This window comes from Janthinobacterium sp. LM6 (assembly GCF_002002885.1).
Taxonomy (GTDB): domain Bacteria; phylum Pseudomonadota; class Gammaproteobacteria; order Burkholderiales; family Burkholderiaceae_D; genus Janthinobacterium; species Janthinobacterium kumbetense.
This window is the reverse complement of sequence record NZ_CP019510.1, coordinates 287,164-1,196,759: the sequence shown is the minus strand read 5'-3', so window position 1 is coordinate 1,196,759 and position 909,596 is coordinate 287,164. Positions and strand designations below refer to the sequence as shown.

Sequence of the window (909,596 nt, the reverse complement as noted above, 5' to 3'; positions counted from 1 at the left end):
CTCTGCCATGGTGATTCCTTCGATGATGCGTGCAACGGCGTGTTCTTAGCGGCGGCTGGAAGTAAAGGTCAACAAGAGTGCAACGAGGCCCACCAGCACCAGCGGTCCCATGAACAGTGGCGCAAGGAATTTATGCGCATTCACGGCGGCCAGCACGACGCCCGTCGCCAGGCTGGCCAGGAAGATGAACAGCCACCAGCCCGAGGCATTGGCCTTGTTCGGCGGCACGCGCTTGGCCACCAGGCCATTCGCATAGGCATTCTTGGCAAAGAAAAAGGCGATGAACAGCAGCAACAGCACGACGCCGCCGACCAGGGTGTCGCGCGACGAAGTATCGGTCGTGCTGACAGGATCGAGCGCGGGCGCAGCTTCGGTCGTGGCCGTGGTGGCTGCACTGGCCGCCGGTGCGTCTGCGGCCGGTGGCGCGGATGCGGGGGCCGGCAGGGTAAAACCGCTGTTGTCTTTGGGAGTCTCTTGCGCCATGGTATGCCTCTGGTGGATTTGAATAGTTTAAAAGGAAATCGTTATCAGGCCAGGCTCAGGGTATGGCCTTCGGCCACGCGCACGACGACAGGCTTGCCCAGGCCGCGCTTGAGTTCGCCAATGTCGCGGCCGTCATCATCGCGGATCTGCACGCTTTTGAACGGTTTTAACAACACTTGCCGCTGCACGCCGTCGGCCATCACCTTGTAGCGCGTGGCGCGCGTGCCCAGCAAGCCCAGCGCCAGCAAACCCGTCACGAGCGCCAGCACGCCGCCGAGGATCACCAGCACGGGCAGCAGCGGATACTGGATGCGCACCAGCAGTGGGATCGTCGCCTGCGACGCGCGCACGCTGTCGGGCGGCGTAAACATGCCGGAAATCGGGTCGCCGGGGAACAGTTCCTGCAAATCCTTGCCGAAACTGGACGCCAGCGCCAGCCGCTGTTCCGACAGGCCGACTTGCGCCTGCATCGGCAGCATCACCTGCTTGCCCATGGCGGCGATCGCCTGCGCCGACCACGGCGACGGAATCTGCGCCATCGGCAACGCGAACTGTACCTGCACGGACTGGCTGGCGCCCGGCTGCAGCTGGCGGATTTGATCTGGCGCAACGTGCAGCGGCGCGTTCTGGCCCGCCAGGCTGGCGTGCACCTTGGCGCTGTCGATCACGTACGGGAAAAACATGTTTTGCAAGGACGCCTGCAGCACCACTTGCGGCACCAGGTTCGCCGCATCGACGTCGAGCACGATGGTGCGCCCGTCGCGGCCCAGGCTGGCGTGCACGTTGGCGCTGTTCTTGACGGATTGCGGCACGATGCGCACGGCATCCTGGTCCACCGGTTTCAATCGCGCGGGCGGACGCGTCAGCACTTGCGACAGCCGCCCTTCGGCCAGGATACGGTTCAAGGCCTCGGATGCGGGCTGGCCATACGCGAGCGCATACACCATCAAGCCCTTGGCGCTGTACAGCTTGCCCTGTACGGGCATGCGCAGCGGAAACACCACCGTCTTGGTGATCGACGGTTCCAGGTGCAGCAGGCGGTAAAAGTCGCGGTTGCGCTCGGCCGTCTGGCTGTCGTTGTTCGGGCTGTTCTTGTTATTCGTAAAAATCCACACGATGCCGGACGCGGACTGGAACGGGCCCGTGATGGTTTTTGTCACGGCTTCCTGGAAATCCGTGTCGGCCAGCGCGCCGCCGGCGCCCTTGCGCGCCAGGCCGAGACTGGCCAGCTGGCCCGCCACGCCGGCGCCGCCCTGCCCTTGCCCCAGCAGCGACGGCGACACGTGCGCGCCGCTGCTCTGGCTGAAGGCCAGGGTGTACACTTTATCGGACGGGTTTGTAGCGGCCTGCGCCACCGCGCCCACCAGGGCTTTCAGCTGGGAATGCTCATCCGTGTAAAACGGCTCCATCCAGCCCGAATTTTGCACGAGGAACGCTTGCTGGATGCCGGCCGCGTGCGCAGCGGCAGCGCTGAAAAACGCGGCGCAAGCCACGGTCAGTAAGCGCGCCTTCATGCCTGCAAGGCCCAGCCATCGATACGCGACAGCAGCGGGTGGTAAGCCCACAGCGTACCTTCATGCACAAACAGGCGCACGCGCCACGGTTCGCTGACGGCAAAGGTATGGAACACGTTTTCGCGCAATTCGTCGTCCTGCACCAGCTGTGCCGCCAGGCGATCGCTCGAGCGCAGCACGCTCGACAGGCCGGCGCTGGTGGCAAACTTCACGCCGAAGACGCTGTTGCCGGCATTCGATTCCAGCAGCGGCATCACGGCCTGGTTCTTGCCGCCATCGTCGCCGTGTTCCGGCTCTTCCCACGGCGCCGTTTTCAACTTGGCGGCGAAGCGGTAATTGAAGCTGCCCGAGCACAGGCGCGGCGCCAGCGCGTCGGCCCGTTCGGACTGCGCGCCCAGTTTCACGTAGACATAGGTGCCGCGGCTGCGCTCGAAGCACAACTGCCACAGGCCGCCGTCGCGCGACACGTACGGGCTGCCGAACTCGAAATGCGGCACCAGCCCTTCTGGCCAGGGGGTGAACGAGGCGGCAACGTTGCCGTCCGGCTGCAGTTGCAGCCGGAGCTGGCCGTTGGCGCAGGGCCACACGGCCATGCGGTTGTAGGCGACGGGCGCGCTGACGGCGCCCAGGTCAAACAGGCCGTCGAGCAGCACGTCGCTGCCCGGCTTTTGTTGCGCATCAAGGTTGACGAAGCGGATGCGGCCATCGTCGTCGCGCAGCGGCGCCCACAAACGGCTCTGGAACCAGACGGGCGCGGCCGCGCACGGCGCGCCGCCCACGTGCTCGACCACATAGGTCAGCGACGGCACGTCGGGACGGATGCAGGCCAGGCCATGGCTGGTCGGCAAGACCAGCACGCTATTGAACTCCGGCACCAGCTCGGCGCGCCAGGCGCCGTGGGCCAGGTCCGATTCGGCCAGCAAGCTGCCATAGTCGGGGTCCAGCGCCAGCCAGCGCTTCGAGGCGGGCAGCCAGGCGTGCAAGACGGCCTTGCGCGGGTCGAGCGCCAGCAGCGCGGGCGCGCTGGTGCCGAACTGGGCGGAAAAGAATTCGTATTCGCCGGGCGGCGGCATGGGCAGCGAGACGTCGGCCTGCGCATGCTCTTCGCGCGCGCGCTGGTCCGCCAGTTTCAGGGGCGCGCTGGCCTGGCGCAAGCCGGCCGGGCCGGTTGGCGGCACGTCGCTGACGGGAGATGCGCCGTAGGGCGGCACCCAGGGCGGCGTAGCGGACGTAGCGGGCGGCACTTGCAAGGCCGCGCCCGAGGCGGGGTCGAACGCAAATTCGGGCGGAAACTGCCGCACGGGCGCACCGGCCGCTGCGGGCAGGCGCCGCGCATGCATCAGCTTGCCGATATCGGCATGGCTCACCAAGGGCGAGACATTCTGGCCGTCCGCGCTGCGCTGCATGGTCCACGCGCCCTCGTCATCCACGTGCCAGGCGCCGGAGGGCAGTGGCCAATCCCCAGAAGTTTTATGATCCATTTATTTTCTATGACTAGCAATGCATTTCAGACGGTGTAACGTGCTGGGGCTGACGCAACGAGGTCGCAGCCCTGGCAGTTCTCATAGTAACGTCTTTTTATCTGTATGGAAACATTGACGAGCTTCCTCAGCCTTGCTGCGTCCGCACTTTCGTCAACAGCTTGGTGGTCGAACGGTCATGCTCGAAATCGATGGCCACGGCCTGGCCGCCGTACGCCAGCACGGCCTTGCCTTCGGGAATGGCCGCCATGTCGTAGTCGCCGCCCTTGGCATAGATTTCCGGTGCGATCTCCTGCACCACTTCCAGGGCGCTGTCTTCCGAGAACGGCACGACCAGGCTCACCGCTTCCAGCGCGGCCAGCACGGCCATGCGGTCTTCGCAGCTGTTCAGGGGACGGTCGTCGCCCTTGCCCAGGCGTTTCACCGAGGCATCGGTATTCACGGCAACGATCAGCGAGGCGCCCAGCGCGCGCGCCTGCGCCAGGTACGTCACGTGGCCGCGGTGCAAAATGTCGAACACGCCGTTCGTCACCACCACCGGTTTCGGCAGGGCCGCGGCGCGGGCGCGCAGTTCGTCACGGCCGCACAGTTTGTTTTCAAAATCAGGCATGGATATCTCTGGTTGGGTTAAATGGGGTCACGCTATGGTCGTACTCAGGCGTGGCTATCGCCTTGGATGCCGCCGGCATCCCGGCGCCAGGCATCGATCAGGGCCACGACGGCCGGTTCCAGGGTCTCTTCGGCGATGCGATCTTGCCGGTAGTAAATCATCAGCGCATACACGCCGGCCAGGCGGCTGACGGGCGGCGACAGCGCATATTCATTGCCGCGCGCCGGTTGCCTGGCACGCCAGTAATTAATCGCCGCTTCCAGCGCCTGCATCCGCAGTTCCATCGCCGTCTCCTTCCGCCGCCCGGTCCCGCATTATAGGGGGCGATCCGCTACAATACGCCATCGGCGCCACAGTTTCATGTTTGCGCCACCTTTCATTCATTGCAAGTAAGTACTTCCTGTGTTTCAATCAACCTATGACACTGACTGAACTGAAATATATCGTTGCAGTCGCGCGAGCGAAGCACTTCGGCCACGCCGCCGAAGCCTGCTTCGTTGCCCAGCCCACCCTGTCAGTGGCCATCAAGAAACTCGAAGACGAATTGGGCGTGGTCCTGTTCGAACGGGGCGGCGCGGAAATCTCCGTCACGCCCCTGGGCGCGCAAATCATTGCGCAAGCCGAGCGCGTGCTGGAACAGACGGCCGCCATCAAGGAACTCGCCAAGCAAAACAAGGACCCGCTGGCCGGCCCCCTGCGTCTGGGCGTGATCTACACGATCGGCCCCTACCTGCTGCCGCCCCTGGTCAAGGCCATGATAGACCAGGTACCGCAGATGCCTTTGATCTTGCAGGAAAACTTCACGGTTCGCCTGCTCGAATTGCTGCGCCAGGGCGAGCTGGACGTGGCCATCATGGCCCTGCCCCTGCCCGAGCACGGCATGGCCATGCAGGAACTGTATGACGAACCGTTCGTCGTCGCCATGCCGCGCCAGCATCCATGGACGGCGCGCGACAAAATCGCCGCGCAAGACCTGAAATCGGAAACCATGCTGCTGCTGGGCAATGGCCACTGTTTCCGCGACCAGGTGCTGGAAGTGTGCCCCGAAATGGCGCGTTTTTCCTCGCCCGGCAACGGCATGCAGCGCACGTTTGAGGGTTCCTCGCTGGAAACCATCCGCCACATGGTGGCCAGCGGCATCGGCCTGACCGTCTTGCCGCGCGCCTCCGTCGCCAATATGCACGCCACCGACGGCATGCTCGAATACCGGCCCTTCGCCGCCCCCGTGCCATCGCGCCGCGTGGTCATGCTGTGGCGCAAGAGTTTTACGCGCAAGGCCGCCATCGACGCCCTGTGCGCGGCCATTGCCAGCTGCAACTTGCCTGGCATTACGCCGCTGTGCGAGGACGAAGACTAGCGCCCCAGGCGCAAAATAGTACATTTACATACTATTTGCGATAATCGACCTTTCTCTTCAACAAGATCGAGTCTTCCATGAACAAGCTGGCGCTGTATTTCCGCCTGATACGGCTGGACAAGCCTATCGGTACCGTATTGCTGCTGTGGCCTACCCTGTGCGCGCTGTGGCTGGCGCAGCAGGGCGTGCCGGACTGGCGGCTGCTGCTCATCTTTACCCTCGGCACTTTCCTGATGCGCTCGGCAGGCTGCGCCATCAACGACTACGCCGACCAGGATATCGACAAATTCGTCAAGCGCACGGCCGAGCGTCCCATCACCAGCGGACGCATCAGCGGCAAGGAAGCGCTGGCCGTGGCCGGCGTGCTGACCGTGCTGGCCTTTTGCCTGATCCTGCCCCTCAACGCGCTGACCAAGCAATTGTCGGTGGCCGCCGTCATCATCGCCGGCACCTATCCCTATTTCAAGCGTTTCTTTGCGATTCCGCAAGCGTATCTCGGTATCGCCTTCGGCTTCGGCATTCCCATGGGCTTTGCCGCCATCACGGATGCCGTGCCCGCCGTCGCCTGGCTGCTGCTGCTGGGCAATGTCTTCTGGGCCGTGGCCTACGATACGGAATACGCGATGGTCGACCGCGATGACGACTTGAAGATCGGCATCAAGACCTCGGCCATCACCTTTGGCCGCTACGACGTGGCCATCGTCATGGCCTGCTATGCCGTTTTCCTGCTGCTGTGGCTGGCATGCGGCTGGTATCTGGGCTTGCGTTACTGGTTCGTCGCGGGCCTGCTGGTGGCGGCCGGCTGCGCCGTTTATCACTACACCTTGATCCGCGCACGCGAGCGTATGCCGTGTTTTGCGGCATTCCGGCATAATAACTGGCTAGGAGCGGCGGTATTTGCGGGCGTGGTACTGGACTTTGCTTTCCGTTAAGCAATGACCTTTGCGCCGCGGTAGCCCTTGAGGCGGCGCAAGACAAGCCTGGCCGCAGCTGCCTACACTGGTATTTCACTGTGCAGTTTCACTTCCATGAGGTAATACATGAGCTCGATACATACCGGAAAATCCAGCAGCGACAGCATCCTCGCCGACGCCGACAAGGCCCGCGACAAACTGGTCGGCGACTTGAAGACCGTCATCGATGAAGCGGAAGGCTGGCTCGATGGCGCCAAGGATCAGACGGGCGAGAGTGTCAAAGCCGTCAAGGACAAGTTCATCGCCACCCTGGAAACGGCCAAGAAAGACTTGATCAAGCTGGAAGAAGACTTGCTCGAACGTACCAAGAAGGCGGCCAAGGCCACCGACGAATACGTGCAGGACAATCCATGGAAAGCCGTGGGTGCGGGCGCCGTCGTGGGCGTGCTGTTCGGTCTGCTGCTTTCCTCGTCACGCCGCTAGTAGTAGGAGTACCGACGGCATTCGCCGTCTCCTGACGCGAAAGGCAGCATATGGCTATCGTGCACCATGTCGCCCAAGTCGCAGCGACCCTCGCCGCCATCGTCCAGACCCGTCTGGCCCTGGCGGCCGTGGAAATGGAAGAAGAGTCGCTGCGCTTCCTGTCCTATCTGGCGCTGGCCATGCTGGCACTGTTGTGCCTGTTTGTCGGCCTGGTCTTGATCGTGTTCCTCGTCATCGTGCTGTTCTGGGATACGCACCGCATCGCCGCCATCGCCATCACGGCCGCCGTCTTCATCGTCGCCGCCATCGCCACCCTGCTGGGCGTGCGCGCCAGTTTCCGCAGCAAGCCGAAACTGCTTTCTTTTACACTTTCCGAACTGAACAAAGACCTGGACGAGCTGCAATTGCTGGCGCGCCGGGGATCGGAGCGGCCATGACCACGCACCCCACCAAATTGTCCAGCGTCCACACGGCCGCCAGCCTGGCGCAGCGGCGCGACGCGCTGCTGGCCGAATGCGCGCTGCAGCGCCTGGCCCTGGGCGTGCAGACGCGCCAGTTGCTGGAACCGCTGACGGGCGGCAATCTGCGCCACACCCTGGCCACGCGTTTCAAAATTCCCCTGATGGTGGGCGGCGCCGTGCTGGGCCTGGCATTGGTGCGTCCGCGCCGCATCCTGCCGCTGCTGCGGGCCAGCGGCGCGCTGCTCAAGCACGCCACCACCGCCATGCCCGTCTTGCTGGCGCTGGCGCAACGTTTCAGCAAGAAAGAAACGCCGTCATAAAATATTTTGACCTGGCTGCATCCAAATGGCAGACCCATGCGTAGTAATGGTATCAACCAGCCGGTTGAGCCAACTACCAGGAGTTCGCCATGCTTGCCTTCACCACCCCACGCCACGCCGTTCCCGCCCTCGCTGTGCTGGGCGCCGCCCTGCTGCTGAGCGCTTGCGCCCCCATGAGCGCGCGCTATTCGCAAGAACAATTACCGAACGCCGTCAAGGTGCCCGATGGCCACCAGGTGGCCATGCAAACGGTGGGCGTGGGCAAGATCGCCTACGAATGCAAGACCAAGAAAGACATGACGGGGCATGAATGGGTTTTCGTGGGACCGGACGCGGCCTTGAACGACCGCGGCGGCATGCAAGTGGGCACGTATGTCGGTCCACCGGCCACCTGGGCCAGCCTGGACGGTTCGAAAGTGACGGCGACGCAAGTGGCCGTGGCACCGGCCGGCGCGGGCAATATCCCGTACCAGCTGGTAAAGGCCAATCCGGCCACGGGCAGCGGCGCCATGCAGGGTGTCAGCTACATCCAGCGCGTGGCCACCAGCGGCGGCGTGGCGCCAAGCAGCCCCTGCGGCATGGAATCCATCGGCGCCAAACAATGGGTGCCCTACCAGGCCGACTACATTTTCTGGAAGGCCGCATAACTACACCTATCAAAACCTGCTGCGCGTCGGGATAGGCGGCATGCGATGCTCACCGTACCTTCGTACGGTTGCGCTTCTTAGCCACCTCTCCCTTCCGCTCGCTACGGTTTTGTTAGGTGTTGTAAAACATGGAGGCAACGGTTGGCAAGCAGGTTTCTGGCCTATACTCGGTATTGAAAACTTGCCAACCGTTTATTCCTGACAATTGCGTTCTGACGATTGCGCCGACCTTGCCAACGCTAGCCACTCCGTTCGATTACGATGCCGCCCTGCGCGCCTGCGCCAGGGGCGAGCAGCAGGCATTGCACGGCCTGTACCAGCAGGAAAGCCGCTACCTGCTGGGCGTGGCCTTGCGCATCGTGCGCCAGCGGGCCTTGGCCGAAGACGTGCTGCACGACGCCTTCCTGAATATCTGGCGCCGCGCCGGCAGTTTCGATGCCACGCGCGGCAGCGGCAAGGGCTGGATCTATGTGGTGGTGCGGCACCAGGCGCTGGACGTGGCGCGCGCCCGCGCCCATGAAGTAGCGGCCGACGAGGATACCGTGGAAAACCTGCTGCACGAACGCCACAGCCACGATGCGGGCGAGGCCTATGCCGACCAGGCGAACCTGGGCAAGCTGCACGATTGCCTCGGCCACCTGGACGAATCCAAACGCAACAGCATTCTGTACGCTTACGTCGATGGCTGTTCCCACAGCGAAATCGCGCAGCGCCTGCAAGCGCCGCTGGGGACCGTCAAGGCCTGGGTCAAGCGGGGCCTGGCCGCCTTGCGGGAGTGCATGGGATGATCAACGGCGACGAGGAATTGCACAGGCTGGCCAGCGAATACGTGCTGGGCACCCTGGAGCTGGCCGAACGCGCGGAAGTGGAACAGCGCTTGCCGCGCGACGAAGCCTTGCGCGACGCCGTCGATGCCTGGGAACGGCGCTTGCTGCCCTTGACGACCCTGGCGCCAGCCGAAACGCCCTCGGCGCAACTGTGGCCGCGCATCAGCGCCAGCCTGTTTACGCCTGCAGCCGTGCGGCAGGCGGGCGGCTGGCAGGCGTGGTGGAACAGTCTGGCGTTCTGGCGAATGCTGGCGGGTGGCGGCTTGGCGGCCACGGCCGCGCTGGCCGTGCTGGTCAGCGTGCAACTGCAAACACCCAGCGGACCCGGCTACCTGGTGGTGCTGGTGGCGCCGCAAGACAAATCGCCGGGCTGGATCGTGCAGGCGGGCGGACGCGGCGGCAAGAACCGCGACCTGAGCCTGATCCCGCTGGGACCGACCAGCGTGCCGCAGCAAAAGGCCCTGCAATTCTGGACCAAGGGCAAGGACTGGGGCGCGCCCGTCTCGCTGGGCCTGGTCAAGCCGGGGCAAAGCCTCAAGTTGACATTGGACAAGCTACCGCCGCTGCAGCCGGAGCAACTGTTTGAAATCACGCTGGAACCGGCAACGGGCTCGCCCACGGGCCGGCCGACGGGACCGGTTTTATACATCGGCCGCGCCGTCAAGGTCATGTAATTATTTGACCACTTATTTTCCCAGCTCGTCTCCCATCTCGCGCCCCCGCTGCGCGGCCGCCTTGATGCCCTTGACGATGGCCGCCTTCACGCCGCTCTCTTCCATGCTGGTCAATGCTGCATAGGTCGTGCCGCCCTTCGACGTGACCCGCTCGCGCAGCAAGGACACGGGTTCGCTGGAATTGGCCGCCAGCTGCGCCGCGCCCGTAAACGTGGCAATCGCCAGCTGCGTGCCCTGCTCCGGCGTCAGACCCAGCTCAGCGGCCGCCTGCTGCATCGCTTCGATAAAGTAAAACACATAGGCGGGACCGCTGCCGGACACGGCCGTCACAGGGTCGATCTTCGCTTCGTCATCGAGCCAGACGGTCTGGCCGACGGCGCGCAGGATGGCGTCCGCCGTTTTTTTCTGTTCTGCGCTGACGCCGCCGCTGGCCACCATGCCCGTGATGCCCATGCCGATCAGGGCCGGCGTGTTCGGCATGCAGCGCACGATGGCAGGGTAATCGCCGAGCCAGCGCGACAGGTCGGCCGCGCGGATGCCGGCCGCGATCGACAGGATCAATGGCGCACTGTCGCCGTCGAGGAAAGGCAGCAGCTGCGCCGCCACGTCGCGCATGCTTTGCGGTTTCACGGCCAGCACGATCACGTCCACGCCGCGCAGCGCGTCGCCGGCGGCGGAAGCCGTCGTCACGCCGAATTGCGCCTGCAGTTTTTCCAGCGCGGGCGCATGCGGGTCAATCACGTGGATGTTGCCGCCCAGGGTCAATTTACCCGCCAGGCCGGCGATCAGGGCCGCGGCCATGTTGCCGCCGCCTACAAAGGCGATATTCAATTCTGTCGTCATGGCTATGCTTTCTATCAATCAGTTAAGAGTAAGTGCGGGAACCGAAGATGGCGCTGCCCACGCGCACGATGGTGGCGCCTTCCAGCACGGCGGCGCGCAAGTCGGCCGACATGCCCATCGACAAGGTATCGAGCGCCAGGCCGTCCGCCTGCAATTGGTCGTACAACGCGCGCACTTGCGCAAACGCAAAGCGCTGGCGCTTGACATCCGTTTCCGGCTCGGGAATGGCCATCAAGCCGCGCAAGCGCAAACGGGGCAGTTGCGCCACGGCATGCGCCAGCGCCGGCAATTCAGCCGGCGTCACGCCGCTCTTGCTGGCTTCGCCGCTGATATTGACTTGCAGGCAGATATTCAGGTCCGGCAAGCCGGCCGGGCGCTGCTCGGACAGGCGGGCGGCGATCTTTTCCCGTTCCACCGTGTGCACCCAGTCGAAGTGTTCGGCGATGGGGCGCGTCTTGTTGCTCTGGATGGGGCCGATGAAGTGCCAGGCGGGTGCGCCTTGCGGCAGCGCAAGCTTGACGGCGGCGATCTTGTCGAGTGCTTCCTGCAGGTAATTTTCGCCAAACGCCGCCTGGCCCGCGCGCATGGCTGCCAGCACGGCATCCGCGCCGAAGGTTTTTGACACGGCCAGCAGGGTCACGTCGGCCGGCGCGCGCTGCGCGTCAGCGGCGGCCTGCGCAATACTGTCGCGCACGGCTTGCAAGTTCTGTTCGATTGTGGACATAATCATTTTCTAGTGTATAGGGGCGGCGGCACGGTGCGCCAGCCCATCAATGCAGGCACAGGGATTATAAATGGACATCTCCGAACTTCTCGCTTTCTCCGTCAGCAACAAGGCTTCCGACCTGCACCTGTCTTCCGGCCTGCCGCCGATGATACGGGTCAATGGCGACGTGCGCCGCCTCAACGTGGCCCCGCTCGAGCACAAGGAAGTGCACAGCATGATCTACGACATCATGAACGACAGCCAGCGCAAGGCGTATGAAGAAGCGCTGGAATGCGATTTCTCGTTCGAGATTCCCGGCCTGGCGCGCTTCCGCGTGAACGCCTACAACCAGGAACGCGGCGCCTCGGCCGTGCTGCGCACGATTCCCTCGAAGGTGCTGACCCTGGAAGAGCTGAACGCGCCGCGCATCTTCGGCGAACTGGCCATGCGCCCGCGGGGACTCGTGCTGGTGACGGGCCCGACGGGTTCCGGCAAGTCGACCACCCTGGCGGCGATGGTCAACCACGTCAATGAACGGCTGAACCACCATATATTGACCATCGAAGACCCGATCGAATTCGTGCATGAACCGAAAAAATGCCTGATCAACCAGCGCGAAGTGGGCTCGCACACGCACTCGTTCAGCAACGCGCTGCGCTCGGCCCTGCGCGAAGACCCGGATGTGATTCTGGTGGGCGAATTGCGCGACCTGGAAACCATCCGCCTGGCCTTGACGGCGGCCGAGACGGGCCACCTGGTGTTCGGCACCCTGCACACCTCGTCGGCGGCGAAATCGATCGACCGCATCATCGACGTCTTCCCCGCCGAGGAAAAGGAAATGGTGCGCGCCATGCTGTCCGAATCCTTGCAAGCCGTCATTTCGCAAAACTTGCTCAAAACCAAGGACGGCGCGGGCCGCGTGGCCGCCCATGAAATCATGCTGGCCACGCCGGCCGTACGCAACCTGATCCGCGAAGCGAAAGTGGCGCAAATGTATTCGGCCATCCAGACGGGCAGCAACGTGGGCATGCAGACCCTGGACCAGTGCCTCACCGACCTGGTGCGGCGCGGCACGATCTCGGCGGAAACGGCCCGCTCGGCCGCCAAGGCGCCTGAAAACTTCCCAGGATAAGCCATGCAGACGACGCACGAACACTATGGCGCCATGCACGCGCTGCTGGCGCAGATGCACGCACGGGGCGGCTCCGACCTGTTCATCACGGCCGGCTTTCCCGCCGCCATCAAGCTCGACGGCAAGCTGACGCCGCTGGTAGAAGCCCCGCTCGATGCGGCCCAGGCGGCCGGCTACGTGCGCGCCGTCATGAACGAGCGCCAGGCGGCCGAGTTCGAGTCCAGCCGCGAAGCCAATTTCGCCATCAGCCCGGAGGGGCTCGGGCGTTTCCGCGTATCCGCCTTCATGCAGATGGGCCAGGCAGGCATGGTCTTGCGGTTGATCAATACCGCCATCCCCAGCCTCGCTGGGCTCGGTTTACCCGCCATCCTGCAAGACGTGGTGATGAGCAAGCGCGGCCTCGTCATCATGGTGGGCGCCACGGGCTGCGGCAAGTCGACCACCCTGGCGGCCATGGTGGGCCACCGCAACGCCCACAGCCACGGCCACATCATCACCATCGAAGACCCCGTGGAATTCATCCATCCGCACGGCAACTGCATCGTCACCCAGCGCGAAGTGGGCGTCGATACGGACGACTGGGCCACGGCCCTGAAAAACACCCTGCGCCAGGCGCCCGACGTGATCCAGATCGGAGAGATACGCGACCGCGACACCATGGACCACGCCATCGCGTTTGCCGAAACGGGCCATCTGTGCCTGGCGACCTTGCACGCGAACAACGCCAACCAGGCGCTGGACCGCATCATCAATTTCTTCCCCGAAGAGCGGCGCCAGCAGTTGCTGATGGATCTGTCGCTGAATCTGAAGGGCATGATTTCGCAACGCTTGATTCCCAACAAGGATGGCGGCGGACGCCAGGCGGCGCTGGAAATCCTGCTCAATTCGCCGCTGATGAGCGACCTGATCTTCAAGGGCCAGGTGCACGAGATCAAGGAATTGATGAAAAAATCGCGCGAGCATGGCATGCAGACTTTCGACCAGGCCCTGTTCGACCTGCACGAGGCGGGCGCCATCAGCTATGAAGACGCGCTGCGCAATGCGGACTCCGTCAACGACCTGCGCCTGACGATCAAGCTCAAGGGCGCAGCGGCGCCGGAAGCGGCACCACCCTCAAATGCCACCAGACTGGGACTCCTCTGACATGACCAGCATCCACGATTTCCAGGCCGAGGCGCTGGACGGCACGCCGATCGACCTGGCGCGCTACAAGGGCAAGGTACTGCTGATCGTCAATACGGCCAGCGCCTGCGGCTTCACGCCGCAATACCAGGGGCTGGAAACGCTGTACCGCGAATTCCACGACCAGGGCCTGGTCGTGCTGGGTTTTCCCTGTAATCAATTCCGCCAGCAGGAGCCGGGTTCGAACGAGGAAATCGGCGCCTTTTGCGAAAAAAACTTCGGCGTCACCTTTCCCCTGTTTGCCAAGGTCGACGTAAATGGCCCGCATACCCATCCCGTCTTTGCCCAATTAAAACAGGCGGCGCCCGGCATATTGGGCACGCAATCGATCAAATGGAATTTCACCAAGTTTCTGGTGCGCAAGGATGGCAGCGTATTTCGCCGCTATGCGACGGCCAGCAAGCCGGCCAGCCTGGCGGCCGACATACGGCAATTGCTACAAGAGTAGAAGCACGATACTTTGATTTAAGACAACAATCATGCGAAATCAATAAAACTGTATTTATTTCATGCTTGATATCAATATTGTGTTTCAAATAGCAAATATCGGTGATAATGTTTACATAATTATTCGCAGATATCGATCATAAAACGATGCCAGTCTTTGGGAAAATATTATCTTCATGGATGCGGATGGGCAGTTATTCCCGCCTCTTCATCCCTATTACCTTCCTGATACTCGCCGTTTCCGCCTTTCGCTATCACGCCCTGCTCGGGACGGAAACGGCGCTGGCCAATGCCCGCTACCAGAGCGAAGCCCGGCAACTCGACCTGTTCCTTGCCAATAGCGTGCTGCCGCTGGCCGTGCATACGGACCGGCATGCGATGCACGACAGCGTGCGGCAAGTGCTGCGCAGCGCCCTGCCGCTGAACCGCAGCCTCGCCGCCATGCGCTGGGATACGGCTGGCGCGCATGTTGAAGTGCTGGCCGACAACAAGCTGAGCGACACGCTGGCCGACGGCGTGCCGGCGTGGTTTGCACGCCTGGCGGGCATGGCGGCCATCCGCAGCCGCCTGACGGTGGCGCTGCCGGATGGCGGCGACGGCATCCTCGACGTGCATTACACGCCCGGCCTGCCGCTGGCGCAGGTATGGCAAAGGGTGCGCGGGCAGGCCGTCCTCAGCACCATCAATATCGTCCTCGTCTTCCTCCTGCTGGGCTTGATCCTGGCGTCGCACCGCAAGCTGCTGGCGCGGCTCGTGCAGGCGACCGACCGCTTCCGCGATGGCAACTTCGCCGTGCGCCTGGCGGCCGGCGCCACGCCCGAAGCGCAAGCCGTGTCGCAGTCGTTCAACGGCATGGCCGGCGATATCGAAGAACTGCTGACCTCGCTCAAGACCAGCCAGCGCCAGCTGGGCGAGCAGTTGAACGAAACCGTGCACATGCAGCAGGCGCTGCAAAAGCTGTCATGGCAAAACTACAATGACGTGCTGACGGGTTTGCCCAACCGCGCCGCGCTGGCCGCCCGCTTCGAACAGGAGCTGTTCCTGGCGCGCGAACGCCAGCGCCTGCTGGCCGTCTGCCTGTTCGACCTCGACCATTTCCAGGCCATCAACGACCGCTACGGCGCCGAAGCGGGCGATGAAATCCTCAAGCAGGTGGCTGGCCGCCTGCACGGCTTTACGGGCCAGATCCACTACGCGGCGCGCCTGGGCGGCGATGAATTCGTCCTGCTGCTGTGCGGCCAGGCCAGCATCGCCAGCATCGAACAGAACATCACGCAATTGCTGCAGGAACTGAGCCGCCCCTACCAGGGCGACCAGCAGACGCTGCACGTGACGGCCAGCGTCGGCATCGCCGTCTACGCGGGCAAGGACTTGAATACGGAAAGCCTGCTGCGCCACGCCGACCACGCCGTCTACCAGGCGAAATTGACGGGGCGCAACCAGTACCACTTCTTCGACACCAACCTCGATGAAGAAGTACGCACCCACCACAATCAGCGCACGGAAGTGCGCCAGGCCCTGATCAATGGCGAACTGCGGCTGTACTACCAGCCCAAGGTGAACATGCGCGCCGGCACGGTGGTGGGCATGGAGGCGCTGCTGCGCTGGCAGCACCCGCGCCGCGGCGTGCTGGCGCCCGCGCAATTCCTGCCGCTGGTGGAACAGACGGATTTGATCATCGACATCGGCGAATGGGTGCTGCGCCAGGCCCTGTGGCAGATGCAGCGCTGGGTGGCTTGCGGCAAGCACTGGGTCGTCAGCGTAAATATCGCGGCGCGCCACTTCCAGCAACCGGATTTCGTTTCGCGTCTGGAAACCATCCTCGGCGAATTTCCCGGCGTGCGCGCCAGCATGCTGGAACTGGAAATCCTCGAATCGTCGGCCCTGCACGACATCGAAGACGTGCGCCGCATCATCCGCGCCTGCCAGGCGCTGGGCATCACCTTCGCGCTCGACGATTTCGGCACCGGCTACTCGTCGATGTCATATTTAAAACGCCTGCCGGCGAACATCGTCAAGATCGACCAGAGCTTCGTGCGCAACATGCTCAACGACCGCGACGACCTGCACCTGGTGCGCGCCGTCATCGGCCTGGCCCGCTCCTTCAGCCTGACGGTGATCGCCGAAGGCGTGGAAAGCGTCGAGCATGGCGCGCGATTGATCCAGCTGGGCTGCGATCTGGCGCAAGGCTACGGCATCGCCCGCCCCATGCCGGCCGACGCCGTGCTGGAATGGGCCGACAATTTCATCCCGGCGCCGCAATGGCGCATCGCGCAGTACAGCGAAAGCCCCGTGTAAACACCTGACCAAACCTACTGCGCGTCGGTATAGGCGGCCTGCGATGCTCACCGTACTCCAGTACGGTTGCGCTTCTCGACCACCTCTCCCTTCCGCTCGCTACGGTTTTGTCAGGTGTTGATTCGTCCAAAAACGAATCAAAGCTGTGAATCGATCAGTTCGATCCAGTGCCGCACGGGCGTCTGCGTGCCCGACTGCAGATGGCTCAGGCAGCCGATATTCGCCGACACGATCATCTCCGGCTCGCACGCTTCCAGGTTCGCCACCTTGTTGTCGCGCAGCTGCTGCGACAGTGCCGGCTGCAGGATCGAATACGTGCCCGCCGAACCGCAGCACAGATGGCTGTCCGCGCACAGGCGCACGTCGACGCCGACGGCGCGCAGCACCTGCTCCACCTTGCCGCGCACCTGCTGGCCGTGCTGCAGGGTGCACGGCGGGTGGTACGCCACTCTTTTGCCGATGCGCCCTTTCAGCAGCGCCACCAGTTCCGCCTCAAATGCGGGCATGATCTCGGACAAGTCGCGCGTCAATTCTGCGATGCGCCGCGCCTTGTCCGCATAGCGGGCGTCGTGCGCCAGCAGATGGCCGTATTCCTTCACCGTGGCGCCGCAGCCGGACGCCGTCATGACGATGGCTTCCGCGCTGTCCACGCAGTCTACGTAGGGCCACCAGGCGTCGATATTGCGGCGCATGTCGTCCAGCGCCGCTTCCTGGTCGTTCAAGTGATGGCGCAGCGCACCGCAGCAGCTGGCCTTCGGCGCGACGATCAACTGCACGCCGAGCGCATCGAGCACGCGCGCCGTGGCCGCGTTGATGTTCGGCGACATGGCCGGCTGCACGCAGCCGTCAAGCAGCAGCATGCTGCGCGCATGCCGGCGCGCGGGCCATGTCCCGGCCTTTTCTCCGGGACGTAGCTTGTCCTGCAAGCCTTTCGACAGCAAGGGCCGCAGCGCCTGGCCCGCCTTGTACGCGGGCGTAAACAGCCAGCGGCGCGGCAGCGCTTCCTTCAGGGCGAAGCGCAGCGCCCGTTCGCGCAAGGGGCGCTGCACGCGCTGCTCGACGACGTTGCGGCCGATGTCGACCAGGCGCCCGTACTGCACGCCCGAGGGACAGGTCGACTCGCAGTTGCGGCAGGTCAGACAGCGGTCCAGGTGCATCTGCGTCTTGGCCGTGACGGGTGCGCCCTCCAATACCTGCTTGATCAGGTAGATGCGTCCGCGCGGGCCATCGAGTTCATCGCCCAGCAGCTGGTAGGTGGGACAGGTGGCCGTGCAAAAGCCGCAATGCACGCAGGCGCGCAGGATGGCTTCGGCTTCGTCGCCTGCCGGCGTGTTCTTGATGAAATCGGCGAGATTGGTTTGCATGCGCTCAAGTCATTCTGTGCGGGTTGAAGATGCCGGCCGGGTCGAAAGCGTGCCGCAGGCGCTGGTGGATTTTATCGATGGCCGGTGCCAGCGGATGGAACACGCCCACGGCCTTGTCGCCGCCGCGGAACAGGGTAGCGTGGCCCCCAAGCGCGGCCACGGCCTGGCGGATGTGCCGCGCACCTTGCGCATCGGCGTCGCCGTCGAGCTTGAGCCAGCGCTGCGCCCCGCCCCACTCGATCAGCTGGCGCCCCTTTAAAATCACGGCGCTGGCGTGCGGCGGCAGCGACAGGCGCCACAGGCTGCCCGCACCCGCGAAGAAATCGTGCGTCTGTTCGCGCACGGACAGCCAGAAGGCGGCCGCGTCTTCGGCTGCCAGCAGCTCGCCTTTCAAGGATTGCAGGGCCGCCGACACGGCCGCCTCGGCGCCGGACAGACGCACGCTCAAGACGCCGTCATGCCAGCAACTGGCGGAAATGGGCAGCGGCTTGCCCGCCCATTCATTGAGCATGCGCAAGGCGGCAATTTCCGCGCATTCCAGGCGCAAGGTCGCTTCGCGCAGCGGCAAGGGCAACACCTTCAGCGACACTTCCAGGATCAGGCCCAGGGTGCCCAGCGAGCCCGCCAGCAGGCGCGAGACATCGTAGCCGGCCACGTTCTTCATGACTTGCCCGCCGAAGGCCAGACGCTGGCCGTGGCCATCCATCAGCACGGCGCCCAGCACAAAGTCGCGCAAGGCTCCTGCGCTGGCGCGGCGCGGGCCGGACAGGGCGCTGGCGACGACGCCGCCCAGCGTGGCGCCCGGCCCGAAATGGGGCGGTTCGAAGGCCAGCATCTGGTTGCGCGCGGCCAGCGCCGCCTCGATTTCCGCCAGCGGCGTGCCGCAGCGGGCCGTGATCACCAGTTCCGTCGGTTCATAGTCGATAATGCCCGCATACGCGCGCGTATCGAGCACCTCGCCATCGAGCTGCTGGCCATACCAGTCTTTCGTGCCGCCGCCGCGCAGGCGCAAGGGAAGGCCTGCCGCGCTGGCCGCCAGGATCTGCTGCCTGAATTGTTCCGCTATCGCTTGCAAAAGAGTCTCCGGAAAATTAAAAACGGGGCAGGTTGGCGAACGGCAGGCGTCCCGCCGTCACATGCATCTTGCCGAATTCGGCGCAGCGGTTCAAGGTGGGAATCGCCTTGTCCGGATTCAGCAAGGCGTGGGGATCGAAGGCGCGCTTGACGGCAAAGAAGGCATCGAGTTCGGCGCGCGTAAACTGCACGCACATGGAATTGATCTTTTCCATGCCCACGCCATGCTCGCCCGTAATCGTGCCGCCGACGGCCACGCACAGGGCCAGGATGTCCGCGCCAAACGCTTCGGCGCGCTCGAATTCGCCGGGCATGTTGGCGTCGAACAGGATCAGCGGGTGCAAATTGCCGTCGCCCGCGTGGAACACGTTGGCGCAGCGCAAGCCATGCGTCGTTTCCATGGCGGCGATGCCCGTCAGGACTTCGGCCAGGCGCTTGCGCGGGATGGTGCCGTCCATGCAGTAGTAGTCGGGCGAGATGCGCCCCGCGGCGGGAAAGGCGTTCTTGCGGCCGGACCAGAATTTCATGCGCTCCGCTTCCGACTGCGACACGGCGATGGCGCTGGCGCCCGCCCCTTCCAGCACGGCCGTCATGCGGGCGATTTCCTCTTCCACTTCCTCGTGCGTGCCATCGGCTTCGCACAGCAAGATGGCCGCCGCGTCGATGTCGTAGCCGGCCTTGACGAACGGTTCGACCATGCGCGACGACGTCCGGTCCATCATTTCCAGGCCGGCCGGGATGATGCCGGCCGCGATCACGTTGGCCACGGCATTGCCGCCCGTGACGACGTCGTCAAAGGACGCCATGATGACCCTCGCCGTGGCCGGCTTCGGGATCAGCTTGACCGTCACTTCCGTGACGATGCCCAGCATGCCTTCGGAGCCGATAAAAACGGCCAGCAAATCGAGGCCGGGCGAGTCCAGGCATTCGCCGCCCAGTTCCAGCACGTCACCATCAATAGTAACAACGCGCACGCGCAGCACATTGTGCACGGTCAAGCCGTATTTCAGGCAATGCACGCCGCCCGAGTTTTCCGCCACGTTGCCGCCGATGCTGCAGGCGATCTGCGAGGAAGGGTCGGGCGCGTAGTACAAGGCATATTGCGCCGCCGCTTCGGAAATGGCCAGGTTGCGCACGCCCGGCTGCACCACGGCCGTGCGCGCATACGCGTCAAGACGCACGATGCGGTTCAAACGCGCCGTCGACAGCACCACGCCGTCGGCGATGGGCAAGGCGCCGCCCGACAGGCCCGTGCCCGCGCCGCGCGGCACGATCGGCACCTGCAACTCGCGGCAGACGCCGAGGATGGCGATGACCTGTTCCTCCGTGTCCGGCAGGGTCACCACCATCGGCAGCTGGCGGTAGGCAGCCAGGCCATCGCATTCGTACGGGCGCGTATCTTCCGCGTCGGACAGCACGCAGCGGGCCGGCAGCACGGCCAGCAGGGCCGCGACGACGGCTTGCTGGCGCGCGGCGGTCGATCCGGATTCAGGGGCGGCATTGAGCATAGGATGTGAGCAAAAGTGCATGGGTGTGCAACGATTGTAAGCACAAAAGTGGCGCGCAGCGCATTTTTTGTCCTATTTGCGGGCAAATCCGGGGCCAGGCGGCGCGCGGTGTCGTATGCTGCCCCCATTCTTCTTGACAGGATCGACATCATGGGCAACCGACTTTCGAAAATCGCCACGCGCACGGGCGACAATGGCAGCACCGGCCTGGGCGACGGCAGCCGCACCAGCAAGGACAGTGTCCGCATCCACGCCATGGGCGACGTGGACGAACTGAACTCCAATATCGGCTTGCTGCTGTGCGAAGCCATGCCCGACGCCTTGCGCGACGAGCTGGTGGCCATCCAGCACGATTTGTTCGACCTGGGCGGCGAAATCTGCATCCCCGGCTACCAGTTGATCAAGGAAGAGCACGTGCTGCGCCTCGACGACCTGCTGGCGAAATACAATGCGGACTTGCCCGCCTTGAGTGAATTCATCCTGCCGGCCGGCTCGCGCGCCGCCTCGCTGGCGCACGTGTGCCGCACCGTGTGCCGCCGCGCCGAGCGCAGCATCGTCGCGCTGGCCAATGCGGAACCGCTGCACGAACATCCGCGCCAGTACGTGAACCGCCTGTCGGACCTGCTGTTCGTGCTGTCGCGCGTGCTGAACCGCTTCGCCGGCGGCAGCGACGTGCTGTGGCGGCATGACCGCACGCGGGGATAAAATAAAAAACGGCGATGCCTGTCAACAGCATCGCCGTGCTTTATCCCGCTGACAAGCGCATGCTAGCCGCAGCGCTGCAGACACGCTTTATTGGCACGGACGCATGAAGGGACACTGAACTCCATGACACAGGCATCGAGCGCCATATAGCACTCGGATTGGCATTCCGAAATATCGGCGCTACTGCTGGCCATGGCGTACGAGGCGCTGACGCCCATGGCAAACAAAAAGAAACCCAGTTTTTTGAACATAAGTACTCCTTTGTGGAAAGACTGCAGGACGGATGAGGTGACTCAGCCGGCCTGGTCAGCGTACTGGCCAGCCGGTGAATTTGATTTGATGCTAGTCTTGAGCGCAGCGGTTATAGCAGAGCTGATGAACCTTGGTGCAGGCGCCTGCCGACCCTGGACGGGCGATCACGCACTGGTCCAGAGCGTCGTCACACTGCATATAGCATTCCGGTTCGCCGCCGGCGATCGCGTACGAGGCGCTGACGCCCATGGCAAACAAAAAGAAACCCAGTTTCTTGAACATAAGCACTCCTGTTGAATTGACAGACGATGACGTACATCCATGGCGCGCCGTCTCTTACGCGCCATCCGGCAATCAGATTTTCTTCAGCGCCGCTTCCAGCGCGCCCGTATTGAAACCCTGGATCTTGCGGTTGCCGATCAACACCACGGGCACGCCGCCGCCGCCCAGTGCTTCATGGGCTTGTTTCGCTGCTGGCGATTTCTCGATATCGAGATCGACGAATTCGATCTTGTTTTCCTTGAAATACGCGCGCGTCTTGGCGCAATAAGCGCACCAGTCCGTGCCGTACAGCACCACCTTGGCCTGTGCATTCGGGAAATACGCGGCGTAATTGCCTTCCGTGTAATCCGCTTTGAGCAAGCCAGGCAGCAAGGACAGGCCGTAACCGCTGCCCAGGCCGGCCGCCAGGATCAAGCCATACATGGCGATGGTTTTAATTTTTTTCTGCATCATAGGTGTTATCGGAGGCGTGGATGATCGAGGGGCGGCCAGTGAAAAATACGGCTACCGGCCGCCTTGCAATACAAAAAAACGGATATCAGGCGCCGATCTCGCAGACTTTCAGACAGTTTTTGTAGCTGCCGATGCAAAATGGGGACCTGTCGCCATTTTGCATCGTGCATTCCCGCCATTCTTCCTCGCAGACAGAGCAGCCGATATCCGAAGCGAAGGCATAGGAAGCACTCAATCCCAGGGTAAAAATAAATGCTGCGATCTTTTTCATTTACTACTCTCCATGTTGGCAATTGCCTCAGGCAATCGCGTCAGACCAGTCGTAAGAAATTTCATCTTTGCTTGCTACAAAATCGAATATAGACCGCACTTATTTTAGAGTCAACGTTTCCTTCCGATAAATTTCCAATTTGGAAAATATATCGGGGAAGCCCCTGAAATGTGGAATTTGGAGAGATTGGGCGGCGCCAAACGTCTATACAATATCGGCGCCGCAAGCAGATAAAGGCCGGCTGCGGGCGCAGCCGGCCGAGCGGCTACAGCACTTCCAGAAAACTCTTCAACGCGATGATTTCATCGGACGTCAGCTGCAAGCGCTGCAGCAGGGGCGACGTGACGGGAAACTTCGGATCGGCCGCCTGCTGCGCATTCTGCGGCACGGGGCGCGACATGCCCGCGTTGTACATGTTCAGCAAACCCACCATCTGCGGGAACAAGCCGTTGTGCATCCACGGCCCCGATTGCGCCACGCCCCGCAAACCGGGCGTGCGGAACTTGCCCACGTCCTCATCCTTGCCCGTCACCAGGTAGCGTCCCAGGTCTTCATATTTCTTGCGCCCGTAATACGTCAATCCCAGGTTGTGGAATTGCTGGTCCGTCAGCAAGGCGCCGCTGTGGCAGGTCATGCAGCGCGCCTTGGTGCGGAACAGGTGCAGGCCCAGCAGCTCGCGGTCGTTCAAGTCCGCGCGCCGGCCTTCCAGGAAGGTATCGAAGCGGGTGACAGGCGGCAACAAAGTGCGCTGGTAATCGGCCAGCGCCGTCAGGATGCGCGGCAGGGTCACGCCGGCGCCCCGGCCGAAGGCGGCGTCGAACTGCGCCGGATAGTCATCGAGCGCGGACAGCTTGGCCGCCAGGGCCGGCACGTCCATGGCCATCTCGTCCGGATGCTGCAAGGGGCCCAGCGCCTGCTCTTCCAGGGTAGCGGCGCGGCCATCCCAGAACAGCGGCTTGAGCTGGCCCACGCCCAGCAGGCCCGGCGCATTGCGCTGGCCCAGGCGGCCTTCGTGGCCGACGGAGGTGCGCTTGCTGTCGGCAAAGCTGTGGGCGGGACTGTGGCAGCTGATGCAGGCCACCGCGTTCGCGCGCGACAAGCGCGGGTCGTTGAACAGGCGCTGTCCCAGCGCCGCCACTTGCGGCGGCACCTGCGCCGGCGGCATGGCCGAGACGGGCGCCATTTCCTGCGGCGTAACGCCGTCGGCCACCTGGGGACGGGGCCAGCTGGCGATGGGCTGCGCGTACCTCTGGCGCAAGCAGGCCATGTCCCAGCCCTTGTCCGCCGCGCAAGCCACGCTGGGGGGAACGGCATCGCTGGCGCGGCCATCCATGCTCGTCATCAGGCCCGCGCCGCCCGCCAGCAGGGCGGCCACGGCGAAGGTGGTTTTTTTCAGGTGGGTTGCGATATTCATGCGCCTGCCGTCATGGTCGTTGTCATTAGAAACGGTAACCGAGTTCCAGCGTGAACTGGCGGCCTTTTTCAAAGACCACCCCGTTGCTGGAATCAAACAGGGGATTGCTGCGGTTGGCGACGTTTTCGATGCCCAGGTTCACGAAACCTTCGCCCGGCCCCGTCTTCGGCAGCGCATACTGCACGCGCATGTCCCAGGTGAAAGACTTGCTGGTCGAAACGTCCTGGTAGACCTTCGCCACGTCGCCGTCGAATGACAGCGCATCGCCCGTGGCGACCATATTCGTTTCCGGCCCCCGCATGCGGAAGAAATTGTCCACCTTCAGGCGATACGCTGGGATATCGGTCGACAGCAGCAGGCGCGCCGTCCAGGGGCGATTGTAATTGTCGGCCGGACGGTCAGCCCAGCGCACGAACTTGCCCTGGTAATAGATGAATTTATCCAGCTCGTTCGTCAGGTCGCTCAGGGAATCGTCGTAGGTGGCATGCGTGCTGGTGGTGCGCGTGCGGTCGTAGCCGAACTGCACCTGCGTGGCGCTGCCGCCCCAGCGCAGCGGGCGCATGGTCTCGGCGGACAGGATCCACACCTTGCTGTCGCTGCGGCCCACGTTATCCCAATAAAAATTGGCGGCCGACACCACGTGGTACACCATCTCGTCGCGGCCTTCGCGCAGCACGCGCTTGGCGCTCCACTTCACGCCGCCCCACTGCTGGCTGATGCCCAGCAGTTTTTCATCCGTGTACGGCACCTTCATGTCACCGAGCTTGAGCCAGCTCCAGTTGCTGGCCATCACGGGCGCGGCCCAATCCTTCAGCAAGCCGCCCGACAAGGTACGCGTTTGCGGCGAGGTCTGCAGTGCCAGGCGTTTCGACTGGGCATAGAAATTGAAGAAATTGCGGCCATAGTAGCGGTTGGCGCCCAGCTCGACTTGCGTCGTGCCCTTGCCCGCCACGTCCCAGAACGCCGACAGGCGCGGCGCGATGCTGGACTTCGGCGACAGGTCGTCGCTGTCGTAGCGCGCGCCCACGCGCACGCGCACATCGCCCAGCCTGACGTCATCTTGCAGGAAAGCACCGCGCGTCTTGTTGCTCAGCTCATAGCCGCCCGCGTAGTAAATCATGCGCGAGGCCAGGTATTGGCCGCGCACGTTCGAGGCCGCATTCCATGGCGTCGCCAGCGAACAGTACTGGCTATCGACGCCGCCGCCCACCCTATTGCAGGTATTGGTGTTGACGGATGCCGTGTATTGCTCATAGGTAGTGTTGCGCTGGTAACGCGAATGCTGCGTGCCCAGTTCCAGGCCGGCCTGGAAAGTATGCGACATGCCCAGCAAGTCGAGCGGCTCCCACTTCAGCTTGCCCTGGTACTGGGCGCTTTCCTGTTCCTGGTCAATGTCGCCGTAGCCGCCTTCATTGCTGGCCCAGCCCGTCGCGCCCGTGCCCGTCTTGACGCCCCAGTTCTTGTCGCTCGAATAGCGCCACGCTTTCCAGACGGTGGCATCGGCGTCGCGCGAACTGTCCATCTTGCTCCAGCTCAAGCGGTGTTCCGCCGTGGCATTGCCCAGCCACCCCACGGGGTGCGTCAGGCCCAGGTTGATGCCATTGCCGCCGCTCTTCAGGTGATAGCTGCTGTTCCTGGTGTTGGCGATAAAATAATCGCCTTCGGATGGCGCATGCATGAGGGAAAAGTCGGCCAGCACGCCGGGCGTGATGGTCCAGAAGCCACGCACGAAGGCGTTGTCGCTGCCGCGCCGCTGCACCTTGCGGTTCGCGTCGCTTGCGCTCTGCAAGCCATTGCCGTAGCCGTTCAGGGGAATCTCCGACGTCTTGCGGATGAAGCTGCCGATCAGGCTGAAATTCTCCGTCACCTTGCCCTGCAGCGCGGCGCGGTACGTCCATTTCTCGAACGCTGGCTGCAAATCGGCCGTGGCCGAATTGGCGGCGCTTTCCCGCTGGCTGTCGCTGAGTTTGTATTGCATCCACGCCGAGCGCGTGCTTTCCACGGACACCTGGCCGGCCAGCTTGCGCGTGGGCACGCAGGTATCGGCTTTGACGACACCGCCCTTGAAGCGGCCATATTCGGCGCCGATGTTCGAATCGAGCACCGTCACGTCGCACAGCAGGCTGGTGTCGACGGCAAAGCCCTGGCTGGCCGATGGCGGCGTGGCATTGCTGGCGGGGTTGCTGCTGTTCGGGCCAATGTCGTTGTTGAGCGACATGCCGTCCATCTGGTACAGATTGTCGTAGAACTTGGCGCCGTTGATGCTGATGTCGGCCGGCGCCAGCTCGCCCTGGGTGGCGGAGGCTTGCTGCTTGTTATCGAATTGCACGCTGGGATTGATGCGCAACAAACTGGTGATATTGCCGTCGATGCCATTCATGGCCTCGATCTGGCGCTTGTCCAGGCGCTGTTCGCCCACGGACTCGCGCTCGGCCTGCAGACGTACCTCGGGCAGCACTTGCGGTGCGGCTTCTTCGGTGTCGGCTTCGGCGGCGAAGACAACTGGGGTGGCGGCGCTGGCGCCAAAGGCCAGGCCGATGGCCAGTACGGACTGGCGCAGGGTAAGAATGGAAGACATGAAAACCTTGCAACTGCAGATGGGAAAGGGGCAGTCTCATGATGCCGCCCTTCACCTGATTATCCAGTGTCGTCTTCTCATGCCGCCAATTGCAAATGATAACTATTACTATTTGCAGTTGCAATGTTTGAAAATCAAGTCCTTACTGTTTTTTTGACGTGCGTAAAAATTTTGCGGCGAGCTGTTGCATCTGCGCCACGCTGCCGCCTTACGCCGGCGCCGCCAACTTGTCCGCTTGCGTCTGCACATGTTCGCGCAGCAAGCCGCGCAGCAACTGCACCTGCGCCACGGCGTCGGCCTGCAGCGGCGTCAGGCTGTCGGCAACGCACGGACCAGGCGCGCTGGCGTCGGCGGCGCCGCGCAGCAAGGCATCGATCTCCCCGCTGACGCCGGCGATCCACTGCTGCAGTTCGGGCGGCGCCGGCTCGGCCTGGGGACTCAGGCTGATGCGCGCCGTGCTGCCCGCCACGCGGCGCAGCAGCGGCAAGGTACGCAGCGCCGCCAGGCCCACGCCGCTGCTGCGGTCCAGGCGGCGCTCGATGCGCAGGCGCTGCAAGACCTGTTCCGCGTTATTGCTGGCCAGCCCCGCCTCGCGGCGCAGGCGCGCGATGGCGCTGTCCCACCGCCCGCCGGCCGCCAGCACGGCCAGCAGGTATTTCAGGTTGGCCGACACGGCCTTCGCCAGGCGCTGGTCCAGGTCGTCCGCCTCGCGGTCGGGCCACAGGAAAAACGTGGCCAGCAAGGCCAGCATGCAACCGAGCACATTGTTGCCCAGGCGACTCATCGCATACACCATCTCGCTGGCCGGCGCCGCATAGTCGGCCACCAGCACGAAGGCGGGCGTCATGAACAACACGTGCAGGCTGTAGCTGACGCGGCGCAAGGCCATGGTGGCGACGATCAGGGGAAACACCACAAGCGAAATGCCCAGCGGCGTGTAAATGACCAGGCCGATCAGCACGGCCAGCACGGCGCCCAGCACGCTGCCCGCCACGCGTTCGATGCCGCGCGGCCAGGTGGTCGACACGGACGGCTGCAGTATCAATAAGGTGGCCATGGTGGCCCAGTAGCCGAACGGAATATGCAAGGCCTCGACCAGCAGGAAGCCGGCCGTCGTCGCCAGCGACACGCGCGCCGCATGGCGCCAGCTCAGCGACTGCGGCGTGGCGTTGACTTTCGCCGTCTGCCACGCCTGCCCCAGCGCCAGGAAGGCCGCTTCGCGCCACGGCAGCTGCGCCGCGCGCGGCAAGCCCAGCTCCATGAAGTCGACGTTCAGGCGCAGCGGCAGCAAGGCGCCCAGCGCCGCTTCCAGGCGCCGTCCGCAGCCAGCCAGGCGGCGCTGCAATTCCAGTGGCGGCGTTTCCGGCTGGCGCTGCACGGCTTGCCCCAGGCGGCGCAGCAGCACGGCCATCACTTCCAGGCTGCGCCGCGCGCGCGGGTCCTGGCGCAGCCGGTGCTGCTCGCGCTCGCACGTATGCGTGACGGCGATCAGGTAGGCGAAGATGCGCTCGGCGTCGCTGAGCGCCAGCAGCAGGTTGTCGTACAGGGCGCTGCGGCCGGCGCGCGCGGGCGGCACGGCGGCCAGCGCCACGCGCGCCGCTTCCAGCGCGGCGCGCGCCTGCGAACGGTAGCTGGCGCCATGCGCGGCAACGTCCGCCTGCGCCGCATCATGTGCGAGGAAGCGCGCATTGTCGCGCGCGATGCCGGCCAGGCGCGAATACGCGGCGCGGATGGCGCGCCGGCTGGGGCCGAACGGGTGGATGCGCCAGACGGTAAAACTGAGCACGGTGGCAAACAGGCAGCCGAACATGTACAGGCCCAGGAAAGGCGCCGTCTGCGTCATCGATGCCAGCGGATGCGTGACCATCACCACGCAGGCCGTGGCGGCCAGGATGGCCACCTGCGCCGTGGCCGCGCCCCAGATGCGCGCCAGCGCGCCGGCCCAGGAAAACAGCAGCACGGCGACGGCGGCCGTCGCCAGGCCATGGCCGGCCGCCAGCGCCGTCAGGCCGCCGGCCACCGTCGACAGCAGGCCGAAGCCCACCATCGACACGAAGCGCATGCGCCGCGTGCCGGCCGCGTCGGCCAGGCAGGTCCAGAAGGCGCCGATGGCGGCCCAGGAAAAATCGGGGTGGTCGAACAGCAGGCCCAGCAGCAGCATGGCGCTCGAGGCGCAGGCGGCGCGCAAGCCTTCGGACAGGTTCGTTTCGTCGATGGCCAGGCTGACCATCCACAGGGGACGGCGCTGCGCCAGGGTATCGGTGTAGGCGTGCACGCCCGTCAGCCAGCGGCCGGCCAGTGCGCGTGTACGGCGGTGAAGTTTCCTGAGATACAAGTTGGACTTTGAAAGGGTATCAAAGCGTCATCGTAGCATTCCCCGACGAAAAATGTTGCAGTGCAGCGTAAAATCCCTGCGGACGAAAAAAAACGGCACCGCAGTGCCGCTTTTCATGCGTACAAGCAATCTTAGCTGACCATCGCCAGGCGCGGTCCGGCTGCCGGGAAACGCTGCTCGATCGAGGCGGCGATACCGACCGCATCGAGGCCCACGCTTTTCAGCAGCTGCACGGGGTCACCATGGTCGATGAAGACGTCGGGCAAGCCCAGCATCAAAATCGGCTTGACGATGCCCTCCGCCGCCAGCGCCTCGGCCACGGCCGAGCCGGCGCCGCCCATGATGCAGCCCTCTTCCACCGTCACCAGGTAATCGTGGTCAAGAGCCAGCTGTTTCACCAGCGCCACGTCGAGCGGCTTGACGAAGCGCATGTTGGCCACCGTCGCGTCGAGCTTCTCGCCCGCCGCCACGCTCGGCGCCACCATAGCCCCGAAGGCCAGGATGGCGATGCGCTTGCCCTGGCGCTTGAGTTCGCCCTTGCCGATCTCGATGCTGGTCAGTTCCGGCACGATGGCCACGCCGGCGCCGGCGCCGCGCGGATAGCGGATCGCGGCCGGGCCCGGGTAGTGGTAGCCCGTGGTCAGCATCTGGCGGCACTCGTTTTCGTCCGACGCGGCCATGATGACCATGTTCGGGATGCAGCGCAGGAACGCCATGTCGTAGTTGCCCGCGTGCGTGGCGCCGTCCGCGCCCACCAGGCCGGCGCGGTCCAGCGCGAACGTCACGTCCAGGTTTTGCAGGGCTACGTCGTGGATCAGCTGGTCGTAGGCGCGCTGCAGGAAGGTGGAATAGATGGCGACGACGGGTTTCAAGCCTTCGCAGGCCAGACCGGCGCCAAAGGTCACGGAATGCTGCTCGGCAATGCCGACGTCGAAGTAGCGGGTCGGGAATTGCTGTTCGAATTTCACCATACCCGAGCCTTCGCGCATGGCCGGCGTGATGCCCACCAGGCGCTTGTCGTGCGCGGCCATGTCGCACAGCCAGTTGCCGAACACTTCCGTGTACGTCATCTTGGCGGGCGCCGTGGCCGGCTTGATGCCCTCGGCCGGGTTGAACTTGCCCGTGCCGTGGTACAAAATCGGTTCCGCTTCGGCCAGCTTGTAGCCTTGCCCCTTCTTGGTCACCACGTGCAGGAATTGCGGACCCTTCAATTGCTTGATATTTTGCAAGGTCGGGATCAGCGAATCGAGGTCGTGGCCATCGATGGGGCCGATGTAGTTGAAACCGAATTCCTCGAACATGGTAGCGGGCACGACCATGCCTTTGGCATGCTCTTCAAAGCGCTTCGCCAGTTCCAGCACGGGGCCGGGCAAGACGGACTTGCCGACGTTTTTCGCGGCCGCATAGAACTGGCCCGACATCAATCGCGCCAGGTGGCGGTTCAGCGCGCCGACGGGCGGCGAGATCGACATGTCGTTGTCGTTCAGGATCACCAGCAAATTGACGTCTTCCTGCACGCCCGCATTGTTCATCGCCTCGAAGGCCATGCCGGCCGTCATCGAGCCGTCGCCGATCACGGCGATCGCGTGCAGCGGGTCGCCCTTGATCTTGGCGGCCTGCGCCATGCCCAGCGCGGCGGAAATGGACGTCGACGAGTGCGCCGTGCCGAAGGTGTCGTATTCGCTCTCGTCGCGCTTCGGGAAGCCGGAAATGCCGTCTTTCTGGCGCAAGGTGTGCATGCGCTCGCGCCGGCCCGTCAAAATCTTGTGTGTATAGGTCTGGTGGCCCACGTCCCAGACGATGCGGTCGTGCGGCGTGTTGAACACGTAATGCAGCGCGACGGTCAGCTCGACCGTGCCAAGGTTGGACGACAGATGGCCGCCCGTCTTGGAAACGGAATCGAGCAGGAAGCTGCGCAATTCCTGGGCCAGCGGCACCAGTTGCGAGCGGGCCAGCTTGCGCACTTGCGCTGGTTCATTGATGGTTTCTAACAGTTTCATTTATGCCTTCCGCTGCACGACCAGGTCCGCCAGCTCGCGCAAACGGCGTGCCTTGTCCCCGAATGGCGCCAGCGCCGCATGGGCGTCGCACCGCAATTGTTCTGCCAGGGCCCGCGATGGTTCCAGCCCCAGTATCGATACGTAAGTGGGCTTGTTGGCGGCCGCATCCTTGCCTGCCGTCTTGCCCAGGGTGGCCGAGTCGGCCGTCGCGTCGAGCACGTCGTCGACCACCTGGAACGCCAGGCCCACGGCGCGCGCATACGCGTTCAGCGCCGTCATATCGTCCGCCGTCAAGTCCTTGCCGGCCAGCGCGCCGAGAATCACGGCCGCGCGCAGCAAGGCGCCCGTTTTGAGTTGATGCATCTGTTCCAGCTGCGGCAAGGTCAAGGCCAGGCCGACACTGTCGAGGTCGATCGCCTGGCCGCCGCACATGCCGCTTGAGCCGGAGGCGTGCGCCAGCAGCTTGATCATGGCCATTTGCCGCGCGGGAGGAATCGCCGCGCCGTCGGCCAGCAGCATGAAGGCCTGCGATTGCAGCGCGTCGCCGACCAGCAGGGCCGTCGCCTCGTCGTAGGCGATGTGCACGGTGGGCTTGCCACGGCGCAAGGCATCGTCATCCATGCAGGGCATGTCGTCATGCACGAGCGAATACACGTGAATCATTTCCAGCGCGCAAGCAGCGCGCGCGAGGGTATCTTGATCGGCATCAAACAATTCGCCAGCCGCCATCACCAGCAGCGGGCGCACGCGCTTGCCGCCACCCAGCAGCGCATAGCGCATGGCAGCGTGCAGCTTGTGCGGCACGGTATCGGCCGCCGGCAGGAACTGGTCGAGCCGGCCTTCCACGCCGGACTGGGTCGTTTGCATCCAGTCGCCGAAGGTCACGCTGTCTTGTTGCATGCTGGCCATCATTGGGCGGCCTCGCCGACATCCACGAACGGTTTCAACATGTCTCCTTCGAGTACTTTCACCTGCGCTTCGACACTGTCGAGCTGGGTCGCGCAATACTTGACCAGTTCCGAGCCGCGCTGATACGCCGCGACCGATGCTTCCAGCGGCAACTGGCCCGCTTCCATTTGCGTTACCAGCTGCGCCAGTTCCGCCATTGCCTCTTCAAACGAGGCCGGCACTGCGGCAGCGGCAGTTAATTTCTTCGACATAGACTCAGATCTCTTCGTGGCACGAGGGGCTTGTAGGGAGACGCCGGGGATTCCCGGCCAGCATAGAAGCGTTATTTTAGAACAAACCACACTATTAAGTGAAAACTAAAGCGCAATCGACGCGCTCAAAGTCAATAGCGTTGCCAGCTTGTCAGTAGATTTTAGCCGAATCGCCCCTCTCCGCCGGAAATTGCGCGCCAAATGACAATGTTTCTCATTAAAAGCCTATTTGCCCGGTGGTTTTGATAATGCCGAGGCCGATCCGCGCTATAATCGCCGGTTCTGTCCGAAATACCGTTTCAACAAATTTGAATTCAGGTCTTTGCGGATTCTTTCTCTCTGTAGCGGTTGCCCAGGGAATGGCCTGGGGCACTGCTGACCGTTGTACATTTATGGGGGGTTGGGATGTCCGATCTGGCTACTCACGCCAAGCTGGCGCGCTCAAACGCGCAACTTCCGGTCCACGTCTATTTTGACGAAACGCTGTTGCAGCGTGAAATGCAGCAATTGTTCCAAGCCGGCCCGCGCTATGTCGGGCACGAGCTGATGGTGCCGGAAACCGGCGATTTTGCGACCCTGGCGTCTGAGAACGAAGGGCGCATGCTCGTGCGCAACGCCAACGGCATCGAAGTGCTGTCCAACGTGTGCCGCCACCGGCAGGCGCTGATGTTCAATGGCCGCGGCAATGCCAATAACATCGTTTGCCCGCTGCACCGCTGGACCTACGACCTCAAGGGTGAACTGATCGGCGCGCCGCATTTCCCCGAGACGCCGTGCCTGAACCTGTCGAAAACGCCGCTGCAAAGCTGGAATGGCTTGCTGTTCGAGCAAAATGGCTACAACGTGATGGAAAAATTGAAAGATTTGTCCGTCTCGAAAGAACTCGATTTTTCCGGCTATATGTTCGACCACGTGGAAATCCACGAGTGCGACTACAACTGGAAGACCTTCATCGAAGTCTATCTGGAAGACTATCACGTCGAACCGTTCCACCCGGGCCTGGGCAGCTTCGTCAGCTGCGACGATCTGCGCTGGGAATTCGGCAAGGATTACAGCGTGCAAACGGTGGGCGTGCACCGCGGCCTGCAGCAGGCCGGCTCGCCCGCCTACAAGAAATGGCAAGAGCAGGTACTGCAATTCCGCGGCGGCGAAGCGCCGCCGTACGGCGCCATCTGGCTGACCCTGTATCCGAACATCATGGTCGAATGGTATCCGCACGTGCTGATCGTCTCGACCCTGTGGCCCGACGGCCCGCAAAAGACGCGCAACGTGGTGGAGTTCTATTACCCAGAAGAAATTGTGCTGTTCGAGCGCGACTTCGTCGAAGCGGAACGGGCTGCCTACATGGAAACCTGCGTCGAGGACGATGAAATCGCCCTGCGCATGGATGCGGGCCGCAAGGCCCTGATGGCGCGCGGCGTGAGCGAAGTGGGCCCTTACCAGTCGCCGATGGAAGACGGCATGCAGCATTTCCACGAATGGTACCGCAACAATATCGAACTGTAGTCCCTCAAGGGTCGCCTCGTGCGGCCTTTTTTTATCCCCGCATTTTTCAGGAATCAGATGCAATCTCTTTGGATGCTGTTTGCAAGTTTTATGTTCGCCATCATGGGCGTGTGCGTGAAACTGGCGTCGGATCTGTATTCGACGTCCGAAATCGTCATGTACCGCGGCATCATCGGCATGATCGTCATGAGCTGCACGATTCTGTACCAGGGCGGCAGCTTTAAGACCACGATGCCGGGCCAGCATCTGTGGCGCGGCGTGGTGGGCGTGATCGCCCTGTGGCTGTGGTTTTATGCGATCGCCATCCTGCCGCTGGCCACGGCCATGACGCTCAATTACATGGCGCCCATCTGGATCGCCGTGATTTTGCTGGCCGGCGGCTGGTGGAAGGCGACGAAGCAGGTCGAGTGGCCGCTGGTGGCGGCGATTGCCATGAGCTTTGTCGGCGTGACCCTGCTGCTGCAACCCGTGTTCGAAACGGACCAGGCGGCTGGCGCCATCACGGCCTTGATTTCCGGCATGCTGTCAGCCCTCGCCTACCTGCAAGTGCGCAAGCTGGGCTTGCTGGGCGAACCCGAATACCGGGTCGTCTTCTATTTCTCGGTCGTCAACTTCCTCGCCGGCGTGATCGGCCACGTGGCCAGCGCCGGCGGCGGCCCCGTCGTCTGGCACGCGCACACGAGCGCCTACGGCATCGGCTTGCTGGCCGCCATCGGCCTGTGCGCCACCATGGCGCAGATGGCCATGACGCGCGCCTACCGCCTGGGCAAGACCCTCGTTGTTGCTAATTTGCAATACACAGGCATCGTCTTTTCCAGCTTCTGGGGCGTGGTGATCTTTGGCGACCTGTTCGACTGGCATGGCTGGGCCGGCATCGGCATCATTCTCGCTTCCGGCATCGCGGCAACCTATTACAATACCCGCAACACGGCCCGTGGCGCGGCGATCGCGCGCACGGATCCCATCGCCAGCGAAGTGTAAGGAGTCATGACCTTGTATACGACCTTGATCAACAGCAATGATTTGTCCAGCCACCTGAATGACAGCAACTGGGTCATCCTCGATTGCCGCCACGACTTGCTCAACCCGACGGCCGGCAGCGACGCGTTTGCCGCCGGGCACATCCAGAACGCCCAGTTCGCCGATATCGACACGACCCTGTCCGGCCCCAAGACGGCGCGCGGCGCGGCCTTCACGGGCCGGCATCCCTTGCCTGACCGCAACGCCCTGCTGGCCACCCTGCGCGGCTGGGGCATCAATGACGACACGCAAGTGGTCGCCTATGACGGGCAAGGCGGCATGTTCGCCGCCCGTTTGTGGTGGCTGCTGCGCTGGGTCGGCCACCCGGCCGTGGCCGTGCTCGACGGCGGCCTGGCCGCCTGGCAAGCGCAAGGTTTACCATTGGTCACGCCCGTGGCGCCGCGCCCTGTCGGCAATCTGACGGAAAAAGCCAGCCTGGTGCGCACGGTCAGCGTGCAGGACGTCGTTACCAACCTGCAAAGCCGGGCCTTGACGGTCATCGACGCGCGCGCGCCCGACCGTTACCGGGGCGAGAATGAAACCATCGACCCCGTGGGCGGCCACATCCCCGGCGCGAAAAACCGTTTCTTCAAAGATAATTTACAAGCGGACGGCCATTTCAAAGGCGCCGAGGAATTACGGCGCGATTTCAGCGCATTATTTGATGCACCGCAAGCGGCCATCCTGCAATGCGGCTCCGGCGTGACGGCTTGCCACAACCTGCTGGCACTGGAAGTGGCCGGTTTGACCGGTGCGGCCCTGTATCCGGGCTCGTGGAGCGAATGGTGCGCCGATCCGGCGCGGCCCGTGGCGACGGGTAACTAAAAAAAAGCGGACCTCGGTCCGCTTTTTTATGCACTGTGGGTAACTATCAACTTATCCCCAGCGATTGATTCAGCTGCGCCAGTTCCGCCTGCCACGCCTGCTGGCTGGCCGGCTTCTGGTGGCGCGGTTTTCTCGCCATATCCTCCGCCAGCAATTGTTCCAGTTCGCACAAGCGTTCCAGCTGCACGTCGACGTCGGTTTGCGTTGGCGCAAGCGCAGCCGTTTCCACGCGCGGCGCGGACGCCGGCGCTTGCCCATCCTCAAGACTCAGCCGCGCATACGCGCTGGCTGCATCGGGCCACTCTTCCAGTCCGCCATCGGCCACCACCCAGTAACGGTTGCAGGCCGTCTCGATCAGGTCGCGGTCGTGCGACACCAGCAGGCAGCCGCCGGCAAATCCCTGCAGCGCTTGCCCCAGTTCCGCCTTGCCCTGCATGTCCAGGTGATTGCTCGGCTCATCCAGCAGCAATAAATGATAGCTGGCCAGTGACAGTCCCAGGAACAGCAACCGCGCCCGCTCGCCGCCGCTCAGCGTGGCCACCGTCTGGCCATGGCGCGCATACGGGAAACCGGCCGCAATCAAGGCTTGCTTGCGCGCCACCTGGCTGCGCGCAGCTTCGTTTTGCACGGCAAACGGGTACAGCGCGTCGGACAGGTCGGCCGTATCGGCCAGTTGCTTGAGCGACTGGTCGTAATAGCCGATATTGGCCGCCTTGTGGTAGCGCAAGTCGCTGCGCTCCTCCTGCGCCTGGATCGCCTGCCAGCACAGGCGCAGCAAGGACGACTTGCCGCTGCCGTTGGCGCCCAGCAAGGCGACCCGGTCGCCCGGCTTCAGCCATAGCTGGCCGGCCTGGAACAGCACGGGAGACGCGGGCACGGCGCGCACGTCCAGCCCGTCGAGCGCCAGCAACTGGTCGGCCGCCAGCGCCTTGCCGCGCAGGCTCAGGCGCCACGGTGCGCCATCGCTGACGAACGATTGCTCATCCTTTAATTTGTCGATGCGCCGCTGCATGGTCTTGGCCTTGCGCGCCAGGTCTTCATTGTCATAGGTGCGGCCCCACAGGGCCAGGCGGGCGCTGCTGGCGGACAGGCGGTCGATTTCCTTCTGTTCCGCCGCATGCCTGGCGGCAGCGGCCACATCGGCTTCGGCCAGCGCCGCCAGCGCGGGGCCGCACGGCAAGTCGAAGTCGTAGAGGCGGCTATCGCGCAAGATCCAGCTGCGCGTGGCCACGTTGTCGAGCAGGCGCTGGTCGTGCGAGACGAGGAGGAAGGCGCCGCGCCAGGCCAGCAGGAATTGCTCCAGCCACAGCAGCGACGGCAAGTCCAGGTGATTGCTTGGCTCATCGAGCAGCAGCACGTTCGGCTCCTGCAGCAGGGCACGCCCCAGCAGCAATCGCGTGTGCTGGCCGCCGGACAGGGAATGCACGGGCACTTGCGCCGTCTCGTGCTCGAAGCCTAACTCGGCCAGCAGGCTGTCGACCCGCCAATGCAGTTCCGGCTGCTCCAGCACGGGCGCCAACAAGGCGTCGTACAGGCTCAGGTTGGCAAGTTCCGGCGGCAAGTGCTGCTCCACGTGCTGCAAGCGGCAGGCACGAGAATAGTGGATGGTGCCGGACGTGGCTGCACGCGTGCCGCTGAGCAAGCCCAGCAAGGTGGATTTTCCGCAGCCATTGTGGCCGATCAGGCCGATGCGGTCGCCCTGGCGCAAGGTAAAGGCGAGTTCATTGAAGAGGAAACCGTCGTGGGTATCCAGTTGTAAAGCTTGTGTCGAGATCAGGGTAGTCATGGCTCTTGTCTTTGTTCGGGATGCAAACATCCGCGTTAACAGGAGCGCTAACGACAACGAAGTACCAGGAAAGGACTCGTCCAGGAGGGTAACTTTGCTCTGGCCAGGTTATCGCAGCGCGATAGAACGTGGGCAAGAGCTGGCAAATGCGCTTGAAGAGCGTGCGCGCCACAAGGCGAGCAACAAGTTTTCTTCCATGATATTTTCCTCCTTTCTGTGCAAATTGATCAGAAAGGCAATATAGCACAAGTAACACTGCGGCACCGCCGCGCGTCAACCTCCGTGGCGTTTATGCGTCAGGAACAGCACGATGCACACGCCCAGCGCGATCAGCAGCACTTGCGGGATGGTTTCGCGCAAGGTGGCGCGGCGCTGCATCTGCGGCATCAGGTCGCTCAAGGCGATATAGATGAAGCCGGACGAGGCGAACACGAGCACGTAAGGAATCAGATTGCTGGCGCGGTCCAGGGTGAAATAGCCGAGCAAGCCGCCCGCCACCGCCATCAGGCTGCACAGCAGATTGAAGATGTAGGCGCGCAGGCGCGAGAAACCCGCGTTGAGCAGCACGATGAAGTCGCCGATTTCCTGCGGAATTTCATGCGCGATGATGGCCAGGCCCGTCACCAGGCCCAGCTTCGGGTCGGCCAGGAAGGCGGCCGCGATCAAAATGCCGTCCGTAAAGTTGTGCATGCCGTCGCCCACTAAAATCATCCAGCCGGCCTTGCCCGCTTCGTGCTTGTCGTGGCCGTGCGCATGGTGGTGGCCGTCGCCTTCGTGGTGGTGCGAATGGCGCAGGATGGCGAATTTTTCCAGCATGAAAAAGGCCAGCAAGCCCGCCAGCAGGGTGGCGAACAGGCTGCGCGGGTCCGCCTGCGATTCGAACGCTTCGGGCAAGGCGTGCAGCAGGGATGTCGACAACATGATGCCGACGGACAAGCTGACCATGCGCTCGACCACTTTGGAGAGGAATGCAAACGAAAAGATCGCCGCCGCGGTAATGCTGAACACGCCCGCGATCGTGGTCGCGAGCAAAATGGATATAAGGACGGGATCGATGATTTTCTTACCTCAAAATGGCGCCGGGTCACTGGCGCCCGCGATGCTGGCGTCTGGCCTGATGAATGCGTTGTTATCTATTATTTAATTTTTTGCGCGTCTGGCGGCAGCGTCGCGCGATGAAGATGCAATTGTACTGCATTGGCGCGCACCGGGCATTTTACAGCCCGGTGCGGCTTTCGGTTCAATTTCTGGAAAATTTAACTATTCTCATGCTTTCGACGTCGGATAAAACCGTCGCGAGCGGCAGCGAATTGTGGCCGAGAAGCGGAACCGTACTGAAGTACGGTGAGCATCGCAGGCCGCAAGTCGCAACGCGCAGCAGGTTTAATCGGACGTCGTCACGCCACGCCGTGCTTTTTGAACCAGGCCAGGCAACGCGCATAACCGTCTTTCGCATCGGCCGCCACATAGCTGGGGCGGTAATCGGCATTGAAGGCGTGGCCCGCATCGGGATACACGACAAACTCGGATTGGTTGCCGCCCTTGGCCAGCGCATCCTTCATCTTGCCGATCGATTCCTGGCTGATGCCCGTATCCTTGCCGCCATACAAGCCCAGCACGGGCACTTTCAAGGTGGCGGCGATATCGATGGGGTTGCTTGGCTGCAAGGCAGTCGGTTCGCCGACGAGGCGGCCATACCAGGCCACGCCCGCCTTGACGGCCGGATTGTGCGCCGCGTACAGCCACGTGATGCGCCCGCCCCAGCAAAAGCCCGTGATGCCCAGGCGGCTCGTGTCGCCGCCATTCTGTTTCGCCCACGCCACAACAGCGTCGAGGTCCGCCATCACTTGCGCATCCGGCGTCTTGGCGATGATGCCTTTCATTAAATCGGCAATGCTGGCCACCTTGGTGGCATCGCCCTGGCGCACGAACAGATCGGGCGCCAGCGCCAGATAGCCCTGCTTGGCGAAACGGCGCGCCATGTCGGCGATATGTTCATGCACGCCAAAGATTTCCGAAATCACCAATACCACGGGCAAACCCGTCTTGCCTTCCGGCTGGGCCGCATACACGGGCACGGCCTGGCCATCGACCATCACCGACATGCTGCCCGTGACGAGTCCGGCGGAATCCGTCTTGACGACGTTTTGCGCCGCCACGGGCAGCACGGCCACGGCAAAGCCCGCGCCCAGCGCCACCTTCAGGAAACCGCGCCGGCCGTCCGGCCCGGACACGCTGCTCTGGCCCAGCAAACTTTCACAATCGGTGATCATGTCGCTCATGCGCTTCTCCTGAAAATGTTGCGTTTATAAATTAGTGCGCTTCGTCCCAGTTTTTACCGATACCTACCTCGGCCGTCAACGGCACCTTCAGCGCGGCCACGCCGGCCATCAGTTCCGGCAGCTTGCGCTTGACCAGTTCCAGCTCGGCGTCCGGCACTTCCAGCACCAGTTCATCGTGCACCTGCATGATCATCTTCGTTTGCAAGCCATCCGTTTCCAGCCAGCCTTGCACGGCGATCATGGCCAGCTTGATCAGGTCGGCGGCCGTGCCCTGCATCGGCGCGTTGATCGCCGCCCGTTCGGCGCCCTGGCGGCGCGGGCCGTTCGGGGAATTGATTTCCGGCAACCACAAACGGCGGCCGAACACGGTTTCCACGTAGCCGCGCGCCTTCGCTTGCTGGCGCGTGTCTTCCATATACTGTTTCACGCCGGAAAAACGGGCAAAGTAGCGGTCGATATAGCTTTGCGCGGCCGTGCGGTCCACGCCCAGGTTACCGGCCAGGCCGAATGCGCTCATGCCGTAGATCAAACCAAAGTTGATGACCTTGGCATAGCGGCGCTGCTCGCTCTGCACTTCCGCGGCCGGCACGCCGAAGATTTCGGCGGCCGTGGCGCGGTGAATGTCGATGCCGTCGGCAAACGCGCGCAGCATGGCTTCGTCGCCCGAGATATGCGCCATGATGCGCAATTCGATCTGCGAATAGTCGGCCGAGACGATGTGGCTGCCCGGCGGCGCAATGAAGGCTTCGCGGATGCGCCGGCCTTCCGCGCTGCGGATGGGAATATTCTGCAAGTTCGGGTCGTTCGACGCCAGGCGCCCCGTCACGGCCACGGCTTGCGCATAGTTCGTGTGCACCCTGCCCGTCGTGACGTTGATCATCTTCGGCAATTTATCGGTATACGTCGACTTCAGCTTGGCCATGCCGCGGTACTCGAGCAGCACTTTGGGCAGCGGATAATCCTCGGCCAGCTTTTGCAGCACTTCTTCATCCGTCGACGGCGCGCCCGTCGGGGTTTTCTTGACCACCGGCAACTTCAACTTTTCAAAGAAGATTTCGCCGATCTGCTTGGGCGAGCCTAAATTAAACGGCTGCTCGGCCAGTTCATACGCCTTCTTTTCCAGTTCGAGAATCTTGACGGCGAGCTCGGCCGACTGGATGTTGAGCAATTCGTCGTCGATCAGCACGCCGTTGCGCTCGATCTTTTGCAAGACCACGGCCGTCGGCATCTCGATCTTTTCATAGATGAAGGTCAGCTTCTCATCATTCGCCACATTGCCCCACATGGCATTGTGCAAGCGCAAGGTCACGTCGGCATCCTCGGCCGCGTATTTCGCCGCCTGCTCCACCTCGACCTGATTGAAAGTGATCTGCTTGGCGCCCTTGCCGCACACGTCCTCGAACGGGATCGTCGTGTAGTTCAGGTGGCGCAGGGCCAGGCTGTCCATGTCATGCTTCTTGTGCGATTCGAACACATACGATTCGAGCAAGGTATCGTGGGCGATGCCGCGCAACGTCACGCCGTGGTTGGCGAAGATGTGGCTGTCATACTTGAGGTTCTGCCCCAGCTTGGGCTTGTTCGCGTCTTCCAGCCATGGGCGCAGCTTCGCCAGCACGTGTTCGCGCGTCAACTGCTCGGGCGCGCCCGCGTAGTCGTGCGCCAGCGGGATGTAGCAGGCGCTGTGTTCGGCGACCGAAAGGGAAATACCGACCATTTGCGCCGTCATCGGTTCCAGCGACGTGGTTTCCGTATCGACGGCCGTCAGGGCAGCGGCATCGATCAGGGCGATCCATTTGTCCAGTTGCTCGTCCGTCAGCACGGTTTCATACACGGCCTCGACTGCTGGGGCCGCGTCGGCGAACATGTCGCCCGTGGAGTTCGCAGTCGATGCGCCAGCCGTTGCAGGCGCGCCGACGGGCGACATCGGCGGCGGCGTGGCGCCCAGTTCGCGCAGCAGGGCCTTGAAGCCGTAGCGCTGGAAAAAGGCCAGCAGCGCTTCCTTGTCTTCGTGTTTCGCCACCAGCGAGTCGGCGATGGTCGTCATGTGTTCGGACAAATCGCAATCGGTCTTGACGGTGATCAAGGCGCGCGCCTGCGGCAGCCATGGCAGGGCCGTGCGCAGGTTTTCCCCCACGGCGCCGCCCACCTTGGCCGCGTTTTCCATCACGCCTTCCAGGCTGTCGTACAAGGTCAGCCATTTGACGGCCGTCTTTGGGCCGCATTTCGACACGCCGGGCACGTTGTCGACCGTATCGCCGATCAGCGACAGATAATCGATGATGCGGTTCGGCGGCACGCCGAACTTGACCAGCACGGCCGCTTCATCGAGCTTTTCATTGCTCATGGTATTGATCAGGGTCACCTGGCTGTTGACCAGCTGCGCCAGGTCCTTGTCGCCCGTCGACACCACCACGTCCATGCCGGCGGCGGCAGCCTGCACGGCCAGGGTGCCGATCACGTCGTCCGCTTCCACGCCGTCGACCATCAATATCGGCCAGCCCATGGCGCGCACGGCTTCATGGATCGGTTCGATCTGCAGGCGCAGGTCGTCCGGCATCGAGGCGCGCGTGGCCTTGTATTCCGGATACATGTCATCACGGAAAGTTTTGCCTTTGGCATCGAAAACGCAGGCGATATAGGCGGCCGGGTAGTCGGCGCGCAGGCGGCGCAGCATGTTGACCATGCCGTGCATGGCGCCCGTGGGATAACCGTCCGGGCTGCGCAGGTCGGGCAGCGCATGGAAGGCACGATAGAGGTAACTGGAACCGTCGACTAACAGCAGGGTGTTTTGCATAATGCCAATAAAATAAGGTGAGCCGCGCCAGCCGGGAAGAAACAGCGGCAGGCGGGCGGAATATCGCCCAATTATCGCAGAGTTTAGGGCCGCGCCACCGGCCGCAACGCCTGCCGTTTCCGGCGTTTTTGCCACCCCGGCGGCCCCGTGCGGGCGCGCGGGCCGCCGCTGCCAGCCATTTCCGCGCATTTAATCAGCCGTATTAAGCAGCATTGCCTACCAGTTTGTTACAATGCCTTATAGATAAATTGACGGCATTACACCACTGCACGCGCTGCAGTCCCTCACATGGAAGCGAACCCATCATGATGCGTACATCGACACTCTGGACATTCCTCGCCCTGCCCCTGCTGGCATGTTCGGCCATCGCCAGCGCCCAGACGCCGGCCAAACCGAGCGACGCGCCGCCACAACTGGAACGCATCGAGGAAATGGGCGAAGCGCCCATCACCGTGGCGCCGGCCGCAGCCAAACAGCAGATTACCGAAAAACGCGAAGCGGGCGTGACGTCCGAGGTGAAAGTGACGAGCGGCGGCAGCACCTATTACATGAAGCCGGCCGCCGGCGGCGACCAGGCCCACAGCGGCGCCCTGCGCGGCCCGCAATGGAAAGTGCTGGAATTCGACCTGGGCAAGAAGAAACAGAAGCAACGCGACGAAGAGGCCGCGGACGCGCCAGCGCCGCCCGCACCAGCGAAGTAAGCAGCCACTCTCTTCTGCCCTGCCCCGGCCACCTGCGGGGCAGCCGGCTTTTTTTGACCTTTTAGACCATTCCCTTCTTTCCCATGGCAGTTTTTACCGCGCTACACCTGGACGATATCGGCCAGTGGATCACGCAATTTCCACTCGGCAAACCTCTGGCGCTCAAGGGCATCGCTTCCGGCATCGAAAACAGCAATTTCTTCCTGAGCACGGAGCGCGGCGAGTATGTGCTGACGATCTTTGAAAACCTCAGCTTCGAGCAATTGCCGTTCTATCTGCAACTGATGCGCCATTTGGCGGACCGGGGCGTGCTGGTGCCGGCGCCGATCGCCAATGCGGACGGCGAACTGGTGACGGCCTTGCAAGGCAAGCCGGCCGCCATCGTCAGCAAACTCGACGGCAGCTCGCAGATGGCGCCGCAAGCCGTGCATTGCGCGGCCGTGGGGGCCATGCTGGCGAAGATGCACCTGGCGGCGCAGGACTTCCCCCTGCAACAGCCGAATCTGCGGGGACTGGACTGGTGGAACACCACCACGCCGCTGGTCCTGCACCACCTCGACGATGCCAAAGCCCATCTGCTGCGCGCGGAAATCCACTTCCAGGACGCCTTTGCTGCCTGCGATACGTATAAAGCCATCCCGCGCGGTCCCGTGCATGCCGACTTGTTCCGCAACAACGTCATGTTTGACGGCGAACAACTGACGGGCTTTTTCGACTTTTACTTTGCCGGCTGCGACACCTGGCTGTTCGACGTGGCCGTCACCGTCAACGACTGGTGCGTGGACCTGGCCACGGGCGTGCTCGACAAGGAAAGAGTGCGCGCCCTGCTCGACGCCTACCAGGCCGTGCGTCCGTTTACGCATGAAGAACAGACGGCATGGCAACCGATGCTGCGCGCCGCTGCGCTGCGCTTCTGGCTGTCGCGCCTGTACGATTATTACCAGCCGCGCGAAGCGGAAATGCTGACCCCGCACGATCCCACGCATTTCGAACGCATTCTGCGCGAACGTATCGCCACACCTGCCCCGGAACTGTTTTAAACATGGAAAAATTACCTGCAAGTACAGGTTGGCAATGGGTGAAACAGGGATTTTCCCTGTTTCGCCAACAACCTGGCGGCATGTCGATGCTGTTTCTCGGCTATATGTTCTGCATGCTGGCCGTCAGCATCGTGCCCGTGCTCGGCCAGATGCTGCCCGTCATCCTGGTCCCCGTGTTTTCCGTCGCCTTCGTGCAAGGCTGCCTGCATATCGACCAGGGCAAGCGCGTCTTGCCCAGCCTGTTGATCTCGGGCTTCCGCAAACCGGCCTTTCCTTCCCTGTTCGGCCTGGGCGTGCTGTACATCCTGATGGCCATCGTTGCCATCGGCGCCTCGACTTTGGTGGACGACGGCTTGCTGTGGCAACTGGTCACGGGGCAATTGACGGAAGAAGCGGCGCGCACCGCCATCCCCGAATCGCGCCTGGGCCTCGGCATCCTGCTGGCCATCGTGCTGTACGTGCCGGCCGCCATGGCCTTCTGCTTTGCCGCACCGCTGATCTACTGGAAACAAACCGGGCTGGGCAAGGCGCTGTTCTTCAGCTTTTTCGCCGTCTGGCGTTCGCTGTCGGCCTTCATCGTCTTCGCCGCCACCTGGTTCGCCATCAGCATCGTCACCAGCCAGTTGCTGGCCGTCATCTTTGGCCGCACGCCGCTGATGATGCAACTGATGATGCCGCTGTCGATGATCTTGACCATCATCATGCATTGCTCGTTCTACGCCGCCTACCGCCAGATCTTCGGCGTGCCCGTCGATGAGAGCAAGACGGTGTCGCTGGACAAGCCGAACGACTGATTTTCACGCCGCATGAAAAAAGGGCAGCCTGCGCAGGCTGCCCTTTTTTATGGCCGCTCGGGTATCAACGCCCCAATCTCTCCAGCTTGGCGATACCCAGATCGAGCACCTTCATGCCGTGCTGGCCGAAGTTGATTTGCGCGCGCGCATTGCCGCCGCCGCCTTCGATATTGACGATCACGCCCTCGCCGAACTTGGCGTGCGCCACGGATTCGCCGATGCGCCAGCCGCCGCCCGTGGCTTTTTGCGCGATCTTTTGCGCAATCGCATTGTCCGAACCCAGGCTGACCAGCTTCGGCGCCTCGTCCCAGGCCGACTTGCGGTTGCCGAACCAGTTCGCCTGCACCTTCGGCGACAGCCATTTCAGCGATTCTTCCGGCAATTCGTCGAAGAAGCGCGACTTCATGTTGTAGCGCGTCTGGCCGTGCAGCATGCGCGTCTGCGAAAAGCTCATATATAAGCGCTTGCGCGCGCGCGTGATGGCCACGTACATCAGCCGGCGTTCCTCTTCCACGCCGTTGTCTTCCTTCGAGCTGCTTTCGTGCGGGAACAGGCCCTCTTCCAGGCCGGTAATGAACACGTTGTCGAATTCCAGGCCCTTGGCCGAGTGCACCGTCATCATCTGCAGCGCATCCTGGCCCGCCTGCGCCTGGTTGTCCCCGGCTTCCAGCGACGCGTGCGACAGGAAGGCGGAGAGCGGCGACATCACGGCCGGCAGCGGCGCGTCGGCATCCAGGATTTCGATGCCATCCTGATTCACGACGGGCGCACCCGACTGCGCCTGGGCAGCAGGGCCCAGGTGGGCCGGTGCGCCCTGGCCAAAACCTTCCTCGGAAATGAACTGGCTGGCCGCGCTGACCATCTGCTCCAGATTCTCGATGCGGTCGGCACCTTCCTTTTCATTCTGATAATGTTGCAGCAAGGTACTCGCTTCCAGCACCACGCGCACCATTTCCGGCAGAGATAATTGCTGCGTTTCGAAGCGCACGCCTTCGATCAGTTTCACGAAACCGGCCAGCACGCTGCCCGCCTTGCCCGCCACATACGGCACAGACGCGTACAGCGAAATGCCGTACTGTTCCGACGCGGCCTGCAATTGCTCGATCGAGCGCATGCCGATGCCGCGCGTGGGGAAATTGACAACGCGCAAGAACGCGGAATCGTTGTGCGGATTATCCATCAATTGCAAATAGGCAATTGCATGCTTGACCTCGGCGCGCTGGAAGTAGCGCTGGCCGCCATACACGTGGTACGGAATGCTGGCTGAAAACAGCGCGTGCTCGATCACGCGCGACTGCGCGTTCGAGCGGTACAGAATCGCGATTTCGCTGCGCGAGGCGCCATCGGCGATCAGGCTCTTCGCCTCTTCGATGATCCATTGCGCTTCCTGCAAGTCGGAACTGGCTTCGTACACGCGCACCTGCTCGCCATGGCCCGCGTCCGTGCGCAAATTCTTGCCCAGGCGCTTGCTATTGTTCGCGATCAACACGTTGGCGCTGTCGAGGATGTGACCGTGCGAACGGTAGTTCTGCTCCAGCTTGATCAAGTTCTTGACCTGGAACTCGTGCTCGAAGGCGCTCATGTTGCCCACATTGGCGCCGCGGAACGCATAGATGCTCTGGTCATCGTCGCCGACGGCAAACAGGGCGCCGCCATCGCGGCTGCCGTGGCCAGCCAGCAATTTGAGCCAGTTGTATTGCAGGTTGTTCGTATCCTGGAACTCGTCCACCAAAATATGGCGGAAGCGCGCCTGGTAGTGTTCACGCAAAGGTTGGTTGCGGCTGAGCAACTCATACGTGCGCAGCAGCAGTTCCGCAAAATCGACGACGCCTTCGCGCTGGCACTGGTCGTCGTACAGCTGGTACAGCTCGACCATCTTGCGCTCGTGCGCGTCGTACGCTTCCACGTCCGTGGCGCGCAAGCCCTGGTCCTTGGCGTTGTTGATGAAATACATCACCGTCTTCGGCGGGAATTTCTCATCATCGATATTGTTCGCCTTCAACAAACGCTTGATCACGGACAATTGATCCTGAGAATCGAGGATCTGGAACGTCTGCGGCAGGGCCGCGTCGCGGTAGTGCGTGCGCAGCAGGCGGTTGCACAGGCCGTGGAAGGTGCCGATCCACATGCCGCGCGTGTTGATCGGCAGCATGGCCGACAGGCGCGTGAGCATTTCCTTGGCGGCTTTATTGGTAAACGTCACGGCCAGGATGCCGGGCGGCGATACCTGCTGGGTCTGGATCAGCCACGCGATGCGGGTGGTCAGCACGCGGGTCTTGCCCGAACCGGCGCCGGCCAGGATCAGCGCATGCTGCGCCGGCAAGGTGACGGCAGCCAATTGTTCGGGATTGAGGTTGTGAAGAAGATTTTGCATCCCGTGATTATACCGGCATGGCTAAAAATACTGTGCATTTGTCCAGCGGTCGCGCCGGATTCGCCGCGTGCGCGCTACAATCGGCATCACTGCACAGCCGATGGAAACAACGCCCATGACACCTCCCAGCCACCTCGACGGCGCCCGCGTACTGGCTTGGGCCTGGTCCGACTTGCCTTTCGGCCATGTCGCCGCTGAAGATGGCGCCGCCCCCATCGCCATCCACGGCCTGGCCGTGTGCCGCTACGGGGACGAAGCGCAAGTCTACCGTTTCAGCTGCGACGCGCGCTGGGACACGGTGCAGGATGACGCCTATGCCAGCGAGGACGACGCCAGGCAGTTGCCGGCGCAATACCGCGCCGTGGCTGCCGCGTGGCATCGGTTCTAGCGCACCAGCTTGGCCTTGCCCTCGCTGAGCGCTTGGGCGATCACCTGGCGCGTGGTCTTGTCCGCGATCTTGACGACTTTTTCCTGCTGACGGCCCAGGTCGCCCATTTGCTTGCCCAGCGCTTCCATCGGCTTGCCGCGCTGCTCCATCTGGCGCGACATCTGCTCCATTTTCTCGGCCTCGCGCTCGTCTACGTCGGCGATGCGGTCGTTGATCTCTTCCATTTTGTCCTGCGCATCTTCCATCTGCTGCTGCAGGCGTTCCACGTCGCGCTCGGCCGCGCGGCGCGCCGTGTCGCTCGTCGCCAGCGCCTGGCGGCGCGAGGCGTCGCCGAGCTTGCGGCCCAGCTCCTGCTGCTGGCGGCCCAGCGCGCGCAGCTGTTCCGACTCGCGCACGCTGCCTTTTTCCAGGCTGCGGGCACCCATCTTGCGGCCCATTTCACCCATGGCCTTGCCATGCGCGCCCATTTGATCGCCAAGCGCGCCCATCTGCTTGCCCAGCTGTTTCGAGGGTTCCCATGCCGTGCGCACCTTGCCCAGCAAGGCAGCATCCTGCAGCACGTATGCCTGCCCCTGGTCGCGGAACCACAGGAACGGCCCCTTGATCGAGCGCTTGAGTTTTTCCACCTGCTGCGAGTGAATATCGCTGTCGACGACGATGACGCCCTCGCCATCCCTGGTACCATCGACCAGCGCATAGCTTTCGCCCTTGTCGAGCGAACGGCTGACCTGCACGCTGGGCGCGGCAGGCGGGGCCGGGGGTGCGGGCGGTTGCGGCGGCTGCACGGCCAGCGCGCTGCCGCCAAGCAGGATACCGGCCAGGCTGAGGATCAAACGATGGGAAGTGGTCATGGCTGCCTCGTCGCAAAAGTGGTGGAACGTTGACTGTAGCGGCAAGCGGACCTGGCCTCCAGCGCCGTGCGACAGGCTGCAAAAAGACCTGCCTGGATGGCAAGCACGGACGATGGATGGCACGCCGGGCAAAAAAAACGGAGGCCTCAGCCTCCGCAAAAACGCCGTGGTACGGCGTATGTCAATTAATTAATACAGGACGACGGAACGGATCGATTCACCGCTCTTCATCAAATCGAAACCTTGATTGATATCATCGAGCTTCAGCCTGTGTGTGATCAAATCATCGATATTGAGCTTGCCTTCCATGTACCAGTCGACGATCTTCGGCACGTCCGTGCGGCCGCGCGCGCCGCCGAAAGCGGAACCTTTCCATACGCGCCCCGTCACCAGCTGGAAGGGACGCGTGGAAATTTCCTGGCCCGCCGCCGCCACGCCGATGATGATGGACTGGCCCCAGCCCTTGTGGCAGCACTCGAGCGACTGGCGCATGGTGGTGGTATTGCCGATGCACTCGAAACTGTAATCGGCGCCGCCGTCCGTCAGCTGCACGATGGTGTCGACAACGTTTTCCACCTCGTTGGCGTTGACAAAATGCGTCATGCCGAACTTGCGCGCGATCGCCTGGCGCGCCGGGTTGATGTCGACGCCGATGATCTTGTCGGCGCCGACCATCTTGGCCGCCTGGATCACGTTCAAGCCGATGCCGCCCAGGCCGAACACGACCACATTGGCGCCCGCCTCGACCTTGGCCGTAAACAGCACGGCGCCCACGCCCGTCGTCACGCCGCAGCCGATGTAGCAGACCTTGTCGAAGGGCGCGTCTTCGCGGATCTTCGCCAGGGCGATTTCCGGCACGACGATGTAATTGGAAAAGGTGGACGTGCCCATGTAGTGGAAGATGGGCTTGCCGTCGATGGAAAAGCGCGACGTCGCGTCCGGCATCAGGCCGCGGCCCTGGGTCGAGCGGATCGACTGGCACAGGTTCGTCTTTTGCGACAGGCAGAATTTGCACTGGCGGCATTCCGGCGTGTACAGGGGAATGACGTGGTCATCCTTTTTCAGGCTTTTCACGCCCGGCCCCACGTCGACGACGATGCCCGCGCCTTCATGGCCGAGGATGGATGGGAAGATGCCTTCCGGATCGGCGCCCGACAGGGTGTAGTAATCGGTGTGGCAAATGCCGGTGGCCTTGATCTCGACCAGTACCTCGCCCTCGCGCGGGCCGGCCAGGTCGACTTCCTCGATGGTCAAAGGCGCGCCCGCCTTCCATGCAATCGCTGCTTTGGTTTTCATGTGTGTCCTGTGTATGGTTGAACCAGGCGCGCCAGCGCGCCGTATCGTCACATCATAACAAGGCAGGCGCCGACGTGCCACGCCGGCGCCGGTGCAACGCTTACTTGAAACACTTACTTGGTTTTCGCCCGATTCAAAAACGCGCCGTGCAGGCCGTTCAGGGTTTCCTCGGCCAGCAGCAGCTGGCTGGCGATTTCATTGATCTTGCGGCGGCTGGAACGGGCGTGGTCGCGCAACACTTCGAACGCCGTGTTGCGGTCCGTCTGGAACTTGCCCATCAGCAAACCGACGGCCAGGCTCGTTTCGCGGCCGGCGGCCAGGGCCGCGTTCAGGTTCAGCTCGGTGCGCCGCAGCTGGCGGATCTCATCGGCGCGCGCCAGGCCCGCTTCGAATGCCGGCATCAAGCGGCCTTCGTCGACGGGTTTGACGACATAGCCGACGGCGCCGTAGGCGGCCGCCTGCTTGCCCGATTCGCTGTCGCCGCTGCCGGACAGGAACATGAACGGCACGGCCGTTTCGCCGTGCAGGCGCTTGGCCAGTTCCAGGCCGGACATGCCCGGCATGTGGATATCGAGCAAGGCCAGGTCAGGCTCGCGCTGGGCGATCAGCTGCAACGCCACTTCGGCCGAATGGGCCAGGGCCGTTTCGTAGCCCGCATGGCGCAGGACTTCGCCGAGGAATTCCAACAGGAGCTGGTCATCGTCAACGATCAGGATAAGGCGTTTCGCGGCGGCTGGCTGACTCATGGGTAAAGGGACCTCGGTAATGAATGATGCTCATATTATATGCCGATTATTCGCCAAATCCGCCCCCTCACGCCTCCCCTGCATGCGCAAATAGCAGATTGAATTGCTGCATCGCAATATCCACATCGTCCGCCTGATAGACGCTAGTGATCGCCGCCACCATGTCGGCGCCGCGCGCCACCAGCGGCGCCGCGTTCTCCGGCGTCATGCCGCCGATCACCACGCAGGGCAAGGCGATCTCGCGTTTCGCCTGCAGCACGATATCCAGGGGCGTCGTCACCGGATACTTTTTCACCAGCGACGGGTAAAAGCCGCCGAAGGCCACGTAGCTGGCGCCACCCTCTGCTGCCGTGCGTGCCAGGGCCATGTCGCCATAGCAGGAGGCGCCGACGATCTTGTCCTTGCCCAGCCGGGCGCGCACCTGCGCCACGGACGCGTCCGTGCCGCCCACGTGCACGCCATCCGCGTCGAGCTCTTCGCACAGCTCAAGAAAATCGTTGATGATGAAGGGCACGCCATACTTGCGGGCCAGGGCCAGCAAGGCACCCGCCTGTTCGCGCCGCTGCTCCGCCTCGGCGCTCTTGTGACGGTATTGCAGCAGGGCCACGCCGCCGTGCAAAGCCTGTTCCGTGATATCGAGCAGGCGGTCGGTGTCGTCCCAGTTCGGGGTGACCAGATACAGTCCACGCATGATGTTTTCCTTATGTAAAGAATCGTTGCGGCATGAGTTGACCTGGCGCAATCGCATACGCGCCGGCCAGGGCCGCATGGCAATAGGCTTGCGCCCGGTCAAGCGCTTCCGGCAGCGCCTGCCCCAGCGCCAGCTGCGCCGCGATGGCGGAGGCCAGGGTGCAGCCGCTGCCGTGAAATTCGCCGGGAAGACGGGGCCAGCGCCATTCGCGCCCGCCGCCAGCGGCGTCAAACCAGCGGTTGACGACCGTCGCGCCTTCGCCATGCCCGCCCGTCACCAGCACATTGGCGCAACCTTGCGCGCGCAGGTTTTCTTCGCCCCCGAGGGCCAGCGCTTCCGGCCCGTTCGGTACGATGACGGTAGTCACCGGCAGCAAGGACGCCAGCGCCAGCACGGCATCGTCCCGGCTGAGCACGTCGCCATGGCCGCTGGCCAGCACGGGATCGAGCACGACAGGCAAGCTTGGGCGCAGCAGCCGCATTTGCGCGATCAGTTGCGCGATGACGGCCGCATTCGCGGCGCTGCCGGGAATGCCGATCTTGACGGCATGAATCGCCATCTTGTCGATCAGCGCCTGCGCCTGCCGGCGCAGCAGTTCCGGCGCCACCGGCTCCACGCCAAAGACCCTGTCGTTGTCCTGCACCGTCAAGGCCGTCACGACGGGCAAGGCATGCGCGCCCTGCGCCGCAATGGCGACAATATCGGCGGCGATGCCGGCGCCGCCCGACGGGTCGGCGCCGGCAAACACCAGCACCGTCGGCAACGTTAGCACCATCACGCCAGCCTGCCCGCCATCGGCGACGATGGGGAAGCGGCAAATTTGCGCGGCATGCGGCCCGCCAAAAACGCTTCGCGCCCGGCCCGCACGGCCAGCTTCATCGCACGCGCCATGCGCACGGGGTCGCGCGCGCCGGCAATCGCCGTATTCATCAGCACGCCATCGCAACCGAGTTCCATGGCAATCGCCGCATCCGACGCCGTGCCCACGCCCGCGTCCACCAGCACGGGCACTTTCGCCTGGTCGATGATCAAGGACAAGTTCCACGGATTCAAGATGCCCATGCCCGAGCCGATCAGCGAGGCGAGCGGCATGACGGCCACGCAGCCGATGTCTTCCAGTATCTTCGCCTGGATGGGATCGTCGCTGCAATAGACCATCACGTCAAAGCCATCCTTGACCAGCGCCTCGGCCGCAATCAACGTTTCCGGCATGTGCGGAAACAGGGTTTTTTCATCGCCCAGCACTTCCAGTTTCACCAGATTGCGCCCGCCCAGCAGTTCGCGCGCCAGCTGCAGCGTGTAGACGGCGTCCTTCGCGTTGTAGCAGCCGGCCGTGTTCGGCAAGATCGTGTACTGGTCCGGCGGCACGAAGTCCAGCAAGCTGGGCGCGTTCGGGTCCTGGCCAATGTTGACCCTGCGGATCGCCACCGTGATGATTTGCGCCTCAGCCGCGTCCGTCGCCTCGCGCGTCTGCGGCAAATCCTTGTACTTGCCGCTGCCCACCAGCAGGCGCGACTGGTACTGTTTGCCTGCGATGGTCAGCAGGTCGTTATTTGTTGCGGTATTCATGTGCGTTTCCTTGTCTATTCTCAACTCAACCGCCGCCAATCGCGCGTACGATTTCAACCTGGTCTTGCACCTGCAAGACCTGTCCCGGCCACGCCTTGCGCGGCACGACGTTGCGGTTGACGGCCAGCGCCAGCGCCTGGTTTTCCAGCGACAGCGCGGCGATCAATTGATCGAGTGTCTGCCCGGGCGGCACCTGGTGCGGTGCGCCGTTGAGCGTGATGGATATCAATGCAGGCATCACGCTCTCCTTCAGACTTTGCGGTACAGCTCGGCACCGTTCTTGACGAATTCGATGGCCTTGATTTCCATGCCCTGCTGGAGCGCCTTGTCTTCCGCGATGCCCATGCCGGCCGCGTATTCGCGCACTTCCTGCGTGATCTTCATCGAGCAGAAATGGGGGCCGCACATGGAGCAGAAATGCGCCACCTTGGCCGAATCCTTGGGCAAGGTTTCATCGTGGAATTCGCGCGCCTTGTCCGGGTCCAGGCCGATGTTGAACTGGTCGTCCCAGCGGAATTCGAAGCGGGCTTTCGACAGCGCGTTGTCGCGGATCTGCGCGCCCGGATGGCCTTTCGCCAGGTCGGCCGCATGCGCCGCGATCTTGTAGGTGATGATGCCGTCCTTGACGTCCGCCTTGTTCGGCAAGCCCAGGTGTTCCTTCGGCGTCACGTAGCACAGCATGGCCGTGCCATACCAGCCGATCATGGCCGCGCCGATGCCGGACGTGATGTGGTCGTAGCCGGGCGCGATATCCGTCGTCAATGGTCCCAGGGTGTAGAACGGCGCTTCGCCGCACTGCTCCAGCTGCAAGTCCATGTTTTCCTTGATCAATTGCATGGGCACGTGGCCGGGGCCTTCGATCATCACCTGTACATCGTGCTTCCAGGCAACCTGCGTCAGCTCGCCCAGTGTCTTCAGTTCGCCCAGTTGCGCTTCGTCATTGGCGTCGTAGATGGAGCCGGGGCGCAAGCCGTCGCCCAGCGAGAACGACACGTCGTAGGCCTTCATGATTTCGCAAATCTCTTCGAAATGCGTGTAGAGGAACGATTCCTGGTGGTGCGCCAGACACCATTTCGCCATGATGGAGCCGCCGCGCGAAACGATGCCCGTCAGGCGCTTGGCCGTCATCGGCACATAGCGCAGCAGCACGCCCGCGTGGATGGTGAAGTAATCGACGCCCTGTTCGGCCTGCTCGATCAAAGTGTCGCGGAAGATTTCCCAAGTCAGATCTTCTGCCTTGCCGTTGACCTTTTCCAGCGCCTGGTAGATGGGCACGGTGCCGATCGGCACGGGGCTGTTGCGCACGATCCATTCGCGCGTTTCGTGGATATGCTTGCCGGTCGACAAGTCCATCACGTTATCGCCGCCCCAGCGGATGGCCCAGGTCATCTTTTCCACTTCTTCGCCGATGGAGGACGTCACGGCGGAATTGCCGATATTCGCATTGATTTTCACCAGGAAATTGCGGCCGATAATCATCGGTTCGACTTCCGGGTGGTTGATATTGGCGGGGATGATGGCGCGGCCGCGGGCGATTTCCTCGCGCACGAATTCCGGCGTGATTTCGGCCGGGATGCTGGCGCCGAAGGACTGGCCCGGATGCTGGCGACCCATCAGGTCGGCCAGGCGTTCGCCCATGGGGCCGGAAGCCTTGAGTTCGCGCAAATACTCCTGGCGGCGCATGTTTTCGCGGATGGCAACGAATTCCATTTCCGGCGTGATGATGCCTTGGCGCGCGTAATGCATTTGCGTCACGTTCTTGCCGGCAATGGCGCGGCGCGGCTTGCGGTGCAAATTAAAGCGCAGCTCGGCCAGCTTCGGGTCCGCCAGGCGGGCGATGCCGTAGTCGGAAGTGGGACCGGGCAATTCTTCCGTGTCGGCACGCTCCATGATCCATGGCAGGCGCGGCGTATCGAGGCCCGAGCGGATGTCGATGTTCACGTCCGGGTCCGTGTACGGGCCGGATGTGTCGTAGACGTAGATCGGCGGATTCTTTTCGCCGCCGAACGACGCTTCCGTGTCGGACTGGCTGATTTCGCGCATGGGCACGCGGATGTCGGGACGGCTGCCTTCGACGTAGATCTTGCGCGAATTAGGCAGCGGCGCGATGGCGGCTTCGTCGACCGTGGCGGTGGCGGAGAGGAATTTCGGGTTGGCGTTCATTTTGGCTCCTTGGCTAGACTATTTTTAAGCCTGGAGCCAGCTAAGGAGGTTCGGAATTGCGCACGCGGAAAAGCGGGGTGCAGTCATCCTAAAGCTTCCCTTCGCTGGCATTATCCAGATCAGGTTCGGAGGGTATTTCTCACCCGCGCTTGCACCGTGTTTCCACAGCGAAAGGCAGGACCCCTAGCGTTTGCCGCCTTGCGGCAGCGAGCCAATTATACGCGGTTCACGCCGCGTGGCCAGATGATTTCTTGCAGGTGTCGTCTTTGCGCATCTGCTGCAATGCAACAGACGCCATCGCGCTTATTTCTTCTTGCCCCAGCGCCAGCTGGTCGGTTCGCCCTTCAACTGGCAGATGAAAATGAGCACGGCCACGATGGCCACTTCATACACGATGTAGCCGACCAGCATGGTTTGCGGGGGGAACAAAAAGGCGCCGCAGGCGAACAGCGCCAGCGCGGCCAGGAACACCAGCCAGCCCTGCCAGGTGATGGGCAAGCCCCAGCCCCAGCCATAGGTCTTGGCGGGGAACCAGTAGGAGGGAGATTTGTCAGTCATGATTTTTCCTGGTCTGTATCGATGGCACCAAGTATAAATCAACGGTCGGCAATCAAACAGTGCGATGGCGCTCCGTGACATCGAGGCCGATGCCGCGGTAGCCGATGAAGCGGCTGCCCGTGTCGAACATCGGTTCGCCGCTGACCTGCAGGTATTGCGTGCTGCCGTCGAGGTTGGCGCGGCTGTAGATAAAGTCGAGAAACGGTTCCCGTGCGGCAATCTTGGCGTCGAGCAAGGCACGCTCGGCCGCGTTCCAGCGTTGCGGCTCTTCCTCGCTGCCGATGCCCAGCATTTCAGCCACGGGGCCGGAAAAGCGCGTCAAATTGCCCTGCGCATCCTGCTCCCAGTACCAGTCGGACGACAGTTCCGTGAAGCGCTGGAAGCGCGCTTCGCTTTCGCGCAGCTCCGCCGTGCGCACTTCCACCATCTGTTCCAGCGACTTGTTGTATTCGGCCAGCTTCTGGTACAGCAGCCGCACTTCCAGCATGTTGTGGATGCGCGTCTTGACTTCCACCAGGTCGAAAGGCTTGCTGACGAAATCCTTGGCGCCCGCCTGCAGGGCGCGCAGCTTGTGGCCGGGCTGGGCCGTAATCACCAGCACGGGCAGATAGCTGCCCGCCTCGATGTCGCGCAAGCCTTCCATGACTTCGAAACCATCCATTTCCGGCATCTGCAAGTCGAGCAGGATCAGGTCGTAGCGGTGCTGCTGGTGCAGCGCGCGCACGGCTTGCGGGTCCATGGTGGACGTGATGCGCGTATAGCCGGCATTGCGCAGCACCTGTTCCAGCAGCATGACGTTGGCCTCCTGGTCATCGACGATGAGGATGCTGGCGTTCAGGATCTCGGTGGCTTGAAGCATAGCGGTATTCCTAAAAATAAATGCTGAATTAGCGTATTACGTGAGTGTCGTCGGCCAGGCCGTGCGCGGCTGCATGGTGCAGGGCCACGTCGAGCGCGTCCATGAATTCGACGACCTTGATCGGCTTGGTCAGATAGCGGAAGAAGCCCGCTTGCAAGCCTTTTTCGATGTCGCGCGGCACGGCGTTGGCCGACAGCGCCATGACGGGAATATGGCTGGTGAGGGGATCATCATGCAGGATGTGCAGGGCGCCATAGCCGCTGATGCCGGGCAGGTTGATATCCATCAAGATCACGTCCGGCTGGTAGGTGCGCGCCAGGTCGATGCCCAGGTGCGCATCGATGGCCGTCAGCAATTTCAAGTCGCTGCGGCGGGCGATCAATTGCTCGACCAGCGCCAGGTTGGCGGGATTGTCTTCCACGTACAGCAAGGTGCGCTGGCTTTCCTGCGGCTCCTGCACCTGCGGCAGCGCATCGCCGTCGCCCAGCACCAGTTCCGGCGCGCTGCTGGCGGCCAGTTCGAACCAGAAGGTGGTGCCCACGCCGACGGCGCTGTCGACGCCGATGGTGCCGCCCATCAATTCGACCAATTGCTTGGTGACGACGAGGCCGATGCCCGTGCCCTCTTCCGTGCTGTTTTCCTGTCCCAGGCGGTTGAAGGGCTGGAACAGCTGCGCCACCTGGGCCGCGTCGAGGCCGGCGCCACTGTCACGCACGCTCACGCGCACCTTGTCGCCATGCCGGCTGCACTCGACGGTGACGGCGCCGCCGCCCTGGTTGTACTTGATGGCGTTCGACAGCAGGTTGATCATCACCTGTTTCACGCGCGTGCGGTCCGCATGCACATAAAAGGCCTTGCCGCAGCGGGGGAAATGCATGCGGATGCCGCGCTTTTCCGCCTGCGGCGCGATCATCGCCTGGCAATCCTGCAGCACGTCGAGCAGCGACATCGCTTCCTGCGACAGGGTGACCTTGCCCGATTCGATCATGGCCAGGTCGAGGATTTCATTGATCAAACGCAACAGGTACCAGCCGCCCTTGAGGATTTGCTCGATCGAGCGCTGCTGCGGCGGGCTCGGCGGTGGCACGTCGGATGCCATCAGCTGGGCGAAACCCAGCACGGCATTCAGCGGCGTGCGCAATTCATGGCTCATGCTCGAGAGGAATTCGGACTTGGCGCGGTTGGCCTTTTCCGCCACCAGACGCGCCTTCTTCAGCTCGGCATTGTTGGTCTCGACCAGCGAGCGCGTATACGCCTGCTGTTCGCGCAGGCGCTGATCCAGCAGTGCCTGTTCCGCCTCGACCTGCTTGCGCACCGTGTTGTCGGTGCCGATCAGCAGATAACCGATGACCTTGCTCTGCGCGTCGCGCAGGGCCGTCACGGAGACGATGGCGGGGAAACGGCTGCCATCGTTGCGGATGTAGGTCAGCTCATAGATGTCTTCGATGCCGCGCGTGGCCTTGAACACGAGCGCTTCCACGCCCGGCGTGATGACGGTGTCGAGCTCGGCGCTGAGGGCGGCGGCACGGGCGACGATTTCTTGCGCGTCGGAAATACCGGCCGGCGTCAGCTTGTCGACCACGTCGCTGGCCGCATAGCCGAGCATGCGTTCGGCGCCGACGTTAAAAATCTGGATCACGCCCTGCGCATCGGTGGCGATGCACGAGAAATTGGCGCTGTTGAAAATCGCATCCTGCAAGGCGCCCGCCTTGAGCAGCTGGCGCGGCAGGCTGGCCGCCACGGTGCGCCGGTACAGCGCCACCAGCAGCATCAGCAGCAGGAAGACCAGTGCGTCGATGACGCAAGCCGTCTCAAACGGCGCGCGCCAGGCCAGCGCGCCGACGGCCAGCAGGGCGATCGCGCTGAATGAAAACGCCAATGCCATGGGCCAGCGCGAGGGGGCGCGGTTAGGGTTATTTTCAACTGAGTGCATGGGTAGCCTGGGCTATGACAACAATAAAGGGGAGGGAAATGCGGCGCCTAGCGGCCTTGGCGCTGGCGCACGTCCGACAGCAGGCGCGCAAATTCTTTCTTGACGACGCCATAGCATTCGCACACCTGGCCTTCGAGGCCGGCGCGGTCCTGCACCGTGATATGGCCGCGTCGATAGCTGATGAGGCCGCGCTGCTGCAGGCGCCCCGCCGCTTCCGTCACGCCTTCGCGGCGCACGCCCAGCATATTGGCGATCAGTTCCTGCGTCATGGTCAGCTCGCGGTTCGGCAGGCGGTCCATGGTCAGCAGCAGCCAGCGGCACAATTGCTGCTCCACAGTATGGTGGCGGTTGCACACGGCCGTTTGCGACATTTGCGTGATCAAGGCTTGCGTATAGCGCAGCAGCAAGCGCATGACGGGGCCGGCGCGGTCGAACTCTTCCATCAGCAGGTGGGCCTTGAGCCGGTAGCCGACGCCGCCCGTCTGCACGACGGCGCGGCTCGGTGTCGAGTTGCCGCCCATGAACAGCGACACGCCCACCACGCCTTCATTGCCGACGCCGGCGATTTCCGACGAGCCGCCGTTTTCCAGCAGGTAGTGGATGGAAACGATGGCCGTGGTGGGGAAGTACACATGCTGCAGCTTGTCGCCCGAGTCGTAGATCACGTCGCCCAGCAGCATGGAGACTTGCTCCAGGTGGGGTGCCAGGCGCGCGAAATCGGCGTCGAGCATGGCGGCGAGCAAATGGTTTTGATTCGGGTTGTGCAGCTGGGCATGCGGACTCGACATGGGCAGGTTTCCTGGTTTCCAGTCGTCAGCTAGGGGGTAGATGAAAGGCGTCCGAACGAGGGTCGCCATGGTGTGCAGCGTAACACACTGCTTGCACGGTGGCCCGACTATATTTCTTACTGGCATGAATGTCCGTTCGGTAGCGAACGGACGCTGAATCGCTGCGCGCCCTACAGTCAATCACTGCCAGGGCTGCCCGATCACGGATCGGTAGCGGTGCTGCTTACCGGACGCCATCATGCAATCATTCTTCAAGCGCATCTCCATTTCCGTCTCCACCTCGGCCCTGATCACCCTGGCGGTCGGCCTGTGCCTGACGGCGCTGTGCTATGTCTCGGCGCGGCAGATCGAAGCGGAAAGCGCCAGGGCGCTGCTGCAATACCACACCAGCGGCCATGCGCTGAGTGCGGCCATGCTGCCCGCGCATGGGCTGACCCTGGATGCGAACCGCCGCGGCTCGCTGTACGTGTTGCTGGGTGGAATATTATCGAGCCTGCTGGCCACGGCCTATGTGTACCAGCTGGTGTCGCGCAATTCCGTGATTGCCCGCATCACGGGCGAACGCACGGCGGCGCTGCAGTTTGCCAATCTGCGCCTGTCCGAGGATATCGCCGCGCGCATGCACAATGAAAAGTCGTTGCGCTTGCGCGAACGCATCATCGAAGTGTCGGCCAATGCCATCATCCTGTGCAGCGCCGACGCGCCCGGCTACCTGATCGAATACGTCAATCCCGCCTTCGAGCGCATCACCGGCTATGCGGCCGGCGAAGTCATCGGCCAGCGCCTGGAAGACTTGCAGGGTCCCGAGCAGGGGCGGCAAGACATGCACCCCATTACGGCGGCCCTGCGCGAACAACGCGAAGGCAAGGCCATCGTGCGCAATTTCCGCAAGGATGGCAGCACTTACTGGAGCGAGCTGTTCGTCGCGCCCGTGCGCGACGATGGCGATGGCGCGCTCAGCCACTTTGTCGTGGCGCAATACGACATCAGCACCGTCATGCGTTTCGAACAGGAAATGGAATTCCAGGCCAGGCACGATATCCTGACGGGCCTGGCCAACCGGGCACTGCTGCGCGAACGGCTGGAGCAGGCGATGGCCGTGACGCGGCGCAGCGGCCTGCCCCTGTGGGTGGTTTTCATCGACCTCGACCGCTTTAAATTCGTCAACGATACCCTGGGCCATGATGCGGGCGACCTGGTGCTGAAAAGCGTGGCCGAGCGCCTGCGCGACGCCACGCGCGAAGTCGACACGGTGGCACGCCTGGGCGGCGACGAATTCGTGCTGCTGCTGCCCCAGCATGGCAATGGCGAACCGGGCGCGGCCATCCTGCAGCGCATCCAGGACGCCGTGGCGCAGCCGCTGCAACTGGGCGAATATGAATTCTTTCTCAGCTGTTGCATGGGCGTGGCCGTGTATCCCGACGATGGACAGAATGCCGACACCCTGATCAAGCACGCCGACATCGCCATGTACCGCGCCAAGGAACAGGGACGGGGCAACTGGCAATTCTATGCCTCGGGCATGAATGCGGGCACCCTGGAACGGCTGGGACTGGAGAGCGAGTTGCGCCATGCCCTGGAGCGGGGGCAATTCCACCTCGAATACCAGCCCCAGCTGGACCTGGCCAGCGGCGCGGTGGTGGGCATGGAAGCGCTGCTGCGCTGGACCCACCCGCAGCTGGGGCGGATTGCGCCGGCCAGCTTCATCGGCCTGGCCGAGGAAATGGGCTTGATCACGCCCATCGGCGACTGGGTGCTGCGCACGGCATGCGCCCAGGCGCGCGCCTGGCAGCTGGCCGGCCATGGCCTGCTGCGCCTGGCCGTCAACCTGTCGGCGAGGCAATTCAAACAAAAGAACCTGTTGCACGCGGTGGCGCAGACGCTGGCGGACACGGGACTCGATGCGGCCCATCTGGAACTGGAATTGACGGAAAGCATGGTCATGCATGACGTGGAACAAGCCACGGCCATCATGGCCAAGCTGAAGGGACTGGGCGTGCAACTGTCCATCGATGACTTCGGCACCGGCTACTCCAGCCTGGCCTACCTGCGCCACTTCCCCATTGACGTATTGAAAATCGACAAAACCTTCGTCAGCGACATCACGCACAGCGACGACGACGCGGCCATCGTGCGCGCCATTATTTCGCTGGCGCACAGCCTGCGCCTGAAAGTGATCGCCGAAGGCGTGGAAACGGCGCAGCAGCTGGACTTCCTGCGCCAGCACGGCTGCGACCAGATGCAAGGCTATTTGTTCAGCCGCCCCCTGGCCGCCGCCGCTTTCGAAACATTGCTGCTCGAAGGCAACATGCTGCCCGCTTAAAAAGAGTGGCGCAGGCCGATGTTGAAGGCGCGGTTGCCGCTGCCCACTTCCGTTGCATTGCCCACCATGTAGGCAGCGTCGTTGCGGTTGCGGATATGCGCGTAGGCAACATACACCTTGCTGCGCTTGGACAAGGCATACGTGGCGCCGATGGCCAGCTGCTGCGCATCGCGGTTGGCCGCATCGCGGTCATCCTTGCGCACATACGAGGCCAGCAGGGTCGTCGCGCCGAGCGGCACGGACACGCCGACAATGGCATCGCGGCTGTCGTTCGACGCGGTGGGCGCCTGCGCCGCGCCATATGGGTTTTCCGCGAAGAACATCGAGCTGCCCTCGCCCGTGTTGCGGCCATAGCCGGCAAACGCCGTGGCCACGCCGAAGTTGTAGTTACCCGCCAGAATGGTGTTGTTCGCGTCGGCCTTGCCCGGCTCGCCGGCACGGCTCTGGCGCGCCAGGCGCAGGGTCAAAGGACCGTTGACATAGCCCAGGGACAGGCCCAGCGAACGTTGATCTGCCGCAATCCCCGTATGCTCGCCGGCACCATACATGACGGTGCCCGTCACGCCGCGCCATTCCGGCGAGGTGTAGCGCACGGTATTGTCGATGCGCGTGGCCGAGTAGCCGGCCAGGTTGGTCGCCGCGCCGGCAAAGCCGCCCTCGAACGGGTCGGCCACGTCCGTCAGCGCCTGGCTTTGCAGGTTGTACTGGCGGCCCACGGTCAGCATGCCCAGCGGGCTATTGAGGCCGACAAAGGCCTGGCGGCCGAACAATTGGCCCGCCTGGTCCGAGCGGCCCGTGTCGCTCAGGACGCCCGCTTCCAGGGTGAACACGGCTTGCAAGCCATTGCCCAGCGCTTCCGTGCCGCGCAAGCCCAGGCGCGAACCGGCCGAGATGCCGCTGGTGAGCTTGCTGACGCCGCCTTCCTGCACCAGGCCCGCATCCATCAGGCCGTACACTTCAACAGACGACTGGGCGTGGGCGGCAGGCAAGGCGCCCAGGGTGGTGGCAAGGCCGGCAACGATGGCGATTTTTTTCATGATGATTTCCTTGTAAAAGCGACACCAGGAAAGCGGCGGCCACGGCAAGGCCACAGGCGGCAAGGCGCCATGCGGGGGATGCCGTATCAAAAGACGACGCGCCGGACAACAGATCCTGGCTAAGCTGTGGCGGCAGCGGCGTGCAATGACGAGCCGCTTTGATTCCGCCGTGAATGGTGCACCGCTGGCGGTGCGCGTGGCTCAGGCGCCCGGCCCGAAGGGGACGCGCTGAAGGTGGCTGGCATCGCGGATGCGCTGGCCTTGAGACGCGGACGAGTGTTGGATATGAAACGTTGATACAACCGCGTCTGCTGGCGCCGTCCGCAAGGATGAGGCAGGAGGCGCCGAGGCCGGCATTATAGCATCGGCAGCGCCTTGAGCCCCGTTCTGTTGCAGTAAAACGACTCGCCAGGCCGCCAAAACACAGCGCTGTCGCCGCGCAAGGTGGCGCATGCCGGCCAGGCTAACGCTATGGCAGCGGCAGGCTGGCGGCCGTGTCCTTGCCCTTGCGCAGCGGTGCGGCTGCCGGATGCTAGCGCGCCGCGGCAGCCGCCCGCAGCGCGGCCAGCACGGCTTTGTTTTCCGACGTCGGCGCCCGTTGCTGCGCCATCTTCAACACGGAAATTCCCCCGCCCTGCGGATCGGCGCCCAGGCCCAGCAGCAGCTTGACCATCGCCGCGTCGCCATTTTCGACGGCCGCCAGCAAGGGCGGAAGATAGCCGTCGCTGACGACGGGTGCGCCCATCGCGGCCAGGCGGGTGACCCAGTCTGGCCGCTGGCTGCGCACGGCATGCCACAGCAGCGTCTCCTTTTCCAGGCGCCGCGAATCGAGCGCCGCCTGCTGTCCCTGGTAAGACACTTCGGCGGCGGGGCCGACTTGCTGCCATGGCATGCCAGGCATCACGAGTTGGCGCAGCACGTCTTCGGACGCCGGTTGATGGTTGTACATGGCGCGCATCGCGGCGTCGAGCCAGCGGTCCTCGCCCTTCGCGCCATGCCGGGGCACGCGCTGCTTGAGCCAATCGAGCACGCCGGCGTTGCCCGCTTCGGCGGCATAGGCGTACAGCGACTTGTCCTGCTCATCAACATTCGGCGTGGTGCCGGTGGCCAGCATTTTGTCGAGCACTTCAGTGCCGCGCGTCAGGCGCAGCAAGCGCCCCCATATCAACGAATCGGCCAGCGGCCGTTCGGCTGGCTGCGCAGCTCCGCCTTTCTTGGCTTTTTTCTCTGCCAGATACTGATCTACCAGCAAATATGGCCGGCCCGCGCCTGCGTCGAGCAAGGCGATCATGCTGGCCGTCCGTTCATTCGCGTCGATCAATTCCGGCAAGATGCCCGCATCCTCTTGCTGCAAGGCGTATTCCAGCGGCGCCATCGTTTGGTTTTCGCCGCCGTATTGCCGCACATCGGCGCCATGGGCCAGCAACAGGCGCACCATCGCGGCATTGCCATACAGGGCAGCCAGATGCAGGGGCGCGGCGTGGTACAGCGTATCGCCTTCGCCGAGCGGCACGCCGCGTTGCAACAGCAGCGTCATCATGCGCAGCTTGGTGGGCAACAGCGCGGCGTGCTGCTCACGCAGCGCCTGGCGGCGGGCCGGCTGCGACGCCTGCGCCAGTCGCTCCTGATCGTCGTCCCGCCACGTTTGCGCCTTCAGCCATGCCGCTTCGGCTTTGAACATGCTGGATGGGGGCAAGATCAAATAGTTCAGCAAGGGAAGCCTGTCGAGCGCATAGTTGCCCGGCTCGGCAACGCCGGCAAGCAGCTTGCCGAAGGCCGCTTCATCGCCCTCTCTGGCAGCCTTGAACAGCGCCGTCACCTCTGGCGTCGGCGGCAGCTTGTTGCGTGCCTCGCGCACATAATTGATCAAGCGTTCCATGCCGTGCACGGAGACCTGCGGCAACGGCATGCCCAGCTTCCATGCCCGCGCCAGCTGATCCGCCTCGGCGTGTTGCGCCGCATTCAATTTCTTTGCCCAGCGGGCCACGGCGTCGCCGGCTTCCGCAACGCCGCCCGCCGCCGCCAACTGGCTCAGCATGGAAGCGAGCACATAGTCCTGCGGCACGCCCGCCTCCTCGCCATACAGCACGGCCAGCTGCAGCTGGGCCTTGGCACTGCCGCTTTCGGCGGCCTTGCGCAGCCAGCGGGCGGCCTGCTTTTCATCCAGGCCGCCCGTGCCTCTCCAGCACAGCAAGCCCAACTGGTAGGCGGCTTCCATATCGCCGGCCTCGGCGGCGCGGCGGTACCAGTCCTGCGGCGAACGCTGTCCCGTCAGCGACGTCGCCGGCAAGGGCGCGCCCCGCTTCCAGGCCGCAGCCAGGCGCACGGCTTCATCGACCTGGTCCGGCGACATCCTGCCACGCTGCGCCGGCAGGGACTTCTCCATCGCGGCCGCGCCGCTCCACTCCTTGTCTTGCTGCGCCAGCAGGTTGAGCGCGTACGACAGCACCCTGTCGGCCGGCCCGCCTTCGCCCCGCTCATGCATTTGCGCCAGTTCCTGCAGCGGCTTGCCTTCACCCTGCGCCGCCATGACGCCCAACCAGGGCCGCGCGCGCGATGGATTGCGCATGCGGCCCGGCGCGTATGCATACATGAAAACCAGCGCCTCCTGCGCGGCGCGATCGCCGCCCTTGGCCGCCAGCAGATACCAGCGCTCCGCTTCGGCCTCGCTGCGCGCCACGTCCCGGCATTCGCTCCGGTCCCCGTAGATATCGGCGAGGACTTTCTGCGCCTCCACATTGCCACCCTGCGCCGGTCCGCGCAATTGCGCCACGGCCTCGCTGCAGCGCCCGGCCTGGAAAGCCGCCATCCCTTCCGGAACGCCGGCGCATGCGCCGCCGGCAGCCAATCCGACGCCGAACACGGCCAATTGCCACAATTTCTTCATGATCTTCTGGACTTTCAAATAATGTTGCAAAGATGATAGCTTAGAAAAAATACAATGAAGCAATATTGCTCAATCGTGCGCGGCTTTTCGGCCCATCCAGGGCCGCTATTTGCTGCGCATGCTTTATGCACCCCTTATAATGGTTCCTTTTGCCAATCACACGCCAAATCATGGAATTAGCCAAGTCTTTCGAGCCCGCCGACATTGAACAATTCTGGCGCACCGAGTGGGAACAGCGCGGTTACTTCACCGCCACCCTCGATGCCGGAAAACCTTCCTTCAGCATCCAGTTGCCGCCGCCGAACGTCACCGGCACCCTGCACATGGGCCATGCGTTCAACCAGACCATCATGGATGGCCTGACCCGCTACCACCGCATGCTGGGCCACAACACGGCCTGGATACCGGGCACCGACCATGCGGGCATCGCCACGCAAATCGTCGTGCAACGCCAGCTGGACGCGCAAAAGATTTCGCGCCATGACCTGGGCCGCGAGAAATTCGTGGAAAAAGTGTGGGAATGGAAAGAAAAATCCGGTTCCATCATCACCGGGCAAATGCGCCGCCTGGGCGCCTCGGCCGACTGGCAGCGCGAATACTTCACGATGGACGAGCCGCGCTCGAAAGTCGTCACCGACGTCTTCGTGCGCCTGTTCGAGCAAGGCCTGATCTACCGCGGCAAGCGCCTGGTGAACTGGGACCCCGTGCTGGGCACGGCCGTGTCCGACCTGGAAGTGGTGTCCGAGGAAGAAGACGGTTCCATGTGGTACATCAAGTACCCGCTGGCCGACGGCAGCGGCTTCCTGACGGTGGCCACCACGCGTCCTGAAACCATGCTGGGCGACGTGGCTGTGGCCGTCGATCCGACGGACGAGCGCTACACGGCGCTGGTGGGCAAGATGCTCAAGCTCCCCCTGACCGACCGCGAAATCCCGATCATCGCCGACGAATACGTCGACAAGGAATTCGGCACGGGTTGCGTGAAGATTACCCCCGCGCACGACATGAACGATTACGCCGTCGGCCAGCGCCACAAACTGGCGCAGATCGTCATCCTGACCCTGGACGCGAAGATCACCGACGACGCACCCGAAGCGTATCGCGGCATGGACCGCTTCGCCGCGCGCAAGCAGATCGTCGCCGACCTGGACGCGCAAGGCTTGCTGGAGCAAGTCAAGCCACACAAACTGATGGTGCCGCGCGGCGACCGCACGGGCGTCGTCATCGAGCCGATGCTGACGGACCAGTGGTTTGTCGCCATGAGCAAGCCGGCCCCGGAAGGCACTTTCTTCCCAGGCAAGTCGATCGCGGAAACGGCGCTGGACAAGGTCGCCAATGGCGAAATCAAGTTCGTGCCGGAAAACTGGAGCACCACCTACAACCAGTGGCTCAACAACATCCAGGACTGGTGCATCTCGCGCCAACTGTGGTGGGGCCATCAAATCCCGGCGTGGTACGACGACGCCGGCAATATCTTTGTTGCGAAAACGCAAGCCGAAGCGGAAGCCAAGGCCCTGGCCGCCGGCAGCACGGGTCCCTTGAAGCGCGACGACGACGTGCTCGACACGTGGTTCTCGTCGGCGCTGGTACCGTTCTCGACCATGGGTTGGCCTGAAGAAACTCCGGACATGAAGGCCTTCCTGCCGTCGTCCGTGCTGGTGACGGGTTTCGACATCATCTTCTTCTGGGTCGCGCGCATGGTCATGATGACGACGCACTTCACGGGCAAGGTACCGTTTGAAACCGTCTACGTGCACGGCCTCGTGCGCGATTCGACAGGCCAAAAAATGTCCAAGTCGAAGGGCAATACCCTGGACCCGATCGACTTGATCGACGGCATCGACCTGGAAGGCTTGATCGTCAAGCGCACCACGGGCCTGATGAACCCGCGCGACGCGGAAAAGATCACCAAGGCGACGCGCAAGGAATTCCCGGAAGGCATTTCGGCCTACGGCACGGACGCCGTGCGCTTCACCATGGCCAGCTATGCGTCCTTGGGCCGCAACATCAATTTCGACCTGGGCCGCTGCGAAGGCTACCGCAACTTCTGCAACAAGATGTGGAACGCCACGCGTTTCGTCATGATGAACACGGAAGGCAAGGATTGCACGGCGAACGATGTTGATCTGTCGCAAGCGGACAAGTGGATTATTTCCCTGCTGCAAAAAGCGGAACTGGACGTGGCCAAGGGCTTTGAAGACTTCCGTTTCGACAATATCGCCGCATCGATCTACAAATTCGTGTGGGACGAGTATTGCGACTGGTACCTGGAAGTAGCCAAGGTGCAAGTACAGCAAGGTACGGAAGGCCAGCAGCGCGCCACCCGCCACACCCTGCTGCGCGTGCTGGAAGTGGTGCTGCGCCTGGCCCATCCGATCATCCCCTTCGTCACGGAAGCGCTGTGGCAAAGCGTTGCGCCGCTGGCCGGCAAGCTGCCGAAGGCCGACGGTGAGCCCAAGGGCGTGTCGATCATGATGCAGCCGTATCCGATCGCCAACACCGACAAGATCGACGAGTCGGCCGAAGCGTGGATGCAGCAGCTGAAAGCCTTGACGGATGCGACGCGCAACCTGCGCGGCGAAATGCAGATCTCGCCATCCGTGCGCGTGCCGCTGATCGTCGAAGCGGGCAATGCCAGCGAGAAAGAAGCGCTGGCGTCGTACGCACCGTACATCCAGTCGCTGGGCAAGCTGGCCGACGTGCAGATCGTCGATGCGTTGCCGGACTCGCCTGCGGCCGTCGCCATCGTCGGCACCACCAAGCTGATGCTGAAAGTGGAAATCGACGTGGCCGCCGAACGCGAGCGCCTGGGCAAGGAAATCGCCCGCATCGAAGCGGAAATTGCCAAGGTCAACAGCAAGTTGGGCAATGAAAGTTTCGTCGCGCGCGCCCCTGCCGCCATCGTTGCGCAAGAAAACGAGCGTTTGCTCAGTTTTTCGGCGACAATTGAAAAACTGCGCGAACAGTTTGCTAAACTAGCCAGCGCATAAGGCAAGTTTGGAAGGATTGCGCGGCGTCATCCGTGACGCCGCGCAGGATGGCTGGTCTTGCCTTGGTATATACACTGTTCGTGACCCGATCAAAAAAACCATTGGAGACTAGCAATGCATAAAAATTTCAAAGCAAGCGTCACAGCAAGCATCATGATGGCCGCCCTGGCCATCGCCGGCAGCGCCGCCGCGCGCGACGGCAACTACACCCCCGTCGGCACGTGGAAAACCATCGACGACGCCAGCGGCAAGCCGAAATCCCTCGTTGTCATCACGGAAAACAACGGCGTCTTGCAAGGCAAGATCGAAAAGCTGTTCCGTGGCCCGAATGAAGAGCAAAATCCCAAGTGCGACAAGTGCACGGGCGCCAACAAGGACCAGCCCATCATCGGCCTGGTGATCCTGTCCGGCCTGAAATATGACGGCAAGGAATGGACAGGCGGCGAAATCACGGACCCGGCCACCGGCAAGGTCTACAAGAGCAAGGCCGAACTGATTGAAGGCGGCACCAAGCTGCAAGTGCGCGGCTATGTCGGCGTGCCGATGTTTGGCCGCTCGCAGACGTGGGTGCGCGAAGAATAAACGGCGCACGCCCTGCCCTGATGAAGCCGGCCATGCGCCGGCTTTTTTGCGTCACGCGCCCGACAAACCTGTTGTTTTCCAGGCCGAATCATTCCCTTTTAAACATATCTGCAAGCGCCAGCAGCCTATGCGCGCCACCGAACATACTTGAAGTTTCCTAAATGAAATAGTGCATGCCTGTGACGCCATCGCCCGTAGCGAAAGGCGGCATGGCTCTGCCGGATGACCTCATCAGCGGATGCCCGGCAATGATTGCCATGCACAAAGGAACTATATGAATCTCTTCAAGCGATATCTGAACCCGCTGCTCGTCTCGGCAGGTTTATTGGCCATGACCGCCCTTGCCGGTTGCGGCGGTGGCGGCGACCAGGGACGCGATCCCATCCTCGGCTTGCCGGGCGCTACGCTGTCCAGCCTGGCCGTCACGCCCGCCACGGCCACGGTCGCCATCGGCGCCGGCCAGCAATTCACGGCGATCGCCACGTATAGCGATGGTTCCTCGCAAGACGTCAGCGCCAAGTCGGCCTGGACATCGGCCACGCCGGCCAATGCCACGGTCAATGCCAGCAGCGGCGTTGCCGCTGGCGTGGCTGCCGGCAGCAGCAGCATCAGCGCCGCGTTTGGCGGCAAGAGCGCGGCGGCCCAGTTGACCGTCTCGCCCGCCACCTTGACGGCGATCGCCATCACGCCGCTCGCGCCATCGATCGCCATCGCGGCAACGCAGCAATTTATGGTGACCGGCAGCTTCAGCGACGGCGCCACGCGCGACGTCACGGCCGTGTCGGCCTTTGCCTCGGCCAGTCCCGCCACCGCCAGCATCGCCACTGGCGGCCTGGCCCTGGGCAAAGTTGCCGGCACGACGCAGATCACGGCCACCACGGGCACGCTCACGGCCAGCACCGTGCTGACCGTCACGCCAGCGACCTTGCTGTCGATCGCCGTCACGCCGCAAAACCCGATCATCCCCGTCGCCGCAACGCGCCAGCTGGCAGTCATTGCCACCTACTCGGATAACAGCACCGCTGACGTCACGGCCGGCAGCAGCTTCGTTGCCGCCACGCCCGCTTTCGCCAGCGTCGCCAGCAATGGCCTCGTCACCGGCGTTGCCTTTGGTACCAGCGTCATGAATGCCAGCTTCAACGGCAAGACGGCCAGTACTACCGTCACTGTGCCTGCCAGCACCATCGTCAGCATCGCCGTCACGCCGGCCACCGCCAGCGTCGCGGTCGGCACCCAGCAACAATTCATTGCCACCGCAACGTATTCGGACAGCTCGAACGCCATCATCACCGGCAGCGCCGCCTGGACCTCAGGCACCGTCGCCAATGCCACGGTATTGAACACGGGCGTCGCCACCGGCATCGCCGTCGGCACCAGCAGCATCACGGCCACGGCCGGCGGCCAGTCGGGCAGCGCGCTGCTGACCGTCACGGCCGTCGCCATCCCGCCCGTCCTGAACCCGATCGTCCTGGGCCGCGCGGCACCATTCGGCGTACTGGCCGGCACCTCGATCACGAACAACTCGGGCGGCACCACCCTGATCACGGGCGACGTCGGCGCGCCTTCGCAAACGGTCGACCCGACCCAGGCGGCAGGTTTTACCAACTACAAGTCGGGCGCCATCCTGGCCGGCGCCATGACGGATTTGCAAGCGGCGATCACGGACGGCAATAGCCGGACTTGCGACGTCAGCTTTGCCGGCGGCATCGACCTGGGCGGCCAGACCTTCGGCCCCGGCGTGTATTGCTACGCGGGCGCCATCAGCATCACGGGCACCCTGACCTTGAACGGTCCCGGCGTGTATATCTTCCGCACGGCGCTGACCTTGAACTCGACCGTCAACTCGGTGGTCGCCCTGAACAACGGCGCCACGGCCGACAACGTCAGCTGGTTGCCCGTCGGCCCCACCACCCTGGCCGCGAACAGCGTCTTCAAGGGCAATATCCTGGGCCAGTCGGCCGCCATCACGGTGGGCGACAACACGACCCTGCTCAATGGCCGCGTGCTGACGGCTGCTGCCGTTACCCTGCGCAACAACCAGATCACCAAATAAACGGGACATGACCATGACTATCGCACACACACTGGGCGCGCTGAGCGTGATGGCCGGCGCCTTGCTGGCGGCACAATCGGCACAGGCCCAGGACAACACCTTCATCAACCCGGACTGGGCCAACAGCGCCTGGTACCTCGGCGCGGGCGTGGGCCAGTCGCGCGCCACCATCGACGAGCCGCGCCTGCGCGCCAGCCTGGCCGCCAACGGAGAGACGGTCACCGGTTTCACCAAGGACCAGCGCGATACCGGCTACAAATTGTTTGTCGGCCGGCAACTGAACCAGTATGTCGCCGTGGAAGCGGGCTACTTTGACCTGGGCAAGTTCGATTTCCAGTCGACCACCAGCGGCAATGGCGTGCTGAACGGGCAAGCGGGCTTTCGCGGCGTGAACCTGGACTTGCTGGGTCAGCTGCCGCTGTCGCAGCGCCTGTCCTTGCTGGGCCGGGTCGGCATGCACTACACCAAGACGAATACGGAGTTCAGCGGCAACCGTCTGCTGGGCTCGACCAATACGCATGCCAGCGAGCGCAAACTCAATGCCAAGCTGGGTCTGGGCCTCGAATACAAGTTCAGCGAAGCGCTGGCCTTGCGCGGCGAAGTCGAGCGTTATCGTCTGAACGACGCCGTCGGCAACCGCGGCGATGCGGACCTGTATTCCGTCAGCCTCGTGTATAAGCTGGGCCGCCCGGCCAGCGCCACGCCCGCCTACCAGCCGGCGCCCGAAGTCGCCCCCGTCGTCGCCATGCCGGCACCGGTGATCGAGGCCAAGCCGGCGCCAGCCCCCGTGTCGGAAAAAGTGTCATTTGCTTCCGAAGCGCTGTTTGATTTCGATCAATCGACGCTCAAGCCGCAAGGCAAGGCCGCGCTGGACCAGTTGCTCGGTCAATTGACGGGCATGGACCTGGAAGTGATCGTCACGGTCGGCCATACGGATGCCGTCGGCCCCGATGCCTACAACCAGAAACTGTCGCAACACCGCGCCGAAGCCGTCAAGGCTTACCTGGTAGCGCAAGGCGTGGAGACGAACCGCGTCTATACGGAAGGCAAGGGAGAAACGCAGCCCGTGGCCGACAACACGAGTGCCGCCGGGCGCGCCAAGAACCGCCGCGTGACGGTCGAAGTGGTGGGCACGAGAAAAGTCATGCGCTAGATCAAACTGCCATGTAAAAAACCGGCTTGCGCCGGTTTTTTTTACGTCTGCGGCGCTGCCGGCTTACGGTGGTGCTTGCTCAAATGCCGGTCCAGGCTGTTGGCAAACTGTTGCCGGTCGGACTGGCTGAAGGCGGCCGGGCCGCCCGTATCGACGCCGCCGCTGCGCAATTCTTCCATGAAGGCGCGCATCGTCAGTTGCTGGGCGATATTGTCTTTCGTATAAAATTCGCCACGCGGATTCAGCGCAAAACCGCCCTTGGTGAGCACGTCAGCGGCCAGCGGGATGTCGCCCGTGATGACGAGGTCGCCAGGATTCAACAGGCGCACGATTTCCTGGTCGGCCACGTCGGCGCCGGACGGTACTTGCACGGTGCGGATGAAACGCGACGGCGGCACGCGCAAGCCCTGGTTGGCTACCAGGGTGAGCGGCAATTCCAGCCGGTCGGCGACTCTGTACAAAATTTCCTTGATGACAACGGGACAGGCATCGGCATCAATCCATATCTGCATGCCCGGCGCGGTCGGTTGACTACCTTCCGCCATCACAGTTCCCACGCTTCGCCGCCAGGACCCATGCGCGGCGCGCTGACGCCGAAGTGCAGGTAGGCGGCCGGCGTGGCGACACGGCCACGCGGCGTGCGCTGCAAAAAGCCTTGCTGTATCAGGTAAGGTTCCAGCACGTCTTCGATGGTATCGGCCGCTTCGCCGATGGCGGCGGCCAGGTTGCCGATGCCGACGGGGCCGCCGCCGAACTTGAACAGCACGGCTTCGAGCAATTTACGGTCCATCACGTCGAAGCCGGCGGAATCGACGTCGAGCATGGCCAGCGCACGGTCGGCCACCACCTTGGTGATCTCGCCATTGCTTTTGACTTCCGCGAAATCGCGCACGCGGCGCAGCAGGCGGTTGGCGATGCGCGGCGTGCCGCGCGCGCGCTGGGCGATTTCATGCGCGCCTTCCGGGTCGATCGGCGCTTTCAGCAAGGCCGCGCTGCGCGTGACGATCTTCGTCAGCTCGCCCGTATTGTAGAACTCCAGCCGGGCGACGATGCCGAAGCGGTCGCGCAGCGGATTGGTCAGCATGCCGGCGCGCGTGGTGGCGCCCACTAATGTAAACGGCTGCAGATCGAGTTTCACGGAACGGGCGGCCGGGCCTTCGCCGATCATGATATCGATTTGATAATCCTCAAGCGCCGGATACAAAATCTCTTCCACGACAGGCGACAGCCGGTGGATTTCATCGATGAACAGGACGTCGTTCGCTTCCAGGTTCGTCAAAATCGCCGCCAGGTCGCCCGGACGTTCCAGCACGGGGCCGGACGTCTGGCGCAGATTGACGCCCATTTCGCGCGCGATGATGTGCGCCAGGGTCGTCTTGCCCAGGCCCGGCGGGCCGAACAATAAAGTGTGGTCGAGCGCTTCCTTGCGCTGGCGCGCGGCCGTAATAAAAATTTCCAGCTGGTCGCGGATCTTTTCCTGCCCCACGTACTCATCGAGTTGCTTCGGGCGCAAGGCCCGTTCGATGGCCTCTTCGTTGTGCGAAATGGGCGCCGCGTCGATGATGCGCTGTTCCGTGAAGCTGTCGGTCTGGATGCTCATGCCCTATCAGCCTTTCGACAGCGCTTTCAGCGCCAGTTTGATGCCGTCCGACACACCGCTGCCTGCCGGCACGTTTTTCACGGCCGCCAGCGCTTCCTTGTCCGAATAGCCGAGCGCGACCAGCGCATTGAGGATGTCCGATTGGGCGTCCGGCGCCGCATGCGCGCCGCCGGCGCCGATATCGGCTCCCAGTTTGCCCTTCAATTCCAGTAATAAACGTTCCGCCGTCTTCTTGCCGATGCCCGGCACTTTCACGAGGCGGCCGGAATCCTGCAGGGTGATCGCTTGCGCCAGGTCGGCAATCGTCATGCCGGAAAGAATCGACAAGGCCATGCGCGCGCCCACGCCCGTGATCTTGATCAACTGGCGGAACACGGCACGCTCGGCCGCATTGCCAAAGCCAAACAGCAGATGCGCATCTTCGCGGATGGCCTGGTGCGTGAACAGCACGACTTTTTCGCCCACGTGGGGCAGGTTGTAAAAGGTGCTCATCGGCACGTCGACTTCATAGCCGACGCCCTGGCAATCGACCAGCAATTGTGGCGGATTCTTTTCAAGCAAAATACCGGAGAGACGGCCTATCATCGCGTGTTCCTAATGTTGTGTATATATATGAGGGGCATATGGCGCGCCTAGCCTACCAGGCGGCCGCGCTTCATGCGCAAGCCCTGCAGCTGGGGCGCCAGCGCGCCGAGCATGGCCAGCGCATCAATGCTGTTGGCGTGGCAAATGGCCACGCCCAGGGCATCGGCCGCATCCGTGCCGGGCAAGCCGGGCAAGGACAGCAGGCGCGACACCATTTCCTGCACCTGCTCCTTGGCCGCCTTGCCGTGGCCCGTGACGGCCTGCTTCACTTGCAGGGCCGTGTATTCGGCCACCGACAGGTCGGCATGGACGAGCGCGCAAATGGCCGCGCCACGCGCCTGGCCCAGCAGCAAGGTCGATTGGGGATTGACGTTGACGAACACTTTTTCGATGGCCGCGCAATCGGGCTGGTAGGTGCCGACGATTTCGCCCACGCCCTGCAGGATGACCTTCAGGCGCGGCGGCAATTCCCCTTCGGAACCCGTCTTGACGGTACCCGACGCGATATAGCGCAGCTTGTTGCCGTGTTTTTCAATGACCCCAAAGCCGGTCGTGCGCAGGCCAGGATCGATGCCAAGAATAATCATCGCCAGATTCTATAATGAATACGGCAGGCACCGGTGAATAACCGGTGCCTGCCGTATTGTGTCGCAGCAACCCAAAACAACATCTGGGGTCGGACCCTCAGGATCCGACCCCGGTCATTGCCGTTGGGTTCAATTATCAATGACGGAAGTGACGCGTGCCCGTGTACAGCATCACGACGCCGCGCTCGTCCGCCGCATCGATCACTTCCTGGTCGCGCATGGAGCCGCCCGGGTGGATGACGCAGGTCGCGCCCGCGTCGACGACGACGTCGAGGCCGTCGCGGAACGGGAAGAAGGCGTCCGACGCCACCACGGAGCCCGTCAGTGACAGGCCGGCGTTTTGCGCCTTGATGGACGCGATGCGGGCCGAGTCGATACGGCTCATCTGGCCTGCGCCCACGCCCAGGGTCATGTTATTGCCGCAGAAGACGATGGCGTTCGACTTGACGAATTTTGCCACTTTCCAGGCGAACATCAGGTCGGCCAGTTGCTGCGGCGTTGGCTGCAGCTTGCTGACCACGCGCAAGTCGCCGATACCGACGTTTTTCGCGTCCGGCGATTGCACCAGCAAGCCGCCACCGACGCGCTTGAAGTCCATGGCGTGCACGCCGCCGCCCAGCGGGATTTCCAGCATGCGCACGTTTTGCTTGCTCGACAGAATCTGTTTCGCTTCGGCGGAGAACGATGGGGCGATCAGCACTTCGACGAACAGCTTGGCGATTTCGCCGGCAGTGGCGCCGTCCAGTTCGGTATTAAACGCGATGATGCCGCCGAATGCCGAGGTCGGGTCCGTCTGCAGGGCGCGCGCATACGCTTCCGCTGCATTCTTGCCCAGCGCTACGCCGCATGGGTTCGCGTGCTTGACGATCACGCAAGCGGCGCTTTGCTCGAAGCCGCCCATGCTCTTCACGCATTCCCAGGCCGCGTCGGCATCGGCGATGTTGTTGTACGACAATTCCTTGCCTTGCAGCTGGCGGTAGTTGGCCAACGCGCCATCGGTGGTGACCAGGTCGCGGTAGAAGGCGGCGCTCTGGTGCGGGTTTTCACCGTAGCGCATGTCTTGCACTTTCTCAAATGCAACATTGAGGATTTGCGGATAGGCGCCGCGCTCGGCGTGCACCTTCGTCGGGCCCAGGCTGGTCAGGTAATTGGTGATGGCGCCATCGTATTGCGCCGTGTGCGCAAAGACTTTTTTTGCCAGCATGAATTTGGTGTCGTAGCTGACGTCGCCGGCCTTGCCGTCGGCCGAGCGCATTTCCGCCAGCACGGCGTCGTAGTCGCTCGGGTCGCAGATGACGACCACGTCCTTGTGGTTCTTGGCCGCCGAACGCAGCATGGTCGGGCCGCCGATATCGATGTTCTCGATCGCGTCTTCCAGCGTGCAATCGGCCTTGGCGACCGTGCCCTGGAACGGGTACAGGTTGACCACCACCATGTCGATGGTCGGCATGTCGTGCTCGACCAGTTTCGACATGTGCTCAGGGAAATCGCGGCGCGCCAGGATACCGCCGTGCACTTTCGGGTGCAGCGTCTTCACACGGCCATCGAGCATCTCCGGGAAACCCGTGTAATCGGCAACTTCCGTGACGGGAACACCGTTGTCTGCCAGCAATTTTGCGGTGCCGCCCGTGGACAGGAGGTTGACGCCGAGGGCGGACAGGGCGCGGGCGAATTCGAGAACGCCGGTCTTGTCGGAAACGGAGAGGAGAGCTTGTTTGATCATGGCTGTGGCTAGGTGGTTAAGTGTTCTTGGCGAATGGCGCCGCTCAGTCGTCTGGCTGAGGCGGCGGCGGATTCAAATCTTGGCGTCACTTGCATGCCGGCATTACAGCAAACCGTGCTCCTGCAATTTCTTGCGCAGGGTATTGCGGTTGATGCCCAGCATCTGCGCGGCGTGCGACTGGTTGCCATCGGCGCGTGTCATCACGACTTCCAGGATGGGCTTTTCCACGGTCAGCACGACCATGTCGTAGATATTCGATGCTTGCTGTTCGCCCAGGTCATTGAAGTAATCTTCTAGACTTTTCTGTACGACTTCCTGAATGCTTTCTTTGCTCATTTTTATGCTTCAACCGGCTGAACACCTGGCCATCCGGCGCCGCGTCGCTCATGCGGTCCGCGTGCTGCCCTCTTGCCTCGGTGTTGTAATTAATATTGCATGACGCTCTGTATATAGGCGCTCGCCCTTGTACTGCTGGTAACTGATTTACCCTGCTTGCTGCTATCTGCTCATGCTGCCGTGGCCATAGGTTTGATCACATCGATCAGGCCACTTTCACTCGATTCGGAGAGGCGGTATTGTAACCGTTCGCCAAATTTCCATTGCGACTCAAAAAATTGATCGACGGCCAGCAACTGCGCTTCCGTCGACTCCAGCAAGTTCATTTGCTGTCGGAACGCTTCGCCGCCTTCCAGATCCTTGACATACCAGCCGATGTGCTTGCGCGCCGTGCGCACGCCGAGGAATTCTCCGTAAAACGCGTAATGGGCGCGCAAATGCTCATCCATCAGGGTGCGCACTTCATCCACGTAGGGCGCCGGCAACAAGGTGCCGGTGCGCAAGAAATGATCAATTTCACGGCAAATCCACGGCCGGCCCTGCGCCGCGCGGCCGATCATGACGGCATCGGCGCCCGTTTGATCCAGCACAAAGCGGGCCTTCTCAGGACTGGTAATGTCGCCGTTGGCCACCACGGGAATGCCCACCGATGCTTTCACTGCGGCAATGGTTTCATATTCGGCATCGCCCTTGTAGCCATCGGCGCGCGTGCGGCCGTGCAGGGTCAGCATCTGGATGCCGGCTTGCTCGGCGATGCGGGCGATTTTCAGGGCATTCTTGTTTTCGCGGTTCCAGCCCGTGCGAAATTTCAGGGTGACGGGCACGTCGACGGCGTTGACGACGGCGTGCAAGATTCTTTCGACCAGGCTTTCGTTTTGCAGCAAGGCCGAACCGCACCAGCTGTTGCACACCTTTTTGACGGGGCAACCCATGTTGATGTCGATGATCTGCGCGCCCCGGTCCACGTTGAACTTGGCGCAGTCGGCCAGGTCTTGCGGATCGGCGCCGGCGATCTGCACGGCCTTTGGCTCCATTTCGCCCGCATGGTCCGTGCGGCGCGAGCTTTTTTCCGTCGCCCACAGGCGCGGATTCGACGCCGCCATCTCCGACACGGCGTAACCGGCGCCCAACTGCTTGCACAACTGGCGGAAAGGCCGATCCGTCACGCCCGCCATGGGAGCGACAAAAACGTTGTTGCGCAGAATGTGAGGGCCGATTTGCACTGAAGAACCTGGAATGGACGGAGGAACCTGCTATTTTAACCGATTCCCTGCCTAATTAATAAGCACTATTTTTTTGCTCAGTGCGTCAGAGTGAGGAGGCGCCGCTTAGCCCAGCTCGTCCATCGCGGGCGCGCTCAAGTGTTCGATATTTCCCCAGTGCACCAAATGCAGCTTGCCGTCGGCGTAAGAAAAACGGTTGACGCTGGCATTTTTGACCTGGAAGTCGCGCGGACTGTCGAGCGTCATGCCGACCGCCTCGCGGTAAGCGCACTCGAGCACGCCGCCGTGGGCCACGATGGCGATCGTCTGGCCGTCATAGCGTTCGGCCCAGCGGGCGATGGCGCCATTCGCGCGCGCATAGAACTGGCGGAAACTTTCGGCCTGGCGCTCGCCCGACGGCATCACGGCGTCGATCTGGCGCGATTGCCACTGCGCATATTCATGCGGATAGCGCGCGGCGATGTCGGCATACAGCAAGCCTTCGAAAGCGCCGTAGCAGCGCTCGCGCAGCAAGGGGTCCGTTTGCACGGGTAAATCTTTCACGTCGGCCACGGCTAGCGCCGTCTGCTGCGCGCGTTGCAGATCGCTGGCGATGATGGCGGCCAGCGGTTCGTCCGCCAGCGCCTGTCCCAACGCCCCCGCTTGCGCCAGGCCCGCCTCGTTCAGGGCGATGTCGATATGGCCCTGCAGGCGGCGGCCCGCATTCCAGGCCGTTTCGCCATGGCGTATCAGTAAAATCGTGGTGCTCATGCGTTATTTCTTCAGGGTAAGTGCCAACTCGGGGTTAAGCGAATAGGCGACGACGAGCTGGGCTTCGTCAAGGATGTGGCCATAGATGGCGGCGTAGGCTTGCTGCCCCGTAAACCGTTCGGGCACGGCCAGCTGCGGCACGTCTAGCGCATACAGGCGGAAAATGTAGTGGTGGATGCGCTCGTCGTTCCACGGCGGGCATGGGCCATCGTAGCCGTAATAGTCGCCGGCCATGTCCGGGTCGGCGGCAAACCAGCCCGTGTAGTCGTTGAGACCCTGGCGCAGCCCATTGCCAGTAGCGGCAGCCTTGCCGCGCGGCGTAATGCCGCTGGAAAATTCTCCGGCGGCAATCACCCGCATGGCAGGCGGCAAGTCGAGCAAGCTCCAGTGATAAAAGTCGCCGCGCAACGCCGTCAGCGGCAGGGCCTGGCCTTCAACATTGACCAGGCTGGCGTCTTGCGGCGCATCGGGGTCGATGCAGAACAGGGCCAGCGACTCGGTGCCGTTCGGCACCTCGTCCCAGGCCAGATGGGGATTGCGGTTGCCAGCGAGGCGCACGCGGCTGGCCGGATCGATCTCGGCAAAGGCATAATCGGCCGGCATCAGGCCGCCATCACGAAACGTCTCGCTCCACAATTTCATCGCTTGCTCCTGTTTTAGTTATTGTTTTGCGTTCACTTGCAGCCAGAAGGTCACCGGGCCGTCATTGGTGAGCGACACCTGCATGTCGGCACCAAACTGCCCCGTTTGCACGGTCGCATGGCGGCTGCGCGCCTGGTCCACGAAATGCGTGAACAGGCGCAAGCCGTCCTGTGGCGCGGCGGCCGGCGTAAACGACGGGCGCGTGCCGGACTTGGTGTCGGCCGCCAGGGTGAACTGCGGCACCAGCAGCAAGCCGCCGGCCACGTCCGTCACGCTGCGGTTCATCTTGCCCGCGTCGTCGGCAAACACGCGGTAGCCGAGCAGCTTGGTCAGCAGGGCGTCCGCTTCCTTCTCCGTATCGCCCCGCTCCGCGCACACGAGCACCATCAGGCCGGCATCGATGGCGCCGATGGTGGCGCCGGCAACGTCGACCTTTGCCTGCGTAACGCGCTGCAGCAGCGCGATCATGCCGTCAAGGTGACGCGCGCAAAGCTGCGCTTGCCAACTTGCAACACGAACTGACCGGCTTCCACTTGCAAGCCCTTGTCGCTGATGACGGTGCCGTCGATGCGCACGCCGCCCTGGTCGATCTTGCGCATGGCTTCCGACGTCGACGGGCACAGGCCCGCCTGTTTCAGCAGTTGCGGAATGCCCAGCGGTGCGCCGGCCAAGGTCACTTCCGGGATATCGTCGGGGATGCCGCCCTTCGAGCGGTTGACGAAATCGGCCAGCGCATCTTCCGCCGCCTGCTGCGAGTGGAAGCGCGCGACGATCTCTTGCGCCAGCGCAACCTTGGCATCGCGCGGATTGCGGCCTTCCTCGACTTCGCGCTTCAGCTGCGCCAGTTCGGCGATCGAGCGCCACGACAGCAGCTCGTAGTAGCGCCACATCATGACGTCGGAAATGCTCATCAGCTTGGCGAACATGGTGTTGCCCGGTTCCGTGATGCCGATGTAGTTATTCTTCGACTTGGACATTTTTTCCACGCCGTCCAAACCTTCCAGCAGAGGCATGGTCAAAATACACTGCTGCTCCTGTCCGTACTGCTTTTGCAGTTCGCGGCCCACCAGCAGGTTGAATTTCTGGTCCGTGCCGCCCAGTTCCAGGTCCGATTTCAGGGCCACCGAGTCGTAGCCTTGCATCAGCGGGTACAGGAATTCGTGTACGGAAATAGGAATGCCGCCCTGGAAGCGCTTGGTGAAGTCGTCGCGCTCGATCATGCGCGCCACCGTGTAGTGGGAAGCGAGCTGGATGATGCCGCGCGCGCCCAGCGGATCGCACCACTCGGAGTTATAGCGGATTTCGGTCTTGCTGGCGTCCAACACTAAAGATGCTTGCGCGAAATACGTCATCGCGTTAATCTCGATCTGTTCCTTGGTCAGCGGCGGGCGCGTGACGTTGCGGCCCGAAGGGTCGCCGATCATGGAAGTAAAATCGCCGATGAGGAAAATGACTTGATGGCCGAGGTTTTGCAGCTGGCGCATCTTGTTCAGCACAACAGTGTGGCCCAGATGCAAGTCGGGTGCAGTCGGGTCCAGGCCCAGTTTGATGCGCAGCGGAACACCGGTTTTCTCGGAACGCGCTAATTTTTGCGCAAATTCGCTTTCGATCAAGAGTTCGTCGACGCCACGCTTGGTAATCGCGAGGGCTTCTTGTACTCTGTCCGACAGCACAAGCGCGGTCTGAGCGGCGTTAGCCTTTGTAGGCGATGCGGTGGTGTTGATTTCCATAAAATTTGACTGTAGATCTCAAAATGGTAGTAGGTTTGCGGAGTTTGCTATAATGCTCGATCCCATCAATCTTGCCGTATGAAAACGAACCAAAATAACAATAACAAAGAGCACTAGTTCACGAATCGTTCAAGGGCAAATTTTAACTGATTGCATGAACCCTATACATAAAATCACAGGCTCACGCTTGTACACACAGCTGGCGACGACACGCAAGGCACGCATTATCAGCGTGTCCGCAGTGCTGCTCGCCGTGGCCGCCTTCGGCGCGGTCGCTGTGTCGCCCATGGCGCCCGACGCATCCGACTTGCCGGTCACGTCCATCGCCCAGAACCTGGAAATGCCTGATCTCGCCTCGCAGATTTCCGCGATGGAACAGGTAGACCAGAATTTCACCCACGAAGAAAAAGTCCGCGCCGGCGATACCCTCGCCACCCTGCTGACCCGTCTCGGCGTGGATGATCCGGTGGCCGCCAATTTCATCAAAACCGACAAGATCGCGCGCGGCGTGATGTTGCTGAAATCGGGCAAGCGCGTGCAAGCGCAAACGTCCGAAAACGGCGACCTCAACTGGATGCGCGCCACCCTCGTCGACGGCACGGACAAATCGGTCAAGAACATCCTGATCACCCGCAAGGGCGACAAGTTCGTGGCCACGGAAGTGGCAGCCCAGCTGGAACGCCGCGTTGAAATGCACGCGCGCAAGATTACCTCCACCCTGTTCGCCGCCACCGACTCCAGCCTGGACGGCACCCGCCTGCCAGACTCGATTTCCGCGCAAATCGTGGAAATGTTCTCGACCAATATCGACTTCCGCTCCGACCTGAAACGCGGCGACTCGTTCAATGTTGTCTACGAAACATTCTGGCAAGATGGCGAATTTGTCCGAGCGGGCCGCATCCTGGCCGGTGAATTCACCAACCGCGGCACGACTTACCAGTCCGTTTGGTTCGAAGACCCAGCCAGCAAGCAAGGCGGCGGTTACTACAGCTTCGACGGCAAGTCCCTCAAAAAAGCCTTCCTGAAATCCCCCCTCGAATTTTCCCGCATCTCGTCCGGCTTCTCCATGCGCGTGCACCCGATTTCCGGCAACTGGAAAGCGCACAAGGGCATCGATTTCGCCGCGGCAACGGGCACGCCTATCCGCGCTTCCGGCGACGGCGTGGTCGATTCCGTCGGCAGCCAGAACGGCTACGGTAATGTTGTTGTCCTGAAACACTGGGCCAACTACACGACCGCCTATGCGCACATGAGCCGCTTCGCTTCGGGCCTGAAAAAAGGTCAAAAAGTGAGCCAGGGCGATGTAATCGGCTACGTCGGCACCACCGGCTGGTCCACGGGCGCCCATTTGCACTATGAATTCCGCGTCGGCGGCGTAGCGCAAGACCCAAGCAAGCTGAATGTGCAAGCCCAGGCGCCATTGACGGCCGCCGAACTGAGCCGCTTCCGCATGGTGTCGGCTGACATGATGCACCGCTTCACCCTGCTGCGTCCGAACGACACGGCACTGGCGTCGCGCTAAGCAACACTGCCTTCGGGCAACATATAAAGGCACCGCCCATGTAAATGGCCGGTGCCTTTGTTTTATGTGTGCAGGAAAATACGGCACAATGCATCCATCACTTACGCACGCGAGGAAACACCCCATGCTGTATATCGGTTTGATGTCGGGCACCAGCCTGGACGGCGTCGACGGCGCGCTGGTCGACTTTTCCGACGAAGGCACGCGCAGCTTGGGCGACGCCTACATTCCCTTCCCCGCCAGCCTGCGCGACGACCTGATGGCCTTGCAAAGTGCGGGCCAGAATGAAATCGAACGCGAAGCGCTGGCGGCCAATCAACTCGTGCGCCATTACGCCGATTGCGTCGCCATGCTTTTAGGCAACGCGGGCATCGTCGCAGACGCCGTCGCCGCCATCGGCGCGCATGGCCAGACCATCCGCCACCGCCCCGAGCTGGGATTTACGCGCCAGCTGAACAACCCGGCCCTGCTGGCGGAACTGACGGGCATCGACGTCATCGCGGACTTGCGCAGCCGCGACGTGGCGGCCGGCGGCCAGGGCGCGCCGCTGGTGCCGGCCTTTCACCAGGCCATTTTCAATCTGCCCGGCCACACGCGCGTGCTGGCCAATATCGGCGGCATCAGCAACATCAGCGTGCTGCATGCGGATGGCACGGTGACGGGCTACGACACGGGTCCCGGCAATGCGCTGATGGATGGCTGGGTCTTGCGGCACCTGGGCCAGCCCTACGACGCCAACGGCGCCTGGGCCGCCACGGGCCAGGTCATCCCTGCCCTGCTGGCGGATTTGCTCGACGATCCCTATTTTGACTTGCCTGCGCCGAAAAGCACGGGCCGCGACCTGTTCCATGCCGACTGGCTGAGCGCCAAGCTGGCCAATTACCCCACCGCCCTGCCCGCCGACGTGCAGGCGACGTTGACCCAGCTGACGGCCGCCAGCCTGGCGCGCGCCATCGCGCGCGACGGGGCGCAGGCGGAAACCGTGTATGTATGCGGCGGCGGGGCGCAGAACGCCAGCCTGATGGCGGCGCTGGCCCGGCAATTGCCGGGCATGGCGGTGGAGTCCACGCAAGCATTGGGCGTGGCGCCCAGCCAGGTCGAGGCGCTGGCCTTTGCGTGGCTGGCCTGGCGCTTTACGCAGCGCAAGCCTGGCAACTTGCCGGCCGTGACAGGCGCGCGGGGCTTGCGGGTACTGGGCGCGCTGTATCCACGTTGATATGGGACAATTGCTCCAGAAACACAAATAGCGGATCGATGATCCGCTATTTTTACGCTGCGCCTGTAAACCGGCGCGCCTGAAAAACGTTCAGGGCAAGGCGCATTGCCGAAGACAGTACGAATAGTACGGCGAGGCAATGCAACGCCGCCATGGGCGTTTTCTCGGGTGTGCTTATACCGAGAAAGACGAACCGCAACCGCACGTCGACGTCGCGGTAGGGTTTTTAATCACGAACTGCGCGCCTTCCAGGTCATCCTTGTAGTCGATTTCCGCGCCGACCAGGTACTGGTAGCTCATGGAATCGATCAACAGCTGGACGCCGTTCTTGACCATGGTGGTGTCATCTTCGTTGACGATTTCGTCGAAGGTGAAGCCATACTGGAAGCCGGAACAGCCGCCACCCTGCACGAACACGCGCAATTTCAGGTCGGGATTGCCTTCTTCCTCGATCAGCTGCGCGACTTTTTCGGCGGCGCTATCGGTAAAGATGATAGGCGAAGGGATCACATCTTGCATTTCAGCGACTGCATTCATTTCAGACTCCTCAGAAAACATAGCCTCATTATAGACTGTTGGCGCAAGTCACGCTGCGGCCGCCGCTGGCGCGGCTGGCGGGTGTTGTTCCTGCTCACATTTCCGACACGGCCAGGTGCAGCACGGGGTCGGCGCTGTCGTGGCGGCTGAGCTTGCCCTGGACTTGCGCGCCGCTGTGCATTTCCAGCACCTTGTAATAGACCTCTCCTACAATGCGGGCTTTTGGCTGGATTTCAAGCATTTCGGACACATACACGGGGCCGTTGATCTCGCCGCTGACGACCAGGCTCGAGCAGCGCACCTCACCATCGATGCGCCCTGCCTCGCCCAGCACCACATAGGTGGGGTCGCCCGGCTCGCCCGTGACGTTGCCGCGCACATGGCCGTCGATGCGCAAACCGCCGCAAAACAGCAAGTCGCCCTCGATCCGCGTGGAAGCGCCGATCAGGGTATCGATGGGGTTTTTCGCGTTGCGCTCGAACATGAACGTCATCCTGTCGGGGTACGTGGCAGTCCAATTTATCACAGGTCCGGCAAAAAGGCGCCGGACCTGCGCAAACGCCTGTGCCTATATTTAAGGCATCACGGCGATGTGTTGCAAACCGGCCGTTTCTTTCAGGCCAAACATCAAGTTCATGCATTGCACGGCCTGGCCCGCTGCACCCTTGACCAGGTTGTCCTGCACCACCAGCACGACGACGGTATTGCCGCCTTCGGGACGGTGCAAGGCCAGGCGCAGCATGTTCGAGCCGCGCGTGGAGCGGGTTTCCGGGTGCGAGCCGAACGGCATCACGTCGACGAAAGGCTCATCCTTGTATTGCTCTTCGAACAAGTGTTGCAATTCTTCATTGCTGACATCCTTGTTCAACTGCGCATACAGGGTCGAATGCATGCCGCGGATCATCGGCACCAGGTGCGGCGTGAAGGTCAGCGCCACTTTCTCATCCGTGAAACGCTGCAGTTGCGCCGTCGTTTCCGGCAAGTGGCGGTGGCCGGCCACGCCGTAGGCCTTGAAGCTGTCGCTTGCCTCCGAGAACAGGATGCCGATTTCCGCCTTGCGGCCGGCGCCGGACACGCCCGACTTGCAGTCGGCGATCAAGCCGCCCACATTGACCAGGCCCGCCTTCAGCAGCGGGTAAAAGCCCAGCTGCATGGTGGTCGGGTAGCAACCGGGGTTGGCGATCAGCTTTGCTTGCTTGATGTCTTCGCGGTTCAGTTCCGGCAAGCCGTACACGGCCTGCTCGATCAGCTCGGGTGCCGTGTGGGGAATCTTGTACCACTGCTCGAACTTGGCCTGGTCTTTCAGGCGGAAGTCGGCGGCCAGGTCGATGACTTTCACGCCGGCAGCCAGCAGGGCTGGGGCTTGCGCCATCGCAACACCGTGCGGAGTGGCAAAGAAGACCACGTCGCATTGCTCCAGATTGGCTTTATCGGGCGAGGAAAACGCCAGTTTCACGTGGCCACGCAGGGAAGGATACATGTCAGCAACGGGCAAGCCATCTTCCTTGCGCGAAGTAATCGCCGTCAACTCGACATCTGGATGGGTAGCGAGCAAGCGCAGCAACTCCACGCCCGTGTATCCAGTGCCGCCGACGATGCCAACTTTGATCATGTTCTTTCCTTGTGTATAGATTGCATAAAGATGAAGGGAAACGCTCCCCCTGCGGGTTTTCCGCGTATTTTACAGCGCAACGGCGTATCCCGCTGAAATGCAAAAAGCCGCGGGACCGAAGTCCAGCGGCTTTTCGACCAGCACCCCGGAAGGTGCTGTAGCGTAGAAATTAACGCTTCGAGAATTGCTTTGCGCGACGTGCTTTGCGCAGACCAACTTTTTTACGCTCGACTTCACGTGCATCGCGGGTCACGAAGCCGGCTTTCGCCAGTTCCGGTTTCAACGCTGCATCGTAGTCGATCAGAGCGCGGGTGATGCCGTGACGAACTGCACCAGCCTGGCCCGACTCACCGCCGCCATGGACGTTGACTTTGATGTCGAAACGCTCGACATTGCCGGTCAGTTCCAGAGGTTGACGGATGACCATCAGACCCGTTTCGCGCGAAAAGTATTCGTTTGCTGGTTTGCCGTTAACAACGATCAAGCCTGTGCCAACTTTGATAAAAACCCGAGCCACTGCACTTTTGCGACGGCCGGTTCCATAATTGTAATTACCGATCATGTCAGTTCCTTAGAGAACAAGTGCTTTAGGTTGCTGAGCAGCGTGCGGATGGGAACCTTCCGCGTACACTTTCAGCTTCTTGATCATTGCGTAACCGAGTGGGCCTTTAGGCAGCATGCCTTTGACCGCTTTCTCAAGCGCGCGACCTGGAAAACGCTGTTGCATTTTCTGGAAGTTGGTTTCGTAGATGCCGCCTGGATAGCCAGAGTGACGGTAGTAAATTTTCTCAGTAGCTTTGGTACCGGTCACACGCAGTTTGCCTGCGTTGATGACGACGATGAAGTCGCCGGTATCGACGTGAGGAGTAAATTCTGGTTTGTGTTTGCCGCGCAGTCGGAGTGCCACTTCGCTGGCAACACGTCCGAGGACTTTGTCCGTCGCGTCAACCACGAACCAATCGCGCTGGACTTCATGTCCTTTAGCGGAAAATGTTTTCATGTTGACTTCCTAATAGATTACACGCTCAAATGGTGGTTCCGCCGATGCTGCTATGCGGACTCTGCCTTATTTACTTTTCCTGAGCGAACGGAAAGCCGACAAGTATAAGCGGCTTTGCCTTGCCGCGTCAAGCCGCAATGCAGGCCGGCTGCGGCCCGGCGGGCGGTACATGAATGGGCATTCCTCTATTACAATACAAAACGCTTACAATTTTCGGAGAGTACGATGGAATGCAAAGTCAGCTGGAATGGCCCGTCGGGCATGAGTTTTCGGGCAGAAACGGGTTCCGGCCACCTGGTGACCATGGATGGCGCGCCCGACGGCGGCGGCCACAACCTGGCGCCGCGCCCCATGGAAATGGTCTTGCTGGGCACGGGCGGCTGCACCGCCTATGACGTGGTGCTGATCCTGAAACGCGGGCGCGAAGCCGTCAGTGGCTGCGAAGTGACCCTGAAGGCCGAGCGCGCCGACACCGATCCGAAAGTATTTACCAAGATCCACTTCCACTTCACCGTGCGCGGCAAGGCCCTGAAACCCACCGCAGTCGAACGGGCCGTGGCCTTGTCGCATGACAAATATTGCTCGGCGTCGATCATGCTGGCGAAGACCGCGGAAATTACGCACTCGTTCGAGATTATTGAAGAATAATCGGCACAATTTGCCTGGATGCAGCAGAAAACTGGGGTCAGACCCGTCGGGTCTGACCCCGGCTCTTTTCTGCGTCTAAATATAGTAAGCGGTTTTCGTCATCACTTTCCCCATCAAGCCCATCAGCGCCTTGACTGGCGCCGGGGTATCGATGGCGCCCAGTCGCTGAGCTGCGGCGCCATGTTCCACTTCGTCGATCGCCATCTGTTTCACAATGGCGCGCGACTTGGCGTCCTGCGGCGGCAATTCCTGCAAGTGGCTGGCCAGGTGCGCTTCCACCTGGCGTTCCGTTTCCACCACGAAACCCAGGCTGCGGCCGTCGCCCATGCGCGCGGCGATGGTGCCCAGCGCAAACGAACCGGCATACCACAGGGGATTGAGCAGGCTCAGACGCGAGCCCAGCTCCGTCAGGCGCTGCGCCGTCCAGGCCAGATGGTCTTCCTCTTCGCGCCCCGCTTCGTCGAACTGGGCGCGGATGGCCGGGCTGTGCGCATAGCGCGCCTGCGAGTTGTACAGGGCTTGCGCGCACACTTCGCCCACATGGTTGACGCGCATCAAGCCGGCGCTGTGGCGCTGTTCGGCCGGGCTCAGTTCCGCATCGGGCGCATGCGCGGCCGGCGTGGGGCGCGAGGCCGAGGCCACGCCCGCCATGACGCGCAAGGCCTTGTCGGCGCCGACAATCAAACGATCCAGGGGGTCAAAGTGGCGGTTCGCGGTCATCGTGGCTATTCATGTAAGGGAAAACATGGATTATAGGACGATCAGGGCCAGCCGTCCCCACGCCGCGCGCAGGGTGAACGGGGCTTTATTGACTTGTGCGCGCTTTTTCCCGCTCGATCCAGTCCACCACGGGGCCGACGGCGTCCAGGCCGGACAGGCTTTTCGCCACCCCCAGGTTCAGTGAAATCAGGAAAGAAATGCTGTCGACGGGGATGTCCGGGCAATGTTCGGCAAACGCGGCGCGAAAACGCTCCGCTTGCAGCACGCGCAAGACTTTCTCGCCGCTCATGAATTGCAGCACGCTGGCGATGCTGTGCCCGCCGCCTATCGAGTGGTAGATAAAACGGTTGTACTTCGCATCGATCTGCTTGAAATCGAGGGTTTCCTCCGTCATCAGGCCCGCCAGGTAGTACAACCCCAGGCTGACGCGGAAGAAACCGATGGCTTCGGCACTGGTCATGCCGGCGCGCGCCACGGCCAGTACCTTGTCCTGCATCGCCTGATCGATCGTTTGCATTGCGCTCTCCCGCGCCGTCCGCCGGCGCCCACCGGGCCAGCTTGCATGAAGATGCTGTTTTTTTCAATAGACCAAACGATATTTCCACCTTGCAAGTTACATTTTTTGCATGCTACTCTCGTTCTTCACCGTTAAATGGATGAAGCACATGATTGAGGTCAAGCACCTGGCAAAACGTTTCCGCATGCCGCCCCACAAGGGCAAGGCCGTGCATGTCAGCGATCCGCGCGAACACGAGGGCTGGTTTCACGCCGTGCGCGACGTGAGTTTCAGCTGCGCCCCCGGCGAAGTGCTGGGCTTGCTGGGCCCGAATGGCGCCGGCAAGACCACCACCCTGCGCCTGCTGTCGACGGCCTTGCAGGCGGACGCGGGCAGCGCCCTTGTCAACGGTGTCGACGTGCTGCAGCAACCGCTGGTGGCGCGCCAAAGCATCGGTTTCCTGTCCGGCTCGACAGGCTTGTATGGCCGCCTGACGGCGCGCGAGAACGTGGAATATTTCGGCCGCCTGCATGGCATGCCGGCCGACAAGCTGAAACGCCGCTGCGACGAACTGTTTTCCCTGCTGCAAATGGAAGAATACGGCGGCAAGCGGGCCGATCAATTGTCGACGGGCATGAAACAGAAGTGCGCGATCGCCCGCACCGTCGTGCACGAGCCGCAGGTGGTGATCCTCGACGAGCCGACGACGGGCCTGGACGTGATGTCGGCCAAGATCCTGCTCGACTTCATCGCCAGCTACAAGGCGCTGCGCGTGCCGCTGATCTTTTCCACGCACCACCTGCACGAGGTGGAAAAGCTGTGCGACCGCGTCTGCATCATCAACCGCGGCACCACCGCCTTCAATGGCACGGTCAGCGAACTGCGCCACCTGGGCGGCAGTGCCGATCTGTACGACGCCTTTGTCAGCGTCGTCAACCAGGGAGCCTGAGCCATGTGGACCATTTATGTGAAAGAGTTGCTGGAACTCACGCGCGACCGCAAGACGCTGATCTTCACCATCCTCATCCCCATCTTTGCCATGCCGCTGATCTTTGGCGGCTTCGCTTATGTTTCAAGCAATATGTTCAAGAACGCGAAAACGGCGGAAATGCGCTACGCCCTGTTCGGCAAGGACCATTCGCCGGGCTTGAGCGGGCGTTTTGCCCAGCAGCACAACCTGCGCGAAGTGCCGCTGGCCAGCGAGGGCGACATCCGCCGCGCCATCGGCGACGACACCATCAAGTTTGCCGTCGTCATTCCGCCGCATTTTGAAGCATCGCTGCAACAACAGCAGCAAACGAAGGTAGTGCTGCACTACAACAGCGCCAGCACGGTCGACGTGACCCAGCAGCGGGTGCGCGAAATCGTCGAGGCGTACAACGCCAGCCTGCGCGAAAGCGCGCTATCGGCCCTGAACCTGAGCCCGGCCCAGCTGGCCTTTGCCCTGCACCCCATCGTGCTCGACAAACAGTCGACGGCCAACGAACGCGAGCAGATGGGAGCCATCGTCGGCGGCATGCTGCCCTATCTGCTGCTGATGGTGTGCCTGACGGCGGCCATGTATCCGGCCATCGACCTGGGCGCCGGCGAAAAGGAGCGTGGCACGCTGGAAACCCTGCTGCTGGCGCCCGTGCCGCGCAGCGCCATCGTGCTGGCCAAGTTCCTCGTGCTGTTTACCGTCGGCATGACCTCGGCCGTGCTGATGGTGGGCAGCATGGGCGCCCTGCTGGCCATCTTCGGCAGTTCGCTGGAAGGCAATATGGCCGTCATGGTGCGCAGCATCGGCTTGCCCGACCTGGCCATGGTGACCCTGATGCTGGTGCCGACGGCCGCCATCTTCGCCTCGCTGCTGCTGTCGATCTCGATCTACGCGAAAAGCTACAAGGAAGCGGCCGGCATGATCACGCCTTTGATGCTGTTCGTCATCCTGCCCACGGTGGCGGCCATGCTGCCCGGCGTCGAGCTGAACTGGATGTGGGCCATGGTGCCGCTGACCAACGTGTCGCTGGCCATGAAGGAATTGGTCAAGGGCACCATGGATTACCGCATGTTCGGCGTGATCCTGGCCTCGACCACGGTGATCGCGGGCGCCCTGCTGATGCTGTGCCGCTGGTGGTTTAACCGTGAATCGGTGCTATTCCGTAATTAATAGTCACGCGGCGCGCCAGCGGGGCGAAACAGCCCCCACGGAAGCCCCATACGGGCGCGCCGTCCACCCCGCCCAATTGCACTCTGGTCACGCGAAAATGCCGTGTATCGCATGCAACTGCCCAGTACGTCTTAAATTCAATACAATGCCAGCATACAGAAGCCCTGCACCATCGGGCTGCAACGCATGAGTTAGGAGTTGTATGGAATTGCAGATTCGCAAATTGTCGAAGACCTACGCGAATGGCGTGGTGGCGCTGGATAACGTGTCGCTGACGATACCGCCCGGGATGTTCGGCTTGCTGGGCCCGAATGGCGCCGGCAAGTCGACCCTGATGCGCACCCTGGCCACCCTGCAGGAATGCGATTCCGGCTCCGTTTTCTTCGGCGACTACGACGTGCTCGACGACAAGGACGAGATCCGCCGCATGCTCGGCTACCTGCCGCAAGACTTCGGCCTGTACCCGAAAGTGACGGCCTACGAGCTGCTCGACCACTTCGCCACCTTGAAAGGCTTGTCGCAGCGGGCGCGCCGGCGCGAGGTCGTCGATGGCCTGTTGCAGCAAACCAATTTGTTCGACGTGCGCCACCAGCGCCTGGGCAGCTTTTCCGGCGGCATGCGCCAGCGCTTCGGCATCGCGCAAGCCCTGCTGGGCGACCCGAAACTGATCATCGTCGACGAACCGACGGCCGGCCTCGATCCGCAGGAAAGAGTCCGCTTCCACAACCTGCTGTCCGACATCGGCGAAGACAAGACGGTGATCCTGTCGACCCACATCGTGTCCGACGTGGCCGACCTGTGCGCCAACATGGCCATCATCAACAAGGGCCATTTGCTGCTGTGCGGCAAGACCCAGGAACTGATCGACGAAGTCAGCTGCAAGATCTGGGCGCGCTTCGTCGAGAAGAAGGAACTGGCCAGCTTCCAGCAGCGCCACGCCGTCATTTCCACGCGCTTGCTGTCGGGCCGTACCTTGATCCACGTCTACAGCGACGACGACCCGGGCGACGGCTTCGAGGAAGCCATCGGCGACCTGGAAGACCTGTATTTCGCCACCATTGCCGGGCGCCACCGCGTCGCCCCGCAGTGCGACTGAGGGGCGCGCCATGTTTGCCATCGCCCGCTTTGAAGCGCGACAGCGGCTCAAGCTGCTGTCCACCTGGGTGTATTTCGCCATGTTTTTGGCGCTGGCCATGCTGTGGATGGCCGCCGCCGGCGGCGTCTTCAAGGAAGCGAGCATCAGTTTCGGCGGCAAGTTCCTGATCAACGCGCCCCGCTCGCTGGCGTTTACGTGCAGCCTGCTGGGCTGCTTCGGCGCCGTCGTGGTGGCCGCCATGATGGGCCGCTCAGTGCAGCAGGATTTCGAATACGGCATGCAGCATTTCTTCTTCAGCGCGCCGATCCGGAAATACCAGTACGTGTTCGGCCGCTTCCTCGGCGCCTACCTGGTGCTGGCCGTCGTGTTTTCCAGCATCGTCATCGGTGCCTGGCTGGGCGCCTGGCTGCCCGGCATCGACCCGGAACGGCTGGGGCCGCAACGGGCGCTGGCCTACCTGATGCCGTATGTATTTACCCTGCTGCCGAACCTGTTCATCTTCGGCGCCATCTTCTTCGTCATCGCGGCCCTGACGCGGCGCATGCTGCCCGTCTACATCAGCTCGGTGGTAATGCTGATCGGCTACCTGGTGGCCCCGTCATTGGCGCGCGACCTCGACTACAAGACCCTGGCTGCCCTGATCGATCCCTTCGGCACCACGGCGCTGATACGCCTGACGGAATACTGGCCGAACGCGGAGCGCAACACGCGCCTGGTGACCCTGGAAGGCGTGTATTTGCTGAACCGCGCCATCTGGTCCGGCTTCGCCCTCGTGGCATTGCTGCTCGGCTACTGGCGCTTCCAGTTCCACGCCACGACGGACGCGGGCGCCGGCAAGCGCCGCAGCGAGGGCGACGTCCCGCTGCGCCTGTCGAACGCTTCGCTGTCGACGCAGGAAACACCTGACTTCGCGCAGCGCAACCTGGCCGCCCTGCTCCTCAAGATGAGCTGGCTGAACTTGCGCGAAACCATCAAGAACATCTATTTTGTCGTCATCGTGCTGGCCGGCGTGCTGACCATGTATGGCGGCGCGCTCGACATGGGCTCCCTGTATGGCACGAATACGTATCCCGTGACCGAAAGGGTGCTGGACATGGTCAGCGCCTCGTTCGCCCTGTTCATGCTGATCATTACCACCTTCTATGCAGGCGAACTGGTGTGGCGCGAACGCGAGGCGGGCACGCACTTGATGCTCGACGCCCTGCCCGTGCCGAACTGGCTGCCCCTGCTGTCGAAACTGTTTGCGCTGATCGGCCTGCAGGCCTTGCTGAGCCTCGTAATCATGCTGTGCGGCATGTCGATCCAGGTTTTCAAGGGTTATTACCGCCTCGACCCCGGCCTGTACCTGGAATCGCTGTTCCTGTCGCACCTGCCGTCCTACGCGCTGATCGCCGTGCTGGCCATCTTTTTGCAGGTATTGATCAATCACAAGTATTTGGCGTATTTCGCCATGATCCTGTACCACATGGCCAGCATCAGCTTTTCCTCGCTGGGCCTGGGCGATCCGCTGCTGCTGTACGGCAACACGCCGGACTTCGTGTATTCGGCCATGAACGGCGCCGGCCACTATCTGTTGCGCGAGCGCTGGTACTTGCTGTACTGGAGCGGCGCGGCCGTCATGCTGACGGTGCTGTCGCTGCTGTTCTGGCCCCGCGGCGCGCAGGACAGCTGGCGCATCCGCCTGCGCCTAGCGCGCCACGGCCTGACGCAGGGCGTGCTGGCCAGCTTTGCCGGCGGCGCCCTGATCTTCGTCGGCGCCGGCGCGGTCCTGTTCTACGTCTTCCACGTGGCCAACGATTACAAGTCCGAATTCGCCCGCGATGCGGACCGCGCCACAGTCGAGCGCCAGTACCGCAAGTTTGCCGCCACACCACAGCCGCGCATCACCGACGTGAAACTCGACGTGGCCATCTACCCGGCGCAGCGCACCCTGGCCGTCACGGGCCGCTATGTGCTGCAAAACAAGACCACCTTGCCGATCAGCCACATTTTTGTGCAGCAAGACCCGAGCTCCACCATGCGCCTGCGTTTTGACGCGCGCGTGCATCCCGGCCTCGATGACGGCAAGCTGGGCTTTTACAGCTACCGCCTGGCCGCGCCGCTGGCGCCGGGCGCCACCCTGGGCCTCGATTTCGACGTCCGCTTTGCGCCGCGCGGCATCTTCGGCCTGGGCCAGGACACGCCCGTGGTAGCCAACGGCACCTTCTTCACGAATGCCGTGCTGCCCCACATCGGCTACCAGCCGCAGCAGGAATTGACGGACCCGCGCGACCGCAAGAAACACGGCTTGCCGGCGCGCGAACGGGCCTTGCCGCGCGACGATGCACGGGGGCTGGCCGACAATTACATCAGCAACGACGCCGACCGCATCCGTTTTGATGCCACCGTCAGTACCGTCGACGGCCAGACGGCCATCGCGCCGGGCATGCTGGACAACGACTGGATCGCCAAAGGCCGCCATTACTTCCATTACACGATGGAACAGCCGATCCTGAATTTTTACGCATTCCAGTCGGCCCGCTACGCCGTCAGGCACGAGCGCTGGCAAGACGTGGCCATCGACGTGTATTACCACCCGGGCCATGAATACAACCTCGATCGCTTCGTGCGCGGCAGCAAGGAAGCGCTCGAGTACTACACGAAGAATTTCGGCCCCTACCAGCACAAGGTCCTGCGCATCGTCGAATTCCCCCGCTACGCCACGTTTGCGCAATCGTTCCCGAACACGATACCGTACTCGGAAGGGCTGGGCTTCATCGCCAGGGTCGATGACAAGAATCCCAAGGATATCGATTATCCGTTCTATGTAACGGCGCATGAAGTGGCGCACCAGTGGTGGGCGCATCAATTGGTGGGCGGCAATACACGGGGCGCTACCGTACTCAGCGAAACCCTGGCCGAATATTCGGCCCTGATGGTGATGAAGAAAACCGTGGGGCCGGCCAAGATGCGCCGCTTCCTGCGCTATGACCTGAATCAATACCTGATGGGGCGCAGCGAAGAGCGCAAGAAGGAATTGCCGCTGGCCGAGAATGAAAACCAGGCCTACATCCATTACAACAAGGGCAGTCTGGCCATGTACTTGCTGCAAGACATCATCGGCGAAGACAAGGTCAACGGCGTGCTGCGCGAGCTGCTCAAGACCTACGGCCAGAAAGGCCCGCCGTATGCGAGCGTGACGGCGCTGATAGCCGGCTTGCGCCAGGTCACGCCGCCCGAGCAGGCTTACCTGATCGACGATCTGTTCGAGAAAATCGTGCTGTTCGACAACCGCGCCCTGTCGGCCACGGCCACCAAACGCAGCGACGGCAAGTACGCCGTCACCGTGAAAGTGCAGGCGAGCAAATTGACGGCCGGCGAACAGGGCGAGGAGCACGACGCGCCCCTGCACGACTGGATCGAGATCGGCGTCGACGACGCGAACGGCCATCCGCTGCTGCGCGAACGCCTGCGCATGACGGCGCGCGAAGCGAGCTATACCGTCATCGTCGGCAGCCGTCCCGGCAAGGCGGGCATCGATCCCGACAACAAGCTGATCGACCGCAAGCCCGACGACAATATGATCACCGTCGAACTCGACGAACCATGACGAAAAATGGCCACCCTGGAAAGGTGGCCATTTTTTATTGTCAGGCGCTCCTCAAGCCTCGGCGCAACGCGTCACCAGGCTCAGGCTGATGCCCATTTCCGTCAGGTGCTGCATGTCGGGCAGAGTCAGATCCATCGGAGAGTCGACCGTGTCGTCGCCATTCAGCTCCAATTGCAGTTCAGCAACGATACGCGGCATGGTGAAGCTGACGCCGCGCGAGCGGCATTCGGCCAGATAGCTGCGTATGCGCGAGGGCAACACTTGCGATTTGGATGCCTGCGCGATCAGCACCTCGAAGCCGGAATCGAGATGCACGCGGCCCGCGCCCTTCGCCTCGCCCTTGCGCCATTGCCGTTCGGGATCCGTGGGCAAGACTTCGAGGATGGATTTGAGCGTGGGGTCGTCCCCATGCACCGACAACTTCGCCATATTCATATTGCAAGACTTTCTAGTCAGGACGCTGCCAGGAAGGCCGCGCGATCATCAGACCGACAAGTCTACGCATGGGCGGCAAATATGTCCATACGGCAATATTTGGTATCACCCTCTAATTTGTGCTGTATCAACAACAGGCGGAACAAGATTGTTCCGCCTGCAACACACAGTTACAGCACCACGCCACGCGCCTGCAAAGCGGCCCGCACGCCGGCGCCATACGCGGCATCGGCCCGGTCGAAGTGGCCCAGCTGACGCTGCAGGGTTTCCGGCCGCACCTGGCTCAACGGTCCGGCAAGGTTGTCGAACAGGTTTTGCTTCGCCTGTACCGACATCAGGCGGAACAGATTGCCGGCTTGCGTGTAATCATCTTCCACGCCGCGGCCATCGTAGCGCGCCGCGCCGCCGGCCAGGTCCAACGCCGGCTCGCCGTGGCCCAGCCCTTGCGGCTGCGTGCCTGCCGCCGCCACGTTCGCGTAGTTGCGCGCCGCGCCGCCATTGTGGATCGCCATGCCGCCATCGCGCTGCTGGTTGTGGAAGGGGCAGCGGGCCGCATTCACGGGCAGATGCTGGTGGTTCGTGCCGACCCGGTACAGCTGGGCATCGTGGTAGGCGAACAGCCGGCCTTGCAGCATCTTGTCCGGTGAATATCCCATGCCGGGCACGGCGTTGGCCGGCGAAAAGGCGGCTTGCTCGACTTCCGCGTGATAATTGTCCGGGTTACGGTTCAGCTCGAAAATACCCACGGGCAGCAGCGGGAAGTCCGCATGCGGCCACACTTTCGTCAAATCGAACGGGTTCCAGCCCGTGCGTTGCTCCCATGCATCGAGTTGCTCCTGCGTCGCCACCTGCAGCTTGACTTCCCACTGGGGGAAATCGCCGCGCTCGATGGCGCCGAACAGGTCGCGCTGGGCGTAGTCGGGATCGGCTCCGGCCAGGCGGCCCGCTTCCGCCGCAGGCAGGTTCTTGATGCCCTGGCGCGTCTTGAAGTGCCATTTTACGTACACGCGCTGGCCGTCCGCATCGATCAGGCTATACGTGTGGCTGCCGAAGCCATCCATGTGGCGGTAACCGTCCGGCGTGCCGCGGTCCGAGAACAGCATGGTGACCTGATGCAAGCTTTCCGGCGCATGGCTCCAGAAGTCGAACATCATTTCGGCCGATTTCAGATTGCTTTGCGGATCGCGCTTTTGCGTGTGGACAAAATCGGGGAACTTGATCGGGTCCTTGATGAAGAACATCGGCGTGTTGTTGCCAACGAGATCCCAGTTGCCCTCTTCCGTATAGAAGCGCACGGCGAAGCCGCGCGGGTCGCGTTCCGTGTCGGCACTGCCGCGTTCGCCGCCGACGGTGGAAAAGCGCGCGAAGGTGGCCGTCTGCTTGCCCACTTCACTGAACAGCTTGGCCTTGGTGTAGCGCGAGATGTCGTGCGTGACGGTGAAGGTGCCGTAGGCGCCCGAGCCTTTCGCGTGCACCACGCGCTCGGGGATGCGCTCGCGGTTGAAATGCTGGAGTTTTTCGATCAGGTGGAAGTCTTGCAGCAGCAGCGGGCCGCGGGGGCCGGCGCTGATGGAATTCTGGTTGTCGGCGACGGGGATGCCCGAGGCGGTACTGAATGGCGGCTGTTGACTCATGGCTGCTTTTCCTTCGTTGTTGACTAATGAAACCAGTGTAACGAGGTCAACAACAAAGGAAAAGTTAATTGATTTTATCGATTCGATAGCTATTTACAATGCACAACCGTGGGCGTCGCACACGCCACCCAGTTGTGCCTGCAGTTTCGCCGGCTGGCCCAGGAAGCCGCCGATATCGATCACGGACAGCTTGCCGCTGCCATCGTCGAGCACGAAGGTGGGAAAGCCCTGGCCGCCCACCTGCGCCAGCAAGGCTCGGCTGGCCTCGATGTGCCGCTGCGTGGCGGCGCCCGCCTGCCGCGCATATTCCCCCCCGAATGCGGCGCCGTCCATGCCCAGTTCTTGCGCCAGCGCCGCCAGCACGGGCAGGTCAGCGATGCGCAAGCCGTCCACGTAATGGGCGCGCTGCACGCGCTGCAGCATGTCCAGGCCCTTGCCGGCCAGCATTTCCGCCGCCAGGATGGCCGTGATCGGCGGCTCGGAATCCATCATGGCCGTGGTGTCGTTCAGCAAGCCGTTGACATAGGCATCGCCAAACGACTGGCCAGACAATTGCTCGATGCGCCGGTCATGCGGCAGCACATAGCCGCGCCAGGCGGGCGTGATCTGGCGGCGATTGCTGCCCGTCATCATGCCGCCGCCGTGGAAGGCCAGCGTCAGGCCCGGCACGGCGCGTGCCGCCTCGACCAGCGGCGCGGCGCCGTAGCACCAGCCGCACAGGGGATCGAAAATGTAGTGCAGTGTGGGCATGCTTGACTCCTTGTTGCCGCTTACCATTTCATTTCGCCCTTGGCGACCTTCGCGCTGGTCTCCAGCGCGCCATCCAGGCCCAGCTTCGGATAATGCTGTTTCATCGCCTCGATCAGGGCGGCCGAATTGGCGGCCTTGGCCGTTTCCGCCTCAAACGTCACCAGGTAGTCGCGCGTAAAACCGATGCTGTCCGGCGTCAGGGGCGAACCGACCTTGAAGTGGCCGGGCACGACGGTGACGGGTTTCAGGGCCGCGATGCCGTCCAGGGTCTTGAGCCAGTCCTGGCGCGATTGCAGGCTTTGCGTATCGGCCGTCCACACGTGCAAGTTGCCAAACAGCACCACGCCACCGACGACGGCCTTGATCGATGGAATCCACACATAGGTGCGCGCTGGCGTCGGGCCGGCGATGTCCAGCGACTGGCCTTCCAGGCTGATGCGCTTGCCCTTCAGCGCATCGGGAATGACGATGCCGTGCGGCGCATTGTCCTTCAAAATCGGGCCCCAGTAGGCGACCTTGGCGTCAGCCTTGCGGCGGATCTCGGCCACGGTTTCCGGCGTGGCAACGATTTTCGCCTGCGGGAACGCTGCCTTGATCACGTCGAGGCCAAAGTAGAAATCGGGATCGCTGTGGCTGATGTACACGGTCGTCAGCTTCTTGCCGCTGGCGCGGATCTTTTCCACCAGTTTTTGCGCTTCGGCGCGCGAGAATTGCGCATCGATCAGCACGGCGTCATGCTTGCCCGCGACCAGCACGGAAGCGACGGGAAAGATGGCCGCTTCGCCCGGATTGAAGACTTCCAGGGTCAGAGGTGCGCTGGCGGCGGCCGAGGCGGCGCCGGCGGCAAACAGGGTGGAGACAAGAACGCTGCTGATGGATTTGGAGAACATGATGCGCCTTCACAAGATGATTGGGATGACTGCATCTTACGTTGCTCAAAGCGGTAGAAAAACCAGGTAAAGCGCAATAGTTTATTGCTTATATCGATGCAATCAAGCGATGACGAACACGCTACGGCGTATTTTTCCAACGTCGACGCGCGCAAAAGCCACGCCACTGCGGCGGCGTAGTGCCGTCGCAAATGTGTCATAGCGTCATGAGGGTGTCACATTGGATTGTTATCTTGCCAGCTCTTTCAAACCTAGCCGGATGAACCACATGACACGCAGAAAAATTTCCGTCGCTGGCTGCAGCGTCGCCATCACCCTGATGCTGGCCGCCTGCGGCAGCGACGCAAAAAAAGAAGAGGCAGTGGCTGAAGCGCCGCCGAAAAACGTCATCTTCTTCCTTGGCGATGGCATGGGCCTGACCACCATGACGGCCGCGCGCATCTATTCCGTGGGCGAAGAGGGTGCGCTGACCATGGACACCCTGCCGGAAACGGCCTTCGTGAAAACGTACTCGAACGACGCGCAAGTGACGGACAGCGCGCCATCGATGGCCGCCTACATGACCGGCGTCAAGATGAACAATGAAGTCATTTCCATGTCGGCCAACACGGTCGCCATCGATCCGGGCACGGATGCGAATAACAACAAGCTGGTCAACAAATGCGGCACCGGCAACGGCACGCCCGCCACCACCCTGCTGGAACTGGCCAAAGCCAAGGGCTTCGCCGCCGGCGTCGTCAGCACGGCGCGCGTGACGCACGCCACGCCGGCCGCGACCTACTCGCACATCTGCCACCGCGACCTGGAAAACGATATCGCCGCGGCCCTGGTGCCGGGCGGCACGGGCTACAACAGCGCCCTGGGCACCACCGGCCTGGAAGTGGTCCTCGGTGGCGGCGCGCAATTCTTCAAGCAATTCAAGGATGGCGGCAAGCGTTCCGACGGCCGCGACCTGATCGCCGAATTGAAAGCCAAAAGCTACACGATCGCCAACAACGCCACCGACTTCAAGGCCGTCGATGCGGCCAAGACGGACCGTTTGTTCGGCGTGTTCACGTCCAGCCACATGAGCTACGACCTGGACCGCGACGCAGCGAAGGAACCTAGCCTGGCGGAAATGACCACCAAGGCCATGGACGTGCTGGCGAAGAACAAGAAGGGTTATTTCCTGATGGTCGAAGGCGGCCGCATCGACCATGCGCTGCACGAAACGACGGCCAAGAAAGCGCTGCAAGACACCGTCGCGTTCGACAACGCCATCAAGGCCGCCATCGAAAAAGCCAAGCTGACCGATCCGACCCTGGCCAATACCCTGATCGTCGTCACGGCCGACCATGACCACACGCTGGTGCTGAACGGCTACGCCAAGCGCACGGGCAAGACGGCTGCCGGCAACCCTGGCGTGCTGGGCGTGGTGAAGAACTACGTGACCGGTGCCGTCGAGAAAGATCTGGACGGCGCACCGTATTCGATCATCGGCTTCGGCAATGGCGAAAACCGCACCCAGTCGAGCCGCACCGCCATGGCCAGCCTCGATGAAACCGTCACCAGCGCCAACAATTACCACCAGGAAGCAGTGATCCGCACGGCGGTCGGCAATGAAACCCACGGCGGCACCGACGTCTTCCTGGGCGCCATCGGCAAGGGTTCGGAAACCTTCCTGGGCACCATCGACAACACCAAAGTATTCGGCCTGGTCAAGACCGCCGGCGGTCTGTAATCCCCAAGAGACAAGAATTGGACAAGCATATGAAACTTGCATCGACACCCGCCGCACTGAAATCGGCCCTGAAACTCTCCTTGCTGACCACGCTCGTGGCCGCCAGCGTCGCCAGCGCCTACGCCGCCGACGCCAAGAACGTCATCTTCTTCCTCGGCGACGGCATGGGCCCGTCCGTCGTGACGGCGGCGCGCATCTACCAGTACAAGGAAGAAGGCAGCCTGACGATGGATACGCTGGAACGCACGGCGCGCATCAAGACGTACTCGAACGATGCGCAAACGACGGACAGCGCGCCATCGATGGCCGCCTACATGACCGGCGTCAAGATGAACAATGAAGTCATCTCGATGGCGCAGGACACCATCGCCAAGGAACCGAGCCGCGACGCCAACGGCAACCTGGGCGTGGACAACTGCCCGGCCGGCGGCAAGAGCGCGCCGACCATCCTGGAACTGGCGAAAGCCAAGGGCAAGGCCGTGGGCGCCATCACCACCACGGAACTGACGCACGCCACGCCGGCGACGACTTTCTCGCACATCTGCAACCGCAATGCGCAATACGCGATCGCTGCACAAACGGTGCCGGGCGGCACGGGCTACAACGCGGCCCTGGGCGATGGCGTCGACGTGCTGATGGGTGGCGGCCGCAACCACTTTACGCCTTGGTCGGCCAGCAACAAGTATGGCCGCGCCGATGGCCGCAACCTGTTGACGGAATTTGCCGCCAAGGGCTACACCGTGGCCGCCAACAAGGCGGAAATGGCGGCGGCGCAGAGCGGCAAGAAATTCATCGGCCTGTACAGCACCCGCAGCCACCTGGAATATGAACTGGACCGCACCGCCACGCCGCCGCTGGGCGAAGGCGCGACCCAGCCTAGCCTGTCGGAAATGACGCTGAAAGCCATCGACTTGCTGTCGAAAAACGCGAACGGCTACTTCCTGATGGTCGAAGGCGGCCGCATCGACCACGCCTTGCATGGCATCAACGCCAAGCGCGCGCTGACGGACACCATCGCCTTCGACGACGCCATCAAGGCGGCCATCGCCAAGATCAAGGAAACCGATCCGACGCTGGCCAACACCCTGATCGTCGTCACGGCCGACCATGACCATACCCTGGCCTTCAACGGCTACGGCAAGCGCGGCAACCATATCCTCGACATCAACCGCGGCTACAAGGATAACCAGCCGAGCAAGGATGCCGATGGCAATACCTACACCACCCTGGTGTTCGGCAACGGCCCGAACCGCCCTGCCCTGCGCAGCAACGTCGACAGCGCCACGGCCCTGAAAGACAACTACCTGCAAGAAACAGGCGTGCGCCTGGCCAGCGAAACCCACGGCGGCGGCGACGTCAAGCTGCTCGCCACGGGCGCCGGCGCGAAGGCCTTCAAGGGCACCCTGGACAACACCAAGGTGTTTGACCTGCTGAAGGCGGCCTTCGGCTTCTGATCCACATCAACACGGTAACCCCACCGGGGCGGATGGCGTATGCCCTCCGCCCCTCTGCACGTAAAGGCAAGACCATGAAATCGTCCCTGATCGCCGTCCTCCTGGCCGCCGGCTTTGCCGCCAGCGCCCAAGCCGCTCCTGCCACTCCTGCCGACCTGGACCTGGGCATCACCTATTACAGCCGCGTCCTGACGCCGGAAGGCGTGACGCGCGAGAGCCGCTACGAAGAAAAGATGCTGCGCCGCCCCGGCCACGTGTGGGTCGAGCGCGTGCTGGCGCCGTCGACCGACGCGCATGCGGGCCACAAGCATGGCGAAAACACCAAGGTCGCGCTGAAAGCCACGCAGCATGAGCACAAGCACTTCAATCCCGTGCTGATACCGCGTCACGTGATGCTGGAAAAGAACACCGTACGCGTGGAATACATCGATGCGCATGACAAGATCGTCGTCGCCATCCCCAAGGCCGAGTACGAAAACGTCAATTTCGACGGTTCCTGGGAAAACAGTTTTTATCTGCTGGACCCGAAACTGGTGGCCGCCATGCCTCTGTCGAAACAGGCATCGAACGTGACGGGCGCGCGCTGGCGCGAAGTGGAAAAGAATGGCGTGTTCCAGCGCATACTGTGGGACGAGCAAAAACAGATTCCGCTGATCATCGAGAGCGGCGACCGCGCGAATACCTTCTATCGCCGGGTCGACGTCAAGCTGCAGCCGACCGTCAGCAAGGCGCAGCCGTGGGCCAACTTGCAGAATTACGCGCAGCGCGAATACTCGGACTACCTGGACTAAGCCAGCCTCGGGACGTAAAAAAAGCCAGGGAAATCCCTGGCTTTTGTTTGCCTGACCGGCGGGCGCCGGATTACTCCGCCGCTGCCGCCTTCTTCGCCGGCGCCTTCTTGGCGGCCGGCTTTTTCACGGCCGCAGCTTTCTTGGCTGGCGCTTTTTTGACGGCTGCCGCTTTCTTGACGGCCGTTTTCTTCGCTGGCGCCGCGCCTTCCTCGCCTTCGGCCTCGGCCGCTGCCGCCTTCGTCTTGGCGCCCGGCTTGGCCTTGCGCTCTTCAAACTCGAAGCTCACCTTGCCATCCTTGCCGCGCACGAGGAATGCCTTGAACGGGCGGCGGGTACGCTGCGAAACAAAGCCCGGCAGCAAGTCCGTCTTGCCATCGTTGAGCAGTTTTGCCATTTGTTCCGGCAAGATTTCCTGCTGCAAGATGATGCGGCCGCTGCGGAAGTCGCACGTCTTCGGCTTGGCCACGCTGTGTTCGCACACATAGGCCAGGCCCATTTCGTACACGCCGGCGTTGCACTTCGGGCACGGTCCCACGGGCGTCTGGCCCGTGAAATCGACGCCTTCGCCATCTTCGCTCTCGTCGTTCTGGCCGAAATCAAATTCCAGCTTGAAATTCTTGATCTCTTCATCGCGCACGATGCGCAGGATGGCGGCGAACGGACGGCCCATCTTCGAGCGGAAACCTTGCAGCGGGCCGATGGTGCGGTCCTTCAGCAATTGTTCCACTTCGGCAATTTCGAACTGGCGCGAACCTGGCGTCTTGCTCATCGAGAATTCGCACTTGGTGCAGGCGAAACGACGGTAGTTTTCCTTCACCACGCCGCTGCAATTCGGGCAAGGCGTTTCCAGGGTCGCGTAGTCGCCTGGAATCGTGTCGTTATCGTATTCCTTGGCGCGCTTGACGATGATTTGCGTCATCTGCGCGATTTCGCGCATGAATTCTTCGCGCGAAATCTTGCCTTTTTCCATCTGAGACAGCTTGTATTCCCACTCGCCCGTCAGCTCCGGCGCCGTCAATTCATTGACGCCCAGGCCTTTGAGCAAAGTCATCAGCTGCGATGCCTTGGCCGTCGGAATCAGTTCGCGGCCTTCGCGGATCAGGTAGCGTTCCGTCAGCAAACCCTCGATGGTGGCCGCGCGCGTCGCCGGGGTGCCAAGACCCTTGCCGGCCATCGCATCGCGCAACTCGTCGTCGTCGATCAGCTTGCCGGCGCCTTCCATGGCCGACAGCAAGGTCGCTTCCGTGAAGCGCGCAGGCGGCTTCGTCACCAGGCCGTTGGCGTTGACGCTTTCCGTCTGTACTTTCTCGCCCTTGGCGACGGGCACCAGGTTGCCGTTGCCATTGCTTTCCTTGTCGGCGTCCGTCGACGCTTCCTTGCCGTAGATGGCCAGCCAGCCCGGATTGGTCATGACCTTGCCTTCAGTCTTGAACTGATGGCCGGACACTTCCGTGTAGCGCGTGGTGACCTGGAATTCCGCAGGCGGGAAGAACACGGCCATGAAGCGGCGCGTGACGAGGTCATACAGCTTCTGTTCCGGCTCGGACAGGTTTTTCGGCGCGATCGTCGTCGGGATGATCGCGAAGTGATCCGAGATCTTGGTGTTGTCGAAAATGCGCTTGTTCGGCTTGACCCAGCCCTTGTCGATGATCTGCTTGGCGAACTGGTGGTAGTTGCTGTTGTCCTTGACCGTTTCCAGCGCCTGCAGCACGGTCGGCATGTAGTCTTCCGGCAAGTGACGCGAATCGGTACGCGGATACGTCAGTACCTTGTGCTTTTCATACAGCGCCTGGGCCAGGCCCAGCGTATTCTTGGCCGAGAAGCCGAAACGCGAGTTCGCTTCGCGCTGCAGGCTGGTCAGGTCGAACAGGCCCGGCGCCATCGAGGTGGTCGGTTTCGATTCTTCCGTGACATTGCCTTGGCGGCCGCGGCAGGCGGTGGCGATCGAGTCGGCAGCCGTCTTGCTCCACAGGCGCTCGGCGCGCTTCTCGGGATCGTTCTCGTCCTTCTTGAACTTCGTGTCGAGCCAGCGGCCTTCATAGATGCCGGCCGCGCAAACGAATTCGGCGCGCACTTCCCAGAAGTCGCGCGGCACGAATTTTTTAATTTTGTCTTCGCGTTCGACCACGATGGACAAGGTCGGCGTTTGCACGCGGCCCACGGTGGTCAGATAAAAACCGCCTTCTTTCGAATTAAACGCCGTCATGGCGCGTGTGCCATTGATACCGATCAACCAATCGGCTTCCGAACGGCAGCGGGCCGCATCGGCCAGCGGCAGCATTTCTTCGTCGCTGCGCAGGTGCGAGAAACCGTCACGGATGGCGCCCGGCGTCATCGACTGCAGCCACAGGCGCTTGACCGGTTGCTTGGCTTTCGCGTTTTGCGCGATCAGGCGGAAAATCAGCTCGCCTTCGCGCCCCGCATCGCATGCGTTGATGAGGGTGGTGACGTCTTTGCGTTTGATCAGCTTGTTTAATACTTTGAGGCGCGCTTCCGTCTTGGCGATCGGGTTCAGCGCGAAATACGGTGGAATCATCGGCAAGTGCGCGAAACTCCATTTGCCGCGCTTCACGTCGAATTCTTCCGGCACGGCGATCTCCAGCAAGTGGCCGACCGCCGACGACAGGACGTATTCATCCGATTCAAAGTACTCATCGTGCTTGGTAAAGCCGCCAAGCGTCTTCGCGATATCGTTCGCGACAGAAGGCTTCTCGGCGATGATGAGGGTTTTTGTCATATTTTTTAGTCTCGAAAAATGCTCTAGGATAGTTTCAGCATGCGCATCATACAGTGCATTGCCAGGCGCCGACGCTTTTGTCTGCGCAAGGCCTTGTGACTTGTGGTCTTGTCAAGCGGCCAATGATAAGCGCCTATTGAAGAATTCGGCAAGTTATCTGCAAGCAAGAATGCGCAAGCGCAAACACAACAGGCTGGCGGGCGCGCTGGTGCAGCACATGGTAAAGGGGATGGCGCGGCAGCGGCGCCAGGGTCGGGCAGGCAGCGAAGAATACGGCTATATATTAGTGCAATAAGCGCGGCGGGAGGTCTTCGTCGTCGACAAACAGGTCGTCGAACATCAGGGCGTCCGGTTCCTTGCCCTGGCTCCACAGCAGCATCAGCACGATGACTTTCAGCTTGCCCAACGAAACGGGGGCCTCGTCGAGCGCCAGCGCCCGTTCGATGACGATTTCGCGCTGCAGCGGCGACAGCACCTTGGCGCTTTCCAGGAACTGGATGAAGCCGATAGCGGCCGTGCCCAGCACGTCGCTTTCCTGCTGCACATAGAAGCGCGTGCCCGTGGAGCTGGCCGTCAGGGTTTGTTCGACGCCGGCCATGGCGTTCAAGTCCGTCAGCCACACGAGCGCTTCGGAAATCTCCACGTCGTCGAAACCGACGGCCGACAGTTTGCGCGCCAGGACTGCCGGCTCGGGGCAGGCATCGGGGCGATAGTAAGTCTCGTAGAGGTACACCAGGATATCGAACATGGCTCTACTCTATCAGCTAAGTTCGCTGCGACACAAGGGTGCGCGCCGACAAAGCGCCCCCGTGCGGCAAGGCCGCCACACAAGTGACAAGCTGTCATTTGCAGCGTTGAAACAGTCCTCCCGGCAAGCGTTCCACCCGGCCCGCCAGCTCCAGCGCCAGCAATTCCCCCATCAGCGCGCCCATGGCCAGGCCGCTGCGCGCGGCCAGCGTGTCGGCGTCGAGGGGATCGTGGCCCAGCGCGGCCAGCAGCGGCGGCTCGTCTTCCACCGCTGGGGGCACCTGGGGCACGCCGCCCAGCCATTGCAGCTCCTGCAGCACGTCATCGGCCGATTCGACCAGCTTGGCGCCCTGCTTGATGAGCGCATGGCAGCCCTTGGCCAGGGTCGCATGGATGGAACCGGGCAAGGCATACACATCGCGCCCCTGCTCGCCGGCCAGGCGCGCCGTGATCAATGAACCCGATTGCGCGGCCGCCTCGATCACCAGCACGCCGCGCGCCAGGCCGCTGATCAGGCGGTTGCGGCGCGGAAAGTTAGCCGGCATGGCGGGCAAGCCCAGCGCGTACTCGCTGACGATGCATCCCTGTTCGGCAATTCTTTGCGCCAGATCAAGGTTACGTCGCGGATACACGAGATCGGCGCCCGTGCCGATCACGGCCACCGTGCCGCCCGCGCCGCGCAGGCCGCCCTCGTGCGCGTGCGTATCGATGCCCAGCGCCAGCCCGGAAATGATGGTCAGGCCCGCCATGCTCAGCGCTTGCGCGAAAGCGGCCGCATTCTGCATGCCTTGCGCGCTGGCATTGCGGCTGCCGATGATGGCCACGCCGGGACGCGACAGCAGTTCCGCCCGCCCCCGTACATATAACAACAGCGGCGGATCGGCGATTTCCAGCAGCAGGGGCGGATAGGCGGCATCGGCCAGGGTCAGCACGGCGTTGCCGGGCCGCTGCAGCCACTGCAGGGTCAGTTCCAGCTGGCTGTTGGCCACGGGCTTGGGCGGCTGCACGATGGCGCGCGCCACGCTGGCCGGCACCGCTTCGCGCAAGGCCTCGAAAGGCGTGGCGAAGATCTCCGGCGGCAAGCCGAAGCGGGCCAGCAAGGCGCGCGCCGCCACCGGCCCCACGCCGGGCAGATGCTGCAGGCGCAGCCAGCCCGCCAGTTCCGTGGCCGTGTCTGCCGTCGTTGCAAGTGCATGCATGACCACCTCGCTGTGTACTGTGCCCTCCCATGCTAGCGCCATGGCAGGCGCGCGATACCGACGCGCGCAAGGATGCGTGCAATGGCCGTGCAAAACAGCCCCTGCTCCACAGGAGCATGGGCGTCTGTGATAAAATTTCCCTTTGCAGCAAACGATTAGCGCACTGGCGAACGCAACTGCCGCGCCGTTGCGCCATACGCGCCCGACCATAGCGTACTCAAAAATAAAATAGCCCTGCCATCGTCCGCATGGCCCAGGCATGAATAATCCGGCGCACCGGCGCCCACCTTAACCAGTCGAATCCGTATGTCCATATTAAATATCCTGCGTTACCCCGATCCTCGCCTGCACACGGTCGCCAAGCCCGTCACCGAATTTGACGCGCGCCTGCAAACCCTGATCGACGACATGGCTGAAACCATGTACGACGCCCCAGGCGTCGGCCTGGCCGCGTCGCAAGTGGACGAGCATATCCAGATGATGGTGATCGACATCACCGAAGAAAAAAACCAGCTGCAAGTGTTCATCAACCCGGAAATCACCTGGGCCAGCGAAGAAAAGCAGGTCTACGACGAGGGTTGCCTGTCCGTGCCTGGCGTCTACGATGGCGTCGAACGCCCGGCCCGCATCAAGGTGCGCGCCCTGGACCGCCACGGCAAGCAGTTCGAACTGGAAGCCGACGGCTTGCTGGCCGTCTGCATCCAGCATGAGATGGATCACTTGCTGGGCAAGGTATTCGTCGAATATTTGTCGCCGCTCAAGCGCAACCGCATCAAGACCAAGATGATCAAGGAAATCCGTGGTCTCGAACGCGAAGCGAGCCTGCGCGCGCAGAACCGCCGTTTCTGATAACACCTGACCAAACCTACTGCGCGTCGCGACTTGCGGCTTGCGGCTTGCGATGCTCACTGCCTCGGCGGCCCCGTGCCCAGCACAGTTCCGCTTCTCAGCCACAATTCGCTTCCGCTCGCTACGGTTTTGTAAGGTGTTAAAGGAGTTTTTGCAGCACTGCTGATAGACTGACCGTAATACCACGCCAGCCTGGCGCCTCCGGCGCGGGCCTGCGCACCTCACGTCAAGGAACCATATGAAAGTGATCTTCGCAGGCACGCCTGAATTTGCCGCCACGGCCCTGAAAGACTTGCACGAAGCGGGATTCGAGATTCCGCTGGTGCTGACCCAGCCCGACCGCCCTGCCGGACGCGGCATGCAATTGCACGCCTCGGCCGTCAAGCAATATGCACTGCAGCACGGCATCGAGGTGCTGCAGCCCTTGTCGCTGCGCATGGACAGCAAGGACCCGCAGCGCGCCGCCGAAGCAAAGGCAGCCCACGAACGCCTGCTGGCCACCGACTACGACGTGATGGTGGTGGCGGCTTACGGCTTGATCTTGCCGCGCAGCACGCTCGACATCAAACCCTGCATCAATATCCACGGTTCATTGCTGCCGCGCTGGCGCGGCGCCGCGCCCATCCACCGCGCCATCGAAGCCGGCGACGATGAAACGGGCGTGACCATCATGCAGATGGAAGAAGGCCTCGATACGGGCCCGATGCTGGCCATCGAGCGCACGCCCATCGAAGCGGGCGACTCCACCGCCAGCCTGCACGACAAGCTGGCCACCCTGGGCGGCAAGATGATCGTCGAGACCCTGCGCAAGATGCAACTGCAAGCGCTGGAAGCCGTGCCACAGCCGGAAGCGGGCGTCACCTATGCCGCAAAAATCGCCAAGGAAGAAGCGGCGCTCGATTTCAGCCTGCCGGCGCTGGAACTGGGCCTCAAAATCCGCGCCTTCAATCCGTTTCCCGGCGCCTGCGGCCAGGTCGATGGCACCACCATCAAGATCTGGGCCGCCGACGTGCTCGAAGCGGACAGCAAGGAAGCGCCGGGACAGGTGCTGGCGGCCGACCCCCAGCACGGCATCGTCGTGGCCTGCGGCAACGGTTCCCTGCGCCTGACGGAACTGCAAAAACCGGGCGGCAAGCGCCTGCCCGCGGCCGAATTCATCAAGGGTTTTCCGCTGGAAGGCAAGCGTTTCGCATAGTTTCGCTTGATCGCACCGTGCCGTCATGTTGACGGCCATAAAAAAAAGGGCTTGCCGCGGCAAGCCCTTGTTGCATCCAGCCCGCTGGCTTAGCGGCGCTGCACCTTCATCAGCCGTGCGCCCAAGGACGACGACAGGCTGACCTCGAAGCGGCCACCGGCCGGCAAGGCGCTCACGTCGACATTGGCTTTGCCACCCGTCAAGTCACTGGCGACCACCGTCTTGCGGCCATCGGCAGCCACGTGCATGACGGCGGCATACGGTTCCGCCTCGGCATTCCAGACCAGCGCCAACTGGCCGCCGCTTTGCGTCGCATCAAACGTGGCATCGTTAGCGGCGGCCTTGCTGCGGCGCGCCGGGCGTTCCAGCTTGGCTAAAGCCTTGCCATTTGCCAGCACTTGCACATCGCTGATGTCGCCCGGATTGGCGAAGCTGACGCGGAAGTGGCTCATGGCGTTGCCGCCATGGTCGGCCACGGAGACGCCATCGAAGGGCAAGTCGATAGTCTGTCCGGACGCCGTCAACACGCGCAAGGTGTAAGCATGGCCACTGCCGCTGGCAGCGGCGCCGATGCGCGCCGACGAGGCAACGGCCGGGCGCAAGGCCACCCCGGCTGGCGTGATGCGGCCGGAAATGGTCAGGTAGCCGTTCTCGGCCACGGACATGCTGGCGGCCAGCACATTGCTGCCCGTAATCTGCGTGCTGCGTTTTTCCAGGAATTGCTGCACCCGCGCATAGCTGTAGTCGGAGAACCAGGCGCCGCTGCAATAGCTCATCACGTCCTTCATCGGCGTGTTGCCATAGACTGCCTTGCTCAGCTGGCCGATGCTGCCTGCATAGCTGCTGTTGTACAGCGGTTGCGGGCCCAGATTGCCATTCGCATACGGGTAGTCGACAGCAGCGCCAGCCGGACCGCCGCAGGCGACGTGCTGCAGCGAGTGGTTGTGGCCCAGCTCATGCACGAGCGTAGTCAGCCATAGAGGCCATTGATTGCCGAAGGGATCGACCGCCGCGATGCTCTTGGACTGGGCATCGAGGCCGATGGCCGACGTGAAGTCGCTGCCGCTGCTGCGCTGGTTGATGTAGGCCAGGCCGGCTGCATTGGTGACGGACATCTTCGGCACGAAACCATAATAATAGGCACCGCTGTCTTCCAGCGCGCGCCGGTTTTCCAGCTTGCCCAGGGCATCGCTCCACCAACTGTCGGCCGTGCTGCTGCCCGGCATGCTCAGTGCGGCGCGCGTCGTGATGCTGATATTTTCCGTCGCATACGGATACACGCGCAGCAGCGCGGCGCGGATCACCTCGGCGTCAGGCAGTTGCGCCACACCATCATCGGTGCTCAAGGGCACGAGCACCAGACGGATTTTGGCCAGGCTGGCCACCACGGGCGCCGCTTCCTGGCTCACTTGCACGCCGTCATTGCCGACTGCCGTCACGCGCACGCGCACGCCGGGCAATATCCAGCCTGCAGGCAGGACGGCACTGAAATTGCCGTTGAAACTGTCATCGTTCTTCGTCGTCGGCAAGAGCGCCGGCCCCGTCATCGCGATGCTGCCCAGGTTGCTGCCATTGGCGGCGGTCGCATTCAAGGTGACTGCCGGGCTGGACTGGCCCGCCTGCGCGGCCAGCACGGACACGCGCACGGCGGCCGGCTTGCCGCGCGTCAAGCGCAAGGCCGTATTGCTGGCATTCAAATTCAGTACTTGCGCGAAATCAATACTGCCCAGGGTAAAGGCCGACACCGTGCCCGCATTCACGGCGACGCGCGACGCGGCCGAGAGCATCACGTTGCCCGTTGCCGAGTCCGGTGCAGACAATACCAGCTGGCTGGCACTGGCGCTGACGATGACGGCCGGCGTATTGCCCACCGACGCCGAAGTGACCTGGTCGAGATTGCTGCCCTGCACCGTCACGGACAAGCTCCCGCTGCTGACGGCCGAGGTGATCGACGTCACCGTCACGCTGGCCAGCACCGTGTACGTGTCGCCGCTGAGCACATCGTTGTAGGGACCGCGCACCGTCAGCGCGCCTGTCGCCGCGCCCGCAGGCACCAACACCGTCACGCTGCCGGCCGTCTGGCTTTGCGGGGTTGCCGCCGCACCATTGCCAAACTGCACCGCCGTCACGGCGCCCATGCCGCCGCCCGTGATCGTCACGCTGGAGCCGACGCCGCCCGTCGCCGGTGCGACGCTGCCCACGCTCAGGGGCAGGTACACATTGACGTTATAGCTGGTGGCCGCCGTGCCGCTGGCGCTGACGAGGCTCAAGACGCCCGATACGGGCACGCCCGGCATGGCCAGGGTAATGCTGGTGTCGCTGGCGGCGCTGGTGGCAACGGTCACGCCGCCCACCTGGAAAGCCGTCACGCGGCTCAGATTCGTGCCTGTAAGCACCAGACTGCCACCGACGGCGACATTCGCCGCCGAAACGGCCGTCACGGCAGGCAGCAGCACGGGCGTACCCGACGTGGTCGCCACCACCGTGTCGCCCCCCCCACCGCCACCACCGCCGCAGGCGGACAGGCCCAGCATGACAAACAATGCGACAAGCAGATGGTTTTTCATGGCTGGCAACCATGTTGATGCAGCGCGATGCCGGGGAGGACACGAGATAAATGTGACATATTGGTGACTTTTGGTGAGAATTTAATTTCGAAGAATCAATATTATGGTTTAGTTCGATTCCCAAAGACAACTATTAATGCTTTTGATTCAATTGGTTTTGATAATAATTAAAATATCTGCTTGGCAAATTTTATTCTGGGCATTATTTCCCTCACTCTGTATTGGCTAAAATCAAAATTACTTTCCTTTGCAGCTATTGCCATTCGACTCATTAAAAATATGCTGATGCGGCGCAAATAATGTGGAAATTTTTCCACAGCCCAGACGCAATACCTTCCTGCCAACTTTGCTGGAAGAATTAACATTTTGAGTAAGATTTTCAGGAATGTCATTTTCAGAAGCAGGCGTGGCGGAAGGCGATGTGTTGCAAGAAGGCCTGCCGTGGGGCGAACGGCCGCTTTTGCTTAAAACCAAAGCAGCCTGATGCCGTATAATTTTAGACCCGGTGAAATCAGGCGATTACCACCTTCTGCCTGCCCTACCCGGCCGGCACTCTCCGTCAGCTGATCCTGCTGACCCGCATCCGCCTCGTAACGTCTTGTCGCCGCGCCGCCGCCCGTTTGCCTATTGAAAGCATGAAATGAACGATACCGTGATCCCCGCCATGTCCCCGACCGAAGCCACCTTGCGCGCCATTCTGGCGCAGCGGATCATGATCCTCGACGGCGCCATGGGCACGATCATCCAGCAATACAAGCTCGACGAAGAAGCGTATCGCGGCGGCCCCACCGGCCGCTTCATCGATTTCGCCGCGCCGGCCGACAGTGGCGCGCGCGAACTGTTCGTCAAGGGCAATAATGAGTTGCTGACCCTGACGCAGCCGCACATCATCCAGGAAATCCACGAGCGCTACCTGGCGGCCGGCGCCGACCTGATCGAAACGAATACCTTCGGCGCCACGACGATCGCGCAAGACGATTACCACATGGCCCACCTGGCCTATGAAATGAACGTCCAGGCCGCCAAGCTGGCGCGGGCCGCCTGCGATAAATATTCCACGCCGGACAAGCCGCGCTTCGTCGCCGGCGCCCTCGGGCCCACGCCGAAGACGGCGTCGATCTCGCCGGACGTGAACGACCCGGCCGCGCGCAACGTGACCTTCGACCAGCTGGTGGCCGCCTACCTGCAGCAGACGCAGGGCCTGGTGGAAGGCGGCGCCGATGTGTTGCTGGTGGAAACCATCTTCGATACCCTGAACTGCAAGGCGGCCCTGTTCGCCATCGACCTGTTCTACGAGCAAAACCCGGATGTCGTGCGCCTGCCGCTGATGATTTCGGGCACCGTCACGGACGCGTCGGGCCGCATCTTGTCGGGCCAGACCGTGCCCGCCTTCTGGAATTCCGTGCGCCACGCGAAACCGCTGACGATCGGCCTGAACTGCGCGCTGGGTGCCGCCCTGATGCGCCCGTACGCGGAAGAACTGGCCAAGATCGCCGACACCTTCGTGTGCATCTACCCGAACGCGGGCTTGCCCAACCCCATGAGCGACACGGGTTTCGACGAGTTGCCGGCCGACACGTCAGCCCTGCTGCGCGAATTTGCCGACGCGGGCTTCTTGAACATGGCGGGCGGCTGCTGCGGCACCACGCCCGAGCACATCGCCGCCATTGGCGAATTGCTGTCGAAAAACACCCCGCGCACCGTGCCGGCCCCATCGCACGACTTGCGCCTGGCGGGCCTGGAGCCGTTCGTCGTCAACGACGAATCGCTGTTCGTCAACGTGGGCGAGCGCACCAACGTCACGGGCTCGAAGGCGTTCGCGCGCATGATCCTGAACGAGCAATACGACGAAGCCTTGTCCGTGGCCCGCCAGCAAGTGGAAAACGGCGCGCAAGTGATCGATATCAATATGGATGAAGCGATGCTCGATTCGCTGGCGGCCATGACGCGTTTCCTGAACCTGATCGCCTCGGAACCCGATATTTCGCGCGTGCCCATCATGGTCGACTCGTCGAAATGGTCGGTCATCGAAGCGGGCCTGAAATGCGTGCAGGGCAAGGCCATCGTCAACTCGATTTCCATGAAGGAAGGCGAGGAAGAATTCCTGCGCCAGGCGAAACTGTGCCGCCGCTACGGCGCGGCCGTCATCGTCATGGCTTTCGATGAGAAGGGCCAGGCCGACACCTTCGAGCGCAAGATCGAAATTTGCGCGCGCGCATATCATTTATTGATCGATGCGCTGGACTTCCCGCCGGAAGACATCATTTTCGATCCGAACATCTTTGCTGTCGCCACCGGTATCGAAGAGCACAATAATTACGCCGTCGACTTCATCAACGCCACGCGCTGGATCAAGGAAAACTTGCCGTACGCGAAGATCTCGGGCGGCGTGTCGAACGTGTCGTTCAGTTTCCGCGGCAACGATCCCGCCCGCGAAGCCATCCATACCGTCTTCCTGTACCACGCCATCAAGGCCGGCATGACCATGGGCATCGTCAACGCCGGCATGGTGGGCGTGTACGACAACCTGGACCCGGAATTGCGCGAGCGCGTGGAAGACGTGGTGCTGAACCGCCGCGAAGACTCGACCGAGCGCATGATCGAATTTGCCGGCACCCTGAAGGCGGGCGGCAAGGCCGAGGCGCAAACCCTGGCCTGGCGCGAAGGGACCGTACAGGAGCGCCTGTCGCACGCGCTGGTGCACGGCATCACGCAATTCATCGTGGAAGACACGGAAGAAGCGCGCCAGGAGTTGCTGCACAATGGCGGACGCCCCATCCACGTGATCGAGGGCCCGCTGATGGCCGGCATGGACGTGGTCGGCGACCTGTTTGGCCAAGGTAAAATGTTCCTGCCGCAAGTGGTGAAATCGGCGCGCGTCATGAAACAGGCCGTGGCCCATCTGATTCCATTCATCGAGGAAGAAAAGCTGCTGGAAGAAAAGCGCACGGGCATCGTCGCCAAGCCGAAAGGCAAGATCATCATGGCGACCGTGAAAGGCGACGTGCATGACATCGGCAAGAACATCGTCACCGTCGTTCTGCAATGCAATAACTTCGAAGTGGTGAACATGGGCGTGATGGTGCCGTGCTCGGAAATCCTCGCCCGCGCCAAGGTGGAAAACGCCGACATCATCGGCCTGTCGGGCCTGATCACGCCGTCGCTGGAAGAAATGGCGTATGTCGCCAAGGAAATGCAGCGCGACGAACACTTCCGCATGCTGAAGATTCCCCTCTTGATCGGCGGCGCCACCACCAGCCGCGCCCACACGGCCGTGAAAATCGCCCACAACTACGAAGGCCCCGTGATCTACGTGCCGGACGCCTCGCGTTCCGTGTCCGTGGCGCAATCGCTGCTGACGCCGGAACAGCGCGACAAGTACGTGGAAGACATCGAACTCGACTACGCGCGCATCCGCGAACAGCACGCCAACAAGAAAGCGCTGCCGATTTTGCCGCTGGCGCAGGCGCGCGCCAACAAGATGCTCGTGCCCTTCGACGGCGCGTGCAAGCCCGTGAAACCGAAGTTCATCGGCCGCCGCGTGTTTAAAAATGTCGACCTGGCCACCCTGGCCAACTATATCGACTGGGGTCCGTTCTTCCAGACCTGGGACCTGGCGGGCCCCTTCCCCGCCATCCTGACGGATGAAGTGGTGGGCGACGCGGCCACCAAGGTGTACGCGGAAGGCCAGGCCTTGCTGAAAAAACTCATCGACGGACGCTGGCTGACGGCCAATGGCGTCGTCTCCCTGCTGCCGGCGAACAGCGTCAATGACGACGATATCGAGGTGTACACGGACGATACGCGCAGTAGCGTGGCGTTCACGTATTACGGCATGCGCCAGCAGGGCGTGAAACCCGTGGTCGATGGCGTGCAGCGGCCGAACCAGTGCCTGGCCGATTTCATTGCCCCGAAGGAATCTGGCGTGAAGGATTACATCGGCATGTTTGCCGTGACGTCCGGCCTGGGCATCGAAAAGTATGAAAAGCGCTTCGAAGACGCGCACGACGATTACTCGTCCATCATGCTCAAATCCCTGGCCGACCGCCTGGCCGAAGCGTTCGCCGAATACCTGCACGAGCGCGTGCGCAAGGATTTGTGGGGCTATGTGCCGGACGAGCACTTGAGCAACGACGACATGATCGCCGAGAAATATGTCGGTATCCGTCCCGCGCCCGGCTACCCGGCCTGCCCCGAGCATACCGTCAAGAAAGAGATGTTCGAGGTCATGCAGGCCGAGGAAATCGGCATGCAGCTGACGGAATCGTATGCCATGTTCCCCGGCGCGGCCGTGTCCGGCTTCTATTTTGCCCACCCGGAGTCGAAATACTTCGTCGTCGGCAAGATCGGCATGGACCAGGTGGAAGACATGGCCAAGCGCCGTGGCGCCAGCATCGAGGACGTGGAACGCTGGCTGGCGCCGAACCTGTCGTAATGCCATAATATAAGCACAAGGCGCGCGGAACTTATCGCGCGCCGAAGCGCACTAACGCAGTATGCCGGCCGGCATGCTGCATGCCCGCTCCGGCCCGTTCCCAACTGGCAAGGAGGATATATGGCAACCAATTTCAAACTGAAACGCTGGCAGGATCAGGTGATCCTGTTGCTGGGCCTGTGGCTCGTTGTCTCGCCCTGGGCATTTTCCTATCCCGAAGGCTCGCCGCAGATGATCAACGCCTTTGTCTCGGGCCTCGTGATCGCCATCCTGGCCGCCTTCGACCTGTACAAGACGTATTTCTGGGCCGTCGTCGTCAATCTGCTGGTGGGCGTCTGGGTCGCCGCCTCGCCGTGGATACTGCGGCTGGCCGAACAGCGCGTCGTCCTGTGGAACGAGCTCATCGTCGGTATCGCCGTCGTCGTCCTGGCCCTGTGGGAACTGCGCACCGACCCCGAGCTGCACAAGCACTGGCCCGGCGCCGCGGCGTAGCGGCGTAAAAAAGCCCTGTCACGGCTAAGCCGTGCAGGGCTTTTTAAAATACGAACAGCACCGCAGATACGCGACGTCTCAGCGCCTGGCAAAACCGTAGCGAGCGGAAGGAAGAGGTGGCCGAGAAGCGGAGCCGTACTCAGTACGGGGGCGCCGAGCCGGTGAGCATCGCAGGCCTCCTATACCGACGCGCAGTAGCTCAGGTCAGGCGCCACTACAAAGCGTAGCGGACTACGTTGTCGCTCCATTCGTAGGCGGCCATTTCCAGCTCCACCAGGTCGTCCGGCGACATGGCCAGGTCGCGCAAGGTCGGCACGATCTCGCCTTCCATGTCTTCGATGCGCTCGATGCACTCGGCCAGGCGCAGCAGGTCGCCATAGAAGCCTTCGCGCGACAGCAGCGCTTCGGCCACTTCGTCGATCACTTCGATCTGGCCGAGGATTTCCGACATCGGCACGCCGAACAGGGTATCCATCAGCGACATGATGCCGACCGTAAAGGCGATATCGGCCGAATGGGCGTGGTTCGGGCGCAGTTTATGCGCGAGCAATTCCAGCAGGCGGCCGCGCGTGGTGGCCAGCATCAGCAGCGGCGTCATGCTATGGCCGCGCTTGCTTGGTTCCGCATACAGCATGATTTGCAGCCAGCGCTGCAATTGGCGGCGGCCCAGCACGGTCACGGCCTGGCTCAGCGAATCGATGCGCTGGCGCGCGCCCACGGCCGGTGTATTGACCAGGCGCAGCAGGTTCAAGGCCAGCGACACGTCGCGCTTGATGGCGCGCTCGATGTCCATGTTATCGGCGTCCGACGTCACCAGGGTCATCAGTTCCATGACGGCCAGTTGCGACGGCGACAGTTTCTTGCCCGTCATGATGGCGGGCTTGGCAAAGTAATACCCCTGGAAGTAATCGAAGCCCAGGTCCAGGCCCGACTTGAATTCTTCGCGCGTCTCGACCTTTTCCGCCACCAGTTTCTTGTTTTCCTGCTTGAAACGGGGCGCCAGCGCTGCCAGCACTTTCGGGTCGACCGTGCTCATGTCCATCTTGACGTATTGCACCAGCGGCAACAGCTCCTGCACTTGCGCCGTGTCGGACACGACGTTTTCCAGCGCGAAGGTGAAGCCATGGCCCACCAGCTCGCTGATGCGCGCGCGCACTTCCGGCGTGACGGGCATCGATTCGACGATTTCCAGCACGACTTTTTCACGCGGCAGAAACACGAAGATGTCGCTCATGATCACGTCGGCATCGACGTTGACGAAACCGAGCGCGTCGCCGATGACCTTTTCCATGCCCAGCTGGGAAGCGTGGGCGATGACGGAGGCAGTGGCGGACAGATCGCTGGTAATGTTGGCGGGACCGACCGGAGCGTTGCGGAATAGCAACTCATAGCCAAACAGGGCTTGATTACGGTCAAGGATAGGTTGTCGCCCCAGATAGAACTCGCGCACGCGCAAGGGTTTCGGGGTGATGTCGTTGCTGGAAATATCGATCATTAACTCTTCATCAATCACGTCGAGTGACACCGGCCGCGCCGCGCCCGCATCAAGGTTCACTATTGACAATACTTTAGCTGAATTCCGCCCGCGCTGTGGGTATTTTGGCAGCAATCCAGTTTATTGTCGTCAACAAATTAGGCGACTGGCGTGTCTTGCACCATCCCGTCGACAAATAATTTCAATTCGCCCGGCGCAAACGCCGTCCATTGCTCATTTGTCGTCAGCGGCTGGGTAACAATCACGGCCACGCGGTCCTGGGGTGTCGTCACCTGGGAAAAGTCCACGCTCAGGTCTTCATCGGAGAGTTTAGCAGTTGGAAACGGATGTTGTCGCACCAGATAGTGCAAGCTGGTCGAGCAATGGGCAAACAGCGCCTCGCCACTCGACAGCATCATGTTGAAAGTGCCGTGGGCGGCGATGCTGGGCAGCAACTCCGCCAGGGCGGCATGCAGTTGCGGCAAGGCCGGCGGGGCATCGCCAAAGCGCGCATGCAGCTCCTGCAGCAGGTAGCAGAAAGCCCGTTCGCTGTCGGTGCAGCCGACGGGGCGATAGCTGCCCGTCAGCACGGGGTTGAACTCCTTCAAATCGCCATTGTGGGCAAAGACCCAGTAACGGCCCCACAGTTCGCGCACGAACGGGTGGCAATTTTCCAGCGCCACCTGGCCTTGCGTGGCCTTGCGGATATGCGCGATGACATTGCGCGACTTGATGGGGTAGCGTTTGATCAGTTCGGCCACGGGCGAGGCGATGGCCGCCTGGTGGTCGACGAAATGGCGTACGCCGGCCCCCTCGAAAAAGGCAATACCCCAGCCGTCATGGTGGGTATCGGTATGGCCGCCGCGCATGGCGAAGCCGGTAAAACTAAAGACAATGTCCGTGGGGACATTGCAATTCATTCCGAGAAGTTGGCACATGGTCTGTTTGCAGCGAAGTAACCCGGCCACCATACCATGCCGTCAGACGGATTGGTATGGTGGCGATAGCCATCCGGTCAGTGCAACAGGACAGGCTGGCTCATGAGGGAATCGTAGCTGCCCAGGAATTCATCGATCTCTTCCATGCTGGGTTCGCTGGCGATCAGCTCCGTGACGTCGCGGCGGAAGTGTTGTGCAAGGATGCCGGCGATAAACGTTTCCCGCTTGCCCCCCTTGTCGACGATTTCATAGCCGCCAAAGCGCAGTGCTTCGAGGTCGCCGTCGACGCCGAATTCCACGACGCTGTATTGTTCGCTGTTATAGATCAGGTTCATTTTGCATCCTTCGCTCAAGCAGGAGAAGCTCCTGCGGTGTCAGAACAGAGGTGGGGTTCACACGGCGCCATTTCAAGCGGCCATGCCACCCTGCGGGCTACAGAGTTGTAACGAGATGCAAACTACGACTGCGGTAAGGCGATCGAAAAGTCGTCAGGAAACGACCATGTCTGCTTGCAGCGCCAGCAGGGCATCGTAGGGACTGGCGGTGAGCCAGGTGCGCAATTGTTCGATGTGCGTGGCGTCGGCCAGGCTGATGAACAAGTGTGCGGGTGGATGGCGCAGCAGACGATTCAATGTTACACGCAATACGAGATTGCCGCTGCAGCACAGGCAACCTGGTGCGATGCGCAACAGTTGCAATGGAAATGATGGAGAAGGAGAAACTTGCCCGGCCAGGTCGGCCAGGATGGCGTTGCCGTCAGCAAGGCCCTCGAGGATCACGGCGGCCGGCTGGCCAGGCGGCAAGGCTTGCGCGATGGCCGCTTCGCGCCCGGCGGCGCGTCCACCGCTGACCAGAGTCAGCGGCGTCGGACGCCGCACGGCTGCCGTCACAGGCTTTTCTTGGCCAGCTTGCCCGGTTCGACGCCCAGCTGTTTCAGCTTGCGGTACAAATGGGTGCGCTCGAGGCCCGTTTTTTCCGCCACGCGGGTCATGCTGCCGCCTTCGCGTCCCAGGTGATGTTCGAAATACATGCGCTCGAACGCGTCGCGTGCCTCGCGCAGCGGCAAGTCGAACGACAGGTTGTAGCCATGGCCTTCGGCCACCGCAGGTACAGCGATGCCTGGGCGCACCATCAGCTGTTGCGGCGCGCTGCCGCCAAAGTTGGGCACGGGATGGCTGCTTTCCTCGGCCACCACGGGTGCCACGGGACGCGGCGCCACGCTCGGCGCGCGCACGGTTTCCTGTGCCCGCGTCAAGCCTTGCTGGACTGCCTTCAGCAGTTTTTGCAGAGCAATTGGTTTTTCCAGGAAGTTCATGGCGCCGATGCGCGTCGCCTCGACCGCCGTATCGATGGTGGCGTGGCCCGACATCATGATCACCGGCATGGTCAGCAAGCCGTCGCGCTGCCACTCCTTGAGCAGGGTGACGCCATCGGTGTCGGGCATCCAGATATCCAGCAATACCAGATCCGGCGCACCGGCGGCACGCGCTTCGCGCGCCTGCTGCGCATTTTCGGCCAGCTGGATAGCATGTCCTTCGTCGCCCAAAATTTCCGAGAGCAACTCACGGATACCCATTTCATCATCCACTACGAGTATGTTTGCCATTCGTGTCTTGCCTTCCTCATTTCGCCGGCCGTCGCGCACAAGATGCACACGGCGGACAACTATGATTTTATTAGTGTTTTAAATACTAAACCAGACCCTCACGCCAGGAATTCCTGGGCAGGAGTGTCGGGAGCTAACTTTAACAGCAAAATGACCACCGAAGCGCCATTGCCGTCGACCCGGTTCTCGATATCGATGCGTCCGCCGTGTTCATCGATAATTTTCTTGACCATCGCCAGGCCCAATCCCGTGCCGCGCGCCTTCGAAGTCACATAGGGCTCGAAGGCCCGCGCCAGGATTTTTGGCGCGAAACCAGGGCCATTGTCGCTGATGGCCAGCCGCACGGCGATATTCACGCCGCCGTCCGCACTGCGATAATGAATTGCTTCCGTCCTTACGTCAATCTGCGGATGCGGCGAGTCCGGCGGCAGGTCGGCCATGGCGTCCTGCGCGTTCTGCAGCAAGTTGTGGATCACCTGGCGCAACTGGGTCGGATCGCCCATCACCATCGGCAAATTCGGCGCCAGCAGCGGATGGATGATGTCGCCATCGTCGCCGCGCAGGTACAGGTTCAGTATCTCTTCGATCAGCTCGTTCAAGCGCAGCGGCGTGAGCACGGCCGGCGGCGTGCGCGCATAGTCGCGGAAGTCGTCGACCATGCGCTTCATCGCATCGACCTGCTTGACGATGGTGGTGGTGGCGCGGCTGAGCAGGTCGGCATCAGGCTGCTCCAGCTTGCCTTCGAGCTTCATCTGCAGGCGCTCGGCCGACAGCTGGATAGGCGTGAGCGGATTCTTGATTTCATGCGCCAGGCGGCGCGCCACCTCGCCCCAGGCGATCGAGCGCTGCGCGGAAATCACGTCGGAAATATCATCGAAGACGACGATGTAGCCGCTGCCGGACTCCAGCGGCAGCCTCGAACCGCGCGCCAGCAAGGTGATGTCATGCTCGTCGGCACTACTGCCCAGGCGGCGCGGAATCTCGATCTGGCGCTGCCAGTGCAGGCGCTGCTGGTTGCGGCCCGAGGCCGATTGCGCGCTTTGCGCCGTAAAGGCGCTGATGATGGCGCCGCCAAACTCTTCCATTCCAGCAATATTCGCCAGCGGCTGGCCCACCATGCTCATGCCCGAATGCTGCAGGATGCGTTCGACCGACTCATTGCAGGTCACCAGCTTGAAGTCGCCGTCGAGCACCATCACGCCGGCCGACATGTTCGCCAGCACCGATTCCAGGTGGGCCTTGGCGTTTTGCAAGGCGGCGCGGTTGCTTTCCACGGCCGTGCGCGCATCGAGCAACTGGCGCGTCATGATGTTGAACGACTGCGTCAGGGTGCCCAGTTCATCCTTGGTCGCGACGATGGGGCGCGGCGACAGGTCGCCCTCGGCCACGGCGCGCGTGCCTTCGGCCAGCAGCAGCAGGGGCTGGGCCAAATTGCCGGCGATCAGGAAAGCGCTGCCGATGGCGCCGAAAATAGCCAGCAGCAAGGTCAAAGTGAGGATTTCCATGTACATCTTGCGCAGTCCCACGCGCGCGACGAAACGTTCCTTGTATTCGCTGTAGGCGGCGCGCAGCACTTCGCCATTCGTCGCCAGCTTGGGCGGCACCGATTGCAGCAGTTGCAAATAGCGGGGCGAAACGGACGGTCCCGGCACGGCCACCAGCACGCGCAGGCGCAGGCTGGCCGCCGTTTCCAGCGATGCTGGCAGGCCCGAGCGGAAACCGCCGCCGCCCGACTCCGTGCCATCGTCGTGCAACTCCAGTCCGCCCTCGGCGGAGGCATAGCCGGCCGGCAAGGCCGCCTGCACCAGCATGGGCGGCGTTGGCAAGTCGGCCGCGCTGTGCGGCCCGGCGCTGGCCAGCAGCACGCCGTCGCCGCTGACAAGCATGACGTTTTGCATGCCCTCTTCGCGCAGCAGGCTGGTCAGCACGGCCGGACCGGCCACCGGGTCGGCGCCCAGTTCTTCGACGGCCTTGTGGCCCCGGTGGTCGAGCTCGACCAGGGCCGCATCGAGGCCGGCACGGCCCAGTTCAATTCCCGATTCCAGCGCCGCTTCGATCTTGACGTTGAACCAGGATTCGATGGAGTGGGAGACGAATTGCACTGAGACAAGGAAAATCACCAGGCCCGGCAGGATGCCGACGGCGGCGAACAGCATCACCAGGCGCGTCATCAGCTTGGAGCCGAACTTGCCGCTCTTGTAGCGCGCGTACAGGCGCGCCAGGGAAATGCCCACCAGCGCCAGCAGGGACACGGCCACGGCCGCGTTCAGGCCCAGCAGCCAGGTGTAGTAACGGTCGAAAAAGCCGGAATTGTCGGAAGCCGACGCCAGCAGGAACAGCAGAATACTGACAATGCCGCCGCCCACCACCAGCAAATAGCGCAATGCTTGACTCACTACTCCGCCGTATACAAGAAGGTTTTTTTATTCGAAGCCAGGCGCCAGTCGCTGTTATTGAAGGCATTGACCTGTATCGGCTTGGGCAGGTAGTCGCGGTCCATGCCCATGCGCAAGGTGACGTTGTACGTCTGCCCCACTTTCAGCTCGCCGCGCCGCGCCACCAACCAGCGGCTGGGACGGCGGATCAGGAACAGCGCATCGTCGAGGGTGGGAAAGCTCTGCTGCAAGCCGCCGCCCGACACGTGATACTGGCGCGTCAGCACGTTATACGACAGCTTGCTGGTCTGGCGCGCCACGATGGCTTTTTCATCGAACCAGTACCAGCGGGGCCGGGTCAGTTCGATTTCTGTCGTGAAATACAGCGGCACGCCATGCTGTACCGCATCATCGAGGTCGTGATTGAGCTCGAAGGAATACGTGGCGGCCAGCTTGTAGCCCTCTTCGCCCGACTCGATATAGGCACGGGTGATCTCGACCATGTCGGCGGCATGCGCGCGTGGCATGGTACATGCCAGCATCAGCAGCAGGGCCAGGAGTCGGAAGAGTCGTGTTGTCACAAGTGTGCCGGTAGTGTCCGTAAGATAAGGTTCGACGAATCGCTCAAGCCGCATTTTTTTGGAATAGCGCATAGAACAAACCGTCGTGGTCCTGCTCCGCGCTGCCAGTCGGCAACAGCTGGCCAGGCGCTGTCAATCGGGTCGCATTATTGCGTACCGCAAATGCCGCCGCCTGTGCCTCGGACTCTTGCGGCCACAACGAACATGTCACGAACAGCAATTTACCATCGGGCCGCAGCATCTGCCACAGGTTGTCCAGAATTTTGGATGAAAGTGTTGCAAGTTGGAACGCGTCGCCCTTGCGGCGCAACCAGCGAATGTCGGGATGGCGGCGCACGATGCCCGAGGCCGTGCACGGCACGTCGGCCAGGATGCGGTCGTACTGCTGGCCGTCCCACCACGCGCTCGATTGCGCATCCTGCGCCTTCAGTGTCGCTTCCAGGCCCAGGCGCTCGAGGTTTTCCGCGATGCGCGGCAGGCGCTTGGCGTCCGCGTCGATGGCCGTCACTTGCACGTCGGCCAGTTCCAGGATGTGGCACGTCTTGCCGCCGGGCGCCGCGCAGGCGTCCAGCACGCGCATGCCATCCTGCAAGTCCAGCAGCGGCGCGGCCAATTGCGCGCCAGCATCTTGCACGGAAACGACGCCCTGCTCGAAGCCGGGGATCAGCGCCACGCCGATCGGCTTGTCCAGGCGCACGGCGAACGGTCCCACCTGGCGCGCGGCAATGCCGGCCTCGGTCAGCACGGCCAGATACGCTTCGACCGTGCTCTTGCGGCGATTCACGCGCAAGGTCAGTGGCGGCACGGCGTTGCCGGCCGTCAGAATGGCTTGCCAGTCGCGTGGGTAAGCCAGGCGCAGCGAGTCGATCCACCACTGCGGATAATTCCATTGCGCCAGAGGTTGCTGCAGGGCCGCTTCCAGCAAGGATTTGCGTTCGCGCAAGAAACGGCGCAAAACGGCGTTCACCATGCCCTTGGCATGCGCCAGGTCAGGGTGCGAGGTGGCCACCGTGACAGCCTGGTCGACAACGGTAAACTCTTCGTACGGTTGCTCGCCCGGCTCAGCCGACATCAGCGACAGCGCGCAGCACAGCAGGGCGGCCAGCATCGGCGGCTCGGGCGCCTTCGACGTCATCAGGCCGACCAGGGTTTCGCTGCGGCCCAGCTGGCGCATGGTACGGTAGGAAATATCCTGGATGGCGCCGCGCGCCTGCGGGCTGGCGTTCGATTGCGTAAACACCTTGGCCAGCGCCTGCGGCAGGGCGGTGCCCGTGCGCACTTGCGCCACGGCATTGGCCGCGCCCAGCAGGCAAAACGCCAGCGAGTCGGCGCGCAAATCGGGTTGGAAGCCTGGCTGCAAGACCGGTTTCAGGTCGGGATGGTAGCTGGGACGCAATTTCGGTGCGGCAGGAGCCTGGCCTGGCGCCGGCTTGGTTTTCAATTTCAGCGTGGGGCGCTTGTTCATAGTTATCCGGTGTGGCTGCGCGCGGCGGGCTGCATGGTGGCAAAGTCGCGGCCGCGCGTCATCAATAAAGGGTCGATTGTAGCGTTTGTGGCGCCCTCTGGCCCAAGCGATTGCAGCGATACCTGTAAATTGCGGCAAAAAACTGCATATATACAAGCAGAATGCGCCATGCTGATGTTTTCATGCACCAACATAGGCATGCTGTCCTGATAATATCGTGAAAAGCGCCGGCACGGGCACACTGCCGGCTGGCGTATTGTTCCCGGCAGCAAACCAGTATAATTAACGCAGTCTGGGCGGCTTGGGTACTGGCCGTCCGTTTTGCTTTTTGATTCATTCTATTCATTCTTAACGCGGTTCCACCGCCATCCTGCTCATGCTCGCCCAACAGAAACAAGAAATCATCGCCCTGTTCCAGGCCGCCCTCGCTCCCGTCCTGGCCGGCACCTCGCTTGCGCCTAGCGTAGTGCTCGAGCGACCACGCGATGCATCGCATGGCGACGTCGCCTGCAATATCGCCATGCAACTGGCCAAGCAGCTGAAACAGAATCCCCGCGAACTGGCGCAAACCATCGTGACGGCCGTGCTGGCCAATCCGGCCGGCAAGGGCCTGGTCGAAGCAGTGGAAATCGCCGGCCCCGGCTTCATCAACGTGCGCGTCTCCGCCGCCGCCAAACAGGCCGTCGTGAAAACCATCCTGAGCGAGGCCGACAGCTATGGCCGCAGCACGGCAGGCGCCGGGAAGCAAGTCATCCTGGAATTCGTCTCGGCCAATCCGACCGGTCCGCTGCACGTGGGCCACGGCCGCCAGGCGGCCCTGGGCGACGCCCTGTCCTCGCTGTTCGACGCGCAAGGCTACCAGGTGACGCGCGAGTTCTACTACAACGACGCCGGCGTGCAGATCCAGACCCTGGCCAACTCCGTGCAGGCGCGCGCGCGCGGCTTCAAGCCGGGCGACGCCGAATGGCCGGAATCCGCCTACAACGGCGACTACATCGCCGACATCGCCAACGACTTCAAGGCCGGCAAGACCGTCTCGGCCAGCGACGGCCAGCCAGCGACGGCCAACGGCAACGTGGAAGACATCGATTCCATCCGTCCATTCGCCGTCACCTACCTGCGCAACGAGCAGGACATCGACTTGCAGGCGTTTGGCGTGAAGTTCGACAATTACTACCTGGAATCGTCGCTGTACGCGGACGGCAAGGTCAACAGCGCCGTGGAAACCTTGATCAAGGCGGGCCACACGTATGAGCAGGATGGCGCGCTGTGGCTGCGCACCACCGACTTCGGCGACGACAAGGACCGCGTCATGCGCAAGACGGACGGCACCTATACGTATTTCGTGCCGGACGTCGCGTATCACCTGGTGAAATGGCAGCGCGGCTTCGTGCAGGCCATCAATATCCAGGGCAGCGACCACCACGGCACCATCGCGCGCGTGCGCGCCGGCCTGCAAGCCGTCGACATGGGCATCCCGCAAGGCTACCCCGACTACGTGCTGCACAAGATGGTCACCGTCATGAAGGATGGCGAAGAAGTCAAGATTTCGAAGCGCGCCGGCTCCTACGTGACCGTGCGCGACCTGATCGAATGGTCGGGCGGCGGCGACATCGCCAAGGGCCGCGACGCCGTGCGCTTCTTCCTGATCTCGCGCAAGGCCGACACGGAATTCGTCTTCGACGTCGACGTGGCGCTGAAAACCACCGATGAAAACCCGGTCTATTACGTGCAGTACGCGCATGCGCGCATCTGCCGCATCCTGGAAAACTGGGGCGGCGATGCAAGCACGGTCGCCGGCGTCGACCTTTCCCCACTGACGGCGCCGACCGAAGCGACCCTGTTGGCGACCCTGGCCGCCTATCCTGAAATGCTGGCGCGCGCGCAGGCCGAACTGGGACCGCACCAAGTCGCCTTCTACCTGCGCGACCTGGCCGCCAACCTGCACAGTTTCTACTTCGCCGAAAAAGTGCTGGTCGAGGACGAAGCCGTCAAGATGGCCCGCCTGGCCCTCGTCATCGCCGCGCGCCAGGTATTGCGCAACGGACTGGCACTGATCGGCGTGTCCGCGCCAAACAAAATGTAATCGCGAAGGTCTAATCGTCAATGAATCATGCTTCCCGCTTCTCTTCGTCCCGGCGCCAGCAGGGCAATACCCTGGTCGGCATCATCATCGGCCTGGTCATCGGCCTGGGCATCGCCGTGGTGGTCGCCCTGGTGATCACCAAGGGCGCCTCGCCCTTCACCGACAAGTCGGGCAAGGCCGGCAAATCGGCCGAGCCGACGGCCGGCCAGATCGCCGACCCGAACAAGCCGATGTACGGCAACAAGGAAGCGGCCAAGGAAGCGGCGCGCGACTTCTCCAAGGAGCCGCGCGAGATCACCACGCCGACGCAGCCTGCCGCGCCCGCGCCCGCCACCGCGCAGCAGCCGAAGGCGCCGCCGCCGGACGCGCTGCAGGAATTGATCGGTACATTGAAGGACAAGCCGGCGCCGAAAACGCCGGCAGCAACAGCGCCCGCGCCGCAAGCCAAGGCCGACGTGAAAGAGGCCAAGGCCGATGCAGCCAGCGACAAATGGATTTATTATCTGCAGGCCGGCGCCTTCCATGACATGTCGGACGCCGAAAGCACGCGCGGCAAACTGGCGCTACTCGGCTTCGAAGCGGCCATCAGCGACCGCAGCACCGATGCCGGCGTGCTGCACCGCGTACGGGTCGGGCCGTTCAACCAGCTCGAAGCGATGAACCGCGCACGCACCAAACTGTCTGAAAACGGCATCGATGTCGCCGTCGTCCGCAACCAAAAATAAGGAACCAGCATGCGTTTTCTGAAGAAGATCCTGATCGCCGCCGCCCTGTGCACCGCCGCCATGGGCGCATCGGCCTCGCCTGCCGAGCCGAAAAACGGCGTCGAGTACGAAACCCTGCCCACGCCGCAGGCGACGGAATCGGGCAAGAAAATCGAAGTGACGGAATTCTTCGCCTATTACTGCCCGCATTGCAACGTGCTCGAACCGCAGCTGGCGGCCTGGGTCAAGAAACAGGGTGACAACATCGTCTTCAAGCGCGTGCACGTGTCGCGCGATGACAGCGTGGCGCCGCAGCAGCGCTTGTTCTTCACCCTGCAAGCCATGGGCCTGGTCGACAAGCTGCACACCGGCGTCTTCCACGCCATGCACGTGGAGCGCAACCGCCTGAACACCGACGACGCCGTCTTCGACTTCGTCGCCAAGCAGGGCGTGGACCGCCAGAAGTTCATCGACACTTACCGTTCGATGGGCGTCTCGGCCCGCGTGCGCCGCGCGGACGCCATGATGCAGGGTTATAACGTGACGTTCTGGCCCATGATCGCCATCGATGGCCGCTACATCACCTCCCCTTCGCAGGCCGACCAGGGCAGCAAGTCGGCCAAGAACGAAGAGCAGCTGAACGCCCAGGCGCTCAGCGTGATGGACGTGCTGGTCGCGAAAGCCAAAGCGGAAAAGAAATAAGCATGGCCACTTCCCTGGCGCGCCCGGGCATCGCCTGATGCATCGCGTTTTCATCACGGGCGCGTCGAGCGGACTGGGCGCCGCCCTGGCGCTGCAGTACGCGCGCCAGGGCGCCCATCTGGGCTTGCTGGCCCGCCGCAGCGACACCCTGCAGCAACTGATCGCCTCCCTGCCCCACCCTGAACGCCACCGCGCCTACGCCGTCGATGTGTGCGACCACGCCGCCCTGAAAGGCGCAGCCGGCGACTTCATCGCCCATGCCGGCGGTATCGACGTCGTCATCGCCAGCGCCGGCGTGTCGTACGGTACCTTGAGCGAACATGCGGAAGACCTCGACGCCTTCGCCCGTTTGATGGCCATCAACGTCACGGCCACCGTCGCCACCTTCGCCCCCTTCATCGCCACCATGAAAAGCCAGGGCAGCGGACGCCTGGTGGGTATCGGCAGCGTGGCCGGCATCCGCGGCCTGCCCGGCGCCGAAGCCTACAGCGCCTCGAAGGCGGCCGTCATCAGCTACTGCGAATCGCTGCGCCTGGAATTGAAACCGGCGGGCATCAAGGTCGTCACCATCACGCCCGGCTACATCGACACGCCGATGACGCGCCATAACGCCTACCGCATGCCCTTCCTGATGCCGGCCGAAAAATTCGCCGTGCGCGCCGCGCGCGCCATCGCCGACGGCGACAGCTACCGCGTGATCCCGTGGCAGATGGGCGTCGTCGCCAAGCTGCTGCGCGCGCTGCCCAATGCCATCTACGACCGGGCCTTCGCGAATGCGCCGCACAAGGCGCGCAACTGAACTGACCACCATGACGAAGCACTCAGACCTGAACAGCGCGGCCATCGCCGCCCATTGCGCCACAGGCGCCTCCCACGTGGCCATTGAAGTGGTCGACGAAACGGGATCGACCAACGCCGACCTGCTGGCGCGCTGCGCCACCCTGGCCGGCCCTACCCTGCGCATCGCCGGCCAGCAGACGGCCGGACGGGGGCGCGCCGGGCGACCGTGGGTGTCGCAACCGGACGCCAGCCTGATGTTCTCGCTGGCCTGGCGCTTCAAGGGACCGCTGCACCGGCTGGTCGGCCTGCCGCTGGCCGTCGGCGTGGCGCTGGCCGAAAGCATGACGGCGCTGGGCGTGCCGGTGCAATTGAAGTGGCCGAACGACCTGCTCAAGGACGGGCATAAACTGGCCGGCATCCTCGTCGAGACGCAGCAGACGCCAGATGGTGGCGTGTGGGCCGTCATCGGCTGCGGCATCAACCTGCTGATGCCCGATGCACTGGAACGGCAGATCGGCCGCAGCGTCTCGGCCGTGCCCTGGCTGGCGCAGATGGAGCGCAACACCCTGGTGGCGGCCCTGCTCAGCCGCCTGGCCGGCGTGCTGGCCGAATTCGACGACACGGGCTTTGCACCCTTCACGGAACGCTGGAACCTGCTGCATGCCTGGCAAGGCCAGCACGTGAAAATCCTCGACAATGGCCAACTGCTGCAGCAAGGCGTGGCGGCCGGCGTGGATGAACTGGGCCGGCTGCTGCTGCGCGGCGAGGACGGCTTGCAGCACATCATGTCCGGCGACGTGTCCCTGCGCCTGACGGGGGAGTAAGCGCATGCTGCTGCTGATCGACGCGGGCAATACGCGCATCAAATGGGCACTCGTGGCCGCCGACAGCCCCGCCGGCGGCTGGCTGGCCAGCGGCGCCGTCACGCATGCGCAGATCGACACCCTGGCCGCACAGTGGGCGACACTCGCCATCGGCGAAGCACTGCTGTCGAACGTGGCAGGCGCCGTCATCGGCACGCGCCTGCGCGCCATGCTGCCGGTCGTTGCCCGCGACTTTGTCTCGCTGCCGCAGCTGGCGGGACTGACGAACGGCTATCGCGTGCCGTCGCAGCTGGGCTGCGACCGTTTTGCCGCTGCCATCGGCGCGCACGCGCTGGCGCCTGGCCAGGCCGTCATCGTCGCCAATTGCGGCACCGCCACCACCATCGACGCCATCACGGCCGATGGCGTTTTCCTCGGTGGGATGATCTTGCCGGGACTGGGACTGATGGCCAGCTCGTTGGCGCGCAACACGGCGCAGCTGCCGCAAATCGCCAGCGACGCCATGCTGCCGGCCGGCTTTGCCGACAACACGGATGACGCCATCCTCTCCGGCTGCCTGGCGGCCCAGGCGGGCGCCATCGAACGGGCCGTGCGCATGCACGGCGCCGGCGCCTGCCTGCTGTCGGGCGGCGCCGCAGCGCGCATCGCACCGGCCCTGGCGCTGGCGGTGCCGCTGCACCTGGTCGACAATATCGTCATGCTCGGCCTGCAGGCGGCCGCGCGCGCCGAGGCCTCAGGAACACAAGGAAACCACCCATGCTGAAATTCGTCTTCTGGCTGCTGGCCGGCGTCAACCTGCTGGTGCTGGCCATCGGCCAGGGTTATCTGGGCAGTTTTCGCACGGAGACGCGCGAACCGGCGCGCCTGAAAAACCAGCTGCAAGCGACCAAGCTCACCTTGCTGACGCAGGAGCAGGCCATGATGCCCGCCGCGCCGCCTGCCGCCGAAGAGGTAGTGACGCCGGCGACGGCAGCACCGGCGCCGCCGACATCGTATGCGTGCACGGAAGTGGGCAATTTCCTGCTGGCTGACGGGCGCCGCTTCGAAGCGCAAGTGGCGTCGCTGGACCTGGGCGACCGCCAGTCGCGCCGCAACGTGGCAGGCCAGGAGATTTCCAGCTACATGGTGTACATCCCGCCGCAGGGCAGCAAGGAAGGCGCCGACCGCAAGGCCGGCGAATTGAAGCAGCTGGGCGTGACAAATTACTTCATCATGAATGAAAGCAGCCCGCTGCGCTGGGGCATTTCACTGGGCGTGTTCAAGTCGGAAACCAGCGCACAAAGCCAGCTGGCATCGCTCAACAAACAGGGCGTGCACAGCGCCCGCGTCGCACCGCGCTACAGCGCCAGCAAGCAGATGGCTTACCAGTTCCGCGACCTCGACGCCGCCACGCGCGCGCGTCTGGAGAAGATCAAGGCGCAGTTCCCGGAACAAGACCTGCGCAATTGTAAATAACTACCTTTGGATCACGATGGGCTTGATGCCTGTCGATTCCGGCAAATTCGCCGCCGCGCGGGCCGCCTCGGCGCGGCTGGAGAACGGTCCGCCGTACAGGCGGAACAGGTTACCGGCCTGCACCACGCCCAGGGTCCCCAGGGCTGCCGCGTATGGCGCCAGGCGCGAACGTCCTGATTCCGCATTGTCGGCGCGCGAATAAGCACCCAGCTGCAAATAGAAGCCGCTGGCCAGCGCCGCCGGCGCCGGCATGGCCACCGTCGCATCGACGGGCAGCATCTGCGTCGACACTTCCGGCTGCACCACGGCGCCCGTTTCCACCGGCGTATCGATGGAGATAGCCACCACGGACGGCACCGGCTTGGGCGCCGCTCTGGCAGCCAGGATGGCGTCGATATCGGCCGGCAGCAAGCGTTCGACGACCACCTGGTGGCTGCCCTTCCCGAGAAAGCCCAGTTTCAGCGCCGCCGTGTAAGACACGTCGATGACGCGCGTGGCATGGAACGGACCGCGGTCGTTGATGCGCACGATCACCTGCTCGCCGCTGTCGATGCTCGTCACGCGCGCATACGATGGAATCGGCAAGGTGGGATGGGCCGCCGTCATCTTGTACATATCGTAGATTTCACCGGACGAGGTGCGCTGGCCATGGAATTTCTTGCCATACCAGGTACCCGTGCCTTTCTGGGTAAAAGGCTCGTTGTTGGTGATCGGCGTGTAGGTCTTGCCGAAGACAACATAAGGACGGTTCGAGCGCGTGGAATACGGCTCGTTGCGCACTTCCGCATCGGGCACGTCGCGCAGGTTGGCCGGCGGATTGTCGCCCGGGCCATCATCCTTGTAGTAGCCGCCACGCCCGGAACCGGCCGCCGGCAGCGCAGGCAAGGTGGGATCCTGGCGCACAGGGGACTTGACCTTGCCGCCCGGCGGCATCGGCACGTTGGCCGGCGGCTTTTGCGGCGTGGTGCCGCACGCGGCCAGGGTCAGCAAGACCGTCAGGCTCAGCCCGCGCATGGCGAAGGTATCGAATGGCGCGCGCATCAGGTCTGCACCAGCTTGCGGTGGCGCTGAATGCTCATCAGGATACCGGTGGCCACGCCCAGGGTCAGCAGCGCGGTGCCGCCATAGCTGAGGAATGGCAAGGGGACGCCGACCACCGGCACGATGCCGCTGACCATGCCCATGTTGACGAAGGCGTAAGTAAAGAAAATCATAGTGATCGCTCCTGCCAGCAGGCGAGTGAAAAAACTGGGGGCGTTGGCGGCGATCATCAGCCCCCGTCCCACCAGCAGCAAATACATCAGCATCAGGATCAAGTTACCGACCAGGCCGAATTCCTCGGAATATACGGCAAAAATAAAATCGGTCGTGCGTTCCGGAACAAACTCCAGGTGGGCTTGCGTGCCGTGCGTCCAGCCCTTGCCCGTCATGCCGCCGGAACCGATGGCGATGATGGACTGGATGATATGGAAACCCTTGCCCAGCGGGTCCTTGGTCGGGTCGATCAGCATCATCACACGGTCGCGCTGGTAATCATGCAGGTGAGACCAGGCGATCGGCAGGCAGGAAACAAAGGTGATCAGCAAGCCGGCCAACACCTTCCACGACAGGCCAGCCAGGAAGATGACGGTAAAGCCGGCCGCCACCACCAGCAGCGCCGTGCCCAGGTCGGGCTGGCGCGCGATCAAATAGACGGGCGCCAGCAACAGCACGGCCGCCATCACAAATGATTTCCAGCGCAGAGCCCCCGCATTGTGCTGGAAGAACCAGGCCAGCATCAGCGGCGTGGCGATCTTCAGGAATTCCGACGGCTGGATGTCGATCACGCCGATATGCAGCCAGCGCCGCGCACCGAGCTTGATGGTGCCGAACAGCGCCACGGCCACCAGCAAGATCACCGACACCGTATAGGCGGGCACCGCGATGCGCATCATCATCTGCGGCGTGACGTTGGCCGCGACCCACATGACGAAAAAGCACAGCAATATGTTGCGCAAATGGTCCTCGATCTTGCCGGGGATACCGATGCTGGCCGAATACAAGGTCAGCAGACTGGTGCTGAGCAGCATCAGGATGATGATCATCAGCGGCGGATCGAACACCGCCAGATAGGGTTTGGCGCGCCGCCACAGCGAGCGCCTCTCGTTAATGGGCATGTGCTTCCTTATTGTCTGGCAGGTGCCGTCGGGGCTGCTTGCTCGTCCGTGATTTCTTCCAGGGTGCGCACTTCGTCGACATCTTCCTTGGGCACCTTGGTGGTGTCCTTTTCCTTGTCGCTCGGGCGCTTGCCCAGCAGATAGTAGTCGAGCGCCTTGCGCGCGATCGGCGCGGCCACGCCGGCGCCGAAGCCCGCGTTTTCCACCACGATGGCAATCGCGATGCGCGGCTTGTCGGCCGGCGCGAAGGCCGTAAACAAAGCGTTGTCGCGCAGGCGTTCGGCCAGCAGCTTGGCATTGTACTTCTCGTTTTTCTTGATGCCCACCACCTGCGCCGTACCCGTCTTGCCGCCCACCGTGTACTGCACACCGGTGAAGATGCGCGCGGCCGTGCCGCCTTGCTCGCTGGTCACGCCCACCATGGCGCGCTTGATGATGTCGATGTTTTCCTGCTTGAGCGCGATGCGGTAGCTTTCCTTGGGCACCGTCAGAGTACGCGCGCGCGTGGCGGCGTCTTCGATGATCTTCACCAGATGCGGTTTCATCACCACGCCGTTATTGGCCAGGTTGGCTGTCGCGTGGGCGATCTGCAGCGGCGTATACGAATTGTAGCCAGAGCCGTTACTCACCGAAATCGTGTCGCCGCCCACCCATTTTTTCTGCTGCGGCGTCTTGAAGCGGTTGCGCTTCCATTCCGTCGACGGCAGCACGCCCGTCTTTTCATTATTCAGGTCGATGCCCGTCAGCTGGCCGAAACCGAACGGCTTCATGAAGTCGTGGATGGCGTCGATGCCCATGTCGCGCCCCAGCTGGTAATAATAGGTGTTGCACGAGACGACGATGGACTTGTGCATGTCCACCGTGCCATGGCCGCCCACCTTGTCGTCGCGGAAGGTGTGGCCGCCGAGGATGAAGAAGCCGGGGTCGGAAATTGACTGGCTTGGCGTGCGCTTGCCCAATTCGAGCGCGGCCAACGCCATGAAGGGCTTGAAGGTCGAGCCGGGCGCGTAGGTGCCGGACAAGGGACGGTTGACCATAGGCCGGTCCAGCGAAGTATTGAGTTCGTTCCAGCTTTGCTGGTCGATGCCGTCGACGAACAGGTTGGGGTCGTAGCCTGGCTTGGAGACGTAGGCGAGGATGTCGCCCGTGGCCGGGTCGATGGCCACGGCCGCGCCGCGCCATTCGCCGAACGCTTCCTCGACCACTTTTTGCAATTCGATGTCGATCGACAGGATCAGGTTATTGCCAGGGGTGGCCGCCGTGCGCGACAGGGTGCGCATGGCGCGCCCGCCGGCCGACACTTCCACCTCTTCGTAGCCGGTGGTGCCATGCAGCTGCTTCTCGTAGCTTTTTTCCAGGCCTTCCTTGCCGATATGGTCGGTGCCGTTGTAGTTGGCCGCGTCCTCGCCCTCTTCCAACGCCTTGGCTTCGTTGCGGTTGATGCGGCCGATGAAGCCCACCACGTGCGAGGCGATTTCGCCCATCGGATACTGGCGGAACAGGCGCGCCTGCACCTCGACGCCAGGGAAGCGGAAGCGCTGCGCCGTGAAGCGCGCCACTTCCTCGTCCGTCAGGCGCGTGCGCAGCGGCACGCTGACGAAGTTCTTCGATTCTTCCAGCAGCTTCTTGAAGCGGCGGCGGTCCTTGATGTCGATCTGCACCAGGGTCGACAGCTCGTCGATCACGGAATCAAGGCTGGCGCTCAATTTCGATGGCGTGATTTCCAGCGTGTAGGCCGAGTAATTGCGCGCCAATACCACGCCGTTGCGGTCGAGGATCAGGCCGCGCGTTGGCACGATGGGCACCACGGCGATGCGGTTGTCTTCGGCCTTGGTCGCATAGTCCTCGTGCTTGATCACCTGCAGCCAGATGAAACGCGCCAGCAGCAGCGAAAAGCAGACGAAGACGAGCGCGCCCAGGATGGTCAGGCGCATGCGGAAAAAATGCAGTTCGCGCTCGGTGTTCTTCAGTTCAGTCATGGCAGGCGCCCGTCAAATCGGCCGGTTGTGGTCACGGTCCACGGCGCGGCGCTGCGGCGCCAGCAGGATCCACGTGACGAGGGGCCACAGGGCCACGGCGACGAAGCTCTCGATGAAATTGAGCCAGCCGGGGAAGCGGCCCGAGACGATCAGCCGCGTCAGCAATTGCAGCGCCTGCGTCAGCAGCAGCAGCGGCAGCACGTGCAGCGCCTGCGTCAGGATGGGAAACCACAGCACGCGGCGGTGCATCATGATGGCGAAATACGAGAGCAAGGTGTAGGCCAGCGCATTCTCGCCCAACAGGGTCGAATCGTGCACGTCCATCATCAGGCCCATGAAGAACGCCACGCCGATGCCGACCTTGCGCGGCTGGTGGATGCCCCAGAAGACCAGCACCAGGGCGACGAAATCGGGCACGCCGACGAACTGTCCCCACGGCAGCAGGTTCAGCAAAAAAGCGCACAGCAGGGAAAAACCGATGAACAGGGGGCTGACCGGCAGCAGGATGTAATGCGGGCGGTTCATCGTGTCGCTTCCTTCGGTGGCACGGCAGCAGGTGTTGGTACAGGCGTTGCGGCAGGCGCCGCCGGTTTCGGCGCGGGGCCGGCAGGCGGTTTCGCGGCCGGCACTGCGGCCGCATTGACGGCCGGCGGTGTCGCAGCGGCAGCCGCAGGCTCCTTGGCAGGGTCCTTGATCGGTGCCATCTTGCCGGCGATCTTGCGGCCCGTCTTGACATCTTCAGCGGGCGGGCGCGGTGGAATCTCGGGCGACGTCATCAAGATGAGCAGCTGTGTGTTGCGTTCGATGCCGGCCAGCGGCTGGCACACGACACGGCCAAACGGGCCATGCGCATTGCGCTCGACCAGGGTCACGCGTGCCACGGCCAGGCCGGCCGGGTACAGGCCGTCGAGGCCCGAGGTAATGACGATGTCGCCGATCTGGATGTCGGCGCTGGGGGCCGTGAAGCGCAGCTCCATGGTGCCGGACTTGCCGCGGCCGATGGCCACGCTGCGCACGCCGTTGCGCAGCAGCTGCACGGGAATGGCTTGCTCTTCATCCGTCAGCAGGGTCACTTCGGAGGTGAACGGGAACACGCGCGTGACTTGTCCCACCACGCCGAGGTTGTCGATCACGGGACGGCCCAGTTCCACGCCATGCTGGATACCGCGATCGAGCACGATCTTGCGCGTGGCCGAATCGCGCGTGTCATACAGGACTTCGGCCATCATGGTCTTGACGGGAACGCGCTCGCGCGCTTCCATCAATTTGCGCAAGTGGTTGTTTTCAACGATGTTGAGCTGCGCCTGCTGCAGTATCTGCGCCGAGGCGATTTGCTCGTGTTTCAGGTCGCGCACCTGTTTTTCCAGAGCGGACAGCGAAGAAAAGTAATTGCCGACGCCAAGCGCCACATCGCGCGGCACCAGAGCTGCCATCTGCACCGGATACAGCACGGTGCCGACGGCCTGGCGCACGGCAGTCAGCGCGTGCATGCGCGAATCGACCAGCAGCAGGGCGATTGAAATGCCGGCGAACACCATCATCTTGACGCGGGCGGAGGCGCCTTGTTTGAAAAGTGGCGGAGGACTGTATTCCATGACTTCCAATAATCAGGCCAGGCGCAGTGCGCCAACGTGCAGGCCCCGGTCAGACGCCGGCGCCAAAACCAAAAAAAGGCCGGAATGGTTTCCGGCCCTTCTGTCAGATTATTCGTAGGAGAAGATCGAGCCGAGCTTGTCCATACGTTCCAGAGCCATCCCGGAACCGCGCACCACGCAGGTGAGCGGGTCCTCGGCCACCAGCACCGGCAGGCCGGTTTCCTCCATCAGCAGGCGGTCCAGGTCGCGCAGCAGTGCGCCGCCGCCCGTCAGCATCATGCCTTTTTCGGCGATGTCGGCGCCCAGTTCCGGCGGCGTCTGTTCCAGCGCGTTCTTCACGGCCGAGACGATGTTGTTCAGCGGGTCGGTCAGCGCTTCGAGGATCTCGTTGCTGGAGATGGTGAACGAGCGCGGGATGCCTTCGGACAGGTTGCGGCCCTTGACTTCCATTTCCTTCACTTCCGAACCAGGGAAGGCCGAACCGATGGCCTTCTTGATGGCTTCAGCCGTCTGTTCGCCGATCAGCATGCCGTAGTTGCGGCGGATGTAGTTGACGATGGCTTCATCGAACTTGTCGCCGCCCACGCGCACGGAACCCTTGTAGACCATGCCGCCCAGCGAGATGATGCCCACTTCGGTGGTGCCGCCACCGATGTCGACCACCATCGAGCCTGTCGCTTCGGACACGGGCAGGCCCGCACCGATGGCCGCTGCCATCGGTTCTTCAATCAGGTACACCTGCGAGGCGCCGGCGCCCAGCGCAGATTCACGGATGGCGCGGCGTTCGACCTGGGTCGAACCGCACGGCACGCAAATGATGATGCGCGGCGATGGGCGGAAGAATTTCGAGTCGTGCACCATGCGGATGAATTGCTTGAGCATCTGTTCGGTGACGGTGAAGTCGGCGATCACGCCATCTTTCATCGGGCGAATCGCTTCGATATTGCCCGGCACCTTGCCCAGCATCTGCTTGGCTTCCTTGCCGACTGCCTGAATGGTCTTCTTGCCATTCGGACCGCCTTCCTGGCGGATGGCGACGACGGATGGCTCGTCCAGGACGATACCGAGGCCGCGTACATAAATAAGGGTGTTGGCCGTGCCCAAGTCAATGGCCAGATCGGTGGAGATATACCTGCGTAAAAAACCAAACATGAGTGTCCTGTAGCGCATCGAGCTGCGCAAAAGCTGTTTATAGGGAGTTTCAAAGCGGGCGCTTTCAGGCCCCCTGAAAATCCAAAAGGCGATTTTTCCGGGTTTCGCTTGGCGCTTGCGCAATCTTTTCTATGCTGCGGCAGCGGTCCATCAGCGCCGGCAACGCATTAACCCGCCATTCTACCTTATAATTTGAATGCGATTTGCTCAAAAACCATGGAAAAGTGCGACTCTTGCAGCCGCGAGTTACGCGGCATTCCTCGATTTTTGTGAACAAAATAGCAGTAAATACCCGCGTTTTATCAAAACGCCAACTTAATACTAATGCGCGGCACTCCGCGCCATTCGCCATGTCCCTGACACTCTCCGACGTAAAACGCATCGCCCACCTGGCCCAACTTGAAATGGCCGACGACCAGGCCGTCACGTCTTTGGCCCAATTGAACAAGATTTTTGCACTCGCGGAACAAATGCAAGCCGTCAATACCGATGGCGTGGCACCCCTGAGCCACCCGCTGGCTGCCCACATGGACAATATCGCCCTGCGCCTGCGCGACGATATCGCCACGGAACAGAACCGCCGCGATGCCTACCAGGCCGTGGCGCCGAAAGTCCAGGATGGACTCTATCTCGTGCCCAAGGTTATCGAATAAACACGCCGTTGCGCCGCTCCCGCCTTCTTGCCGAATATCAAAATAGAAACGCCATGCATACAAAATCCATCAAACAGCTGTCCACGCTTTTGCAGAACAAGGAAATTTCCGCCGTTGCACTGGCGACGCATTTCCTCGACCGCATCGAAGCGGACAGCTCGAACGCCTTCCTGCACGTCGACCGTGCCCTGACCCTGGCGCAAGCTGCCGAAGCGGATGCGCGCATTGCCGCCGGCACGGCCACGCCCTTGACGGGCGTGCCGATCGCCCACAAGGACCTGTTCGTCACGAAGGGCTGGCGCACGACGGCCGGCTCGAAAATGCTGGCCGACTACGCCAGCCCGTTTGACGCCACTGTGGTGGAGAAATTCCAGGCCGCCGGCATGGTCACCCTTGGCAAGGTCAATTGCGATGAATTCGCCATGGGTTCCGGCAATGAAAACTCGGCCTTCGGCGCCGTGCAGAATCCGTGGGACAAGACGGCAGTGCCGGGCGGCTCGTCCGGCGGCTCGGCCGCCGCCGTGGCGGCTGGGCTGACGCCTGCCGCCACCGGCACCGACACGGGCGGCTCGATCCGCCAGCCGGCCGCGTTTTGCGGCATCACCGGCATCAAGCCGACGTACGGCCGCGTCTCGCGCTTCGGCATGATCGCCTTCGCCTCGTCGCTGGACCAGGGCGGCCCGATGGCCCGCTCGGCCGAAGACTGCGCCCTGCTGCTCACCGCCATGGCCGGCTTCGACGAACGCGACTCGACCAGCCTGTCGCCGGAACAGGGCGGCGTGGCCGAAGATTTTTCGCGTGAACTGGGCCAGCCATTGACAGGCTTGCGCATCGGCGTGCCGCGCGAGTACTTCGGCGAGGGCCTGGCCAAGGACGTGGAAGCAGCGGTGCGCGGCGCACTGGCGCAATATGAAAAACTGGGCGCCACCCTGGTCGACATCTCGCTGCCGAACACCGCCCTGTCGATTCCCGCCTACTACATGATCGCGCCGGCCGAAGCGTCGTCGAACCTGTCGCGCTACGACGGCGTGCGCTACGGCCACCGCGCTACCGAGTACAAGGACTTGCAGGACATGTACAAAAAGTCGCGCGCCCAGGGCTTCGGCCCGGAGGTGCAGCGCCGCATCATGGTTGGCACCTACGTGCTGTGCCACGGCTACTACGACGCCTACTACCTGAAGGCGCAAAAGATCCGCCGCCTGATCGCACAGGATTTCGATGCCGTATTAAATGGCCCGAACGCCGTCTGCGACGTCATCATGGGCCCCGTTGCGCCGACTGTCGCCTGGGACCTGGGCGACAAGACGGACGACCCGGTGGCGAACTACCTGGCCGACATCTACACCCTGTCGACCAGCCTGGCCGGCCTGCCCGGCATGTCGATACCGTGTGGTTTCGGCGAGGGCGAGAAGAACGCCAAGCGCCCCGTCGGCCTGCAAATCATCGGCAATTATTTTGGCGAAGCCAAGCTGCTCAATATCGCCCACCAGTTCCAGCAAGTGACGGACTGGCATACGCGCAGCCCTGCCGGCATTTAAGAAAAAATTTGCGCCGCCCGGGCGGCGCCACCAAAAAATAAGCGAGAACACTATGCAATGGGAAGTCGTCATCGGTCTTGAGAACCACGTGCAGCTCACGACCGAATCCAAAATTTTCAGCGGTTCGCCGATCAAGTACGGCGCCGAAGCCAATACGCAAGCGAGCCCCGTCGACCTGGCACTGCCAGGCGTGCTGCCAGTCATGAACAAGCAGGCTGTCGACCGCGCCATCCGCTTCGGCCTGGCCGTCGGCGCCACCGTCGCGCCGCACTCGGTCTTCGCGCGCAAAAACTATTTTTATCCGGATTCACCGAAGGGTTACCAGATCAGCCAGTTCGAAGACCCCGTCGTCATCGGCGGCGCCCTGACCTTCGGCTATGAAAAGGATGGCGAATTCGTCACCAAGACGGTGAACCTGACGCGCGCCCACCTGGAAGAAGACGCGGGCAAATCGCTGCATGAAGACTATGCTGGCATGAGCGGCATCGACTTGAACCGCGCCGGCACGCCGCTGCTGGAAATCGTCTCGGAACCGGAAATCCGCAGCGCCGCCGAAGCCGTGGCCTACGCCAAGGCCCTGCACTCGCTGGTCATGTGGCTGGGCGTTTGCGACGGCAACATGCAGGAAGGCTCGTTCCGCTGCGACGTCAACGTCTCCGTGCGCCCCGTCGGCCAGAAAGAATTCGGCACCCGCTGCGAAATCAAGAACCTGAATTCCTTCCGCTTCATCGAAGAAGCCGTGCACGTCGAAGTGCGCCGCCAGATCGAACTGATCGAAGACGGCGGCAAGGTCGTGCAAGCGACGCGCCTGTACGATCCGGACCGCAAGGAAACGCGCGAAATGCGCAGCAAGGAAGACGCACAGGATTACCGCTACTTCCCGGACCCGGACCTGCCGCCGCTGGTCATCTCGCAAGCGTGGATCGACACGGTCAAGGCCTCGATGCCGGAACTACCGGCCGCCATGCGCGCCCGGTTCATCAGCGAGTACGCGCTGCCGGAATACGACGCGCTGGTGCTGACGCAATCGAAAGCCATGGCCACCTATTTTGTCGCCGTGGTCGACAAGGCCGGCAAGGAAAACGCCAAGGCCGCCGCCAACTGGCTGATGGGCGACGTATCGTCGACCCTGAACCGCGAAGGCGTGGACCTGGACGACGCCCCCGTCTCCGCCGCGCAGCTGGCCGCCATGCTCAAGCGCATCGCCGACGGCACGATCTCGAACAAGGCGGCCAAGGAAGTCTTCGCCGGCATGTGGGAAGCGAAGTCAGACGACGAAAATCTGGTCGACACCATCATCGACGCCAAAGGCCTGAAGCAGATCTCGGACTCGGGCGCCCTGGAAGCCATCGTCGATGAAGTACTGGCGGCGAACGCCAAGTCGGTAGAGCAGTACCGCGCCGGCAAAGAAGCGGCAATTAACGCGCTGATCGGCCAGGCCATGAAAGCGTCCAAGGGCAAGGCCAACCCGGCCCAGCTGACGGAACTGCTGAAGGCCAAGCTGGCGGGGTAACTCTCCCCCATCCCAAAAAAAGACGCTGCGGCGTCTTTTTTTTTGCCTGTCGGATCTCCTTATAAACAAGCTTGTCTACGTTTTATGTCACGTCTGAAAGGCGTTTATACGCCACTGAAAATTAAAGTATACATTTTTGTCTACAAGGTTTAATCTAGCCATATTGAATTTCAGGCAAGAGGAAAACCGCATGGCCAAGACGCACGACATCCCGAAACCGACGGCAGCCGAACTCGATCTGCTGCAGGCACTGTGGCCGCTGGGCGCCGCCACGGCCAAGCAGGTGCACGAGGCGATGGCGCTGGCCAAGCCGGCCATCACGTATGGCACCGTGTTGCGCCTGATGCAGATCATGCACACCAAGGGCTTGCTGATCCGCGACGAAAGCCAACGCTCGCACGTGTATGCGCCGGCCCAGGCGCAGGACAGCCTGCAGACGAATTTGCTCAAGGAATTGATGCAGAAAGCCTTTGCCGGTTCGGCCAAGGCGCTGGTGCTGGCGGCGCTGCGCACGGGCGTGTCGCGCGCCGAACGCGAAGAAATCGAAAAAATGCTCAAGGACGATCAGTCATGAGCGGCTTCGTGCCGGCGCTAGGCTGGACCCTGCTGCACTTCCTGTGGCAAGGCCTGCTGATCGGCTGCGCCACGGCGCTGGCGTGGGCGGCCCTGCGCAATGCGCGTCCGGAGGCGCGCTACGCCGTCGGTTGCGGCGCCCTGCTGGCCTGCCTGGCATGGCCGGCGGCGGGCTTGTGTCTGCGCCTGGCCGGCGGCGATGCCACGGGTGCCCGGTACTCCAGCGCCTTGCTGCCGACCGCCCTGCTGGCGCCAGACAGCCTGCCCGACCTGGACTTGCTGCTGCGCGCCATCGTCGGCGTGTGGGCGCTGTGCGCCGCCGTGCTGGCCGTGCGCATGGCGCTGGGCATGCTGTGGATAGAGCGCAGCGCCAGGAACACCGGCGCCACGCCTGGACAACTGCAGACAAGGCTGTCGCGCATGGCCCAGGATGCCGGCGTGACGCGGCCCGTGCGGCTGCGCGTGCTCGACGGCATCGCCAGCCCGCTCACGGCCGGCATCTGGCGACCCATGGTGCTGGTGCCCGCCTCGCTAGTCACCGGCATGCCGCCGCACCTGCTCGACGCGCTACTGGTACACGAACTGGCGCATATCCGGCGCCACGACTATCTGATCAACCTGCTGCAAAACGCCATCGAGGCGCTGCTGTTCTTCCACCCGGCCGTCTGGTGGATTTCACGCGGCGTGCGCCTCGAACGCGAACACATTGCAGATGATTTCGCAGCAAGACAACTGGGCGAACCGCGGCGTCTGGCTCTTGCACTCTCGGAACTGGAGCGTCTCCAGTTCTCAACCCACCACCTGGCCCAGGCGGCCAACGGAGGAGATCTTATGTCACGTATCACACGATTGCTGCGCCCCGCACCACAAACCCTGAACTGGAAAGCGGCCATACCGCTGCTGGCCCTGGCCGGCGCCTGCCTCGGCATCTACGGCCAGGCCGTGGCCGCCGACAGCGCGCCCGTACTGGAACGCCGCCCCGTCATCGACTTTGGCGTCTGCGGCAAGCCGGTCTGGCCAGCCGCATCGCTGCAGGCAAAGGAAGAGGGCACAGTCAACATGTCCTTCGACGTGAATGCCACCGGCAAGGTAACGGGTTCGAGCGTGGTCAAAAGCAGCGGCCATCCGGCCCTCGACGAGGCGGCGCGCAGCGGCATCGCCAAGTGCACATTCAAGCCGGCCCTCGCTGGCGGCAAGCCGGTCAGCGCCAGCGTCAAGGTGCAATACGTCTGGAGCCTGAACTAAAGCAGCGGCGGCGGCGTTGTAACATCGCAGCAGCGCTGCCGCCGCCCGCTTCCGGGTATGATCATGGATTCTTCCACGCACCTGTGAACACGCCATGAACAAGATCAAAACCGGCCTGGTCGGCTACGGCTTCGCCGGCTCCACCTTCCATGCTCCCGTCCTGTCCGCCATCGAGGCCCTGGAACTGACGGCCGTCGCTTCCAGCAAGCCGGAGCTCGTGCACAAAGATTGGCCGCACGCGACCGTGTATGCCGAGCCCGCGCAGCTGTTTGCCGATCCGTCCATCGAACTGGTCGTCATCGCCGCGCCCAATGAAGCGCATTTCGGCCTGGCGCAAGCGGCCCTGCAGGCGGGCAAGCACGTGGTGGTCGACAAGCCCTTTACCATTTCCAGCGTTGAAGCACAGAGCCTGATCGCGCTGGCCAAAGAGCGCAAGCTGGTGCTCAGCGTGTATCACAACCGGCGCTGGGATGGCGACTTCCTGACCCTCAAAACGCTGCTGGCGCAGGGTACCCTGGGGCGCATCACCAGCGTCGAATCGCATTTCGACCGTTTCCGTCCCGAGATCCGCCAGCGCTGGCGCGAGTCTGGCGCACCGGGCGGCGGTTTGCTGTACGACCTGGGTCCGCACATGCTGGACCAGGCCATGCAGCTGTTCGGCCAGCCGGAAAAGCTGTATGCCGATATCGTCCTGCAGCGCGACGGCGCACAGGCTGTAGATTATATGCACCTTGTGCTGTACTACGACCGGCTGCGCGTGGTGCTGCAAGCGGGTTGCCTGGTGAAGGCGCCGACAGCGCGCTTCGCCGTGCATGGCGACAAAGGCAGTTTCGTGAAGTTTGGCCTCGACCCGCAGGAAGACGCCCTGAAGGCAGGCGGCAGGCCGGGCCAACCCGGCTGGGGCGTGGATCCCGTGCGCGGCGCCCTGCACCTGGGCACGCAGCCGGACGGCCATTTCGAACACCTCGAGATGCAAGCGGGTCGCTACCAGGACTTTTACCAGGGCATGGCCGACGCCATCCGCCACGGCGCACCGGCGCCCGTGGCGGCGGAAGACGCGGCGGCGACGATACGCCTGATCGAACTGGCGCTGCAAAGCGCCACCGAAGGGCGCGTACTCAAGGTCAGCTGATCAAGGTTAATTAATGACGAAGGCCAGCACCACGGCCCCCAGCGCCAGCAGGGCCAGGCCGCAAATGAACAGCAGTTCGCCCCACCATTCGTAGCGCAAGCGCGGCTGGCCAGGGCGCAGCGACATGAACGAAAGCACGGCGCTGACGAGAAAGACGATGGCATCGACGGCCAGCAGCTTGTCGATGGCCACCCGCACCTCGCCGCGCGGCGCCAGGTGGCCGATCGACAGTACCGTCATGCATACGCCGACCATCGTCGCCGACGTGGGCAGGATATGGGCAGACAAACCGCGCGCCGGCACGCCCCGCTCGGGTGCCTTGCCGTCGCCCGGCATCAAGGCCGGCCCTGGTTCGTTCCCGCCGGCCAGACCAGCTCCACGCGCGCGGAGCTGCCCGCCTTGACCTGCACCTTGCGTTCCAGCGTCTTGCCGGCCAGGGTGGCGCGCAAGCTGTAGCTGCCCGGCGGCAGTTTTGCCAGCAGGAACGGTCCGCTGGCCGTCGTTTCCAGCACCTGCGTGCCCTTGCCATCGCTTATCTGCAGCTTCACGTCGGAGGCAAATTCCGCCTTGCCTGCCGCCTGCACGGAAAACGCCAGGCTCAGGGGCCAATGCCGGCTGGCGCTCTTGATGGCCGTCGACTCGTCGAGGCCGATGCCGCCGCTCAGGTATTCCACCGCCCCGCTCTTCTGCACGGGCGGCAGCGCGTTATCCGTTTGCGCCTGCGCCGCACTTCCCAGCAACAGCCCGGCGGCCAGCATTGCCGCCGCCAAGCCCAGGGTACCGCGTCTGTTTGATGCCATCTCACTCTCCTCGTGTCGGTTGAATCAAGATAGGAAGCGCAGCTTAGGCAGGACTTAGGAAACCATCAACGCCGGCGCATGGCCTCGGCAATCTTCTGGTCCGTCTTGAACTGGCTCAGTGCATACACGGCCCAGATCGTCGCTGGCAGCCAGCCGATCAAGGTGATTTGCAGGATCAGGCAAATGATGCCGGCGATCGGACGGCCGATCGTGAAAAAGGTCAGCCACGGGAATATCAGGGCAATCAGCAAGCGCATCGTTCGTTCCTTCAGTATTCCCCTGCGCCGCGGGGACCGGGCCGGCATGCGGCGGTAAAATCCATTGACCTGATTATAACGATACCTGCGCCTCACGCGGCGCGGGTGCCAGTTGTTTTTCCATCCACGCCAGGATGGCGGCGAAGATCACGTCGCGGTTCACTTCATTGAAATTCTCGTGATAATTGGCCGGATAGTAGTGATAGTCGAGCAAGCCATCGGGCACGCTGCGCAGCATGCTTTCCGTGGCGCGGCTGTCGGCCAGCTTGTCGTCGCCCGCCACCACGGCGAACAAGGGGAAGGCCCAGCCCGCCAAGCCGCCCGCCAATTCCTTTTGCGCCGACGTCAAGGCATGGGCGAAGCGTACCGATGCAGCACTGGCGCGGATGCCGTCGCGTTCATCCTGGAAATGGCGGGCAGTGATAGTCTGGTCGTGCGTGAGCAGCATGGTCAGATTTCCCAGCGGTACCTTCATCGTGGGGAAGCGCTGCGCCAGCCAGCCGGACAGCATTTGCAGCACCTTCGGCACGGGAATCGCATTCACGTAATACGGCGATGAGATGACAAAACCCTTGATGGCCGGGTCGTCCGCAAAGCGCCGCAGGCCCAGATGCGTGGCGATCAGGCCACCCATGGAGTGGCCCATGACGAAAACCGGCACGCCTGGATACGCCTGCTTGACCCAGGCGAGGAACAGCTCTTCGTCGTCGAGGAAAGCCTCGAACGACGGAATATCGACCTTGCCCTGACCATCGTGGCCCACCATGTCGAAGCTGACGGTGGCGATGCCGTGCTGGCGGAAGTACAGCGCCGGTGTGACGTAATCGCCCGCATGCGCCATGCCGCCGTGGATCGCCAGGATCACGGCACGTGGCTGTTGTGGCCCTGGCGGCTGCCAGATGTGGATGGGCCGCTCGACCTGGTCGCTGCACCGCAGGCTGGCCATCTTGTCTTCTGAAAAACGCATCGCTGCTCCTGTCATGCCCTGTCACGCCTTCAGGTGATCGATCAACTGGCGCGCATACAGGGGTAATTCACTGAACTGGCGCACGCAAATCGTCAGATTGCGTACCGACCAGGGATCGGATAATTCCAGGCAGCGCAGCGCCATCGTCTGCTGGCAGCGGCTGGCCGCCGCCAACGGCACCACACTGATGCCCACGCCGCTGGCCACCATGCGGCAGACGGCATCAAAACTGCGCAGGCGCACGCGCACCCTCAACGGGCGCCCCAGGCGCGCCGCATGCATGCCCAGGTACTGCTGCATCGCGCTGTCGTCGGCCAGGCCGATGAAATCGTGATCCAGCAGCGTGGAGAACGCGACGACACCATCCCGGCCCAGCGCGCGGTGGTGCACGCCGTCGGCCGCCGCGATGACCACCAGGCGGTCGGGGCGAAACAAAAACGTCTGCAAGCCGCGCATGTCGACCGAATCGGACACGATGCCCATGTCGGCCAGCCCTTCCGAGACGGCCTTGACGATATCGTAACTGAGGCGCTCTTCCAGGTCGATGGTCAGGTTCGGATGACGGTCGAGAAAAGCGCCCAGCGCTTCGGGCAAAAATTCGCTGAGCGCCGCCGTATTGCACAGCAGCCGCAACTGCCCTTTCAAGCCCCGCGCAAATTCACCGAGCTCGCCGCGCATTTTCTCCATTTGCAGCAGCACCAGGCGCGCGTGATGCAACAAGGTCTGGCCCACGGGGGTCGGCTCCACGCCGCGCCGCCCGCGCAGCAGCAAGGGCATGCCCAGCATCTCTTCCATGCCGCGCACGCGCGCACTGCTCGAGGCCAGCGCCAGATGGCTGCGCGCGGCGCCCGCCGTCAGGCTGCCCGCTTCCACCACGTTGACGAACAGCTGCAAATCGACCAGATCAAAGCGCATGGCGGCTCTCCTTTTCACCATCTTATCAGCCTTCGTATTTTACTAAGGCTGACTCAAAATAATCCACCTTGGCGAAACCGCCCAGCGCGCGCAGAATCCACGCAAAATCACTGTGGGATGAAAAAATGGAGACGTCATACCTGCTGGCCGTCGGTGCCAGCTTCCTCGTCGCTGGCTTCGTCAAAGGCGTAGTCGGATTGGGCTTGCCGACGGTGGCCATGGGCACGCTCAGCCTCGTCATGCCGCCCGTGCAGGCGGCAGCCCTGCTGATCGTGCCGTCGATGGTGACGAATGTCTGGCAGCTGGCGGCCGGCCCGGGCCTGCGCGCCCTGCTGCGCCGCTTATGGCCCATGCTGACGGCCGTCATGGCCGGCACCGTGGCGGGCGGCGCCCTGCTGCCGAAGGATGGCGGCGCCTGGGCCGTCGTCGCGCTGGGCGTGGCGCTGATGCTGTATGCGCTGGCCGGCCTGTTCTCGCTGCAGCTACGCGTGCCGACGCGGCACGAAGCGTGGCTGGGGCCCATGGCGGGAGCGGCGACAGGGCTGGTGACGGCCGCCACGGGCGTGTTCGTGATTCCCGCCGTGCCGTATCTGCAGGGACTGGGACTGGCGCGCGATGCGCTGGTGCAGGCGCTTGGCCTGGCGTTTACGGCATCGACCGTGGCGCTGGCGGCCAGCCTGGCCCTGCACGGCGACTTCAGCCTCGGTGCGGCCGGCGCATCGGCGTATGCGCTGCTGCCGGCGCTGGCCGGCATGCTGGCCGGTCAATGGCTGCGCGGACGCATCGCGCAGCAGGTATTCAAACGGTGTTTTTTTGCCGGGCTGTTTGCCCTGGGCCTGCATGCGGCGCTCAAGCCATGGCTGGCGTGATGCAGATAGACTGGCAAGGGGACAGCGCGCTGTGCGCGTGGATCGACGGCCAGCAGGTGGCCATGCTCGACATCAGCAAGTGCGCAGACGGGGTGACGGTGAACATGCTGTTCGTGAAACCGCCATTCCGGCGGCGCGGCATCGGCGGCGCGCTGCTGCGCCATCTGCTGCAATGCCATCCGCAGGCTGGCGCCGCCTGCAGCGACCCGCGGCTGCGGGCGCTGCTGGAAAAGACGACTTAAATACCGTAGCGCGTGCGGTACGCGGAAACGGCATCCTTATATTGGAGCAGTTCCGGATCGGCGCCAGCGCCATTCAGATAGCCGAACAAGTCGTCCAGGTTGCCGATCGAGATGACGGGGATGCCATACTGTTTCGACACTTCCTGCACGGCCGAACTTGGCGACAGCTGGCCATCCGGGCCCGAACGCTCCATGCGGTCCAGGGCGATCAGCACGGCGCATGGCTCGGCGCCGGCGGCGCGGATCATGTCCACCGATTCACGCACCGAGGTACCGGCCGAGATCACATCGTCAATGATGACGACTTTGCCATGCAATTTGGCGCCGACGATGGTGCCGCCTTCGCCATGGTCCTTGGCTTCCTTGCGGTTGAAGGCGAACGAGGTGTTGCGGCCCTTGCCGGCCAGCGCCACGGCGGTGGCCGACGCCAGGGTGATGCCCTTGTAGGCGGGGCCGAACAGCATGTCGAATTCCACGCCCGAATCGAGCAGAGTCTGCGCGTAGAACTGCGCCAGTTCGGCCAGGGTGGCGCCGTCATGGAACAGGCCCGCATTGAAGAAGTACGGCGACTGGCGCCCGGCCTTGGTGGTGAACTCGCCAAACCGCAAGACTCCCTTGGATACTGAAAACGCGATAAACTGCTGGCGTAAATTATTCACATTAGCCTCATTTTTTAAAAGTGCCTGTATTTTAATCCGCGCGCAGCGGCGAGACAATCGCCATGCCGCGCCCGCCGGCCCCGTCCAGCGCCCTTTCACTCTAGACCTATGCCAAAAATTATCTCCGCCAACCTGAACGGCATCCGTTCCGCCGCCAAAAAAGGCTTTTTCAACTGGATGGGCACGCAGACGGCCGATTTCATCTGCGTGCAGGAATTGAAGGCGCAACTGCCCGACATGACGCCGGAATTCCTCAACCCGCACGGCTACCATGGCCATTTCCACTACGCCGAGAAAAAAGGCTATTCCGGTACGGGCGTGTACAGCAAGGTCGAACCGGACGCCGTGCATATCGGCTTCGGCAGCCCCGAATTCGACGCCGAAGGCCGCTATGTGCGCTGTGATTTTGGCAACCTGTCCGTCATTTCCGTGTATTGCCCGTCCGGTTCGTCCGGCCCGGAACGCCAGGAAGCCAAGTTCCGCTTCATGGAACTGTTCCTGCCGCATTTACTGGAATTGAAGGCGCTGGGCCGCGAAGTGGTTATCTGCGGCGACTGGAACATCGCCCACCATGAAATCGACCTGAAAAACTGGAAGGGCAACAAGAAGAATTCCGGCTTCCTGCCGGAAGAACGCGCATGGCTGACGCGCGTCTTCGACGAAGTGGGCTTTGTCGACGTGCACCGCGGCCTGGACAAGCGCGAAGACCAGTACACGTGGTGGAGCAACCGCGGACAAGCCTACGCGAAAAACGTGGGCTGGCGCATCGACTACCACGTCGCCACGCCCGGCATCGCGGCCCAGGCGCATACGGTCAGCGTCTACAAGGACGAGCGCTTCTCCGACCACGCGCCGCTGATCATCGACTACACGCTCAAGGCGTAAGCACCGCTACAGGCTGCGCCGGCTTTCAAAATGGCGCGGCGCGCCGCTCAAAGGGTCCGTAAAATCGATCGCGCGCGCCAGCAGCTGCAAGGGCTGCGACATGTCGTCCTCCTTGCACGGCAGGGCCACCGGATAAAACGCGTCGTTGACGATGGGGATACCCAGCGATGCAAGGTGCACGCGCAATTGATGCTTGCGGCCCGTGTGCGGCTGCAGCCGGTACAGGCTCACGTCGCCGCGCTCCTCGATCACGTCGATGACGGTTTCCGAGTTCGGCGCGCCCGCTTCCTCGCGCATGAGGAAAAACTGCTCGCCCTCGACCATGCGGCTGCGGTAGGTAAATGGAAAATCGCGGCCATCCAGACGCGGCGCCAGCGCCTCGTAGGTCTTGCGCACTTCGCGGCGCTGGAACAGCGATTGATAGGCGCCGCGACTGGCGATCTGGCGCGAAAAAATCACCACGCCAGCCGTCTCGCGGTCGAGGCGGTGGATCGGCGTCAGGTCGGCCCAGTCCAGGGTTTTCTTCAGGCGCGTCAGCAGGGTCTCTTGCACGAAGCGCCCGGCCGGCGTCATGGGTAAAAAGTGCGGCTTGTCGACGACCACCAGGTGGTCGTCCTGGAACAGGATCTCTTCCTGGAACGGGATCGGCGTTTCGCGTTCCAGCTCGCGGTAGTAAAAAATGCGCATGCCGCGCCGGTATGCGCTGTCGGGCGCCAGCACGGCGCCATCGCCGTTCACCACTTCGCCACGCGCCATGCGGTCCCGCCATTGCGCGGCGCTGATCTGCGGATAGCGCTCGAGCAGAAACGACAGCATGTCGGGCCACTGCCCTTCCGGCAGCCACAGGTAGCTGGGCGCCACGCCGTCGCGCATGGGCAGGGGTGCGGCAAGGTGACGGCTGGACATCCTAGCGCTGCGCGATGGCGTTGCTGCGGTATGGCGGCAACGCATCCACGCTGACGCCCTTGCTGCGCGCATACAACGGCAGCACTTGCGCCATGTGGCTGTTCATCTGCGAGATGCGGTCCTTGCCCGACGGGTGAGTCGAGAGGAATTCCGGCGGCGCACCCGCGCTCACGGCCGCCATCTTCTGCCACAGCACGACGCCGGCGCGCGGGTCGAAACCGGCGCGCGCGGCCAGGTCCATGCCGATCAGGTCCGCTTCGCGTTCATCGTCGCGCGAGAACTTCAGCATCACGCCCTTGGCAGCCATGTTCGTGGCGGTGCTGGTCAGATTCGGGTCGACGCCGAGCCAGGCCGACAGGCCGGCGCCCACCAGCTTCGAGCCGACGGCGGCCAGGTTGCCCTTGCCAGCCTGCGCTTGCGAGTGTTCGCGCAAGGCGTGCGAAATTTCATGGCCCATGACGACGGCCACTTCATCGTCGGTCAGGTTCAGCTTGGTGATGATGCCGCTGTAAAAAGCGATCTGCCCGCCCGGCATGCAAAAGGCGTTGACCTCGTCCGAGTTGAGCAGGTTGATCTGCCAGTTCCAGTTGGCCGCCGCGTCGTTCCAGCGCGTGGCGAACGGGATGATGCGCTGGGCGATGGCGCGCAGGCGTTTCACTTGCGGATCGCTGTCCGGCACCAGTGCATTTTTTTCCTTCGCTTCGTTGACCAGCTGCGTATATTGCTGCTTCGATTCCGCATTGAAATCGGTGCCGCCGGCAAAGATGCGCGACGTCGACAAGGGACGCACCTTGATGCCATCCTGTACCGTCGCCTGCTGGGCGTAGACGGACAGGGGTGCCAGTGCCGTGACCGCGCACAGGCTGGCCAGGACGGTGTAACGTTTAAGGGATATTGGTGCCATTGGCAGACCTCCATGGAGCGATTTTAGGCAGCATCATCATGGCCGGGAAGGCCAGGAAGAAGCACACGATGAAAAACGAGAACCAGCCCAATTCCGCGACCAGAAAGCCCACCGAGGCATTGATCAGGGTGCGCGGCACGGCACTCAGGCTGGAAAACAAGGCATATTGCGTGGCCGTATAGCGCGGATCCGTGGTGCGCGACAGGAACGCGACAAAGGCGGCCGCACCCAGGCCCAGGCTGGCGAAAGCTTCAAAACCGATCACGGCGCTCAATAGCATGGTGTTCGGCCCCACCTGCGCCAGCCAGGCAAATCCCAGAATCGCGATCGCCTGCAGCGCGCCGAATACCCACAGGCCCCGGTTGATGCCCAGCTTGAGCATCCACACGCCGCCCACCACGCCGCCGGCCAGGCTGGCCCAGAAACCTGTGGTATTGGCGGCCAGGCCGATCTGCGTCATGGAAAACCCCAGGTCGAGATAAAACTTCGTCGCCAGCGCCGTGGCCATGCTGTCGCCGATTTTATAGAGTAATACGAAAGCGAGTATCCACATTGCGTTACGCCAACCATCGCGCGCGATGAACTCCTGGAATGGCAAGATGATCGCTTCGCGCATGGTCTTCGGCGGCGAGCCGTACACGGTGGGTTCCTTGATCAGCAAAGTGCACACGAGACCCGGCAGCATGAAGGCGGCCGTGATCCAGAAGACGGGCTGCCACGGCATGCGGTCGGCCAGGATCAGCGACAGCGCGCCCGGCACCATGCCCGCCACTTTATACGCGTTGACGATGACGGCGGCGCCCAGGCCCTGCTCGTTATCGCTGAGGATTTCGCGCCGGTAGGCGTCGATGACGATGTCCTGGCTGGCCGACAAAAAGGCCACGCCGCCGGCAGCGGCGGCGATCAAGCCGATCTGCGTGAGCGGATCGAGCATGCCCATGCCGCCGATGGAAAAGAACAGCGCCACTTGCGTGAGCGCCATCCAGCCGCGCCGGCGGCCCAGTCCCAGGATGCGGTAGCGGTCCATCAGGGGCGCCCACAGGAATTTCCAGATATACGGGAACTGCACCAGGGCGAACAGCCCCAGCGCCTTGACGTTCAGGCCCGACTTGGCCAGCCATGCCTGCAGCAGGTACAGCAGGATGAACAGGGGCAGGCCGGAACTGAAGCCCAGCACCAGCACGGCCAGCATGCGGCCATTGGCATAGGAACGCCAGCCTGGCGCCGGGCTTGTGCTCATCAATGCATCGCTTTTTTACGCAGGCGGAAAACAGCCAGGTCGCCGCGCAGGTTCGGCAGCACGGAGACCATCTTGCCTTCGGCCAGGGCCACGCATTCGATCACTTCCAGGCCGCATTCCTCGGCCAGTTCGCGGAAGTCATTGATCGTAGCGCAGCGCACGTTGGGCGTGTCGTACCACTGGTAGGGCAGCGATTTCGACACGGGCATCCGGCCTTTCAGCAATGCCACGCGGTGCGGCCAGTAGGCGAAGTTGGGAAACGAGACGATGGCCTCGGCGCCCACGCGCACGATGTCGCGCAGCAGCGGCTCGACCTGCTTCATCATCTGCAGCGACGACAGGCACAACACCGTATCGAAACTGTTGTCGCCAAAGACGGCCAGGCCCTTTTCCATGTCCTGCTGGATCACATTGACGCCGCGCAAGGTACTGGCCAATACCTTGTCGTCGGCGATCTCGATGCCATAGCCGCTGCACTCCTTGTCGCTTTGCAGGTACTGCAGCATCACGCCTTCGCCGCAGCCCACGTCCAGCACATGCGCGTTCTTCGGCACCCAGTGGGCGATGAAGGCCAGGTCGGGGCGCAGCGCGCTCAATTCATCAAAAGTCATGCGGTCTCCTTGGCGCCCTGGCGGACGGCGGTGTTCTTTACTGCGGCGGGCGCACCCGCGCCGATATCGTTCCATACCTGGCCATAATAGGCGCGCACCATGTTCATGTAGCGCGCATCTTCCAGCAGGAAGGCGTCGTGGCCGTGCGGCGCATCGATTTCCGCATACGTGACCTGGCGGCGGTTGCAGACGAGCGCTTCGACGATTTCCCGGCTGCGCTCGGGCGAGAAGCGCCAGTCGGTGGAAAACGAGGCGAGGAAGAACTTGGCCTTGGTGCCCGACAGGGCCTTGGCCAGGTCGCCGCCATGCGCGCGCGCCGGGTCGAAGTAGTCGAGCGCCTTGGTAATGAGCAGATAGGTGTTCGCGTCGAAGTACTCGGAGAACTTATCACCCTGATAACGCAGATACGATTCGATCTCGAAATCGATGCCGAAGCCGAACTTGTAGTCGCCCGTCTGCGCCGCATCGCGCAGCTTGCGGCCGAATTTCTCGGCCATGTCGTCATTCGACAGATAGGTGATATGGCCCACCATGCGCGCCACGCGCAAGCCGTTCTTCGGCACCACGCCGTGGGCATAGAAGTCGCCGCCATGATAATCGGGGTCGGACAGGATGGCCTGGCGCGCCACGTCATTGAAGGCGATGTTTTGCGCCGACAGCTTGGCCGTCGAGGCGATCACCACGCAGTGGCGCAGCCGCTCGGGGAACATGATGCTCCACGCCAGCGCCTGCATGCCGCCCAGCGAACCGCCCATCACGGCGGCGAACTGCGTGATGCCCAGTTCATCGGCCAGGCGCGCCTGCGCGCTGACCCAGTCTTCCACCGTGACGACGGGGAAAGAGGCGCCGTACGGCTTGCCGGTGGCGGGATTGGTGTGCATGGGGCCGGTCGAACCGAAGCAGGAACCCAGGTTGTTGACGCCGATGACGAAGAATTTGTCGGTGTCGAGCGGCTTGCCCGGTCCCACCATATTGTCCCACCAACCCGTGCTTTTCGGCTCGTCCGCATACACGCCGGCCACGTGGTGCGAGGCGTTCAGGGCGTGGCAGACCAGCACCGCGTTCGATTTGTCGGCGTTCAGGGTGCCGTAGGTTTCATACATCAGCATATAGTCTTGCAGCGATGCTCCGCTTTGCAGCTGCAAGGGTTGCGCAAAATACATGGTTTGCGGCGAAACAATTCCAATGGATGACATGTGTGTCGGTTTATAAAAGGAGGGCGGCCCCACGGGCCATGGTCGATGCAGCACCGCGATGATAGGTGCTGCAACTTTAGCATCAGGGCACCTCTTGCCGCGCGCGAGGTGTCCTGATGCTTAAGGTGACAGTTTACATGAGCTGCAACTGTTGTACGGCTTCCGCGATCACATTTGGTTCCATGGAACGCATAATTTTGCGCATTTGTGGCGCAATCAGGCCAAGATCGCTGTTGAGTATCTCTTGCTTGACCGCCAACAGTTGCGCCGGATGCATGGAAAATTCGCGCAGTCCCATGCCCAGCAGCAAGCGCGTGAGCTTCACGTCGCCCGCCATCTCGCCGCAGACTGCCACGTCGATGCCCGCCTTGTGGCCGGCGGCGATCGTCATGGAGATCAGTTGCAGCACGGCCGGGTGCAGCGGATTGTACAAATGCGCCACTTCATAGTCGACGCGGTCGATGGCCAGGGTGTACTGGATCAGGTCATTCGTGCCGATCGACAGGAAGTCCATGCGCTTGACGAACATGGGCAGGGCCAGCGCGGCGGCAGGAATCTCGATCATGGCGCCCACTTCGACCTCGTCGTCGAACTTGACGCCGTCCTCGCGCAGGCTGGCCTTCGCTTGCGCGATCATGGCCAGCGACTGGTCGATCTCGAACGCATGCGCCAGCATGGGAATCAGGATGCGCACCTTGCCGAAGGCGGAGGCGCGCAGGATCGCGCGCAGCTGCGTCAGGAACAGCTGCGGCTCGGCCAGGCAGTAGCGGATGGCGCGCAAGCCCAGGGCGGGATTCAAGGCCGTATGGTCGGACTGGTCGAGCGGCTTGTCGGCGCCGATGTCGAGCGTGCGGATGGTCACCACGCGCCCTTTCATCGATTGCACCGTGTTGCGGTAAGCCTCGAACTGCTCGTCCTCGGTGGGGATCTTGTGCGCCCGGCCCATGAACAGGAATTCGGAGCGGAACAGGCCCACGCCGCTGGCGCCCGATTCCAGCGCGAACGGGCAATCCTCGGGCAGTTCGATATTCGCCAGCAGGGTAATCGGAGTGCCGCACCTGGTGACGGCCGGCGTCTTTTTCAGCTTGCCCAGCTTTTTGCGCGCGCGCTGCATGGCCACCTGGCGCTCGCGGTACTGCTCCAGCACCAGGGGACTGGGGTTGGCGATCACCACGCCCGCGTCGCCGTCGATGATCAGCCAGTCGTCCTGCTCGATCAGCATCGACGCCTGCGACATGCCGACGGCGGCCGGGATATCCAGGCTGCGCGCGACGATGGCCGTGTGCGAGTTCTGGCCGCCCACGTCGGTGATGAAGCCGATGAAGGAGCGGTCGCGGAACTGCAGCATGTCGGCCGGAGAGATGTCGTGGGCGACGACGATCATCTGCGCCAGCAATTCATCGTCGGCGGCCGCTTTCGGCAGCAGCTGTTCCGTGCCCAGCAAGACCTTCAGCACGCGTTCGGCCACTTGCTGGATGTCGGCCTTGCGTTCGCGCAAATACGGGTCTTCGATTTCGTCGAACTGCGCCGACAATTCATCAATTTGCGTCAACAGCGCCCATTCGGCGTTGTAGTGGCGCGAACGGATGATGTCGAGCGGCGCTTCGGCGATCATCGGGTCCGACAGGATCAGCGCATGCACGTCGATGAACGCGCCCAGTTCCGTGGGGGCGTCCTTCGGCAGCTCGTTCCACAGGGTTTGCAGTTCCTTGTGGACGGCAGCGATGGCGTTTTGCAAACGCTGGACTTCCGCTTCGATCTGTTCCTGGGCGACCAGGTAGTGTTTGACGTCAAGGGCGGCCGGCGCCAGCAGATGCGCGCGGCCAATGGCGATGCCGCGGGAGACCGGGATGCCGTGGAGCGTGAAAGATGCCATGGGGTGACCTGTCGGAATGCGGCTGCGGCTGCGTTCGGCGGGCATTACTCGCCTTCGCCAAACCTGTCATTAATCAGGGCGGTGAGCGCATCGACACATGCCTGCTCATCATCGCCCTCGGCTTCCAGGGTCACTTTCGCGCCCTTGCCGGCGGCCAGCATCATCACGCCCATGATGGACTTGGCGTTGATGCGGCGCGCGTTGCGGGTCAGCCAGACGTCGCTCTTGAACTTGGCGGCGAGCTGGGTAAATTTGGCGGAGGCGCGTGCGTGCAGTCCCAGCTTGTTGATGATTTCGAGTTCTCTTTGAATCATTTTTGTATGGTCTCTATCCCTGAATGCACTACGCTGATGATAATCTTGGCCTATAAAAACCGCCGCCTTCAGGGCGGCGGCCATGTACTTCCTTATTCTCCCACGCGGATGCGGTTATCCACGCGCACGGCACCGCTTTGCGCACCGGCCAGCGCCATTTCCACCACCACGTCGAGCGTGTCGCGGCGATACGTGATCGCGCGCAGCAGCATCGGCAGGCTGATGCCGGCGATGACTTCCACCCGCCCCGCATCGGCCAGCTTGTTGCAGCAGTTCGACGGCGTGCCGCCCTTCACGTCGGTAATCACCAGCACGCCGGAGCCGTCGTCGAGGCGGCAGATGGCGTCCGACGCCAGCTTTTGCACTTCCGCCAGGTCCTGGTCGGCGACGACGTCGATGGCTTCAAACCGTTCCGTTGGCCCCCGAAACACATGCGCGCAAGCGGCGATGAAAGCCTGTCCCAGCGGTGCATGTGTCATGAGCAAAATCCCTACCATAGTCATTTCACCTTCTAGCGCTGCTGCGCTTGCGCAACGCCATGCTCGACGGCGTCGACAAACATGGCCGCCACGTCAAAGCCCGTCTGCTGCATGATTTCCTGGAAGCAAGTCGGGCTGGTGACATTGACTTCCGTCAGATAGTCGCCGATCACGTCCAATCCTACCAGCATCAGGCCACGCGCGGCCAGGATCGGGCCCAGCTTTTCTGCGATTTCCAGGTCACGCGCCGTCAAGGGTTGCGCCACGCCCGTGCCGCCGGCGGCCAGGTTGCCGCGGACTTCGCCCGCCTGCGGGATGCGCGCCAGCGAAAACGGCACCGGCTTGCCGCCGATGACGAGGATGCGCTTGTCGCCCTTGACGATGTCGGGAATAAACCGCTGCGCCATGATGGTCTGCGCGCCGTTCTCGCTCAGGGTCTCGATGATGGCGCCCAGGTTCAGGCCGTCGGCCTTGACGCGGAAGATGCCCGTGCCGCCCATGCCGTCGAGCGGCTTGAAGATGACGTCCTGGTGCTTGGCGTGGAAGGCGCGCAGGCGCGCTTCGTTCGACGTCACCAGGGTCGGCGAAGTGAATTCGGAAAACTGGGCAATGGCCAGCTTTTCATTGTTGTCTCGGATGGCGGACGGCTTGTTGAAGACGTGCGCGCCCTGCTTTTCCGCCAGTTCCAGCAGATACGTGCCGTACACGTACTCCATGTCGAACGGCGGGTCCTTGCGCTCGATGATGGCGTCCAGGGCCGACAGGCGCACTTCTTCGGTGGAAACGACCTTGTACCAGTCGTGTTCGTCGCCCGTCAGCTCGATATGCTGTACCCGTGCCGTGACGATGCCCTCTTCCAGCGCCATGTCCTTCTGTTCGAAGGCGTACACGGCGTGGCCGCGTTTGGCCGCCTCGCGCATCATGGCGAAGGTGGAATCTTTGTAAGTCTTGAAGCCTGCCAGCGGGTCGGCAAGGAATGCAATTTTCATGGTGCGTCCAATCGGGGAGCCTGGATAAGGAATGCTTGATTCTAGCCGAGATCGCCAGGCGCGGTAGTCACCGCGCCCGGCAAGCCGCAGGGATGGATCAATACACCTCGGGATTCGGGTCCGTGCGCTCCATTTCCAGCGACGCGGCCAGCAAGGCCAGGCGCGCCACCACGCCATACACATAGAAGCGGTTCGGCGCGGCCGTGCCCGGTTTGGCCTTCAAGTCCGGCACGGCATGCTGCTGGGCAAATGCCAGCGGCACGTACTGCGAGCCGGGCGCATTCAGGTTCTGATCCACGCCCTTTTCCGCGTGCACGCGGTAGAAGCCGCCCACCACGTAGCGGTCGATCATGTAGACGACCGGCTCGGCCACGGCATCCTTGATGCTTTCAAACGTGGGCACGCCTTCCTGGATGATGACGTCGGTGACAACCTTGCCGTCCTTGACGATGGACATCTTGTCGCGCTGCTTGCGCGACAGGTCGCGCACTTCGCTGGCGTCGCGCACCGTCATGATGCCCGTGCCATACGTGCCCGCATCGGGCTTGACGATGACGAACGGCTTTTCCTTGATGCCGTATTCCTTGTACTTCTTGCGGATCTTGGCCAGCAGCACGTCGACGCTCGCGGCCAGCGCATCTTCGCCCTCGCCTTCCTGGAAGTTGACGTCGCTGCACTTGGCGTGGAAGGGGTTGAGCATCCACGGGTCGACATCGATCATCTTGCCGAATTTTTTCACCACTTCATCGTAAGCCGTGTAGTGGTTGCTCTTGCGGCGCAAGGCCCAGCCCGCATGCAAGGGCGGCAGCAAGCTTTGTTCATGGATGTTTTGCAAGATATCGGGGATGCCGTCCGACAAGTCGTTATTCAGCAAGATCGTGCACGGGTCGAAATCCTTCAAGCCCAGGCGGCGGCCATTGTTCAGGCGCACGAGCGGCTCGATGACGAGCATGTTGCCATCTGGCAACGCCAAGGGTGTCGGCTGGGTGATGTCGGGCGACCAGGAGCCGAAGCGCACGTGCAGCCCCGTCTGGCGGAAGATCTGCATCAGGCGCGCCACGTTCTGCAGGTATTGCGGCGTCGTATTGTGCAATTCCGGCACGATCAGCAGGTTGCGGGCATCCGGGCAATACTTGTCGATAGCGGCCATGGCCGCCTGCACGGACAAGGGCAGCATTTCCGTCGCCAGATTGTGGAAACCGCCTGGGAACAGATTGGTATCGACGGGCGCCAGCTTGTAGCCCGCGTTACGCAAGTCTACCGAGCAATAGAAGGGCGGCGTGTGCTCTTGCCACTCCATGCGAAACCAGCGCTCAATGGCCGGCGTCGCGGCCAGAATCTTTTTTTCGAGGTCGAGCAGCGGTCCGGTCAGGGCCGTGACGAGATGGGGAACCATAGTTACATCCTTAAATTATGTGCAGTATTCAAAAAAGCACACAGAACTGCCGACTATATTACCGTGTAAGTACCCCAAATCGGGGCAAAAGCCTTGTTTTAAAGACCTTTTCCATTCCCACAACGAAAAAAAGGCACCTCAATGAGGCGCCTTTTCCAGCAGGACATGCCGCGCCGGGGCGCTGGCATGCCAGATAATTGCTATTTAACCATGATATGCTTGCTCGCCGTGGCTGGTGATATCGAGGCCTTCGCGCTCTTCTTCTTCCGGTACGCGCAAGCCGATGACGATGTCGACCAGTTTATAGGCGATGACGGAGACGATGGCGGACCAGACGATGGTGGTGCCGACCGCTTGCGCCTGCACCCAGACCTGGTGGCCGATCGAGTATGGATCCGCCGACATCTTGTTGGTGACATAGTCGAAGATGCCCTGGCCGCCCAATTGTGGTGCAGCAAACACACCCGTCAGCAAGGCGCCCAGGATGCCGCCCACGCCATGCACGCCGAACACGTCGAGCGAATCGTCGGCGCCGATCAGGCGTTTCAGGCCATTCACGCCCCACAGACAGACGACACCGGCCAGCAAGCCGATGACGAGGCCGCCCATCGGTCCGACAAAACCGGCCGCCGGGGTGATCGCCACCAGGCCGGCCACGGCGCCGGACGCGCCACCGAGCATCGAAGGTTTGCCCTTGGAAATCCATTCGCCAAACACCCACGACAGGGTGGCGGCAGCCGTTGCCAGCAAGGTATTGACGAACGCCAGGGCCGCCACGTCGCCCGCTTCCAGCGAGGAACCGGCATTGAAACCGAACCAGCCCACCCACAGCAGCGACGCGCCGATCATGGTCATCGTCAGCGAGTGCGGTGCCATCGATTCGCGGCCGTAGCCGACGCGCTTGCCGATCATGATGGCGCCCACCAGGCCGGCGACAGCGGCGTTGATGTGCACCACGGTGCCGCCGGCGAAGTCCAGCGCGCCTTTTTGCCATATCCAGCCAGCCTTCAGGGCTTCGCTGGCCGAGGTGGCGGCGTTGGTGATCAGGTCAGGACCGGTCCAGAACCACACCATGTGGGCGGCCGGCAGGTAGGCGAACGTGAACCACAGCACGACGAAGGCCAGCACGGCGGCAAACTTGGCGCGCTCGGCAAAGGCGCCGACGATCAGCGCACAGGTGATGGCGGCAAATGTGCCCTGGAAAGCGACGAAGACGAACTCGGGAATGACGACGCCCTTGCTGAAGGTGGCGGCGGCGGCAAACGTGCCCTTCGCCGGATCCCAGATGCCGTTCAGGAACAGACGATCGAAGCCACCGAAGAAGGCGGTTTTTTCCGTGAAAGCGATCGAGTAACCGTAGATGCACCACAGCACGATGACCAGCGCGAACACCATGAACACCTGCATCAGCACCGACAGCATGTTTTTCGAGCGCACCAGGCCGCCGTAGAACAGGGCCAGACCGGGGATCGTCATCAAGATCACCAGCAAGGTGCTGATCATCATGAAACTGGTGTCGCCCTTGTTGGCAACGGGCGCGGCGGCGGCCGGGGCCGGAGCGGCGGCAGCCGGTGCTGCTGCGTCAGGCACGGGCGTCACGGCCGGGGCGGCGACAGCCGACGTCGTGGCCGCCTCCGTCTTGACGGGAGCATCGGCAAAGCTCGGCGTGGCGACGCCAAACGCACACAGACAGGCTATCCCGGCTAGCAATTTTGTTATATTTTTATGCATCAATATTCCCCTTAGAGCGCTTCGTTGCCGGTTTCACCGGTACGGATGCGGATGACCTGTTCCAGGTTGTAGACGAAAATCTTGCCATCACCGATTTTACCGGTACGCGCGGCGCCTTCGATCGCTTCGATGGCCTGGTCGACAATGGCGTCATCGACGGCCGCTTCAATTTTGGTTTTTGGCAAGAAATCAACGACATACTCGGCGCCACGGTAGAGTTCCGTGTGACCTTTCTGGCGGCCGAAACCCTTGACTTCCGTGACCGTAATGCCTTGCACATTGATAGCCGACAAAGCTTCGCGTACTTCGTCCAGTTTGAACGGTTTAATGATTGCAGTAATCATTTTCATGGCTATCTCGCTTAAAAGGTTTTGGACACGGTCAGCACGAGACCGGATTTCGCCAGATTCTTGCCATTCGGTGCCAGCGATACGATATTGGCCTTGACGACAGCCAGGGCAACGGTCGCCATGCCAAAGTCCTTGGTCACGCCGATCTTGTAATCGCTGTAGCTGAGGGAGTCGTTGTGCTCGACCTTCTGGCGCCCGGCGTGCAGATTCAAGATGTAACCGTCGCGCACCTCGACGTTGGCGCCCACGTCGAGGTAGCCGCTGTTCTTGCTGTCGGCCACGCCGAACAGATTGGTGGTCGAATGCGAGTACTTGATGTACGCGGGGCCATAGCCCAGCTGGCCGTACAGCTCGAAGGTGTTGGCATTGGTGCTCAGTCCATTCGACGGGTAGAAGTAGTACAGGCCGCCCACGTCATAGGTAAAATCCTTGCTGATCTCGCCCCGCTTGCCGCCGTAGATATCCCATTCCAGGTTGGTATCGCCGCCGCCGTCCTTGATCCATTTGATGCTCGACAGCCAGGTGCCCACATACAGGCCCGTCGGGTTATGGGTATAGTCGGCACCGCCGCTGATAGCCGGGTTCAAGCGGCTTTGCGAGATGCCGCGGTAACGGTAATCGCTGGTCAGCGCCACATTGTAGCTCACCACGTTATCAGGTACGGCTTCGGCCGCAGCAGGCGCCGCCACTGCATCCTGGGCCATGGCGCTACCGCACAAGGCGGTCATGGCCAGCGTCAACGCTGCAGCTAAAGTCATGTTCTTGGACAGATTCTTCATGGCGATTCCCTTTTATTGAACTTTTAAAGCGGTTGAGGTTTAAAATCTTGGCTGGAGATCACAAAGCGTTCATACCTTCTTTAGCAGAATACGTGCCAGCTCTCTTGCCACCTTGACAGGTGCATTTCCGTCCATACATACCCTGCACACGGCCAGGAATGCGGCAACGGACTGCTGAAGCACAATGAAGCGCCCAGTTTCGCACCAGATTAACGCCGCTGTGCACCGCAATGGTGCGATGCACAGGCCGCACCATAAAAGGACTGACCATGGACATGAATACCTTCTTTAACGACTTGCAAGGCAAGATCCATCAAGCCATCGAAAACTCGCCGGCCAAGGATATCGAGAAAAATGTGAAATCGATGATGACCCAGGGCTTCGCCCGCCTCGATCTCGTCACGCGCGAGGAATTCGATATCCAGGCGCAAGTGCTGGCCAAGACGCGCGCAAAACTGGATGCACTGGAATTGCGCCTGATCGAACTGGAAACGCGCCTGAACGATCCAAAAGCCTAGGTCGCCGCTGCACGCAGGGCGCCGTAATCGGCGACCTTGCTGGCATACCTCAAGCCTCACACCTTTTCAAGCGCTAGACTGATCCTGCCCGCATCCGCGCTACAGGGGAGTCTGATGAGCCTGGCCGTCCTGAAAAGCCGCGCCCTGGCCGGCATGGAGGCGCCCGAGGTAAGTGTCGAAGTCCACCTTGCCAATGGCTTGCCCTCGTTTACGATTGTCGGCCTGCCGGATACGGAAGTGAAGGAGTCGCGCGACCGCGTGCGTGCCGCGTTGCAAAACTGCGGCTTCGAGATGCCGGCGCGGCGCATCACGGCCAATCTGGCGCCGGCAGACTTGCCCAAGGAATCGGGCCGCTTCGACTTGCCCATCGCACTGGGCATCCTGGCCGCCTCCGGCCAGTTGCCGGGCGACCAATTACACCACTATGAATTCGCGGGCGAACTATCGCTGTCTGGCCAGTTACGTCCCATCCGCGGCGCCCTGGCCATGACCTTTGCCATGCAGCGCAGCCAGTCGGGCGCGCCACGCGCCTTCATCCTGCCGCAGGCAAACGCGGACGAGGCGGCTCTCGTCCGCGATGCCTGCATCTATCCCGCCCACAGCCTGCTCGAGGTCTGCGCGCATTTTGCCAGGCACGCCAGCCAGACTGCCCTGCAACGCCACCAGCCCGTGCTGACACCGCACGCTTTTCCCTATCCCGACTTTGCCGACGTGCAAGGGCAGCAGCAGGCGCGACGCGCACTGGAAGTGGCGGCAGCGGGCGGTCACAACGTCCTGATGGTGGGACCACCGGGCGCAGGCAAGACCATGCTGGCCAGCCGCTTCCCCGGCGTGCTGCCGCCCATGAGCGATGAAGAGGCGCTGGAATCGGCTGCGGTGCATTCGCTGGGCAGCCACTTCAAGGTGGAACATTGGAAACGGCGGCCCTATCGCGCCCCGCACCAGACGGCATCCGGCGTAGCCCTGGTGGGCGGCGGCAACGTGCCGCGGCCAGGTGAAATCTCGCTGGCCCACTGCGGCGTGCTGTTTCTCGATGAAATTGCCGAATTCCACCGCCGGGTGCTCGATGTGCTGCGCCAGCCCATGGAATCGGGCGTGATCAGCATTTCACGCGCGGCCCGCCAGGCCGAGTTCCCTGCCCGTTTTCAATTGATCGCCGCCATGAATCCCTGCCCGTGCGGCTATCTGGGCCACGCTTCCGGCCGTTGCCGCTGTACGCCAGACGCCGTGTTGCGTTATCACAATCGTCTGTCGGGCCCGCTGCTCGACCGTATCGACCTGCAGATTGAGGTGGCCGCCATGCCGCCCGCGGCGCTGGGGCGACGTGCAGGCGCCGGCGAAAGTACGCAAGCGATCGCCACGCGGGTAGCGGCAGCCTATGCCTTGCAGCTGGCACGCCAGGGAAAAGCGAACCAGCAGCTGAGCAACACGGAAATCGAACAACATTGTCGCCTGGAACCACATGGCGAACAGTTGTTGCACGGCGCCATGACGCGCCTGCACTGGTCGGCGCGCACCTACCACCGGGTGCTGCGCGTGTCGCGCAGCATCGCGGACCTGGCGGGCAGCCCCGCCATCACGCAGCCGCATGTTGCCGAAGCGATCCAGTACCGGCGCGTACTGCGCGAGATGTAAGGCAAGCGCTGAACCCCACACGTGCGCGATTGCGCGTGATTGGCAGCACTGCTACCATCTGTTGATGAAAAAAACATCACTTGCCCTCTTTCTGGCTACGCTCGCGGCCGCCAGCGTCCTGTCCGCCTGCAGTCCGAAATTCGACTGGCGCGACTATCGCAGCCCCGACGCCCAGTTTACGGCCCTGTTTCCGGGCAAGCCGGCCGTGCTGACGCGCGAGATCGATCTCGACGGCAAGAAAGTCAGCCTGACCATGACGGCCAGCGAGGTCGATGGCAATACCTTCGCCATCGGCAGCGCCATGCTCGACAGCGCGGAACAGGCACAAACGGCCCTGCCCGCGATGCAGACAGCCCTGTTGAAAAATATCAATGGTGTCGTGCGCAGCGAGAAATCCGCGTCGACGGCCAGCAGCACGGCGGCCGGCAGCCATCAACGCAGCGCGCTGAGCGTCGAAGCGACGGGGACGCAGCAAGGCAAGCCCGTCCTGCTGGTCGGCCGTTTTGTGGCGCAGGACAAGCGCATCTTCCAGATCATCATACTCGGTGAAGAAAGCAAGCTGTCGCGTGACACCATCGACACGTTCATGGACTCGGTGAAACTGGATTGAGACTTAACGATCGCTTAAACGGATGTTTTCACGGTAAGCACGCTCTTGTAAATACGTGCGTTGTCCAACAGATGGCCCTATCCGGCTTGCAAATGTGCAATCCGGGCAATCGGACGGCCTGTGCGACATTTCAAGTCGTGATATTGTTTCGACACTAACAACAAGTTTCAGAAAGCGCTTATGTTGATCTCATTCAAATCCAAATCCTCCCCAGAAGTGCTGATGTACCAGGAACATGCCCAGCGCATCCTCGACATCCTGCACAAGAACCCCACGCGCGGCGTCATCACGCCAGCGGAAGCGGGCGATGCCCTGGCCCTGCTGGAAAAAGAAGTCGCGGAAAGCAAACTGCATCCGGAAAATGACGTCGAACACGATGCGCATACGCCGGAAACGCTGGAAGATGGTGAAACAGGCGCCCATGCGCGCGCGCAAAAAGTGCATTTTTCGCAGCGCGCCTATCCTTTGATGGAAATGCTGCGCTCGGCCAAGGCGGAAAATGAAAGCATCACCTGGGGCATCTGATCCGATGAACGCTGCAGACGAAAAAAAACCCCGCACCTAGCGGGGTTTTTTTATATAACAAGCCTGACGATAACCTACTTTCACACTGGTTGCAGCACTATCATCGGCGCAAAGTTGTTTCACGGTCCTGTTCGGGATGGGAAGGGGTGGGACCAACTTGCTATGGTCATCAGGCATAACTTTTTCAACAGCCTGCTCCCAACGGGGCAGCAAACCATCTGATCTGAGGAGGCGAATTATATAGTAATTTGCCTGAAGATGGGACTAAAAGTGGGATTTTATCGCGACAAAAGCACCGGACGAAAAAAAACCCGACCATTGCTGATCGGGTTTTTCTCTACTGCGAATAACAAGCCTGACGATAACCTACTTTCACACTGGTTGCAGCACTATCATCGGCGCAAAGTTGTTTCACGGTCCTGTTCGGGATGGGAAGGGGTGGGACCAACTTGCTATGGTCATCAGGCATAACTTGTACTGGCGTTTGTCTCCTGTAGGACGACAAAGCCTGAATCGGGAAGAAGCAAAGATTGGGGTAATGAATTGGTGTATCAACACACACGCAACATGTACTTTCTCATCCTCTGTACCTGCTAAGGTTATAGGGACAAGCCGTACGGGCAATTAGTACTGGTTAGCTTAATGCATTACTGCACTTCCACACCCAGCCTATCAACGTCCTGGTCTCGAACGACCCTTCAAAGAGCTCAAGGCTCTGGGAAATCTCATCTCAAGGCAAGTTTCCCGCTTAGATGCTTTCAGCGGTTATCTCTTCCGAACTTAGCTACCCGGCAATGCCACTGGCGTGACAACCGGTACACCAGAGGTTCGTCCACTCCGGTCCTCTCGTACTAGGAGCAGCCCCCTTCAAATTTCCAACGCCCACGGCAGATAGGGACCAAACTGTCTCACGACGTTTTAAACCCAGCTCACGTACCACTTTAAATGGCGAACAGCCATACCCTTGGGACCGGCTACAGCCCCAGGATGTGATGAGCCGACATCGAGGTGCCAAACTCCCCCGTCGATATGAACTCTTGGGAGGAATCAGCCTGTTATCCCCAGAGTACCTTTTATCCGTTGAGCGATGGCCCTTCCATACAGAACCACCGGATCACTATGTCCTACTTTCGTACCTGCTCGACTTGTCAGTCTCGCAGTTAAGCACGCTTATGCCATTGCACTATCAACACGATGTCCGACCGTATCTAGCGTACCTTCGAACTCCTCCGTTACACTTTAGGAGGAGACCGCCCCAGTCAAACTGCCTACCATGCACTGTCCCCGATCCGGATAACGGACCAAGGTTAGAACCTCAAACAAACCAGGGTGGTATTTCAAGGTTGGCTCCACGAGAACTAGCGTCCCCGCTTCAAAGCCTCCCACCTATCCTACACAGATTGGTTCAAAGTCCAATGCAAAGCTACAGTAAAGGTTCATGGGGTCTTTCCGTCTAGCCGCGGGTAGATTGCATCATCACAAACATTTCAACTTCGCTGAGTCTCGGGAGGAGACAGTGTGGCCATCGTTACGCCATTCGTGCAGGTCGGAACTTACCCGACAAGGAATTTCGCTACCTTAGGACCGTTATAGTTACGGCCGCCGTTTACTGGGACTTCAATCAAGAGCTTGCACCCCATCATTTAATCTTCCAGCACCGGGCAGGCGTCACACCCTATACGTCCACTTTCGTGTTTGCAGAGTGCTGTGTTTTTATTAAACAGTCGCAGCCACCAGTTTATTGCAACCCTTTCACCCTCATGGAGTAAACCAATCAAGCTACCGGGGCGTACCTTTTCCCGAAGTTACGGTACCAATTTGCCGAGTTCCTTCTCCCGAGTTCTCTCAAGCGCCTTAGAATACTCATCTCGCCCACCTGTGTCGGTTTGCGGTACGGTCTCGTATGACTGAAGCTTAGAGGCTTTTCTTGGAACCACTTCCGATTGCTTCGTGAACAAGTTCACTCGTCTCAACCCCTTGAATTCCGTACCCGGATTTGCCTAAGTACCTTCTATGAGCCAAAAACCAACTATTCCAACAGTTGGACAACCTTCCGCGATCCGTCCCCCCATCGCATCATACGACGGTGCAGGAATATTAACCTGCTTCCCATCAGCTACGCATCTCTGCCTCGCCTTAGGGGCCGACTCACCCTGCTCCGATGAACGTTGAACAGGAAACCTTGGGCTTACGGCGTGGAGGCTTTTCACCCCCATTATCGCTACTCATGTCAGCATTCGCACTTCTGATACCTCCAGCATCCTTTACAAGACACCTTCGCAGGCTTACAGAACGCTCTCCTACCATATCCAATAAAGGATATCCGCAGCTTCGGTGACTGGCTTAGCCCCGTTACATCTTCCGCGCAGGACGACTCGATCAGTGAGCTATTACGCTTTCTTTAAATGATGGCTGCTTCTAAGCCAACATCCTGACTGTTTTAGCCTTCCCACTTCGTTTTCCACTTAGCCAATCTTTGGGACCTTAGCTGGCGGTCTGGGTTGTTTCCCTCTTGACGCCGGACGTTAGCACCCGACGTCTGTCTCCCAAGCTCGCACTCATCGGTATTCGGAGTTTGCAATGGTTTGGTAAGTCGCAATGACCCCCTAGCCATAACAGTGCTCTACCCCCGATGGTGATACTTGAGGCACTACCTAAATAGTTTTCGGAGAGAACCAGCTATTTCCAAGTTTGTTTAGCCTTTCACCCCTACCCACAGCTCATCCCCTAATTTTTCAACATTAGTGGGTTCGGACCTCCAGGGCGTGTTACCGCACCTTCATCCTGGCCATGAGTAGATCACTTGGTTTCGGGTCTACACCCAGCGACTGATCGCCCTATTCGGACTCGATTTCTCTACGGCTTCCCTATTCGGTTAACCTTGCCACTGAATGTAAGTCGCTGACCCATTATACAAAAGGTACGCAGTCACGGAACAAGTCCGCTCCTACTGTTTGTATGCACACGGTTTCAGGATCTATTTCACTCCCCTTCCGGGGTTCTTTTCGCCTTTCCCTCACGGTACTGGTTCACTATCGGTCGATTACGAGTATTTAGCCTTGGAGGATGGTCCCCCCATATTCAGACAGGATGTCACGTGTCCCGCCCTACTTGTCGTACGCTTAGTACCACCGGTCCGATTTCACATACGGGGCTATCACCCGCTATGGCTCCTATTTCCAGAGGATTCTGTTATCGGTCCGACTATCACGTACAGGCTCTTCCCATTTCGCTCGCCGCTACTTTGGGAATCTCGGTTGATTTCTTTTCCTGCAGCTACTTAGATGTTTCAGTTCGCCGCGTTCGCCTTGCATACCTATGTATTCAGTATGCAATACCCTAAAAGGGTGGGTTGCCCCATTCGGAAATCTGCGGATCAAAGTGTGTTTGCTCACTCCCCGCAGCTTATCGCAAGCTACTACGTCCTTCATCGCCTGTAATCGCCAAGGCATCCACCATGTGCACTTATTCGCTTGTCCCTATAACGTTAGCCTCTGATTACTAGGTAATCAAAGAGCGCTACAGGGATAAGAAAGTACAACGTTGTTGCTTGTTTGTTGATACATACAATCATTACCCATCAAGTCGCCTCATGCATTGCTGCACGCATAGACTTGATCAATAAATAATCTTTACTTCTTCCAGATTGTTAAAGAACGAAACAGCTTTGATCGCTAAAAGATCAAACCTAAACCTGACGGCTTACGTTTGCACTTTCGGGTAAAACGTGGTGGAGGATGACGGGATCGAACCGACGACCCCCTGCTTGCAAAGCAGGTGCTCTCCCAGCTGAGCTAATCCCCCTGAGATTTTACTAATTAGCTGGTAGGGCTGGTTGGACTCGAACCAACGACCCCCGCGTTATCAACACGGTGCTCTAACCAGCTGAGCTACAGCCCCAACGCGGTGCTACTACGACTACTGTTTCTTCTTCATTTAACAGCCGATAAGTGTGAACATTTGATGCGTGAATCATTTACATGATTCGTGCAAACTCTAGAAAGGAGGTGATCCAGCCGCACCTTCCGATACGGCTACCTTGTTACGACTTCACCCCAGTCACGAATCCTACCGTGGTAAGCGCCCTCCTTACGGTTAAGCTACCTACTTCTGGTAAAACCCGCTCCCATGGTGTGACGGGCGGTGTGTACAAGACCCGGGAACGTATTCACCGCGACATGCTGATCCGCGATTACTAGCGATTCCAACTTCATGCAGTCGAGTTGCAGACTACAATCCGGACTACGATACACTTTCTGCGATTAGCTCCCCCTCGCGGGTTGGCGGCGCTCTGTATGTACCATTGTATGACGTGTGAAGCCCTACCCATAAGGGCCATGAGGACTTGACGTCATCCCCACCTTCCTCCGGTTTGTCACCGGCAGTCTCATTAGAGTGCCCTTTCGTAGCAACTAATGACAAGGGTTGCGCTCGTTGCGGGACTTAACCCAACATCTCACGACACGAGCTGACGACAGCCATGCAGCACCTGTGTACTGGTTCTCTTTCGAGCACTCCTCAATCTCTCGAGGATTCCAGCCATGTCAAGGGTAGGTAAGGTTTTTCGCGTTGCATCGAATTAATCCACATCATCCACCGCTTGTGCGGGTCCCCGTCAATTCCTTTGAGTTTTAATCTTGCGACCGTACTCCCCAGGCGGTCTACTTCACGCGTTAGCTGCGTTACCAAGTCAATTAAGACCCGACAACTAGTAGACATCGTTTAGGGCGTGGACTACCAGGGTATCTAATCCTGTTTGCTCCCCACGCTTTCGTGCATGAGCGTCAATCTTGACCCAGGGGGCTGCCTTCGCCATCGGTGTTCCTCCACATATCTACGCATTTCACTGCTACACGTGGAATTCTACCCCCCTCTGCCAGATTCTAGCCTTGCAGTCTCCAATGCAATTCCCAGGTTGAGCCCGGGGATTTCACATCAGACTTACAAAACCGCCTGCGCACGCTTTACGCCCAGTAATTCCGATTAACGCTTGCACCCTACGTATTACCGCGGCTGCTGGCACGTAGTTAGCCGGTGCTTATTCTTCAGGTACCGTCATTAGCAAAGGATATTAGCCTTCACCGTTTCTTCCCTGACAAAAGAGCTTTACAACCCGAAGGCCTTCTTCACTCACGCGGCATTGCTGGATCAGGCTTTCGCCCATTGTCCAAAATTCCCCACTGCTGCCTCCCGTAGGAGTCTGGACCGTGTCTCAGTTCCAGTGTGGCTGGTCGTCCTCTCAGACCAGCTACTGATCGATGCCTTGGTAGGCTTTTACCCTACCAACTAGCTAATCAGATATCGGCCGCTCCACGAGCATGAGGTCTTGCGATCCCCCACTTTCATCCTTAGATCGTATGCGGTATTAGCGTAACTTTCGCTACGTTATCCCCCACTCTAGGGTACGTTCCGATATATTACTCACCCGTTCGCCACTCGCCACCAGAGCAAGCTCCGTGCTGCCGTTCGACTTGCATGTGTAAGGCATGCCGCCAGCGTTCAATCTGAGCCAGGATCAAACTCTTCAGTTTAATCTCTGTTACTTTGCCGTTTTACCGGCACCGTCTTGCGACGGGTCGCTCACTCAAAAAACTGACAGGCCACTACTTTCGTAGCGCCTATTTCATTATTTCTTGTGAACATTTGATATATTTTAAGTATTACAGCAATCCGAAGATCGCTGCTGCACTTACATCAAATGTCCACACTTATCGACTGTTAATTGTTAAAGAACTGTATTCGGTACTGCTTATTTACCACTCTCGCGCTATCGACAAAGCGTTGTGTTTGTCAGCTGCGAAGAAGGAAGAGTATGAAGCATTTCGCTAAATCCGTCAACCTTCTTTTTTACTACCCAGCCCCGGAAGGCTGTCCCTTTTGTGCCGCAAACTAGTGCGTCTCATCGGGGAGGCGAATCATATCAAAGACCGTCGAAGTTTGGCAAGCGCTTTTCCAGGAAAGCGTGCATGCCTTCTTTTTGTGCAGGCGTCCCGAAGGCAGCCTGGAAGAGACGGCGCTCGTAGGCGACACCATCGGTCAAGGTCGTTTCAAAGGCGCGGTTGACGCAATCCTTGATCATCATGGCTACCGAGGTCGGCATGGCGGCGATGGTCTTGGCGGCAGCCAGGGCTTCTTCCAGCAGCTTATCGGCCGGCACGACGCGCGACACCAGGCCGATGCGTTCAGCCTCGGCGGCGTCGATGGTGCGCGCCGTCAGCAGCAAATCCATGGCCTTGGCCTTGCCGATGGCGCGCGGCAAACGCTGCGTGCCGCCCGCGCCCGGCGTGACGCCGACCTTGATTTCCGGCTGGCCGAATTTGGCGCTGTCGGCGGCAATCAGGAAATCGCACATCATGGCCAGTTCGCAACCGCCGCCGAGCGCATAGCCAGCCACCGCGCCCACCACCGGTTTGCGCACGCGCAAGATATGCTCCCAATTGCGGCTGATGTAACCCTGGGTAAAGGTATCGGGATACGTGTAATCGGCCATAGCGGCGATATCGGCGCCGGCGGCAAACGCTTTTTCGCTGCCCGTGAGCACGATGCAGCCGATATTCTCGTCCGCGTCGAATTTGAGCAGGGCGTCGCCCAGCTCATTCATCATGTTGTCGTTCAAGGCGTTGAGCGCCTTCGGACGGTTCAGGCGGATGAGCGCCACTTTGTCCAGGATGTCGATGATCAGGTCTTCGTATTGCATAGTGTCTCCTCTCGATGAACGGTGTGACGATTGTAGCGGCTAACGGCGGCGGCGCGACAGGCGCGCTGCTATTATTGTGAGCCTGATCATTTTCATATCGAGCAAGATATTTTCTCCTCCATCTTCCAGTACTGCGCCGATTACCTGCGCGGCGACGGCAGCGCCGCCAGCGTCGATTTCCGCCGCCTGTGGTTCAGCAACGGCCTCAATTGCTTCGGCGCCCAGATCACGTCGCTGGCCCTGCCCCTGTGCGCGGTACTGTTATTGCATGCGACGCCAGAACAGATGGGCGTGCTGGTTGCCTTGCAGGCGCTGCCGTTCGCCCTGTTCGGTTTACCCGTCGGCGTGCTGCTGGACCGGCGCAGCAAGCACCCGATCATGCTGTTCAGCGAAAGCATGTCCGGCCTGGCCCTGGCCAGCGTGGCCGTGGCTTACTGGTGCGGCGTGCTGTCGATGCCGTGGTTATATATAGTGGGGTTCATCATCGGCACGGGCTTCGTCGTGGGCGGCGGCGCCGAGCAGGTGTTTCTGACTTTCCTGGTGGGCCGCGATGGCTTGATCGATGCGCAGTCGAAATTTGCCGCCACCGAATCGGCTTCGCGCCTGATCGGTCCCGGCCTGGCCGGCGTGCTGGTGCAAGTGCTGTCCGCGCCCGTCGCCATCCTGTGCACGGCGTGCGGCTATCTGATTTCCGTCTTCAATTTGCGCGCCATGAGCGTGCGCGACCCACGGCCGGCGCCGTCAAGCAAACACGCCCTGCGCGACATCGCCGACGGCTTGCTGTTCGTCTGGCGCGAACCGCTGCTGCGCGCGCTGGCCTGGGGTGCCGGTATCTGGCACTTCCTGTTTTACGCCAGCATGGCCTTGACGGTGCTGTTCGCCACGCGCGACCTGGGCATGAGCCCTGGCGTGCTGGGCATGACGCAGATGCTGGGCGGCGCCGGCGTCTTGCTCAGCGCCTTCATCGTCAAGCCGCTGACGAAGCGCTACGGCGCCGGCCGCACCATCCTGATCGGCCTGGCATCCACCTCGGTGTGCTTTGCCCTGACGCCAACGATTCCGGCAGCGCTGTTCGGCAGCGCGGCCGCCAGCGCCGTAGCGTATGCCATATTGATGTTCTTTTTCGATTGCGGCGTGATGCTGTTCTTTATTCCCTACCTGGGCCTGCGCCAGAAAGTCACGCCCGACCCCATGCTGGGCCGCATGACGTCGACCATGCGCTTCCTGACGGTGGCGACGGCGCCGCTGGGTGCGCTGGCCGCCGGCTGGATCGCGGAACACTTTGGCGTGCGCAATGGTCTCGCTTGCATCGCGGCCGGCAGCATCCTGTTGACGGTGGCCATGGTGTGGGGCACGCCGCTGCGTAGCGTGCGCACCTGAAGCGATGAACGGGCATACACTGCTAAAAGATTGCCTTGGCGACACTATTCTCGCCAAAGCTTGTGAGGTTTGATTTATATCAAGGTTTTAATTGATGTAAATCCATAAGCTGTCTTACATCACTTGAGGAGCACGCTATGTTTAACACCATCTTATTTCCCACCGACGGCTCGCCGTTGTCCGACAAAGCCGCCGAGACCGCCCTCGCCTTCGCCCAACTGAACAAGGCCAAGCTGGTCGCCATCAGCGTGGTGCAGCCTTTCCCGTTCTCGCCGATGGCCGACGGCGGCATCGTGCTCGACGCCAGCCTGTATGAACAACAGATGCAGGAAGCGTCGCAACGCGCCATCGACAAGATCGGCGCAGCGGCGCGTGACGCAGGCGTGCCTTTCGAAGGCGTGGTGGCCGTGTCGCCGAGCCCGCATGATGAAATCGTCAATGCAGCGCAAACCTACCATTGCGACATCATCCTGATGGCATCGCATGGCCGCAAGGGCTTGAACAAGCTGTTCGTGGGCAGCGAAACGCAAAAAGTGCTGGCCCACACCCATCTACCCGTCATGGTCCTGCGCTAACCTTGCGCTAGCGCAATCCCAACCCGGCGCCCCGAAAAATTCAGCGCGCCGGCGCCTGCTTCGGCAACAACACCCACACGGCGCCGCTCTGTTTCATGCGGCCCGCATTCTCGGCTGCTTCCGCGCCAAAGCCAAAGAAATAATCGACACGGATGGGCCCGCGAATGGCGCCGCCCGTATCCTGCGCCATCACCAGGCGCTGCATGGGAATCTCGCTATTGGCTTGCGTGGTGGACAGGAACACGGGCGCGCCCAGCGGCAGGAAGCGCGAATCGATGGCCACCGAGCGCTGCGGCGTCAGCGGCACGCCCAGTGCGCCCTTCGGCCCCACTTTCGGATCGGGCAGGCGCTCTTCCTTGAAGAAGACATAGCTCGGGTTGGCGTTGAACAATTCATCCTTGCGCGTGGGATGGCCGGCGATCCACGCCTTGATGCCTTGCGCGGACGCCTGGCTCAGGGTCAGCTCGCCCTTGTCGACCAGATAGCGGCCGATCGATTTGTACGGATGGCCGTTTTGATCCGCATACGCCACGCGCACGGTTTCCTGCGTATCGGTCAGCTGCACGCGCCCGGAACCCTGCACTTGCAGGAAGAACGCCTCGACTTCGTCATCCACCCACAGCAATTCCTTGCCCGTGACGGATGTGGCGCGCTCTATGTCGGCGCGGGTTGCGTACGGTATCACCTTCTTGCCGACCAGCTTGCCCCGCAAGCGCATGTTTTTCAGTTCCGGATACACGCCGGACAAATCCACCGAGACCAAGTCGTCAGGCACCTTGTACAGCGGTGTCTGGTATGGGCCACCGCGCTTGCGCGCGCCGTGCAGCAGCGGCTCATAGTAGCCGGTCACCAGTCCAGTATTGGCGCCATCGGCGGTGACGACTTGATTTGGCACAAAGAAGGTCTCGAAAAACAGGCGGATGGCTTTGTCGCTGTCGGCATTGACCTGGCGCGCAATCGTGCACGATTCCTTCCAGTCCGGACGTTTCACCAGCACGCCGCACGAAGCCATGAAGGCGGGCCAGGCGGCGCGCATGTCGTCGCGGGCCCAGCCTGGCAAGGCGGCAAACTTGGCGGGCACGAAGGTGGGCGCCGCCACATCCGTGGCATCCTTGGCATCGGCGGGCTTGGCCGGCACCGGCTTGACGACGGTCGGCGCAATGGCGGGCGCCTTGCTGCTGGAAGCAGCGGGCGGCGCGACGGGCGGCGTGGTGCAGGCGGACAAGGCAAGCGCGACGGCGCCGATGGAAACGGGTAGACTACCGCGTGTCAACAGACGGCGGGTAAATACTAAGCTGCGGGTAAATAACATAGGGATGCGTATGTGGATCTTGATGATAGAGGCGCTGGTGGCGTTCTTCTTGCTGGCATTTATAGTCTGGTGGACCATGTATTCGGGCAAAAAGCCCGCACCGCCGGCACGCAAGCAGCTCAGTGAAGAACAGGACGCCACCGAAAAACTGAAATAAGGGGGCAAGCCCCCGGCGTTTCCTTAATGCAGGGTGCGCGGCACCGACAGCACGAACTCGGGAATCAAAGCTTCGAACTGATGGCCGTCTTCGGCCACGCAGAAGTATTCGCCGTGCATCGAGCCTTGCGGCGTGCCCAGCATGGTGCCGCTCGTGTATTCGAACTGTTCGCCCGGCTGCAGCAGCGGCTGGTGGCCGACGGCGCCCAGGCCGCGCACCTCTTCCACCTTGTTGTTCGCATCCGTGATGACCCAGTGGCGCGAAATCAGTTGCGCGCCAGCCGTGCCCGTGTTGACGACGCGGATCGTGTAGCTGAACACGTGCCGCCCCTGGTCCGGGGCCGATTGATCGGGCAGATATTGCGTCTTGACCGTTACCGTAAATTCATAAGTCGCCATCGTCATTCCTCTTCAGACATTGCCAGTCATATTGTGTGTCGCGCGCGACGCATTGGCCATCGCGCGATGCGTATTCTGTGTTTCACCTTACTTCAATGAGGCATGGTAACGGCGTCAGGCGTAAAATAGCGCAAATCGCATTTTCTATCCTTTGGCTACTTCACCATGACAACATTCCGTATCGCTCCCAGCATCCTGTCCGCCGACTTTGCCCGCCTGGGCGAGGAAGTGCGCAACGTCGTTACCGCCGGCGCCGACATCATCCACTTCGACGTAATGGATAACCATTATGTGCCGAACCTGACCATCGGCCCGCTGGTGTGCGAAGCGATTCGCCCGCACGTGCAAGTACCCATCGATGTGCATCTGATGGTCAAGCCTGTCGATCGCATTATCCCGGATTTCGCCAAGGCTGGCGCGAACATCATCACCTTTCACCCGGAAGCGTCGGATCACGTCGACCGTTCGCTGCAGTTGATCCGCGACAATGGCTGCAAATCGGGCCTGGTATTCAACCCGGGCACGCCTCTGCACTACCTGGAACACGTGATGGACAAGATCGACATCATCCTGATCATGTCCGTCAACCCGGGCTTCGGTGGCCAGTCCTTCATTCCGCAAGCGCTGAAGAAAATCGCCGAAGCGCGCCGCATGATCGATGAATCGGGCCGTGACATCATGCTGGAAGTCGATGGCGGCATCAAGATCGACAACATCGCCGCCGCCGCCGCCGCCGGCGCCGACACCTTTGTCGCCGGCTCGGCCATCTTCGGCAAGCCGGACTACAAGGCCGTCATCGACGCCATGCGCGCCGAGCTGGCCAAAACGGTGGGCAACTGATGCAAGCGGACACGGTGAAAGACCACGTACTGGCTGGCGTGCGCGCCGCCATCATCGACCTCGATGGCACGATGCTCGACACCGTGCCCGATTTTCATGTCGCCATCAATGGCATGCGCGCCGAACTGGACCTGGCGCCCATCAGCGCCGAGGCCATCAAGTTGATGGTGGGCAAGGGCTCGGAAAACCTGATCCGCACCGTGCTGGCACTCGACTTCGATGGCGCCGGCGTGGAACAGCGTTTCGAGCAGGCGATGGAGGGCTACCAGCGTCACTACCTGGCCATCAACGGCCAGTTCAGCACCCTGTATCCGGAAGTCGAGGCGGGGCTGGCGGCGATGAAGGCGGCGGGCCTGCGCCTGGCCTGCGTCACCAACAAGCCGATCGCCTTCGCCCTGCCCCTGCTGAAACTGAAAAACCTGGACCAGTATTTCGAGATCGTCTATGGCGGCGATTCGCTGCCGCAGAAAAAACCGCACCCCATGCCGCTGCTGCAAGTGTGCGCGGACTTCGACCTGCCGCCATCCAAAGTGGTGGCCATCGGCGACTCATCGAATGACGCGCAAGCGGCCAGGGCTGCGGCTTGCCCCGTACTGACGGTACCGTATGGCTACAATCACGGACACTCTATACACGATACCGATTCCGATGGTATAGTAAAGACACTGCTCGAAGCAGCCCGTTTTATTGGCATGCAAAACTAACCGGCATACTGACCAAACCCAACACCATATCGTGAACACGTTTCTCATCAAAAAACACAATGTCACCCAAACCGGCTCGATTGAGGCCTGGCTTTGGCGACGCTGGCAATCCTGGCAGGCTTAAGGGCCGAGCCGTTACGATTGCTGCCGGTTGTACACACGTCGTTTGCGCATATTGCGCACGTTGCGTGTCCCGGCAAGTTTTTTGATAACCCACCGCAGGGTTTGTGCACTATGCACACTCATACCCTGACGGCATGGAGAGAAACATGACCGAACTCGAATTCAAATCGCTGGGCCAGCAAGGCTACAACCGCATCCCCCTGATCGCGGAAGCGTTCGCCGACCTGGAAACCCCGCTCACCCTGTACCTGAAACTGGCACAGGCCCAACAAGGTGGCAAGAACACCTTCCTGCTCGAATCCGTCGTCGGCGGCGAACGCTTCGGCCGCTATTCCTTCATCGGCTTGCCCGCCACGACCGTGTTGCGCAGCTATGGCAAACGCACCGAAATCGTCAAGAACGGCAGCGTGATCGAAGAGCACGAAGGCAATCCGCTCGACTTCATCGAACAATTCCAGTCGCGCTTCAAGGTGGCCCTGCGCCCCGGCATGCCGCGCTTCTGCGGCGGCCTGGCCGGCTACTTCGGCTACGACACCGTGCGCCACATCGAGAAAAAACTCGCCGGCGGCGCGCCGAAAGATGACTTGAAGCTGCCCGACATCCAATTGATGGTGACGGAAGAACTGGCCGTCATCGACAACCTGTCCGGCAAGCTCTACCTGATCGTCTACGCCGACACGACGCAGCCCGAATCGTTTTCGAAAGCGCAGCAGCGCCTGAAGGACTTGCGCATGATGCTGCGCCGCGGTGTCGATGCACCCGTCACCAGCGCTTCCGTGCGCACGGAAACCATCCGCGACTTTTCCAAGGAAGATTACCTGAAGGCCGTCGCCAAGGCGCATGAATACGTGATGGCGGGCGACCTGATGCAGGTGCAGATAGGCCAGCGCATCCGCAAACCTTATGTCGATTCGCCGCTGACCCTGTACCGCGCCTTGCGTTCGCTCAACCCGTCGCCGTATATGTACTTCTATAATTTCGGTGACATGCAGATCATCGGCGCCTCGCCGGAAATTCTGGTGCGCAACGAAAAGACGGCGGACGGCGGCAAGAAAGTCACCTTGCGCCCCATCGCCGGCACCCGTCCGCGCGGCGCCACGCCAGAGCGCGATGCCGAGCTGTCGGCCGAACTGCTGGCCGACCCGAAAGAGATCGCCGAGCACGTGATGCTGATCGACCTGGCGCGCAACGACATCGGCCGCATCGCCGAGACGGGCAGCGTGCAAGTCACCGACCGCATGGTCATCGAAAAATACTCGCACGTGCAGCACATCGTCTCGAACGTGGAAGGCACCCTCAAGGAGGGCCTGTCGAACCTGGACGTGCTGCGCGCGACCTTCCCCGCCGGCACCCTGACGGGCGCGCCGAAAGTGCGCGCCATGGAAGTGATCGACGAACTGGAAATCACCAAGCGCGGCATCTACGGCGGCGCCTGCGGCTACCTGTCGTTTGGCGGCGAAATGGATGTGGCGATCGCCATCCGCACGGGCGTGGTCAAGGACGGCATGCTGTACGTGCAGGCCGCGGCCGGCATCGTGGCCGACTCCATCCCCGAAATGGAATGGCAGGAAACGGAAAACAAGGCGCGCGCCGTACTGCGCGCCGCCGAACAAGTGCAAGATGGCCTGGATGGAGGGTTTTAAGATGCTGCTGATGATCGACAACTACGACTCCTTCACCTACAACATCGTGCAGTATTTCGGCGAGTTGGGCGAAGACGTGCGGGTCTACCGCAACGATGAAATCACGATCGCACAGATCGAGGCGCTGAACCCGGACCGCATCTGCATCTCGCCCGGTCCGAAAGCGCCGGCACAGGCCGGCATTTCCGTGGAAGTGCTCAAGCACTTCGCCGGCAAGAAACCGATACTGGGCGTGTGCCTGGGCCACCAGGCCATCGGCGAAGCGTTTGGCGGCAACGTCATCCGCGCCAAGCAAGTCATGCATGGCAAGACTTCCTTCATCGCGCATACGGGCGTGGGCGTTTTCAAAGACTTGCCCAGCCCCTTCACAGTGATCCGCTACCACTCTTTGGCGATCGAACGCGCCTCGCTGCCTTCCTGCCTGGAAGTGACGGCGTGGACGGACGACGGCGAAATCATGGGCGTGCGCCACCGGGAATACGACATCGAGGGCGTGCAGTTCCACCCCGAGTCGATCCTCTCGGAGCACGGCCACGCCCTGCTGAAGAACTTTCTCGAGCGCTGATTTTCCGCGCACGCCACGGCGTGCCATCAGTGTCCTCCTGCGCCATCATTGAAGAAGGAAGCATCATGCCGATCACACCACAAGAAGCCCTGCTGCGCTGCATCGAACACCGCGAAATTTTTCACGACGAAATGCTGTACCTGTTCCGCCAGATCATGTCCGGCGAAATGTCGCCCACCATGATCGCGGCGCTGACCATGGGTTTGCGCGTGAAAAAGGAAACCATCGGCGAAATCGCCGCCGCCGCGCAAGTGATGCGCGAGTTTTCCACCAAGGTGCCCATGGCCGACACCACCAACCTGCTCGACATCGTCGGCACGGGCGGCGACGGCGCGCACACCTTCAATATTTCCACCGCCTCGATGTTCGTGGCGGCGGCAGCCGGCGCGCGCGTGGCCAAGCATGGCGGGCGCAGCGTCTCTTCCTCGTCCGGCAGCGCCGACGTGCTCGATTCCCTGGGCGTCAACATCAACCTGCAGCCCGAGCAGATCGCCCAGTCGATCGCGCAAACGGGCATCGGCTTCATGTATGCGCCCAACCACCACGCGGCCATGAAGCATGCGGCGCCCGTACGCAAGGAGCTGGGCGTGCGCACCATCTTCAATATCCTGGGCCCCTTGACGAATCCGGCCGGCGCGCCGAACATTCTGATGGGCGTGTTCCACGCTGACCTGGTCGGCATCCAGGTGCGCGTGCTGCAGCGCCTGGGCGCCCAGCACGCCATCGTCGTGTATGGCCGCGACAACATGGATGAAGTGTCGCTGGGCGCGGCCACCATGGTCGGTGAACTGGTCAACGGCGAAATCCGCGAATATGAAATCCATCCGGAAGACTTCGGCATGTCGATGATCGCCAGCCGCAACCTGAAGGTGGCCGATTCCATCGAATCGAAAGCGAAGATGATGGAAGCGCTGCGCGGCGAGCCCGGTGCCGCCGCCGACATCGTCGCCCTGAACGCGGGCACGGCGCTGTACGCGGCTGGCGTGGCCAGTTCGATCGAAGACGGCCTGGCGCGCGCGCGCACCGCCGTCAGCTCGGGCGCGGCCCTGGCGAAACTCGCTCAATTCGTGCAGGTCACGCAACAGCTGGGCACCCCGGCACAAGCGTAAGCTGCCGCCCTCCTTTATAGAATAGCGACCATCATGTCCGACATACTCGATAAAATCCTGGCCGTGAAAGCCGATGAAGTGGCCAAGGCCAAGGCCCGCCGCAGCCTGGCCAGCCTGCGCGGCGACGTGGAAAGCGACAGCGCCCTGCGCGCCGGCCTGCGCGGCTTTGAAGCGAGCCTGCGCCAGCACATCGCCGCCGGCAAGCCCGGCATCATCGCCGAAGTAAAAAAAGCGTCGCCGTCGAAAGGGGTCATTCGCGCCGACTTCCGCCCGTCTGATATCGCCGCCAGCTATGCGGCGCATGGCGCGGCCTGCCTGTCCGTGCTGACGGATGAACAGTTCTTCCAGGGATCCGTGGAGTACCTGCAGCAGGCGCGCGCCGCCTGCGCCATCCCCGTGCTGCGCAAGGATTTCATGGTCGACATGTACCAGATCTATGAAGCGCGCGCCATGGGCGCCGACTGCATCCTCCTGATCGTCGCGGCGCTCGACCATGGCCTGATGGCGGAAATGGAAGCGTGCGCCCACGAACTGGGCATGGGCGTGCTGATCGAAAGCCACGACGGCGACGAACTGACGGCGGCCCTGAAACTCAAGAGCGCGTTGATCGGCATCAACAACCGCAACCTGCGCACCTTCGAAACGTCGCTCGACACGACCATCAAGCTGTTACCGCGCATCCCGCAAGACAAATTGATCATCACGGAATCGGGCATCCACGGCACGGCCGACGTGCAACGCATGCGCGATGCGCACATCCACAGCTTCCTCGTGGGCGAAGCGTTCATGCGCGCGCCCGACCCCGGCGTGGAGCTGGAACGCCTGTTCAGTTAAACCATGGTAGGCTGGCGGTCATGAGACACGGAATTATCGTCCTTGCCGCCGCCAGCCTGCTGTCGGCCTGCCAGACTGCGGCCCCGCCGGCGGTACGCACGCCCGCAACCATGCCCACGCCTGCCGCGATACAGCTCGCGGCCAGCATCGACGCCTACAAGGCGCTGGTAGCGCAGCAGATCATGGCGGCCAACACAGAATACACGTTCAGCGGGCGCCTGCCGCCCATGCTGCCGGCCATCGTCGTGCTCGACCTGAGCGTGGGCCCGGACGGCGAGCTGAAAAGCGTGCACGTGCACCGTTCACGCGACAGCGAAGCATCGGCCGCGGCGCTGGCCGCCGTGCGTCGCGTGCCAGCGTTCTTTCCGCCAGCGGCGCACCTGATGCGCCGCCACGCCCGGACCTTCGATTTCTCCGAAACCTTCCTGTTCAACGACCAGTACCGCTTCCAGCTGCGGAGCTTATCCGGTCCACAGTAAACGCGGCGGTATCGAGTTCGATGCGGTCGCGCCCCCGTTCCTTGGCCAGGTACAGGGCCGCATCGGCGCGCGACAACAGCTGTTCCAGCCCTTCCACCACAGACGCCTGGCAAGCGACGCCAATGCTGACCGTACACGGTGGCAGCCCCGCATGACTGGGCTCGCGCAGCAAGGCGCGGATGCGTTCGGCCACGCCCAACGCATCATGCGCCGGCATGTCCGGCATCAGCACGACGAACTCCTCGCCGCCGAAACGCGCCACGCAATCCGACTCGCGCAGGGCGTCTTTGACAACGGTGGCAACATGCGCCAGCACCTGGTCGCCCACCGCGTGACCGTAGCGGTCATTGATCGATTTGAAGTAATCGAGGTCGATGCTGAGCAATGTCAACGGCAAGCGGCGGCGGCGCAGATTGTCTATCTCGCGCGCATAGGCGTCGCCAAAACCGCGCCGGTTCAGCACCTGGGTCAGCGGATCGTGGGTCGAGCGGCGCTCCAGTATCTGCTGCAGGCGGCGCGTCGCCACCGTCATGAAGCCCACCGTCAGCAGCAGCGCCATGAAATTGGCGACCGCCAGATAGATGCCGGCCGGCGTGCCGGCCACCGCCAGGTTCACGCTGGCGCCGCCATGCAGCAAGGCAGACACGCCGCGCGCCAGCACCACGACAGCTTGCATCAGCATCAGCGCGGCAAAGAAAAAACTCGAGAAATGGCGCTCGCCATGGCGCCACACCAGTTGCACCTGGCGCGCATAAAACAGAAAGACCAGCAGGGAAAAGACCGCCACGCGCGCCGAGAAATCGGGGTGCACCAGCAACCACCAGCTATTGCCGGCGATGGCCAGGGCAAGTATCAGCAGATAGGCGCGGCGGCTGGGCGCCAGGCCAAAGAATTTCTCCGTGCCCAGCATCGACAGGCCGATGCCGGCCACCAGCGCCGCATTGGCCGCGATCATGGACAATGCCGGCGGCAGCACTTCGCGCGTGCCGAACAGCAGCGACGCGCATACCAGCAACAGCAAGCCGGCCGCCCAATGCCCCAGACCATGCACCTCGCGCCGGAAACTGCGATACACCGAAAACATGACGATGCTCATAGCCCCGCACATCAGGGTCGTCATCAGCATAATCGTTCGGGGATCGAGGGTTTGCACGTTGGGTGCGATCTAAAAGAAGCGGTTCGGCAATTTTAGTTTAGTTAAAGAAAAATTAGTTCATTTGCAGTAAATATGATGGCAAGCCGCCAGTTTCGTCGGATAAATTGCATTTGAGAAATTGTTGCTTGAAATAAAAAACCGGCCAGTGATGGCCGGTTTTCTGTCTTACTGCATGAGCATCATGCCGCGCTAGGACGCTTCGGCCCCGTGGCTTTCTTTGGCGCCGGCAGCAGCGCCAGGCTGACGCCGGGCACGCGGTCGCCCTGCAATACGGCGACAAACGTCATCAGCTCGTCGCGGCGGAAGGCGTGGATGGCCACCCTGGCGCCGACGGCGTAACGGCCCAGCAAGGTGTCCAGGTTCGCCGGGTTGCCCGTCACGCGCAAGCCGTCGACGGCCACCAGCACGTCGCCCGCCGACAGGCCGGCCACGTGGGCGGCGCCGCCCTGGTGCACCTGCGCCAGCTTGGCGTCGTTACCGTCGCGGCCCAGGTTGACGTCCAGGCTGGCTTTTTCCGCCTTGCGCGCATCGCTGTATTTCACGCCGAACGGCGCCAGCAGGCGCGCCAGCGGCACGTCGTCCGTGCCGCGGATGTAGCGCTCGAAGAACGGTTTCATGCGCGTGCCGGAGACCTCATCGAACAGGGCTTCGACTTCGGCCGGCGTCACGCCGCGCGCTTTACCCTTGTAGAAATCGCGGCCATAACGCTGCCACAGCGCCTGCATCACGTCGTCCAGCGATTTTTCGCCATTCGTCTTGCTGCGTAAAGTCAAATCGAAAGCCAGCGCGATCAGCGAACCCTTGGTGTAGTAGCTGACGATGGCGTTCGGCGCGTTTTCATCCTGGCGGTAGTACTTGCCCCAGGCGTCGAAGCTGGAATCGGCCACGCTTTGCTTGGTGCGGCCGCTGCCGCGCAAGACGCTGTTGACGGTCTTCCCCAGCAGCTTGAAATAGGCCGCTTCATCGATCAGGCCCGCGCGCACCAGCATCAGGTCGTCGTAATAGCTGGTGAAGCCTTCGAACAGCCACAGCAGCGGCGAATAACTTTCCGCCTGCAGGTTGTATGGCGCGAAGGCGGCCGGCTTGATGCGCTTGACGTTCCAGGTGTGGAAGTACTCATGGCTGCACAGGCCCAGGAATTTCAGGTAGCCGTCGCCGATCTCGGTGCTGGTCGACGCCGTCGTCGGCAGGTCGGCGCGGGCGCAGATCAGCGCCGTCGAGGCACGGTGTTCGAGGCCGCCGTAACCGTCGCCGACGGCCATGGTCATGAACACATAGCGGTCCATCGGCGCTTTCTTTGTCTTCGGCTCGAAGAAGGCGATCTGCGTTTCGCAGATGGCCTTCAGGTCGCGGCACAAGCGGGCCAGGTCCAGGTTCGGCACCTTGCCCGTGACGACGATATCGTGCGGCACGCCATGCGCGGTGAAGGTGGCCAGCGCGAAGTCGCCCATCTCCACCGGGTGGTCGATCAGCTCATCGTAGTTGGCCGCCTGGTAGCTGCCGAAGCCATAGCGTTTCGCTTTCAGTTCCGGCAGGGTGGTGGCCACCTTCCACGTCTTGCAGGCCGCATCCTTCGGCTGCACGATGTGCACTTCGTGCGGCTCGGCCTCCTGGCCCAGCACGCGCAGGAACACGCTGGTGCCGTTGAAGAAGCCGTGGTTCTGGTCCAGGTGGGCGGCGCGCACGGACAAATCCCAGGCATACACGTCATATTCGACGGTCAACGGGCCCTTGCACGGGGCGGCTTGCCACGAATGCTTGTCCAGCTTGGTCAGCGCCACGGCCTTGCCATCGGACTCGGCGCGGATGCTGACGATATTGCGCGAAAATTCGCGGATCATGTAGCTGCCCGGGATCCAGGCCGGCAAGGCAAATACCTGGCCGATGGCGGCCGGCGCCTTGACGGTCAACGTCACCTTGAACATGTGGCCGGCCAGGTCGGCTGCGGCGATGCTGTAGATGATGCCGGCGGCCGGTGTGGTTTTCACTGCGGTTTTCGCTACGGCTTTGCTTGTGGCTTTGCCGCTTGCCTTGGCTCCCGCCTTGGCGGTGATTTTTTGAATCGGTGCTTTCTTCATGTTTTCCTCGTGTCTGGCTTATCTTCCCGGGAGCGCCACTGCCCCGCGTTACAAATCGTCAGGTGTATCAATATCGCGCAAGATGCCGCCGTCGTCCACTGTCACTTCGCACACGGTATGGCTGTTGACGATGCTGCGCGCCCCCTGGTCGCCATCGAGCGCCAGCAGCAGCGGCAAGTGAAAGGTACTGAACGCGACAGGATTGCCGCGTCGGCCCTGGAACACGGGCACGGCGATGCGCGCGCCATCGCCGATGGCTTGCGACAAGGCGGCGATTGTAGCCGCTTCCACAAAAGGCATGTCGCCCAGCGCGATCAGCCAGCCCGGCGCGCCGCGCACGTAATCGATGGCGCAGGTGAGCGAGGCGGCCATGCCCGTGTCGGCATCATGGCAGACGCGCACTTCGCAGCCCAGCGCCCCAAGCACGCGCGCCACCTGAGTGTCGTCGGCGCGCACCACGGCCAGCACGCGCGGCAGGGCGGCCAGCATGTTCGTGGCCGCCGCCGCCACCACGGGCAAGCCCGCGTGCGGGCCTTCCGCCAACGGCTGCAATAATTTGTTTTGCACGCCGGAAGGGTCGAACCTGCGTCCCCTTCCGGCTGCCAGCAAGATGCCGACCGTACTCAAGAAACCGCTGCCGTCATGCGGCCGCCAGGTCGAACGGCAGCTTGCGCAGGCGCTTGCCCGTCAGGGCGAACAGCGCGTTGGCAAACGCGGGCGCCAGCGGCGGCACGCCCGGTTCGCCCATGCCCGTCGGCGCATCGCCCGAGGGCACCAGGTGTACCTCGATCACCGGCATGTCGGGCATGCGCGGCACCGGGTAGTCGCCGAAGTTCTGCTGCTCCACCACGCCATCCTTGAGCGTGATGGCCGCGCCGGGTATCGTCATGCCCAGCGCCATCAGCGCGGCGCCCTGCACCTGTGCCTCGATCGTCAGCGGATTGACGGCCAGGTTGCAATGCACGCCCGCCCATACCTGGTGCAGCTTGGGCGCGCCTTCGACCACGGAGGCCGTCACTACGTAGGCGACCACGGAGTTGAACGACTCGTGCATGGCCACGCCCCAGGCTTGCCCCTTCGGCAGCTTCTTCTTGCCGTAGCCGGACTTGGCCACGGCCAGGTCCAGCGCGGCAACGTGGCGCGTGTGCTTGGCGTCGATCAGCTGCTTGCGGTAGGCGACGGGGTCCATCTTCGCCACGTGCGCCGCCTCGTCGATCAGGGTTTCCATGACGAAGGCCGTGTGCGTCGAGCCGACGGAGCGCCACCACAGCACGGGCACGTTGGCCTTGGCCGTATGCACGGACAGCTTCATCGGCAGGGTGTAGGGCTCGCCCATGCCTTCGACCATGGTGCCGTCGACGCCATTTTTCACCATGAAGGCTTCGAACGGCGTGCCGGCCATGATGGACTGGCCCACGATGGTATGGTCCCAGGCGAGGATTTTCCCTTTGGCGTCGAGGCCGATCTGCGCGCGGTGCACGTGCGACGGCCGGTAGTAGCCGCCCTTGATGTCATCCTCGCGGCTCCACATCAGCTTTAACGGGCCGCTCTTGCCCGCCGCCCGATAAGCCTTGGCGACGTTGACGGCTTCGACCACGTAGTCGGACGAGGGCACGGCGCGCCGGCCGAAGCCGCCGCCCGCCATCATCGTGTGCAGCGTCACCTGCTCCGGTTTCAGGCCGGAGGTGGCGGCAATCGCCGCCTGGTCGCCCGTCTGGAATTGCGAACCGACCCACATCGTGCATTTGTCGGCCTGCAGGTCGACGACGCAGTTGAGCGGCTCCATCGGCGCGTGCGCCAGGTAGGGAAATTCGTAGACGGCTTCGATCTTTTTCGGCGCCGAGGCCAGCTTGGCCATGTCTGCAGGCCTGGCGACCGTGCCCGGCGTTTTCGCCAGCGCCTTGAAGGCCGCCAGCTGCTTGTCGCTGCTGACCTTTTCCACGGCGCTCGTGTCCCATTCGATCACCAGCGCATCGCGCCCCTGTTTGGCCGGCCAGTAGCCGTCGGCGATGACGGCCACGCCGCTGCCGCCACGGTCGGTTTTGACTTCCAGCACGTCCAGCACGCCCTTGACGGCCTTGGCCTTGCTGGCGTCGAATTTCGCCACTTTCGCACCAAACACGGGCGGGCGCGCCACCATGGCCACTTTCGCGCCGGGCGGCTTGAAGTCGATGCCGAACTGCTGCTTGCCCGTGGATTTGGCGGCCGCGTCCAGGCGTTTCACGGGTTTGCCGATGATGGCAAAGTCGCGCGGGTCCTTCAGCTTGACGCTGGCGGGCACGCTCTGGCGCATGGCCGCGTCGGCAAGTTCGCCATACGTCGCCTTTTGTCCGCCGGGGCCGTACAGCACACCCTTGGCGGCGCGCACCTGGTCAGGGTTCACTTTCCACTGTGCGGCGGCGGCGCCCACCAGCATGGCGCGCGCCTTGGCGCCGATTTCGCGGTACTGCGTAAACGAATGGGCGATGCTGCCCGAACCGCCCGTCATCTGCATGCCGTAGGCGGCATCCTTGTACTGCTCGCCGGCCGGCGCCAGTGCGCCATGCACCAGGCTCCAATCGGCGTCGAGTTCCTCGGCGATCAGCATGGGCAAGCTCGTTTGCACGCCCTGGCCAAATTCCAGCCGGTTCACCTGCACCGTCACCGTGTTATCGGGGGCGATGTGCAAGAAGGCGTTCGGTGCGTACACGGGCTTGGCGGGTGCGGCATCGGCCGCCTGCGCCAGCTTTCCTGCGCCGGGCAGGAAAAAGCCCAGCATCAAGCCGCCGCCGGCCACCGCGCCGGCCTTCATGAAACCGCGCCGCGACACGCCATCCGCCACGGCAACAGGCGCCGATACCAGAGCCGCGCCCAGGGTCACCCCGCCATGCTGCAATGCTTCCTGATTCAACCATTCGATACGCATGTCGCTCTCCTCATGCCAGGGTCTTGGCCGCGTCCTTGATGGCGGCGCGGATCCGTTGATAGGTGCCGCAGCGGCAGATATTGCCGCTCATGGCGCCGTCGATGTCGGCATCGCTGGGCGCCTTGTTGGTGCGCAACAGCGCCGTGGCGCTCATCACCTGGCCGCTTTGACAGTAGCCGCATTGCGGCACGTCGTGCTGCACCCACGCCGCCTGCACGGCCTTGCCCACCTGATCGTTTTCCATCGCTTCGATGGTGGTGATCTTTTGCGCGCCGACGGAGGAAATCGGTGTGATGCATGAGCGGATGGCCTGGCCGTCGAGGTGCACCGTGCAGGCGCCGCACAGCGCCATGCCGCAGCCGAATTTGGTGCCCGTCATGTTCAGGTTATCGCGCAGCGCCCACAGGATGGGCGTGGAAGGATCGGCATCGACCTGCGTGTCGCGTCCGTTGATATTCAAGGTAATCATCTGCTGCTTCTCCTTTTTGAATTGTTATGGCGTCTACAAACAACACTTGATGATACGACAGCGGAAAAAAGTGCAAAAAAAAGCGCGCCTTGCGAGGGCGCGCCGTCCAGCCTTCCTGGCGACAGCCCGGATTACTTAATGGTCGAGAATTTCTGTTCCAGCGTTTTCGCATCGACTGCGCCCGGAATGCGGCTGCCGTCGGCAAAGAAGATGGCAGGCGTGCCCGAGACGCGCAATTGCTGGCCCAGGGCCAGGATTTTTTCATGCGGATTGGCGCAGGTGGCGGCCACCGTGGCTGGCGCCTTGCCGTTCAACATCCAGTCATCCCATGCCTTGTTGCGGTCCGGCGCGCACCAGACATTGCGCGACTTGACGATGGAGTCCGGCGACAGGATGTTGTACATGAAGGTGTAGACGGTGACGTTGTCGATTTCCTTCAGCGCGTTCTGGCGGAAACGCTTGCAATAGCCGCAGTTCGGATCTTCGAACACGGCGATCACGCGCTTGCCATTGCCCTTGACGGTCTTCATGGCGGAATCGAGCGGCAAGTCGGAGAACTTGATGCGGTTGACTTCATCCAGGCGCACCTTGGTCAGGTCCTGCGACGTCTTGGCGTCGAAGACGTGGCCGACGAACAGGTATTGCGCGGCCTTGTCCGTGTACAGGATGTCGCCGCCCGTGCGCACTTCGTACAGGCCGCCGTACGGGGTTTCCTTGACCGAATCGACCTTGGCGCCTTCGCCCAGGCGCGGCTCGATCAGCTTTTTGATGTTCGCTTCCGTTGGCGTTTCCGCGCCGGCGCACGACATCATCAGGCCCGAGGCCATCAGCAAGGCGATTTTGCTCATGCTTCTGTTCATTGTTATCACTATCACTTCTCCACTTGAAACGCCTGGCGGGACTGGCCTCTGGCCCGGCATCGTTATCTCTTTGACAAAACGATCGCCGCAGACCAGCTGCGGCGACCTTGAATTTTCACATCTGCCATTATCCGGCGATATCTTAAGATTCGCTGATATTTACTGATGTCCCAATGCGTGCGCAATCATTTTCCGCTTCAGGGCCGGTAATTTATCCAGCAAGTTTAATCCCAAATTGCGAACCACGCGCAACGGCTCCAGGTCGGCGCCGAATAATCGCGCCAGGCCATCGGTGGCCAGCTGCATCAACAGCACGTCTTCCTTGCGCGCGCGCGCATAGCGGGCCAGCACGCGCTCGTCGCCGATGCCGCGGTGCGCTTCGCGTTCGCTGATCGTCTTGACCAGCTGCGCCACGTCGGCAAAGCCCAGGTTCATGCCGTGGCCGGCCATCGGGTGGACCACGTGGGCGGCGTCGCCCACCAGGGCCACGCGCGGCGCCACCATGGCGTGCGGGCGCATCAGGGTCAGGGGAAATGCGCGCACCAGCTCCGGCTGCAGCGGCGTGAGCTTGCCCAGTTTGTCGTGGCAGTAGGCGGCCAGGCGCGCGGCCAGGGCATCGGCCGATTCGGCCATCAAGGTGTCGGCCAGCGCATCGGGCGCCGACCAGACCAGCGAGACGCGGTCGCCCGGCAGCGGCAGCAGCGCGACGATGCCTTCGCTGCCCGTGAACCACTGGTGGGCCGCGCCATGGTGCGGCTTTTCGCAGGCGAAGTTGCTGACCACCCCGCGCTGGCCGTAGGAGCGGTAATCGAGGCCGATATCGCACTGGCCCCGCACCCACGACTGGGCGCCATCCGCGCCCACTACCAATGCGCAAGTGATGGTGTCGCCGCCATCGAGATGCACGATGGCCGAGTCGTTCGTCCATTCCAGGCGGCTGGCGCGGCCCTGCACCACGCTGACGTTCGGCGCGAATTTCAGGGCGGCGTCCAGCGCCTGGCCCAGGTTGCGGTCTTCGACGATCCACGCCAGCGTGCCCACATGGGCGCCGTAGGCGTCGAAACCGAGTCCGCCCGCCTGCGCGCCGTCGCCGTTGACCAGCATGGCGTCGACCGGCGCCACCCTGTCGGCCTCCAGGGCGCCCCATACCTTCAGCGACGACAGCAGCTGGTGCGCCGTGTGATTGAGCGCATACACGCGCACATCCCAGCTGGCCTCGACCGGCTTGGCGGCCGAAGGGGATGTGGGCGCGGGCGGGCTCACCGGGGATAACAGGGTGACGCTTTGTCCTGCCTGGGCAAACGCCAGCGCCGTGGTTTTCGCGATGGCGCCATTGCCGACGATGCAAACGTCGCTGTGGCTATGCATGAAGCGCCGCATGGTGGGGGGAGTGGGACTGTTCATGGGATCATTATAGCGTTTGCCCCACCCTTTTCAGATAGTCCGGAAGTACAGGACGCATGCCCCAGATCAAGCGATGCCATGAAAGACGGGCAGCACGTGGTCCGCGATCTCCTGCATCGTCTCGGCCAGCGGGCGGCGGTTCTGCCGCAGCTGCAAGCCGATATGCCGCACGCCGGCCGCGCGCATGGCGTGCAGCTCGGCGATCAGGCCAGCGCGCCCCGTGCGCCCGCCAAAACGGAAGCGCTGCAGCGGCAAATTCGGGTCTTCGTCCAGGTCCAGGTGGATGAAGCTGACGTAGGGTTTATCTTCCCCGGCGACGGCGCGCCATTGCGCCGCACGCCGCGCATGGTCTTCCGGCGTGCCCGGATAGGCGAGCCAGCCATCCATCTGCGCCCCGATCCAGGCGGGCGACTGCTGCGCCAGGCCCGCCACCAGCAGCGGCAACGGTGCGGACGGTTTGGGCAGCAGCCGGATGCCGGGCGGCAGGCGCCTCTCTCCCCAGTCGCGCAGCATGGCCACCTGTTCGCGGAAGGCGGCGCCGCGCTGCTCGAAATCGCGCCCAAACACGGGGTACTCGACGGGCCGGTCGCCGCTGGCCACGCCCAGCAGCAAACGTCCGCCGCTCAACTGGTCGACGCTGGCCGCCGCCTTCAGGGTCAAGACGGGCTCGCGCAGGGGCAGCACCACGGCGGCCGTGCCCAGCAAGATGTTCTCCGTGATGCCGGCCAGGTAGCCAAGATAGGTAAACACCTCGAAGACCTGGGCCGCGTCGCCGAACGACGGGTCATATAAAGGCACGTCGCGCAGCCACAAGGCCCTGAAACCGAGGCGGTCGGCCAGCTTTGCCAGCGCCGCATGCTGTTGCAGGTCCGGTTCGCCCGGCACGCGGCCGGACGCCGCATTCGCCTGGCGTCCCGCGGACGACCAGTCATTATCGAGCGGCAGTTCCAGCCCGATGCTGAAACCGCCCTGCCCCAGCTTCGTCATGGCGCCCATCTCAATCCCACTGCGGCGCCAGGCCGTCCGGGTTGGCCAGGCGCTCGCCCCGCTCCAGGGTCGCCATCTGTGCCATCTCGTCCGGCGACAGGGTGATGCGCCGGAAATGCAGGTTCGCTTCCAGGTTGGCCCGTTTGGTGGACGAGGGAATCACGGCAAAGCCCTGCTGCAGCGACCAGCTCAGGGCCACCTGCGCCGGCGTCACGTCGTGCTTCGCGGCGATGGCGGCGATCACGGGGTCGGCAACCACCTTGCCGTACGCGAGCGGCATGTAGGCCGTGATGTGGATGCCCTGGCTGCGCGCGAAATCGATGACGGTGGGGTTTTGCAAAAACGGGTGGATCTCGACCTGCTGCGTGGCGATTTCTGCCGCGCCCACCGCAGCGATGGCTTGCCGCAGCTGCCCATTCGTGAAATTCGATACGCCGATGGCCTTGGTCAGCCCCTGCGCCTTGGCGTCCGCCAGCGCCGCCATGTATTCGGCCACGGGAATGGCGTCCTGCGGCGACGGCCAGTGGATCAGGGTCAGGTCCAGTTGCTCCAGCTGCAACTTGTGCAGGCTGTCTTTCAGGCTGGGAATCAGTTTGTCGCGCTGCAGGTTCTCGATCCATATCTTGGTGGTGACGAACAGCTCGTCGCGCGGGACGGGGCTGGCGGCGATCGCCTGGCCCACTTCGGCTTCGTTGCCGTAGATTTGCGCCGTGTCGATATGGCGGTAGCCGACCTCGAGACCCGTGGTGACGGAATCGATGACGACCTGGCCCTGCAGGCGGAAGGTGCCCAGGCCGATTTCTGGGATGGCAGTGTGTCGGGTAGTCGTGTTCATGCGGTAATCCTCTCAAGTCAGTGTCGATGGCCACACTATGCGCCCATCCTTTGTTGAGAAAAATACCGCTGATATCAAATCATATTTGACTCACAAGCAAGTAAAGCCATGCCCTGGCAGGAAATCGGGGAAAAGTCGCAGCCGGCTCTTGCATTCCCATTTTGGTCTGCTATAATTCGCCACCTTGGCCTGGTAGCTCAGTCGGTAGAGCAGAGGATTGAAAATCCTTGTGTCGGTGGTTCGATTCCGCCCCGGGCCACCAAGAATTCGTTTTACGTTCAAAAACGCCACCTTCGGGTGGCGTTTTTGTTTCTGCAGCATTTGTATTCCACGCAGGCCGTTTCCGGCCCGCAACCACTCCCCCGGCGCCGTCAGCGCCGGGCAATCCCCCTCTTACCACATCAAATCATCGGGAATCTGGAACGCCGCGTACGGATCGTCCTCATCCACTTCCGTGCTGGCCTGTTTCACGCGCACGACGATGGCGGGGTCGCGTTCGGCGATCTTGTCGGCGATGATGCGCGGCACCAGTTCCACTGCGCCGTTCAGGCAGATGATGACCAGGCGGCCCGCCACCAGGTGGGCTTGCACGGCGGCCGTCACGTAGATGCGCTCGATCTTGTTATTAAATGTAAAGTTGTACGGCACGTCGCCGTTGTTGCCCTTGCTCTGGCGGTTCTTTTGCACCATTTGCGCGATCTGCGCCACGATGGCTTTCTGGTTGGCGGCCGCGTCGCGCTGGGCATTCAGTTCGCGCGCGCGCTCGGCGTTCTTGCGCTGGGTCTCGAGCGCGGCCAGGCGCACCTCGTCGACGCTTTGCGTGCCGCTCTTGCGCTCGTCCTTTTTCTGCTTGCTCTTGTCCTGGTTGGCCAGCTTGACCTTCTTCTTGTCGACCAGGCCGGCCTTTAAAAACTGCTCTTGCAACGAGACCATAACTACTCCGTATTGAGGGTGCGCCGGCCAAGGCAGCGGCATCGGCCGGTGGAAAGACGCTAGCATAGCAAAAAACAGCGGCGCTGCCGCCGTAACATGGCTGCCCGGGCCAGCCGGCGAGCGCCTTCTGCCTGCCAGTAACAAAAAGACACACTCGAGTGGAAATTTTGTTGATAAATGTCATATAGTTAGTTACGTTTTGCATATCGGCAGTTGTCTGCCGGTTGCACGTCCCCTTCCACTGACTGCGTCTACAAGGATTTGCCATGAAACAATTAATCGCCCTCTGCATCGCCGCCGCGTTTGCCAGCACCGCCTTTGCCGCCGCACCGGAAGCGGCGCCCGTCGCCAAGACGGCCCAACAATCGAAGATGACGACCTGCAATGCGGATGCCGCCGGCAAGAAAGGCGATGAACGCAAGACCTTCATGAAGGAATGCCTGAGCGCCAAGCCGGCACCGGCCATGACGCAGCAAAACAAGATGAAAGCGTGCAATGTCGACGCCAAGGACATGAAGGGCGATGCCCGCAAAGCCTTCATGAAGGAATGCCTGAGCGCGCCGAAGAAATAAGCGCCTCGCCTGTTTGCCCCCCCCCAACGCCAGCGTCGACGCTGGCGTTTTTTTTTACGGCGATGCGTACGCCTGCATGAGCCGGTCAAGGAAACCGAACAGCTGGCCGTTCATGGCGTGCCAGTCGTGGCTGCGCAAGACCGCTGGCGGCTGCACGAAGCGGTGCGGCTCCAGCATGGCCAGTTCGGCTGCCGACGCGGCGATCAGCAGTTCGACCACCTCCGGCGTGAACTCCATATGGCACTGGAAGCCGTACACCAGCTTGCCGTATTCGATGATCTGGCGAGGGCAGCCTTCGCTATAGGCGATGACCTTCGCGCCGTCAGTCAGGCCCGGCATGTCGCTATGCCAATGCCCGGTTTCCAGCACATCGCCGAAATGGGCGAACTTGTCGTTCGCCCGCCCTTCCGCCGTCAACATGACGGGGAACTTGCCGATCTCCTTTTCAGGGCTGTGCGCCTGGCGCGCTCCCAGGGCCGCGCCGATCAGCTGCGCCCCCAGGCAGACGCCGACGACGGCCTTGCCCGCCGCGGCACAGGCGGCAATCAAGGCCTGTTCGGCTGCGGCGTCGAAATGCGGGCATTCCTCACGCGTCGTCGACGGCGACTGCGGCCCGCCCATGACGACCAGCAGGTCGATGTCCGCGATGGACGAGGGCAGCGGCTCATGGGCATGGACGCGGGAATACGTGGCCGCGTAGCCGCGCTCGCGCACCCATGTCTCGTAGGCGCCCGGCGCCTCGAACGCTTCATGCACGATGAAATGGACTTTCATGATGTTCCCTTTCTGTGGCGAGGAATTAAAAAACTATGGCTGGCCCAGCACCTGGGCCAGCACGCCGGCGAACGCCTGCGCGCCCGCTTCATCCATGGTCGACACGGTGATCCGCAATCCCTGCGCCGGCGCCTGCACGCCGAACGCTTCACCGCCGCGCACCAGCCAGCCATGCCTGGCCAGCGCCAGCACGGCTGCCTGGCTGCTGCCCGGCAGCGGCAGCCACAGGTTCAGGCCATCGGCAGGAGTGGCGCAAACCAGGCCTTGCGCCGCCAGCGCATCGGCCAGGATGCCGCGGCGGCGCGCATAGTCTGCGCGGGCCAGGGCCACCTGCGCCAGCACGTCCGGCGACGACAGGCAGGCGCTCACGGCGTCCTGCAAGAGATGGCTGACCCAGTTCGTGCCGGGCGCCAGGCGCAGGCGCAGGCGCCGGGCGGTCTGCCCGTCGCTGGCGACGACGGCCAGGCGCAGGTCGGGGCCGAAGATCTTCGACACAGAACGAATCAGCGCCCAGCGCCGGGCGGCAGGGGGAATCACGTCCTGGTAGCCGGCGACGGACAGCAGCGAAAAATGGTCGTCGATGATGACCAGCACGTTAGGGTAGGCGGCCAGCACCGCGCGCAGCTGAGCCGCGCGCACCGCGCTCAGGCTGCAGCCTGTCGGGTTGTGCGCGCGCGGCGTCACGATGACGGCTTGCGCACCTTGCGCCAGTGCCCGTTCCAGCGCCCCGGCCTGCATCCCCTCGGCATCGACCGCCACGCCAACGGCGTGCAGCCCGGCGATGCGCAGCGTGTTGATGCTGCTGACGAAGCAGGGGTCTTCCACGGCCACCTTGTCGCCCGCGACCAGATACGCGCCCAGCAGGCGCTCCACCGCATCGACCGCCCCATTCGTCACGGTGATGTCGTGCCCTTCCGGGCAATCGCCGGCCAGCCAGCGCCGCGCCAGGGCTTCCAGCACCGGGTCCAGCGTGGCCTCGCCATACAGTCGCGGACGGTAGGGCTTGCTCGCCAGAGCCGCGCCGATATCGGGCAGCCAGGCCAGGTTCGGATTGCCGCCGCCCAGGTCGGCCAGCGGCGAGCCTGGCAACAGGCCTTCCTGCTCGCCGGGAACGCGCTGCGCGCGGATGGCCGTGCCCAGGCGCCCTTGCGTGACCGCGATCCCGGCCGTCACCAGGCGTTTGTACGCCAGCGACACGGTATTGCGGTTGACGCCCAAGGTCGCTGCCAGCTCGCGCACGGTCGGCAGCGCCTGGCCCGGCGGCAGTTCGCCCGCCTGCGTCAGCGCGCGGATGCTGTCGAACAGCTGCGCCGCGGTTTTCCCTGTCATCTTCATGATGGTCTCAGACATGATATATTTTGGCATAGGACAATCATACATCACTGCGGCCACTCCTGCCGCTCATAAGGCTGACATAAGGCTGACAAATGAACAATGACACTCCCCTGCTCACTCCCACCATGCATGAGCAGCATGGGCGCTGGCCGCAGGCCGTGACGGTGGACGACTTCCGCCGCAACCTGGCGGCGGTGCATGCGCGCATGGCGGCCGCATGCCTGCGGGTCGGGCGCGATCCGGCCGGCGTGCGCCTGTTGCCCGTCAGCAAGACCAAGCCCGAGGCGAGCCTGCGCCTGGCCTATGCCGCGGGTTGCCGCCTGCTGGGGGAAAACAAGCCGCAGGAAGCGGGCCGCAAGTGGGAAGCGATGGCGGACCTGGCCGACCTGCAATGGTCGGTGATCGGCCATTTGCAGACCAACAAGGCCAAGCTGGTGGCGCGCTTTGCCAGCGAGTTCCAGGCCCTCGACAGCCTGCGCGTGGCCGAGGCGCTGGAACGGCGCCTGCAAGCGGAAGGGCGCGGGCTCGACGTGTTCGTGCAAGTGAACACCTCGGGAGAAGCCAGCAAGTACGGCTTGCCGCCGGACGAGGTGGCCGCTTTCCTGCGCCAGCTGCCCGCCTTTCCGGCGCTGCGGGTGCGCGGATTCATGACATTGGCCCTGTTGTCGGCGGAAGCGGTGCGCGTGCGCCGCTGCTTCGTGCTGCTGCGCCAACTGCGCGACCGGCTGCGCCAGGACGCCCCGCCTGGCATCGGCCTCGACGAGCTGTCGATGGGCATGTCCGGCGATTATGAAATCGCCATCGAAGAAGGCGCCACCGTCGTGCGGGTCGGCCAGGCCATCTTCGGCGCGCGGGACACGCCGGACAGCCACTACTGGCCCACGGCGCAGACGGAGTAGGCGGCCCGACGCGCCCCGCAGGTAGCCGCGCAGTCAACCATGCCGAATGATCAAGATGACATGCAGAAAGATAGCGCGTAATATTTTTATCATACTGCTCAGCTCGGCAGCACAGCTCCTGGGGAAAGGACGGCAGCGTGGCCGCGTCAAACGATCTCGCGCACTGGCGCGGACAGATTTTTTCGCGCCTGCTGCAGGTAGTGTTGCTGCTTGGCATCATCACCGCCATCCCCAGCGCCTTGCTGGCGGCGCGCGAAGCTATCTGGTCCATAGTCGCCCTCGACGTGCTGGCCATCGGCTGGATCGGTCTCATCTGGCATCTGCGCGCCATGCCCTACCGCTGGCGCGTGTGGCAATTTCTCATCGTCGCCTACCTGGTGGGCGTGGGCCTGCTGTTGAAAATCGGCCCCGTCAGCCAGATCTACATGATGCTCATGCCCGTGCTGGCGGCCCTGCTGCTGGGGATGCAGCCAGCCTTGTCGACCCTGGCCCTGACTTCGCTGACCATCTTTTTCCTCGGCTTGCATCCCGACGTCGCCCTGCACGTGCAGGGCGTGCCCGACTCCCCCGTGCTGCGCGCGCTGATCGTGGCCCTGAACTTCCTGTTCATCGCCGCCGTGCTGACCCTGTCCTGCGCCTTCCTGCTGCGCCACCTGGAACGCAGCAGCCAGGCCCTGTCGCAGCTGAACGCCGATCTGCGCTTGACGGCCACGGCGCTGGCCCGCCTGAACGACATGGTGATGCTCGCCGAAGTGACCGATGCGCCCGGCGGCGCGGCGCCAGCCACCCGCATCATCTTCGTCAACGACGCCTTCGAGCGCAGCAGCGGCTATGCGCGCGCCGAAGTGCTGGGCCGCAGCCTGCTGTTCCAGCAGGGCCCCGCCACCGATGCGGGCGAGCTGGCGCGCGTCGCCGCCGCCATGGCCAACGCCCAGCCGGCCAGGGCGGAATTGCTCAATTACAACAAGGCCGGCAAGGCGTACTGGGTCGAAGCGGAACTGGCGCCGTTCACGGATGCGGACGGCAAGCAGACGCACTGGGTGGCCGTCGAGCGCGAAATCGACGAGCGCAAGAAATCGGAAGCGGACATCCACCGCCTGGCCTTCTACGACGTGCTGACAGGCCTGCCCAACCGGCGCCTGCTGATGGACCGCATCGGCCACCTGCTGGCCGCCGCGCCGCGAGGGAATACAATCAGCGCGCTGATGTTCATCGACCTCGACCACTTCAAGCACATCAACGATGCGCGCGGCCACGCCACCGGCGACGCGTTGCTGCGCCTGGCCGGCGAACGGCTGGCGCAGCTGATGCGCAAGGCCGACACAGTGGCGCGCATCGGCGGCGATGAATTCGTCGTGCTGCTGGCGCACCTGGCCGGAGACCTCGACAGCGCCGCCCGCGCGGCGGCCCAGGTGGCCGAGAAAATCCGCGCCGCCATCGCGCGCGACTTCGATATCGACGGGCAATCCTATCATTGCAGCGCCAGCATCGGCGTGACCCTGCTGCCGAAAGCGGGCCAGCAGGCGCACGACCTGCTGCGCGAAGCGGACATCGCCATGTACCGCGCCAAGGCGGAAGGACGCAACGGCATCGCCTTCTTTGAAGCGGCCATGCAGGCGGGCGTGGAACGCCGCCTGACCCTGGAACGGGCGCTGGCGCGCGCCCTCGATGCCCATGCACTGTGCATGCACGTGCAGCCGCAGGTCGACCGCCATGGCCGGGTGACGGGCGCCGAATTGCTGATGCGCTGGCCGCAGGCGGACGGCGCGTACATCGCGCCCGGCATCTTCATTCCCATCGCCGAGGAATCGGGGCTGATCGTCAGGCTCGGGCACTGGGCCCTGCGCGAGGCGTGCCGCGCCGCCGCCATGCTGGCACGGGCCGGGCAGCCCGTCGCCCTGTCCGTGAATGTCAGTCCGGCCCAGTTTCGCCAGCCCGATTTCGCCGCCCGCGTGCAGGCGGCGCTGGCCGAACACGGCACGCCGGCCGGCGCCCTGATCCTGGAACTGACGGAAGGCCTGCTGATCGACCAGCGCGACGCCTCGCTGGCGCGCATGCGCGAACTGGCGGCCCTGGGCATCCGCTTTTCCATCGACGATTTCGGCACCGGCTATTCCAGCCTCGCCTACCTGACCTCGATGCCGCTGTACGAACTCAAAATCGACAAGCGCTTCATCGACGACACGCCGCACGATGCGCGCGACACGGCCATCGTGCAAGCGATACTGGCCATGGCGCGCCACCTGGGCTTGCGCGTCGTGGCCGAGGGCGTGGAAACGCAGGAGCAGGCCGACTTCCTGGTCGCCCACGATTGCGACGGCTTGCAGGGCTACCTGTATGCGCGGCCCATGCCGCTGGACGACTTTCCCGGCTGGCTGGCACGGTACCAGGCTTAGCTTTCCGACATTTCCTGTACGAAACTCCTCCGCTAGAATACCGGCCTCATAGCCTGTACCTTCACCATCCCCTTTGATTAAAGTGATCCCCGATGCGTCTGGTTCTTCCCCTGCTGCCGCTCCTGCTGCTATCGCTGCTCCCCGCCGCCCATGCGGCCCCATCCACCGCCGCTGCCCCCACGCCCATCACCCTGGACCAGGCCATGGCCGATCCCGACTGGATAGGCACGCCCGTCGAAGCGGCATGGTGGGGCTGGAATGGCCAGCTCTACTACAAGCAGAAGCGCCTCGGCTCGCCCCTGCGCGACACTTTTCAAGTATCCGGCGCGCATGCCAAATTAAACAGCGGCAAGAAGGTTGATGATGCGCAACTGGCGAACCTCGACGGCCAGCAGATGATCGTCAACCGGGCCGGCACGCGCGCCATCCTGCTGCGCAACGGCGACTTGTTCGAGCGCGACCTGAAAAGCGGCGCCTTGATCCAGATCACGCGGGGCGTCTCGGCCATCAGCGACCCGCAATACTCCGCCGACGGTGGCGCCGTGCAATACCGCAGCGGCACAGACTGGTTCAGCTGGAGCCGCGCTGACCGCCTGAGTGCCCCCGTGGCCCTGCTGCGCGCGGCCAAGGACCCGGACGCCAAGCCGGAAGCGGACACCCTGCGCGAACTGCAGCTGCGCCTGATCGTCAACCTGGCGCGCCAGAAGGAAGACCGCGACGCCAGCCGCGAACGCCGCCATGAAGAGCGCCGCCTGGACGCCACGCGCGCGCCCGAACCGATCTACCTGGGCGACAAAGTCACCATTTCCGGCAGCGCCCTGTCGCCGGACGGCCGCTGGCTGCTGTTCGTCACGCAAGATAAAGCCGCCGAAAAGGGCAAGCTGGGCAAACTGGCCCGCTACGTGACGGAAACGGGCTACCCGGAAGCGGACGACGAGCGCACGCGCGTGGGCCGCAACATGCCGATCGCGCAAAGCCTGAAACTGGCCGACCTGCGCACGGGCCAGGTGCGCGACATCGCTTTCGACAGCCTGCCCGGCATCGCCACCGACCCGCTGGCCTCGCTGCGCGCCGAACAGAAGCTGCCGCCGTTGAAAGGCAACCGTGCCGTGCGCGTCGACGCCCAGCGCGACGGCATCGCCTGGACCGATGACGGCGGCAAGGCAGCCGTGCGCATCCGCGCCGTCGACAACAAGGATGGCTGGCTCGCCAACGTCGACCTGGCCAACGCCGCCCTCGTGCCCGTGCACCGCATCAGCGACACGGCCTGGGTCAACCGCCGCGCCGAGGAATTCGGCTGGCTGCCCGACAACGCCACCCTGTGGTATCTGTCCGAGGAAAGCGGCTACGCCCACCTGTACACGAAAACGGGGGCGGCCCCGGCGCGCGCATTGACGCAAGGCCAGTGGGAAGTGAGCGCCGTCGAATGGAGCCGCGACGGCAAGACTGCCTATTTTATGTGCAACCGGCAGGCGCCGGGCACCTATGAAGTGTGCGCCAGCACGGCCAAAGAGGGCGGCGCGCGCGAAGTGACGAATCTGAAAGGCGTGGAAAACTTCGGCCTGTCGCCCGATGGCGGCAAGCTGCTGCTGCGCTATTCGACCAGCTATATGCCGGCCCAGCTGGCGACGATTCCCGTGACGGGCGGCAAGGCCAATATCCTGACGGATACACGCAGCGACGCCTTCAAGGCGCGCAGCTGGGTCATGCCGGAACTGGTGCAAGTGCCGTCCACGCATGGCGCGGCGCCGATCTGGGCCAAGCTGTACCGCCCGTCCCAGCTGGAAGCGGGCAAGAAATATCCCATCGTCATGTTCGCGCACGGCGCCGGCTACCTGCAGAACGTGACCGAGCGCTACCCTGTCTACTTCCGCGAACAGATGTTCCACAACCTGCTGGTGGAGCAAGGCTACATCGTGCTCGATATCGACTACCGCGCCTCGCTCGGCTACGGCAGCGCCTGGCGCACGGCCATCTACCGCCAGATGGGCCACCCGGAACTGGAAGATTTCATCGACGGCGCCCACTGGCTGGCAGCGCAGCACCAGGGCGACATCCAGAACGTGGGCATCTACGGCGGCAGCTATGGCGGCTTCATGAGCCTGATGGCCCTGATGCGCGCGCCGGACACCTTCAAGTCCGGCGCCGCCTTGCGTCCCGTGACGGACTGGACCACGTACAACCACGAGTACACGGCGAACATCCTGAACACGCCGGACGTCGATCCGCAAGCGTATAAAATCTCGTCGCCGATCGAATACGCCGATAAACTGACGGGCAATCTCCTGATCGCCCATGGCATGATCGACGACAACGTGTTTTACCAGGATTCCGTGCGCCTGTCGCAGCGCTTGATCGAGCTCAAAAAGGATAACTGGGAAATGGCCAGCTACCCGATGGAGCGCCACGGCTTCGTGCAGCCGGAAGCGTGGTATGACGAGTACCGCCGCATCTATCAGTTGTTCCAGAGAACATTGAAATAAACCCCGATGCCCGCTTGATGCGGGCATTTTTCATAGACTCATTCAGTCAAACGGCACGGGCCGCGGCGTCGTGTCCGACGATGGCGGCAGGATCGGCAGCACGATGTGCGGCTGCTTGCCCGTCAGGGTTTTCAGGAAGGCCACCAGCTTGCCATTTTCATCGGGCGTGAAGGTGCGGCCCAGCTGCAGGCGGCCCATCACGTCGACGGCTTGCGTCAACGTCGCCGCCTCGCCATCGTGGAAGTAGGGATACGTCAATTCCACGTTGCGCAGGGTCGGCACCTTGAAGTTGAAACGGTCCGCATCCTTGCCCGTCACGGCCGAGCGTCCCTCTGCCGTCATCGCCGTCTTGTACGGTTCCACGACGCCCATCTTCTGGAAGGTGTTGCCGCCCACGGCGGGGCCGTTATGACAGGCGATGCAGCCGCTCGATTTGAACAGCTGATAGCCGGCCAGCTCGTCTTTCGTCAGCGCGCTCTTCTTGCCCGACAGCCATTGATCGAAGCGGGAACCGGGTGTCACCAGCACCTCTTCAAAGGCGGCGATGGCGCGCGTGACTTGCTCGATGGTCAATTTATCCTGGCCAAACACTTGCCGGAATTCCGCGCGGTAGGCGGGAATCGAGGCCAGCACGTCGATGGCAAGCTCGTGCGTAAAAGCCATCTCGCCAGGATTGGCGATGGGACCGCCCGCCTGCTCCTGCAAATCCTTGGCGCGGCCATCCCAGAATTGCGCCACGTTCATGCTGGAATTGAGCACGGTAGGCGAATTGATGGGGCCGCGCTGCCAGTTGTGGCCGATTGACGTCTTGATATTGTCCGTGCCGCCCATGCTCAGGTTATGGCAGCTATTGCAGGAAATAAAGCCCGAACGCGACAGGCGCGGATCGAAAAACAGTTTCTTGCCCAGCTCAACCATGGCCGGATCGGCCACCTTGGCGGCGGTGATCGGCTGGATCGGCTCCTTGTCGGCGGCGTGCAGCACGTTGCCGAAAGTCAGGCTGGCGATGAAGAGGAAGGGGGATAAGGTGCGGCGCATAGTCTAACTCCTGGAAACATTCCCGAATCGGCGGCGCGCGCCGGCGCGGGAATGCAGCGCACCGGCTCGGTTGCCACCCGTACATCGCTGGTTGGATGTTGATTTATATTAACTTTGACTAGTTAATAAGGAAAATGACCGGGATCAAGGTTCTGCCCAAGTGCGAATCGCGCTTGCCATTTACGCAAGCCTGGCACATGATAAGGACATGCAAACGCCAACCTACTCCGCCCTGCTGCGCGCCGCGTGCGCCAGCTTCCTGCTGCTGGCCGCCAGCGCCTGCGGCAGCGCCCCCACGCAAGATGATGCGCCGCCCGCCCCCGGCAATGCCGGCTTGCTGGCGCAGATCCAGGCGGAAGTGGGCGCCGCCGCTTGCGATTCCACCCAGCAATGCCAGACCATCGCCATCGGCGCCAAGGCTTGCGGCGGCCCCGAGCGCTATCTGGCATGGTCCAACAAAAGCAATGACGGCAAGAAACTCAAGGCACTGGCCCAGGCGCAAGCCGAGGCGAGCCGCAAACAGCAGCAGGCGGACGGCATGATGTCGACCTGCTCCATCATCACGGACCCGGGCGCCACTTGCCAGGCAGGGCGCTGCGTGCTGCAAAAGAGCGGCCTGGGCGGCAGCTCGGCCATGTAAAAAAGCCGCTGATTCAGCGGCTTATGAGGTTCGGCAACGCGTCAAGACTGCAATTGCAAGGTCTTGACGACCTTGCTTTCCACCTTCTCGCCCGCGCCCGACATGGCATTCTTGCTTTCCTTGCGCAGGAGCAATAAATGGTCGCCGCTGACGCCATACTGGCGCGTCTCGTCCGTCTTTTGCGTAAAGCTGATGACGACAAAGGCGCGCCCGCTCACATCCACGTGGAAATGGCTGGCCAGCGGCGTGCCGTCCGCGGCGATCCACACCTCGAGGCCGCCTTCAAACTTCTTCACATACTTGCGGTCTTTCTCAGGTACCTTGTCGAGCGACAAGGTAAAGCTGAGCAGGCGCGCCGGCTTGCCCTTGTAACTATCCATTTTTTCGCCGCTGAACACGGCTTCCTCGATTTCGCGCGACAGGGTGTCCGCCGCCGACACCATCGAGCGCAACTCCGTCGCCTTCATTTCCCCCAGCGCAAAGCCGATCGGCGCCTTGGCCTTCGTATCCTTCACCTTGGCGCGCTGCTCGGCCTCCACTTTCGCCAGCACCTCCTTGCTGTAGAGCACCTGCAAGCCCGCCGGCCCGCCCTCGACCGCCACCGTGGCCTGGCCGCTATCCTCTTCCGCCGCCTTGCCCTCGCCTTCGCGGCGCCAGGTTTTCGATTCGACCTGCGCCTTGATCGGCATCTGCCCCTGCAAGCGCGCCAGCGCCGCGTTCAGCTCGGCCAACCCGTCGGCCCGCGCCGCGCCGCACAACAAACCGAACAAACCCGCCACCGCCAGGCCTTGCACTCCAATACGTCGCTGCATCGCCACATCCCTTTCGGTCATACAAGGATGCCAAAACACTATGTTTTGGCCATCTGTTGCATTTGAACACAGCCAGCTCTGGTCAGGTGGAAAGTCTTTCTGCTATAATTCGCCGCCTTGGCCTGGTAGCTCAGTCGGTAGAGCAGAGGATTGAAAATCCTTGTGTCGGTGGTTCGATTCCGCCCCGGGCCACCAAGAATAAAAAGAACGCCACCTTCGGGTGGCGTTTTCTTTTGTCCGGCACCGCCGTTCCCCCTCTGGCAAAACCATACGCGTGACTTTTTTCTGTCGCCGCCGGACCCATTGTGCGAGAATGCCCCTCCCCACTGGATGGTGCGCATGATGATCAGACTCGCCGCAATCACAACTGGAATGACACTGCTGCTGGCAGCTTGCAAGCCCGCGGCCACGGCGCCCGCGCATGACATTCCTGCGGCAATGCGCGAGACCGCGACCACCCTGCTGCAGTCGACATTGCTGCACGCGGCCTCGATAGCCGTGGTTTATCGCGGCAAGGAATTCATCCTGCATCAAGGCGAGCTGGAAACCGGCAAGGCCAATCCGCCGAACGATACAACGCTGTATGAAATCGGTTCAGTCAGCAAAACCTTTGCCGGCCTGCTGCTGGCGAACGCCGTGCTCGATGGGAAGGCGGCGCTCGACGATCCCATACAAAAATACCTGCCGGCCGCCTACCCGAACCTGCAATCGCAGGGGCAGCCCGTGCGCTTGCGCCATCTGATCACGCACACCAGCAATATGCCGGGCATGCTGCCATTGCAGGTGAACACCGTATTGCAGGATTTCACGGCGCATGCCACGCCGGCAAAGCTCAACGCAGCCTACGCCAACTACGGACAACGGCAATTCTGGCAGGACTTGCATACAGTCAACATCAACGGTCCGCTTGGCAAGGACTACGCCTATTCCAGCGCCGGCACCGAACTCGTTGCGCACGCGCTCGAAACCATCTACGGCATGCCATATGAAGTGCTGCTCACGCAATTCGTCGCGCGCGAAGCCGGCATGCACGATACCAGGCTGAGCATCGCAGCCAGGGATAGCGACAGGCTGGCGCCCGGCTACCACAGCGACAATCCCGTCATCACGACACCGATGCCACAACTGCCCTGGGGGGCCGCCGGCAACCTGAAGTCGACCATGCCGGATATGGCGAAATACCTGCGCCTGCAATTGAGCGCCCATCGCGCCGTCGTCGAATCGCACAAGCCGCTGCTACGCTTTCAGGACGATTTCAGCATAGGCTATTTCTGGAACATCGGCACGAATCGCCAGTTGGGCACGCATTATGTCCACCATGGCGGCGTGCCGCGTGCGCAAGGCTACGCCTACATCGTTCCCAAATATCAGCTCGGGGTCTACATCATCACCAACCAGAGCGGCGACGCCACCGCCGGCGCCATGGAAAGCGCGCTGGCGCATATCTTCGACACCGTGGCATCCATGGAGAGCGCAAAGTAGGCCGGGCCTTGTTTGGCAAACCCTCGTGCCGCTGCTTCGATTCCGCCCCGGGCCAACGAGAATGCAGCAGTACTGATCAAAACGCCACCTTCAGGTGGCGTTTTTGTTTGCTGACGCCGAAAACAATAATGCCGCGTGACAATATGACTTAAGTTACAATCATGTTATTTTATAAATTTTCATTTCATGGCCCATTTGCGTATTATTTCAGCGACAAGCTTAATGCTCGCCTTGAGCGCCTGTGGCGGCGGCAGTACATCACCAACATCGCCTCCCGCTCCTCCCCCAACACCGCCAACGCTGCCAACGCCCCTGCCGCCCGAGGTCAGCGCCGTTTCGCCGGCCAAGGCCAATATCGGCATGGCCACCACCTTTACGGTTACCGGCAGCAATCTGACGGACAAGATGCAGTTTGCGTTGACGGACTGCGCCGGTATCGCCGAGCTCAGCGGGGGTAGCAGCACGCAGCGTCAATTCAGCTGCACGCCGACCGGGCAATCGGGAACGCGCCAGGGCGCTGTGTCCGCGAGCGCCGGCGCCGCATCGCCATTGCACCGGCTCTCCGTCGAGTATCAAGCGATTGCCGCATTCGTCACCAGCCTGAGCTGGCGCTACGCCGCCCTCAAATCTGATGGCACACTCTGGGGCTGGAACCCTCTCCAGCCCGTGCCGGTCAAGATCGGCGACGGCTACGCCGATGTTGCAGTCAGCATCGCTGCAACCCTGGCCATCAAGAAAGACGGCTCGCTTTGGAGCTGGGGCAACAGCAATGACGCAGGCATCCAGGGCAATGGCACGAGCGGCTCAAACGCCACTCCTGCGCAGATCGGCGGCGATTTCGTCAAGGTCGTCGTCAAAGGCGAGAGAAGCGTCGCCGGCGAAAACGCCGAAGCCCTGAAAAAAGACGGCAGCCTGTGGGTCTGGGGCGCGCGTAGCCTGCAGCAACCCAATGCCATCGAACCGGAGCTGACGCCGCGCATGATAGACACGGGCTACGTGGATATCGCCCGTGGCAGTGGCGGGGCGTCGCTGGGCCTCAAGCGCGACGGCTCGGTGTGGACATGGACCCAGAATCTGGCCAACCAGCCATTTACACCGGTCAAGATCGCGGATGGCTATGTTGCGATTGCCACCAGCTACGATGCGGTCTATGGCTTGAAGGCGGACCATTCGCTGTGGAACTGGGGCGGCAACGCGCCCAACCAGGCGCCTGCCGCCACGCCCACTGCCGCCACGCCGGTCAAGGTGGGAGATGGCTTCATCAGCATCTCGGCAGGCACTTATTATGCGCTTGCCGTCAAGTCCGACGGCACCTTGTGGGCAGGCGGCGATGGCAACAACGGCCAGTTCGGCGATGGCCAATTCAATCGCGGCGCCTTCCGGCAAGTCGGTACCGGGATTGCCGCCGCATGGGCTGGCAGCGCATGCTCCTTCATCCAGAAGACCGATGGCAGCTTGTGGGCGGCAGGCTTCTGCGACTTGGGGGATGGCAAATATGCGCGCTACATTCTCACGCCGGAACCCGTCAGGCTGTAATGTCCCATACGGCCCATCCGGTCACCGTCCTGGATTTAAGTTACATCAAAGACCCGGCTCTGGCACAGCCATGGCCGTTTCAAGGTGACGCCAGCACAGGCGTCACTTAACAATTGAGAATGGATAAGTTCGATGAAGACTCTGGCAATTGTATTTAGCGCGTGTATGCTCGTTGCCTGCGGTGGCGGTGGTGGCGACTCGTCGCCGGCCCCTGCCGCCCAGGCAGATTTGACCGTCAACGGCACTGCCGCAACGGGGAAAGCCATTGCTGGCGCCATGATTGCCGCCAAATGCCAGACGGGCACAGGCAATGCCACGACGCTGGCCGACGGCAGCTACAGCCTTGCCGCCGCCGGCGGCAAACTGCCGTGTCTGCTCCAGATCACCGACCCGGCAGATGGCTCAAAATTACACACGCTCGTGCTGGGCAGCGGCAGCGCCGCCACTGCCAACATCACGCCACTGAGCGAAATGCTGACGGCGCGGCTATTGGGGAGCGAACCCGCAGTCTTCTTTGCCGCTTTTGACTCCGCTATTGCAGGCAACAAAATCACTGCCGCTGCGGTGAAGGCAGCGCAGGCAGACGTGGGGGCGGTACTGGGCGGTGTCGTCGACACGACCCCGCTCGCCGATTTTCTTTCCACGCCCTTGAAAGCGGCGACGCAAGGCAATCCGGCCGGCGGCGATGCACAGGACAGGCTGTTGGATGCGCTCAGAGTGAAAATCAATGCCGCCCAGCTCACCCAGGTCGTGGCCGCGCTGGCCAAGATCGCCAATACAGATGCCATCAAGCAAGTCATCGCCGATATTGCGGCCATCCCCCCTGTCGCCCAGGCCGGTCCGGCACAAAGCGTGATGACGGGCACTGTCGTCACGCTCGATGGCAGCGCCAGTTCGGCCGATGCCGGCCGTACGCTCAGCTATGCATGGACCCTGCAATCCAGACCGGCAGGCAGTACGGCAAGCTTGTCGTCGCCGACCTCCGCCAGGCCCACTTTTACGGCGGATGTGGCTGGCACCTATGTTGCCAGCGTCATCGTCAACGACGGCAAGGTCAGCAGCAACGCGGCAGCGGTCAGCATTACGGCCAGTGCAGCCAATGCGGCGCCGGTGGCGAACGCAGGCTACGCGCAAAACGTCTTGTCCGGCAGCGTGGTCGAACTCGATGGCAGCGCCAGCTCGGATGCCAATGGCGATGTCTTGACGTTTGCCTGGAAGCTGACGGAAAAACCGGCGAACAGTACGGCCACCTTGTCCTCTGTCAACTCGGCCAGGCCCACCTTTACCGCCGATGCCTCCGGCTTGTATGTCGTCAAACTCAGCGTCAACGATGGCAAGGCGAGCAGTGCGGATGCGACGGTCACTGTCAGCGCCAGCGCCATCGACACGTCGGGCCCCGTCGTGTCAGCCATCACCGTCAATCCCACCACCGTTGATGTCTCGCAGGCAAGCCAACTCGTGACGGCCACGGTGACCGTAACAGATGCCACCGGGATCAATCTCAACGCCCTGCCCAATCCCTATTGGCACAGCATCGCCGATATCGGCGGCACCCGCATCGACAGCAATTGGGTGCTGGCATCCGGCGACGCGAAGCATGCTACTTTCAGTTCAACGGTGACGATACCCGCAGGCGCCAAAGCCGGCTCCTGGACGGTTGGCTGGACAGCGTTCCGTGACACATTAGGCTATACGAGTACGAATGGCGGCTACGACAAGAGCTTCACCGTGCAAAGTAATGGACTCAACGACACGTCGGGGCCCGTCGTGTCAGCCATCACCGTCAATCCCACCACCGTTGATGTCTCGCAGGCAAGCCAACTCGTGACGGCCACGGTGACCGTGACAGATGCCACCGGGATCAATCTCAACGCCCTGCCCAATCCCTATTGGCACAGCATCGCCGATATTGGCGGCACAAGCATCAACAGCAATTGGGTGCTGACATCCGGCGACGCGAAGCATGCTACTTTCAGTTCGACGGTGACGATACCCGCAGGCGCCAAAGCCGGCTCCTGGACGGTTGGCTGGACAGCGTTCCGTGACACATTAGGCTATACGAGTACGAATGGCGGCTACGACAAGAGCTTCACCGTGCAAAGTAATGGACTCAACGACACGTCGGGGCCCGTCGTGTCAGCCATCACCGTCAATCCCACCACCGTTGATGTCTCGCAGGCAAGCCAACTCGTGACAGCCACGGTGACCGTGACAGATGCCACCGGGATCAATCTCAACGCCCTGCCCAATCCCTATTGGCACAGCATCGCCGATATCGGCGGCACAAGCATCAACAGCAACTGGGTGCTGGTATCAGGAGATGCGAAGCATGCTACCTTCAGTTCAACGGTGACGATCCCCGCAGGCGCCAAAGCCGGCTCCTGGACGGTTGGCTGGACAGCGTTCCGTGACACATTAGGATATACAAGTACGAATGGTGGCTACGACAAGAGTTTCACCGTTAAATAACCGCGCCAGGCAGCGCCAGACGGTCAATCAGGGAGCTGCCAGCCCGATCTGAACATCCACAGCCAACCTTCGGGTTGGCTTTTTTGTTGGCTATGTCACCGTCAAGTGTGGGAATGCTCCCAGCGTTGCTTTCAATAACGTTTCTGGTGAGCGGATGCGCCTGGCGTCGAGTATCCAGCGCCAGCCCAGGTAATTCGGCAAGTAGCGCGTCGCCACGCCGCGAAAGGGGCGCAGCCATGCGCGCAAGCGGCTGTGATACGCATTGACGTTCTGCACATGCGCGGCGCCCTGCACACGGATGCCGGCGCGCAAGTTGACGGCCTGGTGGCTGATGCCCGCTTCCCTGGCAAACGCCCGGTAGGCGGCATGGCCATCCGTTACCAGCAGGACATCCTTATCGATGACGGGCAACAAGCAGCGCTGCAGCTGTGCCTTCGTCAACGCCCCTTTGCCCGTGACGAAATCGAGGGTCTGGCCTGTACGGTCGCGCGCCACCAGGATACAGACTTGCTCATCGGAAATGCCGCGCTGGCGGGCATGGCCGCCCCGGCGGCGGGCCGGACGCGTCATCTGCCTGGATCCTTTTTCCGATTCCAGCACATATAACTCGTCCGCCTCGGCAATGCCATGCAGGCCATGCGGCCGATCCGTCCTGGAGACGCTGAGAAAACGGTGGCGCCAGCGAAACGTGGTGTTGCGGTGCAGTCCCAGCTGCTGAGCGGCCTGGCGTACCGACCTGGAATCGAGCAGGCAAGCGGCATAGGCGATCCACAACGATTTATGGCGCAAACGGGACAGCGGCGTGCCCGTCAAGGCATTGAAAGTGCGCCCGCACGGCACGCAGCGGTAGCGCTGCAAGCCATGCGCATGGCCATGCCGGTGCAGCTGATGCGAGTGGCAGGCGGGACAGGCCAAGCGCGGCTGCGCCACGCTTTCCAGCAGCGCAACGGTCGCGTCGTGTGGCGCGTTGCCACGCAGCAAGGCCATGCCTGCCTGCCGCTGGCGCCGGTTCAGGTAAGCAAACTGTGCGATAAAGCTGATCCAGTCGGCTGGCTGCATGATCTGCTCCCTGTACGGTGAAGATGCAGAGTCAGACAGCGCAGCCGACGGAAGATTCCGGCATTTCCCCTATTTGCCGATGACAGAGCCTTTTTGTTTGTCTTTGCACAAAACCTCCCCACCCCGCCGCTATGTACGCAAACGTACGGACTGCGGCTGTCCAAGAGCACATGCTGCAGGCAGACCACATCCCTTCCCGCCGCCAGCGCCCTGCGCGACACGGCGCAACGGCTACCTGATCCGATTCTCTCCGTCATACCGCCATGCGAAACTCGCGCCCGACGCCGTCGAGCCGTTCCGTACATCACGGCACACTGCCAAAGGATGCATCATGAAAACTACCCTGATATTGCTCGCGCTCGCCTCTACCCTCGCCCTGACCGCTTGCCAGCGCGAAGCGCCACCCGCGCCTACCGTCGTGCAAGTCGTTCCCGGCCCTGCCGGCGCGCCTGGTCCTGCCGGCGCTACCGGTGCCAAGGGCGCTGAAGCCCCTGCCGGCGCGACGGGTGCCACCGGCGCCACGGGCCAGACCGGCGACAGCGGCATGCAAGGCAACGATGGCGCCAAGGGCGACGCTGGTGTTGCCGGCGATGAAGGCGCCAAAGGCGACACGGGCGCCAAGGGCAAGACGGGCGACACGGTAATTGTCGTTCCGCAACGCTAATACGCCTCACGCCAGACACCACAACGCCAACCCCTGCGGTTGGCGTTGTGCGTATGCGCAGTACCGCACAGTAACATCGGCCGCATCGGCCTACTCTGTTGTCATTACACAGGGAGATATCGCATGCTGACGATCATACTGATGCTGGCCCTGCTGGGCTTGGCTTTACTGTTTGCGCCCGGCCCCGTGCGCCGCGCCTTGCTTGCGCCGCACCTGCTCGCGCTGTTCAAGCGCATCTTGCCGACCATGTCCGAGACGGAACGCGACGCGCTGGAGGCGGGCACCACCTGGTGGGATGCGGAACTGTTTTCCGGCCGGCCCGACTGGACAAAATTGCTGGCGTATGGCCGCGCCACGCTCACGGCCGAAGAACGCCACTTTCTCGACCACGACGTCGAGCATTTGTGCGCACTGGTCAACGACTGGGAAACGCAGCAGGCGCAAGACTTGCCGCAGCAAGCCTGGGACTACATGAAAAGCCAGGGTTTCCTCGGCATGATCATCCCGAAACAATACGGCGGCAAGCAATTCTCCGCCTACATGCATTCGCAAGTGGTGATGAAGCTGTCGAGCCGCTGCTCGGCGCTGGCCGTGACCGTGATGGTGCCCAATTCGCTGGGGCCGGCCGAGTTGCTGTTGCACTACGGCACCGAAGAACAGAAAAACCATTATCTGCCGCGATTGGCTGCCGGCACCGAAATCCCCTGCTTTGCCCTGACCAGCCCGTATGCGGGTTCCGACGCGGCCGCCATCCCCGACCTGGGCGTCGTGTGCATGGGCATGCATGAAGGGCGCGCCACTGTCGGTTTCCGCCTCACGTGGAACAAGCGCTACATCACCCTGGCGCCCGTGGCGACCTTGCTGGGCCTGGCATTCCAGACCAGCGATCCAGAACACTTGCTCTCCGACAACGATGCGCCCGGCATCACTTGCGCCCTGATCCCCGCCAGCCACGACGGCGTCGTGATCGGCCGCCGCCACCATCCCTTGAACGCCGCGTTCCAGAACGGCCCCACGTCCGGCAACGATGTCTTCATCCCCATCGACTGGGTCATCGGCGGCCAGGCGCAAGTGGGGAAAGGATGGCGCATGCTGATGGAATGCCTGGCGGCGGGACGCGCAATCTCTCTGCCCTCGTCCAGCGTGGGCATGGGCAAGATGGCCGTGCGCGGCACCGGCGCGTATGCGGCCGTGCGGCGCCAGTTCAACATGCCGATAGGCAAGTTTGAGGGGGTGCAGGAAGCGCTGGCCCGCATGGGCGCCAACCTGTACCTGATGGATGCGGCGCGCACCCTGGCCGCGCACGCCGTCGACCTGGGCGAAAAGCCGGCCGTCATTTCCGCCATCGTCAAATACCACGTCACGGAACGGGGACGCGCGCTCGTCAATGACGGCATGGACATTCTCGGAGGCAAGGGCATCTGCGTGGGACCGAACAATTTCCTCGCCAGTGCCTACCAGCAAATCCCCATCGCCATCACCGTCGAAGGCGCCAACATCCTCACGCGCAGCCTGATCATCTTTGGCCAGGGCGCCATCCGCGCGCATCCGTATGTACTCAGGGAAATGGCCGCCGTCAGCGAAAGCGACGGCCGCAAAGCCGTGCGCGATTTCGATGCGGCCTTCTTTGGCCACGTGGGCTTTGTCCTGGGCAACCTGGCACGGGGGCTGTGGTACGGCCTGGGCGGCGCGCGCCTGGCGGCCGTGCCCGACGCCGGCGTACCCGCACTGGCGCCCTACTACCGCGCCCTGACGCGGCTGTCGACGGCGTTTGCCGTCATGACGGATATGTCGATGTTCGTGCTCGGTGGCGAGCTCAAGCGCCGCGAACGGCTGTCCGCCCGCCTGGGCGACGTGCTGGCGCAACTGTACCTGGCTTCATCCGTGCTGAAGCGCTACGAAGACGATGGCCGTTTCGCCGCCGACCTGCCCTACGTGCACTGGTCGCTGCAAGATGCGCTGGTCAAGGCCCAGCAAGGCTTGACGGGCGTGCTCGACAATTTCCCCGCGCGCGGGCTGGCCGTGCTGCTGCGCACCTTGCTGTTCCCGTTTGGCCTGCCCCACCGCCCGCCGTCCGACGAGCTGGGCAGCGAGGTGGCGCTGGCCCTGCAGACGCCGGGCGCCGACCGCGAACGGCTGCTGGCCGACGGCCATGTCGCCAGCGACGCGGCAGATCCCGTCGCCTGCGCCGAGCGGGCACTGGCCTTGCTGCCCGACGTGCTGCACATCGAAAAACGCCTGAAAGACACGCCCGCAGGCGCAACCCTGCGGCACTTGCCGCAAAACCTGTCCGCCATGCAACAGTGGCTGGCCGCAGCCAAGGCGGCAGGCGCCGTCAGCTGCCAGGAGCACAATACCTTGCTGGAATATGCGCGCCTGGCCGATGGCTTGATCCAGGTCAACGATTTTCCGGCCGAGGCGGCGCAGCCAGCACACTTGCCCGTGCACAAGGCCGATACCGGCAGCCGCGCCGCCTAGGCGAATTTGCGACCTATACTGAATGGAGCGGGCGCGGTGCCCGCTCTTTGCAGAAAGGAGTCGATCATGACGCGCAAATTCATCGATTGCCGGGAATTTCCAAGCGACACACATTGCTCGGTGGCCATCTCGGCCGACAGCGAGGAAGAGCTATTGGGCATTGCCGTGGAACATGCGGTCTCGGTACACCACCACCACGACACGCCGGAGCTGCGCCAGCAGCTGCGTCAACTGTTCAAGGACGGCACGCCGCCCGAACACCTGCCCATGACGGAACAGGCCGGCAGCAGCGGGTCCTCGCACGCGCACTAGTCTGCCAGGGCTTGCGCCGGTTTCTGCAAGCGCAAGCCCAGCACGAGCGGCACCAGCGCCGCGTACACGACGATCACGGACAGCCAGACGGCGCCGGGCCAGTACGCCCTGACGCCAAAGTAAATGCTGGAAAACACCAGCGGACACAGCACGGACGCCAGGCTCACGGCCGAAGCCAGCACGCCCTGGAACTGGCCTTGCCGGTCCTCGGCAACTTGCCGCGTCGCCAGCGACTGCAAGGCCGGCGCGCCGATGCCGCCCAGGGCGAACACGGGCATGATGGCGAAGATCATCCAGCTGCGCGTGGCAAACGCCATGACGAGCAGCGCGACGCAGGCGCAGGCCACGCCTGCCAGGATGGTGGCGCGTTCACCCAGCAGTTTCACGGCCGGGCCGGGCAAGAAGGCCTGGGCCAGCGCCTGGCACACGCCAAAGGCGCCCAGCGACAGGCCGATCCACAGTCCGTTCCACGCGAACGCATCGTGCCCCCACAAGGCCCAGCACACGCCATACACTTCGCCGGCCGCGCTGAAGGTAAAGAAGATGACGGTGATCGGCAGCAAGCTTTTCTGCGAAAAAACCCAGCGCAAGGGACGCAAGGGATGCAATGCCGCCAGGTCGATTTTCGCACGCGCGGGCTGACGAGATTCGGGCAAGGTCAACCACGCCAGCAGCAGATTGCCCGCATTCAAGATGGCCGCCGCCATGAACGGCAGGCGCAGCCCGTAATCGCCCAGCGCGCCACCGAGCACGGGACCGATGATGAAGCCTGCGCCGAACATCGCGTTGAGCAAGCCGAAGCGGCGCGCCCGTTGGTTCTCGGCCGAAATATCGGTGATGTAGGCGGTGGCCACGGAAACGTTAGCACTCGTCAACCCCGCGATGGCGCGCCCCAGCAGCAACATCCACAGGCTGGGCGCGAAGGCGAGGAACAGGTAATTGACCGCCGCGCCCGCCAACGACAGCAGCAGCACGGGACGCCGGCCCAGGCGGTCGCTCAACGCGCCCAATACCGGCGCAAAGATGAACTGCATCAACGCGTACAGGGCCGTCATGATGCCGATATACGGCGCCACGTTATCGGCATGCGTGACGTCCCGCAGCAACGCCGGCAGGATGGGGAAGACCAGGCCGATGCCGACGGCGTCCAGCACGACAGTGGCGAAAATGACGGGCAGCGCCGCCACGGGAATGGATTTATTCATATACTCAATCTAAATATGTACTCAGTACATAAATGGTATTCCCCATCTTGCCGCGCCATCAAGCGTTATCTGTACTCAGTACACTTCGTGTATGATCGGGGCAACATGACGACTCCTGCCGACCTCCGCTCCCGCAAACGCCTTGCCACCCGGCAAGCCATCTCGAACGCCGCCACGCGATTGTTCTTCGTGCACGGCTTCGAGCAGGTGACGGTGGACGAGATCGCGGCTGCGGCCAGCGTGGGGCGCATGACGGTGTTCAACCATTTCCCGCGCAAGGAAGACATGTTCTTCGACCGCGAGGAAGAGGGGCGCGAACTGCTGCGCGCCGCCCTGCGCCAGCGCGATCCCGCCATCGCTCCCATCGAAACCCTGCGCCTGCTGGCGCACCGCCTGGTGGCCGAGGACAGTCCCTATCTCACGTTTTCCGCCGCCGGCCAGGGCTTCATTGCCACCATCGAGGCCAGCGCTACCTTGAAAGCGCGGGCGCGGGCGATCCGCGACGAGCTGGCGCACGTGGTGGCGCTGGCGCTGACCGACGCCACGGGGCGCGATGCGAGCGATCCCCTCGCCCGGCTGGCGGCCAGCCTGCTGCTGGCCACCTGGAGCAGCGCCCTCGTCGAGGCGCACCGTGCCTTCGCGCAGCATGGCGATGCGCAACTGGCCAAGGCCGGCTTCCTGTCCCTGGTGGAGCGGGGACACACGGGCTTGAATGCCGCCATGGCGGGCACGCCCTACGCCTGAAGCGGCAGCCCCCCTTCGTGGAGGGCCTGTCGCAGCGCAAGCCCTCGCACTTCCTTGTTTCATTTGCCAGCACCTGGGCTTGCGTACCGTCTGGCGCCTTCCTATCATGAAACCACGCGCTGGCAAACGGTGCATGCAGGCCGGCACGCGGGAACAGTCCTCCTGTTTCCCGTCTCCATACCCATAACCGCATGCAGCCGCTGGGAGGTACACGATGAATACCTTGACGAACGGCCAGCTCAATGAGTTGCAAGCCTCATTGAGAGGGCAACTGGTACAAACGAACGACGCCGGCTACGACAGCGCGCGCGCCGTCTGGAATGCGATGATCGACCGGCATCCGGCCCTCATCGCGCGCTGCGCGGGCACGGCCGACGTGCGCACGGCGCTGGCGTATGCGCGCGATCGCGGCCTGCCCCTGGCCGTGCGGGGCGGCGGCCACAATATCGCCGGCAGCGCCCTGTGCAACGATGGCCTGGTGATCGACCTGTCGGGCATGCGCTCGGTGCATATCGATCCGCAACAGCGCCGCGCCCACGTCGAAGGCGGGGCCACCTTGCACGACTTCGACCACGAGGCGCAGGCGTTCGGCCTGGCCACGCCGCTGGGCATCAATTCCACCACGGGCGTGGCAGGACTGGCCCTGGGCGGCGGCTTTGGCTGGCTCAGCCGCACGCTGGGCCTGGCGGCCGACAACCTGCTGGCGGCCGACGTCGTCACGGCCGACGGCCAGTTCCTGCATGCCAGCGCGACGGAGCATCCCGACCTGTTCTGGGCCTTGCGCGGCGGAGGCGGCAACTTCGGCGTGGTCACGCGCTTCGAATTCCAGCTGCATCCGGTGGGGCCGCAAGTCACGGCGGGACTCATCGTTTTCCCCTACGCGCAGGCGAAGGAGGTGCTGACGAAATACCGCGATTTCGTCGACGGCATGCCCGATGAACTGACCGTCTGGGCCGTCTTGCGCAAGGCGCCGCCGCTGCCCTTCCTGCCGCCGGAAGTGCACGGCCAGGACGTGCTGGTCCTGCCCGTCTTTTCGCCCGTGCAATCAGCCGCCATGCAGGAAGCGATCGAGCGCATCGGCAGCTTCGGCCAGCCGCTGGGCATGCACCTGGGCAGCATGCCGTACACGGCCTGGCAGCAGGCGTTCGATGCGCTGCTCACGCCGGGCGCGCGCAATTACTGGAAATCGCACAACTTCACGCAGCTCAGTGACGCGGCCATCGATACCGTCATCCGCCATGCCGGCAAGCTGCCGACGCCGCAATGCGAAATCTTCCTCGGCCTGCTGGGCGCGCAGGCGAGCCGGCCGGCGCCCCAGGATACGGCCTATCCGCACCGCGACGCCCTGTACGTGATGAACGTGCACACGCGCTGGGACGAGCCGGCCGATGACGCGCGCTGCATCGCCTGGGCACGCGAGTTTTTCAACGACGCCGCACCGTATGCGACGGGCAGCGTGTACGTCAATTTCCTGACCGAAGATGAAAGCGGGCGCACGGCCGACGCGTATGGCGTGAACTATCCGCGCCTGGCGCGCATCAAGAAGCAATACGATCCCGCCAACCTGTTCCGCGCCAACCAGAACATCTGTCCGGCCGCCTAGCCTGCCACGGCGCAGCGCCTTGCAATCCCTTGATCCAGGGCAATGCAATGCGCTCGCCGACCGCTTACAATCGCCGGCTTTGCCCCTCCTCCATGCGCCACGCTCCCGAACTCCTCCTGCCTGCCGGCTCCCTGGCCAAGATGCATGCCGCCTTCGACTATGGCGCAGATGCCGTCTACGCGGGCCAGCCCCGCTACAGTTTGCGCGTGCGCAATAACGATTTTTCGACCTTGCAAGCCTTGCAGGAGGGCATTGACGGCGCGCATGCGCGCGGCAAGCAATTCTTTGTCGCCAGCAATATCTTCGCCCATAACGCCAAGCTGAAAACGTATTTGCGCGACATGGAGCCGGTGATCGCCATGCGCCCGGACGCCCTGATCATGGCCGATCCGGGCCTGATCATGATGGTGCGCGACAAGTGGCCGGAGATTCCCGTGCACTTATCGGTGCAGGCGAATGCCGTGAACTGGGCCGACGTGAAATTCTGGCACCGCATGGGCTTGACGCGCGTGATCCTGTCGCGCGAACTGTCGCTCGACGAGATCGAGGAAATCCGCCAGCGCTGCCCGGAAATGGAACTGGAAGTGTTCGTCCACGGCGCCCTGTGCATCGCCTATTCGGGCCGCTGCCTGCTGTCCGGCTACTTCAATCACCGCGACCCGAACCAGGGCACGTGCACGAATTCCTGCCGCTGGGACTACAAGGTGAAAAATGCCACCGAAGATGCCAGCGGCGACCTGGGCGGCATGCAAGTAGTGCCGCTGGAATTCCACCAGGCGCTGGCCGAGGCCGACAACAACGCGTTTTCCGCCCTGCACCAGCAGCCGCGCCACCCGCTGGCCGACCAGCCCTATCTGATTGAAGAAGCCCAGCGCCCGGGCCAGCTGATGCCGATCCTCGAAGACGAGCACGGCACCTACATCATGAACTCGAAGGACTTGCGCGCCGTCGAACACATCGAGCGCCTGGTGAAGATCGGCGTCGACTCGCTGAAGGTCGAGGGCCGCACCAAGTCGCTGTACTACGCGGCGCGCACGGCGCAAGTCTACCGCCAGGCCATCGATGACGCCGTCGTGGGCCGGCCTTTCGACATCAGCCTGCTGGGCCAGCTGCAAGGCCTGGCCAACCGCGGCTATACGGATGGTTTCTACCAGCGCCACCATACGCAGGCGCACCAGAACTACATGCGCGGCGCGTCCGAGGCGGACCGCAGCCAGTACGTGGGCGACGTGCTGGGCGTGACGGACGGCTGGGCCAGGGTGGACGTGAAAAACCGCTTTGCCGTGGGCGACCGCATCGAGGCCGTGCATCCGGGCGGCAACCGCGACTTCACGATTACCCGCATGCTGGCCGACGACGGCAGCGAGATCCAGGTGGCGCCGGGCAGCGGCCACTTCGTGCGCATCGAACTCGACGCGGCGCTGAATAAAGCCTTGCTGGCGCGCTATTTGTAACCGCCAGTCTGGAGCGCGGGGTGGCGAACCAGTATGTAAGTGTTTGATTTGACAAGAAAAATTCCCGCTGGCACGGCCTGAATAATTTGTTTAGGCTTCAACATTGCTATACGATACGGCCACCCTGCGCCCGGGGGCCTGATCGGCATCCGGTGCGTCCCTGACACGTTCACCGGAATCCCCGATGCCACCTGCCACCTCTGCCCTGATCACCAATGACGCCGTCGTCCTCGGCCTGCTCGCCATGACCCTGGGGGGCGTCTTCTGGACCGCCTCCCGCACGAACGGCTTCTGGAAAAAGTTCTATACGTATATCCCGTCGCTGCTGATGTGCTATCTGATCCCGGCGTTGCTCAACACCTTCGGCATCATCGACGGCAACGCTTCCGGCCTGTACGCCGTGGCGCGCGATTACCTGCTGCCCAGCGCACTCGTGCTGCTGTGCGTAGCCATCGATTTCGGCGGCATCATCCGGCTGGGCCCCAAGGCCATCATCATGTTTCTCACAGGAACGCTCGGCGTGATGCTGGGCGCCCTCGTCTCGTTCGAAGCGCTGCGCCTGATCCACCCTGAAACGGTGGCGGGCGACACCTGGCGCGGCATGACGACTGTCGCCGGCTCGTGGATAGGCGGCGGCGCCAACCAGGCGGCCATGAAGGAAGTGTTCGAAGTGGACGCCACCCTGTTCGGCCAGTTCGTCGCCGTCGACGTGCTGGTGGCCAACGTCTGGACGGCGGTGCTGCTGTTCCTGGCGGGCCGCGCGGGCGCCTTCGACCGCTGGACCGGTGCCGATTTGACGGCCATCAATGCGCTCAAGGACAGCATCGAAAGCTACCGCGCCCAGCACGCGCGCGTCGCCACCCTGACCGACATCATGATCATCCTCGGCGTGGGCCTGGGCGTGACGGGGCTGTCGCACTTCCTGGCCGGCCCCATCATCGGCTGGATCGCCACCCTGCCCGCTGCATGGCGCCTGCAGGATTACAGCCTGACGTCGAACTTCTTCTGGATCGTCGTGCTGGCCACCACCTTCGGCCTGCTGCTCAGCTTTACCCGGGCGCGCAGCCTGGAAGGCGCGGGGGCATCGACCATCGGCTCGGCCATGCTGTACGTGCTGGTGGCCACCATCGGCATGCACATGGACTTGAAAGCCCTGCTCGACAAGCCGTTTTTGTTCCTGCTGGGCATGATCTGGATCGCCGTGCACGGCGGCCTGATGCTGCTCGTCGCCAAGCTGATCCGCGCCCCACTGTTCTTCATGGCAGTGGGATCGCAGGCGAACATCGGCGGCGCCGCCTCGGCCCCCGTCATCGCCAGCGCCTTCCACCCGGCCCTGGCGCCCGTCGGCGTGCTGCTGGCCGTGCTCGGCTACGCGCTGGGCACCTACGGCGCCTACATCACGGGCTTGATCTTGCGCAGCATGGCGGGGTGATGCTCCTGGCAGCACGGTAACGACAACGCCAGCCTTCGGGCTGGCGTTGTCGTTGGTTCTCGAATCAGCTTGCTACCGGCCATTAATAGTTGCTAGAGAGAGACATAAAACATAAATAAATAATAACTTTATGCTATATATGGCATGAATTGAGATAATATTTTAAAGCAACATATTTTCAAGAAGTAAATTCCTTAATTGCTTTAAAAGCATCATCGTACGCAACAGGGCGTAGCCAGCCTCTCCCCCACTCATGAATGAACGTTTCCCCACTCCGTTGACTAATATCAAGTCAGTATGGACCGGCAGCATGCGTCCAACGCCCGCAGAAATGCGTGAGTTTCCTTACGATACTACGTCGTCGCCACTCCCCCATAAAAAGCTATTGGTATGCGCAGCGCCACGCGCATCGAGCAAACGACTGGCCCGCCTGTTACTCGGCGCAGGGATAGGCGTACCGCTGGAGTATTTCAACGACAATAGCGTGCAGGCGCTGACGGAGCGCTGGCAAATCAAAAAACAGGATTACCTCGCGCATATTTTTGCCAGGCGTTCTGCGAATGGCCTGTTCGCATCGAATATCCAGTTTCCCCAGATACAAAAGTGGCCGTATCCGCACGACTTTACCGCCTTGTTCGAAGGAGCGACGGTCATTCATTTGATCCGCGACAACAAGCTCGCCCAGGCGGCATCCCTGGCGACCTGCATGATCACCGGGCGCTGGGGTTTCGAAGTCGCCCCGGTAACAAAAAATTACTCGACCTGGCGCCTCAAACTGGCGGCGCGTAAGGCCATGCAGCTGATTGCCGTGGATGAGCAACTCTGGCAGGACTGGTTCAAGCAACGGGGTATCGAACCGCTCGTCATCAGTACCGAACGTGTCAACCGGCACGATCTGACGCTGATCGATGACATCGCCGCCTTGCTCGGCGTCAACGCCGATGCGGCAAGCGCCCAGCGCATGCTGGACGTGGATCGGGGCGCCTACCCAGGGGACCAGGAACTGAAATCGCGCATGCGCACGCTCGTCGAAGAACTTGCGGCACGCGGCTAGTCAACGCCCGGGCTTCCCCGTTTTCATTGAACACACACAACAAGACAGGACGAACATTGAATATCTTTATGGTGCGCCCCACCACCCGCAATATCGGCAACGATCTCATCGGCTACGCTACGGCAGAGCTCCTCTATGAGGTGTTCGGAGCGGCCACCAATGTCGTCAGCATTCCTGCCTTGAAGGGACCGCAATTTGGCGGCCTGGTGCCACGCCAGATTTACGATATGAACCGCCTCGCCGACGCCGTCATCGTGGGCGGCGGGAATCTGTTTGAAAACGGCCAGCTGTCCTATGATGTCCAGGCCGTCAATGCCTTGCGCCGGCCGATGATGCTGATGGGGCTATCCCACGGCCGCATCACGGGCCGCGACGGGCAAATGGAAGACCGCACCGATGCGCTCAGCCCGACTGCGATACGGCACCTGGTCGAGCATGCCAAAGTGGCCATGGTGCGCGACACGGGTTCGCAGGAAATCCTCGCCGACCTTGGCGCCAAGGTGACGGTCGGTGGCTGCCCCACGCTGTACCTGCCGCCGAATGCCGAGGGCGAAGCCGCCAAGGGCGGCGTGATCATTTCCGTCCGTCACCCCATGCGCATGAGCGTTCCGGCCACCTTGCAGTGGCGCATCGCCGAAGACTTGCGCCGCCTGATTGCCGCCCTGCGTGCCGAATATGCGCAACCTGTCTACTTGGCTTGCCACGACTACATCGATCTCGAATTCGCGGCCGGCTTCCCGGAAGCGGCGCCCCTGTACTTTGACGAAGTCAGCCGCTACATCGAAGCGCTGCGCACCTGCAAGCTGCACGTCAGCTACCGCCTGCATGGTTTCCTGCCCTGCCTGGCCATGGGCTCGCACAGCATCAACCTGTCGTATGACGAACGGGGCCGCTCGATGCTGTCGACCATCGGCATGGCATCGTGGGATGTTGATCTGATGCAAAGTGGCGACTGCGTGAGCGCCATCATGGACCGCGCGCGCTCGGTCGCGCAGTATCGCCGCGCGCGCCAGGATGCCCTGCCGCTGATACAGGAGTTGCGCCAGATCACGGTGCGCGGCTTGCAAACCTTGCGCACCCTGGCATCGGAGCAATGAAGATGAGCGCTCCATCCTCGACACAGGGCGTGTGGCTCAAGTGTCACGTCCGTGAACTGGCCCCGTGGGCAACGATGACCGAGCGCGTGCTCAACGAAATTATTTCCACGGTCGAACAGATGAAGGGCGCCGCGGCAGCCCAGGTGCTGCGCCAGCATGGCATCGAGCGGCTGCACGAAGTGATCGACACCGACGATGTGACGTCCTTGCGCAACCAGGTGCTGGAACGCTTGCGCCAGCCCTTGCTGGCCATGGCGACGGCCGTCGGCCGCCAGATCCTGGGCTGGGACGGCGATTTCTATGTGGATGACTATTTGATCCTGCGCATCAACTTCCCCTACGAAGTGGCGCGCAAGACCAATCCGGCGAGCGAAAATCCCGGCATTGGCCGCCTCAGCGCGACCGTGCGCGAGCAATTTCAGGCCCGTAAGGTCATTGACCCCGTGTACGCGCCGAAAGACTATCACCGGGGCCATCCGCCCGCCGCCTGGGCGCATGGTCCGCACATCGATAGCTGGGCCGGCCATTCGCGGGACGGACGCAATATCTGGTGGGCCATTGGCGAAGTGCCGGCGGAAGCGGGCATGGTGCTGTATCCGGAACTGGCCAACGCCTCGCTGCCCTGCGAGCGCCGCACGCTGTACCTGCAAGCGGGCTACCGCCTGCCGGTGCCGACTTATCTGCCGCTGGCGGCAGGCGAGATGCTGGTCTTCGATCCAGAAGTGCTGCACGGCACGCACCTCAATACGACGGACGCGACGCGCGTGGCCATCTCCATGCGCCTCAATGCTTCCCGCCCGACCTTCGATCCCGCCTGCTTTTACTCGCGCGAATTCTGGCGGCGGGCCGCCGATATCGAGCAGGGCCACGATGAAGTGCTGCACCTGCGACGCGAAGACAATTTCGGCGCGCCCGTCGCCGCCGCCCCCGTGCAGACGCCGGCAGCCGTTCCCGTCATTGCCGGCCAGCTCGACCAGGCGAGCGGCTTCATACACGGCCAGCTTCCTGCTGCCGGGCCGGACACGCAGCGCATCATCGTCGATGCCGCGCCGTATCGCATCATGCTGGTGCGCACCAGCGACGGCACCCGCGCCTACGATGCGGCCTGCCCGCATTACGGCGTGGACCTGGCCGATGGCGGATGCGACAGCGGCAAAGTGTATTGCCCGGCCTGTGCAATCTCGTTCGACTTGCAAACAGGAAAATCGTCCTGCCCGTCATTGACACTGCAACCGTATGACATCCGGCAAGACGGCGCAGCCATCCGCATCCGTGTTGCGCCGCCAGAAGCCGTGGCGACATGAGCGTCGCCCCCGTCAGCGTAATCATTTGCACCAGAAACGGCTGGTCCAGGGGCTTTCTCGACGACACCTTGCAATCGCTGCTGGCCCAGTCCCGGCCCGCGCAGGAAATCTTGCTGATCGACGATGCCAGCAGCGACGGCACTGCCGCTTACGTCCACGCTGCCTACCCGCACGTGACCATCGTGCAGAATACGGGCACCGGCCTGGCGGCCGCCAGGAACACGGGAGTGGCCGCCGCCCGTTGTCCATGGGTGGCCTTCATCGACGACGATGACATCTGGCTCCCTGAAAAACTGGCCGAACAACTGGCACAGGCAGACGCATCCGACACGCCAGATGCGATTGTGTATGCATCGCAAGTTGCCACGCTTAACAGCCATGGCGGCAAACCCGTGGCCTGGGCAACGCCACGGCAATTTGCCGCCTGGCCTGCCTGCCTGCTGGGTTCTCCCATCCAGCCATCCGGCGTGCTGCTCAGCAAACGGCTGCTCTCCCGTATCGGGCCATTCAGCGAACAGCTGAAGGAAGGCGCCGCTTATGACTACTGGATACGCTGCCTGAGTGCCGGCATGTCCATACACTACAGTAGCAACGTTCTGCTGCACTATCGGCAACATCATCCGCAAATGACAGCAATGTCGCGCAAGCTCGATCATTTCCTGCATATCGACGCCATGCTCACGCCGCACCTTGCGCGACTGGCGCCAGCACTGGCCAACAGGATCCGCTCAGCGCGCAAGCTGAACAATCTGCGTTCCCTGCTGAACCATACCGGTATCCCGGCAGCAACACGTTACTGGCGCGCCAGCACCCCTTGCCCGGCGCCCGGCCTGCGCACTCTTTCCTATTTCTTGCTAGATACTGTTGCATGCCGGGCTCCGCACCGGATTCGCCATACGCTGCGGCAGCGCGCCATGCGGCTGCTCATCGGCAAGGAAACGCCCTTGCCCGGGCTGCGCCCGAAACGATCCGGGCATCCGACGTAAAGGTCTGCAACGCCAGCACTCACGCTGGCGTTTTTTGTTTTCCGGTCATTTTTTCCACCAGACCACTATCTGCCTGGCCTCGCCGCTTGATGGGAGAGTGCGCCCCACAATGTAGCAGAAACCCCTCAAAACCAAATTTCCGCACCATTTTCGTGCGAAATCTGCGATGATAGTTGCCCAAATAACCGATTACCTCCATGGAATTCTGATGAAATACGCATCTGCTCACGAGTATGTCCAGCATGTCGCCGCACGCAATCCAGGTCAGCCCGAGTTTCTGCAAGCCGTCACCGAAGTCATGGAGAGCTTGTGGCCGTTCCTGGAACAGCACCCGAAATACGCGGAACAAGGCTTGCTGGAACGCTTGATCGAGCCGGAGCGCGTGGTGATGTTCCGCGTGTCGTGGGTCGATGACCATGGGCAAGTGCAAGTCAACCGCGGCTACCGCATCCAGCACAGCATGGCCATCGGGCCGTACAAGGGCGGCATCCGCTTCCACCCGTCCGTCACCCTGTCCGTGCTGAAATTCCTTGCATTCGAGCAAACGTTCAAGAATGCGCTGACCACGTTACCGATGGGCGGCGGCAAGGGCGGCGCCGATTTCGATCCGAAGGGCAAGAGCCCGGGTGAAGTGATGCGTTTCTGCCAGGCGTTTGTGAGCGAACTGTTCCGCCATGTGGGTTCGGACACGGACGTGCCGGCCGGCGACATCGGCGTGGGCGGGCGCGAAGTCGGCTATATGGCCGGCATGATGAAAAAGCTCAGCAACCGCGCCGACTGCGTGTTCACGGGCAAGGGCGCCAGTTTCGGCGGCTCGCTGATGCGTCCGGAAGCGACGGGCTACGGCACCGTGTATTTCGCCGAAGAAATGCTGAAAACGCGGGGCCGCTCGTTCGAAGGCATGCGCGTTTCCGTGTCCGGCTCGGGCAACGTGGCGCAATACGCGGTGGAAAAAGCCATGGCCATGGGCGCGAAAGTCATCACCGTCTCCGATTCGAGCGGCACCGTCATCGACGAAGAAGGTTTCACGCCGGAAAAGCTGGCCATCTTGATGGAGATCAAGAACCATTTGTATGGCCGGGTCAGCGATTACGCCGCGCGCACGGGCGTGCGCTTCGAAGCGGGCGTGTCGCCATGGCATGTGCCGGTCGACATCGCCCTGCCCTGCGCCACGCAAAATGAACTCGATATCGCCGATGCGCGCCTTCTCATCGCCAATGGCGTGCAATGCGTGGCCGAAGGCGCCAACATGCCCACCACCATCGAGGCAGCCAAGGCCTTCGAAGCGGCCGGCGTGCTGTACGCGCCGGGCAAGGCCAGCAATGCGGGCGGCGTGGCGACTTCCGGCCTGGAAATGAGCCAGAACGCGGCCCGCATATCGTGGCCGCGCGAGGAAGTCGACGCGCGTTTGCTGCAGATCATGCAAGGCATCCATGCCGCATGCAAGCAGTACGGCACGCGCGCCGATGGTTCTGTCAGCTATGTGGATGGCGCGAATATCGCCGGCTTTGTAAAGGTCGCCGATGCGATGCTGGCGCAAGGGGTAATTTAACCGTAGGTCGGATTAGGCGCAAGGCGCCGTAATCCGACAACATTGTTGGCGCGGCCGGTGGTGGCGTCGGATTACGCGCGGCGTTGCCGCGCTAATCCGACCTACGACATTTCAGGTTTCATTAAACTCTTGCGGCTGATGGTCCGGCCCGATACCATGAACTCGCCATTGCCCCGGTAGTGCAGGGTTTCAGGCAGCTTGGGCGAGGTGGCCACGTGGGCTTTCACGCACTCGAAGATGAAGAAGCCGCCCTTCGGATTGCCCGCCACCTGGGCCAGCTTGCATTCGAAGTTGGCGTAGCACTCGGCGATCAGCGGCGCGCCCACCTGCTCGGCCGGCTGCGGCGTCAGGCCGAAGGCCGTGAACTTGTCCGTGTCTGCGCCGCTGCAATTGCCGATGGCGACCACCTGGTCGACCATGTCGGCCGTGGGCAGGTTGATCACGCATTCCATGCTGCGCTTGATCATTTCATAGCTGTGGTTGGCGTCGGAAATGAAGCAGCCCAGCAAGGATGGCGTGAATTCCATCAGCATGTGCCAGGCCATGGTCATGACGTCGCTTTCGCCCTGCCACGTTGAACTGACCAGCACCACCGGCCCCGGTTCGAGGAAGCGGCGGATGTCGGCGACGGGATAATCTTCTTTGTGGTAATTTTTCATGCAGTCTCCAGGACGCGGTACGCCACAGCATAGCCCAACGGCGCCTTGCCGGGCGCGCGGCTGGCCGATGGCGGCGCTCATCCGCGCCGCGATTTGTGCCGTTCATCGCAAAATTCTCCCCAATGGAGATGTTGCACAATAGAATACACTGATCAACTACTCAAGGAAACCGCCATGCGTCCTCTGTTCCTGTTGTCAGCCCTGTCCCTTGCCTGCCTCTCCACCCTCGCGCATGCCGACGAGCAAACCCGCACGGTAGCCGCCTTCAACGCCATCGATATCCGCGGCCCCATCAGCATCGAAGTCGAATCGGGCAAGGAGCAGAGCCTGCTGCTGCGCGGCGACCAGAAATTCCTCAGCGGCGTCATCACGGAAGTGGTCGACGGCGAACTGAAAATTTCCATGAAGGATAAAGATATCAAGAAAACCGAGGGCGACCCGCGCATCATCATCACCATGCCTACCTTGCGCAAGCTGATCGCGGAAGGCGCGGGCGAAAAGATATTGACCAAGCTCAATGGCCCACGGGTCGACATCAGCTACAAGGGCGCGGGCCGCCTGGCTGCCGATGGCCAGGTCGACTGGCTGCGCCTGAAGGCGCAAGGCGTGGGCGAAGTCGATACGAAAGCCTTGCTGGCGAAAAACGTCGACGTGAATTTCGAAGGCATCGGCTCCGTCAAGGTGTACTCCTCGGGCGAACTGAACGCCGTGGTGCGCGGCATGGGCGAACTGACGTATTACGGCAAGCCGAAGATCGTGCACAAGTCGATCGCCGGCATCGGCAGCGTGAATGCCGCCAAGTAAGCTTTTCCATAAAAACAGGCCATCAGGCCGCTGGAGACCGCATGACTGTTTTACAAGACACCGACGCACCGCTGGTGCTGCGCGAAGACGAGGGTGGCCTGGTCACCCTGCGCCTGAACCGTCCCCTGCAATTCAATGCCCTGTCGGAAGCCATGCTGGCGGCGCTGCAGGCTGAACTCGACCTCCTCGCCGGGCAGCCGCACGTGCGCTGCGTGGTGCTGGCCGCCGAAGGCAAGGCTTTTTGCGCGGGCCACGATTTGCGCCAGATGCAAGCCACGCGCCAGCTTGCGTATTATCAAACCCTGTTCGCGCAATGCTCGCGCGTGATGCAAGCCATTCAAACCTTGCCCGTGCCCGTGATTGCCCGCGTGCACGGCATCGCCACGGCGGCCGGTTGCCAGCTGGTCGCCAGCTGCGACCTGGCCGTGGCGGGCGCGTCCGCGCGCTTTGCCGTCTCCGGCATCAATGTGGGCCTGTTCTGCGCCACGCCATCGGTGGCCCTGTCGCGCAATGTGTCGCCCAAGCGGGCCTTCGACATGCTGGTGACGGGCCGCTTCATCGATGCCGACACGGCCGCCGACTGGGGCCTGATCAACGAAACGGTGGCCGACGCGGCGCTCGACGAAGCCGTGGCGCGCCTGGCGCAGCAAATCATGGCGAAAAACCCGACGGCCATCCGCTACGGCAAGCAAATGTTTTACAAACAGCGCCAGCTGCCGCTGGACGAGGCGTATGCGTATGCGGGCGACGTGATGGCGCGCAACATGATGGAAGAGGATGCGGAGGAAGGCGTCACCGCCTTTTTGGAAAAACGGCCGCCCGGCTGGGCGCGGCCTTGAGTACCTGACCAAACCTACTGCGCGTCGCTATAGGCAGCCTGCGATGCTCACCGTACTTCAGTACGGTTGCGCTTCTCGGCTACCTCTCCCTTCCGCTCGCTACGGTTCTGTCAGGTACTCTTGGACTTCCTGGTCTTAACGACTGTCCTTCATCTGCTGCTGCACGGAAAGACTCAAGGTACCGAGGTCTTCCTTGCCCAGCAGCGGCAGTTGCGCCAGCAGCTGGGCAAGGGCGGAACTGCCCGTCACGTCCAGCTCGGACGACTGCACCAGCACCGTGCCGGCGCCCGTGAAGTCGATCTGCTTTTCCTCGCCCGACAAACTGAAACCGGTGAGCGCGCCGGCGGCCGAGGCCCAGCCCTGCACGTGGGCGTAATCGTAGTGATACGACGGGCTCGGACAGTCGGCCCAGCCCAGCACGGCCTGCTCATCCACGCGGCACGGCAGCTCGAGGAAATGCACGGGGCCGTTCGACGAGGCGATGACCTTGCCCGTGCCTATCATGGTCAGATAACCGGGCAAGGTCGATTCCTGGCAAATCACATCCTTCGTAAAACCCAGCAGGTTTTTCGCGCGGATGGTCATGTTGGCGTTGTCCAGGTCGTAGCACGCCAGGTCGTTGCCGTTGTCGCCCAAAATCAATTGACCCTGCCCTTGCGCCACGACAAAGTGGTGTACGTATTTCGGTGCATTGAAGGCATTGCGCACGATCAAGTCGAGCACGCTGCTGCCCATGGCTTCGAAGCGCAGTTCGCCATAGAAGGCGATCATCTTGCCCTTGCGAATGAAGATCTGTTCCTTGACGTCGATGACATACGAAAAACGGTTCAGGTTATCGTTCTTCGGCAAGGTATCGGGATTGTAAATCGTCATGGCTTACCTTTCGCTCGCTTGGATGTAGACCGTGCCCTGGCCCGTGAATTTCACCTGGTAGGATTCGCCGGACGCCTGGCCGACGAAGGTTTTCCAGTTCAAGTCCGTGACGATGGTCGAGCTCAGCTGCCCCGTGTGACCGATATACGCTTGCGGGTCGACAAACACGGGCACGTCCGGCGTGACGGGCAAGCCGATGGCATTGCCGTCCGACAAAATTGCCACTTCGCCCGTGCCTTGCAGGGTGGTAGTAAACAAGCCCTGGCCGGAAGCCATGCCGCGCACCACGCCCTGCACGCCGCCCTGGTTGCCGAGGAACATGGTGCCAGCCGTCAGGCGCGCATCGAAGGCCAGCAGGGAATCGCTTTCCACATAAAACGTTTCGCCGCGCACGGGGACGATGGTGACGAACAGGCCGCCCTGCGCGTAAAACACGCTGCCCGTGCCGCGCGCCGACATCAGGGCATAGCCCTCGTTCGTGACGGCGCGCATGGCCAGGCTTTGCACGCCCTGGCCGGCCAGGAAAGAACGGCTGAACGCCACGTCGCCCTGGTAGGACACCATGGCGCCCTTGCGCGCGAACACTTCTTCATTGCCGAGTTTAACCTCAAGCATCTTTTCATTGATTTGCTGATAGACAGGCATCGCGGGTCCTCGCTGACTTAACGTTCGGCGGGCTGGATGAACACCACGCCCTGGCCTGTGAATTTGTGCTGGTACGATTCGCCCGAGCTCTGGCCGATCATCGTGCGCCAGTTGACGTCAAAAACGAATTCCTGGCGGATATCGCCCTTGAAGCCGACGAAGGCGTCCGGATCCACGCGCAGCGGGTGCGCGGGCGTCACTTCCAGCATGATCAGGTTGCCGCGCGAAATGACGGCCAGGTTGCCGTGCCCCTCGACGGTGGTGGAAAACAGGCCCTGGCCCGAACTGGCGCCGCGCAGCCCAGCAAAGCTGGTGCCCGTCTTCAGGCTGGTGTCGTAGGCCAGCAAGCTGCTGCTTTCGATGGTCAGCTTTTCACCCGTCAACGGAATAACGGTGATCTCGGCCGCATTCTGCGCGAAAAACACCGTGCCCGTGCCGGCGGCCTGCATCACTTGCATGCCTTCGTTCGTCACCTTGCGCTTGAGCGCGCCGAACAGGCCCTCGCCGCCGAGCAGGGATTTTTCAAATTTGATGCTGCCCGTATAGGCGACCATGGCGCCGGCAATGGCCAGCACTTTTTCATCCTGCAGGCGCACTTCCAGCAGGCGGTCGGTATTGGTGCGGAAACTGGTCACGCGCGACTCCCCAAGAATGCCAGGGCACAAAGCCATGGCTATCCGACAAGATACCGTTGGCCTTACCGCCATGCAAGTGCTATTCCTCCCGAACGGGGGTGGGTGAATAAAAAAAAGCGTGCCCGGAGGCACGCCTTGCGTTCACGCAAAGAACGGTTTACTCAGCCAGCACCGGCCTGGCGCCGCGCGCGTTCTGGAACAGCGGCACGGGATCATTGGTATTGACCTCGACCACCGTCACGCCCTGCACCACGCCAGCCACCTGGTAGCCGACGGCGCCCAGGTGGCGCTTGCCTTCGGCCAGGTTGGACCAGCTCAGCGAGACAGTCGCCGTGCCGCCCGTGTAGGCCGTGCCCGGCATCAGCGCCTTGAAGCCGCCATTCGACAAGCCCGGCGCCAGTACCCACGACGACAAGGTGTAGTCGGCCTGGCCGTTTTGCGGCGCAAAACCGATCACGCACACCTTGTAGGTGCCGGCGGCGGGCAGGCGCAGTTCCACTTGCTCATTGGAACTTTCATTGCCGCTGCTGCCGACCAGCACATTGGCGGCGTTGTAGACCTCCATGTCCATGTCGGTATTCGCGCCGCCCGTCGTTTCCGCATCGTAGGTGGCAAAGCGCGCCGCCAGGGTGCCGGCCGGGATCACCACATTGTGCACGTTCACGCCCGTGGCGCCGCCCGCCTTGCAGGCAGCCGATGCGGCGGCGCCCGTCGTCGCCTGGCCGATCGTGCGCGCCTGGCGCACGGCTTCGACGAGACCCGACTTGACGCCCACCAGCGCGCCCGAGAAGCCCGTGCCCAGGGTCAGCACCTTGCTGCCCGTGGCCGCTTCGCTGCTGACCAGCGGAATGGCGGCCAGCGCCGTGCCGCGCGCCGTCAGCGGGCTGCGCACCGTGTGCGTGCCATCCGTCCAGCTCAGGGCGCCGTAGGTCCAGGTATTGGCCGGCGCCGTGGTGCGCGTCAGCTTCACCTGGAACTGGCCCTTGGCGCCCGGCGCCAGGCTCAGACTCGTTGGCGTCACTGCCACCGTATAGCCGGGCAAGCTGGCCGAGACGTTGTAGACGGCGCTGCCGGCGCCCACGTTGGTCACCGTGCGCGTCAGCGTTTGCGTGCCCAGCACGTTGGCCGCCGTCAGCGACGCCAGGTTCAGGTTATAGGCCGCGATGGTACCGATGGCCTGGCACGTGGCGGCGCTGTAGACCTTCAGGTTCAGGCCGCACAGGAAACGCGCATAGTCGATTTCCGACATGTCGTACACGAGGCCGGGATCGGCCGCGCTGTTCGGCGCGATGTGGCCGGCGCCCTGGCCCCACGGCAGCTGGCCCGAGTTCTTCGCCGTGGCATCCCACGACACGGAACCGTTCAAGCCGTCCGAGTACGTGCTGAAGGCCGTCGTCATCAGCGCCGACTTGATGGCCGCGGGCGACCAGTCCGGATGCTGCTGCTTGAGCAATGCCGCCACGCCGGCCACGTGCGGGCTGGCCATCGAGGTGCCGGAATAGAAATCCCATTCGGCCGCCGGCGCCACGCCGCCGGCCGCCACGGCATCGCGCTGCGCCTGCGTCAGGTCGGCCGTCACGCCGGCCAGCACGTTGGTGCCGGGCGCCGAGAGATCCGGTTTCAGGATGTTCGCGTTGGCCACGTTCGGTCCGCGCGAGGAACGGTCGCTGACGATCGGCGCCAGCACCGTCGTGTCGGGGATCGTATGCACCTCGCCCAGCGCCGCCGTGCCGTCGGGCGTCGCCGCCATGAAGGTTTTCAGCGCGTCGCCCTGCGCCTGCGCCAGGTGCACGGTCGACAGCGCGTGCGCCTGGTTGATGACGGTGTTGGCGCCGCCGGCCACGTTGGCGATGATCACGCCCGCCGCGCCCGCCGTCTTCGCGTTCGCGCTCTTGTTGACCAGCACGTTGCCGCCACGGTCGCACACGAGTATCTTGCCCGCCACTTTCGCCGGGTCCAGATACGCCGACGCGGCATCGGCCGCGCCGAAGCAGCGCAGCAAGTTGAGGTCCGTCGGCAGCACGCCGGCCAGGCCCGCGTCGCGCGACTGGATCAGCGGCAGCGCCGGCGTATTCGCATTGCTCGATGCGCCTTCCAGTTTCGTGCCATTGCTGAGAGTGACGTTGGCCGCGTACAGGCGGTTGTGGGTGGAATTGGCGACCGTTGCCAGCCACGGGCTGATGTGCGACACGGGTGCCGGCACGTCGGGCGCGGGCGTGGCCGGGCCGGAATTGCCGCCCGACGTGGCAACGAAGACGCCGGCCGCCGCCGCGCCGAGGAAGGCCACTTCCGTCGGTTCGTCGAAGGCGCCGCCGCCCGCGTTCGGGCCGATGGAGAAGTTGATGACGTTCACGCCATCCTTGACCGCCTGGTCGATGGCGGCCACGCTGTCGGCCGTGGCGCAGCCGTTGCGGCCCGTCGAGGCGGCCGTCCAGCACACTTTATAGGCGGCGATGCGGGCGCGCGGCGCCATGCCGGACGCCTTGCCCAGCGACACGCCGTTCGAGGTGGCCAGGGCGCCATTGTTGCCGCCGGCCGTGGACGCCGTATGCGTGCCGTGGCCGCCGTGCCCCGTCAGGCCGGCGACGGAATCGCGCGGCGACATGAATTCCGTCCAGTGCAGCGCCGAGGTGGCGGCGCGGTAGTAGCGCGCGCCGATCAGCTTATTGTTGCAATTCTCGGCGGAGAAACCTTCGCCCGTCTGGCAAGTGCCCTGCCAGCTGGCCGGCGGCGCGCCATACACGACGTTGTTGCCGCTGTGGCTCGGTACGCCGTTCTCGTCGAGGCGGTCGGCAAAGGCCGTGTTCTCGGGCCAGATGCCGCTGTCGACGATGCCGATGATAATGTCTTCGCCCGCGTGCGCCTTGCCGCCCAGCTGCTCCCAGATGCCGCCCGGCTTGTCCAGGCCCAGGAAGCTGGGCGTGTAGCTGGTGTCGAGCTGCAGGATGGAGTCGGCGCTGATGCTGGCCACGCCGCTGTTTTTCTTCAGGGCGCGCACTTCATCGTCCGTCAGCAAGGCGGAAAAGCCGTTGAAGACGACGCTGTACTGGTGCGTGATTTCCGCCGCGCTGACAGTGCCGGCCACGGCGGCCTGTTTGGTGTCGAGATAGCTCAAATAGGCCTGCACGTCGGCGGCGCCCACGTCGATGCGCGCGCCCGGGGCCGGCTTGGTGGCGGCCAGGCCGTCGACCTGGCCCGTGTAGGTGGCGGCCGGCTTGTCGACCAGTTGCACGATGTAGGAGCGGCGTTCCTGCGCCTGCGCCGCTTGCGCCAGGCTGGCGGCCAGCAAGAGGATGCCGAGTGAAACGGGACGTAATTTCATCTCACGCTCCTTGCACGGTGGAGGCGGCGAACTTGCCGCTGCGGCGGCGCGACAGCATGCCGATGGCGCCCAGTCCGGCCAGCATCAGCATGTAGGTCGACGGTTCCGGCACGGCGCTGATATTGATATTGTCGAGCGCAAACTGGCCCTGGTTAAAGGCGGGGAAATCGAGGGAATTGCTGCACGCGCCCGTGTCATTGAAAATGCACGCGTTGAAGCTCAGGCCCGTAAACGCATAATTGCTGAAACCGCCCAGCAGGGAGGCGCTCTGGAAATGGTAATTGCCATCGCTGCCCTGGCCGGGAAACGCCAGCGAGGTGCTGATCACCTGGCCGTCGCTGAGGGTGCCGCTCAGCTGCAGCTGGCCCCAATTCTGGTTCGGCAAACCAGACACGGGGGCGATAAAGGAATAATCGAAACCGGCCAGGGTGAATGCCTGGTGGTCGGCGCGCGTGAAATTCACGCCGCCATCGTTGAGGATCGCCAGGTAATTGCCGGTGGCGCCCTGCGGGCAGGCGGCGATATCGCACGACGAACCCACGCGGCCATCGAGGATGGCGCCCACGCCGCTGACGCCGCCGCCGGCCGCCGTCGTCGGGTCGGCCAGGAACAGCAGGTTGTAGCTCGACGTATTGAGCGTCTGGCCGCTTTCATACACGTCGGGACGCAAGTTGTCGAAAGTCAGGACACCAGCCAGGGCCGGCGCCGAGCCCAGCACGGACAAGGCGGCCAGCGCGGCAAGGACGGCGACGCGACCGCGGGTAGCGGGCGGATTGGCGATGGCGGGCGATACCCGCGCATGTGATAAACGATTCATTCTATTCCCTTGATTGTTGTGGATAGATAGGTCGGCAGGTCTGGCGCCCGCTTTCAGCTTTTTCACAAAAGTGTCAACAAATATAGCAAATCGCATAAAACAAATATCATATTTTTAATATCATTTATTTATTTTTTATCTAACTCCGCGAAACTTTGTTTTGTTTTATCTATGAAAGTTTGAGGAATCTCAACGTTACATTTGAACAACAATAGCGCACACTGCAGACGCGTTCGCCAGCGGGCCGGCCCGACTTCGGATAAGCTCGAAAACCGCGCCTGCCGCGTCGCCCTCCCCGTCACATCGCGGTACACCTGTTCCATCCTGGAACACTTGCCTGTCCCCCTCAGCCCCGCATGAGCGGTCCCTCGCGCCCTTGCGCCGATGGCATGAAGCTTGCACAACAAGAAGATCGACCGTGCTCAGGGAGCAGCATCATGGAACACCATCAATTTGGCGCCCAGGCAAGCGCGCACGCCCGGCCGCGCCGGACCGGCCTGCTGTGCTGCGCGCTGGCGCTGGCTTTTTTCCTGCTGGCCGCCAGGCTGGACCTGGCCGAACGGCTGACGCAGTCACTCTGGCGCCAGGAACATTGGCAGCTCGATGAACTGGCCCTGAGCCTGCTGGTGCTGGTGCTGGCGCTGGCCGGCTTTGCCGTGCGGCGCGGCCGCCGGATGGCGCTGCTGCTGGCGCAAAACCGCGCCCTCACGCAGCGCCTGCTGCGCGCGCAGGAAGAAGAGCGCTGCGCGCTGGCGCGCGAGCTGCACGACGAGGTGGGACAGGACTGCACGGCCATCCGCGCCGCCGCCAGCTACATCCTGCGCGCGCGCGATGGCGACCAGGCGAACGTGCAGGCGTGCGCCGCCAGCATCGCCCGCTCGTCGGAAGCGCTGCATGCGATGGTGCGCACGATGCTGCGCCGGCTGCGCCCGCCCGTGCTCGACAGCCTGGGATTGGCGCCAGCGCTGCAGGCGCTGTGCGACAGCTGGGCCCAGCAGCACGGCATCGCCTGCCATTTCGCGCATTTCGCGCCGCAGGCCATCCCCGCCGGCCTCGACGACAGCACCGCCACCGCCATCTACCGCCTGGTGCAGGAAGGCTTGACGAACGTGGCGCGCCACGCGGGCGCCGACCGGGCCACTGTGGAATTGCGCGCCGATGCGCACGGCGTGCTGCACCTGGCCATCGAAGACAATGGCCGGGGTTTGCGCCAGGACAAGACGGAAGAAGGCGGTTTCGGCATGCTGGGCATGCGCGAGCGCGTGGCCGGTTTGCGCGGCCACATCCGCTGGATCAGCGCGCTGGGCAACGGCTTGCGCATCGAAGTGGCGATGCCGCTGGCGGCCGGTGCGGCATGAACGCGGCGCTGACCCCGATCCGCGTGATGCTGGTGGACGACCATCCGGTGGTGCGCTCCGGTTACCGCCGCCTGCTGGAACAGGGCGGCGACATCGCCGTCGTGGCCGAGGCGGGCAATGGCGAAACGGCGTATGGCTTGTACCAGGAGCACGCGCCCGACGTCTGCGTGACGGATCTGTCCATGCCCGGCATCGGCGGCCTGGAATTACTGCGCAAGCTGCTCGCGCGCGACGCGGGCGCCCGCGTGCTCGTGTTTACCATGCACGACACGCCCCAGCTGATCGCGCGCGCGTTTGACGGCGGCGCCTGCGGCTTCGTCAGCAAGCAGGCCGACCCGGAACACCTGGTCGACGCCGTGCGCGCCGCCCACGCGGGCCGGCGCTACCTGGACCCGCATAGCGCGCCCGGCGTGCTGCAGGGCACGGCCAACATGGAAGCAGACCGCTTGAGCAGCCTGAGCCAGCGCGAATTCGAAATCTTCCGCCTGCTGGCCGAAGGCCGCAGCGCCGCCGACTGCGCCCGCCTGCTGCACGTGAGCAGCAAGACGGTGGCCAACCACCAGACTTGCATCAAGGAAAAACTGGACGTGCCCGGCCCCGCCGCCCTCGTCCACCTGGCCCTGCGCAACGGCATCATCGAGCAGGTCCATCCTTAAAACGCGTAGCGCAAGCCCGCATTCACGCTGCGCGACGCGCCGGCCGCATAGAAGGTCGCATTGACCATCGGATACTCGCCGTTCACGGCAGGCAGCGGACGGGCGGCGAAATTGCCGTTGGCGTCGAAACCCGTCGCACCCAGCTGGGCCGCCGTCGCATATTTTCGGTCGAACAGGTTGTTTACCTGGGCAAATACGCTGAGCCGGGGCGTCAGCTGGTACTTGCCGTTCAGCTCGACCACGGCATAGCCGCCGCTCTTGCCCGAACCCAAGTAGGCTGGCCCGCCAGCCTGGTGCGCATTGTTTTCATTGCCGCGCGCATAGGCGCTGGAAACGGCCGTCATGGCCAGGCCCACCGTCCAGTCGCGTCCGCCTTGATAATCCACGTGCGCCTTCAGGATATGGCTCGGCGTCAAGGGAATGCGCTTGCCGGGCGTGATGACGATATTGCCTTCCAGGCCAGGCGCCTGCGCGTCGCTGCTGCTGTTGGCGCTGCCGTTGACGGTTTCCCCGCTTTGATACGTCGCCTGCAGCCACGTGTAGTTGACGCCGAAATCCAGCATGCCCGCCTTGCCGTCGGCCGCCAGTTCCACGCCCTGGTGGCGCGTCTTGCCGAAATTCTTGAAATAACCGAAACCGGCCTGATTGTCGGCCACGAACAGGATATCGTCGTGATTTTCCGCGCGGAACACGCCCGCACTCCAGCGCGCCACGTCGGCGAACTTGCCGCGCAGGCCCGCTTCCCACGTCTTCGTGACCACCTGTTTCAACGGCGGGTCGCCGGCCATGGCGTTGGGCAGGCGGCACGGGTTTTCCGGGTCGGCGCAACCGAGTTCGATGGCCGTCGGCGTGCGGCTGCCTTCGTTGTAGCCGAGATAGGCGCTCATGCCCGCGGCCGGCGCATACGCCAGGCCGATGGCGGGATTGAAGCGGCTGAAACGATGGTCGCCATCGAGCGAGCCGCTGCCGCCGCCGGGCGTGATGGCGTCGCGGTTGCGCACGGTGCTGCGGTTGTAGCGGCCGGAGATGGTAAGCGTCAATGCTTGATTGAACGCCATGCTGTCGCTCGCATACACGCTCCACGTGCGCATGCGCCCGCTCAAGTCGACCCGGTTGTCGACGGGCGTGCCATCGTCATCGATTTCCGTGCCGTCGGCAAAGAACGCGACGGGCGTGATGCTGCGGTCCGGGTTCAGGTAGCCGAACTGGCTGGTCTGGCGGAAAGTGGCGTGGCTGGCATCGAAGGCGGCACCGGCCGTGATGCTGTGGCGCATGGCAGCCACGTCGGCCAGCGCGGTGAGCTGGCCCGACAAGCCATAGTTTTCCTGCTCGGTATGGCTGCGGTTGAGCATGCCGTTGCATTTTTCGGCCGGCTCGTCGTTCAGCAGCACGTTGGCGATGCAGCGCCACTTCGGAAATGGCGTATTCGACGCGTTCGCCCCGCTGGCGGGAAAGCCCGCGTAGCCGGCCGCCGCCAGGGCCGCCCGCTCGGCCGCGCCGGGCTGGTAGACGGACTGGTCGAGCGACTCGTCGTTCAAGTCGCCGTTAAACGTGTGCGTGTCGATCTTGCGGTAGTACACATTGCCGGACAACAGCAAGGCCGCGCCGGCCTGGTGCTTGCCCGTCAGGTTCAGCAGGGTCGATTTGTTCTGCGTCAAATCGGGCTTGGTGTAGACGCTGCGGTAATCGCGCGCCAGCAGGCGCTGTTCCTGCAAGCCGTTGCCCGTCAGCGCATTGTCCGCATGGGCCACGGTGACGGCGATATCGGTGCGCGCATCGCTCCAGCCCAGCTTGCCAAACAGCTGGCGCACGTCGGACGGGGAATCGTCGCGCCAGCCGTCTTCCTTGTAGCGGTTGCCCGTCACATACCAGTGCCAGCCCTGCGCATTGCTGCCGCCATGCTCGACCTCGACGCCGCGCCGTTTGTCGGACCCCAGGCGCGCTTCGACGGCGGTGCCGGGGCTGCTGCGGCCATCCTTGGTTTGCAGCGCCAGCGCGCCGCCCAGGGTATTCAAGCCGAACAGCGGGTTCGAGCCGGGCATCAAGGTCAGCGATGCTATCGCCATGCGCGGGATCAAGTCCCAGCTGACGACATCGCCAAACGGCTGGTTCAGGCGCATGCCGTCCAGGTAGACGGACAGGCCTTGCGGCGTGCCCAGCAGCGGCGACGCCGTATAGCCGCGGTAGCTGACGTCGGGCTGGAACGGGTTGTTCTGCACCTCGTTCACGACAACGCTGCCCAGGTTGCGGCGCAGGAAGGCGGAGAGATCGAGCGCGCCGCTGCGGGCGATCTGCTGCGCGCTGGCCGTCTGCACGGGCGCGGCCAGCGCATCGCGCGGCTGCTCGACGGTGGGCAGCGGCATGCTGCCCGTGATGATGACGGTGGGCAAGTCGCCCGAGGTGGCCAGGCTGGCGGCCATCGCCGGTTCGGCGGCCTGCGCCTGGCACAGCGCCATGGCGGCGGCGGCGAATAAAGTCAGTTTCATGCGTATCCCCGTTTTTATAGTGGTTTTTATTGCGTCCAGTATCGGACAGCCACCATCGGGGAACTAGGGAAAAACTCCCGCCGTGCGGGGAAGGGGTAACAAAGTCAGCGCTGCAAGGGAAGATAGCTTTGCTTGAGCTGGCGCAACACGAAACTCGATTTGCTGTGGCGGATGCCGGGAATTTTATATAAACGCTCGCGCAGCAGGCGTTCATAGTCGCGCGTGTCGCTCACCGCAATGCGCAGGTAGTAATCGTAATCGCCGGAGACAAGAAACGCTTCCAGCACTTCCGGAATCATGGCCAGCGCGTGGCCGAACTCGAACAGGGCCTGGTCGGAATGGTCGTCCAGGGTCACTTGCACGATGACGGTATCGGCCAACCCCACCTTGGCCGCATTGACGTTCACCGTATAACCCTCGATGACGCCATCGTCTTCCATGCGCTTGATGCGCGCCCAGCACGGCGACGAGGTCAGGCCCACCTTGGCGCTCAGGTCGTGCAGGCTGATACGGGCATCCTGCTGCAGGGCCGTCAGGATGGCGAGGTCGAATTTATCCAGCTTCATTCTGCTTTTCCTTATTTTCACAGCAAATTTTGCTGAATAGTGCATTCTATACGAGAAAACCAGCAGCCTTTTCTGCCGCATCAGGCAGAAAATAAGGCCATGAAACCCGATCCCGCTCCCCTCCTCGCTCCCGCCGCCGATCTTGCGCCGCGCAACGGCGCCAGCACCCTGATCGACACCCTGCTGGCCCTGGGCGTCGACACCGTCTTCGGCTACCCGGGCGGCGCCGTGCTGCCCCTGTACGACGCGCTGCACGCGCAGCCCCGCTTGCGCCACGTGCTGGTGCGCCACGAACAGGCGGCCGTGCACGCGGCCGAAGGCTATGCGCGCAGCACGGGCCGGCCCGGCGTCGTCTTCGTCACGTCCGGCCCCGGCATGAGCAACACCACCACGGGCTTGCTCGACGCCCTGTGCGATTCGGTTCCCGTCATCTGCATCAGCGGCCAGGTGGCCAGCACCAGCATCGGCACCAACGCCTTCCAGGAATGCGACGCGCTGGGCATTTCGCGTCCCGTCACCAAGTGGAACCGGCAAATCCGCGCGGCCGAGGAAACGGCCGCCGTCGTGCACGAAGCATTTATTCAAGCCACGCAAGGGCGGCCCGGCCCCGTGCTGGTCGATTTTCCCAAGGATCTGCAGCTGGCGCCCGTCACGCAGCACGCGCCGCTGCCGCCCGCCGCCGCATCTGCCGCCGCGGCCCTGCCGGAACCCGCCGACCTGGAACGGGCCGCCAGCCTGATCGCCGGCGCGCGCCAGCCCGTGTTCTATGGCGGCGGCGGCCTCGTCAATTCCGGCCCCGATGCCTGCGCCGCGTTTCAACAACTGGTGAAACTGGCCGCCGCGCCCTGTACATTAACCTTGCTGGGCCTGGGCGCCTTTCCCGCGTCGCACCCGGCCTTCCTCGGCATGCTGGGCATGCACGGCACGCTGGAAGCGAACCTGGCCATGCACCACGCGGACCTGATCGTCTGCGTCGGCGCCCGCTTCGACGACCGCGTCACGGGCCGCCTGGACGCGTTTTGTCCTGGCGCAAAGGTCATCCACGTCGACATCGACCCGGCATCGATCGGCAAGGTGGTGCGCGCCGAGGTGGCCCTGCGCGGCGACTGCGCCCCCGTATTGGCCGCCTTGCTGGCGCAGCTGCGCGGGCGATTGCTGGCGGACCGCCAGCCGTGGTGGCAGCGCATCGACGGCTGGCGCGCCCAGGACAGCCTGGCGTTCGACGACACGCCCGGCGTCATCGCGCCGCAGGCGCTGATGCGGCGGCTGCAGGCGGCGCTGGACAGCATAGATGGCGGGGACGCCATCGTCTCCACCGACGTGGGCCAGCACCAGATGTGGGCGGCGCAGCACTTGCGCTTCGAGCAGCCCCGGCGCTGGCTCACCTCGGGCGGCGCCGGCACCATGGGCTATGGCTTGCCGGCGGCCATCGGCGCGCAGATCGCCCATCCGGGCAAGTGCGTCGTGTGCGTCAGCGGCGACGCGTCGATTTTGATGAATATCCAGGAACTGGCCACGGCCGTGCAGCACCGGCTGCCCGTGAAAGTAGTGTTGTCGAACAATGGCTACATGGGCATGGTGCGCCAGTGGCAGGAACTCATCCATGGCGGACGCTACAGCCACAGCTACACGGAAGCGCTGCCCGACTTCGTCGCCCTGGCGCGCGCGTTCGGCTGGCAGGCGCACACGGTGAGCCGGCGCGAGGAGCTCGACGCGGCGCTGGCGGCCTGCCTGGCCTCCGAGGGCCCGTACTTCCTCGACGTGCGCGTGCACGGCGCGGAAAACTGCTTCCCCATGATGGCGCCCGGCGCGGGGCACCATGAAGTGACCTTGCGCAAAGGCGTCGTCTACACCGGGTAACAAATCCGGTTCAACTCCACACTCTGTATATCCAGTAGCTTTCATCGTCGCGCATGGCGCGCGCCAGCTCGGTGGGGCTCAGCCCCGTGATTTCGCGCGTCTCGCGGCAAAAATGGGCCTGGTCGGCGTAACCGCCGCTGGCGGCGACGTCGGACCAGGACGCCGTGCCCTGCAGGATGGCGCCGCGCTCGTCGAGAAACAGCTGTTCCGCGCGGCGCATGCGGCGCAAGGTGCGCATGGGCTGGCCGGCCCAGGCCTTGATGCGGCGCTCGATATTGCGCGCGCTGCTGGCCAGTCCCGTCGATGCCGCCTGCACGCCCAGGCGGCGCACCCAGTCCTGCACGGCGCCGGCCGGATGGTCGCCGCTCTTGCGCGCCAGCGCCCAGCGCGGCGCGAGAAAATCCTCCACCAGCCTGACGCGGACCGCGTCGTCGGGCGCCGCCAGCACGGCGTCCGACAGGGCCAGCCAGTCCGCATCGAACAGCGCGTCGAGCGGGCGGAACTGGTCCAGCAAACCATCCATCGATACGCCCGTCAACGCATGCAGGGCGGCCGGATACAGCATCACGACAAAGGAATGCACGGGACCGGGGTTGTAGCTGACCAGCGGATACGAGCGGGGGCCGCCGAACAGCGCGGGCGGCATGCGCACGTCCCGCAGCGACAGGCCCGGCGCTGCCGCTTCCACGTCGCCCGCGACGGTCCAGACGATGCTGCACATGGGCGCGGCGGGAAAGCGGTTCAGGCGCTGCGCCGGCGGCAGCGGCGCGCAGCCCGTGGTGTCGCGCACGAGGAAGGCGCGCACGCAGGAAGCGAGCGCGGTGCGCGGCGCGATCAGGCGGGTCAGGGGCGTAGGGGCGGCAGGCATGGCGACGATTGTACCGGCAATTTCCGGCCGCGCGCGATGTCGTATTCGTTCAAGACGCGGACGCGCAAGCGCGCTACAGTGAAGTCATTGTCGCCATCCACCAGGAGTACGCCATGCCCCCGCTCGACCACGCCGCCGCGCCCGCCACCACGGCCCTGCGCCAGATTCGCCGCCTGCCGGGACCATTCGCCCTGCCCATCGTCGGCAACAGCCTGCAGATCAAGCTCACGCGCATCCACCGCGACGTGGAAGAGTGGGTGCGGCGCTACGGCCCCTACCTGCGCGCCTGGTTCGGCCGCACCCTGGTGCTGGTGGTGGCCGACAGCGAGGCTGTCGGCGCCGTGCTGCGCGACCGGCCCGACGGCTTTCGCCGCCCCCTGAGCAGCTCCCTCGTTTCCGAGGAAATGGGCGGCATCCCCGGCCTGTTCCTGGCCGAGGGCACGGAATGGCGCAACCAGCGCCGCATGGTCATGGCCGGCATGGCGCCCGGCGCCGTCAAGGCCTACTTCCCGGCGCTGGCGACGGTGGCGCAGCGCCTGCGGCGGCGCTGGCATCTTGCCGCCACGCAAGGCCAGGCGATCGACCTCGATGGCGACCTGAAACGCTACACGGTCGACATCATCGCCGGCCTCGCCTTCGGCACCGAGGTCAACACGCTGGAAGCGGGCGAAGACGTGATCCAGCGCCACATGGACGACATCCTGCCCGCCGTGGCGCGGCGCAGTCTGTCCATGTTCCCGTACTGGCGCTACGTCAAGCTGCCCGTCGACCGCCGCCTGGACCGCGACGTGGCGGCGCTGTCCGCCGCCGTGGCCGACCTGGTGCAGCAGGCGCGCACGCGCATGGCGCGCGACCCGGCGCGCCGCGAGCGTCCGCCCAATCTGCTCGAAGCGATGATCGCCGCCGCCGACCTGGAAGGCAGCGGCGTGACCGACCGCAACGTGGCCGGCAATGTGCTGACCATGCTGCTGGCGGGCGAGGATACGACGGCCAATACGCTGTCCTGGATGATTTACCTGTTGCAACGCCATCCGCACACCCTGGCGCGGGCGCGCGAAGAAGTGCGGCGCCTGGCGCCCGACGCGGCCCGCTTCACGATCGAACAGATGGACAGCCTCGACTACCTGGGCGCCTGCGCCAGCGAAGCCATGCGCCTGAAGCCGGTGGCCCCCTTCCTGCCCGTCGAAGCCCTGCGCGACACGGTCATCGCCGATATTGCCGTGCCGGCCGGCACCCTCGTGTGGTGCGTGATGCGCCACGACACGGTGTCCGATGCGCACTTTCCCGACGCGCAAGCCTTCCAGCCCGAGCGCTGGCTGGCCGAAGGCGGCGAGGCGAACAACAAGCGCGCCGCCATGCCCTTCGGCGCCGGCTTGCGCACGTGTCCGGGCCGCTACCTGGCCTTGTTGGAAATCAAGATCGCCATGGCCATGCTGCTGGGCAGCTTCGACATCGCCGGCGTCGACACGCCCGATGGCGGCGAGGCGCAGGAACTGATGGGTTTTGTGATGTCGCCCATCGGCCTGACCATGCGCCTGGCGCGGCCGCAGTGATACCATGGGGGAAGTCCCATTCATTCGACCTCCCCATGACCATCCGCCTGGAATCCCCGCAGCAAGCCGACGTGCAAACCCTGATCGCCGAGCTTGATGCATATCAACAAACGCTGTATCCGGCCGAGTGCGTCTACTCGCTGGATCTGGCGTCCGTGCCGCTAGAAAACCTGCTGTTTGCCGTCGCCCGCGATGCGGCCGGCACGGCACAGGCCTGCGGCGCCATCGTCGTCACGCCCGCATTCGGCGAGCTCAAGCGCATGTATGTGCACCCGGACAGCCGCGGCCTGGGCTTGGCGAAACGTTTGCTGGCCTTGCTGGAAGAGCAGGCGCTGGCGCGCGGCTGCCGCTTGCTGACCCTGGAGACGGGCATCCACCAGCCCGAGGCCATCGCCCTGTACGCGCGCCACGGCTACCAGCGGCGCGGACCGTACGGCGACTATCGCGACGATCCATTCAGTGTCTTCATGGAAAAACCGCTGCAGGCGGCCGCATGAGCGCGCCCGCCGACAGCCTGCTCGATATCCGCGCGCGCCTGCGCGCCTTTGCCGACGAGCGCGACTGGGACCAGTTCCACACGCCGAAAAACCTGGCCATGGCCCTGTCCGTGGAAGTGGCGGAACTGGCGGAACATTACCAGTGGCTGGCCACGGGCGCGGATTGCGAACTGGACGAGGCGAAGCGCGCTGGCATCCGCCACGAACTGGCCGACGTGCTGATGTACCTGGTACGCCTGGCCGACAAGAGCGGCGTCGACCTGCACGCGGCCGTGCTGGAAAAGATGGCACTGAACGCGCAGAAATACCCGGCGCAGCAGGTGCGCGGCGACGCGCGCAAATACAGCGAATACTGAGACGCCCACCCGTGCGTGGCGGATGCGCAAAAAGGCGTAGCATCAAGCCATGCGTATTTATCTATTACTGCTGATCATAGGCTTGCTCCATGGACCTATTGCGCTGGCGCAAACCACGCCCGTGCCGCAGGTGAAGGTGGATGCCACGCGCGACCCCGTCGACAAGTCCTACCGCAAGATGCTGCAGGGCGTGGAGCGCTTCGAGCGCGACCATGCGCTGGCGCCGCAGGCGAGCCTGCGCTTCCGTTTGCTGCCGCGCCAGCCCGGCGTGGACATGCAGGGCGTGCAGCTGCGCATCGCCGGCGACACCGTCAGCATCCCGTTACCATTGGCAGAGGACAACAGCTTTGCCCCCGTGCGCCATGCGCAAGCGGCACGCGAGGATGCCGTGCTGATCGCCAACCGCAAGGCGTCCACCATGAGCTGGCGCGCGCAGGTGATCACACCCGGCTTGCCGCCCGGCACGCGGCGCCTGGGCGACCTGCGCCTGGAATGCCGCGCCGGCATGGATTCCGGTCTGATCTCGAACGACCCGCAAATCATCGCCTGGCTGTCCAGCATGCTCTACAGCACTGATAAAGTGTGTTCCGAGCCGGACGGCAATTATCTGTTCTTCACGGACCGTCCCCTGTTCGGCGTGACCCTCGTGCACGGCGAACGCAGGGTTTCGTTACCGTTCACCATGCTGTACGCGGGCGGCGAGCAAACGCCCGCCTCGCTGCCCTATTGCGATTGCCAGGTCTTGCTTGACCGCACGTATTACGCGCCCTTGTGGGATAGCAACTGGCCCGACGACACCCTGCTGGAATTTGACTATATGGACGAGGTGGCGCCATGAAGTGGCTTTCGCTGATCGTGCTGATGCTGCTGGCCGCCTGCTCCGGCACGCGCGCCTTGCAAGCCAGCAAGAATGTGCCCTACGCCACCCTGGAGCAGGCCGTGCAGCCGGGCAACAGCACGCGCGAACAGGTGCGCGCCGCGCTGGGCGACAGCACGTCCATCCGTTTCGACAGCGGCAAGGAAGTGTGGATGTACAGCTACCCTGCCGCCTCGGGCGCGCAGGGCGAATATGTGATTCTGTTTGGCGGGGATGGGGTGGTGCGCAAGGTACGCAGCGGGGACGTGTACCGGGTGAAGAAGTAAGAGTAAGCCCACAGACAAAACCCGGGGGGAATGCTCCCGATGGGAAGCATTCCGGTCACGCAGTGACTGACCCCAGCCTTTCGCCGTTGGGGTAATTATCTTGCCTTCAGCAAGGCGCGTGCCGCCACGCCCGCGCCCACGCTGCGGCCCACGCCGGCAACCTTGCGCTTGGGCGATGCCTTCAGCTTGAAAATGCCGATCGACTGGGCCACGCTCTCGGTGCGCTGCGCCAGGCTGGTGGCGGCGGCGGCCGCCTGCTCCACCAGCGCCGCATTCTGCTGCGTGATGCCATCCATGTGGATGACGGCCTGGTTGACTTGCCCGATGCCCTGGTTCTGCTCGCGCGTGGTCGAGGAAATTTCGTCCATCACTTCCGTCACGCGGGCTACCGAGGCGATCACTTCCGCCATGGTGGCGCCCGCATTGCTGGTCAGCACGCTGCCCGCATTCACGGTGGCGATCGAATGGTCGATCAGATTCTTGACCTCTTTGGCGGCCGTGGCCGAGCGCTGCGCCAGGCTCCGTACTTCGCCGGCCACGACGGCGAAGCCGCGGCCATGCTCGCCGGCGCGGGCCGCTTCCACGGCCGCGTTCAAGGCGAGGATATTAGTCTGGAAGGCGATGCCGTCGATCAGGCCGATAATGTCGAGAATCTTGCGCGACGAGCTGCTGATCTCGTCCATCGTGGTGACCACTTCGCTGACGATGGTGCCGCCCTTGGCCGCGACGGTCGACGCCTGCGCCGCCAGGTCGTTGGCCGTGGCCACGTGGTCGGCGCTGTTCTGCACGGTCGACGTCAGTTCTTCCATGCTGGCCGCCGTCTGCTCCAGGCTGGACGCCTGCGATTCCGTGCGGCTGGACAAGTCCATATTGCCCGTGGCAATTTCCGCCGTGGTGATGCGGATATCCTCGAAGTTGGCGCGCACGTCGCCGATGATGCTGTGCAGGTTGATGTTGGTCTGGCGCAAGGCCGCCATCAATTGACCCATATCATCGTCGCGCACCTTGTCGATCACGCCCGTCAAGTCGCCGCCTGCCATCTTGCGCGCCACCGTGATGGCGTCGCCCAGCGGGGCGACGAGGGAATTGTGCAGATGGGCCCAGAAATACAGCATCAGCGCCACGGCGGCAGCGGCGGCACCGCTGAGCCAGCTGCGCGTGGCCGTGCTCGTGTCGCCGTCGATATTCCACACGGCGCAGCCGAGAATGGCCAGCACCACGCCGAAGATGATGCAATGCAGGGCCAGGTCTTGCGACAGGGTCAATTTGCGCCACTCGGCCAGCTTGGCGGCCCAGCCCTGGCGCACGACGCGGCCATTGCGGATCGCCAGGTTGGCACTATTGCCGTCTTTGAAACTTTTATACAGGGCTGCCGCTTCGTTGATCTGCTCGCGCGTGGGCTTGGTGCGCACGGACATATAGCCGATCGGGCGGCCGCTTTCGATGACGGGCGTGATATTGGCGAAGACCCAATAGAAATCGCCATTCTTGCAGCGGTTCTTGACCATGCCGGTCCAGGGCATGCCCGTCTTGATGGTGTCCCACAGGTCGGCAAACGCTTCGGCCGGCATATCGGGATGGCGCAGGATATTCTGTGGCGCACCCAGCAGTTCCATTTCTGAAAAACCGCTGACTTCAATGAAATACTGATTGGCGTAATTGATGTTTCCCTGTAAATCCGTGGTGGAAACAATCGTCATGCCTTCATTTAATACGTATTCATTTTGCGTGATAGGCGTATTGACCCGCATCGTCGCTCCTCTATTTTTTTTCAACTAGCATAACAAAAACATAAAAACAATATACCACATCAAGCACCCATGATATATCGCCTCGGCGACAGTGACGCCAGTCAAACAATTTAATAAAAGTCAATTCATTTATGTTTTAGAATTTACTTTGATTCAACTTGATTGATTTTATTGAAATGCAAAATTTAAATTGCGTGCACATACAATAATTAATAAAAAATTATGTATCGATGCGGCAGGCAATAAAGATGGCGTTTACGCCGATAAAAAGATGCAAAGGAGCGGCGGCCATTGCCGGCAGATGGCGATACCTGCCGCCTACCATAAGGCGGCAACCATGTTTATTTCTTGAGGGAAAATAAAAACTGGCGCGAATGCGCCAGTGGGGGATGTGTCTCCAATCCGCGACACAGGCGCCGGAGAGGCACCTGTGCAGGGATGGCTTACTTGAACGTTTTGCGCGGCGGCGACTTCGGACGCGGCGGCGCAGGCTTGCGCTCCGTCGTGCCATCGTCCAGGCTGATGCGCAGTTTCTGACCCGAAACGACGACCGATTTCAGGTGGTCGAGGATTTCCGGCGGCATGCCTTCCGGCAAGTCCAGCACGCTGTAGTTGTCAAAGATATCGATGCGGCCGATATGCTTGGCTTCCAGGTTCGCTTCGTTGGCGATGGCGCCGACGATGTTGCTTGGCGTTACGGCGTGCTCACGGCCCACTTCGATGCGGTAGGCCGTCACTCCCGGGCGTGGACGTTCCTTCTTCGGCGCGCGCGGGGCAACTTCGCCCGCGTCCGCCGGCGCATCCTTGAACGCTGGCGCGGACTTGGCGGCGAACGGCTTGCGCGGCGCGGCTGGCGGCGCCAGGTCCGGTGCGTCGCCGTCGCGGCTGATGCGCAGCTGCTGGCCCGCTACCCACACGGTTTTCAGCTGGTCCAGCAATTCTTTCGGCATGCTGTCTGGCAAGTCCAGGACGCTGTAGTCGTCATAGATTTCGATGCGGCCGATGTTTTTCGAATCGATGCCCGCTTCGTTGGCGATGGCGCCCACGATATTGCCCGGTTTTACGCCATGTTGATGACCTACCTCAATACGGAAAGTCTGCATGCCGGCGTCGGCCGGGCGCTGGATGCGTTCCTTTTTCGGGAAGGCCGGGCGTTCGCTGCGCTCGTTGCGGTCGAAGCGGTCATTGCGTTCGAAACGGTCATTGCGTTCAGGGCGGTCAAAGCGGTCTTGGCGCGCAGGACGGTCGTCTTGCCACGTGGCTTGCTCGCGCGCCTTGTTTTTGTCCAGCAACAAAGGCACATTGCCACGCGCCATCTTCGCCAGGGCGGCGGCGATTTCGATGGCGGGAATGTTTTGCTCGCGTTCGAAATCTTCGATCAGCGACTGGAACTGTTCCAGTTCGCCCAGGGCCAGGGTTTCGCTGATCTGTTCCTTGAACTTGGCGATACGCACGTCGTTGACGGCCTGGATGGTCGGCAGTTCCAGCATGCCGATCGGCTGGCGGGTCGAGCGTTCGATGGCTTTGAGCAAGTTCTTTTCACGCGGGGTGATGAACAGGATCGCTTCGCCGCTGCGGCCGGCGCGGCCCGTGCGGCCGATGCGGTGGGTGTAGCTTTCCGGATCGTGCGGCACGTCGTAGTTGACGACGTGGCTGATGCGCTCGACGTCCAGGCCGCGGGCGGCCACGTCGGTTGCGACCAAAATGTCGATCTTGCCGTCTTTCAACTGCTGGATCGTGCGCTCGCGCTGGGCTTGCTGGATGTCGCCATTGATGGCGGCAGCCGAGAAGCCGCGCGCTTGCAGCTTGCCGGCCAGCTCTTCCGTGCCCAGCTTGGTGCGGGCAAAGATGATCATGCCGTCAAACGCTTCCGCTTCCAGGATGCGGGTCAGCGCGTCGAGCTTGTGCATGCCCGACACCAGCCAGTAGCGCTGGCGGATGTTGTCGGCCGTGCCCGTCTTGGCGGCGACCGTCACTTCGGCCGGGTTCACCAGGTACGTGGTGGCGATGCGCTTGATGACGGAAGGCATGGTGGCCGAGAACAGAGCCGTTTGATGGCCTTCCGGCGTTTCTTGCAAGATGCGTTCGACGTCGTCGATAAAGCCCATGCGCAGCATTTCATCGGCTTCGTCGAGCACCAGGGTTTTCAGCTTGGACAGGTCGAGCGAACCCTTGTCCAGGTGATCGATGACGCGGCCAGGGGTGCCGACGACGACGTGCACGCCGCGGCGCAGGGCCGACAGTTGCGGGCCATAGCTTTGGCCGCCGTAGATCGGCAGCACGTGGAAGCCGGGAATGTGGGCGGCATACACCTGGAATGCTTCGGCGACCTGGATGGCCAGTTCGCGCGTCGGTGCCAGGACCAGGGCTTGGGGTGAGCTTTGTTTCAGATCGATGCGCGACAGGATCGGCAAGGCGAAGGCGGCGGTCTTACCCGTGCCTGTTTGCGCCTGGCCCAGCACGTCGCGGTTCGCGAGCAATAATGGAATCGTCGCCGCCTGGATAGGCGACGGTGTTTCGTAACCGACATCCTTAAGCGCGCGAATCAGCGGCTCGCTCAGGTTAAGGTCGGAAAATAAGGAAATTGGTGTATCAGACATGAAATCACTCACAAGTTCGCTCGAATCGCCCAATGCGAAAGAGTGTATCTGCTAGTTTACTCTTTACTGGACCTTACCGGGTGGCTGCATGCCGCAGAACGCCGTTTTTTGCGCCATATCTACGTAAAAAAGCCAGAAAAATCGGCGATCCGCACGCAATTGGCGCGTGATTTTGCCAACATTAAACGATACACAACAATATGCCGGCTGCGCCTGTTCTGCGTGGCAACAGCTACGGCGGGCGCCGCGCCGCCACGGCGCCCGCCCCCGTTTCAGGTGCGCAAGAACTCCAGCAAGTCCTCGTTCAGCCTATCCTTGTGCGTCGTCGCCAGGCCGTGCGGCGCGCCCGCATACACGAGCAATTTGCTGCCGATGATGAGCTCGGCAGTGCGGCGCGCCGAGGCGGCGATCGGCACGATCTGGTCGTCGTCGCCATGGATCACCAGGGTCGGCACGTCGAATTTGGCCAGGTCGTCCGTAAAATCCGTCTCGGAAAACTGCTTGATGCACAGGTAGGCGGCCGGCATGCCCGCCTGCATGCCTTGCCGCCAGAAACTGTCGCGCACCCCCTGCGACGGCTTCGCGCCGGGCCGGTTGTAGCCATAGAAGGGCTCGCTCAAGTCGCGGAAGAACTGGCTGCGGTCGGCCTGCACGCCCGCGCGGATGGCGTCGAACGCGGACAGCGGCAAGCCCAGCGGATTGTCGGCCGTTTGCAGCATCAGCGGCGGCACGGCGCCCACCAGCACGGCGCCGGCCAGGCGCTGCGTGCCATGGCGTCCGATGTAGCGCGCCACTTCGCCGCCGCCCGTCGAGTGGCCCACGAGGGTGGCGCCCGCCAGGTCCAGCGCGTCGATCAGGGCGGCCAGGTCATCGGCATAGGTATCCATGTCGTTGCCGCCGAAGGGCTGGCTGGAACGGCCATGGCCGCGCCGGTCATGCGCGATGACGCGGTAGCCGCGCGCGGCCAGATAGAACATCTGGTCTTCCCAGGCGTCGGACGACAATGGCCAGCCGTGGCTGAAGACGACGGGCGGGCCGCTGCCCCAGTCCTTGTAGTAGATCAAGGTGCCGTCGGCGGTACGCAGGGTATTGTTTGAATGCAAGTCAGGGCTAGTCATGGAACGCTCCTTGTCGGTGGGCCAGCGGCCATTGTGGCCCCAATCGGCTGGCGCGCGCCGCGCGCTACGCCAGAGCATTGCGGTAGAGTAAGATTGCCGCTGCTTTGCTTTCCCGTATTCACTTTTGGAGTTGTCATGCGTTTTCCCTTTGTCCTCGCCGCCAGCCTGATCAGCACGGCTCCCCTCGCCCAACCGCTCGTTGCCGAGGCGCCCCTGCGCGCCCACCTGTCCTTCCTGGCCGACGACTTGCTCGAAGGACGCGGCACGGGCCAGCGCGGCGGCGACCTGGCCGTGCGCTACCTGGAAACGCAGGCGGCCGTGGCCGGCCTGCAACCGTTGCCGGACGGCACGTATCGCCAGGCGCTGACCATCGTCGGCAGCAAGGCCTTGCCATCGAGCAAAGTCACCTTCAGTGCGGGCGGCAAGACCTTGTCTCCCGCCTTCGGCAAGGACATCGTCTTTGGCGCGGCGAATGGCCAGCAAAAAGTAGCGTTCGATGCGCCCGTGGTGTTTGCCGGCTACGGCATCCGCGCGCCGGAAGAGCAGTGGGACGACTTCAAGGGTGCTGATTTAAAAGGAAAAATGGTCATCCTGATGGTCAACGACCCGCAGCCGACCGTTGCCGAACCGAACCGCTTTGCCGGCAAGTCGCTGACCTGGTACGGCCGCTGGGTCTACAAGTACGAGGAAGCGCTGCGCCAGGGCGCGGCCGGCGTCTTGCTGATCCACACGACCGAGTCCGCCTCGTACCCGTGGTCGGTGCCGGCCAACGGTTTCGGCCATGAACGCTTCAACCTGGCCGGCGCGGGCAATGCGATGGAAGGCTGGCTGCAGGAAGACATGGCGCGCGCCCTGTTCCAGGCGGGCGGGCAAGACCTCGATGCCTTGCGCGCGCAGGCGGAAACGCGCGAATTCCGTCCCGTGGCCCTGGACGCCACGGTCAAGGTGGTCTTGAACAGCCAGATCCGCAGCATCGAGCAATTCAACGTGGCCGGCATCGTGCCGGGCACGGATCCGAAACTCAAGGATGAAGCCGTGATTTACTCGGCCCACTGGGACCACCTGGGCAAGGATGACGAAGGCAACAGCCGCAGCGGCCAGAGCGACCACATCTACAACGGCGCCATCGACAACGCCTCGGGCGCGGCGGCCCTGCTGGCCATGGCGCAGGTTGCGGTAAAACAACCGGCACGGCGCACGCAGATCTTCCTGTGGCCGGCCGGCGAGGAAACGGGCATGCTGGGCAGCACGGCCTACACGCGCAAGCCCCTGTGGCCGCTGGCGAAAACGGCCGCCGACCTGAACCTCGACAGCATGAACTTCGTCGGCAAGACGCACGACATCGGCGTGGCCGGCGCCGAGCGCAGCAGCCTGTACGCGAGCGCCGCCAAGGTGGCCAAGCGCATGGGCCTGCGCCTGGCACCCACCATTCCCGACCTGTCCGGCGCGTTTTACCGGGCCGACCATTTTGCCTTCGCCAAGGCTGGCGTGCCCGCCTTCAACGTGGGCTCGGCCGTGTTTTCCGGCGACGGTTCGTTCGACTTCGTCCGGGAGCCGAAAGCGTCCGGCGAGCGCTTGGTGGCGTTCAAGAAGGATTACCACCAGGTAACCGATGAATACCACCCGTCGTGGGATTTATCGGGCATGGTGCAGCAGGCGCAATTCACCTTGAACCTCGGCTATGAAGTGGCAAACGACAAGAACTTGCCTACATGGAACAAGGACGAGGCGTTTGGCAAAGTCAAACGCTAAGAGGGTAACAATGTTTTAACCCGCAAAGCAGAAAGGCTGGGGTCGGCCCCTCAGGAACCGACCCCGGTATTTGCTATGGGGTTTGGCAATTCAAATCGCCATGATGCGTTTCAGGTCGATGAACGCCGTTTCGTACAGGTGCTGGAACGCGCCCACCATGACTTCTTCCACGCCTTCGGCCGCGTCGAACTCGCTCGACCATTCCGCCACGCAGGAAGCGCCGCCTGGTTCACCCGTGACGCGCAGGGTGGAACGGTAATTCTTGACGGGGATCGGGCCCGAGACGATGGTGTAGCTGTAGCTCTTGTCCGCTTCGCTGTAGCTTTGCAGGCGTTCGGCGATGATGGCGCCGTCCGTGGTTTTCAGGCGGCGCACGCGGCCGCCATGTTCGGACAGGCTGGTCTTGATCGAGCTCGACCATTCATTCAGCGACTGGAAGCCGCCGATAAAATCCCACACTCTTTCGGCGCTTGCCGCCAATGTTACAGAAACAATTACTTGGGCCATCTTTAATTCGGTTCCTCATCCAGGTTTGCCGGGCGCCGCGCCCGGCCGGCCGGAGTTGCCCGGCACAGCCGCTATTTTAGCGCCCATGCGGCTTTGCTGCTGGGCAAACCATGGCAACCGGCCAGCTTGGGCTGGCTCTCTTACAGATTTTCCGCCAAGAAAATCAGGGAATTGCCGTGCGCGTGGGCGGCGGCGCGCTGCTGGTAGCTGTCGCGGTGGGTGCAGTTGAAACCGTGCTCGGCACCCGGGTAGATATGGATTTCCACGTCTTGCCGGTCTTCGAAGCGCTCGGCGATCTTTTGCACGGCTTCCGGCGGAATATGGCTGTCCTGGCCGCCGAAATGCATGAGCAGCGGCACCTGGATGCGGTCGGCCAGGTCCAGCTTGTTCTGGATGCCGCCGCCGTAATAGGCGATGGCCGCGTCGACCAGGCCAGCCGCGGCCGCTTGGTACGACAGTCGGCCGCCGAAGCAGTAGCCGACGGACGCCAGCTTGCCCGTCACTTCCGGACGCGCGCGCAGGGCCGCGATGGTGGCCTTGATATCGCTCAAGGCATGCTCGTTATCGGTCGCCTGCATCAGTTCGACGGCGCGCTTCCAGCCGTCCGCGTCATAGCCCAGTTCGATGTGCGCGCCGGCGCGCCAGAACAGGTCGGGCACCAGCACCACGTAGCCGTCGGCCGCGTACTGGTCGGCCACGGCGCGGATGTGCTCGTTGACGCCGAAAATTTCCTGCAACAGGATGATGGCGGGGCCCTTGCCCACATGCGGCACGGCCAGGTAAGCCTGGAAGCTGCCGTCCGGGCCGGCGATATCGATCCACTGCGATGTTGTGCTCATAGAAACTCCAGTCTGAGGTTGGGGGGAATGCCACAGCCAGGCATGTTACTGGTTTTTCCCTCTTTCTGCGCCCACCCTTTGTCCTGGCTCAATACATCTCGCGCAGGTAAATCACCGGGCCCGACTTGAAGACGCCAAAGACGACGGTGCCCACGGTGCTGGGCAAGTACGCAATGCCGGACACGGACACATCGACGCTGCCGGTCTTGCCGGCGCCGGGCGCCGCCACAATCAGGCGCTTATTCGGCGGCAAGATGCCCTTGTCAAACGTATAAGTAATAATCGTGCCAGCGGGGAATGCAAAGTCCTTGCACGCCAGTGTTTTCTTGCAATTGGCAAACACCACCTGCGCGCTGCCGAAGGCGCTGATGCTGTCCAGCAGACTGGTGACCCAGGTCTTGCCGTCCCAGTACTGCGTCTGCACGGCCAGGCGCACAGGATAGCGCTCGGAACCGTAGTCATGCGGCACCATCAGGCGGCCCGTGAGCACGGTCAGCTGCGCTTCCTTGCCATCGGCCGGCGCCGAGCTCACATTGCCAGCCGCCGGATAGGCATACGTCGCGCGCAACAGCAGCCCCGTCGGCAATGCCAGCGCTGTCGGCTCCTTGGGCACGGCATAGGCGGCGGGGAAGCTGTAGGCGATGGGGCGCGTGGCGATGCCATTGCTGAAACTGGTGACGGGGACGCCCGTCACGGCCGCAGGTGCTGTTGCCCCATCCGTCAGCGTGCTGCCCGATGGCGCCGTGGGCGGATAGCTGTTCTTCCCCGTGGCCGCGTCATACGGAACCAGCGATACTTGCGTTTTGTTGATGTCGTCATTCCTGGCGTCGAAATTCTTGGTATCCACGCCGCCGGAATTCTGAGCGCGGATGGTCAGATCGAAGGGCTGGCGCGAGTACACGGCGCGGTTGCCGGCGCAGGCGAGCGGCGCGCTGCACGGGAAAGGAAACTCCGTCTTCGCCCCCCCCGGGAGGTCCACTTGCTTGATAACCAGTTCCGTCACGAAATGATGCGGATAAAAGAGCACAGCGTCGCTCGGTCCCGGCGACGTCAGGCTGCTGCCCAGATAACCGTTTTGCAGCGCAGCCGTGAAATTGATCTTGCCCACTTCGGGCCAGACCAGCGGCGGCGCCGTGATGACGCCCCCTTTCTTCACAAAATCGAGATCGCCGCCAACTTCCGGATTGGCTACGCCTGTATAGAGCGGCGCCTGCAGATTACGGCCGAGCACGACTTTTTGCACGGCGACACCGCTTTCGTTGCCGAAATTCTTCGTCACGGCATCGAGCGCGTTGACGGCCGACAGCATGATGGTCGCACCGGGCGTCAAGGGCGCCGCCGCCAGGCCCGCGCGCTGCGTCGGCGCCAGCTTCGTGAACAGAAATTTCGCTGGCGCCACGATGACCGTGCCGCTGCCGCTCATCTCCAAACCTTTGTCGCTGCCGCTGTCCGGCTTGTAGGAGGCTGTCAGCAGCAGCGCTCCCGCATCGGCATACAGCATGTTCGGCCTGGCCACGCCATCGGCGCCGAACGTCACATTCACCTTGGTGCTCGCCACGGCGCAGCTGCTCTGGTCGCTGGCCGCCAGGGCAACATAACTATTTTTGGCGCTGTCAAAGATGCGCGCAGGCAATGTCCCCTTGTCCGGATTGCTGTACGCACAAGTCAGGTTCAAGTCCTTGTTCTGGTTGGCGAACATGGTCACGCAAGCGGTCGGATCGTTGGGCGCTACTTGCAAGGCGCTGATTACCAAGGCTTCCGCCACTTCCGCGTAGCGCGGAATGCCGCTCACCTGGAAGCCGCTGGAGAGAAAGCTGATCTGGCAATTGCTCGTATTGCCGCCGCTCTTGCACACCAGCGCCCCCGTCGTGGCGGGTGTGCTGACCAGGCTCAGCGTGGCGATGCCCACCGTGGTCTGGCGCACCGCGACATTGGCGTTGACGCCGCTGGCATCGATCTGCGTCGGCACGCCGCCAGGGCTGACGGTGACGCTGGGGCTGGGACTACCCTTGTAGACCGCGCTGCAGCTGGCATCGGCGCAGGCCGTCACTTTCACCGTGGGTACCTGGCAAGTAAGCGCCGTCAGCGGGTGATCTATCTGGAAATGGTGCAGTCCGCTCGGCGTACTGGGGCCGCACTTTGGCCCCATCGGCTCATTGAAGGCCCAGCCGCTGTTGTTCGTCACGCAGCTGCACGGGTTCGACGGCGTATACGCCTTGCAAGTGATGGTTTGCTGCACCCTGCCCTGCCAGCCCAGGGTGATGTGGTCGACCTTGGCGTTGCCCGTGATGTAGGCGTTGGACGAGTCGAGCGTCACCTCGCCGGCGTCCACATTGCCCTTGATGCCATTGCCGGAAGCGATCGACAAGGAATTGCTGGCCTCCACGTCGCCCGTGACGAGCAGGCCCGATGCCTTCAAGTCGATGGTCGGCGATTTCAGGTTGCCCGTCACCTGGCTGCCGGAACCGATGGTCAGTGAAGTGGTCGCCGTGATATCGCCCTGGATGCGGGTACTGGCGGGCAGGATATTGACGACGGTACCGCTGATGGGCCCGTTAATGACGGAACCCGAGGCGATTTCCACCGGGCCCTTGGCGCTGATCTTGCCCGTCACCTTGACGTTGTTCGAGCCCATCTTGATGGTGGTGGCGGAAATATTGGCCGTGACGGTCTGTTCCTGCGCGCCCATGAGGAAAGTGCCGCCTTCGGCTGTCAGGTTGCCCCCCGTTACTTTCAGGTTCGGCGGATTGATATCCTTGATATCCAGGTTGCCCTTGACCGTCAGCGTGGCATCGCCGCTCATCGTCAAACCCTGGTTATAGCTCATCGCCAGGGAACTGTTGACCGTCACGGCATACGCGCTGCCGATGACGATGACGTCGGTAGAGCTCAGCGCCAGCGAGGCGCAAGTATATTGGGTGCTGGACGCCGGCAGGGTGCAGCCGCTGACGGCGCCGCCATTGAAGTTGAGCGTGGCCGCGTGGGCAAGGGATGAGCCCAGCAGCAATGTCAGGGCGGCAAAAATGTGGAGTAAGCGCACGATATCGAGGAATCCGGTGGGTGGGGAGCCAGCGGGCGCGCGGATTATTTCATGCTAACCTACGCCATCGCTGTTGTTGCATTATGGCAGTATTTATCTCCCTCGCGCATATCGCATGATCAAGCAAAGCCCCAAAGAATTCCCCCTGCGCACTGTCGACATCATCGTCTATCCCGGCTTCAAGGCGCTCGAAGCCATCGGCGCCATGAAAGTGTTTGACTACGCCAACACCCATTTGCGCCTGCGCAATCTGCCCGGCGGCTACGACGTGCGCATCGCCTCGACAGCCATCGGCCCGGTCGAGTCGGACACCCTGATGTCGCTGCACGCCAGCAAGGCGCTCGATGTGAACCGCCTGCCCGACCTGGCCGTCATCGTCGGCTGCCACCACGTCGAGCAAGTCTTGCAGGACATTCCCGCCCTCGCCGCCTGGGTGGCCGAGGCGGCGCCGCGCATCGATACCCTGGCAGCCCTGTGCACGGGCTGCTTCTTCCTGGCCGAGGCCGGCGTGCTTGACGGCAAGAGCGCTGCCACGCACTGGAGCGCCGTGGACAGCCTGCGCCAGCGCTATCCATTGATACAGGTCAATGCCGATGCGATTTTCGTGCGGGAAGGGAAATTCTGGACGTCGGCCGGCGTGACGGCCGGCATCGACCTGGCGCTGGCCCTGGTGGAAGACGATTTCAGCCGCGATATCGCGCTGGAAGTGGCGCGCGACCTGGTCGTGTATCTGAAGCGGCCCGGCGGCCAGTCGCAGTTTTCCGTGCACCTGTCGAGCCAGATGACGACGCACCCGACCATCCGCCAGTTGCAGGGCTGGATCATGGAACACCTGGCCGAAGAGCTTACCGTGCCGCTGCTGGCGGCCAGGCTGGCCATGAGCGAACGCAATTTTACGCGCGTGTTCCAGCGCGAAACGGGCACCAGTCCCACGGAATTCATCGACACGGCCCGCTTTGAAGTGGCGCGTCGCTTGCTGGAAGACAATGTGTCTTCCTTAAAACAGGTGGCCGTTCAGGCGGGCTTGCACAGCGAAGACAGGCTGCGCCGCCTGTTTCAAAAGAAACTCGCCATCACGCCGCGCGATTACCGCGAGCGCTTTTCCAGCACGGCGCGCTAGCTGGGCGAAAAATCAGCGCGGCTTGCCGTGACGCACGTGGCGCGTGGCCAGTTGGCGGCTCTGCCGGGCCAGCGGCGTAAACAGGAGTGCGCACAGCAGATACGTGGCCAGCAGCGCCAGCCAGATGGCGGGCGTGGCGAGGCTGGCGGCATTGCTCCACCACAAGGCCAGCAAGGAAGACAGGGCCGCTCCGAGGAAGACGGGCAGCATGCGGCGCAAGGTGGCGAGGTAGGCAGTGGCAAACATGGACAGCTCCCAAAGCAAGGCGGTGATATCTTCACACTAGCAGGGGCAGGCGGCGAAGTACAGCCTGCCGCCCTGCCCCGTCCGTCAAGTGTTGCGCAATGAGTACATCCGATAAGATTAGTACAACACGACGGAACGGATCGATTCGCCGCTCTTCATCAGGTCGAAGCCTTCGTTGATGCGTTCGAGCGGCAGGCGGTGCGTGATCAGGTCGTCAATGTTGAGCTTGCCTTCCATGTACCAGTCGACGATCTTCGGCACGTCCGTGCGGCCCCGCGCGCCGCCGAAGGCCGAACCGCGCCATTCGCGTCCCGTCACCAGCTGGAATGGACGCGTGGAAATTTCCTGGCCCGCCGCCGCCACGCCGATGATGAACGATTTGCCCCAGCCCTTGTGCGTGCACTCGAGCGCCTGTCGCATCAGGGTCGTATTGCCGACGCATTCGAACGAGTAATCGGCGCCGCCGTCCGTCAGTTGCACGATGGCGTCGACGACGTTGTCCACTTCGTTCGGATTGATAAAATGCGTCATGCCGAACTTGCGCGCGATGGCCTGGCGCGCCGGATTGATGTCGATGCCGATGATTTTATCGGCGCCGACCATCTTGGCGGCCTGGATCACGTTCAGGCCGATGCCGCCCAGGCCGAACACGGCCACGTTGGCGCCCGCCTCGACCTTGGCCGAGAACAGGACGGCGCCCACGCCCGTGGTGACGCCGCAGCCGATGTAGCAGACCTTGTCGAACGGCGCGTCGGAGCGGATTTTCGCCAGGGCGATTTCCGGCACGACGATGTAATTGGAAAAGGTGGACGTACCCATGTAGTGGAACAGCGGCTGGCCATTCAGCGAAAAGCGGCTGGTGGCGTCCGGCATCAGGCCGCGGCCCTGCGTGGAGCGGATGGCCTGGCACAGATTGGTCTTTTGCGACAGGCAAAATTTGCACTGGCGGCATTCCGGCGTGTACAGGGGAATGACGTGGTCATCCTTCTTCAGCGTCGTCACGCCCGGGCCCACGTCGACGACGACGCCGGCGCCTTCATGGCCGAGGATGGCGGGGAAGATGCCTTCCGGGTCGGCGCCGGACAGGGTGTAGTAATCGGTATGGCAGATGCCCGTGGCTTTCAGCTCGACCAGCACTTCGCCGGCGCGCGGGCCGGCCAGGTCGACTTCTTCGATGGTCAGCGGGGCGCCCGCCTTCCAGGCAATCGCGGCTTTGGTTTTCATGTGTGTCATTCCTGCTCGGTTTCAGATGCGCCATTATCGGGCGCCGGCGGGCGCGCTGGCGCAAGTGGCGGCGCGCTTGTCTGAAAACGCGGCGCATTTGTCCGATGCCGCCGTACGTTTGCGCCAGCTCAAACTTCCCGCCGCAAAGACGCGCATTCTTGGCACGAACCACAGCCCCATTGAGCAGCGATTGCCGCGTTCCCGCAGGAGACAGACATGCGCCATTTCCTTTCCCGCTTGCCGCTGCCCTGGCTGGCCCTGCTGCTGGCATGCTGCCTGGCGCTGTTGGCTGCCTGCGGCGGCGGCCATCACCACCCTGCGCCGGGCGCCGCCACGGGGAACCTGACGGTCACCATCGGCGGCTTGCCGGCCGGCGTGGCGGGCGCCGTCACGCTCACGGGGCCTGCGTCGTACAGCAGGACGCTGACGGCCAGCACCACGCTCACTGGCCTGGCGCCCGGCGCCTATGCGGTCAGCGCCGCCAGCGTGACGCAAGGCACGGGGACGCTGGCGCCCACGCCCGTCACGCAGCAGGTGCAAGTCACTGCGGGCGCGACGGCCAGCGCCAGCGTCACGTATGCGGCCGGCGCACCGCTGGCCCTGGTCCTGCAAGAGGTGGCCAGCGGCTTGAACGCGCCCATCTTCCTCACGGCGCCACCGGGCGACAGCCGTTTGTTCATCCTTGAGCGTCCCGGCCGCATCCGCGTGCTGCAGAACGGCAGCCTGCAGGCCACGCCCTTCCTCGACATCAGTACGCTCACCACCACCAGCGGCGAACAGGGCTTGCTGTCGCTGGCCTTCCATCCGCTGTACGCCAGCAATGGCTATTTCTTCATCTATTACACCAACCTGGCCGGCGACATTGTCATCGAGCGGCGGCAAGTGTCGGCGGGCAACGCCAACGTGGCCGATCCCCTGTCGGCGTTGACCATCCTCACGATTGCCCACCCCACCTTCAGCACCCACTATGGCGGCTTGCTCAGCTTTGGCCCGGACGGCTATCTGTATGCGGGCACGGGCGACGGCGGCAGCGCGGGCGATCCGCCCGGCAACGCGCAAAACACCAACGTCCTGTTGGGCAAGCTGCTGCGCCTGGACGTCAACGCCAGCAGCGTCGCCCAGCCGTACACCATTCCACCCGGCAATCCCTTTGCCGCGGCAGGCGGACGCCCTGAAATCTGGGCCTACGGCTTGCGCAATCCGTGGCGCTACGCCTTCGACGTGCCGGCCCAGCTGCTGTATATCGCCGACGTGGGCCAGGCCAGCTGGGAAGAGGTCGACGTGCGGCCCGTGGGCCAGGCGGGCAACAACTATGGCTGGAACGTCATGGAAGGCGCGCAGTGCTACAACAGCGCCGGCTGCAATCAGGCGGGGCTGGTCTTGCCCGTCATCACCTACGGCCACGATACGGCCGGCGGCTGCTCGATCACGGGCGGCTATGTGTACCGGGGCGTGGCCCTGCCGGAACTGGCGGGGCAATACCTGTATTCCGACTACTGCAGCGGCTGGCTGAGAAGTTTCAGCTACAGCAATGGCACGGCCTCCGCCGTGACGGACTGGGGCATCGCGAACGTGGGCAACATCCTGTCGTTCGGCCAGGATGGTCAAAACGAGCTGTACATGCTGAGCGGCACGGGGAAAGTCTACCGCATCGTGCGCAAATAGCGCCCCTGCGCGATGCCTGCAGCACACGGACGATGGGACGTTTTTCGACGGGGCGCGGGGAACCGGCTAGAATTGGTTTTTTCCGCCGCGCCCTGCGCCCCAGCCCAAGAGAACACCATGGCCCGTTTGAAACTCGAATTTCCCGAAGACCAGTACTGCTATTCCTCGCAACTGACGGTACGCACGACGGACATCAATGCCGGCAACCATCTCGGCAACGATTCCATGATTTCCATGATTTCCGAGGCGCGCGCCCGCTTCCTGTTCGAATATGGCGTGCGCGACATCGAAGCGGACGGCACCGGCATCATCGTCACCGACCTGGCCACCACCTACCGCGCCGAAGCCCATGCGCGCGACCAGTTGCTGTTCGAAGTGGGCGTCATGGATTTCAACAAGTATGGCGGCGACATCACCTTCCGCATCACGCGCCCGCGCGACAGCACCCTGATCGCGATGGCCAAGTCCGGTTTTGTGTTTTTCAACTATAAGCTCAGCCAGGTCGTGCCCATGCCGGAAGATTTCGGCAGCAAGTTCCCACAGGTGAACTGGATCGATTGAGGCGCGGTACATTCCGGCCGTCATCCTGTATGCTTGTCAGGATGATATGCAAAATTGACCTGCGCCGCGCCGGCGCCTGCCTGCTGGCTGCCGTCTGCGCGATGGCCGCACCCGGCATCGGCCATGCCGCGCCGCAAACCGTCATCCTGTATGGCGACGACGACTATGCACCGTACAGCTATGTGGAACACGGCGTCTTCAAGGGCATGTATGTCGATATCCTGCGCCAGGCGGCCAGCGCGATGCCCGGCTACCGGCTGGAACTGCAGCCGCGCCCCTGGAAGCGGGGCCTCGACGCGCTGGAAAAGGGCCAGGTTTTCGGCCTGTTTCCGCCCGGACGCAAGACGGAACGGCCCTACGTACAGCCGTATTCAGCCATGCTGTACCGTGAATCGGTGGTGCTGTTTTGCCATGACGCCGTCATGCGCACGCCGCGCACGCGGTTTCCCGCCGACTTTGCCGGCCTGACCATCGGCGTCAATACGGGGTTTTTACTCTCGGAAAAACTGATGGCGCCGGCCCGCGAGGGACTGCTGCGCCTGGAAGCGGCCAAGGGCAATGAAGCCAATCTGAAAAAACTGGCCTTGCGGCGCATCGATTGCTACGCCAGCGACCGCGGCGCGGCACGCCATACGGCGCGCCGGCTGGGCGGTGAACTGGCCAGTTACGGCTTTGCCTTGCATGAAGTGCTGGAATTGTCGTCCGAAGCCACGTATATCGCCTACAGCGCGCGCAACACGCCGGCCTACAAGGCCGATTTCGTCGCGCAGATGAATGCCGCCCTGCTGGCCCTGCGGCATAGCGGCCAGCTGGCGCGCATCGAACACGCTTATTTGCGTTAATCAGCCCGGCACTTCGCGCCGCGGCAAGGTCATTTGCGTACCGGACTCTTCACTTGCGTGGCGAACGTGCTGGCAAACCAGTCATCGATCATCTGCTTCTCGTAGCGCAGCTTGTCGCCGCTGGAATAACGATTGATGCGCGTCAGATAGGACATATCGGACAGGGCTGCATCGGCGCTGCCGATGACCTTGCCATCTTGCTCCAGCACATAGTGCAAGCGTATGCGCGGCCAATCGGCCTGGCCGGTCATCACGCGGAAATCCTGCGCAGAGCGCATGGCGGGATTTTCACGGCCAGCCATGTCCAGATCCGTCACATCGATCTTCAGGGTTAGCCCGGGCTTGAGCGCCTCTCCCCGTTGTGCGAAGTGCGCCGCCAAGTCCTTGAGGACTTTTTCACGCTCCGTCCGATCGAAAGACACATCCGAGAATTGTTCCGGCTTGGTGAAATGCACTTCCGTGCCCGCCCAGGCGGCAGTGCTCGCCAGCAAGGCAAGACCAGCAATGAAGGTACGCGTCGTTTTCGTTTTCATGATGAGTCCTTTCAAGAATGTGGATGGCCTCCGGCCATTTTTTACTTCTCAATATAGCGCGATGCGTTTCATTCTAAAGGGAAACTAATACATTGTTACTTTTCTTGCACCGCGTAACGAACCAAGCTTCGTCCCACCAATTTTTTTACAGATTCATTGGCAATATTAATTAAAACAAAGTATTGTCTTGAAAATATAGTTGCCTAAGCGATAAAGTATACATAGTGTCGACGGCGTGGATTTAAAGTGCTTTTTTGATATGCATGTTGCATGAGTTTAGTCAATTATTCTTGCTTGTTGTTAATACTTGGCTGTCAGTCTACAATCGATAAAATGCGCCCGAAAAACGCGCAACGCCAGTAGTGGCGCACAGGCAAGCCTGGCGCGGGCGTCTCAGTATTGCGTCAGTTATGCCTTTTAGCGGAACTCGCCCTTATGTCATTTTTGTCTTCAGCATCGCCCAAGTTACCCCCCTGGAAAGTCCTGCTCGTCGACGATGAACCCGACATCCATGACATCACCGAACTGACACTGAGCCGTTTTCGCCTCGAGGGCCGCGCCCTGAGTTTCGTGCACGCCTACAGCGGCGCCGAAGCCAAGCAGGTGCTGGCGCGCGAAGCAGGCATCGCGCTGGTGTTTCTCGACGTAGTGATGGAGCGCGAAGACAGCGGCCTGGAAGTGGCGCGCTGGATGCGCGAAGACCTGGGCAACCAGTTTACGCGCATCGTGCTGCGCACGGGCCAGCCGGGCCAGGCGCCGGAAGAACGCGTGATCGTCAACTACGACATCAACGACTACAAGGAAAAGACGGAACTGGACCGCACCAAGCTGTTCACCACCACCTTTGCCGCCCTGCGCGCCTACCGCGACATCATGAAGGTGGAAGAGGCGCGCCAGGCCCAGCTCCATTACCGCGAGGGACTCGAGCGCGTCATCGCCGCCTCGGCGCACATTTTCAAGCAGCGCAACCTGCGCGACTTCGCCAGCGGCCTGCTGCAGCAAGTCGTCGCCCTGCTGCGCCTGGAAACGAGCATGCTGCTGCGCCTGCGCGGCGCCAGCGCCATTTCCGGCGAGCAGGATTATGAAATCCTCGCGCAGATCGGCGACACGGACGACGGCATCCTCAGCCCGTCCCTGCTGTCGCAGCTGGACGACGCCAAGAGCAACAAGATCTCGCGCCTGCACGGCGACACCTATGTCGGCTATTTCCCGAACAGCAGCGGCAAGGCGTCCTTGCTGGTATTGAAGGGCGTGGAAGAGATTTCCGACCTCGATGCGCAATTGCTGGAAGTCTTCTGCTCGGGCGTGGCGATCGCCTTCGACAACATCCTGCTGACGCAGGAAATCACCGATACCCAGGCCGAACTGATCCTGCGCCTGGGCGACGTGGTCGAATCGCGCTCGCACGAAGGGGGCAACCACGTGCGCCGCATGGCCGAAGTGTGCCAGCTGCTGGCGCAGGCGTCCGGCATGTCGGAAGAGGAAACCATGGTGCTGCGCCACGCGGCACCCATGCATGACATCGGCAAGATTTCCACACCCGACGCGGTGCTGCTCAAACCCGGCAAGCTCGACGCGGCCGAATGGGAAATCATGAAGCAGCATCCGACGGTGGGCATGTCCATCCTCGACGGCTCGCAGCGCCCGCTGTTGAAGGCGGCCGCCGTGATTGCCCACCAGCATCATGAAAAATACGACGGCAGCGGCTACCCGCAGGGCCTGGTCGGCGAAAACATCCACAAATACGCGCGCATCGCCGCCGTCGCCGACGTCTTCGACGCCCTCATGCACAAGCGCTGCTACAAGGACGCCTGGCCCCTGGAGCGCGTGGTCAGCTACCTGCGCGAAGTGAGCGGCAGCCACCTCGACCCGCAGTATGTGGAATTGCTGATTGCGAATCTCGATGCAGCGCTTGCGTTAAATCAACGCTTCCCGGATTAGGCTCCAGATTGAACCCAAGTACAATACCGGAGTCAGACCCTGAGGATCTGACCCCTGAGCAATACGCACACCAGTAAACCACGCTGCGGCCCAAGATCCCAACTTGGGCGTTCCGGGCCAAGCGGACCTGAAAAATGTCGAGGGCAAGGCGCGGCGACGCAGACAGTACGCATGTACGGCAAGGAGCCGCAACGCCGCCATCGGCATTTTCTCAGGCCCGCGTCTCCGGCCCGCCGTTTTCAAGCTTCAAATTTCAAGCACTCTTCGGCTCCAGCGGAAAGCGTATCTTGTAATGCAAGCCCATCCCCGGCGCACTGACCACCTTCACCGTCCCGCCCAGCGGCCCCGTCACCAGGTTGTACAGGATATGCGCACCCAGGCCGCTGCCGCCGGAACCGCGCTTGGTCGTGAAGAAGGGGTCGAACAGCTGGCCCAGGGTGGCGCTGTCCATCCCCATGCCGTCGTCGCTGTAATCGAGTTCCAGCATCTCGCCGGCCGTGCGCACGCTGATCTTGATCTTGCCCGGCTCGCCTTCGACAAAACCATGCACGAGTGAATTGACCACCATGTTCGTGACGATCTGCGAGACGGCGCCCGGATAGCTGCGCAGCTGCACCTCGGGCGGGCAATCGATCTCCACCTTGACGGGCTTGCCCTTCAGCTTTGGTTGCAATGAAAGCAATATTTCATCGAGATATTTGCGCAAGTTAAAACTGCGCAATTCGTCCGAAGACTGGTCGACGGCCACCTGCTTGAAGCTGCGCACCAGCGCCGCGGCGCGCTGCGTGTTCGTCGTCATGATGCGCAGGGTCTGGTCGATGATGTCGAAAAATTGCCGCAAGCCATCTTCGTCGAGCTGGCCGCCTTCCAGGTCTTCGCGCGTGAGCTTCAATTCCTGCACCAGGTGGCTGGTGGCCGTCACGCATATGCCCAGCGGCGTATTGATTTCATGCGCCACGCCCGCCACCAGCCGGCCCAGCGAGGCCAGCTTTTCCTGGCGCACCAGTTCCGACTGCGCTTCCTGCAAGGCGTTCAGGGCGCTGTTCAGGGCCGCATTCTGCTCTTCCAGCGCTTCCTTGGCGCGGCGCATGGCGCTGTCGGCCTGGATGCGCGCCATCGCCACGGCCACGTGGCTGGCCATGAAGGCCAGCACGTCCAGTTCCGCCTGGCCATACACGACGGACGTGTCATAGCTTTGCACGATGATCACGCCATATTTGCGGTCGCCCAGCAGCATGGGCGCGCCCATCCAGCTGGCGATGCTGGTATTGCCCAGCGGCTCTTCCATTTCGCCGCTGGCCACCAGCGCCGCATAGCTGCCGGCATCGAGCAGGCAGGCTTGCCGGCGCGCCAGCACATAGGAACTCATGCCGATGCCGTAATGAAAGCGTTTCACGGGCGCCTGCGCATCCTTCTCGTCGACGAAATACGGGATCGTGATGTCCTTGTTGTCCGGGTGGTACAGGGCGATGAGGAAATTCTTCGCCGTCACCAGTTCGCTGATGATGGCGTGCAGGCGCGTATATAAGGTCGTCGCATCGGATGCCTGCGCCGACAGGTTGGCGATTTCATACAGCGCATGCTGCAGGTTTTCCGCCCGGCGGCGCTCGGCCACCTCGTGCGCCAGCAGGGCCGTGCGCTCCTGCACCGCCTTTTCCAGCCGGTCCATGCTTTGCATGCCCTGCAGGGCGCTCGACACGTGCGTGGCGATCAGCGCGAACAGGGCCTGGTCTTCCAGGCTGAAGCGGTGCTGGGCGTCGTAGCTCTGGATGACGATGGCACCCAGCACCTGGTGCTGCTGGTCCAGCAGCGGACAGCCGATCCAGTGCTCGGCCGCCGTGCCGCCGCCCCAGGCGCCGCCGCCGATGGCGCGCATGGCGTCGTCGTCGGCCGTCATCACCAGCTGCTTGCGGTTGACGATGACCCAGGCCGTGGGCGACTGTGCCGCGCTGGCCAGGCGCACGCCCTCGTCCGGATCGGGCGCGGCGTCGAATTCATCGACAAAATAGGGAAAGCGCACGAGGCCGTCGTCGCGGTCGCTGAGCGCCACGTAAAAGTTGGCCGCATACATGATGCGCCCCAGCGCCGCATGCACCGCCTGCAGGAATTCGCTGATATCGCTGCAGGTGCTCGAGCGCTGCCCGATTTCCAGCAACACGGTTTGAACGGCTTCCAGGCGGCTGAGGCGGCTTTCCATGGGTGACTATGTACCTTGTGCAAGTATATGTTCTGAAAATCAATATTATCAGTTCAGCCCAGCCTTGGCACGGCATAAAACGCAGAATCTTGCCTTGAGGCAGAGCAACACACGCCACGCGCGCATTTGCCACGCTGGCAATACAGTGGCAGACTAGGCCCCTTCCTACAGACCAGACCGTCCTCATGACTGCCACGCTACGCGCCTCGCTTCGCCCCTACACCCTCGCCGGCCTGCTGGCCTTTGCCGCGCTGGGCATGCCGCCGCTGTGCGCCGCGCCAGCCAAGGCGCCGGCGGCGGAAACGGCCGATGGCGGACGCTATTTCGGCCCCCTCGTCGCGGGCAAGATGCACGGCCAGGGGCGGCTCGAATACGCGAGCGGCGCGTTTTACGAAGGGGGCTTCGCGCGCGGCGTGTTTTCCGGCCAGGGCAAGCTGCGCCAGGCGTCCGGCGTCGAATACACGGGCGCCTTCCGCCAGGGCGCCTTCGACGGCCTCGGCCGCTACACCTCGCCCAAGGGCGAAATTTACACGGGCAGCTTCGTCAAGGGCAGCTTCGAGGGCGTGGGCCGCTTCCAGGGCGCCGACGGCGCCACCTTCGAAGGCCATTTCAAGCACTGGCGCCCGCATGGCGCCGGCAAGCTGACCGACACGGACGGCACCGTCTTCGAAGGCGAATTCGTCCAGGGCCAGGTGCAGGGCAAGGCCACCGTCACCACCAGCGACGGCATCCACTACGAAGGCGAGCTGAAGGACTGGAAATTCGAGGGCCAGGGCGTGCTGCGCACGGCCGACGGCGACGAATACCGGGGCGGCTTCAAGAATGGCCAGTTCGACGGCCAGGGCGTGCTGCGCTACGCCGTGGCGCAGGCGGACGGCCGGCGCGAAGACAGCGGCAACTGGACGGAAGGCCAGCTGGACGACCCGGCCGCAGACAAGCTCACGCGCGACAATATCGAGCTGGCCCTGTACAACCAGCCCACCCTGCTCGACGGCGCCCTGGCGCGCATCGCGCCGCGCGATCCGGCGAAAAAGATCAATCTGTATTTGCTGGGCGTGGCCGGCGACGGCGCGCAGGAAGTGTTTCACCGCGAAACGGCCTTCGTGCAACGCCAGTTCGACCGCGATTACGGCACCGTGGGCCGCTCCTTGATGCTCGTCAACAGCCGCAACACGGTGGCGCAGCAGCCGATGGCCACGCGCACCAGCATCGCCGCCAGCCTCGATGCGCTGGGCGCGAAGATGGACAAGGCCAACGACATCCTGTTCCTGTTTCTCACCAGCCACGGCTCGCCCGAGCACGAACTGGCGCTGGCGCAAAACGGCATGGACCTGCACAGCCTGCCCGCGCAAGAACTGGCGTCCATGCTCAAGCACAGCGGTATCCGCTGGAAAGTCATCGTGATCTCGGCCTGCTATGCGGGCGGATTCATTGCCCCCTTGAAAGATGACAACACCCTCATCATCACGGCTGCGCGCAGCGACCGCACCTCGTTCGGCTGCGACGACCAGAACGATTTTACGTATTTCAGCGAAGCGTATTTCAAGGAAGCCTTGCCGAAAAGCAGCAGCTTCACGGAAGCGTTCGACAAGGCCAAAGTGCTGGTGCAGGCGCGCGAGGCGGCCGATTTCCGCGAAGGCGGCATGGAAGCGGAAGAGCATTCCGAGCCGCAACTGTTCCAGGGCAAGGCCATCGCCGCGCAATTGAAGGCGTGGCGCGCCCAGCCACGCTAAGCGCTACTTTCTGTACAATAGCCGTCACCATGCGTAAATTCTTCCTCATTTTGCTGCTGTTCGTGCTTCCGCTCCAGATGTCCTGGGCCGCGGCGAGCGCGTATTGCCTGCACGAGGAAGGCAAGGCGGCGCAGCACCTGGGCCACCACAGCCACCAGCACAAGGCGGATGCGGACAAGAAACCCGTGGCCGACAAGGCTGACAAGCAATCCAAGGGCCAGCCGCACAGCGACTGCAACGTCTGCCATGGCATCGGCCATGCGTGGCTGCCGGCCGGTTCCAGCCTGCCCATCGGCGACATGGCGTCCGTGAACGCGGACACCGCCCCCTTCTTTTACGCTTCCCACATCCCGGACGCTCCCAAGCGCCCCGACTGGTCGTCGGCCATCTAGGCCGACGGGACGTCCCCTTTGTCATAACGCAATGCGCGCCCTGAAATAATCCGGGCGCAGGCCTGCGCGTCCCGTCGAATTCTTTTTCCATACCTTGGAGAATTCGATGCACCGATCCATTTATCTATTGCTACTCTCTGCTGGCCTGCTGGCTGGCAACTTTGCCCACGCACAATCTAGCGTGGAACCCGCCGCGCCCCTGACCCTGCCCGCCGCGCTGGCCCTGGCGGAGGGCGGCAACGCCACCCTGTCGGCCGCCCGCCATGAACTGGCGGCGCAAGGCGGCGCCCTGCAGCAGGCGCGCGCCTTGCCCAACCCGGAATTGCAAACCGTGCTGGAAGACACGCGGCGCGCCACGCGCAGCACCACCGTGCAGCTGAACCAGCTCATCGAGCTGGGCGGCAAGCGCGGTGCGCGCGCCGCCGTCGCCCAGCGCGGCGCAGACCTGGCGCAGGCGGGCCTTGCGCTACAGCAAGCCGACACGCGCGCGGCCGTCACTTCCGCCTTTGTCGATGTGCTGGCGGCGCAGGAAGGCTTGCGCCTGGCCGACAGCGCGCAGGCGCTGGCCGCGCGCGCCAGCGACATTACGGCGCGCCGGGTCACGGCCGGCAAGGCGTCCCCCGTCGAGGAAACCCGCGCCAGGGTCGCCGAAGCGAGCGTGCGGCTGGAACTGAACCTGGCTCGCAGCACCCTGGCCAGCGCCCGCCAGCGCCTGGCCGCCCTGTGGGGCAATGCCGCGCCCCGTTTCACGCTGGCAGAGGGACGCCTGGAAACCTTGCCGGAGCTGCCCCCGGCCAGCGAACTGGCAGCGCGCATGGAGCAAGCCCCTGCCGTGCGCCAGGCGCAAAGCGCACTGGCCCAGCGGCAAGCCATGCTGGACGTGGAACAGCGGCGTGCCACGCCCGACGTCACGGTCAGCATCGGCATGAAGCGCTCGGAAGAGCTGGGCCGCAACCAGGCCATCATCGGCCTGGCCCTGCCGCTGCCCCTGTTCGACCGCAACGCGGGCAACAAGCTCGACGCCCTGCGCCGCAGCGACAAGGCCAGCGACGAACTGGCTGCCGCCCGCATCGCCGTGCAAACGGCCGTGGCCGCCGCCAGCGAACGCCTGACCACGGCCCGGCTCGATGTGGAAAGCTTGCGCCAGGACATCTTGCCCGGCGCCCAGAGCGCCTACGACGCGGCCAGCAAGGGCTTCGAGTTCGGCAAGTTCGCCTTTCTCGACGTGCTCGACGCCCAGCGCACCTTGCTCCAAGCCAAAAACCAATACCTGCGCGCGCTGACGGAAGCGCAGCATGCCGCCGCCGAGATCGAGCGCCTGCTTGGCGCCTCTGCTCCCCTGTAAGGAATCCATGACAATGAATATCAAACTCGACAAGAAACAGGCGATCGCCATCGGCGCCATCGCGGCCGCCGGCATCGTGCTGGCCATCCTCATCCTCGGCACGGGCAATTCCAAGACCGCGCCGTCCACCGCCGCCAAGGTGGAAGCACATGCTGAAAAGAAAGACGAACACGGCCACGAAGAAGTGGAAGGCAAGCTGGAATTGACGGCGGCGCAAAGCCGCGCGGCCGGCGTCGTCATCGCCACGGCCGCGCCCGGCCGCATCAAGACCACCGTCGCCTTGCCCGGCGAAATCCGCTTCAATGAAGACCGTACGGCCCACGTCGTGCCCCGTCTGGCCGGCGTGGTGGAAGCCGTGCACGCCGACCTGGGCCAGCTGGTGAAAAAGGGGCAAGTACTGGCCGTCATCGCCAGCACGGAACTGTCGGAGCAGCGCAGCGAACTGCTGTCGGCGCAGCGGCGGCTATCGCTGGCCCGCTCCACGTATGAGCGCGAGGAAAAACTGTGGCGCGAGAAGATTTCGGCCGAGCAAGATTATCTGCAGGCGCAGCAAGCGTGGCGCGAAGCGGAAATCGCCGTGCAAAACGCCCAGCAAAAGCTCAGCGCGCTGGGCGCCAACTCCACCAGCAAGGGGCCGTTGAACCGCTACGACATCCGCGCGCCGTTCGACGGCATGGTGTTGGAAAAACACATCACCCTGGGCGAAGCCGTCAAGGAAGACGCGAACATCTTCGTCATTTCCGACCTGTCGACCGTGTGGGCGGAAATCGCCGTGCCGGCGAAAGATCTGGCCACCGTGCGCATGGGAGGCAAGGCGGAAGTCAAAGCCAGCGCGTTTGATGCCAGCGCGCAAGGCACGATCACCTATGTGGGCGCGCTGCTGGGCGAACAGACGCGCACGGCGAAAGCTCGCATCAGCTTGCAGAACCCGGACATGGCATGGCGCCCAGGGCTGTTCGTCACGGTGGAAGTGGTGTCCGGCGAAGCGGACGCGCCCGTCACCGTGCAGAGCACGGCCATCCAGACGGTGGAAGACAAGCCCGTCGTCTTCGTGCAAATAAAAGATGGCTACCAGGCCACGCCCGTGGTGCCGGGGCGCAGCGATGGCACCTTGACGCACATCAAGCAGGGCCTGGCCGCCGGCACGCCGTACGCGGCGCAAGGCAGTTTTGTCCTGAAATCCGAGCTGGGCAAGGATTCCGCCGGCCATGAACACTGATCACGTTAAACAAAGGAAACCATCATGTTTGAACGCTTGATCCGCTTTGCCATCGAGCAGCGCTGGCTGGTGATGCTGGCCGTGGCTGCCATGGCCGGCCTGGGCATCTACAGCTACCAGAAGCTGCCCATCGACGCCGTGCCCGACATCACCAACGTGCAGGTGCAAATCAATACCCAGTCCGCCGGCTATTCGCCGCTGGAAACCGAGCAAAGGGTCACTTTCCCCATCGAAACGGCCATGGCCGGCTTGCCGAACCTGGAACAGACGCGCTCGCTGTCGCGCTATGGCTTGTCGCAAGTGACCGTGATCTTCAAGGATGGCACGGACATCTATTTTGCGCGCCAGATGATCAACGAGCGCTTGCAGGAAGCGAAGGAAAGCTTGCCGGCCGGCATCACACCGAAGATGGGTCCCGTTTCCACGGGCCTCGGCGAAATCTACCTGTGGACGGTGGAAACGCAGGAGGGCGCGAAAAAGCCGGACGGCACGCCGTACACGCCGACGGACTTGCGCGAAATCCAGGACTGGATCATCAAGCCGCAGTTGCGCAATGTCACGGGCGTGACGGAAATCAATGCCATCGGCGGTTACGCCAAGCAATATCAGGTGGCGCCCTACCCGGAAAAGCTGGCCGCCTACGGCATCAGCCTGCAAGACGTGGTGACGGCGCTCGAGCGCAACAACAGCAACGTGGGCGCCGGCTACATCGAACGGCAGGGCGAGCAACTGCTGATACGCGCGCCGGGCCAGGTGGCGTCCAAGGACGATCTCGGCAACATCGTCGTCGCCAATGTGCAGGGCGTGGCCATCCGCATCCGCGACGTGGCCGACGTGGTGCTGGGGCGCGAGCTGCGCACGGGCGCGGCCACGGAAAACGGCCGTGAAGTGGTGCTGGGCACGGTGTTCATGCTGATCGGCCAGAACAGCCGCGCCGTCTCGCAAGCCGTCGACAAGAAGATGATCGAAATCAACCGCAGCTTGCCGAAAGGCGTGCACGCCGTCACCGTGTACGACCGCACGGTGCTCGTCGACAAGGCGATCAATACGGTGAAGAAAAACCTGCTGGAAGGCGCCGTCCTGGTGATCGCCATTTTGTTTTTGTTCCTCGGCAATATCCGAGCGGCCGTCATCACGGCCATGGTGATTCCGCTGGCCATGCTGTTCACGTTTACGGGCATGGTGCAATACCATGTGAGCGCCAACCTGATGAGCCTGGGGGCGCTGGATTTCGGCATCATCATCGATGGCGCCGTGGTGATCGTGGAAAACTGCGTGCGACGCCTGGCCCATGCGCAGCAAAAACTGGGACGACCGTTGACCTTGCAGGAACGTTTTCATGAAGTGTTTGCGGCATCGCAAGAGGCGCGCCGCCCCTTGCTGTATGGTCAGCTGATCATCATGGTCGTGTACCTGCCCATCTTCGCGCTGACGGGCGTGGAAGGCCGCATGTTTACGCCGATGGCCCTGACGGTAGTGATTGCATTGCTGGGTGCCATGCTGCTGTCGATCACCTTCATCCCGGCCGCCGTGGCGCTGTTTATCGGCGACAAGGTAGCGGAGAAGGAAAACGCCATCATGCGCGCCGCCAAGCGCTGGTACGCGCCGCTGCTGGACAAGGTGATGCGCAACACGCCCGTCGTGCTGACGGGCGCGGCGGTAGCCGTCGTGCTGTCCGGCTTGCTGGCCACGCGCATGGGCAGCGAGTTTGTGCCCAGCCTGAACGAGGGCGACATCGCCATCCAGGCCTTGCGCATCCCCGGCACCAGCCTGAGCCAGTCGCTGGCCATGCAGCAACAGCTGGAAAGCAAGCTCATGAAAAACCACAAGGAAATCGCGCGCGTCTTCGCCCGCACGGGAACGGCCGAGATCGCCTCTGACCCGATGCCGCCGAATATTTCCGACGGCTACATCATGCTCAAGCCCCGCAGCGAGTGGCCGGAACCGAAAAAAACGCGCGAGCAATTGCTGGCGGAAATCGAAGCGACGGCTACCAGCTTGCCGGGCAACAACTACGAGTTTTCGCAACCGATCCAGCTGCGCTTCAATGAACTGATTTCCGGCGTGCGCAGCGACGTGGCCGTGAAACTGTTCGGCGACGACATGCTTGTCCTCGACAGCACGGCGGCAAAGATCGCCGGCGTGCTGGGCAAGATACCGGGCGCGACAGAGGTAAAAGTCGAGCAGACCACGGGGCTGCCCATGCTGACGGTGCAGATCGACCGCGAGCAGACGGCGCGCTACGGCCTCAACATTGCCGACGTGCAAGCGGCGATCGCCACGGCCATCGGCGGGCAAGAGGCGGGCACCCTGTTCCAGGGCGACCGCCGCTTCGACATCGTCGTGCGCCTGCCCGACAGCCTGCGCAGCGACCTGGAGCAATTAAAGCGCCTGCCCATCGCCCTGCCCCTGGGCGCGGCGGCGGAAGGCCGCGCGCGCTTCATCCCGCTCGGTGAAGTGGCCAGCCTGCAAGTGGCGCCGGGACCGAACCAGATCAGCCGCGAAGACGGCAAGCGCCGCATCGTCATCAGCGCGAATGTGCGCGGACGCGATATCGGCTCGTTCGTAGCCGACGCCACGCAGCAGTTGCAATCGCAGGTGGCCATTCCGGCCGGCTACTGGACCAGCTGGGGCGGCCAGTTCGAGCAGCTGCAGTCGGCCACGAAACGCCTGGAACTGGTGGTGCCCGTGGCGCTGGCGCTGGTGTTTGTGTTGCTGTTCGCCATGTTCGGCAACGTGAAGGATGGCTTATTGGTCTTCAGCGGCATCCCGTTCGCCTTGACAGGCGGCATCGTCGCCCTGTGGCTGCGCGACATTCCCATGTCGATCTCGGCGGCCGTGGGCTTCATCGCCCTGTCCGGCGTGGCCGTGCTGAACGGCCTGGTGATGATCGCCTACATCCGCCAGCTGCGCGAACAGGGCATGCCCTTGCAGGAGGCGATACGCGAGGGGGCCATCACGCGCTTGCGGCCCGTCTTGATGACTGCGCTGGTGGCGTCGCTGGGTTTCGTGCCGATGGCCATTGCCACAGGCACGGGGGCCGAAGTGCAGCGTCCGCTGGCCACCGTGGTGATCGGCGGCATTTTATCGTCGACGGCCCTGACCCTGCTGGTGCTGCCGCTGCTGTACCGGCTGGCCTACCGCAAGGAAGACAAGGCGGAAATGCAAGCCGCGCCCGAAGGCGCGGCAGTACAGCTGAGTAAATAGAGACAGGAACGCGCGCTACCGCAATCGGCCTATCATGGCCGGCGGTAGCCGCCTTCGATCCAGTTCGCGGCGGATGTCGCATTGAACTTGAACGCGGCCGAGGTGCGTACCTTGGCGATCTGCTCGCCGTCGGCGTCGTAGGCGCTCAGTTCCGCGTACGGGTGGTCTTCATCGGGCACGATGTCGAACATCACCTTGATCTGCCCTTCGTCGGTGGCGACGAACAGGTTCTTGTGCAATTGCGCATGCAGCTGCTGCTCGTGGCGGCGCAGCACTTCCGACGCCGTCTTCACCAGGGTATTGAAGGCGTTGACGTCGAGCGGCTTCGGGTTTTTCTTGTCGCGGCCCATGGTCCACGGGCCCACCAGCGCTGGCTCCGGTTCGCCATCCTTGATCATGGCCACGGCCCAGCCTTCATCTTCCTCGTTCTTGATCACGCGCGCCGTCCAGCCATTGCCTACCCACAGGCGCGGCTCCTGGATCGGGGCGTCATTGTCCTGCTCGGCTGCTTCGTCGGAAAAATCGGGAAAATCGGTACTCATGGCGGTGCTCGTGATGGAAGGTCGGGGCTAGCATGATAGTCGAAAACGCCCGCCCGTGCCGCCTTGCCGACGGCATGGGTGAACGTTCAACGCTTCCGTCCGGCATCTGCCCAGACAACTGTCAGCACATGGACATGGCAGGCCGGTTGGGCCAGGTCAGCGGCGGACCTGGCGGTACCCAGCGCGGGTCGATGGCCGGCAGCGGCGCATGGTAATTGAAGGGGTTGATGATGATCGGCGGTATCGCCGATGGCGCACCGACGGGCTCGGCGCAGGATTGCGTGGCGCTACGCTGGCGCATGATGCGATGGTCAGGGGGGGATAGCGATTGATCCCCGGTATCTGCAAACAAAAGCATGTTGCCCTCCTTGCGAGACTGAGGTATTCAGTATAGGACGGCTTGCGCGCATTACAAGAAAAGAAATCTTGTTCCAGATCAGCGTTTTCTCGCCTCCAGCACCTTCCATACCGTGAAAATGACGGCCTGTCGCACGCCGCTGGCGGCCAGCCGGGCGCGCCCCTACAGTGTGAGCATGCAATACCCCATCACCCACACACCGAGGCTTATCATGAAAAAACTGCTCACCTTCGTCCTCATCGTCATGCTCGCCTGCCTGTTCCTCGACAAGATCAGCGGCAGTGGCAGCGACATGCACATGCAGTTCAACGGCGACGATGTCGACGGGCCGCTGGAGTGGCTGTTCGGCCTGGTGTTTGCCGGCGGCGGCTTGCTGATCGCCGCCATTGCGGTGGTGTGCGCCGCCGTCATCACCGGAGTCGTCCTGGCCGGCGTGGGCGTGGTGCTGATCGCGGTGGTGGCGCTCTGCGTGGTACTGGCGCTGGCATTGAGCACGCCCGTGCTGCTGCCGCTGCTGATTCCGGTTGCCATCGTCTGGCTGATCGTCAGCCGCAAGCACAAGCAGGCGCAAGCGCGTCAGCACAGCCTGTAATCACTGCGCCATGAACTTGCTGAGCACGCCGTCGCCGCCGCCGTCATTCTGTTCGATGCGGTTGCGCCCGCCCCGCTTGGCCCGGTACAGCGCCTCGTCGGCGCGCGCCAGCACGGCGTCGCAATCGGCATCCGTGCCGGCCATGGCGGCCATGCCGATGCTCACCGTGATGGTGATCACAATGCCGCCATCGATGGTCAGCGAACTTTCCGCCACGCGCCGGCGCAGCCGTTCGGCAAACACGGCGGCGGCGCTCAGATCCGTGCCAGGCAGCAAGATGGCGAATTCCTCGCCGCCCACGCGGCCCGGCACGTCGACCTTGCGCAGCGCCTGACACATCAGCGCTCCCAGGTGGCGCAGCACGGCATCGCCCACCGCGTGGCCATACTCGTCGTTGACGCGCTTGAAGTGATCGATGTCGAGCATCAGCACGCTGGCGCAGCTGGCCAGCTCGCGCTGCAGCCGCGCATGCTCGTTTTCCAGCGCCGCCATGAAGTGGCGCCGGTTCGGCAAGCCGGTCAAAAAATCCGTGGTGGCCAGTTGCAGCAGTTCCGCATTCATGCGCTTGCGCTCGGTGATATCGAGCGAGGACACCATGACGAAATCGAGGCTGTCCGCATGGCCGGGCATCACCAGCAAGCTCAATTCATTTTGCCGCGCCGCACCATCGAGACGCACGAAGCTGCTCTCGCACTCGTACAGGTGGGCGCCGCCAGCCAGCGCCAGCAGCGCATCGCCAAAGCGCGGCAAGGCGCTGTCGTCGAAATTCTGCGCCAGGCCCAGCGCGCCGCGGCGCTGGTCATCCTCGTTGGCGCGCACCTGCGCCAGCGCGGCGCCGTTCGCATCGATGATGCGCACCAGCCCCGCCAGACGCTGCAGCACATCCGGATGGGCCTGGAAGTGGGCGCCCAGGTCGCGCACGCCCGCTTGTTCAAGCGCATCGAGCGCGGCGCGCACGGCCGACCAGTCCTGTTCCCACAGGGCCACGGGCGCATGGTCGTACAGGCTGCGGAAACGCGCTTCGCCGGCGCGCAGGGCCAGCGCCACCTGCGCCTGCTCGATGGCCATGCCGGCCAGGTGCGCCGCCTCGCTCAGCCGCGCCAGGTGCGCCGCGCCCGGTAACGTCGGCTGGCGGTGATACGCCATCAGCACGCCCAGCAGCTTGCCCGAGCCGCCACGCACGGGCTCGGCCCAGCACGATTGCAGCTGGGCCCGCCACGCCAGTTCCATCGTCTCTTGCGCATCGGCAACGGCGTGCAAGTCGCCGACGATCACGCGCAGGTCGTCGCGCAGCGCTTGCGCGGCGATGCCATGCACGCCCTGCAGGGTGTCGAGGTCATGGCCATGGCTGGCCACGTTGAAAAACGCAGGCAAGCCCGGCGCGGCGCCCAGCACCAGGCGGTGGCGGCTTTCATCGAGCAGCAAGATGCTGCACAGCATGGCGGGATGGTCCGCTTGCACGCTGAGCACCACGCTTTCCAGCACCCGTTCCAGCGGCGCGCCCGTGGCCAGCATTTCCAGCACTTGCCGACGCGTATGCTCGCGCCGTTCCATCTGGCTGCGCTCGCTGATATCGCGGAAGGTCCACAAGCGCGCCTGCTCATTGCCCAGCTGCATGCTGCGCACATATTGCTCGACCACCCGTCCATCGCGCAGGTGCAGCACGTCGCGCCGCTCGCGGTGGCCGTGCGGCGCGTGGGCGCGTGCCCCGAGGAAAGGCGCCGCCTGCTCCAGCTGGCTTTCCACATGGCGCACCAGCGCCGCGCCATCGGCTTGCCAGTCGAGCGCGTCGGGCACTTGCCACAGGTCGCGGAAGCGCCGGTTCGACGTGAAGATGCGGCCATCGATGTTGTCGACCAGAATGCCGTCGATGGTCGAATCGAGGATGCTCCGCAGCATGGCCTGGCTGCGCTGAGCTGCCTCGGCCATCGCCAGCACGCTCGCCTGCCCCTGCTCCAGCTGGCCGGTCAGTTCGCTCGAACGCGCCAGCGCCGCCTGGGCACGGGCGCGGCCCGCCGCCAGCAGCCAGGCTGTCAGCGCCAGCACGATGCTGGCCAGCAAGCCGGTCAAGGCCACCAGGCGGGGCCGCGCCAGCAGTTCGCCATCGAAACCGGGCATGGCGCGCACGCGCAAGGTCCACGCATGGCCGGCGATGGTGATCGCTTCCTGCGCCACCAGGCTGTCCGACGCGGCAGACGACAAGGCGCCCGGCAAGCTGTCATACATCAGGGCCGCCTCGGCCAGTTGCGCGCCATCATAGATTTCCAGGTCCAGCTGGCGCGCGCTCTCGCCGCCCACGCCAGCCATCAGGTCGCCCATGCGAAATGGCGCAAAGACCCAGGCGCGCAAGGCGGCGCGCCGCTGCTCCACGCTGCCATGCAGCAAGCTATTCTCATACACGGGCAGCACGACGAGAAAACCATGCGACTGGGCGCTGCCGCCATCCTGCACCAGGTGGATCTTGCCCGTCATGGCGGCTTGCCCCGTGTCTCGCGCCTGTTCGAGCGCGGCGCGGCGCACGGGCTCGGAGCCGATGTCGTAGCCGAAGGCCAGCAGGTTGCTTTCGCTCAAAGGTTCCAGATAGGTGATCGGTGCATGCCAGGCGCGCTGGCCGTGCGGACGCACGGCATAGCCGGGATAGCCTTCCGCGCGCACGCTCGCTTCGTGCCGCGCCAGGGCGGCGCCGGACAAGAGCGGCAGGTAGCCGATGCCATGGATGCCGGGAAAGTGGCGGTCCACCTGCTGCACCGCCAGGTAGGCATGGAATTCGCGGCGCGTGACTTCCTGCGAACTGGCATACAGTCCCTGCACCCCGTGCAGCACCTGGATATAGGTCTGCATGCGGCTGGCGATGTTGTTGACCAGTTCGTGCACGCGGAAATCGAAATCGGCCCGCACCTGCTGTTCGCTGGCATCGTGGGCATTGCGCCAGGCGCCATACGTCAATCCCAGGCACAGCGCCAGCACCAGCGCGGCCAGCACGCGCGGTCCCACCCAGTGCGACACTGGCCCAGCAAACCACGACGTAGACGCGCGTGTAGGCATGACAGGATGACAAGCAGAACGGATATCAAACCGCTTCACGGCCAGCGACATGGCTGGCGGCGGGCTGCACGATTACCATCGGTAGTCGATGAGAATGATAGTACGTTACAGCGGGCGGCCTTGCAATGCTGAATATTGTATTAAAAAAATCACATATTTCGCCAATGCAATGATGTGTACTCCAGGAAAATTCGATGCCGTGAAAACAATCCACCACCCGCTGGTATGATCGCCCCGCAATCCATCACCCGGGAGTCGCGTTTGCAACAGGATAGCTGGCAGGGAACACTCTGGCTTGCGCCGGACTTCGCCATCTTGCATGGCGCGGCGGGCGCCACGGCCAGCCACGCCCACTATGCGCACCAGTTGATGCTGAGCACCGGGGCGCCTTTCACGGCCGAACTCGACGGCATCGTCCACACGACGCGGCACTTGCTGGTCGACAGCCTGCGTCCGCATGCCATCCTGAGCGCGCCGGCGCCCCTGCTGACCATCTATGCGGAACCGCAGCGCCTGAGCGGCGCGGCCTTGCTGGCGGCCGCCGGCGGCGCAGGCGTGCCCAGCCTGGACAAGCTGGCTGCCGCGCTGCAGGCGCAGCCGCGCGAAATCCTGGCCGACGCGCGCATGCAGCGTGCGCTGGACCAGGTCGACGTATTGTTGTCAGGCAAGGTCAGCGCGGCCGCCGTGGCCGAAGCCGCGCATTTGTCGCTGAGCCAGCTGGAACGCCTGTTCAGCGCCCAGCTGGGCTTGCCCGTGCGGCGGCTGGTGCTGTGGCGCCGCCTGCGCCTGGCCATCCGTTTCATCTTGCTCGGCAGCACCCTGACGGAAGCGGCCCACGGCGCCGGCTTTGCCGATGCCGCGCATTTTTCGCGCACCATGCGCAGCCTGTTCGGCGTGCGCGCCGACCGCAGCTTGCGCCAGCTCAAGGTCACGCTGCTCGATTGAGCGCATGCTTCAAGCCGGCCGGCAGCTCGGGCGCGCGCACGCCCTCTTCCGCGCGGAATGGTTCCAGCAGTTGCGCCCCGTACGCGGCCGGGTAATCGGGACGGCTGCCGATGCCCAGATCCTCGCCCCGCATGCGGTAGCCGGGCGCGTCGAAACGCGTGCCCAGCAAGCGGTCCCAGCAGGTAAAGAACAGGCCGAAATTCACGTCGCCGGCCGTGCCGTATTTCATGTGATGAAAACGGTGCAATGGCGCCCAGGCAAACACGTGGCGCAATGGCCCCATGCGCATGTCCACATTCGCGTGCTGCAGCAGCAGCTGGATCGCCACGGCAAACGCCAGCACGGCCATGACACGCTCCGGTATGCCCAGCAGCAACAAGGGCAGCATGCCGCCCGCCGCTTCCAGCAGCAGGTGCAGCGGGTGCTTCATCCAGCCATTGAAACCGTACAGGCGCGTCACGCTATGGTGCACGGCATGCAGTTTCCACAGAAAATAATAGCGGTGGCTCAGGTAATGCACGAGCGTGATGCCGCAGTCCGCGATGAGGATGGCCAGCAGCAGCTGCGCCCAGAACGGCAGCTGGACTGGCCAGAACGGCCCCAGCGCCAGGTGCCCGGCCAGCAGGGGGAAGATGGCCAGGCCCAGCAAGTACAGCGTTTCATTGACGAGCGCGTGCGCAATGTCGCGCCAGCCGTCGCCATGCTCGTGGTTCCACGCGCCGTCATACGGCAGGTAACGCTCGGCCAGAAAGGATGTGAGCAGGGCCAGCAGCAATAACGGCGGCAAGACCCAGAGGGAGAATTGACAAAGCGCCACCAGCACGGTGGCGGCGCCGATGAAGCCGGCCCAGAACGCGGGGCCGTACAGCGCGGCAAAGAGGGATTTCATGGCAAGGTACTCCTGTGGCAAAAACCACAGCATGGCTTGCACCCGTGCCGCGCCGCTTGAAGAAACGGCGCAAACTGCTTATTTGACAGCCGGCTTCGTCGCCTACTTTGCAGCCTTCCTCGCCGCGTACTGCTGGTAGCCGTTCGCGCGCAGGGCGCAGGCGGGGCAGGTGCCGCAGCCATAGCCCCAGTCGTGCAATTGCCCCCGCTCGCCCAGGTAGCACGTATGCGTGCCGCTGCGGATCAGGTCGACCAGCGGCTGGCCGCCCAAATCTTCCGCCAGGTCCCAGCTTTGCGCCTTGTCCAGCCACATCAGCGGCGTTTCCAGCTTCAATCGCGTGTCCATGCCCAGGTTCAGGGCCACTTGCAGGGCCTTCATCGTATCGTCGCGGCAATCCGGGTAGCCGGAAAAATCCGTTTCGCACATGCCGCCGACCAGCACCGTCAAGCCGCGGCGGTAGGCCACGGTGGCGGCCACCGTCATGAACAGCAAGTTGCGTCCAGGAACAAAAGTGTTCGGCAAGCCGTTTTCCTGCATGACGATCTCGACGTTCTGCGTCATGGCCGTATCGGAAATGGCGGAAATCAGGGACAGATCGATCATGTGATCCTGGCCCAGGCGGCTGTCCCACTCGGGCGACTGCCGGCGCATCTGTTCCAGCACGCCGGGACGCACGGTCAGCTCGATCGCATGGCGCTGTCCATAGTCAAAGCCGATGGTTTCCACGCGGCTATAGTGTTTCAAGGCCCAGGCCAGGCAGGTGGTGGAATCTTGTCCACCGCTAAAGAGCACCAGTGCGGAGTCCGTTGCTAGCATAATTTCTTTCTTTGAGTTTTATTCTGTCCAATAGTGCGCGGGGAAACATGATTCCCCATGCAAAAAATACTTATTCGTCCGCCATCAGTTTACCTATTCCGGTAACATGCAGTCAGCATTTACTCATCTGGAGCACCATGTTTTCTGCACGACCCATACGGCATACGGCTGCCGGCAAGGCGATACGACCACGAATTTTGGCACAAGTAGTGACAAAAGCAATGGGTCAACTGACACTGGCGGCCGCCGGCAGTGTCATCTCGCTGTTTCCCATCGCCCATGCCGGCGCGCAGGAGGGTACGCAACAGAGCCCGCAAGACGCGCCCGCCGACAGCGCCGCCACGGAGGCGGCGCCCGCCCCGCTGCAGTACGAGGTCAAGGTCAATGCACCGGGCGACCTCGATGAGTTGCTGGAAAAAAACCTGGACCTGGAACGCTTCCGCGGCAACCCGCGCATGGACCGCGAGCAATTGCAGCGCCTCGTCCGTGATACGCCCGAGCAAGCCAGAAACCTCATCGCCACGGCCGGCTACTATACGCCCGTCGTCACGGTGCGCGTCGATACGTCGGGCGCCAGGCCCGTCGTCATCGTCGACGTCGACCCGGGCCAGCCCGTGACCATCGACAAGGTCGAGCTGGAGTTGCGCGGCTTCGACCCCACGCCGCCGCTGGCCGCTTCCGAGCCCTACGATACGGAAGCCCTGAAGCGCAGCTGGTCCCTGAAGACGGGCAGCGTGTTCCGCCAGGCCGACTGGGAATCGGCCAAGCGCGCCCTGCTGCGCGAAGTGGTGCAGACGCGCTACCCGCGCGCCCAGCTGGTCGATACGCAAGCCGTGGTCGACCCGGAAACGCATAAAGTCTCGCTGCTGGTGGTGCTCGACAGCGGCCCCGAGCTGCGCTTCGGCGAGCTGCGCATCGAAGGCTTGAAACGCTACGATCCCAGCATCATCCGCAACCTCGACAAGATACGCCCGGGCGAGTACTACAGCGAATCGGCGCTGCAATCGTTGCAGGCGCGCCTGCAGGACACGGGCTACTTTGCCAGCGTGGAAGTGAGCGCCGACATGAGCAGCATCCTCAGCGAACAGATCGAGGCCGGCCAGGAAAGCCAGCAAGCCGAGGCCGAAGGTGCCAGCGCCGCCGCCGAAACCAAGCCCGCCAACCGCGGCCCCGCGCCGCTGCTGCCGCTGGTGGTGCGCGTGACGGAAAACAAGCAGCAGAACGTCAGCGCCGGTCTCGGTTTCAGTACGAACACGGGCAATCGCGCCCAGCTCAACTATGACAACCTGAACGTGTGGGGCACGCGCTTCAAGAGCGCGATCACCATGGAAACGAAGAAACAGGCGGCGCACGCCAATTTCTACTTTCCGACGACCGAGCGCGGCTACAACGACAGCGCGGGCGCCTCGTTCGAGCGCAGCGACATTTCCAACGAAATCACGGCCGTCACCACCATCTCGGCCAAGCGCAACTGGGGCGGCACCAACCTCGAGCGCAGCCTGACGTTCGAGTTCCTCAGCGAAGACAAGACCATCGTGGGCCTGGAGCAGACGCGCAGCAAGAGCTTGCCGCTGACCTATGCCATCACCAAGCGCAGCCTCGACAGCCTGCTGTTCCCCACCAGGGGCTACGTCATCAATGCCCAGGTGGGCGGCGCCCTGCTGCCCGTGCTGACGGACGAGCGCTTCGTGCGCGTGGCCGGCAAGGCCGTGTATTACCGTCCGCTCGGTGAAAAAGGCGAGCTGATCGTGCGCGGCGAAATGGGCGCGCTGGGCTCGAAGGAAAAACGCGGCGTGCCGGCCGTCTACCTGTTCCGCGCGGGCGGCGACCAGTCGGTGCGCGGCTATGGCTACCAGGAACTGGGTGTCAAGGAAGGCGACGCCACCATCGGCGGGCGCTACATGCTCACCGGCAGCGCCGAATACCAGTACTGGTTCAAGCCGAAGTGGGCCATTGCCGCCTTCTATGACGCCGGCAACGCGGCCGATACCGTCAAGGCTGCCATGACGCCGAAATCGGGCTATGGCCTGGGCGGGCGCTACAAGAGCCCCGTCGGCCCCATCAATGTCGACGTGGCGTATGGCCACGCCGTCCACGCTTACCGTTTGCACTTCTCTCTGGGATTCACTTTCTGATGTCCGATATTACTACCGAGTCCCCCAACGGCGCCGCGCCGCCACCGCCGGCGAAAAAACCGCGTCGCTGGGTACGCTACCTGCTGATCGCCGTCGCCAGCCTGGCCGTGCTGCTGGGCGCCGGCTTCTGGTTCCTGGGCCGCGAATCGACCTTGCAGATGCTGGTGCAAAAAGTGGCCAGCGCCAGCGGCGGCGAGATCGCCGTGTCGGGCGTGTCCGGTTCGCTGTACAACCGCATGCACCTGGGCCACGTCAGCTACCGCAGCAAGACGCAGCACATCACGGCCGAGAATATCGACATCAACTGGTCGCCGTTCCAGTTCTTCTCGGAAGGCATCGCCATCAGCGAACTGCACGTGGCCAGCCTGTCCGTGGAAAGCACGGCGCCGTCCGAGGAACCGTCGACGATGCCGGCCAGCCTGGCTTCGCCTTTTAAAATCGGCATCAGCGACGCGCGCCTGGACAAGGTCACCCTCGTCAGCGCGGGCGGCAACACGGTGTTTGAAAAGATCCGTTTCACCTTGTCGGGCGACAAGTCGCAATGGCAGCTGGAAGACGCCTCGGCCCTGACGCCGTTCGGCCAGGCCACGGCCAGCGCGACGATTGCCGCCACGCAGCCGTTCAAGCTGTCGGGCAAGGCCGGTTTGACGCAGCTCAATGCCGCCGCCGGCGAAAAACCGGCCGCCCTGGCGCTGCAGCTGGGCGGCGACTTGAACGTGCTGAACGTCACGGCCAAGGGCAGCGCAGGCGCGGCCACGGCCGACGCCCGGCTGGCGCTGGCGCCGTTCGACCCCGTCATCATCCTGCGCTCGGCCAGCATTCAGGGCCGCAACATCAATCCGGGCAAGTTCGACGCCACCCTGCCGCAGGCGGACCTGAGCCTGGAACTCGACGCCGCCATCGATACGCGGCCCAACGCGCAGACCGTGTCGGGCAAGCTGGCCATCCTCAACCACGCCACGCCTGGCCCCATCGACCAGCAAAAGCTGCCGCTGCGCCAGTTCGAGGCACGCCTGGGCGGCACCCTGACGGCCACGACTTTGGAATCGGCCCTCATCGATTTCGGCAATGCGGGCAAGTTCACGGGCGGCGGCAAGCTCAACCGCGACGCCGTCGATGGCCCCATCGGCAATGCGCAGCTGACCTTGCACACGGACAAGATCGACTTGCAGCACATCTACAGCAGCATCAACAGCACGAAGATCGTCGGCGATATCGTGCTCGACAGCGACGGCAAGACGCAAACCCTGCGCGCCAAACTGGGCGAAGCCAAGCTGCGCCTGGACGTGGAAGCGACGCTGGCCGATTCCCTCGTGCAACTGCGCAAGGCCACCTTGCAGGCAGGCAAGAGCAGCGTCAACGCGACGGGCCAGATCAGCCTGAAGGATGAACAACCGTTCAAGGCCGTGGCCAGCACCAGCCGCCTGAACCCGGCCGACTTCGGCGCCTTCCCCGTGGCCGACCTGAACCTCGACGTGCGCGCCAACGGCCACGTGGCTCCCCAGTGGCTGGCGAATGCGGACTTCACCGTGCGCCCCAGCAAGCTGCTCGACCAGCCCCTGTCCGGCAAGGGCAAGCTGACGGCCGATGCAGCCCATTTCAGCGGCATCGACGTGCAGTTGGCGCTGGGCAAGAATAATGTCACGGCCAAGGGCAACTTCGGCGGCGCCGGCGAAAAACTCAACTGGAACGTCGATGCGCGCCAGCTTTCCGCCCTGAAAAGCGACTTGCTGGGCGCCGTGCTGGCCAGCGGCGTGGTGCAAGGCACCCTGCAGCAGCCGCGCACGAGCTTCGTGGCCGACGCGAAGGGCCTTGGTTTGACGAGCGGCAAGCGCCCCGCGCCGGACAGCGCCATCCACGCCAGCGGCGACGTGGGCTTGACGGGACCGAAGCAGCAGGCGGAATTGAAAATGACGGGTTCCTTGCAAAAGATCAATCCGGCCGCGTTTGGCGCATCACTGCCCAACGGCAACGTCAATGCGGATTTCAACGGCAGCGGACGATTGACGAGCGACTGGCAAGTGGCCCTCAACCTGGCCTTGCGCGAATCGACCCTGCAAAACGCCCCGCTGGCCGGCTACGCCAAATTGTCCGCCAACGCGAAACGCATCGACAGCGTGGATACGGAACTGCGCCTGGGGCCGAACAGCTTGCTGGCCAAGGGCGCGCTGGGCGGCGCCACCGACAAGCTGACGTGGAAGCTTGATGCGCCGCAACTGTCGACCCTGGGTCCCCGCTTTGCCGGCGTGCTGCAGGCGGCCGGTTCCGTCAGCGGCAAGATGGACGCGCCCGCCGCGCAACTGACGCTCGATGGCAAGGACCTGACCTTCTTTGGCGACCAGCAATTGAAAGCAGTGAAAGGCAGCGCCAGCGTGGGTGCCGGCCAGGGCGCGCTCGACCCCATGGTCAGCAGCCTGGAGATCACGGGCTACGCCACGCCCACCTTCAAGCTGGCCAGCGCCCGCCTGGGAACGACGGGCACGCGCGGCAGCCATACGGTCAATTTGACGGCGCGCAATGACGATTTCGATGCCACCGTGCAAGTCAAGGGCAGCCAGAGCGGCGCCGCCTGGACGGGCAGCATCGACAGCCTGCAAAACAAGGGCCGCTATGCGCTGGTGCTGCAAGCGCCCGTGCCCGTGAAAGTGGCCGGTCCTGCCGGCAGCGGCGTGGCGGGCCTGGGCCAGCCCGAGCAGATCAGCGTGGGCAACACCGTCATCAAATTACCGGCAGGCAGCATCACCATGCAAAGCCTGGTCAAGAACGGCCCCCGCTGGACCAGTTCCGGCCAGGCGGCCGGCGTGGCGCTGACGTATCTGGCGCAAGTGATTCCCGCGCTGCAAGCCAATGCGCGCAGCGACCTGACCCTGGGCGCGCAATGGTCGCTCGACATGCAGGTGCCGACGGCCAAGCAGAAAGATCCCTCTTTGGCTGGCATGCTGCACGTCTATCGCGAAAAAGGCGACGTGACGGTGGGCGTGGAACAGCCGCTGGCGCTGGGCTTGCGCACCTTCGATGCCCGCGTGGATGTCGCCAACCAGCAACTGCGCCTGGCCGTGAAACTCGATGGCGCGCGCGCGGGCCAGAGCGATATCAATGCCACCGTGCAAATGTTGGGCGGGCGCATCAGCAACGACAGCGCCCTCTCCCTGACGGGCACGACCAGCATCGATACACTGGCATGGCTGGCGCCGCTGACGGGCCAGCCGGGCCTGGAACTGGGCGGCGCCTTGAAAGTGGCGCTGTCCGGCAGCGGCACCATCGGCGCGCCGCAATTGAATGGCGACATCAACGGCAGCAAGCTGCTGGTGAACTGGGCCGATCAGGGCTTGAAATTGCGCAATGGCGTGCTGCAAGCCAAGCTGGCCGGCGACCAATTGCAATTGCAGCGTTTGAGCTTTGACGGCGGCGACGGCAAGGTGCAGGCAGATGGCTGGGTACGCTTTGCAAATGGCGAAGCGAGCCTGGAACTGAAATTGATAGCCGACCGGCTGCAGGCGCTGTCGCGTCCCGACCGCACCTTGATCCTGTCGGGCAACAGCACCCTGGTGCGCAACAACAAGCGTTTCAGCTTCGAGGGCAAGTTCAAGGCCAACCGCGCGCTGATCGAACTGGCGCCGCAAGACACGCCCACGCAAAGCAGCGACGTGGTGGTGCTGGGCAAGGAAGTCAAGGGCAGCAAGGAAGCACCATCCTTGCCATTGAATATCGACCTGGAATTTGACCTGGGCAATGCCTTCCACCTGCGCGGCATGGGCATCGATGCGGACCTGGCGGGCAATGTGCGCGCCAGGGTCATCAACCGCGCCGCGCCGCGCGTGACGGGCAGCATCAAGGTTGTTACAGGTCAATACGCCGCCTACGGACAAAAGCTGTCGATCGAACGGGGCTTGATCGCCTTCACGGGCGCCTACGACAACCCGTCGCTGAACATCCTGGCCGTGCGCAAGCGTCCCGAAGGCGAAGCCTTGTCGGAAACGAATGTGGAAGCGGGCGTGGAAGTGCGCGGCACGGCGCAGGCGCCGACGGCCAAGCTGGTGTCTACCCCGAGCGTGTCGGACAGCGACAAGCTGGCCTGGCTGATCCTGGGCCACGGCGCGGAAACGGCGGCCGGCGATGAAATGGCCCTCTTGACGACGGCCGCAGGCGCCCTCTTCGGCGGCTCCGGCGGCGGCTTGCAGGGCAAGCTGGCCAATTCGCTGGGACTCGACGAAGTGGGCCTGTCGCAGGCGCAAGGGCTGGAAAGCACGGTCGTCACCGTCGGCAAGCGCCTGTCCTCGCGCGCCTACCTGACGTTCGAGCAAGGCACGAGCACGGCGACGAGCCTGGTCAAGCTGCGTTACAAGCTGAACCGCCGCATCACCCTGCAATTCCAGACCGGCACGAACAATGCCCTGGACGTGTTGTACACGTGGGCGTTCGACTAATCAGACGTTAAAATGCAGAAACAACAAAGGGCGCCTCGGCGCCCTTTTCCTTGATCTTCCGCAAAGGCAAACTTACTCGGCCACGTCGAGGCCCCGCTCGATCATGCCTTCGACATACGCGCGCAAATATTGTTCCAGCGCAGGGCCGGACAGCACGTTGGCCGTCAGCGCGCCATGGGGTGAGCCTTTCAGCACGCCGTCGTGATACACGCGCGCAATCCAGGCCACGTCCGTGCCCGGGGTGTAATCGAGTTCATAGTCGAACGATTCTCCGCTGACTTTGCGTGTGTAGACTTCCTTGACAATTGCCATCTAAAACAGCCTTTCTTGACGAGATTAACTGGGATGCGGGTGCGGCACGGGATCGTCCTGCGGCACCGGGTGCACGGGCCCCGGATGGTGCCCGGGCGCTTCTTGCGGCTCCGGCGCCGGCATGGGTTCATCGACGGGCGCCGGGTCGGGCGCGCGGTGGGCATGGATGACGGACATGGCTGGCCTCCCGGCGGACAAAAGAAGACCATACCACGAGATGCCCGCCGCCTGTCCATGTTTGCCTGCCGGCCTGACGTCCGCGGCCGGCGGCACGGCGTGACAAGGCATAGTGCTTGCATGCCATGTAAATGTCAACATGCAACTTTTACCGTTTGACAAGCATCGCCGCCCGTCCCCATCTGGCTTACAATCGCTGTTTTACCGTACCCGATTGCATACATGGAAACCACCACCCTCGCCCTGCTGTTACTGGTCCCGCTGCTGGTCTGGCGCATTTATTCGCGCCTGAAGAAACTGGTGGCGCGCCAGAAGTCGCAGCTGTGGCGGCACTGGACGGTGGCAATCGCGTTCCCCGCGCTGCTGCTGTTCCTGGCGACGACGACGAAGTTCGACGTCCTGCCCCTGTCCAGCCTGGGCGCGGCCGCGCTGGCCGGCGGCTGGCTGGGCGTGCTGGGCTTGAAGCTGACGCGCTTCGAACAGGTCGGCAAGGACTTTTTCTTTACCCAGCACCGCTACCTGGGCCTGGCCATCACGATGCTGTTCATCGCCCGATTGCTGTACCGCGGCATGGAAATCTATATGAACTCGCGCCAGGACGTGCCCGTGCCGCCGCCACCGTTCGGCCAGAGCGCGCTGACGATGGCCGCCTACGGCCTCGTCATCGGCTACTACGCCGTGTATGCGTGGGGCCTGGTGCGCTGGCGCCAGCGCAACAAGCCGCTGCAAGCGTCAGAGTAAATCAATAGTACTGGCACAGGCCAGTACACGTCGTCACCGACAGCGCCTGGCGTATCGTCGCCAGCGCCGGCGCCAGGGCGGGATCGAGGTCCTTGTCCGCACCAGCCAGGCTGCCCAGCAAACGCTCGCGCAACGGCGGCGCCATCAGCGCGACATTCGGCACCGCGTACTGCGCCGCCGCTTCCAGCATGCGCTTCTTTTGCGCCACGGTCCAGAACGGCACTTGCACGAACTGCACCACGCCGACATACAGGGTGGTCGAGCCCTTGCTGAAAGCGCGCGCCCGCATGCGCTCCGTACCGCTCACCGTCTGCAGCGGCTGGCTACTGAATTCCTGCTCCATCAAGCCAATCAAGTGCGCATGGCAATGCATGCCAAAGGCAAAAAAAGTACTCATCTCATCGCCATAATTGGCCAGGTTCTGCATTACCTGGTCATTGCGTGCCTGCTGCAATTCAGCGCCGGACAGCGGCAGCGGCCGCTCGCTGCCAAACGTGTAATACGCCTTGCCGATGTTGGTTGCCCGTTCGCACAGGGCCACGCTCGGGTTGATGTCCTGCAACGCCGCAACGGGCGCCCGGAACAGGCCCGGCGCATCGGTAATCTGGGCAATCAACGCTGCCACTTCAGGATCGCCGAGGCGCGGCAAGCCGCTTTGCAGCGTCGCCTTGGCCATCAGCGCTTCCAGGCGCGCGCTGGCTTGCTGGAAATCGGTATAGCTGTCGGCCCAGGCGGCGGGCGCCACGAGGGCGGAGGAAAGGCAGAACAGGCGGCCGAGACGGCGCAATGGCATGGAAATCGACAGGGACATGGGATCAGGAAAACACTATTGGAAAATTGGCAATTATAGGCAATCTGTATCCACAGTGCATTTAATTATGTTTTACACCACACTTTACCTAGGCGATGATGGTGACGCGCGGCCAGCGCGCCGCATAATCCTTGCTGGCCAGGCGCTGCGCATAGCCGTCCAGGCTGATGCGCGCCGGGTTGCGCCGCACCACCATATCGAACAGGTCATCGAGGCCATGCGGCGCGATGATGCCGATCCCGCCGTCAGGCTGCAGCGAGATGCCGACCGAGGTGGCAAACTCGGGCCAGGTAGCGATCGCGTCGTCGAGCGACAGCAGGGGCGGCACGGCATAGCCGAACGCGTCTTCGAACCACAGGTGCACCCGCGCCTGGTTGCAGACCTCCCACGGCACGCCGGGCAGCACAGTTTCCAGGCGCTGGCGCAATTCCACCTCACGCCGGGGTTGCAAATTGTGCACATCGAAATACGCCACGTCGACATCGCTCAAGGCCGACGCTTGCGCGTAACCATGCAAGGCATCCCACACGAGGTTGCGCACGGCGCCGGCGCCGATGCAGCAGTGGGGCAAGCCCAGCTGCGCCACTGCGTGCAAGGCTTGCATGCACCACGGCGTGGCGCGGGCGATGGCGCGCAGGCGCACCGCCAGCGCCTCCTGCGTACGCATGCAGCTAGGGCCGGATCTGCGGCGCCACGCCGTCGTGGCTAACCGTGCCTTCGACATTGCCGAAGTACACATCCAGGTCCTGCTTCGGATGGAAGTTGCGCAGCTTGACTTGCAAGGTGGTGGGGTTGATTTTAGTAAACGTGCCGGGGAAGCACAGGCTGATCAGCTCGTCCGACTTGCCCTTGATCAAGTTCAAGGTGAAATCCTCGATGCCATTCTTCCAAGTATTGCCGGTCGTCAAAATGTACGACACCCACACGGCATTGACGAAGCCGCTTTCGCCCTGCTGGGCCGCCAGGCGGTTCCACGTCTTGTAGAAAGCCTTGTCGCCGCAATATTTCTTTTCAAAGGTATTGCCATCGCCCAGGTAGGACGCGCCGGGGCCCGCCGCGACGAATGGCGCATATTGATGGCGCACGCGCACGACTTTGCCGGCAGGGAATTTCTGCTGCCACAGGTAGATGACTTTCACGGTCCAGGCCGGCACCCATTCCTCGTCATACAGCTGGGCCAGCAAGCCTTCGCGGATCATGATCTTGCTCTGCGCTGCCGTCAGCGGCGCCACTTTCTTGTCGAACGGCGTGTGCGAGGGGAAATACGCAATTTGCGCATCGGACAAGCCCAGCTGGCGCAAGCGGGCCGTCACGTCTTCGGCGTCGAGCTTGGCGACGAAGGTGGTTTTATAGTCCTTGCGCTTGCCATCCACGTCGACGGTAAACTGCTGCGGCTGGCCATAATACGTGGGCGAACCGTGGTAGCCGGAAGAGTATTCGGGCAGGGGGAAGAAGATCGTCTCTTCCACGTCCGTTTTCGACTCATTGAGGAACTCGTATTCGACCTTGATCAATTCCGCGCTCACGCTGAGCACTTCCTTTTTCATGGCCACGGCATCCGTCTTGCCGAACAGGATGCCGCCCGCGCTCACGGAGCCGATGCCGTCGTTGGCCACGGCCGGCGCCGAACACGCCAGCGCCAGCGCAGCAGATGCCAGCAAGGTGCGCACCAGCATCACGCCGCCTTGCCCGAGACGGGATCGACCCGGCGCTGCAGCACGAAAATCGGTTGCGCCCATTGGGTATCCTTTTTCTTCTTGCTCGTGATCAAAGTCAGTTCCGATGGATCGTAGACATCCGTGTTGTGCGTCAACGGCGTCGTCATCAGGTATTGCGCTTCCGTGTTCTTCAGGAACTCGCCGACCAATTGAATGTTGCGGATATCGAGGTGGGCAAACGGTTCGTCGATGAAGACGAAGCCGCCGGAACCGTCTTCCGATTTCAGCAAGCCGATCAGCAGCACCAGCGACTTCATCACTTGCTGGCCGCCCGACGCTTCGCCATCGTTCATGCCGATCACGCCCTTGCCGTCGAACTTGAAGCGCACGTGCAAGCCCGCCTGCGACAGCTGCACATCGTCGTTTTCCAGGCGCACGGGGTCTGCATGGACTTCGATGCCGGCCAGTTCGCCCAGCTCCTTGATGTTCTTGCTGTAGGTCTTGATGGTGTAGCGCAAGCGTTCCATGTAGGCGCCGCGGGCATTGCCCGTCGCTTCGATGGCGCGGTTGTTCTGGTAGCGGCGTTCGTCCGTTTCCGACTGGCGGCCGTGCAGCTGATCCGACAGGCGGTGGTGCTGGTCGATGACGGTGGCGTCGAGTTCCCAGTCGTCGCGCGCCAGGCTGTTTTGCAGGCTGGCCACGCGCAAGTCGACCTGGTGCGCATTCTGGTGCTCGGCCACAAGCGCCGCGCGTCGGCCCGGCCTGCGCCAGCTTTTCGGCAAGTGGCGCCACGCATGGCGCAGGGCCAGCAAGGCGCGCGCATGCTCGGCGCGCTGTTCGATCTGTTTCTTGTAGCCCAGGCGCGAGCCCGCTTCCGCCTCGGACAGGGCCAGGCGTGCGTTTTGCCACACGGTATCGGCGCGCGTGCGCGCCACGGTGGCGTTCTTCGTCAGATTCTGCAACTCGCCCAGGCGCCCGCCCACTTCCAGGCGCTCTTCCTTGAGCGGCTTCGAATTGCGCAGCGCTTCGGCGAATTCTTCCTGGCGCGCACTGAGTTCCTTGGCCGCGTCGACGCCGGCGATGCGCGCTTTCAAGGCGCCCACTTCGGCCGCCAGCTTCGAGATCGCCAGGGTAAGCGTGTCTTCCTGCCCTTCCAGGCCCGGCAGGGAGCGCAGCAGCGCTTCCAGGCGGCCGCTGCGGCCAGCCTGGCCGAAGCGGTAGCGCGACGCTTCCACGAACAGCGAGCGCCCGCCGCGGCGTTCGCGGTGGTACGCCTCGGGCGTGATCCATTCCTCATGGTTGCCCAGTTTAAAACCTGCTTCGACGGAATCGACGCGTGCAATGCGCGACAATTGCTCGATGAGCCAGCTTGGCACGGGCGCGGAAAATTTCACCACCGCCAGCAGGCTCTCGTCTTTCGCCACAGGCGCCGTGACCAGGTCGGGCACGATGAAGTGGCGATAGCGTTCTTTTTCCGCCAAACGGTAGGCGGCGGCCGCATCCTTGGCCTTGTCGAGCAGCACCACCGAAGCGTAGCCGCCCAGCACGCCTTCGACGGCGCCCTGCCAGCGGCTGTCCGTCACTTCGACGATATCCGACAGCATCGCGTGACTGATTCCAGCATCGCGCAGCGCGCGGCGCATGCCGCGCACATTGTCCGGCTCCGGCATGGCCGTCTTGCCTTGCAGCGCGGCAATCGTTGCCTGTTCGCCCGCGATGCGCGCCGACAGGGCGTCGCGCTGCTGGCGCTGCTGCAGCAATTGCGCTTCCTTCTGTTCCAGCTGGGCCGCCACTTCGGCGATGTCGCTGCCCGAGTCCGCCGCCAGCTTGTGCAAGCGGTCCTTCTGCTCCAGCAGGCTGTCCAGCGGTTTCAGTTTGCTATTGATCAAGGACAAACGGCTCTGCAAGCCGATCGATTCCTGTTCCAGCAGGGTTTCGTTCATCTGCGCGTCGGACAGGGCCTTCGCCTGCACGGCCAGCGCATTGCGTTTATCCGTCAGCTGCTGGTCCGCCTGCGCCATTGGTTTACGCGCATCGCGTAATTGTCGGCTGGCGATGGCCGCCTTTTCGCGCGCCTCGTGGTATTGCAGGCTGGGCAATACTTCTTCCAGCAGGTTGCGCCGTTCCTTATGTAAACCTTCCCACTGGTGGTAGTTGGCCACGCGCAGGCGCAAGCCTTCCAGGTTGGTCTTAGATGCCTCGAGTTCCGTTTCGAAGCGTTTCAGCTCCACTTCCGTATCGCGCTGGTGGCGCTTGGCTTCGTCGTAGGCGTCCAGCACTTCCTTGTCGCCAAACACCTGGAACACGAGGTCGAGCAGCTGGCGCGGCGCATATTCGCACAATTTGTCCGTCTCGCCCTGCTCCAGCGCCAGCACTTTCGACATGGCGGGCGACAGGCCTGCATTGGCCAGGCGCTTGCGGTAGTTTTCCACGCCGAGCCAGTCGTTGGCGTCCGTGATGTCCTCGATCTGTACATTGCCTGGACGCATCAGATACTGGCGCTTCCAGTCGCCGCCGTTCTTCTGAATCTGGCAGAACAGGGTCACTTCATCGTCGCTGAAGAAGCCGGAACTGCGGAACGGGCGGTTCGACAGCTGCTTGCCCACGTTCTTGTTGTCGACCACGGCGCGCAGCCAGGCCGTCTGCTGGCCCGAGTGGCGCGCATAGTGTTTATACGTGCGGCCCATCGAGCAGTCGAGGCCGAACAGGGTGCGCAAGGCGTCGAGCAAGGTCGTCTTGCCCGAACCGTTCTGCCCCGCGATGGTGATGATCTTCGCGTCGAGCGGAATATTCTTGATGCGCTGCCAGTAATCCCAGTGCACCAGTTCAAGTGATTTGATATGAAACATGGGCGCTTTCAGTGAGGGAGGTCGGACGCGGGCTCATCGCCGTCGTCAGGCAGGTCGCCGATGTCGGCGGACAGGTCGTCCGCCAGGTCGGCGTCGGGCAGTGTATCGCCGCTGACGGCCACCAGGCGCGCCGGCGCCCGCTTGAAGACGTCGGCCAGGGCGCCGTTGATGATGCGTTCCTTGAGCACGTCCGTGTCCATCATCAGGTCCAGCAGCGGGCCTTCCAGGATGAAATCGCCGCGCCGCTCGATAAAGCCCAGCTTGGCCAGGGTGCCCAGGTTCATGTCCATGCGCGTCTTCTTGCCCAGCTTGTCGCCGAAATCCGACAGCAGCGCCTTGTAGGAAATGCCGATCGACGCGTCTTCCGCGCGCGGCAAGGGCTTTTCCGTGCCAAACATGTCATTTTGATCATCATCGGCGTGCTGGTGCGTTTCCTGCCGTTCGCGCTTGGGCAGGATGATCTGCGCCCACAGCACCACCAGCAAGGCCACGCCATCGCGCGCCAGGCCGAAGTTGTTGTTTTGCCACACGTCGCGCGCGCCGAAGATCTTCGGTTCGATGGTGCGCGTCAGGGCCAAAGTCACATGGTCGGCGTACACGTTGTCGAGCAGTTTCAGGCCGCAGGCCAGCAGGCGCGCATCGATCTCGGCGCGGAACAGCTCGTCGGACAGCACGCGCTTGACGAGCTTGTCGTCGCGGCGCAGGGTTTGATGCGTGAGCAGGCGCGCAATCAGGATTTGGGAATCGTCATTCATCGGCTGTGCCGCTATCTAAATCAAGTGAAACATTCAGTGAAAGCGAGGCGATCGACATGGCCGCCACGTGGGGGTCGGTCAGTTGGACCATCTCGTCGGTCGGAGTAAAAGTGATCGGCAAACGGGCCAGTTCGGCCGTGGATCCCTGCAAGCTCGCTTCGGAGACGTCGCCGAGCAGCGGCAGCATGGAGGCGCGGTACGAGGCCACGGCAAAGCTGGCCGGCAACAGGGAATCCTGCACGGGCACCGATTTCGGCCCTTCCTCGCCGATGCTGGGGAAATTGCCCAGGCTGGCGAAGTTCGACAGGCGTTCGAGCAAATCGTCGAGTTCAAGCTGCATGGCGGGACCGTCGCTGATGGTGGTGGGCGCGTCCTCTCCGCTGGGCAGGCCCGTGTTGATGACACCCGCCGCCCGTTCGGACAGCAGTTCCGTTTCGGCCACGTCGATCATTTCGGCCGGCGTGGAGAACAGGGGCACGACGGGCTGGTCGATGGCGCCCTCGGCCAGGCTGGCCAGGTCGTCATGCAGCAAGAGCCAGCGCTTGATGTCCGTGGTCGACAAGCCCGACTGGCCCAGGTGCACCCGCTGGCGCTCGATCTGGTTCAGGGCGCGCGAAAACATGCCTTGCATGTTCAGCAATTTACTTTGCGCGCGGCCGATCGCCTGCGCCGCCTTGTGCGTGGCGCTGTCCGCATTTTCATCGGACGTGATCGCCACGAGGATCTCGGAACCCTTCTCGACCCAGTCGCAAGCCATGTTCCACTTCGCTTGCGCCGTGCGCAGGCGGAATTCGGAACCGGAGGCAATCGCGTCGGAAAATTCTTCCGTCAAGTCCACCAGGCGGCCCAGCAAATGTTGCAATTGCTCGACCGACACGCCACCGACGGCTTGCGCGCCCGCCACCTGCGACAGCAAAAAACCCATTTCCGCTTCATCTTCCGTCTGGCCCAGGCCCAGCAGGCTGTCGATGGCGGACAGCACATTGCGCGCCATCGGGGTCACGCGGTACACGCCCTGCTGCGCATCCCAGGCCAGCAACTGGTTCGAGCGCAGTCGCAGCAAGACCGTTTCCAGGCTTTCCGGCAACAGATACGCGAGTTTCGTATTGATATCGGCGCGCGTATAGGCGGACGTGGCCGCATCGGACGCGAGTTCGCGCAACACCAGCAGACGCACCAGCACGCCATCGAAACCGCCGTGGAACAGGGCCGTAAACACTTGCAGCAGGGGCTGCGCCCGCTTCAAGTGAAAAACTTGCTCAATTTCATCGGCCGAAATATTGGGCTGGAAATGCGCCTGCAAGGAATCGTGATGCTCCTGCTCTGTCTGATTTGCATCCGTAGCCACGGCTGCACTTGCCATTATATCAATCATTCTTTTCCGGATGAGTGTTCAGCGGGCGGCGCTGCGGGCTAACGCGGCGCTGCGGGGCGGGGGCGTCAGTATATCAGTTCTGACATGCAATTTAGCGCATGGGAGGGGGAGGTGCGGACACGGCGCAACACGGCCGGTGCGCCGTGCCGGGCCAGGATGATGAAATGGGGGGCCAAACACGGCATGCCTGGCCCGGAACCGTTAGTGAGCACCTACTTCTTGACGATCTTTTGCAAGGTTTGCTCGACGTAATCGCCGTCTTCATCGGCGAACGTCACCTTCACGGGATACCATTCCAGCGATGGCGCCAGCCACAGGTCCACTTGCTGGCCCTTCTTGTCCGGCGGCGGCGCCTTGACCAGGTGGATGGCGGCCACTTCGCCCAGGCCGGTGGCGACCTTGTCCTCCTTGACGACCTTGAAGGTCCACGGCTCGGCGTCGTGGCGGCCGGCAACGAAGAAGCTCCATTCCGAGCCAGGGACGAATTTATCGGGCGCGGCGCGCGCCACGCTGACCAGTTGCCAGACGGTACTGTTGCGGTCCTGCTCGCCGCCCTTCAGCGGATAGCTGTCATCGCCTTCGCTGAAGACGATGCTCTTGCTGTCGCGCTTGAAGGTGGTCGTGGCCGCTTCCTTGCGGAAACGTTTTTCCACGAACTGCGCCGGTGCCAGGCCGTAATCGTCGACCGTGCCTTCGCTGCGCTGCTCGAGGATCTTGCCGAACAGGGCAGCCTTGGTTTCGGCCAGCAGCGAATACTTGCCGTCGCCGGCGCGCCAGTTGCTGACCGATTCGCCGGACAGCGCAATGCCGCGCTGTTTCGCCTTGATCGAATAGACGAGGTCCGCCGACGGCGCCAGCTTGTACGGGCGCTTGACGACGGGGTGATCGACGGGCTCGTCCGCCGCCATGGCGGGCGTCAGGGTGGCCGCCAGCAGGCTGGCAGCCAGGACGCGTTTCAAGGTAGTCAAAGTAGTCATTTATTTTCCTGTTGATTCATTTACGGAGATCTTGGTCACGGTTTGCGTGGTCAGCGCCCCGTTCGCTTCGGTATTGCGTATTTGTACCGGATACCATTGCATGGACGGCGCCAGCCAGACATCGAGCTGCGACGAATACGTGCCCGGCTTGGGCGGGCGGCGCAGATGCCAGGTCACCAGGCGGCCCATTTTGGTGTCCAGTTCTTCCTCGCCCACCAGGTGGAAGCGGAATACGGTCGCTTCCTTTTCCTCGCCGACGAGAATGTCGATATTGCCCACCAGCTGGTTGACGTCGGCACGCCCGATGGCGGCCAGCTGGAACGGCACCGTGGCCTTGTCTTGCGCCCCTTCCTGCCATGGCGCCGTGGCTGTCGTGGCCGAAAACGTGATGGCCTTGGCGCCGCGGTTGAAATGCGTGGCCGTTTGCGCGCGGCCCTTGCGTTTCTCCGTGGCCGTGACGGGCACGATGCCGCTGCCATCGATTTGCCCCTCGCTGGTCAGCACCAGCAGGTTGATGCGCGTGATCAGCATGCTCAAGCCCACTTCCAGCTTCAGCTGATACGTGTCGCCCCGGTTTTCCCACGCCATCGCGGCCACGCCCTGCCATTTGGTGCCGTCCGCATCGCGCCGGTCCACGTGCAGGTCGAACTGGGCCGAGGCGGGCGCATTCGTCTTGTAGCGCCGTGCCTGCTCGACGGGCGGTGGCGGCGGCGCGCTGGCCGGCGCGGGTGCGGCGGCCACGGCGGGCGCCGGCGCCGTGATGGCCGGAGCAGCCACGGCGGCCGGCTCGCTCGTGGCCGGGCCTTCCGGCACGTCGCTGACGGGTGCCGTCAGCTGGGGCGTTTCGCTCGACGCCAGCTCCGTCGGCGGTGGCGGCGGTGGCGGCCGGGGCTTGGGCACGGGTCGCAGTTCAGGCGGCGACAGCGGCGCCACCGGCAGGGGTTTGGGCGGCTCGGCGATCAAGGCCATGCTGACCACCTGCGCATGATTCTGCCCCAGCGGCACCATGCTGGCGCGCGAGGTGAGCCATTCCAACGCCACGTAATGCAGTACGCCGATGACCGCGACAAAGATGACGGTGCGGCGGCGCGGCGGCGAAAAGAAGGAGTCAGGCATCATAGGCCGTAGTGTAACGCTTCCGCCCCGCTTCCCGCTTCTTGCCCGTGCTCAACTCTTAATGTTTTATGTAAGAAAATGTTGGCGGCATTGCGTCAGTTGCAAGCCGATATCTGCTACGCTAAGGCTATCCACCTACTAGGAGATTTCGCATGGCAAACCCGCAAATGCCCCAAATGCCGGGCGCAGCAGTTGTGACCGATACGCTCGACTTCGTCAAAAACCTGTGGGGCAGCATGAGCGTGCCCGGCATGGGCATGCCTGGCATCACGGCGCCCACCATGTCGGTGGAAGAGCTGGACAAGAAAATCAACGACTTGAAAGCCGTCGAAGCATGGCTGAACCTCAACACCAGCATGCTGCGCGGCAGTATCCAGGCGCTGGAAGTGCAGCGCGGCACCATCGCCACCCTGAAATCGATGGGCGCATCCCTGGCGGCAGCCATCACCCAGCCCGGCGCCAGCGAAAAATCCGTGTTTGAATCGGTGCCCTACGCTTCCGCGTTTTTCCAGCAAGCCACACCTGCGGCGCCTGAACCGAAACCGGCGCCGGCACCTGCACCTGCGCCCGCACCGCAACCCGCTGCGGCGGCGCCCGGCGATGCCGGCAGCCAGGCCGGAGCCCAGCTGGCCAATCCAAGTGCCTGGTGGAATTTGTTACAAGATCAGTTCACGCAGGCCGTCTCGACAGCGATGTCGCCCGACGCCGCCAGCGCGGCAGCGGCCAGCTTTGGCAGCGCAAGCAAAGCCAAGCCAGCGGCCAGCAAGCCGGCCAAACCTGCCGAAGCAGGCACGGCAGCCAAGGCCAAGGCCCCGCTGCGCAAGGCGCCCGCGAAACGCGCAGCGCCCAAGGCCAAAGCACCAGGCAAGGCCTGATGTTTCAAACCGGCAATATGATCAGGCGATACGATGAATGCGGATCGCCTCGATCATGTTGTCGGCCTGGCGTTTTACGTCACCGATCGTGATCAGGCCTTCGTCGGCCAGCGCCTTGGCGTGCTCGTACGAAGACTGGAATGTTTCCAGCGTGTCTCCCTTGGCGGCGACCGGGCGTACCCAGGCAACGGCGCCAACCTTCATTTTTTTGTATACTTCATTGACCACATCACGCATAGTTTCTTCCTTATTGTTGTAAAGCAACTCAAGCACGGGCGAACCCACGCTGGCCCCTAGTTTATCATCCGGCACGCTCACGCACGGCTTTTCCCCCTTTTTCCGCTGCCGGCGGCGCATTTTCCGGCGCCACGACGGCGTCTTCCGGCCCGGGCGGCGGTGTCAGCTGCACCAGTTGCTCCATCAATTGCGCGAAGCGCTGCTGCCCTGGTGCAATTTTGTCTACATACAACAACACTTCCATGGCTTCGGCCGCCAAATCGGCCTGAAACCCGCGCTGCTGCAGGAAGGAAACGATGATTTGCGCGGAATTGAACAGGATGCGCAAGTTGTTCGGCAGTTTTTCGCGCGCCGCGCGCATCCAGGCGACCGCTTCGTTGAGCTTGTCCGTCTTCCACAGCAGCACGCCCTTGTTCATCAAGTCCGACGCTTCCTTGCGCGAGGCGATGATCAGGCTCGTGCCTTCGTCGCCCATCTTCGCCTTGTCGAAAATCTTTTGCACTTCATCCTGCACCACCTGGTTGTCGTGGTTGTTCTTCACCACGTAGCACAGCAGGCCGGCCGGCGCATCCTTGACGCCGACGGCGAACAGCAGGGTGGCCAGTTCCATGCAGATGGCCTTCTCGGGCCGCGCCGGGTCTTCCAGCAGCATGGCTTCGAGCTCGTCGCCGCACTTGCGCGCGCGCCGGTAATCGCCCGTTTCGTGGTGCACCATGCCTTCCGTGATCTTCGCGCGCAGGCCGATCTGTTCGGGCGAGAATTCGCGCTGCGCCAGCAGCAGCCACTGCAGCGCCTCCTTCGCATCCTTCTTCAGGCCGCACACGCGCGCCAGGCCCAGGTAGGCGTCCGGCGTCTTCATGACGGAAAACTCGCCGATGGAAATACACTTGCGGAAAGCCTTTTCCGCCATGCTGACATTGCCTATTTTTAAGGCGGCGAGGCCCAGGTTGCGCTGGCGCGGCACGGAATTGGGCGACAGGCGCGCCGCCTTTTCCAGCACGCCGCACGCTTCCTCGTGCTGGCCCATCAGCTGGTAGGCGACGGCCATCTGGTCATAGGCGTCGATGTAGTACTTGTTTTCGACGATCACGCCCTGGAATATCTGCCGCGCCGCCTCGTGTTCGCCGTTGTTCATGCGGATCTTGCCCAGGCCCGCCCTGGCCCAGCTGTAATCGCGCTCGGCCAGCACTTTTTCGTACACGGCGCGGGCTTTTTCCGGCTCGCCGCTTTTCAGCAGCAAACTGGCCTTCATGCGCAGCAATTCCAGCTCGTGCAGCTTGTTGACCTCGATCTGCGCGTCGCACAGCTTGGCCGCGCGCAGATAATCCTTTTCCATGCAGGCCTGGTCGATTTCGCGGAACACCTGCTTCTTGTGCCACACGCGGTTCAGACGCGTCAGCAGCACGCCTTCCGTGATCGGCTTGATCAGGTAGGCGTCGGGCTGGTGCTCGGCCGCGCCCATCACCGATTCCACGCTTTTCTCGGCCGACACCATCAACCACACGCTGGACGGTGCCGTCAGGTTGCGCACGCGCGTCTCTTCCAGCACTTGCTGGCCATTCTTGCCTTCGCCCAGGTTGTAATCGCACAGCACCACGTCGTAACGCGTCTTGGCCAGCAGCTTCATGGCTTCGCCGCCGCTGGCCGCCTGGTCGATATGGCGCGCGCCCAGGTTGCGCAGCGATTCGCGCAACAGGATGCGGATACCGATGAAATCGTCGACCAGCAGATAATGTTTGTCGGCCCAGTCGGTGCTGCCCGCTTCGGCGGCGGTGGCGTGGCTGTCTGTCGTCATGGAGTCCTCGTTCAGGGCAGGCGCAGGATGAAACAGCCGCCGCCCAGCGCGCCGCCATTTTCCAGGGCGATGCTGCCGCTGCTGCCCCGGTGCTTGTGCATCTTTGCCACTTCGCTGGAAAAATACAGCCCCAGTCCCGTGCTGTTGGTGGAAAAATTCACGCCGGCCGCCATGCCATCCATGGCCGCGCTGCCCGCGTCCAGCAAGGCCTGGGTATAGCCGTCGCCATTGTCTTCCACGCGCAGCTCCAGCATGCCCTCGTGCTCCCGCACGGACAGGCGGATCGTGTCTTTCGTGTAGCGGATGGCGTTGTTGATCGCATGCGCGAGCACGCCGATGACCAGGTCTTCATCGAGGGTCCAGATCAGTTCCGGCGGACAGGCCGTCTCCAGCTGGATGCCTTTCGAGGCCAGCAGGATCTTTTCCTGGTCCACCACCTGGTCGATGACCTGGCTCACCAGTTGCGGCTGCACGTCGAAGGGGTAGCCGGGCTTGCCCACTTCCTTGTACAGGGCCAGCAGCTGGATCAGGTTATCGTTGAGGCGCTTGGTCTGGTACAGCATCTGCGCCATCTGCAGGTAGGCGGGGTCGGCCTGGGGGGCTTCTTTCGCCTGCTCGGCCGCCAGCAAGGATTCCAGCGTGCCGCTGACGACGCTGATCGAGTTTTTCATGTCGTGCACGGTCGACGCCAGGAACAGGAAAAGCTCGGGCGAGCTGTGTTGATCTTCCACCGGATATCTCCTTGGGGCCGCAGCTTGATTATTGCCAAGGATAAATTATACCGCCAGCCTGCGGGCGCCTGCCAGCCACGCGCAAAGTCCGTGACCTGACGCAACAATGCCGCCCCCGCTGGCGCCGGGGCGGCATTCGCTTGTCAAGCCAACAAGATCAGCGGCGCGCGCCCGCCAGGCGTTTCACCACGACAATCATGCGGTCGATTTCCTCATACGTGTTGTAGAAGGCGAACGACGGGCGCACGGTCGCCTCCACGCCGAAACGGCGCAGGATAGGCTGGGCGCAGTGGTGGCCCGAGCGCACGGCGATGCCCTCGTCGTTCAGGGCGCGCCCCACTTCCGCCGGCTCGTACCCAGCCAGCACGAACGAGGCCACGCTGGCCTTGTCCAGCGCCGTGCCGATCAGGCGCACGCCGGGAATGGCTTGCAGCTGGTGCGTCGCGTATTCCAGCAGCGCGTGCTCGTAGGCGGCGATGTTTTCCAGGCCGATACGCTGCACGTAGTCGATGGCCGCGCCCAGGCCCACGGCATCGGCGATATTGCCCGTGCCCGCCTCGAAACGGTTCGGCACGCCCTGGTAGACGGTGCGCTCGAACGTGACGTCGGCGATCATGTTGCCGCCGCCCTGCCACGGCGGCAATTGCTCGAGCAAATCCGCCTTGCCATACACGGCGCCGATGCCCGTCGGGCCGAACACTTTATGCCCCGAAAACACATAGAAATCGGCGCCCAGCGCCTGCACGTCCACGCGCAGGTGCGACACTGCCTGCGCGCCGTCGACCAGCACGCGCACGCCGGCCGCATGCGCGAGCGCGATGATCTGCGCCACGGGCGTGACGGTGCCCAGCGCGTTCGACACCTGCGTCACGGACACCAGTTTCGTGCGTCCGTTGAGCAGCTTGCGGAATTCATCAAGGATGATCTGCCCGCTGTCGTCGACGGGAATCACGCGCAATGTCGCGCCCTTTTCCGCCGCCAGCTGCTGCCACGGTACGATATTGGCGTGGTGTTCCAGCTGCGAGACGATGATCTCGTCGCCGCTGCCGATGTATTTGCGGCCAAAGGTATTGGCGACCAGGTTGATGCCTTCCGTGGCGCCACGCACGAAAATGATTTCATTGGGCGAAGCGGCGCCCAGAAAACTGGCCACCTTGGCGCGTGCCGCTTCATACGCATCGCTGGCGCGCGCCGCCAATGCGTGCGCCGCGCGGTGGATGTTCGAATTCTCGTGCGCATAGAAATACGACACGCGGTCGATCACCGACTGCGGCTTGTGCGTGGTGGCCGCATTGTCGAACCAGGCCAGCGGCTTGCCGTTGACGCGTTCGGCCAGCACGGGAAAATCGCGCCGCACGGCGTGCACGTCGAACGGCGCCGGTGTCCGGTGCTGGCCAGGCGTCGTCGCCGAGGGCAGCTCGGTCTGGAAATAGAACGCGGGCTGGCCACCGGCTGGCGAGACCGGCAGCTGACGCGCGGGCGCCTGCTGCGGCGTGCCAAACAGGCCCCGCACATCGTCGGGCGCCGCCTGCCCTTGCCCCTGCCGCGCCAGGCCATCGAGGCCATTGCCCGACGCGGGATAACCATGCGCGCCGCCGATAAAATAATACGGCGACGGCGCAGCTGGCGCATTGATCGCCGACAAGCGCGGCGTCGGCACGGACGCGGGCGCCGGCGCGATGGGCGCTTCCAGAGGCGCCGTCACGGGCGGCACCTGCGCCGTCGCCACGCCGGGGGCGATGGCGGCGAACGCAGGACCGGGTTGCGGCGGCGGACGGTTCGCATAGCGGGGCGCCGCATCGAGCACGCTGCCGGAACCGCCAAGGCTGGAGGATTTATCGAGACCAGGCAGGCGCGCGAAAAACTCGCCCGCCAGGCGGTTCAGGGTCGCTTCGTCGGGTAAAAACGGGACGGCAGGCACGCCCGCCGCGCCATCACTTGTAGGTGTCTGGGTAGTCATGGTATTTACCGATCTCCACGTCTTCCAGTACGGCCAGCGCATCGTCGGTCAGCACGGCCAGCGAGCAATACAGCGAAATCAGATAGGACGAAATCGCGTGGCGGTTGATGCCCATGAAGCGCACGGACAGGCCCGGGCTTTGCTCGCCCGCCAGGCCAGGCTGGAACAGGCCGATCACGCCCTGGCGCTGCTCGCCCGCGCGCAGCAGAATGATCTTGGTCTTGCCGTCTTCGATGGGCAGTTTGTCGGACGGCACCAGCGGCACGCCGCGCCACGTGAGGAACTGGGAGCCGAACAGGCTGACGGTCGGCGGCGGCACGCCGCGGCGCGTGCATTCGCGGCCAAAGGCAGCAATCGCCAGCGGGTGCGCGAGGAAGAAGCCCGGCTCCTTCCACACTTTCGTCAGCAGTTCGTCGAGGTCGTCCGGCGTGGGCGCGCCCGTCAGGGTAAAGATGCGCTGGTCGTCGTGCACGCTGGCCAGCAGGCCGTAGTCGGGATTGTTGATCAATTCACTTTCCTGGCGCTCCTTGATCGTTTCGATGGTCAGGCGCAGCTGCTCCTTGATCTGGTCGTGCGGGCTGCTGTACAGGTCCGACACGCGCGTGTGTACGTCGAGCACCGTGCTGACGGCATTGAGAAAATATTCGCGCGGCTGGTCGTCGTAGTCGACGAAGGTTTGCGGCAGTTCCGACTCGTCGCGCTGCGAGCAGGCGACGCGCACATCCTTCGGATTTTTCACGCGATTGAGGCGGTAGATGCCCGCTTCCACGGGCAGCCATTGCAGCAGGTGCACGAGCCAGCGCGGCGTGATCGTGGACAGCTGGGGGACGCTCTTGCTTGCATTGGCCAGCTGGCGCGCGGCGTTATCGCCCAGCGCGAACTGGCTCTCTGTTGCTTCTGCCATGACTACTCCTGATGAGAAAAGTGAATATGCTTATCTGAAAAACGAATAAAGTATCGGACGCCCCTCTCTTTTCCTCAACATGCTATCGCCATCAACGCGGCGTTTTAATCGACCAGCTCCGGCTCGCAGCGCGCCATCAAACCCGCCAGGCCGATACCCAGCGCGCCGGCCAGCTTTTCCACCGTCAGCAGCGACGGCGTGGCGGCGCCCCGTTCGATCTCGCCGATGAACGAGCGGTTCAAGTCGGCCGCTTCAGCCAGGCGTTCCTGCGACCAGCCATGCCCTTCGCGCAACTGGCGCACGGCCAGTCCAAACTGTTTGATCAACATGCTGTCCTCATGGGTGGTGGGAAAAAGCGGGGTGGGATGGCGCCGGCAACTCCGGCGCCTCCTGCTGGTTATGCGCTTGCGTGACATGGCTGCCGGGCGCCACGCTGCGGGTCAGCCAGACATTGCCGCCGATGACGGAACCCTGGCCGATGGTCACCCGTCCCAGGATCGTCGCGCCCGCGTAGATGACCACGTCGTCCTGCACGATCGGATGGCGCGCCAGTCCCTTTTTCAGCACGCCGTCGGCGCCGGCGGGAAAGCGCTTGGCGCCCAGGGTGACGGCTTGATAGATGCGTACCCGTTCGCCGATGATGGCCGTCTCGCCGATCACCACGCCAGTGCCATGGTCGATGAAAAAACTGCTGCCGATGATGGCGCCCGGGTGGATGTCGATGCCCGTCTGCGAATGGGCCACTTCGGCGATGATGCGCGCCACCAGCGGCGCGCCCAGCGCGTACAAGGTGTGCGCCAGGCGGTAATGGATGATGGCCAGGATGCCCGGATAGCACAGCAGCACTTCGTCGACGCTGTGCGCGGCCGGGTCGCCATGGAAGGCGGCCGCCACGTCCGTGTCGAGCTGGGCGCGGATGCGCGGCAGCGCGCGGGCGAAGCGCTGCACGATGGCCAGCGCCTGCTGTTCGATGGACACCGTCTGCTGCAAGCCATGCTGGCGCGCGTGGTAACTGAGTTCGCGCCGCACCTGTTCGTGCAAGCCCGTCAGGGTCGTGTCGAGCGTGTGGCCGACAAAGAAATCCTCGCTCTCCTGCTGCAGGTCGAGGGGGCCCAGGCGCATGGGGAACAGGGCCGCGCACAGGGCTTTGATGATGTCGTGCAGATGCTGGCGCGACGGGAATTCGCGCGCGCCGCATTCCTGGCTGCTGGCCAGCCCCTCGCGCCACTGCGCGCGCACGGCGCGCAATTCATCGACGATCTGGCGCAATTCCCATTGCGGCTGCGCGGCAAGGGAGGCGGGGGGTATGGCTCGCTGGTTCATGGTGGTTCCGGGAAGAGGTTTAATCTTGCAGCCAGGGCAGCGCATGCCAGCGCCAGCCGCCGCTGTGGCCGCGCTGCTGATGTGCATCAAGGTCGCCCTCGAAGCCTTGTGCGATATTGAAGACGTGCGTGAAACCGGCCTTGGCCGCCGCTTCGGCGGCTGCGGCCGAGCGCTTGCCGCTGCGGCACAGCAGCACCACGACGGCGTCCTTGCCGCCCACCTTCGCTTCCAGTTCGCGCACAAAGCGGGGGTTGCGGTTCATGGCCGTGCCGGTGGCCCACGCCACGTGCAGCGAGGCGGGCACGTAGCCGACGAACGTGCGTTCTTCATTCGTGCGCACGTCGACCAGCACGGCTTTGCCGGCCTGCACCAGCTGCCATGCATCCTGCGCGCTGACGGTGCCCGCATACGGCAAGCCTTGCGCCTGCGCCTGGGTGCGCGCGAGATTGAGCACTTCGTCAAACGCCGCCTCGCCGTGCGCGGCGCGGGGATCGAAAATCAGTTCTGCAGCAGCCATCTTTCCACCTCTTTATTCCGTCGTCAAAAACCAGCACGAGTCCACTGTAGCGAACTTATGTTGTTCGGAAAACAAATTAAAAAGAGTTTGGAAAGCTGAAAAACGTATATGGGGACTACGCGCGGAGCGTCCGCATATGGGGTCAGACCCTCACGCGCGTTGGCGCCAGGCTTTGCGTCAGCTGTGTTGGGGGTCTGCCCCCAGCCCTCGCCTGCTCTGCGCCAACGTTCAACCAGCGCGCCGGCGCTCGCGCAGCAGGAAACGCGCAGGATCGAGCGCCTCCGCCAGCTGACGCTCCAGCGGCAGCGGCTCGCCCTCCAGCTGGCAAGCCAGCAGCTCGGCCGCCAGCGGCGCCCAGATCAGGCCGCGCGAGGCATAAGCGAGCAAGCCGAACAGGCCAGGCCAGCGCGGCACATCGCGCAAGCGCTCGCAGCGATCGGGCACGCCGGGGTCGGGCAAGGCGCCCGCCAGCGGCAAACGGTCCGGCGCCACGCAGCGAAAGCCCGTGCGCCCGGCCAGCGGTGCCTCGAACGGGGTCACGCCAAGGATGTCGGCGATCTTCGCGATATTTTCTTCCTGGCTCGATAGGCGCAACGTGGCGTCCGCATCCGCATCGTAGCTGGCGCCCACGCACACGACACCCTGGTGCGCCGGCGTCATGTAGGCTTCGCGGCAGACGACGAACGGCAACGAAGGCAAGCTGCCTTCGGCCAGGTGCGTCACCTGCCCGCGCACGGCGTCCAGCGGCAGGCCGGCCGCCTGCTCGACATCCACGGCCCCCGTGCCCGCCGCCAGGATGACGGTGGGCGCGGCCGCGATCAGGGTGCCTTGCGCATCGCGCACCAGCCATTCCTGATCGCCGCGTTCCAGGCGCAGGGCGCTGCTGGAAAAGCGCCGCGTGAGCAAGGCGCCGCAGGCGTCGAGCATGGCGGCGCAGACGGAGGACGGGCGTGCCCAGCCGCCCTGTTCGAACCACCAGGCGCCATCGGGCGCCGGCGCGCCCAGCATGGCCGCCGCATCGGGCGCTTCCAGCCAGCGGGCGAATTCGCGCGGATACAGGCCGCTGGCGGCGATCTGCCGCTGCACCTGCGCATGCGCGTCATCGCGCGCCAACTGCAGCACGCCGCATTGCGCGCCATCGAAGGCGCTGCCGATGCCGCCCAGGTCTTGCCAGTAGCGCAGCGAGTACAGGTAGGCGGCGCGCACCAGGCGCGTGGCGATATTGTCGTCCTTCGACAGCTGCGGCATGAAGATGCCGGCCAGGTTGCCCGACGCCTCGCTGGCCGGCTGCGCGTGGCGTTCGATCAAGGTCACCTTCCAGCCGCGCGCGGCCAGGCGTTCGCAGGCGGCCGCACCGGCCACGCCCGCGCCGATGACGATGGCGCGCCGCTCGGGCACCACGGCAGCCACGTGCTCTCCGCGCCGCGCATAAAACATGGCGCGCAAGCGGCTCTCGTCGAAGACAAAACCGTACTTTTGCAGCGCCATGCGCTGCGCCTCGTCCAGGTGCACGGCTTGCAGGCGGGCGCCATCGACCATCAGGCGCGCCAGCACCGGCGTGGCTGCCGGCACCCAGGCCAGATGCACTTCGTCGACACGCGCCGACAATTGCGCCAGGCAGGCATCGGGCTCGCCGATCAGCACATCGAGCGTGACGAGGCCATCGTGCGAGACCATGCGGTGCAGGCCCGGCACGCAGGGCGGCCACTGCGCGCGCCACTGCTCGGGCAAGTGGTTGGCGTCGACGGGACGCGGCGCCAGCGCGATGTAATGCAGGCGGCGGCCGCCATGCGCCGCGCAGGCGGCACGCAGGCGGGCACCGTCAAAATCCGTGTCGAGCAGGACCAGCGCGCGGCGCATCAATGCCCCGCGCGGCAAAAGCAGGCGGGCGCATGGTCGTCGACCATGCCGATGCCCTGCATGTAGGCGTAGATGATGGTCGAGCCGACGAACTTGAAGCCCCGCTTGAGTAAATCTTTCGACAGTTTGTCGGACAAGGCCGTCTTGGCGGGACGCTCGCCGGTCTGCCAGCTGTTGACGATGGGCTGGCCATCGACATACGCCCACAGGAAGCCGTCCAGGGTCTGCCCTTGCGCGCGCAGACGCAGATAGGCTTGCGCATTCGTGATGGCCGCCGCCACCTTCAGGCGGTTGCGCACGATGCCGGGGTCCGCCAGCAGCTGCGCCACCTTGTCCGGGCCATACGCGGCGATCTTTTCCGCGTCCCAGTTATCGAAGGCGGCGCGGTAGGTGTCGCGCTTGTTGAGGATGGTTTCCCAGCTCAGGCCCGCCTGCGCGCCTTCCAGGTTCAGCATCTCGAACAGCCGGCGCTCGTCGTGGCAGGGCACGCCCCACTCCGTATCGTGGTAGTCGAGATAACGGGGATTGGCCGGATTGGCCCAGGAGCAGCGGATGATGGTCATGGTCGTTTTCTTCAGGTGCAGGCAAGTGCCAGTATAGTTTATCGGCCGCGCAGGAGGCGCCCCAGTTCCAGCAGACCGTACTCCATCTCGGCCGGGGGAATCGCCGCAAAGCCCAGCAGCAGCCCCGGCGGCGTGGCGCAGGCGGCGCCGGCGTCAGGGTCGGCATAGTGGCCCAGCGGACGCAATTCGATGCCCCGCGCCAGGCCCGCGCGCGACACCGCTTCCTCGTCATGGCTGCCGCGGAAATACGCGCACAGTTCCAGGCCGCTGTCGGCCGGGCCGCAGGCGAGCTGATCGTCGAGTTCGCGCGCCAGGCCACGCACCAGCAGGTCGCGCCGTTCCGCATTGCTGTCGCGCGTGCGGCGGATATGCCGGCCAAAGTGGCCTTCGGCGATGAAGTCGGCCAGCGCCATCTGCGGCACGATGGCCGTGTGGCGATCCATCACGGCCTTGGCCTGCACCAGCGCCTCTGCCAGCGCGGGCGGCGCCACCATGTAACCGAGGCGCAGGCCCGGGAACAGCACTTTCGACAAGGTGCCCACGTACACCACGCAACCGGCCCGGTCCAGGCTTTGCAGCGAGGCCAGCGGCGCGCCCGTGTAGCGGTATTCGCTGTCGTAATCGTCTTCCACCAGCCAGGCTTTGTTTTGCGCGGCCCAGGCCAGCAGGGCCAGGCGGCGGGGCAAGCTCATGTTCACTCCCAGCGGCATCTGGTGCGATGGCGTCACGTAGGCCAGCTTCGCCTGCGGGCAATGCGCCACGCCATACGCCACGTCCAGCCCCTGCGCATCGACGGGGACGGGAAAGACGCGCGCGCCGGCCGCGCGCAGCGGGCCGCTAGCGCCCCGGTAGCCGGGCGACTCCATCCAGGCAGAGTCGCCCGGCGCCAGCAGGATGGTCGACAGCAGGAACAGCGCCTGCTGCGAACCGGAGGTGATGACGATCTGCTGCGGCGTGCACTGGACGCCGCGCGACGCCTTCAGGTACACGCACAGCAGTTCGCGCAGCGGCAGATAGCCGGCCGGGTCGCTGTAGCCGAAATGGTGGTCGGGCCGGCGCCAGCGCCGCGCTTCCAGGCGGTTCCACACGTCGAACGGAAAATGGTCGATGCGCGGCATGCCGACGCGAAAGGCGCGCAGCGGCCCCCGGTGAAACGCCACCTGGCGCATGGCCGCCACCACGCCCTGCCCGCGCGCCGACAGGGGCCGCAGCAGGCCGGGCGCCGCTGCCGGAGCAGGTGCCGACAGCGGTACGTCAACGCTGACAAAAGTGCCGCGCCCCACGGCGCCATCGAGATAGCCTTCGGCCGCCAGCTGCGCATACGCATTGAGCACCGTCTGGCGCGACACGGCCAGCAGGCGGCAAAAGTCGCGCGTGGGCGGCAGCTGCATGCCGGGACTCATGCGGCCATCGAGAATGGCGGCCTTGATGGCCGCGTACAGCTGGCGAAACAGCGGCTCGCTGGCGCCGCGCCGCAGCGGCAAGGCGGCGATGACCTGGTGCAGGTGGGAAGCTGGCATGGTGGCATTCTTGAATTGGTAGCTTCAAGATAGCACTTATTGGCTGTTTTAAATAGCCAAGACTGGCGCTAAGATGACGCATCCCCTTCTACTCTTGCGGAGCACCCATGCATCAGTTTTTCGCCACCGTGGCCTGGCAGCGCGACGGCCAGGATTTCGCCGGCCAGCGCTACAGCCGCGGCCATGAATGGCAGTTCGACGGCGGCCTGACGGTACCCGCCTCGTCCTCTCCCCTGTCCGTGCCGCTGCCCATGTCGGTGGCGGCAAATGTCGATCCGGAAGAGGCGCTGGTGGCCGCCACATCGAGTTGCCACATGCTGTTCTTGCTGTCGCTGGCAGCGCAGCGCGGCTACGTCATCGACGACTACCGCGACGAGGCCGTCGGCGAGCTGGGCAAGAATGCCGCCGGCCGCCTGGCCATGACGCGCATCGTGCTGCGTCCGCGCATCGCCTTCGCGGGAACGCCGCCCTCGCCCGAGGCGCTGGCCGCCCTGCACCACGACGCGCACGAGCGCTGCTACATCGCCAATTCGCTGACGGCCGACGTCGTCGTGGAAGGAGCCCATTAAATGTACACGCCCGCCACCTTCCGCGAAGAGCGCCTCGACTTACTGCATGGCCTGATAGCCGCGCATCCGCTGGGCGCGCTGGTGCGCCACGGCGCCGATGGCTTGTGCGCCGACCATCTGCCGTTCGAGATCGCCACGCCCACGCTTGATGCGCCATTCGGCATCCTGCGCGCCCACGTAGCGCGCGCCAACCCGCTGTGGCGCGCGGCCGGCAGTGAGGATGAATGCATGGTGCTTTTCCAGGGGCCGCACGCCTACATCACGCCCGCCTGGTATGCGGAAAAGCAGCGCAGCGGCAAGGAAGTGCCCACCTTCAACTATGCGGTCGTGCACGCGCACGGCCCCCTGCGCGCCATCGACGACGCGGCGTGGCTGCTGGGATTGGTGAAGCGCCTGACGGCGCGCCATGAGGCCAATCAAGCCGCTCCGTGGAAGGTGAGCGATGCGCCGGCCGGCTACATCGAGAAACTCTTGAAAGCCATCGTCGGCATCGAGATTCCCCTCACGCGCCTCACGGGCAAATGGAAGCTGGGGCAGAACCGCAGCATGCAGGACCAGGCCAGCATGGCGCATGGCCTGGCGCTGGACACGCAAGCCGGCGCGGCGCAGGCCCTGGGCGCGCTGATCGCCGCCAACGTCAAGCCAGCCAGCTGACAGCCGCCGAAAACGTCAGGAACGACAGTGCCGTCGAGACCAAAATAATGCGGGCAATGCGCGCTGCGCTGTGCTCACGATGATGCGCAAGGCGCGGGGCGCGGCCCGGGACGTTGAGTGTCCCCTCACGTCAGCCAGCTGACAGCCGCCGAAAACGTCAGGAACGACAGCGCCGTCGAGACGAGGATGATGCGGGCAATGCGCGCCGTGTTCGCGCCGAAGCGTTCCGACAGCAGCGAGACGTTGCTGGCGCTGGGCAGGCAAGCCACCAGCACCATGCAGGTCAGCGCAAACGGATCGAGCGGCGCGCCCAGCGCGATGGCCGCGTGGCCGATGCCCCACACCAGCAGCGGATGCAGCAGCAGTTTTTTCAGCGCCACGGGCACATACTCTCCCAGTGGCGCCGGGTCGCTCGTGCTCATTTGCGAACGGGCCAGCACGGCGCCGATGGTAAACAGGGCGACGGGCGAGGCAGCGTCGGCCAGCAGGCCCACCGTCTGCATCAAAGGCTTGGGCAAGGCCAGTTCCAGCCACGACGACAAGGCACCCAGCACAATCGCCCACGGCATCGGGTTGCCCGCCATGCCTTTCAGGGCATTCATGACGGCGGCACGGCTGCCGTGCGCGCCGCCGCTGCCGATGCGCGACAGGGCGATGCACAGCGAGCTGGTAATGAGCATGTCGACGACGATGGTGACGATGACGGGGCCCGAGGAACGGGGACCGAGCAAGGTCAATAGCAGGGGCACGCCCATGAAGCCCGTATTCGGGAAGGCCGCCACCAGCGCACCGAAGGCGGCGTTGTTCCAGTCGATGCGGTGGCTCAGGGTCATGGCCATGGTGACGCCCACCATGCTCAGGGCGCACAGCAGGTAGACGCCGAACACGCTGGCGTCGAGCAGCTGCGCGATGGGCGTGGCGGCGCCGAAGCGGTACAGCATGCAGGGCAGCGCGAAGTACAGGACAAAACTGTTCAAGCCGCCGATGGCGGCCAGCGGCAGCAGCTTGCGCCGCACGGCCAGGTAACCGCACAGCACCAGCGCGAAGAAGGGAAAGGTGATGGCGAGGATGGTCAGCATGGAGCGCCATTGTAGCGCGCTGCACCGGCTGGCCGCCTGGCGCAAAAAAAGGCCGCTCGCGCGGCCCAAGGAGGTTTTCGGAAAAACGCAGGCGGCCCGCTATGGCTTGAGCTGGGCGCGGATCTCGCCGGCCGGGTAGGCGGCGCTGTGCACGTTCACATACAGGTTGCCGGCCTGGTAACTCGCATACTGGGGCGGCGTGAGCATGGTGCCGGCCGGCACGGCAAACATGCCTTCGGCGGTTTTCACCAGCGGCACGATGACGGGGCCGTTGGCGCCGACGGGCGCTTCATGGATGTGCGCGACGGTAGCCACCATGCCCGTGTAGCGCACGCCGCCGCTGACGCTGCGGTCGTGGGCGACGCGGATATTGCTGCTGCCGCTGGCCGTGCTGGTATTGGCCGGCACTTCCTGCGCGCCCGTCAAGGTGACGTCATGGCCGCCCGGGTGATGCGGACCGTGGGAACAGGCGCCCAGCAGGGCGGCCAGCGCCAGCACGCTGGCGGCGCGGCGTACGTGTTGTTGCAGTGTGCTCATCGCAGTACTCCCTCAACGGACATCGGATCACGGATGGCGCCCTGCCCTGCCCGTACAGCCGGGCCGGGCGTACGCCGCACTTGAGTTGCATAGTGCGACAGTAACGCCATGCCGCCGTGTCCGCTTTGCTGTACGCCAAACTTGCTGCTCGCCTGCCGGCGCGCGTTCAGGCCAGGTGGCCTTCCGCCACCCAGCCGCGGTTGGCGGCCGGCGCCTTCGGCTTGGGCGCGATGCCGCTGCTTTTTTCCGCATCGAGGATGATGCTGCGCATGCTGTCGCTGGCGGCAGGCCCTGGCGCGAATGCGTAGTACTCGTCATTGATGGGCAAGCCCGTCGTGGCGTCGACCAGTACCGGGTCGGCGGCCAGGCCCGTGTCGCGGCTGGCGATGACGAGGCTGGCGCCTTCGGGCGCGAAGTTCTCATTACCCCAGGCAATAAACGCCAGCAAGACGGGCTTGAAGGCGCGCCCGGACTTGGTCAGCACATAGTCGTAGCGGGGCGGCTTGGCGCAATACAGGCGGCGCGTCATCAAGCCCCCTTCCACCAGGTCGGCCAGGCGGCGCGTCAGGATGGTGGGCGCAATCTTGAGGCTTTTTTCAAATTCGTCGAAACGCGTCTTGCCGTAAAACGCTTCGCGCAGGATGAGGATGCTCCACCATTCGCCCACCTTGCCCAGGCTGCGTGCGATCGGGCAGGGCAAATTATTAAAGTTGGTATGTTTCATGACCATCTCCTCACGTTGATTCAACACAACAATCGAAAAAGTATTTCAGTTGCAATACGGAAACTTAGTTACTATCATCTTGAAAGCTACGCTCCCCCCATGATGGCGGCCTGAAAATACGCACAAACTCACACTTTTCTTGTTCCAGTACAATCATGGCTCGTTCTGTTCCCCTCAACCCGGTACGAAAAATGGTGTCAGCCTTGCCATGCGGCGTCGCTGACCACGCCCGTTTTTCGCCAGATGCATCCAAGATGACTCCTTTGAAGCTTGCCGTACTGCCAGCCCTGTTTGCCCTTGCCGTTTGCCAGACCACCACCGCCGGTACCGTCTCTTCCGCATCCTTCCAGGCCACCTTCGTCGTCCACGATGCGTGCACCATCGTCTCGCAGCCCGGCAGCGCCCAGGTGCGCTGCCAGCACAACACGCCCTATTTTCTGCACCAGCAGGCAACGCCATCGGGCGCCGGCCTCGTCACCGTCACGTTCTAAAAATAAATCGTTGCCGTCACCGTGTCCTTGTAATCGCCAGGGCGCGGCGACACCTGCGCCGGCACGCGGCCATAAATGGTCAACGGCACGCTGGCGCCCGTTCCCGTCCCCGTCACCATGCTGGTGCCTGCCGTGCCATCGCCCCATGGCGCGCCATCGAGGGTGGCGGACAGCAAATAACTGACCTTGTCCGTGGTCACCGTGTTCTTCATTTGCCGGTTGGCCACATTGGCCGCCACGCTGCCGCCGTTCAGGGCAATCTGGTAAGCATTGTTATTGACGCAGCGCACCGACAAGGTGCTGGTGCTGCGCAGGTTGCCCGTCAGGATGGAGGCGTTCGCAAACGCCATCGGCGTGGCCGTGATGGTGCAATCGTTGATGGCCGTGGCATTCACCGTGAAACCGAAGCTGCCGCTGCTGGCCGAGCAACCCTGCAGGTTGATGAGGCCATAGGTCGTGTAGGTGTACGTGCCCACGCCGGCAAAGCTCGACGTATACACGGTATTCGCGTTGCCCACCGTGGGCACGGCGGCCAGGGCGGTGCCGGCAGGGATCTTGGCGTACACGGTAAAGGTGGTGGAATACGTGCCGGGCGGGGCCAGCAAGCCGGCCGACAGAATCATGCCGAAGGTCGACGGCGCGCCCGCCACGCCGGCGCCGCCCCAGATCTTCGCCGTCGCATACGAATTGTCCACGTACACGTTGTACTCCATGCGGTTGCTGCCGTTGCCCAGCTTGCGCGGCAGGGCCGAGGTGGAATTCGTGCCCAGCCCCAGTGAGATGCACACTTGCGCGTTGGGCGTGAGCAACTGCCCCAGGTTCAGCGACGAAAACAGGCAGCTGAAGGTCCCCGTGGCCTGCGCCACGTAATCGGTGCCGGAAATCGGGCTGACGGCGCCGAAATCGATATTTGTCACGCTGACCGTGCAGGTATCGGCCGCCTGCGCCACGCTGCCCCAGGCGCAGCCCAGCAGCAGAGTCAGCGATAACAGCAGGCGGCGCATCAGCGGCCTGCCCCGGCGCCGGCAGCAGCGCTAACGCAGTGCAGCGGCCCGATCACGGGCAAGCCGCCCGACGCCGGACGCACATAGGCAAAGCGCACGGTGCATGCGCTGTCGCCCTCGCCAATATGCAATTGATTTTGCTCAAGCAGGTCGTCGACGAAAACGATGCCGTCGAATCCCACCACCGTCTGCTTGCCGCTTTGCACGTGCAACACGGGCAAGCCCGTGGACAGCGCTTTGCCCTGCGCATCCTGGACGATGACGGTGGCCGCGCTGTAGCGCTCGATGGGAAAGGCCGCCAGCACGCCCGCCAGGTATTGCGGCACGATATTGATATTGCTCACAGGCACCCGCGCATCAACATCGAGCTCATCCGTGGCGATGCTGATCTGGTTATTGCCATAGGGATTCAAATTCGGCACCAGCAGATAACCGCCCCTGCCCGTCACGCCGATCTGGCGGTTTTCATGCAGCACAGGAATATTACTCACGCCGCCCGTGGAAACCAGCGCAAAACCGTTGCCCACCTGGCGCGCCGCCTCGACATGGCTATCCATCAGCAGCAGCGCACCGGCCGCACCCAGCGAGGAGGCACTGCCCATGCTGCTGCTTTGCGTGCGCGCGCTCACGCGGCCGTCGTTGCCCAGGTATTCCACTTGCGCCTGCCGGTAGGCATTGCTGCCCGCCGTGCCAGCCTGCACGCTCCAGCCGAAGCCGCCGCCAAAGTCCGCCGCGCGCTGCGCGCTGACGCTGCGGCCGCTCTCGCCGTTTTGCCGGCTGCTGTTCACGCTGAGGGCCAGATTGTTGTCGAAGGCCATGCTCAAGCCAAAGTAAAAGCCCCGCTTCTCGCGTTGCCGCAAGTCCTGGAACAGGCTGGCGTTGAAGAACAGGCCGTGAAACAGGGTGGCCGAATAGCCCACGGTGGCCAGTTTCGATGGCGGCGCGCCAGGCGTGCGGTAGCTGATATAGCTGCTGCTGATGCTACTTCCTGCAGGCAATGGCAAACTGACGGTGAGGCGGTCGGCCGCGCGCACCACGGGACTGCCGTCGCGCGAGGCCAGGTCGCCAAAGCCGGCGCTGGCGCGCACGCTTTGCACATCGACGCTGAAGCGCGGCCCCATGTACTGATAGCCGGCACCCAGCTGCGCACCACGGCTGCGGCCGGCGCTGGCCGACAGCGAACCGCTCAGCACGCCAGCCTGGCCCAGCCGCACCAGCGCGCCCGCCCCCGCCTGATACAGGCCGGCGGCCAGTTCCGCATGGCCTTCGAGGGTGAAGCTGTCGCTGACGCCGTGGCGGCCGGAAGCGCTGGCAACCAGTTGCCGTTCATAGCCGAACAGGCGGCGGCCATAGTCGCGCCGCACGGCGCCCGCCTCGACCGAGTAATCGCTCAAGCCGCTGGCCAGCATGCGCGTATCGACATACAGGGGCAGCACGGTCGTCACGCTGCGCCCCAGCGCATCGTGGGTGATGATCGTGGCTTGCCCGGCGCCATTGATGCCGGCCACTTGATTCAGGACAAATGGACCGCTGGGCACGCTGGCAGAATATTGCTGCACGCCATTGACATACAGGCTCAGCGACGAAGGCACGAGCGCCGTGCCATCGACGGAGGCGACGGGAAAGGTCAGCAGGTCGGGGCGCAGCTGGAAATTCTTGCGCCACTGCACGCCGCCGACGCGCATGGCGCGGCTCCAGCTCAGCGATGAGGAAATCAGGTCGCCCACCTGCCACGTTTGCAGGGTGTCGGGGTCGGCGTGGCTCCAGAAGGTGTCAAAGCGCATGTACTTGCGCTGGTCCGCCCCCAGGTTCACGGTGCCGGTATTGCTGAAGACGCCGCTGTCATTGAAGTAGCGCAAGTCGTTGTAGATGGCGGCGCGCCGCGTCCGGCCCAGTTCCGCATAGGCTTCGTAATTGAGGACGGCGCCGGGCGTGACCGTCGATGGCGGCGTCTGCGCCGCCGTGCGCGCGCTGATGCGGTAAGGCGAGCGCAAATCGTCCGCCACCCGCAGCGACACGCTCTGGCGCGCCGCATCATATTCATAGCTGAGTCCGGGAATCGCCTCGAGCGCCACCTCGGTCTGACCGGGGGCGACCAGGCGCGCGGGGTCCAGCCCCAGCTGCTGCAAGTTCGCCACACTGCTGCGCAAGCCTTTGCCCACTTGGGTAAAGCGCAAGATCAGCCCGGTTGATTCAGCATTCACAGTAACCTCCAGATACAATTCATTCGGCGCCGCCGGATCGCTGGGCAAGCTGGCGGGTCCCGGATCGGCGCCCGTCAGGCCCGCCGCGCCATCGGCCCTGGCCAGCGGCGCCATGGCCAGCAACAGCCACGCTGCCAGTACACGTTTCATGGTGTGGCCGCTTGCGCCCATGCCCGGGGCGCGCAGCAGGCCGGCCCGTCATGGCAGCCATGTTCAAGGTGTCGAAGTCTTGGCAATGAGTGCCTTGGCATTCACATTTACCGCAATACTCAGCGGCCCATCCAGTTCGGCCTCCCTGGCAACGGGCAGGCGCCAGACGCGCATGCGTGCCGCCAGGACATAACCAAACAGCCCCTTGCTGATGACAAACTCCTTGCCCGTCGGGTTCGTCAACGTCATCGCACCGATCTGTGCATGGAAATTGCCGCTGTTCTTGACGCGCAACATCCACTCGCCCTGTTCGCGGAAAACTTGCCAGTCGAGCACTTCCTTGCCCGGCGCCCCGGTCGGCAGCACGAACACGGGCACCGAATAGCGCAGGCGGATATCGACGCCGCTGCGGCCCGCCTCATCTTCGCGGCTGACTTCATCGATGAGCACGCGATACGTCTTTTCCTGCGCGACAGGGCCAGCCTGGGCACGCACGAGACGGATGGTCTGCCGGCTGTTGGCGGCGATTTCGACGATCGGCGGACTGGCCACCAGCTCCTGCGTCGGCGCCAGCGTTTCCTCGCCATCGCGCTGATCCCAGGCGAATACCCGCACTTGCCCGTAGATGGGCTGGTCACCGAGGTTTTGCAGGGTGAGGCCGGCCGCATTCTGCGCCGCGCGCAAATTGAGCGTCACCGGCGAAATCTGCAGACTGGCGCCGTGCACGCTCGCGGCGCAGCAGGCCAGCAGCGCCAGCACGCCTTTCATCAGGAAAACAACACGGGCCTTCACGCGGCGCCTGGCTTAAAAGTAGACGGTGGCCGTGATGGTCGACTTGTAGGTGTCGGGCGCCGGTGTCGCCTGCGGCGGAATATTGCCGTACACCGTGATCGGCTGCGAGGAGCCGTTGCCCGTGCCGCCGACGGTATTCGTGCCCTGGGTATCGCCCCACAAGGTGCTGCCGGCCGTCTGGTACAGATTGAATTGCACCGTCCCCAGGTTGCCGCCCGTGCCGCTCAGGTAGCGCGTCGTGCCGGTCGAGCCGGTGCCCGTTCCCGCCGTCAGGCCCACGTTATACAGCGTGGTATTGGTGCAGGTGACATTCACGGTCGTATTGACGTTCACGGCAGTAGCCAGTACACCCTGACTTTGGCCAAAGTCGAGATTGGCCGCCGCGATGGTGCAATTGGCGATGATTTTCAGGGTGACGTCGAAGGTGGTATTGGCGCTGCCATTCAGATACACGGCTGCGTCGGCGCCGCGCGGCAGGAGCGCCGTGGCGGCAATAGCCACGCTGGCGGCGACGATAAGACGGGGGAAAATAACTCGCAACATGATACCTCCTGATGATGGAACATCATTAATGAGCCCGCCAATTTGAGGGGCATCGAGGATAGTCACGGTATTGCCGGCGTTTTCTTGGGCACGCAAACCAGGACGACAAAATACAGGTGCCGGGAGTCGGGAACCCGGGGACTCCGGCACTTTTTGCTGCATTGGCAAAACAGATTTTTTGGCAATCGACATTGCTTAAAATCAATGCACGAATGAATTATTGGCGATCTGGGAAATCCGCGCTTCTTCTGGCGGAGAAACATCTTTTGAAACACGAGAAAAGCAGAAAAAAAAGAAAAAGCGAGGCATAATAAGCCACAACTTGCTATTTGGTTAAGTCATCCATGCCATGCCATTGACCAGCGAAACCATCAAAAAGAACATCTTGATCGTGGACGATTCCGCGTTCGAGCAGCGCATGCTGATGGAGCTGCTCAGCGAGCAACCCTACCGTTTCAGCATCGCGTTCAACGGCTACCAGGGCTACCAGCTGGCACTGGCCACGCATCCCGACCTGATCCTGCTCGATGTGCGCATGCCCGAGATGGATGGCTACACGGCGTGCCGTTTGCTCAAGGCCAATCCCGAAACGGAACAGATACCCGTGATCTTCCTCAGCGGCGCCGATGCCGCCAAGGAACGCATCATGGGCTTGCAGGTGGGGGGCGTGGACTATATTTCGAAGCCGTTCACGCCGGAAGAACTGGCCGCGCGCATCCATATCCACCTGGGTTTGATGCGTAAAAGCAACAGTACCCTGCCGGCGACGGCACCGATCAGCGACAAGCTGCAGCATCCCGACCTGGTCTTCGTTAATGCCGTCAAGCAACTTATTCTCGACAACCTGGGCAGCCTGCCGAACCTGTCCGAAATCGCCCGCAGCGTCGGCACTTACCGCGAAAAGCTGACCCTGATGTTCCGCGAGCAGACGGGCATGACGGTCTTCGCCTTCATCCGCGAAGCACGCATTGCCCGCGGCGTGGAATTGCTGCAGCAGACGGACATCGACGTGCAGGATATCGCCCTGCTGATCGGCTTTCACAACGCGGGCAACTTCGCCACCGCCTTTCGCGAACGCATGGGCGTTCCCCCCAGCGCCTACCGCCAGCGCCTGCAGGAGCAGACGGGCCAGCGGCAGGCGGCGGGCGGCTAGAACTTGTAGTTCAGCTTGAGTGCCGCAACGCGTCCGCGCGGGTCGGCCTGGGTAAAGTCAAAGCCGGTGGAGGCATAGTCCCAGGGCGCGCGCTTGTTGGCCAGGTTTTGCACGATGAAGGTGACGTTCGCCTGTGGCGTCAACTGCCAGCTGCTGGTCGCGTCAAAGGTGCTGAAGGCGGCCACCGATTCATCGAGGTGCGTCTCCTGCGCATAGCTGCCCACATAGTTCCAGGTCAGGGTCGACGACCATTTCCCCTGTTCCCAGGTGGCCGACGTGACGCCGCGCCACTTCGGAATGGAACCGAAGTGATTGGTGCCGGCGCCATTGGTGAGCGGCGCGCCATCGGACAGCGGCTCGGCAAAGCGCAGCACGCGGCTCAGCTGGCCTGCCAGGGTCAGCTTGCCCCAGTCCTTGCCGACGAAGCGCTGGCGCAGGTCGATATCGATGCCCGACACTTCGCGCTGGCCCTGGTTGCGGAACTGGCGGTACAGGGTCGTGATGCGTCCATCGGCACCGCGCGTGATCTGTTGCGGCGCAGTATTTTCGTTCTCGAGGATGGTGGTGGCGCTGGCCGTGCCGATCACGCCATCCTGCTTGATGCGGTAGTAGTCGAGGCCGATGCTCGAGCTGCTGGTGGGCGACACCACCACGCCCAGGTTCAGGTTTTTCGAGCGCTCGGGGCGCAGGTTCGGATTGGCGATCGTCATCACCGTCACGCCGCGCGCCTGCGTCGGCGTCAGGGGATCGCGGGCATCGATCACGCTGGTATAGCTGACGGCCGTGCTGTCGGTGATTTCCGGCAGCGACGGCGCGCGGAAGGCGCGTGAAACGGTGCCGCGCAGCAACAACCATGGCGCCGCCTGGTAGCGCGCGCTGGCTTTCGGCGAAAATGCATTGCCGAAGTCGCTGTAATGGTCGGCGCGGCCGGCCACGTTGACGGACAGATCCTTCACGACGGGCACGTTGAATTCGGCGAACAGGGCCGACACATTGCGCGAGCCGTTGATGATATTGAGCGCGGGGCGCAGTTCCGTGCCCGACAGCACGGCCGTCGAAGTTTGCGAATCCATCTTTTCGCGGCGCCATTGAGCGCCGGCGGCAAAGCCCAGCGGGCCCGCGGGCAAGTCCCAGATATCCTTGGCCGCCGAGAAATCGAGCGTGTCGAGCGTCGATTCGGCCGGGCGCAGGGTCGACAGGCGCAGGCGGTTGCGCACCGCTTCGCTGTTTTGCGATTGATCAAAGAAATTGTAGCTGCCTTCGGCCAGCACTTTCTGGAATTCGTAGCGGTTGACGAAGTTCTGCACCGTTTCCTCCAGCTTGCTGCTGGAATGGGCCACGGCCGTATCCCAGTCCCAGCCCGCCCAGGTGCCCTTGGCGCCGGCCAGCGCGCGGTAGAAGGTGACGCGGTCCTGCTTCAGGCGCGGCCCCAGGTCGAACAGGGTGGCCGTGAAGGGCAAGGGCGTCGTGCCAGGATTGTTCGGATGGCCCACGGGCAGCACCACGGGGATGGTATCGAGCAGCTTGGTACTGTTGTTCCACACGCGCGTGGCGTTATTCACGCTCAACGGCGCGCTGAAAGTCTGGTCGGCGCGCGAATAGCTGTGCAGCAAGTCGACATAGGCTTCCGTGTCCGCGTTCAACTTGAGGGTGCCGCGCAGCGACGAGTGGACGCGCTGAATGCCCGGGATCAGCGTTTTATACGGCGCCGGATTGTAGGCCAGCACCTGGCCGCTGCGATCGGGATTGATAGCGTTGTACGGCACCAGTTGCAGCGGGCCGCGCACGCCGCCCAGGGTCTGCGTGGGATCGTTGCCCGCGTAATTCGTGACCGCCCAGCCCAGACTGCCGCGCTGCTGCTGGCGGTAATCGGCATCGCGCAGCCATGCCACGTCGCTTTGCTGCAGCTTGTCGCGCTGCTGCGCGTCGACCGAAAAGACCACGCTGTAGCCATCTTCCTCGAGCTTGCCGAAACCCGTTTGCAGCGCCGCGCTCTTTTCATGCTGGCCCGTGCCTTGCGTCGAGCCGCCCCATTGCGCCGTGATGTCCGTGCCCGTGAATTCCTTGTACAGGATGATGTTGACCACGCCGGCCACGGCGTCGGAGCCGTACACGGACGAGGCGCCATCCTTGAGCACCTCGATGCGCTGCACGGCCGCCATCGGCAGGCTGTTCAGGTCGACGAAGGTCTGCTGCAAGTCCTGCGCCGTGGCGTAGCTGGCCACGCGGCGGCCATTCACCAGGATCAGGGTGTTTTGCTGGCCGATGCCGCGCAGCGACAGGCCCGAGGTGCCGGCCGAGAAACTGCCCGTATATTGTTCGTTGTAGCTGTTGCCGCTGTTGGCGGAGATGGCGCGCAGCACGTCCGACACGCTGGTCTTGCCGCCGGCTTTCAATTCCTTGGCCGTGATGACCTGCACGGCGCTGGCGCCCTCCTTTTCGCTGACGCGGATATTCGATCCGGTGACATTCACGCGCAGCATGTCGTCCTCGGCATGGGCAAGGGTGGTGACAGCGGGAAAGGCGGCGGCGATGGCAAGACTGATGGCGAGTGGTTTGAACATGGTTTCCTCTTATTGGGATTGCAGCCTTTTTCCGATAAAAAAGGCCGAGCAGGGGCACGCGGACCGGGTGGGCCAGCGGGCAAACGACAACGAAATGGATGGAGTGACTTAGGGGATGCGTGGACGGGCACGCATCGGCATCCACTGCGCCATGCATTGCATGGTCAGCTGATGACAAGTAGCGTAAAAACTGGCAGAAGGGGTAGAACGCAACATAAAAGACACCGGTAAGCGGGGAAAGGCCACTATATCCCGGTGTCTTTATCGCGTGAACGAATTAAAAATTGATTGTATATACGATTTGAATCTAAGGACTTGTCGTTTGACAACATTCAGGCATCGGCATGCGCCACTGGCGCCTGCGCCGCGCGGCGCGCCTGCACACCCCACCAGTACCAGGAAATCACGGCATTGACCCAGTAAGCCGCATACAGCACGGCCGTCAGGTGCAGGCCGCGGCTGTAGTACAGCGGCACGGCCACGGTGTTGACCAGCAGCCAGAAAGCCCAGGTTTCGATGCGCCGGCTCATCAGCAGGAATTGCGCGATGATGCTAAATACCAACACTGCTGAATCGATGAACGGCGCGTAGGCATTCGTAAAGCGGTGCAGCAGCATGCCGTAGATCACCACGGAGGCGATGCCGGCCGGCACCACCCACGCCAGGCTGCGCCAGCCCGTGCGCGTGATCGGCAACGGCTTGCCGCCGGCGCCACGCCGCCATTGCAGCCAGCCGATGACGCAGGTGACGATGAAAAACAGTTGCAGCATCACGTCGGCGTACAGGTTGACCTGGAAAAACAGCACGGCAAACAGCACGCAGCCGACCATGCCGATCCACCAGGAATGAATATTATTGCGTCCGGCCAGGATGATGGAGGCAGTCATCAGTACATTGGCGGCGATCTCGAGCGGGGCAGTCAAGCGGTCTTCCTTTGCGGGGCAGTGGTGGCACCGCGCCACTATAGCCGATTACACTGCACGGTGTTCTCCGGGCCGGAGGCGATTTCCATGGGGGAAAGCGGCAAAAACCGCGCAAACATCGAGGAAATGCGAACCAGGCCCGCCTTCCGCAGCCTCAGCCCTTGACTTCCGCGGCCATTCTGGCAAATTGAATATCAAGTTGAAACTCCGGGAAACCTCCACATGCGCATGCGCCATCTCCTGTTTGCGGCAATGCTCGGCATAACTGCCCTGCCCGCCGTGGCTTGCCGCATGACGATGGCGCTGGAACAGTGGCCGCCATATATCTACCGCGATGCCCGGGGCCGCTTTACGGGCCTGGATCTGGAATTGCTGCAAGCCATTTTCAAGGAAGCCCGGTGCACCCTGGTTACCTTGCCGGAACTGCCCACCGCGCGGCGCCAGCTGCTGTTCCAGAAAGGGGGGCTGGACCTGATGCTGGCCGCGTCCGAGACGCCGGAACGCCATTCCTATGCGCGCTTTTCCCTCTCGTATCGCGACGAAGCCGTGGGTATCTTCAGCAAATCCGGCGCGCCCGCCAGCCACCGCCAGATCGCCAGTTTCGCGCAGCTCATGCGCGGCAACTCGACCTTGCTGGCGCCCAAGGTGGGCTGGTATGGCGCGCAGTACGCGGCGGCCCGGCCGGCGCTGGAAAAGGCCGGCCGCCTGAATGCGTTCGGCGGCTTCCAGCAAGGCGTGCGCATGCTCGATGCGGGCCGCGCCGACCTGCTGCTTGGCGACGTGCTGGCCGTGCGCCACGAAGCGCGCCTGCAGGGCGTTGCCTTGAACACCCTGCCCTTCCTCATCCTGCGCGCCCCCGTGCACCTGATGCTCAATGCGCGCACGACCAGCGCCGACGACCTGGCGCGCCTGAACGCCGCCATCACGCGCCTGGAACAGCGCGGCGTGCTGGCGGCGATACGCAGCAGCTACGAAGCGCCGTAGCCGCGGTCAGACCTGGCTGGCCGCTTCGAGGATTTCCAGCTTCGTTTCACGGCCATTCTTTTGCACGCCCTGCGCCTTGTCGTAGCTTTCGATCAGCGCGCGGTACGGCGGCACGATGTGGTCCGTCATGATGGCGGCAAATTCCATCGCGTCGGCGCGGTTCCAGGTGCTCATCACTTCAGCCAGCACGGCATACGTGTCGATCGGCACGGCGCCCGCCTGCGTCACGCGCGCCATGGTGATGTCGGTGGCCATCTTCGACCAGTTGCCCGAGGCGTCGATGATGGCAAACACCTTGTAGCCGGCCGCCAGCGCGCTGATGGTGGGGAAGGCCATGCACACGCTGGTGAGCGTGCCGGCGATCAGCAGGGTCTTGCGGCCAGTCTTTTCGATGGCTTCGACCCAGGCCGGATTGTCCCAGGCATTGATCTGGCCCGTGCGCGGGATGTAGACGGCTTCCGGGTTGAAATGGTGGATTTCCGGGATCAGGGGGCCGTTCGGACCGTCAGGCACGGAAGCGGTGGTAAACGTCGGCATGTTGGCCAGGCGCGACAGCTTGGCCAGCGCCGTGACGTGGCCGCGCAGCACGTGCTGCTCGATGTCGCGCACCAGCTGGAACAAGCCGCTCTGGTGGTCGATCAGCAGCATGACGGCGTCGTCGGGATCGATCATCGGTGGCAAACCTTGGAAGTTGGCGGGGGTGCTCATGGTGGTCTCCTCAAAAAACCATGCCGCGGGATGTGGCATGGGTACTGCACAAATTACTTCTCAATGCGGGCGAAGCGGCCGCTGTTGAAATCCTCGAACGCCTGCACGATTTCCGCTTCGCTGTTCATGACGAAGGGCCCGTGGCCGACGATGGGCTCGTCGATCGGCTCGCCGCTCAGCAGCAGCACCACGGCGTCGCTGTTCGCTTCGATGCTGATGCTGTCGCCATCGCGCCCGAACAGCGCCATCTGCGCTTCGCGCACCACGCTCTCGCCGTTGACCAGCAGCGTGCCGTGCAGGACGATCAGCGCCGTGCTCCAGCCTGGCGTGACGGGCAGCTCCGTCAGCTTGCCCTGGGCCAGGCGCAGGTCCCACACCTGCATCGGCGAAAACGTGCGGGCCGGGCCATGCTGACCATCGAAGTCGCCGGCGATCACGCGCACGGAACCGGCATCGTCCGGCAGCGCCACGACGGGAATCGTGTCGCTGGTGATGGCCTGGTAGCCGGGCGCCGTCATCTTGTTTTTCGCCGGCAGGTTCACCCACAGCTGCACCATTTCCAGGGTGCCGCCCGACTGCGTGAAGGCAGGCGAGTGAAATTCTTCATGCAGGATGCCGGCGCCGGCCGTCATCCATTGCACGTCACCGGGGCCGATCACGCCGCCCTGGCCCGTCGAATCGCGGTGCGCCACTTCGCCCTTGTAGACGATGGTCACCGTTTCAAAGCCGCGGTGCGGGTGCGAGCCGACGCCGGGCGGACGGGTGCCGGGCGCAAACTCGGCTGGACCGGCATAGTCGAGCAGCAGGAATGGGCTCAGCTGCTTGCCATGGCCGTTATATGAAAACATCGAGCGCACGGGGAAACCGTCGCCGACCCAGTGCTGGCGGGGTGCGCTGTAAATACCTGTGACTGTGTTCATCTCGATCTCCTGTTGGGGTTTGCATTACGATGGAGACAGAATACGCTTGCAACGATGAAGGCGGTAGACGGTAAAATAGGCCATCAGCGTTCTAAAAATAGAACGATCAAGGAGGCGGCATGCAGGACCTGAATGACTTGTATTACTTTGTGCAGGTGGTCGACCATGGCGGCTTCGCGCCGGCCGGACGCGCGCTGGGCCTGCCGAAATCCAAGCTGAGCCGGCGCATCGCGCTGCTCGAAGAGCGCCTCGGCGCGCGCCTGCTGCAGCGCACGACGCGGCATTTTTCCGTCACCGACGTGGGCCAGACGTTTTATGAACATTGCAAGGCCATGCTGGTGGAAGCGGAGGCGGCGCAGGAAGCGATCGAACTGACGCGGGCCGCGCCGCGCGGCACGGTGCGCCTGTCCTGCCCCATCGCCCTGCTGCATTCCCTGGTCGCGCCCATGCTGGCCGGCTTCATGCGCGAGCATCCGCAGGTCACGCTGCTGCTGGAAGCGAACAACCGCCGCGTCGACCTGGTGGCCGAAGGCATCGACGTGGCCATCCGCGTGCGCCCGCCGCCGCTGCCCGACAGCGACCTGGTGCTGCGCGTGCTGGCAGAGCGCAGCCAGTGCATGGTGGGCAGTCCGCTGCTGTTTGCCGGCGCCCCCGTGCCGCAGGCGCCAGCCGACCTGGCCGACTGGCCCAGCCTGGCCCTGGGCATGCCGCAACAGCACTACCAGTGGGATTTGCATGGCCCGGACGGCGCGCGCGCCCAGCTGCGCCACGTGCCGCGCTTCGTCACGGGCGACATGCTGACCCTGCGCGACGCGGCCGTGGCCGGCGTCGGCGTGGTGCAGCTGCCGACCATGATGATCACCGAGCAGGTCGCCGATGGCAGCCTGCTGCCGCTGATGGAGCAGTGGCGGCCGCAGCGCGAAATCATCCACGCCGTCTTCCCGTCGCGGCGCGGCCTGCTGCCGGCCGTGCGCGCGCTGCTCGACTACCTGGCGCACGGCTTCGCCGCACTGGAGGAAGAGTGAGGGTTTTCAGGTACGATGGCGTACCCTCCCATCGCCTGGATGCCGCATGCGTTTATTGATCCTGTCGGACCTGCACCATGAGCTGTGGCGCGACGAAGCGCCGCAGGGCGACCTTGCGCTCAGCTGCCCCGATGCCGTCATCCTGGCCGGCGACATCGACACGGGCGCCCGCGCCGTCGCCTGGGCCGCCAGCACATTCGCGGGCCTGCCGGTGCTGTACGTGCACGGCAACCACGAAGGCTATGGCCACCACCTCGACAAGGTGCGCCAGGAGCTGCGCAGCGCCTGCGCCGCCACGGATAACGTGCACTTCCTCGACTGCGGCACGCACGTCATCGCCGACCAGGCAGGCAACGCCGTGCGCTTCCTGGGCGCCACCCTGTGGACGGATTTCCGCCTGCTGGGCGACGATACGCGCCAGGCGGCCATGCGCGACGCGGAAGCCGTCATGAACGATTACAAGCGCATCCGCCTGGCCAGCATGGGCTTTCGCAAGCTGCGCGCGGCCGACACGGCCATGTTCCACGCGCAGCACAAAGCCTGGCTGGCGCGCGAACTGGCGCAGCCTTTCAACGGCAGCACCGTGGTCATCAGCCACATGGCGCCGTCGCTGCTCTCGGTCGACGATGCCTACGCCAGCGAAGGGTGCTCGCCCGCCTATGCCTCGCGCCTCGACGAGCTGGCCACGCAGGCGAACCTGTGGGTGCATGGCCACATCCACGCTTCGCGCGACTACCGCATCGGCCAGTGCCGCGTCGTAGCTAACCCCTGCGGCTACAAGACGCGCGGCGGCGCGCCGCAAAATCCCGCTTTTGATCCGAACTACGTCGTCGAGCTGCCGGCCCGCTAATCGTCAGCTTTGAGGCGGCCCGCCAGCCATTGCTGCAGGCGGTGCTTGCCGGCCCGGCGCGCCGCGCGCGGCGACGCTTCCGACTGGTGCGCGCCGGCCCCGCCGCGCAGCCTGGCGGCGGCCACCAGCGGATTGCGCGGCTTGGACGTGGCTTTCACTTTGATTTTCATGGTATTTCCTTTCAATCCGGTCGTCCAAAACAAAAAACCCCGGCGAGTTTCCTCACCGGGGTTTGAAGGACACCGGCTCGGGATCGGCAATGCTGCCGATGGCCCCGAGCGTCATGCGCGGGGCTAGTGGTCGTACAATTTGCTGCCAGCCTGCTCGAACATGGGTTTCCTTTCCTTTATCTGGTTAATCTGCACTGCGGACGCTGATTCTGCGCCGTATGCTGCAGTGCGTCAACCGCTTTTCATGGCGCAGGCACCAACGTTGTTATTTTGTCTCAGTCCCGCCAGCCATGGCTTTTTCCTTGGCGATGCGGGCGTCGAGCTTGGCTTCATTTTTGGCAGCGTAGTGGCTGCACGCCTGCGCATCGATGAAGGGATTCGGGGTGACGCCTTCCAGCAGTTGCGTCAGCTTGCGGTCGCCGTCCGAGTGGTCAGGGTGGGCCGAGATCAGGATGTCGCACGGCAGTTTGGCGAAGTCCTGCATGACGCGGCGGAAGGCCGGCGTCAGGTCCGCATGGCGTTCATCGGCCAGGTAGTGAAAATCGTCGGCCGCCACCGGCGTGAGGCTCGCGCCAAACACCACGTTCAGGCATTCCTGGCGCTCCGCATCCTCGCACGACACCCAGGTCCAGCTGGTGCTGCCCGGAGTATGGCCAGGCGTATGGCGCGCCGTGATGGTCACGTCGCCCAGTTGCAGGGTTTCGCCATCGGCGATCTCGCGCACGTTTTCCACGGCCGGCATGGGATCGATTTCGCCTGCTTGCGGATCTGCGGCGAGCACCGCTCCCGCGCGCAGCGCTTCCGCGCCCAGTGGGCTGGCGATCACTTGCGCGCCGCTGTCGCGGGCCAGGGCGGCGATGCCGCCCGAATGATCGAAATGCGCTTCCGTACTCAGGATGAACTTGATGTCTTGCAGGCGAAAGCCCAGTTCGAGGATATGTTCCTTGATGGCGGCCACCGATTGCGGCAATGCGCCATCGATCAGGATCAAGCCTTCGCGCGTGTCGACCAGCACCACGCTCAAGCCGCCCACGCCCACGTAATACGTGTCGCCGTGAATGCGTGCCGGCTGCTGCGGGCGGTTCCACTGCGCCGCATACGGCGAGGCGATCGGCTGCGTCAGGGGATCGATGGCGGGCGTGGCGGCATGCGCCGTCAACGGCAGCGCCATGGCGGCCAGCGCAATACTGAGCAAGGTCTTGGGAAGGAAGAAAGGCGGCATGCGGCTCCAGGAAGATAGGCGGTATGAATCAATGCCACAGGGTAACGTCGCTACCCTCGCGCGGTCAAGCAGACGGACGCAGCGACTTGCGCTACGATAGAGGCCCATAGACTGCCGCGCGCCTAGTCGCCTTATTGCCATGCGTTTGCTGATCCTGTCCGACCTGCACCTGGAAGTCTGGGGTGAAGACACGCCCGCCATCGACCTTGCCGCCAGCCGCCCCGACGCGGTGATCCTGGCCGGCGACATCGACACGGGCAGCAATGCCATCGCCTGGGCCGCGCGCACCTTCGGCGCCCTGCCCGTGCTGTACGTGCATGGCAATCACGAGGGGTATGGCCACCAGCTCGAACAGATGCAGGACGCCGTGCGCGACGCCTGCGCCAGCGCCAATGCGCACGGCGCCAACATCCGCCTGCTCGACGGCGACGCCGTGGAACTCGGCGGCGTACGCTTCCTCGGCGTCACGCTGTGGACGGATTTTTTACTCTTCGGCGCAGAGCGCCGGGAAGAAGCGCTCAACGCGGCGCAAGCCTACATGCCCGACTACAAACGCATCAGCACGGGCGGCAACACGCCCCGCCTGCTGTGCGCCAGCGACACGGCGCAGCTGCACGCGCAGCACCGCGCCTGGCTTGAGCGGCAGCTGGCGCAACCGTTCGATGGCAAGACGGTCGTCATCACGCACATGGCGCCGTCGATGCTGTCGGTGGAAGAGCAGTATGCAGACAACCTCGGTTCACCCGCCTTCGCCTCGCAGCTGGACGCGCTGGTGGCGCAAGCGGACCTGTGGGTGCATGGCCACATGCATGCTTCGCTCGACTATCGCATCCGGGCCTGCCGCGTGGTGTGCAACCCCTGCGGCTACAAGCGGCCGGATGGCACGCCCGAGAATGAACGCTACGATCCCGGCTTCATCGTCGACCTGGCCAGCGCGGTTTAATTTTTCCGATAGCGCAGCTGCACCACGCCGCTGGGCAGCTGGCGCGTGCCGTCCAGCCGCCAGTCGCTGCGCGGCAAGCCATCCTCGAACAGGCGCACACCCTTGCCCAGCACCACGGGCAGCACGGACAAGGTGACACTGTCGATGACGCCTTCGCGCAAACCAGCGCGGATGACGGCGCCGCCGTCCAGATACACGTGGCGGCACCCCTCCTCTGCCAGCTCCCGCAGCACTTCCCGCACGCTGCCTTCACGGCGCTGCTCGCCATGGCGCGGCGCGAAGTCGCGGTGGCTCAGGACCACCACGCGCTTGCCCGCATACGGCCACGGCGCAAAACCCAGCACGGCGTCATAGGTGGTGCGCCCGATCAGCAGGGTATCGACCTGCGCCATCAGGGCCGTGTAGCCGGTAGCCTCGGGCGTATCGGGCGCCAGCTCGGCCAGCCAGGACAGGTCGCCGTTTTCTCCCGCGATGCAGCCATCGAGGCTGATGCCGAGAAAAACGCTGACGAATGGTTTATGCATGAAATTCTCCGAATTTAATTCTACAGTGTAGAATTATGCCCATGAAAACCGTAAAACTTCAAGCCACTGAAAATCCGGCGCGCCGCGCGGGCCGTCCCCGCCGCGCCGCGCCCGCGCTGGACAGCGCCGGCATCCTGCAGGCGGCCCTGGCCCTGCTGGAAGAAAAAGGCGAAGCGTTTTCCATGCGCGCGCTGGCGCAGCGCCTGGGCGTGGACGCCATGGCCCTGTATCACTACTACGCAGGAAAAGAGGAATTGTTGCTGGCCTTGATGGTACAGCGTTTTGCCGCGCTCGACCCGCGCCAGCCGCCGTTTACGCGGCGCCAGTCACCACCACGGCGCCTGCTCGCGCTGTGCGCGCTGTACCTGGAACTGGTCAGCGCCACGCCGTATTTCGTCCGCCTGATGGCGCGCGGGCTGGTAGAGCAAGCCGATGTGGCCGAGCGCTTTACGGCGCTGTTCGAGCTGGCCCTGGACGGCCTTGATCTGCCACAAAAGATCCGCCTGCGCGGCCGCGACGCCATCGTCGATTTCCTGCACGGCTATGCGCTGGCGGGCAGGCCGGCCAGCGAGACCGGCTGGCATGCTTCGGTCAGCCTAATTTTAGCGGGTATGCACACACAAGCGCGAGTATCCACTCTCAAACTTTGACTAAACTATCACACGCATAATAAGTTGACAGGGCATGAATATGCTTCACCGTCGCACCTATTCATGCGCCCAAAATACATACTCACGTTCAGCAACAGCGGTGGCAAGGCTGGTACGAATTCGTAACTTTCCTAGGTATCCTCACCACAAACAACTCTCACTGATACAGAGCCATACGATCACCACGATAAAAACACTCATAAAAATAGAACACATTTCCGGATACATGTTGTAGAATTGTCGTGCGTCTACGATTACCACCCTGCTGCAAGGGAAAAATCGCCTGCAAAACTAATTGCACATACAATCTTAATTGCCGAAAATAGCAAGCAGCATGCTTACTGAAAATAATAATTTCAGCGGCTCCCCTATTAGGAGTATGTGATGTTTAGTATCGAATCTGTCCTCAAAGCATTTAAATACCTCGAAGATAAATCCAACTCTAGCTTGTCGCATTGCAAGATGCTAAATGTGCGGGCAATTGCACTAGGGTATCAAAGCTATCATCATTTCAGAGAAACCCTTAAAGGACTTCCAAAGGATGAGTTCGGCAAGGTTTCGTTAAGAGTAATGCGAAAGATATGTCAAAATCGCATGCCCCTACAAAGCTGCGCTTATTACGAATTCCACTCCCTTCCCAATCGGGCCACTGGATTTTATAGTCACTGGATCGGTTGGGATGAGGAAGGTGAAGAAGTTAGAGCACCTAGACCGTTAAATGGAACTTCGACAGCCAAAGGATTGCGCGAGGCAATGAGTGCACCTGTATATGTTATAGAGACACTTGCCGAATTAAATGTATGGCGTCACATATGGCACTCAACTGCACTGGTACCTGAAGCGCTAGCAAAAGAATCTTTTGTTAAAGCATTTGATAAAGAAAAATTTGTCTCACAAGATCCGCCAATTGAAATTATCCGAAACAAGATAAGCAAATACAATAATAATTTTGCAGCACTTGATTGAAATTTATAGAATAGCGTATTGATGAAATACAATTTCATCAATACGCGATATCGAAATTATGAAATACTAAAAAAATAGATCTTTATCGATATAATTCAAAATTATACGAACTGCTTGAAGTCGGGCTTGCGCTTTTCAAAAAAAGCCGTAAACGCTTCCTTCGCTTCGGCGCCGCCCAGCATGGCGCTGAACAACTTGTTTTCGTCGGCGATGGCGGCCTTCATCGGCTCCATGCGGCTTTGCTTCATCAGGCGCTTGGTGGCGCGGATGGAGGCGGCCGGCAGGGCCGCCAGCTTGGCGGCTTGGCCTTGCGCGAAGGTCATCAGCTCGTACAGGGGCACGACTTTCGACACCAGGCCCATTTCCAGCGCTTCGCTGGCCGGGAAGGACTCGCCCAGCATCAGCTTTTCCGCCGCGCGCGGATAGCCGGCCAGTTGCGTGAGCAGCAGGCTGGAGCCGAATTCCGGGCACAGGCCCAGCTGCGTGAACGGCATCGAGAAGCTGGCATTGTCGGCCGCGTAGACGAGGTCGCAGTGCATCAGCAAGGTGGTGCCGATGCCGATGGCGGGGCCGGACACAGCCGCCACCACGGGCTTGCTGCTGCCGTACAGCGCGCGCATGAACTGGAACACGGGACGGTCATGGTCGAGCGAGCCATCCTTCGGGCGCGCCGTCTTCATGAAGTCATCGAGGTCGTTGCCGGCCGTGAAAATCTCGCGCTTGCCGCAGATCAGGATGGCGCGTACGGCATCGTCCGTCTCCGCCGCCACCAGCGCATCGGCCAGGGTCTGGTACATGGCGCCCGTGATCGCATTCTTGCGTTCCAGGCGGTTGAATTCCAGGGTCAGAATGCCCTCGCTCTTGCTGCACAAAATATCCATGTCGTCTCCAGAATGATCAAGGGCGCCGGGGTAATCCCGCAGCGCCCTGTTGTATTACTTTAGCCCGTCGAACTTAGACGCGCTCGAAGATGCCTGCTGCGCCCATGCCGGCGCCCACGCACATCGTGACCATGCCGTACTTTTGCTTGGTGCGCTGCAGTGCGTGGATCACGGTGGCGGCGCGGATGGCACCGGTGGCGCCCAGCGGGTGGCCCAGGGCGATCGCGCCGCCCATCGGGTTGACCTTCGATGGATCCAGGCCCAGGTCGCCGATCACGGCCAAGGCTTGCGCTGCAAACGCTTCGTTCAGCTCGATCCAGTCCAGCTGGTCCTGCGTGATGCCGGCGGCGGCGCAGGCGGCGGGAATGGCGAATTTCGGACCGATGCCCATGATTTCCGGCGGCACGCCGCGCACGGCGAACGAGGAGAATTTCGCCAGCGGGGTCAGGTTGTGCTCGCGCAGGATTTTTTCGCTGACGATCAGCAGCGCGCCGGCGCCGTCGGACATCTGCGAGCTGTTGGCGGCGGTCACGCTGCCCTTGGCGGCGAAGACCGGTTTCAGCTTGGCCAACGACTCCATCGACGAATCGGCGCGTGCGCCTTCATCCGTGTCGACGGTGCGGCGCGATACGTCCACCTGGCCGGTGGCCAGGTTCGGCGTGCGCGTGATGATTTCCACTGGCGTCGTTTCCGCCTTGAAGAAACCGGCTTGCTGCGCGGCGATGGCGCGGCGGTGCGATTCGACGGAGAACGCGTCCTGCTGTTCGCGCGACACTTTCCATTGCTGCGCCACTTTTTCGGCCGTCAGGCCCATGCCGTAAGCCATGCCGATGTTCTCGTCGCTGAACATGTCCAGGTTCATCGATGGGTGGTGGCCCATCATCGGCACCATCGACATCGATTCGATACCGCCGGCGATCATCACGTCGGCTTCGCCCACGCGGATGCGGTCAGCCGCCATGGCGATGGCCGTGATGCCCGAGGCGCAGTAGCGGTTGACGGTAACGCCGCCGACGGTTTTCGGCAAGCCAGCCAGCAGCACCGAGTTACGCGCGATATTGAAGCCCTGCTCCGCTTCCGGGAACGAGCAGCCGATGATCGCGTCGGTGATCAGCGCCGGGTCCAGGCCAGGCGCTTGCGCCAGGGCCGATTGCAGGACGCGCACCAGCAGGTCGTCCGGGCGGGTGTTCTTGAACATGCCGCGCGGCGCCTTGCCGATCGGGGTGCGGGTTGCAGAGACGATGTAGGCGTCTTGAAGTTGTTTGCTCATTTTATGCTTTCAAAGATGTTGAACGAGGTTCGTGTTCTGTCGAATATCCGGGGTACTGGCTTATCGCTTCTGCGACAAATACCAGTCCACCGTCACCTGTGCCGCCAGCGTGCCTTCGGCATCGAAAATATCGACTTCCACGGGAAACGCCACCTTGCCATCCTGCGCCAGCTGCGCCTTCAAGGCAGCCAGGTCGCCCGGCACGCGGCCTTCGGCGCGCGTCGCCCCCCGGGCCACCTTCTGGTACCGAATGCGCGACTCCTTGGCCACCGGGCGCAAGCCCAGTATCAACTCGGCGAAGCCGCCCGCCATGGCCGCGCCGGAAGCCGTTTCGGCCAGGGTAAACAAGGCGCCCGCATGCTGCGTGCCCAGGTGGTTATGCAGTTTGGGATCGTCCGGCATCGACACCTTCGCGGTGCCGGCGCCGATCTCGTCGATGCTGATGCCCAGCAGCCGCACGAAGGGCAAGGTGTCCATCATCTGTTGTTTGATACGGTCATACACCATGCTTGGCCTCACGCGCAGCAGTACTTTAAATACGAGGGACAGGATCGTCATCGACGCTGTGCTTAGTTGCGTACCGGCTTACCGGTCTGCATCATGCCCATGATCCGTTCCTGGGTTTTCGGATGATTCAACAGCTCCAGGAATGCCTTGCGTTCCATATCCAGCAGCCACTGTTCGCTGACGAAGCTGCCCTGATCCACGTCGCCGCCCGATACGATCTCGGCGATCATCTCGCCCAGCTTGAAATCGTGCGCCGAAATGAAGCCGCCGTCGCGCATGTTGACCAGCTGCGCCTTGATGGTGCCCCAGCCGTAACGACCCGTCACCTGGATCAGCGACGGCAGTTGCGGACGGAAGCCCGCGTCGAACATGGCGCGTGCTTCGACCTTGGCCACATGCAGCAGCTCGTAGGCGTTGAACACGATTACGTCGTCTTCCTTCAGGTAGCCCATTTTTTTCGCTTCCAGCGCCGATTTCGACACGTTGGCGGTGGCTGCATTGGTGAAGCCCGTTTTCAGGAATTGCAGGATGTCGTTACCCTTGGCTTCCTTGTAGGCGCGCTGCGCCGCTTCCTTCAAGCCGCCGCCGGCAGGAATCAGGCCCACGCCCACTTCCACCAGGCCGATATACGACTCGATCGAGGCCACGCGCTTCGACGCATGCAGCGCCAGCTCGCAACCGCCGCCCAGTGCCAGGCCCGCCACCGCGGCGATCACCGGCACGTTCGCGTATTTCAGCGACATGAAGGTATTCTGCAGTTCGGCGATGATCGGATCGACGGCTTTCACGCCGCCTTGCATGAACGCCGGCAGGGCCGATTGCAGGTCGGCGCCGGCCGAGAAGGCGCCGCCTTCGGCTGCGTCGGCGTGCCAGATCACCAGGCCCTTGAAGTTCTTTTCCGCTTCGGCCAACGCCAGTTTCAGGCCGTTGATCACGCCTTCGCCGATCACGTGCATCTTGGTCTTGAACGAGATGATCAGGACGTCGTCGCCCGTATGCCAGACGCGCACGGATTCGTCTTCGAAGACGGTGGTGCCGGCGGTCTTGCCGTCGATGGCGCCGCTGCCCAGGACTGGCGCGCGGAACGGCTGGCGGTCGTACACGGCCAGGGTCGAACGGGGTACGAAGCTGTTCGACACGGCGGAGTAGGAACCTTCCGGCGTGTGCACGCCGCCTTGTTCAGCGACCGGGCCTTCGAAGACCCAGGCTGGCAGCGGTGCATTGCACAGCGCGTGGCCGGCGTCGATGTCTTCCTTGACCCAGTTGGCCACTTGCAGCCAGTTCGATGCCTGCCACGTTTCAAACGGACCGACGTTCCAGCCGAAGCCCCAGCGCATGGCGAAGTCGATGTCGCGCGCATTGTCGGCCACGGTGTCGAGGTGGATGGCGATGTAATGGAAAGCGTCGCGGAAGATCGCCCACAGGAACTGGCCTTGCGGGTTAGTCGATTCGCGCAGCGCCTTCATCTTCTTGACAGGATCCTTTTCCTTCAGGATGCGGGCGATGATGTCGGCAGCCTTGGCGCCGCCAGCCACGTATTCACCGGTGGCGAAATCGAGGCGTTGAATTTCCTTGCCGACCTTCTTGTAGAAGCCCGCGCCGCTCTTCTGGCCCAGCGCGCCTTTTTCCACCAGCTGCGCCAGCACGGCCGGCGTCTTGTAGACGGCGGCGAACGGGTCGTTCGGCAGGTAATCCTGCATGGTCTTGATCACATGGCCCATGGTGTCCAGGCCGACCACGTCCGCCGTGCGGAAGGTGCCCGACTTGGCGCGGCCCAGCTTGGCGCCAGTCAAATCATCGACGACGTCCACGGACAGGCCGAATTTTTCGGCTTCGTGCACGATGGCCAGGATGCCGAACACGCCCACGCGGTTGGCGATGAAGTTCGGCGTGTCCTTGGCGCGGACTACGCCCTTGCCCAGGGTGGTGGTCAGGAAGCCTTCCAGCTGGTCGGCGATTTCAGGCTTGGTGAACCCGGTCGGGATGATTTCGACCAGGTGCATATAGCGCGGCGGGTTGAAGAAATGCACGCCGCAGTAGCGCGATTTCAGGTCGGCGTCGAAGCCTTCGGCCAGCTTGGTGATCGACAGGCCCGAGGTGTTCGAGGCGAAAATCGCGTTCGGGCCGATGTGCGGGGCGACCTTTTGATACAGGTCGTGTTTCCAGTCCATGCGCTCGGCGATGGCTTCGATGATCAGGTCGCAACCGGCCAGCAGGTCCAGGTTGTCTTCGTAATTGGCCACCTGGATCAGCGCGGCGTCATCCTTGTTGCCCAGCGGTGCAGGCGACAGTTTTTTCAGGTTCTCGATGGCGCGCAGCACGATGCCATTCTTCGGACCTTCTTTTGCCGGCAAGTCGAACAGCACGACCGGCACTTTCGCGTTGATGCAGTGGGCGGCGATCTGCGCACCCATCACGCCGGCGCCGAGGACGGCTACTTTTTTAACGATGAAATTGGTCATATTTTCCTCAAGTCTTAGAACAGGTCTGCGTCGAGTGCCATCAGGTTGGCCGAACCGGAACGCGCCTGACGGATCAGGGTTGCCGTCTCAGGCTGCAAGCGGGCGAAGTAGAAACGTGCGGTAGCCAGTTTGGCGGTGTAGAACTTGTCGCCGCTGGACTCTTTTTCGAGGGCGATCTTGGCCATCTGCGCGAACAGGTAGCTGTAGATCATGTGGCCGACGACGCGCAGGTAAGGCACGCATGCCGCGCCCACTTCGTCAGGATTCTGGAAGGCCTTCATGCCGATTTCCATGGTCAGCTTGGTGACTTTGTCGCCCAGGTCGCCCAGTGGAGTAACGAATTCGCTCATCGCTTCATCGGTGCCATTGTCTTCGACGAAAGCCTTGATCTTCTCGCCGAACTTGCGCAGCTTGGCGCCATTGTCGCCGAGGATCTTGCGGCCCAACAGGTCCAGCGACTGGATCGTGTTCGTGCCTTCGTAGATCATGTTGATGCGCGCGTCGCGCACATACTGCTCCATGCCCCATTCCGAGATGTAGCCGTGGCCGCCGAACACTTGCATCGCGTCCGAGGTGGCGATCCAGGCGTTATCGGTAATGAAAGCCTTGATGACGGGCGTCAGCAGCGCCACTTCGTCGGCGGCTTCCTTGCGCACGTCGGCGTCCGGGTGGTGCAGTTCGCGGTCGATCTGCAGCGCCACGTACGAGGTAAAGGCGCGCGCGCCTTCGGCGTAGGCTTTACCCGTCAGCAGCATGCGGCGCACGTCAGGGTGCACGATGATGCGGTCAGCCGGCAGTTCCGGGTTCTTGATGCCGGACAGCGAACGCATTTGCGTGCGGTCCTTGGCGTAGATCAGCGCGTTCTGGTAGGCGATCTCCGTCAGGCCCAGCGACTGCATGCCCACGCCCAGGCGGGCCGCGTTCATGAAGACGAACATGGCGTTGAGGCCCTTGTTCGGCTGGCCGATGATCCAGCCTTTCGCACCGTCCAGGTTCATCTGGCAGGTCGAATTGCCGTGGATGCCCATTTTTTCTTCGATGGCGCCGCAGGTGATCGGGTTGCGCTCGCCGACCGTGCCATCCGCGTTCGGCAGGAATTTCGGCACCAGGAACAGCGAAATGCCTTTCGAGCCTTCCGGCGCGTCCGGCACGCGGGCCAGCACCAGGTGCAGGATGTTTTCCGCCATGTCGTGCTCGCCGGCCGAGATGAAGATCTTGTTGCCGGTGATGGTCCAGGAACCGTCTGCCTCAGGCAGCGCTTTCGAGCGCAGCAGGCCCAGGTCGGTGCCGCAATGCGGTTCGGTCAGGCACATGGTGCCCGTCCATTCGCCCGACACCAGCTTCGGCAGGTAGACTTCCTTCTGGTGGTCGGTGCCGTGTTCCTTCAGGCACTCGTAGGCGCCGTGCGACAGGCCCGGGTACATGGACCAGGCCTGGTTCGACGAGTTCAGCATTTCATAGAACGAGTTGTTCAGCACGACAGGCAAGCCCTGGCCGCCATATTCCGGATCGCAAGCCAAAGCCGCCCAGCCGCCTTCGACGTACTGCTTGTAGGCTTCTTTAAAACCTTTAGGCGTGGTCACGCTTTTCGTGACGGGGTCGTGGTGGCAGCCTTCGCGGTCGCCGGAGTGGTTCAGCGGGAACAATACTTCGGAAGTGAATTTGCCGCCCTCTTCCAGCACCTGGTTGATGATGTCGGCGTCGACGTCGGCGTACGACGGCATTTGCTTCAGTTCTTCTTCCACTTGCAGGAACTCGTGCAGGACGAATTGCATATCCCGGATTGGCGCGACGTATTGACCCATAATTTTCTCCTGAAGGCGATTAGCTAAAGTGTTGTACTTGTAAGTGCGTGTGCGTTTGTTGCGGATACTGCCTGACGGCTTATTTGCTTGTGACGGAATTCTGGTACGACGCCAACAGGCGAATAAAGCCCGCTTGCGCCCGTTCGATGCTGCCCGGCACGCGCAGGAAGCGCGCATCGTGATGCAGGGCCAGGATCAGGCCATACATCTCGTACACCAGCTGCTGCGCGTCCGTGTCCGCTTTCAGGTCGCCTGTGGCGATCGATTGCTCGACACAGCGCAGCAGCGCGCCCTGCCAGGCCCGCACCATGGCCACCAGGGCCTCGCGGATGGGACCGGGACGGTCGTCATACTCGACGGCGCCGCTGATATAGATGCAGCCGGAAGCGATTTCCACGCTGACCCGCTTGACCCAGCGCGCAAACATCGATTGCAGGCGCTGGATGCCGCGTGGTTCTTTCATGCTGGGGAAAAAGACTTCTTGCTCGAAACGATAGTGGTAAAGCTTCAGCACTTCCATCTGCAAGTCTTCGCGCGAGCCAAAGTGGGCAAACACGCCCGACTTGCTCATGTTCATTTTGTCCGCAAGCAGCCCAATGGTCAGGCCTTCCAGGCCGTCGCGGCTGGACAGGTCCAGCGCCACGTCGAGGATGGCTGCACGGGTCAGTTCGCCCTTGCGCATGAATTTGACTGAAGTATTCAAGAGGTCCGTTCTAAAAGTGATGTTGCCGATTTGGCGGACTGAAGCGAGGGTAAAAAAAAGCACGCCTCGAAAAAATCCGAACGCTCGTACTATTATCCACTACCACGTAAAAGTCAAACGGGAACTTTAGAGCCGACGTTCTATTGGTGCGGCGCAGCATTTTTAGGCCGCGTGTTTGTATCGATTTCAGGAGGCAAAAGCGTCGCACACCCTTGCCTTACAACAACAGACGAGCCTCAGGAAAGGTCGCCTGCCTTGCTCAATTGACGGCGGTCGCGCTTGGTCGGCCGCCCCTTGATGGTGGTGCCCGGCTCGCGGAACAGCTTGCGCTCCTCGGCCAGCTGCTCGCGGCGGGCGATGCTGGCCGGCGTTTCGCCATACAACAGGCGCGCCACAGGCGCCGCGCCGCGCTTGTCGGACAGGCCCAGCACGGCCACTTCCCACGTCTCCGCACCATTGTCGATGGCCAGCTCGTCGCCCACGCGCAGGCTGCGCGCCGGTTTCACGCGCTCGCCGCCGACTTTGACCTTGCCCGTGTCGACGGCCTCGCTGGCCAGCGAGCGCGTCTTGAAGAAGCGCGCCGCCCACAGCCATTTGTCCAGCCTTACCGTTGTCATCTCGTTCATGCGTACTTGCCTACTGAAAAAATACGCATCACCAGCCGGTATACGAGGAACGCGGCTTCATAGCCGATGCGCCGGAAACGGCCGATGTGCTTGAAATCATCCTGGTGAATCACGATGCCGTCGGCCACGCCCTGCTCGATATGCTGGCGCAAGCTTTGCGCGAACGCCACATCCTTGATGACCACGTTCGCTTCCTGGTTCAAAAACAGGCTCAGCGCATCGATATTGCTGGAACCGACCGTCGCCCAGTCATCGTCGACGACGGCCACCTTGGCGTGCAGCTGCGTCTTGCGGTATTCGACGATTTTCACGCCGGCGGCCAGCAGCTTCGGATAAAACGAATGCGCCACGGCGTCCTGCATGCGGAACTCGCCCACGCCGATCAGCAGCACCACGTCCACGCCCCGCTGGGCCGCCTGGGCCAGGGCGCGGCGCAGCTTGTGGCCGGGCGCGAAATACGGGTTGGCCAGCATTACGCTTTTGCGCGCCTGGCCCAGCGCCTGCAGGTAGGCGCGCTGGATGGTGCGGCGGTTGCGCAGGTTGTCGCGCACGACAAAGCCGGCCACGACCGGGTTCTTCGCCAGCTCCTTGCTGACCACGCGCATCTTGCGGTACAACTTGATACGCCGCACCAGGTTCATCTTGCCCAGGCGCGCCCACTGCGCCTGCACTTCCTCGTGGATGGCGTCCACCAGCGGGCCCTTCACCTGCACGGCGAAATCCCAGCGCGGCGCTTCCAGGCTGATGCTGTGGTCGTAGTCGCAAAACATGTCGTCATTGATATTGATGCCACCCACCAGGGCAATTTCTCCATCGGCCACGCAAATCTTGCGGTGCGTGCGCGTGATGCCGCGCCGGAACCACGGATTGAAGATGCGGTGGTGCACGCCAGCCGCTTCCAGCTGCGCATGCATGGCCTTGACGCGGCGGTTGCCCGTGCCGAACCAGTCCGTGATCATGCACACCAGCACGCCGCGCGCGGCGGCACGCTTGAGCGCATCGAGCACCAGGGCGCCCGTGGCGTCGTCGGCAAAGATATACGTTTCGAAATAGACTTCCGAGCGCGCGCCGTCGATGGCGGCGACCAAGGCAGGAAAGTAATCGGTGCCGCAATACAGCAGCTGGATGTCGTTGTGGGCGATGAAATTGACTGTGCGCATGCCGGCAGTCTACGCGAGTTTCAAAGCAGCAACTATCGGCGCGTGGTCCGACAATTTGGCCCACAGGGTGCCGTGCATCACTTGCGCGCCTTCCACGTGGAAACCGCGCACATAGATGCGGTCCAGGCGGAACCACGGCAAGGCGGCGGGAAAGGTGCGCGCTGGCACGGGGATCGGCGTTTTCGTCTGGCGCCGCGCCAGGGTGCGCACCAGGTCGCCCAGGGCCGAGTTCGACGCCCGCTGGTCAAATACCTCCACCACGCCAAGCGCATTGCGCAGCTTGTCGCTGAGCGTGTTGCGCCAATCGTTGAAGTCGCCCGCGATGATGACGGGCTCGCCATTCGGCGCCGACTCCATGACGGCGTCGATCAGCGCCTGCGTCTGGCGGCCCCGCCCCGATTCGAACAAGCCCAGGTGGACGACGTAGCAATGCACGTCGGCCTGCGGCGTCTTGAGCACGCAATGCAGGATGCCGCGTTGCTCATAGGCATGGTCGGACACGTCGTGGTTGGTTTGCGAGGCGATGGGGAATTTGCTCAGCAAGGCGTTGCCATGGTGGCCATGGTCATACACGGCATTCATGCCGTAGGCCGAATGGTGTTCGGCGCCGGCAAAGAACTCGTGCTGCGACGCTTCCGGCCAATGCTTGTGGCCGTTCTTCTCGGCGCCATAGCGGGCCGCATTGCGGTCGTGCTTGCCTTGCACCTCTTGCAAGAAGACAACATCGGCATGGAACAGGGCAATCGCCTGCTTTAAAGCATGCACGCGGGGCAAGCCCCGCACGGAAGAGACGCCCTTGTGTATATTATAAGTCGCTACGCGGATTTTCATGCATTGATTCTACTCCCAGACAGGCCCCGCGCGGCGCCGGCGTAGGTGCGCGTGCGCACCTAAATACCCACAATCAGGCCAGCATGCGTCCCACGCCCGCCGTCACGCTGACGATCAGCGCGGTAATGCCGGCCGCCCAGACGATCTTGACCAGCAAGGGCGCGCCGCGCCAGGCCACGGTGCGCTTGCCCTTGGCAAACGCGCCCGGATGCAGCAGCCAGCCGATGGCCATCAGCGGCATGCCGATCGGCGGCGTGCGGCCGGGCACGGTCGAGCTGAACAGCAGGAAGATAAAGCACAGGCAAAAAACGATGCCCAGGGTGCCCAGCAGTTTTTGCTGCGTCGTCAAATGTAACCAGTTCAACATGGAATGCTTTCTAGGGAAATCAGGTGGGGCGCGCCAGGCCCGTCATGGCCGGCAATTGCAAAATCGCTTCCGCGTTGGACGACGAGAAACAGCGGTCGGCCGCCGCCAGATAAGGCAGCCACACGTACTGCAAATGCTCGCGCGGGCTCAGGGTGATGGCGACGTCGCGCGGCACTTGCACGCTGAACACGTGTTCCGTGTTGCGCGTCACGCCCGGCGCATAGCGGTGGCGCCAGATCGGATAAATCTCGTACACATTCGACAAGTTCCAGTCGCGCAGCACGATATCGTGCCCATCGGCAACGATGCCCGTTTCCTCGCACAATTCGCGCGCGGCCGTCTGCAGCAGCGGTTCGTCGACGGCATCGACGGAACCCGTCACGGATTGCCAGAAACCGGGCTGGCCCGCACGCTCGATCAGCAAGACGTCAAGGTCAGCCGTATGGATGACGACCAGCACGGAAACGGGAATTTTATGGCTCATATCAAGAATGAAAAAGGCGCCACAACAGCGCCTTTTTTTGCATAGCGGATCAAACCGCGGCCGCCTGGGCAGCCGCATGCTTCATTACACTACTTTTGGCTCGGCGCTGCGCAAACGGATGTGCAGTTCGCGCAGTTGCTTCTCGTCAACTTCCGACGGCGCATGGGTCAGCAAATCTTGCGCGCGCTGGGTTTTCGGGAAGGCGATCACGTCGCGGATCGATTCGGAACCCGTCATCATGGTCACGATACGGTCCAGGCCAAATGCCAGGCCGCCATGCGGTGGCGCGCCGTATTGCAAGGCGTCGAGCAGGAAGCCGAATTTCAGCTGCGCTTCTTCGGCATCGATCTTCAACGCACGGAAGACCTTGCTTTGCACTTCTTCGCGGTGGATACGGATCGAACCGCCGCCCAGTTCCCAGCCGTTCAAGACCATGTCGTAGGCCTTGGCGATGCAGGCGCCCGGATCGCTTTCCAGCATGTCTTCATGGCCGTCTTTCGGCGCCGTGAACGGATGGTGGGTCGCCGTCCAGCGGTCCGCTTCTTCGTCGTGCTCAAACATCGGGAAGTCGACCACCCACAATGGCTTCCACACGTCTTCGAACAGGCCGGCTTTCTTGCCGAACTCGCTGTGACCGATTTTCACGCGCAGCGCGCCGATGGCGTCGTTGACGACCTTGGCCTTGTCGGCGCCGAAGAAGATCAGGTCGCCGTCTTGCGCGCCCGTCTGCTCGAGGATCGTGGCCAGTACGTCGGCAGGCAGGAACTTGACGATCGGCGACTGCAAGCCTTCAGGACCCTTGGCTTTCTCGTTGACCTTGATGTAAGCCAAGCCCTTGGCGCCGTAGATGGCAACAAATTGCGTGTAGGCATCGATTTCCGAACGGGGCATGCTGCCGCCTTGCGGTACGCGCAGGGCCACCACGCGGCCGCCCTTCATGTTGGCGGCGCCGTTGAAGACCTTGAATTCGACCGACTTCATGACTTCGGTCAAGTCCGTGAAGGCCAGCTTGACGCGCATGTCCGGCTTGTCGGAACCGTACAGGCCCATCGCTTCGGCAAAATCCATCACCGGGAACGGGTTCGGCAAGTCGATGTTCAGCGTGTTCTTGAAGACGACGCGGATCATGTCTTCGAACAGGTCGCGGATTTCCTGTTCCGTCAGGAACGAGGTTTCGCAATCGATCTGCGTGAATTCAGGCTGGCGGTCAGCGCGCAAGTCTTCGTCGCGGAAGCACTTGGTGATCTGGTAGTAACGGTCGAAGTTGGCCACCATCAACAGTTGCTTGAACAACTGTGGCGATTGCGGCAAGGCGAAGAAACTGCCAGCGTTCACGCGCGACGGCACCAGGTAATCGCGCGCGCCTTCTGGCGTGGACTTGGTCAGCATAGGCGTTTCGATATCGATGAAGCCCAGCGCGTCGAGGTACTTGCGCACTTCCATCGTCACCTTGTAGCGCAGGCGCAGGTTGTTTTGCATTTGCGGGCGGCGCAGGTCCAGCACGCGGTGCGTCAGGCGCGTCGTTTCCGACAGGTTGTCGTCGTCCAGCTGGAACGGCACGGGCACGGAAGGGTTCAGCACTTCCAGCTCCGAGCAGACTACTTCGATCTTGCCCGATTTCAAGTTGTTGTTGATCGTGCCTTCGATACGGTTGGTCACGACGCCCGTCACACGCAGGCAGAATTCGTTGCGCACGGCTTCGGCGACCTTGAACATCTCCGCTTGTTCCGGGTTGCAGACGATTTGCACCAGGCCTTCACGGTCGCGCAAGTCGATGAAAATCAGGCTGCCGTGGTCGCGGCGGCGATGTACCCAGCCGCACAGGCTGACGGTTTGTCCCAGCATGGCTTCGGTAACGAGGCCGCAGTATTCAGTACGCATAGACATAAAATTCTCAGTTCAGGTTAGTGAGTGTTCAATCCGGCCACGTCCCGCATGGGACGCCTGCCTTTATTCTTTGGCTGCCGGGGCCGGTACAGCAACAACTTCCGCAGGCGCCACCACGCCCATCGAGACGATATATTTGAGCGCCGCATCGACGCTCATGTCGAGTTCGACGACATCGCTGCGCTTCATCATCAGGAAAAAGCCCGATGTCGGATTCGGCGTCGTCGGCACGTACACGCTGACATAGTCGCCCACCAGGTGGTTTGCCGCATCGCCGCCCGGCACGCCGGTCAGGAAAGCGATGGTCCAGGAGTTCTGGTGCGGATACGGCACCAGCACGGCCTTGCGGAAGGCATTGCCCGACGGTGAAAACAGGGTATCCGACACTTGCTTGACGCTCGAATACAGGGAATTGACGATGGGTATGCGTTGCAGCAATTTTTCCCACAGTTTCACCACGTAATTGCCGACCAGGTTATTCGTCAGCAAGCCCGTGAAGAACACGATCAGTACCGTCAATACCGTGCCCAGGCCGGGAATGGTGCTCAGCGCCGGAATCTGGCGGCCGAACCAGACGCTGGGCTGCGTACTGCCGGGCACCAGCAACAGCGACTGGTCCATCGTACTGATGACCAGATTCAGGACCCAGGCCGTAATGGCCAGGGGTACCAAAATCAGTAATCCGGTAATAAAGTATTTACGCATCGGTTTCTCGGTAAGGGATCGTATCGGCGCGGCGCGCTTTTCAGTCCGCTTTCGGCGCAGCGGCAGCCGGGGCGGGCGCAGGGGCTGCGGCAGGCGCGCTCTCGGCGGCCGGGGCAGGTTTGGCGTTATCGGCCGGGCCCGTCGGGATGGCCGTGGTAGGCGCCGTGCCGCCGCGGAAATCGGTCGCGTACCAGCCGGTGCCCTTCAATTGGAAACCGGCGGCCGTCAATTGTTTCTTGAAACTGGGCTTGCCGCACGACAGGCACACCGTCAGTACTGGATCGGAGATCTTTTGCAAGACGTCCTTGGCAAAACCACACTCGTCACAACGGTAAGCGTAAATCGGCATCTCTACTCCGAGAAAATCATCAAAAACCCTGAATTATAAAGCTTTTCCGCCATTCCCAGCGGAAAATGCCCGGCCGCGACCGTTGCCGCCTCAGTCTGCCCGGCGGCGCCAGCTCATCCAGCGCTCCTTGCCGGCGAAGACGGCGATGGAATCGTCGACGGCGTCGTCGGCCAGACAGTCGAAATGCGGCGCCAGCAATTCCTGGAGTTTCTCACGCGACATGCCGAACGGCGGCCCCTTCGCATTGTCGTCAAAGAAAAAATAGCCGGCCAGCATGGCACCGGGCGCCAGCAGCTGCGCCCAGCGGGCCGCCACTTGCGGCCACATGGCGCGCGGCATGGCGCACAGGAATGCCCGTTCATAGATCAGGTCCAGCGGCGCTGCGGGTTCCCAGGCAAAGAAATCCGCTTCCACCACCCGCCCTGCCCGCTCACCCAGCTGGATGCGCGCGGCCGCCACGGCACCGGGCGAAAAGTCGATGGCCGTGGCATCCCAGCCGTGCTCCAGCATGAAGACCAGCTCATACGCCGAGCCGCAGCCGGGAATCAGGCAGCGCAGCGGCGCCGGGCTGCCGGCCACGAAGCTGCGCAGGCGCGCGGGCACGCCGCCATGGTCCCAGGGCGTGAATTGCTTCTCGAAACGCTCGTCCCAGAAGGCGGGCGAGAGCGGGTCGCGGGTATGGAAGTCAGCCATCACTTACGTCCTCAGCCAGTTAAAACGGCAATTGATGCCAGCGCATGAACACTTGCAAGCCCAGCGCGCCGAGCGCGAAAGCGCCCACGAAGTAGACGATAAAGCTCAGCAAGCGGTTCGTCTGACGTTGCTCCGCAAGTAAGGTTTTCATCAGTTCCACCTCGTTTTCGCGCGGTTCGCCATGCACCGTCAAGGCCTGATGCAGCAAGCGCGGCAGTTGCGGGAAGATGTGCGCATAACGGGGCGCTTCGGCGCGCAGGCGCTCCATGAAGCCTTGCGGCCCCACCTGGTTGCTCATCCATTTTTCCAGGTAAGGCTTGGCCGTTTGCCACAGATCCAGCTCCGGGTCCAGCTGGCGGCCCAGGCCCTCGATATTGAGCAGGGTCTTTTGCAGCAGCACCAGTTGCGGCTGCACTTCCACGTTGAAGCGGCGCGAAGTCTGGAACAGCCGGAGCAGAACTTGTCCAAAAGAAATATCTTTCAGCGGGCGGTCGAAGATCGGCTCGCAGCAGGCGCGCACGGCCGCTTCCAGCTCGTCGACGCGCGTGTCTTTCGGCGCCCAGCCCGATTCGATGTGCGCCTCGGCCACGCGCTTGTAGTCGCGGCGGAAGAAGGCGAGGAAGTTTTGCGACAGATAATCCTTGTCGTAGTCGTTCAGGGTGCCGACGATGCCGAAGTCGAGCGCGATGTAGCGGCCGAACGATTCGGGCGCGATCGATACGAGAATATTGCCCGGATGCATGTCCGCATGAAAAAAGCCGTCGCGGAACACTTGCGTGAAGAAAATCTCCACGCCATCGCTGGACAGCTTGCGCAAGTCCACGCCGGCCGCCACCAGGCGCTCGGTCTGCGACACGGGGATGCCAACCATGCGTTCCATGACGATGACGCTGCTGGAACAGTAATCCCAGTGCATTTCCGGCACCAGCAGCAAGTCCGAGTTGGCAAAGTTGCGGCGCAGCTGGCTGGCGTTGGCCGCCTCGCGCATCAGGTCCAGCTCGTCGTGCAGGTATTTGTCGAACTCGCCCACCACCTCTTTCGGTTTCAAACGCTTGCTGTCGGCCCACAGGCGGCTGGTCCAGTCAGCGGCGATGTGCATCAGGGCCACGTCTTCGTCGATCAGCTTTTTCATGCCGGGACGCAAGACTTTCACGGCCACTTCGCGGCCGTCTTTCAGGGTGGCGAAGTGCACCTGGGCAATCGAGGCGGACGCCACCGGCTCGCGCTCGAAGCGGGCAAACAACTGATCCGGGTGCGCGCCCAGCGACTTGGTGATCTGCGCGATGGCCAGGTCGGAATCGAACGGCGGCACCCGGTCTTGCAGGCGCGCCAGTTCTTCGGCGATGTCGAGCGGCATCAGGTCGCGCCGGGTCGACAGCACCTGGCCGAATTTGACGAAAATCGGGCCCAGCTCTTCCAGCGCCAGGCGCAGGCGCAAGCCCCGCGGCGACGACAGGTCGCGCCAGAAAATCAGGGTGTCGATCAATTTGGCGGTGCGGGGAACTTGCAGACCAGAAATCGCTATCTCATCCAGACCGTACTTGATGGAAACACGGATGATTTTAAACAGGCGCAGGAATTTCAATATCATGTAGACAAATCCGGTGAGGAGGGCTGCGGCTGGACGGCGGCGGCCGCCTTTTCCAGCCGGGCAAGGCGCTTGGCCAGGCGTTCGACGTCATCGCGCACGCGCGTCACGCCAGCGGAATACTCTTGCAGGGTAGAAGGACGGATCAGCATGGGCTGTTCGTCGAGAAAATATTCGGCCACGTTTTCCGCCAGCTTTTGCTGGCCCGTGCGCACAAAGGCGGCCGCATCCTTCACCCCGGAAACGAGGCGCGTGGCCAGCATGGGGCCGACGACCTTTTCCAGGTCGTGCTCGGCTTCCCAGCGCAAGCCCTTGCTCAATTGGGAAATCGCATTGGCAAACTCGGCATCGCCTTCGATCTTGACGTAGGAAAATGCCCGCTCGCGGTTTTGCAGGATCAGCGGCACATCGGACAATTTCACGCGGATGGTGACGTTGGCCGGCATCTCGGCCGGCGCCGTACCGGGAGCCGTTTCCAGCATGCCGGCGCTGTCGACGCGCAGGCGCAAGGCCACGGCGCCCGTGTCGATGCAGGCCAGCTTGCCGGCGTGCACGGCCAGCTGCTGGCGCGCCCACGGCTCCTGCGCCAGCAAGTGGTTGATAGTCGCGATGACGGGCGTCATCAAGGAGAGATCGGAAAGTGGTGCCATCTATATACTGCGCGCCGCGCGCGCCCCCAAAAAGAAAAAACCGCCCATCAAACAAGGTGGGCGGTTTCGATCTTACCAGTTCAGCAGGAAATATCTGTCAAGCATCATGCATTCCGCATGGACTTAAGCCATTATTCAGCAAGTTTTTACAATTAATTCAATTGCTGGATGCCTGCCAGAACCCAGCCGCTGTTGCCGCTGACGGGTTTCGACATATTCCACACTTCCGCGAACGGTTCCGCTGCCGCGCCCGGCGCCGAACGGATCAAGCCCGTAAACTTCACGCTGGCCAGGTAATCGTTGACGCTCGTCTCGATACCGAGCAATTCGGCATCGATGGTGACGACGTCCGTAAAGTCCGGCTGCGCGCCCCGTTCCTGGATTTGCATGCGCAGTTCCGCATACACTTCCGGCGACGTGAATTCGCGGATATCGTTGACGTCGGCCTTGTCCCAGGCCGCTTGCAGGCGAATGAAATTGCTTTTCGCGTGGCGCAGGAAGGCTTCCTTGTCGAAGTCGCTTGGCACACCCCATGGCGCGGCAGCCTCAGCCGGCTTGTCCAGGCCTACGCCGGACGAGACGGGTTGCAGCGGCGGCAGCGGCGGGATGCGCGAACCGATGTCGGGCACGTTACCGGCCGGTGCCGGCTGGTTGCCGCCAAAACCGGCGAACGGCGCATTGCCGCCGGCATTGTTGTCGCGTTTGCCACGTACCATGCGGTAGATGAAGAACGCTACGCCGGCGAGCAAAGCCACCATCAGCAGGGTGCTGATCATGCTGGCCAGGGCGCCGCCCAGGCCAAAGTGCGACAGCAAGGCGCCCAGACCCAGGCCCAGCAAGGCGCCGCCCAGCAAGCCCTTCCAGCGGCTCGGTGCCTTGGCGGCAGGGGCCGGCGCGGGGGCTGGCGCAGGTTGCGCCTGGCGTGGCGCGGCGGCCGGCGCCGGAGTTGGTGCAGGTGCGGGCGCCTGGCGGCCCACGTTTTGCGACTGGCGGCCAAACGAACGGCCACCACCCATGGGACGGGCCAGCGCCTCGCCCAGCATGGATACCGTGGTCGCGGCCAGCATCATGCCGACCATAAATTTCTTCAATTTCATTCCATCTCCTAAAATCACCAACGTTGATGCATTACATCTTGATACCGGTGTGCAAAGCGGCAATGCCTGCCGTCAAATTGTAGTACTGCACGCGCTCCAGGCCCGCCGTTTCCATCATGGTTTTGAGGGTTTCCTGGTCCGGATGCATGCGGATCGATTCGGCCAGGTAGCGATAGCTTTCCGCGTCGCCGGCGATTTTCTGTCCGAACCACGGCAAGACCGAAAAGGAATACAAGTCGTACGGCTTTTGCAGGGGCGCCGCCACCTTGGAAAACTCCAGCACCAGCAGCTTGCCGCCCGGTTTCAGCACGCGGCGCATTTCCGCCAGCGCCACGTCCTTGTGCGTCATGTTGCGCAGGCCAAAGGCCACGCTGACACGGTCAAAATAATTGTCGGGGAATGGCAGTTTTTCCGCGTCACACAACAAGGTGGGGGTGAGCAAGCCGCGATTCAAGAGGCGGTCGCGGCCCACGCGCAACATCGACTCATTGATATCGGTCAACCAGACTTCGCCGGTAGGACCCGCCTGCTTGGCAAACGCCTTCGACAGGTCGCCCGTGCCGCCGGCGATGTCGAGCACCTTGAAACCGGGGCGCACGCCCGCGTTGGCAATGGTAAACGTCTTCCACAGACGGTGCAGCCCGCCCGACATCAAGTCATTCATCACGTCGTATTTGGCAGCGACGGAATGGAACACCTTGGCGACTTCGCGCACTTTGTCGTCTTCTGCAACTGTTTTGTATCCGAAATGGGTCGTATTGGTCATGGTAGGCAGTCTGTTTGAACTTGGGAGCATTATACAAGCGGCAGGCGCATTTCCCCGTGACGCCGGAGAAGGTATTGCCTTTCCACTGCATTCACAGCCAGCATTGCCGCCCGGGCATACGCCGCCAGCGCCCCCCGCCGGTCGCCCTGGCGGCGCAGCAAGTCGGCCCGGGCCGCGTGCAGATAATGCGAATTGGCAAGGCTGGGCACGGCTTCCAGGCGTTCCAGCCACGCCAGGCCGTGCTCTGCGCCATGCGCCATGGCACAGGCGATCACGGCATTGAGCAAGATCAATGGCTCCGGCTTGTGCCGCAGCAAGGCGCCATACAGGACGTGGATCTGGCGCCAGTCCGTCTGGCTGGCCGTGACGGCCTTGGCGTGCAGGGCGGCAATCGCCGCCTGCAGCTGGTATGGCCCCGGCGCGCGCGCCGGCAGGGCCAGTTCCAGCATGGCCAGTCCCTCGGCAATCAAGTCCGCCTGCCACAGGCGGCGGTCCTGCTCTTCCAGGGTCAGCAACTGGCCAGCGGGCGAGAGGCGAGCCGGGCCGCGCGACGCCTGCAACAGCAGCAAGGCCAATAAGCCCTGCACTTCCGGCTGGCCGGGCTGCAGGCTGTCGAGCAGCCGTCCCAGGCGCAGCGCTTCCGCACACAGGTCGGCGCGCAGCAAGCTATCGCCGCCGCTGGCGCAATAGCCTTCGCTGAACACCAGATAGATGACATGCTGCACTTGCGCCAGCCGTTGCGGCCAATCCTGGGCCGGCGGCAACTCGAAAGGGATGCGCGCTTCGGCAATCTTGCGCCTGGCGCGCAAGAGCCGCTGCGACAGGGCCGCTTCCGCCACGCCGAAAGCGCGCGCGATCTCGCCCGTGGACAGCCCACACAGGGTGCGCAAGGCCAGCGCCACCTGCGCCTCGGGCACCAGCGCGGGATGGCAGCAGATGAACAGCAGGCGCAGGCGGTCGTCCTCGATGGCTTGCGTTTCATCAAGCATGGCGGCCGGCAGGCAGGACAGCACGGCCTCGGCCTCGCTGACGCTCTTGCCCGCCCGGCGCACATGGTCGAGGCCCGCATTGCGCGCCACCGAGCTGAGCCAGGCGGCGGGATTGGACGGGATGCCCGCCTGCGGCCACAGTTCCAGCGCCTTGCGGCACGCTTCCTGCAACACATCTTCCGCCAGGCCCAGGTCGCCGAAGCGCCGCATCAGGCCGGCCAGCACCCTGCCCTTTTCCTGGCGAAAAACGTGTTCGACGGCCGAGGTGGCGTCGCCGTCCATGCTCACGCCGTGACGGGCCGCACTTCGATGGTGCCCAGGGAAGCCACCGGGCAACGCCCGGCCCAGGCCAACGCCTCGTCCAGGTTGGCGCAGTCCAGCAGATAGTAGCCGCCCAGCTGCTCCTTGGTTTCCGCGAACGGCCCATCCGTGACGACAGGCTTGCCGTTTTGCACACGCACGCTGGCGGCGCTGCGCACGGGCGCCAGCTCGGCGCCGCCGCGCAGCACGCCGGCCGCGTCCAGTGCCTGCGTGTAACTTGCGAACTCGGCCATCAGGCTGGCCATCTGCCCTTCCTCCATCGCTTCAAAACGCGCCTCGTCGGCGTAAAGCAGGATCATGTATTCCATAGTCTGTTCTCCAAAAGAAAAATGCCCGCAAGCGCGGGCATCCATACGACGAACGGGGCAGCGGCAATCCGACAAGATTACCGCATTATTTTTTTGACTTAGTGTTTGTGCCCGCAGCTGGGGCCATGGACGTGGCCACCGGACGACTGCTTGACCGTCATGTCGGCCTTGGCATCGCGGCCGCTGTCGCCCGGGTAGCCGGCTGCCGCCAGTTGGTCCAGATAGGCTTGCCACAGGGTCGCTTGCTCCGCGCCCAGCTTGTACAGATAGGCCCAGGTGTACAGGCCGGAATTGTGGCCATCGCTGAAGGTCGGCTGCACGGCGTAGTTGCCGACCGGCTCCAGACCCGTGATGCCGACCAGTCGCTTGCCTAATTGCAAGGTTTCTTGGCCCTTGCCATGGCCCTGCACTTCGGCCGACGGCGAGTACACGCGCAGGTACTCGAACGGCAGGGCAAATTCGCTGCCATCGTCGAAAGCCACGTCGAGCACGCGCGACTGGTTGTGCACGGTCAAGCCGGTGGGTTGGGGTGTTGCTGCTTTTTCAGTCATGACAATACTTTATGCGGATAAACGTTGAAGGATGGCGTCGCGCAAGGCCGGCAACAGGGCGCGGCGCGCGGCCAGCACCTCGGGCGCCGTCTCGCGCTGCACGACAGCCCAGCTGGGGTTCGGGAAATGCGCGTCGTCGCGGTAGCGGGGAATCACGTGCCAGTGCACGTGCGGCGTCATGTTGCCGAAACTGGCGACATTCACCTTTTCCGGCTGCATCACTTCCCGCACGGCCAGTTCGACTTGCCACACGACTTCCATCACGTAATTGCGCTCGCCGGGCGTCAAATCCGTCATTTCCTTCACGTGTTTGCTCCAGATCACGCGGCAAAAGCCGGGATATGCAGGGTCGTTGACGGCCACCACGGACAGGCGCTCGCTGCGCCACAGCAAGGCTTCACAGCCCTGCTTGTTGGCAAAGCCATCGAGCAAGTTGCACAGATCACAGGTCACACGAGCACCCGTTCGATGCCGCCGTCATTGGCGCGTTTCACGTAATCCGGCATCCAGTTCTCTCCCAGCAAGTGTTTGGCGATCTCGACGACGATGTAGTCGGCCGTCGTGCCCGAATCGTCATTGTAGCGCGACAAGCCTTGCAGGCACGACGGGCAGCTGGTGAGGATTTTCACGTCGCCCGTGAACCCATCGCCGCGCAGCTTGTCGGCGCCCTTGACCATTTCTTCTTCCTTGCGGAAACGCACTTGCGTGGAAATGTCGGGGCGCGTGACGGCCAGTGAACCCGATTCGCCGCAGCAACGGTCATTCTTCTCGATCTTCACGTTATCTACCGTGCTGATCAGGGAATTGATGGTCTTGCCCGATTCCTGCAGCTTCATCGGATTGTGGCATGGCTCGTGGTACATATAGCGCGTGCCGTTGACGCCTTCCAGCTTGACGTTTTTCTCCAGCAAATACTCATGGATATCCATGATGCGGCAGCCGGGGAAAATCTTTTCAAACTGGTACGTTGCCAGCTGGTCGTAACAGGTGCCGCACGACACCAGCACCGTCTTGATGTCCAGGTAATTGAGCGTGTTGGCCATGCGGTGGAACAGGACGCGGTTATCCGTCATCATCTTCTCGGCCTTGTCGAACTCGCCCGCACCGCGCTGCGGATAACCGCAGCACAAATAGCCCGGCGGCAAGACCGTCTGCACGCCCACTTCCCACAGCATCGCTTGCGTGGCCAGGCCCACTTGCGAGAACAAACGTTCCGAACCGCAACCGGGGAAGTAGAACACGGCTTCCGTATCGGCCGTCGTCGTCTTCGGATTGCGGATGATCGGGATGACCTTGTCGTCTTCGATATCGAGCAGCGCGCGCGCCGATTTCTTCGGCAGGTTGCCCGGCATCTTTTTATTAATAAAATGAATCACCTGTGCCTTGACGGGCGGCTTGCCCGTCGATGGCGGCGGCGCCTTGGTTTGCTTCTTGGCAAATTTCTTCAGCAAGTCATGGCCCAGGCGTTGCGCCTTGTAACCCCAGCCGATCATGACCTTGCGCGTGGCGTTGATGGTCACGGGATCGGTGGCGTTGAGGAACATCATCGTGGCCTTGGTGCCCGGATTAAAGCTCTTCTTGTCCATCTTGCGCAGCAAATTGCGCATGTTCATGGACACATCGCCGAAGTCGATGTTCACCGGGCAAGGCGTGACGCATTTATGGCATACCGTGCAGTGGTCGGCCACGTCCTCGAACTCTTCCCAATGCTTGATGGAAATACCGCGACGCGTCTGTTCTTCGTACAGGAAGGCTTCGATCAGGGACGAGGTCGCCAAGATCTTGTCGCGCGGCGAGTACAGCAAGTTGGCGCGCGGCACGTGGGTCGAGCACACGGGCTTGCACTTGCCGCAACGCAAGCAATCCTTGACGCTGTCGGCGATGGCGCCGATATCGCTTTGCTGCATGATCAGCGATTCGTGGCCCATCAGGCCGAACGATGGCGTGTAGGCATTGCGCAAGTCGGCGCCCATGCCCGGCAGGTTCAGCAATTTACCCTTGTTGAAACGGCCTTCCGGATCGATGCGCTGCTTGTAGCTGCGGAATTCGCCGATCTCTTCTTCCGTCAAAAATTCCAGCTTGGTGATGCCGATACCGTGTTCGCCGGAAATCACGCCATTGAGCGAGCGGGCCAGAATCATGATGCGGCCCACGGCTTCGTGGGCGTCCTGCAGCATTTCGTAATTATCCGAGTTGACGGGCAAGTTCGTGTGCACGTTGCCGTCACCGGCATGCATGTGCAGCGCGACAAACACGCGCGAACGCAGGATGCGCGCGTGAATGGCCGTCGCCTCGTCGAGGATCAGCTTGAACGCGGCGCCGTTGAATATCTGGCGCAGCTGGGCGCGAATCTCTTGCTTCCAGGTAATGCGCACGGTGCGGTCCTGCACCACGTCGAACAGGGTGGCGTCCGGCTGCGTTTCCAGGCGCGCATCGAACACGGGCAGCAAGCGCTCCATGCCCAGTTCGGCCAATTCGCCCTTCACGTCCGCCAGCGGACGGTCCAGCTGGGCCAGCAGATAGGTCCAGCGTGCCGTCACTTGCGCCAGCAACTGCTGCGCCTGCTCGGCGCGGTCGCCCAGCATTTCCGCATCGTCGACCCGGTCGTCGGACGCATCGTCGCTCTTGCCTACTGGCAAATTACCCTTGCCAAAGAATTCGCTGAGGGCCTCGGCCAATTGCAGTTTATTCTTGATCGACAGCTCGATATTGATGCGTTCGATACCATCCGTGTATTCGCCCATGCGATTGAGCGGGATCACGACATCTTCATTGATCTTGAACGCATTCGTGTGCTTGGCGATCGCCGCCGTGCGAGCCCGGTCGAGCCAGAATTTCTTGCGCGCTTCGGGGCTGACGGCGACAAAGCCTTCGCCCACGCGGGTGTTGGCGATACGCACCACTTCCGACGCCGCTTGCGCGACGGCATTTTCATCGTCGCCGACGATGTCGCCGAACAGGGCCATCTTCGGCAGCACGCCGCGCTTCGATTTGGTGGCGTAGCCGACGGCGCGCAAATAGCGCTCATCCAGGTGCTCCAGGCCCGCCAGGCGGATGGTCGTGTATTGCTCGCCTTTCGCCGGCAAGCCGTCGAGGTAATCCTTGATTTCCACGATCGACGGGATCGCGTCGCGCGCCTGGCCGAAGAATTCCAGGCAGACGGTGCGGGCGAATTTCGGCATCTTGTGCAAAATCCAGCGCGCCGACGTGATCAGGCCGTCGCAACCTTCCTTCTGGATGCCCGGCAAGCCGGCGAGGAATTTATCGGTGACGTCCTTGCCCAAGCCTTCCTTGCGGAACTTGCGGCCAGGAATTTCCAGGATTTCCGTCTTGAACGGTGCGTTCGGTTTCGTGGCGTCGCGCGTGCTAGGGTGACGCCATTCCAGCTGGAAACGTGCCAGTGCGATATCGTGGATCTTGCCCAGGTTATGGTCGAGGCGCGTAACGTCGAGCCAGTCGCCGTTCGGGTCGACCATGCGCCACGAGGCCAGGTTGTCCAGCGCCGTGCCCCACAGCACGGCTTTCTTGCCGCCCGCATTCATGGCGACATTGCCGCCGATGCAAGAGGCGTGCGCCGACGTCGGGTCGACGGCAAACACGAAACCGGCCTTTTCCGCCGCTTCCGACACCTTGTTCGTGATCACGCCGGCGCCCGAATTGATGGTCGCGTATTCGTGCGTCAAACCCGGCAAGACCGTCATTTCCACGGCGCCCAGGGTGATGAGTTTTTCCGTGTTGATGACGGCCGACATCGGCGTCAATGGAATCGCGCCGCCCGTGTAGCCGGTGCCGCCGCCGCGCGGGATGATGGTCAGCCCCAGCTCGATGCAGCCCTTCACCAGGCCGGCCATTTCCTCTTCCGTGTCGGGAGTGAGCACGACGAACGGGTATTCCACGCGCCAGTCGGTGGCGTCCGTCACGTGCGACACGCGCGTCATGCCGTCGAAGCGCACATTATGCTTTTCCGTATAGCGTCCCAGCACCTTGACCGTGCGCTTGCGCAAGTCGTAGGTCTTGCGGAATTCGTCGCCGAAGTCGGCCACGGCCTTGCTCGCCGCTTTCAGCAGCAACTCCACGTTGGCGCTGCGCGCTTGCGCCACGTCCGGCGCTTCGCCACTGGCGGCAGCGTCGCCGCCGGCCGCGTCGATGGACAGGCGGCGCTTGTCGACTTCGGCCAGGCGGTGATGCAAGGCATCGATCAAGCCCTGGCGGCGCTTCGGATTGTCGAGCAAGTCATCCTGCAGATACGGATTGCGGCGCACGACCCAGATGTCGCCCAGCACCTCGTACAGCATGCGGGCCGAACGGCCCGTCTGGCGGGCGCCGCGCAGCTCGTCGAGCAGGCGCCAGGAGTCCTCCCCCAACAGGCGTATGACGATCTCGCGATCGGAAAACGACGTGTAGTTATACGGGATTTCGCGCAGGCGGCTTGCTGCGGGACCATTCGGCGTTTCTGCCAGTAAAGCTTGGATATGTGCGGGAGCGTTCATGGAGTGTGGTGACGATGTGGACTGGACCCTAAAGACCCATTTTATCTTATTGCGCCGCACCATGCGGGAACAGCCTTATGCCGCCCAAGGTTTAAGCACCGCATCCGCTACCATAGCAAATATGGAAAAGTCCTATTTTGCATGAATAAAAAACCAGAATGACTGTCTTTTTTAAGCAAAAATGCCAAGAATCAGAGTCTGCTGCAAACTATCGAACTGCCCAAAAATGGGGCAAAGCAGCGTTGCATTACGCCCCGTTTGCGCCCACTTTACGCCAGCATTTGTCCAATCCGGTGCCATACGCCATCGGGCACGTACAGCAGCAAGCCCGTCATGGTCAGGTAGCGCGCGCACTTGCCGACGGCCATGTAGGCCACGCTGGGCCAGAACGGCAGCTTGAGCCAGCCGGCCAGGGTGCACAGCGGGTCGCCCACGATGGGCAGCCAGGCCAGCAGCATGGTCTTGGCGCCATAGCGGGCCAGCCAGCGGAACCAGCGCGTGTCGCGCTCCTTGGCAAATGCCTGCTTGGCCCGGTAGCCCATCCAGTAGTCGACAACGCCGCCCAGGGTGTTGCCCAGGGTGGCGACGCCGATGGTGGCCCAGAACAGCGCGGGATTGGCCTTGATGACGGCAAAGACGGCAGGTTCCGAGCCGAGCGGCAAGAGGGTGGCGGAAATAAAGCTGATCAGAAAGACCGATGTCAGCCCGACTTCCGGTGCTGCGATCAGCTGCAGCAGCCAGGCGATTGCGGATTCGATCATGGAACACTTCGCGATGCAGTAAGGCTCTCCATTATAATGAAGAGCAGCTTGCGCGCCGCACAATCCGCGCCGGCCGGCAAAGGCCTACCCGCCCGCAGTTCCACAGAGCATTATTGTCGCCAGGCTATCCGCCGCGGCGCCGCCGCTATCGCCCGACACGCTCCAGACCCTTTCTGGCCCAGAATCACTTGCTTGCAGACTATGAACATCGACTACCTCAAGAAAATCCTGACCGCCCGCGTCTATGACGTTGCTACCGAAACGCCGCTGGAACTGGCCCCTGCCCTGTCGCAGCGCCTGAACAACCAGATTTACTTCAAGCGCGAAGACATGCAAAGCGTGTTCAGTTTCAAGATTCGTGGCGCCTACAACAAGATGTCCAAGCTGAGCGAAGCGGACCGCAAACGGGGCGTGATTTGCGCCTCGGCCGGCAACCACGCCCAGGGCGTGGCCCTGTCGGCCGCGCGCATGGGTTGCCGCGCCGTCATCGTCATGCCGACCACCACGCCGCTGGTGAAGGTCGAGGCGGTCAAGGGGCGCGGCGGCGTGCACGTGGAAGTGGTGCTGCACGGCGAGTCGTACACGGATGCCTACAACCATGCGCTGACGCTGGAAAAGGAACAGAAGCTGACCTTCGTGCATCCGTTCGACGACCCGGACGTGATCGCCGGCCAGGGTACGATCGGCATGGAAATCCTGCGCCAGCACGCCGGGCCCATCCACGCCATCTTCGCCCCCATCGGCGGCGGCGGCTTGATCGCCGGCATTGCTGCCTACGTAAAACAGATTCGCCCCGACATCAAGATCATCGGCGTGCAAAGCGTCGATTCGAACGCCATGGCCCGCTCGCTGAAAGCCGGTGAGCGCGTGACCCTGAACGACGTGGGCCTGTTTGCCGACGGCACGGCCGTGCGGCTGGCCGGCGAGGAAACCTTCCGCCTCGTGCAGGCGTATGTCGATGAAATCATCACCGTCGACACGGACGCCATCTGCGCCGCCATCAAGGATGTGTTTACGGATACGCGCAGCATTCTGGAGCCGTCGGGCGCGCTGGCCATCGCCGGCGCCAAGGCCTATGTGGAACGGGCCAGCCTGACCAAGCACCCCGTCAACAATGAAACCCTGGTCACCATCGCCAGCGGCGCGAACATGAATTTCGACCGTTTGCGCTTTGTCGCGGAACGGGCCGAACTGGGGGAATTCCGCGAAGCCGTATTTGCCGTCACCATGCGCGAACAGCGGGGCAGTTTCAAACGTTTCTGCTCGCTCATCGGCGCGCGCAACGTAACGGAATTTAACTACCGCATCAGCGATGAAAAGGCCGCGCACGTGTTCGTCGGCATCCAGATTGCCGACCGACATGAGTCGAGCGTGCTGGCGAAGACTTTCGAGGAACACGAATTCAAGACCCTGGACCTGACGCACGACGAGCTGGCCAAGTCGCACATCCGCCACCTGGTGGGCGGCAAGAGCCGGCTGGCGCAGGACGAGCTGCTGTACCGCTTCGAGTTCCCCGAACGCCCCGGTGCGCTGATGCGCTTTCTCGACAGCATGGCGCCGAACTGGAATATTTCCCTGTGTCACTACCGCAACCAGGGCGGCGACGTGGGCCGCATCCTGATCGGCCTGCAAGTGCCGCCCGATGAAATGGGAGAGTTTGCCCGCTTCCTCGATACCCTGGGCTACCGTTATTGGGATGAGAGCAGCAATCCTGTCTATAAGCTGTTCCTGGGTTAAATGGAGTACACCTAACCAAACCTACTGCGCGTCGGTATAGGTGGCTTGCGATGCTCACCGGCTCGGCGCCCCCGTACTAAAGTACGGTTGCGCTTCTCGGCCACCTCTCCCTTCCGCTCGCTACGGTTTTGTTAGGTGTTGAAATTGCTCGAACCAGACTGATTCCTTTGCGCCAGTGCTTACCGTCCTAGTAAATAGGCTACCATGCGTGCTTGACTGAATTCACGCCATCACCATGACCACCACCAACGACCTCGCCGAACTGTCTCCCCTGGGCAAAAGCTCCGCCTACCGCACCGATTACGCGCCGGAACTGCTGTTTCCGATCCCGCGCCAGGGCAAGCGCGACGAGCTGGAACTGCACGGCACATTACCGTTTTTCGGCCTCGATATCTGGAATGCGTATGAATTGTCGTGGCTGAACCAGCGCGGCAAGCCGCAGGTGGCCATCGCCAAGGTCAGCGCGCCGGCCGATTCGCCGAACATCATCGAATCGAAATCGTTCAAGCTGTACCTGAATTCCTTCAACCAGACCAAGCTGGACAGCCCGGAAGCCCTGTTGATCTTGCTCAAACAGGATTTATCGAAGGGTTTCGGCGCGCCCGTGCAAGTGGAACTGACCTTGCAGGAAGATTTCGGCAAGCTCAAAATGGGCGAATTCGACGGCGTGCTGCTGGACCGCCTGGACCTGGAAATCACGCAATACACACCCTCGCCGCAGCTCTTGAGGGCGGCGTTCGATGATGCGCCGGTGGAAGAAAAACTCGTCTCGCACTTGCTCAAATCGAATTGCCTGGTGACGGGCCAGCCCGACTGGGGCAGCGTGCAGATCGAATATGCGGGACCGCAAATCGACCAGGAAAGCCTGTTGCGATACCTGATCGGTTTCCGCGAGCACAACGAATTCCACGAGCAATGCGTGGAGCGCATCTTTGTCGATATCTTGCGTCAGTGCAAGCCGCAAAAACTGTCCGTGTATGCGCGCTACACGCGCCGCGGCGGACTCGACATCAATCCCTGGCGCAGCAACTTCAGCACGGGAGCGATGCCGGGCAATCTGCGCAATGCACGCCAGTAACGCCAAACAACACCCCGCAACCATGCCAACAGGAATGTTGGCTGTGTTTTAAAACAACGTTGCAGTAGTGCCGCAGAGCATGTCAAAGACGCTGAAAAATCGGAAAATCGGCATTCGGCGGCGGAAAAACCGGCGCGCCGCGTGTTTTTAATCAAGAAATAGCCGATACACGCCGGCGTTATTTTTTTGCTAAAATGATGGCCGCGTGGGCTGTAGCGCCCACTGCGCCCGCAGCGGGCGTATACTGTTGAGAATTGGCGTTACAGGCCGCCGAAACAGGCCTATAATTCGGCTCGCAAGCCCTCTGCGCATTGCACCATTTCATTGAGTGTCATGACTAATCTTAGCAAAATATTATCCCTCGAAAACGTCCTGCTGGACCTGGAAGTCTCCAGTAAAAAGCGCGCCTTCGAGCAAGCCGGCCTGATCTTCGAAAACAATTACGGCATCGCCCGCTCTACCGTCTCGGACAATCTGTTTGCCCGCGAACGCCTGGGCTCGACCGGTCTGGGTCATGGCGTGGCCGTGCCGCATGGCAGGGTCAAGGGCAGCAAAACCTTGAAAGCGCCGCTGGGCGCCTTCGTGCGCCTGGCCGAGCCGATTCCATTCGAATCGCCCGATGGCAAGCCCGTCAATCTGCTGTTTTTCCTGCTGATTCCAGATCATGTCACCCAGCAACATCTGGAAATCCTGTCGGAAATCGCCGAAATGTTTTCCGACGACGCCTTCCGCACGGCACTGGCCACGGATCCGGAACCGAAATCCGTGCATTCGCGCATCGTCAATTGGCAACCCAGTCTGCAAGCGGCGGGTTAAACTTCAGGTATTCCTCCACTCCTGAAGAAGACTGCCATGTTGCAAACGCCGCTGACGATACAACGCCTGTACGACGATAATCGTGAAAGTCTGCAACTGGGCTGGTTCGCCGGCTTCCCCGGCGGCGAACGCCTGATCTCGGGCGACGTCTCGTCGGCCGCCGACCAGGTGGGCCACTTGAACCTGATCCATCCGGGCCGCATCCAGGTCTTCGGCCACCAGGAAATCAATTACTATCAGCGCCTGAAGGTCAACACGCGCACCCACGTGATCGGCGAGCTGATCGCCGGCGGTCCGCCCGCGCTGATCATCGCGCAAGGGCTGGAAACGCCGCCCGACATCCTCGCCATCTGCGACGAGCAAAACATCCCCCTGTTCTCCACCCCGCTGCCGGCCGCGCAAGTGATCGACTTCCTGCGCGTCTACCTGTCGAAAAAATTGGCGCAGCGCATCATCATGCATGGCGTATTCATGGACGTGCTGGGCGTGGGCGTGCTGATCACAGGCGACTCGGGCCTGGGCAAGAGCGAGCTGGGACTGGAACTGATCTCGCGCAGCCATGGCCTGGTGGCCGACGACGCCGTCGAATTCTCGCGCATCGCGCCCAACATGATCGAAGGCCGCTGCCCGCCCCTGCTGCAAAACCTGCTGGAAGTGCGGGGACTGGGCTTGCTCGATATCAAGGCCATCTTTGGCGAAACGGCCGTGCGCCGCAAGATGCGTTTGAAGCTGATCGTGCACCTCGTGCGCCGCAACGCGCTGGAAGAAGAAGTCGAGCGCCTGCCTTTCCTGTTCCCCACGGAAGACGTGCTGGGCTTGCCCGTGCGCAAGGTCGTCATCCCCGTCGCCGCCGGCCGCAACATCGCCGTGCTGCTGGAAGCGGCCGTGCGCAATACGATTTTGCAACTGCGCGGCATCGATACCCTGCAGGAGTTCATGGAACGGCAACGTCTGGCAATGAGCGGCGACTAGTCTGCAGTGGAGTTCACCCTTGCAAGGGTGAACCGTTACGCAGGCGGAGAGCAATGCTCTCCGCAACCCTTGCTACATCAGAGATCGGCAATCAGCGGGGATTCATCTGCAAGAAGCTCGCCCTGTTTTGTTTAACCAATACTACAGTCCAAATTGCAATAATTTGTAAAGATAGTTGCCTTGGGAGCGGAGCGCCGGTCTTTATTGTATGATCGGGTTATGCATATCGTCCTTATCACCGGAATATCCGGCTCCGGTAAATCCGTCGCGCTCAATGTGCTGGAAGATACCGGTTACTATTGTGTCGACAACCTGCCACCGGCCTTGCTGCCCAGCCTGGTGCAGACCCTGCTCGACGAAGGTACACCGCAACTGGCCGTCGCCGTCGATGCGCGCAGCGCCGAGTCGCTGACCAGCCTGCCGCACAATGTGGCCCTGCTGCGCGACCAGGGGCACGACGTCAAGGTCATGTTCCTGACAGCCACCACGCATTCGCTGGTGGCGCGCTTCTCGGAAACGCGGCGCAGCCATCCGCTGTCGCACGAATTGCGTCCGAACCAGAATCCGGCCAGCCGCCGCACCCTGATCGAGTGCATTTCGGAAGAGCGCGAACGCCTGTCGGCCATCGAACAGCTGGGCCATGTGATCGACACGTCGGAACTGAGCGCCAACAAGCTGCGTGCCTGGATCAAGGATATCGTCGCCTCCGAGCGCGCGCCGCTGACCCTGTTCTTCGAATCGTTCGCCTTCAAGCTGGGCGTGCCGCTGGACGCCGATTTCGTCTTCGACGTGCGGGCCTTGCCGAATCCCTATTACGACCTGGCCTTGCGCCCCCTCGACGGACGCGACGCGCCCGTGATCGCCTTCCTCGACGCGCAGCCCAGCGCGCTGGAATTGCTGGCCGACATCCGCGCCTTCATCGAGAAATGGTTGCCGTCATTCAAGTCCGACAACCGCAGCTACCTGACGGTAGCCCTGGGTTGCACGGGCGGCCAGCACCGCTCCGTGTACATGGCGGAGCGGCTGGCGCAATACTTCGGCCCCAACGAGCGCGTCGTTCTGCGCCACCGCGAGCGCAGCTAATTAATTAATCGAGGTGGCGCAGCGGATGCGCCGCGGCCGGCCAGACGGGGGCGAAGAAGCGCGCCACCATGGCCGCGTCGACTTCGTCCAGGCTCGCGGGGTTCCAGCGGGGCGCATTGTCCTTGTCGACTACCAGCGCGCGCACGCCCTCGAGCACTTCGCCATGTTCGAAATTGTGGCGCACGACTGTGCGCTCCAGGCGCAGGCAATCGGCCACGCCCAGGTGGGCGCCGCGCAGCAGCAATTCCAGGGTCACCGACATCATCAAGGGCGAACGCAGGCGCATGGCCGCCAGCGCCTTGGCGGCGAACGCGCTGTCGTCCTGCGCCAGCGAGGCCATGATGGCCGCCACCGAGCCCGCACTGAAATGGCGGTCCAGCGCCGCGCGCGCCGTAGCCAGGGGAGAAACGCCCGCCTCGGCCTGAAATGGCGCCGCCAGCGCCTTGATGGCGACCGGCAAGGCCTCGCCCGGCGTCGACTCGAACAGGGCCAGCAGCGCCCCCATCTGCGCTTCGGGCAGGTAGACGTCGGCCAGGCCCGTGTACAGGGCGTCGGCCGCGTTGATCGTCAAGCCCGTCAAGCCCAGGTACAGGCCCAACTGGCCGGCCAGGCGGGACAGGAAATAACTGCCGCCCACGTCCGGGAACAGGCCAATATTGACTTCCGGCATGGCCATGCGCGTGCGGCCCGTGACGATACGCAAGCGGTTGCCTGGCCCGGCTTGCGCCACGCCCATGCCGCCGCCCATCACCACGCCATCCATCACGGCGATATACGGTTTCGGATAGAAATGAATCACATGATTTAAAGCATATTCTTCCGTAAAGAAATCTTCCAGCAGGGCGCTGCCGCCTTGCGGCGTGGCCAGACCCGCATCGTAAAAGAAACGGATGTCGCCGCCGGCGCACAGGGCTTTGTCGCTGCTGGAGCGGATCACGACGGCGTCCACCTGCGGATCGTCGCGCCAGGCCAGCAGGGCCGCGCTCAGGGCGCGCACCATCTCCAGCGACAGGGAATTCAAGGCTTTCGGACGGTCGAGCACGATGTGCCCGGTGCGGTTGCGGATGGAAGTCTGGACGAAGTCGCTCATGGCAGGCAGGAAAGAAGTGAAAGTGCGAATATTCTAATGCCTGCGCGGGGAACATTGCGTTCCGCTGGGCGCAAAAAAGGGCGCAATGTGCGCCCTTAGTTGATCACAACTGCTGGAAGCGGGTGGCCTTAGACGGCGACGACGGCTTCTTCCTCGGAGTTGTCTGGCAGATGCTTGATCGCCTCTTTACCGTGCCCTTGCACTTTGGTTTTGTATTTCATCACTTGCCTATCGAGCTTGTCGATCAGGGTATCGATCGCGGCGTACAGGTCGTGCGCCAAGCTTTCCACATAGACAGTCTTGCCGCTCAAACGCAGGTTGACTTCAGCCTTTTGACGTTTTTCTTTCTCTTTGAGGTTATCCACGGTCAGAATCACGGCGATATCGATGACTTGATCGAAATGACGTTTCACGCGCTCCAGCTTCGTTTGTACGTATTCACGGATGGCTGGTGTCACTTCGAGATGATGTCCGCTGATGGTGAGATTCATACACACTCCTAAAGATGATCGGGTTCGTGCGGTCCATCCTATCCGGCCCGCAGAGGAACCGAAAAAAACTTACAAACACTTACGCAGGCTCACTGGCGGAATTTTTAATGCTTCCCGGTATTTGGCAACAGTACGTCGCGCAATCACCATGCCTTGTTCCCCCAGCATGTCCGCAATCTTACTGTCGGATAAAGGATTTTTAGGGTCTTCTGCTCCTGTCAGTTGCACGATCAATGCCCGTATCGCCGTCGATGACGCTTCGCCCCCCGCTTCGGTGGCGACGTGGCTACCAAAGAAATATTTCAACTCAAACATGCCGTGCGGGGTCAGCATGTACTTTTGAGTTGTTACCCGCGAGATAGTACTCTCGTGTAAACCCAGTGTATCAGCTATTTCACGGAGCACAAGGGGGCGCATGGCAACGGCCCCATGCGAGAAAAAGTTCTTTTGTCTTTCTACTATCGCCTGCGCCACGCGCAGGATCGTGTCAAAGCGCTGGCGCATATTCTTGATCAGCCACTTGGCTTCCTGCAACTGTGCGCCCATGGCGCCCTCCCCCTTGCCCTGCTTGAGCAGGTTGGCGTACATGGCGTTGACGCGCAGGCGCGGCATGACGTCGTTGTTCAGGGTGACTTGCCAGCCATTGCGCGCGCGCTTGACGACGACGTCAGGCACCACGTAATCGGAGACGTCCGAGGCGAACACGGCGCCCGGATGCGGATTGCACTGGCGAATCACCGTCTGCGCTTCGCGCAAGTCTTCATCGTCGCAATCGAGGGCTTTTTTGAGCTTGTTGAAATCGCGCTGGGCAAACCAGGCCAGGTGCTTTTCCACGATGACGAGGGCCATGCGCCGCGTCACCATGGCGATGTGCGGCAAGCGCCTGATTTGCAGGGCCAGGCATTCGGACGCGTTGCGCGCGCCCACGCCCGGCGGATCGAAACTTTGCAGCAGCGACAAGGCCGTGCGCATCTCGTCGGCGTCGATTTCCAGCTCTTCCGGCAGGCGCGCCAGGATGTCGTCGAGCGACTCTTCCAGGTAGCCATTGTCGTCGAGCGCGTCGATGATCAGCTCGACCAGCGCGCGGTCGCGCAATTCGAGCACCGTCACGCGCATCTGCTCCATCAGGTGTTCGCGCAGGGTGCAGTGATGGGCCTCCAATTGCGGACGCGAATCTTCGTCGTCGGGCGCCTTGCCCCGGCTTGCCTCGCTCCAGTCGCTGTCGCCGCCATCCGCGGCGGCCGGGCTGTCGCCCCCCTCGCCGTCAAACGCTTCCCCTTCGGCCGGCGCCGCGGGCGCCTCCTGGCTTGGAGGCTGGGGCGGCGCTTCGGCTGGCGCGGCCGTGGAACTCAAGGCCCCGTCGGACAGCAGGCGCAGCGAACGGTCGAGCGGATCGTCTAGGCGTTCGAGCAAGGGATTGTCCGTCAGCAATTGCTCGAGTTCCTGGTGCAATTCCAGGGTAGACAATTGCAACAGGCGTATCGATTGCTGCAACTGCGGCGTCAGTGCCAGGTGCTGCGAAGTGCGCAGCTGCAATGATTGTTTCATTGGCTTACATGCGGAAGTGTTCGCCCAGATAGACCCGGCGTACCGACTCGTTCGCAATGATGTCGTCGGGGCGTCCCGACGCCAGCACCGAGCCCTGGTTGATGATGTAGGCGCGGTCGCAGATACCCAGCGTCTCACGCACATTATGATCGGTGATCAGCACGCCGATATTGCGCTCCTTCAAGAAACGCACGATGCGCTGGATCTCGATCACGGCGATCGGATCGACGCCGGCGAACGGCTCGTCGAGCAGCACGAAACGGGGATCGGTGGCCAGCGCGCGGGCGATTTCCACGCGGCGGCGTTCGCCGCCGGACAGGGACAGCGCCTGGTTCTCGCGCAGCTTTTCAATCTGCAAGTCGGCCAGCAATTTATCCAGCCGCTCCTCGATCTCGGCCTTCGTCAGCGGACGGCCCTCGACGGTCTGGATTTCCAGCACGGCGCGGATATTGTCTTCCACCGTCAGCTTGCGGAAAACGGACGCTTCCTGCGGCAGGTAGGACAGGCCCATCTGCGCGCGGCGGTGGATCGGCAGGCTGGAGATATCCACGCCGCTGATATCGATGCTGCCGCCATCGGACGGCACCAAGCCGACGATCATGTAGAACGAGGTGGTCTTGCCGGCGCCGTTCGGACCCAGCAAGCCCACCACTTCGCCGCATTCGACTTGCAGCGAGACATCATGCACGACTTGCCGCTTGCCATAGGTTTTTTGCAGCCCGCGAACGATCAGGGTGCTGCCGCAACGTGTATTTTCCATTATTTCTTTCCTGGCGCGGGCGTGGCCGGCGCTTTCTCCGCTGCCGGCGCCTTGGTCTTCGGCTGGATCACCATGCGCACGCTGCCGCCATCGGCGGTGCTGGTGCCGCTGTTGGAATTTTCCATCGCAAATTCTTCCTTGCGGCTGTCATACGAGATGAAAGCGCCATTGGCCACATCGGTGACTTTCGCGCCTTCCAGGCGCGTCAGCTTGGCTCTGGAAAACAGTTTCACCACTTCCGTCTTGTTGTCGTACTCCACGCGCTCCGCTTCGCCTTCGACCCACAGGTCGCCCGCGCCATCGCGCTTCTGGCGGAAGGTCGCAAGCTTGCCGGGATCGGCCCAGAAGGTGATGAACTGGTAGCCTTGCGGGTCTTCCGTGATCAGGGCCCGGCCCGCCTTCATGGTCAGGGTCCCCTTGACCAGCACGACGTCGCCCGTCAGGGTGCGCACCTGCTTGATGTCATCGACGTGGCCGCTGCGTGCCGTGATGACGGCTTCCTTCTCGGAATCGGCCTTCTCGGCATGCGCCACGCCCATGATGGCCAGCGAAAATACGGTCAACAGCAAGATGTTCTTCATAGTATGGTTTCCTTGTTTCATTCTGTCATTTTGCCGCCGCGGCCGGGCGCGGTTTCGGCGGGAGGACCATGCGCAGCGCATTCTGCACTTCCACCACGCCGGTGGCGTTATTCGCCTTCATGCCGACGCCATTGATGCGCGAGGCGCCCGTCAGGATATCGACAGGCACGTCCGTTTCCATTCTTTCCTCGTCCGGGAACACCGTCAGCGCTTCCGTCTTGACCGTCAGGTTCTGCGCCTTCGGACTGGCCACGCGGTCGATCACGACCTTGCGGTGCAGTTGCAGCCGGGTATTGTCCTGGTCGATATGCGCCAGCTCCGCATTCATGTTCATCGGCGGCATGCCTGGCGTGAGCTTGCGCACGAAGGGCTGGTCGATATCGGACGAATCGTCCAGCGGATAATGCGTGAGCTTGGTGCCCGACACGATATAGCTGGGCTTGCCCGTCAAGTCCATGCGCACCATGCTGAAATTGGTGATGAAATAGTCGGGCTCATCCAGATGCTTGCTGGCCGTGATGTCCTGGCCATTCTTGTTCATCACCTCGAGCAGCCAAAAGCTGCCCAGCGCGACGACAACCGCGCCCAGCACGGTAAAAATCATGCGCCAGCGATGGGCGCCTCCTGGCTTACGCATAGGGCTTCACTCTTTCAAAGGTCACTGGCGAGGCGGCGCGCCTCACTCCAGGAACGGCGCCATGACGCGCGCATAGTTGTCCTGGGCGCGCAGCAGGAATTCGCAGATTTCGCGCACCGCGCCGCGGCCGCCGCCGGCCTGCGTCACATGGTGCGCCAGGCCCTGCGCCTCCGGACGCCCGCCCGGCACGCTGACGGCAAAGCCGACGCGCTTCAGGATGGGCGCGTCGATGACGTCGTCGCCGATATAGCCGCATTGCTCTTCCGTCAAGCCCGTCAGCGCCAGCAATTCGCGAAACGGCGTCAGCTTGTCGTGGCCGCCCTGGTGCACATGGGTAATACCCAGGTCTTGCGCGCGGCGCGCCGTGATGGCCGAGCGGCGCGCGCTGATGATGGCCGTCTGCACGCCCGATTCCTGCAACAGCTTGATGCCCAGGCCATCATACACATTAAACGTCTTCATCATCTCGCCGTCCGGGCCGAAATGCAGGCTGCCGTCGGTGAGCACGCCATCGACGTCAAAGATCATCAGTTTGACCTTGGCCGCCCGCGCCAGATTGTCCGCCACGCTGTCCATCAGATCACCTTCGCTTGCGTCAGATCATGGATATGCAGCGCGCCCACCAGCTTGCCGTCGGCATCGACGACCAGCATCTGGTTGATGCGGAACTGCTCCATCACGGCCACGGCGTCGACGGCCAGGCGTTCGGGCGCGATGCTGCGCGGCTGCGCATGCATGACGTCGCGGATCGCCACTTGCGTGAAATCCTGCACGCGCTCGAACATGCGGCGCAAATCGCCATCCGTAAACACGCCCACGGGACGGTCGTCCGCATCGACGACGGCCGTCATGCCCATGCCCTTCTTCGTCATTTCTTCCAGCGCCTGCAGCAGCGAGGCGTCCACCGGCACCTTCGGCACCCGTTCGCCGCTGCGCATGACGTCATGCACGTGCGTGAGCAAACGGCGGCCCAGGGCGCCGCCCGGGTGCGAGCGGGCGAAATCTTCTTCCTTGAAGCCGCGCAAGTCGAGCAAGGCCACGGCGATCGCGTCGCCCAGGGCCAGGGTGACGGTGGTGCTGGCCGTCGGCGCCAGGTTCAGCGGACAGGCTTCTTTCTCAACAGAAATATCCAGGTGCACGTCGGCCAATTGCGCCAGGCTCGAGTTCGGCTTGCCCGTCATGGAAATGAGCACGCCGCCCATGCGCTTGACGACGGGCATGATGGCCATCAGTTCCGATGATTCGCCGGAGTACGATATGGCAATAAAAGCATCGTCCGAGGTGACCATGCCCAGGTCGCCATGGGCCGCTTCGGCCGGATGCACGAACAGGGCCGGCGTGCCGGTGGAAGCGAGGGTGGCGGCAATCTTGCGCGCGATATGGCCGGACTTGCCGATGCCGGAGACGACGACACGTCCCTTACATTGCAGCAACATCGCCACGGCGCGGCCCACGCTGTCGTCCGTGGCCAGGCGCGCGTGCAGCGCATCGATGGCGTCGGACTCGATCTGCAAGGTGGTGCGGGCCAGCGCGACAGCGCGCTCGATCGTCGCTTGCATGTCAATTCGATCAAAAGCTTTCAGCATTGTTTTTTCATGGGTTACACTCATGCCCAAAGTATAAACGAATTAGGAAAGCAAAAAACTTGCCAGTCACAACAAACAACGATTTCCATTGACCGTCCCGGGCAACCCATGTTTTCCTCGCTTGAACTGACCCTGATGTTACTCGGCAGCGCCGTGCTGGGCGTGGTCGCTTTCAGAATGTTGCATTTGCCGCCCATGCTGGGCTACCTGGCCGTCGGCATCGTCATCGGCCCCCACGCGCTGGGCCTGGCGGCGGAAAACGAGGCCAGCCACACCCTGGCCGAGTTCGGCGTCGTCTTCCTGATGTTTTCCATCGGGCTCGAATTTTCTCTACCCAAGTTCCTCGCCATGCGGCGCATCGTCTTCGGCCTCGGCATGGCGCAGGTGGTCACCACCATCATCGCCACCGTCGTCTTCGGCTGGTTTGTCGCCCGTTACCTGTCTGCCTACATCCACCTGAGCTGGCAAGCCGCGTTCGCCCTGGGCGGCGCGCTGGCCATGTCGTCGACGGCCATCGTCTCGAAAATGCTCACGGAGCGGCTGGAACTGGAAAGCGAACACGGCCGCAAGATCATCGGCATCCTGCTGTTCCAGGACCTGGCCGTCGTGCCCCTGCTGATCCTGATCCCCGCCCTCACCCGCGACTCGGACAACCTGGCCGAAACGCTGGCCTGGGCCGGCGGCAAGGCCCTGGTGGTGCTGATCTTGCTGCTGTTCATCGGCCAGAAGATGGTGCGCGGCTGGCTGACCATCGTCGCCAAGCGTCGCTCGCAAGAGTTGTTCATGCTCAACCTGCTGTTGATTACCCTGGGGGCGGCGTGGATCACGGAACGGGCAGGATTGTCGCTGGCCCTGGGGGCCTTTGTTGCCGGCATGCTTATTTCCGAGACGGAATTCAAGCACCAGGTGGAAGAGGATATCAAACCCTTCCGCGACGTGCTGCTGGGCCTATTCTTCATCACCGTCGGCATGCTGCTCAATATCCGCGTGGTGCTCGACAACTGGTGGCTCGTGCTGCTCTTGCTGTGCGGCCCCGTGCTGCTGAAATTCGCCCTGATCGCGGGCCTGGCCCGGCTGTTCGGCTCCAGCAACGGCGTGGCCTTGCGCACAGGGCTGGGCCTGGCGCAGGCGGGCGAATTCGGCTTCGTGCTGCTGAATCTGGCCGGCGGCATCAAACTGATGGACCCGTTCGTCGTGCAGGTGGTGCTGGCCTCGATGGTGCTGTCGATGCTGGTGGCGCCCTTCCTCATCGCCAAGTCCGACGCCATCGTCATGAAACTGGCGGCCAACGACTGGATGATGCAATCCTTGGCGTTGACGAAGATCGCCACGCGCACCATGGCGTCACAGAAACACGTGCTGATCGCCGGATTCGGACGCAGCGGGCAAAGCCTGGCCACCCTGCTGGCGGAAGAAAAGATCGAATACCACGCGCTGGACCTGGACCCGGAACGGGTGCAGGAAGCGCAGCTGGCCGGCGCCCACGTCTCGTATGGCGACGCGGGCCGGCGCGAAAGCCTGGTGGCAGCAGGCATCTACCGGGCCAGCGCCGTGGTGATCACGTATGCCAACACGCCCTCGGCACTGAGGTTATTGCATTTACTCAAAGAAATGGCGCCAACCTTGCCCGTCATCGTGCGCAGCCACGACGATACCGACCTCGACCAGCTGAAGAAGGCGGGCGCGGCCGAAGTGGTGCCGGAATTGATGGAAGGCAGTTTGATGCTCGCTTCGCATGCGCTGATCATGATGGGCGTGCCCCTGCGGCGCGTGGTGCACCGCGTGCAGGCGGCGCGCGAGGAACGCTATGCCTCGCTGCGCGGCTATTTCCACGGTTCCAGCGATGCGGGCGACGATGCGGAACTGGAACGCCTGCATACGGTCACCGTCAGCGAAGACGCGCACTGCGTGGACCTGCCCTTGAGTGCGATCGACGTGGCCGGCTGCGGCGCGTTTGTCACGGCCATCCGCCGCGGCCGCGGCAACCTCGATGTCACCCCCGAGACGCAGCTGGCCAGCGGCGACGTGGTGGTGCTGCGCGGCACGGCCGACGCCGTGGCCAAAGCGGAAACATTGCTATTAAAATAACTATTCGGACGGTGCCTGCCAGCTGATGACCTTGTTGCGGCCATCGGCCTTGGCCTGGTACAGGGCCTGGTCGGCGTGCGCCACCAGTTGCTGCGCCACCGTTTCGATCGGTAGCAGCGCCGCGTCCGCTTCCAGGCTGGCCACGCCGATCGAGACGCTGACCCACGCCTGCGCGCTGCCCGGCAAGTCGAACATGGTGCCGGCGATGCTGGCGCGGATGCGTTCGGCCACGAAAGTAGCGCTGTCGAGGTCGGCGTCGATCAGCAGGACGACGAATTCCTCGCCGCCGAAGCGGCCCAGCGCATCGGAACGGCGCAATTCCGTGCGGATGCGCGTGGCCACTTCGCGCAGCACTTCATCGCCGCCCTGGTGGCCATAGGTGTCATTGACCAGCTTGAAATGGTCAATATCGATATACATGCATGAAATGCAATAATTCTGGCGCCGCGCACGGGCGATTTCTTCCAGCAGCCGGCGGTCGATATAACGGCGGTTGTAGACGCCCGTCAAGGAATCGGTCAAGCCGATGTATTTCAGCATTTCATTGCTGATCACGTTTTCCAGGCAAATAGCGATGATGGAAGCCATGTGCTTGATGAAATCCGTGCCCAGCACGGGCGTAAAGCGCGTCACGTCGCTGCTGGCCAGATTCAGGCTGCCAATCAGGCGCTTGTTGCGCAGCAAGGGCACCAGCGCCACGCTGCGCAGGGGCGAGTCGATGCCCGGGAAACGCGGACCATGCACGGCGGCATCGAAAGCGCCCAGCAGCGGCAGCGGCGGCAAGGCCGCTTCGCCCTCGGCCACGGGCGCCGACGGGGCAAAACCCAGCTCTGCCACGGCATGCACGAACAGCAACTGCGGGAAGGCGCTGAAATCGACGCCCAGCTTTTCCATCACCAGCACGATATCGTCATCCTCGTCGAGCAGGCTCAAAGTGACGCCGTCGAGGTCGGAAATCACGGGCAAGGTGCGAAAAATGGTGCCGATCAGTTCGGGAAACGTGGACGCGCCGACGATTTCCAGGTCGAACGCCTGGTGGCGGCACATGATGTCGTGGTTGCGCTCGACCTGTTCCAACAGGAAAGCCATGCGCGCCCGCAAGGCCTGGTTTTCGGCTTCGAGGCTGGCAATGCGCGGATCCGGCGGTATTGCTTGATTCATAGAAACCTTAAACCCTTCTGTGCGGGCGCCATGCTTAAAATGCCAGTTCGAAACCGATGTCCTGCCCCACCACGATACGCTCATCGCCGCCTTCGGTGACGATGGCGTTCATGCCAAAGCAGATGGCGCCGTCAAGCTCGGGCTTGGCGCGGTAGCCGTGCATGACGTCGAGCGGGTCCGGTCCGGGCACGCCCGTGGCCTGGTCCACCGACGGAATCGGGCAGCGCGAGCACGGCTTGACGGGTTTTAAGACGGTCGCGCCGAATTGCAGGAAGTCGGCGTAGTCTTCCTCGAAGGCGCCGATATCGCCGATGACGAGGTTCGGGCGGAAACGGTTCATCGGCAAGGCCTCGCGGCCGGCGGCGCGCAGCTTGTCATTGACATCGGCTAGCGAAGCGCTGCCGGCGATCAGCACCGGGTAGCCGTCGGCAAACATGGTCGAGGCGGCCACGCCGTCCGTCCACTTCGTGCTGGTGGCGCGCACCACGTCCGGATGAAAGCGCGCCAGGCGGCACGGCACGCCGATGGCCTTGGAAAACCAGGTGGCCGTGACGTCGTCGCAATCGTAGGCGCGCACGGTATCGTCCCACACTTGCACGTCCAGCATGGGTGCCAGTTGCGGATGCGGCAAGCCCAGCTCGATTTCCAGCCGCAGCATGCCCGGCGCGCGCAATTCCAGGGAGGTGGCCTTGATGGATGGCACGATCAGCGCCATGCGCGGATGTTCGCGCTGCGTCAGGAAGCGGCCTTGCGCGTCCACCACCATCCATTCGCGGTCGAACACATGCTCGCTCATCAGCCCTGAGCGCGTCAGGACGGCCTCGCGCAAATGGATGCCGGCGCACGATTTGATCGGATACAGGATGATGTCGGACAGGATAGCCATGGACAGGGGAGAAGGAACAGTGTTGCTGCTTCAGCCAGGAAGTTATTCAAAAACGAAGTATGGCAGCAAAGCGGGCAAGCGTAAATCGGCCAGGCTCAAGCAATGTGGCTGGCCTGGCGCGACAATGCTCAATACGTGTAGAAAATACGCTGGATTTCTTGCGTGCTGTTGGTTTTGGTCAAGGCCAGCATCAGCAGGATGCGGGCTTTTTGCGGGTTCAGGGTGTCGGATACGACACTGTCGAGTTCATCGTCGTTGGCTTCGCCATTGCGCGCCACGATGCCCTGGCCGACGCGGCTCGAACGCACGATCAGCACGCCCTTCTGGCGCGCTTCCACCAGGGCCGGCTTCATTTGCGCGGCCACGCTGCCGTCGCCCACGCCCGCGTGGATGATGCCCTTGGCGCCGGCGGCAATGAAAGCGTCCATGCCGACGCGGTTCATGTTGGCGTAGCCGTAGACGATGTCCACTTGCGGCAAGGCATCGAGCTTGCTGATGTCAAATTCCGATTCCAAGGTGTGCTTGCGCGTCGACTGGCGGTAGAAGAAGGCCTTGCTGCCCTGGATGTAACCGAGCATGCCCAGTTCCGGCGACTTGAAGGTGTCGGTGGTCGAGGTGTTGGTTTTGGTCACTTCGCGCGCGGCGTTGATCTGGTCGTTCAAAGCCACCAAGACGCCCTTGCCCACGGCTTCCTTGCTGCCCGCCAGCATCACGGCGTTGTACAGGTTGATGGGGCCGTCCGCGGAGATGGCCGTCGAGGGACGCATGGCGCCCACTACCACGACCGGCTTGTGGCTTTTTACGGTCAGGTTCAGGAAATACGCCGTTTCCTCGATGGTGTCGGTGCCGTGCGTGACGACCACGCCATCGACATCGTTCGAGGCCAGCAGCACGTTGATGCGCTTGGCCAGGGCCAGCCAGTGGCTATTGCCCATGCTTTCGCTGGCGATCTGGAACACTTGCTCGCCTTTCACGTTCGCCACTTTCTTGAGTTCCGGCACGGCCGCGATCAGGCGCTCGACGCCCACGGTGGCCGAGGTGTAGCCGACGGTGGTGGTGCTGTCGGCGCCGCTGCCGGCAATGGTGCCGCCCGTGGCCAGGATCACCACGTTCGGCAATTTGACGGCGGCTTGCTGCGCGCGTGCGGGGGCAGCGGCGATAAAGCCCATCATCAAGGTAGCCAGCATCAGCTGTGCACAAGAATGGAATTTGCGTGAAAACATGGTGCTCCCGTGAAGTGTACTGTCAAAAATAACAACGTCGTGTGCAAATTATATGTCATCCATGCGCGGATAAATCCCCAATTCATGCGTATCGCGCAAACGTGCGCGCCCTTGTTTGCGCTACAGTGGCGCCATGTCCACACTACTCCCCTTCCGCTCCTGCCTCATCCTGCCGCTCGTCTTGATGGCGCTCAATGCCTGCTCCACGCAAAGCGAACTGCGCATGGCGGCGCAGCAGGAGCAGTTCGCGCGCGAGGCGGCCAGTCAGGGCGACTGGGCGCAGGCCATGCGCAGCTACGAGGCGGCCATCGACAATGTCGAACTGGGCCGGGGCGATTTCGCTTGGCAGGCGCGGCTGCATCACCAGGCGGGACGCGCCGCCAGCGGGGCTTGCCGCTACGATGCGGCCGAATTTCATTTCCGCCAGGCTATCGCGCTGGCAAAGAAGAGCGAATACTCGAGCGCCCTCAGCTACAAGGCGCTGATCGACCAATATGAGCGCCAGGGCAAGGCGACGGAAGCCCTCGCAGTGCGCAATGAACTGGGCAGGCCTCAATCGGGGGCGCTGGGCGCCTTTGCCGACCGGGAATCGCTACCGGTCGGCAAGCATTGCGGCACGCCGCCCTAGCACAAGGGGATGCCGATGCGGGTGACACGCACGCTGCTGGCCCTATCTCCCCTTTTCGCCGTGGCGCCCGCGTGCGCCGCAGAGCCAGCGCTACCCTTATGGGAAGCGGGCGTCTTCGGCGGCACGGCCGTCACGCCCGCCTATCCGGGCGCCAGCGAACGCTCGACGCGCAGCCTGGCCCTGCCCTATCTGATTTATCGCGGGAAAGTCTTGCGCGCCGACCGCTCCGGCGTGGGCGCGCGCCTGCTCGACACGGATCGCCTCGCCTTCGATATCGGTTTTGCCCTGTCCTTGCCGGCCAGGTCCAGCGACGTGCCCGCCCGGCGCGGCATGCCGGACCTGGGCACCCTGGTGGAATTTGGCCCGCGCCTGAAAATCAAGCTGGCCGAGCCGACGCCACACAGCCGCCTGGGCCTGGAACTGCCCTTGCGCGCCGTCATCGAAGCGCGCGGCGGCCTGCGCCGCCAGGGCGCCACGTTCGAGCCGCGCCTCGTGTATGGGCTGCAAGGCGGGCAGCAGGCATGGCATGTGGACGCCAGCCTGGGTGCCGTGCTGGGCAATACCGCCATCAACGATTACTTGTATGGCGTCAGTCCCGCGTTTGCCACCGGCCAGCGCCCGGCGTATGCGGCAAAAAGCGGGCTGATGCTCACGCGGCTGGGCCTGGGCGGTTCGTACCGGCTGCAGCGGGACTGGCGCGCCTTTGCCTTTGTACGCTACGACACTTACACAGGCGCCGCCAACCGCGCCAGTCCCCTGCTGCGCCAGAACAGCGGCACCTCGGCCGGCATCGGCCTGATGTGGACGTGGCAACGTTCAAGCAGCCTGGCGCGGGGCCCGGACGAGTAATAACGAGTAATAACGAGTAATAGCAAGACGGCTTAAAACTCCGTCGTGGCCGACAACATGACCGTGCGCGGCGCGCCCAGGCCCAGGCTGGTCCATTGCGGCAGCGCCCAGTACGCCCTGTTGCCGACGTTCGTCACGCTGGCGCGCACGGTCAGGGGCCGGCCCGCCGCCTTCGTCGCATAGCGGGCGCCCAGGTCAAACACGGTGCGGCCCGGCACGGACATCGAGTTGTCGGCATTGATGTATTGCTTCGATGCCGCCGTCGCGTTCGCCGTCAGGGTCACGCCGGGGATGGCGGGCGTATCCCACTCGACGCCCAGCTTGGCTTGCAGCTTGGGCACGCCCGTCGCCTGCTTGCCCTGGTTGGCGCCGCCCGGCGTCTTGCTCAAGACCGGATCGACATACGCCACGCCGCCCATCAGACGCACGTCGCGCAGGGGCGAGCCGAAGAAACCCCAGTCGATGCCGCGGTTACGCTGTTCGCCGCCAAAGGAAAAGAGATTGCTGACGGGATCGACATAGCTGCTGGGGCGCCTGATTTCATACACGCTGACCGTATGCGCAAACTCGCCCAGGTCGACCTTGACGCCAAGCTCCGCCTGCTTCGATTTGTATGGCGCAAAGACCTCACCCGAGTTGGCGGCCGTCAACGGCGCCGTGGCGCCCTGGCTCAAGCCTTCGACGTAGTTGCCGTACAGGGAGATGGTCTTGCTGGCCTGGACCAGCAGGGCGACGGCGGGCGTGGTGGCGCTTTCGTCATAACGGGACGTGCGCGCGCCCGTCTTGATGTTGAAGTTATCGCTGAGCACTTCCTGGCGGCGCAAGCCCACCGTCAGCTGCACGGTGTCTTGCGCAAAGGAAAGTGTATCGACCAGGCCAAAGCTGGCCAGGCGCAGTTCCGCCTTGGAAATTTGCGGCGCGTCGAAGCGCGTCGCAGGGCCCCAGACGGGATTGTAGATATTCGTGATCCAGTCTTTCGCCAGGGTATTCCTGCGGCCGTACTGCTTGTCCGTGTGGTGATAATACGTGGCGTTGACGGCCCATTGATGGCCGATATCGCCCGTGCGCAGCTTGCCCCGCAAGCCTGCTTCCGCCGACTGCTTCTCCACGTCGAAGCCCAGGTCGGCGACGTTGGTGCGGTAGTCGCCGGCCGTGTTGAATACCTGGATCAGGTAGGCGCCCGTCGACTGGTAGTCGGCCCGGCTGGCGCCCACGGCGGCATACGCCATCACCTGCTCGTTCAAGTCCAGTTCGCCGCGCAGCATGGCGCCCTTGTCCCTGGTGTCGTAAAACGCCCAGCTGGGATTGAGCAGGGTTTCCGCTTTCGGCGGACGCGGCACGGGCAAGCCGGGGGCCAGGTTGACGCCCCGGTTCAAGCCATCGGCGCGGTCCTCGCTGTGATACAGGTCGGCGGACAGGCGCGCGCCATTGCCACGCCAGTCCAGGCCGACCGAGACGAGCCGGGTCTTCTTTTGCTGGTGGTCGATGGCGCCGTCGCCATCGCGGTAGACGCCGTTGACTCTGATGCCGAATTGTTTATTCTCGCCAAAACGTTGGCCCAGATCAATATGCCCTCCCCATTGCGAGTCCGACATGTACGACGCCGTCACGCGCGCCAGCGGCGCATCGCCCGCGCGCTTGGGCACGAGATTGATGCTGCCACCCACGGAACCGCCCGGTGGCATGCCGTTGAGCAAGGCCGACGGCCCTTTCAGCACTTCGATGCGCTCGAACATTTCGGGCGACGTGCGGTAGTACGGCGAGATGCCGTACAGCCCGCCAAACGCGACGTCGCCGATATTCGAGCTGAAGCCCCGTATCGAATAATTCTCGCCGATGATGCCCGTCATGCCGCTGCTGAAGACGGTAGGGTCGGCGGCGGAAATCACGTCGGTGATGTCGCGCGCCTGCCGGTCTTCGATGAATTTATCCGTATAGCTGATGGTGTTGAACGGCGTTTCCATGAAATCCTTGTCGCCAAGAAATCCCACTCGGCCGCCGGCCGCCACTTGTCCGCCTGCATAGGCATCCGTCACGGTATTGCCCTTGCCCCACACCGTCACGGCCGGCATGGTGGCGGCAGCTTCGGCGGCGCTGTGCGCCGGTTCGCGGCGCAGCGTATAGCTGCCATTGCCCTCGCGTACGGCTTGCAAGCCATGGCCGCGCAGCAATTCGTAAAAGCCTTCGGGCACGCTGTAGCTGCCGGACAGGCCGGCGCTGTTCTTGCCTTGCAGCAAACTGGCCTCGACCGTCAATTCGACGCCCGCCGCCGCCGCGAAAGTGTTGAGCGCCAGGCCCAGCGTACCGGCCGGCACGCTGAACGCTTGCCGGGCCTGGCCCGCCCCCGCTTGTGCATAGGCCGGCGGGGCCGCCACGCCCAGCGCCCCCACGGTCAAGCCCGTGATGAGCGCCAGTTGCACGGCGGTGGCGATACGGCTCAGGTTCAAGGCGGGAAGATGGCGCGTTGCCATGCGTTGGGTCATAAAGTAAATCCTTTCAGAGGGGGTGATTGCTTGTTCTCACCCTATCTCCCGAACGAAAAGACAAAACCCTCAATGCAAATGCGACTCATTACAAAATATGCTGATTATTGATAGCCCTTCAGCACGTCGTCGATCACCCGTTTCAGCGACGTCACGCTGGCCGCCGTGATGTACCAGGCATCGGCATCGACGAAGACGACGCGGCCGTTCTTCCAGGCATTCGTCTGGCGCAACAGCGGATTGGCCATCTGTTCGGCCGTCATGACGGGACGGTGTTCCATTACGGCCGTGCGGTCCACCACATAGATGATGTCGGGATTAGCTTGCTGGATGAACTCGCTGGAAATGGGCTGGCCATGCAAGCCCGCCTCGATGGCCGAACTGGCAGGTTTCACGCCCAGCGCGTCGAAAACAAAACCGTAGCGCGACCGCACGCCGAAGGAGCTGAAGGCGCCGTTGTTGTGCAGGACGATCAGCGCCTTCTCGGGACGCTCCTGCGTCACCTTGCGCGCATCCGACACCTTCGCATCGAGCTCCGCGGCTTTCCGGCTGGCAATGTCTTCCTTGCCGAAGATGCGCCCCAGTGTCAGCAAGTGTTGCTTGACCACCTCGATGTGCTTGCTCTCGCTGTTCTGGTAATCCACGTCGAAATGCAAGGTGGGCGCGATCTGGCTCAGTTCCTTGTAGTGGTTGGCCTGGATCGACGTCATCAGTATCAGGTCGGGCCGAAGCGCATGGATATGCTCGAGATTCGGCTGCACGATGGCGCCCAGGTCGCGGATGGCCTGGTCATCCTTGTAGCGGGTAAGAAAGTGCGGCACGTAATCCTTCACCATGCCGGCCACGGGCACGCCCAGCTGGTCGAGGAAATCGACTTCATTCATGTCGAGCACGGCCACCCTCTGCGGACGATGTGTGAGCACCGTCGTGCCCAGCTTGTGCTCGATGGTGATGGGCGCAAACGCCTGCGGTGGCGCGGAGGCGGCAGGCGCTGGCGGCGTCGTGGCCGCCTTGTCGCTGCAGCCTTGCAGGATGGCCATGGCGGCGAACAGCACGGCCAGCGCGCAGCGGGGTTTGTTGCAGATCATGTCAAGCTCCTGTGGGGGTGAAGTAATTGCAGACGCAGCCGCGCTCGTCGCGCACGATGTGGAAATCGATGTCGTACAGGGCGCGCAAGCGTTCCTCGGTGACGACCTCATGGGCGGGGCCGGAAAAGCGCACGGTGCCGCCCTGCATGGCGACGATGTGGTCCGAATAATTGGCGGCGAAATTGATGTCGTGGATCACCAGGATCACCGTGCGGCCCTGCTCGTCGCACAGGCGGCGCAGCGCGCGCATGATTTGCACGGCGTGTTTCATGTCGAGGTTGTTGAGCGGCTCGTCGAGCAGCAGAATATCGGTCTGCTGGGCGATCGTCATGGCCAGGAAGGCCATCTGCCGCTGGCCGCCGCTCAGCTCATCGACGTAGGCGGCGCGCAAGTTTTCCAGCGACAAGAAGCCGATGGCGTCATCGATGGCTTGCCGGTCCTGCGGCGTCAAGTTACCTCGGCTATAGGGGAAGCGGCCGAAGGCGACCAGTTCCTCCACCCTCAGGCGCAAATGAAAATCGGGCGACTGGCGCAGGGTGGCCACGAGTCGCGCATAGTCCCGGATCTGGATGACTGCAATGCTGCGCCCGTCTATCGTGATCTCGCCGCCATGCGCTTCCTGCAAGCGCGCGATGAGCATCAGCAAGGTCGTCTTGCCGGCGCCGTTCGGGCCGATCAAGGACGTCACTTTTCCCCTGGGAAACTGCACGCTGACCTTGGCCAGCACGCGCTTTTCGCCGTAGCTTTTGTCAATCTGTTTGACGTGGATCATGCAGTGCCCCGGGTGCGGACCATGAACGCGAGGAAATACGCGCCACACACCAGGTTGACGAGGATGCCAACGGTGGTCCGGTAGTTGAAAACGTGCTCGACCAGCAGCTGGGCGGCGAGGAAGATGGCGATGGCGATGGCGCAGCCCAGCGGCAAGGTGACGCGATGGCGCGCCGTGCGGGCCAGGGCGTAAGTCGTGTTCGCTACAAAGATGCCCATGAAGGCCGTCGGTCCCAGCAAGCTCGTCGACACTGCCACCAGCACAGCGATCAGCGCCAGTTGCAGCCGCACCATGCGCCGGTAATCGATACCGAGCGAGATGGCCTGTTCGCGCCCCAGCGCCAGCACGTCGAGCGCCGGCAAGGTTTTCAGCACGGCCACGCAGGCGGCGCCCGCCAGCACGGCCGAGTACAGCAACTGCACGGGCTGCGCCTTGTTGAACGAGGCCTGGCTGAATCCTTGCAAGATGGCAAATTCACCGGGACTGATGCGCAGCTGGATGAACTGGGTAAATGTACCGAGCACCATCGTCAGCACAAAGCCCAGCAGCAACAGGAAATACACGTTGTTCTTGTCATCACGAAACAGCCAATAGTGGATGGCCCAGGAATACGCGAGCATCAGCGCGATCGACACGACAAAATTGCCGTTCTGCCCCAGCAGCAGCACGCTGTGCATGCCCATCGCAAGGATCAGCAGCGATTGCAGCAGCAAATACACGGCCTCGTAGCCCATGACGGCCGGCGTCAGGATGCGGTTGCCGGCGATGGTCTGGAACACAATCGACGACACGGCCACGCAGACGCCGCCGATGGCGATGGCGGCCAGCCGCGCCAGGCGCTTGGGGAGGATGTAATCGACGTCGAAGTTTGCGCCAACGCAAAGAAAAATCAGCGCCAGGATGGCGACGGCCAGCCACAGCGTCCGCAGATTAAATAGCCGCCTCATCGCCGCCCCCGGATGATCAACATGAGGAACAGCACGCCGCCCACGCCCCCTGCCGTCAGGCCGATGGGCACTTCGAATGGATAGATCAGCAAGCGCCCCGCGATGTCGCAAGCCAGCAGCAGCGACGCGCCGCCCAGCGCGACGATGGGCAGGGTGCGGTCCAGCTTGTCGCCGTAGCGCAAGGCCACCAGGTTGGGGATGGCCAGCCCGACAAACGGGATCGCCCCTACCGTGATCACCGTGGCAGCCACCGTGACGGCCACCAGCATCAGGCCCAGTGCCACCGTTGCTCCATAGTTCAGGCCCAGGCTGGTGGCCATGCCCTCGCCCATGCCCAGCACCGTAAAGCGCTGCGCGTACAGATACGCGAGGGCAACGATGGGCAGTACCAGGTAGATGATTTCATAGTTGCCCTGGACGATTTTCGAGAAATCGCCCAGCAGCCAGCCCTGCATGCTTTGCAGGATGTTGTGGCGGTAGGCATAGAACTCGGCCACGGCGCTGAGCACGCCGCCATACACGAGACCGATGACGGGAACCAGAATCGTGTTCTTGAAGCGGATGCGGCGGATCAGGGCCACGTATAACGCGCTGGCGGCAAGGCAGAAGGCCAGCGCGAACGCCATCTTGCCCGCCGTGCCCGCTGCGGGAACTACCGTCAGCGCCACGAGGATGCCCAGCTTGGCCGCATCGAGGCCCCCCGAAGTGGCCGGTTCGACGAATTTGTTGCGCACGATGTGCTGCAGGATGACGCCGCACATGGACAGGCCCACGCCCGTCAGCACCAGCGCCGCCAGGCGGGGCAGCCGGCTGGCCGTCAGGGTCAGCCAAGCGTCGGTGGACAGCGCGCCGGACGAGGACAACAACTGCGCCCACTCCATCTGCCGCGCACCGACCAGCAAGGACGCGCAGCACAGCAGGAAGAAGACAAAAAACAGACGCGCGCGTGTCAAATGCGGGACTCCGTTCCAGCCTGGCGGGCGGGCGCAGCGATGCGCCAGCCCTTGGCCGCCTGGCGCTGGGCCAGGAAGTGCGCGTACAGGCCCTCCTGTGCGCGCAAGGCGGCTGGCGCGCCCTGCTCGCGGATCGTGCCACCGTCCAGCACGACGATCTGGTCGGCCATGGCCACCGTCGACAACTGGTGGGCGATGACGATCACCGTGCGCTTGCCGCGCAGCCGCGCCAGCGCTTCGGCGATGGCCGCCTGGTTTTCCGCGTCGAGCGCGGCCGTCGCTTCATCGACCAGCAAAATCGGCGCATCCTTGACCAGCGCGCGGGCAATCGCGATGCGCTGGCGTTCGCCGCCGGACAGGCGCGCGCCGCCTTCGCCGACCAGGGTATCGAGTCCCTGCGGCAGGCGGGCGATGATCTCGGCCACGCCCGCCTGCCGTGCCGCTTCCAGCACCTCGGCATCGGTAGCGCCGGGCTTGCCGATGCGGATGTTGTCGCCGATGCTGCCCTGGAACAGATAACTGTCCTGGAATATCTGGCTGATCTGGCCAGCCAATTGCTCGCTGGACATATCGCGCACATCGACACCGCCCACCAGCACCGCGCCTGCACTGGCATCAAAGAAGCGCGCGATCAGGCGCACCAGGGTCGTCTTGCCGGAGCCGGACGCGCCGATCAGCGCCGTCATGCTGCCAGGCGCAATCTTCAGGTTGATATCCGTCAAGACGTCGGGCTGGTCCTGTGCATAGCGGAAGTGCACATTGCGCAATTCGACCGCGCCGTCGCGCGGCGCTTGCGGCTGGTGCGCTTCCGGTAGCGGCTGCACGGCGAAAATATCGCGCGCCGCGTCGAGCGGGCCGCGCGCGCCGCGCAGCACTTCGCCATAGCTGGCCACTTCCTGCAGCGGGTCGACAAAGCGCACCACCAGCAGCAAGGCCACGATGACGGCGATGGCGTCGTCCGCGCCGGCAGCACCGCCCGCCAGGCTGTCAAGCCACAGCGCGGCGGCGGCCAGCAAGGCGGCAAAGATGGCTTGCACGGTCCAGGCGTTGAGCACCGACGACAGCGCCGACAGGTAAATGAGCCGCGTACCCGCGTGGCGCTGCGCATCGATCGCTTGCTGCAGGAAACGCGTGCCGCCGTCAGCTGCACCACTGCCGTTGCCATTGAATGCGCGCAAGACGGATTGCGCTTGCGCAAACTCAACGAGGCGCTGGCTGGTCCGGGCAAAATGGAGGTGATAGGCATCGTCGGCGCGCTGGCCCAGATATGCGGTAAGCCGCAAGGCGCCGGCCAGCAGGGGCAATGCCAGCAACGCAATGAGACCCAGCTGCCAGTGCAGCGCGAACAGCGCGGCAAGCATCACGACGGGCGTGACGGCGCCGCAAATCACTGGCGTGAGCACGTGGGCGGGCAGCTGGGCTACATTCATCATGCCTTGCGTGATGACGTGGCCCAGTTTTGCCGTGTTGTCCGGCGTGAACCAGCCGACGGGCAGGCGCGCCACGTGGTCGCCCAGGCGCTGGCGCGCCCCTTGCAGCACCGTCACGCCCACGCGCACGCCGGCCTTTTCCACCTGGCGCCGCCAGGCCCAGCAAGCGACCAGCCCGGCCAGCAGCACCAGCAGCCACAGGGCCGCGCCGCCCACGTCGCCGCCCAGCAGGCGGCCCAGGGCCAGCACCAGCGCCGTGATCGTCAGGCCGCTGAGCACGCCATACGCGAGCGCCATGGCACAGTAGCGGCGGAACACGGGCGCGTCATCGCCCAGCAATTGAATAAATGTCTTCAGCATGGGAGCACCGCGTCTTCCTGGAAATCCGGATAGCCGCCCAGCGCCCACAGTTGCGCATAGCGGCCCTGGCGGGCGAGCAAGCCGGCATGGCTGCCCTGCTCGACGATGGCGCCGTTCTCGACGACGACGATGTTGTCGGCATGCATCACCGTGTCGAGCCGGTGCGCAATGATGAGCAAGGTGCGGCCCCGGGCAAAGCGCGACAGCGCATCCTGGATCGCCACCTCGTTTTCCGCGTCGGCCGCGGCCGTCGCTTCATCGAGCACCAGCACGGACGGGTCGAGCAGCACGGCGCGCGCGATGCTCACGCGCTGCAACTCGCCGCCGGACAATTGCGCATCTTCGCCGATGACGGAATCGTAGCCGCGCGGCAAGGCCAGGAGGCGCTCGTGGATGTTCGCCAGGCGCGCCGCCGCTTCGATCTCGTGCATGCTGGCCGATGGCCGGCCCAGCCCGATGTTTTCGCGCACGCTGGCGTGGATCAGGCGCACTTCCTGCAGCACGAAACCGATGCGCCGGTACAACTCGGGCGTGGCGATGTGCCGCAGGTCGACGCCGCCCAGGGTGATGCGTCCCGCGGTCGGGTCGAAAAAGCGCAGCAGCAGCCGCGCCAGGGTCGACTTGCCGGAACCGGAGGCGCCGACGATGGCCGTTACCGTGCCGGGTTGCAAGGTCAGCGTGATGTCCGACAACACCTTGTTGTGTCCATCGTAGGCATAACCGACGCCTTCCAGGCGGATCTCCGTGCCGTCGGGCAACTGCTGCTCATCCGGTGCCGGCTGCGCCAGCACGGGCGTATCGAGCAAGGCCAGTACGCGCTGGGCCGCTCCCGTGGCGTTGTTGAGGTCATGCGTCAGGTAGTGCAGCAGCAGCATCGGCGCCGAAATACCGGGCGCCACCAAGGCAAACGGCAGGATATCGACGGGCGCCATCCAGTCCAGGGCCACGAAGATGGTACCGGCAAGTACCACCACGCCCAGCACGGCGACGGGCGCGATCAGCGCATTGGCGTTGGCCATGGATCCGACCAGCGGACGGGTAAACGCGGCAAACGCCACGGCAAACGCATCGACGGCCGCGCGGTAGCTGCCGTGCGCGCGTCCCGTGGCGCCAAACGCCTTGACCACGGGAATGCCGTTGACGAATTCCACCACGGCATTGTTGATGCGCCCCATGCCGGCGACGAATTGCTCCATGTTGCCGCTGCTGGCTTTCATGGCGCGGCCGAAGAACAGGAAGAAGCCGGGAAACGGCAGGATGGCGATGAGGGCCAGGCGCCAGTCCATGGCGAACAGATAGATGACGGAAATGGCGATGGCGCCCACGGCGCGCCCCGTCGTCGTGTAGAAATGCGCCGTGAGGCTGTGCAGGGTGTTGATGTCGTCCTGCATCGCCTGCTTGACCTCGCCCGAGGCCCGGCTGGTGAACCAGCCCAGCGGCACCTGCCCCAGGCGCTGCATGGCTTGCAGGCGCAATCGATGCGTGAGGCGGTTGTCGGCCAGGTGCGCGGCCAGTTCGCCCAGCGACATCAGGGCCATGCCGAGGAACAGGCAGGCGACGCTGGCGACGATGATCCGCCACACAGCGCCTGGCGCCAGCGCGGGGGCCATGGCGATTTGCGCGATCTGCGCGATGCCGGCCAGCGGCACCAGGGTGAGCATGGACCCCGTGCCGGCCAGCACGGCGGCGGCGATCAGGCGTCCGCGGATGGGATGCAGTATCCGGCTGATCGGGCCGGGCTGGCGGCGTTGGCTACGCATAGAAAAAACGGGAAAAAACGTGCATAAGGTCAATGGATAAGGGTGGCTCTCACCCTATATCCCGAACGAGAATGCAAAACCCTCAATCGGGCCCGGAAAATTGTCAGGCAGCAGCCTGCGGTATGGCTTGCACAGTCACCCAGTAGCGCGTGCGCGCCAGGACTTGCACGGGCAAAGCCAGCGCCAGGTTGTTCAGCGCGCGATCCGTGTCGCGCAGGGAAAACACGCCGTTGACGCTCAAGCTGGCGACGGCCGGGTCGCAGCGCAGCAGGCCGGGGCGATAGCGGGCCAGTTCCGCCAGCAAGTCGTCCAGGCGCATGTTGTCGGCTACCAGCACGCCCTTCGTCCAGGCCGCCGCGCTGGCCGGCACGGGGGCGGCCGATTGCACGATGTCTGCCGAGAAGATGGCGCTGTAGCCCGTGGCGATGCCCACGGCGTGGCCCGGCGCATGCGCGAGGCGTATTTCGACGGCGCCCTCGAAGACGGCGACGCGCGACGTGTGTTCGTCTTGTCGCAAGGTAAAACGCGTGCCCAGCGCCTGTACCGTGCCGTGGCGGCCCTGCACGCGGAAAGGCCGCTGCGCCGGGTCGGGATCGTGCGCCGTGGTGACGAGGATTTCGCCGCTGCGCAGGATCAGCAAGCGTTCGCTGGCGTCGAAGCGCACGTCGATGGCGGAAGCAGAAGCGAGCATCACGCGCGTACCGTCAGGCAAGGTAATCTCGCGGATCTCGCCCGTGGCCGTGCCGTGGCCGGCCGTGGCCGCTTGCCAGGCATCCGTGCCGCGCAGCATGTACGCCATGCCGCCCACGGGCAGCAGCACGGCCAGCAGTTTCAGGGCGCGGCGGCGGTTCAGGTAGGCGGCCGGCGCCGGTTCGCGCAGCGCGTGCCGGGCAGCATCGCGCGGCACGCTGTGCAGCTTGCCCTCGAACGCTTGCAAACGCTGCCAGGCGATGGCGTGGTGCGGATGGGCCGCACACCAGCGGGCGCAGGCAGCCCGGTCTTCGTCGCTGGCGTCATCGGACCACAGGCGCGCCATCCACTGGGCAGCCTGCTGCACGACGGCGGGCGCAATCACCACCTCCATGGCTCAGGCGTCCGGCGCGTGCATGGCCTGGTAGCAGGCCAGCAAACCGGCGGCGATGTATTTTTCGACGGACGAGACGGACACCTGTAATTCGGCGGCGATATCGCGATAGCTGAGGCCGTCGAGTTTGCACAGCAACAAGGCCTTGCGCGCCTTGGCGGGCAGCTGGTGCAGCACCGCATCGATTTCCGTCAGCGCCTCGATCACCAGAGCGCGCTCTTCCTCGGACGGCGCCAGAGCCTCGGGCACCAGAGCCAGCACTTCCAGGTAGGCGGCCTCGATCTGGCGGCGGCGGTACAGGTCGATGACCAGGCCGTTGGCGATCTGCGTCAGGTGGCGGCGCGACTCCCCGGCCGGCGGCATGCGCCCCGTCTTCATCAGGTGCAGGTACACGTCGTGCGCCAGGTCGGCCGCATCGAAGGCATTGCCGAGTTTACGGCGCAGCAAGCCACGCAGCCAGTGATGGTGGTCGGTGTACAGACTGCTGACTTGCTGCTGAAGCGCTAACTCGGCGGTGCTCACGATACCCTTCCTGTCGCCAACGGCCGGCAAGAACAGGCGCATCGGATTATAAATGAGAATTATTCTCATTGTACGCGGAGTGGCGAGGAAAACGCAATACGGCGACGGGGTGCAAACGCCCTCAGCCCTGCTGCCGGACGGGCCTGAACAGTCTGAAAGCGGCCCACAGCGAAGGCCGGTAGACGTGCAGTGCCGCAGCGAGCAGCACGCCCCACGCCAGCGGAGCAAGCACCCCCAGGCGCTGGGCAAAAAACGCGTGGCCCGCCGCCAGCAGCGACAGCAGGACGGTGCTCAGGTACAGCGAACGGCGCGGCAGCGGACGCCAGACGCGCATGCCCAGCTCCGTCTTGACGACAAAATACAAGAAAAAGCCCAGCAGTTGAGACACGGCGGCGCCCGTGGCGCCATGGCGCGGCACCAGCACGGCGCCGGCCAGCAAGGTGCCCAGCAAGCCGGCCGCAAAGGCGGCGATGGAAAATGCCGGACGGCGAGCCAGATTGATGCCGACCCCGGTCACTTCCGCCAGGGCATACAGCAGCGGCTGGCCAACCGTGGCCACCGCCATGTAGGCGACATCATGATAGTTGGGAGGCAAGACCCAGCCGATCAGCCAGGCCAGGGCGCCCGCCAGGCAAAAGCCCACCACCACGATGGCCTGCGCATGGTGGCAAATGGCCGCAATATTCGACAGGCCGCCGCCGGCCGCGGCCCATTTGTGTACTTGCGGTATCCAGACAATCGTAAAAATCGATTGCACCAGCCAGGCGCCGGCGGCCACGCGCATGGCCAGCGCATAAATACCGAGCTCGTCAAAGCCGGCAAAGAGGCGCAGCAAGCCCATGCCGGCCGACAACATGGCCAGGTAGAAAATGCCGCTCACCAGCAGGGGCGCGGCCTCGGAAAGCAGGCGCCGCAGCAGCACCCGGTCCGTTGCGGCGTTCCAGGCTTGCGCCAGCGATGCGCGCGCATGCCACAGCAGCCATAGCGTGACGAGCCAGGTAGTGGCCACGACCAGGCTTGCCAGGTGCACGAAGTTGCGCTGCGGATCCCACCACAGTACAGGCAGCAGCAACAGCAGCGACATTTTCGGCAATACCTGCGCCAGGCTGAATACCCAGGCGCGCTCCTGCATGCGGAACAGCTGCGCGATCAGGCGATTGGCCAGGGCGCTCAGCATACCGGCAGCGAACAGGACAGCCAGTGCAGGTTGCGCCACATCAAATAACAGTTGCGCTACCGGCGCGGCAAACACGAGTATCACGGCCAGCGCCACGGGCGCGAGCAGCACGGCCGGCAGCAGGCACGCTTTCAGCAAGGCACCACGCGCGGTGCTGTAATGGTATTCATGCAGGAAAGCCTTATCCAGCCCCAGCGACAGCAGCAAACCGGCCACCGTGCATGCGGTCATGAAGAAATCCAGCTTGCCGATGTCGGCAGGCGGAAACAGCCAGGCCACGGCAGGCACGGTGGCCAGACCGCACAGCAGCGACAAGATGGGGCCGGCTGAAAAACCCGCGAGACGGTTCAGGCGCATCGTTCAGCCGGGCCGGGCATCTCAGCCATGCCTGTCGTTGGAGAAGCGATAGGGCACCGTGTCCGAATCGGCCGGCACGCGCCAGTGGTCCGGCGCATCATAGCGATACGCATGGTCCACCGCATTGACGAGGATGGCAGGAGTGCTGCAGTAATTTTGCACGCCATGCCAGACGCGCGGCGGCACGACGAGCAGGCCGGGACGCCTGGTGCCCAGCTTGAATTCGTTGAGCATGCCAAAGGTGGGCGAATCCTCGCGCGCATCGTACAGCACCACGCGCATCTGGCCCGCCGCCACGAACAGGCGATCCGTCGTAATGGCATGCGCATGCCAGGCGCTCAGTCCGCCGGGCTCCAGGGTCGAGGCGAATATCTGGCCAATCTGTGCTGTTGCATCGGGCACCCATTCAGTGCGGAAAATTTCAGTCAGGCTGCCGTACGCCGTCAAGACAGGCTTGATTTCCTGAAAGATCACGCCATCGATCAAGGCAGGCGCCGTCGGCTTCCACTCCTTGGTAATGCTGACGCCATCCTGCTTCGCGCCTGCCAACAACCAGTTATCTTTCTCAGCCACCAGATTTACCCTTAAAATTTTTATAAAAATGCTCTTATGTGTTGCAACCGTATTATCTATCGCCGCGGCATGTCCTTCAATCCCCGGCGATGGCGTAATTCACGTAAAAATGTGCCTTTGCGCCAATATTTGAGCCAGAAGCCGGGATGCGGCGGCCACAGCCCCAACATATAACAAAGACGACGTGACAACGCTTTCATGGCCGTTATCGCGGACTGCAGCGGTGCAATAAGGCGCTCACGACCTACCTTGCCATACAGCGTGGTGACAGCCTGCAGAATATTCAACGGATCCTGCATGTGCGCCCACCAGAACGCATGCTCGGCGTGTTGCCGGTCCAGGTAGGCATTGCTGCGGCTGCCAGACTGGATCAGGATGGCGCCGATGCGGGGATGGGCCAGCATCGGCCGTCCCGCGCGATACACGCGGTGCAGCCAGGCTTGCGACGGCCAGCAGCGCACTTCCCATGAAGGCTGCCATGGGCCGATCTGCAGGGCCAGCTCGCGCCGCATGACCCACAGGGTAGCGGGCACGTCCATCCACGGCCGGTACGGTTGCACGCCGTCCGCCAGCGCCCCCACCATGTGATATCCCACAGGTAAAACCACCAGTCCCTGGCCGAAGGCCAGGTCGGCCCCGGTGCGCTCGAGGACCTCAATCCTGCTTTGCAAATGATCGGGCAACCACAGGTCATCGTGGTTCAGGAATGCCAGATAGGTGCCGCGCGCCAGGCTGACGCCGACATTGTTGGGCCCCGTCTGTTCGCCGTAATTGGTTTCCAGATTCACAAAGCGGATACGCGCGTCGCCGAACGCGGCGACCACCTCGGCGGTATCATCGGTGCAGCAATCGCCGACAATAATCAGCTCCCAATCCTGCACGGTGCTGGCCAGTGCCGACTGAATAGCGTACCCGAGGATATTGCTCCTGTTGTACGTGGCCATGACAATGGAAACGAGCGGCGTTTTCTCCGGCTGCATGGCAGGCCTTTTCAAATAGACAAACAAAAAATGCCGCCCAAGTGCATTGAGCGGCATTTCGCAATGGACGAATGCAGTATGTTGCCGGCGCTCGCCAGCAAGCATCTGTCCTTAGACGTTGAACAGGAAGTTCAGCACGTCGCCATCCTTGACCACGTATTCCTTGCCTTCGGCGCGCATCTTGCCCGCTTCCTTGGCGCCCGCTTCACCCTTGTAGGCGATGAAGTCGTCATAGGCGATGGTTTGCGCGCGGATGAAGCCGCGTTCGAAGTCGGTGTGGATCACGCCGGCCGCTTGCGGTGCCGTGTCGCCCACATGGATGGTCCAGGCGCGCACTTCCTTCACGCCAGCCGTGAAGTAGGTTTGCAGGCCCAGCAGCTTGTAGGCGCCGCGGATCAGACGGTCCAGGCCTGGCTCTTCCATGCCCATGTCGGCCAGGAAAGCGCCCTTGTCGGCATCGTCCAGGTCGGCGATTTCCGCTTCCAGCGCCGCGCAGATGGCGACGATGGGGGCGTTTTGCGATTGCGCATACGCCGTCAGCTGGTCCAGCAGCGGGTTATTCGTGAAGCCCGTATCGGACACGTTGGCCACGAACATGGCCGGCTTGGCCGTGATCAGGCACAAAGGCTTGATCAGTTCCATTTCGTCGGCATCGAGGCCCATGGCGCGCACGGGTTTCGCATCGTTCAGGTACGGCATCATGCGTTCCATGATGGCCAGCAGCTTGGCCGCATCCTTGTCGCCCGAGCGGGCTTTCTTGTTTTCGCGGTGGATGGCTTTTTCCACGGTGCCCATGTCGGCCAGCGCCAGTTCGGTCTGGATGACTTCGATATCGTCGAGCGGATTGATCTTGCCGGCCACGTGGATGACGTTGTCATCTTCGAAGCAGCGCACGACGTTGACGATGGCGTCCGTTTCGCGGATGTGCGACAGGAACTGGTTGCCCAGGCCCTCGCCTTTCGACGCGCCCGCCACCAGGCCGGCGATGTCGACGAATTCCACGATGGCGTTGACCATGCGTTCCGGCTTGACAATGGCGGCCAGCGCATCCATGCGTGGGTCCGGCACTTCGACGACGCCGACGTTCGGCTCGATGGTGCAGAACGGATAGTTTTCAGCCGGGATGCCGGCTTTCGTCAGTGCATTGAACAGGGTGGACTTGCCGACGTTCGGCAAGCCGACGATACCGCATTGGAGACTCATGGAAAACCTTTAATAATCAAAGCACATGGCGCCGTCTATCGGCGTGCTTGCCGTGCTGTTAGGGAAAACGGGGTCGATGGTGCGCCCTTTTCCGGGGATAGTGCGTGTGCTGCATTTCAAGGGGTCAATTGTACCCGTGTCCCGCGCGCTTCAAAAGCCCGATGATGGGCAAATGACGCCAAAACGGCCGCATCATGACGCCATCAGGCCCTGTTCTCAGGCCGTATGCAGCTTCATGGTCGCGGCCTCGAACTTGCCTTCGACGATCTGCGGCATGACCTGCAAGGATTTGTCGATCGCTTGCTCGATCAGCTCCTGGTCTTCGCGGCGCGGGCGGTGCAGCACGAAATCGGCCACTTGCTGTTGCAGGCTCAGGGTGCGCGGATGGCCGATGCCCAGGCGCAAGCGCCAGTAATCCTGCGTGCCCAGCGCGGCCGTGATGTCCTTCAAGCCATTATGGCCGCCGGCCGAGCCGCCCTTCTTCAGGCGCGCGATGCCGGGCATCAGATCGAGTTCGTCGTGCACCACCAGCACTTCATCGGCTGCGATCTTGAAGAAACGCGCCAGCGCGCCCACGGACTGGCCCGAGCGGTTCATGAAGGTCAGCGGTTCGAGCAGCCAGACTTCGTTGCCGCCAATCGACGTTTTCGCCAGCATGGCGTTGTAGCGCGAATCGCGCTGCAAGCGCGTGCCGGGCAAGCTGTTGGCAAGGTTGTCCACCAGCCAGAAACCGGCATTGTGACGGGTTTGTTCGTACTCGGGTCCCGGGTTGCCGAGGCCGACGATCAGGCGTATGGGCATGGCTGTGTCTGCAGTGTAAAAACGTATTATCGGTGAAAACGGGCAGAAAAAAACCCGTCCGGAGCGAACCGGACGGGTTTTTCCTTGCGACTACCGCATTGCTGCGGCGGCAAAATTACTTCTTGTCAGCAACAACTTCAGCAGCAGCGGCTTCAGCAGCAACGTGGCCAGCCGGTACCGAAGCGGTAGCGATGGTCAGGTTGGCGCCGTGGGTGACAGCGGTCACGCCAGCTGGCAGGACCAGGTCGCCAACGTGCAGCGAGTGACCGACGTCGATGTTCGACAGGTCAACGTTGATGAATTCTGGCAGTTGGCCTGGCAGGCACGAAACTTCGATTTCGTTGGCTACGTGGCTGATGGTCGCGCCGTGCAGTTTGACTGCTGGGGAAACATCAGCGTTCGTGAAGTGCAGAGCAACTTTCACGTGGATAGCTTGCTTAGCGTCAACGCGCTGGAAGTCAGCGTGCAGAACCAGTTGTTTGTATGCGTGGACTTGGAAGTCGCGCAACAGAACTTGCTGGGAAACGCCGTCGATTTCCAGGTCCAGGATCGACGAGTGGAACACTTCTTTTTTCAGCGCGTGGTACAGGGCGTTGTGATCCAGCGAGATCAGCACTGGGGCTTCAGCGCCACCGTAGACGATACCAGGGGTTTGGCCGGAAATGCGCAGGCGGCGGCTCGCTCCGGAACCTTGCAATTCGCGTTTAAATGCGATAACTTTCATGTGAAACTCCAAGAAGAACAAGGCTTGCGCCTTGTGTTATGAAGACTCCCGCGACCAGGAATCTTCGAAAATGGGCGCATACGCGCCCCGAAAACTAAAATACTACGGCGCAACAGGCAAAAAGCCGGTCGCGCCGCAGGTGACGTCTGTTGCTGCTCTTGTCGAATTAATCGATAAAGAGGGAAATAACCGAATCGCCCTTGATGATGCGCTTGAACGTCTCGGCCAGCAGCGGCGCGCACGTCAATTGACGGATCTTGCCGCAGGCCAGGGCCGCTTCGGACAGGGGGATCGTGTCGGTCACGACCAGCTCATCGAGTGGCGAGGCCGAAATACGGTCAATCGCCGGGCCCGACAGCACCGCGTGCGTGCAATACGCCACGACTTTTTTCGCGCCGCGCTCTTTGAGCACTTCGGCAGCCTTCGTCAGGGTGCCTGCCGTGTCGACCATGTCATCCATGATCACGCAGTTGCGGCCTTCGACTTCACCGATGATGTTCATCACTTCGGACACGTTCGCTTTTGGACGACGCTTGTCGATGATGGCCAGGTCGCAGCCCAGGCGTTTTGCCAGGGCGCGCGCACGTACCACACCGCCGACGTCCGGCGACACCACCAGCAGATCCTGGTAGTTTTTCTTTTGCAGGTCGCCCAGCAAAATTGGCGAAGCGTAGATGTTGTCGACTGGGATATCGAAGAAACCTTGAATCTGGTCAGCGTGCAAGTCCATGATCAGGACGCGCTCGACACCGGCTTCTTCCAGCATGTTCGCCACCACCTTGGCCGAAATTGCCACACGCGCGGAGCGTGGACGACGGTCTTGGCGGGCGTAGCCGAAGTAAGGAATCGCGGCGGTGATGCGGCCAGCGGAAGCACGTTTCAAGGCATCAACCATCAGCATGATTTCCATCAAGCTGTCGTTGGTTGGAGCACAGGTGGATTGCAAAACAAAAACATCCTTGCCGCGCACGTTTTCGTTAATCTCGACCATTACTTCGCCGTCGGAGAATTTCGAAACGTTTGCTTTACCGAGAGGGATGCCGAGGTTTTTTGCGACCCCCTCTGCCAACGCTGGATTCGCGTTGCCGGTAAAAACCATCAGGTTTTCGTAAGCCATGGGAGTCCCAAGAGGTGATATAGAAGTCTTGAAAAGCACTAACCGGGCATAGGCCCGGTCAGTCATTGTTTAGAATATGCCGCGTGGCGACATATCTGCTTTTTCCCGTACTGGACGCCAACTTCGCATCGACAGACTACGGTGAAATTGTGGCAGGGGAAGAAGGATTCGAACCTTCGCATGCTGGAATCAAAATCCAGTGCCTTAACCAGCTTGGCGATTCCCCTACGTTACTGACTGCTTGCCGTCATGTTGGCCAGTATTATACCGACTTTTTGACGCTAAGCAAAATCTTTTTTTGCTCTTTACAACATGGTGAGCATCGGGTGGCGATTCAGCGCTTTTGCCTTCCAGGCGATCCAGACTGGTGGCACATTGCTGAGCACCGCATCCGCTTCTTCCTGACTGCCAAACGCACTAAACACACAAGCACCGGAGCCAGTCATCCTGGCCTCACCGTAAGCACCCAGCCATTCTACCGCATCTGCTACCGGCTTGAAAAGACTGCATGCCACTTGCTGTAAATCATTCTTACCAAACCCGCCCGCATCGTTTCCTTCTGCGAGGTACCTGGAAAAGTCCGCTATTGTGACGGGTTCGGTATTTCTCGTCAAGCCTTCCGCGCAAAAAATTGCGGCGGTAGGCACTTGCACGCCCGGCTCGATCACCACATACCAGCATTCGGGCGTGGCGACGGGCTGCAGGTCCTCGCCCACGCCTTCGGCAAAGGCGTTTTCGCCAAAGATGAAAAACGGGATATCGGCACCCAGCGGCAAGCCCAGCGCCATCAATTCCTCGCGGCTCAACCCCGCTTGCCACAGGCGGTTCAAGGCCATCAGGGCCGTGGCCGCGTCGGACGAACCGCCTCCCAGACCGCCGCCCATGGGCAGCACCTTGTCGATAGCGATATCGACGCCGCGCGGCAAGGCGCCCGTGCGGCGCAGCACTTCCGCCTGCAGCAGTTTCGCGGCGCGGATGATCAGGTCCTGCTCTTCCGGCACGCCGGCCAGCGCCGTCGCGCGGCGGATCAGCGTGTCGTCGCGCAGCGCGAAGTGCAAAGTGTCGCCATGGTCGAGCAACTGGAACACCGTCTGCAGCAGATGGTAGCCATCGGCGCGGCGGCCGTTAACGTGCAGAAATAAGTTCAGTTTGGCGGGAGCCGGGCAATGATTCAGGGTCGTCAGTGTCATGGTGCAGGTGCGGAAGGGGCGGGATCGAGCACGATGCGCAGCGAGACGGCATCGGCCTGCGCGCTGGTGGTGCGTTCGGCATCGATACGCCGCGGTTGGGGCAAGGCGCCCGGTGTATTCTCGGCAGCATCTTGCCACGACACATAGCGCAAACGCCAGCCGTCTTTGGTTGTCACGCTGTCGTTGGCCGGTGACGCGACGAAGCGCTTGCCATCGGCGCCTACGGCATAGCCTTGCAGCCAGTCGCGCAAGCCCGACACGGGCAGGGACCAGCCCAGCATCTGCGCGCTCAGGGTATCGACATCGGGCGCACTGCGCGGCGCCTTGCCGCTTTGCGTCAGCACGGCCTGTTGCGGCGTGACGGCGATCGTCGCCAGGGTGCTGCCGACGGGCGTATACAGGGTCACATCCGTGCGCGCGGCCGTCTGCAGCCAGCTGAAATTGACGGTGGCCGATTCGGGCTTGTCATCTTTCTGGTACACGACGTTCAACCGGCCCGTCAGCTCCACCTGTTCACGGTAGGGCGCGACGGCTTTGCCCGATGGCGCGGCGCCGGACGAAAAGGGAGAAGTCAGGGTCGAGCAGGCCGAGAGGGCCAGGCACAGTACCGTCAGGGGCAGGAAATGTTTGGACATGGGTTTGGACATGGGCACAAGGAAAAACCAGCGCCATGGCGCTGGTTTCTCATAGTTGAGTTAATCGATTCAATCACAAACTGACATTCAAGCGCGCCAGGGTGCTTTTCAGCGCGTCGTTTTTCGGATCCTTGCCTTGCGCCTCGCGCCACAGCTTTTGCGCTTCGGCCTTGTCGCCCTTCTGCCACAGCACTTCGCCCAGGTGGACGGCAATTTCCGGATCGCTGCGCACGGCATAGGCGCGGCGCAGCGCATTTTCCGCGGCAGCCAGGTTACCCATGCGGAACTGCACCCAGCCCATGCTGTCCATGATGAACGGGTCGCCCGGCGCCATCTGCAAGGCTTTTTCGATCAGCGCATGGGCTTCCGGCAGGCGGATGCCCCGTTCGGCCAGCGAGTAGCCCAGGGCGTTATACGCGTGCTGGTTGTCGGGCGCCAGCGCCATCACGCGGCGCAGGCTCGCTTCCATCAGTTCGAGTTTATCCAGGCGCTCGGCCAGCAAGGCATAGTCGTACAGCAGTTCCGGATTATCAGGAAAGCGCAGCAAGGCATTTTCCAGCACCGTATAGGCGCTTTGCACGTAGCCGGCATCGCGCAGGAATTGCGCGTCTACCAGCAGCACCTGTGCCTGGCTTGCCGGATCGTCCGTTTCGATTTCCGTCAGCGCCTTGCGCGCCGCATCGAGATTGCCGCCACGGGCGATCAGCTGGGCGCGGCGCAAACGCGCCTCGACATAACCGGCGGACGCGCTGTTGTCGACCTTGTCCAGCCAGGCGATGGCGCCGGCCGTGTCGCCGCGCGTCTCGGCGATCTGCGACAGTATCATCAGGGCCTTGAACGGATCGCGCGCGTCGCCAGGGGATTTGTCGAGCACGGCCAGGAAGCGCTTGAAGTACTGCTCCGCACCCTTGGTGTCTTCCAGCTGCAGCGCCACGATGCCGAGCGCATACAGGCCGCCCAGGTTGTCGGGCTGGCTTTTCAGCAGCAGCAGGAATTGGTCGCGCGCCGGCTCCAGCTGTTTTTGCTCGACCAGCAGGCGCGCATACGCGCCGCGCACTTCGATAGCGTCCGGATTCTTTTGCAGGAAAGCGGCCAGCACCTTGCCTGCCGCCTCGGGTTCGCCCGTCACCTGCGCCAGGGTCAGCGCGGCCAGCTCGGAGTTCGGCTTGATCGCCAGCGCCTTGTTCGCTTCGCCGATGGCGCGTTCACGCTCGCCGAGCGACAAGGCGCCCTGCGCCAGCACCAGATGGGCTTCGAACATGTCCAGGTAGGGCTGCACCAGGCGCGTGAGCATGGCATACGCAAACAGCTTGTCATTCGAGCGCGACAGGATTTGCTGCATCTGGAACAGGGCCACGCCGCGCGCGCCCGGAGGGGCATTGGCCAGGCGATCGGCAAAGATCGGTTCCGCTTCTTCGATCTTGTCCGTCAAGACGACGAAGCCGAGGAAGAATTGTGTTGCCTCGTCCGATTCGGGCGCCAGCTCGCGCCACAGGCGGATGGCCGCCAGCGCTTCGCCGCCCTGCTTGGCGGCCAGTGCCATTTCAGAGGCGCGGCGCGCCAGGCGCGGATCGCGCGTCTGCTGCGCCGCCACCATCATCGTCACGTACGGCCCTTGCCACTGGCCGCTCTTGAATTCCATTTCAGCCTTGGTCAGCTTGTACAGCAAATCGCTGCTCAACTCGACCTTGGGCAGCTTCTCGCCCTTGGCGTCATCGCCGGACTCGGTACCGGCCGCTTGCGGCGCAGCGGTCGCAGCGGGGCTGGCCGCCCCATCGACGGGGGCAACAGGCGTCTGTGCCATGGCATGCGTGGCCATCAGGGCGGACAAGGTTACAATGGCGAAAGGGTTTTTCAAAGGCTGATCCTGGCTAAACGGCAAAGTTTGATTCTACGCCCAACGCGGCTATCGCGTACTTCACGTATGTAACGAAATATATACGTCGTGGCGACGTAGCGTGCCCGGGCCAGCCATCGGCCGGCGACCCGCCTGTTTTTTACCCGGTTTTCCACCATTCGAGCCCTATGCCAGAATTGCCAGAAGTCGAAGTCACACGGCGCGGTGTCGCGCCCCACATCGAAGGGCGCGCCGTGCGTGCCGTCGTGCTGCGCCGCGACGGCCTGCGCTGGCCCTTCCCCCATGCCCTGGGCGAACAATTGTCGGGGCAAACCATCGGCCTGACGGGACGGCGCGGCAAATACCTGCTGATCCATTTCCGCCACGGCACCCTGATCATCCACCTGGGCATGTCGGGCCATTTGCGCGTGCTGCCGACGGGAACGGAGGCGCAAAAGCACGACCATTTCGACCTCGTCGTGGAAGACGCGGACGGCAGCAGCCAGGTGCTGCGCATGACGGATCCGCGCCGCTTCGGCGCCGTGCTGTGGCATGACGAGGCCGACGGCCCGCTGGACGGCCACGCGCTGCTGCGCGGCCTGGGCACGGAACCGCTGGAAGGCGGCTTCACGGGCCAGCTGCTGTTCGAGAAAACGCGCAACAAGGGCACCAACATCAAGCAGGTGCTGATGGCGGGCGACATCGTCGTCGGCGTGGGCAATATCTATTGTTCCGAAAGCCTGTTCCGCGCAGGGATCAACCCGAAGACGCCAGCCCGGCGCATCGGCCTGGCCCGCTATGAGAAACTGGCGCAATCGATCCGCGACGTGCTGGCCGAAGCCATCGTGCAGGGCGGCAGCACCCTGCGCGACTTCATCGGCGTCAATGGCCAGTCCGGCTACTTCCAGCAGACGTACTTCACGTACAACCGCGCGGGCAAGCCATGCCGCGTGTGCGGCGCACCGATCCGCCAGATCGTGCAGGGACAGCGTTCCACGTTTTACTGCGTGAATTGCCAAAAGTAGCCACACTCACAGAGGGAGCCAGATGGTCAGAGACTTGGAACAATACAGCGCATGGCGGCAGGACGTGCAGGCCGCCTTGCAGGCGTACCGGCAAGCCGCCAGCGCGGCGGGCCTGGTCGACGGCGCCTCCGCGCTGCGCCTGGCGCGCTGCGGGTCCCGCCTGACTGACGACCGCCTGTCCGTGGCCTTCGTGGCGGAATTCTCGCGCGGAAAATCCGAGCTGATCAACGCCATCTTCTTTGCCGGCTATGGCCAGCGCATCCTGCCCTCGGGCGCGGGCCGCACCACCATGTGCCCCACCGAGCTGCTGTACGACGCGGCCTGGCCGCCATCGATCCGGCTGCTGCCCATCGAGACGCGCGCGCAGAACCTGTCGACCAGCGACTACCGCGACCTGCCCGGCGCCTGGACTGTCCTGCCCCTGAATATCGAAGCGGGCGGCGACATGCAGGAAGCCATCCGCCAGGTCAGCCTGACGAAAAAAGTCAGCGTGGAAGAAGCGGCGCGCTACGGCCTGTACGACGCCGACGACGCGGACGCCCCTGCCATGCTCGACGAAGACGGCCAGGTGGAAATCTCCATGTGGCGCCACGCCATCATCAACTTCCCCCATCCGCTGCTGAAACAGGGCCTGGTCATTCTCGACACGCCTGGCCTGAACGCCATCGGCACGGAGCCGGAACTGACCCTGAACCTGATCCCGAATGCGCATGCGGTGCTGTTCATTCTGGCGGCCGACACGGGCGTCACGCGCAGCGATATCGAGGTATGGCGCAACCATATCGGCGCCGGCGCGGGGCGCCTGGTGGTGCTCAACAAGATCGACAGCATGTGGGATGAATTGCGCGGCGACCTAGAGGTGGCGCAAGCCATCGAGCGCCAGCAAGCCAGCGTGGCGCATCTCCTGATGCTGGACGCGGGCCAGGTCTTCCCCGTCTCGGCGCAAAAGGCCCTGGTGGGCAAGATCAACCACGACGCCGCGCTGTTGGAAAAGAGCCGTCTGCAGGCGCTGGAAACGGCCCTGTTCGAGGAGCTGATCCCCGCGCGCAAGGACATCATCCGGCGCCAGCTGGCGTTCGACCTGGACGCCATCGAGGCGGCGCAGCAGGTGCAGGCGGCGGCGCGCGCGCGTGGCATCGCCGAGCAGCTGCACGAGCTGCACAGCCTGCGCGGCAAGAACCAGAGCGTGATCGCGCACATGATGCGCCGCATCGATATCGAGAAGAAGGAGTTCGACAGCAGCCTGTTCAAGCTGCAGGCGACGCGCGCCGTGTTTACGCGCCTGTCGACAGAGCTGTACACGAGCCTGGGCATGGACATCGTGCGTGACGATATCGATGGCGTGCGCGCCGCCATGCAGCGCAGCCGCTTTTTCACGGGCCTGCGCGAAGCCGTGCGCCAGTATTTCGAGCGCATCACCCAGAACCTCGACCGTTCGGAAGGCAAGACGGCCGAGATCACGGAAATGATGAACGTGATGTACCGCAAATTCGCCACCGAACATGGCCTGGCGCTGGCCTTGCCGATGCCGTTTTCGCTGGCCCGCTACCGCCAGGAGATCGCCGATATCGAAGCCGTCTACCATAAACAATTCGGCACGGCGACCCTGCTCACCACCAGCCGGGTAGTGCTGATGGAAAAATTCTTCGACACCATCGCCTCGCGCGTGCGCCGCAGTTTCACCAACGCCAACGACGACGCCAGCGCCTGGCTGAAAGTCATCATGGCGCCGCTCGAAGCGCAGATCGTCGAGTACAAGGAACAGCTGAAACTGCGCTTTGCCTCGATCCAGCGCATCCATGACGCCACGGGCAGCCTGGAACAGAAAATCGCCGGCTTTGAAGCGAGCCTGGCGGCGCTCGAACGCGACAAGGCGCAGCTGGCGCAATTACTCGCTGCCTTGCGCACGGCCAGCGCCACATAAAACACGCAACAACCCGCCACAAGATACTGGAACCCTGCATGAAACGTCTGCTGCATCCGCTCTCGCCCGCCACGGGCGCGGCACCTTTGGAAAATTACGTCGACCCGACTTTTTCCGCCACCGTCATCGCCTGGCAAAAGCAGCATGGCCGCCATGCGCTGCCATGGCAAAACACGCGCGACGCCTACCTGATCTGGCTGTCCGAAATCATGCTGCAGCAAACGCAGGTCACCGCCGTGCTGGGCTACTACGCGCGCTTCCTCGAACGCTTCCCCACCCTGCGCGATTTGGCCAGCGCCCCGGTGGAAGACGTGATGGCACAGTGGAGCGGCCTCGGTTACTACACGCGGGCGCGCAACCTGCACAAGTGCGCGCAGCGCGTGGTGGCCGAATACGACGGCGTGTTCCCCAGCGACCCGGCCTTGCTGGCCGAGCTGCCCGGCATCGGCCGTTCGACGGCCGCCGCCATCTCCGCGTTTTCCAGCGGCACGCGCGCAGCCATCATGGACGGCAACGTCAAGCGCGTGTTCGCGCGCACCTTCGGCATCGACGCCTATCCCGGCGAAAAACGGGTCGAGGAAGCCATGTGGCGCCGCGCCGAAGCGCTGCTGCCGGAGACGGGCATTGAAGCCTACACGCAGGGACTGATGGACTTCGGCGCCACCCTGTGCACGCGCAGCAGCCCCGATTGCGGCCGCTGCCCGCTGCAGCCGCGCTGCGTGGCCTACGCCACCGGCCGCACCAAGGATCTGCCGGTACGCAAGCCGAAGAAAACCAGCCCGGAAAAGCACGCCGTCATGCTGGTCATCATCGACGATGGCCAGGTGCTGCTGGAACAGCGCCCCGGTTCCGGCATCTGGGGCGGCTTGCTGTCGCTGCCCGAACTCGATGGCCATATGCTGGCCGATGCAGACTCACCGCGAGAAATAGACCAGCAGGTACTGGCACGCGCCGTGGCGCCGTTCGGCGCCGTCGAAACGCAGGAACGGCTGCTGCCCATCGTGCACGTGTTTACCCACTACAAGCTGCACATCGTCCCCTGCCGCATCACCCTGGCACGCCGCCTGGCGCTGGCCGGGGAAGCGACGCACGTCTGGTACGACGGCGCGAAAATCGCGGACGCGCCGCTGCCCGCCCCCATCAAGAAACTGCTGCTGGACCTGTTCGGCGATGCGTGCGCGGCGCAACGCAGCATGTTCTAGTGCGCAGGCTTATTGCCCTGGCGCTGGCGGCGCTGTGCCTGCACGGCGCGCAAGCGGCTGACGCACTGCCGGAGGTACGCATCGGTGTGCTGGCCTACAAGGGCGGCGACGCTGTGCAGCAGGACTGGTCGTACGTGACGCGCCACCTGCAGGCCAGCATTCCCGGCATCCGTTTCATCCTGGCTGACTACGACCAGGCGGGTCTGACGCGCGCCGTGCAGTCGCAGGCCATCGCCTTTGCCATCACCAGCAGCGGCCATTACGTGGCGCTCGAGCACAGCGATGGCGCCAGCCGCATCGCCACCCTGGAATCGCCGTGGACGGATACGCCGCGCCAGGCCATCGGCTCGGCCATCGTCGTGCGCAGCGCGTCGCCGCTGCACGACCTGGCCGACCTGGCGGGCAAGAACGTGATGGCGGTGGCGCCCGACGCGTTTGGCGGCTACCAGATCGCCGCGCGCGAACTGCAGGAAGCGGGCATCGATCCCGCGCACGATTTTGCCAGCCTGCGCTACAGCGGCTTTCCTTCACAGCAGATCGTCGAGGCCGTGCGTGCGGGGCGCATGGATGCCGGTATCGTGCGCACCTGTTTGCTGGAACAGATGGTGGCAAGCGGCGAAGTACGGGCCGAGGAACTGCGCGTGATCACCACGCGCCCGATTCCCGGTTTTCGCTGCGCCAGCTCGTCGCGGCTGTATCCGGACTGGCCCTTCGTGGCCCTGCGCCAGACGCCGCCGGCGCTGGCGAAAAAAGTGGCGCAGGCCCTGCTGGCCATGCCGCGCACCGATGAAGGTTACAGCTGGACGGTGCCCAGCGATTACCAGATCGTCGATGAACTGTTCCGCGAATTGCGCATCGGCCCCTACGCCTACCTGGACAAGCTGACGTTCGAGACGGCCCTGCGCCGCTACTGGGGCTGGATGCTGCTGGTGCTGGCCTTGCTGGTGGCCTGGGCCGTGCATACGGTGCGCGTGGAATACCTGGTCAGCCGGCGCACGGAGCAATTGCGCGCCGCCCAGCACCAGCAGCGCGCGCTGGAAGAACAAGCACGCCAGCGCCAGGCCACGCTCGACCACACGGCGCGCCTGGCCATCCTGGGCGAGATGGCCAGCGCCATCGCGCACGAATTGAACCAGCCGCTGGCGGCCATCGGCAATTTCGCGCGCGGCATGGCGCGCCGCATCACGGCGGGCCGGCTCGATGCAGCGCCGCTGCTCGACGGCGCGCAGGAAATCGCCACGCAAAGCGAACGCGCGGGCGCCATCATCCGTCACATCCGCGCGATGGCGCAAAAACGTCCCGCGCACAGCACGGCCTTCGCCCTGGCCGACGCCGTGGAGCAAGCCGTATCGCTGTTCCGCGCGGCCCATCCGCAAGCCAATATCAGCTGGCGCCACGAGGCGCTCAGCGTGGCACCGCGCGTGCTGGCCGACCCGCAGCAAGTGCAGCAGGTGCTGCTCAATTTACTGAAAAATGCGCTTGATGCGCAGATGGAAAACGACAATCTGCAGCAAGCCATCGGCGTGCTGCTGCACCGCGAAAACGGCGCCTGCACGGTGGCCGTGCGCGACGCCGGCTGCGGCCTGCAGGCGACGCAGATGGCGCGTCTGTTCGAACCCTTCTTCACCACCAAGGCCGAAGGCCTGGGTCTGGGCATGTCGCTCAGCAAAAGCATCATAGAATCGTTCGGCGGCAGCCTGTCGGCGCACGCCAACGCCGATGCGCCGGGCTTGACGGTCTGGTTCCGCCTGCCCGAAGATAGCGGCATGGCAGCACATCAGGAAACACAAGAGGAAACACCATGAACGAAAGCGATGCCATCATCTTTGTCGTCGACGACGATGCCGCCATGCGCCGCTCGCTGGCCTATCTTTTCGATTCGGTCGGCTGGCAAGTGCAGACGTTTGAATCGGCGCGCGATTTCCTGCAACGCTATGCCGGCCATGCGCCCGGCTGTCTGCTGCTCGACGTGCGCATGCCCATGATGAGCGGGCTGGAACTGCAACAGGAGCTGTCGCGCCATGCGATCTCGCTGCCCGTGATTTTCCTCAGCGGCCACGGCGACCTGGCCATGGCCGTGCAGACGATGAAGGCGGGCGCCTGCGATTTTCTGGAAAAGCCGTGCAAGGACCAGGTATTGCTGGACGCCGTCAGCCGGGCCGTGGCCCGCAGCGTGGAAGAAAGCCGCAGCGCCGCCAGCGCGAATACGGCGCAATCGGCGCTGGCCAGGCTCACGGCGCGCGAGCGCGAAGTGGCCCTCCTGATGGCCGAAGGCAAAGCCTCGAAAGTCATCGCCCGCGAGCTGGGCATCAGCGACAAGACGGTGCAGGTACACCGCCATAACACGATGGAAAAACTGGGCCTTCACTCAGCAGCCGAGGTGGCCCGGCTGCTGATGGCGGGTGGAGAGATTTAAGCCCGCACGATGCGGGCAGGAAGCCCTTGCCGCACCGACGTGCCCGACACGGGATCGACAAACACGTTCTTGTCGCCGCGGCTCGGGTCCGTCAATCCCAGATCGTTCAGGTTGATGCCCGCGCCGATGGCCGGCTCGTCAGGCTGACGCGACTTGCCGATGCGGTGGGCGCGCGCGCCGTGCTCCTTGTGGCCAAAGCCATGTTCGACGGCGATCACGCCCCGCTGCACGCCATGGCGCAGCATCACCGTGGCCCTGGCCCTGCCGCCCGGCGTTTCCAGATAAATCTGGTCGCCATTTTCCAGTTTCAAGCGCGCCGCATCGTCGGGATGCACGGCGACGGGGTTGTCCGGATGGATGCCGCGCAAGCGCCGCGCGCCGATGCTGTAGGAGTTCTGCAGCGCTGATTTAAAACTGATCAACTCGAACGGCCACTCGCTGGCCGGATAGGTTTTGCGCACGGGCGTGCCGTCGGCAAACGCCGCCACTCGCCACGCTGGCGTGCCGGGGAAACGCTTGCCGCTCAAACTGTTCTTGCTCACGCCCAGGCCTTCGTTGTACAGCATCATCGGTTTCAGATAGCGGTGCGTGGACCAGTCCTGCGGATACGGCGTCTCATCAAGCACCGGCACGGGAGCTGCCGGCGCCTTGGCATTCGCGGGCGGCGGCAGGCGCAGGCCGAACATCTCGCCATAGCTCTGGTAGCGCCCTCCCCGCGCCAGCATGAAGGCCACCTTGCGCCACTCTTCCGGCTTCAGCGTGCGCTCCAGTTCGGGGCGGATGCGGTCCACGCCGGATAACGCAATGTCGTCGTCGCTCGCCTCCGGCACGGCCGTCTTGCCCTGCCAGGCGATGTTGGCGCCGCCGCGCAGATACCAGTCTTCCGCGCGCTGCAGGGGGAAGCGCTGGCCATCCATGTCTTGCAAGGCATCGGGGCCGAAGCCCGGCAAGGCCATGGTTTTGGCCAGCGCGATGAAGAACGATTCCATGCAGATGGTCTGGCCGTCAGGCGTTTTCTGCACGCGCGGCTCGACCACGGGCCAGCGCGCCGTGCTCATTTTGACGGGCATGCCGCCCCAGGCGCCGGCCCAGCCCCAGCTTTCGTACAGCAGGGTGTCGGGCAACAGGTAGTCGGCAAACGCCGAGCTTTCATTGATGAAGGGGTCGATGGCGACGATCAGGGGTATCTTCTTCGGATCGGCCAGCTCCTTGCCGATCTGCGCGCGCAAGCCCGTGATGCCGTAGACGGGATTGCAGCTCCACAGGATCAGCGCCTTCAGGGTGTAAGGATAGCCATTCATGGCGCTGGTCAGCCACTCGGTCGCCAGCGCTGGCGCGTTCGGATACCACGGCGCCTTCGCCGGATACGCCTTGCCCGCTTCCTTCTTCAGCTTGAATTCCGAGGTTTTTTCATACGGTACATTGCGCCCGATCGGCATGCCGGCCGCCTTGATCTCGCCGTCAAAACTCTCGAGGTTATAGCGCGGCCCAGGCCCCGCATCCTTGAAGCTGCCGCCGTTGACGAGGGTGCCGCCCTTGCGGTTCAAATTGCCGATCAGGGTATTGAGCATGACCAGCGCATACGCGTTATAGAAGCCCGCGCCAGACATCATGCCGCCGTGCGCATTGACGGCGGCGCGCTTGCCGTGGCTGGTGAGTTCCTGCGCCAGGCCCTCGATGATGTCGGGCCCGATGCCGCAGGCAGCCGAATACTCATCCATACTGTGGCGCTGCGCTTCTTCGTTCAGCATCGTCATGGCCGTCTTCAGGTGCAGCGGTGCGCCCGCCACGTCCAGCGGACCATCGAAGAACAGCCGCGCCTCGCCCTTAGCGGCATTGTGCGGCACGATCGCTTGCGTGGCGGCGTCGATCACGCAGAAGGCGTCGCCATCCTTGTAGCGCTCCTCTTCCGCCAGTTCCACCGCGCCGATGTCCGACGCGCGCAGGTAGCGGCCATCGCGCGGATGGCCCTTCTCGTTGATGATCAGATGCGTGGCGTTGCACCAGGCGGCTTCGCCTGCCGCTTCCGCCACCTTCAGGTTCGGCTGCACCAGGAAGTTGCGGTCATAGCGTTCGTGCTCGATGATCCAGCGTATCATCGCCATGGCCAGCGCACCATCCGTGCCCGGCTTGATCGGCACCCAGCGGCTGCGGTCGCCCGCGGCCAGGCTGTCTGCGTTCGTCAGCACGGGGTCGACGACGACGTAGCTGAATTCGCGCTTGCCCGAACGGGCCTTGGCGATCAGCGTGCCCTGGCGCTTGAACGGGTTGCCCGCATTGCCGGGCGCCGTGCCGACGAAAATGCAAAATTCCGTGTTTTCCAGGTCCACTTTCGCGTGCGGCATTTTCTTCATGTCGCCGAACATGGCGCCCGAGCCGCTGCGGTAAGCACCGCCGCAATACGAGCCGTGGTTGACCAGGTTCAAACTGCCGTACGACTGCTTGAAAAAGCGCGTGCCGAACGCCAGGCGGCCATCATCGGTACTGCACATCAGGCCCACCTGGTTGACTTGCGGACCCAGTTCCGGCTGCGCCGGATCGATCGGTTTTTCCAGCTCGCGCAAGGCGCGCAAGCCCTGCACGTGGCCTTCGCCAAACAGGTCGCCGCCTTCCGTCACCTCCTTGACCAGCTGGTCGAAGGCGATCGGCTCCCACTGGCCGCCGCCGCGCGGCCCCACGCGCTTCATGGGCGCCAGCACGCGGAACGGCGACTCCATCTGTTCCAACACGCCGTTGCCGCGGCCGCAAGCGGTGGAACGTCCCTTCAAGCCCTTTTCCTGGAAGCGCGACAGCGACACAAAGCTGTCGCGTATCGAGGTTTGATAGGGCAGCGCCGGGTCGGCCGACAGGGGGCTGTAGGGATTGCCCGCCACGCGCAAGACCTTGCCGCTTTTCTTGTCGAGGCGCACGCGCACGCCGCAAAACGTGGTGCAGCCCATGCACATGGTGTAGCTCACTTGCTGGTCGGAATTGACCGTCAGCTTGCCCGTGGCCGTGTCGACGGAAAACTCGGGCGGCAGGGAATTGCCATGCAGTTTCTGCACAGGTTTATCCTTGCCCAGCGCGTGGTCGACCATGCGGCCGGCCGTGGTGGAAAAGCTGGCCGCAAACGCGGCCAGCCCGCCGCCGATGGCGCCGTAGCGCAGCAGCTTGCGGCGTTTTTCGTTTTCGTCGTCAGGGACGTCGTTGTGTGCTTTGTCGTGTATTTTATCGTTCATCTTTGACTCCTCAGTGCGTGGCCATGGCAGGACGGTTGCGACCAGCGACGACGCGTCCGGCCCATGGCAAAAATTCCAGCATCAGCAACAGCAGCGCGATCCACAGGCCGGCCGTGCCGATAATCCCCATCAAGCCGTCGTTCCCCATCGGCAGGTGGTAGTCGTACAGGCCCGCGCCCGTCTTCGGGATGTTCTGGCCGCCGATGAAGATCGTCCAGCGCATCATCCAGGCGCTGTGCAGCGCGATCAGGCCGTTGACCAGGCCACTCGTGGCGGGACGCCAGATGGCCAGGGCCATCGGCACGATGGACGACAGCACGGCCCAGACGGCAGTGAACTGCCATTGCGGCATGCCCGCCACCTGGGTAAAGGCCATGCTGTGGCTGGCGCTCACACCGGAGAGACTGACGAACAGCCAGCCGCCGCCCAGGGCCAGCACCAGCGCCAGCGACAGGGCCAGCGCGCGGTTCAAGGACACTTCCAGCGCCATGTCGCGGCCCGGCAGGAAACGGTTGAACAGCAGCGCCAGGCCCACCGCCCCGACAAAGGCCGTGGCGGCAAATTGCGCCGGCAGGAAGGGCGTAAACCACAGGGGACGGGCACGCACCACCATCACTTCCATGCCCGTGTACAGGCCCACCACGAAGGCGGCGAGCAGGGTGAAGGCGGCGGCGGTGACGATGGCCTTGCGCGATGCGGCGCCGCCACGTCCCAGCAGGCGGTAGGCAAAGGCCAGGCGGTTCTGGCCCAGCCCCCGCGCGGCGAAGTCCACGCGCAGCGCCAGCCACGCGTACAGCATCAAGCAGCCCAGATACAGGGGAATGAAAAACGAGCCCCACGACATCCACGACTGCGGCTGGAAATAAATATAGAAGTGGTAGAAGCGGCCCGGCCCGTGCAAATCGGCCAGCAGCGCCACGGGCGCCGTCATGCCGCACACGAGGGATGCCAGCAGCGCGATGCGCCCCAGGCGTTCATACGCCTTGCGGCCGAAGACGAAGTACGGCAAGGTCAGCATGAAGCTGCCGTAACTGAGGCCGATGAGGAAAAAATACTGCACCGCCCACGGCAGCCATGCCGCTTCGCGCGTGACGTTGAGAATTTCGGTGATGTGGCTGTCCATGGTTTATTTCCCGTGTTTGCTCGGTTGCCAAAGAGTCGCTTCGCCCTCGACGTGGCCGGCGAAGCGCGTGTCCAGTCCCAGGTAGAACACGTGGGGCTGGGTGCCCTGCTCGGGTTTCAGCACCTTCACCTTGTTCTCGGTCAGCAGCTGGTGCACCACGCTGTCCGGGTCATTCAGGTCGCCAAAGATGCGCGCGCCGCCCACGCAGGTTTCCACGCAGGCCGGCAGCAAGCCTTCGTCGACGCGGTGCGCGCAGAACGTGCATTTGTCGGCCTTTCCCGTCTCGTGGTTGATGAAGCGCGCGTCGTACGGGCAGGCCTGCACGCAGTAGGCGCAGCCCACGCAGCGGTCGCCATCGACGACGACGACGCCATCCTTGCGCTGGAAGGTGGCGCCCACGGGACAGACGGGTATGCACGGGGGATTGGCGCAGTGGTTGCACAGGCGCGGCAGCATGTAGGTGCCGCAGCGGTTCTCTTCCTTGACTTCATAGGTCGAGACGACGGTGCGGAAGCTGTTTTCCGGCACGGCGTTTTCCATGATGCAGGAGACCGTGCAAGCCTGGCAGCCGATGCATTTCTGCACGTCGACCACCATCGCCCAGCGCTGGCCGCCTTCGCCCTTGGTGGCCGCCTTGCCTGGCAGCGGCGCGATGGCCGCCCCGATGGTTACGGCTGGCAAGGCGCGCAAGAAACTGCGGCGCGATTCAATCATGACACTCTCCTTGACTATGGGCGGCAAGCCCTTGTTGACTTGCTGCCATGATAGAAAAGAAGGCGCTACGGCGATATTGGGGTGATCTGGTGGGAACCTAGATGATCATGCCAATTGACAGAGGAGATGAATGGGGGTAATGCGCTTACAACTCGTCGAGCGAGTACAGCCGGCGATGCTCGCGAATCGCGTAGCGGTCCGTCATGCCTGCGATGTAGTCGGCGATCTTGCGCGCCTGCTGCGTGACCGTACCATCCCTGTCATGGCCAATAAGCTGATAGTCGGGCGGCAGCAGGGCAGGTTCGGCCATGAAGCTGTCGTACAGTTCGCGCACGATGCGGCTGGCCTTCACGCGCATGCGGTTGACCTGGTAGTGGCGGTACAGGTTCGCGCGCAGGAAGCGCTTCAGCTCCGTCGCGTCGCGGCGCATGGCGTCCGAAAAACGGATCAATGGCGGGCTGGCGCGCACTTCGCTGACGTCGCGCGGCGCCGCGTCGAGGATCAGCGCATTCGACGTGACGATCAGATCGTCGGCCAGGGCCGTGATCAGGCGGCGCAGGGTTTCGTAGATGGCGCGCCGACCCGACAGGCCGGGAAACGCCTGCTGCACGTCGCGCCACAGGCGGCCGAAGAACTCCACCTCTTCCAGCTGGGCGATGGTGATCAGGCCGGAGCGCAGGCCGTCGTCGATATCGTGGCTGTTGTAGGCGATTTCGTCGGCCAGGTTGGTCAGCTGCGCTTCCAGGGTCGGTTGCGTGCGGTCGATGAAGCGCTGGGCCACGGGGCCCAGTTCGCGCGCATGCGCCAGCGAGCAGTGTTTCAGGATGCCTTCGCGCGTCTCGAACATCAGGTTCAAACCGTCGAAGGCGCCGTAGTGCTCTTCCAGCGTGTCGACCACGCGCAGGCTTTGCAGATTGTGCTCGAAGCCGCCGTGCGCCTGCATGCATTCATTGAGCACGTCCTGGCCCACGTGGCCGAATGGCGTATGGCCCAGGTCATGCGCGAGCGCGATGGCTTCGACCAGGTCTTCGTTCAGACGCAGGTTGCGCGCAATCGAGCGGCCGACCTGCGCCACTTCCAGGCTGTGCGTCAAGCGCGTGCGGAACAGGTCTCCTTCGTGGTTGAGGAAAACCTGGGTCTTGTATTCGAGGCGGCGGAAGGCCGAGGAATGGATGATGCGGTCGCGGTCGCGCTGGAACTGGCTGCGCGAGGCGTGCGGCGCCTCGGCAAAGCGACGTCCCTGCCCCTGTGCCGAGTGAGCTGCGTAGGGAGCAAGGAAGTCTTCCGGCAGCATGTTATTGCACTCCGGCGGCCAGGGTAGCGAGCACCAGCTCGTGGGGGGCGGACGTGATGTTCGGGCTGCCCAGCGGTTTCAAGAGGATGAACTTGATGGCGCCGCCCTCGTTCTTCTTGTCCACTTCCATCAGTTCCAGCCAGCGCTCGACACCGAGGTCCGGCGCCTTCACCGGCAGGCCGGCGGCGGCGACCAGCGCGCGCACGCGCTCCACGGCTGCCTGGTCGATATAGCCCATGCGGCAAGACAGGTCGGCCGCCATCACCATGCCGCAGCCGACGGCTTCGCCGTGCAGCCAGTGGCCGTAACCGAGGCCCGCCTCGATGGCGTGGCCGAAGGTGTGGCCGAAGTTCAGGATGGCGCGCAAGCCGCCTTCGCGCTCGTCCTGGCGCACCACGTCGGCCTTGATCTCGCACGAGCGGGCGATCGCATACGCCAGGGCGCCCTTGTCGCGCGCCATCAGCTTGGCCATGTTCGCCTCGATCCAGTCGAAAAACGCCGCATCGATGATGGCGCCATGCTTGATCACTTCGGCCAGGCCGGCCGACAGCTCGCGCGCCGGCAGGGTTTCCAGGGTCGAGGTGTCGGCGATCACGGCGCGCGGCTGGTAGAAGGCGCCGATCATATTCTTGCCCAGCGGGTGGTTGATGCCCGTCTTGCCGCCAACGGAGGAATCGACCTGCGCCAGCAGGGTGGTGGGCACCTGCACGAAGCCGATGCCGCGCATGTAGCTGGCCGCCGCATAGCCGGTCAGGTCGCCGATCACGCCGCCGCCCAGCGCCACCAGGGTGGTCTTGCGGTCGCATTTATTGGCCAGCAGCGCATCGAAGATCTGCATCAGGCTGGCCCAGTTTTTATATTCTTCACCGTCCGGCAGGACGATGCTGATCACGTCGCGGCCGTCGCTGGCCAGCGCCGCCTGCAGGCGGCCCAGGTACAGCGGCGCGACGGTGGTATTGGTGACGATGGCCACCTTGTGGCCGCTGATATGGCGCAGCAGCGCGTCGGCGTCGGCCAGCAGGCCGGGACCGATGGCGATCGGATAACTGCGCTCGTCGAGGTCTACGCTCAACAACATTTTGGATTGCTCGTTCATCGAAGGCTCTGCATGAATGACGCAGTTGGGCGAGGCCTCGCATTCGAGGCTGGCCAGCTGCATCAGGATGGTCTGAACCATCGATTGTACGTTAGGACGGCCCGTGTCGATCACAATGTCGGCCACTTCCATGTAATGGGGCTCGCGCTGCGCCGTCAATTCCTCCAGCTTGCGGCGCGGGTCCGCCGTCTGCAGCAGGGGGCGGTTCTTGTCGTGGCTGGTGCGCGCCAGGATGTTGCTGACGCTGGCGCGCAGATACACGACCGTGCCCCGTTCCTTCAGGTAGGCGCGGCTGTCGGCGTTGAGGATGGCCCCGCCGCCGGTGGCCATGACGATGCCTTCCTGGGCGCTCAGGTCGCGGATGACCTCGGCCTCGCGCCGGCGAAAGCTGGCCTCGCCCTCGATTTCAAAGATCCACGGGATGGTCGCTCCCGTGCGTGCCTCGATTTCGTGGTCGGAATCGACAAAGCGCAAGCCCAGCTTGCGGGCCAGGATGCGCCCGATCGTGGTTTTGCCTGCGCCCATGAGGCCGACAAGAAAGATATTACTGTTGGAAATTTCGGACACTTTTTATATCAATCAGAAAATAAGCAGGCGCCGCCTCTACGGTGCCCGTTTCCCCTTACGTCAAGGACAGGAGAATGTCAGTCTAAACGGGTAACTGGTGGCGTTACCCAGCGGCGTCGTCACTGTTACATTAAACGTGCTGACCACATTCGCTACACAATTTGTCGGCGTCAGGCTGTTAATTGTAACGGCATGCCGGCCTCCCTGGTTACCTTGAATGTTGCCTCCGGTACGGTCATCCACGCCAAGCGTGTTGTGCGGATAGATATTTTGTATGCTGTCCGGAGTGATGGATCCAACGCCATTGATCATATTCGTGATCGCGACCGTGGTCCCGGAGGGCATGGGGTTTTGATGCAAATCGCTGAATCTCAAGCTGAATTGACGCACTGCAGCAGCTGAAACGCTTCCAAGATCATAGGTGCTGCGATCCAGGCTGACCTGGGCCGACTGATCGAACAGCGTGACATTTTCGGGACGGCTGCCGCTCAGGAAGATGGCGATCTTCGCGAACAACGTCTTGCTGCCGTCCGAAGTGCTGGCGCAGACGGTGGCAAGACCGGGCCACAGGCTGTCGGCCGTGCCGCCATTGCTGACATCATTGCAGGGCGTGACAGGTGGATTGGTCGCCACACGCGGGTTCTGGCTGCGGAAGTCGACCGAGCAGCCGCCGTTCATGGTGGTGCAGCCGCCCATGCTGGACGAGCCGATGGCGCCCAAATTGCTCTGAAATACCACCGGCGTGCCGTCAGGAACAGGGTTGCCCGCTTGGTCTGCCAGCAAGATAGTGACGGTCGTGGCAGGGGTGCCTAAGGGGCTGTCATACGACCAACCTTCCACGCTGGACTTGACGGAGCTGAGCGAAAACGCCGTTTGCACAGGCAAACCCGTCGTTACCAGGATGGAATCGGACAAGGTAGAAATGCCAGAGGCCAGGCTGGCCTTGACACGGAAGGTGGTCGGGGTGGTGCCGGAATTGACGGTGGTGATGACGTCACCATTGGCATCCGTGGTGTCTTTCACTTTATTGAGCGTCATGCCAGGGCCGTTCAACAACGAAAACGTCACTTCCTGGCCGACCAGCGGTTTGTTGAAAGTATCGAATACGCGGAAAGTGAGCGTAGCCATTTCCGTGCGCGCTATGCCGCCCTGCCCTTGAATCACGATCGATTTGCCTACCGGACTGACGCTGGAAAATTGTACCGATGCCGGCGCGACGCGGCCGATCGGCAGCGTCGCGTGATACATGGAAGCGCTGCCCGCCACTGTGGCATTGACCATATCGTAGTCATTGCAACCCAGGTCGCGGAAAACAGCTGTGGCCTTGCCATTGACTACCGGCACGCCGCTGGTCACGCTAGCCTTGCCGGCCTGCACGCAAGTCGAACTGAAATTTACCGTCTGGCCTGATCCCGTGTACAGGCTGGTGCCAGCCATGACATCAACCGTGACGTTGGTGGTGCCATAGGCCGGGATGCTGGCGGGCGAAAACCGCATGTTCTCCGCACTCAGGTCAGTGGCTCCCAGCACATAATTGATCTGGCTGCTGGCAACGGCACCATTGGCCGTCGTGGTCGCCCGCAACGTGGCGGCGCCGCTAGCCGACAGACTGAAAGGACGCAGCGTTACGCTGGCCGTACCTGTCGCATCGGTCAGTGCCGTCCCTACCGATGGTGACATCACTGCCATGGTATTGTCAGTCGAGAATGCCACCAACACGTCGCTGATCGGTTTTCCGTTCAAATCGGTCACCAACGCCTTGGCCGTCAGCGGCATGGCGCTCGACAGCGCGTTACTGGCGCTGCCGCCATTGAGCAGCGCCAGTGTCATTTTGGCGCCCGATGCCTGCGCCGCCCTGACTTCATAGCTCGCGTCGCCGGTGACCGTGGCGGTGCCCGCCGGGACAGTGGCCGTCAGCTTGCCCGCACCTGCTATCGACGCATTCAAGGCCGAGACGGTGATACTGGCATAGCCCTTGGCGTCGGTCAGCGCCGTGCCGTTGGTCGATGACAGCTTTACCAGTGTGGCGTCGGAGGCGAAAGTGACGACCGCATTGCTGACCGGAGCGCCATTTTTATCGATCACCAGCGCCTTGGCCGTCAGCGGCGCAGTGCTGCTTAGCGTACTGGCAGGCTGGTCGGCCGCGTTCAACAGGCTCACCGTGACCGTCGCGGCCACACCACCAGTGGTACCACCGCCCTTGCCGCCATCGATGGTCGGATCACCGCCACCGCCGCCGCAAGCGGCCAGCACAGTGCTCATGACCAGCAAGAGCAGCCAATTCGATATCCTACTCCAAGAAGTATTGCCTAAAGAGAAATTCCGCATAGTCGCCATCAGTCCGCTTTCGTTTGCATTGTTACTTAAACGTAAAGATGTGACATTAACGTGTTGCTGGCCGATCTGCCACTATTTTCGGCGTAATAAACACCATCAGTTCGGTTTTTTCTTGACTGCGGCCCGTGCTGCGGAAAAAAACACCGAGCACGGGGATGTCGCCCAGCAGCGGCACCTTGCTGTCCGTACCCCGTTCGGACTGCTGATAAATGCCACCCAGCACCACCGTGCCGCCGTCTTCCACCATCACTTGCGTGCGCACGTGCTTGGTGTCGATGGCGAAGCCGGAACGCGTTTCCTGGCCCACGCTATCCTTGTTGACGTCCACTTCCAGCACCACGTTGCCGTCCGGCGTGATCTGCGGCGTGACTTCCAGGCGCAGGTTCGCCTTGCGAAACGTGATCGACGTGGCGCCGCTGCTGGTGGCCACCTGGTAGGGCAGCTCGATGCCCTGCTCGATCAGCGCCAGCACCTTGTCGGCCGTCACCACGCGGGGGCTGGAAATGATCTTGCCCCTGCCATCGGCTTCCAGCGCGGACAATTCCAGGTTCAGAAAACGGTTGGCGGCCGCCGAAAACAGGCTCAGGGCGAAACTGGCCGGCTGCAAGCCATTGATGCTGGCGGCCGGCAAGTTGACAAATTGCGTGTTCGGCACGAAGGCGCCGGCGCCGGCCACCGTTTGCCCCGTCGCCTCGCCCACGCCCTGGTAACTGCCGCCGATGGCCGCGCGGCGCCCGCTGCCGCCCAGGGAAAAGCCGGGCACCTGACCTGCCGCCAGCCGCTGGTCCGTAAAACCGAGGCGCGCGCCCAGATTGCGGCTGAAACTGTCATTCGCCTCGACGATGCGCGCCTCGATCATGACTTGTCGCGTGGCAACATCCGTCTTGGCGATCAGCTGACGGATCTGTTCCAGGCGCGCCGGCACGTCCGTCACGAACAATTGATTCGTGCGCGGCTCGATCAGCACGCTGCCACGGCGCGACAGCAGGCGGCTGCGCCCTTCTCCCGCGTCCAGGGCGAACACCGTGCGGAACGCTTCAGCCTTCTGGTAATTGAGCTGGAAGATGGCCGATTGTAGGGGTTCGAGTTCGGCGATCTGCGCGCGCGTTTCGAGCTCCAGCTTTTCGCGCGCCAGCATTTCCTCGCGCGGCGCGATCCACAGCACGTTACCATTGCGCCGCATGTCCAGCCCTTTCGCCTGCAGCAGCACGTCGAGCGCCTGGTCCCACGGCAAGTCGCGCAGGCGCAGGGTCACGTTGCCTGCCACGCTGTCGCTGGCGACGATATTTTGCCCTGACGCATCGGCCAGGATGTGCAGGGCCGCGCGCACGCCCACGTTCTGGAAGTCGACGGAGATTTTCTCGCCGGCATATAAACGCGGCGCCGACACGTGCACCACGGCTTCCTGGGCAAGGCCGCCGGCATGCAGACACAGCATGGCGGCCAGCAGCATGCGGCGCGGCCTCATGGCGCCGCCTCGGGCAGGCTGGCCTTCGCAGCCGCCCCCGCCGCCTGCAAGGCCAGGCTGCCGCGCCGCTCGCGCCAGGGACCATCCGCCTCGCGCAGCAGTTCACGGTACTGCACCGCCTGTTCACTGATATCCGTCACCATGCCGTGGTCTTGCCCCAGATACTGGCCTACCGCCACCCGGTACACGCGCTGGCCCGCCAGCAGCAGCGCGCTCAGGCGCCCATCCTGCTGCACGCTGCCGACCATGTTGATGGCCGGCAAGGCCACGCTTTCCAGCGGTTCGCGCACGCGCCGCGGGTCGGGTCCCGTCACGGCGCCCCGCTGCCCCGGCGCGCCGGCCAGCGGCAAGGCGCCAAAAGGATCGGCCAGGGCGGCGGCCGCGTACGGCTGCGGCGCGACAGCGACAAGCGGACGCCATGCCGCAGCGGATACGGCCGCCTTGGGCGCCAAGGCGGCTTGTGCCGCCCGCTCCCCCGCTTCGGGCAAGCGATACGCGTACAGCACGGCATCGAGGGTCAGCAGACGATCCTTGCCGAGGCTCAAGGCCAGCCCATGCACCGTGACGATGCGCGGCAGAAGCGCCAGGTCCGCCAGCAGCGCGCCCATGGCGTGGTAGCCGCCGCGCAACTGTATGGCGATCGGCAAGGCGACATACGGCGCTTGCGGCTGGGCCGCGCCGGGCTTGAACAGGGAAAATTGCAAACCCCGCGACTGGCCTGCGGTATTAATCTGTGTCAACAACAGCGCCATCGCCTGCTGGTCGGGCAGTTGCTGTTCCAGCAAGGCCAGCTCGGCGCCGGCCTGGCGCTGCTGTGCGCGCCAATGCGGCAACTGCTGCGCCCTGGCTTGCGCCGACAGATATGCGGTGCGCAGGCGGACCTCCTCGTCTTGCCCCGCCTGCATGGCCGCAAACAGTCCATCCAGCCACGCGAGGTGCAGCAGGGCCGCCGCCAGCGTACCAGCCAGGGCGGCGCAAGCGAGGCGTGCGGGTAGCGGCCACAGCGACGCAATCTTCAAGCTCAGCATGATCAACCTCCAGGACTAGGGTGCCAAAGCCAGCCGTACCGTCCATTCCACGGCGCCATCGGCAACGCCGCGCACTTCCACCAATTCCGGCCGGGACCAGGGCGCCGCCTGTTCTAGGCCCAGCAGCAATGCCGCGACCTTGTCCTGCGACGCAGCCTGCCCCTGCAAGCGCACCATCGTCGTTTCCTGGCGCACACTGTGCAAGGCCACGCCAGCCGGCATCGCCCGCGCCAGCGCGTCCAGCATGCGCACCCAGGCATTGCGTTGCTGTTGCAAACTGGCCATGGCTTGCTGGCGCAACAGCAGCGCCGCCGTCTCGCCCTGCACCCGCTGGCCCGCGACAAGCACGGCATCGACTTGCTGCATGGCACTGCGCCAGCCCTCCTGGCGGCGCAGTTGCGCGTCGAGCTGGTACCGCAGCCAGGCGCCCGTCGCCAGGGCCAGCAGCAGTCCCAGCAGCGCCCCGCCCGCCAGCTGCCACAGCAGCAACTGAATACGCCTGCGCCGCGCCACGGGGCGATACGGCAACAGGTTGATGCGCTGCACTTGCGCCCGGATCGTCATCGGGCGTACCGGTGCAGGGCCAGGCCCCAGGCCAGCTGGTAGGCCACGCCACCGTCGGGCAGGGCTTGCCAGCCAGCCTGCGCGAGCGCCGCCTGCAAGGCCATTGCCTCGCTATCCATGACGACGGCCTGCAAGCCCGCCGCCGTGGCCGCATCGAGACGGCGCTGCACGCTGGCGCGCCGTGCCGCCACCAGCAGCACGTCGACCTCCTTGCCTGTTGCGCCAGCCAGCGGCGGCGCGGGACCGAGTATGAAAAAATCCAGGCTGGCATCTTCCAGCGCAAACGGCATGTATTGGGCCGCTTCCAGTTCCACGAGGATTTCCAGCTGTTCCTCCGGCAATCCGGCCGGCAGGCGGATCGCATGCGTGATCAGGGCCGTGGCCGGCATGGCCAGCGCCACCCGCGTGCAGGCGCTGCCACTGTCGCGGTGGGCCAGGCGCAAGGCATCGGCCAGGCCCTCCGTGTCCTCGACATTGCCTTCCAGTATCACGCCGGGCGTCAGCGCGGCGGCGCCGCAATGCCGGCACGACAATCTTCCCCGCCGGCGCCTCAACTCGACCACGCGCACGGCATCGTCCGCGATGTCGACGCCCAGCAAGCCGATGCCAAGAAAATTGCTGATGGACATGTTTTTCATAGAGAAACGTCAGCGTGGGAGAGGTTCCTGCCATCCGACAGCCTAGTCCCGGCGGCGCTGGCTTGTAAATGGATTTCAGGCCGGAGTCTGCGGCGCGCGGTGCCTATCTGGCCGAGCCCTGATCTGGCGCAGAATAATTGTTACCAAATCCTGGTTGCCAGCGGGCCAATACACGCTTATATAGAGTATCGGCAAGTTTCGACTGTCCCTCCGGCAAGCGCCACGGCGCGCTGCCACCCTGGCAAGCTCGCTTATAATTGGCCGGCATAATTAACCGAAAGACATACGACGCATGACATCTTCAAAATCCGCTGGCCCCGCTGGCTCGAAGCCGCCCACCAAGGGCAGCAAACCCAAACGTTTCCTGCTGATGGCCCTGGTATCGCTGCTGGGCCTGGGCATCGTCGGCGTCTTGCTGGTGGTCTTTGGCCTGGCCATGGCCTATCCGAACCTGCCGGCGCTCGATACCTTGACCGATTACAAGCCAAAGATGCCGCTGCGCGTGTTCACGTCCGACAGTGTGCTGATCGGCGAATTCGGCGAGGAACGGCGCAACATGGTGCACATCAAGGATATTCCCGATGTCATGAAGAAAGCCGTGCTGGCCATCGAGGATGACCGTTTCTATGAGCATGGCGGCGTCGATTACCTCGGTATCACGCGCGCGGCCCTGCATAACCTGACGGGCGGCGCCAAGCAAGGCGCCTCGACCATCACGCAGCAGGTGGCGCGCAATTTCTTCCTGTCCAGCGAACAGACCCTGAAACGCAAGGCGTATGAAGTCTTGCTGGCCTGGAAGATCGAAAAAAACCTCAGCAAGGACCAGATCCTCGAAGTGTATATGAACCAGATTTATCTGGGACAGCGCGCCTATGGCTTCGCCTCGGCTGCACAAATCTATTTCGGCAAGAACATCCAGGATCTCACCGTGGCGGAAGCGGCCATGCTGGCCGGCTTGCCGAAAGCGCCGTCGGCCTACAACCCCGTCGTCAATCCGAAACGCGCGCGCATGCGCCAGCAATACATCCTGCAACGCATGGCACAGCTGGGCTACATCACGCCGGCGCAGTACGAAGAAGCGAAAAATGAAGAGCTGAAAGTGAAAACCGACAGCAGCGCCTTCGGCGTGCATGCGGAATACGTGTCGGAAATGGCGCGCCAGCTGGTCTACGAGCAATTCAAGGAAGATACCTATACGCGCGGCCTGAACGTCTACACCACCATCACCAAGGCCGACCAGGACGCCGCCTACATCGCCTTGCGCAAGGGCGTGATGGATTACGAGAAACGCCACGGCTACCGCGGCCCGGAAGCGTATATCGAGATTCCGAAAACCAAGGCCGAAGCCGATGACGCGATCGAAACGGAACTGGCCGACCATCCGGACAGCGACGACATCATCGCCGCCATGGTGCTGCAAGCGTCGCCCAAATCGTTGCAGGCCGTCACCTCGGCCGGCGAGGAAATCACGATTACCGGCCCCGGCCTGACCTTCGGCGCGGCCTGGCTGTCGGAAAAAGCGGCGCCGAACCGCCGCATCAAGCGCGGCGCCGTGATCCGCGTCATGCAGGAAGGCAACACCTGGGTCTTGACGCAGATGCCGGAAGTGCAATCGGCATTCGTCTCGGCCAGCACCACGGACGGCGCCATCCGCGCCATGGTGGGCGGCTTCGATTACAACCGCAACAAGTTCAACCACGTCACGCAGGCGTGGCGCCAGCCCGGTTCGGCTTTCAAGCCCTTCATCTATTCCGCTTCGCTGGAACGGGGCCTGTCGCCGGCCACCATCATCAACGATGCGCCGATCTCGTTCGATGCGGGCCAGACGGGCGGCCAGGCGTGGGAACCGAAGAACTACGACAGCAAATACGATGGTCCGATGACCATGCGCAAGGGCTTGATGAAATCGAAGAACATGATTTCCATCCGCATCCTGCACAAGATCGGCGCCAAATATGGCCAGGAATACGCGACGCGCTTCGGCTTTGACGCGGACAAGAACCCGCCCTACCTGACCCTGGCCCTGGGCGCAGGCAACGTGACGCCGCTGCAGATGGCGGGCGCGTATGCCGTGTTCGCCAATGGCGGCTACAAGATCAACCCGTATCTGATCGCCAAGGTAACCGATAGCGACGGCAATGTCTTGTCACAAGCCAAGCCGGACCTGGCGGGCGAGGAAGCCAACCGCGTCATCGACGAGCGCAATGCCTTCATGATGAACAGCATGCTCAACGATGTCGTGCGCTTCGGCACGGCCAACAAGGCCATGGCCTTGAAGCGCCCTGACCTGGCCGGCAAGACAGGCACGACCAACGATTCCATCGACGCGTGGTTCGCCGGCTACCAGGCCAAGCTGGTGGGTATCGCCTGGATCGGCTACGACCAGCCGCGCAACCTGGGCAACCGGGAAACGGGCGGCGGCCTGGCCTTGCCGATCTGGATCAGCTACATGGCGAAAGCCCTGAAAAGCATTCCCGTCGAGGAACGCGCCGTGCCGGAAGGCCTGATCCACGTGGGCGACGAGTATTACTATGCGGAAAATCCGCCGGGCACGGGCGTAGGCAGCCTGGAAGGCGCGGCGCGCGGCACGCCGGAGGAAGAAAAAGCGAAAGAAGCCGTCAAGAACGAGTTGTTTTAAGATCGTTTGATGCAAAAAGGGCAGACTGAAGAGTCTGCCCTTTTTTTATGGCGCGCGGCTAAGACAATTACTTCAATACGACTGCCGTGCCTGCCTGCTCGCTGGCCATGGCCGACAGGGCCGCAAACAGTTCCGAGCCGTCGCGCGTGTTGCGCCATTCGTCATCCACGCGCCTGTAGTGGAAACCGCCGGAACGGGCAGCCACCCACATTTCACGCATGGGGGCCTGGCTGTTGACGATGATTTTCGTGCCGTTATCGATGAATTCGATTTCCAGCACATTGCCGCTGCGGCTGCATTCGACGTCGAGCACGTCTTCATCGTTCAGCCGGTCCAGCGCCGCCTCGATCTGGGTCAGGGTGGCTTCGGCCAGGGCCAGGAATTCCGATTCACTCATGCTACACTCCAAAGATCTTAATCAAACCGTGATTCTAATCGTGAAGTCATCCTCAGCGTTTTATATCGGCACCGCCATTGTGGTTTCTAGCGTCCTGGCCGGCTGCGGCCAGCCCGGCCCCCTGTACCTGCCCAAGCCGCCAGCGGCCAAGGGTGCGCCGGCAAAAGGCCCGGTCGAACCGGCGCCCGTGCCGCCGCCACCGGTCATCGTGCCAGCCACCTAAACGGCACGCACCGGGGTGGCTGCCTTGGCCGCCCTGGCGTTCTTTTCTCGCTTACCCCAGGCGAAAACCACGCGGATTAACAGCAGTAACGCGACGATGACACCGAACAGTATCGGTTGCGCGAAATTGTGCTTGCCCGCCTTCATCCACCAGAAGTGCAGGATGCCCAGCGGCGCGATGATGTAGATCAAGCGGTGCAGCCACTGCCAGCGCTTGCCCCCCAGGCGTTTCACCATGCCGTTCGTGCTCGTCACGGCCAGCGGGATCAGCAGCACGAAAGCGATGAAACCCACGGTGATGAACGGCCGCTTGAGTACATCCTTCCACATTTCCTGCACATCAAAAAAGTGATCGAACCATAAAAACGTGGTGAAGTGCAGCGCCGCGTAGAAAAACGCGAACAGGCCCAGCATGCGCCGCAGCTTGATCAGCCAATTCCATTGCGTGAAGCGCCGCAAGGGCGTCACCGCCAGGCTGATGCAGATAAAATACAGGGTCCAGTCGCCCGTGCCGCGCGTGATGAATTCCAGCGGCTCCACCAGTTGCCCCGTGTACGTCAGCCAGACCATGCGCGCGAACGGCAGCAGCGCCAGCAAAAAGATCAGGCTTTTCAGCAGCGACAACTGCTTGCTCGTGGGATTGATGGCCATGACCGTCCTTAAAAGAACTTCTTCAGATCCATGCCCGCGTACAAGGAAGCGACATCGTTGTAGCCATTGAACATCAGGGTCTTGCGCTTACGCGTGAGAAAACCGTCTTCGCCGATGCGCCGCTCGGAAGCCTGCGACCAGCGCGGATGGTCGACGTTCGGGTTCACATTCGAGTAAAAACCGTATTCGGACGGCGCCGACAGGTTCCAGGACGTGCGCGGCTGTTCCTTGACGAAACGGATCTTGACAATAGATTTGGCGGACTTGAAACCATATTTCCACGGCAACACCATGCGCACGGGCGCGCCATTCTGGTTCGGCAAGGTTTCGCCATACATGCCCAGGGTCAGCAGCGCCAGCGGATGGTTCGCTTCATCGATGCGCAAGCCTTCCGTGTAGGGCCACTGCAGCACGCGGCTGCCCACGCCCGGCATCTGTTTCTTGTCGGCCAGGGTGATGAATTCCACATACTTGGCATTGCCCGTCGGTTCGACCTTCTTGATGATTTCCGAGAAGGAATAACCGACCCACGGGATGACCATCGACCAGCCTTCCACGCAGCGCAGCCGGTAGACGCGCTCTTCCAGTGGCGCCAGCTTCAGCAGCGCGTCCAGGTCCAGGGTCATGGGTTTCCTGACTTCGCCCTCGATGCTGACCGTCCACGGACGCGTGCGCAGGGTGCCCGCGTTTTGCGCCGGGTCGCTCTTGTCCGTGCCGAACTCGTAGAAATTGTTGTAGCTGGTGGCGTCTTTATAGGCCGTCTGCTTTTCCAGCGCCGAATAGGCGGGATTCAGTTTGGCAGCCAGCTTGGGATTGGTGCCTTGCGCGAAGGCTTCGCGGGTGGCCATTTCCAGCAGGGCCGCACTGGACATCGTGCCCAGCGCCACTTGCTTGATGAAACTGCGGCGCGATTCGAACACGGCGCGCGGCGTAATTTCGGAAGAATACGGCAACTCAATGCCGTTGGGACTGCGCTTGATCAACATGGCGGCTCCGGGAAAAGGTGATTATTTGTACCTTACACCAGTTTTCCCGGGCCGTTCATGACGCTTCTGTCATTAAAGCTTGCCGTAAGAATGCAGGCCGGAGAGAAACATATTCACGCCCAGGAAGGCAAACGTCGTCACCAGCAAGCCCACCAGCGCCCACCACGAGGCGACGCGGCCGCGCAAGCCTGTCATCAAGCGCATGTGCAGCCAGGCGGCATAGTTGAGCCAGACGATCAGCGCCCACGTTTCTTTCGGGTCCCACGACCAGTAGCCGCCCCATGCTTCGGCCGCCCACAGGGCGCCCAGGATGGTCGCTACCGTGAAGAAAGCGAAGCCCACGGAAATGGCCTTGTACATCACGTCGTCGAGCACTTCCAGCGACGGCAGGCGATCGACCAGGTAGCCGCTCGATTTGAGCAGGTAGGCCGCCGCCACCATGGCCGACAGGGCGAAGGTGCCATAGCCGATGAAGTTGGCCGGCACGTGGATCTTCATCCACCAGCTTTGCAGGGCCGGCACCAGCGGCTGGATTTCGGCCGCGTCGCGCGTGACCGTGTACCACATCAGGAACACGACGGCTGCCGAAATGACCAGCATGACGAAGGCGCCCAGCTGGCGCGTCGCGTAGTGCTGCTCGTAATACAGGTAGAACATGGCCGTGATCAGGGAAAACAGGATGAACACTTCATACAGGTTCGACACGGGAATATGGCCCACGTCGGCGCCGATCAGGTAAGACTCGTACCAGCGCACCAGCATGCCCGTCAGACCCAGCACCACGCCGGCCCAGCACAGCAGGGAGCCGACGGACGAGCCGAATTCCGAGCGCGCCACCAGGCCAATCCAGTAGAACAGGGTCGACAGCACGAACAGGGTGCCCATCCACAGGATGGCGGACTGGCTCGACAAGATGTATTTCAGGAAGAATTTCTGATTCGCCATCTCCAGGTGGCCGCTATACAGCTCGATGGCGAACAGCGACAGCACGGCTGCCACGGGGATCAGCCAGCGCACGGGCTTCCAGTACCAGCCCAGCCACGCGAACGTGGGCGCCGCGGCCAGCAGGATGGCTTTTTCGTAGATATCCATGAAGGCGCCAAAGCGCATCAGGCCGAACAGGGAGGCGGCCAGCAAGCCGGCGCCATACAGCCAATCGATCAGGCTCAGGCGCTTGAAAAATCCTGGTTCCTGCGTATATATTTGCTTGTTTGCCAATTCCATCATTTTCTCCATTCCCGGCGACGCGCAAGCGTCCCAGACACAGCGCAGCTTACGCCGATTGCGGCAGCTTTGCCTTCAAGTTCTCAAATTCTTTTTCAAAATCCAGGGTCTTGCGTTGCGTGCTCATGGCCATCAGGGCCTCGCTGCCGCCGTCCGCATCCTTGATCCACACCCACAGGCGGCGCTCGCGGATATAAAACATGGAAAATACGCCGATCACGAGGAACAGGCAACCGAGGTAGACCACGCTCTTGCCCGGCGAACGCGTCACTTGCAGCACGGACGCCTTGATTTCCGTGAAGTCGTCGAGTTGCAGATACACGGGCGCGCCATAGAAGAAGCTGTCGGACAGCGCATTCGTGGCCAGCTGCAGGAAGCGGCCGTGCTTGTCATCGGCCTCGATGGCCTTCAAGCCATCCTGGGCGCGCGCCGCCTGCCACAAGTCCCACAGGCTGCCATTGAGGATCTTCATGAAGATATCGGCCGCTTTTTCTTGCTCGGCGGCAGGAATTTTCTCCAGGAAACGTGAAATGGCGAGGAAACCGCCCTCTTGCCCATTGCCAGCAAAGATGCCCAGGCTCTTCGCCGCCGATTCCTGCAACTGGCCGCGCAAGGCTTCCGCGCCCGCCTGCGGCATGGCGCGCGCCGCATAGCGCGTGGCGGCCTGCTGGCGCAGCGCGGGATCTTGCAGCGCGGCACGCAAGCGCATCCATTCGTTCACGCTGTAATTGTCATCTGCGGGAATGCGCAGATAGCTGAACGGATCGCTCGGGTTGACGCGCATGCCGGCCAGGAACACCGTCGTGCCATCCACGGCGACCGGCTGCATGTAGTTCTGGTACTCGCGTGCCTGGCCCGTCTTGTCGCGCAATTTGTATTGCACCGAGGGGCCCACGTTCTTGAGGTCCTTATTGTTCGCGTTCTTCGCGGCCGAGCCCAGGCGTTTATCGAGGCCGACGGCGAATTTATCGTTAAAACTTTCCGCCTTGTTGACGGCGCGCACATCCTGGCCCGCGCTGAGGTTTTCCACGTTGAAGGGACGGAAACCCGACCATTCCACCGTGTAGGAATTGCCGTCGCTGCGCTCGAGCGGCGTGCTGCCGCCCACTTCGCCGCCGATATCGAAGCGCTTCGTCGTCTTGCCCGTCATGGGATAACCCGTCAACTTGAGCTTGCTGCCGCCATCCTCAAAGCTGGACTGGTACAGGGCCAGGCCCTTGTACAGCAGAGGCTGGTTGACTTTAATGGTTGCTGGGAAACTTTCCCCCGTCGCATGGTCGGTGACGACCACGTCGCTGGCAAACAGCTTGGGCATGCCCGTGCTGTAGAAATCGATGTGGAATTTCTTCAGCAGGATGGTGATGGGCAGATCCTGGATCAGCACGCCATCGGCCTGGGGAATGATGGCCGTGTTGCTCGACGAGCCTTCCGGGATCATGGTATTGCCGCGGAACGTGGGGTTCGACAGGCTCAGACGGTGCTGGGCGGGAATGTCGGCGATCACGCCGCTGCCGGAAAATGGCGTCTTGCCAAAGAACCATTGCTGTACGCGGATCGGCATTTCCGAGTCGAGCAAGCCGCCCACGCAGATGATGACGATGGCGCCGTGGGCAAAGATATAGCCCCATTTATTGGCCGCGCCCCGCTTGGCGGCCACCAGGGTGGCGTTGTCCTTCTCGACCACCTTGGCACCGTAGCCGGCGTCTTTCAGGCGCATCACCATCTGCTGGGCCAGCACGGCGCGCGGCAGCGGCGCCTGCCATTCCAGCTTGTGGTGGAAATTGCGCAGCGATTGCTCGCGCACGGTTTCGCGCCAGCTGCGCATGTCCTTGAGCATCTTCGGCGCATTGCGCACGATGCACAGCGAGGTCGAGGCGACCAGAAAACCCATGATGACGAGGAACCACCAGGCCGAATACACGGAATACAGGCTCAGCTTGTCGAAAACGGTGAACCAGAACGGCCCGAACTGGTTGACATAATTGGGCATGGGCTCGTTTTGCTTGAGCACGGTGCCGATGATGGACGCGACGGCGATCAGGGTCAGCAGGCTGATGGCAAAGCGCATCGACGAGACCAGCTCGACGAATTCAGCCAGGCTGCGGCGTTGGGTCTTTAACTCGATTCCGGTCGTGCCTGTGCTCATACGTGGATACTCATACGGGATATGCAATCTTCAAGAAAATGGGGCATGGAGCTGATAGTTTCTCCGCGCAAGGCGGCAGCATACTCCTGTTTGGCCCCTGCCATAAAAAAGGGCAGCCTGTGGAGACGGCCGCCCTTGTTCATGCACGCTGGTGCGCCTGGCAATCTCTTGCCACTATGAAAACTTACTTCAGGCCGGCGATGTAATCGGCAACGGCGGCGATCTCGTCATCCGACATGCGGGCGGCGATGGTGTGCATTTGCGCGCTGTTTTTGCGGGCATCAGCCTTGGTGCTGCGGAACATGGTCAGCTGGGCCACCGTGTAATCCTGGTGCTGGCCGGCGATGCGCGGGTACTGGACGGGAATGCCATTGCCCGTCGCGCCATGACAGCTGGCGCAGGCGGCAACTTGCTTGGAAGCAATGCCACCACGGTAGATTTTCTTGCCCAGGTCGATCGTATCCTTGTTTTTCGCGGCGCCCGGCTTGGACAGCTGCGCGCCCAGGTAGGCGGCGATATTCTTCTTGTCGGCGTCGCTGAGCATCTTCGCGTACGTCGTCATGACGGGCTGGCTGCGCTCCGGCGTGGTGAAGTCGACCAATTGCTTGTAGATATAGCTTTCGTGCTGACCGGCCAGTTTCGGATTGACCGTGATGGTCGAATTGCCGGCCGCGCCATGGCAGGAGACGCAGGCAGGCAAGCCGCGCGCCGCGTCGCCATCGGCGTACAGGGTGGCGCCCTTGGCGGCGTCGGCCTTAACGGCCGGTTTCGCTGCTTCGACCGCGGAGGCAGTTGCCGATACAGCCAGCAAAGCGAGCAGCATGGATTTGATAAACGGTGAAAACGCACGATTCATTCAGGCACCCTGAGACAGTGAGAAATTAGTGGTGGACATTGCCGCGCCCTGTGGATTTTTGCTTTATTTTCAGGGCCGCAAGCCGCATCGCTGCTACGCCGGCAACAATAAACAACCCCTTATTGTACAATAGCTTCTTGGCGTTATCGCTCCCTTATCGCTCCCTTTTGTTGCTTTACTACTCCCATGTCAAAACTCTGGCAAGCCCGCTTCTTTACGACCGTCAACCAATTGCGTGACCTGCCCGATACCACGGTGCCGGAAATCGCCTTTGCCGGCCGCTCCAATGCCGGTAAATCGACCGCCATCAACATCTTGTGTAATCAGAAAGGCTTGGCGTTCGCCTCCAAGACACCTGGCCGTACCCAGCACATCAACTACTTCTCCATCGGCGGCGCCCACGTGGCGCAGCACCGCAAGGATGCCACCATCGTCGAAGAGATCGAATGCCTGCTGGTCGACTTGCCGGGCTACGGCTACGCGGAAGTGTCGGGCTCGGCCAAATTGCACTGGCAGCGCCTGCTGGGCGACTACGTGCAGCGCCGCGAGCAATTGGCGGGTTTGATCCTGATCATGGATTCGCGCCGCCCGTTCACCGACCTGGACATTCAAATGCTGGAATGGTTCGCCCCGACGGGCAAACCGATCCACTGCATCCTGACCAAGGTCGATAAGCTGAACCGTAATGAATCCGTGAACGCCTTGCGCCAGGCGAAAGCCAAGCTCGACAGCTATGTGGATGAAGACGGCGTCGGCTTCCCGTTCACCGTGCAACTGTTCTCGGCCTTGAAAAGAGTCGGCATCGACGAAGCCAACGACAAGATCATGGAACTGGCCGGCATCAGCGAAGACGGCGCGGCCCAGATGGTCGAACTGATCGACATGGAAGACGACGTCGAGCCGGAATCGGACAAACCGGCTTGATCGAGATCAACGCTGCGTAAAAAAGGCTGCCCGTTCGCACGGTGCAGCCTTTTTTTATTGCCGTCAGTTTGACGAGCGCCTAGCGCCGTCCCGGCCCTGGCCGTTTCTCGGAAAAGAATTCCTGGCGCAGGAAAGCCATCAGCTCGGCAGTATCTTCCACGCGGGCGCTGAGGTTGACGTTACGTCCCAGGCGGCGCGATTCCCACACGAAGTCGCCGGGTTTTTCGGCACGGATCAGCTGGATCATCTTCTTCAGGATGGCCGTTTCGATATCGGGCTCATTGCCCAACTCCACTTTTTCCTGCTTCAGCCAGTTGCGCTTGAAGTTGCCGTTCCAGCCCTTGAACTTGACTTCCGCGCTGAACGAGGTCTGGTTGACGATGGAAAACACGCCGCCCGAATCCTCGCGGTCGCTGCCGGAATTGCGTCCCTGGGCGCCGGCGATATTCGCCTTGGCCACGCGCATGGCGCGGTCGTTTTCACTTTCCTCGGCCGGCGGCGCGGGATTTTGCGCCTGACGCTGCTTGCGGCGCTGCTCGATCATCGAACTCATGTCTTCAGCGGGCGGCGGCGGCAACGGTACTTTCGACACCAGCGGCGGCGTGAACGTTTCCAGTTTCGGCTTGTCGCGCGGCACGTCTTTCGTGACCACGCGCTTGCTCGGCGCCGGTGGCGGTTTTACCTTGGCCACTTTCGTGTCCTTCGGTTTCGGCGTGGGTTTCGGTTGCGGCTTCGGTTGCGGCTTGTCTTTCAGCGGCGCAATGTAGACCATCGCGCTTTCCTTCTTCGGCGGCGGGATCTTTTCAATCTTGTCGCTACGCAACAGGACATACGCCGCCAGCAGCACGTGCAGCAAGACGGACACGCCGAGCGCCACCTTGCGCATGGTGCTGGTCCTGGACCCGTAGGCCGGTGGTGGCTGGATGACTTGCCCGCAGGTGGGGCAAACATCGGAATCGGCAGCCATCAAATGGGTCGTGTCATGCAAAATGAATCGTGCTTTCTGTGTAGCGACAAAAGTAATCTTACAGGGCAGCCATAGTGCCAGAGTCCCTTGCTTTTGGGAACACTTCCTCGGCATTTCCAACCCGAAGCGTACAGGATAGCGACTTTCCTTGCAGCGGTATCAGCGTACCCTAGCCGTGCCTTGACGGTTGTTACCGTATGTATCACGGCCCATACAAAACCGGCGCCGCATTCACTCAGGAACGGGGCGCCGGCGGTGGCCGTGTGGCGGATCAGGCCTTGTTGTCGAGCGCCACCAATTGCTCGTCCGTCAACGGTCCCGTGCCGCTGTACTTGTCCAGGAACAGATAGATCACGGGCGTGATGAACAGGGTAATGACTTGCGAAAAGAGCAAGCCGCCGACCACGGCCAGGCCCAGCGGCTGGCGCAGCTCGGCGCCGGCGCCCAGGCCCAGGGCAATCGGCAAGGCGCCCATCAAGGCCGCCGCCGTGGTCATCATGATGGGACGGAAACGCAGGATGCAAGCCTGGCGGATGGCCTCCGCCGGCGCCAGCCCGTCGTTGCGCTGCGCATGCAGGGCAAAGTCGATCATCATGATGGCGTTTTTCTTGACGATGCCGATCAGCATCAAAATGCCGATGATGGCGATCATGGTCAGATCCATGCCGAACAGGCGCAGGGTCAGCAGCGCCCCCACGGCCGCCGACGGCAAGCCGGCCAGGATGGTCAGCGGGTGGATATAGCTTTCATACAGCACGCCGAGCAGCACATAGATCACGGCCAGCGCGGCAATGATGAGGATGATCTGGCTGGACTGCGAGCTCTGGAACACGGCCGCGTCGCCGCCGTAGCGCGTGATGATGGAGGCCGGCAAGCTCATGTCCTTGGCCATCGCATCGATCCTGCCCGTGGCGATGCCCAGCGGCACGTCCGGCGCCAGGTTGAAGGCGATGGTAACAGCCTGCAACTGTCCCTGGTGATTCACGGACGTGGGACCGATCGTGCGTTCCACATAGGCAATACTCGACAGTTTCACCAGCTCGCCCGTCTTGCTGCGCACGGACACGCGCGTGAGCGCATCGTCGTACTGGCGATCCGCCGTGGCCGCCTCCAGGATCACGTAATAGCTGGCTGCCGACGAATAGATGGTCGACACTTGCCGCTCGCCAAAGGCGCTGTACAGGGCCGTGCGGATGTCGGACATCTGCACGCCCAGCAGGTTGGCCTTGTCGCGGTCGATCCTGAGCGACGCCTGCAAGCCCTTGATCTGTGAATCGCTGGTGACGTCGCGGAAGGCCGGATCCGTGCGCATGCCGGCAATAAACTTTTCCGCCCAGTCATTCAAGGCGTCGGGGCTGACGCTTTGCAAGGTGTATTGGTAGCGGCTCTTGCTCTGGCGCCCGCCCAGCTGCAAGTTTTGCACGGGACGGAAATACACGGCCATGCCGGGCACGGTGCTCGTCGCGCGGCGCAGGTTCTCCAGCACCACGGGCATTTTCGGCCGCTCGCTGCGCGGTTTCAAGACCATGAACATGCGTCCCGTGTTGCCGCCGCCGACGAACGAGGTCACATCCTGCACGCTGGGGTCCGCCATGAGCACGGCCGCCACGCGGGCTTGCAAGTCTTGCAACGCCGCCGAGGAAATGTCTTCCGACGCTTCCGTATTCACCTGGATCTGGCCCAGGTCTTCTTCGGGGAAGAAACCTTTCGGTATCGTGGCGTACAACAACACCGTCAGCGCAAAAGTACATACGGCAACGAACAACACCACGTTGCGGTGCGCCAGGGCCTTGTCGAGCAGATGCACATAGCCGTTGCGCAATTTCGTGAAACCCGCTTCGAAATGGCGGCCGATGAAGGTTTTTTCGCCATGGCTGGGGTCGCTGTCATTGTGCTCGCGCGAATCGGCAGGCAGGAAGCGGCTGGCCAGCATCGGCACCAGGGTCAGCGACACGATGGCGGACACCAGCACGGCCAGCGAAACGACCACGGCGAACTCATGGAACAGCAAGCCGATCACGCCCGGCATGAAGAAGATGGGGATGAACACGGCCACCAGCGAGACGGAAATCGAGATGATGGTAAAGCCCATCTCTTTTGCCCCTTCCAGGGCCGCGCGTATCGGTTTCTTGCCCATCTCGATATGGCGCACGATATTTTCCAGCACCACGATGGCATCGTCGACAACCAAGCCGACGGCCAGGGTAATGCCCAGCAGCGAGACGTTGTCGAGGCTGTAGCCGAGCCAGTACAGCAGGGCCAGGGCGCCCAGCAGGGAAATCGGCATGGTGACGGCAGGAATGAAGGTGGCGGCCGCGCGGTGCAGGAACAAAAAGATCACCAGCACCACCAGCACCACGGTCAGGGCCAGCGTCAGATTGACGTCGTGGATGGCTTCGCGTATCGACAGCGAACGGTCGTTAACCAGGCTGATCTGTATCGATTGCGGCAATTGCTCCTTGAACCCTGGCAACAAACGGCGCACGCCGTCGACCACTTGCACGGTGTTGGCATCCGGTTGGCGCTGCACCATCAGGCTGATCGAACGCTCGCCGTTGAAACTGCCGACGGCCTTGATCGATTGAAAGCTGTCTTCCACCTCGGCCACGTCCTTCAGGCGCACGGGCTGGCCGTTGCGGCTGGCGACGATCAATTCGGCAAAATCGGCCGCTTTCATCATTTGCGGATTGCCCTGGATGGTCAGGGTCTGGCTCGGGCCGTCAAGGATGCCCAGCGGGGAATTCGTGTTCGAAGTACGCAAGGCAGTGGCCAGTTCGTCCATCGTCAGGTTGCGCGCATTCATCAGGTCGGCACGGGCGCGCACGCGCACGGCAAAGCGCTTCTGGCCATTCACGATCACCTGGGCGACGCCAGGCAGGGTCGACAGGCTCGGGGCGATCAGGTTTTCCGCATAATCATTGAGATCCGACAAGTTCAGCGATGGCGACGTCATCTGGATGAACAGCACCGGCGCATCGGCGGGATTGACCTTGCGGTAGGATGGCAAGTCCGTCATTTCCGTCGGTAACTGGCGCTGCGCGCGCAGCAGCGCGGCCTGCACGTCGACGGCCGCCTCGTTGACATTGATGCTGGCGTCAAATTCCAGGGTCAGCGAGGTATTGCCCAGCGTGCTCGTGGACGTGATCAGGCTGAGGCCTGAAATGGTGGAAAATTGTTTTTCCAGTGGCAAGGCCACCGACGAGGCCATGGTTTCCGGGCTGGCGCCGGCCAGGTCGGCGCTGACGTTGATGACGGGCGTGTTGTAGCTCGGCAAGGCCGCCACAGGAATTTGCAGGTAGGCCAGCACGCCGGCCAGGATGATGGAGAGGGACAGCAGCACCACCATGACGGGGCGGCGGATGCTCAGTTCGGACAGGTTCATGCTGGCTTGCCCTGCGGTGCGGCGGCGCCATCGGCGGCCTTGTGTTTTTCCGCCAGGCGCACCTTGCTGCCTGGACGCAAGTTCTGCTTGCCATCGACGATGACTTTTTCATCGCCGCTCAATCCGGTGACGACGGCGCTCGGTCCGAATGCATACACGCGGGTAATCTTGCGCATCTTGGCCGTACTATCCGCCTCCATCGAATACACAAAGGTGCCGGAAGTACTCGTGATGATGGCGTTCTGCGGGATCACCAGCGCATCCTGGAGGGTGCGCACGGTCAGCTGCGTATTCACGTACTGGCCTGGCCACAAATCGGTGCCGCCATTATTGAAACGCGCCTTGATCCGGATCACGCCTGTGGCGGAATCGACGGCATTGTCGATAAAGTTCAGTTTGCCGTCGAGCTGCTTGCCGCCTGCATCGGACAACAGCGCCGTGACAGGTACCTCGCCCGCCTTTTGCGCCGCCAGCAAGCCGGACAGGCTGCTTTCCGGCAAGGTGAACGACACGTCGATCGGGTCGAGCTGGGTGATGCTGGTGAGCGACGTGGTCGGCTGCACCAGGCTGCCCGCATAGACATTGATGGCCCCTACCCTGCCCGCTTGCGGCGCGCGCAGGACGGTGTAGCTGGAGTCGACCTGGGCGGCGCGCAAGGCGGCCTGGTCGGCGGCCAGCAAGGCGCGTGCCGCGTCGAGCTGGCTTTGCAAGGTATCCACGGCGCCCTGGGCGATGAAATTCTTGCTCAGCAAATCCTGGCTGCGCTTGAGCTGGCGCTCGAAGTCCTGCACCGAGGCGCGGTCGCGCAAGACCTGCGCCTGCGCCTTGTCGACATTCGCATGCTCGCTGCGCGCGTCCAGCGTAAACATCAGCTCGCCCTGCTTGACGAACTGGCCTTCGCGGATATGCACCTTGGTAATCGTGCTGGTCGTCTGCGGGTGCAGGTCGACACTGCTGATCGGCATCACGCTGCCATTGGCTTGCAACACCATCGGCACGTCCTGGCGCACCGGCGTGACCACGCTCACCGTCGTCGGCGCCTGTCCGCCCTTGCCCCCTTTGCCATCCTGCCCACCGCTCGGCGCGCCGGACTGATGGTTGAAATACCAGATGCCGCCGCCGATACACAGGGCCGCACCCACGAGGATTGCCAGACTAGTCTTTTTCATTGTTCTGTCACGCTGTCGCAGCGCAGGGCTGCAGGTTGATGGTAGTTGCCGGGGGGGCATAAAGCACAATATTGTCGCACGGAAATGCTCACTTTCCTGCGTAATACTCTGGCACGATCAGGGTGACTTCCAGTCCACCGTCGACATGATTGAGCAGTGAAACCGTGGCGCCATGCTGTTCGGCAATATTGCGCGCGATGGTCAGGCCCAGGCCCGTGCCGCCCGATTCGCGCGAGCGCGAAGTCTCGATGCGGTAAAACGGTTCGAATACCTTGGCCAGTTGATCTGGCGCAATGCCTGGCCCCCCGTCGCGGATGCGGATGCGCGCGGCACCCGGGATACGCTCGACGGCAACCTGCGCGTACAGACCATATTTGACGGCATTGTCGATCAAGTTCACCAGGCAGCGCCGCATGGCGATCGGGCGCGCCATCAAGGCCATGCCTGCCTGTCCATTCAGGGTGACTTTCTGGCCGGCATCAGCCGCGTCGGAACAGACACTATCTAACAGGGAATCGAGGTCGAGCGCCTGCATCGCTTCCGTGCTGTCCATCGAGCGGGCCAGGTCCAGCCCTTCCTTGACCATGCTCTGCATGGCCGACAAATCGCCCACCAGGCGGTCATACAATTCCGTATCGGCCACTTTTTCCAGGCGCAAGCGCAAGCGCGTCAGCGGCGTCTGCAGGTCGTGCGTGATGGCCGCCAGCATTTGTGTACGCTGGGAAATATGCTGGCGGATGCGCGCCTGCATGGCATTGAAGGCGGCGCTGGCCTGGCGGATCTCGCTGGCGCCCGACAGGGTCAGCGGCGGGTGGTTGATGTCATTGCCCAGGTCTTTCGCCGCCTGCGCCAGCTGCTTGAGCGGGCGCATGGTCATGCGCGTGACCAGGTAGGCGAGGATGGCGATGCTGATCAGGAAAGGCAGCAAGGTCATCCAGTCGTTATGCTCATTGAACGGCGGCTGCTGGCGCGGCGGCAAGACCATCAGGCGCAGCACGTGGCCATCCTGCATGCGCACGTCGAGGTTTTCGCACGTGCCGCCCCATGGCTTGGCGCCGAACATGCCCGGCGTCTGGCGCGGTTTGACGCAGGCGGCCGGGCGTTCGGCCAGCGCGCTGACCTTGAAGCCTTCGCCCAGCTTGGCTTGCAGGGCGGTGGAAAATTCCGTCGGCGCGCCGGGCGTATGTTCCGTATCGGGACGCAGCTCCAGGCGCACGCTGCCCTTGTTCGCGACTTTCAGGTAGGCGGCGCGCGAAGCCAGCGGCACCACGTCGGCTGCCATCACCAACTGCTCGGCCCGCTCGACGGCGTGGTAGTCGCGGTATTGCTCGATGGCGCGCTGGCGTTCCCCCACGGCCAGCCACTGCGTCAGCGCGGCCGACGCGACGATGCCGATCAGCAAGAACATGAAGACGCGGCCCGTCATCGACCCGAGGAAGGCCTTCACGCGTGCGGCTCCACATTGACCTGGCCGGCCAGTACGTAGCCGCCGTTGCGCACGGTTTTGATGATTTGCGGCAAGCGGGCATCTTCACCGAGCTTTTGCCGCAGGCGGCTGATCTGGATATCGATCGAGCGGTCAAACGGGTCGGCGTCGCGGCCCTGCGTCAGGTTCAGCAGCTGGTCGCGGTTGAGCACGCGGTTCGGGTGTTCCAGGAACACGCGCAGCAAGCGAAATTCCGCGCCCGACAGCATGATCACCAGGCCGCTGGGATTGAGCAGGTGGCGCGCCGTCAAGTCCAGGGTCCAGCCGGAAAAGCGGATTTGCTGCGCCTTGTCCGATGGCACGTTCGACGGCATGGCATGGCTGCGGCGCAGCACGCTACGTATGCGCGCCAGCAATTCACGCGGTTCGAACGGCTTCGGCAAGTAATCGTCGGCGCCCATTTCCAGGCCCAGGATACGGTCCAGCGGCTCATTGCGCGCCGTCAACATGATCACCGGCACCGTCGATTGGGCGCGCAGCTTGCGGCACAGGGTCAGGCCATCGTCGCCAGGCAGGTTCAAGTCCAGCACGATCAGGTCGGGCCGCGTTTCATCGAGGATTTTCCACATGGCCGTGCCATCCGCCGCGCCCAGGGTGCGGTAGGCGTTCGTTTCCAGGTAGTCCGCCAGCAAGCTGCGGATATCGCGGTCATCGTCGACGATGAGAATTGTAGAAGTGGGTTCCATGGTACGAATTATCCCCACTTCCCCCGGCCTTGCACAGCGCATTTGTATCGTCTTGTATATAGGAGACCCGAAGAAACATATAGATACAAACTGTCTGGCAGCGGACACTTCGGGGAAACATGGCGCGTCCAACATGGATTCATGTGCAGCAACATGTACATCCCTCACTTTTACAAAGGAATCCAGATGAACGCCTCAATGACAACCTTGCGCAAGAATTTGATCATCGCCATGAGCGTACTCGGCATGGGTGCGGCATCGCTGACCGTCCACGCCCAGGAAGCGGCCGCCAGCGCGCCTGCCGCCAGCACCAAAATGCAACATGAAGGCCAGCGCGGCCAGCACCGCGCAAGCAACCCGGCCGAGCGCATGGCCAAGTACCAGGCGCGCCTGCACGACAAGCTGAAGCTGACAGCCGCGCAAGAACCGGCCTGGGCCACTTTCACGGCCGCCAATGCGCCGAAAAAACCGATGGGCGACTGGAAAGCCAGGCGCGAGGCGATGGCCAAGCTGTCGGCGCCGGAACGCATGGAGCAATGGATTGCCATGTCGAAGGAACGCATCGCGAACCAGGAAAGCCGCCTGGCCTCGCTGAAAACCTTTTATGCCGTGCTGACCCCGGAGCAAAAGAAAGTGTTTGACGACAGCGTGCCTGGCGACAAGCACGGCGGCCACCGTGGTGGCCACCATGGCGGTCACGACGGCATGCAACAGCATCCCAAAGCCGGCTAAGTTGTAGCGGGTGTAAAAACAGAAAAAGCCTGCGATGCAGGCTTTTTCTTATTGGCGAGACAAGTGACCGCTCACTGCCCGTCGAGCTTGCGCAACGAGGCCAGGAAAGTGGCAGCATTCTGGAAGCCGATCACGCGCGACTGGGCGATTTCCTGCCCTTGCTGGTTGAACATAATGATGCCCGGCGGGCCGAACAGCTGAAAACGTTTCAGCATGGCCTTGTCGTCGGCATCATTGGCCGTCACGTCCACTTGCAGCAGCACGGCTTGCCCCATCTTCTCGCGCACGGCAGGATCGACGAAGGTCAGTTTTTCCATTTCGATACACGACACGCACCAGTCCGCATAAAAGTCCAGCAGGGCCGGCTTGCCGTTCAACTGCGCCAGCGCCGCATCGAGCTGCGCCACGGTCTTTACGCGCATAAACGGCTGCGCGTGCACTTGCCCACCGCCGAGGTGGGCCAGCGGCGCCAGCGGATCGCGGCCGCCGCTGGCCACGCCCACCAGTTGCATCGCGCCCAGCACGGCAAACACGAGGCCGAATGCCTTGGCGATCCAGGCGTTCTTCGCGCCGCTCTTGCCCACCAGCAAATACATGCCGTAGCCGACAAACAGCACCGTCCAGCCCAGCATCTGCACGGCGCCTGGCAGCACGGGCGAAACCAGCCACCAGGCCACGCCCAGCTGCAGTACGCCAAAGAAGCGCTTGACGGCGTCCATCCAGGCGCCGGCGCGGGGAAGCAAGGTGCCGGCCGACACGCCAACCAGCAGCAGAGGTACGCTCATGCCCACCGCCATGGCAAACAAGGCGCTGCCGCCGATGACGACGTCGCGCGTCTGGCTGATGTACAGCAAGGCGCCGGCCAGCGGCGCGGCCACGCAGGGTCCCACGATCAGCGCGGAAATGGCGCCCATGACGAACACGCCCGCCAGGCGGCCCGACGATTGCTGGTTCGACACGGACGTCAGCTTGCCTTGCAGGAAAGCCGGCACTTGCAGTTCATACAAGCCGAACATCGACAGCGCCAGGCCCGCCATCAGCAGGGCAAAGAAGCCCAGTACCCACGGGTTTTGCAGCTGGGCCGCCAGGCCTTCGCCCGCCAGGCCGGCCGCCACGCCCAGCGCCGTATACACGATGGCCATGCCCAGCGCGTACGTCAGCGACAGCAGCAAGCCGCGCGAGCGGCTGACCTTGGCGCCATCGCCGATGATGATCGACGACAAAATCGGCACCATCGGCAGCACGCACGGCGTAAACGCCAGGCCCAGGCCCAGCAGCATGAACAGGGGCACGATGACGAGCAGCTTGCCGCCCTTCAGGGCCGCCTCGATCTTGCCCATCTCGCTTTGCGCGGGCGCGGCGCTTGCCGCCACGGGCGCCGCCGCTACCGGCTCGGACGTGCTGGTGATATCGGCCTGGGGAATGCTCAGCACGGACACACCGGGCGACGCCTGCGCCTGCGGACCGTTGATGGCAGCCGTATCGACTGCCGGCGCGGCGGGCAAGGCGAATTTCGACGGCAGGCCCGCGCCGGGCGCCACGCTCTGGCCGCCGCCCCCGCCCACCAGCTGGGCTGTCGCATCCTGCGGCGCATAGCACAGGCCCTTGTCGGAGCAGCCCTGGCCCGTCGCCTTCAGGGTGAACGCGCCGGCCGCCTCAACGGGAATGGTGATGGTCAGGGTCTTGCGGAAGGTTTCCACATTCTTCTGGAAGGTATCGTCAAACTTGACCTTGCCAGCCGGATACACGGGCGTGCCCAGCTTGGCGCCCACGGCCTCGAACTTGAAGCGCTCGTGGTACATATAGTAGCCGTCGGCGATCACGTAGGTGACGGCGATGGTGGACGGATCCTGCATGCGGGCGGAAAATTTGAAGGCCAGCTCGGGATCGAGGAATTCATCGTCGGCGCGGGCATGATTGGCGCCAAAGACGGCCATGGCCAGCAGCATACAGGTGGCAAGCCAGATCAGCAGTTGATGCAGGGGAGCGGCGCGCGCGGAGGCGCTGGAGGGGAAACGGGACATGAACTACCTTTTCGACCATTCGACGGAGGACGCGCGGAGCAGGCAGCGCATGTGCCGGGCCGGCGCGAAAGAAGAATAGTACACCGCAGCAAGGATAGCTGCAGCAGAAAACAAAAAAGCCAGGCTAGGCCTGGCTTTCTTAGATGCAATTACTGGGATTACTCGCCAGCAACTTCAACTGCTTCGGTCGTATCTGGACGATCCATCAGTTCAACGAACGCCATAGGAGCGTTATCGCCGACGCGGAAACCCATTTTCAGGATACGCACATAACCACCGTTACGGTTGGCGAAACGTGGGCCCAGTTCAGCGAACAGTTTGACGACCATTTCACGGTCGCGCAGGCGGTTGAAGGCCAGACGCTTGTTTGCCAGGGAGTCGGTTTTGCCCAGGGTCAGAATTGGCTCGACAACGCGGCGCAGTTCTTTTGCTTTTGGCAGGGTGGTTTTGATCGCTTCGTGACGCAGCAGCGATACTGTCATGTTGCGCAGCATTGCCAGACGGTGGGACGAGGTACGATTCAGTTTACGGAGGCCGTGACCGTGACGCATGATAAATCCTTTCGGTGAGTGTTTAAATTCCAGCTCTTCGATCAATGAGGCAGAAGCTTCATCGCGGGCCGGTTTGGTGCTACAAAATAAAAGCCTGGGACACCTGTCCCAAGCAGTTTGCTACAACTACGAATTACTTTTCCAGGCCGGCAGGCGGCCAGTTTTCCAGCTTCATGCCCAAGGTCAAGCCGCGCGATGCCAGCACTTCCTTGATTTCGTTCAGGGACTTGCGGCCCAGATTTGGCGTTTTCAGCAGTTCGTTTTCCGAACGTTGGATCAGGTCGCCGATGTAGTAGATGTTTTCCGCTTTCAGGCAGTTCGCCGAACGCACGGTCAACTCCAGGTCGTCGACTGGACGCAACAGGATAGGATCGACCAGCGGAGCGCGCGATGGCGCTTCGGCGGCGGCTTCCGTGCCTTCCAGGGCGGCGAACACATTCAGCTGGTCCACCAGGACGCGGGCCGACTGGCGGATCGCTTCTTCCGGCGAGATCACGCCGTTGGTCTCGATGTTGATGATCAGCTTGTCCAGGTCAGTACGCTGTTCAACGCGGGCCGATTCAACGAAGTACGATACACGGCGCACTGGCGAGAACGACGCATCGAGGATGATGCGGCCGATGGTCTTGTTCGTGTCTTCCGACAGGCGACGCACGTTACCAGGAACGTAGCCGCGGCCTTTTTCAACCTTGATCTGCATGTCCAGCTTGCCACCAGCGGTCAGGTGGGCGATCACGTGGTCAGGGTTGATCAGTTCGACGTCATGCGGCAGGTCGATGTCGGAGGCCAGGATCGCGCCTTCGCCTTCTTTTTTCAGGGTCAGGGTTACCGAATCGCGGTTGTGGACTTTGAAAACCACACCCTTCAAGTTCAGCAACAGATCGACGACGTCTTCTTGCACGCCATCGAGGGAGGAATATTCGTGGACGACGCCAGCGATCGTCACTTCGGTCGGCGCGTAGCCTACCATCGACGACAGCAGAACGCGGCGCAACGCGTTACCCAATGTGTGGCCATAGCCGCGCTCGAACGGTTCCATCACGACTTTGGCGTGACCTGCACCGAGAGCTTCAACATCGATAATACGTGGCTTCAACAAACTGTTTTGCATGAAATGTCCTTTTCAATACCCTCGGCTCATTACACCGATAAGGCTGATGGCATTAGTAAAACGCCCACTCGATCGAGTGGGCGGAGGTGGTGCTAACTACTATTAACGCGAGTACAGCTCGACGATCAGCGATTCGTTGACGTCGTTAGCGATTTCGTTACGCTCTGGCAGGGACTTGAAGGTACCTTCCATTTTCTTGGCATCAACCGAAACCCAGCTAGGCATACCAACTTGTTCGGCCAGCGACAGTGCTTCAACGATACGCACTTGCTTTTTCGATTTTTCACGAACAGCAACGATGTCGCCAACTTTAACTGCGTACGAAGCGATGTTCACAACGATACCGTTCACGGTGAACGCTTTGTGGCTGACCAATTGACGCGCTTCAGCGCGGGTCGAGCCAAAGCCCATGCGGTAGCAAACGTTGTCCAGACGCGTTTCCAGCAACTTCAACAGCGTTTCGCCGGTGTTGCCTTTACGACGGTCTGCTTCAGCGAAGTAGCGGCGGAATTGACGTTCCAGCACGCCGTACATGCGCTTGACTTTTTGCTTTTCGCGCAGTTGGTTACCGTAGTCCGAGGTGCGGGCGCCGGATTTGACACCGTGCTGGCCTGGCTTGACGTCCAGTTTGCACTTGCTGTCCAGCGAGCGACGTGCGCTCTTCAGGAACAGGTCTGTACCTTCACGGCGGGAAAGTTTTGCTTTAGGTCCGATATAACGTGCCACGATACTTCCTTTTTTTAAATGATAACGCCCCAGCCACATGCATGATCAAACACACTGATGCGGTTAGGCGCTAGTCTGATTTGGTTTCAATCAGACGGTGGCTGAAAACGAAAAACCCGTCAAACAGGATTTGACAGGCAAGAACAGCCGGGCAGTATAACCGTTTCCGGCTCTCTGCTCCAGCGTTTTCACACAACTGTACTGAGTTACAACAGACAGCAAAGCAGCTGGCGCCGAAGCGCCCTCTGCAACACTATCTTAGATACGACGACGTTTCGGTGGACGGCAACCGTTGTGCGGTACCGGCGTCACGTCCTGGATCTCGGTGATCTTGATGCCCAGGTTGTTCAGCGCGCGAACGGCGGATTCACGACCAGGACCTGGGCCCTTGATACGTACTTCCAGGTTCTTCACGCCACACTCAACAGCCACTTTACCAGCGGCTTCCGCGGCGACCTGCGCTGCGAATGGGGTCGATTTACGCGAACCCTTGAAGCCTGCACCGCCGGAGGTAGCCCACGACAAGGCATTGCCTTGACGATCGGTGATGGTAATGATGGTGTTATTGAACGAAGCGTGGACATGTGCGATGCCTTCAGCGACGTTCTTTTTAACTTTTTTACGCACGCGTGCTGATGCGGCGTTATTTTGCGACTTAGCCATAATTATTCCCTAGCGGATTATTTTTTCAGCGATTGAGCGGCTTTACGCGGTCCCTTGCGGGTACGTGCGTTCGTACGCGTACGCTGGCCACGGCAAGGCAGACCCTTACGATGACGCATGCCGCGGTAGCAACCCAGATCCATCAAACGCTTGATGTTCATGGACAGTTCACGACGCAGATCGCCTTCGACGATGAATTTACCTACTTCATCGCGCAGCTTTTCCAGTTCGCTGTCATCCAGATCTTTGATCTTTTTGTTGGTTGCTACACCGGTCGATGCACAGATTTTCTCTGCGCGTGGACGGCCCACACCGTAGATGGCCGTCAGGCCGATAACGGTATGCTGATGATTTGGGATATTAACCCCTGCAATACGTGCCATTTGTTATTCCTCGATTAACCTTGACGCTGCTTGTGACGTGGTTCCACGCAGATAACGCGGACTACGCCTTTGCGCTTGATGATCTTGCAGTTGCGGCAGATCCGCTTGACTGATGCGAGAACTTTCATTTTTGGGCTCTTTCTTTCGCTTCTTTGGTTTGATTCAGTGTGTTACTTGGTACGGAACACAATGCGGGCTCGGCTCAGGTCATACGGCGTTAACTCCACCGTCACCTTGTCTCCAGGGAGAATGCGAATATAGTTCATCCGCATTTTACCTGAAATATGCCCGAGCACCACGTGTCCGTTCTCCAGCTTCACTCGAAATGTTGCATTTGGGAGATTCTCAAGAATCTCGCCCTGCATCTGTATGACGTCGTCTTTTGCCATTCGGTATGTTTACCGCGCTTAACGCGTCGGAATTCCGCCCTTGAAATTTGCTTTGCGCAGCAGCGAATCATATTGCTGCGACATCACGTAGTTCTGTACTTGCGCCATGAAATCCATGGTGACAACTACAATAATCAATAAAGAAGTACCGCCGAAATAGAATGGTACTTTCCACTGGGCTTGCATAAATTCCGGCAATAAACACACCAGGGTGATGTAGACTGCGCCGGCAAGTGTCAAGCGTGTCAGGATCTTGTCGATGTAACGGGCTGTCTGTTCGCCTGGACGGATCCCGGGAATGAACGCACCGCTTTTCTTCAAGTTATCCGCTGTTTCCTTGCTGTTAAACACCAGCGCTGTATAGAAGAAACAGAAAAACACGATCGCCACTGCGTACAACAGCGCATGGATAGGCTCACCAGGCCCCATCGATGCTGCCAAATCTTTCAAGAACCGCACCGCAGGGTTAGCGTTGTCGGCGCCCTTTGAAAACCAGTCCACGATAGTGGCCGGGAACAAGATGATCGAAGAAGCAAAGATCGGCGGGATCACGCCGGCCATGTTCAGCTTCAACGGCAAATGGCTGGTTTGACCGCCATAAATCTTGTTGCCTACCTGGCGCTTCGCGTAATTGACCAATATTTTGCGCTGACCACGTTCGACGAATACAACGAAGTACGTTACCAGTGCTACCAGGATCACGATGAAAATCGCGCTGAAGCTGCCGATCGAACCATTCGACACCTGAGTGAACAAGCCACCCAACGCCGACGGCAGACCTGCTGCAATCCCGGCAAAAATGATGATCGAGATGCCATTCCCCAAGCCACGCTCGGTAATTTGCTCACCCAACCACATCAAAAACATTGTTCCGGTCAACAAAGTGACGACCGTCACGAAGCGGAATGCAAGACCAGGCTCCAACACCAGACCAGCTTGCGACTCCAGTGCGACTGCAATGCCTAACGCTTGGAACAGTGCCAGGGCAACCGTGAAATACCGGGTGTACTGGGTGATCTTGCGACGACCTGCTTCGCCTTCTTTTTTCAACGCTTCCATCTGCGGTGACACGATCGACAGCAATTGCATGATGATCGAGGCCGAGATATAAGGCATGATACCCAGCGCAAACACTGTAAAACGAGACAAGGCACCGCCCGAGAACATGTTGAACATGCCCAGGACGCCGCCTTCGTGCTCCTTGAACAGCGAGGCTAATTGTGTCGGGTCAATCCCGGGAACCGGGACGTGAGCACCGATACGATAAACCACCAATGCGCCAAGCAAAAACCAGAGCCGTCCCCAAGGGAAACCGGCCGCTGCACTTTTAGCAAGTTGTGGATTAGTCGCCAATTTTCGCTCCGATCAAGCTGTTAGCGGTCAACTCAGGCTACCGAGCCGCCGGCTGCTTCGATGGCGGCTTTCGCGCCAGCGGACACTTTCAAGCCCTTCAAATTCACCGCTTTGGTGATTTCGCCGGACAAGATCACGCGCACGTCACGGGCCAACACGCCCAGAACGCCAGCTTGCTTCAAGACCAGAATGTCGACATCGCCAACAGCCAGGTTGTTCAGATCGGACAGGCGCACTTCAGCTTTGAAGGTTGCGTGCATCGATTTGAAACCGCGCTTAGGCAGACGGCGTTGCAGAGGCATCTGACCGCCTTCGAAACCGACTTTATGAAAGCCGCCCGAACGCGATTTCTGACCTTTGTGACCACGACCCGAGGTTTTACCCAGGCCGGAGCCGATACCGCGACCGACGCGACGCTTGTAGTGCTTAGCGCCTTCGGCTGGTGCAATAGTATTCAATTCCATGATTTGCTCCGTTCGTGTAAGCCCGAAGGCTTACCCGACAACTTTAACGAGATACGATACTTTATTGATCATGCCGCGTACGGATGGGGTGTCTTGCAATTCGGAAACCGAATTTACACGACGCAGACCCAGACCGCGCACGGTAGCGCGATGCGATTCGCGCGTACCGATCAAGCCCTTGACCAATTGCACTTTGACTGTGTTTGTCATTTTGTCCACCTTAAGCCAGAATGTCTTCGACCGACTTGCCGCGTTTGGCAGCGATATCGGAAGCAGTGCTCATTTTCGACAGGCCGTCCAGCGTAGCGCGTACCAGGTTGTATGGGTTGTTCGAACCGGTGGATTTCGCCACCACGTCCGTCACGCCCATCACTTCGAAGATAGCGCGCATTGCGCCACCAGCGATAACGCCAGTACCAGGCTTAGCTGGGTTCATCAGGACCTTGGAGGCGCCGTGACGACCAACAACCGTGTGATGCAAGGTGCCGTTTTTGAGCGGTACTTTGATCAGGTTGCGACGGGCTTCTTCCATTGCCTTCTGCACGCCAACTGGCACTTCTTTCGATTTACCCTTGCCCATGCCGACGCGGCCATCGCCATCACCAACTACGGTCAGCGCGGCGAAACCCATGATACGACCACCCTTGACCACTTTGGTCACGCGGTTGATCGCGATCATTTTTTCGCGCATGCCATCATCCGGCTTGTCGCTTTGCATTTTTGCTTGCATTTTTGCCATGATTGATCCTTAGAACTTCAGACCGGCTTCGCGTGCGGCTTCTGCCAACGCTTTCACACGGCCGTGGTAACGGAAACCGGAGCGGTCAAACGCAACTTCGGTAATCCCTGCTTTCAACGCTTTTTCAGCGACGCGCTTGCCGATCAAGGCTGCAGCAGCGGCATTGCCGCCTTTGCCGGATTGGCCTGCCAGTTCAGCGCGAACTTCCGCTTCAGCCGTCGAGGCCGAAACCAGGACTTTAGCGTCCGGGCTGATCAGGTTGGCGTAAATGTGCAGGTTGGTGCGATGCACCGACAAGCGATTTACTTTCAATTCCGCAATCTTGATGCGGGTTTGGCGTCCGCGGCGAAGCCGTGATTCTTTCTTATCCATCGTCAGCCCCTAATTACTTCTTCTTGGTTTCTTTAAGCTTAACCACTTCGTCCGCATAGCGAACGCCCTTGCCTTTATAAGGCTCAGGAGCGCGGTAAGCACGAACTTCAGCGGCTACCTGGCCAACCTGTTGACGGTCGATACCTTTAATCAGGATCTCGGTCGGGGTTGGTGTTGCGCAGGTAACGCCAGCTGGCATGTCATGCACTACAGGGTGCGAGAAACCCAGGGACAGATTCAGCTTGTCGCCTTGAGCTTGCGCCTTGTAACCCACGCCTACCAGGTTCAGCTTTTTCTCGAAACCCTTGGTGACGCCAACAACCATGTTGTTGACCAGTGCGCGCAGCGTGCCGGACATGGCATTGGCTTCGCGGCTGTCGTTCGCCACGTCGAAACTCAGGGTTCCTGCATTGTTTTCCACTTTGACCTGGCCGGTGAGGGCCTGGGAAAGTACGCCCAGCGGGCCTTTTACGGTGATCGCTTGTGCGGAGATGGCGACTTCGGCGCCAGCTGGCACTACGATAGGCATTTTAGCTACTCGAGACATGTGTAACTCCTTAAGCCACGTAGCAAATAACTTCGCCGCCGACACCGGTAGCGCGTGCTTTGCGGTCAGTCATGACGCCTTGCGGAGTCGACACGATCGCCACACCCAAGCCATTCATCACAACAGGGATCTCGTCTTTGCCCTTGTAGACGCGCAGACCCGGACGGGACACGCGCTCCAAGCGCTCAATGACGGGACGGCCAACATAATACTTCAAACCGATTTTCAGTTCCGCTTTGCCACCAGCTTCGGCAACAGCGAAATCTTCAATGTAACCCTCGTCCTTCAGGACGCTGGCAATCGCAATTTTGACTTTCGACGATGGCATGGCCACGGTCGTCTTTTGCACGCCTTGTGCATTGCGAATGCGGGTCAGCATATCGGCGATAGGATCGCTCATACTCATTGCATATTCTCCTATTACCAGCTTGCTTTTGTCATACCCGGAATTTCACCACGCATGGCGAATTCACGGAGCTTGATACGACCCAGACCGAATTTACGGAATGTGCCGCGCGGACGACCAGTGATGGCGCAACGGTTACGTTGACGCGTCGGGTTCGAGTTACGTGGCAGCGCCTGCAGTTTCAGGCGAGCTTCGTAGCGCTCTTCTTCCGATTTCGATTGGTCATCGACGATGGCCTTGAGAGCTTCGCGCTTAGGGGCGAATTTCGCCACCAGGTCAGCACGCTTGATCTCACGATTAATCAGTGACAGTTTGGCCATGATCAGTTCCTGAAAGGGAATTTAAAGGCGGCGAGCAAAGCTTTGGCTTCGTCATCGGTCTTAGCGGTTGTCGTGATGCTGATATTCATACCGCGCAACGCGTCAATCTTGTCGTATTCGATTTCAGGGAAAATGATCTGTTCCTTGACACCGATGTTGTAGTTGCCACGACCATCAAATGCACGGCCGTTCACACCACGGAAATCGCGTACGCGCGGCAGAGCCACGGTAATGAAGCGATCCAGGAACTCGTACATGCGAGCGCCGCGCAGGGTGACCATCGTACCGATCGGGTAACCTTCACGGATTTTGAAGCCTGCGATCGCTTTGCGGGACTTGGTGGTCACTGGCTTCTGGCCGGCGATCTTGGTCAAGTCAGCAACTGCGTGCTCGAGAACTTTTTTATCCGCGATAGCCTCACCAACACCCATGTTCAGGGTGATCTTGGTCAGGCGTGGAACTTCCATTACCGACTTGTAACCAAACTTGCTGGTCAGGTCGGCAACGACTTTTTCTTTATAGAATTCTTGGAGACGTGCCATGATTTCTTAAGCCTTCACTACTTCGCCGGAGGATTTAAAGATGCGAACTTTCTTGCCGTCCACTTCTTTGAAACCCACGCGATCTGCCTTGCCAGTCGCTGCATTAAACAATGCAACGTTGGACACGTGAATTGGCATGGTCTTATCGACGATACCACCAGTTACGCCAGTCATCGGGTTTGGCTTAGTCGCTTTTTTAGCGATGTTAATGCCGTCAACCACGATATGTTCAGCATCGATACGCTGCTGTACCACACCACGTTTGCCCTTGTCTTTCCCGGTCAGAACGATGACTTCGTCGTTTTTACGAATCTTATCCATTACGACTCCTTACAGGACTTCCGGTGCCAGGGACACGATTTTCATGAACTTCTCAGTGCGCAGTTCGCGCGTGACAGGTCCAAAAATACGGGTACCGATCGGTTCCAGCTTGGCGTTCAACAGAACGGCGGCATTGCCGTCGAACTTCACCAGGGAACCGTCTTGGCGGCGAACACCTTTAGCGGTGCGCACAACCACGGCGTTATAAATTTCACCTTTTTTGACACGGCCACGTGGCGCAGCAACCTTAACGGTTACCTTGATCACATCGCCAATGCCAGCATAACGGCGCTTGGAGCCGCCCAATACCTTGATGCACATTACTTCTTTGGCACCGGTATTGTCAGCCACTTCGAGCCGGCTTTCAGTTTGAATCATAGTATTCTCTTTCCCAACTTAAGCCGAAGAATCCACACAATGTAGACCCACGGTCAGTCTTGGTCCCGCCAGAGCCGCCCTGCTGGGCTTCACTGTTTGGGTGCATGACCTTCATACATCAACTGACCGCGAATGCTACTGTCTGTGGCCAGACACTTTGCGGCGTTACATGAACGAAGCCCGCAAGTATTACATACAATTTGCGGGCCTGCAAGTACTAATTAAAAGCCACCGCCGAAACGGTGGTTTTTATTTAAACGGTTGGTGCGGCTTGAACCACACGTGTCACCGTCCATGCCTTCGTTTTGGAGATCGGGCGACCTTCCTGGATCTCGACCGTGTCACCGGCCTTGACTTGGTTGGTCTCGTCATGCGCGTGATACTTGTTCGAACGCATGATGATCTTGCCATACAAAGGATGTTTTACGTGGCGCTCGATCAGAACGGTAACGGTCTTGTCCATCTTGTCCGAAACCACTTTACCGATCAGCGTGCGCTTGAGCGACTGTTTCACTGGTTCGTTCATTTGGCTTCCTTCAGATTCATTACCGTCTTCACACGCGCGATATCGCGGCGTACCTTCTTGAGCTGCGAAGTGTTGCTCAGCTGCTGCGTAGCGATTTGCATGCGCAGGCCGAACTGTGCCTTCAACAGGTCATTCAGCTCTTTTTGCAGAGCTGGCTGGTCCTTGCCGCGGAGTTCAGATGCTTTCATATACAACTCCAATTATTGGCCGACTTGGCGGATGACAAACGTCGTCGCCAGTGGCAGTTTAGCGGCGGCAAGACGGAATGCTTCCCGTGCCAGCGCTTCATCAACGCCATCCATTTCATACAGTACTTTGCCTGGCTGAATTTCAGCGACGTAGTACTCAGGATTACCTTTACCGTTACCCATACGGACTTCAGCCGGTTTGTTCGAAATCGGTTTGTCCGGGAAAATACGGATCCAGATACGGCCACCGCGCTTGATGTGACGCGTCATTGCACGACGCGCCGCTTCAATTTGACGCGCAGTGATACGACCGCGCGCAACTGCCTTCAGACCGAATTCGCCAAACGACACGGCGGTGCCGCGGCTGTGCGAAATACCGGTATTACGGCCTTTCTGCTCTTTACGATACTTTCTGCGTGCTGGTTGCAGCATGATTATTCTCCTGCTTTCTCAGCTGGTGCTGCTGCGGCGGCCGGTTTAGCGGCGGTACGCACACGTGCACCTGGTGCTGTGGATGGTTTCGCACCGGCACCGGCTGGACGTGGACGGCCAGCTGGCTTGCCATCGTCACGGCGTGGGCCGCGGCTTTTCTTCTCGTCAGCTGGGGTATCGATGACTGGTGCATCGCCGTTAGGCGCGCGGTCACCCTTGTATACCCACACCTTGACACCGATGATGCCGTAGGTGGTCGACGCTTCGCTGGTACCGTAGTCGATATCGGCGCGCAGGGTATGCAGAGGCACGCGGCCTTCGCGGTACCACTCTTTACGCGCGATTTCGATACCGTTCAGACGGCCGGACGACATGATCTTGATACCGAGAGCACCCAGGCGCATTGCATTTTGCATTGCACGCTTCATGGCGCGGCGGAACATGATCCGTTTTTCCAGCTGCTGAGCGATCGAATCGGCGATCAGTTGCGAGTCGATTTCTGGCTTGCGAATTTCTTCGATGTTCACGTGAACAGGCACGCCCATGATCTTGGTCAGCGCGGACTTCAGTACTTCGATGTCTTCGCCTTTTTTACCAATGACCACGCCTGGACGCGAGCTGTAGATCGTGAAGCGCGCGTTCTTGGCTGGGCGCTCGATAACGATGCGGCCAACGGAAGCGTTCTTCAGTTTCTTTTTCAGGTAAGCACGTGCTTTCAAGTCTTCGTTCAGCATGGCAGCGAAATTACCGTTGCCTGCATACCAGCGCGAAGCCCAGTTACGGGTGACCGCCAGACGGAAACCGGTTGGATGAATTTTCTGACCCATCGTGGCTCCTTAGTTACCGACAGTCACGTAAACGTGACAGGATTGTTTCGAAATACGGTCGCCACGGCCTTTTGCACGCGCGGTGAAGCGCTTCAGGACGGGGCCCTTTTCGACGTAGATCGTTTTCACGAACAATTCGTCGATGTCCGCGCCATCATTGTGCTCGGCATTCGCAATAGCGGATTCCAGAACGCGTTTGATGATCGCAGCACCTTTTTTCGGGCTGAATTGCAAGATGTTGAGTGCAGCGTCAACTTTCTTGCCACGGATCAGGTCAGCAACCAGGCGGCCCTTTTGGTCCGACAGGCGCACACCTTTGAGGATAGCTTTAGTTTCCATTATTTCTTAGCCTTTTTGTCAGCTGCATGGCCCTTGAACGTACGGGTCAGTGCGAATTCGCCGAGCTTGTGACCAACCATGTTTTCGGAAACATAAACCGGCACGTGCAGCTTGCCGTTATGAACCGCGATCGTCAGGCCGATAAAGTCAGGCATGATTGTCGAACGACGCGACCAGGTTTTGATTGGCTTTTTGTCTTTGGCTGCTTGCGCGGCTTCAACTTTTTTCACCAGGTGGGCGTCACAGAACGGCCCTTTTTTCAATGAACGTGTCATGTGCTACCCCTTATTTCTTGCCGCGGCGCGAGACGATCATGGAAGTAGTACGCTTGTTGCTGCGTGTCTTCTTACCCTTAGTCTGTTGGCCCCAAGGCGAAACTGGATGACGACCAGCTGCTGTTTTACCTTCACCACCACCGTGCGGGTGATCGACCGGGTTCATGACCACACCGCGAACGGTAGGACGAACACCGCGCCAGCGCATCGCGCCAGCCTTACCGATTTTACGCAGGCTGTGCTCGGCATTGCCGACTTCACCAACCGTAGCACGGCACTCGATGTGCACGCGACGTACTTCACCCGAGCGCAGACGCACTTGAGCGTAGGTACCTTCACGTGCCATCAGCACAACGCCGGCGCCGGCGGTACGTGCCATTTGGGCACCTTTACCTGGCAGCATTTCAACGCAATGCATCACGGTACCGACTGGGATGTTACGGATTGGCAAGCAGTTACCCGATTTGATCGGTGCTTCCGAACCGTTCATCACGCTGTCGCCAACGGCCATGCCTTTGGTTGCGATGATGTAGTGACGTTCGCCGTCGGCGTAGCACAACAGAGCGATATTCGCGGTGCGGTTTGGATCGTATTCGATACGTTCCACTTTCGCTGGAATACCATCTTTGGTGCGCTTGAAGTCGATCAAGCGGTAGTGTTGCTTATGACCACCACCGATATGACGGGTGGTGATGTGACCGTTGTTGTTACGACCAGCGGTCTTGGATTTCTTTTCAACCAGGGCAGCAAACGGACGACCTTTGTACAGGTCGGCATTCACCACCTTCACCATGCCGCGACGGCCTGGCGAGGTTGGTTTCATCTTAACGAGTGCCATTATGCAGCCTCCTCGGAGAAGTTGATTTCCTGGCCAGGCTTCAGGCACACGAAAGCACGCTTGGTATGGTTACGACGACCGTTGAACTTGCCGGTGCGCTTTTGCTTACCTTCGCGGTTTGCAGTTTGCACGGACAGAACTTCAACCTTGAACAGCAGTTCGACCGCTGCCTTGATTTCAGGCTTGGTTGCATCCGGCAGTACGCGGAATACAATTTGCTCGTTCTTTTCCGCGACCATGGTGGCCTTTTCGGAAATCACGGGCGCCAACAGCACCTTCATCAAGCGTTCTTCGCTATGTTTCAAAATCGCGCTCATGCCAGCATCTCCTCAATCTTGGCCAATGCAGCTTTGGTGACCAGGATCTTCTTGTAGAACACCAGGGACATCGGGTCTGCGTGACGTGGCTCAACGACGAGTACGTTAGGCAGGTTGCGCGATGCCAGTTCCAGGTTTTCGTTCAGAACGTCGGTGATGATCAGAACCGAATCAAAGCCCAGGCCGTTCAATTTTTGCGACAGCAGCTTGGTTTTTGGCGCGTCGATCGTCAGATCGTCGATGACGATCAGGCGCTCTTCGCGAGCCAGCTGCGACAGGATCGAGCAGATACCTGCGCGATACATCTTTTTGTTCACTTTGTGGGTGAAGTTTTCGTCAGGCGAGTTCGGGAAAATCCGACCACCGCCGCGCCACAGTGGCGACGACGACATACCAGCACGAGCGCGGCCGGTACCTTTTTGGCGCCATGGCTTTTTCGTCGTGTGGTGAACTTCTTCACGGTCTTTTTGCTTGCGGTTACCACTACGTGCATTCGCTTGATAAGCGATGACGACTTGGTGGATCAGCGCTTCATTGTAGTCACGGCCGAAAATCGTATCGGCTGCAGCAACGTTCGAGGCGGCTTGACCTTGCGCATTCAGAAGCTTGAGTTCCATCGTTTAAGCTCCCTTCTTGGCTTTGGTTTTGATGGCTGGCGAGACAACTACCTGGCCATTTTTCGCACCTGGAATCGCGCCTTTGACCAGCAACAGCTGACGGTCGGCATCGATACGGGCGATCACGAGGTTCTGGATCGTACGGTTAACGTCACCCAGATGACCGGTCATGCGCTTACCAGGGAAAACGCGACCTGGATCTTGTGCCATACCGATGGAACCTGGAACGTTATGCGAACGCGAGTTACCGTGCGTTGCACGGCCAGAAGCGAAGTGGTAACGTTTGATAACGCCTGCATAGCCTTTACCGATGGTAACGCCTTGCACGTCGATCTTTTGACCGACTTCGAACAGGGAAGCAGCGACAACATCGCCAGCTTTCAGTTCAGCGGCTTTGGCAGCGTCGACACGGAACTCTTTCAACAGAGTACCGGCTTCAACACCAGCTTTAGCGTGATGACCAGCAACAGCTTTGGTCACGCGGGAAGCGCGACGTTGACCGAATGCGACCTGAACAGCGGAGTAACCATCTGTTTCAGGGGTTTTGATTTGCGCAACACGGTTGTTCGATACGTCCAACACGGTGACAGGAATCGAATCCCCTTCATCCGTGAAAATGCGCATCATACCAACCTTGCGACCGAGAAGGCCTAGGCTCATTTTTTCTCCATTCCCACCTGCGATTGGGCGGGGCTTGTTTAACTACAAAGTAACGTAGGACTCAAAAAAGACGAATCCATACCGAAGCCGGCTAGTATATAGCACAAAAACCCTTGACGCAACAAGTTAACACGAGGTATGTCAAAGTGTTGCGCGACGCCCCTGCGGGAGTTGTCGCACACCTCCCGCAATTGTCGCAGCGCCTCGTCAAAATGAGCATCCATGCGCCCTGGCGCCACAAAAAGAAGGGCGCGGACCAGGCTTGTGCCCCGTCCGCGCCCATGCGTCATGCGAGTCGCTGGTCTAGCCGTTGCAGCGCTCCAGGCAATGCTGCAGCAGGTCACGGCAAATCGGGCTGCCGCCCAATGAACCGGTGCAGCCGACATAGCTGCTGTCGCAGCGCGAACGGCATTGCCAGACATCCTCACTCGCCGCGGCATACGCGTAACCGGCACTCAGGCCGCAGGCAAAGAGGAAAAAAGCCAGTTTCTTGATCATGGTGCTGTCTCCAGGTTTGTATGTTGGAATGAAAGGAACTGCCCAGTGGCGGCAAGCCACCCTTCCTGCCGCCCACTATCACTCCCGCAAACCGCAACACACAATACCGTGTTGCCCGGAAAGTAATACCAAAGACTACCGTAAACAATACCAACTTAAAACCACTTATTTTCCAAATCAGCAATCTTTTTCATGCCTCACTGGAGCAGGCTCTGAAGCTTGCTGCCCTCCCCTGCCTACCTGATACCAGTCCACCTTGCGCGTCGCCACCATGATGGCCGCCAGCACGGCGAACAGCAGGATGCTGCCCATCACCAGCGCATTGTTTTCCGAGTTCAGCAAGCCATACAGCGCGCCATACAGCATCGTCAGCGCCACGCCGAAGCCGATGCCGCGCCAGGCGTTGTGCAGCACGTGCGCCAGGTAAAAACTGGTCAGCACGATACAGGCGGCGCTGGCGATCAGATAGGCGGCCAGGAAGGCGATATGCTCGGCCAGGCCCACCAGCAGCAGGAAGAAGATCACCAGCGACAGGCCCACCAGCAGGTACTGCACCGGGTGGATCGGCAGGCTTTTCAGGATTTCGAAGATGAAGAAAGCGGCAAAAGTCAGCGCCACGAACAGCAAGCCATATTTGGTGGCGCGATCCGATTGCGAATACACGTTCACCGGCTCGATGAAGCCGACGCTGAAGCGGTCGATCTGGCCCAGCGGCGCGCTGTCGGGCACCTTGAACTCGCCTTCGATGCTGCTCAGCTGCGTTTGCGCATTGGTGGCCAGCGACGAGATATTCCATTCGGCTTGAAAGCCATCGGCGTTGATCTGGCGATTCTTCGGCGACGGCAGGAAGCGCCCGCCAAACTGCGGATGGGGCCAGTTCGACTTGATGCTGATCTGGCTGTTTTTTGCCACCGGCACGAAATGCTGGCGTTCGATGCCGTCGAGGCCCAGGTCAAAGCTGAATTTCACCTGTTGCGCCTGCGCCAGCGGCATGGCGCCCAGCGGCGCGTGCAAGCCGCTGCGGAAGGCAAACAGGTCGCTGCCCTGCTCAAACTCGATCTGGCGCCCGCCCCAATCGATTTTCGGGATATTGCGGATGCCGCGCACGTCCTCGATGGACAGCGCGACAAAAGGCTCGCCCAGAGTGACGCGCGAATCCGGCGACTTTCGCGGCAGCTGCGTGCTGGCCGGCACCGTGAAGTCGCCCCTGAACGCATGCTGGCCGCTGTACACCAGCACCTGGTGGATGCCACGGTAGCGGCGGTCGGTCTCGATGGTGCCGTCCTGCAGCAAGAAGTTCGGATACACGAGCTGGCGGCGCTGCACCGTGCGGCGCAGCAACTCCGTGCGTACGGGCGCTTTCACTTCCTTGTCATCGCCCTTGGCCACCTCCACGCGCTCCTCGTACTGCTCCGTGTAGGGAATCACCAGGATGGGACCGATGATGGTTTGTTCGCGCACCGAATCGGCGGCGATGCTGTTGACGGCTTCCTGGCGGAATTCCATCCGCTCCTTAATCGTTTCCTGAATCATCAGCAAAGGCAGGCCGATCACCAGCATCAGGCCGAACACGATCAACGCTTTGACGAATAGAGTTTTTTGCATGGCGCATCCTTGAAGTGAGGATGCCAGTGTAAAAAAACCATGTGCGCTGAATGTGCGTTGCGTGTGAAGTCCGGAAATAATTGCAAGGCGCTACGCCAGCGGCAGGCGCAGACGCGCGCAGGCGCCGCCCTCCGGATGATTGAGCACCTCGACCGTGCCGCCATGCAGGGAAGCGACCTCGCGCACAAAGGGCAGGCCCAGGCCCGTGCTCTTGCCGGCGCTCGGACGCGGCAGGGAATAAAAGCGCTCGAAGACGCGCTCGAGCGCATACGCGGGAATGCCTGCGCCGCGGTCGCGCACGACAATGTCCACGTGCGCGCCCTGGCGCCGCGCCGTCAGGTCGATGCAGCTGCCTGGCGGCGCAAAGCCGGCCGCGTTGTCGAGCAGATTGCCCAGCGCCTGACGCAGCAGCAGGGCGTCGCCGGCCACGCTCAGCTCTTCGGCATCGAGCCGCAACTGCACGCCGCGTACCGCCAGGCTGGCGGCCGCGTCCTGCGCCACTTGCGCCAGCAGGGCACCCAGCGCGATGCGCTCGGGGTTGTCCAAGCGCTGCTGCTTTTCCACGCGCACCAGGGCCAGCAGTTTGTCGATCAGCTGCCGCTGGCGCGCATTCTGCTCCAGGATGCTGGCGAGGAACTGGCGGCGCTCGGCCGGCGGCATGTCTTCCTGCAGCAGTTCGGCCGAGGCCTGGATGGCAGCGATCGGACTTTTCAATTCATGCGCCAGGGTATGCATCAGCTGCTCCACATATTCCTTGCCCTCCAGGCGCGTGCGCATCGCCTCCAGCGCCCGCCCCAGGGTGCCGATCTCGTTCCTGCCCAGCGCCGGCAGTGCCACCTTGCGCCCTGCTTCCACGTCGCCGATGTAATGCATCAGCTTGCCCAGTGCATGGTGCAACCACCAGGCGAATGCCAGGCCAATCAACAGCGACAGCAGCAACAGCACGGCGCCGCGCTGCAGTATCTTGCGCTGGCTGCGCTCGACAAACGCTTGCACGCTGGCATTCGGCTTGGCCACCGTCAGCACGCCGATCACCGCGCTGCCGTCGCGAATCGGCGCGGCCACGTGCATGACCGTCGACATCTCGTCGTCTGGCCGGCTGCGCGTGCTGCGCGCGCCATACTTGCCCTGCAAGGTCAGATACACGTCATTCCAGCGCGCATAGTCGCGCCCCACGTCGCGCCCGCTGGAATCGAACAGCACGATGCCGCGCCGGTCCGTAATATAGATGCGGTAGTCGAGCGTGCGCTTGCGTACGCCATTGATATTGACGTCCACGCCATGGCGCGCGTAATCCTGCATGCGTTCGGCCACGGGCGACTGCGCCAGCGTGCCCGCCTTCACGTCGGGCGCCACCAGATTGGCCAGCAGTTGCGAAGTATCGACCAGGGTGTCTTCCAGGGTCGAGCGCACGCCGGGCTTGACCTGCTCCATGAAGACATTCAGCAGAAACCATGCAGCCAGCCCGACGATCAGGAAGTAGCCGAGCAGGATACGCAGGCCGATCTTCATGCGCCGGCCAGGCTGTAGCCGAGGCCACGGTGGGTGTGGATGGGGTCGACTTGCGCATCAATGGCGCGCAGCTTGGCGCGCAGCGATTTGACATGCGCGTCGACGGTGCGCTCGAGCGTGTCCGGCGCCCCGCTCCACACGCGCTCCATTAGCTGCGCGCGCGACAGCACGTGGCCCGGATGCTCAAGCAGGGTTTTCAGCAACAGGTATTCATAGCGGGTCAGATCCAACGGCTGGCCGTGAAAGATCACCTTCGCCTCCAGCGCCCGCAATTCGAAACGCGCCGGCGCGCCGGCAAGCGCGGCTATCGTCATGCCAGTCTCGCGGGGAGCTTGCGCGACACCTGCGCGGCGCAGGATGACGCGAATGCGCGCCACCAGTTCGCGTGGCGAAAACGGTTTCGTGACGTAATCGTCGGCGCCGATTTCCAGGCCGACGATACGGTCGATCTCATCGCTGCGGGCCGTCAGGAAGATCACAGGCACCTCGGAAAACTGGCGCAGCCGGCGGCACACTTCCAGCCCGCTCATGTCGGGCAAGCCCACGTCGAGCACCACCAGAACGGGCATTTGCGCGGCTTCGCCGGGCGTTGGGCGCAGCGCGGCCAGGGCTTGCTCGCCCAACATCACATGGCGCGGCACAAAGCCGTCCGTGCGCAAGGCATAGGCGATGCTGTCGGCAATCGCCTGTTCATCTTCCACGATCAGGACAGTCTTGGACATGGCGGCGGCACGCAGTAGTGGACAGACCCGGAGTATCCCTGAAGCACGCAAGCGGCGTCAATCGCGCGCCTTGCCGCGCGCCGGCAAAAAGCCACCCGCCCCAAAAAACTTATAGTATATTTATCGCAGCATGACTCCACTGATACACCGTGTCCAACACCCGTCCGAGGAGACTATGAAGAACCATACCATCAGCCTGCTATGCGCTGTCAGCCTGTTGGCCGCCTGCGCGGCGCCAGCGACGATCACCACCTCCAACGCACAACACGACGCCTGCAACGCGGCCGAACTCAAGGGCCAGTTTGGTGAAGCGGAACTGGCTTGTGTACAGGCGCTGCGCAGCGCCGAGCAGGCCGGAGCCAGCGCGGACATCCTTTCGCAGCGCCAGTACAACCTGGGCCGCATCAAGCGCTTGCAGGGCAAGAATGCCGAAGCGGAGCAACTGTACCGGCAAGCCCTGGCCACGGAAGAAGCGGCGCAGCCACGCAGCGATGCGCGCGTCGGCCGCCGCATGGTGGAACTGGCGTCGACCTTGGCCGCGCAAGGCAAGTGGCAGGAAGGCACAGGCTATCTGGAGCGCGTGCTGCCGTTGCTGCCGAAGCTATCGCCCGCGTCGCGCACGTATTCAGCGGAAGTGCTGCGCCAGTACGCCAGGCAGCTGCAAGGCGGTTCGCAGGCGGCGCTCGGCAATCGCTTCGACGCGGTGGCGGCCAGCCTGCAATAAGAGACGCCCGGAGCCCGGCCTAGGGCTGGGCGACGTGGATGCTGGCCTTGATGTGCTTGAGGTGGGCCACGATGGTGAACGTCATCACCACTAGCAGCGACCATGAGCTCCATTTGCTCACATGCACGACCGACCAGGCGCCAAGCTGGTTCGGATAGCGCCACACGCCCCAGAAAGTGCTGATGTTTTCAGCCAGCCAGATAAAGAAGCCGACCAGCACGAAACCGAGCAGCAAGGGCATGCTGCGGTCGCGGTCGAGCGGACGGAACACCACGGTGGTGCGCGCGTACAAGCCCAGCGCGCAGGCGGCCAGGTACCAGCGATAGTCGCCGATGTAATGGTGAGTAAAGAAGTTGGCGTAGATCAGCACAGCGATCAGCACCGCCATCCAGTACGGCGGGTGGTGGCGAATCCGCATGTCGAGCAAGCGCCAGGTCTGGATGATGTAGCTGCCGACCGCCGCATACATGAAGCCGGAAAACAGGGGAACGCCGAACACTTTGGTATAAGCAAAGTCGGGATAGCTCCACGACTGGATCGTCCCCGATACCTTGAATACTTCCAGCGCAAAGCCCACCGCATGGAACAGGCAAATGGCTTTCAGCTCATCCCACGTTTCCAGTCCGCTCCAGACCATCGCGGCCTGGATCGCCAGCGCCACCAGCAGCAGCACGTCATAGCGCGGCAAGCCGAACAGGCCGGCGCGCGGCACCAGGAACACGGCAGCAAAAAACAGCCCCACGAACAGGCATGACCTCGCCTCCTTGATGCCGAAATACAGGAATTCGGTCAGGAAGCGCGGCCAGCCGCGCAGGCGCTGGCGTGGAGTCGCATTTAACAGGTGGGTATCGAGGGCATTGAGCATGCAGCAACTTTATCGACGGGCTGCCGCACTGTAAAGCGATTTTGCACACACAAGCAAGTGGCGCCAGCGTTGGGCAGGCACCAATGGCAATGGGGCCGGGCGCACTCACGATCGTGAGCAGGCCCGGCCCCATCAACAGGCAGCGGGATACCCCGCCGGCCTGGAACAACTGTCAACCCCTGGTGCTACGGTGTTGTCAGCTGCCCTGAAAACTCTTATTGCAGTTTGATTTCGACATCAACACCAGCTGGCAGGTCCAGCTTCATCAGCGCGTCAACGGTTTTGTCCGTTGGGTCAACGATGTCCATCAGGCGTTGGTGCGTACGGATCTCGAACTGATCGCGCGAAGTTTTGTTGACGTGCGGGGAACGCAGCACATCGAAACGCTGAATACGGGTAGGCAGTGGTACTGGGCCTTTGACGACAGCGCCGGTGCGCTTCGCGGTTTCAACGATTTCCAGAGCGGACTGGTCGATCAGCTTGTAATCGAAAGCCTTCAGGCGGATACGGATTTTTTGGTTTGGTGCCGACATGATATTTCCTTAAAAGAACGAACCGCGCGGTCTGCACGGCAATGAGGTCATACGGGAATTTCTGACGCAACAACCGTCAGGGTCGACATGATAGCACCAAAATGCTTGCCAACCCCGGCAGTTGAATAAAAAGAAGGGCGCCGGGCGACGACGCGTCTTCTTTTATAGTCGCTTAATAATTAAGCGATGATTTTAGCAACAACACCAGCGCCGACGGTACGGCCGCCTTCGCGGATAGCGAAGCGCAGACCTTCTTCCATCGCGATCGGGTTGATCAGCTTGACGGTGATCGACACGTTATCGCCTGGCATGACCATTTCTTTGTCTGCTGGCAACTCGATCGAACCGGTTACGTCCGTCGTGCGGAAGTAGAACTGTGGACGATAGTTGTTGAAGAATGGCGTATGACGGCCGCCTTCGTCTTTCGACAGAACATAGATCTCGCCGGTGAAGTGAGCATGCGGCTTGATCGAGCCTGGCTTGGCCAGAACTTGACCACGTTGCACGTCTTCACGCTTGGTGCCGCGCAGCAGCAGACCAACGTTGTCGCCTGCTTGACCTTGGTCCAGCAGTTTGCGGAACATTTCCACGCCGGTGCAAGTCGTTTTGACGGTATCAGTGATACCGACGATTTCGATCTCTTCGCCGACTTTAACAATGCCGCGCTCGATACGACCGGTCACAACGGTACCGCGACCCGAGATCGAGAACACGTCTTCTACTGGCATCAGGAAAGCACCGTCAACAGCGCGCTCTGGCGTTGGGATGTAAGCATCCAGCGCATCGGCCAGACGCAGCACTGCGTCAACGCCCATTTCGCCTTCTTTGCCTTCCAGCGCCATACGTGCCGAACCTTTGATGATTGGCAGGTCGTCGCCTGGGAATTCATACTTCGACAACAGCTCGCGCACTTCCATTTCAACCAGTTCCAGCAGCTCTGCGTCGTCGACCAGGTCGCACTTGTTCAGGAACACGATGATGTATGGAACGCCAACTTGGCGGGCCAGCAGGATGTGTTCGCGGGTCTGTGGCATTGGGCCGTCAGCTGCGGAGCATACCAGGATCGCGCCGTCCATCTGGGCAGCACCGGTAATCATGTTTTTGATGTAATCGGCGTGGCCTGGGCAGTCAACGTGCGCGTAGTGACGCGTTTCCGTTTCGTACTCGACGTGGGCGGTGTTAATCGTGATACCGCGCGCTTTTTCTTCTGGTGCTGCATCGATCTGGTCGTATGCTTTAGCTTCGCCGCCGAATTTCTTCGACAGAACCGTTGCGATTGCAGCGGTCAGCGTGGTTTTACCGTGGTCGACGTGGCCGATGGTGCCGACGTTGACGTGCGGCTTGGTCCGTTCGAATTTACCTTTTGCCATTTTATTCTTCCTTAGAACAATGATTTAAATGTAGGGACCGGCATTCTCGTGAAAGCCGGCCCGGAACTTCTATTACTTAGCTTTCGAGCTTACGATTGCTTCAGTCACATGCTTAGGTGCTTCAGCATAGTGCTTGAATTCCATCGTGTAAGTCGCACGACCTTGGGTCGACGAACGCAACGACGTAGCGTAGCCGAACATTTCCGACAGAGGCACTTCGGCCTTGATGATCTTGCCGCCACCGCCAGCAATTTCATCCATACCTTGCACCATGCCGCGACGCGACGACAGATCGCCCATCACGGTACCGGCGTAGTCTTCCGGCGTTTCCACTTCCACGGCCATCATCGGCTCCAGGATGACTGGCGATGCTTTGCGGCAGCCATCTTTGAATGCCATCGAAGCGGCCATGCGGAATGCATTTTCGTTCGAGTCAACATCATGGTACGAACCGAAGAACAGCGTGACTTTAACGTCAACAACTGGGTAGCCAGCCATCACGCCCGAAGTCAGCGTGTCGCGCACACCTTTTTCAACTGCAGGGATGTATTCGCGAGGAACGGTACCGCCCTTGATCGCGTCAACGAATTCAAAGCCCTTGCCCGGCTCTTGCGGTTCGATCTTCAGAACCACGTGACCGTATTGACCACGACCACCCGATTGCTTGACGAATTTGCCTTCCGACTCTTCGCACACTTTACGGATCGTTTCGCGGTAAGCCACTTGTGGCTTGCCGACGGTGGCTTCAACGTTGAATTCACGCTTCATGCGGTCAACGATGATGTCCAGATGCAACTCGCCCATACCGGCGATGATGGTCTGGCCCGATTCTTCATCGGTACGCACGCGGAACGATGGATCTTCTGCTGCCAGACGGTTCAGCGCCAGGCCCATTTTTTCCTGGTCGGCCTTGGTTTTTGGCTCAACCGCTTGCGAAATCACTGGCTCAGGGAAGACCATGCGCTCCAGAACCACGCTTGCCTTGTCGTCGCAAAGCGTATCGCCAGTGGTGGTGTCTTTCAGACCCACAACGGCGGCGATGTCGCCAGCGCGCATTTCCTTGATTTCTTCGCGTTCGTTCGCTTGCATCTGCACGATACGGCCGATACGCTCTTTCTTCTGCTTCACGGAGTTCAACACCGAGTCGCCTGAATTCAGGGTACCCGAGTAGCAACGGATAAAGCACAGTTGACCCACGAACGGATCGGTTGCGATCTTGAATGCCAGTGCCGAGAATTTCTCGTCGTCGTCAGCTTTACGCTCGACAGGCTGTTCATCTTCATCCAGACCAGGTACTGGCGGAATGTCGATTGGCGATGGCAGGTACTCGATGACCGCGTCCAACATGGCTTGTACGCCCTTGTTTTTAAAGGCGGTACCGCACAGCATTGGAACGATTTCGCTAGCGATGGTACGTTGACGCAGAGCAGCCTTGATCTCGGCTTCCGACAGGTCGCCTTCTTCCAGGTACTTGTTCATCAGGTCTTCCGACGCTTCAGCAGCGGCTTCAACCATGTTCTCGCGCCACTTGGCAGCATCAGCAGCCAGGTGTGCAGGAATGTCTTCGTATTCAAACTTCATGCCTTGCGAAGCGTCGTCCCAGATAACCGCTTTCATCTTGACCAGATCGATAACACCGGTGAAGACGTCTTCAGCGCCGATAGGCATCTGAATAGGTACTGGGTTAGCTTTCAGACGCGAACGCATCTGATCGTAGACCTTGAAGAAGTTGGCGCCGGTACGGTCCATCTTGTTCACGAAGGCCAGACGTGGCACTTTGTATTTGTTAGCCTGACGCCATACCGTTTCCGATTGTGGCTGCACGCCGCCGACTGCACAGTAAACCATGCAGGCGCCATCCAACACGCGCATCGAACGTTCCACTTCAATGGTGAAGTCAACGTGGCCTGGGGTGTCGATGATGTTGATGTGGTGAGCTGGGAAGTTGTTAGCCATGCCTTTCCAGAAGCACGTAACAGCAGCCGAGGTAATCGTGATACCGCGCTCTTGCTCCTGTGCCATCCAGTCGGTGGTGGCAGCGCCATCATGGACTTCGCCCAGCTTGTGGTTCACGCCTGTGTAGAACAGGACGCGCTCGGTCGTGGTCGTCTTACCTGCATCGATGTGAGCGGAGATACCGATATTACGATAGCGCTCAATGGGGGTCTTGCGGGCCATAATTAATCCTAAATGAATGGACAAAACCGAGCAGCATTTTTTTGCAAAAATGAGCCCGGCCTCGAACAACAGATGCTTGACAGCCGCCTTGCGGTAGCTGGCTTTATATTAGAAGCGGAAATGCGAGAACGCTTTGTTCGCTTCAGCCATACGATGGACTTCGTCGCGTTTTTTCATCGCGCCGCCGCGGCTTTCAGCCGCTTCCATCAGCTCACCGCCGAGGCGTTGTGGCATCGATTTTTCGCTGCGCTTGTTAGCAGCTTCACGCAACCAACGCATGGACAGAGCCATACGACGGACTGGGCGAACTTCGACCGGCACCTGGTAGTTTGCACCACCGACGCGACGGGATTTCACCTCAACCAACGGCTTGGCGTTGTTGATTGCGGTAGCAAAAACTTCGAGTGGATCTTTGCCCGATTTTGCTGCGATGTGCTCGAAAGCACCGTAGATGATGTTTTCTGCAACCGATTTCTTACCGGACAGCATCAGCACGTTAACAAATTTAGCGACATCAGTGTTGCCGAATTTTGGATCTGGCAAAATTTCGCGCTTGGGTACTTCACGACGACGTGGCATATCAATTCCTTTCAATCTTCAGTTGAGCGCGCGTTCTTCGCACACTCGCGGACGACCATCATAGTCCTCCACTTACTCGACCAGATGCGGTCGACTACATTCACTTAGCTAGTTGCCACTGAGCGAAACTTGGGTTTGCTGCGTACAACTTATTACTTCTTGCCTGCTTTAGCGCGCTTGGTACCGTACTTCGAACGCGATTGCTTACGATCTTTAACGCCTTGGGTATCCAGGGCACCGCGAACCATGTGGTAACGCACACCCGGCAAATCCTTAACGCGACCGCCGCGCAACAGCACAACACTATGCTCTTGCAGGTTATGGCCTTCACCGCCAATGTACGAAATGACTTCGAAACCATTGGTCAGACGAACTTTAGCGACTTTACGCAGAGCCGAGTTAGGCTTCTTTGGAGTCGTGGTGTAAACACGTGTGCAGACGCCACGTTTTTGCGGGCTGTTTTCCAGCGCCGGCGATTTGCTCTTCACGGTCAAAGCGACGCGTGGATTGCGAATCAATTGATTGATGGTTGGCATCGTTATAAATCCAACAAAAAACTACGATTAATAACCCGGGCAAGATGCCCGGCGACTAAAACCTCGTCCCGCTTTCATCTACTGCGCACCGGAGGCGCCCGCAGCCACTCGATAAGGAGCGGCCATGAAATGCCAAGCAATACGTAAACGATGAGCAGAATAAAATCGAGAACTCGCTAGTTTAGACCTTGTGTTACAGGGGGTCAATCAGTTTACCGCTTTTTGCTATAAAAAAAGGCAAAAAAGCGGCACTTTTGTGGCATTTTGACTAATCTTTGGAGACGGCGCGCGGGTACCGGCACCTCGCAGCGCTTGATGATTTGGCATTCTTTCTCTGCAACCAAGCATCGGGGCCGCACATTCTTGTACGACCGCAAGACAACAAAAGGATTGATAATAGCGGACATTTTTCGTTGCCCTCCTTTATGCGCTCCTTGCTTCGCCCCGCCAATCTGTTCCTGCTCCTGACGTTTGCCTTGCTGACGGCCGTGCCCTTTGTCCCCGCGCTGCTGGGGCGTGCGATCGAGCATCCCTGGCAGATGCTCACCTTCGAGCTGCTGGCCTGGCTGGCCGTCTGGAGCGTATTCAAGCGCCCCGCGTATTTCCACTGGCTGCTGGTGCCCGCCTTCCTGGCCCTGCCGACGGAAATCTACCTGTTCATCTTCTATGGCCAGGGCATTTCCACGCACCACCTGGGCATCATCTTCGAAACCAGCCCCAAGGAAGCGATGGAATTCCTCGGGCAGAAAGTATGGCTGATGGGCACCGTCATGCTGGGCGTGATCGCCTGGTGCTTGCTCGGCTGGTTTGCGGCCACGCGCACGCGCGACCTCGACTGGCGCGGCAAGACGCGCCCGGCCGCCTTCGTGGTGCTGATCCTGCTCGGTGGCTTCTGGTGGTATGGCTACGAATTCGGTTTCGACGCCAAAGTCCTGCACAGCGCCCCAGCATCGGCCAAGGCCGGCAACTCGGCGGCCAGCGGCAAGGCGGGCGCCTCCGGCTTCGGCGACACCAGCTCGGCCGATGACGAGACGGCAGAGGAAGACGAGGAAAGCAGCAAGCCGGAGAACGCCAGCATCGCCGGCGCCGACGAGACGGGCCTGGGCTGGCCCAGCCTGCCCCACTGGGCGCGCCTGCCCTACGCCTTCGACACCGTCAGCAATTCCTGGCCCTTCGGCTTGGCCGCGCGTGGCTTCGATTTCTACAAGGAACGTCGGTACCTGGCCGAACTGGGGCAGAAAAGCAGCAGCTTCCGTTTCGGCGCGCACCAGCAACAGCCCGATCCCCATCCGGAAGTGGTGGTCATGGTGATCGGCGAATCGTCGCGCTACGACCGCTGGAGCCTGAACGGTTACGAGCGCGACACCAATCCCCTGCTGAAACAGGAAGACAACCTGGTGCCGCTGGCCGACGTCATCACGGCCGTTTCCGCCACGCGCCTGTCCGTGCCCGTCATCATCTCGCGCAAACCGGCCACGCAAAGCCTCAAGGATGGTTTCTCGGAAAAATCCTTCCTCACCGCCTACAAGGAAGCGGGCTTCAAGACCTACTGGCTGTCGAACCAGATCTCGTTCGGCCAGTTCGACACGCCCGTGTCCGTGTTTGCCAAGGAAGCGGACGTGGTGCAATTCCTGAACCTGGGCGGCTTTACCAACAATTCGAACTTCGACCAGATCCTGTTCGACCCGTTCAGGAACGCGCTGGCCGACCCGGCACCGAAAAAACTCATCGTGCTGCACACGCTGGGCAGCCACTGGAACTACAGCCAGCGCTATCCGAAGGCGTTCGACAAGTGGCAGCCGTCGCTGTTCGGCGTCGACAAGCCCGTCTACACGGACACGGCCATCAAGCCGCAGCTGAACAACAGCTACGACAGCTCCATCCTGTACACGGACTGGTTCCTGTCGAACGTGATCGGCATGCTGAAGGACGATGGCCAGCGCACCGCCCTGCGCAGCTCGCTCGTCTACGTCGCCGATCACGGCCAGACCCTGTACGACGGCACCTGCCGCCTGGCCTTCCATGGCCACAACACGCAGTTCGAATTCCACGTGCCCGCCTTCGTCTGGTATTCGCCGCAATTCCAGCAGCATTATCCGGACAAGGTGACGCAGCTACGGCGCCATCAAAAGGCGCGCCTGTCGACGGAAAACATGTTCCACACCCTGCTCGACCTGGGCGACATCCGTTTTGCCGGCGAACAGCCCGAATGGAGCATCGCCAGCCCCCGCTTCAAGCAACACAAGCGCTACGTCGACAGCTATGGCTGGACCAACTACGACAACGCCATCATCCGCGGCGATTGCCGCGAAGTGATCGACAAGAGCACGCCGGAAAAGCAGGACAAGTAAGCGCGGCCGCGTCAGGCCCGTTCGAGCACGCCGCCGCAATCGGCCGGTTGCGCCATGTGCGTGCTGAGCCAGTCGAAGACGCGCCCGGCCTTGTCCGCGATGCCGGCGTCAAAACCGCGCTGCGCCAGCAGGGCGATGCCATTCGTGGCTTGCAGCACGCCGGGCGCCAGCAGCAACGCGCCCCGGTCATCGCGGCGCACGCACCACGGCGCCAGGCAGTCTTCCAGCAAGGGTCCCAGCACCAGGTTATGCGACGAGACGAGCACTAGGTGCTGCGCCGCCAGGCTGTGCAGCACGGCAGCAGCAGCCGCCACGGATTCAAGGTGGTTCGTGCCGCGGAAGATTTCATCGATCAGGAGCAAGGCCGGCGCGCCCACCCTGGCCAGCGCCAGCAATTCGCGTGCGCGCCGCAATTCGGCGATGTACAAACTTTCGCCGCCATCGAGCGAGTCTTCGTTCTGCATGCTTGAATACAAGGGCAGCATGGGCACCCGGGCCGCCTGCGCATAGCAAAAACCAAAGGCGCGCGCACTGATCAGATTGAGCCCCACGCCGCGCAACAGGGTACTTTTTCCCACCGCATTCTGCCCCGAAATGAAGGCGCCGCGGCCATCGAGCCGCAGCGACAGGGGCTTGGCGCCGTCCAGCAGCGGATGCACCATGGCGTCGAGCGACAACTGCCGCGCATCGGTTTGCAGTGCCCAGCAAAATTCTTCGCGGCCGCGCAGGTGGCGCGCCAGAGCAAGGTCCGCCTCCAGGTCGGCCAACAGCAGGAAACTCTGCCGCAGGAAGGCGCGTTCGCGCCGCACCACGCGCAGGCTGTGAAAATAACGTCGGATATTGCCCAACATGAGCCAGTCGTCATATTCGCTCAGCAAGGGAACCATCTTGATCCAGCGCACTGGCGTGATCTGCCGATTGATCACGCCGGCAGCCCGCCCGCCTTCTCGCAACTCTGCCGTGAGCGCGGTATCGAGCGCCCCCAGGCGGCCATGCACCAGCAGTATCTGCTGCAAGGTAAAAACGCTGCGCTCCCACGGTTTGCAACGCTCGTAAAAACGCATCTGCAACGCCATCAGCGAGAACCAGACGGCCACCGCGACGGCCCATGCCAACGGCGCAAACAGCCATGCGACCAGCAGCGATACCAACAGCACCAGCGGCGGCAGCAGCAGCCAGCGGCTCCACCACGGCGGCGCTGGCGGCGCTGCGCCACACAGCAGCGCCGCCACTTCCACGTCTGCCGTGCGCAGCGGCAGCATGGCTTGCTCGATCACCGCCTGCTGTGCCGGCGCGGCCAGCAAGGCCGCGATGCGCCCCCGCGAGGCAGCCCCCGCCGTGCCGCTGGCCAGGCGCTGATGCAAGCGCTGCTGGCCAAGAATGCTGGTCTGCGTGGCCAGTTGTGCATGGTAGGCATCCAGCAGCATTTCATTCCACGTCTGGCTATCGAGCTGGGGCACACCACCGTCGATGCGCTGCAGCATGGCGATGTCGCTGGCGGCAAATGGATAATCGAGTTCCGGCGGCTCGGGCAGGCTGGCAAACTGGCGCAACCAGGGACGCAGGCGGGCAAAAAGAGAGGGCGAAGGCGACATCATGCTCCAGAGAAGGGCCAGCATGGCGCCGTGCGCCATCACTGCTAGTGCCGCAGATCAGGTCGATTGCCAGAATATCAAGATCCATGCGCAAACGCCGCGACAATGCGGCGCCCGCGGACATGCTGGACAACGCGGACACGGCGGACAGCCGGACGCCAATTTTTTTCCCCATTCAAATCAAAGACTTAACAACTGGCATGGATCGTGCATTGAGAAAGGTATCCTTCACGAGACCTGACCATGATCCGCGATACCTCCTCCCAAGACGCCGTCCTGTCCGCCCCGCCGGGCCAGCGCCACAAGCAACGCGCCCTGCTGCTGGCCGGCGCCGTCATCGTCATCGGCGCCGCCATCGCGGTCGTTGCCGGCTGGCGCAACAGCGAGCATTCCGTCAACAGCAGCCGCCTGCGCATCGCAGACGTCACGCGCGGCACCCTGATCCGCGACGCGGCCGTCACCGGCCGCGTGGTCGCCTCGATCAGCCCGACCTTGTATTCGACCACGGTGGCCACCGTCACGCTGAAGGCAAAGGCGGGCGACACGGTGAAAAAGGGCGACATCCTGGCCGTGCTGGAGTCGCCCGACCTGTCCGACGCCCTCAAGCGCGAACAATCGAGCGTGCAGCAGCTGGAGGCGGAAGTGGCGCGCCAGCAGATCCTGGCCAAGAAGCAGAAACTGCTGGCGCGCCGGGAAGCCGATACGGCCGAGATCGAGCGCCTGTCCGCACAGCGCACGCTGGAACGCTATGAAAGCGTGGCGCAGGTGGGCATCATCGCCAAGATCGATTACCAGAAGGCCAAGGATGCCTTGAATTCGGCCGATATCCGCAGCAAGCACGCGTCCCAGGCGGCGGGCCTGGAAAGCGAAGACGTGACCCTGGCCCTGAAAACCAAAAGCAATGAACTCGAACGCCAGCGCCTGGTGCGCGACAACGCCCAGCGCCGGGTCGACGAACTGACCGTGCGCGCCCCCGTCAACGGCTTTATCGGCACCCTGTCGGTGGCCAACCGCAGCGTGGTGCAAGCCAATACGGCCCTGATGACCCTGGTCGACCTGTCGCAGCTGGAAGTCGAACTCGAGGTGCCTGAAACCTATGTGGCCGACATGGGCCTGGGCATGCGCGCCGAGATCGAAACGGGCGTCATCCGGGCGACCGGCAAGCTGTCGGCGCTGTCGCCCGAAGTGGTCAAAAATCAGGTGCTGGCGCGCGTGCGTTTCGATGGCGCGCAACCGGCCGGCCTGCGCCAGAACCAGCGCGTGGCGGCGCGCCTGCTGATCGATGAAAAACCGAATGTGCTGATGCTGGCGCGCGGCTCTTTCGTCGAAGCCGAAGGTGGCCGTTTCGCCTACGTCGTGCGCGACGGCGTGGCCATCCGCACGCCGATCAAGCTGGGCGCGACTAGCGTATCGGCCGTGGAAATCCTCGACGGCCTGAAACTGGGCGACAAGGTGGTGGTCGCCGGCACGGAAAACTTCGAGAACGCTGTCCGCGTCTCGCTCAACTGAATTTCACTGAATCCCATTCATCTCACTCAACAAGAGGCCCCGCCATGCTGCGCATGCAAAACCTGAGCAAAGTCTACCGCACCCACATGATCGAAACCCACGCGCTGCGCGGCTTCGACATCCATGTGCAACAAGGTGAATTCGTCACCGTCACCGGGCCGTCCGGCTCGGGCAAGACGAGTTTCCTGAACATCGCCGGCTTGCTCGAGGAATTCACCGACGGTGAATACATCCTTGACGGCGTCAACGTCAGGGGCATGGACGACAATGCCCGCTCGCGCCTGCGCAATGAAAAGCTAGGCTTCATCTTCCAGGGTTTTAATCTGATTCCCGACCTGTCGCTGTTCGACAACGTCGACGTGCCGCTGCGCTACCGGGGCTTCAACCGCGCCGAACGCAAGGAGCGCATCGAGGAGGCACTGGCCAAGGTCGGCCTGGCATCGCGCATGAAGCATTATCCGGCCGAATTGTCGGGCGGCCAGCAGCAGCGCGTGGCGATCGCGCGCGCCCTGGCCGGTTCGCCCAAGCTGCTGCTGGCCGATGAACCGACGGGCAACCTGGACACGCAGATGGCGCGCGGCGTGATGGAGCTGCTGGAAGAGATCAATGCGCAAGGCACCACCATCCTGATGGTCACGCACGATCCGGAACTGGCGCTGCGCAGCCAGCGCAATGTGCACATCATCGACGGCCAGGTGTCGGACCTGGTGCAGCACCGCGCCTCGCTGTCGGCCAAACCGCAGCACCCCGTGACCGCGTAAGGAGAGACCATGTTCCGCTATTATTTCACGCTGGGCCTGCGCAGCCTGCGCCGCAACCGCGCCCTGACCGCGCTGATGGTGCTGACGCTGGCCGTCGGCGTGGCCGCCAGCGTCTCCACCGTCACCATCCTGCACGCCATGTCGGGCGATCCGCTGCCGCACAAGAGCGACCGCATGTTCGTGCCGATGATCGACATCCTGTCCGTCAATGGCTACGTCCCCGGCGAAAAGCCCGGCTTCTCGCAAGCCCAGATGAGCTATATCGATGCGCGCAATTTCATGGCCAGCAAGATGGGCGTGCGACGTACCGTCATGTACGGCGTAGCCGGTCCGGTCGAGCCGGCGCGCAAGGATATCGGTTCCTTCCAGGCCCAGGGCATGGCGCCCACGCGTGATTTTTTCAGCATGTTCGACGCTCCCTTCCAGTACGGCCAGCCGTGGAGCGAAGCCGATGACGCCAGCGGCGCCGACGTGATCGTCCTGAGCCGCGCACTGGCTGAAAAACTGGTGGGCACGAACAACCCGGTCGGCCAGCGCGTGACCGTGCTGGGCCGGCCCTACATGGTGACGGGCGTGCTGGCGACCTGGGACGTGGTGCCGCGCCCGCACCGCATCATCGGCAGCAAGGGCGCTTTCGGCGCAGAAGACGAATTCTTCATCCCGTTTGCCAGCGCGATTCGCCACGAGACGGAACACGACGGCGGCATGAGCTGCAATGGCGAACAGAACGCCCCCGGCTTCCAGGGCCGGCTCGGCTCCGGCTGCACCTGGCTGCAGTTCTGGTTCGAGATGGCCAGCAGCGGCGAGCGTGGCCAGTTGCAGCAGTATCTGGATGCCTATGCGGGCGAGCAGCGCAAGCTGGGACGCATGATGCGCAATGCGCCCAACAAGCTGTACGACCTGAACGAATGGATGGCCTTCCTGAAGGTAGTCGACAACGACAACAAACTGGCGGCCTGGCTGGCCTTCGGCTTTCTGTTGCTATGCCTGGTCAACACCATCGGCCTGCTGCTGGCGAAGTTTTCCGTGCGCGCCAGCGAGGTGGGCATCCGCCGCGCGCTGGGCGCCACGCGGCGCGACATCTTCCGCCAGTTCCTGATCGAAAGCGGCGTGATCGGCCTGGCCGGCGGCGTGATCGGCCTGCTGCTGGCGTTTGGCGCGCTGGCCGTGGTCAGCAAACAGTCGCAGGAACTGGGCACGGTGGCGCACATGGATGTGCCGATGCTGCTGCTGACCTTTGCCATGTCGGTGCTGGCGGCCTTGCTGGCCGGCCTGTTGCCCACCTGGCGCGCCTGTCAGGTGACGCCGGCGATTCAGCTCAAGTCCCAATGACATCCACTTATTCACTATGAGGTCCAGCATGGAAATCCGTCCCATCCTGTCGGCGCTGATGCGCAGCAAAACCGGCGCCATCCTGGTGGCCGTGCAGATCGCGATCAGCCTGGCCATCCTGGCCAACGCCCTGCACATCGTCAACCTGCGCCAGGCCGTGGCCGCGCGGCCCACCGGCGTGGCCGCTGAAAACGACATTTTTTATATCCATATCCAGAACATGAACCGCGGCAACCACCAGCGCCAGCTGTCCGAGCAAAAGCACCAGGCGGCCCTGCTGCGCGCCTTGCCGGGCGTGCTGTCGGTGGCGCAAACGTCGCAGGCAGTGCTGTCGCGCTCCGGCAACTCCACCAGCGTGTCGGCCAAGCGCAGCCAGGTCACGCCCAGCGCCACCATCTCGACCTACGTCACCCCAGATGCCCTGGTCAAGACCTATGGCTTGAAGCTGGTGGAAGGACGCGACTTCCTGCCTGAGGAGGTGCCCGAGATCGATGAAGATGTCGACGACAGCTACCCCAAGGTGGCCATCGTGACGCTCGCGGCGGCGCAAAAGATCTGGCCCGGCGAAACCAGCTTTGTCGGCAAGACGCTGTACCGGGGTAACGGCGCCGATGATCCCGAGCTGCGCGTGGTCGGCGTTGTCGAGCGGCTGCAGACGCAGGTCGGCCAGGTCAGGGCCGAAGGCGAATATTCGATCCTGATGCCGGCACGCCTGACGGGCGGGCGCGATTCGCTGCTGTATGCGGTGCGCGCCGAACCGGGCCAGCGCGACCGCCTGATGAAGGAGGCCGAGCAAGCCATCCGCACCTCCACCAGCGACCGCCTGCTGGTACGCACCGATACCTTGGAAAAGCACCGCACGTCACGCTACCGGGCCGACCGCGGCCTGTCATGGATGCTGATCGCCGTGTCGACCCTGCTGCTGCTGGTGACGGCCAGCGGAATCGTCGGCATCGCCAGCCTGTGGGTGACGCAGCGCAGGAAGCAGATCGGCGTACGGCGCGCGCTGGGTGCCCGCCGTATCGACATCCTGCGCTATTTCCTCACCGAGAATTTCATGATCACCAGCGTCGGCGTGGCATGCGGCGTGCTGCTGGCATTGGGTTTGAACCAGCTGCTGGTGAGCCAGCTGGAAATGGCGCGCCTGCCGCCCGGCTATCTGCTGGCCGGCGCGCTGGTGTTCTGGCTGCTGGGCGTGGGCGCGGTGTACGGCCCGGCATGGCGCGCGGCCAGTATTTCGCCGGCCACTGCCACCCGCAGTACCTGAGCCGGCACCTGAGTGATATGCTGCGCGCATGCCTACCGTACTGATTATTGACGACAATGCCGCCGTGGCCATCGCGCTGGACGTGCTGTTCTCCCTGCACGAGATCGACGCCGTGCGCGCCGCCTCGCCCGAGGAAGGCCTGCAGCTGCTCGAACGCCACGCCATCGACCTGGTGGTACAGGACATGAACTTCACGGCCGACACCACCTCGGGCGAGGAAGGCAGCGCGCTGTTCCACGCCATCCGCGCGCGCCATCCGGACCTGCCCGTGATCCTGTTGACGGCCTGGACCCAGCTTGATGCGGCCGTCGACCTGATCAAGTCCGGCGCGGCCGACTACCTGGCCAAGCCGTGGGATGACCGGCGCCTGATCGCCAGCGTGCAGAACCTGCTGGAACTGGGGCAGGCCAACCGTTCGCTGCGCCAGCGCGTGGTGGCCGAGCAGCGCCAGCGCCACGCGCTGGAGCACGACTTCGACCTGCGCGGCATGGTGTGGCAAGACCCGGCCACGGAAAGAGTCGTGCACCTGGCCTGCCAGGTGGCGCGCGCCGACGTGCCGGTGCTCATTTCGGGGCCGAACGGCAGCGGCAAGGAACGCATCGCCGCCATCGTGCAAGCCAATTCCCAGGTCGCCGGCGGTCCCTTCGTTGTGCTCAATTGCGGCGCCGTGCCGGTCGAGCTGATCGAGGCGGAACTGTTCGGCGCGGAGGCCGGCGCCTACACGGGCATCACGCGCGCGCGCGACGGCAAGTTCGACGCGGCCGACGGCGGCACCTTGTTCCTCGACGAGATCGGCAACCTGCCGCTGGCCGGGCAAATGAAACTGCTGCGCGTGCTGGAAACGGGGCGCTTCGAGCGCCTCGGCTCGAACCGCGAACGGCAAGTGAAAGTACGCGTCATCAGCGCCAGCAACGCTGACCTGCCGGCGATGATCAAGGCCGGTACGTTTCGCGAAGACCTGTTCTACCGCCTCAACGTGATCGAACTGCGCCTGCCGCCGCTGGCCCAGCGCCCGCTTGACATCCTGGTGCTGGCACGGCATTTCCTGGACAGTGAAAAAACCCTGGATGCCCAGGCCGAGGCTACCCTGCTGGCGCACGGCTGGCCGGGCAATGTGCGCGAACTGAAAAACGTCATGCAGCGCGCCAGCCTGCTGACGGCCGGTCCGGTGATCAGTGCACAGGAAACGGGCTTGCCGCTGGCAGGTGGGCCATCGCTGCGCGCGCCGCAGGATGCCGCCGCGACGGAGCCGGACCGCGACAGCGTCACCGCGGCACTCGCGCGCGCACACGGCGTGGTGGCGCAGGCGGCACAGGAACTGGGGCTGTCGCGCCAGGCGCTGTACCGGCGCATGGAACGCCTGGGCATCGCGCGTGGCTGATGGCCTACCGTCCCATGCGCCTCTCCCTGCTCACGCGCTGGACGGCGCTGATCGCTACCTTGCTGGTGCTGGGCATCGTCATCGCCCTGCTGCTCGCGCATTTTTTACCCGGCCAGCCGCTGCTGGTACTGGCGGGTACCCTGCTGTGCGTGCTGCCGGTGGCCGTCATTACCATTCGCGCCCAGCTGCAGGCGATGTTGTCGCTGTTTCGCGCCTTGAGCGGCACGGTCGCCAGCTACCAGGACGGCGACTTCGGCTTCAGCTTGCGCTGGCCGCAGAACGATGAACTGGCCGATCTGGTGGCGGCCCACAATGCGCTCGGCGACGTGCTGCGCAAGCAGCGCCTGGACCTGGTGCAGCGCGAACTGCTGCTCGACACCATGGTGCAAAACACGCCGGTGGCCATGCTGCTGGTGGCCGAGGGCAGCGCCATCGTCTACGCCAACCTGGCCGCGCGGCAGCTGCTGCACCATGGCCGCCGGCTCGAAGGGCATCACCTGGCCGACATCGTGCAGCAGGCGGCACCGGCCCTGGCCGAAGCGCTCGCGCGCCGCAACGACGGCCTGTTTACCAGCGGCGAGGGGGAACAGGAGGAGGTGTATCACCTGGCGCGGCGCAGTTTCAGCCTGAACGGGCGCAAGCACGAACTGCTGCTGTTGCGCCAGCTGACCCTGGAACTGCGCCGCCAGGAAGTGCAGACCTGGAAAAAAGTCATCCGCGTCATCAGCCATGAACTCAACAACTCGCTGGCACCGCTGGCCTCGCTGGCCCATTCCGGTGCCGAGCTGGTACGCCGCGGCCAGACGGAACGCCTGCCGCAAATCCTCGCCACCATCGAAGAGCGCACGCGCCACCTGGAAACCTTCATCCTCGGCTATGCGCGCTTTGCCAAGCTGCCCGCGCCGCGCCTGGCGCCATACGAGTGGCAGCCTTTCCTCGATGGCCTGGCCTCGCAAGCACCCTTCAGGCTCGACTGCCCGCCGCCCGTGCAGGCGGCCGTGTTCGATGCGGCGCAAATGCAGCAGGCACTGCTGAACCTGCTCAAGAATGCGCTGGAATCGGGCTCGCGGGAAGAGCACATCGGCCTGCACGTCAGCCAGGCGCAAGGGCAACTGCGCATCGAAGTGCGCGACCGCGGCCCGGGCATGAGCGGCGCCGTGCTGGAAAACGCGCTGGTGCCGTTTTATTCCACCAAGCGCAGCGGCACGGGACTTGGCCTGGCGCTGGCGCGCGAAATCGCCGAAGCCCATGGCGGGCGCATCACGCTGGCCAACCGAGAGGACGGCGGCCTGGCGGTAACCCTGATTCTTCCCTTGCTGGACAGAAATTAGTTACTGGCGCAACGATTTTTCCATCACATACTGCGCGATTATTTTTCTGTATTATATTGATAATTATAGTTTTTAATATTGCAACATCGCAAGCGCCATGCCCGTGTGTTAGAAATAAGCTATTTAAGTTTGCATAATGATATAAAAATAGCTCATTGACAATGAAATGTCCTGGCGATAATTTATCTGAGCGGTACGGTTTTTTTGAAACATTAATCGTTTTTTCGCGGGGATAAAAATGAAACTGAAATCACTCATCGCAGTAGCACTCTTGAGCGCGGCTTCCATCGGCGTAGCGCAGGCAACAGCGTACAACGTGGACCTGACCAACACCACCGGCAACCTGTGGACGGGCGGTTTCAACGCCACGCCCAGTCCGCTCGGCGACTTTACCGACACCTTCACCTTCACGCCCGACGCCACTTTCGGTTCGACCGCGCAAGCCTTCCTGGCCAACCTGTCGGTCACGGGCAGCGATGCTTCGTCCATCAACTTCAGCAGTGCCAACCTGAACGGCATCGCCCTGACGGGCTTTGGCGGACCCACCGTCTTCGGCTATGCCCAAGGCGAGGTGCTAGCGCCAACCAACCTGCTGTTCAACGGCCCGATGGTCCTCACCGTGATGGGCAACAGCAATGGCGGCAGCTATGGCGGCACCTTCAACCTGAACCTGGCCCCCGTTCCTGAACCAGAAACCTATGGCATGCTGCTGGCCGGCCTGGGCGTACTGGGCTTCCTGGCACGACGCCGCAAGCAATCTTGAGCTCCCCACCCAAAAGACGCCGCGGCGTCTTTTTTTCAGCCGGCTGCTAAACTGGCGCCATGACGACCGACTTTACCTCCACCAGCCATACCGCTTTCAGCCACCCGGGCCACCCGCCTGCCACCACCACCGAACACCGCGGCATCCGCTACCTGCACCTGGGGACCAAGTGGGTGCAGGGCGCCATGCGCCTGGACAAGCCCGACGCCATCGAGCTCGAATACGTACAGATGATGATGATGTGGATGCTGTTCAAGACGCAGCCCAAACGCATCGTGCAGCTGGGCCTGGGCAGCGCCGCGCTGACCAAATTCAGCTACCGCCGCTTCCCCGACGCCACGGTCACGGCCATCGAACTCAACCCGAACGTGATCGCCATCTGCGGCGCCCAGTTCGCGCTGCCGCCGAACGACGCGCGCCTCGACGTGCGCGAAATGAATGCGCTCGACTTCGTGCTCGATCCGGCCAACCACGGCACCGTCGATGCGCTGCAAGTGGATCTGTACGACGAAGACGCGCGCGGCCCCGTGCTCGACACGCCCGAGTTCTACCAGGCTTGCTTCGACTGCCTGACGGACGACGGCATCATGTGCACGAATGTCTTCGGCGACTTCCCCAACTACGACAAGAATTTGCAGGCGATGGAACTGGTTTTCGACGCCGTCGTCTGGGTGCCGGAAATGGAAGATGAAAACATCGTCGTGCTGGCCTTCAAAAAATCGCCGTCGCTCGACTTCAGCGATTTATACGAACGCGCCGCCACCATCAGGAAGCAGTTCAACCTGCCTGCCAAGAACTGGGTCAACGGCTTGAAGCAGTGGATGCAGGACCAGCAATAAGCTAGCTGCATCACGCCCGCAGCAGCCCGCCCAGGCGGCGCGCCAGGCCATCCATGCTCTCGGCCGGCACCTGGGCATAACCGAGCAGGAAACCGTTCCAGCACCCCGCATCTCCCGTGCCATGCGCGGACAGGGCCAGCGCCACGATGCCGTCCAGCGCGGCGCTGCGGCTCAGCGCCAGGTCATCCCATGCGCGATCGTGAAAACGCAGCGCCAGGTGCATGCCGGCCGTGCCGCCATGGATGGACGCGCCCGCGCACGCATGGCGCTGCAGCGCCTCGCTCAAGGCGTCGCGGCGCTGGCGATACAGCCGGCGCATGCGCCGCACGTGGCGCGCAAACAGGCCGCTGCGCAGGAACTCGGCCAGCGCCAGCTGTTCCGCCACCCTCCCCCGCGCGGCACCCTGCGCCTGCATCTGCGCGAAGGCCCCGGCCAGCGCGGCCGGCACGACGATAAAGGCGATGCGCAAGGCGGGAAACATGGTCTTGCTGAAGGTCCCCAGGTACACAACGGGCGCGTCGGCCACCAGTCCCTGCATCGCGGCCAGTGGCGGGCCGCCGTGGCGAAATTCGCTGTCGTAATCGTCTTCGATGATCAGGGCGCCGACGGCGCGCGCGCGTTCGAGCAGCGCCATGCGGCGCGCGGGACTGAGCACGCTGCCCGTCGGATACTGGTGTGACGGCGTCGTGTAGATCAGGCGCGGCGGCGTATCGCGCCAGTCGTCATCCGTGGGCGCGATGCCATCCATGTCGACCGCGATACCGGCCACCTGCAAGCCGGCGCCACGGCCCGCCGCCAGCGCGCCGCCATAGCCGGGATGCTCGATCCACAAGGTGTCGCCCTGGTCGGCAAAGGCGCGCAGGCAGACATCGAGGCTGCTTTGCGTGCCATCCGTGATGAACACCTGACCCGCATCGCAGACGACGCCGCGCGCGGCGCGCAAATGCTCGGCGATGGCCATGCGCAGTTGCGGCTCGCCGGCCGGGTCGCCGTAATTGAGCTGGCGCGGCGTCAGCGCGCGCCACGCGCGGTCCAGCATGCGCCGCCACTGCGCCAGTGGAAACGCATCGAGCGCCGGCACGCCAGGCGCAAACGCGCCCATGGCGTCGGCGGGAAACACTACCGATGCATTCACATCCTGTCCCGCCACGCCGCGCAAATGCTGCGCGCGGCGCGACAAGCCGTCCTTGCTCCCGGCCACCGGCACAGCTTCCGGCATGCCGGCGCTGCCAGCGACAACGGTGCCGCGCCGGTCCGGCAAGACAAACCCTTCGCTGGCCAATTGCTCGTAGGCGTACAGCACGGTATTGCGCGCCAGCCCCAGTTCAGCCGCCAGCACGCGCGTGGCGGCCAGCCGCGTGCCGGGCGCCAGCTGCCCGCCGCGGATCGCCGCGCGCAAGCACTCATGCAGCAGGCGCTGGCGCGGCCAGCCCAGCTCGCGGTGCGCGCGCTCGAATGCACTGAGCAGCAAAGCAAAATCCATATACATCCTTCAAGCATGGCTCTAAATTATTTTTCGGTTCTGGATCTTTTTTCAGAGCCAGATGCCGATTATAGTGCGGCCTGCTTCTTCAACCAACGGGACTTCCACGATGACCGCTACCGCCCTGCCCCCCAGCCCCCGTACCCGCGTGCGCCGCGTCGCCGAACTGGCCAGCTACGAACAAGCCACCCTGTACGCCGTCCTCGACGCCGCCTACCTGTGCCATATCGCCTTCCAGGACGAGCAAGGAAACCATTGCATCCCGACCGCCTGCTGGCGCATCGATGGCCACCTGTACATCCACAGCTCGAACGGCAGCCGCATGCTCAAGCAGCTGCTGCGCGATACGGACGTCTGCGTGACGGTGACCCATCTCGATGGCCTGGTACTGGCGCGCTCCGCCTTCAATCACACCATGAACTACCGTTCGGCGATGGTGTACGGGCAGTTTGAAAAAGTCAGCGACATCGGCCAGCAGCATGCGGCCATGGACGCGCTGATGGACAAGCTGGCGCCGGGACGCCTGGCGCACGTGCGTGGCGGCAGCGCCAAGGAATACGCGGCCACCACCGTGCTGCGCATCGCGCTTGACGAATGCGCCGTCAAGCAGCGCAAGGGCGGCCCGCTCGACGATGCGGGCGACATGGCGCACGCCGTCTGGACGGGCGAACTGCCCTTTACGCACGGCCGTGGCGCGGCCATCGCCGATGCGCTCAACACCAGCGACATGCCCGCGTATGCCGCCGCATGGGGTACGGAATCCGCTTGACCGGCCAGCGTGCTTGCCCGATGATCGGCGTTGATGGCGATCGCCACCAATTGACCAACCGATCCAATCACGCATGGAGCATATGATGATGAAGCGAGTATCCCTGGCCGCGGCCCTGACGGCCATGCTGGCCTGTGGCGGCAGCGGCGTGGCACTGGCCGCCAATGCGGGCGACGCGGCACTGAAGGCCGCCATCGCCGGCAGTGCGCGCACGCCGGCCAACGCGCTGCGTGACAGCGCCCGCCACCCGTATGAAACGCTGACGTTTTTCGGCATCAAGCCGAACATGACGGTGGTGGAGCTGGCGCCTGGCGGCGGCTGGTACACGGAAATTCTGGCGCCCTACCTGCGCGACCACGGCAAGCTGATCGCCGCCGGCAACGACCCGCAGTCAAGCAGCGAAGGCGCACGCCGTGGTGCGGCGCGCTTCCAGCAAAAACTCGACGCCAACCCGGCCGCTTTCGGCAAGGTGGAACTCGGCGCCTTCGCGCCCCCAACCACCTACCGCATCGCGCCCAAGGGCAAGGCCGACATGGTGCTCACCTTTCGCAATATCCACAACTGGATACCCATCGGCGACGAGGGCATGAAAACCCTGTTCAAGGAAGTGTATGACAGCCTGAAACCGGGCGGCGTGTTCGGCGTCATCGAGCACCGCCTGCCTGCGAACAAGACGCAGGATGCCACGGCCAGCAGCGGCTACATACACGAAGCGTATGTGATCAAGCTGGCGGAAAACGCCGGTTTCAAACTGGCAGCCAAGTCGGAAATCAACGCCAATCCCAAGGACACGGCGGACCATGAGGGCGGCGTCTGGGCGCTGCCTCCCACCTACGCCAACAAGGAGGTGGAGCGCGCCAAGTACACGGCCATCGGCGAGAGCGACCGCATGACCCTGAAATTCGTCAAGCCATAGCGTAAAAAAGGCCACCTCGCGGTGGCCTTCTGCTTTTACTTCTTGCCTTCCTTCGCCTTCACCGGCACCAGACTCAAGTCCTGGAAGTCATAGCTGAAATCCGTCTCGGCCGACACGGGCGCCATCTTCACGCGGTCGATACTGCCATCGGGATTGAGCGAGAACGTCACGTACGCATCAGCGTTGAAATTGCGCTCTTTCCAGCGCACGATGAAGGTGTCGTGCTGCCAGTGTTCCAGCTCGCCCGTCAGGTCCGGCGTGCGCGTAAAACTGAGGATGTGCTTCTTGCCCTCGGGCTTGATCACGACCTTGCCATACCAGGCATCCTCGTACTCGCCGTCGTACGCCGCCAGCGGCAGCGACGGCTGCGATTTGGCTGCGCGCGCGCTCGACGCCTTGCCCTGCTTCTTGACTTCCTCCGCATGCTGGTCCTGCTCCACCTTGGCCACCAGCGCGAGCCAGTCCGATGGCGCCGCCTGCAGGTAATGGTCGAGGATGCGCCATTGCAGCGCCGTCATGGAACCGCCGTTTTCCGCATTGGTCAGAATGGCCACGCCCAGCTTTGCTTCCGGCACCATCACCACGCGCGAATAAAATCCCTGCAGCGCGCCGCCGTGCATGGCCACTTTCATGCCCTTGTAGTCGCGCAGCTGGAAGCCCAGGCCATATGCGCTGAAATTCGGTTTCGTCGCGGCCAGCGCCGGCTTCGGCTCGGAAATCTTAATCGGCGTTTGCGCCGTCCACATTTCGCGGCCCTGCTTTTCGCTGAACAGGCGCGCATCCTTGCCGTCCCTGTCCTTCACGCCGGCGATCTTGCCACCGTCGAGCAGCACCATCATCCACTTGGCGATATCTTCCGCATTCGTGTTGATGCCGACGGCGCCCACGGCGTTCGGCACGGGCATGGACTTGACGGCGGCGATCTTGCCGTCGATCTTGCTGTGCGCACTGGCGACGTCGGGATTGCCCGCGTTTTCAAGCAGGCTGGTGGTGGTGCCCGTCATGCCCAGCGGCGCCAGGATGCGTTCATGCATGGCCTCGCCCCAGCTTTTTCCCGCCTTGTCGGCGATGATCTTGCCGGCCACGATATACAGCAGGTTATCGTAGGCATAGCTGTTGCGAAAACTCGTGGCCGGGCGGATGTAGCGCAGCTTCTCGATGATCTCGTCGGTGCTGAACGTGGTGGTCGGCCACCACAGCAAGTCGCCCGCGCCCAGTCCCAGGCCGCTGCGGTGCGTCAGCAAATCGCGGATGGTCATGGCACCCGTCACGTAGGAATCGTGCATCTGGAAGCCGGGCAGATGCTTGGTGACGGGATCGTCCCAGGCCAGCTTGCCCTCGTCGACCAGCATGGCCAGTGCGGCGGCCGTGAAGCCCTTCGAGTTCGATGCCACTTCGAACAGGGTCTGCGCGTCGACGGCGGCCGGTTCACCCAGCTTGCGGACGCCAAAGCCCCTGGCGATGATGACCTTGCCATCCTTGACGATGGCGATCGCCATGCCGGGCACGTCGAACACCTTCAGGGCGGTGGCGACGTCGCGCTCAAGATCGAAGGCAGGCGCGGGCGCCGGTGCAGCGGCAACGACGGGGGCGGCGTCAAAGGCCAGCGCCGGCACGGCGATGCTGGAAAACGCCAGCACGATGGCGGCGGCGAGACGGTTCATGGTATGCATGATCAGGATATCCAAAGAAGGTTCAATGCGCTTGCGCGGCCATCAATTTATCGACGCTTTCCTGCGTCACCGGGTGGTAGCGTTCGCGCGCCTGCGCATACACGTCCTTGGCCCAGGCATGGCCTTGCGGCGTATTCATCAAAGCACTGTACAGGGGCACGACGAACTTCTGGCGGCCCACGCTCATGAGGAATGCCTGCAAGGGCTGCCGCACGTCGTAGCCGGCGTTCACGGAGGCCAGGTAGAAGCGGTAAGCCACTTCATTGTTGCCGCTCTTGCCCACGCCGTAGACCTGGTCCAGTTCGCGCATTTGCGCCGCGCTGGCCTTGTTGTTGATGTCGTTCAGGAAGTGCATCGATTCGATGGCGATCCACTTGTCCATGCCCAGGTCCTTCGTCGCCAGCTCCCCCTTGAGCCAGGCGTCGCGATGCTGGTCGAGCAGCACCAGGCGCGGTGAGACGACGCGCTGCGCGCTGGCCGGCACGCCCGTGCCATACAGCCATTCATCGAGTTCCGCTTCCGGCATCACGTCCGGATGCTGCGCCAGCAGGTTCTTGCGCAGGTAGGCGACGAACTGCTCCGTCGTCACGCTCTGGAACGCATGCTGGTCGAACCAGCCGCGCAGGAAGGGATCGAATACGGCGCGACCGGCACGGCGCTCCATGGTGGCCAGGAACCAGGCGCCTTTCGGGTAGATGATGCCATCGTCCGTGTACGTTTCCGCCGGATTGGCGTCCGCGTCGCGCGTGATCAGCGCCGTTTTCGCCGCCGGTAATTCGCGGATCGAGGCGGCCAGTTCTTCCTGGTCGACCTGCACGCCCATCTGCGCCACTTCGCTGCCATACAGCTGTTCGACGATGCGCGTGGTGACGTAGGTGGTAAAGCCTTCGTTGAGCCACATGTGCTTCCACGACGCGTTGGTGACCAGGTTGCCCGACCACGAGTGGGCCAGTTCATGCGCGATCAGGTCGACCAGGCTGCGGTCGCCCGCGATCATGGTCGGTGTGAGGAAGGTCAGGCGCGGGTTTTCCATGCCGCCGTAGGGGAACGATGGCGGCAGCACGATCATGTCATAGCGTCCCCAGCCATATGGGCCATACAGCGCTTCGGCCGCCTGGATCATCTTTTCCGTGTCGGCCAGCTCGTACTCGGCCGCCTTGATGCGCGGCGGCTCGGCATATACGGCGGAACGGGGACCGAGTTTACGCACTTCCAGTTCGCCGATGGCGATGGCCAGCAGGTACGAAGGAATCGGCTGCGGCATCCTGAATTTCCAGCCGCCCTTGCCCGTCGCCTTTTCTTCATTCTCGGCGCTCATCACGACGCGCATGCCCGCTGGCGCATCGATGCGCGCGCTATAGGTAAAACGCACGGCCGGCGTATCCTGCGACGGCACCCACGAACGGGCATTGATGCTTTGCGACTGGCTGAACATGAAGGGCAGCTTGCCCGACATGGTCTGCTGCGGCGTGAGCCACTGCAGCGCGATGGCGTTCGGCGCCGTGTGATAGTAGACGCGCACCTTGCCCGGCTGGCCCGTGGTGGTGATGCGCAGCGCCTGGCCCATTTCCGGGTCGGCCTTGTCCAGCTGGTACGGCGCCATCTGCCACGCGCCGCGCTTGTCCTGTACCTGCACCTTCGCGATCGACAGGTCGCGCGTATCGAGCACCAGGGTGCGCGCCGCCGGATCGATCCAGTTCAAGGACAGCTCGGCATAACCGGAGAGCGTCTTTTGCTTGAAGTCGGCTTTCAGGTCCAGCTGCAGGTCGCGCGTGCGCACCTGGTCGTAGCGCGCGTAGCTGAGGGGATCGGCGTGCGCGGCCAGGGTCACCTGGCAAAGTAGCGCACAGCCCAGCGCGCGCAGGAAGGTCAAAGTTTGCATGGTCGTCTTTTGAATGATTTGCGAAAGCCCCGGTCCGTGTGCGCCGGGGCGTCGCGCAGAATAGCACTTCCGGCGCAGACCTGGCAGAAAAAGCGCCGGACTGGCCGGCGCTGTATCCCTATTTTTCTTCCGGCCTGGCTTCGGCCTTGGCCTCGGGTACCTTCAGCGGCACATTAAAATCCTTCATCAGGTTGTTCTTGTCGCGGTCCTGCTTGAACAGCTCCAGGCGCGATGGCGTGATTTTTCTCGGCCAGGCGTTGTTGCCGATGTCGATGTCGGCCGTCTCCCAGTACGGATCCTGCACCAGCCCCACCATCGGCTCGTCCGTGACGATCACCTTGCTGATCTTGTGCGGCGCATAGCGCCATACTTCGGCCGGTACGCGCTCGACGATCTTCTTGCCGCTTTTCAATTCGATTTCCAGGATCAGCGGCATCACCAGCCCACCGAGATTCGAAAAATCGACCAGGTACAGATGCTTGCCCATGTTGTGCTGTTCCAGCAGCTTTCTCTCCCACGGTTCCAGCGTTTCCTGCTCCTCCGCATAGCTGTTGCGGTCCTTGTTGGTGACCGTGAAGTCATCGTGCTGGTTGTAGAAATCCTTCAGCGCGGGATCGAGGTCGACCTTCTTCGGCAGCGCCTTGTTGCGCTGGTCCGAGATCGATATCGGCTGCGCCGCCTTCTGCGCCTTCTTCCACGCTTTCTCGACTTCCGGATTCTTCGTGCTCACGCCATATTCGCTGATGCCGTCGATGCTGATGTCGACCGCATCGGTGGTATAGAACCAGCCGCGCCAGAACCAGTCCAGGTCGGTGCCGGAAGCGTCTTCCATGGTGCGGAAAAAGTCGGCGGGCGTCGGGCGCTTGAACTTCCAGCGCAAGGCGTACTGCTTGAAGGCGAAGTCGAACAGTTCCCGCCCGAGGATGGTTTCGCGCAGGATGTTGAGCGCCGTGGCAGGCTTGTCGTAGGCGTTCGCCGTGAACTGCAGCAAGGACTCGGAATTGGTCATGATGGGTACCTGGTTCTGGCTGCGCATGTAGTCGACGATCTTGCGCGGCTCGCCATTCCAGGACGGAAAATGCTCTTCCCACGCCTGCTCGGCCAGGTACTGCAGGAAGGAATTGAGGCCCTCGTCCATCCACGTCCACTGGCGCTCGTCCGAGTTGACGATCATGGGAAAATAATTATGGCCCACTTCGTGGATGATCACGCCGATCAGGTCATACTTGGTCGTCTTCGAATACGTGCGTTCCCCCGTCTTCTTGTCCTTCACGGGGCGCCCGCCATTGAACGAGATCATCGGATACTCCATACCGCCCACGGCGCCGTTGACGGAGATCGCGTTCGGATACGGGTAGTCGAAACTGTACTTGTTGTACTGCTCGATCGCGTGCACGACGGCGCGCGTGCTGTACTGCTGCCACAAGGGGTTGCCTTCGTTCGGATAGTACGACATGGCCATCACGCGCTTGCCGCCGCTATTCAAACCTTGCGCATCCCAGATGAACTTGCGGCTCGAGGCCCACGCCGCGTCACGTACATTGGCCGCCTTGAAGTGCCAGGTTTTCATGCCCGTGGCTTTGCCCTTTTCCGCCGTCAGCGCCTCTTCCGGCGTGATCACCAGCAGCGGCGTATCGCTGTTTTTCGCCCGCGCCAGGCGCTCGCGCTGCGCCGCGCTCAACACGGCGGCTGGATTTTGCAGCTCGCCCGTGGCAGCCACCACGTGGTCGCCCGGCACCGTCAGATACAGCTCGTAGTCGCCAAACTCCAGCGTGAATTCACCGGAGCCGAGGAATTGCTTGTGCTGCCAGCCGACGGCGTCGTAATACGCGGCCATGCGCGGAAACCACTGCGCGATCTGGAAAATAGCGTTCTTGTCGTCTTCAAAATATTCATAGCCGGAGCGTTCGACCAGCACCTTCTGGTCATTGATCTGATACGACCAGTCGATGTTGAACGTGATGCTCTGGCCGGGCGCCAGCACCACCGGCAAATCGATACGCAGCATGGTCTGGTTGACCACATACGGCAGCGGCTTGCCACTGGCCCCTTTCACGGCGGTGAGCTTGAAGCCGCCGTCAAATTCGCGGCCCGCATGGATGGCGCGCAAGTCCTCGAATTTCAGCGCCTCCTCTTCGCTGCCACTTAGCCAGGCCTGGCGCGAGGGCGCGCTCAATACGCGGCGCTGGTCGGCATCCTGGCGCAAGCCATTCTGGTCCAGTTGCAGCCACAGATACGCGAGGCTGTCGGGCGAGCGGTTGTGATAGATGATCTGCTCGCTGGCCGTGATGGCACGCCGTGCCTCATCGAGTGTGGCGCGGATCACGTAATCGGCGCGCTGCTGCCAGTAGGCGTGGCCTGGCGCGCCGGACGCCGTGCGGTAAGCATTCGGCGTGGGCAGCAATTCTTCGAGCTGGCGGAACTTGTCGTCGAAGGGCGCCGCGGCGCACAGGCCGGACAAGGGAGCAAACAAGGTCAAACACAAGGCAAGCAAGCGGGCAAGGACCGGCATGGCGCATTCCATCTGGGAGTCGTGGACAGACTGCATTCTAAGTCGAGTCTGTTTGCAAATCGATCATTGTTGTCGAAGTCCCACACACCAGACCGCAGCATCCCGCGCCGGCACTGGCGCCGGCGCGGGCATTGGCGTATGATGCGCCTCGAACATTGGGGAGTAGTCGTCTTGCGGTCCTGCCGCGGGAACCTGTATCAACATAACTGGCCCGCAGGCCATGGTGCAGGTGGTTGTAAAACTTGACGAGACCATTGATCCAGGGCGGCCGCATGGGCCGGAGTCGTCCGCGGATCATTGGTTAATTCGTCCGGCCCGCGTACCTCTTGCAATCTCATGGAAGCATTCCTCATCTCCACCGGCATCGTCGGTCTCGCTGAAATCGGCGACAAAACCCAACTCCTGGCCTTTTTGCTGGCCGCCAAATTCCGCAAGCCCTTGCCCATCGTGCTGGCGATTTTCGTCGCCACCATCGCCAATCACGCGTTCGCCGCCGCCGTCGGCGCCTGGATCACCAGCATGCTGGGGCCCGACGTGCTGCGCTGGGTGCTGGGCGTCTCCTTTTTGGCCATGGCCGCCTGGACCCTGATCCCCGACAAGCTCGATGAAGACGAAACCAAATTGACCAAGTATGGCGTCTTCCTGACCACCCTGATCGCCTTCTTCATGGCGGAAATGGGTGACAAGACGCAGGTCGCCACGGTGGCGTTGGCGGCGCGCTACCACGACATTGTTTCCGTCGTGCTGGGCACCACCTTCGGCATGATGCTGGCCAACGTGCCGGCCGTCTACCTGGGCGACAGGATCGCCAACCGCGTCCCGCTGCGCCTCGTGCACGGCATCGCGGCGCTGGTCTTTGCCGTGCTGGGCGTGGCCACCCTGCTGGGCGCGGGCGCGGCCCTGGGGTTTTGACTCAGCCCTAAATAATTTCCCATTTACAATGTTCATGTCTATAATTACAATATCACCGACATGAACACTGGCGCGGCACCACCTGGTGGTCACCGCGCTTTCTTGAGGATTCTATGCATTTGAATGGAAAAATGGCGGCGCTGTGCATGGCCGCCTGCGCAAGCCAGTTGCCCGCTGCCACGGCGGCACCTACGCCCCCTCAGTCAGCAACGCAATCCGAGCCCGCAGTACGCACGCGCGACCTGCTGTTGCTGGGCACCGGGCTGATCCTGCTGCTTGGCAGGCGCCGGCCCGAATACGATACGTGGCAGGTACGGCGGCAAGATTAAACCAGCAGTAGCACCGCGTACTCGCGGCCCTCGTCGCGCAGGGCGATGCTGTTGCCCCCCTGCGCCACGCCATCGAGCGACAATCCCGCAGGCCGTCCCTGCGCCTGCTCCACCGTGATGGCATAGCTGCTGGCGCCGAAGCGGTAATGCAACTTGAAGCTGTCCCACTCGGCCGGCATGGCCGGCGCCACGCGCAGCACGTCCGCTTCGCGCGTCAAACCGAGCAGAGATTCGACGATCAGCCGGTACAGCCAGCCCGACGATCCCGTGTACCAGCTCCAGCCGCCCCGTCCCACGTGGGGTGCCACGGCATACACGTCGGCCGTCACCACGTAGGGCTCGACCTTGTAGCGCTGCACCGCCTGCGCGTCAACGCCGTGGCGCACGGGATTGATCATGCGCAGCAGTTCCCACGCCTTGTCGCCGTCGCCCAGGCGGGCAAACGCCATTGCCGTCCAGATGGCCGCATGCGTGTATTGGCCGCCGTTCTCGCGCACGCCCGGCACATAGCCGCGAATATAGCCGGGATTCAGGCTGGATTTATCGAACGGCGGATCGAGCAGCTGGATCACACCCGAATCGCGGCGCACCAGGCGTGCATCGACCTGGCGCATGGCGCCGGCGACCCGTTCCCTGTCGGCCGCGCCCGACAGTACACCCCAGCTCTGCGAAATCGAATCGATCTGGCATTCCTCGTTCGTGTGCGAGCCGAGTGGCGTGCCGTCGTCGAAATAGGCGCGCCGGTACCATTCGCCATCCCACGCATGTTCCTCGACGCTGGCCGCCAGCTTCACGGCTTCATCGCGACAGAACTGGGCAAACGGCGCATCGCCGCGCAGCACGGCCACTTCGGCGAAACGCTGCAGCACTTCGTACAGGAAGAAGGCCAGCCACACGCTCTCGCCCTTGCCATGTTCGCCCACCTTGTCCATGCCGTCATTCCAGTCGCAGGAGCCGATCAGCGGCAAGCCGTGCACGCCCAGACGCAAGCCGTGGCGGATGGCGCGCACGCAGTGTTCGTACAGGTCCGCCGACTCGCCCGAGCGCACGGGCAAGTCGTAATACGAATCCTCTTCCGGCTTGACGGCGCGCCCCTCGATGAAGGGCGCCACTTCCGACAGCACGTTGACGTCGCCCGTGGCGATCACGTAGCGGCAGGCAGCCAGCGGCAGCCACAGATAGTCGTCGGAACAGTGTGTGCGCACGCCCCGGTCCGACGGCGGATGCCACCAGTGCTGCACGTCGCCCTCGACAAACTGGTGCGCCGCGCACAGCAGCAAGTGCTTGCGCAGCAGCTGCGGCGCCGTGTGGATCATGGCCATCGCATCTTGCAGCTGGTCGCGGAAACCGTAGGCGCCACCCGACTGGTAATAGCCGCTGCGTGCCCACAACCGGCAGGCGATGGTCTGGTACATCAGCCAGCCATTGGCGATCACATCGAGCGATGGATCGGGCGTCTCGATGCGCACGGCCCCCAGGGTGCTTTCCCAGTGCGCCCGCACGGCGTCGAGCGCCATGCGAGCCTCTTCCTTGCCCGCATGGCGCTGCACCATGGTGCTGGCATCCGCATTGCGGCGCCCGCCCACGCCGAGCAGAAAGACGATTTCGCGCTCCTGCCCCGGCTGCAGTTCAAATGGCACCTGGATCGCCGCGCACGGATCCAATCCCGTGCCCGCCTTGCCGGACAGGCGTACACGGCGCAAGGCGGCTGGCTGCGCCAGACTGCCGTTGCGGCCGATGAATTCATTGCGGTCACAAGTGATGGAACGGATGCTGGCGTCCGTATTGAAAAAGCCGACCCGGCCCGAAAACTCCGTGTTGTAGTTATTGCGCGCAAACAGGGCGCCGCTGATCGTGTCGACTTCGGTGGCCACGTGCATGCCGGACTTGGCGCGCAGGTCGGCCATCACCCATTCCACATAGCCCGTAACGGACAGGCGGCGCGGCACGCCGCTGTCGTTGCGTACTTTGATCACCGAGTATTTGATGGCCGCATCGAGCGCCACATAGGTGCACAATTCGGTAGCGATGCCACCTTCGCTGTGCTCAAACACGCTGTAGCCGAAACCGTGGCGCGTCACGTAGTCGCCGCTGCCCCGCGCCGGCAGGGACGAGGGCGACCAAAACTTGCCACTCTGCTCATCGCGCACGTAAAACGCTTCGCCGGACAGGTCGGAGACGGGGTCGTTCTGCCATGGCGTGAGGCGAAATTCATGCGCATTTTCGCTCCACGTATACGCCTGGCCGGCTTCGGACACCACCGTGCCGAATTGCGGATTGGCGAGCACGTTCGACCAGGGCGCCGGCGTCTGTTTATTCTCTCCCGTGGTGATCACATACTCTCGCCCGTCGGGCGTGAAACCGCCCAGGCCATTTTCCAGGATCAGCTCGCGCCTTGGCGCCCGGTGCGGCACGCCGCCGTGGTCGCGGGCCGGGTCCTGCAACAGCGGCGGCATGCGCAGCACGGGACTCGGCGGACGCTTGACCTGCTCGGCCAGGGTGCCGCGCAGGTCGCTGATGATGGCGCGCGCCACCGATTGCAGCAAGATGCGGTCTTCATTTGCGATCTGTTCGGCCAGGCGCACGAAGATGCCGCCCGGGCGGTCGATCGCCTGCGCATCGATGCCCGAGGCGATCAGGCCCATGATCTGGTCGTGCAGCAGCTGGCGGTAGCCCGACTGCTCTTCATACCAGATCACCAGGTCCACCACCAGCCCTTTCAGGCGCCAGTAGGCATGCGCCTGCACCATCTGGCGCGCCAGTTCGATATTGGCCGAATCCCGTATCTGCAGCAGCACGATGGGCAAGTCGCCGGAAATGGCATACGCCCATAGGCCGGACTGGCCGCGCTGGTTCTTGATCAGGATGCTGGCCTCGGCGCGCAGGGCCGCATTCGGATAAATCACGGCATTGGCCAGGCGCGCATACAGCTGCGCGTCCGCTTCGCTGGCATTCAACTGGCGCAGCACCACCTGGCTGTGCGTCCAGGCCAGTTCGAACACCCGATCGGCCAGGTGGCGGTCCTGGTATTTGTCGATCAGGTGCAGGGCCGCGTCGCGCTGCTCGACCATGCCCGTCACGCTGTCGACCGTCACAGCCTGGTCGGGAGCCAGCGTGATGACGTAGCGGATCGCCACGATGGGGTCGAGTACGGAACCGTGTCCACCACTTAGCGGCCCGCTTTCCTGCAGCGCCTGCGGCAGTTGCGCCGTGTTGCCGCGGCCGATGAAGCGCGCACGGTCCGTCTCGAACGAGACTTCGTAGCGCTCGATATCGTGCACGGTCATCACATGCAGCAGCCACGGCATCTGCTCATCCTTCGAGCGAGGCCGGCGCGTGCATAAAATCGCCTTTTCATGCGCTAGGATTTCCGTCTGCACGAACAGCTTGCTGAACGCGGGATGGGCCGCATCGGCCGCCGCCGGCGCCATCACCACTTCGGCAAAGCTGGTGATCTCGATGCGCCGCTGGCGGTTCGAATTATTGCTGATGCGCGTGCGGCGGATTTCAATGTCGTCCTCGGGCGAGACGACGATTTCCGTGTACAGATCCAGGCCATGGTCGGCGCGGCGGAACTCCGCCCGTCCTTCCGAAAAAATCACCTCGTATTTCTTCGGTTCGGCCAGGGTCGGCTGGTACATGGTGGACCAGACGGCGCCGTCGTCAAGGTCGCGCAGATAGCAGAAATTGCCCCAGTTATCGCGCGTGCTGTCCTCGCGCCAGCGCGTCACGGACAGGTCTTTCCAGCGGCTGTAGCTGCCGCCCGCATTGCTCACCATGACGTGGTAGCGGCCATTCGACAGCAGCTGCGTTTCGGGCACGGCGCTGTTGGCTTGCGTGAGGATGCGCATCGGCATGGCCTGTTCGGGGACGCCGCTGCGCAGCACCGCCAGTTCGGCCGTGTTCGAGTAAAATGCGCCGGCCTGCGGCGTGCGTTCCTGCAGCACCAGCAAGGCCGATTGCAGCAGCGGATCGGACTCGAAACGGCGCTGCATCGGGCGGTCGTGCAGCAGGTAGCTGAGGGCCAGGAAACCCATGCCCTGGTGGTGCACCATGAAGGAGCGGATGATGGCGCTGCCCTGCCCGCGCGGCAGGCGCGCCGTGGTGAAATCGATGGCCTCGAAGAAGCCGTATCGGCCCATGTAGCCGGCCGCCTGCATGCGCTGCAGGTTCTGGCACGACGCCTCCGGCTGCACCATCAGGCCCATCATGCTGGCGTACGGCGCCACCACCAGGTCGTCGGCCAGGCCCCGCTTCAAGCCCAGCCCAGGCACGCCAAACGCGCGGTACTGGTAATTCAGACTGGCGTCGACCGTGTTGTAGCCGGACTCGGAAATCCCCCACGGCACATCGCGCTGGCGTCCGTAATCGATCTGCGCCTCGATGACGGAGTGGTACGTCTGGTCGAGCAGGGTGTTCGGATAATTCGGCATCACCAGCAGCGGCATCAGGTACTCGAACATCGAGCCGCTCCACGACAGCAGCACGGGCTGGCCCGCCACCATGCACAGCTGGCGGCCCAGGGCGAACCAGTGCTCCTGCGGCAGCTGCCCCTGGGCGATGGCGATGAAGCTGGCCAGGCGCACTTCGGAGGCCAGCAAATCGTAGTAGCTGGGGTCCAGGCGCCGTTCGCTGACGTTGTAGCCGATGGCCAGCAGTTTGGTCGACGGGTTGTACAGGAAGCCGTATTCGATCTGCGCGAAGTCGCGCGCCTGGCCCGCCGCGTGGGCGATGTCGCGCATGTGGCGGCCCGCCTGGTCGCGGCCCTGCGCCAGCAAGGCAGCTAGCTCGGAAGGCAGGCCTTCCGGTGTTTCCAGGTTCGCCAGTTCACGCAGGGTCGGCACGCGCAGCCACGCCGCATCGACATCCGCCTGCCCCGCCCACGGCGCCAGTTGCAGCAATTCGGCCAGCGCCGCGCGGCACTGACGCGCCAGCGCACCCGCCCACATGGACAGTTCGCCATCCTCGCTTTGCAGGGTCAGCGACAGCAGCGCGTCGGCCGCGCCATTCACCACGCCCAGGTAGGCATGCCATTCGACCAGGGTGGCGGGATTTGCCGCTGCCTGCAGCAGGCTCATGCTGTCGCGCATGGCCTTGCCCTCGCCTTCGGCGGCGATGAATTCCTGCAGCACCTGTGCCGTCGTGCGGATGCCCTGCACCACCTGCGCGCCGATGATGGGCGCGTCGTACAGTTCCACCAGTCCCGGCTGCAAGGTCAGCAGATGGCCGGCCAGGTTGCCGCTGTCGACCGTCGAGATGTACATCGGTTGCAGCGCCTTGAGCGTTTGCGTGTCGTACCAGTTATAGAAGTGGCCCTGGAAGCGTTCCAGTTCGCCCATGCTGTGCAGGGTGGCGCGGCTGCGCTCGATCAGCTGGCCCAGGGTGAGATAACCGAAATCGTAGGCCGTCAGATTGGCCAGCAGCGCCAGGCCGATATTCGTCGGCGAGGTGCGGTGCGCCACCACCAGGTTCGGATGCTCCTGCATGTTATCGGGCGGCAGCCAGTGATCATCGGGACCGACGAAGGTATCGAAGTACGCCCAGGTCTTGCGCGCCACGCCGTGCAGGAAACGACCCTGCTCGGCCGACAGGCGCGCCACGGCCCGCTCGATGGGGCGGCTGATCCACCAGGCGATGGCAGGTGCGACGAGCCACAACAGCAGTACCACGGCGGCGGCCGGCAAGGCTTGCGGGCGCCAGGCCAGCAAGGCGCCGAAGGCGGCCAGCGCCAGCGCGGGCGAGCACCACATGGCGCGCCAGCTGTCGGCCTGCGAGCCGGAAGAATTGTGCAAATTCGAGGCCCGCCAGTCGAGCAAGTGCTTGTGCGACACGCCCAGGCGCCACAGGGTGCGCACGATGGCGTCCAGGCTGATCCACGCTTCGTACGGCAGGAAGACGAGGGTCAGCATGGCGTGCGAAAACTGCACGCCGCAGCGCCGCTCGAAGGCGGCCAGATGCTGGCGCCACAGGGTATCGCGCGGTTTGCGCAGCAAATCGTACAAGGCGGAAAACACGGGCGGCAGGAAGATGATGGCCAGGACCGCTGCGCTCCAGAAGGCCACGTGCGGCAAAAAGCCCCACGCCAGCAACAGGGACAAGGTGGTAGCTGGCGCCACGACGCTGCGGCGCAGGTTGTCGAACAGCTTCCAGCGCGACAGCATCGATAGGGGATTGCGTTCGCGCTTGCCGGCGCGGCCCGGCACCCGGCCCAGCAGCCAGCCAAGCAGCTGCCAGTCACCGCGTATCCAGCGCTGGCGGCGGCTGACGTCGGCGTCATAGCGGGCCGGGTATTCCTCGTACAGTTGCGAATCGCTGAGCAGGCCGGCGCGCAGGTAGCAGCCTTCCAATAAATCGTGGCTGAGGATTTTATTGTCGGGCAGGCGCTGGCCCAGCACGCGCTCGAACATGTCGAGGTCATAGATGCCCTTGCCGATGAAGGAGCCTTCATAAAACACGTCCTGGTACAGGTCCGACACGGTGCGCGTGTAAGGATCGATGCCCGGCTCGCCACCGCACAGCAGCTCGTAGCGCGACGCATTCGCGCTGGGCAGCGCCACGGCCACGCGCGGCTGCAGGATGCCGTAACCGGCCACCACGCGCGTGCCGGCCGCGTCCAGCACGGGACGGTTCAGCGGGTGCATCATGGTGGCGATGAATTCGCGCGCCGCATCGCGCGGCAACTGCGTATCCGTATCGAGCGTGATCACGTATTTGATCGTGCGCAGGCCGCGCAACTCGCCTTCCACCAGCGAGAATCTGTCGCGCGCGCCGCCGCGCAAGAACGCGTGCAGATCGGACAATTTGCCACGCTTGCGCTCCTGTCCCATCCACGCATTCTGCTGCGAATTCCACAGGCGCGGACGGTGCAGCAGCAGGAACGGCCCCACATGGCCTAGCTCTTCGTGGTCGGCCGGATCGCCGTTTTCCTTGAACGCGACACCCTCCACGCGGTATTTCTCGTTCAGGCCGCGGATGATGTCCTGCGCCTGGCGCAGCAGGGCGTCGTCGCCCGGCATCGCTTGCGCCTGCGCGTCGACAAAGTCCGTCAGCAGGCAAAAGCGCAGGTTCGGGTCGCGGTTGGCCAGATAACGCACTTCCAGCGCCTCGCACAGGGCCGCCACGTTGTCCTGGCTATAGATCAGGGTCGGCACCACGACGATGCCGCGCGCATCCGACGGAATGCCAGCCTTGTAATCCATGCGCGGCAGCGGATGCGGCGACGTCATCAGGGTCGCCAGCCAGTTCACCACGGCCACGGCCAGCTGGCTGCTGCCCAGCAGCGCCAGCGCACCCAGCGCCGCCAGGGGCCAGCCTTGCACGCCATGGCGCACGGCGCGCTCAAGCAGCAAGGCGCTCGTCGCCAGGGTCAGGAACGAGATCGCGCCCAGATAGACGGCCAGCGGCGCCGCGCGCGCCGTATGCTGCAGCGCCTCGATGAAGGGCAGCTTCGCGCCGGCCTGTTTTTCCAGCACCAGCACGCCGCGCCCCACCAGGTAAAAGCCGATGTGGCCGCGGCGCGCGTCATTGCCGTTGCCGTGCGTGTGCGCCAGCTGCACCACCATCTCGGCCACCTCCACTTCGCTGCGCGCGCTGCGCCTGGCGATGCGTTCGATGGCGTGGCGGTAGCTGTCGCGCGTGGCGAAATCCATCAAGCCATACGTGCCGGCCGGATCGAGGCGCAAGGTTTGCTCGACCACGCTCATGGTCTCGACGAATTCCTGCCAATCCATGGTGCCGAGAAAACGCAGGCTGCCGATGCTGTTGGCGATCGATACCTGGTCGGCCGCCTGTTGCCCGATTTCGGCCTGAATCTGCTGCTCGATGGTGAGGCCCGACTCGGCCAGCTTGTGCGTCAGCCACGACAGCGCCAGGGTCAGTGAGGAACTCTGTCCCTGCAGGCGGCGCGACAGTTCGGCCACGAAGGCGCTGGTGATCGGCGGATTCGAGCGGGCCATGTCGGCCACCAGCAGGATCAAGCCGCTGGGATTGCGTTCGGCGATCTCCGTCATCTGGTCGGCCCAGGTATTGGCCAGGTCGCGCTGCATGCGGTCGTCGGCCACGCGCGCGGCGACGCGGCGCAGGTTTTCGATCAGGGCCAGGCGCAGCATGATGGGCACGGCCCACAGTTCACCCAGGGTCAAGGTGGCCACGTCCTGGTAAGCCTCGACGAAGTGGCACAGGTTTTCCAGGTCGACGCGGCCATCGCCGTGCGAGATGATTTCCAGCGCGATCTTGTACACGCGCGGGCAGCCCGCGTCCGCGCCGGAAGTCAGGCGTGGCAACTCCTTGCTGTAGTTCTTCGGCAGGTGGCGCCGCGTGGTGCGGATCTGCTCTTCGATCAGATAGAAATTATCGAGCAGCCATTCCGAAGCGGGCGTGACCTGGCGCCCGCTTTTGACAGTCGCCGTCAGCTCGTTGACGGTGGCCGTGATCAGGGCCGCATTGTCGGCCAGGCGCGCCAGCAGGCGGTCGCGCCCATGATGCCGTCCCACCGCATGGCCAGCGGCCACGTGCTTGCCGTGGGCCGCCATCTGCATGGCGCTGAATAGTTCGGAACGCAAGGGCAAGGCATCGTCGCGCGCGGCGTCGAAGGTTTCCGGTGCAAGGGAATGGTCGCGGAAGATTTCTTTAACTTTAGAAATCTGTTCCTTGATCTGCTGCGTGACAACTGCTATGTACTCTTTCAACTTGGCCTCGCTAGGTGCGCGCAGGCAGCCGGCGACCGCCGTCACGCTGGCCCAGTCTGGAAGAACACGATCGGACACTGGCGAAGACGGAAAGCGAAGCGCCGGAGCGTTGCGACGAATCTCAGGGTATAGGGAGATTTTCTCAACTTCATCGTAGGGGCGCCCTGCGCGCAAGACCGTGCGCTAGCGTACATACCCGGCGCTTTAGGGGCATGCCGGCAAAGAAATCAGCGAGTGAAACGGAAGAAAGATTCCTGGAGGAAATGAATAGAGGGAAAGGAGTAGCGGCACCGTGCCAATGATGGCACGGTGCAATATTTCAAAGAAGAAAGTTCAAGCCGCTCAGGCAGCGATGGCCAGCGGGTGACGCGTCGCCTCCGCCATCGCCATGCCGCCGTTGAGCTGCCATGCCGCGCCGTGACCGAGGCGGCGCAGGCAGGCGGCGGCGCGCGCGCTGCGGTTGCCGCTGCGGCAGAAAAAGACCAGCGGACGCTGCGGCTGCTGCAACCATTCAGCCACCTGTCCCGCCAGGCGGCTCAGCGGTACGCTGCGCACCTCGCAACCCTCGAATACCGTGCCGGCGCACGCCGCGTGTTCATACGCTTCGCGCACGTCGACGAGGATGGCGTCGGGATGCTGGCGCAGGAAGACGGGCAAAGCGGCCGCATCGAGCTGCAGTTCGGCGCTCGGCACGATGCCGTCCCGCACCGTGCTCACGGTGCGGCAGATGCCGCCATCGTCGCCTGACGCGCACAGCACGGTGTCTTGCGTCACCAGCGCCGCATCCAGCAAGGGTGTCAGCGCCTCCGGCGCCAGCGCACCGACGAAGGCGAAGCACTGTCCCAGCAGATACACATGGTTTTCGCCACACTCGACACGTCGCAGGCGCTGCTGGCCCAGTGCCAGCTCACCGTCGATATCGATGCGGCCCACCTGTTCGATGGCGAGTTCCTGCAGCAAGGCCAGGCGCGCCACGCCATGGTCGGCCGGGGGGGCCGTGTGCACGATGGCGCGCAAGGTCAAATGCTGGCAGCGGATGAAGGCGGCCAGGCGCGGCACGAGCGCAGCGACGGGATCGATGACAACGCAACTGGCGCTGGCAGCGTCGCTGAGCAGCCAGGTGCACTGGCCATCGACGCTCAGCTGGATTATGCCGTCCTGCGCGCCGTCCTGCGGCGATGGCGCCAGCGCCGACGGCAGCAGGCAGCTGCGGCGCAGCGCTGCGCCGCAGCGCTCGATGCGCGCGCAGGCGGCCGTCACCGTCGCCGCGTCGATCAGGGGGCCGAACGACAAGCGGATGGCGGAACTCGCGCGCCATTGCGGCACGTGCATCGCTTCCAGCACATAGCTGGGCAGCGCCTTGGCGGCGGAACAGGCGCTGCCCGAGCTGACGCGCACGCGCGCCGCGTCGAACAGGTCCAGCAGCTCTTTCGAGGACAGGCCAGGCACGGAAAAATTGAGCGTCGTCGGCAAGGACAAGTCGAACGGCATATTGAACACGATGCCGGGAAAAGCCCGTTCCAGGCTGGCCACCAACTGCTCGCGGAAGGCAGCCAGGTCGGCGTGGCTGCGGAAGGTCTTGCCATCGTCCAGCGCGGCCAGCACGGCGCCCAGCGCAGCGATGCCGGCCATGTTTTCCGTGCCCGAGCGCAAGCCCGCTTCCTGGCCGCCGCCCATCATCAGGGGGGTGAACGGCGCGCCGGCGCGCACGTACAGCATGCCGATGCCCTTGGGGGCATACAGCTTGTGGCCGGAAAACGGCGCGTAATCGATGCGCGTGGCGGCCAGGTTCAGCTTCAGCTTGCCCAGCGCCTGCACGCAATCGACCATCCAGTAGGCATCGGCGCCCCGTTCCTGCAGCAGCTGGGCGATGGCGGACAAGTCGCTGACGACGCCCGTTTCATTATTCGCCGCCATCGTGCACAGCATGGCCGCGTCGCCGATCAGCGCATCGAGCGCCTGCAGATCGTGTCGCCCCTGCGCATCGACGGGCAGCTTGCGCACTTCCAGGTTCAAGCCCAGGAGCCGGTTCCAGTGCGCCAGGCTTTCCGGCACGGCCTTGTGCTCGGTCGCGCCATACAGCAGCAGGCTGCCGATGCGCTTGCCCGCGTCGCGCCGTTCGCGCAGCGCGCACAGGGCCGACAGCACGGCCGTCTGGATGCCTTCGGTGGCGCCGCTATTGAACATCAAGCGGCCGTCGCCCACGCCCAGCAGGCCGCTGACGCGCTGGCGCACGCCGTCCATCATGGCCTTGGCTTGCAATCCCGTGGCGTGGGTGCTGCTGGGATTGCCATAACCCTGCTCCATCGCTTGCCGGGCGGCGGCAACGGCGGCGGGCAGCACGCAGGTGGTGGCATTGCTGTCGAGGTAGATTTCTTTCATGATGGCAGTCTGGGGATTCTATAAATAAAGGGGCAGCGCTGGCGGCTGGAACGTATGAACAGTCTACCGGCACCCGCCCGTGAAGATATGCCAAAAGACACTGCAAACAAGGTAATATGCAGCATGTTCATGCCACAAAAACCGGAATAATAAAATGAATTCACCAAACAACCCGCTAGACAAATTCGACTGCGCCATCCTTGCCGCCCTGCAGCAGGATGGCACCTTGTCGATCGCCGCCCTCAGCGAGAAGATCGGTCTGTCCAGCACGCCGTGCTGGAAGCGGGTCAAGCGCCTGGAGGAAGAGGGCTATATCGAGAGCCGCGTGGCCATCGTCAACCGGCAAAAAGTGGGCTTGCCCGTGACCGTGTTCGTCAGTGTGCGCACGGGCCAGCACGATGAAAAATGGCTGCGCCGCTTCGCCGCCGCCGTCATCGTCTTGCCTGAGGTGCAGGAATTTCACCGCATGAGCGGCGATATCGACTACCTGCTGAAAGTCGTTACCACCGACATCAAGGGCTACGACACCTTCTATAAAAAGCTCATCAAGGCGGTGCAGCTGACGGGCGTGTCGTCCGCCTTTTCCATGGAACAAATCAAGTGCAGCACGGAATTGCCGCTGGAATTGATCGCCCACGGCTTGCCTGCCTGAACGTTTTTCCGTGCAGCATGGAGGCACATGAAAACTGCGCATGTTGACACCCCGCCATCGTTGCCATACGGCAACACATCCACATTAAATACGCCATTCCGCCCCTATATTCTCCCTATCCGTCGCTATACTGCGCACTGCCTGTGCCTGTTTGGCAAGCTCTGCCAGTCGCGCAGGCCCATTCCCAGGGTCGTCCATGCATCTGCTTCGCCACCTTTCCATCCAGAAAAAATTGATGTTCAGCATGGGTTTGTGCCTGCTGCTGTTCATGGGCATTTCCTCGTTCCTCAGCGTGCGCATGAGCAGCGATTATGTGCGCGAGCGCGTCGTCGGCCAGGAGCTGCCGGCCCAGGTGGGCGAAATCCGCAACGACGTGCTGCGACAGATCAGCCAGCCGCTGTCCGTGGTGCAGACGATGGCGAATGATGTCTTTCTGCAAGACTGGGAAGACGCGGAGCTGGCCGACAACGGCATGGCCACTTTCCAGCGCTATGCCAGAATGCTCAAGGAAAAAAACAAGGCGGCCGTCGTCAGCTGGAGTTCGCAAGCTGCATCCAGGTACATGACCGATGCGGGCCTGATCCGCACGCTGGACAAACAGCTGCCAGCCGATCACTGGTTCTTCAGCATGCTCGACGAAAACAAGCAGCACACGATCAATCTGGATCGCGATCCGGCCTCGGGCAGTTTCATGCTGTTCCTGAATGCGCGCGGCCAGACGGCCGGCGGCAAGGCCGTCATTGCAGGCATGGGCTTGAGCGTCGACGCGATGGCCGAGACCATCCGCAGCTACAAGGTCGGCCAGACGGGCCATGTCTACCTGGTGCGCGCCGACGGCAACCTGCTGATCCACCGCGATCCGGCCCTGGCTGACGGCAAGCATCAATTGAAGGACTTGCCCGGCTTTAGCACGGCACTGAGCAAGACTCTGCTGACCGGCAATAAATACGCCTATGCCAGTTATGCGGCGCCGACCGGCAAGCAGCTCGTCGCCGCCTCCTTCGTGCCGGAACTGAATCTGTATGTGATGGCCGAAGTGCCGGAAGCGGAAGTGCTGGGCAACGTCACCCGCTCGGCCCTGATCGCTGCCCTGATCGCCGGCCTGGTCGGCGGCGGCATCGCCCTGCTCATCATTTATGTCATCAGCCGCGCCATCGCCGCCCCCGTCGCGCGCGCGGCCGATATGCTCAGCGAAATCGCCAGCGGGAATGGCGACCTGAGCCGCCGCATGCCCGTCGAATCCGAAGACGAGGTCGGCGCCCTGGCCGCCGCCTTCAACCGCTTCGTCGCGTCGCTGAACGTGACGATACGCGAAGTTCGCGACAGTACCGGGGCGATTGCCAGCGCATCGAGCCAGATCGCGTCGGGAAACCTGGACCTGTCGGCGCGTACGGAAGCCCAGGCGTCAAGCCTGGAAGAGACGGCGGCGGCCATGGAAGAACTGACATCGACCGTGAAACAGAACGCGGATAACGCGCGTCAGGCAAACCAGCTGGTGGTGTCGGCTTCAAGCCACGCCGTCATGGGCGGCGAAATAGTCGGACAGGTCGTGCAAACGATGGGCGCGATTACAGAGAGTTCACACAAGATCGCAGATATTATCGGCGTAATCGACGGCATTGCCTTCCAAACCAATATCCTCGCGCTGAACGCGGCGGTCGAGGCGGCGCGCGCGGGCGAACAGGGACGCGGCTTTGCCGTGGTGGCAACCGAGGTGCGCAACCTGGCGCAGAGGTCAAGCCAGGCGGCGAAGGAAATCAAGGACTTGATCGTCGACTCGGGCAGCAAGGTGGACGCGGGCAGCAAGCTGGTCGACTCGGCCGGCGCCACCATGCAGGACATCGTCGTCTCCGTGCAAAGAGTCGCCGACCTGATGGGAGAAATCGCCTCGGCCAGCCAGGAGCAAAGCCAGGGCATCGCGCAAGTCAATGCCACGGTCACGCAGATGGATGACGCCACCCAGCAAAATGCGGCACTGGTGGAAGAAGCGGCGGCGGCCGCCCAGTCCCTGCAGGATCAGGCTGGACGGCTGGCGCAGGTGGTCAGCGTCTTCAAGCTGGAAGAAACCGGGCATGCCGCGCAGCAGCCGGCCCGCAAGCCGGCGCTGCCCAAGCCGGCCCGCCCGGCACTGGCCAAGGCAGCGGCACCCGCAGCGCGCCCGACAGCGCCGGCCAGCGATGCGTGGGAAGAATTTTAAGGGTGTTGGAAAACGCTTAAATCGCCGGCGTTTTCACGCTTGCCGCTTGCTTGAAGAAATCATAAATGCCGCTCTCGCTCATGCGGCGGGCATTCGCCAGTTCGCCGCCCTTGGTGGCGTACAGCACCTGGTTATTGTCGCTCGATACGAGCACGGCAGCGGGGATGCCTTTCTTGAGCGGATTGCCATAGGCTTGCGCCACGTCAAGGTTATGGTCGAAGTTACCCACATCGACCTTGACGACCTTGAACTGCTGTTGCATCAACTCGGCATTCTTGCCTTCCTTCAAGGCCTTGTCGAGCGCGCGGCAATCCTCGCACCAGTTGGCGCCAAAGATCAGCAAGACCGGCACGTGCGCCGCCTTGGCCTCGGCCAGCGCGCGGGCCACGTCGGCCTTGGCGTCGGCCGCCGCGTTGTACGGCAAATGCGGCGTGGCGACAGGGTTGGCCGGTGTGGGGGCGGCGGCAATGGCGGTGCCGGCAAGCAGCAGGCTGGCAAAGAAAAGGGAAACGAAACGGGAAACGCGCATGCAGGGCTCCTGAGTGAAATCGTGAGGCCAGCTGAACAGCTGCCAGCGGGCGTGATTGTCTAGAATATGCGTACCTGTAGGAAATATCCACCATTTAATTGCACTGTGCTTATGCGGAAAACGTATAAGCACGCCAAGGAGAAGCCGCTTGAGCATGCCAGACACCCTGCCCCCAACGCTATCCGGCGCCGCGCGCATGCTGTACAGCGCCTATCCCGGCGGCATGCCGGACACGGCGTATTTCGCCGTGCTGGCCCTGCTGTATGAACACTTTTCCGACCGCAACCTGGCCGAGCTGATGGCCGCCGTCACGGCCAAGGATGCGGCGACGGTCCTCAATGACATCTATGCCTGCGCCAGCAGCAAGCGGGAACCGTCCGCCATCGCGGCTGCCAGAAACTTGCTGACGCGGCACGGCCTGCACGCCGTCTGCGCCGGGGATTAATGCCCGCAGGCAGCGAAATGGAACGCATGGGATAATATCGGGCTCACACAGAGCAACGCGGCCCGAACGCGCCCTCCCCATGACGACTTCTTTCCTGGCACGCTGGCTGCCGCAACCAAACAACGGCAGCCGCCGCGAACAATTGCGCGCCTGCGCGGGCGCCATCTGCGGCCTGTTGCTCACTGGACTCATCTGCCATTTCCTGCTGGCCCCCGACAGCGCCAGTGTCTACCTGATCGCGCCCATGGGCGCCTCGGCCGTGCTGCTGTTCTGCCTGCCGGCCAGCCCGCTGGCGCAACCGTGGTCCGTAGTCGGCGGCAACGTCGTCTCCGGCCTGGTCGGCATGGCTTGCGTGAAATGGCTGGGATCTGGCGTGGGCGTGGCGGCCCTGGCCGCCTGCCTGGCCATCGGCGCCATGTTTGCCCTGCGCTGTCTGCATCCGCCGGGCGGCGCCGTGGCCCTGACCACCGTCGTCGGCGGCGCCAGCGTGCATGCGGCCGGCTTTGAATTCGTCTTCATCACCGTGCTGTTCAATTCGGCCGTGCTGGTCGCTTGCGCCGTGCTGTACAACAACCTGACGGGGCGCCGTTACCCGCACATCCAGCAACTGGTGGCACCGCATCCGCACGCCACCCGGGATGACGTGCCCAGCAACCGCCTGGGCTTTTCGCCGGACGACCTCGATGCCGTACTGCGCCAGCACAGCGAAGTGCTCGACATCAGCCGCGACGATTTGCAGGCGATCTTCCTGCAAACGGAAATGCGCGCCTACCAGCGCCGTTTCGGCGTCGTCACCTGTGCCGACATCATGTCGAAGGATGTGCTCAGCGTGGAATTCGGCACGCCGCTCGATGTTGCCTGGCGCACCATGCGCGAGCACGAGGTAGGCGCCCTGCCCGTGCTGAACCGGGCGCGCCGCGTCATCGGCATCATCACGCAGACGGATTTCCTGCGCCATGGCGGCCTCGACGATTATCAAGGCATGCGCCAGCGCCTGCGCGGCTTGCTGCAGCGCAGCGGCCTGTCCCACAGCGACAAGCCGGAAGTGGTGGGACAGCTGATGACGGCGTCGCCGCATACGGCCCGCCTGGGCACGCCCATCATCGACCTGGTGCCCCTGATGGCCGACGCCGGCTATCACCACATTCCCGTCCTCGACGATGAACAGCGCCTGGCCGGCATCATCAGCCAGTCCGACCTGATGGCGGCCCTGTACGAAAGTCGCTTTGCCGAGGCCGCTGCATGACGCCCTTCCAGGCACTGCTGACCGGTCCCGATGGCGGCCCGGCTGGCACGCCCGTCAGCGCGCATTTCTTTGGCGCCCAGCTGGTGATCGATGCGCCCGGCCATGGCGTCGACGTGGCGCAACTGATCGTCAGTGTGGGCGGCGTCGACGGGCCGGAACTGTTCCTGAACTGGCTCGACGAACCAGGACGGCAAGCGTCGCTGAAACCGCTGACAGCGGACGACATCGCCATCGTCTTGCGCGAAGCGCCGGCGGCGCTGCAGCCGCAACTGCAGCGTTTGTGGGGTGAGCGCCAGCGCAACCGGCGGCAGGTGTCGGGCTGGCTGCTCGGTTTGACGGGCGCCACCGTCGTCGCCACGGCCCTGCTGTGGTGGCAAGGCGGCCATGCCGTCGGCGCGCTGGCGGGGCTGATTCCCCTGTCGACGGAAAAGCAGCTGGGCGAACTGGCCCTGGCGCAAGTGCGCGCGCAAGGCGGCATCAGCGAGAGCGGCGTGGCGCAGCAAACGGTGCAGGAGATCGGCCGCCAATTGACGACCGGCTCGCGCTACCAGTACCGCTGGCTCGTCAAGCAGGACGACACGGTCAACGCGTTTGCCATGCCGGGCGGCATCATCGTCGTGCATACGGGCTTGCTGCGCCAGGCGGGGGATCCGGGCGAGCTGGCCGGCGTGCTGGCGCATGAAGTACAGCACGTGGAGCAGCGCCATTCGCTGCGGCAAATGATCAGCAGCCTGGGCTGGGGCGCCCTGGTGGGCGTGACCATCGGCGACATCAGCGCCGTGGCCGCCATGCTGGCGCACCAGGCCGGCACCCTGTATTTCAGCCGCGACATGGAGGAAGAGGCGGATCGCCTGGGTTTGCTGGCCTTGCAGCGCGCGCAGATCCGCCCGGATGGCATGCTGCACTTTTTTCAGAAACTCGACGACAAGGACAAGGCCAACGTGCCGGGGTGGATTTCCTCACACCCGCAAACGGCGGCGCGCGCGCAGCAGATCCGCAGCCTGATCGCTGCCACGCCCTGCCCTGCCTGTGTCCCCTTGGCCAGCCAGCACTGGCAGGCGATGAAAGCCCTGGTCGCGTCAGCGGACAAATAGCAACATTTCTCCCGCACAATTTGTTCAAACGCACTGGGCAATGGCGTATGCTTACGCCCCGGCTGTTCCTTCTTGAACGGCCACCCCCGACCTCGCTACGCCTCCGTTCATTCCCTCCTTACAAAGGATCTCGCGCATGAAGCATCGTTTTGCCGCCGGCACCCTCGGCACCCTGGCCATTTCCCTGTTGCTCGCCCATGCGCCCATCGTGCAAGCGGCCCAGCCCGCAGCCAAAACCGTGGCCGTCAGCGCGCCCAAGGCGAAGCAGCAACTGCAAGTGCTGGCCGAGCAATACTACGATGCGCTGGCCCGTTTCGAGCCGATCAATGCCACCGAGAGCGGCGACAACCGTTTTGACGACCAGATCGGTTCAGCCATCGTGCCCGCCGCGCGCGCAAAGCAGTTCGCCCTGTACCGCCAGTACCAGAAGACCCTGCGCAGCATTGCCCGTGCGCAACTGTCGCACCAGGACCAGATCAACTACGATATCCTCGACTATGAACTGGCCACGGCGCTGAGCTTCGAGCGCTTCCCCGAATACCTGTTGCCCTTGAACCAGATGGACAGCATGCCCGTCACCCTGGCCAATTATGCGGGCGGAGAGGCATCGCAGCCTTTGACCACGGTCAAGGAGTATGACGCTTACCTGAGCCGTATCGGCCAGTTGCCGGGCTGGATAGACCAGGCCATCGCCAATATGCGGGTCGGCTTGCAAAAGGGCATCGTGCTGCCGAAGGCGCTGACGGAATCGGCCTTGCCGCAATTCAAGAAACTCGTCAGCGCCACGCCGCAGGACAGCGTCTATTACACGCCCATCAAGAACTTGCCGGCCAGCTTTTCCGACGCGGACAAGGCGCGCCTGACGCAAACCTACACCGTCATCATCAAGGCCAAGCTGATGCCAGCGCTGCAGCGCCTGTCCACCTTCATGGAACGCGATTACCTGCCGGCCGGCCGCACGAGCAGCGGCTGGAGCGCCCTGCCCGATGGCGCTAGCTGGTACCAGGCGCGTGTGGCCAGCAGCACCACCACGGATTTGAAACCGGAGCAGATCCACGCCATCGGCTTGAAGGAAGTGGCGCGCATCCAGGAACAATACGCAATCGTGGGTCCGAAGATGGGCTACAACGGCCCGGCTGCCGGCTTGCCCGTGTGGGTGTCGGAACAGGCGAAATATCGCCCGTTCAAGACGGAGCAGGAAGTGCTCGACGTCTACCGCAAGCTGAACGTGCTGCTGGACAGCAAATTGCCAGCCCTGTTCACCCTGGTGCCGAAGGCGCCGCTGGACTTGCGCCTGGAACCTGAACTGAGCCGCGACACGGCCGCCGACCACTACACGGCGCCGGCCGCCGACGGTTCGCGCCCTGGCGTGTTCTGGTCCGTCGTCACGGATCCGAAACTGTATGGCGACACGGGCATGACCACCCTGTTCCTGCACGAAGGCAAGCCAGGCCACCATTTCCACCTGGCGCTGGTGCAAGAGATGGACTTGCCAAACTTCCGCCGTTTCGGCGGCAACAATGCCTTCACGGAAGGCTGGGCCCTGTATGCGGAAACCCTGGGCAAGGAAATGGGCCTGTTCGACGATCCCGCCCAGTATTTCGGCCACTTGAACGACGAGATGCTGCGCGCCGTGCGCCTGGTGGTCGACACGGGCTTGCACACCAAGGGCTGGACGCGCGAGCAGACGATCAAGTACATGCGCGACACCCTCGGCTATGACGCCGTGGCGAAAAGCGAAACGGAACGCTACATGGCCTGGCCGGGCCAGGCGCTGGGCTACAAGATCGGTTCGCTGAAAATCGTCGAACTGCGCCAGCGCGCGCAGCAAGCGCTGGGCGACAAGTTCAGCCTGCCGAAGTTCCACGAAGTGGTACTCGGCGACGGCACCCTGCCCCTGAAGCTGCTGGAAGCCAAGGTCGACCGTTGGATCGCGCAGCAGAAGTAAGCGGCGGCGCCTGAAAACAGAACGGCAGCACCTCGATGACGCTGCCGTTTTTTTTCGCCGCGGGCGTTGCCAGCTACACCAGCAGCGCGGCGCTCATCGAACGCACTTCCTCGGCCGATTCGGCCAGGATGCTTTGCAGGGTCTCGTTGTCGATAATGAAATCGATGACGGAATCGGAGGGCGTGAGCATTTCCACGTACGTCAGCTGCAAGGGCGACGGCACGGGCGACAGTTGCTTTGCCAACAACAAGGTATCGAGCAAGGAGTCGGGCGGGATGGACAGCAAGCCATCGCGCAAGCCTTCGATGGCTTCGCTCACGGCCAGCGGGATCAGCAGCTTCTTCATGACTTCGCGGGAAATGATCTCTTCGGCGGGCTCCATCCAGTGATCCGTATCGTCGTCGAGCAAGCCGGGGAACTCATCGGCACGCGACAGCAAATAAAAGCCTCCCACCTCATGCACGATACCGGCGAACAGCGCCGTGTCGGCATCGACGTGCGTCACGCGGTGGGCCAGCACGTGCGCCAGCGCCGCCACATGGGCCGTGTGCTCCCACAGCTGGGTCGCCTTCTGGCGCAGGACGGGGTCGATGATCTTGCTGCCGAACTGGCGCACCACCATGGCCGCCACCAGCGCGTACAGATTGCGGTAACCCATGCGCATCACGGCGGCGCGCACGCTGGTCACGGGCGCCGCATCGCCGCGGCTGTACACGGCCGAATTGGCCAGCGCGACCGTGCGCGCCGCCAGCAAGGGCTCGGCCAATACCAGCTTGATCGCATGGTCGATATGGCAATCCGGTTCAGCCAGGGCCAATTGCAATTGCAATGCGGAATTCACACTCGTGGGAAACGTTAATTCTCCCCGTACTGCCTGGGAAACAATTAAACCGAAAGCCTGTAGTTTATTCATCATATGATCAATCCGCCTCAGATATTGTCCCAGCCCAAATTTCATATGTCAGAAATTGAATGCCAGGCCCGGCCTTTAGAATACAGATGGCGTGTCATTCGCCTGCATGGATGAATCTGGCAATGCCAGCGCATGCAATTGCGATTCATCGCCGATGACAAACAACTTCGGCTGCTGTAATACCTGCAGCAAAAATGGCTGGCCTTCACGCAGACGCCGGCGATAATCGGCCAGCGTATATAAATTGGGATTGATTTTACGCCTCAAGGTTCGCTCGGCCGGCGCCAATCCCGTCAACAGATCGCCATAATTGGCTTCTTCGCCCACCAGCAGCAAATCGATGGCGCTGCCAGGCATGTCCTGCCCCTTCGCCGTGGCGCCCGACACGAATGCCAGGTGCAACTGGGCACGCAAGGGCGCCAGCGTCATGCTGAGGACGCCAACGATGCCGAAAGTTTTCTGCACCAGTCCGCTCAATTCCGGATACACGAGGCTTTCCTTGTTGGGCCAGAAGCGCCGCACATTGCCGATCCGCTCCGACGTGATCAGGCCGGACTCATGCAAGCGGCGCAACTCCCGTTGCGCCGACGCGCTGCCAAGGCCGGTCAGGCGCATGATCTCGTTCAAGTGAAAGCCTTCATTCACGCGGACAAACAGCAATCCCAGCAGTTTCTGCTGGGCGGGAGTAAACAGGGCTTGGGCAATCATGCGCCAAATCTTAGCATGAATAAACTGATAATTGGCGTGGCCCGTCATCGACGGGGCTTTGTGCAACACGTGTGCCGGGCGCGACCAGTGCCGGCCATGCCGGCGATACTCGGCATCGACGGACAAGCCACGGCACGCCCCACAATGGCGCCAACGATGGAAATCAATGTGAGTGCTCACTATGAAGCGAATGGGGCAACAGTAAAATGCGCGATAAAAAAGAAGGTGATTGAATATGCCCGAGCATAAAAATATATGGATGTCGGACAGATTAACTATATATGCCTTGATTCGTTTTAATTTTTTCCCGTAAGCCAATCATAATCAAATCGAGCCCCGCATTAAAACGGTCGTCGATTTCCGCATTAAAGATGGCATCCATGGATGCGAGCACGTGCGGGTAATGATCGGCCGCCATGGCGGTGAAATCGGCACGCCGGCTCGATAATGCATGCATCGCGGCGCTTCCCGGTCCCGCGCCTTGTGCTTCCATGACAAAACCAAGCACATAATAGAGCAGCGTAAATGCGCTCCAGCTGGCCAGTTTCTCCGATGCCCCGGCTGCACGCATCGGACCGATTAACGCTTCGGCGACGCGAAACACGTTTTCCGATATCACATAAGTACCGCCAAAGACGCGCACGCCATCGCGGCGGGAGGATAATGCCGCGCGCATTTGCGCCGCCACCTGGCGCAACTGCGCTTCCCAGTCCGCATCCGCATCGACGTTCCTTGCCACGTCTTCGATCAGCACGTCGGCCATGCCATCAAGCAAAGCCTGCTTGTTCGCAAAATGCCAGTACAGCGAAGCGGCCTTGATGCTCATCGCGTCGGCCAGGCGACGCATGGTCAAGCCCTCGATACCCACTTCGTCCAGCAGCTCGAGCGCCCTGGCCACCACGGCTTCGCGTTGAATTTTCATTTTCCTGTCATTTCCCTTGAAACTCTAACGTCGTTAGTTTACCATTTTGCACAGACTAACAACGTTAGATTGAGAGTGACATGCACAATAGCGATATCGAAGTCATCATCGTCGGAGCCGGCCCCGTCGGCCTGACCCTGGCCTGCGAATTGCGCCTGGCCGGCATCCGCGTGGCCATCCTGGAACGGCTGCCGCAACGCAGCGCGCATTCGCGCGCGCTGACCATCCATGGGCGTACCCTGGAAATGCTGGGCTTGAGGGGCCTGGACCAGCGCTTTGTTGCGCTGGGCACGTCCTTTTCCAGCGGCCATTATGCAGGCCTCGATACCCGGCTCGACTTTTCCGGCTTCGACACGCCCCATCCCTACACCTTGTTCCTGCCGCAAAACACGACGGAACGCCTGCTGGAAGAGCAATTGCTGGAAGACGGCGTGGCAATTGTTCGCGGCGCGCTCGTGGAACAGACACAGCAGGATGCCGATGGCGTCACGGTGGCCGGCACGCACGACGGCGCCCCATTCTGCCTGCGTGCCCGTTACCTGGTCGGCACCGATGGCGCTCGCAGCCTCGTGCGCCAGCAGGCGGGCATCGCCTTCGACGGCGTGGCGGCCACGTGCAGCATGCTCATGGGAGATGTGCAGTTGCGCCATCCGCCCGCGTCACCCATGCTGTCCCTGACGAACGCAGCGGGTAGCCTGATGATCGTGCCGCTGGGGCAAGGCCGCTACCGCGTCATCACCCTGAATGCGCGCCATCCCCGGGCTGCGGCGGCGGAATCGGCCACCGTGGAGGAGTTGTCCCAGGCCAGCACGGCCATCGCGGACTACGATTTCGGCCTGCATGATGCCAGCTGGTTGTCGCGCTTCAGCGACGAAACACGGCTGGCCCGACGCTATCGCCAGGGACGCGTCTTCCTGGCCGGCGATGCCGTCCACATCCACATGCCGGCAGGCGGCCAGGGCATGAACGTGGGGATGCAGGACGCGATGAACCTGGGCTGGAAGCTGGCCGGCGTGCTCAAGGGCTATGCGCCGGACAGCCTGCTCGACAGCTACCATGCGGAGCGCCATCCCGTTGGCGTGTCGTTGCAGCACAATACCCTCGCGCAAACTGCCATGCTGACGCGTTTTGACGCGCGCACCCTGGCCCTGCGCGCCACCATCAGCGACATGCTGGCGCAGCCGGACGTCAACCGCGCGCTGGCCAGCGAGTTGTCCGGCTTTGGCGTGCGCTATCCCATCTCGCTGGGCTCTGATACGAGCGCCGGCAGCGCAGACTGGATCGGCCGGCGCGTGCCCGACTGGCTGCTGCGCCTGGCCGACGGCACGGCCGTGGGCATCCATGAACTGTTGCACGCGGGAAAATGGCTGCAGTTGGTCGTTGGCAATGCCGCGCACGCAGTACAACCGTACCGTTTCGATGCGGCCTGGCTCACCTCGCTGACCATCAAACCCGGCTGCCAGCCACTGGCCGGCATCAAAAGCCTGCTGATCCGGCCCGACGGCTATGCGGACCACGCGGTCTGATTGACTTATCTCAAGACGAAAAAAAACGGCACCCGAAGGTGCCGTTCTTGTCAGCTAGCAGCGCAAATTACGCTTCGTCGCCGTGGTGTTGCTGGGTTTCGATGTCCTGCAGCGCTTCAGCAGCTTCGCCAGCCATCGAGGCTTTCTCGGCCAGCAGCAGCGCTTGACGCTCTTCCACTTCCCACGCTTCTTTCTCTTTGCGTGCGCGGTGGAAGGCCAGGCCCGTACCGCCAGGAATCAGACGGCCGACGATGACGTTCTCTTTCAGGCCGCGCAGACCGTCGCGCTTGCCCATGATCGCCGCTTCGGTCAGCACGCGGGTGGTTTCCTGGAACGATGCGGCCGAGATGAACGAATCGGTCGACAGCGATGCCTTGGTAATACCCAACAAGACGTTTTCGTAGGTCGCTGGAATCTTGTTCTCAACGGCCATGCGATCATTCTCGTCCAGCAGTTCCGAACGCTCTACCTGCTCGCCAACGATGTAGTTGGTGTCGCCGGCATTGACGATCTGAACGCGGCGCAGCATCTGACGCACGATCACTTCGATGTGCTTGTCATTGATCTTCACGCCTTGCAGACGGTACACGTCTTGCACTTCGTCAACGATGTAACGTGCCAGCGCTTCGATACCCAGCAGGCGCAGGATGTCTTGCGGATCGGCCGGGCCGTCCACGATCATCTCGCCCTTGTTCACGACTTGGCCGTCATGCACCAGCACTTGTTTGTCCTTGGTGATCAAGAACTCATGCTTGTTGCCGTCCATGTCCGTGATTTCCAGACGCTGTTTACCCTTGGTTTCTTTACCGAACGCAACCGTACCCGTGACTTCCGCCAGCATACCGGCATCTTTCGGCGAGCGCGCTTCGAACAGTTCCGCAACGCGTGGCAGACCACCGGTAATATCGCGCGTTTTTTGCGATTCGGTAGGAATACGTGCCAGCACTTCACCAACCGATACCTGTTGACCGTCCTTGACCATGATCAGTGCGCCGACTTGGAAGCCGATCGCCACCGAGTGTTCGGTGCCGGCGATCTTGACTTCTTCGTTCGCGTCGTTGATCAGCTTGACTTGCGGACGCAACGTTTTCGTCAGCGAACCGCGACGTTTCGCATCGATCGCCACCAGAGTGGACAGACCGGTCACTTCGTCGACCTGACGGGCTACGGTGACGCCTTCTTCGACGTTCTCGAAACGCACTTGACCGGCGTATTCGGTAATGATCGGACGGGTCAGCGGATCCCACGTTGCCAGGGCCGTACCGGCCTTGATGACCATGCCGTCCTTGACGATCAGGGTCGCACCGTACGGTACTTTATGACGCTCACGCTCACGGCCATGGTCGTCGGTGATCAGCACTTCGCCGGAACGGGAAATGACGATTTGCGCGCCCTTGCCGTTCGTCACGTAACGCATGGTTGCCGTGAAGCGGATGGTACCGTTCGATTTGGCTTCCACCGACGATGCCACTGCCGCACGCGATGCCGCACCACCAATGTGGAAGGTACGCATGGTCAGCTGGGTACCAGGTTCACCAATCGACTGCGCTGCCACCACACCGACGGCTTCGCCGGCGTTGACCAGCATGCCGCGGCCCAGGTCGCGGCCATAGCACTTGGCGCACAGGCCGAAGCGCGTGTCGCAAGTCAGTGGCGTGCGAACCTTGACTTCATCGATGGACAGACGTTCGATCTCTTCGACCATGTCTTCGTCCATCAAGGTGCCGGCTTCGTACAGCGTTTCCTGGGTTTCAGGATTGACGACGTCATGCACCACCACGCGGCCGAGGATACGGTCACGCAACGGTTCGATGACTTCACCACCTTCGACCAGTGCCTTCATGACGGCGCCGTTCATGGTGCCGCAATCGTCCTCGATCACCACCAAGTCTTGCGTCACGTCAACCAGACGACGCGTCAGGTAACCGGAGTTAGCCGTTTTCAGCGCCGTATCGGCCAGACCTTTACGCGCACCGTGGGTCGAAATGAAGTACTGCAAAACGTTCAGACCTTCGCGGAAGTTCGCGGTAATCGGCGTTTCGATAATCGAGCCATCCGGTTTGGCCATCAGACCACGCATACCGGCCAACTGACGAATCTGGGCTGCGGAACCGCGCGCGCCGGAGTCGGCCATCATGTAAATGGCGTTGAACGATTCTTGCGTCGACTTGGTGCCGTCGCGGCGGATCACGTCTTCGACTTTGAGCTGGTCCATCATGGCCTTGCCGACTTCATCCGAGGTCTTGCCCCAGATATCGACTACCTTGTTGTAACGCTCGCCGGCGGTCACGAGACCCGAGGCGTATTGCTGTTCGATCTGCTTGACTTCCGACTCGGCAGTCGCGATCAGCGTGACTTTTTGAGGCGGTACCAGCATGTCGTCGACGCAGATCGAGATACCAGCGCGTGTCGCCAGGCGGAAACCCGATTGCATCAGTTTGTCTGCGAACACCACGGTGGCGCGCAGGCCGCACTTGCGGAACGACGTGTTGATCAGCTTGGAAATTTCTTTCTTTTTCAGCGCGCGGTTCAGGACGGAGAACGGCAAGCCTTTCGGCAGAATTTCCGACAGGATCGCACGGCCGATCGTCGTTTCGTAACGCGTTACCGTTTTCTCGAATTCGCCCGTTTCGGCGTTTTTCGGGTATTCGGTAATACGCACGGTAACGCGGGTCGTCAGTTCGACTTCCTTGTTGTCGTAGGCGCGGATCACTTCCGATACGTCAGGGAACATCATCCCTTCGTTCTTCGCATTGATCGCTTCGCGGGTCGCGTAGTACAGACCCAACACGATATCCTGGGAAGGAACGATCGATGGTTCGCCGTTCGATGGGAACAGGATGTTGTTCGATGCCAGCATCAAAGTGCGTGCTTCCATCTGCGCTTCGATCGACAGAGGAACGTGGACCGCCATTTGGTCACCGTCAAAGTCGGCGTTGAATGCGGCGCAGACGAGCGGGTGCAGCTGGATGGCCTTGCCTTCAATCAGGACTGGCTCGAACGCCTGGATACCCAGACGGTGCAGCGTAGGTGCGCGGTTCAACATGATCGGATGTTCACGGATCACGTCTTCCAGGATGTCCCACACGACCGGCTCTTGAATCTCGACCAGCTTTTTCGCCGCCTTGATCGTAGTAGCCAGACCCATCAGTTCCAGTTTATTGAAAATGAATGGTTTGAACAGTTCCAGTGCCATCAGTTTCGGCAAGCCGCACTGATGCAGTTTCAATTGCGGGCCCACGACGATGACCGAACGACCGGAGTAATCGACGCGTTTGCCCAGCAAGTTTTGACGGAAACGGCCGCCCTTGCCCTTGATCATCTCTGCCAGCGATTTCAGCGGACGCTTGTTGGCGCCGGTCATCGCTTTGCCGCGACGGCCGTTGTCCAGCAGCGAATCGACCGCTTCTTGCAGCATGCGCTTTTCGTTGCGCGTAATGATCTCTGGAGCGCGCAGCTCCATCAGGCGTTTCAGGCGGTTGTTACGGTTGATGACGCGGCGATACAGATCGTTCAGATCCGAGGTCGCGAAACGTCCACCGTCCAGCGGTACCAGCGGACGCAGTTCCGGCGGCAGCACTGGCAGCACTTCCATGATCATCCAGTCAGGCTTGATGCCCGAACGTTGGAACGCCTCTAACACCTTAAGGCGTTTGGCGTATTTCTTGATCTTGGCTTCGGATTTCGATTCCTTCAGTTCCACGCGCAGGGTTTCGGCATCGCGGTGGATGTCGATCGAGCGCAGCAGTTCACGGATACCTTCGGCGCCCATGAAGGCGGTGAAGTCGTCGCCGTACTCTTCGTACTTGGCGGCGTAGTCGTCTTCCGACATGATCTGGCACTTCTTCAGCGGGGTCATGCCTGGATCGGTCACAACGTATGCTTCAAAGTACAGCACGCGTTCGATGTCCCGCAGGGTCATGTCCAGAACCATGCCCAGACGCGACGGCAGCGACTTCAGGAACCAGATGTGCGCGGTAGGCGATGCCAGCTCAATGTGGCCCATGCGCTCGCGGCGCACTTTGGCCAGCGTGACTTCGACGCCGCATTTTTCGCAGATCACGCCGCGGTGTTTCAGGCGCTTGTACTTGCCGCACAGGCATTCGTAGTCCTTGATCGGGCCAAAGATCTTGGCGCAAAACAGGCCGTCGCGCTCAGGCTTGAAGGTACGGTAGTTGATGGTTTCCGGCTTTTTGACTTCGCCGTAGGACCACGAACGGATTTTCTCAGGCGAAGCGAGACCGATCTTAATTGCATCGAAGGTCTCGTTGGTCTGTACTTGCTTGAATAGATCGAGCAGTGCTTTCATGTATCACTCCAGAGGTGATTAAATTTCTATATTCCTGAGACTACATTGCCCGGCGTGGTTTCCCAGCCGGGCTTTGTGTTTCCCAAACCAAATGACAGGTGGCTGTCGTTTAGTTGCGTTCGAGGTCGATATCGATACCGAGCGAACGGATTTCCTTGACCAGCACGTTGAACGATTCCGGCATGCCGGCGTCGATCACGTGGTCGCCCTTGACGAGGTTCTCGTACACTTTGGTACGGCCATTCACGTCATCGGACTTGACGGTCAACATCTCTTGCAAGACATACGACGCGCCATACGCTTCCAGTGCCCAGACTTCCATCTCACCGAAACGCTGACCACCGAACTGGGCTTTACCGCCCAGTGGCTGTTGCGTTACCAGCGAGTAAGGACCGGTCGAACGCGCATGCATCTTGTCATCGACCAAGTGATGCAGTTTCAGCATGTGCATGACGCCGACAGTAACCTTGCGCTCGAACGCTTCACCGGTGCGACCGTCATACATGGTCACCTGGTTTTTCGATGCGGTCATGCCCAGGTTCTTGGCGATGTCGTCCGGATACGCCAGGTCCAGCATGCGGCGGATCTCTTCTTCATTGGCGCCGTCGAACACTGGCGTGGCGAATGGAACACCTTTTTTCAGGTTTTCCGCCAGCTTCATGATCTCTTCGTCGTCGAAGTCGTTCAGCTCTTCGGCACGGCCGTTGTCGTTGTAGATCGTCGTCAGGTACTTGCGCACTTGCTCGACCTTGGTTTGCGCCTTCAGCATTTCGCCGATGCGGATACCCAGACCCTTGGCAGCCCAGCCCAAGTGAGTCTCGAGAATCTGACCAACGTTCATCCGCGAAGGGACGCCCAACGGGTTCAGCACAACGTCGGCTGGCGTGCCGTCGGCCATGTATGGCATATCTTCCACAGGAACAATACGGGAAACCACACCCTTGTTACCGTGGCGACCTGCCATCTTGTCGCCCGACTGCAGGCGGCGTTTCACGGCCAGGTACACCTTGACCATTTTTTGCACGCCTGGTTGCAGCTCATCGCCTTGCGTCAGTTTCTTGCGCTTCTCTTCGAAGGCCAGATCGAACTGGTGACGCTTCTCGTTGATCGATTCCTTGATCGCTTCCAGCGCTACTGCTGCATCGTCGTCCGCAGGGCGGATGTCGAACCAGTGGTATTTGTCCAGATCGGCCAGGTATTCCTTGGTGATCTTGGCGCCTTTGGCCAGCTTTTTCGGGCCGCCGTTGACAACTTTGCCGATCAGCATTTTTTCCAGACGCTGGAAGGCATCGCCTTCCACGATACGCATCTGGTCGTTCAAGTCCAGACGGAAACGTTTCAGTTCGTCATCGATAATTTGCTGGGCACGCTTGTCGCGCACGATGCCTTCACGGGTGAAGACTTGCACATCAATCACGGTACCGATCATGCCCGAAGGCACGCGCAGCGAGGTGTCTTTCACGTCCGACGCTTTTTCGCCGAAGATCGCGCGCAGCAGCTTCTCTTCCGGGGTCAGCTGGGTTTCGCCTTTTGGCGTTACCTTACCGACCAGGGTGTCGCCAGCTTGTACTTCCGCGCCGATGTAGACGATACCGGACTCATCCAGACGAGCCAGCTGGTTTTCAGCCAGGTTCGAGATGTCGCGCGTAATTTCTTCCGCGCCCAGTTTCGTGTCACGGGCCACCACTGACAACTCTTCGATGTGAATCGAGGTGTAGCGGTCGTCCTTGACGACGTTTTCCGAGATCAGGATCGAATCTTCGAAGTTCAGACCATTCCATGGCATGAAGGCCACGGTCATGTTCTGGCCCAGCGCCAATTCACCCAGGTCGGTCGATGCGCCGTCGGCGATCACGTCGCGCTTGGCAACACGGTCACCCACTTGCACGATAGGACGCTGGTTGATGTTGGTGTTCTGGTTCGAACGGGTGTACTTGATCAGGTTGTAGATGTCGACGCCCACTTCACCAGCGGTAGCTTCGTCATCGTTCACACGAATCACGACACGGCCCGCATCGATGTAATCGACGATACCGCCACGCAGCGCTTGCACGGTGGTGCCCGAGTCGACCGCAACGGTGCGTTCGATACCGGTACCGACCAGCGCTTTTTCCGGACGCAAGCAAGGCACAGCCTGGCGTTGCATGTTGGCGCCCATCAATGCACGGTTCGCATCATCGTGTTCGAGGAACGGAATCAGCGAAGCAGCGACGGAAACGATCTGGCCTGGCGCCACGTCCATGTACTGGATGCGCTCCGGGGATACCAGGATGGTTTCGCCAGCTTCACGGGCCGAGACCAGTTCATCGGACAGCATGCCTTCGTCGTTGATGGTCGCATTCGCCTGAGCGATGATGTAGCGGCCTTCTTCGATGGCGGACAGGTAGTCGATTTGATCGGTAATCTTGGAACCTTCGACCTTGCGGTACGGGGTTTCCAGGAAGCCGTATTCATTCAGGCGGGCATACAGAGCCAGCGAGTTGATCAGACCAATGTTCGGACCTTCCGGTGTCTCGATCGGGCAGACGCGGCCGTAGTGGGTCGGATGCACGTCGCGCACTTCAAAGCCGGCGCGTTCGCGTGTCAGACCGCCGGGTCCCAGAGCCGATACGCGGCGCTTGTGGGTAATTTCCGACAGAGGATTGGTTTGGTCCATGAACTGCGACAGCTGGGACGAACCGAAGAACTCGCGAATCGCGGCCGAAATCGGCTTCGAGTTGATCAGGTCGTGCGGCATCAGGTTGTCCGCTTCGGCTTGGCCGAGGCGTTCCTTGACGGCGCGTTCAACACGCACCAGGCCGGCGCGGAATTGATTCTCGGCCAGTTCGCCCACGCAACGTACGCGACGGTTACCCAGGTGATCGATATCGTCGACTTCGCCGCGGCCATTGCGCAGTTCCACCAGGATCTTGATCACGGCCAGCACGTCTTCGTTCGACAGGGTCATGGCGCCCGTCAGTTCATCGCGGCCAATGCGGCGGTTGAACTTCATGCGGCCCACGGCCGACAGGTCGTAGCGGTCCGAGTTGTAGAACAGGCCATTGAACAGCGCTTCAACGGAATCTTCCGTTGGCGGTTCGCCTGGACGCATCATGCGGTAGATCGCCACTTTCGCAGCCATCTGGTCGGCGGTGTCGTCGATACGCAGGGTTTGCGAGATGTAGGCGCCCTGATCCAGGTCGTTCGTGTACAAGGTCTGGATTTCGGAAATGTTGGCGTCGCGCAAGCGACCCAGCAAGTCTTCCGTCAATTCATCGTTCGCGGAAGCAACAACTTCGCCGGTATCGCCATCGACGATATTCTTCGCCAATACGCGGCCCAGCAGGTAGTCTTCCGGTACGGAAATATGCTTGATGCCGGCAGCTTCGATATCACGCACATGTTTCGCGTTGATACGCTTGTCTTTCAGCACCAGGGTCTTGCCCGACTTGTCAACGATGTCGAAACGCGCCACTTCGCCGCGCAGACGTTCGGAGACGAATTCCATTTCCGCGCCTTCGGAGCGCAGGTTGAAATTATCGAAGACGAAGAAGTTCGCCAGGATTTGCTCATGCGACATGCCGATGGCTTTGAGCAGGATCGTCACTGGCATCTTGCGGCGGCGGTCGACGCGGAAGAACAGGATGTCTTTCGGGTCGAACTCGAAGTCCAGCCACGAACCGCGGTAAGGAATGATACGCGCGGAGAACAGCAGCTTGCCCGACGAGTGGGTCTTGCCGCGGTCGTGCTCGAAGAACACGCCAGGCGAACGGTGCAGCTGGGAAACGATAACCCGCTCCGTGCCGTTGATGACGAACGAACCGGTGGTCGTCATGAGCGGCAATTCGCCCATGTAGACTTCCTGTTCTTTCATTTCCTTGACGACAGGCTTGGTTGGCGATTCCTTGTCCAGGATCACCAGACGCACTTTCGCGCGCAGCGGCGACGCGAACGTCAGGCCACGTTGTTGACATTCTTTGACGTCAAAGGCAGGATCGCCCAGAACGTACGACAAGAATTCGAGACGCGCAAAACCATTGTGCGAAACGATAGGGAAAATCGAAGTGAAAGCCGACTGCAGGCCATCATTCTTGCGGCCGGACGGTGCTATGTCCTCTTGCAAGAAACTATGATAAGACTCGAGCTGGGTCGCCAGCAGGAACGGAACGTGGTGAACGTTGGCGCGCTTCGCGAATGATTTGCGAATGCGTTTCTTCTCAGTAAATGAGTAGTGCATGGACACTCCGTGAGTGACAGAAAGGATAGAAAATTCAGGTTTTGCAAGTGTTCGTTTGCACCGCTGCGTGTGACACAGACGAAACCTCAAGGCTCTGCTTTCCGGCTTGAATCGAACAAAACTGCTGCTACAAATACGATACAGACGACAAAGGAGCCAAAGTCGGATTCCCCCCCTTGCGAGGGGAAACCTCAGACTTTGACTCGGGCGCTAACTGACGCCGGTACAGATATTACTTCATCGAAGCGGTTGCGCCGGCTTCTACCAGTTTCTTAACTGCTGCTTCAGCATCAGCTTTCGACACTGCTTCTTTCACAGTTTTTGGTGCGCCATCGACCAGGTCTTTAGCTTCTTTCAAGCCCAGACCGGTGATTTCGCGAACTGCTTTAATGACGCCAACTTTGTTTGCGCCGAAGGTGTCCAGAACAACGTTGAACTCGGTTTGCTCTTCAGCAGCTGCTGCTGGGCCTGCTGCAGGACCGGCCGAAGCCATCGCTGCTGCGGACACGCCGAATTTTTCTTCGAATGCTTTAACCAGGTCGTTCAGGTCCATTACGGACATGGCGCTAACTGCTTCCAGGATATCGTCTTTGCTAATTGCCATTTTGAAACTCCTAAATTTATTACGTTAGTTACATCAGATTGGTACTGAGAGAAAAAAGCGCGCGCAATTAAGCGGCTGCTGGGGCTTCTTCTGCTGCTGCTTCTGCAGGAGCTTCGGCGCCTTCGCCTTTTTTCGCTGCCAGGGCAGCCAGACCACGTGCAAAGCCCGAAACCGGAGCCAGCATAACGCCCAACAACTGCGAAATGAGGACTTCACGGCTAGGAATGCTCGCCAACGCGGTGACAGCAGCTGTATCCAGCGGCTTGCCTGCGTAGTTACCTGCTTTGATGACCAGTTTGTCGTTGGTTTTAGCGAAGTCAGCGATGACTTTAGCTGCTGCAACGGCATCGGCCGAGATCGAGTAGATCAACGGGCCGGTCATGGCATCTGCCAGGCTGGCGAATGCGGTACCTTCAACGGAGCGACGAGCCAGAGTGTTTTTCAACACACGCAGGTACACGCCTTGGGCACGCGCTTTAGCACGCAGTTGCGTCAAGTGACCAACCTGGATGCCACGATATTCGGCCACGACGATCGTTTGCGCATTTGCTACTTGTGCGGAAACTTCGGCGACGACGGCCTTTTTGTCATTCAGATTGAGACTCACGGTCAACCTCCTTAAATGATGTTCGGCAATCACAACCGAGTGGTTGAGCGCCTTGCATCGGTTCGAACACGGCGTCCGAAGTCAAGAAGTACTAAACTGAGCGGATGGATTCACGCAGCATGAGGACTACAAAACTTGTTCGGGTACACCATCTGCGTTGGGCACTTGCCGTTGCCGGCAAGCCTATTAACCTTCTGCATGTGCGATCGCAGTCGGCCCAACGGTCTTTGATTGTCTGCCTGCCTGGTGCGAACACCGGGCAGACAGCCCAAAGATGCGCCCGCAGCGCCCGAAGGCGCTACAGGACTTGATTCTGTTACTTAAGCTGCCAGGCTAGCCTGGTCAACACGGACGCCAGCGCCCATGGTCGACGACAGCGAAACTTTGCGCAGGTACACGCCTTTGCTCGATGCTGGCTTGGCTTTGTTCAGTGCGTCGATCAGTGCGACCAGATTCGACTTCAGATCTGCGTCAGCGAACGATTTACGGCCGATGGTAGCGTGGATGATACCGGATTTGTCGGTACGGTACTGAACTTGACCGGCTTTCGCGTTTTTCACGGCGGTAGCGACGTCAGGAGTAACAGTGCCAACTTTCGGGTTAGGCATCATGCCGCGTGGGCCCAGGATCTGACCCAGGGTACCAACGATACGCATGGTATCCGGCGAAGCGATAACGATATCGAAAGGCATGTCGCCGGCTTTGATCTGCTCAGCCAGGTCTTCCATACCAACGATGTCGGCGCCTGCTGCTTTAGCAGCTTCTGCTTTTTCGCCCGACGCGAAGACTGCCACGCGTACGGTTTTGCCGGTACCAGCTGGCAGCACGACGGAGCCGCGCACCACTTGGTCGGATTTCTTAGGATCAACACCCAGTTGTACCGATACGTCGATCGATTCATTGAACTTGGCCGTTGCGCACTCTTTGATCAGAGCGACAGCGTTGTCGAAAGCGTACACTTTGGTACGGTCGACTTTGGCTTTCAAAGCCTTGATACGTTTGGATAACTTAGCCATTATACAACACCTTCCACCGTGATACCAATCGAACGAGCGGAACCAGCGATGGTGCGTACAGCAGCATCCATGTCGGCAGCGGTCAGATCAGGGGTTTTCAATTTAGCGATTTCTTCAGCTTGTGCGCGGGTCAGCGTACCGACTTTGTCGGTATGTGGCTTCGGCGAACCTTTGGTGATCGCAGCAGCTTTTTTGATCAGGTAGGTTGCTGGAGGCGTCTTCATCACGAACGTGAAGGACTTGTCCGCAAATGCGGTGATCACGACTGGAATCGGCATGCCTGGCTCCAGACCTTGGGTCTGTGCATTGAAGGCCTTGCAGAATTCCATGATGTTCAGACCACGTTGACCCAGAGCTGGACCGATTGGTGGGGATGGGTTTGCTTTACCAGCTGGCACTTGCAGCTTGATAAAACCAATGATTTTCTTTGCCATGATGGCTCCTATCTTGGATTGAGTAGTAGCGCCCCGCCGATCCTACCCTGGCGGGGCTCCTCTGACCGGATTTCGCTGAGACTGCCGCGACGCTCCTGGTGGCGCTTGATAATACTTAGACTTTTTCGACCTGGCCGAATTCGAGCTCTACCGGAGTAGCGCGACCGAAAATGGTGACCGAGACGCGCACTTTGGATTTCTCGTAGTTGACTTCTTCGACATTGCCGTTGAAGTCGGTAAACGGACCATCCTTGATGCGCACTTGCTCGCCCACTTCGTACAAGGTTTTCGGACGGGGCTTTTCAACACCTTCCTGCATCTGCTTCATGATGCCGTCGATTTCGCGCGCGGAGATCGGCGTCGGCTTGTTCGACTTGCCACCAATGAAACCGGTAACCTTGCTGGTATTCTTGACCAAGTGCCAACTCTCGTCCGTCATTTCCATTTCAACCAGCACATAGCCAGGATAGAAACGACGTTCGGTGACGGACTTGACGCCATTCTTGACTTCGACAACTTCTTCGATCGGCACCAGGATCTGGCCGAACTGGTCTTGCATGCCCGCGCGCTCGATGCGCTCGGTCAGTGCGCGCATGACGCTTTTTTCCATGCCGGAATAAGCATGCACGACATACCAGCGCTTGCTGCTCACTGGCACGCTCAGCGCTGCACCAGTGTCCGCTACCGGAGCGTCGCCCGGAACGGACTCGTTCGCCGCTTCATCATGCACATTTTCGCTCATTATTTTTTCCAACCCAGAATTACGTCATACAACAAAAACTCGAGCAATTTATCCGTGCCCCACAGGAAAATCGCCATGACCAGCACAAAGGCAAACACGATCGCAGTAATCTGCGTGGCTTCTTTGCGGGTAGGCCAAACGACTTTCTTGGTTTCGCGCACAGCTTCTTTGGCGAAATTGAGAAATTCACGGCCGGTCGTCGAGACATACAAGAGCGCAACAGCAATAACCAAACCAGCCACAAGCGCGCTTGCACGCACCAGAGCTGGTTGGCCTGCCAGGTAATAAAACCCGACTACTCCTGCAATCGCAGCCACTATTGCCAGCGCGACTTTTATCTTGTCACTCGACGTGCTAACGGTTTGCACGGATTGATTTGACATTTTTCTACTTTCGGTGCCCTGCACCTTGACGGTGGCAGGGACGGAGGGCATCGAACCCCCAACCTTCGGTTTTGGAGACCGACGCTCTGCCAATTGAGCTACGTCCCTACGTAAAACTTTCGAGGAGTGCTATTCTACCACCCAGGACGCCCCGGGTGGAAGCATAACATTTCCTTATGCGATGATTTTTGCAACCACGCCGGCGCCGACGGTACGGCCGCCTTCGCGGATAGCGAAGCGCAGACCTTCTTCCATCGCGATCGGGTTGATCAGCTTGACGGTGATCGACACGTTATCGCCTGGCATGACCATTTCTTTGTCTGCTGGCAACTCGATCGAACCGGTTACGTCCGTCGTGCGGAAGTAGAACTGTGGACGATAGTTGTTGAAGAATGGCGTATGACGGCCGCCTTCGTCTTTCGACAGAACATAGATCTCGCCGGTGAAGTGAGCATGCGGCTTGATCGAGCCTGGCTTGGCCAGAACTTGACCACGTTGCACGTCTTCACGCTTGGTGCCGCGCAGCAGCAGACCAACGTTGTCGCCTGCTTGACCTTGGTCCAGCAGTTTGCGGAACATTTCCACGCCGGTGCAAGTCGTTTTGACGGTATCGGTGATACCGACGATTTCGATCTCTTCGCCGACTTTAACAATGCCGCGCTCGATACGACCGGTCACAACGGTACCGCGACCCGAGATCGAGAACACGTCTTCTACTGGCATCAGGAAAGCACCGTCAACAGCGCGCTCTGGCGTTGGGATGTAAGCATCCAGCGCATCGGCCAGACGCAGCACTGCGTCAACGCCCATTTCGCCTTCTTTGCCTTCCAGCGCCATACGTGCCGAACCTTTGATGATTGGCAGGTCGTCGCCTGGGAATTCGTACTTCGACAACAGCTCGCGCACTTCCATTTCAACCAGTTCCAGCAGCTCTGCGTCGTCGACCAGGTCGCACTTGTTCAGGAACACGATGATGTATGGAACGCCAACTTGGCGGGCCAGCAGGATGTGTTCGCGGGTCTGTGGCATTGGGCCGTCAGCTGCCGAGCACACCAGGATCGCGCCGTCCATCTGGGCAGCACCGGTAATCATGTTCTTGATGTAATCGGCGTGGCCTGGGCAGTCAACGTGCGCGTAGTGACGCGTTTCCGTTTCGTACTCGACGTGGGCGGTGTTAATCGTGATACCGCGCGCTTTTTCTTCTGGTGCTGCATCGATCTGGTCGTATGCTTTAGCTTCGCCGCCGAATTTCTTCGACAGAACCGTTGCGATTGCAGCGGTCAGCGTGGTTTTACCGTGGTCGACGTGGCCGATGGTGCCGACGTTGACGTGCGGCTTGGTCCGTTCGAATTTACCTTTTGCCATTTTGAACTCCTAATGATTTGATTAGATTGCTCAGGCACACGCCCGACGGTCTGGTTTGAATTGCTTCTGTGCTGCCTGCTGCGAATTCTGGTGCCCTTGACGTGGATCGAACACGTGGCCTCTCCCTTACCAAGGGAGTGCTCTACCACTGAGCTACAAGGGCTGTAATTTGTTGCATGCGATGCATCAAGCATCTGAACGGAAACTGGAGCGGGTGAAGGGAATCGAACCCTCGTCGTAAGCTTGGAAGGCTTCTGCTCTACCATTGAGCTACACCCGCGAGGTATCGTTCACTTTATCTTCACTTGCTTTTTGCTACTACCCAGTTTTCCTTGCAAAAACTTGGTGGAGGGGGCTGGATTCGAACCAGCGTACTCATAGAGAACAGATTTACAGTCTGTCGCCTTTAACCACTCGGCCACCCCTCCGCGGGAACCGCAGAGTATGAAGCATCTACTCACAACTGTCAACCTTATTTACTGATGCCTGACTGCTGCATTTGCGTATAAAGAAGAAGTTGGCTGCTTCGGGGCGTGATTATAAGCTCCCGATTTGAGAAAGTGCAAGGGTTGGCGCGAAAAAGTCTGCTTTTTTTGGATTTTTTTTATCCCCCCCGCCGGGAAGCCGCATTTTCCCGTCATTTTTCCCTTTTACCGGGCGTCAGGCGGATGCATCCAGGAGTTGCCGAGAGGCTTATATTTACGCAACAACTGCTGATGCAGGCCCGACAGCACGGGCAACTTGGGGTTGCGCGGGTCCAGGCGGCGCACGCCGGCGATAAACGTCAGCGCCTGCTGCCCCATGCGCTCATCCCAGCCTTCGTGTTCCAGGCATTTCAGCACGGCCACGGCCGCATTGAACACCACTTGCGGATTATCGGGCAGGCGCGTGACGGCTTCGCCCATCAGATCGACGGCGCCACGGAAATCGCCCTCTCCCGCCCTGGCGGCACCGGCCGCCACCATGTCGGCCACTTCCTGGCGGCTTTGCCGTGCCAGCGCCTTGGCCAGCTCTTCGCGCCCGGCATGCTCGAACACGGCCATGGCGCGCGTCATGGCCGCGCTGTCGGGCGCATTGCGCATGACTTCGCGCATCACCTCGGCGGCGCCATCTTCGCGCCCATGCGCCAGGCAGTGGCGCGCCAGTTCGGTTTTCAGCATGTTCGAGCCGCCCACGCTGTGGCGGTTGGCGGCCAGCGCCGCGTCGAGCGATTGTTGCAGGCGTTCCTCGTTGCCCGTATGCGCATGCAGCATGGCGCTGCACAGGGCACTGCACAGTTCCGCATTCTTTTGCCCGCCCATCGACTTGTCGAGGTCGCGGATCACGGCGCCCACCTGGAGCGGGTCGCCCTTGCGCACCAGGGTCTGCACCAGGCGCACATGGTCTTCCGGGTCGCGGAATTCCGAATACTTGGCCTTGCTGACGACCAATTTGAGGGATTTTTCCGCCATCTCGATATCGTCGGCCGCCAGGGCCGCCTCGCCCAGGCGGCGCAAGCGGCGCACGGCGTGCGGCGACAGGGCCACCGCTTCGCTCAGGGCGGCCTGCGCCAGTTCCGGCTTGCCTTGCGCCAGGTGCGTGCGCGCCAGCCAGTCATACGCGTCGAGAAAACGCTTGTTGTTTTCCAGCAGCCCTTCCAGGGTGCCCTGCGCCGCTTCGTACTCGCCCAGCAGGAACTGCGTCTTGGCCTGCCCCAGGCGCGCCCAGCCGATGGACTTGGCTGCGTACAGGCCGGCGTAGATCGGCTCGGCGTCGGCCGCTTCGCCCAGCAGCAGGTGCAATTCCGCGCGCAAGCGCAGGAAATCAGTGGCGTAACGGGGATACAGGCTGGCGCCCTCCGCGCAGGCGGCAATCGCCGCGCGCTCGTTGCCCACGTCGATCAACTCGTACACGGGCACGAAGGCATTGCGCTTGTCCAGCGCGCGGCCGATGCGCTCGAGCATGTTGTCAGCGGTGAAAGGCTTGAGGATGTAATCGGTGGGCAACAGCTCGACGGCGCTGACCACCTTGGCAAAGCTGCCTTCGCCCGTGACCATGAAGAACATGGTCGACGCGTGCATCAATTTGTGGTGGCGCAAGTCTTCCAGCATCTGCTGGCCGTCCTGCCCGCCGTCGAGGTCGTATTCGCACAGGATCAGATCATACGATTTGCTGCCCAGCATGCGAATCGCCTGGCCCGAACTGGCCGCGTCATCGATCTTCGCCAGGCCGCACAGGTTGAGCATATTGTGCAGGCTGGCGCGCATGCCCGGATGCGGCTCGATGATCAGTGCGCTAAGGCCCTTGAGTTCTTTCATGTCGTGATGTCCGAAAACTCCGCGGCGCGCCACACTGGTGCGTGGCGCCAGCCAGCATGAGGCTGCCGAGTATATGACGGCGCCGCGCGCAAGGGAATGGCGGTGTGCCGAAAAATGCCGACGAAGTTGCTGCTCAAGCGACGGCGTGCTCCGGATGCCACAGTTGCGGCTCATGGTCGATCAGCTCCAGCAGCGCCGTCACCACTTCCGGATCGAACTGGCTGCCGCTGCGCTGCTCGATGTATTCGCGCACCTGCGGATATGGCCACGGTTCCTTGTACGGCCGCTCGTGCAGCAAGGCGTCGAAGACGTCGACCACGGCAACGATGCGCGCAGAGATCGGTATATCGCGGCCTTTCAGGCCGTTCGGATAACCGGCGCCGTCGAAATGCTCGTGGTGGCCGCCGGCGATCTGCGCGCCATACGTCAGGTAGCTGACACCGTCGACCATGTTGGCGGCCCGCTCGAGGATGGTGCGCCCGACGCCGGCATGCTGCTGCATCTGCGCCCGCTCCTCATCCGTATGCTTGCCCGGCTTCAACAGCACGGCGTCCGGCGTGGCCACCTTGCCCACGTCGTGCAGGATGCTGGCCAGGCCGATCATGTCGAGCAGTTGCGGCGTCAGCTCGTCCGGGTACACGCCGCGCTGCTGCATGCGGCGGGCGATGGCGTCGGACAACTGCTGCACCCGCCGCACGTGGCCGCCCGTGTCGCTGTCGCGGAACTCGGCCAGGTCGGCCAGCGCCACCACGGTCGCTTCCTGCGCCTTGCGCAGCTGGCCGAACATGTACAGGTTGTCGAAGGCAGCGGCGATACGCTGGCAAAACACTTCCAGCAAGTCGCGCTGGATCTGCGCCAGCGGCCACGGCGGCGTGACGGAAATGGCCAGCTCGCGGTTGCCTTCCGTATGGATGAACAGCACATTGGCCGGATGCTCGAACTGGCTGCGCTTTTCCGCGAACGCTTTGTCGATCGTCGGCGTGAGGGCATGGTCGGCCGGCAAGGCTTCCGCCTCGGCCAGCATGGCATAGGTGCCCGTGGCGGCCACCACCTCGGGCCGTCCGGCGCCGCCCTGCATCAGGCACAGCACGCCGTCGGCGCCCACGTCGAGGATGGCGCTGACCTGGTTCAGCACGCCGGAAGCGAATTCGCGCAGGGAATGGATCTGGTACAGATTGGTGGCGCCGGCGAGGATCTTGCCCAGACCGATGCGGCTGCGCTCGAGCATCATCAGGCTCTCGTAGGCACGCAGGGCCGAGATGACGGTGGTAAACAACTTTTGCGTCGTCAGCTCCGTCTTGGCCTTGTAATCGTTGATGTCGTATTCGATGATGACGCGCTGCTCGGGCGCCTGGCCCGGCTGGCCCGTGCGCAGCACGACGCGCACGATGGAGTTGTTCAGGTCGGCGCGGATGCGTTTGGCGAGGATCAGGCCGGCGTCATCCGTTTCCATCACCACATCGAGCAGCACCAGCGCGATATCGGGCGTGTCGCGCAGGATGTCATATGCCTCGCGGCCGCTGTAGGCGGAAAACAGTTCCAGTTCGCGGCCCTTGAAGCTGACATTGCGCAGCGCCAGCCGCGTGACCGCATGCACGTCGACGTCATCATCGACGATCAGGACACGCCACAGGCGCTGGTCGGGCGCGGCCAGCCCGGCAGGACTGGCCACCGGCTCATCTTCGTCGAGCAGCCAGTTATCATCTGCATCGGCCTTGAGGTCGGTCATGAATACTCCTAATGGATAAGTTCGATGTGGACGCTGCGTTGACGCATATCAAGCATAATCAGATTAGATGCTGCTTACAACAGGATTCTGCGTACCGCCTTCGCTGGCGGACGGCGACGACGCCGGCGCCGAGGCACCGCTGCGCGTGGCGCCGCCACAACTATCCTGGCCCGGCCCGACGGCCTGGTAGCGCACTTCATACTTGCCCGCGCTGAGCTGCTCCACCAGCAGCTTGTCATACGCGAGGATGTACAGGTAGCGCACGTTCGAGCGCCGCTCCGTGTCAAACAGCTTGACGAACACGGGCGCCGCATTGCCGCTGTTGTCGATGCTCACGGCCAGCTCCTCGCCCTTGTTACCGATCGGGAATCCATCGACATAGCCGGAATGGGCCGGCCAGGGTTCGCCATTCGGCGCCACCAGCGATGGGGACTCTGCCTTGCCAGTCCCATCGCAGGCGGGCTGGATGCCTTTCAGGCTCAGCTGGGACACGGCCAGCACGCGGATCTCCGGCGTCTTCGCTTGCGGCGGCTCGGGCGCATACGGCTTGCCCACGGCCCAGCTGTCGACTGCCACCGCCTCGCCTTTCGATGGCGGCGCGGCACTGGCCGCCGACGTGGCCGCGTCCGCATGGGGCTTGGCGCCGTCGCGGGCCAGGCCGCTCCAGGCCGACGCCAGCGCGGCAGGCACGGGTTGCGACGTGTCGAGCATCAGCAAGGCGCCCAGCCAGCCCAGCAACAGACAGATAAACAAACTCAGCCACCAGCGCCAGTTGCGCCAGACGGGTTGCAAGCCGCGCCGCGGCTTGCCCTTCGGCGGCGGCACATCCTGTGCCCAGGCGTGTTCATGCGGCTGGGCATGGCCTTTCGCGCGGCCATCGCGGCTCTTGCCGTCTTCCTGGTGGGTGCTTTCCAGCCATTCGATTTCCCACTCCTCGGCGGCGATCCACTCGTCATGTTCCTTGCGGCGTTGTGGATCGGACAAGGTGCCATAGGCGCTGTTGAGGATCGCCATGATGCGGGCGGCCTTTTCGTCGCCGGGATTCTTGTCCGGGTGGTATTTCTGGCTGAGGGCTTTGTACGCGGCACGTATGACTTCCTGCGGCGCCAGGCGCGCCACCTTCAGGTTGTCATAGTGTGTATGTATCTTTCCCATCGTTCTATCTTGAAATCGGTGCGCGGCGACGGGTTCTTGCAGGATGGAACCGTGCTGTGTCGGTCATCATATACGATATGACAAGATAATAACCACCGGCGGACAGGAAATTGCAGGGCGACACTGCCCTGCCTTGATATTACAGGCGCTTACAAGCGGTGACTGCGGTCGCTGGACAACAGCGCTTCCGGCAACTCCACGCGGTGCCCCACCACCAGCACCTTGAACAACTCCCCCATCTCGGCGGGCGACACCAGCTTTTGCACGGCGCTGGCTTGCGGCAAATAGGTCTTGACCTGCTGCGGATCGGTGCGCAGCAGCAAGTCACCAAGGCCCGCCCCCAGCAGGAAGGATGCCTGGTTCATGTAGACGAGCACATCGAGGCCAGCCTCCTGCGCCGCCACCGCCATCGCCGTAAAATCCACGTGGGCCGTGATGTCCTGCAAGCCGGGCAAATAAAACGGTTCCGCGTGGGCGTGATGGCGGTAATGGCACATCAGGGTGCCCGTGGCGCGCAAGTCCAGGTAATACTCATGCGCAGGGAAACCGTAATCGAACAGCACGGCCGCGCCGCCCTTGCCATTGGTCAGCATGCGCGCCAGCGAGCGCATGAAACCGCAGGCGACGCCATGAATTTCCGTAACATAGCCGACCGGCAAGGCGTCCGCCTCGGGCACCTGGGCAGCGATCTGCGCGGCCACGTCATCGCCAGCGAGCCGTTCGACAAACACGAACTGGCCGTCGGCGATGCTGACGTCGAGCTCGCACCAGCCGGCGGGCGTCTTGCTGATCAGGTTGACGGGCATGGCGTCGAGCACTTCATTGCCGAACACGGCGCCCTCGAAGCTATCGGGAAAACCGTCGAGCCACACCACTTGCGGGAAGGCGGCCAGCGCCAGCTCCTGGCGCGCGCGCAATTCACCGGACAATTCGACGATCGCATACTGCTCCACATGGATGCCGGCATTCGCCGCTTCCGTCAGGATGTCAACGGCCAGCTTGCCCGTGCCGGCGCCGAATTCGAGGATGCGCGGGGCCGTTTGCGCCATAATAGCGGCTGCCACATGGGCCAGGGTGGCGCCGAACAGGGGCGAAATCTCCGGCGCGGTTGTAAAATCGCCATCTTTGCCCAGCTTGGCGGCGCCGCCGCTGTAATAGCCGAGGTCAGGCGCATACAGCGCCAGCTCCATGAAGCGGACAAAGGGAATGGCGCCGTCATTGCACGCGATTTCGGCGGCAATCTGGTGCTGCAAGGCATGGGACGCGGCCAGCGCGTCGCTATCGGGTGCGGGAAGAGACATTCCCGCATTGTAGCGAATCGGCGGCGCATGCCGCCAGTGTGGCGTCCACCGAATATCTCAACCATAGCAAAGACATGACAGAAGCAACGACAACGCCATTCGACAGCACTCCCCGCGTCGCCCTCGTCACGGGCGCCGCGCGGCGCATCGGCCGCGCCATCGCGCTGGGCCTGGCGCGCGACGGCTGGGATATCGCCGTGCATTACCGCGACTCGCGCGACGAGGCGCTCAGCCTGGTGGAGGAAATCGCCGCGCTGGGCCGCCGCGCGCAAGCGTTCCCCTGCGACCTGGCGCAGGAAGAGGCCGTGCGCCAACTGTTGCCGCAGGCGCAGGCGGCGCTGGGATCGGTAAGTTGCATCGTCAACAACGCATCGTTGTTTGCATACGACAATGCGGGCGATTTTTCCGTCGCCGCGCTCGACGCCCACATGCACGCCAACCTGGCCGCCCCCATCCTGCTGGCGCAAGCGCTGTACCAGGCCACCCCGGCAGGCGGGCAAGCCGTGGTCATCAACTTGCTGGACCAAAAACTGTACAATCTCAATCCTGATTTTTTGTCGTACACCCTGTCCAAGGCGGCACTGCTGTCGGCGACCACCATGCTGGCCCAGGCGCTGGCGCCGAAAGTGCGCGTGGTGGGCATTGCCCCCGGCATCACCATGGTCTCCGGCGAACAAACGGAAGCGAACTTTGCCAAGGCACATGAAAACACGCCGCTGGGCCGCTCCAGCACGCCCGAGGATGTGGCCGACAGCGTCTGTTACGTGGCCGGCGCGCGCGCGCTGACGGGCACGACCCTGCTGGTCGATGGCGGCCAGCATTTGATCGGCTTGCCGCGCGACGTCATGTTTTTGACCAAATAATCAGCAGCCCTGCCAAACAACCAGCATTCCAGCATCCCCTAAAAGGTAAAACCTATGTCGTCCGCCCTGTCCCACCCTCGCCTGGCCGATTGCCGCCGCCTGTTCCTGCGCAATTACGAAGTCCTCATCAACATCGGCGTCTACGACTTCGAAAAAAAGGGCGAGCAGCGCGTCCTCATCAACGTCGACCTGTACATTCCCCTGGCCCTGTCGACGCCCAAGGATGACCAGCTGGAAGAAGTGGTCGACTACGATTTCATGCGCGAAACCATCGCCAAACGCATGGCCCAAGGCCACGTGCAGCTGCAGGAAAGCCTGGTCGACGACGTGCTCGCTGCCATGCTGGCCCACCCGCGCGTGCGCGCCGCGCGCGTTTCGTCGATGAAACCGGACGTGTATCCCGACTGCGAAGGCGTGGGCGTGGAAGTATTCAAGATCAAGGATGAAGCATGAACAACATGAATGACACCGCCGTACTGGAAACGATGACGGCCGCCGTGGAAGTGCCGGCCAACGTGGAAGCGCAGAAACTGGCGCGCAAGAAGGCGGAAAAGATCGCCCTGGAAAACAACAAGCTGCACAAGCGCCTGTGCCGCCTGGTGGGGCAAGCCATCGGCGACTTCAACATGATCGAAGACGGCGACAAGGTGATGGTCTGCCTGTCCGGCGGCAAGGATAGCTATGCGCTGCTGGACATTTTGATGACCTTGCGCGAACGCGCGCCGATTCACTTCGATATCGTCGCCGTCAACCTGGACCAGAAGCAGCCGAACTTCCCGCCGGAAATCCTGCCCGCCTACCTGACGGAACTGGGCGTGGCTTTCCACATCGAAAACCAGGATACCTACAGCATCGTCAAGCGCCTGATCCCGGAAGGCAAGACGACCTGCTCGCTGTGCTCGCGCCTGCGCCGCGGCATCCTGTACCGCGTGGCAGACGAGCTGGGCGCCAACAAGATCGCCCTGGGCCACCACCGCGATGATATTTTGGAAACATTCTTCCTGAATATGTTCTTCGGCGGCAAACTGAAAGGCATGCCGGCCAAGCTGCAATCGGACGACGGCAAGCACATCGTCATCCGCCCGATGGCGTACGTGAAGGAAGAAGACACGCAGCGCTATGCGGAAGTCAAGGGCTTCCCCATCATCCCGTGCGACCTGTGCGGTTCGCAGGAAAACCTGCAGCGCAAGCAGATCAAGGGCTTGATGCGCGAATGGGACAAGAAGTTCCCCGGCCGCGTGGAAAGCATCTTCTCGGCCCTGTCGAACGTGGCGCCATCACATTTGATGGACCCGAAACTGTTCGGCTTCAAGGATTTGAAGGCGGACGGCGTGGCCAACCCCATGGGCGACATCGCCTTCGATGAAGAGCCATGCTCGACGCCGACCACGTTCGGCACCATCGCGCTGCAACCGCTGTAATCCGCTGTTGTAAGCCCGTATTGTTTCGCCGCCACCGCCCAGGTGGCGGCATCCGCCCTCTTTCCCCCCGCGTCCATTTGAGGTACCGTAGTCAGCTCTGCCGGTACGCGGTGCGTCACGCGCGCATCCCTGCCCGGCGGTCAGCACGCATTCTTCCGACAACCTCACTGGAATGAACCATGACGCCTTCCGCGCTCAAGCGCCCCCTGCTGTTCTCCCTGCTGGCCCTCGGCCTTGCCACCGCCTTCGCCGCTCCCGCACCCACCGACCGCCAGGCCGACCGCTGGGATTTGACGGCGCTGTATCAGAACAATGCCGCGTTCGACGCCGACGCGAAAAAGCTGTCGGCCCAGCTGCAGCAATTGGGCGCCTGCAAGGGGCAGTTGAAAACCTCGCCGGCCCGACTGAAAAGCTGCCTGGACCTGTACGCCGAGGCGCGCAAGCGCGTCAACACGCTCACCACCTATGCGGCGCAGTATTACGACCAGGATACGGGCGACAGCAAGGGCAACCAGCTGAACCAGCGCGCCGCCCTGCTGGGCAACGAGTTCAGCCAGGCAAGCACCTTCCTGCAGCCGGAAATCCTCGCCCTGGGCAGCAAGCGCATCGACGCCATGCTGGCGAAAGACAAGGGCTTGCAGCTGTATCGTTTTCAATTAGGCAACATGCTGCGCAGCGCACCGCACACGCTCGACGCGGCTGGCGAACAGCTGGTGGCACAGTTCGGCCTGGCAACAAGCTCGGCCGCCAGTATCTATCGCACCCTGGCCAATGCGGAAATCCCGTGGCCGACCATCAAACTGTCGGATGGCAAGGAAGTGCGCCTCGACCAGGCGGCCTACACGAAATACCGGGGCGACGACAACCGTGCCGACCGCAAGCGGGTGTTCGACGCCTTCTTCGGCAAGTGGAAGGAATATGAACGCACGTTCGGCGAAACCCTGTACGGCCAGTTGAAGACGGACGCCGCGTATGCGAAGGTGCGCCGCTATGCCGACTCGCAAAGCGCGGCGCTCGACGCCGACAACTTGCCGCCGGCCGTCTACCAGACCCTGATCGCGCAAACCAACGCCAATCTGCCCACCTTGCACCGCTACTTCAAGCTGCGCGCGCGCATGCTGGGCGTCAAGGACCTCGCGTATTACGACATCTATGCGCCGCTGCTGAAAAGCGACCGTACCTTCCCGCTGGCCGACGGCAAGCAGATGATGCTCGATTCCGTCGCGCCGCTAGGCCCCGACTACGTCAAGGCCCTCACCGCCGCCGTGGACGCGCGCTGGATGGACGTGTACCCGCGCCCGCGCAAGGTGGCAGGCGCTTACATGAATGGCGACGCGTACGACGTGCACCCGTTCGTGCTGCTCAACTACACGGACAATTACGAAGCCGTCAGCACCCTGACGCACGAATGGGGCCACGCCATGCATTCGGTACTGGCCAACAAGGCGCAGCCATCGGTCTATGCGCCGTACAGCATCTTTGTCGCGGAAATCGCCTCGACGACGAACGAGGCACTGCTGCTCGACGCGCGCCTGAAGCAGGCCAAGGACGATGACGAGCGCCTGCTGTACCTGGGCGCGGCGCTGGAAAACCTGCGCGGCACCTACTTCCGCCAGGCCATGTTCGCCGAATTCGAAGCGGCCATCCACGGCAAAGTGGATAAAGGAGAATCGCTGACGGGCGAAGAGATCACGGCCATCTATGCCGGCATCCTCAAGCGCTACCATGGCGAAGCGCAAGGCGTCATGACCATCGATCCCGCCTACGCGCTGGAATGGGCCTACGTGCCGCATTTCTATCACGGCTTCTACGTGTTCCAGTACGCCACCTCGATCGCCGCGGCGCAGGATTTCGCGCAACGCATCCTCGACAAGGAACCGGGCGCGCTGGCCGCCTACCTGAAGATGCTCAGCTCCGGCGGCTCGGCCTACCCGTATGAACTGGTGAAGGCGGCCGGCGTCGACCTGGCCTCGCCGAAACCGTACCAGGCGCTGGCGGCGCGCATGAACGGCATTATGGACCAGATCGAGGCGATTGAAGCGAAGCGGGGGAAGTAAGCCCAAAGCAAAGGCTGGGGTCAGACCCCCACGCGCGTTAGCAAGCCTCTGCGTTAGCGGTGTTGAGGGTCTGACCCCGGAGTTTCCGTTTCCGCCGCCGCGAAAGCCGCCGCATCGCTCTCGAACATGTCTTCCAGCTCCTCGCGCGCCTGGCGCGTGAGCGACATGACTTTTTGCTGGTCCTGGAAGTGCGGCGCCACTTCCAGCAAAGTTTTCAGGTTATGCCGGCCGAAGATGCCGGCCGCGCGCTGCGCCCGCTCCGTACTGAAGCCCACCTGCTGCAAGGTCTGTTCACCCAGCAGCAGCGCCGCGGCGAAGGTCTCGCGCTCGATCAGGGTCACGCCACGCTTCATCAATTCATAGTAATGCGTGACGTTGCGCGCGCGCGCCAAAATCGTCAGCTCGGGCAGGCGCAGGCGCACGGCGTCGACCAGGGCCAGGCTGTCATCCACATTGTCGATGGCGATCACCAGCGCCCTCGCCTTCTCGATGCCGGCCGCCACCAGCAGGTCCACGCGCGTGGCGTCGCCATAAAACACTTTAAAACCGAACTTGCGCAGCAGGTCGATCTGGTCCGGATCGTGATCGAGCACCGTCACGCCGATTTTATTAGCCGCCAGCAAGCGGCCAATGATCTGGCCGAAGCGGCCGAAACCGGCGATGACGATGGGATTGTCCTGCGCCTCGATATGGTCGTCGGGACGGCGCTTCTTGTCGCCCTGCAGGCGCGGCGCGACGAATTTGTCGTGCGCCAGCAGCAGCAAGGGCGTGGCCACCATCGACAGGGTCACCACCACGACCAGCAGCGCGGCCGTCTGCGGCGCAAACACATGCGCGGCCTCGGCGGCGGCAAACACGACGAAAGCAAATTCGCCGCCCTGCGACAGCAGCAGCGCAAAGAACAGCTGCTGGCCGCTGGGAATGTCGAAGAACTTCGACAGCACGTACAGCAAGGCGATTTTCACCACCAGCAGCCCCGCCACCAGGGCCAGGATCAGCAGCGGCTGGGCGCGCAGCACGCCGAAATCGACGGACATGCCCACGGCGATGAAGAACAGGCCCAATAACAGCCCCTTGAACGGTTCCAGGTCGGAAATGAGCTCATGGCGGTATTCGGAGTCGGCCAGCAGCACGCCCGCCATGAAGGTGCCCAGCGCCATCGACAGGCCCACCGATTCCATCAGCACGCAGATCGCGATCACCAGCAGCAGGGCAAAGGCCGTGAAGATTTCCCGCAAGTCCGTCCTGGCGATGAAGCGCAGGATGGGATTGACCAGAAAGCGCCCGCCGATCACCAGCGCCGCCAGCACGGCGGCCAGCTTGGCCACGCGCAGCCAGCCCGGTTCGCCGCTATGCGTGACGAGTCCGCCCAAGAGCGGCACCAGCGCGATCATGGGAATGGCGGCGATATCCTGGAACAGCAAGATGGAAAAGCCGGCGGAACCGGCTGGCGTGCTCATCAGCTTACGTTCGCCCAGGGTGGCCAGCACGATGGCCGTCGACGACAGCGACAGCCCCAGCGCACCCACCAGCGCCGTGCGCCAGTCCACGCCGAAGGCCATGGCCACGGCGCACAAGCCCGCGCTGACGACGCCCACCTGCGCCCCGCCCCAGCCGAAGATGGGACGGCGCAGCAGCCACAGGCGTTTGGGTTCGAGCTCCAGGCCGATCAAAAACAGCAGCAGCACCACGCCGAATTCGGAAAAGCTGAGGATCACCTCGACATTCTTGATCAGCCCCAGGCCCCAGGGACCGATGACGACGCCGGCCACCAGGTAACCCAGCACCGCGCCCATGCCCAGGCGCTTGGCCAGCGGCACCATGATGATGGCGGCGACCAGGTAAAACAGTATGTTGATAAGAAAGCTGTGGTGTTCCATGCGGATTCCGGAAAAACGTGATTGGAATCGCAATCATGCCTGAAGTGGCGCGCCAGCGGAGTATCAGGGTTGCGGCGCATCGATACGTGCGCGTATCTCGTCCACATTCACGCGCTTGAGGTAGCTTTCGATATTCTTCCACACGGCGTGATAGCCGTAGCCGCCATTTTTCAGCTCGTCGATCGCCTTCTCGCGCGGCCAGCCCTGGTACAGCATGCGGTACATGGCGGCCATCATGCCCGTGCGGTCGGCGCCGTGCAGGCAATGCAGCAGCACGGGTCCCTGCTGTTCGGCGGCGCGGATGCTGCGCATGGTCTCGATCACATGCTTGTCGCGGATGGCCCAGGTATTGATGGGAATGCGGACGGCGTGGATACCGCTGCCATCGAGCACCTGCGTGTCGGAGTGGAAGGAACGCAGGCTGATCACCGTCTTCACGCCCAGCGCCTGCAATTGCGCCACGTCGGCGCTGTCGAGCTTTGCGCTGCGGAACAGGACGGGGGTGACCTGGTGCAGGTTGGACACGTGCGGCAGCGGCGTCGCCCACTCGGCACTGCGCTCGGGCGCCACGGGCGCTTGCGCGCCAGCGGAACCGGCCGCCAGGGCCAGGAATAACAGCAGGAGATGCGACAAGCGCGGCAAGGTCATGACTTCCTCTTGTATGAAAACCACAGCAGCACGCCAGCCAGCAGCAGCGACACCCAGTAGTCGGTCGGCGCCCACCACAGCCAGTGCTTGTGCCAGGCGATGTGGGCCGGATTGAAGTGCGCCACGCCATAGGCGGGATTGAGCACGAACCACAGATAATCTTCGATGATCCAGAACAGCATGATGCAGCCGATGGCGCGGCACTCGAGGCGCAGCGACCATTGCGCCAGGAAGATCATGGGGAAATGGAAGAACAGGGCAATGAAGGGAAAGACCCAGGCATGGTAGCCGGTCATCGGCCGGCCGCCCCAGAAGATATCGAGCAGCCAATGGCTTTCGATGCGCCAGGTGGGCAGGTTCGCGGCCCAGCCGGCCGCCCCTTCGATCTGGATTTCCACCTGCGCAAAAAACAGTCCCAGCAGGGCCACCCAGGCCAGCGTCAGGGCGACCTGCCAGGGTTTTGCCACGGCGCCCGTCACGCCGGCTCCTGCGCCAGCACCTGCGCCAGCACGTCGCTGGCGGCGCGCGGACGGCCCAGCGCCAGCGCTTTCGCGCGCATGGCTTGCAACTGCTCCGGATGCTCGAGCAACAGGCGCACGCGGTATTCCAGGGTGACGGCATCGAATGCCTTCAGGGCCACGCCCTGTTCCAGCAGATAGTCGGCATTGCGCTCTTCCTGGCCCGGAATCGGCGAGTTGACGATCATGGGCAAGCCCAGCGCCAGGCATTCCGAGGTGGTCAGTCCGCCCGGCTTGGTGATCACCAGGTCGGCGCACGCCATCAGGCGCTCGACTTCGCTGGTAAAACCTTGCGCCAGCAGGCGGCCCGGATACTGGCCGGCCAATGCCTGCAGCGCCGCCAGCGCGGCGGCGTTTTTCCCCGCCAGCACGATCAGCTGGAAGTCGCCATCCAGCGCCAGCAGGCGCGCGGCGATGGTATCGAGGCTGCCCAGTCCCGCCCCGCCGCCCATCAGCAGGATCGTCGTGCGCCGCGGGTCGAGGCCAAACGCCTGCGCGCACGACACGCGGTCAGGCGCCTGCGCAAAGGCGGGCATGATGGGGATGCCCGTCACGTGGATGCGTTCGGCCGGGATGCCTTCGTGGCGCATGCGGAACGCCACTTCGTCGGTGGCGGCGAAATAGCCCTGCATCTGCTCGTGCACCCACATGCGGTGCAAGTCGAAATCCGTGACCTGCACCCACACGGGGCAAGCCAGCTGCCCCTGGCGCAGCGCGCGCGACAGCAGTTCGGCCGGCAGGAAATGCGTGCAGATGACGGCGTCGGGCTGGAAAGCGGCGATTTTTGCCATCAGTGCGCGCGTGTTGAGGCGCTCGACGGCGCGGCGCAGGCGCTGCATCGAGCTGTCGCGCGGTGCGTCGTGGGTGGCTTGGTACAGATAGCCCCACAGCGCGGGCGCCTTGTTGACCAGCTTGATATAAAAATCCGTGTACAGCTTGCGGAATGCGGGCGTCACAAAATCCATCACGTCGAGATGGCTGGCCAGCGCCGCAGGGCCGGCGCCGTCATCGTGCGCCGCGTATGCTTCGATGGCTTGCGCGGCGCGCATATGGCCGGCGCCGGCCGAGACGCTCAGGAGAAGAATTTTTTTCGGTGTCTGCTGCGGCATACGCTGGCGCTCCACGGGAATCCCTGACCGGGAAAGCTGGCACAATACCATTTTCCGCACCGCGCACATTGCAAATTCACAAGGCGACGCGGCTTTTCCTATTTCAGCGCTGGCGCGACATCCGTGCGCAGCACCGGGTACAGATTCAGCCGCTCATCCCACGAGGCGTGGCGGCGGGCGAAGAATTCCAGACGCGCGGCCGGGCTCCTGGCAAATGCGGGATCGCTGGCCAGCTTCTGCTGGAACTGCGCCGCCAGCGCCGGGTCGGCCGCCAGCTGCGCGCGCGCCACGTCTTCGGCCACGTATTCTTCCATGTACTCCTTGCGCTCGAAGGCCGTATTGAAACTGCCCCAGGCCAGCAGCGAATCGGGCGCGCGCGGTTCGAGCAGGGCCACGACCAGGCGCGCCTTGGCCTGGTTGACGGGCACGTACAGCGCGCCCGCACCGACCACGCGCGCCTCTTTCTGCCACTCGCCCTGCACGGCCGCCGTCTGGCGTCCCTCGAACGACTGCGCACCGAATTTCACCATCGTGGCGCGGAAGGTTTCGACCGGCAGCTTGCCCGGCGCGCCAGCCAGCACCTGGTACGACACGCCATGCTGGCGCAGCTTGGCCGCCACCATCTGCGCCTGCGCGGCGGGCACCAGGTAGCCGGCCTGCGGCGCGGCCTGCTGCAGGTCGGGCACGATCTCGTCGCGCAGCGGCACGTTCCAGATCTGCGGCGTGGTTTCATCGTAGCGCGTCATCAGCGCGCCCGATACTTCGGACGGCGTGCGCGTGTAGGCGTAGCCGCGAAACGCGATCATGCGGCTCTTGTCCGTGGTTTTATACGTGAGCGGCAAGGTGGCGCCGGCCAGCTGCGCGGCGCGCGCGTCCGCCTCGAGCGCCGTTTGCCGCCACTGCGCGCCATGCTGCGCCACTTGCGACAGCAGCGAGACGATGGTGTTGCGGGTGATGCGCACGCGGGTCGGATAATCCTTCCACGAATGGGTTTCCACCAGCATGCCGAAGCGGTTGCGCAGCTGGAAATAGCCATGCGAGAAGCGGGGATTCGGCGCCGAATCGACAAAACCCGATTGCGGATTGTCGTTCTCGGCAAACGAAATATAAAACGGTTTCGGGTCCGAGCCCTGCTTCGCCAGGTCGGCCAGCACGCCGTCGCGCAGCGCCGTTCCCGCCACGCGCAGGGCCGCATCGCCCGCATGCACGGGTTCGACCTGGATCGAGATATCGGGTTCGAACTGGGCACCGTCGGTGACGTGCAGGTCGACGTAGGCCAGCGGATCCCAGGCGTTCACCAGCGCCAGCATGTGCTGCATCTCGGGCGTATCGGCCTTCATGTATTCGCGGTTCAGATTGTAGTTTTGCGCCGTGCTGCGCCAGCCCATTTCCACGGGACCGCGCTGGTTCGGACGGTTCCACTGGCCGAAGCGCTCATGGCCATCGACATTGAAGACGGGGACGAACAGCAGCACCTGTTTATCCAGCGCGCCGGGCGCCGCCTTGCCCTCCAATACTTCGCGCAAGGCCAGGAAACCCGCATCCTTGCCATCGATTTCGCCCGCATGGATGCCGCCCTGTACCAGCAGCACGGGCAGCTTGCGGCGCGCCGCTTCGGCCGGCGTCAGCGCGCCCGTATTCGTCACGGCCAGCGCCAGCATGGGGCGGTTTTCCGGCGTGCGGCCGAACTCCACGCAGCGCACCTGCTTCGGATAGCGCGCCTGGAACTGGCGGCACAGGGTTTCCACTTCCGCGTAGCGGCCCGTATTCAAAAAGCCCGAGCGCTCGGCCACCGTCGTCAGGACGGGAGCGGCGTGTGCGCTGGCGGCAAACACGGTCAACAGGGCGGTGGACAGCAGGGCGTGGCGTAGCATGGGTCAAACTCCATCGAGAGAGGACAAGCGGGCAATTATAGAGTGGCGGTCGGATAAAAACGCAGCGGAAAATAAAAAAGCCGGAACAGCGTCAGCTGCTCCGGCCTTGATCTGGCAAGCGTGAATTACGAGCCAAAATGGTAGTTGAACTCGATCCACCCCTGGCGGCCTTGCGGGCTGTAGTTGCCGATCGGATAGTACGGCCAGCCGTTGCTGGCGTCGCGCTTGATCTTGTCGAACACGTTGTTGACGATCAGCGAAACGGTGGCGCGGTCGTTGATGCGGTAGACGGTGCTGATGTTGGCCAGCGCCGTCGGCGTCAGGTAAGCCTTGCCGGCGGCATTCGGCAGCTTGCCGTAGCGGCTGACCAGCAAGGTATTCGACCAGTCGCCCGCAGCCCAGTTGACGCTCAGGTTCAGCTTGTCGGGCCAATCCATGTTGGTCATCGATTTGGTTTCATCTGTCTCTGCATCGCCGGCGAATTGCTGCGATTTCTTGCTCAGCACCCGGGCGTAGTTGGCCTTGAAGGCGAAGCGGCCATAGTCCGTCGTGCGCAGCAAGTATTTCAGGCTGACGTCGATGCCGCTGCTGCTTTGCTTGGCCGCGTTGATCGGGTTGACGGTGATGGTCTTGATCTCGCCCGCCTTGTTCAAGGCGTTGGCCGCGTAGCGCTCGATGCGGCCCAGGGTATCGATACAGGTCGGCGAGCCGATGTCGGCCTTGCCCAGGCGGCAATCGGATTCATCGCGCAGCAGCTTGTCGGCGTCCAGATTCGTCACCAGGTCGTCGATCTTGATGTTCCAGTAATCGACCGAGACGTCGAAATTGGAACTCGGCGACCAGACGGCGCCCACGCCGAAGGACTTGCCCTTTTCCGACTGCAGGTCGCGGCTGCCGTTCTGCACGTAATCGGCGCCAGGCGACTTGTTGGCATATTCGCAGCCGTCGATGGCCTTGCCCGCAGCATCGCAACGGTAATAGTCGGTGGTGCTCGAATAATAGCCTTTGCCGCGTGCCTGGTAGATGTAGTTCATGTCCGGCGCGCGGAAGCTGGTGGCATAGTTGGCGCGGAACAGCAGGTCCGGCGCCGGGCGCAATTCCAGCCCGCCGTTGTAGGTGAACTTGCCTTCCTTGCGGCCGGCAAAGCTGTAGCGGTCATAGCGGCCGGCGACGGTAGCGGTCAGCTTTTCATGCAGCGGCACATTCAACTCCGCGCCCAGCGCATAGCGCGAACGGGTGCCGGCCGTGACGCCCGAACCGGTGGCGACATTGAAATAGCCCTGGTCGATGCGCACGTCGGGTTCATTGCTGAAGCCCTGCTTGCTCGCTTCGGCAATCGTGGCGATTTTCACCGTGCCGGCAGGCAGCTGAAACAGGTCGCCATTCGTGGCCACGCTCAGGGTATTCGTCCAAGCCTTGTCCTTGCTGTCGCTGTAGCCGCTGATGCTGTCGAATTCGGCCGGCGTCAGGCGCTGCGACAGGCGCGCGGGATCGGGTGCGTAGATGGCCACGCCATTCGCGTCCGTGCCCAGCTTCGGTCCCAGGAAAAAGCTGTCGATGTTCGAGCGCAATTGCGGCCGGTGGGCTTCGCTCGTGTAAACCGAGGCATTGTAGTTCGCCTCATATTGCCAGGCACTGCCCGGAATGCGCCCCTTGGCGCCCAGCGAGATGGCCGTAGCCAGGTCGTCCCAGCTGCGGTTGTAGCGTTGCACGCCGCCGATTTCCTCGGGCGAGATAAAGCGCGTCCACTCTTCGTAGGCGCCGCTGTTCTGGTTCAGGAAGGAATTGCCGTTCAACGAAGCCGAGGTCCACGACGGGCCGCGCGTATTGTTGACGGTCTTGTTCTTGCCGATCAGGATATCGGCAAACAGGGTGGTGTCGGCATCGAGCTCGTAATTGGCGCTGCCGAACACGTTCTGGCTCTGGTTCTTCGTCTGCGTGGTCCAGAAGGTCGGGCGGGCTTTCGGGCTGGCGCAATAGCTGCCGTTTGCTGCCGTGTACTTGCTGACGCTGCCGCCGAACATGTCGCCGAACTGGCCGCAGGTGTCGCCCAGGTCGACATAGTTGCCGGCCTTGCCTTTCACCAGGGTGCGGCGCGCGGCGATCGTCGTCGGCACGCCGGAGCGGCTGGTCATGAAGTCGCGGTCCATGCTCCACAGCGGGTCGCGCTGGCTCAGTTCCACGCTGAACAGGGTATGCAGCTTGTCGAAATTGCCGCCGCCCGTCAGTTGCACGCGCTGGTTGCCGGCGCCGCCGCGCGAGGTGCCGCCGACCTTGACGTTGATATCGAAGCCTTCCGCCTGTTTTTTCAGGATCACGTTGACCACGCCGGCAATCGCGTCCGAACCATAGATGGCCGAGGCGCCGCCGTTGAGGATTTCGATGCGGTCGACAATACTCGACGGGATGTTCGCCAGGTTGGTGAAGTTGACGGCGCCGTCATAGGCGATGGGGAAATCGGCCAGGCGGCGGCCGTTCAACAGGATCAAGGTATGGTTCGGCCCCAGGCCACGCAGGCTGATGGTATTGGCCGACGGCGTGAAGGTGTTGCCGTAATCCTCGCCCTGCGTAAAGCCGCTGTTCTGCACCTGGCTGGTCAGCGCGTCGAAGACGTTCTTGTAGCCCTGCTTGGTGATTTCATCACCGGTCAGGATGGTGACGGAAGACGGACCTTCCAGGCTGGCGCGGGGAATGCGCGAACCGGTGACCACGACGGCTGGCGGGGTGGCCGCAGCCTGCTGATCCGCTGCGGGCGCTTGCGTTTGCGCGTGCGCCTGCCATGCGGTGCCGCCCAGGATGGCCAGTACGCCAAGGCTGAGCGGTGTTAACTTGAACTGTTTCGACATCGTTGCGCTTCTCAAGGTGGGAGAAAAGCGGCAAGATAGCAAAATGCCAGTCATTCCAGAACGAATCGATTCATCTTTCTATATATCAAAATTGTTATATAGAAAGATTCATGAGCAGGAAAACGCCAGGCACGCCGGATAGCGCATGGCAGGAACATGCGCGTTAACGGCGCCTGATGGCAATTTCCTTGTGGGATGGCCGCAGCAGGCGCGTGACCGTGTCGGCCGGACTCTCCATCGAACTCAACAGCCTGGTCGCGCCCATGGCCGGCGTGCAGCTGCCGCTGCTGCGGTAGCGCAACGCCGCCGCCAGCATGCCTTCCGCCGCGTCGCCCAGCGCATGCTGGTAGTCGTCCGCCACGTCGCAGGTCGGCACCATGCCATCGGCAAAGTCGCCAAAGCCCTTGGCGTTGACGCCCTGGAATTGCACGGCGAAATACGTGGTGCCGCAATTCGGCTCGGGATAGAAACCGTAGGGCTTGCCGCACGTCGTGCCGCCGATCAGGTTGACTTGCACGTCCACGCCGCGCAAGCCGTTGATGATCGCTTCGCTGGCGGAACAGGTATTGCCCGTTGTCAACAAGGTCACCCGCTTGAGCCCCAGCGAGGGCAGCGGCGTGCCCTTGGGCAGGGGATTCTGCGCGGGAAAGCCCTGGCTTTGCGTATGGAATGGCACGGGCGCTTCCGGCCGCGTCTTGTCATTGAAGAGCACCTGCTCGAAGGTCTTGCCGGTAGTGACTTGCGGACCGGCGATCATGTAGGCGAGTTCGCTGGCGACATCGAGGTAGCCGCCGCCGTTGTAGCGCACATCGAGCACCAGGTCGCTGATGCCGGCCGCCTGGAAGCGGCCCATGGTCTCGACCAGCTGGCGTTCGGCCACGTTGTTGTGCGTATTGAAGGTCAGGTAGCCCACTTTGCCCGTGGGCGTATCGATGATGCGCTCGTTCTGCACGGCGCTGGTGCTCACGTCCACCGCCGTCAGGCTCACCGACAGGGGCGCGCCGTTACGGCTCAATCCCAGCGTATGCGCGCCTTGCGCCTTGGGGAACAGGCCGGCGTTGAGGATAGCCACGCTGGCCGCGTCGGGAGCATTGACGAAATCGACGCCATCGACGGTTTGCAGCACGTCGCCGCGCCGCAAGCCCGCCAGTGCCGCCGGCGAGCCCGGCTCGACGATCGAGATCACCGCCTTGCGCGGCGGCGTGGTACGCGTCAGCGCCAGCAGCATGCCGTAGCCCAGTTCCACGCCATTGAGCGAAGCTTCCCATTCTGCCGTCGGCAAGGTGAAATGAAACTGGTCCTTCGGCTTGCCGGATGCCGTCGTGGCCGTTGTTTTCAGCACATCGAAGTACGCGATGGCCGTGGCGAAGCTTTGCGCCTGGTAGGTGGTCGGCACTTCGCGGTACCACAGATACGTTTCATCAATCCAGCTGCGCACCCACGTCAGTTCATCAAGCAAGGTACCCGGCTTGTCGATGCTGTTGTCGCCGCGCGGCGCCGCGCAGCGGTTCGCGACCGTGGACGAAGCGACCAGCGCCGCCGGACCCGCCGGCGTCACGGGCGGCACGACGGGCGCGCTGTCGCTGCTGCCGCCACCTCCGCCGCAGGCACTCAACAACCATACGAGAGGAACCGCCAGGGCGGAAAAGCGCAGGGAAGACATGACGAACTTTCCGAAAAGAAATTATCGAAAAATTATAAGACGTTTTACAAACAGGCGTTGTTTTCTTTGATGCAAAAAAATGGCGCCCGCAGGCGCCATTGCTACAGCGTGAAGTTCACCCCACTACGCCACGGTGGCCGCCACGGGCGCCGCCACGACGGGCGGCAGCGGCGTCGGCGCGTTGAAGGCGATCAGCAAACTGGCTTCCTTCTCTTTCGCCGCCTTCAAATGACGCTCCTTCACATGGCCATAGCCGCGGATATCTTCCGGGATGCTGGCAATCGCCACGGCTTGCGCCAGCTTGGCCGTCGTCAGTTTCGGCAGCAAGCCGCCCACCGTCGCGCGGTATTCGAGTATCAGCGCGCGCTCCATCTTGCGCTCGGCCGTATGGCCGAACACGTCGAAAGCCGTGCCGCGCAAGCCCTTGAACTTGGCCAGCACGCCGAAGGCCTTCAGCATCCACGGGCCATATTCCTTCTTGATCAAATGGCCATGGGCATCCGTTTTTGCCATGATCGGCGGCGCCAGGTGGAACTTGAGCTTGATGTCGCCTTCGAACATGGCGGCGATCTTCGCCTGGAAGGCGCCGTCCGTGTACAGGCGCGCCACTTCATACTCGTCCTTGTAGGCCATCAGCTTGTAGAAGTAACGGGCCACGGCTTCCGTCAGGCGCAGGTGCGGGCCATTCAGGGCGCTTTCGGCGGCGCGCACCTGGCCAACGAAGTCCAGGTACTGCTGCGCATACGCGCGGTCCTGGTAAGCCGTCAGCAGGGCCACCCGTTTTTCGATCAGGTCGTCGAGCGTGTCGATGCGCTTGAACTCCACCACCTTGGCTGGCGTCGTCATGCGCACCAGGCTGGCCGCATCGTGAGCGCCGGCGCGGCCCCAGTTAAAGGCGGCCTTGTTGAACGCCACCGAGACGTTGTTCAAGTCGATGGCCTTCATGATGGCAGCTTCCGACAGCGGCACCTTGCCCTTTTGCCAGGCGTAGCCGAGCATGAACATGTTCGTCGCGATGGAGTCGCCCATCAGCGCCGTGGCGATCTGGCCCGCGTCGATGAAGTCCACGTGGTCGCTGCCGCACGCCTTTTCGATTTCCATACGCGCCGAGGCGCCGGGGAATTGCCAGTCCGGGTTCTTCACGAACGCGGCCGTCGACGAGCTGGTCGAGTTGATCATGGCCCAGCTGCGGCCCTCTCCCATGCGCGACAGGGCGTCGCGGCTGGCCGTGACGATCAGGTCGCAGCCGATCACCAGGTCGGCCGCACCCGTGCCGACGCGCGTCGAGTGGATATCTTCCTGGCGGTCCGCCAGGCGCACGTGCGACATCACCGGGCCGCCTTTTTGCGCCAGGCCGCTCATGTCCAGCACGGAACAGCCCTTGCCTTCCACGTGCGCCGCCATGGCCAGGATCTGGCCGACGGTGACGACACCCGTGCCGCCGATGCCGGTGACGAGGATGCCGAACGGTTCGGCCGTCGAGGGAATCTGCGGTGTCGGCAAGGCCGGCGCGGCTGGCGCGTCCTTGTCGGCGGCAGCCGCCTTCTTCGGCTTTTTCAGGCCTCCGCCTTCCACCGTCACGAAACTGGGGCAGAAACCCGTCGTGCACGAGAAATCCTTGTTGCAGGACGACTGGTTGATCTGGCGCTTGCGCCCCAGTTCCGTTTCCAGCGGTTCCACCGACAGGCAGTTCGATTGCACGGAGCAGTCGCCGCAGCCTTCGCAGACGGCTTCGTTGATGACGGCGCGCTTGGCCGGGTCCGGGTATTCATTGCGTTTCCGGCGGCGGCGTTTTTCCGAGGCGCAGGTCTGGTCGTAGATCATGGCCGACACGCCGGGCATGTCGCGCAGTTCGCGCTGCACGTCCATCAGTTCCGAACGGTGGCGCACGGTGACGCCTTCGGCCCAGGCGTAATCGTCCGGGTATTTTTCAGGTTCGTCCGTGACGACGATGATGGGACCGACGCCTTCGGCGGCGATCTGGCGCGAAATGATGGCCGGCGACAGGGGGCCATCGAATTCCTGGCCGCCCGTCATGGCCACCGCATCGTTGAACAGAATTTTATAAGTGATGTTCACCTTGGCCGAGACGGCTGCGCGGATGGCCAGGATGCCCGAGTGGAAATACGTGCCGTCGCCGAGGTTGGTAAACACGTGCTTTTCATTCGTGAACGGCGCCTGCCCCACCCAGGTAACGCCTTCGGCGCCCATGTGGGTAAAGGTCGACGTTTCGCGGTCCATCCACAGCACCATGTAATGGCAGCCGATGCCGGCCAGCGCGCGCGAGCCTTCCGGCACCTTGGTCGAGCTGTTATGCGGGCAGCCCGAGCAGAAGAACGGCGTGCGGTCCTTTTGCGGATCGGGTTTCACGCTGATCGCTTTCAGCACATTCTCTTTGGCTTCCAGGTAGGCGATGCGTTCCTTCACGCGCTGCTCGACGGGGTGGCCCGCGTAATAGCGCGAAATGCGGCTGGCGATGGCGCGCGCGATCATGGCCGGGTTCAGCTCATACGTGGCCGGCAGCAGCCAGTCGCCATGGCCCGTGCCCTTCTGGTTGCTCCATTCGCCCGTGTCGTCGAACTTGCCGACCACGCGCGGACGCTCGCCGTCTTTGAGGTTGTAGAGTTCTTCCTTCAGCGCGTATTCGAGGATCTGCCGCTTTTCTTCCACCACGAGGATTTCGTCGAGGCCCTTGGCGAATTCGTGCACGCCGTCCGCTTCCAGCGGCCACGTCATGCCGATCTTGTACAGGCGGATGCCGATGTCGGACGCCGTCTGCTCGTCGATGCCGAGATCCGCCAGCGCCTGGCGCGTATCGAGGTAGGATTTGCCGGCCGTGATGATGCCGATGCGCGCCTTCGGGCTGTCCCAGATGATTTTATTGAGCTTGTTGGCACGCGCATACGCCAGCGCCGCATACCATTTGTAGCTGTTCATGCGGACTTCTTGTTCCAGCACCGTGTCGGGCCAGCGGATGTTCAAGCCGCCGGCCGGCATCTCGAAGTCGGTCGGCAGGGTGATCTGCACGCGGTCCGGGTCGAAATCGACGGCGGCGCCCGACTCGATGATGTCGGTCACGCATTTCATCGACACCCACAGGCCCGTGTAGCGGCTCATGGCCCAGGCGTGCAAGCCGTAGTCGATGTATTCCTGCACCGACGACGGATACAGCACGGGGATGCCGCAGGCGTTCAGGATATGGTCGGACTGGTGCGCCGTGGACGAGGATTTCGCCGCATGGTCGTCGCCGGCCAGCACCAGCACGCCGCCATGCTTGGCGGAACCGGCGTTATTCGCGTGTTTGAACACGTCGCCGCAGCGGTCGACGCCGGGGCCCTTGCCGTACCACATGCCGAACACGCCGTCGTATTTGGCGTCTTCGAACAGATTCGTCTGCTGTGTGCCCCAGACGGCCGTGGCGGCCAGGTCTTCGTTCAGGCCCGGGTGGAATTTGACGTGGTGTTCATCGAGGTACTTTTTTGCCTTGATCGCCGTCATGTCGACGGACGTCACAGGCGAACCGCGGTAGCCGGTGATGTAGCCGGCCGTATTCAGGCCAGCTTTTACATCGCGCTCGCGCTGCAGCATGGGCAGGCGGATCAGCGCTTGCGTGCCCGTCATGAAGGCGCGGCCACGCTCCAAGGTGTATTTGTCGTTCAGGGAAATTTCGGACGCGTGCGCGCCCGGCTCAAGACTCGAGCCCTTGATTGGTGCATTCATTACTTGTCTCCATTATTCTCTGTGCTACGCGTGCAAAGTCGGTTGAACTCACACGTACCGGCTGTGCCTTGTGGACAATGCCGGTGCGGAAAAATGACTTGTTTGTCGTAGACTACCACAGGAAGGCGCGCAGTTCTTTGCTGCGCTGCACTCCCGTGTTGCTGCATTTCCGACTACTATTTGTTACAAAACAACATTATGCCGCGTTCGTATCTTTCAGCACGCCGCGCTTGATCTGGTCCAGCTCGATCGATTCGAACAGGGCGCGGAAATTGCCTTCGCCGAAGCCCTGGTCGCCCTTGCGCTGGATGATCTCGAAGAAGATCGGGCCGATCACCGTCTGCGTGAAGATCTGCAGCAGCAGTTCGCGTTCGTTTTCCGTGCTGTGGCCATCGATCAGGATGCGCAGGCGGCGCAGTTCTTCCAGCTGCTCGCCGTGGTTCGGCAGGCGGCGGTTGACCAGTTCATAGTAAGTTTCAATCGTATCCTGGAAATCGATACCCGTATCGCGCATGCCTTGCACGGACGCGTAGATGTTGTCCGTGCCCAGCGCGATATGCTGGATGCCTTCGCCATGGTACTGGTCCAGGTATTCGGCGATCTGCGACTTGTCGTCCGACGATTCATTGATCGGGATGCGGATCTTGCCGCACGGCGAAGTCATGGCCTTCGATTTGAGGCCCGTCAACTTGCCTTCGATGTCGAAATAGCGCACTTCGCGGAAATTGAACAGGCTTTCATAGAACGTCGCCCATTCCTTCATGCGGCCGCGGTGCACATTGTGCGTCAGGTGGTCGATGTAGGTCAGGCCATGGCCGACCGGGTTGGCGACGGCGCCGGGAATGGCGACGAAATCGACGTCATAGATGCTGATGTCGCCGATGCCGCCCGGTGCGGCGGCGCCTTCCTTGTCGGCGCCCTTGCCGCGCCAGCGGTCGACGAAGTACAGCAGCGAATCGCCCACGCCCTTGATGGCGGGGATATTCAGCTCCATCGGGCCGGTTTTATTGTCGAACCCCCAGGCGCCCAGTTCCAGCGCGCGGCGGTAGACGAAAGCCGCGTCGTCGACGCGGATGGCGATGGCGCACACGGACGGGCCGTGATGACGGGCAAAACGCTGCGCGAACGAATCTTGTTCGGCATTGATGATGAAATTGATGTCGCCCTGACGGTACAGGGTCACATCCTTGTGGCGGTGGCGCGCGATGGCCGTGAATCCCATGTTCTCGAACAGCTTGCCCAATGCTTTTGGGTCTGGTGCTGCATACTCGACGAACTCGAAACCATCGGTACCCATCGGGTTGTCCCAAGGCTGAAATTGCATGATGTCTCCTCCAAGAAGTAGCGCACAGTATAGGCGCGGTCTGTGGGCATTAAATGCCAAAGATCTCCCGAACAATCATGATTTGCGCAATAATATTGCGTGAAACAAGAACCATCGGAGGAAGCATGAGCAAAATTACGCTGGATAAAACGGATCGCAAGATCCTTGCCGTCCTGCAGGCCGATGGCCGCCTGTCGAACCAGGACGTGGCCGAGCAGGTCAGCCTGTCGCCGTCGCCATGCTTGCGCCGCGTCAAACGGCTGGAAGAAGCGGGCGTCATCCGCCAGTACGTGGCCCTGCTGGACCCGGAAAAGATCGGCTTGGGGCTATTGGCTTACGTGAATGTACGGCTGGAAAAGCATAGCGACGCCACCGCGCACAGCACGGCGCGCGTGCTGGCGCCGAATCTGGTGACGAATACGTCGCCGCGCGCCGACTTCGCCGTAGCCGTGGCGCAATGGCCGGAAGTGGTGGCTTGCTATGCGATGACAGGCGAGATGGATTATCTGTTGCGCGTGCACGTGGAAGACATGGAACACTTTTCGCGCTTCATGATGGCGACCCTGCTGCGCCACCCGGCCGTGCTGGACGTGAAATCGAGCTTTGCCTTGCAGCGCATCAAGGATACGACGGCCCTGCCCTTATTGTGACGGCGGCCCGGGCTTCTTCTTGCGCCCCGGCAAGCGATCCCACAATTTGAACGCAGCGCGCGCATTCGCCTTGAACGTATAGTCGAACATGGCGAACTGTTCCTGCACTGCTTCCTGCAGCATGCTGGTCGGGTTCGGCGGCAATAGTTTCAGATAAGCATCAGCTTCGCCATAGTCGCGCTGGATTTCCATGCCCGCCTTCTTGGCGATATGCATCATCGTCTTGTTCGACGACAAACAGTGCATATACAGGGTATCGACATCGTTGTTACGGCAGTGAATTGCCGCCCGTTCGAACAATTTCGACCCGACCCCCATGCCGCGCATGGATTTCGACACGGACACGCCAAACTCGGCCACCTGCTCTTTGTCCGTGACGACACTTTTCGCCGGCGACTGGTCCTTCGGCGCGAACGCCAGATGGCCCACGCCCACCAGCTTGAACAGGCTGTTGTAGACGCCATAAATCATGTCGCGCGAAAAATCCATCTTTTGCACGTACTGGGCGACGAGTTCATCGGGCAAGGCGCTGCCGAAGCGCAGCAGGCGGTCGCTTTTCTCTAGGGAAAGAAAATGCTTCATCATGCGGCGCCGGTCGCGCTCATGCAATTGCTTGACGAGCACGCTCGGGCGCCCGCCGCCGCTACGGCTGAGCCAGCGGCGAAACGGTTTTTGAAACAGCTTGGGTAAGGTCACGTCGACTCCTGGGGGCGGTGCTGCGGCACGTCAGGCCGTTATTGTGCAGTGCAACATCATGGCGCCATTGTAGCCTATTCCCGCCATTCAAGCCTGGCCCAGGAACGCTTGCACGGCCGTCACCCGCGCCGCGTGGATGACTTCGGGGATGCGTTTCGGCTCCGTACAGCCTTGCGCCAGCGCGCCAGCATTCACGGCCCGCGCCGCGTCCAATCCGCCCTGCAGCCGCGCCGCCTGCGCAAAGTCGCCGGTGACCAGCCCGTCGCAAGCCACGGCTTGCAGCAGTTGCGCAAAGCGCTGCGGCTTGCGCAAGCCGTCGCAGCGTTCGCACAAGCTCACCACGGCTTCGGCGCTCAGCGCCAGCGCACCGTTGATATTGTCCCGTTCGCGCGCCGCCATGACGGCCAGCTCGCGGCACTCGTTGGGCACGCGCAAGCGCTCGCTCAGTTGCTCGATGGCATCCTTGCTCATATGCAGCATCAAGGCCGCGAAGCGCACGGGCAAATCATGACCTTGCGCGGCGGCATGGTCAATGACCTGCAGCAAGCGCTCGCTCAGCGTGATTTCGCCCATGATGCGCGCCAGGGCGCCGCATTCGTGCAGCACCGTCAGCATGCGCGACGGCCGCGCTTCCATCAATCCTTTCGCCACTTCCTGCCACACGCGCTCGGCCACCAGGGCGTCGACTTCGCCATCGGCCACCATCCGGCGCATCAGTTCCATGGTGGCGGGCGCTACAGTGAAAGTATGAAAACGGGCGGCAAAGCGGGCCAGGCGCAAGATGCGCACGGGGTCTTCGCCGAACGCATCGGAGACGTGGCGGAAGATTTTATTCTGGATATCCGCGATACCGCCGAACGGGTCGGTCAAAGTACCATCCTCGGCCCTGGCGATGGCGTTGATGGTCAGATCGCGCCGCACCAGGTCGTCTTCGAGCGTGACGTCGGGCGCCGTGTGGAAGACAAAGCCCCGGTAGCCGGGGGCAGTCTTGCGTTCCGTGCGGGCCAAGGCGTATTCTTCCTGCGTCTTCGGATGCAGAAAGACGGGGAAATCCTTGCCGACGGGCCGGAAGCCCTGGCGCAGCATGTCTTCCGGCGTGGCGCCCACGACGACGTGGTCGTGATCTTTCACGGGCAAGCCCAGCAGTTGGTCGCGCACCGCGCCACCGACCGTGTATATCTTCATGTTGCTCTTTTCTTAATCAGGTAATTCCGCGTCGTGCTTGGCAGCGACTTCCGTTTCCGCCAGCGCTTCCGCGATCCAGCGCGCGACGGCCGGATGCGCCTGCACGCGCTCGCAATATGCGTTCAGGGCCGGCGCCAGGCTCACGCCATACGTGCGGAAACGCATGACGACGGGGGCGAAATATGCGTCGGCGATGGAGAAGTCGCCAAACAGGAACTGGTGGTGGCCAAAGCGAGATAAACACTCTTCCCAGATTTCGCTGATGCGGCCGATGTCGGCCTGCGCGGCGGCCGTGCGGCCACGGCCCGGCAACTTGGCCTTGATATTCATCGACATGTCCGTGCGCAAGCCGGTGAAACCGGAATGCATTTCCGCGCAGATACAACGCGCCATAGCGCGCGCGGCCACGTCTTGCGGCCACATGTGTTTATCGGGAAACTGCTCGGCCAGGTATTCGCAGATGGCCAGGCTGTCCCAGATCGTGATCTCGCCCGCCAGCAGCACGGGCACGCGGCCGCAGGCCGAATATTCGGCGATTTTCGTCGCCGTGTCGCTCTGGTCGAGCAGCACGCGCACTTCCTGGAAAGGGATGCCGAAGGCCGTCATGGCCACCCACGGGCGCATGGACCACGATGAGTAATTCTTGTTGCCGATGATGAGGGTCAGGCCCGGCTCGCGCGCGGCGGCCAGGGTTTGCGTCAGGCTGGGATCAAGGATGGTCGTTTGCATGGTCGGCGGGCTTTAGTTGGATGATGGCAAATCGGCGGAAACGGCGCTGTTTTTCGGTCCCACGGTGCCCAGGCGCGCCTTCAGCGATTGCGGGCTCTTCTCGAACAGGGCCGCGTAATAGGTGGCGTTGGCCATCACGTTCTTCACGTAGCCGCGCGTTTCCGTGTACGGAATGATCTCGGCAAAGACGGCGCCTTCCAGCGGACTCTTCATGGTGGCGCGCCAGATGCGCAGGCGCCCCGGTCCCGCGTTGTAGGCGGCGCTGGCCAGTACTTGCGAACCGTCAAGACCGCCAAGCACCATGTTCAGGTAATTCGTGCCCAGCAAGACATTGGTGCGCACGTCGCTCAACGTTTCCGTGACGAAATCGGTGAGGCCGATCTTCTTGGCGACATAACGGGCCGTCGACGGCATGACCTGCATCAAACCGGACGCGCCCACATGCGACTGCGCATCCATGATGAAGCGCGATTCCTGGCGGATCAGGCCATACACCCAGGCCTTGTCCAGGCCCAGGGTTTGCGTGGCCGGATGCATGACGTCGTCGTGCGGCGTCGGATAGCGCTGCGTGTAGTCCACTTCCAGGCGCGTGCGGTCCGAGGTGTTGACCATGCGGTCGAGCACATTGTTCTGGCGCGCGAATTCCGCGGCGGCAAGATGTTGCCTGTCCGTCATCGAACGCAATTCCCAGTTCCACTCGCGCGTGCCTTCGAAGCGCAGGCGCATGTTGAAGAATTTCAAGGCGCGCTGCAAGCCCGGATTGGCGGCCATGGCGGCGATTTCCGTCGGGCTGACGGGCTGGCCCGGCGGCGGCAAGACCAGATGGTTGCCCAGTTCTTCATTGGCCAGCAAGCCATAGAAATTCGATTGTTCGGAAATCGTGCGGTACAGGGCGTCGGCTTGCGCGTTCGGGCGACCCGGCGTTTCCGCCTGTTGCGCGCGCGCCAGCCAGTACACCCAGGTGGGGTCGGCGCGCAGGGACGCCGGCATGGCCTGGATGGCGGCCTTCACCAGTGGCCAGTTGCCTTCACGCAAGGCGATACGCGCTTTCCATTGCATCTGTTCCTGGGTCAGGGGCGCACCATTGGTTTTTTGCCAATACTCGAATGCTTCCGGCGCCAGCGCATACGACGCTTGCAGGGCCAGGCTGGCCCAGCCGATGGCCTGTTCCTGCGGCGTCAATTGCGCACTCGCCTTTTGCAAGGCCACCACGCCGAGTTTCAAGGTGCTTTTCGCCATGCGGCCGACGGCCACCAGGTACATCTCGTGGTCGGCACGGCTGGCGCCCGCGCCCTTGGCCAGCACCAAGGCCGGCAAGTCGATGGCTTGCGCCATCTTCGCGTCGGACGCGCCCAGCAGCAGCGCGATGCGGCGGGCCGGGCCCGTGGCATTCGTCTGGCCCGCCAGGCGGATCTGCGCCCACAGGTCGTTCGTGTCGAACTGGCCATTTTGCGCCAATGCCGCTATCAGGCTGCCGCACGCTTCGCCATAGCCGGGAGGCGAGACGAGCAGGTTGCGCGCCTCGGACGCCACGTTCTGCCCCTTGGCGGCGCGCGACATCAGCGCGTAGCACTTGAGCTGGGTGTCGTCGTCGAGGGCGAATTGCGGGTATTGCTCGTCAAACACGACCCAGTCGCGCTTGCGGCCCAGTTCCAGCAGCCAGTCGTTGCGGAAACGGTCGGCGATGGCGCTGCCCTTGTAGCGGTTCAGGTAATCGCGAAATTGTGCCTCGGTCAACTGTTTGATGCGCGGTTTCAGCCGATAATAGTCAACATATGAGGGAATCTGGTAATTCGTCAGGCGCCCCGCATAGAAGTCGGCTTTTTCGGCGTCATCCTTGCGCGCGGCATCGCGCAGCAGCAGGAAGGCATCGTCCTCGCTGCGCGTGTCGGGAGCGGCAGGCGTTACGGTGGCGGACACCTGGGCCAGGGCGGCCAGGGGAGACAAGGCCGATGCAACACACAGCATCGTGCCGGCAATCCATTTCAGTGGGGAAATCAATGTACGACTCTCAATCTTAACTTGATGGTGATATGAATAGCGACCCTAGAATAACATGCGATCCGGCTGCACGGCCACCCATTGCGCCACAGGAAAAAGCCGGCTTGCGCAAAGCCTTGCTGGCGGCCCGGCGCGCCCTGCCCGACGCCACGCGCGCGCAGTGGGATGCGGCCATCGCGCAGCGCCTGCTGGACTGGTGCGCGCAGGAAAATGTCGGGGAATTGGGCGTGTACTGGCCCCTGCATGGCGAGCCGGACTTGCACGGCGCGTATGCGCAGCTGGCCGCGCGCGGCGTGCAATTAAGCTTGCCGGTGGTGCTGGAAAAGCATGCGCCGCTGGCATTTTCCGACTGGACGCCGGGCGAGCCCATGGTCAAGGATGGCATGGGCGTGGCCGTGCCCGCCGAATTGCGCCTGCGCCCGGCGCCCGCGGCCCTGCTCGTGCCCTGCCTGGGGTTTAACCAGGAACGCTTTCGCCTCGGCTATGGCGGCGGCTATTACGACCGCACCCTGGAGCACGCGCCGCGGCCTCGCACCTTGGGCGTGGCATACGGCTGCCTGAAGGCGTCATTTGACAGTGGCACATACGACATCGCCCTCGATCACATCGTGACCGAGGGCGATCTGTTTTAACGCGTCAGAACAGTTTACTTCACCAGGCGCTGCCACAGGGCCGTCGTGGGCGCCGCCTGGTTCATGCTATAGAAATGCAAGCCTGGCGCGCCGCCTTCCAGCAGACGTTCGCACAAGCCCGTCACCACGTCCAGGCCAAACGCCTTGATGGACGCGCTGTCGTCGCCGAAGCTGGCCAGTTTCAGACGCACCCAGCGTGGAATTTCCGCGCCGCACATGTCCGAAAAGCGCATCAGCTGCGTGTAGTTCGTGATCGGCATGATGCCGGCCACGATGGGCACGTTGATGCCCATCTTCTGCGTCTGCTCGACAAACTGGAAATACGCGTCGGCATTGTAGAAGTACTGGGTGATGGCAGCATCGGCGCCGGCCTGCACCTTGCGCGCGAACGCGTTCAGGTCGTCCTGCGGCGAACGGGCTTGCGGGTGCACTTCCGGATAGGCGGCCACTTCGATATGGAAATGGTCGCCCGTCTCGGCGCGGATGAATTCCACCAGCTCGTTGGCGTAGCGGAACTCGCCCGAGGCGCCGTAGCCGCTGGGCAAGTCGCCGCGCAAGGCCACGATGCGGTTCACGCCGGCCGCCTTGAAGTCGGCCAGCACGGCGCGGATCGATTCGCGCGAACCGCCCACGCAAGACAGATGGGGCGCGGCCTGTTCGCCGGCCGCCAGGATCTCGCGCACGGTGTCCAGCGTGCCTTGCTGCGTGGTACCGCCGGCGCCAAAGGTCACCGAGAAATACTTCGGATGCAATTCAGACAACTTGACACGCGTGGCGCGCAGCTTTTCCGCCCCTTCCGGGGTTTTCGGCGGGAAAAACTCAATACTGAAGTTATGCTTTTCCATCGTCGTTGCTCAAAAGTAAGGTCGACAAGGCCCAGGAAATGATGCTGTACAGAATGGCACCGCCCACGGCAGACCAGAAACTGGCGACATGGAAACCATCGATCATCTGCGCCACCAGCCAGAACATGAAGCCGTTGATGATCAAAATGAACAGGCCCAGCGACAAGAACGTCACGGGCAGGGTCAGCAGGATCAGCAAAGGACGGATCAGCGCATTGACCAGCCCCAGCACGGCAGCGGCCAGCAGCGCGGTCCAGCCGCTGCTCATCGTCACCGAGTGCATCAGGTAAGGGACGGCAAACAGGGCTGCCGCATTGATAAACCAAATCAGTAGCAAGCGCATTTCTCTAGCCTGTCAAAAATGATAATAGACCGGCGATGGCCGGACTTTTCAGATTACACAAGTGTGCCTCCTTGCCTCGCGAACCGTAGCGAGCGGATGCGCGGCGTGGCCGAGAAGCGCAGCTGTACGAAGGTACAGCGAGCATCGCCGGCCGCGCCCCGCGCCGCGCAGTAGGTTCCCGAGGCAAGCAACCGATTAATAGCGGTAGTGCTCGGGCTTGTAGGGACCTTCCGTGCGTACGCCAATGTAGTCGGCTTGCTCTTGCGTCAGTTCCGTCAGCTGCGCATTCAACTTTTTGAGTTGCAAACGAGCGACTTTTTCATCGAGGTGTTTTGGCAGGGTGTACACGCCGACCGGGTAGTTGGCCGTGTTCGCGTACAGCTCGATCTGCGCGATCGTCTGGTTGGCGAACGACGAACTCATCACGTACGACGGGTGGCCCGTGCCGCAACCGAGGTTGACCAAACGGCCTTCGGCCAGCAGGATGATGCGGCGGCCCGACGGGAAGATGATGTGGTCGACTTGCGGCTTGATGTTTTCCCACTCGTATTGTTTCAACGAAGCAACGTCGATTTCATTGTCAAAGTGACCAATGTTGCAGACGATGGCCTGGTCTTTCATGCGCGTCAGGTGGTCGTGCGTCAGGATGTGATAGTTGCCCGTGCAGGTGACGAAGATGTCGCCGTGTTCGCAGGCGTAATCCATCGTGACCACGCGGTAGCCTTCCATCGCCGCCTGCAGTGCGCAGATCGGGTCGACTTCCGTCACCCACACTTGCGCCGACAGGGCGCGCATGGCCTGGGCCGAACCTTTACCCACGTCACCGTAACCGGCGATGACGGCCACTTTGCCGGCGATCATCACGTCGGTGGCGCGCTTGATGCCATCGACCAGCGATTCGCGGCAGCCGTAGAGGTTGTCGAATTTCGATTTCGTGACGGAATCGTTCACGTTGATCGCAGGGAAGGCCAGCTTGCCTTCCTTGTGCATCTGGTACAAACGGTGCACGCCGGTCGTCGTTTCTTCCGTCACGCCGAGGATTTCCGGCAAACGCTTCGAATACCAGGTCGGATCGGCCAGCAAGTGTTTCTTGATCGAGTTGAACAGGCAGATTTCTTCTTCCGAGCCTGGATTGGCCAGCACCGACAGGTCGGTTTCCGCGCGCACGCCCAAGTGCAGCAGCAGGGTCGCGTCGCCGCCATCGTCGAGGATCATGTTCGAGTAAACGGCCTTGCCGTCCACGTTCGGCCATTCGAAGATGCGGTGCGTGTATTCCCAGTAGTCATCCAGCGACTCGCCCTTGACGGCGAACACGGGCGTGCCGGCGGCAGCGATGGCGGCGGCGGCGTGGTCTTGCGTCGAGTAGATGTTGCACGATGCCCAACGCACTTGCGCGCCCAGTGCTTCCAGGGTCTGGATCAGCACGGCGGTCTGGATGGTCATGTGGATGGAACCGGTGATGCGCGCGCCTTTCAAAGGCTGCGCTGCCGCGAATTCCTCGCGGATGGCCATCAGGCCAGGCATTTCCGTTTCAGCAATCTTGATTTCTTTGTCGCCCCATGCGGCCAGAGTGATATCGGCGATGGTGTAGTCGTGTTGCGATTTGAGTACGGCGTTCATCACGCCCTCCTTTCAGTTGTTGAAAAAGGTACGTGAGCGCAGTTGCAGGATATTCCGAGCCTGGCGAATTTCTTCGTCGCAACGCTCCTCGGACAGGGGATTTTAACATTGTCAAGGCTGGCGCGCCAGCTTGTTTGCACGGCATTGCCACGTAACAACACACAAAAAAAGCGCCCGCGGCCAGCAGGCCGGGGCGCTTCTCTTGCAAATCCGACTAGATTACTTCAGGCCGGCAGCGTCGCGCAGCAGGGCGACCTTGTCCGTGCGTTCCCACGTGAATTCCGGCTCTTCGCGGCCGAAGTGGCCGTAGGCGGCGCTCTTCTGGTAGATCGGGCGCAGCAGGTCGAGCATTTGCACGATGCCTTTTGGACGCAGATCAAAGTGCGCCAGCACCAGCTTGGCGATTTCCGCGTCGGGAATCACGCCCGTGCCTTCCGTGTAGACGGTGATGTTGATCGGCTTGGCCACGCCGATGGCGTAGCTGACCTGCACCTGGCATTGGCGCGCCAGGCCGGCGGCGACGATGTTCTTCGCCACGTAGCGGGCCGCGTAGGCTGCCGAACGGTCGACTTTCGACGGGTCCTTGCCCGAGAACGCGCCGCCGCCGTGCGGGGCCGCGCCGCCGTAGGTGTCGACGATGATCTTGCGGCCGGTCAAGCCGCAATCGCCTTGCGGACCGCCGATGACGAAACGGCCCGTCGGGTTGACGAGGAATTTGGTCTCCGTCAGCCACTCGCGCGGCAGGATCGGCTTGATGATTTCTTCGATGACGGCTTCTTCGATCTGCTTGTGCGAGATTTCCGGCGCATGCTGGGTCGAGAGCACGACGGTGTGCACGCCGACGGGGCGGCCATCGACGTAGCGCAGCGTGACTTGCGATTTCGCATCCGGACGCAGCCATGGCAAACGACCATCCTTGCGCAGCTGCGACTGGCGCTCGACCAGACGGTGCGCGTAGTGGATGGCGGCAGGCATCAACTCGGCCGTTTCATCGCAGGCATAGCCGAACATCAGGCCCTGATCGCCAGCGCCTTGATCCAGGTCAATGCCCGCACCTTCATCGACGCCTTGCGCGATGTCCGGCGACTGCTTGTCGTAGGCCACCAGCACGGCGCAACCCTTGTAGTCGATGCCGTATTCCGTGTTGTCGTAGCCGATGCGTTTGATGGTTTCGCGCGCAACTTGAATATAATCCACATTGGCGTGCGTGGTAATCTCGCCAGCCAGCACCACCAGACCGGTGTTGCACAGGGTTTCGGCAGCCACGCGGGCGGCTGGATCCTGGGTCAGGATGGCGTCAAGGATGGCGTCGGAAATTTGATCGGCAACCTTGTCGGGATGGCCTTCCGAAACGGATTCGGAAGTGAAGAGATAGTCGTTTGACATTGCAAGCTCCTGTTTACTATGTGAATGTTCTGTCGCAGTAAAGAGGATTTTGCCTGCGACGCTTTAGCGAGATTTATATTCCGCATCGCAAGTTGTCTATTAACTCAGCGGTTACTGCATACGTGGTATTTTACGCTTCTTAAAAAATTTTGGCACGGCAACACGCCATTCCTGGAAACCGCTTATACATGTTAGTCCCAATTTTCCGCTTTTTATCGATCTTTCCCCTGCCCGTCCTGCATGGCCTGGGCGCTGCGCTCGGCTGGGTGATTTACGCCATTTCCCCGTCCTACCGCCGCCGCATGCGCGAGAACATGCAAGGTGCGGGGTTTTCGCAACACTTGCACACGGCCGTGGCCGAAGCGGGCAAAAGCGTGCTGGAACTGCCCTTCATCTGGTGCGCGCCAGCCGAACGCGTGGCGCGCCATGCGACGGTGGAAAACTGGGAACTGGTGGAAAAGGCGCTGCAGCACGGCCGCGGCATCGTCTTCCTGACGCCGCACCTGGGCTGCTTTGAAATCGTCGCCCAGCAGATCGCGCTGCGCACGCCGCTGACCGTGATGTACCGCCCGCCCAAGCGCGCCGCATTAAAACCGCTAATCGAAGGGGCGCGCGCGCGCGAAAACCTGATGCTGGCGCCGGCCAATATGTCGGGCGTGCGCATCTTCGCCAAATGCCTGAAAAAGGGACAACCCATCGGCCTGCTGCCCGACCAGGTGCCGCAGGAAGGCGAAGGCGTGTGGGCCGATTTCTTCGGCCGCCCCGCCTACACCATGACCTTGCCCGCCAAGCTGGCGCAGATGGGCGGCGCCGAAGTCATCATCACCTACGCGGAACGCCTGCCTGGCGGGCGCGGCTATGTCGTGCATTTTGTGCCCTTCACCGAGTCGCTCGACAGCACCTCGGCGGAACAGGCGCGCACCATCAATGCGGCCATGGAACAATTGATCGCGCGCAGCCCGGCGCAATACCTGTGGAGCTACAATCGCTATAAAGTGCCGCGCGGCGCGCCGCCGCCCACGCCCGCTGCGCCGGATGCCGCCGGGGAGCAGGCATGAGACTGCTGATCGCCTTCATGTGGCTGCTGCACTGGCTGCCCCTGCCCATCCTCGGCCGCTTCGGCGTGGCCGTCGGCAGCCTGCTGTTCATCGCCATGCCCACGCGGCGCAAGATTGCCCTGACGAATCTGCGCCTGTGCATGCCGGAATTGACGGAAGCCCAGCGCGTGGCGCTGGCGCGCCAGCATTTCCAGGCGTATTCGCGCAGCGTATGGGAACGCAGCATCCTGTGGTGGTCGTCGGAAGCGCGCCTGAACCGCCTGATCAAGAAGGTGCCCGCCTTCCCGGGCCAGCAGATCGCCGCCAAGCCTACCATCCTGCTGTGCCCGCACTTTGTCTGCCTCGACGTGGCCGGCGCCGCCACGGCCATGGAAATTTCCGCCTCGTCGATGTATGTGCAGCAAAAGAACGCCGCCTTCGACCAGGCCTTGCGCAACGGCCGTTCGCGCTTCAAGCCGCCCAAGCTGTTTACGCGCCAGGACGGCATCAAGACGATCCTGCGCGCGCTGCGCGACGGCTTGCCGTATTTCATGCTGCCGGACATGGATTTCGGCGAGAAGGATGCGGAATTCGTGCCCTTCTTCGGCGTGCCCGCCGCCACCCTGACGGCCACGGCGCGCCTGGCGCTGGCCGCCAAGGCACAGGTGATTCCCGTCATCGCCACCTTCCTGCCCAATTACCAGGGCTGGCAAGTGACTTATTACCCGGCGTGGGACGATTATCCGGGCGATGACATCACGGCCGCCACGCGCCGCATGAACGAATTCATCGAAGAGCGCGTGCGCGAAGCGCCGGCCGAATATTTCTGGACGCATAAGCGCTTCAAGACGCGTCCGGAAGGCGAAGCGTCGTTCTATAACCAGCACAAGTGATACGGCACACCATGAAACTCCAATTTACCAAAATGCATGGCGCCGGCAATGACTTCATCGTCATCGATGCCATCCATCAAGAGATCGACTTCACGCCGGCCCAGTGGCAGCGCCTGGCCGACCGCCGTTTCGGCATCGGCGCCGACCAGATCCTCGTGGTGGAAAAGCCGCGCCTGCCCGGCTGCGACTTCCGCTACCGCATCTATAACAACGATGGCGGCGAAGTCGAGCAATGCGGCAACGGCGCGCGCGCCTTCGTCAAGTTCGTCAGCGAAAAAGGTTTATCAAGCAAGGACAGCATTCGCGTGGAAACCATGGCCGGCATCATCGCGCCGCGCCTGGAACTCGACGGCAGCATCACGGTCGACATGGGCGCGCCCGTGCTGGAGCCCAAGCTGGTGCCGTTCGATGCCAACGGCCTGGACGGTATAGCGCAAGGCAACGACACCGTGTGGCCGCTGGATCTGACCTTGCCGGGCGACAACGCCCCCGTGCTGGTGTCCGTCGTCTCGATGGGCAATCCGCACGCGGTGCAAGTGGTCGACGATGTCGATGCGCAAGACCTGGAAGTGACGGGCCCGCGCATCGAGCACCACCCGCGCTTTCCCCGCCGGGTCAACGCCGGCTACATGCAGATCGTCGACCGCCATCACGTGAAACTGCGCGTGTTTGAACGGGGCGCGGGCGAAACCCTGGCGTGCGGCACGGGCGCCTGCGCCGCCGCCGTGGCCGGCATCTTGCGCGGCTTGCTCGATTCTCCCGTGCGCATCAGCGCGCGCGGCGGCGAACTGTCGATCGCCTGGCAAGGCCCCGGCCATCCCGTCCTGATGACGGGCCCGGCCGTGACCGTGTTCGAAGGCACGATCGAACTGTAAGCAGGTGAAAGTCAGGCGGCCAGGAACTGCTGTTCCTGCGCGACATCAAGTTCCGCCAGATAGCACTTCAGGCGGTACAGGCGCTGCCGGTAATTGCCTTCCGGCCCCGCCACGCCGCAATCGACGTGCTCGAACAGGCGCACCGCCTGGTCGAGCAGCTGGCGCTCCTGCGCCGTGCGGATCAGCACCAGGCGCCGCTTGCCGCGCCCATGCGTGGCACTGATATCGATCAACAGACAATGCCCCTGGTCGGCCGCGTGGATATCGAGCAGCAACGCCTCGGCACGCGACAGATGAAAGCAGCGCGCCAGGGCCAGCCGCGCCGCCAGCAGGGGGTGGCTCTGGCCCAATTGCCGCAAGTGCCCATCGGCCTGCACGGCGGCGCACTGGCCCCAGTCGCCGGGTTCGCCTTGCGGCGCGATCTTCGCCAGCGCCGCCTCCGCTTCACGGCTGCCTTGCGCCTGCGCCTGCAGCAGCCAGTACGCGGCCCGCACATCGTTGTTGACGCCGTCGCGGCGATTGCGCCAGGCATGCATGCCGCACTCGAGCTGGGCCGGGCCATGCCCCAGGTCGGCGGCACGCTCCAGGCAGGAATGGGCTTCGACCACATTGCGCTGGGAAAATTCCGGTTTCGTATAGATGCGCGACAGCACGAACCAGGCTTCGGCCAGTCCCTGCTCGCCAGCCTGCGTCAGCCAGCGCACGGCCCGCTTGAAATTGGCCGCGCCGTTGCGCGTGGCCAGCCGCTGGCCATGCGCATCCATGCGCGCATAGCCGAGTCCCAGCTCCAGCTGCGCCGTGCGGTCGCCGCCATGCGCGGCCAGCTCGCAACACTGCCAGCCCTCGGCATCGCCGCCTGGCGCCAGGGCCTGGGCACAACGCGACAGCAGCAACACCTGCTGCGCGTCGAGGGCGATCGTGCGCGCCCCGGCGGCCGCCTGGCGCTGCAGCAGCTCGCGCGCCAGCGGCAAGCCTTGCGACAGGAAGCCCGCATGGTTGCCCTGGCTCCAAGCCTGCTCCAGCCACGAGTGCAGCGGCGCGTCGCCATCAAGGACTTGCTCTCCAGCAAGACTGTTGTCCGACCCGGCAACGGCAAGCGATCCCTCTTGCATGGACAACAACCATTGTGCATCGGGCAAGCCGGCCCGCACGGCGGCGTCCAGCGCCACGCGCGCCTTGGCACGCAAGGCTTCACAGTGGCTGGCCGCATTGCCCAGCACCAGTTGCGCCAGCACCAGGCCCGCCTGCACCAGGCCAGCATCGAACGCCTGCGCGTAATACGGAATCAGCGCCTTGGCTGCCGGCTGCGCCACTTCGAACGGCACATGCGTGCCAATCAGCAAGCAGGCTTCCTCGCTATCCTCCTGGGCCGCACGCGCCAGCCAGTGCAAGGCCGTCGGCAAGCTTTGCGGCACACCCTGTCCAAACAGATACACCCGCCCCAACGCCAGCTGGCAAGCGACATCGCCCGCGCGTGCGCCCTTGATCAATCCTAATGTTTCGCGATTTGCCATCGATTCTCGATATTGAGTCAATGATTCTAATAATAGTGAGCCGTCTCCAGGCCCATCCATGCAGGCCGTCCCTTAGTGTAACGTCCTTGTGTCATAAATCCGCCAAAGCCGGCTTAAGAACTTGATTCAACGCAACAATGTCCTGTCCCTGACACGCCAAGATGGCGAGGCGCCGCTGGCGCAACGATGGGAGAACGCTGGCCCTCGGCGCGGGATCGGCAGAAACCGTGCGTTACGAAAATACAACAGGGGCATGCAGTTATGCCGCTTTTCACCAATCTTTTCACGCACATTTGACCAATCCCGCACGTCTTGCGCGCCGACGAATTAAGGTTCATTCATCGAAACGCGACAGTTAGCGCATTTCAATCTGCTCGGATCTCGGACGGAACTCACTTTTAATAGGGAATAAGACATGAAAAAATCACTCGTTGCCCTCGCACTCTTCGGCGCCTTTGCCGCAACCGCACAAGCGCAGTCGTCCGTCCAAATCTACGGCACGATCGATGCAGGCCTGGGCAAGTCGACTGGTTCGACCACCGCTGTCACCAAGCGCGACAACAACAAGCTGGGCTTCAAGGGCACGGAAGATCTGGGCAATGGCTTGAAAGCTATTTTCCAATTGGAAATTCGCTATGAATCCGACACGGGCACGCTGGAAAGCAATTCCCGTCCACTGTTCCAGGGTCAAAGCCGCGTCGGCCTGCAAGGCAACTTCGGTACCGTGCGTCTGGGCCGTGGCCTGACCGCCTTCCAGGAATCGAGCACCGCGTTCGAACCATGGTCGGGCATGCCTACGCCAGCCGGTTTCCAGACCGACATCACGGTGGCCGCCTACAGCAGCGATCCGCTGAGCGCAGCCGGCAATTCGCGTAACCGCTTCTCGAACGCCGTGTTCTATAACTCGCCAGTCATCAGCGGCTTCCAGTTCAACGCCACTGTCGCCGCCAAGGAAGCCAATAACAATCCAGCATTCCCTGGACCAGCAGCTACGCCACCAGCCAACAACTACCCGGTGGCTGCCAATGCCGTGCCAGCGTCGAATCCGTACTCGGTCTCGGCTACGTACAACTACGGCCAGTTCGCCGGTATGGCCGCGTATGAGCGCAATGGCCTGCAAGCCAAGCTGTGGTCGGTTGCAGCATCGTTCAATCCGGTAACGGAACTGAAACTGATGGCGTCGTACCAGCATCAGGATGATGGCAACTTCAAGATCATCAACACCGACACCAAAGCATGGCTGGTTGGCGCCAACTACGACGTCGGCCCAGGCAAGGTTCGCGCTGGCTACGGTCAAAAAACGCCGGACGGCGTAACCAAAACCAAGCAGGCATCGCTGGGCTACGACTACAACCTGTCGAAGCGCACCTACCTGTACGCGGACATCTCGAACCGCAAAGCAGCAACGTCGATCACCTACATCGGCCTGGGCGTACATCACAACTTCTAATGGCCGGCCAGTCACCCTCCGCGGGTGATTGCTGAGCTAAGAATGCAAGGCGGCATGGGCAACCATGCCGCTTTTTTCATGCGCGCACGGAAAATGCATAGGCGCCGTCCCCTTTGCGCCTATGCCGCCGCACTCTCGGTTAGAATGAAGTGTTCAACTTTCACTGACAGATATTCTCAATGACCGCCACACTCGATTCCAGCACCGTCGCCCAGTACCTGAGCGAGCACCCGAATTTCTTCGAAGAGCATACCGTCCTGCTCGGTGAGGTCAAGCTGAGCAGCCCGCTGACGGGACGCACCATCTCGCTGCAGGAGCGGCAGATGGAAGTGATGCGCGACAAGTACAAGGCGCTGGAACTGCGCATGTCCAAGCTGAGCCGCCTGGCCGAGGAAAATGGCGACATCGCCAGCAAATTCCACGGCTGGAACCAGGCCATGCTGCAAGTGCGCAACGATGCGGACATGCCGCGCGTGCTGGTCGACGCCTTGCAAAGCAATTTCGACGTGCCCTACGTCAGCCTGCGCCTGTGGCAAGTGCTGCCGGAACACGCCAACGGCTGGTTCACGGAAGATGTCACGGCCGATGTGCGCATGTTCGCCAACAGCCTGCAAGCGCCGTACTGCGGCAGCAACCGCGATTTCGAAGCCGTGCACTGGTTGCAGGCCGATAAGATCGAATCGACCGTCATGATCGCCCTGCGCGCCCCGAACACCACGGGCACCTTCGGCTTGCTGGTGCTCGGTTCGCCCGACAGCGAACGTTTTACGTCCAGCATGGGCACGGACTTCCTCGTGCACATCGGCGCCACGGCCAGCGCCGCCCTGGCCGCGCTGCGCGCCGGCTCGCCTGCCTGAGCACGCCATGAAGGAGGCGCGCGGCAAGGCTGACTGGCTAGCCGCCTATCTGGCGCAGCTGGCCACGCAGCGCAAGCTGTCGCCGCATACGCTGGACGCCTACGGGCGCGACTTGCGCGCCTTGCTGGAACTGAGCGGCAATACGCCCTGGACGGCGCTGGCGCACAACGAAGTACGCCGCTACACGGCCAAGCTGCACGCCGGCGGCCTCGACCCGCGTTCGATCGCCCGCAAGCTGTCGTCGTGGCGGGGCTTTTTCAACTGGCTCAGCGGCGAGACCCCGCTCGACGCCAATCCCGTCGACGGCATCCGCGCCCCCAAGCGGGCCAAAACGTTGCCGAAAGCCCTGTCGGTGGATGATGCCGTGCGCCTCGTGGCGCCCGCGCAACACCAACAAGGCGCCGCCGAACCGGAACAGCTGTGCAACCGCGCCATGTTCGAGCTGCTGTACTCGAGCGGCTTGCGCGTGTCCGAACTGACCAGCCTGGACACCCATTACTGCAAGGCCGACGGCGGCCAGCCCGCCTCGCTGGGCTGGCTCGACATGGCCAGCTTCGAAGTCATCGTCACGGGCAAGGGCAACAAGATGCGCAAGGTGCCTGTCGGCAAGGCGGCCCTCGTGGCCCTGACCGCCTGGCTGGGCGTGCGCCCGCCCGCGGCCGACGGCAGTGCTGCCTTGTTTTTAAGCACGCGCGGCACGCGCATCTCGCCCCGCGTGCTGCAGCTGCGCCTGAAGGCGCACGCGCTGGCGACGGACATTCCCGCCAATGTGCACCCGCACGTGCTGCGCCACTCGTTCGCCTCGCACGTGCTGCAATCGTCGGGCGACTTGCGCGCCGTGCAGGAAATGCTGGGCCATTCCAGCATCACCTCGACCCAGGTCTACACGGCCCTCGACTTCCAGCACCTGGCGCACGTGTACGACCAGGCGCACCCGCGCGCCAAGCTCAAGTAGGCAGCGGCGCCGGTGGGCCGGCCTGATCCATATCAAGCGGATGGGCGCGCATTTGCAAGCTTTTGCAAAATTCCGGCATAATCGTCCGCATTCTTCCGCTTGCGCGGCGGCACCACCGATTACAAGGCATCTCTCATGGCACTGATTCCAACCACCATCCTCACCGGTTTCCTGGGCGCAGGCAAAACCACCTTGCTCAACCGCATACTGCAGGAAGAGCACGGCATGCGCATCGCCGTGATCGAAAACGAGTTTGGCCAGGAAAACATCGATAACGAGATCCTGGTGCAGGATAGCAACGAACACATCATCGAGATGAACAACGGCTGCATCTGCTGCACCGTGCGGGGCGACCTGATCGTGGGCCTCACGGAACTGGCGCGCAAGCGCGACGCCGGCTTGCTGGCGTTCGACCGCGTCGTCATCGAAACGACGGGCCTGGCCAATCCCGGCCCCGTGGCGCAAACCTTCTTTGTCGACGAAGAAGTGGGCAGCCACTACATGCTCGACGCCATCCTCACGGTAGTCGATGCCCGCCATGCCATGAAGCAACTCGATGAATACGAGGAAGCCCAGCGGCAAGTGGGCTTTGCCGACAAGCTGCTGCTGTCGAAAACCGACCTGGTCAGCGAAGACGACGTGGCCATCCTGACGCGCCGCCTGAAACGCATCAACCCGCGCGCGCCCATCGGCAAGGTCGACTTCGGCCGCGCGCCGCTGGCCGAGGTGCTCGACATCCGCGGCTTCAACCTGAATGAAAAGCTGGAACTGGACCCGGATTTCCTGGCGACCGAAACGGCGCACGTCCACGACCACGATCATGCGCATGCAGATGAGCACGGCCACGGGCACAAGCATGACCACGCACACGAGCACAGCGACGCCTGCGCCACCGATTGCGGCCATGCCGATCATCACCATGCGCAGCACAGCGACGATATCGCCGCCTTTGTTTTCAAGAGCACGCAACCGTTCGACAGCGCCAAGCTCGACGAGTTCCTCGGCGGCCTGGTGCAGGTGTATGGCCCGCGCATGCTGCGCTACAAGGGCGTGCTGCTGATGCAGGGCGCCGAGCGCAAGGTGGTCTTCCAGGGCGTGCACCAGCTGATGGGCAGCGACCTGGGCGCCAAATGGGGCGAAAACGAAGTGCGCGGCAGCAAAATGGTGTTTATTGGCAAGAATCTACCAAAAGACATTTTTATTCGCGGACTCGAACAATGTTTGGTATAAACTAGCCGGGTTTTGCAAAGTATCCGTTGCAAAGCAGAAACAAAAGGGAAAGTTAAGCACGCTTTCCCGCTGTCTGACACCCGTCTTGCTGGCATAAACCAACAAGTAGCCGTTTCTGATCGGCTAGTCAACAAATCGGGATGGCAATATAAAGCAAAGCGTGCCAAAATCAGCGACGAAAACGGCCCATGTCGTTCGCCTGTCATGAAATGCTGGCAAACTGCCGCTGGCCGCATGCCAGGCATGCAACCGATCCACCCAACACGCCCGTTGTCGCGCGCATAGCGCGACTGGCATAGAACGGTAAAAAGTTATCAACATGGCACCTTAGCCGGCCGGTAGTCCTGGCTTTCGCCGGCAAGCCAAGGTCGCACGCAGTACAGCGGGACAGCAATGCCAAGCGGAACCTGTACAGTTGCTCGGTATCGCCGCATCAACTGATCAATTTGAAAACTCTGTCGTATCGAAGGTAAGCGAAGTTATGACCAAAACTAATAAATCGACCCCGGCCGCCAACCAAGACATCCCTCTCATCAGCGAAGACCAAATTCGCGCCATGAGCGAAGATGACTACATGAATCCGGCACAACTGGCATTCTTCAAGGCGCGCCTGCAGCAGCTCGAAAAAGACTTGCTGAAAAACGCCGGCGAAACCACGGAACACTTGCGTGAAACCGTGCTCGTACCGGACCCTGCCGACCGCGCCACCATCGAGGAAGAACATGCGCTGGAACTGCGCACGCGCGACCGCGAACGCAAATTGCTGAAGAAAGTGCAGCAATCGATCGCCAGCATCGACGCCGGCGACTATGGCTGGTGCGAAGAAACGGGCGAGCCTATCGGCATCCCGCGCCTGATCGCCCGTCCGACCGCCACCCTGTCGCTGGAAGCCCAGCAACGGCGCGAACTGAAGCAAAAGCTGTACGGCGACTGATCTCCCTCCCCTTGCGCGGCCGCCCCGGCGGCCCGCGATGGCGAATAAAAAAGCACGCGACCTTCGGTTGCGTGCTTTTTTTTCGTCCCGCGCCGACTACACTGAAGCAGGCACTGCCGCTTGCAATTGCCTTTTCCATCCCCACTTTTGAGGCATGGGCGCGCAATCGCATGGCCTTGCACGCATCGGCACGAATCTTTTGAGGTCACTATGGAACAATTTCACGGCACCACCATCCTCTGCGTCCGGCGCGGCAAGCAAGTCGCCCTGGGCGGCGACGGCCAGGTAACGCTGGGCAACATCGTCATGAAGGGCACGGCCCGCAAAGTGCGTAAGTTGTATCAGGGCAAGGTCCTGGTCGGCTTTGCCGGCGGCACCGCCGACGCTTTTACGCTGCTCGACCGCTTCGAAGGCAAGCTGGAAAAACACCAGGGCAATCTGCTGCGCGCCTCCGTCGAACTGGCCAAGGACTGGCGCACCGACCGCGTGCTGCGCCGCCTGGAAGCGATGCTGCTGGTGGCCGACAGCGAGTCGACCCTGGTCATCACGGGCAATGGCGACGTGCTGGAACCGGAAGACGGCATCGGCGCCATCGGCTCGGGCGGGACCTACGCCCAGTCGGCCGCCAAGGCGCTGCAGGAAAACACGGACCTCTCGCCGGCCGAAGTGGTCAAAAAATCGCTGACCATCGCCGCGGAACTCTGTATTTATACAAATATGTCGCACATCATCGAGACGCTGGACTAAGCGTCCGCGAGCAAAGAAGACAGAAAGCTAACTATGATCATGAACATGACCCCGTCGGAAATCGTCACCGAACTCGACAAGCACGTGGTGGGCCAGGCCAAGGCCAAGCGCGCCGTCGCCATCGCCCTGCGCAACCGCTGGCGCCGCCAGCAGGTGGCCGAGCCCCTGCGCCATGAAATCACGCCCAAGAACATCCTCATGATCGGCCCCACGGGCGTCGGCAAGACGGAAATCGCGCGCCGCCTGGCCAAGCTGGCCGAGGCGCCGTTCATCAAGATCGAAGCGACCAAGTTCACCGAAGTCGGTTATGTAGGCCGCGACGTCGACACCATCATCCGCGACCTGATCGACATCGGCATCAAGCAGACGCGCGCGCTGGAAATGAAGAAGGTGCGCGCACGCGCCGAAGATGCGGCCGAAGACCGCGTGATCGACATCCTCGTGCCGCCGGCGCGCGACTTCGGTTTCACGCCGAATACGGCCGCGGCAGTGGACAGCGGCAGCGGCGACAGCACGCGCCAGACCTTCCGCAAGCGCCTGCGCCAGGGCGAGCTCGATGACAAGGAAATCGAGATCGAACTGGCCGAGGCGGGCCCGCAGATGGAAATCATGGCGCCGCCGGGCATGGAAGAAATGACGGAGCAGATCAAGTCCATGTTTTCGGGCGTGGGCGGGCAGCGCAAGAAGGCGCGCAAGGTCAAGATCCGCGAAGCGTTGAAACTGCTGGTCGAGGAAGAAGCGGCCAAGCTGCTCAACGAAGATGAACTGAAACAGAAGGCCATCCAGAACGTCGAGCAGAACGGCATCGTCTTCCTCGATGAAATCGACAAGATCGCCTCGCGCTCGGAATCGGGCGGCGCCGACGTCTCGCGCGCCGGCGTGCAGCGCGACCTGCTGCCGCTGGTCGAGGGCACGACCGTCAACACGAAATATGGCATGATCCGCACGGACCACATCCTGTTCATCGCCTCGGGCGCGTTCCACCTGTCGAAACCGTCGGACCTGATCCCGGAGCTGCAGGGGCGCTTCCCCATCCGCGTGGAGTTGGAATCGCTGTCGATCTCGGATTTCGAGCGCATTCTGACGAGCACCGACGCCTGCCTGACGATGCAGTACGAAGCCTTGCTGGCGACGGAAAACCTGAAACTGCAATTCGCGCCGGAAGGCATCACGCGCCTGGCGGAAATCGCCTATTCGGTGAACGAGCGCACGGAAAACATCGGCGCGCGCCGCCTGCACACGGTGATGGAAAAGCTGCTGGAAGAAGTGTCGTTTACGGCCAGCGAAGGCAGCAGCAGCACGGAAAACCTGCTGGTGATCGATGCCGCGTATGTCAACGAACGCCTGGAAGCGCTGTCGGTCAACGAGGACCTGTCGCGCTACGTGCTGTAATCAGGGAGGGAACCGATGGCAAACAAGGCATTGGCGACGCGGCAAAAAATGCAGTTCCGCGTCGAACCCTCGCAAAAACCGCGCAACCCGGTCGCCACTGCAGCCCTGCAGCGCGCCGCCGGGGCGCACGTGAAGACCGTGTCCGGCCAGCGCCAGCAGGAAAAACGCCTGCTGGCGAAATTGCTGTTGAAAGTAGACGTCAAAGACTGATCTGGAAATGTCCATGGCAAGGCGCATGGACGAAGACAGTATGAGCAATACGGCGAGGCCGTGCAACGCCGCCATGGGCATTTCAGGCCGCCCGCGGACACCCCTTTCATGGGGCGTCCGCCATCAGGCCACTCTGTGCCGCAGCAGCATCCCCTTAGAAACGGTAGGACGCGCCCAGCGAAAACATGTCGACCTTGGTCGTTTGCTTGCTGTTGTACTTGACGGGCACGCGGTCCCAGTCGAGGTGCAGCGACCAGTTCTGGTTCAGCGCATACGCCGTGCCGATGCCGTAGGTCAGGCCGATCTTGTCCTTCTTGCCCGAACCGCCGCCCAGATAATCGACCTTGCCCTGCGTGTAAGCCGCACCCAGGCGGCCGCTCAGCGTAAATGCGTCAAACTGGTAACCGAGCACGCCCTGCATGCCGAGGCCCGTGAACTTGCCACGGCCAGCGCGCTTGCCGGCTTCCGTGTCGAAGCCGGACTTGACCTCGCCACCCGTGTACCCCACCAGCTCAATCGAAGGCAGGGCCACGCCGCCCTGAAACGGCAGCGCGTCGAAACTGTAACCCACATAGGCCTTGCCATTGCGCTTGCTGCTTTTGTCGCAATCGCTTTGCCCGGCGATGCAATCGAGACCGGTGCTGGCGCGAAAGCCATAGCTGGCGCCCGCATAGAAGGGACCCGGCGCAGGTTCGGCTGCCGAAGCATGCAGAGGAGCGATGGCGGCCAGCGCCAGCAGCGCTGCGGGAAAACGTAATTTGAAGGACATGAATAACCTCTACAAGTGGATGAGTTGCCTGGTTGTAGCGCGCCGTGCGAGCCACAAGCGGGAGTGTCATCTCTTTTGCCGTAAAGTACTATCACCTTGTGCAAAGTGCCATTAAGGGCTACATTCGGTACCGTTACCCGCTACCAAACTTATCAAAAAGGATATCCGTGAGTTCACCCGAACTGGTTTTGCGCGTGCTGCGTACGCAACTGCGCGCCGCCGGCATCACCTATAAAGTGCTGGCCGAACGCATCGGCATGAGCGAATCGAGCGTCAAGCGCATGTTTGGCCAGCACGACATGTCGCTGTCGCGCCTGGCCCTGATCTGCAAGGCCTCGGGCATCGCCATGGAAGACGTGCTGCGCGGCGCGGCCGACATCACGCCGCATGCCGACACGCTCACCCTGGTGCAGGAAAAGTCGCTGGTGGCGCATCCGCGCCTGCTGCTGGTGGCGATCTGCTGCCTGGGCCACTGGAGCCTGGAGCAGGTGGTGGAAACGTATGCGCTGACGCAGGCCGAATGCATCGGCTGCCTGGCCGAGCTGGATCGCCTGGGCTTGATCGAACTCAAGCCGCTGAACCGCTACAGCCTGCGCGTCTCGAACGCCTTCCACTGGCTGGCCGACGGCCCGGTGCAGCAATACTTCCGCGAACACGTGGTGGCCGATTATTTCAGCGGGCATTTTGACGGCGCCGGCGAGACCCTGATGTGCATCCCGGCGCGCCTGTCGCTGTCGAGCGCGCAGGAGCTGGTGCAAAAGATCCGCCAGCTGGCCGAGGAACTGGCGCGCCTGCACCAGAACGACCGCCGCCTGGCGCCCGCCGAGCGCGACGGCTTTACCCTGCTGCTGGGCTTTCGCTCATGGGAATTTGCCGCCTTCACGGCCCTGCGCCGCAGTACGGCGCCCGCCGTCCCGGCGGCACCCTACCAGACCGGCCCCAGGAACAGGTAGAGCGTGCTCTCGCCGCCCTTGGTCGCGCCCGCCGCCACGTACACGGGACCGAAGCGCGTGTCGACGGAGATGAAGGCGCTGCTGGCCTGCGTGAACTTGCTGGCTTTCCAGCGCTCGCTCTGATCGAAGCCGCCGCCCATCTCCAGCGAAAAGCCGGCCCGCACCACGCCGCCCAGGGTGCTGGGCAGGGAACCGATGCGGCGCGCCATCACGAAGCGCGCGAAGGCGATACTGCGTCCTCTCACCGATTCAAATTCCGTGCCGGACAAGCGCAGGAAACCACCGAGATTGAGCGGCGCTTCGTCACGCTGTGAGCGCGCCCATTCGCCATACACGTGACCGGCCCAGTTGCCGCGGCCAAAGGCCTTCAACCCTGTGATGGACGATTGGCCCAGGGCCGCCTCGCCCGCCCCCGTGGTCGTATCGCGCGCCCAGTTGGCCTCAAGCAGGACGCCGCGCGTGGGAAAGCCCGGCGAATCGAGCGTATCGGCGCGGAATCGCACGAACTGCGTGGTGCCCAGCGCGCGCGACTCCGGCTGCGCAGGGTCGGCCGGAATCGCCAGCTTGCCCTTGACTTCCGTACGAGCGACGCCGAACTGCAGATCGCCCCAGGTACCAAACTGGCGTCCCAGCACCAGTGCAGCTGTCTGGCCGTTATAGGCCAGGCGGGCGCTGCGCCGGCCATTGTCGAACAAATCTATCGCCGACGAAGTGTATTGCAACTGCGGCGCGATATACCACGGGTTACCGGCCCCCAGCGGCTGCCAGAACTGCAGGCCATAGCCGCGCGTATTACCGATCTGCGCCGTGCTGCGCAACTCGCCGCCCCAGCTGTTCAGGTTCGAGCGCGCATGCAGCAGCTTCAGGGCGAAATTATTGCTGTCCCTGAAATCGCTGGCCAGCTCCAGGCCCACGCGCAGGCGGTTGCTGGCCCATGGCGCTTCGACGGCCTTGATGGTGACGGCGCGCTGGTCGCCGGCATCGACCACGTCCGTCTCCACGCGCGCCACGTCGCCGCGGCCATACAGCCTGGCCGCGGCCGCGAGCACATCTTCCTGGCTGACCGCCTGCCCTTCCACCAGGCCCGATTGCGCCTGCAGGATGCGCGGATTGATCTCGCCTTCGCTCTCCACGGCCAGGCGCGTGAGCGGCAGGGCCACGTCCAGCAGGGCCGGCGCGGCCAGGCGCAGCTGCTCGCGCGCCGCATACTGCTCCGGCGGCAGGGCCAGCGGCGCCAGGCGGGCGGCCAGGGCCTGCGCCGCCTGCTCGCCGGCACGCATCGCGCGCGCATAGTTTTCAAAGTCGAGGAAACTGACGCCCGTCAAATCCGGCGCCACCAGGATATCCTGCGCCTGCAATTCCTTGAGCGAGCGCTGCACGTTCTGCTCCGTGAGGATTTGCAGCATCTGCTGCGCCACGCCGATGGCGCTGCCCAGGTCTTTTTCCGGCGCCAGCGGCGTGCCCACGTTGACGGCGATGATGATGTCGGCGCCCATGGCACGCGCCATGTCGACGGGCAGGTTGCGCACCAGGCCCCCATCGACCACCAGCCGGTTATTCACGCGCACGGGGGCGAACACGCCCGGCACGGCCAGCGAGGCGCGCATCGACAGGAACAGGGGCGTGTCGACCAGTTCCACCAGCTCGCCATTGACCAGGTCCGACGCCACAGAGCGGAAAGGCAGCGGCAGCTGGCTGGCGGGGCGGTCGCGCATGCCGGCCGGCAACAGCCGGTTCAAGGCCATTTCCAGTGCCGCATTGCTGGCCGCGGCCGGCGGCGTGGAAATGCCATCGCGGCTTACGCCAAATTCGATGCGCGACGGCAGCAACAAATCTTCCTCGCGGCGGCGGAACGCCAGTTCGTCGCGCGGCGGCCGGTCGGCCACCACGCGCGCCCAGTTGGTCTCGCGCGCCATCTTTTCCAGGTCCGCCACGGAAGCGCCGGCCGCATACGCGCCGCCCACCACGCCGCCCATGCTGGTGCCGACCACCATATCGATCGGCACATGCAGCTCCTGCAGCACTTTCAAGACGCCGATATGCGCCAGGCCGCGCGCGCCGCCGCCCGACAGCACCAGGGCGATGCGCGGACGCGCCGCGACGGGCGCGGGAACGCCCGGCGCGGCAACGGAGGCAGAGGCAGTGGCGGCGGCGGGGACATCGGCGGCGGCAGCCGGCGCCAAGGCGCACAGCGCCGCCACGCAGCCCGCCAGGGCGGCACGAATCGAGAACATGAAGACTCCTGTGGCGATGGCGGCATGGCGCCATCGGCAAAATACGATAAAAACAGCGTTAATTCGGCGGCGGCACGCTGCTCACTTGCGGCGCCGGCATCATGGTGGCCGGCCGCTGCTGCTCCATCGGCAGCGGCGGCGGCACCAGGTTCGTGGCCGGCGCAGGGGCCGCGGCCGGCGTCGGGGTGGCGGACACCTGCCCCGGCAAGGCCAGCGCCTTGTCGTCGGCCACCAGGTCGATGCGCTTGCTCACGCCGCCGTCGCGCAGCAGCACGTGGCGCGCATGCACTTCCAGCACCGTCACGCCGGGCACCACTTCGGCGCCTTCCGGCAAGGCCACGGAGGGCTTGCCGTCGGTCGAGATGATGGCCACGCTGCCGCGGCCATTGCCGGAGGCGACCACGCCCTTGAGCTGGTAGTTGCTGGCCGTGGCCACGCTGACCTGGCCGCCGAACAGCGAGGCGCCCGCCTCCACGCTGGCATCCTGCACCACCGGATTGGGGGGCGGATTGATGGGACGCTGCGGCGCCTTGAACAGCTGCATGGCCCAGTAGGCCAGCGACACGGACAGCGCCACGACGGCGAGCAAACTTACAAGTTGTGGCAAACGCTTCATGGTTTCCTTGATATTTCTCTTAACGCACCAGCTGATTAATCTCGATAATCGGCATCAGCACGGCCAGCACGATCAGCAGCACCACCACGCCCATCGCCAGGATCAGGGCCGGTTCCAGCAGGCCGGCAATGGTCAGGGTGCGGCGTTCCAGGTCCTGCTCCTGCGCGCTGGCGGCGCGTTCCAGCATGGCCGGCAGCTCGCCCGTGATTTCGCCGGCGCGTATCATGTGGATCAGCATGGGCGGAAAGTGCTTTTGCGCCGACAGCGCGCGCGCCAGGCTGACGCCCTCGCGCACGGCGCCGCTGGCGTCAGCCACCAGTTCCTGCATCGCCACGTTGGTCAAGGTGTCGCGGCTGGTGTCGAGCGCACGCAGGATCGGCACGCCGGAACCCGTGGTGATGGCCAGGGTGCTGGCAAAGCGCGCCGTGTTCAGGCTGCGCTCGAATTTCCCATACAGGGGCGCCGTCAGCAGCCAGGTATGCCAGCGCCGCTTCAGCGCCGGCTGCTGCAGCGCGCGCCGCCAGGCGAACCAGGCGCCAATCAGGACAATGCCCACCACGATGCCATAGTTGCGCACGAAGTCCGACAGCGCCAGCATGATCACCGTCAACATGGGCAGCTTCTGCTTGGTATTGGCGAATACGGAGACGATCTGCGGCACCACATAGGTGAGCAGGAAAATGACGATGGAAAACGCCACCACCGTGACGATGGCCGGATACGTGAATGCCAGCTTGACCTTCTGCACCAGCGCATTGCGCCGCTCGATGTAGTCGGCCAGGCGCGAGAGCACGCGCGACAAATGGCCGATCTGTTCGCCCGACGCCACCAGCGCCCGGTAAATTTCCGCGAAATCGCGCGGATGGCGCGCCAGTACGTCGGAAAACGCGGCGCCGCCGATCACTTCCGAGCGGATCGAGGCGATCAAATCGCGCAGATACGGCCGCTCGGCCTGTTCCAGCAGCGCGGAAAAGGCCTGCTCCAGCGGCAGGCCCGCTTCCAGCAAACTGGCCAGCTGGCGCGTAAACAGGGCCAGCTCGGTGCTCGACAGGCGCTCGCCGAAGCCGCGCCGTTTTGTCACGCCGGCGGCGTCGACCTGCGCGGCGATCGGCTCGACGGCCAGCGGCACCAGGCCTTGCACGCGCAGCTCGGCGCGCGCGGAACGGGGACTGTCGGCATTGAGCACGCCCTTGCGGGTGGCGCCTTGCGCGTCGACGGCTTCATAGCGGAATGCGGGCATGGTGGCGGGCCTAGTCTTTGGTCACGCGCAGCAATTCAGCCTGCGTGGTGGTGCCGTCGCGCAGCCAGCGTTCGCCGTCGTCGCGCATGCTCGTCATGCCGTCCTGCAGGGCCACGGCGCGCACTTCCGCTTCCGACGCGCGGTTGTGGATCTGCGCGCGGATCTGTTCCGTCGTGCGCAGCAGTTCATATACGCCGACGCGGCCCTGGTAGCCCGTCTGGCCGCAATGCTCGCAGCCGACCGCCTGCCAGTACTGGCCATCGAAGGTCTTGCACGAACCGCACAATTTACGCACCAGGCGCTGCGCCAGCACCCCCAGCAGCGACGACGACAGCAGGAACGGCTCGATGCCCATGTCGAGCAGGCGCGTGACGGCCGCCGACGCGTCATTGGTGTGCAGGGTCGCCAGCACCAGATGGCCCGTCAGCGACGCCTGCACGGCGATCTGCGCCGTTTCCAGGTCGCGGATCTCGCCGATCATGATCACATCGGGATCTTGCCGCAAAATCGCCCGCAGCGCCTTGGCAAATGTCATGTCGATGCGTGGATTGACCTGCGTCTGGCCCACGCCGGCCAGGTCGTACTCGATCGGGTCTTCCACCGTCAGGATGTTCGTCGTCGTCGCGTTGAGCATCGACAGCGCCGCGTATAAAGTCGTCGTCTTGCCCGAGCCGGTGGGACCCGTGACGAGCACGATGCCGTGCGGCTGCGTGATCAGGCCGTCGAACTGCCCCAGCATGGGCGCGCTCATGCCCAGGTGCTGCAGGTCGAGGCGGCCCGCTTCCTTGTCCAGCAAACGCAGCACGGCCCGTTCGCCATGCCCGGTGGGCAGGGTCGAGACGCGCACGTCGACGGGTTTTCCGCCCACGCGCAGGGTGATGCGGCCGTCCTGCGGCAGGCGCTTTTCGGCGATGTCGAGCTGCGCCATGATCTTGATGCGCGAAATCAGCGAACCGTGGATGGCTTTGCGGGGGCGCACCACGTCGCGCAGGCTGCCGTCGATACGGAAGCGCACGACGGAGGTCTGCTCGAACGGCTCGATGTGGATGTCGGACGCGCCTTCGCGCAGCGCCTGCGTCAGCAAGGCGTTGATCATGCGGATGACGGGCGCGTCGTCGGACGATTCGAGCAAATCCTCGATGGCAGGCACGTCCTGCAGCAGCTTGGTCAAATCCAGGTCGGCGTCGAATTCATCGGCCATCTGCGACGCGTCGCCGCCGCCGCCCGCATAGGCGCCGGCAATGGCCGCATCGAGGTCGCCGCGCGGCAGCACCGTCAATTGAATCTGGCCGAAACGGCGCGACACTTCGGCAATCGCCGCCGGCGCCGTCGATGCGGCCACCAGCACCTCGACGGGGGCGCCGTCGACGGCGCCGGGCCGGGCCAGCAAGCCGAAATCGCGCGCGTAGGCGTAGGGAAGCAGATTACTCATGACTGTCCCATCACTTCTGCGGCTGCTGCGGCTGTTGCTGATACTGCTGCAGCAGCGACTGCGGCGGCGTGGCCGCGTTGGCCGGCGCGCCTGGCGGCGGCACCGGCGCCGGCGGCACGGGGCGCGTCACCATGCTGCCGCCCACCGGCTGGCCATCCTGCAGGGCCGGCAGCACCGGCGTGCCCAGGTCTTTCAGCATCAGGTTGCCCGACGCCGGCACGGCGGCCGTCTCGGCCGAACGCATGTAGTCGTAGCGGTCGGCGGCCAGGCTGCCGCTCTGCTCCTTGTTGCGCACGATCACAGGGCGCAGGAAGATCATCAGATTGGTTTTCTTGCGCTCGCGCGTCTGGTACTTGAACAGGTTGCCGATCAGGGGAATGTCGCCCAGGCCGCGCACCTTCTCCGCGTTGTCGCCCGTGCTGTCCTCGATCAAACCGCCCAGGACGATGATCTGGCCATCGTCGGCCAGCACATTGTTTTCGATCACGCGGTTGTTGATGGTGATGCCGCTGACGGCCGTCGACGTGGATTTGTCCACGCTCGATGTCTCGTGATAGATGCCCAGTTTGATCGTGCCGCCTTCGGAAATCTGCGGGCGCACCTTCAGGGTCAGGCCCACTTCCTTGCGGTCGATGGTCTGGAACGGGTTCGTGTTGGTGCCGGCCGTGCTGGTGTACTGGCCCGTCAGGATAGGCACGTTCTGGCCCACCTTGATGGTCGCCAGCTCGTTGTCCAGGGTGATCAGGTTCGGCGTCGACAGGATGTTCGCGTTGCCGTCCGATTCCAGCGCATGCGCCACGGCGCCCAGGCCCAGCGCGCCGTTGATCTGCTTGAAGATGCCCAGCGTCAGGCCGCCCGTCGGCAGCACCTTGCCGCCGCCCAGCGCCAGCTTGGCGATATTGTTGTCGGTGCCGCCGGCGAACGACTGCAGCGCGCCCACGCGGTAGCTGCTGCTGCTGTCGCCTGACAGCCCCAGCCACTGCACGCCGAACTCGGAGGCCTTGGCCGACGTCACTTCGACGATCAGCGCCTCGATGTAGACCTGGGCGCGGCGCACGTCGAGCTGGTCGATCACGGCGCGCAGGTTGCGGTAGACAGCCTCGTTGCACGTCAGGATCAGGGTATTGGTGGAAGCGTCGGCCTGGATGAAGCCTGCCGCGCCGCCCGAGGACAGCTGCTGCGGCCCGTTGCTCAGCGAAGCCCCGCCCGTGGTGCCGCTTTGCGTATTGCCGCCCAGGCCAGTGGTGTTCATGCCGCCGCCCTGGTTGTTCTGGTTGTTCGTATTCAGACTGTTGTTGCCCGGCTGCTGCGCCGAAGCGGCCGTGCCGTCCGACGTCACCACCGAACGCAGGGTTTGCGCCAGCTTGGTGGCGTCCGCATTTTTGAGGTACACCACGTGCACGTTGCCCAGCTGCGTGGTGGGCTGGTCCAGCTTGGAAATGAGCGACTTGGCCAGGTTGGCGCGCGCCGCCGACGGCGCGCGCAGCACCAGCGAATTGGTGCGCGGGTCGGCCAGCACGGACACCTTGCCCGCGTCGGCCCCTGCGGCGCCGCCCGCATTCCCGCCTTCCATCAGCTTATTCACCATCGAGGCCAGGTCGGAAGCGATGGCATAGCGCACGGGGATCACGTCCAGGTCCGTCGAGGCGGGCACGTCGAGCGCGGCGATGATCTTCGCCAGGCGCTTGAGGTTATCCGCGTAGTCGGTGATCACCAGCGAGTTGTTGCCCGGGTTGGCGTTGATCGTGTTGTTTGGCGAAATCAAAGGGCGCAGCACGGCCAGCAGGTTGGCCGACGATTCGTAGTTCAGGTAAAACACCTGGGTGGCGATCTGGTCGCCCTTCACCTGGCTGGCGCCGTTGCCCACCTGGGTCGGCACGGATTGCAGCTTGGCGTCCGCTTCCGGCACCACTTTCGCGTAGCCGTCGCCGGAAACCACCGCATAGCCCTGCAGGCGCAGCGCGGAAGCCAGCAGCCCGAAGGCTTGCGTCTTGCTGATCGATTTTTCCGACACCAGGGTGATCGTGCCCTTGACGCGCGGGTCGATGACGAAATTGATGTTGGTGTAATGGCCCACGGCCTTGATCACCGATTCGATGTCGGCGCCGACGAAATTGAGCGCCGCTTCATCGCCGGGCGCGGCCCAGACGGGCGCCGGCATGCCGGCCACGGAACAGCACAGCAAGGCGGCAGCCGACAGACGGCGCAGCGAGAAGGAGGAGGTAATTGGGCTCACGGATGGTTTTTTCATTGTCTGAACTCTAAGGCGATGATGTTTTTTTCGCTATTGCTACGGCGCTGTCCCAGCAAATTCAACAAACTCGCCAAGGTCTCTTCATATCCTGCTGCGGCCTGGGCCTGGCCGGAAAACTGCATGCGCCCCTGATTCAGGCTGCCGCTGCCGTCGAGCAGCAGCGGTCCCTTGATGGAGCGCAAGGTCAACGTCGCCTGCTGCCCCTGCCAATCGAAATCAAGCTCGTAACTGCCCAGCGGACGCAGGGACGACAGGCGCGACGCCATGTCCGTCATCTGCAGGGTGGTGCGGCCGACGGCGGAAAACTGCCGCTGTTCCAACGCCAGTTCCAGCGTGCTCCACGACAGGCGCATGCTGCCCGTCGGCGCCACGGTATTTAACGGTGCACCGAGGCCGCCCAGGCCATCGGCCGGCAGCAGCAGGGCCGCCGGGCTGACCTGCCAGTGCGACCACGAGCCGCGCAGGTTGACCGGCTGCGACAGCGCCTGCGGGTTCTGCAGCTCCACGTCCGCCGCGCCCCACAGCACGGACGGCGAAATGCGCCAGCTGAAACGCCCCGGCAGCAGCGGCGTCACGGCGCCGTTCGCGCTGGCCGCCCCGCCGATAAAGGCCGAGCCGCGCCACAGGGTACCTTGCGCGTCGCCCAAGGTCAAACGCCCGCCCGTCTGCTTTTCCACGAGACTGGCCACCCAGCCGGCCGGGAAAAACACCAGCAGGGTGACGCAGACGCTGACGATGATGGCCAGCAGCCAGCCTAGCAGGCGCATCATCGCGCCGCGCCCGGGCTCTGGTGCAGGGTCAGGCTGGCGTCGACCAGGCCCGCCTTGCCTTGCGCCGTGATCTTCGCTTCCTGCACGGCGATGCGGCCTTCACGGCGCAAGCCGTCGAGCCACAGCATGACGCTGGCAAACGGCACGCCGTTCAGCTGCACGCGCGCATATTCCCCCGTCAGCGACAGCGATTGCGGCGTCAGGCCGCGCGCTTTCAGCGAAGAGTCGATGCTGTCACGGCTCATCGGCGCCACCTGCACCGGTGCCTGGCGCGCCAGGTCCCCCGCTTCGCGCGCCAGCGCCTGCAGCTGGGCCGCGTTCTGGCGCAGCTCGGGCAAGCTCTTTTGCAAGGCGATGCGGCCCGTCCAGGCCGGCTCGAAGAATACGGCGTAGACGAGGGCCAGCCCCGCCACCACGCCGCCGATGCTCAAGAGCTTGCGCTCCTGCGGCGTGCGCTCGGCCCAGAAGGCCTGCACGGCCTGCTGCTGCCCCGCCCACGCGGCGCGTGCCTTGTTCACTGCTGCACTCATGTTTTTGCTCCCGTGGCCGACGTGATCTTCCACACGCCCGGCGCCGTTTCATTCAAGGCCAGCTTGCGCGCGGCCAGGCCGTCGCGCACCTGCGCCTGGGCGCTGGCGTCGACCATGTCCGGTTTCAGCCGGACGATCAGGCTGCGCTCGCGGTATTCCAGCGACGCCACCACGCCGCGCCCGGCCAGGCCGCCCAGCGCCTCGCCCAGCGCCGCGCTCATGCTCGTAAAATCATCCATGCTCGCTTGCCCGCCCTGCAGGCGGGCGGCGGCGATATTGCGCCGCATCTGCTCCGCTTCCAGGCCATACACGGGCGCTTCGTTCGGATACGCGGCCTTGAAGGTTTGCTGCATCGAGGTGCGCACGGTGGCGGCCTCGCGCTTCAGGCGCATCCATTCGATATTCATGCCGGCCAGGTTGACGATCACGGCCAGCAGCGCCAGGCGCAACGGCCAGCGCCAGCGGCGCCATTCGGTGGCCGAACCCGTCGCCGTGCCCAGGGCGGCGGCCAGGTCCAGTCCCGCGCCCCTGGCGCCGGCGATCCAGTGCGCCCAGTGATCCGGTTCCACCGTCACGCCGTCCATGCCGGCGGCCAGTTGTTGATATTGCGCAAGCTCGGCCTGCGCCACGTAGACCGTCAGGGGCACGTCGCCGGCAAAGGCGCGCGTCGTCAGCAGCGCTTGCTGCGGCTGGGCCGGCAAGACCAGGCCCAGGCCCTCTTGCGGCGCCTGGCGCAAGGCCAGTTCCAGGCCATCGCCGCTGGCCTGCAGGGCGGCCGTCACGCTGCCCGGCTGCAAGGGCAGGCACAGCTGCGACGGCAGCAGCGCCACCTTGCGCGCGCCCTGCGCCAGCAAAGCCTTGACGAGTACCTCGGCCCAGGCGCGCTGCGCCACGGCCACCGTGCGCATGCCGGCAGCATCGGGCGCGCCGGCGGCCAGCAGGCAATCCTGGGCGTCGCCGAGGATGTGTTCTTCCACCAGTCCCGGCAAGGCCGCGCGCAAGCGGGCACCGGCCAGCGGCGGCATTTTCAGGCGCAGCAGGGTCACGTCGGCCGCCGCCAGCAGCAGCACCACCTGCTTCGCGCCGGCGATCAGCTGGCCCAGGCTGCCCAGCGGCGCGCTGCCCTGCTGCAACAGGGCGCCGCCGTCGCCGGCCAGCACGAAGGAGCAGGCCGGCGCGCTGTCGGTGGAGGCCTTGGCCGGGTGACGGATATACAATATTGTCAAAGTGACTCGCTTTCAGCTGTTAATTTTCCCGCAACCAGACCAGGCTGGTGGTGCGCTGCGGATCCGTTTTTCGATTGATGAGCGCCACGGCATCGAGCGCGGCACGGTCCAGCCGCACGCGGATGACGGTAAGGAAATAGCGGCTCTTCACATCGAGTTCCACGCCTTCAATCAGTGCAGCATTAATATTATTCTGGAAATTTAACTTATCGACAAACTTTTTGCGCGGATTGCTCAAAGTCAGGGCGCTGGCCTCGGACAGCGACATCATCGTCACGGCTGCCAGCACCTCGGCCGGGGCCGTGTTCACGTTGACCCCCGTGATCTCGGGCAAGATGATGACGACATCGCGCAGCTGCTCGACCATCTGCGGCGTATAGCCGGGCACGGCCAGCAAATCCTCGACTTGCGTGAACGCCACCGGCTCGCTGCTGCCACCCGTGGCGGGCGTGGCAGCGGGCGTCTTGCCGTCGGTGCCGCTGGCGGTGCGCGGCTTCGGCCGCGCGCGCAGCACGGCATCGGCCGTCGCTTGCGCCAGGCCGCTGTCGAGCTTCATGTTGGACAATAAACGCTGGTAGGCCAGCACCTGCTTCGGATTGATGGCGCCCGTGGCGTCGACCAGGTTGGTGATATTAAAACGCGCCTGCGCGTCGAGCGCGCGGCCCGAGACGGTGGCGTCGAATTTTTCCGTGTCGACCTTTTCGCGGTCCACGTAATCGTCGAGGCGCGCTTCCTCGATGGGCGTGGCCCACACGCCGTCGGCCGCCGTCAGCATGGGATTGTCCTGGCGCAACCAGAAGCGGGCGAAGTCGACCATGCCGCGCATGGCCCACTGCGTCTGCAGGCGCAGGCGCTGGTTTTCCATCGAGCGCACCTGCACCTGCTGCTGCCAGAACAGGCTGGCGACGACGGTGATGGCCAGCGCCGTCAGCAGCAAGGCCGTGATGACGGCCACGCCGCGCTGGCGCGAGGGGAACTTGATGCGTGTCATCCCGGCCCCAATAAAAAGACTTTGGACAGGCCCGCGTCCTGGCCCGGCATTTGCAAGGTCACTTCCAGGCCCGGCACCTGGGTGGAGATGGTGGCGCCGGCCGTCAGCACGTTCCAGGCGCCATTGCTCCAGCCGCGCATGACCATGCTGTCGACGCCGCGCATCAGCGTCACGTCGGCGCTAGAGGTATCGGTATCGTCGCGCGCCGCCTGCCACAGGGTGTCGAGCACGGCCAGGTCGCGCGTGCCGTTCGACTCGCGCCGCGTCAGCACGCCGCCGCGCAGCCGGTAAGTGACCACTTGCAACTGCTGCGGCTCCTGTTCCGAGGCGGCCAGGCGCACCAGGGTCAGGCGGTCATTTTCCGCCGACAGGTTGATGCGGCCGTTCAGCAGGGTATTGCTCTGGCCGGCGCCGGCCAGGTGGTCGCAATCGCTCTGCATCTGGGCAAACGCCAGCTGCATGCCGCGCGCCTGCTCCAGCTGGCTGGTCAGCACTTCGCGCGAGCGCATGATGCTGTCCAGGCCGCGCCAGCCCAGCACGGCGACCATGGCCAGGATGCCGATCGCCACGAGCAGCTCGATCAGGGTGAAACCCGCGGCAGGGACAGGGCGGCGCGCCATCAGTCGTTAAAAGAAAGCAAGACCAGGCGCACGATGCGCCGGGCCGGGTACTGCGCGTCATAGACGTTGACGCGCACTTGCCGGATGCGGGGATTCGGCGTGGCCACCACTTCCTCCTCGCAAATGAGTTTTAAATCGCCCTGCGGGCAATCGACCGTGCGCTTGCCCGTCTGCGGAAAGGTTTTTGCCAGGCGCAGCCGCACCAGGTGGTTTTCCGCCGACCAGGTGGCCATCATGGCGCTGCGCAAGCCGTCGCTGTTCTGCGTCAGGCTGCCGACGGCGCGCAGCGAGGCGCCCAGGGCCGTGCCGACGATGACGAGGGCGACCAGGACTTCCAGCAAAGTGAAGCCGCGCTGGCGGCCATGACGTGGGAGCCGCATCATTGCTCGACCGTGAAGTGGCCGATGCCGTCGGCCCGGATGGCCACGCTGCGCTCGCCGCTGGCCAGGGTCAGGACAAAAGGCTTGTCGACCGGTTCGCGGCCGAAGATGATGCGCAGCGGCTGGGCCACGCTGTTCGAGGGCTGCACGCTGAGCAGCATGGGCGTGTTGGCAAACGCGCGTTCGCGCAGCAAATCATCCTGCGTCACGGGTTGCCACAGCTTTTCATTGAGTACCAGGAAACGGTATTGATTTTCGTCAGCCTCGAACGCCACCTGCCGGCTGCGCACGATGGCTTCATCGCGCGCCAGCTGCAGCAGCAGGGCGATGCGTTCGGCTTCCTTTTGCAGCGCCTGCTGGCCATTCGGCATGGCGTTCAGCGACACCAGGCCCAGGGTCACGCCGATGATGACCATCACCACCAGCAATTCGATCAGCGTAAAGCCGCTGGCGCGTGGCCGGGGCGGTGCGCGACCGGTGGTCATGGCTGGCATGCAATGGAAAACTTACAGTTCCCAGGAACCGATATCGGCATCGTCGCCGCTACCGCCAGGCTGACCGTCGGCACCCAGCGAAATGATGTCGACTTCGCCTTTCACGCCCGGCGACAGGAACTGGTACGGGTTGCCCCATGGGTCCTTCGGCATTTTTTCCAGGTAACCGCCCGCTTTCCAGCCATTCGCGGCCGGTCCCGTGGTCGGCTTCTCGATCAGCGCCTGCAAACCCTGTTCCGTGGTCGGGTAGCGCTGGTTATCCAGGCGATACAGTTTCAAGGCTTGCATCACGGTAGCGATATCGACTTTCGCCGCCGCCACTTTCGACTCGCCCGTGCGGGCGATCAGCTTGGGCACCACCAGCGACGCGAGGATACCCATGATCACCACCACGACCATGATTTCGATCAAAGTGAAGCCGCGCGCGCGGCGCTGGCGTATCGGATGGTTTGCTGCGTTTTGCATAGGAAAGAGAGAAGAAGGTGAGTAATGAGTGCAGAGTATAAAGCGGAAATATGACAAAGCCTGTCATATAGGGAAAAATTTGTGCGGAGGCTGTCAGGCCGGCAAGACCACTTCGCCGCAAACGGCGCAGCCGGGGTCGCGCGCGACGCGCATGCTGCTCCATTCCATGTGCAAGCCGTCGAGCAGCAGCAGCCGTCCGGCCAGCGATTCTCCCGCGCCCATGATCAGTTTCAAGGCCTCGGCCGCCTGCATGGCGCCCACCACGCCCACCAGCGGCGCGAACACGCCCATGCTCGAGCACGCCTCGTCCGTGAACTGCTGCTCCTGCGGAAACAGGCAGGAATAGCACGGTTGCGTGCCCGTGCGCGGGTCGAACACGCTCACTTGCCCGTCGAAACGGATCACGGCGCCCGACACCAGCGGCACCTTGGCCGCCACGCAGGCGCGGTTGACGGCGTGGCGCGTGGCGAAGTTGTCGGTGCAGTCGAGCACCACCGTACTGGATAAGACCAGTTCGGCCAGGCGCGCGCCGTCGAGGCGCTCCTGCAAGGCGATGATGGCAATCTCGGGATTGATCCCGGTCAAGGTTTCGCGCGCCGACAGCACTTTCGGCTGGCCCACGCGCTGCGTGGTGTGGGCGATCTGGCGCTGCAGATTGGTCAGGTCGACCGTGTCGTCATCGACCAGGGTCAGCTTGCCGACGCCGCTGGCGGCCAGGTACATGGCCGCGGGCGAGCCGAGTCCGCCCGCGCCGATCACCAGCACATGCGCGTCGAGCAAGGCTTGCTGGCCTTCGATGCCGATCTGGTCCAGCAGGATATGGCGCGAATAGCGCAGCAGCTGATTGTCGTTCATGGCGGCGACTACGGTTTTTGCACAGGAATCTTCTTGTCGTCGGCCTTGATGTCGGAAGCGATTTCCGGCTTGGCGCCGATCTTCTCCACCTTCGCATCGGCCTTGGCCAGCTGCACCGGCAAGCCCTGGAAGTGGTTCAAGGCTTGCTGCAACTGGAAATCGTCCTTGGCGCCGTATTCGAGCGGCTTGCGCTTTTTCGCCGTGGCGATCAAGCGCTGCTCTTCTTCCAGCTGATCCTGCATGCCTTCCATCGTCGGCTTGGCCGCTTCCGGCTTGCCGTCGTTGCTGCTCAAGTGTTTTTCCAGGTCCGCCTCGCGGATGCGCAGGCTGTTCCAGCCATCGCCTTCGGCCGTTTCATCGACCAGCAAGTCGGGCACGATGCCGCGCGCCTGGATGGCCCGGCCTTTCGGCGTGTAGTAGCGGGCCGTCGTCAGCTTGACGGCCGTGTCGGCCGTGATCTGGCGCAAGGTTTGTACGGAACCCTTGCCGAAGGTCTGCGTGCCGATGACGGTGGCGCGCTGGTAATCCTGCAGGGCGCCGGCGACGATTTCCGAGGCGGACGCGGAACCGGCATTGACCAGCACCACCAGCGGCACGGTTTTCAGGGCGGCCGGCAGCTTGGCCAGCGGGTCGGCCCTGGCGCCGGGCGCGGCATAGAATTCGCGGCGGCCATAAAACACCTGTTTCGACTCGGGCAACTGGCCCTTGGTGGAAACGATCACGGAATTGCCCGGAAGAAATGCTGTCGCCACACCGATGGCGCCCGGCACGACGCCACCGGGATCGTTGCGCAAGTCCAGCACCAGGCCCTTGAGCTTGGGGTCTTGCGCATACAGCGCGTTGATCTTTTTGACCATGTCATCGACGGTCGGTTCCTGGAACTGGGCGATGCGCAGCCAGGCATAGCCGGGCGCGACCATCTTGGCCTTCACGCTTTGCACGCGGATTTCCTCGCGCACGATGGGGAAGACCAGCGGCTTGCTTTCGCCCTTGCGCGACATCGTCAGCACCAGCTTGGTGCCCGGCTGGCCGCGCATCTTCTTGATGACCTCCTCCAGCTGCAAGCCTTTCAGCGGGATGTTGTCGAGGCGGGTGATCAGGTCGCCCGCCAGGATGCCGGCCTTGGCGGCAGGGCTGTCCTCGATGGGCGAGACGACTTTTACGTAGCCGTCTTCCATGCTCACTTCGATGCCGATGCCGACAAACTTGCCCTGCACGCTTTCGCGCATTTCCTTGAAGGCATTCTTATCCAGATACACGGAATGCGGGTCCAGCGACGAGACCATGCCGGAAATGGCTTCCGTCAAGAGTTTCTTGTCTTCCACCTTCTCGACGTAATCGGACTTGATCAGGCCGAAGACGTCGGACAACTGGCGCAGCTCGTCGAGCGGCAGCGGGGCATTCGTGATTTTTTGCGCCACGGCCGGGAACTGCAGCGACATGCCGATGCCGGCCAGGACGCCCAGACCGATCAGGCCGATACTTTTGACTTTGATACCCATGTATTCTTCGCAATCTACAAATTCGCTGCCGCAGCAATGGTGGGAACTGAATTAAAACTTCACCCAGGTGGCGGGGTCGAAGGCGCGGCCCTGATGACGCAATTCAAAGTATAGCCCCGATTCCTCGTTGCCGCCGCTGTTGCCCGCGCTGGCAATGGCGTCGCCGCCCTTGACGGCATCACCCACGCGTTTCAGCAAGGACTGGTTATTGCCATAAATACTCATGTACTGGCCGCCGTGGTCGACGATGATCAAATTGCCGAAACCGCGCAGCCAGTCGGAAAACACGACCCTGCCGCCGGCGATGGCGTGGATTTCGCTGCCTTCGCCCGTGCGGATGAACACGCCCTTCCAGCTGGGGCCGTCACCGCGCTTGCTGCCGAAACGGGCCGCGATCTTGCCCGCCACGGGCGCGCGCAGCTGCCCTTTCATGCTGGCAAAGGCGCCGGCCGGCGCGGCCGGGCCCAGGCTCGGACGTTCCGGCTCCGGTTCCGGCTTGGGTTCCGGTTTCGGCGTCACCTTCGCCACTTGCGGCGGCTCGTCGTCATCGATCGGTTCCAGTTTCACGGGCGGCGGTGGCGGCGTCTGCGGCTTGATCTTGCCCGATTTGTTTTGTTGCTCTTTTGCAAGACGTTCGCGTTCGGCCTGCGCCTGGGCGGCCTTGGCGCGCGCGGCCAGCAGGCGTTCGCGTTTTTCCGCCGCGATCTTGGCGTCGGCGGCCGCTTTGGCGGCGGCGCGTTGCTCGGCCAGCAACTGCTGGCGTTTCTTTTCGGCCGCGGCGGCGGCGGCCTGCTCTTCGATCAGTTTTGCCAGCTTGTCGACCAGGTTGCCCATGCGCTGCTCGTCGCGCTCGACATTGCCCACTTCCTTGCGCTGCGCCACCAGGCGCTGCGACAAGCTCGTCAGCAAGGCGGCGCGGCGCGCCTTCTCCTGCACCAGCAGGGCCTTCTGGTCGCGCTCTTCCTGCGCGATTTCTTCCAGCTCATCCTTGGCGTTCTGCACGTCCGCCTGGTTTTTCTCCACGGCAAGCAAGTTGGCGCGCAAGGCTTCCAGCAGGCGCGCCTGCGCCTGCGACACATACGCCATCAGTTGCAAGTCGCGGTTGATGCGGTTCGGGTTATCGCCCGACAAGAGCAGCTTGATACGGTCTTCGTTGCCGGCGACATATTGTTCACGCAGCAACTTTGACAGCTGCGTCTTCTGTTTCTCGACGGTGGCCGTCAATTGCTGGTGCTCTTGCCCCAGCGCATTGAGTTTCACGCCCGTCTCGCTTTGCTCCTGCGCCAGGTCGCGCAAGGCGCGGTTGGCGTTGGAAATGGCCTCTTCCGACTCGGCCAGGGTATCGGCCGCGTCATCCTTGGCGCTTTCCGTGCGGCTGATGTCGCGCTTGAGTGCCGTCAGCTTTTGTTGCAATCCAGCACGTTGTGCTTCCGCGGCCGCCTTCTGCTTGCTGCGTTCGGTGGGCTTGGCGCCCTGCGCGGCACCGCTGGAAAGCAGCAGCGCCAGGCACAGCATGGCGCCGGCGCGCCACGCCGGCAGGGGTCGTTCAGCAGAGGGGGCGATGGCTGTGCCGCGGAAGAAAGACGACAAGTTACTTGGCCTTCCCTTGGTTCGCCACGGCAGCTTGCGCTGCCGCAATCGCTGCCGGGTCGCCCAGGTAGTAATGACGGATCGGTTTCAGGTCGGCGTCCAGTTCATACACGAGCGGCTGGCCGTTCGGGATGTTCAGGCCGACGATGTCGCTGTCGCTGATGCCGTCGAGCATCTTGATCAGCGCGCGCAAGCTGTTGCCGTGGGCCGAAATGATGATTTTCTTGCCGGCGCGGATGGCCGGGGCGATTTCCTCGTCCCAGGCCGGCATCACGCGCGCCACGGTGTCTTTCAGGCATTCGGTCAGCGGGATAGCCGCTTGCGGCAAGCCGGCATAGCGCGGATCGTTGAACGAGGCGCGGTCATCGTTCGCTTCCAGCGGCGGCGGCGGGGTGTCGTAGCTGCGGCGCCATACCAATACTTGCTCGTCGCCATACTTGGCGGCTGTCTCGCCCTTGTCCAGACCTTGCAGGGCGCCGTAGTGGCGCTCGTTCAAGCGCCAGTCGTTCTTGATCGGCAAATACATCATGTCCATCTCGTCGAGCGCCAGCCACAGGGTGCGGATGGCGCGCTTCAGGACGGAAGTGTAGGCCACGTCGAACGTAAAACCTTCCTGCTTGAGGATCTGGCCGGCGGCCCTGGCTTCGTTGACGCCCTTTTCCGTCAGATCGACGTCGGTCCAGCCGGTGAAGCGGTTATCGAGGTTCCAGGTGGACTCGCCGTGACGCATGAAAACGATTTTGTACATAGTTCTATCTTCTCAAGGGGTTCAAATCAAAAAAGCAAAACGTAAAAAGACCTCGTCCAGCTTCTATTTTATAATGCGCGGATTGACTTAAACCATTGGACCCTACGTGAAATTCATTATCGACCACATTTTTCTGTTTGCCATCGTCATTATTTCCGGCGGCGCCCTCCTCTGGCCACTGCTGTCGATGCGCGGCAAGCGCGCGACCGTGCTGGAAGTCACGCAACTGATCAACCGTGGCAAGACTGTCATCGTCGACGTGCGCAACGCGGAAGAATTCGCCACGGGCCACTTGCCTGAGGCAAAAAATATTCCGCTGCCGGAACTGGCAAAACGCCTGGGCGAGCTGGAAAAATTCAAAACGCGCCCCATTGTAGTGGTTTGCCAGAAAGGTTCGCGTTCGGCAACCGCCGTCGGCCTGCTGGGCAAAGCCGGTTTCGCTGAGGCAACGAGCCTGGAAGGCGGCCTCGACGAATGGAAAAAGCAGGGTTTGCCATTGAAAACCCTGTCGCTGGCGAAATAAGCCGGCATTTAACTAGAAGGAATCATCATGACCGTCCCCGTAATTGTGTATAGCACCGCCGTGTGCCCGTATTGCGTGCGCGCCGAGCGCCTGTTGGAAGCCAAGGGCGTCGCCGTGCAAAAGATCCGCGTCGACCTCGACCCGGAAGAGCGCATCAAGATGATGGAACGCACGGGCCGCCGCACGGTGCCGCAGATCTATGTGGGCGATACCCACGTGGGCGGATTCGACGATTTGTATGCGCTCGATCAAGCTGGCAAGCTGGACCCCTTGTTAAATGGCACGGCAGCCTGATATAAAGCGGGTTCGAGAAATTGCTTGGTTTTTTGTCGTATTGTTTTGATACAATTGCCCTCGCACCTGATCTGGCCGCGCCTATCCGGCGCGGTTTGAATACCGCAAGCACCATATTTGAACGGTGTGCCGTTCTTGTCCTTTACAACGAAAGCGTTCCATGTCTGACGAAAATCTGCAACCAGTCTTCCAAATCCAACGCGTCTACCTGAAAGACATGTCGCTGGAACAACCAAATTCCCCAGCTATTTTCCTGGAACAAGAAGCACCAGCGATCGAAGTGGCTCTGGACGTGGGCGCTGCGCCTCTGGCCGACGGCATCTTCGAAGCCACCGTGACCATCACCGTCACCGCCAAAGTCGGCGAAAAAGTCGCTTTCCTGGTTGAAGGCAAGCAAGCCGGTATCTTCGAAGCACGCAACATTCCTGCTGATCAACTCGATCCGCTGCTGGGAATCGGCTGCCCGAACATCATCTACCCTTACCTGCGCGCCAACATCGCCGACGTGATCACCCGTGCCGGCTTCCCGCCAGTGCACCTGGCCGAGATCAACTTCGAAGTGTTCTACCAACAACGTCTGCAAGCTATTGCTGACGCCGCTGCAGCTGCCCCGGCAGCCGACGCGACGACGCACTAAGCTTCAGGCAAGACCCCGCCGGCCGTCAAGGCTGGCCTGACACGGCGGCCTGGCCGCCGTGTTTCGTTAAGGTTCAAAAATATCATGTTGAAAAGTGCGCTCTTGAGCAAGTTCCGCTGGATGGCCGGCGCCGTGCTGCTGCTGGCGACCGCCGCCAGCCACGCCGTCGATTTCAAAACGGTGGGAGCAAATCCCGTGATCCTGTACGACGCGCCATCCGCCAAGGGCGGCAAGCTGTACGTGGCGCCACGCGGCATGCCGCTGGAAATCGTGCTCAGCTACGGCGAATGGGTCAAGGTACGCGACGCCAGCGGCGAAATGGCCTGGACGGAAGCCAAGGGCCTGTCCGCCAAGCGCAACGTCGTGGCGCGCGCCGCGAACCTCAAGGTTCGCGCCAGCCCCGACGACAACGCTTCGCCCATCATCCTCGTCGACAAGGGCGTGCTGCTGGAAATGAGCGAGCAGCCGAGCTCCAACTGGGTCAAGGTGCGCCACAAGGATGGCCAGAGCGGCTACGTCAAGACCAGCGAAGTGTGGGGCCTGTAAGCACCGCCAGATTCATCCGGGCAGCGGCCAGCCGCGCCGTGCCCCTCCCCCTGCCAGACTGAGGTCGCATGCAAGTTTCTCCCGATACATCTCCCGCCGCCACGGCGCTCCCCCGCAAGATCACCATCCTCGGCGCCGGCGCCTGGGGCACGGCCGTGGCCATGGCCCTGGCCGGCCGCCACGACGTGCTGCTGTGGGGCCGCAACGGCGACGCCATGGCCGCCATGGCCGCCAGCGGCGAAAACAGCTATTTGCCGGGCTTCCCCTTGCCGCCGCAACTGCGCATCAGCGCCGATTTCGACGCCGCCGTCGCGCATGCCGGTGGCGAACACGGCATCCTGATCGCCGCCTGCCCCGTGGCGGGCTTGCGGCCCATGCTGCAGCAATTGAAAGACAAGGCCATCGGCAACCTGGTGTGGCTGTGCAAAGGCTTTGAAGGCGGCACGGGCTTGCTGCCGCACCAGATCGTGCGGGAAGTGCTGGGAGACAACATCCCCGGCGGCGCCCTGTCCGGCCCCTCGTTCGCCCAGGAAGTGGCGCGCGGCTTGCCGTGCGCGCTGACCATCGCCTCGCACAGCGCGGCCTTGCGCGGCGCCGTCGTCTCGGCCTTGCATGGCGGCACCATCCGCGTGTATGCGAGCGATGACCTGGTGGGCGTGGAAGTGGGCGGCGCCGTCAAGAACGTGCTGGCGATCGCCACCGGCGTGGCCGACGGCCTGGGCCTGGGCTTGAATGCGCGCGCCGCGCTGATCACGCGTGGCCTGGCGGAAATCACGCGCCTGGGCACGGCCCTGGGTGGCCAGACGGAAACGTTCATGGGCTTGACGGGCATGGGCGACTTGATTCTGACCTGCACGGGCGACCTGTCCCGCAACCGCCGCGTCGGCCTGGGCCTGGCGCAAGGCAAGGCGCTGGCCACCATCGTGGCCGAACTCGGCCATGTGGCCGAAGGCGTGCCGTGCGCCAAGGCCGTGCGCGAACTGGCGCGCCGCATGGGCGTCGAGATGCCGATCACCAACGCGGTGGCCGGCGTGCTGTTCGACGGCGATTTGCCGCACGTGATGGTGCAGCAGCTGCTGTCGCGCGATCCGCGCGCCGAGGCGGCTTGAGAATCAACCGGGTGGCGCCTAGCGTCCCGCCTTGTGCATGAGTATGGTGAGCAACAATAAGCTGTCTTCGCGCGCTTCCAGCGCGTGCGCCTGGCCGCCGAGCAGGTACAGCATCTGCCCCGGCCCCAGCAGCTGCACGCCGCCATGCGCCGTCACCGCCACCTGCCCTTGCAGGCACAGCAGGGTGATTTCGCCAAGCACATGATGCTCGGGCATGGTCTTACCCTTGGGCATGCACATGCGGATCAGTTCCAGCTCATCCGTCTTGGCCAGCGCGATGGCGGAAAACTGCGACAGGTCGTCGCCGTCCCTGCGCAGCACCTCGATCACCTGCCCTGAACTTGCGTGCTCCAGTGCCATCATGTGCTCCTTCCGCAATTACTCGGTGACTTCCTCCGGCTCTTTCGCGCCGCGCATCCACTCGACCAGCGGCCACGCATCCTTCAAGCCTTCCGCCAGGATCGGCAGAAGTTTCTCGGGTTCGTTCACGGGCAGCGGTATTTCGGTCCAGACAAAAAAGCTCTTCAGCTTGATGAATTCGATATGTTCGGCGTCCGCCTCGAAGCCCTTGGGAGGGCGCTGCAACTTGCCCTCGTTCTGGATGGTGCCGAAACGGGCTTTTAAACGCTTATTTTTCAGCACTTTGGAAAACCCTGGCGCGTCGTTGACCATGTGTTCGCGCAGCGCCTTCAGGCGCCCCGGTGGCGGCATGTATTCGCCGGCGCCGAACAGCAAGTTGCCCTGGCCATCGATCTGCAGGTAATACGTGGGACCGCCCGCCTTGCTGGGACGGCGCATGTCGTTCGGCGCGATGGCGGCCGAAAACCGCGTCTTATACGGGCTTTTATCGTGCGCGAAACGCACGTCGCGGTTGATGCGGAACAAGGCCTTCTTCGGATTGCAGTATTTCACGGCCGGATCGAACTTGCCGAGTTCAGCAATGAGTGACGTCACCAGCGCGAGGAATTCCTCGCGCAGGATGTCGTAGCGTGGCTTGTTCATGACAAACCAGGGACGGTTGTTGTTGTCGCTCAGTTCACGTAAAAATTGGGTCAAATCACGCACATGCATGTGTCAAATTCCGATCAGCAACTATTTGGAAAGCTCTTTCGGGATGGGGCGCTTGCCCACCATCACGTCGAGCGCCGCTTCGCGATTCTTGCGCAGCACCGTCATTTTAGCTTTTCCGCCGGGCGGCAGTTGGGCGATCAGGTTGAGCATTTCCGTCGTGTCGCCCACGGGCTTGCCTTCCACCGTCAGCAGGATGTCGCCGGGCACGATGCCCGCCTTGTCGGCCGGGCCGTTGCGCACCACGCCGGCGATGATGGCGCCGCTGCTGCGCTGCAAGTTGAAGCTTTGCGCCAGCTCGGGCGTGATGTCCTGCGTTTCCACGCCGATCCAGCCACGCACCACGTGGCCATCCTTGATGATGGCTTCCATCACGGTTTTCGCCGTCGAGACGGGAATGGCGAAGCCGATGCCGACGGAACCGCCGCTTTGCGAGTAAATCGCCGTATTGATGCCGATCAAGTTGCCGCGCGTATCGACCAGGGCACCGCCCGAGTTGCCGAAGTTGATGGCCGCATCCGTCTGGATGAAGTTTTCAAAGCTGTTGATGTGCAGGTTGTTGCGGCCCAGGGCGGAGATGATGCCCATGGTCACCGTCTGGCCCACGCCGAAGGGGTTGCCGATGGCCAGCACCACGTCGCCCACGCGCGCCAGTTCCGACTGGCCCAGCACGATGACGGGCAGCTTGTCGAGGTTGATCTTGATCACAGCCAGGTCCGTTTCCGGATCCAGGCCCACCACCTTGGCGGGCGCCTTGCGGCCATCCGTGAGCACGACTTCGATTTCGTCGGCGCCTTCGACCACATGGTTGTTGGTCAGCACATAGCCTTCATGGCTGACGATGACGCCCGAACCGAGGCTGTTTTTCAAGTCGTCGTCATCCTCGCCGTCCGGGTCGCGGTCGCCGAAGAAACGTTTAAAGAAGGGATCGCGCGCCAGCGGATGGGCGCCGCGCTTGGGTACTTGCAGGGTGAGAATGTTGACGACGGCGGGCATGGCGCGCGCCGCCGCGTCGCGGTAGGAACCGGGCGCCAGGCTGCTCGACGCCGTTTCCACCACGGGCACCGGTTTGGCAGGAGAGCCCAGTTGCTGTACCCGGCTGGCCGGGCGCAGCGCGCCGTACACAAAGTACAGCGCCAACGCGATCGTCACGGTTTGCGCAAACAATAACCAGAATCGTCGCATACAGTTCTCTGCCCAGGTCAGCCGGCCCGTGCCGGAACGACTTATTTTGCCAGATTGTTGCTGTTGCGTGCGTTCTGCTGCAGAGAGTCGCGGATTTCACGCAGCAGCACGATGTCTTCCGGCGTGGCCGGCGCCGGCGCCGGCGCGACCGGTTCGCTGCGGCGGGCCTTGTTCATCAGGCGCACCATCTGGAAGATGATGAAAGCCAGAATGACGAAATTGAGCAAAATGGTGAGGAAATTGCCGTAGGCCAGCACGGCGCCCGCCTTTTTCGCTTCCACCAGAGTCAGGGTCGTGGCCTGGCCATTCAGGGGCAGGTAGTAATTGGCGAAATCGAGGCCGCCGAAAATGCGGCCGATGGGCGGCATGATCACGTCTTGCACCAGGGAATCGACAATCTTGCCGAAGGCGCCACCGATAATGACACCGACCGCCAGATCGACGACGTTACCCTTCATTGCAAATTCTTTAAATTCTTGCATCATTGCCATGAATTTCTCCTTCGGATATGTATAAAAAACATGCCGATCATACTATTGATTCCCGGGCACACCAACTTGTGGTTGCCGGCGAGACCAATTCCGGCACAGCCGGGCGCATCTAGTTCGAAAGAACTAGCCACCTCCTGCAAAAGTATATAAATTATGGTACAAGCAACGTTTTTGTTTTATTCGTTGTTTGCTTCACTTATAATTTGCGGTTGCCAGAAGCGGCTTTTTCGCTTCCGGATAATCAACAAGAAACTGGCATGGGCTGCGCCATAGTCCGAAGTTCCGCAGGGATGTTGCCACTTTACCGTACAAAGATGCGGGTTGCGGCAATCAGTGGGAAAGAGCTTCGGCGACGGGTTTTTCGCGGCTGCCACTCATAATAAAGATTCGCATTTTGACTGATTGGGGTTTGCATGAGTAACGAAAAGCAGGTCGATTCAGGCCGTCGCGGCTTGCTCGTCGCCACGTGCGCGGCGGGCAGTGTAGTTGGATTGGCAACCGCGGGAGCCTTGGTAAGCACCTTCCAGCCGTCGGAGCGCGCGAAAGCGGCTGGCGCGCCGGTCGAAGTAGACATCACCACCTTGCAACCCGGCGAAATGCGCACCGTCGAATGGCGCGGCAAGCCGGTCTGGATCCTGAAGCGCACGCCGGAAATGATCGCGTCGCTCAAGCAAACCGATGGCAAGGTCGCCGATGCCAATTCCCAACGTAATCCCGCCGAATTCACGCCGCCGTACTGCATGAACGAGGCGCGCTCGATCAAGCCTGAAATTCTCGTCGCCGTCGGCATCTGCACCCACCTGGGCTGCTCCCCTTCCTCGAAATTTACCCCCGGCCCGCAACCGTCGCTGCCCGATGACTGGGAAGGCGGCTTCCTGTGCCCTTGCCACGGCTCCACCTTCGACATGGCTGGCCGCGTGTTCAAGAACAAGCCGGCGCCGGACAACCTGCAAGTGCCGCGCCATATGTACCTGAGCGACACCAAATTGCTGATAGGTAAAGACGAGAAAGGCGAGGCTTGATCATGGCTGCTTTCAAAGAAACGAAATTCCCGGCAGACGCTCCCGTCGCCGAAAAAGCGCTGGGCTGGGTCGATGACCGCTTTCCCCTGACCAAGCTGTGGAACGATCAATGGGGTAAATACTACGCCCCGAAAAACTTCAACTTCTGGTACATCTTCGGTTCGCTGGCCATGCTGGTGCTGGTGCTGCAGATTGTTACCGGCATCTTCCTGACCATGCACTACAAACCGGATGCGGCCCTGGCCTTCAATTCCGTCGAGTACATCATGCGCGAAGTGCCGTGGGGCTGGCTGGTGCGCTACATGCACTCGACGGGCGCCTCCGCCTTCTTCATCATCGTCTACCTGCACATGACGCGCGGCCTGCTGTACGGCTCGTACCGCAAGCCACGTGAATTAATCTGGCTGTTCGGTTTCGCCATCTTCCTGTGCCTGATGGCCGAAGCGTTCTTCGGCTACCTGTTGCCATGGGGCCAGATGTCATACTGGGGCGCACAAGTGATCGTCAACCTGTTCGGCGCCATCCCGCTGATCGGCCCTGACCTGTCGCTGTGGATCCGCGGCGATTACGTCGTTTCCGACGCCACCCTGAACCGCTTCTTCGCCTTCCACGTGATCGCCATCCCGCTGGTACTGCTGGGCTTGGTCGCAGCGCACTTGATCGCCCTGCATGAAGTGGGCTCCAGCAACCCGGACGGCATCGAAGTGAAGGAAAACCTGGGCGCCGACGGCCACCCGGTCGATTCGATTCCATCGCATCCGTACTACACCGTGCACGATTTGTTCGGCGTATCGATCTTCCTCGTCATTTTCAGCGCCGTCGTCTTCTTCGCGCCGGAAATGGGCGGTTATTTCCTGGAATACAACAATTTCCTGCCGGGCGATTCGCTGAAGACCCCGCTGCACATCGCGCCAACCTGGTACTTCACGCCGTTCTACTCGGTGCTGCGTGCCACCACGGCCGACTTCATGTACGTGCTGATGGGTGTCGTGGCCGCCTACGTGGTGTTCATCTGGCTCAAGTCGCGCCTGTCGACGACGGTCAAGTCCGCCATCGCCGGCATCGCCATCGTCGCCATCATCGGCATGCTGCCGCAGGTGCTGGACGCGAAATTCTGGGGAGTGGTGTTCTTCGGCGGTTCCGTCGTGATCCTGGCGTTCCTGCCATGGCTGGACCATTCCCCCGTGAAATCGATCCGCTACCGTCCGAACTGGCACAAATATGTGTATGCCATCTTCGGCCTGTCGTTCCTGATCCTCGGCTACCTCGGGACCCAGGCGCCAACGGATGCGAAAACCATCGTGTCGCAAGTGTGCACCCTGATTTACTTCAGCTTCTTCCTGCTGATGCCATGGTGGAGTGCCATGGGCAAGTTCAAGACCGTGCCGTCGCGTGTGACGTTTCACCCGCACTAAGCCGCTCTCACGCCACGCTCAAAGGACATACATCATATGAAGATTGCAAAAAAACTGCTCGCCATCCTGGCACTCGTGCCCGCCATGGCTCTCGCCAGCGAAGGCGGCTTTCCGCTGGACAAGGCTCCTGACCGCCAGACCAACATGGCAGCGCTGCAGCATGGCGCCAAATTGTTCGTCAATTATTGCCTGAATTGCCACGCCGCCGTGTCGATGCGCTACAACCGTCTGAAAGACCTGGGCTTGACGGAAGACCAGATCAAGCAGAATCTGTTGTTCTCCGGCGATAAAGTCGGCGACTTGATGACGACGAGCCTGGCACCGCAGGACGCCAAGGCCTTCTTTGGCGTCGTACCGCCGGATTTGTCGGTAATTTCGCGCGCGAAATCATCTTCCGCTGGCACAGGCGGCGACTACCTGTATACTTACCTGCGTACGTTCTATAAAGACGACACTCGTCCGACCGGCTGGAACAACATGGTCGTGCCGAATGTTGCCATGCCGCATGTATTATGGGAATTGCAAGGTGTCCAGACTGCCAAGTTCGTGGAAGAGAATGATCCGCACGAAGCTGGCAAGAAGATCCACAAATTTGCCGGCTTCGAGCAGGTCAAGCCCGGCACGTTGAACAAGATCGAGTATGACAATGCGGTAGCCGACCTGGTCGGCTACATGGAGTGGATGGCCGAACCGGCACAACAGACACGCAAGCGCCTGGGCGTTTGGGTGCTGCTGTTCCTGTCGGTCTTTGCTCTGCTGGCATGGCGCTTGAATGCGTCGTTCTGGAAGGAAGTCAAATAAGTGAGGCGCCGGCCATAGGCCGGTTTATGCCTGTTTCTGCGTTGTCCGCATGAGTGGACAAGCGACCTGGGGTGAGCCGTTCGCGGCTTCACCCCCTTTGTTTCTAAGGAACTATAAAAAATGATGGTTCTCTATTCGGGTACAACCTGCCCATTTTCGCAACGCTGCCGCCTGGTCCTGTTTGAAAAAGGCATGGACTTCGAAGTGCGCGACGTCGACCTGTTCAACAAACCGGAAGACATTTCGACCATGAATCCGTATGGCCAGGTGCCTATCCTGGTCGAACGCGAACTGATCCTGTATGAATCGAACATCATCAACGAGTACATCGATGAGCGCTTCCCGCATCCGCAACTGATGCCGGCCGATCCGCTGATGCGCGCCCGCGCGCGCCTGATGCTGTTCAATTTCGAAAAAGAACTGTTCGTGCACGTGCACGTGCTGGAAAGCGAACGCGCCAAGAGCAACGACAAGGCCCACGACAAGGCACGCGCGGAAATCCGCGACCGCCTGACGACCCTGGCGCCGCTGTTCCTGAAAAACAAGTACATGCTGGGCGACGAATTCTCGATGCTCGACGTGGCTGTCGCGCCGCTGCTGTGGCGCCTGGACCACTACGGCATCGAACTGTCGAAGACGGCCGCACCGCTGATGAAATACGCCGAACGCATCTTCTCGCGTCCTGCGTATATCGAAGCGCTGACGCCCTCGGAAAAAGTCATGCGCCGTTAAAAGATATCCCCATAAAGCTGCTGCGCAGCCCGCTCTCGACTTGGCGTTACTCGCCGTACTGAAGTACGGCTGCGTTACTCAAGCCGATATCGGGCTTGCTCGCGACGCTTTCTGGGGCATCTTGGGCCAACTGTATTCTTTGTTCTTTTATCGAATGAGTTGTCCCATCGTTTCATTGAATTACCGGTGCGCCCGCCATTTGTTGCCGGCGGCGTTCCCGCCTCACCGTGCCTACCATGTCTGAAATCTCAACCAAACCTTATATGCTGCGCGCCATCTACGAGTGGTGCACCGACAGCGGCTACACGCCTTATCTCGCGGTCAAAGTCGATTCGCGCACCACGGTACCGATGGAATACGTGAAAAAGGGCGAAATCGTGCTCAACATCAGCTTCGGCGCCACCAGCGGCCTGAAGATGGACAACGACGCCATCCGCTTCCACGCCCGCTTTGGCGGCGTCTCGCGCGAAATCTACGTGCCGGTCGACAACGTGATGGCCATCTACGCCAACGAAAACGGCCAGGGCATGGCCTTCGAGCCCGTGCTGGGCAACGATGACCCGGACGCGCAACCGACGGACAGCCCGGCCTCCGCCGACGTCCCGCCGCCAGCGATCGCCCCGGTCTCCAGCGGTCCCACCCTGTCGTCCGTGCCGACCAGCTCCCCCGAACAACGCGACAGCGCCACGCCCGGCGACGACGAGCCGCCAAAAAAAGGCGGCCGCCCGACCCTGACACGCATTAAATAGCGTATAATTCGCAACGCGCAGTTTTTGCCGACTTAGCTCATTTGGTAGAGCAGTTGATTTGTAATCATCAGGTGGCCAGTTCGAAACCGGCAGTCGGCACCAAGAATATCAAGGGCTTACAGAAATGTAAGCCCTTTTCTTTTGGACCAGCAGCAAGCAAGTGACAACGCCAACTTATAGTTGCGCCTCTCTTGATTACAAGCAATCACACCTCAGGTACTACTTTCCAGCGTGGCTTCTTGTCGACGTTCCCGGCAAAGATAGGCATCAATCAGTGTGGTTTCCAGGCTGGTACACGGTGGAACCCTTTTTGCCGCATGACAACATGCAGAAGCACGTTGGCCGACCTCCCCGTCTAGCGGCAAAACCAGCCAGCCGATACGCTGGCGCTTATCGATTTCGTTTGACAATTATCAAAACTACTGTACATTTATACAGTTAAACTGATTTCATCCACTTTCCGCACATGTTGCATGGGCCAGAGCATCATGCACGGCAATATGTTGACAGCGATGTACTTTGTGCGTAGATTGATCTCGAATAGCTATCCAAATTGCTCAAAATTGATGCGATGGAGGCTCAAAATTATGCAAAACTTATATTCCGAAAAGAAAGCCGCGCAGGTTGCCGCTTACTTCCTATTTCAAGCCCAAGGCCGCCTTCCTGTACTTAAGCTGATGAAGTTGCTTTATCTAGCAGAGCGGCGCTCATATGAGATGTACGGCGATCCGATCATTGGCGACAAGCTTGTTTCTATGGATCACGGACCTGTTCTGTCTCAAACATTGAACCGCATTAACGGAATGTCCTCATCTGAAGATAATGGGTGGGATGCGTGGATCGCGGATCGTGAGGATCATGCTGTGGCTTTGCGTGACGGAAGTCGGATTCGCTCGCCAGAGCAAGACCTTCTGGAATTATCTGAAGCCGAGTTTGAAGTTCTCGCAGAAACGTGGAAAGATTTTGGTCACTTGAGCAAATATCAGATTCGCGACCTCACTCACAAAATTTGCCCTGAGTGGGAAGATCCTGAAGGCTCATCAGTACCCATCACCTTAGAAAAATTGTTCGAAGTACTTAAATTCAATAATGAACAGACACGGTTACTGAAAAAACAATTGCGCGAGCAGCAGGCGATCAACGCCGCTTTTACATCGGCGGCATGATGCCCGGCTGGTTACCGCGAGCCAAGGAAACACTACTCATACCATCTGGCCCTGGTGGTTTGTTTCATTTATTTGTAGTACTCAATGACCCAGCGCCCATCGATGGCTATCCTGACAATATGTGCGCGTTGGTATGCGTTTGTTCGACCTATCCGAACGTCCCGTTCGATGCAACTTGTGAGCTTCAGGTCGGAAGCCATCCTTTCGTAGAGCATCACAGTCACATCGCCTACAAGCATACTCGACTGGAGCCTGCGGCAACATTGTCGCAATTGGTGGAGAGCAGGGTATTTCGTATGCACCGTCCTTGCGGAGACCCGCCTTTTTCAGAGATCAAAGCCGGACTGAATGCATCGAAGTTCACGAAGGGTGCCTTCAAACGACTACCAATTTAGTTGTGTAGCTAACCTTTTTTCTTCCCAGGCGCCTGCCGGATGCTCCTGGCGCCATTGACGCTCATCGCGACCCGAAGTGAACGCATAGCGTGGGACGCAACGCGGACTATCTCCACCCACACGCCAACAAGACCAACTGACGTCCCGGTTTTAACCGACAGCAATGTTGCCAGCATGCTGGCGGCCTTCGCCCGATTCGCAATCGCCTTGCTGCACCGCGCAATGACTATCAGCACGTTTAGGCGCAAGATGAGCACGTGCCTGCGCAAAGCAGGCTCCCGATGTCTGGCTTGCCTACCTGGGGAAATATCATGTCCGCACACACTTACAAGCTGATCGAACTGGTCGGCACGTCGACCGAGAGCAGCGATCAGGCGATACGCGATGCCATTGCCAAGGCGGCGCTCACTGTCAAGCACATGGACTGGTATGAAGTGACCGATTCGCGCGGCCATATCGTCGACGGCAAGGTGGCGCACTTCCAGGTCACGCTCAAGGTCGGCTTCCGGCTCGAATAAAGGGATCGGGTAAGACAGGCGGCGCGCTCACCGCCGCCCGGCCGCTCCCCGGCTTTCCAGCCACTCCCGGCCGCCGGCCTCCAGCGCGGTCTCGATGACCTTGTCCGGCAAGCTGTAGACGGTCGCCCAACTGGCGCGGCCATCCTGCGTGTTGGCGGGAAAACTGTGCGTCTCGATCGGCCAGTGATATTTGCGCTTCAATGCCTTGACGATGGCGGCCAGCGAGACGCGGCCTTGCAGCGGTTCGGCGCCGGACTGGTCGCGGTTCGACAGCAGCACGGCCAGGACCTGGCCGCGGCCCGTGCGCGCGCCGGGAAAGGTGGGGGTTTTGTTTGCCATGGCCTATTTTACCGGGCAATGATCGGACGAGAGGCGATGTGCCGCACCTTTGATCCGGCGCAAGCGTCGCAGCGGCGTTGCGTCCACGATGGGCATTTCGCCAGGCGTGCCGGCGCCCCTCCGGCAGCCTGGGCCTATCATCATGGGGCACAGGAGCCTATCATGCACAGCCTGAACATCCACGCCATGCAATGGCAACCCGTCGCCGATATTTCCGCCGTCAATCCGCTGCTGCCCGAGGATCTCGCCTGCTTTCGCGAGCTGCGTGACGTGCTGCAACGCTACGGCGCGCTCGACCGCTTCGGCATTTCCCTGATCCACCGCCATTTCGACATCGCCGACGACGAAGAGCTGATGGAGTACACGGATGCGGAAGCACGCATCTTGACGGTAAAACCTGTCAAGAAAAGCGACATCGACTGGAATCACACGACGATTACCAACTGGAAATTGACGGAAAGCGAGGAAGTGGCGCGCATCGGTTGCGGCTGCGCACGCAATTCGGGCGGCCACCTGGGCTATCACCGGGGCACCTGAGGCTGGCCGCCGGCGCCCGCCAAGCGGCGTCGGCCTTTCTTACACTTCACTTCATCCAGCTCAGTTCGCTTTGCGCAAGCACTTGATTTCTTGTGATATTTTTGTGTGGCACGCAAGCTGCTTATCCCTGTCTACGAGATGAATCCAGGCAAGTCATTCTGGATTCTTTGTCCCCGGATTTTCCGAGACTGACCACGACAAGAGGCTGCGATGAACGTTGATCACACACGAAGCAAGACCCTGGGCTGGCTGGGCGCACTGGCGGCGGCGAGCCTGCTGGCCAGCGGCCAGGCACAGGCCGGCGCGTACGGCCTGGCCGTCAATGAATTGAACAATTTCCGCATCACCACCAGCGCCGGCGCGCTGTCGCTGGCCGGCGCCAACCGCAATGCCAGCGACAGCGCCTTCTTTCAGGGCGGCGTGGCCGTCAATCCGCGCGCCGTCAATACGGGCCCGGCCGCCAACGCCGACGTGCTGCAAGTGTGCTCCGGCGGCGGCTGCAGCGGCTTGCCGCAAAACCACTACGCTCCCAGCCCCAGTTCCACCCTGGAGTTTGCCCGCGGCGATGCGCATGCCTTCGGCAACATGCTCAATGGCGGCGCCAGCGTGAGCGCCGTGGCGGAAGCACAGCGCAACACGATCGGCGCCGCCACGGCCACGGCCGGCGACACGCTGACCGGCTCCGTCAACCTGACCCTGTCGAGCGCCGGCTTCATCACCTTCAGCTTCATGGGACGGCGCGACTTGCGCACCAGCGTGACGACCATGGGCGACAAGTCGAACGTGTCGATCATGGATATCTTCAATATCTCGTGCAACAGCGCCAGCCCCGTCGGCTGCCTGTCGAACGCGAATGCCGATGGCGTGATCTTCCAGTTCGCCCCCGACGGCAATGCCGGCAATGGCAGCGACGTCAACGGCAACCATGGCGCCGGCAGCCTCGACCCGTTCAGCCTGAACATGACGGCCGGCACGAATGACCCGGCCACCGGACGCGCTTTCACGAATGACTTTGCGCTGTTTTCCCTGACTTCGAATTTCGCCCTGCCGGCCGGCAGCTATACCTTGAATTTCTCCAAATCCACGCGCACCGATATCGTCGTCATCGATCCCCAGGCCGTGCCGGAACCTGGCACGCTGTTCCTGCTGGGCATGGGACTGGCAGCCCTGGCTTTTACGCGCCGCCGCCGGCCACAATCATCAGCGGCATGAAATAACGCGGCGCCTCATGGGCGCCGTTTTTTTGCCTCAACAGCGGCGTTTTAACCGAGCCGCGCCAACGCCTTGCGCGCCAGTTGCAGTTGCTGCAGATAATAGCGGTGCAGCATGGCCGGATCGCTCAGGTCGCGCCCCAGTACCAGACGCAGCTCGCTGGCGGGGCAGTCGCCGGCCTGGGTTTCTACCTGAGTTTGCACCTGCGTCCCCAACTGACGGGCCAGCTGGCGCGCCGCTTGCTCCTGCGCGGGCCGGTACTCGACGCGCGTGCGCGCCACCTGGAAGCCGGTTTCATTGGCCAGGCGCACCACCTGCACGGGAGCGCCAACCAGGCTGCGCGCCAGGGCGGCGGCCAGGCCAGGCACGCCGTTGCCGTTCACAATTTCCAGGCGCGGGCGGGGCGCGGCAGCGGCCGGCATGGACCGCTCGGCCGTGACAGCGGGCACGCTGCGCGCGGCGGCCGGCACGCGCTGCAAGCGGGCCATGCCGTCGCCTTGCGTGATTTCGATGCGCGCCATGGCGGGCGCATCCGGCAACGGCGCGGCCGCGGGCACACCCTGCGGCGGCGCCGCGTTGCGCAAGACGGCCATGTCGCTCCGTAAATCATGTTCCTGCAGGCTCTGCGCCTGGCGCCGCATGACGGCCGCGCGCGCGTGCTGTCCCAGCCGTTCGAGCACTTGCGCCAGGTGCTGCCAGGCCAGCGCATTGAGCGGATCGAGCAGACACGCCTGTTCCAGCGCAGTCAACGCTTGCGCATCGCGCCCGCGCAAATAGTAGGCGCGACCGAGATTGCTGAACAGATACGCCTGTTGCGGCTGCGGCGCGCCTGCCTCCTGCGTCAGGGCCAGCCACTGGGCGATCGCCGCGTCGTGCTCGCCCTGCTGCGCGTGCAGCACGGCCAGGCCGTTGCGCGCATTCACATGGCGCGGCGCGGCGCGCAAGGCTTGCGCATAGGCCGCTTGCGCGGCAGGCAGGTCGCCCCGCTCGAAATGCTGGCGCCCCGCCGCATAGGCGGCATCGGCGTCCGGCCACTGCGGCACCGGCGCGTGGGCCGGCGGCGTGGTACAGGCGGCCAGGCCCAGGCAGGCGCAGGCGGTGGCCAGGCGGGAAATCGTCAAGCGCATGGTAACTCCTTTCAGCGGTTGGCCATGGCCGGCACGAGCACGCGATAGACCTCGATCACGGCCGGCCCCATGAGCACCAGCATGAGGGTGGGAAAGACGCAAAAGATCAGCGGGAACAGCAGTTTCAGGGCGATCTTCGCGGCCGCCTCCTCGGCCAGCAGGCTGCGCTTGCCGCGCAGGTTTTCCGAGTGCACGCGCAGCGAATCGCCCATGCTGGTGCCGAAGCGTTCCGATTGAATCAGCATGGCGACGAGGGTGTCGACATCTTCCACGCCGCTGCGCAAGGCCAGGTTGCGCAGCGCCTTTTCCTTGGAAAAGCCGGCGCGCATTTCCATCAGCACCAGTTGCAATTCCTGCGCCAGCACCACGCTTTTAATGTGGATTTCGCCCGATACCTTCACCAGCGCGCGCTCCAGGCTCAGGCCCGCTTCCACGCACACGGTCAGCAAGTCGAGCGCGTCGGGGATGTTTTCAAAGATGTCGCGCTGGCGCCGCTTGGCCGTGCTGGCCAGCACCAGGTTCGGCAGGTAATAGCCGACGGTGGCGCTGACGCACAGCAGCAGCAACAGCACGCTGCGCAGCTGCGCCGCCATGGCGCTGGCCGCATACAGCCCCAGCACGGTGGGGAACAGCAGGGCCAGCACGGTCTTTGCGGCAAAGTACAGGCCCGGCGCGCTGGCCTGGCGCCAGCCCGCGTTCATGAAGCGCGTGCGCAGCGGCGAGCGCTCCCAGCCCTCTTCCGGCAGCGACAGCTTGCTGAACGGCTGCGCCACGCGCGCCACGCGCTCCACCCAGCCCGTGTCGGCCACCGCCTCGCTGGCGGCCGGCGCCATGGAACCGAACAGGCGCTGGCGCAAGGCGCCGGGAAAGAAGATCAGCCACGCCAGCAGGGCCAGCGCCACCACCACGGCGAAGACGATCAACAGGAACAGCAGTTGCGGGCCAGTCATGGCATTTCCTCCGATTGATCGACTGACAAAACGTTCAGGGCTAGGCGTGTCGCCGAAGGCAGTACGACAGTACGACAAGGCGACGCAACAACGCCATGGACTTTTTTCAGACGATCTCTTAGATGCGGATGCGGATCACATTGCGCATCCAAACTACACCCAGCGCCACCATGCCGGCCGCGTACCACAGCAGTTTGATGCCGCTGGGATCCGTCCACAACAGGCTGATGTATTGTGGGTTGACCAGCGCCATCACGCCGATCATCACCACCGGCATCAGCCCCAGCACCCAGGCCGACATGCGCCCCTCGGCCGACAGCACGCGCACCTGTCCCAGCAGCTTCAAACGGGCGCGGATGATGCGCGCGATGCTGACCAGCACTTCGGCCAGGTTGCCGCCCGATTCGCGCTGCACCAGCACGGCGATGACGAGGTAGCGCAAGTCCGTCAGCGGAATGCGCGCGGCCAGGTTTTGCAGCGCCTCGTTCATCGGCACGCCGTAATTGATCTCTTCGTGCGCCATCTTGAATTCGCCGCTGATCGGCTCATTGAGTTCATCGCCCACCATCTGCAGCACATTCGAAAACGAGTGCCCGGCGCGCAGTGCGCGGGCCAGGAAATCGGCCGCTTCCGGCAATTGCGCCTCGATCTTTTTCAGCCGCGCCGCGCGCGCGCGCAGCACGATCATGCACGGCCCGCCGCCGGCCACGCCCAGCAGCAGCAAGGCGCCCGGCAGCGGCATGGGCCAGATGGCCAGCCACAGCAGCGCCAGCAGCAGCAAGACGCCCGCGCCGCCGAGGAACTGCGCCACCGACCAGGACAAGCCCGATTGCAGCAGCAGGTGGTCGAGCTTTGCCGCCTGCGGCAGGCGCCGCAGCCAGCGCTCCAGGCCAGGCGAACGCGCGTAGCGGCGCTGCTTGAGGATGGAAACCCGCTCGCCGCCCGCCTCGCCGCGCGCCGCCATCAGCCGCAAGCGCCGGTTGATGCGCCGCGCCGCGCTGCCGTGCGTGCCCGCCCACCACAGCCAGGCGCCTTCCACCATCAGGATGCAGGCGGCGAACAGCAGCACGGCAAAGCCGTAGAAGACCAGGTCCATGATGCGTCCCCCTCTATTCGTAGATGCGGTCGGGGTCGAACACGCTGTCCGGAACCGGCGCGCCGAACATGCGCAGGCGTTCCGTGAAGCGGGGCCGCACGCCGGTGGCGCAAAAGTGGCCCAGCACCTTGCCGGCGGCATCGACGCCCGTCTGCTCGAAGCGGAAGATTTCATGCATGGCGATGATGTCGCCCTCCATGCCCGTCACTTCCTGCAGGCTGACCAGCTTGCGCGCGCCGTCCGTCAGGCGCGACACCTGCATCACCACCGTCACGGCGGAACAGATCTGCTGGCGCGTGGCGCGCGGCGTCAGGTTCACGCTGGCCATGCCGACCATGTTTTCCAGCCGCGCCAGCGCATCCCTCGCCGTGTTCGAGTGGATGGTCGCCAGCGATCCTTCATGCCCCGTGTTCATCGCCTGCAGCATGTCGAGCGCCTCGGCGCCGCGCACCTCGCCCAGGATGATGCGGTCGGGCCGCATGCGCAGCGCATTGCGCACCAGCGCGCGCTGGCTCACCTCTCCCTTGCCCTCGATATTCGGCGGGCGCGTTTCCAGGCGCACCACGTGCGGCTGGCGCAGCGCCAGTTCGGCCGCATCCTCGATGGTGACGATGCGCTCGCTGCCGGGAATAAAGCCGGACAGCACGTTGAGCAGGGTCGTCTTGCCGCTGCCCGTGCCGCCCGAGATCAGGATGTTGACCTTGGCCTGCCCCAGCGCCTGCAGCACCTGCACCATGGGCGGCGTCAGGCTTTTATAGTCGAGCAGGTTGGCGATCGTCAACGGCTGCACGGCAAAGCGGCGGATCGACAGGATCGGGCCATCGACGGCCAGCGGCGGAATGATCGCGTTCACGCGCGAGCCGTCCGGCAGGCGCGCATCGACCATCGGGCTCGATTCGTCGACCCGCCGTCCCACGCGCGAGACGATTTTTTCGATGATCTTCATCAGGTGCGCATTGTCGTGGAAGGTCACGTCCGTCAGCTGCAGCCGCCCGCCCCGCTCCACATACACCTTGTCGCAGGTGTTGACGAGGATATCGGACACGCTGGCATCGGCCAGCAAGGGTTCCAGCGGGCCGAAGCCCAGCATCTCGTGCTGGATGTCGAGCACCAGGCTGTGGCGTTCGTGCTGGTTCAGGACGATGCGCTCTTCCTCGATCACGCGCTGCACCAGCAGCGCCAGCTCGTGCTTGAACTGTTCGGCCGTCAGGCGTTTCAGGCGCTCCAGGTCGATACGGTCGAGTATCGTCTGGTGCATGGTTTTTTTCAGTTCCTGGTAGGCGTGCAGCGCCAGCGCCCCTTGTCCATTCGTGGCGGGGCGCACCGTTTCATTCGCCGCCAGGCGTTCGCGTAAAGTCATCTCGGCTCCCATGATGGCTCCCGGCGGGAGCCTTGACATCCATTGCTGTCCTAAGCCTCGCTGCGGCTGAACAGGCGGTCGAACAGGCCGCGGCTTTCCGTCACGCGGCGCGCCGTCACCAGTTCCACCAGTTCGGCCAGGCTGCGCGCCACGGCGCTGGTGCGCGACAGCTGCAGCAGCGGAATGCCCTGGTTGACGGAATCGGTGGCGGCGATGTAATCGTTGGGCACCGTGTGCACCACTTCCGCGCCCAGCGCCTGCTCCAGGTCCGCCAGGCGCAGCCGCCCGCCCTTTTCATAGCGGTTGACGATCAGGCGCAGGCGTTCGCCCGGATAGCCGAGCGAGCGGAAAATGTCGAGCAGGCGCCGGCCGTCGCGGATGTCCGGCAAGGCCAGCTGCAGCACCGGATAGATGGCGTCGGCGTTGTCGAGCGCGCGCAGCGACAGCGCATCGATCTGGCGTCCCACGTCGAGCACGATGTAATCGTAGTGCTGGCGCGCCACGGCCAGGATGCGGTCCATGTGCTCGGGCTGCATGTCGACCTTGTGCGCCGGGTCGTCGGCCGCCGCCAGCACGCCGAAGTTCGGCGTGATGTGCACCAGGCACGAGGCGAGAAAGGCGCCGTCCATGCGCGCGATCTGCGCGCAGATGTCGGACAAGGTCATGGCCGGCTTCTGGTCCGAGACATACAGGGTGGCGTCGCCGAACTGGCCGTGCAGGTCGATCAGCAGCACCTTGCAGCCTGCCAGGCTGGCCAGCGCGTAGGAAAAATTCGTCGACAGGAAGGTGGCGCCGCTGCCGCCCTTGCACGAGATGAAGGCGAGCACTTTGCCGTCGCGCATCTGCGTCACGCCGGCCTGGATATCGACGCGGTCCATCGCTTCGTGGAAAGCCTTGTGCACCAGCGGCAGCTGCAGCACTTCGCGCATGCCGGCGCGCATGGCGCGGATCAGCACATCCTGCTGCTGGCCGCGCGTGAGCAGCATCAGCACGGCCAGCGGATACTGGCGCGCCAGGCGCTCGAGCAGGTCGGCTTCGTCGGCATCGATGCCGCTGGCGTCGACGATCACCAGCTCGGGCGCTTCGGGCAGCATGCGCTCGACGGCGTCGCGCAAGCCGCTGCGCCGGTCCAGCAGCCGCAGCACGGGCATGCGGGCCGCGCCTTGCGCCGCGATTTCATCGTGCAGGCTGGCGTCGCGGGTAATCATCAAGGCTTTCATCACCCCTCCTTCATTCAAGGCAATACATTCGGCTGCGCCGACGCACTGGCGCTCATGGACAAAAGCCGGGATTGTCCGCATACCCCAGCGATTCGGCCACCGCCATGGTGGTCCCGCTGGGCAAACGTATGGCGCCTGCGCCGGAGGGAAACATCATTCCCAGCAGCGGCAGGATGGGCCGGTACGGCACGCGCTCGCAGCGCGCGCCGACGCCGGGCTGGCACAGGCGCGCCCGCACGAAGCGGATGCAGCTGGCGCCGTGCGGATCGTCCAGGCAATTGATGCGGTTGCGCTGCGGGCAACCCGGCAGCACCGTCACCGGCAATACCGCCAGCACGGCGCCGCCATCGCTCTCCGACAGATAGTCGATGCGCACATGCGCGTCGCCGAGGCCGCCGCCGAGCGGCAGCGTGCCCGGCGTGGCGCGCAGCACGGCGTGCGTGCGCACGGCTTGCAAGGCGCCGGCATCGCTGAAATCGGTGACGGCGGCAGCACGCGCCGCGCGCCGGGTAATTTCATGCACCATGTTCCACATGTACACGGCACGCGCCACTTCCAGCATGGCGAACAGGAACAGGAAGAACAGCAGCGCCAGCATGGCGAATTCGACGGCGAAGACGCCGCGCTGGCGCTGCCGGCGGAGGTGCGGATTAATGGACATAGCGCAATGTCGCGTTGGCGCGCAGCGGGATCGGCGCCAGTTGCGGCAGCCACTTGCGGGTCAGCGCAGGCAGGAAATCGACCGGCATGTCGGCGGTGACCTTGATGCGCACCTGCAGCGGCGCCGTCGCGTAGCTGCCGCAGCCATAGGAATCGTCGGCATACACGCAGTCCACGTTGACCCTGGCGGCCTCCATGCTCGGCCAGCTTTCCGCCATCGCCTCGACCACCATCTGCCGGGCCAGGGCGGCGCCCTGGTTCGCCGTGCCGATGCTGCCCATCTGCGGCAGCGGCATGGTCGCCATGTAGCGCGCCGCATCGTGCGCGCTTTTTTGCAGGGCCGTGTACACCAGCAGCGCGCGGCCGAACAGCAGCACGAAGGGCAGCAGCGCCATGAAAAACAGCAGGATCAGCGCCAGCTCGATGGCGGCCACGCCGCCCTGGCGCCGCGCGGCGCGGCGGAGCGGCCTCATTGCAGCAGCTCCGCGGGGCCGGCCAGCGTGCCCTCGTCCACCAGCCCGTCAAATTCGGCGCTCAGTACGCCATTGCTGGCCGGCGCCGTCATGAAGAAGCGGCCGATGCCGCGCACCCGCGCCAGCACGTCGCTGCCGGCCGGCACGGGGCAAGCCAGCAAGGGAATATGCAGCAGCCGGCGCTGCGCCACGCCCGTGTTGCCGGTCGGCGCCGTCTGGAAGCCCAGCGTCTGGTAGGGCGGCGTGGCAGGGTAGCCGGACTTGGCGGCCGGCGCGGCCGGACTGGCCGGATACAGCCTGGGCCAGTCGCTGGTGGCAAACGGCAGATAGCCGCCGGCCGGCTTCGGGTTGCTGTACCTGGCCGCCCGGGAAAACGACCACAGCGGTCCATAACTGCCGACGGCGGGCGGCGTCGCGTTCGATTCCGGATCGGCCACGGACAGCAGCGGATTGCCCGCGCTCAGGGCGCTCGGCGCGTCGGGCGTGTTCATCATCCACCAGCTCGGGGCCGTATTCGGATAGGCGCGGATATTCGTGTCGGGCGGCGCCGTGACGGCATGGCAGCCGCTGCCCGCATGCTGGTTGAAGCGCGCATTGAAGGCCGTCCACAGCGCGGCGGGAAAAGGCCGGTGCACATGCATCTGGGCGCTGCCGATGCGCGGATACAGCACCGTGCCGCTGCAGACAAACGGCAGCACGCTCGCTTCGCCGACCTGCTGCGACGGCCCCACCACGCCCGGCTGGCCCAGCGGATTGAGCACGAAGTGTTCGGCCGCGGGGCCATGCGGATTGAGTTTTAACAGGTTGTACGCCACGCCGCGGCGAAAGCCATACTCCAGCAACTCGACGGCCGGCAGCAGCGCCGCATTCGTGCGCGGACTGGCCGCGCTGGCCGACAGCGCGCAGATGGCCAGCGGCATCAGGCGCAAGCTGGTGCGCCCCGCCACGGCGCGCGCGCCCGTGTCCAGGGTGCGCAACGCCGGCGACCAGGCACCGAGGAACGCCGTCGCCACCCGTCCCAGCGAAGGTGTATTGGCCTGCGTATCGACGCGCACGAACAGCGCCGTGGCGGCGTCGGGCACGGCGCCAGCCGCATGCCAGCCGCTGGCAGGCGCGTCGGGCGTGCTGGCGAAGCGGATGCTGGCGTCCGACAGGATGGCGCCCTGCATGCGGCGGCGCCATGCGCTGCGGTCGGCCGCACTGCCCTTGGCTTTTTCCACCGCGACGAGCAAGCCCTCGGGCGTGCCCACCAGTTCCGCAGCCGCCGCCATCGCCGCATTGTCGGCCAGGTTCTGCAGCTCCGTCTTGCGGCCGATGACTTGCCCCACATCGAGCGCCAGGCCGATAAAGCCCAGCACCACGATGAGCAGGATGGAAAAGGCGATCAGCATCGCCCCGCGCTGGTGCTGGCGTCTATTTGCCACTGCCGCCTCCCAGCATGAACTGCACCGGCTGCGGTGGCTGGGCATTCGGTTCGGCAAACGACGCGCGGTAGCGCTGCATGACGGCGTGCGCGCTGGGTCCGTCGAGGCCATCGGCCGGCCGGCGATTGCCCGCGCCGGCCGGCTCGCGCACCTGCTGCGCCATGGACAGGCGCACGGCGTCGCCGAAGCGCCGGTCCAGCTGCGGCGTGCTGCCGTGCGCGCAGGCGGCCAGCTGCAAGGCCAGCACCAGGGCGGCGCAGCGCCGCAGCGACGTCAAGAGCGAGTTCGGCATGGCGTATCTCCCCGTCTCATTTCAACTCGAAACCGTTGGCCGCGCGCGGCGGCGGCACGGACGGCGGCGCCGAGGGCACAGGCCCTTCCATCTTGCCGCCCAACATCAAGTCCATGCGCGAAGGCGGCGCCAGCTGCGCCGTCGGCAGCACGGCATCGGCCGGCAAGGGTTTGACCAGGTGCGCGGTAATGACGAACAACAATTCCGTGCGGTCGTGCTGGAAATCCGTGCTGCGAAACAGCGCACCGAGGATAGGCACTTCGCTGAGCCAGGGCACGCCCGTGATATTGCTCACCTGGTTATTCTTGATCAAGCCGCCGATGGCGTAGCTCTGGCCGTCGTACAGCTGCACCGTGGTCGAGGCGCGCCGCGTGGTGATGACGGGCAGAATCGAGCGTCCGCTGACGCCGGCGGCGGAAATGCCCACCCCCTCGCGCGACAGTTCCGACACTTCCGGCGCCACCTTCAAATTGATGCGCCCGCCCGACAGCACGGTGGGCGTAAAGCGCAGGCCGACGCCGTATTCGCGCTCTTCCAGGGTGATCTTGTTGTTGTCCTGGCCGACGGGAATGAAGATCTTGCCGCCGGCCAGAAAACTGCCTTCCTGCCCGCTGATCGCCATCACCGTCGGTTCGGCCAGGATGCGCACCAGGCCATCCTGTTTCTGCGCCTCGATGGTCAGCTGCTGGCGGCCATTCGACTTGCGCACGTCGAGCAAGCCATTGGCCGTGCCGCTGAGGAAATTCGACAGCAAGGTGGTGGCCCAGCTGCCGGACGCGAGGCGCAGGGTGGCGCCCACTTCCAGCCGCTCCAGCAGGGACTTCGACACTTCGGCAATTTGCACGGCCAGCATCACCTGCTGCGGCGCGCTGACGTCGAGCATGTTGATGATGCGGCTGTTCGCGCCGCCCGCGCCGCTGGCGGGCGCCGTGGCGGCGAGCGGCATGGCGGCGCCATCGGCAGGCTTGGGCAGCGCCAGCGCTACCGTGGCGCGGCGCACGTAGGCGTGCGCCAGCTCGACGGCGCGCAGCACGGCGCCCGCATCCTGCACCGTGCCCGACAGCACCAGGGTATCGGCCACGGCCGTGACGCGGATGGCTTTTTCTTCCGGCATCAGGGCCGCCAGGGTCGTTTGCAGGCCGGCTGGGTCCATGCTGACGCTGACGTTCACCACGCTGCACACGCCGCTGCGGCCCTGGATGATCATGTTCGTGCTGCCGACGTCGACGCCGACCACATATAAAGTGTCGGGCGCGACCAGCATGGCTTGCAGCACGGCCGGATTGCCGACACTGCGGGCCAGCACCGCCTCGGGCAGGCGCAGCATGCTCGACTTGCCCACCTGCAGCTGCAAGTTGCCGGGCGAGGCCGCTTCACCGCCGCAGCGCGGGCCAGGATCGGCCGCCGCGCCGGCAAGCGGCGACAGCAGGCAGAACATTATCAGCAGGGCGCGGTTCATGAGCGTGTCCATGGTTGGCTAAAAACATTCGCGCGACTGGCGCGTCCCGTCGATGACGCCGCTGCACAGGCGCTGCGGTTCCGGCGGCGCCTTCGCCACGCGCACCGGGCGCGGCGCGGCGGCCAGCACGGGCGCGGCGGCAGGCGGAACAGGCTCGGCGTCGTGCGGCCCGCCCAGCAGGGTCAGCTTGGTGGCGCCCGCCGTCACGCCCGGCTGCGGGTCGACCTGGTTGCGCAGCACCAGCGACAGGCTGCCCACGCTGCGCGCCAGGTCCAGGTTTTCCGCCTGTTCCGGCGTCACTTCCAGGGTCACCGCATTGACCACGCGCGGCTTGGTCTCGTCGCGCCCCACTTCCTGCGCCACGGCCAGCACGAGGATGCGTTCGAGCACGATCTTGGAAATGTTGCGGCTTTGCGGAAACGCGCGGTCGCCGGCATCCTGCTGGGTGCTCACGATGATGTCGACATAGTTGCCCGGCAAGGCGAAGCCGGCCACGCCGATCACATCGTTGACGCGCACGGTGATGGCGCGCCGCCCTTCCGTGATCAGGGCCGACAGGCCGCCCAGGGTGCCGGCCGGCGCCAGCTTGGCCTCGCTCAGCGGCTCGCCGCGCAGCACGCTCGTTTTCAGCACCCGTCCCGCCAGTTTGGCCGGGTCTTGCAGCGCGCCCTGCGGCAAGCTTTCCGCCGGCCACTCGGCCAGGCGCAGCATCTCGGGCGTCAGGCGCTGGCCCAGGTTGACATCGCCGGCGGCCACGACGATCTTGCCCTTGCCGGCCGGCGTCTGGCGCAGCAGCCAGTGCGAGGCCAGCAGCACGGCCAGCAGGCCCAGCACGACTGCCAGGCCCATCATCAGGAGGGCGCGCCGGTTCTTCATGCGATGCGCTCGCACAGGCTGGCGGCCGGCATGTCGCAGCTGGCAAACAGGCTGCTCCAGGCTTGCTCCAGGGCGGCCACCGTCAGGCGCGCCTCGCTGCCCGCAAAGCCGGCGAAGTCGCCTATGCGCGCCAGCAATTCCTGCGGATAGCTGGCCAGCAAGGGGCGTCCCTGCGCGCCATGCAGCTGCAGCAGATGGTTCAGGGCCTGCTCGTCGATGGCCATGCCGGCCAGCCGGCATTGCTGGCGGAACAGGGCGCGATAGGCGCTCTCGGTCAGCGGCCCCACCTGCACCTTGTAGCCGATGCGGCGCAGCAAGGCGGCGTCAAACAGCTCGTCCGGCGGCACGTTCGTGGCCAGCACGAGGGCATTGTCGAACGGCACGCTGATCTGCACGCCGCCAGGCAAGCCCAGCTGGTCGCTGCCGCGCGCCAGCGGCTGCATCAGCCGCGTCAGCAGTTCTTGCGCCCCCAGGCGCTGGCGGCCCAGGTCGTCGATGATCAGCATGCCATTGTTGGCGCGCACATGCGGCGGCGCCTGGTAGCAGCCGCCGCTGGCGTCATGGCGCAGCTCCAGCATGCCGGCGTCGAGCTCGGCGCCCACGTGGATCACGGGACGCTGGCACAGCACCCAGCGGATGTCCGTGCTGCGCCGCTCCAGCGCCTGGCGCGCATGGCTGACGTGCTGCGGCGCGGGCGGCAGGTGCTGGGCCGGATCGTACAACTGGATGATGTCCTGGCCGACGACGATGGCGTAGGGCACGGCGACCAGCCCGTGCAGCAATTGTCCCAGCTGCAGCGCCAGGGTCGACTTGCCGCTGCCGGGCGGACCGTACAGCAGCAGCGAGCGTCCCGAATGCAGGGCAGCGCCGACCACGTCGAGCATGCCCGGTCCCGCATGCGCGCCCCCCAGCACGGCGGCCAGGTCGTCGCTGCCGACGCGCTGTTCCTGCGCCAGCCACGACTGGCGCGCCACCATGGCGCGGTACGCTTCCAGGGTGACGGGAGCGGCGCCGATATACGCGCAGCGCTCGAGGAAGGCGCTGGCGCGCTGCTTGCCGGCGCCCGTCAGCTGGTACTGCACGTCGATATCGGATTCGCCGCGCCAGGCCACCTCGGCCATCTGCTCCGTCACCATGAAATCGAGCACTTCGCGCAAGACATTGATCGACAGGCGCAAGCGCGTCGTCAGCGCGGACAGGTGCGTCTTGCCGCCCACAAACATCAGCTTGGCGATCAGCTCGACCACCAGCGGCCGCTCGAGTCCCGTTTCACGCAAGCTCTTCGGTTGCGGCGGCAGGGGCGGCATCAGGTTCGCGTCCGCAGGGCGCGGCGCACTCTCGGTGCTCAGGGAATAGTCGACCTCGGTCATGCTGCGTCTCCAAGCCGGTTAAGAGGGCATTCAACAGAATTCATTCTAGCGAGCGGAGACTGGCGCCCATTGATCAAGAGCAATGAATACCAATCAGAAATAATGACGCCCCTGCACCACCAGGCAGCCCAGGGCAATGGCCAGGCCGTACGGCATGTTGCCCACGCTGGCCTGGCTGCCGAGCGCAGTTGGCGCCAGGGGAATGCCGGCCATGCGCGCGATCATCGGCCACAGCAGCTGGCGCAGATTGCCCAGGCAGGCGCGCCACTTGCCCTGCCAGGTGATCATCAGCACGGCCATCACGCCGCCCAGGACGAACGTGGCGAAACAGATCTGCAGCACGGGCCAGGGGCCGGCAAAGGCACCCGCCATGGCGATCAGCTTGACGTCGCCGGCGGCCATGCCGCGCAGCACATACAAGGGTAAAAAGAGGAAAAAGCCCGTCGCCATGCCGCCCAGCCACAAGGGCAGCACGCTGTGCGGCCACAGCCACAGGTGCAAGGCCAGGGCGGCGAGGATGCCGGACAACACCACACCATTCGGTATCTTGCGGCGGATCAAATCACTGACGGCGGCTCCCGTCACGAAGCACAGCAACAGCAAATCGCACAAGGCGGTTGCAGGCATGGCACACCTCCCGAAAAAAAACCCGCCACTGGCCGGCCAGTGGCGGGCACCCGCTTAGGGCGTCAACACCAGGTTCGACGAAATGTCGGTGAGGACGGCCAGCAAGTTGGTCTTGATCAGCAAGAAACCGGCCGTGATGGCGGTAGCCATCAAGGCCGCAATCAAGCCGTATTCGATTGCCGTAATGCCATCCTCATCCTTGACAAACTGCTGTACTGCCGACAGGAAGGTATGCATGACAAGCTCCCAAAAGTGAATCACAAGTCCCTGGCGCAATCAGGTGTGAAACATTGCCCATTCCTGCTAATATGTTTCCTGCCGTAAATTTCTGCGCCATTGCATTGACTATAAAGCGTCCACGTTTTGGCAAATTGACGCGCCACAAGTTTCCATATGGAAATTATCAAACCCTGTCGACATGTCGGCTGACGCAAACAAATGTTGCGATCTGGATTGAAAGCCTTCGTCAGGGCAAGTTTTTTGCAATGCAGTGCATGAATCTCATGTATTTACATGAAATATTGCATACGTTAATTGCCTATTAGGCAAAAAGACATTATCCTGCTTAGCTCTTCTTTGGAAAGGCCTCTCGCCCGGCGGTACAGAGCGTCATGCCACCAAATAAATCTTGGCTTCTTGTAGACGGACGCGAACATGCTCTTGCTTGATGCAATGCTGGTATGACGACACTTGTGTGACTACTTTCCAGAGATCGACAATGGATTCCCTACTGAAACACATGGTGGACATGACCGGGCACCGCGACCACACGATGCTCGACATCTCCGTGATCTCGGCGGTCCAGGAACTCGCTGCCGCATCGCAGACCCGTGTGCTGGCCCTGACCACCGTGCGGGGCCAGGTGTTCGTGCGGTCGCGGGCCATCATCGTGGCGGGCAGCGTGGCCCGCATGGAAGAGCATACCGATCCTACCTTGCCGGGCGAACCGCTGTCGGACTACCCGGCCCTGGCCGCCTGCATCAAGCGCCATGAAGCGAGCGCCGACACCCTGTGCGCCGACGGCCGCCACCTGCTGTGGCTGCCCATCTGGATCGGCGACCAGGTCACCACCTGCCTGGAAATCACCAATCCCACGCCCTACACGGGCGCCACCATCCAGGTGATCGGCGGCATCGTCAGCGTGTACCGCAATTTCCAGAACCTGCTCGACTACAGCGAACGCGATTCGCTCACCGGTTTGTTGAATCGCAAGACCTTCGACGACCAGCTGGCAAAAATCCTGCAAAGCCGCGGCGAACCGGAAGCGGAAAAGCCGCGTCCCGTGGATGAAGAACGGCGCCACCATACGGACACGGAGCGGCAATGGCTGGCCGTGATCGACGTCGATCATTTCAAATTGGTCAACGATAAATTTGGCCACCTGTATGGCGATGAAGTGCTGATCCTGATCGCCAACCAGCTGCAATCGTCGTTCCGCTCGCAAGACCGCATCTTCCGCTTCGGCGGCGAGGAATTCGTCGTGCTGCTGCGCTCGATCACGCTGGAAAATGCGCAGAAGATCATCGACCGCTTCCGCACCAATGTCGAGGCACACGACTTCCCGCAAGTGGGCAGAGTGACCGTCAGCGTGGGTTTCGTCAGCATCAACGCCTACGAGGCGCCCGTGATCATCCTCGGCCGCGCCGACCAGGCCTTGTATTACGCGAAGAGCCATGGCCGCAACCTGGCGTGCCACTATGACGAGCTGGTCGCCAAGGGCTTGCTCACCACTATCGCCTCGAACGATACGGCGGAATTCTTCTGATCACCTGAAGATGCGCACCTGAGCGTCCATGGCGGTGTTGCCGGCGCTCGCCGTACCAGTCGTACTGTCTTCGCGCCAGCGCCTTGCCCTGAACGTTTTTCAGGCGCTCTTTTTCAAAGGCGCACACCGTTCATGCATCCGCCAGCGATAAAAAACGCATGGGATCGACCTGCCACTTGGCGGCCGACTCATGGCCGACGATCTTGTCGGCGCCGCCGAAGCCGAAGCCGCGCGACAGGTCGACCGTTTCCGGCTTGATGTAGGTCTTGCTCTTCGTACTGAAAAACACATTCACTTTCGGCGCCAGCAGATTGCTCTCGTGCGCCTCGATGACGACGGCCAGGCGGCCCGATTCCAGCATCACCATGGTGCCGACCGGATAGATACCCACGCAGCGCATGAAATCCTGCGCGAACACGGGATTGAAGTGGAATTTGCTCCACTCATAGATCTTGCGCAAGGCTTCGGCCGCGGGAATGCCCTTGTGATAGCTGCGGTCCGACGTCAGCGCGTCATACACGTCGACGATGGCGGCCATCTGCGCCAGTTCGCTGATGGCGTCGCCGGCCAGCTGGTCCGGATAGCCGCTGCCGTCGCGCCGTTCGTGGTGGTGCAGGGCGATATCGAGCGGTATCGCGCCCACCTCGGGCGACTGGCGCAGGATGTCGTAGCCGTCGCGCGGATGGCGCTTGATCAAGGAAAATTCCTCCGGCGTCAAGGGACCGGGCTTGTTCAGGACGCTGTCGGGCACCAGGGCCTTACCCGTGTCGTGCAGCAAGCCGCCGAGGCCCGCCTGGTGCGTGGAAGTGGCATCGATGCCGCGCGAGCGGCAAAACGCCACCAGCAGCGCGCACACGCTGACGGAGTGCAAAAAGGTGTAATCATCCTTGGTCTTGATGCGCAACAAGCCGACCAGGGCGCCGGGATTGCGCAGGATCGATTCGGTGATGTCTTGCACCGTGTGCTGCACGCGGTCGAGCTCGACCGCCTTGCCCAGGCGCACGTCGGCCATCACCGTGCGCACCAGGCTGGTCGCCTGCCGCCGTACCTGCGTGGCGCGGGCCAGTTCCATGCCCAGCGACACGCGCGTGACCACTTGCGGCGGCGCGGCGATCTGCACCAGTTCGCGCTCCGTCTCGGCGCGCGCCTGCGCCACGGTGGGCGCGTCCTGCACGTCGAGGCCCTTGCCGCTGTCGATCACCACGTCGTGGATGCCGGCCTGCATGATCTTGCGGATTTCATCGTCGCTGCGCAACAGGAAACGGTTGCGCACGAATGGATGCGTCATCCAGTCGCAACTGAGGTCATGGATGTACATGCCCACTTTTAATTGAGAAGAATCAACTTTCTTGAGCATGCGGTCATCCCACAAATACGCGGCTGGAGCACCGAAGGCGCTAGAATGAGTATAACAAAATTGTTATTCCGCTGGCCGCGTTCGGCGCCGTGGCGCAACACCCGGTTTTTTCCGCTCAACGCACCGCTATTGGGACCCATGGAACTGCGCCAATTACGCTACTTTGTTGCCATCGTCGACCACGGCTCGCTGTCGCGCGCAGCCCTGATCCTGCACGTGGCGCAGCCGGCCCTGACGCAGCAGCTGCGCCAACTGGAAGAGGAACTGGGCGTGCAGCTGCTGCACCGCTCGGCGCAGGGCGTGCTCAGCACGGATGCGGGCAAGGTGTTTTACGAACATGCGCAGGCGATCCTGAAACAGGTGGCCGACGCCCGCTCGGCCGTCACGCAAAGCGCCACGCGGCCGTCCGGCAATGTCACCTTGGGCTTGCCGCACAGCATCTCCGGCGCCCTGGCCCTGCCCCTGCTGCTGGCCGCGCGCGAACGCTACCCTGAAATCACCCTGCAACTGACGGAAGAAATCACGGGCAACCTCAATGAACAGCTCAAATCGGGCCGCATCAACCTGGCCGTGCTGTTCGACGATGGCCAGCTCACGCCGTTTGCCTGCAGCCCGCTGGTGGAAGAAGAGATGCGCTTTATCTGCCGCAACGATTCGCCGTTCGCGCCCGCCGGCCATGCCGTGTCGTTCCAGCAAGCCTTGAGCGCCACCCTGATCCTGCCCGGCCTGCAGCATGGCGTGCGCCCGCGCATCGACAGCCGCGCGCGCGAGCTGGGCCTGGAAACGGCGAACGTGATCGAGATCAACTCGATCGCCATCCTGAAATCGGCCATCCTGGCCGGCATGGGCGCCACCATCCTGCCCGCCGCGCCCCTGCTGGCCGAGCTCGACAGCGGCGCCATGCGCAGCTACGCCATCCACAGCCCCGTGCTGTCGCGCACGGTGGCCCTGTGTGCCTCGAAAAACATTCCCCTCACCAATGCGGGCAACGCCGTGAAAAACCTCGTGCTGCAAGTGGCCGCCGAATTGTGCGGCAGCGGGCGCTGGGTGGGGGCGAACGTGCTCTCGCCCATGGCATAAGTATTTCTTATACCCCCATCGGCAAAGCGTATTTGCCCCCTTTCCTGACTCGTTCTACACTGACCACATTAACTATTTTAAATTTAAAATAGTTATATGCCGCCCACACGCGGCCATCCCGTCTGCACAGTGCGCGCCTTACCGGGCGCGTCCCTTGTACAGCCGTCATCTGAAACACCCTTTTGGAGACAGCCATGTCCGTGACCACGGAAAACGGCTCCGCAGCGTTCGCTAGAAACGCCGGTGCCGCGCCATCTACACCGCTTGAACCTTCCCGTTTGACCACCGTCAGCCTCGACGACAAATACACGGCCACTTCCGGCGCCATCTTCCTGTCCGGCATCCAGGCCCTCGTGCGCCTGCCCATGATGCAGCGCCTGCGCGACCAGGCCGCCGGACTGAACACGGCCGGCTTCATTTCCGGCTACCGCGGCTCGCCCCTGGGCGGCCTCGATGAAAACCTGTGGAAAGCCAAGAAACAGCTGGAAGCGCACCATGTGCAATTCGTGCCCGGCGTCAACGAAGACTTGGCCGCCACGGCCGTCTGGGGTTCGCAGCAAGTCGACCTGATCGGCCCGGCCAAGTACGACGGCGTATTCGCCATGTGGTACGGCAAGGGTCCGGGCGTGGACCGCTGCGGCGACGTCTTCAAGCACATGAACCATGCGGGAACGTCCAAACTGGGCGGCGTGCTGCTGGTGGCCGGCGACGACCATGGCGCGTATTCGTCGACCCTGCCGCACCAGTCCGACCATCTGTTCTCGGCCTCGATGATCCCCGTCCTGTATCCGTGCAATGTGCAGGAATACCTGGACCTGGGCATCCACGGCTGGGCCATGTCGCGCTTTTCCGGCTGCACGGTGGCCTTCAAGGCGCTGGCCGACACGGTCGAATCGTCGGCTTCCATCGATGCCGACCCGTTCCGCGTGGAAGTCAAGATTCCGCAGGATTTCGTCATGCCCGAAGGCGGCCTGAACGCTCGCCTGTCGAGCATCCCGCTGGGCCAGCAGGCGCGCAACCAGGAAGCGCTGATGCAGGATTACAAGATCTATGCGGCCCTGGCCTACGCGCGCGAAAACAAGCTCAACCACACTACCATCGACAGCCCGAACGCCAAGCTGGGCATCATCGCCTCCGGCAAGTCCTACCTGGATGTGCTGGAAGCGCTGGAAGAGCTGGGCATCGACGAGCAGATGGCGGCCGATGTCGGCATGCGCCTGTTCAAGGTGGCCATGCCGTGGCCGTTGGAGCCGGACAGCGTGCGTGAGTTTGCGCAAGGTCTCGATGAAATTCTCGTGGTAGAAGAGAAGCGGCAAATCGTCGAATACCAGCTCAAGGAACAGTTGTACAACTGGCGCGACGACGTGCGCCCCCGTGTCATCGGCAAGTTCGACGAAAAGGGCGAATGGGTGGCGCCGCGCGGTGAATGGCTGCTCACGTCCAAGGCCGACTTTTCCGTCTCGCAAGTGGCGCGTGTCATCGCCAGCCGCATCGCGCGCCTGATTTCCGATCCCGTCACCTGCGACCTGATCAAGGCACGCCTGAGCTTCCTCGACGCCAAGGACGCGGTATTGAAAAAGGCCGTGAATACGCCGTTCCGCCCCGCCTTTTACTGCTCCGGCTGCCCGCACAATACCTCGACCAAGGTGCCGGACGGCAGCCTGGCGCTGGCCGGCATCGGCTGCCACGTGATGGCCACGTCGATCTACCCGGAAATGAACAAGCTGACCACGCACATGGGCGGCGAAGGCGCGCCGTGGATCGGGCAAGCCGCATTTTCCGAATTGCCGCACGTGTTCCAGAACCTGGGCGACGGCACGTATTTCCACTCCGGCTACCTGGCCATCCGCGCCGCGCAGGCGGCCAAGGTGAACATCACCTATAAAATCCTCTACAACGACGCCGTCGCCATGACCGGCGGCCAGCCCGTGGACGGCCTCATCACCGTACCGATGATGGCGCAGCAAGTGGCGGCCGAAGGCATCGCCCGCATCGCCCTGGTCACGGAAGATTTGTCGCGCTACAGCGACCGCAGCAACCTGCCCGCCCACCTGACCTTGCACGACCGCAAGGACATGGATGCCGTGCAACGCGAATTGCGCGAGGTAGCAGGCGTGTCCGTGCTGATCTACGACCAGACCTGCGCGGCCGAGAAACGCCGGCGCCGCAAGAAAGGCGAATATCCGGATTTTCCGAAACGCATGGTCATCAACGACGCCGTCTGCGAAGGCTGCGGCGATTGCGGCGTGCAGTCGAACTGCGTGTCGATCTTGCCGAAAGAGACGGAATTTGGCCGCAAGCGCACCATCGACCAATCCTCGTGCAACAAGGATTACTCGTGCGCCAAGGGTTTCTGCCCCAGCTTCGTCACCGTCGAAGGCGGCAGCCTGAAGAAAACCAAGACGGGAGCGAGTAAAGCGGGCGAGACGGACAACTTCGGCCCGTTGCCGGAACCCCAATTACCTGCCTGCAACGCGCCGTACAATATCCTCATCAACGGCATCGGCGGCACCGGTGTCATCACCGTGGGCGCGCTGATGGGCATGGCGGCCCACCTGGAAGGCAAGGGCGCGTCCGTGCTGGACATGACGGGCATGTCGCAAAAGAACGGTTCCGTCACCTCGCACGTGAAAATCGCAAAATCTCCCGCGCACATCCGCGCCCAGCGCATCGCCACGGGGGAAGCGGACCTGATCCTGGGCTGCGACATGCTGACGGCCGGCGCGCAGGATGCCGTGTCGAAAATGCGTCCCGGCCGCAGCCTGGCCGTCGTCAACCTGCACGAACAGCCGCCTGGCACGTTTGCACAAAATGCCGACTGGCAATATCCAACGGCGGAAGTGCGCCAGCTGATCGAGGAATCCGTGGGCGGCGCGGACGCGGCCGACTTCATCGACGCCACAAAACTGGCCACGGCGCTGATGGGCGATTCGATTGCCGCCAACCTGTTCATGCTCGGCTACGCCTGGCAGAAGGGCCGCATCCCGTTGACGGAAGCGGCCTTGCTGCGCGCCATCGAACTCAATGGCGTGGGCATCGAGTCGAACAAGAAAAGCTTCCTGTGGGGCCGCCGCGCCGCCGTCGACGTGCGCAAAGTGACGCAGATCGCCACGCCCACGCAAGCGATCATCGTGCAAATGCCGCAAAGCCTCGATAGCGTCATCAAAAAACGCGTGGAGTTCCTCACGGCCTACCAGAACGCCGCGTATGCGGACGGTTATTTGACCCTGGTCAAACAGGTGCGCGACCGCGAAAACACCTTGGGACTGGGCCAGAAGCTGTCGACGGCTGTCGCCAAGAGCTATTTCAAGTTGCTGGCCTACAAGGATGAATACGAAGTGGCGCGTTTGTACACGGATGGCCGTTTCGTGGAACAATTGCAACAGCAATTCGAAGGGAATTTCTCCGTGAAATTCAACCTGGCGCCGCCGCTGTTCGCCAAGAAAGATGCGAAGGGCCACCTGGTGAAAGCGGAATTCGGTTCCTGGATGTGGCGCGCCTTCAAGCTGCTGGCGAAAGCCAAGGGGCTAAGGGGCGGCACCTTCGACATCTTCGGCTATACGGCCGAGCGCAAGATGGAGCGCGCGCTGATCGTCGAATACCGCGAACTGCTGGCCGGCCTGCTGGTCAACCTGACGGCGGACAACCTGGCCACCTGCGTGGAACTGGCGACCCTGCCCGAAAAAATCCGCGGCTTCGGCCACGTCAAGGAAGCGGCCGTCGATACTTACCGCAAAGACAAGGCGAGGTTGCTGGGTGTGTTGGCTGATGGAACGAAGCACGCGGCCTAAGGTGACAAGCCGGTGCTAACATGAAAACGCAGAGCCTCGGCTCTGCGTTTTTTTTCATTCAGGGCAGCGCCCCACCGTCGCCCCCGGCAACAGCACCGGCTGCCAGATTTCCTGCAGCCGTTCTGGCGGCGTGCCGGCCAGCAGGGATTGCAGCATTTCGACCATCTTCGCGCCGGCGCGGCGCAGGTCGGGCTGGTCGATGGTGGTGACGTTGATGCCGATCAAGGTGTCTTCCACATTGCCCCAGACGATGACGGAGATTTCCTTGCCGATCTCGATGCCCGCATCCATCAGCGCGCGCACCACGCCCACGCCGGACAAATGGTTGTCGACGATGACGGCCGTGGGACGGGGCGAGCAAGCCAGCAATTGCTGCATGGCCTGGTAGCCGCTGCGGCGGTCGAAAGTATTGTCGAGCAAATAGTGGGGATCGACCGGCAAGCCCGCTTGCGCCATGCAGCGGATAAAGCTTTCCTTGCGCTCATAAGCAAAATGCAGCTCCAGCGGCGCGCTCAGCAGGGCGATGCGCTGGTGGCCGTGCGCGGCCAGGAACGACACGGCCAGGTCGATGCCCGTGTCGTTGTCGTAATCAAAATACGCATACGGCGCGTCGATGCGCGTGCGGCCATTCGCGACAAAGGGAAAGCCCACTTTCGTCAAATACGCGATGCGCTCGTCGACCACCTTGGTGCGGCCCACCACGAGGCCATCGACCTGGCGCCCGCGCACCATGGTTTCATACGACGGCTGTTCATTCTGCGGCGACACGGGGGCGATGATCAAACTCATCTTCGACGCTTCGACGGCGTCCGACATGCCATTCACCACGGAAAGAAAGACGCTGTCACCCAGGTCGCTGGGCAGCAGCGGATAGATCATGCCCAGTACATTGGTGCGGCCGACGGCCAGGCTGCGCGCCAGCGGATTGGGCCGGTAGCCGACTTTCTTGGCGGCGGCCAGGACGATTTCACGGGTGCGGGAATTGACTTCCGGATAGCCGTTCAACGCCCTGCTGACTGTCGTTTTCGACATGCCGAGGGCAATTGCGAGGCTCTTGAGATTCATGTTAACTACCTGTCTGTATGGCAAAAGAAACCAACTCTGACCGTCAATTATAGCCCAGAGCGCCAAACAGACCGCGCATTCGCGTGCGCAGTCATGGTAGAAAAACAACAACACATTGACTATTTAAAAAGCAACGTTTTAAATGCAACCATTTTTTCTTCTTCCCAGCACGGCATCGGTGATGGCAGACAAACAAGGGCCACAAGCGACAGCGGGTACTCACTTTGACAACTATCCCACCAGCGCCGGCATGCCGCTTCGGCAACACACAGCGCGCACGACAGCATTATCAAGAAAACATAATTTTCTGGAACTGTGCGAGAATTTGTCCTACTCTTGATTCAGGTAAAGATTACCTGCGGACACGTCACGCTCCCCGGCCTGACTTCCCTCTCCTGCGCACGCCTGGACATACTCTCAAAGGTGAACAATGTGGTCACGCTAAGCTCCGTCAACAACTTGCAAGCCTCGCTGGCCACGGCGCAACGCCGGGTCGAACAAGGCCAGAACCAGGTACAGCGCGACAGCGAACAGCTGGCGCAAAGCCGCCAGTTGCTGGCGCGGGAACAGGAGTCGCTGAGCCAGACGCAGCGCAGCAGCCAGCAAGCCCAGGCCGATGCCCCCGCCGCCGTCAAGGCGCCGCAGCTGGACCAGGCGATCAAGGTGGCCGTGCCGCAGCAAGCCATCCCCGCCGCGCCGAAAAGCACGCCCCAGCTGAACGGCTATGGCCAGACCCTGGGACGCCTGATCGACGTGACGGCGTAAATTACCGAAGCATCTCTTCTTCCAGCATCGCCAGCCACCACTTCTTCCCCTTCGTCGGCTGCGCCAGGTCGACCGCCTCGCCCATCTGCGGCGTAGCCAGGTTCACGCCCTGCTTGGCCGCCAGCCCCGCGATGCGGTCGAACGGTTCATGCCAGGCGTGCAGCCCCAGGTCGAAGGTGCCGTTATGCACGGGCATCAGCCACTTGCCGCGCAAGTCCAGGTGGGCTTGCAAGGTCTGTTCCGGCTGCATGTGCACGTCCGGCCACAGCTTGTCGTAGGCGCCCGTCTCGATCATGGTCACGTCGAACGGGCCGTACTTGTCGCCGATCTGCTTGAAACCGTCGAAATAGCCGGAGTCGCCGCTGAAAAATACGCGCACGTCCGGCGCGTCGATGACCCACGACGCCCACAGGGTTTGATTGCCGTCAAACAAGCCGCGTCCCGAGAAATGCTGCGACGGCGTGGCGATGAGTTTCACACCGGCAATCGTCGTGCCTTGCCACCAGTCGAATTGCCGCACCTTGGCCTTCGGCACGCCCCATGCAACCAGGGTATCGCCCACGCCCAGCGGCGTCACAAAGTGTTCCGTCTTGGCGGCCAGTTGCAGCACGGCAGCGTGGTCGAGGTGGTCGTAATGGTCGTGCGACAGGATGACGGCCTTGATCGGCGGCAAGTCGGCGATGCTGATGGGGGGCTGGTGGAAACGCTTCGGTCCGGCCCACTGCACCGGCGAGGCGCGTTCGGAAAACACGGGGTCGGTGAGGAAGAATTCATTGTTCAGTTTCAGCAGCAGGGTCGAGTGGCCGAGGCGAAACAGGCTGTTGTCGGGCGCGGCCAGCAGTTGCGCCCGGGTCAAGGCTTGCACGGGCACGGCTGCGGCCGGCACGGTACTGTCGGGCTTATCGAAGAAAAACGTCCACATCAGCTTGAGCGTTGCGGCCGTGCCCAGCTTGTGCATCTGCACGGGGTTGCGGAACTTGCCGTCGAGGCGTTGTGGCGATTCTATGGGCGCGGCAGGCGCGGCGCGCAAGGTGCAAGAACTCATGATGATCAGGACTCCCAAGGATAAGAGACGACGTGCGACTCGGTGCAAGTGCATATGCGGCCCGGCAAAGAATTAACAAGGATTAAATTACACTACACAGTGTAGTTCCTATTTCTGGCAAAGTAAACCAAGAGGTGTAAAATATTGTTTTCAAAGGAGATTTCCCGCCATGGCCGCACCGCAACGCCTCACCGACCGCAAGCGCGTCGCCATCGTCGATGCCGCCATCGCCGAGTTCCGCGAGCACGGTTTCGATGCGACCAGCATGGACAAGATCGCCGCCACGGCCGCCGTGTCCAAGCGCACCGTGTACAACCATTTCCCCAGCAAGGACGAGCTGTTCGCGGAAATCCTGCAGCGCATGTGGGAAAGCAGCATGGCCCAGCCTGCCGTGCCCTATGTGGCCGACCAGCCGCTGCGCCCGCAAGTGCTGGCCCTGGTCGAGCAAAAGATGGCCTTGCTGTGCGATCCGGCATTCATCGACCTGGCGCGCGTGATCTTTGGCGAAACCATCCACTCGCCCGCGCGCGCGCAAGCGATGGTGACGCGCCTGAATGAAAAGGAAACGGGCCTGAATATCTGGATCCGCGCGGCGCAGCAAGACGGGCGCATCAAGGCGGGCGAGACGCTGGAAGTGGCGCACCTCTTGATGTCGCCCTTGAAAACCTTTGCCTTCTGGCCGCAGATCACCCTGGGCGAGCCTTTGCTGGGCCCGGCACGTCGGCGCGAAGTGACGGAACTGGCCGTCGATATCTTCCTGTGCTATTACGGCGTGGCAAAACAGACGGCATAAACGGGCGGCAAGTGGGCGGAAATGGTCTGCCAGTGTTCGCCCTCGTCGCCGGAATACCAGGCGCCGCCCGTCGTCGACGCCATCAACAGACTGCGCCCATCGTCGGCCAGCGCCAGCCCGTGGCGGTAGATGAGGTCGTAGCAATGCTGCTGCGGCAAGCCCGCGCGCAAGACCTCGAAGGTTTTCCCGCCATCGCGCGTGCGCGTCACGGCCAGCGCGCCGTCAATGGGAATGCGCAGCACGTCCGCCTGCGCCGGCACGAACCAGGCCGTGTCACCGTCGCGCGGATGCACGGCCACGGCAAAGCCGAAATGCGACAGCGGCGCCGTCGTCACTTCCTGCCAGTGCCAGCCCGCGTCCTGAGAGCGCCAGATGCCGTTATGGTGCTGGCACCACAGCGCCTCGGGCGCGCCGGCGCTGCGCACGATGCGGTGCGGGTCTTGCACGGCTTCGTTTTCATCGAGTTCGGGCGGCATGTAGTCGGCGCGCATGCCCGTCGCGCTCAAGGCCCAGCTGGCGCCGCCATCGAGCGTTTGCCACACGCCGCCGCAGGACACCCCGACCAGCACTTTATGGCTGTCGCGCGGGTCGACGCAGATGCTGTGGATGCCGGGCACGTCGTAACCGCCGCCAAACCACTGCGCCCGCTGCGGCACGTTCCACAGGGACTCCACCAGTTGCCAGCTGTCGCCGCGGTCGCTGGAACGGAACAGGCCGCCAGGCAGGGTGCCCGCCCACAGCACGCCGGGCTGGTCCGCGCCGCCGGCCGCCAGCGACCAGATCTGCCGCACCGTCCAGTCCACGCTATCGCTGCTGCCTTCCGGCTTGGCGGGATAGGCAGGCACGGCGACTTCTTTCCATTCGCCACTGCCCGCGTCGAGGCGGTGCAGCTTGGCGCCGAAGTGCCCCAGGTTCAGGGCCGCGTACAAGGCGCCGTCGCGGCCGTCGTGCAGCAGCATGGAGACGGGATCGCCGGCAAACTGCACCAGCGCCAGCTGCCAGGCGCCGGCCGCATCGACATCGAACTGGAACAGCCCCTTGCGGGTGCCGAGATACGCGCGCTGCGGGACTGCTGTCATGGCGTCAACCTCCGGAAAGTGCCTGCAAGATATACACCTGGCTGTCGGGCCGCAAGACATCGTCGAGCACGCGCCGCTCGCGGCAGCGGGCGCCGTCGATGAAGATCACCACATTGGGGCGCAAGCTACCCTGCTCGTCGAGCACGTAGCCGCGCAGGCGCGGCTGCCAGGCAAACGCGGCATCGAGGGCGGCGCGCAGGCGTGGCGCATCCACCTCCACGGCAGGAACGTCGAGGAAACGCGCCAGTTGTTGCGTAAAGTGCAAGTTCGCCATGCTGCCTTCGACGTCATCGGCCTGGACTCATTCTAGTCCCCTTTGCGGCCAATACAATTAAAATAGCGGCAAGCACACAAGGAGGCCAGGCATGACGATTACCCCGGAAGAACTAGCGGTGCTGATGCAGGAAGTGGAAGTGGCCGACCCGATCGATTTTGCCGACTTGCCCTTCGACGAGCAGGAATTGCGCGGCCTGATCGCCAACCACCTGTGCGAGATGGCCGACGCCATGGAAAGTTTCAGCCCGGAAGACCGCAACCTGGCCTTGCTGGCCGTGGCGGCCAAGCTGGTGCTGGAAAACCTCGTCTTGCACGTGCAGTTGCTGCGCCGCCACGGCTTGCCCGTCAGCGACAGCGTGGATGCGCTGCTGCAGCGCCTCAAGGGCGGCAAGCCGTCGTGAACTAATTGCCCGTGCGCACGGCGCGCGCCTGGATGCTGACATCGCTGTCCGCCACGGCCACGCAGGGCAGGATGTAGCCGTCGAGCCGTTCATCGGGGCTGATGCCGGGCCAGTCCACGGTGTAGCGGATCTTTCCCTCGGGCATGTGGCAGATACACGTGCGGCACGTGCCGTTGCGGCAGGAGCTGAGCAGGCGGATGCCGGCCAGTTCGGCGGCGGCCAGCAGCGTCGTGCCCGCGTTGGCCGGGAATTGCCAGCCTTGCGGGACGATGGTGATGGTAAAAGTGGTCAGGGGCGCGCTCATGCGCCCAGTTTAACAGTCCGCCAGCGTGGTCCAAGTAGCGCCCTGCGCATGGCTGCGCAGCACGGCCTCCGCAAAGGCCAGGCCCGCCACGCCATCGGCCACCGTCGGCAGCCAGCGCGCCGCTTCCGGTATCGGCGTCCCTGCCTGCAGGGCGCGGATGCGCAAGGCCGCATCCAGGTACAGCTGGGCGAACGCTTCCAGATACCCCTCCGGATGGCCGGCCGGCACGCGCGTGGCGTGGCGCGCCGCGGCGCTGTCGACCCTGCCCGGGCGCAGCAGCTGGCGGTTGCCGCCCTGCGGCGTGAACCACAGTGCATTCGGTTGTTCCTGATCAAAGTCCAGCTGTGCCTTGCTGCCGAACAGGCGCAAGCGCACCGTGTTTTCGCAACCGGTGGCCACCTGGCTGGCCCACAAGGTTCCCTTGGCTCCGTTGGCGTAGCGCAGCATCACCTGCACGTGGTCGTCCAGAGTGCGGTGCGGAACAAAAGTCGACAATTCCGCCAGCACCTGCTGCGGCGTCAAGCCGCTGACGAATTGCGCCAGGTGGTAGGCGTGCAAGCCCACGTCGAGCAGGGTGCCGCCCGGCCCCGCCTTCTGCGGGTCGTTATGCCAATTGCCTTCGTTCATGCCGCCGGCCGCGATGGCGTCGGCCAGCCAATCCTGCGAATACTCGACTTGCACGAGGCGCAGCTCGCCGATCTCGCCCGCCTCGACCATGGCTTTCGCGTGGCGCAGCAGCGGGTAGCCGCTGTAGGTATGCGTGAGCGCAAACAGCAGATTTTTCTGCCCGGCCAGCGCCGCCAGCGCCCGGCCTTCCGCCAGCGAGATGCCCAGCGGCTTGTCGCAGATCACGTGGATACCCGCTTGCAGGAACGCCGTGGCGACGGGCGCATGCAAGTGGTTCGGCGTGACGATGGCCACGGCCTCGATGCCATCCGCCCGCTGGCTTTCCGCCTGCGCCATGGCGCGGTAATCGCTGTAGCAGCGATCGGGCGCCAGGTGCAGCGCGGCGCCGCTGTCGCGCGCCCGCTGCGGGTCGGACGACAGGGCGCCCGCCACCAGTTCGTACTGGTCGTCGATGCGCGCCGCGATGCGGTGCACGGCACCGATGAATGCGCCCTGCCCGCCCCCTACCATGCCCAATCGCAAGCGTCGCTGCATGTCGTCTCCCTATTTCAAGCCTAGCAAGTGATGGATTTGATCCTCATCAACCGCACTGCCCGCGAAATCGTCGAACGCGTGCTGCGCCACGTGGATGATGTGTTCGCGGATGAAACGCGCCCCTTCGGCCGCGCCGTCCTCCGGGTGTTTCAGACAGCATTCCCACTCCAGCACGGCCCAGCCGGGGAAGTCGTACTGCGCCATCTTCGAAAAAATCGCCTTGAAGTCGATCTGCCCGTCGCCGAGCGAGCGGAAGCGCCCGGCCCGGTCTTGCCAGTCGCCATAGCCGCCATACACGCCCTGGCGCCCGTTCGGCCGGAATTCCGCGTCCTTGACGTGAAACGCCTTGATGCGCGCATGATAAATGTCAATGAAGGCCAGGTAATCGAGCTGCTGCAGCACGAAGTGGCTGGGGTCGTACAGGATGGACGCGCGCGGGTGGCCGTTGACGGCGGCCAGGAAGCGCTCGAAGGTCACGCCATCGTGCAAGTCCTCACCCGGATGCAATTCGTAGCACAGGTCCACGCCAGCAGAGTCAAACGCATCGAGAATGGGCAGCCAGCGTTTCGCCAGTTCCGCGAACGCCGTTTCCACCAGGCCGGCGGGCCGCTGCGGCCATGGATACAGATACGGCCAGGCCAGGGCGCCGGAAAACGTCACGTGGGCCGTCAGCCCCAGGCGCTGCGAGGCGGTGGCGGCCCACAGCAGCTGCTGCGTGGCCCAGGCCGTGCGCGCGGCGGGATCGCCGCGCACCTGTTCCGGCGCAAAGCCGTCGAACAGGGCGTCGTAGGCGGGATGCACGGCGATCAGCTGGCCCTGCAAATGCGTCGACAATTCCGTCACCTGCAAGCCGTGGCGCGCCAGCAGGGCTTTCACGTCGTCGCAGTACTGCTGGCTGCTGGCCGCTTGTTCCAGATCAAACAAGCGCGGCGCCGTCGGCAGCTGCAAGCCCTTGTAGCCCAGGCCGGCCGCCCATTGCGCCAGGTGCTCGAGCGAGTCGAACGGCGGCTCGTCGCCGAGAAACTGGGCCAGGAAGATGGCCGGGCCCTGGATGGTTTTCATGGAAATTCCTTAAAATCAAATTGGAAGGTCGGTCCCTGCGGGATCGGAATGCGTCCCATTGGGACGCATTCCCCCTTCAGGTACGACCCCAGCCCTTGTCTTGGGGTGTGGTTAAAAAGGCGAGTTCGGAAAGTAGAACTGCTTGGCGTTCTCGCGCGTGATCAGCACCGACGGGATGATCGTGTTGGCCGGCAATTTATCACCTTTCAGGCGCGCTTCCGTCGTCAGCTTGATGGCGTCGTACATGAACTTCGGCGAGTACGACACGTCGGCCACGATCAGCGGGTCGGAACCGTCCATGATCTTTTTCACCGCGCCCTTCGCGCCCGCGCCGCCGAACACTTGCTTGATGTCCGTGCGCTTGGCTTGCGCGATGGCCTTCTGCACGCCGATGGCCATGTCGTCATCGGCGGCCCAGACGGCGTCGATATGCTTGAAGCGCGTCAAATAATCCTGCATGACCTTGAAGGCATCGTCGCGGTTCCAGTTGCCGTACTTGGCGTCCAGGACCTTGATATCGGGATGGCCCTTCATCACGGCGGAAAATGCGTCGTAGCGCTCGTTGTCGAGCGTCGTCGGCATGCCGCGCAGCGCGACGATATTGCCCTTGCCATTTAAACTTTTCGCCAGGTATTCGGCCGGCAGCTTGCCGAAGGCCGTGTTGTCGCCCGCGATGTACGCATCCTGCGACTGCGTGTTCGTCAAGCCGCGGTCCACCACGGTCACGTACACGCCCTTGTTTTTCACCTGGGCCACGGGCTGCGTCAGCGAGGCCGACTCGATGGGGAAGATCACCAGGGTGTTGATCTTGTTCACCGTCAACATATCCTGCAACTGGTTCGCCTGTTCGGGCGCCGTGGCGGCCGTCTTGACGATGATCTTCACGCCCGGATGGGCCTTTTCCAGTTCCGCCTTGGCCTGGTTGGCCCACCACACGATACCCGAGGTAAAACTGTGCGTGGCCGTCGGGATGGCCACGCCGACGACCAATTTCTCTGCCGCCTGCGCCTGCCCCATCGGCAGCGCCCACGCCTGCATCACCAGCACTGCCATCCCTGCTACCCGTATAAAGCTCTTCATGCTGCTCTCCTCCAAGGTTGTGGGCGCCCGGTGGCCGCCCTTTCAGAACGCCGCTCTTGTTTTATTTGCGGCCTCGCTGCAGGAAGGCGACGGCGATGATCACCACGCCTTGCACTGCGGCATTCAGGTAGACACTGATGATGCTGGTCAAATTCAGGATGTTGCTAATCACGGATAATAAAATCGCGCCGATGACGGTGCCGATGATGCGCCCCTCGCCGCCCTTCAGCGCGGTGCCGCCGACGACGACGGCGGCGATGGCTTCCAGCTCCCACAGCAAGCCCGTCGTCGGCGTGGCCGAGCCCAGGCGCGGTACGTACAGCACGGTGGCGATGCCCACGCAGATGCCCAGCAGCATGTAGGTGGCAATCTTGACCTTGTCGACGTTGATGGCCGCATAGCGCGCCACTTGCTCGTTGGAACCAATCGCCTGCACATGGCGGCCGAACGTCGTGCGGTTGAGGATGACGGCGCCGGCCGCCGCGACGAACAGGAAAATCCAGATGGGGATAGGCGCGCCCAGCACGCTCGTGTAGTAGACGGGGCTGTACAGCTCGGACAGGGTCGCGTCCAGGGTCAGCGCGCCGCCGTCGGCCAGGTACGTCAAGACGGCGCGGAAGATGCCGAGTGTGCCCAGGGTGACGATGAACGGTTCGATATTGCCCTTGCTGATGAGCAAGCCATGCATCAGGCCAAAGCCCGCACCCAGGATCAATGCCATGGCGATGCCCAGCACCAGCATGGTAATGGGCGCCAGGTCGCCGCCCGCCCCTTGCGCCAGCGCATTCATAAAATAGATCATGCAGCCGGCGATCAGGGCCGCCATCGAACCGACCGACAGGTCGATGCCGCCGGAGATGATGACGAACGTCATGCCGACGGCGATGATGCCGATAAACGCCGTGCGCGTGAGCACGTTCATCAGGTTATCGAGGGTGGCGAAATCGCCGTTGAGCAAGGTGCCCGCGATGCACAGAGATAACAGGCCCAGCACGGGGCCAAAGCCCTTGATGCGCGCGCCAAAGCGGGCAACGGCGGTGGCAAGCGGGGATACGGTGGTGTCAGTGCGTGCCGGTTGCATGGGCAATCAACTCCTCTTCGGTCAGGTGGTCAGCAGACAGGGTGGCTTGCAAGGTGCCGGCGCGCATCACGGCGACCCGGTGGCACAGGCCGATCAATTCAATCAGTTCGGATGAAATCACGATCACGGCGCGCCCTTCGGCGGCCAGGCGGTGGATCAGAAAGTAAATGTCGCGCTTGGCGCCCACGTCCACGCCGCGGCTCGGTTCATCGAGCACGACGACACGGGGGTCCGAATGCAGGTATTTCGCCAGCGCCAGCTTTTGCTGGTTGCCGCCGGACAACATGCGCGCGCGGCTGTCCAGGTCGCCCGTGCGGATATTGAAGTCAAGCACCGCCTTGGCCAGCGCCTGCTTCTCTCCGGCAACATCGAGCCAGGGCCGCGCGTAGCGCTCCATCGTCATCAGGGTGAGGTTTTCCCGTAAACCCAGGTTCACATGCAAGCCTTTTCCCTTGCGGTCTTCGCTCAGATACGTCATGCCGTGCTGCATGGCTTGCCTGGGCGTGCGGATATCGACCTGCTGGCCATTGATCTCGATCAAACCCGCGCTGCGCGGACGCAAGCCCAGCAGCGCCTCGAACGATTCCGTGCGCCCCGCGCCCACGAGGCCCGCAAAGCCCAGCACTTCACCGGCCCGCACCTCGAACGACAAGTCTTTCGACCAGCCAGGCACCGTCAGCCCCTCGACTTTCAGCAACACAGGAGACTCTTTCGCCAGCGGCGCTTTCGCGGGGAACATGTCCGACAATTCGCGTCCCACCATCAGGTTCGCCATCTGCTGGCGCGTGAGGCTGGCCGTCGGCTCGCGCGTGACGAAACGCCCGTCGCGCATGACGATGACCTCGTCCGTGTTGCGTTCCACTTCGTCGAGCTTGTGGGAAATGTACAGAATCGTCACGCCATCGCTTTTCAGCTGCGCCATCACGGCGAACAGGCGCTGGGTTTCCGACGACGTCAGGGTGGCCGTCGGTTCATCCATGATCAAAAAGCGGGCGCGGCGCGACAGGGCCTTGGCGATTTCCACCAGTTGCTTTTCAGCCACAATCAGGTCGCGGATTTTCGTCTCGGGCGACACGTCCAGCCCCACCTGTTTCAAATAGCGCGACGCTTCCTCGCGCATGGCGGCCTCGTCCAGCAGCCAGCCGCGCGTCCGCTCGTGGCCGAGGAACATGTTTTGCGCCACCGTCAGGTGCTCGGCCAGGTTGAATTCCTGGTGGATCAGCACGATGCCGGCCGATTCCGCCGCGCGTGAACTGGCGAAGCGCCGGGGCTGGCCATCGATCAACAGCTGCCCTTCGCTCACCGCCTCGTAGCCGGCAAGGATTTTCATCAGGGTCGACTTGCCGGCGCCGTTTTCGCCCAGCAAGCCATACACGCGCCCGGGCGACAAGGTAAAACTGACGCCATGCAAGACGCGCACGGGGCCGAAATCCTTGCACACTCCCTCGAAACCGACGGCAACGCTCACTATGCACTCCCTCGCAAGACCAAGTTATGGTTAAGCAACACGCCCGGCACCTGCGCCGCCGGGTCCGCCAAGCGCTGCAGCAACAGTCTCGCCGCCGTCTCGCCCAGCTCGCGCATGGGCTGCGCGATGGTGGTGAGGCCCGGATCGATCTGTGCGGCGATGGCGATATCGTCGAAGCCGATCACGGCCACGTCTTCCGGCACGCGCTTCTTCAACTGGCGCAGCGCGCTCAGCACGCCGATGGCCAGGGTGTCGGAGACGGCAAAGATGGCCGTGGGCGCATCGGGCTGCGCCATCATACGCAAGGTGGCGGCCGTGCCCGCTTCATAGTCGAGGCTTTGCACCGTGTGCACCCATTGCGGCCGCACGGGCAAGCCGGCGGCCGCCAGGGTGTCCAGATAGCCTTGCTGGCGTTGCCGCGCGTACAGATAGCGTTCATCCGAGTTGATCAAGCCGATGCGCGTATGGCCGCGCGCCAGCAGATGCGCGACGGCGTCGGAGGCGGCCCGGTGGTTGTCGATGCCGACATAGGGCACGGCCACGGCGGGGTCGAATTCGCAGCACGCCACCCACGGCAGGCTGACGGATTCATGCGACAGGGCATGCTGCACCGTGTCCGGATCGAGGCAGATGGCGCCGTCGGCGCGGTGCATGCGCAGCAGGTCGAAGTAGGAACGCTCGCGGCCCGCATCGGCGCCCGTGTCGCACAGCAATACAAAATAGCCGTGTTCGCGCGCCACCGTGTCGATGCCGCGCACGATTTGCGCATAGAAGGGGTTGCCCACGTCGGGCACCATGGTGAGCAGCATGCGGCTCTCGGCCGTGCGCAGGCTGCGCGCCAGGTGGTTCATGCGGTAGCCGAGCGCCGCCACGGAAGCGAGCACCTTGTCGCGCGTAGGCGCCCGCACTCCCGCCTGCTCGTTCATCACGCGCGACACGGTGGCCACCGACACGCCCGCATGCGCGGCGACGGCGCTGATGGAGACGGTTTCTGTCGGCAAGGAAGACGGGACGGCTGGCGGCATGGGGGTTTTCACATAAATGTAATCGATTACATTTATAGGCCAGTCGCGCGCGCGATGCAAACATTATCGATGCTGCGATGCGCAAAAAAGAGGCAGGAATGCGGCAGAAAAAGGCGCAAAAACGGCCCTGCACGGGCCGTCGTCAACACTTATTCCAGGGACTGGATACGCGTTTGCTGCACGGCAAAACCGGCACGCACGGCGGACAGGGCCGCCACCCACAGGATCAGGCCGGCACCGAGGCAGCCGATGGGGTGCATGGGGCCATGGCGCACGGTCAGCGGATAGCCGATGGCCCACACGCACAGGGCCATGCCGATGGCCACGTGGCGGCGCGCCTTGAACAGCCAGGCCAGCGGAAAGAAATGCAGGCCCACGATCAAAATGACGGCGGGGATGAACCACGCCTGCAAGCCCATGTTTTTCAGGACGTTGCCAACGATAAAGATGGCGATCCATTGCCCGGCGTTCACCCAATTGAACAGCCGTCCCACGCGTTTCGCTTCCGGCGATTGCTCCGCCGCCGCATGCGCGGCCCGGTGGCGCCGGAACTGGCGCCACGCCAGCATGAACAGCAGGACGGTGACGCCGGCAACCGGCAGCAGCCTGAACGGATGCGCGCCATACGTCTGCACGCACCAGGCGGCCACCCACAGGCCGCCAAACAGGGCAAAGAACATGGCGCCGATGGCGCTACGGGCAAGCGCGGCGGCGGGGTCGGGTTGCGGCAGGGTCATGGCATGGCCTCTCGGCAAGTAAAAATGCTTACTTCATCATCGCACAAAACGTCTCGGGATTGCCGTCAAGAATGACGCCGCTGGGCCAGCGGTGGCTGCGCTGCTGGGCGCGCAGCAGGGAGGCGGCCAGGGCCGAGTCGCCATCGACGGCGTAGACGAAGACGGGCATGTTCAGGCTGGCGGCGTCCATCAGCAGATTCGGATTGGCATCCAGGCTGCGCGCATCCACGTGCACGCCCGTGGGCATGCCGATCTGTTGCTGCACGCGCTGCAGCCACGGCTTGTCCAGCTTGGGCGGGCGGGCATTTTTCGCGATATAGCGGCTGACCCGGTTGGCGCCGGCCGCCTGCGCATTGCGCGCGTCAAACACGAGCAGGCCCAGGTAACCCTGCGGATCGGCGCGGCGCGCGCACGCCAGGTTGTTCGGCACGCCCGACGTCAAAAACCAGTTGCCGTGCTTGATGTTCGCGCGCAACTGTCCCACCAGGGCGGCGATCGGTGCGCACGACGAAACCACATCCTTGATTTCCGCATTCAGGGTCTTGGCCGGGAAAGCCGTCGCCAGGTCGGCGACATCGGTGACGAACGGCGGCGTTTCCGGCGTGGCCACGCCGCGGTTCTTCATGCTGGCGGCGCGCCAGTCCTCGGCCGTCAATTGTTTCACGGTGCGGGGCGAGCCCGTGTCGACGACTCTGCCCGTCAGCAAGTCGTGGTGCACCACCCAGCTGCCGTCGCCCAGCAGCTGCAAATCCGTCTCGACGCCGTCCCAGGTGCCGAAATACGTGTTGCGCAGCGCGCTCAGCGAGTTTTCCGGCGCATTGCCGGCGCCGCGGTGGGCGTGCACCTTCATGCCCAGGCAATCGGCCTGCACGGCCGTGCTGGCCATGGAGAACAGCAAGGCCAGCGCGGCCGCCTTATTTTTGTTGCGCGTGATAGCCATAGTGAATTCCCTGCAAAACATGGATGCGGATCGCTTCGTTGACGGGGTAGCTGTAGCCCTGCCCCACCGCCACGACGTGCGTGATATTGGCCAGGATGGCCTTGCCGGCGAGATTCCAGCGCGTGCTGTCGGACTCGCCCTGGCGCGTCCAGTCCAGCATTTGCCGGAACAGCTCGCTACGCGTGACGTTGTTGTCCAGCACCGACAGCATGCCCCAGGTGCCCGCAAAGGCCGTCGCCAGCACGCCCGTGGCGATCCAGGCGGAGCGCCGGCTCAGCTGGCCATCGGCGCCCGCCTGCTCGCCACGGCGCATGGCCAGCAGCAATAATACGACGGTGGCGATCAGGTACAGCAGTTTGGAAAAGTGGCCGATGGCGCCCAGCAGCGAGAAGAACAGGGCCACGGGCGGCACGATGGCGGCGCGCGCCGCTTCCTTGCCTTCGTGGAAGAACCTGCCGCCCGCCTCAAAATCCGTGCGGCTGGCACGGTATTCCACCAGTTTTTCCGCCGTCTGGCGATCCAGGAACTGGTCGAACAGGCGGCCGAACTCGGCCGGACTCGCATACGCGGCCTGCACCGTGGCGCTGGCCGGCAACTTCAACGCTTCGCGCAATTCCGCCTGCACGCCGGGGCGCGCGACAAAGGCGGCAAACGGCAAGCCCGGCGGGATACGCTCGCCGCGCACGGAGACACCCTTGCTGGCCGCCTCGGCCGCGTACCGGCGCTTGACGGCGGCGCGGAAGCCCAGCTCGTCGTCGGTACGCCAGTTGGCGAGAACGGGCACTTTCTTGCGTACATTGTTGACGACGGCAGCCTGGCGCCGCATCGGCACCGAATGCGGCTGCCAGCCACGCCGCGACAAGCTGCTCACGTATTCCTGCCACGACGATTGCTGCTTGGCGCGCAAGCCGGCATCGCTGTCGGGGATGATGCCAGCATACAATTCCCACTTGCCGGCCAGCTCGCGCATGGCCTCTTGATATTTGTCATAGTAGCCGGACGGGCCGCCTGCCACCTGGCGCACATTGGCGCGCACCAGCTGCTCCTTGGCCGGTCCCATGCGCTCGTCAAGATGCCGCACCGAGACGGCCAGGAAGGGGAACAGGGCCAGGAAGGATTTCCCCTCCGGCTTGGCGAACAGGGTGGGATCGTCAACCAGGCCCTGCAGCTGCAAGCTGCCGCCTACCAGCGAACGCTGCAGCAAGGTGGTATTGAAGGCCATGCGGCGAAATTCCGCGTCGCGCGTATTGACCAGCACATTCACCGTGGTTTTCAGTACGCCGAAGACGACGCCGGCCGTCACCACGCAGCAAACGAGGATTTTTACCCAGCCAGGGCCGCTGCCATTGTTCTTCAGCCGGCGGCGCCACATCAGCTGCAGCACCACCAGCGCGGCGGCGATGCCCGACAGGCTGCGGCCATAGAATTCCACCCCTTCCACGTCTTCCGGCTTGACGTTGCCCCCCACCACGTCGAGCAGGCGGGCATTGAAGCCCAGCTCGAAGCACAGATAAATAATCGTCAGGACGATCAGGATCAAGGTCTGCCGGATTTGCAGACTGCGCAAACTCGCGGCCATCTTATTTCCTCAAGTCGATGACGACGGGCTTGATTTCTTCCGTCTGGAAACTCATGGCGGCCGGCACGCGCGAAGCGCTGTCGGCGGCACGCGCGGCCGGAGCCGCCGCTGCCGGGGCGCTAGGCACGGTGCGGGCTGGCGCGGGCGCTTCCTGCGCCGCCTGGCGGCGGTTCCGGCTGGCGGCGCGCGTGGCGGGCTTGGTGGCGGGCGCCGGTGCGGCGGCCGGCGCGGCGGGAATCACGCGCCCGCTGTCGCTGCCCGGCACGGTAGCGATGACGGGGCCGGCGGCGCGCAAGGCGTCGTCGGCAAACGGCTGAGCGCGCGTATCGACGCCGGGCGGCACGGGCACGCTGGCGTTGAGCAAACGGCTGTCCGTGTAAATCATGCGTGCCAGACGGTTGTAATTGGGGAAGTCGATATTGAGCGATTTGCCATCGGCCGCCAGTTCCACGCGGGGACGGTCCTTGCAATTGCCGACCGTCCACTGCAGCACGTCCGTGCCCTGGAAGGCCAGCACTTCATAGCGGTAGGCGCAGCCGCGCTCCTGGGTTTCGACGATCACCACGGTGCGCTCGCCCACGTTTTCCACGCGCGCCACGCGAGCCGTGATGGCCTTGTCCAGCGGCACGACGCGGAAAGCCTGCGACAGCTTGATCGAATACTTGCCCTTCGGATCCTTGCGCAAAGTGCCTTCCGTGCCATCGCGCAAGCGGAAGGTGGAAATCGGCGTGCCGAACAGCTCGGCCGTATCGAGGCCCATCAACACGCCGCCACGGCCGTTCGGCGTCATGGCGCAGCCCGTCAACAGGACGCCGGCGGCCACGCCAGCCATCAGCTTGCGCCAGTGCGCGGATGCAAAGTTCTTATACATTGTCATGCTGGATAACTTTCTCTTATTTCGGGTCAGGGATTGATGACGGCCAGCGGATTGCCCGGTCCCGGCGGCGGCAAGACTTTCTGGCGGTTGCGCGACAGCACAGTGAAGGCGCCCAGGGTGTCCGGTCCGGCGACGATTTCCAGCTGCTCGCGCTGCAGCCACGTACGGATTTCCGCCTCCGTGGCCTCGGCGCGGAACAGCACGCGCGTGCGCACGCCCGTCTCGACGCCGCTGCGCTGTGGAGCACCATTGCGGAATTCCGCATTGCCGACGACGGCGCCCTCTTTCGGCAGGAACAGCCATGCCGATTGCACCACCATCACGCTGGCGGCCACGGCGGTGACAATTTTCAGCCAGCGGCTGGCATTGGCCGCCTGCACAGGTTTCGATATCGGTGCAAGCGCATCGGCCGGAGCGATCTGCAACTGCTGCAGCCCCTGGCGCAGCAATTGCCGGTAGGCCACGCGGCCATCCTTGCCCAGCTCGCTCGACAAGGGCGTGCCCGTCAAGGCGTAATCGTCGCCGGGCAAGGCCACGCGGGCGATCACGCCCGGTGCGCTAGTGGCGCCATTGGCGCGGCCATGCAGCTCCAGCCAGCGCGCCGCCTGCAGGCGCTCCTGGCTGAACACGCCCAGGCAGGCGCCCAGGTCCGTCACGGCCAGGGTCAGCGGCATGTCGCACAGCACCAGGCCCGCGCGCGGGTCGGCGGGCGCGTCGCGCTCCTCGACCACGAGGCCGCAGGCGTCCGCATACGCTGTGTCGGGCGTGACGAGCCAGCCGCGCCAGCGCTGGCGCGTGCTGTCCCAGGCATCGAGCAGCACGGCACCGAAGCCGGGACGGCGCGCCAGCAGGTGGATCTGTCCGCCCGCGATGGGGCGCGCGGCCAGCGGCGCGGCGTCGCTGCGGCGCGCGAAACGCTGCATCACGTGTTCCGGCACGGCAATGCCGCGCCAATCGGGGGTCTCGCCCGCCACCTCGTCGTCCAGCACGTCGATGGAAGACGGGGGCGACGGCAGGCGGGCGGCAACGATGGCCAGTGTGGGCGTCAATGCAGTCATGCCGGTGGCCTTTCATCCAGGTTCGAGGGAGGGGACGCGGGGTCCAGATGCAGGGATAACGCGGCCACGCACAAGATATCCAAAACTATTTGCGCCGCCTGCATGTCGCGCGCGGCCAGGGCATCGCCCACGCGCAGCTTGAGCAGGGTCAAGACCCAGCTGCCCAGCAAAGTGGCGCGATGGGCCGGCTCGACCACCTGGCGCCCCGCGCTGGCAGGATCGCCCTTCTGCCTGTGGACCAGGCCCAGCTTGCCGCCGTGGTAGTGCGCGGAAGCAATCTGCTCGGCCAGTTCCTTGACGGGCATGCCGCCGCAGCCGCAATGGCGCAGCAGCAAGATCAAGTCGCGGGGCAAGGTCGCGATAAAGCTGTCGGCCGCCTCGCGCACTTGCTGCGGCGTGAGCTGGTAGTCGCGCAGCGGCGCCGCATAGGCGTCGGGCGCCTGCAAGTCGCAGCCTTCTTGCGCATCGGCGTCCTCGTCATCGCGCTGCTTGCGCAGCTGGTCGATGATGAAACGCTTGAAGTACAGGTACAAGGCACCGACGTGGTGGGGCGCGGCGTCGCTGTCGCTGTGCAAGACTTTTTCGATGAAGAACTGGTGGCGCAGATCGGCCAGGGAATCGCCCAGCGACGCTGCTTCGCGCGGGCGGCACGGGGTCAGCGCGGCGATGACGCGCTGGTAAAACTCGCCCAGCTCGCCTTGTGTCAATTGTTGGCGGCGGGTCCAGAAAGCATGAATCCGTTCAAATTGTTCCGATTGCACAGCCGGTCCGATCGTGTGTTGGGGCGGCGCGCGCCACTGGCCGGGAGCGAGGCTGGCCGGTAAAGAAGAATACGCTGGACAACAAGGCAAACTTGTCAGTCAGGTAAAATGCATTTAGGCAATTTTCTCATATCACAGTAGAAATCGCTAACTTTTGTTACTTTCACGACAATCCCCGAGACCCTGATGCAACGCCTGATTCCCCTGTTTTTCAGCCTGTTCTTTTTACTGGTCAGCAACGTCGCACCCGCCGCCGTGCCAGCGGCTCCCGGCAAGCGCATCGCGCTGGTGATCGGCAACGCGGCCTATCCGCAGCCGTTGCTGAACCCTGTGAATGACGCGCGCGCCATGGCCGAGCGCCTGCGCCGCCTGGGCTTTGAGGTGCTGCTGCGCACGGACATCAACGCGGCGCAGCTGCAAAAGGCGTCGGCCGAGTTTTCCACGCAGGCGCGCGGCGCCGATATCGCCCTCGTGTTTTACGCGGGCCACGGCGCGCAGGCGGGCGAAGCCAATTATGTGCTGCCGCTGGGCGCCAACATGAATGCGCTGAGCGCCGCCGCCATTGCCGCGCAGGGAGTGTCCGTTTCCAGCCTGGCGGGCGACTTGCAGCGCACGGGCGCGCGCGGCGCCGTGCTGATCCTCGACGCTTGCCGCCAGGAATATACGCGCGGCGGCGCGGTGGTGGTCCCCGGCGGCAACGCGGCCAGCCACGGCTTTGCCGACACGCAAGCGCCACGCGGCGTGGTGATCGCCTATTCGGCCGGGCCCGGCGCCCTGGCGCGCGATTTCTGGTCGCCCGATTCGCGCAACAGCCCGTATACCAGCGCCCTGCTCGACGCGCTGGACGCTCCCGGCTTGCCCATGGGCGACGTGTTTTCGCAAGTGGCGGCAAGAGTGGCCGCCATGACGCACGACGTGCAAAAACCCCGCGTCTCGTTCGGCGAAACGTCGGCGCGGCTGGTGCTGAACATGGGCAGCGGCAAGGGCGTCAGCCAGGCAACACCGAGCGTGCTGGCCGGCGCGCAGGGCGGCATGCGCGCACCGGTCCCGGCGCCTGCGCCAGCGCTGGAAAAGCCGGCCGCCCCGGGCGCCAAGGTGTGGCCAGGCAACGTGCTGCAAGACATCAACTATGAAATCCGCATGCAGATCGCGGCCCGTCCGTTTCCCCGCCAGCAACTGGAAAAGCGCGCGCGGGGCGGCGACCTGGTGGCGCTGACGGCCCTCGGCTATGGCATCGGCGGCGGCGACGCCGGTATCAAACAGCCGAAGGCGGGCATGCAGTGGCTGGAAAAGGCCGCCGCCAAGGATTTTCCGATTGCCCAGACCTATCTGGCCGAATTGCTGATGGTCAAGGGCGACCCCGCCTCGCTGAAACGGGCGGGCGCGCTGCTGGACGCCGCCTCGCAGGCGGGCTACACGGCCGCGCATGCGTATAAATTCGACCTGGCGCGGCGCACGGGCGCGCCGCCGCAGGATGCGGCCCGGCATTTGCAGGACGCCTTCATGGGCTTGATGAAGGATTACCAGGGCGCCGCCAAGGACATGATGCAGCCGCCGAAAAAATAATTTGAAATAATTTTGGATTTCCCGGAACTGCCCCCGTTATCCGTGGGTACATGCAATACAGCATGACAGTGACCAGGGAAATTCCATGCAAGCATCCAGCCCAGCAGCAATCACCACCGGCCAACGGGGCCGCATCCTCGCCTACCAGGCAAGCGGACAAGGTTCCGTCAGCGTGGCCGGCATTCAACATGCCTTCGACGTGGCCACGCATTGGCGCTCCGACGTGGCGCCCGCCATCAATGCCGTCGTCGACGTGCGTTTTAACGAGTCAGGCGGCCTCGACACGGTCAGCGCCGTGGCGACGCAGCAACTGGCGCAGGAAGAGATGGCCGGCGCGGCGAAACTGGCGCGCGACAAGGGCCAGCAACTGTGGGGCCGGGCCGTGTCCGCCCTGGGCGTCAAGGTGCTGGCCAGCCTGGGCGTGCTGATCGCCGGCGCCTTCATTTTCAACACCATCGGCATCCGTTTGTTCGCTTCCGTCTCGCGCACCTATTGGCAGCTGCTGGGCCTGTCCGCCGACAGCCTGGAAAGCTTTGCCCGCGATGGCGGCGGTGGTTTTACCTCGGCGCAATTCTTCTTCCTGCTGGCCATTGCCGCCTGCTGCGCCACCATGGCCAGCAGCCACCCGAAAGCGGCGCTGGGCAAGTGCGCACCGCTGCTGTTCATCGTCCTCCACAGCAGCTTGCTGTTCATCAAGATCAAGGGCGCCGTCAGCGACGCGGGCAACGCCATGGGCGGCATCATGGGCAGCCGCGCGGCCCGCATGGCAGAACAGATGGCCAGCGAAATGCTGGGGCAGGTGTGGCAGGGGCTGTCGTTCGGCATCGGCTTTTACCTGGTGCTGGCCGCCAGCATTGTCCTGGCCGCCTACGGTTATGGCGAATACAAACGCAAAACTGTCGGCTAAGTCACCTCTTACACACCCATACTGAAGGAAATACCATGAACCGCACTTTCCCCGCCCTGCTCGCCATCGCCGTGATCCTGTCCGCCTGCGGCAAGACGGATAACGCCACACCAGCCGCCTCTGCCCCTGTCGCCGCGAATGTCGCGGACCTGGCCGCCAAGGCGCAGGTAAAAGCGGCCGCCGCCAGCCTGCCGCAAGCGGACCCGGCCACCCCAGGCGCCAGCTATGTCGACATCACCAGCGGCAACCAGTTGATGTACAGCTACATCGCCCTGTCCGGCGTGCCGCCCGACTACGCGGCCGTGGCGCAGCGCATCTCGCGCGAATATGCGGGCAGCAACGACGCCTTCCGCAAGCAGGAAGTGCTCGACGCCCTGAAACCGCAGATCGACGCCAAGGTCAACGAAGCGAAAACCCGGCGCTACCTGCGCTACCAGATCAATGGCCAGGGCGCGCTGTCGCCGTACGCCATGGACAAGGCCGCCTTCCCCGCCAAGTTCGCCGATGCGGGTACGTATTACTACATGTACGACAACGGCGACTACAAGCTGGCGTTCACGAATGGCGACGGTTATTCCTTGCTGAAGGTGGACCAGGAGGCGGCGCGCAAGATCGAGGCGGCGCGCAGCGGCTACAAGGACTTCGCCATCGTCGTGTACGCGTATGCCCAGGAAGCGGACATGGCCAGCAACCAGGTCAAGGCGCAGATCGTCAAGGTGGCGATCAAGCTGAACGGGCAGGAAATTCCTGTGCAGCAAGCGCTGTAAACCCAAGGGCAGGTACCGGGGTCGGACCCTCAGGGTCCGACCCCAGCCTTCGTTTGGGTTCACGACCTCGCCACTTGCAGTTACACTATTCGCCAACAACATCGAGAGTGAGACATGGGCGAACAGACACTGGCGGAACAACATCTGGCAAACGGGCAACGGCTGCAGCAGGCGGGCAAGCTGATCGAAGCGATCAATGCCTACCAGGCCGCGTACAAGCAAGACCCGGCCCTGGCCGAAGCCCAGCATTTCCAGGGCCTGGCCATGCTGGAACTGGGCCAGGGCGCCATCGGCCTGGGCTTGCTGAAATTATCGCTTAAGCAACAGCCCGACAATGCCCTGTTCCACTACAACCTGGGCAACGTGCTGCGCGGCACGGACAGCGAAGCGGCGCTGGCCAGCTACGCCACGGCGGCGCGGCTGGCGCCGCACGAGCACGATTTCGCCATCAGCCATGCGGAATTGCTGATGGGAAAACAGCGTCTGATGGACACCATCGCCGAACTGGAACGGGCCCACGCCCTGCGTCCGCAGCGCTGGCAAACCCTGCAGGGCCTGGCCGAGCTGTATTACCGCACGGGACAGCGGGAACTGGCGCTGGCCCGCTACGCGCAAGGCCTGGCGCTGCATCCGGCGCTGGCGCAAACGTGCCGCATCGGCTTTGCCAGTCCGCAAGCGGAACAGGCAGAAACATTGACGCCGCTCAATGTCGCGGACACCCTGCACGATTTTATCCGCGAAACGGACTTGCACATCCTCGACGATTTCCTGCCCGACCCCGCCGCCTGGCGCGCCCAGGCGCTGGCGTTGCCGTTCGAGCAGCAACGCTATGCGGGACAGAACTATCCGGGCTGCCAGACGGCGGGCCAGCCCAGTCAAGCCATCATGGAACGCATCGCCACGGCGCTGGGCCGCCCCATCCGTTTCATTTCGCCCGACAACGGTTCGTATCGCCTCAGCTATGCGGACGCCATGGCGCGCACGGATATCCACGTGGACAATGAGACGGGCAACAATTTCAATTTCTATGCGGGCGTGCTGTATCTGAACCCGCCCGAGCAGTGCCAGGGCGGCACCACCTTCTGGCGCCACCAGCCCAGCGGCTGGTACCGGAGACTGCCCGAGACGGACGTCAAGGCGGGCGGCTACGCCAGCTTCAAGGATTTCCAGAAACGCTGGCTGCCGAACAGTAAAGTACAGAAATTCAACGACTTACAGGAACAGCGCGACAGTTGGCAAGCCCTGCTGGAAGTGCCGATGCGCCACAACCGCCTGATCGTCTACAAGGGCCACTACTTTCACTCGATCAGCAATGTGTTTGGCGACACGCCGGAGAATGGCCGGCTGGTGCAGCTGTTTTTCTTTGAAGTGCCGGATTGAGCATGCCGGGCAAGTGCAAGATGACGCAGCGTAAATCCGGGGTCAGACCCGACGGGTCTGACCCCAGCTCTTCAGCCTTCGGATCAATCAATACATGTCCGCAGCTGTGGCGCGTACAGCTTTCAACAGCATATCCGCCCCCGGCGACAACAGATGATCCTGCTGGCGGATGATGCCGAAGGCATCCATCTTGCACGGCAGCTCAATCGGTAAAATGCTCAGCACGTTCAGCGATTCATAGTAATGCGCCACTTCCGTCGGCATCACGTGCAGCGAATCCGTCTGCTGCAGCAATGACGTGATCAGCAGCAAGGCCGTCGTGTCGACCACGTCCACGGGCGGCTCCAGGCTGGCGCGGCGGAACATCATGTCGAAACGGTGGCGCAGGATGCTGCCTTGCGGCGGCAGGATCCACGGCTGGCCCGCCAAATCTTTTAACTGCAAATTCTTGCGCGACAGCAGCGGATGACCATTGCGCGCCACGGCGCTGGCCGGCTCTTCCGTCAATTCCTCGTAGATCAGGCCGGCGCTGCTTTCCTTTTCCAGGATGCGCCCGATCATGAAGTCCAGGGTGCCATGCTGCAGCATGTCCATCAGGGTATTGCTGTGCTCCAGGTGCACGCCGATGCGCATCAAGGGCGCCTGCTGCTTGATGCGGGCAATCGCGCGCGGCAGCAAGGCCATGGCCGGCGTCATGATGACGCCCACTTCCACCTGGCCCGTCAGGCCCGACTTCAGGGCCACGATGTCGTCATGCGCCAGCGACAGGCTAGTTAACGCCATGCGCGCGTGGCGTATCATCGTTTCGCCGTAGATGGTCGGCTCCATGCCGCGCGGCAACCTGTCGAACAGGCGCACGTCCAGCATCTCTTCCAGGTCCTTGATTTGCTTGGACGCGGCCGGCTGCGTCATGTGCAATTCTTCCGCCGCGCGGTGGATGTTGCGCTGCTCGTCAAGGGCGATCAACAGCAGCAATTGCCGCGTCTTCAGGCGGGCTCGCAAGAACCAGTTGGGGTTGAGGGTATCCATGAATAAATCATATCATGATCGATATCAGTTTTAACTCAATATCGATATTCCAGATATCGGTTTGTCTCCTTTTTGAGCGTCGTCAAGCAGCGATCAGGATGCCTTGCAGGCGGCGCTGGGATTGGCTGCCGGGCCGGCCGTTTGCGGGATGAATTCGATGGTGCCGTCCGGCTTGTATTTCAGCTCTTCCACGGCCACGGAACGCCGGTACTCTCCGCCGCCGGGCAATTTGTCGTTGTGATAGAAGATATACGACTTGCCGTTGAATTCGATGATGGCCTGGTGAATGGTTTTCACGACGGCATTCTTGTCCATGATGGTGCCGCGGAAATGCCATGGCCCCGTGGGCGTCGGCCCCGTCGAGTACGCCGTTTCCTCGGGGAAGTTGCGCGAGTACGACAAATAATACGTGCCCGCATGCTTGTGCATATACGCCGCTTCCGTGAACGCATCCATGCCGAAGGTCAAGATCGGGCCGTCGAGCTCCGTCATATTCGCTTTCAGCTTGGCGTACTTCAAGACCGTGTTGCCCCAGTAAAGGTAGGCTTGACCATCCGTGTCGATGAAGACGGCCGGGTCGATGTCGTCCCACGGGATCGCCGTCTGCTTCGTCATGTCGTTCGTGATCAGGGCGCTGCCGCGCGCGTCGACGAAGGGGCCCGTCGGGCTGTCGGACACGGCCACGCCGATGGCTTTTCCCGGGATGGTCTTGTGGTCGACGGTCGAGTAAAAATAATATTTGCTGCCGCGCTTGACGATGTCGCCGGCCCAGGCATCCTTGCCGGCCCAGGCAAACGTGGAAAAGCGCACGGGCGAGCCGTGATCCGTCCAGTTCGCCATGTCGCACGAAGAATACACGCGCCACTCGTTCATCCGGTAATCCGTGTCCGTGGCGCTCGCCTCATCGTGGCCGACGTACAGATACACCCTGCCATTGTCGACCAGCGCGGCCGGGTCGCCCGTATAGATATCCTTGACGATGGGGTTGGCCGCCTGCGCGCCGAATGGGGCGCAGGCGAGCGCCGCCGCCATGCCGATGGCGGCACGTGTGTGTTGCTTCAACATCAATTAACTCCCGTTGGTATTTTTCTGGCCCATGGCCATCAGTCTTTGCACGACGCAAAAGACGAACAGCAAGCCGCCGATGACGATCTTGGTCCACCACGAGCTGAGCGTGCCGTCGAAGGCGATCAGGGTCTGGATGGTGCCCAGCACCAGCACGCCCGACAGCGCGCCCGCCACGTAGCCGTAGCCGCCGCTGAGCAGGGTGCCGCCGATGACGACGGCGGCAATCGCGTCCAGTTCCGTGCCTTGCGCATGCAAGCCATAGCCGGACAGCATGTAGAACGAAAACAGCACGCCGCCCAGCGAGGCGCAAAAGCCGCTGAAGGCGTAAATGAAAACCTTGGTGCGGCCGACAGGCAGCCCCATCATCAGGGCCGACTGTTCATTGCCGCCGATCGCATACACGGCGCGGCCGAATGGCGTCGCGTGCGCCAGCCAGATGGCCAGCAGCAAGGTCAGCACGGCGATGACGACGCCGGGCGAGACGAAGCCGCCCAGGAAGCCCAATTGCGTCTGCGACATGGCCACGAACAGGGGGTCATCGATGGTGATGGAATTGATGCTGATCAAATAGCACAGGCCCCGCGCCAGAAACATGCCGGCCAGGGTGACGATGAAGGGCTGCAATTTGAAGTAATGGATCAGCGCGCCCATGCTGGCGCCGAATACGGTGCCCAGCGCCAGCACGGTGACGATCACCAGCAGCGGCGGCCAGTGCGCCACGTTGAGCAGCCAGGCGGCGATCATGGTCGACAGGGCCAGCACGGAACCGACGGACAGATCGATGCCGCCGGAAACGATGACGAAAGTCATGCCGACGGCGATCACCAGCAAAAAGGCGTTATCGATCAACAGGTTAAAAATCACTTGCGTCGACAGCAAGCCCGGATAGGCGGCGCCGCCCAGGCCCAGCATCACCACCAGCAGCAGGACCGTGACGAGCGAAGTGAAATACGGGGTGTGCAGCAAACCCTTCATGCTTTTCTCCGATGCAGCAATTGCTTGAATTCCGACGATTGCGACAGGCAGACGAGGAAGACGACGACCGACTTGACGACCATGTTCACCTCGGGCGGCACGCCGAGCGAATAAATGGTGTACGTCAGGGTCTGGATGATGAGCGCGCCGATCATGCTGCCGACCAAGCTGAACTTGCCGCCAGCCAGCGAGGTGCCGCCCAGGGTCACGGCCAGGATGGCGTCGAGTTCCAGCATCAGGCCCGCATTGTTCGCGTCGGCGCTCTTGATGTTCGAGCTGATCATCAGCCCCGACAAGCCGGCGCAGGCGGCGCAAAAGACGTAGACGAAAAAGATCAGGGTGGCCGTCCGGATGCCGGCCAGGCGCGCGGCCACGGGGTTGATGCCGACGGCCTGGATGAACAGGCCCAGGGCCGTCTTGCGCATCAGCAAGGCCGTGATGAGGAAGACCGCCGCGACGAGGAACAGCGAGAACGGCAAGCCGAACAGATAGCCGCTGCCGATGAAGAAGAACGGCTGATAATAGACCGTAACGATCTGCCCATCCGTCAGCAATTGCGCCAGGCCGCGGCCCGCCACCATCAGGATCAGGGTGGCGACGATGGGCTGCAAGCCGAGACCGGCCACCAGCACGCCATTCCAGGCGCCGCACAGCAGGGCCGCGCCCAGGGCCGCAGCCAGGGCCCAGCCCATGGGAATGTTGCTCACGTAGGTCGGCACACCGTTGTCCATCACCATGGTGCCGCCGATCAGCATGGCGGCCACGGTGCCGGACAGGGCCACGACGGCGCCCACGGAAATATCGATGCCGCGCGTGGCGATCACCAGGGTCATGCCCAGCGCCGCCAGCATCAGCGGCGCGGCGCGGTTGACGATGTCGATCACGCTGCCGTACAAATGGCCGTCACGGATTTCCAAGTGGAAAAAGCCGGGAATGGCGAAGAAATCGACCAGCAGCAGCAAGCACAGCGCGGCCAGCGGCCGGCTCAAAGGATGGTGCAGAACGGTATGCAAGGCGGACGTACCCATAGTGGAAGCCGGACGCGCCAGCGGCGCGCTCGATGGCGTGGATAAACTCATGTGGCATCTCCGGCAATCACTTGCAGCACGGAACAATCGTCCAGCTCGCCACGCGCATAGTCGCCGCAGGCCTTGCGGTCGCGCATGACGACGATGCGGTCGCTGCAGCGCAGCACTTCCGGCAATTCGGACGAGATGAACAGAATCGCCATGCCCTTGCGGCACAGCTTGCTTACATAGCTCATGATTTCCTGCTTGGCGCGCACGTCGATGCCGCGCGTCGGTTCGTCTAAAATCAGCATGGCCGGCGACGTCACCAGCCAGCGCGCCAGCAAGGCCTTCTGTTGATTCCCGCCCGACAGGCTGCCGATCGGGGTTTCGATGCTGGCCGTCTTGATGCCCAGCGCTTTCACGTATTCATCGGCCAGCGCCTGCTGGCGTTTGAACGGGATGGCGCGCAGCAAGCCCGTGCGGGCTTGCAAGGCCAATATGATGTTTTCGCGCACGGACAGCGACAGGATCGCGCCCTCGTGCTTGCGGTCTTCCGAGCAAAAGCCGATGTCGCGGGCAATCGCGTCGCGCGGCACATTGAAGTGGCGCGGCTGGCCCTGCATGGTGATCGTGCCCGAGTCGGCCTTGTCGGCGCCGAACAGCAAGCGCGCCAGTTCCGTGCGGCCCGAACCGAGCAAACCGGCCAGGCCCAGCAATTCGCCCTGGCGGATGTGGAAATCCATGGGCAGCAAGGCGCCCTTGCGGCCCAGTCCGGTGGCTTCCAGCACGGCGGGACCGAAACTGGCCGCGCCCGCTTCTTGCGCCAGATCAAGCTCTTGCGCCTGCGTGTCGGCCGCCACGCCGATCATCTTGTTCACCAGCGCCAGGCGCGACAGCTCGCTGCACGCATACTCTCCTTCGCGCTCGCCGTTGCGCATGACGGTGATGCGGTCGGAAATGGCGTAGGTCTGGTCCAGGAAGTGGGTCACGAACAGGATCGCCATGCCTTGCTCGCGCAGGCGGCGCAGCACGGAGAACAGCAGATTGACTTCCGCCTCGTCCAGGCTGGACGTGGGTTCGTCGAGGATCAGCACGCGGGCTGAAATGTTCAGCGCGCGCGAGATGGCCACCATTTGCTGGATGGCCAGCGGAAAGCTGGACAGTTGCGCCGTGACATCGATATCGATCTGTAATTGCTGCAGCAAGGCACGCGCCTGTTGCTGCATGGAACGCCAGTCGATCGGGCCAAAGCAGCCGCCAAAGCGACGCGGGTAGCGGCCGATAAAAATGTTTTCCGCCACCGACAGGTTCGGGCACAGATTGACTTCCTGGTACACGGTGCTGATGCCGAGTGCCTGCGCGTCCGAGGTGGACGCCGGAGCGATGGGTTTGCCATCGAGTAAAATTTGGCCGCTGTCGGGCGTGTAGACGCCCGTCAGCACCTTGATCAGGGTCGACTTTCCCGCGCCGTTTTGCCCCATCAAAGTGTGCACTTCACCCGGATACAGGCGCAGGGCAACATCGCTGAGGGCTTTGACGCCGGGAAAGGACTTGCTGATGCCGCGCAACTCCAGCAAGGGAGCTGGCGCGGCAGTGTGATGCGCTTGCGTCTTCATCATGCGGCAAGCTTAGTACTTACGGTTCGGAAATTCCTTGGCGGCCACCTCGGCAGGGAACACGCCTTCCACCGTCGTGATGCGCGCCGGCACGGGTTTACCGGCCACCACGTCGCGGGCGATGGACATCAGTTGCGGGCCCAGCAGCGGGCTGCATTCGACGGTCACGTTCAGCTTGCCGGCGATCATGGCCTCGAACGCGCCTTTGACGCCATCGATGGAGATGATGATGATGTCCTTGCCCGGTTTCATGCCCGCTTCTTCGATGGCCTGGATGGCGCCGATGGCCATGTCGTCATTGTGCGCGTACAGCACGTTGATCTTCTTGCCTTCGGCCTTGAGGAACGCTTCCATCACTTCCTTGCCCTTGGCGCGCGTAAAATCGCCCGTTTGCGAACGGATGATCTTCATCTTGGGATTCTTGCCCACCACTTCCAGGAAGCCCGCCTTGCGGTCGATGGCCGGTGCGGAGCCGACCGTGCCTTGCAGTTCAACGATGTTCAGGGTCGCATCCGGCGTTTTCTTGGCGTGTTCGAGCAGCCATTGTCCCGCGCGGCGGCCCTCTTCCACGAAGTCGGAACCGATGAAGGTCACGTACAGCGATTTGTCGGCCACGTTGACGGCGCGGTCCGTCAAGATGACGGGAATCTTGGCGGCCTTGGCTTCGCGCAAGACGGTATCCCAGCCCGATTCGACGACGGGCGAGAAGGCGATCACGTCGACCTTTTGCGCGATAAAGGAGCGCAGGGCCTTGACCTGGTTTTCCTGCTTTTGCTGCGCGTCGGCAAATTTCAGGGTGACGCCATCTTTCTTGGCTGCATCCTTGATGGAGACGGTATTGGCGGTGCGCCATTCGCTTTCGGCGCCCACCTGCGAAAAGCCCATGACGAGGGGCTTGGCGGCGAAGGCGGAAGAAGTAGCCAAGGTGGTGGCGGAAGCGGCCAGCAGCATGGCGCTGGCGAGGAGTGTGCGGCGTGTCAATGTCATTCTTGTCTCCAGTTTTTTTATTGGAATACCATCACAGCCGGATGCCGGATGGGCGGTTTTTTATGAACCCATGGTAGGAGAAAGCAACATAGCCATCCAATCAATTCTTTTTCGCTTGCGATACCGATTTGCGTATCGGTAGAACGAGCCGGGTCCTTCTTCCCTCAGCGCAACAGGCGCAGTCCGTACAGGCCGCCCGCCACGGAATCCTTGCCGGCGACAAATTTCACGCTGAGTTTGCCGTTGCCAACCGCCGCCAGGGCCTTGGGAATGGCGATATCGAGCGTGTGCAGCTCTTGCGGCGCATCGGCCGCCACGGCGACCGTTTGCAGTTTCGTGCCGTTGAGCAAGACGTCGAAGACGTGGCCCGCATCGAGGGTGGACAGGGTCAGGCGCAGGGTTTTCGCTTCGGCTTGCGGGTCGCTCAGTTCATAGCTGAACCAGCCCGTCGCATGGCGCCAGTGCCGGCCCTTGTTGACGCCGTTTTCTCCCCCTTCGGCCTGGAAGCTGTGGTCGGATTCCGGCTGCTGCTGCCCCGGCGCCACCTGGTCGATGGTGCGCGCATCGAGCGCCAGGCGCTCGGCTTCCGCCTGGCGCGTGGCGTCCTGCAGCTGCGCCAGCCTGGCCGGCGTGGATACGGGCCAGTACAGCATGTAGCGAGAGTCATGCAGGCGGAAGAACGGGATCAGTTTGATCGTCGCCGCATCCTTGCCCTGGATCAAGCCGGGCGCCGTGAACGTCAGCGGCTGGCCTTTTACAGGTTTGATCTTGTGCATGAATTCTTTTGTGTCGCTGACGAACAGCGGTGACGATTCCAGCGGACACACTTGCCCCTGGGCGATATGACCCATGCGCGTGTCGTCGGCAAAATAGTTCAGTTGTTCATTGGCGAACGGCTGCGTCCTGGCGGCCAGCACGATGGGGCCGTGCAGCACGGCATAGTAATTCGACTGGTCCGGCATCTGTTCCAGGCGCGTCGTCATCGGCAGAACGACATCGACGCTGTCGCCCGTTTTCCACGCGCGCGTGATCGTCACATACTCGCCCGGCACGCCGTTCACCCGCATGGCCTTGCCATTGAGCTTGAGGCGCAGCTTGCCCTTGGCGACCCATTGCGGGTAGCGTATCTTCATGCTGAAGGTTTTATTTCCCAGCACCTTGATGCGCGTCGTGTCCTGGTCGGGAAACCGGGTCGATTGCACGATCCTGACGCCCTGCTGTTTCCAGTCGAGGGTGGACGCCATGAACAGGTTCACGTACAGGGCGTCACCGTCATGCGCGTAGATGAATTCGCCATACTTGGCCTGGCTTTCGATGCCGGAACCCACGCAGCACCACATGCCCTTGTCCACTTGCGAATACACGCGGTAGTGGTTCGGCCGCATGGGCGTAAAATAGACAAAGCCGCCCGTGCCGGGGCGCTGCGACGACAAAATGTGGTTGTACAGGGCGCGCTCGTAGTAATCCGCGTAGCGCACCTGCTCGTCGCGCTTGAACAGCTGTTCCGTCAGCTTGAGCATATTGTAGGTATTACACGTTTCCGGCCCTTCGACCTCTTCCACCATCGAGGAAAAATCGTGGTCGTCGTGGAAATGTTCCTTGACGCTGTTGCCGCCGATGGCCACCGTGCGCTTGTCGTGCACGGTTTGCCAAAAGAATTGCGCCGCCTGCTGCCAGTCGCGCCGGCCCGTCAAGGCGCCGATGCGCTCGAAGCCGATCACCTTCGGGATTTGCGTATTCGCATGCAGGCCCGTCAGCTTGTCCTGTTGCGCCGCCAAAGGTTGCAAGACCGCCTGATGCGAGAAGCGCACGGCCAGGTCCAGATACTTTTGCTCGCCCGTCATCGCGTAGACGTCGGCCAGCACCTCGTTCATGCCGCCGTGTTCGGCGCGCAGCATCGCTTGCATCTGCGCATCCGTGAGCGAGGCCGAGAGTTTCACGGCCCAGTCCGACAGGGCGATCAGCATGGCCTTCGCCTCGGCATTGCCGGTGTACTGGTAGGCGTCGCGCAAGCCGGCGAATACCTTGTGCAGGTTGTACCACGGCACCCAACGACCATTGACGGAGAAGGTGTCGGCCTGCAGTTCTCCCTTGGCGATGGCTTGCCAGGCGGCGCTGCCGTCGGGAATGCCGCCCAGGTAGCCATTACCATTGGCGTCCTGGCATTGCTTCAGTTCCGCCAGCATGTAATCGAGGCGTTCGCGCGCCTGCGCGTCGCCCGTGGACGCCACCATCAGCGCCAGCGCGGACAGATAATGCCCGCCCATGTGACCGTCGAGGCCCGTCGATTCCCAGTTGCCGTAGCTGGGCTGCACCTGCGGCAAGCCCGCCTCGCGGCGGAACGGCGCCAGCAATTTGTCCGGTTCGAAGGCCAGCAGATACTGCAAGTCCGTCGTCTGCGCCTCGAGAAACGGTCCCGCCCCCAGGCTCACGGACGAGAGGGGAAACAGCTCCGCCGCCTGGAGTAGCGGCGTGGCAAGGCCGCCGGCGGCCAGCGCCAGCGTCAGCAAGGTTGTTTTCATGGCAGACCTTTACGGTTTGGCAGCTGGCAACTGCTTACTCTGGTAGCGGTTCAAGTCGCGCGGGTCCACCTGCGGCCAGCCGTCCTTGTCCCACGTCATGGGCAGGATCTTGAGCTTTTGCAAGTAATTGTCCGCCGTTTCATACGCGTGCAGCACCAGGTAATCCTTGCCGTCAAACGTGTAGGCGCTGTTGTGGCCCAGGCCCCGCCAATCCTTGTCGCCTTTCAAGACCACCGTGCCGCCGCCCTGCGCCATGTCGCGGCCGTCCTTGTCCAGGTAGGGGCCCGTCACGCTCTTGGAACGGCCGACGGCCAGGTGATACGTGCTTTTTTCCTTCTGGCAGCACAGCCCCCAGGAGACAAAGAGGAAATATTCGTTGCCACGCTGGAAGATGAACGGCGCCTCGATTTCCTCGGGCGCAGGCTTGAATTCGCCTGCGCGTGGCGGCAGGGGTACGCGGCGCGCCAGCGAGTGCCACTCTTGCGGTTCCGCAATACGGGTCCAGTCGGACGTCAATTTCACCAGCTTGATGCCGTTCCAGAATGAACCGAAGGACATCCACGGCGTACCCTTGGCATCGGTGATGATGTTCGAATCGATGGCGTTCCACTCGTCGCGCTCGGGCACGGATTGCAGCAGCATGCCCTGGTCGACCCAGCGGTAATCGGGCGAGCGGGGATTGAGGGTGGTGTTGACGGTCACGCCGATGCCCGATGTGTTCTTGCCGAAGCCGGACACCGAGTAGTACAGGTAATATTTGCCGTCATGGAATTGCACGTCTGGCGCCCAGATATGGTCGTCAAACGACGGTGCGGCCGTCTTGGCCCACGCGGGCTGGCCCGCAAACACGCGCCCTTCCGGCTGCCAGTCGACCATGTTTGTCGAGCTGTAAAAGGTGATGCCGGGCCCCGTGCTGTACAAATAATACGTGTCGCCTTCCCTGGCCATCACGGGGTCGTGCACGCTGACCTGAGCCGCCTGGACGGGGCTGAAAGCAAGCATGGCCGCCAAGGCCATCATTATCGAAAATTGCATCGTGTTCTCCACATGGTCAGCCGGCCCGTCATGCGGGCCGGCTGGATACCTCAAAATCGGCAGGTTTATTCGACCGCCACCACCACCACCGCCTTGGCGGGCACCGACACGGTCAGCTTGCCGCCCTGCGCCTGGGCATTGAACGTCACCGGCTGCACGGCTTGCGGTTGCGCAAAGCTGTTGACGGCATCCATCTTGCCCGCAGTCAGCACGCGGCCATTCACAGCCGTCACTTTTTGGCCCGCCAGCGCCACGCTCACGTCGACGGCCTTGTGCGGATTCGTGTTGACCAAGGACAAGTACACCTTGCCATCCCTGGCGCGCGCGGCCGAGGCGCTCACTTCCGGAATGCTGACCTTGCCCAGGCTGTACTTGCCATTGCCTTGAATCGCGACCGGCAAGGCCGTGGCATCCTGGAACGGCACGTACATTTCAAACGCGTGATACGTGGGCGTGAGGAAATATTTATCCTTGTCCGTGATGATCATCGCCTGCAGCACATTGACCATTTGCGCAATATTCGTCATGCGCACCCTGTCCGCATGGGCGTGGAAGATGTTGAAATTCAAGGCGGCGACGAGGGCGTCGCGCAAGCTGTTTTGCTGGAACAAGAAGCCCGTGTTGGTGCCCGGCTCCACGTCATACCAGGTGCCCCATTCATCGACGTACAAGCCCGTCTTTTTCGACGGGTCGTTCTTGTCGATGGCGGCGAGATTGTTCTTGATCAAGCTATCGATGCGCAGGGTGCGGCTCAGGGTGGAAATCCATTCATTTTCGCCAAAGCCCGTGGCCGCGCCCTTCTTTTCCCATACGCCGGTCGGCACCGTGTAGTAGTGGAAACTGATAGCGTCCATCATGTTCGGCTTGATTTCGCGGCTCAGGGTGCTGGACCAGCTGGTGTCGTCATCATTGCCGCCGCTGGCGATGAATTTCGGGCGCGCGCTTTCCGGCGTCTTCATGAAGGTGTGATAGTGCTTGTACAGGTCGGCGTAGTACTGCGGGCGCATATTGCCGCCGCAACCCCAGGCTTCGTTGCCGATGCCAAAGTAATCGACTTTATACGGCTGGGCGCGGCCATTCTTGCGGCGCAGCTCGGCCAGGGTGGACTTGCTGTCCGACGTCATGTATTCGAGCCATTCGGACATTTCCTGCGGCGTGCCGGAACCGAGATTGCCGTTGATATAGGTCTGTGCGCCCAGCAGCTCGGCCAGGTCGAAGAATTCATGCGTGCCGACAGCGTTCGATTCTTCCACGCCGCCCCAGTTGGTGTTGACCTTGGTCGGGCGCTTCTCGCGCGCGCCGATGCCGTCCTTCCAGTGGTATTCATCGGCAAAGCAGCCGCCCGGCCAGCGGACCAACGGCACGTGCAACTGCTTCAGCGCGCCCAGCACGTCATTGCGCCAGCCCTTGGTATTCGGGATGGCAGAATCCGGCCCCACCCACATGCCCTCGTAGATACCGGTCCCCAGGTGTTCGGCGAACTGGCCGTAGATGTTTTTATTGATCACGGAACCAGGCTTGGCCACGTCGATGGTGACGTTGACGGGCGCGGCAAAGGCGCTGCCGACGGCCATGGCCAGGCTGAGGGCCACGATGCTGGTATTGATACATTTCATGCTGTCTCCTGTTTTTTAGTGAAAAGCAAGGGCCGGGGATCAACCCCGGCAAAATCTGGATGTGGCGATGCCTCTCCTGCCGCGGGGTTGGGGCGGCAAGAGGGCGGCTTCAAGATCTGAGGTGCCGGTCAGTGCCGGCGCGAATTAAACGATGCGGTAAGGCTTATATCCAGCCAGCATCCACAATGAATTCCTGACTGGAACACATCGCGCCGTCGTCCGATGCAAGGAACAGCACCATGGCGGCGATGTCCTGCGGCATCAGCTTGCTTGGCAAGCATTGGCTTTTCTTGATTTCCACTTCCGCTGCCTCGTCGACCCACAGGTCGATCTGGCGCTGCGTCATGACCCAGCCGGGCGTCACCGTGTTGACGCGGATATTGTGCGCGCCGTAATCGCGCGCCAGGCCCCGCGTGAGGCCCACGACGGCCGCCTTGGTGGTGGCATACACGGGGTAGCCGCCCGACTTCATGTGCCACGAAATCGAGCTGACGTTGATGATGGAACCGCCGCCCTTGCGCTTCATGCCCTCGAACACAGCCTGGCAGGTGAAGAACATCGGGCGTTGATTGATCGCAATACGCTCGTTCCAGTATTCCAGGGTGACGTCCTGCGCCTGGTGGCGCTGATCGTTGGCGGCGTTGTTGACGAGGATATCGAAGTCGCCCAGTTGATCGGCCAGTTCGGCCATGACGGCTTGCAGGGAGGCAATATCCGTGATGTCGCAATGACGGAACACGGGCGCCGTCCAGCCCGCTTCAGCCAGGCGGCGGCACAGGGCCTCGCTCGCTTCCACGGCGATATCGACAAACGCCACCACGGCGCCCTGGGCGGCAAACTCCGCCACCAGGGATTCGCCGATGCCGCTGCCGCCCCCCGTGATGAACACGCGCTTGCCCTGCAAGCTGCCATATTTCGCCAATTGCTTCATCTTGTCTCCACCTGTCTATTTTTATGTACACGTGCACAGCAGCGTACCGCATTCGATCTGCGGCTCGCCGTGTTGTTATTCCTTGCCCAGCACGCCATCCTTGCGGCGCCAGATACTGAGCGGATTATCATCGCGCAGCGACTCCGGCAGCAAGTCCTGCGGCAGGTTCTGGTACGACACGGGGCGCAGGAAGCGGTTGATGGCCGCCGTGCCTACCGAGGTGCTGCGGCCGTCCGAGGTGGCCGGGAACGGGCCGCCGTGCACCATCGCCGTCGACACTTCCACACCCGTCGGGAAACCGTTGGCCAGGATGCGGCCCACGCGGCGTTCCAGCACGGGCAGCAAGCGGCGCGCGTCTGCCAGGTCGCCGGCATCCATCTGCAGGGTGGCCGTCAGCTGGCCTTCCAGGCTTTCCGTAATCTCCAGCAACTGTTGCATATCGCGGCAAGCCACCAGCAAGGAGGCCGGGCCGAAGACTTCGTCGCGCAAGTCGTGCCTGGCCAAAAACGCTTCGCCCGAAGTGACGAACAGGGCGGCGGCGCCCTTGCCTTCCTCGCCCGTGTTTTGCACCAGCGGCGTCACGTCCGCGTGCTGCGCCAGGGCGGCGACGCCCTTGGCATAGCTGCTGGCAATACCAGCGGTCAACATGGTGGCGGCAGGCGCCGGCGCCAGCGCTTCGGCGGCGGCCGCGGCAAAGGCCGTAAAGTCAGCACCTTCCAGGCCCAGCACGAGGCCGGGATTGGTGCAGAACTGGCCCACGCCCATCGTCAGCGAAGCGGCAAAACCGCCGGCGATCGCCGCGCCACGGGCGGCCAGCGCTTGCGGCAGCACAAACACGGGGTTGATGCTGCTCATTTCCGCATACACGGGGATCGGCTGCGCACGCTCGGACGCCACCTTCATCAGGGCGATGCCGCCCGAACGCGAGCCCGTGAAACCGACGGCCTGGATGGCCGGATGGGCGACCAGCGCCTGGCCGATGCCATTGCCCGTACCCGTCAGCAGGGCGAACACGCCGGCCGGCAGCTTGCAGATGGCAATCGCTTTCACAATCGCGCGCGCCACCAGTTCCGACGTGCCCGGATGGGCCGAATGGGCTTTCAGGACGACGGGGCAGCCGGCCGCCAGCGCCGAGGCCGTATCGCCGCCGGCCACCGAGAAGGCCAGCGGGAAGTTACTGGCCGCAAACACGGCGACGGGACCCAGGCCAATCATGCGCAAGCGCAAGTCAGGACGGGGCGGCACGCGGTCCGGCAGCACCGAATCGATGCGCGCATCGGTCCACGAACCCTCGCGCAGCAAGCCGGCGAACAGTTTTAATTGACCCACCGTGCGGCTGCGTTCGCCTTCCAGGCGCGCGCGCGGCAAGCCGCTTTCCGTCATGGCGCGCACGATCAAGTCATCGCCCAGTTCGAGGATTTGCGCGGCGATGGTATCTAAAAAGTCGGCGCGCTCCGCGTCGCTGGTGGCGCGGAACGGGTCGAAGGCGGCTTGCGCCAGACGGCAAGCCTCGTCGATTTGCGCTACGTCAACCATGTGGAAGGCGGGCGCGATGTGTGTGCGCGCGGCCGGATCCCACGCTTCGAAGGAGCCGCCATTGCCCTTGACGGCGACGCCGCCGATCCATGCATCACCGGTGATATTCAAACTCATAATGTGCTCACTTTCGCAAATTCGGTTGGGAAGACGTCGAGGCGGTTGCGCAAGGCAGGGCCAAAGGCCGGCGCTTCGATTTCAAAGATTTCGCCCGGCGCCACGCTCACGCCATCGGCAAAGCTCAGGGTGGCCGTGCCAAAGAAATGCACGTGCACGTCGCCGGGGCGCTTGAACAGCGGATACTTGAAGTGATGGTGTTCCAGGTTGGCAATCGTGTGCGACATATTCTCTTCGCCGCTGACAAACGCCTTTTCCCAGCGCACATTGCCAGCCGCGTCCAGCACGCGCGAGCTGCCGGCTATGTGCGCGGGCAATTCGCCCACCAGCAAGGCCGGGCCCACGCTGCACATGCGCAACTTCGAATGGGCCAGGTACAGATAGTTCTGGCGTTCCGTCACGTGGTCCGAGAATTCATTGCCGATGGCGTAGCCGACCCGATAAGGCTGGCCGTCGTCGCCGATCACGTACAGGCCGGCGATTTCCGGCTCTTCGCCGCCGTCGAGGGCAAAGTCCGGCATGCGCAGCGGCTGGCCGCCAGCGCGCACGATGGAGCCGTCGCCTTTATAGAACCATTCGGGCTGGGCGCCGGCCGTGCCGTCGGCGGGCTTGCCGCCTTCCACGCCCAGACGGAACATTTTCATGGAGTCGCTCAGGGATTCGGCATCGCCGCCGATCTTCTTGTGCATGGCGTCGCGCGCGCCGGCGCTGCCCAGGTGGGTCAGGCCCGTGCCCGTCACGTAGCAATGCGCCTCGTCCGCGTGGTCGAGCGGCGCCAGCAAACGGCCGCTGGCGGCCACGTCCGCATACGCATGCGTGGCGTTGCCGACGCTGGCATTCACCAGGTCCGCCAGGCCGACCTTTTTGCGGATGGCGTCTTGCGCCAGCGCATACGTCGTGTTGTAGCCTTCGATGACGCGGATGACGTCGTCTTGCAGCAGGCCGACGAGGCGGCCGCCGTGTTCATTCGTAAATTGCAGCAACAGCATGGAATTCTCCGCTTAATGTGAGTGGCGCGGCACGGCGGAACCGCGATTGCCGACCAGGAAGTCGAAATCGCAGCCTTCGTCGGCCTGCAACACGTGTTCGATGTACAACTGCTGGTAGCCGCTCTTCGGCCCGGGCGCGCTGCCCAGTTCGCGGGCCGCCAGGCGCTCGGCGATTTCCGCGTCGCTGATGTCGATGTTCAGGCTGCCGTTGTGGCAATCGAGGGCGATCATGTCGCCGTCGCGCACGATGCCCAGCGGGCCGCCCGCCATCGCTTCCGGCGCCACGTGCAGCACGACGGTGCCGTAGGCGGTGCCGCTCATGCGCGCATCCGAGATGCGCACCATGTCGGTGATGCCTTGCGCCAGCAGTTTCGGCGGCAAGCCCATGTTGCCCACTTCCGCCATGCCCGGATAGCCTTTCGGGCCGCAATTTTTCATCACCAGCACGGAGTTCGCATCGACGTCGAGATCCGGATCAACGATGCGCGATTTGTAATGTTCAAAGTCTTCGAACACGACGGCCTTGCCCCGGTGCTGCATCAGATGCGGCGAAGCGGCCGACGGTTTCAGCACGGCGCCGCGCGGCGCCAGGTTGCCGCGCAACACGCAAATGCCGCCATCGGCCAGCAGCGGGTTGTCCAGGGTGCGCACCACCTCGTCGTTGTAGATCGGCGCTTCGACACAGTTGTCCCAGAGCGACTTGCCGTTGACGGTCAAGGCATTCTTGTGCGGCAGCAAGTCGCCTTCGCCCAGGCGGCGTATGACGGCCGGCAAGCCGCCCGCGTAGTAAAACTCTTCCATCAGGAAACGGCCCGACGGCAGCAGATCGACGATGGTCGGCGTGCCGCGGCCGACCTTGGTCCAGTCTTCCAGGGCCAAAGGCACGCCGATGCGGCCGGCAATCGCCTTCAGGTGGATCACGGCATTGGTCGAGCCGCCGATGGCCGCGTTGACCTTGATGGCGTTTTCAAACGCTTCGCGCGTCAGCACTTTCGACAGGCGCAGGTCTTCATGCACCATTTCAACGATGCGGATGCCCGACATGTGCGCCAGCACGTAGCGGCGCGAATCGACGGCGGGAATGGCGGCGTTGTGCGGCAAGGACGTGCCCAGCGCTTCGGCCATGCTGGCCATCGTCGAGGCCGTACCCATGGTGTTGCAGGTACCTGCCGAGCGCGACATGCCCGATTCGGCCGACATGAACTGGTGCAAGGTGATCGATCCCGCCTTCATCTGCTCGTGCAACTGCCAGACGGCGGTGCCGGAACCGATATCCTTGCCGTTCAGTTTGCCGTTCAGCATGGGGCCGCCGCTGACGACGATGGTGGGAATGTCGACGCTGGCCGCGCCCATCAGCAGTGCCGGCGTCGTCTTGTCGCAGCCGACCAGCAGCACGACGGCGTCCATCGGATTGCCGCGGATCGATTCTTCCACGTCCATCGAGGCCAGGTTGCGCGTCAGCATGGCCGTCGGGCGCAGATTCGATTCGCCGTTCGAGAAGACGGGGAATTCCACGGGGAAACCGCCCGCTTCCAGGATGCCGCGCTTGACGTGTTCGGCCAGCTGGCGGAAATGCGCGTTGCAGGGAGTCAACTCGGACCAGGTATTGCAGATGCCGATGATGGGCTTGCCATGAAACTCGTGGTCAGGTATGCCCTGGTTTTTCATCCAGCTGCGGTACATGAAGCCGTTCTTGTCCTGCGAGCCGAACCACTCGGCAGAGCGCAGGGCAACCTTCTTTTTTGTCTCAGACATGCCATTCTCCTGGTTGTGCCATGCCGGATCTAATGTCGTCGGCCCGGGCAGCGATGTTGGAATACTAAAGAATCCTGCCATGCCTTTCCAATCAATTTTTAATGCGTTCCGATACCGAAAACGATATCGGCATGCGCCAATGAAAACGCCCTGCGGGCGCATGGCGGCAGGGCGTGGAAGGTATTGGGTGGCGTACCCTGAGGGGGAATGCGTCCAATGGGCGGATTCCGATCCCGCAGGGTACGACCCCGGATTTCGTTTGGGGTTAGACGATTAATCTGCGGAAAACCGGTACACGGTTTCCGTCTGATACACCTGACCAGGGCGCAAGATGGTGTTCGGGAAATGCGCCTGGTTCGGCGCATCGGGGAAATGCTGGGTTTCCAGGCATAGCGCGCTGCGGTAGCTGTTGGCGCGCAGCTTGCCGGGCTGGCTGCCGTCGAGGAAATTGCCGGAATAAAACTGGACGCCTGGCTCCTGCGTGTACACCTGCATCACCCTACCCGATTGCGGATCGCGCACGGTGGCGGCCAGGCTGAGCAGCTGACCGGGCTGTTGATTCAGCACAAAGTTGTGGTCGTAGCCACGGCCGATGCGCAGCTGTTCGTGCGGCAAGGCTATGCTGTCGCCGATGACAGTGCTCTGACGCAAGTCAAACGGCGTGCCGGACACGTCCGCCAGTTCGCCCGTGGGAATCGAACCCGCATCGACGGGCAGGTAACGGTCCGCGTTGATCGTCACCTCGTGGCCGAGGATATCGCCCTGCCCCGCCAGATTGAAATAGCTGTGATTCGTCAAGTTGACGGGCGTGGCCTGGTCCGTCACGGCGTGGTAGCGCAGGCTCAGGGCGTTGTCGTTGTCCAGTTCGTACACGACGGTCACGTCCAGCTTGCCCGGATAGCCATCTTCGCCGTGCGGGCTGCTGCGCGTGAACGTGACGCCGGCGGCACCGTCCCGGGTGAACGGCTCGGCCTGCCACATGACCTGGTGAAAGCCCTGGTTGCCGCCATGCAAGTGATTCGGGGCATTGTTGACGGCCAGCTGGTAATCCTTGCCGTCGAGGCTGAAACGTCCCTCGGCGATGCGGTTGCCGTAGCGCCCGATGACGGCGCCCAGAAAAGCGCCATTGGCCAGATACGGTTCGATACGCTCGAAACCGAGCACCACGTCGGCAAAGCTGCCGTCGCGGTCCGGCACGTGGATTGCGCTGATGATGGCGCCAAAGTCGAGCACTTTCACCTGCATGCCCTGGCGGTTCGTCAGGGTAAATACGCTGACGTGCTGGCCACCGGGCAGGGTGCCGAACGGCGCTTGCGTCACTGAAACAGAATCAACTGGGGTCATGGCGTCGGGTCCAGGTTTTACAGGGTCGATGAGCGGCCAAACACGGGCATGCCTTGCGCATCCCAGCGCAGCGGTTTGACGAACGTGTGGCGATCCGGGTTCCACAGCGGGTCGCCGACGATTTCCGTGTAGGTGCGGGCATGGTACACCAGCAATACGCCATCGCCATCGTCGGCCGTGGTGAAGCTGTTGTGGCCGGGGCCGTAGATGCCGTGCTCGTAGCAGGTGGCAAACACGGGCTCGGGCGACTTCGTCCACGAGAACGGGTCGAGCAAATCGGCCGACGCATCGGCCCACAGCAAGCCCATCGCATAATTTTCATCGGTGGCGCTGGCCGAATAGCTGATGAAGATCTTGCCATTGCGTTTCAGCACGGACGGTCCCTCGTTGACCCAGAAGCCGCGGATTTCCCAGTCGAATTCCGGCTTGCTCAGCATCACGGGCGGGCCGGCCAGCTGCCACGGCGTAGCCATCGGCGCGATATACAGGTTGGAATTGCCTTCGATGGCCACATCTTTCTGCGCCCACAGGTAGTACAGCACGCCGTCGTGCTCGAACGTGGTGGCGTCCAGGCAAAAGGTGTCGATGCCCGTATCGATCTGTCCCATGAATTCCCACTCGCCTTCCAGCGGGTTGGCATTCGTATTGCGGATCGCATACATGCGGTGCTGGAACAACTTATGCTTGATTTCGCGGCTCGGCGCGGCGGCGAAATACACATACCAGACGCCCTGGTTGAAGTGCAATTCCGGCGCCCATACCAGTTCGCTGTACGGGCCCGTTTCCGGCTTGTGCCACACGTCGACCGTGGGCGCGTCCGCCAGGCCGGCGATGCTGTCGGCACGGCGCAGTTCGATGCGGTCGTACTGGGGCACGGAAGCCGTAAAATAATAATAGCCGTCGCTGTGGCGGGTGATATGCGGGTCGGCGCGCTGTTCGATCAGCGGTTTCAAGACTTCAGTCATAAGCACTCCAAATCATTTCATTAGATTAAATTAGTTTGCCTTACAACACCTGAGAAAACCGTAGCGAGCGGAAGGAAGAGGTGGCTAAGAAGCGCAACCGTACTCTAGTACGGTGAGCATCGCAGGCCGCCTATACCGACGCGCAGTAGGTTAGCTCAGGTGTCCTCATGCAGCCACAAAGCCGCGCTTGTGCATTTCCACTTTGACGCCGCGGTAATAGTCATCGCTGATGCGGTACTTAAACATCAGCAAGCCCATCAGCAAGTGGAAGAAACCGGGGATGACCGACAGCATCAGGGCGATGCCGTTCAGGGCGAATTGTGTTTGCTCATGGTTGGGCTGGTAGTCGAAATACGCGAGCAGCACGCCCACCAGGCCGCCTGCCACCGCCATGCCCGCCTTCTGGCAGACGGAAATGCCGCCAAAGGCGAAGCCGGAAACGCGCTTGCCCGTCTTGACTTGACCATAATCAATGGTTTCCGCGATAGCCGACCAAAACACGGGCGCATGCAAGTCCACCACAAAGGACAGCAGGAAATACAGGGCGAAGGCCAGCACGGTGTCGCTCGGCTTCACGAAGAAATAGATGGCCAGGCTGATCAGCGCGACGCCGATCTGCGTGTAGCGGAACAGTTTGACCTTACAATAAAACTTGGTGATCCACGTCGAGGCGATCATGGCCAGGATGGCGGCCACCACGCCCGTGGTCAGGAAGGCGGCCACCGTTTCCGTGCTGCCGCCCAGATAGTATTTCGCGTAATAAATGGCAACGGAACCGCGCACCACGTAGCCGATGGTGCCCGTGACGCACACGCCGCACAGCACCAGCCACTGGTCGTTCTGCAACAGCACTTTCAATTGCGCCAGCAACGGTTGCTTTTCCACTACGTGCACGACCCGCTCGGTGGTGGAGAAATAGCAGAACAGGAACAGGGCCACGCCCATCACGGCCATCACGGCCATGGCCGCCTGGTAGCCGACGGCCGGGTTGCCGCCGCCCCAGCGCTGCGACAGGACCGGCACGACGATGGTCACCATGAAGGCGCCGATCTTGGCGAAGAACAAACGATAGCCGTTGGCCGACAGGCGATCCTGCGGGTCGCTCGTCAAGCCGCTGATCAGGGAAATATACGGGATGCCGACGCCGGCCGTCATGATGGTCATCAAAATATACGTCGAATATGCCCAGATCAGCTTGGCGTCATACTGCCACTCGGGCGTGCTGAAGACAAAGAAGACGCTGACGCCATACGGCACGGCCAGCCACAGCAGATATGGACGGTAGCGGCCCGAGGCAAAGCTGAAGCGGTCCGTGATCTGGCCCATGACCAGGTCGGCGATGGCGCCGATGACTTTCACGGCCACGAACAGCAGGGCCAGGTCCGTGGTTTTCAAGCCATAGATATCGGTATAGAAAAAGGTGATGATCAACATCATCGACGAAATGACGACATTGAGCGCCATGTCGCCGGCGCCGAAGCCGACCTTTTCAACGGTGGATAATTTTTGCGTCTCCATGCTTTCCGTCCATTCTTTTGATGATGAATCGTGCGTGACTGCCCAACTGACAGGGGCGTTGCCGGCCGAAACCATGGCAACGCCCTTGGATACTGCTTTTCACTCATGCAAAACGTTCAGGGCAAGGCGCGTTGCCGAAGACAGTACGAGGCGTACGGCGAGGCAATGCAACGCAGCCATGGACGTTTTACATTTTCCAGCGCAGCGATAACCCTATCGTACGGTCATAGCGGCGCGTATCGCGCGCATAGATGCCCGGGTTGTTCCAGTAATCCTTGAACTTGGTGTCGAGCAAGTTATTCCCATCGAGGGTCACGGTGAACTGCTCGTTGATCTTGTACGACAGCGAACCGTCGAGCTGGGCCGTCGGCGCCACCTTCAAGTCCAGGCCGGGGCCGCCCTGGTTGTAGCTGTCGATGAATTTCGAGCGCCAGTTGTAGGCCAGGCGGCCCGACCACGCGTCTTTTTCGTACAGCAACACCAGGTTGTAGGCATAGCGCGACACGCCCGTGATGGCATGGCTGCCCGTCTCGTCGTCGGTGGTGCCGCTCATGTAGGTGCCGTTCGCCTGCAGGCCCAGGCCGCTCAAGATGCCGGGCAAGCCGTCATAGAATTGCTGGTAGCCGATTTCCAGGCCTTGCAGCTTGCCGGCCGCCGTGTTGTACGGGCGGTCCACGTCATACGTCTTGCCGGCGATGGTTTCGCTGGCAATGCGTTGCTGGATATAGCCGTCGAACTTGTGGTGGAACACGGTGGCGGTGACGGAACCGGCCGGCGCGAAATACCATTCCAGTGCCGCGTCGACATTGTCGCCCGTCACCGGTTTCAAATTCGGATTGCCGCCCGCGCCCGTCGCCTTCACCGTTTCCGTCGAGTTGACCAGGGCCACGCCCGGGTTCAACTGAGCAAAGCCGGGGCGGCTGATGGTGCGGCCCGCGGCGAAGCGGCCGACCAGGTCGGAACGCAGCTTGATTTTCAGGGCCACGCTCGGCAGCACGTCGGTGCTGGCCGTGTCGCTGATGACGGGCGTGTAGACGCCATCCTCGGATGTATTGCCTTGCAGGCTTTGTTCCGTGCGCACGACGCGCACGCCCAGAGTACCGTCAACGGGAAAGTCAGCCAGCTTGAAGGCGACCTTCGCCTTGGTATAGATGGAATACGTCTTTTCCGTATCCTTGAAGAACGAGCCCGGATCCATGGCACGCGCCGCGCTGCTGCCCGTGACGGCCTGGCGCACGGTGCCCGTGTTATTGAGCAAGAAACTGGCGCATGGCGTGTACCACTGCTTCAAGCCGTAGTCGGGTCCGCCGCTGGACATCGGTTCCGACAGGCAATTGAGGCCCGGAATCGATGTGACGCCCTGGCGGCCGAACGGAAATGCGGCGCCGGACACGTCCGGTGCTTCCGCATTGCCCTCGAAACTTTTGATCGATTCGGCTTCGCGCTTGACGCCGCGCAAGCCGACGCTAATTTCCTTGAAGATGCCGCCGGCACTGGGCGTGTAGGCCAGGTCGGCGCGCACATCGTTCGAACTGCCCTTGTCTTCGCCGTAGCGGTCGAAGAAGCCCTTCAAATAGTAATTCGACGGGTCTTGCAAGTCGATGCCCGTGTAGTCGACGTGCAAGGTGCCGTTCTGGTTGGTATTGATGGTGGCATTCGGCACGACGGTGATGGCGTCGAGGATGGGGTTGCGCCAGGTAAAGGTGCTTTTGGTGCTGGCCACTTCCGACGTGAAACGCCATTCCGGGTTGATATCCCACAAGCCGCCGACGGCAAACTGCTGCGTCTTCGTCTGGTTCTTGTTCGCCTGCGTCGACATGATGGTATTGACGTTGGTCGAGGTCAGGGTTTGCAGCTGGTTGCTGCCGGGAATTTTGGTGGCCGACACGGGCGTGCCCCACCAGGGCAAGCCGACGAAGTAATCGGACTCGGCATCGAGCAGGAAACGCGTGGCCATGCCTTCCGCGTACAGCTCGACGTCGGCGTTCGGACGCCATTGCAGCACGGCATTGGCGGTGCTGCGGCGGCGGTCGCCCTTGATCGGCAGCAAACCCACCTGATCCGGCCCCGTCAAACCGGGCGACAGGAAACTTTTATCCACGGGCGCCGTATTGAATGCGCGTTCTTCGTGGTAACGGTGCTGCTGCTGCGACAAGCCCAGCAGCGCACCCACTTCGCCGATGCCCGTCTTCCAGCGGTTCGCCACCATGCCGCTGATGTTCGGGTCGGTGGCTTTCGATTTGTCGCTGTAGACGGCGCGCGCGTTCACGCTGGCCGTGAACTCCTTGAAGTCGAACGGGCGATTCGTGCGCACGTCGATGATGCCGGCCACGCCGCCTTCGACCTGGTCCGCGCCCTGCGATTTGTACACGTCCACGCGCTGCAGCATGGTGGCGGGAATGTCGGCCAGGTTGACGTAGCGGCCCGTCGTGGTGAACAGTTCGCGGCCGTTGAGCAGGGTCGTGACATCGCGCAAGCCGCGGATCATGACGGCGCTGGCTTCGCCCGAATCGCGGCGGATCTGGATGCCGGAAATGCGCGCCAGGGTTTCGGCCACATTGTTGTCGGGGAATTTGCCGATGTCGTCGGCCACGATGGAATCGATGACCTGGTCCGAGCGCATCTTGATCTGCTGCGAATTTTGCGCCGAGCGGCGCACGCCGCTGACGGTCACGACCGACACTTCCGCGGCAGGCTCGGCACTGGCATCGGCCGCCACCACCTCCTGCGCCCATACCGAAGCCGTGCTCAGCAAGCCGATACCGGCCAATGCCGCAACGGCGGCCTTCAAGGTGAATGGACGAGGGGAAGTGGCCGCGAGCGGACCGGTGGCGTTGCGCATCATGAATCTCCAGATATTGTATTGATATTTTTGCACTGCTTGCATGTCGTTCGCATGCTCGGCGTTTATCTTAGGGGCTGGGCGATAATCTCTCCAATCAATTTTTCCACTGTTTCGATATCAATTTTGATATCGGCAACTGGAACACTTTGGAGGTTGCAAACGGACAACGGCAGGGGCGTCAAAGATGTTTCAGGCAGGAGCATGCCTAACAAAACGGCAATGCAGGCTTCAGAAAAACGGAGGCAGGTATTTCAAGGGAGGAAGAGCGGTGGAACGGCTATTGCCGGGTTGCTGAAGCAGACGCCAGAGCAAAGCAATCGCGGAACGCAGCAACTTGCCCAGTTGCGGCAAGCCTTGCGCTTCGTAGGTGGCAATCAATTCGGCTGAGGATCTGGGCGGTTTGCGCAATCGTGCCCGGTTTTCCTTGACGACGCTGAGCATGCGTATCGGGGCCAATTCATACTGGGCCACCAGAAAATCATCCGGGTGCAAGACTTCAATGTTGTGCCCGCGCATGAGTGCGTCCGGGAAATCCTTGAGATTGAACGTGACGATGGCATCAGCATGTCCCACGATAGCAGCCGCCAGAACGTGCCGGTCGTCCGGATCGGGCAAGATCAAGGTATCGATCAGGTATTCGTAAGAATCGATCACGCCATCCTCCACTGCCTCGGCCATCAGCGCGCTGGTGCGCACCAACGCCGAAGGGTCGAGATCAGGTCGCTTGAGCAGCAAGTTGCGTTGCCACTCCTCCTGTATCTGCGCTGTCCAGCGCGCGCTGAAGATACCGTCCGCCGCCAAACTCAGCAATAGATCGCGCAAGGGTGCAGGATATAACACACAGGCATCGAGAACGGCAGTGTAACGGTAGTATCCGGCCATCAATACCCCTGTTCAAGCTCCTGCGCCTGATCTGCCAAGGCTTGCAAGGCCTGTTCCGAACGCCGTTTGCGCTCATCCTTGTACTGCACCACATCCTCAAAGCGCAGCCGGCGGTGCGTACCCACCTTATGATAGGGAATTTTCCCCGCTTCAAACAAGCGCACCAGATACGGCCGTGACATATTCAAATACATCGCCGCTTCCTGGGTCGTTACATCGAGCTCCTTGGGCATGACCGTCACGGCCTTCCCTTGCGCCAAGGTGCCCAGCACATCGGCAAACAGGCGCAATACATTCGGCGGCAAGCGCAGCAAGGGGGCGTCGCCCAGGTCCTGCGCACCCTCTTCCAGAACGGCAATCTGCACGGCACGCGAATGATCGAGCGCACTGACCAGGCAACGCTGCGCCGCTTTCGCCAGTTCCAGGTCTTCTTTATTGTCCAGACGATCGATTACATTCGACATGGTATTCCTCCCTACTTCTCGTTCAAGCTTACGAGTCAAACGCAATAAACGCAACCAAAATAGTATAACAATTTGTGCAGGGACAAGCACGACACGACGCCAGAACGGCAAGGCGAACAGCACAGCGCGACCCATCAACTGCGAACAGAGGGGGAAAAATGGAGGAAACGACCGGGACATCTTGGTGCGGCTGGCGGGGATCGAACCCACGACCCTTGGCTTCGGAGGCCAACATGGTTTCCTCCACTCGCCCCCGTGACAGCTGCAACTCCTTGAAACTACAGCTTAAACGAACGGGCAGCAACTAGCAACAAAGAGCGATAGAAGGAAGTAATTCCCAGGAAATTTTCCCCAATTTGACCCAAGTTCTTCCTTATTTTTGCTAACGCTCGCTGCCCTCTGGAGCAAGGAAACTCTTGATTCTCAACGCAACGGCATCTGGCTGCTTAAGCTCGCACTGCCAAATAATGAGGCACTGCCATCCAAGCCCCTGTAGAGCTACGACGTTTCGCTGATCCCGCTCAACGTTCTTCTGGAGCTTAGGCAACCAAAATTCAGTGTTTGAGGACGGCGGCCTTCCAGCCCTGCAGCAATGTCGATGCCAAAAGCAACCGTGGACCAAGATGACCTTCCGGTGCCGAGGTAATACTATATCCGGGCTACTAGGGAGATTTTTCACATGGAGGCGATACCTGTACCCTAGCGAAAACACAATCCTGCGAACCACCATCTCCGGACCTGTGTTCCGTGTAGCTACACGCGACATCAAGTTGCTGCGCTTGGCTTTGCCGTAAATATCGACCATTTCTATGCCTTCAAGTAAAAGAATGGTGCGCTCAATTCGGTCCTCTCAGCCTAGAACCTAGCCATCGGTCGACCGCGTTCCAAGCGACACACCTGTTGCCAGGATGTTCAAGCGCTCCCAGATTTTCCCAATTTCCACCAAAGGTGGCGCGGTTACATTCCAAGCTACAATTCGGATAATTATCCGGAACGGCCCAAGTTGAATCTCGCGACCATAGTCCGGTATTGGTCTAGTGATCGGGTACACAAGCGCTGCGACGCATCCGTCACACAGGTGCCCATCCGCAAGTCGGCGCTGCAGTGCCTCAACCGCGTAAGCCGTCGCCTGGTACAGGTCTTCGGGGCGTAGCTTGATGGTTTTAGTCTCTTCCGCGCTCAACAAGTCTCCCAGGTCGACCGGACCTCGTTTAAATAGCAAGTTCTTCCACTTTGTGTCCACGACAATTGGCAAACGCCCTTGTGTGCCTTGGATCCAAACGTCCGGAATCATCTCGGTTGAACGAGCATGCTTGCCCTCTTCTACCGGAACAGCTGCGGAATAATGTATTTTCCAAGTCTCGTGGCGGCTTGCTTGGGGCTGGTGAGTCATTAACCCATTGAAAAATGCGCGCTCGTAGACATCGTTCATATCTATCGCAATTGACATTGCCTCGACTTCGCCCGGTCGTATTCCCAAGCGAACGCTGTCGATGACTTGACGAGCAAGTGACAAACTCTCTGCGTAGTGGCGCAGATTCGTAGGTAAACCGTTCATGTTCAGCAGCGGCGCCCGGGGCTTGGCTAGCATTACGCCTGCGAACTGCCGGTCCTTTTGCCGCAGCCGTTCAGCAATTCCCTTAGTCCGGGGCATTGATTGCGCTACAACGATTCCAACATGAATAGCCCATCGCAAGAGCCGATTGGCAGGGTTGTCAAACTCTAACGATGGGAACTCTGCGGGAAGGACGTTTGGCTTTCCTTTAGCAACATTACGTAACCAAGGTCCTGGAAGCAAGCGTCCGCGCACGCGGTTTTTCAGCTCTGCCCGAATACGTTCATGCGTGTTGCGAAGTCCCCCTTTCAAGAGCAGGCGCCGCAAACCCTCATCGAATGCGCCAAGAGTCCATTCTAAAAGCGCCTCTTCGATTGATGGAGATATATCGGCACCGCCTAGTTTCCAATTTGGAAGCATTTCAGCAAGCACAGCTAACTCTAGCATGCGTCCTGTACCTACTTTGGGGTGAACCCGCACGAACACCCTTTCACCAGCAGTGCTCGACGACGTCGCGAAGCCGACAATACTTGAGGACTGCACAACGAGAAGAGTTGCACCGCCTTTGTTCCGCTGAGCCTCAACCGCCAACATTCCGCTTCGGATCACATCACCTAGGAGGTCAAGGATGTCCTCAAAAACGGTATCGCCGCCCTGCTTAGGCAACACGCACGTTCTACTTTCGTGCTCACTGAACTCCAAGACAAATTGTGGAGCTGAATCGGAAACAACAAGCCCTATTTGTACTAATATTTCTGCAGCAAAGCTGATCATTGAGGGCTCGCGAGCATTCCCCGAATCGACGAAGTCAAAGCTAGCGCTGCTGCGCGTTGGCCGTCGAGGGCGTATTTCTCGTCGTTAAAAGAAACCGGACCGACGTCGCGCAACCCTTCCTTAACGTACTCAGAAAGTAACGGGAACACGTTATAGACCACTTTACGCGCCATTCGGGCCGGCCAACTCACAGAGGGCTCAGCGTCTTCCAGAAACGCCGCATGGCCGATTTGGAGGCGGGAGGGCAAGCCAAGATTACATTCGTCAAACAGTTTCCGAGCGACGGTCGCCTCCGCAGAGTCCGAACCATAATACTGGTCAACAATAGTGGGGCTCGCCGGTACTTCCAAAAAACGGAACCTGCGCCGTACTGCATAGTCAACCATGGCGATCGAGCGGTCGGCGGTATTCATCGTGCCGACAATCCAAAGATTCTCAGGAACAGAAACCGCCGGCGCAAGGCCCAAGCCTTGATATTGCAGCCGTACTTTCGCACCGCGGTGCCCGGGGTCAATGGCGAATACGAACTCGCCCAGGATTGCCGCAAGATTCCCCCGATTAATTTCGTCAAGAACTAAAATGACCGGTTTATCGGGACGCATCTCAGCAAGCTTGCAAAGGCGCGGTAGCAAACTATCTTCGGTCCTCAGATGCATTACCCCATCTTTAGTCCGTGGTACTACCTTGCGCACTAGATCGTCATAAGCATAGCCTGGGTGTAATTGCACGAACTCCCAGATGACAGGGGGCACCTGGCAGGCGCTCGCATCCTTCAAAAAGCTGTCGACATCACCGCCGGATTCCGCCACCAGGCGGCCGAAACGGCACTCTTCGGCAGTCATAGCCTCGGTCTCCGCCAATGAACGGATTAGCGCCAAGACCAAGCTTGACTTGCCGGTCCCAGGCGGCCCCTGCAACACGATGTTTGGCGTTTCCCTGAGGTTCGACAAGAGCATGTCTATGTCAAATGCTTCAGTCGGTCGCCGAGAGACTTGCGTAACCAATGGCCTGGGCACGGATTCGACCGGCACCTCTAGTGCCGCTGCAAGTAACTTTGCTGAAGAGCTATCGGGGTAGCCGAAAACTTTCACGCCTGGCAGTTCAGACCCCATCTCGGAAAGAACAATAATTGTATTCGGAAACGGTGGAGGCAGCGTCATGCGCCGGATGGCTCCTTCAAACGCTAAGTCTGGCGCGTCCTCCGCAAGAAACAGTCCGGCCGCTGTACGGGCCGCGGCCGGCGTACAGCTGCCTTCCCACAATGCATTTGCCTTGATTTGCGTGCCAGGACGCTGCTTCGTTGTCACCTTATTCATCGGTACGCCCGCCGCTCGCGCTACCGCCTCCTGAAGCTCGTCCTTCCTCATTGGGACTCCGTAAAAGGTTTAAGCCAAGTCAGCATTGCGGTTCGGACCGCTTCCGCCGGCGCCGCTAACAGGTCGATTGCTTCTTCGCCAATCGTGAGCCTAGATTGCATAATCTGCATTCCCTCTTCGCGGTACTCATCGAAAAGCGGTCTAATATCGTGGACAACTCTTGCGGTTATTTGTTGAGCCCACTCATCGTCTGTGAGCGCACTATGATTCCGAACAATGAAGTACGAGTGCCCAGGCTGCAAATCGCGATCAGCGACTGCGGCTGTGAACAGTTGAAAGAGCAAACTAACTCGCTGCGCCCGGTGCGCACTTGCCGAGTAAAAGGCAGCTAACGCGTTGACTGAGGGCGGCAGTCTGAGGAAGCGAAACCGCCTCCGCACTGCAAAATCGAGCATAGCTATCGAACGGTCAGCTGAATTCATAGTCGCGAGCAGGTACAGATTCTCCGGCACACTGAGCGTGTCCTTGCCGCCGGGGGGCGCCTCATATTGCAGTCGCACCTCCCGCCCGCGGTGAGCGGGGTCGATCGCAAATATCGTCTCGCCCAAAATTGCTGACAGATTCCCTCGATTTATCTCGTCGATAATCAACAACGTGGGTTTGCCCTTCCGCAACGAAGCAACTTGCGCCATTTGCGGAAGGATTCCGTCAACAGTCTGAAGGTCGAAGCCTTCCGCTTCGGGGTTAGTACGGAGCCCCCGTACAAATTCGTCATATCCGAAACCTGGATGTAGTTGAATAATTTCCCATACAACCGGCGCTGCACGTAGCTCCTCGATTCGGTCGCCAACTCCGCACCCATCGAGTAAGGTCTCAAGGCGAAAAGGTGTCGCGTCACCTCCGCCGAGGACGTCCGCGACTTGCTGCGCAAGCCGAGTCTTTCCAGTGCCTGGTGGGCCCTCCAAGACGACGTTTTTGGCTTCGTACAGGTGTTCGACAACCTCGGCAGCAGTGAGGTCACTTTCCGCTATTGGCGGCGGTAACGGTTCAGCGACCGCCTGCGCGGCAGCCGCCAACGATGCGGCCGCCACAGCCGGGTCGGGCACCTGCTCAACGTTGAGTGCAGATCCTAGTATGGCGCTAAGATTTGCGCCAATCTGGGAATGATCGAATTCGACTACAGAATGCACGTCCCAGTCGTCTTCGGCTCTGGATTCACCAATAACAATGCATTCGAAGCCGCTGTCAATTCTGGGGTTAAGCCGGCTCCGAACGGCCTGATGAACAAGATTTGGATTCGAAGTCTGGTCTATAAAGACAAGAATTTCGTTGTCTTGTGAAATGCTCTTGCCTTGCCAGATTTGATTGTTAAAGCCGGCAGCGGTTAGCTTAGCCACATAGACATGGGCCGACGACGGTAGACCGCCAAGCGTCTTAACGACCTGCAGCAATGATGCTTTCGAATCCCCGCCGCTACTCGGTTCTGCATAACCGTTCGCCGCCGCCCAAAAGGCGTCGCGTTGCATCTCAGCACTTTCAGATTGCACTACCTCTTCTGACATACCTATCCTTCGGTTAGCTCAACGACGAAGCCAATTTAGAGCGCTCTATATACGATGCCAAACTGGTAAGAAAACCGTCCGCGAACCGAATTGTAGTACTTTCAAGCGCTCGGCTGTAGAAACCTGACGCTGCACGTACTGATAAGGGCTTTAACGAATCAACGAGAAATTGTCCTAACTGTGGAGGTGGTGCTGTTATAGCCCACTTAGACACGTTCACGGCATATCGGCGCCCGGCTATGCCGTACGCGGCAACGAGCGGCAACCGCGCGGTTTCTGCGAGAGCATCTGTCAAGGCCTCCAAGCCTCGTGGAGCCATGATCTGCTTGCAAACCCACTCGACCATTGGGACGCATATTGTGTTGCCGACGAGCTTCCAACGGGCGCCTGCCTTGCTTGAACTGGCTGATGCCGGTTCCGTCCAGCCAGGGGTAAAGCCGAACATTCGCTCCGCGTCAGCGATCGAAGGCGTTCCAAATTCGCCGGTTGCCGGGTTCCAAATCGCCGGTGGCGACGGGATGCCAAGTGCGGAGCCGCCTTTAATGGTAGGAACGGCGTCCTTCACCCACCCCAAGCCGCGCTTCCCCTCGGTCCAATAGAAGCCATATACGCTCTGCGGACTTACGAGTCCCACGTGATCATCCACATTAGGTTCGACCCGACCGGCTGGGAATAGCACTTGCGATGCATCCTGAGTACGCGAGAGCAGAATCACTACCCGCTCGCGCCGTTGAGGCAAGCCAAAACATCTGGCATCTAGGACTCTGTATGCCCAGTTATAACCGAGAGCTTCGGCCTGTTCGATAATGTGGAGCATGGCGTTTCCGCCCTTAAGTTTTAGCATGTAGGAGACGTTCTCCAGCACTACCCATTCGGGCTTCTTTTCTGCTGCCGCTATCAGACGAAAGACATGGTCAATCAGGACCGAACGTGAGCCTTTTATGCCCGTTCTCCCGCCGGCTTGACTCAGATCCTGGCATGGAAATCCCGCTGTCACAACGTCCGCGTCATTCAACGACTCAATCGCTTCTACGTCACCATAAAGGGGCACATCTGGAAAACGCGCCGTGAGAACTGCACGTGCAACCTCATCGATTTCGCAGAGGCCAACACATTCGGCCCCATGTCGGGCAAACGCAAGCTCAAAACCGCCGATACCACTAAATAAGCCCATTACTTTCAAAGCAAAACTCCCTGAATTGCCGCACCGATGACGATTGTTTGACTGAGCTTCGGAGGAGCGGCATTACCAATAATCTGTTGCATTGCACGTCGTCCGGTATCTTCTGAAAAATGGAAAAAATCTGGGCCAAACTGAAGACGAAACGCCTCGTGAGGAGTCAATGTGCGCTTGAACAATGGATGAACAAACCGCCCTTGACCGGTTGAACCGAAACCACCTGTAATTGTCGGGGCCGGCTTATCCCACCACATGCGGCCGTAGACGGAAACATAGCTATGCGCTTTGTCGCGGTGACAAGGCGGTCGCTCCTTATTCGGCAGTTCATACAAATCGTGCTCAAACAGATACGAAATGCGCCGACAATTTTCTGCGGAGTGATTTGAGGAAGACCGATAAATCACCGACTCATCGTAGTCATCGTCTAGATCGCCAATCGCCCAAGACACGGGTCGAACATCGCAAGAATTAGCTGCGATGGCGCCAGCGATATCAACCGCACCTTTTTTCGAAGCGACCATTAAGTAGCGCTTCCGCTTCTGCGGCACGCCAATGTGAATCAGCTCTACGAGTGACGACGAAACATGATACCCGAGCGCCTCCAACCCCTCTTTCGTCCGGTTCACAACTGCCCCTTGGTCATGAACGACACCCGGAACATTTTCTACCAGGACAAATGCCGGCTGAAGCAATTCGGCAAGTCGCACGACCGAAAAATAAAGACTATTTTTCGGATCCTGCCTTCGGGTGTGGTTGTTCAGATCGCTGTGACCTTGGCACGGGGGGCCGGCCAACAGAACATCGACACTGCCGCCGACGGCCTCCAGGAAGCGCAACTCCTCAATCGTCTCTGCCTTCCCAACCTCGCCATTAATCACACTTGTGACATCATCCTGCATGGCGACTGACCCTGGAAAGTTATGCTTGAAGGTCCGAATTGCATCCGCGTTAAAATCCAGGCCAAATGCATGTACCGGGGTCATGCCGACGCTGCGCAACGCCTCGTCAACGCCCAACGAGAATATTCCGCCGCCACAGAATGCGTCGCCTACTCGGACTCGCCGTCCAAGCTCTGGCGCTTTCGGGGCGACCTTTAGGCGCAGCCAATCGTACTCATATTCGGCCGCCCCATAGCTTCCAGACTTCCAGTTAGAGGGGAGCGAGGTCGAGACTGTGCGGCCATCACTAAGTCGAATTGTTCGAACGCCCAAACCATCCTTCAACGAATACGAAATTGGACCTTGAGATGCCACTTCATGGCATACCTCCGTGGCATTGAGCGCGACAGATTCACAAGTCATGCCTCCATCCGACAGCGCTAAGACTTTCTCAATGTCTTCTATTCGAAATTGACGGTAGCCGTTGATCGGATGCCGTACTGACGGGAGGCGGCCCGCGGCCACCCAATTCCGCACTGTTTGTGCCGTAACGCCTAACATTTCTGCCGCTTTTTTTATCCGAACGTGTGCCACAACTCTGTCCATTTTCATCCTAAGTAACTAATAACCCTATTAAACCATCAAAAGTAGAAAAATCCAAGTACTTGGCAGGGCCCGACGTCGCCGCGGGCGAAGTATCTGGTCGCCTTGGATAACTAAGTAAAGTTTTCCGCGACGAAACCGAGCTACACGCTCGGCTTTTTCGCGTTTTTGGTTTTTAGGTGGAGATTTGCGCGATTTTTGCTCCAATCAGCGCCAATTTCATATGCGTTTCGCTCCTTTTCGACCGTTTTGACGATGACGGGGCAGTGCAAATATCCGGCATGCCGGATGGTGTTGTGCAACGGTTAGGAGTCAGGCTGGAATCGGTACGCCTATTTCCAATTTTGCCACTTTTTCAAGTCGGAGCGTTTCGGCCATGGCCCGTTCCTCCCGGCAACGCCGCTTGATGCCGACCTGCTCGCTGGCAAGCTGCTCAAGCAATTCGGCCCGCTCCATTACCTGCTTGGCTAGGCCCTTCGGCACCAGCATCCATTCTATCAAGTGCGTACGTACGCTCGTCAGCACCGTTGTGACGGTGCACTGCACCTGCGCGCTCTTGATCTCACCGGTGGCGCGCACGACGCGCTCCTTGACTACCTTCGCTTTCCGTTTCAACAATAGGGTGACGCCTATGGTGCGGGTAATGGTTTCCCCGTAGGCGTTCAGGGAGTCCTCGACCAGCCGGCCAATCGAGAAGCGGCGCCCGGTTTTGGCCTTGGCGTTGCGGCACGCATCGAGGCCCCCAAGGGCCTTGATGAAGCCGACAGCGTCGCCGCGCTGGCTAGCGCTCGCTTCGATGCGGCCTTCCTCCCCGCCGCCGCGGGCGAGCGCCCACAGCTTTTTCAAGAGCCGGTGCTTCGGGGCGACCGTCAGCCGGCGCAGCTCGTCCCAGGAGGTCAAGCACTTCGCGATGCCGAACAGCTGGCCCTGGTTGAGGCCCCAGACGCTGCGGTAGGCGTCGACGCGTTTCGCGTTGTCCTCGTGCCGCCGTTTCTTCTCGCGCGTGGCGTCGTCGTTGTCGGCCGGGAACAGGCCGGCTTGCTGATTCAGCGCATCGCCGGCATCGACCGTCTTCAGCAAATACTTCATCGCGTAGCTGGCGCCGGACGAGATGTCGCGGTTGATGCGCGACACCTCGACCTGGGCCCCCTCCTTTGGGTGCGTCAGCGCCCGCGAGGCGCCGCCGAGCAGAAGTTCTCGGTTGTCGAACATGACGTCGGCGCTCGTATTGGGCATACCCTTGCGGAACGGCGCCCGGATTTTCAGCTTGTTGGGGAAATACTTCATGATGGCGGCCAGAATCCGGTTTTCATGCTCGGGGCGGTACAGCAGCCAGATGTGCCAGTGCGGACAGGCATCCTTGTGTGGTTCGGCCACGCGTAATCCTGACAAGCGAATAGCGACGCGGTGCAGGTCGCGCAGAATCGCTTGCCAGCGGTGGCATAGCGAGCGGTGTGCTTCGCGCGGCGACGCCCCGTTCCAGCTAGCTTGCCCGTGCGACGGGTTTGGATGCCATTCTGGCTCCAGGGTCACCGTCACCATAGCCGACGCCAGGCTTGCTTCCTGGCCGAGGACGTCGACCGCCTTGACGAACGTGTAGAGCTTGGCGAAGCGCTCTTTTGGCCCCGGCGCGACCTGTTCCAAGGTGAGCGGTTCATAGGGATTTTCGCCTTCGGCGACCGGGAGGGGATAGCGCGGGATAAGCACGGTATCCCTCATCCACGCCGACTGACGCTTGAGCTGGGCTATGCGCACGGTGACGCACGCATCAGACGCGTAGGCCTCGCCACGCTTGCCGATTAGGTGCAGGCGCAGAAAGAAATGCTCTCTTGCGCGCAGGACGCGTACGCGCAGGGCCCGGCGCCAGTAACGTGCGTCGAACAGGCGCGCCAACTGCGCGGCCAGCGTCTTGCCTGGAATGGCGATGCCGAGTAATTTTTCGGCAAGTCGAAGCTTGAGCAGCGGCGGCATTTCCTCACGCGCCAGCTTCATAGCCAGCGCGCGGACATCCTCTTCGCTGTAATCGATGTACGCGGATATCTCGCCCGCAGCGGCGACCAAGCCGGCCTGGTACGTGGCCAGTCCACGAGCAATCGCGTTAAGGATATGGCCGTCGCGCACCCACGTCTCGTGCGGGATGTCGGCGAGGGTTCGGAATGGCGCCTCGTCGGGAAACAGCGGCGAGTACGCCAGGCCGAGCAGGCGCGTAGTTTCCGCGTCGAGCGCTTGTGCCAGCAGCGCTTCGACGCCCTGTTGCGACGGACGCAGTTTTCTTGGCAGCGAGGATGCCGAGCAGGTGTTGATCGCCGCAGGCAGTGGCAAGGTCCAGAAGGGCGCTTTAGGCACGGATGCCGACGCGGCGGCATCGGCGGGAAGAGGACGCGCGGGCGCGCCCGGTAGAGCATTCGGTTCGTTCATCACATTGCATCCAATTCGGGGGATGCAACGTGTAGCTACCGTCTATTCAAAAAGCATAGGTTTGAAAAATATTGTCGAGCGGCGGTTAAAAGCATGTCTTTTTAGAAAATGTCGCTATACACATAGATGCATGTCATTCGTCTCGTCGGGGGAGGAATGAAACACGCCCTCGCCTATTCCGGGGGGGGGGGGGCGTTTTTTATTGGGCCGTCAGCCGTGAAGGCCACGTGGCAAGCACCGTTTCCGTGAAGGTCGCTATACAGTGCAAGGCCCTCGTTTTGGCGGTCGTTTGAAAAGGACAACATGCACAATGCACAATTTTGCGGCGCCATCGGCCGCCTGATGTCGCCGCAAGAAGTTTACGCGGCGACCTTGAGCCGCTCGGACATCCCGAGCGATATCAAACATGAGTGGTTTTTATGCGGCGGCATCCCGGAAGCAATGTGGGATGCACTACGAGACGGGACGGGGGGCGTGGGATTTCGGCTCAGCGCGTTCACGGCGCCGGAAGATACCGGATATGTTTGTTTTACCGTTCAAATCCTCCATTCACAGGCGCGTTTCCTACTGCCGCTGGGAAGCGAACGGGTCGAATGGTTTCTGAAGGAGGCAAGTCTATGCGGTCTGCACCTGTCTGTCGCGCGCAACAACGGCGACAGTGCGATTGTCAGGAAATTCGGTGTCGCGCCCTCCGACGTCATCGCTGTGCTTGAACTCGCGCAACGATGCCGTGATTTGACGGGACAGGACCTGATAACCGATTTCGTGTTCGCGGTCGCCGCCATCGGCCGGACGGCGACGATTCCGAGTATTTTTGAGGGTGTTGCCGTTAGTGACGTGCAAGTGATTGTCGTTCCGCCACAGTAGAAACGGTTTGCCACCTTTGCAGCAAGCCATTCATTTTCCATTTTAATACTTTATTTCATGACCCGCTGATCTGGCGGGTCTTTTTCTGGGTGCTTGCGATGCGCTGGCGGGTGCGTCCAGCGCCGGCGGCGGACATCGCGACCAGGACCGCGCTCCACTTGTCCCGGGACTCTGGAGCCAGAGCCGCGGCGGTGCCCTTCGGCTGCCGCCGGTACCAGGCGACGAAGTCTCGCAGTTGCTGCCACAGGGTCACGGCGGCGACGCACTGGCCCTGGACTGTGTGCATGCTCTGCTGAAATGACAGCCAACTCGTCAACTACCGGCGATTCGGTTCGGTCAGCCGGGCCAGAAGTTCCTTGGGCGCCGAAGTGGCGTTCTTGGGCAGAGTGCCCCGCTGTTAGCTGCGGCCACGTTTGGTCAACGGGTCGTAGGTGGTCCGAAAAAGAGCGAAGGTGTTTGTCTGTTACGGATTTGCATGTGATGCTCCTGTAAAGGGCTTGGGGGTGGAAGTCGCCACCACTTGTAGGCACCACAGTTATGCCTCCGGTCGGGCCACACAAAAAGTTCGGGGCGTTCGATGGGCATTGCATCAAATATTTCCTGTGATAGACCCTGCCTTTGGTTCTGATCGCTGTCATACCATTGACGCTTGAAAAATAGTTCAAAATAATTTCGACTGCGATTTTCACGAGGAATTTGCTCATTTTTCTGGGTGAGTGCGGTCATAAATACGGCGTTTTTTGGCGTAAAACGTCAAAAAATGGCAGCGCATATAACCGCAGTTTATTTACTGGGCATGAGAAACAAATCGAAAACGTTTGATTTGCCTTCGATTACCCGTAACTATCCGCCAAGAGTTGCCGGGAACCTCTAAACCCGAAAGACATGATGAACTATTACGCACCGACACTATTGACGAAAATGACCCTGGACGAGGCGCACTGCATCGACGCCGAGCTGCAACCGAATTTGGGAGGTATTCTGGCATCCCACGGGTACAATACATTCACCGAGCCGGTAGTGGCGCAAATGCGTCAAACCGATTTGCCACAGTGGTTTCCGCAGGCGCAGATACAAGACGGCCCCGTGGTGATACTTTGCCTGCCAAATGCCATGACGAGGGATGTTCAGTCGCTGGCAACCAGCCCGCTTTTTCCAGTCAACGATATATCCAGCGACATCGGGGAAGAAATTACATCCGTTTTACTGGTCGGAGGTGCGCTTGAAATTCACATTAACGCAGACAAGATAAAGCAGAGTCGAGATACAGCGAACGTTGGCGGCTTGCATCTCATTCTCGTATGCGACAATCAGTTTTTAATCATCAAGCACTCGTTGAGTAGCGACTGGGACAGGAATATCGGTCACGCGATGATGATGGATGTATTTAATTACCGGCCCGATCAGCGACGGACTACGGCGGAAATCGGTGAAGTTGCAGAGGAAACGCCTGCGACGCACGTGCTGGACGGCGTGTCACGACAGGTCTGGTACCCCGAGGTGTTCTTCCGTAGCAGAGCCAAACTTTCATAAGTGGCAGGGCTGCGGTAAAGGCGCGGTTACAGTGCGAAAAAAGCCCCCGGTTCTCACCGGGGGCAGTTAATAAAACGCAGAAATTGGCCTGCCAGCCTCGCTCCGCTGCCTGTCCGAACCGCGAGGAGCCATCCCCGCTTCTCAATCGTGCGATCAGCACGACCCAGACAATCAATTGCTACTTGCATCACCTGCCACGGCGATGTGAAACCCACTTCGACTGCGCCACGCTTTCGCTACTCAGTTCGACAAACAGCCGGTCTGCCGCCCCTTTCAAACGCTACTTGCCTGGTCTCCCCCAGCTTCGGTTACTGCACGGTGCCACCCGTACCCGAGTCGCCGGTTCCCACGTTATGCGGCGGGGTCGGTGTTTAGCGCGCTGGCTCCATGCATCAAATTATCTGAGGTTTTCCCTCTCACCTGTCGGTTTTCGGCGGCCCAAGATTCCAAAACGGCTCGCTTACTGCTGATACATTTCATCGCCACCGGCTTGGCGGACCAACGGTCCGCTACGCGCATCACACTCCGAAAGCATCTTCAAGAGATGCCTTGTCTGCTTAAGCTATACAGCGAGGCTTGCGGCTTGCGCCACACGCGCCCGGGTGCGCCAGTTCTCCCTTGCACCCCTGACGTCTCTCAACGTCCTCAGCAGCCTACAACTCGTCACAGGTTGTACCGTCGCCGGCACCCCCTGGGCAGGATTGATTACCTGCACTCCCATCGCCAGGACCTCGGGGTATTTCCGCCCCGTATCCGTGTCCGTGTCGCCCGAACTTTTCTTCAATTCAATGAAGTTTGAATGGGGTCGAAGGAGGCATTGCAACCCCCAGCGCCCCGTTACAGCCGCACCAGCGCCATTACGCGCATGCAGCTATCGCAGTCTCTCCCCTTTTGGCAAAAGGGAGGGTGAGCCATCCGGCTCGTAGGTCTCGTGCAAGCGGGGGTGGCAGCCCCCGTTCACGATTCAGTGGCAGGCGCATCCACCCCGGTGTTGACAGCACACTAGGTCTGTCTCGTATAGCGACGCAGCCACAAGGACAGCGGTGCCCCACCGTCGGGCAGACGCTGAACGTATGGCATGCGCGGCACCACCATTGGCGGCTCTTCCGCGTTACGGCGGCGCCATTCGCCGGCGGCCAGCTGCATGAGCTTCTTGGACTGCGCACGGCAGCCGGCGAATCCGGGCGTGCGGGCCAGTTGCGCTACCTCTGCCGTGAGCAAAGCCAGGCGGCGACGCGCTGCGGTAATGAGCCGCAGACGCCAGCCTTGATAAGTGTCATCTTGCATGCGCCATGTCCAAGCCGCCTGTTCTTGCCCTGGGCGAGGCAGTTGCACCAGCTCATAGCCGGTCAGCACAATGCGCCCGGCCGTCGCCGTGGCATCGCGCAAGTGCTCCAGCTGGTGCGCAAGATGCTCGCCGGGCGTGACAAGCAATATCCAGTGCACGACCGCCGCATGCGGCGCGGCAGGCGTCACATACTGCGCGATGGGGGCGGCATACGGCGCCGGTTGCTGCGCATGCTGCCCGTCACTTGCCGCAGGCGGCGCTGGCTGGGCAGAATGCGGGGCGCGCGCCGCCGCATCTTTGGCCGGTTGCCGCGACTGCGGTGCCTCGGTCGCCGCGTGCGGAGCGGACTGCGCGGGATACGGCCTGTGCATCGCGGTATCTGGCGCCATTGGCGCCGCATACGGCGAATACAACAGCAGCACCGCGCAACCGTCGCCATTCGATTTGGCGTACGCGCGCTGATGGCGTGTCTGGTCGATGCCGTACAGGCGGACGAATTTTTTGCTGAGCGCGCGCAGCCGCTCGGGGCGCACTTCGCCGCTGGTCCAGTGCCGATAGCCAGCTCGGACGAAATCCGCTGCGCGCTGCATGAGGACGACTTTGCGGTCGAAAATAATGGGGTCGGTCATATGATGTCCATTGAAAAAGGTAACCCCGCTATAGGTGTTGAGCCGGCACAAACAAGGAGGTGCCGGCGGGCCGGGCGTCTTGTACGTATAGCGTTCGCGCGTTCCGCGCGAACATATAAAGATTCCGATTTGCGACAGCTTGAACCCAAACCGCTCGGATCATCCGTCCATGGGTAGCGCTTGGGCAACGACGTGACGCGAAAACGCGTGCTGGTTCGCCTACGCTTTTACGGAAGGTGCGCTAGCGTTCCCCGACCATCTAGACATACCATTGAGGACCATTATCACGAGTGAGGCGGGCGGTCAGCGTCACGAACAACGCATGTCGACCGAGATACTAGCGGATGGTGCGTCGGCTAACGCCTAAGGAGCTAGAGGCGTTGATTGGATTTCCACGCGGATTTACAGGGGTGCCAGGCATCTCGGCCCGACGCAGAGGCTATTTGATGGGTAATGCGCTAGTGAAAGGTATTGTCAGGCTCCTCGGTGCCGCGCTTACAGAAGCGCATTCCGAGGCCTTCCTCCCATTCAAAACGGCCGGACAGCGCTGAAGCTGCGTTGGGCATACATCACTGCGTTAGTGCGGTGGCCTTTGGTCACCGCACTTTCATTCGGCAACAGATTAGACAAGTTCAGCGGATCTCAAGCCCCTCAATGCCAGCAGATCTCACTGGTGGTCCGTCCAAGGCGAGGACTCGCGTGACGCTCAACCTGCTGGACTCCCGCTCATGCAGAAGCGTTAGCGCGATACTCTTTCCACGTGGCGTCAGGGTCGATGCCCCCAGCCAGCGCGTCCTTGATTTTTTGCCTTGCATTGTCTGAGAACTGGGGGAATTTACTCTGCCCGAACTCAAAGACGTGCATGCACTTATCATCCCCATCTATGCCCAGTTTCCAGCGCATCGCCTTCGCTTTCGGCTGCGTTAGGCCCGTATCTAGGGCAAGTGCTGACGCGCTGAGATGATACTTTTTTCGTAGGTCTATCTCACGGATAGCGGCAGCGGCGCCAGGATCGTCACCGCCAATAAAGCGTACCGGAGCCCCATCTTTTTTAGAGAAGTGAACCTTCAGCGTAACCCCTTCTCCGGTAAGCTGAGTCGACACCGTCGTCAGTCGTGGGAAGACTTCATCGATTGTCTCCGCGCCCCTGATAGCTCGCTCGATGCGTCCGATATCCTTCTGACTCACCTGCACTTCATCGGCAACCATTGCCTCCATTGCAAGCAGTGATCGAATGCGAGCTTGGGCCTCATCACGATGCCGTTTACCCGGAGCCAACAAGTCCTTAATCAGCTTGAACTCTTTGTCGACCAAGAAGAGAAAATCACCTGGGGGCGTCGTCGAAACAGGAAGAACACGGGAAGGAATCTGGCTATGAAGGTCGGTGCCAAGTTCTCGCTGCATGTACGCGTCAAATGCGGTCACCAAGGCCTTGGTATGCATGTACAGCAGGTCCTCAGAGACGAAGATGAACCAGTGCTGACTCGCGTCTCGCAGCGAATCCACCGCGCGCATAATGCCCGCTTCGCCGGCGCCCAGCCCGGCGGATTGGGTACATAGCCGAATACATTTCTCAAAGCCGATGGACATCCCGGTATCCTTGTCGAACACCTTAACACCTCGTTGGACCAGAATGCCCTTTAACAGCATTTCACAAGCATGCTGAAGATGCAGGAGCGTGGTGCAGATTCTTCCCTCTTCCTCAAACGAATTAAACGCCGCCATGGCAATTTTGAGTGATGCGATGGCCTTGGTCTGGAGAGTACGCGTGTCTCGTAGAAGCTTCATGCTTGAGCCTTGATGAGGGAACATGAATAGAATATACATGCTTCTCAACAAGAACGGCAGTGATCGGACCACTCTCTACCATGTGCCGAACACGTGGTGCCGACCGCAAATCCTCAGCCAAACTTTCGTGGCCGACCTGGCTTTGCACCTGGCGCCAGACGCGGACTAAGGGGCTGCCGAGCGGCTGCTTCAATGCAGGCTATGATGGCATCTTCGCGCCAGAGAAGACGCCTGCCTAACCGAGAAGCGGCAGGCAGGCGGCCAAGCTTCATATAGGCGGTGACGGTACGGACGGATACGTGAAGGACTTCCGCCACTTCTTCTTTAGTAAGGTATTTCATTCAGGCTCCACAGAGGTAAAACCAATGTAGAACCTGAACTTATACGCTTTACATCTTCGGTAACATCAAACTTGCACCCTCGACCTTGGAAAGGTCATGCGCAATCCGGCCTGCATCTAAATGAAGGTAGTGCTTCTGCAATGTCGTGATATCCGAGTGACCAGAAAACATGATGACCTTTTCGACACCAAGCCCGCATGTCTCGACGAGTCGGCTGATTGCCTCACGTCGACAGTCATGAAGACGTCCATCATAAATGCCAGCGCGGTCGGCGGCACGGCGCCACGCCTGCGAAAGACCAGTTGCCGAGAGTGGGAAAATTTTGCCTTGTGCTTTAACACCAATGCGAAGTAGCACTTCAACAGCGAGAGGGAGCAAGGGTACCTCACGCTCACTCGTCTTCGATGCCTGCAAGTGACCGGGTTCCCGCAAGACGATTGTCAGGTTATGGAGCTTGACGTCCTCCCAGCGTAGAGACACCAACTCGCTGCACCGCAAACTCGTCAGCAAAGCAAAATGTATCGCTGTCTTCTGCGTGTCCGATGAGAGTTCAGCCGTGATCGCCCGAATTTCAGCGTCGGAGAACCGACGCGAACGCGCCGCCGCCTGCTCAGGTAGCTTCATTTTCATAATATGGAGTGTGTTCAACCAAGGCCCGTAGGGCAACATGAGCTGGTGGTTAGTGAAATAGCTTTGAATTGCACGCCGGAGGAGCATCAGTTCGTGCCTCACCGTCTGCGTAGACACCGGAAAAACTTCGGCATCGGGGACAGTTCTAGCCCTTTTTTTCAAGGTGTAGCGCTGGTGCTTAGTCAACGGCACTTTCACTGTACAAAGGCTAGCACCTTCGGGCGGCGGGGCGCCAACTTTTGATTGCGGTCCTGTCCTCTGCTCGCTTTGAGTAGGCTTGGAACGATTCGGCTTTCTTCCGGAGCCGAGTAGCCCGCTGCGCCGCTTCGTCAGCCAAGCTGAGACCACAGGGGAATTGAGCTGGCCTAGACGGTAGCCCCCAAACCATTCTTGTAACTGTTTCAGTCTGGAGCCTTCTGGCCCCTTGCCGCCGAGCTTACCAAGCTCATGTTCTTGAAAATACTTGAGGATGGTGGATATCGATATCGCCGTCGGGTCGACTGCGGCATCCCCGCCAACAGGACGGTAATTGGCGCTTAGCAGATAGACAGGCGCTGGAGGAGACTTTGCTTCGGGAACGCCAGCCTTCTGCTTCAAGAACTCAACCCGGCGCTCTTGGGCCCACAACAGACCTTTAGCGTAGTCTGAAAACGTCGCGGAGTCCTTGGGGATCGGATAAACGGCCACGACGAAGCGCATGGCCTTACCGCGGGTCTCAACGTAGATGTTTGATTCGACTTTTTTCGTACTGGATTTCATAGCAACTCCTGTGTAATGGAGTTGCGTGTAAGGGATGGGGTTATATTTTCCCCAAAAACCGGAAAAATTTTCCCCAAACTCTACGAAAACACTAGAAAATTTAGTATTTGCTGGTGCGGCTGGCGGGGATCGAACCCACGACCCTTGGCTTCGGAGGCCAATACTCTATCCACTGAGCTACAGCCGCGTAGGGGGAATTTCTGAAGTGATGCGAAGGATACCGTTTTTCTTTACCTACGTCTACGGAAACTGTCGTATCGCTGGCAATTGCATGTCACTGCTCAATTTTTGTGCCTATAATTGTGGGTTTCATAAAGGTTTACATCCAAGCATGTAAAAATGCTACCTTACACGGCCATCAGTTTCAAATCTGGACTAAGGACATCATGAGCGACGCACATAACGAACAACAATCAGCGATCAAAACGCCTAAACAATTGCTTGCCGCCGTAGCTGGCTTCTTCCTCATCACCGTCATCGGCATCATCCTGCTGGTGCAGTTCGTCACGACGCAAAAACTGACGGGCGCCGGTACGGACAGCCAGTCGCCGGAAGCCATCGCCGAGCGCTTGAGCCCGGTGGCCAATGCCGGCTTTACCTTCAAGGATGCCAGCGGTCCGAAAGTGCTGCAAAGCGGCGAAGCCGTGTACACGGCAACCTGCGTGGCGTGCCATGGCGCCGGCGTGGCCGGTGCACCGAAGTTTGGCGATGCGGGCAGCTGGTCGGCCCGCCTGGCCCAGGGCTACGATACGGTCCTGAAACACGCGATCGAAGGCTTGCGCGCGATGCCGGCCAAGGGCGGCAATCCCGACCTCGACGATGTGGAAGTGGCGCGCGCCGTCGTCTACATCGCCAATGCGTCGGGCGGCAAGTTCAAGGAACCGGAAGTGCCGGCGCCGGCCGCAGCCGCTGACGGCGCCGCAGCACCAGCAGCCGAGCCTGCCAAGTAAGCAGCGTAGCTCCAGTATCGAGGAACCGCCCGCAGGGGCGGTTTTTTTTCGCCCGACGTTTGCGTTACATCAGGCCGTAAAAAAGCCGCCCGGCTTGCGCGGGGCGGCTGGCAACTTATGCCTTGAACAGCCGTCTTACCACATGATGACGCGGTCTTTTGGCGGCAGATACATCTTGTCGCCCGGTTTCACGTCGAAGGCTTGATAGAAGCCGGGCTGGTTGCGCATGGTGCCGTTGGCGCGGAACTGGCCTGGCGAGTGCGGGTCCGTTTTCAGCAAGACCAGTTGCTGCGCTTCGCGCATCTTCATGCGCCAGACCTGGGCAAAGCCAGCATAAAAGCGCTGCTCGCCCGTGAAACCGTCGATGACGGGCGCTTTCTTGCCGTTCAGCGACAATTTATACGCTTTATACGCGATCGCCACGCCGGAATTGTCGGCGATGTTCTCGCCCAGGGTCAGTTCGCCGTTGACGAAATGGCCCTTGACGGGGCTGAAGCCGTTGTACTGCGCCACCAGTTGCTTGGTTTTCTTGGCGAAGTTTTTATGGTCAGCCTTGGTCCACCAGTCGCGCAGGTTGCCGTCGCCGTCGTACTGGGCGCCCTGGTCGTCGAAGCCGTGGCTGATTTCATGGCCGATGACGCCGCCGATGGCGCCATAGTTGACGGCGTCGTCCGCGTTGGCGTCGAAGAACGGCGCCTGCAAAATGGCGGCCGGGAAGACGATTTCATTCAGTTCCGGGTTGTAATAAGCATTCACGGTCTGCGGCGTCATGCCCCACTCGTCGCGGTCGATAGGCTGGCCCAGCTTGTTCAATTCGCGGTTGTAGTTGAGCAAGTGCGAACGCTGGATGTTGCCGATCAAATCGTCCGACGCCACCGTCAGGCCCGAGTAATCGCGCCATTTGTTCGGATAGCCGATCTTGGTGGTGAACTTGGCCAGCTTGATTTGCGCCTGTTTCTTGGTGACAGGGCTCATCCAGTCGAGCTTGTCGATGCTTTGCTGGTAGGCCGTCATCAGGTTTTTCACCAGCGCTTCCATGCGCACCTTGCGTTCGGCCGGGAAGTATTGCTCCACGTACAATTGACCGACGGCTTCGCCCAGCGCGCCTTCGACGGCGCCCACGCCGCGTTTCCAGCGCGGACGCATTTCCGTCACGCCCGTCAGGGTAGTGCCATAAAACGCGAAGTTTTCATCGACATACGCTTTCGGCAGGTAGCCGGCGTTGGCGTGCAGCAAGTGCCACTGGAAATACGCTTTCCACGTGTCCAGCGGCATCTTGTTGGCGATCTCGGCAAAACCCTTCAGGTAGCTGGGCTGGCTGACGATCACGTAATTGACCTTGCCGGCGATGCCCGTGTCCTTCAGGTAGCGGGCCCAGTCGTAGCCTGGCGCCACGCTGGCCAGTTTCGCCAGTTCCACCTTGTTGTAGGTCTTGACGGGATCGCGGTTCTGCACATTGCTCCATTGCGCCTTGGCCAGCTCCGTTTCCAGCGCGAGGATGGCTTTCGCATTCGCGGCTGCGTTCGCATCGCCGGCCAAACTGAGCATTTTTTCCACGTGGGCCAGGTACTTGGCGCGCGTATCGGCCTTGCCTGCTTCCAGGTAGTAGTCGCGGTCAGGCAGGCCCAGGCCGCTTTGCACGATGTCCGCCACGTATTTGGTGGAATCCTTGGCGTCCTGGTGGATGCCGAAGTCGTAAGGCGAGGTCACGCCCAGCTTGCTGAAGTGGGCGATGACGGCCGGCAATTCCGCCTTGTCCTGCAGCGCGGCGATCTTCGCCAGCTCCGCGTTCAGGGGCGTCAGGCCCAGGCTTTCCAGCTTGGCTTCATCCATGAAGCTGTTATAGAAATCACCGATTTTCTGGGCATTCGAACCGGCCGCGCGGGCCTTGTCGGCGCTAGCGCCTTCGACGATGCCGCGCAGCTGCGTTTGCGTATCGTCAGCCAGCTTGGCAAAGCTGCCCCAGCTCGACTTGTCGGCAGGAATCACCGTTTCCGCCAGCCATTTGCCATTCAGGTGCTGGAACAGGTCGTCCTGCGCGCGCACGGCAGGATCGACGTATTCGACGGCGATGCCGGAGGTCAGTGCAGCGGCCGCGACGGCCGTGGCGGGAGCGGCGGCGGCTTTCTTGGCCGTATCAGCGGCGCCAGCCATGCCGGACACGCCGGCCAGCAAACTCAGGGTCAATGCACTTAACAAATAACGATTCACGGTTGTCCTCTATATTGTATTGTGTGGAAACATAAGGGTCAGAAGGCCCAGGGCTTCTGGCCCGGTTTTTGACTGTAGCATACCGGCCGAAAGCGGAGAAAGAACTTTGGCAGAAATGCAAAAGAGACCACGCGCAGTGGTCTCTTTATTACTACAGACTTAAGCTTGTTACGCTTACCAGATAATCACGCGGTTTTCCGGGGCAACATACATCTTGTCGCCCGGTTTCACGCCAAACGCTTCATAAAAACCTGGCTGGTTGACCATGGTGCCGTTGGCGCGGTACTGGCCCGGCGAATGGGGGTCGGTCTTGATCTGCACGATCTGCTGCGCTTCGCGCATCTTGCTGCGCCACACCTGGCCAAAGCCCATGTAGAAACGCTGGTCGCCCGTCAGGCCGTCCAGCACGGGCGCCGGCTTGCCGCCCAGCGAGATTTTATAGGCTTTATAGGCGATCGCCACGCCCGAGTTGTCGGCGATGTTTTCGCCCAGGGTCAGCGCGCCGTTGACGTTGTAGCCAGGCAATGGGCTGTAGCCGTCGTATTGCTTGGTCAGCGCATCGGCCTTGGCGGCGAAATTCTTGCGGTCTGCCGGGGTCCACCAGTCGCGCAGGTTGCCGTCGCCATCGGACTGGCTGCCCTTGTCATCGAAGCCGTGGCTGATTTCATGGCCGATGACGGCGCCGATGGCGCCATAGTTGACGGCGTCGTCCGCGTTGGCGTCAAAAAACGGCGGCTGCAGGATGGAGGCAGGGAAGACGATTTCATTCATCGTCGAGCTGTAATAGGCGTTCACCGTTTGCGGCGTCATGCCCCACTCTTCGCGGTCGATCGGTTTACCGAGCTTGGCCACCTGGCGCGCGGAAGCGAAGTTGGCGGCGCGCATCATGTTGCCCACCAGGTCGCCCTGCACGATTTGCAGCTTCGTGTAATCGCGCCATTTGTTCGGATACGCGATCTTCGGCGTGAACTTGGCCAGCTTAGCTTGCGCTTCCTTCTTGGTTTCAGGGCTCATCCAGTCCAGCGTGTCGATGCTGTCCTTGTAGGCGGCCAGCACGTTTTTCACCAGTTCCTGCATGTGCGCCTTGCGTTCTGCCGGGAAATATTGCGCCACATACAGTTTACCGACGGCTTCGCCCAGCACGCCTTCGACGGCGCCCACGCCACGCTTCCAGCGCGGCTGGTTTTCCGTCACGCCGCTGAGTACCGTGCCGTAGAAGGCAAAGCTCTCGTCGACGAAGTTTTTCGACAGGTAGCTGGCGTAGCTGCGCAGCAACTGCCATTCGAAATACGCTTTCAGGGTGTCCAGGTCGGTCGCGGCCAGCACCTTGTCGTAGCCGGCCAGGTAGCTCGGCTGGTTGACGATGACGTAATCGACCTTGTTGGCGATGCCCAGGGCGGCCAGGCCCGACTTCAGGTCGTAGCCCGGGGTCAGGTCGTTCAGCTTGTTGATGTCGGTCTTGTTGTAGCGTTTGACGGGGTCGCGGTTCTCGACCTTGGTCCACTGCACTTCGGCCAGCGATGTTTCCAGGGCAACGACCGCCTTGGCGCGGGCGGCGGCGTTCTTGTCGCCGGCCATGGCCAGCATTTTTTCCACATGCGCCTGGTATTTTTCTTTCACACCCGCCTGCTTGGCTTCCAGGTAGTAGTCGCGGTCCGGCATGCCCAGGCCGCTCTGGCTCACATACGCCGCATATTTCGTCGAAGCACGGGCATCCTGGCCCACGTAGACGGCGTATGGCGTGGCCACGCCCGTCTGGCTCAGGTGGGCGATCAGGGCAGGCACGCCCTTCTTGTCGCGCAGCGAGCGAATGCGGTTCAGTTCGCCGGCCAGCGGCTTCGTGCCCAGCGCCTCGAGCTTGGCTTCATCCATGTAGCTGGCGTACAGGTCGCTGATTTTCTGCGCTTCGGAACCGGCCTTCCTGTTCTTGTCCTGTTGCGTGGCTTCGATGATGCCGCGCAACTGTGGCGTGGTGTCATCGCGCAGCTTGGCGAACGAACCCCAGCTCGACTTGTCGGCAGGAATCTCGGCCGTGGCCAGCCACTTGCCATTCAAATGGGTAAAGAAATCGTCCTGCACGCGCACGGCGGGGTCGATGTACTGCACATCGATGCCGGAAACGACGCCGGCGGCGGCAGGTGCGGCGCTTGGGGCCACGGTCGGGGCGGCAACGGCGGATGCGGGTTCGGCGGCATGGGCAAACGCAGCCAACAGGGTCAGGGTCAGACTGCTCAAGAGATAGCGATTCACGGATTGTCCTTATGGGGCATGTCAAAAAGACCGGGCGGATAGCTTCGGGCGGATAGCCTGCCGCGCCAGGCGCTGCAGGAATGTAGCACGCGACCATGCCCTTTGGCCAATATTGCCCCCGGACTACCCCGGAAATCGCCGCTCAGTTCGGCCAGGCTCAAGGTATATTCACACGTTTATCCATACAGATACAGCAGGTCGTCGATCAGCGCCAGCTCCTGTTGCGTGAACTGCGTGTGATTGAACTGTCCGATATCGTCGAGCACACCCCGAATCGGCACTTGCCGTGACGGATCCTGAACGATGTCGATCAGCAGGCCGGCATCAGGATCCCGCCCCTGCAGATACTTTTCAATCAGCGCTGTGAGCGCGGCACGTGCCTGCAAATCAGTTAACATTTTTTTATCTGCTGGAAAGGAAGAAGCGCCAGTCTAAATGAGCTTGAACCCGCGGATAAAAAAAAGCCTGCGTCCGCAGACGCAGGCAAAACCACTTCGGGTCGAGAATGCGAGTCCACTATAGGGCCGCGGCACACGCTTTTTTTCGACTCTTACAAATGCTTACTCCCCTCAAGACTAACCATACATCGCATACAAAACCGCAACATATGGCAAGCTGGCCGCCCCGTTTTCGCGCGTAGACTGGGCCCAGGCATGCTTTTTCCACGGCCGGCCCACGCCGGCAGAGATTCAGGTCTATACTTTCAACAAAGCGCCGCTCCACGGGGACTGGCGCTTGTGCAAGACACGCTAGCTGCAAAGGTGCAATGATGGGCAAACTCAAAAATACCGGCTTGATCGGCCTGGGCGTGGTGGCCGGCGTCGCCGTGTCGCTGCAATTTTCCGCCATGGCGCAAAAAAACGTCGAGCCGCCCCTGCCGCTGGAAGAGCTGCGCCAGCTGGCCGACGTGTTTGGCCTGATCAAGTCCGATTACGTGGAACCCGTCGAAGACAAGAAACTGCTGGAAGACGCCATTTCCGGCATGGTGGCCTCGCTCGACCCCCATTCCGCCTACCTGGACAAGAAAGCCTACGCCGAACTGCGCGAAGGCTCGGAAGGCAAGTTCGTCGGCCTGGGCATTGAAATTGGCCTGAGCGAAGACGGCTACATCAAGATCGTCTCGCCCATCGAGGATTCGCCCGCCTACCGCGCCGGCATCAAGGCAGGCGATCTGATTACCCGCCTCGACGGCCAGCCCGTGAAAGGCGTCAGCCTCGACGACAACGTCAAGCGCATGCGCGGCGAGCCGGGCACCAAGGTGTCGCTGACCATTGCCCGCAAGGATGAACCGCAGCCGCTGGCCTTCACCATCACGCGCGAGGAAATCCATCAGAAGAGCGTGAAGGCGAAGATGGTCGAGCCGGGCTACGCCTGGCTGCGCGTGTCGCAATTCCAGGAACCGACCGTCGACGACATGGCCGCGCAGATCACGGCGCTGTACCAGCAAGACCCGCACCTGAAGGGCATGGTGCTGGACCTGCGCAACGATCCGGGCGGCGTGCTGCAGGGCGCCATCGGCGTCTCGGCCGCCTTCCTGCCGAAGGATGCGGCCATCGTCTCGACGAATGGCCAGCTGCCGGACTCGAAGCAGGTGTTCTACGGCCGCGCCGAATACTATACGTTCCGCTCGGAAGGCGATGCCCTGGCGAAATTGCCGGCCGCCATCAAAAAAGTGCCGCTGGTGGTGCTCGTCAACACGGGTTCGGCCTCGGCCTCGGAAATCGTCGCCGGTGCCCTGCAGGACTACAAGCGCGCCACCATCATCGGTACGCAAACCTTCGGCAAGGGTTCCGTGCAAACCATCCGCCAGCTGACGGCCGACACGGCCGTCAAGCTGACGACGGCCCGCTACTACACGCCGAACGGCCGCTCGATCCAGGCCAAGGGCATCGTGCCCGACCTGCTGGTCGATGAAAATGCGGACGGCGACGGCCTCAACGGCTTGCGCATCCGCGAAGCGGACCTGACCAAGCACCTGAGCAACGACCGCGACAAGGAAAGCGCCAAGGCCGCGCCCGTCAACGACGAGATGGAAGAGCAATTGCGCATCATCGCCCTGGAAAAGACCCGCAAGCCGCTGGAATTCGGCAGCCAGGACGATTTTCAATTGCACCAGGCGCTGAACCACCTGAAGGGCTTGCCGGTTCAGCTGGCCAAGGCCGAACCGGTGGTGGTGCAGGCCGACGTCAAGAAAGAACAGAAAAAGTAAACAGCAGCGCCAGCAGCACAGCGGGGGGCGCAATGCCCCCCGGTCAGCCGTCCACGCGACAAAAATCAATCTTCCGCCACACTTCCCCCTGCCCCGCAACACGAAACTCTCTACAGTCGAGCCCGTTTGTGTAAAATTTGCTTCACTTATCGGCGCCACGTCGATTGCCAAATTTGAAAGTTTAACCATGAAACAAGTCGTCATCAGCGGTACCGGACTGTACACGCCGCCATTTTCGATCTCCAACGAAGAGCTGGTCGCCTGCTTCAATGCCTACGCGGAAAAATTCAATGCCGACAACGCCGGTGCGATCGCCGCGGGCACGGTGACGGCGCTGGAGCTGTCGAGCGTGGCCTTCATCGAAAAGGCGTCCGGCATCAAGTCGCGCTTCGTGATGGAAAAGGAAGGCATCCTCGACCCGGCGCGCATGGTCTCGCGCATTGCGGAGCGGGGCGATGACGAACTGTCCTTGCAGGCGGAAATGGCGGTTGCCGCCGCCAAAGACGCCCTGGCGCGCGCGGGCCGCACGCCGGCCGACATCGACATGGTGCTGGTGGCCTGCAGCAACATGCAGCGCGCCTACCCGGCCATGGCCGTGGAAGTGCAGGATGCGCTCGGCATCGATGGTTATGGTTTTGACATGAACGTGGCGTGCTCGTCCGCCACCTTCGGCATCCAGCAAGCGGTGGCCGCCGTGCAAAGCGGCCAGGCGCGCGCCGTGCTGGTGTTGAATCCGGAAATCACCAGCGGCCACCTGAACTGGCGCGACCGCGACAGCCATTTCATTTTCGGCGACGCCTGCACCGCCATCATCGTCGAAGCGAAAGACACGGCCGTCTCTACGCACCAGTTCGAGATCATCGGCACGGAACTGAAAACGCGCTTTTCTAACGCCATCCGCAACAATTTCGGCTTCCTCAACCGTTTTGACGAGTCCGGCGTGGGCAAGGCCGACAAACTGTTCCGCCAGCAAGGCCGCAAGGTGTTCAAGGAGGTGTGCCCGATGGCCGCCGAGATGATCAAGACGACCCTGGCCAAGGCCGGCGTGGAAGTGGCGCAAGTCTCCCGCTACTGGCTGCACCAGGCGAACCTGAACATGAATTTGCTGATCGCGCGCCTGATCCTGGGCCGCGACGCGCAAGCCAACGAAGCGCCCGTGATCCTCGACACCTACGCCAACACCTCGTCGGCCGGTTCCATCATCGCCTTCCATAAGTATCAGGATGACATGGCGGCGGGCGCCACCGGCGTCATCTGCTCGTTCGGCGCCGGTTATTCCATCGGCTGCGTGATCGTGCGCAAGGTGTAAAGACACGGGGTAGCATAGGGTGGAGTCCTTGAATTAGGCGAAGATCCGGGTGGATAACATGCGTTCGTGGCCACCTGGACGAAGATAGTGCACAGGTTTTTTGCAATAAAGCCGCAGGAAATTTTCCGGCAGGGGCTTTGATGCGTTTATACTTGGTCGCTGAGCAACATCTTTTTCCATCCGCACGTCCCCATAAGGAACCCCACACGCATGCCCCATGACATCAGCCTGATCACCACCATCGCCGCCGCCCTCGGGTTCGGCCTCATCTTCGGCTTCATCGCCGCGCGCCTGAAACTGCCGGCCCTGGTCGGCTATCTGGCCGCCGGCATCATCATCGGACCGGCCACGCCCGGTTTTGTGGCGGATGCGGAAATAGCGGGACAATTGGCGGAAATCGGGGTAATGCTGATGATGTTCGGTGTCGGCCTGCACTTTTCCATCGAAGACTTGTGGGACGTGCGCAAGATCGCGCTGCCCGGCGCCATCCTGCAGATCGGCGTCGCCACGGCGATGGGCATGGGCCTGGCCCACTGGTGGGGCTGGACCCTCGGTGGCGGACTCATCTTTGGACTGGCCCTATCGGTCGCCAGTACCGTGGTGCTGCTGCGCGCGCTGGAGGAACGGGGCATCCTCGATTCTCTGAATGGCCGCATCGCCGTCGGCTGGCTGGTGGTGGAAGACCTCGTCACCGTGCTGGTGCTGGTGCTGCTGCCGGCGTTTGCCGGCGTGCTTGGCGGCAAGGTCGCACCGGATGCCGAGGCCGTCAGCCTGTGGCAAACCCTGGCCATTACCCTGGGGCAAGTGGCCGGCTTCATCGTCTTCATGCTGGTGGTCGGCCGCAAGCTGTTCCCGTGGATCCTGTGGCAAGTGGCGCGCACCGGCTCGCGCGAACTGTTCACCCTGTGCGTGATCGCCGCCGCCGTCGGCATCGCCTATGCGTCGACCAAGCTGTTCGGTGTGTCCTTCGCGCTGGGCGCCTTCTTCGCCGGCATGGTGCTGCGCGAATCGGAACTCAGCCACCGCGCCGCGGAAGAGTCCTTGCCCCTGCGCGACGCGTTCGCCGTGCTGTTCTTCGTTTCCGTCGGCATGCTGTTCGAGCCGACCATCCTCATCGACAAGCCCCTGCAAGTGCTGGCCGTGTGCGCCATCATTATCTTCGGCAAGTCGATCGCCGCCTTCCTGCTGGTGATGGCCCTGCGCTACCCGCCGAAAACGGCCATCATCGTCTCGGCCAGCCTGGCGCAGATCGGTGAATTCTCGTTCATCCTGGCCGCCCTGGGCCTGTCGCTGGGCCTGATGCCGCAGGAAGGCCAAAGCCTGATCCTGGCCGGCGCCATCCTGTCCATCGCCCTCAACCCGCTCGTGTTCAGCATGGCCAAGCCGCTGCTGCGCGTGATGAGCAACAGCGATTTCGCGCGCAAGTTCGAACGCACGACGGACCCGCTGGCCGAGCTGCCGATGACGGTGCCGCAGGAAAAACTGTCGGGCCAGATCGTCCTGGTCGGCTATGGCCGCGTGGGCCGGCGCATCGCCGCCGCCCTGATGGAACGGGGCATCCACTTTGTCGTGGCCGAGGAGAACCGCGAAATCGTCGACCAGCTGCGCAAGCAGGGCATTCCGGCCGTGGCCGGCAATGCGGGCGAACCGGCCGTGCTGATCCAGGCGCACATCACGCACGCCACCATGCTCGTCATCGCCACGCCGGACACCTTCCACGTGCGCGCCATGATCGAGACGGCGCGCGCGCTGAATCCGAACATCATGACGGTGGTGCGCACGCACAGCGAGGAAGAGGCGGAATTGTTGCGCGCGGAAAACGCGGGCAAGGTGTTCATCGGCGAACACGAGCTGGCGAACGGCATGGCCGAACACGTGCTGCAGAGTTTTGATGCGGCGAAGAAGGGGCATGGCGGGCATTAAGCCGGCGCCCTTTCCGTCCAGCAAGCCTGCCCGCTCCTCCGCCGGCAGGCTTTCTTTTTACAGGCTGGCGGCCAGCTCCGCGCCTTCCCGTATCGCCCGCTTGGCGTCGAGCTCCGCCGCCAGCGCGGCGCCGCCGATTTTATGGAAGCGCGGGCCGCCCGCCGCCAGCGGCTTGCCATCCTTGCCCATTTCCGGCATGAGTTCCGTCAAGCTGTCCTGGCCCGCGCAGATGACCACGTTGTCCACCGCCAGCAGGCGCTGCTCGCCGCCCACGGTGATGTGCAAGCCCTGCCCGTCAATCTTGTCGTAGCTCACGCCGGCCAGCATGGCCACGCCGTTTCTCGCCAGCGCCGCCCGGTGCACCCAGCCCGACGTCTTGCCCAGTCCCGCGCCCACTTTCGAGGTCTTGCGCTGCAACAAGAAAATCTGCCGCACGGGATGCGGCGCGGCGGGCGGCACCAGGCCGCCGCCGGTCGCCGCGTTCAAGTCCACGCCCCACTCGCCCGCCCAGGTGGCCACGGGCAGCGGCAGCGGGTGCGCCGGGTCGTGCAGCAGGTATTCGCCCACGTCGAAGCCGATGCCGCCCGCGCCGATGATGGCCACGCGCGCGCCCACGGGCTTCTTGCTTTGCAGCACGTCCAGATACGACAGCACTTTCGGGTGGTCGATGCCGGGAATGGCCGGCAGGCGCACCTTGATGCCGGTGGCGACGATGACATCGTCGTAGCCGCCGGCCAGCAATTGCTCGCGCGTCACGCGCTCGCCCAGGCGCTGCTTGACGTCCAGCAGCGCCAGCCGGCGGGCAAAATAACGGATGGTTTCCGTAAATTCTTCCTTGCCGGGAATTTGCATGGCCACCTTGAACTGGCCGCCCACGCTGTCGCTGCTGTCGAACAGGGTCACTGCGTGCCCGCATTCGGCGGCCACGCAGGCGGCGGACAAGCCGGCCGGCCCCGCGCCGACGACGGCCACGCGGCGCGGCACGGCCTTTTTCGCATAGACCAGTTCCGTTTCATGGCAGGCGCGCGGGTTGACCAGGCAGCTGGCGCGCTTGTTGGCGAAGGTGTGGTCGAGGCACGCCTGGTTGCAGCCGATGCAGGTGTTGATTTCATCCGCGCGGCCGGCAGCGGCCTTGGCGACAAAGTCGGGGTCGGCCAGGAAGGGGCGCGCCATCGACACCAGGTCGCAGTCGCCCCGCTCCAGGATGGCGTTCGCCTCGTGCGGCATGTTGATGCGGTTCGACGCCACCACGGGAATGCCGACTTCGCGGCGCAGCCGGCCCGCCACGGAAGCAAAGGCGGCGCGCGGCACCGAGGTGACGATGGTGGGCACCCGCGCCTCATGCCAGCCGAAACCCGTATTGAGAATGGTCACGCCGGCCTGTTCCAGGGCCTTGGCCACCGTCACCACGTCGTCCCAGGTATTGCCGCCCTCGACCAGGTCGAGCAGCGAGTGGCGGTACATGATGATGAAGTTGGGGCCGACGGCGGCGCGGATGCGGCGCACGATCTCCACGGGCAGGCGCATGCGGTTCTCGATGCTGCCGCCCCAGCGGTCCTGGCGCAGGTTCGTGCGCGCGCACAGGAACTGGTTCAATAAGTATCCTTCGCTGCCCATCACTTCGATGCCGTCATAGCCGGCCTTTTGCGCCAGGCGCGCGCAGCGCACGTAGTCGCAGATGGTGCGCTCGATACCCCGTTCGCTCAGGGGACGGGGACGGAACGGCGAAATCGGCGACTTTTTTGCCGACGCCGAGACGACGAACGGCTGATAGCCATAGCGGCCCGCATGCAGGATCTGCATGACGATCTTGCCGCCCTCCTCGTGCACGGCGCGCGTCACCTTGCGGTGGTTGGGCACGTCGCCGAGGAAATTCAAGGTGCCGCCAAATGGCAGCAGCCAGCCTTGCCGGTTCGGCGAGATGCCGCCCGTGACGATCAGCCCCACGCCGCCGCGCGCCCGTTCGCGGTAAAACGCGGCAAGCTTGCCATAATGGTAAAAGCGGTCTTCCAGGCCCGTATGCATGGACCCCATGATGACTCTGTTGCGCAAAGAGGTAAAACCCAGGTCGAGCGGGGCCAGCAGGTGGGGATAGGCAGTCATGGTGATCGGTCCGGTAGAGGTGGTATGCAGGCCGTACGGTAGCAAGCATTGCCGCTCGCCGCAGCGTATTTCTCTAGACCGGGAGTTCTAAATCGCCCGGCGCACGGGCCGGCGATGCGTACAGCTTGTGCCGGGGGCAAGTTTCCCGTAGGCTAGGTGCATGACGCGACTCTTCCTTTGCCTGCTGATGCTGTGCGCCGTCCCCGCGACCGCGCTGGCACAGGCGACACGCCTGGACAAGCTGAAGGTCGACGTCAAGCGCATCGAGGTCGACGGGCAGCGCATGTATGAAGTCGATGCCAGCGGCAGCGTGCAGGCGCCGCCGGCGTCCGTCTGGAAGACCCTGACCACCTACGAGCGCATGAGCGAATTCGTGCCCGACCTCAGTTCCTGCCGCGTGCTGTCGCGCAACGGCAATGAAGTCATCATCGAACAGCAGGGCATGGCGCGCTTCCTGTTCATGAACCACCCCATCCACCTGGTGGTGCGGGCCACGGAAACGCCGTTCACGGCCATCGACATCGCCCTGATCTCGGGCGACATGCGGCATTACGAATCGCGCTGGAATCTGTACCCCATCCCTGAGACGGGCGGCACGCGCATCGTCTTTTCCAGCCGGCTGATGCCGGGCTTCTACGTGCCCGGCATGCTGGGCACGACCATGATACGCGGCGATATCGAGCGCATGATGGCGGCCGTGCTCACCCGCATCGACAGCCAGTACGCCGATAAATCCGGATAACATTACGCCAGGTACGTGTCGCGGTCGCGGATTTCCGCGAAGTTTTCCAGGCTGCCCAGCTTCACCGTGACGGGGTTCAGGCTCGCCTGCGGCTGCATCGAGCGCCAGGCGAACAGCCATTCCTGTTCAAACGCTTCGGCGCGCGTCTTGGTGAAGGCGGCGCCCAGCGCGGCGCGCTGGCCATACTCGACCAGGCCATCGATGCCGGCCCAGCTGGGCAAGGTGCGCTGCACGGCGCGGTGCAGGCGTTCGCCGAATTCTTCCGTATTGTGGATGATCAAACAGGCGTCGGCCGGGGCGAACAGGTCGAACAGTTGCTTGTCCCACACTTGCGAAAAGCTCAGGGTCAAACAATTGCCCGCAGGCATCAGGCGGAACTGGCCCAGGCTCAGCGCCAGCTCGAGTTCGCTGCGCTGGCCGTAGCGGTGCAGGGTGGGGGGACGTTTGTAATCGTGCATGCTGGACTCGTTCTTCAATAGTAGGGTAAAACCGGCGCGCCGCCTAGCGGGGCGGACGGATATGGCGCCGGATGCGCTGGGCCGTCGCGGCCAGATAAATTTCGCGCAGTAAATAAATAAAACAGCCGATCAGGCAAATCACGGCCAGCACAAAGAAGGCCGCGATGTATTTGTCCAGGGTCAGGTTCAGAATATCGCCCAAAAACAGCATGGCGATGATGACGCAGACGAAGAAACCGCACGCCGTGCTCAGCGAAATCGAGTAATTGATCAGATGGGTACGCCGATACAAGGTATCTAGCTCATCCATATAGAAATCGTTATAGCCGATGTCGAGCCGGTCTTCCAGCACGCGCGTGCGGTCGATGATGCGGCCCAGGCGGTTGGTCAGCACCACCAGCATGGTGCCGATACCGGTCAACAGGAAAACCGGCGCAATCGCCAGCTGGATGATATGGCCGATGTCGCCGATCTGTATGTTCATGGATAAAAAGTCGTGGGTTCACACCGGCGCCCGACCGTGGCGCCAGCACAGGCCATAGTGTAGCAGGTGGCGCACGCCGGCTGGCCGCTTTGCCAACCGGCGGGCTCTGGCGTCATGCGAAACCGCGCCCCGGCACGAAGCGCTCGGTGGCGCGCACCAGCGCCGAAGCGATGCCGTGCTCGAGCGCGCCATGGCCCGCATCCGGGATCATTTCCAGCTGCGCGCCCGGCCAGGCTTGCTGCAGGCGGTAGGCCGACAGCGGCGGGCAGATGGCGTCGTAGCGCCCTTGCACGATAACGGCCGGCAAATGCGCGATGCGCGCCATGTTGCGGATCAGCTGGTCTTCCTCGAAGAAACCGAGGTTGGCCATGTAGTGCGATTCGAGCCGGCCCACGCCCAGGTCGAGCGCATCGTTCGGCGCATCTTCCGGCTGCGGCATCAGGTACACGCGGCGGCCTTCGAAGCGGCTCCAGGCGCGCGCGGCGGGCCAGTACACGGCGGGATCGCTGCTGAGGATGCGTTTCACGTAGGCCGCCAGCAAGTCGCCCCGTTCCTCTGCGGGAATAGGCGCGGCGAATTCCGCGTACAGTTCCGGATAAAACCAGCGCACGCCCTCGATGAACCAGTCGATTTCCGCCTGCGTGCACAGGAAAATACCGCGCAGCACGAAACCGAGGCAAGCCTCGGGGTGCGCCTGGCCATACGCCAGCGCCAGGGTCGAACCCCACGAGCCGCCAAACACCAGCCATTGGTCGATGCCGAACTGGGCGCGCAAGCGTTCGATATCGGCGATCAGCAGCTGCGTCGTGTTGTTGCGCCATTCGCCCAGCGGCGTGGACTTGCCCGCGCCGCGCTGGTCGAACAGGATCACGCGGTAGCGCTGCGGGTCAAAAAAGCGGCGGTGCTGCGGCGACAGGCCCGCTCCCGGGCCGCCGTGCAGGAACAGCACGGGAATGCCGTCGGGATTGCCGCACTCTTCCCAATAAATGGTGTGGATATCATCGACCGCCAGCATGCCGTGCCGGTTCGGCGACAGGACGGGAAACAGGGGTGACAAAGAATCGGGCATGGCGGTCCTCAGAATGGCAGTCGGGGCGCCAGGCACGAGTCCTGGCAACTGTTCCAATTATAGTGCGCCGCCGCCGGCTCAGGCCAGCAGCAAGGGCAGGCGGTTTGACGACTTGATTTCGCGCATCGACAGGCTGGACTGGATTTCCGCCACGCCAGGCAGGCGGCGCAGCACGGTCGAGACGAATTCGCCATACGCTTCCAGGTCGCGCGCCACCACTTGCAGGAAATAATCGGCTTCACCCGCCACATTGTGGCACGACAATATCTCGGGAATCGTCGCGATCGCCTGCTCGAACTGCGACGGCTGTTCGCCGCCATGGTTGGCAAACACGACCCGCACGAACGCCACCAGGCCGATGCCCAGCTTCTTGCGGTTAAGCAAAGCCTGGTAGCCGGTAATAAAACCTTCCTCTTCCAGGCGGCGCAGGCGGCGCCAGACGGGGGTTTCGCTGAGCTTCAAGCGCTCGGCCAGGCGCGCGTTGGACAGCCGTCCTTCATCCTGCAACAGCCTGAGTATCTGCAAATCGGTGGCGTCGAGGCTAACTTCTGAAATTTTCATCTATTTTTTGTTTTTATACGAGTGGAATCTACCCGAATACTAGGGCATGCAGGGCAGGAAAAGCAAGCACATTTCATCGCCGCAAGAACATAATGGGACCCGGCGAGCAGGCCGCACCGTGTGCATGCTCCCGCTTTTCTTTTCACTGGCCCATGTCCGATTCTACCTTCCTGATGTACCTGCTGGCACTGGCCGGCGCCTTTTTATTACCGGGCCCCGACATGGCGCTGGTGCTGGCGACGGGCGCCGCGCGCGGCGTGGCCACGGCGCTGGTGACGGCCGTGGGCATCGCCGGCGCGCGCGCCGTCCACGTGGCGCTGTCGGGCGCGGGCCTGGCGGCGCTGATGGTGACGCATCCGCAAGCCTTGCAGTGGGTCAAATGGGCGGGCGCCGCCTACCTGCTGTACCTGGCGCTGCGCCTGCTGCAGTCGGCCCTGTCGAGCAAAACGGCACAGGAAGCGGCCGCCCCCGCCACGGCGCATGGCGCCCGCGCCAGCCTGGTGCGCGGCTTCCTGACGAATCTGCTCAATCCGAAGGCACTGCTGTTTTGCAGCATGTTCCTGCCGCAATTCGTCGTCGGCAGCGAGCAGGTCGGCATGCAATACCTGCGCCTGGGCACCGTCCTGGTGCTGGTGGGTCTGCTGTTCGACGCCCTGTACGCCGTGCTGGCCGCACGTCTGGCGCGCCGTCTGCGCGGCAAGCCTTCGCCTTACGGCAAGTTCGTGCTGCCCGCCGTGTTCGTGCTGCTGGCGGGACGGCTGGTGCTGGGCTGAACCGGCGCTCCGCTCTCGAAAAAGACGGGATAGCCCGTCAGTAACTCCTGTTCCCGGCGATTCACGCTGGCAAACAGGCGATGCGTAGGTACCAGCGTCCGGCCCGCCTGCCAGCTGCGCCAGGCATTGGCAGTATCGAACTGCGCATACAGCGCATCGCCCAGCTCCTTGTAGCCGCCGGCCAGCTGCGGCCGCGCTTGCAGCGCTTCCAGATACAGCGCGATCGCCTCCGGCCATTGCCCTGCCTTGCCCCGCATGCTGGCCTCGAACAAGGTCAGCATGGGCTGATCCTTGCCGACCTGCGCGCGCAATGCCTGTATTGCGGCGAGGCCGGCCTTGATGGCATCTTCGTCCCTGGCCGACAGCGCGCGTATCAATTGCTGTGCCTGCTCATTGGTTTCCAGGGCCAGCCTTTGCTGCGGCGATAATTTCCCCACCGTGGCGCCTGTGGAGTAATTGTCTTCCATCATGATCAGCAAGGCAGCAAAAGGCCGTTGCCCGGCAAACGCCTGCTCCGCCTGCGCGCGCATTGCCGGATGCGCCTCGGCAGCCAATGGCTGCAGCCGTGTTGCCTGGTCCAGCACGCGCTCCAGCAAGGGGGCGCCGGCGCCGGCGCCGGCGCCGGCCCTGCCCGGCCGGTAGCCTTGCAGCGTAAAGGTCGCGGGCGCATCCGCCTGCACGCCACTGACACGAAAGCGGCGTGTGAGCTTGCCTCCCACCTCCCGGTAGTACAGCAGGAATTGCATGGGGATCTGCCTGCTGTCTGCAAACATTTTCAGCACCAGCGGGTGGCCGCCCCAGGTATAACGCAGAAACTGGGCAAATGCCTTGCTATCCTGCCCATCGCCTGCGCTGTGGGCCGGCCCCAGGCGCAGCAAGGGGTGTTCATCGAGCGACCACAGGACCTCGCCATCGAGAATGTTGGGGACCAGCCTGCCTCGCACCTTGCCGGCCCGGACCGACAGCGCCTGCTCCTCGTAGGCCTGGGGCGTGACATGATCGGCCCGCTTGGCAAGCGTCAGCACATCGGCAATGCCCAGCCGGTGGCGCATCTCGCTCTGACGCAGCGCGACAACATCGAACAGCGAATATTGCTCGTAAGTGCCCGCCGCCTTGTCGATAACATAGCGCCGGCGCGTGGAAAAATCGAGCACGGACAGCGTCTTGCCATCGCTGACGCTGATGTACTGCTGGCCCAGCACCACATCGTTTTCCACCACTTCTTGCGCGGGCAAGCGGCTTTTCACGCCGGGGAGATTCTCTCGCTCGGTGGTGACGCTCACGTGAAACGAGACAGCGGCCTGGGCCGCGCTGGCGCCCAGGAAAAGAATGGCGGCCACGCTGGCGCGGCGCAAGGCGGGAACTAAGGTCATGGAGATGATGCAGTGGAGAAATACTGATTTTAAGGCAAATCCGGCGACTCCCTTGTTTTGCTTGCAAGCAAAAAAAAAGACAGCCGCAGCTGTCTTTTTGTTTTACCTCAACAACGATTACGACATGTGCTGGCCGCCGTTGATCGAGATGTTGGCGCCCGTGACGAAGGCCGCTTCATCGGAAGCCAGGTAGGCCACCAGGCCGGCCACTTCTTCCGGCTTGCCCAGGCGCGCCATCGGAATTTGCGGGATGATTTTGCTGTCGAGCACTTCCTGCGGAATCGCCATGACCATCTTGGTGCCGATGTAGCCTGGCGAGATGGTGTTGACGGTGACGTTCTTGCGCGCCACTTCCAGCGCCAGCGACTTGGTGAAACCGTGCATGCCGGCTTTCGCGGCCGAATAGTTGGTCTGGCCGAAGGCGCCCTTCTGGCCATTCACGGACGAGATATTGATGATGCGGCCCCAGCCGCGTTCCACCATGCCGTCGCAAACGGGCTTGGTCATGTTGAAGACGGAATCGAGGTTGGTGCCCATCACGGCATCCCAGTTCGGCTTGTCCATCTTCTTGAACGTCATGTCGCGCGTGATGCCGGCGTTATTCACCAGCACGTCGACAGGACCGATTTCCGCTTCCACGGCCGCCACGCAGGCAGCCGCCGAATCGTAGTCGGCCACGTCGCACGGATACGCCTTGAAGTCGTAGCCCATGTCCTTCGTCGTCGCCAGCCATTCCGCGACCTTCGGATTGCCTGGGGAATATGTGGTCACCACGCGATAGCCGAGCGCCGCCAGCTTGAAACACACCGCTTCGCCCAGACCGCCCATGCCACCAGTTACCAATGCAACTCTTGCCATTTTCATCCCCTCAGTGTCGTTCTGTTGCTAAAAAGTTAATTATTTAATGAAAGCTATCCACGTCCGCCGAGTGACGGCGGCGTACCGCACCGTCCCCAAGCGTAGCGAGCGGCGATGATTTGTGGCTAAGAAGCGCAACCGTGTTTCAACACGGTGAGCATCGCAGGCCGCAAAGCGCGCCGCGCAGTAGCTTGGGTTCGGCGCCAGCGATTAATCCCGCTCGATGGCCAGGGCGACGCCCATGCCGCCGCCGATGCACAGCGCTGCCAGGCCTTTCTTGGCGTCGCGGCGTATCATTTCGTGGATCAGGGTAACCAGGATGCGCGCGCCCGAGGCGCCGATCGGGTGGCCGATGGCGATCGCGCCGCCGTTCACGTTGATCTTGCTGGTATCCCAGCCCATTTCCTTGTTGACGGCAATCGCTTGCGCGGCAAACGCTTCATTGATTTCCATCAAATCCAGTTCTTCATGCGTCCAGCCCGCTTTTTTCAGGCACAGACGCGATGCGGAGACGGGGCCCATGCCCATGACGGCCGGGTCCAGGCCCGACGAGGCGTAGGCCTTGATGCGTGCCAGCGGCTTCAAGCCCAGTTCCTTCGCTTGCGAAGCGGACATCATGATGACGGCGGCGGCGCCGTCGTTCAGGCCGGAAGCGTTGCCGGCCGTGACGGTGCCGTCCTTGGCGAACGCGGGGCGCAGGCCGGCCAGCGATTCCAGGGTCGAGCTGGGCTTGATGTATTCGTCGCTGTCGAAGACGACCGTGCCTTTTTTGTTGGCGATTTCCAGCGGCAGGATTTCATCCTTGAACTTGCCCGCCTTTTGCGCCGCTTCCGCCTTCAGTTGCGACTGCAGCGCGAATTCATCCTGCTCGGCGCGCGTCACTTCGTATTTCTTGGCGACGTTCTCCGCCGTGATGCCCATGTGGTACTGGTTGTACACGTCCCACAGGCCGTCGACGATCATGGTGTCGATCATCTTGAAGTCGCCCATGCGGAAACCGTCGCGCGAGCCGTTCATCGCGTGCGGCGAAGCGCTCATGTTTTCCTGGCCGCCGGCGATGATGATGTTGGCGTCGCCGCACTTGATCGCCTGCGCCGCCAGGTGCGTGGCCTTCAGGCCGCTGCCGCATACCTTGTTGATGGTGAATGCCGGGATGCTGCTCGGCAAGCCGGCCTTGATGACGGCCTGGCGCGCGGCGTTCTGGCCGACGGCAGCCGTCAGCACCTGGCCCAGGATCGCTTCGCCGATCAGGTTCGGGTCGATGCCGGTTTGTGCCAGCAAGCCCTTGATTACATGCGCGCCCAGTTCGGACGCAGGAATCTTGGCCAGACTGCCACCGAATTTGCCGACTGCGGTACGGCCGGCGGCCACGATTACGACATCATCCATTTATTTCTCCGATATGCTGGCCACGAGGGCCAAGGTCAAGGTGCTAATAGAATCCCATTGGAATCCTGTGAATCCGGGAAGACACAGCAAGCTGTGTTTCATTCTAGCGCGGCATACGCCGCAGTTCCAGCGCCGCACCGCAGGCGGCGGCGATGACAGCCTGCCTGCGGTGGCGGCGGGCGGCCTGGCGCGGCGGATAGCCGCTGCCGGGCCGCAACGCGCTTACGCCTGGCGAGCAGGACGCGTGTTTTTATTTTTATCATACCCTTCATCGGCGCCGCCGAAAGTGGTTTTTAGAAAATTATTGAAGGGAATAATCAGGGGTACGGGCGTTTGCTTTACCACCTGCAACAGCTCGCCAAATTTTTGACGCGACGCAGCAAACTCACCCTTTGTCACAGTGTCGAATTTCTCCTGGGTTTCTTGAGCAACATCCTTTGCCTGGCGGCTATATGCACCGATGCGTTCGATGGCCAGTTGCGACTGCGTGCGCGACAGTTCCAGCAGCGCTTGCGGGTCCTTCGCGGACAGCAGCTGATTGCCCGCCACCGTAGCGGCCGCCAGCGCCGTGCGGGCCGCATCGAGCTGCAATTCCAGCACGCTGGCGCCGCTGTCGACAGCGGCCTGGGCATACGCTTGCGCGCTGATCAGTTGTGCTTCCACCACGGCCTTGCCGGCCCGTGCCCATTGTTCGGAAAATGAAAACATCGTGTTCCTCCCCAAAGAGTAGGCAGCGCCATGTTGCGCCGCACAGTGCTCAACTGTAAGCGGTGGTTCATTGCTGAACCTTGATATTTATCAAGCTTTGCTGTTGGTTTGTTTCCAACCCAACGCTGGTCAGGACAACAATTTGATACCGTCGAGCGAGGCCGCGCACTGCTCGCGTATCACGCTGACGAAATCGCGCACGTACGCCTTGTCCTGCAGGTGATCTGGCACGGACACGTATAAATCGCTCCACAAGCCGTGTTCGCCCACCGGGCGCGCCACGACGTAATCGTAATCGACGTAATTCTTGATGGCCCAGTTCGGCAAGGCGGCAATGCCGCGCCGGCTCGCCACCAATTGCAGCACGGCCACAGTCAATTCGGCCGTGCGGCGTTCAAACGCGATGCCGGCCGGCCGCAGCACTTCGCGGATCAGGTCGATGCGCTCTTCCGGCACCGGATAGGTAATTAATGTTTCGCCCGTGAAGTCGGCCGCCGCCAGCCGGCGCTGCGCCTGCAGCCGGTGCTTTTGCGCCATCACCACCAGCATTTCAAAGCGGAACAGGGGAAACACGGTGAAGTCGGGGCCGTACGGCGAGCCGATCACGAGATCCGCCTCGCCCGAGCGCAGCAAGTCCGCCGGCTCGCTGTGAAAGCCGGAGACCAGATCGATCTCCACTTCCGGCCAGCGCTGGCGGAAGGCATCCATCACCGGCATGAGCCAGTCGAAGCAGGTATGGCATTCGAGCGCCACGCGCAACTGGCCCTTGTCGCCCTGCGACAGGCGCGCCACGTCGCGCTCGGCCAGCTCGATCTCGGGCAACAGCTTGTCGGCCAGGGCCAGCAGCCGGCTGCCCGTGGCCGTAAACGCGATCGGCATCGACTTGCGCTCGAACAGAGGCGCCTTGTAGCGCTCTTCGAGCAGGCGGATCTGGTGCGACAGGGCCGACTGGGTCAGGTTGAGCAGCTGCGCGGCGCGCACCAGGCTGCCGGACGAACGCAGGGCACTCAGGGTGCGCAGGTGGCGGATTTCTAGCATCGGGAAAATGAAGTCTGTACGTGAATTATTTTCATGTTATTCGGCAAAATGTTTCGTTTTGATTATAGACCAAGTTGCCGCACACTCTAGCGCATTCACATTAAATCTCGATGACATCATGACCATTCGTACCCACGTCCTTGGCTTTCCCCGTATCGGCGCCGCGCGCGAACTGAAACTGGCGCTGGAAAGCCACTGGCGTGGCGAGTTGTCCGAGGCGGCCCTGGAAGCGACGGGCCGGCAACTGCGCGCGCGCCACTGGGCCCAGCAGCGCGACGCCGGCCTCGATTACGTCACCGTGGGCGACTTCGCCTTTTACGACCAGGTGGCCAGCCATATCCAGCTGCTGGGCTGCGAACCGGCCCGTTTCCAGTTTGCGCCAGAGCAATCGCCGCTGGCGCGCTATTTCACCATGGCGCGCGGCGCAGACACGCACGCCGCCCATGCCGGCTGCGGCCACGCGCACCATGCACACGCCGCAGGCACTGCCGCGCTGGAAATGACCAAGTGGTTTGACACCAATTACCATTATCTGGTGCCCGAACTGTCGCCGCACACCCGCTTTTCGCTCGCTTGCGAGCGCCTGCTGGCGGAGGTGGCCGAGGCGCAGGCGCTGGGCCACCCGGTCAAGGCGGCCCTGATCGGCCCCCTCACCTTCCTGTGGCTGGGCAAGGAAAAGACGCCAGGCTTCGATCGCCTGGCCCTGCTGGAACAATTGCTGCCCGTCTACGGCGCCCTGCTCGACCGCCTGAAACAGCAAGGCGTCACCTGGGTGCAGCTCGACGAGCCGATCCTGGGCCTGGACTTGCCCAACGCCTGGCGCAGCGCTTTTGAGAGCACGTACTGGCAGCTGAACCAGGTGGGCGTGAATATCCTGCTGGCCACGTATTTCTCGCCGCTGGAAGAAAACCTGAGCCTGACGTGCCGCCTGCCCGTGGCCGGCCTGCATGTGGACGGCATCCGCGCGCCGCATGAATTGATCAGCGTGACGGACTGGCTGCCCGCGCATAAAGTCTTGTCGATTGGCATCGTCGACGGGCGCAATATCTGGCGCACCGACCTCGACGCGGCCCTGGCCGTGCTGCAGCCGCTGGCGGCCAAACGCAACGACCACCTGTGGCTGGCGCCGTCGTGCTCGCTGCTGCACGTGCCGTTCAGCCTGGAAGCGGAAACGGAGCTCGACAGCGACATCCGGAGCTGGCTGGCGTTCGCCACGGAAAAACTGGCGGAACTGGCGCTGCTGAAGGACGCGCTGGCGGGCCATCCCGATGACGGCGCGCTGGCAATGTCTCGCCTGGCCATCGCCGGGCGGCACGCCAGTCCCCGCGTACACCGCCCGCAAGTGGCGCAGCGCGTGCAAGCGTTGTCTCCCACCGTGGACCGCCGCGATTCCAGCTTCCCGCAGCGCCAGGCCATGCAGCGCGCGCGCCTGCGCCTGCCCGATTTCCCCACGACGACCATCGGCTCCTTCCCGCAGACGCCGGCCATCCGCGCCGCCCGCGCCAGCCATAAGCGGGGTGAACTGGCGAACGCCGAGTATGAACGGCAGATGCGCGCCGAAATCGCCCACGCCGTGGGGCGCCAGGAAGCGCTGGGCCTGGACGTGCTCGTGCATGGCGAAGCGGAACGCAACGACATGGTCGAATACTTCGGCGAGCAATTGGACGGCTTTGTCTTCACGCGCCACGGCTGGGTGCAATCGTACGGCTCGCGCTGCGTCAAGCCGCCCGTCATCTACGGCGACGTGCAGCGCCCCACCGCCATGACCGTCGAATGGACGGTGCACGCGCAAAGCCTGACCAATAAACCGGTGAAGGGCATGCTGACGGGCCCGGTGACGATCCTGCAATGGTCGTTCGTGCGCGACGACCAGCCGCGCGCCGCCACGGCGCTGCAGATCGCCCTGGCCATGCGCGACGAGGTAGCCGACCTGGAAGGGGCCGGCATCGGCATCATCCAGATCGACGAGCCGGCCCTGCGCGAAGGCTTGCCGCTGCGCCGCGGCCAGTGGGACGCCTACCTGGACTGGGCCACGCGCGCCTTCCGCATCGCCGCCTCCGTCGTCAGCGACACGACGCAAATCCACACCCACATGTGCTATGCGCAGTTCAACGACATCCTGCCGCAGATCGCCGCCATGGACGCCGACGTCATCACGATAGAGACGAGCCGCTCCGACATGGCGCTGCTGGCGGGCTTTGGCCAGTTCCAGTATCCGAACGAAATCGGCCCCGGCGTGTACGACATCCACTCGCCGCGCATCCCCACGACCGTCGACATGGTGAAATTGCTGCAAAAGGCCTGCGCCGTCATTCCCCCGGCTCATTTATGGGTCAACCCGGACTGCGGCCTGAAAACGCGGGGCTGGACGGAAACGGAGGCGGCCTTGCAAAACATGGTGGCGGCGGCGCGCCAGATGCGCGCGGCTTGAGCCAGGAACAGCGCCGTCAGGGCGCATGTTGGGCTGCTTTCGGGACGGCGCACCGGTTTTCCGGGGCGCCGTCCGTTTTTTTTGACATGAAGTAGGTGTTGCCCTGCGGAATAGCACACTCCAGGCCCCTGATGCTGATTTTTTTGCAGTAGAATGCAAGAAATTTACTGCTCCCATTGTTGCCGTACGGAACATCTGGCCTGCCGCAGTTTCACTTTGATAAATGTTTATGTCCAAAAGCCCGTCGCAGAAGCCTATCGAAATCAAGATTTCCACCGTCGTTGCCGTCTCCGCCATTCTGCATAGCGCCGATACGCAGGCACTCGATGCCGCCTTGCGCGACATGACGGGAGGCGTGGCGGACTTTTTCGAGGACGACCTGGCCGTGCTGGACGTGGCGGCCTTGCCGCCCGGCAGCGTGCCCATCGACTGGGCCGCCCTCGTGGCCTTGCTGAAAAAATACCGTTTGAATGCCGTGGCCGTACGCAATGCGCCGGCCGACATGCATGACGCCATCCTGGCGCAAGGCTTGAGCCTCGACAGCGGCAAGACGCGCGACGATGCGCCGCCCAAGGATGGTCCCAAGGATACGCCCACTGCCGCCGCCCAGTCGGGCGCCGACGCACAGGTGATGGTGATCGACACGCCCGTGCGCGCCGGCCAGCGCATCTATGCGCGCGGCTGCGACCTGATCATCACCGCCGTCGTCAACAATGGCGCCGAAATCATCGCCGACGGCAGCATCCACGTATATTCCTCGCTGTACGGTCGCGCGCTGGCCGGCGCCTCGGGCAATGCCCAGGCGCGCATCTTCGCGCTGGCCATGGAACCGGAACTGGTCTCGATCGCCGGCGTGTACCGCACGTTCGAGGATGGTTTCCCCGCAGAAATGGCGCGCGGACCCGCGCAAATTCGTTTGGCTGGAGACAGAATCGATATACACTCTGTCAATCCGGTCACTCCCGTGAACCGCTCTTAAGCTGCACAATTCAAGAGATATCTGAAAAGGATTATTTGTGGCAAGAATTATTGTTGTGACGTCCGGCAAGGGCGGTGTCGGCAAGACGACCTCTAGCGCCAGTTTTTCCACTGGCCTGGCCATGCGCGGCCACAAGACAGCCGTGCTCGACTTCGACGTGGGCCTGCGTAACCTCGACCTGATCATGGGTTGCGAGCGCCGCGTCGTCTACGACCTGATCAATGTGATCAACAAGGAAGCAACCCTGAACCAGGCCTTGATCAAGGACAAGCACTGCGACAACCTGTTCATCCTGCCAGCCTCGCAAACGCGCGACAAGGATGCCTTGTCGGAAGAAGGCGTGGAACGCGTGTTGAACGACCTGATCAACATGGGCTTCGAATTCATCATCTGCGATTCGCCGGCCGGCATCGAGCATGGCGCGCTGATGGCGCTGACGTTTGCCGACGAAGCCATCATCGTCACCAACCCTGAAGTGTCGTCGGTGCGCGATTCGGACCGCATCCTGGGCATCCTGCAAGCCAAGTCGCGCCGCGCGCAGACGGGCGGCGAGCCCGTCAAGGAACACTTGCTGATTACCCGCTACTCGCCGAAACGCGTGGAATCGGATGAAATGCTGTCCTACCAGGACGTGCAGGAAATCCTGCGCATCCCGCTGGTGGGCATCATTCCGGAATCGGAACAAGTGCTGGCCGCCTCGAACCAGGGCAACCCGGCCATCCATTTCACGGGCACGGACGTGGCGCAAGCCTATGAAGACGTGGTCTCGCGTTTCCTCGGCGAAGATGTCGAGTTGCGCTTTACCAACTATGAAAAGCCTGGATTACTCCAGCGCATTTTTGGGGCGAAGTGATATGGCCTTGCTTTCTTTCCTGTTCCCCCCCAAGCCGAAGACGGCCACCGCGGCCAAGGAACGCCTGCAGATCATCATCGCCCGCGAACGCAGCGGACGCGATGGTCCGGACTTCCTGCCCGCCCTGCACAAGGAATTGATCGCCGTCATTTCCAAGTACACCAAGGTCAATGCCGACGACATCAAGATTTCGCTGGACCGCCAGGGCAACCTGGAAGTCCTCGACGTCAACGTGGTGCTGCCGGACGCCTGATTTTTAATCCGGCCTGACCGTGAGCAATTCCTGCGCCACCGCGGCGCAGGCGTTCACGTGCTGGTTGCCGATCTGGCGGAACACGGCGTAGCCGATGGCTGCCGCCACCGCCTGGCCGGCAAACGGCACGAAGCGCGCCACCTGCTTGGTGGCAATCTTGACGCCACTGCGCTTGAGCAGCTGGAGGATCAGTTCGCGCGACACCAGCTTTCCCACCAGCATGCCGCCCATGCCCACCGCCGCGCGGTAGGCCATCATCTTGAACTGCGGGTTGAGGCGCTCGATCTGCTCGGGCGTGAGGCCGAATTCGTGGTTGATATCGTTGATCAGCATGGAAAACAGGCCGACATCCGACATCAGGTCAATGCCGGGAATGGGGATGGCCGAGGCGCCCGCCGACATCATGGCACGCCGCTGCACCAGGCGCCGGCAACGTTCGCGCACTTGCTCGATTTCCGCATGACTGGCCGGTATCAGGGTCCAATCGGTGGTGCTCTTGTCTGGCATGGCCGTTTCTCCGCTGGTAGGGGGTAGATGAACAAGTGTAACGTAAAGGCCTGCGCTGCCGATTTCACTGGACACAGTTGCAATCTCTGTTATATTTCACTTGAGCATTCCTTAACATTACGATAAGCAGAGCGGACCGTCTGTTTGTTGCTACACACTCCAGCCCATTATGCGAATTGCCGTACTCGATAGCGACCATAGCCAGGCAGAACTGATCTGCCAGGTGCTCACCGCCGCCGGCCACGCTTGCCACGAGTTTCAGAGTGGCAAGGAAATGCTGGGGCAACTGCGCAAGGACAGTTGCGACATGCTCATCCTCGACTGGCATGTGAGCGATCTGGACGGTGCGGAAGTCTTGCGCCGTGCCCGGGAAAAACTGGCGCCCAAGGCGCCCGTGTTGTTTATGACCAACAGTTCCGGCGAAGACGATGTGGTGGCCGGCATGACGGCGGGCGCCGACGACTACATGATCAAGCCCCTGCGGCGCAGCGAGCTGACCTTGCGCACCCAGGCGCTGCTGCGCGTGGCGTATCCGGCCCAGAATGGCGCCGAAACCTTGCAATTCGGTCATTACACGTTTGAAACCCGCCCCGGCCGCCTGCTGAAGGATGGCGAAGTACTCGACGTGACGCACAAGGAATTCGCCCTGGCGCTGCTGTTTTTCCGCAACCTGGGCCGTCCCCTGTCGCGCGCCTACATCCACGAAGCCGTGTGGCAGCGCGACACGGCCCTGCCTTCGCGCACCATGGATACCCACGTCTCGCGCGTGCGCAACAAGCTGCAGCTGAAACCGGAACACGGCTACAGGCTGGTACCCGTCTACAGTTACGGTTATCGCCTGGAAAAACTGGGCGGCTGAACGGCGGCAAACGGCTGACCTGCTCAAAGCACGGGCACAAAGCGTTATAATGTCCGCATAAGTCATCCCAACAGCCCCGAAATGCAACTGCTCGCCGTAGGCCTCAACCATACCACCGCCCCAGTGTCGCTCCGCGAACAGCTGGCGTTTGCGCCTGAGCACTTGGGCCAGGCGGTGATGGCGGCGCGCACCTGGTTCCAGCGCATCGATCTGCGCGACAACGACGAAGCGGCCATCCTGTCGACCTGCAACCGCACCGAGCTGTATGCGGCCAGCCACGTGCCCAATCCGCTCGACGCGGGCGCGCATTTCCTGGCCGATTATCACAAGCTCAACTACAGCGAGCTGCGCCCCCACTTATATATGTTGCCGCAGCACGATGCCGTGCGCCACACCTTCCGCGTCGCCTCCGGGCTCGATTCGATGGTGCTGGGCGAAACGCAGATCCTGGGCCAGATCAAGGACGCCATCCGCACGGCCGACGAGGCGGGCGGCCTGGGCACGTATCTGCACCAGTTGTTCCAGCGCAGCTTTTCCGTCGCCAAGGAAGTGCGCAGCAGCACGGAAATCGGCGCCCACAGCGTCTCCATGGCAGCCGCCGCCGTGCGCCTGTCGCAACGCATCTTCGACAAGATCGCCGAACAGAATGTGCTGTTCATCGGTGCCGGCGAAATGATCGAACTGTGCGCCACGCACTTTGCCGCACAAAATCCAAAAAGCATCACGATTGCCAACCGCACCATGGAGCGGGGCGAGGAACTCGCGCACCGCTTCAACGGCAAGGCCATCCGCCTTGCCGATTTGCCGGAGCAATTGCACCAGTTCGACATCGTCATCTCGTGCACGGCGTCATCGTTGCCGCTGCTGGGCCTGGGCCTGGTCGAGCGCGCCATCAAGGCGCGGCGCCACAAGCCCATGTTCATGGTCGACCTGGCCGTGCCGCGCGACATCGAGGCCGAAGTGGGTCGTTTGAACGACGTCTTCCTGTACACGGTCGACGACCTGGGCAAGGTCGTGCAGACGGGCCTGGAAAGCCGGCAGGCGGCCGTGGCGCAAGCCGAAGCCATCATCGAGACGCGCGTGCAATCGTTCATGAGCTGGGTCGACGACCGCGCCATGGTGCCCGTCATCCAGCATTTGCATGAAAACAGCGAATCCTTGCGCCTGATGGAAGTGGAACGGGCGCGCAAGATGCTGGCCAAGGGCGCCGACATCGACGCCGTCCTGGAAGCGCTGTCGAAAGGCTTGACGGCCAAGTTCCTGCACGGCCCGCAGCAAGCGCTGCACCACGCGCAAGGCGACGAGCGCAAGCAGCTGGTCACCCTGCTGCCGAAACTGTTCCGCCCCCGCCGTTAGCGCAGCCCCGCTGGCCGCCCGCGCGGCCGCCCCTGCCCGCCTGCCGGGCCCGTATCATCCCTACACCCTTTTACCGCGAATCGCTATGAAACCATCCATGCTGGCCAAACTCGATCAACTGGCGAACCGCCTGGTCGAACTCGACGAACTGCTGATGCATCCGGACGCCACGTCGAACATGGACAGCTACCGCAAGATGACGCGCGAGCACGCCGAACTGGGCCCGCTGGTGGCCCTGTATCACTCCTACCAGGAAGCGGGCAACGATATTGCGACAGCGCAAGAGATGCTGGGCGATCCCGACATGAAGGAATTTGCCCAGGAAGAAATTGAGGCGGCCAAGACCACCATGGCGCGGCTGGAACGCGAATTGCAAACCATGCTGCTGCCGAAGGACGTCAACGACGAGCGCAATATCTTCCTGGAAATTCGCGCCGGCACGGGCGGCGACGAGTCCGCCCTGTTCGCCGGCGATTTATTGCGCATGTACACGCGCTTTGCCGAGCGCAACCGCTGGCAGGTGGAGCTCGTGTCCTCGTCCGACTCCGACCTGGGCGGCTACCGCGAAGTGATCGTGCGTATCGTCGGCAATGGCGCGTATTCGAAGCTGAAATTCGAGTCGGGCGGCCACCGCGTGCAGCGCGTGCCCGCCACGGAAACGCAGGGCCGCATCCACACGTCGGCCTGCACGGTGGCCGTGATGCCGGAAGCGGATGAAGTGGAAGACGTCAACATCAACCCGGCCGACCTGCGCATCGACACCTACCGCGCCTCGGGCGCGGGCGGACAGCACATCAACAAGACGGATTCCGCCGTGCGCATCACCCACTTGCCGACCGGCATCGTCGTGGAATGCCAGGATGACCGCAGCCAGCACAAGAACAAGGCGCAGGCGATGAAAGTGCTGGCCGCGCGCATCAAGGACGTGCAGTTGCGCGAACAGCAGTCGAAGGAAGCGGCCACCCGCAAGAGCCTGATCGGCTCGGGCGACCGCAGCGAACGCATCCGCACGTATAATTTCCCCCAAGGCCGGCTGACGGACCACCGCATCAATTTGACCTTGTACAAGCTGGACTTCATCATGGATGGGGATTTGACGGACTTGACGAATGCCTTGGCGGCAGAACACCAGGCGGAACTTTTAGCAGCGCTGGGCGATTAAAAAGCGTCCATGGCGGCGTTGCATCGCCTGGCCGTACCTTCGTACTGCCTGCGGCGCGGCGCCTTGCCCTGAACACTTTTTAAAGCGCCCAGCCAGATCAAGGGTTTAAGTAGCGGCTAAGCAATAAAAATCCGGCCTTGTGCGAAAATGACCAGCTCGATTCCATCCACCTCACCGTGTCGCCCATGAAAAATTCACGCACCGTCCTCCTGTTGACCGCCGCCCTGTGTTTCCTGATGCTGGGCGTAGCCATGTATTTGCAGCATGCCATGAACATGGCGCCGTGCCCGCTGTGCGTGATCCAGCGCTACCTGTTCCTCGCCATCGGCATCGCCTGCCTGGCCGGCGCGGCGGCCAACCGGCCAAAGATCGGCGCGGGCGTCGGCGTGCTGGCGGCCCTGGGCGGCCTGGGCGTGGGCGCCAAGCACCTGTACGTGCTGGCCAACCCCGGCTTTTCGTGCGGCATCGACCCGGTGGAAACGGCGCTGAACAAGGTCTTCACAGCCGAACTCATGCCCTTCATGTTTGAATCGTACGGCGCCTGCGAAAACGCGGGCGAGCCGTTTTTCGGCTTGTCGATCCCGCAATGGGCGTTCATCTGGTTCGCCATCTTCGCCCTCACCTTGCTGTGGACCTTGCTGCGCCGTCAGAAATAATTGAAAGCACTATGCCAGAAACACTGATCCCCGCCGGCAGCACTGTCGGCGCCCTGCAAATCCGTCCTCTGCTCGATCCGCTCGACAACCGCATCCTGCTGGGCCACGCGCTGGGCCTGTCGCGCGTGAGCCTGATCACGCAATCGGAGCGAGTCCTCACTTCCGACGAAGCGGCGCGTTTGTCAGCCTTGCTGGCGCGCCGCCTGCAGGGCGAGCCGATCGCCTACATCGTCGGCCAGCGCGAATTCTTCGGCTTGCCGTTCGAAGTGAACGACGCCGTGCTGATTCCCCGCCCCGACACGGAAGTGCTGGTGGAGCTGGCGCTCGAACGCCTGCCGCCCGGCGGACGGGTGCTCGACATGGGCACGGGCAGCGGCGCCATCGCCGTCGCGCTGGCGCACACGCGGCCCGACGCCGTCGTCACGGCACTCGATGTGAGCAGCACGGCGCTGGCCGTGGCGCGCCGCAACGCCAGCGCCAACGGCGTCAACATCACCTTCATGGCCAGCGACTGGTTCGAAGCGCTGGGCACGGAAAAGTTCGACCTGATCGTCTCGAATCCCCCCTACATCGCCAGCGGCGACCGCCACCTGGCCGAAGGCGATCTGCGCTTCGAGCCGGCCGGCGCGCTGACCGACCACGCGGATGGCCTGTCGGCCCTGCGCACCATCGTCTCCGGCGCCGCGCGCCACCTGGCGTCAGGCGCATGGCTGCTGATGGAACATGGCTACGACCAGGCGACATCCGTGCGCGGCTTGCTGGCCGCTGCCGGCTACAACAAGGTACAAAGCTGGCGCGACCTGGCCGGCATCGAACGGGTCAGCGGCGCCCGCCACGGCTGACCGCCATTCGCTGCGCAAAGCTTGATCCGGCGGCGCGCCAGATCCCCCGCAGTTTGTTAAAATATCAAGCGAATTCCTGACCGAAGCGCCGTCCCTGTTCCCCGGGGCGGACGCTGGCGACGCGGCGTTTTTTGGGCCGGCGCCGACGCATTTGCCAAAATTCGGTTAATCTCAGCACAAATTATTTATATGCTGCACAAGAAAGGAAGCTCAAATTGCCCAACCTGTTGACTCGCCGCCTGGCATTGCTGACCGAAGATGCCAACCGCGCGCTGCTGGGCGGCTTGCGCGGCATCGAGCGTGAAACCCTGCGCGTCGACCATGCCGGCCATCTGGCTTCCACGCCCCATCCCGCCGCCCTGGGCTCGGCGCTGACGCACCCTGAAATCACCACCGATTACGCCGAAGCGCTGCTCGAATTCATCACCCCGGCCGAAACCGACATCGCCACGACATTAAGCAAGCTGGATATCGTGCACCGCCACGCCTACAGCCGCCTCGGCGACGAGTTGCTGTGGAGCCAGTCGATGCCGTGCCAGCTGCCGCCCGAAGCGGATATCGAAATCGCCAACTACGGCACGTCGAACATGGGCATGCTCAAGCACGTCTACCGGCGCGGCCTGGCCTTGCGCTATGGCAAAGCCATGCAATGCATCGCCGGCATCCACTACAATTACTCGCTCGACGAGCAGCTGTGGCAAGCGCTGGCCGGCAATCCGGACACCAGCGCCAGCCCGGCGCACGCAACCGCCACGCCGAAAGACGTGCAGTCGGAAAGCTACCTGGCGACGATCCGCAATTTCCGCCGCTACAGCTGGCTCCTGATGTACCTGTTCGGCGCTTCGCCGGCCCTGTCCAGCGGTTTCCTGCGCGGCCGCCCGCACAAGCTCGACACCCTGTCCGACGACACCCTGTTCCTGCCGTACGCCACCAGCCTGCGCATGAGCGACCTCGGCTACCAGAACGATGCCCAGTCCGGCCTGCGCCCGCACGAGAACAGCCTCGATGATTACGTCAACGCGCTCACGCACGCCGTCAACGACCCGTATCCGCCGTACGCGGCGCTGGGCACAAAGAAGGATGGCGAGTGGATACAATTGTCCACCAACGTGCTGCAGATCGAAAATGAGTACTATTCGACCATCCGTCCGAAACGCGTGATCCGCACGGGCGAGCGCCCCATCCAGGCCCTGTGCCTGCGCGGCGTGCAATACATCGAAGTGCGCTGCATGGATGTCGACCCGTTCGAACCGGTCGGCATCAGCCTGGAAACGGGCCGCTTCCTCGACGCCTTTTTACTGTTCTGCGCGCTCGACGACAGCGGTCCCATCTCGGCCGAGCAAAGCGCCTGCTACACGAACAATTTCGCCCGCACCGTCAAGGAAGGCCGCAAGCCTGGATTGACCCTGCGCCGCGACGGCGAAGAGATCGCCCTGCAGGCCTGGGGCGAAGAGTTGCTGGCGCGCATCGCGCCCGTGGCGGCCTTGCTCGACGCGCGCCTTGGCGGCACGCAGCATGCGGACAGCCTGGCCGCGCAAGCCCGTAAACTGGCCGACCCGGATGCGACGCCATCGGCGAAGGTCTTGGCCGAACTGCGCGCCAACGGCGGCTCGTTTGCCGCCTTCGGCCTGCGCCAGAGCGAACGCCACGCCGCCTGGTTCCGCGCGCAGCCGGCAACGCAGGAACAAAGCGCGTATTTCGACGAGATGGCCGCCAGCTCGCTGGCCGAGCAGCGCGCCATGGAAGCGGCGCCAGCCGGCAGCTTCGACGATTTCGTCGCCGCCTACCGCGCCAGCACCCTGTGCTCGCACACCTGAGTCTGACCTTGCGCAAAGCGCCCCCATGCTGACCTTCTACAATGAATTGCACAGCCAGCACCGGGGCCGCTTCGAGATGTTTCGCGGCACCCTGGTGCCCTGCTTCGAGACCCCGGAGCGGGCCGACATGGTGGTGGCCGAACTGGGACGGCGCAACCTGGGCCGCATCGTCACGCCGCACGGCGTGCCGCTGACGTCGCTGGAGCGCATCCACACGCCCCGCTACCTGCATTTCCTGCGCCACGCCTGGCACGACTGGCTGGCACTCGACCCTGATAACGCCAGCAAGGATGCCTTGCCATCCGTGTGGCCCGTGCGCACCTTGCGCAGCGACATCGAACCGGACGACTTCACGGCCAAGCTGGGACTGTACTCGATGGACAATGGCACGCCGCTGACGGCCGGCACGTGGACGGCGGCCAAGACGGGCGCCGACTGCGCCGTCAACGCGGCCCATGCGCTGCGCCTGGGCGAGCGGGCCACGTTCGCCCTGACGCGCCCGCCGGGCCACCACGCGGGCAGCGATTTCTTCGGCGGCTACTGTTTTCTGAACAACGCGGCGCTGGCCGCGCAGCATCTGCTCGACGACGGTGCGCGCAAGGTCGCCATCCTCGATATCGACTACCACCACGGCAACGGCACGCAAAGCATCTTTTACCAGCGCGACGACGTGCTGTTCGCCTCCGTGCACGCCGATCCGCGCAGCGAATATCCGTTTTACCTGGGCCACGCCGACGAAACGGGCAGCGGCGCGGGGCTCGGCTACAACGTCAACTTGCCGTTGCCCCCCGGCACGTCCACGGCCAGCTGGTTCGCCGCGCTGGAAACGGCTTGCCTGCGCATCAATATGTACGCGCCCGACGCGCTGGTGGTGTCGCTCGGCGTGGACACCTTTGCCGGCGACCCGCTGTCGCACTTCGCCCTGCAAAGCGGCGACTACCTGCGCGTGGGCGAGCGCCTCGCGCATCTGAACCTGCCCACCGCCTTCATCCTCGAAGGGGGCTACGCGGTGAAGGAAATCGGCATCAATGTGGTGAACGTATTGGAAGGTTTTGAAACCGCAGAGTAGCTAGTGGGGTCAGACCCCCGTCCATGTTGACGCTGAGCTTGACGTTAGCGGTGTTGAGGGTCTGACCCCGGCTTTAACTAAGCTACATATTCCTGAACAAGGCCATGAACGGCTGGCTCACGGCCAGGGTTTCCGGCCGCGTTTTCAGGCGCAAGGCGCCACGCCCCACCTCGTCGCGCGTGACAGACGCCACCATCTTCATGTTGACGATGGTGGAGCGGTGGATCTGTTTAAAAATGGCCGGGTCGAGCACGTCGAGCAGTTCGCGGATCGGCTTGCGCAGCAGCGCCTCGCCCTCCGCCGTCATGACGGCCGTGTACTTGATGTCGGACTGAAAATAGGCGATGTCTTCCACCATGATCAGCCGCGTATCCTTGCCGCTGCTAGCCGTCAGCCACACCAGCGGCGGCGACTTGGCCGCCGCCGGCAAGGCGCTGCTCAATTGCTGCAGCAGGCCGGCCAGCGCGCCGTCGCCCGCCCGGGTCTTGCCGGCCCGTGCCTGCACGCGCTGCAAGGTCGCCTGCAGGCGCTCGCGGGCTATCGGTTTCAATAAATAATCGACGGCGCCGTTATCGAAGGCATCGATCGCGTACTGGTCGTAGGCGGTGACGAACACCACCTGCGTGGCGGGACTCGCTTCCAGCGCGCCGGCCGCCACTTCCAGGCCCGTCAAGCCCGGCATGCGGATGTCGAGGAAGGCGATGTCGGGGCGCAGGGTGGCGATGGCCTCGAGCGCCGCGCCGCCGTCGTCGCAGGCGGCGACGATGCGCAAGCTGGGCCACTCTTCGGCCAGCAGGGCCACCAGCGCATCGCGCAGCAGGGCTTCGTCTTCGGCGATGACGCACGTCATTTCAGGCTGATGCATAGGAAACTCCTTGCGCCGTGCTGTCCGGCACCGTGATGGTGGCCGTCACGCCATCGGGGAAATTGGCGACAATGGCGAACGCGGCGGCATTGCCGTAGGTCAGACGCAGGCGCTCGCGCACATTGCGCAGGCCGATGCCCGTGCCGGCGCCGTCGTCGCTGAGCCCCTTGCCATCGTCGGCCACCGTGACGATCACCGTGCCGTTGCCGCTGCGCGCCATGATCCAGATGGTGCCGCCGCCGCTTTTCGGCTCCAGGCCATGCTTGATGGCGTTTTCCACCAGGGTTTGCAGCATCATCGGCGGCAGTTCCGCCTGGCGCAGGTATTGCGGTACCTCAATCTGCAGGTTCAGGCGCCCGCCCATCCGGATTTTCAGGATGTCGAGATAGGCGCGCGCCCGTTCCAGCTCCGTGCCCAGGGTCGACATGGCTTGCTCCGTGCGCGGCAGCGAGTGGCGCAAATACAGAATCAAATTGCCGAGCATTTCATCGGCGCGCACGGGATCGCTGCGCGTGAGCAGCTGCGCGCTGGCCAGGGTGTTGTACAGGAAGTGCGGCTCGACCTGCGCATGCAGCAGGCTCAGTTTGGCCACCGTGAGTTCCTTTTCCGTCACCGTCTGGCGCGCCTCGGCCTGCTCGCCGCGGCGGCGCTGCGCCACCCGGCGCGTCATCGCCCGCGTCACCGCTTCCGCGTTTTCCAGATTGCTGCCATGGTCGACGAGGAACCAGTCGGTCCAGGCGTTGCGCGCCGGTTCGCAGATCAGGGTCACGCTGCCCGCTTCGCCATTCGGCGTCACGGTGGCGAGAATCTGGTTCGGCCGCGGCTCGAGGAAACCCAGCAGGCGCATGCGCGGCAAGCCCGTGTGCGTGTAGGGCGCGGCGCGGCGCACGCGGGCCTGCACCTGCAGGCTGTCGCGCGCGCTTTCGACCACTTCGCTGCCCGGCAATTCGCGGATGGCCGCGTCGATCATGTCGAACGCCTCGCCCGCCTCGAACGGAATCTCGATCTGGCGCCGCTGGCGGCTCGACAGGGTGCCGGCATTGACGGCGCCGGCGATCAGGCGCACGCGCCGCACGTGCGAAAACGCATTCGTGACGACGGCGCTGGCCAGCAGCGCGCCGACGATGACAAAAAAGCCTTCCGTCTGCCCGAAGATATAGCGCAGGAAATTCTCGACCAGAATCGCCGTGGCGATGATGTAGGCGACCATGGTGGCCACGGTGATGCGCAGGATAAAGAAGAGGCTAGTCATGATTTTTCCTTGGGGAGTGAAGTGGGGCCAAGCATAACTATCGGCGCCAGCGGCGGTGGCCATTATGCGATGGAAGGGCAATACTGGCGACAAAGGCAAGAAAATAAAGGTTCAATCCGCGCCACGCGCAAATAAAATCGCTTGCAATTAAATAGTGCGCGATATATATTGTGTACATGGACGCCGCACATCGCTTCTTCAGACGGGCATCCTGGGGCACCAGCCCACGAAACAAGTAGCACACTATTTAGTAGTCAACTATTTAATCAACGCAAGGAAAACCATCATGTCGATCAAACAAGTCCTGTACCGCGCTCAAGCTACCGCCACCGGAGGCCGCGAAGGCCGTGCCGTGTCGTCCGACAATGTGCTGGACGTCAAGCTGACCACGCCAAAAGAACTGGGCGGCAATGGCGCCGTCGGCACCAATCCGGAGCAACTGTTCGCCGCCGGCTACTCGGCCTGCTTCATCGGCGCCATGAAATTCGTCGGCGGCCGCGACAAGATCGCCCTGCCGGCGGACCTGTCGATCGAAGGCAACGTCGGCATCGGCGCCATCGAGACGGGCTTCGGCATCGAAGTGGAACTGAAGATTTCGCTGCCAGGCATGGAACGCGCCGCCGCCGAAGCGCTGGTCGCCGCCGCCCACATCGTCTGCCCGTACTCGAACGCCACGCGCGGCAACATCGACGTCACCCTGACGATCGTGTAATAGCAGCAACACGTTGCGCCTCCCCGGCCGCGCCCCCAGGCGCCGCCGGGGATTTTTGCTTCAGCGCAACGCCTGCAGCAGCTTGTCTGCCAGCGCGGGCGCCGAGGCGGGATTCTGCCCCGTGATCAGTTCGCGGTCGACCACCACGTGGCTAGCCCATGGCGCCTGGTTCTGCACATACTGCGCACCGGCCGCCTGCAAGCCCGACTGCGGATAGAACTTCATCGTCCCGCCCTTCAAGGCGCCCTGCGCCGCCGCCTCTTCCTCATTGCTGATCACCGTCATGCGGTAGCCGCTGTAGATCCAGTCCGTCGGCTTGGCCGGTGTCCGGCCCGCTTCCAGCGTGGCCGTAAATTGGGCCGCCTGCGGCAGGGCCGACAGCAGGGCGATGGGGCCATGGCACAGCAGTGCCGTCGGCTTGCCGTCCGCGTGGAACTGGCGCAGCAAGGCGCCCAGGCTGGCATCCTTCAACAAGTCCTGCATGGGCGCGTGGCCGCCCGGCACCAGCACGGCCGCATAGTGGCCATAGCCGATCTGCGCCACCCGTTTCAGGCTGATCACGGGCGAGCGGCCCGGCACCGTCAGTGCCAGCTGGTCCAGCAGCGCCTTGTGCGCCGCGTGCGCGGCCGCGTCGCCGCCAAAGTAGGCGTCCGTATCCGAGCTGGCGTCCAGGGTCGGCGCCTGGCCTTGCGGCGTGGCGAACGTCACCGTATGGCCCGCGTCGAGCAGCTTTTTCACGGGCTGCATCAGTTCATTCAGGTAAAAACCCGTCGAAAACACCTTGCCGTCGCGCAAGTCGAGGTGATTTGCGTCCGACAGCACGACGAGAACCTCGGCCGCCTGGGCGCCCGAAAAGGCAGCCAGCAACAGGCTGCTAATCAGTAATTTTTTCATGGTATGGCCTTTCTGTAGAGAGGTCATCAGCATATTCCGAATCAAAATGCGGAAAAATGATGAATAATGCACAGCACTGATGCGGAATAGGACTGAATAGAAACGCTGAATAGGAGTGACATGGACAAATTGCAGGCGATGCAGCTGTTTCGCCGCGTGGCCGAGCTGGGCAGCTTTCGCCGCGCGGCCGATGAACTGGACTTGTCGGCCTCGTACGTGAGCCGGCGCATCGGCCAGCTGGAGCAGGAACTGGGCGGGCGCCTGATGACGCGCACCACGCGCCAGCTGGCCCTGACGGAAACGGGCGCGGCCTACCTGGAACATTGCCGCAAGCTGCTCGACGAGCTGGCGCAGGCCGAGGACATGGTGGCCCATTCGACGGCCCACGTGACGGGCCGCCTGCGCATCAACGCGCCATTATCGCTGGGCGTGGGCGAACTGGCCGAGGGCCTGGCCGATTTCATGGCCGAGTGGCCGGCCTTGCGCCTGGACGTCGACCTGAAGGATGAATACGTGGACCTGGCGGCCGCCAACTACGACCTGGGTTTTCGCGTCAGCACGGCCCTCACCGATTCGAGCTATGTGGCGCGCCACATCCACGACTACCGCCTGCACATCTGCTGCGCGCCCGCCTACCTGGAGCGCCATGGCCCCTTGGCCGAACCCACGGACCTGACGCGCCAGCGCTGCTTCATCTACAGCCACGCCCTGTTCGGCAACCGCTGGCCGCTGCGCCATGCGGGGCCGCACAGCGACATCGAAGTGCCGAACTGGGTACGCACCAACAACACGCTGTTCATGCGCAGCCTGATCCTGCGCGGTCTGGGCATCGGCATCCTGCCCACCTTTGTCTGCCGCGAGGAGCTGGCCAGCGGCGCCCTGGTCGAGCTGTTTCCGGAAATCGAGCGCCCCAGCCTGGCGCTGTTCGCCATCTACCCGTCGCGCCAGCTGGTGGCGCCGCGCGTGACGCGCTGCATCGAGCACCTGAAGCAGTGGTATGCGCAGCGCTATCCCGCGCCGGCGGCGTGAAGCCGGTAAAATCATGGCCACTCTCAATCAAGGATGACCCATGATCAGCTGGCAATGGAACACGTTCGACGAACTCGGCCCCCACGATTTGTACCAGGTGCTGGCCTTGCGCCAGCGCGTGTTCGTCATCGAACAGCAGTGCATTTACCCGGACCTCGATGGCCATGACCAGCAAGCCATGCATTTGCTGGGCTGGCAAACGGTCGATGGCCAGCGCCGGCTGGCCGCCTATCTGCGCGTGCTGGCGCCGGGCGCCAAGTATGTGGAAATGTCGCTGGGCCGCGTGCTGACGGCGCCCGAGGCGCGCACCACGGGCGCGGGCAAGCAGCTATTGCTTGAGGGCATCGCGCGCGCCGAACGCCAGCACCCTGGCCACGCCATCCGCATCGGCGCGCAGCAGTACCTGGAGCGCTTCTACCAGTCCTTCGGCTTTGTCACCGTCAGCGCGCCCTACGATGAAGACGGCATCCAGCACGTCGACATGCTGCGCGCCGTGCAGCCGGGCGCGGCGGCATGACGACGGCCCTGATTTCCTGGAGCGGCGGCAAGGATTCCTGCCTGGCCCTGTGGCGCGCGCGCAACGCCGGCACGAGCGTGCCGCTGCTGATCACGGCCATGGATGAAGACGGCCGCAAATCGCGCTCGCACGGCGTGCCGCCCGAGCTGCTCGCAGCGCAGGCGGCACGCCTGGGCGCGCGCCTGCAGCGCTATCACGCCAGCTGGGCCAGCTACGAAGAGCAATTCATCGCCATGCTGCGCGCGGCGAAAGACGCAGGCATAGAACACGCCATCTTCGGCGACATCGACTTGCAGCCGCACCGCGACTGGGAAGAAAAAGTCTGCGCCGCGGCCGGCCTGACGGCCCATTTACCCCTGTGGGGCGAAGCGCGGCGCGCGCTGGTCGATGAATTTCTCGCCGCCGGCTTCAAGGCCATCGTCGTCTGCATCAATGGCCAGCACCTGCCGCGCGAATTTTGCGGGCGCGAATTCGACGCCGCCTTCCTGGCCGACTTGCCGCCCGGCGTCGACGCCTGCGGTGAAAACGGCGAATTCCACACCTTCGTCTACGACGGCCCCGCCTTCAGCGCACCGGTGGCGCTGCGCCGCACGCAAGTGCTGCAATATGATGCGCCGGCCAATCTGGGCGGCGCCACGTATTACTTCCAGGAACTGGCGCCAGTTTGAATTGGCCGCAAAAACAACAAGGGCGACTCCATGGAGTCGCCCTTTGTCCGTGCACCTTGCGCGTGCTTACTTTTTCACCACTTTTTGCAGCGTGATGTCGAACACCAGGCCGGCGTAAGGCGGGATCACCACCGCATTCGTGACCCTGTCGCGGGTGCCGCCAACGCCATAGCCGAGGTCATACGGAATGAGCAGGCGGCGCGTGCCGCCTTCCTGCATGCCGACCAGGCCGCGATCCCAGCCCAGGATCATTTTGCCGATGCCGAGGACAAACGTAAAAGGCTGGAGAGGGGGCGACGTTTCGAATTGCACGCCTTTGCCGTCCGGCTTGCTCGCGTCATACAGCCAGCCCGTATACACCACCGTCAAGGTATCGCCCGCCGCGGCGGCCGTGCCGGTGCCTTTCACCAGGTCGGGAAAGAGGAATTCCTTCACTTGCGTATTCGGGTCAAGCACGACCGGCTTCTCGGTGTTGGCAGCAGCGCCGCAAGCGGTCAGGGCCACGGCGCAAGCGAGGGTGGCGATCATTTGAAATACCGATTTCATGGTTTCCCTTTAAATATTGGTGTGTGGCTAAGCCCGTACGGTGCGGACCGATACGGGCTGGAGTTTAACAGGACTCGCGTAGCCCATTTGTAAGCAGACGTAAGCACGGCAATAAATGTGCCTCGATGCAACGTTGATACAATATCTATATTTCCACCTGCGTGCCCAGTTCGATCACCCGGTTGCTCGGAATCTGATAGTAGTCGGCCGCCGTGCGCGCATTGCGCGACATGGTGACGAACAGGTGCTCGCGCCACGGCATCATGCCGGCACCCGGCGTCGAGATGATGGTCTGGCGGGCGATGAAGAACGACGTTTCCATCATCTCGAAGTCCAGTCCCTGCTGGGCGCACTGCGCCAGCGCGGCCGGAATGTCCGGTTCATCCTTGAAGCCGTAATGCACATTGACCTGGTAGCACTGGTGGCCCAGGTCCACCACGCGCACGCGCTCCGATGGCGCCACCCACGGCTCTTCATGCATGAAGACGGTGAGGAAGATCACCCGTTCATGCAACACCTTGTTGTGCAGCAAGTTATGCAGCAGCGCGTGCGGCACGCCATCTGTTTCGCCGCGCAGGAAGATGGCCGTGCCGGGCACGCGCAGCGGCGGCGCGATGAACAGCGACGAAAGGAAATCGTCGAGCGGAATCGCATGCTTTTCCAGGTTCTGGAACACCAGCTGGCGGCCCCGCTTCCAGGTCAGCATGACGATGAACAAAATCGAGCCCAGCAGCAGCGGGAACCAGCCGCCGTGGAACAGTTTCAGGGCCGTCGCCGACACCAGGTTGACGTCGATGATCAGGAAAAAGCCCGTGGCGGCCCAGCACAGGGCCAGGTTCATCTTCCAGCGGTAGCGGATGACGAAGAAAGTCAGGATCGTCGTCGACAGCATGGTGGCCGTCACGGCAATGCCGTAGGCGGCGGCCAGGTTTTCCGAGGAACCGAAGCCGATCACGGCCAGCAGCACCACGGCCAGTTGCAGCCAGTTCACGGCGGGGATGTAGATCTGCCCGATTTCGCTTTCCGACGTGTGGCGCACGCGCATGCGCGGTAGGAAGCCCAGCGCGATCGCTTGCTTGGTCATCGAGAAGGTGCCGGAAATGGTCGCCTGCGAGGCGATCACGGTGGCCATGGTCGACAGGATCACCAGCGGATACACGCTCCACGCGCCCAGTTGCTGGTAAAACGGATTCGAGACGGCTTCCGGATGCGCCAGCAGCAAGCCGCCCTGGCCCAGGTAGTTCAGCGCCAGCGCGGGAAAGGCGATCAGGAACCAGGCCAGGCGGATCGGCTTCTTGCCGAAGTGGCCCATGTCGGCGTACAGCGCCTCGGCGCCCGTCAGCGCCAGCACCACGGCGCCCAGGGCGACGAAGGCGACGAAGCCGTTATTCATCAGGAAAGTGGCTGCGTGCAGGGGATTGAGCGCGGCCAGGATGGCCGGCGACTTGATGATGTTGACCACGCCCATGCCGGCCAGCGCGGCAAACCACAGCACCATGACGGGAGCAAAATAGCGGCCGATGCCGGCCGTGCCGTGCGACTGCACCGAATACAGGCCCACCAGCACGGCGATCGTCAGCGGCACCACGTAGGGACTGAAGGCGGGCGTGGCCACTTCCAGGCCTTCGATCGCCGACAGCACGGAAATGGCCGGCGTGATCACGCTGTCGCCATAGAACAAGGTGGCGCCGAAGACGCCGATCACCATCAGCGGGAAATGCCAGCGCGACAGGCGGCTGACGGACGACAGCACCAGCGCCATCAGGGCCATGATGCCGCCCTCGCCGCGGTTGTCGGCGCGCAACACCAGGGTCACGTACTTGAGCGAAACGATCAGGGTCAGGCCCCAGAAAATCAGCGAGACGATGCCCAGCAGATTCTCGTGCGAGAGCAGCAGGCCGTGGGCCGGGTCGAAGACGGTCTTCAGGGTGTACAGCGGACTGGTGCCGATATCGCCGTAAACGATGCCGACGGCCGCCAGCGTCAAGCCGGCAAGGCCGCTTTTTTTATGTTCCGACGTCAAGGTTGCACCCGTTTTTGTTTTGTTGCATCGCACAATATGATAGGTATTAGCAAATAGCAAGAGTATTTTTGCATGGTTCCGCAGCTGCCCCAAGGTCGTGGTTTTGTGCCGCTCCGCCTTGCTGCGCGGACATGCGGCCATTGATTTGTTGCCATTCTACGCCTCGCCAGCGGCGCCGGGCAGCCCCCGGTGTTTTCAGCCATAATGACAGACTGTCTACTCTCCAGCGAAGCCCACCATGAATCAAGGCATGTTGTACGCCTCCCTCGCCTTCCTGTGCTGGGGCCTGTTTCCCCTGTACTTCCACGCCATCGGCGAGATCGCGCCGCAGGAAATCCTGGCGCACCGCATGGTCTGGTCGCTGTTGTTCCTGGGAATCGTGCTGACCGTGCGCCGGCAGTGGAGCTGGCTGGGCGGCCTGAAAACGCAGCCCAGGGTCGTGGCCAGCTTCGTCGCCAGTGCATTTTTGCTGTCCGCCAACTGGTTCATCTATATCTGGGCCGTCAACAACGGCCACGTGGTCGACGCCAGCCTCGGCTACTTCATTACGCCCTTGATCAATGTCATGCTGGGCTTTTTGCTGCTGCACGAGCGCCTGCGCCGCCTGCAGTGGCTGGCCATCGGCCTGGCCGCCTGCGGCGTGGCCTGGCTCACTTGGCAAGCGGGACAAGTACCCTGGATCGCCCTGCTGCTGGCGGCCACCTTCGGCGGCTATGGCTTGCTGCGCAAGACGGCCGCGCTGGGCGCGCTGGAAGGCTTGTCGTTCGAAACCTTGATTCTGTTCCCCCTGGCGCTGGCTTACATGCTGTGGCTGGCGTGGCATGGCCAGAGCGGCTTCGTCAACACGGATTCCACCGCCACGCGCGCGCTGCTGCTGGCGTCCGGCCCCATCACGGCCATTCCCCTGCTGCTGTTTGCCGCCGGCGCGCGCCGCCTGCCGCTGGCCGTGCTGGGGCTGTTGCAATACATCGCCCCCACGGGCCAGCTCCTGATCGGCGTGTGGGTCTTCCACGAATCGTTCACGCCCGAGCGCATGCTCGGCTTCCTCGTCATCTGGACGGCGCTGGCCCTGTATGCGGCCGAAGGGCTGTGGAACAGCCGCCGCGCGCGGCTGGCCGCGTAATCCGGTTTTACCCGCCCCGGCAGCGCGCAGCGCTGGCCGGAAGCGGGCGTTTACCGTATCCTGTCCGTCTTTGTATATCACCCGAGATTTCTAATGGCAAATTACGTCTACACCATGAATCGCGTGGGCAAAATCGTCCCGCCCAAGCGCCAGATTCTGAAAGATATTTCCCTCTCCTTCTTCCCAGGCGCGAAGATCGGCGTACTGGGCCTGAACGGCTCCGGCAAATCGACCCTGCTGAAAATCATGGCAGGCATCGACACCGACATCCAGGGCGAAGCCGTGCCGATGCCGGGCCTGAACATCGGCTACCTGCCGCAGGAACCGCAGCTGGACCCGGAAAAGACCGTGCGCCAGGAAGTGGAGTCGGGCCTGGGCGAAGTATTTGAGGCGCAAGCCAAGCTGGAAGCCGTGTACGCCGCGTATGCCGAGGAAGACGCCGATTTCGACGCCCTGGCCACGGAACAGGCACGCCTGGAAGCGATCATCTCGACCTCCGACGGCGGCAATTTGAATCTGCAGCTGGAAATGGCCGCCGACGCGCTGCGCCTGCCGCCATGGGACGCCAAGGTCGGCGTGCTGTCCGGCGGTGAAAAGCGCCGCGTGGCGCTGTGCAAGCTGCTGCTGTCGAAACCTGACATGCTGCTGCTCGACGAACCGACCAACCATCTGGATGCTGAATCGGTCGACTGGCTGGAACAATTCCTGCTGCGCTTCCCCGGCACCGTGGTGGCCATCACCCATGATCGCTACTTCCTCGACAACGCGGCAGAGTGGATCCTGGAACTGGACCGCGGCAGCGGCATTCCATGGAAGGGGAACTACTCGACCTGGCTGGAGCAGAAGCAAGCCCGCCTGAAGCAGGAAGAATCGACGGAATCGGCGCGCCAGAAGGCGCTGCAGAAGGAATTGGAATGGTCGCGCCAGAATCCGAAAGCGCGTCAGGCCAAATCAAAAGCCCGCCTGGCCCGCTTCAACGAGTTGTCCGAACACGAATACCAGAAACGCAATGAAACGCAGGAAATCTTCATTCCCGTGGCCGAACGCCTGGGCAATGACGTCATCGAGTTCAAGAACGTGTCGAAAGCGTTCGGCGACCGTTTGCTGATCGATAACCTGAGCTTCACCGTGCCGCCAGGCGCCATCGTCGGCATCATCGGCCCCAACGGCGCCGGTAAGTCGACCTTGTTCAAGATGATCACCGGCAAGGAAACACCGGACAGCGGCGAAGTGGCCATCGGCCAGACGGCACGCGTGTCCATCGTCGACCAGAACCGCGATTCGCTGGCCGACAACAAGTCCGTCTTCGAAGACGTGTCCGGCGGCGCCGACATGCTGACGGTCGGCCGCTTTGAAATGCCGTCGCGCGCCTACCTGGGCCGCTTCAACTTCAAGGGTTCGGACCAGCAGAAAATGGTGGGCAACCTGTCCGGCGGTGAACGCGGCCGTCTGCACCTGGCGAAAACGTTATTGATGGGCGGCAACGTCCTGCTGCTCGATGAACCATCGAACGATCTGGACGTGGAAACCTTGCGCGCGCTGGAAGACGCCCTGCTGGAATTTGCCGGCAGCGTCATGGTCATCTCGCATGATCGCTGGTTCCTCGACCGTATCGCCACGCACATCCTGGCCTTCGAAGGCAATTCGCAGGTCACCTTCTTTGACGGCAACTATCAGGAATATGAAGCCGACAAGAAGAAACGCCTGGGCGAAGAAGGCGCGAAACCGAAACGTATCCGCTACAAGCCGTTGACCACGTAATTTCGGTCCGGCCATGCAAAAAGGCAGTTACCTCGCGGTAACTGCCTTTTTTTTCAGCCAACTTCCAGTTTTTAAAACCGTAGCGAGCGGCAACGAATTGTGGCTGAGAAGCGGAGCTGTGCTATAGCACAGTGAGCATCGGAGGCCGCAAAGCGTGCCGCGCAGTAGGTTTTTAGAAGTTGTAGCGTGCGCCCAGTGCCAAACCGGTCGCCTTGCGGCCCTGGTCGGCGCTCTTGCCGAAGTGTTCCACTTCCGCCGTCAGCGAGACTTTCTCGTTGATCGCGTACTGGGCGCCGACGGAAGCGTACACGCCCGTCTTGTCGTTGCCGCTGATGCCGGTCGACAGGCCCGTGCCGCTCAAGCTGTTCTTGACCTTGGCCACGCCGAGCTTGCCGAATACGCCGACCTTGTCGGTCACGGGCATGGTGGCCTTGCCGGCCAGATAGTAGCCGTGCGAATCGCTTTTCACGGAACCGTTGCCGGCGCCGGTGACGTAGCTGTAATCCTTGCTGCCGAAATCGGCGTAGCCGCCCTCGACCGCCCAGGTTTTATCGAAATCGTAACCGGCGAAGATCTTGGCGCCAGCCTTGTAGCCGCTGTGATTATCAGCGCTGGTGGCGCCAGGAATATCGAAGTTGTAGCGGTTGCCCGTGACGCCGGCGCCCACATAGGCGCCTTCGGCGTGCGCGGCGCTCATGCCGGTGAGTGCGGTAACGGATGCGATCATTGCAAACAGGATTTTCTTCTTCATCATGTTCTCTCTCTCAATTAGTGAATGGTGCCTGGATTCGCAGTTCAGCGAAGTGCGATGACTACACAATAACAGCCGAAAAAAGCTACGTCTTTCTCCATTCCGTAAGAACTGTGACAAGATGTAAGTTGACATTGCAAACTGACAATAACCGTAAAATGCGCACCGTTGAGCGAACTTAAGATAGACTTAAGAGCATTAGCGATTTTCAGTCCAGAGGAGAAGTGCATGCACAAACGCCAGTTTCTCGCCGCCGGCATGGCCGCCGCGGCCCTGCCCGCCATCGCCCGGGCGGCGCCCGCCGGCCTGCGCGGTCCTGCCCTGCTGACCGTCACGGGCAGCATCGACAAGCCGAACCGGGGTCCGTTCGACGCCGTACGCGACCAGATGATGCACAAGCAAAAAATCAGTTTTGAGCGGGCGAGGGCATTCGACTTTGCGGCCCTGACGAACTTGCCGGCGCGCACCATCCACCCCACCCTGGAATACGATGGCAAGGCGCATGCCCTGCGCGGGCCGCTGCTGGTCGAGGTATTGAAGGCGGCCGGCGCGCCCGAGGACGATGCCGTGCGGCTGCTGCTGCGGGCCGTGGATGGCTATGCGGCGGCGCTGACCATGGCGCAGGCGCGCGCACAGCGTTTTATCGTCGCCACCCACCTGGACGGGCAAGCGATGGCGCTGGGCGGCCTGGGGCCGCTATGGGCGATCCACGATGCGGACCGCATCGCCGCCGTGGCGGCCCTGCCCCTGGCCGAACGGTTCGCCAGCTGCCCGTGGGCGCTGTATCACATTGGAGTGGAGGCGGGTTGAACTATCTAAACAAAACGCCAAACAAAACCGTAGCGAGCGGAAGGGAGAGGTGGCTGAGAAGCGGAGCTGTGCTAATGCACGGGGCCGCCGAGGCAGTGAGCATCGCAGGCCGCCTATACCGACGCGCAGCAGGTTTTGACAGGCGTTTAGGCGTAGGCTTCCGCCATCGACATGACGCGTGGGGCGATAGTGATGCCGTGTTCCTCGAACAGCGCCGTGATGGCCGCCAGGTTATGCGTGCATTCCTCGGTTTTCCAGCCCTTGAAGATATCCGTGCCATCCTTCTGGAAATGCAGGTCCAGCACCTTGCCCGCATCCTTGTGCAGGTAGGGCGAACTATAGGTGTTCTCGAAGCCGAGCGCCTTCAATTGTCCCAGCAAGGCATGTGGTGGATGGTCGGGATCGGTGGCGAGAAAAATGCCGAAGGTCTTGCCAGGCGGCTTGGCGGCGATGTCGACCTCGTAGATACCGGGGGCCTTGCTGACGGACGTACTCTTTAAAAATAACATACAACACTCCCTGCGCGTAATGTCCCGCGCCTGAAACGGGCGGCAAGACAGGGGCGGTGCGCAATGATTCCCCTCGTCAAATCTTATTGCTAATTTGCATCTTTGTCGACAAATCGGCACTTTTATTTGGTAAGTCGTGGTTATCTTGTCGCGTTCGCCAATGTAAATTATCAATAAAGCCAGTTATCATTGCACCAATACCCGCCCTGCTGCATACTTTTGGCTTGCGTCACGATTGCCTTCCCGCCGGCCACCCCTCGTCTCCATGCGTCTTCTGTCGATCAAGTACCGCCTGCTCATTCTCCTGACCCTGATCCTGGGGGCGGGCTTCATGGCCACCAGCCTGGCCAGCTACCTGGCCTCGCGCCAGGCCATCGAGCACGGCATCGCCGACCAGACCTTGCCATTGACGGGCGACAATATCTATTCCGAAATCCAGAAGGACATGCTGCGCCCCGTCTTCATCTCCTCGCTGATGGCGCACGACACCTTCGTGCGCGACTGGATACTCGCCGGCGAAAACAAGCCGGAACAGATCGTGCGCTACCTGGCCGAGGTCAAGAAAAAATACGGCGCCATCACCAGCTTTCTCGTCTCGGACAAGAGCAGCAAATATTACTATGCGGAAGGCACCCTGAAATCCGTCAGCCCGCAAGCCACGCGCGACATCTGGTACTACCGCGTGCGCGCCATGGACACCACCGACTATGAAACGAATGTCGACGTGGACATGGCCAACCGCGACAGCATGACCATCTTCATCAACCACCGCGTCTACGACTACGACGGCCAGTTCATCGGCGCCACCGGCATCGGCCTGACTCTGGACACCATGAGCCACATCATCGACCGCTACCAGGCACGCTTCCACCGCAACATCTATTTTGTCGACGGCGCCGGCGTCCTGGTGCTGGCGGGCAAGACCATGCGCAACGGGCATGGCAATATCCGCAGCCTGCCCGGCGTAAACGCCATTGCCGAGCAAATCATCAACCACCAGAGCGAACCGACGCACCTGTCGTACCAGCTGGGGCGCGCGCAAATCCTCGTCAACTCGCGCTTCATTCCCGAACTGGGCTGGTACCTGGTGGTCGAGCAGAATGTCAGCGACGAAGTCCAGTCGCTGCAGCGCGTCTTCATCTTCAATCTGGCCATCAGCTTTGGCGTCACCCTGCTGGTACTGCTGCTGACTTTGCTGACGGTGAACCGCTACCAGCGCCGCATCGAGCGCATCGCCTCGACGGATGCGCTGACGGGCTTGCTGAACCGCCAATCGCTGGAATTGCTGTTCCAGCGCGCCATGCTCCTGTCCAAACGCAACGAACAACCGATGTCCGCCATCCTCTTCGACATCGACTTCTTCAAGCGCGTCAACGATACCCATGGCCACCTGTGGGGCGACAAGGTGATCCGTGGCGTGGCCGACGTGGCACGCGCCACCGTGCGCGAAAGCGACGTCATCACGCGCTGGGGCGGCGAGGAATACCTGGTACTGCTGAACAATTGCAGCCTGGCGCAAGCGGCGGAAGTGGCGGAAAACCTGCGCGCCGCCGTCGAACGCCACGATTTCGGCCTGCCCGCGCCGCAGGTGCCCGTGACGATCAGCCTGGGCGTGGCCGAGTACCGGCCAGAGGAAAGCGAATCGGCCTTCTTCTCGCGCGCCGACAGCGCCTTGTATCAGGCCAAGCATCACGGCCGCAACGGCGTGCACGCCGCCTGAGTCATCCCCCGCGCTTGCGCCTGGCCAGATCTTGCGTGGGCGCCACCAGCGCCCGGTACAACTCGCCCGTGGCGGCATCCCAGCTTTGCACGGCCAGCTGCTGGCGTTGCACGGTGACTGAGTCGCCGCGCGCGATGGGGCCGGACAGCGCGGGCGCGGCGCCCAGGCGGAACACATTGGCCACCGCTTCCGTCACCAGTGGCTGCGCCAGTTCGCGCGCCACGGGTTCGGGGATGCCGGCCGCCTGGTAGGCGCGCAAGGCGGCATCGAGCACCGTCACCAGGTAATTGCTGGCGAAGACGGCGGCAGCGTGATACAGGGTCTTGGCGGCCGGATCGATGGGTACGGGACGCGCGCCGATGGCGTTCAAGGCGGGCGTGAGGAAGGCCAGCGCCAGCGGGTCGCCTTCGATGCCGCAAAAAGTGCCGTCAAAGGTGGCGGCCACCTGCTGCGGGTCGGCAAAGCTGCGGATCGGGTGCGCGCTGGCGACAAAGGCGCCCGCCTGCGTGGCGGCCAGCAGCACGTTCGAGGCCAGCGCGCCGCTGCAGTGGAACACGATGGCGCCCGCCTGGCGTCCCTCGGCTACCAGCGCCGCGCAGGCCGGACCGATCTGGTCGTCGGAGACCGCCAGCATGGTGACGTCGGCGCGCCGCAAGGCCGCATAGCTGGCGACGGGCGTGCCGGCGCCGATGAAATCGACGGCCGCCTGCGCCGATGCCATCGAGCGCGTCAGCACGTCCTGCACCAGGATTGCTCCGCCCTGCGTGCCATCCACGCGGGCGAACAAACGGCCCAGCACACGGCCCACGTGGCCGGCGCCGATGATATTCAGGGTAACGTTCATGGCGATTTTCTAGAAGCTCGATCCCGGCTGGCGCAAAAATTCCAGCTCTTGCGGCGTGGAGGCGCGGCCGAGGATGGCGTTGCGGTGCGGGAAGCGGCCAAAGCGGGCGATCACTTCCTGGTGGCGCTCGGCGTAATCGAGCATGCCGTCAAAGCCGGGCTGCGCCTGCGACAGCAGCTGGAACAGCTCGACGGCGCGCGCCTGCATGGCCAGGTCTTCCGCGTGTTCGAACGGCAGGTAGGCAAAAGCGCGCAGCATCGGCGACAGCTGACGGTCCTGCCCCGCGTCCGTCAAGGCGACGGCCAGCGCCAGCGCCAGGGCGTCGCCGGCAAAGGCGCGCGGCGTGCCGCGATGCACATTGCGCGTGAATTGATCGAGCACGATGAGGCGCGCCAGCGCGCCGTGCGGCGTGGTATCCCATGCGAGCAAGCCGCCCTCGATGGCGGCATCGATCAGCGCGCCGAAACGCTCGCGTATCTGCGCATCGAAGCCGTCATCCTTGCGGAACCATTCCACGCGCGACTGGCCATAGTCAGGGTTATCCGGCGGCAGGAACCAGAAATCGAGTACATCTTGAACCTGTGCATCCATGTCCATCCTCTCGGCATCCGTATCAGTTGCGGGCATGCGACAGCTGGAAGCCGGCGATGCCTTCGAAGGCGGCCAGTTCGGCCGACATGGCCGACAGGCTGGCGCCCGTGTTCTTGCCATGCGCGATGGCGACGAAGCGCCACTCCTGCATGCCGTCCGTGCTGCCGATGGTCAGCGAGCCGCCGGCGATGTCGTAGCCGCGCTTGGCCGCCATGCGCCGCAGCGCATCTTCGCGCGGAATAAACCCCTGGCGGAAGCGCATGGTGATGGCCACCGCGTGGCGCGACGGCAGCCAGTTCTCCAGTTTTGACAGGAAAATCATCGCCATCGCACACAGGAAGGCCAGGCCCATGGCCGACAGATAAAAACCGATGCCGACCATGATGCCGATCACGGACGAGGCCCAGATCGAGGCGGCCGTCGTCAGGCCGCTGATATTGAAACCCTCGCGCATGATGACGCCGGCGCCGAGAAAACCCACGCCCGTGACGATACCCTGGATCACGCGCGTGGGGTCGCTGCCGACGATGGCGCCATGGCCGCCGTACCAGAATTCGGGATAGCCGCCCAGCACCGTCAGCGCGGCCGAGGCCATGCAGACGAGGCTGTAGGTGCGCATGCCGGCCGCGCGCCCGTGATACGAACGCTCGTAACCCACCAGCAAGCCCAGCAGCAATGCGCCAAGCAGATTCAGCAGGATCACGCCATTCGTCGCCAGCTCGGCCGGCGACCAGTAGGCGCGCAGGAAGTCGATGGTCGGCATTTAGTCCTGGGGCTTTTTCGTCAGCTGCTTTTCAAACGCCACGTCGAGCTTGCTGACGCGGCGCGCCTTTTGCGGCCCCAGGCCATTCACGAAGGCGACAAAGGCGTCCAGCTCCAGCGGCGGGCACAGGGGCGGTAAACCCGGGCCTTCCGTGAGGAAGAACAGTTCATCGCCCGTGCGCGCCATCGTGTAGAGGCGGTGGCCGGTGCGTTCCTTGAGCCGCTCGATGGCGGACGTGGCGCGGGTCGAGCGCATCAGATGGCTCCCGTGCGCTGTTCCAGCCACGCCAGCGCAGGCGCATCGGCCGGCGCGGCCAGGTGCGGCGCCAGGCGCGCGCGCACGGTGGCGTGATAGTCGTTCAGCCAGGCCGCTTCGTCATCGCGCAGCAGCGCGCGTTCCACGCAGCGCGTGTCGATCGGGCACAGGGTCAAGGTTTCGAAGCGCAGGAATTCGCCGAAGGGCGTCGTCCCCGCGGGTACATTCAGCACCAGGTTCTCGATGCGGATGCCCCACTGGCCCGGGCGGTAGATGCCCGGCTCGATGGAAGTGATCATGCCCGGTTCCATGGCCGTCTGCGGCTCCGGCATGGCGGACTGCGAAATCGATTGTGGCCCTTCGTGGACGTTGAGGAAAAAGCCCACGCCGTGGCCCGTGCCGTGGCCAAAGTCGATGCCTTCGGCCCACAGGGGCGCGCGGGCGATGGAATCGAGCATGGGCGACTTCACGCCGCGCGGGAATTGCGCGCGCGACAGCGCGATCATGCTGCGCAAGACCAGGGTGAAATCGCGCCTGTGCGCGGCCGTGATCGCGCCGACGGGGACCACGCGCGTGATGTCCGTGGTGCCGCCCCAGTACTGGCCGCCCGAGTCGATCAGCAGCAAGCCGTCGCCGTCGATAGCGGCGGCCGAATCCGCATGGGCGTGGTAATGCATGATGGCGCCATGCGCATTGAAGCCGGCGATGGTGCCGAAACTGGGGCTGACAAAACCGGCGCGGCGCGCGCGGGCAGCAGTCAGGTGCTCGTCGACGCCGATTTCCGTCAACGGCGCGCGCTGCGGGTCGGCCAGAGTGCAGTCTAACCAGCTGAAAAACTCGCACAGGGCCGCGCCATCCTGCTCCATGGCGGCGCGCACGTGCGCCGCTTCGGCATCCGTCTTGCGCGACTTGGCCAGGGTGGTCGGGTTGATGGATTCGACCACCTGCACGCCATCGGCCACGGCCTGGCGCGTGCCAAACGTGATGCGGCGCGGGTCGAGCAGCAAGGTGGCGCCGGCCGGCAAGGCGGCCAGCGCGGCCGCTGTGCGGTCATACGCGGCCACGTCCACACCCTCGCTCTCCAGGGTCGCGCGCAGGGCCGCCGGCACCTTGCCGTCGGCGACGAACAGGGTGGCGCGCTCCGGGCCCACCAGCGCATGCGCGAGGAAGACGGGGTTGTAATTGACGTCGGCGCCGCGCAGGTTGAACAAATACGCGATATCGTCGAGGGTGGAAATGACGTGGTGGCTGGCGCCGTGCGCCGCCATGCCGGCGCGCAGGGCCGCCAGTTTTTGCGTGCGCGACAGAGCCGGATACGCGGCCCCGTGCTCGTAAACGGGGGCGGCGGGCATGGCCGGGCGCTCCGGCCACACGGCGTGCAGCACGTCGGTGTCCGTGCGCAGGGTCACTTGCGCGCCCAGCGCCTGCTGCAGCAGGCGTGCATTGGCCAGACCCAGCACGGCACCATCGACGGCCACCGTCTGCCCCGGCTGCATGGTCTCGCCCAGCCAGTCGATATACAGCACGCTGGCGCCGGACGGGATTTTCTTCAGGACGATGCCGCTGCCGGCCAGTTCGTCTTCCGCCTGCTCCCAATAGCGGCCATCGGTCCATACGCCGGCAAACTCCTGCGTGACGACCAGGGTGCCGACCGACCCCGTAAAGCCCGACAGCCACTCGCGGCCCTGCCAGCGGGCCGGCAAGTACTCGGACAAATGCGGGTCGGCCGAGGGCACGATGCAGGCGTCGATGTGCTGCGCGCGCATGGCGCCGCGCAGTTGCGACAAACGGGAGGCGGGAGTGGCTTGGTCAGGTGTCTGCATGGGTGCGAAAATGGAGCTATGCTGGGAAGCATCTATGATACCGCGATTAGCAGCCGGGCTGCACTCAGTGCAGCGCCAGCAGCACCCCGGCGGTAGCGGCGATTTTTTCCAACAGCGCCTCGTCATAAGGCAGCCAGGGCACGGCGCCCAGCTTGTTCCCCTTCGCGACCACCTCGGTCGCCACTTCGGCGCCGTCCAGCGTGACCCTGCCGGTGGTCAGGTGGATCGCATGCCGGCCCACCATCAGGTGGCGCGCTTCGAGCGCCATTCGGCCGTCCTCGATCTGCTCCGCGAATACCTGTTCCAGCACGGTGCGCCGCATGCCCGCCATCGGCCCCGGGGCCAGGTTAGCCAGGTAAAACAAGCGTTCTTCGCGCGGCACGCTTTGCTCCTCTTCCACCAGCGCCAACGCGCTGGCGCTGACCAGCAGATCCACCGCGCGGCACGCTTCCGAATAGGCCACAGGCGCCAGCGGCAGCATTTGCGCGGGCGCCAGCCCGTTGGACGTGCAGGCGCCGCCCGCGCCTGGATAGACGCGTCCCTCGAGGCGCAGCAATACGCGCCAGGCGCCGAACCCGCGCGACAAGCCTTCATCATCGTCCAGCCGCCAGCCTTCGCGGCGGGCCAGTCCCAGCAAGGTAGGCAGCGACAACTGGTAGCCGGCAAATGGGGCACTGCCGTCGCCGGGCGGTGCATATATTTCACGATATACCTGGCGCAGCGGCTGGCGCACGCGCCGCTGCACGACCAGCGCCTGCCAGGCGGCGCGCTGCTCCCCGCTGCCGTGCAGGGGATGCCACAGGCCGATCTCGCCTTCGCCCTGTAGCGGCACATCCGCCGGCTGCCCCCATGCATCGATGGCACCCTCGCCATCGAGCATGAAAGCCTGGCCGTCACCCGTGCGCCAGACCAGCGCGCGCGCCACCGTATCGATATCGGCATCGTCGCGCAAGGCGCGCCATTGCTCCAGGCCAAACCACACCTCGCTGGCGTAGCCCGCTTCCAGGCGGCGCGCCAGCATGGCCTGGCGCCGCTTGCCCATGGGGCCCGGCATACCGATCCTCCAGGCGATATCGGGCCGTTCCGCCAGCGCCCGTTCGGCCGGTTTCAGATTGCGTTCCAGCTTCTTGCGGATGCCAGCATGGCGTACCTGCGCCAGCGCCGTGCGCAGGGCCTGCAGGCTTTCGGGCGTGGGGATGGTTTCCACCGCATGGCCCAGCGCCATCGCCAGCGATTGCGACGGCGCGCTCTTGGCCGCGCCGGGCGCCACGCATGCCAAAGGCAGCAAGACGGTGATCACGGGCCTGAACCACGCATCATCGCGATAGGACACCACCCGCGCGGCACGCGCCAGCACCGGCGAGTCTGCGGTGGCAAAGGCGGCATCGGCCGCATACGGCACGCTGCCGTCATGGATGGCGGCGATATGGCGCGCCGCCTGTTCCAGTATCGTGCGCGCAAACGCGACATACGCCGCATCATCGGCCAGCACTTCGGCAGGATCCGCCTCGCCGATACTGTCGCGGCTCCAGTGGCCACTGTAGCGCGAGCCGGCCAGCGCCAGCAGGGAGGCTTGCGCCAGCTGCGGCAGTACGGTGAGTTCCTGCAAGGTCAAGGGCATCGGGTAGCGCGCATGGCGCTCCTCCATCATCTGCCCGAAATGGGCCGGGGCGTCGCCGCCGGCCAGCTGCGCCAGCAGCCAGGCGGCAAAAGGCTGTTCGCCCCAGTGTTTCGGTTCATCGAGGATGCGCAGCGCCAGCTGCGCGCTGCCTTCCGGTGGCGCGCCGCGCAGACAATCCAGGCAGCCGATTGCGTAGTCCCAGTCGTGCACGCGGGCCGCATCCAGCGCGTCGAGGAACATGTCACCTGCCAGCGCCGGTGCCAGCTTCACGCTGCTCGCTTGTGCCAATAGCGCCATCGCCAGTTCGCGCCGCGCGGGATCGTCATGGCCGAAGCGCGCCGCGCGATGCAACGCCCCCCAGATGGCGCCCAGTTCTTCGGGTGTCCAGTCGCTGAAATCGACAGGCGGCCCCGTGAATCGCGCATGCTCGACAAAGCTGCCATCGAGACGTACGCGCAGGGCTGCGGCACGCGTGGTCTCAGATGGCATCATCGGCCTCATAGCGGCGCAAGCCTTCCAGATCCAGCACGCGGATGCCGCCGTAATCGAGGCGCAATAAACCCTTTTTTTCCAGCACTTGCAAGGCCTGGTTGGCGCGCTGGCGCGAAGAACCGGACAACAACCCGATTTCTTCCTGCGACAGTTGCACCAGGGTTTCCACGCCCGGATACAAGTGCGAGTTGAACATCGACGCCAGGCAGCGCGCCACGCGCGTGTTCAGGTCCAGCAAGCGCTCGTTTTCCACCATGCCGATGAACTGGCCCAGACGCTCGTTCAGCTGCATCAGCAAAAAGCGCGTGAATGGCAGACTCGTTTCCAGCAGCCAGTGGAAGGTGGCGCCGGGCAGGCGCGCCACGCGCGTGTCGCGCAGGGCCATGGTGTCGTATTTGCGGATTTCATTCTTCAGCAATGAACCTTCGCCGAACCAGCTGCCGGGCGGCACGCCGATGAAGGTCATGGCCTTGCCGGAGGCGGAAAAATTATTCATCTTGACCATGCCGCTGATGACGCCGATCCAGTTGTCCACCGGTTCGCCCTTGCGGCAGACGAAGCCGCCTTTCGGCACGAAAGTCTCGAACACATCGGCCTCGACCCTGGCCAGTTGAACGGGGTCGAGCAGCTGCGCCCAGTTGGCCGCGCGCACGGCATCCTTGAGGCTGATATCAGGGTTGATCATTGTGCGATGCACCATCGAAAAGTGGGTAAATGTCCCCGAAAAGACAACTCGGCAATCTAACGCAAGCTACTATCATTGCACAAACGCCTTACACATAAAAACACAGAGCGCCATCCAACGAGGTGGGGCCTGAGACAAGCAACAGGGAGACACTGGTGCAAACGAATACCACAGCAACAATGCCGACTTTTCCGCGGCGCTTATTGCAACACGGGACCGTACGATCCGACAAGCCCGCCTTTCGCGAAAAACACCTGGGCATCTGGCAAACCTGGACCTGGCGCGAGGTCAACGACGAGGTGCGCGCGCTGGCCTGCGGCCTGGCCGCCATCGGTTTCCAGCGCGGCATGAACCTGGCCATCATCGGCGACAACCGTCCCCGCCTGTACTGGGCCATGCTGGCGGCGCAAAGCCTCGGCGGCGTGCCCGTGCCACTGTACCAGGACGCGCCGGCCGCCGACATGGCCTATGTGCTGCAGGATGCGGAAATCCGCTACGCCATCGTCGAAGACCAGGAGCAGGTCGACAAGCTGCTCGAACTCAAGGCCCTGTATCCGCACGTCGCCCACATCGCGTATGACGATGAACGGGGCATGCGCCATTACCGCCAGCCGGAACTGACGTCCTTTGCCGCCCTGCAGGTGCTGGGCCGGGCCTACGACCGCGAACACCCGGGCTTTTTCGACGCCGCCGTGGCAGCGGGCCAGGGTAGCGACTCCGCCGTGATCCTGTACACCTCGGGCACCACGGGCAAGCCGAAGGGCGTGTGCCAGAGCCACACGGCGCTGCTGGCCGCAGGCGTTGGCGGCGTCGCCTTCGACCAGCTCACCGACGAGGAAGACATCCTGTCCTACCTGCCCATGGCGTGGGTCGGCGACTGCCTGTTCTCGCTGGCGCAGGCCATGGTGGCCGGCTTCACCGTCAACTGCCCCGAATCGGGCGACACGGTGATGATCGACATGCGCGAAATCGGCCCCACCTGCTACTTTGCGCCGCCGCGCGTATTCGAGAACATGCTCACCAGCGTGATGATACGCATGGAAGACGCCAGCAGCATCAAGCGCCACATGTTCAGCCATTTCATGGACGTGGCCAAGCGCTGCGGCGCGCAGATTTTGGATGGCAAGCCAGTCTCGCTGGCGGACCGCCTCAGCTACAAGCTGGGCGAGCTGCTCGTCTACGGCCCGCTGAAAAACGTGCTGGGACTGTCGCGCGTGCGCGTCGCCTACACGGCCGGCGCCGCCATCGGCCCCGACCTGTTCCGCTTCTATCGCTCCATCGGCGTCAACCTCAAGCAATTGTACGGTTCCACCGAAACCTGCGCCTATGTATGCCTGCAACCGGACGGCAATATCAAGTTCGACAGCGTCGGCTTGCCGGCGCCGGGCGTGGAAGTCAAGCTGGCGGCCAATGGCGAAGTGCTGGTGAAGTCGCCCGCCACCATGAGCGGCTACTTCAAGCGGCCCGACGCCACTGCCGAAGTGATCGACGACGACGGCTATTTCCATACGGGCGACGCGGGCGTGTTCGATGGCGAAGGCCATCTGAAAATCATCGACCGCGCGGCCGACGTCGGCAAGATGAATTGCGGTGCCATGTTCGCGCCCAACTACATCGAAAACAAGCTCAAGTTCTTCCCCTTTATCAAGGAGGTGGTGGCCTTCGGCCATGCGCGCGACCAGGTCTGCGCCTTCATCAACATCGACATCGAAGCGGTGGGCAACTGGTCCGAACGGCGCGGCATCGCCTACTCCGGCTACACCGACCTGGCGGCGCGCGCCGAGACCTATGGCCTGATCCGCGACTGCATCGAGCAAGTCAACGCGGAACTGGCGGCCGACCCGCTGATGGACCGCACGCAGGTACATCGCTTCCTGGTGCTGCACAAGGAACTCGATCCGGACGACGACGAACTGACGCGCACGCGCAAGGTGCGCCGCAAATTCATCGCCGAAAAGTACGCGGTGCTCATTTCCGCCCTGTATGAGGGCAAGACAACGCAATACATCGAGACCCAGGTGAAATTCGAGGATGGCCGCCTTGGCTCGACCAGCGCCGACCTGCAGATCTGGGATAGCAAAACGTACCGGCCGCAGGGCCTGGCCGCATGATGGAGCACAGCACGATGCAAATGAACGAACCCGACGCCCATTTCGGCACGGCCCGCAAGACGGGCCCCGTGATCCTCGACCTGAAGAACATCTCGCTGTCGTTCGGCGGCGTGAAAGCCCTGACCGACATCTCGTTTGACGTCAGGCAGCATGAAATCCGCGCCATCATCGGCCCGAACGGCGCGGGTAAAAGCTCGATGCTCAACGTGATCAATGGCGTGTACCGCCCGCAGCAGGGAGAAATCATCTACCGGGGCGAGCACCGGCGCGGCATGGACTGCTACCAGGCTGCCAAGTCCGGCATCGCGCGCACCTTCCAGAACATCGCCCTGTTCAAGGGCATGACGGTGCTGGACAACATCATGACGGGGCGCAACCTCAAAATGAAGTCGAATTTTCTCTTGCAAGCCCTGTACTGGGGCCCGGCGCGGCGCGAGGAAATCGAGCACCGCAAGAAGGCCGAGGAGATCATTGACTTCCTGGAAATCCAGGCCATCCGCAAGACGCCCGTGGGGCGCCTGCCCTACGGCCTGCAAAAGCGGGTGGAACTGGGCCGCGCCCTCGTGGCGGAACCGGAAATTCTGCTGCTGGACGAACCGATGGCCGGCATGAACGTGGAAGAAAAACAGGACATGTGCCGCTTCATCCTCGACGTCAACGACCAGCTGGGCACGACCATCGTGCTGATCGAGCACGACATGGGCGTGGTGATGGATATCTCCGACCGCGTGGTGGTGCTCGACTACGGCAAGAAGATCGGCGACGGCACGCCCGACGAGGTGCGCAGCAACCAGGACGTGATCAACGCCTATCTCGGCGTGGCGCACTAGACAAGGAATAGCAATGAATATCAATTTTTTCTTTGAAGTGCTGATCGGCGGCCTGCTGTCGGGCGTCATGTACGCGCTGGTGGCGATCGGCTTCGTGCTGATCTACAAGGCTTCGGGCGTATTCAATTTTGCGCAGGGAGCGATGGTGTTTTTCGCCGCCCTCACCTGCGTCGGCATCATGGACAAATTCGGCCTGTCGCTGTGGCTGGCCATCCCGCTGACGATGCTCACCATGATAGCTCTGGGCATCGCGATTGAAAGAGTGGTGTTGCGCCCGCTCGTCAACCAGCCGGAAATCACGCTGTTCATGGCCACCATCGGCCTGACCTTTTTCATCGAAGGCCTGGCGCAGCTGATGTGGGGTTCGCAAGTGCACAAGCTGGACCTGCCCATCGAAGACGTGCCGATGCAGTTTTTGATGGACCGCTTCGACATCAACATCTCGCAGTTCGACCTGATGGCGGCCGGCATCTGCGCGCTGCTGGTGATCTGCCTGGCCTTGCTGTTCTCGAAAACCAAGGTGGGCCGCGCCCTGCGCGCCGTCGCCGACGACCACCAGGCGGCACTGGCCGTAGGCATCCCGCTGCAGCGCATCTGGGCCGTCGTGTGGGGCGTGGCGGGCCTGGTGGCCATGGTGGCCGGCTTGCTGTGGGGCGCGCGCAACGGCGTGCAGTTCGCCCTCACCTTCATCGCCTTGAAAGCGCTGCCGGTGCTGATCCTCGGCGGCTTTACGTCGGTGCCGGGCGCCATCGTCGGTGGCCTGATCATCGGCGCGTCGGAAAAGCTGGCCGAAGTCTATCTGGGCCCCATGGTAGGCGGCGGCATCGAAGGCTGGTTCCCGTATGTGCTGGCCCTGCTGTTCCTGCTGGTGCGTCCGGAAGGGCTGTTCGGCGAGAAGATCATCCGGCGAATATAACGCCCCCGTAACAGCATCGTAGGTCGGGTTAGCGCATGGCGCGTAACCCGACAACAGCCAAAACAGCCAGCAAAGGACACGCCATGATTTACCGTGAAGCAGGACAATTCAAGACCAGCTACCAGGCTGACAACCAGATTTTCCCGATCCGGCAAGACCGCCTGGCGCTGACGGCCACGCTCCTCGTCGCCGTCTTCCTCTTGCCGTATTTCGCCTCGCCTTACATGCTGTCGGCGATCCTGATTCCCTTCCTGATCTTCGCCCTGGCCGCACTGGGCCTGAACATCCTCACCGGTTACGCGGGCCAGCTGTCGCTGGGCACGGCCGCCTTCATGGCCGTGGGCGCCTTTGCCTCGTATAACTTCATGGCCCGCCTGCCCGGCTTGCCGCTGCTGGTGTCGTTCATCCTCGGCGGCCTGTGCGCGGCCATGGTGGGCATCGCCTTCGGCCTGCCCTCCCTGCGCATCCGCGGCTTTTACCTGGCCGCCTCCACCCTGGCGACGCAGTTTTTTGTCGTCTGGTGCCTGACCAAGATCCCGTATCTCACCAATTACAGCTCCTCGGGCGTGATCACGGTGCAGAAGATGACCATCCTCGGCTACCAGTTTGACACGCCGCAAAGCAAATACCTGCTGGTGCTGGCCATCGTGGCCGGCATGGCGCTGCTGGCCAAGAACATGATCCGCTCGAACGTGGGCCGCTCGTGGATGGCCGTACGCGACATGGACATGGCGGCCGAGGTGATCGGTTTCCGCCTGATGCGCACCAAGCTGCTGGCGTTTGCCGTCAGCTCGTTCTACTGCGGCGTGGCCGGCGCGCTGTATGCATACGCCTACCTGGGCACGGTGGAACCCGAAGCGTACAACCTGGACCTGTCCTTCCGCATCCTGTTCATGATCATCATCGGTGGCGTCGGTTCGATCCTCGGTTCCTTCCTTGGCGCGGCCTTCATCGTGCTGCTGCCCGTCTTCCTGAACACCATCGCGCATGGCCTGGCATTGCCGACCAGCGTGGCCTCGAACCTGGAACTGATGGTGTTCGGCGCGCTGATCATCTTCTTCCTGATCGTCGAGCCGCACGGCCTGGCCAGGCTGTGGCAGATCGCGAAGGAAAAGTTGAGACTCTGGCCCTTCCCCCATTAAGTTTTTGCAGTCGATGTCGGTTCACTTGAATACCAAATAAAACAAGAGGAGACACACAATGAAACACATCAAATCGCTCATGCTGGCCGCCGCCATCGCCAGTGCCGCACTCACCATGGCCGGCAGCGCGCAGGCGCAGGACAAGGAGCAGTACATCGCCCTGCCGTCCTACCGCGTGGGTCCTTACGCGGCCGGCGGCTCCGGTTTCTACGGCGGCATCATCGACTACTTCAACCTGGTCAACCAGGCAGGCGGCGTCAATGGCGTCAAGATCAGCTGGGAAGAATGCGAAACCGAATACAACCCCTCGCGCGGCGTCGAGTGCTATGAACGCCTGAAAACCAAGCAGGGCGGCGCCACCCTGGTCGAAACCCTGTCCACGGGCGTCGCCTACGGCATCCTGGACCGCGTGGCGCAAGACAAGATCCCCATGACGATGATCGGCTACGGCCGCTCGGACGCCGCCAACGGCAAGGTCTTCCCCTACGTGTATCCGCTGATCTCCAGCTACTGGAGCCAGGCCGCCGCCATGATCAAATACCTGGGTGACAAGGATGGCGGCATGGACAAGCTGAAAGGCAAGAAAATCGTCCACCTATACCACGACTCGGCCTTTGGCAAGGAGCCGCTGCCGGTGCTCGAAGCGCTGTCGAAACAGTACGGCTTCGAACTGGTGAAAATTCCCGTCGCGCCGCCTGGCAGCGAACAGCAATCGCAATGGCTGCAAATCCGCCAGGCCAAGCCGGACCACGTGATCCTGTGGGGCTGGGGCGTGATGAACTCCGTTGCCATCAAGACGGCACAGCGCAACGGCTTCCCGCGCGACAAAATGCTGGGCGTCTGGTGGGCCGGCTCCGAGGAAGACACGATTCCATCGGGCGACGCGGCCAAGGGCTACACGGCGATGACGTTCAATACGCCGGGCAACTACCCCGTGCTCGACGACATCCGCAAAAAACTCTACGCCACCGGCAAGGGCAACCTGTCCGACCAGTCGCGCATCGGCTCCGTCTACCACATGCGCGGCGTGACGGCCGGCATCCTGTGGGTGGAAGCGATCCGCACGGCGCAGGAAAAATTCGGCAAGGGCAAACCGATCACGGGCGAGCAGATGCGCTGGGGCCTGGAAAACCTGAACGTCGACGATGCGCGCCAGAAGGCCGTCGGCGCGCTGGGCATGTTCCCTACCGTGAAAACCAGCTGCGACGACCATGAAGGCTCGGGCGCCGTGAAAGTGCAGCAGTGGGATGGCAAGAAGTGGACCGCCATCACGCCGAAATGGATCGTCGGCGACAAGGCCCTGGTGCGCAAGCTCGTCGAAGAATCGTCCGGCAAGTACGCGGAAGAGAAAAAGATCACGCCGGCGTGCATGAAGTAATGCCGTAGCGAGAGGAACCGGACCGGCCAACGCCGGTCCCGTGTTTAACATTTTAAAGAAGCAGCCATGACCCACACTGCCACGCAAGCCCCGGTCAAGCCGGACGCGCCGCCGCCCTACCTGTCGGTGAACAATATCGAAGTCATCTACGACCACGTGATCCTGGTCCTGAAGGGCGTGTCGCTGCAAGTGCCGCAAGGCAAGATCGTGGCGCTGCTGGGCGCCAACGGCGCCGGCAAGTCGACCACCCTGAAAACCATCTCGACGCTGCTGCGCGGCGAACGGGGCGACGTCACCAAGGGCGAAGTCCAGTTCAAGGGCGAGCGCGTGGATCAATTGACGCCGAATGAGCTGGTCAAGCGAGGCCTGTCGCAAGTGATGGAAGGGCGCCACTGTTTCGGCCACCTCACCATCGAGGAAAACCTGCTGACGGGCGCCTACACGCGCAGCCTGTCGCGCGGCGAGCTGAAAGACGCGCTGGACAAGGTGTATCACTATTTCCCCCGCCTGAAAACGCGACGCAGCAGCCAGGCCGGCTATACCTCGGGCGGCGAACAGCAGATGTGCGCCATCGGCCGCGCACTGATGGCCAAGCCGTCGATGATTCTGCTGGACGAGCCGTCGATGGGCATCGCGCCGCAGATCGTCGAAGAGATCTTCGGCATCGTCAAGGACCTGAACCACAAGGAAAACGTCTCCTTTTTGCTGGCCGAGCAGAACACCAACGTGGCGCTGCGCTACGCCGACTTCGGCTACATCCTGGAAAACGGCCGCGTCGTGATGGAAGGGCAAGCCCAGGAACTGGCCAGCAACGAAGACGTCAAAGAGTTTTATCTGGGCGTGTCCAGCGCCGGGCGCAAGAGCTTCCGCGACATGAAGTTCTACCGCCGCCGCAAGCGCTGGCTAGCCTGACAGCGGGAGTCGCCGTCATGGACCTGGAACGGGCGAAGCAAGTGTGCCGCGGCTTTCCCGGCGCGACAGAAGACATCAAATGGAGCAACGTGCTGGCGTTTTCCGTTGGTGGCCGCCTGTTCGCCCTGTGCGGCGCGGAAGCGTACAGCACGCGCGGCATGAGCTTCAAGGTCGATGCGGAACGCTTCCTGGAATTGACGGACCGTCCCGGCTTTCGCCCGGCGCCCTACCTGGCGCGGGCCAAATGGGTGCTGGTCGCCAGCCCGGACGCCCTCGACGACGACGAAATGGCCGCCCTGCTGCAGCGCTCATACAGCCTGATTGTTGCGGGGCTGACGAAAAAAATGCAACGTGACATTGGAGAATCAGCAACATGACCGATACGCTCGACAGTCTGGAAGCACGCGCCCCCGAGGCGCGCGAACGCGAATTGATGGCCGGCCTGCCGCAGCTGATCGCGCGCGCGCAACAGGCGCCGGGCTGGGCCCGCATCCTCGACGGCGTCAACGCGGCCGACATCACCAGCCGCGCCGCGCTGGCGCAGCTGCCCGTGACGCGCAAGTCCGACCTCAAGCAATTGCAGCACGCGCAACTGCCGTTCGGCGGCTTGAACACGACGCCGAAGAACGCCCTGTCGCGCGTGTTCGTCTCGCCCGGCCCCATCTTCGATCCGGAAGGCCGCGGTCCCGACTGGTGGCGCTTCGCGCGGCCCATGTACGCAGCCGGCGTGCGCGCCGGCGGCTTGCTGCAGAACTGCTTTTCGTATCACTTCACGCCGGCCGCCTTCATGGTCGAAGGCGGCGCCGCGCGCATCGGCTGCACCGTCATCCCGGCCGGCATCGGCCAGACGGAAATGCAGGTGCAGGCGATGGTCGACCTGAAGCCGGACACGTATATCGGCACGCCGTCATTTTTAAAACTGATCATCGAGAAGGCGCGCGAAATGGGCGCCGACATCAGCAGCGTCACCAAGGCCGTGATGGGCGCGGAAGCCTTGCCTGAATCCTTGCGCAGCTGGTTTGCCGACAACGGCGTGCCGCACGTGTTCCAGACCTATGCCTCCGCCGATATCGGCAGCATCGCCTATGAAACGGCCAGCAATGGCAAGCTCAATCCCGGCATGGTCGTTGACGAAAACGTGCTGCTCGAAATCGTCCACCCGGGCAGCGGCATTCCCGTCGCGCCGGGCGAAGTGGGCGAAGTCGTGGTTACCGTCTTCAATGCGGACTACCCGCTGATCCGCTTCGCCACCGGTGATCTGTCGGCCGTGCTGGTCGATGCGCCGGATTCGCCGTGCGGCCGCACGAATACGCGCATCAAGGGCTGGATGGGACGCGCGGATCAAACCACCAAGGTGCGCGCAATGTTCGTGCATCCGTCGCAGGTGCATGAAATCGCGCGCCGCCACCCGCAAATCAGGAAGGCGCGGCTGGTGGTATCGGGGCGCATGGCCAACGACGAGATGGCCTTGCATTGCGAAGTCGACGATCCGGCGGACGCCAGCGGCGTGGAAGCGATCATCGGCTCGATCCGCGAATTGACCAAGCTGCGCGGCGAGGTGGTGCTCGTGGCCGTGGGCAGTCTGGCGCAGGATGGGAAAATCATCGACGACATGCGCGATTACAAATAAGGCCGATTTGCGGGATAATACCGGCATTGACCATCAGCCCTATTCATCGCCATGCAAGAGTCCATGCAAGAATTTCATCACAACCGTGCCCGTGACCTGATCAAGAACGCGGAACTGCTGTTCGACCAAGATACCGTGCAGGCGTCGATCACGCGCATGGCCGATGTGCTCAACACGCGCTTCAACGCCGAGGATTCGAAAGAATTCCCGCTGGTGCTGGGCGTGATGGGCGGCGCCGTCGTCTTTACGGGCAACCTGCTGCCGCAACTGAGCTTTCCGCTCGAATTCGACTACATCCACGTGAGCCGCTACGGCGACGACGACAAGGGTGGCGAAGTGGTGTGGAAAGTCATCCCCCGCTCGAATGTAGCGGGCCGCACCGTCATCGTGCTCGACGATATTCTCGACGAAGGCGAAACCCTGGCGCACGTCAAGCAGCGCCTGCTGGACATGGGCGCCTCGGAAGTGATCCTGGCCGTGTTTGCCGACAAGGCCATCGGCAAGAAAAAACCGGTTCAAGCCGACATCGTCGGCCTGGTGATTCCGAACCGCTTCGTCGTCGGCTTCGGCATGGATGCGTATGGCTACTGGCGCAACCTGCCGGGCCTGTGGGCCATCAAGCCTGAGGATTTGAAGCAGGAATAAGGATGGCTTGGATGACGCGGCATGCCGCGTCATCCGGCAACAGCCGGGTTACAGCTTCAACCGCGCGCGCGCCGCATCGTATTCGGCCTTCAGGCGCGCCACCATCTCTTCCACGCTTGGCACGTCGTCCATCAAGCCCACGCCCTGGCCCGCGCCCCAGATGTCGCGCCAGGCCTTGGCGCTGCCGGAACCGAAATTCATCGCGCTCTTGTCCGCTTCGGGCAAGGCTTCCGGATCGAGTCCGGCCGCTTCGATCGATTTTTTCAGGTAATTGCCGTGCACGCCCGTAAACAGGTTCGTGTAGACGATGTCCGCCGCGCTGGAATCGACGATGGCGTCGCGGTAGCCATCGCTGACGTTCGATTCCTTGGTCGCCAGCCAGCGCGAGCCGATGTAGGCAAAGTCGGCGCCCATGGCCTGTGCGGCCAGCACGGCGTCGCCCGTGGCGATGGAGCCCGACAGCGCCAGCGGGCCGTCGAAAAATTTGCGCACTTCGCCCACCAGCGCGAACGGCGACAGGGTGCCCGCGTGGCCGCCGGCGCCGCTGGCGACCAGGATCAAGCCGTCGACACCCGCTTCCAGCGCCTTTTTCGCGTGACGGATCGAAATCACGTCATGCAGCACGATGCCGCCATAGCTATGGATGGCGTCGAGCATTTCCTTGGGCGGCGCGCGCAGCGAGGAAATGATGATGGGGATCTGGTGTTTCACGCACACTGCCACATCATGCGCCAGGCGGTCGTTCGACTGGTGCACGATCTGGTTGACGGCGATCGGTCCCACTTTTTTATCGGGATTGGCGGCCTGGAAGGCGGCCAGCTCGGCCTGCAGCTCGGTGAGCCAGGTGTCGAGCAATTCGGCGGGACGCGCGTTCAGGGCCGGGAAGGAACCGACGATGCCGGCCTTACACTGCGCCGCGACGAGGGCCGGGCCGCTGGCGATGAACATCGGCGACGCGATAACGGGTAAGGAAAGGTTTTGCAACGCAACAGGCAATGCCATGGCGGACTCGCTGGAAAGTTGATCGGACGTGAAAGACACACTGAACGTTGATTATAGTGCAGAAAAAGTACGATCGTGCTGAATTTATCACGGCGACGTTTTAACTCTCGTTGAGCAAGTACTCACCCTCAACACGTGCCGCTGCAGCCCTCAGCAGCTGGGATACAGCCCACTCGGCCAGCGCGGCCGCCTCCTGGCGCAGAAAACGCCGGTTGGCCTCTTCGAAGACGGGCATGCCCCGCAGCAGGGCCGGGATGTCGGCGAGGGCGATGCGCTGGCGTTCCAGCAGCAGGAATTTCAGCAGTACTTTCACCGCATTCTGCGCATTGCGCACGGGATCGGACGCCAGGTAATCGAGACGCGAATACGCGCGCTGCAGGGCGCCGGCAGCGTCCTGGAACGGCCGCCCGTGGCCGGGAATGACGACCCGCACATCCAGGCTGGCGATCAGGTCCAGCGTGGCGCGCGCTTCAGGAAAGCCGGAGCCGCCATCGAGTTCGGGGAAGATCACGCCAAAACCGTTTTCCCACAGGGCGTCGGCGGAGATCAGGATGCCCTCCTGGCCGCAGTAAAAAATCAGCGAGTGCGGGTCGTGGCCCGGTGCACCCAGCGCCTGCCAGGCCATATCGGCCAAGGTCAACGTGTCGCCGGGCGAGACGGTGGCGTCGAAGCAGAAGCGCGGGCATTGCTGGCCCGTGGCCTGGAAGCTGAGGGCATCGACATCCCACGCCCCCACCTTGTCTGCTTCCGATACGGGAATAGCCGTATGACAGCCGTATTGCGCTTGCAGCAGCGCGTTGCCGCCGCAATGGTCGGAGTGCAGGTGCGTATTGAACAAGCGGTCCAGCGGCCGGCCAGCCAGGCTGTGGCGCAGCAGGGCCAGGGTTTGCGGCGCATGCGTGACATAACCGCTGTCGATCAGGGCCGTGTCATCCTTCCCCTGGAACAGGATGTTATTCGACGACAGCCAGCCGCGTTCGAACACCTGCATCGCATCGGGGAACAGCGCTGGCGATCGCGGCATGGGCTTCCTCAGTAATCGGGCTCGAAGTCGAGCAGGGATTCGCGTCCAGGCAATTCGGCCAACACGGCGCGCTTGAAGTCGTCGTCGGCCTTGCTCCAGGCGATGATCTCGTCGAGCGTGCGCAGGCAGCCTTCGCACAAGCCGCTGTTGCGGTTCATCTTGCACAGGCTGACGCAGGGCGACGGCACGGGCGACGGCAAAGAAAGCGGAACGGCTGGCGGAGGTAGGGGAGCGACCATCATGGAGCGGCATCGGTAAACGTGAAGACTTTCATTATGCCGCGAAACGGCGCCGGCGCGTCGATGGCATCGCCCTGCAATGTTTCCGTGAATATATTTTCCAGCGAAACAATGGTCAACAACTGCTCTTCCGGAAATATATTTTTCACACATTCTCACTCTGCGGGTGCCAATCCTACAACACGATCAGGCCAGATCCTGCTTGACTTGAGACATTTCAGAACTATACTACCATCCATACAGATGGCAAATGGATGCCACGTGGAGTTTTTGGAGAGATATGGCCAAGCAAGACAGCAAGCCCAAAATTGGGGAATCCGAGAAAATCACGATCAACCTGGGCTTGATCGACCTGGGGCAGATCGATCTGCTGGTCCAGGAGGGATTTTATTCCAACCGCACGGATCTGATCCGTACGGCCATACGCAACCAGCTGGGTATCCACGCCGACGTGGTGAAACAAACCGTCGCCCGTAAAAGCCTGGTATTGGGCATGCAGCACTATTCGCGCGCCGACCTGGAAGCGATCCAGGCAGCCGGCCAGCGCCTGCAGATACAGGTGCTGGGACTGGCCAGCATCGCCAGCGACGTCTCCGTGGAACTGGCACTGGCCACCATCGAGTCGATCTTCGTATTAGGTGCCCTGCACGCCAGCACCGTCGTCAAGACGGCGCTCGCAGGGCGAATTCACTAGCGTATTGGTTCGCGGCGATGACCCGGCCGATGCGCGGCACCGTTAAGGATGGTCATGAAACTCCCTCTCAACATGTTGGCGCAGATGCGCGCAGCAACCCGTAATCTGATGGGCAGCGGTCCCGCCGCCGCCACCGAAGCGATCCAGCAGGCGCTGTCTGCCGCCGGCCTGACGCCGCAGGCGGCGTCCACGCAGCAGCCGCCGATGCGCGACATCAATCAGCCACCTGCGCCACCATCTGCGGCAGCGCAACCCCAAGCTGACGCTACGCCACCCACACCCGCGCAGGCGGCGCAGGACTTCGCGCAGGATTTCATGGCGCGCCTGGGCGTGCCGGCAGGCCTGGGCCAGCACAGCTTCGACATGCCCAGCTTCGAGCTGCCGAATTTCCACCCGCCCGGCTTCAACACGCCGGCCGCCACGCCGGCGGAAATACCCGCTGGCGCGCAGTTCATCGACGGCGTGTACCGCAACCATGCGGGCACGCGTTCGTACAAGCTGTATATCCCCAGCAGCTATCACGGCCAGGCCATGCCGCTGATCGTGATGCTGCACGGCTGCACGCAAAATCCCGACGATTTCGCCGCCGGCACGCAAATGAATGCGCTGGCCGAAGAAAAGGAGTGTTTTGTCGTCTATCCGGCACAGACGCAGGGCGCCAACAGTTCGCGCTGCTGGAACTGGTTCAACGCCATCGACCAGCAGCGCGACCAGGGCGAACCGTCGCTGATCGCCGGCATCGCCCGGCAAGTCATCGACGACTACCCAGTCAACGAGCGCGAAGTGTTCGTCGCCGGCCTGTCGGCGGGCGGCGCCATGGCCGTCATCGTCGGCACCCTGTACCCCGACCTGTTCGCCGCCGTCGGCGTGCATTCGGGCCTGCCCTTCGCTTCGGCGCAGGACTTGCCGTCGGCGCTGGCCGCCATGAAGGGCGGCGCCACGCCCAATGCCCAGCGCAAGGCGCCGGCCGGCGGCGTGCCCATCATCGTTTTTCACGGCGATCGCGACACCACCGTCAACCCGCGCAATGGCGATGAACTGATCGCCCAGGGCGTGCGCAGCCAGGCGGGCGGCAAGGCGGCCAGGGCCGCTTCCGTCGACGGCAGCGTGCCGAATGGCCACCGCTACACGCGCACCACGCACAGCCAGGCCGATGGCTCGCCACTGGGCGAACACTGGGTCATCCATGGCGCCGGCCATGCCTGGTCCGGCGGCAGCAACAACGGCAGCTATACGGACGGCAAAGGGCCGGACGCCAGCCGCGAGATGCTGCGCTTCTTCAAGACCGTCAGCTAAGCAATCGTGGCGCCGGCGGCAAACGGCACCACCTGCCGCTGCTTGTCGGCGATCTCGCACACGCCATCGGCATAACGGTTGGAGATGGCGATGAACTGGTCCTGGATTTCCAGGAAAGCGTCGACGATCTCGGCGTCGAAATGCGAACCACGCCCCTCGACGATGATCTGCACGGCCTGCGCATGGTCCATGCCCTGCTTGTAGATACGCCGGCTGATCAGGGCGTCATACACGTCGGCCAGCGCCATCAGGCGCGCTGAAATCGGGATGTCTTCGCCCGCCAGGCCTTGCGGGTAGCCGCTGCCATCCCATTTTTCATGGTGGCTGTAGGCGATCTCTTTCGCGTACTTGAGGAAATCGACTTCGATGCCCAGCTCGTGCTCGGCCGCCAGGATGGCGTCGCGTCCCAGGGTGGTGTGCGTCTTCATGATGGCCATTTCGTGCGGCTCGAAACGTCCCGGCTTGAGCAGGATATGGTCGGGAATGCCCACCTTGCCGATATCGTGCAGCGGCGCCGTCTTGAACAGCAGTTCGATATTCTTGTCCGTCAAAAAATCGCGGAAACGCGGCAGGCCGCGCACTTTCTCGGCCAGCGCCTTCAGGTAGTGCGAGGTGCGGCGGATATGGTTGCCCGTCTCGCTGTCGCGCGTCTCGGCCAGCGAGGCCATGGCGTGGATGGTGACGTCCTGCAACGCAGCCACTTCCTGCACGCGGCGCTCCACTTCCGTTTCCAGGTACTGGTTCTGGTCGCGCAAGAAATCCTGCATCTGCTTCATCGCCAGCTGCGTCCTGATGCGCGCCAGCACGATGGGCGCCGAAATCGGCTTGGTGATGTAATCGACGGCACCCAGTGCCAGGCCCAGCTGCTCGTCGGCCACTTCGCTCATGGCGGTGACAAAAATCACGGGGATGCCAGCCGTAGCGGGATCGGCCTTCAGCGCGCGGCACACATCATAGCCGCTCATGCCCGGCATCATGATGTCGAGCAGGATCAGGTCGGGCTGATCGCTGCCGGCGGCGATCTTCAGGGCGCGTTCACCATTGACGGCGATCTTGGTGCGGTAATCGTCTTCCAGCACCGCGCGCAACAGGTCGATATTGTCTGGCGTGTCGTCGACCACCAGGATGGTTGGCTTGCTTGCCGGCGCTCTCATGCCCGTCCTTCGCTCTGCATAGTTATCCTTGTCACAGTGTCAGCTCCAGCGCATCGGCCACCTCGCCCAGCTGCGCCAGCGCACCTTCGAAATCGTATTGTCCCAGCATGCGCTTCAACTGGCGCGCGTGTTCCGCCTGCCCGGCCGCGACCAGCACGGGGCCGATGCCATCCAGGTGCTTGACGGCCTGCGCATCGTCCTGCAGCAGCAGCTGCGACAATTCGCGCAAGCCCGCTTCCAGGTGCGCCCGGTCCACCGGCGCCACGTGCGCCACCGGCGCGCCGCCCGCCTCGGCCACATGGCCGCGCGACTGCATGGCCAGCACGATCTTCGGCACCAGCTCGTCGAGCGCCAGGGTGCATGCGGCCAGCGCCTGCGGCAAGCCGTCGTGCGATCCCAGGCTGAGCAAGTGCTCGACCCGCGCGGCGCTGTCGGCCAGGCCGCCGGCGCCGATATTGCCGGCCAGGCCCTTCAGGGTATGCGCTTCGCGGATCGCCGTCTCGAGCTGGTTGTTCTCGATGGCGGCAACGATGCGCTGCATGGCATCGAACTGGGTTTCCACGAAGCGGTCCAGCAATTTTCGCATCAAAGCGGCATTGCCGCCCACGCGGCGCATGGCTTCCGCCATTTTCAGGCCGGCGATCACGGGCAGCTCCGCTTCCGGCTGCGCCGCCACCGCCGTCATTGCCTGCGGCGTGGCCGGCGCGATCCAGCGCGCCAGGGTACCGAACAGCTGCGCCACGTCGATCGGCTTGGCGATGAAATCGTTCATGCCGGCATCCAGGCATTTTTCCTTGTCGCCCACCATGGCATTGGCCGTCATGGCGATCACGGGCAAATTCGAATAACGAGGATCCTGGCGCAGCTTGCGCGTCGCCTGGTAGCCATCCATCACCGGCATCTGGCAATCCATCAGCACGCCGTCATAGGCGTTTTCCTCGATCTTCGCCAGCGCGATGGCGCCATTGCTGGCGATGTCGACGCGGATGCCGGCGTCGTTGAGAATATGCTGCGCCACTTCCTGGTTCACCTCATTATCCTCCACCAGCAGCAGCCAGGCGCCGCGCAGGGCGCGCTCGTCGTCGCGGTAGCTGCTCTGGCGCTGCGTCTTGCGGCTCTGCCCCGTCACGCCGCCAAACACGAACGATATCTGGTCGAGCAGGGTCGAGGCGCTGACCGGCTTGTTCAATACGCCGTCGAGCGGCAAGTCGCGCTGGCGCGCCGCCTCCAGCAGCGCTTCGCGGTGGAAGGCCGTGACCATGATGCAGGCCGGCGTCGCATCGATGCCGGCGGCGTCGGCGCGGATGCCGGCCAGGGCATCGAGGCCGTTCATGCCCGGCATTTTCCAGTCCATCAGCACCAGTCCGTACGGACGCCCCTCGGCGCGCGCCTGCGCCACGGCGCCGATGGCCAGCACGCCGCCAGACACGGCACGCGCCTCGAAGCCCAGCGCCGTCAGCATGCTGACGAAGATTTCACGCGCGCTGGGGTTATCATCGACCACCAGCACGCGCAGGCCCTGAAACTGCTGCTGATGCTGCAATTGCGACAGGCTGTCGCGCGGCACGGCGGCCAGGCCGAAGCGGGCCGTGAAGAAAAAGGTGCTGCCCACGCCCGCTTCGCTGACCAGGTCGATCTCCCCTTCCATCATTTCCACCAGGCGCTTGCTGATGGTCAGCCCCAGGCCCGTGCCGCCATGGTGGCGCGTGGTGGAGGTGTCGGCCTGGGTAAAGGCCTGGAACAATTTGCTGCGCTGAGGCGGCGTCAGGCCGATGCCAGTGTCGCGCACATCGACGCGCAAGACAGCCGCATGCTCTTCCAGCTGCTGCAGGCGGATGGTGACGACGATCTCGCCCTTCTCCGTAAACTTGATCGCGTTGTTGGTCAGGTTGATCAGCACCTGGCCCAGGCGCAGCGGGTCGCCCTGCAATGCGTTCGGCACGTCGGGAGCGATGTCGAACAGCAGTTCGAGTCCCTTGTCCTGGGCGCGCATCACGGACAGGTCGGCGATCTGCGCCAGCACGTCCTCGAGGAAGAAATCGACTTTTTCAAAGGCCATCTTGCCCGCCTCGATCTTCGAGAAATCGAGGATGTCGTCGATGATGGCCAACAGGTTCTTCGAAGCCGATTCCACCTTCTCCAGGTAGTTGCGCTGGGTCGACGTAAGGTCCGTCTGCAGCGCCAGGTGGGTCATGCCGATGATGCCGTTCATCGGCGTGCGAATTTCATGGGACATATTCGCCAGGAAGTCCGACTTCATCTTGGTCGCATCCTCGGCCACTTCGACGGCGTGGCGCAGGTCCTGCTCGACGGCCAGGCTGGTGCTCATGTCCTTGAGCGCCTGCAGCAATTCGCCCGTCTCGTCGCGCGACGTCACTTCGATGACGGAACTGAGGTCGCCATTGGCTACCCGTGTGGCGATCGCCACCGCCTCGCCCAGCGGACGCGTGATCGAGCGCGCCGACCAGGCAAAGGCGAGACCGGTCAGCAGGGCTGCCAGGCCGATGCCGCCCATCAGCAGCAGCGAGGTATCGATGTCGTTGCGTATCCGGGCCGCGCTGTCGCGGATCAGTTGCTGCTGCAAGTCATCGAGCTGGCTCACGTACAGCAACACTTTTTCCAGCACCGGCAAGGTCTGCGTCTGCATGGCCTGCTCGGCGCGGGCATCCTCGCCGCGCTCGACCAGTTCGAACATCGTCTTGAGCGAGCCATAGTACTCGGCACGCGCAAGATGCATCTGTTCCAGCAGGCGCCGTTCCTCGGGCCGTGCATCGAGGCCATCGAGGATGCGCACCTGCTCGTCGATGCCCTGCTTGATCGCTTCCAGGCGCGCCTGATTCGCCTGGCGCAGCGCCGACTCGTGCTGGCTTGGCAGGTTGCCGATGCGCGTGGCCGCCTCGCGCGCCAGCCCGTGGATCTTGCTGGTGGCCTTGGCGGCGACCCAGTCGCGCTGCAGGATATCGTCGGTCTCGGCGCGGATGGCATAGATGCGGCTACCCGCCAGGACGATGACGACCAGCATCAGCACGATCAGAATGGCATAACCGGCATTGATGCGCACGCCGATGCGGATATCCCTGAAGCGCATAACTTTCCTATAAGAAATTCTTAAAAATCGAAGTCTGAACGTATTCCCCTACAAAATGCAAGGTCTTTTGCAAAGGAAAAAGCGCGCCGATGCGCTTATTTGGCTGGCGTTGCCGCCGCAGGGGTCAAGGCGGCGATGCGCTCTTGCAGGCAGGCCGGGCACCAGCAGCCCGCGGCGGCGCTGCCGGGCACGGGAACGGCCGGCGGCAGGGCGATGCACCAGCAAGGTTCCTTGGCGTCCGGATCGAGCTGGCCACACTGGAAGGTGGCGCCGCACAGGCTGCACTGGCTCATGGCTGTGTTTGAATTGGCAAGTGTGTGTCCTGCCGCGCCGGGATGCGACGCAGATGTAACGGGCAGTAAAAGGGCTGGCTGGGGAGCATATCGGGCCAGACTATAGGATCATCAGGGAAAATACAACAAGATCGCCCTATAATGCCTCCAAGATTTTCTTCTTCCCTGTAAAATCCCACAAATCTATTTTCCGGACTCGCCATGAATCAACTAGCTAACTTGAACCTGGACATGAATGACGACTTGACGGCGGTGTCGCCGCAAATCAAGGCGCAGATTCTGGCCGAGGCCCTCCCCTACATCCGCAATTTCCATGGCAAGACCATCGTCATCAAATACGGTGGCAATGCCATGACGGACGAACGCCTGAAACACGGCTTCGCGCGCGACGTCATCCTGCTCAAGCTGGTCGGCATGAACCCGGTCGTGGTGCACGGCGGCGGACCGCAAATCGACAACGCGCTGAAAAAAATCGGCAAGCAAGGCACCTTCGTGCAAGGCATGCGCATCACCGACGAAGAAACCATGGAAGTGGTGGAGTGGGTGCTGGGTGGCGAAGTGCAGCAGGATATCGTCATGCTGATCAACCATTACGGCGGCCAGGCTGTGGGCCTGACGGGCAAGGATGGCGGCTTGATCCGCGCGCGCAAGATGCAGATGCCGGACCGCGAACATCCGGGCGAATTCCTCGACATCGGCTTCGTCGGCGAGATCGACGCGATCAACCCGGCCGTCGTCAAGGCGCTGCAGGACGACGCCTTCATTCCCATCATTTCGCCGATCGGTTTCGGCCAGGATGGCCAGGCCTACAACATCAACGCCGACGTGGTAGCGGGCAAGATCGCGGAAATCCTGAAAGCGGAAAAGCTGATCATGATGACCAACATCGCCGGCGTCCAGGACAAGCAGGGCAACCTGGTGACCGACCTGTCCGCGCGCGAAATCGACGAGATGTTCGCCGATGGCACGATCTCGGGCGGCATGCTGCCGAAGATCTCGTCCGCGCTCGACGCCGCCAAGTCCGGCGTCAACACGGTGCACATCATCGACGGCCGCATCGAACACTCATTATTGCTGGAAGTGTTGACCGAGCAGGCTTTTGGTACTATGATCCGTTCGCACTAAAAAAATCGCAATGCATGACAGCGAGTAGTTTGGCGGCGCAGATCACCTGGCGCCGCTTTTAATTTGCCCTTGTAGCTCAGTGGTAGAGCACTCCCTTGGTAAGGGAGAGGCCACGTGTTCGATCCACGTCAAGGGCACCATCGATTTATCCCCGTATCTGAAAAATGTCCATGGCGGCGTTGCCTCGCCTCGCCGTACATGCGTACTGTCTTCGGCTCGGCGCCTTGCCCTGAACACTTTTCATCTACTCTGCCGCCGTTTGTTGCGCGGCTAAGCTACGGCACCCTTGCTGCCTGCTTGCCAAACTTAATACACCCGCTCGACCTTCAAGCCCTTCTGACGCAATAAATCCGGCACGCTTTTCGTTCCCACCAGGTGCAGCACGCCGATGGCGGCCAGGCTGGACTTTTCGCGCGCCAGGAGTTTGGCGATGCCGTCGGCCAGGGCCGGGTTGCGGCCATCCAGCAACACCTTTTGCACGAACTGGGCTGCAAACGACGGGTCTGTCGCGGCCTTGGCGGCCAGCCTGTCGAAGGCGGCGGCATCGGCCGTGCGCCAGGCGTTGGCGATCTCGCGCGCTTCCTGGCTTTGCTCCTGGTCCTCGATCGACGCCACGCCGTCTTCCAGGAAGCGGCACTGCTCAAGCGGCGTCATCGCGCCGAACAGCGCCATCTGGCCTTCCATCGACTCGAGTTCCAGCACGGGGATCTTGCGCGCCTTGGCCTGCTGCGACAGATAATTGTCGACGGCCAGGTCGGAACGGTAGCCGAGCGTGGAAAACTCGCCGATGGCCAGCATGCTGGCCAGCATCCACGGCTTCATCGGCGCCACCGACTCGGCTGGAATGCCGTATTTTTGCAACAGCGGGGCCAGGCGCGGCGCCAGGGTCTGGCGGCAATCAAGCGGCACTTGGCTGCCCGGCGCCTCCATGCCGTACTTCAGCACGGCGCCCAGGGCGGCGCGCGGGTCGGCGCCGGGATCGATCTCCAGTGCCAGCGCGCCAGCCTGGTGCAGCGCCTGCGTCACGGTCGGCTCGAGCGGATAGAAATCGGGCGCGCCGACGTGGATGGTGCCAAACAGATACAGGGTGTGGCTGGCGTCCTGAACCCTGAACAGGGCGCCCCGGTTTTGCGCCGCGGGTGGCGCTTCGGCAAAGGCCGCCGGCAACGGCAGCAAGAATAATCCGCAAAACATCACTATAATCTGGCGTCGCATGGTTTTCCTGATTGTTGAATTTTTCATCTTGCTTATCATCTTGCCTAAAGACTCCTGTGCCTGTGTCCCATCTTAACCGCTCGTCGCCGGTCTGGCTGTTTGACCTCGACAACACGCTGCACAATGCCTCGCACGCCATCTTCCCCACCATCACGGCCAATATGAACACGTATATTGCCCGCGTGCTGGGCGACGGCGTGACGCCGGCCGACGACGCCATCGTCAATGCGGCGCGCGCGGCCTACTGGCGCCGCTATGGGGCCACCTTGCTGGGCATGGTCAAGCACCATCAGGTACAGGCAGCGCATTTTTTGCACGAGACGCACGCGTTCGACGATTTGCGCGCCATGATACGCGCCGAGCGGGGGCTGGGGGCTTTACTCAAACGCCTGCCTGGCCGTAAAATTTTACTCACCAACGCGCCGCTGCGCTATTCGAGCGACGTGATGCGCCACCTGGGCTTGCGCCAGCATTTTTCGCAGCATATCGCCATCGAGGCGATGCATGTGCACCGCCAGCTGCGGCCCAAGCCATCGACCCTGATGCTGCGCAAACTGATGCGCAAGCACCAGATCCGCCCTGGCCGCTGCATCCTGGTGGAAGACACCCTGGCCAACCTGAAGGGTGCGAAAAAACTGGGCCTGCGCACGGCATGGGTCACGCAATACCTGAAAATGGCGGATCCGATCGGCGTGGCGAAGTTGCCCAAGGCGTTAAATCGCCCCGCTTACGTCGATGTCAAAGTAAAATCTGTCCGGCATTTAGCACGCCGCCTTCACCGTCTGCGTTGAAGGGGACTCCTGGGCTTCCGGTTGACGCCGGAAGCCGCACCGCTAGCGGCGGTGACGGACCTCCCCATCAAGGCAGCATTTTTTTTAACGACAAGAGAAAATATGGCAAGCACACCGCCGGGCCAACGCAGGCTACAAATTCTTCAGGCCCTCGCCGCAATGCTGGAGCAGCCGAAAGGCGAAAAGATCACCACTGCCGCACTGGCGGCCAGACTGGCCGTGTCGGAAGCGGCCCTGTACCGTCATTTCGCCAGCAAGGCGCAAATGTTCGAAGGGCTGATCGAATTCATCGAGTCGAGCGTTTTCGGCCTGATCAACCAGATCGCGGAAAAGCACAGCGACGGCATGACGCAAACGCGCGACATCATCGGCATGCTGCTCAATTTCGCCATCAGCAATCCGGGCATGACGCGTGTATTGATCGGCGATGCGCTGGTCAATGAGGACGAGCGCCTGCAAGTGCGCATGAACCAGTTCTACGACCGCGTGGAACTGGCGCTCAAGCAGGCCTTGCGCGTGGCCGCCGCCGAAGGCCATGGCAAAGAAAGCGAAGTGGCGGCGCGCGCCACCCTGATCGTCGGCTTCGTCATCGGACGCTGGCATCGCTACGCCAAGAGCGGCTTCAAGATCAATCCATCCCAGGAAGCGGCGCTGCAAATCGCCATGCTGCTGGGGTAAGTCACCGCCGCGGCTGTCCCCATGCACACCGACTGTTTCGCCCTGCTCGACGACGCCAGCACCCCGGGCGCCGGTTCGCGCCTGTACACGGGCCTGGCGGCGGTCTTGCAGTGCACCGAGGGACGGGCCTGGCCCGAGCTGCTCGAAGGCCTGCAAGACGCCTTAAATCGCGGCCAGTACGCCGTCAGCGTGTGCAGCTACGAGCTGGGGGCGCATTTGCTGGCCATGCCGCCGCGCGCGGCAGGCGTCAACGCGCCGCCGCTGGCGCAAGTACTCGTCTTCGACCATTGCACGCAGCTGTCGCAGGACGAGGTGGCGCAATGGCTGGACGCGCGTGTCCACGCCGACGCCGCGCCGGCCGGCGTGGCCGAGATCCGCGCGAACGTCGACCAGACGCAATTTACGCAAGCGCTGCAACGCATCCACGACTACATCGTGGCCGGCGACACTTATCAGGTCAACTATACGTATCGCTTGCGCTTCGACGCCTTCGGCTCGCCCCTGGCCCTGTATGCGCGGCTGCGCGCGCGCCAGCCCGTGCCCTACGGCGCGCTGGTGATGCTGCCCGATGGCGGCGCCCTGCTGTCGCTGTCGCCGGAGCTGTTCGTGCGCCATGCGCAAGGCGAGTTGATGGCGCGTCCCATGAAAGGCACGGCGCCGGCCGCACCGCCTGAGCAAATGGAAGAAAACGCACGCCGCGCCGCCGCCCTGGCCCATGATCCGAAAAACCGCGCGGAAAACCTGATGATCGTCGACCTGCTGCGCAACGACATCGGCCGCATCGCCGTCACGGGCTCCGTCAAGGTACCGGCCCTGTTCGAGGTGACACGCTACAGCAGCGTGCTGCAAATGACCTCCACCGTGCAGGCGCGTTTGCGCGGCGATGCCAGCCTGGCCGACATCTTCCAGGCCTTGTACCCGTGCGGCTCGATCACGGGTGCACCGAAACGCCGCACCATGGAAATCATCGCCGAACTGGAAGAAGCGCCGCGCGGCATCTACACGGGCGCCATCGGCTGGTTCGACCCTCCCGCCGCCGGCGCTGCCAACGCGGTGGGCGACTTCTGCATGTCCGTGCCGATCCGCACCCTGGCCTTGCTGCCGGCTGGCCCTGGCGGCATCCGGCGCGGCGAGATGGGCGTGGGCGCCGGCATCGTCCTCGACAGCGACCCGCAGGAGGAATTTGCGGAATGCCAGCTCAAGGCCCGCTTCCTGACGGGGCTGGCGAATGACTTCGAACTGTTCGAGACCCTGCACGCCAGCCGTGCCGATGGCTGCCGCCAGCAAGAGCGCCACCTGGCGCGCCTGGCCGCCTCCTGCGCCTACTTCGGTTTTGCCTGGAGTGACAGTGCCGCGCGCGCCGAGCTGCAGGCGGCCTGCGCGGCGCGCTCCGACGACGCGCCCTTCCGCCTGCGCCTGGCGCTGCGCCAGGATGGCCAGTTCACGACGCAAAGCGGTGCACTCACCGCCTTGCCGGACACGGTAACCATCCTGCTGGCGCCCGACGCCACGACTGCCGGCGACCTGTTCCTGCGTCACAAGAGCAGCGTGCGCGCACGCTACGACGCGGCCTGGCGCGCAGCCGAAGCACAAGGCGGCTTCGACATGCTGTTCTTTAACGAACGGGGCGAACTGACGGAAGGCGGGCGCAGCAATGTCTTCGTCCGCCTCGATGGCCGCTGGCATACGCCGCCCCTGTCCTGCGGCCTGCTGCCCGGCGTGCAACGCGCCGCCATGCTGGCCGATCCCGCCTGGGACGCGCAGGAAACCATCATCACGCGGACCATGCTGGCGCAGGCCGAAGCGATTGTCGTATGCAACGCGCTGCGCGGGGCGCTGCCGGCACATATTATCGCTAGCGCCTGAAACCGTTCAGGGCAAGGCGCATTGCCGAAGGCAGTGCAACTGCACGACGAGGCACTGCAACGCCGCCATGGACTGTTTCAGCCGCTAGAGATCCACCTGCATTTCATAACCGCCGTAGATCATCCGCTTGCCATCAAACGGCAGCTTGGCCGGATCCATCATCTCGGCCAGGCGCGGGTCTTTCATAACCTTGTCGTTGATTTCATCGCGCTTGGCGCGCGACGCATACACGATCCAGGAAAACACCACCACTTCGCCATCCTGCAAGTCCACCGCTTGCGGGAACGAGGTCAGCTTGCCTGGCTTGACATCGTCGCCCACGCATTCGCGAAATTCCAGCGCGCCATATTCGCGCCAGACGGCGCCGCAACTGCGCGACATGGCCAGATAGGCATCGAGCTTGGCCTTCGGTACGGGTACCACAAATCCATCGACATACGCCATGATGTTCTCCTTTGTTGTGACAAACGCGAACAACCAGCTTAGGACAATGATGGCAAGACGACAAGCGCGGCATTAAAAAAAAGCAGGCGATCAAGCCTGCTTGTGTCTCGGCAACTTACAGCGCCAGCGCTTTTTCCACCGCGCCAACGAGTTTCTTGTCGTCCGGCGTCACCTTGCTGGGGAAGCTTTCCACCACTTTACCGTGGCGATCGATCAGGTATTTGTGGAAATTCCAGGCCGGGGTCTTGCCCGTCTGCTTGATCAAATCCACGTACAGCGGGTTCGGCGCGGGGCCGGAGACCACCGATTTGGCGAACATGGGAAACTTCACGCCATAGGTGTTGTAGCAGAAATCGGCGATTTCCTTGCTGTTGCCCGGCTCCTGCTTGCCGAAATCGTTCGACGGGAAGCCCAGCACCACCAGGCCCTTGCTGCCGTACTTGGCGTACAGCGCCTCGAGCCCTTCATATTGATTGGTAAAACCACAATAACTGGCCGTATTGACCACCAGCACCACCTTGCCCGCGTACTGGCACAGGTTTTGCGGCGCTTCATCCTGCAGGCGGTTGAAGGTCTGCTTGAGAATGGCGGGGCAGGCGGCCGGCGTGGCGGCGGCGGTTTCGGCCGCATGGGCCGGTATGGCCAGGCTAGCGCCGGCGGCAAGGGTGGTGAGCGCAAACAGCTGGGCAAGGGTCTTGGACATGAAGGGCACCATGGTTGAACGGAAAAAAACCATTCTATGTCAAACGCCGCGCGCGCGCATGAGGGCCACAACAACAGCAATTGATTGAGCAACATCAACGATAGTGCAGTACTTGCCCAGCGCACAGTTTTTTTACCTATGCTCGGCCTTCCTATCCCATTTCTTGCCTTGTGGAGTCGCCATGCCCTTCCCGCACCTGACCGCATTACCCACCGCCCTGCTGGCCGCCAGCCTGTTCACCCTGGCGCCTGGCGGCGCGCTCGCCGCCACGGCCGCCAAAGCCGCCAAGCCCGCCGCGACCAGGGACGCCCCCGCCCTGCCCGGCTACCAGGCAGACCTGAGCCAGACTACCGTATCCGGCCTGTCCTCGGGCGGCTTCATGGCGGCGCAGTTTGCCGTCGCCTACTCGGCCACAGTGGCCGGCGCCGGCATCATCGCGGGCGGCCCGTATTTCTGCTCGGGCCAACCGGGCCGCTTCCCCTACATTCCCTATCTGACGAATGCCCTGACCACCTGCATGAATCCCGGCAGCTCGCAGGTGGCGCCACCCGTGGCCAGCGAATTGCTGCGCGCGGCGAACGATTTTGCGCGCGCCCGTCTCATCGACGACACGGCCAACCTGAAACGCCAGCGCGTGTATCTGTTCACCGGAACGAAAGACCAGACCGTGACGCGGCCGGTGGTGGAACAGGTGGGAAAATTCTATGCGCTGGCGGGCACGCCGGCGGAGCAGATCCGCTTCGTCGACAATGTCGGCGCAGGCCATGCCATCATCACGGACAACAACCAGGACAAGGCTTGCGATGTAACGGCGTCGCCCTTCATCAATGACTGCGACTTCGTGCAGGCGCGCGACATCCTGCAGCACCTGTATCCGGACCTGCAGCCCGCGTCGACCACGCTGACGGGCAAGTTGATATCCTTCAATCAGCGCAGCTTCATCCAGAATGCATACTCGAGCATGAACAATACCGGCTACGCCTACATCCCGAAAGCCTGCGACAGCGAGAGCTGCCGCGTGCACGTGGTCTTCCACGGCTGTTTGCAAACAACGCAAGCCATCGGCGACCGTTTCTATACCAGCACCGGCTACAACCAGGTGGCAGACGCCAACAAGATCATCGTGCTGTATCCACAGGCCGAACCGAGCCCCGTGTACCCGTACAACCCGAAAGGCTGCTGGGATTTCTGGGGCTATACCAGCCTCAATCCGATCGACCCGGATTTCTACCGCAAGAGCGGCACGCAGATGGAAGCGGTCAAGGGCATGCTGGACCGCCTCGCCGCGCGCCGCGGCTCGCGCTAGGCGGCCTTAGATACCGCCCATGCAGATGTACTTGATGACCAGGTAGTCTTCGATGCCGTAGGTCGACCCTTCGCGGCCCAGGCCGGATTGCTTGACGCCGCCGAAGGGGGCGATCTCGTTCGAGATCAGGCCCGTGTTGACGCCGACCATGCCCGTTTCCAGGCCTTCGGCCACGCGCCAGATGCGGCCGATGTCGCGCGAATAGAAGTAGGCGGCCAGACCGAATTCCGTGTTGTTGGCCAGGGCGATGACTTCATCGTCCGTCTTGAAGCGGAACAGGGGCGCCAGCGGGCCGAAGGTTTCCTCGGTGGCCACGCGCATGTCGTTCGTCACGTCGGCGATGATGGTCGGCTCGAAGAAGCCGTTGCCCAGCGCGTGGCGCTTGCCGCCGGCCAGCAGGCGGCCGCCCTTGGCCAGCGCGTCGGCCACGTGCTCTTCCACCTTGGCGACGGCCTTGGCGTCGATCAGCGGGCCTTGCGTGACGCCCGCCTCGATGCCATTGCCCACCTTCAGCTTGGCCACGGCGGCCACCAGCTTGGCGGCAAACGCGTCGTACACGCTGTCCTGCACGTACAGGCGGTTGGCGCACACGCAGGTCTGGCCCGCATTGCGGTATTTCGAGGCGATGGCGCCTTCCACGGCCGCATCCAGGTCGGCGTCGTCGAAGACGATGAACGGCGCATTGCCGCCCAGTTCCAGCGACAGTTTCTTGATCGTCGGCGCGCACTGTTCCGCCAGCAAACGGCCCACCTGGGTCGAGCCTGTGAACGTCAGCTTGCGCACGATGGGGTTCGAGGTCATTTCGCCGCCGATATCTTTCGGCGCGCCCGTGACGATGCTGAACACGCCCGCAGGCACGCCAGCGCGCTCGGCCAGCACGGCCAGCGCCAGCGCGGAAAACGGCGTTGCTTCGGCCGGTTTGAGGACCATCGGGCAGCCGGCGGCCAGGGCCGGGCCGACCTTGCGGGTGATCATGGCGGCGGGGAAGTTCCACGGCGTGATGGCGGCGCATACGCCGATCGGCTCCTTGGTGATGACCAGGCGGCGGTCCGGCCACGGCGATTGCAGGGTCTCGCCTGCCACGCGCTTGCCTTCTTCGGCAAACCACTCGATGAACGAGGCGCCGAACTGCACTTCGCCCTTCGCTTCCGGCAGGGGCTTGCCCTGCTCGGTGGTCATGATCAGCGCCAGGTCGTCGGCGTTTTCCAGGATCAGGTCATGCCAGCGGCGCAGCACGGCCGCGCGCTCCTTGGCCGTCTTCTTGCGCCAGGCGGGCCAGGCGGCATTGGCCGCCTCGATGGCGCGGCGCGTCTCGGTGGCGCCCATCAGGGGCACCGTACCGATATGCTCGCCCGTGGCGGGATTGCTCACATTAATCGTCTGGCCACCATCGGCATCGACCCAGGCTCCATTCACGTAAGCCTGGTGACGCAACAAGGTAGGATCTTTCAACTGCAGCATATGGATCTCCGGTCTGGTTTGAATTATCGACGAGGGATACTATGCCACAGCGCGGCCGATTCCGCAGGCGCAGCGCTGAATTGCCCTGACCTCTATTCGACCTTGAAAGACGACAGTTTCGGGTCCGGCGCCGGGTATTCCAGCTTCATGCCCTGCAGGGTTTCCAGCAGCAGCGACGCGACCACCAGGTTGCGCTGCGTCTTGGAGTTCGATGGCACCACGTACCACGGCGCGTGGTCGGCATCCGTCTCGCGGATCGCCGTTTCATAGGCGCGCTGGTAGCCATCCCACTTCTTGCGCTGGGCGATATCGTTGGGATCGAACTTCCACTGGCGGTCGGGATCATCGAGCCGCTCCTGCAGCCGTCCGCGTTGCTCGTCCTTCGAGATATGCAGGAAGATTTTCAGGATGACGGTGCCCGTTTCGCTCAGCATGCGCTCGAAATCGCGGATCTGCGCATAGCGGCGCTGGCATTCGGCCTTGTCGATCATCTCCTGCACCCGCGTGATCAGCACATCCTCGTAATGGCTGCGGTTGAAGATGGCGATCTCGCCTTTCACGGGCACGTGCTGGTGCACGCGCCACAGGTAGTCGTGCGCCAGTTCGATATCGGTGGGGCCCTTGAACGCCACGGCGCGGATGCCCATCGGGTTGATATTGCTGAAGATGGCCTTGACCGTGCCATCCTTGCCCGACGTATCCATGCCCTGCAAGACCAGCAGCACCTTCTTTTTGTGCTGCGCATACAGCATGCTCTGGCACTCGGCGATCTGCGCCGTCAGGGCCACGGTTTCCTCGCGGTCGATGGCCTTGCACTGGGCCGGCGTCAGCTTCTTGTTGGCCGCCTTGGTGGCGGCGCCCAGCAGGCGCTTGCCGGCGAATTCCTCGTTCAGGTCGAAATCCTTCCCGGCCCGGAACTGCGTGCGCGCCTTCATGCCGCCACCGCCAGCTTGCGGTGCTCGATTTTTGTGCAATGGTCCATCACCACGTCCAGGCCCGCCGCCCGCGCCAGCTGCGCCGCCTGCTCGTTGATGACGTCAAGCTGCAGCCACAGGCAGCCGGCCTTGACGGCGATGGCTTCCTCGGCGATGGGCAGAATATCTTCTGACTTGCGGAAGCAGTCGACGATGTCGATGCGCGCCGGCGCGACGGCCGCCGCGGCCTGCGTCAGGGTGGCGTAAGCACGCTGGCCCAGCACGTCGCGCCCGGCGAGGGCCGGATTGACGAGCAGCACGCGGTAGCCATGCCGCAGCAGGTAGTCGGCCACTTCATGGCTGGCGCGTTCGGGCTTGTCGGACATGCCGACGATGGCGATGATGCGGCTGTCTTGCAGGATGCGGGCGATGTTGGACATATTCTGGTCTATGAGGCGTGCGACATTGCCCCCTTAGCGTAGCAGAATTACTCCACCGTGGGAGCTAGCCAGAAGACTTAGCCGTACGCACGGCCGCCATCTTCGCCACGAAGGCCTGCGCGCGCGCCGTCACGGCCGCGTAATCTCCCGTGGCGCCCGGGCCACTCAGGCTGCTGCCGATGCCCACGGCCACGGCGCCGCTGGCAAACCATTCATGCAGGTTCTCCACCGTCACGCCGCCCGTCGGCATCAACGGCGCTTGCGGCAACGGTGCGCGCAGGGCCTTGATGTAGGCTGGACCGAACATTTCGGCGGGGAAGACCTTGACGATGTCGGCGCCCGCCTGCAGGGCCGTGACGATCTCCGTCGGGGTCATCGCCCCCGGCATGGACAGCACCTGGTAGCGCTGGCACAGCGTGATCGTCTCCACGTTCACGCCGGGCGAGATGATGAACTGGGCGCCGGCCAGGATGGAGGCGCGCGCCGTCTCCGTATCGAGCACCGTGCCCGCGCCCAGCAACACCTCATGGCCATGGCGTTCGCGCAGGGTGCGCAGCACGCCCAGGGTGTCGGGCGTGGTGAACGCCACTTCCAGCGCCGTGATGCCGCCGGCGATGCACGCCTCGGCGATCTGCACGGCCGCCTGCGCCGAAGGGGCGCGCACGATGCCGACCATGCCCCGTTCGAGGATGCCCTCGAAAACCGTATGTTTTTGCATATGCTCTCTCCTGTCAGGCCGGCAGGGCGCCAAAGCGCACTTCCGGCAAACCGCGCACGCCCACCTGGCGCGCATGAAACAATCCCCCGGCCAGCGGTTCGCTCGCCAGTTGGGCCGCGCTCAAGCTCTCCTGCGCCGTGGTGACGAACAATTCGTCGTAGTACGGCCCGCCCAGGCTCACGCAGCTGGGCTGCGACACGGGCAAGGCTATCGCGCGCTCGACGCTGCCGTCCGGCGCGAAGCGCAAGACCCTGCCTGCCCCCCATTGCGCGCTCCACAGGTAGTCATCCGCATCGATGGTGGCGCCGTCGGCCGCGCCGGGGCCGGGATCGAGCACGGCAAACACCCGCACCCGGCTGGCGTCGCCCCCCAGATAATCGTCCCAGCGGTAGATCGCCTTCTTCATCGAGTCGCAGAAGTACATGGCCGTGCCATCGACGCTGAAGCAGATGCTGTTCGAGATGGCGATCTGCGGCAGCGGCAGACGCTCCAGGGTCAGGTCCAGGTTGAGGCGGTAGAAGCTGGCGACGGCATCGCGGCAAGGGCGCTCATCGAGCGTGCCGAAGACAAAGCGTCCCTGGCGATCGCAGCGGCCATCGTTCAGGCGCGTCATGGGCAAATCGCCCTCCACCGTGTGCAAGGGCGTGACGGCCCCGCTGCGCGCGTCAAACCAGGCCAGGCGCGAAGCCAGGCCCAGCAGCAACACATCGTCGCTGTCCGTCAGCGCGAAGCACGCCAGGCGCTCCGGCATGGCCCACATCTGGCGCTCGCCCGTGGCCAGCACCAGCGCATGCAGCTGGCAGCCTTCGATATTCGTCCAGAAAACGCGGCCGCTGCGTTCGCACCAGCGCACGCCCTCGCCGAGGAAATTCTGCGCATCGACCAGTAATTGGGCCCGTGTCCCCATCATTTTTTTCCTTGTTTTTCAATGTGATTCGCGCGGAACTGCGGAGCCCCGGCAACCGACGAGGAAGTCGAGGTCCGCGCCTTCGTCGGCCTGCGTCACGTGCTTGATGTACATCGACTGGTAGCCGCCCTGCATGGCCGGCGGCGGCGCACTCCATTCCGCCCGCCGGCGCGCCAGCTCGGCCTCGTCGACGTCCAGGTGCAAGCGTCGTCCAGCCACGTCCAGTTCAATCATGTCGCCGTCGCGCACCAGCGCCAGCGGCCCGCCCACGGCCGCTTCCGGCGCCACGTGCAACACCACCGTGCCGTAGGCCGTGCCGCTCATGCGCGCATCCGAGATGCGCACCATGTCGCGCACGCCCTGCTCCAGCAGTTTTTTCGGCAGTCCCATATTGCCCACTTCGGCCATGCCCGGATAGCCCTGCGGGCCGCAATTTTGCAGCACCATCACGCAGCTGGCATCGATATCGAGGGCCGGATCGTCGACGCGCTTTTTATAGTGCTCGATGCTGTTGAAGACGACGGCGCGGCCACGGTGCTGCATCAGCTCCGGCGAAGCGGCGGAAGGCTTGATGACGGCGCCGCGCGGGGCCAGGTTGCCATGCAGGACGGCGATGCCGCCTTCGTCCTTGAATGGCTGCCCCAGCGGCGTGATCACCTCGGGATTGAAATTTTCCGCTTCGGCCACGTTGACGGCCATGCTGGCGCCCGTGACGGTGAGCGCCTCGCCATGCAATTTGCCCAGCAAGTCGCGGATGATCACGGGCAGACCGCCCGCATAGTAAAAATCTTCCATCAGGTACTGGCCCGACGGCATCAGGTTCAGCAGGCAGGGAATGTCGCGGCCCAGGCGGTCCCAGTCGCCCAGGCGCATGTCCACGCCGATGCGCCCGGCGATGGCCAGCAGGTGGATCACGGCATTGGTCGAGCCGCCGATGGCGCCGTTGACCATGATGGCGTTTTCAAACGCTTCGCGCGTGAGGATCTGCGACAGTTTCAGGTCTTCATGCACCATGTCGACGATGCGCCGACCCGTCAGCTGCGCCTGCAGCTTGCGGCGCGCATCGACGGCGGGAATGGCCGCATTGCCGGGCAAGGTCACGCCCAGCGCCTCGACCATACTGGCCATGGTGGAAGCCGTGCCCATGGTCATGCAGTGGCCGGCGGAGCGCGACATGCACGATTCGGCCTGCTTGAATTCGTTTGAGGTCATGCGCCCGGCGCGCACGTCTTCGGAAAATTTCCATACGTCCGTGCCAGAACCGATCGGCTTGCCCCGGTAATTCCCGTTCAACATGGGGCCGCCCGACAGCACGATGGTGGGTAAGTCCACGCTGGCCGCGCCCATCAGCAGGGCCGGGGTAGTCTTGTCACAGCCCGTCAGCAGCACCACGCCGTCGATCGGGTTGGCGCGGATCGATTCTTCCACATCCATGCTGGCCAGGTTACGGAACAGCATGGCCGTCGGTCGCAGATTCGTCTCGCCCAGCGACATGACGGGAAATTCGACGGGAAAACCGCCTGCTTCAAGCACGCCGCGCTTGACCATCTCGGCCAGGTCGCGGAAATGGCCATTGCAGGGGGTCAGTTCGGACCAGGTATTGCAGATGCCGATGACGGGACGGCCATCGAAGGCGTCGCTGGGATAGCCCTGGTTCTTCATCCAGCTGCGATGAATAAAACTGTCCTTGTCGTCGCCGCCAAACCACGCTTGCGAACGCAAGGGACGCTTGTTCTTGTTGTTGCTCATACTGTCTCCTGCGGGGAAATCAAGCCGCGCGCGGCGGCGATCAGCAGCGCACCGTGACCGGCCAGATTGGCTTGCTGCTGGTCGTCGACGATGATGCGCTTGCCATAAAAAAATCCATGTTCTTCGATCAGCAGCCCGAGCGCCTGGCGCAGCATGGGCTTGCCGGTAATGACGAGCGGGGTATCGGGCCGCATCTGGATGGCGGTGCTGTTGCGCAGCGCCAGCAAGTCGCCACTGAGGACGGCGCCCATCAGGAAATTGGCGCGCTCATTGCACTCGACGGCGCTGAACTGGCCCAGGGTGCGCACGCTGAAGCAGGCGCGCGCCAGCCCCGTTTTTTGCGCCGCGGCGGCGCCGGCCAGCAGCATTTTCGGCACCAGGGTTTGCGCAAAACCGCCATCGACCGATTGCTTGATCAGGGTGTGCTGCGTGATCGCCTGCAGCAGCTCGCCCGCGATGGTGGTGCTGCAGCCGAGGATGCGGCGCTGCTCGTCCACGCAGATCAGCTTGGTATGCGAGCCAGGCATGATCAGGGTCGCCGCGCCCCGCAACTGCAGGCGCTCGAGCAGCGCGACGACTTCCGTCTCTTCGCCGCGCATCATGTCCATCGCTTCGACGTTATGCAGGCCGACGGCGCCATGCTGGTTGCGCACGCCGGGAATCAGCCACAGGGGCTGCGCCAGCACGTCGGGCAATTCCACCGCCTGCATGCCTTGCGCCAGCTGGGCCAAGCCGGCGGGCGCCGGCAAATGCGGCACTTCCCGCACCCCCATGGGCGAAGTGATCATGCCCGAGGCGAGCGCCAGGTCCACCTCGGACGGCGCGATGCCCGCGCTGGCCAGCACGCAGGCGATGGTGTCGCGCAGCGCCTGTTTCAGCGCGCCGTTATGGCCATCGATGGCGGTATTGCGCACGCCCGTTTCCAGCTGCGCCTGAGCGACGACGGCGCCCGCGCGCCACAGCAAGGTACGCGTATTGGTGGTGCCGGCATCGATGGTGAGTATGTTCATGGGCAGGTTCGCAGCGTCGGTCAGGACAAAAATAAATGAGGGAAAAACTACCCCATGGTAGAACTGCCCCGCATATCTGACCAATCACTTATTTGACATCATTGATACCGGTTCGGATATGTCAAACGCATCGAGATCCTGCACGCCCAAACGGTAGGCGAGCTTGAAGCGCATCGCCTGTCCCGGCTGCATTTCCACACCCTGCGCCAGCAGGGAAAAACAGCACGCATCGGAATACAGATGGCAGCTGTCCTGGGTGCTGGAAAAACGCAAGACCCGGCCGGACGCGGGATCGGCAACCCGCGCCACCTCGTGCAACTGGCCGCTGCCGGTCCAGTAAAAGTCATGCCGAAATCCCGGCAAGTTCACCAGCGCGGGCCAGGCCAGGCGCGATGCGAGCGGCGCCGGCTGGCGGAAGTCAAACGCGCTGCCCGCCACGTCGAGCGCAGTGCTGCACGCCAGGCCGCCAGGCCGGTAACGGTCGGCGGCCAGGCGCAGCACATGGTCGCCCACACTGGCATGGTGGCCCTGCAGATTGAAGCGGGGCGCGGCAAGAGAGAAACGGGAAACCGTATCGGCCGTGGCGGCGCAGTCGAGCTGCAGGCTGCCATCGTCGTCAAACCGGTAGGTCAGGCGCACCGACAGGCCATCTTTCGCCAGCGCCAACTGCAAGTGGCCGTCGTCCGGCGGCGCGCACCGCCAGCCCACGGAGGACCGCGCCGCTGGGAGCGCCGCGCCCAGCACATCGGCCAGGCGGCCATAACGGTCGGGCGCCCACCAGGCCCGCACGCTGGCATCGTGCGTATCGATGGCCACGCGCATGCCGCGCGCGTTGTGCAAGGTAAAAATCGTCATGGCGGTGGCTGGCAGCGCTGCTGGAATTCGCGCGGCGTGCAACCGAGTTCGCGCTTGAAGACGGCATGCATGTACTGCACCGTGGTAAAGCCGCAACGCACGGCCACCTCGGCCACCTGGCCCGGTCCGCGCGCCAGCAGGGTCTTGGCCGCATCGAGCTTGAAATGCAGGATCTCGTCGTGCACGCTGCGCCCCAGTTCCTGACGGAAGTGCGCTTCGAGCGAGGAGCGCGACACGCCCACGTAATCGGCCACCTGCTCCGTCTTGATGCCCTGGCAGGCGTACTGGCGGATGAAGTGGCGCGCCTGCATCACCTGCGGGTGCTGGAAGGGCTGGTGGCGCGTGGAGGCAAGCACGTTCAGGCCGGCCGGCGGCACCAGGATGCGCGTGCCGGACAGGCGCGCGCCATTCAACATCTGGTGCAGCAAATGCGCCGCCGTGCGGCCCATTTCCTCCGTGCCCTGGATCACGGAACTCAAGGGAATGCGCGTGAGCATGCGCGCCAGCGGATCGTTGTCGATACCGATCAGGGCCACTTGCTCCGGCACGGCGATGCCAGCGTGCATGCAGGCTTGCAGCAGCTGACGCGCGCGCGCGTCGCTCACGGCGATGATGCCGACGGGTTTTTCCAGGCTGTTGAGCCAGGCGATCTGCTGCTCCACCGCTTCGTCCCACGCAGGCGCGCTGGTAGCGACGCCCCGGTACACGTCGGCGCGCATGTGGTCGCGCTGCATCAAGGCGCAAAACGCCGTTTCGCGCTCCTGCGCCCAGCGGTTGACGTCGGCCTCGGGCAGGCTGAAACAGGCAAAACGCGTCAAGCCCGCTTCCACCAGATGTTCATAGGCCAGCTTGACGATCTTGAAATTATCGGTCGCCACGTACGGGATGCCGGCCGGGTAATCCTCGGCGCGCGCATACGAGCCGCCCACGGCCACCACGGGCAGGCGGCTGTGCGCCAGCGCCTCGCAGACGGCGGGATCGTCGAAATCGGCGATGATGCCGTCGCCCTGCCAGCGCTCGATGCCGGGCAGGCGGCAGCGAAAATCCTCTTCCAGGAACAGATCCCACGATACGCGCGTGGTGTTCAGGTAGGCGGCGATGCCCGCGATGATGTCGCGGTCGTAGATTTTGTTCCCGTTAAACAGCAGCGCGATCCGGTGCGCGGTCGGTAACTTCATGCTGGTGTCTCCTCCATGTGGCGGCCAGGCCTTTCGGGGCCTCGAAAAACCGTAGCGAGCGGTCCAATATCGCCTTGAGTAGCGCAAGCGTACGAAGGTACGCTGAGCAACGCAGAGGCGATAGTGGGACGCGCAGTAGGTTTGTCGAGGTTCCCCGCTATCTACGCCCCGCTCGCGTGCTGACATCGACCCACACGGCCAAAGTGAGGATACTGCCTTTCACGATCATCTGCCAGTAAGTGTCCACGTCCAGCATGGACATGCCGTTATCCAGGCTGGCCATCACCAGCGCGCCGATCAGGGCGCCGTACACGGTGCCCGAGCCGCCGCGCATCGAGGTGCCGCCGATGAAGCAGGCGGCGATGGCATCGAGTTCGCTGAAGGTGCCGGCCGAGGGCGAACCGGCCGCCAGGCGGCCCGTGTTGATCAGGCCCGCCAGCGCGCACATCAGGCCCATGATGCCGAAGATCCACAGCTTGACGGCTTTGACGTTGATGCCGGACAAACGCGTCGCCTCCATATTGCTGCCGACGGCGTAGATGCGGCGGCCGAACACGGTCTGGCTGGTGATGTAGCTGAACAGTCCCAGCAAGGCCAGCAGCAATAGCACGGGCAGCGGGATGCCTTCATAGCCGTTCAGGGTCTGCACGAAGGCATACAGCACGGCGCCGATGACGGCCAGGCGCAAGCCGTCGGCCCAGGGCGCCGTCTGCGGCAAGCCATGCTGCGCGCGGCTGGCGCGCGCGCGCCACGTCAGGAAGGCGGCCAGCAGGAACAGGCCGATGCCCAGCACGACGCCGGGCACCGCGGGCAGGTAGCCCTGTCCCAGGTAGACCATCGGCTCGGAAACGGGGGCGATCGTGATGCCGCCAGTGATGCCCAGCAGGATGCCGCGGTACGCCAGCATGCCGCCCAGTCCGACGATGAAGGAGGGGATGCCCCGGTATGCCGTCAGGTAGCCATTGAGCAAACCTATCACCAGGCCGCAGCCAAGTACGGCCATCAGGTTCAGCGCCAGCGGCCAGTGCTGCGTCACGTCCAGCACGGCGGCGATGCCGCCCAATAAGCCCAGCAGGGAGCCGATCGACAGGTCGATCTCGCCGGCGATAATCACCAGCACCATGCCGCAGGCGAGGATGCCGGTGACGGACATCTGGCGCAGCAGGTTCGACAGGTTGCGCGGCGTGAGGAAACTGCCCTGCGTCTTCCACGAAAAGAAGGCCCAGATCAGCGCCACGGCGATCAGCAGGGCCAGCATCTTGTATTGGGTGAACAGCTGTTTGATACTGTGCGGTTTCATGCTGCGGGTTCCTTGTTTGCGGTGTTGGCGGCAGGTGCCGGGCGCTGGTCCAGCGCCGCCGCCAGCACGGTTTCCTGGCTCAGGCCATCGTTGATAAAGTCGCCGCGCAGGCGGCCTTCGCCCATCACCAGCACGCGGTCGGACACGCCCAGCACCTCGGCCAGTTCCGACGAGACCATGATGATGGACACGCCACGGTCGGCCAGCGCCAGCATCAATTTGTAGATTTCATATTTGGCGCCCACGTCGACGCCGCGCGTGGGCTCGTCGAGGATCAGCACGCGCGGGCGTGTCAGCAGCATCTTCGCCAGCACGGCCTTTTGCTGGTTGCCGCCCGACAGGCTCGTAATCGGCAGCGACGGACTGGCCGCCTTCAGTTCCAGCTGGGCGATCTCGCCACGCACGGCCGTCAATTCCGCCTCGCCATCGATGCGCGTGGCGCGCGCGAATTCTTCCAGCACGGCCAGGGTGATGTTCTGTCCCACGTCGAGGTCGGGCACGATGCCGTGGTGCTTGCGGTCTTCCGGCACCATGGCCAGGCCCATGGCGATGGCCTTTTGCGGCGAACCGGTATCGATTCTCCGGCCATCGAGCCACACTTCGGCCTGGCACGGCCCCTGGTAGGCGCCAAACAGGGCCGAGACGAGTTCCGTGCGCCCCGCCCCCACCAGACCGGCGATGCCGAGGATTTCGCCCTTGCGCAAGGTAAATGACACATCGTCGACGCGCTTGCGCTGCGGGTTGTCGGCGTCGATGCAGGTCACGTGGCGCGCCTCGAACAGCACCTCGCCGATGGCTGCCGACACATTGTTCCCCGCTGCCCGCTGCGGATACAGCTGGCTCATTTCGCGGCCCACCATCTGCGCGATGATGCGCTCGACGTTCATCTGCGCCATCGGCGTGGTGGCGATATGCCTGCCGTCGCGGATGACGACGATGGTGTCGCAGATGGCCGCCACTTCATCGAGCTTGTGCGAAATGTAGATGCAGGTGACGCCCTTGGCCTTCAACGCGCGCAGGATATCGAGCAGTACGGCGATTTCCGACGCCGTCAGCGACGACGACGGCTCGTCGAGGATCAGCAAGCGCGCATTCTTGTTGAGCGCCTTGGCGATTTCCACCAGCTGCTGGTGGCCGCCGCCGTAATTCATCACCGGCTGCGCTACGTTCAGTTCGGGAATTTTCAGTTCACGCAGCAGCTCGTCGGCGCGCTTGTACATGGCCGCGTAATGCATGCGCCCGCCGGGCAGGGTGAGTTCGCGGCCCATGAAGATATTCTCGGCCACGGACAGCTGCGGCACCAGCATCAGTTCCTGGTGGATGATGATGATGCCCGCATCTTCCGTGTCGCGGATCGATTGCGCGCGCAGGGGCTTGCCATCCCACAGTATGTCGCCATCCCAGGTGCCGTGCGGGTACACGCCGGACAGCACCTTCATCAGGGTCGACTTGCCGGCGCCATTCTCGCCGCACAGGCCGATGCACTCGCCGGCCCGCACCTGCAGGTCGATGCCGTCAAGCGCACGGACACCGCCAAACTGTTTGACGATGCCTTTCATTTCAAGCAGATATTCAGACATCTGAGCTCACATTCATTCACCAAGAAGCAAGAGAAATCAGGGGTCAGTCCCTGCGGGATCGGAGTGCGCCCCAGTGAGGCGTACTCCCCCGGCGGGTCTGACCCCAGCTTTTAGTTGCCCAACTGAGCTTTGGTGTAGAAGCCGTCATCGACGAGAATGTTCACGTTCGCCTTGGTCAAGGGCGTAGGTTTCAACAGCACCGTGCTGACTTTTTTCAGGCCGTTGTCATAGCTGGAGTTGTAGGCCGGTTTTTCATTGCGCGCCAGTTGCACGGCCAGTTTGGCCGCTTCCGAAGCGATGGTTTTCAGGGGTTTGTAGACGGTCATCGATTGCGTGCCGGCGATGACGCGTTTCACCGCCGCCAGATCGGCGTCCTGGCCCGAGACCGGCACCTTGCCGGCCAGCTTTTGCGCGGCCAGAGCCTGGATGGCGCCGCCGGCCGTGCCGTCGTTCGAGGCGACGATGGCGTCGATCTTGTTGCCGTTGGCCGTCAGCGCGTTTTCCACGATGGACAGCGCTTCGGTGGCGCTCCAGTCCTTCACCCACTGCTGGCCAACGATCTTGATGTCACCCTTGTCGATGAACGGTTTGAGTACCTTCATCTGGCCTTCGCGCAGCATCTTGGCGTTGTTGTCGGTCGGCGAGCCGCCCAGCAGGTAGTAGTTGCCCTTTGGTTGCAGCTTGGTCACGCCTTCGGCCTGCATTTCGCCCACTTTCTCGTTGTCGAACGAGATATACGCGTCGATATCGGCGTTCAGGATCAGGCGGTCATACGACAGCACCTTGATACCGGCCTTTTTCGCTTCCTTGACGGTGTTGTTCAATACCGTCGCGTTGAACGGCACGATCACCAGCACGTCAACGCCGCGCGAGATCAGGTTTTCGATCTGCGAAATCTGGCGCTGCTCGCTGGCGTCGGCCGACTGCACGAAGACCTTGGCGCCCTGCTTTTCAGCAGCGGCGATGAAGAAATCGCGGTCGCGCGTCCAGCGCTCCACGCGCAAATCGTCGATGGAGAAGCCGATCTTCGGGTTTTTCGCATCGGCCAGGGCGGCGCTGCTGCTCAATGCCAGCATGGCGGTCATGATGGCTGCACTGATGATCTTGTTCATTGTGTGTCTCCTTGTGGATTTTATTAACAACGTTTTGAACTACGGGTGCTTCTGAAATCTATGCTCAATGGTTGTGGCGTGGCAGGGTCTGTCCCACGGCGCGGTATTTCAGCGCCAGCTCCATGCAGGCGCCCGTTTCCAGCTGGCCCACGCTGGCGCGGTAGATCTCCTGCCATGGCGTGGCGCTATCGTTGACGGGCGGCGGCAGTTCTTTGGCGCGGCGTGCCAGTTCGTCAGCATCGACCAGCATGTCGCAGCTGCCCCCGTTCAAGTCCACGCGGATCATGTCGCCCGTGCGCAGCAGCGCCAGGCCGCCGCCCACGGCGCTTTCCGGCGACGCGTTCAAAATCGAGGGACTGTCCGAGGTGCCCGACTGGCGCCCGTCGCCCAAGGTCGGCAAATTCAGAATGCCGGCCTTGAGGAGCGCATCGGGCGGCTGCATGTTGACCACTTCGGCCGAACCGGGCCAGCCGACAGGGCCGGCGCCGCGCATGACCAGCATGCAGCTGTCGTCGATGCCCAGCGTCGGGTCGTTGATGCGCTCGTGGTAGTCGTTTGAACCGTCAAAGACGATGGCTCGCGCCTCGAACACGCCCTCGCTGCCGGGGCGCGACAGGTAGCGCTCGCGAAAAGCGGGCGAGATCACGCTGGTCTTCATGATGGCGAAGTCGAACAGGTTGCCCCGCAAGGCCATGAAACCGGCCTTTTCCTTCAGCGGCGCGGCAAACGGGCGGATCATCTCGCGGTCCGCGCTCTCGCGCCCGGCCAGGTTTAGCGCCATGCTCTGGCCCGTAACCGTCAACCGGTCCGCATGCAGCAAGCCCGCCTGCTGCAGCTCCCACATCACGGCCGGCACGCCGCCGGCCCGGTGGAAGCGCTCGCCCAGGTATTTGCCGGCCGGCTGCATGTTCAACAGCAGCGGCACGTCGTAGCCATGTTCCATCCAGTCGCTCGAATGCAGTTCCACGCCCGCGTGACGGGCCATGGCCATCAGGTGCGGCTGCGCGTTGGTGGAGCCGCCGATGGCCGCGTTGACGATGATGGCGTCCAGAAAGGCCTCGCGCGTAAGGATGCGCGACGGGCGCACGTCCTCATGCGCCATGCCGACGATGCGGCGCCCCGTTGCATAGGCGATCTGGCCCCGCTCGCGGTATGGCGCGGGGATGGCCGAACAGCCCGTCAGGGACATGCCCAGCGCCTCGGCCAGCGCATTCATGGTCGATGCCGTGCCCATGGTGTTGCAGTGGCCGGCCGACGGCGCCGAGGCAGCGGCAATCTGCAGGAACTTGTCGTTGTCGATCAAGCCGGCGGACAGCTGGCGGCGGCCTTTCCAGATGGCGGCGCCGGACCCTACCAGTTCGCCGTCCATCCAGCCATCGAGCATGGGACCGCCCGACAGCACGATGGCGGGAATGTCCACCGTGGCGGCGGCCATCAGCTGGGCCGGCGTGGTCTTGTCGCAGCCCGTGGTCAGCACCACGGCGTCGATCGGGTAGCCATGCAGGATTTCCACCAGGCCCAGATATGCGAGGTTGCGGTCCAGCGCGGCCGTCGGACGGCGGCAGTTCTCGAAGATCGGGTGCAGCGGGAATTCCATCGGGATGCCGCCCGCATCGCGGATGCCGTCGCGCACGCGCTGCGCCAGTTCCAGGTGGATGCGGTTGCAGGGGCTGATATCGCTGCCGCTTTGCGCAATGCCGATGATGGGCCGGCCCGAACGCAGCTCCTCTGCCGTGATGCCGTAGTTCATGAAGCGCTCCAGGTACAGCGCCGTCATGTCGATATGGTCGGGATTGTCGAACCAGTCCTGCGAGCGGAAGCGCCGCGCCTGGCCTTGGGCGGGTATGCTCATGCGCCGTACCAGCCTGCGTCGACGTAGTATTCGCGTCCCGCGCACTTGGCCGCGTTGTCGGACGCGAGGAACAGCGCCAGTGCCGCCACGTCTTCCGGCTCCACGCGCAGTTGCAGGCATTGTCCCTGCAGGATCACGGCTTCCGCTTCCGGCGTATGCCACAGCCGCTCCTGACGCGGCGTGCGCACGGCGCCGGGAATGATGCAATTGACGCGGATACCGTCGACACCCAGGTCGCGCGCCAGGCCGCGCGTCAAGCCCTCGATGCCGGCTTTCGCCGTCATGTAGATCGACAGCCGGGCCTGCGCCAGGTGCCAGGAAATCGACCCCAGGTTGAGGATCACGCCGCCGCCCTTGGCGCGCATGGCCGGCGCCACGGCCTGGGCGCAGAAATACTGGTGGCGCAGGTTGACGGCGATACGCTCGTCCCAGTAGGCGGGCGTGACGTCCTGCAGCTGGTGGCGGTCATCATTGGCCGCGTTGTTGATGAGGATATCCGTGGCGCCCGCACTGTGCTCAATCTCGGCAAAGGTGGCGGCCAGGGCGCCCAGGTCCGTCAGGTCGCAATAGCGGAAAACCGGCGGCTGCTGCAGGTGCGCCAGCTTTTCCTGCAGCGCCAGCGACGCGTCGCGGGCGATGTCGAGAAAGGTGACGTGGGCGCCCTGGCGCGCGAACGCCTCGACGATGGCCACGCCGATGCCGGTGCCGCCGCCCGTGATGACGACGCGCTTGCCGGCCAGGCTGGGATAGATTGCATGCTGCATGGTGTCTCTCTTTTTAAAAAAATCGGATCAAAGCAAACCGCGACGGGCCAGGTTCTGGTACAGCGCGCGCACGCCGAACGTCCAGGGAGGGATCGCATCGCAGCGCTGCACTTCGTTGACCAGCGCGCCCAGCGCGGCGCTGGCAATCGTCACCCGGTCGCCCAGGTGGTGCGTAAAGCCGCCGCCCTGCGCGCCGCGGTCCTTCACGGGCGAGAACATGGTCCCCAGGAACAGCATGAAGCCGTCCGGATAGTGGTGGTACTGGCCTGCCGTCTGGCGCACCAGGTCCAGCGGGTCGCGGCTGATCTCGCGCATGAAGCTGGCGCCTTCGAGCACAAAGCCGTCGTCCGCGCCCTCGATCAGCAGCGACACTTCCGCCTGGCGCACGGTGTCGAGCGTGAAGTGTTCGTCGAACAGGCGGATGAAGGGGCCGATGGCGCAGGAGCCGTTGTTGTCCTTGGCCTTGCCCAGCAAGAGGGCGCTGCGCCCTTCGATGTCGCGCAGGTTGACGTCGTTGCCCAGAGTCGCTCCCAGCACCTCGCCGCGGCTGTTGACGGCCAGGACGATCTCCGGCTCCGGGTTGTTCCAGGCCGACGATGGCAGCAAGCCCACCTGCGCGCCGCAACCCACCGACGACATCGGTTGCGCCTTGGTAAACACTTCCGCATCGGGGCCGATGCCCACTTCCATGTATTGCGACCAGGCGCCGCGTTGTTGCAGCTGCTGTTTCAGGCGCTGCGCCGCGTCCGAGCCCGGTTTCAGGGCCGACAAGTCGCCTCCCAGCGTCGTTTGCAGGGCGGCGCGCAGGCTCGCCGCGCGTGCCGCGTCGCCGCCCGCCTGCTCCTCGATCACCCGTTCCAGCAGACTGACGGCGAAGGTCACGCCGCAGGCCTTGACGGCCTGCAGGTCGCACGGCGCCAGCAGAAGCTCGCCTGCCGGTGCGGCCAGCGCCTGCTCCAGCAGGGCCTGCACGGAGCCAAGCGCGATTCCGGGTGCATGGCGGGCGATATCGAGCGCATCGCTGCGCTCGAACAGCTCGGCCACCGTCGCCACCGTCTGCGTGATGTCGACCACCTCGCCGCCACGCACGGCGACGACGCAGGGGCCGTCACGCCAGATGCGGCCGAGGAGGAGGGCCTGCGCCAGGTCGGCGGGCAACAGGGAGGCGGGAGAAATCGGCTGCATGGCAAGCTTTCAAAAGGTCGTGACGGGATGGCTGGTCTTCAAGTTCGGACCGATTCTGCGCGCCGCCCTGTGTCGCCGCAATTACGAAAATCACCAAATTGAATGATGATTATTGGTATTGCAGTGCACCAAAAAAAGTCGCTGACCGGCCCCCGATTCCGCCCTGCCAGCAGGCGGGAAAGCGCGCAATGGCGCATTGCATCAATTGGCTTATCGATACCGTTTTGGATATCGCCAATGCGAAAAAAGTGATTGGTGAGGGATGGATGGACAAACTAGTATCAGCCGTGGCCTGCAATCGGCCATCCGCACGGAGCCCGCCCGGTGGGACGACAGCCCTGGCACATTCAACTATCGAAGACGGTGGAGACCTGAAATGAAAACAACAATGAAAATGCTGACCGCGAGCCTGGCGCTGGCCATCTCCGGCATGGCGGTAATACCCGTGGCAAGCGCCGCCGACAAGGGCGCGATCGGCATCTCGATGCCGACCAAGTCGTCCATGCGCTGGATCGCCGATGGCGACAACATGGTCAAGGTATTCAAGGAGCGCGGCTACAAGACGGACTTGCAGTTTGCCGACGACGATATCCCGAACCAGCTGGCGCAGGTGGAAAACATGATCACCAAGGGCGCCAAGGTGCTGGTGATCGCCGCCATCGACGGCACCACCTTGTCCAACGTGCTGCAAAAGGCGGCCGACAAGGGTATCAAGGTCATCTCGTATGACCGTTTGATCCGCGGCACGAAAAACATCGATTACTACGCCACCTTCGACAACTTCCAGGTCGGCGTGCTGCAAGCGGGCTATATCGAATCGGCGCTGAAACTCAAGGAAGGCAAGGGCCCGTTCAACATTGAACTGTTCGGCGGCTCAGCCGACGACAACAACGCGCACTTCTTCTACAACGGCGCGCTGTCGGTGCTGAAACCGTACATCGACAGCGGCAAGCTGGTGGTGCGCTCGAAGCAGATGGGCATGGAAAAGGTCGCCACCCTGCGCTGGGATGGCGCCGTGGCGCAGGCGCGCATGGACAACCTGCTCAGCGCCTACTACGGCAATGCGCGCGTCGACGCGGTGCTGTCGCCGTATGACGGCTTGAGCATCGGCATCCTGTCGTCGCTCAAGGGCGTCGGCTACGGCACGCCGAAACAACCGTTCCCCGTCGTGACGGGCCAGGATGCGGAAATCCCGTCGGTGAAATCCATCATCCGCGGCGAACAGGCATCGACCGTGTTCAAGGACACGCGCGAACTGGCCAAGGTAACGGCGAACATGGTCGACGCGATGATGAGCGGCAAGACGCCGACCGTCAACGATACCAAGACCTACAACAACGGCGTCAAGGTGGTGCCATCGTACCTGCTGAAACCCGTCACCGTCGACAAGGCGAACTGGAAGCAGGTACTCGTCACCGGCAGCGGCTACTACACGGAAGCGCAAGTGAAATAAGCATCCAAGGTACTGAAGGCCCGGCGCTGCCGGGCCTTTCGCTTCATGCACGATCAAGAACAAGACTGCCGCACGACCGATGCCGACCAGCGCGGCCGTGCCAGAGAGGTTATATGACGAACACTATCCTGGAAATGCGCGGGATACGCAAAACATTCCCGGGCGTCGTTGCGCTCGACAATGTCAACCTGCGGGTACGCAGCGGCGAGATCCACGCCATCGTCGGCGAAAACGGCGCCGGCAAATCCACACTGATGAAAGTGCTGAGCGGCGTCTACGGCCATGGCAGCTATACGGGCGACATCGATTACCTGGGCCAGACGCGGCACTTCCGCGGCATCAAGGACAGCGAAGAAATCGGCATCATCATCATCCACCAGGAACTGGCGCTGGTGCCCCAGTTGTCGATCGCCGAGAATATCTTCCTCGGCAACGAACCGTCCAGCATGGGTGTCATCGACTGGGAATACGCGCAAGCGAAGACGCGCGAACTGCTGCACAAAGTCGGCCTGAAAGAGTCCCCGGACACCCTAATCACGAACCTGGGCGTGGGCAAGCAACAGCTGATCGAAATCGCCAAGGCGCTGTGCAAAGACGTCAAGCTGCTGATCCTCGACGAGCCGACGGCCAGCCTGAACGAAAGCGACAGCGCGGCCCTGCTCGACCTGCTGCTGGGCCTGAAAGCGCAGGGCATCGCCTCGATCCTGATCTCGCACAAGCTCAATGAAATCTCACGGGTCGCCGATGCCATCACGGTGCTGCGCGACGGCAACACGGTCGACAGCTTCGACTGCCGCGTGGAGCCCGTCAGCGAAGACCGCATCATCGAAAAAATGGTCGGGCGCGAGATGGCCGACCGCTATCCGCCGCGCACGCCCACCATCGGCGAGACCATTTTCGAAGTGCGCGACTGGCGCGTGTTCCATCCCGAGCATGCCGACCGCCCCGTCATCAAGGGCATCAACATGCATGCCAAAAAGGGCGAGATCATCGGCATCGCCGGCTTGATGGGCTCCGGGCGCACGGAACTGGCGATGAGCATTTTCGGCCGCGCCTACGGCCAGCGCATCAGCGGCACGGTGCTCAAGAATGGCCAGGAAATCGACGTCAGCACCATCGGCAAGGCGATCGCCCACGGCCTCGCGTATGTCACGGAAGACCGCAAGGGCCTGGGCCTGATCCTCGAGGAAGACATCCAGAAGAACACCAGCCTGGCCAACCTGGACGCGATTTCGCAGCACATGGTGATCGACGAGCAGCGTGAATTCAGCGTGGCCGAGGAGTTCCGCCGCAAGCTCAAGACCCGTTGCTCGAGCGTGGCGCAGAAGGTGGTCAACCTGTCCGGCGGCAACCAGCAGAAAGTGGTGCTGGCGAAGTGGCTGTTTTCGCGCCCCGACATCCTGATCCTCGATGAACCGAGCCGCGGCATCGACGTGGGCGCCAAGTACGAGATCTACAGCATCATCAGCGAACTGGCCGCCGAAGGCAAATGCATCATCATGATTTCCTCGGAAATGCCGGAACTGCTGGGCATGTGCGACCGGATCTATGTCATGAACGAAGGCCGCTTCGCGGCAGAACTGAGCGCGGCAGAAGCATCGCAGGAGCGCATCATGCGCGCGATCGTTACACACGGAGAAAACAATGGACAATAAACTGACAGCGGGAACGGCGGCAGGCGCCCCCCCCGGCACCGCGCCGCAAGCGAAAAGCTATGCTGGCTTTTTGAAGAACAATATGCGCGACTACGGCATGCTGCTCTCCCTGATCGTCATCATGGGCTTTTTCCAGTACATGACCGACGGCACCCTGATGCAGCCGCTGAACCTGACCAACCTGGTGCTGCAAAACAGCTACATCGTCATCATGGCGCTGGGCATGCTGATGGTCATCGTGGCCGGCCATATCGATTTGTCCGTCGGCTCGGTGGTCGGCTTCGTCGGCGCACTGGCGGCCGTCCTGATCGTCAACTACAACATGAACTTTGTCGCCGCCAGCATCATCTGCCTGCTGGCCGGCGCCGTCATCGGCGGCGCGCAAGGCTATTTTGTCGCCTTCTTTAAAATCCCGTCCTTCATCGTCACCCTGGCCGGCATGCTGGTGTTCAAGGGCCTGACCCTGGCCCTGCTGGCGGGCCAGTCGGTCGGCCCCTTCCCGGAAGGCTTCCAGATGCTCAGTTCGGGCTTCCTGCCCGACCCGTTCGGCGGCGAAAACCTGCGCGGCCTGTCATTGCTGCTGGGCGTGATCGCCGCCGCGGCGCTGATTATCACCTCGCTGCGCAGCCGCGCCAAGCAACTGAAGCACGGCATGGAAAACGAACCGCGCGCCTTCTTCCTGCTGAAAAACGCCATCTTCGCCGCCGTGATGGTGTATTTCAGCTACCTGCTGGCGTCGTACCGCGGCTTTCCCAACGTGCTGGCCGTGATGTCGCTGCTCATCGTCGCCTACACCTTCATTACCAACCGCACCGTGTTGGGCCGGCGCGTGTATGCCGTGGGCGGCAACGAGAAGGCGGCGCGCCTGTCCGGCATCAAGACGGAACGGGTCAGCTTCTACACCTTCGTCAACATGGGCATGCTGGCCGCGCTGGCCGGTTTGATCTTCGCGGCGCGCCTGAACACGGCCACGCCAAAGGCCGGCACGGGTTTCGAGCTGGACGTGATCGCCGCCTGCTTCATCGGCGGCGCCTCGGCTTCGGGCGGCGTGGGCAAGGTGATGGGGGCCGTCATCGGCGCCTTCATCATGGGCGTGATGAACAACGGCATGTCCATCATGGGCATCGGCATCGACTACCAGCAGGTGATCAAGGGCCTGGTGCTGCTGGCGGCCGTCTTCATCGACGTGATCAACAAGAACAAGTAGACCGGTTCGAGCCTTAGGGGGCTCTGGCCGGCGCTTGCGCCGGCCTTTTTCATTGATATCCTCATGTGGAAGCCAGGCGCGCCGCCCTGTCCCCCCACCACGCCGCTTCCTCGAACACGGAAAAGCCCGACAGATCGGCATGCGCAAACAGGATGGCGCCGTCGTGTTCGCGCAGCGCCTTCAGCCCCGCATTGCTGCGAAATCCCGGCAACGGTGCGGCCATGGCGTGGCCGCGCACGGTGATGTCGACCCGTTCGACGCAGCTGGCAAAATCGCGTCCATACGCCGTCTTCAAATCGACGCTGGCCAGCGCCAGCAATTCCTCGGGCGTGGCCACATCTAACCACTTGCGCGCTTCCTGCGGCGTGCGGTCGGACAGGGCAACATAGGCGCTGAAGACGGTTTTCTCGGGCGGACGCACGCGGATATCCTGGTGCGTGGAGACGACATAGCCGAGGCCCGGTTCCTGGTACACCACGTTGTCCCAGCACAGGGGCGCATGCGGCAATTCGTCGGGAAAGCGTTTCAGTAAAAAATTCGCCACCAGCCACGGCGCATACGCGGGCGTATCGCGTTTGAGGTCGAAGCCATAGCTGGCGATGTCGTTGACCACGCGCGCCGCCACATACAAGGGCATGGCGCAGATGGCCTTGCGCGCCTTGACCAGGTAGGTGCGCGGCTGGCCGTCGACCAGTTCCAGGCACAGCGCCTCCACGCCCTGCTCCGTCGTCCGCACGGAAACCACCGTGCCCGCATGACGCTTGACACCTGAGGCCTGCTCCATGGCCGTGGCCACGGGCTGCATGCCGCCCGGCCAGGTCAGCCACGCGCCATTGCCGGCATTGGCCGCCTGGCCCCAGCGGCTGCAGTAGTAATGCAGGCCCGCCCAGGCCGAAACCTGGTCGTAGCGCGTGCCGTAGTCGTCGCGGCAGCAGTAATTCAAATACCAGTGCAGGGTGGGCGAGGTATAGCCTTCGCGCTCCATCCACTGCTTCAAGGTGATGGTGTCGAGCGCCTGCCAGGCCGGGTCTTGCGACGATGCCACGGTCGGGAACACGAAGACGCGTTTGCCGTCGTTGCCATGCGCCTGGCGCAGGCGCCGCACCTCGGCAAAGAAGCGTTCATGCTGCGCCAGTTCCGCAGGCGGCACACCTTCGGTGGGAATGAAGCCGTCCTGCCAGTGGCCGTTGAACAGCAGGCGCTCTTCCGGCGCGTGCAGGATGAAACGCTCGTCGTAATATGGTTTTTCCGCCTGCGGGTAGCGCTGGATGATGCCCAGGTCGAACAGGATCTCGCGCACATGCGTCGATTCGGGCGAAGGCAGCGGCAGGTAATGGCCGCCGGTCGGATAGGCCAGGTCGCCGAACTGCCCGCCGGCCGCGTTGCCATACGGCTGGGGACCATCGATCATGAGGAAATCCTTGTGCCCCAGTTTATTCAAGCGCCAGGCCGCCGTCAGGCCGGCGATCCCGGAGCCGAGGATGGCGACATCCGTGGCGACGGTTGCCGAGGGTGCCGGCAGCGCCGTGCGCTCGCGCAGCAGCTTGCGCAAGTAATGCCCCTCGCTACGGCCCGGATACAGCACCTTGGGCGTGATTTCCTGCCAGCGCAGATACGCGGCGATGCTGCCGATGCCAGCGGCTGCCGCTGCCGTGCCGCCGGCGGCCCACAGCATGAAGGAGCGGCGCAGCATCAGCGGATCACCCGGTTCCAGTCCTGCTCGAATTCATGCACGAGCGACTGGGTATTCAAGCGATTCGGCGCCATGGGCAGCGGCTGCATGTCGGGCGGGAAGATGAACATCTCGCGCGTGGTGTCCGCATTCAGGTAGCGCATCGGCAGGCGATAGCTGGTTGGCGGTGTGTAGTCGAGCTGGGGCGAAGCCAGGATAAAACCCCATTCGCCGAACGAGGGCACGTAGGCGTGGTAGGGCCAGGTGCGCATGCCCACTTCGCGCAGGGTCGAATTGATGGTCCAGTAGGCGTGCGGCGCAAAGAAGGGCGACGTCGATTGCACCACCATCAAGCCTTTGGCGGCCAGGTGTTTTTTCACCAGGTCGTAGAACGGCACCGAGTACAGTTTGCCGAGCGCGAAGCTGGACGGGTCGGGGAAATCGACGATGGCCGCGTCGAACATGTCGCCGTTGTTGCGCAGCCAGACGGCGGCATCGGCGTTGACGACGGTGACACGCTTGTCCGAGAACGAATTGTTATTTAACTTTGCCAGTTCTGGGCGCGTGGTAAACGCGGCCGTCATGGCAGGGTCGAGGTCGACCACGGTGACGTGTTCGATGTGTGGATAACGCAGGATTTCGCGCAGTGCCAGGCCATCGCCGCCGCCCAGCACCAGCACGCGGCGCGCCCACGGCAACGCTTCCAGCACGGGATGCACCAGCGCCTCGTGGTAGCGGTACTCGTCGCGCGAGGAAAACTGCAGGTTGCCGTTGATGTACAGCCGCGTATCGTCCTTCCAGCGCGTGATCACCAGGCGCTGGTAGGGTGTGGTGGTCGAGTACACGATCTGGTCGCCGAACAGGCCATGTTCGCCCCAGGCCACCATGCGGTCCGACATGGCAAAGCCGGCCACCAGCACCAGCATCACGGCGCAGGCGCGCAGCAAACGTCCTGTGAGATTTTTCAGCTCAGCGCGGAACACATAAATGCTCCACAGGCCCACGCCCACATTGAGCATGCCGAACAGGAAGCCCGTGCGCACCAGGCCCAGGTACGGCGACAGCACCAGTGGGAACAGAAGGGACACGGCCAGCGCGCCCAGGTAATCGAATGTCAGCACGCGGCTGACCAGTTCAGAAAATTCCGTCTGGCGCGTGTTCAGGGCGCGCATCACCAGTGGCACTTCCATGCCGACCAGTGCGCCGATCAGGAACACCATCACATACAATAAGGTGCGAAATGGCGCAGCCATCCACGAAAAAGTCATAAACAGGATGGCAGCCGACAGACCACCGATCAAGCCCACGGCCAGTTCGATGTCGACGAAGCGCGAGAGCACGTCATCGTCCTTTACATACTTGGAAAAGTGAGCGCCCACACCCATCGCGAACAGGTAGCAGCCAATGATGGTGGAAAACTGCAGGATGGAGTCGCCAAGCAGGTAGCTGGACATGGCGCCGGCGATCAGCTCATACGCGAGGCCGCAGGAGGCGACCACGAAGACGGACAAAATCAGAATCTTTTTGTTCATGGGGCTTTTTTTTGTTCTAATATGCGTTGACGTTATCAAATACTCATTGTGAGGAATGCCGTGCCCGCCATCCTAAACTATCTGATCCATCTTTTACTGGCCGCCGGGCTGCTGATTGTATTTTTTATCATCTACACGCGCGTCACGCCGTATAACGAAGTGCTGCTGATCCGCCAGGGCAATCAGGCGGCGGCCCTGTCGCTGGGCGGCGCGCTGCTGGGCTTTTCCGCCACCATCGCCTCGTCCCTGATGCACACGGCCGACTACCAGCAATTCTTCGCCTGGGCCTTCGGCGCCATGGTGGTGCAATTGCTCGCCTATGTGGTCACCACGCGCCTGCTGCGCATGTCGAAAGACCAGATCGAATCGAACAACAGCGCCTTCGGCGGCCTGCTGGCCGCCATTTCCCTGTCGATCGGCGCCATCAACGCCGCCTGCATTTCCTGACGTTTTACCTCATTCAAGGACACCATCATGAGCCTCGGCAGCTTTATCAAGAAGCAGTTTATCGACGTACTGCAGTGGAACGAAGAGACGGAAGGCGTGCTGGCCTGGCGTTTTCCCATGCAGGATTTCGAGATCCAGAACGGCGCCATCCTGAATGTGCGCGAATCGCAAGTGGCCGTCTTCGTCAATGAAGGCAAGATCGCCGACGTCTTCGGCGCCGGCACGCACAAGCTGACGACACAGACCTTACCCTTGCTGACCAACCTGAAAAACTGGGACAAGCTGTTCGACTCGCCCTTCAAGTCGGACGTGTATTACTTCAGCACCCGCGTGCAGACGGGCCGCAAGTGGGGCACGCCGCAGCCGATCACCATCCGCGACAAAGATTTCGACATGATCCGCGTGCGCGCCTTCGGCATGTACTCGTACCGCATCGCCGACGCCCGCACCTTCTTCACCGAGATCAGCGGCACGCGCGAAGTGTATACACGCGACGAGGTGGAAGATCAATTGCGCGGCATTCTGATGTCGAGCATGGCCAGTTCCTTGGGTGGCGCGAATGTGCCCTTCCTCGACATGGCGGCCAACCAGGCGCTGATGGCGCAGGAGGTCAAGGATGGCCTGGCGCAGGCGTTCGCCCGCTATGGCGTGGGCCTCGATGAATTCAACGTGGCCAGCATCAGCCTGCCCGAGGAATTGCAGGCGGCGCTCGACGAGCGCATTTCCGCCGGCATGAAGGGCGGCCTGGGCGCCGACAAGATGAGCGGCTACACGAAATTCCAGGTGGCCAATGCGATCCCGCTGGCGGCGCAGAACGAAGGCGGCATGGCCGGCATCGGCGCCGGTCTCGGCGCCGGGCTGTCGATCGGCCAGGTGATGGCGCAAAGCATGGGTGGCGCCTTGCAGCAGCCCGCCCCGGCACCGGCGGCGCCACCGGCCCCCGCAGAAGAACCGATCGAGGCGCGCCTGGAAAAACTCAAGGGCTTATTGGACAAGGGGCTCATTTCGCCGGCCGACTATGACGGCGCCAAGGCTGAACTGCTGAAAAAACTGATCGGCTGATTAGAGCGAAATACGACTGCATGCAAACTGTTTCCTGTCCTAGCTGCGGCGCGGAAGTTCACTTCCGCTCGCACGCTTCCGTGCTCGCCGTGTGCGAGTACTGCCACAGCACCATCCTCAAGGACGCCGATTCCCTCAGGGACGTGGGCAAAATGTCGGCCGTCCTGGAAGACTATTCGCCGATCCAGATCGGCACGGCCGGCGTGCACGATGGCGTGCACTTCACCGTCGTCGGGCGCATCCAGCAGCGCTACAGCGCCGGCACGTGGAACGAGTGGTATCTGCTGTTCGACGACGCCAGCACGGCCTGGCTGGGCGACTCGTCCGGCCTGTACACGCTGACGCGCGAACGCAGCACGCAAGGTACCTTACCCGTCTTTGGCGAGCTGGCGCCGGGCAAGCGCTACACGATCTGCGGCGAGCCGTACACGGCGGCCGAGATCCGCAGCGCCGAATGCATCGCCGGCCAGGGCGAATTGCCGTTCAAGGTGGGCGCCGGCTGGCGCATCCAGGTGGCGGATTTCCGCAACTACGCCAGCTTTGTCACGCTCGACTACACGGACGGTCCGCATCCCGTCGTCTACCAGGGCGTCGCCGTCACCCTGGACAGTTTGAAGTGCCAGTTGCTGCGCGACGACGATGCCATCGCCAAAAGCGCCGGCAAGTACCGCGGCAAGCTCGATGCGCTCGACTGCCCGTCCTGCGGCAGCGGCATTAAGTATGTGCCCGGTGCGGCGGCGCAGCTGGTGTGCCCCGCCTGCCACGCGCAGCTCGACGCCAGCGGCCCGGAAGCGCAGGTGCTGGCCATCGGCAAGCAGGTGCACGACAACGCCGACATCACGCTGGAGCTGGGCGCCAGCGCGAAGATCAGCAATGTGGATTTCACGGTGATCGGCATGATGCGCCGCGCCGACGACGAAGGCAGCGAGTGGAACGAGTACCTGCTGTACAACGCGCGCGCCGGCTTCTTCTGGCTGGTGGAGACGGACGATGGCTGGTCGCGCTCGAACGTGCTGCCGAACTGGCCCAACTGGGCGTCATTGGACGCCGATACCTGCACGCTCGATGGCGCCACCTACCGCAAACTGTATGACTACGGCTCGCAGGTCGTGTATGCGGCGGGCGCCTTCAACTGGAAGGTGGCCGTCGGCGACAGCACGCGCGTGTTTGAATTCGAGCAGGGACAGACCAAATTAGCGGCGGAGCTCACCGGCGAGGAAATGACCTGGTCGCGCTCCGCGCCCGTTGCCTATGACCAGATGGCCGCCTGGTTTGGCGCCGCCTTCCATGGCGGAGCCAACGTGCAGAATATCCATCTCAGTCATCGCGGCATCGCCAAGGTCTTCATCGTCATCGTGCTGGTCTTGAATGCGATCCCGATGTTTGTCTCGTTCTCCAGCACCCTGATGTGGAGTTTTCTGGGCTGCCTGGCGCTGTTCCTGCCGGCCGCTTTTCTCGACAAGAATGCAAAGAATCCCCCATGAGTAAATACGTGATCTATGCCCTGATGGTGACCTTCAGTGTCACGGCCGCCAACTGGGTGCGCATGTTCAAGGTAGCCGGCAGTAGCAGCGGCAGCAGCTGGAGTTCGCGCACGGGCAGCGGCGGCGGCAGCTATGGCGGCGGCTCCAGCGGCGGCAGCCACAAGTAAGCATGACAGCCACACCGCATCTGCCTCTGGGCACCCATTTGCTGGCCGATCTATCGGGCATCGCACCGGAACGCCTGCGCGACTGTGCCGCGCTCAAGCGCCTGCTGCGCGACGCGGCCGTCGCGGCCGGCGCCCAGGTGCTGCACAGCCATTTCCACAGCTTTGGCACGGGCCAGGGCGTCACGGGCGTGGTGCTGCTGGCCGAATCGCACATTTCCATCCACACCTGGCCCGAATGCAGCTTTGCCGCCGTCGATATCTTCATGTGCGGCGCGGCCCGGCCGCAACTGGCCATGGACGTCGTCAGGGAGGCGCTGCAGGCGGCGCACTGCCAGCTGCAGTCGGTGCGGCGCGCGCCGCCCGGCCAATCCTAGCGTCGCTGGTGGATCGCGGGGGGATCGCTTACACTGTCGGCTCATATCCCAACCGTGACTCCCATGCGCCGTTCCGCCCTCCTTGCCCTGCCCCTGCTGCTGCTGGTTTCAGCCTGCAACGACTACACGGCGCCCAGCCTGTACCAGGCCACCACGCCCGAGTGCAAGACGTGGACGGAAGGCTCGCGTTTCGAGCTGCCGCGCGGCATCAGTATCTATGCCACGCCGCCCGTCACGCTGAAGGATGGCGGCACGGAGCTGGCGCTGATTTTTACTCTTCCCATCGGCACGCAAGCCAGTTTTACGCGCCTGTCCTTCCTGCTGGAAGAACCAAAACAGCAGCCCTTCGCCGAAGCCAAGGTGCTGACCATCTACCAGCGCGGCATGAACCGCAAGGCAGAGATCGTCGACGTCATCGAGCAGCTGCCCATCATGTTTTCCGCCGTCGGTTCGAGCGCCGAAACCCAGTGGCGCTTGCGGCTGCAGCTGCCGCGCCAGCTGCCGCAGCGCTTTGATTTATCCATGCCCGACATGCTCGTCGCCGGAAAGCGCTACCCGGTGCGCACCTTTACGTACCGCTATTTCCCCGAGCGCAGCGCCTACGGCATGTGCAGCTGAACCACGCCATCCATTGACGGCGACGCGCGCCGCTGGCACACTGGCGTTATACCTCACACAACAGGAGTAGACAACATGCGCCATTCGGATACTGCCGTGCTGTCGGCTGCCTGATCACGGTCTTTCCCCGCTAAGACACTTAGCCCGCAATTGCCCATACGCGTGATCGCGTAGCCGACTTCCCTTTCTTTCGTGCCAGTCATCGCGACTGGCGGTGCCTGCACGCGCAGGCTTCACGTCCGCACGCGGACGACAGAATTTGGAATCACGCTACCATGATCGCATTCGATTTTGCGCAACTACGCCTTATCGGGCTGCAGCAGGCCATCGCCGGCGCAGCCACCCAACTCGACATCTCTTCCCCTGCCGCACAACTGCTGCGCGTAAGCGCCGTCCACCGCGACAGCATTCTCGTGCACGACGGCACCCAGGAACACCCGGCACAGGTCCTGCCGCGCCTGCTGTACGCGCTACTGGCGCAGGACACCATCGTCACGGTCGGCGACTGGGTCGTCGCCGAACACGATGGTCACGACACGCTGTGGATAACGGCACACTTATCCCCAGTCACGCAAATTTCCCGGCGCGGCAATGACGGCCGGCGGCAAGTGCTCGCCAGCAATGTCGATACGGCCCTGCTAGTGATGGGACTGGACGGGGATTTCAACCCGCGCCGGCTGGAACGCTATCTGGCCATCGTGCTGGCAGCCCAGGTCAGCCCCGTGGTGGTGCTGAGCAAGGCCGACGTGGCCGACGACGTGCCGGGCAAGCTGGCGCAACTCAAACAGCGCCTGCCGCCCCACGTGCCCCTGCTTGCCATCGACACGCGCCATGCGTATGACGTGGCCATCCTGGAGCCCTGGCTGGGTACTGGCCAGACCCTGGTGCTGCTCGGTTCATCGGGCGCCGGCAAGTCCAGCCTGACCAATACCCTGTCTGCGACGCAACAGGCAACCAACGGCGTGCGCCATGGCGATGGGCGCGGACGGCATACGACGACGGCGCGCTCGCTGCACCTGTGCGCCAGCGGCGCCTGCATCATCGATACCCCGGGCTTGCGCAGCTGGCAGGCCGACGCGGATGCGCAAACCCTGGCGGCCACGTTTAACGACATCGCGGCGCTCGCCTCGACGTGCCAGTTCCGCGACTGCCAGCACGCCAGCGAACCAGGCTGCCAGGTGCGCGGCGCCGTCGATGCGGATCGGCTGCGCAATTATCACAAGCTGCTGCGTGACGCCCGGCGCGGCGAGGAGACGCCACTCGAACGCATCGCCGCACGCGCCAAGTGGAAGACAATATTGAAGGCGGGGCAGGAAAGGAGCAGGCAGAAGCGCCAGGAATAGTCGTTAAAGCATAAAAAAAGGCAGCCCGAAGGCTGCCTTTCTTGCTGCTGGCTCGCTGATTACAGCTTGCGCAGCTTCTGGATCGCTGCCAGCTGCGCAATCGCGCTGGCCAGCTCGGCTTGCGCTTGCGCGTAGTCGATGCCCGAATCCTTGTTGTGGATATTTTCTTCCGCCAACTTCTTCGCTTCCAGCGCTTTCGCTTCGTCGAGGTCGTGACCGCGGATCGCGGTATCGGCCAGGACGGTCACGGTATCCGGTTGCACTTCCAGCAGGCCGCCGGCAACGAAGACGAACTCTTCTTCAGCCTGGCCGACTACCTTGATGCGGACCGCGCCCGGACGGATGCGGGTAATCAAAGGCGTGTGGCGTGGGTAGATACCCAGCTCGCCCTGTTCACCCGGCAACGCGACGAATTCTGCTTCGCCTGAAAAAATCAGTTCTTCAGCGGAAACCACGTCAACGTGAATTGTGTGTGCCATGTGTGTCCTATCGGGTTGAAGAACCCCGCCGTCTAACGGGCGGGGTTAGGCCCAGACTTAACTTAGTTAAGTTTCTTGGCTTTTTCGATTGCTTCTTCGATCGTACCGACCATGTAGAACGCTTGTTCCGGCAGGTGATCGAGTTCGCCCGAAGCGATCATTTTGAAGCCCTTGATCGTGTCTTTGAGCGAAACGTATTTACCAGGCGCGCCGGTAAAGACTTCAGCGACGTGGAAAGGCTGCGACAGGAAACGCTGCATCTTACGTGCACGGGCGACCAGCAGTTTGTCTTCCGGTGCCAGCTCGTCCATACCCAGAATCGCGATAATGTCGCGCAATTCCTTGTAGCGTTGCAGGGTCGTTTGCACGGCACGCGCGGTGTCATAGTGCTCTTGACCAACGATCAACGGATCCAGCTGACGCGAGGTCGAATCCAGTGGGTCCACGGCTGGGTAGATACCCAGGGAAGCGATGTCACGCGACAGCGCAACGGTCGAATCCAAGTGAGCAAACGTGGTAGCAGGCGACGGATCGGTGTAATCATCGGCTGGAACGTAGACGGCCTGGATCGAGGTGATCGAACCGGTCTTGGTCGACGTGATACGCTCTTGCAGACGGCCCATTTCTTCAGCCAGGGTTGGTTGGTAACCCACAGCCGACGGCATACGGCCCAGCAGTGCCGATACTTCGGTACCAGCCAGCGTGAAGCGGTAGATGTTGTCGACGAAGAACAGAACGTCCTTGCCTTCATCACGGAACGATTCAGCGATCGTCAGGCCGGTCAGCGCGACGCGCAGACGGTTACCTGGCGGTTCATTCATCTGACCGTAGACCATCGCCACTTTGGAGTTCTCTGGGTTTTCCAGATCGACCACTTTCGCGTCAGCCATCTCGTGGTAGAAGTCGTTACCTTCACGGGTACGCTCACCAACGCCGGCGAACACGGACACGCCGCTGTGCGCCTTGGCGATGTTGTTAATCAGTTCCATCATATTGACGGTCTTGCCTACGCCAGCGCCGCCGAACAGACCAACTTTACCGCCTTTTGCAAACGGGCAAACCAGATCGATCACCTTGATGCCGGTTTCCAGCAGTTCTTGCGATGGCGACAGTTCGTCGTATGCAGGAGCGGTGCGGTGGATCGACGCGATCTGCTCGTGCGACACAGGGCCGCATTCGTCGATCGGGTTGCCCAGCACGTCCATGATGCGACCCAGGGTTGCTTTACCGACTGGCACCATGATAGGTTTGCCGGTGTTTTGAATCATCATGCCGCGACGCAGGCCATCGGACGAGCCGAGTGCAATGGTACGGACAATGCCGTCGCCCAACTGCTGTTGTACTTCCAGGGTCAGTTCCGAGCCTGCCATCTTCAAGGCATCAAATACCTTAGGCATCGCGTTGCGGGGAAACTCAACGTCCACCACAGCGCCGATACACTGAACGATTTTGCCATCAGCCATGTTCGTTCCTTCAATATAGTTAAATTCGTTTAAACCGCAGCCGCACCGGCGACGATTTCGGAGAGTTCTTTGGTAATCGCAGCTTGACGGGTCTTGTTGTAGATCAGCTTCAATTCGCCGATCACACTACCCGCGTTGTCGCTTGCAGCTTTCATCGCGACCATCCGTGCCGATTGCTCGGACGCCAGATTCTCCGCGACTGCCTGGTACACCAGCGCTTCTACATAGCGCTCCAGCAATTCGTCGATCACGCTTTGCGCGTCCGGCTCGTAGATGTAATCCCACGAGTGGGCGCCCTTGTCGGCGACCATCTTGTCGGCCGTCAGGGGCAGCAATTGCTCCACGACTGGTTCCTGTTTCATCGTGTTGATGAATTTGGTGTAGCACAGGTACACTGCATCGATCTTGCCTGCCTGGAACTCTTCGAGCATGACCTTGACGGGTCCGATCAGTTTGTCCAGGTGGGGCGTATCACCGGTTTGAATGGCGTGCGCAATGATCTTGACGCCGATGCGATTCAAAAAACCCAAACCCTTGTTACCGATGGCAACTGCTTCAACCCGGTTGCCAGCTGCTTCCAGCTCGCGCGACTTCGACGTCACCTGACGCAGGATGTTGGTGTTCATGCCGCCGCACAGACCCTTGTCGGTCGTGACAACGATGAAACCCACTGCCTTCGCTTGCGTGCCCTGGGCAGCTGCCAGGAACGGGTGCGTGTATTCCGGATTGGCGGTCGCCAGATTGGCGGCGATATTCCGAATCTTGTCACTGTAGGGACGAGCGGCCCGCATCCGGTCTTGCGCCTTGCGCATTTTGGACGCGGCGACCATTTCCATCGCCTTGGTGATCTTCTTCGTATTCTCTACGCTCTTGATCTTGCCTCGTATCTCTTTGCTTGATGCCATGAGTCCTTACTCCTTCTGCGCGTAGGGCGGCGCCTCACTCAAAGGTGGGCACCGCCTGGCCGCTTAATATGCGCCGGATTTCTTGAAATCAGCAATGGCCGCCGACAGAGTTGCTTCGCTGTCTTTGTCGAGTTGCTTGGTTTCTTCGATCTTGGCCAGCAGAGCAGCTTGCTTGGTCTTCATGTAAGCGTGGACACCAGCTTCGAACGACAGCACTTGCTTGACTGGCACGTCGTCCATGAAGCCTTTGTTCACCGAGAACAGCGATACGGCCATCAGCGAGATCGACAGTGGCGAGTATTGGGCTTGCTTGAGCAATTCCGTTACGCGCGCGCCGCGGTCCAGCTGCTTGCGGGTCGATTCATCCAGGTCCGAAGCGAACTGCGCAAACGCAGCCAGTTCACGGTACTGCGCCAAGTCGGTACGGATACCGCCGGACAGGTTTTTGATGACCTTGGTCTGGGCGGCGCCACCGACGCGCGATACGGAAATACCGGCGTTAATGGCAGGACGGATACCGGCGTTGAACAGCGAGGTTTCCAGGAAGATCTGACCGTCGGTAATCGAAATCACGTTGGTTGGAACGAATGCGGACACATCGCCAGCTTGCGTTTCAATGATCGGCAATGCCGTCAGGGAACCGGTCTTGCCTTTGACGGCGCCGTCGGTGAACTTCTCGACGTAGTCGGCGTTCACGCGTGCTGCGCGTTCCAGCAGGCGGCTGTGCAGGTAGAACACGTCGCCTGGGTACGCTTCGCGACCTGGTGGACGGCGCAGCAGCAGCGAGATTTGACGGTATGCAACAGCTTGTTTGGACAGATCATCGTAGACGATCAGTGCATCTTCACCGCGGTCACGGAAGTATTCGCCCATGGCGCAACCGGAGTACGGCGAGATGTATTGCATGGCGGCCGATTCCGAAGCGGAAGCGGCGACAACGATGGTGTATTCCATCGCGCCGTGCTGTTCCAGCGAGCGCACGATGTTCTTGATCGACGAGGCTTTTTGGCCAATCGCGACGTAGATACATTTCATGCCCTGGCCTTTTTGATTGATGATCGCATCAATCGCCACAGCCGACTTGCCGGTTTGACGGTCGCCGATGATCAGTTCGCGCTGGCCACGGCCAACTGGAACCATCGCATCGATCGACTTCAGGCCGGTTTGCATCGGTTGCGAAACGGACTCACGGGCGATCACGCCCGGAGCGATTTTTTCAATCGCGGCCGTCAGTTTGGTGTCGATGGCGCCTTTGCCGTCGATCGGCTGACCCAGCGCGTTGACAACGCGGCCGAGCAGCTCAGGACCGACTGGCACTTCCAGAATGCGGCCGGTGCATTTCACCGTGTCGCCTTCGGAGATGTGCTCATAGGCACCCAGAATCACGGAACCGACGGAGTCGCGTTCCAGATTCATGGCCAGGCCAAACGTGTTGCCTGGGAATTCCAGCATCTCGCCTTGCATCACGTCCGACAAACCGTGGATGCGGCAGATACCGTCGGCGACGGAAATAACCGTGCCTTGATTACGCACTTCAGCGCCGCCGTCAAGACCTTGGATCCGGCTCTTGATCAACTCGCTGATTTCAGATGGGTTGAGTTGCATACTAACTCCTAAAAGTGTTTCTCTCAGCTTGCGCGAGGGGTAAGGGTCTGTCTAAGCTGGCCTGCCGAAGCGCGTGTCTTACGACACCAGTGCAGCGTGCAGTTGCTGCAGCTTGGCGCGCACCGAGGTATCGAGCACTTGGTCGCCAACAACCACGCGCACGCCGCCGAGCAGCGATGGATCCACTGTGACGGCAGGGTTGAGCTTACGACTGAATTTCTTTTCCAACGTTGCGACCAGCTCGGCCGTTTGGCCTTCGCTCAGATCGAAAGCGCTCGTGATCTCGGCGTCAGCCGCACCTTCCAGACCGTTTTTCAACGTATGGAATTGCGCGCCGATTTCCGGCAGCAGGCTGATGCGGCCATTTTCGATCAACATCGTGACGAAGTTTTTCACTTCCTCATTGAGCGGCGATTTCAACAACGACAGGATGGTGGCGGCGACGTCGCTCTCCGAAACTTTCGGATTGCGCGCGTACGCCTGTACCTCGGGGTGGCTACCGATCTGTGCCAGTTCGGACACCAGTTCGGACCACGCCGCGAGGTTGCTTGACTCCTTACCAGCTTGGGCTACGCGGAACAAAGCTTCCGCGTAGGGACGGGCGACGGTTGCGAGTTCTGCCATGATTACAGCTCGACAGCAAGACGCTGCAACATTTCGGCGTGAGCCGTAGCGTTTACTTCACGCTTCAAGATCTGCTCGGCACCCTTGACAGCCAGGTCAGCCACCTGAGCGCGCAATTGTTCGCGTGCTTTCGACAGTTGCTGTTCGGCGTCCGACTGGGCTTGCGCAATGATACGCGCAGCTTCAGCTTGTGCATTTTGCTTGATCTCTTCAGCAACCAGCTGCGCGCGCTTTTCAGCGTCCGCAACGCGTTGCGACGCTTCTTCACGTGCACTGTTCAATGCCTCTTGCGCACGCTTTTCAGCGACTGCCATCGAAGCCTGACCTTGATCGGCCGCAGCCAATCCATCCGCGATTCGTTTGGCACGCTCATCCAGCGCGTTGTTCAGCGCTGGAAATACGAACTTCATCGAGAACCAGACCAACACCGCGAAGGTGATCATCTGGCCGATGAGCGACATATTGATGTCCATACCTTTGCTCCTAACTAAAAGTTTCTCCTAGGGTTGGAGCGAATTACTGAGCAACAGCCGTCAGAGCGGACAGGAACGGGTTAGCGAACGTGTACAGCAGAGCAACACCAACGCCGATCATCGAGATAGCATCCAGCAGACCAGCGATAACGAACAGTTTGGTTTGCAGTTGTGGCATCAGTTCTGGTTGACGTGCCGAAGCTTCCAGGAATTTGCCACCCAAGATAGCGAAGCCCAGAGCGGTGCCGATTGCGGCCAGGCCGATGATGATTGCTGCTGCCAGAACGGTCATGCTTTGTACTTGTGCGATCAGAGCTTGCATAAAATTCTCCTAAATTTAAAAACGAAAGATACTAAAAAAACAAAATATAAAGTTAATGATTAATGTTTCTCAACCGCAAGGCTCAGATACACAACCGTCAACGCCATAAACACAAAAGCTTGCAAAGTTACAATCAAGATATGGAAAATTGCCCATGGACCACCCAACGCCCACTGTGCCCACCAAGGCAACAACGCGATCAAGATGAAAATCAGTTCGCCGGCATACATATTGCCGAACAGTCGCAGCGACAGGGAGATCAGTTTTGCAACCAGCTCAACCATTTGCAGCAGGAAATTGACAGGTGCCAGGGCGATCGTGCCGATCAGGCCGCTCGCATGGAACGGTGCCGTGAACAGTTCCTTGATCCAGCCGCCCAGGCCCTTGGCCTTGATCGAGAAGGCGATCACGCACAGCACGACCGACAGCGACATGGCGAAGGTGTGGTTGACGTCGGCGGTCGGCACGGCGCGCAGTTTATGCACGCCAAACCAGCTCAGGATCTTCGGCAACAGGTCAACCGGCAGGAAGTCCATCGCGTTGAGCAGCCAGACCCACACAAAAATAGTGATGGCCAGCGGCGCGATGACCTTGCTTTTCGCGTGGAAGGCCCCATTAATAGTGTCATTGACGATTTCCATGACCATTTCGACGAAGTTTTGCAACTTGCCAGGGACACCAGCCGTCGCGCGGCGCGACGCCATATAGAAAACAGCCAGGAAAACAAAGCCCAGAATGGCCGAAATCCAGAACGTATCCAGATTGATCATGCCGTCGGCACTTCTCAGGTGGGCCAGATGGTGACTGATGTATTCTGTGGCGTTGGCCGGGGCAGCATGGCCCGCTTCAATAGCGTGTTCTGTGGTCATAATGAATTTAGATTTGTCGTTTCAGAGCTCAACAGGCCCCAAAACCAATGATTAAACAGCGAGCAATGAAAACCAGTATGCTAAGGTTGCCACCGCGAAACCCAAGATCAGCCATAACCAGGCGGCCGACTGAAACAACACCAGTGCCAATATAAACAGCACCGCTGTGATAAATATTTTCACCACTTCTGCGCGCAAATGCGCCCGGAATGCCTTATTGGCGTCGCTAGAACCGCGAACCACCAACAGGGCATACACCAGGCTACCGATGACTGCGATAGCGCCGCCGTATGCGGCGGACCAGCCTCTGACATTGCCACCAAAAAACAGGGTGACCGTGGCAAAGCTGATAGCGATTGCTAGCTGCAATGCAACTACTTTGTAGACTGGCTTGGCAATACTTTGTTGTGAATCACTCAATTGCCAAGTTCCCAGAAAAATCTACACACGCAAAGACACGGGATTATAGTTGGCTTTGATCTATAGAGTCAAACGTTGCTGCACCGCAGCAGGGCAATTGCTGCGTGAAACTGACGCTTTACCGACTATTCGCCGCCTTTTGCACCACTATATGGCAAAGTCGCTTGTCTGGCCGCTTCCAGCCGTGTTATCAAGGAATCACGTGGTGCATCTGGAAAGCATGGCCGGATCGTCCACACCCGCATGGCCCCTGTCTTTGCAGCTTGCTATTTAACCACGCAAGCGGGTCAACAAACCATCGAGCACGTCAAGATCGGCAAAATCGATCACCAATTGGCCACGGCCCTTGTTGCCCATCTTGAACACCACGGGCGTGGCCAACGCATCGGACAGCTCTTCTTCGAGGCGCGCGATGTCGCCGGACTTTTCCTTCTGCCGCGGTTCGACCGGGTTGGCCGCTTCCTCGACCGTGCGGGTAACGAGCTTTTCCGTTTCACGCACCGACAGGCGCTTGGCCACGACCTGGTTCGCCAGGGTGATCTGGCTGGCCGCATCGACGGCCAGCAGCGCGCGCGCATGGCCCATGTCGATATCGCCGGCCATCAGCATGGTCTGCACGGGAGCGGCCAGGTTCATCAGGCGCAACAGGTTAGACACGGCGCTGCGCGAGCGTCCCAGCGCAGTGGCCGCTTGCTCATGCGTAAAACTGAAGTCGGCGATCAGGCGGTGGATGCCCTGCGCCTCTTCCAGCGGATTCAAGTCTTCGCGCTGGATATTCTCGATCAGCGCCATGGCGGCGGCCGCCAGATCGTCCACATCGCGCACCAGCACCGGCACTTCCGTCAGGCCAGCCAACTGCGAGGCGCGGAAACGGCGTTCGCCGGCGATGATTTCATATTTGATAACGCCGCTCAGGGTATCTTGCCCGATCGGGCGTACCAGGATCGGCTGCATCAGCCCCTGCGCCTTGATCGAGGCGGCCAGTTCATTCAAGGCCCCCTCGTCCATGCGCGTGCGCGGCTGGTATTTGCCGGCTTGCATTTGCGACACGGGCAAGTTCGACGGTTGATTCGTGTCCGGACTGGCAAAATCGCCGCCGCCGCCCAACAGGGCGTCGAGTCCGCGACCCAGTCCTTTTAATTTTTTCGTAGCCATGCTGTCCTAATCGTGTTTTCAGAGTAAGCGCTTACATCACAATGTGCAGGCGCTCGCCCCTTGTTTACATATGTTTGATGCGTTCGACCATCTCGGCGCCGAAGGCGATATACGCCTGGGCTCCTTTCGAGCTGGGGTCGAAGGTCACGCCGGGCAAGCCGTACGATGGCGCTTCGGCCAGGCGGACATTGCGCGGGATGATGGTATTGAATACCTTGTCGCCGAAGTGCTGTTCCAGCTGCGCCGACACTTGTTGTGATAATGTCATGCGTGGATCGAACATCACGCGCAGCAAGCCGATGATCTTCAAGTCCGGGTTCAGGTTGGCATGCACCTTCTTGATGGTGTTGACCAGGTCGGACAAACCTTCCAGCGCGTAGTACTCGCACTGCATCGGGATGATCACGCCATGCGCGGCGCACAGGCCGTTCAGGGTCAGCATCGATAATGCCGGTGGGCAATCTACCAAAATGAAATCGTATTCGCCGTCCACTTCGGCCAGCGCATCCTTCAGACGGCGTTCGCGGTTGTCGAGTTCGACCATCTCCACTTCCGCGCCGGCCAGCTCGCGGTTCGACGGCAAGACGTCGAAGCGTCCCGCTTCCGAACGCTGGCGTGCCGTCTTGACATCGGACTCGCCCAGCATGACTTCATAAGTGGACGCCTTCAGGCCGGCCTTGTTGATGCCGGCACCCATGGTCGCATTGCCCTGCGGGTCGAGGTCGACCAGCAGCACGCGCTGGTTCAACTTGGCCAGACCGGCGGAGAGGTTGACGCTTGTTGTGGTTTTACCAACACCACCCTTTTGATTTGCTACACAAAAAATTTTGGCCATGTATCTTCTAGTTGTAAAGAGATGCAAACTTCATCGTGCGCCCCGGCATCTAAGTAGGTCGTAATAAATTATTGTGATTTCTGACTTCCATAACCGGCGCCCTGCGGCGTTGCCCACTGCTAGCAGTGCCCGCACTGCGTCGCAACGGGCGCCTTGCAGCGCATCCGGCTCTGTTCGTCATAACTTCACAATAATTTCCCACGACCCACTTATCCGAAACGATTTATACTGTTTATTTCATTTATACGATATAAATCGTTTATATCATTTATACCGTATAAACTATTTATATGATTTATACCGTTTAATTTCCGGCTTTTAAATTCTTGCCATAAAGACCAGATGACGCTCTGCATTTAACCCTGGCACCTGGATAGGCCGTAATTCCGTCACTTGCCAGTCTGCCGGCAGTCTCTCTCTCTCGTCTGGCGGTGCCACCCCTTTCAAGGCGATGAATTGCCCGCCCTCGGCCAGCACGTGGTTCGACCAGTTGACGAAGTCGGACAGATCGGCAAAGGCGCGCGAGGTGATCACATCGAATTTCTGCGCCACTTCCAGCTGTTCCACCCGTTTCGTGTACACGGTAACGTTGGCCAGGCCCAGTTCGGCCTTCACTTGCGTCAGGAATGCCGTCTTTTTATGCACCGTGTCGATCATCGACACCTTCACATCGGGCCGGGCGATGGCCAATACCATGCCCGGCAAGCCGCCGCCGGCGCCCACGTCGAGCACGTTTTTCGCCTCCGCGAACGCCGGCACAGCGGCCAGCGAATCGAGCACGTGCAGAGTCAGCATCTGCAGCGGATCGCGCACCGACGTCAGGTTGTACACGCTGTTCCATTTGGCCAGCAAGGCCAGGTAATCGAGCAGTTTTTCCGTCTGATCCGCGCTCAGGTCCAGCCCCAGCGCGGCGATGCCTTCATTCAAAATCTGGGCCAATGCGGCCCGGTCAAACTGCTTCATTCAACAACCTCGTCCTTTAAAGTGGTGGTCTGCGCGGCACCGAAGCCGCGCTTTTTCAGGTGGACCAGCAGCAGCGAGATCGCCGCCGGCGTCACGCCGGAAATGCGCGAAGCCTGGCCCAGGGTTTCCGGGCGCTGCTTGTCGAGTTTTTGCCGCACTTCGACGGACAGCGCGCCGATATCCAGGTAATTGAAACCCTCTGGCAAAGCCAGGTTTTCATAGTGTTCGTGACGCTCGATTTCCTTGCTCTGGCGCTCGATGTAACCCGCATATTTGAGCTGGATTTCCACCTGCTCGCGCACGGCTGCATCTTCCACGCCGGGACCTGCCAGGGCCTGGCCTTCGATACCCGTCATGCTCATCAGGGTGTCGTAGGCGACGTTCGGACGGCGCAGCAAGTCCGCCAGCGAATACTCGCGCTCGATGGCCTGGCCCACGATACGTTCCGATTCGGCGGCCGCCAGGATGCGCGGGTTGACCCACGTGGAACGCAGGCGCTCGAGTTCGCGCGCCACCGCTTCGCGCTTCGTTTCAAACGCTTGCCATTGAGCGTCGCCCACGCAGCCCAGGGCGCGGCCGATCTCCGTCAGGCGCATGTCGGCATTGTCTTCGCGCAGGCTCAAACGGTACTCGGCGCGGCTGGTGAACATGCGGTACGGTTCCTGCACGCCCTGCGTGATCAGATCGTCGACCAGCACGCCCAGATAGGCCTCGGAGCGGCCCGGTACCCAGGCTTCCTTGTCCTGCGTCAGCAAGGCCGCATTCAGGCCCGCCAGCATGCCTTGCGCGGCCGCTTCCTCGTAGCCCGTGGTGCCGTTGATCTGGCCGGCGAAGAACAGGCCGGCGACGGCCTTCGTTTCCAGCGATGCCTTCAAGCCGCGCGGGTCGAAATAATCGTATTCGATGGCATAGCCGGGACGCAGGATGTGCGCGTTTTCCATCCCCTTCATCGACTGCACCAGGGCGATCTGCACGTCGAACGGCAAGCTCGTGGAGATGCCATTCGGATAGAACTCATGCGTCGTCAAGCCTTCCGGCTCGAGGAAGATCTGGTGCGATTCCTTGCCCGAAAAACGGTGGATCTTGTCTTCGATCGACGGGCAATAACGGGGCCCCACGCCTTCGATGACGCCCGTATACATGGGGCTGCGGTCCAGGCCGGCGCGGATGATGTCGTGCGTCTGGCTATTCGTGTGCGTGACCCAGCATGGCACCTGACGCGGGTGCATGGCCGTGTTGCCCATCACGGAAAACACGGGCACGGGATCGAGGTCGCCCGGCTGTTCTTGCATCACGGAAAAGTCGATCGTGCGGCCATCGATGCGCGGCGGCGTGCCCGTTTTCAAGCGGCCCTGCGGCAGTTTCAGTTCTTTCAGGCGGGCCGACAAGGAGATGGCAGGCGGGTCGCCGGCACGGCCGGCCGAGTAGTTATTCAAGCCCACGTGGATCTTGCCGTCGAGGAAGGTACCGGCCGTCAGCACGACGGCGCGCGACAGGAACTTCAGGCCGATCTGCGTCACGGCGCCGACGACCCGGTCGCCTTCGACGATCAAATCGTCGACGGCTTGCTGGAACAGCCACAGATTCGGCTGGTTTTCCAGGCGCGTACGAATGGCGGCCTTGTACAAAATGCGGTCGGCCTGGGCGCGCGTGGCGCGGACTGCCGGGCCTTTCGAGGAATTCAGGATGCGGAACTGGATGCCGGACTCGTCGGTGGCGATCGCCATCGCGCCGCCCATGGCATCGACTTCCTTGACCAGGTGGCCCTTGCCGATGCCTCCGATGGAAGGGTTGCACGACATCTGGCCCAGTGTCTCAATATTATGCGTGAGCAATAGCGTCTTCTGCCCCATGCGGGCGGAAGCGAGGGCCGCCTCGGTACCGGCGTGACCACCACCGACAACGATGACGTCGAATTCTGTAGGAAATAACATGATAAATAGGTAACAGTGCAAGTAAAAATGCGGGATGAGAGCTCCGATTATAGAGTCTTTTTGCAAGCGCAACCTTGCGCAGCGCATTTTTTGCTTAATTTTTACTCAGCAGGGGCAAGTCAACGGCGATTTCTGTTTCACGTGGAACACGCAGCGTGGTCAGGCAGTGGGCTGCGGTAGCGTGAAATGTTTGCTACAATTGCCGCATCGTCCGCCAACGCGACCACGCCAGTGGCCAGCGGGACGATCATCCAGGAGGACGGCCTCCCCCATCATGGGAACACACCGGGACGGCCCGCTCTGTATAAGGAGCCGCCATGGCCTGGATACTGTTACTCATTGCCGGCATGTTTGAAGTCGTGTGGGCATATTCGATGAAACTCTCCGAGGGTTTCACCAAACTCACCCCCTCCGTTGTTACCATCGTCATGATGATCGCCAGCTTCGGCTTGCTGTCGCTGGCCATGCGCACCCTGCCCCTGGGCACGGCCTACACGATCTGGACGGGCATCGGCGCCGTCGGCGCCTTCATCGTCGGCATCGTCTTTCTGGGCGAGCAGCTCAACACCATGCGCGTCTGCGCCGCCGTCCTCATCGTGTGCGGCATCGTGCTGATGAAACTGTCGTCCAGCCACTGAGAGGAATCCCCATGCTCCTCGAAAACTATTTTCCCGTCCTCCTGTTCATTCTGATCGGCATCCTCGTCGGCATCGTGCCCATGCTGCTGGGCCGCGCGCTGGGTCCGCACAAACCGGACCCGCAAAAACTATCGCCGTACGAATGCGGCTTCGAAGCGTTCGGCGATGCGCGCATGAAGTTCGACATCCGTTTCTACCTGGTGGCCATCCTGTTCATCCTGTTCGATATCGAGGTGATCTTCCTGATGCCGTGGGCGGCCAACGTCAATGAGCTGGGCTTGCATGGCTTCTGGGCCGTCATGGGTTTTCTGAGCGTACTGGCCATCGGCCTGGCCTATGAATGGAAACGCGGCGCGCTGGAGTGGGAATGAGCAAGCTCCTGTTGCTCAACCTGCTGATGGGCGCCGGCCTGGCCTATGCGGCCGCGCGCGAATATCGGCAAGATGCGCGCACGTTCCGCGTGCTGGCGGCCGTCTCCAGCCTGTCGCTGTTCGTGAGCCTGGGGCTGGCAAGCCAGCTGCAAGACTAAACGGTTCCACGTGAAACATACGCGGCGCGGGAAAGCGGAGTAAGCTTGGCTTCCGTCCTTACCGTCAGGAGTCTGCATGCCCGCCTTCCAGTTCCGCACCGTGCCGCATCTGATCGTTGAAACGGGCGCCGCCGCCCAGCTGGGCGCGCACATCGCCCATCACTTCCCCACCGTCCGCCGCGCCCTGCTCGTCACCGACGCAGGGTTTCTACACACGGGACTGGCCGATGCTCCCCTGCACAGCTTGCGGACGGCGGGCATCGACACCCATGTTTTTTCCGAGGTGCAAGCCGATCCGCCCGAAGCCATCGTGCTGGCAGGCGTGGCCCAGGCCCGGATGTTTCACGTGGAACTGATTATCGGCCTCGGTGGCGGCAGCTCGCTGGACGTGGCCAAGCTGATCGCCGTGCTGGCGCCGGGCCACCAGGAACTGGCCCAACTGTATGGCATCGGCAATGTCCACGGCCAGCGCCTGCCCCTGGTGCAATTGCCGACGACGGCGGGCACGGGCTCGGAAGTGACGCACATCGCCATCGTCACCACGGGCGCCACCACGAAGATGGGCGTGGTGGCGCCGCAACTGTATGCGGATCTGGCCATCCTCGACGCCAGCCTGACCCTGGGCTTGCCGCCCGCCGTAACGGCCGCCACCGGCATCGACGCTATGGTGCATGCGATCGAAGCGTACACCAGCCGCCTGCTGAAAAATCCCTTGTCCGACATGCTGGCCACCCAGGCGCTGTCGCTGCTGTCCGGCAATCTGCTCACGGCCTGCCGCGATGGCAGCAACTTGCCGGCGCGCCAAGCCATGCTGCTGGGCGCCATGCTGGCCGGCCAGGCGTTTGCCAACGCCCCCGTGGCCGCCGTGCACGCGCTCGCCTATCCCATCGGTGGACTGTTCCACGTGCCACATGGCCTGTCGAATGCACTGGTGCTGCCGCACGTGCTGCGTTTTAATCTGTCGCACGCGGCGCCACTGTATGCGCAACTGGCGGACGTCTTGCAACCCGGCATCACCGGCAGCGACGAGGCGCGGGCCGTGGCCCTGATCGACGCGATGCAGGAGATTGCCTCGGCCACGGGCATCGCCCGCACCCTGCGCGAGGTGGGCATCGAAGCAGGCGACCTGGACCGGCTGGCCGATGAAGCCATGCTGCAGACGCGCTTGCTGGGCAACAATCCCCGTCCCGTCACGCGCGGCGATGCGCGCGCCATCTATGCGGCCGCGCTGTAATGTCATAAAAAAAGCCACGCATGGCGCGTGGCTTTGCCGCGACGCACAAGCAGCCGCTAGTTGGGAATATCCACCACCGTCCCCGTCACACTGATGACATTGCCGGCCGCCGGCGTTGCCGCAATCGCCGGCACGTTGACATTCGTGATCAGGGTCGACGCATCGGCGCGCGTCACCGTGCGCACCACCTGCGATGGCGGCAAGGCTTGCTTGGCGTTCAAGTGCGCATACATGGCGTCCAGCGCCCGGTTCAGGTACACGTGCAGGGGCACGATCAGGGTCGGCAAGGCGCTGCTGAAGGAATCGAAGTGGTTGGCGTTGGTCACCTCGATATAGCGCAGGCGGCTATTCGCCCCTTCCACCGACGCGTTCAAGCCCACATACGCGCGCGAGGCGTGATTGACGGGAATCAAGGTGTCGCTGCGGCCGTGCACGATGAGGGCCGGCTTGCCATTGAGTTTGCCCGTCGCCTGCACCTCGGCCATGCCGGCCCGCACGCGCACGCTTTGCGCGGCCAGCGTACCCTGCAAGTTGGCGTTGCTGACGGCATCGCGTCCCGTCGCCAGGCTGCGCAGGCACAGGAAGCCGTCGAGCGACTGGTCCGCCAGGCTGCTCGATGGCGAGACGCCGGCCGTGTACACCCTGGCGCCGCCCACGCTGTTCTCGTACACGACATTGCCCACGATGCCGCTCTGCGCGGCAAAACTGACCGCCTTTTGCGCCGACGTGAACGCGACCGGATTACCGCTGATATCCGTCTGCGCAAACGTGAAACCGCACACTTTATCGGTCACGGAGAATTTTCCGTAGGCATACGCATACGTGACGGCCACGAGGATATTCGTGCCCGCGTGCGCCGCCTGCAGCGGATCGGAATCAACCAGCCAGCCATACGCGTGCAAGCGCTGCTTTGCGTCCGCCTGCTGCGCCGCCAGGTCGGCGCCGTTCAGCAAGCCCTTGGTCACCAGCGCCGTGCAGCGTCCCGCATTGCCGGCCACGGAAGCGATGCACGGCTGATACAGGGCGGCATAGGTGGCGTAGTCGAACAGCGCGCGGCCGGGATTGGCGACCAGCATCCCGCCCTGGCGCACGCTGTAGGCCGTGGATGGCTGCGGCTGCACTTGCGGCTCGCTGGCCGCCACGCCGCCGATCAAGCCCTTGCTATCCTGTTCCGCCGCCAGCAAGGCCGAGCCGGCGCCGTTGGAAATGCTGGACGCAATCGTAATGGTGTTCTTCGGTGTCAGCCGCACGACGCGCGAACTGCCGTCGCGTGCCAGTACGCCATAGCGCTCGTTCAACACGTAATACGCCATCTCGACCGCCTGCAGGGTGACCTTGCCCCAATCCTTCTCGGGATTTTGCTGCGAGTGCGCGTGCTTGAAGGCGATGCGGTTCGGGTTGGCAGCAGCCCAGGCCAGCCGGTCGGCATCGCTCAAGTCCGGCGCGAAGAGCGCGTTCTTGCCGGCAGCCACCCTGCCCGCGCGCACGCCGTTCTGCAGGTTGACGCTGTCATCTTCAAACACATACAGGCCCGTGCCGGAGCCCTTGTCGGCATACGCCACGGCGCAGCCCTTCTTCAGGCCCCATTCGCCCGAGCTGCCGATGGCGCCGTAAATGCCGCGCGAGCCGCTGGACGTGCCCGTGACGATGCAGGCACGGTCCGGGTCGAAGCTGGCCGGCACCTGCACCATCAGGGTGACATTCTTCTTGCCCGTGCCATCGTCCGCATAGGCGATGTATTCGCTGCCGGCGACCAGGCCCTCGCCCGTGCCCACATTGCCGGCCGCATCCACGTTCGGCCCATACAGGGTGCCGTAGCCGCTGTTAGCGGCAATGTCGAGCACGGCGCGGTAATTGGCGTAGATCGCATTGCGGCGCAATTCGACCGGTGTCGGCTGTTCGGCATTCGCATACGCGGGAGTCGCTCCCGCCAGCCCCGTCTTGCCCAGGCCGGCCGTGAGCAAATCGTTCGTTTTGCCGTCGTAGTCGGCGCGCGCAATCGTCCCCAGGTAGCCGGGTATCTGGTTCAGTTCTTCCGGCGCATGGTTGCTGCCGCAGGCTGCCAATGCCAGCAGGGTGCACAGGCTCATGCCGGTGCCCGCGCGCGTGATCGTCGTTTGCATGGTGGTTCTCTCCGTTAAGGTAACAGTGGACGCACAATGAAAAACGCCGGACGATCGGTCCGGCGTTGCTTGAAAATCAGACAGCGGCTTTGGCTGGCCTGCCGCCGAAGCGCGCGATGGCTTCGCCGACGATGCCGCGCCGGAACATCAGCACGCAAATGACGAAGATCACGCCGGTCACCATGCCCACCGATTCGCCGAGGGTGCCGAACCACTCGATGCCCGTGTGCGTGGCCAGATAGGTACCAACATCGCCCAGCTTGTTTTCCAGCGCGATGATCAAGACGGCGCCGAGGATGGGACCGGACAAGGTGCCCATGCCGCCCACCAGTGTCATCAGCACGACCAGGCCCGACATGCCCCAGTACACGTCGGTTAAAGTCTCAAAGCCCAGCACCAGGGTCTTGGTGGCGCCGGCCAGCGCGGCCAGCGAAGCGGACAGCACGATGGCCATCAGCTTGTACTTGTTGACGTCGTAGCCGAGCGAGATGGCGCGTGGTTCGTTTTCCTTGATGGCCTTGAGCACTTGTCCGAACGGCGAGTGGATGGTGCGCACGATCAGGGCGAAGCCGGCGACAAAAATGGCCAGCACGACGTAGTACAAGACAGTGTCATTGCCCAGGTCTATCGTGCCCAGCAAGGTTCCACGTGGAACACCCTGCAAGCCATCCTCGCCCCCCGTGAACGGCAGGCGCAAGGCCAGGAAGTACACCATCTGCGCCAGCGCCAGGGTGATCATCGTAAAGTAGATGCCCTGGCGGCGGATCGCCAGGCCGCCGATCACCAGGCCCAGCAAGGCGCCCGTGGCGACGCCGGCCAGCAATCCCAATTCCGTTGGCCAGCCCCAGGTGCGCAGCGCATAGCCGGTGACATAGCCGGCGCCGCCGAAGAAGGCCGCATGGCCGAACGACAGCAAGCCGGTGTAGCCGATCAGCAAATTGAAAGCGCAGGCAAACAGGGCAAAGCACAGCAACTTCATCAGGAAGACGGGATAGCCGTAAAACGGGGCCGCCAAGGCCAGCAGCAGGGCAATGGCGTAGCCTACATTCTTATTCATCGTGGTAGCTCCAATACATGACTGATGAGGATTACTTTTCTTTGCCGAACAGGCCGGCGGGACGCAGCAGCAGCACGATGACCATCACCACGAACACCACGGTGGCGGAGCCTTCCGGGTAGAACACGCGGGTCAGGCCCTCGATCACGCCCAGGCCCAGGCCAGTGAGGATGGAGCCCATGATGGAACCCATGCCGCCAATCACCACCACGGCAAACACGACGATGATCAGGTTCGAGCCCATCAGCGGCGAAACCTGGATGATCGGTGCCGCCAGCACGCCGGCGAAACCGGCCAGCGCCACGCCGAAGCCGAACGTCAGCGTGACCATCAGCGGCACGTTGATGCCGAACGCTTCCACCAGTTTCGGGTTTTCCGTGCCGGCCCGCAGGTAGGCGCCCAGCTTGGTTTTTTCGATGATGAACCAGGTGGCCAGGCAGACGGAGAGCGAAGCGATGACCACCCAGGCGCGGTAGTTCGGCAAAATCATGAAGCCCAGGTCCGTTGCGCCGGCCAGCGCTTCGGGCACAGCATACGGCTGGCCCGAGACGCCATAGAAGGAACGAAACACGCCTTCCATGATCAGGGTGATGCCAAAGGTCAGCAGCAAGCCATACAGGTGGTCGAGTTTATACAGCCAGCGCAGCATGGTCTTTTCGATCAGGATACCGACCAGGCCGACGAGGATAGGGGCGATGACCAGCATGGCCCAGTAATTGATGTCGAAATAGCTGAGGCCCATCCAGGCCAGGAAGGCGCCCATCATGTACATGGCGCCGTGCGAGAAATTAATCACATTCAGCAAGCCGAAGATGACAGCCAGACCGAGGGACAACATGGCATAGAACGAGCCGTTAACGAGACCCAGCAGCAGCTGGCTCATCATCGCTTGTATTGGAACGCCGAAAATTTCCATGGCATCACAGTATAAAAAGCACCGCCGGATAGCGGTGTGGTATCAAGGGAAACGCGCCACCGCAAACGGAAGCGGCGGCGCAAGGCGAACCCTGCGAGCGAAGCGCATGCAGGACAGAGCACCCGCGCAGCGGCGGGCACTCTGTGGAGATTGCTACAGCGTTATTTCCACAGCGAACACTTCGACTCGGCCTTGGTCACATACGCTTGTGCGCCGGGCACGGTGGCGACCACCTTGTAGTAATCCCATGGGTACTTCGACTCGGCCGGTTTCTTGACTTCCATCAGATACATATCGTGCACCATGCGGCCATCGGGGCGCACTTCGCCATTCTGGGTAAACATGTCGTTGATCTTGGTCTTTTTCAGATAGGCCATGACTTTCTCGGTGTCATCCGTGCCCAGCGCCTTGACGGCTTTCAGGTAGTTCGCCGCAGCCGAATAGTCGGCTGCCTGCAGCATCGACGGTTCCTTCTTCATCTTGGCGAAATAGCGTTTCGACCAGGCGCGCGTTTCAGGATTCAAATCCCAGTACCAGCCATCCGTCAGGTACATGCCTTGCGTCAAGTTCAAGCCCAGCGAATGGATGTCATTGATGAAGATCAGCAAGCCGGCCAGTTTCATCGATTTCGTCAAGCCGAACTCGTTGGCCGCCTTGATGCTGTTGATGGCGTCGCCACCGGCATTGGCCAGTCCCAGGATTTGCGGCTTGGCCGCTTGCGCCTGCAGCAGGAAGGAAGAGAAATCGGAAGCGCCCAGCGGATGCTTGACGCTGCCCAGCACCTTGCCGCCGGCCGCCTTGACGACCTCGGCCGTGTCTTTTTCCAGCGAGTGGCCAAACGCGTAGTCGGCCGTCATGAAATACCAGTTCTTGCCGCCCTGCTTGACGATGGTGCCGCCCGTGCCGCGCGCCAGCGCCACCGTGTCATACGCATAATGCACGGTGTACGGCGTGCACTCTTCATTCGTCAGGCGCGAGGAGCCGGCACCGATGGCAATGAAGATTTTCTTCTTTTCCGCCGCGACCTTGGCCATGGCCAGGCTGGCGCCGGAATTGGTGCCGCCGATCAGCATGTCGACGCCCTGCTGGTCGAACCATTCGCGCGCCTTCGAGGCGGCGATGTCGGCCTTGTTTTGATGGTCGGCGGAAATAAATTCCACCTTTTTGCCGGCCAGCACCACGCCGGCATCGGCGATCGCCATCTTGATGGCTTCCGCGCCGCCGAGGCCGTCGACGTCGGAATACACGCCCGACATGTCGGAAATAAAACCGATCTTGATGGTGTCGCCCGATACCTGGGCATGTGCGGCAGCGGAAAAACCCAGGGCGCACAGGGTGGCGGTGGCAATGGCGATAGCGTTACGTTTCATAGTGTCTCCGTTGGGATTATTGTTTGCTATTTAAACGATTGCTCGACGACGATACGGAACTACATGGGCATTACACGCCAAGCAGCTCGGTCAATACCGGCATCTTGGCCTCCAGTTCGGATGCAGCAAAAGTCTCGACGATCTGACCGTGCTCCATCACATAAAACCGGTCCGCCAGCGGCGCGGCAAACCGGAAATTCTGTTCCACCATGACGATGGTGTAACCCTTCGCTTTGAGGGTGGTGATCATGCGCGCCAGCCCTTGCACGATGACGGGCGCCAGGCCTTCGGATATTTCATCGAGCAGCAGCAAACGCGCGCCCGTGCGCAGGATGCGCGCCACGGCCAGCATCTGCTGTTCCCCGCCCGACAGGCGCGTGCCCTGGCTGTGGCGGCGCTCCTGCAAGTTCGGGAACATGGCGTAGATTTCCTCCACCGACATGCCCTTCTCGCCGCTGGCCAGGGTCGGCGGCAGCAGCAGGTTTTCCTCCGTCGACAGCGAGGAAAAAATGCCGCGCTCTTCAGGACAATACCCGATGCCCAGGTGGGCGATTTTGTGCGTGGCCAAACCTATCGCTTCGACGCCGTTGACTTTGATGGAGCCCGTGCGCGCCCCCGTCAGCCCCATGATGGCGCGCAAGGTGGTGGTGCGGCCGGCGCCGTTGCGGCCCAGCAAGGTCACCACTTCGCCCTGTTCCACTTTCAGGTTCACGTCATGCAGGATGTGCGATTCGCCATACCAGGTGTGCAGTTGTGCAATTTCCAGCGCGGGTGCGCTGCCATTCGCTCGTGTCGCCATCAATGCGCCCCTTCCAGTTCCGCGTGGGTGGTGCCCATGTACGCTTCCATCACTTGCGGATTGCGCGACACTTCCGCGTAACTGCCTTCGGCCAGCATGGCGCCGCGCTGCAGGACGGAAATCTTGTCGCAGATACCAGACACCACGCTCATATTGTGTTCCACCATCAAAATCGTGCGGCCAGCCGACACTTTTTTAATCAGTTCCGTCACACGGTGCACGTCTTCGTGGCCCATGCCTTGCGTCGGTTCATCGAGCAGCATCATTTCCGGCTCCATCGCCAGGGTGGTGGCAATTTCCAGCGCCCGCTTGCGGCCGTAAGGCATGTCGACCGTGATGGTGTCGGCGAACTCCGTCAGGTCGACTTCGGCCAGCAAGGCCATGGCGCGGTCGTTGAGCTGGTTCAATGCGCGTTCGCTTTGCCAGAAGTGAAACGAGGTACCGAGCTGGCGCTGCAAGCCGATGCGCACATTTTGCAGCACGGATAAATGCGGAAAGACGGCGGAAATCTGGAAGGAACGGATCACGCCCATGCGCGCGATCTGGGCCGGTTTGGCGGCCGTGATATCTTTCCCATTGAACAGGATCTGTCCGGAAGTGGGGACCAGGAATTTGGTGAGCAAGTTGAAACACGTGGTCTTGCCGGCGCCGTTCGGACCGATCAAGGCGTGGATATGGCCCCGCTCTACCTTCAGGTTCACCTCGCTCACAGCGGTGAATCCCTTGAATTCCTTGGTCAAATTTCTTGTTTCCAAGATTACGTTTGACATCGTGTCTCCTAGTTGTACTTTTTGTACTACTTAGTCATTTTTATAATACACAACTTAAATTTAACGCACAATACAGTATAACTACGGGGATTTTTCGCCGGCCCGAATGGCGCAAACTCGCACGCTTGCCCGGCTATTTCCAGGCCGCGTGTATCATTTGCGCCGCTTTTTCCGCGATCATCACGGTGGGCGAGTTCGTATTACCAGAAGTAATGTACGGCATGATCGACGCATCGACGACGCGCAAGCCCCCCACGCCGAGCACGCGCAGCTGGCTGTCGACCACGCTCGAGGCATCGCTGGCCAGGCCCATGCGGCAGGTACCGACGGGATGAAAAATGGTGGTGCCGATCTGGCTGGCCGCCTGCGCCAGCTCTTCCTGGCTCTGGAATTGCACGCCGGGCTTGTATTCCTGCGGCGCAAACTTACTTAACGCCGGCGCGGCGGCGATGGCCCGCGTCAGGCGCAAGGCGTCGGCCGCCACGGCGCGGTCCTGCTCGGTACTCAGGTAATTGGGCACGATCTTCGGCGCCGCATAACTGTCGGCCGACGCGATATGCACATGGCCGCGCGAGGTGGGGCGCAGATTGCACACGCTGGCCGTAAACGCGGGAAACGCGTGCAGCGGTTCGCCGAATTTGTCCAAGGACAAGGGTTGCACATGGTATTGCAGGTTCGGCGTGGCTTGCTGCGGGTCGGACTTGGCAAACGCTCCCAGCTGCGACGGCGCCATCGACATGGGCCCGCTCTGGAACAGCGCATATTGCAAGCCGATCTGCATTTTTCCCACGATATTGCTGGCCATCACATTCAAGGTTTTCACGCCCTGCACCTTGTAAACCATGCGCAGCTGCAAGTGATCCTGCAAATTGCCGCCCACGCCAGCCGAGTCCAGCACGGGCGTGATGCCATGTTCGCGCAGCAAGGCGGCCGGGCCGATGCCGGACAATTGCAGCAATTGCGGCGAACCGATGGCGCCCGCCGTCAATAAAGTTTCACGCCGGGCCGTCGCCTGCCACTGCGTGCCGCCGCCCGTCAACACGATGCCCGTGCAGCGCGGCCCCGCGTCCGTGGTCTCGATCAATAGACGTTCCACGTGGCAACCCGTCATGATGGTCAGGTTCGGCCGGCGCGATGCCGGTTTCAGAAACGCTTTGGAGGTATTCCAGCGGATGCCGCGGCGCTGGTTGACGTCGAAATAGGCGCTGCCGCTATTATCTCCACCGTTGAAATCGCTGGTTTTCGGAATGCCGACTTGCTGCGCCGCATCGCGGAAAGCATTCAAAATATCCCACGACAGCCGCTGTTTTTCCACGCGCCACTCGCCGCCCGCGCCATGGTTTTCGGACGCGCCGCCGTAATAATCCTCGCTTTGTTTGAACAACGGCAAGACTTTGTCCCAGCGCCAGGAGGCGTCGTCCGTCAGGTCGGCCCAGTGGTCGTAATCGCCGGCCTGGCCGCGCATATAGATCATGCCGTTGATGGAAGAGCTGCCGCCCAGGACTTTTCCGCGCGGATACATCAGGCTGCGCCCGCCCAGCCCCGGGTCCGCCTGCGTGGAATACAGCCAGTCTGTGCGGGGATTGCCGATGCAATGCAGATAGCCGACGGGGATGTGGATCCACACGTAATCGTCCTTGCCGCCCGCTTCCACGAGTAAAACATTGGCATCCTTGTCGCGCGTGAGCCGGTTGGCCAGCACGCAACCTGCCGTGCCGCCGCCCACGATGATGTAGTCGTATTCGCCTGCCGATTCCAATGAAGCTCCTTTCGGTATGCCATCAAGCTGTCGCGCGGCGTGTCTCCTCACCGCGTCCCTTTACCAGAGTCTGTCTTTCTTCATGCATGCATGGCTGCTGAGCCGCCTTGAGATTACCACCAGTGCCGGGCCAGGGCGACATTAATCGCATGGCCAGCATGATCACCGCGTAAACGAGCTCATCTGACAGCTGAAAACCCGCTCCAAACAGGGGTTGCGAGCTGTGGATAACCGTATGGATATCCACAGGTACGATATGTGAGTAAACGAAAATTTTTTTGGACGACTTTTTTTTATCCCAAAACCATCCCAAGCCGATACAACGTTTACTCAGCGTTTATCCGCACGCCAAGCGATTGTTTACAAGGATAAATCCGGACTTATCCACAGAAGATGCCGCCGTTAACTACTATTACTATTCTTGTATACGAACTTGTTAAGGTAAACCCGACAACGCGCGCTTTGCCTGACCTTCGCCTTCGGGAAGGTTCATAAGCCTGACTTCAAAAAAAACCGCCGAACTGCTTTGGCTGACAAAAAAAATCCAGCCAACAACTGAGCGACGAAAACCGGCGCGGCCGCCATCACGCACACAGCACTGCCAAACCGTTTTGCAAAATGGAAACGTCAACCGGCTTGAGCAGGCACAGTGCCAACAAACGGTTCGATGTCGAAAAGAAGGGGAATTTGAGGCGATTGTGGATAAGTCGCTTGATATCCACAGGATGACTTGTGAGTAAACACGAAGTTATGCGCAGGCCCGCATTTTATACAATTTTGCTCCTCGCGTGATACAGCGATTATGCACGCTTTATTTTGCGCGTAAACGATTGATCCTGTTGAAAAAAAGCGACTTATCCACAGAAAAAAACGCGTTTACTATTACTACTATTTTTATATATAGATCTATTGTAAACCGACAAAAAAAGCGGAAGTCCGGGGATATTTCCAAAAAGCATGCAAAAAGCATCAAAAAAAAAGCCAACGGCGACAGCGCGACCCACTGCCAAACCGTCTTCCAGGAATTACCTGGACGCCGATGTTCGCGAAAGAACCGTGTTCGTGATCGCTCAACATGCATTGCCAGACAGGGATCAGTGCACGCAAATGCCGTCAAACATGTCACTGCAGCAAGAAAACCCGTGATTTCTGCTTGTCACTGTGGATAAGTACCTGCATATCCACAGGATGAGATGTGGGAAAAGTCGATCTTTGTCCACAGCCCGATTTTTATCCCAAACAAGTCCTCCGTAGATACAATGCTTGTGCGCCTACTTTTTTGTGCGCCAAGTCGATGATTTTTATACGGTATACCGACTTATCCACAAAAAAATGGCCGTTTACTATCACTACTATTTTTATGTATACATCTTTATTTAAAACACAGAGACAAACGCGCACGGTGGAAAAGTCACCGAAATAGCTGTTTTCACCCTGTAAACCGTTTGGCAATCCAAAAAACCTGTAAAAACAGCATGAATTCACACAAAAAAATGCGTTTAGGCATCATCAGTGCCTTGCACGAAGAACAGCAGGGGCTGGTAGAAGCCATGCAAGGCCCCCAGAGGCGTTCGCACGGCATGCGCGACTACACCCTGGGAACCCTGTGGAATATCGACGCTGTGTGCGTCCTGTCGCGTCTGGGCAAGGTTGCCGCTGCCATGACAGCTTCTATCCTTGTGGAAAAGTACGGAGTTACCCACATCGTCTTCACCGGCGTGGCCGGCAGCGGGGATAAACACGTGAAAGTCGGCGATATCGTCGTGGCCGAAGCGCTGTTGCAGCACGATATGGACGCCCGTCCCTTGTTTCCCCGCTTCGAAGTGCCGCTGACGGGCTTGCAGCGCTTTGCCACGGACCTGGAATTGAGCACGCAACTGGCTGCCGCCGCGGAAGATTTCCTGCGTGACGATGTCTCCAGCGTGCTCAAGGCGGCAGATATTGCGCAATTTCGTCTGCAGCACGCGCAAGTGCACCGCGGCCTGATCGCCAGCGGCGACCAGTTCATCAGCAGCGCCGCGCATATGAACCAGTTGAAAGAAGATATCCCCGACCTGCTGGCCGTCGAAATGGAAGGCGCCGCCGTGGCGCAAGTGTGTTTTGAACTCGGCGTGCCGTTTACGGTCATGCGCACCATTTCCGACAACGCGAATGAGGAGGCGGCCGTCGACTTCATGCGTTTCGTGCAGGCCGTCGCTTCGCCGTACGCGTTGACGGTGATTCAGCAGCTGTGCCAGCGCCTGGCCAGCTGATTTTTCAGCTAGCGTGCATAAAAAAAGGGCAGAACCACCGGTTCTGCCCTTTTTATTTAAAAACAAAGGAGCCTGAAAAATGTTCAGGGCCAGGCGCCTTGCCGCAGGCAGTACGAATGTACGGCCAGGCAAGGCAACAACGCCATGGACTTTTTCTCAGGTTCCTTTAGACGCTCAGCATCATTAAACTCGCGTTACCACCCGCTGCCGTCGTATTCACGCACAGCGCCCGCTCAGCGACGAGGCGCCACAGGGGGATGGCACCCTCCTGCGTGGTGGCGATGGTGCCCACCAGGGCCCCTTCCCGTGCCGCCAGCAGCGGTTTGAGCTGGCCATCGAGGCAGGGCTCGATCATGGCGATCTGGAAATCATGCTTGACCGACTCCAGGCTGCTGACGACCTGGATGCGGTCTTTCAGCGCCGCCGGCAAGTCGCCGGGGATCAGATCCGGCGCTTGCGCCAGCACGAGGGCCTGGTTACCGGTGGCCAGCACGGCCGCCAGCTGGTTCATCAAGGTGCCGGACGTTGCCGCCGCGCACAGAATCGTGCCGCGCGCGGCAAAACTCAGGGTATTGCGCTCGCCGGTCGGGCCTGGCAAGACGGTGGTGCTGCCCAGCAAGGTGGTGCGCGCATAATCCTGCGCCAGTTGCTGCACCTGGCCGTGGCCATGCATCTTCGCCCACACGGTGAGCGCATCGAGGGCCGGCGGCGCCTGGCGCTGGTGCTGCGCGCCGGCAGGCGCATTGCGCTGCAAGCGTTTCAGGTACAGGGGGCCGCCGGCCTTGGGTCCGGTGCCGGACTTGCCTTCGCCGCCGAACGGTTGCACGCCGACGACGGCGCCGACGATGTTGCGGTTCACATAAATATTGCCCACGTGCGCGCGCTTGGTGATGAAATCGATGGTTTCATCGATGCGCGTATGGATGCCCAGGGTCAAGCCGTAGCCGCTGTCATTGATCGATTGCACCAGTTGCGGCAGTTCGGCCCGCTTGTAGCGGATCACGTGCAGCACGGGGCCGAAGACTTCCTGCGTCAATTGCGCCAGCGACTTGATTTCCAGCACGGTCGGGGCAACAAACGTGCCTTTGACGGTCGGCAAATCGAGCGAATAATGGTCGATGGCCATGGTTTTCATCTTGTTGATGTGCGCCAGCAAGTTACCTTGCGCTTCCGCATCGATGACGGGACCGATATCGGTCGCCAGGCGGTCAGGATTGCCAACGCGCAATTCCTGCATGGCGCCCTTGAGCATGTGGATGGTCTTGTCGGCGATTTCCGTTTGCAGGAACAGCACGCGCAAGGCCGAGCAGCGCTGGCCGGCGCTGTCGAAAGCGGACGACATCACGTCCTGCACCACTTGCTCCGGCAAGGCGGACGAATCGACGATCAGGGCATTCTGGCCACCCGTTTCGGCGATCAGGGGAATGTCGATGCCTTCGGCCACGGCACGCGCGGTCAGGTTGCGGTTGATCAATTGCGCCACTTCCGTCGAGCCCGTGAAAATCACGCCTTTGACGCGCGTGTCATTGCACAGGCCGGCGCCGACCACTTCACCGCTGCCCGGCAGGAATTGCAGCGCGCCGCGCGGCACGCCCGCCGCATGCAGCAATTGCACGGCGCGGTGGGCGATCAGCGGCGTTTGCTCGGCCGGCTTGGCCAGCACCACGTTGCCCGCCGCCAGGGCGGCGGCCAGCTGGCCCGTAAAGATGGCCAATGGGAAATTCCACGGGCTGATGCAGGTGACGGGCCCCAGCGCCAGGGTATTCGGCGCATGTTCCACCTGCGCCGCGTAGTAGCGCAGGAAGTCGACGGCTTCGCGGATTTCCGCGATTGCGTTCGGCAGGGACTTGCCCGCTTCGCGCACGGCCAGGGCCATCAGCTCGATATGGTGTTCCTCGAACAGGTCGGCCGCACGCAGTAACGCTTGCGCGCGGAGCGACGGTTCCGTGGTTTGCCAATCCATGGCGAAGGCGCTGGCGCTGGCCAGGGCCGTTTCCACGTCGGCTTGACCGGCTTCCATGACCTTGCCCACGACATCGTCGTGCTGGGCCGGGTTGTGCAGCATGTGCGTGGGGCCGTTCAGGCTGACGGCGCCATCGATCAGCGGCGCTGCCTGCCATTGTTGCTGCTGGGCCAGGCCGGTGGCCAGGGTGCGCAAGGTGTCTTCATTCGACAGGTCCAGGCCGGCCGAGTTCCTGCGCTCGCTGCCAAACATGTCCAGCGGCAACGGAATCGACGGGTGCGGCAAGCCGCCCTGCAGGCGTGCCTGCTCGAGGGGATCGCGGATCAGGCTATCGATGGCCACGCTTTCGTCGACGATCTGGTTGACGAAGGACGAGTTGGCGCCGTTTTCCAGCAGGCGGCGCACCAAGTAGGCCAGCAGGGTTTCATGCGAGCCGACGGGGGCGTAGATGCGGCACGGCTTGTCCAGATTGTCGGGGCCGACGACCTGGTCGTACAGGGTCTCGCCCATGCCGTGCAGGCACTGGAATTCGTAGTCGGTGATGCCGTCGCGTTTCGCCCAGGTGTAGATGGTCGACAGGGTTTGCGCGTTGTGCGTGGCAAATTGCGGGTAGATCAGGCTGCTGGCCGCCAGCAGTTTTTGCGCGCAGACGAGGTAAGACACGTCCGTGTAGACCTTGCGCGTGTAGACGGGATAGCCTTCCTGGCCGTCGACTTGCGCGCGTTTGACTTCCGCATCCCAATACGCGCCCTTGACCAGGCGCACCATGAACTTGCGGCCGCTGCGGCGCGCCAGGTCGATCAGGAAATCGATGGCGAACGGGCAGCGCTTCTGGTACGCCTGCACCACGTAGCCGATGCCGTCGAAGCCGGCCAGGTCCGCATCGAAAGCCAGTGCTTCCATCAGGTCGAGCGACAGTTCCAGGCGGTCCGTCTCTTCCGCATCGATGTTGAAGCCGATGTTGTACTGTTTGGCCAGCAACAGCAGCGCTTTGACTTTCGGCAGCAATTCTTCCAGGACGCGGGCGCGCTGGGCACGGCTGTAGCGCGCGTGCAGGGCCGACAGTTTCACGGAAATACCGGGGCCGTTGCGGATGCCGCGGCCGTTCGACGCCTTGCCGATGGCATGGATCGCCGTTTCGTACGAGGCGTAGTAGTTGGCCGCATCGGCTTGCGTCAGGGCCGCCTCGCCCAGCATGTCGTACGAGTAGCGGTAGCCGCGCGTTTCGTTGTCGCGGCTGTTCTTCAACGCTTCCTCGATGGTCTGGCCCGTCACGAACTGGTTGCCCAGCATGCGCATGGCCAGGTCGACGCCCTTGCGGATCAGCGGTTCGCCGCCTTTGGCGATGAGCTTGGTCATCGCCGAACCGAGGCCCGATTCGCTGCTGGTACTGACCAGTTTGCCCGTGATCAGCAAGCCCCAGGTGGCCGCGTTGACGAACAGCGACGGCGATTCGCCCAGATGCTTCTTCCAGTCGCCCTTGCTGATTTTGTCGGCGATCAGACGGTCGGCCGTTTGACTGTCGGGTATACGCAACAGCGCTTCAGCCAGACACATTAATGCAACACCCTCTTCCGACGATAGCGAGAACTCGTGCATCAGTGCATCGACGCCGGACGCGCGTGTGCGTTTTTGGCGCACGTTCGAGACCAGGCGGTGCGCCAGGGCTTGCCCTTCGGCCGTCGTTTCGGTGCTGCTGGGGCGGACTTGTTGCAACAGCCACTGCACGGCGGAAACCTCATCGCGCCTATAGGCGGCGGTGACGGCGGCGCGTTGGGGTGTCGCTTCGGGCAGGATTTCTGCCTGGAACGCAGCAAAAGGAATCGGGGTAAAAGCCGAGGGGCCTGCAGGGTGCATAAGTGCTCTTTACAAGGAAAAGGGGACGAAAACTGACGTAATTCTTGCTCTTTTTTGGTGCAAAAAAATACAGAAAGTCGGACGTTAAGATGATTCGATTGTAAAGGGGATTCTTATGGATTAATTCTGGTAATACAGGGGACTAGCAATAGATAGTTTTTGATGCGACAATTTAACCAAATAATATTAATTTGGGGGTGATGGTAATGCTGGACAAGATCAGTAAGAAAATCTTGATGGAATTGCAGAGCGATGGACGCATCAGCAATGTGGAGCTGGCCGCGCGCGTGAACCTGTCGCCGGCCGCCTGCCTGGAGCGCGTGCGCAAGTTGCACGAATCCGGTTACATCATGGGCTATACGGCCCAGTTGAACCCGCAGCTGCTCGACGTGTCGCTGCTGGTGTTCATCGAAGTGGTGCTCGATCGCACGACACCGGAAGTGTTCGACGCCTTCAAGCATAGCGTACAAATCATTCCAGAGGTACTGGAATGTCACATGGTGGCCGGCGGTTTCGATTACCTGGTCAAGGCGCGCGTCAAGGACATGGCCGCCTACCGCGAATTCCTGGGCAAGACACTGTTGCAGAAAGGTGTGCGGGAAACCCACACTTATGCCGTCATGGAAGAGGTCAAAAACACGACCAAATTGCCAATTAAGTGACCCTGGTGTAGCCGCCCCACTTTTCTGATTGAGCTATCGGAACAAATGTTGTAGGGTAGAACTACAATTCTGCTATCCGGTAGCCGCCTGAAACGCCGCGCAGACGGTCACTTCAGGGTGCAAAGTGGGCAATCGTGCCCACCCGCATACGGTTATGGCACGTCCCCGCGGGGGCGTGACGGGTTCGCGCAGCGGGGGACAAATGAAGCAGTTGCAGCATCAGCTGGTGCGTTTCTTTGTATTCACGATCCTGGCCATGGCCGTCGCCTGTTGCCTGGCCTATCTGTTGTTGCTCTCGGGCGGCGACCATCCGTATCTGATCGCCTGCGTGGCCGCCGCCATCGGCGCCGTGCTGCTGGCGTTTGCCGGCCGTCCGCGCGGCGAGCCGGGCTTGCACCAGTTCGCCGACACGGTGGGCAACGCCATCGATGCCATCATGATCGGCGCGGCGGAAACCTCGTATTTTGTCGATTCCGTCAAACAGAAGGTGGAACTCGACGTGCGCACGGCCAGCGACATCGCCGACAGTTCCGTACAAAATGCCGCGATGACGGAAAAGATCGCCGCCAATGCGGAACGGGCCGCCAAGGTGGCCGCCGGCGTGCGCGTGGAAAGCGTGGCGGCGCGCGCCGAAGTGGACCAGGGCTTGCAGCGCATCAATAACGCACGCGAGGAAGCGCAAGGCGCTTCCAGCAACATGCTGAGCCTGCAGGAAAAATCCAAACGCATCACGGGCTTTACGGAAGCCATTTCCGATATTTCCGCGCGCACCAATTTGCTGGCGCTGAACGCCGCCATCGAGGCGGCGCGCGCTGGCGAACACGGGCGCGGTTTTGCCGTGGTAGCAGGGGAAGTGCGGCAATTGGCGCAGCGCACCAAGGAAGCTTCCGATGAAATCAGCGTGATGGTGCGCGAAATCAATGAACAATCGGAAAAAGCCGCACGCGGCATGAGTTCGCTCGCGGCCGGCGTCACGGAAGCGGCGCGCAATGTGCAAAGCGTGCACGCCTCATTGAGCCATATCGAGCAGTCATCGGGCGAGTCCGAGGACGAGATCGGGCAAATCGCCCGCGCCTCGCGCGAACACGTCGAGACGACGCAAGTGATCGCCGACGCCATCCTGCAAATCCGCGACAGCATGCTGTCGACGAACGCGGAATTGCCGCGCGCCACGCAGTCGGCCATGGCCCTGGCCGAGCGGGCCGAAGTGATCGCCGGCGCCCTCGGTGAATCGAGCGTGGCCACGCCGCACGACGAGATCCGCGAGGCGGCCCAGCGCGCCGCGCGCGAAGTGGGCAAACTCTTCGAGCAAGCCATCGCCTCGGGGCGCATCACGCGCGAAGCCCTGTTCGACCGCCATTACCGGCCCATCCCGAATACCGATCCGCCCAAGCACAACACGAAATTCGACGCGTTTACGGACAAGGTGCTGCCCGATTTGCAGGAAGGCGTGCTGGCGGCATTGCCCCATCTGGCGTATGCGGGCGCCGTCGACAACAATGGATATTTTCCAACGCACAACAAGAAGTTTTCCCAGCCGCTGACGGGCGATTACGCCACCGATATCGTGAATAACCGCACCAAGCGCATCTTCAGCGACCGCACGGGCAAGCGCTGCGGCAGCAACACCAAGGCGTTCCTGTTGCAGACCTATAAACGCGACACGGGTGAAGTCATGCACGATTTATCCGTGCCCATCCACGTCGAGGGCAAGCACTGGGGCGGTTTCCGGATCGGTTACAGGTCCAGCAGCCACGCATAAAAAAAACGCCTGAGACATCAGGCGTTTTTTTTGTCCTATCGCAAGTCTTACTCGACGTGCGGCTTGGGCGCCACGCCGCCGCCGGCCGCCGTCGCCGTCCGTAACGTGGGCGTGTTCATGCTTTCCAGGTGGTTGCGCAGCCATTTGTGGGCGGGGCTGCGGGCGTCGCGCTCGTGCCACAGCATGTCCAGGTGGACGGCTGGCAAGGTCAACGGCAAATCCTTGTACAGCAGGGATTCCGTCATGCCCGTCGAGGCGATCAGATGGCGCGGCAAGACCGTGATCAGGTCGGAATTGGCGACGACTCTTCCTGCCGTGAAGAATTGGTTGACCGTCAACAAGATGCGCCGTTCGCGGTGGATCTGCGACAGCGCCTCGTCGATCAAGCCATGCGCGCGGCCGGAAAAGCTGACCAATAAATGGTTGGCCGCGCAGTAGTTATCCAGGGTCAATTCCTTGTCGGCCAGCGGATGGCCGCGCCGCATCACGCACACATACTTGCCGGAATACAGGCGTTCATGGCGGATGGGCGAACCCGTTTCGCTCGACAGTTGCGCCGCCACGCCGGGAAAGAAGCCCACGGCCAGGTCGATGTCGCCGCGCAGCAGCATCGGGCGCGGTTCGCGCGTGGTCAGCGGCATCATGCGCACGTTGACGCCGGGCGCTTCGCGTTCGATCGAGCGCATCAGCGAAGGCAGCCAGAACGCGGCCGTCGCATCGGCCATGGCCATGCGGAAAGTGGCATGCGTTTTCGACACGTCGAAGGTTTCCGGCGTGACAGCCGCTTCCAGGCTGGCCAGGGCCGAGCGCACGGACGGCCACAGCGCTTCGGCACGGGGCGTGGGTTTCACGCCATACGCCGTGCGGATCAGTAATTCGTCACCGAGGCTCTCGCGCAGGCGTTTGATGGCGTTCGATACCGCCGGCTGCGTCATCGCCAGGTGGCCGGCTGCGCGCGTCAGGTTTTGTTCCGTCATGACGGCGTCGAAAACACGCAGCAAGTTCAGATCCAGCGTCAGAAAACTCATGGAAAGCCCAAGATAAAAGTTGAATTGATTACTTAAGAGTGTAAACCGCGCCGGGCACGAATATTTTCACTCGTAAAAAAATATTACAGTTTTCCATTCACGATTCATATAATTGGTATCAAGAAATGGAATTAGATTTATATGTTGCACTGCACTATAGTACTGGCAAATTCTATAATGCACTGGAACACTATGTCTACCTTCGCCTCCGCCCTGTACGCAGTATCCGCACCCGTGCTGGAGATTTCCCTGCTGAACGCCCTGCAACTCGTGCTGGTGATCGTCGCCGTGGGCGCCTTCGCCCTGCTGTTCAAGCCATTGCTGGTGGGCATTGCCCGCGCCATGGTGCTGGTGGTGCGTCCCAAGCTGAGCCGCGAAGAGCGCCTGGCGCGCCAGCAGATGCGCGAAGCGCAAGCCTTGCAACGCACGCTCGGCAAGATGGATGGCGTGTCGCCAAGCAATGCCGCCGAATTGCGCGCCCTGTCGACGCGTGCCTGAGCGAGCAACTGTTGCAGATGACAAGCCGGCCTGCGCCGGCTTTTTTTACGCCTGCCGCCAGCCGATTACGCCATGTCGCCCAGCAAATGCGCGCGCAACATGGTGTCGGCCGGATGGGCGCCGATCCAGATTTTCAGCAGTGCATTATAAAAAGCCAGGTCCGGCACCGTGTCGCCCACCTGTTTGCCGTTCAGTTTGCACAACGTTCCCTCTTCCGGCAGCCAGTCCACGGTGAGAATGTCGCCCTTCTTCAGGCCGGGCACCATTTCGAACATGGCGCCGAACTGCATCGTCTGGCTCAGCAGGCGCGTGCGGTCGGCCTGGTCGGAGCTGCGCTTCAAGCCCTGCATGAAGGCTAGACCCAGCTCGTCCGAAGTGATGTCGCGCAGCATGACGATTTCCAGACGGCGCGGCCCGGGCAGCGCCAGGATGTCGGCCAGCTGGGTTTTCTTTTCCGGCAGGTACAGCGCGATCGTGTACACCTTGAAGATGACCTTGTAGCGTACGCCGGCGCCGTTGAGTTTTAATTCGCGGCTGGCCAGCTGCACCGTGTCGTCCAGCTTGACGCCGCCCACCTCGACGGCGAGCGCCGGTTGTGCCACGGCGGCGCACAGGGTGGCGCACAGGCAGGCGGTGGCCAGGGAGCGGCCCAAACGGGATGTGCTTATTTGCATCTTCTACCTCCGTGGAAACCATGGGCTGTGGATAAGTCAGCACACAGTGTAGAACAGTTGGCAGAAGCTGGCGCCACGCAGACGTGGCCCGGAAGTGGCGCGGAAGAAAAGCTTAGGCTTTGGCGGCGGGCAGTTCCGCCTGCAGGCGTTCGTACTTGGCCATCAATTGCTCCGGGCTTTCGCGCCAGGCGGGATTGAAGGGGATGCAGCTGACGGGGCACACTTGCTGGCATTGCGGCTCGTCAAAGTGGCCCACGCATTCGGTGCACTTGTTGGGATCGATTTCGTAGATTTCCGCGCCCATGTAGATCGCGTCATTCGGGCACTCGGGCTCGCAAATGTCGCAATTGATGCATTCGTCGGTGATCAGTAATGCCATGATTTCACTCTTACTTATTGCGATGAGGCAGCGTTGGCGGCAATCTTGTTTTGCAGCCAGCGGTTCACCGAGGGGAAGACAAACTTGGAGACGTCGCCGCCCAGCGCCGCGATTTCGCGCACGATGGTGCCCGAAATGAACTGGTACTGGTCGGACGGCGTCAGGAACATGGTTTCGACATCGGGCAGCAGGTAGCGGTTCATGCCCGCCATCTGGAATTCGTATTCGAAGTCGGAGACGGCGCGCAAGCCGCGCACGATGACCCGCGCTTCATGCTTGCGCACGAAATCCTTGAGCAGGCCGGAAAAGCTTTCCACTTGCACATTCGGATAGTGGCCGAGCACTTCGTTGGCGATTTCCAGGCGTTCGTCGAGCGAGAAAAACGGTTGCTTGTTCTTGCTGTCGGCCACACCGACGATCAGCTTGTCAAACAGACCCGATGCGCGGCGCACCAAATCTTCATGACCGCGCGTGAGCGGATCGAATGTTCCTGGATAAACGGCTACAACCATTGCGGCTCCCTGACGATGCACCAATATAGACGCGCATTATGCCTGAAATTGGTGAGCACCTTGGTGCTGCGCCTCGGGCCAGGGAGCTTTTTTGCCTCATTTATAGGCAGATTCAGGCAGTAGCCGGCATTTTGTTGTAAGTTAGCAAATGATAATAAACGGTGCCCGCCTTGTCGGCGCGGATGACTTCCCACGGCGCCATCCACTCCGGTTTTTCCAGGGCGCTGGTTGCATCGAAGACCAGCGGCAAGCCCGATTCCGCATACACCATGCCGCCTTCCTTGAGCAGGTTGGCGCACAGCGGCAACACTTTCGCCAGGAAATCCTGCTGGTAGGGCGGATCGAGGAAGATCAGGTCGTAACGCTGGCCGCGCGATGCCAGGCCTTGCGCCGTCAGCAAGGCGTCGCCGCGCAGCAGCTGGACATTATCGGCGCGCAATTTCACCTTGTTTTCTTCCAGCTGGCGGATCACGGGCGTATGGGTGTCGACCATGGTGACGGACGCCGCGCCGCGGCTGGCCGCCTCGAAGCCGAGTGCGCCGCTGCCGGCGAACAGGTCCAGCACCTGGGCATTGGCCCAGTCGCCGTCGCGCAAGTGGTTGATCCAGTTGAACACGGTTTCGCGCACGCGGTCCGGTGTCGGGCGCAAGCCCAGTGCCTGCAAAACAGGCAGTACGGAGCGCTTCCACTGGCCGCCGATGATGCGCACCTGGTTCGGTGGCGGCGCGTGGTGGACGGGGACTTTGGCGGGTTTTTTAATTTTCTTTTGCATGGGCATTTAAAACACCTAACAAAACCTACTGCGCGTCGCGATTTGCGGCCTGCGATGCTCACTGCCTCGGCGGCCCCGTGCATTCGCACAGCTGCGCTTCTTAGCCACAACTCACTGCCGCTCGCTACGGTTTTGTTAGGCGTTTCATTTCTTCAATTTGGTGGCGGCCACTATAGCATATGGCCCCCTCCCCCCTGCTGGCGCTGCCTGTCTATTTGGCTTGCGTGGTCAGGGAATTGAAATCGTCGATCCAGCCCTGCATGCGCTTGACGGCATGGGTTTTTTGCGCCGGCGTGGCGATCTTGATGACCGTCAAGACCATCTGCGCCGTGCTGCTTTCGTAGGCATCAAAAAAGGCCTTGCGTTCGGAATGTTCGAGGCGCTCGAAACTGTCCTTGATCAGGGTGTTGATCAGGCTCACGCTGGCGTCCTTGCCGAGCTTTTCCTGGTGAACTTTCTTGACCAGGCTCAACACATTCTGCTGGCGCCGCATGCGTTCGTCGAGCCAGATCTCATTGTTCAGCGGACGCGCGTCGGACGCCTTGCGGATGATCGCTTCCTGCTCGCTGCTGAAGCTGCCGAACCACAGTTCGAATTGCTCCATGGCTTTCTTGTAGCGCAGTTTCTGGCGCTTCTCCTGGTCGCCGCTCAGGTATTTCTTGCGGTAATCGTCATTGTTCGACTTGAACTTCTTTTCCATCTGCGCGATTTGCTCGGGCTTGAGCGAGCGCGCCAGGTCGGCCAGCTCGGGCGCCGCCTTCAGCAACAGCGCCTGGGTGCGCTGCTTGATCTCGCTGTAATCCGCCATCAAGTCCGCCTGCGTGGCATTGCCTTGCAACTGCTTCTGGCCCGTGCGCAGGATTTCCACGTAATCCTTCAATTGCGTCTTGCGGTGCCAGTCGAACAGCTTGTCGATATCGTCGCGCACCCAGCCCTTCTGGTCGCGGTCCAGGTCGACATACGCGTTCAGCCACCAGTACAGCACGGTATCGCCATTGTTGTAGGCCAGGCGCAAGCCGCTGCAACCGGCCATGACGACGAGCAGGATGGCCAGTAAGGCATACATAAAGCGGCTGGAAGACGGGGAAGACGGGGCCTGCGTGTTAAACTTTTTCATATTCTTAACTTATAAAAGACGGTCTATGAACGTTGTCATTCTCGCTGCCGGTATGGGCAAACGTATGCAGTCGGCACTGCCCAAGGTATTGCACCCGTTGGCGGGCAAGCCGCTGTTGTCGCACGTCATCGACACGGCGCGCGGCCTGGCGCCGTCCCGATTATGCGTGATTTACGGGCATGGGGGCGCAGCGGTGCTGAAGTTGCTTGACGGCTACAAGGTGAACCATGGCGTGCAGATCGACGCCGCCGAGCAGGCGCAGCAGCTGGGCACCGGCCATGCCGTCCAGCAAGCGCTGCCTTTGCTGGATGACAGCGTGCCGACCCTGATCCTGTACGGCGACGTGCCGCTGACCAGCGCCGCTTCCCTGCAGCAGCTGGTGCAGGCGGCCGGCAACGATAAACTGGCCATCCTGACCGTGGAACAGGACGACCCGTTCGGCCTGGGCCGCATCGTGCGCGACAACGGCGCCATCGTGCGCATCGTCGAGGAAAAGGATGCCACGCCCGCCGAGCGCGCCATCCGCGAGATCAACAGCGGCATCATGGTCGCGCCCACCGTGCAGCTCAAGCAATGGTTGTCGGCCTTGTCGAATGATAATGCCCAAGGGGAATACTATCTGACCGATATCGTCGCCCAGGCCGTCGCCGATGGCGTGGCCGTCACTTCGGCCCACCCGGCTGCCGTGTGGGAAGTGGCGGGCGTCAACAGCAAGGTGCAGCTGGCCCAGCTGGAACGCATCCACCAGAACAATATCGCGCAAGCGCTGCTGGAACGGGGCGTGACCCTGCTCGATCCGGCCCGCATCGACGTGCGCGGCGAACTCATTTGCGGCCGCGATGTCACCATCGACGTGGGCTGCGTGTTCGAAGGCCGCGTGGAACTGGGCGACGGCGTGCGCGTGGGCGCCAACAACGTCTTCATCAACGCCACGGTGGCGGCTGGCGCGCACATCAAGCCCTTCTGCCATATCGAGGACGCCATCGTCGGCGCCGCTTCCATCATCGGCCCCTACGCGCGCCTGCGCCCGGGCACAGTCCTGGCGAAAGACGTGCATATCGGTAACTTCGTCGAAGTGAAAAACAGCCAGATCGCCGCCCACAGCAAGGCCAACCACCTGGCTTACATCGGCGACGCCACCATCGGCTCGAAGGTCAACATCGGCGCCGGCACGATCACCTGCAACTACGATGGCGTGAACAAGTTCCGCACGGTCATTGAAGACGATGCCTTCATCGGCAGCGACAGCCAGCTGATCGCCCCCGTCACCGTCGGCAAGGGCGCCACCCTGGGCGCCGGCACGACCTTGTCGAAAGATGCGCCGGCCGGCAAGCTGACGGTATCGCGCGCGCGCCAGGTGACCATCGATGGCTGGACGCGCCCCGTGAAAATCAAGAAGTAAGCGGCGCAGTCAGCCCTTGCACACAGGCAGGCCGCATGGCCTGCCTTTTTTGTATGTGGATAACTCTGTGGGCAAGCCACTGCACAAGTGGCGCATAAGCCTGTGTGCAAGCCTGCGCATAAGCTGTTGGCAAGTTTTTCAATCTGGCCCGCCATGCGCTTGTCGCTGCCTTTTCCGCTGATTCCAGCGGTTTGCCAGCGATGTAATCCCCTTTTTCTGCGGATTGTGGATAACTCTGTGCGTAAGTCTGCGGATAAGCGCTGGATAGCGTGGGTACAAGTGGGGATAACTGCATATTTGTCACCCACTTTCAGGATATCGCTGTGGGTAAGCCTGTGGAAAAACCGTGCACAGACGGTGGATAGCTGGTGGGTAACTCTTGCGTTGGATCAAGCAACAGCCGAAAGTCGGGCTTCCGGCTGTTGCCGCCGCATCAGAAGCGGCGATTCAGTTCGACCCACAGGCGGGCCGAACTGCGCGACGCCAGCAGGACTGGCGTGCCGCCGATGGGCTTGGCGACGTAGGCGCGGGCATTCCACTGCTGCCCGCCCGCCCAGTTCACGCCCAGTCCGGCACCGTGCAGGCGCGCGCTGTTCGGGCCCGGCGTCCAGCGCTGCTGGTTCACCGTCACGCGCGCGCTGTCGACGAAGGCCACGGCTTGCCATTGCCCCGCATCGCTGGCGCTCAGTTCATGCCGCCATTCCGCGCTGCCGAAATAGCCGAGGTCGCCAGCTGCCGCGCCCACGTCATACGCGCGCACCGTGTACGGGCCTCCCACGCTCATCTTTTCGGAGGAATCGAGATTGCTGTCCGCCCACTGTCCCGCGAAGGCCAGGTACACGGCGTTGCGCTGGTCCAGGTTTTGCAGGCGCGACAGGTTGACGTTCCATTTCGCAAAATTGCCATGGCTGCGGGCGCTGAAGGCGTCGTTCAGGCGCGTCAGCGGGTCGCTGATATCGAGCTTGCCAGCCGTCGCGGCCACGCTCCAGCTGGTGATGGCGCCAGCGAAGGCGGCATCGCGCACGTCGCCGCCCAGGGTGGCGCTCAGGTTGTCCAGGCGGCGGTCGCTGCGCATGGCGCTGGCGTCGATGCGGTCGCGCAGGTGCACCTGGTCATATTGCAGCTGGATCGACATGTTCGCATCGCGGCTGCGCAGCAGCGGATGGCGCAGCCAGGCACTGGCGACCTGGGCCGTGCCATGTGCATGCAGCGGGCGCATGGCGCCTTCCAGGCGGTAGCGCAGGGCGGACATGGCCACCCCGGCGCGCGTGCCGGCGCCGTTCAGCAGCAAATCATAGCCGAGACGCGCATACGACATGCTCTTGCCCGAGCTGAGCACGCTGGCGCTGGCCACGTCGCCCTGGTGCAGCGGGTTGTACAGGTACACGGTGGCGCCAAGGCGGGCGCGGCCCGTGTAGCGGTTGCCATTGTTGTCGAGGAAGGCAGCGCCGGCCATGCGCGGACCGGACCAGGCATCGACCAGCAGGTCGGAGCCGCCCACTTCGGCGCCGGGCGTGAGCGTGGCCGTGATGGCGACATTCGGTATGTCGGACAGCAACAGCAAGCTGCGGTCGAGTTCTGCCTGGCTGATGGTCTGGCCTGTTTGCAGCGGCGCCAGCGTGGCGTTCAGCAAGGCGTCGCTGACATCGCTGCGGTTGTCGATGCCCACCTTGCCGTAGCGCGCCTCGAGCACGTCGATGCGCACGATGCCCTGGCGGATGGTTTGGGCGGGCACGATGGCGCGCGCCAGCGGATAGCCATGGGCGCGGTAGTAGCTGGTGATGCGGGCCGCCAGTTCTCCCAGTTGCTCCAGGGATAAGGTCGTGCCATGGGCGCTGGCGACGAGCGCCTGCAAGGTGGCCGTGTCGAATGCGCTGTTGCCGGCGATGTCGATTTGCGTGACGAGAAATGGCGCGCTGGCGGGCAGCGGCGCGCCCTCTTTCTGTTCGATGCGCAGCGCCGGCGCGCCGGGAGCCGTATTGGCGGGCGTGGCCGGCTGCAACTGGCGCAGGATGGCGCCCGCATCGGGCACGACCGGGGTGGTTTGTGCTACGGCGCATGGCGCAAAGGCCAGCAGCAGCAGGGACAGCAACGGTTGTTGCATCAGGTGTCGCGGAGTCAAGGAATGAGTCATGGTGTTATTGATTTACGTTAAGCATGTTGGCGGGCAGCTTGACGCCGCCCAGGACGACTTGCAGGGCCGGGCCGCGGCTGCCGATCTGCATGCTGGTGTTTGGCAAGGCATTGCTGGCGGCGGCAGTGCCGGCCGGGGCGTCCGTCTGCGTGACGGTGATGGTGGGCGCGGCGGCCAAGGTGCCGGGACGCGTGTCGGCAAAGCTGCCCAGCACCTGCGCCTGCAGTTGCACCACGGCTGCCTGGGCCGGCGGTGGCAGGCTGGCCGGCGGCGGCAGGCTTGCCGACGTCAGGGTCAGCGCGCCGGCATTGCCCTCGGCTTGCAGGAAGGCATAGTCGGCCGAGGCCAGGCCGCTGCCGGTGATGGCGTAGTTGCCAGCCGGACTGCTGGCCGTGGCCGGGCTGGTCCAGGCCAGGGTGCCGCTGGTGGCGTCGGCCAGGGTGTCGCCGCCCAGCAGGCCGCTGACCTTGCCGCTCAAGCCTTCCGGCGTGCGGCCGCCCGTCAGGCTGGCGGCGGTGGCCGTGTACAGCAAGCTGGCCTTGCCGATATCGGCGGTGATGTTGCCCGGTTGCACGAGGTCATAGTTGCCTGCATCCGCGCCTTGCAAGGCAAAGCCGTCGACGATGACGGTTTTGCCTGTTCCGGCGTGCTTGTCGGCAAAGCGGGCAGCGCCGCCCGCCACGCGCAGTTCATCGCCGCCCAGCGCCTGCACGCTGGCCTTGCCCGTCAGGGTGGCGCCCGTGCTGGCGTCATACACTTTATTTGCCGCGCCCACGCCGCTCACGCCGACAGTAGCTTTACTGATGTCGGCCGTAACCTTGCCCGGCTGCACGAGGTCATAGTTGGCCGCATCCGCGCCTTGCAAGGCAAAGCCGTCGACGATGACGGTTTTGCCCTTGCCCGCGTTCTTGTCGGCAAAGCGGGCGACGCCGCCGGCCACGCTCAACTGGTCGCCGCCCAGCGCCTGCACGGTGGCCTTGCCCGTCAGGGTGGCGGCAGTGCTGGCGTCATAGATTTTGCTTGCCGCGCCCACGCCGGCCACTGCCACGCTGGCCTTGCCGATGTCGGCCGTGACGTTGTTCGGCTGCACCAGCACATAGTTGGCCGCATCCGCGCCCTGCAAGGTAAAGCCGCTCAGGGTGACGGTCTTGCCCATGCCCGCATTCTTGTCGGCAAAACGGGCGGTGCCTCCGGCCACGTTCAGCTGGTCATCGCCCAGCGCCTGCACCTTGGCCTTGCCGGTCAAGGTGGCGCCCGTGCTGGCGTCATAGACTTTATTGGCCGCCCCCACGCCCTGCACATTCAGCGTGGCGCGGTTGACGGTGGCGCTGTGCCTGCCGCCTTCCAAGGTGTAGTTGCTGGCCTGGCCCGTGCTGCCGTCAGCCAGCGCCAGCGTGCCGTTGGCCATGGTCTTTTTTCCACCCGCGTTTTTGTTGTCGAGGATACCGTTACCCGAAAGCAACAGGTTCTCGCCTTGCACCAGGCCGCTCAATGTCAGCAGACCGGCCGCCATGCTGGCGCTGCCGTCATAGGTGCGCGTGCCGTTCAGACTGATGACGGCCCGGTTGATCGTCAGGGCGCCCGCCTGCAGATCGATGTCATACCCTTGTTGGCCGGAATACAGGTAGGTGCCGACGGAGTTGTAGAGGCCGGCATCGCGGATGGCGCCGTACAGGCTATTGCTTGAGGAAAAGACTTGCCCGGAGCCGGCAGCGCCAGCGACCGAGTAACGTGCATTGGTCAGGCCCCCCGCATAGCTGTGGCCATCGTAAGTCTTGCTGACAGCATCCGAGGTGACTGTCAGCGCGGTCAGGAAGCTGCGCAGCAACGGCGCTGTCTGGCCTTCATAGATGCGCCAGATGGCGCCGCTGCCGGCGTTCGTGGCCATATCCCAGCCATCGAAACTCGATTTCGAGTGCAGTTGCGCATCGCTCAAGGCGCGCACGTTCGTCTGCGCGCCGCCACCGCTGCCGATGCCCGGGACGCCGTCAGTACTGGTCCAGAAGCTGTTGTTTACCTGGCTGAAGTTGGTGCCGATTAACGCGCCCTTGCTGGTCTCGCCCTTGACCATGCCCGTCGCATACGTGTTCTCGACGGTACTGCCCATGTTGAGGCCGATCAGGCCGCCCACGGACGTGCTGCCGCTGACGGCGCCGCTGGCGTAGCTGTTGTTGATATTGCCGTCGTTCGTGCCGAGCAAGCCGCCAACAGACTCGCGGCCATTGACCGTTGCGCTGCTGTAGCTGTTGGAAATGAGGCCCTTGCCGAAGCCCGCCAGGGCGCCGACGTGGATGACGCCGCTGATGCTGCCGCCCAGTAAGCCGATATTGCTGATGACGGAGGAGCTATCCGCATAGCCGAACAAGCCGACGATATCGAAGTCGGACGCGATGGTCAGTCCGCTGATGGTATGGCTCTGGCCATTCAAGCTGCCGGTGAAGATATTTTCTATGCCGCCGCTCAGGCCGTTTGCCATACCGACAGGAATGAATCCATTCTTGCCCCAGACGCCCTTGCCGCCCGCCGTGGCGCTGGCATCGATGTTGGCTCCCAGCACATAGCTGCCATTGAGTGCCATGGACATCAATTGCAGCTGGTGCGCATTGTAAATCGTTGTGGAATACTCGGATGCCAGCATGGGATAGGTGCCGCCTTCGCCATGGCCGGCATTATTCAAGTTGCCGTCCACGTTGACCAGCACCCAGTTATTGCCCTGCGCGCCAGGCGTGGTGGTGAAATTGAATCCCGTAAAACTGCTGGCCGTGCGCATCTGCGTGTCCGTCAGGCCGGTGCCGCCCTTGGAGGTCGCCTGGCCCGTACCGTCGATGGACCAGAAGCTGTTGCTGATTTGCTGGGGCGCGTTGTTGCTGCCGATCAAACCGCCGAAGTTGGTGCCGCCGTCGGCGATGAGCAGGCGCCCCGCCGCGTAGCTGGTATTGACGGATCCCGCTCCCCAGTTGGCGCCCACCAGGCCGCCGATCTCGGTCTTGCCCGCCACGCTGCCCGTGGCATAGCTGTTGCTGATCGTTCCCAGGTTGATGCCGACCAGGCCGCCGCTCTGGGTATTGCTGCTGACGGCGCCCGAGGCGTAGCTGTTGACGATGGTGCCGCTGTTGCGCGCCACCAGGCCGCCGCTGATGAAGCCATCGGCGATGACGTCGAGCGCCGCATAGCTATTCTTGATCGTGCCCTTGTTGTCGCCCACCAGCCCACCGGCGTAATAGTGGGTCTTGATGCGGCCGCCATTCAAGCCCACGTTCTGGATCAGGGCATCCTTGGTGGTCACGGAAAACAAGCCGCTGCCGCCGCCGGAACCGGACATCATGCTGAGCTGATTGATGGAATGGCCGAGGCCGTCGAAGATGCCGCCAAAGGCCGCATCCCTGCCCAGCGGCACGAAGCCCGCGTCCCACCAGTCGGGGTTCCAGGCGGCCGAGGCGGTGGCCGAGGCGTCGATGTCGGCGCCGAGCACAAAATTGCCGTTCGGCTTGCCGTTAATGCCTTGCAAGTCGGTGCCCGTGACACTGCGATAAGCGCCCAGCTGGGTAATCACCGTGTAGCCGGTGCGCACGCCATCGGCGCCCAGCTTGGTGCTGAAGTGTTGTCCGGCGGGCAAACTCACCTGCGCGCCGTTGCCCAGCTGATACACGGCCGTGTTGCCGGCAGCGGCGGCGCCCTGGCCGTATTCCAGCGCCAGGCTGGCCGTGCCGGAACCGTTCAGGTTGGCGTTGATATTGATGTTGCGCTGCGCATTCAAGGTCAGTTCATTGGCCGACCAGCTGACCTGGTCGTTGACGTGCACGTCGCCGGCCGTGCCGTGGCTGCCTTGCGTGCTCTGGATCACGACATTGCCGTTGCGCAAATTGGCCGTCAGGGCGGCGCCGCTGATGTCGCCGCCGCTGGCGGCGATGGTGAAGTCGACGGGGTCGATCAGCCAGGTGCCGGCGCGGCCCTGGGCAGCGGCCGTGCTGATGCGCACGTCGTTGCCGATCTTCACGTGAGCGGCGCTCGTCTCGATGAAGCCGCCATTGCCGCCATTCGGGGCGCTGGCGTCCAGGGTGCCGCTCACATGGGTGGTGCCGGCGGTCATACCGCCGAGCAAGATGATGCTGCCATCGCGCTGTTCCACGCTGCGCGCCTCGATGACGCCCGTGTGGTTGACGACGCTGGCCAGCAGCGAATCGCGGGCGCCTGCGCTCATCAGCACCTGGCCGCCATCGGCGCGGATCAGGCCGCCGTTCTCGGCCAGGTTGTTCAAGGTGCTTTGCTCGATGCGCAGTTGCAGCAGGCGCGCGCCGTCAAAGCTCAGGGTGGCGGCGCTGCCGGCGCCCAGGGCGACCGTGCCCAGGCGGGCCGAGATGGCGCCCTGGTTGCTCACTTGCCGGCCCAGCAGGGCGACATAGCCGCCATCGGCCGCGCGCAGCGTGCCTTCGTTGACGACCTTGCCAATGCCTTGGCCGCCGAACGCGTGTTTCGAACCGCCCAGGCTGGCGCTGTCGACGTCGAGCGTCGAGGCCACCAGGCCGCCCACGTTGACTTGTGCGCCGCGGCCGAACAGCACGCCGTTCGGATTGATCAGGTACACCTGGCCATTCGCGTTGACTCTGCCGAGGATCTGCGTGCCGTTGCTGTCGAAGATGCGGTTGACGGCCAGCGCGCTGGCCGAGGGCTGGACGAAGTTGACGGTTTCCTTGGCGCCCACGTTAAAACTGTTCCAGTTCAGCGCGGCCTGCTGGCTCGATTGCCTGATCGTGGTGCTGTCGCCCTGCTGGCTGATGCTGGCCGTGCCGCTCACCACCTGCCCGCCCGTGGGCGCGGCCTGCGCCGGTCCTCCCAGCGCCAGCGCCGTCATGGCGGCCGCTGCCGCGGCCAGTTTGCGGCGGCTGCCCTTGCCGCGCCCGCGCGACGTTTCCGCGACGGCGACCCAGGCGTTCAAGACGTGGCTCCAGACGAGGCGGTAGATGTGGTTCAACGATCCGTGACGGTGCATGCGATGTCCTTGTTGATATGAATGGGAAAACGCCCGCGCGCCTGCGGACCTGGCCGGGCTGGCGCGGGCGGGAAATGGGGGAAGAACGGGTCAGGAAAGCAGCGCGAACAAGGAGGGGCCGGTGAGGTGGCTGGCGAGTTGGTTGCGGTGCATGTTTTCCCTGTGCTGTGCGTGGACGGCGTCCGTTGCGGCTTTCGTTGCTTTTTTAAATATAAACGTTATAAAAAGCTACAAAAATTTCTGAGCGGAAAGATATCAGAACGGGGAAATTTAAAATTGAGCAAACCTGAGCGATTCCCGACTGATTTAGTCGGGAATGCGCGCGGTCGTCAGACGGGCAGGCGCAGGGCGAAGCTGATGGTGCCGTTGTTGCCGGCGCTGGCCAGTATTACCTGGCCGCCGTGCAATTCGGCGATGCGCTGCACCAGGTACAGGCCCAGGCCGGCGCCGGGCTTGTGCTGGGCGATGCGGCCACGGAAGTATTTCTGGAACAGGCGCGGGATTTCATCGGCGGGCAGCGGCTCGCCTTCGTTGCTGACGGCGATCTGCACACGGCCGTCATCGAGCGTGCCGGCCTGCACGCGGATCGCCAGGGCTTGCGGCGCGTGCCGGTCTGCATTGCTGAGCAAGTTGCGCAGGGCCACGCGCAGCAGGCTGGCGTCCACCACGGCGCTGGCGGGCAGCGCCTGCACGCTGGCTTCGATGCGGCCGGGCGGCCATTCGGCCAGCACGGCCGTCAGCAGCGCGGGCAAGTCGCATGGCAGGGGCCGGAAGGTTGCCGCGCTCGTTTCCATGCGGTCGGCGCTCAGATATTCATCCACCAGCGCCGTCATGCGGCCGCTGGCTTCGCGCAGGTTCTGGCAGCGCTGCAGGGTTTTTTCCCGCGGCGCGTCCGTGTTGCGGGCAATTTGCTGGGCCGTGGTATTGATGATGGCCAAGGGCGTGTGGAATTCATGCGACACCATGGCAACGAAATCCTGCTGCTCTTCGCGGGTGCGGGTTTCCACTTCCAGCGCGGCGCGCAATTCGCCCTCCAGCACGGCGCGCCGGCCGATTTCCTGCCGCAGCGCCATGGTGCGCAGCGCCACCTGCTCTTCCAGGCGTTCATTCAGGGCGCGCACGGCGCTGACGGCCTCCGCTTGCGCCCGGTCCTTGGCGCGGCGCAATTCGGCGTAGCGGCGGTTGAGGCGCAGGCTCATCAGCATCATGTGCACGAAGGCGCCCAGGGTGGCCGCATGGTTGGTCCAGAAGTTCGGCGGCACGATGGCCATATTGCGCAGGAAACTGATCACCACGCCCGCGTAAAAGATGCCGAAGATAAACAGGAAGGCGTGCGCCGGACGATGCCCGCGCAGCGCCAGCCAGCTGGCCAGGGCGATGAACAGCACGATCAATGGCAAGGCCGTCATTTGCACGACGAGCACGCCGGCGGCATAGTCGCCGTGCAGCACCAGCAGCGCCCCGCACAGCGCGGCAGCGGCCGTCAAGCCCACCACGACGCGGCTGAAACGGGGATACAGGGCGGGCAGTTCCAGTTGCAATGTGGAAAAACGCGCGCCGACGGCGATGGACATCGCCATCGATACGCCCAGCATGGGATCGGACAGCCAGTTCGGCATGGTGAAGATTTGCTGGGGAATGGCGATCGTCAGCGCTTCCGTCGTGGCATTCGTCAGCACGTACAGCAGATACCAGCCGCTGTGGGCTTCGCGCGTCATGCGCCAGAAAAAGATGTGGAACAGGATCAAGAGTAAATAACTGCCGAACTGCAAGCCGTAGTACAGGTATTCGCGGCGCGAAGCGTTGTCGAAGGCATCGCTGGGCAGCAAGGTCAGCTCCGTCGACATGGCCTTTTTGCTGTGCAGGCGCACCAGCCAGCGCTGCGGCGTATCGGCTTGCAGGCGCAGCGGAAACACCACCTGGCGCGCATCGATGGGCCAGTTGCCGCGCGCCACGTCGGCGCCCGCTTCCTGCAAGACCCAGTGGCCTGCGGCATCCCAGCGGTACAGCCGCACGTCGTCGAGCACGGCGTTGCTGAAACGCACGACCCATTCATCGGGGGAACCTGCCGCGCGCGCCACGTCCAGGCGCAGCCAGACGGCATCCTGCGTGTAACCGGCGCTGACGGCGCCGGGCAAGGTGCGCCAGCCTGGCGCCGCCAATGCCGCATCGGGCCCCAGCCGGCCCGTGGCATCGCGCAGCATCTGCAGGTGGCCGCTGGCGGACACGGGCTGCCCGCTGGCCGGCAGCAGCAGCGGCGCAGGCACGGGCGCGGCAGCTGCGGCGTGGGGGAACAGGGCGGTGAATAACAGGCAAAGGGCGAGCAGGATTTTCATGGCGCAGGAGCTTACCACGGCCATTGTGGCAGTCAAAAAGACAACTTCCCGGCCCCACGGCGATCGGTTATCCTTGCGCCATGTTGAACCTCATCCTGCTTGAAGACGAAGCCGTGCTGCGCCACGAGTTGACCGAGTTCCTCGGCGATTGCGGCTACCGCGTCAGCGCCGTGGCCGACCTGGCCGCCTTCCACGCCTGCTACGCGCCGGCCGTGCACCGCATTGCCATCATCGACCTGGGCTTGCCCGATGGCGAAGGCATGGTGCTGGTGCGCGCCTTGCGCGCGCAGGGGCAGCCCATCGGCATCGTCGTGTTTACGGCGCGCGGGGCCACGCAGGACAAGGTCAACGGACTGGGCGGTGGTGCCGACTACTACCTGCCGAAGAGCGCCGACCTCGATGAGCTGGCCGCCACCCTGGGCGCGCTGGCCCGGCGCCTGGGTGCGCCGCCTGCCGACGCGCCGCCGCCTTCCACGGCCTGGGTGCTGGAACTGGGACCGCGCCGCCTCTTGCCGCCCGGCTGCGGCGCCATTGCGCTATCGCAACAGGACGTCACCGTGCTGCACGTGTTGATGGCCGAGCCGGAACGCATCGTCAGCCGCCAGCAGATCGTGCAATCGCTGGGCGAGGATTTTCTCAGCTACGACCAGCGCCGCCTGGACACCCAGATCAGCCGCTTGCGCCGCAAGGCCGAACAGGCGGCGGGCCTGGCCTTGCCCATCAATACCGCCCGCAACGCCGGCTACCGCTTCTATGCCGAAGCGGAAGTGCGCCCCTGAGTTTGCCGCCTGCCGCCGCGGACAGGCTGTGGATAAGCCTGTCGATAAGTGGGCTGCTAACTTGTTGGCAAGCTGTGTGCTGCCGGTGCACAAGTTGACCTGGCAGTAGCTTGTACACTTTTTGCATGCCGGTGCAGTACCGTCGCGGGCCGCCTGGCGCTGCTTCCCCGCGCATCCCTTGCTCTGCTGCCATGGCTTGCCCGCGTCATGCTTGTGCATAAGCCTGTGGGCAAGTGCGGCATAAGCGGTGGAAAAGCGCCGTATAAGTGTGTGGGCAAGCGGTGGGCAAACGGTGGATAAATGAAAGTAAAGAATCACACGGCGATGCGCGTCTCGAATTTGCTGCGGAACGTGGAAAAATAGCTTTTGACGTTGCGCACATTCGCGTGCGCGGCAAACAGGCGGTGCGCCAGCGCGTGATACGCGGGCATGTCGGCCACCTGCACCATCAGCACGAAGTCAGGGCCGGGCGAGACGCGGTAGCATTGCAGCACGGCCGCTTCCTGCGCCACGAGCTGCTCGAATTCCGCCATGCGCTCCGCCGCCTGCACGTCGAGCGTGATTTCCACGATGGCGGTCAGGCGCGCCCCCACCAGCTGCGGCGCGACGATGGCCACTTGCCGTTCGATGACGCCGCTTTCCCGCAAATGCTTGACCCGCCGCAAACAGGTGGGCGCCGAAACGTGCACCGCTTGCGCCAGCTCACTGTTGGTTTGCGATGCATCAATTTGCAAGGCGTTCAGGATGCGACGATCGATCTCGTCGAGGGTAATGTTGCTATCGTTCATGGTTTTGATGAATTGGAAAATAAATCGATTATAAATGAAATAATATTTCATCACAAAATGAGTGTGAAATATTCAGTCAAAAATACACAGATTTAGAAAGCATATTTCATTCACTCTGCATTAGCATGCTTGCATTGATTAAATTTTAGACAGAGGTTTCCATGTGCGGCATCGTCGGCGCGGTAGCGCAACGTAATATCACTCCCATCCTGCTCGAAGGCTTGAAGCGCCTGGAATACCGCGGCTACGATTCCTGCGGCATCGCCCTGCATGCGGATGGCCGCTTGCAGCGTTCGCGCTCCACCTCGCGCGTGGCGGAATTGGAAAAGCAGATCGCCGAAGAAGGCTTGAGCGGTTTCACGGGCATCGCCCACACGCGCTGGGCCACGCATGGCGCCCCTGTCTCCTTCAATGCCCACCCGCACTTTTCCCCAACGGAAGAGAACGCCCGCGTGGCGCTGGTGCATAACGGCATCATCGAAAACCACGACGAACTGCGCGCCGAACTGACGGCCTTGGGTTACGTTTTCCAGAGCCAGACGGACACGGAAGTGATCGCCCATCTGGTCGAGCACATGTATAACGGCGACCTGTTCGAAACCGTGCAGCAAGCCGTCAAACGCCTGGACGGCGCGTATGCGATCGCCGTCTTCTGCCGCGACGAACCGCACCGCGTGGTCGCCGCGCGCCAGGGCTCGCCCCTGATCGTCGGCCTGGGCAATGGTGAAAACTTTGTTGCCTCCGACGCCATGGCGCTGGCCGGCACGACGGACCAGATCATCTACCTGGAAGAAGGCGACGTGGTCGACCTGCAACTGTCGCGCTGCTGGATCGTCGACGTGGATGGCAAGCCGGTCGAGCGCGAAGTGAAAACCGTGCACGCCCACACGGGCGCGGCCGAGCTGGGCCCGTACCGCCACTACATGCAGAAGGAAATCTTCGAACAGCCGCGCGCCATCGGCGACACGCTCGAAGGCGTGACGGGCATCATGCCGGAACTGTTCGGCGACGACGCGTATAAAATCTTCAAGCAGATCGACCGCGTGCTGATCCTCGCCTGCGGCACCAGCTCGTATGCGGGCATGACGGCCAAGTACTGGATCGAAGCGATTGCCAAGGTGCCCGTCAGCGTGGAAGTGGCCAGCGAATACCGCTACCGCGACAGCGTGCCGCATCCGAACACGCTGGTGGTGACGATTTCGCAAAGCGGCGAAACGGCCGACACCCTGGCCGCCCTGAAACATGCGCGCAGCCTGGGCATGCAGCACACCTTGACCATTTGCAACGTGGCCACCAGCGCCATGGTGCGCGAATGCGCCTTGGCCTACATCACGCGCGCCGGCGTGGAAGTGGGCGTGGCGTCGACCAAGGCGTTTACGACGCAGCTGGCGGGCCTGTTCCTGCTGACCCTGTGCCTGGCGCAAGTCAATGGCCGCTTGAGCGAAGAACAGGAAGCGGCGCACCTGAAAGCCATGCGCCACCTGCCCGTCGCCATCGCTTCCGTGCTGGCGCTGGAACCGCAGATCATCGCCTGGTCCGAAGAATTCGCCCGTAAGGAAAACGCCCTCTTCCTGGGCCGCGGCATGCACTACCCGATCGCCCTGGAAGGCGCATTAAAACTGAAGGAAATCTCGTACATCCACGCCGAAGCGTACCCGGCCGGCGAACTGAAGCACGGCCCGCTGGCCCTGGTGACGAATGAAATGCCGGTCGTTACCATCGCGCCGAACGACGCCCTGATCGAAAAGCTGAAATCGAACATGCAGGAAGTGCGCGCCCGCGGCGGCCAGCTGTACGTCTTCGCCGACGTCGACTCGCGCATCAGCTCCGGCGAAGGCCTGCACGTCATCCGCCTGCCCGAGCACTACGGCGACCTGTCGCCGATCCTGCACGTGGTCGCGCTGCAATTGCTCGCGTATCACACGGCATTGGCGCGCGGCACGGATGTGGACAAGCCAAGGAATCTGGCGAAGTCGGTGACGGTGGAGTAAGCCGGCTGGATGGCGTCTGTTGCTGGCGGCGCGCTGCCGCCGGCGAGGCGCTCGTCAGCCAGGGGCCGGGGCGGTGCGGAAACGGTACTGCTCTATCCACTTCACGGATTGTGCGATGCCGCCGAAGGGAAAGAAATGCAGGCTGACCTTGCCGTGGGCTGCTGTCAGGCCGGCGGTCAGGCGCTCGACAAACAGATCCGGCCCCGCCGTGCCGAACAGCTTGCCGATGGACACGCCGTACTTGGACCACATCGATGCGCAGGCGCTGACGCCGCACAATGCGGCATAGCGGGCCAGCACTGCGATGCTCGCGGGACCCGGCACGCCCACGCGCACGGGATGGTCAATGCCGCGCTCGCGCAGCGCTTTGAGCCACGTCAACACGATGTCGGCATCAAACGCAAACTGCGTGACGATCAAGGGCGTCATGCCGCGCTGCTCGATGCTGCGGCACTTGCGTTCGAGCACATCCCACTGCTCTGCCTTGCTCATGACCGGATGGCCTTCCGGATGACCACCCACGCCGATCACCTGCATGCCCGCGCGCTCGAACACGCCTGTGTCGATCAGCGCGGCACTGTCGGAAAACGGCCCCATCGCAGTGGATGGATCGCCAGCGATCACGAAGCAGCGCTCGACGCCCGCTTCGGCGACCGCGCGCCGGATGAAGGACTCAAACTCGGCGAACGAGGCAATCCGGCGTGCGGACAAGTGCGGCATGGGCTCAAAGCCGAGGGTGCGCACGATGCGGGCCGCGGCCAGCCGCGCGGCGTTGTCCTCGCGCGGCAGGTAGGGAATGGCAATGGTGGACGCGGGCGCTATCCGCGGCGCCGCCGCGCTCAACGCAGGCATGTCCTTCGCGCTGACTTCCAGGGAATAGGCGTGCGTGATATTGCCAGCGGCCCTGGGCTGAGCGGGATGCATCAAGAGATGACCCATGGCGTCGCGGCGGTCACTGCGCACTGGCGCTGGCAGGCTGGCGCGCCAGTGCGATGAAGGCGCGCACGTAGTCGATGGCGGTGTCCGTTTCGCGTGCCCCCAGGAAAATCTGCTTGGCGATGCCGCGCGCGCCCAGGCGCACCGGCACCACGTCCATCTTGGCCGCATATTCCTCGACCAGCCAGCGCGGCAGTGCGGCCACGCCGCGGCCGCTGGCCACCATCTGCAGCATGATGTCGGTCGTTTCGATGGCTTTGTGGCGCTTGGGCGTGACACCGGCCGGCAAGAGGAATTGATTGTAAATATCCAGGCGTTCGATGTCCACGGGGTAGCTGATGAGCACTTCCCGGGTCAGTTGCTGCGGCTGCACATACGCCGCCGCAGCCAGTGCATGGCCCTTGGCCACGACGAGCACCTGCTCGTAGTCGAACACGGGTTCGAAGGTCAGCCCCGGCTTGTATAGGGGGTCGGGCGTGACCAGCAGGTCGATCTCGTAGCCGAACAGCGCGCCGATGCCGCCAAACTGGAACTTCTGCTTGACGTCCACATCCACGTCGGGCCATGCGGCCAGATACGGGGACACGATCTTGAGCAGCCACTGGTAGCAAGGGTGGCATTCCATGCCGATGCGCAGCGCGCCGCGCTCGCCCTGCGCGAACTGGCCCAGGCGCTCTTCGGCCAGGTCCAGCTGCGGCAGCACCCGGTTCGCCACCGCCAGCAGGTACTGGCCGGCCTGCGTCAGGCGCAAATTTCTCCCTTCGCGCAGCCAGACGTCGGTGCCCAGCTGCTGTTCCAGCTTCTTCATGCTGTGGCTCAGGGCCGACTGGGTCAGGTGCAGCACGCCTGCGGCGGCCGTCAGCGAGCCTTGTTTCTCGACCTGCTGGACGATGCTGAGGTGGATGCGTTCAAGCATTGAGATGAGCCATGTTCATGGATGTATGAAATAAGACCATTATACTTCATCGATTCCTCCCGCTATCATCCACTTCCCTGTTGCCGGCATTTACCAGGCCTTCGCGCATCACTCCCTATGAAAGCAAACATGACACGTCCACTGCGTTTAGTCGCCGTCTCCGGCGGCCTGCAACGCCCGTCCAAGGCGGCAGCCCTGGCCGAGCACCTGATGGACCTGATCGCGGACGAAGTGCTGTGCGAGCAACGCCTGGTCGAACTGGGCCAGCTGGCGCCGCAGCTGGCCGGCGCCGTCTGGCGCTCGCAGCTGCCCGAGACGGTGGAGCGCGAACTTGCGGCCGTCGAGCAAGCCGACATCGTGGTGGTGACCACACCGGTCTATCGCGGCTCGTACACGGGGCTGTTCAAGCATTTCTTCGACTTCATTCATCAGGATGCCCTGATCGACAAGCCCGTCCTGCTGGCCGCCACCGGCGGCAGCGAGCGCCATGCCCTGATGATCGACCACCAGTTGCGTCCGCTGTTCAGCTTTTTCCAGGCGCGTACCTTGCCGCTGGGCGTGTATGCCACCGACAAGGATTTCGCCGATTACCGCGTGCAGGACGAGGCCCTGATCCAGCGGGCCGCGCTGGCGGTGCAACGGGCCTTGCCCTTGATCGCATTGACGCGCCATGCGAGCTCTGCCACGACGCAAGAGCTGGCCGCAGCCTGAGACGCATGGCCACAGTCGCCAAGCAAGCAACCCATTCACCTTTTCGCAGAAATCAGGACAGCAGATCACCATGAGCAACGACTTTGTATTCAGCATCAAGAGCATTGTTTTCGATGAAAACTATCATCCATCGGACAATACGCGCCTGACGACCAACTTTGCCAATTTGGCCAGGGGAAAGAGCCGCCAGGAGAACTTGCGCAACACCCTGAAAATGATCGACAGCCGCTTCAACAGCCTGGCGCATTGGGACAACCCGAAGGCAGACCGCTACTCGGTCGAACTCGAAATCATTTCCGTCGAGTTGAATATCGATGTCAAAGGCGGCAACATCCCGCTGATCGAGATATTGAAGCCGAATATCATCGATAAAAAAACCGGACAACGCATTGAGGGCATTGCGGGGAATAACTTCTCCTCTTACGTGCGCGATTACGATTTCAGCGTGCTGCTGCCAGAACACAACAATAATCAAGCCACATTCAGCGCACCAGAGGACTTCGGCGATTTTCATGGCAAGCTGTTCAAGCACTTTGTCAGATCCGATGCTTATCAAGAGCGTTTCAGCAAGCCGCCGGTCATCTGCCTCAGCGCTTCGAGCAGCAAGACCTATCAGCGCACGGAAAATCAGCACCCCATCTTGGGCGTCGAGTATCAGCAAAATGAGTTCTCCTCGACGGATGCCTATTTCGAGAAAATGGGCATGCAAGTGCGCTATTTCATGCCGCCAAACAGTGCCGCCCCGCTGGCATTTTATTTTATCGGCGACCTGCTGGCCGACTACAGCAATCTGGAGCTGATCGCCACCATCAGCACGATGGAAACCTTTCAAAAGATTTATCGGCCCGAGATTTACAACGCCAATGCCGCGGCGGGGAAATGCTATCAGCCCAGCCTGAAGAATCAGGATTATTCACTGACGCAGATTGTCTATGACCGGGAAGAGCGCAGCCAGCTGGCCGTCAAGCAGGGCAAATATACGGAAGAGCATTTCATCAAGCCGTACAAGCATATTCTGGAACAATGGGCTGCCGCCACGCTCGTTGATTAATCACAATACACGACATCAATCATCATGAAAAAATTATTACCTACGTCAACTGCCGGCAGTTTGCCCAAACCTTCCTGGCTGGCGCAGCCTGAAAAGCTGTGGTCGCCCTGGAAATTACAGGATGAGGAATTGATTGAGGGCAAACAGGATGCCTTGCGTTTGTCGCTGCAGGAACAACAGCAGGCAGGCATCGATATCGTCAGTGACGGCGAGCAGACCCGCCAGCATTTTGTCACCACGTTTATCGAGCATCTGAGCGGCGTCGATTTTGACAAACGCGAGACCGTCCGCATTCGTGACCGCTACGATGCGAGCGTGCCGACCGTCGTTGGCGCCGTGAGCCGCCCGAAGCCGGTGTTTGTGGACGACGCCAGATTTTTACGCCAGCAAACCACGCAGCCGATCAAATGGGCGCTGCCAGGTCCGATGACGATGATCGATACGCTGTATGACAGCCATTATAAAAGCCGCGAAAAGCTGGCCTGGGAATTCGCCAAGATCCTCAATCAGGAAGCGCGGGAACTGGAGGCGGCCGGCGTCGACATCATCCAGTTTGACGAACCGGCATTCAATGTTTTCTTCGATGAAGTGAACGATTGGGGCATCGCCACCCTGGAGCGGGCAATCGAAGGGCTCAAATGCGAAACGGCCGTGCATATTTGCTATGGTTACGGCATCAAGGCCAATACGGACTGGAAAAATACGCTGGGCTCCGAATGGCGTCAATATGAGGAATCGTTCCCCAAGCTGCAGCAATCGAATATCGACATCATCTCGCTGGAATGCCACAACTCGCGGGTTCCCATCGACTTGATTGAACTCATACGCGGCAAAAAAGTGATGGTCGGCGCCATCGACGTGGCCAGCAATGCCATTGAAACGCCGGAGGAAGTGGCCGACACCCTGCGCAAGGCGCTGCGCTTTGTCGATGCCGACAAACTCTATCCAAGCACCAACTGTGGCATGGCGCCCTTGTCGCGCCGCGTAGCCAGAGGCAAATTGCAAGCGCTCAGTGCCGGCGCGGAGATCATCCGGAGAGAAATCTCGGCCTAGCCGCGCCGTGTCAAACTTGATTGTTTGTTGACATGGATCAGATCGCATAGCAGGAAGCAGCCTATGCTGCATGACGCCACAGGCGCCGAGAGGCACCTGTGGCGTTGCTGTCTTAGAACTCTTCCCAGTCGGATGACGCCGTTGCTGCCGGTACAGCTTTTTTGGCGGCCGGTACGCGCAGGGCGACGGCTTGCTGGCGCGGTACGGTTGTCGCGGCGATTGCCGGCTTGCTTGCCGACGCGCCGGCTTCCAGCTTGAAGGCGCTCACCACCTGCGCCAGGGTAGCCGCCTGCTCCTGCATGGCCGCCGCCGCGGCCGCCGATTCTTCCACCAGGGCCGCGTTTTGCTGGGTAACGTTGTCCATTTCGCTGATGGCCTGGTTGATTTGCTCGATGCCGGCCGTCTGTTCCGCGCTGGCCGAGGTGATTTCTTCCATGATGTCGGTCACGCGGCGCACGCTGTCGACCAGGTCGCTCATGGTGTCGCCCGCTTGGTGCACGAGTTCGCTGCCGGCCGCCACGGTTTGGGTCGAGTCGTCGATCAGGGTCTTGATTTCCTTGGCCGCGGCGGCCGAGCGGTGCGCCAGGCTGCGCACTTCCGTGGCCACGACGGCAAAGCCGCGGCCCTGTTCGCCCGCGCGGGCCGCTTCCACGGCCGCGTTCAAGGCCAGAATATTCGTCTGGAAGGCGATGCCGTCGATGACGCCGATGATGTCGGCAATCTTGTTCGACGAGGCGTCGATTTGCCGCATGGTCGCCACCACTTGCGCGATGACGGCGCCGCCGCGCTGCGCCACGCCGGAGGCCGTGTCGGCCAGCACGTGCGCCTGGCGCGCATTGTCGGCATTCTGTTTGACGGTCGACGTCAGCTCTTCCATGGACGAGGCGGTCTCTTCCAGCGAACTGGCTTGCTGCTCCGTGCGCGCAGACAGGTCCAGGCTGCCTGCCGCCACTTCGGACGAGGCAGAGGCGATCGTTTCCGTGCCGGCGCGCACCGTGCCCACCGTGTGCGCCAGGTTGTCGTTCATGCGCTTCAGTGCCTGCAACAGTTGCCCCATTTCATCGCTCGACTGCACGGCGATCCGGCTGCGCAAATCGCCTGCGGCCACCGTGTTGGCCACCTGCAGCGCCGTGGCGACGGGGCCGGTGATCGAGCGTGTGATGCCGTACGCCAACGCCGCCGCGATGGCCAGCGCCGCCAGCGACATGCCGATCAGCAAGGTGCGCGTGTTGGCATAGGTGGCATTGGCGTTGCCGCCCGCCGTGGTGGCCAGGGTGTTTTGCAAGCTGATCTGTTCGGCAATCAATTGTTTATATATAAGTAATACGGGGCGCAGCTGGCCGTACAGGTAGGCGCTGCTGTCGTCCGGCGTGCCGCTCCTGATCAGTTCAAGCAAGGCTTCCTGCCCCTGCGCATAGCGCGTGTTGGCGTCGTTCATCTTCGCCAGCAAGGCCTGTTCGCGCTCGGAATCGAGCATGTTCGCGAGCTTGCCGAGATTGCCGGCCGCCGCCTGGCGCGCAGCCAGGATGGCGTCGGTCTGCTTGCGCTGGTCGGCCGGATCGGCGCTGAGCATCATGTTGCGCAGGGCAATGGCGATGTCGTTGATGTTGGCCGACACGCTGTTGGCGAGCGCAATCTTCGGCATGCTGTCATGCACGATATGGCCGGTGCCCTGGTTGATCTTGCCCAGCATGGCGATGCCCAGGCAAGAGATAATGATCAGCATGGCGCCGATGGCGCCAAAGCCTGTGGCAAGGCGTGTGCCGATGGTCAGGTGGGATAAAAACTTCATGGCTGTCTCAATACGGAGGGAATGGTGAAAAGGTCGGCGGCGTGCAGATGGGTGCCGCGCCGCCAAGCGGACGACGATCCTAGACCTTTTTGAATGATATTTCCATAGGGCAATATGCCTAGTCGCGCCTGGAAGCACACGCCAGTTCCGCCTATCCTGCGGCTTGCCCGCGTTTTCAGCTATATTGGCAGGCACCCGCCGGGCAGCACGCCATGACCGGCGGCACCGCCAATCCGGCCGTTTTTCTCCTTTTCAGCCATAGGTCCGCATGACTTCTTTCCGTCTCCGTTTCTTCCCTTTCCTGCTGGCGTTGTTGCTGGCGTGCTCGCTGGCCGCGCCGCCCGCCTGGTCGCAGCCCGTCGATGACGCCGCCACGGCCGACCAGCGCCTCGACGGCTTGCGCAAGCAAATTACCGGCATCCAGAAGGCGCTCGATGGCGAGGCGGAGCTCGATGACGCGACCCTGTCGCAGATGCGCGCCGATGCGCTGGCGGCCAGCGCCGAAGCGGACAAGGTGGCCGAGGCGCTCGCGCCGACATTGTCGAGCGTGCAGGCGCGGCTCGCCGAGCTGGGCAAGCCGGCGGCGGGGGTAAAAGATGCGCCCGACGTGGCGGCGCAGCGCAGCCAGCTGGACCGCACCAGCAGCGCACTCGATGCGCAGGTGAAACTGGCGCGCTTGCTGGCCGTGGAAGCGACGCAGGCCTCGGAGCAAGTGTCGACGGTGCGCCGCGCGCAGTTGCAGGCGCGCCTGGGCGAGCGCACGGCGTCGATTTTGGCTGGTTCTTTCTGGAAACAGCTGCATGCGGAATTGCCGCAGAACTTGCAGCGCCTGCGGGCGCTGGAGCTGGAGCTGGCGAACGCGGCCAGCGCCACGCCGTGGTCGGCCTGGGGCGGCTTGCTGGCCGGCATCGTGGCCGTGATCGGCGCCAGCATCTGGGCCTCGCGCTACCTGCTGGTGGTCACGGCCACGCGCGTGCCGCATGGCCGCTTGCGCCGCTCGCTGCATGCACTGGCCGTGCTGGTGCTGGCGCTGGCCACGCCGGGACTGGTGGCGGAATTGCTGGCCATGGGCTTGCGCTGGGACGGCGGCCTGTCGGACAAAACCTCGACTTTTCTCAGCAGCTTGATCGGCATCATCTGTTTTGCCGGTTTTACGGCGGGACTGGGCCACGCGCTGCTGTCGCCACGGCGCGTGTCGTGGCGTTTGCTGCCCCTGCCCGACGCGCTGGCGCACCGCATGCGCAATTTTCCATCGATGTTTTCCTTCATCGTCGTGCTCGTGTGGGCGACGGAACGGGTCACCATCGTCATCAATGCGGGCCTGTCGACGGCCGTGGCCGTCAACTGCATCGTGGCCCTGGTGATGAGCACGACCATCGCCTACGGCTTGATGCGCGCCGAGCGCTGCTGGCGGCAGCTGCGCGAGGCCGATCCCGCCACCCTGGTCACGCCGCTGTGGCTGCGCTGCGTCACGGTGCTGCTGTGGCTGGCGCTGGCGTCCAGCGTCATCAGTTTGCTGGTCGGCTATGTGGCGTTCGGCAGTTTTGTCGCCAAGCAAATCGCCTGGGTCATCGTGGTGCTGTGCAGCACCTATCTGCTGACGGTGCTGGTCGACGATATCTGCATGCTGCTGGCGTCCACGCCGCCGCCGCCGGACGCCGCCCACCCCGTGCTGGCCACGCCCAAGGCGCGCGACCAGGCGGCCGTGTTGCTGTCGGGCATAGGCCGCGCCATCGTCGTGCTGCTGGCCCTGATGCTGCTGCTGGCGCCGTTCGGTGAAGGGCCGGGCGAGCTGTTCCAGCGGGTCGGCAAGCTGCAGGATGGCCTGGCCATCGGCGAGGTGGCGATCCGCCCTGGCGCGCTGATCCAGGCCCTGCTGGTGCTGCTCGCCGGTTTTGTTGCGCTGGGCCTGTTCAAGCGCTGGCTGCAAAACAGTTATTTGCCGACCACGAATCTCGATTCCGGCATGCAAGTGTCGTTCATCACGCTGTTCGGCTACATCGGCGGCGTGCTGGCCGTGGCGCTGGCCCTGTCGGCCGCCGGCATCGGCCTGGAACGCATCGCGTGGGTGGCGTCGGCCTTGTCGGTGGGTATCGGTTTTGGCTTGCAGGCGGTGGTGCAGAACTTCGTTTCCGGCCTGATTTTATTGGCCGAACGTCCGGTGAAAGTGGGCGACTGGGTGTCACTCGGCGGCGTGGAGGGCGACATTCGCCGCATCAACGTGCGCGCCACGGAAATTCAGCTGAGCGACCGCTCGACGGTGATCGTGCCGAACTCGGAATTCATCACCAAGACGGTGCGCAACGTCACCCTGGCCAATCCGCTGGGCCTGGTGCAAGTCAAGCTGCCGTTGCCGCTGGGCACGGATGCGCAAGCGGCGCGCGCGCTGATCCTGTCCGCGTTTGTCGACAATCCCGACGTGCTCGACACGCCGGCGCCCAGCGTGCAGCTCGACGGCATCGACAATGGCTTGTTGCTGTTCAACGCCACCGGCTATGCCTCGTCGCCGCGCCTGACGTCGGGCATCCGCAGCGCCCTGCTGTTCGAGCTGCTCAAGCGCCTGGACGAGGCGCATATCGCGATCGCCAAGCCCAGCACGATGGTGTTGAGCACCGTGCCGGCGCAGCCGGAGACGCCGGCCATGTCGGCCGCGGTACCGGCCCCTGTGGCCGCGCCCGTGCCGCCGCTGACGAGCTAGCCGGCAGAAGTCAGCGCACGGTCGACCACAGCAGCGCCGCCAGGTACAGGCCGATGCCGAACACCGTGTGGGCCATCAGGCTGCGCAGGCGGGCGGCGTTCGGATGCGGCGTCTTGCTGGCGGCCAGGCCGGCGCCCATGCCAGGCTGCAAGATGCAAAACGGCGCGGCCACGCTCACCAGGCCCGCCAGCAGGGCCGGCGCGAACGTCGGCCCTTGCACCCACTTCTCGCCCACCAGCGCCAGCAGCACGACCGCAAACAGCACGCCGATCGCATAGTGAGCCGTCCAGCCCAGGATGGCTTCATCGCGCACGGGCGCCGCCTGGGCGATGTTGGCGTGGGTCACCGTGCCGCGCGGCAGATGGCCGAGCCAGCGCCCTACCATCGCAAAGTTCAGCGAGGGAATGCACCAGAAGCGTTTTAACGCCACCGCCCACACATCCATCACCGCCGTCGCGCCCACGCCGATCGCCAGCGCATCGAGCCAGAGTATTTGCATCGTGTCTCCCTTATAACATTCAATTGATTGCTTGAATGTTATAAGGGTGCTAGCATCGTGTCAATGAAAAATGCCGATATCGAATTGCTTGCCGGTTCCGCCGGGTTTGCCCATATTTTAGGCAGCGCGCCGCGTTTGCGTCTGCTCGAACAGATCGCGCACGGCGAATATGCGGTGGAGCAGCTGGTGGAGTTGACGGGCCTGTCCGTGGCGAATACCTCGCAGCATTTGCAGCAGCTGCGGCGCGCCGGTTTCGTGCTGGCGCGGCGTGACGGCAAGCGCGTGCTGTACCGCCTGGGCAGCGGCCCTGTGATGCAGTTGCTCGATGCGCTGGAGCTGTATGCGCAGCACCAGCGCAGCGAATTGCAGGCGCTGGGCCGGGGCGAGCACGTGGAAGCGATCACGGGCGATGAGTTGCTGGAACGCATGCAGGAAGCCAGCATCACCGTGCTCGACGTGCGGCCCGCGCAGGAATTTGCCGCCGGCCACTTGCCCGGGGCGATCAATATTCCGTTTGACGACTTGCAGCGCCGCCTGGGCGAATTGCCCGCGAACGCAGAGATCGCCGCCTACTGCCGCGGCCCGTATTGCGTGCTGTCCGTGCAGGCCGTGGCGGCCCTGCGCCAGCACGGCTTGCCTGCGCGCCGCCTCGGCAGCGGCTACGACGACTGGCAGGCGGCCGGCTTGCCGGTGATCCGGGCGGCGTGATGGCGATCCCGAACAGCAAGCAGGAACTGGTCGAGGCGATTACCACTACGTACGCGAAACTGGCGCAGGAGCTGGCACGCGTGCCGCAGGCCTTGGCGCGCGATCCCGTGCTGGAGGGGCAAGTGAAAGGCACGCGCATGAGCGTGTGCGATCTGCTCGCCTACCTGGTGGGCTGGAATGAGCTGGTCCTGCACTGGCACGCGCAGCTGCGCGACGGAAAAAGTATGGCCGACATCGTCTTTCCCGCCGAAGGTTTCACGTGGAACGCTCTCGGCGCTCTGGCGCAGCGCTTCTATGCCGACTATGCTGGCCTCAGCATGGACGACTTGCTGCAGCGTCTGGAACAGGCGAAAAACCAACTGCTGGCGCTGATCGACGCCCATGACGATGCGCAATTGTATGGCCAGCCCTGGTACACGCACTACACGATGGGGCGCATGATCCAGTTCAATACGGCGTCACCGTATGCGAATGCGCGCACGCGCTTGCGGGCCTGGCTGAAGACCTTGTAGCAAGCAATCGGCAAGCTTGCACGATTGCATCAGTACGCTCAGAAAATTTTTCAGGCAGGATAGTGGTTTCAAGCGTAACCAATGAAAGATCGCCATGCTGACCATCGCCCTCGCCCAGATGAATCCCACCGTGGGCGACTTCGACGCCAATTGTGCCGCCATCATCGTGCGCATGGGCCGCGCCAGCAGCGATGGCGCCGACCTGCTCGTGTGCCCCGAGTTGTCGCTGTGCGCGTATTACCCGGGCGACCTGTTCGAGGACGCCGCCTTCCTGCGCGACATGCAGCAGGCGCTGAATCAGTTGCTGGAGGCCTCCACGCGCTGGCCTGCGCTGGTCACCGTCATCGGCACGGCGCGGCCCAATCCCGGCGTCGGCAAGCCCCTGTACAACGCCTTGCTGGCGATCCGCGACGGGCATATCGTCGCCGAATACTACAAGCAGCTGCTGCCGACCTACGGCATCTTCGACGAGGGCCGGCATTTCGAGCCCGGTCCGCCCGGCGCCTGCACCCTCGATATCGCCGGCTGCAAGGTCGGTTTCATGATTTGCGAGGATGGCTGGAACGACGATGGCCGCGCCTACGCCGTCAATCCGTTCGAATCCCTGCACGCGGCGCGGCCCGACCTGGTCGTCAGCATCAACGCCAGCCCGTCCGACATCGGCAAGCGCGCGCAGCGCCACGCCGTGTTCGGCGCCGCCTGCGCGCGCGTGAACTTGCCTTTGCTCTTCGTCAACCAGGTGGGTGGCCAGGACCAGCTCGTGTTCGACGGCGCCTCGTTCGCCATGTCCCCCACCCTCGGCGTGCAATTCGAGGCGGCCCGCTTCGTCGAGGATTTCCAGCTGCTGCGTTTTGCCGGCGGCGGTTTTACGCGCACGGATGGCGTGGCGTTTCCCGTGCCCGACCCGGACGGCATCCCCGCCGTGGAATTTGCGCGGCGCCAGATCGTGCTCGGTTTGCGCGATTACGCGCGCCGCTGCCGCTTTACGCAAGTCGTCGTCGGCTGCTCGGGCGGCATCGATTCGGCGCTGACCCTGGCCTTGGCCGTGGAAGCCCTGGGCGCCGACAATGTGGCGGCCATTACCATGCCGTCCGTGTTTTCCAGCGCCGGCTCCGTCACCGATTCCGTCGCCCTGTGCGCCAACCTGGGCATCGCCTTGAGCACGCATGCCATCCGCGACATCGTGGCGCAATACGAAGCCGGCTATGCCCAAGTCTTCGACGGCAAGCTGCAAGGGCTGCCGCTGGAAAATCTGCAGGCGCGGGTGCGCGGCACCATCCTGATGGAATACTCGAACGCCTTCGGCGCCCTGCTGCTCACCACCGGCAACAAGAGCGAAATCTCGGTTGGCTACTGCACCCTGTATGGCGACACGAACGGGGGACTGGGATTGATCGGCGACCTGTATAAAACGGAGGTGTTCGCCCTGTCGCGCCACCTCAACGCCAGTGCCGGGCGCGAACTGATCCCCGTCGCCGTGCTCGACAAACCCCCGTCGGCGGAACTGGCGCCGGGCCAGCGCGACACCGACAGCTTGCCGCCCTACCCCGTGCTCGATGAAATCTTGAAATGGCATATCGAGGGACGCCGCCTGCCGACGCAAGAAAGCGCGCAAGCCTTGACCCTGGTCGACCAGCTGCGCGAGACGGACGAGGGGCGCGCACTGGTGACGCGCATCTTCGGCATGGTCGCCCGCAATGAATACAAACGGCGCCAGGCGGCGCCCATCATCCGCGTGCGTTCGCGCGCGTTTGGCAGCGGGCGTCAATTGCCGATCGCCGCCCACTACCCCACCGGAGACGACGCATGACCTTATCCTATTCCGCCGACGCGGCCATCCTGATCGGCCGCTTCCAGCCTTTTCACAATGGCCATGCGGGCTTGCTGCAGAAGGCGCTGGCCACCGCCGCCAGCGTCGTGGTGGTGCTCGGTTCCGCCTTCCATGCGCGCAGTCCCAAAAACCCGTTTACGTGGCAGGAGCGGGCCGCCATGATCGCCGCAACGTTACCCGAGGCGCAGCGCGCGCGCGTGCATTACGTGGCCGTGCGCGATTACTACGACGATGGCCTGTGGGCCGACGCCGTGCGGCGCGCTGTGGCGGGCGCCGTGCCCGCGGTGCAGCGCGTCACCCTGGTGGCCTGCTTCAAGGACGCCACCAGTTATTATCTGCACCATTTCCCGCACTGGCAGTTGCTCAACCTGGAGATCGATCCCGGTGCGCCCATCGGCGCGACGGCCATCCGCAACGTGCTGTTCGAGGCGGAAGACGTGGACGTGTCGCTGAGCGCCGTGGCGCAGCTGCTGCCGGCGGCCATCGGCCAGTACTTAAAAGCGTGGACCTTGTTGCCGTGGTACGCGCCGCTGGTGCAGGAATACCGCGCCATCGAAGCGTACAAGGCGCGCTGGCGCGTGGCGCCGTATCCGCCCATCTTCACCACCGTCGACGCGCTGGTGCAGACGGGCGGCCACGTCTTGCTGGTGCGCCGCGGCGGCTATCCGGGCAAGGGCTTGTGGGCGCTGCCCGGTGGCTTCCTGGAGCCGCGCGAACGGCTGCTGCAGGGCGCCCTGCGCGAACTGGCGGAAGAAACCCAGCTGGGCGTGCTGGCGCCCACCCTGGTCGAGGCGCTGGTCGGCGTGGCCGTGTTCGACCATCCGGACCGCAGCCAGCGCGGGCGCACCATCACGCATGCGCATTACTTCGACTTGAAGACGCGCCAGCTGCCGGCCGTGACGGCGGCCGACGATGCGGCGCTGGCGCAGTGGGTGCCGGTGAGCGCCCTGCCGGCCATGGAAGAGCAATTCTTCGAAGACCACTTCCACATCCTGAACCACTTCCTCAAGCTCACGCACGAGGGGCGCTGACAGAGCCATCCCCTCGCCGCGCGTCAGGACGTGATGCGCTCCCAGCCGTGTTTGATGGCCGCCTTGAAGTTGTCCCACGCCGATTGCGGATACGTGTGCTCCCACGTGGAACGCAGCTCCGCTTCCACTTCATCCCACGGGCGGCCCCGGTAGCTGTCGCTGTTCGCCATCGAATGGCCATAGCGGTAGGCGGGATCGTAGTCCTCGAAGCGCGCGCCGGTGGCGACATAGGTGGCGCTCCAGTGGTTGCGGTAGTACTGCTCGTCGTCGTAGCTGGTGCCCGGCAGGTTGTCGGCGCTGGGGTAGCGGCGCGCGTTGGCGCCCGTGCCGGATGACGGCGGCGCCATGCCGCCCGCAAATTGCTGCGATGCTGCCGTCTCGTTCAGGTTGCCGGTCGACGCGCCCTGCTGCGATGGCGCGCCCGATTGCATGCTGGCGCCCTGGCGCCGCGCGCTGTCGTCTTGCGGCGCGCCCTGCCAGCCGCCGGCGCGCCAGTGCTCGGCGTGCGCATCGATGTCGAGCGGCGCGTAGCGCTCGACGAGGTCGGTGGCGCGCTGGATATCGGCGTCGCTCGCCCCTTCCAGTGTCAGCACGACATGCCCGCGCCGCACGGCTTCCGCATAGATGTGGCGGTCGGCGTGGCTGCCGAACAGGTCCGTGAAGAAATGCTTGACGCTGTCGAGCAGGCTGTCGCTGTCGTCGCGGCGGATGTTTTCCGTGGCGGAAAAGTCGTCACTGCCCGCATCGTGCAGGCGGATGTTGGCGCCGGGAAAGCCCGCCGTGATCAGGTCGTGCCGGGCGCGCTCGGCCATGTCGCGCACGGCGAAAACTGCTGCCAATGTATGTGCCATGATGGTCTCCAATCGGTGAACAACGTCCCTTCAGTGTAGGCCGTGCAAAACGAAAGGGGCGCCCGTTTGCCCCTTGGAAACCGTTATTTTTGTCAAATAGTGACGAAGTGACATATCAATCCGGCGTACCGACGAACACGCGCAAGAAGTCGATAAAGGCGCGCACTTTTTCCGCAATATGCTGGGTGTTCGGATACACGGCATACACGCCCTGTTCCGGGAAGACGACGTCGGGCAGCAGGCGGCGCAGGCGTCCCGCGCGCACCTCCCCTTCCACCTGCCATTGCGGCAGCAGGGCCACGCCGCAGCCGCCCAGGGCAAAGCCCAGCAGGGCCGAGGCGGAGTCGGAATGGATGGCGGCGTCGTCCTGCGCGACGAAGGCGGCGGGGCCGTCCGGCGTGTGCACGTCCCAGCGCAGGGGCGTAGCGAGGCGGCTGTGCGCCAGCCAGCGCGCGCGCTGCAAGTCGGACAAGGTGGCGATGTCCCGGCCGGGCAGGCTGGCCAGGTAGGCGGGCGAGGCGACGGGCCAGATCGCATACGGCTCGATCAGCGCGGCGCGGTAGCTCGAATCGTTGAGGGAACCCATGCGGATGGCCAGGTCGTAGCCGCCCGAGATCAGGTCTTCATGCGAGGACGACGAGGAATGCTGGATCTGCAGCTGCGGATGGGCGGCGGCAAAGGCGATCAGCGCGGGGATCACCGTACGGCTGCCGTATTCGACGGTGGTGGTCAGGCGCAGGGTGCCGCGCAAGCCCTGGTGCCCCTGGCGCGCCGTCTCGATGGCGCCCTGGGCTTCGCTCAGCACGCGCTGGCAATCCTCGTAAAAGCGCCGTCCCACGTCGGTCAGCGCCAGGCTGCGCGTGCTGCGCGTCAGCAGCGACACGCCCAGCTCCGCTTCCAGCTGTTTCAAGTTAAAACTGACGACGGCCTTGCTCTGGCCCAGCACGGCGGCGGCGGCCGTCAGCGAGCCGGCGTCGACGATGGCGATAAAAATACCCAGGCGGTCGAGACTGATCATAAATAAAAATGAGTAAACATGCGGATTCCAGCGGTTTGTCAAAATTTCTTTGACAGTGTAATCGGGGCTGGCCCGTTACGCAAATGGCGCCGGGCGCTTAAGCTGGCCGTTTGCCATTCGGAGCACCATGGACTATCGCAAAAAGGTCGCGGCCATCTATCTGCTGGGGTTTTTCGTCGACCTGATCAACATGTTCATCACCAGCGTCGCCTATCCCGACATCGGCCATGCCCTGCACGCCTCGGTGGCGCAGCTGGCCTGGATCAGCACCGCCTACATCCTTGGCCTGACCATCGTCATCCCCGCCAGCGCCTGGCTGGCTGCCTATTATGGCAGCAAAACCGTGTTCATGGCATCGTTGCTAACTTTTTTATGCGCCAGCATCGGCGCCGGCCTGGCGCCCTCGATCGAGGCGCTGATCGCCTGGCGCTGCGTGCAGGGCCTGGGCGGCGGCTTGCTGATCCCGCTGGGGCAAAGCATGACTTACCAGCTGTATCAGCCGGCCGAGCGCCCCGGCCTGTCGTCCGTCATCATGCTGGTGGGCTTGCTGGCGCCCGCCCTGTCGCCCGCCTTGGGCGGCGTGATCGTCGACAGCCTGTCGTGGCGCTGGATTTTTTATTTGAACGTGCCGTTTGCCGCGCTGGCGCTGCTGCTGGCCGCCTGCTGGCTGCGTCCCGACCCGCCGCGCGCGGCCGTGCCCCGTCTCGACGTGGCCGGCCTTGTGGCGGGCAGCACAGCCATCCTTTTGCTGTTGCTGGGCTTGACGATGCTGGGCACGCCCGGCGATGGCCTGGCTGGCGCCGGCGTGCTGGCGCTGGGCGCCGCCTGCGCCTGGATCTACGTGCGCGGCGCGCTGCGCAAGTCGACGCCGCTGCTCAACCTGCGCCTGGCCGCCGAACCGCTGCTGCGCATCGCCATGCTGATGTACCTGCTGGTGCCGGGCGTGTTCATGGGGGTGAGCCTGCTGGCCATGCTGTACCTGCAGGGCGTGCTGGGCATGTCGGCATCGACGGCGGGCGCGCTGATGCTGCCGTGGGCGCTGGCCTCGTTTGCGGCCATCTCGCTCACGGGTAAAAGCTACCGCCGCTTGGGGCCGCAACCCTTGTTCATCTTTGGCGCGCTGCTGCAGGCGGCGGGCATGCTGATGCTGCTGCGGGTGGATGCGGCGGGCCAGCTGTTCTGGCTGGCCGGCGCGTATGCCGTGATGGGCTTTGGCGGCGGCTTGTGCAGCAGCACGGCGCAAAGCACGGCGTTTTTGCGCACGCCGGACGGGCAGCTGAGCCAGGCCAGCGCCGTGTGGAATATCAACCGCCAGCTGGGATTTTGCCTGGGCGTGGCGCTGCTGAGCGTACTGCTCAACGGCTTGCTGGCGGCGCAGGGAATTTCGACGCTGGACGACCCCGCCCAGCATGCGCGCGCGGCGCAGGTGTTTCACTGGTGTTTTGCGCTGGCCGCCGTCTCGTGCGTGCTGCCGCTGGCGCTGTGCCTGCGCATCGATAACCGCGCCGTTCTCGACCTTTTACATCACCATGGAGCAAGCAAAAAATGAACGCTACGAATCCTTATTTTGACGACGTGTTATCCACGCATGTGCTGATCCGCGAGTGGCTCTCTGGCGTAGCCACGGCACCCGAACATTGCGCCGATTTGCTCGCGCGTTTTTCGCCCGGTTACACGATGGTGTCGCCCGGCGGCAAGCAGCTCGATCATGCTGGCTTGACGGCGTTTTTCCAGGGCGCCGGCGGCAGCCGTCCGGGCCTCATCATGCGTATTTCCGACCTGATATTGATCCAGGACAACGCCGCCGGCGCCAGCGTGACTTACCGCGAGTATCAATCGCTGCCGGGGGGAGAAAATACGGAGCGGCTGTCGACCGTCGTGTATGAGAAGACACCGGCTGGAACGCTGCTGTGGCGCCATCTGCACGAAACGTGGGTGGTTTAATTTAACTCAAATCATGCAAGCCTTTTTGCTGCGCCGGACCGATGGAAAACCGGGAAAACGCCACCTCCAGGCCACCCCGTTCCGGCGTGCAGCACATGGGTCCGACGCGGTAGCTGGCGGCCTCGGGAAATGGTGCCAGGCGCAGCAGCGGCCAGCGCTGGCCATCGGTCGAATACTGGACGCGGATCACGCCTTGCGCCACCGTCACGCGCAGCCAGAAACCGTCCGGCATGGCGGGCGCGCTGCTGACGGCCCAGTCGGATTTGTCCTGCGTCAACACCGTGCTCAATAAGAGCTGGCCGTCGGAAAATTCGACGCCGCATTTGATCCAGTTTTGCGCGTCGATGCGCACCATCATGCCGGCCTGGTCGTACAGCGCCGCATACTGCGCCGCCACGTGCAGCTGCGCCGTAAAATCGCCATGGATTTCAGTGCCGAAAAAATGGCCGCTGTCGCGGATAAAACCATACGAGGTCTTGCGCCAGAAATCCGTGTTCGCATCCGTCGTCACGCGCAATTGCGCGCCGTCGGCGGACCAGTTTTCCGGTGGATTGAGCCAGCTGCCTTGCGTGAACATCGCGTGCCTTTCCGCGCTAAAAAGATCACATAGTGTGCCCCCATCCCAGCGCCTTGTACAGGGCAATCGCATCGATGTAGGACGCCGTTTCCGCCAGCAGCGTTTCGCGCCGGATATCGTACAAGGCGCGCTGGTTTTCCAGCACGGCCTGGTAGCTGCCGGCACCGCCCTGGTAGCGCGTCGTGGCGATGCCGAGGGCCGCGTTGCCGTGACGCGCCGATTCCAGCAGCGAGGCCAGGCGCGTCTGGTTTTCCGCCAGCTGCGTGACGGCGTTTTCCACGTCTTCCTGCGCGACTAACAGCGTCTGTGCATAGCGCGCCAGCGCGCCCTGCGCCTCGGCCCGCGTGCCGCGCAAGCGCGCCCTGACGCTGCCCAGGCGGAAGGCCGGATAGCTGACGGAGGGCGCCACCTCAAAGGCGCGCGCGCCGCCGTCGAACACGCCGCTGCCGCGCAGGGCGAAGAAGCCTAAAAAGCCGCCCAGGCTCAGGCGCGGATACAGGTCGGCCGTGGCGGCACCCACGTCTTCGCTGGAGGCGGCCAGCAGGCGCTCGGCGCGCACCACGTCGGGCCGCTGCTTGATCAGCCGGTTCACGTCGCCCAGCGGTAGCTGGCCGGCCAACGGCGCCTGTTGCCGCGGCGTGGTCGCCAGGGCGATGGCGCCAGGCGCTTGGCCGCTCAGCACATCGAGCCGGTACTGCGCCTGGCGCAGGCCCGCCTGCAACGGCGGCAAGGCTGCTTCGCTGCGCGCCAGGTTGGCCAGCGCGTTGTGGCGTTCTTCCGGCAAGCCGCTGCCGGCGCGGATGCGCGCGTCGGTCAATGCCACCGTGTCGCGCCAGCTTTGTATCTGCGCCTGCGTCAGCGCCAGGTTTTGCTGGTAGCCCAGCGCCTCGTAATAATTGCGCGCCACTTCGGCGGCGATCGTCAGCTGCACTTGCCGCAAATCGGCCTGCGCCGCGTCGGCGCGCGCCTGCGCCGAGCGGGAAATATGCGCGAGGCGGCCGAACAGGTCGATCTCCCATTGCGCGTCGAATCCCACGCGCGTATTCGCCGTGGCGGCGCGGCTGTTTGCCGTGTCTTGCTGCACGCTGCGCTGCCAGCCCGCCTGGCCCGTGACGGCGGGCAGTTCGTCGAGCCGGCGTTCGTCGAAGACGGCGCGCGCGGCCAGCAGATTCGCTTGCGCCTGTGCGATATCAAGGTTGTGTTCGAGCGCGCTGGCGATCAGTTGCGACAGCCGTGCATCGTCGAAAAACGTCCACCAGGCGGCATCCTTGGTTGCCGTTTGACCTGGCGCAAACTGCGCCTGCTGCGGACTGGCCAGGGCGATGGCGGGCGTGCCCGGCGTGACGTAGGCGGGGCTGACGGCGCAGCCGGCCAGCACGGGGAAAAGGGCAATAAGATAGCGGTAATTTTTCATGGGGATTCCTTCAGCGCGTGCGACAAATCGCGGGCGCGCGGCGTGGCATGGTCGGCCGTGTGGCGGCGGGCCAGAAAGGTGTACACGGTGGGCAGCACGAACAGGGTAAAGAAAGTGCCGATCAACATGCCCGAAACGATCACCACGCCCAGGCCGAAACGGCTGTTGGCGCCGGCGCCCGAGGCGAACAGCAGCGGCACCAGGCCCACCACCATGGCCGCCGTCGTCATCAGGATCGGGCGCAAGCGGATCTGCGCCGCCTTGCGGATGGCGCTGAGGCGGTCCAGCCCTTCATGCACCTGCAATTCGTTGGCGAATTCCACCATCAAAATCCCGTGCTTGCTGATCAAGCCGATCAGGGTCACGAGGCCGATCTGCGTGTAGATGTTGACGGTGGCGTAGCCGAGCGCCAGCGGGATCAGCGCGCCGCAAATCGACAGCGGCACCGTGATCAGGATGATCAAAGGGTCCGTCAGGCTTTCATATTGCGCCGCCAGCACCAGATAGATGACGACGACGGCCGCCAGGAAGGCCAGCAGCAGCGCATTGCCTTCCGTGGCGAACTGGCGCGCATCGGATTGCCAGTCGTAGCTGAAGCCCGGCGGCAGGGTTTTCGCCACGCCGTCGAGGAAGGCGACGGCGTCGCCCAGGGTCACGCCGGGCGCAGGCACGCCCTGGAAGGTGGCCGCATTTTGCTGGTTGAACTGGGTCAGCATGTTCGGTTCGATTTGTTCCGTCACCGAGACGACGGCGGACAGCGGTAGCAGGCTGCCATCGTCGGCGCGCACGTACTGCTGCGTCAGGGCTTGCGCCGTGAGTCGCTGTTCGCGCGGGCTTTGCGCGATGACGTCGTAGGCACGGCCATCCATGCCGAAGCGGTTCAGGTAATTTTCGCCCACCAGCACGGCCAGCGATTCGCCGATGTCCTGCATGCGGATGCCCAGGCTGTTCGCCTTGGAGCGGTCCACGCGCACTTTGACGACGGGGTTGTTGTAATCGAGGTCGCTGTCGACGACGGCAAACAGGCCGCTGTCGCGCGCGCGCTGCTTGACGTCTTCCATGGTGCGGAACAGGGTGGCGTAATCCTGCGCGCTGCGCAGCACCATTTGCACGGGCAAGCCGCCGCTCGACCCGGGCAAGGGCGCCAGCTGGAAGGCGAAGATGCTGGTGCCTTCCACGTCGCCCACGGCGTGCTGGAGTTCGGCCTGGATGACGGCTGCATTGCGCGAACGCTCGGCCCACGGCGTCAGGTTGATGCCGCCGATGCTCGATGCCGGCCCTTCGCCGCCGTTGATGATCCAGCGCGAATCCGTTTCGGGGATGTTTTTGTAGATATCATCGAGCTTGTACGAAAAACGTTCGACGTAATCGAGGTTGGCGTGCTGCGGTGCCTTGATCGCCGTCAAGACGCTGGCCTGGTCTTCCGCCGGCGCCAGTTCGCGCTGCGGCAGCAGGTATAAAAACGGCAAACTCACCATCACCAGCGCGGCGAAACCGGCGCTGAGCCAGCGGTGGTGCAGCGAGCGGTCCAGCAGGCGCGCATAGCGCGAGGTTAAACCCTCGAAGAAATGCTCGGCGGCGCGCGCCATGCGCCCTTCCGATTGTTTCGGCTGCAGCAGCAAGGAGCTCATCACGGGAGACAAGGTCAGCGCCACCACGCCCGACACCACCACGGCGCCGGCCAGGGTCAGCGCGAATTCCTTGAACAGCGCGCCCGTGAGGCCCCCCATCATGCCGATCGGCGCATACACGGCCGCCAGCGTGATCGTCATGGCGATCACGGGGCCGGCCACTTCGCGCGCGCCGACCAGCGCGGCCGCCACGGGCGTCTTGCCTTCCTCGATATGCCGGTGCACGTTTTCCACCACGACGATGGCGTCATCGACCACCAGTCCCACGGCCAGCACCATCGCCAGCAGGGTGAGCAGATTGATGCTGAAGCCGAAGGCCAGCATCAGCGCCGCTGCGCCCAGCATCGACAGCGGTATCGTCACGACGGGAATCAGCACCGAGCGCAGGGAACCCATGCACAGGTAGATGACGATGACGACGATGAGCAGCGCTTCGAGCAGGGTGTGCGCCACTTCGTTGATGGACGACTGGATGAAGCGCGCCGTCTCGAACGCCAGCTCGACTTTCACGCCGGGCGGCAGGGTTTTCTGGATCTCCGGCAGCAGCTTTTTGATGCCGTCGACGATCACCAGCGGGTTGCCGCCGGGCGTCGGCGACAGGCCCAGATACACGGCCGGCACGCCGTCCATGATGCCGCTCGTCTCCGTGGCGGCCGCGCCCAGTTCCACCGTGCCCACGTCCTTCAGGCGCACGAGGGCCGCGCTGTCATCGCCGCCCTTGCGGATGACCATGTCGCGAAATTGCTCCACGCTGGTCAGATCCGTGTTGACGCTGATGTTCGCGACGACAAATTGGCCCTTCACTTTGCCGGGCGCCGCCTGGTAGTTATTGCGCCGCACGGCGTCGGCCACGTCGGCCGCCGTCAGCCCGCGCGCCGCCAGCTTGGCTGGGTCGATCCACAAGCGCATGGCCAGCTGCTGGCCGCCATACACGTCGACCTTCGCCACGCCGTCGATGGTGGCGAACATCGGCTGCACCACGCGCGCCAGGTAATCGGTCAGCGCGGGCGCGGACACGCTCTCGCTGGCAAAGCCGACGTAAGCGACGGCCGAGGAATCGCCGGCCGCGCGCTCGATGACGGGGTCAAAAGCGCCTTCAGGCAATTTATAGCGCACCTGGTTGACCTTGGCCATGACTTCCGTCAACGCTTGCGTGGAATCGCGGTTCAGTTCCATGCGCACGGTGACCGTGCTGCTGCCCTGCACCGACGACGATGTCAGGTAATCGATGCCTTCCACCGACGATACGGCTTGTGCAATCGGCTGCGTCACAAACCCCTGCATCAGTTCCGCCGAGGCGCCCGGATACGTGGTTTTCACCGTGATGGTCGATGATTCGAGCATCGGGTATTGGCGGATCGGCAGCTGCAGGATGGCGATCACGCCCAGCATCAGAATCAAGGTGCTGATCACCAGCGCCAGCACGGGGCGGCGCACGAACAAATCGGTAAATTTCATCGTGTGCTCCTCTTACGAGCCGGCCTTGGGCGCGGCGCGCTTGGCCTCGTCCAGGGTATTGGCGACGGCTTGCACGGCCATGCCGTCGGCCAGTTTCAGCTGGCCCGAGGCGACCACGCGCTGCCCTTCGCGCAAGCCGTCGAGGATGGCCACGCGGCCCCCGGCCCGCTCGCCCAGTTTGACGCCCACGCGCTTGACGGTGAGCGGCTGTTTCCCTTCCTGCTGCGCCACAAACACCGTGTCGCCATACGCGCTGTACGTCACGGCCGTTTCCGGCACCGTCAGCTGCTGCCCGGCCTCGCGGGCTACCCGAACGTTCGCGTACATGCCCGCCTTGAGGGCGCCGCGCGGATTGGTCAGCGCCGCCTGCACCTGCACCATGCGCGAGCGGGCGACCAGCGGGTCGATGGCGTTGATCTTCGCCGTGAAGATTTCATTCGGATAGGCGTCCACCAGCACTTGCACGGCTTGGCCCGGCGCCAGCTTGGCGCTGCTCTGTTCATCGAGGGCGAAGTTCACCAGCAAGGATTTCGTGTCGATCAGGCTGGCCACCGTATCGGCCGCGTTCAGGTATTGGCCCGCGTGTACCTTGCGGATGCCCAGCTGCCCGGCGAACGGCGCGCGGATGGTCTTTTGCGCGATCAGCGCTTCCGTCTGGCGCACGTCGCCCAGCGCTGCGTCGCGCGCGGCCAGCGCCGCATCGAGCTGCTCCTGCGTGGCCGCCTTGTCCCTGACCATCTGCGCCGTGCGCGCATGGCTGCTTTCCGCGTTTTTCAGCTGCGCGCGCTGGCGCAGCAGCATGGCCTGTTCTTGGGCGTCATTCAGCTGTACCAGCACGGCGCCGGCTGCCACCTGCTGACCGGATTCGAAGCGGATCTGCGTGATCCGGCCGCCCGTTTCGGCCGCCACCTGCACCTGGCGCGCCGCTTCCAGTTCGCCCACGCCCGCAAAAAAGCGCTCCTGCGTGCCCAGCACGACGGGCACCAGCGCCACCTTGGTGGCGGGGTAGGCGGCGGCATCGGCCGCATGCGTAGCGGCTTGTGATGCAGCGCGCGGAGTCAGCGCGGCGCCTGCTACGGCCAGGGCGATGGCCAGCGCGGAAGCGCCGACGAGTTTCGTATTCATGATGAAGTCCTTTACAGCATTGAAAGGGATAACGACACAGGGAAAAAGAGGCGCAGCGGAGGCTGGTCAGGTCCGCTGCGCGTTGAAGAGGAAGAACAAACCCAGGGTCCACAGCAGCAGCACCAGGTGCGTCGTCTGCAAGCTTTCCTGGGCGATCCAGTAGCCGAACCACAGGCCGCCCAGGTGCATCAGCAGCAAAAAGGCGGCCATCGCGCACAAGGCCAGGTTCAGCCAGGGCAAGCCGGCGGTCATGGATGCGCCGAAAAACAGCGCCACGCCCGTCCAGGCGGCGATGGCAGCCAGCAGTTGCAGCGCCAGCACCACGCCCAGCGACAAGCGGTGCAGGGTCAATGAGGTGAGGGCGCGGCGCAGCAGCGGCGTCTGGATGGTCGGGTCCTGGCGCAGCGGGTCCATGCGCATGGTGTTGCCGATGGCCCAGACGGCGCCGTGGAAGGCGTGCAGGTTGTTGATGGCGGCCACGCTGAGCCAGAGGGCCAGGCCGGTGGCGAGGATGGCGTGAAACAGCCAGATCGAGTGAGACAGTTGCATGGGAAAATCCTGTCAAAAGAGTACCTTGCCAGCACGCGGACGTGGAAACTCCTCGACAGCGGGGAGCTACCGGCCTATTATGCAAGCAATTAGTTGGTTAACTGGCCCCATGATAGTTGAGCGAAATGAATTACACAAGTAAACGTTTGGATAATAGCGAGGCGCCGCAAACGACGGAGCGCATCCTGTATTTCATCAAGACCAAGGGACCCGTCTCCACGGCCACCCTGGCCAAGACCCTGGACATGACGGGCGAGGCGGCGCGCCAGCAAGTGCAAAAGCTGGTGGCGGCGGGCCTGATCGAGGGGCGCCAGGAAGCGCAGGCGGGTGCCGGGCGGCCGCGCCAGAACTGGGTCTTGACGGAGGCGGGCAATGCGCGCTTTCCCGACACGCATGCGCAGCTGACGATCAAGCTGATCGGCTCGGTGCGCCAGTTGTTCGGCGAAGCGGGGCTGGATAAACTGATCGCGCAGCGCGAAGAGGAAAGCCGCAGCGCCTACGCGCTGGCGTGCTCGGCGCCGGACTTGCCCACGCGCTTGCAGCAACTGGCCGCCGTGCGCGATGAAGAGGGTTATATGGCGCGCGTGGAAGCGGATGGCGACGACTGGCTGCTGATCGAAGACCACTGCCCCATCTGCGCCGCCGCGCGCACCTGCCAGGGCTTTTGCCGTTCCGAACTGCAGCTGTTCCAGGAAGTGGTGGGGCCAAGCGCGAGCATCGTGCGCGAACAGCATTTGCTGACGAACGCGATGCGCTGCATCTATCGCATTTCGCCGCTGCCCTGAGCCTTGGGAAACAGCGGCCATGTCAGTAGCGCCACCAGCCCCGCCAGCCACCACACGACGGGCCAGCTGCTGGCCGCCAGCAGGTGCGGGATGGCGATGGGCGTGAGGAACAGGCCCACGTAGACGGCCGTGTTCGCCATGCCCAGGGCCGTGCCCGCGTTGGCGCCGCCCGCTTCCGTCGCCAGCTCCGTGTAAGCGACGCCATGCCAGGCGGACACGGCGATGCCGGCGGCCACCACGGCTGCCATCAGCAGCCAGCCCGGCGCCTGCAGCCAGGCGATGCATCCCAGCACAATGAACGACGCCAGCGCCACCAGGGCCGAGCCGCGCAGGTAGGCCGGCCGGTTCGCGTGGCGGTCCGTGTGGCGTCCGCTCCAGATGCGCATCACCATGGCGCCCGCCTGCAGGGCCACCATCACGGCCGTGATGGCGGCCAGGCCCAGGTGACCGTCATCGTGCAGGAACACGGTGGCGTAGCTGAGCACGGCAAACTGCGGTACGCACAGCAAGCCGATGGCGGCCACCATGCGCCACACTTTGCGGTTTTTGAGCGGCCCTTGCAGCGGCGGAGGCGGCTTGACCTCCATCAGGCCCGTGGACGCGTTTTGCGGCCCCGTGGCGGCCTCGGCAGAGAAATCGGGCTCATGCATCCATCGCCACGTAAAAAACGCCGACAGGCCGCATACGAGGGCCAGGGCGCCAAACACGGGCATGAAGCCGTAACGTGACGCCAGGCTGGGCAGGACGAGGGCGCCCAGGCCGCCGCCGAGCGGCACGGCCGTCTGGCGGATGCTCATGGCGAAACCCCGTTCGCCGGCGCCGAACCAGCGCATCACGGCGCGGCCGCTGGCGCCATTCACGCTGCCGCCCAGCACGCCGACCAGCGCCAGCCCGGCCGCCAGCGCCCATAACGGCGGCACGGCGCCGTCAGCGGGCGTGATCCACAGCAGCAAGGTCAATAGCGCCAGCATGGTGCCCAGCAAGCCCGTCAGCAGCACGGGCCGGTCGCCCCAGCGGTCGGTGGCCATGCCCCATGGCAATTCTGTCAGGGCCACGCCCAGGCCCATGGCGCCCAGCGCCACTCCCAGTTGCGTATTGCTCAGGTGATAGCCGCTGCGCAGCCAGATGGCCGTGGTGGGCATGCCGTTGGCGGCGGCGGAAAAGCTGGCATTGGCCGCCACGCCGACGGCCAGCACTTTCCAGCGGTGGGCATCGCCCAGCGCGGGCGCGGTGGCGGGGACAGGAACGGCTGGGCAGATGGTGGTCATGGCATCAGGAGGAAAGTGGTTGACCCTGACAGTGTTGCGCAGTACGATCGTTCTGAATATCAGATAATTTACTAGTCACCATCCCATAAAACCGGACGATTGCATTTGCGCCATGAGCCTGCTGAATTTTGACATCGCCTTCTTGCGCAGCTATGTGGCCGGCATCGAGCTGGGCAGCTTTGCCCGCGCGGCGGACAAGGTGGGCCGTTCCACCTCGGCCGTCAGCGCGCAGCTGAAAAAACTCGAGGAGCAGGCGGGCATGCCCCTGTTCCGCAAGGATGGCCGGGGCCTGGCGCTGACGCCGGCCGGCGAAGTGCTGCTCGGCTATGCGCGCCGCCTGCTGGAACTGAACGACGAGGCGGCCGTCGCCTTGCGCGGCGCGGAACTGGAAGGCTGGATACGGCTCGGCTTGCAGGAGGATTTCGGCGAAGCCTTGCTGCCCGACGTGCTGGGGCGCTTTGCCCGCGCGCATCCGAAAGTGCGCATCGAAGCGCACGTGGCGCGCAACACGGCCTTGATGCATGGTCTGGCCATGGGCCAGCTGGACCTGGCCCTGCTGTGGGGCGGCGCCTGCATCGCCGACGTGGCCGAGTATCCGCCGCAGCAGCGCCAGCATATTGCCGAGCCGGCCATGCGCTGGATCGCCTCGTCCAGCCTGGCCTGGCAGCCCGAATCGGGCGAGCCCTTGCCGCTCATTACGTTCGACCGCGACTGCCTGTTCCAGCGCTGCGCCACGCAGGCGCTGGACCATGCGGGCATCGCCTGGCGCACGGCGTTTACCAGTCCCAGCCTGGCGGGACTGTGGGCGGCGGCCGCCGCCGGGCTGGGCGTGACGGTGCGCACCAGCCTGGGCTTGCCCTCGACCGTGCGCGCGCTCGATCACGTGGAAGCGGGCTTGCCCGCCCTGCCCCCGTTGTCGCTGGAACTGCTGCGCGCTTCCAGCGTGCCCAGGCCGCCCGTCGAGCGGCTGGCAGGCCTGATCATCGACGCGTTGCGGGACAGTCCCGCTTGATACTGGCGAGCGGGAACGGGCGCCGTGGGACATCGGCATGCATCGGTCCCGGCGCGGGCCGCCGGCGCAGGTTTACCCAGGCCGTTCCCAGCTTGCTCGCCAATGGAAACAGATTCCATCTTGCATGATCTGCAAATCAGCTATGTTCCGCTGCATGCCGTTGTGCGTGTCGAGTACGCAAAAATCGCATGACTGAATTTCCTGCTCCAACCGGTCTGCCTCGACGAAAAGCTGATCGTTGGCAGCTTGTTCCAGATTCTTGAACAAGGTCGCGTATGCGGCAAAGGCTGCCGTGGGAAGAAAAGTCCCGAGAACACGCGCATTCTCGGACAAGACGACAATTTCTCCGAGGATCGTTCCAGAACGATCTGATAGTGTCAGGCTCATAGGGCGATGGACATTTTGGTGTTATCTCAGGTGCGTGATGCGGGTTTGTCATGCTTCAGCGTTCAGCGCCATCGCTGCGCAGCCAGTATTCAACCACATGGGCGCAGCGCTTGCCATGCGATGCGTCAAATGGCGCTTGCGGCAGCGCGCTGCGCGCGGGCGGATTCACGCCCCATCCTTGCGCGCAATCAGCACCTGCACGGGCGCCATGGGGAAATCGCTGGCGCTGTATTGCTCCACTTGCCGCCAGCCCGTGTCGCGCAGCAATTGCGCCAATTCTCCCTGCTGGGTTACCGTGCGACCCAGCATGCGCATCGGCAAGTAATACGGCAGCACGCGCGCCGCGTCGCCGGCTGCCGGGGCGATTTCCGCCTGCACGCAGACGAAGACGCCACCGGGTGTCAACGCTGCATGGATCTTGCGCAAGGCCGCCGCCATGTCGGGCACGAAATGCAGCACGGACGAGCACCAGATCAGATCGTAATGGCTGCCGATATCGTCGCTGGCCAGGTCGCCGCCCACAGTCTCCAGGCGGTCAGACAGTTGCGCATGGGCGATGTTCGCGGCCGCCACGGCGACCGTTTCGGGCCAGTCGAAAACGCCGCCGTGCACGCCCGCATGGGCTTGCGCCAGCGCAATGGCAACCCAGCCCGGTCCGCCGCCCAGGTCGAGCAGGCGCAGCGGCGTGTGGCGGTCTGCAAACGGGGCGATGCGCTGCATCACGGACAGGGCGGCGCGCATGGTGACGGCGCGTTGTTCCTGGCCAATCTGCTGCTGCGCGGCAATGGCCCAGTTGACGCCACTTGCCGTGCTGTAGGGCGCGGCCTTGCCACCCTCGCGCACCAGCGTACTCAGCTGGTTGGCGAAGTGGCGCAGCGCGTGCAGCCGGTACAGCCAGGCGTCGCCGCAAAAGGCCACGGAGTCGCGGCAGAAATACTGCAAGGTGGTGGCCGTGCAGCGGTAGCGCTGCGCCTCCGCATCGGCCTCGTCGCGTTCCAGCACTTGCATGCTCCAAAGTAATTCCAGCAGCAGCGCCGTGTGCGGCGCATGCAGCGACAGGGCCTCGGCCAGTTGCGCCGGCGTGTGCGGCGTGGCCAGCACCTCGAAAATGCCCAGTTCCAGGGCGGCGGCCAGCCCATCGGCCTGCACGGGCGCGACGGCCAGGTTCCAGTACGGTTGCAAGGCGTGTTGTGTGGTGAATGGCATGGTGCTTCCTTTCGCTGAGGTGGGCAAGAGAGCCTATTTTATGCAACAATGAGAATAATTATCATTTGCATTTGTATGCGGCACGGTGCATTTCGTATGCGCGACGGCGCGGAAGATAGGGGGAGCGATGGGGGAACAGGACAGGGAAGCGGCAGGCTGGACGCGGCGCCAGCTGGACCCGGGGTTGAAAGAGTGCCGCGCGGACCAGCGGCAAGTCGACCAGGGCTTGCTGCTCGTGCATTCCGATTACCGTCCGCGCCTTGCGCTCGTCGAGCAATCGAAGCATGACGATGCGGGCGGCATGGTGATCACCATCGGCCTGGACGGCGTGTCCGGCTACACCACGCGCGATGGCGAACAATTGCGTTTCCGGGCCGGCCATACGACGGTGACGGCGTTTCACCACGTCAGCGGCGAGCGCCGTTTCGAGGCGAATCAACGGGCGGCGCAATTGCGCGTGCTGGTCGATGAAGACGCGCTGGCGCGCTACTGGCCGCAAGGCCTGGCGTCATTGTTACCCCACGGTGGCGCGCGCCAGCTGGCGCATGCGGCCACCACGGCGGCGTCCGCCCTGCAGGCGCGGGCGCTGCTGCGCGCGACGGACCCGCTGGCCGTGCATATCGGCGTGCTGAGTATCCTGGCGGAACAGTTGCGGGCACTGCGGCCGGCGCCCGCGCCCGCTTCCATCCCGCGCTGGTCCGAGGCCGAGATGATCAAGCTGGAGCGCGTCCATGCGCTGATGCAGGAGCAGATGGCGCAAGACCTGACGCTTGATTACCTGTGCGCGCAAGCGGGCCTGAGCTTGTTCAAGCTCAAGCAGGGATGGCGCTACCGCTACAACGACAGTCCGCAGCGCACCCTGCTGGCGCTGCGCATGCAGCGGGCAAAGTTACTGCTGGAAAATGGTTGCCAGGTGGCGCAGGCGGGCTGGCAAACCGGTTATCGCCATCCGTCCAATTTCAGCGCCGCGTTCAGCCGCTATTTCGGCTACGCGCCGAAGACCGTGGCACGCGCTGGCGCGTAAAAAGCCGGTGTAGAATCGGCGGGCAGCATTTTGCATCTCACCTCAAGGAGACATGATGGCCCGCAAAATATTTGTCAATCTGCCCGTCCAGTCGCTGGAACGCTCCGTGGCGTTTTTCACGGCGCTGGGCTTCAGTTTCAATGCCCATTTCACCGATGAAACGGCAACGTGCATGATCGTCGCCGACGACATTTTCGTGATGCTGTTGACGCACGACAAATTCCAGCAATTCACGCCCAAGCAGCTGTGCGATACCAAGGTGGCGACGGAAGTGCTCGTGTGCCTGTCGGCCGAGAGCCGCGGCGAAGTCGATGCGCTGGTGGCGAAGGCCGTCCAGGCGGGCGGCAGCATCTACAAGGAGCCGATGGATTTCGGCTTCATGTATGGCCACAGTTTCCAGGACCTGGATGGACATCAATGGGAGTTGATGTACATGGAAGCGAATTCAATACCGCAATAGTTGCGGTATTGAATTCGGCAAAGCGCTCTTAGCTGGCCAGCGCCAGCAGATCGACCACGTCCAGGCCCGCCAGGTCTTGCGTCGTGTTGCCCGCAAACGCGGCGCGGCTCTGCTGGCCGTTTTTCAGCCAGGTGCGCGTGACTTCCTTGATCTGGCTCAGGGTGCAGGTCAATACGCCGGTGCGGAATTGCTGGCGCACGGCTTCCGTCGTGCCGCGCTGCTGCATGTTCCACGCCGTCAGCGCTTCCGCGTACGGCGAATGCGGCTTGTCGAGGCCCTTGATGACACAGATGATGGCTTCTTCCACTTGTTCCTGCGAGAAATCGCCGTCGAGGATTTGATCCAGGGTCGTGCCGAAGTCGGCGTACGTGCCGGCCAGGCGCGGATCGCGGTAGGAACTGAGCGTAAACGTGCCGGCGCCGGCCGCATAGCTGGCGCTGCCGCCATACGCGCCGCCTTTTTCGCGCAGGGCCGTATGCAGCACCTGGTTGGTCATCAGTTCGGCGGCGACGGCCAGGGCGGACGCGTCCGGATTGTGTACGCCAGGCACGGCCCAGGAAACGAAGCAATGGTTGATCTGGCTCGTCGCATGCAGGGCCGTGTTGGCCAGCGGCAAGGCTGCCGGCGCTGGCGTTGCCGTCGCTGCGGCCGTATCCGTGCTGGCTGCCGGCAATTCCAGCAAGCGGGCCAGAGTGATGCCATCCTGCTCCAGGCCGGCGCACAGCACGGTCGGCTGCTGGGCGATGATGTGCGCGTGCAGGGTGTCGAGCTCGCGCGCGATTTCCTGCAAGCCCTCGGACGTCTTGCTCAGCTGCTGCAAGCGGCGGTAGAACGGCAGCGCGGCCGGGCCGCCGACGATGTCGTCGAAGCGGCGCGTGGGCGACAGCGGTGCCGCCGCGGCCAGCATGGCGTAGCGGTTGCCCGATTCGGCCAGGCTGCTCAATTTGTCTTGCACCAGGCTTTCGATCAGGAAAGCCAGGCGCTCTTCTTCATCGAAGCGGGGCTTGGCGATCCAGGCCGACAGCACGGCGGCGATCGCCGCGTGTTCTTCGCGCAAGCCGCTGGCCGAGAACGACAATTCCACGCGCATCGCCTGTTGCGGGCGGGGAATGGCTTCCAGGCCGATGTGGAACGATGGCACCATGCTCTGGCGCCAGGCGCTGGCATCGTCGAACGACATGTCGCCCACGCCCAGCTCCGGCGCCAGGTCCGTGTACAGGCGCAGCCATGGCCACGACGCTTCCGGCAAGCCCGACACGTCGTACAGCACGTTGGCATAGCTGATGCCGTTTGAGGCAATGCTGAAGGCCACGGCGCCGTCGACGGCGGCAGGAATCGGCAGTGCTGGGCGCGGCAGCGCGCTGACGTCGCCGGGGCGGATGCGCGGCAAGACTTCCGAATTCGACGGCAGTTGCTGATGCGCTTCCAGCGCGGCGGACTCGGCGATGATGTGCTCGCGCTCGGCGTCCGTCAGCTGCGCCTGCAGGGCAGCCAGTTTGGCGTCTTCCTGCGCGGCGCGGTCCGTGAAGTAGGCGCTGTCGGGCACCACGTGCGTCGTCAAACGAGTTGGATTGGCGATCAGTTCGCGTACCAGCTGCTTGAAGAATTCCGGGTCTTCGATCTGCTGTTCCAGGGTTTCCAGGATGGCCGCATTGTCGAACGCGTCCATCACGTTGCCGTCGTACATGGCCAGCGGCAAGGCGTGCAGCAGGCGGCCCAGGCCATACGGCATGCGGCCGCTGCTGATTTCGCGCTGGCTGTATTTGATATCGCGCAAGGCCGCGTGCAGCACGGCGGCGGGAATGCCCTCTTGCGCCGTTTCTTCCAGGGCCGTCCAGATGCGCTGGTGCGCGTCGGCGATCTGTTCTTTGGTTAAACCTTCCATGCCGATGTGGAACACCATCTGGCGGATGCCCGCGTCGCGGCCATTCATGTCCGATGGGCGGCCATAGCCGGCCGATTCCATGGCGCGCATGACGGGCGCCGACGATTCGCCCAGCAAGCCGTGCGACAGCAGATGCGCGTGGTAATAGGCGATGGGGTCGCTCGACTCGCCCATCAGCCAGGCGAATTGCAGGCCGAATTCATCGTCGCGCGCTTCCTGCGATGGAATTTTGACGATATTTTCCTGCGGCGCCGTCCACGCGGGCGCCAGCTGCGGCAGGCGGCGCGGGCTGAAACCGCTGAGCTTGGACAGCACGCGCTCCGCGACCTGCTCCTGCACGGCCGACGCTTCGATATTGCCGGAGGTCATGATCACGGCTTGCGAAGGGTGATAGTGGCTGGCGTGGAATTCTTTTAGCATGGCATGCGTCAGCTCGGGAATGTTCAGCGGATCGCCGCCCGATTCCACTTCATACGTCGTGCCCTTGAGCAAGGCGCTGGCGATGCCGCTGTCGAGCGCGCGCATGGGGCTGTTGAAGGCGCCCTTCATTTCATTGAAGACGATGCCCTGGTACACCAGCTTGTCGCCTTCGAACGCGTGGCGCCAGCCTTCCTGGCGGAAATTCAGGTAATCGAGGTTCGGGAAGAAGGCGGCGTCCAGGTAGACGTCGAGCAAGTTGAAGAAATCCTTGCGGTCGGTGCTGGCGAACGGGTACACGGTGCGGTCCGGATAGGTCATCGCATTCATGAAGGTGGCCGTCGAGCGGCGCAGCATCGAGAAGAAGGGGTCGCGCACCGGGTAGCGGGACGAGCCGCACAAGGCCAGGTGCTCGAGGATGTGGGCGCGCCCGTCGCTGACTTCCGGCACAGTGGGAAAGGCCACCAGGAACACCATCTCAGCCTGCTCGGTATGCATGTGGATATGGCGCATGCCCGTTGCTGGCTCGACATATTGCTCGATGGTTGCCTGCAAGACTGGAATGAAGTTGCTGCTGACTTTTTCAAATGTGCTCATGCGGTATGGGATCTCTGCGGTAGGTGATTCGGAGTGTCGGTGGGGCTGCATCACATGTGGGGGCAAAGTGGCGTAATGCCAGGGCCGGGGCCACTTTGATGCCTGTATGAAGCTTTTCCCTATTGTACTAGGAGTATCTGCGCGCCGCCGCCGTGGCTTGCTTGTCGATCGCAAAAGCAACAATATTGCCAGATTGGCTATTTTTTGACAGGTGGCGCCTCGCGATGAACGCTTAGCGTACCATGCGCCTTTTGCACTCCAGACTGAACCGAAGGCGCCCATCTTGTCCCGACTTTCCTTTCGCCAACTGCTATTTGCCGCCTTCATTTTGACGACGGGCATTTTGACGGCCACCTCCGTGCAAGCCCTGCTGACCCTGGAACACCTGGCGCGGCTGGGGCGCGAGACGGCGGCGCAGGCGATTGCCCTGACGGAACAGTCGCAGCGCCTGTCCGAGCGCACCTTGGCCATGGAGCGCAGCGCGCGCCAGTTCCTCGTGCTGGACGACCCCGTCTTCCGCGAGCGCTACGCGGCGGCCCGCGACGAAGCGACGGCGGCGCTGCAAGTGCTGAACCGCGCCACGCCCGAGTTCGCCCCGCAGCTGGCCGACGAATGGACGGTGCAGGCGCAAGCGGCGTGGGAAGTCTTGCAAGCGGGTAAGCGCCGCAAGCGCGACGGTCACGCCGTCGTGTACCGCGCGTTTGCCCGCATGACGCAGATCAATGACAGCCTGGCGCGCGAAAGCAAGACGGAAATCGGCAGCCGCAACGATGCCCTGCTGGCCGAGCTGGAACGCCAGCGCCGCTTGCTGGGCGTGCTGGTGGGCGGCGCCGTGCTGCTGGCGGCCGTGCTGGCTACCTGCTTCGGCTTTTTGTTGTCGCGCCCGCTGCGCCGCATCGAGACGGCCATCGAGCGCCTGGGCGACAAGCGCTACGACCAGCCCATCGTCGTCGGCGGCCCGGCCGACACGCGCCGCCTGGGCCAGCAGCTCGACTGGCTGCGCCAGCGCCTGGCCGACCTCGATGCCGACAAGGAACGTTTTTTGCGCCACATCTCGCATGAGCTGAAGACGCCGCTGGCGGCCCTGCGCGAAGGCGTGGCCTTGCTGGAAGACGAGGTGGCCGGCAAGCTCAGCGAGGGCCAGCGCGAAATCGCCGGCATCCTGCAGCAAAACACGGCCTCGCTGCAAACCCAGATCGAAGACTTGCTGCGCTACAATACCGCCGCTTTTGACGCCCAGCATCTGGCGCACAGCAAGGTGGACTTGCTGGTCTTGCTGCAAGATGTGGTGGCCGGGCAGCGCCTGCAATGGCTGGCGCGCCGTTTGACGGTCGAGGTGCAGGGCGAATCGCTGATCGTGCAGGCCGACCGCGACAAGCTGGCAACTGTGCTGGCGAACCTGCTGTCGAATGCCGTGCGCTTCAGCCCGGAAGGCGGCACCGTGCGTTTCACCCTGTCTGGCGAAGGCGGCCGCGTGCGCATCGATTGCATCGACGAGGGGGCCGGCGTGGCGCCCGAGGATGCCGCGCGCATCTTCGAGCCGTTTTACCAGGGCGTGCGCCAGGCGGCCGGCGCGCGCAACGGCAATGGCATCGGCCTGTCCATCGTGCGCGAATATATCGCCGCCCACGATGGCAGCGTCACTCTTTTACCGCGCCCCGCCGGCGCGCATTTTCGGATAGAACTGCCCATATGATGACGAGAATTTCCCTGGCCGGCATGGCCGCCTGCGCGCTGCTGCTGGGCGCCTGCGCCGCCAAGCCCGCCAAACAGACGCCCGTGCTGGTGCAGACGCCGCCGCGCGTGGTGGTGGTGATGGACCCCCAGCTGGCCGAACTGCTCGCGTATCAAAGCGCCTTGCGCCTGATGACGCCGTCGGAACTGGTGAAAGCGCAGCTGGACCTGGCCAAGGCCGATCACGCGCCGCACAACACGCTGCGCCGCGCCATGCTGCAAGCGGCCCTGCGCGGTCCCGGCGACCTGGCCCGTGCGCAAGCCTTGCTGGAACCCTTGCTGACGGCGACGGGCAAGGAGGCGCAGCTGCTGGCGCCGCTGGCGCAATTACTGGGCAGCCAGTATGCGGAGCTGCGTCGCCAGGAAGAGAGCATCGACAAGCTCAACACGCAGTTGCGCGACGCCCAGCGCCGCATCGACTTGCTCAATGAAAAGCTGGAAGCGCTGAAAAACATCGAGCGCAGCCTGTCCGTGCGCCCCGCCGCGGGAGCGCCGAAATGAGCGAGCACGCCCACATCTTGCTGGTCGACGACGATCCCGACCTGCTGCGCCTGCTGACCATCCGCTTGAAGGCGGGCAACTACCGCGTGACGGCCGTGGGCAGCGCGGAAGCGGCGCTGGCGCGCCTGGCCGTGGAATTGCCGGCCCTGGTTATTACCGACGTGCAATTGCCGGGTCGCGACGGCCTGGCCCTGTTCGATGAAATCCGCCGCCAGCACGCGGCCCTGCCCGTCATCTTGCTCACAGCCCACGGCACCATTCCCGATGCCGTCGACGCCACGGCGCGCGGCGCGTTTGCGTATCTGACGAAGCCGTTCGACGGCAAGCTGCTCATGGAAAAGGTGGCGTACGCCATCAACTTGTCCACCGTCATGCCGGCGCCGGCGTCCGGCGACGAGAGCTGGCGTGCCGAGCTGATCAGCCGCAGCGCGCAGATGGCCGAGCTGCTGGCCGAAGCCAAGCTGGTGGCCGGGTCCGACGCCAGCATTTTGATCCGCGGCCCCAGCGGCACGGGCAAGGAATTGCTGGCGCGCGCGCTGCACAACGCCAGCCGCCGCGCCAAGGCGCCGTTCATCGCCGTCAACTGCGGCGCCATCCCCGAGCAGCTGCTGGAATCGGAACTGTTCGGTCACGTCAAAGGTTCGTTTACGGGCGCCGTCGGCAACCGCGAAGGCTTGTTTCAGGCGGCCGACGGCGGCACCCTGTTTCTGGACGAGATCGGTGACATGCCCTTGCCGCTGCAAGTCAAGTTGCTGCGCGTGCTGCAGGAGCGGGCCGTGCGCCCCGTGGGCGCCGACCAGACGCGTCCGGTGGATGTGCGGCTCCTGTCGGCCACGCACCGCGACCTCGATGTTGCCATGGCGGAAGGGCAATTCCGCGAAGACCTGTATTACCGCCTGAACGTGGTCACCTTGACCCTGCCGCCGCTGGCCGAGCGCCGCGAAGACATCGCCTTGCTGGCCAACCATTTCCTGCAGAAGCTGGCGGCCAAGTACCAGAAACCCCTGAACGGCTTCGCGCCCGACGCCCTCACGGCCCTGGTGGCGGCGCCCTGGCCCGGCAACGTGCGCCAGCTGGTCAATGTGGTCGAGCAGGTGTGCGCGCTGGCCACGGCGCCGCTGGTGCCCTTGTCCCTGGTGCAGCGCGCGCTGCGCGTGCCGTCGCTCGAAGCGCTCAGCTATAACGAAGCCAAGCAGCGCTTCGAGCGCGACTACCTGATCCAATTGCTGCGCCTGACGGATGGCAACGTGGCCGACGCGGCCCGCCTGGCCGACCGCAACCGCACGGAGTTCTACCGTTTACTGCAGAAATACGAGCTGACGCCGGCCCTGTTCCGGGCCGATGGCGACCCTGTCGCTGAATAGCGACAAAAATAAAGTGTTAAAAATCAGCGGCTTAGATTGAAACATTGATATTGTTGCCACAAGCTGTCGCTGCCAGGCGACAAAAAGCCCGGATTTTCTGGCCAGATCCGTCTGAAACACGCTGGAAAAATCGAGTTCGAGTATAAGTCGTTGATTTTCAAGGAAAATTAAAAGCTGGCACGGTGCTTGCTGTATGGGTAGATGTGACGCTTCAAAGTGTTGCTGTTTATTGCTATAGCCAAGTAAGAAGCTTTTAACTTCATTGAGAGGAACTACCATGCAAACATCGAAACTGTTCAATACCCTGGTCGCCGCTATCGTACTGTCGGGCGCCTCGATCACCGCTTCGCATGCAGCTGACTCCGCCCCAAAAGCACAAGCTCCTGCTGACACCGTCGTGGCCGCCAACGCCGCCGCCGCCGTCCCTGATGAAACCATCACTTCCTCGGCCAAGGCCGCCCTGAGCGCCGATGCGCAAGCCGCTGCCCTGCCCGTCAAGGTAGCAACCCAGCAAGGTGTGGTCGTCCTGTCGGGCGACGTGCCGAGCGCCGAAGCGGGTGACCGCGTCGTGCAGATCGTCGCTTCCGTGAGCGGCGTGAAAGAAATCAAGAACGAGCTGAAAGTCAAAGCCGCCGGCTAAGCCCCTCGCGGTAACGCCTCGCGCTGTACTTTACTCCGGGTTGCCCTGTCTGCGGACAGGGCATTTTTTTGTCCGCACGGTTTTACCCGGCCAGCCATGCCGATGCCGCCAGGCAAGGAGCCGGGCAAGGAGCAGGGAAATACAAGTAGAATAGCCAGCACTGGCGCCGCTCCCGGCGCTGTTTGTCATCCCCGGCACAGCGTTGCACGGCTGCGTCGTTACCAGGCTACCGCATGTCTTCTTTTTCTCCCGCTGCCCTGTTGCGCAATCTGAAACCCGATAACTTCACCATCGCCCTGCTCGTTACCGTGGCGCTGGCTACTTTCCTGCCCTGCACGGGCCAGACGGCTGTGGTCTTCGGCAATATCACTACCGTCGCCATCGGCGCCCTGTTCTTCCTGCACGGCGCCAAGCTGTCGCGCGAAGCCGTGGTGGCAGGCGCCATGCACTGGCGCCTGCACTTGCTGGTGCTGGCCAGCACCTTTGTCCTGTTTCCTCTGCTTGGCCTGGCACTGCGTCCGCTGGCGCTGACCTTCCTGACGCCCGACCTGTACATGGGCATCTTGTTCCTGTGCGCGTTGCCGTCCACCGTGCAGTCCTCAATTGCCATGACCGCCATGGCGCGCGGCAACGTGCCGGCCGCCATCTGCAGCGCTTCGGCTTCGAACTTCATCGGCATTTTCCTCGCCCCCATCCTGGTGGGCTTGCTGGTGGCCAAGGGCGCGGAAAGCAAGTCGTCGGTGGACGCCGTGCTGTCCATCGTCCTGCAACTGCTGCTGCCCTTCCTGGCCGGCCAGTTCCTGCGCCGCTGGATCGGCCGCTGGGTCGACCGCCACAAGGCCACCCTGAAATACGTCGACCAGGGTTCGATCTTGCTGGTGGTCTACACGGCCTTCAGCGAAGCCGTCAGCGAAGGTCTGTGGCATACGATTTCGGTGGAAACGCTGGTGGCCCTGGGCCTGATCAGCCTGCTGCTGCTGGCGCTGGTGCTGGGTATTTCGACCTTTGTCAGCCGCCGTCTGGGTTTCAACAAGGAAGATGAAATCGCCATCGTCTTTTGCGCCTCGAAGAAAAGCCTGGCCAGCGGCGTGCCCATGGCCAAGGTGCTGTTTTCCACGCGTTCGCTGGGCATGGTGATCCTGCCGCTGATGCTGTTCCACCAGATTCAGCTGATGATTTGCGCCGTGATCGCGCAAAAGTATGCGCGGCGCGACGAGGCGGCGGCGGTGCGCGTCTAGGGGATGGACGGGGTCTTGCTGTGCACCGGCCACGTCAGCGCGTCAAGCAAGGTGCCCGGCGCCTTGCCCGTGTCCAGGCCCGTCGGGGGATACTCTCCCGCGCGGGGAATATGGTGGGTGCCGAACAGCCAGTCGAAGACGGGGAACAGCCCCGCGAAATTGCAGTTGAAATGCTCGGCTTGCACCGAGTGATGAACGCGATGGTACTGCGGAGAATTGCACAGCATCCAGTAACGGCCAAAGCCGACCCGGACATTCATGTGCGGGAAAACATGATACAAGCCCAGCATCCCGTACATTCCCAGAATCACCATGTTGGTCTTGAATAAGATCCCCGCCAGCAGATAGATACTCAGCGCCTTGATGCCCGCTTCGGCCCAATAGTGCCGCGTCGTTGTGCTGGCATTCATGGCCGTATCGCTGTGATGGAAGGAATGCATGGCCCACAGGGCGGGTACGTGGTGTTGCACGCGATGAAAGACGTATTCCAGAAAATCCATGCAGAGGGCATACGCGATGAAGGCCGGCGCCAGCATCCAGCCTGAAGAGGCTAGATTGATGAGCCCGCCGCCGGCCGCATTGACAAACTGTACCGTGACGATGGCCGTGAGCGGGGCCAGCATGGCGCCGCTGGCGGCATAGATGAGCATATACGCAAGATTGAAGCGTGACGCCCCCGCAGGCTGTTGTTGCAGGGGATGCCGCCTCTCGATGAGCAATGCCAGAACAATGACCGCCAGGAGCATCAAGGGGCCAAGCAGTAGCGCTGCGTATCCCATCGTTTAACCCTGGAAAGTAGTGGATAGTTGTCTCTTGTTAAAAATAGTCCGGTCATCCCCGTCTGTCAATGCCATTGGCATTGCCTTGACCCATGCAATGGCAGAACGCTATATATAAGTGTATATTACGCTCCTTGTTCACCGTTCACTTTACAAGGATACGATCATGCGCCTCACCTCCCTCGCCCGCCTGCTTGGCACCGCCCTGCTGGCCACCGCCGCCACCTCCGCCCTTGCCGGCGAAGTGGTGGTGTCGGCCGCGGCCAGCCTGACGAATGCGTTCAAGGATGCGGCGCAGAGCTACGAGGCGCAGTATCCGGGCAGCAAGGTGTCCTTGAACTTCGCCGCCTCGGGCGTGCTGCTGCAACAGATCGTCAAGGGCGCGCCCGTGGACGTGTTTGCCTCCGCCGACCAGGAAACCATGGATGCGGCGCAAAAGCAGGGCCTGGTATTGCCGGCCGACCGCATGGACTTCGTCGGCAACAGCCTGGTGCTGATCGTGCCGCACGATAGCAAGCTGGGCATCAAGAACTTGAGCGACCTGACGCACAAGGGCGTGACCCGCGTGGCCATCGCCAATCCGGCCAGCGTGCCCGTCGGCCGTTACTCCGAAGGCGCGCTGAAGAAGGCGAAGCTGTGGGACGCCGTGCAGCCCAAGGCCATCGGCACGCAGAACGTGCGCCAGTCGCTCGACTACGTGGCGCGCGGCGAAGTCGATGCGGGCTTTGTCTACGCCACCGACGCGGCCATCATGAAAGACAAGGTGAACGTGGTGCTGGACGTGCCATTGGACGCGCCCGTGCTGTATCCGATCGCCACCATCAAGGGCAGCGGCAATGCCGCTGAAGCGAAGCGCTTCGTCAGCTACCTGCAGACGGCGCCGGCGCAAGCCATCCTCGCCAAGTACGGTTTCAAGAAGCCATAAGGTAAAACGAACGCGCATGGATATCGCCTGGACCGCGCTGGCCCTGTCGCTCAAGGTAGCGGCGTGGGCCACGGCGCTCAATTTGCTGCTCGGCATCGGTACGGGCTATCTGCTGGCGCGCACGCGTTTTCCCGGGCGCGAGCTGCTCGACGCCCTCCTGACCCTGCCGATGGTGATGCCGCCCACCGTGCTCGGCTATTACCTGCTGGTGCTGCTGGGCCGGCGCGGCACGCTGGGCATCTGGCTGCAGGACAACTTCGGCATCAACCTGATCTTTACGTGGCAGGGCGCCGTGATCGCCTCCACGGTGGTCGCCTTTCCCCTCGTCTTCAAGCCCGCGCGCGCCGCTTTCGAAGCGGTCGACGGCCAGCTGGAGCAGGCGGCCCGCGTGCTGGGCATTTCGGAAATGGCGATCTTTTTCCGCGTGACCTTGCCGCTGGCCTGGCGCGGCATCCTCGCCGGCGTGCTGCTGGGCTTTGTGCGCGCGCTCGGTGAATTCGGCGCCACCCTGATGGTGGCCGGCAGCATCCCCGGCAAGACGCAGACCCTGTCGGTGGCCGTGTATGAAGCCGTGCAGGCGGGCCAGGACGACGTGGCCAACACCCTGGTGCTGATCACCTCGGCCGTGTGTATCGTGGTGCTGCTGTCGGCCGGCCGCCTGGCGCCCGGGCGCATCGCGCACAAATGAGGCCTATGAT

812 protein-coding genes, 13 tRNA genes, 4 rRNA genes, 2 pseudogenes and 3 riboswitches (1 of these 834 running past the window's edge) are annotated in these 909,596 nt (G+C 62.7%); of the genes and pseudogenes, 295 read left to right on the top strand and 536 right to left on the bottom strand.

Annotated elements, in window-relative coordinates; translation table 11 throughout:
* From BZG29_RS05325 to BZG29_RS05300, 6 genes are all read right to left on the bottom strand, one after another.
* Positions 1-9 carry the 5' end (the start) of a tubulin-like doman-containing protein gene (locus tag BZG29_RS05325; protein WP_077399712.1) on the bottom strand. 3,690 nt of this gene lie to the left of the window's left edge, so only the first 9 of its 3,699 coding nucleotides appear in the window; the start codon lies at positions 7-9; the stop codon falls past the left edge of the window.
* A 36-nt stretch (positions 10-45) separates the two neighbouring features.
* The gene (locus BZG29_RS05320; RefSeq protein WP_077399709.1) at positions 46-483 is read right to left on the bottom strand and encodes a hypothetical protein; all 438 of its coding nucleotides are present in this window, start codon (positions 481-483) and stop codon (positions 46-48) included.
* Between the two features lie 44 nt (positions 484-527).
* Entirely contained in the window at positions 528-1,997 is a 1,470-nt protein-coding gene (locus tag BZG29_RS05315) for a hypothetical protein (protein WP_077399706.1), read from the bottom strand.
* Complete coding sequence (locus tag BZG29_RS05310) at positions 1,994-3,478, bottom strand: hypothetical protein (RefSeq protein WP_150130807.1); 1,485 nt, start codon at positions 3,476-3,478, stop codon at positions 1,994-1,996. The genes BZG29_RS05315 and BZG29_RS05310 overlap by 4 nt, the downstream gene beginning before the upstream one ends.
* Before the next feature lie 127 nt (positions 3,479-3,605).
* Positions 3,606-4,088 carry a D-glycero-beta-D-manno-heptose 1-phosphate adenylyltransferase gene (rfaE2, locus tag BZG29_RS05305; RefSeq protein ID WP_077399700.1) on the bottom strand — a complete coding sequence of 161 codons (483 nt, stop codon included), beginning with the start codon at positions 4,086-4,088 and terminating at the stop codon, positions 3,606-3,608.
* A 44-nt stretch (positions 4,089-4,132) separates the two neighbouring features.
* A complete protein-coding gene (locus BZG29_RS05300) occupies positions 4,133-4,372 on the bottom strand; it encodes a DUF3717 domain-containing protein (protein WP_077399697.1) in 240 nt (79 codons plus the stop codon).
* A gap of 134 nt (positions 4,373-4,506) precedes the next feature.
* Here BZG29_RS05300 and BZG29_RS05295 point away from each other — a divergent pair, with 134 nt between their 5' ends.
* The 8 genes from BZG29_RS05295 to BZG29_RS05260 all read left to right on the top strand — a co-directional run bounded on the left by BZG29_RS05295 (position 4,507) and on the right by BZG29_RS05260 (position 9,771).
* Complete coding sequence (locus BZG29_RS05295; RefSeq protein ID WP_077399694.1) at positions 4,507-5,445, top strand: hydrogen peroxide-inducible genes activator; 939 nt, start codon at positions 4,507-4,509, stop codon at positions 5,443-5,445.
* Between the two features lie 77 nt (positions 5,446-5,522).
* Positions 5,523-6,377: a 4-hydroxybenzoate octaprenyltransferase gene (gene ubiA, locus BZG29_RS05290; protein WP_034784859.1), complete on the top strand. Its 855-nt coding sequence runs from the start codon at positions 5,523-5,525 to the stop codon at positions 6,375-6,377.
* Between the two features lie 108 nt (positions 6,378-6,485).
* Entirely contained in the window at positions 6,486-6,842 is a 357-nt protein-coding gene (locus tag BZG29_RS05285; RefSeq protein ID WP_077399691.1) for a DUF883 family protein, read from the top strand.
* Positions 6,843-6,892: 50 nt separating this feature from the next.
* Positions 6,893-7,279, top strand: a complete 387-nt coding sequence (locus BZG29_RS05280) for a phage holin family protein (protein WP_046683403.1) — start codon at positions 6,893-6,895, stop codon at positions 7,277-7,279.
* The gene (locus BZG29_RS05275; protein WP_077399688.1) at positions 7,276-7,623 is read left to right on the top strand and encodes a hypothetical protein; all 348 of its coding nucleotides are present in this window, start codon (positions 7,276-7,278) and stop codon (positions 7,621-7,623) included. The genes BZG29_RS05280 and BZG29_RS05275 overlap by 4 nt, the downstream gene beginning before the upstream one ends.
* An 89-nt stretch (positions 7,624-7,712) precedes the next feature.
* Positions 7,713-8,270 (top strand): DUF3455 domain-containing protein, encoded by a 558-nt coding sequence (locus BZG29_RS05270; RefSeq protein WP_077399685.1) that lies wholly within the window; start codon positions 7,713-7,715, stop codon positions 8,268-8,270.
* A 230-nt stretch (positions 8,271-8,500) separates the two neighbouring features.
* Positions 8,501-9,058: a sigma-70 family RNA polymerase sigma factor gene (locus tag BZG29_RS05265; RefSeq protein WP_253192787.1), complete on the top strand. Its 558-nt coding sequence runs from the start codon at positions 8,501-8,503 to the stop codon at positions 9,056-9,058.
* Positions 9,055-9,771 carry an anti-sigma factor gene (locus BZG29_RS05260; protein WP_077399680.1) on the top strand — a complete coding sequence of 239 codons (717 nt, stop codon included), beginning with the start codon at positions 9,055-9,057 and terminating at the stop codon, positions 9,769-9,771. Before BZG29_RS05265 ends, BZG29_RS05260 begins: the two co-directional genes overlap by 4 nt.
* A gap of 12 nt (positions 9,772-9,783) precedes the next feature.
* Here BZG29_RS05260 and proC read toward each other — a convergent pair whose 3' ends face one another.
* Both proC and BZG29_RS05250 read right to left on the bottom strand, forming a co-directional pair.
* On the bottom strand, positions 9,784-10,614 hold the full coding sequence (proC, locus tag BZG29_RS05255; protein ID WP_077399676.1) for a pyrroline-5-carboxylate reductase: 831 nt from the start codon (positions 10,612-10,614) through the stop codon (positions 9,784-9,786).
* 22 nt (positions 10,615-10,636) lie between these two features.
* Positions 10,637-11,338 carry a YggS family pyridoxal phosphate-dependent enzyme gene (locus BZG29_RS05250; protein WP_077399672.1) on the bottom strand — a complete coding sequence of 234 codons (702 nt, stop codon included), beginning with the start codon at positions 11,336-11,338 and terminating at the stop codon, positions 10,637-10,639.
* 70 nt (positions 11,339-11,408) lie between these two features.
* Between BZG29_RS05250 and BZG29_RS05245 the strand changes: the two genes are divergently transcribed.
* The 4 genes from BZG29_RS05245 to BZG29_RS05230 all read left to right on the top strand — a co-directional run bounded on the left by BZG29_RS05245 (position 11,409) and on the right by BZG29_RS05230 (position 16,379).
* Positions 11,409-12,452: a type IV pilus twitching motility protein PilT gene (locus BZG29_RS05245; RefSeq protein WP_070258779.1), complete on the top strand. Its 1,044-nt coding sequence runs from the start codon at positions 11,409-11,411 to the stop codon at positions 12,450-12,452.
* A gap of 3 nt (positions 12,453-12,455) precedes the next feature.
* Complete coding sequence (locus BZG29_RS05240) at positions 12,456-13,595, top strand: PilT/PilU family type 4a pilus ATPase (RefSeq protein WP_171984942.1); 1,140 nt, start codon at positions 12,456-12,458, stop codon at positions 13,593-13,595.
* A gap of 1 nt (position 13,596) precedes the next feature.
* On the top strand, positions 13,597-14,082 hold the full coding sequence (locus BZG29_RS05235) for a glutathione peroxidase (protein ID WP_077399669.1): 486 nt from the start codon (positions 13,597-13,599) through the stop codon (positions 14,080-14,082).
* A 185-nt stretch (positions 14,083-14,267) separates the two neighbouring features.
* Positions 14,268-16,379, top strand: coding sequence for an EAL domain-containing protein (locus tag BZG29_RS05230; RefSeq protein ID WP_077399666.1), 2,112 nt, complete (start codon positions 14,268-14,270; stop codon positions 16,377-16,379).
* A 137-nt stretch (positions 16,380-16,516) separates the two neighbouring features.
* Here BZG29_RS05230 and glcF read toward each other — a convergent pair whose 3' ends face one another.
* From glcF to BZG29_RS05215, 3 genes are read right to left on the bottom strand one after another with little or no spacing between them, the layout of a single operon-like run.
* Complete coding sequence (gene glcF / locus BZG29_RS05225; protein WP_077399663.1) at positions 16,517-17,743, bottom strand: glycolate oxidase subunit GlcF; 1,227 nt, start codon at positions 17,741-17,743, stop codon at positions 16,517-16,519.
* Between the two features lie 4 nt (positions 17,744-17,747).
* Complete coding sequence (gene glcE, locus BZG29_RS05220) at positions 17,748-18,818, bottom strand: glycolate oxidase subunit GlcE (RefSeq protein ID WP_077399660.1); 1,071 nt, start codon at positions 18,816-18,818, stop codon at positions 17,748-17,750.
* Positions 18,819-18,834: 16 nt separating this feature from the next.
* Positions 18,835-20,325, bottom strand: coding sequence for an FAD-linked oxidase C-terminal domain-containing protein (locus BZG29_RS05215; protein WP_077399657.1), 1,491 nt, complete (start codon positions 20,323-20,325; stop codon positions 18,835-18,837).
* A gap of 150 nt (positions 20,326-20,475) precedes the next feature.
* On the opposite strand from BZG29_RS05215, the gene BZG29_RS05210 reads away from it, so the two are divergent.
* Positions 20,476-21,030, top strand: a complete 555-nt coding sequence (locus BZG29_RS05210) for a cob(I)yrinic acid a,c-diamide adenosyltransferase (RefSeq protein WP_077399653.1) — start codon at positions 20,476-20,478, stop codon at positions 21,028-21,030.
* A 62-nt stretch (positions 21,031-21,092) separates the two neighbouring features.
* Here the strand turns inward: BZG29_RS05210 and BZG29_RS05205 are convergent, their stop codons facing one another.
* The 6 genes from BZG29_RS05205 to BZG29_RS05180 form a co-directional block, all read right to left on the bottom strand.
* Positions 21,093-21,281 (bottom strand): hypothetical protein, encoded by a 189-nt coding sequence (locus BZG29_RS05205; RefSeq protein ID WP_077399650.1) that lies wholly within the window; start codon positions 21,279-21,281, stop codon positions 21,093-21,095.
* A gap of 91 nt (positions 21,282-21,372) precedes the next feature.
* Positions 21,373-21,564 carry a hypothetical protein gene (locus tag BZG29_RS05200; protein ID WP_077399646.1) on the bottom strand — a complete coding sequence of 64 codons (192 nt, stop codon included), beginning with the start codon at positions 21,562-21,564 and terminating at the stop codon, positions 21,373-21,375.
* Between the two features lie 72 nt (positions 21,565-21,636).
* The gene (locus BZG29_RS05195) at positions 21,637-22,017 is read right to left on the bottom strand and encodes a glutaredoxin family protein (protein ID WP_230541546.1); all 381 of its coding nucleotides are present in this window, start codon (positions 22,015-22,017) and stop codon (positions 21,637-21,639) included.
* 85 nt (positions 22,018-22,102) lie between these two features.
* On the bottom strand, positions 22,103-22,288 hold the full coding sequence (locus tag BZG29_RS05190; protein WP_077399643.1) for a hypothetical protein: 186 nt from the start codon (positions 22,286-22,288) through the stop codon (positions 22,103-22,105).
* Positions 22,289-22,553: 265 nt separating this feature from the next.
* Positions 22,554-23,702 carry a cytochrome c peroxidase gene (locus tag BZG29_RS05185; RefSeq protein ID WP_253192786.1) on the bottom strand — a complete coding sequence of 383 codons (1,149 nt, stop codon included), beginning with the start codon at positions 23,700-23,702 and terminating at the stop codon, positions 22,554-22,556.
* Positions 23,703-23,727: 25 nt separating this feature from the next.
* Entirely contained in the window at positions 23,728-26,280 is a 2,553-nt protein-coding gene (locus BZG29_RS05180) for a TonB-dependent receptor plug domain-containing protein (protein WP_077399640.1), read from the bottom strand.
* On the opposite strand from BZG29_RS05180, the gene BZG29_RS28060 reads away from it, so the two are divergent.
* Positions 26,279-26,437 carry a hypothetical protein gene (locus BZG29_RS28060; RefSeq protein ID WP_171984941.1) on the top strand — a complete coding sequence of 53 codons (159 nt, stop codon included), beginning with the start codon at positions 26,279-26,281 and terminating at the stop codon, positions 26,435-26,437. The genes BZG29_RS05180 and BZG29_RS28060 overlap by 2 nt on opposite strands.
* Positions 26,438-26,488: 51 nt before the next feature.
* On the opposite strand, the gene BZG29_RS05175 is transcribed toward BZG29_RS28060, so the two are convergent.
* The 4 genes from BZG29_RS05175 to BZG29_RS05160 form a co-directional block, all read right to left on the bottom strand.
* Positions 26,489-28,555, bottom strand: coding sequence for an FUSC family protein (locus BZG29_RS05175; protein WP_253192785.1), 2,067 nt, complete (start codon positions 28,553-28,555; stop codon positions 26,489-26,491).
* Between the two features lie 191 nt (positions 28,556-28,746).
* Positions 28,747-30,615, bottom strand: a complete 1,869-nt coding sequence (gene dxs / locus BZG29_RS05170) for a 1-deoxy-D-xylulose-5-phosphate synthase (protein WP_077399637.1) — start codon at positions 30,613-30,615, stop codon at positions 28,747-28,749.
* Positions 30,616-31,515: a polyprenyl synthetase family protein gene (locus tag BZG29_RS05165; protein WP_077408963.1), complete on the bottom strand. Its 900-nt coding sequence runs from the start codon at positions 31,513-31,515 to the stop codon at positions 30,616-30,618.
* Positions 31,516-31,523: 8 nt separating this feature from the next.
* A complete protein-coding gene (locus BZG29_RS05160) occupies positions 31,524-31,775 on the bottom strand; it encodes an exodeoxyribonuclease VII small subunit (RefSeq protein WP_077399634.1) in 252 nt (83 codons plus the stop codon).
* Between the two features lie 405 nt (positions 31,776-32,180).
* Between BZG29_RS05160 and BZG29_RS05155 the strand changes: the two genes are divergently transcribed.
* Both BZG29_RS05155 and BZG29_RS28730 read left to right on the top strand, forming a co-directional pair.
* Positions 32,181-33,281: an aromatic ring-hydroxylating dioxygenase subunit alpha gene (locus tag BZG29_RS05155; protein WP_035824656.1), complete on the top strand. Its 1,101-nt coding sequence runs from the start codon at positions 32,181-32,183 to the stop codon at positions 33,279-33,281.
* A gap of 57 nt (positions 33,282-33,338) precedes the next feature.
* Positions 33,339-33,683 (top strand): annotated as a pseudogene (locus BZG29_RS28730) (EamA family transporter); the annotation flags it as partial.
* On the opposite strand, the gene BZG29_RS28725 reads toward BZG29_RS28730, so the two are convergent.
* Entirely contained in the window at positions 33,617-33,781 is a 165-nt protein-coding gene (locus BZG29_RS28725; RefSeq protein WP_366928736.1) for an AgrD family cyclic lactone autoinducer peptide, read from the bottom strand. The pseudogene BZG29_RS28730 and the gene BZG29_RS28725 overlap by 67 nt on opposite strands.
* 493 nt (positions 33,782-34,274) lie before the next feature.
* Here BZG29_RS28725 and BZG29_RS05145 point away from each other — a divergent pair, with 493 nt between their 5' ends.
* Positions 34,275-35,126: a sulfurtransferase gene (locus BZG29_RS05145; RefSeq protein WP_077408962.1), complete on the top strand. Its 852-nt coding sequence runs from the start codon at positions 34,275-34,277 to the stop codon at positions 35,124-35,126.
* A 46-nt stretch (positions 35,127-35,172) separates the two neighbouring features.
* Here BZG29_RS05145 and BZG29_RS05140 read toward each other — a convergent pair whose 3' ends face one another.
* From BZG29_RS05140 to polA, 4 genes are all read right to left on the bottom strand, one after another.
* Positions 35,173-36,912 carry an ATP-binding cassette domain-containing protein gene (locus BZG29_RS05140; RefSeq protein WP_077399628.1) on the bottom strand — a complete coding sequence of 580 codons (1,740 nt, stop codon included), beginning with the start codon at positions 36,910-36,912 and terminating at the stop codon, positions 35,173-35,175.
* A 273-nt stretch (positions 36,913-37,185) separates the two neighbouring features.
* Positions 37,186-37,944, bottom strand: coding sequence for a ZIP family metal transporter (locus BZG29_RS05135; RefSeq protein WP_052140365.1), 759 nt, complete (start codon positions 37,942-37,944; stop codon positions 37,186-37,188).
* Positions 37,945-38,309: 365 nt separating this feature from the next.
* Complete coding sequence (locus BZG29_RS05130) at positions 38,310-39,194, bottom strand: dienelactone hydrolase family protein (protein ID WP_077399625.1); 885 nt, start codon at positions 39,192-39,194, stop codon at positions 38,310-38,312.
* Positions 39,195-39,225: 31 nt separating this feature from the next.
* Positions 39,226-41,988: a DNA polymerase I gene (polA, locus tag BZG29_RS05125; RefSeq protein WP_077399622.1), complete on the bottom strand. Its 2,763-nt coding sequence runs from the start codon at positions 41,986-41,988 to the stop codon at positions 39,226-39,228.
* A 305-nt stretch (positions 41,989-42,293) separates the two neighbouring features.
* Here polA and BZG29_RS05120 point away from each other — a divergent pair, with 305 nt between their 5' ends.
* The 3 genes from BZG29_RS05120 to BZG29_RS05110 all read left to right on the top strand — a co-directional run bounded on the left by BZG29_RS05120 (position 42,294) and on the right by BZG29_RS05110 (position 44,523).
* A complete protein-coding gene (locus BZG29_RS05120) occupies positions 42,294-42,689 on the top strand; it encodes a hypothetical protein (protein ID WP_070278239.1) in 396 nt (131 codons plus the stop codon).
* An 83-nt stretch (positions 42,690-42,772) separates the two neighbouring features.
* Entirely contained in the window at positions 42,773-43,729 is a 957-nt protein-coding gene (locus BZG29_RS05115) for a homoserine kinase (RefSeq protein WP_077399619.1), read from the top strand.
* Positions 43,730-43,731: 2 nt separating this feature from the next.
* Complete coding sequence (locus tag BZG29_RS05110) at positions 43,732-44,523, top strand: BPSS1780 family membrane protein (RefSeq protein ID WP_077399615.1); 792 nt, start codon at positions 43,732-43,734, stop codon at positions 44,521-44,523.
* Between the two features lie 64 nt (positions 44,524-44,587).
* Here the strand turns inward: BZG29_RS05110 and BZG29_RS05105 are convergent, their stop codons facing one another.
* Entirely contained in the window at positions 44,588-46,897 is a 2,310-nt protein-coding gene (locus BZG29_RS05105; protein ID WP_077399612.1) for a UvrD-helicase domain-containing protein, read from the bottom strand.
* A 115-nt stretch (positions 46,898-47,012) separates the two neighbouring features.
* Between BZG29_RS05105 and BZG29_RS05100 the strand changes: the two genes are divergently transcribed.
* Positions 47,013-47,285, top strand: coding sequence for a hypothetical protein (locus tag BZG29_RS05100; protein WP_077399609.1), 273 nt, complete (start codon positions 47,013-47,015; stop codon positions 47,283-47,285).
* On the opposite strand, the gene BZG29_RS05095 is transcribed toward BZG29_RS05100, so the two are convergent.
* The 12 genes from BZG29_RS05095 to BZG29_RS05040 all read right to left on the bottom strand — a co-directional run bounded on the left by BZG29_RS05095 (position 47,282) and on the right by BZG29_RS05040 (position 58,739).
* A complete protein-coding gene (locus BZG29_RS05095; RefSeq protein ID WP_150130806.1) occupies positions 47,282-48,136 on the bottom strand; it encodes a hypothetical protein in 855 nt (284 codons plus the stop codon). The two genes, BZG29_RS05100 and BZG29_RS05095, sit on opposite strands and share 4 nt — an antisense overlap.
* Positions 48,137-48,325: 189 nt before the next feature.
* Complete coding sequence (locus BZG29_RS05090; RefSeq protein WP_034749160.1) at positions 48,326-49,432, bottom strand: S-(hydroxymethyl)glutathione dehydrogenase/class III alcohol dehydrogenase; 1,107 nt, start codon at positions 49,430-49,432, stop codon at positions 48,326-48,328.
* Positions 49,433-49,545: 113 nt separating this feature from the next.
* A complete protein-coding gene (locus BZG29_RS05085; RefSeq protein ID WP_034749164.1) occupies positions 49,546-50,178 on the bottom strand; it encodes a response regulator in 633 nt (210 codons plus the stop codon).
* Positions 50,179-50,245: 67 nt separating this feature from the next.
* The gene (gene thiE / locus BZG29_RS05080; RefSeq protein WP_077399603.1) at positions 50,246-50,869 is read right to left on the bottom strand and encodes a thiamine phosphate synthase; all 624 of its coding nucleotides are present in this window, start codon (positions 50,867-50,869) and stop codon (positions 50,246-50,248) included.
* A 10-nt stretch (positions 50,870-50,879) separates the two neighbouring features.
* A complete protein-coding gene (locus tag BZG29_RS05075; RefSeq protein ID WP_077399600.1) occupies positions 50,880-51,644 on the bottom strand; it encodes a hydroxymethylpyrimidine/phosphomethylpyrimidine kinase in 765 nt (254 codons plus the stop codon).
* A complete protein-coding gene (locus tag BZG29_RS05070; protein WP_077399597.1) occupies positions 51,644-52,438 on the bottom strand; it encodes a thiazole synthase in 795 nt (264 codons plus the stop codon). Before BZG29_RS05070 ends, BZG29_RS05075 begins: the two co-directional genes overlap by 1 nt.
* Positions 52,439-52,463: 25 nt before the next feature.
* Positions 52,464-52,676: a sulfur carrier protein ThiS gene (gene thiS / locus BZG29_RS05065; protein WP_170840567.1), complete on the bottom strand. Its 213-nt coding sequence runs from the start codon at positions 52,674-52,676 to the stop codon at positions 52,464-52,466.
* Positions 52,677-52,687: 11 nt separating this feature from the next.
* Positions 52,688-54,601, bottom strand: a complete 1,914-nt coding sequence (gene thiC / locus BZG29_RS05060; RefSeq protein WP_077399594.1) for a phosphomethylpyrimidine synthase ThiC — start codon at positions 54,599-54,601, stop codon at positions 52,688-52,690.
* A gap of 79 nt (positions 54,602-54,680) precedes the next feature.
* A riboswitch (TPP riboswitch) is annotated at positions 54,681-54,796 on the bottom strand.
* Between the two features lie 108 nt (positions 54,797-54,904).
* Complete coding sequence (locus tag BZG29_RS05055; protein ID WP_077399591.1) at positions 54,905-55,159, bottom strand: hypothetical protein; 255 nt, start codon at positions 55,157-55,159, stop codon at positions 54,905-54,907.
* Positions 55,160-55,211: 52 nt separating this feature from the next.
* Positions 55,212-56,018 (bottom strand): response regulator, encoded by an 807-nt coding sequence (locus BZG29_RS05050; RefSeq protein WP_077399588.1) that lies wholly within the window; start codon positions 56,016-56,018, stop codon positions 55,212-55,214.
* A gap of 28 nt (positions 56,019-56,046) precedes the next feature.
* Entirely contained in the window at positions 56,047-57,951 is a 1,905-nt protein-coding gene (locus BZG29_RS05045; protein WP_253192784.1) for an ATP-binding protein, read from the bottom strand.
* Positions 57,952-57,998: 47 nt separating this feature from the next.
* Positions 57,999-58,739 carry a Crp/Fnr family transcriptional regulator gene (locus BZG29_RS05040; protein WP_077399582.1) on the bottom strand — a complete coding sequence of 247 codons (741 nt, stop codon included), beginning with the start codon at positions 58,737-58,739 and terminating at the stop codon, positions 57,999-58,001.
* A gap of 238 nt (positions 58,740-58,977) precedes the next feature.
* Between BZG29_RS05040 and BZG29_RS05035 the strand changes: the two genes are divergently transcribed.
* Entirely contained in the window at positions 58,978-61,062 is a 2,085-nt protein-coding gene (locus tag BZG29_RS05035; RefSeq protein WP_077399579.1) for an EAL domain-containing protein, read from the top strand.
* Here BZG29_RS05035 and BZG29_RS05030 read toward each other — a convergent pair.
* On the bottom strand, positions 61,059-62,099 hold the full coding sequence (locus BZG29_RS05030; protein WP_077399576.1) for a porin: 1,041 nt from the start codon (positions 62,097-62,099) through the stop codon (positions 61,059-61,061). The genes BZG29_RS05035 and BZG29_RS05030 overlap by 4 nt on opposite strands.
* A 532-nt stretch (positions 62,100-62,631) precedes the next feature.
* Positions 62,632-64,986, bottom strand: a complete 2,355-nt coding sequence (locus BZG29_RS05025; protein WP_150130805.1) for an ankyrin repeat domain-containing protein — start codon at positions 64,984-64,986, stop codon at positions 62,632-62,634.
* 170 nt (positions 64,987-65,156) lie between these two features.
* On the opposite strand from BZG29_RS05025, the gene BZG29_RS05020 reads away from it, so the two are divergent.
* From BZG29_RS05020 to BZG29_RS05005, 4 genes are all read left to right on the top strand, one after another.
* Positions 65,157-67,976, top strand: coding sequence for a valine--tRNA ligase (locus BZG29_RS05020; protein WP_077399570.1), 2,820 nt, complete (start codon positions 65,157-65,159; stop codon positions 67,974-67,976).
* Positions 67,977-68,090: 114 nt separating this feature from the next.
* A complete protein-coding gene (locus tag BZG29_RS05015; protein WP_077399566.1) occupies positions 68,091-68,558 on the top strand; it encodes a DUF2147 domain-containing protein in 468 nt (155 codons plus the stop codon).
* A 274-nt stretch (positions 68,559-68,832) separates the two neighbouring features.
* Positions 68,833-70,611, top strand: a complete 1,779-nt coding sequence (locus BZG29_RS05010) for an ice-binding family protein (protein ID WP_077399563.1) — start codon at positions 68,833-68,835, stop codon at positions 70,609-70,611.
* 13 nt (positions 70,612-70,624) lie between these two features.
* Complete coding sequence (locus tag BZG29_RS05005; RefSeq protein WP_077408961.1) at positions 70,625-71,764, top strand: OmpA family protein; 1,140 nt, start codon at positions 70,625-70,627, stop codon at positions 71,762-71,764.
* Positions 71,765-71,805: 41 nt separating this feature from the next.
* On the opposite strand, the gene BZG29_RS05000 is transcribed toward BZG29_RS05005, so the two are convergent.
* The 11 genes from BZG29_RS05000 to tyrS all read right to left on the bottom strand — a co-directional run bounded on the left by BZG29_RS05000 (position 71,806) and on the right by tyrS (position 80,940).
* A complete protein-coding gene (locus BZG29_RS05000) occupies positions 71,806-72,276 on the bottom strand; it encodes a YaiI/YqxD family protein (RefSeq protein WP_077399560.1) in 471 nt (156 codons plus the stop codon).
* Positions 72,277-72,308: 32 nt separating this feature from the next.
* The gene (gene ruvB / locus BZG29_RS04995) at positions 72,309-73,364 is read right to left on the bottom strand and encodes a Holliday junction branch migration DNA helicase RuvB (protein ID WP_034749202.1); all 1,056 of its coding nucleotides are present in this window, start codon (positions 73,362-73,364) and stop codon (positions 72,309-72,311) included.
* A 6-nt stretch (positions 73,365-73,370) separates the two neighbouring features.
* Positions 73,371-73,949 carry a Holliday junction branch migration protein RuvA gene (gene ruvA / locus BZG29_RS04990; protein ID WP_070222695.1) on the bottom strand — a complete coding sequence of 193 codons (579 nt, stop codon included), beginning with the start codon at positions 73,947-73,949 and terminating at the stop codon, positions 73,371-73,373.
* Positions 73,950-73,996: 47 nt separating this feature from the next.
* Positions 73,997-74,536: a crossover junction endodeoxyribonuclease RuvC gene (gene ruvC, locus BZG29_RS04985; RefSeq protein ID WP_077399557.1), complete on the bottom strand. Its 540-nt coding sequence runs from the start codon at positions 74,534-74,536 to the stop codon at positions 73,997-73,999.
* A 136-nt stretch (positions 74,537-74,672) separates the two neighbouring features.
* Positions 74,673-76,259 carry a bifunctional phosphoribosylaminoimidazolecarboxamide formyltransferase/IMP cyclohydrolase gene (gene purH / locus BZG29_RS04980; protein ID WP_077399554.1) on the bottom strand — a complete coding sequence of 529 codons (1,587 nt, stop codon included), beginning with the start codon at positions 76,257-76,259 and terminating at the stop codon, positions 74,673-74,675.
* Between the two features lie 102 nt (positions 76,260-76,361).
* Entirely contained in the window at positions 76,362-76,595 is a 234-nt protein-coding gene (locus BZG29_RS04975) for a helix-turn-helix domain-containing protein (RefSeq protein WP_008445162.1), read from the bottom strand.
* Between the two features lie 170 nt (positions 76,596-76,765).
* A complete protein-coding gene (gene dusB / locus BZG29_RS04970; protein WP_077399550.1) occupies positions 76,766-77,818 on the bottom strand; it encodes a tRNA dihydrouridine synthase DusB in 1,053 nt (350 codons plus the stop codon).
* 105 nt (positions 77,819-77,923) lie between these two features.
* The gene (locus BZG29_RS04965) at positions 77,924-78,568 is read right to left on the bottom strand and encodes a histidine phosphatase family protein (RefSeq protein ID WP_077399547.1); all 645 of its coding nucleotides are present in this window, start codon (positions 78,566-78,568) and stop codon (positions 77,924-77,926) included.
* Positions 78,569-78,571: 3 nt separating this feature from the next.
* Entirely contained in the window at positions 78,572-79,210 is a 639-nt protein-coding gene (locus BZG29_RS04960; protein ID WP_077399544.1) for a YbhB/YbcL family Raf kinase inhibitor-like protein, read from the bottom strand.
* Between the two features lie 18 nt (positions 79,211-79,228).
* A complete protein-coding gene (gene dtd, locus BZG29_RS04955; RefSeq protein WP_077399541.1) occupies positions 79,229-79,678 on the bottom strand; it encodes a D-aminoacyl-tRNA deacylase in 450 nt (149 codons plus the stop codon).
* Positions 79,675-80,940: a tyrosine--tRNA ligase gene (gene tyrS / locus BZG29_RS04950; RefSeq protein ID WP_077399538.1), complete on the bottom strand. Its 1,266-nt coding sequence runs from the start codon at positions 80,938-80,940 to the stop codon at positions 79,675-79,677. The genes dtd and tyrS overlap by 4 nt, the downstream gene beginning before the upstream one ends.
* A gap of 154 nt (positions 80,941-81,094) precedes the next feature.
* Between tyrS and BZG29_RS04945 the strand changes: the two genes are divergently transcribed.
* Complete coding sequence (locus BZG29_RS04945) at positions 81,095-82,462, top strand: M23 family metallopeptidase (RefSeq protein WP_077399536.1); 1,368 nt, start codon at positions 81,095-81,097, stop codon at positions 82,460-82,462.
* 124 nt (positions 82,463-82,586) lie between these two features.
* Positions 82,587-83,678 carry an anhydro-N-acetylmuramic acid kinase gene (locus BZG29_RS04940; protein WP_077399533.1) on the top strand — a complete coding sequence of 364 codons (1,092 nt, stop codon included), beginning with the start codon at positions 82,587-82,589 and terminating at the stop codon, positions 83,676-83,678.
* A gap of 174 nt (positions 83,679-83,852) precedes the next feature.
* Here BZG29_RS04940 and erpA read toward each other — a convergent pair whose 3' ends face one another.
* From erpA to rplM, 5 genes are all read right to left on the bottom strand, one after another.
* Positions 83,853-84,215 carry an iron-sulfur cluster insertion protein ErpA gene (erpA, locus tag BZG29_RS04935; RefSeq protein ID WP_029496047.1) on the bottom strand — a complete coding sequence of 121 codons (363 nt, stop codon included), beginning with the start codon at positions 84,213-84,215 and terminating at the stop codon, positions 83,853-83,855.
* 94 nt (positions 84,216-84,309) lie between these two features.
* The gene (locus BZG29_RS04930; protein WP_077408960.1) at positions 84,310-84,699 is read right to left on the bottom strand and encodes a polymer-forming cytoskeletal protein; all 390 of its coding nucleotides are present in this window, start codon (positions 84,697-84,699) and stop codon (positions 84,310-84,312) included.
* Positions 84,700-84,789: 90 nt separating this feature from the next.
* A complete protein-coding gene (argC, locus tag BZG29_RS04925) occupies positions 84,790-85,827 on the bottom strand; it encodes an N-acetyl-gamma-glutamyl-phosphate reductase (protein WP_077399530.1) in 1,038 nt (345 codons plus the stop codon).
* Between the two features lie 169 nt (positions 85,828-85,996).
* Entirely contained in the window at positions 85,997-86,389 is a 393-nt protein-coding gene (gene rpsI, locus BZG29_RS04920) for a 30S ribosomal protein S9 (protein WP_010393285.1), read from the bottom strand.
* Positions 86,390-86,398: 9 nt separating this feature from the next.
* The gene (gene rplM, locus BZG29_RS04915) at positions 86,399-86,827 is read right to left on the bottom strand and encodes a 50S ribosomal protein L13 (RefSeq protein ID WP_010393282.1); all 429 of its coding nucleotides are present in this window, start codon (positions 86,825-86,827) and stop codon (positions 86,399-86,401) included.
* A gap of 225 nt (positions 86,828-87,052) precedes the next feature.
* Between rplM and BZG29_RS04910 the strand changes: the two genes are divergently transcribed.
* Entirely contained in the window at positions 87,053-87,475 is a 423-nt protein-coding gene (locus tag BZG29_RS04910; protein WP_077399527.1) for an OsmC family protein, read from the top strand.
* 75 nt (positions 87,476-87,550) lie between these two features.
* Here the strand turns inward: BZG29_RS04910 and coq7 are convergent, their stop codons facing one another.
* Both coq7 and BZG29_RS04900 read right to left on the bottom strand, forming a co-directional pair.
* Positions 87,551-88,195 carry a 2-polyprenyl-3-methyl-6-methoxy-1,4-benzoquinone monooxygenase gene (coq7, locus tag BZG29_RS04905; protein WP_077399524.1) on the bottom strand — a complete coding sequence of 215 codons (645 nt, stop codon included), beginning with the start codon at positions 88,193-88,195 and terminating at the stop codon, positions 87,551-87,553.
* A gap of 85 nt (positions 88,196-88,280) precedes the next feature.
* On the bottom strand, positions 88,281-88,712 hold the full coding sequence (locus BZG29_RS04900) for a hypothetical protein (RefSeq protein ID WP_077399521.1): 432 nt from the start codon (positions 88,710-88,712) through the stop codon (positions 88,281-88,283).
* Positions 88,713-88,860: 148 nt separating this feature from the next.
* Here BZG29_RS04900 and BZG29_RS04895 point away from each other — a divergent pair, with 148 nt between their 5' ends.
* The 4 genes from BZG29_RS04895 to BZG29_RS04880 all read left to right on the top strand — a co-directional run bounded on the left by BZG29_RS04895 (position 88,861) and on the right by BZG29_RS04880 (position 95,525).
* Positions 88,861-89,640 (top strand): ATP-binding cassette domain-containing protein, encoded by a 780-nt coding sequence (locus BZG29_RS04895; protein WP_077408959.1) that lies wholly within the window; start codon positions 88,861-88,863, stop codon positions 89,638-89,640.
* A 3-nt stretch (positions 89,641-89,643) separates the two neighbouring features.
* Entirely contained in the window at positions 89,644-90,840 is a 1,197-nt protein-coding gene (locus tag BZG29_RS04890; RefSeq protein WP_077399518.1) for an ABC transporter permease, read from the top strand.
* A gap of 202 nt (positions 90,841-91,042) precedes the next feature.
* Complete coding sequence (locus tag BZG29_RS04885; protein WP_077399515.1) at positions 91,043-91,936, top strand: ABC transporter ATP-binding protein; 894 nt, start codon at positions 91,043-91,045, stop codon at positions 91,934-91,936.
* 10 nt (positions 91,937-91,946) lie between these two features.
* Positions 91,947-95,525 carry a M1 family aminopeptidase gene (locus tag BZG29_RS04880; RefSeq protein WP_077408958.1) on the top strand — a complete coding sequence of 1,193 codons (3,579 nt, stop codon included), beginning with the start codon at positions 91,947-91,949 and terminating at the stop codon, positions 95,523-95,525.
* A 51-nt stretch (positions 95,526-95,576) separates the two neighbouring features.
* Here BZG29_RS04880 and BZG29_RS04875 read toward each other — a convergent pair whose 3' ends face one another.
* The 4 genes from BZG29_RS04875 to BZG29_RS04860 form a co-directional block, all read right to left on the bottom strand.
* The gene (locus tag BZG29_RS04875) at positions 95,577-95,954 is read right to left on the bottom strand and encodes a hypothetical protein (RefSeq protein ID WP_150130804.1); all 378 of its coding nucleotides are present in this window, start codon (positions 95,952-95,954) and stop codon (positions 95,577-95,579) included.
* Between the two features lie 176 nt (positions 95,955-96,130).
* The gene (locus tag BZG29_RS04870; RefSeq protein ID WP_077399508.1) at positions 96,131-97,594 is read right to left on the bottom strand and encodes a catalase; all 1,464 of its coding nucleotides are present in this window, start codon (positions 97,592-97,594) and stop codon (positions 96,131-96,133) included.
* 93 nt (positions 97,595-97,687) lie between these two features.
* Positions 97,688-98,344: a DsbA family protein gene (locus BZG29_RS04865; protein WP_077399505.1), complete on the bottom strand. Its 657-nt coding sequence runs from the start codon at positions 98,342-98,344 to the stop codon at positions 97,688-97,690.
* Between the two features lie 20 nt (positions 98,345-98,364).
* Entirely contained in the window at positions 98,365-99,234 is an 870-nt protein-coding gene (locus tag BZG29_RS04860; RefSeq protein ID WP_077399502.1) for an MBL fold metallo-hydrolase, read from the bottom strand.
* Between the two features lie 319 nt (positions 99,235-99,553).
* Between BZG29_RS04860 and BZG29_RS04855 the strand changes: the two genes are divergently transcribed.
* The 3 genes from BZG29_RS04855 to BZG29_RS04845 all read left to right on the top strand — a co-directional run bounded on the left by BZG29_RS04855 (position 99,554) and on the right by BZG29_RS04845 (position 103,199).
* Positions 99,554-100,954: an alkaline phosphatase gene (locus BZG29_RS04855; protein ID WP_253192886.1), complete on the top strand. Its 1,401-nt coding sequence runs from the start codon at positions 99,554-99,556 to the stop codon at positions 100,952-100,954.
* 29 nt (positions 100,955-100,983) lie between these two features.
* Positions 100,984-102,408, top strand: a complete 1,425-nt coding sequence (locus BZG29_RS04850) for an alkaline phosphatase (protein WP_077399495.1) — start codon at positions 100,984-100,986, stop codon at positions 102,406-102,408.
* Between the two features lie 74 nt (positions 102,409-102,482).
* Positions 102,483-103,199, top strand: coding sequence for a hypothetical protein (locus tag BZG29_RS04845; RefSeq protein WP_077399492.1), 717 nt, complete (start codon positions 102,483-102,485; stop codon positions 103,197-103,199).
* Between the two features lie 70 nt (positions 103,200-103,269).
* On the opposite strand, the gene BZG29_RS04840 is transcribed toward BZG29_RS04845, so the two are convergent.
* From BZG29_RS04840 to dprA, 3 genes are all read right to left on the bottom strand, one after another.
* Positions 103,270-105,936: a DNA topoisomerase III gene (locus BZG29_RS04840; RefSeq protein ID WP_077399489.1), complete on the bottom strand. Its 2,667-nt coding sequence runs from the start codon at positions 105,934-105,936 to the stop codon at positions 103,270-103,272.
* Between the two features lie 283 nt (positions 105,937-106,219).
* Entirely contained in the window at positions 106,220-106,684 is a 465-nt protein-coding gene (locus BZG29_RS04835) for a DUF494 family protein (protein WP_034749287.1), read from the bottom strand.
* A 94-nt stretch (positions 106,685-106,778) separates the two neighbouring features.
* Complete coding sequence (gene dprA, locus BZG29_RS04830) at positions 106,779-107,882, bottom strand: DNA-processing protein DprA (protein ID WP_077399486.1); 1,104 nt, start codon at positions 107,880-107,882, stop codon at positions 106,779-106,781.
* A 306-nt stretch (positions 107,883-108,188) separates the two neighbouring features.
* On the opposite strand from dprA, the gene def reads away from it, so the two are divergent.
* Both def and fmt read left to right on the top strand, forming a co-directional pair.
* On the top strand, positions 108,189-108,731 hold the full coding sequence (gene def / locus BZG29_RS04825; RefSeq protein WP_076568288.1) for a peptide deformylase: 543 nt from the start codon (positions 108,189-108,191) through the stop codon (positions 108,729-108,731).
* 238 nt (positions 108,732-108,969) lie between these two features.
* Positions 108,970-109,926 (top strand): methionyl-tRNA formyltransferase, encoded by a 957-nt coding sequence (gene fmt, locus BZG29_RS04820; protein ID WP_077399483.1) that lies wholly within the window; start codon positions 108,970-108,972, stop codon positions 109,924-109,926.
* An 89-nt stretch (positions 109,927-110,015) separates the two neighbouring features.
* Here fmt and BZG29_RS04815 read toward each other — a convergent pair whose 3' ends face one another.
* Positions 110,016-112,493, bottom strand: coding sequence for an IPT/TIG domain-containing protein (locus tag BZG29_RS04815; RefSeq protein ID WP_077399480.1), 2,478 nt, complete (start codon positions 112,491-112,493; stop codon positions 110,016-110,018).
* Positions 112,494-113,133: 640 nt separating this feature from the next.
* On the opposite strand from BZG29_RS04815, the gene metH reads away from it, so the two are divergent.
* Entirely contained in the window at positions 113,134-116,928 is a 3,795-nt protein-coding gene (gene metH / locus BZG29_RS04810; RefSeq protein ID WP_253192783.1) for a methionine synthase, read from the top strand.
* A 120-nt stretch (positions 116,929-117,048) separates the two neighbouring features.
* Positions 117,049-117,420 (top strand): SPW repeat protein, encoded by a 372-nt coding sequence (locus BZG29_RS04805; protein ID WP_077399477.1) that lies wholly within the window; start codon positions 117,049-117,051, stop codon positions 117,418-117,420.
* Positions 117,421-117,634: 214 nt separating this feature from the next.
* Here BZG29_RS04805 and BZG29_RS04800 read toward each other — a convergent pair whose 3' ends face one another.
* From BZG29_RS04800 to rsmB, 8 genes are all read right to left on the bottom strand, one after another.
* Complete coding sequence (locus BZG29_RS04800) at positions 117,635-118,915, bottom strand: EAL domain-containing protein (protein ID WP_077399474.1); 1,281 nt, start codon at positions 118,913-118,915, stop codon at positions 117,635-117,637.
* A 137-nt stretch (positions 118,916-119,052) separates the two neighbouring features.
* Positions 119,053-119,832: a class II glutamine amidotransferase gene (locus BZG29_RS04795; protein WP_077399471.1), complete on the bottom strand. Its 780-nt coding sequence runs from the start codon at positions 119,830-119,832 to the stop codon at positions 119,053-119,055.
* Between the two features lie 77 nt (positions 119,833-119,909).
* Positions 119,910-120,167: a DUF3567 domain-containing protein gene (locus tag BZG29_RS04790; protein WP_077399469.1), complete on the bottom strand. Its 258-nt coding sequence runs from the start codon at positions 120,165-120,167 to the stop codon at positions 119,910-119,912.
* Positions 120,168-120,320: 153 nt separating this feature from the next.
* Positions 120,321-120,722, bottom strand: coding sequence for a GTPase (locus BZG29_RS04785; protein WP_077399466.1), 402 nt, complete (start codon positions 120,720-120,722; stop codon positions 120,321-120,323).
* Positions 120,719-121,438 (bottom strand): response regulator, encoded by a 720-nt coding sequence (locus tag BZG29_RS04780; protein ID WP_077399463.1) that lies wholly within the window; start codon positions 121,436-121,438, stop codon positions 120,719-120,721. Before BZG29_RS04780 ends, BZG29_RS04785 begins: the two co-directional genes overlap by 4 nt.
* Before the next feature lie 98 nt (positions 121,439-121,536).
* Positions 121,537-123,834 (bottom strand): ATP-binding protein, encoded by a 2,298-nt coding sequence (locus tag BZG29_RS04775; protein WP_077399460.1) that lies wholly within the window; start codon positions 123,832-123,834, stop codon positions 121,537-121,539.
* Complete coding sequence (locus BZG29_RS04770; RefSeq protein ID WP_251350982.1) at positions 123,834-124,340, bottom strand: DUF4390 domain-containing protein; 507 nt, start codon at positions 124,338-124,340, stop codon at positions 123,834-123,836. Before BZG29_RS04770 ends, BZG29_RS04775 begins: the two co-directional genes overlap by 1 nt.
* A 97-nt stretch (positions 124,341-124,437) precedes the next feature.
* Positions 124,438-125,859 carry a 16S rRNA (cytosine(967)-C(5))-methyltransferase RsmB gene (gene rsmB / locus BZG29_RS04765; protein WP_077399454.1) on the bottom strand — a complete coding sequence of 474 codons (1,422 nt, stop codon included), beginning with the start codon at positions 125,857-125,859 and terminating at the stop codon, positions 124,438-124,440.
* A 376-nt stretch (positions 125,860-126,235) separates the two neighbouring features.
* Between rsmB and argS the strand changes: the two genes are divergently transcribed.
* From argS to BZG29_RS04730, 7 genes are read left to right on the top strand one after another with little or no spacing between them, the layout of a single operon-like run.
* Positions 126,236-127,945 carry an arginine--tRNA ligase gene (gene argS, locus BZG29_RS04760; protein ID WP_077399451.1) on the top strand — a complete coding sequence of 570 codons (1,710 nt, stop codon included), beginning with the start codon at positions 126,236-126,238 and terminating at the stop codon, positions 127,943-127,945.
* Positions 127,946-127,965: 20 nt separating this feature from the next.
* Positions 127,966-128,670 carry an SPOR domain-containing protein gene (locus BZG29_RS04755; protein ID WP_077399448.1) on the top strand — a complete coding sequence of 235 codons (705 nt, stop codon included), beginning with the start codon at positions 127,966-127,968 and terminating at the stop codon, positions 128,668-128,670.
* Positions 128,671-128,679: 9 nt separating this feature from the next.
* On the top strand, positions 128,680-129,351 hold the full coding sequence (locus BZG29_RS04750) for a thiol:disulfide interchange protein DsbA/DsbL (protein ID WP_077399444.1): 672 nt from the start codon (positions 128,680-128,682) through the stop codon (positions 129,349-129,351).
* A 37-nt stretch (positions 129,352-129,388) separates the two neighbouring features.
* Positions 129,389-130,150, top strand: a complete 762-nt coding sequence (locus BZG29_RS04745; protein WP_077399441.1) for an SDR family oxidoreductase — start codon at positions 129,389-129,391, stop codon at positions 130,148-130,150.
* A gap of 10 nt (positions 130,151-130,160) precedes the next feature.
* Entirely contained in the window at positions 130,161-130,955 is a 795-nt protein-coding gene (locus BZG29_RS04740; protein WP_077399438.1) for a biotin--[acetyl-CoA-carboxylase] ligase, read from the top strand.
* A gap of 4 nt (positions 130,956-130,959) precedes the next feature.
* Positions 130,960-131,718 (top strand): type III pantothenate kinase, encoded by a 759-nt coding sequence (locus tag BZG29_RS04735; RefSeq protein WP_077399435.1) that lies wholly within the window; start codon positions 130,960-130,962, stop codon positions 131,716-131,718.
* Positions 131,712-132,410: an SPOR domain-containing protein gene (locus BZG29_RS04730; RefSeq protein WP_077399432.1), complete on the top strand. Its 699-nt coding sequence runs from the start codon at positions 131,712-131,714 to the stop codon at positions 132,408-132,410. Before BZG29_RS04735 ends, BZG29_RS04730 begins: the two co-directional genes overlap by 7 nt.
* On the opposite strand, the gene BZG29_RS04725 is transcribed toward BZG29_RS04730, so the two are convergent.
* From BZG29_RS04725 to BZG29_RS04700, 6 genes are all read right to left on the bottom strand, one after another.
* Positions 132,411-133,451, bottom strand: a complete 1,041-nt coding sequence (locus tag BZG29_RS04725; protein WP_077399429.1) for a septal ring lytic transglycosylase RlpA family protein — start codon at positions 133,449-133,451, stop codon at positions 132,411-132,413.
* Positions 133,451-134,566, bottom strand: a complete 1,116-nt coding sequence (gene rodA / locus BZG29_RS04720) for a rod shape-determining protein RodA (protein ID WP_077399426.1) — start codon at positions 134,564-134,566, stop codon at positions 133,451-133,453. Before rodA ends, BZG29_RS04725 begins: the two co-directional genes overlap by 1 nt.
* An 8-nt stretch (positions 134,567-134,574) precedes the next feature.
* Positions 134,575-136,545 carry a penicillin-binding protein 2 gene (mrdA, locus tag BZG29_RS04715; protein ID WP_077399423.1) on the bottom strand — a complete coding sequence of 657 codons (1,971 nt, stop codon included), beginning with the start codon at positions 136,543-136,545 and terminating at the stop codon, positions 134,575-134,577.
* Positions 136,546-136,557: 12 nt separating this feature from the next.
* Complete coding sequence (mreD, locus tag BZG29_RS04710; protein ID WP_077399420.1) at positions 136,558-137,070, bottom strand: rod shape-determining protein MreD; 513 nt, start codon at positions 137,068-137,070, stop codon at positions 136,558-136,560.
* On the bottom strand, positions 137,067-138,140 hold the full coding sequence (gene mreC / locus BZG29_RS04705) for a rod shape-determining protein MreC (protein WP_077399417.1): 1,074 nt from the start codon (positions 138,138-138,140) through the stop codon (positions 137,067-137,069). The genes mreD and mreC overlap by 4 nt, the downstream gene beginning before the upstream one ends.
* A gap of 108 nt (positions 138,141-138,248) precedes the next feature.
* A complete protein-coding gene (locus tag BZG29_RS04700; RefSeq protein ID WP_010393186.1) occupies positions 138,249-139,292 on the bottom strand; it encodes a rod shape-determining protein in 1,044 nt (347 codons plus the stop codon).
* 350 nt (positions 139,293-139,642) lie between these two features.
* Here BZG29_RS04700 and gatC point away from each other — a divergent pair, with 350 nt between their 5' ends.
* From gatC to BZG29_RS04670, 6 genes are all read left to right on the top strand, one after another.
* The gene (gatC, locus tag BZG29_RS04695; protein ID WP_077399414.1) at positions 139,643-139,945 is read left to right on the top strand and encodes an Asp-tRNA(Asn)/Glu-tRNA(Gln) amidotransferase subunit GatC; all 303 of its coding nucleotides are present in this window, start codon (positions 139,643-139,645) and stop codon (positions 139,943-139,945) included.
* Between the two features lie 53 nt (positions 139,946-139,998).
* A complete protein-coding gene (gene gatA, locus BZG29_RS04690) occupies positions 139,999-141,483 on the top strand; it encodes an Asp-tRNA(Asn)/Glu-tRNA(Gln) amidotransferase subunit GatA (protein WP_077399411.1) in 1,485 nt (494 codons plus the stop codon).
* A 52-nt stretch (positions 141,484-141,535) separates the two neighbouring features.
* On the top strand, positions 141,536-142,996 hold the full coding sequence (gene gatB, locus BZG29_RS04685) for an Asp-tRNA(Asn)/Glu-tRNA(Gln) amidotransferase subunit GatB (protein ID WP_077399408.1): 1,461 nt from the start codon (positions 141,536-141,538) through the stop codon (positions 142,994-142,996).
* 190 nt (positions 142,997-143,186) lie between these two features.
* Entirely contained in the window at positions 143,187-143,570 is a 384-nt protein-coding gene (locus tag BZG29_RS04680; RefSeq protein ID WP_077399405.1) for a BlaI/MecI/CopY family transcriptional regulator, read from the top strand.
* Positions 143,567-144,814, top strand: a complete 1,248-nt coding sequence (locus BZG29_RS04675; RefSeq protein WP_077399402.1) for a M56 family metallopeptidase — start codon at positions 143,567-143,569, stop codon at positions 144,812-144,814. The genes BZG29_RS04680 and BZG29_RS04675 overlap by 4 nt, the downstream gene beginning before the upstream one ends.
* Positions 144,815-144,908: 94 nt before the next feature.
* Positions 144,909-145,946, top strand: a complete 1,038-nt coding sequence (locus BZG29_RS04670) for an oxidoreductase (RefSeq protein WP_077399399.1) — start codon at positions 144,909-144,911, stop codon at positions 145,944-145,946.
* Positions 145,947-145,952: 6 nt separating this feature from the next.
* Here BZG29_RS04670 and BZG29_RS04665 read toward each other — a convergent pair whose 3' ends face one another.
* The 5 genes from BZG29_RS04665 to BZG29_RS04645 form a co-directional block, all read right to left on the bottom strand.
* Positions 145,953-146,282, bottom strand: coding sequence for a hypothetical protein (locus tag BZG29_RS04665; RefSeq protein WP_077408956.1), 330 nt, complete (start codon positions 146,280-146,282; stop codon positions 145,953-145,955).
* Positions 146,282-146,746: a carboxypeptidase-like regulatory domain-containing protein gene (locus tag BZG29_RS04660; RefSeq protein ID WP_077399396.1), complete on the bottom strand. Its 465-nt coding sequence runs from the start codon at positions 146,744-146,746 to the stop codon at positions 146,282-146,284. Before BZG29_RS04660 ends, BZG29_RS04665 begins: the two co-directional genes overlap by 1 nt.
* A gap of 65 nt (positions 146,747-146,811) precedes the next feature.
* Positions 146,812-147,003, bottom strand: a complete 192-nt coding sequence (locus BZG29_RS04655; protein ID WP_077399393.1) for a YqaE/Pmp3 family membrane protein — start codon at positions 147,001-147,003, stop codon at positions 146,812-146,814.
* A gap of 73 nt (positions 147,004-147,076) precedes the next feature.
* Complete coding sequence (locus tag BZG29_RS04650) at positions 147,077-147,970, bottom strand: alpha/beta fold hydrolase (protein ID WP_077399390.1); 894 nt, start codon at positions 147,968-147,970, stop codon at positions 147,077-147,079.
* A 21-nt stretch (positions 147,971-147,991) separates the two neighbouring features.
* Positions 147,992-148,885 carry a LysR substrate-binding domain-containing protein gene (locus tag BZG29_RS04645; protein WP_077399388.1) on the bottom strand — a complete coding sequence of 298 codons (894 nt, stop codon included), beginning with the start codon at positions 148,883-148,885 and terminating at the stop codon, positions 147,992-147,994.
* A 125-nt stretch (positions 148,886-149,010) separates the two neighbouring features.
* Between BZG29_RS04645 and BZG29_RS04640 the strand changes: the two genes are divergently transcribed.
* Together BZG29_RS04640 and BZG29_RS04635 are read left to right on the top strand one after the other, a co-directional pair.
* Entirely contained in the window at positions 149,011-149,754 is a 744-nt protein-coding gene (locus tag BZG29_RS04640; RefSeq protein WP_077399385.1) for a sulfite exporter TauE/SafE family protein, read from the top strand.
* Positions 149,754-149,996 (top strand): GNAT family N-acetyltransferase, encoded by a 243-nt coding sequence (locus BZG29_RS04635; RefSeq protein WP_171984940.1) that lies wholly within the window; start codon positions 149,754-149,756, stop codon positions 149,994-149,996. The genes BZG29_RS04640 and BZG29_RS04635 overlap by 1 nt, the downstream gene beginning before the upstream one ends.
* On the opposite strand, the gene pyrE is transcribed toward BZG29_RS04635, so the two are convergent.
* The gene (pyrE, locus tag BZG29_RS04630) at positions 149,993-150,655 is read right to left on the bottom strand and encodes an orotate phosphoribosyltransferase (protein ID WP_077399379.1); all 663 of its coding nucleotides are present in this window, start codon (positions 150,653-150,655) and stop codon (positions 149,993-149,995) included. The genes BZG29_RS04635 and pyrE overlap by 4 nt on opposite strands.
* Positions 150,656-150,763: 108 nt before the next feature.
* Here pyrE and BZG29_RS04625 point away from each other — a divergent pair, with 108 nt between their 5' ends.
* Positions 150,764-151,540, top strand: a complete 777-nt coding sequence (locus BZG29_RS04625) for an exodeoxyribonuclease III (RefSeq protein WP_077399376.1) — start codon at positions 150,764-150,766, stop codon at positions 151,538-151,540.
* Between the two features lie 6 nt (positions 151,541-151,546).
* Here BZG29_RS04625 and BZG29_RS04620 read toward each other — a convergent pair whose 3' ends face one another.
* From BZG29_RS04620 to BZG29_RS04560, 13 genes are all read right to left on the bottom strand, one after another.
* Positions 151,547-152,446 (bottom strand): pseudouridine synthase, encoded by a 900-nt coding sequence (locus tag BZG29_RS04620; protein ID WP_077399373.1) that lies wholly within the window; start codon positions 152,444-152,446, stop codon positions 151,547-151,549.
* 1 nt (position 152,447) lies between these two features.
* Positions 152,448-153,350 (bottom strand): M48 family metallopeptidase, encoded by a 903-nt coding sequence (locus BZG29_RS04615; protein ID WP_077399370.1) that lies wholly within the window; start codon positions 153,348-153,350, stop codon positions 152,448-152,450.
* The gene (locus tag BZG29_RS04610; RefSeq protein ID WP_077399367.1) at positions 153,331-154,590 is read right to left on the bottom strand and encodes an AmpG family muropeptide MFS transporter; all 1,260 of its coding nucleotides are present in this window, start codon (positions 154,588-154,590) and stop codon (positions 153,331-153,333) included. The genes BZG29_RS04615 and BZG29_RS04610 overlap by 20 nt, the downstream gene beginning before the upstream one ends.
* Positions 154,590-155,201: a methionine biosynthesis protein MetW gene (metW, locus tag BZG29_RS04605; RefSeq protein ID WP_077399365.1), complete on the bottom strand. Its 612-nt coding sequence runs from the start codon at positions 155,199-155,201 to the stop codon at positions 154,590-154,592. The genes BZG29_RS04610 and metW overlap by 1 nt, the downstream gene beginning before the upstream one ends.
* A complete protein-coding gene (locus BZG29_RS04600; RefSeq protein WP_253192885.1) occupies positions 155,198-156,364 on the bottom strand; it encodes a homoserine O-acetyltransferase in 1,167 nt (388 codons plus the stop codon). The genes metW and BZG29_RS04600 overlap by 4 nt, the downstream gene beginning before the upstream one ends.
* A 166-nt stretch (positions 156,365-156,530) precedes the next feature.
* Entirely contained in the window at positions 156,531-158,273 is a 1,743-nt protein-coding gene (ptsP, locus tag BZG29_RS04595; RefSeq protein ID WP_077408955.1) for a phosphoenolpyruvate--protein phosphotransferase, read from the bottom strand.
* A 44-nt stretch (positions 158,274-158,317) separates the two neighbouring features.
* Positions 158,318-158,587 (bottom strand): HPr family phosphocarrier protein, encoded by a 270-nt coding sequence (locus BZG29_RS04590; protein ID WP_034749416.1) that lies wholly within the window; start codon positions 158,585-158,587, stop codon positions 158,318-158,320.
* A gap of 92 nt (positions 158,588-158,679) precedes the next feature.
* Positions 158,680-159,084: a PTS sugar transporter subunit IIA gene (locus tag BZG29_RS04585; RefSeq protein WP_035824452.1), complete on the bottom strand. Its 405-nt coding sequence runs from the start codon at positions 159,082-159,084 to the stop codon at positions 158,680-158,682.
* A gap of 14 nt (positions 159,085-159,098) precedes the next feature.
* Entirely contained in the window at positions 159,099-160,055 is a 957-nt protein-coding gene (gene gshB / locus BZG29_RS04580; RefSeq protein ID WP_077399360.1) for a glutathione synthase, read from the bottom strand.
* A 97-nt stretch (positions 160,056-160,152) separates the two neighbouring features.
* On the bottom strand, positions 160,153-161,451 hold the full coding sequence (gene gshA / locus BZG29_RS04575) for a glutamate--cysteine ligase (protein WP_077399358.1): 1,299 nt from the start codon (positions 161,449-161,451) through the stop codon (positions 160,153-160,155).
* A 204-nt stretch (positions 161,452-161,655) separates the two neighbouring features.
* The gene (gene amt / locus BZG29_RS04570) at positions 161,656-163,182 is read right to left on the bottom strand and encodes an ammonium transporter (protein WP_077399356.1); all 1,527 of its coding nucleotides are present in this window, start codon (positions 163,180-163,182) and stop codon (positions 161,656-161,658) included.
* Between the two features lie 11 nt (positions 163,183-163,193).
* On the bottom strand, positions 163,194-163,532 hold the full coding sequence (locus BZG29_RS04565) for a P-II family nitrogen regulator (RefSeq protein WP_010393464.1): 339 nt from the start codon (positions 163,530-163,532) through the stop codon (positions 163,194-163,196).
* An 11-nt stretch (positions 163,533-163,543) separates the two neighbouring features.
* Entirely contained in the window at positions 163,544-164,311 is a 768-nt protein-coding gene (locus BZG29_RS04560; protein WP_077399353.1) for a TorF family putative porin, read from the bottom strand.
* 269 nt (positions 164,312-164,580) lie between these two features.
* On the opposite strand from BZG29_RS04560, the gene BZG29_RS04555 reads away from it, so the two are divergent.
* The 4 genes from BZG29_RS04555 to BZG29_RS04540 all read left to right on the top strand — a co-directional run bounded on the left by BZG29_RS04555 (position 164,581) and on the right by BZG29_RS04540 (position 167,599).
* Positions 164,581-164,829 (top strand): accessory factor UbiK family protein, encoded by a 249-nt coding sequence (locus BZG29_RS04555; RefSeq protein ID WP_035824443.1) that lies wholly within the window; start codon positions 164,581-164,583, stop codon positions 164,827-164,829.
* A 114-nt stretch (positions 164,830-164,943) separates the two neighbouring features.
* Positions 164,944-166,464: a YifB family Mg chelatase-like AAA ATPase gene (locus BZG29_RS04550; RefSeq protein ID WP_077399350.1), complete on the top strand. Its 1,521-nt coding sequence runs from the start codon at positions 164,944-164,946 to the stop codon at positions 166,462-166,464.
* A 64-nt stretch (positions 166,465-166,528) separates the two neighbouring features.
* Positions 166,529-167,074, top strand: coding sequence for a hypothetical protein (locus BZG29_RS04545; protein ID WP_077399347.1), 546 nt, complete (start codon positions 166,529-166,531; stop codon positions 167,072-167,074).
* A 180-nt stretch (positions 167,075-167,254) separates the two neighbouring features.
* Positions 167,255-167,599, top strand: a complete 345-nt coding sequence (locus BZG29_RS04540) for a DUF1840 domain-containing protein (protein WP_070224486.1) — start codon at positions 167,255-167,257, stop codon at positions 167,597-167,599.
* 61 nt (positions 167,600-167,660) lie between these two features.
* On the opposite strand, the gene rrf (BZG29_RS04535) is transcribed toward BZG29_RS04540, so the two are convergent.
* The 7 genes from rrf (BZG29_RS04535) to BZG29_RS04505 form a co-directional block, all read right to left on the bottom strand.
* A 5S ribosomal RNA gene (rrf, locus tag BZG29_RS04535) occupies positions 167,661-167,773 on the bottom strand.
* 179 nt (positions 167,774-167,952) lie between these two features.
* Positions 167,953-168,065 (bottom strand): 5S ribosomal RNA (rrf, locus tag BZG29_RS04530).
* Positions 168,066-168,202: 137 nt separating this feature from the next.
* Positions 168,203-171,078 (bottom strand): 23S ribosomal RNA (locus BZG29_RS04525).
* A 249-nt stretch (positions 171,079-171,327) separates the two neighbouring features.
* A tRNA-Ala gene (locus BZG29_RS04520) sits at positions 171,328-171,403 on the bottom strand.
* Positions 171,404-171,422: 19 nt separating this feature from the next.
* Positions 171,423-171,499 (bottom strand) — tRNA-Ile (locus BZG29_RS04515).
* Between the two features lie 100 nt (positions 171,500-171,599).
* Positions 171,600-173,130, bottom strand: a 16S ribosomal RNA gene (locus tag BZG29_RS04510).
* Together the 16S, 23S and 5S rRNA genes with 2 tRNA genes alongside form the textbook arrangement of a ribosomal RNA operon.
* A 389-nt stretch (positions 173,131-173,519) precedes the next feature.
* A complete protein-coding gene (locus BZG29_RS04505; protein WP_077399344.1) occupies positions 173,520-174,296 on the bottom strand; it encodes an enoyl-CoA hydratase in 777 nt (258 codons plus the stop codon).
* Positions 174,297-174,392: 96 nt separating this feature from the next.
* Here BZG29_RS04505 and BZG29_RS04500 point away from each other — a divergent pair, with 96 nt between their 5' ends.
* Both BZG29_RS04500 and BZG29_RS04495 read left to right on the top strand, forming a co-directional pair.
* Positions 174,393-175,676: an MFS transporter gene (locus BZG29_RS04500; RefSeq protein WP_077399341.1), complete on the top strand. Its 1,284-nt coding sequence runs from the start codon at positions 174,393-174,395 to the stop codon at positions 175,674-175,676.
* Between the two features lie 137 nt (positions 175,677-175,813).
* A complete protein-coding gene (locus BZG29_RS04495) occupies positions 175,814-176,251 on the top strand; it encodes a universal stress protein (protein WP_077399338.1) in 438 nt (145 codons plus the stop codon).
* 40 nt (positions 176,252-176,291) lie between these two features.
* On the opposite strand, the gene BZG29_RS04490 is transcribed toward BZG29_RS04495, so the two are convergent.
* Entirely contained in the window at positions 176,292-177,524 is a 1,233-nt protein-coding gene (locus BZG29_RS04490) for an MltA domain-containing protein (protein WP_253192782.1), read from the bottom strand.
* Positions 177,525-177,585: 61 nt separating this feature from the next.
* Here BZG29_RS04490 and BZG29_RS28640 point away from each other — a divergent pair, with 61 nt between their 5' ends.
* The gene (locus BZG29_RS28640; RefSeq protein WP_257218751.1) at positions 177,586-177,720 is read left to right on the top strand and encodes a hypothetical protein; all 135 of its coding nucleotides are present in this window, start codon (positions 177,586-177,588) and stop codon (positions 177,718-177,720) included.
* A 23-nt stretch (positions 177,721-177,743) separates the two neighbouring features.
* On the opposite strand, the gene apaG is transcribed toward BZG29_RS28640, so the two are convergent.
* Positions 177,744-178,118, bottom strand: coding sequence for a Co2+/Mg2+ efflux protein ApaG (apaG, locus tag BZG29_RS04485; RefSeq protein WP_077399335.1), 375 nt, complete (start codon positions 178,116-178,118; stop codon positions 177,744-177,746).
* 165 nt (positions 178,119-178,283) lie between these two features.
* On the opposite strand from apaG, the gene rpe reads away from it, so the two are divergent.
* The 7 genes from rpe (at position 178,284) to BZG29_RS04450 (ending at position 184,415) form a co-directional block, all read left to right on the top strand.
* Positions 178,284-178,958, top strand: a complete 675-nt coding sequence (gene rpe, locus BZG29_RS04480) for a ribulose-phosphate 3-epimerase (protein WP_077399332.1) — start codon at positions 178,284-178,286, stop codon at positions 178,956-178,958.
* Positions 178,958-179,662 (top strand): phosphoglycolate phosphatase, encoded by a 705-nt coding sequence (locus tag BZG29_RS04475; RefSeq protein ID WP_077399329.1) that lies wholly within the window; start codon positions 178,958-178,960, stop codon positions 179,660-179,662. Before rpe ends, BZG29_RS04475 begins: the two co-directional genes overlap by 1 nt.
* Before the next feature lie 269 nt (positions 179,663-179,931).
* Positions 179,932-181,428 carry an anthranilate synthase component I gene (trpE, locus tag BZG29_RS04470; RefSeq protein ID WP_077399327.1) on the top strand — a complete coding sequence of 499 codons (1,497 nt, stop codon included), beginning with the start codon at positions 179,932-179,934 and terminating at the stop codon, positions 181,426-181,428.
* A gap of 1 nt (position 181,429) precedes the next feature.
* Positions 181,430-181,993, top strand: a complete 564-nt coding sequence (locus BZG29_RS04465; RefSeq protein WP_077399324.1) for an aminodeoxychorismate/anthranilate synthase component II — start codon at positions 181,430-181,432, stop codon at positions 181,991-181,993.
* A 65-nt stretch (positions 181,994-182,058) separates the two neighbouring features.
* Positions 182,059-183,102 carry an anthranilate phosphoribosyltransferase gene (gene trpD, locus BZG29_RS04460; RefSeq protein WP_077399321.1) on the top strand — a complete coding sequence of 348 codons (1,044 nt, stop codon included), beginning with the start codon at positions 182,059-182,061 and terminating at the stop codon, positions 183,100-183,102.
* A 33-nt stretch (positions 183,103-183,135) separates the two neighbouring features.
* Entirely contained in the window at positions 183,136-183,936 is an 801-nt protein-coding gene (gene trpC, locus BZG29_RS04455; RefSeq protein ID WP_077399318.1) for an indole-3-glycerol phosphate synthase TrpC, read from the top strand.
* Between the two features lie 20 nt (positions 183,937-183,956).
* Positions 183,957-184,415 carry an energy transducer TonB gene (locus BZG29_RS04450; RefSeq protein WP_077399315.1) on the top strand — a complete coding sequence of 153 codons (459 nt, stop codon included), beginning with the start codon at positions 183,957-183,959 and terminating at the stop codon, positions 184,413-184,415.
* On the opposite strand, the gene BZG29_RS04445 is transcribed toward BZG29_RS04450, so the two are convergent.
* From BZG29_RS04445 to dkgB, 9 genes are all read right to left on the bottom strand, one after another.
* On the bottom strand, positions 184,366-185,535 hold the full coding sequence (locus BZG29_RS04445) for a GGDEF domain-containing protein (RefSeq protein ID WP_253192781.1): 1,170 nt from the start codon (positions 185,533-185,535) through the stop codon (positions 184,366-184,368). The two genes, BZG29_RS04450 and BZG29_RS04445, sit on opposite strands and share 50 nt — an antisense overlap.
* Positions 185,536-185,750: 215 nt before the next feature.
* Entirely contained in the window at positions 185,751-187,496 is a 1,746-nt protein-coding gene (locus BZG29_RS04440) for a PDZ domain-containing protein (RefSeq protein WP_253192883.1), read from the bottom strand.
* 201 nt (positions 187,497-187,697) lie between these two features.
* Positions 187,698-188,276 carry a nucleotidyltransferase family protein gene (locus tag BZG29_RS04435; RefSeq protein ID WP_077399308.1) on the bottom strand — a complete coding sequence of 193 codons (579 nt, stop codon included), beginning with the start codon at positions 188,274-188,276 and terminating at the stop codon, positions 187,698-187,700.
* Positions 188,277-188,289: 13 nt separating this feature from the next.
* Complete coding sequence (locus tag BZG29_RS04430) at positions 188,290-190,554, bottom strand: xanthine dehydrogenase family protein molybdopterin-binding subunit (protein WP_077399305.1); 2,265 nt, start codon at positions 190,552-190,554, stop codon at positions 188,290-188,292.
* A gap of 10 nt (positions 190,555-190,564) precedes the next feature.
* Positions 190,565-191,023: a (2Fe-2S)-binding protein gene (locus BZG29_RS04425; RefSeq protein ID WP_077399302.1), complete on the bottom strand. Its 459-nt coding sequence runs from the start codon at positions 191,021-191,023 to the stop codon at positions 190,565-190,567.
* Between the two features lie 131 nt (positions 191,024-191,154).
* Entirely contained in the window at positions 191,155-191,871 is a 717-nt protein-coding gene (locus tag BZG29_RS04420; RefSeq protein WP_230541417.1) for a DsbC family protein, read from the bottom strand.
* 171 nt (positions 191,872-192,042) lie between these two features.
* Positions 192,043-193,287, bottom strand: coding sequence for an FAD-dependent monooxygenase (locus tag BZG29_RS04415; protein ID WP_253192780.1), 1,245 nt, complete (start codon positions 193,285-193,287; stop codon positions 192,043-192,045).
* 66 nt (positions 193,288-193,353) lie between these two features.
* Positions 193,354-194,283: an LLM class oxidoreductase gene (locus tag BZG29_RS04410; protein WP_077399292.1), complete on the bottom strand. Its 930-nt coding sequence runs from the start codon at positions 194,281-194,283 to the stop codon at positions 193,354-193,356.
* A 1-nt stretch (position 194,284) separates the two neighbouring features.
* A complete protein-coding gene (dkgB, locus tag BZG29_RS04405; protein WP_077399289.1) occupies positions 194,285-195,109 on the bottom strand; it encodes a 2,5-didehydrogluconate reductase DkgB in 825 nt (274 codons plus the stop codon).
* A 186-nt stretch (positions 195,110-195,295) separates the two neighbouring features.
* On the opposite strand from dkgB, the gene BZG29_RS04400 reads away from it, so the two are divergent.
* Positions 195,296-195,371 (top strand) — tRNA-Phe (locus BZG29_RS04400).
* A 131-nt stretch (positions 195,372-195,502) separates the two neighbouring features.
* Here the strand turns inward: BZG29_RS04400 and BZG29_RS04395 are convergent.
* Entirely contained in the window at positions 195,503-196,042 is a 540-nt protein-coding gene (locus BZG29_RS04395; protein WP_077399286.1) for a DUF2058 domain-containing protein, read from the bottom strand.
* A 266-nt stretch (positions 196,043-196,308) separates the two neighbouring features.
* On the opposite strand from BZG29_RS04395, the gene BZG29_RS04390 reads away from it, so the two are divergent.
* Positions 196,309-196,614, top strand: coding sequence for a PsiF family protein (locus BZG29_RS04390; protein WP_046682222.1), 306 nt, complete (start codon positions 196,309-196,311; stop codon positions 196,612-196,614).
* A 54-nt stretch (positions 196,615-196,668) separates the two neighbouring features.
* On the opposite strand, the gene BZG29_RS04385 is transcribed toward BZG29_RS04390, so the two are convergent.
* Positions 196,669-197,388, bottom strand: a complete 720-nt coding sequence (locus tag BZG29_RS04385; protein ID WP_077399283.1) for a GMP synthase — start codon at positions 197,386-197,388, stop codon at positions 196,669-196,671.
* A gap of 33 nt (positions 197,389-197,421) precedes the next feature.
* Positions 197,422-198,723, bottom strand: coding sequence for a transcriptional regulator PtsJ (ptsJ, locus tag BZG29_RS04380; protein WP_077408953.1), 1,302 nt, complete (start codon positions 198,721-198,723; stop codon positions 197,422-197,424).
* Between the two features lie 92 nt (positions 198,724-198,815).
* Here ptsJ and BZG29_RS04375 point away from each other — a divergent pair, with 92 nt between their 5' ends.
* The 3 genes from BZG29_RS04375 to BZG29_RS04365 all read left to right on the top strand — a co-directional run bounded on the left by BZG29_RS04375 (position 198,816) and on the right by BZG29_RS04365 (position 204,501).
* A complete protein-coding gene (locus tag BZG29_RS04375; RefSeq protein WP_077399280.1) occupies positions 198,816-199,622 on the top strand; it encodes a YggS family pyridoxal phosphate-dependent enzyme in 807 nt (268 codons plus the stop codon).
* A gap of 137 nt (positions 199,623-199,759) precedes the next feature.
* The gene (locus tag BZG29_RS04370; protein ID WP_077399277.1) at positions 199,760-202,018 is read left to right on the top strand and encodes an EAL domain-containing protein; all 2,259 of its coding nucleotides are present in this window, start codon (positions 199,760-199,762) and stop codon (positions 202,016-202,018) included.
* Between the two features lie 92 nt (positions 202,019-202,110).
* Complete coding sequence (locus tag BZG29_RS04365; protein ID WP_216350352.1) at positions 202,111-204,501, top strand: S9 family peptidase; 2,391 nt, start codon at positions 202,111-202,113, stop codon at positions 204,499-204,501.
* 42 nt (positions 204,502-204,543) lie between these two features.
* Here BZG29_RS04365 and BZG29_RS04360 read toward each other — a convergent pair whose 3' ends face one another.
* Positions 204,544-205,539 (bottom strand): cytochrome-c peroxidase, encoded by a 996-nt coding sequence (locus BZG29_RS04360; protein WP_077399274.1) that lies wholly within the window; start codon positions 205,537-205,539, stop codon positions 204,544-204,546.
* A 208-nt stretch (positions 205,540-205,747) separates the two neighbouring features.
* Here BZG29_RS04360 and BZG29_RS04355 point away from each other — a divergent pair, with 208 nt between their 5' ends.
* Positions 205,748-206,179 (top strand): hypothetical protein, encoded by a 432-nt coding sequence (locus tag BZG29_RS04355; protein ID WP_077399271.1) that lies wholly within the window; start codon positions 205,748-205,750, stop codon positions 206,177-206,179.
* A gap of 41 nt (positions 206,180-206,220) precedes the next feature.
* Here BZG29_RS04355 and BZG29_RS28635 read toward each other — a convergent pair whose 3' ends face one another.
* Positions 206,221-207,012 carry a hypothetical protein gene (locus BZG29_RS28635; RefSeq protein WP_290440887.1) on the bottom strand — a complete coding sequence of 264 codons (792 nt, stop codon included), beginning with the start codon at positions 207,010-207,012 and terminating at the stop codon, positions 206,221-206,223.
* Positions 207,013-207,110: 98 nt separating this feature from the next.
* On the opposite strand from BZG29_RS28635, the gene BZG29_RS04345 reads away from it, so the two are divergent.
* The 4 genes from BZG29_RS04345 (at position 207,111) to BZG29_RS04330 (ending at position 212,478) form a co-directional block, all read left to right on the top strand.
* Positions 207,111-207,186: transfer RNA gene (locus BZG29_RS04345), tRNA-Phe, on the top strand.
* Complete coding sequence (locus tag BZG29_RS04340; RefSeq protein WP_216350351.1) at positions 207,154-208,473, top strand: serine hydrolase; 1,320 nt, start codon at positions 207,154-207,156, stop codon at positions 208,471-208,473. The genes BZG29_RS04345 and BZG29_RS04340 overlap by 33 nt, the downstream gene beginning before the upstream one ends.
* A 360-nt stretch (positions 208,474-208,833) precedes the next feature.
* Entirely contained in the window at positions 208,834-210,009 is a 1,176-nt protein-coding gene (locus tag BZG29_RS04335; protein WP_077399266.1) for a hypothetical protein, read from the top strand.
* Positions 210,010-210,141: 132 nt separating this feature from the next.
* Positions 210,142-212,478, top strand: coding sequence for a PKD domain-containing protein (locus tag BZG29_RS04330; protein WP_150130802.1), 2,337 nt, complete (start codon positions 210,142-210,144; stop codon positions 212,476-212,478).
* Positions 212,479-212,568: 90 nt separating this feature from the next.
* Here the strand turns inward: BZG29_RS04330 and BZG29_RS04325 are convergent, their stop codons facing one another.
* Complete coding sequence (locus tag BZG29_RS04325; RefSeq protein ID WP_077399259.1) at positions 212,569-213,537, bottom strand: IS1595 family transposase; 969 nt, start codon at positions 213,535-213,537, stop codon at positions 212,569-212,571.
* A gap of 331 nt (positions 213,538-213,868) precedes the next feature.
* Here BZG29_RS04325 and BZG29_RS04320 point away from each other — a divergent pair, with 331 nt between their 5' ends.
* The 3 genes from BZG29_RS04320 to BZG29_RS04310 all read left to right on the top strand — a co-directional run bounded on the left by BZG29_RS04320 (position 213,869) and on the right by BZG29_RS04310 (position 216,991).
* The gene (locus BZG29_RS04320) at positions 213,869-214,201 is read left to right on the top strand and encodes a hypothetical protein (RefSeq protein ID WP_077399256.1); all 333 of its coding nucleotides are present in this window, start codon (positions 213,869-213,871) and stop codon (positions 214,199-214,201) included.
* 123 nt (positions 214,202-214,324) lie between these two features.
* A complete protein-coding gene (locus BZG29_RS04315; protein WP_077399252.1) occupies positions 214,325-216,679 on the top strand; it encodes an acyl-CoA dehydrogenase in 2,355 nt (784 codons plus the stop codon).
* A gap of 66 nt (positions 216,680-216,745) precedes the next feature.
* On the top strand, positions 216,746-216,991 hold the full coding sequence (locus tag BZG29_RS04310; RefSeq protein ID WP_077399249.1) for a DUF1059 domain-containing protein: 246 nt from the start codon (positions 216,746-216,748) through the stop codon (positions 216,989-216,991).
* On the opposite strand, the gene BZG29_RS04305 is transcribed toward BZG29_RS04310, so the two are convergent.
* The gene (locus BZG29_RS04305) at positions 216,988-218,196 is read right to left on the bottom strand and encodes a TCR/Tet family MFS transporter (protein WP_077399246.1); all 1,209 of its coding nucleotides are present in this window, start codon (positions 218,194-218,196) and stop codon (positions 216,988-216,990) included. The genes BZG29_RS04310 and BZG29_RS04305 overlap by 4 nt on opposite strands.
* 105 nt (positions 218,197-218,301) lie before the next feature.
* Here BZG29_RS04305 and BZG29_RS04300 point away from each other — a divergent pair, with 105 nt between their 5' ends.
* The 9 genes from BZG29_RS04300 (at position 218,302) to gdhA (ending at position 229,422) form a co-directional block, all read left to right on the top strand.
* Positions 218,302-218,940: a TetR/AcrR family transcriptional regulator gene (locus BZG29_RS04300; protein WP_077399243.1), complete on the top strand. Its 639-nt coding sequence runs from the start codon at positions 218,302-218,304 to the stop codon at positions 218,938-218,940.
* Between the two features lie 214 nt (positions 218,941-219,154).
* Positions 219,155-220,543, top strand: coding sequence for an FAD-binding oxidoreductase (locus tag BZG29_RS04295; RefSeq protein WP_077399240.1), 1,389 nt, complete (start codon positions 219,155-219,157; stop codon positions 220,541-220,543).
* 92 nt (positions 220,544-220,635) lie between these two features.
* Positions 220,636-221,997 (top strand): tRNA 5-hydroxyuridine modification protein YegQ, encoded by a 1,362-nt coding sequence (gene yegQ / locus BZG29_RS04290; RefSeq protein ID WP_077399237.1) that lies wholly within the window; start codon positions 220,636-220,638, stop codon positions 221,995-221,997.
* Between the two features lie 184 nt (positions 221,998-222,181).
* Positions 222,182-223,429 (top strand): DUF819 family protein, encoded by a 1,248-nt coding sequence (locus tag BZG29_RS04285; RefSeq protein ID WP_077399234.1) that lies wholly within the window; start codon positions 222,182-222,184, stop codon positions 223,427-223,429.
* Between the two features lie 310 nt (positions 223,430-223,739).
* On the top strand, positions 223,740-224,483 hold the full coding sequence (locus BZG29_RS04280; RefSeq protein WP_171984939.1) for a Stf0 family sulfotransferase: 744 nt from the start codon (positions 223,740-223,742) through the stop codon (positions 224,481-224,483).
* A 56-nt stretch (positions 224,484-224,539) separates the two neighbouring features.
* Positions 224,540-225,580, top strand: a complete 1,041-nt coding sequence (locus tag BZG29_RS04275; RefSeq protein WP_150130801.1) for a polysaccharide pyruvyl transferase family protein — start codon at positions 224,540-224,542, stop codon at positions 225,578-225,580.
* 2 nt (positions 225,581-225,582) lie between these two features.
* Entirely contained in the window at positions 225,583-226,884 is a 1,302-nt protein-coding gene (locus tag BZG29_RS04270) for a Rieske 2Fe-2S domain-containing protein (RefSeq protein ID WP_171984938.1), read from the top strand.
* Positions 226,881-227,870 (top strand): glycosyltransferase, encoded by a 990-nt coding sequence (locus tag BZG29_RS04265; RefSeq protein ID WP_077399222.1) that lies wholly within the window; start codon positions 226,881-226,883, stop codon positions 227,868-227,870. Before BZG29_RS04270 ends, BZG29_RS04265 begins: the two co-directional genes overlap by 4 nt.
* A 208-nt stretch (positions 227,871-228,078) precedes the next feature.
* The gene (gene gdhA, locus BZG29_RS04260; protein ID WP_077399219.1) at positions 228,079-229,422 is read left to right on the top strand and encodes an NADP-specific glutamate dehydrogenase; all 1,344 of its coding nucleotides are present in this window, start codon (positions 228,079-228,081) and stop codon (positions 229,420-229,422) included.
* Positions 229,423-229,523: 101 nt separating this feature from the next.
* Here the strand turns inward: gdhA and BZG29_RS04255 are convergent, their stop codons facing one another.
* On the bottom strand, positions 229,524-230,081 hold the full coding sequence (locus BZG29_RS04255) for a flavin reductase family protein (protein ID WP_077399216.1): 558 nt from the start codon (positions 230,079-230,081) through the stop codon (positions 229,524-229,526).
* Between the two features lie 174 nt (positions 230,082-230,255).
* On the opposite strand from BZG29_RS04255, the gene BZG29_RS04250 reads away from it, so the two are divergent.
* Together BZG29_RS04250 and BZG29_RS04245 are read left to right on the top strand one after the other, a co-directional pair.
* Complete coding sequence (locus tag BZG29_RS04250) at positions 230,256-230,885, top strand: head GIN domain-containing protein (RefSeq protein ID WP_077399213.1); 630 nt, start codon at positions 230,256-230,258, stop codon at positions 230,883-230,885.
* A gap of 41 nt (positions 230,886-230,926) precedes the next feature.
* On the top strand, positions 230,927-231,724 hold the full coding sequence (locus BZG29_RS04245) for an enoyl-CoA hydratase (protein ID WP_077399210.1): 798 nt from the start codon (positions 230,927-230,929) through the stop codon (positions 231,722-231,724).
* A 135-nt stretch (positions 231,725-231,859) separates the two neighbouring features.
* On the opposite strand, the gene BZG29_RS04240 is transcribed toward BZG29_RS04245, so the two are convergent.
* From BZG29_RS04240 to BZG29_RS04220, 5 genes are all read right to left on the bottom strand, one after another.
* The gene (locus BZG29_RS04240) at positions 231,860-232,597 is read right to left on the bottom strand and encodes an AIM24 family protein (protein ID WP_077399206.1); all 738 of its coding nucleotides are present in this window, start codon (positions 232,595-232,597) and stop codon (positions 231,860-231,862) included.
* A 3-nt stretch (positions 232,598-232,600) separates the two neighbouring features.
* Positions 232,601-233,212 (bottom strand): AIM24 family protein, encoded by a 612-nt coding sequence (locus BZG29_RS04235; protein WP_253192779.1) that lies wholly within the window; start codon positions 233,210-233,212, stop codon positions 232,601-232,603.
* Positions 233,213-233,259: 47 nt separating this feature from the next.
* Positions 233,260-233,877 carry an AIM24 family protein gene (locus tag BZG29_RS04230; protein ID WP_216350350.1) on the bottom strand — a complete coding sequence of 206 codons (618 nt, stop codon included), beginning with the start codon at positions 233,875-233,877 and terminating at the stop codon, positions 233,260-233,262.
* Between the two features lie 157 nt (positions 233,878-234,034).
* The gene (locus tag BZG29_RS28630) at positions 234,035-237,199 is read right to left on the bottom strand and encodes a S8 family serine peptidase (protein ID WP_077399199.1); all 3,165 of its coding nucleotides are present in this window, start codon (positions 237,197-237,199) and stop codon (positions 234,035-234,037) included.
* Between the two features lies 1 nt (position 237,200).
* Positions 237,201-238,016, bottom strand: coding sequence for an NF038120 family PEP-CTERM protein (locus BZG29_RS04220; protein WP_150130799.1), 816 nt, complete (start codon positions 238,014-238,016; stop codon positions 237,201-237,203).
* 437 nt (positions 238,017-238,453) lie between these two features.
* Here BZG29_RS04220 and BZG29_RS04215 point away from each other — a divergent pair, with 437 nt between their 5' ends.
* On the top strand, positions 238,454-239,374 hold the full coding sequence (locus tag BZG29_RS04215) for a histidine kinase (protein ID WP_077399193.1): 921 nt from the start codon (positions 238,454-238,456) through the stop codon (positions 239,372-239,374).
* Complete coding sequence (locus BZG29_RS04210; protein ID WP_077399190.1) at positions 239,371-240,030, top strand: response regulator transcription factor; 660 nt, start codon at positions 239,371-239,373, stop codon at positions 240,028-240,030. The genes BZG29_RS04215 and BZG29_RS04210 overlap by 4 nt, the downstream gene beginning before the upstream one ends.
* Here BZG29_RS04210 and BZG29_RS04205 read toward each other — a convergent pair.
* Together BZG29_RS04205 and BZG29_RS04200 are read right to left on the bottom strand one after the other, a co-directional pair.
* Positions 240,027-242,516 (bottom strand): TonB-dependent receptor, encoded by a 2,490-nt coding sequence (locus tag BZG29_RS04205; RefSeq protein WP_077399187.1) that lies wholly within the window; start codon positions 242,514-242,516, stop codon positions 240,027-240,029. The two genes, BZG29_RS04210 and BZG29_RS04205, sit on opposite strands and share 4 nt — an antisense overlap.
* Before the next feature lie 104 nt (positions 242,517-242,620).
* Entirely contained in the window at positions 242,621-243,082 is a 462-nt protein-coding gene (locus tag BZG29_RS04200) for an Lrp/AsnC family transcriptional regulator (RefSeq protein WP_070217690.1), read from the bottom strand.
* A gap of 99 nt (positions 243,083-243,181) precedes the next feature.
* On the opposite strand from BZG29_RS04200, the gene ilvB reads away from it, so the two are divergent.
* On the top strand, positions 243,182-244,942 hold the full coding sequence (ilvB, locus tag BZG29_RS04195; protein ID WP_077399185.1) for a biosynthetic-type acetolactate synthase large subunit: 1,761 nt from the start codon (positions 243,182-243,184) through the stop codon (positions 244,940-244,942).
* 10 nt (positions 244,943-244,952) lie between these two features.
* On the opposite strand, the gene BZG29_RS04190 is transcribed toward ilvB, so the two are convergent.
* Positions 244,953-245,810, bottom strand: coding sequence for a helix-turn-helix domain-containing protein (locus BZG29_RS04190; protein WP_253192778.1), 858 nt, complete (start codon positions 245,808-245,810; stop codon positions 244,953-244,955).
* Between the two features lie 113 nt (positions 245,811-245,923).
* On the opposite strand from BZG29_RS04190, the gene BZG29_RS04185 reads away from it, so the two are divergent.
* The 5 genes from BZG29_RS04185 to bamE are packed head-to-tail and all read left to right on the top strand — an operon-like array spanning position 245,924 to position 249,359.
* Positions 245,924-247,363: a cytochrome P450 gene (locus BZG29_RS04185; protein ID WP_077408949.1), complete on the top strand. Its 1,440-nt coding sequence runs from the start codon at positions 245,924-245,926 to the stop codon at positions 247,361-247,363.
* Positions 247,364-247,398: 35 nt separating this feature from the next.
* Positions 247,399-247,860: a GNAT family N-acetyltransferase gene (locus BZG29_RS04180; RefSeq protein ID WP_077399182.1), complete on the top strand. Its 462-nt coding sequence runs from the start codon at positions 247,399-247,401 to the stop codon at positions 247,858-247,860.
* Positions 247,857-248,216 carry a nucleotide pyrophosphohydrolase gene (locus tag BZG29_RS04175; protein ID WP_077399179.1) on the top strand — a complete coding sequence of 120 codons (360 nt, stop codon included), beginning with the start codon at positions 247,857-247,859 and terminating at the stop codon, positions 248,214-248,216. The genes BZG29_RS04180 and BZG29_RS04175 overlap by 4 nt, the downstream gene beginning before the upstream one ends.
* 49 nt (positions 248,217-248,265) lie before the next feature.
* Positions 248,266-249,054 carry a hypothetical protein gene (locus BZG29_RS04170; RefSeq protein WP_077399176.1) on the top strand — a complete coding sequence of 263 codons (789 nt, stop codon included), beginning with the start codon at positions 248,266-248,268 and terminating at the stop codon, positions 249,052-249,054.
* A complete protein-coding gene (bamE, locus tag BZG29_RS04165; protein WP_077399173.1) occupies positions 249,051-249,359 on the top strand; it encodes an outer membrane protein assembly factor BamE in 309 nt (102 codons plus the stop codon). The genes BZG29_RS04170 and bamE overlap by 4 nt, the downstream gene beginning before the upstream one ends.
* A gap of 95 nt (positions 249,360-249,454) precedes the next feature.
* Here bamE and BZG29_RS04160 read toward each other — a convergent pair whose 3' ends face one another.
* From BZG29_RS04160 to BZG29_RS04150, 3 genes are all read right to left on the bottom strand, one after another.
* Positions 249,455-251,110: a PAS domain-containing methyl-accepting chemotaxis protein gene (locus tag BZG29_RS04160; protein ID WP_077399170.1), complete on the bottom strand. Its 1,656-nt coding sequence runs from the start codon at positions 251,108-251,110 to the stop codon at positions 249,455-249,457.
* Positions 251,111-251,553: 443 nt separating this feature from the next.
* A complete protein-coding gene (locus tag BZG29_RS04155; RefSeq protein ID WP_077399167.1) occupies positions 251,554-253,710 on the bottom strand; it encodes a DEAD/DEAH box helicase in 2,157 nt (718 codons plus the stop codon).
* 272 nt (positions 253,711-253,982) lie between these two features.
* A complete protein-coding gene (locus BZG29_RS04150; RefSeq protein ID WP_077408948.1) occupies positions 253,983-254,828 on the bottom strand; it encodes an alpha/beta hydrolase in 846 nt (281 codons plus the stop codon).
* A 135-nt stretch (positions 254,829-254,963) separates the two neighbouring features.
* Here BZG29_RS04150 and BZG29_RS04145 point away from each other — a divergent pair, with 135 nt between their 5' ends.
* A complete protein-coding gene (locus tag BZG29_RS04145) occupies positions 254,964-256,580 on the top strand; it encodes a M28 family peptidase (RefSeq protein WP_077399164.1) in 1,617 nt (538 codons plus the stop codon).
* Between the two features lie 90 nt (positions 256,581-256,670).
* Here the strand turns inward: BZG29_RS04145 and BZG29_RS04140 are convergent, their stop codons facing one another.
* The 3 genes from BZG29_RS04140 to BZG29_RS04130 all read right to left on the bottom strand — a co-directional run bounded on the left by BZG29_RS04140 (position 256,671) and on the right by BZG29_RS04130 (position 260,966).
* On the bottom strand, positions 256,671-257,087 hold the full coding sequence (locus tag BZG29_RS04140; RefSeq protein WP_077399161.1) for an SRPBCC family protein: 417 nt from the start codon (positions 257,085-257,087) through the stop codon (positions 256,671-256,673).
* Positions 257,088-257,227: 140 nt separating this feature from the next.
* Entirely contained in the window at positions 257,228-257,926 is a 699-nt protein-coding gene (locus BZG29_RS04135) for a dienelactone hydrolase family protein (RefSeq protein WP_077399158.1), read from the bottom strand.
* Between the two features lie 88 nt (positions 257,927-258,014).
* Positions 258,015-260,966: a polymer-forming cytoskeletal protein gene (locus tag BZG29_RS04130; RefSeq protein ID WP_077399155.1), complete on the bottom strand. Its 2,952-nt coding sequence runs from the start codon at positions 260,964-260,966 to the stop codon at positions 258,015-258,017.
* Between the two features lie 115 nt (positions 260,967-261,081).
* Between BZG29_RS04130 and BZG29_RS04125 the strand changes: the two genes are divergently transcribed.
* On the top strand, positions 261,082-262,086 hold the full coding sequence (locus tag BZG29_RS04125) for a helix-turn-helix domain-containing protein (protein WP_077399151.1): 1,005 nt from the start codon (positions 261,082-261,084) through the stop codon (positions 262,084-262,086).
* Positions 262,087-262,098: 12 nt separating this feature from the next.
* On the opposite strand, the gene BZG29_RS04120 is transcribed toward BZG29_RS04125, so the two are convergent.
* Positions 262,099-262,332 (bottom strand): hypothetical protein, encoded by a 234-nt coding sequence (locus tag BZG29_RS04120; RefSeq protein WP_034784311.1) that lies wholly within the window; start codon positions 262,330-262,332, stop codon positions 262,099-262,101.
* Positions 262,333-262,449: 117 nt separating this feature from the next.
* On the bottom strand, positions 262,450-263,556 hold the full coding sequence (locus tag BZG29_RS04115) for an S-(hydroxymethyl)glutathione dehydrogenase/class III alcohol dehydrogenase (protein WP_077399147.1): 1,107 nt from the start codon (positions 263,554-263,556) through the stop codon (positions 262,450-262,452).
* Positions 263,557-263,772: 216 nt separating this feature from the next.
* Here BZG29_RS04115 and BZG29_RS04110 point away from each other — a divergent pair, with 216 nt between their 5' ends.
* The 3 genes from BZG29_RS04110 to BZG29_RS04100 all read left to right on the top strand — a co-directional run bounded on the left by BZG29_RS04110 (position 263,773) and on the right by BZG29_RS04100 (position 266,624).
* Complete coding sequence (locus tag BZG29_RS04110; RefSeq protein WP_077399144.1) at positions 263,773-265,221, top strand: PQQ-dependent sugar dehydrogenase; 1,449 nt, start codon at positions 263,773-263,775, stop codon at positions 265,219-265,221.
* A 117-nt stretch (positions 265,222-265,338) separates the two neighbouring features.
* Positions 265,339-265,782, top strand: coding sequence for a thioesterase family protein (locus BZG29_RS04105; RefSeq protein ID WP_077399141.1), 444 nt, complete (start codon positions 265,339-265,341; stop codon positions 265,780-265,782).
* 41 nt (positions 265,783-265,823) lie between these two features.
* Positions 265,824-266,624 (top strand): transporter substrate-binding domain-containing protein, encoded by an 801-nt coding sequence (locus tag BZG29_RS04100; protein WP_216350349.1) that lies wholly within the window; start codon positions 265,824-265,826, stop codon positions 266,622-266,624.
* Positions 266,625-266,653: 29 nt separating this feature from the next.
* Here the strand turns inward: BZG29_RS04100 and BZG29_RS04095 are convergent, their stop codons facing one another.
* Positions 266,654-267,157 carry a DUF3016 domain-containing protein gene (locus tag BZG29_RS04095; protein ID WP_077399138.1) on the bottom strand — a complete coding sequence of 168 codons (504 nt, stop codon included), beginning with the start codon at positions 267,155-267,157 and terminating at the stop codon, positions 266,654-266,656.
* Positions 267,158-267,592: 435 nt separating this feature from the next.
* Here BZG29_RS04095 and BZG29_RS04090 point away from each other — a divergent pair, with 435 nt between their 5' ends.
* Positions 267,593-269,098 (top strand): DUF3369 domain-containing protein, encoded by a 1,506-nt coding sequence (locus BZG29_RS04090; protein ID WP_077399135.1) that lies wholly within the window; start codon positions 267,593-267,595, stop codon positions 269,096-269,098.
* A gap of 253 nt (positions 269,099-269,351) precedes the next feature.
* On the opposite strand, the gene BZG29_RS04085 is transcribed toward BZG29_RS04090, so the two are convergent.
* Positions 269,352-271,295: a GAF domain-containing sensor histidine kinase gene (locus BZG29_RS04085; protein ID WP_077399132.1), complete on the bottom strand. Its 1,944-nt coding sequence runs from the start codon at positions 271,293-271,295 to the stop codon at positions 269,352-269,354.
* A 185-nt stretch (positions 271,296-271,480) separates the two neighbouring features.
* Here BZG29_RS04085 and BZG29_RS04080 point away from each other — a divergent pair, with 185 nt between their 5' ends.
* The 5 genes from BZG29_RS04080 (at position 271,481) to BZG29_RS04060 (ending at position 279,191) form a co-directional block, all read left to right on the top strand.
* A complete protein-coding gene (locus tag BZG29_RS04080; protein ID WP_077399129.1) occupies positions 271,481-273,028 on the top strand; it encodes a C13 family peptidase in 1,548 nt (515 codons plus the stop codon).
* Positions 273,029-273,057: 29 nt separating this feature from the next.
* Positions 273,058-273,420 (top strand): cation efflux protein, CzcI family, encoded by a 363-nt coding sequence (gene czcI, locus BZG29_RS04075; protein WP_077399126.1) that lies wholly within the window; start codon positions 273,058-273,060, stop codon positions 273,418-273,420.
* A gap of 106 nt (positions 273,421-273,526) precedes the next feature.
* Positions 273,527-274,765, top strand: a complete 1,239-nt coding sequence (locus tag BZG29_RS04070; protein ID WP_150130797.1) for a TolC family protein — start codon at positions 273,527-273,529, stop codon at positions 274,763-274,765.
* A 13-nt stretch (positions 274,766-274,778) separates the two neighbouring features.
* A complete protein-coding gene (locus BZG29_RS04065; protein ID WP_077399123.1) occupies positions 274,779-275,984 on the top strand; it encodes an efflux RND transporter periplasmic adaptor subunit in 1,206 nt (401 codons plus the stop codon).
* Between the two features lie 24 nt (positions 275,985-276,008).
* Positions 276,009-279,191 carry a CusA/CzcA family heavy metal efflux RND transporter gene (locus BZG29_RS04060; RefSeq protein ID WP_077399120.1) on the top strand — a complete coding sequence of 1,061 codons (3,183 nt, stop codon included), beginning with the start codon at positions 276,009-276,011 and terminating at the stop codon, positions 279,189-279,191.
* 32 nt (positions 279,192-279,223) lie between these two features.
* Here the strand turns inward: BZG29_RS04060 and BZG29_RS04055 are convergent, their stop codons facing one another.
* Entirely contained in the window at positions 279,224-279,733 is a 510-nt protein-coding gene (locus BZG29_RS04055) for a hypothetical protein (protein WP_077399117.1), read from the bottom strand.
* Between the two features lie 121 nt (positions 279,734-279,854).
* The gene (locus BZG29_RS04050) at positions 279,855-280,034 is read right to left on the bottom strand and encodes a hypothetical protein (protein ID WP_077399114.1); all 180 of its coding nucleotides are present in this window, start codon (positions 280,032-280,034) and stop codon (positions 279,855-279,857) included.
* 268 nt (positions 280,035-280,302) lie between these two features.
* Here BZG29_RS04050 and BZG29_RS04045 point away from each other — a divergent pair, with 268 nt between their 5' ends.
* Positions 280,303-280,683, top strand: a complete 381-nt coding sequence (locus BZG29_RS04045; RefSeq protein WP_077399110.1) for a hypothetical protein — start codon at positions 280,303-280,305, stop codon at positions 280,681-280,683.
* On the opposite strand, the gene BZG29_RS04040 is transcribed toward BZG29_RS04045, so the two are convergent.
* Positions 280,684-283,728: a CHASE domain-containing protein gene (locus BZG29_RS04040; protein WP_253192776.1), complete on the bottom strand. Its 3,045-nt coding sequence runs from the start codon at positions 283,726-283,728 to the stop codon at positions 280,684-280,686. It abuts the gene before it with no gap.
* A gap of 261 nt (positions 283,729-283,989) precedes the next feature.
* Between BZG29_RS04040 and BZG29_RS04035 the strand changes: the two genes are divergently transcribed.
* Positions 283,990-284,673: an AraC family transcriptional regulator gene (locus BZG29_RS04035; RefSeq protein WP_216350348.1), complete on the top strand. Its 684-nt coding sequence runs from the start codon at positions 283,990-283,992 to the stop codon at positions 284,671-284,673.
* Here BZG29_RS04035 and BZG29_RS04030 read toward each other — a convergent pair.
* Both BZG29_RS04030 and queC read right to left on the bottom strand, forming a co-directional pair.
* Entirely contained in the window at positions 284,657-285,562 is a 906-nt protein-coding gene (locus BZG29_RS04030) for a sterol desaturase family protein (protein ID WP_077399104.1), read from the bottom strand. The two genes, BZG29_RS04035 and BZG29_RS04030, sit on opposite strands and share 17 nt — an antisense overlap.
* 102 nt (positions 285,563-285,664) lie before the next feature.
* Positions 285,665-286,378: a 7-cyano-7-deazaguanine synthase QueC gene (queC, locus tag BZG29_RS04025; RefSeq protein ID WP_077399101.1), complete on the bottom strand. Its 714-nt coding sequence runs from the start codon at positions 286,376-286,378 to the stop codon at positions 285,665-285,667.
* A 221-nt stretch (positions 286,379-286,599) separates the two neighbouring features.
* On the opposite strand from queC, the gene BZG29_RS04020 reads away from it, so the two are divergent.
* Both BZG29_RS04020 and BZG29_RS04015 read left to right on the top strand, forming a co-directional pair.
* Entirely contained in the window at positions 286,600-288,513 is a 1,914-nt protein-coding gene (locus BZG29_RS04020; RefSeq protein ID WP_077399098.1) for an autotransporter assembly complex family protein, read from the top strand.
* Positions 288,513-292,940, top strand: a complete 4,428-nt coding sequence (locus BZG29_RS04015) for a translocation/assembly module TamB domain-containing protein (RefSeq protein WP_077399095.1) — start codon at positions 288,513-288,515, stop codon at positions 292,938-292,940. Before BZG29_RS04020 ends, BZG29_RS04015 begins: the two co-directional genes overlap by 1 nt.
* Before the next feature lie 72 nt (positions 292,941-293,012).
* On the opposite strand, the gene BZG29_RS04010 is transcribed toward BZG29_RS04015, so the two are convergent.
* A complete protein-coding gene (locus BZG29_RS04010) occupies positions 293,013-293,252 on the bottom strand; it encodes a hypothetical protein (RefSeq protein ID WP_071325544.1) in 240 nt (79 codons plus the stop codon).
* Between the two features lie 24 nt (positions 293,253-293,276).
* Positions 293,277-293,429: a hypothetical protein gene (locus tag BZG29_RS28055; protein ID WP_168208500.1), complete on the bottom strand. Its 153-nt coding sequence runs from the start codon at positions 293,427-293,429 to the stop codon at positions 293,277-293,279.
* A 222-nt stretch (positions 293,430-293,651) separates the two neighbouring features.
* On the opposite strand from BZG29_RS28055, the gene BZG29_RS04005 reads away from it, so the two are divergent.
* Positions 293,652-294,170 (top strand): hypothetical protein, encoded by a 519-nt coding sequence (locus BZG29_RS04005; protein ID WP_077399092.1) that lies wholly within the window; start codon positions 293,652-293,654, stop codon positions 294,168-294,170.
* Position 294,171: 1 nt separating this feature from the next.
* On the opposite strand, the gene BZG29_RS04000 is transcribed toward BZG29_RS04005, so the two are convergent.
* The 8 genes from BZG29_RS04000 to BZG29_RS03965 all read right to left on the bottom strand — a co-directional run bounded on the left by BZG29_RS04000 (position 294,172) and on the right by BZG29_RS03965 (position 303,714).
* Positions 294,172-294,963 (bottom strand): hypothetical protein, encoded by a 792-nt coding sequence (locus BZG29_RS04000; protein WP_150130796.1) that lies wholly within the window; start codon positions 294,961-294,963, stop codon positions 294,172-294,174.
* Positions 294,964-295,069: 106 nt separating this feature from the next.
* Positions 295,070-295,648, bottom strand: coding sequence for a nucleotidyltransferase family protein (locus BZG29_RS03995; protein ID WP_077399086.1), 579 nt, complete (start codon positions 295,646-295,648; stop codon positions 295,070-295,072).
* Positions 295,649-295,652: 4 nt separating this feature from the next.
* Positions 295,653-296,657, bottom strand: coding sequence for a DUF4424 family protein (locus BZG29_RS03990; protein WP_171984937.1), 1,005 nt, complete (start codon positions 296,655-296,657; stop codon positions 295,653-295,655).
* The gene (locus BZG29_RS03985; RefSeq protein ID WP_077399080.1) at positions 296,657-299,488 is read right to left on the bottom strand and encodes an ATP-binding protein; all 2,832 of its coding nucleotides are present in this window, start codon (positions 299,486-299,488) and stop codon (positions 296,657-296,659) included. Before BZG29_RS03985 ends, BZG29_RS03990 begins: the two co-directional genes overlap by 1 nt.
* Before the next feature lie 8 nt (positions 299,489-299,496).
* Complete coding sequence (locus tag BZG29_RS03980) at positions 299,497-300,243, bottom strand: hypothetical protein (RefSeq protein WP_077399077.1); 747 nt, start codon at positions 300,241-300,243, stop codon at positions 299,497-299,499.
* Positions 300,236-301,606, bottom strand: coding sequence for a hypothetical protein (locus BZG29_RS03975; protein ID WP_092608970.1), 1,371 nt, complete (start codon positions 301,604-301,606; stop codon positions 300,236-300,238). Before BZG29_RS03975 ends, BZG29_RS03980 begins: the two co-directional genes overlap by 8 nt.
* 224 nt (positions 301,607-301,830) lie before the next feature.
* Complete coding sequence (locus BZG29_RS03970; protein ID WP_077399074.1) at positions 301,831-302,595, bottom strand: DUF3108 domain-containing protein; 765 nt, start codon at positions 302,593-302,595, stop codon at positions 301,831-301,833.
* On the bottom strand, positions 302,596-303,714 hold the full coding sequence (locus tag BZG29_RS03965) for a DUF3108 domain-containing protein (RefSeq protein WP_253192775.1): 1,119 nt from the start codon (positions 303,712-303,714) through the stop codon (positions 302,596-302,598).
* A gap of 149 nt (positions 303,715-303,863) precedes the next feature.
* On the opposite strand from BZG29_RS03965, the gene BZG29_RS03960 reads away from it, so the two are divergent.
* Complete coding sequence (locus BZG29_RS03960; RefSeq protein WP_077399071.1) at positions 303,864-304,586, top strand: PhaM family polyhydroxyalkanoate granule multifunctional regulatory protein; 723 nt, start codon at positions 303,864-303,866, stop codon at positions 304,584-304,586.
* A 21-nt stretch (positions 304,587-304,607) separates the two neighbouring features.
* Here BZG29_RS03960 and BZG29_RS03955 read toward each other — a convergent pair whose 3' ends face one another.
* The 11 genes from BZG29_RS03955 to BZG29_RS03905 form a co-directional block, all read right to left on the bottom strand.
* Complete coding sequence (locus BZG29_RS03955; protein ID WP_251349309.1) at positions 304,608-304,904, bottom strand: hypothetical protein; 297 nt, start codon at positions 304,902-304,904, stop codon at positions 304,608-304,610.
* Positions 304,888-306,618, bottom strand: a complete 1,731-nt coding sequence (locus tag BZG29_RS03950) for a response regulator (protein WP_077399062.1) — start codon at positions 306,616-306,618, stop codon at positions 304,888-304,890. The genes BZG29_RS03955 and BZG29_RS03950 overlap by 17 nt, the downstream gene beginning before the upstream one ends.
* A gap of 11 nt (positions 306,619-306,629) precedes the next feature.
* Entirely contained in the window at positions 306,630-307,349 is a 720-nt protein-coding gene (locus BZG29_RS03945; protein WP_077399059.1) for a HAMP domain-containing sensor histidine kinase, read from the bottom strand.
* A gap of 157 nt (positions 307,350-307,506) precedes the next feature.
* On the bottom strand, positions 307,507-309,309 hold the full coding sequence (locus BZG29_RS03940) for a family 2A encapsulin nanocompartment cargo protein cysteine desulfurase (RefSeq protein WP_077399056.1): 1,803 nt from the start codon (positions 309,307-309,309) through the stop codon (positions 307,507-307,509).
* Positions 309,284-310,213 (bottom strand): family 2A encapsulin nanocompartment shell protein, encoded by a 930-nt coding sequence (locus tag BZG29_RS03935; protein WP_034753448.1) that lies wholly within the window; start codon positions 310,211-310,213, stop codon positions 309,284-309,286. Before BZG29_RS03935 ends, BZG29_RS03940 begins: the two co-directional genes overlap by 26 nt.
* Positions 310,214-310,317: 104 nt before the next feature.
* Positions 310,318-310,542, bottom strand: a complete 225-nt coding sequence (locus BZG29_RS03930) for a helix-turn-helix transcriptional regulator (RefSeq protein WP_034784364.1) — start codon at positions 310,540-310,542, stop codon at positions 310,318-310,320.
* 7 nt (positions 310,543-310,549) lie between these two features.
* The gene (epsC, locus tag BZG29_RS03925; protein WP_077399054.1) at positions 310,550-311,536 is read right to left on the bottom strand and encodes a serine O-acetyltransferase EpsC; all 987 of its coding nucleotides are present in this window, start codon (positions 311,534-311,536) and stop codon (positions 310,550-310,552) included.
* Positions 311,537-311,555: 19 nt separating this feature from the next.
* A complete protein-coding gene (locus BZG29_RS03920) occupies positions 311,556-312,053 on the bottom strand; it encodes a rhodanese-like domain-containing protein (RefSeq protein WP_077399051.1) in 498 nt (165 codons plus the stop codon).
* Between the two features lie 228 nt (positions 312,054-312,281).
* Positions 312,282-313,913: an FAD-dependent 5-carboxymethylaminomethyl-2-thiouridine(34) oxidoreductase MnmC gene (gene mnmC, locus BZG29_RS03915; protein ID WP_077399048.1), complete on the bottom strand. Its 1,632-nt coding sequence runs from the start codon at positions 313,911-313,913 to the stop codon at positions 312,282-312,284.
* Positions 313,913-314,476 (bottom strand): DNA-3-methyladenine glycosylase I, encoded by a 564-nt coding sequence (locus BZG29_RS03910; protein WP_077399045.1) that lies wholly within the window; start codon positions 314,474-314,476, stop codon positions 313,913-313,915. Before BZG29_RS03910 ends, mnmC begins: the two co-directional genes overlap by 1 nt.
* Before the next feature lie 38 nt (positions 314,477-314,514).
* Positions 314,515-315,996: a PLP-dependent aminotransferase family protein gene (locus BZG29_RS03905; protein WP_077399042.1), complete on the bottom strand. Its 1,482-nt coding sequence runs from the start codon at positions 315,994-315,996 to the stop codon at positions 314,515-314,517.
* 107 nt (positions 315,997-316,103) lie between these two features.
* Here BZG29_RS03905 and BZG29_RS03900 point away from each other — a divergent pair, with 107 nt between their 5' ends.
* The gene (locus BZG29_RS03900) at positions 316,104-316,565 is read left to right on the top strand and encodes an OsmC family protein (RefSeq protein ID WP_077399039.1); all 462 of its coding nucleotides are present in this window, start codon (positions 316,104-316,106) and stop codon (positions 316,563-316,565) included.
* Positions 316,566-317,219, top strand: a complete 654-nt coding sequence (locus BZG29_RS03895; RefSeq protein ID WP_077399036.1) for an FMN-binding negative transcriptional regulator — start codon at positions 316,566-316,568, stop codon at positions 317,217-317,219.
* Positions 317,220-317,344: 125 nt separating this feature from the next.
* Here BZG29_RS03895 and BZG29_RS03890 read toward each other — a convergent pair whose 3' ends face one another.
* The 3 genes from BZG29_RS03890 to BZG29_RS03880 form a co-directional block, all read right to left on the bottom strand.
* A complete protein-coding gene (locus BZG29_RS03890) occupies positions 317,345-318,298 on the bottom strand; it encodes an AEC family transporter (RefSeq protein ID WP_077399033.1) in 954 nt (317 codons plus the stop codon).
* Between the two features lie 99 nt (positions 318,299-318,397).
* On the bottom strand, positions 318,398-318,835 hold the full coding sequence (locus tag BZG29_RS03885; RefSeq protein ID WP_077399030.1) for a CHRD domain-containing protein: 438 nt from the start codon (positions 318,833-318,835) through the stop codon (positions 318,398-318,400).
* A gap of 166 nt (positions 318,836-319,001) precedes the next feature.
* Positions 319,002-319,559, bottom strand: coding sequence for a helix-turn-helix domain-containing protein (locus BZG29_RS03880; RefSeq protein WP_034753667.1), 558 nt, complete (start codon positions 319,557-319,559; stop codon positions 319,002-319,004).
* 254 nt (positions 319,560-319,813) lie between these two features.
* On the opposite strand from BZG29_RS03880, the gene BZG29_RS03875 reads away from it, so the two are divergent.
* Positions 319,814-320,050: a hypothetical protein gene (locus tag BZG29_RS03875; protein WP_077399028.1), complete on the top strand. Its 237-nt coding sequence runs from the start codon at positions 319,814-319,816 to the stop codon at positions 320,048-320,050.
* Here BZG29_RS03875 and BZG29_RS03870 read toward each other — a convergent pair.
* The 4 genes from BZG29_RS03870 to BZG29_RS03855 all read right to left on the bottom strand — a co-directional run bounded on the left by BZG29_RS03870 (position 320,047) and on the right by BZG29_RS03855 (position 324,743).
* Entirely contained in the window at positions 320,047-321,054 is a 1,008-nt protein-coding gene (locus tag BZG29_RS03870) for a spore coat U domain-containing protein (protein ID WP_077399026.1), read from the bottom strand. The genes BZG29_RS03875 and BZG29_RS03870 overlap by 4 nt on opposite strands.
* On the bottom strand, positions 321,054-323,408 hold the full coding sequence (locus BZG29_RS03865; protein ID WP_171984936.1) for a fimbria/pilus outer membrane usher protein: 2,355 nt from the start codon (positions 323,406-323,408) through the stop codon (positions 321,054-321,056). Before BZG29_RS03865 ends, BZG29_RS03870 begins: the two co-directional genes overlap by 1 nt.
* A gap of 63 nt (positions 323,409-323,471) precedes the next feature.
* The gene (locus BZG29_RS03860) at positions 323,472-324,200 is read right to left on the bottom strand and encodes a fimbria/pilus periplasmic chaperone (RefSeq protein ID WP_253192774.1); all 729 of its coding nucleotides are present in this window, start codon (positions 324,198-324,200) and stop codon (positions 323,472-323,474) included.
* A gap of 12 nt (positions 324,201-324,212) precedes the next feature.
* Positions 324,213-324,743, bottom strand: a complete 531-nt coding sequence (locus tag BZG29_RS03855; protein WP_077399020.1) for a spore coat U domain-containing protein — start codon at positions 324,741-324,743, stop codon at positions 324,213-324,215.
* Positions 324,744-325,092: 349 nt separating this feature from the next.
* Between BZG29_RS03855 and BZG29_RS03850 the strand changes: the two genes are divergently transcribed.
* A complete protein-coding gene (locus BZG29_RS03850; RefSeq protein ID WP_077399019.1) occupies positions 325,093-325,896 on the top strand; it encodes a response regulator in 804 nt (267 codons plus the stop codon).
* Here BZG29_RS03850 and BZG29_RS03845 read toward each other — a convergent pair.
* A complete protein-coding gene (locus BZG29_RS03845) occupies positions 325,893-328,460 on the bottom strand; it encodes a TonB-dependent receptor (protein WP_171984935.1) in 2,568 nt (855 codons plus the stop codon). The genes BZG29_RS03850 and BZG29_RS03845 overlap by 4 nt on opposite strands.
* Positions 328,461-328,792: 332 nt before the next feature.
* Positions 328,793-329,383 carry a nicotinamide riboside transporter PnuC gene (gene pnuC, locus BZG29_RS03840; RefSeq protein ID WP_077399017.1) on the bottom strand — a complete coding sequence of 197 codons (591 nt, stop codon included), beginning with the start codon at positions 329,381-329,383 and terminating at the stop codon, positions 328,793-328,795.
* A gap of 252 nt (positions 329,384-329,635) precedes the next feature.
* Between pnuC and BZG29_RS03835 the strand changes: the two genes are divergently transcribed.
* Positions 329,636-330,367 carry a transporter substrate-binding domain-containing protein gene (locus BZG29_RS03835; protein ID WP_253192773.1) on the top strand — a complete coding sequence of 244 codons (732 nt, stop codon included), beginning with the start codon at positions 329,636-329,638 and terminating at the stop codon, positions 330,365-330,367.
* 6 nt (positions 330,368-330,373) lie between these two features.
* Here the strand turns inward: BZG29_RS03835 and BZG29_RS03830 are convergent, their stop codons facing one another.
* Both BZG29_RS03830 and BZG29_RS03825 read right to left on the bottom strand, forming a co-directional pair.
* A complete protein-coding gene (locus tag BZG29_RS03830; protein WP_216350347.1) occupies positions 330,374-331,075 on the bottom strand; it encodes an isochorismatase family protein in 702 nt (233 codons plus the stop codon).
* A 53-nt stretch (positions 331,076-331,128) separates the two neighbouring features.
* A complete protein-coding gene (locus tag BZG29_RS03825) occupies positions 331,129-331,995 on the bottom strand; it encodes a pirin family protein (RefSeq protein WP_077399013.1) in 867 nt (288 codons plus the stop codon).
* A gap of 119 nt (positions 331,996-332,114) precedes the next feature.
* Between BZG29_RS03825 and BZG29_RS03820 the strand changes: the two genes are divergently transcribed.
* Both BZG29_RS03820 and BZG29_RS03815 read left to right on the top strand, forming a co-directional pair.
* The gene (locus tag BZG29_RS03820; protein WP_077399011.1) at positions 332,115-333,020 is read left to right on the top strand and encodes a LysR family transcriptional regulator; all 906 of its coding nucleotides are present in this window, start codon (positions 332,115-332,117) and stop codon (positions 333,018-333,020) included.
* 46 nt (positions 333,021-333,066) lie between these two features.
* Positions 333,067-333,870 (top strand): metallophosphoesterase family protein, encoded by an 804-nt coding sequence (locus BZG29_RS03815; protein ID WP_077399009.1) that lies wholly within the window; start codon positions 333,067-333,069, stop codon positions 333,868-333,870.
* On the opposite strand, the gene BZG29_RS28050 is transcribed toward BZG29_RS03815, so the two are convergent.
* Together BZG29_RS28050 and bla are read right to left on the bottom strand one after the other, a co-directional pair.
* A complete protein-coding gene (locus BZG29_RS28050) occupies positions 333,867-334,040 on the bottom strand; it encodes a hypothetical protein (protein ID WP_171984934.1) in 174 nt (57 codons plus the stop codon). The genes BZG29_RS03815 and BZG29_RS28050 overlap by 4 nt on opposite strands.
* Before the next feature lie 265 nt (positions 334,041-334,305).
* Positions 334,306-335,262 carry a subclass B3 metallo-beta-lactamase gene (gene bla / locus BZG29_RS03810; RefSeq protein ID WP_077399007.1) on the bottom strand — a complete coding sequence of 319 codons (957 nt, stop codon included), beginning with the start codon at positions 335,260-335,262 and terminating at the stop codon, positions 334,306-334,308.
* Between the two features lie 139 nt (positions 335,263-335,401).
* Between bla and BZG29_RS03805 the strand changes: the two genes are divergently transcribed.
* Positions 335,402-336,205 carry a metallophosphoesterase family protein gene (locus BZG29_RS03805; RefSeq protein WP_077399005.1) on the top strand — a complete coding sequence of 268 codons (804 nt, stop codon included), beginning with the start codon at positions 335,402-335,404 and terminating at the stop codon, positions 336,203-336,205.
* Here the strand turns inward: BZG29_RS03805 and BZG29_RS03800 are convergent.
* On the bottom strand, positions 336,202-336,729 hold the full coding sequence (locus tag BZG29_RS03800) for a dihydrofolate reductase family protein (protein WP_077399003.1): 528 nt from the start codon (positions 336,727-336,729) through the stop codon (positions 336,202-336,204). The genes BZG29_RS03805 and BZG29_RS03800 overlap by 4 nt on opposite strands.
* A 41-nt stretch (positions 336,730-336,770) precedes the next feature.
* Here BZG29_RS03800 and BZG29_RS28380 point away from each other — a divergent pair, with 41 nt between their 5' ends.
* Both BZG29_RS28380 and BZG29_RS27635 read left to right on the top strand, forming a co-directional pair.
* Positions 336,771-337,379 carry a TetR/AcrR family transcriptional regulator gene (locus BZG29_RS28380; RefSeq protein WP_171984933.1) on the top strand — a complete coding sequence of 203 codons (609 nt, stop codon included), beginning with the start codon at positions 336,771-336,773 and terminating at the stop codon, positions 337,377-337,379.
* A 384-nt stretch (positions 337,380-337,763) separates the two neighbouring features.
* Positions 337,764-338,345, top strand: coding sequence for a hypothetical protein (locus BZG29_RS27635; protein WP_150130795.1), 582 nt, complete (start codon positions 337,764-337,766; stop codon positions 338,343-338,345).
* Between the two features lie 101 nt (positions 338,346-338,446).
* Here the strand turns inward: BZG29_RS27635 and BZG29_RS03790 are convergent, their stop codons facing one another.
* The 25 genes from BZG29_RS03790 to BZG29_RS03670 all read right to left on the bottom strand — a co-directional run bounded on the left by BZG29_RS03790 (position 338,447) and on the right by BZG29_RS03670 (position 364,596).
* The gene (locus BZG29_RS03790) at positions 338,447-339,226 is read right to left on the bottom strand and encodes an enoyl-CoA hydratase (protein WP_077398999.1); all 780 of its coding nucleotides are present in this window, start codon (positions 339,224-339,226) and stop codon (positions 338,447-338,449) included.
* Positions 339,227-339,299: 73 nt separating this feature from the next.
* Positions 339,300-340,496, bottom strand: a complete 1,197-nt coding sequence (locus BZG29_RS03785) for an acetyl-CoA C-acyltransferase (RefSeq protein ID WP_077398997.1) — start codon at positions 340,494-340,496, stop codon at positions 339,300-339,302.
* A 60-nt stretch (positions 340,497-340,556) separates the two neighbouring features.
* The gene (locus BZG29_RS03780) at positions 340,557-341,054 is read right to left on the bottom strand and encodes a YiiD C-terminal domain-containing protein (RefSeq protein ID WP_253192772.1); all 498 of its coding nucleotides are present in this window, start codon (positions 341,052-341,054) and stop codon (positions 340,557-340,559) included.
* Between the two features lie 11 nt (positions 341,055-341,065).
* Positions 341,066-343,465: a 3-hydroxyacyl-CoA dehydrogenase/enoyl-CoA hydratase family protein gene (locus BZG29_RS03775; RefSeq protein WP_077398993.1), complete on the bottom strand. Its 2,400-nt coding sequence runs from the start codon at positions 343,463-343,465 to the stop codon at positions 341,066-341,068.
* A 14-nt stretch (positions 343,466-343,479) separates the two neighbouring features.
* Positions 343,480-345,270 (bottom strand): acyl-CoA dehydrogenase C-terminal domain-containing protein, encoded by a 1,791-nt coding sequence (locus BZG29_RS03770; RefSeq protein WP_034753387.1) that lies wholly within the window; start codon positions 345,268-345,270, stop codon positions 343,480-343,482.
* Positions 345,271-345,349: 79 nt separating this feature from the next.
* Entirely contained in the window at positions 345,350-345,952 is a 603-nt protein-coding gene (locus BZG29_RS03765; RefSeq protein ID WP_034753385.1) for a TetR/AcrR family transcriptional regulator, read from the bottom strand.
* A 257-nt stretch (positions 345,953-346,209) separates the two neighbouring features.
* The gene (locus BZG29_RS03760; RefSeq protein ID WP_077398991.1) at positions 346,210-346,599 is read right to left on the bottom strand and encodes an RNA-binding S4 domain-containing protein; all 390 of its coding nucleotides are present in this window, start codon (positions 346,597-346,599) and stop codon (positions 346,210-346,212) included.
* A complete protein-coding gene (clsB, locus tag BZG29_RS03755) occupies positions 346,596-347,759 on the bottom strand; it encodes a cardiolipin synthase ClsB (RefSeq protein WP_077398989.1) in 1,164 nt (387 codons plus the stop codon). The genes BZG29_RS03760 and clsB overlap by 4 nt, the downstream gene beginning before the upstream one ends.
* A 9-nt stretch (positions 347,760-347,768) precedes the next feature.
* The gene (locus tag BZG29_RS03750) at positions 347,769-348,590 is read right to left on the bottom strand and encodes an endonuclease/exonuclease/phosphatase family protein (RefSeq protein ID WP_077398987.1); all 822 of its coding nucleotides are present in this window, start codon (positions 348,588-348,590) and stop codon (positions 347,769-347,771) included.
* A gap of 73 nt (positions 348,591-348,663) precedes the next feature.
* Positions 348,664-348,957, bottom strand: coding sequence for a hypothetical protein (locus BZG29_RS03745; RefSeq protein ID WP_077398985.1), 294 nt, complete (start codon positions 348,955-348,957; stop codon positions 348,664-348,666).
* A 19-nt stretch (positions 348,958-348,976) separates the two neighbouring features.
* Positions 348,977-349,441 (bottom strand): dihydroneopterin triphosphate diphosphatase, encoded by a 465-nt coding sequence (nudB, locus tag BZG29_RS03740; RefSeq protein ID WP_077398983.1) that lies wholly within the window; start codon positions 349,439-349,441, stop codon positions 348,977-348,979.
* A gap of 84 nt (positions 349,442-349,525) precedes the next feature.
* Complete coding sequence (aspS, locus tag BZG29_RS03735) at positions 349,526-351,322, bottom strand: aspartate--tRNA ligase (RefSeq protein WP_070221635.1); 1,797 nt, start codon at positions 351,320-351,322, stop codon at positions 349,526-349,528.
* 69 nt (positions 351,323-351,391) lie between these two features.
* Positions 351,392-352,033 carry a DUF502 domain-containing protein gene (locus BZG29_RS03730; RefSeq protein WP_077398981.1) on the bottom strand — a complete coding sequence of 214 codons (642 nt, stop codon included), beginning with the start codon at positions 352,031-352,033 and terminating at the stop codon, positions 351,392-351,394.
* 40 nt (positions 352,034-352,073) lie between these two features.
* Positions 352,074-352,382 carry an FmdB family zinc ribbon protein gene (locus tag BZG29_RS03725; RefSeq protein ID WP_077398979.1) on the bottom strand — a complete coding sequence of 103 codons (309 nt, stop codon included), beginning with the start codon at positions 352,380-352,382 and terminating at the stop codon, positions 352,074-352,076.
* A 90-nt stretch (positions 352,383-352,472) separates the two neighbouring features.
* Positions 352,473-353,075 carry a methyltransferase gene (locus BZG29_RS03720; RefSeq protein ID WP_077398977.1) on the bottom strand — a complete coding sequence of 201 codons (603 nt, stop codon included), beginning with the start codon at positions 353,073-353,075 and terminating at the stop codon, positions 352,473-352,475.
* A gap of 19 nt (positions 353,076-353,094) precedes the next feature.
* Complete coding sequence (gene ubiB / locus BZG29_RS03715; protein WP_077398975.1) at positions 353,095-354,666, bottom strand: ubiquinone biosynthesis regulatory protein kinase UbiB; 1,572 nt, start codon at positions 354,664-354,666, stop codon at positions 353,095-353,097.
* Positions 354,663-355,313, bottom strand: coding sequence for an SCP2 sterol-binding domain-containing protein (locus BZG29_RS03710; protein WP_077398973.1), 651 nt, complete (start codon positions 355,311-355,313; stop codon positions 354,663-354,665). Before BZG29_RS03710 ends, ubiB begins: the two co-directional genes overlap by 4 nt.
* Positions 355,314-355,465: 152 nt before the next feature.
* Complete coding sequence (locus tag BZG29_RS03705) at positions 355,466-356,410, bottom strand: Tim44 domain-containing protein (RefSeq protein ID WP_077398971.1); 945 nt, start codon at positions 356,408-356,410, stop codon at positions 355,466-355,468.
* Between the two features lie 31 nt (positions 356,411-356,441).
* Complete coding sequence (gene ubiE / locus BZG29_RS03700) at positions 356,442-357,176, bottom strand: bifunctional demethylmenaquinone methyltransferase/2-methoxy-6-polyprenyl-1,4-benzoquinol methylase UbiE (protein ID WP_034753359.1); 735 nt, start codon at positions 357,174-357,176, stop codon at positions 356,442-356,444.
* 29 nt (positions 357,177-357,205) lie between these two features.
* The gene (locus BZG29_RS03695) at positions 357,206-358,447 is read right to left on the bottom strand and encodes a sigma-70 family RNA polymerase sigma factor (RefSeq protein ID WP_077398969.1); all 1,242 of its coding nucleotides are present in this window, start codon (positions 358,445-358,447) and stop codon (positions 357,206-357,208) included.
* A 2-nt stretch (positions 358,448-358,449) separates the two neighbouring features.
* On the bottom strand, positions 358,450-358,794 hold the full coding sequence (locus BZG29_RS03690; RefSeq protein ID WP_077398967.1) for a YciI family protein: 345 nt from the start codon (positions 358,792-358,794) through the stop codon (positions 358,450-358,452).
* A gap of 98 nt (positions 358,795-358,892) precedes the next feature.
* A complete protein-coding gene (locus tag BZG29_RS03685) occupies positions 358,893-359,345 on the bottom strand; it encodes a DUF971 domain-containing protein (RefSeq protein WP_077398965.1) in 453 nt (150 codons plus the stop codon).
* 9 nt (positions 359,346-359,354) lie between these two features.
* Complete coding sequence (locus BZG29_RS03680; RefSeq protein ID WP_077398963.1) at positions 359,355-359,798, bottom strand: HIT family protein; 444 nt, start codon at positions 359,796-359,798, stop codon at positions 359,355-359,357.
* Positions 359,795-363,835 (bottom strand): DUF3683 domain-containing protein, encoded by a 4,041-nt coding sequence (locus tag BZG29_RS03675; RefSeq protein WP_077398961.1) that lies wholly within the window; start codon positions 363,833-363,835, stop codon positions 359,795-359,797. Before BZG29_RS03675 ends, BZG29_RS03680 begins: the two co-directional genes overlap by 4 nt.
* A 269-nt stretch (positions 363,836-364,104) precedes the next feature.
* On the bottom strand, positions 364,105-364,596 hold the full coding sequence (locus BZG29_RS03670; RefSeq protein ID WP_077398959.1) for a YqaA family protein: 492 nt from the start codon (positions 364,594-364,596) through the stop codon (positions 364,105-364,107).
* Positions 364,597-364,797: 201 nt separating this feature from the next.
* Here BZG29_RS03670 and ilvA point away from each other — a divergent pair, with 201 nt between their 5' ends.
* The 5 genes from ilvA (at position 364,798) to rapZ (ending at position 370,282) form a co-directional block, all read left to right on the top strand.
* On the top strand, positions 364,798-366,333 hold the full coding sequence (gene ilvA, locus BZG29_RS03665) for a threonine ammonia-lyase, biosynthetic (protein ID WP_077398957.1): 1,536 nt from the start codon (positions 364,798-364,800) through the stop codon (positions 366,331-366,333).
* A gap of 235 nt (positions 366,334-366,568) precedes the next feature.
* Positions 366,569-367,411: an NADPH-dependent 7-cyano-7-deazaguanine reductase QueF gene (gene queF / locus BZG29_RS03660; protein WP_077398955.1), complete on the top strand. Its 843-nt coding sequence runs from the start codon at positions 366,569-366,571 to the stop codon at positions 367,409-367,411.
* Between the two features lie 333 nt (positions 367,412-367,744).
* Positions 367,745-368,227: a PTS sugar transporter subunit IIA gene (locus BZG29_RS03655; RefSeq protein WP_071079718.1), complete on the top strand. Its 483-nt coding sequence runs from the start codon at positions 367,745-367,747 to the stop codon at positions 368,225-368,227.
* 36 nt (positions 368,228-368,263) lie between these two features.
* Complete coding sequence (gene hprK / locus BZG29_RS03650) at positions 368,264-369,199, top strand: HPr(Ser) kinase/phosphatase (protein WP_034753337.1); 936 nt, start codon at positions 368,264-368,266, stop codon at positions 369,197-369,199.
* A 219-nt stretch (positions 369,200-369,418) separates the two neighbouring features.
* Entirely contained in the window at positions 369,419-370,282 is an 864-nt protein-coding gene (gene rapZ, locus BZG29_RS03645) for an RNase adapter RapZ (RefSeq protein WP_035824128.1), read from the top strand.
* A gap of 4 nt (positions 370,283-370,286) precedes the next feature.
* Here rapZ and BZG29_RS03640 read toward each other — a convergent pair whose 3' ends face one another.
* The 8 genes from BZG29_RS03640 to BZG29_RS03605 form a co-directional block, all read right to left on the bottom strand.
* Positions 370,287-371,372, bottom strand: coding sequence for an enoyl-CoA hydratase/isomerase family protein (locus BZG29_RS03640; protein WP_077398953.1), 1,086 nt, complete (start codon positions 371,370-371,372; stop codon positions 370,287-370,289).
* Between the two features lie 128 nt (positions 371,373-371,500).
* On the bottom strand, positions 371,501-371,863 hold the full coding sequence (raiA, locus tag BZG29_RS03635) for a ribosome-associated translation inhibitor RaiA (RefSeq protein ID WP_034778388.1): 363 nt from the start codon (positions 371,861-371,863) through the stop codon (positions 371,501-371,503).
* 69 nt (positions 371,864-371,932) lie between these two features.
* Positions 371,933-373,411 (bottom strand): RNA polymerase factor sigma-54, encoded by a 1,479-nt coding sequence (locus tag BZG29_RS03630; RefSeq protein WP_077398951.1) that lies wholly within the window; start codon positions 373,409-373,411, stop codon positions 371,933-371,935.
* Between the two features lie 4 nt (positions 373,412-373,415).
* A complete protein-coding gene (gene lptB, locus BZG29_RS03625; protein WP_077398949.1) occupies positions 373,416-374,171 on the bottom strand; it encodes an LPS export ABC transporter ATP-binding protein in 756 nt (251 codons plus the stop codon).
* Positions 374,171-374,752 (bottom strand): lipopolysaccharide transport periplasmic protein LptA, encoded by a 582-nt coding sequence (gene lptA, locus BZG29_RS03620; protein WP_077398947.1) that lies wholly within the window; start codon positions 374,750-374,752, stop codon positions 374,171-374,173. Before lptA ends, lptB begins: the two co-directional genes overlap by 1 nt.
* 25 nt (positions 374,753-374,777) lie before the next feature.
* The gene (gene lptC / locus BZG29_RS03615; protein WP_253192771.1) at positions 374,778-375,389 is read right to left on the bottom strand and encodes an LPS export ABC transporter periplasmic protein LptC; all 612 of its coding nucleotides are present in this window, start codon (positions 375,387-375,389) and stop codon (positions 374,778-374,780) included.
* Between the two features lie 42 nt (positions 375,390-375,431).
* Positions 375,432-375,965: an HAD hydrolase family protein gene (locus tag BZG29_RS03610; RefSeq protein WP_077398943.1), complete on the bottom strand. Its 534-nt coding sequence runs from the start codon at positions 375,963-375,965 to the stop codon at positions 375,432-375,434.
* The gene (locus BZG29_RS03605) at positions 375,965-376,975 is read right to left on the bottom strand and encodes a KpsF/GutQ family sugar-phosphate isomerase (protein ID WP_077398941.1); all 1,011 of its coding nucleotides are present in this window, start codon (positions 376,973-376,975) and stop codon (positions 375,965-375,967) included. The genes BZG29_RS03610 and BZG29_RS03605 overlap by 1 nt, the downstream gene beginning before the upstream one ends.
* A 108-nt stretch (positions 376,976-377,083) precedes the next feature.
* On the opposite strand from BZG29_RS03605, the gene BZG29_RS03600 reads away from it, so the two are divergent.
* Positions 377,084-379,063: a monovalent cation:proton antiporter family protein gene (locus BZG29_RS03600; RefSeq protein ID WP_077398939.1), complete on the top strand. Its 1,980-nt coding sequence runs from the start codon at positions 377,084-377,086 to the stop codon at positions 379,061-379,063.
* Here the strand turns inward: BZG29_RS03600 and BZG29_RS03595 are convergent, their stop codons facing one another.
* The 3 genes from BZG29_RS03595 to BZG29_RS03585 all read right to left on the bottom strand — a co-directional run bounded on the left by BZG29_RS03595 (position 379,064) and on the right by BZG29_RS03585 (position 382,297).
* The gene (locus BZG29_RS03595) at positions 379,064-380,224 is read right to left on the bottom strand and encodes a DUF484 family protein (protein ID WP_077398937.1); all 1,161 of its coding nucleotides are present in this window, start codon (positions 380,222-380,224) and stop codon (positions 379,064-379,066) included.
* Between the two features lie 34 nt (positions 380,225-380,258).
* On the bottom strand, positions 380,259-381,110 hold the full coding sequence (locus BZG29_RS03590; protein ID WP_077398935.1) for an MOSC N-terminal beta barrel domain-containing protein: 852 nt from the start codon (positions 381,108-381,110) through the stop codon (positions 380,259-380,261).
* A 128-nt stretch (positions 381,111-381,238) separates the two neighbouring features.
* On the bottom strand, positions 381,239-382,297 hold the full coding sequence (locus tag BZG29_RS03585; protein ID WP_253192770.1) for a type II asparaginase: 1,059 nt from the start codon (positions 382,295-382,297) through the stop codon (positions 381,239-381,241).
* Between the two features lie 169 nt (positions 382,298-382,466).
* On the opposite strand from BZG29_RS03585, the gene BZG29_RS03580 reads away from it, so the two are divergent.
* Both BZG29_RS03580 and BZG29_RS03575 read left to right on the top strand, forming a co-directional pair.
* Positions 382,467-382,961, top strand: coding sequence for a tetratricopeptide repeat protein (locus BZG29_RS03580; protein ID WP_150130794.1), 495 nt, complete (start codon positions 382,467-382,469; stop codon positions 382,959-382,961).
* A gap of 15 nt (positions 382,962-382,976) precedes the next feature.
* On the top strand, positions 382,977-383,810 hold the full coding sequence (locus tag BZG29_RS03575) for a MipA/OmpV family protein (RefSeq protein ID WP_253192769.1): 834 nt from the start codon (positions 382,977-382,979) through the stop codon (positions 383,808-383,810).
* Positions 383,811-383,842: 32 nt separating this feature from the next.
* Here the strand turns inward: BZG29_RS03575 and BZG29_RS03570 are convergent, their stop codons facing one another.
* From BZG29_RS03570 to BZG29_RS03475, 20 genes are all read right to left on the bottom strand, one after another.
* Complete coding sequence (locus BZG29_RS03570; protein WP_077398927.1) at positions 383,843-386,293, bottom strand: TonB-dependent receptor; 2,451 nt, start codon at positions 386,291-386,293, stop codon at positions 383,843-383,845.
* 104 nt (positions 386,294-386,397) lie between these two features.
* Positions 386,398-387,381 carry a siderophore ABC transporter substrate-binding protein gene (locus BZG29_RS03565; RefSeq protein WP_077398925.1) on the bottom strand — a complete coding sequence of 328 codons (984 nt, stop codon included), beginning with the start codon at positions 387,379-387,381 and terminating at the stop codon, positions 386,398-386,400.
* Position 387,382: 1 nt separating this feature from the next.
* Positions 387,383-388,153 (bottom strand): ATP-binding cassette domain-containing protein, encoded by a 771-nt coding sequence (locus BZG29_RS03560; RefSeq protein WP_077398923.1) that lies wholly within the window; start codon positions 388,151-388,153, stop codon positions 387,383-387,385.
* Complete coding sequence (locus BZG29_RS03555; RefSeq protein ID WP_077398921.1) at positions 388,150-389,100, bottom strand: iron chelate uptake ABC transporter family permease subunit; 951 nt, start codon at positions 389,098-389,100, stop codon at positions 388,150-388,152. Before BZG29_RS03555 ends, BZG29_RS03560 begins: the two co-directional genes overlap by 4 nt.
* Positions 389,097-390,053 carry an iron chelate uptake ABC transporter family permease subunit gene (locus tag BZG29_RS03550; RefSeq protein ID WP_077398919.1) on the bottom strand — a complete coding sequence of 319 codons (957 nt, stop codon included), beginning with the start codon at positions 390,051-390,053 and terminating at the stop codon, positions 389,097-389,099. The genes BZG29_RS03555 and BZG29_RS03550 overlap by 4 nt, the downstream gene beginning before the upstream one ends.
* Entirely contained in the window at positions 390,050-391,843 is a 1,794-nt protein-coding gene (locus BZG29_RS03545; RefSeq protein WP_077398917.1) for an ABC transporter ATP-binding protein, read from the bottom strand. The genes BZG29_RS03550 and BZG29_RS03545 overlap by 4 nt, the downstream gene beginning before the upstream one ends.
* A complete protein-coding gene (locus BZG29_RS03540) occupies positions 391,837-393,603 on the bottom strand; it encodes an ABC transporter ATP-binding protein (RefSeq protein ID WP_077398915.1) in 1,767 nt (588 codons plus the stop codon). Before BZG29_RS03540 ends, BZG29_RS03545 begins: the two co-directional genes overlap by 7 nt.
* Before the next feature lie 103 nt (positions 393,604-393,706).
* Positions 393,707-394,687 (bottom strand): FecR domain-containing protein, encoded by a 981-nt coding sequence (locus tag BZG29_RS03535; protein ID WP_077398913.1) that lies wholly within the window; start codon positions 394,685-394,687, stop codon positions 393,707-393,709.
* A gap of 3 nt (positions 394,688-394,690) precedes the next feature.
* Positions 394,691-395,209 carry a sigma-70 family RNA polymerase sigma factor gene (locus BZG29_RS03530; RefSeq protein ID WP_077408941.1) on the bottom strand — a complete coding sequence of 173 codons (519 nt, stop codon included), beginning with the start codon at positions 395,207-395,209 and terminating at the stop codon, positions 394,691-394,693.
* A 121-nt stretch (positions 395,210-395,330) separates the two neighbouring features.
* Entirely contained in the window at positions 395,331-396,743 is a 1,413-nt protein-coding gene (locus BZG29_RS03525) for an oligosaccharide flippase family protein (RefSeq protein WP_077398911.1), read from the bottom strand.
* A 21-nt stretch (positions 396,744-396,764) separates the two neighbouring features.
* Positions 396,765-397,316 carry a dTDP-4-dehydrorhamnose 3,5-epimerase family protein gene (locus BZG29_RS03520; RefSeq protein ID WP_077398909.1) on the bottom strand — a complete coding sequence of 184 codons (552 nt, stop codon included), beginning with the start codon at positions 397,314-397,316 and terminating at the stop codon, positions 396,765-396,767.
* 56 nt (positions 397,317-397,372) lie between these two features.
* Entirely contained in the window at positions 397,373-398,401 is a 1,029-nt protein-coding gene (locus tag BZG29_RS03515; RefSeq protein ID WP_077398907.1) for a glycosyltransferase family 2 protein, read from the bottom strand.
* A 6-nt stretch (positions 398,402-398,407) separates the two neighbouring features.
* Positions 398,408-399,499 (bottom strand): redox-regulated ATPase YchF, encoded by a 1,092-nt coding sequence (ychF, locus tag BZG29_RS03510; protein ID WP_034778348.1) that lies wholly within the window; start codon positions 399,497-399,499, stop codon positions 398,408-398,410.
* 216 nt (positions 399,500-399,715) lie between these two features.
* A complete protein-coding gene (gene pth, locus BZG29_RS03505; RefSeq protein ID WP_034753275.1) occupies positions 399,716-400,300 on the bottom strand; it encodes an aminoacyl-tRNA hydrolase in 585 nt (194 codons plus the stop codon).
* Between the two features lie 115 nt (positions 400,301-400,415).
* A complete protein-coding gene (locus tag BZG29_RS03500; RefSeq protein WP_077408940.1) occupies positions 400,416-401,024 on the bottom strand; it encodes a 50S ribosomal protein L25/general stress protein Ctc in 609 nt (202 codons plus the stop codon).
* Between the two features lie 166 nt (positions 401,025-401,190).
* Positions 401,191-402,141 (bottom strand): ribose-phosphate pyrophosphokinase, encoded by a 951-nt coding sequence (locus tag BZG29_RS03495; protein WP_034753270.1) that lies wholly within the window; start codon positions 402,139-402,141, stop codon positions 401,191-401,193.
* Positions 402,142-402,291: 150 nt separating this feature from the next.
* Positions 402,292-402,368 (bottom strand) — tRNA-Gln (locus BZG29_RS03490).
* 78 nt (positions 402,369-402,446) lie between these two features.
* Entirely contained in the window at positions 402,447-403,331 is an 885-nt protein-coding gene (ispE, locus tag BZG29_RS03485) for a 4-(cytidine 5'-diphospho)-2-C-methyl-D-erythritol kinase (RefSeq protein ID WP_077398900.1), read from the bottom strand.
* Positions 403,328-403,966 carry an outer membrane lipoprotein LolB gene (locus BZG29_RS03480; RefSeq protein ID WP_077408939.1) on the bottom strand — a complete coding sequence of 213 codons (639 nt, stop codon included), beginning with the start codon at positions 403,964-403,966 and terminating at the stop codon, positions 403,328-403,330. Before BZG29_RS03480 ends, ispE begins: the two co-directional genes overlap by 4 nt.
* Before the next feature lie 73 nt (positions 403,967-404,039).
* Positions 404,040-405,824 (bottom strand): tetratricopeptide repeat protein, encoded by a 1,785-nt coding sequence (locus BZG29_RS03475; protein WP_077398898.1) that lies wholly within the window; start codon positions 405,822-405,824, stop codon positions 404,040-404,042.
* A 167-nt stretch (positions 405,825-405,991) separates the two neighbouring features.
* Here BZG29_RS03475 and mutM point away from each other — a divergent pair, with 167 nt between their 5' ends.
* The 5 genes from mutM to BZG29_RS03450 are packed head-to-tail and all read left to right on the top strand — an operon-like array spanning position 405,992 to position 412,370.
* Positions 405,992-406,828 (top strand): bifunctional DNA-formamidopyrimidine glycosylase/DNA-(apurinic or apyrimidinic site) lyase, encoded by an 837-nt coding sequence (gene mutM, locus BZG29_RS03470; RefSeq protein ID WP_077398896.1) that lies wholly within the window; start codon positions 405,992-405,994, stop codon positions 406,826-406,828.
* 22 nt (positions 406,829-406,850) lie between these two features.
* Positions 406,851-408,752, top strand: a complete 1,902-nt coding sequence (locus BZG29_RS03465; RefSeq protein WP_077398894.1) for a dynamin family protein — start codon at positions 406,851-406,853, stop codon at positions 408,750-408,752.
* A 38-nt stretch (positions 408,753-408,790) separates the two neighbouring features.
* Positions 408,791-409,954 (top strand): A/G-specific adenine glycosylase, encoded by a 1,164-nt coding sequence (gene mutY, locus BZG29_RS03460; RefSeq protein WP_077398892.1) that lies wholly within the window; start codon positions 408,791-408,793, stop codon positions 409,952-409,954.
* Positions 409,954-411,759, top strand: coding sequence for a sensor histidine kinase (locus BZG29_RS03455; protein ID WP_171984932.1), 1,806 nt, complete (start codon positions 409,954-409,956; stop codon positions 411,757-411,759). Before mutY ends, BZG29_RS03455 begins: the two co-directional genes overlap by 1 nt.
* Positions 411,756-412,370, top strand: a complete 615-nt coding sequence (locus tag BZG29_RS03450) for a response regulator (RefSeq protein WP_077398888.1) — start codon at positions 411,756-411,758, stop codon at positions 412,368-412,370. Before BZG29_RS03455 ends, BZG29_RS03450 begins: the two co-directional genes overlap by 4 nt.
* Here the strand turns inward: BZG29_RS03450 and BZG29_RS03445 are convergent.
* The 10 genes and pseudogenes from BZG29_RS03445 to pilM all read right to left on the bottom strand — a co-directional run bounded on the left by BZG29_RS03445 (position 412,367) and on the right by pilM (position 426,408).
* Positions 412,367-415,588 (bottom strand): molybdopterin dinucleotide binding domain-containing protein, encoded by a 3,222-nt coding sequence (locus BZG29_RS03445; protein ID WP_077398886.1) that lies wholly within the window; start codon positions 415,586-415,588, stop codon positions 412,367-412,369. The two genes, BZG29_RS03450 and BZG29_RS03445, sit on opposite strands and share 4 nt — an antisense overlap.
* Before the next feature lie 10 nt (positions 415,589-415,598).
* Positions 415,599-416,711 carry an NrfD/PsrC family molybdoenzyme membrane anchor subunit gene (gene nrfD / locus BZG29_RS03440; RefSeq protein WP_077398884.1) on the bottom strand — a complete coding sequence of 371 codons (1,113 nt, stop codon included), beginning with the start codon at positions 416,709-416,711 and terminating at the stop codon, positions 415,599-415,601.
* Positions 416,712-416,714: 3 nt separating this feature from the next.
* Positions 416,715-417,425 (bottom strand): sulfate reduction electron transfer complex DsrMKJOP subunit DsrO, encoded by a 711-nt coding sequence (dsrO, locus tag BZG29_RS03435; RefSeq protein ID WP_077398882.1) that lies wholly within the window; start codon positions 417,423-417,425, stop codon positions 416,715-416,717.
* A 145-nt stretch (positions 417,426-417,570) separates the two neighbouring features.
* Positions 417,571-418,719 carry a deoxyguanosinetriphosphate triphosphohydrolase gene (locus BZG29_RS03430; RefSeq protein ID WP_077398880.1) on the bottom strand — a complete coding sequence of 383 codons (1,149 nt, stop codon included), beginning with the start codon at positions 418,717-418,719 and terminating at the stop codon, positions 417,571-417,573.
* A gap of 1 nt (position 418,720) precedes the next feature.
* Complete coding sequence (gene aroKB, locus BZG29_RS03425; RefSeq protein WP_077398878.1) at positions 418,721-420,340, bottom strand: bifunctional shikimate kinase/3-dehydroquinate synthase AroKB; 1,620 nt, start codon at positions 420,338-420,340, stop codon at positions 418,721-418,723.
* Positions 420,341-420,442: 102 nt separating this feature from the next.
* Positions 420,443-422,644 (bottom strand): hypothetical protein, encoded by a 2,202-nt coding sequence (locus BZG29_RS03420; RefSeq protein WP_171984931.1) that lies wholly within the window; start codon positions 422,642-422,644, stop codon positions 420,443-420,445.
* A 121-nt stretch (positions 422,645-422,765) separates the two neighbouring features.
* A pseudogene (locus tag BZG29_RS03415) lies at positions 422,766-424,097 on the bottom strand (type IV pilus secretin PilQ family protein); the annotation flags it as partial.
* Between the two features lie 86 nt (positions 424,098-424,183).
* Positions 424,184-425,215: a pilus assembly protein PilP gene (locus BZG29_RS03410; protein ID WP_077398872.1), complete on the bottom strand. Its 1,032-nt coding sequence runs from the start codon at positions 425,213-425,215 to the stop codon at positions 424,184-424,186.
* Positions 425,216-425,230: 15 nt separating this feature from the next.
* A complete protein-coding gene (locus BZG29_RS03405; protein ID WP_077398870.1) occupies positions 425,231-425,779 on the bottom strand; it encodes a PilN domain-containing protein in 549 nt (182 codons plus the stop codon).
* A complete protein-coding gene (gene pilM, locus BZG29_RS03400) occupies positions 425,776-426,408 on the bottom strand; it encodes a pilus assembly protein PilM (RefSeq protein WP_171984930.1) in 633 nt (210 codons plus the stop codon). Before pilM ends, BZG29_RS03405 begins: the two co-directional genes overlap by 4 nt.
* Positions 426,409-426,709: 301 nt before the next feature.
* Here pilM and BZG29_RS03395 point away from each other — a divergent pair, with 301 nt between their 5' ends.
* Positions 426,710-429,055 (top strand): penicillin-binding protein 1A, encoded by a 2,346-nt coding sequence (locus tag BZG29_RS03395; protein WP_077398866.1) that lies wholly within the window; start codon positions 426,710-426,712, stop codon positions 429,053-429,055.
* A 67-nt stretch (positions 429,056-429,122) separates the two neighbouring features.
* Here BZG29_RS03395 and cyaY read toward each other — a convergent pair whose 3' ends face one another.
* Positions 429,123-429,452 (bottom strand): iron donor protein CyaY, encoded by a 330-nt coding sequence (gene cyaY, locus BZG29_RS03390; RefSeq protein ID WP_077398864.1) that lies wholly within the window; start codon positions 429,450-429,452, stop codon positions 429,123-429,125.
* A gap of 40 nt (positions 429,453-429,492) precedes the next feature.
* Here cyaY and BZG29_RS03385 point away from each other — a divergent pair, with 40 nt between their 5' ends.
* Positions 429,493-429,675 (top strand): lipoprotein, encoded by a 183-nt coding sequence (locus BZG29_RS03385; RefSeq protein ID WP_034778304.1) that lies wholly within the window; start codon positions 429,493-429,495, stop codon positions 429,673-429,675.
* On the opposite strand, the gene BZG29_RS03380 is transcribed toward BZG29_RS03385, so the two are convergent.
* The 5 genes from BZG29_RS03380 to BZG29_RS03360 form a co-directional block, all read right to left on the bottom strand.
* On the bottom strand, positions 429,672-430,325 hold the full coding sequence (locus tag BZG29_RS03380; protein ID WP_077398862.1) for a protein-methionine-sulfoxide reductase heme-binding subunit MsrQ: 654 nt from the start codon (positions 430,323-430,325) through the stop codon (positions 429,672-429,674). The genes BZG29_RS03385 and BZG29_RS03380 overlap by 4 nt on opposite strands.
* Positions 430,326-430,333: 8 nt before the next feature.
* A complete protein-coding gene (gene msrP / locus BZG29_RS03375; RefSeq protein WP_077398861.1) occupies positions 430,334-431,311 on the bottom strand; it encodes a protein-methionine-sulfoxide reductase catalytic subunit MsrP in 978 nt (325 codons plus the stop codon).
* A 72-nt stretch (positions 431,312-431,383) separates the two neighbouring features.
* Positions 431,384-432,535, bottom strand: coding sequence for a c-type cytochrome biogenesis protein CcsB (gene ccsB, locus BZG29_RS03370; RefSeq protein WP_077398859.1), 1,152 nt, complete (start codon positions 432,533-432,535; stop codon positions 431,384-431,386).
* 49 nt (positions 432,536-432,584) lie between these two features.
* Entirely contained in the window at positions 432,585-434,681 is a 2,097-nt protein-coding gene (locus tag BZG29_RS03365) for a cytochrome c biogenesis protein ResB (RefSeq protein ID WP_077398857.1), read from the bottom strand.
* A gap of 184 nt (positions 434,682-434,865) precedes the next feature.
* Complete coding sequence (locus BZG29_RS03360; protein ID WP_077398855.1) at positions 434,866-435,537, bottom strand: c-type cytochrome; 672 nt, start codon at positions 435,535-435,537, stop codon at positions 434,866-434,868.
* Between the two features lie 186 nt (positions 435,538-435,723).
* Between BZG29_RS03360 and yihA the strand changes: the two genes are divergently transcribed.
* On the top strand, positions 435,724-436,461 hold the full coding sequence (gene yihA, locus BZG29_RS03355) for a ribosome biogenesis GTP-binding protein YihA/YsxC (protein ID WP_077398853.1): 738 nt from the start codon (positions 435,724-435,726) through the stop codon (positions 436,459-436,461).
* A 79-nt stretch (positions 436,462-436,540) separates the two neighbouring features.
* Here yihA and BZG29_RS03350 read toward each other — a convergent pair whose 3' ends face one another.
* The 5 genes from BZG29_RS03350 to BZG29_RS03330 all read right to left on the bottom strand — a co-directional run bounded on the left by BZG29_RS03350 (position 436,541) and on the right by BZG29_RS03330 (position 444,151).
* The gene (locus tag BZG29_RS03350) at positions 436,541-437,428 is read right to left on the bottom strand and encodes a hypothetical protein (RefSeq protein WP_253192768.1); all 888 of its coding nucleotides are present in this window, start codon (positions 437,426-437,428) and stop codon (positions 436,541-436,543) included.
* A 271-nt stretch (positions 437,429-437,699) separates the two neighbouring features.
* The gene (locus tag BZG29_RS03345; protein ID WP_077398850.1) at positions 437,700-440,810 is read right to left on the bottom strand and encodes an efflux RND transporter permease subunit; all 3,111 of its coding nucleotides are present in this window, start codon (positions 440,808-440,810) and stop codon (positions 437,700-437,702) included.
* Positions 440,807-441,979, bottom strand: coding sequence for an efflux RND transporter periplasmic adaptor subunit (locus tag BZG29_RS03340; RefSeq protein WP_077398848.1), 1,173 nt, complete (start codon positions 441,977-441,979; stop codon positions 440,807-440,809). The genes BZG29_RS03345 and BZG29_RS03340 overlap by 4 nt, the downstream gene beginning before the upstream one ends.
* 88 nt (positions 441,980-442,067) lie before the next feature.
* Positions 442,068-443,426 (bottom strand): ATP-binding protein, encoded by a 1,359-nt coding sequence (locus BZG29_RS03335; RefSeq protein ID WP_077398846.1) that lies wholly within the window; start codon positions 443,424-443,426, stop codon positions 442,068-442,070.
* The gene (locus BZG29_RS03330) at positions 443,423-444,151 is read right to left on the bottom strand and encodes a response regulator (protein ID WP_034753223.1); all 729 of its coding nucleotides are present in this window, start codon (positions 444,149-444,151) and stop codon (positions 443,423-443,425) included. Before BZG29_RS03330 ends, BZG29_RS03335 begins: the two co-directional genes overlap by 4 nt.
* Positions 444,152-444,337: 186 nt before the next feature.
* Between BZG29_RS03330 and BZG29_RS03325 the strand changes: the two genes are divergently transcribed.
* On the top strand, positions 444,338-444,883 hold the full coding sequence (locus BZG29_RS03325; RefSeq protein WP_171984929.1) for a Spy/CpxP family protein refolding chaperone: 546 nt from the start codon (positions 444,338-444,340) through the stop codon (positions 444,881-444,883).
* 71 nt (positions 444,884-444,954) lie between these two features.
* On the opposite strand, the gene dsbD is transcribed toward BZG29_RS03325, so the two are convergent.
* The 33 genes from dsbD to creB all read right to left on the bottom strand — a co-directional run bounded on the left by dsbD (position 444,955) and on the right by creB (position 465,528).
* Positions 444,955-446,832 carry a protein-disulfide reductase DsbD gene (gene dsbD, locus BZG29_RS03320; RefSeq protein WP_171985129.1) on the bottom strand — a complete coding sequence of 626 codons (1,878 nt, stop codon included), beginning with the start codon at positions 446,830-446,832 and terminating at the stop codon, positions 444,955-444,957.
* 233 nt (positions 446,833-447,065) lie between these two features.
* Complete coding sequence (rplQ, locus tag BZG29_RS03315) at positions 447,066-447,458, bottom strand: 50S ribosomal protein L17 (RefSeq protein ID WP_034753219.1); 393 nt, start codon at positions 447,456-447,458, stop codon at positions 447,066-447,068.
* Positions 447,459-447,591: 133 nt separating this feature from the next.
* Positions 447,592-448,569 (bottom strand): DNA-directed RNA polymerase subunit alpha, encoded by a 978-nt coding sequence (gene rpoA, locus BZG29_RS03310; protein ID WP_008444343.1) that lies wholly within the window; start codon positions 448,567-448,569, stop codon positions 447,592-447,594.
* 102 nt (positions 448,570-448,671) lie between these two features.
* Positions 448,672-449,295: a 30S ribosomal protein S4 gene (rpsD, locus tag BZG29_RS03305; protein ID WP_010394478.1), complete on the bottom strand. Its 624-nt coding sequence runs from the start codon at positions 449,293-449,295 to the stop codon at positions 448,672-448,674.
* A 258-nt stretch (positions 449,296-449,553) separates the two neighbouring features.
* On the bottom strand, positions 449,554-449,958 hold the full coding sequence (rpsK, locus tag BZG29_RS03300; RefSeq protein WP_010394475.1) for a 30S ribosomal protein S11: 405 nt from the start codon (positions 449,956-449,958) through the stop codon (positions 449,554-449,556).
* A gap of 17 nt (positions 449,959-449,975) precedes the next feature.
* The gene (rpsM, locus tag BZG29_RS03295) at positions 449,976-450,341 is read right to left on the bottom strand and encodes a 30S ribosomal protein S13 (RefSeq protein ID WP_046681666.1); all 366 of its coding nucleotides are present in this window, start codon (positions 450,339-450,341) and stop codon (positions 449,976-449,978) included.
* Positions 450,342-450,355: 14 nt separating this feature from the next.
* A complete protein-coding gene (gene rpmJ / locus BZG29_RS03290; protein WP_010394471.1) occupies positions 450,356-450,469 on the bottom strand; it encodes a 50S ribosomal protein L36 in 114 nt (37 codons plus the stop codon).
* A 42-nt stretch (positions 450,470-450,511) separates the two neighbouring features.
* Entirely contained in the window at positions 450,512-450,730 is a 219-nt protein-coding gene (infA, locus tag BZG29_RS03285) for a translation initiation factor IF-1 (protein WP_005663428.1), read from the bottom strand.
* Positions 450,731-450,748: 18 nt separating this feature from the next.
* Entirely contained in the window at positions 450,749-452,083 is a 1,335-nt protein-coding gene (gene secY, locus BZG29_RS03280) for a preprotein translocase subunit SecY (protein WP_010394438.1), read from the bottom strand.
* A gap of 32 nt (positions 452,084-452,115) precedes the next feature.
* The gene (gene rplO / locus BZG29_RS03275; protein ID WP_034753211.1) at positions 452,116-452,547 is read right to left on the bottom strand and encodes a 50S ribosomal protein L15; all 432 of its coding nucleotides are present in this window, start codon (positions 452,545-452,547) and stop codon (positions 452,116-452,118) included.
* 30 nt (positions 452,548-452,577) lie between these two features.
* Positions 452,578-452,757: a 50S ribosomal protein L30 gene (rpmD, locus tag BZG29_RS03270; RefSeq protein WP_010394435.1), complete on the bottom strand. Its 180-nt coding sequence runs from the start codon at positions 452,755-452,757 to the stop codon at positions 452,578-452,580.
* Between the two features lie 10 nt (positions 452,758-452,767).
* Positions 452,768-453,286 carry a 30S ribosomal protein S5 gene (gene rpsE, locus BZG29_RS03265; protein ID WP_010394433.1) on the bottom strand — a complete coding sequence of 173 codons (519 nt, stop codon included), beginning with the start codon at positions 453,284-453,286 and terminating at the stop codon, positions 452,768-452,770.
* Positions 453,287-453,295: 9 nt separating this feature from the next.
* On the bottom strand, positions 453,296-453,658 hold the full coding sequence (rplR, locus tag BZG29_RS03260) for a 50S ribosomal protein L18 (protein WP_010394431.1): 363 nt from the start codon (positions 453,656-453,658) through the stop codon (positions 453,296-453,298).
* A 13-nt stretch (positions 453,659-453,671) separates the two neighbouring features.
* On the bottom strand, positions 453,672-454,205 hold the full coding sequence (gene rplF, locus BZG29_RS03255) for a 50S ribosomal protein L6 (RefSeq protein WP_034778281.1): 534 nt from the start codon (positions 454,203-454,205) through the stop codon (positions 453,672-453,674).
* Positions 454,206-454,215: 10 nt separating this feature from the next.
* Positions 454,216-454,611, bottom strand: a complete 396-nt coding sequence (gene rpsH / locus BZG29_RS03250) for a 30S ribosomal protein S8 (protein WP_034753208.1) — start codon at positions 454,609-454,611, stop codon at positions 454,216-454,218.
* A 14-nt stretch (positions 454,612-454,625) separates the two neighbouring features.
* Positions 454,626-454,931, bottom strand: a complete 306-nt coding sequence (gene rpsN, locus BZG29_RS03245) for a 30S ribosomal protein S14 (RefSeq protein ID WP_010394423.1) — start codon at positions 454,929-454,931, stop codon at positions 454,626-454,628.
* A gap of 2 nt (positions 454,932-454,933) precedes the next feature.
* A complete protein-coding gene (rplE, locus tag BZG29_RS03240; protein ID WP_010394421.1) occupies positions 454,934-455,473 on the bottom strand; it encodes a 50S ribosomal protein L5 in 540 nt (179 codons plus the stop codon).
* A 6-nt stretch (positions 455,474-455,479) separates the two neighbouring features.
* Positions 455,480-455,794 carry a 50S ribosomal protein L24 gene (gene rplX, locus BZG29_RS03235; protein WP_034753204.1) on the bottom strand — a complete coding sequence of 105 codons (315 nt, stop codon included), beginning with the start codon at positions 455,792-455,794 and terminating at the stop codon, positions 455,480-455,482.
* 9 nt (positions 455,795-455,803) lie between these two features.
* On the bottom strand, positions 455,804-456,172 hold the full coding sequence (gene rplN / locus BZG29_RS03230) for a 50S ribosomal protein L14 (RefSeq protein WP_008444317.1): 369 nt from the start codon (positions 456,170-456,172) through the stop codon (positions 455,804-455,806).
* Positions 456,173-456,425: 253 nt separating this feature from the next.
* Complete coding sequence (rpsQ, locus tag BZG29_RS03225) at positions 456,426-456,698, bottom strand: 30S ribosomal protein S17 (RefSeq protein ID WP_010394415.1); 273 nt, start codon at positions 456,696-456,698, stop codon at positions 456,426-456,428.
* On the bottom strand, positions 456,695-456,886 hold the full coding sequence (gene rpmC / locus BZG29_RS03220) for a 50S ribosomal protein L29 (RefSeq protein ID WP_010394412.1): 192 nt from the start codon (positions 456,884-456,886) through the stop codon (positions 456,695-456,697). The genes rpsQ and rpmC overlap by 4 nt, the downstream gene beginning before the upstream one ends.
* Before the next feature lie 12 nt (positions 456,887-456,898).
* Complete coding sequence (rplP, locus tag BZG29_RS03215) at positions 456,899-457,318, bottom strand: 50S ribosomal protein L16 (RefSeq protein WP_034753201.1); 420 nt, start codon at positions 457,316-457,318, stop codon at positions 456,899-456,901.
* Between the two features lie 2 nt (positions 457,319-457,320).
* Complete coding sequence (rpsC, locus tag BZG29_RS03210; protein ID WP_034753199.1) at positions 457,321-458,145, bottom strand: 30S ribosomal protein S3; 825 nt, start codon at positions 458,143-458,145, stop codon at positions 457,321-457,323.
* A gap of 9 nt (positions 458,146-458,154) precedes the next feature.
* Positions 458,155-458,487 (bottom strand): 50S ribosomal protein L22, encoded by a 333-nt coding sequence (gene rplV / locus BZG29_RS03205; RefSeq protein WP_170840583.1) that lies wholly within the window; start codon positions 458,485-458,487, stop codon positions 458,155-458,157.
* Positions 458,484-458,759, bottom strand: a complete 276-nt coding sequence (gene rpsS, locus BZG29_RS03200) for a 30S ribosomal protein S19 (RefSeq protein ID WP_008444295.1) — start codon at positions 458,757-458,759, stop codon at positions 458,484-458,486. The genes rplV and rpsS overlap by 4 nt, the downstream gene beginning before the upstream one ends.
* Positions 458,760-458,769: 10 nt before the next feature.
* Entirely contained in the window at positions 458,770-459,597 is an 828-nt protein-coding gene (rplB, locus tag BZG29_RS03195; RefSeq protein WP_034753198.1) for a 50S ribosomal protein L2, read from the bottom strand.
* Positions 459,597-459,914 (bottom strand): 50S ribosomal protein L23, encoded by a 318-nt coding sequence (rplW, locus tag BZG29_RS03190; RefSeq protein WP_010394398.1) that lies wholly within the window; start codon positions 459,912-459,914, stop codon positions 459,597-459,599. The genes rplB and rplW overlap by 1 nt, the downstream gene beginning before the upstream one ends.
* Positions 459,911-460,531, bottom strand: a complete 621-nt coding sequence (gene rplD, locus BZG29_RS03185; protein ID WP_034753197.1) for a 50S ribosomal protein L4 — start codon at positions 460,529-460,531, stop codon at positions 459,911-459,913. Before rplD ends, rplW begins: the two co-directional genes overlap by 4 nt.
* Before the next feature lie 3 nt (positions 460,532-460,534).
* Complete coding sequence (gene rplC / locus BZG29_RS03180; RefSeq protein ID WP_010394393.1) at positions 460,535-461,191, bottom strand: 50S ribosomal protein L3; 657 nt, start codon at positions 461,189-461,191, stop codon at positions 460,535-460,537.
* A 303-nt stretch (positions 461,192-461,494) separates the two neighbouring features.
* A complete protein-coding gene (locus BZG29_RS03175) occupies positions 461,495-461,689 on the bottom strand; it encodes a hypothetical protein (protein ID WP_077398840.1) in 195 nt (64 codons plus the stop codon).
* 177 nt (positions 461,690-461,866) lie between these two features.
* A complete protein-coding gene (creD, locus tag BZG29_RS03170; RefSeq protein WP_077398837.1) occupies positions 461,867-463,294 on the bottom strand; it encodes a cell envelope integrity protein CreD in 1,428 nt (475 codons plus the stop codon).
* Positions 463,295-463,384: 90 nt separating this feature from the next.
* A complete protein-coding gene (creC, locus tag BZG29_RS03165; protein ID WP_077398835.1) occupies positions 463,385-464,806 on the bottom strand; it encodes a two-component system sensor histidine kinase CreC in 1,422 nt (473 codons plus the stop codon).
* Positions 464,803-465,528 (bottom strand): two-component system response regulator CreB, encoded by a 726-nt coding sequence (gene creB / locus BZG29_RS03160; protein WP_077398833.1) that lies wholly within the window; start codon positions 465,526-465,528, stop codon positions 464,803-464,805. The genes creC and creB overlap by 4 nt, the downstream gene beginning before the upstream one ends.
* A 175-nt stretch (positions 465,529-465,703) precedes the next feature.
* Here creB and BZG29_RS03155 point away from each other — a divergent pair, with 175 nt between their 5' ends.
* Positions 465,704-466,252, top strand: a complete 549-nt coding sequence (locus tag BZG29_RS03155) for a tetratricopeptide repeat protein (protein WP_077398831.1) — start codon at positions 465,704-465,706, stop codon at positions 466,250-466,252.
* Between the two features lie 19 nt (positions 466,253-466,271).
* Here BZG29_RS03155 and BZG29_RS03150 read toward each other — a convergent pair whose 3' ends face one another.
* The 6 genes from BZG29_RS03150 to rpsL all read right to left on the bottom strand — a co-directional run bounded on the left by BZG29_RS03150 (position 466,272) and on the right by rpsL (position 472,313).
* A complete protein-coding gene (locus BZG29_RS03150) occupies positions 466,272-467,117 on the bottom strand; it encodes a DUF817 domain-containing protein (protein WP_077398829.1) in 846 nt (281 codons plus the stop codon).
* A gap of 215 nt (positions 467,118-467,332) precedes the next feature.
* Positions 467,333-467,650, bottom strand: coding sequence for a 30S ribosomal protein S10 (gene rpsJ, locus BZG29_RS03145; protein WP_010394389.1), 318 nt, complete (start codon positions 467,648-467,650; stop codon positions 467,333-467,335).
* A gap of 179 nt (positions 467,651-467,829) precedes the next feature.
* Complete coding sequence (tuf, locus tag BZG29_RS03140; RefSeq protein ID WP_077398776.1) at positions 467,830-469,020, bottom strand: elongation factor Tu; 1,191 nt, start codon at positions 469,018-469,020, stop codon at positions 467,830-467,832.
* 72 nt (positions 469,021-469,092) lie between these two features.
* On the bottom strand, positions 469,093-471,198 hold the full coding sequence (gene fusA / locus BZG29_RS03135) for an elongation factor G (RefSeq protein ID WP_077398827.1): 2,106 nt from the start codon (positions 471,196-471,198) through the stop codon (positions 469,093-469,095).
* Between the two features lie 108 nt (positions 471,199-471,306).
* Positions 471,307-471,777: a 30S ribosomal protein S7 gene (rpsG, locus tag BZG29_RS03130; protein WP_010394377.1), complete on the bottom strand. Its 471-nt coding sequence runs from the start codon at positions 471,775-471,777 to the stop codon at positions 471,307-471,309.
* 152 nt (positions 471,778-471,929) lie between these two features.
* Entirely contained in the window at positions 471,930-472,313 is a 384-nt protein-coding gene (gene rpsL, locus BZG29_RS03125) for a 30S ribosomal protein S12 (RefSeq protein ID WP_010394376.1), read from the bottom strand.
* Between the two features lie 425 nt (positions 472,314-472,738).
* Here rpsL and BZG29_RS03120 point away from each other — a divergent pair, with 425 nt between their 5' ends.
* The gene (locus BZG29_RS03120) at positions 472,739-474,664 is read left to right on the top strand and encodes a phosphoethanolamine transferase (RefSeq protein WP_150130792.1); all 1,926 of its coding nucleotides are present in this window, start codon (positions 472,739-472,741) and stop codon (positions 474,662-474,664) included.
* Between the two features lie 11 nt (positions 474,665-474,675).
* Here BZG29_RS03120 and BZG29_RS03115 read toward each other — a convergent pair whose 3' ends face one another.
* Complete coding sequence (locus tag BZG29_RS03115) at positions 474,676-476,283, bottom strand: DNA mismatch repair protein MutS (RefSeq protein WP_253192766.1); 1,608 nt, start codon at positions 476,281-476,283, stop codon at positions 474,676-474,678.
* Positions 476,284-476,502: 219 nt separating this feature from the next.
* On the opposite strand from BZG29_RS03115, the gene BZG29_RS03110 reads away from it, so the two are divergent.
* From BZG29_RS03110 to BZG29_RS03075, 8 genes are all read left to right on the top strand, one after another.
* Positions 476,503-477,768 (top strand): efflux RND transporter periplasmic adaptor subunit, encoded by a 1,266-nt coding sequence (locus BZG29_RS03110; RefSeq protein WP_077398825.1) that lies wholly within the window; start codon positions 476,503-476,505, stop codon positions 477,766-477,768.
* A 44-nt stretch (positions 477,769-477,812) separates the two neighbouring features.
* Positions 477,813-478,529 (top strand): ABC transporter ATP-binding protein, encoded by a 717-nt coding sequence (locus BZG29_RS03105; RefSeq protein WP_077398823.1) that lies wholly within the window; start codon positions 477,813-477,815, stop codon positions 478,527-478,529.
* 9 nt (positions 478,530-478,538) lie between these two features.
* Positions 478,539-479,861: an ABC transporter permease gene (locus BZG29_RS03100; RefSeq protein ID WP_077398821.1), complete on the top strand. Its 1,323-nt coding sequence runs from the start codon at positions 478,539-478,541 to the stop codon at positions 479,859-479,861.
* 28 nt (positions 479,862-479,889) lie between these two features.
* Entirely contained in the window at positions 479,890-481,128 is a 1,239-nt protein-coding gene (locus BZG29_RS03095) for an FtsX-like permease family protein (RefSeq protein WP_077398819.1), read from the top strand.
* Between the two features lie 28 nt (positions 481,129-481,156).
* Positions 481,157-482,509 (top strand): sigma-54 dependent transcriptional regulator, encoded by a 1,353-nt coding sequence (locus BZG29_RS03090; RefSeq protein ID WP_077398817.1) that lies wholly within the window; start codon positions 481,157-481,159, stop codon positions 482,507-482,509.
* Positions 482,509-483,840, top strand: a complete 1,332-nt coding sequence (locus BZG29_RS03085; RefSeq protein WP_077398815.1) for an ATP-binding protein — start codon at positions 482,509-482,511, stop codon at positions 483,838-483,840. The genes BZG29_RS03090 and BZG29_RS03085 overlap by 1 nt, the downstream gene beginning before the upstream one ends.
* Positions 483,841-484,078: 238 nt before the next feature.
* The gene (locus tag BZG29_RS03080) at positions 484,079-484,603 is read left to right on the top strand and encodes an FxDxF family PEP-CTERM protein (RefSeq protein ID WP_077398813.1); all 525 of its coding nucleotides are present in this window, start codon (positions 484,079-484,081) and stop codon (positions 484,601-484,603) included.
* Positions 484,604-484,662: 59 nt separating this feature from the next.
* Positions 484,663-485,442 (top strand): spermidine synthase, encoded by a 780-nt coding sequence (locus BZG29_RS03075; RefSeq protein WP_077398811.1) that lies wholly within the window; start codon positions 484,663-484,665, stop codon positions 485,440-485,442.
* 10 nt (positions 485,443-485,452) lie between these two features.
* On the opposite strand, the gene BZG29_RS03070 is transcribed toward BZG29_RS03075, so the two are convergent.
* On the bottom strand, positions 485,453-486,925 hold the full coding sequence (locus BZG29_RS03070; protein ID WP_077398809.1) for a PLP-dependent aminotransferase family protein: 1,473 nt from the start codon (positions 486,923-486,925) through the stop codon (positions 485,453-485,455).
* A gap of 109 nt (positions 486,926-487,034) precedes the next feature.
* Here BZG29_RS03070 and BZG29_RS03065 point away from each other — a divergent pair, with 109 nt between their 5' ends.
* The gene (locus tag BZG29_RS03065) at positions 487,035-487,694 is read left to right on the top strand and encodes a pyridoxamine 5'-phosphate oxidase family protein (RefSeq protein ID WP_077398807.1); all 660 of its coding nucleotides are present in this window, start codon (positions 487,035-487,037) and stop codon (positions 487,692-487,694) included.
* Positions 487,695-487,782: 88 nt separating this feature from the next.
* On the top strand, positions 487,783-488,610 hold the full coding sequence (locus tag BZG29_RS03060; protein WP_171985128.1) for a class I SAM-dependent methyltransferase: 828 nt from the start codon (positions 487,783-487,785) through the stop codon (positions 488,608-488,610).
* A gap of 35 nt (positions 488,611-488,645) precedes the next feature.
* On the opposite strand, the gene BZG29_RS03055 is transcribed toward BZG29_RS03060, so the two are convergent.
* The 3 genes from BZG29_RS03055 to BZG29_RS03045 form a co-directional block, all read right to left on the bottom strand.
* Positions 488,646-490,283, bottom strand: coding sequence for a serine hydrolase (locus BZG29_RS03055; RefSeq protein ID WP_077408935.1), 1,638 nt, complete (start codon positions 490,281-490,283; stop codon positions 488,646-488,648).
* 22 nt (positions 490,284-490,305) lie between these two features.
* On the bottom strand, positions 490,306-492,165 hold the full coding sequence (locus BZG29_RS03050; protein WP_077398805.1) for a M1 family metallopeptidase: 1,860 nt from the start codon (positions 492,163-492,165) through the stop codon (positions 490,306-490,308).
* 118 nt (positions 492,166-492,283) lie between these two features.
* Complete coding sequence (locus BZG29_RS03045) at positions 492,284-494,677, bottom strand: M1 family aminopeptidase (RefSeq protein ID WP_077398802.1); 2,394 nt, start codon at positions 494,675-494,677, stop codon at positions 492,284-492,286.
* A gap of 145 nt (positions 494,678-494,822) precedes the next feature.
* A riboswitch (yybP-ykoY riboswitch) is annotated at positions 494,823-495,004 on the top strand.
* Between the two features lie 9 nt (positions 495,005-495,013).
* On the opposite strand from BZG29_RS03045, the gene BZG29_RS03040 reads away from it, so the two are divergent.
* Positions 495,014-495,589, top strand: coding sequence for a TMEM165/GDT1 family protein (locus BZG29_RS03040; RefSeq protein WP_077398800.1), 576 nt, complete (start codon positions 495,014-495,016; stop codon positions 495,587-495,589).
* Positions 495,590-495,914: 325 nt separating this feature from the next.
* Here the strand turns inward: BZG29_RS03040 and BZG29_RS03030 are convergent, their stop codons facing one another.
* Both BZG29_RS03030 and BZG29_RS03025 read right to left on the bottom strand, forming a co-directional pair.
* Complete coding sequence (locus BZG29_RS03030) at positions 495,915-504,650, bottom strand: glucoamylase family protein (protein WP_366928695.1); 8,736 nt, start codon at positions 504,648-504,650, stop codon at positions 495,915-495,917.
* Between the two features lie 297 nt (positions 504,651-504,947).
* Positions 504,948-506,987 (bottom strand): aminotransferase class V-fold PLP-dependent enzyme, encoded by a 2,040-nt coding sequence (locus BZG29_RS03025; protein ID WP_077398796.1) that lies wholly within the window; start codon positions 506,985-506,987, stop codon positions 504,948-504,950.
* Between the two features lie 154 nt (positions 506,988-507,141).
* On the opposite strand from BZG29_RS03025, the gene BZG29_RS03020 reads away from it, so the two are divergent.
* Together BZG29_RS03020 and BZG29_RS03015 are read left to right on the top strand one after the other, a co-directional pair.
* A complete protein-coding gene (locus tag BZG29_RS03020; RefSeq protein ID WP_077398794.1) occupies positions 507,142-507,639 on the top strand; it encodes an Lrp/AsnC family transcriptional regulator in 498 nt (165 codons plus the stop codon).
* Positions 507,640-507,835: 196 nt separating this feature from the next.
* Positions 507,836-509,836, top strand: a complete 2,001-nt coding sequence (locus BZG29_RS03015; RefSeq protein ID WP_077398792.1) for a methyl-accepting chemotaxis protein — start codon at positions 507,836-507,838, stop codon at positions 509,834-509,836.
* 16 nt (positions 509,837-509,852) lie between these two features.
* Here BZG29_RS03015 and BZG29_RS03010 read toward each other — a convergent pair whose 3' ends face one another.
* The gene (locus BZG29_RS03010) at positions 509,853-510,365 is read right to left on the bottom strand and encodes a thioredoxin family protein (RefSeq protein ID WP_216350346.1); all 513 of its coding nucleotides are present in this window, start codon (positions 510,363-510,365) and stop codon (positions 509,853-509,855) included.
* A gap of 148 nt (positions 510,366-510,513) precedes the next feature.
* Between BZG29_RS03010 and BZG29_RS03005 the strand changes: the two genes are divergently transcribed.
* The 4 genes from BZG29_RS03005 (at position 510,514) to BZG29_RS02990 (ending at position 515,098) form a co-directional block, all read left to right on the top strand.
* On the top strand, positions 510,514-510,810 hold the full coding sequence (locus BZG29_RS03005; protein WP_077398791.1) for a DUF3349 domain-containing protein: 297 nt from the start codon (positions 510,514-510,516) through the stop codon (positions 510,808-510,810).
* 79 nt (positions 510,811-510,889) lie between these two features.
* Entirely contained in the window at positions 510,890-512,056 is a 1,167-nt protein-coding gene (locus tag BZG29_RS03000) for an HPP family protein (RefSeq protein WP_077398789.1), read from the top strand.
* On the top strand, positions 512,053-513,150 hold the full coding sequence (locus BZG29_RS02995) for a M48 family metallopeptidase (RefSeq protein ID WP_077398787.1): 1,098 nt from the start codon (positions 512,053-512,055) through the stop codon (positions 513,148-513,150). Before BZG29_RS03000 ends, BZG29_RS02995 begins: the two co-directional genes overlap by 4 nt.
* A 136-nt stretch (positions 513,151-513,286) precedes the next feature.
* Entirely contained in the window at positions 513,287-515,098 is a 1,812-nt protein-coding gene (locus BZG29_RS02990) for a DUF885 family protein (protein ID WP_077398785.1), read from the top strand.
* A 73-nt stretch (positions 515,099-515,171) separates the two neighbouring features.
* On the opposite strand, the gene BZG29_RS02985 is transcribed toward BZG29_RS02990, so the two are convergent.
* The 3 genes from BZG29_RS02985 to BZG29_RS02975 form a co-directional block, all read right to left on the bottom strand.
* Entirely contained in the window at positions 515,172-516,011 is an 840-nt protein-coding gene (locus tag BZG29_RS02985) for an HDOD domain-containing protein (protein ID WP_077408932.1), read from the bottom strand.
* A 75-nt stretch (positions 516,012-516,086) separates the two neighbouring features.
* Positions 516,087-517,037 carry a hypothetical protein gene (locus BZG29_RS02980; RefSeq protein WP_253192764.1) on the bottom strand — a complete coding sequence of 317 codons (951 nt, stop codon included), beginning with the start codon at positions 517,035-517,037 and terminating at the stop codon, positions 516,087-516,089.
* The gene (locus BZG29_RS02975) at positions 516,991-517,641 is read right to left on the bottom strand and encodes a TetR/AcrR family transcriptional regulator C-terminal domain-containing protein (protein WP_077398784.1); all 651 of its coding nucleotides are present in this window, start codon (positions 517,639-517,641) and stop codon (positions 516,991-516,993) included. The genes BZG29_RS02980 and BZG29_RS02975 overlap by 47 nt, the downstream gene beginning before the upstream one ends.
* A gap of 80 nt (positions 517,642-517,721) precedes the next feature.
* Here BZG29_RS02975 and BZG29_RS02970 point away from each other — a divergent pair, with 80 nt between their 5' ends.
* Positions 517,722-519,167 carry an FAD-dependent monooxygenase gene (locus BZG29_RS02970; RefSeq protein WP_077398782.1) on the top strand — a complete coding sequence of 482 codons (1,446 nt, stop codon included), beginning with the start codon at positions 517,722-517,724 and terminating at the stop codon, positions 519,165-519,167.
* Positions 519,168-519,234: 67 nt separating this feature from the next.
* Here the strand turns inward: BZG29_RS02970 and rpoC are convergent, their stop codons facing one another.
* The 17 genes from rpoC to BZG29_RS02885 all read right to left on the bottom strand — a co-directional run bounded on the left by rpoC (position 519,235) and on the right by BZG29_RS02885 (position 539,325).
* Complete coding sequence (rpoC, locus tag BZG29_RS02965) at positions 519,235-523,476, bottom strand: DNA-directed RNA polymerase subunit beta' (protein WP_034753138.1); 4,242 nt, start codon at positions 523,474-523,476, stop codon at positions 519,235-519,237.
* 109 nt (positions 523,477-523,585) lie between these two features.
* A complete protein-coding gene (gene rpoB / locus BZG29_RS02960) occupies positions 523,586-527,692 on the bottom strand; it encodes a DNA-directed RNA polymerase subunit beta (RefSeq protein WP_077398780.1) in 4,107 nt (1,368 codons plus the stop codon).
* Between the two features lie 232 nt (positions 527,693-527,924).
* Positions 527,925-528,296, bottom strand: coding sequence for a 50S ribosomal protein L7/L12 (gene rplL / locus BZG29_RS02955; protein ID WP_070223390.1), 372 nt, complete (start codon positions 528,294-528,296; stop codon positions 527,925-527,927).
* Between the two features lie 67 nt (positions 528,297-528,363).
* A complete protein-coding gene (gene rplJ / locus BZG29_RS02950; protein WP_034753621.1) occupies positions 528,364-528,903 on the bottom strand; it encodes a 50S ribosomal protein L10 in 540 nt (179 codons plus the stop codon).
* Between the two features lie 320 nt (positions 528,904-529,223).
* Positions 529,224-529,919, bottom strand: coding sequence for a 50S ribosomal protein L1 (rplA, locus tag BZG29_RS02945; protein ID WP_034753134.1), 696 nt, complete (start codon positions 529,917-529,919; stop codon positions 529,224-529,226).
* Positions 529,919-530,353 carry a 50S ribosomal protein L11 gene (gene rplK, locus BZG29_RS02940; protein WP_034753131.1) on the bottom strand — a complete coding sequence of 145 codons (435 nt, stop codon included), beginning with the start codon at positions 530,351-530,353 and terminating at the stop codon, positions 529,919-529,921. Before rplK ends, rplA begins: the two co-directional genes overlap by 1 nt.
* Positions 530,354-530,468: 115 nt before the next feature.
* Positions 530,469-531,095 carry a transcription termination/antitermination protein NusG gene (gene nusG, locus BZG29_RS02935; protein ID WP_077398778.1) on the bottom strand — a complete coding sequence of 209 codons (627 nt, stop codon included), beginning with the start codon at positions 531,093-531,095 and terminating at the stop codon, positions 530,469-530,471.
* Positions 531,095-531,478: a preprotein translocase subunit SecE gene (gene secE / locus BZG29_RS02930; RefSeq protein ID WP_010394308.1), complete on the bottom strand. Its 384-nt coding sequence runs from the start codon at positions 531,476-531,478 to the stop codon at positions 531,095-531,097. The genes nusG and secE overlap by 1 nt, the downstream gene beginning before the upstream one ends.
* A gap of 32 nt (positions 531,479-531,510) precedes the next feature.
* Positions 531,511-531,586, bottom strand: a tRNA-Trp gene (locus BZG29_RS02925).
* Between the two features lie 66 nt (positions 531,587-531,652).
* Positions 531,653-532,843 (bottom strand): elongation factor Tu, encoded by a 1,191-nt coding sequence (gene tuf, locus BZG29_RS02920; protein ID WP_077398776.1) that lies wholly within the window; start codon positions 532,841-532,843, stop codon positions 531,653-531,655.
* Between the two features lie 88 nt (positions 532,844-532,931).
* Positions 532,932-533,006: transfer RNA gene (locus BZG29_RS02915), tRNA-Thr, on the bottom strand.
* 43 nt (positions 533,007-533,049) lie between these two features.
* Positions 533,050-533,123: transfer RNA gene (locus BZG29_RS02910), tRNA-Gly, on the bottom strand.
* A gap of 63 nt (positions 533,124-533,186) precedes the next feature.
* Positions 533,187-533,271 (bottom strand) — tRNA-Tyr (locus BZG29_RS02905).
* Positions 533,272-533,493: 222 nt separating this feature from the next.
* Positions 533,494-535,140, bottom strand: coding sequence for a tetratricopeptide repeat-containing response regulator (locus tag BZG29_RS02900; RefSeq protein ID WP_077398774.1), 1,647 nt, complete (start codon positions 535,138-535,140; stop codon positions 533,494-533,496).
* Between the two features lie 133 nt (positions 535,141-535,273).
* Positions 535,274-536,869, bottom strand: a complete 1,596-nt coding sequence (locus BZG29_RS02895) for a DUF3369 domain-containing protein (protein WP_077398772.1) — start codon at positions 536,867-536,869, stop codon at positions 535,274-535,276.
* A 63-nt stretch (positions 536,870-536,932) separates the two neighbouring features.
* Entirely contained in the window at positions 536,933-538,024 is a 1,092-nt protein-coding gene (locus tag BZG29_RS02890) for a J domain-containing protein (protein ID WP_077398770.1), read from the bottom strand.
* A 149-nt stretch (positions 538,025-538,173) separates the two neighbouring features.
* The gene (locus BZG29_RS02885) at positions 538,174-539,325 is read right to left on the bottom strand and encodes an SAM-dependent methyltransferase (protein WP_077398768.1); all 1,152 of its coding nucleotides are present in this window, start codon (positions 539,323-539,325) and stop codon (positions 538,174-538,176) included.
* Positions 539,326-539,399: 74 nt separating this feature from the next.
* On the opposite strand from BZG29_RS02885, the gene BZG29_RS02880 reads away from it, so the two are divergent.
* The 4 genes from BZG29_RS02880 (at position 539,400) to pepF (ending at position 543,666) form a co-directional block, all read left to right on the top strand.
* Entirely contained in the window at positions 539,400-540,188 is a 789-nt protein-coding gene (locus tag BZG29_RS02880) for an SDR family oxidoreductase (RefSeq protein WP_077398766.1), read from the top strand.
* 54 nt (positions 540,189-540,242) lie between these two features.
* On the top strand, positions 540,243-540,641 hold the full coding sequence (locus tag BZG29_RS02875) for a dihydroneopterin aldolase (RefSeq protein ID WP_046682033.1): 399 nt from the start codon (positions 540,243-540,245) through the stop codon (positions 540,639-540,641).
* A 32-nt stretch (positions 540,642-540,673) separates the two neighbouring features.
* Positions 540,674-541,609 (top strand): tRNA 2-thiocytidine(32) synthetase TtcA, encoded by a 936-nt coding sequence (gene ttcA / locus BZG29_RS02870; protein WP_251349712.1) that lies wholly within the window; start codon positions 540,674-540,676, stop codon positions 541,607-541,609.
* Between the two features lie 179 nt (positions 541,610-541,788).
* Positions 541,789-543,666 carry an oligoendopeptidase F gene (gene pepF, locus BZG29_RS02865; RefSeq protein WP_077398765.1) on the top strand — a complete coding sequence of 626 codons (1,878 nt, stop codon included), beginning with the start codon at positions 541,789-541,791 and terminating at the stop codon, positions 543,664-543,666.
* A 53-nt stretch (positions 543,667-543,719) separates the two neighbouring features.
* On the opposite strand, the gene kefC is transcribed toward pepF, so the two are convergent.
* From kefC to hppD, 9 genes are all read right to left on the bottom strand, one after another.
* Positions 543,720-545,546, bottom strand: coding sequence for a glutathione-regulated potassium-efflux system protein KefC (gene kefC, locus BZG29_RS02860; RefSeq protein WP_077398763.1), 1,827 nt, complete (start codon positions 545,544-545,546; stop codon positions 543,720-543,722).
* 63 nt (positions 545,547-545,609) lie between these two features.
* A complete protein-coding gene (locus tag BZG29_RS02855) occupies positions 545,610-546,194 on the bottom strand; it encodes a dual specificity protein phosphatase family protein (protein WP_077398761.1) in 585 nt (194 codons plus the stop codon).
* On the bottom strand, positions 546,191-546,673 hold the full coding sequence (locus tag BZG29_RS02850) for a hypothetical protein (RefSeq protein WP_077398759.1): 483 nt from the start codon (positions 546,671-546,673) through the stop codon (positions 546,191-546,193). Before BZG29_RS02850 ends, BZG29_RS02855 begins: the two co-directional genes overlap by 4 nt.
* Positions 546,670-547,821, bottom strand: a complete 1,152-nt coding sequence (locus tag BZG29_RS02845; protein WP_171984928.1) for a glycosyltransferase — start codon at positions 547,819-547,821, stop codon at positions 546,670-546,672. The genes BZG29_RS02850 and BZG29_RS02845 overlap by 4 nt, the downstream gene beginning before the upstream one ends.
* Positions 547,822-547,919: 98 nt before the next feature.
* Positions 547,920-549,695 carry a M14 family metallopeptidase gene (locus BZG29_RS02840; RefSeq protein WP_077398757.1) on the bottom strand — a complete coding sequence of 592 codons (1,776 nt, stop codon included), beginning with the start codon at positions 549,693-549,695 and terminating at the stop codon, positions 547,920-547,922.
* Positions 549,696-549,820: 125 nt separating this feature from the next.
* Positions 549,821-552,541: a TonB-dependent siderophore receptor gene (locus BZG29_RS02835; RefSeq protein WP_077398755.1), complete on the bottom strand. Its 2,721-nt coding sequence runs from the start codon at positions 552,539-552,541 to the stop codon at positions 549,821-549,823.
* Between the two features lie 163 nt (positions 552,542-552,704).
* Positions 552,705-554,204, bottom strand: coding sequence for a S41 family peptidase (locus BZG29_RS02830; protein ID WP_077398753.1), 1,500 nt, complete (start codon positions 554,202-554,204; stop codon positions 552,705-552,707).
* 123 nt (positions 554,205-554,327) lie between these two features.
* Positions 554,328-557,924 carry an indolepyruvate ferredoxin oxidoreductase family protein gene (locus tag BZG29_RS02825; protein ID WP_077398751.1) on the bottom strand — a complete coding sequence of 1,199 codons (3,597 nt, stop codon included), beginning with the start codon at positions 557,922-557,924 and terminating at the stop codon, positions 554,328-554,330.
* A 196-nt stretch (positions 557,925-558,120) separates the two neighbouring features.
* Positions 558,121-559,248, bottom strand: a complete 1,128-nt coding sequence (gene hppD / locus BZG29_RS02820; protein ID WP_077398749.1) for a 4-hydroxyphenylpyruvate dioxygenase — start codon at positions 559,246-559,248, stop codon at positions 558,121-558,123.
* Between the two features lie 125 nt (positions 559,249-559,373).
* Here hppD and BZG29_RS02815 point away from each other — a divergent pair, with 125 nt between their 5' ends.
* Positions 559,374-559,898, top strand: coding sequence for an Lrp/AsnC family transcriptional regulator (locus BZG29_RS02815; RefSeq protein ID WP_034753092.1), 525 nt, complete (start codon positions 559,374-559,376; stop codon positions 559,896-559,898).
* Here the strand turns inward: BZG29_RS02815 and BZG29_RS02810 are convergent.
* The 4 genes from BZG29_RS02810 to BZG29_RS02795 form a co-directional block, all read right to left on the bottom strand.
* Positions 559,890-560,594, bottom strand: a complete 705-nt coding sequence (locus BZG29_RS02810) for a GNAT family N-acetyltransferase (RefSeq protein ID WP_077398748.1) — start codon at positions 560,592-560,594, stop codon at positions 559,890-559,892. The genes BZG29_RS02815 and BZG29_RS02810 overlap by 9 nt on opposite strands.
* An 87-nt stretch (positions 560,595-560,681) precedes the next feature.
* On the bottom strand, positions 560,682-561,779 hold the full coding sequence (locus BZG29_RS02805) for a multifunctional CCA addition/repair protein (protein ID WP_077398746.1): 1,098 nt from the start codon (positions 561,777-561,779) through the stop codon (positions 560,682-560,684).
* A 12-nt stretch (positions 561,780-561,791) separates the two neighbouring features.
* A complete protein-coding gene (locus BZG29_RS02800) occupies positions 561,792-562,508 on the bottom strand; it encodes a glutathione S-transferase family protein (protein ID WP_077398744.1) in 717 nt (238 codons plus the stop codon).
* Between the two features lie 12 nt (positions 562,509-562,520).
* Positions 562,521-564,509, bottom strand: coding sequence for a lytic transglycosylase domain-containing protein (locus BZG29_RS02795; RefSeq protein WP_077398742.1), 1,989 nt, complete (start codon positions 564,507-564,509; stop codon positions 562,521-562,523).
* A gap of 104 nt (positions 564,510-564,613) precedes the next feature.
* On the opposite strand from BZG29_RS02795, the gene BZG29_RS02790 reads away from it, so the two are divergent.
* Positions 564,614-565,141 (top strand): 5-formyltetrahydrofolate cyclo-ligase, encoded by a 528-nt coding sequence (locus tag BZG29_RS02790; RefSeq protein WP_077398740.1) that lies wholly within the window; start codon positions 564,614-564,616, stop codon positions 565,139-565,141.
* 14 nt (positions 565,142-565,155) lie between these two features.
* Here the strand turns inward: BZG29_RS02790 and metF are convergent, their stop codons facing one another.
* From metF to metK, 4 genes are all read right to left on the bottom strand, one after another.
* Positions 565,156-565,986: a methylenetetrahydrofolate reductase [NAD(P)H] gene (gene metF, locus BZG29_RS02785; RefSeq protein ID WP_034783533.1), complete on the bottom strand. Its 831-nt coding sequence runs from the start codon at positions 565,984-565,986 to the stop codon at positions 565,156-565,158.
* Positions 565,973-566,329 (bottom strand): phage holin family protein, encoded by a 357-nt coding sequence (locus tag BZG29_RS02780; RefSeq protein WP_077398738.1) that lies wholly within the window; start codon positions 566,327-566,329, stop codon positions 565,973-565,975. The genes metF and BZG29_RS02780 overlap by 14 nt, the downstream gene beginning before the upstream one ends.
* Before the next feature lie 195 nt (positions 566,330-566,524).
* Positions 566,525-567,949, bottom strand: coding sequence for an adenosylhomocysteinase (gene ahcY, locus BZG29_RS02775; RefSeq protein WP_070258574.1), 1,425 nt, complete (start codon positions 567,947-567,949; stop codon positions 566,525-566,527).
* 27 nt (positions 567,950-567,976) lie between these two features.
* A riboswitch (S-adenosyl-L-homocysteine riboswitch) is annotated at positions 567,977-568,045 on the bottom strand.
* 123 nt (positions 568,046-568,168) lie between these two features.
* Positions 568,169-569,335, bottom strand: a complete 1,167-nt coding sequence (gene metK, locus BZG29_RS02770; protein WP_034783537.1) for a methionine adenosyltransferase — start codon at positions 569,333-569,335, stop codon at positions 568,169-568,171.
* Between the two features lie 188 nt (positions 569,336-569,523).
* Between metK and BZG29_RS02765 the strand changes: the two genes are divergently transcribed.
* Genes BZG29_RS02765 through dapF form a run of 3 tightly spaced genes read left to right on the top strand, consistent with a single transcriptional unit; the run spans position 569,524 to position 572,140 of the window.
* Complete coding sequence (locus BZG29_RS02765) at positions 569,524-570,393, top strand: lysophospholipid acyltransferase family protein (protein WP_077398736.1); 870 nt, start codon at positions 569,524-569,526, stop codon at positions 570,391-570,393.
* Positions 570,390-571,265: a lipid A biosynthesis acyltransferase gene (locus BZG29_RS02760; RefSeq protein ID WP_077398734.1), complete on the top strand. Its 876-nt coding sequence runs from the start codon at positions 570,390-570,392 to the stop codon at positions 571,263-571,265. The genes BZG29_RS02765 and BZG29_RS02760 overlap by 4 nt, the downstream gene beginning before the upstream one ends.
* Before the next feature lie 11 nt (positions 571,266-571,276).
* Positions 571,277-572,140, top strand: coding sequence for a diaminopimelate epimerase (gene dapF, locus BZG29_RS02755; protein ID WP_077398732.1), 864 nt, complete (start codon positions 571,277-571,279; stop codon positions 572,138-572,140).
* An 11-nt stretch (positions 572,141-572,151) separates the two neighbouring features.
* Here dapF and BZG29_RS02750 read toward each other — a convergent pair whose 3' ends face one another.
* Positions 572,152-573,654 carry an SEL1-like repeat protein gene (locus tag BZG29_RS02750; protein WP_077398730.1) on the bottom strand — a complete coding sequence of 501 codons (1,503 nt, stop codon included), beginning with the start codon at positions 573,652-573,654 and terminating at the stop codon, positions 572,152-572,154.
* Between the two features lie 415 nt (positions 573,655-574,069).
* On the opposite strand from BZG29_RS02750, the gene BZG29_RS02745 reads away from it, so the two are divergent.
* The 8 genes from BZG29_RS02745 to BZG29_RS02710 all read left to right on the top strand — a co-directional run bounded on the left by BZG29_RS02745 (position 574,070) and on the right by BZG29_RS02710 (position 581,429).
* Positions 574,070-575,104 carry a porin gene (locus BZG29_RS02745; protein WP_077398728.1) on the top strand — a complete coding sequence of 345 codons (1,035 nt, stop codon included), beginning with the start codon at positions 574,070-574,072 and terminating at the stop codon, positions 575,102-575,104.
* Between the two features lie 179 nt (positions 575,105-575,283).
* Positions 575,284-575,961, top strand: a complete 678-nt coding sequence (locus BZG29_RS02740; RefSeq protein WP_077398726.1) for a DUF484 family protein — start codon at positions 575,284-575,286, stop codon at positions 575,959-575,961.
* Positions 575,962-575,968: 7 nt separating this feature from the next.
* Positions 575,969-576,916 (top strand): tyrosine recombinase XerC, encoded by a 948-nt coding sequence (locus BZG29_RS02735; RefSeq protein ID WP_077398724.1) that lies wholly within the window; start codon positions 575,969-575,971, stop codon positions 576,914-576,916.
* A 135-nt stretch (positions 576,917-577,051) separates the two neighbouring features.
* The gene (locus tag BZG29_RS02730; RefSeq protein ID WP_077398722.1) at positions 577,052-578,146 is read left to right on the top strand and encodes a GTP-binding protein; all 1,095 of its coding nucleotides are present in this window, start codon (positions 577,052-577,054) and stop codon (positions 578,144-578,146) included.
* A gap of 481 nt (positions 578,147-578,627) precedes the next feature.
* Positions 578,628-579,080 carry an RNA polymerase-binding protein DksA gene (dksA, locus tag BZG29_RS02725; protein ID WP_034753066.1) on the top strand — a complete coding sequence of 151 codons (453 nt, stop codon included), beginning with the start codon at positions 578,628-578,630 and terminating at the stop codon, positions 579,078-579,080.
* Between the two features lie 210 nt (positions 579,081-579,290).
* Complete coding sequence (hslV, locus tag BZG29_RS02720; RefSeq protein WP_010394217.1) at positions 579,291-579,827, top strand: ATP-dependent protease subunit HslV; 537 nt, start codon at positions 579,291-579,293, stop codon at positions 579,825-579,827.
* 39 nt (positions 579,828-579,866) lie between these two features.
* Positions 579,867-581,219, top strand: coding sequence for an ATP-dependent protease ATPase subunit HslU (hslU, locus tag BZG29_RS02715; protein WP_077408928.1), 1,353 nt, complete (start codon positions 579,867-579,869; stop codon positions 581,217-581,219).
* A 15-nt stretch (positions 581,220-581,234) separates the two neighbouring features.
* On the top strand, positions 581,235-581,429 hold the full coding sequence (locus BZG29_RS02710; protein ID WP_077398720.1) for a hypothetical protein: 195 nt from the start codon (positions 581,235-581,237) through the stop codon (positions 581,427-581,429).
* Between the two features lie 154 nt (positions 581,430-581,583).
* Here the strand turns inward: BZG29_RS02710 and BZG29_RS02705 are convergent, their stop codons facing one another.
* On the bottom strand, positions 581,584-582,198 hold the full coding sequence (locus tag BZG29_RS02705) for an outer membrane beta-barrel protein (protein ID WP_077398716.1): 615 nt from the start codon (positions 582,196-582,198) through the stop codon (positions 581,584-581,586).
* Positions 582,199-582,365: 167 nt separating this feature from the next.
* Here BZG29_RS02705 and BZG29_RS02700 point away from each other — a divergent pair, with 167 nt between their 5' ends.
* Entirely contained in the window at positions 582,366-583,151 is a 786-nt protein-coding gene (locus BZG29_RS02700; RefSeq protein ID WP_253192763.1) for a helix-turn-helix transcriptional regulator, read from the top strand.
* Here BZG29_RS02700 and BZG29_RS02695 read toward each other — a convergent pair.
* The 17 genes from BZG29_RS02695 to gpmA form a co-directional block, all read right to left on the bottom strand.
* On the bottom strand, positions 583,124-585,385 hold the full coding sequence (locus BZG29_RS02695) for a patatin-like phospholipase family protein (RefSeq protein WP_077398714.1): 2,262 nt from the start codon (positions 585,383-585,385) through the stop codon (positions 583,124-583,126). The two genes, BZG29_RS02700 and BZG29_RS02695, sit on opposite strands and share 28 nt — an antisense overlap.
* Before the next feature lie 58 nt (positions 585,386-585,443).
* Positions 585,444-586,001, bottom strand: coding sequence for a type II secretion system protein N (locus tag BZG29_RS02690; RefSeq protein WP_077398712.1), 558 nt, complete (start codon positions 585,999-586,001; stop codon positions 585,444-585,446).
* Positions 586,002-586,020: 19 nt separating this feature from the next.
* The gene (gspF, locus tag BZG29_RS02685) at positions 586,021-587,241 is read right to left on the bottom strand and encodes a type II secretion system inner membrane protein GspF (RefSeq protein WP_077398710.1); all 1,221 of its coding nucleotides are present in this window, start codon (positions 587,239-587,241) and stop codon (positions 586,021-586,023) included.
* A 10-nt stretch (positions 587,242-587,251) separates the two neighbouring features.
* A complete protein-coding gene (gene gspE / locus BZG29_RS02680; protein WP_077398708.1) occupies positions 587,252-588,673 on the bottom strand; it encodes a type II secretion system ATPase GspE in 1,422 nt (473 codons plus the stop codon).
* A gap of 10 nt (positions 588,674-588,683) precedes the next feature.
* A complete protein-coding gene (gspD, locus tag BZG29_RS02675; RefSeq protein ID WP_077398706.1) occupies positions 588,684-590,924 on the bottom strand; it encodes a type II secretion system secretin GspD in 2,241 nt (746 codons plus the stop codon).
* Positions 590,921-591,697 carry a type II secretion system protein N gene (locus tag BZG29_RS02670; protein WP_077398704.1) on the bottom strand — a complete coding sequence of 259 codons (777 nt, stop codon included), beginning with the start codon at positions 591,695-591,697 and terminating at the stop codon, positions 590,921-590,923. Before BZG29_RS02670 ends, gspD begins: the two co-directional genes overlap by 4 nt.
* Entirely contained in the window at positions 591,694-592,227 is a 534-nt protein-coding gene (locus BZG29_RS02665; protein WP_077398702.1) for a type II secretion system protein GspM, read from the bottom strand. Before BZG29_RS02665 ends, BZG29_RS02670 begins: the two co-directional genes overlap by 4 nt.
* On the bottom strand, positions 592,224-593,453 hold the full coding sequence (gspL, locus tag BZG29_RS02660) for a type II secretion system protein GspL (RefSeq protein WP_253192762.1): 1,230 nt from the start codon (positions 593,451-593,453) through the stop codon (positions 592,224-592,226). Before gspL ends, BZG29_RS02665 begins: the two co-directional genes overlap by 4 nt.
* Before the next feature lie 19 nt (positions 593,454-593,472).
* The gene (gene gspK, locus BZG29_RS02655) at positions 593,473-594,444 is read right to left on the bottom strand and encodes a type II secretion system minor pseudopilin GspK (protein WP_077398698.1); all 972 of its coding nucleotides are present in this window, start codon (positions 594,442-594,444) and stop codon (positions 593,473-593,475) included.
* Positions 594,441-595,064 (bottom strand): type II secretion system protein J, encoded by a 624-nt coding sequence (locus BZG29_RS02650; protein WP_077398696.1) that lies wholly within the window; start codon positions 595,062-595,064, stop codon positions 594,441-594,443. Before BZG29_RS02650 ends, gspK begins: the two co-directional genes overlap by 4 nt.
* A complete protein-coding gene (gene gspI, locus BZG29_RS02645; RefSeq protein WP_034783570.1) occupies positions 595,064-595,447 on the bottom strand; it encodes a type II secretion system minor pseudopilin GspI in 384 nt (127 codons plus the stop codon). The genes BZG29_RS02650 and gspI overlap by 1 nt, the downstream gene beginning before the upstream one ends.
* Positions 595,444-595,938: a GspH/FimT family pseudopilin gene (locus tag BZG29_RS02640; RefSeq protein WP_051959291.1), complete on the bottom strand. Its 495-nt coding sequence runs from the start codon at positions 595,936-595,938 to the stop codon at positions 595,444-595,446. The genes gspI and BZG29_RS02640 overlap by 4 nt, the downstream gene beginning before the upstream one ends.
* A 12-nt stretch (positions 595,939-595,950) precedes the next feature.
* The gene (gene gspG, locus BZG29_RS02635) at positions 595,951-596,403 is read right to left on the bottom strand and encodes a type II secretion system major pseudopilin GspG (protein WP_035823835.1); all 453 of its coding nucleotides are present in this window, start codon (positions 596,401-596,403) and stop codon (positions 595,951-595,953) included.
* A 93-nt stretch (positions 596,404-596,496) separates the two neighbouring features.
* On the bottom strand, positions 596,497-597,258 hold the full coding sequence (gene moeB, locus BZG29_RS02630) for a molybdopterin-synthase adenylyltransferase MoeB (protein ID WP_077398694.1): 762 nt from the start codon (positions 597,256-597,258) through the stop codon (positions 596,497-596,499).
* An 8-nt stretch (positions 597,259-597,266) separates the two neighbouring features.
* Positions 597,267-598,760, bottom strand: a complete 1,494-nt coding sequence (locus BZG29_RS02625) for a S41 family peptidase (RefSeq protein WP_077398692.1) — start codon at positions 598,758-598,760, stop codon at positions 597,267-597,269.
* Positions 598,761-598,811: 51 nt separating this feature from the next.
* Positions 598,812-600,275: a peptidoglycan DD-metalloendopeptidase family protein gene (locus BZG29_RS02620; RefSeq protein WP_077398690.1), complete on the bottom strand. Its 1,464-nt coding sequence runs from the start codon at positions 600,273-600,275 to the stop codon at positions 598,812-598,814.
* Positions 600,276-600,351: 76 nt separating this feature from the next.
* Entirely contained in the window at positions 600,352-601,098 is a 747-nt protein-coding gene (gene gpmA / locus BZG29_RS02615) for a 2,3-diphosphoglycerate-dependent phosphoglycerate mutase (RefSeq protein ID WP_077398688.1), read from the bottom strand.
* A 106-nt stretch (positions 601,099-601,204) separates the two neighbouring features.
* On the opposite strand from gpmA, the gene BZG29_RS02610 reads away from it, so the two are divergent.
* The 5 genes from BZG29_RS02610 (at position 601,205) to BZG29_RS02590 (ending at position 604,207) form a co-directional block, all read left to right on the top strand.
* Positions 601,205-601,621 (top strand): rhodanese-like domain-containing protein, encoded by a 417-nt coding sequence (locus BZG29_RS02610; protein WP_077398686.1) that lies wholly within the window; start codon positions 601,205-601,207, stop codon positions 601,619-601,621.
* Between the two features lie 27 nt (positions 601,622-601,648).
* Entirely contained in the window at positions 601,649-601,915 is a 267-nt protein-coding gene (gene grxC, locus BZG29_RS02605; protein WP_070220900.1) for a glutaredoxin 3, read from the top strand.
* Positions 601,916-602,075: 160 nt separating this feature from the next.
* On the top strand, positions 602,076-602,552 hold the full coding sequence (gene secB / locus BZG29_RS02600; RefSeq protein WP_077398684.1) for a protein-export chaperone SecB: 477 nt from the start codon (positions 602,076-602,078) through the stop codon (positions 602,550-602,552).
* 84 nt (positions 602,553-602,636) lie between these two features.
* Positions 602,637-603,098 carry an SH3 domain-containing protein gene (locus tag BZG29_RS02595; RefSeq protein WP_077398682.1) on the top strand — a complete coding sequence of 154 codons (462 nt, stop codon included), beginning with the start codon at positions 602,637-602,639 and terminating at the stop codon, positions 603,096-603,098.
* A gap of 68 nt (positions 603,099-603,166) precedes the next feature.
* Positions 603,167-604,207, top strand: a complete 1,041-nt coding sequence (locus tag BZG29_RS02590) for an NAD(P)H-dependent glycerol-3-phosphate dehydrogenase (protein WP_077398680.1) — start codon at positions 603,167-603,169, stop codon at positions 604,205-604,207.
* A gap of 18 nt (positions 604,208-604,225) precedes the next feature.
* Here the strand turns inward: BZG29_RS02590 and BZG29_RS02585 are convergent, their stop codons facing one another.
* From BZG29_RS02585 to mscL, 4 genes are read right to left on the bottom strand one after another with little or no spacing between them, the layout of a single operon-like run.
* Positions 604,226-604,570 carry a hypothetical protein gene (locus BZG29_RS02585; RefSeq protein ID WP_225317152.1) on the bottom strand — a complete coding sequence of 115 codons (345 nt, stop codon included), beginning with the start codon at positions 604,568-604,570 and terminating at the stop codon, positions 604,226-604,228.
* A 15-nt stretch (positions 604,571-604,585) separates the two neighbouring features.
* Positions 604,586-605,278, bottom strand: coding sequence for a DUF2461 domain-containing protein (locus BZG29_RS02580; RefSeq protein ID WP_077398678.1), 693 nt, complete (start codon positions 605,276-605,278; stop codon positions 604,586-604,588).
* 21 nt (positions 605,279-605,299) lie between these two features.
* The gene (locus BZG29_RS02575) at positions 605,300-606,460 is read right to left on the bottom strand and encodes a Do family serine endopeptidase (protein ID WP_077398676.1); all 1,161 of its coding nucleotides are present in this window, start codon (positions 606,458-606,460) and stop codon (positions 605,300-605,302) included.
* Positions 606,461-606,501: 41 nt separating this feature from the next.
* Positions 606,502-606,951, bottom strand: coding sequence for a large conductance mechanosensitive channel protein MscL (mscL, locus tag BZG29_RS02570; protein WP_077398674.1), 450 nt, complete (start codon positions 606,949-606,951; stop codon positions 606,502-606,504).
* A 413-nt stretch (positions 606,952-607,364) separates the two neighbouring features.
* Between mscL and petA the strand changes: the two genes are divergently transcribed.
* The 8 genes from petA to BZG29_RS02525 all read left to right on the top strand — a co-directional run bounded on the left by petA (position 607,365) and on the right by BZG29_RS02525 (position 613,749).
* Positions 607,365-607,973, top strand: coding sequence for a ubiquinol-cytochrome c reductase iron-sulfur subunit (gene petA, locus BZG29_RS02565; protein ID WP_070258529.1), 609 nt, complete (start codon positions 607,365-607,367; stop codon positions 607,971-607,973).
* Positions 607,974-607,975: 2 nt separating this feature from the next.
* Positions 607,976-609,388 (top strand): cytochrome bc complex cytochrome b subunit, encoded by a 1,413-nt coding sequence (locus BZG29_RS02560; RefSeq protein WP_077398672.1) that lies wholly within the window; start codon positions 607,976-607,978, stop codon positions 609,386-609,388.
* Between the two features lie 36 nt (positions 609,389-609,424).
* On the top strand, positions 609,425-610,189 hold the full coding sequence (locus BZG29_RS02555; RefSeq protein ID WP_077398670.1) for a cytochrome c1: 765 nt from the start codon (positions 609,425-609,427) through the stop codon (positions 610,187-610,189).
* A 120-nt stretch (positions 610,190-610,309) separates the two neighbouring features.
* On the top strand, positions 610,310-610,921 hold the full coding sequence (locus tag BZG29_RS02550) for a glutathione S-transferase N-terminal domain-containing protein (RefSeq protein ID WP_010394154.1): 612 nt from the start codon (positions 610,310-610,312) through the stop codon (positions 610,919-610,921).
* A gap of 236 nt (positions 610,922-611,157) precedes the next feature.
* Entirely contained in the window at positions 611,158-611,670 is a 513-nt protein-coding gene (locus tag BZG29_RS02545; protein ID WP_077398668.1) for a ClpXP protease specificity-enhancing factor, read from the top strand.
* Between the two features lie 26 nt (positions 611,671-611,696).
* Positions 611,697-611,772: transfer RNA gene (locus BZG29_RS02540), tRNA-Thr, on the top strand.
* 371 nt (positions 611,773-612,143) lie between these two features.
* A complete protein-coding gene (locus BZG29_RS02535; RefSeq protein WP_216350345.1) occupies positions 612,144-612,836 on the top strand; it encodes a Panacea domain-containing protein in 693 nt (230 codons plus the stop codon).
* 706 nt (positions 612,837-613,542) lie between these two features.
* A complete protein-coding gene (locus BZG29_RS02525) occupies positions 613,543-613,749 on the top strand; it encodes a dodecin (protein WP_071325761.1) in 207 nt (68 codons plus the stop codon).
* A 27-nt stretch (positions 613,750-613,776) separates the two neighbouring features.
* Here the strand turns inward: BZG29_RS02525 and BZG29_RS02520 are convergent, their stop codons facing one another.
* On the bottom strand, positions 613,777-614,088 hold the full coding sequence (locus BZG29_RS02520) for a hypothetical protein (protein WP_077398664.1): 312 nt from the start codon (positions 614,086-614,088) through the stop codon (positions 613,777-613,779).
* Between the two features lie 162 nt (positions 614,089-614,250).
* Between BZG29_RS02520 and BZG29_RS02515 the strand changes: the two genes are divergently transcribed.
* Both BZG29_RS02515 and BZG29_RS28305 read left to right on the top strand, forming a co-directional pair.
* On the top strand, positions 614,251-614,625 hold the full coding sequence (locus BZG29_RS02515; protein ID WP_077398662.1) for a hypothetical protein: 375 nt from the start codon (positions 614,251-614,253) through the stop codon (positions 614,623-614,625).
* A gap of 210 nt (positions 614,626-614,835) precedes the next feature.
* A complete protein-coding gene (locus BZG29_RS28305) occupies positions 614,836-615,837 on the top strand; it encodes an EDSAP-1 family PEP-CTERM protein (protein ID WP_077398660.1) in 1,002 nt (333 codons plus the stop codon).
* A gap of 50 nt (positions 615,838-615,887) precedes the next feature.
* Here the strand turns inward: BZG29_RS28305 and BZG29_RS02505 are convergent, their stop codons facing one another.
* The 14 genes from BZG29_RS02505 to BZG29_RS02445 form a co-directional block, all read right to left on the bottom strand.
* Complete coding sequence (locus tag BZG29_RS02505; RefSeq protein ID WP_077398658.1) at positions 615,888-616,964, bottom strand: tetratricopeptide repeat protein; 1,077 nt, start codon at positions 616,962-616,964, stop codon at positions 615,888-615,890.
* 11 nt (positions 616,965-616,975) lie between these two features.
* Positions 616,976-617,914, bottom strand: coding sequence for a type II secretion system F family protein (locus tag BZG29_RS02500; protein WP_077398656.1), 939 nt, complete (start codon positions 617,912-617,914; stop codon positions 616,976-616,978).
* Positions 617,915-618,032: 118 nt separating this feature from the next.
* Positions 618,033-619,010, bottom strand: a complete 978-nt coding sequence (locus BZG29_RS02495) for a type II secretion system F family protein (RefSeq protein ID WP_077398654.1) — start codon at positions 619,008-619,010, stop codon at positions 618,033-618,035.
* 13 nt (positions 619,011-619,023) lie between these two features.
* Positions 619,024-620,370: a CpaF family protein gene (locus BZG29_RS02490; RefSeq protein WP_077408925.1), complete on the bottom strand. Its 1,347-nt coding sequence runs from the start codon at positions 620,368-620,370 to the stop codon at positions 619,024-619,026.
* A gap of 50 nt (positions 620,371-620,420) precedes the next feature.
* Positions 620,421-621,590, bottom strand: a complete 1,170-nt coding sequence (locus tag BZG29_RS02485; RefSeq protein ID WP_077398652.1) for an AAA family ATPase — start codon at positions 621,588-621,590, stop codon at positions 620,421-620,423.
* A 52-nt stretch (positions 621,591-621,642) separates the two neighbouring features.
* Complete coding sequence (locus tag BZG29_RS02480) at positions 621,643-622,251, bottom strand: TadE/TadG family type IV pilus assembly protein (protein WP_077398650.1); 609 nt, start codon at positions 622,249-622,251, stop codon at positions 621,643-621,645.
* A complete protein-coding gene (locus BZG29_RS02475; RefSeq protein WP_077398648.1) occupies positions 622,241-622,723 on the bottom strand; it encodes a TadE/TadG family type IV pilus assembly protein in 483 nt (160 codons plus the stop codon). Before BZG29_RS02475 ends, BZG29_RS02480 begins: the two co-directional genes overlap by 11 nt.
* The gene (locus tag BZG29_RS02470) at positions 622,720-624,147 is read right to left on the bottom strand and encodes a pilus assembly protein TadG-related protein (RefSeq protein WP_171984925.1); all 1,428 of its coding nucleotides are present in this window, start codon (positions 624,145-624,147) and stop codon (positions 622,720-622,722) included. Before BZG29_RS02470 ends, BZG29_RS02475 begins: the two co-directional genes overlap by 4 nt.
* On the bottom strand, positions 624,137-624,439 hold the full coding sequence (locus BZG29_RS28045) for a hypothetical protein (RefSeq protein ID WP_171984924.1): 303 nt from the start codon (positions 624,437-624,439) through the stop codon (positions 624,137-624,139). Before BZG29_RS28045 ends, BZG29_RS02470 begins: the two co-directional genes overlap by 11 nt.
* A 16-nt stretch (positions 624,440-624,455) precedes the next feature.
* Positions 624,456-625,898, bottom strand: coding sequence for a type II and III secretion system protein family protein (locus tag BZG29_RS02465; protein ID WP_077398643.1), 1,443 nt, complete (start codon positions 625,896-625,898; stop codon positions 624,456-624,458).
* Positions 625,899-625,916: 18 nt separating this feature from the next.
* The gene (cpaB, locus tag BZG29_RS02460) at positions 625,917-626,774 is read right to left on the bottom strand and encodes a Flp pilus assembly protein CpaB (protein WP_077398641.1); all 858 of its coding nucleotides are present in this window, start codon (positions 626,772-626,774) and stop codon (positions 625,917-625,919) included.
* Positions 626,771-628,144, bottom strand: a complete 1,374-nt coding sequence (locus tag BZG29_RS02455; RefSeq protein ID WP_077398639.1) for an ATP-binding protein — start codon at positions 628,142-628,144, stop codon at positions 626,771-626,773. Before BZG29_RS02455 ends, cpaB begins: the two co-directional genes overlap by 4 nt.
* Before the next feature lie 93 nt (positions 628,145-628,237).
* On the bottom strand, positions 628,238-628,771 hold the full coding sequence (locus BZG29_RS02450; RefSeq protein WP_077398637.1) for a prepilin peptidase: 534 nt from the start codon (positions 628,769-628,771) through the stop codon (positions 628,238-628,240).
* Between the two features lie 54 nt (positions 628,772-628,825).
* Positions 628,826-629,008, bottom strand: coding sequence for a Flp family type IVb pilin (locus tag BZG29_RS02445; RefSeq protein ID WP_034752975.1), 183 nt, complete (start codon positions 629,006-629,008; stop codon positions 628,826-628,828).
* A gap of 481 nt (positions 629,009-629,489) precedes the next feature.
* On the opposite strand from BZG29_RS02445, the gene BZG29_RS02440 reads away from it, so the two are divergent.
* A complete protein-coding gene (locus BZG29_RS02440; protein ID WP_077398635.1) occupies positions 629,490-630,536 on the top strand; it encodes a GGDEF domain-containing protein in 1,047 nt (348 codons plus the stop codon).
* Between the two features lie 130 nt (positions 630,537-630,666).
* Here BZG29_RS02440 and BZG29_RS02435 read toward each other — a convergent pair whose 3' ends face one another.
* On the bottom strand, positions 630,667-631,893 hold the full coding sequence (locus BZG29_RS02435) for an HD-GYP domain-containing protein (RefSeq protein ID WP_077398633.1): 1,227 nt from the start codon (positions 631,891-631,893) through the stop codon (positions 630,667-630,669).
* 138 nt (positions 631,894-632,031) lie between these two features.
* On the opposite strand from BZG29_RS02435, the gene BZG29_RS02430 reads away from it, so the two are divergent.
* Together BZG29_RS02430 and BZG29_RS02425 are read left to right on the top strand one after the other, a co-directional pair.
* Positions 632,032-632,973, top strand: a complete 942-nt coding sequence (locus BZG29_RS02430; RefSeq protein ID WP_034783889.1) for a LysR substrate-binding domain-containing protein — start codon at positions 632,032-632,034, stop codon at positions 632,971-632,973.
* 194 nt (positions 632,974-633,167) lie between these two features.
* Positions 633,168-636,764, top strand: a complete 3,597-nt coding sequence (locus BZG29_RS02425; RefSeq protein ID WP_077398631.1) for an indolepyruvate ferredoxin oxidoreductase family protein — start codon at positions 633,168-633,170, stop codon at positions 636,762-636,764.
* 54 nt (positions 636,765-636,818) lie between these two features.
* On the opposite strand, the gene BZG29_RS02420 is transcribed toward BZG29_RS02425, so the two are convergent.
* Positions 636,819-637,829: a substrate-binding domain-containing protein gene (locus BZG29_RS02420; protein WP_077398629.1), complete on the bottom strand. Its 1,011-nt coding sequence runs from the start codon at positions 637,827-637,829 to the stop codon at positions 636,819-636,821.
* Positions 637,830-638,261: 432 nt separating this feature from the next.
* On the opposite strand from BZG29_RS02420, the gene BZG29_RS02415 reads away from it, so the two are divergent.
* The gene (locus BZG29_RS02415; RefSeq protein ID WP_150130791.1) at positions 638,262-638,594 is read left to right on the top strand and encodes a hypothetical protein; all 333 of its coding nucleotides are present in this window, start codon (positions 638,262-638,264) and stop codon (positions 638,592-638,594) included.
* A 1-nt stretch (position 638,595) separates the two neighbouring features.
* Here BZG29_RS02415 and BZG29_RS02410 read toward each other — a convergent pair whose 3' ends face one another.
* A complete protein-coding gene (locus BZG29_RS02410) occupies positions 638,596-639,639 on the bottom strand; it encodes an MBL fold metallo-hydrolase (protein ID WP_077408924.1) in 1,044 nt (347 codons plus the stop codon).
* Between the two features lie 169 nt (positions 639,640-639,808).
* Between BZG29_RS02410 and BZG29_RS02405 the strand changes: the two genes are divergently transcribed.
* The gene (locus tag BZG29_RS02405; RefSeq protein ID WP_077398625.1) at positions 639,809-640,432 is read left to right on the top strand and encodes a TetR/AcrR family transcriptional regulator; all 624 of its coding nucleotides are present in this window, start codon (positions 639,809-639,811) and stop codon (positions 640,430-640,432) included.
* Here the strand turns inward: BZG29_RS02405 and BZG29_RS02400 are convergent.
* The gene (locus tag BZG29_RS02400) at positions 640,405-641,511 is read right to left on the bottom strand and encodes a sialidase (RefSeq protein WP_077398623.1); all 1,107 of its coding nucleotides are present in this window, start codon (positions 641,509-641,511) and stop codon (positions 640,405-640,407) included. The genes BZG29_RS02405 and BZG29_RS02400 overlap by 28 nt on opposite strands.
* A 4-nt stretch (positions 641,512-641,515) precedes the next feature.
* On the bottom strand, positions 641,516-641,785 hold the full coding sequence (locus tag BZG29_RS02395; RefSeq protein ID WP_077398621.1) for a MoaD/ThiS family protein: 270 nt from the start codon (positions 641,783-641,785) through the stop codon (positions 641,516-641,518).
* Between the two features lie 91 nt (positions 641,786-641,876).
* Here BZG29_RS02395 and BZG29_RS02390 point away from each other — a divergent pair, with 91 nt between their 5' ends.
* Positions 641,877-642,188 (top strand): hypothetical protein, encoded by a 312-nt coding sequence (locus BZG29_RS02390; protein ID WP_070258491.1) that lies wholly within the window; start codon positions 641,877-641,879, stop codon positions 642,186-642,188.
* 1 nt (position 642,189) lies between these two features.
* Here BZG29_RS02390 and BZG29_RS02385 read toward each other — a convergent pair whose 3' ends face one another.
* The 13 genes from BZG29_RS02385 to BZG29_RS02325 form a co-directional block, all read right to left on the bottom strand.
* Positions 642,190-642,492 (bottom strand): 2Fe-2S iron-sulfur cluster-binding protein, encoded by a 303-nt coding sequence (locus BZG29_RS02385; protein ID WP_077398619.1) that lies wholly within the window; start codon positions 642,490-642,492, stop codon positions 642,190-642,192.
* A gap of 9 nt (positions 642,493-642,501) precedes the next feature.
* Positions 642,502-643,653: a Gfo/Idh/MocA family oxidoreductase gene (locus BZG29_RS02380; RefSeq protein ID WP_253192759.1), complete on the bottom strand. Its 1,152-nt coding sequence runs from the start codon at positions 643,651-643,653 to the stop codon at positions 642,502-642,504.
* A gap of 9 nt (positions 643,654-643,662) precedes the next feature.
* Complete coding sequence (locus BZG29_RS02375) at positions 643,663-644,715, bottom strand: sugar phosphate isomerase/epimerase (RefSeq protein ID WP_077398617.1); 1,053 nt, start codon at positions 644,713-644,715, stop codon at positions 643,663-643,665.
* Positions 644,716-644,826: 111 nt separating this feature from the next.
* Entirely contained in the window at positions 644,827-645,768 is a 942-nt protein-coding gene (locus BZG29_RS02370; protein WP_216350374.1) for a substrate-binding domain-containing protein, read from the bottom strand.
* 88 nt (positions 645,769-645,856) lie between these two features.
* Positions 645,857-646,876 carry an ABC transporter permease gene (locus BZG29_RS02365; RefSeq protein WP_077398612.1) on the bottom strand — a complete coding sequence of 340 codons (1,020 nt, stop codon included), beginning with the start codon at positions 646,874-646,876 and terminating at the stop codon, positions 645,857-645,859.
* Positions 646,857-648,344, bottom strand: a complete 1,488-nt coding sequence (locus BZG29_RS02360) for a sugar ABC transporter ATP-binding protein (protein ID WP_077398610.1) — start codon at positions 648,342-648,344, stop codon at positions 646,857-646,859. The genes BZG29_RS02365 and BZG29_RS02360 overlap by 20 nt, the downstream gene beginning before the upstream one ends.
* Positions 648,344-649,369 (bottom strand): LacI family DNA-binding transcriptional regulator, encoded by a 1,026-nt coding sequence (locus tag BZG29_RS02355; RefSeq protein ID WP_077398608.1) that lies wholly within the window; start codon positions 649,367-649,369, stop codon positions 648,344-648,346. The genes BZG29_RS02360 and BZG29_RS02355 overlap by 1 nt, the downstream gene beginning before the upstream one ends.
* Before the next feature lie 149 nt (positions 649,370-649,518).
* Positions 649,519-650,106: a hypothetical protein gene (locus BZG29_RS02350; protein ID WP_077398606.1), complete on the bottom strand. Its 588-nt coding sequence runs from the start codon at positions 650,104-650,106 to the stop codon at positions 649,519-649,521.
* 28 nt (positions 650,107-650,134) lie between these two features.
* Positions 650,135-651,046, bottom strand: coding sequence for a glycerophosphodiester phosphodiesterase (locus tag BZG29_RS02345; RefSeq protein WP_077398604.1), 912 nt, complete (start codon positions 651,044-651,046; stop codon positions 650,135-650,137).
* Positions 651,021-652,625 (bottom strand): hypothetical protein, encoded by a 1,605-nt coding sequence (locus BZG29_RS02340; RefSeq protein ID WP_253192758.1) that lies wholly within the window; start codon positions 652,623-652,625, stop codon positions 651,021-651,023. Before BZG29_RS02340 ends, BZG29_RS02345 begins: the two co-directional genes overlap by 26 nt.
* Position 652,626: 1 nt before the next feature.
* Complete coding sequence (locus BZG29_RS02335; RefSeq protein ID WP_150130790.1) at positions 652,627-653,502, bottom strand: hypothetical protein; 876 nt, start codon at positions 653,500-653,502, stop codon at positions 652,627-652,629.
* Between the two features lie 26 nt (positions 653,503-653,528).
* A complete protein-coding gene (locus tag BZG29_RS02330) occupies positions 653,529-654,560 on the bottom strand; it encodes a hypothetical protein (RefSeq protein ID WP_077398600.1) in 1,032 nt (343 codons plus the stop codon).
* Positions 654,557-655,267 (bottom strand): sigma-70 family RNA polymerase sigma factor, encoded by a 711-nt coding sequence (locus BZG29_RS02325; RefSeq protein ID WP_077398598.1) that lies wholly within the window; start codon positions 655,265-655,267, stop codon positions 654,557-654,559. The genes BZG29_RS02330 and BZG29_RS02325 overlap by 4 nt, the downstream gene beginning before the upstream one ends.
* Positions 655,268-655,507: 240 nt before the next feature.
* Here BZG29_RS02325 and BZG29_RS02320 point away from each other — a divergent pair, with 240 nt between their 5' ends.
* The 4 genes from BZG29_RS02320 (at position 655,508) to BZG29_RS02305 (ending at position 659,941) form a co-directional block, all read left to right on the top strand.
* Positions 655,508-656,887, top strand: coding sequence for a caspase family protein (locus tag BZG29_RS02320; RefSeq protein WP_077398596.1), 1,380 nt, complete (start codon positions 655,508-655,510; stop codon positions 656,885-656,887).
* Between the two features lie 85 nt (positions 656,888-656,972).
* Positions 656,973-657,794, top strand: coding sequence for a hypothetical protein (locus BZG29_RS02315; protein ID WP_077398594.1), 822 nt, complete (start codon positions 656,973-656,975; stop codon positions 657,792-657,794).
* 35 nt (positions 657,795-657,829) lie between these two features.
* The gene (locus BZG29_RS02310; RefSeq protein WP_077398592.1) at positions 657,830-658,561 is read left to right on the top strand and encodes a hypothetical protein; all 732 of its coding nucleotides are present in this window, start codon (positions 657,830-657,832) and stop codon (positions 658,559-658,561) included.
* A 114-nt stretch (positions 658,562-658,675) separates the two neighbouring features.
* Positions 658,676-659,941 carry a DUF6445 family protein gene (locus BZG29_RS02305; RefSeq protein WP_077398590.1) on the top strand — a complete coding sequence of 422 codons (1,266 nt, stop codon included), beginning with the start codon at positions 658,676-658,678 and terminating at the stop codon, positions 659,939-659,941.
* Positions 659,942-660,028: 87 nt separating this feature from the next.
* Here the strand turns inward: BZG29_RS02305 and BZG29_RS02300 are convergent, their stop codons facing one another.
* From BZG29_RS02300 to BZG29_RS02170, 27 genes are all read right to left on the bottom strand, one after another.
* Entirely contained in the window at positions 660,029-660,970 is a 942-nt protein-coding gene (locus tag BZG29_RS02300; RefSeq protein WP_035823672.1) for a LysR family transcriptional regulator, read from the bottom strand.
* Positions 660,971-661,063: 93 nt separating this feature from the next.
* Positions 661,064-662,002, bottom strand: coding sequence for a glycoside hydrolase family 43 protein (locus BZG29_RS02295; RefSeq protein ID WP_253192879.1), 939 nt, complete (start codon positions 662,000-662,002; stop codon positions 661,064-661,066).
* Between the two features lie 36 nt (positions 662,003-662,038).
* Entirely contained in the window at positions 662,039-663,013 is a 975-nt protein-coding gene (gene yjfF / locus BZG29_RS02290) for a galactofuranose ABC transporter, permease protein YjfF (protein ID WP_077398588.1), read from the bottom strand.
* Positions 663,010-664,041: an ABC transporter permease gene (locus tag BZG29_RS02285; protein ID WP_253192878.1), complete on the bottom strand. Its 1,032-nt coding sequence runs from the start codon at positions 664,039-664,041 to the stop codon at positions 663,010-663,012. Before BZG29_RS02285 ends, yjfF begins: the two co-directional genes overlap by 4 nt.
* Before the next feature lie 47 nt (positions 664,042-664,088).
* A complete protein-coding gene (locus BZG29_RS02280; RefSeq protein WP_253192756.1) occupies positions 664,089-665,642 on the bottom strand; it encodes a sugar ABC transporter ATP-binding protein in 1,554 nt (517 codons plus the stop codon).
* Positions 665,643-665,651: 9 nt separating this feature from the next.
* On the bottom strand, positions 665,652-666,626 hold the full coding sequence (locus BZG29_RS02275; protein WP_077398584.1) for an ABC transporter substrate-binding protein: 975 nt from the start codon (positions 666,624-666,626) through the stop codon (positions 665,652-665,654).
* A gap of 164 nt (positions 666,627-666,790) precedes the next feature.
* Positions 666,791-669,148: a glycoside hydrolase family 127 protein gene (locus BZG29_RS02270; protein ID WP_077398582.1), complete on the bottom strand. Its 2,358-nt coding sequence runs from the start codon at positions 669,146-669,148 to the stop codon at positions 666,791-666,793.
* Between the two features lie 9 nt (positions 669,149-669,157).
* Positions 669,158-670,183, bottom strand: a complete 1,026-nt coding sequence (locus BZG29_RS02265; protein ID WP_150130789.1) for an arabinan endo-1,5-alpha-L-arabinosidase — start codon at positions 670,181-670,183, stop codon at positions 669,158-669,160.
* 65 nt (positions 670,184-670,248) lie between these two features.
* Complete coding sequence (locus BZG29_RS02260; protein WP_077398580.1) at positions 670,249-671,799, bottom strand: alpha-L-arabinofuranosidase C-terminal domain-containing protein; 1,551 nt, start codon at positions 671,797-671,799, stop codon at positions 670,249-670,251.
* Between the two features lie 163 nt (positions 671,800-671,962).
* Positions 671,963-672,730 (bottom strand): SDR family oxidoreductase, encoded by a 768-nt coding sequence (locus tag BZG29_RS02255; RefSeq protein ID WP_077398578.1) that lies wholly within the window; start codon positions 672,728-672,730, stop codon positions 671,963-671,965.
* Between the two features lie 75 nt (positions 672,731-672,805).
* Positions 672,806-674,377 (bottom strand): aldehyde dehydrogenase (NADP(+)), encoded by a 1,572-nt coding sequence (locus BZG29_RS02250; RefSeq protein WP_077408918.1) that lies wholly within the window; start codon positions 674,375-674,377, stop codon positions 672,806-672,808.
* Positions 674,378-674,379: 2 nt separating this feature from the next.
* Entirely contained in the window at positions 674,380-675,372 is a 993-nt protein-coding gene (gene araD1, locus BZG29_RS02245; protein ID WP_077398576.1) for an AraD1 family protein, read from the bottom strand.
* A gap of 12 nt (positions 675,373-675,384) precedes the next feature.
* On the bottom strand, positions 675,385-677,127 hold the full coding sequence (locus tag BZG29_RS02240) for an IlvD/Edd family dehydratase (protein ID WP_077398574.1): 1,743 nt from the start codon (positions 677,125-677,127) through the stop codon (positions 675,385-675,387).
* Positions 677,128-677,400: 273 nt separating this feature from the next.
* Positions 677,401-678,471 (bottom strand): aldose epimerase family protein, encoded by a 1,071-nt coding sequence (locus BZG29_RS02235; RefSeq protein WP_077398572.1) that lies wholly within the window; start codon positions 678,469-678,471, stop codon positions 677,401-677,403.
* 17 nt (positions 678,472-678,488) lie between these two features.
* Complete coding sequence (locus BZG29_RS02230; protein ID WP_077398570.1) at positions 678,489-679,436, bottom strand: family 43 glycosylhydrolase; 948 nt, start codon at positions 679,434-679,436, stop codon at positions 678,489-678,491.
* Positions 679,437-679,601: 165 nt separating this feature from the next.
* Positions 679,602-680,954 (bottom strand): MFS transporter, encoded by a 1,353-nt coding sequence (locus BZG29_RS02225; protein ID WP_077398568.1) that lies wholly within the window; start codon positions 680,952-680,954, stop codon positions 679,602-679,604.
* Between the two features lie 187 nt (positions 680,955-681,141).
* A complete protein-coding gene (locus BZG29_RS02220; protein ID WP_077408917.1) occupies positions 681,142-683,799 on the bottom strand; it encodes a TonB-dependent receptor in 2,658 nt (885 codons plus the stop codon).
* 228 nt (positions 683,800-684,027) lie between these two features.
* On the bottom strand, positions 684,028-684,681 hold the full coding sequence (locus tag BZG29_RS02215; protein WP_077398566.1) for a putative toxin-antitoxin system toxin component, PIN family: 654 nt from the start codon (positions 684,679-684,681) through the stop codon (positions 684,028-684,030).
* Complete coding sequence (locus BZG29_RS02210) at positions 684,681-685,355, bottom strand: helix-turn-helix domain-containing protein (protein ID WP_077398564.1); 675 nt, start codon at positions 685,353-685,355, stop codon at positions 684,681-684,683. Before BZG29_RS02210 ends, BZG29_RS02215 begins: the two co-directional genes overlap by 1 nt.
* Positions 685,328-685,396 (bottom strand) — tRNA-Arg (locus tag BZG29_RS02205). Before BZG29_RS02205 ends, BZG29_RS02210 begins: the two co-directional genes overlap by 28 nt.
* A gap of 131 nt (positions 685,397-685,527) precedes the next feature.
* Complete coding sequence (vsr, locus tag BZG29_RS02200) at positions 685,528-685,911, bottom strand: very short patch repair endonuclease (protein WP_253192876.1); 384 nt, start codon at positions 685,909-685,911, stop codon at positions 685,528-685,530.
* Between the two features lie 96 nt (positions 685,912-686,007).
* Entirely contained in the window at positions 686,008-687,474 is a 1,467-nt protein-coding gene (locus BZG29_RS02195; protein ID WP_077398560.1) for a hypothetical protein, read from the bottom strand.
* Complete coding sequence (locus BZG29_RS02190; RefSeq protein ID WP_171984923.1) at positions 687,471-688,790, bottom strand: AAA family ATPase; 1,320 nt, start codon at positions 688,788-688,790, stop codon at positions 687,471-687,473. Before BZG29_RS02190 ends, BZG29_RS02195 begins: the two co-directional genes overlap by 4 nt.
* A gap of 47 nt (positions 688,791-688,837) precedes the next feature.
* Positions 688,838-690,316, bottom strand: coding sequence for an AAA family ATPase (locus tag BZG29_RS02185; protein ID WP_171984922.1), 1,479 nt, complete (start codon positions 690,314-690,316; stop codon positions 688,838-688,840).
* Positions 690,317-690,365: 49 nt separating this feature from the next.
* A complete protein-coding gene (gene dcm / locus BZG29_RS02180) occupies positions 690,366-691,526 on the bottom strand; it encodes a DNA cytosine methyltransferase (protein WP_077398554.1) in 1,161 nt (386 codons plus the stop codon).
* 5 nt (positions 691,527-691,531) lie between these two features.
* Positions 691,532-693,016, bottom strand: coding sequence for a DNA (cytosine-5-)-methyltransferase (dcm, locus tag BZG29_RS02175; RefSeq protein ID WP_171984921.1), 1,485 nt, complete (start codon positions 693,014-693,016; stop codon positions 691,532-691,534).
* Positions 693,017-693,325: 309 nt separating this feature from the next.
* Entirely contained in the window at positions 693,326-695,431 is a 2,106-nt protein-coding gene (locus tag BZG29_RS02170) for a replication endonuclease (protein ID WP_077398549.1), read from the bottom strand.
* 303 nt (positions 695,432-695,734) lie between these two features.
* Here BZG29_RS02170 and BZG29_RS02165 point away from each other — a divergent pair, with 303 nt between their 5' ends.
* On the top strand, positions 695,735-696,298 hold the full coding sequence (locus BZG29_RS02165) for a hypothetical protein (protein ID WP_077398547.1): 564 nt from the start codon (positions 695,735-695,737) through the stop codon (positions 696,296-696,298).
* Positions 696,299-696,353: 55 nt separating this feature from the next.
* On the opposite strand, the gene BZG29_RS02160 is transcribed toward BZG29_RS02165, so the two are convergent.
* A complete protein-coding gene (locus BZG29_RS02160; RefSeq protein WP_077398545.1) occupies positions 696,354-696,584 on the bottom strand; it encodes a hypothetical protein in 231 nt (76 codons plus the stop codon).
* Positions 696,585-697,183: 599 nt separating this feature from the next.
* Between BZG29_RS02160 and BZG29_RS02155 the strand changes: the two genes are divergently transcribed.
* Positions 697,184-697,831, top strand: coding sequence for a hypothetical protein (locus tag BZG29_RS02155; protein ID WP_150130788.1), 648 nt, complete (start codon positions 697,184-697,186; stop codon positions 697,829-697,831).
* 1,002 nt (positions 697,832-698,833) lie between these two features.
* Here the strand turns inward: BZG29_RS02155 and BZG29_RS02145 are convergent.
* The 5 genes from BZG29_RS02145 to BZG29_RS02125 all read right to left on the bottom strand — a co-directional run bounded on the left by BZG29_RS02145 (position 698,834) and on the right by BZG29_RS02125 (position 703,453).
* The gene (locus tag BZG29_RS02145; RefSeq protein ID WP_077398539.1) at positions 698,834-699,748 is read right to left on the bottom strand and encodes a hypothetical protein; all 915 of its coding nucleotides are present in this window, start codon (positions 699,746-699,748) and stop codon (positions 698,834-698,836) included.
* 726 nt (positions 699,749-700,474) lie between these two features.
* Entirely contained in the window at positions 700,475-701,575 is a 1,101-nt protein-coding gene (locus BZG29_RS02140) for a hypothetical protein (RefSeq protein ID WP_216350343.1), read from the bottom strand.
* Positions 701,576-701,649: 74 nt separating this feature from the next.
* Positions 701,650-701,877, bottom strand: a complete 228-nt coding sequence (locus tag BZG29_RS28720; protein WP_077398537.1) for a helix-turn-helix domain-containing protein — start codon at positions 701,875-701,877, stop codon at positions 701,650-701,652.
* Positions 701,878-701,925: 48 nt separating this feature from the next.
* On the bottom strand, positions 701,926-703,266 hold the full coding sequence (locus tag BZG29_RS02130; RefSeq protein ID WP_077398535.1) for a site-specific integrase: 1,341 nt from the start codon (positions 703,264-703,266) through the stop codon (positions 701,926-701,928).
* A gap of 111 nt (positions 703,267-703,377) precedes the next feature.
* A tRNA-Arg gene (locus tag BZG29_RS02125) sits at positions 703,378-703,453 on the bottom strand.
* 199 nt (positions 703,454-703,652) lie between these two features.
* On the opposite strand from BZG29_RS02125, the gene BZG29_RS02120 reads away from it, so the two are divergent.
* Entirely contained in the window at positions 703,653-704,216 is a 564-nt protein-coding gene (locus tag BZG29_RS02120) for a c-type cytochrome (RefSeq protein WP_077398533.1), read from the top strand.
* Positions 704,217-704,351: 135 nt separating this feature from the next.
* Here the strand turns inward: BZG29_RS02120 and BZG29_RS02115 are convergent, their stop codons facing one another.
* The 3 genes from BZG29_RS02115 to BZG29_RS02105 form a co-directional block, all read right to left on the bottom strand.
* On the bottom strand, positions 704,352-706,427 hold the full coding sequence (locus tag BZG29_RS02115) for a M13-type metalloendopeptidase (protein ID WP_077398531.1): 2,076 nt from the start codon (positions 706,425-706,427) through the stop codon (positions 704,352-704,354).
* A 174-nt stretch (positions 706,428-706,601) separates the two neighbouring features.
* Positions 706,602-708,677 (bottom strand): M13-type metalloendopeptidase, encoded by a 2,076-nt coding sequence (locus BZG29_RS02110; protein ID WP_171984920.1) that lies wholly within the window; start codon positions 708,675-708,677, stop codon positions 706,602-706,604.
* Positions 708,678-708,853: 176 nt separating this feature from the next.
* Positions 708,854-709,075 (bottom strand): hypothetical protein, encoded by a 222-nt coding sequence (locus tag BZG29_RS02105; protein ID WP_077398527.1) that lies wholly within the window; start codon positions 709,073-709,075, stop codon positions 708,854-708,856.
* A gap of 368 nt (positions 709,076-709,443) precedes the next feature.
* Between BZG29_RS02105 and BZG29_RS02100 the strand changes: the two genes are divergently transcribed.
* From BZG29_RS02100 to ybaL, 3 genes are all read left to right on the top strand, one after another.
* On the top strand, positions 709,444-710,886 hold the full coding sequence (locus BZG29_RS02100) for a S41 family peptidase (protein ID WP_077398525.1): 1,443 nt from the start codon (positions 709,444-709,446) through the stop codon (positions 710,884-710,886).
* Between the two features lie 187 nt (positions 710,887-711,073).
* Positions 711,074-712,195 (top strand): beta-ketoacyl-ACP synthase III, encoded by a 1,122-nt coding sequence (locus tag BZG29_RS02095; protein WP_077398523.1) that lies wholly within the window; start codon positions 711,074-711,076, stop codon positions 712,193-712,195.
* A gap of 210 nt (positions 712,196-712,405) precedes the next feature.
* A complete protein-coding gene (gene ybaL / locus BZG29_RS02090) occupies positions 712,406-714,118 on the top strand; it encodes a YbaL family putative K(+) efflux transporter (RefSeq protein ID WP_077398521.1) in 1,713 nt (570 codons plus the stop codon).
* Between the two features lie 57 nt (positions 714,119-714,175).
* On the opposite strand, the gene BZG29_RS02085 is transcribed toward ybaL, so the two are convergent.
* Positions 714,176-716,221 (bottom strand): NADPH-dependent 2,4-dienoyl-CoA reductase, encoded by a 2,046-nt coding sequence (locus BZG29_RS02085; RefSeq protein ID WP_077398519.1) that lies wholly within the window; start codon positions 716,219-716,221, stop codon positions 714,176-714,178.
* 160 nt (positions 716,222-716,381) lie between these two features.
* Between BZG29_RS02085 and BZG29_RS02080 the strand changes: the two genes are divergently transcribed.
* Positions 716,382-716,963 (top strand): SRPBCC family protein, encoded by a 582-nt coding sequence (locus BZG29_RS02080; RefSeq protein ID WP_253192755.1) that lies wholly within the window; start codon positions 716,382-716,384, stop codon positions 716,961-716,963.
* Between the two features lie 2 nt (positions 716,964-716,965).
* On the opposite strand, the gene BZG29_RS02075 is transcribed toward BZG29_RS02080, so the two are convergent.
* The 4 genes from BZG29_RS02075 to BZG29_RS02060 all read right to left on the bottom strand — a co-directional run bounded on the left by BZG29_RS02075 (position 716,966) and on the right by BZG29_RS02060 (position 719,535).
* Positions 716,966-717,421, bottom strand: coding sequence for a hypothetical protein (locus BZG29_RS02075; RefSeq protein WP_077398517.1), 456 nt, complete (start codon positions 717,419-717,421; stop codon positions 716,966-716,968).
* 43 nt (positions 717,422-717,464) lie between these two features.
* A complete protein-coding gene (locus tag BZG29_RS02070) occupies positions 717,465-717,905 on the bottom strand; it encodes a DUF2721 domain-containing protein (RefSeq protein WP_034783716.1) in 441 nt (146 codons plus the stop codon).
* A gap of 112 nt (positions 717,906-718,017) precedes the next feature.
* Complete coding sequence (pip, locus tag BZG29_RS02065; protein ID WP_077398515.1) at positions 718,018-718,974, bottom strand: prolyl aminopeptidase; 957 nt, start codon at positions 718,972-718,974, stop codon at positions 718,018-718,020.
* Between the two features lie 78 nt (positions 718,975-719,052).
* A complete protein-coding gene (locus tag BZG29_RS02060; RefSeq protein WP_034752896.1) occupies positions 719,053-719,535 on the bottom strand; it encodes an Lrp/AsnC family transcriptional regulator in 483 nt (160 codons plus the stop codon).
* 152 nt (positions 719,536-719,687) lie between these two features.
* Here BZG29_RS02060 and BZG29_RS02055 point away from each other — a divergent pair, with 152 nt between their 5' ends.
* Positions 719,688-720,308, top strand: a complete 621-nt coding sequence (locus BZG29_RS02055; protein WP_253192754.1) for a LysE family translocator — start codon at positions 719,688-719,690, stop codon at positions 720,306-720,308.
* On the opposite strand, the gene BZG29_RS02050 is transcribed toward BZG29_RS02055, so the two are convergent.
* From BZG29_RS02050 to BZG29_RS02030, 5 genes are all read right to left on the bottom strand, one after another.
* A complete protein-coding gene (locus tag BZG29_RS02050) occupies positions 720,245-721,681 on the bottom strand; it encodes a hypothetical protein (protein ID WP_150130787.1) in 1,437 nt (478 codons plus the stop codon). The two genes, BZG29_RS02055 and BZG29_RS02050, sit on opposite strands and share 64 nt — an antisense overlap.
* A 117-nt stretch (positions 721,682-721,798) precedes the next feature.
* Positions 721,799-722,539, bottom strand: a complete 741-nt coding sequence (phbB, locus tag BZG29_RS02045; protein ID WP_035823615.1) for an acetoacetyl-CoA reductase — start codon at positions 722,537-722,539, stop codon at positions 721,799-721,801.
* Positions 722,540-722,749: 210 nt separating this feature from the next.
* Positions 722,750-723,928: an acetyl-CoA C-acetyltransferase gene (locus BZG29_RS02040; RefSeq protein WP_077398511.1), complete on the bottom strand. Its 1,179-nt coding sequence runs from the start codon at positions 723,926-723,928 to the stop codon at positions 722,750-722,752.
* Positions 723,929-724,150: 222 nt separating this feature from the next.
* Positions 724,151-724,636: a phasin family protein gene (locus tag BZG29_RS02035; RefSeq protein WP_077398509.1), complete on the bottom strand. Its 486-nt coding sequence runs from the start codon at positions 724,634-724,636 to the stop codon at positions 724,151-724,153.
* Between the two features lie 129 nt (positions 724,637-724,765).
* Positions 724,766-725,674, bottom strand: a complete 909-nt coding sequence (locus BZG29_RS02030) for a LysR family transcriptional regulator (protein ID WP_077398507.1) — start codon at positions 725,672-725,674, stop codon at positions 724,766-724,768.
* 118 nt (positions 725,675-725,792) lie between these two features.
* Between BZG29_RS02030 and metE the strand changes: the two genes are divergently transcribed.
* The 4 genes from metE to minE all read left to right on the top strand — a co-directional run bounded on the left by metE (position 725,793) and on the right by minE (position 730,190).
* Positions 725,793-728,105 carry a 5-methyltetrahydropteroyltriglutamate--homocysteine S-methyltransferase gene (metE, locus tag BZG29_RS02025; protein ID WP_077398505.1) on the top strand — a complete coding sequence of 771 codons (2,313 nt, stop codon included), beginning with the start codon at positions 725,793-725,795 and terminating at the stop codon, positions 728,103-728,105.
* Positions 728,106-728,334: 229 nt separating this feature from the next.
* On the top strand, positions 728,335-729,084 hold the full coding sequence (gene minC, locus BZG29_RS02020; RefSeq protein ID WP_035828495.1) for a septum site-determining protein MinC: 750 nt from the start codon (positions 728,335-728,337) through the stop codon (positions 729,082-729,084).
* 37 nt (positions 729,085-729,121) lie between these two features.
* Positions 729,122-729,937, top strand: coding sequence for a septum site-determining protein MinD (gene minD, locus BZG29_RS02015; protein WP_034783730.1), 816 nt, complete (start codon positions 729,122-729,124; stop codon positions 729,935-729,937).
* A gap of 1 nt (position 729,938) precedes the next feature.
* On the top strand, positions 729,939-730,190 hold the full coding sequence (minE, locus tag BZG29_RS02010) for a cell division topological specificity factor MinE (RefSeq protein ID WP_034752886.1): 252 nt from the start codon (positions 729,939-729,941) through the stop codon (positions 730,188-730,190).
* A 3-nt stretch (positions 730,191-730,193) separates the two neighbouring features.
* On the opposite strand, the gene BZG29_RS02005 is transcribed toward minE, so the two are convergent.
* Positions 730,194-730,697 (bottom strand): hypothetical protein, encoded by a 504-nt coding sequence (locus tag BZG29_RS02005; protein WP_077398503.1) that lies wholly within the window; start codon positions 730,695-730,697, stop codon positions 730,194-730,196.
* A 169-nt stretch (positions 730,698-730,866) separates the two neighbouring features.
* On the opposite strand from BZG29_RS02005, the gene BZG29_RS02000 reads away from it, so the two are divergent.
* From BZG29_RS02000 to BZG29_RS01970, 7 genes are all read left to right on the top strand, one after another.
* Positions 730,867-731,556 carry a response regulator transcription factor gene (locus tag BZG29_RS02000; RefSeq protein WP_077398501.1) on the top strand — a complete coding sequence of 230 codons (690 nt, stop codon included), beginning with the start codon at positions 730,867-730,869 and terminating at the stop codon, positions 731,554-731,556.
* Between the two features lie 81 nt (positions 731,557-731,637).
* Positions 731,638-732,912, top strand: coding sequence for a glutamyl-tRNA reductase (hemA, locus tag BZG29_RS01995; RefSeq protein WP_077398499.1), 1,275 nt, complete (start codon positions 731,638-731,640; stop codon positions 732,910-732,912).
* Positions 732,913-732,997: 85 nt separating this feature from the next.
* Entirely contained in the window at positions 732,998-734,074 is a 1,077-nt protein-coding gene (gene prfA, locus BZG29_RS01990; protein WP_077398497.1) for a peptide chain release factor 1, read from the top strand.
* A gap of 185 nt (positions 734,075-734,259) precedes the next feature.
* A complete protein-coding gene (locus tag BZG29_RS01985; RefSeq protein ID WP_077408913.1) occupies positions 734,260-734,730 on the top strand; it encodes a disulfide bond formation protein B in 471 nt (156 codons plus the stop codon).
* 11 nt (positions 734,731-734,741) lie between these two features.
* Positions 734,742-735,572, top strand: a complete 831-nt coding sequence (prmC, locus tag BZG29_RS01980; RefSeq protein WP_077398495.1) for a peptide chain release factor N(5)-glutamine methyltransferase — start codon at positions 734,742-734,744, stop codon at positions 735,570-735,572.
* A 215-nt stretch (positions 735,573-735,787) separates the two neighbouring features.
* Entirely contained in the window at positions 735,788-737,389 is a 1,602-nt protein-coding gene (gshA, locus tag BZG29_RS01975) for a glutamate--cysteine ligase (protein ID WP_077398493.1), read from the top strand.
* Between the two features lie 25 nt (positions 737,390-737,414).
* On the top strand, positions 737,415-738,458 hold the full coding sequence (locus BZG29_RS01970; RefSeq protein ID WP_077398491.1) for a histone deacetylase family protein: 1,044 nt from the start codon (positions 737,415-737,417) through the stop codon (positions 738,456-738,458).
* Between the two features lie 82 nt (positions 738,459-738,540).
* Here the strand turns inward: BZG29_RS01970 and BZG29_RS01965 are convergent, their stop codons facing one another.
* Together BZG29_RS01965 and BZG29_RS01960 are read right to left on the bottom strand one after the other, a co-directional pair.
* Positions 738,541-739,323: a LytTR family DNA-binding domain-containing protein gene (locus BZG29_RS01965; protein ID WP_150130786.1), complete on the bottom strand. Its 783-nt coding sequence runs from the start codon at positions 739,321-739,323 to the stop codon at positions 738,541-738,543.
* A complete protein-coding gene (locus BZG29_RS01960) occupies positions 739,310-740,575 on the bottom strand; it encodes a histidine kinase (RefSeq protein WP_077398487.1) in 1,266 nt (421 codons plus the stop codon). Before BZG29_RS01960 ends, BZG29_RS01965 begins: the two co-directional genes overlap by 14 nt.
* A 286-nt stretch (positions 740,576-740,861) precedes the next feature.
* Here BZG29_RS01960 and BZG29_RS01955 point away from each other — a divergent pair, with 286 nt between their 5' ends.
* Entirely contained in the window at positions 740,862-741,287 is a 426-nt protein-coding gene (locus tag BZG29_RS01955) for an organic hydroperoxide resistance protein (protein WP_034783746.1), read from the top strand.
* A 60-nt stretch (positions 741,288-741,347) separates the two neighbouring features.
* Here the strand turns inward: BZG29_RS01955 and BZG29_RS01950 are convergent, their stop codons facing one another.
* Positions 741,348-742,181, bottom strand: coding sequence for a type 1 glutamine amidotransferase domain-containing protein (locus BZG29_RS01950; RefSeq protein WP_077398485.1), 834 nt, complete (start codon positions 742,179-742,181; stop codon positions 741,348-741,350).
* A 120-nt stretch (positions 742,182-742,301) separates the two neighbouring features.
* Between BZG29_RS01950 and BZG29_RS01945 the strand changes: the two genes are divergently transcribed.
* From BZG29_RS01945 to BZG29_RS01935, 3 genes are read left to right on the top strand one after another with little or no spacing between them, the layout of a single operon-like run.
* Positions 742,302-743,210, top strand: a complete 909-nt coding sequence (locus BZG29_RS01945; protein WP_077398483.1) for a LysR family transcriptional regulator — start codon at positions 742,302-742,304, stop codon at positions 743,208-743,210.
* A 40-nt stretch (positions 743,211-743,250) separates the two neighbouring features.
* Positions 743,251-743,727: a GNAT family N-acetyltransferase gene (locus tag BZG29_RS01940; protein WP_077398481.1), complete on the top strand. Its 477-nt coding sequence runs from the start codon at positions 743,251-743,253 to the stop codon at positions 743,725-743,727.
* Entirely contained in the window at positions 743,724-744,395 is a 672-nt protein-coding gene (locus BZG29_RS01935) for a diphthine--ammonia ligase (protein WP_077398479.1), read from the top strand. The genes BZG29_RS01940 and BZG29_RS01935 overlap by 4 nt, the downstream gene beginning before the upstream one ends.
* Positions 744,396-744,461: 66 nt before the next feature.
* On the opposite strand, the gene BZG29_RS01930 is transcribed toward BZG29_RS01935, so the two are convergent.
* On the bottom strand, positions 744,462-744,941 hold the full coding sequence (locus BZG29_RS01930; protein WP_077398477.1) for an FKBP-type peptidyl-prolyl cis-trans isomerase: 480 nt from the start codon (positions 744,939-744,941) through the stop codon (positions 744,462-744,464).
* Between the two features lie 145 nt (positions 744,942-745,086).
* Positions 745,087-746,964, bottom strand: coding sequence for a potassium transporter Kup (locus tag BZG29_RS01925; protein WP_077398475.1), 1,878 nt, complete (start codon positions 746,962-746,964; stop codon positions 745,087-745,089).
* Between the two features lie 238 nt (positions 746,965-747,202).
* On the opposite strand from BZG29_RS01925, the gene rarD reads away from it, so the two are divergent.
* Both rarD and ettA read left to right on the top strand, forming a co-directional pair.
* On the top strand, positions 747,203-748,087 hold the full coding sequence (gene rarD, locus BZG29_RS01920; RefSeq protein ID WP_077398473.1) for an EamA family transporter RarD: 885 nt from the start codon (positions 747,203-747,205) through the stop codon (positions 748,085-748,087).
* Positions 748,088-748,180: 93 nt separating this feature from the next.
* A complete protein-coding gene (ettA, locus tag BZG29_RS01915) occupies positions 748,181-749,848 on the top strand; it encodes an energy-dependent translational throttle protein EttA (RefSeq protein ID WP_035823572.1) in 1,668 nt (555 codons plus the stop codon).
* 172 nt (positions 749,849-750,020) lie between these two features.
* Here ettA and BZG29_RS01910 read toward each other — a convergent pair whose 3' ends face one another.
* Positions 750,021-750,602 carry a porin family protein gene (locus BZG29_RS01910; protein ID WP_034752848.1) on the bottom strand — a complete coding sequence of 194 codons (582 nt, stop codon included), beginning with the start codon at positions 750,600-750,602 and terminating at the stop codon, positions 750,021-750,023.
* A gap of 225 nt (positions 750,603-750,827) precedes the next feature.
* On the opposite strand from BZG29_RS01910, the gene BZG29_RS01905 reads away from it, so the two are divergent.
* The gene (locus BZG29_RS01905; protein WP_077398471.1) at positions 750,828-751,409 is read left to right on the top strand and encodes a molybdopterin-dependent oxidoreductase; all 582 of its coding nucleotides are present in this window, start codon (positions 750,828-750,830) and stop codon (positions 751,407-751,409) included.
* A 146-nt stretch (positions 751,410-751,555) separates the two neighbouring features.
* Here the strand turns inward: BZG29_RS01905 and BZG29_RS01900 are convergent, their stop codons facing one another.
* Complete coding sequence (locus BZG29_RS01900; protein WP_077398469.1) at positions 751,556-751,918, bottom strand: hypothetical protein; 363 nt, start codon at positions 751,916-751,918, stop codon at positions 751,556-751,558.
* A 265-nt stretch (positions 751,919-752,183) separates the two neighbouring features.
* Here BZG29_RS01900 and BZG29_RS01895 point away from each other — a divergent pair, with 265 nt between their 5' ends.
* Positions 752,184-753,638: a sensor domain-containing diguanylate cyclase gene (locus BZG29_RS01895; RefSeq protein WP_077398467.1), complete on the top strand. Its 1,455-nt coding sequence runs from the start codon at positions 752,184-752,186 to the stop codon at positions 753,636-753,638.
* A 1-nt stretch (position 753,639) separates the two neighbouring features.
* Here the strand turns inward: BZG29_RS01895 and BZG29_RS01890 are convergent, their stop codons facing one another.
* The 7 genes from BZG29_RS01890 to BZG29_RS01860 all read right to left on the bottom strand — a co-directional run bounded on the left by BZG29_RS01890 (position 753,640) and on the right by BZG29_RS01860 (position 760,712).
* Positions 753,640-754,482, bottom strand: a complete 843-nt coding sequence (locus BZG29_RS01890; protein ID WP_077398465.1) for a Rossmann-like and DUF2520 domain-containing protein — start codon at positions 754,480-754,482, stop codon at positions 753,640-753,642.
* Between the two features lie 9 nt (positions 754,483-754,491).
* Positions 754,492-755,079, bottom strand: coding sequence for a DUF924 family protein (locus BZG29_RS01885; RefSeq protein ID WP_077398463.1), 588 nt, complete (start codon positions 755,077-755,079; stop codon positions 754,492-754,494).
* 16 nt (positions 755,080-755,095) lie between these two features.
* Positions 755,096-755,836, bottom strand: a complete 741-nt coding sequence (locus BZG29_RS01880) for an MgtC/SapB family protein (RefSeq protein WP_077398461.1) — start codon at positions 755,834-755,836, stop codon at positions 755,096-755,098.
* The gene (locus BZG29_RS01875) at positions 755,837-756,091 is read right to left on the bottom strand and encodes a hypothetical protein (RefSeq protein WP_077398459.1); all 255 of its coding nucleotides are present in this window, start codon (positions 756,089-756,091) and stop codon (positions 755,837-755,839) included.
* Positions 756,091-757,914: an aminopeptidase P family protein gene (locus BZG29_RS01870; protein WP_077398457.1), complete on the bottom strand. Its 1,824-nt coding sequence runs from the start codon at positions 757,912-757,914 to the stop codon at positions 756,091-756,093. The genes BZG29_RS01875 and BZG29_RS01870 overlap by 1 nt, the downstream gene beginning before the upstream one ends.
* 64 nt (positions 757,915-757,978) lie before the next feature.
* Positions 757,979-760,027 (bottom strand): DUF4132 domain-containing protein, encoded by a 2,049-nt coding sequence (locus BZG29_RS01865; protein WP_171984919.1) that lies wholly within the window; start codon positions 760,025-760,027, stop codon positions 757,979-757,981.
* The gene (locus BZG29_RS01860) at positions 760,014-760,712 is read right to left on the bottom strand and encodes a Crp/Fnr family transcriptional regulator (protein WP_077398453.1); all 699 of its coding nucleotides are present in this window, start codon (positions 760,710-760,712) and stop codon (positions 760,014-760,016) included. Before BZG29_RS01860 ends, BZG29_RS01865 begins: the two co-directional genes overlap by 14 nt.
* A gap of 179 nt (positions 760,713-760,891) precedes the next feature.
* On the opposite strand from BZG29_RS01860, the gene BZG29_RS01855 reads away from it, so the two are divergent.
* The 9 genes from BZG29_RS01855 (at position 760,892) to BZG29_RS01815 (ending at position 770,276) form a co-directional block, all read left to right on the top strand.
* Entirely contained in the window at positions 760,892-762,823 is a 1,932-nt protein-coding gene (locus BZG29_RS01855; RefSeq protein WP_077398451.1) for an AMP-binding protein, read from the top strand.
* A 14-nt stretch (positions 762,824-762,837) separates the two neighbouring features.
* Positions 762,838-763,653: an ABC transporter ATP-binding protein gene (locus BZG29_RS01850; protein ID WP_077408912.1), complete on the top strand. Its 816-nt coding sequence runs from the start codon at positions 762,838-762,840 to the stop codon at positions 763,651-763,653.
* 19 nt (positions 763,654-763,672) lie between these two features.
* Positions 763,673-764,569 (top strand): branched-chain amino acid ABC transporter permease, encoded by an 897-nt coding sequence (locus BZG29_RS01845; RefSeq protein ID WP_216350372.1) that lies wholly within the window; start codon positions 763,673-763,675, stop codon positions 764,567-764,569.
* A gap of 83 nt (positions 764,570-764,652) precedes the next feature.
* Entirely contained in the window at positions 764,653-765,711 is a 1,059-nt protein-coding gene (locus BZG29_RS01840) for a branched-chain amino acid ABC transporter permease (protein WP_034752817.1), read from the top strand.
* A gap of 58 nt (positions 765,712-765,769) precedes the next feature.
* On the top strand, positions 765,770-767,089 hold the full coding sequence (locus BZG29_RS01835) for an ABC transporter substrate-binding protein (protein WP_077398447.1): 1,320 nt from the start codon (positions 765,770-765,772) through the stop codon (positions 767,087-767,089).
* 66 nt (positions 767,090-767,155) lie between these two features.
* Positions 767,156-768,001 (top strand): ABC transporter ATP-binding protein, encoded by an 846-nt coding sequence (locus tag BZG29_RS01830; protein ID WP_077398445.1) that lies wholly within the window; start codon positions 767,156-767,158, stop codon positions 767,999-768,001.
* Between the two features lie 17 nt (positions 768,002-768,018).
* Positions 768,019-768,378 (top strand): MmcQ/YjbR family DNA-binding protein, encoded by a 360-nt coding sequence (locus tag BZG29_RS01825; protein WP_077398443.1) that lies wholly within the window; start codon positions 768,019-768,021, stop codon positions 768,376-768,378.
* Positions 768,375-769,631 carry an AMP-binding protein gene (locus BZG29_RS01820; protein WP_077398441.1) on the top strand — a complete coding sequence of 419 codons (1,257 nt, stop codon included), beginning with the start codon at positions 768,375-768,377 and terminating at the stop codon, positions 769,629-769,631. Before BZG29_RS01825 ends, BZG29_RS01820 begins: the two co-directional genes overlap by 4 nt.
* Positions 769,632-769,694: 63 nt before the next feature.
* Positions 769,695-770,276 (top strand): hypoxanthine-guanine phosphoribosyltransferase, encoded by a 582-nt coding sequence (locus BZG29_RS01815; protein WP_035823544.1) that lies wholly within the window; start codon positions 769,695-769,697, stop codon positions 770,274-770,276.
* Positions 770,277-770,324: 48 nt separating this feature from the next.
* Here BZG29_RS01815 and BZG29_RS01810 read toward each other — a convergent pair whose 3' ends face one another.
* From BZG29_RS01810 to BZG29_RS28040, 4 genes are all read right to left on the bottom strand, one after another.
* Complete coding sequence (locus BZG29_RS01810; protein WP_077398439.1) at positions 770,325-771,278, bottom strand: nitronate monooxygenase family protein; 954 nt, start codon at positions 771,276-771,278, stop codon at positions 770,325-770,327.
* 100 nt (positions 771,279-771,378) lie between these two features.
* Positions 771,379-772,302, bottom strand: coding sequence for an MBL fold metallo-hydrolase (locus BZG29_RS01805; RefSeq protein WP_077398437.1), 924 nt, complete (start codon positions 772,300-772,302; stop codon positions 771,379-771,381).
* An 8-nt stretch (positions 772,303-772,310) separates the two neighbouring features.
* Positions 772,311-772,490, bottom strand: a complete 180-nt coding sequence (locus BZG29_RS01800; RefSeq protein WP_253192753.1) for a DUF1289 domain-containing protein — start codon at positions 772,488-772,490, stop codon at positions 772,311-772,313.
* Positions 772,491-772,540: 50 nt separating this feature from the next.
* Positions 772,541-772,690: a hypothetical protein gene (locus tag BZG29_RS28040; protein WP_171984918.1), complete on the bottom strand. Its 150-nt coding sequence runs from the start codon at positions 772,688-772,690 to the stop codon at positions 772,541-772,543.
* A gap of 131 nt (positions 772,691-772,821) precedes the next feature.
* Here BZG29_RS28040 and BZG29_RS01795 point away from each other — a divergent pair, with 131 nt between their 5' ends.
* Positions 772,822-773,235, top strand: coding sequence for a CopG family transcriptional regulator (locus tag BZG29_RS01795; protein ID WP_034783786.1), 414 nt, complete (start codon positions 772,822-772,824; stop codon positions 773,233-773,235).
* Between the two features lie 54 nt (positions 773,236-773,289).
* The gene (locus BZG29_RS01790; RefSeq protein ID WP_253192752.1) at positions 773,290-774,531 is read left to right on the top strand and encodes a PHB depolymerase family esterase; all 1,242 of its coding nucleotides are present in this window, start codon (positions 773,290-773,292) and stop codon (positions 774,529-774,531) included.
* Here BZG29_RS01790 and BZG29_RS01785 read toward each other — a convergent pair.
* From BZG29_RS01785 to BZG29_RS01775, 3 genes are all read right to left on the bottom strand, one after another.
* Positions 774,528-775,685, bottom strand: coding sequence for a two-component system response regulator (locus BZG29_RS01785; protein ID WP_077398431.1), 1,158 nt, complete (start codon positions 775,683-775,685; stop codon positions 774,528-774,530). The two genes, BZG29_RS01790 and BZG29_RS01785, sit on opposite strands and share 4 nt — an antisense overlap.
* A 31-nt stretch (positions 775,686-775,716) precedes the next feature.
* Complete coding sequence (locus tag BZG29_RS01780; protein ID WP_077398429.1) at positions 775,717-778,773, bottom strand: response regulator; 3,057 nt, start codon at positions 778,771-778,773, stop codon at positions 775,717-775,719.
* Positions 778,774-778,868: 95 nt separating this feature from the next.
* The gene (locus BZG29_RS01775) at positions 778,869-779,066 is read right to left on the bottom strand and encodes a cysteine-rich CWC family protein (RefSeq protein ID WP_077398427.1); all 198 of its coding nucleotides are present in this window, start codon (positions 779,064-779,066) and stop codon (positions 778,869-778,871) included.
* A 231-nt stretch (positions 779,067-779,297) separates the two neighbouring features.
* Here BZG29_RS01775 and argB point away from each other — a divergent pair, with 231 nt between their 5' ends.
* Together argB and BZG29_RS01765 are read left to right on the top strand one after the other, a co-directional pair.
* The gene (gene argB / locus BZG29_RS01770) at positions 779,298-780,191 is read left to right on the top strand and encodes an acetylglutamate kinase (protein ID WP_010393729.1); all 894 of its coding nucleotides are present in this window, start codon (positions 779,298-779,300) and stop codon (positions 780,189-780,191) included.
* A 65-nt stretch (positions 780,192-780,256) separates the two neighbouring features.
* Positions 780,257-780,331, top strand: a tRNA-Thr gene (locus tag BZG29_RS01765).
* A 166-nt stretch (positions 780,332-780,497) separates the two neighbouring features.
* On the opposite strand, the gene BZG29_RS01760 is transcribed toward BZG29_RS01765, so the two are convergent.
* Entirely contained in the window at positions 780,498-781,367 is an 870-nt protein-coding gene (locus BZG29_RS01760) for a TraB/GumN family protein (RefSeq protein ID WP_253192751.1), read from the bottom strand.
* Positions 781,368-781,462: 95 nt separating this feature from the next.
* On the opposite strand from BZG29_RS01760, the gene BZG29_RS01755 reads away from it, so the two are divergent.
* The 3 genes from BZG29_RS01755 (at position 781,463) to pabB (ending at position 784,741) form a co-directional block, all read left to right on the top strand.
* Positions 781,463-782,197 (top strand): pyrimidine 5'-nucleotidase, encoded by a 735-nt coding sequence (locus BZG29_RS01755; protein ID WP_077398423.1) that lies wholly within the window; start codon positions 781,463-781,465, stop codon positions 782,195-782,197.
* A gap of 102 nt (positions 782,198-782,299) precedes the next feature.
* Positions 782,300-782,875 (top strand): nucleoid occlusion factor SlmA, encoded by a 576-nt coding sequence (gene slmA, locus BZG29_RS01750; RefSeq protein ID WP_077398421.1) that lies wholly within the window; start codon positions 782,300-782,302, stop codon positions 782,873-782,875.
* Positions 782,876-782,896: 21 nt separating this feature from the next.
* On the top strand, positions 782,897-784,741 hold the full coding sequence (pabB, locus tag BZG29_RS01745) for an aminodeoxychorismate synthase component I (protein ID WP_077398419.1): 1,845 nt from the start codon (positions 782,897-782,899) through the stop codon (positions 784,739-784,741).
* An 84-nt stretch (positions 784,742-784,825) separates the two neighbouring features.
* On the opposite strand, the gene BZG29_RS01740 is transcribed toward pabB, so the two are convergent.
* Positions 784,826-785,185 carry a DUF1428 domain-containing protein gene (locus tag BZG29_RS01740; protein WP_070258351.1) on the bottom strand — a complete coding sequence of 120 codons (360 nt, stop codon included), beginning with the start codon at positions 785,183-785,185 and terminating at the stop codon, positions 784,826-784,828.
* Positions 785,186-785,300: 115 nt separating this feature from the next.
* On the bottom strand, positions 785,301-785,888 hold the full coding sequence (locus BZG29_RS01735) for a glutathione peroxidase (RefSeq protein WP_077408911.1): 588 nt from the start codon (positions 785,886-785,888) through the stop codon (positions 785,301-785,303).
* Positions 785,889-786,069: 181 nt separating this feature from the next.
* On the opposite strand from BZG29_RS01735, the gene BZG29_RS01730 reads away from it, so the two are divergent.
* Positions 786,070-787,194, top strand: a complete 1,125-nt coding sequence (locus tag BZG29_RS01730; protein ID WP_077398417.1) for a poly(3-hydroxybutyrate) depolymerase — start codon at positions 786,070-786,072, stop codon at positions 787,192-787,194.
* Positions 787,195-787,200: 6 nt separating this feature from the next.
* Here BZG29_RS01730 and gabD read toward each other — a convergent pair whose 3' ends face one another.
* The 15 genes from gabD to BZG29_RS01655 form a co-directional block, all read right to left on the bottom strand.
* Positions 787,201-788,655: an NADP-dependent succinate-semialdehyde dehydrogenase gene (gabD, locus tag BZG29_RS01725; protein ID WP_077398415.1), complete on the bottom strand. Its 1,455-nt coding sequence runs from the start codon at positions 788,653-788,655 to the stop codon at positions 787,201-787,203.
* A 92-nt stretch (positions 788,656-788,747) separates the two neighbouring features.
* The gene (locus BZG29_RS01720; protein WP_150130784.1) at positions 788,748-789,590 is read right to left on the bottom strand and encodes a PPK2 family polyphosphate kinase; all 843 of its coding nucleotides are present in this window, start codon (positions 789,588-789,590) and stop codon (positions 788,748-788,750) included.
* Entirely contained in the window at positions 789,587-790,009 is a 423-nt protein-coding gene (locus BZG29_RS01715) for a CoA-binding protein (protein WP_077398413.1), read from the bottom strand. The genes BZG29_RS01720 and BZG29_RS01715 overlap by 4 nt, the downstream gene beginning before the upstream one ends.
* Positions 790,010-790,073: 64 nt before the next feature.
* Entirely contained in the window at positions 790,074-790,727 is a 654-nt protein-coding gene (locus tag BZG29_RS01710; protein WP_077398411.1) for a bifunctional 2-keto-4-hydroxyglutarate aldolase/2-keto-3-deoxy-6-phosphogluconate aldolase, read from the bottom strand.
* Positions 790,728-790,740: 13 nt separating this feature from the next.
* A complete protein-coding gene (locus BZG29_RS01705) occupies positions 790,741-791,637 on the bottom strand; it encodes an SMP-30/gluconolactonase/LRE family protein (protein ID WP_253192750.1) in 897 nt (298 codons plus the stop codon).
* 15 nt (positions 791,638-791,652) lie between these two features.
* Positions 791,653-793,383 (bottom strand): L-arabinonate dehydratase, encoded by a 1,731-nt coding sequence (gene araD, locus BZG29_RS01700; RefSeq protein WP_077398409.1) that lies wholly within the window; start codon positions 793,381-793,383, stop codon positions 791,653-791,655.
* Positions 793,380-794,393, bottom strand: a complete 1,014-nt coding sequence (locus BZG29_RS01695; protein ID WP_077398407.1) for a 2-dehydro-3-deoxygalactonokinase — start codon at positions 794,391-794,393, stop codon at positions 793,380-793,382. Before BZG29_RS01695 ends, araD begins: the two co-directional genes overlap by 4 nt.
* An 84-nt stretch (positions 794,394-794,477) precedes the next feature.
* Positions 794,478-795,248, bottom strand: a complete 771-nt coding sequence (locus BZG29_RS01690) for a hypothetical protein (protein ID WP_077398405.1) — start codon at positions 795,246-795,248, stop codon at positions 794,478-794,480.
* Positions 795,245-796,426: a DNA-binding transcriptional regulator gene (locus BZG29_RS01685; RefSeq protein ID WP_077398403.1), complete on the bottom strand. Its 1,182-nt coding sequence runs from the start codon at positions 796,424-796,426 to the stop codon at positions 795,245-795,247. Before BZG29_RS01685 ends, BZG29_RS01690 begins: the two co-directional genes overlap by 4 nt.
* Positions 796,427-796,583: 157 nt before the next feature.
* The gene (locus tag BZG29_RS01680) at positions 796,584-797,726 is read right to left on the bottom strand and encodes a sugar ABC transporter permease (RefSeq protein WP_077398401.1); all 1,143 of its coding nucleotides are present in this window, start codon (positions 797,724-797,726) and stop codon (positions 796,584-796,586) included.
* Complete coding sequence (xylG, locus tag BZG29_RS01675; protein ID WP_077398399.1) at positions 797,723-799,306, bottom strand: D-xylose ABC transporter ATP-binding protein; 1,584 nt, start codon at positions 799,304-799,306, stop codon at positions 797,723-797,725. The genes BZG29_RS01680 and xylG overlap by 4 nt, the downstream gene beginning before the upstream one ends.
* Positions 799,307-799,416: 110 nt before the next feature.
* Positions 799,417-800,418 (bottom strand): D-xylose ABC transporter substrate-binding protein, encoded by a 1,002-nt coding sequence (gene xylF / locus BZG29_RS01670; RefSeq protein ID WP_034783813.1) that lies wholly within the window; start codon positions 800,416-800,418, stop codon positions 799,417-799,419.
* A 64-nt stretch (positions 800,419-800,482) separates the two neighbouring features.
* A complete protein-coding gene (locus tag BZG29_RS01665; RefSeq protein ID WP_077398397.1) occupies positions 800,483-802,270 on the bottom strand; it encodes an IlvD/Edd family dehydratase in 1,788 nt (595 codons plus the stop codon).
* The gene (locus BZG29_RS01660; protein WP_077398395.1) at positions 802,267-803,034 is read right to left on the bottom strand and encodes an SDR family oxidoreductase; all 768 of its coding nucleotides are present in this window, start codon (positions 803,032-803,034) and stop codon (positions 802,267-802,269) included. Before BZG29_RS01660 ends, BZG29_RS01665 begins: the two co-directional genes overlap by 4 nt.
* 27 nt (positions 803,035-803,061) lie before the next feature.
* Complete coding sequence (locus tag BZG29_RS01655) at positions 803,062-804,219, bottom strand: fumarylacetoacetate hydrolase family protein (RefSeq protein WP_077398393.1); 1,158 nt, start codon at positions 804,217-804,219, stop codon at positions 803,062-803,064.
* A gap of 376 nt (positions 804,220-804,595) precedes the next feature.
* Between BZG29_RS01655 and chvE the strand changes: the two genes are divergently transcribed.
* From chvE to mmsB, 3 genes are all read left to right on the top strand, one after another.
* The gene (gene chvE, locus BZG29_RS01650) at positions 804,596-805,672 is read left to right on the top strand and encodes a multiple monosaccharide ABC transporter substrate-binding protein (protein WP_070279936.1); all 1,077 of its coding nucleotides are present in this window, start codon (positions 804,596-804,598) and stop codon (positions 805,670-805,672) included.
* Positions 805,673-805,785: 113 nt separating this feature from the next.
* The gene (mmsA, locus tag BZG29_RS01645) at positions 805,786-807,327 is read left to right on the top strand and encodes a multiple monosaccharide ABC transporter ATP-binding protein (protein WP_077398391.1); all 1,542 of its coding nucleotides are present in this window, start codon (positions 805,786-805,788) and stop codon (positions 807,325-807,327) included.
* Entirely contained in the window at positions 807,317-808,534 is a 1,218-nt protein-coding gene (gene mmsB, locus BZG29_RS01640) for a multiple monosaccharide ABC transporter permease (protein ID WP_077398389.1), read from the top strand. The genes mmsA and mmsB overlap by 11 nt, the downstream gene beginning before the upstream one ends.
* A gap of 61 nt (positions 808,535-808,595) precedes the next feature.
* On the opposite strand, the gene BZG29_RS01635 is transcribed toward mmsB, so the two are convergent.
* Both BZG29_RS01635 and BZG29_RS01630 read right to left on the bottom strand, forming a co-directional pair.
* Complete coding sequence (locus tag BZG29_RS01635) at positions 808,596-810,227, bottom strand: NAD(P)/FAD-dependent oxidoreductase (RefSeq protein ID WP_077398387.1); 1,632 nt, start codon at positions 810,225-810,227, stop codon at positions 808,596-808,598.
* The gene (locus BZG29_RS01630; protein ID WP_077398385.1) at positions 810,227-811,738 is read right to left on the bottom strand and encodes a polyamine aminopropyltransferase; all 1,512 of its coding nucleotides are present in this window, start codon (positions 811,736-811,738) and stop codon (positions 810,227-810,229) included. The genes BZG29_RS01635 and BZG29_RS01630 overlap by 1 nt, the downstream gene beginning before the upstream one ends.
* Before the next feature lie 60 nt (positions 811,739-811,798).
* On the opposite strand from BZG29_RS01630, the gene BZG29_RS01625 reads away from it, so the two are divergent.
* The 7 genes from BZG29_RS01625 to rsgA all read left to right on the top strand — a co-directional run bounded on the left by BZG29_RS01625 (position 811,799) and on the right by rsgA (position 817,233).
* Complete coding sequence (locus BZG29_RS01625; protein ID WP_077398383.1) at positions 811,799-812,185, top strand: DUF350 domain-containing protein; 387 nt, start codon at positions 811,799-811,801, stop codon at positions 812,183-812,185.
* A 27-nt stretch (positions 812,186-812,212) separates the two neighbouring features.
* A complete protein-coding gene (locus tag BZG29_RS01620; RefSeq protein WP_077398381.1) occupies positions 812,213-813,247 on the top strand; it encodes an SPFH domain-containing protein in 1,035 nt (344 codons plus the stop codon).
* Between the two features lie 20 nt (positions 813,248-813,267).
* Positions 813,268-814,731, top strand: a complete 1,464-nt coding sequence (locus BZG29_RS01615; protein ID WP_077398379.1) for a DUF4178 domain-containing protein — start codon at positions 813,268-813,270, stop codon at positions 814,729-814,731.
* Positions 814,728-814,898, top strand: a complete 171-nt coding sequence (locus tag BZG29_RS28035) for a hypothetical protein (protein WP_157814714.1) — start codon at positions 814,728-814,730, stop codon at positions 814,896-814,898. Before BZG29_RS01615 ends, BZG29_RS28035 begins: the two co-directional genes overlap by 4 nt.
* Before the next feature lie 2 nt (positions 814,899-814,900).
* Positions 814,901-815,272, top strand: coding sequence for an adenosylmethionine decarboxylase (gene speD, locus BZG29_RS01610; RefSeq protein WP_077398377.1), 372 nt, complete (start codon positions 814,901-814,903; stop codon positions 815,270-815,272).
* 63 nt (positions 815,273-815,335) lie between these two features.
* A complete protein-coding gene (locus tag BZG29_RS01605; protein ID WP_077398376.1) occupies positions 815,336-815,890 on the top strand; it encodes a hypothetical protein in 555 nt (184 codons plus the stop codon).
* Between the two features lie 275 nt (positions 815,891-816,165).
* Positions 816,166-817,233 carry a ribosome small subunit-dependent GTPase A gene (rsgA, locus tag BZG29_RS01600; protein ID WP_077398375.1) on the top strand — a complete coding sequence of 356 codons (1,068 nt, stop codon included), beginning with the start codon at positions 816,166-816,168 and terminating at the stop codon, positions 817,231-817,233.
* A gap of 59 nt (positions 817,234-817,292) precedes the next feature.
* Here the strand turns inward: rsgA and BZG29_RS01595 are convergent, their stop codons facing one another.
* The 13 genes from BZG29_RS01595 to mnmG form a co-directional block, all read right to left on the bottom strand.
* Positions 817,293-817,712, bottom strand: a complete 420-nt coding sequence (locus BZG29_RS01595) for a F0F1 ATP synthase subunit epsilon (protein WP_077398374.1) — start codon at positions 817,710-817,712, stop codon at positions 817,293-817,295.
* Positions 817,713-817,774: 62 nt separating this feature from the next.
* Entirely contained in the window at positions 817,775-819,175 is a 1,401-nt protein-coding gene (gene atpD / locus BZG29_RS01590; protein WP_034752705.1) for a F0F1 ATP synthase subunit beta, read from the bottom strand.
* 29 nt (positions 819,176-819,204) lie between these two features.
* Positions 819,205-820,080 carry a F0F1 ATP synthase subunit gamma gene (atpG, locus tag BZG29_RS01585; protein ID WP_034783836.1) on the bottom strand — a complete coding sequence of 292 codons (876 nt, stop codon included), beginning with the start codon at positions 820,078-820,080 and terminating at the stop codon, positions 819,205-819,207.
* 63 nt (positions 820,081-820,143) lie between these two features.
* On the bottom strand, positions 820,144-821,685 hold the full coding sequence (gene atpA / locus BZG29_RS01580) for a F0F1 ATP synthase subunit alpha (RefSeq protein WP_077398373.1): 1,542 nt from the start codon (positions 821,683-821,685) through the stop codon (positions 820,144-820,146).
* A 78-nt stretch (positions 821,686-821,763) separates the two neighbouring features.
* Entirely contained in the window at positions 821,764-822,309 is a 546-nt protein-coding gene (locus BZG29_RS01575; protein ID WP_034783838.1) for a F0F1 ATP synthase subunit delta, read from the bottom strand.
* A gap of 2 nt (positions 822,310-822,311) precedes the next feature.
* Entirely contained in the window at positions 822,312-822,782 is a 471-nt protein-coding gene (locus tag BZG29_RS01570) for a F0F1 ATP synthase subunit B (protein ID WP_034752697.1), read from the bottom strand.
* A 43-nt stretch (positions 822,783-822,825) separates the two neighbouring features.
* Complete coding sequence (gene atpE / locus BZG29_RS01565) at positions 822,826-823,074, bottom strand: F0F1 ATP synthase subunit C (RefSeq protein WP_347568029.1); 249 nt, start codon at positions 823,072-823,074, stop codon at positions 822,826-822,828.
* 89 nt (positions 823,075-823,163) lie between these two features.
* Entirely contained in the window at positions 823,164-823,973 is an 810-nt protein-coding gene (atpB, locus tag BZG29_RS01560) for a F0F1 ATP synthase subunit A (RefSeq protein ID WP_046681851.1), read from the bottom strand.
* 51 nt (positions 823,974-824,024) lie between these two features.
* Positions 824,025-824,393: an ATP synthase subunit I gene (locus tag BZG29_RS01555; RefSeq protein ID WP_035823464.1), complete on the bottom strand. Its 369-nt coding sequence runs from the start codon at positions 824,391-824,393 to the stop codon at positions 824,025-824,027.
* A gap of 270 nt (positions 824,394-824,663) precedes the next feature.
* Entirely contained in the window at positions 824,664-825,548 is an 885-nt protein-coding gene (locus BZG29_RS01550; protein ID WP_077398372.1) for a ParB/RepB/Spo0J family partition protein, read from the bottom strand.
* A 64-nt stretch (positions 825,549-825,612) separates the two neighbouring features.
* Positions 825,613-826,383, bottom strand: a complete 771-nt coding sequence (locus BZG29_RS01545) for an AAA family ATPase (RefSeq protein ID WP_034752687.1) — start codon at positions 826,381-826,383, stop codon at positions 825,613-825,615.
* A 318-nt stretch (positions 826,384-826,701) separates the two neighbouring features.
* Positions 826,702-827,346, bottom strand: a complete 645-nt coding sequence (gene rsmG, locus BZG29_RS01540; protein ID WP_077398371.1) for a 16S rRNA (guanine(527)-N(7))-methyltransferase RsmG — start codon at positions 827,344-827,346, stop codon at positions 826,702-826,704.
* The gene (mnmG, locus tag BZG29_RS01535) at positions 827,343-829,280 is read right to left on the bottom strand and encodes a tRNA uridine-5-carboxymethylaminomethyl(34) synthesis enzyme MnmG (protein ID WP_077398370.1); all 1,938 of its coding nucleotides are present in this window, start codon (positions 829,278-829,280) and stop codon (positions 827,343-827,345) included. Before mnmG ends, rsmG begins: the two co-directional genes overlap by 4 nt.
* Positions 829,281-829,597: 317 nt before the next feature.
* Between mnmG and sugE the strand changes: the two genes are divergently transcribed.
* The 4 genes from sugE to BZG29_RS01520 all read left to right on the top strand — a co-directional run bounded on the left by sugE (position 829,598) and on the right by BZG29_RS01520 (position 831,681).
* Positions 829,598-829,918, top strand: coding sequence for a quaternary ammonium compound efflux SMR transporter SugE (gene sugE, locus BZG29_RS01530; protein WP_034783843.1), 321 nt, complete (start codon positions 829,598-829,600; stop codon positions 829,916-829,918).
* 11 nt (positions 829,919-829,929) lie between these two features.
* Positions 829,930-830,289, top strand: a complete 360-nt coding sequence (locus tag BZG29_RS01525; RefSeq protein ID WP_077398369.1) for an NADH-quinone oxidoreductase subunit A — start codon at positions 829,930-829,932, stop codon at positions 830,287-830,289.
* Positions 830,286-830,447 carry a hypothetical protein gene (locus BZG29_RS28030; RefSeq protein ID WP_171984917.1) on the top strand — a complete coding sequence of 54 codons (162 nt, stop codon included), beginning with the start codon at positions 830,286-830,288 and terminating at the stop codon, positions 830,445-830,447. Before BZG29_RS01525 ends, BZG29_RS28030 begins: the two co-directional genes overlap by 4 nt.
* Positions 830,448-830,523: 76 nt before the next feature.
* Positions 830,524-831,681 carry an iron-containing alcohol dehydrogenase gene (locus tag BZG29_RS01520; RefSeq protein WP_077398368.1) on the top strand — a complete coding sequence of 386 codons (1,158 nt, stop codon included), beginning with the start codon at positions 830,524-830,526 and terminating at the stop codon, positions 831,679-831,681.
* Between the two features lie 56 nt (positions 831,682-831,737).
* Here BZG29_RS01520 and BZG29_RS01515 read toward each other — a convergent pair whose 3' ends face one another.
* The 7 genes from BZG29_RS01515 to BZG29_RS01485 form a co-directional block, all read right to left on the bottom strand.
* Entirely contained in the window at positions 831,738-833,804 is a 2,067-nt protein-coding gene (locus BZG29_RS01515) for a 3-hydroxybutyrate oligomer hydrolase family protein (protein ID WP_077398367.1), read from the bottom strand.
* A gap of 76 nt (positions 833,805-833,880) precedes the next feature.
* Positions 833,881-834,861: a branched-chain amino acid ABC transporter permease gene (locus tag BZG29_RS01510; RefSeq protein ID WP_035823444.1), complete on the bottom strand. Its 981-nt coding sequence runs from the start codon at positions 834,859-834,861 to the stop codon at positions 833,881-833,883.
* Between the two features lie 31 nt (positions 834,862-834,892).
* A complete protein-coding gene (locus BZG29_RS01505) occupies positions 834,893-835,777 on the bottom strand; it encodes a branched-chain amino acid ABC transporter permease (RefSeq protein ID WP_077398366.1) in 885 nt (294 codons plus the stop codon).
* A gap of 161 nt (positions 835,778-835,938) precedes the next feature.
* Positions 835,939-837,147: an ABC transporter substrate-binding protein gene (locus tag BZG29_RS01500; RefSeq protein ID WP_077398365.1), complete on the bottom strand. Its 1,209-nt coding sequence runs from the start codon at positions 837,145-837,147 to the stop codon at positions 835,939-835,941.
* Between the two features lie 70 nt (positions 837,148-837,217).
* The gene (locus BZG29_RS01495) at positions 837,218-837,946 is read right to left on the bottom strand and encodes an ABC transporter ATP-binding protein (protein ID WP_077398364.1); all 729 of its coding nucleotides are present in this window, start codon (positions 837,944-837,946) and stop codon (positions 837,218-837,220) included.
* Positions 837,946-838,716 (bottom strand): ABC transporter ATP-binding protein, encoded by a 771-nt coding sequence (locus BZG29_RS01490; RefSeq protein ID WP_035823437.1) that lies wholly within the window; start codon positions 838,714-838,716, stop codon positions 837,946-837,948. Before BZG29_RS01490 ends, BZG29_RS01495 begins: the two co-directional genes overlap by 1 nt.
* A gap of 133 nt (positions 838,717-838,849) precedes the next feature.
* Complete coding sequence (locus BZG29_RS01485; protein WP_077398363.1) at positions 838,850-840,475, bottom strand: GMC family oxidoreductase N-terminal domain-containing protein; 1,626 nt, start codon at positions 840,473-840,475, stop codon at positions 838,850-838,852.
* Between the two features lie 1,475 nt (positions 840,476-841,950).
* Here BZG29_RS01485 and BZG29_RS01480 point away from each other — a divergent pair.
* On the top strand, positions 841,951-842,727 hold the full coding sequence (locus BZG29_RS01480) for a 5'-methylthioadenosine/adenosylhomocysteine nucleosidase (protein WP_077398362.1): 777 nt from the start codon (positions 841,951-841,953) through the stop codon (positions 842,725-842,727).
* A gap of 166 nt (positions 842,728-842,893) precedes the next feature.
* Here the strand turns inward: BZG29_RS01480 and putA are convergent, their stop codons facing one another.
* Positions 842,894-846,547, bottom strand: a complete 3,654-nt coding sequence (putA, locus tag BZG29_RS01475) for a trifunctional transcriptional regulator/proline dehydrogenase/L-glutamate gamma-semialdehyde dehydrogenase (RefSeq protein WP_077398361.1) — start codon at positions 846,545-846,547, stop codon at positions 842,894-842,896.
* Between the two features lie 206 nt (positions 846,548-846,753).
* Here putA and BZG29_RS01470 point away from each other — a divergent pair, with 206 nt between their 5' ends.
* A complete protein-coding gene (locus BZG29_RS01470) occupies positions 846,754-847,209 on the top strand; it encodes an Lrp/AsnC ligand binding domain-containing protein (protein ID WP_010393827.1) in 456 nt (151 codons plus the stop codon).
* A 202-nt stretch (positions 847,210-847,411) separates the two neighbouring features.
* Positions 847,412-848,971: a methyl-accepting chemotaxis protein gene (locus tag BZG29_RS01465; RefSeq protein ID WP_077398360.1), complete on the top strand. Its 1,560-nt coding sequence runs from the start codon at positions 847,412-847,414 to the stop codon at positions 848,969-848,971.
* 47 nt (positions 848,972-849,018) lie between these two features.
* Here BZG29_RS01465 and BZG29_RS01460 read toward each other — a convergent pair whose 3' ends face one another.
* Positions 849,019-849,999, bottom strand: coding sequence for a LysR family transcriptional regulator (locus BZG29_RS01460; RefSeq protein ID WP_034783859.1), 981 nt, complete (start codon positions 849,997-849,999; stop codon positions 849,019-849,021).
* 192 nt (positions 850,000-850,191) lie between these two features.
* Between BZG29_RS01460 and BZG29_RS01455 the strand changes: the two genes are divergently transcribed.
* Complete coding sequence (locus tag BZG29_RS01455) at positions 850,192-850,497, top strand: hypothetical protein (RefSeq protein ID WP_070218913.1); 306 nt, start codon at positions 850,192-850,194, stop codon at positions 850,495-850,497.
* 65 nt (positions 850,498-850,562) lie between these two features.
* On the opposite strand, the gene BZG29_RS01450 is transcribed toward BZG29_RS01455, so the two are convergent.
* The 5 genes from BZG29_RS01450 to BZG29_RS01430 form a co-directional block, all read right to left on the bottom strand.
* Positions 850,563-851,171 carry a chalcone isomerase family protein gene (locus tag BZG29_RS01450; RefSeq protein ID WP_077398359.1) on the bottom strand — a complete coding sequence of 203 codons (609 nt, stop codon included), beginning with the start codon at positions 851,169-851,171 and terminating at the stop codon, positions 850,563-850,565.
* 112 nt (positions 851,172-851,283) lie between these two features.
* Complete coding sequence (locus BZG29_RS01445) at positions 851,284-851,550, bottom strand: YfhL family 4Fe-4S dicluster ferredoxin (protein ID WP_077398358.1); 267 nt, start codon at positions 851,548-851,550, stop codon at positions 851,284-851,286.
* Positions 851,551-851,564: 14 nt separating this feature from the next.
* The gene (gene coaD / locus BZG29_RS01440; RefSeq protein ID WP_034752633.1) at positions 851,565-852,062 is read right to left on the bottom strand and encodes a pantetheine-phosphate adenylyltransferase; all 498 of its coding nucleotides are present in this window, start codon (positions 852,060-852,062) and stop codon (positions 851,565-851,567) included.
* A gap of 112 nt (positions 852,063-852,174) precedes the next feature.
* The gene (gene rsmD, locus BZG29_RS01435; protein ID WP_171984916.1) at positions 852,175-852,834 is read right to left on the bottom strand and encodes a 16S rRNA (guanine(966)-N(2))-methyltransferase RsmD; all 660 of its coding nucleotides are present in this window, start codon (positions 852,832-852,834) and stop codon (positions 852,175-852,177) included.
* Between the two features lie 211 nt (positions 852,835-853,045).
* Complete coding sequence (locus tag BZG29_RS01430) at positions 853,046-853,900, bottom strand: DUF6279 family lipoprotein (protein WP_253192749.1); 855 nt, start codon at positions 853,898-853,900, stop codon at positions 853,046-853,048.
* 76 nt (positions 853,901-853,976) lie between these two features.
* On the opposite strand from BZG29_RS01430, the gene glmU reads away from it, so the two are divergent.
* Positions 853,977-855,353 carry a bifunctional UDP-N-acetylglucosamine diphosphorylase/glucosamine-1-phosphate N-acetyltransferase GlmU gene (gene glmU, locus BZG29_RS01425; protein ID WP_077398355.1) on the top strand — a complete coding sequence of 459 codons (1,377 nt, stop codon included), beginning with the start codon at positions 853,977-853,979 and terminating at the stop codon, positions 855,351-855,353.
* Between the two features lie 433 nt (positions 855,354-855,786).
* Here the strand turns inward: glmU and BZG29_RS01420 are convergent, their stop codons facing one another.
* From BZG29_RS01420 to BZG29_RS01410, 3 genes are all read right to left on the bottom strand, one after another.
* Positions 855,787-857,457, bottom strand: coding sequence for a ShlB/FhaC/HecB family hemolysin secretion/activation protein (locus tag BZG29_RS01420; RefSeq protein WP_253192748.1), 1,671 nt, complete (start codon positions 857,455-857,457; stop codon positions 855,787-855,789).
* A gap of 34 nt (positions 857,458-857,491) precedes the next feature.
* A complete protein-coding gene (locus BZG29_RS01415) occupies positions 857,492-862,477 on the bottom strand; it encodes a YDG domain-containing protein (RefSeq protein ID WP_077408908.1) in 4,986 nt (1,661 codons plus the stop codon).
* Positions 862,478-862,806: 329 nt separating this feature from the next.
* Positions 862,807-864,813 (bottom strand): sensor histidine kinase, encoded by a 2,007-nt coding sequence (locus BZG29_RS01410; protein ID WP_171984915.1) that lies wholly within the window; start codon positions 864,811-864,813, stop codon positions 862,807-862,809.
* A gap of 80 nt (positions 864,814-864,893) precedes the next feature.
* On the opposite strand from BZG29_RS01410, the gene BZG29_RS01405 reads away from it, so the two are divergent.
* Positions 864,894-865,592: a response regulator transcription factor gene (locus BZG29_RS01405; protein WP_077398352.1), complete on the top strand. Its 699-nt coding sequence runs from the start codon at positions 864,894-864,896 to the stop codon at positions 865,590-865,592.
* Between the two features lie 314 nt (positions 865,593-865,906).
* Here the strand turns inward: BZG29_RS01405 and BZG29_RS01400 are convergent, their stop codons facing one another.
* Positions 865,907-866,380: an Lrp/AsnC family transcriptional regulator gene (locus BZG29_RS01400; protein WP_077408907.1), complete on the bottom strand. Its 474-nt coding sequence runs from the start codon at positions 866,378-866,380 to the stop codon at positions 865,907-865,909.
* Between the two features lie 161 nt (positions 866,381-866,541).
* Here BZG29_RS01400 and glmS point away from each other — a divergent pair, with 161 nt between their 5' ends.
* Entirely contained in the window at positions 866,542-868,371 is a 1,830-nt protein-coding gene (gene glmS, locus BZG29_RS01395) for a glutamine--fructose-6-phosphate transaminase (isomerizing) (protein ID WP_077398351.1), read from the top strand.
* Between the two features lie 54 nt (positions 868,372-868,425).
* Here the strand turns inward: glmS and BZG29_RS01390 are convergent, their stop codons facing one another.
* Together BZG29_RS01390 and BZG29_RS01385 are read right to left on the bottom strand one after the other, a co-directional pair.
* Positions 868,426-869,310 carry a methylenetetrahydrofolate reductase gene (locus BZG29_RS01390; protein WP_077408906.1) on the bottom strand — a complete coding sequence of 295 codons (885 nt, stop codon included), beginning with the start codon at positions 869,308-869,310 and terminating at the stop codon, positions 868,426-868,428.
* A gap of 13 nt (positions 869,311-869,323) precedes the next feature.
* Positions 869,324-870,223 carry a LysR family transcriptional regulator gene (locus BZG29_RS01385; protein WP_077398350.1) on the bottom strand — a complete coding sequence of 300 codons (900 nt, stop codon included), beginning with the start codon at positions 870,221-870,223 and terminating at the stop codon, positions 869,324-869,326.
* A 129-nt stretch (positions 870,224-870,352) separates the two neighbouring features.
* Here BZG29_RS01385 and msuE point away from each other — a divergent pair, with 129 nt between their 5' ends.
* The 3 genes from msuE to BZG29_RS01370 all read left to right on the top strand — a co-directional run bounded on the left by msuE (position 870,353) and on the right by BZG29_RS01370 (position 873,038).
* Entirely contained in the window at positions 870,353-870,934 is a 582-nt protein-coding gene (msuE, locus tag BZG29_RS01380; RefSeq protein ID WP_077398349.1) for an FMN reductase, read from the top strand.
* 70 nt (positions 870,935-871,004) lie between these two features.
* Complete coding sequence (locus BZG29_RS01375; protein WP_077398348.1) at positions 871,005-871,985, top strand: DUF1852 domain-containing protein; 981 nt, start codon at positions 871,005-871,007, stop codon at positions 871,983-871,985.
* A gap of 24 nt (positions 871,986-872,009) precedes the next feature.
* Positions 872,010-873,038: a methionine synthase gene (locus BZG29_RS01370; protein WP_077398347.1), complete on the top strand. Its 1,029-nt coding sequence runs from the start codon at positions 872,010-872,012 to the stop codon at positions 873,036-873,038.
* A 112-nt stretch (positions 873,039-873,150) separates the two neighbouring features.
* Here BZG29_RS01370 and BZG29_RS01365 read toward each other — a convergent pair whose 3' ends face one another.
* A complete protein-coding gene (locus BZG29_RS01365; RefSeq protein WP_077398346.1) occupies positions 873,151-874,830 on the bottom strand; it encodes a methyl-accepting chemotaxis protein in 1,680 nt (559 codons plus the stop codon).
* A gap of 268 nt (positions 874,831-875,098) precedes the next feature.
* Here BZG29_RS01365 and BZG29_RS01360 point away from each other — a divergent pair, with 268 nt between their 5' ends.
* Positions 875,099-877,528, top strand: a complete 2,430-nt coding sequence (locus BZG29_RS01360) for a DUF3772 domain-containing protein (RefSeq protein WP_077398345.1) — start codon at positions 875,099-875,101, stop codon at positions 877,526-877,528.
* 10 nt (positions 877,529-877,538) lie between these two features.
* On the opposite strand, the gene BZG29_RS01355 is transcribed toward BZG29_RS01360, so the two are convergent.
* Positions 877,539-878,027, bottom strand: coding sequence for a DUF2938 domain-containing protein (locus tag BZG29_RS01355; protein WP_077398344.1), 489 nt, complete (start codon positions 878,025-878,027; stop codon positions 877,539-877,541).
* A 63-nt stretch (positions 878,028-878,090) separates the two neighbouring features.
* On the opposite strand from BZG29_RS01355, the gene BZG29_RS01350 reads away from it, so the two are divergent.
* From BZG29_RS01350 to BZG29_RS01335, 4 genes are all read left to right on the top strand, one after another.
* Positions 878,091-878,735, top strand: a complete 645-nt coding sequence (locus BZG29_RS01350) for a metalloregulator ArsR/SmtB family transcription factor (protein WP_077398343.1) — start codon at positions 878,091-878,093, stop codon at positions 878,733-878,735.
* Positions 878,735-879,247: a ClbS/DfsB family four-helix bundle protein gene (locus BZG29_RS01345; RefSeq protein WP_077398342.1), complete on the top strand. Its 513-nt coding sequence runs from the start codon at positions 878,735-878,737 to the stop codon at positions 879,245-879,247. The genes BZG29_RS01350 and BZG29_RS01345 overlap by 1 nt, the downstream gene beginning before the upstream one ends.
* Before the next feature lie 94 nt (positions 879,248-879,341).
* Positions 879,342-881,057: an NAD+ synthase gene (locus tag BZG29_RS01340; protein ID WP_077398341.1), complete on the top strand. Its 1,716-nt coding sequence runs from the start codon at positions 879,342-879,344 to the stop codon at positions 881,055-881,057.
* Complete coding sequence (locus BZG29_RS01335) at positions 881,054-882,109, top strand: bifunctional nicotinamide-nucleotide adenylyltransferase/Nudix hydroxylase (protein ID WP_077398340.1); 1,056 nt, start codon at positions 881,054-881,056, stop codon at positions 882,107-882,109. Before BZG29_RS01340 ends, BZG29_RS01335 begins: the two co-directional genes overlap by 4 nt.
* 23 nt (positions 882,110-882,132) lie before the next feature.
* Here the strand turns inward: BZG29_RS01335 and BZG29_RS01330 are convergent, their stop codons facing one another.
* A complete protein-coding gene (locus tag BZG29_RS01330; protein ID WP_077398339.1) occupies positions 882,133-882,960 on the bottom strand; it encodes a hypothetical protein in 828 nt (275 codons plus the stop codon).
* Positions 882,961-883,075: 115 nt separating this feature from the next.
* Complete coding sequence (locus tag BZG29_RS01325; RefSeq protein ID WP_077398338.1) at positions 883,076-883,978, bottom strand: LysR family transcriptional regulator; 903 nt, start codon at positions 883,976-883,978, stop codon at positions 883,076-883,078.
* Positions 883,979-884,105: 127 nt separating this feature from the next.
* Here BZG29_RS01325 and BZG29_RS01320 point away from each other — a divergent pair, with 127 nt between their 5' ends.
* Together BZG29_RS01320 and BZG29_RS01315 are read left to right on the top strand one after the other, a co-directional pair.
* Entirely contained in the window at positions 884,106-885,527 is a 1,422-nt protein-coding gene (locus BZG29_RS01320; RefSeq protein WP_077398337.1) for an MFS transporter, read from the top strand.
* Positions 885,524-885,922 carry a hypothetical protein gene (locus BZG29_RS01315; protein ID WP_077398336.1) on the top strand — a complete coding sequence of 133 codons (399 nt, stop codon included), beginning with the start codon at positions 885,524-885,526 and terminating at the stop codon, positions 885,920-885,922. Before BZG29_RS01320 ends, BZG29_RS01315 begins: the two co-directional genes overlap by 4 nt.
* 1 nt (position 885,923) lies before the next feature.
* Here the strand turns inward: BZG29_RS01315 and BZG29_RS01310 are convergent, their stop codons facing one another.
* The 5 genes from BZG29_RS01310 to BZG29_RS01290 form a co-directional block, all read right to left on the bottom strand.
* The gene (locus BZG29_RS01310; protein ID WP_077398335.1) at positions 885,924-886,499 is read right to left on the bottom strand and encodes a DUF1349 domain-containing protein; all 576 of its coding nucleotides are present in this window, start codon (positions 886,497-886,499) and stop codon (positions 885,924-885,926) included.
* A 25-nt stretch (positions 886,500-886,524) separates the two neighbouring features.
* Positions 886,525-887,913 carry an efflux transporter outer membrane subunit gene (locus BZG29_RS01305; protein WP_077398334.1) on the bottom strand — a complete coding sequence of 463 codons (1,389 nt, stop codon included), beginning with the start codon at positions 887,911-887,913 and terminating at the stop codon, positions 886,525-886,527.
* Complete coding sequence (locus BZG29_RS01300) at positions 887,910-891,002, bottom strand: MexW/MexI family multidrug efflux RND transporter permease subunit (protein WP_077398333.1); 3,093 nt, start codon at positions 891,000-891,002, stop codon at positions 887,910-887,912. The genes BZG29_RS01305 and BZG29_RS01300 overlap by 4 nt, the downstream gene beginning before the upstream one ends.
* A gap of 12 nt (positions 891,003-891,014) precedes the next feature.
* Positions 891,015-892,127, bottom strand: a complete 1,113-nt coding sequence (locus BZG29_RS01295) for an efflux RND transporter periplasmic adaptor subunit (RefSeq protein ID WP_077398332.1) — start codon at positions 892,125-892,127, stop codon at positions 891,015-891,017.
* A gap of 66 nt (positions 892,128-892,193) precedes the next feature.
* Entirely contained in the window at positions 892,194-892,676 is a 483-nt protein-coding gene (locus tag BZG29_RS01290) for a DUF2165 family protein (protein ID WP_077398331.1), read from the bottom strand.
* A gap of 125 nt (positions 892,677-892,801) precedes the next feature.
* Here BZG29_RS01290 and BZG29_RS01285 point away from each other — a divergent pair, with 125 nt between their 5' ends.
* Positions 892,802-893,461, top strand: coding sequence for a MarR family transcriptional regulator (locus tag BZG29_RS01285; protein WP_077408905.1), 660 nt, complete (start codon positions 892,802-892,804; stop codon positions 893,459-893,461).
* Here the strand turns inward: BZG29_RS01285 and BZG29_RS01280 are convergent.
* On the bottom strand, positions 893,437-894,729 hold the full coding sequence (locus tag BZG29_RS01280; protein ID WP_077398330.1) for an MFS transporter: 1,293 nt from the start codon (positions 894,727-894,729) through the stop codon (positions 893,437-893,439). The two genes, BZG29_RS01285 and BZG29_RS01280, sit on opposite strands and share 25 nt — an antisense overlap.
* A 112-nt stretch (positions 894,730-894,841) precedes the next feature.
* Between BZG29_RS01280 and BZG29_RS01275 the strand changes: the two genes are divergently transcribed.
* The gene (locus BZG29_RS01275) at positions 894,842-895,741 is read left to right on the top strand and encodes a LysR substrate-binding domain-containing protein (RefSeq protein ID WP_077398329.1); all 900 of its coding nucleotides are present in this window, start codon (positions 894,842-894,844) and stop codon (positions 895,739-895,741) included.
* 72 nt (positions 895,742-895,813) lie between these two features.
* On the opposite strand, the gene BZG29_RS01270 is transcribed toward BZG29_RS01275, so the two are convergent.
* On the bottom strand, positions 895,814-896,128 hold the full coding sequence (locus tag BZG29_RS01270; protein WP_077398328.1) for a hypothetical protein: 315 nt from the start codon (positions 896,126-896,128) through the stop codon (positions 895,814-895,816).
* A 165-nt stretch (positions 896,129-896,293) separates the two neighbouring features.
* Positions 896,294-897,334, bottom strand: a complete 1,041-nt coding sequence (locus BZG29_RS01265) for a class I SAM-dependent methyltransferase (RefSeq protein WP_077398327.1) — start codon at positions 897,332-897,334, stop codon at positions 896,294-896,296.
* 127 nt (positions 897,335-897,461) lie between these two features.
* Between BZG29_RS01265 and BZG29_RS01260 the strand changes: the two genes are divergently transcribed.
* Both BZG29_RS01260 and BZG29_RS01255 read left to right on the top strand, forming a co-directional pair.
* Positions 897,462-898,358, top strand: coding sequence for an AraC family transcriptional regulator (locus BZG29_RS01260; protein ID WP_077398326.1), 897 nt, complete (start codon positions 897,462-897,464; stop codon positions 898,356-898,358).
* A 55-nt stretch (positions 898,359-898,413) separates the two neighbouring features.
* On the top strand, positions 898,414-898,818 hold the full coding sequence (locus BZG29_RS01255; protein ID WP_077398325.1) for a VOC family protein: 405 nt from the start codon (positions 898,414-898,416) through the stop codon (positions 898,816-898,818).
* Between the two features lie 28 nt (positions 898,819-898,846).
* Here the strand turns inward: BZG29_RS01255 and BZG29_RS01250 are convergent, their stop codons facing one another.
* Positions 898,847-901,717 carry an insulinase family protein gene (locus tag BZG29_RS01250; RefSeq protein WP_077398324.1) on the bottom strand — a complete coding sequence of 957 codons (2,871 nt, stop codon included), beginning with the start codon at positions 901,715-901,717 and terminating at the stop codon, positions 898,847-898,849.
* A 283-nt stretch (positions 901,718-902,000) separates the two neighbouring features.
* On the opposite strand from BZG29_RS01250, the gene BZG29_RS01245 reads away from it, so the two are divergent.
* From BZG29_RS01245 to BZG29_RS01225, 5 genes are all read left to right on the top strand, one after another.
* On the top strand, positions 902,001-903,413 hold the full coding sequence (locus tag BZG29_RS01245; protein WP_077398323.1) for an ATP-binding protein: 1,413 nt from the start codon (positions 902,001-902,003) through the stop codon (positions 903,411-903,413).
* Complete coding sequence (locus BZG29_RS01240) at positions 903,410-903,952, top strand: hypothetical protein (RefSeq protein ID WP_253192747.1); 543 nt, start codon at positions 903,410-903,412, stop codon at positions 903,950-903,952. Before BZG29_RS01245 ends, BZG29_RS01240 begins: the two co-directional genes overlap by 4 nt.
* Positions 903,949-905,316, top strand: a complete 1,368-nt coding sequence (locus BZG29_RS01235) for a sigma 54-interacting transcriptional regulator (protein WP_077398322.1) — start codon at positions 903,949-903,951, stop codon at positions 905,314-905,316. The genes BZG29_RS01240 and BZG29_RS01235 overlap by 4 nt, the downstream gene beginning before the upstream one ends.
* Before the next feature lie 277 nt (positions 905,317-905,593).
* A complete protein-coding gene (locus tag BZG29_RS01230; RefSeq protein ID WP_034752546.1) occupies positions 905,594-905,956 on the top strand; it encodes a BON domain-containing protein in 363 nt (120 codons plus the stop codon).
* Positions 905,957-906,189: 233 nt separating this feature from the next.
* A complete protein-coding gene (locus BZG29_RS01225; protein ID WP_077398321.1) occupies positions 906,190-907,194 on the top strand; it encodes a bile acid:sodium symporter family protein in 1,005 nt (334 codons plus the stop codon).
* Here the strand turns inward: BZG29_RS01225 and BZG29_RS01220 are convergent.
* Positions 907,191-907,940 carry a sterol desaturase family protein gene (locus tag BZG29_RS01220; protein ID WP_216350341.1) on the bottom strand — a complete coding sequence of 250 codons (750 nt, stop codon included), beginning with the start codon at positions 907,938-907,940 and terminating at the stop codon, positions 907,191-907,193. The genes BZG29_RS01225 and BZG29_RS01220 overlap by 4 nt on opposite strands.
* A gap of 199 nt (positions 907,941-908,139) precedes the next feature.
* Between BZG29_RS01220 and modA the strand changes: the two genes are divergently transcribed.
* Complete coding sequence (modA, locus tag BZG29_RS01215; protein WP_077398319.1) at positions 908,140-908,898, top strand: molybdate ABC transporter substrate-binding protein; 759 nt, start codon at positions 908,140-908,142, stop codon at positions 908,896-908,898.
* A gap of 16 nt (positions 908,899-908,914) precedes the next feature.
* Positions 908,915-909,586 (top strand): molybdate ABC transporter permease subunit, encoded by a 672-nt coding sequence (gene modB / locus BZG29_RS01210; protein ID WP_077398318.1) that lies wholly within the window; start codon positions 908,915-908,917, stop codon positions 909,584-909,586.
* Positions 909,587-909,596: the final 10 nt, after the last annotated feature.

What these genes read in the sequence shown, in the direction of transcription:
- BZG29_RS02080 (WP_253192755.1), top strand. Translation starts at nt 716,382, where the DNA reads ATGACGCGACTCTTCCTTTGCCTGCTGATGCTGTGCGCCGTCCCCGCG.
- BZG29_RS03605 (WP_077398941.1), bottom strand. Translation starts at nt 376,975, where the DNA reads ATGCTGAAAGCTTTTGATCGAATTGACATGCAAGCGACGATCGAGCGC.
- araD1 (WP_077398576.1), bottom strand. Translation starts at nt 675,372, where the DNA reads ATGCTGTTGCTGCAATTTACGAATGAACACGGCGGCCGCCTCGTCGGC.
- BZG29_RS04900 (WP_077399521.1), bottom strand. Translation starts at nt 88,712, where the DNA reads ATGCAAACGATCGATCAGGCGATGCAGGACAAGGTACTGGCCGTGGCG.
- raiA (WP_034778388.1), bottom strand. Translation starts at nt 371,863, where the DNA reads ATGAATCTCACCATCAGCGGACATCATCTCGAAGTGACACCAGCCATC.
- BZG29_RS03905 (WP_077399042.1), bottom strand. Translation starts at nt 315,996, where the DNA reads ATGCCAGCTTCCCACCTGCACCAGGTCATCGCCGCCTTGCCGCTGCGG.
- BZG29_RS03100 (WP_077398821.1), top strand. Translation starts at nt 478,539, where the DNA reads ATGTTCCGCTATTATTTCACGCTGGGCCTGCGCAGCCTGCGCCGCAAC.
- BZG29_RS28055 (WP_168208500.1), bottom strand. Translation starts at nt 293,429, where the DNA reads ATGTCCGTCATCCATGCCCACCGCGCGCCCGACCCGGCGCCCGTCGAT.
- BZG29_RS04610 (WP_077399367.1), bottom strand. Translation starts at nt 154,590, where the DNA reads ATGAGCACAAGCCCGGCGCCAGGCTGGCGTTCCTATGCCAATGGCCGC.
- BZG29_RS01525 (WP_077398369.1), top strand. Translation starts at nt 829,930, where the DNA reads ATGCTCCTCGAAAACTATTTTCCCGTCCTCCTGTTCATTCTGATCGGC.
- BZG29_RS01945 (WP_077398483.1), top strand. Translation starts at nt 742,302, where the DNA reads ATGGACAAATTGCAGGCGATGCAGCTGTTTCGCCGCGTGGCCGAGCTG.
- BZG29_RS02370 (WP_216350374.1), bottom strand. Translation starts at nt 645,768, where the DNA reads ATGGCAGTGCTGGTGATGCAGGCGTGGGCGCTGCCGATGGGGCAGGCG.
- BZG29_RS02735 (WP_077398724.1), top strand. Translation starts at nt 575,969, where the DNA reads ATGAAGGAGGCGCGCGGCAAGGCTGACTGGCTAGCCGCCTATCTGGCG.
- BZG29_RS02430 (WP_034783889.1), top strand. Translation starts at nt 632,032, where the DNA reads ATGGAACTGCGCCAATTACGCTACTTTGTTGCCATCGTCGACCACGGC.
- BZG29_RS02845 (WP_171984928.1), bottom strand. Translation starts at nt 547,821, where the DNA reads ATGCCGCAGCAGACACCGAAAAAAATTCTTCTCCTGAGCGTCTCGGCC.
- BZG29_RS02550 (WP_010394154.1), top strand. Translation starts at nt 610,310, where the DNA reads ATGATGGTTCTCTATTCGGGTACAACCTGCCCATTTTCGCAACGCTGC.
- BZG29_RS04430 (WP_077399305.1), bottom strand. Translation starts at nt 190,554, where the DNA reads ATGCGTATCGAATGGTTGAATCAGGAAGCATTGCAGCATGGCGGGGTG.
- BZG29_RS05105 (WP_077399612.1), bottom strand. Translation starts at nt 46,897, where the DNA reads ATGCAAAATCTTCTTCACAACCTCAATCCCGAACAATTGGCTGCCGTC.
- BZG29_RS04745 (WP_077399441.1), top strand. Translation starts at nt 129,389, where the DNA reads ATGCATCGCGTTTTCATCACGGGCGCGTCGAGCGGACTGGGCGCCGCC.
- BZG29_RS05055 (WP_077399591.1), bottom strand. Translation starts at nt 55,159, where the DNA reads ATGACTGACAAATCTCCCTCCTACTGGTTCCCCGCCAAGACCTATGGC.
- BZG29_RS04625 (WP_077399376.1), top strand. Translation starts at nt 150,764, where the DNA reads ATGCCAAAAATTATCTCCGCCAACCTGAACGGCATCCGTTCCGCCGCC.
- BZG29_RS03990 (WP_171984937.1), bottom strand. Translation starts at nt 296,657, where the DNA reads ATGCTGGTGCGCACCTTGCTGGCATCTGCTGCGCTGGCGCTGGCGTGT.
- BZG29_RS04210 (WP_077399190.1), top strand. Translation starts at nt 239,371, where the DNA reads ATGAACGCGGCGCTGACCCCGATCCGCGTGATGCTGGTGGACGACCAT.
- gatB (WP_077399408.1), top strand. Translation starts at nt 141,536, where the DNA reads ATGCAATGGGAAGTCGTCATCGGTCTTGAGAACCACGTGCAGCTCACG.
- argC (WP_077399530.1), bottom strand. Translation starts at nt 85,827, where the DNA reads ATGATCAAAGTTGGCATCGTCGGCGGCACTGGATACACGGGCGTGGAG.
- BZG29_RS04390 (WP_046682222.1), top strand. Translation starts at nt 196,309, where the DNA reads ATGAAACAATTAATCGCCCTCTGCATCGCCGCCGCGTTTGCCAGCACC.
- BZG29_RS04945 (WP_077399536.1), top strand. Translation starts at nt 81,095, where the DNA reads ATGAACCCTATACATAAAATCACAGGCTCACGCTTGTACACACAGCTG.
- BZG29_RS05195 (WP_230541546.1), bottom strand. Translation starts at nt 22,017, where the DNA reads ATGATGCAGAAAAAAATTAAAACCATCGCCATGTATGGCTTGATCCTG.
- atpB (WP_046681851.1), bottom strand. Translation starts at nt 823,973, where the DNA reads ATGACCACAGAACACGCTATTGAAGCGGGCCATGCTGCCCCGGCCAAC.
- BZG29_RS04395 (WP_077399286.1), bottom strand. Translation starts at nt 196,042, where the DNA reads ATGGTCTCGTTGCAAGAGCAGTTTTTAAAGGCCGGCCTGGTCGACAAG.
- czcI (WP_077399126.1), top strand. Translation starts at nt 273,058, where the DNA reads ATGCGTAAATTCTTCCTCATTTTGCTGCTGTTCGTGCTTCCGCTCCAG.
- BZG29_RS04675 (WP_077399402.1), top strand. Translation starts at nt 143,567, where the DNA reads ATGAGCGGCTTCGTGCCGGCGCTAGGCTGGACCCTGCTGCACTTCCTG.
- BZG29_RS01885 (WP_077398463.1), bottom strand. Translation starts at nt 755,079, where the DNA reads ATGGACATGGATGCACAGGTTCAAGATGTACTCGATTTCTGGTTCCTG.
- BZG29_RS01480 (WP_077398362.1), top strand. Translation starts at nt 841,951, where the DNA reads ATGAATTCACACAAAAAAATGCGTTTAGGCATCATCAGTGCCTTGCAC.
- infA (WP_005663428.1), bottom strand. Translation starts at nt 450,730, where the DNA reads ATGGCAAAAGACGACGTCATACAGATGCAGGGCGAGATTCTTGAGAAT.
- BZG29_RS02035 (WP_077398509.1), bottom strand. Translation starts at nt 724,636, where the DNA reads ATGTTTTCATTTTCCGAACAATGGGCACGGGCCGGCAAGGCCGTGGTG.
- BZG29_RS01300 (WP_077398333.1), bottom strand. Translation starts at nt 891,002, where the DNA reads ATGAAATTTACCGATTTGTTCGTGCGCCGCCCCGTGCTGGCGCTGGTG.
- rpoC (WP_034753138.1), bottom strand. Translation starts at nt 523,476, where the DNA reads ATGAAAGCACTGCTCGATCTATTCAAGCAAGTACAGACCAACGAGACC.
- BZG29_RS03850 (WP_077399019.1), top strand. Translation starts at nt 325,093, where the DNA reads ATGCCATTGACCAGCGAAACCATCAAAAAGAACATCTTGATCGTGGAC.
- BZG29_RS04115 (WP_077399147.1), bottom strand. Translation starts at nt 263,556, where the DNA reads ATGAAAACCAAAGCCGCGATTGCCTGGAAGGCGGGCGCCCCGCTGACC.
- rpsQ (WP_010394415.1), bottom strand. Translation starts at nt 456,698, where the DNA reads ATGAACGAACCAGTGAAACAGTCGCTCAAGCGCACGCTGATCGGTAAA.
- BZG29_RS05160 (WP_077399634.1), bottom strand. Translation starts at nt 31,775, where the DNA reads ATGTCGAAGAAATTAACTGCCGCTGCCGCAGTGCCGGCCTCGTTTGAA.
- BZG29_RS02260 (WP_077398580.1), bottom strand. Translation starts at nt 671,799, where the DNA reads ATGAAATGTATCAATACCAGCATCGTGGCCCTCAGCCTGGCCATGGCC.
- BZG29_RS01280 (WP_077398330.1), bottom strand. Translation starts at nt 894,729, where the DNA reads ATGACCACCATCTGCCCAGCCGTTCCTGTCCCCGCCACCGCGCCCGCG.
- BZG29_RS03015 (WP_077398792.1), top strand. Translation starts at nt 507,836, where the DNA reads ATGCATCTGCTTCGCCACCTTTCCATCCAGAAAAAATTGATGTTCAGC.
- rpsJ (WP_010394389.1), bottom strand. Translation starts at nt 467,650, where the DNA reads ATGTCGGCACCAAACCAAAAAATCCGTATCCGCCTGAAGGCTTTCGAT.
- BZG29_RS05010 (WP_077399563.1), top strand. Translation starts at nt 68,833, where the DNA reads ATGAATCTCTTCAAGCGATATCTGAACCCGCTGCTCGTCTCGGCAGGT.
- BZG29_RS04200 (WP_070217690.1), bottom strand. Translation starts at nt 243,082, where the DNA reads ATGAAGCTGGATAAATTCGACCTCGCCATCCTGACGGCCCTGCAGCAG.
- BZG29_RS04965 (WP_077399547.1), bottom strand. Translation starts at nt 78,568, where the DNA reads ATGAGCACCACGATTTTACTGATACGCCATGGCGAAACGGCCTGGAAT.
- BZG29_RS03980 (WP_077399077.1), bottom strand. Translation starts at nt 300,243, where the DNA reads ATGAATGACGATTCCCAAATCCTGATTGCGCGCCTGCTCACGCATCAA.
- BZG29_RS05190 (WP_077399643.1), bottom strand. Translation starts at nt 22,288, where the DNA reads ATGAAAAAGATCGCAGCATTTATTTTTACCCTGGGATTGAGTGCTTCC.
- minE (WP_034752886.1), top strand. Translation starts at nt 729,939, where the DNA reads ATGGCCTTGCTTTCTTTCCTGTTCCCCCCCAAGCCGAAGACGGCCACC.
- BZG29_RS01575 (WP_034783838.1), bottom strand. Translation starts at nt 822,309, where the DNA reads ATGGCAGAACTCGCAACCGTCGCCCGTCCCTACGCGGAAGCTTTGTTC.
- proC (WP_077399676.1), bottom strand. Translation starts at nt 10,614, where the DNA reads ATGACGACAGAATTGAATATCGCCTTTGTAGGCGGCGGCAACATGGCC.
- glmU (WP_077398355.1), top strand. Translation starts at nt 853,977, where the DNA reads ATGAACGTTGTCATTCTCGCTGCCGGTATGGGCAAACGTATGCAGTCG.
- BZG29_RS04300 (WP_077399243.1), top strand. Translation starts at nt 218,302, where the DNA reads ATGACGACTCCTGCCGACCTCCGCTCCCGCAAACGCCTTGCCACCCGG.
- BZG29_RS01685 (WP_077398403.1), bottom strand. Translation starts at nt 796,426, where the DNA reads ATGAAGTTACCGACCGCGCACCGGATCGCGCTGCTGTTTAACGGGAAC.
- BZG29_RS02520 (WP_077398664.1), bottom strand. Translation starts at nt 614,088, where the DNA reads ATGGCAAACAAAACCCCCACCTTTCCCGGCGCGCGCACGGGCCGCGGC.
- BZG29_RS04895 (WP_077408959.1), top strand. Translation starts at nt 88,861, where the DNA reads ATGATTGAGGTCAAGCACCTGGCAAAACGTTTCCGCATGCCGCCCCAC.
- argS (WP_077399451.1), top strand. Translation starts at nt 126,236, where the DNA reads ATGCTCGCCCAACAGAAACAAGAAATCATCGCCCTGTTCCAGGCCGCC.
- BZG29_RS04280 (WP_171984939.1), top strand. Translation starts at nt 223,740, where the DNA reads ATGCGTCCAACGCCCGCAGAAATGCGTGAGTTTCCTTACGATACTACG.
- rplK (WP_034753131.1), bottom strand. Translation starts at nt 530,353, where the DNA reads ATGGCAAAGAAAATCATTGGTTTTATCAAGCTGCAAGTGCCAGCTGGT.
- lptB (WP_077398949.1), bottom strand. Translation starts at nt 374,171, where the DNA reads ATGGAAAATACACGTTGCGGCAGCACCCTGATCGTTCGCGGGCTGCAA.
- BZG29_RS02595 (WP_077398682.1), top strand. Translation starts at nt 602,637, where the DNA reads ATGTTGAAAAGTGCGCTCTTGAGCAAGTTCCGCTGGATGGCCGGCGCC.
- BZG29_RS01340 (WP_077398341.1), top strand. Translation starts at nt 879,342, where the DNA reads ATGCTGACCATCGCCCTCGCCCAGATGAATCCCACCGTGGGCGACTTC.
- metH (WP_253192783.1), top strand. Translation starts at nt 113,134, where the DNA reads ATGAACGATACCGTGATCCCCGCCATGTCCCCGACCGAAGCCACCTTG.
- BZG29_RS04245 (WP_077399210.1), top strand. Translation starts at nt 230,927, where the DNA reads ATGACTGTTTTACAAGACACCGACGCACCGCTGGTGCTGCGCGAAGAC.
- coq7 (WP_077399524.1), bottom strand. Translation starts at nt 88,195, where the DNA reads ATGACCGCGAACCGCCACTTTGACCCCCTGGATCGTTTGATTGTCGGC.
- BZG29_RS01960 (WP_077398487.1), bottom strand. Translation starts at nt 740,575, where the DNA reads ATGACTAGCCTCTTCTTTATCCTGCGCATCACCGTGGCCACCATGGTC.
- BZG29_RS03585 (WP_253192770.1), bottom strand. Translation starts at nt 382,297, where the DNA reads ATGCTGGCTACCTTGATGATGGGCTTTATCGCCGCTGCCCCCGCACGC.
- ubiB (WP_077398975.1), bottom strand. Translation starts at nt 354,666, where the DNA reads ATGATATTGAAATTCCTGCGCCTGTTTAAAATCATCCGTGTTTCCATC.
- ilvB (WP_077399185.1), top strand. Translation starts at nt 243,182, where the DNA reads ATGAAACCCGATCCCGCTCCCCTCCTCGCTCCCGCCGCCGATCTTGCG.
- BZG29_RS02145 (WP_077398539.1), bottom strand. Translation starts at nt 699,748, where the DNA reads ATGACCGACCCCATTATTTTCGACCGCAAAGTCGTCCTCATGCAGCGC.
- BZG29_RS03365 (WP_077398857.1), bottom strand. Translation starts at nt 434,681, where the DNA reads ATGAGCACAGGCACGACCGGAATCGAGTTAAAGACCCAACGCCGCAGC.
- BZG29_RS03350 (WP_253192768.1), bottom strand. Translation starts at nt 437,428, where the DNA reads ATGGCTGCCGATTCCGATGTTTGCCCCACCTGCGGGCAAGTCATCCAG.
- BZG29_RS03790 (WP_077398999.1), bottom strand. Translation starts at nt 339,226, where the DNA reads ATGGATATTTTGTGCAGCAAGAGCGAGGGCATTCTGACCCTGGAATTC.
- BZG29_RS02895 (WP_077398772.1), bottom strand. Translation starts at nt 536,869, where the DNA reads ATGACCGACCTCAAGGCCGATGCAGATGATAACTGGCTGCTCGACGAA.
- BZG29_RS01400 (WP_077408907.1), bottom strand. Translation starts at nt 866,380, where the DNA reads ATGAACGATAGCAACATTACCCTCGACGAGATCGATCGTCGCATCCTG.
- petA (WP_070258529.1), top strand. Translation starts at nt 607,365, where the DNA reads ATGAGTAACGAAAAGCAGGTCGATTCAGGCCGTCGCGGCTTGCTCGTC.
- BZG29_RS03985 (WP_077399080.1), bottom strand. Translation starts at nt 299,488, where the DNA reads ATGTTTCATATCAAATCACTTGAACTGGTGCACTGGGATTACTGGCAG.
- ptsJ (WP_077408953.1), bottom strand. Translation starts at nt 198,723, where the DNA reads ATGAAGATGACAGGGAAAACCGCGGCGCAGCTGTTCGACAGCATCCGC.
- BZG29_RS04555 (WP_035824443.1), top strand. Translation starts at nt 164,581, where the DNA reads ATGGACATGAATACCTTCTTTAACGACTTGCAAGGCAAGATCCATCAA.
- rsmG (WP_077398371.1), bottom strand. Translation starts at nt 827,346, where the DNA reads ATGAAGCAGTTTGACCGGGCCGCATTGGCCCAGATTTTGAATGAAGGC.
- BZG29_RS04215 (WP_077399193.1), top strand. Translation starts at nt 238,454, where the DNA reads ATGGAACACCATCAATTTGGCGCCCAGGCAAGCGCGCACGCCCGGCCG.
- gshA (WP_077399358.1), bottom strand. Translation starts at nt 161,451, where the DNA reads ATGGTTCCCCATCTCGTCACGGCCCTGACCGGACCGCTGCTCGACCTC.
- rpsH (WP_034753208.1), bottom strand. Translation starts at nt 454,611, where the DNA reads ATGAGTATGAGCGATCCTATCGCCGATATGCTGACCCGCATTCGCAAT.
- hslV (WP_010394217.1), top strand. Translation starts at nt 579,291, where the DNA reads ATGGAACAATTTCACGGCACCACCATCCTCTGCGTCCGGCGCGGCAAG.
- hemA (WP_077398499.1), top strand. Translation starts at nt 731,638, where the DNA reads ATGCAACTGCTCGCCGTAGGCCTCAACCATACCACCGCCCCAGTGTCG.
- BZG29_RS05205 (WP_077399650.1), bottom strand. Translation starts at nt 21,281, where the DNA reads ATGTTCAAAAAACTGGGTTTCTTTTTGTTTGCCATGGGCGTCAGCGCC.
- rpmJ (WP_010394471.1), bottom strand. Translation starts at nt 450,469, where the DNA reads ATGAAAGTTCTCGCATCAGTCAAGCGGATCTGCCGCAACTGCAAGATC.
- BZG29_RS03750 (WP_077398987.1), bottom strand. Translation starts at nt 348,590, where the DNA reads ATGAAAATCCGCGTAGCGACTTATAATATACACAAGGGCGTCTCTTCC.
- BZG29_RS05165 (WP_077408963.1), bottom strand. Translation starts at nt 31,515, where the DNA reads ATGCAACAAGACAGCGTGACCTTCGGCGACTGGATGCAAACGACCCAG.
- BZG29_RS05050 (WP_077399588.1), bottom strand. Translation starts at nt 56,018, where the DNA reads ATGCTTCAAGCCACCGAGATCCTGAACGCCAGCATCCTCATCGTCGAT.
- BZG29_RS04040 (WP_253192776.1), bottom strand. Translation starts at nt 283,728, where the DNA reads ATGCCTACACGCGCGTCTACGTCGTGGTTTGCTGGGCCAGTGTCGCAC.
- BZG29_RS02740 (WP_077398726.1), top strand. Translation starts at nt 575,284, where the DNA reads ATGACCGCCACACTCGATTCCAGCACCGTCGCCCAGTACCTGAGCGAG.
- BZG29_RS03050 (WP_077398805.1), bottom strand. Translation starts at nt 492,165, where the DNA reads ATGCAAACTTTGACCTTCCTGCGCGCGCTGGGCTGTGCGCTACTTTGC.
- chvE (WP_070279936.1), top strand. Translation starts at nt 804,596, where the DNA reads ATGAAAACAACAATGAAAATGCTGACCGCGAGCCTGGCGCTGGCCATC.
- BZG29_RS04440 (WP_253192883.1), bottom strand. Translation starts at nt 187,496, where the DNA reads ATGTTCAAGGTGACGTTGACCGTCAAGGCGCCGGCCGCCATCGGCCAG.
- BZG29_RS01690 (WP_077398405.1), bottom strand. Translation starts at nt 795,248, where the DNA reads ATGACGATTTTTACCTTGCACAACGCGCGCGGCATGCGCGTGGCCATC.
- BZG29_RS01635 (WP_077398387.1), bottom strand. Translation starts at nt 810,227, where the DNA reads ATGCTGCGCCGCTCCTTCATGCTGTGGGCCGCCGGCGGCACGGCAGCG.
- BZG29_RS02070 (WP_034783716.1), bottom strand. Translation starts at nt 717,905, where the DNA reads ATGAACATACAGATCGGCGACATCGGCCATATCATCCAGCTGGCGATT.
- BZG29_RS03935 (WP_034753448.1), bottom strand. Translation starts at nt 310,213, where the DNA reads ATGGCAGAAGCAACAGAGAGCCAGTTCGCGCTGGGCGATAACGCCGCG.
- ruvB (WP_034749202.1), bottom strand. Translation starts at nt 73,364, where the DNA reads ATGAGCATCCAGACCGACAGCTTCACGGAACAGCGCATCATCGACGCG.
- BZG29_RS02465 (WP_077398643.1), bottom strand. Translation starts at nt 625,898, where the DNA reads ATGAACCGCGCCCTGCTGATAATGTTCTGCCTGCTGTCGCCGCTTGCC.
- BZG29_RS04220 (WP_150130799.1), bottom strand. Translation starts at nt 238,016, where the DNA reads ATGAATCGTTTATCACATGCGCGGGTATCGCCCGCCATCGCCAATCCG.
- BZG29_RS04110 (WP_077399144.1), top strand. Translation starts at nt 263,773, where the DNA reads ATGCGCCATTTCCTTTCCCGCTTGCCGCTGCCCTGGCTGGCCCTGCTG.
- BZG29_RS01305 (WP_077398334.1), bottom strand. Translation starts at nt 887,913, where the DNA reads ATGAAAAATTACCGCTATCTTATTGCCCTTTTCCCCGTGCTGGCCGGC.
- BZG29_RS03380 (WP_077398862.1), bottom strand. Translation starts at nt 430,325, where the DNA reads ATGGCCATCAATCCCACGAGCAAGCAGTTGTCGCTGCTGAAAAGCCTG.
- BZG29_RS02990 (WP_077398785.1), top strand. Translation starts at nt 513,287, where the DNA reads ATGAAGCATCGTTTTGCCGCCGGCACCCTCGGCACCCTGGCCATTTCC.
- BZG29_RS04780 (WP_077399463.1), bottom strand. Translation starts at nt 121,438, where the DNA reads ATGGCAAACATACTCGTAGTGGATGATGAAATGGGTATCCGTGAGTTG.
- tuf (WP_077398776.1), bottom strand. Translation starts at nt 469,020, where the DNA reads ATGGCAAAAGGTAAATTCGAACGGACCAAGCCGCACGTCAACGTCGGC.
- ilvA (WP_077398957.1), top strand. Translation starts at nt 364,798, where the DNA reads ATGAACATCGACTACCTCAAGAAAATCCTGACCGCCCGCGTCTATGAC.
- BZG29_RS02425 (WP_077398631.1), top strand. Translation starts at nt 633,168, where the DNA reads ATGTCCGTGACCACGGAAAACGGCTCCGCAGCGTTCGCTAGAAACGCC.
- BZG29_RS02730 (WP_077398722.1), top strand. Translation starts at nt 577,052, where the DNA reads ATGGCACTGATTCCAACCACCATCCTCACCGGTTTCCTGGGCGCAGGC.
- BZG29_RS01260 (WP_077398326.1), top strand. Translation starts at nt 897,462, where the DNA reads ATGGGGGAACAGGACAGGGAAGCGGCAGGCTGGACGCGGCGCCAGCTG.
- BZG29_RS02215 (WP_077398566.1), bottom strand. Translation starts at nt 684,681, where the DNA reads ATGGCCGGATACTACCGTTACACTGCCGTTCTCGATGCCTGTGTGTTA.
- xylF (WP_034783813.1), bottom strand. Translation starts at nt 800,418, where the DNA reads ATGAACAAGATCATCAGTGCAGCCATCATGACCGCCATGCTGGCATTG.
- BZG29_RS02105 (WP_077398527.1), bottom strand. Translation starts at nt 709,075, where the DNA reads ATGTTAACTGATTTGCAGGCACGTGCCGCGCTCACAGCGCTGATTGAA.
- BZG29_RS05180 (WP_077399640.1), bottom strand. Translation starts at nt 26,280, where the DNA reads ATGTCTTCCATTCTTACCCTGCGCCAGTCCGTACTGGCCATCGGCCTG.
- BZG29_RS28725 (WP_366928736.1), bottom strand. Translation starts at nt 33,781, where the DNA reads ATGGCGCCAGCCGCCTGGTCCGTTTCGAACACGGGTTGCAGCAGCAGG.
- BZG29_RS02625 (WP_077398692.1), bottom strand. Translation starts at nt 598,760, where the DNA reads ATGGGTATCAAAGTCAAAAGTATCGGCCTGATCGGTCTGGGCGTCCTG.
- rsmB (WP_077399454.1), bottom strand. Translation starts at nt 125,859, where the DNA reads ATGAACAAGCGCCCCACGCTGAAATTGAAAACCAAGCCGGCGCCAGGC.
- dapF (WP_077398732.1), top strand. Translation starts at nt 571,277, where the DNA reads ATGAAACTCCAATTTACCAAAATGCATGGCGCCGGCAATGACTTCATC.
- BZG29_RS02120 (WP_077398533.1), top strand. Translation starts at nt 703,653, where the DNA reads ATGAGCGACGCACATAACGAACAACAATCAGCGATCAAAACGCCTAAA.
- BZG29_RS04315 (WP_077399252.1), top strand. Translation starts at nt 214,325, where the DNA reads ATGCTGACGATCATACTGATGCTGGCCCTGCTGGGCTTGGCTTTACTG.
- BZG29_RS02385 (WP_077398619.1), bottom strand. Translation starts at nt 642,492, where the DNA reads ATGAGCGCGCCCCTGACCACTTTTACCATCACCATCGTCCCGCAAGGC.
- BZG29_RS04795 (WP_077399471.1), bottom strand. Translation starts at nt 119,832, where the DNA reads ATGTGCCAACTTCTCGGAATGAATTGCAATGTCCCCACGGACATTGTC.
- BZG29_RS05300 (WP_077399697.1), bottom strand. Translation starts at nt 4,372, where the DNA reads ATGGAACTGCGGATGCAGGCGCTGGAAGCGGCGATTAATTACTGGCGT.
- BZG29_RS01900 (WP_077398469.1), bottom strand. Translation starts at nt 751,918, where the DNA reads ATGTTATTTTTAAAGAGTACGTCCGTCAGCAAGGCCCCCGGTATCTAC.
- BZG29_RS03800 (WP_077399003.1), bottom strand. Translation starts at nt 336,729, where the DNA reads ATGCATAAACCATTCGTCAGCGTTTTTCTCGGCATCAGCCTCGATGGC.
- putA (WP_077398361.1), bottom strand. Translation starts at nt 846,547, where the DNA reads ATGCACCCTGCAGGCCCCTCGGCTTTTACCCCGATTCCTTTTGCTGCG.
- BZG29_RS04495 (WP_077399338.1), top strand. Translation starts at nt 175,814, where the DNA reads ATGTTTAACACCATCTTATTTCCCACCGACGGCTCGCCGTTGTCCGAC.
- BZG29_RS02095 (WP_077398523.1), top strand. Translation starts at nt 711,074, where the DNA reads ATGAAACAAGTCGTCATCAGCGGTACCGGACTGTACACGCCGCCATTT.
- mnmC (WP_077399048.1), bottom strand. Translation starts at nt 313,913, where the DNA reads ATGCGCCGCGCGCTGGTCCTGCTCGACACGGATTTTGACGGTGCCCGC.
- BZG29_RS04635 (WP_171984940.1), top strand. Translation starts at nt 149,754, where the DNA reads ATGCAGATAGACTGGCAAGGGGACAGCGCGCTGTGCGCGTGGATCGAC.
- BZG29_RS02345 (WP_077398604.1), bottom strand. Translation starts at nt 651,046, where the DNA reads ATGGCTATCACGCGCAACAAAAATAAGGCGGCCGCGCTGGCCTTGCTG.
- BZG29_RS03525 (WP_077398911.1), bottom strand. Translation starts at nt 396,743, where the DNA reads ATGCGCCTGAACCGTCTCGCGGGTTTTTCAGCCGGCCCCATCTTGTCG.
- BZG29_RS01840 (WP_034752817.1), top strand. Translation starts at nt 764,653, where the DNA reads ATGATTTACCGTGAAGCAGGACAATTCAAGACCAGCTACCAGGCTGAC.
- BZG29_RS04170 (WP_077399176.1), top strand. Translation starts at nt 248,266, where the DNA reads ATGCGTATTTATCTATTACTGCTGATCATAGGCTTGCTCCATGGACCT.
- BZG29_RS01910 (WP_034752848.1), bottom strand. Translation starts at nt 750,602, where the DNA reads ATGATGAAGAAGAAAATCCTGTTTGCAATGATCGCATCCGTTACCGCA.
- BZG29_RS04875 (WP_150130804.1), bottom strand. Translation starts at nt 95,954, where the DNA reads ATGGCGAAGTTGTCGGTGCATGGGGACGACCCCACGCTCAAATCCATC.
- BZG29_RS03115 (WP_253192766.1), bottom strand. Translation starts at nt 476,283, where the DNA reads ATGCTGGCCCTTCTCTGGAGCATGATGTCGCCTTCGCCCTCTCTTTTT.
- BZG29_RS02130 (WP_077398535.1), bottom strand. Translation starts at nt 703,266, where the DNA reads ATGAAATCCAGTACGAAAAAAGTCGAATCAAACATCTACGTTGAGACC.
- BZG29_RS03870 (WP_077399026.1), bottom strand. Translation starts at nt 321,054, where the DNA reads ATGCGCCGCCTGCTGTTATCGCTGACTCTGCTGCTGGGCTGCGCCTGG.
- BZG29_RS03560 (WP_077398923.1), bottom strand. Translation starts at nt 388,153, where the DNA reads ATGATCCACGTCAAACAGATTGACAAAAGCTACGGCGAAAAGCGCGTG.
- BZG29_RS03420 (WP_171984931.1), bottom strand. Translation starts at nt 422,644, where the DNA reads ATGAGCACTGTGCTGGCCGCTTGCGGCGGCGGTGGCGGTGATCCGACC.
- BZG29_RS02085 (WP_077398519.1), bottom strand. Translation starts at nt 716,221, where the DNA reads ATGACTGCCTATCCCCACCTGCTGGCCCCGCTCGACCTGGGTTTTACC.
- BZG29_RS03095 (WP_077398819.1), top strand. Translation starts at nt 479,890, where the DNA reads ATGGAAATCCGTCCCATCCTGTCGGCGCTGATGCGCAGCAAAACCGGC.
- BZG29_RS04450 (WP_077399315.1), top strand. Translation starts at nt 183,957, where the DNA reads ATGAGACACGGAATTATCGTCCTTGCCGCCGCCAGCCTGCTGTCGGCC.
- BZG29_RS03785 (WP_077398997.1), bottom strand. Translation starts at nt 340,496, where the DNA reads ATGAGCAAACAACTTCAAGACGCCTACATCGTCTCTGCAACCCGCACC.
- BZG29_RS01870 (WP_077398457.1), bottom strand. Translation starts at nt 757,914, where the DNA reads ATGCAGACACCTGACCAAGCCACTCCCGCCTCCCGTTTGTCGCAACTG.
- BZG29_RS04415 (WP_253192780.1), bottom strand. Translation starts at nt 193,287, where the DNA reads ATGAACAGTCCCACTCCCCCCACCATGCGGCGCTTCATGCATAGCCAC.
- nusG (WP_077398778.1), bottom strand. Translation starts at nt 531,095, where the DNA reads ATGAGCGAAAATGTGCATGATGAAGCGGCGAACGAGTCCGTTCCGGGC.
- BZG29_RS03640 (WP_077398953.1), bottom strand. Translation starts at nt 371,372, where the DNA reads ATGAGCGACTTCGTCCAGACTTCCATCCGCAACCGCACCGGGCACATC.
- BZG29_RS04910 (WP_077399527.1), top strand. Translation starts at nt 87,053, where the DNA reads ATGGAATGCAAAGTCAGCTGGAATGGCCCGTCGGGCATGAGTTTTCGG.
- BZG29_RS03995 (WP_077399086.1), bottom strand. Translation starts at nt 295,648, where the DNA reads ATGCGTACGCAGGAGGCGCTGGCGGTGCGCCTGCGCGCCATCGCCCGC.
- BZG29_RS02780 (WP_077398738.1), bottom strand. Translation starts at nt 566,329, where the DNA reads ATGCGCTTGCTACTGATTTGGTTTATCAATGCGGCAGCCCTGTTTGCC.
- nudB (WP_077398983.1), bottom strand. Translation starts at nt 349,441, where the DNA reads ATGAGCCATAAAATTCCCGTTTCCGTGCTGGTCGTCATCCATACGGCT.
- BZG29_RS04375 (WP_077399280.1), top strand. Translation starts at nt 198,816, where the DNA reads ATGAACAATGACACTCCCCTGCTCACTCCCACCATGCATGAGCAGCAT.
- BZG29_RS03900 (WP_077399039.1), top strand. Translation starts at nt 316,104, where the DNA reads ATGCATCAGTTTTTCGCCACCGTGGCCTGGCAGCGCGACGGCCAGGAT.
- BZG29_RS01680 (WP_077398401.1), bottom strand. Translation starts at nt 797,726, where the DNA reads ATGAAACCGCACAGTATCAAACAGCTGTTCACCCAATACAAGATGCTG.
- BZG29_RS03480 (WP_077408939.1), bottom strand. Translation starts at nt 403,966, where the DNA reads ATGTCCAAACATTTCCTGCCCCTGACGGTACTGTGCCTGGCCCTCTCG.
- trpC (WP_077399318.1), top strand. Translation starts at nt 183,136, where the DNA reads ATGTCCGACATACTCGATAAAATCCTGGCCGTGAAAGCCGATGAAGTG.
- BZG29_RS03360 (WP_077398855.1), bottom strand. Translation starts at nt 435,537, where the DNA reads ATGAATCGTGCGTTTTCACCGTTTATCAAATCCATGCTGCTCGCTTTG.
- BZG29_RS01490 (WP_035823437.1), bottom strand. Translation starts at nt 838,716, where the DNA reads ATGTCAAACGTAATCTTGGAAACAAGAAATTTGACCAAGGAATTCAAG.
- BZG29_RS02690 (WP_077398712.1), bottom strand. Translation starts at nt 586,001, where the DNA reads ATGAAGCGTTTGCCACAACTTGTAAGTTTGCTCGCCGTCGTGGCGCTG.
- BZG29_RS02440 (WP_077398635.1), top strand. Translation starts at nt 629,490, where the DNA reads ATGGATTCCCTACTGAAACACATGGTGGACATGACCGGGCACCGCGAC.
- BZG29_RS05185 (WP_253192786.1), bottom strand. Translation starts at nt 23,702, where the DNA reads ATGAATATCGCAACCCACCTGAAAAAAACCACCTTCGCCGTGGCCGCC.
- BZG29_RS05130 (WP_077399625.1), bottom strand. Translation starts at nt 39,194, where the DNA reads ATGAGCGACATGATCACCGATTGTGAAAGTTTGCTGGGCCAGAGCAGC.
- BZG29_RS05015 (WP_077399566.1), top strand. Translation starts at nt 68,091, where the DNA reads ATGCATAAAAATTTCAAAGCAAGCGTCACAGCAAGCATCATGATGGCC.
- sugE (WP_034783843.1), top strand. Translation starts at nt 829,598, where the DNA reads ATGGCCTGGATACTGTTACTCATTGCCGGCATGTTTGAAGTCGTGTGG.
- BZG29_RS03770 (WP_034753387.1), bottom strand. Translation starts at nt 345,270, where the DNA reads ATGGGTCAATACGTCGCGCCAATCCGGGATATGCAATTCGTCCTGCAC.
- BZG29_RS02970 (WP_077398782.1), top strand. Translation starts at nt 517,722, where the DNA reads ATGCACAATAGCGATATCGAAGTCATCATCGTCGGAGCCGGCCCCGTC.
- BZG29_RS03055 (WP_077408935.1), bottom strand. Translation starts at nt 490,283, where the DNA reads ATGCATACCATGAACCGTCTCGCCGCCGCCATCGTGCTGGCGTTTTCC.
- ubiE (WP_034753359.1), bottom strand. Translation starts at nt 357,176, where the DNA reads ATGACCAATACGACCCATTTCGGATACAAAACAGTTGCAGAAGACGAC.
- glcF (WP_077399663.1), bottom strand. Translation starts at nt 17,743, where the DNA reads ATGCAAACCAATCTCGCCGATTTCATCAAGAACACGCCGGCAGGCGAC.
- mmsA (WP_077398391.1), top strand. Translation starts at nt 805,786, where the DNA reads ATGACGAACACTATCCTGGAAATGCGCGGGATACGCAAAACATTCCCG.
- BZG29_RS01615 (WP_077398379.1), top strand. Translation starts at nt 813,268, where the DNA reads ATGCAAACTGTTTCCTGTCCTAGCTGCGGCGCGGAAGTTCACTTCCGC.
- BZG29_RS02350 (WP_077398606.1), bottom strand. Translation starts at nt 650,106, where the DNA reads ATGACCCTGCCGCAACCCGACCCCGCCGCCGCGCTTGCCCGTAGCGCC.
- BZG29_RS03000 (WP_077398789.1), top strand. Translation starts at nt 510,890, where the DNA reads ATGACGACTTCTTTCCTGGCACGCTGGCTGCCGCAACCAAACAACGGC.
- BZG29_RS04590 (WP_034749416.1), bottom strand. Translation starts at nt 158,587, where the DNA reads ATGATTCAAAGAGAACTCGAAATCATCAACAAGCTGGGACTGCACGCA.
- BZG29_RS04070 (WP_150130797.1), top strand. Translation starts at nt 273,527, where the DNA reads ATGCACCGATCCATTTATCTATTGCTACTCTCTGCTGGCCTGCTGGCT.
- BZG29_RS02165 (WP_077398547.1), top strand. Translation starts at nt 695,735, where the DNA reads ATGCACAATGCACAATTTTGCGGCGCCATCGGCCGCCTGATGTCGCCG.
- def (WP_076568288.1), top strand. Translation starts at nt 108,189, where the DNA reads ATGTCCATATTAAATATCCTGCGTTACCCCGATCCTCGCCTGCACACG.
- BZG29_RS04475 (WP_077399329.1), top strand. Translation starts at nt 178,958, where the DNA reads ATGCAAGCGGACACGGTGAAAGACCACGTACTGGCTGGCGTGCGCGCC.
- ahcY (WP_070258574.1), bottom strand. Translation starts at nt 567,949, where the DNA reads ATGAACGCCGTACTCAAATCGCAACACGACTACACCATCGCCGATATC.
- BZG29_RS04865 (WP_077399505.1), bottom strand. Translation starts at nt 98,344, where the DNA reads ATGCCCACACTGCACTACATTTTCGATCCCCTGTGCGGCTGGTGCTAC.
- BZG29_RS02705 (WP_077398716.1), bottom strand. Translation starts at nt 582,198, where the DNA reads ATGTCCTTCAAATTACGTTTTCCCGCAGCGCTGCTGGCGCTGGCCGCC.
- creB (WP_077398833.1), bottom strand. Translation starts at nt 465,528, where the DNA reads ATGTCCAAGACTGTCCTGATCGTGGAAGATGAACAGGCGATTGCCGAC.
- queF (WP_077398955.1), top strand. Translation starts at nt 366,569, where the DNA reads ATGACCACCACCAACGACCTCGCCGAACTGTCTCCCCTGGGCAAAAGC.
- BZG29_RS03065 (WP_077398807.1), top strand. Translation starts at nt 487,035, where the DNA reads ATGACCGCTACCGCCCTGCCCCCCAGCCCCCGTACCCGCGTGCGCCGC.
- BZG29_RS04135 (WP_077399158.1), bottom strand. Translation starts at nt 257,926, where the DNA reads ATGAGCACAACATCGCAGTGGATCGATATCGCCGGCCCGGACGGCAGC.
- BZG29_RS03010 (WP_216350346.1), bottom strand. Translation starts at nt 510,365, where the DNA reads ATGCGCGTTTCCCGTTTCGTTTCCCTTTTCTTTGCCAGCCTGCTGCTT.
- BZG29_RS01495 (WP_077398364.1), bottom strand. Translation starts at nt 837,946, where the DNA reads ATGGCGACACGAGCGAATGGCAGCGCACCCGCGCTGGAAATTGCACAA.
- BZG29_RS03675 (WP_077398961.1), bottom strand. Translation starts at nt 363,835, where the DNA reads ATGAACGCTCCCGCACATATCCAAGCTTTACTGGCAGAAACGCCGAAT.
- BZG29_RS04240 (WP_077399206.1), bottom strand. Translation starts at nt 232,597, where the DNA reads ATGACGATTTACAATCCCGATACCTTGCCGAAGAACGATAACCTGAAC.
- BZG29_RS02320 (WP_077398596.1), top strand. Translation starts at nt 655,508, where the DNA reads ATGCAACGCCTGATTCCCCTGTTTTTCAGCCTGTTCTTTTTACTGGTC.
- BZG29_RS02480 (WP_077398650.1), bottom strand. Translation starts at nt 622,251, where the DNA reads ATGTCCATTAATCCGCACCTCCGCCGGCAGCGCCAGCGCGGCGTCTTC.
- fmt (WP_077399483.1), top strand. Translation starts at nt 108,970, where the DNA reads ATGAAAGTGATCTTCGCAGGCACGCCTGAATTTGCCGCCACGGCCCTG.
- BZG29_RS02750 (WP_077398730.1), bottom strand. Translation starts at nt 573,654, where the DNA reads ATGGCAAATCGCGAAACATTAGGATTGATCAAGGGCGCACGCGCGGGC.
- msuE (WP_077398349.1), top strand. Translation starts at nt 870,353, where the DNA reads ATGACACGTCCACTGCGTTTAGTCGCCGTCTCCGGCGGCCTGCAACGC.
- BZG29_RS02280 (WP_253192756.1), bottom strand. Translation starts at nt 665,642, where the DNA reads ATGATGAAGACGCAAGCGCATCACACTGCCGCGCCAGCTCCCTTGCTG.
- BZG29_RS03960 (WP_077399071.1), top strand. Translation starts at nt 303,864, where the DNA reads ATGGCAAACCCGCAAATGCCCCAAATGCCGGGCGCAGCAGTTGTGACC.
- BZG29_RS05095 (WP_150130806.1), bottom strand. Translation starts at nt 48,136, where the DNA reads ATGACCACTTCCCATCGTTTGATCCTCAGCCTGGCCGGTATCCTGCTT.
- BZG29_RS02455 (WP_077398639.1), bottom strand. Translation starts at nt 628,144, where the DNA reads ATGACCGAGGTCGACTATTCCCTGAGCACCGAGAGTGCGCCGCGCCCT.
- mreC (WP_077399417.1), bottom strand. Translation starts at nt 138,140, where the DNA reads ATGGAATACAGTCCTCCGCCACTTTTCAAACAAGGCGCCTCCGCCCGC.
- BZG29_RS03175 (WP_077398840.1), bottom strand. Translation starts at nt 461,689, where the DNA reads ATGATCAAGAAACTGGCTTTTTTCCTCTTTGCCTGCGGCCTGAGTGCC.
- BZG29_RS03760 (WP_077398991.1), bottom strand. Translation starts at nt 346,599, where the DNA reads ATGAACGAGATGACAACGGTAAGGCTGGACAAATGGCTGTGGGCGGCG.
- atpD (WP_034752705.1), bottom strand. Translation starts at nt 819,175, where the DNA reads ATGGCTGATGGCAAAATCGTTCAGTGTATCGGCGCTGTGGTGGACGTT.
- grxC (WP_070220900.1), top strand. Translation starts at nt 601,649, where the DNA reads ATGACCGTCCCCGTAATTGTGTATAGCACCGCCGTGTGCCCGTATTGC.
- BZG29_RS05120 (WP_070278239.1), top strand. Translation starts at nt 42,294, where the DNA reads ATGATGCGTACATCGACACTCTGGACATTCCTCGCCCTGCCCCTGCTG.
- hppD (WP_077398749.1), bottom strand. Translation starts at nt 559,248, where the DNA reads ATGCAATTTCAGCCTTGGGACAACCCGATGGGTACCGATGGTTTCGAG.
- BZG29_RS04155 (WP_077399167.1), bottom strand. Translation starts at nt 253,710, where the DNA reads ATGTCTGATACACCAATTTCCTTATTTTCCGACCTTAACCTGAGCGAG.
- BZG29_RS04365 (WP_216350352.1), top strand. Translation starts at nt 202,111, where the DNA reads ATGCGTCTGGTTCTTCCCCTGCTGCCGCTCCTGCTGCTATCGCTGCTC.
- rpsN (WP_010394423.1), bottom strand. Translation starts at nt 454,931, where the DNA reads ATGGCCAAACTGTCACTGATTAATCGTGAGATCAAGCGTGCTGACCTG.
- BZG29_RS03090 (WP_077398817.1), top strand. Translation starts at nt 481,157, where the DNA reads ATGCCTACCGTACTGATTATTGACGACAATGCCGCCGTGGCCATCGCG.
- BZG29_RS04640 (WP_077399385.1), top strand. Translation starts at nt 149,011, where the DNA reads ATGGAGACGTCATACCTGCTGGCCGTCGGTGCCAGCTTCCTCGTCGCT.
- BZG29_RS04270 (WP_171984938.1), top strand. Translation starts at nt 225,583, where the DNA reads ATGAGCGCTCCATCCTCGACACAGGGCGTGTGGCTCAAGTGTCACGTC.
- BZG29_RS04545 (WP_077399347.1), top strand. Translation starts at nt 166,529, where the DNA reads ATGAAAAAAACATCACTTGCCCTCTTTCTGGCTACGCTCGCGGCCGCC.
- BZG29_RS03940 (WP_077399056.1), bottom strand. Translation starts at nt 309,309, where the DNA reads ATGACTACCCAGACACCTACAAGTGATGGCGCGGCGGGCGTGCCTGCC.
- BZG29_RS03655 (WP_071079718.1), top strand. Translation starts at nt 367,745, where the DNA reads ATGACTAATCTTAGCAAAATATTATCCCTCGAAAACGTCCTGCTGGAC.
- BZG29_RS02380 (WP_253192759.1), bottom strand. Translation starts at nt 643,653, where the DNA reads ATGCAGCGACGCTTGCGATTGGGCATGGTAGGGGGCGGGCAGGGCGCA.
- dtd (WP_077399541.1), bottom strand. Translation starts at nt 79,678, where the DNA reads ATGATCGCGCTGCTGCAGCGCGTTACGCAGGCAAAGGTCGACGTTGCC.
- BZG29_RS05100 (WP_077399609.1), top strand. Translation starts at nt 47,013, where the DNA reads ATGACACCTCCCAGCCACCTCGACGGCGCCCGCGTACTGGCTTGGGCC.
- BZG29_RS04425 (WP_077399302.1), bottom strand. Translation starts at nt 191,023, where the DNA reads ATGATTACCTTGAATATCAACGGACGCGACACGCAGGTCGATGCCGAT.
- BZG29_RS05235 (WP_077399669.1), top strand. Translation starts at nt 13,597, where the DNA reads ATGACCAGCATCCACGATTTCCAGGCCGAGGCGCTGGACGGCACGCCG.
- BZG29_RS03815 (WP_077399009.1), top strand. Translation starts at nt 333,067, where the DNA reads ATGCGTTTATTGATCCTGTCGGACCTGCACCATGAGCTGTGGCGCGAC.
- BZG29_RS02805 (WP_077398746.1), bottom strand. Translation starts at nt 561,779, where the DNA reads ATGAAGATATACACGGTCGGTGGCGCGGTGCGCGACCAACTGCTGGGC.
- metK (WP_034783537.1), bottom strand. Translation starts at nt 569,335, where the DNA reads ATGTCAAACGACTATCTCTTCACTTCCGAATCCGTTTCGGAAGGCCAT.
- BZG29_RS01780 (WP_077398429.1), bottom strand. Translation starts at nt 778,773, where the DNA reads ATGCGCTTCAGGGATATCCGCATCGGCGTGCGCATCAATGCCGGTTAT.
- mrdA (WP_077399423.1), bottom strand. Translation starts at nt 136,545, where the DNA reads ATGACTGAACTGAAGAACACCGAGCGCGAACTGCATTTTTTCCGCATG.
- BZG29_RS02220 (WP_077408917.1), bottom strand. Translation starts at nt 683,799, where the DNA reads ATGATGCGCAACGCCACCGGTCCGCTCGCGGCCACTTCCCCTCGTCCA.
- minC (WP_035828495.1), top strand. Translation starts at nt 728,335, where the DNA reads ATGTCCAAAAGCCCGTCGCAGAAGCCTATCGAAATCAAGATTTCCACC.
- BZG29_RS02995 (WP_077398787.1), top strand. Translation starts at nt 512,053, where the DNA reads ATGACGCCCTTCCAGGCACTGCTGACCGGTCCCGATGGCGGCCCGGCT.
- BZG29_RS02890 (WP_077398770.1), bottom strand. Translation starts at nt 538,024, where the DNA reads ATGGGAAAGATACATACACACTATGACAACCTGAAGGTGGCGCGCCTG.
- BZG29_RS01370 (WP_077398347.1), top strand. Translation starts at nt 872,010, where the DNA reads ATGAAAAAATTATTACCTACGTCAACTGCCGGCAGTTTGCCCAAACCT.
- BZG29_RS03395 (WP_077398866.1), top strand. Translation starts at nt 426,710, where the DNA reads ATGACATCTTCAAAATCCGCTGGCCCCGCTGGCTCGAAGCCGCCCACC.
- metF (WP_034783533.1), bottom strand. Translation starts at nt 565,986, where the DNA reads ATGGAAAAGCATAACTTCAGTATTGAGTTTTTCCCGCCGAAAACCCCG.
- BZG29_RS03725 (WP_077398979.1), bottom strand. Translation starts at nt 352,382, where the DNA reads ATGCCGATTTACGCTTACCGTTGTGACGAGTGTGGTTTTGCCAAGGAC.
- hslU (WP_077408928.1), top strand. Translation starts at nt 579,867, where the DNA reads ATGAACATGACCCCGTCGGAAATCGTCACCGAACTCGACAAGCACGTG.
- BZG29_RS04465 (WP_077399324.1), top strand. Translation starts at nt 181,430, where the DNA reads ATGCTGCTGATGATCGACAACTACGACTCCTTCACCTACAACATCGTG.
- BZG29_RS01605 (WP_077398376.1), top strand. Translation starts at nt 815,336, where the DNA reads ATGCGCCGTTCCGCCCTCCTTGCCCTGCCCCTGCTGCTGCTGGTTTCA.
- BZG29_RS01285 (WP_077408905.1), top strand. Translation starts at nt 892,802, where the DNA reads ATGAATTACACAAGTAAACGTTTGGATAATAGCGAGGCGCCGCAAACG.
- BZG29_RS01545 (WP_034752687.1), bottom strand. Translation starts at nt 826,383, where the DNA reads ATGGCCAAAATTTTTTGTGTAGCAAATCAAAAGGGTGGTGTTGGTAAA.
- BZG29_RS05230 (WP_077399666.1), top strand. Translation starts at nt 14,268, where the DNA reads ATGGGCAGTTATTCCCGCCTCTTCATCCCTATTACCTTCCTGATACTC.
- BZG29_RS04015 (WP_077399095.1), top strand. Translation starts at nt 288,513, where the DNA reads ATGTCCGATATTACTACCGAGTCCCCCAACGGCGCCGCGCCGCCACCG.
- BZG29_RS05005 (WP_077408961.1), top strand. Translation starts at nt 70,625, where the DNA reads ATGACTATCGCACACACACTGGGCGCGCTGAGCGTGATGGCCGGCGCC.
- BZG29_RS02505 (WP_077398658.1), bottom strand. Translation starts at nt 616,964, where the DNA reads ATGCGCTTGACGATTTCCCGCCTGGCCACCGCCTGCGCCTGCCTGGGC.
- rpmD (WP_010394435.1), bottom strand. Translation starts at nt 452,757, where the DNA reads ATGACAAACACAGTCAAAGTGCAATTGGTCAAGGGCTTGATCGGTACG.
- creD (WP_077398837.1), bottom strand. Translation starts at nt 463,294, where the DNA reads ATGCAAAAAACTCTATTCGTCAAAGCGTTGATCGTGTTCGGCCTGATG.
- BZG29_RS04700 (WP_010393186.1), bottom strand. Translation starts at nt 139,292, where the DNA reads ATGTTTGGTTTTTTACGCAGGTATATCTCCACCGATCTGGCCATTGAC.
- BZG29_RS01235 (WP_077398322.1), top strand. Translation starts at nt 903,949, where the DNA reads ATGAGCGAGCACGCCCACATCTTGCTGGTCGACGACGATCCCGACCTG.
- moeB (WP_077398694.1), bottom strand. Translation starts at nt 597,258, where the DNA reads ATGAACGACAATCAGCTGCTGCGCTATTCGCGCCATATCCTGCTGGAC.
- BZG29_RS01720 (WP_150130784.1), bottom strand. Translation starts at nt 789,590, where the DNA reads ATGAAGGCGCGCACGCAGTTCCGGGCCGGGAAGGATTTCGACCTGAAC.
- BZG29_RS01935 (WP_077398479.1), top strand. Translation starts at nt 743,724, where the DNA reads ATGACGACGGCCCTGATTTCCTGGAGCGGCGGCAAGGATTCCTGCCTG.
- BZG29_RS02405 (WP_077398625.1), top strand. Translation starts at nt 639,809, where the DNA reads ATGGCCGCACCGCAACGCCTCACCGACCGCAAGCGCGTCGCCATCGTC.
- BZG29_RS05275 (WP_077399688.1), top strand. Translation starts at nt 7,276, where the DNA reads ATGACCACGCACCCCACCAAATTGTCCAGCGTCCACACGGCCGCCAGC.
- BZG29_RS02390 (WP_070258491.1), top strand. Translation starts at nt 641,877, where the DNA reads ATGACGATTACCCCGGAAGAACTAGCGGTGCTGATGCAGGAAGTGGAA.
- BZG29_RS05250 (WP_077399672.1), bottom strand. Translation starts at nt 11,338, where the DNA reads ATGTCCACAATCGAACAGAACTTGCAAGCCGTGCGCGACAGTATTGCG.
- BZG29_RS01320 (WP_077398337.1), top strand. Translation starts at nt 884,106, where the DNA reads ATGGACTATCGCAAAAAGGTCGCGGCCATCTATCTGCTGGGGTTTTTC.
- coaD (WP_034752633.1), bottom strand. Translation starts at nt 852,062, where the DNA reads ATGGTTGTAGCCGTTTATCCAGGAACATTCGATCCGCTCACGCGCGGT.
- tyrS (WP_077399538.1), bottom strand. Translation starts at nt 80,940, where the DNA reads ATGGAAATCAACACCACCGCATCGCCTACAAAGGCTAACGCCGCTCAG.
- BZG29_RS04285 (WP_077399234.1), top strand. Translation starts at nt 222,182, where the DNA reads ATGCCACCTGCCACCTCTGCCCTGATCACCAATGACGCCGTCGTCCTC.
- BZG29_RS04565 (WP_010393464.1), bottom strand. Translation starts at nt 163,532, where the DNA reads ATGAAAATGATTACTGCAATCATTAAACCGTTCAAACTGGACGAAGTA.
- BZG29_RS02525 (WP_071325761.1), top strand. Translation starts at nt 613,543, where the DNA reads ATGTCCGCACACACTTACAAGCTGATCGAACTGGTCGGCACGTCGACC.
- BZG29_RS01520 (WP_077398368.1), top strand. Translation starts at nt 830,524, where the DNA reads ATGCCCGCCTTCCAGTTCCGCACCGTGCCGCATCTGATCGTTGAAACG.
- BZG29_RS03745 (WP_077398985.1), bottom strand. Translation starts at nt 348,957, where the DNA reads ATGTTGAACTGGTTACATTTGACGACGCAGCAAAAACTGCTGGGCACC.
- BZG29_RS04140 (WP_077399161.1), bottom strand. Translation starts at nt 257,087, where the DNA reads ATGGCCCAAGTAATTGTTTCTGTAACATTGGCGGCAAGCGCCGAAAGA.
- BZG29_RS02330 (WP_077398600.1), bottom strand. Translation starts at nt 654,560, where the DNA reads ATGACTGCATTGACGCCCACACTGGCCATCGTTGCCGCCCGCCTGCCG.
- BZG29_RS04085 (WP_077399132.1), bottom strand. Translation starts at nt 271,295, where the DNA reads ATGGAAAGCCGCCTCAGCCGCCTGGAAGCCGTTCAAACCGTGTTGCTG.
- BZG29_RS04880 (WP_077408958.1), top strand. Translation starts at nt 91,947, where the DNA reads ATGTTTGCCATCGCCCGCTTTGAAGCGCGACAGCGGCTCAAGCTGCTG.
- BZG29_RS01315 (WP_077398336.1), top strand. Translation starts at nt 885,524, where the DNA reads ATGAACGCTACGAATCCTTATTTTGACGACGTGTTATCCACGCATGTG.
- BZG29_RS01660 (WP_077398395.1), bottom strand. Translation starts at nt 803,034, where the DNA reads ATGCAGCATGCAATCTATCCCAGCCTGGCCGGCAAGCGCGTCGTCATC.
- rplE (WP_010394421.1), bottom strand. Translation starts at nt 455,473, where the DNA reads ATGGCACGTCTCCAAGAATTCTATAAAGAAAAAGTCGTTGCCGACCTG.
- BZG29_RS04940 (WP_077399533.1), top strand. Translation starts at nt 82,587, where the DNA reads ATGCTGTATATCGGTTTGATGTCGGGCACCAGCCTGGACGGCGTCGAC.
- BZG29_RS04255 (WP_077399216.1), bottom strand. Translation starts at nt 230,081, where the DNA reads ATGAAAAATTACCACAAAGAAGATTATCCCGTCGCCGACATCCGCCGC.
- BZG29_RS02880 (WP_077398766.1), top strand. Translation starts at nt 539,400, where the DNA reads ATGACAGAAGCAACGACAACGCCATTCGACAGCACTCCCCGCGTCGCC.
- BZG29_RS05270 (WP_077399685.1), top strand. Translation starts at nt 7,713, where the DNA reads ATGCTTGCCTTCACCACCCCACGCCACGCCGTTCCCGCCCTCGCTGTG.
- BZG29_RS02375 (WP_077398617.1), bottom strand. Translation starts at nt 644,715, where the DNA reads ATGAAAACCATCCAGGGCCCGGCCATCTTCCTGGCCCAGTTTCTCGGC.
- BZG29_RS04330 (WP_150130802.1), top strand. Translation starts at nt 210,142, where the DNA reads ATGAAGACTCTGGCAATTGTATTTAGCGCGTGTATGCTCGTTGCCTGC.
- BZG29_RS04960 (WP_077399544.1), bottom strand. Translation starts at nt 79,210, where the DNA reads ATGAAATTGTGGAGCGAGACGTTTCGTGATGGCGGCCTGATGCCGGCC.
- BZG29_RS03890 (WP_077399033.1), bottom strand. Translation starts at nt 318,298, where the DNA reads ATGCTGACCATCCTCGCCATCACCTTTCCCTTCTTCGCGCTGGTGCTG.
- BZG29_RS03410 (WP_077398872.1), bottom strand. Translation starts at nt 425,215, where the DNA reads ATGCTGAGCTTGAAGATTGCGTCGCTGTGGCCGCTACCCGCACGCCTC.
- BZG29_RS02495 (WP_077398654.1), bottom strand. Translation starts at nt 619,010, where the DNA reads ATGGACCTGGTCTTCTACGGCTTTGCCGTGCTGCTGTTCGCCGCCTGC.
- rplW (WP_010394398.1), bottom strand. Translation starts at nt 459,914, where the DNA reads ATGAGCGCGATTTTGAAACATAGCGAAGAACGCTTGATGAAGGTGCTG.
- BZG29_RS03515 (WP_077398907.1), bottom strand. Translation starts at nt 398,401, where the DNA reads ATGCTTGCTGGCGAGCGCCGGCAACATACTGCATTCGTCCATTGCGAA.
- BZG29_RS05245 (WP_070258779.1), top strand. Translation starts at nt 11,409, where the DNA reads ATGGACATCTCCGAACTTCTCGCTTTCTCCGTCAGCAACAAGGCTTCC.
- gabD (WP_077398415.1), bottom strand. Translation starts at nt 788,655, where the DNA reads ATGCTGCAGTTGAAAGATCCTACCTTGTTGCGTCACCAGGCTTACGTG.
- BZG29_RS04445 (WP_253192781.1), bottom strand. Translation starts at nt 185,535, where the DNA reads ATGACGACCCTGATGTGCGGGGCTATGAGCATCGTCATGTTTTCGGTG.
- BZG29_RS01595 (WP_077398374.1), bottom strand. Translation starts at nt 817,712, where the DNA reads ATGGCACACACAATTCACGTTGACGTGGTTTCCGCTGAAGAACTGATT.
- BZG29_RS02855 (WP_077398761.1), bottom strand. Translation starts at nt 546,194, where the DNA reads ATGACCTTGCCGCGCTTGTCGCATCTCCTGCTGTTATTCCTGGCCCTG.
- slmA (WP_077398421.1), top strand. Translation starts at nt 782,300, where the DNA reads ATGGCAAGCACACCGCCGGGCCAACGCAGGCTACAAATTCTTCAGGCC.
- BZG29_RS02840 (WP_077398757.1), bottom strand. Translation starts at nt 549,695, where the DNA reads ATGCTACGCCACGCCCTGCTGTCCACCGCCCTGTTGACCGTGTTTGCC.
- BZG29_RS04055 (WP_077399117.1), bottom strand. Translation starts at nt 279,733, where the DNA reads ATGAGTACCGATTTTCCCGATTTTTCCGACGAAGCAGCCGAGCAGGAC.
- BZG29_RS04205 (WP_077399187.1), bottom strand. Translation starts at nt 242,516, where the DNA reads ATGAAACTGACTTTATTCGCCGCCGCCGCCATGGCGCTGTGCCAGGCG.
- BZG29_RS03875 (WP_077399028.1), top strand. Translation starts at nt 319,814, where the DNA reads ATGACTCCTTTGAAGCTTGCCGTACTGCCAGCCCTGTTTGCCCTTGCC.
- pilM (WP_171984930.1), bottom strand. Translation starts at nt 426,408, where the DNA reads ATGTCCATCAGCAATTTTCTTGGCATCGGCTTGCTGGGCGTCGACATC.
- BZG29_RS01445 (WP_077398358.1), bottom strand. Translation starts at nt 851,550, where the DNA reads ATGGCATTACTGATCACCGACGAATGCATCAATTGCGACATTTGCGAG.
- BZG29_RS04030 (WP_077399104.1), bottom strand. Translation starts at nt 285,562, where the DNA reads ATGAAATCCCTCTTTGCCGCGCTGTACGGCCCCGCGTTCTGGGCCGGC.
- BZG29_RS04725 (WP_077399429.1), bottom strand. Translation starts at nt 133,451, where the DNA reads ATGCGCGCGCCATTCGATACCTTCGCCATGCGCGGGCTGAGCCTGACG.
- BZG29_RS03110 (WP_077398825.1), top strand. Translation starts at nt 476,503, where the DNA reads ATGATCCGCGATACCTCCTCCCAAGACGCCGTCCTGTCCGCCCCGCCG.
- BZG29_RS03895 (WP_077399036.1), top strand. Translation starts at nt 316,566, where the DNA reads ATGTACACGCCCGCCACCTTCCGCGAAGAGCGCCTCGACTTACTGCAT.
- vsr (WP_253192876.1), bottom strand. Translation starts at nt 685,911, where the DNA reads ATGTCGCGTGTAGCTACACGGAACACAGGTCCGGAGATGGTGGTTCGC.
- BZG29_RS03330 (WP_034753223.1), bottom strand. Translation starts at nt 444,151, where the DNA reads ATGGAACCCACTTCTACAATTCTCATCGTCGACGATGACCGCGATATC.
- BZG29_RS04105 (WP_077399141.1), top strand. Translation starts at nt 265,339, where the DNA reads ATGGCCCGTTTGAAACTCGAATTTCCCGAAGACCAGTACTGCTATTCC.
- BZG29_RS02230 (WP_077398570.1), bottom strand. Translation starts at nt 679,436, where the DNA reads ATGACTGAAGTCTTGAAACCGCTGATCGAACAGCGCGCCGACCCGCAT.
- cpaB (WP_077398641.1), bottom strand. Translation starts at nt 626,774, where the DNA reads ATGAAGAACCGGCGCGCCCTCCTGATGATGGGCCTGGCAGTCGTGCTG.
- BZG29_RS04730 (WP_077399432.1), top strand. Translation starts at nt 131,712, where the DNA reads ATGCTGAAATTCGTCTTCTGGCTGCTGGCCGGCGTCAACCTGCTGGTG.
- BZG29_RS03950 (WP_077399062.1), bottom strand. Translation starts at nt 306,618, where the DNA reads ATGACGACAGACAGCCACGCCACCGCCGCCGAAGCGGGCAGCACCGAC.
- BZG29_RS03155 (WP_077398831.1), top strand. Translation starts at nt 465,704, where the DNA reads ATGAAGAACCATACCATCAGCCTGCTATGCGCTGTCAGCCTGTTGGCC.
- BZG29_RS03080 (WP_077398813.1), top strand. Translation starts at nt 484,079, where the DNA reads ATGAAACTGAAATCACTCATCGCAGTAGCACTCTTGAGCGCGGCTTCC.
- BZG29_RS02435 (WP_077398633.1), bottom strand. Translation starts at nt 631,893, where the DNA reads ATGCTCAAGAAAGTTGATTCTTCTCAATTAAAAGTGGGCATGTACATC.
- BZG29_RS01730 (WP_077398417.1), top strand. Translation starts at nt 786,070, where the DNA reads ATGCCCTTCCCGCACCTGACCGCATTACCCACCGCCCTGCTGGCCGCC.
- BZG29_RS02975 (WP_077398784.1), bottom strand. Translation starts at nt 517,641, where the DNA reads ATGAAAATTCAACGCGAAGCCGTGGTGGCCAGGGCGCTCGAGCTGCTG.
- rpsS (WP_008444295.1), bottom strand. Translation starts at nt 458,759, where the DNA reads ATGACACGTTCATTGAAAAAAGGGCCGTTCTGTGACGCCCACCTGGTG.
- BZG29_RS04860 (WP_077399502.1), bottom strand. Translation starts at nt 99,234, where the DNA reads ATGTTCTCCAAATCCATCAGCAGCGTTCTTGTCTCCACCCTGTTTGCC.
- gshB (WP_077399360.1), bottom strand. Translation starts at nt 160,055, where the DNA reads ATGAAAATTGCATTCCTTGCCGACCCGCTGGCAGGCTTCAAGACTTAC.
- BZG29_RS01570 (WP_034752697.1), bottom strand. Translation starts at nt 822,782, where the DNA reads ATGGACATCAATATGTCGCTCATCGGCCAGATGATCACCTTCGCGGTG.
- xylG (WP_077398399.1), bottom strand. Translation starts at nt 799,306, where the DNA reads ATGTCTGAATATCTGCTTGAAATGAAAGGCATCGTCAAACAGTTTGGC.
- BZG29_RS01705 (WP_253192750.1), bottom strand. Translation starts at nt 791,637, where the DNA reads ATGATGGGGACACGGGCCCAATTACTGGTCGATGCGCAGAATTTCCTC.
- BZG29_RS01735 (WP_077408911.1), bottom strand. Translation starts at nt 785,888, where the DNA reads ATGTCCAAGACCCTTGCCCAGCTGTTTGCGCTCACCACCCTTGCCGCC.
- ychF (WP_034778348.1), bottom strand. Translation starts at nt 399,499, where the DNA reads ATGAGTCTCCAATGCGGTATCGTCGGCTTGCCGAACGTCGGCAAGTCC.
- BZG29_RS02295 (WP_253192879.1), bottom strand. Translation starts at nt 662,002, where the DNA reads ATGGCGGCGGCGCTCGCCTGCGCCCCATTCGGCGCGCAGGCGGCCAAC.
- BZG29_RS03085 (WP_077398815.1), top strand. Translation starts at nt 482,509, where the DNA reads ATGGCCTACCGTCCCATGCGCCTCTCCCTGCTCACGCGCTGGACGGCG.
- rplC (WP_010394393.1), bottom strand. Translation starts at nt 461,191, where the DNA reads ATGAGCCTAGGCCTTCTCGGTCGCAAGGTTGGTATGATGCGCATTTTC.
- BZG29_RS02155 (WP_150130788.1), top strand. Translation starts at nt 697,184, where the DNA reads ATGATGAACTATTACGCACCGACACTATTGACGAAAATGACCCTGGAC.
- BZG29_RS04250 (WP_077399213.1), top strand. Translation starts at nt 230,256, where the DNA reads ATGCGTCCTCTGTTCCTGTTGTCAGCCCTGTCCCTTGCCTGCCTCTCC.
- BZG29_RS02055 (WP_253192754.1), top strand. Translation starts at nt 719,688, where the DNA reads ATGTCCGATTCTACCTTCCTGATGTACCTGCTGGCACTGGCCGGCGCC.
- BZG29_RS02500 (WP_077398656.1), bottom strand. Translation starts at nt 617,914, where the DNA reads ATGACTGGCCCGCAACTGCTGTTCCTGTTGATCGTCTTCGCCGTGGTG.
- BZG29_RS28050 (WP_171984934.1), bottom strand. Translation starts at nt 334,040, where the DNA reads ATGAAAATCAAAGTGAAAGCCACGTCCAAGCCGCGCAATCCGCTGGTG.
- modA (WP_077398319.1), top strand. Translation starts at nt 908,140, where the DNA reads ATGCGCCTCACCTCCCTCGCCCGCCTGCTTGGCACCGCCCTGCTGGCC.
- BZG29_RS04550 (WP_077399350.1), top strand. Translation starts at nt 164,944, where the DNA reads ATGAGCCTGGCCGTCCTGAAAAGCCGCGCCCTGGCCGGCATGGAGGCG.
- BZG29_RS02285 (WP_253192878.1), bottom strand. Translation starts at nt 664,041, where the DNA reads ATGGGTACGTCCGCCTTGCATACCGTTCTGCACCATCCTTTGAGCCGG.
- BZG29_RS01295 (WP_077398332.1), bottom strand. Translation starts at nt 892,127, where the DNA reads ATGAATACGAAACTCGTCGGCGCTTCCGCGCTGGCCATCGCCCTGGCC.
- amt (WP_077399356.1), bottom strand. Translation starts at nt 163,182, where the DNA reads ATGCATAAAAATATAACAAAATTGCTAGCCGGGATAGCCTGTCTGTGT.
- BZG29_RS01240 (WP_253192747.1), top strand. Translation starts at nt 903,410, where the DNA reads ATGATGACGAGAATTTCCCTGGCCGGCATGGCCGCCTGCGCGCTGCTG.
- modB (WP_077398318.1), top strand. Translation starts at nt 908,915, where the DNA reads ATGGATATCGCCTGGACCGCGCTGGCCCTGTCGCTCAAGGTAGCGGCG.
- BZG29_RS03590 (WP_077398935.1), bottom strand. Translation starts at nt 381,110, where the DNA reads ATGGCTATCCTGTCCGACATCATCCTGTATCCGATCAAATCGTGCGCC.
- BZG29_RS03045 (WP_077398802.1), bottom strand. Translation starts at nt 494,677, where the DNA reads ATGCCGGTCCTTGCCCGCTTGCTTGCCTTGTGTTTGACCTTGTTTGCT.
- BZG29_RS01220 (WP_216350341.1), bottom strand. Translation starts at nt 907,940, where the DNA reads ATGCTCCTGGCGGTCATTGTTCTGGCATTGCTCATCGAGAGGCGGCAT.
- BZG29_RS04265 (WP_077399222.1), top strand. Translation starts at nt 226,881, where the DNA reads ATGAGCGTCGCCCCCGTCAGCGTAATCATTTGCACCAGAAACGGCTGG.
- pepF (WP_077398765.1), top strand. Translation starts at nt 541,789, where the DNA reads ATGACGCCTTCCGCGCTCAAGCGCCCCCTGCTGTTCTCCCTGCTGGCC.
- BZG29_RS02650 (WP_077398696.1), bottom strand. Translation starts at nt 595,064, where the DNA reads ATGGCGCGCCGCCCTGTCCCTGCCGCGGGTTTCACCCTGATCGAGCTG.
- BZG29_RS03025 (WP_077398796.1), bottom strand. Translation starts at nt 506,987, where the DNA reads ATGAAAGAAATCTACCTCGACAGCAATGCCACCACCTGCGTGCTGCCC.
- BZG29_RS03595 (WP_077398937.1), bottom strand. Translation starts at nt 380,224, where the DNA reads ATGAATCAAGCAATACCGCCGGATCCGCGCATTGCCAGCCTCGAAGCC.
- argB (WP_010393729.1), top strand. Translation starts at nt 779,298, where the DNA reads ATGAATGACGACTTGACGGCGGTGTCGCCGCAAATCAAGGCGCAGATT.
- BZG29_RS05295 (WP_077399694.1), top strand. Translation starts at nt 4,507, where the DNA reads ATGACACTGACTGAACTGAAATATATCGTTGCAGTCGCGCGAGCGAAG.
- BZG29_RS05260 (WP_077399680.1), top strand. Translation starts at nt 9,055, where the DNA reads ATGATCAACGGCGACGAGGAATTGCACAGGCTGGCCAGCGAATACGTG.
- BZG29_RS01515 (WP_077398367.1), bottom strand. Translation starts at nt 833,804, where the DNA reads ATGCAAACGACGATCACGCGCGCGGGCACCGGCATGAGCCTGTGCACC.
- BZG29_RS05320 (WP_077399709.1), bottom strand. Translation starts at nt 483, where the DNA reads ATGGCGCAAGAGACTCCCAAAGACAACAGCGGTTTTACCCTGCCGGCC.
- metW (WP_077399365.1), bottom strand. Translation starts at nt 155,201, where the DNA reads ATGACTTTTGATGAATTGAGCGCGCTGCGCCCCGACCTGGCCTTCATC.
- ispE (WP_077398900.1), bottom strand. Translation starts at nt 403,331, where the DNA reads ATGACACTGACGACCCTGAATCATTGCCCGGCTCCCGCCAAACTGAAC.
- pth (WP_034753275.1), bottom strand. Translation starts at nt 400,300, where the DNA reads ATGCCCATACGCCTGATCGTCGGCCTCGGCAACCCGGGACCCGAGTAC.
- prfA (WP_077398497.1), top strand. Translation starts at nt 732,998, where the DNA reads ATGAAACCATCCATGCTGGCCAAACTCGATCAACTGGCGAACCGCCTG.
- BZG29_RS04665 (WP_077408956.1), bottom strand. Translation starts at nt 146,282, where the DNA reads ATGCCGGGCGACGGCAAGGCACCCGAGCGGGGCGTGCCGGCGCGCGGT.
- BZG29_RS02580 (WP_077398678.1), bottom strand. Translation starts at nt 605,278, where the DNA reads ATGCATGTGCGTGATTTGACCCAATTTTTACGTGAACTGAGCGACAAC.
- aroKB (WP_077398878.1), bottom strand. Translation starts at nt 420,340, where the DNA reads ATGGGCGCAGGCAAAACCACGATCGGGCGCATCCTGGCCCGCAAGCTG.
- BZG29_RS01470 (WP_010393827.1), top strand. Translation starts at nt 846,754, where the DNA reads ATGCTGGACAAGATCAGTAAGAAAATCTTGATGGAATTGCAGAGCGAT.
- BZG29_RS01950 (WP_077398485.1), bottom strand. Translation starts at nt 742,181, where the DNA reads ATGAAAAAATTACTGATTAGCAGCCTGTTGCTGGCTGCCTTTTCGGGC.
- apaG (WP_077399335.1), bottom strand. Translation starts at nt 178,118, where the DNA reads ATGGCGACTTATGAATTTACGGTAACGGTCAAGACGCAATATCTGCCC.
- hprK (WP_034753337.1), top strand. Translation starts at nt 368,264, where the DNA reads ATGTTGCAAACGCCGCTGACGATACAACGCCTGTACGACGATAATCGT.
- ettA (WP_035823572.1), top strand. Translation starts at nt 748,181, where the DNA reads ATGGCAAATTACGTCTACACCATGAATCGCGTGGGCAAAATCGTCCCG.
- BZG29_RS02745 (WP_077398728.1), top strand. Translation starts at nt 574,070, where the DNA reads ATGAAAAAATCACTCGTTGCCCTCGCACTCTTCGGCGCCTTTGCCGCA.
- BZG29_RS04600 (WP_253192885.1), bottom strand. Translation starts at nt 156,364, where the DNA reads ATGTATTTTGCGCAACCCTTGCAGCTGCAAAGCGGAGCATCGCTGCAA.
- BZG29_RS02535 (WP_216350345.1), top strand. Translation starts at nt 612,144, where the DNA reads ATGGGCCAGAGCATCATGCACGGCAATATGTTGACAGCGATGTACTTT.
- BZG29_RS03855 (WP_077399020.1), bottom strand. Translation starts at nt 324,743, where the DNA reads ATGTTGCGAGTTATTTTCCCCCGTCTTATCGTCGCCGCCAGCGTGGCT.
- BZG29_RS28305 (WP_077398660.1), top strand. Translation starts at nt 614,836, where the DNA reads ATGAACGTTGATCACACACGAAGCAAGACCCTGGGCTGGCTGGGCGCA.
- BZG29_RS03445 (WP_077398886.1), bottom strand. Translation starts at nt 415,588, where the DNA reads ATGAACGATAAAATACACGACAAAGCACACAACGACGTCCCTGACGAC.
- BZG29_RS01895 (WP_077398467.1), top strand. Translation starts at nt 752,184, where the DNA reads ATGCGTCTTCTGTCGATCAAGTACCGCCTGCTCATTCTCCTGACCCTG.
- BZG29_RS01810 (WP_077398439.1), bottom strand. Translation starts at nt 771,278, where the DNA reads ATGGCATTGCCTGTTGCGTTGCAAAACCTTTCCTTACCCGTTATCGCG.
- bla (WP_077399007.1), bottom strand. Translation starts at nt 335,262, where the DNA reads ATGCCGCCTTTCTTCCTTCCCAAGACCTTGCTCAGTATTGCGCTGGCC.
- BZG29_RS05090 (WP_034749160.1), bottom strand. Translation starts at nt 49,432, where the DNA reads ATGAAAACCAAAGCAGCGATTGCATGGAAGGCGGGCGCGCCTTTGACC.
- BZG29_RS02475 (WP_077398648.1), bottom strand. Translation starts at nt 622,723, where the DNA reads ATGAGGCCGCTCCGCCGCGCCGCGCGGCGCCAGGGCGGCGTGGCCGCC.
- rplB (WP_034753198.1), bottom strand. Translation starts at nt 459,597, where the DNA reads ATGGCACTCGTTAAGATGAAACCAACCTCGCCAGGCCGTCGCGGCATG.
- BZG29_RS02620 (WP_077398690.1), bottom strand. Translation starts at nt 600,275, where the DNA reads ATGCTGTGCCTGGCGCTGCTGCTTTCCAGCGGTGCCGCGCAGGGCGCC.
- BZG29_RS04335 (WP_077399266.1), top strand. Translation starts at nt 208,834, where the DNA reads ATGGCCACCACCTTTACGGTTACCGGCAGCAATCTGACGGACAAGATG.
- BZG29_RS04180 (WP_077399182.1), top strand. Translation starts at nt 247,399, where the DNA reads ATGACCATCCGCCTGGAATCCCCGCAGCAAGCCGACGTGCAAACCCTG.
- thiE (WP_077399603.1), bottom strand. Translation starts at nt 50,869, where the DNA reads ATGCGTGGACTGTATCTGGTCACCCCGAACTGGGACGACACCGACCGC.
- BZG29_RS01880 (WP_077398461.1), bottom strand. Translation starts at nt 755,836, where the DNA reads ATGCCGACCATCGACTTCCTGCGCGCCTACTGGTCGCCGGCCGAGCTG.
- lptA (WP_077398947.1), bottom strand. Translation starts at nt 374,752, where the DNA reads ATGAAGAACATCTTGCTGTTGACCGTATTTTCGCTGGCCATCATGGGC.
- dprA (WP_077399486.1), bottom strand. Translation starts at nt 107,882, where the DNA reads ATGCATGCACTTGCAACGACGGCAGACACGGCCACGGAACTGGCGGGC.
- BZG29_RS04850 (WP_077399495.1), top strand. Translation starts at nt 100,984, where the DNA reads ATGAAACTTGCATCGACACCCGCCGCACTGAAATCGGCCCTGAAACTC.
- rpsM (WP_046681666.1), bottom strand. Translation starts at nt 450,341, where the DNA reads ATGGCACGTATTGCAGGGGTTAATATCCCAAATCATCAGCATACCGTT.
- BZG29_RS01465 (WP_077398360.1), top strand. Translation starts at nt 847,412, where the DNA reads ATGAAGCAGTTGCAGCATCAGCTGGTGCGTTTCTTTGTATTCACGATC.
- BZG29_RS04160 (WP_077399170.1), bottom strand. Translation starts at nt 251,110, where the DNA reads ATGCGGGTCAATACGCCTATCACGCAAAATGAATACGTATTAAATGAA.
- BZG29_RS04095 (WP_077399138.1), bottom strand. Translation starts at nt 267,157, where the DNA reads ATGAAAACGAAAACGACGCGTACCTTCATTGCTGGTCTTGCCTTGCTG.
- ttcA (WP_251349712.1), top strand. Translation starts at nt 540,674, where the DNA reads ATGACGGCCGCCGTGGAAGTGCCGGCCAACGTGGAAGCGCAGAAACTG.
- BZG29_RS03920 (WP_077399051.1), bottom strand. Translation starts at nt 312,053, where the DNA reads ATGGCTGCTGCAGAACTGATTTTCGATCCCCGCGCCGCGCACGGCGAG.
- BZG29_RS01460 (WP_034783859.1), bottom strand. Translation starts at nt 849,999, where the DNA reads ATGAGTTTTCTGACGCTGGATCTGAACTTGCTGCGTGTTTTCGACGCC.
- yjfF (WP_077398588.1), bottom strand. Translation starts at nt 663,013, where the DNA reads ATGAAGGGTTTGCTGCACACCCCGTATTTCACTTCGCTCGTCACGGTC.
- gspD (WP_077398706.1), bottom strand. Translation starts at nt 590,924, where the DNA reads ATGAAAAAACCATCCGTGAGCCCAATTACCTCCTCCTTCTCGCTGCGC.
- BZG29_RS02800 (WP_077398744.1), bottom strand. Translation starts at nt 562,508, where the DNA reads ATGCAAACGACCATCCTTGATCCCAGCCTGACGCAAACCCTGGCCGCC.
- BZG29_RS04800 (WP_077399474.1), bottom strand. Translation starts at nt 118,915, where the DNA reads ATGATCGATATTTCCAGCAACGACATCACCCCGAAACCCTTGCGCGTG.
- BZG29_RS01655 (WP_077398393.1), bottom strand. Translation starts at nt 804,219, where the DNA reads ATGCAGCCGATTTCTCCCGCCTCCCTGTTGCCCGCCGACCTGGCGCAG.
- BZG29_RS04870 (WP_077399508.1), bottom strand. Translation starts at nt 97,594, where the DNA reads ATGAGTCAACAGCCGCCATTCAGTACCGCCTCGGGCATCCCCGTCGCC.
- BZG29_RS02190 (WP_171984923.1), bottom strand. Translation starts at nt 688,790, where the DNA reads ATGAATAAGGTGACAACGAAGCAGCGTCCTGGCACGCAAATCAAGGCA.
- ruvA (WP_070222695.1), bottom strand. Translation starts at nt 73,949, where the DNA reads ATGATAGGCCGTCTCTCCGGTATTTTGCTTGAAAAGAATCCGCCACAA.
- BZG29_RS03565 (WP_077398925.1), bottom strand. Translation starts at nt 387,381, where the DNA reads ATGATCTGCAACAAACCCCGCTGCGCGCTGGCCGTGCTGTTCGCCGCC.
- BZG29_RS04420 (WP_230541417.1), bottom strand. Translation starts at nt 191,871, where the DNA reads ATGAGCAAAATCGCCTTGCTGATGGCCTCGGGCCTGATGATGTCGTGC.
- BZG29_RS01805 (WP_077398437.1), bottom strand. Translation starts at nt 772,302, where the DNA reads ATGCCGCGATCGCCAGCGCTGTTCCCCGATGCGATGCAGGTGTTCGAA.
- BZG29_RS02305 (WP_077398590.1), top strand. Translation starts at nt 658,676, where the DNA reads ATGGGCGAACAGACACTGGCGGAACAACATCTGGCAAACGGGCAACGG.
- BZG29_RS01230 (WP_034752546.1), top strand. Translation starts at nt 905,594, where the DNA reads ATGCAAACATCGAAACTGTTCAATACCCTGGTCGCCGCTATCGTACTG.
- BZG29_RS01415 (WP_077408908.1), bottom strand. Translation starts at nt 862,477, where the DNA reads ATGCACCGTCACGGATCGTTGAACCACATCTACCGCCTCGTCTGGAGC.
- BZG29_RS02985 (WP_077408932.1), bottom strand. Translation starts at nt 516,011, where the DNA reads ATGAATAAACTACAGGCTTTCGGTTTAATTGTTTCCCAGGCAGTACGG.
- yegQ (WP_077399237.1), top strand. Translation starts at nt 220,636, where the DNA reads ATGCGCCACGCTCCCGAACTCCTCCTGCCTGCCGGCTCCCTGGCCAAG.
- BZG29_RS01985 (WP_077408913.1), top strand. Translation starts at nt 734,260, where the DNA reads ATGAAAAATTCACGCACCGTCCTCCTGTTGACCGCCGCCCTGTGTTTC.
- dxs (WP_077399637.1), bottom strand. Translation starts at nt 30,615, where the DNA reads ATGAAACTGTTAGAAACCATCAATGAACCAGCGCAAGTGCGCAAGCTG.
- BZG29_RS05030 (WP_077399576.1), bottom strand. Translation starts at nt 62,099, where the DNA reads ATGAAAAAAATCGCCATCGTTGCCGGCCTTGCCACCACCCTGGGCGCC.
- bamE (WP_077399173.1), top strand. Translation starts at nt 249,051, where the DNA reads ATGAAGTGGCTTTCGCTGATCGTGCTGATGCTGCTGGCCGCCTGCTCC.
- BZG29_RS02585 (WP_225317152.1), bottom strand. Translation starts at nt 604,570, where the DNA reads ATGATGGCACTGGAGCACGCAAGTTCAGGGCAGGTGATCGAGGTGCTG.
- aspS (WP_070221635.1), bottom strand. Translation starts at nt 351,322, where the DNA reads ATGCGTACTGAATACTGCGGCCTCGTTACCGAAGCCATGCTGGGACAA.
- BZG29_RS04295 (WP_077399240.1), top strand. Translation starts at nt 219,155, where the DNA reads ATGAATACCTTGACGAACGGCCAGCTCAATGAGTTGCAAGCCTCATTG.
- BZG29_RS28635 (WP_290440887.1), bottom strand. Translation starts at nt 207,012, where the DNA reads ATGACCGAAAGGGATGTGGCGATGCAGCGACGTATTGGAGTGCAAGGC.
- BZG29_RS01500 (WP_077398365.1), bottom strand. Translation starts at nt 837,147, where the DNA reads ATGAAACGTAACGCTATCGCCATTGCCACCGCCACCCTGTGCGCCCTG.
- BZG29_RS01630 (WP_077398385.1), bottom strand. Translation starts at nt 811,738, where the DNA reads ATGAACAAAAAGATTCTGATTTTGTCCGTCTTCGTGGTCGCCTCCTGC.
- BZG29_RS01550 (WP_077398372.1), bottom strand. Translation starts at nt 825,548, where the DNA reads ATGGCTACGAAAAAATTAAAAGGACTGGGTCGCGGACTCGACGCCCTG.
- BZG29_RS04670 (WP_077399399.1), top strand. Translation starts at nt 144,909, where the DNA reads ATGAACAAGATCAAAACCGGCCTGGTCGGCTACGGCTTCGCCGGCTCC.
- BZG29_RS02185 (WP_171984922.1), bottom strand. Translation starts at nt 690,316, where the DNA reads ATGCAACGCGACGCCTTTTGGGCGGCGGCGAACGGTTATGCAGAACCG.
- BZG29_RS03450 (WP_077398888.1), top strand. Translation starts at nt 411,756, where the DNA reads ATGAACGAAAGCGATGCCATCATCTTTGTCGTCGACGACGATGCCGCC.
- BZG29_RS04120 (WP_034784311.1), bottom strand. Translation starts at nt 262,332, where the DNA reads ATGTTTGCCACTGCCTACCTCGCCACCTTGCGCCGCATGCTGCCCGTC.
- BZG29_RS04770 (WP_251350982.1), bottom strand. Translation starts at nt 124,340, where the DNA reads ATGCCACGCGCGCATGCCGCCGACATGGTCGAGATCACCCGTGCCTAT.
- BZG29_RS02545 (WP_077398668.1), top strand. Translation starts at nt 611,158, where the DNA reads ATGTCTGAAATCTCAACCAAACCTTATATGCTGCGCGCCATCTACGAG.
- BZG29_RS03430 (WP_077398880.1), bottom strand. Translation starts at nt 418,719, where the DNA reads ATGCTGCCGGAAGACTTCCTTGCTCCCTACGCAGCTCACTCGGCACAG.
- BZG29_RS04065 (WP_077399123.1), top strand. Translation starts at nt 274,779, where the DNA reads ATGAATATCAAACTCGACAAGAAACAGGCGATCGCCATCGGCGCCATC.
- nrfD (WP_077398884.1), bottom strand. Translation starts at nt 416,711, where the DNA reads ATGGACAGCCACATCACCGAAATTCTCAACGTCACGCGCGAAGCGGCA.
- BZG29_RS01430 (WP_253192749.1), bottom strand. Translation starts at nt 853,900, where the DNA reads ATGTATGCCTTACTGGCCATCCTGCTCGTCGTCATGGCCGGTTGCAGC.
- BZG29_RS03730 (WP_077398981.1), bottom strand. Translation starts at nt 352,033, where the DNA reads ATGCGTAAATACTTTATTACCGGATTACTGATTTTGGTACCCCTGGCC.
- BZG29_RS03545 (WP_077398917.1), bottom strand. Translation starts at nt 391,843, where the DNA reads ATGCTGAAGACATTTATTCAATTGCTGGGCGATGACGCGCCCGTGTTC.
- BZG29_RS02835 (WP_077398755.1), bottom strand. Translation starts at nt 552,541, where the DNA reads ATGTCGAAACAGTTCAAGTTAACACCGCTCAGCCTTGGCGTACTGGCC.
- BZG29_RS04740 (WP_077399438.1), top strand. Translation starts at nt 130,161, where the DNA reads ATGACGAAGCACTCAGACCTGAACAGCGCGGCCATCGCCGCCCATTGC.
- dcm (WP_171984921.1), bottom strand. Translation starts at nt 693,016, where the DNA reads ATGGACAGAGTTGTGGCACACGTTCGGATAAAAAAAGCGGCAGAAATG.
- BZG29_RS03775 (WP_077398993.1), bottom strand. Translation starts at nt 343,465, where the DNA reads ATGACCAATTTCATCGTTAAAAAAGTAGCCGTCCTCGGCGCCGGCGTG.
- BZG29_RS04815 (WP_077399480.1), bottom strand. Translation starts at nt 112,493, where the DNA reads ATGAAAAACCATCTGCTTGTCGCATTGTTTGTCATGCTGGGCCTGTCC.
- araD (WP_077398409.1), bottom strand. Translation starts at nt 793,383, where the DNA reads ATGAGCAACAACAAGAACAAGCGTCCCTTGCGTTCGCAAGCGTGGTTT.
- BZG29_RS03805 (WP_077399005.1), top strand. Translation starts at nt 335,402, where the DNA reads ATGCGTTTGCTGATCCTGTCCGACCTGCACCTGGAAGTCTGGGGTGAA.
- BZG29_RS01665 (WP_077398397.1), bottom strand. Translation starts at nt 802,270, where the DNA reads ATGAGCATACCCGCCCAAGGCCAGGCGCGGCGCTTCCGCTCGCAGGAC.
- BZG29_RS03600 (WP_077398939.1), top strand. Translation starts at nt 377,084, where the DNA reads ATGTTTTCCTCGCTTGAACTGACCCTGATGTTACTCGGCAGCGCCGTG.
- BZG29_RS03345 (WP_077398850.1), bottom strand. Translation starts at nt 440,810, where the DNA reads ATGAACCTGTCCGAACTGAGCATCCGCCGCCCCGTCATGGTGGTGCTG.
- BZG29_RS01795 (WP_034783786.1), top strand. Translation starts at nt 772,822, where the DNA reads ATGGCCAAGCAAGACAGCAAGCCCAAAATTGGGGAATCCGAGAAAATC.
- BZG29_RS02335 (WP_150130790.1), bottom strand. Translation starts at nt 653,502, where the DNA reads ATGACAATGTATAAGAACTTTGCATCCGCGCACTGGCGCAAGCTGATG.
- BZG29_RS02485 (WP_077398652.1), bottom strand. Translation starts at nt 621,590, where the DNA reads ATGAAAGCCTTGATGATTACCCGCGACGCCAGCCTGCACGATGAAATC.
- BZG29_RS03610 (WP_077398943.1), bottom strand. Translation starts at nt 375,965, where the DNA reads ATGGACAGCGTGGCGGACAATCTGGCGCGGGCGGCCAAGGTCAAACTG.
- BZG29_RS04410 (WP_077399292.1), bottom strand. Translation starts at nt 194,283, where the DNA reads ATGGGCGCCATGACGAAGCTGGGGCAGGGCGGTTTCAGCATCGGGCTG.
- secB (WP_077398684.1), top strand. Translation starts at nt 602,076, where the DNA reads ATGTCTGACGAAAATCTGCAACCAGTCTTCCAAATCCAACGCGTCTAC.
- BZG29_RS02515 (WP_077398662.1), top strand. Translation starts at nt 614,251, where the DNA reads ATGCACAGCCTGAACATCCACGCCATGCAATGGCAACCCGTCGCCGAT.
- rplQ (WP_034753219.1), bottom strand. Translation starts at nt 447,458, where the DNA reads ATGCGTCACGGTCACGGCCTCCGTAAACTGAATCGTACCTCGTCCCAC.
- BZG29_RS04125 (WP_077399151.1), top strand. Translation starts at nt 261,082, where the DNA reads ATGATCAAGCAAAGCCCCAAAGAATTCCCCCTGCGCACTGTCGACATC.
- BZG29_RS03630 (WP_077398951.1), bottom strand. Translation starts at nt 373,411, where the DNA reads ATGAAACAATCATTGCAGCTGCGCACTTCGCAGCACCTGGCACTGACG.
- BZG29_RS04360 (WP_077399274.1), bottom strand. Translation starts at nt 205,539, where the DNA reads ATGCGCCGCACCTTATCCCCCTTCCTCTTCATCGCCAGCCTGACTTTC.
- BZG29_RS02670 (WP_077398704.1), bottom strand. Translation starts at nt 591,697, where the DNA reads ATGATGCGCCTGCTAGGCTGGCTGCTGGCCATCATCGTCAGCGTCTGC.
- BZG29_RS28060 (WP_171984941.1), top strand. Translation starts at nt 26,279, where the DNA reads ATGAAAACCTTGCAACTGCAGATGGGAAAGGGGCAGTCTCATGATGCC.
- BZG29_RS04620 (WP_077399373.1), bottom strand. Translation starts at nt 152,446, where the DNA reads ATGTCCAGCCGTCACCTTGCCGCACCCCTGCCCATGCGCGACGGCGTG.
- BZG29_RS02555 (WP_077398670.1), top strand. Translation starts at nt 609,425, where the DNA reads ATGAAGATTGCAAAAAAACTGCTCGCCATCCTGGCACTCGTGCCCGCC.
- rpsC (WP_034753199.1), bottom strand. Translation starts at nt 458,145, where the DNA reads ATGGGTCAGAAAATTCATCCAACCGGTTTCCGTCTGGCGGTCACCCGT.
- rplO (WP_034753211.1), bottom strand. Translation starts at nt 452,547, where the DNA reads ATGGAATTGAATACTATTGCACCAGCCGAAGGCGCTAAGCACTACAAG.
- rpsK (WP_010394475.1), bottom strand. Translation starts at nt 449,958, where the DNA reads ATGGCTAAGTCGCAAAATAACGCCGCATCAGCACGCGTGCGTAAAAAA.
- BZG29_RS03070 (WP_077398809.1), bottom strand. Translation starts at nt 486,925, where the DNA reads ATGGATTTTGCTTTGCTGCTCAGTGCATTCGAGCGCGCGCACCGCGAG.
- BZG29_RS01375 (WP_077398348.1), top strand. Translation starts at nt 871,005, where the DNA reads ATGAGCAACGACTTTGTATTCAGCATCAAGAGCATTGTTTTCGATGAA.
- BZG29_RS03670 (WP_077398959.1), bottom strand. Translation starts at nt 364,596, where the DNA reads ATGATCGAATCCGCAATCGCCTGGCTGCTGCAGCTGATCGCAGCACCG.
- BZG29_RS03710 (WP_077398973.1), bottom strand. Translation starts at nt 355,313, where the DNA reads ATGGCACCACTTTCCGATCTCTCCTTGATGACGCCCGTCATCGCGACT.
- pabB (WP_077398419.1), top strand. Translation starts at nt 782,897, where the DNA reads ATGCACACCGACTGTTTCGCCCTGCTCGACGACGCCAGCACCCCGGGC.
- rplP (WP_034753201.1), bottom strand. Translation starts at nt 457,318, where the DNA reads ATGCTGCAACCAGCACGCAGAAAGTATCGTAAAGAGCAGAAAGGCCGT.
- BZG29_RS04655 (WP_077399393.1), bottom strand. Translation starts at nt 147,003, where the DNA reads ATGCGCTTGCTGATTGCCCTGATATTCCCGTGGCTGACCTTTTTCACG.
- BZG29_RS04840 (WP_077399489.1), bottom strand. Translation starts at nt 105,936, where the DNA reads ATGACAAAAACCCTCATCATCGCCGAGAAGCCTTCTGTCGCGAACGAT.
- BZG29_RS28640 (WP_257218751.1), top strand. Translation starts at nt 177,586, where the DNA reads ATGATAGAGGCGCTGGTGGCGTTCTTCTTGCTGGCATTTATAGTCTGG.
- BZG29_RS01510 (WP_035823444.1), bottom strand. Translation starts at nt 834,861, where the DNA reads ATGAATAAGAATGTAGGCTACGCCATTGCCCTGCTGCTGGCCTTGGCG.
- BZG29_RS04790 (WP_077399469.1), bottom strand. Translation starts at nt 120,167, where the DNA reads ATGAACCTGATCTATAACAGCGAACAATACAGCGTCGTGGAATTCGGC.
- phbB (WP_035823615.1), bottom strand. Translation starts at nt 722,539, where the DNA reads ATGGCAAGAGTTGCATTGGTAACTGGTGGCATGGGCGGTCTGGGCGAA.
- BZG29_RS04975 (WP_008445162.1), bottom strand. Translation starts at nt 76,595, where the DNA reads ATGAGCAAAGAAAGCATTCAGGAAGTCGTACAGAAAAGTCTAGAAGAT.
- BZG29_RS02140 (WP_216350343.1), bottom strand. Translation starts at nt 701,575, where the DNA reads ATGTATATTCTATTCATGTTCCCTCATCAAGGCTCAAGCATGAAGCTT.
- BZG29_RS02340 (WP_253192758.1), bottom strand. Translation starts at nt 652,625, where the DNA reads ATGGCCGCGAGTTTGCGCAGTCTGCAAATCCGGCAGACCTTGATCCTG.
- BZG29_RS04090 (WP_077399135.1), top strand. Translation starts at nt 267,593, where the DNA reads ATGTCATTTTTGTCTTCAGCATCGCCCAAGTTACCCCCCTGGAAAGTC.
- BZG29_RS04930 (WP_077408960.1), bottom strand. Translation starts at nt 84,699, where the DNA reads ATGTTCGAGCGCAACGCGAAAAACCCCATCGATACCCTGATCGGCGCT.
- BZG29_RS01930 (WP_077398477.1), bottom strand. Translation starts at nt 744,941, where the DNA reads ATGAAATCGGTATTTCAAATGATCGCCACCCTCGCTTGCGCCGTGGCC.
- fusA (WP_077398827.1), bottom strand. Translation starts at nt 471,198, where the DNA reads ATGGCCCGCAAGACCCCCATTGAGCGCTATCGTAATATCGGTATCTCC.
- BZG29_RS03825 (WP_077399013.1), bottom strand. Translation starts at nt 331,995, where the DNA reads ATGAACACAGTCACAGGTATTTACAGCGCACCCCGCCAGCACTGGGTC.
- BZG29_RS04320 (WP_077399256.1), top strand. Translation starts at nt 213,869, where the DNA reads ATGAAAACTACCCTGATATTGCTCGCGCTCGCCTCTACCCTCGCCCTG.
- BZG29_RS02400 (WP_077398623.1), bottom strand. Translation starts at nt 641,511, where the DNA reads ATGACAGCAGTCCCGCAGCGCGCGTATCTCGGCACCCGCAAGGGGCTG.
- BZG29_RS01970 (WP_077398491.1), top strand. Translation starts at nt 737,415, where the DNA reads ATGCTGACCTTCTACAATGAATTGCACAGCCAGCACCGGGGCCGCTTC.
- BZG29_RS05285 (WP_077399691.1), top strand. Translation starts at nt 6,486, where the DNA reads ATGAGCTCGATACATACCGGAAAATCCAGCAGCGACAGCATCCTCGCC.
- BZG29_RS05020 (WP_077399570.1), top strand. Translation starts at nt 65,157, where the DNA reads ATGGAATTAGCCAAGTCTTTCGAGCCCGCCGACATTGAACAATTCTGG.
- trpD (WP_077399321.1), top strand. Translation starts at nt 182,059, where the DNA reads ATGCCGATCACACCACAAGAAGCCCTGCTGCGCTGCATCGAACACCGC.
- BZG29_RS03835 (WP_253192773.1), top strand. Translation starts at nt 329,636, where the DNA reads ATGCTCGGCATAACTGCCCTGCCCGCCGTGGCTTGCCGCATGACGATG.
- BZG29_RS05045 (WP_253192784.1), bottom strand. Translation starts at nt 57,951, where the DNA reads ATGCACTCAGTTGAAAATAACCCTAACCGCGCCCCCTCGCGCTGGCCC.
- BZG29_RS02050 (WP_150130787.1), bottom strand. Translation starts at nt 721,681, where the DNA reads ATGACCTTAGTTCCCGCCTTGCGCCGCGCCAGCGTGGCCGCCATTCTT.
- BZG29_RS04100 (WP_216350349.1), top strand. Translation starts at nt 265,824, where the DNA reads ATGATATGCAAAATTGACCTGCGCCGCGCCGGCGCCTGCCTGCTGGCT.
- BZG29_RS01390 (WP_077408906.1), bottom strand. Translation starts at nt 869,310, where the DNA reads ATGGGTCATCTCTTGATGCATCCCGCTCAGCCCAGGGCCGCTGGCAAT.
- BZG29_RS05140 (WP_077399628.1), bottom strand. Translation starts at nt 36,912, where the DNA reads ATGACTACCCTGATCTCGACACAAGCTTTACAACTGGATACCCACGAC.
- BZG29_RS01265 (WP_077398327.1), bottom strand. Translation starts at nt 897,334, where the DNA reads ATGCCATTCACCACACAACACGCCTTGCAACCGTACTGGAACCTGGCC.
- rplA (WP_034753134.1), bottom strand. Translation starts at nt 529,919, where the DNA reads ATGGCTAAGTTATCCAAACGTATCAAGGCTTTGAAAGCCAAAGTCGAC.
- BZG29_RS01360 (WP_077398345.1), top strand. Translation starts at nt 875,099, where the DNA reads ATGACTTCTTTCCGTCTCCGTTTCTTCCCTTTCCTGCTGGCGTTGTTG.
- BZG29_RS01860 (WP_077398453.1), bottom strand. Translation starts at nt 760,712, where the DNA reads ATGATCAACCCTGATATCAGCCTCAAGGATGCCGTGCGCGCGGCCAAC.
- BZG29_RS01850 (WP_077408912.1), top strand. Translation starts at nt 762,838, where the DNA reads ATGCAAATGAACGAACCCGACGCCCATTTCGGCACGGCCCGCAAGACG.
- BZG29_RS01955 (WP_034783746.1), top strand. Translation starts at nt 740,862, where the DNA reads ATGTCGATCAAACAAGTCCTGTACCGCGCTCAAGCTACCGCCACCGGA.
- BZG29_RS04235 (WP_253192779.1), bottom strand. Translation starts at nt 233,212, where the DNA reads ATGCTTGAGGTTAAACTCGGCAATGAAGAAGTGTTCGCGCGCAAGGGC.
- BZG29_RS02310 (WP_077398592.1), top strand. Translation starts at nt 657,830, where the DNA reads ATGAACCGCACTTTCCCCGCCCTGCTCGCCATCGCCGTGATCCTGTCC.
- creC (WP_077398835.1), bottom strand. Translation starts at nt 464,806, where the DNA reads ATGAAGATCGGCCTGCGTATCCTGCTCGGCTACTTCCTGATCGTCGGG.
- BZG29_RS04755 (WP_077399448.1), top strand. Translation starts at nt 127,966, where the DNA reads ATGAATCATGCTTCCCGCTTCTCTTCGTCCCGGCGCCAGCAGGGCAAT.
- ccsB (WP_077398859.1), bottom strand. Translation starts at nt 432,535, where the DNA reads ATGGAATTGGCAAACAAGCAAATATATACGCAGGAACCAGGATTTTTC.
- BZG29_RS03880 (WP_034753667.1), bottom strand. Translation starts at nt 319,559, where the DNA reads ATGAAACATACCAACTTTAATAATTTGCCCTGCCCGATCGCACGCAGC.
- BZG29_RS02560 (WP_077398672.1), top strand. Translation starts at nt 607,976, where the DNA reads ATGGCTGCTTTCAAAGAAACGAAATTCCCGGCAGACGCTCCCGTCGCC.
- BZG29_RS04190 (WP_253192778.1), bottom strand. Translation starts at nt 245,810, where the DNA reads ATGCCTGCCGCCCCTACGCCCCTGACCCGCCTGATCGCGCCGCGCACC.
- BZG29_RS03465 (WP_077398894.1), top strand. Translation starts at nt 406,851, where the DNA reads ATGGTCAGAGACTTGGAACAATACAGCGCATGGCGGCAGGACGTGCAG.
- BZG29_RS03105 (WP_077398823.1), top strand. Translation starts at nt 477,813, where the DNA reads ATGCTGCGCATGCAAAACCTGAGCAAAGTCTACCGCACCCACATGATC.
- BZG29_RS04150 (WP_077408948.1), bottom strand. Translation starts at nt 254,828, where the DNA reads ATGACTAGCCCTGACTTGCATTCAAACAATACCCTGCGTACCGCCGAC.
- BZG29_RS01310 (WP_077398335.1), bottom strand. Translation starts at nt 886,499, where the DNA reads ATGTTCACGCAAGGCAGCTGGCTCAATCCACCGGAAAACTGGTCCGCC.
- rsgA (WP_077398375.1), top strand. Translation starts at nt 816,166, where the DNA reads ATGATCGCATTCGATTTTGCGCAACTACGCCTTATCGGGCTGCAGCAG.
- rpsG (WP_010394377.1), bottom strand. Translation starts at nt 471,777, where the DNA reads ATGCCACGTCGTCGTGAAGTACCCAAGCGCGAAATTTTGCCAGATCCA.
- BZG29_RS28630 (WP_077399199.1), bottom strand. Translation starts at nt 237,199, where the DNA reads ATGAAATTACGTCCCGTTTCACTCGGCATCCTCTTGCTGGCCGCCAGC.
- BZG29_RS02040 (WP_077398511.1), bottom strand. Translation starts at nt 723,928, where the DNA reads ATGGATGATGTCGTAATCGTGGCCGCCGGCCGTACCGCAGTCGGCAAA.
- dksA (WP_034753066.1), top strand. Translation starts at nt 578,628, where the DNA reads ATGACCAAAACTAATAAATCGACCCCGGCCGCCAACCAAGACATCCCT.
- BZG29_RS03820 (WP_077399011.1), top strand. Translation starts at nt 332,115, where the DNA reads ATGCAGGACCTGAATGACTTGTATTACTTTGTGCAGGTGGTCGACCAT.
- BZG29_RS02640 (WP_051959291.1), bottom strand. Translation starts at nt 595,938, where the DNA reads ATGCCAGCCATGACCACCGGTCGCGCACCGCCCCGGCCACGCGCCAGC.
- rplF (WP_034778281.1), bottom strand. Translation starts at nt 454,205, where the DNA reads ATGTCTCGAGTAGCTAAAATGCCTATCGTAGTGCCAGCTGGCGCCGAA.
- BZG29_RS02665 (WP_077398702.1), bottom strand. Translation starts at nt 592,227, where the DNA reads ATGAGTGCAGCAGTGAACAAGGCACGCGCCGCGTGGGCGGGGCAGCAG.
- BZG29_RS01255 (WP_077398325.1), top strand. Translation starts at nt 898,414, where the DNA reads ATGGCCCGCAAAATATTTGTCAATCTGCCCGTCCAGTCGCTGGAACGC.
- rpsI (WP_010393285.1), bottom strand. Translation starts at nt 86,389, where the DNA reads ATGATCGGTAATTACAATTATGGAACCGGCCGTCGCAAAAGTGCAGTG.
- gspE (WP_077398708.1), bottom strand. Translation starts at nt 588,673, where the DNA reads ATGAGTAATCTGCTTCCCTACGCCTACGCGCGCGATTTCGGCTTGCTG.
- BZG29_RS03965 (WP_253192775.1), bottom strand. Translation starts at nt 303,714, where the DNA reads ATGATGCCTGACTCCTTCTTTTCGCCGCCGCGCCGCCGCACCGTCATC.
- BZG29_RS01820 (WP_077398441.1), top strand. Translation starts at nt 768,375, where the DNA reads ATGACCGATACGCTCGACAGTCTGGAAGCACGCGCCCCCGAGGCGCGC.
- BZG29_RS02255 (WP_077398578.1), bottom strand. Translation starts at nt 672,730, where the DNA reads ATGAAGCAATTGGCGAAATATGGCAGCTTGCAGGGCAAGCGCGTGTTC.
- BZG29_RS03535 (WP_077398913.1), bottom strand. Translation starts at nt 394,687, where the DNA reads ATGGAGGTGGTGATTGCGCCCGCCGTCGTGCAGCAGGCTGCCCAGTGG.
- thiC (WP_077399594.1), bottom strand. Translation starts at nt 54,601, where the DNA reads ATGAACGCCAACCCGAAATTCCTCTCCGCCACCGCCACGGTCGACGAA.
- BZG29_RS04560 (WP_077399353.1), bottom strand. Translation starts at nt 164,311, where the DNA reads ATGAAGAATCTGTCCAAGAACATGACTTTAGCTGCAGCGTTGACGCTG.
- BZG29_RS04050 (WP_077399114.1), bottom strand. Translation starts at nt 280,034, where the DNA reads ATGCGCCAGCGTAGCGCCACGCAATCCTGCGCCGAGCCCGTCGGTGCG.
- BZG29_RS02195 (WP_077398560.1), bottom strand. Translation starts at nt 687,474, where the DNA reads ATGATCAGCTTTGCTGCAGAAATATTAGTACAAATAGGGCTTGTTGTT.
- trpE (WP_077399327.1), top strand. Translation starts at nt 179,932, where the DNA reads ATGACCGAACTCGAATTCAAATCGCTGGGCCAGCAAGGCTACAACCGC.
- BZG29_RS05035 (WP_077399579.1), top strand. Translation starts at nt 58,978, where the DNA reads ATGCAATCATTCTTCAAGCGCATCTCCATTTCCGTCTCCACCTCGGCC.
- mmsB (WP_077398389.1), top strand. Translation starts at nt 807,317, where the DNA reads ATGGACAATAAACTGACAGCGGGAACGGCGGCAGGCGCCCCCCCCGGC.
- mscL (WP_077398674.1), bottom strand. Translation starts at nt 606,951, where the DNA reads ATGGCAATGATGCAAGAATTTAAAGAATTTGCAATGAAGGGTAACGTC.
- rplD (WP_034753197.1), bottom strand. Translation starts at nt 460,531, where the DNA reads ATGGAACTCAAGCTTCTGAATGCGCAAGGTCAAGCCGCCTCGAACGTT.
- BZG29_RS04735 (WP_077399435.1), top strand. Translation starts at nt 130,960, where the DNA reads ATGCTGCTGCTGATCGACGCGGGCAATACGCGCATCAAATGGGCACTC.
- BZG29_RS03580 (WP_150130794.1), top strand. Translation starts at nt 382,467, where the DNA reads ATGTCCACACTACTCCCCTTCCGCTCCTGCCTCATCCTGCCGCTCGTC.
- rodA (WP_077399426.1), bottom strand. Translation starts at nt 134,566, where the DNA reads ATGCCCATTAACGAGAGGCGCTCGCTGTGGCGGCGCGCCAAACCCTAT.
- ybaL (WP_077398521.1), top strand. Translation starts at nt 712,406, where the DNA reads ATGCCCCATGACATCAGCCTGATCACCACCATCGCCGCCGCCCTCGGG.
- BZG29_RS02365 (WP_077398612.1), bottom strand. Translation starts at nt 646,876, where the DNA reads ATGCAACCGGCACGCACTGACACCACCGTATCCCCGCTTGCCACCGCC.
- BZG29_RS01620 (WP_077398381.1), top strand. Translation starts at nt 812,213, where the DNA reads ATGAGCCTCGGCAGCTTTATCAAGAAGCAGTTTATCGACGTACTGCAG.
- BZG29_RS01345 (WP_077398342.1), top strand. Translation starts at nt 878,735, where the DNA reads ATGGCGATCCCGAACAGCAAGCAGGAACTGGTCGAGGCGATTACCACT.
- BZG29_RS04890 (WP_077399518.1), top strand. Translation starts at nt 89,644, where the DNA reads ATGTGGACCATTTATGTGAAAGAGTTGCTGGAACTCACGCGCGACCGC.
- msrP (WP_077398861.1), bottom strand. Translation starts at nt 431,311, where the DNA reads ATGTTGATCAAGCGCAGTCCCAACGGCATTGAGTTGCCGTATTCTTCC.
- gspG (WP_035823835.1), bottom strand. Translation starts at nt 596,403, where the DNA reads ATGCAAAACGCAGCAAACCATCCGATACGCCAGCGCCGCGCGCGCGGC.
- BZG29_RS01405 (WP_077398352.1), top strand. Translation starts at nt 864,894, where the DNA reads ATGTTGAACCTCATCCTGCTTGAAGACGAAGCCGTGCTGCGCCACGAG.
- BZG29_RS01455 (WP_070218913.1), top strand. Translation starts at nt 850,192, where the DNA reads ATGTCTACCTTCGCCTCCGCCCTGTACGCAGTATCCGCACCCGTGCTG.
- BZG29_RS05240 (WP_171984942.1), top strand. Translation starts at nt 12,456, where the DNA reads ATGCAGACGACGCACGAACACTATGGCGCCATGCACGCGCTGCTGGCG.
- BZG29_RS04750 (WP_077399444.1), top strand. Translation starts at nt 128,680, where the DNA reads ATGCGTTTTCTGAAGAAGATCCTGATCGCCGCCGCCCTGTGCACCGCC.
- BZG29_RS02575 (WP_077398676.1), bottom strand. Translation starts at nt 606,460, where the DNA reads ATGCGACGATTCTGGTTATTGTTTGCGCAAACCGTGACGATCGCGTTG.
- epsC (WP_077399054.1), bottom strand. Translation starts at nt 311,536, where the DNA reads ATGAACCAGCGAGCCATACCCCCCGCCTCCCTTGCCGCGCAGCCGCAA.
- prmC (WP_077398495.1), top strand. Translation starts at nt 734,742, where the DNA reads ATGCCAGAAACACTGATCCCCGCCGGCAGCACTGTCGGCGCCCTGCAA.
- BZG29_RS04835 (WP_034749287.1), bottom strand. Translation starts at nt 106,684, where the DNA reads ATGTTCGATATCCTGGTGTACCTCTACGAGACTTACTATCGCCCCGAT.
- BZG29_RS01875 (WP_077398459.1), bottom strand. Translation starts at nt 756,091, where the DNA reads ATGCGCTCGACCCGCGCCACGTCCGCCATCGAGCGGCTCAAGGAACGC.
- BZG29_RS28720 (WP_077398537.1), bottom strand. Translation starts at nt 701,877, where the DNA reads ATGAAATACCTTACTAAAGAAGAAGTGGCGGAAGTCCTTCACGTATCC.
- BZG29_RS01855 (WP_077398451.1), top strand. Translation starts at nt 760,892, where the DNA reads ATGCCGACTTTTCCGCGGCGCTTATTGCAACACGGGACCGTACGATCC.
- BZG29_RS03930 (WP_034784364.1), bottom strand. Translation starts at nt 310,542, where the DNA reads ATGTTGATCAAACAGTTTGGACTGGCCGTGCGCCAGTTGCGCGAAGGG.
- BZG29_RS05215 (WP_077399657.1), bottom strand. Translation starts at nt 20,325, where the DNA reads ATGCTCAATGCCGCCCCTGAATCCGGATCGACCGCCGCGCGCCAGCAA.
- yihA (WP_077398853.1), top strand. Translation starts at nt 435,724, where the DNA reads ATGTCAAAACTCTGGCAAGCCCGCTTCTTTACGACCGTCAACCAATTG.
- rapZ (WP_035824128.1), top strand. Translation starts at nt 369,419, where the DNA reads ATGCATATCGTCCTTATCACCGGAATATCCGGCTCCGGTAAATCCGTC.
- BZG29_RS03555 (WP_077398921.1), bottom strand. Translation starts at nt 389,100, where the DNA reads ATGAGGCGGCTATTTAATCTGCGGACGCTGTGGCTGGCCGTCGCCATC.
- BZG29_RS01790 (WP_253192752.1), top strand. Translation starts at nt 773,290, where the DNA reads ATGAAACTCCCTCTCAACATGTTGGCGCAGATGCGCGCAGCAACCCGT.
- tuf (WP_077398776.1), bottom strand. Translation starts at nt 532,843, where the DNA reads ATGGCAAAAGGTAAATTCGAACGGACCAAGCCGCACGTCAACGTCGGC.
- BZG29_RS03720 (WP_077398977.1), bottom strand. Translation starts at nt 353,075, where the DNA reads ATGGCTGACTTCCATACCCGCGACCCGCTCTCGCCCGCCTTCTGGGAC.
- BZG29_RS01250 (WP_077398324.1), bottom strand. Translation starts at nt 901,717, where the DNA reads ATGAGCACATTTGAAAAAGTCAGCAGCAACTTCATTCCAGTCTTGCAG.
- gspI (WP_034783570.1), bottom strand. Translation starts at nt 595,447, where the DNA reads ATGATGCGGCTCCCACGTCATGGCCGCCAGCGCGGCTTCACTTTGCTG.
- dcm (WP_077398554.1), bottom strand. Translation starts at nt 691,526, where the DNA reads ATGGGCTTATTTAGTGGTATCGGCGGTTTTGAGCTTGCGTTTGCCCGA.
- BZG29_RS02075 (WP_077398517.1), bottom strand. Translation starts at nt 717,421, where the DNA reads ATGCACGATTACAAACGTCCCCCCACCCTGCACCGCTACGGCCAGCGC.
- mnmG (WP_077398370.1), bottom strand. Translation starts at nt 829,280, where the DNA reads ATGTTATTTCCTACAGAATTCGACGTCATCGTTGTCGGTGGTGGTCAC.
- BZG29_RS04010 (WP_071325544.1), bottom strand. Translation starts at nt 293,252, where the DNA reads ATGGCAATTGTCAAGGAAGTCTACACACGCAAAGTCAGCGGAGAATCG.
- BZG29_RS03325 (WP_171984929.1), top strand. Translation starts at nt 444,338, where the DNA reads ATGAACGCCTCAATGACAACCTTGCGCAAGAATTTGATCATCGCCATG.
- mutY (WP_077398892.1), top strand. Translation starts at nt 408,791, where the DNA reads ATGAAACGTCTGCTGCATCCGCTCTCGCCCGCCACGGGCGCGGCACCT.
- BZG29_RS01890 (WP_077398465.1), bottom strand. Translation starts at nt 754,482, where the DNA reads ATGAACGTTACCCTGAATATCATCGGCGCCGGCCACGTGGGCCGTGTG.
- rpsL (WP_010394376.1), bottom strand. Translation starts at nt 472,313, where the DNA reads ATGCCAACCATCAATCAATTGATTCGCAATCCACGCGTCGCTTTGACC.
- rplM (WP_010393282.1), bottom strand. Translation starts at nt 86,827, where the DNA reads ATGAAAACATTTTCCGCTAAAGGACATGAAGTCCAGCGCGATTGGTTC.
- BZG29_RS02300 (WP_035823672.1), bottom strand. Translation starts at nt 660,970, where the DNA reads ATGGATACCCTCAACCCCAACTGGTTCTTGCGAGCCCGCCTGAAGACG.
- BZG29_RS01410 (WP_171984915.1), bottom strand. Translation starts at nt 864,813, where the DNA reads ATGAAAATCCTGCTCGCCCTTTGCCTGTTATTCACCGCCCTGTTCCCC.
- erpA (WP_029496047.1), bottom strand. Translation starts at nt 84,215, where the DNA reads ATGAATGCAGTCGCTGAAATGCAAGATGTGATCCCTTCGCCTATCATC.
- rplL (WP_070223390.1), bottom strand. Translation starts at nt 528,296, where the DNA reads ATGGCAATTAGCAAAGACGATATCCTGGAAGCAGTTAGCGCCATGTCC.
- BZG29_RS27635 (WP_150130795.1), top strand. Translation starts at nt 337,764, where the DNA reads ATGTTTAGTATCGAATCTGTCCTCAAAGCATTTAAATACCTCGAAGAT.
- BZG29_RS01365 (WP_077398346.1), bottom strand. Translation starts at nt 874,830, where the DNA reads ATGAAGTTTTTATCCCACCTGACCATCGGCACACGCCTTGCCACAGGC.
- BZG29_RS03570 (WP_077398927.1), bottom strand. Translation starts at nt 386,293, where the DNA reads ATGACCCAACGCATGGCAACGCGCCATCTTCCCGCCTTGAACCTGAGC.
- BZG29_RS01940 (WP_077398481.1), top strand. Translation starts at nt 743,251, where the DNA reads ATGATCAGCTGGCAATGGAACACGTTCGACGAACTCGGCCCCCACGAT.
- BZG29_RS04615 (WP_077399370.1), bottom strand. Translation starts at nt 153,350, where the DNA reads ATGGCACCAATATCCCTTAAACGTTACACCGTCCTGGCCAGCCTGTGC.
- BZG29_RS03830 (WP_216350347.1), bottom strand. Translation starts at nt 331,075, where the DNA reads ATGAGCACCCCCGCCAACTTCCAAGGTTTGCCACCGATGATCGATCCC.
- BZG29_RS01335 (WP_077398340.1), top strand. Translation starts at nt 881,054, where the DNA reads ATGACCTTATCCTATTCCGCCGACGCGGCCATCCTGATCGGCCGCTTC.
- BZG29_RS03685 (WP_077398965.1), bottom strand. Translation starts at nt 359,345, where the DNA reads ATGACTGAAAAAGCAGCAACACCCCAACCCACCGGCTTGACCGTGCAC.
- BZG29_RS03765 (WP_034753385.1), bottom strand. Translation starts at nt 345,952, where the DNA reads ATGCGCAAGGGCGAACTGACCCGTGCAGCCATCCTCGACGTGGCGCTG.
- BZG29_RS01330 (WP_077398339.1), bottom strand. Translation starts at nt 882,960, where the DNA reads ATGGCACATACATTGGCAGCAGTTTTCGCCGTGCGCGACATGGCCGAG.
- atpE (WP_347568029.1), bottom strand. Translation starts at nt 823,074, where the DNA reads ATGACCGTTCTGGCAGCAGCAATCATCATCGGCCTGGCCGCAATCGGC.
- rpe (WP_077399332.1), top strand. Translation starts at nt 178,284, where the DNA reads ATGACAACATTCCGTATCGCTCCCAGCATCCTGTCCGCCGACTTTGCC.
- BZG29_RS01275 (WP_077398329.1), top strand. Translation starts at nt 894,842, where the DNA reads ATGAGCCTGCTGAATTTTGACATCGCCTTCTTGCGCAGCTATGTGGCC.
- BZG29_RS28380 (WP_171984933.1), top strand. Translation starts at nt 336,771, where the DNA reads ATGAAAACCGTAAAACTTCAAGCCACTGAAAATCCGGCGCGCCGCGCG.
- BZG29_RS03150 (WP_077398829.1), bottom strand. Translation starts at nt 467,117, where the DNA reads ATGCTCAATGCCCTCGATACCCACCTGTTAAATGCGACTCCACGCCAG.
- BZG29_RS02815 (WP_034753092.1), top strand. Translation starts at nt 559,374, where the DNA reads ATGAGCAAAATTACGCTGGATAAAACGGATCGCAAGATCCTTGCCGTC.
- rfaE2 (WP_077399700.1), bottom strand. Translation starts at nt 4,088, where the DNA reads ATGCCTGATTTTGAAAACAAACTGTGCGGCCGTGACGAACTGCGCGCC.
- BZG29_RS02355 (WP_077398608.1), bottom strand. Translation starts at nt 649,369, where the DNA reads ATGCCGCCAGCCGTCCCGTCTTCCTTGCCGACAGAAACCGTCTCCATC.
- BZG29_RS03865 (WP_171984936.1), bottom strand. Translation starts at nt 323,408, where the DNA reads ATGAAACGTGTACTGGCAGCGTGGCTGTTGCTGGCCATGGCGCCGCTG.
- clsB (WP_077398989.1), bottom strand. Translation starts at nt 347,759, where the DNA reads ATGCGCACAGTCAATTTCATCGCCCACAACGACATCCAGCTGCTGTAT.
- BZG29_RS02420 (WP_077398629.1), bottom strand. Translation starts at nt 637,829, where the DNA reads ATGAATCTCAAGAGCCTCGCAATTGCCCTCGGCATGTCGAAAACGACA.
- BZG29_RS03695 (WP_077398969.1), bottom strand. Translation starts at nt 358,447, where the DNA reads ATGGACGGCGACGCCACCTCGGCCGTCGAACACGTTTTTCGCCAGGAA.
- gatA (WP_077399411.1), top strand. Translation starts at nt 139,999, where the DNA reads ATGCATACAAAATCCATCAAACAGCTGTCCACGCTTTTGCAGAACAAG.
- BZG29_RS03705 (WP_077398971.1), bottom strand. Translation starts at nt 356,410, where the DNA reads ATGAAATTGAAGAAATTTATGGTCGGCATGATGCTGGCCGCGACCACG.
- BZG29_RS02235 (WP_077398572.1), bottom strand. Translation starts at nt 678,471, where the DNA reads ATGACCCCAGTTGATTCTGTTTCAGTGACGCAAGCGCCGTTCGGCACC.
- BZG29_RS02445 (WP_034752975.1), bottom strand. Translation starts at nt 629,008, where the DNA reads ATGCATACCTTCCTGTCGGCAGTACAGCAGTTTGTCAAGGATGAGGAT.
- BZG29_RS04845 (WP_077399492.1), top strand. Translation starts at nt 102,483, where the DNA reads ATGAAATCGTCCCTGATCGCCGTCCTCCTGGCCGCCGGCTTTGCCGCC.
- rplR (WP_010394431.1), bottom strand. Translation starts at nt 453,658, where the DNA reads ATGGATAAGAAAGAATCACGGCTTCGCCGCGGACGCCAAACCCGCATC.
- BZG29_RS01355 (WP_077398344.1), bottom strand. Translation starts at nt 878,027, where the DNA reads ATGCAAATACTCTGGCTCGATGCGCTGGCGATCGGCGTGGGCGCGACG.
- BZG29_RS02395 (WP_077398621.1), bottom strand. Translation starts at nt 641,785, where the DNA reads ATGGCGAACTTGCACTTTACGCAACAACTGGCGCGTTTCCTCGACGTT.
- BZG29_RS01505 (WP_077398366.1), bottom strand. Translation starts at nt 835,777, where the DNA reads ATGGAAATTTTCGGCGTTCCAATACAAGCGATGATGAGCCAGCTGCTG.
- BZG29_RS04505 (WP_077399344.1), bottom strand. Translation starts at nt 174,296, where the DNA reads ATGCAATACGAAGACCTGATCATCGACATCCTGGACAAAGTGGCGCTC.
- BZG29_RS04175 (WP_077399179.1), top strand. Translation starts at nt 247,857, where the DNA reads ATGAGCGCGCCCGCCGACAGCCTGCTCGATATCCGCGCGCGCCTGCGC.
- BZG29_RS01740 (WP_070258351.1), bottom strand. Translation starts at nt 785,185, where the DNA reads ATGGCGTATGTCGATGGATTTGTGGTACCCGTACCGAAGGCCAAGCTC.
- BZG29_RS03500 (WP_077408940.1), bottom strand. Translation starts at nt 401,024, where the DNA reads ATGAAAGTTATCGCATTTAAACGCGAATTGCAAGGTTCCGGAGCGAGC.
- gspF (WP_077398710.1), bottom strand. Translation starts at nt 587,241, where the DNA reads ATGCCCGCATTCCGCTATGAAGCCGTCGACGCGCAAGGCGCCACCCGC.
- BZG29_RS05110 (WP_077399615.1), top strand. Translation starts at nt 43,732, where the DNA reads ATGGAAAAATTACCTGCAAGTACAGGTTGGCAATGGGTGAAACAGGGA.
- BZG29_RS02100 (WP_077398525.1), top strand. Translation starts at nt 709,444, where the DNA reads ATGATGGGCAAACTCAAAAATACCGGCTTGATCGGCCTGGGCGTGGTG.
- BZG29_RS02450 (WP_077398637.1), bottom strand. Translation starts at nt 628,771, where the DNA reads ATGCCTGCAACCGCCTTGTGCGATTTGCTGTTGCTGTGCTTCGTGACG.
- ptsP (WP_077408955.1), bottom strand. Translation starts at nt 158,273, where the DNA reads ATGGCATCTTTCACGCTCCACGGCATCCCGGTCTCCCGCGGCATCGCC.
- BZG29_RS04020 (WP_077399098.1), top strand. Translation starts at nt 286,600, where the DNA reads ATGGGTCAACTGACACTGGCGGCCGCCGGCAGTGTCATCTCGCTGTTT.
- BZG29_RS03975 (WP_092608970.1), bottom strand. Translation starts at nt 301,606, where the DNA reads ATGGCAAGTGCAGCCGTGGCTACGGATGCAAATCAGACAGAGCAGGAG.
- BZG29_RS04680 (WP_077399405.1), top strand. Translation starts at nt 143,187, where the DNA reads ATGGCCAAGACGCACGACATCCCGAAACCGACGGCAGCCGAACTCGAT.
- BZG29_RS04325 (WP_077399259.1), bottom strand. Translation starts at nt 213,537, where the DNA reads ATGCAGCCAGCCGACTGGATCAGCTTTATCGCACAGTTTGCTTACCTG.
- kefC (WP_077398763.1), bottom strand. Translation starts at nt 545,546, where the DNA reads ATGGAACACCACAGCTTTCTTATCAACATACTGTTTTACCTGGTCGCC.
- lptC (WP_253192771.1), bottom strand. Translation starts at nt 375,389, where the DNA reads ATGCGTAAGCCAGGAGGCGCCCATCGCTGGCGCATGATTTTTACCGTG.
- BZG29_RS03970 (WP_077399074.1), bottom strand. Translation starts at nt 302,595, where the DNA reads ATGACTACTTTGACTACCTTGAAACGCGTCCTGGCTGCCAGCCTGCTG.
- BZG29_RS01865 (WP_171984919.1), bottom strand. Translation starts at nt 760,027, where the DNA reads ATGATGCCATCTGAGACCACGCGTGCCGCAGCCCTGCGCGTACGTCTC.
- BZG29_RS04000 (WP_150130796.1), bottom strand. Translation starts at nt 294,963, where the DNA reads ATGCCATTGCGCCGTCTCGGCCGCCTGTTCTGCCTTTCCTCCGCCCTC.
- BZG29_RS01270 (WP_077398328.1), bottom strand. Translation starts at nt 896,128, where the DNA reads ATGAGCCTGACACTATCAGATCGTTCTGGAACGATCCTCGGAGAAATT.
- BZG29_RS04355 (WP_077399271.1), top strand. Translation starts at nt 205,748, where the DNA reads ATGCAAACGCCAACCTACTCCGCCCTGCTGCGCGCCGCGTGCGCCAGC.
- BZG29_RS04305 (WP_077399246.1), bottom strand. Translation starts at nt 218,196, where the DNA reads ATGAATAAATCCATTCCCGTGGCGGCGCTGCCCGTCATTTTCGCCACT.
- BZG29_RS02315 (WP_077398594.1), top strand. Translation starts at nt 656,973, where the DNA reads ATGCAAGCATCCAGCCCAGCAGCAATCACCACCGGCCAACGGGGCCGC.
- BZG29_RS04585 (WP_035824452.1), bottom strand. Translation starts at nt 159,084, where the DNA reads ATGGTAGGGATTTTGCTCATGACACATGCACCGCTGGGACAGGCTTTC.
- BZG29_RS01905 (WP_077398471.1), top strand. Translation starts at nt 750,828, where the DNA reads ATGCACAAACGCCAGTTTCTCGCCGCCGGCATGGCCGCCGCGGCCCTG.
- BZG29_RS03575 (WP_253192769.1), top strand. Translation starts at nt 382,977, where the DNA reads ATGCGGGTGACACGCACGCTGCTGGCCCTATCTCCCCTTTTCGCCGTG.
- secE (WP_010394308.1), bottom strand. Translation starts at nt 531,478, where the DNA reads ATGTCAAATCAATCCGTGCAAACCGTTAGCACGTCGAGTGACAAGATA.
- BZG29_RS28030 (WP_171984917.1), top strand. Translation starts at nt 830,286, where the DNA reads ATGAGCAAGCTCCTGTTGCTCAACCTGCTGATGGGCGCCGGCCTGGCC.
- BZG29_RS05280 (WP_046683403.1), top strand. Translation starts at nt 6,893, where the DNA reads ATGGCTATCGTGCACCATGTCGCCCAAGTCGCAGCGACCCTCGCCGCC.
- BZG29_RS01835 (WP_077398447.1), top strand. Translation starts at nt 765,770, where the DNA reads ATGAAACACATCAAATCGCTCATGCTGGCCGCCGCCATCGCCAGTGCC.
- ubiA (WP_034784859.1), top strand. Translation starts at nt 5,523, where the DNA reads ATGAACAAGCTGGCGCTGTATTTCCGCCTGATACGGCTGGACAAGCCT.
- BZG29_RS02005 (WP_077398503.1), bottom strand. Translation starts at nt 730,697, where the DNA reads ATGCCAGACAAGAGCACCACCGATTGGACCCTGATACCGGCCAGTCAT.
- rpsE (WP_010394433.1), bottom strand. Translation starts at nt 453,286, where the DNA reads ATGGCAAAAATGCAAGCAAAAATGCAAAGCGACAAGCCGGATGATGGC.
- BZG29_RS01290 (WP_077398331.1), bottom strand. Translation starts at nt 892,676, where the DNA reads ATGCAACTGTCTCACTCGATCTGGCTGTTTCACGCCATCCTCGCCACC.
- thiS (WP_170840567.1), bottom strand. Translation starts at nt 52,676, where the DNA reads ATGCCTGCATTGATATCCATCACGCTCAACGGCGCACCGCACCAGGTG.
- rpoA (WP_008444343.1), bottom strand. Translation starts at nt 448,569, where the DNA reads ATGCAAAACAGTTTGTTGAAGCCACGTATTATCGATGTTGAAGCTCTC.
- BZG29_RS03885 (WP_077399030.1), bottom strand. Translation starts at nt 318,835, where the DNA reads ATGAGCACACTGCAACAACACGTACGCCGCGCCGCCAGCGTGCTGGCG.
- BZG29_RS02490 (WP_077408925.1), bottom strand. Translation starts at nt 620,370, where the DNA reads ATGACTTTACGCGAACGCCTGGCGGCGAATGAAACGGTGCGCCCCGCC.
- BZG29_RS01350 (WP_077398343.1), top strand. Translation starts at nt 878,091, where the DNA reads ATGAAAAATGCCGATATCGAATTGCTTGCCGGTTCCGCCGGGTTTGCC.
- BZG29_RS04885 (WP_077399515.1), top strand. Translation starts at nt 91,043, where the DNA reads ATGGAATTGCAGATTCGCAAATTGTCGAAGACCTACGCGAATGGCGTG.
- BZG29_RS02410 (WP_077408924.1), bottom strand. Translation starts at nt 639,639, where the DNA reads ATGAGTTCTTGCACCTTGCGCGCCGCGCCTGCCGCGCCCATAGAATCG.
- mutM (WP_077398896.1), top strand. Translation starts at nt 405,992, where the DNA reads ATGCCAGAATTGCCAGAAGTCGAAGTCACACGGCGCGGTGTCGCGCCC.
- BZG29_RS04385 (WP_077399283.1), bottom strand. Translation starts at nt 197,388, where the DNA reads ATGAAAGTCCATTTCATCGTGCATGAAGCGTTCGAGGCGCCGGGCGCC.
- BZG29_RS04080 (WP_077399129.1), top strand. Translation starts at nt 271,481, where the DNA reads ATGACTGCCACGCTACGCGCCTCGCTTCGCCCCTACACCCTCGCCGGC.
- BZG29_RS05000 (WP_077399560.1), bottom strand. Translation starts at nt 72,276, where the DNA reads ATGCAGATATGGATTGATGCCGATGCCTGTCCCGTTGTCATCAAGGAA.
- BZG29_RS02060 (WP_034752896.1), bottom strand. Translation starts at nt 719,535, where the DNA reads ATGAAAATTTCAGAAGTTAGCCTCGACGCCACCGATTTGCAGATACTC.
- BZG29_RS04145 (WP_077399164.1), top strand. Translation starts at nt 254,964, where the DNA reads ATGCGTTTTCCCTTTGTCCTCGCCGCCAGCCTGATCAGCACGGCTCCC.
- BZG29_RS28045 (WP_171984924.1), bottom strand. Translation starts at nt 624,439, where the DNA reads ATGCCGAACTCGCTCTTGACGTCGCTGCGGCGCTGCGCCGCCCTGGTG.
- BZG29_RS05025 (WP_150130805.1), bottom strand. Translation starts at nt 64,986, where the DNA reads ATGAAGAAATTGTGGCAATTGGCCGTGTTCGGCGTCGGATTGGCTGCC.
- BZG29_RS01715 (WP_077398413.1), bottom strand. Translation starts at nt 790,009, where the DNA reads ATGTCCAACATCGCCCGCATCCTGCAAGACAGCCGCATCATCGCCATC.
- BZG29_RS03075 (WP_077398811.1), top strand. Translation starts at nt 484,663, where the DNA reads ATGACGACCGACTTTACCTCCACCAGCCATACCGCTTTCAGCCACCCG.
- BZG29_RS03405 (WP_077398870.1), bottom strand. Translation starts at nt 425,779, where the DNA reads ATGACGATCCGGGCGCAAGTGCAGCGCATCAACCTGTTGCCGTATCGC.
- pip (WP_077398515.1), bottom strand. Translation starts at nt 718,974, where the DNA reads ATGCCCGATTCTTTGTCACCCCTGTTTCCCGTCCTGTCGCCGAACCGG.
- BZG29_RS02030 (WP_077398507.1), bottom strand. Translation starts at nt 725,674, where the DNA reads ATGCTAGAAATCCGCCACCTGCGCACCCTGAGTGCCCTGCGTTCGTCC.
- BZG29_RS04805 (WP_077399477.1), top strand. Translation starts at nt 117,049, where the DNA reads ATGGCAACCAATTTCAAACTGAAACGCTGGCAGGATCAGGTGATCCTG.
- BZG29_RS02830 (WP_077398753.1), bottom strand. Translation starts at nt 554,204, where the DNA reads ATGTCTTCCCTGCGCTTTTCCGCCCTGGCGGTTCCTCTCGTATGGTTG.
- cyaY (WP_077398864.1), bottom strand. Translation starts at nt 429,452, where the DNA reads ATGAGTGAATCGGAATTCCTGGCCCTGGCCGAAGCCACCCTGACCCAG.
- BZG29_RS02900 (WP_077398774.1), bottom strand. Translation starts at nt 535,140, where the DNA reads ATGAAAGAACTCAAGGGCCTTAGCGCACTGATCATCGAGCCGCATCCG.
- BZG29_RS02765 (WP_077398736.1), top strand. Translation starts at nt 569,524, where the DNA reads ATGTTAGTCCCAATTTTCCGCTTTTTATCGATCTTTCCCCTGCCCGTC.
- BZG29_RS03845 (WP_171984935.1), bottom strand. Translation starts at nt 328,460, where the DNA reads ATGTTCAAACCACTCGCCATCAGTCTTGCCATCGCCGCCGCCTTTCCC.
- atpG (WP_034783836.1), bottom strand. Translation starts at nt 820,080, where the DNA reads ATGGCATCAAGCAAAGAGATACGAGGCAAGATCAAGAGCGTAGAGAAT.
- BZG29_RS05085 (WP_034749164.1), bottom strand. Translation starts at nt 50,178, where the DNA reads ATGAGTCAGCCAGCCGCCGCGAAACGCCTTATCCTGATCGTTGACGAT.
- BZG29_RS02225 (WP_077398568.1), bottom strand. Translation starts at nt 680,954, where the DNA reads ATGGAGACGCAAAAATTATCCACCGTTGAAAAGGTCGGCTTCGGCGCC.
- BZG29_RS03060 (WP_171985128.1), top strand. Translation starts at nt 487,783, where the DNA reads ATGAAGCGAGTATCCCTGGCCGCGGCCCTGACGGCCATGCTGGCCTGT.
- BZG29_RS04310 (WP_077399249.1), top strand. Translation starts at nt 216,746, where the DNA reads ATGACGCGCAAATTCATCGATTGCCGGGAATTTCCAAGCGACACACAT.
- BZG29_RS03120 (WP_150130792.1), top strand. Translation starts at nt 472,739, where the DNA reads ATGCGCTCCTTGCTTCGCCCCGCCAATCTGTTCCTGCTCCTGACGTTT.
- rarD (WP_077398473.1), top strand. Translation starts at nt 747,203, where the DNA reads ATGAATCAAGGCATGTTGTACGCCTCCCTCGCCTTCCTGTGCTGGGGC.
- gdhA (WP_077399219.1), top strand. Translation starts at nt 228,079, where the DNA reads ATGAAATACGCATCTGCTCACGAGTATGTCCAGCATGTCGCCGCACGC.
- purH (WP_077399554.1), bottom strand. Translation starts at nt 76,259, where the DNA reads ATGATCAAACAAGCTCTCCTCTCCGTTTCCGACAAGACCGGCGTTCTC.
- BZG29_RS03340 (WP_077398848.1), bottom strand. Translation starts at nt 441,979, where the DNA reads ATGAAAAAGACTAGTCTGGCAATCCTCGTGGGTGCGGCCCTGTGTATC.
- BZG29_RS02265 (WP_150130789.1), bottom strand. Translation starts at nt 670,183, where the DNA reads ATGCAATTTTCGATAATGATGGCCTTGGCGGCCATGCTTGCTTTCAGC.
- BZG29_RS01450 (WP_077398359.1), bottom strand. Translation starts at nt 851,171, where the DNA reads ATGCAAATAAGCACATCCCGTTTGGGCCGCTCCCTGGCCACCGCCTGC.
- BZG29_RS05115 (WP_077399619.1), top strand. Translation starts at nt 42,773, where the DNA reads ATGGCAGTTTTTACCGCGCTACACCTGGACGATATCGGCCAGTGGATC.
- BZG29_RS01775 (WP_077398427.1), bottom strand. Translation starts at nt 779,066, where the DNA reads ATGAGCCAGTGCAGCCTGTGCGGCGCCACCTTCCAGTGTGGCCAGCTC.
- gspK (WP_077398698.1), bottom strand. Translation starts at nt 594,444, where the DNA reads ATGACACGCATCAAGTTCCCCTCGCGCCAGCGCGGCGTGGCCGTCATC.
- BZG29_RS01710 (WP_077398411.1), bottom strand. Translation starts at nt 790,727, where the DNA reads ATGCAAAAACATACGGTTTTCGAGGGCATCCTCGAACGGGGCATGGTC.
- rplN (WP_008444317.1), bottom strand. Translation starts at nt 456,172, where the DNA reads ATGATTCAAACTGAAAGCCGGCTCGAAGTGGCTGACAATACCGGTGCC.
- BZG29_RS01225 (WP_077398321.1), top strand. Translation starts at nt 906,190, where the DNA reads ATGTCTTCTTTTTCTCCCGCTGCCCTGTTGCGCAATCTGAAACCCGAT.
- BZG29_RS05075 (WP_077399600.1), bottom strand. Translation starts at nt 51,644, where the DNA reads ATGGTGCTAACGTTGCCGACGGTGCTGGTGTTTGCCGGCGCCGACCCG.
- BZG29_RS02875 (WP_046682033.1), top strand. Translation starts at nt 540,243, where the DNA reads ATGTCGTCCGCCCTGTCCCACCCTCGCCTGGCCGATTGCCGCCGCCTG.
- BZG29_RS02275 (WP_077398584.1), bottom strand. Translation starts at nt 666,626, where the DNA reads ATGACATTGACACGCCGCACACTCCTCGCCAGCGCCATGCTGCTGGCC.
- BZG29_RS01420 (WP_253192748.1), bottom strand. Translation starts at nt 857,457, where the DNA reads ATGCAACAACCGTTGCTGTCCCTGCTGCTGCTGGCCTTTGCGCCATGC.
- queC (WP_077399101.1), bottom strand. Translation starts at nt 286,378, where the DNA reads ATGCTAGCAACGGACTCCGCACTGGTGCTCTTTAGCGGTGGACAAGAT.
- BZG29_RS02885 (WP_077398768.1), bottom strand. Translation starts at nt 539,325, where the DNA reads ATGTCTCTTCCCGCACCCGATAGCGACGCGCTGGCCGCGTCCCATGCC.
- BZG29_RS04650 (WP_077399390.1), bottom strand. Translation starts at nt 147,970, where the DNA reads ATGCGTTTTTCAGAAGACAAGATGGCCAGCCTGCGGTGCAGCGACCAG.
- BZG29_RS02760 (WP_077398734.1), top strand. Translation starts at nt 570,390, where the DNA reads ATGAGACTGCTGATCGCCTTCATGTGGCTGCTGCACTGGCTGCCCCTG.
- BZG29_RS03495 (WP_034753270.1), bottom strand. Translation starts at nt 402,141, where the DNA reads ATGGCTTACGAAAACCTGATGGTTTTTACCGGCAACGCGAATCCAGCG.
- BZG29_RS04005 (WP_077399092.1), top strand. Translation starts at nt 293,652, where the DNA reads ATGGAAACCACCACCCTCGCCCTGCTGTTACTGGTCCCGCTGCTGGTC.
- BZG29_RS02695 (WP_077398714.1), bottom strand. Translation starts at nt 585,385, where the DNA reads ATGTTCTCGATTCGTGCCGCCCTGGCGGGCTGCGTGGCGGCGCTGTGC.
- dsrO (WP_077398882.1), bottom strand. Translation starts at nt 417,425, where the DNA reads ATGATTGAATCGCGCCGCAGTTTCTTGCGCGCCTTGCCAGCCGTAACC.
- rsmD (WP_171984916.1), bottom strand. Translation starts at nt 852,834, where the DNA reads ATGCAAAAGAAAATTAAAAAACCCGCCAAAGTCCCCGTCCACCACGCG.
- BZG29_RS02590 (WP_077398680.1), top strand. Translation starts at nt 603,167, where the DNA reads ATGCAAGTTTCTCCCGATACATCTCCCGCCGCCACGGCGCTCCCCCGC.
- BZG29_RS02270 (WP_077398582.1), bottom strand. Translation starts at nt 669,148, where the DNA reads ATGAAAACAACCTTGCTGACGCTGGCGCTGGCCGCCGGCGGCCTTGCC.
- BZG29_RS04645 (WP_077399388.1), bottom strand. Translation starts at nt 148,885, where the DNA reads ATGCGCTTTGATCTGGTCGATTTGCAGCTGTTCGTCAACGTGGTGGAA.
- BZG29_RS03040 (WP_077398800.1), top strand. Translation starts at nt 495,014, where the DNA reads ATGGAAGCATTCCTCATCTCCACCGGCATCGTCGGTCTCGCTGAAATC.
- BZG29_RS01825 (WP_077398443.1), top strand. Translation starts at nt 768,019, where the DNA reads ATGGACCTGGAACGGGCGAAGCAAGTGTGCCGCGGCTTTCCCGGCGCG.
- BZG29_RS05200 (WP_077399646.1), bottom strand. Translation starts at nt 21,564, where the DNA reads ATGTTCAAGAAACTGGGTTTCTTTTTGTTTGCCATGGGCGTCAGCGCC.
- BZG29_RS05155 (WP_035824656.1), top strand. Translation starts at nt 32,181, where the DNA reads ATGTCCGATCTGGCTACTCACGCCAAGCTGGCGCGCTCAAACGCGCAA.
- BZG29_RS04855 (WP_253192886.1), top strand. Translation starts at nt 99,554, where the DNA reads ATGCTGGCCGCCTGCGGCAGCGACGCAAAAAAAGAAGAGGCAGTGGCT.
- BZG29_RS02000 (WP_077398501.1), top strand. Translation starts at nt 730,867, where the DNA reads ATGCGAATTGCCGTACTCGATAGCGACCATAGCCAGGCAGAACTGATC.
- BZG29_RS28035 (WP_157814714.1), top strand. Translation starts at nt 814,728, where the DNA reads ATGAGTAAATACGTGATCTATGCCCTGATGGTGACCTTCAGTGTCACG.
- BZG29_RS03780 (WP_253192772.1), bottom strand. Translation starts at nt 341,054, where the DNA reads ATGACGATCCTGTCCCTCGTATTTAAAGTACTGCTGCGCGTGAGGCCA.
- mreD (WP_077399420.1), bottom strand. Translation starts at nt 137,070, where the DNA reads ATGAACCGCCCGCATTACATCCTGCTGCCGGTCAGCCCCCTGTTCATC.
- polA (WP_077399622.1), bottom strand. Translation starts at nt 41,988, where the DNA reads ATGCAAAACACCCTGCTGTTAGTCGACGGTTCCAGTTACCTCTATCGT.
- BZG29_RS01815 (WP_035823544.1), top strand. Translation starts at nt 769,695, where the DNA reads ATGCAAGAATTTCATCACAACCGTGCCCGTGACCTGATCAAGAACGCG.
- BZG29_RS01965 (WP_150130786.1), bottom strand. Translation starts at nt 739,323, where the DNA reads ATGCATCAGCCTGAAATGACGTGCGTCATCGCCGAAGACGAAGCCCTG.
- atpA (WP_077398373.1), bottom strand. Translation starts at nt 821,685, where the DNA reads ATGCAACTCAACCCATCTGAAATCAGCGAGTTGATCAAGAGCCGGATC.
- BZG29_RS04185 (WP_077408949.1), top strand. Translation starts at nt 245,924, where the DNA reads ATGCCCCCGCTCGACCACGCCGCCGCGCCCGCCACCACGGCCCTGCGC.
- rpmC (WP_010394412.1), bottom strand. Translation starts at nt 456,886, where the DNA reads ATGAAAGCATCTGAACTCCGCGGCAAGGACCAGCCAGCTCTGCAAAAA.
- BZG29_RS03540 (WP_077398915.1), bottom strand. Translation starts at nt 393,603, where the DNA reads ATGCGTAGCCAACGCCGCCAGCCCGGCCCGATCAGCCGGATACTGCAT.
- rpoB (WP_077398780.1), bottom strand. Translation starts at nt 527,692, where the DNA reads ATGCACTACTCATTTACTGAGAAGAAACGCATTCGCAAATCATTCGCG.
- gpmA (WP_077398688.1), bottom strand. Translation starts at nt 601,098, where the DNA reads ATGTACAAAATCGTTTTCATGCGTCACGGCGAGTCCACCTGGAACCTC.
- BZG29_RS03690 (WP_077398967.1), bottom strand. Translation starts at nt 358,794, where the DNA reads ATGGAATACATGATCCTGCTTTACGCCGACGAGGCGCGTTTTGAAGCG.
- BZG29_RS01785 (WP_077398431.1), bottom strand. Translation starts at nt 775,685, where the DNA reads ATGAGAGCGCCGGCAAGCAAGCCAACCATCCTGGTGGTCGACGACACG.
- dsbD (WP_171985129.1), bottom strand. Translation starts at nt 446,832, where the DNA reads ATGCTGCTGGCCATGGCCGTCTTTGGCGCCAATCATGCCCGCGCCGAC.
- BZG29_RS05315 (WP_077399706.1), bottom strand. Translation starts at nt 1,997, where the DNA reads ATGAAGGCGCGCTTACTGACCGTGGCTTGCGCCGCGTTTTTCAGCGCT.
- BZG29_RS05210 (WP_077399653.1), top strand. Translation starts at nt 20,476, where the DNA reads ATGGGCAACCGACTTTCGAAAATCGCCACGCGCACGGGCGACAATGGC.
- BZG29_RS04045 (WP_077399110.1), top strand. Translation starts at nt 280,303, where the DNA reads ATGAAAAAACTGCTCACCTTCGTCCTCATCGTCATGCTCGCCTGCCTG.
- BZG29_RS02160 (WP_077398545.1), bottom strand. Translation starts at nt 696,584, where the DNA reads ATGCACACAGTCCAGGGCCAGTGCGTCGCCGCCGTGACCCTGTGGCAG.
- BZG29_RS02825 (WP_077398751.1), bottom strand. Translation starts at nt 557,924, where the DNA reads ATGAATGCACCAATCAAGGGCTCGAGTCTTGAGCCGGGCGCGCACGCG.
- BZG29_RS05070 (WP_077399597.1), bottom strand. Translation starts at nt 52,438, where the DNA reads ATGAATACCGCAACAAATAACGACCTGCTGACCATCGCAGGCAAACAG.
- dkgB (WP_077399289.1), bottom strand. Translation starts at nt 195,109, where the DNA reads ATGAACACGACTACCCGACACACTGCCATCCCAGAAATCGGCCTGGGC.
- ruvC (WP_077399557.1), bottom strand. Translation starts at nt 74,536, where the DNA reads ATGATTATTCTTGGCATCGATCCTGGCCTGCGCACGACCGGCTTTGGG.
- BZG29_RS04540 (WP_070224486.1), top strand. Translation starts at nt 167,255, where the DNA reads ATGTTGATCTCATTCAAATCCAAATCCTCCCCAGAAGTGCTGATGTAC.
- BZG29_RS02240 (WP_077398574.1), bottom strand. Translation starts at nt 677,127, where the DNA reads ATGTCTGAGACAAAAAAGAAGGTTGCCCTGCGCTCTGCCGAGTGGTTC.
- speD (WP_077398377.1), top strand. Translation starts at nt 814,901, where the DNA reads ATGACAGCCACACCGCATCTGCCTCTGGGCACCCATTTGCTGGCCGAT.
- gatC (WP_077399414.1), top strand. Translation starts at nt 139,643, where the DNA reads ATGTCCCTGACACTCTCCGACGTAAAACGCATCGCCCACCTGGCCCAA.
- BZG29_RS03020 (WP_077398794.1), top strand. Translation starts at nt 507,142, where the DNA reads ATGAATTCACCAAACAACCCGCTAGACAAATTCGACTGCGCCATCCTT.
- BZG29_RS05040 (WP_077399582.1), bottom strand. Translation starts at nt 58,739, where the DNA reads ATGTCGAGTCCGCATGCCCAGCTGCACAACCCGAATCAAAACCATTTG.
- BZG29_RS01325 (WP_077398338.1), bottom strand. Translation starts at nt 883,978, where the DNA reads ATGATCAGTCTCGACCGCCTGGGTATTTTTATCGCCATCGTCGACGCC.
- BZG29_RS01695 (WP_077398407.1), bottom strand. Translation starts at nt 794,393, where the DNA reads ATGAACATACTCACCATCGATGCCGGCACCACCAATACGCGTACCTTG.
- BZG29_RS04660 (WP_077399396.1), bottom strand. Translation starts at nt 146,746, where the DNA reads ATGGCATCAAACAGACGCGGTACCCTGGGCTTGGCGGCGGCAATGCTG.
- BZG29_RS01385 (WP_077398350.1), bottom strand. Translation starts at nt 870,223, where the DNA reads ATGCTTGAACGCATCCACCTCAGCATCGTCCAGCAGGTCGAGAAACAA.
- rplX (WP_034753204.1), bottom strand. Translation starts at nt 455,794, where the DNA reads ATGGATAAGATTCGTAAAAACGACGAAGTCATCGTTCTGACCGGGAAA.
- BZG29_RS04060 (WP_077399120.1), top strand. Translation starts at nt 276,009, where the DNA reads ATGTTTGAACGCTTGATCCGCTTTGCCATCGAGCAGCGCTGGCTGGTG.
- BZG29_RS05310 (WP_150130807.1), bottom strand. Translation starts at nt 3,478, where the DNA reads ATGGATCATAAAACTTCTGGGGATTGGCCACTGCCCTCCGGCGCCTGG.
- BZG29_RS02710 (WP_077398720.1), top strand. Translation starts at nt 581,235, where the DNA reads ATGGCAAACAAGGCATTGGCGACGCGGCAAAAAATGCAGTTCCGCGTC.
- metE (WP_077398505.1), top strand. Translation starts at nt 725,793, where the DNA reads ATGACCATTCGTACCCACGTCCTTGGCTTTCCCCGTATCGGCGCCGCG.
- glmS (WP_077398351.1), top strand. Translation starts at nt 866,542, where the DNA reads ATGTGCGGCATCGTCGGCGCGGTAGCGCAACGTAATATCACTCCCATC.
- BZG29_RS01830 (WP_077398445.1), top strand. Translation starts at nt 767,156, where the DNA reads ATGACCCACACTGCCACGCAAGCCCCGGTCAAGCCGGACGCGCCGCCG.
- BZG29_RS03910 (WP_077399045.1), bottom strand. Translation starts at nt 314,476, where the DNA reads ATGACCATCATCCGCTGCTCCTGGGCCAATCCGGCCAATCCCCGTTAT.
- BZG29_RS02170 (WP_077398549.1), bottom strand. Translation starts at nt 695,431, where the DNA reads ATGAACGAACCGAATGCTCTACCGGGCGCGCCCGCGCGTCCTCTTCCC.